The sequence below is a fragment of the Pseudarthrobacter sp. As-47 genome, from assembly GCF_058215595.1.
On the sequence record NZ_CM177088.1, the window covers coordinates 2,551,003 to 3,456,818 of the forward strand.

Sequence of the window (905,816 nt, forward strand, 5' to 3'; positions counted from 1 at the left end):
TTGCAGAGCTCAATGCATTCATCGCAGATGTAAACACCGGGCCCGGCAATGAGCTTGCGCACCTGCTTCTGGCTCTTTCCGCAGAAAGAGCACTTCAGCAGATCCGTGCTCTCGCCAATCCGAGCCATATGTGAACCCCTTAGTATTTTGCTGCCAGGCAGCCTTGCACCGTTGCTGGAATCTTCACCAGCCTGCATGGACCGGTTGTGACAACATCCACTCTAGGTCACATTAGCTTCCCAGGGTGGAAGGAAAAGGCCGGTGGGGCCAAATGATTGGCCCCACCGGCCCACTACTTTACCGCTACCTGGTGATTGCCTGCGGTTTGATCTTTCGGGAATCCAGGACCTGGTCGATCAGGCCGTACGACTGGGCTTCCGCGGCCGTAAGGATCTTGTCGCGCTCGATGTCGTTGTTGACCTGCTCCGACGTCCGTCCGGAGTGGTGTGCCAGCGTGTCCTCGAGCCAGGAGCGCATGCGCATGACTTCGGCAGCCTGGATTTCGAGGTCCGAGGCCTGGCCGCCCTGGCCGCCGGACAGGGCCGGCTGGTGGATCAGGACCCGGGCGTTGGGCAGGGCAAGGCGCTTGCCGGGAGTACCCGCCGCCAGCAGGACCGCCGCGGCGCTTGCTGCCTGGCCCAGGCACACCGTCTGGATCTCCGGGCGGATGTACTGCATGGTGTCGTAGATCGCCGTCATGGCGGTGAAGGAACCGCCCGGGGAGTTGATGTACAGGGTGATGTCGCGGTCCGGGTCTGTGGACTCAAGGACCAGCAGCTGGGCCATGACGTCATCGGCGGAGGCGTCATCCACCTGGACACCGAGGAAGATGATGCGGTCCTCAAAGAGCTTGGTGTACGGATCCTGGCGCTTGAAGCCGTACGGTGTGCGCTCTTCGAACTGTGGCAGGACGTAGCGGCTGGTCGGGAGATTGCCGGCAGTCGATCCGAAGTTGTAGGTCATTTTTTGGTGCTCCTGATCTAAGTGTTCTAAATGCCGGGTTACTTCTCGGATGCCGACTCGCCGGATGCTCCGTTGGCAGTTCCGCCGCCACCGGACACCGAACCGGCGTGCGCAGCAATCTTGTCGAAGAAACCGTACTCAAGCGCTTCGGTTGCCGTGAACCACTTGTCACGGTCGTTGTCCTTGAGGATGGTTTCAACGGTCTGGCCGGTCTGCTCGGCAGTCAGCTCGGCCATGACCTTCTTCATGTGCAGGATGAGCTCGGCCTGGATCTTGATGTCAGAGGCCGTGCCGCCAATGCCGCCCGACGGCTGGTGCATCAGGACGCGGGCATTCGGTGTCGCGTAGCGCTTGCCCTTGGTTCCCGACGAGAGCAGGAACTGCCCCATGGAGGCGGCGAGGCCGGTGGCAACGGTCACGACGTCGTTCGGGATGAACTGCATGGTGTCGTAGATGGCCATGCCGGCGGTCACGGAGCCGCCCGGTGAGTTGATGTAAAGGTAGATGTCCTTTTCCGGGTTCTCCGCGGACAGGAGCAGCAGCTGCGAGCAGATGGCATTGGCGTTGTCGTCACGCACCTCTGAGCCGAGCCAGATGATCCGCTCCTTGAGGAGCCGGTTGTAGATGTAGTTGTCCTGGGCTGCAGGATCGACAGTCGCCATCCGGGGGGACTCTGGGTGCTGTGACATGTGTACTAACCTCTCGCTGGTGACGAAGACATCACTGAAAATCACTACTTGGACACTAACCGGTTTCACCGGCGTTTTGTTCGCACATCCGCGGCTGTTCGCTGACGGCGCACGATCGGCCGGGCAGGTCCGGCAGCGCCGGATCTTAACGCAAAGGGCCCCCGGATCGGGTGATCCGGGGGCCCTTCGGCGGCGCGTCCTGAAGCCTAGGCCTTGGCCTCTGCCTTGTCGTCGTCAGCGGCGGTCTCTTCGGTTTCCGCTTCCACAGCCTCGGCTGCCGGAGCTTCCTCTTCGCCGCCGGGGCGCACGAAGTCGCTGAGGTCGACAGCCTTGCCTTCGGTGTCGGTGACCTCGGCCTGGCCGAGGACAACAGCCAGCGCCTTGCGGCGGCGGACCTCGGAGACCATCATGGGCACCTGGCCGCTCTGGTCGATGATCTGGGCGAACTGGTTCGGGTCCATGCCGTACTGGCTTGCCGTGGTGACGATGTAGTCGATCAGCTCGTTCTGGCTGACGTTGACTTCTTCCTTCTCGGCAATGGCGTCGAGGATGATCTCGTTCTGGAAGGCACGGGCCGTGTTGGCGCGGACCTCTTCGCGGTGCTCCTCGGTGTCGTGCTCGCCTTCACCGTGTCCGTTGCCCTCCTTGAAGTGGGCCTCGAGCTGCTCTTCAACCACGGAATCCGGAACCGGAACCTCGACGAGCTCAACGAGCTTGTCCAGGACCTTGTCGCGGGCCTCAACGCCCTGCTCCACTACCTTGGAGTCGGCGGCCTGCTTGGCGAGGTCCTCGCGGAGTTCGGCCAGGGTGTCGAACTCGGAGGCGAGCTGGGCGAAGTCGTCGTTTGCCTCGGGGAGTTCGCGCTCCTTGACGGCCTTCACAACGACCTTGACCTGGGCCTCTTCGCCGGCGTGGTCACCGCCCACCAGGGTGGTGTTGAAGATGGCGTCCTCATCGGCGCTGAGGCCGGTAACGGCTTCGTCGAGTCCGTCGAGCATGGTGCCGGCACCAACCTGGTAGGACAGGCCGGCAGCGGAGTCAACCTCTTCGCCGTCGATGGTGGCGGTGATGTCGATGGTGAGGAAGTCACCATCGGCAGCGGGGCGCTCGACCGACTTGAGCGTGCCGAAGCGGCCGCGCAGTTCGTCGAGGGCCTTGTCCACGTCCTCTTCGGACGACTCGGCAGCTGCAACCTCAACCTTGATGCCGGCGTAGTCCGGGAGTTCGATCTCGGGGCGGACATCCACCTCGGCAGCGAACTTCAGGCCGCCGTCGGTAGCCGACGGGTCCGGAACCTCGGTGATCTCAACCTCGGGACGGCTCAGGGGACGGATGCCGGATTCCTGCACGGCAGCCTGGTACCAGCCGTTGAGGCCTTCGTTGATGGCAGTCTCCAGGACGTAGCCGCGGCCGACGCGCTGGTCGATGAGCTTTGCCGGTACCTTGCCCTTACGGAAGCCAGGGACCTGGATCTGCGAAGCAACGGTCTTGTACGCCGAGTCGATGCTGGGCTTCAATTCCTCAAAGGGGACCTCAACATTGAGCTTGACCCGCGTGGGGGTGAGGTTCTCGACAGCGCTCTTCACGGTCTAAGTACTCCTGGGTTTGTGGGATGGGTTTCTGCAAACGCAATGTTTTTGTCCAGGCCAACAGGTCCGGGCCGCAGAGTCGGGGTGACAGGATTTGAACCTGCGACTTCCTGCTCCCAAAGCAGGCGCTCTAGCCAAGCTGAGCTACACCCCGTAAGTGCACAGGCAAGTCTACGGTCATACGCGGCGAGTTTGCACATTTGACACGTAGGCCATGGATTAGGTTTAGTTGTATCCGGCTTGAACAGCCAGCCCGAAGTCGCAGGCCTGCTAATGTTGCAGATGCAGCTTCTTCCGGGGACGTAGCTTAATGGTAAAGCCTCAGTCTTCCAAACTGATTACGCGGGTTCGATTCCCGTCGTCCCCTCCAGAAACGAAGGCCCCTCAGTTGAGGGGCCTTTTTTCATGTCCGACCAAGGATGCCGGCGCCGAATTCAGGCCTGGCAGGACGGGCACCAGTACAGCCTGCGGCCCACCAGGTCTGCGGCCAGCACCGTGGTGCGGCAGACCCGGCAGGGCAATCCGTCACGCTTGTACACAAAATGCGCGTTGTCCCGGGCGGGAAAAGAACTGCTTTTCAGTGAGGCGGCTTCGGCTGTGGGTTTGGCCTTTTTGCCCTTTGCCGTCCAGTAGCGGGGCGTCGTGGTGATGATCCTGCCGTCGGCGACGCCGTCGTTCATCACGGAAACGACGTCGCGCCAGAGCTTCCGTGCCTCGCTGTCCGCGAGGTTGCTGCCCGGCAGCCAGGGGTCGAGCCGCCGCCGGAACAGGACCTCCGCCCGGTAGACGTTGCCCACGCCGGCGATGATCTTCTGGTCCATCAGGAGCGCGGCCACGGGTGCCTTGCGGCCCTGGAGGTTGGCGGCGAACCGCCCGGCGTCGCCCCGGCGGTTGACCAGCGGATACGGCCCCAGCCGCGCCCGCACCAGGTCGGTCTCGGCCAGGGTGATGGCTTCGCACGTGGTGGCACCCCGGAGATCGGCCCAGCCGTTCGAGGCGGCCAGCCTGACACGCACGGCACCCACTGGCGCCGGCGGTCCTGAATAGGCGTCGTCGTCGTTTCCGTCCGCGAAGGTCTCCTGCTCCCCCACGCGGCGCGGCGCACCGATGCTGGAAGATCCGTTGAAAGTGCTGTCGCCGCCGAAGCTCCAGGCCCCGTACAGCCCGAGGTGCACGTGCAGCACCAGGGCGTTGTCGAAGTGCAGGAAGAGGTGCTTGCCGTGCGCTTCGGCCGCGAGCAGCGTGTGCCCGTCCAGCAGCGCGGCCCCTTCGCTGAACCTGCCCTGCGGACTGGACACACTGAGCCGCCGGCCGCCGAAGACGTCCCCGAACTGCCGCGCCAGCCTGCGGACGGAATGCCCTTCAGGCACTACTCGATGACCTCGCCGGTTGATTCGTAGGCGGCGATCTTGCCGATGCGGCGGACGTGCCGTTCGTCGTTGCTGAAAGGCTCGCTCAGGAAGGCTTCGATGAGCGCGGTGGCCTCCTCCACGGTGTGCTGGCGGCCGCCGACGGCAACAACATTGGCATCGTTGTGCTCGCGCGCCAGGACGGCGGTGGAGTGGTTCCAGGCCAGGGCGGCACGGACACCTTTGACCTTGTTGGCGGCAATCTGCTCACCGTTGCCGGAACCGCCCAGCACGATGCCCAGGGCGTGGACCCCTGCCTGCTGGTCCGCAACCACTGCAAGGGCGGCGTTGATGCAGAACGACGGGTAGTCGTCCTGTGCGTCGTAGACCTTGGGACCGTGGTCCACCACCTCGTATCCCTTGGCGGACAGGTGCTGCACCAGGTGGGCGCTGAGCTCCATGCCTGCGTGGTCGGTGGCGATGTGGACCCGCGGGAAGGCAGGGGAAGAAGTCACGAGCAGAATCCGTTCGGTTGGGGCGCCGGCAGCCGGCCGGGACGGCGCAGGCCAGGGTCAGGACAACAGGGTCAAGGATACTAGGACTCCGGCTGCGCGGCCGGTGGCTGCCCGCCGCCTCCGCGGCGTGCCCTTGCGGCCACACGGGTCAAGACTTCAGCCAGCCTTGCAGCGGACGCGGGGCTGCCGCCGCTTACCGCGAGGCGCTGGCCGTCAGTTTTGCTGACGACGACGGCGGGGCCGCTGCTGACGAGCATGGCTGAGGTCCCGCCGTGGTGCCGGTAGCCCCACCCGCCATAGTCTGCCGCCTTCACATCCGCCGCGGTGGCGCCGGAGATGGCGCCCGCCGGCACGTTCATGACCGGCACGATGCCAGCCAGGAGGACCTTCAGCCCCTGGCGGTCGGCTTTGATCCGGGCGAACAGGAAGGCGGCGCCCACCACGGCGAGGAGCACCAGGAGCATTCCAAGCCAGGGGACGGCGACCGTGATCAGCGCGGAGGGGAACAGCGACGCTATGGCGATCATGATGAAGACCGAGCTGCGGGCGTGCACCCACAGGCGGATGCTGTCCCGCGCCAGGTCCGGGTCCGCTTCCCTGGCGAGGGCGAGCTGGAGCGCACGGTCATCGTCGAGCGACCACTGCTGGTCGGCCTTGAAAACGAAGGCGATGATGACGCCGAGCGACAAGGCCGCACCGCTTCCGAGGGCGAGGACCGTCATGTCCACGTGGGATTCCCGGGCGTCTGCCAACCCTGCCTGCCCCACCAGGCCGGCCGCGACGACGCTGGTGACAAAAAGGCTGAGGAACATTCCGGCACCCATCATGATACGGCGCATGATGGCAGGCCTGTTGAGCGTCACGGCCTGGGAGAGGACCAGCCAGCCCGCCGCCACGATCGCCGCCGCCCCTACACCCACATAGGTGCCGAAGGGAGCGAAGGCCGCGCCGCCGTCGTCCGTCCACCGGATGGCGAGCGGCTCGGGAAGGTCCGGCCGGATCAAAAAGGCGCACACCACAAAACCGGCGGCAAGGACCACCGGAAACCCTGCGGCGAACCGCAGCGCCCTGGCGTCCACCGAATCCATAAGCTTGCCCATGATCCAACGCTACTCCGGCCGCAGGAACCTGGCGTCCTGCCCCTTTCTCCGTCCGCTGTGAGCCGCGCTACGTTTCCGGCGCTGAAGGAATGCAAGAATGAGCAGTGCCGCCGCTGGGCACCGCCAGCTGCGCAGACGCAATCTTTCTGGAGGTCCCTGTGCCAGGTATGAATCTCACGCGAGTTGAAGCCACTGAACGTGCCAAGCTGATTTCCGTCGAGTCCTACGAGGTCAGCCTGGACCTGACCCGCGGCGCAGACGTTTTCGGCAGCACCACCACCGTGAAGTTCAGCGCCAGGCCCGGGTCCTCCACTTTCATTGACGCCGTCACCTCCGCCGTCCACAGCGTCACCCTGAACGGCAGGAGCCTGGATCCGGCCGCCGTGGCCGACGGCGTCAGGATCCAGCTGCCGGAGCTCGCGGACCAGAACGAGCTCACCGTCGTGGCCGATGCACCCTACATGAACACCGGTGAGGGCCTGCACCGCTTCGTGGACCCGGTGGACAACGAGGTCTACCTGTACACGCAGTTCGAAGTTCCGGATTCGCGCCGGATGTTCGCCGTGTTCGAACAGCCCGACCTGAAGGCGGCGTTCACCTTCACGGTCACCGCGCCCTCGCACTGGGACGTCATCTCCAACTCCCCCACGCCCGCACCCCAGGAGGCCACGCCCGGGGACGACGGCGGCGCCCGTTCCGTATGGTCCTTCTCCCCCACGCCGAGGCTGTCCTCCTACGTCACGGCACTGATTGCCGGCCCCTACCAGTCCGTGCGCAGCGAAGTGGTGAGCTCCGACGGGCGGACCATTCCGCTGGGTGTCTTCGCCCGGAAGTCGCTGATGCAGTACCTGGACGCCGACAACATCTTCGAGCTCACCCGACAGGGCTTTGCATTCTTCGAGGCACAGTTCGGCTGCCCCTACCCGTTCGAGAAGTACGACCAGCTGTTTGTTCCGGAGTTCAACGCCGGCGCCATGGAAAATGCCGGGGCGGTGACCATCCTGGAGGGCTACGTCTTCCGCAGCAAGGTCACGGAAGCCCAGATCGAACGCCGTGCCATCACGGTGCTCCACGAACTCGCGCACATGTGGTTCGGGGACCTGGTGACCATGCGCTGGTGGAACGACCTGTGGCTGAACGAATCCTTTGCCGAATACATGTCCCACCTCGCGGCGGTGGAGGCGACGTCCTTCACCAGCGCGTGGACCACCTTCGCCTCAGTGGAGAAGTCCTGGGCCTACCGCCAGGACCAGCTGCCCACCACGCACCCGATCTTTGCCGAGATCAACGACCTGCAGGACGTCGAGGTCAACTTCGACGGCATCACCTACGCCAAGGGCGCCTCCGTCCTCCGCCAGCTGGTGGCATGGGTGGGCCCGGAAGAGTTCATGGCCGGCGTGCGTGAGTACTTTGCCAAGCATTCCTGGCAGAACACGGAGCTGAGCGACCTCCTGGTGGAACTGGAGAAGGCCAGCGGCCGCGACCTTGACGACTGGGGCCGGCAGTGGCTGGAAACCTCCGGCGTGAACACCCTCAAGCCGGAGCTTGAAGTGGACGGCGGCGGCGTGCTCACGTCCTTTGCGATTGTCCAGTCTGCCGTTGACATGTGGCCCACGATCCGGCCGCACCGCCTGGCGGTGGGCTTCTACAACCTCAACGGGTCCGGCAAGCTTGAGCGGGTGCACCGCGAGGAGCTGGATGTCGACGGCGGACGCACCGAGGTACCCGGGCTGGTGGGGCTTGCCCGGCCGGACCTGATCCTGGTCAACGATGACGACCTCGCCTACGCCAAGGTCCGGCTGGACGAAAAATCCCTGGCAACGGCCACGGCCCACCTGAAGGACTTCAGCGAGAGCCTGCCGCGGACCCTTGTCTGGAACTCGGCCTGGGACGCCGCCCGCGACGGCGAGACGCCGGCGCGGCGGTACGTTGACCTGGTCCTCGCCAACGTGGCGGCAGAGTCTGATTCCTCGGTGATCCTGGTCCAGCTCCGCCAGCTGGCCACAACCCTGAACTTCTACGTTGCGGAGAAGCACCGCGAGGCCACCGCGGTGGCAGCCGCGGACCGGCTGTGGAACCTGGCGTCCGGAGTGGCCGGCGGATCCGACGCGCAGCTCCAGTTCGTCAAGTCCTTCGCGCTGCTGGCCCGCAGCGGGTCCCAGCTGGACAGGGTGGCGGGGATCCTGGACGGTTCAGCCACCCTGGAGGGGCTGGCCGTGGACCAGGACCTGCGCTGGGAGCTGGTGGCCTCCCTGGTGGCCGGCGGACGCCTCGGCCAGGACGGCATTGATGCCGAACTCCAGCGCGACAACACCTCCAGCGGCCAGAATGCCGCGGCCCTCGCCAAGGCTGCCATCCCCACCCCCGAAGCCAAGGCAGCGGCCTGGGACTCCATCGTGGTCAGGGGCGACCTCTCCAACGCGCTCCAGGGTTCGGCGGTCACCGGCTTCATGCGGGTCCTGGACCGCACCCTGCTGGAGCCGTACGCGGAGAAATACTTCGAGGCGGTACCGGGCATCGTCGAAACCCGCACCCACGCACTGGCCCAGCAGATCGTCGTCGGACTCTACCCGGCCCTGCTGACCACCCAGGCGACCGTTGACCGCACGGACGGCTTCCTGGCCGCGCTTCCGCCGGCAAGCGCCGCGCTGCGGCGCATGATGCTGGAAAACCGCGACGGCGTTGCCCGGGCACTGCGCGCCCGCGCGGCTGATGTCCTCCCGGGCGAGGCATAGGAGGCCGGGATGGGACTCAGTGAGCACCGGTATGGGCTGACCGTCCAGTGGACGGGCAATTCGGGTGAGGGGACCTCGTCCTACCGGGGCTATTCCCGGGACCACGACATCCTGATTCCCGGGCTGCCGGTCCTGAAGGGCTCAGCGGACCCCACGTTCCACGGGGACAAGGCACGCTACAACCCGGAGCAGCTGCTCCTGGCGGCCCTGGCCCAGTGCCATATGCTTTCCTACCTGCACGTGGCCGTGAAGCACGGCGTGGTGGTCACGGCCTACCGCGACGAGGCGTCGGGGATGCTGAAGCTGAACCGGGACGGCAGCGGCCAGTTTGAGAGTGTGACGCTGCGCCCGACGGTTACGGTGGCGGATCCGGCACATGCGGAGCTGGCCGGCCGGCTGCACCATGAGGCGAACCAGGTGTGCTTCATTGCCCGCAGCGTGAACTTCCCGGTGGGACATGAACCGGTGACGCTAACGGCCTGACGGTGGACTCAAAGGCTCCGGGGCAGCAGCCCGGCCAGCCGCGCCTCGGTCTCCGGCGCCAGCCCGGCCTTCCGCTGCCGGTTGAGTCCACGGACGCGTTCGTCGGCCAAGGCATCCGCCAGCGTCTCCTGCCACGGCCGCAACTGCAGTCCCTGGGCCAAAGCTGCGCTGTTGCTCCGGGCCATAAAGCCGCCGTGCCCGGGCGGGAGCCACAGCGGCAGTGAATCCGGGCCCGCCCAGTAGTTCACGCCGTGCTCCGCCAGCCATGTTTCCTCTGCCGGAAGGATCGTGCCGCGGTGGCCTGCAGCGTCCCGGGACGCGGCAATGTAGTTCCCGAAAGGCACCTGTTCGCCTACAGCGTTCAGCGGCCCGGTCACGCCGTCCCCGGCGGCGCGCAGGATCCAGGCCGCGAGGTCGCGGACGTCGATGGCCTGGGTGGGGCTGGTGTCGATGGCGGGTACGAGGACCGGGCGGCTGTCCCGGGCAAACCGGGCAGGCCAGTAGCCGTAGCGGTCTGAGCTGTCCCAGGGGCCTCCGATCAGTCCGGCACGGCACAGGTGGGCTTTCCCGCCCGCGGCCTGCAGGGTTGCCTCCTCGATGGCCGCCTTGGATTCGCCGTAGGTATCCGGCGTGGACGGAGTCCCGGCCGGAAGCGCAGGCAGGAGGGGAGCGTCCTCGTCCGCGCCGGGAACCGAAGCATCCGCATAAACCGAGCAACTGGAGACGAACGTCCAGTGTGCAGCGCGGCCTGCGAGGGCCTCAAGCGCCTCAGTGGCAGGGACAGGGTCGCGGGCGACCTCGACCACGGCGTCCCACTCCCCGGTCGCACCGGCGTAGGCGTTCGCGCCCAGTGAACGGTCCGCCCTGAGCCAGGATGCACCCTGGGGCGGAACAGCCGCGGAGCCGCGGGCAAGGCAGGTGACGTCATGCCCGGCCGCCACAGCGCTGCGGACAATTCCTGCGGAGAGGAAGGCCGTTCCGCCGAGGACAAGGATGCGCATGTTGAGAGGCTACGGCGATAGTGTTGAAGGAGAACAGGGCGTCCGCGCCGGGCGAAACCGGCATCACGGCATACCCTTCCCGGCACAGCCAAACAACAGCAGGAGTACTACCCCCTCATGGTCAGCACGTTGTCCATCCTTCCTTCCGCCGCCAGCGAGCCGGACGGCATCAGCGTCACCGGCATCGTGATCAGCCTCGGCGTCGGCGTTGCCATCTGGCTGGTGGCCACCTTCGTCATCTCCCGCATCACCAGGCGCGTGGCGGCAGGCAGCAATTTCTTCAAGAAACCCACCTTCAGGTGGGCCGCCCCTGCCTTCAGGGCGCTGGACCATGAGCGGCGCGTACAGCGTGCCGAAACCATCGGTTCACTGCTGAACAGCATCGTGGGAGTACTGGTGGTGGTCATCACCGGCATGTACGTCCTGCAGAACCTGGACATTAACATCGCACCCCTGCTGACCAGCGTCGGCATCCTGGGTGTGGCCATCGGCTTCGGCGCCCAGCAGCTGATCCGCGATTTCCTGGCAGGAATATTCATCACCATTGAGGACCAGTTCGGCATCGGCGACGTGATCGAAACCAGCGAGGTGGTGGGCGTGGTGGAATCCATGGGCCTGCGCATCACCCGCGTCCGGTCCGACGACGGCGCCATCTGGTACCTGCGCAACGGCGAGATCCTGCGGGTCGGCAACCGGTCCCAGGGCACGTACGTCCCCCTGCACGAATCGCCGGACGGCACCACGGACCAGGGCTCGGACCACGGCGCCGAGAACACCAAGACCGACCAGAAAGCCGGAGAATAGCGATGACGATTCCCATCGAGCCGCAGCGGCCGCAGCTGATGCAGAACGATCCGTTCAGCAAGCCCGGCTACACCGACAACTTCTATGATGCCGTGGGCGGGCACGACACCTTCGTGAAGCTGATCGACGTCTTCTACGACGGGGTGGCGACGGATCCCCTGCTGCGGCCGATGTACCCCGAGGAAGACCTTGCACCGGCGAAGCGCCGCTTCCTGATGTTCCTTGAGCAGTACTGGGGCGGGCCCACCACCTACGGCGAGGAACGCGGCCACCCCCGGCTCCGCATGCGGCACATGCCGTTCAAGGTGACTCCCGAGGCCAAGGACCGCTGGCTGTTCCACATGCGCAAGGCTGTGGACGCCCTGGAACTTCCGCCGCTGTACGAGGGCACCCTGTGGGACTACATGGAGCGGGCCGCGCTGTCCATGGTGAACAGCCCCTCGGCGCCCTGACTGGTGACGCCGGAACCGGCGGTTAGAGGAGTCCGCTTCCGGTCCGCGCCAGGACGTGGCCGCGGCTGCCCGTGAGGCGGAACCACCGGCCGGCCCGGTAGAGCTTCTGGTCGCCGTCGGCTAGGAATCCCAGGGCCAGTGCGGCGAAGGCAGCGCCGGCGGGCAGCCCCGACGCATCGAGTTCCCGGCCCCACACCGCGGCGCGGGCATTGTTGACGATGAGAGCACCGGGCTTGTCCGGCACGATTCCGGCCACCTCGGCGATGCCTGCCTCGGCTGCCGCCCGCAGTTCCGCATCGGGCCGTGAGCCGACCAGTTCCCACCCGCTCCGCGGGGCGCCCACCCCCGTCCAGGACTCGGTGACGGTGGACGGCGGAACGGGGAGTTCGGCGTCGTCCTGGCCGGCGCGGGCCAAACGGTCCAGGACCGCGGACAAGGCCACGGTCACATCCGTCGCCGAGGGTTCCGCCAGGGCCATGGTGCGCAGCCCGAGGATCGTGGGGGTCGATTCGCCCAGGAGCCTCGGCCGGAGCACGCACACATACGCGGCAAGGACGGAACCTGCCGCCTGAAGCCGGATGGCGCCGTCGTCAATGGCTTTTGCCCGCGTGGCGAAGGTCTTCAGATCGGCAAGATCCTGGGAGTCGGCAAAACGGAAGGACGAGGTGAGGAGATCAGACACACCAAGAACACTACCGGCTGGGGCTTTGTTGAGCAGTGCCGGGGCGCCGTCTAGAGTCGAACCATGACTGAAGCCGACGCCGGACTGCTGGCGCTCCCCAGCGAAGATCCCACCTCATCGCTCATCTCCCTCCTTGACCTTGGTGAGCTGGAGGGGGCGCGGACGGACGAGGACATTTTCCTGGGACCTTCCCAGCAGCAGCCCCACCACCGGGTGTTCGGCGGCCAAGTGCTGGCCCAGTCGCTCATCGCATCCATCAGGACTGTGGCCCCTGACCGCTTTGTGCACTCCATGCACGGCTATTTCCTTCGGCCGGGCGACGCCAACAAGCCCATCACGTTCGGCGTCCAGCGACTCCGCGACGGCCGGTCCTTTTCGGCACGCCGGGTCCACGCCTACCAGGAAGGCACGCCGATCCTGTCGATGATCGCTTCCTTCCAGGGGGAGGATGAGGGGATTGAGCACCAGTCCACGATGCCCGGCGGCATTCCGGACCCGGAGTCTCTGCCCAGTACCGCTGACCTGCTGGGAAAATTCGACCACCCCGTGGCGCGGCACTGGGCCTATGAGCGTCCTTTCGACATCAGGCATGTGGATCCTCCGCTGTACGTCTCCGCGAAGGGCAAGCGGGAAGCCCGCAATGCGGTGTGGATGAAGACTTTCGGGCCGATGCCGGACAATCCCAACCTGCACCGGGCGGCCCTGGCATACGCCAGCGACTACACGCTCCTTGAGTCCATCCTGCGGCGCCACGGTTTGAGCTGGATTACCCCCGGAATGAATGTGGCCAGCCTCGACCACGCGATGTGGTGGCACCGCCCCGCCCGCGTGGACGAGTGGCTCCTCTATGTGCAGGAATCGCCCAGCGCGCAGGGCGCCCGCGGCCTGGCGACGGGCAAGATCTTCAACCAGGCCGGCCAGCACGTGGCGTCCGTGGCGCAGGAAGGCATGGTCCGGGTCCCCACGGACCTGAAAAATAAGGTGGTGGGCGCCTTCCAGTCCAAGGTGATGGAGCACCAGATCCGCAAAGCCGGGCGGGACTCACCGTAAATTCCGCGCCCGGCGCAGAACACGGAACAGGCCGGCACCCACTGGGTGCCGGCCTGTTCTGCACTGTTGGTGGAGCGTTGCCCCTCGTTATCCCGCCGCGGGTCAGTCCCGGGTGAGGCGGCGGTGCGTGACGCGGTGCGGCTTCGCGGCATCCGGCCCGAGGCGCTCAACCTTGTTCTCCTCGTAGGATTCGAAGTTGCCCTCGAACCAGTACCACTTGGAGGGGTTCTCCTCGTCGCCTTCGTAGGCCAGGATGTGCGTGGCCACCCGGTCCAGGAACCAGCGGTCGTGCGAAACCACCACGGCGCAGCCGGGGAACTCGAGCAGGGCATTCTCCAGGCTGCTGAGGGTTTCGACGTCGAGGTCGTTGGTGGGCTCATCGAGCAGCAGCAGGTTGCCGCCCTGCTTGAGGGTCAGCGCCAGGTTCAGGCGGTTGCGCTCACCGCCGGAGAGTACGCCTGCCTTCTTCTGCTGGTCCGGGCCCTTGAAACCGAAAGCGGCAACGTAGGCGCGGGACGGCATTTCGACCTGGCCCACCTGGATGAAGTCCAGTCCGTCGGAGACGACTTCCCACAGGGTCTTGTTGGGGTCGATGCCCCCACGGCTCTGGTCCGCGTACGAGATCTTGACCGAGTCGCCGATCTTGAGGTCTCCGCCGTCGAGCGGCTCAAGCCCGACGATGGTCTTGAAGAGCGTGGTCTTGCCGACGCCGTTGGGGCCGATGACGCCAACGATGCCGTTGCGGGGAAGGCTGAAGGACAGTCCGTCGATCAGGGTGCGGTCCTCGAAACCCTTCTGGAGGTTCTTGGCTTCCAGCACCAGGCCGCCGAGGCGGGGTCCTGGCGGGATCTGGATCTCTTCGAAGTCCAGCTTGCGGGTGCGGTCCGCTTCTGCGGCCATTTCCTCGTAGCGGGCCAGGCGGGCCTTGGACTTGGTCTGGCGGCCCTTGGCGTTGGAGCGGACCCATTCCAGTTCCTCGCTGAGGCGCTTGGCCTGCTTGGCGTCCTTCTTGCCCTGGATTTCCAGGCGGGCACGCTTCTTCTCCAGGTACGTGGAGTAGTTGCCCTCGTAGGGGTACAGGTGGCCGCGGTCCACTTCGGCGATCCATTCGGCCACGTGGTCCAGGAAGTACCGGTCGTGGGTGACGGCCAGGACGGCACCCGCGTACGAGGAGAGGTGCTGCTCGAGCCACAGCACGCTCTCTGCGTCAAGGTGGTTGGTGGGCTCGTCCAGCAGCAGCAGGTCAGGCTTCTGCAGCAGCAGTTTGCACAGGGCCACACGGCGGCGCTCACCACCGGAGAGGTTGGTGACGTCGGCATCCGCCGGCGGGCAGCGGAGAGCATCCATAGCCTGCTCCAGCTGGGAGTCCAGGTCCCAGGCATCCGCGGCGTCGATGGCTTCCTGCAGCTGCCCCATTTCCTCGAGGAGGGTGTCGTAGTCAGCGTCGGGGCTGGCCATTTCCTCGGAGATTTCGTTGAACCGCTGGATCTTGCCGTAGATCTCGCCCACGCCCTCCTGGACGTTGCCCAGGACGGTTTTTTCTTCGTTGAGCGGGGGCTCCTGCAGCAGGATGCCCACGCTGTAGCCGGGGCTCAGCCGGGCCTCACCGTTGGAGGGGGTGTCCAGTCCAGCCATGATCTTGAGGATGGTGGACTTACCGGCACCGTTCGGGCCCACGACGCCGATCTTGGCGCCAGGGAAGAAGGACATGCTTACGTCGTCAAGAATAAGTTTTTCGCCAACGGCTTTGCGGGCCTTGGTCATTGTGTAGATAAATTCCGCCATGGTTCCAAATCTAGTGGGTTGGCAGGCATATCTCACATTCCGGGCGACAGGCTCAGGTGCCTACAAAGCACTTGCCGCTGGCCAGGACTGGCAGGACGGTCACTGCTACCGCACCGTCGCGGACCTGGCCGATCACGCAGTCACGCCCTTGGAGCACTGCGGCCTCAATGGCATCTGCTTCCAGGCCTGTGGGTGTCCGGCTCTGCGACACTTCAAGCACTCCGGGTGCAATGCCCGCCCCCGTGAGCGCGTCGCTTACCTGGGCAGTGGCGGGTTTGGGCGTTCCTGCCGCCAGCCTGCCCAGCGCGTCAGTGACCGTCTGGCGGACAGTTTCCGTGGCGGCGGCTTCGGGGGCGCCGTTTGAGGCAGCCCCGGAGGTATCCGCCAGGGGTCCGGCGTCCTGCGTCCCGGGAGTGCCGGCGCCTGTCTGATCTGCGGCCGCCGGGCCGGCAGCCTGTGACGGTGCAAGTCCCGGCTCTGCAATTCCTGGCTCCATAACGCCAGGCGCTGCTGAACCGGATTCGTTGACAGACGGTGTCCCGCCCACGCAGCCTGCCAAGGATCCCGCCAGGGCGGCGGCCGATAGCGCAGCCAGCAGGCGGCGGGTGGGGCGCTGGTGTGACAACCGGGCAGATTTCGCCGAGGCGGTGCGGGCAACCTGCGGGTCCCCCGCCGAGACAATCTTCCGGTGGTCGAGGGTAAGCCGCATGCAGTCATTCTGCCACGAGGTGGTGAACCTCCTTCGCAACCTGGACGGGAACAACCTCGACGGGCAGGACACGGCCGGGGGGTGCCGTGGTCCTGCCCGCAAAGGCAGCCATGGAAGCAACAGCAACAGCCCTCCTACACTCCGGATTCGGCGAGCTCCCCCGTTTCCAGGTTCAAACCAACGATGTCGCCGTTGGTGTCCTCGATGAAGGCAGCCGCCGGATCCCCGCCGCCGTCCAGGTCTTCGTCACCATCTTCAGGTTCATCGAACGTTCCGTCTGCTGCCCGGTGTTCGCCCTCGGAGGGGGGAGGATCCTGCTCCACGAGTGAGAGGATCGGTTTGGCGGAGGAGCGGATGAAGTTGGCCGTGCCCCACGTGAGGTCGTGACCCACGGCGTCGGCATCAATGGTGTGCGAGTAGTAAACTCGGCCGTCCCTCTCCCAGCTGCGGATTTTCAACGTACCGAACACAATGACGGGCTGTCCCTTCCTGATGCTGCAGCCGATGTTTCCCGCGAGGTGGCGGTAGCCCTGGACCAGGAACCAGTTCGTGTGGCCATCCGTCCATGTGCCTGATTCCCTGTCGTAGCGGCGGGAGGTGGATCCGATACGGAAAGAAGCCGTGGCCACTCCCCCTGGTGTTGTGGAGCTCTTGACCTCGGTGGCAACAAAGCCCCGGACCGTTATGGTGTCGCTCATCTTTACGTCCTGTCTTTATGAGTGATGCCCTAGAAGGCAGGACCAGCATCGCCCGCGCCGCCGGCCGTGATCGATGGAGTGGCCTGCCTATGTGGACAACCCGGCTCTGTACCTGCCTGTGGAGGAAAAGTGGGTGGGCGGGCCGCTGGTGACTTGCCGGCGCTCCGGGCAATGTAAACTTTTTGAGGCGCCGGAGATCAGCTCCGGAAGGCCATGCCTCAGTAGCTCAGGGGATAGAGCAGCGGCCTTCTAATCCGCCGGTCGGGGGTTCGATTCCCTCCTGGGGCACCAACCGGAAACACCCCGGTTCACAGACCGGGGTGTTTCTCGTTTTCATCACTGCCCCATTACTCCTGCTCCCCGGAACATAGCGGCAAGGCGGAGCTCAGCGAACGGTCAGCGGGGTGCTCGTCAGGCCTGCAACCGGTGCGGTGCCTCCACCAGCGCCCGGACCACGCTGCCCGCCGCCCCCAGCAGGGCCCCGGCATCCCCCACCGAGGATGTGATGACGTGTTCCGGGGAAAGCGCACCGGGCGCGTACTTCGCCAGGCTTTCCAGGAGCGGGCCGTGCAGCCACCGGTCAAGGACGGCGAAGTGCCCTCCGAGCACCACGGCGCGGACATTGACCACCCGGGACGCCGATGCCACGGCGACCCCCAGGGCCCTCCCCGCCCGCTGGACGGCCGAAAGCGCGGCGGGACTGCCGGCGGCCAGGGCGCCCAGCAGATCCGCCATGCTTTCGGTCCTGGTTCGGCCCTTGACGGTGATTCCGGCAGCAGAAAAAATCGCGTCCTGGCCCGCGACCGTCTCAAGGCAGCCCGTCCCGCCGCAGGAACAGGGTGCGCCCCCGGGGTCCACCACGATGTGGCCCACCTCCCCCGCGTTGCCTTCAGGGCCAGTGAAAAGCTCCGAATTCAGGACCAGCCCTCCGCCGACCCCCACTTCGCCCGAGATGAACAGGAAATCCCGCCTGCCGGGGCTCTGGGCAAGCTCTGCGAGTGCGGCGGCATTGGCCTCGTTGAAGAGGGAGACCCCCAGCGGCACGCCGGGAAGCAGCCGGGCCACATCCAGCTTCGTGTCCACCCAGCCCAGGTTGGGGGCAACGGTGACAGTCGAACTGCCGGCCTCAACAAGGCCGGGAACGGCAAGTCCTCCACCCAAGACGTCGATCCCCAGGGCAGACGCGGCTTGCCGCACCCCCGAGGCCAGCCCGGCGAGGGCGGACATCACGGCATCGCTGGCGCTGTCACGGTTGTCCCTTTCCAGGACTTCTTTTGCCACGAGCTTCCCGGAGAGTCTCGTCACGCCCGCGGCAATGTAATCGACGTTGATTTCCATACCCATGACGCCCCGTGACGGATTCAGCTCCAGCCCCACCCCCGGCCTGCCCCGCTCCCCGTGCCTGCTCAGGCCGACTTCGCGGAGGATGCCGGCGTGCAGCAGATCCAGGACGATGCTCGACACGGATGCTTTTGTCAGTCCCGTGGCCGCGGCAAGCTGGGCCCGTGTCAGGTGGAATCCGGCGGGCGACTGCACCACCCTGCCCAGGACCAGGGCGAGGTTGTTCCGCCGCACGTCCGCCATGTTGCCCGGCGTCCCGGCATCGGACGGTGCAATAGCAGGTGCGGTACTCGCCATGGCCGCTCTCCTTGGATTCGATCCGGGGCCGTTCCTTCGGCCCCTATTGACCCTAGCGTAGTCACGCTTATATAGTTCAAGCGATAAACTAACTTGCCCAACCGGCGGCAAACTGACTGCAAGGACGCATCATGACTCTCTCCCCGACTCCCGCTGACAAGTTCACCTTTGGCCTCTGGACCGTTGGCTGGACCGGTGCCGATCCGTTCGGAGTGGCCACCCGCGCGGACCTGGATCCTGTGGAGGCAGTGCACCGGCTGGCTGAACTGGGCGCTTATGGCATCACCTTCCATGACAATGACCTGGTGCCCTTCGATGCCACGGTCTCGGAGCGGGAACTGATCCTGAAGAACTTCAAGGCAGCCCTGGCCGAGACGGGCCTGAAGGTCCCGATGGTGACCACCAACCTGTTCAGCCACCCGGTGTTCAAGGACGGCGGCTTCACCTCCAACGACCGCTCCATCCGCCGCTTCGCCCTGTCCAAGGTGCTGCGCAACATCGACTCCGCCGCCGAGTTCGGCGCCGAGACCTTCGTGATGTGGGGCGGGCGTGAAGGCAGCGAATACGACGGCTCCAAGGACCTCTCCGCAGCCCTGGACCGGATGAAGGAAGGCGTGGACACCGCCGCCGCCTACATCAAGGACAAGGGCTACAACCTGCGCATCGCCCTCGAACCCAAGCCCAACGAACCCCGCGGGGACATCTTCCTGCCCACCGTCGGGCACGGCCTGGCGTTCATCGCCGAGCTCGAACACGGCGACATCGTGGGCCTGAACCCCGAAACCGGGCACGAGCAGATGGCCGGACTGAATTTCACCCACGGCATCGCCCAGGCACTGTGGGCCGGCAAGCTCTTCCACATCGACCTCAACGGCCAGCGCGGAATCAAGTACGACCAGGACCTCGTGTTCGGCCACGGCGACCTCACCAGCGCCTTCTTCACCGTGGACCTGCTCGAGAACGGCTTCCCGGGCGGCGGACCCCGCTACGACGGCCCCCGCCACTTCGACTACAAGCCTTCCCGCACCGACGGCTACGACGGCGTCTGGGAATCCGCGAAATCCAACATGTCCATGTACCTCCTGCTCAAGGAACGCGCCCTGGCCTTCCGCGCCGACCCCCAGGTCCAGGAAGCCCTCGCCACCTCCGGCGTCTTCGAGCTCGGCGAACCCACCCTCGCCGCCGGCGAAACCACCGCCGACCTGCTCGCCGACACCACCGCCTTTGAGGACTTCAACGCCGACAAAGCCGCCGAACGCTCCTTTGCGTTCGTCCGCCTCAACCAGCTCGCCATCGAACACCTCCTCAACGCACGCTAGGGATATGGCACTCGTAGCAGGCATCGACAGCTCCACCCAGTCCTGCAAAGTGGTGATCCGTGACGCGGACACCGGAGCACTTGTCCGCCAGGGCCGTGCCAGCCACCCCGAGGGCACCGAGGTCCACCCCGACCATTGGTGGACGGCCCTCCAGGAGGGAGTGGACGCGGCCGGTGGCTTTGAGGACGTGGCGGCAGTCTCCATTGGAGGCCAGCAGCACGGCATGGTCTGCCTGGACAGCGACGGCGGTGTGGTCAGGCCTGCGCTCCTGTGGAATGACACGCGGAGCGCCGGCGCGGCGCTGGAACTGATCAGTACCGCGGGCGGCGGCGACGCTGCCGCCGGCGCCCGCTACTGGGCCGGTGCCACGGGCACCGTCCCGGTAGCGTCACTGACGCTGACCAAGCTGCATTGGCTGGCCGTGAATGAGCCGGACAACGCGGCGAAGACAGCGGCCGTCTGCCTGCCCCACGACTGGCTGACCTGGCGGCTGCTGGGCCACGGCCCCGGCAGCGGCCCCGGGAACCTTGAGGCGCTGGCCACGGACCGGTCGGACGCCTCCGGGACGGGCTACTACTCTACGGCGGCGGGCGCGTACCTGCCGGAGGTCCTGAAAACGTCGCTGGGGCATGTTCCGCACCTTCCCGACGTCCTGGGTCCCCTGGACGTGGCGGGCAAGGCTTCCTCAGGCGTCCTCGTGGCCGCGGGTGCCGGGGATAATGCGGCAGCGGCACTGGGTGTGGGCGCCGGCGTGGGCGATGTGGTGATGTCGCTGGGTACGTCCGGCACGGTCTTTGCCGTGTCCGGCACGCCGGCCGCCGATCCGTCCGGGCTGGTGGCCGGGTTCGCCGACGCCGCAGGGCACTACCTGCCGCTCGTGTGCACGCTGAACGCCACCCGCGTTTTTGATGCCACGGCCGCACTGCTGGGCGTGGGCATCGGGGAGTTCAACGAGCTGGCGCTGTCAGCCGAAAGCGGCGCCGGCGGCCTGACCCTGGTGCCCTATTTCGACGGCGAGCGCACCCCCAACCTGCCGGATGCCACCGGCTCGCTGCACGGCATTACCCGCGGGAACTATACGCCTGCCAACCTGGCGCGTGCCGCCGTCGAAGGTGTTGTCTGTTCCCTGGCGGACGGGCTGGCAGCCCTCCAGGACCAGGGCGTGGAGGCCCGGCGGATCATCCTGGTGGGCGGCGGCGCCCAGTCCACGGCCGTTCAGCAGGCGGCGGCACAGCTGCTGGGAATCAACATCACCGTGCCGTGCCCCGGCGAGTACGTGGCCGACGGCGCCGCCCGGCAGGCCGCCGGGGCACTCACCGGACATTTCCCGCAGTGGGCGCTTGACGCCGTCGACCTCCCCGCGGGGAGGGACGACGGCGGCGTACTGGCCCGCTACCGCCGGTACGCCTCGATGCACGTCTAAGGACGCGCCGCAGGGAAAAGACCCGGACCGCATACGCGGTCCGGGTCTTTTTGGTGGGGCGCAGGCTCCTGCCGTGACGTTAGCAGGAGCCCGCGGTCTGGATCAGGTCAGGCGTACGGGAGGACAAGCTCCGCGTAGCGCTCCTTCACTGTGGACAGGACAGTGTTGCCGTCCGTGTCCCAGATGTCCTGATTGAAAATTTCCACTTCGATGTCACCGGTGTACCCCGCGTCGCGCACCCAGGTGCCAATCGTGGCGAAGTCCACCACGCCGTCGCCCATGTATCCGCGGGACAGCAGCGGATCGGCGGCGATGGGCATGTTGAAGTCGCACACCTGGTAGGAAGCGATGCGGTTCTCCCGCCCGGCGCGTTCGATCTGCGCCTTGAGTTCCGGATCCCACCAGACGTGGAAAGTGTCGACGGCGATGCCTACCGTGGAGGCGTCGAACGGCGCCGCAAGATCCAGCGCCTGCCCCAGGGTGGAGATCAGGGCGCGGTCCGCGGCGTACATCGGGTGCAGCGGCTCCAGGACCAGGCGGACCCCGTTCTCCTCCGCGAAGGGAACCAGGTCGGCCAGGCGGTCCGCGACCCGCCGGCGTGCAGCCACCACGTCCTTCTCCCCCGGAGCCAGCCCGCCGACCACCAGGAACAGTTCACGCGTGTCCAGCGCGACGGCTTCCAGGATGGCTGCCCGGTTGTCCCCGAGTGCCGCGGCCTGCCCCTCCGCGTCCGGCGCGGTGAGGAACCCGCCCCGGCACAGGGAGGAAACGCGAAGGCCGGCGTCCTTGATCAGGCGGGCCGCCTTGTCCAGGCCGGCTTCCTCCACGCGGTCCCGCCAGGGACCGATGGCGGGGATTCCGGCGTTGACGCAGCCGTCAACCACCTGGGCGAGCGTCCACCTCTTGGTGGTGGCGCTGTTGATGGACAGGCGCACGAAGTCCGCCGTCACTGCATCGCTGGTCATACGCCCACCCCGTTGATCCGCAGGTAGTCGGACATCCGGAACGCGGCCAGTGCGGGGTCGCGCAGCAGGCCGGCCTGGTCCGCCAGTTCGAAGGTCCGGGCGAGGTGGCACACGGACCGGCCGGAGTGCAGGCCGCCCACCATCTGGAAGCCGGGCTGCCTGCCGTTGAGCCAGGACATAAAAGCGATACCGGTCTTGTAGTAGAACGTGGGGGCACTGAAGATGTGCTTTCCCAGTTCCCGCGTGGAGTCCAGGATCTCGCGTGCCCTGGCGGCGTTGCCGGCGTCGTAGTTTTGGAGGGCGACCGAGGCGGCCGGGTAGATCGCCGCGAAGATGCCCAGCAGGGCGTCCGAGTGGTGAGTGCCGTCGCCGTCGATCAGTTCCGGGTAGTTGAAGTCGTCGCCGGTGTAGAGGCGGACGCCTTCGGGGAGGGCCGCGCGGAGGGCAACCTCGTGGCCGGCATCCAGCAGGGAGACCTTGACGCCGTCCACCTTGTCCGCATGGTCCCTGATGAGGCCAACGAACGTCGCGGTGGCGGTTGCGACATCGTCCGAACCCCAGTAGCCGGCCAGGGCGGGATCGAACATGGTGCCCAGCCAGTGCAGGATCACCGGCTGGTCCACTTCCTGCAGCAGGGTGGAGTAGACCTTCAGGTAGTCGTCAGGGCCGTTGGCAACCTTGGCCAGGGCACGCGACGCCATCAGGATAACCTTGGGGCCGGCTTCGGTGATCACGGCGATCTGTTCGCGGTAGGCCTCAAGCACGGCCTTGATGCCCGCTTCGCCGGCCGGCAGGGAGTCGATGTCGAGCTGGTCCGTGCCGGCGCCGCAGGAAACCAGGTCCCGGACGGTCTTGCCCGCTGTGGCGGCGTTTCCGGTTGCGACCACCGATGCGGCCTCGACGCCTGTCCGCTTGATGAGCTGCTGGGTGGCCGCCCAGTCGAGGCCCATGCCGCGCTGGGCAGTATCCATGGCGTCCGCCACACCGAGCCCGTAGGACCACAGCTCATGGCGGTAGGCCATGGTCGCCTCCCAGTCGAGCCGGGCCGGGGCGCCGGGGGTGTTGTCAGCGAGGACTTCGGGGATGACGTGCGCGGCAGCGTAGGCCCGCCGGGCAGTCAGCGGGGCGGTGGGGCGGGCCCAGGAGGTGCCGCCCTGCAGCCGGTATTCGCGGGTGCCGCCGTCGTGGGAGGGAAGGATGAGCGAGGTCATTAGAGGGTGATCTCCGGGATGTCGAGGGTGCGGCGTTCATCGTTGGACTTCAGGCCGAGCTCGGCCAGCTGGACGCCGCGGGCGGCGGACAGCAGCCCGAAGCGGTGCTCGCGGCCGGCCACGACGTCGCGGAGGAACTCTTCCCACTGCAGCTTGAACCCGTTGTCCAGCTCGGCATTGGCCGGGACTTCCTGCCACTGGTCGCGGAAGGACTCGGTGACGGGCAGGTCCGGGTTCCAGACCGGCTTGGGGGTGTGGGCGCGCTGCTGGGCGACGCACTTGTTCAGGCCTGCGACGGCGGAGCCGTGGGTCCCGTCAACCTGGAACTCCACCAGTTCATCGCGGTAGACACGCACTGCCCAGGACGAGTTGATCTGGCCGATGACTTCGTCGCCGCCCGGGGTCTCGAGCTCGAAGATGCCGTAGGAAGCATCATCCGCCGTGGCCTTGTATTCCTTGCCGGCTTCGTCCCAGCGCGCCGGGATGTGGGTGGCGGTCTTGGCGCTGACGCTCTTGACCTTGCCGATGATGCCCTCGAGGACGTAGTTCCAGTGGCAGAACATGTCCGTGGTCATTCCACCGCCGTCTTCCTTGCGGTAGTTCCAGGACGGGCGCTGGGCCGCCTGGATGTCGCCTTCGAAGACCCAGTAGCCGAACTCGCCGCGGATGGAGAGGATGCGGCCGAAGAAGCCCTCGTCCACCAGGCGGCGGAGCTTGACCAGGCCGGGCAGGTAGAGCTTGTCGTGAACGACGCCGGCCGTGACGCCGGCTTCCTTGCCGATGCGGGCAAGTTCGATGGCCTCTTCAAGGGTTTCCGCTGTGGGCTTCTCGGTGAAGATGTGCTTGCCGGCGAGCATTGCCTTCTTCAGGGTGGCTGCGCGGAGGCTGGTCATGGACGCGTCGAAGATGACATCCACGGTGGGATCGTTGATGACCGCTTCCAGGTCCGTGGTCCATTCAGCGACCTTGTGCTTTTCGGCGAGTTCGCGGATCTTGGCTTCGTTGCGGCCCACGAGGATGGGTTCGACCTGGACGCGGGTGCCGTCTTCCAGGGTGAATCCGCCCGCATCGCGGATGGGAAGGATGGACCGCAGCAGGTGCTGGCGGTAGCCCATCCGTCCGGTGATGCCGTTCATGGCGATGCGGATGGTTTTTGTTTCGAAGCCCATGTGTCCTCCACGGTGAGTGAGCAGTTGTACTCATGCTGATCTGGGAAAGCGCATTCCCACTCCCCCAATGATGCACCGCGCGGGTAACAGTTGGCAAGCGCTTTCCGGAAGAACTTCAAACTGCCATAATGTGGTGACCCCTTATTGGCCCCCGTTATCCAGGAGATCCTGTGGCTGCAAGTACCCTTACCGAGGTGGCCCGGCTGGCCGGGGTCTCCCCCGCCACCGCGTCCCGGGTGTTGAACGGCTCGGCACGAAAGCCCGGCAAGGACATCGCGGACCGGGTGCGCCAGGCGGCCGAATCCCTGGGGTACATTCCCAATGCCCAGGCCCAGGGGCTCGCGAAATCAAGCTCGGGCCTCATCGGCCTGATCGTGCACGACATCGCCGACCCCTATTTCGCAGCCATAGCCAGGGGCGTCCAGGCGGCCGCCCGGGAGCAGCGCAAGATGGTGCTCCTGGCCACCACAGGCGGGGCGCCCGGCGAGGAGCGCGAAGCCGTTGCGGCTTTCGCTGCCCGGCGTGCCGACTCGATTGTCATTGCGGGATCCCGCTCGTGCCGGACCGAAGACCAGGACGGCAACACTGAACTCGCGGCGGAGCTTGACCGGTACTGCCGCAACGGCGGCCGGGTGGCCGTGGTGGGCCACCCCGTGGTCGGCGCCACTGCGGCTGAGGGCTACCACGTGGTGACCGTGCCCAACCAGGAGCTCGCGGGGGCCCTGGCAGTTGAACTCGCCGCCGGCCGGGACGGAGATTTCGTCATCATCGGCGGCCCGGAAGGCCTCCTCACATCGGACGACCGGATCCGCGGCTTCCAGGAAGGCCTGGCCCGGGCGGGCCGCGCACCCGCCGAGATCCTGCGAACGGCGTTCAACCGCGCGGGCGGCTATGAAGCCGGACTCCAGCTGGCAGCCAGGATCAAGGCCGGCGCGTCCGGGGGCGGGGAAGCCGCGGTACCCAAACTGTGCATCTTCGCCGTCAATGACGTGATGGCCATCGGCGCCTCGGCGGCACTGCGCGCCGAAGGTCTGCGGATACCCAGGGACGCCACCATTGCGGGCTTCGACGACATCGAGACGCTGCGTGACTTCCGCCCGCAACTGTCCACCGTACGGCTGCCGCTGGAGGACATCGGAAGGCTTGCAACCCGGGCTACAGCCCGCGTTTCCGGCGAAAGCGATGCGGACGGCGAGGAAGAGCAGCCCACCGTCCGCGGTGAAGTGACGCTCCGGCGCAGCACCGAGGCGGTGGGCTAGCAATGGTGTCCGCACTGACGAGCGTCCCGGCGCACCACCCGGCCGGCAGCCGGGGTGCGGGAGGGGCCAGTCCGGCCTTCCTGGTCCTGCCGGGCGGCGGCTATGCCCGCCAGGCGGACCACGAGGCCGAGCCTGTGGCCGAGTGGCTCGCCGCCCTGGGGATCCACGCGTTCGTGCTGCGGTACCGCGTGGCACCTGACCGGCACCCGGCACCCCTGGAGGACGCCAAGGAGGCCATGCTGCATATCCGCAATGGATCCCACGGCCTCGCAGTGGATCCGGGCCGCGTGGGCGTCCTCGGCTTTTCCGCCGGCGGGCACCTTGCCGCGACGCTGTCCACGTCCACGTCAACCGGAAGCGCCCGCCTGGACCTGCCGGAGGCTGTCCCGGACCTGACCGTGCTGTGCTACCCCGTGGTGTCCTATACGCAGTCCGTGCACCAGGGGTCGGTGGACAACCTCCTGGGCAGCGCGCCGTCGTCGGACCTTCTTGATGAACTCTCCGCAGAACGGAACGTGACCGCCGCAACCCCTCCGGCGTTCGTCTGGCACACGGCTGATGATGCGGCCGTTCCGGCCAGCCACAGCCTGGACTACGCGGGGGCACTCATGCGCGCCGGCGTTCCTGCTGAACTGCACGTCTTTCCCCGCGGGCGCCATGGCCTTGGCCTCGCGGTGGAGGAACCCGGGCCGGACCAGTGGACGCAGCTGTGCGCCGCCTGGCTGGACCGTGCGGGCTGGACCACACCACCTGCCGCCGCGGGCAGCCAGGACTAGCCGAAGGCCCGGATGATCCAGGACGCCGCGTGCGACTCGCCGGGTTTGAGGTGGACCAGGTCAGTGCCGGAGTTGAAGGCATCCGGCGGGCAGGTCATGGGCTCGACGGCCAGTCCCAGGCGGTCCGGCCCCACGGGTTTGTCGGCGGTATGGATCTGCACCCATGGCCACTCGGCACCCCATTCCAGTTCCACGCCCGTTCCCGCCGGATCCTGTACCCGGACGCGGGCCAGCCCTTGTTCGTCGCGGGAGATCCCGGTGAAGGCATGGTCGATCTTCAAGGAACCCAGTTGTCGGGGGCTGCGGAAGTCGAATGCGTGCCCTTCGACGCTCTTCATGCCTGTCGGGAGGAGCCGGTCGGGCGTCACTTCCAGGAAATCGTGTGCCGCCAGTTCAAGGGTCCAGTCATCCAGTTTCCCTTGCCCTGCCACCAGATACGGATGGGGGCACACTCCGTAGGGGGCGGCGGCCTGTCCAACATTCACTGTGCTCACGGTGCTTCGAAGCCCGCCAGGACCCAGCGAATAGGTCACGGAGACCTCCAGGTCGGACGGGTAGTGCCGGCCGGCGCCGACCCTGCAGGCCAGCACCACCGAGTCCGCAGCTGCCTGCCGCAGCTCCCAGTTCATCCCGGTGGCGAGCCCGTGCAGTGCGGAGCCGCGCTCGGGCTCGTTGATTGCGGCTTCGAAGTCCTTGCCGGCGTAGGTGTACCTGCCGTCCGCCAGCCGGTTGGGCCACGGAACACACATGACTCCGCGGTAGTCGGGGATACGTCCCTCCGGGCCAAAACCCACCACGAGGTCCCGTCCCTGGTGCCGCAGCTCCCGCAGCGCGCCCCCGCGGGTTGTGACCAGCGCTGTGTAGGGGCCGCTCGCGATGCTGTGTTCCGTCGATGGCATGGAAATCCTTCGGGCAGGGACAATCTTGTTAGCGCTAACCAGCCTAGCGCACCTGGGCGGATCCCCCACCCGGAACACGGCACCTGCTGCGGCCGCTCCCCCGTGCTGGCTAAAGTTGCACCATGAACCACGGGGACGCCGTTAATGTCCGGGTGCTCGCGGCCATCCGCACAGCACTGCAGGAACGGGCCGATCCTGTGCGGGGAGCGGGTGCGAGGGCCTACATGAAGTCCACAATGCCCTGCCTCGGGGTGCGCGTGCCCGAGGTGCGCCGAATCGTGTCAGCGGCGGCCGCCGGGGCCCCCTTCGAGTCGCCGGACCAGCTCGGTGCCACGGCCCTGGAGCTGTGGCGCAGTGCCACTGCGCGGGAGGAACGGTATGCAGCAATCGACCTGACCGCCCACCGCCTGGTCGCCGGGGACATGGCCATGCTGCCCGTCTATGAGGAATTCATCCGCAGTGGCGCCTGGTGGGATTTTGTGGACGGCACAGCGGGACGGCTCTGCGGGCTTCTCCAGGCCAACCGGGCGGAAATGACGGGCGTGCTGCTCCGCTGGAGCACCGATCCGGACTTCTGGATCCGGCGCGCCGCCATCCTGTCGCAGCTCAAGGCAAAGGCCGGAACTGATTCCGTGCTGCTGGCGCGTGTAGTGGAGGCAAACCTGGCGGACCCTGAGTTCTTCATCCGGAAGGCCATTGGCTGGGCCCTGCGCGAGTACGCCAAAACGGCCCCCGGGTGGGTGGCCGCGTTTGTGGCCGGACACGCACCAGCCATGAGTCCCTTGAGCCGAAGGGAGGCGGTCCGCCACCTGGCGCCGGCTAAATGACGGGACGTTCGACGACGTTCCCGTGGGTCTTGCGGAACAGCCGGCGGGTGCGCGGATCCCAGAAAATCAGGTACAGACCAAACAGCAGGCCGGTCACGGCCGCCGCCACCCGGGCCAGTGCGAGCGCAAATCCCAGGTCCTCCGTCTGCAGGTAGGGGAAAACTTCGAGCTGGTCCGAAATGGCATAGATCATGAAGAAGGAGACAACAAAGTAGAGCGCTTTGACCTGCCAGTCGTTCCTGATGCCGGTCACGGCGAAGAGCGGTATCAGCCAGACGACGTACCAGGACTGGATCATGGGAGCCAGCAGGACCACGGCGGCAAAGGCAAGGGTGAGGCGGCGGATCAGCCGGTCATGGTCCCCGCGGAAGATCTGCCAGGCGATGACACCCACGGCAAGCAGCTTCCCGGCGTCGGACACAAAACCTGCCAGGGTGGCACCGTCGAGCCCGAACGAGTTGGCCAGCGAGGCTACCACCATGCCGATCAGCCCCACAGGCGCGTACCAGATGGAGATGCTCCCCGGGGCGGAGAGGCCGTTGATCCAGCCGAAGCCGAAACCGTTGACCAGGCTCATCAGGGCCAGGATGCCCAGGCTTAGCGCTGCCGTCAGGCCCCAGAACCCGAACTTGCGGAGCCAGCCCGCGTCCTTGCCCGCCCACAGGAGCCCAATGAACGGCAGGAACACAATGGTGATGGGCTTTACTGCGATGGAGAGGGTCACCAGGACAACACCGCGGACAACCCTGTGCGTGGCGGAGTAATAGAGGCCCGCCAGTGCCAGCCCGATCATCAGTGCGTCATTGTGGACGCTGGCGATGAAGTTCGTCAGGAACAGCGGGTTCGCGGCCGTGAGCCACAGGGCCCGGTGCGGGTTGACGCCGTGCAGCTCCGCGAGCTTGGGTACGTAGATCACGCACAGGACCACGCCCGCCAGCGCCACCAGCCGGAACAGCATCACGCTGGCCTCGGGCTGGACGTTGGTGGACCAGACGACGAACTGCTCAATCCACAGGAACAACTGGCCGTACGGAACGGGGGCTTCGGTCCACATCTTGTCCGCGCCCAGCTGGAAGTAGTTGGACAGTGCCGAGATGCCGTTCTCGTAGGGGTTGAAGCCCTCCACCATGAGCCTGCCCTGGCCGATGTAGGCGTAGACGTCCCGGCTGAAGAGGGGCACGCTGAACATCATGGGCAGACCCCATGCCACGACAGCCATCAGGGTGGCTTTGCGTGCCTCGAGGCCCCACACCCGTACCCTCTGCCCGAGCCTGAGCCAGGCGCGCACCAGGAGCATGCCGCCGACAGCCAGCAGGATGATGGACAGCGCAACGCCGGCAGCCTCAGCACGCATCCAGATGAACAACGGCATCCGGCGGAGTTCCGAAACCGGAGCCAGCCAGCCCACGCCCAGTGATCCGATCAGCATGAACAGGGAGCCCACGAATCCGGCAAGCAGCGGGGAACGGGGATTATCCACTTCCGCACCGCCCGCTGCGGCAGTAGCGGCGGCCGCCGTCTCCCTCGTCGCAGGCACAGGCGCCGTCATCTCAGGAACGTCCAATCTTTCTCGTTTGCGGTTGCGCCTGGCGGGATGGAACCGGCCGGGGCGCGTCACCACGGGCGCGGCACGACCCGCCGCGTCTCCGAAATCCTAGCACCGGCCGGTGGCCGGGAGGTGAAACGGTAGGCTGGTCCGGTGCCTATATCTAACGAACGAATCGTCTGGATCGACTGTGAAATGACCGGTCTGGACATCAAGAACGATGCCCTGATCGAGGTGGCGGCCCTGGTCACCGATTCGGAACTGAACATCCTTGGCGACGGCGTCGATGTGGTCATCAAACCCGATGATGCCGCAGTGGCCCAGATGAACGACTTTGTCCGGGACATGCACACGAAGTCCGGGCTCCTCAAGGAACTCCCCCACGGCAGGACAATGGCCGAGGCCGAAGCCGCCGTCATGGAATACATCTCCAAGTGGGTCCCGGACCCCCGCAAAGCACCGCTGGGCGGCAACTCCGTGGGGACCGACCGGGTGTTCCTGTCCCGCGACATGCCCGCAGTGGTGGAGCACCTGCACTACAGGGTGATCGACGTCAGCACCATCAAGGAGCTCTCGCGCCGCTGGTTCGCACGCGCCTACTTCCAGTCGCCGGCAAAGAAGGGCGGACACCGCGCCCTGGGGGACATCAAGGACTCCATTGATGAGCTCCGCTACTACCGCGAGGCTGTGTTCGTACCCTCCCCGGGACCGGACAGCGCCACAGCGCAGCGGATCGCCAAGCGCATCACGGCGGCCGGCGACGGGCAGGCGGAAACGTAATCTGCACCACCTTTCGCGGATTTTTTCGTGAAAACGGCAAAAGTGGACAAAGCACCCCTGAAGAGCAGGTAAGCTATATGAGTTGCCTTTCCAGAGGCCCGGTCCGCCGGTAAATCTGCAGGCACATGGTGGGCTTAGCTCAGTTGGCAGAGCGCCTGGTTGTGGTCCAGGAGGTCGCGGGTTCAACCCCCGTAGCTCACCCTCACGGGACGGTATGTGCAGCCGTCCTCCAAGGAGGCCGCACCGGATATCCGGTGCGGCCTCCTTCTTTTTCACCGCTGTGCACACGATCTTTTGCACGAAACACCGCCGAAGGACCACCTGAAGATGACCGTTCTGCCAATCACCATCTGGGGAGAACCCGTACTGCACCGCCGGGCTTCCGAGGTGGAAGTATTCGACGACGAACTGCGCACCCTCATAGCGGACATGTTCGAGACGAATGACGCCGCCAACGGCGTGGGCCTGGCGGCGCCCCAGGTAGGGGTCGGCAAAAGAATCTTCGTGTACAAGTACGCCAATGACGACGGCGCTCCCCCCACCGGAGTGGTGGTCAACCCCGTCCTGACCCTGTCAAAGATTTCCGGCGCTGTTCCGGATCCTGACGAGGAAGAGGAAGGGTGCCTGTCCTTTCCCAGCGGACAGTACCCGCTCAAGCGGGCCGAATGGGCGCGCGTTGAGGGGTTCGACGGGTTCGGGAAGCCGGTCAAATTCGAGGCAACGGGCTGGTTTGCCCGCGTGATCCAGCACGAATACGACCACCTGGACGGCAAGCTGTACGTCAACCGGCTGATGGACCGCTACGCGCGCAAAGCCATGAAGCTGGCCAAGAAGAACGGCTGGGGCGTTCCCGGACTGACGTGGATGCCCGGCGTGGATCCGGACCCTTTCGGCCACTAGATGTCATGACCGGGCACGTTGGCATCGGCTGGCCTGCCCGGTATCGCTCGACCCATCTCCGGGCCGTGGACCGCGGAACCTGGAGGCAATATGCAGTTTATTTGCTTCGGGAAGCTGCTGACTGAATGGCTCTGGCGAGGTCGCGGGGACGGCTCCACATAGGCCAATGCCCCGTCGGGAGGTCAATAACATCGAGGTGCTCGATGTTGGCGACTTCGGCAAACATGGCATGGCCGGCGCGGGCCAGCTCCAGCACCTGCGCGCTCGGGATCGAGCAGCACACGGGGGTGGTCGGGACCTTGCGGCGGGCATCGTTCGTGAGCTCGACGGGCTGACGAAGCACGGGGCCGGGCTCGGGGACGGCCCGGGCCCGAAAACGCTCCAGGACCTCTGCGCTCAGGCCCTCGAGGCTCGCCTGCTGTGCGAGGACGTCGAGGGCCGGCAGCGGAAGCTCCGCCAACTCCTCCGGGATGTCCGGACCGAAGGCGCTTCCCGCCACCACAGGGCCGGAGTCCACCCACACCACCCGATGGACAAGCTCAGGGTGCCGGTCGAGGACGAGGCTGACGGGCGCGTTCGCCCCGCTGTGAGCGACGAGGATTGCGGGCTGATCCCCGGAGGCGCCGTGGTGAGTGATGACGTCCACAACCGCTGCGGCTTGATCGTCGAGAGTCTTCGCCGCACGCCCCGGATCGTCCACGTCGAGGCCGGGCAGTGTCATCGCGATGACACGGGAGTGGTCGGTTGCCAGGTGTTCAAGCACTTCGTCCCACGCCCAAGCGCCCAACCAGTGGCCGGCGACGAGAATGATGAGCGGGCTGCCTGCAGTAGTTGTCATGTCAGTACCCTCGCAGGCACTTCGGACAAGGGTATGTCACTATTTATGTCATGAATTTGCCGGAGCTTGAACTGTGAAGCGGGTTGAACGGCTCCATGCCCTATCCGAGATGTTGCGGCGCAGCGGCACGAGGGGGGTTTCCGCCGAACGGTTGGCGGGAGAGTTTGAGGTATCCGTGCGCACAATCAAGAGGGACCTCAATGCGTTAGAGAACAGCGGCGCGCCTGTATGGTCCCGCCCTGGCCCGGGCGGTGGCTACGGATTGGCGACAGGCGGGTCCCTGCCGCCTGTCAGCCTGTCCCCTGCGCAGGCCGTGGCGCTCATGGCAGCCGTGGCCGCTGCACCCGATGCCCCCCTACGCCGACCTGGCAGCAGCAGGCGTCCAAAAGCTCCTGGACGTCCTCGATCCCAAAACCCGGGCACGGGCCGACGAGCTGGCCCGCCGCGTCTGGGTCAACGCGCTTCCCGCCTCTACGCGCGCAATCAAGTCGGCACTGGAAGAGGCGATGGCCGAGCAGCGGGTGATCCGCATTCGTTACACATCGAGAGACGGGACCTCGACCACCCGCGACGTTGAGCCGGTGCTGTTCGCCTCCACTAACGGCCAGTGGTACCTCGTTGGGTGGTGCCGGTTGCGCAACGCCATGCGATGGTTCGCCGTCTCGGGCATCGGGCGGGCGAGCGTCACCAGGACGGCTTGCGGCGGCCACGCCATCCACGAGGTCGGAGAACCCCCAGCAAACGCCAGGCCGGTGCACGGTCGGGGCGTATGAGTCACTCAATAAGCCTCTCCGGCCAGTACAACCAGGCCCGACGGCGGCGGCTGCCTGAGTGCCCCGTCCGGGCGGCAGCAACGGGCGAAGTCGAAGGCGGAACAGCCGGGTTCCGGCTCAGCGGGCGGCAACCGTCTGCTGGCCGGGGCAGGAACCCAGGACGCGCTTCATGGCGTCCCTCTCCGCTTCGGTGACCCACAGGCCGTAGGCGGCCTTCACCGAAACCTGGCGCGCCACGTAGTGGCAGCGGATCGACTTGTTTTCGGGAAGCCAGGTGGCGGCGTCCCCTGCGCCCTTCTCCTGGTTCGCAGGACCGTCGGCGGCAATGAGATTCAGCGGATCGTTGGCGAGGTTCTGGCGCTCCCCCGCCGTCAGCGACTGTGCGCCCTTTTGCCAGGCGTCGCCCAGGGCAACCACATGGTCTATCTGGACCGCCCGGCTGCTGTCGGAGCCGCGGCGGAAGTCCACGAACTGCCCGGTGTAGGGCTCATGGAACGAACCGGCTGCCACCCGGCATCCGGAGCCTTCCGTCAGCATTACGGCGGTGAGGTCGCGGCGCAGGATGTCGTTGCGGGTATCGCAGCCGTTCCGGTCCACGTCCTGCCAGGCCTGGCCAAAGGCGTCCCGGCTGTAGTCTGACGCCGCGGCGCGTCCCTTGACGGCCAGTCCGTCCAGTGCGGCGAGGGCAGAACCTGTGGGCACCGGGTGCACAGCCTCAACAGGCTTCATCCATGCGGGATCAAAAACGGGAGCTTCAGTGGGCCCGGAGACCGCAGGCTCCGCTGCGGCAAACTGTCCTGCGGTGAAGAACCAGGACAAGGCCGCCAGAGCCGCCATTGCAGCTGCCCCCAGGATTCCCCACGCCTGGCGTGAACGCCGGCGCGCCCGTCGGTAGGATGACCAGCTCACGGTCATGTGGTTCCTGGACTTCCGGTAGTCTCCTGCACCAGACGAGCCTAGGACACCTGTCCGGCCACCCCCGATGATATCCACAGTGTGGAGGGAGAGTGGAAGGCCTCACCGGCGGGGTTATTGCTCCCGCATCACCCTTCGGAGGTCTTCCTCGGCGATAGCCAGCAGCCCTTCGAGCTGGCGTACCCGGTCCTCTCCGACGTCGCCCGTTTTGTGTGCGGCGCGGGCGCCCTCAAGCAGCCGGACAGCCTCCTTGTGATTGGCTTTGGCCACGTCGAGGGCGTGCTCAAGGGTTGTTTCGTGCTGGAGCGTCGAATCATTTTCCATTCCACCAGTGTGGTCCCGTTTCCCGGCTGATTCCAGCACCATCAGCCGGGAAATCGGGAGACCCTGGGCGGAAGCCTAAACGGCGATCGCTGCGAGGGCTGCTGCAGATTCCTTTGCCGGGAATGACGGCGGGTTCACGCCGGCCATCTCCTCCATGACGCGGACCACCTGGCAGCTGTATCCGAACTCGTTGTCGTACCAGACGTAGAGCACGAGGTTCTTCTCGTTGGAGATCGTGGCAAGGCCGTCAACGATGCCCGCGCGGCGGGAACCGACGAAGTCGGTGGACACCACTTCGGGTGAGTCGATGTAGTCGATCTGCTTGCGCAGGTCAGAGTGCAGGGACATCTCCCGCAGGTAGTTGTTAACCTCGTCCTTGGTGGTCCCGTTCTCCAGGCTCAGGTTCAGGATGGCCAGGGACACGTCCGGGGTGGGAACGCGGATGGAGCTGCCGGTCAGTTTGCCAAGCAGTTCGGGGAGCGCCTTGGCCACGGCCTTGGCGGCGCCGGTCTCCGTGATCACCATGTTCAGTGCCGCCGACCGGCCGCGGCGGTCGCCCTTGTGGAAGTTGTCGATCAGGTTCTGGTCATTGGTGAAGGAGTGGACGGTCTCCACGTGCCCGTGGACCACGCCGAACTTGTCGTTGATGGCCTTGAGCACCGGCGTGATGGCGTTGGTGGTGCAGGACGCTGCGGACACAATCTTGTCCGTGTCCTCGATGGTGCCCTGGTTGATGCCATGCACGATGTTCTTCAGGTCGCCCTTGCCGGGGGCAGTCAGGAGCACCCGTGCGACGCCCTTGCTCTGCAGGTGCTGGGAGAGCCCTTCCGCGTCACGCCACCGTCCCGTGTTGTCCACCACCAGGGCGTTGCTGATGCCGTAAGCGGTGTAGTCGATGGTGGCCGGGTTGTCCGAGTAGATGACCTGCACCTGGACGCCGTTGGCCGTGATGGTGTTGGCTTCCTCGTCAATCCGGATGGTGCCTTCGAAGGAACCATGCACGGAGTCGCGGCGCAGCAGGCTGGCGCGCTTGGAGAGGTCGTTGTCCGAGCCCTTGCGCACGACGATGGCGCGAAGCCGGAGGCCGTGTCCGCCGCCGGCCTTTTCGATTAGGAGGCGGGCCAGGAGCCGGCCGATCCGGCCGAAGCCGTAAAGCACCACATCGGTGCTGGTGCGGTCATCGCCGCCGCGTTTGCCTACGACGTCGGCCAGTTCAGCCCGGAGGAATTCTTCAAGGGTGACGCCGTTGCCCTCTTCCTTGAACTTCTGGTTCAGCCTTGCGATGTCGATCGCTGCCGCGCCGAGCTCCAGGTTGGCCAGGGTGTTCAGGAGCGGGGCGGTCTCCTCCAGCAGCAGTTCGTCCTTGCTCATGCGGCGCGCAAAGCGGTGCGCTTTGAGGATGTTCATGGTGGACTTGTTGATCAAACTCCGGCCGTGGATGCTGGTGACCACGTTGTTTTCGCGGTACAGCCGGCCGATCACCGGAATCATGGCCTCAGCGAGGGCCTCGCGGCCCATCCACGTATCAAGACAAGAATCTGACGTCTGGCTCACAGAAATACCTTCCTCGGTTCAGCCGTGTACGTCCTCGTACACGGTTGTTGGCCACCACATGTCGTGCAGGGGACCCTGTGCCCGCGGGGGTCGGCCCCCGGGCGCCTGGATCACACGCAAAGAAAAACCGCCGGCTGCGAACGCAACTCCGGCGGAAGAACTCCTGCGTCCGGATCCATTCTAAATTGGCTGGCCTCCGTAAATCGGCCCTGATTGAGTGAAATCACTCACAGGGGAAGCCGTTGCGGCAGGAGATCAGTTGTGGATGGCCGAATACAGATTGAGGCTGGAGGAAAAAACCACCCAGGACAGGTAGGGAAGCATCAGCAGGCCCGCTGCGGCGCTGACCGGACCGAAGCGCAGGATAAGGAAGGTAACAGAAACTCCCAGGGCCGCAATCACCACGAAAGCCGCCCAAAGGGACGCACGGCCAAACACGGGAAAGAGGCCGAAAAAGGCCAGCGGCCATGCGGCGTTGAGCACCAAATGGCTGAGGTAGCCGGCCAGGGTGCCTCCGGTAAGGGCTCCCTTGCGCCAGACCAGCCAGGCGGCCACCGCAACCGCGGCGTACAGCAGCATCCACATGCTCCTGAACATCCAGCCGGGCGGCATCCAGGGGGCCTTGGCCGACTCCGCGAACCAGCCGCTGGAATGCAGGATGATGGGGACCGACGCCGCGGCCCACGCGGCCAGGGAGAGCGAAAAGAAGCCGGCCAAGGCAACAGCCTGTTGGCTGCGTCCGGGGACTTGCTGCCTAGCAGCAGCGCCGGGGCTGTCTTGCGGGTCATAATTTGCAGGCACGGTTCAGCATCCCCAACACATCGTCCAAGGTCAAACCAGTGTGGATGGATGGGTTGACCGATACGCCGGGTTCTGTGCTTCCGTTCCGTTACCGGCACGGGAGTAGCGGCCATCCATCTACGAACGCCGTTGCCGGCGCCCTCCAGCGGCCTACCCGGACACTCGGGCGGGCAGCCCTCAAACGTGTCCTGTCTGGCCTTGCTCCGGGTGGGGTTTACCTAGCCTTCCCGGTCACCCGGGAAGCTGGTGGTCTCTTACACCACCGTTTCACCCTTACCTGGTTCGTGCCGCTTTCAAACCGGCGCGACCCAGGCGGTCTGTTCTCTGTGGCACTGGCCTGCGGGTTACCCCGAGTGGGCGTTACCCACCACCCTGCCCTGCGGAGCCCGGACGTTCCTCGAGCCACTTGCGTGACGCGCGGCCGCCTGGTCAACCCATCCAACCCCCAGTCTACCGGTGGCCTTGCCTTTTCCCGCCGCCGGTAGGATCGGACGGTGCTGATTCTGCTTCCCCCTTCCGAAGGCAAGACACCCGCCGTCCGCGGATCCGCCGTCGACTGGCCTTCCCTGAGCTTCCCGGAGTTGAACGCCTGCCGCGCCAAAGTGCTGGATGCGCTGGGAACGGTGAGCGCGCACGAGGACGCCCTCGCGCTGCTGGGTGTGGGCGCATCGCTCAAGGACGACGTCGACCGCAACACGCGGCTTCATGCCGAACCGGCGGCGCCCGCCCACCGGATCTATTCGGGGGTGCTTTATGACGCCCTGGGCTACAAGACCCTCACGGCTGCGCAGCGCCGCAAGGCGGACGCGTCCGTGCTGGTGGTTTCCGCACTCTGGGGCGTGATCCGTTTTGGTGACAGCGTGCCCGCCTACCGCCTGTCCATGGGGACAGCACTGCCCGACGTCGGCCGCCTCGCCTCGTTCTGGAAGCCGCAGCTCACCGGGGCCCTCGCCGGAGCGGTGGAGGGGCAGTTGCTGGTGGACTGCCGCTCAAGCACCTATGCGGCGGCGTGGGCGCCGCCCGCTGCCCAGACCGTGTCCGTCAACGTCTTGACCGAGGTGAACGGGGTCCGCAAGGTGGTGAGCCACTTCGCCAAGCACACCCGTGGCGAACTGGCCCGGCACCTGCTGGTGCGGCGCGGAAAGGTCCCGGCAACGCCGTCGGAACTCCTGAAGGCAACGCGCGAAGTGTGGGCCGCGGAACTGGTTGAAGGTTCAGCACGGAAACCGCACGCCCTGAACATCATCCTTCCGGGCTGAGGGTCAGGCCCACTCCTCCGAGCGGACCAGGATGGCGCCGGAGTCCGGGCAGAAGACGATGTCGTCGGCAGCTGCGGCCTTGATCTCGGCGAGGTCGCCGGGGCTCAGCTTCATGCCGGACGCCTCGGAAGTGCCATGGAACAGCCTGGCGGCGCCCACTCCGCGCCTGGCCAGCGTCTTTTCGTAGACGGCCAGCAGGCCGGCATCCAGGCCCGCAGCGAATTCGGAGCGCTGTGCGCGGAGGCCGCCCGCTTCCGCTTCCACGGCGGCCAGTTCCGCGTCCAGCTCGGCGCGGATGGTGCCGAACGATCCCTGGATGTCGTCCACAATCCCCTGCTGCCGGGCCTGGGTCGTCCGCAGGGAATCAAGGCGCTCCATCACCTCAAGTTCAATGTCCTCCAGGTCCGAGCGCCGCTTATTGAGCGATGCGATGTCCTTCTGGAGGGCCACCAGGTCCTTGGACAGGCCGGTGCCGCTGTTCAGCCGTGCCTCGTCCCGCTGGATACGGGAGGCAACCTGCTCCACGTCCGCCTCGGCGCGCTTGAGTTCGGCTTCGGCGTCGTGGACGGCCACTTTTGCGGCGCCCAGCTCACCGTTGGCGACGGAAAGGGCGGCTTCGAGGTCCTTGATGCGCGGATCGGTTTCCAGCGAGCGGCGGCGGTTTGCAAGCGACTTCAGCTTGGCATCCAGCCCCTGCAGTCCAAGCAACTTCAACTGTTCCGCCGGTGCTGCCTTCGCCACTGTTACCTCCGCTTGATCCCTTCCGGCCGGAGCCGGGCGCCTGGACGGCGCTTCCTAGACTCTAGCGCCTGCCCAGCTCCCCTGCCCTGCTGTGTCCCCGCCGTCTCCGGGCCTAACCAGGAGTGAGGATGAAGTCCCAGGGATCACTGTTGGTGGTGCTGACCTGGATTTCGACGTCATGGCCCTGGTCGGCGAGGACATTGCCCAGGGCTGCGGCCGCGGCCGGGAGCCACAGCCACTCACTGGCGAAGTGGGAAACGTCGATCAGGTAGGGCCGGCCGTTGTGCGCAGCTTCCCTTGCTTCCGACGCCGGATGGTGGCGGAGGTCCGCCGTGACGTAGACGTCGGCGTTGCTGGCCCGGACCTCGTTGAAGAGCGAGTCACCCGCGCCGCCGCAGACGGCAATGCGCCGCACCAGGCCGTCCTTGTCGCCGGACACCCGCACTCCCCCGGCCACGGAGGGCAGGATGCCAAACACCCGGGCAGCGAAGTCTCCCAGGCTCATGGCCTCCGGCAGGTCCCCTACCCGCCCGATGCCCTCTTCCGGCAGTCCGTTTGCTGCCACGGTGAGCGGGGCCGCGTCCTGCAGGCCCAGGGCGTCGGCCAGGACATCGGAAACGCCCCCGACGGCGGAATCGCCGTTGGTGTGGACGGTCAGCAGGGCTGTGCCGGACTCGATCAACCGGTGGACGGCCCGGCCTTTGGGCGTGGTGGCAGCAACCGAGGTGACACCCTTCAGCAGCAGCGGATGGTGGGTGATCAGGAGTTCGGCACCCCACTCCACTGCTTCTTCGATGACTTCCAGGGTGGGGTCCACTGCGAACATGACCCTCGTGACAGGAGCCGAGGGGTGTCCCGCCACCAGCCCCACCTCGTCCCAGTTCTCCGCCAGGGACTCGGGCCACAGTTCCTCGACGGCGAGGAGCATCTCGCCCAACGTGGGGACCTGCGCCTGCCCGGCCGCCGCGTTCTTGCCGGACGAGTCTTTGCCGGACGCGTCTTCGCCGCCGCGAGGCCCGCCGTCGTGATTTTCAGGGCCGGTAACGTCGGTGTCCACAGGTTCCATAGTCTTAGTTTTACCCCATCGCGTCCTCCGCGCCGCACGGCGCCGCACGGCGCCGCACGGCGACGGGCGGCGCCCAGGGAATCATCCGGCGCCCCCAACCATTGAAGAGGTCATGAAAACTTTTGTTTTAGGCGGAGGCTGCTTCTGGTGCCTCGACGCTGTCTACCAGAAGACCAAGGGTGTCAGCGCTGTGGTGTCCGGCTACACGGGCGGCCATGATCCCAACCCCGACTATTACTCCGTGTGCAACGGCACCACCGGGCACGCCGAGGTGGTGGCTGTGACGTTCGACGAGGAGATCATCCCGGAAGAGGTGGTCCTTGACATGTTTTTCGCCCTTCACGATCCCACAACGCTGAACCGCCAGGGCTATGACGTGGGAACCCAGTACCGTTCCTCGATGTTCTATGAGACCACCGAGGAGAAGATCCTTTTCGAGGAAGCGATCGACCGCAACCAGTCGCTGTGGGCCCATCCGATCGTCACGGAGGTCAGCCGGCTGCCGCGCTTCCACGTGGCGGAGGACTTCCACCAGAACTACTACGCCAAACATCCCGAGCAGGGGTACTGCCAGGTGATCATCAACCCCAAGCTCGCGAAGGCCCGGAAATATTACTCTGCATGGCTTAACGCTTAGCCACGGTTACGCGGCCTCGTTAGGCTGACCTCAGTATTCACCCCTCAGAGATAGGCGTATGTACATGGCACGGATCTATGACGATGTGACCCAGCTGGTCGGCGGCACCCCGCTGGTCAAGCTCAACCGGCTCAGCGAGGGGCTGGATGCCACCGTCGCCGTCAAGCTTGAGTTCTACAATCCGGCCAACAGCGTCAAGGACCGTATCGGTGTGGCAATCGTCGACGCCGCGGAGAAGTCCGGTGCACTGAAGCCGGGCGGGACCATTGTTGAAGGCACCTCCGGAAACACCGGCATCGCCCTGGCCATGGTGGGCGCGGCCCGCGGCTACAAGGTCATCCTGACCATGCCGGAGACCATGTCCACCGAGCGCCGCGTCATGCTGCGCGCCTTCGGCGCCGAAATCGTCCTGACCCCCGGTTCAGAGGGAATGCGCGGCGCAGTGGAGAAGGCCCAGGAAATTGTGGCCAACACGGAAAACTCCATCTGGGCCCAGCAGTTCGCCAACGAAGCCAACCCTGAAATCCACCGCAACACCACTGCGGAGGAAATCTGGGCTGACACCGACGGCGCCGTGGACATCTTCGTTGCCGGCGTCGGCACTGGCGGCACCGTCACCGGCGTCGGCCAGGTCCTGAAGGAGCGCAAGCCCGGAGTCCAGATCGTGGCGATCGAACCCAAGGACTCCGCGATCCTCAATGGCGGCGCCCCCGGCCCGCACAAGATCCAGGGCATCGGGGCCAACTTCGTGCCCGAAATCCTGGACACCAATGTCTACGACGAGGTCCTGGACGCCACGCTTGAGGACTCCGTCCGCGTGGCCCGCGAGCTCGGCGTCAAGGAAGGCATCCTCGGCGGCATCTCCTCCGGAGCGATCGTCTGGGGCGCACTGGAACTGGCGAAGCGCCCCGAGAACGCGGGCAAGCTGATCGTCGCCATTGTCTGCGACTTCGGTGAGCGTTACATCTCCACCGTGCTCTATGACGACATCCGCGGCTGATCAGGCCGCTCTTCGCCCGTTTCCTGTAGAAAGAACTCTGTGGGCTTTTTCGCAAGACTAAAGGAAGACCTCGACGCCGCCCGGTCCCACGACCCGGCGGCTCGAGGTTCTTTCGAGAACTTTTTCGCATACTCCGGGCTGCATGCCATCTGGATCCACAGGCTGACGCACCGGCTGTGGCAGAATCCGGCCCTGCGTTTCCCGGCGCGGCTGCTCTCGCAGCTGGGCCGTTTCCTGACCGGAATCGAGATCCATCCGGGGGCCACCATCGGCCGCCGCTTCTTCATTGATCACGGAATGGGCGTGGTCATCGGCGAGACGGCGGAAATCGGTGAGGACGTGATGATGTACCACGGGGTGACCCTGGGCGGCCGGTCACTCGCGCGGATCAAGCGCCACCCCACCATCGGCGACCGCGTGACCATCGGAGCGGGTGCAAAGATCCTGGGGCCGATCACCATCGGCAGGGACAGTGCCGTCGGCGCCAACGCCGTGGTGGTCAAGGACGCCCCACCCGAATCGATCGTCACCGGCGTTCCTGCGAAGTGGCGCCACCGTGACGCCCAGCGCGAAACCACGCCGGCGGTTGACCCGGCGGAATACGACATCGAATACCGCATCTGACGGGGCCTGCCCTTGGGCTGTCCAGCAGGACCACAGCAAGAAGAAAAGGCGGGCATTTTCCGGATCACCGGAAACTGCCCGCCTTTTTGTTCCGGGCGGAACCTAGTGGGTGTCCACCGCTTCGATTTCGGACTTGTCCTCGCCCCACAGGGTGTGGAACGTGCCTTCCGCATCGACGCGGCCGTAGGTGTGGGCGCCGAACAGGTCGCGCTGGCCCTGGATGAGGGCGGCGGCGACGCGCTTGCGGCGCAGGCCGTCGTAGTAGGCCAGTGAGGAGGAGAAGACCGGAACCGGGATTCCCAGCTGGACGGCGGTGGCCACCACGCGGCGCCAGGCGGGAAGGGCGCCGGCGATGGCTTCCGTGAATGCCGGAGCGAACAGCAGGTTGGCCGGCTTGTCCTCAGCGGCGTAGGCCTTGGTGATGTCCTTGAGCAGTTCGGCGCGGATGATGCAGCCGGCCCGCCACAGCGAGGCAATCTCGTCCAGCTTCAGGTCCCAGTTGTATTCCTTGGCTGCCGAGGTGAGCATGTCCAGGCCCTGGGCGTAGGAAACCAGCTTGGAGGCGTAGAGCGCCTGGCGGACGTCCTCAACGAAGGTCTCCGGGATTTCGACGTCGGCCTCGTGGCCTGCCAGCAATTCCTGGCCGAGCTTGCGCTGACCGGCCTGGGAGGACAGTGCACGGGCAAACACGGACTCGGCGATGCCGGAGACCGGGGAACCCAGTTCCAGGGCGGAGATAACCGTCCAGCGGCCGGTGCCCTTCTGGCCCGCGGCGTCCACCACGACGTCCACGAACGGCTTGCCGGTCTTGGCATCCACGTGGCCCAGGACCTCGGCAGAGATTTCGATGAGGAAGGAGGACAGCTCGCCCTTGTTCCAGTCGGTGAAGATCTTGGCCTGCTCTGCGGGCTCGATGCCGGCACCGGAACGGAGCAGGTCGAAGGCTTCGCCGATGACCTGCATGTCGGCGTATTCGATGCCGTTGTGGACCATCTTGACGAAGTGGCCGGCGCCGTCGGTGCCCACCCAGGCGCAGCAGGGCTCGCCGTCGACCTTTGCGGAGATCTTCTCAAGCAGCGGGCCGAGGGCCTTGTAGGACTCCTTGGAACCGCCGGGCATGATGGAGGGTCCGTTGAGGGCACCTTCCTCGCCACCGGAAACGCCGACGCCCACGAAGTGGAGGTCCTTCTTGGCGAGGGCGGCCTCACGGCGGCGGGTGTCCTCGTAGTGGGAGTTTCCGGCGTCGATGATGATGTCGCCGGGTTCCAGCAGGGGCTCAAGCTGCTCAATCACGGAGTCAACCGGCTTGCCGGCCTTCACCATGATGAGGACACGGCGCGGCTTCTCGAGGGAGTCCACCAGCTCCTGCAGGGTTTCGGTGCGGATGAAGTCGCCATCCGTACCGTGCTTTGCCAGCAGGGCGTCCGTCTTTTCGACCGAGCGGTTGTGCAGGGCGACCGTAAAGCCGTTGCGGGCGAGGTTGCGGGCCAGGTTGGCGCCCATCACCGCGAGGCCGGTGACACCGATGTGTGCAGACATCAAAACTCCAATTCATACTGTGCGATGGATGTGCAGTGGCTCCCGGTGCTCGGAAGACCGTTGCAGACCAAGGGTCTGAATAAAGCATATATATTCATGAAGTCACAGGAAAGTAACGCCCACGTAATGGAACAGTTTGTGTCGCTGCCAGTCAAGGACGGCTGCTTCCCGGTGCACACGTTCCCACTAGGCTTAGCTGCATGACCAGCAGCCTGCACCACCGTGCCATTGAGAACCTGGGCACACGCATCATCTCGGGCGAGCTTCCTGCCGGCCATATCATGCTTGCCGAAAACCTTGAGGATGAGCTCAAAGTGTCGCGCTCGGTGATCCGCGAGGCCGTCCGGGTGCTGCAATCCCTTGGACTGGTGGAAACCACCAAGCGGGTGGGCATCCGGGTCCTGCCTCCGAGCCGATGGAACCCCTTCGACCCGCAGGTCATCCGCTGGCGGCTCGCGAGCAAGGCGCGCGGCGCCCAGCTGCGGTCCCTGGCCGAGCTGAGGTCGGCCGTTGAGCCGGCCGCTGCCGAACTTGCCGCGCAGAACGCCCCCGCACCGCTGCGGCTGGAGCTTGTGGATGTTGCCCATGCAATGCGCGACGCCGGCCACCGGGGGGACGTCCCACGTTTCCTTGAGCTGGATATCCAGTTCCATTCACTGCTGCTCTCCGGATCAGGAAACGAGATGTTTGCGAACCTCATGGGGCAGGTGGCCGAGACCCTGACCGGCCGGACCGTGCATGGGCTGATGCCCGACCACCCGCACGAGGCCGCACTGCAGTGGCACGTGGACGTGGCGGAGGCAATTGCCCGGGGCGACGCCGGTGCTGCCCGCGAAGCCTCCGACAAGATCATGAGGCGGACCATGTCGCAGATGTCAGACACCTGGACGGAACAGCCCCGGGTTTTTATCCCCGTGCACCGCTGACCCCGGTCCCCTCTCCGCGGCCGGAGCATTGATCCGCTGGTGCGGGACACAGCAGGAAACAACTTTTTGTTTCCGTAAGTTCACGGTATATTCAATTCAGGCCCTCCACCGCGGCATCCCCCAATAGTCGCGGTGGAGGGTTTTCCATTGCCCGAAAGGGCTGTTCCGCCCGCGGGGCTCCCCTAGGCGGCATCAGCAACTACCTCCCGCAGCCGCCAGCCCCCGCCCAGCCCGTCCCTCTCAAGGAGCATGGTGGTGAGGGCTGACCCAGCGTTCCTTCCCAGCCGGACCTGGAGCTGGAGGACCTCGACGTCCACCCTGCTGAGCCCCTTGGGCATACGGCGGCGCGTCTCCCACCAGTTGACCCGTTCGAACCACCTCACCGGTTCGGCACCCACGGCCCATTCCCTGCCACTGCTGAGCACCGCCGTCGGCCTGCCGTCGGTGCCTGTCCTAAGAATCACGTGTTCCATGCCTGCAAGCTATGGCAGGGGGCCGACATTCACGCCGAGGGGGACAGCAGGCGGGCAAACTGTGCAGTAAAAAAAGGGGGCAGCAGTAACGGGGCAACAAAAAACCCCGCAGCTTCCGCCAGAAGGCGGAAACTACGGGGTTTGCGGTGGGTCCTACCGGGATCGAACCGATGACATCCACGGTGTAAACGTGGCGCTCTACCAGCTGAGCTAAAGACCCATTATTGCCGGACCAGGCGCTGCTGCGCCCTGACCAACGAACATAGACTCTACCCGACGACAGGCCTAAATTGCGAATCGGCACACGCGCCCTGCCCGTTCCGCCGCCCGGCTAAACCGGCGGAAGCTCAGCGGCGAGCCAGGTCAACGATTCGCTGACGCCGGCTTCCAGCTTGACGGTGGCCTTGTCGTCCCCGCGCGTGGCCCCACGGTTGATGATGACCACCGGCTTGCCGTCCTTCGCCGCGTGCCTGACAAACCTGAGGCCGCTCATCACCGTGAGGGAGGAACCCGCGACCACCAGTGCCGCCGCGTCGTCAACCATCCGGTAGGACGTTTCAACCCTGTCCTTGGGCACGTTCTCCCCGAAGTACACGAAGTCCGGTTTCAGCGTTCCTCCGCAGGCGGGACACACAGCAACAACGAAGCTGCTGATCAGTGCCTGGTCCTCAACAGTTGAATCGGCATCCGGCGCCATTTCCACCAGGCCCGATTCCTTCGCCCGGTCAATGAAGCCGGGGTTCAGTTCCTCCAGCATTCCTGCCAGCAGGCGGCGGGAGTAGGTCCGGCGGCAATCCAGGCAAACTATCTGGTCATACCGGCCATGGAGGTCCACTACATTGATGCTGCCGGCGTCCTGGTGGAGCCGGTCGACGTTCTGCGTGATGAGGCCCGTCAGGTGTCCACGGCGTTCCAGTTCGGCAGCGGCACGGTGGCCCTGGTTGGGATCAGCGTGGCGGAGGTGCGACCATCCGATATGGTTTCTCGCCCAGTAACGCTGGCGGTTCGCAGCCGCCTTCACGAACTCCTGATAGGTCATTGGTGTCCGCGGCGGCGATCCCGGCCCACGGTAGTCGGGAATGCCCGAGTCGGTGCTGAGGCCGGCACCGGTTAGGAGGGCGAACCGGCGCCCTGCCAGCAGGTCCCTGATGCGGACCAGGACCTCAAGCTCATCGGAAGAAGGCAGGGCGGGAGGAACGGGCGGCATGCTGGCAAAGCCCGTGAGGCCCACACCATGCCGCTGCTCAGCCATAACCTGTCAGGCCTTATCCAGCCCGGCCAGCGCTTTGCGGTATTCGCCGAGGTCCCGGGCCTGTCCGCGCGGGTTCACCACGGTGTAGCGGATGGTGCCCCCGGCATCGATGATGAACGTGCCCCGCAGCGCCATTCCACTGTCAGGGTCGAAGACACCGTAGAGGCTTGCTGCGGCACCGTGGGGCCAGAAGTCCGCCAGCAAATCGAAGGTATACCCCTCCTGCTCGGCGTAAGCCCGCAGGGTGAACTTGCTGTCAACGGAGACCGCCAGGACAACTGCGTTCCCGTCTTCGAACAGGGCCAGGTTGTCCCTGATTTCGCAGAGCTCGCCGGTGCAGATGCCGGAGAAGGCGAAAGGGTAGAACACCAGCACCACGTTCTGGCCGCGGAAGGCGGACAACCTGACCGGCTCGCCGTACTGGTTGACCAGTTCAAAGTCGGGTGCCGGAGCGCCAACGGCGGGGACGGCAACGGAGGCAGCGGCAAGCGCTGCCGTCACTTGTTTTTCCTGCTCACCAGCCGCGTTGCGCTCCAGTCCTTGGATACGCCTGCCGACGTCGTCACGTGCAGTCCGGCGGTCGGCGCCGCTTCCTGGATATCCGCCGGGGAGACGTATCCGGTCCTTCCGGACTTGGGCGTCAGGACCCAGACGACGCCGTTTTCGCTTAGCGTGGTCAGCGAATCCATGAGGCTGTCCACGAGGTCCCCGTCGCCGTCGCGCCACCACAAAACGACGGCGTCCGCCACTTCATGGTCGTCCTCGTCCAACAGTTCGGAACCCGTCAGGTCCTCAATATCGTCACGCAAGTCGAAATCGACGTCGTCGTCGTAACCGAACTCCTGAATCAGATCCCCATTCTTGAAACCCAATTTTTCCGCCACATTTACCGAAGTGGCGGCGTCGGCCTCGCTCACGTGTACCTCCAATGCCTTTTATGCGCGGTGCGCATAGTGATTTCCATTACTCCCAGCCAACACCCTTTGTGCCTGAGCTTCAAGCTGCCGCCCCCGTGATGTGGCATATTCTGCGTCACACCAGGTTCCGCCAACCCGCAGCGCAGCGGCTTTTCGTCACACAACCAGTATGACGGCGAAATACAACCGGGCCGCCCAACCCGCGGCTACGCATCGCGTTGGGGACAGAGTTAGAGTGGCAGGTGACAACTATGCCTGCGGGGCAACAACCCTGTAACTCCAATGCAGACGTAGGAATGCTAGGACCCTGCCCGGCACACATGACCGGGCTGTTGTAACCGATACGTCGCACACGGCGTATGTACGCCGGGCGGTCACCCTGCCCGGCCTGAGTGCGCCATCAATGCGCGCAAAGAGAGGTTGGACGTGGCTGCAGGAGAAGATACCTCCCATATCCTCAGCGGGTTGACTAACCAGCTGCCTGATCGTGATCCGGAAGAGACTGCCGAGTGGGTTGAGTCCCTGGATTCGTTGATCAGGGAACAGGGCACGGAGCGTGCCCAATTCATCATGCGGAGCCTGCTGCAGCGTGCCGGCGCGCAGAGCGTCGGGGTGCCGATGGTGACCACCACCGATTACGTGAACACGATCCCGGTGGACCAGGAAGCACCCTTCCCGGGCAACGAGGAATACGAGCGCCGGTACCGGGCGTACATGCGGTGGAACGCCGCGGTGATGGTGCACCGGGCGCAGCGGGCGAACATCGGCGTGGGCGGGCATATCTCCACCTATGCCGGGGCCGCGACCCTGTACGAGGTCGGCTTCAACCACTTCTTCCGCGGCAAGGACCACCCCGGCGGCGGCGACCAGGTCTTCTTCCAGGGCCACGCCTCCCCCGGCATGTACGCCCGGGCGTTCATGGAAGGCCGGCTCTCGGAGGAGGACCTGGACGGGTTCCGGCAGGAAAAGTCCAAGGAAGGACACGCCCTGTCCTCCTACCCGCACCCGCGCCTGATGCCCGAGTTCTGGGAGTTCCCCACCGTGTCCATGGGCATCGGGCCGATGAACGCGATCTACCAGGCCCAGTCCAACCGGTACCTGCACAACCGCGGACTGAAAGACACCTCCGACCAGCAGGTCTGGGCGTTCCTGGGCGACGGGGAAATGGACGAGCCCGAGTCCCGCGGCCTGCTCCAGCTCGCCGCGAACGAGAACCTGGACAACCTGACCTTCGTGATCAACTGCAACCTCCAGCGCCTGGACGGGCCCGTGCGCGGCAACGGCAAGATCATGCAGGAACTCGAAGCGTTCTTCCGCGGCGCGGGCTGGAACGTCATCAAGGTCGTCTGGGGCCGGGAATGGGATGACCTGCTCACCAAGGACACCGACGGGTCCCTGGTGAAGATCATGAACGAAACCCCCGACGGCGACTACCAGACCTACAAGGCAGAATCCGGCGGGTTCGTCCGCGAACACTTCTTCGGCAAGGACCCGGCCACCAAGGACCTCGTCGCGGACCTCACCGATGACCAGATCTGGAACCTCAAACGAGGCGGCCACGACTACCGCAAGGTCTACGCCGCATACAAGGCAGCCACCGAATTCAAGGGCAAACCCACCGTCATCCTCGCCAAAACCGTCAAAGGCTACGGCCTCGGACCGCACTTCGAGGGCCGCAACGCGACCCACCAGATGAAGAAACTCACCCTGGATGACCTGAAGAAGTTCCGCGACCACCTGCGGATCCCCGTCACGGACGAACAGCTCGAAAAAGACCTGTACCAGCCGCCGTACTACCACCCCGGCACGGACGCCCCGGAAATCAAGTACATGATGGAGCGCCGCGCGGCCCTGGGCGGGTCCGTTCCCGAACGCCGGTCCAAGCACGCCGAGATCACCCTGCCCGAGGCCAAGTCCTACGAGGTCGCCAAACGCGGCTCGGGCAAACAGCAGGCCGCCACCACCATGGCCTTCGTGCGCCTGCTCAAGGACCTGATGCGGGACAAGAACTTCGGCAAGCACATCGCCCCGATCATCCCGGACGAGGCACGCACGTTCGGCATGGACGCGTTCTTCCCCACCGCGAAGATCTACAACCCCAAGGGCCAGAACTACCTCTCCGTGGACCGCGACCTGGTCCTGGCGTACAAGGAATCCGCCCAGGGCCAGCTGATCCACCCCGGCATCAACGAAGCCGGCGCCGTGGCAGCCTTCACCGCCGCCGGCACCGCCTACGCCACCCACGGCGTGCCCCTGGTCCCGGTCTACGTGTTCTACTCCATGTTCGGCTTCCAGCGCACCGGCGACGCCTTCTGGGCCGCAGCAGACCAAATGACCCGCGGCTTCATCATCGGCGCCACCGCAGGACGGACCACCCTCACCGGCGAAGGCCTCCAGCACGCCGACGGCCACTCCCCCCTGCTCGCCTCCACCAACCCCGCCGTGGTCACCTACGACCCCGCCTACGGCTACGAAATGGGCCACATCATCCGCGACGGCCTCGAACGCATGTACGGGCCGGACTCGGAGGACCGGAACCTGATGTACTACCTCACGGTGTACAACGAGCCGATCACCCAGCCCGCCGAACCCGAGGAACTGGACGTCGAGGGCGTGATCAAGGGCATCTACCTGCTCGCCCCGGCAAAGATCGACGGTCCCCGGACCCAGATCCTCGCCTCCGGCGTCTCCGTCCCCTGGGCCCTCGAAGCCCAGCGGATCCTCGCCGAAGACTGGTCAGTCTCCGCGGACGTCTGGTCCGTGACCTCCTGGAACGAACTGCGCCGCGACGGACTCGCCGCCGAGGAGGAAGCCTTCCTCAACCCCGGCGAACCCGCCCGCGTCCCCTTCGTCACCCAGCAGCTCGAAGGGGCCACCGGACCCGTCGTCGCCGTGTCCGACTACATGAAGGCCGTCCCCGACCAGATCCGGCAATTCGTCCCCAACGAATTCGCCACCCTCGGTGCCGACGGCTTCGGCTTCTCCGACACCCGCGCCGCAGCGCGCCGCTTCTTCAAGAACGACACCCACTCCATCGTGGTGCGTTCACTGGAGATGCTCGCCCGCCGCGGCGAGGTGGATACGCAGGCCCCGATCAAGGCGATTGAGAAGTACAGGCTTCACAACGTCAATGCGGGCACCACGGGCAACGCCGGCGGCGAAGCCTAGCCTGTCTCCTAAGTAAAGACGCGACGGCGGCCCCCTCCACAAGGCGGGGGCCGCCGTCGTCCGTTAAGGCCCAGGGGCCATGTGACGCAGGGCAATGTGGATTGTAGCCTTTGCACAAATGGAGGTTGCGGGACGCTGCCCGTATGCTCAAAGAATGCCAGCACCTGCCACCCCGTCCGCCAAGCGCAAACCGTCCACTCCGGGGGTTACTCCGGAGAAGTCGGAGACCCTTAAGAAACTGCGGGCAAACGTGGGCCAGCTGTCCACCACCACCATGCGCGAGCTGGAAAAGTCGCTGCCCTGGTACAGCCGCCTCAGCTCGGACGAGCGCTCGGCGCTGGGCATGGTGGCACAGAACGGCATAGCGGCTTTTGTCACATGGTACGAGCGGCCCAGCTCTCCGTCATGGATCCTGACGGACGTCTTTGGAACAGCACCCACCGAACTGACCCGCTCCATCAGCCTGCAGAAAGCCCTGCAGCTGATCCGGATCGTGGTGGAGGTGGTGGAGGACCAGGTACCGGTCATTGCACCGGAGGCCGACCAGCCGTCCCTCCGTGAAGCCGTGCTGCGCTACTCGCGGGAGGTTGCCTTTGCTGCGGCCGACGTCTACGCGCGTGCCGCGGAATCCCGGGGGTCCTGGGATACCCGGCTTGAGGCCCTGATTGTGGACGCCATCCTGCGCGGCGAGAACACGGACGCTTTGCGTTCCAGGATCGCGGCGCTTGGCTGGAAGGCCCAGGAGCGCTTCACGGTCATGGTGGGCAACTCCCCCTCGGAGCCCAGTGCCAGCTACGTCAGCGAACTGCGCCGCATGGCCGGCCGGTACGCGGAGGATGCGCTGGTGGGCATCCAGGGCGACCGGCTCATCCTCATCCTGGGCGGCGTGCAGGACAGGGAAACCGCATATGTGAAGCTCAGCGAGATGTTTGCTCCCGGCCCTGTGGTGTACGGCCCCGAGGCCGGTTCACTGCTGGAGGCCAGCGGTTCCGCCCAATCGGCATTTGCCGGCCTGACCGCGGCCAGGGCGTGGCCCTCCGCCCCCCGGCCCGTGGCTGCCGACGATTTGCTGCCTGAACGGGTCATCTCCGGGGACGACGCCGCCCGCCGGTCCCTGGTCAAGAACATCTACCGCCCCCTCCTGGCGGCATCCAACGGGCTCGTCGAAACCCTCGGCACCTACCTGGAGCTGGGGCATTCACTGGAGGCGACAGCGCGGGAACTCTTCGTTCACGCGAACACCGTGCGGTACCGTTTGAAGCGCGTCTGCGACGTCACGGGGTGGGATCCACTCCTGCCGAGGGAGGCTTTCGTGCTGCAGGCCGCACTCGTTGTGGGGCGTCTTTCGGCGCCACCGAAAGCTGCGGCCGAACGCCAGCCGTCCCGGAATCAGCCCTGACGCGTTGTAGACTTCCTACAACCTGACCCCGTGAGCTTGGTGCGGACAAACACCGCTGGATCACACAGTAATTTGGAAAGCTGGATACGTGCTTGCAATAGTCTGCCCTGGACAGGGCTCACAGACCCCAGGTTTTCTGGCCCCTTGGCTGGAACTGCCCTCGGTGGCAGGCCAGCTGGCCGCCCTCAGCGACATCGCAGGCATTGACCTGATCGCCCACGGGACCACCTCGGACGAAGAAACCATCAAGGACACCGCCGTAGCGCAGCCCCTGATCGTGGCCGCCGGACTTGTTGCGGCCGCTTCCCTGTTCGATGTTGAGCTCAGCTCACTTCCGGTCATCCTGGCAGGCCACTCCGTTGGTGAAATCACCGCCTCCGCCCTCGCAGGCGTACTCACCGAGCAGGAGGCCATGACGTTCGTCCGCGAGCGGGCCAACAGCATGGCTGCAGCTGCTGCCGTCACCCCCACCGGCATGAGCGCAGTGGTGGGCGGCGACCCCGCCGACGTCCTGGCAGCCATCACGGCCTCGGGCGCCACTCCAGCCAACGTCAACGGCGCGGGACAGACTGTTGCCGCAGGAACCTTTGACCAGCTGAAGGCCCTGGCCGACAACCCGCCGGCAAAGGCCCGGGTCATCCCCCTGAAGGTTGCCGGCGCCTTCCACACCAGCCACATGGCTCCCGCAGTCAGTGCCCTTAAGGCGCTTGAACCCCAGCTGAAGCCGCAGGCGCCGAAGGTGCCGCTGCTGTCCAACTACGACGGCGGTGAAGTCACTGACGGCCACGCCGCCGTCGGGAGCCTCATCGCCCAGGTGTCACGTCCCGTCCGCTGGGACCGGTGCATGGAGACGATGGTTGCGCGGGGCGTCACCGGCGTCATTGAACTTGCTCCTGCCGGCACTCTTGCCGGGCTCGCCAAGCGGGGCATGCCCGGCGTCAAAACCGTCGCGGTCAAAACCCCGGACGACCTTTCCGCCGCCCTGGCGCTTTTCGCAGAACTGGAGGGCAACGCATGAGCGTTCCCACACTGAAACAGGCCCCGATTCAGGAGCACACCCGGATCCTCGGCCTGGGCGCCTTCCGGCCGGACGTCATCGTCACCAACGAAGACGTGTGCCAGTGGATCGATTCCTCCGACGAATGGATCCGCCAGCGCACCGGCATCGTGACCCGGCACCGGGCCCCGGCCGGGGTCAGCGTCATCGACATGGCCGAGGGCGCTGCCCGCGAGGCGATGGAGAAGGCTGGAATCCAGGCCTCGGACCTGGGCGCCGTCATCGTCTCCACCGTGACCCATCCCTACGCCACGCCGTCTGCCGCGGCCGCCCTGGCGGACCGCCTGGGCGCCACCCCGGCACCCGCCTTTGACATCTCCGCAGCCTGCGCCGGCTACTGCTACGGCATCGCCCAGGGGGACGCACTGGTCCGTTCAGGCGCCGCGAAATACGTCCTGGTGGTGGGCGCTGAAAAGTTGTCGGACGTCATCGACAACCGTGAACGAACCATCTCCTTCCTGCTCGGGGACGGTGCCGGCGCCGTCGTCATTGGACCCTCCGAAACTCCCGGAATCGCACCGTCGGTCTGGGGGTCGGACGGCAGCAAGTGGGACGCCATCGGCATGACCCGTTCCATGCTGGATGTCCGCGACCTTGGCATGGCTGCCCGCCAGTCGGACTCGACAGGGGACCTTGCCCTGCTCGAGGAAGCCCAGGAACTGTACCCCACCCTCCGCCAGGACGGCCAGACCGTCTTCCGCTGGGCCGTGTGGGAGATGGCAAAGGTGGCCCAGCAGGCCATGGACGCAGCCGGTGTACAGGCCGACGACCTGGTGGCCTTCATCCCCCACCAGGCCAACATGCGCATCATCGACGAGATGGTGAAGAAGCTGAAGCTGCCCGAGACGGTTACAGTGGCACGGGACATCGCCGATGCAGGGAACACCTCTGCAGCGTCCATTCCGCTGGCCACCCACCGCCTGCTGGCCGAAAAGCCGGAACTGAGCGGCGGGCTGGCCCTCCAGATCGGATTCGGGGCCGGGCTCGTCTTCGGCGCACAGGTAGTTGTCCTTCCTTAGGAACGCCCCAACAGGCCGCAACCGCGTCCTGAACCATTTCCGGCAGCCCCTGCCGGCAATACAAGAAAAGGAGCCATCAATGGCTAGCAACGAAGAGATCCTGGCCGGCTTGGCTGAAATCGTCAACGAAGAAACCGGCCTGGCCCCCGAGGCCGTAGAGCTGGACAAGTCCTTCACCGAGGACCTGGACATCGACTCCATCTCCATGATGACCATTGTGGTCAACGCCGAAGAGAAGTTCGGCGTGCGCATCCCGGACGAAGAGGTCAAGAACCTCAAGACCGTCGGCGACGCCGTCAGCTTCATCGCCGGAGCACAGGCCTAGCCAAGGCTTCCGCCGTTCAATCGGCATGGCAGGGCTGCCGGTCCGGACGACCGGACCGGCAGCCCGCCGCATTTTCCGGTACCTGCACCACGCGGCAGTCCCCCTACGGGCGTTGTCCCCGGCAGCGTTGTTGCTTGAAGCAGTGTGCCGATCATCAATACGCGGGACCTCCGGCAGACGGATTCCCCACCGACGAAAGAGTGATCCCATGACACGCAAAGTAGTCATTACCGGTCTGGGTGCCACCACGCCCATCGGCGGCGATGTACCCACGATGTGGAACAACGCGCTCAAGGGGGTCTCCGGTGCCCGCACCCTGGAGGACGACTGGGTAGCCAAGTACGAGCTTCCCGTCCACTTCGCCGCGCGTTGCAGCACCCCGGCCCTGGACGTGCTCAGCCGCGTCGAGGCCAAGCGGATGGACCCGTCCACCCAGTTCGGCGTCATCGCAGCCCGTGAAGCCTGGGCTGACTCCGGCATCACCGACTTTGACAAGGACAGGCTGGCAGTCGCCTTCGCCACGGGTATTGGCGGCGTCTGGACGCTCCTTGATGCCTGGGACACCCTCAAGGAAAAAGGCCCCCGCCGGGTCCTCCCCATGACCGTTCCCATGCTGATGCCCAACGGCGTTGCCGCAGCCGTCAGCCTGGACCTCGGCGCCCGCGCCGGCGCCCACACCCCTGTTTCCGCCTGCGCGTCCGGCACCGAAGCCCTGCACCTCGGGCTCGACCTGATCCGCTCAGGCAAGGCCGACGTGGTCATGTGCGGCGGCGCCGAAGCCGCCATCCACCCGATGCCCCTCGCAGCCTTCGCCTCCATGCAGGCCCTCTCCCGCCGGAACGACGAGCCGGAACGCGCTTCCCGCCCCTACGACACGGGCCGCGACGGCTTTGTTATGGGTGAAGGCGCCGGAGCCCTGGTCCTCGAAGCTGAGGAGCACGCCCTGGCCCGCGGGGCGCGCATCTACGGTGAACTGGCGGGAACATCCGTCACCGCCGACGCCTACCACATCACCGCCCCCGACCCCGCAGGCCTGGGTGCCACCCGCGCACTGAAGGCCGCAATGTTCGATGGCAGGATCCAGCCGGAGGATGTGGTGCACGTCAACGCGCACGCCACGTCAACGCCGGTGGGAGACAAACCTGAATACACGGCCCTCCGCGCTGCACTGGGAAACCATGTGGACAACGTCGCCGTCTCCGCGACGAAGTCCCAGATGGGCCACCTCCTGGGCGCATCCGGTGCCGTTGAGGCCGTCCTGACTGTGCTTGCTGTCTACGACCGAAAGGCACCGGTCACCATCAACCTGGAAAACCAGGACCCGGAGATCCCGCTCGACGTCGTCACCTCGGCCCGCGACCTGCCCGCAGGCAACATCGTGGCGCTGAGCAACTCGTTCGGCTTTGGTGGCCACAACGCCGTGATTGCGGTCCGCAGCGTCTGATGTTCCGGACCTTGTACCGCGTACAAGAGGAGGCCCCGCCATTCGGCGGGGCCTCCTCTTTGCTATGGAAAAATCAGGTCGACGGCGGTCAGCCCACCTGGTGGAGCCAACGGACGGGGGCGCCTTCGGCCGCGTGCCGGAACGGCTCAAGTTCCTCGTCCCAGGCCTCCCCGAGGGCAAGGGAAAGCTCATGGTAGACGGCTGCGGGGTCGCCGGCGCCCGACTCGTAGGCGTACCGGATCCTGTCCTCGGACACCATGATGTTGCCGTGCACGTCGGTGACGGCGTGGAATATGCCCAGCTCAGGGGTGTGGGACCAGCGGCCGCCGTCGACACCCTGGCTTGGCTCCTCGGTGACCTCATAGCGGAGATGCGCCCATCCCCGCAGGGACGACGCAAGCTGCGATCCCGTGCCGGGGGCACCGGTCCAGGACAACTCGGCCCGGAACATTCCGGGCGCGGCAGGCTGCGGGGTCCACTCAAGGTCCGTCCGCTTGTCCACGACAGATCCGATGGCCCACTCAACGTGGGGGCACAGAGCCGTAGGGGCCGAGTGAACGAACAGCACACCGCGGGTCATTGCAACAGACATTCCATCCTCCATAGCTCTAGGTACGTCTTCCCCAACGACCTCTGCCTGGATGGAACTGCCGTGCCGTGCACTGCGGCTGTGTTTCCTGCCTGCGTATTCAGATGTATCAGATAAAGCTGTGTCCGGGCTTACCGTGACGCAGGAAGCTGCTAGCTTCAAGCGGGACTTGAAAGTTGCCGGACGTGATTCTTATTGTGCCGTACCGCACCAAATTACGCCAGTGCGATTCCCGTAACGCGGACTTACGCCCTCGGGTGCGCCTGCTGGTAGCTCTTGCGAAGCCGGTCGACCGAGACGTGGGTATAGATCTGGGTGGTGGCCAGGCTGCTGTGCCCGAGGATTTCCTGCACCGCGCGCAGATCGGCTCCGCCGTCCAGCAGGTGCGTGGCCGCCGAATGCCGGAGCGCGTGCGGGCCTGACGCGGAGGTGTCGCCGAGCCCCGCGAAAAGGTCGTTGACCATGGCGCGGACCTGCCGCTGGTCCACCCTTCCGCCCCGGACGCCCAGGAAGAGGGCCGGCCCGCTGTTGTCCCGGACAACCAGTGGCCTGCCGCGCCGCAGCCAGTCATCCACTGCCAGGGCTGCCGGAACACCGTACGGAACAGTGCGCTCCTTGTTGCCCTTGCCGATGACGCGCAAAGTCCGCCGGTCCGGGTCCAGGTCATCAACGTCCAGCCCGGCCAGTTCGCCCACCCGGACTCCCGTGGCGTAGAGCAGCTCCACGATGGCGCGGTTCCGCAGGGCGAGCGGGGCACCCTCGGCCGCAGCCTCTTCAAGGGTGGACAGCAGCCGGGTCAACTGTCCGGCCTGCAGTACCCCGGGCAGGGACTGTTCGCGCTTGGGGGCCTTGAGCCGGAGGGCGGGATCGGTGGTGATACGTTCCTCCGCCATGGCCCAGGCCGTAAAAACCCTGACAGCGGCGGACCGGCGGGCCAGGGTGCTGCGCGCCGCGCCCTCCTGGCTCTGGGCACCGAGCCAGCGCCGGAGGGTTCCGAGTTCCAGGTCCTGGAGCCGGACCGCGCCTTCGGACGCAGCGTGGGACAGGAGGCTGCGGACATCACCCAGGTATCCGCGGAGAGTATGGGGGGAGACTGCGCGCTCGGCGGACAGGTACTGCGCGAAGGCGTCAAGCGCCCCGCCGAGCTCCGCAGGCAATGCCTCATCATCCACCCGTCTACTCTCTCAGCTGCGGTGGGGAAATTATTGGCTGACACGCGTCGCGCCGCCCGGCGCCTGCGCCTCAGGTCCGGGGCGGCCGTACCTGCCGGGCAATTCGCGTCAGCCTGTTGCCTTGCCGCGTTTCCAGCCTCCCCGTTCCGGGACGGCGAGGCCCAGCAGGCCCAGCCGGCCCAGCCCGGCCCGCACCGACTCCTGGGCCAGGCCGGCCACCACCGAGAGTTTTTCCACCGATGTCACGGAGCGGAGGGGAAGAGCGTCCAGGAGGATCAGATCCTCCAGCGTCAGCCCGTCCTGCACCGCGGCCTGCCCGTGGCGGGGATCAGGGAGGGCGGAGCCGCTCGGCCCGGCCAGCTCGGCTACCTCGGCAGCATCGGTCACGCAGACGGCGCCGCCGTCCCTCAGAAGCCGGTGGCATCCGGCCGAGTTGGCGCTGTGTACCGACCCCGGAACAGCCCCGACCGCCCGGCCAAGGGTCTCGGCGTGATGGGCGGTGTTGAGCGCCCCGGACCGCCACCTGGCCTCGACCACCACGGTCACGGCGGACAGGGCGGCAATGATGCGGTTACGTTGCAGGAACCGGTAACGGGTGGGAGCGGAGCCCGGCGGAACCTCGGCCAGGACAGCGCCTTGGTTGGATACGGCCCGCAGGAGGTCATCGTTCCCCGAAGGATAGAACCGGTCCACTCCCCCTGCCATCACAGCAATGGTGGGGACCGCACCGGACGCTCCGGCGAGGGCGGCCCGGTGGGCATGCGCGTCGATCCCGTAGGCCCCTCCCGACACCACGGTGAAGCCGCGCTGGGCCAGCGAGTAGGCAAGATCGCCGGTGACGGAGGCGCCGTAACTGGTGCTGTCCCGCGAGCCAACCAGGGCTATGGATGTTGCTGCTCCGGGCAGCGGCTGTTGCTGGCCCCGCCACCAGAGGCAGATCGGCTCCTGGATTCCAAGGTCAGCCAGCTGGACCGGCCACAATTCGTCCGACGGAATGATCAGCCGGCCGCCCAGCCGCGCCATGGTTGCCAGGTCCCGCTCGGGGGCCAGATCCGGTATCCGGGGATGCCAGCGTTTCAGGGAAGCGGCCAACCCTGCCCAGCTGGTGCCAGGGCCCCCGTCCGAGAGCAGCGCGGTGATCTCCCGCTCCAGCTCGGGGCCGGCCGACAGTTGCCCCGTGGCGATCCGCAGGGCATCCACTGCCCCGGCCGCCTGCACCAGCGCAAGGCCGGCCGCGTCCTGGGGTTCCATGAGGCGTGAGAGTGCGGCTCGGGAACGCCGCTCGATGCCCGAATCCATGGCTGCCTCCTTCATGCTGCGGCCGCCGTTGCCTGCCGAAGCCCCAGCGCCTGGCCGATGTCGTTGATGTCCGGTTGCTCCCGGTATCCCAAGTCGGCGAGGGTCCATGCGAGCCGGAGCACCCTGTCGTAGCCGCGCGCCGTGAGGATGCCGCGCTCCAGGGAATGATCCAGGATGCGCGTCACTGCGGGCGGGAGCCGAAGCTCGCCCCGGAGGATGCGGCCGGGGATCTGCGCATTGGTTTCCAGCCCGTAGGCGGCCAACCGCTCCCGTTGCCGGGACCGTGCGCCCAGCACCCGCCGTGCGACAGTTGCCGTGTCTTCCTCAGCCCCTGCCTGTCCGAAGTCGGCCAGGGAAACCCGTTCCACCTGAAGCTGGATGTCCACCCTGTCGAGGAGCGGACCGGACATCCTGGCCAGGTAACGCCGTCGCATCATGGGCGTGCAGGTGCAGTCGAGGCCTTTGCCGGAGGCCTTGCCGCAGGGACAGGGATTGGCGGCGAGCACCAGCTGGAACCTTGCTGGGTAGGCAGCGGTTCCTGCTGACCGGTGGATCACCAGTTCACCGCTTTCCAGTGGCTGGCGGAGGGCATCGAGCACGCGGCGCTCGTACTCGGGTGCCTCGTCAAGGAACAGGACTCCGCGGTGGGCACGGGAGGCGGCTCCGGGCCGGGGAAGCCCCGAGCCTCCCCCAATGATGGATGCCGCGGTTGCGGAGTGGTGCGGACTTTCGAAGGGTGGCCGCCGGAGGAGCTGCACAGGGGAAGACGGCAGTCCGCACAGCGAATGGATGGCCGTGACCTCCATGGACTCATGGTCGCCAAGATCCGGCAGGAGCCCGGGCAGGCGTTCCGCCAGCATGGTCTTGCCCGCGCCCGGAGGACCCGTCAGGAGGAGGTGGTGGGCCCCGGCAGCTGCGACTTCCAGTGCGCGCCGGGCATCCCCCTGGCCGGAGACATCCGCCATGTCAGGGCAAGTGCCGGCCTCCACTCCTGCGTCCCCGGGGCTGTCCGTGTCCTCTGGTTCGAAATCCAGCGCAAGCTCCTGGGGATCCGCCCCGAATTCCAGCGCCAGCCGGGCCAGGGTGCTGTACCCCCGCACGTTGGCATCAGGAACCAACGATGCCTCCGCCAGGTTTGCCTGCGCCACAACGATGTCCGGATAACCGGCCTGCACCGAGGCCATCACCGCCGGCAGGATTCCGCGAACAGGGCGCAGCCGGCCGTCGAGTCCCAGCTCTGCGATAAACACCGTCCGCCCGGTGGGTTTGATGTCATTGGCGGCGCGGAGTACGGCCATGGTCACCGCCAGGTCGAATCCGGATCCCCGCTTCGGCAGGGAGGCGGGGATGAGGTTGGCGGTGATCTTCCGGCGGCTCAGCGGAATTCCGGAATTCTTCGCCGCCGACCGGATCCGCTCCTTGGCCTCATTAAGGGAAGCGTCCGGAAGGCCGAGCAGTACGAATGCAGGGAGGGTCTGGCCGATGTCGGCTTCGACCTCCACCATGTAGCCGTTGAGCCCCACCAGGGCAATGGAGTAGGTGCGTCCCAGCGGCATTCAGCCCACCCCCCTGAGGTGCTCCACCAGGGGCGACCCGCCGCCGTCGTCAATCACCGCGATGACGTCAACGCGCCGCAGCGGCATCCGAAGCTCACGGTCCCGGCACCACGCGGCCCCCAGCCGGTGCAGCCGCGCCAGCTTGTCCGCGCCAACGGCTTCAAAGGGATGGCCGTAATCGAGGGTACGGCGGGTCTTGACCTCGGCGATCACCAGGGCATCGCCGTCGAGCGCGACGATGTCTATTTCACCCTCGGTGCAGCGCCAGTTGCGCTCCACCACGAGCATGCCAAGGGCTTCCAGGTATCCGGCGGCAAGGTCCTCGCCGTGCCGGCCCAGCAGGTCTTTCGATTTCATGTCTACCTCCGCAACCAGCCTGGACGGGCTGGAACACGAAGGACAGGACGGCGGTCCCCTATGTGGATGAACCGGGCCCGGCAGGCCTTGTGAAGGAAAAGTCAGCTGTGCAGGGGAAGTCCGGGCCCGCGCAAGGTGCTAGTTGCCCAGGTCGACATCCTTGGGCAGGGCAAGCTCCTCGTTGCGCGGAAGCTCTTCGACGTTGACGTCCTTGAAGGTCAGGACGCGGACACTCTTGACGAACCGTGCGGAACGGTAGACGTCCCAGACCCAGGCATCCTGCAGGGTCAGGTCAAAGTAGACCTCGCCGTCTGCGCTGCGGGCCTGCAGGTCCACGTGGTTGGCCAGGTAAAAGCGGCGTTCGGTCTCGACAACATAGCTGAACAGCCCGACGACATCGCGGTATTCACGGTAGAGCTGAAGCTCCATGTCGGTTTCGTAGTTTTCAAGATCCTCGGCACTCATGCTTCCATCTTGCACCATCGGCAGGGCGGCTGGTGTCCGGCGCGGGGCTCAGTCCCCGTCGGCTGGCCCTGCACCGTCCGCCAGGCCTTCGTCAGCCAGTTCCCCGCCAAGGAGCCGCCAGCTGACCCGGTGGTATGGCGTGGGCCCGGCAGCACGGAGGACATCCCGGTGCAGTGCGGTGGCGTAGCCCTTGTTGACGTCCCAGCCGAAGTCAGGGAACTCAGCATGGAGCTCCCGCATCATCCGGTCGCGCTCAACCTTTGCGATGACGCTGGCAGCCGCCACGCTCAGGCACTGCATGTCCGCCTTGACCTTGGTGTGCACGGGAGCGTCGCAGCTGCCCTCCAGTACCGGCTCGTCGAACAGGGACAGCTGCCCGGCAGGTGAGAGCCAGTTGTGGCTTCCGTCCAGGAGCACCGCCTCGGGGCGGACACCCGCGGAAAGGACTTCCTGCCACGCCCTGGTTCCGGCAAGGCGCAACGCGGCGATGATGCCGATGGAGTCGATTTCCTGCGCTGAGGCGTGGCCCACTGCCGACGCCACGCTCCACCGGCGGACCAGCGGGTCAAGGCGTTCCCGCTCCGCAGGGGGCAGGAGTTTGCTGTCCCGGACCCCGGCCAGGGGCTTCTGCCGTTCCAGGTCAACGACGGCGATGCCCACACTGACGGGCCCGGCAAGCGCGCCGCGCCCCACCTCGTCTACACCGGCAAGGTACCGGATCCCCTGGGCCTTGAAGGTCCGCTCGTGCCGGAGGGTGGGTGCCTTCCCTGGTGAGGGAACCTTGGTGGAACCCGGCCTGGTCTTGAGTGCGGCGGGCATGGTCAGGGCGCCGCCGGTACGTTGCGGAACACGTCGGGATAGTTGCCCAGGGTGGTGAACCGGCTCAGCGGCCAGGCAATGACGGCGGCCTTGCCCTCAAGGTCGGCCATGTCGATGAATCCGCCGTCGGAGTCCATGTGGGCGCGGGAGTCGGCGGAATGGTTGCGGTTGTCTCCCATCACCCATACCTTGCCCTCGGGGACAGTCACGTCGAAGTTGCGGATCTGCGGGATTTCAGCCGGATTGATGTAGCTCTCGTTGATGGCGGTCCCGTTAATGGTCAGTCTACCGCCGGCATCGCAGCAGACCACGTGGTCACCCGGGAGCCCGATGACCCTCTTGACCAGGTGCTGCTCGGAGTTGTCCGGCAGCAGGCCAACGAACGTCAGCCCGTCCTGGACCCAGGTGAAGGGGCCCTGCGGTTGTTCGGGCGCGGGCTGGAGCCAGCCCTTGGTGTCCCGGAAAACCACGACGTCGCCGCGGTTCAGCGCGAACGGCTCGGGGACCAGGAGGTTGACGAAGATGCGGTCGTCCACTTCCAGGGTGTTGACCATGGACTCGGACGGGATGAAGAACGCACGGAACAGGAAGGTCTTGATCAGGAAGGACAGGACGACGGCGATCACCACCACCGTGGCCACTTCCTTCAGCCATGCGAAGACGGGGCTGCCGGCGGGCTTCGCCGCAGACTTGGCGGCGGCGCGGCTGCCCGCGGCGCCGGACGCAGGCGCGCCAGGACCCTGGGCCGAAGTCCCGGGAACGGCATCGGCCGGAACGTCCGAAGCGCCTTCGTGGCGTGGTTCGGGAGTCCGCGCGTGGTTCTCGGGCATCTACTGTCCGTTCTCTGTTGTTGGTCCTGCAGGCGGACGGGGTATTGAAGCAAATCTATCAAGCGGCCAGATGATCTGGACCGGCCTGCCGATCACCCTGTCCAGCGGGACCATGCCGCCGCCGGGGGCTCCGAGCAGGCTTCGCGAATCGGCCGAGACGGAGCGGTGGTCCCCCATCAGCCACAGCCGGCCATCTGGGACCACGGCACTGAACCTTTGGGTGCTGGGGGCATCTCCGTTGAAGATGTAGGGCTCCGCCAGGGGCTCCCCGTTCACCGTCACGTTGCCGCCGCCGTCGCAGCAGGCCACCGAGTCCCCGGGGAGCCCGATGACCCTCTTGACGTAGGTGGTGTCGCTGCCGGTGAGGCCGACCCAGTGGGTGACGGCAGCCGCGGTGTCCGCCAGGGGGCCCTTGCCGCTGTTGAGCGGGGCGAAACTGCCCCTGCCGTCAAAGACGACGACGTCCCCGCGCCGGATCGGCTCGGCGCGGAAGTCGGTCCGGGAAACCAGGATGCGGTCCCCGCCTTCCAGCACGGGCTCCATGGACGCGGACGGGATGAAGTACACATCAAGCCACAGTGATCGGACCAGTCCGCTGACCGCAACGGCCAGGATGGCGGCCAGGAACGCAAAACGCCAGCCCATTTTCCGGGGCTGGCGTTTTGTGTGGTCCATGGTCCGTATCCTGGGCGCTGGTGCTGAATGGCTCCGGCGCTGGCCGGATACGGCTGTGGCCCGGCCTCTGCAGGTCCGAAAAGGACTTACTTTGCGGTGCTGAAGTCGCGCTTTTCCTTGATCTTCGCAGCCTTACCGCGCAGTGCGCGCATGTAGTAAAGCTTCGCGCGGCGGACGTCACCCTTGGTGACGACCTCGATCTTGTCGATGATCGGGGAGTGAACCGGGAAGGTACGCTCCACACCGACGCCGAAGGAGACCTTGCGGACCGTGAAGGTCTCACGGACGCCGTCGCCCTGGCGGCCCAGGACGAAGCCCTGGAATACCTGGACACGGGAGTTCTTGCCTTCGATGATGTTCACGTGCACCTTGAGGGTGTCACCCGCGCGGAACTCGGGAACATCGGTACGCAGCGAGGCTGCATCGAGGGAATCGAGAATATGCATAATTGCACTCCTGGTGAACGCCACAGGTCATTCACTTTGGGTCACGGCAGCAAAACCTGGGGCGCTCGTGGCGCACCGGGGATCTCCGCCGAAAGGTAAGTGGTCCGGCCACTTCACTGGTTGATGAGGCCGGTTGCCTTAGCTGTTGGTTGCGCTCCCCCTGTGGCAGGTGCGGACCCAGCAGACACAAGGACTAATTTTGCCACACTGCGGGGTCTACGGCCAATCCCGCAGCGCCCGCACCCAGGCTGCCTGCCATGGCTGCATGACGCCCCTTAGTCCTGCGGGGTGCCTTCAGCGCCGGGCCGGCGGCGCAGGCGGCCGTTCACGACGTCGTATCCCAGGTCCTGCAGTTCGGTGCGGTCGGCACGCGGCAGCTTCCCGGCGTCGAACGCTTCGAGGAGGTCGGGGCGGCGTTCCGCCGTCCGCCGGAACTGTTCATGGCGGCGCCACTGCGCAATCCTGCCGTGGTTCCCGCTCAGCAGCACGGCAGGCACTTCGCGCTCGCGCCACACAGAGGGCTTGGTGTAGACGGGGTACTCCAGGAGCCCGTCGGAATGGGATTCCTCCACCAGGGACTCGGGGTTGCCTACAACGCCCGGCAGCAGTCGTCCAATGGCTTCCACCATGGCCAGCACCGCAACCTCGCCGCCATTGAGGACGTAGTCACCCAGGCTGACGGGGCGGACGTCGAAATGCTCCCGGGACCACTCGATGACGCGTTCGTCGATGCCCTCGTAGCGTCCGCAGGCAAACGCGAGGTGCTCCTGCTCGGCCAACTCGTAGGCCAGCGCCTGGGTGAACCTCTCCCCCGCCGGCGACGGCACGATCAGTACCGGCCTGCCCGATCCTTCCGGGCGGTCGGCTGCGATGGATTCCAGGGCCTGCGCCCATGGTTCGGGCTTCATCACCATGCCGGCGCCCCCGCCGTAGGGCGTGTCGTCGACGGTGCGGTGCCTGTCCGTGGTGAAGGCGCGGAGGTCGTGGACGCGGAGGTCCAAGATCCCGTCCTGGCGGGCTTTCCCGATCAGGGACAGTTCCAGCGGTGCCAGGTATTCGGGAAAAATACTGACGACGTCGATCCGCATTTAGTCTTTCTCCTCCGGCTCCGAAGCGGCTGCTACGTCCTCCGCATTCAGCTCGAAGAGGCCGTCCGGCGGCGTGAGGAGGATGAACCCGCCATCAACATTGACCTCGGGCACGATCTGCTCCACGAAGGGAATCAGGATTTCCTTGCCCTCCGGAGTGGTGACCATCAGCAGGTCCTGGACGGGCATGGTGTTCAGTGCGGTGACCTTGCCGACCACCCGGGAACCGATCCTGGCCTCGAGGCCAACGAGTTCGTGCTCGTACCAGCCTTCGTCGTCGTCTTCGTCCAGCTCCTCAGTTTCAATGAAAAGCTTGGCACCCCGGAGGGTTTCCGCTTCGTTGCGGGTCCCAATTTCGTCGAAGCCCAGCAGCAGGATGTCCTTGTTCCAGCGGGCGCTGTTTACGGTGAGCGGTCCCGCTGACGCCGGCTCAACCACGAATTCGGTGCCCGGCACGAACCTGTCCCCAGGGGCGTCGGTCAGGACCTGGACCGTCACTTCGCCGCGGATGCCGTGCGGTTTGCCGATTCGTGCCACCTGAAGCTGCATGTGTTCCTCTGTGTTGGATGTGGTTTTCGGTGCTCTGGTAAAAGCACTCCGGCCCCTCCACCGCATGGGTGGAGGGGCCGGAGCTAAAACTGAATAGTGCCGAGCGCTCAGCGGCGGCGGTCGGTGTCGACAACGTCGACCCGCACCGGTTCGCCACCGGCCAGGGCTGCCACTACGGTGCGCAGTGCGCGCGCCGTGCGGCCCTGGCGGCCAATCACCCGTCCAAGGTCGTCCTGGTGAACGCGCACTTCGAGGGTGTCCCCGCGGCGGTTGCTCTTGGAGCTGACCTTGACGTCGTCCGGGGAATCAACGATTCCGCGGACCAGGTGTTCCAGCGCTTCTGCCAGCAATCTACTCAGCCTCGGTGGTCTCTGCTTCGGCCTCGGCGGGAGCTTCGGCTGCGTCAGACTTGGATGCCTTCTTGGTGATGGCTTCCGGGATGATCACGGAACCCTTTTCCGGGGCAACGAAGGCTTCCTTCTGGGTCTTGGTCTTCAGGGTGCCTTCCTGGCCCGGCAGGCCCTTGAACTTCTGCCAGTCACCGGTGATCTTGAGGATCGCGGCGACCTGCTCGGACGGCTGGGCGCCGACGGACAGCCAGTACTGGGCACGCTCGGAGTTGACCTCGATGTATGAGGGCTCTTCGGTGGGGTGGTACTTGCCGATCTCTTCGATGGCGCGGCCGTCACGCTTGGTGCGTGAGTCCGCGACGACGATGCGGTAGTACGGTGCGCGCATCTTGCCAAAGCGCTTAAGGCGAATCTTTACGGCCACTGTTGTGGTCACTCCTGTTTCAGAAAAGGGGGTGAACCCGGCGTTCTGCACCCGTGGGGCGGGCCGTACTTGCGGGCTCGAAGGACAGGATCCAGACGCGGAGAGAGGGGCCACGCAGATCGAGTACCTGTTTATTGTGCCAGATCAGCGCCAGGATTTCGACTTGGCGCGGCGTGACACGGGCGACGCCGGCCGGAGGTTCCGGCCGGATCAGCTCAGGCGGACCAGACGTACAGGCCGGTACGCTCCGAGTCGTCGATTCCGCCGGCGAGTTCAGCGAGCCGCTGCACGTACGTCCGCGCCTCTGCAGCACCAAACGGCATGTCATCCTGCGCGGCCCACTGCTCGGCAACCTCTTCGAGGATGTCGCCTTCCCCTTCGGTTTCATAGGACAGCAGGTCCGCCAGGGCGCGCACCATGGCCGGGGGCACGGCCAGGAGCGAATCGCTGCCCACATCCACCATGGTCAGTTCGTAATCCGCTCCTCCGGCGTGCACGGCGGTACCGGCCAGGTCGCCCAGCTGCTCCACTTCAAAATCGCTGATGTCCGGAATCCGGACCGCGTCACCTGCGGGAGCGCTGCCGCCGCCGTCAAGGACGCCGGCACGCTTCAGTGCTGCGTCGTGGGTGGCAACAAAGATCTCGGTGAAGCCCATGGGGATTGCCCTCATTCCTTTGGCGGTGGTGCGGCCGCCGGGAGGCTGCTCCTGCCCGGCCGTTCGGATTCAGCCTAGTTCAGCGCACAGCCACCCGGATGCGGTTGCGCCACGGATCCTCGAAGCGGAGTTCGGCGCCGGTGTGGTGCGCGGCAACGCCGGCGACCTTGAGGCGGTCGGCGAGGGAGCCGACGTCGTCCCCTGACGGCACCTCGATGAGGACCTCGCCCAGGCCGAGGGTGTCCTTGCGGGGTCCCGCCCCGCGGCTGTTCCAGACGTTCATGGCCATGTGGTGGTGGTAGCGTCCGGCGGAAACAAACAGGGCCTGCCCGTGCCAGCCGGCGGTCTTCTCGAAGCCGAGGGTCCCCACGTAGAAGTCGCGCGCCGTCTGGACGTCTCCCACCTGGAGGTGCACGTGGCCGACGCCTGCCACGGACCCGAGCTGGCGCTCCAGGGAATCTTCCGTCAGGTGCTGCTCGAGGTACCGCTGCGGCGGGAGGGCCAGGCTGTCCATCACCACGTCCGTGCCGTTCCAGGACCAGTTGCTGCGCGGCCGGTCCCAGTAGAGCTCGATGCCGTTGCCCTCGGGGTCGTTGAAGTAGAAGGCTTCGCTGACAAGGTGGTCGGCGCTGCCGGTGAACGAGCGCGGTTCGAACCGGGCGGCGGTGGCGATGGTGGCAGCAAGGTCTGCCTGGTTCTCGAACAACAGCGCCGTGTGGAACAGGCCGGCCTCTCCCCTGCCCGGCAGGTTCAGCCCGGGCGCGGGCGCCAGGTGCACAAGCGGCTTCTGCAGCCGGCCAAGGTAGATGCCGCCGTCCTGCTCCGCAATGACCTCCAGGCCGAGGGCGCGCTGGTAGTAGTCGGTCATAACCTTCATGTTGCCCACCTTGAGCATCACAGTGCCCATGGCGAGGTCGGCAGGAAGAAGATCCTGGCTTGCGGCTTGTGCAGTCATTGGTAACTCCCGGTGCTGTGGGCCTTCCGGTTGGCAGCCCTTACACACTTAAAATTACTTGAAGCTTCAATTTATTCCAAGTCCCAGGCCGGTTGTCTTTTCAGCGGACCACCCGTCCGCCCAGGACAACGTGCGCCAGGTTACGGACCGCTTCCGGTACCTTCCGCGGGTCCTCCCGGCACAAGACAACATCTGCCCGTGCCCCTTCCTCCAGGCCCTCCGCGCCCTGCCACTCCCGCGCACTCCAGCACGCGGCGTCCAGGGCAGACGCCATGGGCAGCCCGGCAGCATGGAGGGCCAGGATCTCGTCGGCGATCCTGCCGTGCCTGATCACGCTGCCGGCGTCGGTCCCGGCGTAGATCCGCACGCCGGCCTCGAACGCCTCAAGCACCCGCTCCTCCCGCCGTTCCCACAGTGAACGCATGTGCGCCGCATACTGCGGGAACTTGGGTGCTGCCTGCGCGGCGATGTCCGGGAACGTGGCGATATTGACCAGGGTGGGCACAATGGGCACCTGCTGCTCCACGAAGCGGGGCAGGTGCCGCGGCAGGAGGCCGGTGGCGTGCTCGACGCAGTCGATGCCGGCGTCCAGCACGTCGTCGAGCGTCTCTTCCGCGAAGCAGTGGGCGGTGACGCGCGCGCCTTCGTCATGGGCGGCCAGGACTGCATCGCGGACGACGGCGGCAGGGAACGACGGCGCGAGGTCGCCGGCGCCGCGGTCAATCCAGTCCCCCACAAGCTTGACCCAGCCGTCACCTTCCCTGGCCTGTTTACGGACAGCTTCCACCAGGCCCTCCGGTTCGACTTCCTCAGCAAACCCCCGCAGGTACCGGCGCGTGCGCGCAACGTGGCGTCCGGCGCGGATCAGCACCGGGACGTCTTTTCTGTCCTGCAGCCATCGCGTGTCAGCAGGGGAACCTGCGTCCCGGATCAACAGTGTGCCGGCCATCAGGTCCGTCCGCGCCTGCTCTTCGGCAGTCGGAGCATCCACCGCCCCTCCCACGCCGAGCCCGATGTGGCAGTGGGCATCCACGAAGCCCGGCAGCACCCATCCCGCCAGGATCCGGTCCGGAGCCTTCGCCGGCCGGCGGAACGTCAGGCGCCCGTCGACGGACCACAGTCCGTGCTGCTCACTCCCGGGTCCGGTCAGGACTGTCCCCGTGAAGTGGATGATTTCTGCCATGTGCACCTCTTTCCTGCCCGGTCAGGCTAGCACCGGCAATGTGACAAGCCCCGAAAGAAGGGCTGTGGTATCTTTCATCTTGACCACACGGGTGCCCCTGCAGGGGCTGAGATCGGGCTGACGCAGCCTGCGACCGTCGAACCTGTCCGGGTAATGCCGGCGAAGGAAGTGAGTATTCCTTGAGTACACCAAATCAGCAGCTTAACCCTGCCCGCAACACCCCGGGTGCCGCCACTGACGGGAACCCGCCGCCGGTGACGCAATCCTTGAAATCCCACTCCCTGGCCTACCTCGAGGACGCCGGGACCGGGATCCGTGTTCCCGTGACGGAAATTGCGTTGGAGCCGTCCCCCAACGGCATTCCGAACCAGCCGTTCCGGACCTACCGGACGGCCGGTCCGGGGAGCAATCCCGTCCAGGGCCTTCCTCCCTTCCGCAGGGAATGGATCGAGGCGCGGGCAGACACGGAAGCGTATAGCGGCAGGGAGAGGAACCTGCTCGACGACGGCCGCTCGGCTGTACGCCGCGGCGCCGCCAGCGCGGAGTGGAAGGGAGCGCCTCCCGTGCCGCGCCGCGCCGTCGAGGGCCGGACCGTGACCCAGATGCACTATGCGCGCCAGGGCGTCACCACCCCGGAAATGCGCTTCGTGGCGCTGCGGGAGAACTGCGATGTTGAACTGGTCCGGAGCGAAATCGCCGCAGGCCGGGCCATCATTCCCAACAACATCAACCACCCCGAATCCGAGCCGATGATCATCGGCAAGGCCTTCCTGGTGAAGATCAACGCCAACATCGGCAACTCGGCAGTGACCAGTTCAATCGCCGAAGAGGTGGACAAGCTGCAGTGGGCAACCCGGTGGGGCGCCGACACCGTCATGGATCTCTCCACCGGCGACGACATCCACACCACCCGGGAGTGGATCATCCGCAATTCGCCTGTCCCGATCGGCACCGTCCCCATCTACCAGGCCCTGGAGAAGGTCAACGGCGAAGCCAACGCCCTGACCTGGGAGATCTTCCGTGACACCGTCATCGAACAGTGCGAGCAGGGGGTGGACTACATGACCATCCACGCCGGCGTGCTGCTTCGCTACGTCCCCCTGACCGCCAACCGCGTCACGGGCATCGTGTCCCGTGGCGGGTCCATCATGGCCGGGTGGTGCCTGGCGCACCACCGGGAGAACTTCCTCTACACGCACTTCGATGAGCTCTGCGAAATTTTCGCCCGGTACGACGTCGCGTTTTCCCTGGGTGACGGCCTGCGGCCGGGGGCGACGGCGGATGCCAACGATGCCGCGCAGTTTGCCGAGCTGGACACGCTCGCCGAGCTCACGCAGCGTGCCTGGGAGCACGACGTCCAGGTGATGGTGGAGGGTCCTGGACACGTCCCGTTCCACCTGGTCAGGGAGAACGTTGAACGGCAGCAGGAGCTGTGCAAGGGCGCGCCGTTCTACACGCTGGGCCCGCTGGTGACCGACGTGGCCCCGGGCTACGACCACATCACCTCCGCCATCGGCGCAACGGAAATTGCCCGCTACGGCACGGCAATGCTGTGCTACGTCACGCCCAAGGAACACCTGGGGCTGCCCAACAAGGACGATGTCAAGACAGGGGTGATCACGTACAAGATCGCTGCGCACGCGGCAGACCTTGCCAAAGGCCACCCGGGCGCCCACGAACGTGATGACGCACTGTCCAAGGCACGCTTCGAGTTCCGGTGGCGGGACCAGTTTGCGTTGTCGCTGGACCCGGAGACGGCCGAGGCCTTCCACGACGAAACCCTCCCGGCCGAACCGGCGAAGACCGCGCATTTCTGCTCCATGTGCGGGCCCAAGTTCTGCTCCATGAGGATCAGCCAGGACATCAGGGACGAGTACGGCTCCGCCGAGTCGCAGGCGGCGCTTGCTGAAGCGGCAGCCGGCATGCGGGGCAAGAGCGAGGAATTCCTGGCCGCCGGCGGGAAAGTCTATTTGCCGGAGCTGAGCGTTCCGCCGGGGCGCTAGCAGCCTGCAGGTGCCGTCCGGCTGGTCATTGGGGCCGGCCGGACGGGCCCCTGTGGAGGGCAATTTCGGGAGGATCAGGAGGCGCGTGCCTGCACGCGGCTTGAGTCGCTGATGAACGAACGGATGATGCGGTCCCCTTCCGGGGAGTCGTGGGGCCGGTGCCCGCCGGCGGCAGTACGGTGGAGCGCCCCGGTTTCACGGAGGTAGCCGGCGATCTCCTCGTAGAGCGGCTCCCAGCCGCCGGTCAGGACGAGCGTCGGCACGCCGGGGACGATATGCAGCGGGGCTTCCCAGGACGGCGCCTGCAGCCGCAGCCGCCTGGCAGAGCGCTTCTCCTCGGCAGTCACCGGCTGCTGCAGGTCGGTGGCATAGACCCTGCGGACGAACTCGCGCTGGAAATCCTCGTCACTGAGTTGATGCCGGACGTTATACAGCGGCTGCATCAGCCCGATGTGCGCCGCGGTGGCCGGCAGTTCAGCGGTCAGGGACAGGCAGGCCGGCTCCACCAGGGTCAGCGAGTAGACAAGGTCGGGTCGTTCGACGGCGGCCATCATGGCGGAGATGGCCCCTTGCGCATGCGCCACGACGTGCCCGCCGGCGCTGCCCCGGCCGTCGTCCCCAAGGGAGTCCAGCAGGATGCGCGTGTCCTCCTCGAACGAGGACGCGGTGGGTTCGGCAACAGTGTCGAAGCCGTGGCGGCGCAGGAACAGGGCATCGTAGGACAGGGCCACGCCGTGCTGGCGGGGCCAGGCTGCGGCGCCGAAGCTGCCCGCGCCGTGCACGAACACTACCCTCTGCTTGAACATGACCCAACCCTATTCCACGGCACCGGCATCCCCGGCAGGCAGCAGCAGATGTCGTCGCGAGCCCTCAAACGGCATCTGCTGCTGAGCTGATCCTGGTGTGCCTATTTGCCGAGGAACTTGTCGAAGCCCTTGGGCAGGTTGAGCTGGGAGGGATCAAAATCGCCGGCCTGCTGGCCAAAGGCTGCGCCGGTGGGCAGCGCCTTGGCCGCGTTCGCCCGGCGGGCCTCGGCGTCCTTGCGCTCCTGCGCGGCTTTGGCCGGGTTGCCGGACTTGGCCTTCTTCTTGGGCGCGCTCTTGGCGTTCTTCCGGGCACCGCCGCCGGCCCCCGGCAGGCCCGGCATCCCGGGCATTCCCGGCATGCCGCCCTGGGCCATCTTCTTCATCATCTTCTGGGCCTGCGCAAAGCGCTCCAGCAGGCCGTTGACCTCGGAAACGTGGACGCCGGAACCGCGGGCGATGCGGGCACGGCGGGAGCCGTTGATGATCTTGGGAGCGACGCGCTCGTGCGGGGTCATGGACCTGACGATGGCCTCCACGCGGTCGATCTCGCGCTCGTCGAACTGCTCCAGCTGCTGGCGGATGTTCTGCGCACCCGGCATCATCATGAGCATCTTCTTCATGGAGCCCATGTTGCGGATCTGCTGCATCTGGGCCAGGAAGTCGTCAAGGGTGAAGTCCTCCTGGTCGGCGAACTTCTTCGCCATCCGGGCGGCTTCGTCCTTGTCCCAGGACTTCTCTGCCTGCTCAATCAGGGTGAGGACGTCACCCATGTCCAGGATGCGCGAGGCCATCCGGTCAGGGTGGAAAAGCTCGAAGTCGTCCAGGCCCTCGCCGGTGGACGCAAACATCACCGGCTTTCCCGTGACCGACGCGACGGAAAGGGCGGCACCGCCGCGGGCATCGCCGTCGAGCTTGGACAGGACGATGCCGGTGAAGTTGACGCCTTCGTCGAAAGCGAGCGCCGTGTTCACCGCGTCCTGGCCGATCATCGAGTCGATGACGAACAGGACCTCGTTGGGCACGATGGCGCGGCGGATCTGGCGCGCCTGCTCCATCATGTCCGCGTCGACGCCCAGCCGGCCGGCGGTGTCCACGATGACGACGTCGTGGAGTTTCTGCCGCGCTTCCTCAACACCGGCGCGGGCAACCTCAACCGGGTCCCCGGCAGGGTGTTCGAGCTCGGTGTAGGTGGCACCGGGGTGCGGTGCGAAGACAGGCACCTTGGCGCGCTGGCCCACGATCTGCAGCTGCGTGACGGCGTTGGGGCGCTGCAGGTCGCAGGCCACGAGCATCGGGCTGTGGCCCTGTGACTTCAGCCACTTGGACAGCTTGCCGGCGAGGGTGGTCTTGCCGGCACCCTGGAGGCCGGCAAGCATGATGATGGTGGGGCCGCTCTTCGCCAGGCGGATCCGGCGGGTTTCGCCGCCGAGGATCTCCACCAATTCCTCGTTGACGATCTTGACGATCTGCTGGCTCGGGTTCAGGGCACCGGAAACCTCAGCGCCCAGGGCGCGTTCCCGTACCCGGCCGGTGAACTCACGGACCACTGGAACGGCAACATCGGCGTCCAGAAGGGCGCGGCGGATCTCGCGGACTGTGGCATCGACGTCGGCTTCAGTAAGCCTGCCTTTACCGCGCAGGTTCTTGAAGGTTGCTGTCAACCGGTCAGAGAGTGAATTGAACACGCGACGTGCACTTCTTTCAGTGGATGATCAGGGCAGTGGATGATCAAAGGCTGTTGATGATCGGGACTCGACTATCTAGGGTACCAAGCCGGGCCCGCAAGGTGGCATGCTGGCCAAATGACGAGCCAACCAACTGTTAAGACCCTGCTCATCCTCGGCGCCTCGGGGGACCTGACGGGCAGGCTGCTCCTGCCGGGACTGGCGCGCCTGGTGGCAAGGGGACGCGCTGCGGGCCTCCGGCTGGTGGGTGCCGGATCCGATCCCTGGACCCCGGAACAGTGGCGGGAACGGGTGCATGCGTCCTTCGAGGCAGCCGCCGGGTCCGCAGCCGCCGAGGGGAAGGAAGCCCTCCAGTCACTTGAGAAGGAAACGGTGTACCACCAGCTGGATGTCACCGCCGAGGGGGCGCTGGCCTCGCTTCTTGGGGCGCTCGAGGGTCCCACCGCCGTCTACTTCGCGCTGCCGCCCCGCATCAGCCAGCTTGCCTGTGAGTCCCTCCGGCCGGAGCAGGTCCCGCCGGGCACGCGGCTGGTGATGGAAAAGCCCTTCGGTTCCAGTGAGGACTCGGCCCGCTCTCTCAACCAGACCCTGGTCCGGCTGGTCCCCGAAGACCACGTCCACCGGGTGGACCACTTCCTGGGCAAGGCCACGGTGCTGAACATCCTGGGCCTGCGGTTCGCCAACAATTTCCTGGAACCGGTGTGGGACCGGCACCACGTGGAAAAGGTGGAAATCATCTTCGACGAGGACCTCGCGCTGGAGGGGCGGGCCCGCTACTACGACGGCGCCGGCGCACTGCGGGACATGATCCAGAGCCACCTGCTGCAGATCATGGCCCTGCTGGCCATCGAGCCTCCGGCCACCATCGGTGAACGGGACCTGCGGGATGCCATTTCCGCCGTCCTTCGGGCCAGCAGCGTACCGGAGCCCTATGCCGGTTCCACCCGCAGGGCACGCTACACAGCCGGCCAGGCAGGAGGGAAGGACGTTCCCGACTACGCACGGGAGGAAGGCGTGGACGCTGAACGCGGGACCGAGACGCTGGCCGAGATCCAGGTCAACATCGACAACTGGCGCTGGAACGGGGTCCCGTTCATTCTTCGGTCCGGCAAGGCACTGGGCGCGAAGCGCAAGGAGGCAGTGGTCACCTTCCGCCCGGTGCCCCACCTGCCCCGGGGCTTTACCGGCGTGGACTCCCCCAACAAGCTGCGGATTGGCTTCGGCCCGGACACCCTGAGGTTCGACGTCGACGTGAACGGGCCCGGGAACATCTTCAGCCTGAGCCGGGCCACCCTGGAAACCGAGCTCAGCGGCTCCGACCTCCTCCCCTACGGCGAAGTCCTGGAGGGGGTGCTGGCGGGCGACCCGCTGCTGTCCGTCCGCGGAGATACGGCGGAGGAGTGCTGGCGGATTGTGGAGCCGGTCCTGCGGGCCTGGCAGCAGGACCTGGTTCCCCTGGAGGAGTACGACGCCGGCTCTGCCGGACCGGCAGCCTGGCCCACCGCGGTGCCCGGAAAGTGAGCCCCGGCGGCTTCGGGCGGCAGGGCCGCCGATCAGCGGCCCTGCCTTAAACAGCGGAAGAGCGGGCAGGAAAACCCTGGGGTTTTCCTGCCCGCTCTTTTGGTGTTCACGGATGTTTCCGTGGAGTACCGCCGGCCCTAGATCGCGGCGACACCGCGTTCACCGGTGCGGACCCGCACGGCTTCGGAGACATCCACCGTCCAGACCTTGCCGTCACCGGCCCGGCCGGTGTTGGAGCTGGCGATGATGACATCGAGGATGTCGTCCGCCTGCTCGTTCGTGGCCAGGACCTCCACGCGGATCTTTGGCAGCAGATCCACGTTGTACTCCGCTCCGCGGTAGACCTCGGTATAGCCGCGCTGCCGGCCGTAGCCGCTGGCCGCGCTGACCGTCAGACCCTGCACGCCGTAGGCCTCCAGACCTTCCCGGATGGCTTCGAGCTTTTCCGGCCTGACGATCGCTGTAATCAGTTTCATGCCCCCACGCTTTCCTTACCTGTTGCTGATTCTGTCTTCTGCGCACCCGTTGCTGCGTCGGATGCCTGCGCGGCGTCCGCCTGGGTCTTTCCGGTGATCATGTCGTGCAGGGGCTGGAAGCTTCCGCCGTGTCCCCCGACGCCGAACTCGTAGGCTGTTTCGGCGTGCAGGCTGAGGTCCACACCCACCGTTTCCTGTTCCTGCGAGACCCGGAAGCCCATGGTCTTGTGGATGGCCAGGGCGATGATCGTGGTCAGGACCGCGGAGTAGGCGATGGCGATCCCGGCTGCTGCCAGCTGCGCCCACATCTGGGTCATGCCGCCGCCGTAGAAGAGTCCGCCGCCGGCGCCTTCCTCGGGAAGGGCGATGAAGCCAAGGGCCACGGTGCCGATGATGCCGGAAACCAGGTGGACACCCACGACGTCGAGCGAATCATCGAAGCCCCAGCGGAACTTCAGTCCGACTGCCAGGGCGGAAGCGACGCCTGCGACGACGCCCAGGCCAAGGGCACCGACCGGGCTGACGTTGGCGCAGGCGGGGGTGATGGCAACGAGGCCTGCAACCACGCCGGAGGCTGCACCGAGTGAGGTGGGGTGGCCGTCGCGGATGCGCTCCGTGACCAGCCAGCCGAGCATTGCTGCTGCCGGGGCGGCGAGGGTGTTGACCCAGATGAGGCCGCCCTGCTCTGCGGTGGAGGCAGCGCCGCCGTTGAAGCCGAACCAGCCAAACCAGAGAATCGCAGCGCCGAGCATCACGAACGGGATGTTGTGCGGGCGGTGGTTGGGGTCCTTGCCGAAGCCCCGGCGGTTACCGACGATGAAGACGAGGATCAGGGCCGCAACACCGGCGTTGATGTGGACCACGGTGCCGCCGGCGAAGTCGATGGCTTCGCCGAGTGCCGCGCCGACAGCGCCTTCGGTGCTGAACAGGCCGCCGCCCCACACCATGTAGGCGAGCGGGCAGTAGACCAGCGTGACCCAGACCGGAACGAAGACGGTCCAGGCGCCGAACTTGGCGCGGTCAGCGATGGCGCCGCTGATGAGGGCCACCGTGATGATGGCGAAGGTGGCGCCGAAGCCCACCGTGATGAGCCCGTCGGGGGTGTCAATGCCTTCAAGCCCGAAGTTGGCGAAGGGGTTGCCCACCATCTGGAGGAAGCCGTCCCCGGAGGTCATTGAGTATCCCCACAGGACCCAGATGACTCCCACCATGCCGATGGAGATGAAGCTCATCATCATCATGTTCAGCGCGGCTTTGGCCCGGGTCATGCCGCCGTAGAAAAATGCCAGACCCGGTGTCATCAACAGCACAAGCGCCGCCGACACCATGATCCATACGTGACCTGCGGTAAGTTCCATGGTGCACGCCTCTCTTGTCTATGTGGTCGAAATTTTGCGGAGATGATCCGCCTGCCAACGCCTTTTGCGTCCTGTAACGAGTGTGTCGGCGCTGTGTTTCGGCCGCGGAGGATTTGTATTGCGGGGCTGTTACAACAACCTCTAGGAAGTAAATGGTGCATATCTGGCTTGTTACGGTTATGTTTCACCCCTCCCGCCGTAGCCCGGCACCCACATATGCAAGGACCACTGGACCATGACGGCAGATACCCGCGTGAGCCGCGCTACATCGCGGATTTTTTCGATGCTGCGCAGGGACAGGCAGAAGCTCCCGCGCGACATCAAGGTGATGCTGGCCGCGGCCTTCCTGATTGCGCTGGGATTCGGTCTTGTTGCCCCCGTGTTGCCGCAATTCGCCACAACCTTCGGGGTGGGAAACACCGAGGCGTCCGTGATCGTGGCCATCTTCGCGTTCATGCGGCTGGTCTTCGCCCCTGCGGGCGGCGCCCTCATAGGCCGGCTGGGCGAACGCCCCGTCTATGTCACGGGGCTGCTGATCGTGGCCGCATCCACCGCTGCGTGCGCCTTCGCCCAGGACTATTGGCAGCTGCTGCTGTTCCGCGGGCTGGGCGGCGCCGGCTCAGTGATGTTCACCGTGGCGTCGATGGCGCTGGTGGTCCGGCTCGCACCGCCCGAAAGCAGGGGCCGCGTCTCGGGTGCCTATGCGTCCGCGTTCCTCATCGGGAACGTGTGCGGCCCTATTGTCGGCGGGCTCCTGGCAGGTTTCGGCCTGCGCGTTCCCTTCCTGGCGTACGCAGCCGCCCTGGTGGTAGCCGCCGTCGTGGTCCAGACGCAGCTGAGCCATCAGCGCCGGGGCAGCGGGCCCCGGCAGGAACGCGCGGACATGCCGCTGGCCGAGGCCCTGGCTGCAGGAACGTACCGGACGGCGCTGGTGTCCAGCTTCGTGAACGGCTGGGCCACGTTCGGGGTCCGGATGGCCACCGTTCCGCTGTTCGCGGTGGCCGCGCTCGGCGCGGGGCCTGAAGCGGCGGGGTTTGCCTTGGCAGTCTTTGCTGCCGGCAACGCGGCGGCTCTGACGTTCTCGGGCCGGCTGGCCGATACCCTGGGCCGTAAGCCCATGATGGTGGCCGGGCTGCTGGTGGCGGGTGCCTCCACGGCTGCCATCGGCTTCACCACCGGGCTGGGCTGGTTCCTGGCGGCATCGGCGCTTGCCGGCATCGGCTCGGGACTCTTCGGCCCTGCCCAGCAGGCCGCCGTCGCCGATGTGATCGGCAACGGGCGGTCCGGCGGGAAGGTGCTGGCCGTGTACCAGATGACGTCCGACGTCGGCGCGATCGTGGGGCCGGTCCTGGCCGGCGTGCTGGCCGACCGGCTGGGCTACGGCTGGGCCTTCGGGGTGACCGGCGGCATCATGGTGGTGGCGGCGTGCTCCTGGCTTGCCACCCGGGAGAGCCTGCGGAAGCCCGCGGCGTAACCGCGGGCTGCAGCTGCGGCTAGTTCAGCAGGGCGTCCACGAAGCCTTCAACCTCGAAGGGGGCAAGGTCGTCTGCCCCTTCCCCGAGGCCGATCAGCTTCACCGGGACGCCGAGAGTCTTTTGGATTGCGACGACGATGCCGCCCTTGGCGGTTCCATCCAGTTTGGTCAGGACGATGCCGGTGATGTTGACCACTTCGGAGAACACCCGGGCCTGGTTCAGGCCGTTCTGGCCGGTGGTTGCGTCCAGCACCAGGAGGACCTCGTCCACTTCGGCCAGCTTCTCCACCACGCGCTTGACCTTCCGGAGTTCGTCCATCAGGCCCACCTTGTTCTGCAGCCGGCCGGCGGTGTCGATCATCACGACGTCGACTTCCTGGTCGATGCCGGCCTTGACCGCCTCGTAGGCAACCGAGGCGGGATCTGCGCCGTCGACGTCCGACTTGACGGTGGGAACGCCGACGCGCTGGCCCCAGGTTGCCAGCTGCTCTGCAGCGGCAGCACGGAACGTGTCCGCCGCGCCGAGCAGGACGTCCTTGTCTTCTGCCACCAGCACGCGGGCAAGCTTGCCTACGGTGGTGGTCTTGCCGACGCCGTTCACGCCGACCACCATCATCACGGCAGGCCTGTCGGCGTGCCGCTGGACGTTGAGCGTGCGGTCCATGGTGGGATCGACGAGCTTGATGAGCTCCTCCCGCAGCAGCAGCTTGACCTGCTCAGGAGTCCGGGTGCCCAGCACCTTCACGCGTTCGCGCAGCGCGTCCACGAGCTGCATGGTGGGTTCGGTGCCGAGGTCTGCGAGGAGGAGCGTTTCCTCCACTTCGTCCCAGACGTTTTCGTCGATCTTGTCGCTCGAGAGCAGGGCCAGGAGCCCCTTGCCCATGACGTTGTTGGAGCGGACCAGCCGTTCGCGGAGGCGGACCAGCCGGCCCGCCACAGGCAGCGGGGTTTCCACCGGAATGACTTCAAGTCCTGCGGCGTTGTCCGGGACTTCGGTGGCCTCCAGGCCTTCAAGGTCCGCGCCGTCCGGGGCCGTGCGGTCTGCCACCGAGCCCGGCCGGTCCTCCACCGCCGTGCTGCCGCCCCGCGGCAGGACGGGGTCGTTGGCGTCCCGCGTGCCGGGGTAGCGCGTGATGTTCTTCCGGGTCTTCATCAGGACCGGAATCAGCCCGCCGAGAACCACCAGGGCAGCAAGGATGGACAGAAGTATGGGAAGGATGTCATTCACTCCCCTAGCTTCTCATAGACGCCGGGGCTCTTTTGGGGGCCGGGGAGGCAGTTGACCTGCCGTTACACCGGCGGCGTCAGACCTCGGCCCCAAGCCTCTGGCTGATCACGGTGGAGACGCCGTCGCCGCGCATGGTGACGCCGTACAGGGCGTCGGCAACTTCCATGGTCCGCTTCTGGTGGGTGATGACGATGAGCTGGCTGGATTCCCGGAGTTCTTCGAAGATCGTGATGAGCCGGCCCAGGTTGGTGTCGTCCAGGGCCGCCTCCACCTCGTCCATGACGTAGAACGGCGAAGGCCGCGCCTTGAAGATGGCAACGAGCAGGGCCACCGCGGTCAGCGAGCGTTCGCCGCCGGACAGGAGCGACAGCCGCTTGATCTTCTTGCCGGCGGGACGGGCCTCCACGTCGATGCCGGTGGTGAGCATGTCGGACGGGTCGGTCAGGACCAGCCGCCCCTCGCCGCCCGGGAAGAGCCTGGCGAAGACCCGGGTGAACTGGGCCTGGGTATCCTCGAACGCCTCCGTGAACACCCGCTGGACGCGGTCATCCACTTCCTTGATGATGTCCAGGAGGTCCTTCCGGCTGGCCTTCAGGTCTTCCAGCTGGGCGCTGAGGAACTGGTGGCGCTCCTCAAGCGCGGCGAATTCCTCCAGCGCCAGGGGGTTGACCCTGCCCAGGCCGGCGAGGTCCCGTTCGGCCTTCTTCAGCCGCTTTTCCTGCTCTGCCCTGTCATAGGGTTTACCCTCCACGATGTCCGCACCGGTGTGGTCCACAGGGGCGCGAAGGGCGGCCCATTTGTCACCGCTCTCCCCCGCCGGGACGGGAACCGGGACGTCCGGGCCGAACTCGGCCACCAGGGCATCGGGGGTGATCCCCAGTTCGTCAATGGAGCGGCTCTCGAGGGCTTCGATCCGTGCTTTTTGCTGGGTCCGGGCGAGCTCATCACGGTGGACGTTGTCCGTGAGGTCGGCGAGTTCACGGGCCAGCAGTTCGTTTGCGGTCCGGATCGCGGCGAGCTCCCGGTCCCGCTGCTCCCGGTTTTCCTCCGCCAGGTCCCGCTCATGCTGTGCCAGGTCCACGGACACGTCCACATGGCGAAGGGCCAGGCCGACGGCGGCCGAAACGGCTGCCGCCCGCCGCGCCTTGATGCGGCGGACCCGGGCGCGTTCGGCAGCTTCCTCGCGTGCCCTGCGTTCCGTTGCGGCCGCGCGCTCCAGGGATGCGGCCCGGTTCCGTGTGGCCGCGAGCTGCTCCTCGGCGCTGCGGAGCGACAGCCGTGCCTCCACTTCGGCGCTGCGGGCATGGGAGGCCGCCTGGGCGAGCGCGTCACGGTGCCCGGTGGAGGGCTCCTCTTCCAGCGGGACTTCCTGCGCTGCGGCCAGGCGGGCAGTGACAGCAGCGAGCGCCTCCTCCTCGGCGGCAACGTTCTCCTCAGCCTTGGCCAGCGATGCCGCCAGGCGGTCGCTTTCCCCGACGGCGCTGCGAAGGACGGAGTTCAGGTGGCCCAGGCGTTCTGCCACGGCGGCCAGCCTGGCGTCCGAGTCATGCAGCCTGTCCAGTGCAGCGTCGGCATGCTCCTGCGCCTCGGACCGCCGGGCCTCGGCGCCGGCCAGGGCGAACCTGTTCCGCTCCAAACCTGCCGTGACCTCGGCAAGTTCGCTCTCGGCGTCGTCCACGGCGGCCTGCACCTCGAGGAGGGACGGCGCCTTCGCCGAACCGCCCGTGGCTGACATGGCCGTAAAGATGTCTCCGGCCCGGGTGACGGCAGTCAGCTCCGGCTGCGCCGCCACCAGGGCGGACGCCGCCTGGATGTCGGGGACGACGGCGGTGCCGGACAGCAGGTGCGCCACGAGAGGTGGGCATGGGGACGCGGATGTGACGAGGTTCACTGCCCAGTGTGCCCCCGCGGGGAGGGGCGCCGTTGCGTCCGCCGGCTTTTCCGCAGTGTCATCAGCCGATTCGACGAGCAGCGACGCGCGTCCGGCGTCGTGGTCCTTCAGAAGCTGGACCACGGCGACAGCAGTGGCGGAATCCTGGACCACGACGGCCTCGGAGGCCTCGCCCAGGACCGCGGCGATGGCGGTCTCGAAGCCCGGCGTCACGGCCAGTTGCCCTGCCAGCGATCCGTGGATCCCTTCGAGGCCCGCGTGCAGGGCGTGGCTGGCGCCGTCCTTCCGTTCGAGGCCCAGCTTCAGGGCGTCCCGCCGCGCCACCAGGGCGTCACGCTTCCGGACTCCCTCGCTGACGGCGGCCTGGAGGCCTGCGATCTGCTGGACCACCGTGTCCAGGGCGTCGCTGGCGGCCTCGTAGTCGGCGTCAAGGGATTCCTCCCCCTCCTCAACGCCCGCCACCTGGTTTTCCAGGGCCGCGAATTCGGCCTGGGCGCGCGCCCGCCGTTCGTTCCCGGCGGCAAGAGATTCGCGCAGCCTGCCCAGCTCCGCCTGGGCGGATTCCACCCGTGACCTCGCCGCCGCCACCTGGCCGGCCAGGCGGGCCAGGCCCTCACGCCGGTCGGCTGCCGCGCGGAGCTCTGCAGTGAGCCGCTTGTCCTCTTCCAGGGCAGCGCGTTCCGCGTCGGCCTTGTCCGCCGAGGCTGTTTCGAGGGCGCTTCGCCGGTCCAGGATGTCCCGCTCCAGTTCGGCAAGCTCCTGACGGACCCTGGCCGCCTGGCGTTCCAGCTGTTCCGGATCGCGGCCGGGCGGCGGGGCCTCCACGGAACCGAGGAGGCTGCTGCGTTCCTGCGCCAAGGAGCCCAGGGACCGCAGGCGCTCCCTGGTGGCGGACAAACGGTACCAGGCGTCCCTGGCGGCGTTCAGCTGGGGGGTTGCTTCAGCTGCACGTTGTTCCAGCACGGCCTGCTCCCGGCGGCCGGTCTCCAGCTCCCCGGCAACGAGGGTCCGGCGTTCCTTGAGGGCGGCCTCGTCCGCTACGTCCTGTTCCAGCGCCAGCTGAAGCTGGACGAGGTCGTCGGCCAGGAGGCGGGCGCGGGCATCGCGGACATCGAACTGGACACGCTGGGCCCGGCGGGCCACTTCGGCCTGTTTCCCCAAGGGCGTGAGCTGGCGGCGGATTTCCCCGGTGAGGTCGGTGAGGCGCTGCAGGTTGGCCTGCATGGCGTCCAGCTTGCGCACCGTTCTTTCCTTGCGCCGGCGGTGCTTCAGGATGCCGGCCGCTTCCTCGATGAAGCCGCGGCGGTCCTCCGGCGTGGCGTGCAGGACACGGTCAAGCTGGCCCTGGCCCACAATGACGTGCATCTCGCGGCCGAGGCCGGAGTCCGACAGCAGTTCCTGGATGTCCAGCAGGCGGCAGCCGGCGCCGTTGATGGCGTATTCCGAGCCGCCCGAGCGGAACAGGGTCCGCGAGATGGTCACTTCGCTGTACTCGATGGGGAGGGCGCCGTCAGTGTTGTCGATGGTCAGCGACACATGGGCCCGGCCCAGCGGCGGCCGGCCCGAGGTGCCGGCGAAGATGACGTCTTCCATCTTGCCGCCGCGAAGGGTCTTGGCACCCTGTTCCCCCATGACCCACGCCAGGGCGTCCACCACGTTGGACTTTCCGGATCCATTGGGGCCGACCACCGCGGTAACCCCCGGCTCGAAATTGAAGGTGGTGGCGGACGCGAATGACTTGAACCCCCGGACGGTCAGGCTTTTGAGGTGCAAGGCGTTTCGGTTCTCCTGCTCGGCGGACGCGGATGGTGGGGACAGCCACGGATACCTACAATCTACTGCGGGCCGGGACATTTTCGTGCAGAAGCCCGGCCGGGCCGGGCCGGATGCCCTGTCCTGCATGTGCAGGAATGGACCGGCACCGGGCATGATTAGTCCTTGGGCTTTGTGCTTGAGGGGGCGGTTACCCGCCACAGCACGGGACGGACACGAACAGAGGCTTGATTTGATAGGGAATGCAACATTCCGGCACCGCAACACCGCTCTGCTCTCGGTGATCGGCGTCCAGGCTCCGCAGATTGTCAGTTCAACGGAATTCGACCACCGGCTGGCATCCACCCTGCGCCGGCTGAAATTTCCCCCAAGGCTGCTCGAGCGGGTAGCCGGTGTCACGCACCGCAGGTGGTGGGCACCCGGTACCTCCTTCGACGACGCCGCCATCGAGGCAGGCGCAAAGGCCCTGGCGGACTCCGGCATCGAAGCGTCCGAGGTGGGACTGCTGATCAACACCTCCGTCACGCGGCGGAACCTCGAACCGTCCGTCGCGGTCAAGATCCACCACGGACTGGGCCTGCCGTCCTCCGCCATGAACTTCGACGTCGCCAACGCCTGCCTGGGGTTCGTCAACGGCATGACCCTGGCCGCGAACATGATCGACTCCGGCCAGATCAAGTACGCGGTGATCGTCAACGGCGAGGATGCACAAGCCACGCAGGAGGCCACCCTGGCCCGGCTGCAGAGGCCCGAAACAACCCGCGAGGACTTCAACCGCGAGTTCGCCACGCTCACCCTGGGCTCAGGGGCCGCTGCGGCCGTCCTGGGACCGGCGGACGAACACCCGGGGGCGCACCGGATCCTCGGCGGCGTGATGCGGGCCGGGACGGAGCACCACGAACTGTGCGTCGGCGGCATCGACGGCATGGCCACCGACACCAAGGGCCTTCTCGACGGCGGCCTGCAGCTGGTGCTCGACGCCTGGCACGAGGCCCAGCCCGAGTGGGATTGGGGCTCGATGGACCGTTATGTCACGCACCAGGTGAGTACGGCGTACACCCAGGCCATCGTTGACGCCATCGACCTGGACCCGGACAAGGTGCCCATCACGTTCCCGCACTGGGGCAACGTGGGGCCGGCGTCGCTCCCCATGACGCTGGCCGCCGAGTCCCAGAACCTCAATGAGGGGGACCGCGTGCTGTGCATGGGCGTCGGTTCCGGCCTCAACACCGCCATGGTGGAAATCGTTTGGTAACCGCCGACTGGCCCGGCGTCGACCCGGAATGGTCACGCCGAATCGATGTGCCGTCCACCTCAGCCGCAGATGAACCCGGAACGGTGCGCCGCTGGCACCTCCTGGACAACGGAGCGCAGCTGTCCCGCCGCGGCCTGGCTCCTGCCGGCACCCTGCTCTGCGTGCACGGCAACCCGACGTGGTCCTACCTGTGGCGGACGCTGCTGGCCGCCGGATCGCGCCCGGAGCAGCCCTGGCGCGTGGTGGCCGTGGACCAGCTGGACATGGGCTTCTCCGAGCGGACCGGGACATTCCGCCGGCTGGCGGACAGGATCAACGATCTTGGCGACCTCACCGCCGCCCTGGAGCTGGACGGCCCCGTGGTCACCGTCGGCCACGACTGGGGCGGGGTGATCAGCCTCGGCTGGGCCCTGGCCCATCCGCAGCAGCTCGCCGGGGTGGTGCTGACCAACACCGCGGTCCACCAGCCTGCCGGCTCACCCATCCCGCCGGCGCTGCGCCTTGCCCTGCACCCCGCCGTGCACAAATGGGGCACAACGACGTCGGACGCTTTCCTGCGGGTCACCCATGCCCTGGCACGCCCGCAGCTTGCCCCCGGGGTCCGGCGCGCGTTCATGGCCCCGTACGCGGGCGCCGGCCGCCGCGGGGGCGTGGGGAACTTCGTGGCGGACATCCCCGCGGACCCATCCCATCCCAGCTTTGCCGCGCTCAGGCGCGTCGCCGAAGGAGTGCGCGGGCTGAAGGTTCCAGCGCTCCTGCTCTGGGGCCCGCGGGATCCGATCTTTTCCGACCGGTACCTCAAGGACCTGATCGGCCGGCTGCCGGACGCGAAAGTACACCGCTTCGAAGGAGCCGGCCACCTGGTCGCGGAGGACCGGGATATCGCCGGTCCCGTCTTCGAGTGGCTCGCCGGGTACGGCGTGGACAGTGCGGCGGGCGGCGGGGGGACTGTGTTTGCGGCGGCAGCCCAGCCTGCCGCGCCTTCCCAGGCTGTGTCTTCCCATGCGGCGCCTGAGCCTGCCGTGCGTTCCCTCACGGCAGATTCCGGCACCGGCTTTACGCCTTTGTGGGAACCGCTGGCGGAGCTCGCGGCAGGACCGGCCGGCGGGGACACCGCCGTCGCTGAAATGGCCTCGGACGGGAGCGTCTCCCGTTCGCTCAGCTGGCTGGAGCTTGAACAGCAGATCGCCGCCGTGGCCAAGGGACTCCGGCAGGCCGGGGTACGGACGGGCAGCCGTGTGAGCCTGATGGTTCCACCCGGCGTGGACCTGACCGTGGTCCTCTACGCCTGCCTGCGGCTCGGCGCCGTGGTGGTGGTGGCGGACGCCGGACTCGGCACCCGGGGCCTGAGCCGCGCCGTCAAGGGCGCCGCCCCGGATTTCCTTATCGGCATCGACAAGGCCCTCGCCGCAGCCTCAGTACTCGGCTGGCCCGGGCGGCGGATCAGCGTGCGGGACCTGCCCTCCGCCCGCCGCCGGCTCCTCGCCGTCGAGACCTCCCTCGCCGCCCTGGCCCGCCAGGGCAAGATCATGACACCCGTCCTGCAGGACCCGGACCCGGATGCGCCCGCCGCGGTGCTCTTCACCTCAGGCTCCACCGGACCCGCCAAGGGTGTGGTGTACACGCAGCGGCGGCTGGCGGCGATGCGGGACACCGTGGCCGCGACGCTGGGGATCCGTCCCGGCGCACGCCTGGTGGCCGGGTTCGCGCCCTTCGCCCTGCTGGGACCGGCCCTGGGGGCGGTCTCCGTGACGCCCGCCATGGACGTCACCGCACCGCGCACCCTCACAGCCCGCGCACTGGCGGACGCCGCCGCGGCCATCGACGCCACCGTGGTCTTCGCCTCCCCCGCGGCACTGCGCAACGTCCTCGCCACCCGGAACGGCCTGGGCCAATCCAGCCGGCAGGCCCTGGGACGCGTGGACCTGCTCCTCTCGGCCGGCGCCCCCGTGGCCGAAACGCTCCTCGCGGAGACGCAGCGGCTGCTGCCCCACGCCTCGCTGCATACCCCCTATGGAATGACCGAGGCACTGCCGGTTACCGACATCAGCTATGAACAGATCCGTGCCGCCGCGGCAGACGCTGCCGCCGGACATACGGCAGGGGCCGGCAACGGCGTGTGCGTGGGACGGCCCGTGCACGGCGCCCGCGTAGCGGTCATCCCGCTCGCTGCGGACGGCACCGCCCCCGGCGACACACCCGTCACGGAACCGGGAACCACCGGCGAGATCCTGGTGAGCGCACCGCATGTGAAGGAAACCTACGACAGGCTCTGGCTGACCCAGCGTGAGAGCATCCGCACGGCCGGCTGGCACCGCACCGGCGACGTCGGACACTTCGACGGTGCCGGCCGGCTCTGGGTGGAAGGACGCCTGGCCCATGTCGTCACCGCGCCGGACGCCGTGGTGACTCCGGTGGGCGCAGAACAGGCTATCGAACTGCTGGACGGCGTCGGGCTGGCGGCCGTCGTCGGCGTCGGCCCTTCCGGGACGCAAGCTGTGGTGGCCGTCGTCGAGACGATGCCGCAGGCCCGCCGGGCGGGCCCCGCCGCGCAGCAGCTCGCAGCGCGGGTCCGGGAAGCGGCCCGGACGCAAGGCGTCAGCGTCTCCGCCGTCCTGGTTGTGCCCTCCCAGCCCACCGACATCCGCCATAACGCCAAGATCGACCGGACGCGCCTGTCCCGGTGGGCCGCCGCGGTGCTGTCCGGCGGACGGGCGGGCAGGCCATGAGGGTCCTGGTCACCGGGGCGAGCGGCCTGCTGGGCGGCGGGGTGGCGCGGCTGCTGGTCCACCAGAGCCACGACGTCAGCACCTTCCAGCGGCGCCCGGCCCTCGTCGACGGCGCCACGGACCATCCCGGCTCCCTCACGGACGACGATGCCGTCCGCCGCGCCGTTACCGGTGCGGACGGCGTTATCCACCTGGCCGCCAAGGTCTCCTTCACGGGGAAAGCCGCGGACTTCGACGCCGTGAATGTGGACGGCACGCGCCGCCTGCTCCGCGCAGCCCGCAGGGCGGGGGTCAGGGACCTGGTCTTCGTTTCCTCGCCGTCCGTGGCCAACTCGGGGGCCGCGATAGCGGGGTTGGGCGCCGAGCCCGCGGAGCCCGCCCGCGCGCACGGCGACTATTCGCGCACCAAAGCCGAAGCCGAACTGCTGGCGCTGGCTGCGGACTCCCCGGATTTCCGGGTCGCAGCGGTGCGGCCGCACATCGTGTGGGGCCCTGGTGACACACAACTGGTGGAACGGGTCCTGGACCGCGCCCGCCGCCGCCGGCTGCCGCTCCTCGACGACGGGGCTGCCCTGATCGACACAACCTACGTGGACAATGCGGCTTCGGCCATCGTCGCGGCGCTGCACCGCATGGAGCACATCCACGGCCGGGCGCTCGTGGTCAGCAATGGTGAACCACGGCCGGTGGGCGAGCTGCTGGCGGGCATCTGTGCAGCAGGTGGCGTCCCGGCTCCGTCCTGGTCCGTTCCGGGCGGCCTGGCGCGGGCGGCAGGGTCCCTGATCGAAGGCCTGTGGACCCGGGCCGGGCGGGCCGGGGAACCACCGATGACCAGGTTCCTCGCCGAGCAGCTCTCCACCGCCCACTGGTTCGACCAGCGCGAAACCCGCCGGCTCCTGAACTGGGCACCGGCAGTATCCCTTGACGAGGGCCTGGCGAGGCTGGCCGCGCACTACCGCGCCCGGTAGGCCGCTGGTCTATTACGCTTCCGCGAGCGTTCCGCTACCAGCGCCCGTTCCGCGGCCGGGGCTGGCAGGCCGGGCAGGTGTAGGACGAACGGTTCATGAACTGTTCGCGCTTCATGACGCTGGACACGCCGGCCGCGGCGCAGCGCTTGCACTCCAGGCCTTCGCGGCCGTAGGCATTTAGGGACCGGTCGAAGTACCCGGAGGCGCCGTTGACGTTGACGTAGAGGGAGTCAAAGCTGGTCCCGCCGGCGGCCAGGGCGTCCAGCATGACCTGCCGGGCTTCCGCGATGACGCGTTCCGCCTCGGCCCGCCGCAGCGTGTCGGTGGGCCTGGCGTAGTGCAGCCGGGCGCGCCAGAGGGCTTCATCGGCGTAAATGTTGCCGATGCCGGACACCAGGCCCTGGTCCAGCAGTGCCCGCTTCAACCCCGTTTTACGTTTCCGGAGACGCCGGTAGAAAAGGTCGAACGAAAAGGCCGGGTCCAGGGGATCCCGTGCGATGTGCGCCGCTTCCCCTGCGATCAGCGGAAGGGGCGATTCAGCGAGTCCGCCGGGGCCGCCGTCGTCTGTTGGAACCAGGTCGGTGACAAACAGGCCCCCGAAGATCCGTTGGTCCACGAACCGCAGCTGGTCGGGCATGCCGTCGCGGGGGCTGAGCCGGAGGCGGACTTTGAGGTGCTTTTCGTCCGGCACGTCCCTGCCCTGCATCAGGAGCTGGCCGCTCATGCCCAGGTGCGCCATGAGCGCCACCTGCGGCAGGCCGGCACTGTCCCGGGTTCCGGCCGGTGCGCCGGCGCCGGTGTCCAGAAGCGGCATCCAGAGGAACTTGCCTCGCCGCACAACGTCCCCGACGGTGGCGCCCTGCAGGTTCCCGATAAAGTCTTCGGTGCCCAGCGCGTGGCGGCGGATCGAGCGTGGATCAACCACCTCCACCGCCTCGATGGTCCGTCCCCGGACCCAGCTGACCAGGCCGCGCCGGACCACCTCGACTTCGGGAAGTTCGGGCACGGCGCTAGGTTGCGGGGGTGGAGCCGGCGGACGCGGCTGCCCCCGGAGGGTTGCCGGCTCCGGAGAGTACCCGCCAGGCGTCTGCGGCAGCTTCCTGCTCCGCTTCCTTCTTGGAATGGCCGGAGCCCTTACCGTAGGCGGTGCCGCCGACGTGCAGGACTGCAGTAAAGGTCCGCGCGTGGTCCGGCCCGGAGCCATCCACGGCGTAGTGGATGGTGCCCAGCTGGCGGCTGGCGGCCAGTTCCTGGATGCTGGTCTTCCAATCCGTCCCGGCGCCCAGGGCTGCGGCGTCCTTGAGCAGCGGACCGATCAGGCGCATCACCAGCTGGCGGGCCGTCTCGATGTCATTGGAGACGTAGGTGGCACCGATCAGCGCCTCCATGGTGTCTGCGAGGATGGACGCCTTGTTCTTGCCCTGGGTGAGCTTTTCGCCCTGCCCAAGGTAGATGTACTCCCCGATGCCCAGGCTGCGGCCGATGCCGGCCAGCGCGCGGGTGCTGACGACGGCGGAACGCCGCTTGGCCAGGTCGCCTTCAGGAAGATCCGGGTTGTCCCGGTACAGGGCGTCCGTGACGGAAAATCCCAGGATGGAGTCGCCCAGGAATTCCAGGCGCTCGTTCGTGGGAATGCCGCCGTTTTCGTAGGCGTAGGAACGGTGGGTGAGCGCAAGACGAAGCGTCCCGGCGTCAATAGAGACACCGAGACGCTTCAGAAGCTCTTCAGTTGAAGACATCATGTCAGCCTGAGTGGCCGATTAGACGTCTGCGACCTTGCGTCCCTTGTACTCAAGGAACAGCGCAGTGCCGGCCGAGTCGGTGACGACCTTTGCCTGGTGCGGCAGGCTGTAGGTGACCTGGCCGTTCTCGACGGTCTTCACCAGGTGGGGGGCGGTCGCCTTCCACTGGGAGCGGCGGGCGCGGGTATTCGAGCGAGACATTTTCCGCTTGGGAACAGCCACGGCTAACTCATTTCTCTCTAGACAAACACGTACACATCAATTTTGCCGGTCAGGCTTAGCCATATCAGCTAGGGCAGCCCAGCGAGGATCCAGGACCTCGTGGTGGTGCCCCGGCTCGTCTTCCAGGCGAACTCCACATTCGGAGCAAAGGCCCTGGCAGTCTTCCCGGCACACCGGCTGGAACGGCAGCGCGGTCACTACTGCGTCCCGCAACACCGGTTCAAGATCGATTACATCGTGCTCGACTCGACGTTGCTCTTCATTATCTTCTTCGTCCGAAAGCTCCACGCCTTCATAGAAGAAAAGTTCCTGCACATTGACCTCAAGGTCATACGCAAGGGGATCCAGGCATCGGCCGCACTCACCTGTTACTTCAGTGAGCACGGTACCTGATACCAGAATTCCTTCGTGTACGGCCTCAAGCCTCAGGTCCAGCTCAACATCCGAGCCTTCCTGAACACCAATGAGCGCCACACCAAGGTCACCTGGTGCGGGTACATGTTCCTTCAGTGTCCGCATGCTTCCCGGGCTGCGCCCGAGGTCCTTGACGTCGAACGCCAAGGGCGAACCAGCATCTCTTTTAATGAGAACTCCTGTTGAACATATGACCGACGTACCATCTTAGCCTGAAGAGCCACGGGGACTCAAACCGGCCGGCGCACAGTGCCGAAGTACCGGACAAGCCTACCCTTTCGGGTGCTGGTTGTGCGGAGGCTCGCCCGCGAGCATCCGCCGCTGCACTGACCGGGGCACATAGTCGGAGACGTTGCCGCCAAGGCCTGCCACCTCCTTGATCAGGGTGGAGGACAGGTGAAGATAGTGCGCCTCAGCCGGCAGGAAGACTGTTTCCACGCCGCTGAGCTGCCGGTTCATGGTGGCCATGGGCAGCTCGTAGTCGAAGTCCGACGATGACCTCAGGCCTTTGACGATGGCTGAGACGCCCCGCTGCCGGCAGTACTCGGCCAGCAGCCCTTCCCCTACGGGTTCCACCACGATGCCCTTGAGCGAGGCGAGGGTTTCCCGCGCCATCTCCAGGCGCTCGGTCAGGGTGAACCTGTACTTCTTGGCCTGGTTGGTGGACACGGCCACAATGACTTCATCGAACAGGCCGGCCGCCCGTGCAATAACCTCGAGATGGCCGTTGTGGATGGGGTCGAAGGATCCGGGGCAGACAGCGCGTCTCATGCTCCGAACCTACCCCATGGGAAGGCCGGGATACCATGACTGGATGCATGCACCACGGGAAGTTTCCGCGCCCACGGCTCCCGCTCCCTGGCAGCGCACAGCCCTCGGAGCAAACCTCCTCTCCCCCGGCGGAGGGCTGGGCGTCACCATCTTCGAGGAGATGACCACCCTGGCTGTCCAGACAGGCGCCATCAACCTCGGCCAGGGATTTCCGGACGAGGACGGACCACTGGAAATCAGGGAAGCCGCCCGGGCCGCCATCGCAGCCGGCGCGAACCAGTATGCACCGGGCAAAGGCATCCCGGAACTGCGCGAGGCAGTGGCGGCACACCAGCAGCGCTTCTATGGCCTTGCGCCCGACCCCGCCACCGAGGTGGTCATCACCACCGGCGCCACCGAGGCCATTGCCGCCGCGCTCCTGGCGTTCGCCGGGCCTGGCGACGAGGTGCTCACCCTGGAACCCTTCTACGATTCCTACGGCGCCGTGATCGGCCTGTCCGGCGCAACCCACGTGACCGCCCCGCTGCTGGCCCCGGACTTCATGCCGGACATGGCAGCACTCGAAGCCGCGTTCAGCCCGCGGACAAAGATTGTCCTCCTGAACAACCCCCACAACCCGACCGGCGCAGTCTTCCCGCGGGAGGTGCTGCAGCGGATCGTCGAGCTGGCACGCACGCACAACAGCATCATCGTCACGGATGAGGTCTATGAACACCTCACGTTCGGCGTCAGCCACGTGCCGGTGGCGTCCCTGCCCGGAGCCGCGGACCGCACCATCACGATCTCCTCCGCAGGCAAGACGTTCTCCCTGACCGGGTGGAAGATCGGCTGGCTCACGGGCCCGGAGGAGCTGGTGGCCGCCGTGCGGACCGTCAAGCAGTTCCTCACCTACAGTTCGGGCACCCCGTTCCAGTCGGCCATCGCCCTGGGCCTGGGCCTGCCGGACTCCTTCTACGAGGGCATCGCGGCATCCCTGCAGCAGAAGCGGGACATCCTGAGCGAAGGGCTCCGCGCCGCAGGCTTCGACGTCTTTTCCCCGCAGGGCACATACTTCGTCAATGTTGACACTGCTCCCCTGGGCATCACCGACTCGGTGGACCTTGCCCGGAGGCTTCCGGCCCTGGTGGGAGTCGCCGCGATCCCGGTCCCCGTGTTTTGCCACGAGGAGGGGGCACAGCGGACCCGAAGCCTGCTCCGGTTCGCCTTCTGCAAGAAGGACGGCGTCCTGCACGAGGCCGCCGCACGCCTGGCTTCCCTCAGCGGCAGGCTCTGATGCCAGCCGGGCGTGACACCCGGGCGCGGTTCCTGCGGACCACCGGGCAGCACGCGTCCATTGAACCGGATGCCTTCACCGAGGGCAGCTACGTCCTGAGCATCGGCGGCGCGGAACAGTCCCACGTCAACCTTCTCCGGCCGGAGGAGATCTTCTACGAGTACCTCCGCCGGATCGGCCACCTGGTGGACCTTGCAGCACCTGCCGGGGAGCCTGTCCGCGCGCTGCACCTGGGGGCCGGGGCACTGACCCTGGCGCGGTATATCCAGGCAACCCGGCCCGGATCGGCGCAGTATGCCGTGGAGCTGGAGCGCGAGCTGCTTGACTTCGTCCTGCGCCAGCTCCCCCTGCCCGAGGGCACGGACCTGCACACTGTCACCGGCGATGCCCGGGATTCACTGGCCCGGGTGGACCCGGAACTCCGGTTCGACGTCGTCATCCTGGACATCTTCTCCGGGCCGGAGGCACCGGCGCACCTGGCATGCAGCGCGTTCTACCGGGAAATTAGGGACCGGCTCAGCCCCGGCGGTGTGCTGATCGTCAATGTGGGTGACGAACCGGGGCTCACCCTGGTCCGAAGCCAGGTGGCGGCCATGCGGGAGGCCATGGCGGATGTGGCTGCCTTCGCAGAAGCGGGCATGTTCGAGGGCCGCCATCCCGGAAACGTGATCCTTGCGGGCACGCAGACCCCGTGGCCCCGGGACTGGACGGCCGAGCTGACCGCCCGGGGGCCGCACCCGGCGAAAGTCCTGGCCGGACTGGATCTGGACCCCTTTGCGGGCTGACCGCTGAGCATCTCGGGCGCCGGCCCGTTTAGCGTTCCGCGTCTTCCGCCGCTGCCGGAACGTCGCCCTCGTCGATGGCGTCCGGCACGTTGGGCTCCGCGTACCACAGCCTGGTTTCGCCGTATTTCTTCTCCGCGAACCGGGCCAGGGCGTCAGGCCACTGTGGCTCCGGGGAACGGGACGACCGCTCCACCACCACCACGGCGGCAGCCGACAGGTGCGGTGCGAGCTTCTGGAGCGCGGCATTCAAGGCCACTTCCTCAAGCGGGTACGGCGGGTCCATGAAGACAAGGTCCCACTCAGCAGTCTCCGGGGCACGGTCCAGGAAGGGTTCGACCTTCGAGCGGTGCACGGTGACGGCCTTGCGCCCCAGCACGCCGTTGACGAGGTCGGCATTGCGCTGGCACACTGCACTCGCCTTCCCGTCCGACTCCACCAGGTCGACTGTCTGCGCTCCCCTGCTGCCGCTCTCAACCCCCAGGGAGCCGGAGCCGGCATAAAGGTCCAGGACCCTGGCACCGGCAATGACGTTGAAGGCATCAAGCCGGGAGAAAAGCGCCTCCTTGACCCGGTCCGTGGTGGGCCTGGTCAGGGAACCGGGAACGGCTGTGAGGGGGGAGCCGCCGGCGGCCCCCGCAATGATCCGGCTCACCGGGCACTCCTGTCTGCGAAGCCAGGCAATCCGGCGCACACCATGCTATCCGCGTTCAAGGAACGCCTCCTTTTCCGGATTGAGGTACTTTTCTATCGCTTCGGCAAGCTCGGGACGGGCCGCCAGGGCGGGGTCCCCGCCCACGATCTGCTGGGCATCTTCCCTTGCCCGGGCAATAACATCCCCGTGTTCCAGGACCCGCAGCAGCTTCAGGGTGGAGCGTCCGCCTGACTGCGAGGCACCAAGAATGTCGCCCTCGCGACGCATCTTGAGGTCCTCCTCGGACAGCGCAAACCCGTCGGTGGTTGCGGCCACTGCCTCCAGCCTGCGCCGGCTGGGGTGGCCCGGTTCAAGGGAGGTCACCAGCAGGCAGGTCCCCGGGAGCCCGCCCCGGCCCACCCGGCCGCGGAGCTGGTGCAGCTGGGAGATCCCGAACCTGTCGGCATCAAGGATGACCATCAGGGTTGCATTGTGGACGTCCACGCCCACCTCGATCACGGTGGTGGACACCAGCAGCTTGATGCGGTTCGCCGCAAAATCGTCCATCACCCCAAACTTCAGGTCCGGCTCCTGGCGGCCATGGAGGGGTGCCAGCGGCACCCCGGACAAGGACGGCTCCTCCAGCAAATGCTCGACGACGGCGGTCACCGAGGCGAGCTCCCGCCCGCCGTCGCCTTCCGTGTCCCCCGCCGGAGGTGCCGCTTCACCGGGACTGAAGTCGCCGTCGTCGTCCGTTCCGATCCTGGGGCAGACGACGTATACCTGGTGGCCCGCGTCAATCTCCTCGCGCGCCCTTGCCCAGATGCGGCCTGCCCACGCCGGGTTCTCGGCCAGCCCCACCAGGTGCGTGGAAATGGGGGCCCTGCCGGCCGGCAGTTCGTTCAGGACGGACGTTTCGAGGTCGCCGAAAACGGTCATGGCGACCGTACGCGGAATGGGCGTGGCCGTCATGACGAGCAGGTGCGGGGGCTTCCTGGCCTTGGCCCGGAGCGCGTCACGCTGCTCCACGCCGAACCGGTGCTGCTCATCCACCACGATCAGGCCGAGGTCGTAGAAGGAAACGTTGTCGCTGAGGAGGGCGTGGGTACCGATGACGATCCCAGCGGTCCCGGACGCAGCATCGAGCATGGCCTGGCGCCGTGCCGCCGTGGGCATGGACCCGGTGAGCAGCGAGACCTGGACGGAGGCGCCGTCCATGCCGCCCAGCAGGCCGTCGCCGGACAGGGGCCCCAACGTGCGGCGGATCGAATCGAAATGCTGTGCGGCGAGGACTTCCGTGGGTGCCAGCAGGGCCGCCTGGCCCCCGGCATCCACCACCTGCAGCATTGCCCGGAGCGCCACCACGGTCTTGCCGGAGCCCACTTCGCCCTGCAGGAGCCGGTTCATGGGGGTGTCCCGGGCCAGCTCGTCCCCGAGGGTCTCCCCGACGGCGGCCTGCCCGGCAGTGAGGGTGAAGGGAAGATCGGCGTCGAAGCGGGCCAGGAGACCGTCCGGTACGGGCCTGCGCGCGGTGGCTTCCTCCGCGGCAAGCTGGGCGCGGCGGCGGGCCAGCGCGGACTGCAGCACCAGCGCTTCCTGGTAGCGGAAACGGCGGCGCGCCTGCTGCCAGTCACCGGCTGACTCCGGCTCGTGGATCAGCCGGTACGCCGTGGCAATGGGGAGGAATTCCTCCCGTGCCGCGATGTCGGAGGGGATGGGGTCGGGCAGGGAGTCGAGGTCAGCGGTTTCGAGCAGCGTGGAGACGGCCTTTTGGATTTTCCAGCTGGGCAGTTTGGACGTGGCCGGGTACACGGGGATGGGCATGGCGGCCATCTTTTCCGGATCGCGGCCGTTGCCACTGAACATGTCCTCGTCCAGGAGCTGGTAGTCCGGGTTGGTGAGGCCGAGTGAACCCTTGAAGCTGGTGACCTTGCCGGAAAAGAGGGCCAGCCGGCCCTGGAGCAGCTCCGCCTGGGCCTTGTAGCCGTTGAAGAAGCTGATTTTTAGGGTCCCTGGCGCTTTGCCGCGGTACTCCGTGCCGCCTACCAGCCGAAGTCCCTGTTTTCCGTCGTCGTCCGAAACCACGACGTCGGTGATGGTGCCGCGCCGCGCCTGCATGCGGCGGGTGCTGCTGGACAGGACCCGTGCGATCAGGGTGACTTCCTCGTCCCGCGGGATCTCGCTGATGGGGGTCAGCTCCCCGCGGTTCATGTAGCGGCGCGGGTAATAGTTGAGCAGCCCCTCCACCGTGGTGATGCCCAGGTGCTTTTCAATGACTGCGGCGGAACGCTTGCCAAGCCGGCGTTCCAGCGCCAGGTCCAGTTCAGCGCTCATGCCCGCTGGAGTTCACTGCATCCGCTGCCGGATCGCGCGGCAGGGCAAGTTCGCTGATGCTGATGTTGGCGGGCTCGCCGAGGGACCGGATGATTTCGACGGCGGGCTCCCCCTCTGGCACGTGGACGTGGACGCGCCACCGGTAGTTGCCCCCGGAATCAGGCCCGCTGCCCACCTGGCTCATGATGACCGATTCGCCGATTTCGTCCAGCCGCTGCCGGAGTGTGGCTGCGTTGAGCGGGGAAAGGCTGATGGTGCACATGACTTCCACGCCGTCGTCGTCCGGCATGGCGGTGTGGATGTGCGGATCCGACACGTCGTAGCCGTGCAGTCCGTCGAGGAGCTCGCTCTGGAGCTCCTCGCCAAGGATCGCCGAGCGCAGGCAATCGAGGATCAGCAGCATTCCCACCCCGCCTGCGTCCACCACGTGCGCGGAAGTCAGGGCGGCCAGTTGGTCCTCGGTATGGATCACGGCTGCGAGGGCGGCTTCGACGGCGGCGTCCAGGGCGAGGCCCAGGGCGTGATTGCTGTCGTCGCCGTTTTGCCCTGCGTCCACGGCGGCGGCCGCCCGGGCCGCCGCTTCCATGACGGAGAGCATGGTGCCGGGAACGGGGTCGCTCAGGGCTGACCAGGCGCGGATCTGGGCGCGGTTTAGCGCTGCTGCGAGAAGCGTGGATGTCAGGCGGGTGTGCCCCGCAAGCGGCTCGGCGGCGGCCGTCAGGAACACCGAAAGAAGCGTTCCCGAGTTTCCCCGGGCTTCCTCCATTGCGGCCTGCCCGGCGGTGGCCAGGACGGCTCCCACGTCCATCTGTGCAGGCTGGTCCCCGCCGGCGGACACGGCCCGGGAGGCCGCCCGGACGGTGACGTAGAGGTTTGTCCCGGTGTCGCCATCGGCCACCGGGAAAATATTAATGGCATTCAGGCGGTCGCTGTGGTTGCCAAGTGCCGTCTCAGCCTTGCCCAACCACCTCTTCATCGCTTGCGCGTTGGCGGCAACCTTAGTGTGCAAAGTGATCCCATCCCCCGGTGTCCGCGGACCGGCCCGCTATCGTGACGCCCGGGCGCTCGTTGATTCCCAGTGCTTGTATTGAGCCTATCGCAGTGAATCCGGCGGGCAGCAGGGTGCCGGAGGGGAATGTGGCCAGCAGCCCGTGGTCTTCCCCGCCGCCGAGCACCCAGTCCCCGGCATCAGTGTGCAGATGTTCCGCTGCGTGCCGCAGGACGTCCTTGAGCCTCTCCAGCGGGCCCGGATGGAGGTCGACGGCGACACCGCTGGCTGCCGCCAGCCGCAAGCCGTCCCGCAGCATGCCGTCCGAGATGTCCAGCATCGCTGTTGCGCCGGCAGCCCTCGCGGCGGGTCCCGCGGCCAGGGGTGGCCGCGGCCTGCACTGAAGGCCGGCCAGCCCGCGGAGTTCGGCGCTGAGGGTTTCCAGCGGAATGGCGGACTCGAGCAGGGCAAGTCCTGCGGCGGCGTGGCCGGCGGTGCCTGCGAGGGCCAGGGTGTCTCCGGGTTTGGCCCCGGACCGGAGGACTGCCGGGCCGCCGTCAAGGGTGCCCAGCACCGCAACCGTCACGGAAATTTCCCGGCCGCGCCCCAGGTCGCCTCCGGCCACCGAGCAGGTGGCCGCGCCGAGGTCCCTGATCCCGGAGGTGAGTCCGTCCGCCAGGTCCTCCACCCAGCCCACAGGGGTGTCAGGAGGAAGCGTGAGGCTCACCACCAGCGAGGTTGCACTTGCCCCCATGGCGTTGATGTCGCTGAGGTTCTGCGCCGCTGCTTTCCAGCCGACGTCGAACCCGGTGGTTTTGTAGCCGCTTGGCCACTGGAGCCGGAAGTCCTGGTCCTGGACCTGCGTGTCGATGCTGATGACGGTCCTGCCGTCCGGGGCAGCGATCACGGCGGCATCGTCCCCCGGCCCCAGGAGGGTGGCGGTGCAGTGCGTGCCTTCCATGGCCAGCCGAGGAAAGATCCGGGCCAGCAGCTCGCCCTCGGAGAGGGCAGAAACAGGGAGGGCGGAGACCGTCAGCTGGGGCCGGTCTCCAGCGGGCTGGCCGCTGCCGGATTGCGGACGGGGCTGCGGGCGGGAGGACAGGGGTTTTTCAGGCACCCCACTACGCTATCGCGGGGTCCTGACATTGGGGGCAGGCGGTGCCCGGCGTCGGGGCTGCCCCGCTGGCGGCGATAGGCTGGGGGGATGCACCGTCCCCAGCTTTCCCTGCCCGCCCGCGCTGCCAGGCTGGCACTGATTGGGAGCCTTGCGGCCATATCATTGACGTCCTGTTCGCCTCCCGTGGATGTTCCAGCCGCCCAGGACGCAGCCAACCCCGCCTGCGCTCCCATGATGGTGGCGTTGCCGGACGCGATTGGCGAGTACCCGCTCCGGAAGACCAACAGCCAGGCGACGGCCGCCTGGGGTGATCCTTCCCTGGTGATCCTCCGCTGCGGCGTCAACGTCCCGGGCCCCACGACAGACCGTTGCGTGACCGTTAACGGCATCGACTGGGTCATCAAGGAGGGCAACCCCGTCTGGACCCTGACGACCTATGGCCGCGAACCGGCAACCGAGATCCTGATGGACCCCGACAAAATCAGCTCCGCAACAGTCCTGGCAGACCTTGCAGCGGCCGCCGGCAAGGTACCGGCGGCCAGGAACTGCGTGGGCCAGGAGGACCTGCAGAACCTGCCGCCCAGCCAGTAAGGGAGCACGTTGCGGTCAGGGGCCGGTGGGGACGTCAGCGGAGCCCGGTTTTACGGTGCAGCGCCAGGTAGATCAGTTCATCGATGAGGTCTGCGTAGTCCAGCCCGGAGGCCGCCCACATCTGCGGGTACATGCTCTTGGGCGTGAACCCTGGCATGGTGTTGATCTCATTGATGATGAGCTCACCGGCGGGGGTGTAGAAGAAGTCCACACGGCTCAGTCCTTCGGCACCTACGGCGTCAAAGGCTGCCGCTGCGAGCTCGCGGACCCGTGCGATGGCTTCCTCGGGAATGTCTGCCGGGCAGCTGAGGGAGGCGGCGTCGTCCTCCACATACTTGGCGTTGAAATCGTAGAACTCGTGGGTGCCGCCGGCCACGGAGATCTCCCCCGGCATGGAGGTCCGCGGAGCGTCTGTCCCCCTGCCTTCGAGGACAGCGCATTCGATCTCCCGGCCGATAATCCCTGCCTCGATCACCAGCTTGAGGTCGTGCTCGCGGGCTTCCTCGATGGCCGCGTCCAGGTCCGCCAGGGAGTCAACCTTGGAAATGCCCATCGAGGAGCCTGCGCGGGCCGGTTTGACGAAGACCGGGAAGCCCAGCCGGTCCACCTGTTTGCGGACCAGCTCCGGGTCCTTGCGCCACTGACGGTCGGTGACCGCCACATACGGGCCCACGTGCAGCCCGGCCGCCTCGAAGACCACTTTCATGTAGTGCTTGTCCATGCCCACGGCGGAAGCAAGGACGCCGGCGCCCACGTAGCGGGTGTCCGAGAGTTCCAGCAGCCCCTGGATGGTGCCGTCCTCGCCGAACGGGCCATGCAGCAGCGGGAAAACCACGTCAACGGTTCCCAGCTCCTGGGGTACCTCGTTCGGGGACGCCACGATCAGCTGGTGCTCTCCCCCGATTTCCGCCAGGGTGACAGTCTGCGGTGACGGCGCCACCTCGGGCAGAGCCGTGGACGCCAGGGACCACTGGGCGGTGTCGGCGCCCGCGAGCACCCACTGCCCGGTCTTGGCGATTCCAATCGGAATCACCTCGTACTTGTCCTTGTTGATGGCGCCGAGCACACCGGCAGCCGTTACGCAGCTCACGGCGTGCTCGCTGGAGCGGCCGCCGAAAAGTACCGCCACCCGGGGTTTCGCCCGCGGCGCGGTCTCCCCCGCGGCCAGGTTTTCGTGGGACATCGTCAGTAATCGCCTTCAGGTTTCAGTTCCCGGGACAGCAGGAGGGGCCCCAGTTGGTCAACGGACAGCTTGCCTGCCAGCACGGCAACGACGGCGGCCGTGATGGGCATCTCGACGCCCAGCTTGCCTGCCAGTTCGTGGACGGCCTGGCCTGATTTTATGCCTTCGGCGGTCTGGGTCATCTTCTGGCCCACCTCCTCCAGCGTGAGGCCCTGGCCGAGCAGGCGGCCGGCGGTGTGGTTGCGCGAGAGCGGCGAGGAGCAGGTGGCCACGAGGTCGCCCAGCCCGGCCAGGCCGGCCATGGTCTTGGCCTCGCCGCCCAGGGCCAGGGCGAGGCGGGACGTCTCGGCCAGGCCGCGGGTGATGACGGACGCTTTGGTGTTGTCCCCCATCTGTTTGCCCTCGCAGATGCCCACGGCCAGCGCAATGACGTTTTTAACGATCCCGCCGATCTCCACCCCAACGACGTCCGCTGTGGTGTAGGGCCGGAAGTACGGAGCGGTGCAGCTCCTGGCGATCCAGCCGGCAGCTGCGGAATCGGTGCAGGCAACCACCGATGCGGTTGGTTCTTCGCGGGCAATCTCCATGGCCAGGTTGGGACCGGACACAATGGCGATACGTTCGGCGGGCAGGCCCAGCTCCTCGCCGATGACCTCGCTCATCCGGGCGTCCGTGCCGAGCTCAAGGCCCTTCATCAGGGAAACCACCATGGCGTCCCGGGCGATCAGGCCCTTCCATTCCCGCAGCTGCGGCCGCAGGGACTGCGCCGGGACGGCGATGACCACGAGGTCCGCGCCGTCCAGGACGGCGGCAACGTCCGTGGACGCCGAGATGCTCTCCGGGAGCGGGACGTCCTTCAGGTATTGCTCGTTGACGTGGCTGGTGTTGATCTGGTCCACCACTTCAGCGCGGCGGCCCCACAGCCTGATGGTGCGCGGATCGCCTGCTGCCGCCGCCGCATCAGCCAGGATCTTGGCGAACGTCGTCCCCCAGGAGCCGGCGCCCAGTACGGCAACGGAACGGGCCGAGCCCGCCTCCCTTTCCCCAGCGGTCACGGAGTTTCCGTTCCGGTACCGGGCTGCTGCTGCCCGCGTTCCACGAACCTGCCGTGCTTCGCCTGCTGCTGCTTGGCCGGGTCCCAGCGCTCCGCGGGAGGCTCTTCCTGCCGGATCTCCGCCAGGAGGCTGGTGATTGCGTCCATGATTGCGTCCGTGGCGCCTGTCAGGGTGGCTTTGTCCAGCGGGCGCCCGGCGAAGGCGCTCAGGTCCACGGGATCGCCCACCACAACCCTGGACCGCTTGCGCGGGAACAGGTGGAACCGCTTGCCGTAGCGGGGGAACACCTCATGGGCACCCCAGTGGGCGATCGGCACCACCGGGATGCCGCCTTCAAGGGCGAGCCGTGCGGCGCCGGTGTGGCCCTTCATGGGCCACAGCGCAGGGTCCCGGGTGAGGGTGCCCTCGGGATAAATGATGACGGCGCCGCCCTCGGCAACAATCTCCTGGGCGAGCTGCAGCGAGCGGTTCGCCCCCGCCGTCGAACGTTCCACGGGGATCTGCTTGGTGGCCCGCAGGACCCAGCCCAGCACCGGAACCTTGAACAGGCCGGACTTGGCGAGGAAGTGCGGGGCAATCCCGTGGTTGTAGAGGAGGTGGCCGATGATCAGGGGATCGATCTCGGTGCAGTGGTTTGGCGCCGCAATAAAGCCGCCGGCAGGCAGTTTCGCGGTGCCCTCCCACTTCTTGTCCATCATGAGGTTAAACAGGGGGCGGACTATTCCGGCAACCACCGCAAGGGTGGCGCGGCTCTTGGCCGGTTCTTTCACGTCTGCCCGCTACTTCGTGGTGGTGATGTCGAAGTCGGCACCCAGCCCGGCCAGTTTTTCGGTAAACCGTTCGTAGCCGCGGTTGATGATGTCGATGCCGGTCACGCGTGAGGTTCCCGTGGCCGCCAGAGCCGCAATCAGGTGGCTGAAGCCGCCGCGCAGGTCCGGGACGTCGATATCGGTGCCCTTGAGCTGGGTAGGTCCGGAGATCACGGCCGAATGCAGGAAGTTGCGCTGGCCAAACCGGCACGGGACGCTGCCCAGGCATTCACGGTGCACCTGGATGCTGGCCCCCATCCGGATGAGCGCATCCGTGAATCCGAAGCGGTTCTCGTAGACGGTCTCGTGGACGATGGAGACGCCTTCGGCCTGGGTCAGGGCCACCACCAGGGGCTGCTGCCAGTCCGTCATGAAGCCGGGGTGCACGTCAGTCTCCAGGACCAGCGGGTTGAGCTTGCCGCCGTGGTGGTAGAAACGGATGCCGTCCTCGCCGATGTCCATCCCGCCGCCCACCTTGCGGTAGGTGTTCAGGAAGGTCATCATGTCCCGCTGGGAGGCGCCCTCAACAAAGATGTCGCCCTTGGTGACCAGGGCAGCAGAGGCCCACGACGCTGACTCGTTGCGGTCCGAGAGCGCCCGGTGGTTGTAGCCGCCGAGGTCGCGGACACCCTCAATGCGGATGGTCCGGTCCGTCTGGACGCTGATGATGGCGCCCATCTTCTGCAGCACGGCGATGAGGTCGATGATCTCCGGCTCGGTGGCGGCACCGGAGAGCTCGGTGATGCCCTCGGCGCGGGTGGCGCTCAGCAGGACCTGCTCGGTGGCGCCCACCGACGGATACGGAAGGGAGATCTTTGCCCCGTGCAGGCCCTTGGGTGCCGAGATGTGGATCCCGCCGGGGCGCTTTTCCACCACGGCACCGAACTGCCGCAGCACGTCCAGGTGGTAGTCGATGGGGCGGTCGCCGATTTTGCAGCCGCCGAGATCGGGAATGAACGCCTCGCCGATGGCGTGGATCAGCGGTCCGCACAGCAGGATGGGAATCCGGGAGTCGCCTGCGTGGGCGTCAATGGCAGTGCTGGAGGCCGTCTTGGCTGCCTTCGGATCCAGCGTGAGGTCGCCGTTGACCGGGTCCTTGACCACGGTGACGCCATGCAGCTGCAGGAGGGAGGTGACCACCTCCACGTCCTTGATCTCCGGAACGTTCCGCAACACCGAGGGTTCGTTGCCCAGCAACGCTGCCACCATCGCCTTGGGGACAAGATTCTTTGCTCCCCTGACGCTGACGCGGCCTGTAAGCGGGACTCCGCCGCGGATTGTCAGAACACTACTCATATACCGGTTTCCTTACGATCACTCGCCCCCAAATCCTTGCAAAGGCTCCAACCAAGCATAGGAGGTTGCGTTACCGAACCGAAATACGCGGGCGACGGCGGCAGGGCGTGGCGCGCCGCCGTCGCACCTTTTAAAGACATGCAGCTCTGCTTCAGCCCGCGGAGGAAAGGCGCGCAGGCAGGGTTTTGGGCTTGAACGAGGGCCGGGTGGCCTCGTAGGCCGTGATGTCCGCCTCATGCTGCAGGGTCAGCCCGATGTCGTCCAGGCCTTCCAGCAGGCGCCAGCGGGTGTAGTCGTCGATCTCGAAGGGCGCAACGATGTTGCCGCACACCACGGTCTTGGACACCAGGTCCACGGTGACTTCGGTCCCCGGAGCGTTCTCGAGCTCCTTCCAGATGAGCTCGATGTCGTCCTGGGAGAGCTCGGCGGCCAGCAGCCCCTGCTTGCCGGAGTTCCCGCGGAAGATGTCGGCGAAGCGGGAGGAGAGGACGGCTTTGAAGCCGTAATCCTTGAGCGCCCAGACGGCGTGCTCGCGGGACGAGCCGGTTCCGAAGTCCGGGCCAGCCACCAGCACGGAGCCGGCAGTGAAGGGCTCCTTGTTGAGGATGAAGGACGGGTCCTTGCGCCATGCCGAGAACAGGGCGTCCTCGAACCCTGTCCGGGTGATCCGCTTGAGGTAGACGGCGGGGATGATCTGGTCCGTGTCCACGTTGCTCTGCCGCAGCGGGACGCCGATTCCGGTGTGGGTGGTGAACTTTTCCATGGCGTGTCCTAGGCTGCGTCGGTGCGGATGGCGGCGGATTCGGGGGCCGGATCAAGGTCCGACGGCGAACTCAGGGTGCCCCGGATGGCGGTGGCAGCGGCGACCACCGGGGAGACCAGGTGGGTGCGGCCGCCCTTGCCCTGGCGTCCTTCGAAGTTGCGGTTCGAGGTGGAAGCGCAGCGCTCCCCCACCTCCAGCTGGTCCGGGTTCATGCCCAGGCACATGGAGCAGCCGGCGAAGCGCCACTCGGCGCCAAAGTCCTTGAACACCCGGTCGAGGCCCTCGGCCTCGGCTTCCAGCCGCACGCGTGCGGAGCCCGGAACAACCAGCATCCGGACGTTGGGGTCCTTTTGGCGTCCGCGGATGATGTCCGCGGCAGCGCGCAGGTCCTCCATGCGGGAGTTGGTGCAGGAGCCCAGGAACACCGTGTCCACGCGGATTTCCTTCATCGGGGTGCCTGCCTCCAGCCCCATGTACTGCAGCGCACGCTCGGCGGCTGCCTTGGCGTTCTCGTCGCCGAAGTCCTCGGGCGACGGCACGGACTCGGACAGCGAAACTCCCTGGCCGGGGTTGGTGCCCCAGGTGACGAAGGGCTCCAGGGTGTCGGCGTCCAGGTCAACCTGGGCGTCGAAGACGGCGTCCTCGTCAGTGCGCAGCGTGTTCCAGTACTCGACGGCGGCGTCCCAGTCGGCGCCCTGGGGAGCGTGCGGGCGGCCCTCCATGTAGGCGTAGGTGGTTTCGTCCGGCGCCACCATGCCGGCGCGGGCACCGGCTTCGATGGACATGTTGCAGATGGTCATGCGCGCGTCCATGGACAGCGAGCGGATGGCGGACCCGCGGTATTCCAGGACGTAGCCCTGCCCGCCGCCGGTGCCGATCTTGGCAATGACGGCCAGGATGATGTCCTTGGCGGTGACGCCGGGACGCAGTGTCCCCTCGACGTTGATGGCCATGGTCTTGAAGGGCTTCAGGGAGAGCGTCTGGGTGGCCATGACGTGCTCCACCTCAGAGGTGCCGATGCCCATGGCCAGGGCGCCGAAGGCACCGTGCGTTGACGTGTGGGAGTCGCCGCAGACCACTGTCATACCCGGTTGGGTGAGGCCCAGCTGCGGGCCGACCACGTGGACGATGCCCTGCTCGGCGTCCCCGAGGCTGTGCAGCCGCACGCCGAACTCCGCGCAGTTGTTGCGCAGGGTCTGGATCTGGGTGCGGCTGGTGAGGTCCGCGATAGGCTTGTCGATGTCCAGCGTGGGGGTGTTGTGGTCCTCCGTGGCGATGGTGAGGTCCGGGCGGCGCAGCTTCCGGCCGGCCAGCCGCAGGCCTTCGAAGGCCTGCGGGGACGTCACTTCGTGGACCAGGTGAAGGTCGATGAAGAGAAGGTCGGGCTGGGCGTTGGCACCGTCACCATCACCTTTGCGCACCACATGTGCGTCCCAGACTTTCTCGGCCAATGTCTTTGCCATGGCCATCTCCCTTCACTGCTGTTTGGCTGATGAGATCAACTGAATCAGGACGGCTCGGCACTGCGCCAGCCAAAAGATTTGCATCTCAGATATTGAGACGGCAATATCATTACATGGACAATTCTAGTGGAGTCGGTGTCATTGATAAAGCGGCCCAGGTGCTTGATGCGCTCGAAGCCGGCCCCACCACGCTGGCACAGCTTGTGGCAGCCACGGGCCTGGCCCGGCCCACTGTCCACCGCCTGGCCCTCGCCCTGGTCCACCACCGCCTCGTGAGCCGCGATATCCAGGGCCGTTTTGTCCTGGGAAGCCGCCTGGTTGAGCTGGCATCGGCTGCAGGCGAGGACCGTCTGATAGCTTCCGCGGGGCCCGTCCTGATGCAGCTGCGCGACGCCACCGGCGAAAGCGCCCAGATTTTCCGCCGCCAGGGTGACTGGCGCGTGTGCGTGGCCTCGGCCGAACGGCCTATCGGCCTGCGCGACACCATCCCTGTGGGTACCCAGCTGTCCATGAAGGCAGGGTCTGCGGCGCAGGTACTGCTCGCGTGGGAAGACCACGACCGTCTTCTCGAAGGCTTGCAGTCAGCACGTTTCACGCCGACGGTCCTGGCCGGAGTACGACGCAGGGGCTGGGGCCAGAGCCTCGGGGAACGGGAGCCGGGAGTCGCCTCCGTCTCCGCACCGGTGCGGGGACCGTCCGGCCGGGTCATCGCCGCGGTTTCCATTTCCGGGCCCATTGAGCGCCTCACCCGCCAGCCCGGCCGGCTGCACGCGGAAGTGGTGTGCAACGCCGGACGGCTCCTCACCGAAGCCCTCCGGAAGAACAACGACTGACGCCCGGCAAAGGCCGCAACCGGCCCGCCCGGCGCTAGGATTTCGCCATGGGCAGCTATGCGGTTTTCCTCCGTGGCATCAACGTGGGCGGCATCAACATCAAGATGGCCGCCTTGCGGGACGCCCTCCAGGCTGCCGGCTTCCAGGACGCCGGGACACTGCTTGCGAGCGGAAACGTCGTCCTCACCAGCACCCTCGGAGCCGCCGCTGTCAAGCGCACCTGTGAGAAGTGCCTCAGGGATGCCTTTGGCTATGACGCCTGGGTGGTGGTCCTCGAAGCCGGCCGGGTCGCAGAACTCGTGGCGGCGTGCCCCTACCCTGCCGACGACAAGGCCACCCATACCTACATCACGCTCTCCTCGGACCAGGAAGTGCTCGATGAACTCGACGCGGCCGGGGCTGCACTGGAAGGACACCAGCAGAAGAGGCTGGGGCCGGAGGCGCTGGCCTGGCTGGCACCGGCAGGCGGAACCCTGGACAGCCCCTTCAGCAAGATCTCCGCAAAAGCCAGGTTCAAGGCCGCAACCACGACGCGCAACCTGCGGACGCTGGTCAAAGTCCGGGATGCTGCTAGCCGGTTGCAGCCGTCCTGAGTGCAGCATCGAATGCGGCGTGCCTGCTGACCTCCAGTTCCACCGGTTCCACCACGAGTTCCTGCGCAACGGCAGCCACTGCGGCTTTGAGCCTCTTCCGTGCCCTCGCTGCCCGTAGGTTGGCCGCAGCAGCGGCTATGAAGCGGCCGGTGATGGCCAGGAAAATACCCAGCACCACACCCCCGGCAATCATCAGGGTGGGGATTGGCCACCCCTCCACCCGGGGCACCTCAGGCACGGGCATCTGGAAATAGCCCAGGGCCGCCAGGACGCCGAGCCAGCCCAGCCCGCCCAGGACGGTGAGCAGCGCCAGCCACTGCACCACGTTGAAAACTCCCCACCACCAGGACTTCCGGTTGGCGGCGAGGTCCGTTCCGGCGATGGCCTGGTCAAGGGCATCGGGCAGCCGCTCCCGTCCCTCCCTGGCGGCTCCCCGGATGGCCGCCCGCCAGGGCCCGGGAGCGCCGGTGCTCGCGGCATCGGCGAATTCACGCACGGCGGCGTCCGTGCGTGCCCGCTCCGGCGCTCCTGCCGGTGGCAGTGATGTCCGGTTGAGCTCCGATGGCGCCGCGCTGCGCAGGTTGAGCCGCCGCAGCGGATCAGCACGGAACCGGGAGAGCCATCGGGTCACGGGCCAGCCCGTGCGCCTGACGGACTCCAGCCGGTAGGACTGGCCCACCGCGCGGACCACCACGGGAACGTTGGCTGCCACAGCCAGTTCGTCGGCAAGGCGGGTAATGGCCGCAGGCCGTACACCGGCTGCGGTTCCCTCGCCGGACACCGCGCCCAGCTCCGCTGATGCCCTGGTGACATCGGCAGCAAGCCGCTGCGACTGGGCCTTGCGTTTGACGGCAACCCCACGGATGGCAGCCCGGACCTGGTCAATGCCGGCTCCCGTCAACGCCGAAGCCGCAAGCACCTGGACCTTGGCAAGTCCGTCGCGGGCAAGGATGGAGCGCAGGGATTCCAGGACGGGCTGCACATCACGTTCCGGCAGCCGGTCCACCTGGTTCAGGACCACCAGGGTCACCGCGCCATGCGAGGCCAGGCGGGACAGGAAGTCGTTGTGCACGGCCGCGTCGGCGTACTTTTGCGGATCAAGGACCCACACCAGGACGTCCACCATTCCCACCATCCGCTGGACCACCTCACGGTTGGATGCCTTGGTGGAGTCGAAGTCCGGCAGGTCCAGCAGGACCAGGCCGGTGTCCTCGTCTGCGAATCCCTCGACGGCGGCGGCGTGGTGGCGGTTGCGGACCTCCAGCCAGTCCAGCAGCGGCTCGCTGCCGTCCGCACCCCAGACCCCTGCCAAAGGTTCCGACGTCGTTGGACGCCGTGCTGCCGCCGTCGCGATTTCCGCGCCGCTGACCGCGTTGAAAAGCGAGGATTTTCCGCTGCCCGTGGCACCAAAGAATCCCACCACCGTGTGGTCCGCGGACAGCGACCGCCGCGAACTTGCGCGCTCCAGGACACTGAAGACCTCTTGCAGGGACTCGTCCGGAAGGACGCCTTCGCCAAGCTCGCGGGCGTCGTTGAGGGCGGAAAGCCGGCGGTCCAGCCGGGTCGCCTCCCGGGTATCGCTGTGGCGGCTCATGCGTTGTCCGCCAGGCGCACCAGCGCGGCGGCGTGCGCAGCCAGGGTGTCGGGGATGCTGCCGTCGTAGTCCGGCAGGCGGGAGAGGAACTTGCGCCTCTCTTCCTGCAGCAGCACCTGGCATCGGGTGTGCAGGTCCTCGCGCGCTTTTTCGGCCATGCGCCTGACGGCGTCCTCGCCGAAGACGGCCTCGAGCAGCCGCTGGCCCACGACGGCGGTTCCTCCGGCGACGCCCACCTCGAGTCCCGTAAGCCCGGCCGTCATGGAAAAGACGACGATCATCAGCGCGGCGCCGAGTCCGTTGATGCCGAAGGAGAGCCAGCGGGCCTGCGTCCGCTTTCCCTGGCCCTCGGTGCGGATCATGTCCATCAGGGCTTCCTGCCAGGCCCGGATCTCAGCGGCGGCGCGGTCTTCAAAGCCCGGAGTTGTGCCGGAGAGGTCATCCGTACCCAGCAGCTGGCGCCCGGCGGGATCGTTCCGCCAGCGCTGGTCTGTGTCCTCGGCGGCATTGGCGGCCTCGTCAACAATGACAGCCTGCAGGCCGGTCTCGATGGCAGCTTCCACCCTGACGGCGGGTGCGGGTTCACCACGGAAGAAGGCACCCACCCGGTCGCGGAACCGTCCCACGTTCTGCTCGAGCGTCCGGAAGAATTCCCCCGTACCCACAAAGTCCTGCCAGCGGGCCAGCACCTCTCCCCTCAGGAGGGCGCCGTCCCTCGTGGCATCGAGGATGCGGTCCGCAGCGTCCCCGTAGGCACCGACGGCGGCATCCTCGAGGTTGGCGGCGGCGTGCTGCTGCTCCCGGGCGGCCAGCGCGACGGCGGAGACGCGCCCTGCCATCGCCCGGACGGTTCCATTCAGGGTGCGGCGGGCGATATCGGACCGGCCGGCGGCGTCGGCCGCCAGGTCAGCCAGCCAGGCCCGCAGCGGCTGGACGGCCCCGGCGGGCAGCATGCCCATGGCATCCAGGGTGGTCTCCGGAATGATGAACAGCTGCGCCGCGCCGAGCCCTTCCCGGTCGAGGAGGCTGCGCAGGTCCTCGCTGACTTCTTCTTCCGCCCCCGCGGGAACCCTGTCCAGGACCACGCCCACCATGATGTCCCGCGACGCGGCGTTGAGGAGCAGCTTCCAGGGAACGGCGTCGGCGTAACGGTTGGCAGTGGTAACGAAGACCCACAGGTCGGCGGCGGCCAGGAGCTGGGCGGCCAGCTTGCGGTTGTCGTCCGAGATGGAATCAACATCCGGGGCATCCAGGACGGCAACTCCGGCGGGCACTCCCGGGTCTGCCACTAGGACGAGGGAAGACATGGCGGCTGCATCCGGAACCGCTCCTGCCCGGTTAGCGGGCACGGGGCTGTTGGTGACGGACCCACGGATCCTGGCGAGGCTCGGCAGCACGCGCTGCCCCTCGAACCAGTCCGCCTCCGAAGGGTGGTGCAGGAGGATCGGCTGGCGGGTGGTGGGACGGATGGCGCCTGCGCGGGTGACCGGGTGCCCCACGATCCCGTTCACCAGGGTTGACTTGCCCGCTCCCGTGGAACCCCCGACGACGGCCAGGAGCGGAGCGTCAAGGCTTCGGTACCGCGGAAGGATGTAGTCATCGAGCTGGGCCACGGCACTCGCGGCCTCACGCCGGGCCTGCTCCGAATCAGGCAGGGCCAGCGGCAGCTCGGCAGCGGCCAGATCCTCGCGCACCTCTTCCAGCAACGCGACGGCCGCCAAGGCTGCGGCGCTGCCCGCGGGCGTGCGCTGCGCGTGGTTCGGGTGGTCCTGCTCGTTCGGGGAGGTCACAGCAACATCATGCCAGTTCGGGCTCTCCACGGCCGCAGTAACGGCGCGCGTTGCCGGTGGGCTCCAGCACACAACAAAAAATGGCCCCGGACGTGTGCCCGGGACCATTTCGTTGGTGACCCCAGCGGGATTCGAACCCGCGTTACCGCCGTGAGAGGGCGGCGTACTAGGCCGCTATACGATGGGGCCGTGTACTTTACCGTACTTTTACCAGCGTTTCCGCTGGTCAAGCTCAGTGATTGTTTCATACACTTCGCTTCAGTTTCAAATCGGCGAACCGGCTGAAACCTTCCGTTTTGAGCGCTGAAATCAGCTTTCAAACCAGAGCTGGGATACCAGGACTCGAACCTAGAATGACGGTACCAGAAACCGTAGTGTTGCCAATTACACCATATCCCAATGATACTTTCGGGCCGGTTTTCAGGGCGTTTACCCTGCTCCGTGCGCCTCAGCACGAGAAATTACTTTACCCGAGACTTCGTGCTCGCACAAATCGGGCTCCGGCGTGCCGGTCGGGGCGCGGGCCGGGCGTGCGCCCGGCCCGCGCCGAGCGCCCTCAGGCGACGAGTTCGCCCAGCGACGACACCATGTTGCCCCGGAATTCCTTAACCTGCTCCCCCGCCCTGTTGAGCCAGACGCCCAGGAGGCCGGCCGCCGTCGAGCCTTCCGCGTCCAGCAGGCGGTTGTCCCCGACGTAGAGCGTTTCAGCAGGTCCGGTGCCCAGGAGCCGGACACCTTCCAGGTAGATGGACGGATCTGGCTTTGCCACGCCCAGCGTGTCCGTCCCCACCAGGCGCCTGACGCGTCCAAGGCCCGCGCCGTCCAGCTTGGCGCGCTGATAGTCGTGGACGTTGTTGCTGACGGCGCCGTAGGGAACGCCGGCCTGGTCCAGCAGGTCCAGCAGCGGCATGACGTCCGGGAAGGGCTTCACGTAGGCGGGCTGCTTTTCCACGTATGCCGTGAGCCACTGGTGGGATTGCTCACCTTCTTCCAGCTCAACCCCGAAGTGGCCCAGGGCAGCGCGGCCGCGCAGCAGCCGCTGCTCGTTGAACGTCAGTTCCCCGGCCAGGTAGCGGTCGTAATAGTGGGTGGTTTCGTGCGTGAAGATGCGCCCGAACCGCTCCCATCCGGCCTGGTCCATGCCGGGCAGGAGGTGTTCGCTGACCTCCCGAAGGGCTGTGGTCATCGAAAACTCGAGGTCCACCAGGGTGTCGTCTATGTCGAACAGGACCCCGCGGACTGACCCGAAGGGCGTGTCCAGGACACCGGCGCCGGCCCTTCGGGAAGCTGTCATCGCCGTGCGGTCATCAGCCACGGAAGGCCCGGAGCCTGCGAAGGGAGGATTCCCTGCCCAGGATCACCATGGACTCGAACAGCGGCGGGGAGATGCGCCGTCCGGAAACAGCGGTACGCACGGGTCCGAACGCGAGCCGGGGCTTCAGGCCCAGGTCTTCCACGAGCGCCTGCTTGAGCGCTGCCTGGATCTCTTCGGCGGTCCACTCCTGGACACTGTCGAGGGCCCCAATAGCGGCATCCAGTACCTCGTCGAGGTTCTGCGGAAGGCCCTTCCGGGCGTCGTCGGCAACGTCAATGGCGTCGTCGTCCTTGAACAGGAATCCGAGCATGTCCGGGGCCTCGCCCAGAAGCGTGATGCGCTCCTGGATCAGCGGCGCGGCTTCGGTCAGGATGTCCTCCTGCCGCGCCGTGAGCTCCTCCCCCACATAGCCGGCAGTGCGCAGGTAGGGCACCAGCCGCTCCCGGAAGTCCCCGGGGGCGAGCATCCGGATGTGGGTCCCGTTGATGGCTTCGGCCTTCTTGATGTCAAAGCGCGCCGGGTTGGCCAGGACGTCGTGGACGTCGAAGTTTTCGATGAGCTGGTCCACGGTGAAGATGTCCTCATCGGCGGAGAGGCTCCAGCCCAGCAGGGACAGGTAGTTCAGGAGGCCCTCGGGAATGAAGCCGCGGTCACGCAACAGGAACAGGTTCGACTGGGGATCACGCTTGGAGAGCTTCTTGTTGCCTTCACCCATGACGTAGGGCAGGTGGCCGAACTCCGGCATGTAGCTGGCAACACCGAGCTCCATGAGTGCACGGATGAGGACAACCTGGCGCGGCGTGGAGGACAGCAGGTCCTCGCCGCGCAGCACGTGGGTGATACCCATCAGTGCGTCGTCAACCGGGTTCACCAGTGTGTAGAGAGGGGAACCGTCAGCGCGGACAATGACGTAGTCCGGGATGCTGCCGGCCTTGAACGTGATCTCGCCGCGGACCAGGTCGGTGAAGGTGACGTCCTCGTCGGGCATCCGGACCCGCAGCACGGGCTGGCGGCCCTCGGCTTTGAAGGCGGCCACCTGTTCGTCGGTGAGCTCACGGTCAAAGTTGTCGTAACCCAGCTTGGGGTCGCGGCCGGCGGCGCGGTGGCGTGCCTCGACTTCCTCGGGGGACGAGTAGCACTCGTAGGCGTAGCCGCCCTCGATCAGCTTGGCCACGACGTCCTTGTACAGGTCCAGCCGCTGCGACTGGCGGTAGGGCTCGTGGGGGCCGCCCACTTCGACGCCCTCTTCCCACGTGATGCCAAGCCACTTCAGCGCCTCGAGCAGCTGCAGGTAGCTTTCCTCCGAGTCGCGCGCCGCGTCCGTGTCCTCAATGCGGAACACGAAAGTGCCCTTGGTGTGCTTGGCGTGGGCCCAGTTGAAGAGGGCCGTCCGGATCAGCCCGACGTGCGGAGTGCCGGTGGGCGACGGGCAGAACCGGACCCGCACGGGCGTGTCGGCGGAAACGGGGGGCAGGGAGGCAGCATTCGACGCGGAAGCAGTAGTCATAGTGGCTCCAACTTTACCGTCTGCCGCCAGGGGTCCGGGCGGCCCCGGCGTCAGCGGCGGACTATGGGGTTGGACAGGCGGCCGATGCCCTCGATCTCCACCTCAAAGCGGTCGCCGGCGCTGACCAGGCCCACTCCGGCGGGCGTTCCGGTCATGATGACGTCGCCGGGCAGCAGGGTGAAGGCCTGGGACACGATGGACACCAGTTCGCGGACGCCCCGGATCATCTGGCTGGTGCTGCCGTCCTGCCGCAGTTCCCCGTTGAGCCGGCCCTGGATCTGCAGGTCCTCGGTGTCCAGGTCCGTCTCGATCCAGGGGCCGAGCGGCGCCGAGGTGTCAAAGCCCTTGGCCCGGGTCCACTGCAGGTCGGTCTTCTGGACGTCCCGGGCGGTGAGGTCGTTGCCGCAGGTGTAGCCGAAGATGACATCGTCCACGCGGTCCTCGGGCACGTCCTTGCAGATCCGCCCGATCACTACGCACAGTTCCGCCTCAAAGGAGACTTCCTCGGAGAAGTCCGGCAGCACCACGGGATCGTTGGGGCCCACGACGGCGGTATTCGGCTTCAGGAACAGGAGCGGCTGGGCGGGGACTTCATTGCCGAGTTCATGGGCGTGCTCCACGAAGTTGCGGCCCACGCCGATGACCTTGCTGCGGGGGATGATCGGCGCGAGCAGCCGGACGTCCTCCAGCTTGTGGCGGACGGAGGTTCGCTCCACGCCGTTGAAGAAGGGGTCTCCATGGATGACAGTGATTTCCTCACTGCCGGCGTCACCTTCGACGACGCCGTAAAGGGGATCAGAATCAACAACAAACCTGGCAATACGCATGGCTCCTACCCTACCGTCTTGCCGGGCGTGGCTCCCCGGGCCGCTGCTGGCCTGCGTCTCCGCGAAGGTAGTGGAGCTGGGCCGAGACGGACGCTTCGGCAGCGCGCCGCACGGAAGGGTCGACGTCGGCATAGACGACGTCCGCGACGTCACGGGCGGTGGCTTCCGGCCCGAGGCTGGCCAGTGCATTTCGTACCTGTTCGAGCCGGTCCAGGCGGTGGCTGCGATAGGCACGGGCAACGTCGGCCAGGGACGGAAGGGTAGGTCCGTGGGCGGGGAGGACCGCTGCGGGACCAAGTGCCTCAAGCTTGTCCAGCGAGGCAAGGTAGTCGCCCAACGTCCCGTCGGGGTAGTCAAGCATGGTGGTGCCGCGGCCGAGGATGGTGTCGCCGGAAAGAACCGAACCCTGCGGGCCGTCACCGGGCAGGTGGAAGCAGACCGAATCTGACGTGTGGCCGGGAGTAGCCAGCACCCTCACTTCGAGCCCTGCCGCATGGATCACCTGCCCGTCCGTCAACGGAGCGCCTCCGCCGTAACAGTGGGCCGTGTCTGCCGCCCGCACAGGGGCACCGGTCAGCTGGTGCAGCCATGCAGCACCGGCGGTGTGGTCCGCATGGCGGTGGGTCACGAGGACCAGTTCCACGGGCCCGGCCGCGGCGAGTGCCCGCAGGTGGGCCTCGTCCAGTGGTCCTGGATCCACCACCACGGCGCCCGGGCTGCCGGGCGCCCTCAGGACGTACGAGTTGGTTCCGTCCAGGCTCATGGGCCCGGGATTGGGCGCCAGGACGTACTGTGTCAGGGCGGAGCTGCGCTGGAGGACGGGACCGGAAGCTGAAGTCACCCTCCCATCCTTTCACTGCCAGGTGCACCACTGCCGTTCCCGCCGCCGGAATAGAACAGGCAGGTTTCCGGGTTGAGCACCAATGAAGACCACACGACCTCCCAGGAAGCCGGAACCGGACACCATGAGCACAACCTCACTAACTGACCTCCTCGCCGATGCTGACGCTGCCGGCCACGACCATGCCGCAACCGGGAAGAACAGTGGACTCCAGCACATCCACAATCACGCGACGGGCAGCATCGTGTGGTTTCCCACGTGGAAGAAGTTCCGCGAGACCGACGATTGGAGTGAGGCGGTGGAGGGGGTGGCCGAGGATTTCCGGTCGGGGGCAGCACCCGTGGACGAATGGGCGGCGAAGTTCCTGGCTGAAGACCTGGATGTGCTCCTGACGCGTGCTGCCGCTTCAAGCGACGCAAACGTCTTTGTGCAGGAAAACCTCGTGCACCACCTGACCCGGACCTGGGCCGTCGGCGATGCCGTGGCGAAGGCAAAGGGGCAGGATCTTCCCACGGGCGGCACCACGCCCTCCGTCTTTGCCGGCTATCCCTATGACGTGTACGCCCAGGACGGCGGCGCCTTCGCAACGGCGCTTTGGAACGATGTCATTGACGCCCGTCGCAACCGGGCCATCGCAGAAGAAGCGGCCCGGAAGGCGCTGAAGCCTGTCTCGCGGAAGGCGCTGAAGAACGCTGCCCGTAAGGCAGCACGGCGCTGACCAGCCCGACGGCTGGCGGGTGAACGAACGGCGCCTGCCGGGACCAAGCCCGGCAGGCGCCGTCGTACGTTAATAAACCGGCAGGCTAGGCCAGGCGGGTCAGCCAGCCGTGCGTGTCCGGCACCGTGCCCGTCTGGATGCCGAGCAGCTGCTCGCGGATGGCCATGGTGGTCTCCCCCGCCTTGGCGTCCTCGGAGCCGATGAACTCGGTGGCGTCCTTAAGGACTCCAATCGGCGTGATCACGGCTGCGGTGCCGCAGGCGAACACCTCGGCAATGTCACCGGAGGCAACGCCGTCGCGCCATTCATCGAGGGTGATCTTGCGCTCGGTGACCTCGCGGCCCATGTCCTTGGCCACCTGGATGACGGACATCCGGGTGATCCCTTCGAGGATGGTGCCGGTCAGCGCCGGGGTGACCAGTGAGCCGTCCTTCATCACGAAGAAAACGTTCATGCCGCCCAGTTCCTCGACTGCGTTGTCGTTGAACTGGTCGAGGAAGAGGACCTGCTTGCAGCCGTTGGTTTCAGCCTCCTGCTGGGCGATCAGCGACGCCGCGTAGTTGCCGCCGCACTTCGCATCGCCGGTTCCGCCGCGGCCGGCGCGGGCGTACTCCCGCGAGATCCAGATGGACACGGGCTTCAGTTCGCCGCCGAAGTAGTTGCCGGCCGGTGAGGCGATGACGCGGAAGGAGACTTCCCGTGCGGCGCGGACGCCCAGGAATGCCTCGGTGGCGATCATGAACGGCCGCAGGTAGAGCGCCTCACCTTCGCCGGCGGGGACCCATTCCTTGTCAATGGCAACCAGTTCACGGATTGCCCCGAGGAAGTACTCGGCCGGCAGTTCGGGAAGGGCGAGCCTGCGGGCGGACTTGTTCAGGCGTGCCGCATTGGCTTCGGGACGGAAGGTCCAGATGGAGCCGTCGGCGTGGCGGTACGCCTTGAGCCCTTCGAAAATCTCCTGGCCGTAGTGGAAAACAGCTGCCGACGGGTCCAGGACGATTGGCCCGTACGCCCCTATCCGGGCATTGTGCCAGCCGCCCTTGCCGTTCTCGTCCACGCTGTAGTCCACGATGGCGGTGTGGTCGGTGAAGTGGTTGCCGAATCCCGGGTTGGCCAGGATGGCTGCACGCTCTTCAGCAGACTTCGGGTTGGCCGAGGGCTGCTGGGTGAATTCGACGCCATGGGCAGTCTGGGTCATGGTTCCTCCACGATCGGCCGCCCCGGGTTCAGCGCTGAACGGCAGGGCGGCATTTGGTGATTCGAGACAAGCTTACGCCCGATGCCTGCGGCTCCGGCGCGGGTTAGAGTCCGGCCGCGATGGCATCGCCCACGGCACTCGTGCTGCGGGCATCGCCGTCGCGCTTTTCGACGTCGGCAGCCACCGCGGCTTCGATCTTGCGGGCCGCGGCGGTGTAGCCGAGGTGGTCCAGCAGGAGCGCGGCGGACAGGATCGCGGCGGTCGGGTCGGCCTTGCCCTGGCCGGCGATGTCCGGGGCGGAGCCGTGGACCGGCTCGAACATGGACGGCGCCGTGCGGTCCATGTTGATGTTGCCGGACGCGGCCAGCCCAATACCGCCCGTCACGGCTGCGGCAAGGTCCGTGAGGATGTCGCCGAAGAGGTTGTCCGTGACAATCACATCGAAGCGCGACGGATCCGTGACCATGAAGATGGTGGCGGCGTCCACGTGCAGGTAATCGTGGGTGACGTCCGGGAACTCGGTGGCGACGGCCTCGACCGTGCGCTTCCACAAGCGCCCTGCGAACACCAGGACGTTGTGCTTGTGGACCAGGGTGACGTGCTTGCGCTCCCGGGCGCTTGCGCGGCGGAATGCGTCGCGCACAACGCGCTCCACGCCGTGCGCGGTGTTCAGGGAGACTTCGGTGGCCACCTCGTGGGGGGTCCCCGCACGCAGGGTGCCGCCGTTGCCAACGTAAGGGCCTTCGGTGCCCTCGCGGACCACGATGAAGTCGATGTCGCCCGGGTTGGCCAGGGGGCTGCCCACGGTGCCGTACAGCTTGGAGGGGCGCAGGTTGACGTAGTGGTCCAGGCTGAAGCGGAGCTTGAGCAGCATCTCGCGTTCGATGATCCCCGACGGGATCCGCGTGTCACCGGGGGCCGCGCCCACTGCGCCGAACAGGATGGCATCCCGCGTCCGGAGGTCCCCGAGGACTTCGTCCGGCAGGGTCTCCCCCGTGGCCAGCCAATGCTCAGCGCCGAGCTTGTAGTGCGTCTGCTTGAGCTCGACACCCTCCGCCGCCACGGCCTTCTCGAGGACCTTGACTGCCTCGGCAATCACTTCGGGGCCGATGCCGTCGCCAGGGATAACTGCAAGATCGATGGAGGATGCGCTCATGGATTCAGGTTAGCCAAGTTATCCATATGCTGGTCAAGCTGTCTCATAATCCGAACACCCCAAGGGATGCTCCCTCACTTCCTGCCGGAAAACAACCAACGCTCTCCCACCGCCTGTCCAGGGGTGAGAGAGCGTTGGGCCCAAACGTGCAGGAAGTGAGAGAGCGTGGCCGCGTCAGGCCCCGGCCGGCTCCTCGTATTTGGGGAACACGGGCGACGGCGCAGGCAGCTCGGTCCCGGCCACAATCCGGGTGGGGATCGCTGCGAACTGCCGGGCTTCCCCCTCGGGCTGGCCTAGGGTTGCCAGGAGCGCACCGGTGGCCCGGGGCATGACCGGCTGTGCGAGGATGGCCACGATCCGCAGCACCTCAAGGGTCACGTACAGCACCGTGTTCATGCGTTCGACGTCGGTCTTCCGCAGCACCCACGGCGCCTGCTCCGCGAAGTAGGCATTCGTATCTCCCAGGACACCCCAGATCGCCTCGAGCGCGCGGCTGAACTCCTGTTTCTCAAAGGCTGCCCGGGCTGCGGCAAGGAGGGCGTCGGCCTGGGCCAGGATGGCAGTGTCCGCGGCAGTGAACTCCCCCGGGACGGGAACGCGCCCGCTGCAGTTCTTGGCCACCATGGACAGCGACCGCTGGGCCAGGTTTCCGAAGTTGTTGGCCAGGTCCGAATTCATCCGCCCCACGATGGCGTCGTGGTTGTAGCTGCCGTCCGCGCCGAAGGGCACTTCCCGCAGGAAGAAGAAGCGCACCTGGTCCAGTCCGTACTGTGCCACGAAGTCCGCCGGGGCAACCACGTTGCCCAGCGACTTGGACATCTTCACGCCGTTGTTGTGCAGGAAGCCGTGGATCATCACCCGCTTGGGCAGCTCCAGGCCCGCGCTCATGAGGAAGGCGGGCCAGTAAATGGCGTGGAAGCGGGAGATGTCCTTGCCGATGATGTGGACGTCAGCAGGCCAGTACTTCCGGAAGTTCTCCGAGTCCACGTCCGGGTACCCCACGCCGGTGAGGTAGTTGGTCAGGGCATCCACCCACACGTACATCACGTGCTTGTCGTTGCCCGGGACCGGGACGCCCCAGTCGAAGGTGGTGCGGCTGATGGACAGGTCCTCCAGGCCTCGCTTGACGAAACTGATGACTTCGTTGAAACGGTACTGCGGGGCGCCGAATTCCGGGTGGGCCTCATACAGGGCAAGGAGCTTGTCCTGGTAGGCCGACAGCCGGAAGAAGTAGCTCTCCTCGGCCGTCCAGGTCACCTCGGTGTCCGTCTCCTTGGAGTAGCGCACGCCGTCGTCCTTGACCACGGTGTCGTCCTCACCGTAATAGGCCTCGTCCCGGACGGAGTACCAGCCCTCGTACTTGGACAGGTAGATGTCGCCGTTGGCTTCCATCTTCTTCCAGATGGCCTGCGAGGCGGCGTAGTGGTCCTCGTCTGTGGTGCGGATGAAACGGTCGTAGGTGATCCCCAGAGCGGCGTGCGCCGCCTGGTAGATCTCCGCGTTCCGGTCCACCAGCTCCTTGGGAGTGATGCCTTCCTTTTCGGCCGCCTGGGCGATCTTCATCCCGTGCTCGTCCGTCCCGGTCAGGAACATCACGTCAAAGCCGTCCAGCCGCTTGAAGCGCGCCATCGCATCGGTGGCAATGTACTCGTAGGCGTGGCCGATGTGGGGCACGCCGTTGGGGTAGGTGATGGCCGTGGTGATGTAGAACGGCGTTTTCTCTGAAGCAGTCACGTGGAGGACGTTACCTTCGGTGGGGAGGGACGGGCTAGATGAGTTCGGTCAGGGTATCGCTGAGCCGGACAAGTTCGTGGTCGTGCGAGGCCACCAGCACGGCGATGCCGTCGGACGTGGTGTCCTTCAGGATGCTGATGATGCGGTTGGCGGAGGCCCGGTCCAGGCTCGCGGTGGGCTCATCCACCACCAGGACGCGGGTGCCCAGGATCAGGGCACGGGCAATGGCCACGCGCTGGCGTTCGCCGCCGGACAGCTGGGCGGGACGGTGCCGCATGCGCCGGCCCAGGCCAACAAGGTCCAGCAGGTCCTTGGCCATGTCCCGCCGCTGGTCCACTTCGCCGTCGGGAACGGCCGGGAGGAGCACGTTCTCGAGGGCGCTCATTCCGTCGATCAGGGCGCCGCCCTGGTCAACGTAGCCGATCAGCGCACGACGGCGGTCCGCGATTTCGTCGTCGCCCATGCTTTCGAGCGAATCGCCTTCCCAGAAGACGCGGCCCGACGTCGGCAGGGTCAGTCCGGCGCCGACGGTCAGGATGCTGGTCTTGCCGGAACCGCTTCGGCCGGCGACACAGTGCATCTCACCGGCGTGCAGGGTCAGGTCGAAGCCTTCGACCACGCTGACGGCTTCGGCGCCGCCCTTGCCCCCGCCGTAGCGGATGGTGATGTCGCTCAGTTCCAGCGGCGTGGCGTGGTCGGCGGCCTTGACGATGGTGTTGGCCCGGGTCTGCAGGGGGACCTCACCGGAGCCGGACCGGCGGCTCCGCTGGACGTTGGTCGGGTTTGTCATTGGACCACTTTCGTTGCAATCGGTATCCAGCAAAGTACAGCCACGAGGCCGGCCACGCCCGCCCACAGCGCGGCGTAGGGTGCCAGCAGCAGGCCGATGCCCAGGGCGCCGAGGACGCCCAGGGGCAGGGCCACGGTTCCCACCAGCGCGTTCTCGAACAGGCGGACCTGGCGGAGCATGTCCGGGTTCCAGCCCATGGCCTCGAGGATGCCAAGGTACTGGCGCTTGGCATTGAGTTCAAACCGCCCGGTGACCAGGGTCAGCACAAGCCCTACGGCAACTCCGGCGAGGGCCAGGAGGATGCTCGGCAAGGCAACGCTGGCCGCGGCCAAGCCGCTGAGCGCACTGGCGCCGGCGGCGCGCGGGATGTCGATGAGCAGGGCGGCCAGGCCGCCTGCTGCAGCCCCGAACACGCCCACGGCTACGGCCAGGGACAGGGTGTTGAATTTGTTGGTGCTCAGCTGGCGGTTGGCGAAGGTCAGTGGTGAGTCCACCGGAATCAGCCGTTCGTCATGCTGCGGTTCCTGGTCGATCTCGTCGCGGTGGCGCAGCTGCTGTGCGGCAAAGAAGGCCGCCGCCGCGTACAGCACCAGGACTGACGCGGAGACCAGGGCAGTGGAAAGGCTCCAGCTGGCCAGGCTCAGCACGATCCCGGCCACGGCGAGCAGGACCGCTCCGACGCCGAATTCCTCCAGGACCCAGCGGCGGATCCGGCCCTGGGTCCAGCCCATGGCACGCAGGGTTCCGGCTTCGCTCCTCCGCTTGCGGATGTAGCTCACCGTGGATGCGCCCGTCAGGAGGGCTGCGCCGCAGAGCGTCAGGAAGAGCAGGGTGATGTTGGTGCCGGACAGCGACCCGGTAACAGCCTCCGCGGCGTTCTGCCGGACCCAGGACTGCTGGACGGTCCCCAAGGCGGATTCCTTGCCGGCGTCGTCCTTGCTGTAGCCCGGGACGAAGATGCTGGCATCCTCCCGCGCGGACCCGGCCACAATGGTAGCCTCCAGGCCCATCTCGCGGATTTCGCCGGCCAGCCGTTCGACGTCGGGCTGCGCTTCCTTCCAGCTTCCGGGCGCTTTTGCACGGACACGGACGGCGTCAATGACGCTGGCGTTTTCGGTGTAGCCGCGGGCAGCAGCAAGGCCGTAGTAATCCGTGATGGCGCCTGCGGACTGGCTGGCGAGCCCGGTGGCGCTCAGGGAAGGCTCAAGTTCCGTGGCGGGGACTTCGTTGCCCGCAGCGTCCTTGACCAGCGTGAACGGGGTGGGGTCGTAGCCGCCCAGCGGCAGCTTGTTGACGTCGCCGGCGGCAGCGGCGACGGACGCGGGATCGAACGTGCCGTAGACCATGGCCAGCGGGGCGGCTGCCTGCTCCCCCGTTGCCAGGTTTTCCCGGTAGGAACGCTCATCCACGGGTTCGCGCTGGGTCTGGTCAACGGGCGTGCCGTTGGCGCTCTTCTCGGGAAGCCGGTTGACGGTGACCCATTCACCGGGCACTGCCGTCTTTTCCTCGGCACCGTTGGCGGCTGCTTCGCCGTCGGTGTACTTGGGCGCCGCAGCGAAGTCGGTGCTCCAGGTGGCGGGAGTGTAAAGGCCCTGGTTGAAGTTGCCGCTGCTGCCGAGCAGTGAGGAGTGGTCCGTGGAACCCGGCCAGGAGAGGACGAAGGGGTCCTTTGAAACGAACGGCAGGTAGTCCTTGTCCAGGGAACGCGAGACGGTGCCGACGTCCTTGACGACCTTGCCGGCGTCGTCAATTTCTTCGATCTTGACGTTGTACTTCAGGTCCAGGGACGTCCCGGAACGGACGATCAGGGGAATGGCCTGGGAATCGTCAGTCAGCTGCCCGTTCCGCTTGGCCTGCTGGTACTGGGTCATCAGCGGCGCCCAGTACTTGAGCTTGACGCCGAGGAAATCCGGCCCTTCCTCCAGCTCGTCCAGGCTGATGCCGTTGGTGAACAGTCCCTCGAGGTAGCGTCCCACCGCGCCGGCGTCGCGGGCATCGGCCGGCGGCGCCTTCTCCAGCGGGGACAGGAAGTCACCGGCGGAACCCAGGAGGGCCCGTTCGGCAGCCGGGTCGACGGCGACCACGGATTCCGTTATCTCGGGGGCCATGGGCAGTGACACGGAAAGGTTGAAAAGGTTGTGCTCGGAGCCGCCGGCCGGTGCGGGAAACTTGATCCCGGTTTCGTCTGCGGGAGCTGCGATGCGGATGCTGCTGCCGCCGGCAGTTTGCTCCTCCACGAGCCTGGCCTTGCCAAGGGTGCCTTCGGCGGTGGACTTGAAGAGGGTCTGCTCGGAGACGCCGTCGGAGCTGACTGCACTGGCCGTCAGGCGGTACTTCCGGGTTTCATCGCCCAGGACCGATTCGGCGGCCGGCCACTGGTCCGGGGCGGTTGCTCCGGCGGCCTGGTCCGCGGTTGCGGTGCCGGCCAGCCCGGCGTTGCAGCCGAGGTAGTCCATGGCATCGAGGCGCGGGGATTCAAGGTTCTGGGTCACGCGGGAGACAAGGCTGATCGGGGCTGCCACGGAGGTGCCGGAGAGCTTCCTGATGGCCTCCAGCTGCTCGAAGCTGATGCCGCCGGAGCCGTTGGCGATCTCGGGCTGCATGAGCGAGCCGGAGGGGGCCTTCGCCTGGACCAGGACGTCGTAGAGGCCGCGTGAATTTTCATCAACGGTCCTGTTCAGTGCGGCCTGGGACTGGCTTTGGACAAGGACCGACAAGCACATGGCTGCGATCAAGATGGCCGCGGTCAACAGCAGCACTTTGCTTCTGATGAACCTCTGGACGGCGTTCATGGAACTCCCTGAAACCTGGATTGCGTGCGCGCACCCGGACGGCGCCCATGCGGACATGGACGATCACGGACGGATGTGCAAAAGGTATTGGCCGGCCTGCCGGCCCGGTCCTGAATCAGGACCTAGCCATTGTAAGCAGACCGGCCAATCATACGTGGCCGTGCCGGGACTCGCCGAGGGCGGCCGGCGGTGCGGTGTTTCCCCGGGGTGCGGGTTAGTCCTCCAGGTCCACTTCACGCACCATCTCGGCGCCGATGCCGGCCTTGATGGCGTCCAGGACCTGCTGGGGAACAGAGCTGTCGATGGTCAGCAGGGCAAGCACCTGGCCGCCTTCGTCAGAGCGAGCCACCTGCATGCCGGCGATGTTGATGTTGTTCATGCCGAGGATGTGTCCGATGGTTCCGATGACCCCGGGGCGGTCTGTGTAGGCCACCACCACGAGGTGCTCGCTGATCGGGATCTCAACCTCGAAGCCGTTGATGCCCACGAGCTTCTGGATCTGCTTGGGTCCGGTCAGGGTGCCGGCCACGGAGATCTGGGTGCCGTCACTCAGGGCGCCGCGCAGGGTGAGTACGTTGCGGTAGGACTCGGTGTCGGGTGTGGTGATCAGACGGACGTTGATGCCCCGCTGCTCGGCGATGACCGGAGCGTTGACGTAGGAAACCTGCTCGGTCACGACATCCGCGAAGATTCCCTTGAGGGCGGCCAGTTCGAGGACCTTGACGTCGAGGGACGAGATCTCGCCGGCCACTTCGACGTCGAACTGGGTCAGGGAGGCGTGCGTCAGGGCGGTGAAGATCCGGCCCAGTTTCTCGATCAGCGGGATGCCGGGACGGACGTCGGGGGCGATGATGCCGCCGGCCACGTTCACGGCGTCGGGCACCAGTTCACCGGCGAGGGCGAGGCGGACCGACTTGGCCACCGACACGCCGGCCTTTTCCTGCGCTTCGTCGGTGGAGGCGCCGAGGTGCGGCGTGACCACAACGTTGTCCAGCTTGAAGAACGGCAGGTCTGTGCTGGGTTCCTTGGAGAAGACGTCCACGCCGGCGCCGGCGATTTCGCCGTCCTGCAGGGCCGTGAAGAGTGCTTCCTCGTCCACCAGTCCGCCGCGGGCGACGTTGACGACGTAGGCGGTGCTCTTCATCTTCTTGAAGGCGTCAGCACCGAGCATGCCCACCGTTTCCGGCGTCTTGGGCATGTGGATGGTGATGAAGTCCGCCTGCGCCAGGAGCTCGTCCAGGGTCACCAGCTGCACGCCGAGCTGTGCCGCGCGGGCTGAGGTGATGTAGGGATCGTAGGCGAGGATCTTGGTGTCAAAGCCCTTCAGCCGGGCGGCCACAAGCGCGCCGATCCGGCCCAGGCCGATGATGCCGATCTTCTTTTCGAAGAGTTCGATGCCCGTGTACTTGGAGCGCTTCCACTCGCCGTCCTTCAGGGCTGCGCTTGCCTGCGGGATGTGGCGGGCCAGGCTGAGGATGTGGCCAACGGTGAGTTCAGCTGCCGAAACGATGTTCGAGGTGGGCGCGTTGACCACCATGACGCCGGCCTGGGTGGCTGCCTTGATGTCCACGTTGTCCAGGCCTACTCCCGCGCGGGCGATGACCTTGAGGTTCTTCGCAGCGGCGATCGCCTCGGCGTCCACCTGCGTGGCCGAGCGGACCAGGATTGCGTCAACGTCGCCGATGGCGGAGAGCAGCTGGGAACGGTCGGCGCCGTCGGTCTGGCGGATCTCGAAGTCCGGGCCCAAGGCCTCGACGGTAGCGGGGGAAAGTTCTTCGGCGAGCAGTACTACGGGTTTTGACACGGCTGATCCTCTGCGTTGCAGTCCGGGGGATAGAAACAAGTCTAGGCCGACGGAAAGGCCGGGCTCACATTGTTAAGTGTGAACCCGGCCTCACAGTCTGCCTTTATCACGGCACGTTGGGCCAGCCTTAGCGGGCTGCGGATCCTTCGACGTAGTCCACGTCCTGCTGCTGCCAGGCGAAGAGGGAGCGCAGTTCGCGGCCGACGGCCTCGATGGGGTGCTGCTCTGCCTTGGCACGCAGTGCCTTGAACTCCACGCCGCCGTTGTCCTGGTCTTCGATGAAGCGCTTGGCGAAGGCACCGGACTGGATGTCGGCCAGGACGGCCTTCATGTTTTCCTTCACCTCGGGGGTGATGACGCGGGGGCCGGAGACGTAGTCGCCGTACTCGGCGGTGTCGGAAACGCTCCAGCGCTGCTTGGCAATGCCGCCTTCCCACATGAGGTCAACGATGAGCTTGAGCTCGTGGAGGACCTCGAAGTAGGCGATCTGGGGCTGGTAGCCGGCTTCGGTGAGGGTTTCGAAGCCGTACTGGACCAGCTGGGACACGCCGCCGCACAGGACGGCCTGCTCGCCGAAGAGGTCCGTTTCGGTCTCTTCGGTGAAGGTGGTCTTGATGACGCCGGCGCGGGTACCGCCGATGGCCTTGGCGTAGGACTTGGCCAGGTCCCAGGCGGAACCGGTGGCGTCCTGCTCGACGGCGATGATGTCCGGGATGCCGCGGCCGGCTTCGAATTCGCGGCGCACGGTGTGGCCGGGAGCCTTGGGAGCGACGAGGATGACGTCAACACCCTCCGGAGCCTGGATGTAGCCGAAGCGGATGTTGAAACCGTGGGCGAAGGCAAGGGCCTTGCCGGGCTTCAGCTTGTCCTTGATGGAGTCGTTGTAGATCGAGCGCTGGTGCTGGTCCGGCGCCAGGATCATGATGACGTCGGCCCATTCGGCGGCGTCGGCAACGTTCTTGACGGTGAAGCCGGCGTCCTCGGCCTTGGCGATCGACGTCGAGCCCTCCTTGAGGGCGATGGCAACCTCGACGCCGGAGTCGCGCAGGTTGAGCGCGTGGGCGTGGCCCTGGGAGCCGTAGCCAACAATGGCTACCTTGCGGCCCTGGATGATCGACAGGTCGGCGTCGTCGTCGTAAAACATTTCAGTCACTTGCGTAACTCCTCTTGAGTGGGTTGTAGATAGGTGTCTTGTGGTGCGGTTGCGGGCGTTGCCTGCTGCCGGGCCGTGCCCGGCAGCTTCCTAGGCGGAACGCAACGCCCTGTCACTCATGGAGCGGGATCCCCGTCCAACGGCCAGGGTGCCGGACTGCACGATTTCGCGGATGCCGAAGGGCTCCAGCACTGAGAGCAGCGCTGCAAGCTTCTCCGGAGTACCGGTTGCCTCAATCACCAACGAGTCTGTGGACACGTCGACGACGGCGGCACGGAACAGGTCTGCAGCCTGGGTCACCTGCAGACGTGTCGCGGCATCCGCACGTACCTTGACCAGGATGTGGTCTCGCTGTACGGAAGATTCAGAAGTCAGCTCAACGATCTTGATGACGTTGATCAGTTTGTTGAGCTGCTTGGTGACCTGCTCGATCAGGTCGCCGTCGGCATCGACGACGACGGTCATCCGGGAGATCCCCGGAACCTCGGTGGGGCCAACAGCCAGTGAGTTGATGTTGAAGGCACGGCGGGCAAAGAGGCTCGCGACGCGGGTCAGGACGCCGGGCTTGTCTTCCACCAGGACGGAGAGTGTGTGGCGGCTCATGGTCAGTCCTCTTCTTCCCATTCCGGGGTCATGTTGCGGGCAACCTGGATCTGGTCGTTGCTCACGCCGGCGGGCACCATCGGCCACACCATGGAGTTCGGGCTCACCACGAAGTCGATGACCACGGGCCGGTCGTTGATTTCGAGTGCCTTCTGGATGGTGGCATCGATGTCCTCGTCGCGTTCACAGCGGAACGCGGCGCAGCCGTAGGCCTCCCCCAGCTTGACGAAGTCCGGGATGCGGACGGTGTCGTGGCCGGTGTTGAGGTCGGTGTTGGAGTACCGGCCCTCGTAGAAGAGGGTCTGCCATTGCCGGACCATGCCCAGGGAGGAGTTGTTGATCACCGCCACCTTGATGGGGATCTTGTTGATGGCGCAGGTGGCCAGTTCCTGGTTGGTCATCTGGAAGCAGCCGTCGCCGTCGATGGCCCAGACCACGCGGTCCGGCTCGCCGACCTTGGCGCCCATGGCGGCCGGAACCGCATAGCCCATGGTCCCGGCGCCGCCTGAGTTCAGCCAGGCGTGCGGACGCTCGTACTTGATGAACTGCGCTGCCCACATCTGGTGCTGGCCCACGCCGGCAACGTAGACGCCTTCGGGCCCGGTCAGGGCGCCGATGCGCTCGATGACCCGTTGCGGTGCGCTGAGCCCGTCATCGGGTTCGGTCCAGCCCAGCGGGTAGGTCTCCTTGAGGTTGTTCAGGAAGGCCCACCAGGTGGTGAGGTCCGGCGTTCCGGATGCCTCGAACTGGGTGCGAACAGCGTCGGTGAGTTCAGGGATGATCTCCTTGACGGACCCGACGATGGGCACGTCCGCGGTGCGGTTCTTGGAGATCTCGGCGGGGTCGATGTCCGCGTGGATAACCTTCGCCAGGGGCGCAAAGGTCTTAAGGACACCGGTGACGCGGTCGTCAAAACGGGCGCCCAAGGTGATCAGCAGGTCGGACTGCTGCAAGGCAGTCACGGCGGAGACGGTGCCGTGCATACCGGGCATTCCCATGTGCTGGGGATGTGAGTCCGGGAAGGCGCCCTTGGCCATCAGTGTGGTGACAACCGGGGCTCCGGTGGCCTCGGCGAGTGCCAGCAGTTCCGCCGCGGCGTGCGCCTTGATGACGCCGCCGCCAACGTACAGCACAGGCTTGCTGGCCGCTGCGATCAGCTTGGCGGCCTCGCGCACCTGCTTGTTGTGCCCGCGGGTGACGGGGCGGTAGCCGGGCAGGTCGATCTTCGGCGGCCAGGAGAAGGTCATCTGGCCAACCTGGGCGTCCTTGGCCACGTCCACGAGGACGGGACCGGGGCGGCCGGTGGACGCCAGGTGGAACGCCTCAGCCATGACATGCGGGATGTCGTTGGGGTCCGTCACCAGGAAGGAGTGTTTGGTGATGGGCATGGTGATGCCCACGATGTCGGCTTCCTGGAACGCATCGGTTCCGATCACGCCGCTGGACACCTGGCCGGTGATGGCCACCAGCGGCACGGAGTCCATGTGGGCATCCATGATGGCGGTGACGAGGTTGGTGGCGCCCGGGCCCGAGGTGGCGATACACACGCCAACCCGTCCGGTCACCATGGCGTAGCCTTGCGCGGCGTGGCCGGCTCCCTGTTCGTGACGGACCAGCACGTGATTCATGCTGGAGGCCATCAAGGGGTCATAGGTGGGCAGGATCGCGCCACCGGGCAAACCGAAAATATCGTCGACGCCGAGTTCTTCGAGCGAGCGGACAATAGCTTGCGAGCCGGTCATCACCGTTGGGGGTACAACGTTGTTCGGCCCAAGGACAGGAGAGGCGGCAGCAAGGTCGGCGGCGACGACGGCCTGGTCGGCCGTCCGGTCGGCGCGTTCCGGAGCCTTGGTGGCTCCAGCGGACTTAGTAGCCATCAGCGAGGGGCTGATCGGCGATCCTTTGCTCATCGGACTCTTCCTTGTGGATCATCTGTGGTTCGTGGAAACTGCAGGAAATAAAAAAACCCCTCAGCCTGGCGGCTCTTCGAGGGGTTGCGCGTGACGGTTCGTTACCCGGGGCTAATGTGCCACGCGCTTGGTAAGGACGACGACGATGCCGGTAACGAAAGTCATGCGTTCAGTTTTCCCTCTGGGCAAGATGCGTGTCAACGAGCTGACCCGCGATCTCACCATGTGGACCCCATTGTCCACTTATTGATCCCCAACGGAGGGATCACACCTTCAGCCAGTCACCCTGGCCCGGAAGGGCTTAATAAGGGTGAGGCCGAGGGGCCCCGTGCATGAGGCGCTCAGCGCCTCATGCACGGGGAAGGCATCAGCCGCAGTATGCGCCCGTACTGGCGCTGTGCACCAGCTTGGCGTACTTGGCCAGGACGCCCTTGGTGTAGCGTGCCGGCAAGGGCTCCCAGCCCACCTTGCGGGCTTCGAGCTCTGCCTCGTCCACCAGCAGGTCGAAGCTGCGGGCGGCGATGTCCACGCGGATCCTGTCGCCGTCCTTCACGAAGGCGATGGGGCCGCCGTCGACCGCTTCCGGGGCGACGTGGCCGATGCACAGGCCGGTGGTGCCGCCGGAGAACCTGCCGTCGGTGAGGAGCAGGACGTCCTTGCCCAGCCCGGCACCCTTGATGGCGCCGGTGATGGCCAGCATTTCGCGCATGCCGGGGCCGCCCTTGGGGCCTTCGTAGCGGATCACGACGACGTCGCCGGCCTTGATACGGCCGTTGTCCAGTGCGTCCAGGGCGCCCTGTTCGCGCTCGAACACCCGCGCGGTTCCTTCGAAGACGTCGGCGTCGAAGCCTGCGCTCTTCACGACGGCGCCTTCGGGGGCCATGGTGCCGTGCAGGATGGTGATGCCGCCGGTCTTGTGGATGGGGTTGTCCAGCGCTCGGAGGATTTTGCCGTCCACGTCCGGCGGGTTGATGGCCGCGAGGTTTTCGGCCACGGTCTTGCCGGTAACGGTGAGGCAGTCGCCGTGCAGCAGCCCGGCGTCGAGCAGTGCCTTCATGATGACGGGCACGCCGCCGATCTTGTCCACGTCGGTCATGACGTAGCGGCCGAAGGGCTTGAGGTCGCCCAGGTGCGGGATCTTGTCGCCGATGCGGTTGAAGTCGTCAAGGGTCAGCTCAACTTCGGCCTCGCGGGCGATGGCCAGCAGGTGCAGCACGGCGTTCGTGGAACCACCGAACGCCATGGTGACGGCGATGGCGTTCTCGAAGGCCTTCTTGGTCATGATGTCGCGGGCGGTGATGCCTTCGCGCAGCAGGTTGACGACCGCTTCGCCGGACTTGCGGGCGAACTCGTCACGGCGGCGGTCCGCCGAGGGCGGGGCGGCGGAGCCGGGCAGGGACATGCCGAGTGCCTCGCCGATGCAGGCCATGGTGTTGGCCGTGTACATGCCGCCGCAGGCTCCTTCGCCCGGGCAGATGGCCTTTTCGATGCGCGTCAGGTCTTCCATGCTCATCTTGCCGGCGGCGCACGCGCCCACGGCTTCGAAGGCATCAATGAGGGTGACTTCCTTCTCGGAACCGTCCTCGAGCTTGACCCAGCCGGGCATGATGGAGCCGGCATAGAGGAACACGCTGGACAGGTCCAGGCGGGCTGCTGCCATGAGCATTCCGGGAAGGGACTTGTCGCAGCCGGCCAGCAGCACGGATCCGTCGATACGTTCAGCCTGCATCACGGTTTCCACGGAGTCGGCGATGACTTCGCGGGAAACCAGGGAGAAGTGCATGCCTTCGTGGCCCATGGAGATGCCGTCGGACACGGAGATGGTGCCAAACTGCATGGGGAAACCGCCGCCCGCGTGCACGCCTTCCTTGGCGCCCTGCGCGAGCCGGTTCAGGGAGAGGTTGCAGGGAGTGATCTCGTTCCACGAGCTCGCAACGCCGACCTGGGGTTTTGCGAAGTCGTCGTCCCCCATGCCGACGGCCCGGAACATGCCACGTGCGGGAGCCGCGTGGATTCCGTCGGTTACAACCCGGCTCCGGGGTTTGATGTCAGGCTTGTTCTCGGTTGCGATGTGGGTGTCACTCATAGGGGAAAGTCTATGGCTCCGCCGAACGGCGCAACGACAGATCCGGGACGTTTGGGGGCAAAAAACAGAAAATTTCAGTCAAATGGTGGACACCCATCTCAGATAATGAGATGACCCGGGAATGCCCTCCCCCGCTTGTGGTGCGGCTCACGGTGACTGGCCGCCTGCCCGGCACCTGCCGGCCTCCCCGTCAATCTGGACAGTTCTGACCGCCGGACGTAGCGTCGGGGAAAGTACACCTTGCCATCCGGACTGAAGGGCTTGCCATGGATTTTGTTTTCTGGATCATTCTGCTTGTTGTCATCGTGGGCGTCGTGTGGTGGCTGCTCAAACGCAACAGGTCGTCGACGGCGCCGGGGCCCTCCGCCCCGGAGCGGACCCGCGCGGACGGGGCGCTTTCCGGCGGCAGTGCCGCGGCATCCGCTGAAGCTGCCGGAACCACCGGGATCGCCGGCGCGGCAGGCTTTGGCCGCCCCGCCGAGCCCGCGGCACCCACCACCGCCGATGATCACGCAGGAGCGGCGTCACCTGCCCGCGGGGCAGAGGCCGCCCAGCCCGCCGGCACGAAGGAGCGGGAAGGTTCTACTGCCAACGCCGCTGCAGCAGCCGGCATGACAGGGGTGCCAGGCACCACGGCCCCGTCAGCGTCCAGCCAGGATGTCCGCCGCCAGGACGACGACGAGTGGGAGACACAGTGGTCGGAGGCTTCGGGCTCCTCCGCCGTTTCCCCCGCCGCAGGATCCAGGGGCAGTGCCTCTACGGAGGGCGTTCCCACCCATGCGGCCCAGGTGGATCCGGCCGGTGAAAGCGGCGTCCCCGCCGCAACGGGGCACCAGGCGGAACCGGCGGCAGCGACGGACGCGGAACGCCATCACTCCCCGGTCCACCACCCTGAGTACACCGAGCCCCACGCTCCTACGCTGCCGGGCGCGGAAACGGCCGCCGTGGAGGACATGGACGACGCCGGGGCCGAACCGCAGCTTCAGGCCCCTGCAGGTGCCTCCGCGCCACAGCCTGCCAGCGGGGTCAGCGGTTCACCGCAGGGTGGCGCGGGCCTACCGCCCGGGCACGGCGGGGAGGACCGCGCAGCGGCGGCCGCCGAAGCCGCCGTAATCCCTGAAACTGCCGCCTCCGCTGAAACCGCGGACCGCACCCAGTCTTCCGCGCTGGTGGAAACCGCAGCGGACCGCGACCAGCAGCCCCAGTCCGTTCCGACGTCCGAACCGGCGGGGCACCTGGCAGCGGACGAGCCCTATGGCGCCGGCTCGGCGGCGGCCGGAACTGACGGCGGCGGCCCGGACGGGTACACCGTGAAGGGCGACGCCGGAGCCATGGTCTACTACGAGGAGGGACACCCCGACTATGAGCAGGCCCGTGCCGACGTCTGGTTCGAAACGGAGGCACATGCCGAGGCAGCAGGCTTCCGGGCTCCACGGCGGCGGCGCCTTTAGCAACGGACCAGCCCGCTCGGGCCAGCCTCCTCCCTCTCTCCGAAAGCGCCTGCCTGCTGTGGCTGCAGCCTGCCTCGTTGTGCTCCTGGCGGGCTGCACGGGCGGTGGCGGCAACGGGCCCACCGGGAGTACTACCCTCCCCGAGACAAATGAAGTGCGGGTGCCGGACGTTGCCGAACGCCTTGAGCTTGGCCTGAAGATTCCCTGGTCCGCCGTGTTCCTGCCGGACGGAACGGCCATCATCTCCGAGCGGGACACTGCCCTCCTCAAGGCAGTGCCGGCCGGTGGAAGGGGGCGGGAAGCCGTAAGCCTTGGTGAAGTTCCAGGGGTGGCCGCCGCCGGCGAGGAGACTGCTGAACTAAGTGCTTTATGGGGCTGGTCCGGGGCGTTCACGTGTCGGGGCCAGCCCTTCCTTTTGTGGTCTCGGGTTCTGTGATTGAAGCATCGGGTCCTGTTTCTGGGCTTTTGAGGGTTGTTCGCCGGGTGGCGGGTCCGGTTTTCGCTGGCGGGAGGCCCTGGGGTGGTGCCCGCGTTCAAGCGATGGCCCAGGATCCTTTTTCGCTGGTAAGTCCGAGCGCGAGGAGGCGTCGCAGGTTCAGCCCGGCAATCCTCAGTTGCAGCCAGGCATTGTTCTGGTTTGTGCCGCGGTGCCGAACGCGGCGGTTGCCGCGGGTGAGCCAGGCGATGGACCGTTCGACCATGGGCCGGTGGGTGCGGTAGTCGTGCTGGAAGTCCGGGTCCGTGGCGCGTTTCCGGTGTTCGCGCTGCAGGGCGTCGTGCTCGTGCAGTTCGAGTTTGCGCCCGCGTGGGGAGCCGGTGCACCGGGCCCGGAGCGGGCAGCTGCTGCAGGCGGCGCCGAAGGTGACCCGCCGCTTAGCGGTGATCCTGCGCGTAAGCCCGTTCGGGCAGGTCGCGGTGCCTGCTGCTTCATCGACGGTGAAGTCATCGAGGGTGAACCCGCCTTCGACGGCCGGGCGCAGCGGCCAGGGTTTGATCACCGGGGTATGGCCGGTGCGGGCGAGAGCGGCGAGCATTTCCCCGGAACCGTAGGCCGAGTCTGCCAGGACGTCCACGCTGGTCCCGGCGATCGTGGGCTCCATGCCGATCAGCCGGGCGCCGACGGCCCCGTCGCTGTTCTCCGGTCCGGAGGCCTTGGTCAGCTCCGCGGCGGTGATCAGCCCGGTATCGGGCTCGATGACAATGTGGGCTTTGAATCCGTCCTGCTGCCGGGACCTGGTCTTATGCGCGTGCCGGGTGTCCGGGTCCACGGTGGAGATCATCCGGTCCGGTGCGACCTTCCGGGCGATCCGCCACCGCCCGTCGGTCCCGTCCGAGTCCACGTCCTGCCCGGCGATCAGTGCAAGCAGCGCGTACGCATCGGCCCCCCTGCCCTCCAAGGTCTCGGGATCGACCGCGGCCAGCAGGGCGAGGGCGTCGGTGACCAGCGCCGAGACCAGCCCGTCCCTGGCATCCTGGTCGTCCCAGGCGATGTCCGGCTTACCGGTGCGCGTGTAGTCATACCCCTTCGCGTGGGTGGCCAGCAGGTCCTGGCCGCCGGGGATGTCACGGCCGAAGCGGCGCACCGCTGCGATCAGCTGCGTGATCGTGTCCTGCCTCGCGACCGCGTCATCCAACACTGTTGAATCAACCGCCCGCCGGCGCTTGCCCGCCAGGACTCCGGTTTCCGCAACGACCTCGGCGATGGCCTTCATGATCCGGTGCGGGTTCTTCGATGCCGCCAGCCGCCGGCGCCAGTACGTCAGCGTGCTCGGATGGAATGCCGTATCGGTCAGTCCGTACCCGCACGCGGCTTTCCAGCGCAGATCGTACGTCAACGCCTCGGCTGTTTCCCGGTCAGAGAGGCCCTGCAACGCCTGCAGCACCAGCACCGAACCGATCACCGAAGCGGGAACTGACGGCCGGCCCCGCCGCGACGGGAACAGGTCCTCCATCATCGAATCCGGAAACAACCGCCCCCGATGCTTGGCCAGAAAAGCGAAGACACTGCCCGGAGCCAACAACTCTCCGGCCAGCGCCTCCACATCCAAATACCCGGTTTGCGCGTCCTCGCGTCCCTGCATAAGACCAGTCTTAACCACCAGCCTCACCAGTCCAGCCGACGCGCCTAAACCAGCGGATATTTCAGCAGTCTCCGAGGGCGGCCTGTTGGGACTTGCACTGTCCCCCGGCTTTGCCTCCGACCGCTACCTGTACATGTACTTCACCGCACAGGAGGACAACAGGATTGCCAGGACAAGGGTGCAGGAGACCGCCGGCGGTGCACTGTCCCTGGACCGCCCGGAGATCATCTTCACCGGCATCCCGAAAGCCACCACCCACAACGGCGGCAGGATCCGCTTCGGCCCGGATGGCTTCCTGTACGTCGGTACGGGCGACTCGCAGCGGAGGGACCAGCCGCAGGACCCCGGGGCCCTGGGCGGCAAGATCCTGCGGCTGACGGCCGACGGCGGTCCGGCGCCGGGCAATCCCTTTGGCAACGCCGTCTACAGCCTGGGCCACCGCAACGTCCAGGGCCTCGCATGGGACAGCGCAGGACGGCTGTGGGCCAGTGAATTCGGCCCCGATGTCAATGACGAGCTGAACCTGATTGTGGCCGGCGGAAATTACGGCTGGCCGGAGGTGACCGGAGCGCCCCGCCGCCCCGGGTTCCAGGACGCAAAAGTCGTGTGGCCGTCAACCAGCGAATCGTCCCCGAGCGGCCTGGAGATCGTGGGATCCACCGCCTATCTCGGGGCACTGCGGGGCCAGCGGCTGTGGACAGTGCCACTTGCGGGCGGGGAAGCCGGGACGCCTGTGGGCCATTTCACACGCCAGTACGGCAGGATCCGCGACGTCGTGCGGACTCCGAAGGGCGGATTCTGGCTCCTGACTAACAACGAAAACCCTGATTTCGTGCTGGTTTTGCCGCCGATTTCCTGATGCGGAGGCAGTCCAGGGCTTCGATTTCACATGGGCAAAAAGTTCGTGTAGAGTTTCATGTCGTTGCGGAGGTCAACGGGGAAAGAAAAGCCCGATGATCAAGGCAAAGAAGATGCACCTCTAGCTCAATTGGCAGAGCAATTGACTCTTAATCAATGGGTTCCGGGTTCAAGTCCCGGGGGGTGCACCACTGGGAATACAGCCTCCGGCTCGCGGAAACGCGAACCGGGGGCTGTTTTGTTGTGTGCCGCATTCCAGGGCGGGCCTGCCGCCGTTCATCCCGGTAATTCGCCCCACGCCGCTGACCCTTAACTTTCACGCAGCTGTTTCAACAGGGACCGTCCGTCCCCTTCCACCCGCAGGCCTGACGGGCAACAAAAAAGGCGTGGCCGCAGCTGTGAAGCCTGTGGCCACGCCCCGGTGCTGAAGCGCCGGTTCTAGCGTGTTGACGGCGAGTTCTCCACCAATGCATTGTCGCCGGGAGAATTGGCGAATTGGCTAGCGAGTTCCCGCACCACTGCCTGGAGCTCCTGCCGCAGCAGGTCCGGGTCGATCGAGGCTGACGCCAGCACGGACCGTTCCATTTCCACCGCTGCAGCCACCGCTTCCTTGCCCTGCTCGGTAAGCGACACGACGTGGCTCCTGCGGTCCGAGGTGCTGCGGACCCGGACAATGTGTCCGTGGGCCTCCAAACGGCTGAGCGTCTTACCCATGGTCTGCGCCTGGACGCGAACGTATTGCGCGAGCTGGGCCTGCGTCATGGGGCCCTGGGCATCCAGGACCTCAATGGCGATAACCCCGGCGTGGGTAAGGCCGATGGCGCCGAGTTTTTCGTTCCAGGAGTGTTCGACGAGGCGCGCAGCAGTGGACAAGAGGCGCCCCGTGGGCCAGTGATCCATATCAGGCATAGCAGCCAGTATAGCCAAGTAGGGATTAGCGCTGGTTCCCGGCGCTTACTAGGCTGGTGTGTCCCGCCTGCAACTAGGAGAAAAACATTGGCTGAAAGACTCGTTACCGGCGACGACGCGCCCGGATTCACACTGAAGGATTCATCAGGCACCGACGTCAGTTTGTCCCCCCGCCAGGGCCGACACACCATTGTGTACTTCTATCCTGCGGCCGCCACGCCGGGCTGCACCAAGGAGGCGTGCGATTTTCGCGACAGCATGGCCTCCCTCCAGTCGGCGGGCTACGACATCCTGGGCATCTCCCCCGACCCCGTGGAAAAGCTCGCGAAATTCGCAGCCAAAGAAGGCCTGGGCTTCCCTTTGCTCTCCGATGCGGACCATGCGGTTGCCGAGGCATATGGCGCCTGGGGCGAAAAGAAAAACTACGGCAAGACCTATGAGGGGCTCATCCGTTCCACCATCGTGGTGGACCCCGACGGGAAGGTTGCGCTGGCCCAGTACAACGTCAGGGCCACAGGCCACGTAGCCAAACTTCGGCGGGACCTGAACCTGGACACCTGACAAAGATCCGCCAAGCCGGGGCCCTGCCGCGGCGACGCTACAATGGACATTGGCATCCGCCGTCGGGCCCCTGTGGGGGCCGCAACGGCCGGAAGCCCTGCGCGAGTGGTGAAATTGGCAGACACGCAGGATTTAGGTTCCTGTGCCTTCGGGCGTGGGGGTTCAAGTCCCCCCTTGCGCACTGTATGGTCCCCCGGCTGCGGCCGGGGGACCTTTGCATTTAACACCCTTTCGCCCCGCCCTTTCCGCACGGTCCTGAAGGGGAATCCGGGCTCCGCCGAAAAACTCCAGGGAATTTACCCATCCGCATCCTGCCGACGGCCGAATAGACAGTGAGACACCAGCCAAGGGCAGGTGCCCACCAGCAAGTTTCGAAAGACGCCGCAGGCACCACGCCCGTGGCGGGTAGATGCCACAACCAAGGAGAACCGACATGCAGACCATCAAGCGCACAACCTTCACCGTCGCAGGCGTTGCAGCAGCGGCCCTGCTCAGCCTGACTGCCTGCGGCGGGTCCGCAACCACCACCGCCTCCTCCGCCCCGGCAGCCGAGCCGTCCGCGTCCAGCATGGCCCCCTCGCCGTCGGCCAGCACCTCTGCCGCGGCCATGGACCCGGCCGCCAACTTGGTGGGCCCCGGCTGTGCTGCCTACGCCGAGCAGGTTCCCTCCGGTGCAGGCTCGGTTGAGGGCATGGCCCTTGACCCCGTTGCCGTCGCGGCATCCAACAACCCGATCCTCACCACCCTCACCTCGGCAGTGTCCGGGAAGCTGAACCCCAAGGTGGACCTCGTGGACACCCTGAACGGTGGAGAGTTCACGGTCTTCGCCCCGGTGGATGACGCTTTCGCCAAGATCGATGCCGCCACCATCGAAACGCTCAAGACGGACGACGCGCTCCTGAACAAGATCCTCACCTACCACGTGGTTCCGGGCCAGATCACCCCTGACATGATCGCCGGCACCCACGCCACCGTCCAGGGCGGCAGCGTGACCGTTACGGGCAGCGGCGACGAGCTCAAGGTTGACGACGCCAACGTGATCTGCGGCGGCGTGCAGACCAAGAACGCCACCGTCTACCTGATCGACTCGGTACTGATGCCCAAGTAGTCACCAGGCAGGCCAGTTCCTTCCGGTGAAGCCGGGGGCCGTCCGAAAGGACGGCTCCCGGCTTTTCGGCTCCCGCGGGAACCGTCCGGCCGGTTCCGGGTTACTCCAAGGAGCGTCTATTAGACTGGGCTCCGGCCCGCACGCGGCGGAGCCGGCAAAATCCCGAGGTGATAATCGAGTGCCCAGCAGTACATCGCGGCGGACGGTCATCAAGACCGGCGCTGTTTTCCTCGCCTTGGGCATGACCTCGTGCACCGCCGTCCCGGCCCCCTCTCCGTCCTCCGGCTCCCCCAGCACCACGGCTGCTCCCGAGCCCTCCGCCACCTTCAATTTCGGAACCGCAGCCCAGCCGCTGGGCCTGGATCCGGCACTTTCCAGTGACGTCGAGTCCCAGCGCATCACCCGGCAGATCCTCGAGGGACTGGTGGGCGTGGACCAGGTCACCGGGAAACCCACACCACTGCTCGCCACGGAATGGACCGAGTCCAACGAAGGCCGCTCCTACACCTTCAAGCTCCGGACCGACGTCGTGTTCCAGGACGGAACCCCGTTCAATGCCGACGCCGTGTGCACCAACTTCAACCGCTGGTTCGCCTTTTCCCCGGATATCAGGCGGCAGGCGCCCGGCAGCTCCTTCAAGGGAGTCTTCAAGGCCCATTCGGATGAGCCCGAGCTCTCCATCTTCAAAAGCTGCACGGCCGAATCACCGGACACGGTCCGGATAGACCTCACCCAGCGCTTCACCGCCTTCCTGCAGGCCCTCACGCTGCCTGCCTTCGCCATCGCCTCGCCGGCAGCCCTCGCCGCGGGCACGGCTGACGTCCTGGACCAGAACCGCGGCGGGCAGCCCGTGTCAGGCTTCGGCACCAATCCGGTGGGAACCGGACCGTTCAGGCTCGCCTCGTGGGACGAAGGCAGTGTCACCCTGGCCACCAATACCTCCTACTGGGGGGAGCGCGGCCAGATTGCCACGATCAACTTCGTGGCCTACGACCATCCGCAGGCGCGGCTCCAGGCCCTGCTGGACGGCAAGATCGACGGCTACGACGCCGTAACGGTGGGCAACTTCGACCAGCTGGTCAAGCGCGGAAAGCAGATCGTCCAGCGTGACCCGTTCTCCGTGATGTACGTGGGCATCAACCAGGACATCCCCGTACTCAAGAACCTGAAGGTCCGCCAGGCCATCGAAATGGCGATCGACAAGGAAACGCTGATCCGCCGGTTCTTCATTGACAACACCGCCAAGGCCACGCAGTTCGTCCCGCCCAAAATCAGCGGCTTCAACAACGACGCCCCGGCGCTGGGCCACGATCCTGCCAAGGCCAAGGAATACCTCGAAGAGGGAGGCTACGCCGGGGAGGAGCTGAAGTTCTACTATCCCCTGAACGTCACCCGCCCCTACCTGCCCACACCCGAGAAGGTGTATGCCGAGATCAGCCGCCAGCTCACCGCCGTCGGACTTAACATCCGTCCCGTGCCGGTGGACTGGGCGGACGGCTACCTGCAGAAGGTGCAGTCTCCCGGCGACCATGCGCTCCATCTGCTGGGCTGGAACGGCTCCTACTCCGACGCCGACAACTTCGTGGGCCCCCTCTTCGGCGAAAAGAACGGCGAGTTCGGCTACCACGATCCTCAGGTCTTTTCGAAGATCAACCGGGCGCGCGGGCTTCCGGAAGGCGAGGAACGGGATGAGCAATATCACACCATCAACGCCCAGATCGCCGCGACCGTACCGGCCGTCCCCGTCGCCTTCCCCATCTCCGCGCTGGCCCTGTCCGACCGCGTGCTGAGCTATCCCGCCTCCCCGGTCTTAAATGAAGTTTTCACGAAGGTGCAACTAAAGCCTTGACGGAGCGGTCCAATTTCAGTATGTCCGCTGCCCGGGGATATTCTGTGACAGCCAGAGCCGCTGCAATCGGAGACTGATCGTGACCTTCATTTCCAAGACCCCACATGCCGACGTCGTCCTGATTGGCGGCGGCATCATGAGCGCCACGCTGGGGGCATTCCTCAAGCAGCTTGAGCCGGACTGGACCATCTCCCTGTTCGAGCGGCTGGACCAGCCGGGGCTGGAAAGCTCGGACCCGTGGAACAACGCCGGAACCGGCCACGCCGCCCTCTGCGAGCTGAACTACTCCCCTGCCGCCAAAGACGGCTCAGTGGACCCCTCCAAGGCGCTGCTCATCAACGAGCAGTTCCAGCTTTCCCGCCAGTTCTGGTCCCACCTGGTGGACCAGAAGCTGATCGGATCCCCCAAAGGCTTCATCAACACCGTGCCGCACATGAGCTTCGTCATCGGCGAGGACCACACGCGGTTCCTGCGCACGCGGTACGAGGCACTCAAGCCCCACACGCTGTTCCGGAGCATGGAATATTCCGAGGACCACGCCCAGATCGCCAAGTGGGCTCCCCTGATCGTGAAGGGGCGCGACCCGAAGCAGCGCGTTGCCGCCACCCGCGCAGCCGAGGGCACCGACGTCGATTTCGGGGCACTGACCCGGGAGCTGACCACCTACCTCGGGAACAACGGCGTCGAAATCAACTACGGCCATGACGTCACGGGAATCTCCAGGGCGTCCGACGGCGGCTGGAACCTTTCGCTGAAGTACCCCAAGTCCGGCGAGCACAGCAAGATCCACGCCAAGTTCGTGTTCGTCGGCGCTGGCGGCGGCGCCCTGCACCTGCTGCAGGCCTCCGGCATCCCGGAAAGCAAAGGCTACGGCGGGTTCCCGGTCTCCGGGCAGTTCTTCCGCTGCACCGACGAAACCATTGCCGCGCAGCACAGCGCCAAGGTCTACGGCCAGGCATCGGTGGGCGCGCCCCCCATGTCCGTGCCGCACCTCGACACCCGCTACGTGGGCGGCAAGCGGTCGCTGCTGTTCGGCCCCTACGCCGGATTCTCCACCAACTTCCTGAAGAACGGCTCGTACCTGGACCTTCCGCTGTCCATCAGGCCCAGCAACATCATTCCCATGCTGGCCGTGGCCAAGGACAACATGGACCTCACCGCCTACCTGGTGAAGGAAGTGGCCAAGAAGCACGCCGACAAGGTGGAGGCCCTGCGCGAGTACTACCCGGAGGCCAAGGACGGCGACTGGGAACTGATCACCGCCGGCCAGCGTGTACAGATCATCAAGAAAGATCCGCAGAAGGGCGGCGTGCTGCAGTTCGGCACTGAAGTAATCGCCGGCCGGGACGGTTCGATCGGCGCGCTCCTGGGCGCATCGCCCGGAGCGTCCACTGCGGTACCTATCATGATCGAGCTGCTGAAGAGGACCTTCCCCCGGAACTTCAAGGGCTGGCAGTCCAAACTCAAGGACATGATGCCCGGCTACGGGGTCAAGTTGGACGAGAACCCGGACCTGGCTGTCGAGCTGGAAAAGGCGACGGCCGCATCACTTCAGCTGGAGAGCGTTTCCGCCAGCCGCTGACCCTGCCGGGGCCGGCGGCCGGCGCCTTCGGGTCCGTATCAGTCCCTCAACCCCACAGGAGATCATGCGATGTTCCGGCTGGCACAACTTTCACTTGCGAACCGGGCCCTGATCGCACTGATCACAGTCTTCGCCTCCGTCTTCGGCGTGATCACCATGTCATCGCTGAAGCAGGAACTCATCCCCTCGATCGAGTTCCCGCAGATCACGGTGCTGACCGCCATGCCCGGCGCCTCCCCGGAGGTGGTCGACAAGCAGGTGAGCGGACCGCTGGAGACGGCGCTGAACGGCGTGGAGGGGCTGGAATCCACCTCCTCCACGTCCCGCAACGGCGTCTCGCAGATCACCATGGTGTTCACGTACGGCTCCAACCTGGACCGTGCGAGGAACCAGATCGACCGTGCCATCTCAAACGCCAAGCGGTCACTGCCCGAGGATGTCCAGCCGCAGGCAATCGCAGGCAGCATCAGCGATTTTCCCATCGTCTTCCTGGCCGTGTCCTCGGACAAGACGCTCAGCGAGCTGAACGCCGACCTCCAGCGGCTGAGCGTGCCCCGGCTGCAGAAGATCGACGGCGTCCGCGGGGCCGATGTGACCGGCGGCGCCTCCCAGCACATCGAGATCCTTCCGCGCGGTGACGCCATGGCCGCCGCGGGTGCGAGCATCACGTCCATCCGGGACGCGCTGGAGAACAACGGTGCGCTGATCCCCGCCGGCACACTCGAAGAGCAGGGAAAGACGCTCTCCCTCCAGATCGGCAGCCCCGTGGATTCCCTGGCGGCCATCGAGGCGCTGCCGCTGGGCGGCGCCAAAGACGGGGCCACCATCGGCAGCGTGGCGGACGTGTCGCTGCAGGATGACGAACGGACATCCATCACACGCACCAACGGAGAGGAAACCCTCGCCGTCTCCGTGACCAAGAAGCCTGAAGGCGACACGGTGGGCATCTCGCACGCGGTGCGTGACACCCTGGACGAGCTTGAGGCGGAACTGGGTTCGAATGCCAGGTTCACACCGGTGTTCGACCAGGCACCCTTCATTGAGAAGTCCATCAAAGACCTCACCACCGAGGGCCTGCTGGGCCTGGGCTTCGCCGTTGCGGTCATCCTGGTGTTCCTGATGTCCACCCGGTCCACGCTGGTCACGGCAGTCTCCATTCCGCTCTCGCTCCTGATCACCTTCATCGGCCTGTCCGCCACCGGATACTCCCTGAACATCCTGACGCTGGGTGCGCTCACCATCGCCATCGGCCGCGTGGTGGATGACTCCATCGTTGTGATCGAGAACATCAAGCGGCACCTGAGCTACGGCGAAGACAAAGTCACTGCCATCCTGACTGCCATCAGGGAGGTGGCCGGGGCCATCACCGCCTCCACCCTCACCACTGTGGCGGTGTTCCTCCCCATCGCATTTGTTGGCGAGCTCGCGGGAGAGCTGTTCAGGCCGTTCGCCCTCACTGTCACCATGGCGCTGCTGGCCTCGCTCCTGGTCTCGCTGACCATCGTCCCGGTGCTGGCCTACTGGTTCCTGAAGAACACCGGTGCCGCAGGCGGGGGGCCAGCAGCTCCCGCAGCCGCCCGGCGGACCGCGGACGAGGCCCGTGCCAGGGCATTGGAAGCGGAACAGCGCAGCAGGCTCCAGCGCGGCTACCTGCCAATCCTCACCAAGACCCAGAAGCATCCGGTGATCACGCTGGTGGCCGCCGCCCTGGTCCTCGGTGCCACCGCCGCCATGACGCCGCTGCTGGCCACCAACCTCCTGGGCAATTCCGGGCAGAACAGCCTCACGGTCCGCCAGGTCCTGCCGGCCGGCACCACCCTTGCCGACACCAGCGCGGCAGCCGTCCGGCTGGAGGAAGTGCTTCGCGGCATCGACGGCGTCAAGGACATCCAGGTGACGTCGGGCAACGCCCAGGCAGGCTTCGCCGCGCTTACCTCCACCGGCTCGTCCAACTCCACGTTCACCGTGGTGACGGATGAAAAGGCGGACCAGGAACAGCTGCAGGAGACGGTGCGCAGCGAACTGTCAAAGGTGCCCGATTCCGGCAAGATCTCGGTCGGAACGCAGCAGGGCGGTTTCGGCACCTCGTCCACCGTGGACATCACCCTCAAGGCGGCCACCACTGCCGACCTCCAGGAAGCCAGCGACACCATGGTCGCGGCGATGACCGGCGTGCCCGGCACCAGCGAGGTGGCCACCAACCTTGCGGCCAGCCAGCCCGTGGTCCAGGTCAGGGTGGACCGGGCCAAGACGGTAGCCGCCGGGCTCAACGAGGAACAGGTGGCCGGGGTCCTGGCGTCCACCATCAGCCCCATCCCGGCCGGAGAAGTCCGGATTGACACCAACGACTTTCCCGTCCGGATCGGCCAGGGCACCAGGTTCACCAGCATCGACGCCGTCCGCAACATTCCGCTTCCGGCAGCGGGCGGGCCGGTGCCGCTGGGAAGCATCGCTGCAGTGGAACAGGTGGAGGTGCCGGTGTCCATCACCGCCAGCAACGGCCAGCGCACGGCACGGGTGTCAGTGACGCCGTCGGGCTCCAACCTGGGCGCGGTCAACGCGGAAGTCCAGAAGCGGCTGGCGGACGTCCAGCTGCCGCCAGGGGTCACCGCCGAAATCGGCGGTGCCACCACCCAGCAGCAGGAGTCCTTCCAGCAGCTCGGGCTGGCCCTCCTGGCGGCCATCGCCATCGTGTACGTGATCATGGTGGCCACCTTCAAGTCGCTGGTCCAGCCGCTGATCCTGCTGGTATCTGTCCCGTTTGCAGCCACCGGCGCCGTAGCACTGCTCCTAGTGACAGGCGTGCCCCTGGGACTGCCCTCGCTGATCGGCATGCTCATGCTGGTGGGGATCGTGGTCACCAACGCCATCGTGCTGATCGACCTCATCAACCAGTACCGGCAGCCCCGCGACGGCCGGCCGGGCATGAACGTGGCGGATGCGATCACGCATGGGGCACGGCAGCGCCTGCGTCCCATCCTGATGACCGCGCTCGCCACCGTGTTCGCGCTGACGCCCATGGCCATGGGCCTTACCGGCGGCGGTGGCTTCATCTCGCAGCCGCTGGCGGTTGTCGTCATCGGCGGGCTGATCTCCTCGACCGCCCTGACCCTGGTGCTGGTGCCCGTCCTGTACAGGCTGGTGGAGGGCCGGCGTGAAAAGAAGGCGCTGCTCCGGGACCTTCAGGCACGCCACGAATTCGGGCCCGGGCCGGACGTTGACGAGGAGTTCAGGGACTGGACCACGGGCATGGTTCCCAAAACCAGCGGCCGCCGCGCCGCCCCCGGCGGCCCCGCCTAGGGGCACGTCCGGAACCCCGTCCCGGAGCAGCTTTCGCCCGCACGGGCTTCACGGAATATTTCCCCAAGGGATGCGTTGTACCTTGCGGTAGATGCAAATGCATCTAAATTGGACTACACTGGGACCAAGCCCGGAGAGTCCAGGAAGGGAAAGGCACATCATGCAGATCGGTGTTTTCAGCGTCAGCGACATCACCACGGACCCCACCACGGGGCACACCCCAACCGAGAACGAACGCATCAAAGCGTCGGTGGCCATTGCCAAAAAAGTCGAGGAAATCGGGATGGACGTCTACGCCCTCGGCGAGCACCACAACCGCCCCTTCTTCTCCTCCTCCCCCACCACAACCCTGGCGTACATCGCAGCCCAGACGGAACGCATCACGCTGTCCACGGCCACCACGCTGATCACCACCAACGATCCGGTGAAGATCGCGGAAGACTTCGCGATGCTCCAGCACCTGGCCGACGGCCGTGTTGACCTGGTCCTGGGCCGCGGCAACACCGCGCCGGTGTACCCGTGGTTCGGCAAGAACATCCAGGACGGCGTGGAGCTGGCCATCGAGAACTACAGCCTGCTGCGGAAGCTGTGGGACGAGGACACCGTCAACTGGTCCGGCAAGTTCCGGACGCCGCTGCAGAACTTCACGTCCACGCCCCGCCCGCTGGACGGCGTCGCACCCTTTGTGTGGCACGGCTCCATCCGCACCCCGCAGATCGCCGAAGTGGCGGCCTACTTCGGCGACGGCTTCTTTGCCAACAACATCTTCTGGCCCAAGGAGCACTACCAGCAGCTGATCGGCCTGTACCGCGAACGCTATGAGCACTACGGCCACGGCAAGGCAGACCAGGCCATCGTTGGCCTCGGCGGACAGTTCTTCATGAGGAAGAACTCGCAGGACGCCGTCAAGGAATTCCGCCCGTACTTCGACAACGCGCCTGTCTACGGCCATGGCCCCTCGCTCGAGGACTTCACCTCGCAGACACCGCTGACGGTGGGCAGCCCGCAGGAAGTCATTGAAAAGACCCTGACGTTCCGGGAGTACTTCGGCGACTACCAGCGCCAGCTGTTCCTGATCGACCACGCGGGCCTGCCGCTGAAAACCGTACTCGAACAGCTGGACCTGTTCGGCGAGGAGGTCCTCCCCGTCCTGCGGAAGGAGTACGCGGCCCGCAAGCCGGCCCACGTTCCCGAGCCGCCCACGCACGCCGGCCGGGTGGCCGCGCTTCTGGCCGCCCAGGACGCGGAAAAGTCCGCCGCGGACGCGTGATGGCGGGCAAGAGCGCGGAGTCGCCGGTGCGGCTCGCCGCAGAAACCTGGGAGTCGCTGTTCCGGGCCCAGGTTGCGGTGATGCGGAAGCTGCAGTCCGGCCCGGCCTTCCGGAAGCTGGCAGTCAATGAGTACGACGTCCTGTTCACCCTCTCCCGCTGCCCGTCAGGCTGGCTGCGGCTCAATGAACTCAACGACAACGTCCTGTTGAGCCAGTCCAGCCTCAGCCGGCTGGTGGAGCGGCTTGAGAAGCGCGGGCTCATCGCGCGGATGCCCGCGCCGGAGGACGGCCGCGGTGTCCTGCTGAAGCTGACGGACGAGGGACGGGAACTCCAGAAGGAGATTGGCCGTGAGCATGTGCGCGACATCTCCGAACTCATGGGCCCGGCGCTGACACCGGCGGAACAGAAGGAACTCATGCGGCTCACCACCAAGCTGCGGAGTTCCCTGGGCCCGCGGCCGCCCCGGCAGGACCCGCGCTAGCCCAGGGCCACGAGCCTGGCGGGGTCCTCCACCGGCAGGCTGCCGTTGACCACCGCAGTGACCTGCATCTGGCTCAGGCTCAGGCTTCCGCCCACCGTGGACAGGAATGCGGTGTCGGCCGAGTCCCGGCCGGCCGTGATCCGCAGCATCGATTCCCGCGGGGCGAGGCCCGTGGGATCGATGACGTGCCACCCGCCTTCCACGTAGGCTTCAGCGACGGCGTGGAAATCCATGGGGCTCAGGCCGGGCGCGTAGACGGCGGCCAGGCGCGCCGGAATGTCCTTGGACCTCAGCAGGGCAATGGCCAGGTGGGCGAAGTCGCGGCAGACGCCGCGGCGGCTCAGGAGGGTTTCCACGGCGCCGTCGGTGCCGCGGGAGGAGCCGCTGATGTACCGCAGCTCGCCGTTCACCCAGTTCCGCACGGCGTGCAGCAGCTCCCCGCCGGAGGCTCCGTCGAATTCCGCATACGCGGTGGGCAGGAGGCGGTCCGACTCCGCGTACCGGCTGGGCCGGACGTAGCGGATGCGGTCAGCAAGTTCTGCCTCCTCAGGCTGCGCCTTTCCGGCGACCGTAGCGGAGTAGTCCACGACCACCTCGGACGGTTCCGCGAACTCCATGTAGTGGAGCCGGCCGCCGTGGTGGTCCGGCACCTCGCTCACGGGGACCTGCGCGCCGCCAACCGTAATGGACAGGTTTTCCTCGAAGGACGAATAGCCGGGGTTCCTGGCGGCGGCGATGGCCATGGCCACTTTGGTGTTGGGTGTGGTCTTGAAGACCAGGCGTGCGGAAACAGTGCGTTCCATGACTCTCCGGGGGTGTCGGCAGGAAAGAAGCCGCCGTTTGTCCCGGCCGGGGATGCGGGCAGGGAACGGGGGCTAGTTCTTGATCTCCAGAGACATTAGCATCCGCTGGACGTTGGCGAAGTCAGCACTCTCGCTGGCGTACTTTGCGGCCTGCTCAAGGGTGTCGAATGCTTTGGCGGGCGCCACTTTTTCATCGGGCGCAAAGGCCCTGACGGACACCAGGTCACCGAAGGAGTAGTCACCTTTCCCCGCCGGCCCACGGACTATATTGCGCAGTTCGCAGGCCTGCCCGTCGGGGCCGCCAATCAGGTTGGTGATGCCGTAGGAGCCGAAGAACCGGTACCCCTGGATTGCCCGGAACACCACCCTGGGCGGAATGGTCCCCTCGCCGCCTGCGGCGGACAGCTCAACAGGCACGCTGCTGATCACGGTGTAGGGACGCCGCGCGTCCTCCGGACAGTCGGCGGACGACGGCGGGAGTCCCGTCCGGAGCGCCGCCATGAAGGTGCCGTCCGGCTTTTTCACCTCGATCTTAATGGCACCGGGCAGGGTTCCTTCCTCAGGGGGCACCGCTTGCGCTATCCAGGTTTCCGGCAGTTCGAAGACCACGGTTTTTGCCGGATCGGAGAAAGTCTTCCACGCAGATGCGGTGGCGGCAGGCTGGGCTGTTGCCGAGCCGGACGCGGCGGGCGTGGCGCCTGCGGATGCCGCAGCAGTTGCAGACCCTTCCGGCGAAGCGGTGGCGGTGGGAGCAGCCCCGGAATCACCGGCCTCCGCTGTCCACGCAGGCCCGCTCTTGGGCGGGGTGGAGCAACCGGCAAGGAGTGCTCCGGCGAGGAGCACTGCGGTCCCGGGCAGGACCCCCGCTGATGCGATGCGTCTCATGCAGCCAGCCTAGCTGGACGAAGCAGCGGCGCGGCCTGACCCGGAGCGGCGTTTCCCGGCTCATAAGGACGGCCGGAACCGGGCAGCAGCGGTGCGTGTCGCCGCCGGAGGGGCATCACCGGCGCCGGGGACTAGGCTGGTGCTATGGCGGACATCCAGCACGGCGCAGCCGAAGATCACTTGGCGGAGATCTCCGCCGTCGACATTGCCGACTGGCGGCTGCGGACCTTTGCCTTGTACGACAATGTCCGCAAATTGTCCGTGGAAAGCCCGGCGGAAGCACATTCCTACTGGCGCCACCAGCGCGACCTTCTCTTTGCCACGCACCCCGCCTCCGCGCTGTCCGCAGCGGACAAGGCGCGGTTCTCCGGCCTCAAGACGGCTGACTACGATCCCATCTACCGATTCCACGTTCCGCTGACCAAAGAGGGTGCTGGACGGGAAATGAGCGTGGAAACCGGCACGGACGGGGTGGTGAACTTCGTGCGGCTTGGCACGTTCGACCTCCCCGAGATGGGGCAGCTCGCCGTGTGGAAGCTGCGGGGATACGGCGGCGGCATCTTCGTGCCCTTCCGGGACGCGACCGCCGGCCAGCCCGGGGGAAGCTACGGCGCCGGCCGGTACCTGCTGGACACCATCAAGGGCGCGTTCCACGGGGTCAGCGGGACGGGTCCGGGCGCCGCTTTCGTCCTGGACTTTAACTTCGCCTACAACCCCTCCTGTGCCTACAACGAGGCGTGGGCGTGCCCCCTGCCGGGACCGTCCAACCGGCTGGCCGTGGAAATCCCGGTCGGCGAGCTGTACTGACCGCTGCGGGCAGCAGGACGCCGATCCTTGCGGAGGATCGTTAGCCGCCAAGCGCCCGCACGCTCTCCACTGCGTGGCGGACTGCCCCCGCTGCGGTGTTGAGGTCCTCCTCGGTGACCGCGGCATCGAAGCTGAACCGGACGGCTGTCTGGGCCACCTCAGCCTCGTAGCCCAGCGCCGTGAGGACGGGCGACGGCGCATCGGACCCGGCTGCGCACGCTGATCCGCTGGAGCACACCACGCCCTCCCGCTCCAGTTCCAGGAGTACGGATTCGCCGCTGGTTCCCGGGAAGCAGAACGATGCCACGGACGGAAGCCGGCGGGTGGGATGCCCGGTGAGGACCGCGCCCGGCACTCCGGTGAGCACTGCGTTGATGAAGGCATCCCGCAGGGCCGCCACACGTCGTCGTTGTTCCTCCTGGCGGGCCTGGGCAAGCGTCAGCGCCGTGGCCAGGCCAACGGCACCTGCCACGTTTTCCGTCCCGGACCGGCGGCCCCGTTCCTGGCCGCCGCCGTGGATGAGCGGCTCGATCCTGGTGCGGCCACGGACAAAGAGCACGCCACAACCCTTGGGCGCCCCCAGCTTGTGGCCCGAGATGCTCATGGCGTCGATGCCCAGCGTTCCGGTGTCCAGGGGCAGCCATCCTGCCGCCTGGACCGCGTCCGTGTGGAAGGGGACCCCAGCGTGCCGGGCCTCCGAGGCCAGCTCGGCCACCGGCTGTATGGTCCCCACCTCATTGTTGGCGTACATGATGCTGACCAGTGCGGTTTCCGGACGCAGGATTGCCCGGAGGGCTTCCGGCACCACCAGCCCCGTGCCGTCCACGGGTACAACGTCCACCGCGAATCCGTGGAAGCGTTCCAGGTACCGTGCGGATTCCTCCACGGCCGGATGTTCGACGGCGCTGATCACCACCCGGTTGAGCTGCGGACGGGCAGCCTGCCGCGCCAGGGCAATGCCCTTGACAGCCAGGTTGTCCGCCTCTGTCCCGCCGGACGTGAAGGTCACCTCTCCCGGCCGGCAGCCCAGGACAGCGGCCACTGAGTCCCGTGCACTGGCGAGGGCCGTGGCAGCTGTGTCACCGAGGGTGTGGTGGCTGGAGGGGTTCCCGAAGTCGCCGGTCAGGTATGGCCACATGGCTTCCAGCACCTCGCGGCGGACCGGGGTGGTGGCGGCTGCATCAAGGAAAATCATGGCTTACCCGGCCGTCAGTTCCACGTCCAGGCCAAGGTCCAGGGCTGCCACCGTGTGGGTGAGTGCCCCGACCGAGATGACGTCCACGCCGGTGGCAGCGATCCCCGCGACCGTGCTGAGGTTGACGTTGCCGCTTGCTTCCACGCGGGCCCGTCCGGCCACCAGCGCAACGCCCTGGCGGAGCTCCTCCGGCGTGAAGTTGTCCAGCATGATGGTGTCCACGCCTGCTGCGAGGACGGGTTCGATCTGGTCCATGCGGTCCACCTCGACTTCGAAGTGGGTGGTGTGTCCCAGCTGGGCTTTGGCCGCCAGGAGCAGCTCCGTCAGCCTGGCGGGGTCCCCTCCGGTCATCACGGCCAGGTGGTTGTCCTTCGCCAGCACTGCGTCGGAGAGGCTGTATCGGTGGTTGGCGCCTCCCCCGCACCGCACGGCGAACCGTTCCAGGATCCGCAGGCCGGGGGTGGTTTTCCGGGTGTCGGTGATCCTGGCCCGCGTCCCTTCGGCCAGCTGGACGAATTCCGCGGTCCGTGTGGCGATCGCGGACATCCGCTGGACCAGGTTGAGGGCCACACGCTCGGCGAGCAGGACGGAGCGTGCCCGTCCTGTGACCCGCGCGAGGTGCGTGCCGGCGTCGAACCTTTCCCCGTCTGCCAGCAGCAGCTCCACTGTGGTGCCGGGGTCCACCAGCTGCATGGCGTCCCGGAAGACGGTGGCCCCGCTGAAGACGCCGGGCACGCGGGCGTTCAGGACCGCCGTGGCGCGGGCATCGGCGGGGATGAGCAGCTGGGAGGTGATGTCCCCGGCCGGCGCGTCTTCGGCGAAGGCGCGCTCCAGGATCTCCCGGACGGGAGCCGCTGGCAGGGCGAGGTCCAGGCCAACGGCCCTGGCCGCCACGGGTGCGATTACGGAGTTTTTAGTCACGGACAAGGCTCGCTTTCGGGCGCAGGCGGGAGTGTTCTTGGAGTTGATCAGCGATGCCGGCGGCATCTGCCGGGCTGTCGCTCCGGTAGTGGGCGCCCAGGGACGCAGTCCGTTCCCGGGCGGCAGCCACGAGCAGCTGCGCGGCGAGCAGCAGGTTGCGGTCCTCATGCTCCCGCGGTCCCGGCCCGGCGGCCACTGTTCCGGGGAGAACGACGGCGGCCCACCGGTCAAGGGTTTCCGTCGCCTCCCGCAACAGCACCCCATTCCGCAGCACCCCGGCCTTGGCAGTCATCAGGTGCCGAAGAGCATCCCGCGAGAACGGAGTTTCCACATCGATACTTACACCGGAGCTGGCCGGCAGGCTCCCGCCCAGGCCACCCGACCCGGCACCCGCGCCTGCTGAAGCCGCAGGGAAGGTGACGGACAAATGGTCGCCTGAGGGTGCCCCGGAAGCATGCGTAAAGGGGAGGCCGCCCGTGGCCGTGGGGCCACGCGATCCGGGTTCCCTGGCCGAGCTTGCGAGGTTAGGGGGATCGTGGGGAGCATGCGGAGGGGCGCCCTCAGGCGCCCCCCAGCCAAAGTCACCGGAGAGGAAGTCCTCAACAGCGCGGCGGCCGAAGACGAGTCCCTCGAGGAGGGAGTTGCTGGCCAGCCGGTTCGCCCCTTGGACGCCCGTACATGCGACTTCGCCGGCGGCGTACAGTCCGGGGATGCTGGTCCTGGCGCGGAGGTCGGTGAGGACCCCGCCCATCCAGTAGTGGGCTGCCGGGGCCACGGGGACCAGGTCCCGGGTCCAGTCGATACCGGCCGCGAGGGTCTTTTCGGTGAGGGTCGGGAACCGCCGTGCCAGGAACCCGGCTCCCCTGGCTGCCTCGATGACGCGGGCGTCCAGGTACACGTGGCCGTTGGGGTCGCCGAGCTTGGCCAGGTGCAGGGCTATGCTGCGGGAGACCACGTCGCGCGGGGCAAGCTCTGCGTCCGGATGGTACGACCGCATGAAGCGCTTCCCGTTGCCGTCAACGAGGACCGCCCCTTCGCCGCGGACAGCTTCGGAGATCAGCAGCGGCTCGCCTGGGGCGGGACCGGCTGGCCGGACCAGGCAGGTGGGGTGGAACTGGAAGAATTCCAGGTCGGCTGTCCTGGCTCCGGCGCGGACTGCGAGCGCCAGGCCGTCGGCGGTGGCGACTGCCGGGTTGGTGGTTTGGGCGAACAGCCTGCCGGCACCTCCCGTTGCCAGCAGGACGGCGTCCCCGTGCAGTGCTGCCTTCTTCCCGTCCTGCAGGAATTCCACTCCGGTGACTGCGCCGCCGTCGTGCAGGAGGGCGGTGGCGTGGGCGCCGGTGATGACCGTCAGGACACCTGCTGCCTGCCGGGAGAGCACCGCCTGGATGAGCGCGCCGGCCACTTTCGCGCCCGTGGCGTCGCCGCCGGCGTGGAGGATGCGCGGCGCGGAGTGGGCGGCTTCCAGCCCCAGCGCCGGTCCTCCGTCCGTCTCCACATCGAAGCGCACGCCGAACCGCTGCAGGCCGGCGATGTCGTGCCGGGCCTCCGTGCACATCAGCCGGACGGCATCGGCGTTGCAATGCCCGGCGCCGGCCTGGAGCGTGTCGGTCATGTGGGCCGCTACGGTGTCACCCGGGGATGGTTCATCCAGCACGGCCGAGATCCCGCCCTGGGCGTACCAGGTGTTGCTGTGCTCCAGGCCAACTTTTGTCAGGAGAACTACGGAGGCGCCGGCATCGGCGGCCAGCAGCGCCGCGTACAGTCCGGCGATGCCGCTGCCGACGACGACGAGCCGGCGGGCGGGCATCCTGGGCCCGCCGGGCACAAGGGGCCCGCTGGACACTCTGGCCTGGCTGGACATTACGGCCTGGCGGCGAGCATGCGCTCGAGGGCGGTCCGGGCATGGTCCTGGACGGACTCTGCCACGGTGATGCGGTTGACCACCCGGCCGGCCACCAGCTCCTCCAGCACCCAGGCCAGGTACCCCGGGTGGATGCGGTACATGGTGGAGCAAGGGCAGATCACGGGGTCCAGGCAGAAGATGGTGTGCTGCGGGTACTCCGCTGCAAGCCGGTTCACCATGTTGATCTCGGTGCCGATCGCAAAGGTGGTTGGCTCCGTGGCAGCCGCGATGGCCTTCTTGATGAAATCGGTGGAGCCGGCAGAGTCGGCGGCGTCCACGACTTCCATGGGGCACTCAGGGTGGACGATCACCTGGACGCCGGGAAAGTCTTTCCTGGCCTTCTCGATCTGCCCCACGTTGAAGCGCTTGTGCACCGAGCAGAATCCGTGCCACAGGATCACCCGGGAATCGAGCAGTGCCTGCGCGTCGTTACCGCCCAGATCCCTGCGCGGGTTCCACATGGGCATCTGCTCCAGCGGCACGCCGAGGGCTTTGGCGGTATTGCGGCCCAGGTGCTGGTCAGGGAAGAACAGCACGCGCTGGGCTCGCTGGAACGCCCACTCAAGCACGGTCCTGGCGTTCGAGGACGTGCAGACGATGCCGCCGTGCTCACCGCAGAACGCCTTCAGGGCTGCGGAGGAATTCATGTAGGTGACGGGAAGGACCGGAACCCGGCCCTCGGCGTCGGGCTCGGTGCCGAAGATCTCCTCAAGCTGCTCCCAGCACTCGGCCACGGAGTCGGCGTCGGCCATATCCGCCATGGAGCAGCCGGCCGCCAGGTTGGGGAGGATGACTGCCTGTTCCGGTGCGGAAAGGATGTCAGCGGTTTCCGCCATGAAGTGGACGCCGCAGAAGACGATCGCTTCCGCGTCCGGCCTGGTGAGTGCCGCGTTGGCCAGCTGGAAGGAGTCGCCCACGAAGTCGGCGTACTGGATCACTTCGTCCCGCTGGTAGAAGTGCCCCAGGATGACGGCACGGTCGCCGAGGGCAGCCTTTGCCGCGAGGATGCGTTCGCCCAGCTCAGCGTCGCTGGCGAGCTTGTATTCCTCCGGCAGCTGGCCCTGGCGCGGGGTGGCGGCCGGCGCAACGTCTGCGCTGGAGGCGCCGGGACCATAGGCGGGGATGCCGGCGAGCGCCTCGGCGAGGTCGTAGTCCCACGGGCCCTTGGCCAGGGCTGGGCTGCAGGTGCTGCCTTTCGCCGTCGCGCCTTGCTCCGCCTGCTCGCGCGTGATCAGCTGGATTGCTGTGTTGACGCTGCTCATAGTGTGCTCCTGTTGTCTGGGTCAAGGCCGGGCCGGCCGGTAAAGCGGTAGAGGCGCGGGGGGCGGTGCTTGCCGCCCTGGAGGTACTCGCCGGTTTCCTCTATTTCGGGGGTGGACTTCAGCTGCCTGCGGAAGTTCGCCGGATCCAGCTCACGGTCCAGCACCGCCTCGTAGACCTCGCGGACCTGGGCCAGAGTGAAGTACTCCCCCAGGAGGTGGTAGGCCACTGACCCGTAGGCCAGTTTGTTGCGCAGCCTCCAGAGGGCGTAGTCCACGATCGCGTTGTGGTCGAAGGCCAGCTCCCCCAGCCGGTCCGCCCGGAACCATCGGACGTTTTCCGACTCATCGGCGAGCGCGGCTTCCGTCGGCTGGACCAGCGCCCAGTACACGATCGAGACCACCCGCTGGGTGGGTGAGCGGTGGAGCCCACCGAATGCGTACAGCTGTTCCAGGTAGCTGGGGGCGAGCCCGGTGGTCTCCCTCAGGTTCCGGGACGCGGCGTCCTGGAGGGATTCCGCGTGGCTGAGCGGTCCGCCCGGGAGCGCCCAGAGCCCCTTGAAGGGCTCCCTGATCCGGCGGACCAAAGGCAGCCAGAGCGTAGGCCGGCCGGAACTTTCACTGGGCCGGAGGGCGAAGATGACGGTGGAGATGGCCAGGGAGGGCGGTGCAGCCTGGCGCTCCGACACGTTTGCAGAGCTGGAGTACATATTCCACCGCCTTCCTGGCAGCAGGGGCCCGTGTTCAGCATGGTGCCCGGTTTAGTTATGGTCAGCTTGACCAAAACTAATTGTACGGGCATGCGCTGGGAAAATGCCAAATGTTTCTGCCCGCCTGCCCGGGCCCCTGTCCCGCGCACTCGGCTGCGCACTCGGCTGCGCACTCCACTGCCCGGAATACCGCCGGCGGGACGAAGGCGGTAAATTCAAGTGGTCCCACAAGGAGCCACCATCCAGACCCCAAGAAGGTTCACGGCATAATGACGACGAAGTCCACCACAGCCCGTCCCAAAGGACACCACCTGCACCCCGTCCACAGCATGAAGCCCCGGCAGCTGACCATGATGGGGCTGGGCAGCGCCATCGGCGCGGGGCTTTTCCTGGGTTCGGGCGCGGGTGTGCAGGCCGCCGGCCCGGCGGTCCTCATTTCGTACATGGTGGCCGGTACCCTCATCATCCTGGTCATGTGGGCGCTGGGAGAGATGGCTGCGGCGAACCCCAACAGCGGAGCATTCTCCGTCTATGCCGAACGCGCCCTGGGCAAGACGGCCGGTGCCACCATCGGCTGGCTGTGGTGGCTCCAGCTGGTGGTGGTCATCGCCGCCGAGGCCCTCGGTGCCGCAGCCCTCCTCTTCTCCGTCTGGCCGGCCGTTCCGGTCTGGGCCCTGGCGCTGGTGTTCATGGTGGTCTTCACGGGCATTAACCTCGCCGGGGTGCGGAACTTCGGGGAATTCGAGTTCTGGTTCGCCATCCTCAAGGTGGCTGCCATCGTGCTGTTCCTTGCGGTAGGCGCCGCCCTGCTCCTGGGTCTGCTGCCGGACGTCGCCTCGCCGGGGCTGTCCAACCTCACCGCTGATTTCGCCCCGCAGGGCCTCGGCGGTATTGCCTCGGCGCTCTTTGTGGTCATCTTCGCGTTCGGCGGCACGGAGATCGTGTCCGTGGCGGCGGCGGAGACCGAAGACCCCGAGCGGAGCGTGGCCAAAGCCATCCGCACTGTGGTGTGGCGCATCCTGGTCTTCTACATCGGCTCCGTCTTCGTCATCGCCGCTGTCCTGCCGGCAACCTCCCAGAGCCTGTCCTCACCCTTCGCCGGCGTCCTGGACGCGGCCAGGATCCCCGGTGCCGCGACGGCCATCACCCTGGTGGCCGTCGTCGCACTCCTGTCAGCGCTGAACGCCAACCTCTACGGGGCATCCCGCATGGCCTACTCGCTCGCCCAGCGCTCGGCGGCCCCCCGGTTCCTGACGCGGCTTTACGGCGCCAACGTGCCCATGCTGGCCGTCGCGGTCTCGGTGGCTTTCGGATTCATCGCCACGGTGCTGGAACTCCTCTTCCCCGAGCGGATCCTGCCGGCGCTGTTCCAGCTGGTGGGGTCCACCTGCCTGGTGGTGTGGGGAAGCGCCCTCCTATCGCAGCTGATCCTTCGGCGCCGCGCCGACCGCGCCGGCGCACCCCTGCCCCTGCGGATGAAGGGCTTCCCCGGCCTGACCATCCTGGGGCTGGTGCTCCTGGCCGTCATTTTTGCCGTGGGTTTCAGCGCTGAAGGCAGCCGCATCCAGCTGTTCAGCACATTTGCGCTCATCGCCGGCATCGCCCTGGCCTGTGCGCTGGGCGCCCGGCTCACGCAGCGGGCCGGCAGGTAGAGTAACGTCCAAAAGCAAGAGGCACCGAAGCGCCAGGTCTGTCCGGGCGCCGTAGTTGATGAGGACTGACACCATGAGCGGCAGGCACAGCGGCCAACAGCAGACGCATACCGTGGAGGGCACGGACCCGCAGCTCTATGTGGCGGTGCACGAGCCCGCCGCTGACGCCGGCCTTCGCCCCGTCCTGCTGGTGCACGGCTTCTCTTCGTCGAGCAAGCTCAACTGGGAGGACACCGGGTGGGTGGCAGCACTCCTCGATGCCGGGCGGCGCGTGATCACGGTGGACCTGCCCGGACACGGCCGCAGCGGCGCGCCGGAGGACCTGGACTCCTACTCCCCCAGCAGGATCCGCGCGGACCTGCTGCAAACAGCGTTCGACGCCGGGGTTCGGCCTTTGCAGGAGGGGGAACCTTCCAGCGGCCTTGACGTGGTGGGCTACTCGCTGGGTTCCCGGCTCGCCTGGGAATTCGGCGCCACCCAGCCGGAAATCACGCACCGCCTCGTCCTGGGCGGTCCCAACATCTCCGACCCCTTGGCGGAGTTCGACCTTCGGGCCGCACAGGACTACCTGGCTGACGGCACGCCCATTGCGGACGAATCCACGGCCCAGCTGCTCAAGATGGCGCTGCTGCTGCCCAGCAACAACATCTTCGCGCTGCTCTCCCTGGTGGAGGCCATCAAAGCCGAACCCTACGACCCTGCAGAAGCCGTGCCCCACGTCCCCGTGCTCCTGGTGGCCGGGGACAAGGATGAACGCGCCGGCAGCCTGCCGCAGCTTGCCGAGCTGGCCCGGAAGGCAGGCGGGACGGCTGAACAGCTGATCCTTCCCGGCCGCAACCACACAAACGCCGTCACCAGCAGGGCGTTCAAGCAGGCGGCCGTCAGGTTCCTGGCGGGCCAGTAACCTGCCTGAGGTCCGCTTTCTTCCAGCCCATTCCGGAGGCGGTTCTTCAGCGGATTTTGCCGGTATCTTGAGGCGCCCGCCGTCCCCGCAAACGGTAGGCTGAACTTTAGGCTGGACGAGCCTGGAGGGACTGATGGGCACGATTTTCGAAGACCGTACGGACGCCGGCGAACGGCTCGCTGCTGTGCTCACGCAGTTCCGGGAGCGGCCGGACACTGTGGTCCTGGGCCTGGCCCGGGGGGGCATCCCGGTAGCGGCCGCCGTCGCCAAAGCCCTCTACCTGCCCCTCGGGACAGTCCTGGTCCGGAAGCTGGGAATTCCCGGCCACGAAGAAACGGCTTACGGGGCACTGGCGTGGGTCCGGGGCCGCACCGTCCGGCTGATCAACAAACCGCTGCTTGACCGGGTCCTCGAACACGGCGTGCACCAGGAATGGCTGGACGCGGTGGAGCAGCGGGAGCGGGCCGAGCTGCTCCGCCGCGTGGAGATCTATCCCGGAGCGGACCTGGACGTGGCGGGCAAGACCGTCCTGCTGGTCGACGACGGGCTGGCCACCGGTGCCACGATGAGGGCAGCCGTCGAAGCAGTGCGTGAGGGCGGCGCGGCCACCGTCGTGGCGGCAGCCCCGGTGGGCTCCGTTGAGGCGGAAGCGTCCGTGGAACGGGTCTGCGACGCGGTGCTGTGCCTGCACCTGCCCGGCAAATTCCGGGCGGTGGGCAGCTTCTACCGGCACTTTGACCAGATGTCCGACGACGAAGCGATCAGCATCCTGGAGCAGTAACACCGCAGGCTTTTCCTTTCGCAGTCCGGCAAAAGGAGACGAGCCGGCACGGCACAGGCGCCCCAGACGGCGAAGCGGGCCGGACCGCCATGGTCCGGCCCACCGTCGTCCTGCACTGGGCGGTGTTGATTAGTGGTGGCTGACGCCGAGTGGCCGCCCCTTGGTTTCCTTGGCCAGAACCACACCAATGGCGGAGATGACGCACAGGATCATGATGTAGATGCCGATGGAGCCTGTCCACTTGGTGGACTGCAGCAGGGTTTCAGCGATGGTCGCTGCGAACGCGCCGCCCAGGATGGCGCCGAATGCGTAGCCGATGGAGATTCCCGAGTAGCGGACGTTGGCCGGGAACATCTCGGCGTACATTGCGGACATCGGCCCGTAGGACAGTCCGAGTCCAATGGTGAGGACAAACAGGGCCAGTCCGTACAGCCAGATGTTCCTGGTATCGATCAGGGCAAACATGGGGATCATCCAGGCGAAGATGATCGCGTACCCGGCCAGGAAGGTCTTGACCCGGCCGATCCGGTCCGAGATCCAGCCGCCTGCAAGGGTAAAGATCAGCCAGCCGAAGGATGCCAGGGTGGTAGCCAGGAGCACTTGGGGCGTGGGCATCTGCAGCGTCCGGGTGGCGTAGGCGATGAAGAACGCGATCAGCAGGTATCCGGCGGCATTGTTGCCGATGAAGATCATGGTGGAGTACAGGACCGGCTTCTTGTGGCTGCGGATCAGTTCACCGAGCGGGGCTTTGCTTTCCTGCTTCCGGGCGGCCATCTCCTGGAAGACCGGGCTTTCGGCCACGGCCCGCCGGATCAGGTACCCCACGACGATGAGGACGATGGAGAGCAGGAACGGCACCCGCCAGCCCCAGGCCGCAAAGTCTTCCTTCGACATGCTGGAGTTGAGGAAGAAGAGCAGGCCGGTGGCCAGGATCATGCCGATCGGCACGCCGATCTGCGGGTAGGCGCCGAACAGGCCGCGCTTGTTCAGGGGTGCGTGTTCCACCGCCATCAGCGCAGCTCCGCCCCATTCACCTCCGGCCGAGAAGCCCTGGATGATGCGGAGGGTGATCAGCAGGATGGGCGCCCAGGCGCCGATCTGTGCGTAGGTGGGCAGCATGCCGATCAGGGCGGTGGCGGCACCCATCATCACCAGGGTGAAGACGAGCATCGCCTTGCGTCCCAGGCGGTCGCCCAGGTGCCCGGCCACCACGGCACCGAGGGGCCGGAAGAGGAAGCTGATGCCGATCAGGGCGAACGAGAGGATCTGCGCCAGGCCCGGGTTGGACTGGTTCAGCGGTGCCAGGAACAGCGGCGACAGCAGCGTTGCTGTCAGCTGCGCAAAGATGAAGAAGTCGTACCACTCGATCGTGGTACCGACGAGGGTGCCGGCGAGGACCTTGCGTTCCTCCCGCCGGGAGCTGGGACCGGCGAGTGTGTCCACCTTGGAAGGTGTGGTCATTGAAACTCCATTGTTCAAGGCAGCAGTGCTGCCGGGACGCCTTCAGGATTACCGACAGAACGGTCAGTTAGTTAGTAGGGTACACCGAAAATGTGAGGCGGGACACGGCCTTCCGGAACTTTCTTGCGCGGTCGGCAGAGGAGGTGCGCCTCCCCCGTGGCGCCCGCTGCCCGGCAGCCTGCGCTCATGGACTCCATGGAGGGCGGGTTCTATATTTGGAATGCCGTTTCGTATTCAGGACGCGAACCCGGGTAGCCGGCCCGGTCCCGGGGCGGTCGCTACTTACCGCCACCTAGGATGGACACCATGAATCCCACCGCCGCAGCCCCGGCCGGAGCCGCGCCGGCGCAGGCTTCCCCCTCCCAGACCCTGTCGCGGGGAATCCGTGCCCTGGAGATCCTGGCGGCGGCGCCCGGGCCGCTCACCATCGCAGAACTGGCGGACGCCATGGGAGTGCACCGTTCGGTGGCCTACCGGATCCTCCGCACCCTGGAGGACCATTCACTGCTGGTGCGTGACGACGCCGGCCGGGTCCAGCCGGGGCCCGGGCTTGCGGTCCTGGCGCGCGGCGTTTCCCGCAACCTGCAGGCTGCCGCGCTGCCGGAACTGACGCAGCTGGCCAATGCCCTGGATATGACGGCGTTCGTGGCGGTCTGGGACCACCACGACTGCATCACCCTGCTCACGGTGGAGCCCCGGCATTCCGGTGCCACCGTGGCGCAGCATCCCGGCACCCGCCATCCCATCAACGCCGGCGCGCCCGGGATCGCCATCCAGTCCGCGCTCACCGAGGCGGAATGGGACCGGCTGGCCACGGGCATCCCCTACCGGCCCGAGGCTGCCGAAGCCCGCCGCACCGGCTATTCGGCCAGCCACGATGAGGTGATCGCCGGGGTTTCCTCCCTGGCCGCGCCTGTCAGGGTTCCCGGCGGGCGCCCCGCCGCGCTGGCCGTCGTCTATATCCGTTCATCGCGTGATCCCGCGGCGGTGGGAGCCGCGCTGGTTGAGAGCGCGGCAAGGATTGAACGGCAGCTGGCCTAGGCCTTCCGGCGAAGAACGACGGCGGCTCCCGCTCCCAGCAGCGCCAGCCCGGACGCTGCGCCGGCAGTGACAAGGAAGGCTGCAGCGTAGCCGTGGCTTTCGGCAAGGTGGCCGCCCAGGGAAGACCCCAGCGCGGTGCCGGCCACGATGCCGCTGGCCAGCGCCGTCATGACGGTCCCCATGCGGCCCGCAGGAGCCACAGACCCGCCGACGGCGAAGACCGTGACCATGACCGGCCCCACCGGCAGGCCCAGGATCAGCAGCGCCGCCACCATCGCGGGCATGGAGGACGGCAAGAGGAGCAGCAGGGACAGGGCAGCCATCAGTGAGGCGCACAGCACCCAGCGCCGGGCAGGACTGAACCGCTGCGGCCAGTACGCAACGGACAGTGCGGCCACGGCCGAGCTCAGCCCCATGACGGCATACAGCAGGCCGGCCGCCTCAGAGCCTGCAAACCCTGCCGAGAAAGAACTCAGGGCGGTCTGGGCGGAGCCGAAGAACGTCCCCATGCACACCATGGCGGACACGGGCAGGGCTACCGCCGCCGGGAGCCTTGCGGCCCGTGGCTGTGCACCGGCCGGCACCTGCCCACCACTGGCGGGCCTGCTGGGCGGAACTGCCCGGTGCGTCCGGTGTACCGCGAAGGCGGGAACGAGGGTGATGGTCAGTGCAACCGCCACTGCGAGCGGCAGCCAGGGCGCCAGCAGGCTGGCCAGGATTCCCACCAGGGCGGGGCCCAGGACGAAGGTCACCTCATCTGCGGTGCTTTCGTAGGAAAGGGCGGTGTCCAGGTCCCGTGTTTGGTCCGCGGCCGAGCCGTGGGCGGCCAGTGCCATCCATCGGACCCTGGCGAGCGGACCCACCTGGGGGCAGCTGGCACCGGAGACAAAGGAGGCGGCAAGGACGGCTGCGGGGACACCCGGGGATTCCGCGGTGGCCCACACAGCCAGGATCAGGGCCACCACGGCAATGCTGTTCAGGAGTGCAGCGATCAGGAGCACGGGGCGCTGTCCCCTGCGGTCGGCAAGGGACCCCAGAACCGGCGCGCCCACGGCTGAACCGATGCCCACGGCGCCTGCTGCCATCCCGCCGAGCGCGTACGAGCCACTGGCTGACGTGACCAGGGTCAGCGTTCCCACCGTCAGCATGGCCAGCGGCAGCCGCGCAAACAGGCCGAGGGGTATAAAGGCGCGGCCGGCAAGAAGGGGAAGCCTGGCGAAGCGGCCGCGGGAGGCTGCAGGAATTTCTTCAGGAAAGGCCGGCGCAGCGGCGGCTGACGCCGATGCCGGTTCTGACGCCGATGCCGGCAGCTCTACGGCGGCGGGGACTGATCCATGTGTGTTGGCGGGTGAAACGGGTGAGTTCAATTCCGGGCTCGTTCATGTCGTGCGCATCGTCCCTCCTCCCGATGCGCGCAACCCGGTAACGCTGCCATTATACCGGCGCCTACGTATCTGGCCCGCAGCGCAGCCCGCCGGTTGTTTGTGGCCGTCCGGTCGCACTGGCGCCTCTGCGCCGTCAGGACACAGCGCAGATTGGTGACAGGGCCGTACGGTCATACTGGCGCGTCTGCGCCGTCCGATATCCGGAGGGTGGAGCCGTTCCGGCCCTTGAGCACCTGGAGCTGGGCGCTGATCCGCTGCTTCATCTCCGCGACATGGCTGACCAGTCCCACCACGCGGCCGCCGTCCCGCAGCCCTTCAAGGGCGTCCATGACCTGTTCCAGGGACTGCTCGTCCAGGCTTCCGAATCCCTCGTCGACAAACAGCGTTTCAATTTCCACTCCGCCGGCCTCCTGCTGGACGACGTCTGCCAAGCCAAGCGCCAGCGACAGGGAAGCCATGAACGACTCACCGCCGGACAGGGTGGAGGTGTCCCGGCGGAACCCGGTCCACTGGTCCACCACTTCCAGCCCAAGCCCCGATTTTGCCCCGCGCGCCGCCTTGGCGTCCGTGTGCTGGAGCAGGTAGCGGCCATCGCTCATGGCCACCAGCCGTTCGGAGGCGGCCACGGCAACCTGCTCCAGGCGGGCGGCCAGGACATAGCTGTTCAGGCTCATCCGGTAGTTGTTCTCGCCCCGCCCGGCCGCCGCATCAGCCAGCCCGCCCAGCATCCGGGCCCTTTCAGCGGGCTGCCGCGCAGATCCTGCCAGGTCTTCGTACTCAGCACGGATGCCGCGCAGCGAGGCAAGGCACCGGGCGGCCAGGCCGGCAGCCAGGTCAGCATCCCGGGCGTCCTGGAGGGCCTCTGCCGCAGTTTCACGCAGGGCGTCGAGCCGTACCTGGTCCAGCTCGTAGCCCGCGGACTTCTCCTCCAGTGCCAGCAGGACGTCCTCGGACGCGAACAGCTCCGCCACTCTCGCTTCCTCGTCCTGGGCTGCCCGCACCCGGGCCTCGAGCGAAGCCGCCTCATCGGCGTCGAGCAGCTGCTCCCGTGCCTCGCCAGCGGATGTGAAACCGGCCGCAGGCAGGGCCAGTTCCAGTTGGTCCAGAGCCTCCGCTGCCTGGGCTTCCATTCTGTCGAGGTGCGCCTGCGCCTCGACCGCCTTGTTGAGCACGGTCACGGCGGTTTCCAGTGCACGCAGCCGGTGGGCCAGGCTGCGGTGGGTGCCCCTTAGCCCTGCCAGCGCCTGGTCCAGGGCCGAGGATTGTTCGGACACGTCGGCCAGTGACGCTGCGGTCCGCGCCAGCTCGCCTTCGGTACCTGTGCGGGATTCCTGGGCGGCCGCCGCAGCGGTCTCGAGTTTTCCGAGCCGCAGCCTGACTGCTTCCAGTTCTTTAACTGCGCCATCGGCGTCGGCCGCTGCCCGGCGCGCACCCTCCGCCGCACTGAGGGCCTCGTCCTCCGCGGTGTCCCCGCCCTGCCCGGCGAGGACCGCCACGAGCTGGCTGGCCTCCCCCAGTTCGCGGGCCACCAGGGCAAAGGCGGCTTCCGCTGCTTCGTGGACCAGCCGGGCTTCTTCTTCCTCCTGTGCAAGTTCCGGGCCACCGGAGCTCCCTGCAGCAGGAGCGGGATGGTCCGGGCTGCCGCAGACGGGGCATTGTTCCCCGTGGACCAGCTTGGCAGCCAGTTCGGCAGCGGCATTGGCCAGCCGCTGCTCCCTGAGGTCCAGCCACCGGCGTTTCGCCTCCAATTGCCGGTCACGGCTTTCGTCATGGCGGACCTTCACCAGGTCCCGGGCAGCAACGGCGGAGCCGTAGCGCCTGACCACGTCCAGCAGTTCCTCCGCTGCTGCGGCTTCCTTCCGGCGCAGGGACGCAGTGGCCGCATGGTGTTCCAGGTCCTGCAGCCCGTCCTGGAGACGGCTCCGCTCATCCGTCAGTTCCTTGGCGCGCTTGCCGGCCTGTTCCAGGTCCGCGGCAAGTTCCCCATGCTTTCCTAGCAGGCTGCTGTGGCGCTTCCGAAGGGCCTGCAACCGGTCCTCGTCGGGCAGCCTGGCCTCGACCACGGCCAGGAGGGAGCGCAGCCGGCCCAGCTCGGTTGCAGCTCCGGCGGAAGGTCTTGCGGCACCCGCGGCGGGGCCTGCCGCTAGGTGGAGTTCCAGCTCAGCGAGTTCGGGGTCTTCCCCCGCAGCCAGGCTGAGAAGGGTGAGGGCGGATTCCACGGCAGTGGCGGCGCTCCGGGCTTTGGCGGCACTGGCATCAACGTTCCGCAGCTGCCCCTGCAGGACCTCGGCCTTCCGGTGCCGGGCCAGCCGGAGGAGGTGATCGTCGAGCAGCTGCGCGCCCTGCTCCACCGCCAGTTTCCGGGCTGCGGCGGAATCGAGCTTCCGGCGCCGGTCGGCGCGGAGTGTTTCGGCTTCAACAGCGCTCCTGCATTCGGTGCTGGCGGCCTCGGCCCGCCCTGCCTGCGCCGTTAGCTCCTCAAGGCGGGCGGCCACCGCTCCCTCCAGCCAGCCGAGCCGCACCGCGGCGTTCTCCGGAGAGGGAGCGCTGGAGCCGTCAAGGCTGAGGCGCGCAGCCTCGGCCTCCGCCCGGGCAGCCAGGAGTTCCAGCCGGCCCGCCAGGTGTGACACCTCATCCTTTGCCGCCTGCGCCTGGCGGGACAGCTCCTGCTCCACCGATTCAAACCGCTCGGTACCGAAGAGCTTTTGCAGGAGTTCCAGCCGGTCCGTGGCCTTGGAGCGCAGGAACGCGGCGAAATCTCCCTGCGGCAGCATCACCACGCGGGTGAACTGCTCGCGGTCCATGCCCAGCAGCGCCAGGATCTCAGCGCCTGCCTCGTCATTCCGGGCGGACTTGTCCGTCCAGGCGCCGCCAACCCGTTCCCGCAGAAGGGTCTTGGCCTGCTGGGTGGTGAAGCCGTTCTTCCCCCGGGCGCTCGGTTTATCCCAGGCCGGGGACCGTGTCACTTCAAAGCGGCGCCCCTGGGCAGAGAACTCACAGGTCACCGCGGGTTCCTGCGCCGGGTCCGCATGGTCGCTGCGGAGCCGCTTACCGTCCTGGCGGGCTCCCGGAACGGAACCATAGAGGGCGAAGCAGACGGCATCCAGGACGCTGGTCTTCCCGGCACCCGTGGGGCCGTTGAGCAGGAAGAGGCCGTGTGCGCTGAGCCGGTCGAAATCGATCTCCTCGGTGCCGGCGAAAGGGCCGAATCCGGAAATTTGCAGGCGGTGGATCCTCATCGTGAAGCCTCCAGGAGGCGGACGTTTTCGAGCGCGTCGGCGAGCGCCGCCTTTTCTGCGTCATCGGGGACCCTGCCCCGTACGTGTTCCAGGAAGCCGCAGCAGACCGAGAGATCGTCGGGCGCCTCCGCGAGCCTGCTGCTGTAGCTGGAAGCGGCGGCCGCGGTTCCGCCCTCGGGGTCGAAGCCGAGGACCAGGGTATCCGGGAACCGGGAACGGAGCCGTTCCATGGCCCTGGCGGGACGCTGGGCGTCTGTCAGCGTGACCTGGCAGTACGCTGTTTCGGCCCACTGGTGTTCAGGCAGCCCAAGGAGCTCTTCCAGCGGACCGCGCAGCACGGCCAGCGCCCGGGGCGCTTCCCACAGGACTTCCTGCACGGAGCTGACACCCTCAGCTCCAACCTCCACGAGCCAGCCGCCCTTCCGGTGCGTGGCTTCGGAAAAGGAATACGCCAGCGGCGAGCCTGAGTACCTGACCTGCGGAGACAGTGCTTGGCGGCCGTGCAGGTGTCCCAGCGCGGTGTAGCTGAAGCCGTCGAAGAGGTCCAGGGGTACGGCCCCTACCCCGCCGATGCTCAGGTCGCGTTCGCTGTCCGAGCTGATCCCGCCGCTGGCAAACGTGTGCGCCAGCACCACGGAGTGGACGGCGGCGGACGCTGAACGCCGTTCGATATCCTCCCGGATCAGCGCTGTTGCCGCCCGGGTGACCTCGAAGTGGCTGGCAGTGTCCACCCCGAGCTGTTCGGCGACAAGACGGGGCTCGAGCCACGGTATGCCGTAGATGGCCAGCACAGCTTCAGCAGGGTGGCCGTCAGGGGCATCGTCCAGGGGCAGCAGCAGTGGCTGGTCCAGGCTCTCGATCCTGGTCCGGAGATGGACTCCCCCGCGTTCCAAAAGGCGGGAGGCGAAACCCAGGCGGATGGCGGAATCATGGTTGCCGCTGGTCAGCACCACCTGTGCGCCCGCGGCTGTCAGGCGGACCAGCGCGTCATCGAGCAGGCGCACCACATCGACTCCGGGAAGGGCACGGTCATAGACGTCCCCGGCCACCAGGACGACGTCGACTCCGTGCTCAGTGACCGTGCGGACCAACTGGGCAATGAAGTCCCGTTGGGCATCCAGCATGCCAACGCCGTGGAAGGACCGCCCCAGGTGCCAGTCCGATGTATGTAGTAGCCGCATGTTTCTAAGCTATCGGCTGCCACTGACAGCCAGCGCAACCGCCGCGTTCACGGTCAGCCCCGTTTGCCGTCAAAGAACTCCTGGGCTTCGCTGGATCCGGGTTCGGCCGTTTCGGCGGGCTCCCCTGCCTCGGTGGTTTCTCCGGTCCCGGCCTGCACAACGGCACCGGCACCGGCACCAGCAGCAGTTCCCATGCTCCGGAAGACCAGCCCGGCAATTGCAGCTCCCAACAGCGGGGCGGCCAGGAAGACCCAGAGCTGCTCCAGGGCCCAGCCCGAGCTGAACACTGCGGACGCAACAGCGCGGGCAGGATTGAACGGCAGGTTCCCTACCGACTGGCCCAGCTGCAGCAGCACCGCAAAGCTCAGGCCCACGGCCACGGGGGCTGCGTACCGGCTGCCCCCGTCCCGGGTGTCGCTGCCGGACGTGCCCAGGAAGACCGCCACGACGATAGCGGCTCCGAGCATTTCAAGGAGCAGTGCTGCCGCCAGCGGCGCCTGGATGATGGAGTGTTCGCCGAAGCCGGCAGTCACGGTGTCAAAAGCGGTGCGGCTGTCCGCGATGCCCGGCAGGGTGCGCAGGATCCCGTAGAGCGCGAAGGCTCCTGCGAGTGCGCCCACCAGCTGGGCGCCCGCATAGGCGGCGGCAGCTCCGGGCCTGATCCGCCCGGCCACCAGGTGGCCTGCCGTGATGGCGGGGTTGAAGTGGCCGCCCGAAACGTGCGCGAACGCAAGCATGGCGGCGGTCACGGCCAGGCCCGCGGCAAGTGCCGCAGGAAGGGGGCTGGAATCCGGGATGGTGAACAGGGGCACGCCAAGGCCGGCCACCACGATGAACAAGGTGCCGAACGCTTCGGCCCCCAGCCTGGGCAGGAGCCCCGGCCGGGCGGCCACCAGGCCGCTGGGCAGCAGGACGTCGTGGGGGGCGGGTGCGGGGGAACTCATGGCGGGACCCTTTGGTAGGCAAAAGATGGCGGTGCTGCCGCCGGGCAGCCCGTCCATTATTCCAGCCGACGCTGGACGTTTGCTGGTGCAGCGTCTTTTGCGCAATGCCGGGAAGGTGGGCCCGCGTCCCGGCGCCGCCGGAGGCCGCGGTAAATTTGCAGCATGAGCATTGAACCCGGCCCGTCCGTGCCCGCTTTGACGTCCCGCATCCATGGCTGCCTGCTGGGCGGCGCGCTGGGTGATGCCCTGGGCTATGCCGTCGGCACGGAGTCGGTTGAAGAGATCCGGAGCCGCTTCGGCGGGCGCGGCGTCAGCGGATTCGGCCCCACGACCGGCACGTTCTCCGACGAGACCCAGCTGACCCTCTACACGGTGGACGGGCTGGTTGAGGCCCTGGAATGGGCGAACGAGGGCGTGGGCGCGGATGTGAACGCCTGCCTGTGGCTCGCCTACCTCCGGTGGCTGGCCACCCAGGGGGAGGCTGCTCCCGCGTCGGCACCCACACCGCAGCCCCGGTGGATCGACGGCCACGCTGTGCTCCGCCAGCGGCGGAACCCCAACACAACCAGCATTTCCGGGCTGGCGACGGGCGAAATGGGCACCTCCGTCCGCCCGGTAAATCCGGGATCGAAAGACTGGGGCGCCGTGGTCCGGTCAGCACCGTTCGGGCTGATCCCGCATATTACGCCCGACGCCGTCTACAAGCTGAGTGCCGACGCCGCCTCCCTGACGCACGGGCACCCCGTGGCCCGCCAGGCTTCCGGGATCTTCAGCCTGCTGGTCCACCGGCTGGTTTTGGGTGAGGCGCTCCCGGAGGCTGCCTCCGCCGTGACAGCCCACGCCCACACCCTGGGTGGTGTGGCGCCGGAACTGCCGGAACGCCTGGAAGCCGCGCTCTCACTCGCCGCCGGGGGCCTAACTACGCCGGGGGAAATCACCAATGCGCTCGGTGGCGGCCGGACCGCCGAGGAAGCCTTCGCCGTCGCGCTGTACGCCGTGCTCGCCACTGTCCCCCGTGCCGGGACGGCGGATGCAGGGACGGACGACGACGGCACGGACACCCTGCCGGTCCGTCACTTCCGGGAGGCGGTGTCCGTGGCGGTGGCCCACGGGGGGCAAAGCGATGCCACCGGTTCACTGGCGGGGAACATCCTGGGTGCCTACTACGGCGAGGAGTGCCTGCCTGCGGACTGGCTGGAGGCGCTGGAGGCGCCTGAGGCAATCCGCGGCATGGCCGGTTTGCTGGTGGGCGTCACGACCGCCGAAGGCTGATGTTGTTGCACGCCTCGCAGACGTCCTCCGGGATCAGTCCGCGGCGCTGCAGGAACCCGAAGACCACGCATCCCAGGCAGAACCCGGCAAAGGCTTCAAGCGACGCCGCCACGATCAGGATGCCCAGCACCGCCCACGCCGCCGGCACCGCTCCGGCCGCGAACAGGGCGAGGGCTGCTGTGGAGACGGCCGCCCCCATGCCCTGCGCAAAGCGCTTGGGCGGTCCGGGCACCAGTTTCACCCGTCCCAGCCGCGGGGTGATGACCTTGACGGACAACAGTGCCAGCGGCGAAATCCTTGGTCCGAAGAGCACGCGCAGCCAGAACCCGGCGGCGATGGCCAGCAGGCCCCACCCGGACCCGAGGGCCAGCGTGACAACGGCGAGCGCCACCACCAGTCCGGCGGTGACACGGGCAGCGTACTCGTTGACCGGATTCGGGAAGGCGAACAGAGAGCTCATGTGCCAAGGCTAGGAGCGCAGCGTACCGGGGCAAAGGTTTGTTGCGCCCTGTGAAGAAGCGGCCGGACCGGGGGCCCTAGGAGACTGCTGAACTAAGTGCTTTATGGGGCTGGTCCGGGGCGTTCACGTGTCGGGGCCAGCCCTTCCTTTTGTGGTCTCGGGTTCTGTGATTGAAGCATCGGGTCCTGTTTCTGGGCTTTTGAGGGTTGTTCGCCGGGTGGCGGGTCCGGTTTTCGCTGGCGGGAGGCCCTGAGGTGGTGCCCGCGTTCAAGCGATGGCCCAGGATCCTTTTTCGCTGGTAAGTCCGAGCGCGAGGAGGCGTCGCAGGTTCAGCCCGGCAATCCTCAGTTGCAGCCAGGCATTGTTCTGGTTTGTGCCGCGGTGCCGAACGCGGCGGTTGCCGCGGGTGAGCCAGGCGATGGACCGTTCGACCATGGGCCGGTGGGTGCGGTAGTCGTGCTGGAAGTCCGGGTCCGTGGCGCGTTTCCGGTGTTCGCGCTGCAGGGCGTCGTGCTCGTGCAGTTCGAGTTTGCGCCCGCGTGGGGAGCCGGTGCACCGGGCCCGGAGCGGGCAGCTGCTGCAGGCGGCGCCGAAGGTGACCCGCCGCTTAGCGGTGATCCTGCGCGTAAGCCCGTTCGGGCAGGTCGCGGTGCCTGCTGCTTCATCGACGGTGAAGTCATCGAGGGTGAACCCGCCTTCGACGGCCGGGCGCAGCGGCCAGGGTTTGATCACCGGGGTATGGCCGGTGCGGGCGAGAGCGGCGAGCATTTCCCCGGAACCGTAGGCCGAGTCTGCCAGGACGTCCACGCTGGTCCCGGCGATCGTGGGCTCCATGCCGATCAGCCGGGCGCCGACGGCCCCGTCGCTGTTCTCCGGTCCGGAGGCCTTGGTCAGCTCCGCGGCGGTGATCAGCCCGGTATCGGGCTCGATGACAATGTGGGCTTTGAATCCGTCCTGCTGCCGGGACCTGGTCTTATGCGCGTGCCGGGTGTCCGGGTCCACGGTGGAGATCATCCGGTCCGGTGCGACCTTCCGGGCGATCCGCCACCGCCCGTCGGTCCCGTCCGAGTCCACGTCCTGCCCGGCGATCAGTGCAAGCAGCGCGTACGCATCGGCCCCCCTGCCCTCCAAGGTCTCGGGATCGACCGCGGCCAGCAGGGCGAGGGCGTCGGTGACCAGCGCCGAGACCAGCCCGTCCCTGGCATCCTGGTCGTCCCAGGCGATGTCCGGCTTACCGGTGCGCGTGTAGTCATACCCCTTCGCGTGGGTGGCCAGCAGGTCCTGGCCGCCGGGGATGTCACGGCCGAAGCGGCGCACCGCTGCGATCAGCTGCGTGATCGTGTCCTGCCTCGCGACCGCGTCATCCAACACTGTTGAATCAACCGCCCGCCGGCGCTTGCCCGCCAGGACTCCGGTTTCCGCAACGACCTCGGCGATGGCCTTCATGATCCGGTGCGGGTTCTTCGATGCCGCCAGCCGCCGGCGCCAGTACGTCAGCGTGCTCGGATGGAATGCCGTATCGGTCAGTCCGTACCCGCACGCGGCTTTCCAGCGCAGATCGTACGTCAACGCCTCGGCTGTTTCCCGGTCAGAGAGGCCCTGCAACGCCTGCAGCACCAGCACCGAACCGATCACCGAAGCGGGAACTGACGGCCGGCCCCGCCGCGACGGGAACAGGTCCTCCATCATCGAATCCGGAAACAACCGCCCCCGATGCTTGGCCAGAAAAGCGAAGACACTGCCCGGAGCCAACAACTCTCCGGCCAGCGCCTCCACATCCAAATACCCGCGTTGCGCGTCCTCGCGTCCCTGCATAAGACCAGTCTTAACCACCAGCCTCACCAGTCCAGCCGACGCGCCTAAACCAGCGGATATTTCAGCAGTCTCCTAGGCGATGGCTGCTGCCGCGAAGTCGCCCACCATCTGCAGGAACTCACCTTCGGACAGCACTTCGATGGGCTGGCCGCGGTCATGGAGCTCCAGGACGCGCCGGGCTTTGCCGGTCAGCCGGCCGGAGCGGAGGTCGGAGGCAACAAAGCCGTCCCCCACCACCAGGACGGTGGTGCGCCCGGTCACCCGGCTCTCCGGCCGGGCGCCGACGTCGGCAGAGCGCCTTTTGGCTTCCGGGCGCCCTATGGACAGCGCCCCGGTGAAGACGACGGTCTGGCCGTACAGTGGGTGGCCCGGCTCTGCATCGGGGTTGGGAAGCGGGTTGGCTCCCTCCTCCGGCCAGCCACTCTGGAAAGGCCGTAGCGGCGCAGCCGTGCCGCTGCCGGCAACGGCAAGGGCCGCGATGCTGGACTTGGACAGCCCGTCCGTGGCCGGGTCGAAGGCCTGCTGGCGCGGCATCACCAGCCCCAGCGAAAGGTAGAGTTCGCCGATGCTGTTGGCCTGGTTCCGCCGGGCTATGTCGATCAGGATTCCCGCGCAGGCCCGGGCGTCCTCAGCGGCGTCGTGGTGCTTCACCAACGGCACGCCGGCTTCCTCGGCGGCGAACGGCAGGGAGTTGGACACCAGCGAGTAGCACCGCCGGGAAAGCATGACGGTGCACACATAGTCGTAGGCGGGCCCCGGCAGGCCGGAGACCTCCAGGCCCGACCGGATCACTCCCAGGTCGAAGGCGGCATTGTGCGCCGCGAGGATGTCATCACCAATGAAGGCGCCGATTTCGGGGAAGAGTTCCCCGAAGCGGGGGTGCCCGGCCACGTCGTCAGCCCGGATGCCGTGGATCCGCACGTTGTGGTAGTCGAAGTGGTCGTGGTTCGGCGGGGGCCGCATCAGCCATGAAGCCTCGTCCACGATCTGCCCGCCCCGTACCTTCGTCAGGCCCACCGCGCAGGGAGAGCCCCGGAAGCCGTTCGCAGTTTCAAAGTCGATCGCCGTAAAGTCCAAACCCACGGCCCAACCTTACCGCCGGAATGCTGCTCCTCCATGCAGGCACGGCTCTGTCAAGTACCCTTGAGAGGTGAACTTTCCTGTGATGAATGACCTCGCCGTGTCCATGCTGGGCGGCGCAGGACCGGTGCAGCCCCAGCTGGCCTCCTTCCTGCCCGACTGGCTGAACCCCCAGGTCTTCCTGGCTGATCCCGCCCTGGCGCCGTGGGTGGTGCTGCTGGTCTGCGGCATCGTCTTCGCGGAGACCGGCCTGCTGGTGGGCTTCTTCCTGCCCGGTGATTCCATGCTGTTCACAGCCGGCCTCCTGGTGGCCACGGACACCATCAAGTTCAACGTGTGGGTCTTCGCGCTGCTGATCATCATTTCGGCCATCGTGGGCAACCAGACCGGCTACCTCATCGGGTCGAAAGCCGGGCCCGCCATCTTCAACAAACCCAACTCGCGCCTGTTCAAGCGGGAAAACGTGGAGAACGCGCACGCCTTCTTCGAAAAGCACGGCGGCAAGGCATTGATCCTGGCACGCTTCGTCCCCATCATCAGGACTTTCGTCCCCGTCATCGTGGGCGTCGCCCAGATGAACAAAAAGAAGTTCTTCCTCTTCAACGTCATCGGCGCAGTGCTGTGGGGCGGCGGCGTGACGCTGCTGGGATACCTGCTGGGCGACCGTATCCCGTGGGTCCGTGACAACCTGGACATCATTTTCATCGCGATCGTCCTGGTGTCCGTCCTGCCCATCGGCGTAGAGGTCCTCCGCGGCCTGTCCGCCAAGCGCCAGGCGAAGGCCTACGGCACCGACCCCGTGGAGGAGTTCATCGAGGAGCACGCCCCCGAGGACGAGCAGAAGACCCCCCGCCTTCCGTAAGTGCCCGTAAACCAGGGAAGGTGTGTTCCCCGCCGCGGCGGGGAACACACCTTTTTGGTTAACCGGCAACTGTGGGGCCTTGCGTCCCGTCAGGCCTCTGCCCGGCGCAGCGCCTCGACGATGGCCGGCAGCAGCGCGCGGAAGGCCTTGCCACGGTGGCTGATGGCGTTCTTTTCCTCTGCGGACAGCTCTGCGCAACTGCGGTCCTCCCCCGCCGGCTGCAGCACGGGATCGTAGCCGAAGCCCCCGCTGCCCCGCGGCTCGCGGAGCAGCACGCCCTCCAGCTGTCCGTATTCCACCACCTCGTGGCCGGGCCTGCCGTCCGTGTCCGGCACAGCCAGCGCCGCCGCGCAGACGAAGGCCGCACCCCGGTGGATGTCCGGCACGTCGGAGAGCTGGCTGAGCAGGAGCCGCAGGTTGGCGGCGTCGTCGCCGTGGGTGCCGGCCCACCGGGCCGAAAAGATCCCGGGCGCTCCGCCCATCACGTCCACCGCAAGGCCGGAGTCGTCGGCAATGGCCGCCAGGCCGGTGGCTTCCGCAACGGCACGCGCCTTCAGCAGCGAATTCTCGGCAAACGTCACACCGGTTTCGACGATGTCAGGGGCACCTGCCGCTGCCGCGTCCACCACCTGGGTGTCGACGTCGAGCCCCGGGACCTGTCCCCGCAGCAGCTCGCGGAGCTCCCGCAGCTTGCCCTTGTTGTGGGTTGCCAGGACCAGGCGGGGAGCATCTCCGCCGGCCGGGTTCACAGCGTGTCCGCCAGGGTCTCCCGCTGGATGGCGGCGAGCTGGGTGGTGCCCAGCAGTGCCAGGTCCAGGAGCTGGTCCAGCTCGGCCCGGTCAAAGGGTGCGCCCTCGGCCGTTCCCTGCACTTCCACGAACTTTCCCGAGCCGGTGACCACAACGTTCATGTCGGTTTCTGCCCGGACGTCCTCGACGTACGGCAGGTCCAGCATGGGCACGCCGTCGATGATGCCCACGGACACAGCGGCAATGGTGTCGATCAGGGGCTGGGCATTTTTTGCGATCAGCTTGTTGTCGCGGGCGAAGCGGATGGCGTCTGCGAGCGCGACGTAGGCGCCGGTGATGGCTGCCGTGCGGGTGCCGCCGTCCGCCTGGAGAACGTCGCAGTCCAGCACGATGGTGTTTTCGCCCAGGGCCTTGGTGTCGATGATCGAGCGCAGCGAACGTCCGATGAGCCGGGAGATTTCGTGGGTGCGGCCGCCGATCTTGCCTTTGACGGATTCGCGGTCGGAGCGGGTGTTGGTGGCCCGGGGCAGCATGGCGTACTCGGCGGTGACCCAGCCGCGGCCTTCCCCCTTGAGCCAGCGCGGCACGCCTGCGGTCAGGGACGCGGTGCACAGGACCCGGGTGTTGCCGAACTCGATCAGGGCGGATCCCTCGGCCTGGGTGGACCATCCGCGGGTGATGCTGATGGGCCGGAGCTGGTCGGGGGCGCGGCCGTCGGCGCGCACGATGGGTACTGCAGTTGCTTCAGAAGTCATGTCTTTAGCTTATCGACTGCACGCCCGGCCGATGCCGGTCCCCTGGTCGAAGCCGTGGCAGGGACCCCGGGGGGCTAGATGGTGTAGTGCACTCCGGCAACCGCTACCGCCACGTCGCCGCCGAACACCGGGCGGGCTTCGGCCATCACCGTGGTCTGTGATGTCCACACGGGAATGTGCGTGAGCAGGAGCCGGCGGGCCCCCGCAGCCGCAGCGGCTTCCCCGGCGCGCTTTCCGGTCAGGTGGACGTCCTTGATGCCGTCGTCGCGGCCTTCCTCGAAGGCTGCCTCGCACAGGAACAGGTCGGCGTCCTTGGCTGCTTCCTCAAGCCCGGCACAGGAATCGGTATCACCGGAATAGGTCAGGGTCCGGGAAACAGGCGTACCGTCCTTGTCCGGTTCCACCACTTCCACCCGCAGGGCGTAGGCCTCCTCCACGGGGTGGTTGACGGCGAAGGGTGTCACGGTGAACGGCCCCACGGTCACGGACTCGCGTTCCGCCCAGTTGGTGAAGTCGAATTCCTCGTGCATTCCGGGGTCCAGCTCCAGGCCGTACGCCGTGGCCATCCGGTCTGCCGTGGCCGCAGGCCCCCACACGGGGATCCGGCCGCGGCCCCAGCCGCCGGGCTTCCACCGGACCGCCACGTGCAGGCCGCACAGGTCCATGCAGTGGTCGGGATGCAGGTGGGTGAGGAAGATCGCGTCGATATCCTCCAAGTCGGTGTACCGCTGGATGGCACCCAGCGCCCCGCTGCCCAGGTCCATGACCACTTTCCAGGTCCGCTCGCCGTCGTTCGCGGTCAGGAGGTAGCACGACGCCGGTGACCCGGGGCCGGGAAAGGACCCCGTGCAGCCTACGATGGTGAGCTTCACTGGCCGCTGCCCCCGGTCGCTGAAGTGCCCACGAAGTTGGAGATCCGCGGCCGCGCCGCGGCGTTCTGGGCCGCGGCGATCATTTCCGGGGTGATCCTGGCGAGGCTTCCCGTGGGGTACTGGGCGGACACGTGGTCCACGTGCCGGACGGAGAGGACCTCGGGCCCCAGGAACCGCCGGGCCAGCGCCTCGAACTGGCCGGCGTCCCCGGTGGCCACGAAGTGGTGCTCCGGCGGCGTTGCGTCCGTGCGCTGCAGGTTGTGGGTGGCCAGGGCGCGGTAGACGTCCTTGGCGGTTTCCTCGGCGCTGGACACCAGGGTCACGTCCGCCCCCATGACGTAGGAGATGACGCCGGTGAGCAGCGGGTAGTGCGTGCAGCCCAGGACCACCGTATCCACGCCGGCCGCCTTGAGCGGGGCGAGGTATTCCTCGGCGACGGCCAGCAGCGCCGGACCGGTGGTGATCCCTGCTTCGACGTAGCTGACGAATTCCGGGCACGCCACGGAGGTGATCGCCAGGTCCGGCGCCGCGGCGAACGTATCCTCGTAGGCGCGGGAACCGATCGTGGCGGAGGTGCCGATCACGCCCACCAGCCCGCTGCGGGTTGCCGCAACTGCCCGCCGCACCGCCGGCTGGATGACTTCGATAACCGGGATGCCGTACTTGGCCGTGTACCGCTCGCGGGCGTCCCGCAGGACAGCGGCCGACGCCGAGTTGCAGGCTATGGTGAGCAGCTTGACGCCGGAGTCCACCAGTTCGTCCATCACGCCCAGGGCGTTGGCCCGCACCTCTGCGATGGGCAGGGGGCCGTACGGTCCGTGCGCCGTGTCCCCCACATAGAGGATTGACTCGTTGGGAAGCTGGTCGATGATGGAGCGGGCCACCGTGAGGCCGCCAACTCCGGAGTCGAATACGCCGATGGGCCGCGACTCCAAGGCGGCGGCGGGCAGGTCGCTGGCGTCGGACCCCGTGGCAGCGCCGGCTGACGGATCCATGCTTGAGGCTCTACTCATGATTATTCGAGGATAGGTCTTCCCCGCGGCTCCAGTCATGAACCTGTGGCCGGGAGCTCATGTCTGGTGTGTCACAGCGCAGGGACGGGGGGCGGTCCGCGCCGCTCACCGGCGCGACTCCATGGACTGCAGCATGGCCTGGACCAGTGACTCCTGGAGCCACGTGGCGAAGTTGTAGACCAGGGCCAGGTAGCTCTCCACGTCCTCGGCCTGGGACCAGTCCTGCATCAGGTGGACGTGCTCGGCGTCCTCCTCGTCCTGGATATCCAGCCGCTCGGCAAGGACCAGCCGGACATCGTTCAAAGCCATGGACCAGTGCCGTGCCGCGTCGGGCGTCAGCACGATCTCGTCCTTGTCCAAGTCCAGGGCCGCCGCCCGCAGGGCGCCGATCTTAGTTTCCCGCAGCGAGCGTTCGGTGAGCTGGCGGAACTCCAGGGAGGCGCCGGCGTCGTCCTTCATGACATTGGGGAGCAGGCGCTTGACGGCGCGGTCGGAGGGCTCTGCCACGTCCATGTCCAGGCCGATCAGGGCGGCCAGCGGATCCTGGCCGTCACGGTCCTCCGGCTGGAGCATGGAGATGACGTCATGGATCAGGCTGCGCAACAGGTCGCGTTCCGCGGGCTCAAGGTAGCCGGTGATGCCTTTGAGTCCATACTTGAATGCCTTAGCCACGTTTCCCCTTGCCCTGGCCTCCGCCGGAGTTGCCGTTGTTTCCACCGCTGGCTTTTTCCACGGTGGCCCACAGCCCGAACCCGTGCATGGCGACGGCATGGCGTTCCACCTGTTCCTTGCTGCCCGAGGCAACAATGGAGCGGCCCTTCTTGTGGACCTCCATCATGAGCTTGTTCGCCTTGCTCTCGGAGTAGCCGAAATAGCTTTGGAAAACATAGCTCACGTAGCTCATGAGGTTGACGGGATCGTTCCAGATCACCAGGTTCCAGGGGATGTCCGGCGCGGTCAGGGAATCTGTGGATTCCGCTGTTCCGGTCCGGGTGCCCTCCTGTGTATCAGGGCCGAGCGCAACGCTTAAGGTCATCTGTCCATTCTATGGGGATGCCGGGCCACCGCCGGATCGGGCCCACGCCGGCGAGGGGCCCGCGGCGAAGCGAAGCGAGACGTGGGAGCCGGTGGGTGGGCCCACGCCGGCGAGGGGCCCGCGGCGAAGCGAAGCGAGACGTGGGAGCCGGTGGGTGGGCCCACGCCGGCGAGGGGCCCGCGGCGAAGCGAAGCGAGACGTGGGAGCCGGTGGGTGGGCCCACGCCGGCGAGGGGCCCGCGGCGAAGCGAAGCGAGACGTGGGAGCCGGCGGGGACTAGAGTGATTTTCGTGAGTACCTCCGCTGGCTGGGAGCATCCCCGCACCTCTTTTTACACCGACCACTACGAGCTGACGATGCTGCAGGCATCGCTGCATTCGGGGGCCGCGCACCGCAAGTCGGTGTTCGAGGCTTTTGCCCGGCGGCTGCCGGATGGCCGGCGCTACGGCATCGTGGCCGGCACGGGACGGCTGCTGGAGGGCATCGCCAATTTCCGCTTCGGGGATGCCGAGCTCGAGTTCCTGGAACGCACCAGGGTGGTCAACGCGCAGACGCTGGAGTACCTGGCGTCCTACCGGTTTTCCGGTGACATCTGGGGCTACCCCGAAGGCGAGGCGTACTTCCCGAACTCCCCCATCCTGATTGTCGAGGCCACGTTCGCGGAGGCCTGCATGCTGGAGACCTACCTTCTGTCCGTGTTGAACCATGACAGCGCCATCGCCTCGGCTGCTTCCCGGATGGTCACCGCGGCCGGCGGCCGGCCCTGCATTGAGATGGGCTCCCGGCGCACCCATGAGGAAGCAGCCACCGCTTCCGCCCGGGCAGCAATCATCGCCGGGTTCGACAGCACCTCCAACCTCGAGGCCGGAATCCGCTACGGGATCAAGACGGTGGGCACCGCCGCCCATTCCTTCACGCTCCTGCACGACACCGAGCGGGACGCGTTCGAGGCCCAGATTGCCTCGCTCGGGGACCATACGTCCCTGCTGGTGGACACGTACGACGTCGAAGCGGCCGTCCGCACGGCCGTGGACCTTGCGGGTCCGCGCCTGGGGGCGGTACGGCTGGACTCCGGCGACCTTGTGGCGCAGGCGCAGTGGGTGCGCAGGCTCCTTGACGACCTCGGCAACGAAAACACCAAGATCGTGGTCACGTCAGACCTCGATGAGTACGCCATCGCCGCCCTGCAGTCCGCCCCCGTGGATTCCTACGGCGTGGGCACGTCCCTGGTCACCGGCTCGGGCGCCCCGACGGCCAGCATGGTGTACAAGCTGGTCAGCCGCACGGACGACGACGGAACGTTCGTCTCCGTGGCCAAGGCGGCCAAGAACAAGGCCAGCGTGGGCGGCCGCAAGTACGCGCTGCGCAAGTTGAACGAGCGCGGCATTGCAACTGCCGAGGTGGTGGGCGTCGGCCACCGGCCGGAGGATGACGGCAATGACCGGCCCCTCCTGCAGCAGTTCATGAAGAACGGGGAGCTGCTGCCGGGCTGGACCGGCCACGAGGGCGTGCTCCGGGCCCGCCAGCGCCATGCGGATTCCATGGCGGAGCTGCCGCCGGTGGTCAACCGCCTGCAGCGCGGGGAGGCCGCCATCCCGACTCTCTATGAAGAAAACTGAGGAGAACCGATGTCCCGGGCACTGATCATCGTCGACGTCCAGAACGATTTCTGCGAGGGCGGTTCGCTGGCCGTTTCCGGCGGCGCGGATGTGGCCGGCGCCATCAGCGAATATGTGGACGCCCACCACGGCGAGTTCGACCACATCGTTGCCACCCAGGACTGGCACATCGATCCCGGAGAGCATTTCTCGGACATGCCGGACTTCAAGGACAGCTGGCCGCCGCACTGCGTGGCGGGCACCCCCGGGGCTGAACTGCATCCCGACCTGGACACCGAATACATCCAGGCCTACTTCCAGAAAGGGCAGTTCTCCGCCGCCTACTCCGGCTTCGAGGGCCTGCTGGCCCCCGAAGATGCGGTGCCCACCGGAGAACGGCAGCCCGGGGCCCTGCCCGGTCCCGCGGACGCCGGGAGGTTCGCTCCGGACGAAGACGCGATCGGGCTGGACGACTGGCTGCAGAGCCATGACGTGGAGGACGTCGTCGTTGTGGGAATCGCCACGGATTACTGCGTGATGGCAACGGCCCTGGACGCCGTCCAGGCCGGCTACTCCGTCACGGTCCTCCGCTCCCTGACGGCCGGGATCGCCGAGGACCTGGAGGAAGCAGTGGCCGAAATGGAACTCGGCGGCGTGGACGTAGCCTAGGGCACCACCGGGTGGGGCCCGGCGCCGATGATCAGCAGGCCCTTCGCCGTTTCACCCGCCCCTTGATCCCAGGGCAGGAACGGGACCCGGGTACTACAGTGGAGGCATGGCTGCCAGTCGCAATCCGCTCGACGACCTGCGCGAGACCATCGGCCGCCTTGCCGACCAGCTCAAGCTGCCCGGCTCGGAACGCGTCGACGACCTGGTCGGCGATCTCGTGGGTCCGAGGCCCGGGCCGGCCCGGCCACTGTCCGAGGTGCAGGCCGAGCTCGACGCGCTGGTCGGCCTGGAGACAGTGAAGGAACAGGTGCGGGCGCTCGTGGCACTTCTCCAGGTCCAGGCCCGCCGTAAGGCGCACGGTCTGCCGGAGGTGGCCACCTCCCAGCATCTGGTCTTCCTCGGAAACCCGGGCACGGGCAAGACCACCGTGGCGCGGCTCCTGGCCGAGATGTACCGCGCGGTCGGCCTGCTGCAGAAAGGCCACCTGGTCGAGGTCGACCGTTCGGGCCTGGTGGGGCAGTACGTCGGCACGACCGCCATCAAGACGGACAGGGTGATCCGGCGTGCGCTGGACGGCGTCCTGTTCATCGACGAGGCCTACGCGCTGGCACCGGAGGACGGCCGGATGGACTTCGGCCCCGAGGCGATCGAGGTCCTTCTCAAACGGATGGAGGACCACCGCCACCGCCTGGTCGTGATCGTGGCCGGGTATCCGCGGCTGATGGAGGCATTCCTGCTCTCGAACCCCGGACTGCGCTCCCGGTTCGCCCGCGAGATCACGTTCCCCGACTACTCCGTCGACGCACTCCAGACGATCTTCCACCGGATGCTTTCCCAGCACGAGTACAGGCTGGAGCCGGATGCGGACCAGATGCTGCGACGCATCTTCACAGGGCTTCACGCGGGCGAGGACTCCGGCAACGCACGGTTCGCCCGCACGCTGTTCGAGCAGGCGCTCAACCGCCAGGCGCTGCGGCTGTCGCTCGACGAGGAACACAGTCTTGATGCCCTCGATCGTGAGGCCGTCATGACGCTGACCGCGGACGACCTCGTCGAGGCCGCGCTGGCGCTGGGCGAGGAACCGGAGCCGGAACCGGCGCCCGAACCGGAGCAGTCACGCTGGTGGCGCTGGCTGGCCTGACCGGATCTGCGGCGGCTGCCGGGCGGACGTTCGGGGAGCAGTCCGCAAAGCACCGGGCCGGCTTTGTCACCATCGCCGCTATTTCCGGCCGATGAACCAGTCCTGGAGTTTCCGCAGGCGCGACTGCAGCTGCTCCTCGTTCGCCTGGGCCACGGGCGGTCCGCCGCACACTGTCCGCAGCTTGGTGTGCACCACCCCGTGGGGGGTCCCCGTGCGGGCAGACCAGGCAGCCACGTTTTTGGCCAGCTCGTTGCGGAGGTCCATCAGCATCCGGTGGTCCGGGACGGCCGGTGCCGGGGTTTCCGCCGCCGCAGGAGCCTTCCGGTTCTTGCGGTTCAGCTGCTCATGCTGGCGCTGCCGCAACAACGTGCCCACCTGCTCAGCGTCCAGCAGCCCGGGAATGCCCAGGAAGTCCATCTCGTCGTCGGACCCCACCTCGCCACCGGTGCCGAACTCGCCGCCGTCGAACAGCACACGGTCAAAGGATGCCTGTGAATCCAATGCCTCGAACTTGCCCTTGGTGAGGCTGTCCGACGCCTTGTCCTCGCGGTTGGCCTCTGCCATCAGCGAGTCCTCGGGATTGAACAGGCCGTCCGCGTCTTCCTTCTCCGGGCGGTCCAAAGCGTGGTCCCGTTCCGCCTCCATGGAGTTGGCAAGGGCCATCAGCTGCGGCACCGAGGGCAGGAAGACCGACGCCGTTTCGCCCCGCTTGCGGGCACGCACGAAGCGGCCCACCGCCTGGGCGAAAAACAGCGGCGTTGAAGTCGATGTGGCATACACGCCGACGGAAAGCCGCGGCACGTCCACGCCCTCGGACACCATCCGGACGGCCACCATCCAGCGTTTATCGCTGGCGGTGAATTCCTCGATCTTGCTCGACGCCTTCGCGTCATCGGAAAGGATGACCGTGGGCGACTCCCCCGTGATCCTCTTGAGCTGTCCGGCATACGCACGGGCATCCTCGTGATCCGTGGCAATCACCAGCCCGCCGGCGTCGGGAACGGTGCGGCGCACCTCGCTGAGGCGCTTGTCCGCGCCCGCAAGCACAGCCGGAATCCACTCGCCTGCGGGGTTCAGGGCGGTGCGCCAGGCGTGGGACGTGATGTCCTTGGTCACCGCGGCCTCACCCAGCGACGCCGCCATCTCCTCGCCGGCGCTGGTCCGCCACCGCATCTGCCCCGAATAGGCCATGAACATCACCGGGCGGACCACGTGGTCGCGCAGCGCATTGCCGTACCCGTAGGTGTAGTCGGCCTTGGAGCGGCGGATGCCGTCCCGGTCCTGGGCATATTCGACGAAGGGAATGGGAGAGGTGTCGGAACGGAACGGCGTTCCCGTCAGCGAGAGCCGCCTGACCGCGGGGTCGAAGGCTTCGCGCAGCCCGTCGCCCCAGGACAGTGCCTCGCCGCCGTGGTGGATCTCGTCAAGGATCACCAGCGTGCGCGCAGCTTCCGTCTTGGCGCGATGGAGCAGCGGCTTGCTGGCCACCTGCGCATAGGTGACGGCAACGCCGATGAAGCCGCGGCCGTGCTGGCCGTCGGAGTTCTTGAAGTTGGGGTCGATGGCGATGCCCACCTTTGCCGCCGCATCCGCCCACTGCCGCTTCAGGTGGTCGGTGGGCGCCACGATGGTCACCCTGTTAACGGCGCCGGAGTCGATGAGCGTGGACGCCACCCTCAGCGCGAAGGTGGTCTTGCCGGCGCCGGGCGTTGCCACGGCGAGGAAGTCGCGCGGGCTGTTGCGCAGGTACAGGTCCAGGGCTTCCTGCTGCCAGGCACGGAGTTTCGGGGCGGTTCCCCAGGCTGCACGTTCCGGATAGGCCGGAGGCAGGGTGGGGCCGCCAAAGAGCGTCTCCGTCACTATTTGTTGTTGCCCGAGTCCCCTCCGGGACCCTTGCCGCCGTCGTTGCCCGGGCGGAGGCCTTCATAGACCTCCTTGCACATCGGGCAGACCGGGAACTTCTGCGGATCCCGTCCCGGCGTCCAGACCTTGCCGCACAACGCGATGACGGGTTCCCCGGTCAGCGCGGACTCCATGATCTTTTCCTTGCGCACGTAGTGCGAAAAGCGTTCCCGGTCCCCGGGCTCCACTTCCTGGCGCAGTTCCTCGCGCTCAATGGTGGCTGTGGACGTTCCAGCCCCGGAAAGCTCGCGCATCGGGTCGTTTTCGAGAGGGTCCGTCGTGCTAGTCATGCCAACCATCTTAGCTGTTCCACCGCCCGGACGTTCGACGGCGGCGCGCCCCCGCCAGCCGCCGTCGGACTTTGCGGCGGCGTGCGCCGGCAGCGGGCGGGTCAGGCTAAATCCCCTGCCAGGAGGGCTTGTGGTCGTAGGTGTGCCGGTAGAAATCCGCCAGTTTCAGTGCCGACGCCGCGGCCTCGTCCAGCAGGACGGTGGCGTGCGGGTGGAACTGCAGGATCGACGCCGGGCAGATGGCGGCGACGGGGCCCTCCACGAAATCCCGCACAGCCTGCGCCTTCTGCGCGCCGGTTGCCAGCAGGATGACGTGCCGTGCGTCCATGATGGTTCCCAGCCCCTGGGTGAGGACGTGGTGCGGGACATCCGCCAGGCTGGAGAAGAACCGGGCATTGTCCCTGCGGGTCTGTTCGAGGAGGCTCTTGATGCGGGTCCTGGAAGCGAAGGAGGATCCCGGTTCGTTGAAGGCGATGTGGCCGTCCGTTCCCACCCCGAGGATCTGCAGGTCCACTCCGCCGGCAGCCGCGATCGCCTCCTCGTAGGCGCGGCAGGCTCCCGGGATGTCCGCGGCGGCACCGTCCGGTCCGTGGACGTTCTCAGGCCGGATGTTGACCCGGTTGGTGAACTCCCGGCGGACCACTTCCCGGTAGGACTCGGGGTGCCCTGGTGGAAGTCCCACGTACTCGTCCAGGGCAAAACCTGAGGCCCGGCTGAAGTCCAGGCCGTCCCGCTCATGGCGGGCAGCCAGCTCATCGTAGACCGGAAGCGGGGTCGAACCCGTCGCCAGGCCGAGGACGGCATCGGGCTTGCGCCGGAGCAGGTCCTCGACGGCATCGGCGGCAAGCCTGGCAATCTGTTTGCTGCCGTTGAGGATGACGACTTCCATGCTGGTTCCTTCCGAAAGCTGGTCAGCGGTTGACGGAAACCTGGGCCAGGAGCTCGGGCCCGCGGGCGTCCAGCCATTTTCCGCCCAGCCTGACGCCCAGGACAAACAGGACCAGGCCCAGGACCGTTCCCGCGGAGAGGTTGATCCACCCGAAGAGGTAGTTGCCGGTGACCACTTGGGCAACCAGGAGCCCTGCCTGGGGCAGGACCAGGACCATGAGGACCAGCAGCCCTCCGAACTGTACGGCGAGGGTCTGGCCCACGTTGCCGGGCGGCTTCTTGAACGGGCTGTCGCCCGGCAGCGGAACGGCCACGGTATAACGGGCCGAAACCACCGACGACAGTCCCAGCCCGGTGAACAGGATGCCCAGGCTCAGGCCCAGCTGGCCGGGCAGGCCCGCCCAGTCCCCTGTCAGGGCGGAATACCCGAGGGCGAACACCAGCACCACCGGCAACGCGAAGGCCAGGCAGGCCAGGGCGCGGCCCAGCCGGTCCGCCACTCCCCTGACACCGGTGGCAAGGTGCAGGGCGAAAGCGGTGTTGTCGTAGGACACGTCCGCGGAGATGGACCAGGCGAGGATGAAGGCGGAGAGCGGGGCAAGTATGCCCAGGCTGGTGAAGTCCCCGGCCTGGCTGCCCTGGAAGGCGAGCACCACCGGAAGCAGGGGAATCACCACAAGGGATCCTGAATACCGTGGATCCCGGAACCAGTACGTGAGGGACCTCGCCATCACCGCACCGGCCGGAGTGGCAGGCAGCACTCCCAGCAGTCCCAGCCTGCCGCCTTTGCGCCTGCCGCTGCCCGCGTACGGCGGAGTCACCAGCGCCCGTTCCAACAGGGACTTCCACGCCCACGCGAGCGCGGCCAGCGCTGCAACGGATACCAGCAGCTTCAATGCCGCCTGCCCCGGCTGCCCGGCTGCCACATCACCGCCCAGCGACCACGGTGCGCCCAGCGGCGTCCACGACAGCGTCCTGGCAAAGCCGGGCAGGAACCCGGTGGAGGCTGAGAGGCCCTGGCCTATTCCGGCCACAATGGGCCCCATCAACACCAGCGGCACCATGAACGCGATGGCGCTGACGTCCTTGAACCGCCGCGATGCGGCCAGGCTTGCCGTTGCGGTGGTCACCACTTTGGCGAGCACCACGCAGGTCAGTACGCCCAGCACTGCCCCCGCGAACGCGGCGAGCGCAGGAAGGACACCGTGGGACCAGGTGGCCACCGTGGACAGCGCCACCAGCGAAGTGGCCAGTCCCGGGATGCCGATGAGACCGCCCAGCGCCAGTCCCGCCAGCATCTGACGCATGGGGATCGCGAAGGTGGTGAACCGTGCGGGATCCAGGGTCATGTCCGTGGCAGAGGCCACCACCGGCACGATGCCCCAGCCCAGGATGGCGGCGGATCCGCCGAGGACCACGGCGGTCTGGGCAAGGTCGTGCGGTGCGTTGCGCAGCATCACCAGTGCCATCACAAGCGTTGCCACCATCCCCAGTGCGTAGAGCCCGGCGATGGCCATTCCCACCAGTTGCCACGGGCTGCGCCGCAGGCCGTTGCGCAGCAGTGTCAGCTTGAGCCTTAGAAGGTGCGCAACCATTCCAGCCCTTCCGTGTGGCTGCGGCCGCCCACCAGCTGCACGAACCGGTCCTCCAGCGAGGCCCCGGCGCGCACCTGGTCGACGGTGCCGGCGGCGAGCAGGCGTCCGTTGGCCACTACTGCCACGTGGTCGCACATGCGCTGGACCAGGTCCATGACGTGGCTGGACACGATGACCGTGCCGCCCGAGGCGACGTAGCTGTCAAGGATGGAACGGATGTTGGCCGCGGAAACCGGGTCCACCGCTTCGAAGGGTTCGTCCAGGACCAGCAGCCGGGGTGCGTGGATGAGGGCGGAGGCCAGCGCAATCTTCTTGGTCATGCCCGCGGAGTAGTCCACCACCAGGGTGCCGGCGTCCTCCTGGAGATCCATGGCGGCGAGGAGGTCCGCAACGCGGGTGGCCACCGTCTCCCGGTCCATTCCGCGCAACAGCCCTGCATACGTGATGAGCTGTTCGCCGGTGAGCCGGTCGAACAGCCGCACCCCGTCCGGCAGGATGCCCATCAGCCTCTTCGCCTCCAGCGGCCGCTGCCAGACGTCCACGCCGTGGACTGCAGCTGTCCTGAAGTCCGGACGCAGGAGGCCGGTTGCCATGGACAGCGTGGTGGTCTTGCCGGCACCGTTGGGGCCCACAATGCCGTAGAAGGATCCGGCCGGCACGTCAAGGCTGATGCCGTCCACAGCGATCTTTCCGCCGAACCGCTTGGCGAGCCCGCGGATGGACAAGGCCGGCACCTGCGGCGCAGCTCCTGGGTGCAGACCCGGCGGGGAGTCCAGTGCATGGTCTGGTTGCGGGGCCGTGTCGGGGCGCATTACCGGGTCGGGGTGCAGTGCCGGATCAGGTTGCGGGGCAGTCATGAAGCCAGACTAGCCCTCGGGCCGCCGTTGCGGGGTCCTCCCGGAGGAGTAGCTGGAAAGGCGTAGGAACCGCCTCCGGTGGGACGCTGTCCGGCGACATCGTGCCGGGGTACCTACCGCGCCTTCCGGATACGGATGGGCCCCTTGGCCGTGGCGGGGTCCACCACCGAGCCGCCCTGGGTGACCTGGACCTCGCCTGCGTCGACCAGCCGCCGCGCAGCCCTGCGGGCCGGCTCCATGAGGTCACGCCACGTCCCGCCACCGACAGCGCGGGCGGCTTCCGACGGGCAGATGGTGGAGGTGGCGGCCCTGTTGGCCAGCAGTTCCAGGATGGCGGCTTCCAGCTGCTGGTCGACCCCGCCGCCCGGCGCCGGCTCCCTCCCAGGGGCCGGCGTCCCCTGGGGAACCGGCGCGGACTTTGGCGCAGTGCGGCGGTCCCGGCCGGCCATCACGGGACCATCAGAAGGTGCGCCGCGGAACGGCGCGCTCGTACTGCGGAGGCCACGCAAGGTCGTGGCCCAGCTCGAAGGCGGCCCTCAGCCACCAGTGCGGGTCCCGCAGCGCTGCCCTCGCGATGAGGACGCCGTCAGCCTGTCCCGTGGCGACGGCATGTTCGGCCTGGCCTGCCGAAGTCAGCAGGCCCACGGTGCCGGTGGCCACACCGGCTTCCTTCCGGATGGCCGCTGAAAATCCGGTCTGGTAGCCGGGGCCGGCTTTGATCTGCTGGTGGGCAACGGCACCACCGCTGGACACATCGATGAGGTCCACACCGTGTTCGGCGGCCTGCCGTGCCAGGCGGACGGAAGCGGCCAGATCCACGCCGCCTTCGGCCCAGTCGCTGGCGGAGATCCTCAGGAGCAGCGGCATGGACTCCGGTATGACGGCTCGGACGGCGTCAACCACAGTCAGCATCAGCCGGTTCCGGCCCGTTTCGTCGCCGCCCCAGGCATCGGTCCGCGTGTTGATCAGCGGGCTTTGGAACTGGTGCAGGAGGTACCCGTGGGCACCGTGGATCTCGATGGTGTCAAAGCCCGCGTCCACCGCCCGCACGGCGGCGTCGGCGAAGTCGCGCACCACGCCGCTGATCTGGTCCGCGCCCATCGCCGCGGGGCTGGCGTACCCTTCGAAGGCCAACGGTGAGGGCCCCACAGTGGTCCAGCCGCCGTCGGACTCCGGAACGCTGCCGCGCTTGCCGGAAAAGGGCCAGTAAGTGGACGCCTTCCTGCCGGCATGGGCAAGCTGCACGCCGATCTTGGCCTCTGCGGCGCCGTGCCGGTGGACGAAGGAGGTGATCCGCTGCCACGCTTCGGCCTGCCCGCTGTTGTAGAGGCCGGCGTCGCGGGGGCTGATCCGGCCTTCCGCGTTCACGGCGGCGGCTTCGGTCAGGATCAGCGCCGCGCCGCCGGCAGCGAAGGACCCCAGATGCATCAGGTGCCAGTCGTTCGGGACTCCCGGGGCGTCGTCGGGATCGCAGCTGTACTGGCACATCGGCGACACCCAGCCCCGGTGCTGCAGCTCCAGCGAGCGCAGCCGCAGGGGCTGGAACAGCGCCGGCACTAGAAGAGCACCCTCGCGAGGGCCTGGCGCGCCTTGGCCACCCGTTCGTCCGCGGCGCCCACTACGTCGAACAGCTCCAGAAGCCGGACGCGGGCAGCCTCACGCTCCGGGCCGAAGTTCCTGCCGATGAAGGACACCAGCCGGCTCAGCGCATCCTCCACGTGGCCGCCGGCCACATCAAGGTCTGCCACCCCCAGCTGGGCCTCAAGGTTGTCCGGCTCGTTGGCCGCGAGCGTGCGCAGGGCTTCGCTGTCCTGGGCAGAAAGCGGCTGCAGCCTCCCCATCAGCTCAACCTGGGCAAGTCCTGCCTTGGCCTCATGGTCCGCGGGCATCTCGGTCAGCGCCTGGCGGTACGCCTCTGCCGCAGCAGCATAATCTCCCGCTTCGATGGCGTCGAACGCGGCCTGGTGCAGCGGCGGCAGCGGCGCGGGAGCGTCCTCTTCCGCCCCTCCGGCTCCCAGGCTCCCGGTCACGCCGTTCGCCGCGGCTACTTTCAGCAGTTCGTCAAACAGGCTGCGCACCTGCTGCTCGTCGGCGCTGCCCTGGAAAAGCGGCACCGGCTGGCCCTTGAGGACGGCCACAGCAGTGGGGACAGCCTGCACTTGGAAGGCCTGGGCAAGCTGCGGGAAGGCTTCGATGTCCGCGGAGCCAAGGACCAGCCGGCCGCCGTAGCCGCCAACCACCCGCTCCAGGACCTCGAGCACGGCTGCCGACTCCGGCGAGTAGGAGGCCCACAGGGCGAACACCACAGGCACCTGCGCCGACAGCTCCACGAGCTGCTGGAAGTTGCCCTCGGTGACGTTGACCTTCAGTTCCTGGGCGCCGGGAGCGGCACCCGGCTGGGCGCCTTCCTGCGGCGTTCCGGTCCCGGCCGGTGACGCAGGCGAGGCCGGGCGCTGCTTCAGGCTGGAAAGATCGACGGCGCCGCGCAGGTTAAGCAGGTTGGCAGCGGCAGGAGGGACTGGGCGGGAAGCTGGCGAACTCATGCTTTCCACTCTAGCCACTCCGGCCGCTGCCGGGGCTACTGCAGGACGGGGATTACTTGAAGCTGGCCCCCGTCAGGCCGCGGGTTGCCGCCACAAGCTTCATCGGGTCCGTGGATCCTGCCGGCGGCACGTACACGGCCACCGACTCGGCAAAGCTCAGGACCATGCCGGTGGTGGTTTCCTTGCCGCCGGCCAGCGCCGCTGCGTCGTCACCGATGGTGAGCTTGTCGCCCGCGGCCTTGGGGGTCCCCTCGAAGCCGAAGTTGATCCGTCCCAGCACCAGCGCGCCGCCGTCAGCCGTGCGGAACACAACAGTGCTTTCCGGGACCACCTTGTGGGTGAAGGAGAAGTTGCCGTTCTCGCCGGACTTCACCACTTCAGCCTGGTAGGACAGGGTGTCCGCGATGTACGGCGAGGACTCCCCTTCCACCAGCTTGTCCTTGAAGGCCGAGTCTTCGGAGGTGAGGCGGTCGGCCAGGCCGGACAGGGCTTCTTCACCGCTGTAGAGCAGGCCCGTCTTGTCCGCGGGTGCCAGCGTCTCGGTGCCGTCCCGGCTGATGGTGGGGAATGTGGTGCCGGGCTGCAGCGGGTTGGTTTCCACGAGCTTGTAGTTCTCGCGCGGTGAGGCCTGGACCAGGGTCAGCAGCTGCGGCACCACGTTGCCCTCACCCTGGGTCACGGCCATGACGGACCGCGGCCATTCGCGCTCGCTGGTCACCACGGTGGTGAGGAGCTTGGTGGACCGCACCGGCATGCGCGGCTCGTAGGAGCCCACCTGTGAACGGATCTTGTAGTTCTGGGTGCGGACTTCCAGTTCGGTTCCGCCAACCCGGTCGGACAGCTTCGCGGCGTCCTTGGCCGCATCGCCTGCGTCAACGGCGCTGGAGACCTGCTCCAGGATCCGGCGGAACTGGGCATCCAGCAGGACGGGCGAACCTGCCTCCTGCGCGGCGGGCGACGCCGATGCCGCATCCGATGAAGGCGCGGGCGCGGGAGAAGTGGCGCTTGCGGCGACGCCGGTTCCGGCGACCACGGCAGCGGCGACCACGCCGGCAGCAGCCATGGTCACGCGCGAGGACGACTTGGCCTCGCTGCGGGCGCGGGCGCGCCGGGCGAAGCCGCTGCCCTCGCCGCCGCCTTCACCGTTGCGCCGGCGGGCAGAGAGCAGGGCCAGTACGATCCCGGCGACAACCAGGAGGGAACCAAGGACCATCAGGGGTACGGCCCAGGGTGTGGAGGTGTCGTTGGGGAACGTCATGGAGATAGAGGCAGGTGCGGGCTGGGTTCCGTCCGAGGCCAGCAGCAGGGTCCAGTCGCCGTCAGCCGGCGGCGTCCAGGAGTATTCGAGCTCGCCGCTGGCATTCTCGGTGGAAACCCAGAGGTCCGAGCCGGCGGGGTTGGGTACGGTGGCCTCGCCGTCGGTGTGTTCAACCTGGAGGGACGCCCGGTCCCCGGAAACGCCGCTAATGGTGTTGTGCGCGGCCTGGCCAACCCAGGCGTCCACGTCGTCCGGTCGGCCGGCCGCCAGCATGAAGTTGCCGTCGCCCTCGATGTCGATCTTGACTGTGCCGCCGTGAAGGGTCCGCAGGTTCTGGTCGATCACGGTAATCGGCGCAGCGGCAGCATCGGCCGGCGCGGAAGCCGTAAAGGTCTCGGAGGGGGCCCAGATGGTCCTCTGGCCGATGCCGGCCAAGAGTGTCAGGAGGCCGAGCAGCACGAGTGCGACTGCAGTCTTTAAACGCAAGGGAACACCTATCATCAGCGGGGGTTTAGTTTCAATAGTATCCGTTTTGTTATCGCGGGCCCGGATCGGGGCTTCGCGCAGGATCGCCAGCGGGCCGCTGAGCAGGCACTTCAGCTGTTGTTGACAAGGCTGCTGATAGTGTTTGCGATGATCATCACACCCGCCCGCACCCGCGGCGCCACGTACGGAACAGGCCCCCAAAACCAGTGACAGACAAGACGGACGAATCCTCCGCGGCACCAGAGAACCCGGGGGGTACGCAGCCGCCGGCAGCCGCCGCCAACGGTCCTGGAATAGGTCCTGGTCAGGGTCCTGGAACTGCCCGCCGGAAGAGGCCCGCCGCGGCCGCACTCGGGATGCTGGCCCAGCGGCTGCGCCAGCCTTTGCCGGGCGCCCAGCCACGGCTTCGTTTCGAGATGCCGCCGGAGTACACGCGCCAGGACGGTGACGGCGGTGGCCAGGACAGCGGGGTGGAGCCGCAGTTCGGCAGTCCGGGCCCCCGGATTTCGCCGCAGCATCCCCTGTACCTGGGGTTCATGGGAACCGTGGGCGTTGGGCTTGCACTGCTGGTCTACTGGATCGGCTCCAACACCACGCAACTGCTCCTGTGGATCGTTGCGGCGCTGTTCATCGCGCTGGGACTGGAGCCTGTCGTCAGTTGGCTGGAGGGCCGGAAAATTCCCCGCCCTGCCGGGATCCTGGTGTCCGTCACCGTGCTGGTGAGCGCCGTCGTCGGCTTCTTCGCCACCCTTATTCCCACCATCGTGCAGCAGGTCACGCAGATCGTCGAGCAAGCACCGGTGTGGATCCGGGACTTCATCGATTCCGAGTTCTTCCGCAGCCTGGACGACCAGTTCGGTGTGCGTGACCGCGTCACGGAAGAGCTGGACAAGTTCGTCAACGACCCCGCGGCGATGGGTGGAATCTTCGGCGGTGTTGTCGGCTTTGGTTCCACCGTGGCCAACGGACTTTTCGGCACCCTGATCGTCCTGGTGCTGAGCCTGTATTTCCTTGCCGCCCTGCCCGCGATGAAGAAGTGGGGCTACCGGCTTGCGCCGCGGTCCCGGCGGCACCGCGTGGAGGCCCTGTCCGAGGAAATCACCCGGTCGGTGGGGAACTACGTGATCGGGCAGGCTGTGGTCGCCCTCCTGAATGCCACCTTTGCCTTCATCGTGATGTCAATCGTGGGAATACCCTTCGCCCTGCTGCTGGCCTTCGTGGTGGCCCTGCTCGCCTTCATTCCGCTGGTGGGCGGCATGATTGCCGGGATCGTGGTGCTGCTGGTCTCGCTGACGGAGGGCTGGCAGACCGCGGCCATCTACGGAATCTGCTACTTCGCCTACCTGCAGTTCGAGGCCTACTTCATCTCCCCGCGCATCATGCAGAAGGCCGTGGCCGTTCCCGGCGCCGTGGCGGTTATCTCCGTCATTGCCGGCGGCAGCCTGCTGGGCGTGCTCGGCGCCCTCATCGCCATTCCCACGGCGGCTGCTGTCCTGCTGCTGGTCAGGGAGATCTACATCGTCCGCCAGGACCAGCACTAACGCAGGAGCAGCACCACGGCAGGTCCAGCACCGGGCCGGCGCGGTGGGGCCGAACCCGCGGCGGAACCAGGGGTCCTAGGCGGAGGCTGTTGCGACGGGCCCGTCCCATTCCTGCGGCAGTCCTGCGGCGCCTGATCCTGCCTCGCTGACCTCATCCACAATCTCGTTGAGGACCCGGGCAGCATACTTCTCCCCCACCCACAGGTGTTTGGCCCCGTCCACGCCCACCACGCGGGCCTGCGGCACCAGGCTGAAGCGTTCGGCCGCCTCGGCAGGTTTGAGGAAATCGTCGTGCTCCGGCACCAGGACCGTGAGCGGCTTGCCGGATGCGGCCCACTGGAGCAGGTCCTTGTCCTTGGCGCGGTGCAGCGGCGGCGAAAGCAGGATTGCCCCCTCGACCTGGGACGCCACCGGCTCAACGGCTCCGTACATCAGGGCGAGTTCCGTGCCGAAGGACCAGCCGACCAGCCAGCGGTTGGGCAGGCCGCGTTCGACGGCGAAGCGGACCGCGGCCTCCATGTCATGGCGCTCCCCGACGCCTTCGTCGAAGGCCCCGCTGCTGGTTCCGTGCGGGGATGCGGTTCCGCGGGTGTTGAACCGCAGCACGGCGATGCCGGCGAGAGCAGGCAGCCGGTAGGAAGCCTTGCGGTAGACATGCGAGTCCATGAACCCGCCGTGCGTGGGAAGGGGATGCAGGGTGATCAACGTGGCCTTCACGGGGCCGGATTCCGGCAGCGCCAGCTCGGCCACCAGGGTGTGGCCGTCTTCCGTGTCCAGCTTCACCAGCTCGCGCCTGGCGGGCAGCACGGTGGAGGCACGGATGGGAGTGGGGCCTGGGCCCTGGCGGAATTCGTACGACGCCGGATCAAAAGTCATGCCTGCCAGCTTAGCGACAGCCGGCGCATCTTCGCCCGCCCGTTCAGCGGTAGCGGTAACTGCGCGACATCCAGCAGTTGGTATGCCAGTGCCGCCGCTCGGCCAGTCCGGCGGCAGCGCCGAACAGGTGGTCGTCCTTCCAGACCACCAGGTGGGCCACACCGGGCGGCACGGCCGTGGAGCACTCGGGGCAGATGTAGGTCTTTTCGGCATTCCTGGCGGTCATGGTGCGCACCATCCACTCGCCGTCAGGGGCGCTCTCCCGCCGCGCGATGCCGGCACGCGCCCGTTCCAGGTCGAGCTCGGGCACCTCCCGGCTGCCCTTCTTTCCAGCGCCCGCCCTCCCGGACACAGCCCCCTTTCCGGACACTGGACGGCGGGGTCGGTTGGAGCGCGGCATGCTTCCATTCTGCCCCAGCCGCCGTGCATATTCCTGCGGGCAAGCCCGGGGGCGGTGGGCACCGGCTGCCAGCTGCGTCCACTGCAGACGGTAGTCTGTACGGCGTGCGACTTGTCATAGCCCGATGCTCCGTTGATTATGTTGGCCGGCTCAAAGCCCACCTCCCGCTTGCCACCAGGCTCCTGCTGGTGAAGGCCGACGGCTCCGTCCTGGTCCATTCAGACGGCGGTTCCTACAAGCCGCTCAACTGGATGAGCCCCCCGGCCACGCTCAGGGTTTCCTCCCCGGAAGACGTGGATCTCGAGCTGGGGGTAACGGAGCAGTGGACCGTCCAGTCGGCCAAGACCGATGACCGGCTCATCATCAACATCCATGAAAAGCTCGATGAGTCGTCCCACGACCTCGGCGTTGACCCCGGGCTCATCAAGGATGGCGTGGAGGCAGACCTGCAGCGGCTCCTGGCCGAACAGATCGAGACCCTGGGGACGGGGTACTCCCTCATCCGCCGTGAATACTTCACCGCCATCGGTCCGGTGGATATCCTGGCGCGCGATGCCGAGGGCGCCACGGTTGCCATTGAGCTGAAGCGGCGCGGCGATATCGACGGCGTGGAGCAACTCACGCGATACCTCGAGTTGCTCAACCGCGATCCGCTGCTGGCCCCGGTGCGCGGAATTTTCGCGGCCCAGCAGATCAAGCCGCAGGCCAAGGTCCTTGCCAATGACCGGGGCATCGATTGCGTCACGTTGGACTACGACGCCATGCGCGGCGTTGACGACAGCGAGTCCCGGCTTTTCTGACGGTGCCGCCCGGTGGTCCTTGTCCGGTGAAGGATGCCCTGACGTGCGCATTAACCTCCTCTTTGCCCAAAATTTATCCGTTTTGAAGCCCAAACCGTTGACCTGCGGGAATGGGCATGAAATTCTTATCTCAGTCTTTGTGTAGGTGTTTTTTCATGCTCGCAAGACATGTTGCGAGCGCGAAGCTCCTGCACCGCCGGTTCCTTTTCCAGGGGCGGCACACCAGGATTCTTCTCGCGGAGTGACCAAGGCCGGCACGAGGTGTGCCGATCTTAAAAAGTTCCACAATGAGGAGAAATAAATGGCACAGGGAACCGTCAAGTGGTTCAACGCTGAAAAGGGCTTCGGCTTCATTACCCCGGATGATTCGGACGGTGACGTCTTCGTCCACTACTCCGAAATCCAGACCGGCGGCTTCAAGACCCTCGACGAGAACCAGCGCGTCCAGTTCGAAATCGGACAGGGCGCAAAGGGTCCGCAGGCTACCGGCGTAACGCTGGTCTAGTCTCCGCCCGCCGCCCGCACCAGCGGTTGGCAGCAAAATGGTCCCCGGCATTTATGCCGGGGACCATTTTTATGTTCAGTTCCAGAAGCCGGAGTTGCAGGACAAAAGGCGCGGATTCCCGGCCGCCGGTTTCGGAGGAAATGCATCGGTAAAGGCCGCGCGGTATTCATTTTCCTAAACTTCGCACCAGACGCGCGCCCTGCGCGAGGGACAGCCCGGGGAGGTAGGCGCGGGTCAGCGCCCGGCCAATGGCCGGAAGGTGCAGCGGGTCCTGGTAAAACAGGTAGAGTGCGCGGTACTCGGGCTTGAACCTTGATTTGAACGCCGCCAGGGACCGGAAACCGTAAACAGGTTCCAGCGCGTGCCCCACGAGGTCCAGGATTTTCACCAGGTTCTCCGGCCCCGGCTGCCCGTCCTCCCCGCCATCGGGAACCCGCGCCAGCGGGGAGCCCGACAGGGAGATGACCTCCACCGAGCCGCGCAGCTCCAGGACCGCGGAGGCGATCAGGAACTCCATCACCCCGGGAAAACCCTCGGCGCCACGGCGCATGACGTCCAGTGTCCGGCTGACCAGCCGCCCGCCGTCGTACACGGGAAGCCAGCTGGTGACGCCGTGGACGGTTCCGTTGCCGTCCACGGCGAGGCAGCACAGCACCTCCTCGTCCTCAAGCTCGTCCACACCGCCCAGGGTGAAGCCCATCTCGGGGACAGACTTTCCTGCTGCCCACTCTTCGGACACCTCGCTCAACCGTGACCGGAGCGCCGCCGGCAGCGAGTGGTAAGGCCCCCACACGGCACGAACGCCCAGCTTGGCGGCCCGGTTCAGCGCTGTCCGGACGTTCTGCCATTCCTTGCCTTTGAACTCAAGCTCGCGGATCGGCAACCGGGTTTCCTGGGCAACGGCAACCCGGGCGAACCCCTGCTCCTGAAGTGCCGGCCATAATGTGTCATCGCACGAATACAGTGCCGGAATCAGCGCGTGGCTCCTGCAATAGGCCAGGAATTCGCCGGTGACGCGCTGCTGGGCTTCCTTCGGTCCGAAGGCTCCGCCCAGGGTGAGGGCAACGCTGCCGTGCTGCTGGAAGGCGACGGCACCCTTGCCGTCGGAACTGAACCAGTAGGTGTTGGGTTCCCACAGCGCCATCCACGAGAGCGGGCCGCCGCCCTGGCGCAGGAGCGACCGGGCCCTCTCCCTGTCCTCCACGCCGGAGTCTGTGCCATGGGCCTTGCCCAGCAGCACCCACCACACGGCGGCAAGCGCGATGACCCAAAACACCGGTCCGGAATAGGCAAACAGCACGGATTCCACGGCATTGCGGTCAGCGAAAACGCCGCGGTAATGCTGCGGGATGGGGATGGGGACATACTGCCTGGCCAGCTCGGCCAGCAGTCCCAGCAACCCGCCGTCGCGCTCCAGCCCTCCTGACCAGAACCAGGCCAGCGCGTAGGAGCCGGCCAGCGCCAGCCATGTTCCTCCCGCCACCGCCGCAAGCACCCGGCGGGCGTACGGCGCTGTCTGCACCCGGAACTGCCACCGGTTCAGCCACAGGACCAGCGCCAGCAGCAGCGGCACCACCACAAGGGGCAGCACGTGGGCAAACGCCGAGCCCAGCGGTCCGGCATTGGGCACTTGGCTCCTCGAGGGCAACAGCGCGAAGAGGGCAAGGTAGACGGCGGCCAGCGCCGTAACGGCCAGCTGGATGGCGATGGCAATGTTCAGGGCAAGGCGCCGGCCGCGGCGCATGCCGTCCGCGCAGATGAGCAGCAGGGCTACCGGGACCACCGCCAGGGCAAGCCCGACCGGACCGGCAAAACCGGCCCGGCCCTCTTCCAGGCAGGAAGCCTCAACCGTGGCGCCGCAGTTGAATGCAAGCTGCCCAAGCGTCGGCAACGGATTCAGGACCACGTCGCGCAGCAGGGCCAGCGGACCCGTGGGCGCCCGGGCGATGCCGGTCAGGATCGGTCCCACGGCAAAGACGGCGACCGTCAGGGCCAGGAGGTTCCTGGTTTCGCGTCCGGTTGAACGGTGCCGGTGGAGCTGTCCCTGGTCCCCCTGGATCCACCACCCGGCCAGGAGCCCCAGCACGGCGCCCAGCAGTCCGATCACGGTTTCAGCGTGGCCCACATACAGGACCAGCAGGAGCGAGATGGACAGCACGGCTGTCCGGAGCCTGCGCTGCCACAGGACCGGCAGCCGCGCGCTTCCCGCCAGTCCCGCCGTCAGCAGCGGGGCGTAAGGGCCCACCAGGACGTCGTCCGACATCCGGTCCAGCCAGCCGTCCCCCACGTACCCGGCAACCTGGGTCACCAGGAGGAACAGCGTGACGGCGGCGAACTGGCCTCCCAGCAGCAGCGCGATGGCCGCCCGCGTTCCCAGCCTGCGTTCGGCGGGCCCCAGGAAGACCACAATCATCAGTGCGGCCACCAGGTAGGCCAGCGGATTCGTGGCGAAGAAGAGGCTGGTAAAGAGGGACCACCAGGTGCCGTCCCGAAGCCCCGGCCCGCTGACGCCCGCAAGTCCCAGCAGCTGTTCGGGCGGGCCTGCCGCGAAGCTGCCGGTCACTGCCCCCACGGCGAGGAAAAGACCGAGCACCACAAGCGTAAAGGGGGCCGATTTCAGGGCTGCCTTCCCGTCATGGAGGGCAGGCAGCACCACCGTGGACCAGGCGAGGCGGGCAGTACGCACCTGCCTGTCAGCGTTCACCTCTCCAGCCCCCACCGCTCGGCCAGGAAATCGAGTGCGTCGCCGATACGTTTCGAGGAGGTATCCCAGGAGTGGCCGGTATGCTCCACCTCGTAGGCGCGCACCGTAAACCCGGCATCCTCCGCCGCTGCGGCCAGGGTGCGGAGGTAACCGACGAATTCCGGGTCGTCCTGCCCGGCGGTCAGGTAGAGTCCGCTGCCTTCAAAGCGCCGATCTTTCATGATGGCCAGGGGAGTCTGCCGTACGAAGGCTTCGGGGTCCCCCGGAAAGGACGCCTCGATGGTCTTGTGGCGCTCCTTGGCAATCGCGGGCTCCGCCTCGCCGGAGAAGGACAAGACCGAGGGGAAGAGGTCCGGATGCCTGGTTCCCAGCTGCAGTGCGCAGGTGCCGCCGAAAGAGAACCCCCCGGCCGCCCACCTGCGATGGTCTGTGTCGACGGCGAGCGTGGACTTTATCCAGTGCGGGACGTCCTGGGAGAGGTAGGTGTCCGCGCGTGCAATCCGGCTGTCCATGCACATGGTGTTGGCGGACTGGGACCCGTTGGGGTCGGGCACCACCACCACGGGCGCCACTCCCCCGTGCGCGGCGGCAAAGGCGTCCATGTGGGACTGCAGCGCACCACCGGTCAGCCAGTCCGCCGGGCCGCCCGGCTGACCCGCCACCAGCACCAGCACCGGGAGGGCGGGACGGTTCTGTGCAAAGTAGGCGGGTGGAAGGTAGATGTAGGCTTCCCGGGTTTCCATTCCGGAGACATCCCCCGGGATCACGGACCGGCGCAGCGCTCCGCCGCCCGGCATCTCCCCCTCCGCGGTCCAGCCCTGGAGCGTGGCGCCGTCGGCCTCGCCAGGCTGGCGCATCAGGTCCCGCTCCAGCGCGGGGACCCTGGCCAGTGCCGTGCCGAAGAGGTCACTGACGGTGCGGTTGAGGCCATAGTAGGCATTGATCTGTACCGCCGAGAGAGCCGCGACCAGGAGGACTGCGGCGAGCCCGGTTCCACGGCTCCGCCAGGTGCCGCGGGGCACCCGCAGGACCAGGAGGATGAGGGCGGCGACGGCGGCCACGATCCAGAGCAGGACAGCGTCCGGGATGTTCGCGGTGAAGACGGAGAAGACGTTGATGAGGGCCCAGTGCACGGCGAAGACCAGTGCAATCGCTGCAGCTGCGCCTGCCAGGACCCGGAGAAGCCAGGGCCGGGGAGGGATGCCGGAAGGGGGCACCAGGAGGTACAGCGCCCCGGCGAGGCCCAGGATGAGGGACAACCAGTAGACCGGCCCGTCCACGAGCCGGACCTCGAAGAGCCAGTCCACGTCAGCTAGCGCCAGGTGCCGACGCCGATGACCGGACCGGCCTCCAGCCAGGACGAGAGGCCTGTGTAGGCATCGAATTTCATGGCGAGGCGCAGGTCCTTGCCTTCATAACGCAGTTCAACGATCACGACGTCGGGCTGGACCTTCACGGCCTCGGCCTCCGTGGGTTTGCGGCGGCCCAGCAGTTCAAGGCTGTGGCGCTTGAACTTGTGTTTGGGCCGGACGCTGAGGGAGAGCAGCCGGAACCACTCGAGGTCGTTGTCCTGATAACGACAAACCCCCATCTGCCAGCTGTTTCCAGCCATGCAAATGGAGGCGTCCACCGTGCCGAGGGCACGCCGCAGGTTGAAGCGGCGCACCCCCGAAAGGCACAGTGCAAAGATCAGCAATCCAAAAGCGATTGCCATGGCGATGAACGGAAGACTCGATGCGTCCATCAAGGTGATGCTAGCGGATCCCAGCGGTAACCGAGCCGCCCAGCTGGGCGTTGTCAGCAACGATGACCACGCGGTTGTTGTCCACGGAGAAGAACCCGCCGTCGACTTCTACCGCGATACGGTCTCCCGATACCGGCTGGATCGCCAGTTCACCCTCGGCCAGGATCGCCAGCAGGGGCGAGTGGCCGGGCAGGATTCCGATTTCACCATCGCTGGTGCGGGCCTTGACCATCTTGGCCGCTCCGGACCACACGAAGTGGTCCGCTGCGACAATCTCAACCTCAAGCTCAGCCATATTACTTGGTCTGTTCCTGGATCTTGGCCCACTGGCGCTCGACGTCGTCGAGGCCGCCGACGTTGAAGAACGCCTGCTCCGCGATGTGGTCGAGGTCGCCGTCGCAGATCGCGGTGAAGCCTTCAACGGTGTCCTTGATGGAAACCGTGGAGCCCTCGACGCCGGTGAACTGCTTGGCGGTGTAGGTGTTCTGGGAAAGGAACTGCTGGATGCGGCGTGCACGCGACACGACGATCTTGTCCTCTTCGGAGAGTTCATCCACACCGAGGATAGCGATGATGTCCTGGAGTTCCTTGTTCTTCTGCAGGATCTGCTTCACGCGGACAGCCGTGTTGTAGTGGTCCTTGCCGATGTACTGGGGATCCAGGATGCGGGAGGTCGACGTCAGCGGGTCAACGGCCGGGTACAGACCACGGGAGGCGATTTCACGGGAAAGTTCCGTGGTCGCGTCCAGGTGTGCGAAGGTCGTTGCCGGAGCCGGGTCGGTGTAGTCATCTGCGGGAACGTAGATGGCCTGCATCGAGGTGATGGAGTGGCCCTTGGTGGACGTGATGCGCTCCTGCAGGAGGCCCATCTCGTCTGCCAGGTTGGGCTGGTAGCCCACGGCGGACGGCATGCGGCCGAGGAGGGTGGAAACCTCGGAGCCTGCCTGGGTGAAGCGGAAGATGTTGTCGATGAAGAGCAGCACGTCCTGGTTCTGCACATCGCGGAAGTACTCCGCCATGGTCAGCGCGGACAGGGCCACGCGGAGACGCGTTCCCGGCGGCTCATCCATCTGGCCGAACACAAGGGCGGTGTCCTTGAGGACGCCTGCCTCTTCCATTTCAACCCAGAGGTCGTTACCTTCACGCGTACGCTCGCCAACGCCGGCGAATACCGAGGTACCACCGAAGTTGCGGGCCACACGGGTGATCATTTCCTGGATCAGAACGGTCTTGCCCACGCCGGCGCCGCCGAAGAGGCCGATCTTTCCACCCTTGATGTACGGGGTGAGGAGGTCGATGACCTTGATGCCGGTTTCCAGCATCTCGGTGGAGCCTTCGAGCGAGGCGAAGTTCGGTGCCTTGCGGTGGATCGGCCAGCGTTCGCTGATGTCCAGTTCCGACTCTGCAACGTCCAGGGGCTGGCCCAGCACGTTGAAGATGTGGCCCTTGACGCCGTCGCCAACGGGTACGGAGATGGGGGCGCCGGTGTCCACGACGTTGGTGCCGCGGACCAGTCCGTCGGTAGCCTGCAGGGAGATGGCGCGAATGAGGTTGTCGCCCAGGTGCAGGGCGGTCTCGAACGTGATGGTCTTGGTTACACCGTTGAGAGTAATCTCGGTGGTGAGGGCATTGTAGATGGACGGGATTGCGTCGGCCGGGAATTCGACGTCGACAACCGGGCCGATTACGCGCGCAATGCGGCCGGTGGCACCGGACGTTGCGGCTACGTGTTCGGTAGCAGTGGCAGTCATCTCTCTCACTTCACTCAGTAGATGGCGTGGGTTTAAGTTTATCTGTGGTGGTGCAGGTCCAGCGGAATCCGGTCTGCTGCTGGCTAGGACGCGAGGGCGTCCGCGCCGGCAACAATCTCGGAAAGCTCCTGCGTAATTTCGGCCTGGCGGGCCGTGTTGCGCAGACGCGTGTACTTCTTGATGAGGTCCGTGGCGTTGTCGCCGGCGGACTTCATGGCCCGCTGGCGTGCAGCAAGCTCGGAAGCTGCCGCCTGCAGCATGGCCGCGAAGATGCGTGACTCGATGTAGCGCGGCAGCAGAGCGTCAAGAACGCGCTCAGTTTCCGGCTCGAACTCGTACAGCGGCAACAGGTCCGATTCAGAAGCGGCCTGCTCTTCCACTACTTCCAGGGGAAGCAGGCGGATGACCGTGGGCTCCTGGGTGACCATGGACTTGAAGCGGGTGTAAACCACGTGGATCTCGTCCACGCCGCCCTCTTCGTAGTCGGTCGCGAACTCGGCCAGCAGTGCTTCGCCGATTTCGCGCGCGGTGGTGAACTCAGGCGCATCTGTCCCTCCGGTCCAGACCCGTGCGTATTCACGGTTCCGGAAATCGAAGTAGGCCTGGGCCTTACGTCCAACGACGTAAGTCTTAACTTCCTTGCCTTCTTCGTGGAGCAGCTCGATGAGACCTTCCGCCTGCTTGAGCACGCTGGCCGAGTAGGAACCTGCCAGTCCGCGGTCCGCGGTAATTACCAGGACGGCGGCACGGCGGATCTGCTCCGGCTCAGTGGTCAGCGGGTGGTCGATTTCGCTTTGGCTTGCGACAGCAGAAACGGCGCGCGTGATCGCGTTCGCGTAAGGCAGTGAAGCTGCTACGCGCGCACGGGCCTTGCCGATGCGCGAGGTAGCGATCAGTTCCATCGCCTTGAAGATCTTGCGCATCGACGTGGTCGAGCTGATCTTCTGGCGGTAGACCCGGATCTGGGCTCCCATACTTATCCTTTCCTAGCGTTCCGTAGGCCGGGTGTGCCGGGTCCTGTGGACCCGGCACACCCTGCCAATGGAACTAGCGCTTCTGCTTGACGATCTTTTCCTGGTCAACCTGGCCCTCGTCGATGGCGGCATATTCCTCATGCCCCGCACCCACCAGGTGGTTGTCACCCTCGCCGAAGAAGCCCTTCTTGAAGTCGACGATTGCCGACTTGAGAGCTGCCGCGGTGTCATCGTCCAGCACGTTGGTCTGCGCCAGCGTGGTGAGGATCGAGGACTTGTGCGTCAGGTGCTCCAGGAACTCGGACTCGAAGCGGCTGATGTCCTCAACCGGAACGTCGTCCAGGTAGCCGTTGGTGCCGGCCCAGATGGAGACGACCTGGTTCTCAACCGGGAACGGTGAGTACTGGCCCTGCTTGAGCAGCTCCATGAGGCGGGCGCCACGGGTCAGCTGCTGGCGCGATGCGGCATCCAGGTCCGAGGCGAACATGGCGAATGCCTGCATGTCGCGGTACTGGGCGAGGTCCAGCTTCAACGTACCGGAGACCTTCTTCATGGACTTCACCTGTGCGGCGCCGCCCACGCGGGACACGGACACACCCACGTCAACAGCGGGGCGCTGGTTGGCGTTGAAGAGGTCCGACTGCAGGAAGATCTGGCCGTCGGTGATGGAGATGACGTTGGTCGGGATGTAGGCGGACACGTCGTTCGCCTTGGTCTCGATCAGCGGCAGGCCCGTCATGGAACCGGCACCCAGCTCGTCGGACAGCTTTGCACAACGCTCCAGCAGGCGGGAGTGCAGGTAGAACACGTCGCCCGGGTAGGCTTCGCGGCCCGGCGGGCGGCGGAGCAGCAGCGACACTGCACGGTAGGCCTCAGCCTGCTTGGAGAGGTCATCGAACACAATAAGGACGTGCTTGCCGCCGTACATCCAGTGCTGGCCGATGGCCGAACCGGCGTACGGTGCCAGGTACTTGAAGCCTGCGGGGTCGGATGCCGGAGACGCCACGATGGTGGTGTACTCCAGTGCCCCGTTGTCCTCGAGGGTCTGGCGGATGGCGGCGATGGTGGACGCCTTCTGACCGATGGCCACGTAGATGCAGCGGACCTGCTTGGTCACATCGCCCGAAGCCCAGTTGGCCTTCTGGTTGATGATGGTGTCGATCGCGATGGCCGACTTGCCGGTCTGGCGGTCGCCAATGATGAGCTGGCGCTGGCCGCGGCCGATCGGGATCATGGCGTCGATGGCCTTGAGCCCGGTCTGCATCGGCTCGTGCACCGATTTGCGCTGGGTCACGCCGGGAGCCTGGAGCTCCAGTGCGCGGGTGGTTTCGGCCTTGATCTCGCCGAGGTCGTCGATGGGCATGCCCAGCGGGTCGACAACACGGCCAAGGAAGGCGTCGCCCACGGGAACGGACAGAACCTGTCCGGTGCGGTGGACTTCCTGGCCTTCTTCGATGCCGGTGAAGTCACCGAGGATGATGACGCCGATTTCGCGGACGTCGAGGTTCTGGGCCAGGCCCAGCGTGCCGTCCTCAAAGCGAAGCAGCTCGTTCGCCATGACCGAGGGAAGGCCCTCAACACGGGCGATGCCGTCACCAGCGGTAGATACGCGGCCGACCTCTACGCGTTCTGCGTTTCCGGGTTCGTAGGACGCCGCGAACTCGTTCAGCGCATTACGGACGTCGTCGGCGTTGATGGTCAATTCGGCCATCTGCAGTCCCTGCTCTCCTGTTTTGTGATCACCGTTGCCGGTGACCGGGGTTTCTATCAGTTTGTTTGTGCTTGTCCGGCTAGCCGGCCAGCTGGCGTTGCAGCTCGCCCAGCCTGGTGAGTACCGAAGCGTCGAGCACTTCGTCACCGACCTGGACGCGGATGCCGCCAATGAGTGCCGGATCAACGTTGAGGTTGATCTTCAGTTCCCGCCCGTACATGGCGTTCAAGCCCGCCTGAAGGCGTGCAAGCTGCGTCTGCGTCAGGGGACGGGTCACATTGACCGTTGCAATCCAGCGCTGCTGCCGCTTGGCTGCAAGCTCCGCAAAACGTTCCACCAGCCGGGTGGGCTTGATGCCGCGGGGCTGGGTGACGGCCTGCCGGATGAGGACTTTGGCTTCCTCACTGGCGCCGGGCACCAGCTTCTCGGCGAATGCCGACTTGGCTGCGGCGCTGGCCTGTGTTTCGGACAGAGCACGTTGTACCTCGTGGTTGGAGGCAACAGCCTGGTTGAAGGAGAACAGATCGTTCTCCAGTTCTTCCAGGCCAGTGATTCCGGAGGCAGAAACGGCCGACTTGTTTTCGGCAACGGAAATGACCACCGTTGCGGCAAGAGTCTCGAGTGCATCGCCGATGTCACGGGCAGTTGCCCAGCGCAGGCTGGCCAGTCCGCTCGCGATATCTGCAGCATCAGCGGAGACTTTTCCGCTAACCAGCTGCCTGACCAGCGCCGACTTTTCGTCACCGTTGCGGGACGGGTCAGTCAGGGCGCGGCGCAAGCCAGCCGAGCTGTCCACCATTCCCAGAATTCCGAAGAGTTCCTTTGCCAGCTGCAGCGACGCCGTCGGAAGCTTGGCTTCCAACGCAGTCAGCGCTGTTGCCAGCGATTCGCTCGATACGCCTGCCATTACTTAGCTGCACCTGCGTTCTGGGTCTCCAGATCTGCCAGGAAGCGGTCCACGACCCGAGCTGCACGCTCATCGTCGTTGAGCGATTCGCCGACGATCCGGCCGGCCAGGGTGGTGGCCAAAGTGCCGACCTCGGAGCGCAGGGACACAACGGCCGCCTGGCGCTCGGATTCGATCTGGGCGTGCGCCTGGGCCGTGATGCGGGCAGACTCTGCAGCTGCCTTCTCCTTGAGATCCGCGAGGATCTGGGCACCTTCGGCGCGGGCTTCCTCACGGATGCGGTTGGCTTCGGTGCGGGCGTCGGTCAGCTGCTGCTTGTACTCTTCGAGTGCAGCAGAAGCCTCAGCCTGGGCCTTTTCAGCCTTTGCAATGCCACCTTCGATGGCCTCGGCACGCTCGGCGAAGGTCTTTTCGAACATCGGGACAACGAACTTGACCACGATGAACATGAGGATGGCAAAGCCCACGAGGACAACGCCCATTTCCCAGATGTTGGGAACCAGGGGGTTGACTTCGCCCTCAGTGGCGGCTGAGATGATCAGCTGATTCATATTTCACCCGTCCTTTTCTACTCGGTTCTGTAAGTTCGCTTCGCTCTAAGGACTAGAGAACGAAGGCGAAGACCAGGCCGAGGATGGCGAGGGCTTCGGTGAGCGCAAGGCCGAGGAATGCGATCGGCTGCAGGACGCGCTGTGCTTCCGGCTGACGTGCAACGCCGTTGATGTAGGCAGCGAATACGAGGCCAACACCGATACCACCGCCGATTGCGGACAGACCGTAACCTACGAGGTTGAGATTGCCTTCCATTTTTCTTCCTTTCAAGATGCCACCCGTGTGGCAGGTTGTTTGGGTTGCTCTATCCCCGCGAGGGGAAGTTTTTGTGTGCCTGCGGCGCGATGCCGTGCGGCGGGTGCCTAGTGGCTGTCGGCGTGAAGCGCGCCTTCGATGTAGATCGCGGTCAGCAGGGTAAAGACGTACGCCTGCAGGACCATGATCAGGGCTTCAAGCATGTACATGGCGATCGCGCCGGCGAGGACCAGGAGCGAGGATCCCTTGAGCAGGATGTTCTCCTGCATGACGAGGAACTCGATGCCGTAGCCTGCGATCATCACGATGAGGTGGCCTGCCAGCATGGTGGCGAACAGACGGAGGCTGTGCGTGACCGGCCGGACCAGGAAGTTGGAGATGATCTCGATCGGGATCACGATCGGAAGGATGTACCACGGCACGCCTGAGGGCACGGTGGCCAGCTTGAAGTAGCGGAGCCCGTTCTTCTTGACGCCGATGGCGATCCAGGTGAAGTAGACGATGCCGGCCAGCACATAGGCTCCGCCCACGTGCGAGAACGTGGGGAGCTGGAAGAACGGGATGGCGCCGTAGATGTTGTTAACCAGGATGAAGAAGAAGAGGCTGAACAGCAGCGGGACGTACTTGATGAAGTCCTTGCCACCGATGATGTCCTTGGCGATTCCGTTGCGGACGAAGCCGTAGGCGGCCTCGCCGGCGAACTGGAGCTTGCCGGGTACCAGCTGCTGCTTGCGTGCAGCGAGCACGAAGAAGACGGCGATAAAGACGACAGAGAGGAGGACCAGCAGCATCTGCTTGGAGAATCCTTCTGCGGCACCCCACGGCAGGATTGCCGGCAAATGCATTTCGTTAATACCAGGAGGAGTGAACTCTCCTGAATCTTGGGCCGGGAGCGCAAGCGCGATCAACGCGTTTCCTCTCTGCAGTGTCCATCATTGGGCGTTGGGCGGGGATCGGCAGCCTGATGGCCTGCTGTTCCCCCTGTGAAATTATTTGGCATTAGTGTCGCCGTCCTGGGACGGCCCGCTGGCAGCATGGCGCTCCCCAGCGTTGTTTCGAGAACTGGTAAGGCCATGCATGTGGGAAAGGTAAAAACCTCCGACGGCTCCAAGCAGAGCGCCTGCGAGCACAATCCAGCGCGTTCCCCACACGTAATCCAGTCCCCACCCTATCAAACTCCAGACGATGATTCCGCCAATGATGTAGCTGAATACGGCCATGCCGGCGTTGTATCCGCCGCTGGTTCCGTCGCCTGATACACCGGGGGCGGGACCGCTCGATCCGCCGTTGCCGGTGTTGCCTTGGCTGGGCTTCTTCGGATCACGCATCGGGGTTTTCCTTGGGTTCTGGATCGTTGTAGATCTGGAGGCGCGCCTTGCTGAAACCGTAGATCTCAGCAGCCTGCCACAGCACCACCGCGGTGACGGCGCCGGCCACAAACCAGCGCCCGTCCAGCCACTGCGGTGCTCCCACGACGAACAGGACGACGGCGAAACCGACTACCTTGACGAAGTAGGTTGCCACGAACATGCCAATGGCCCCGGAAGGATTGCTGCGGCCCACGAAGTGACCTACGAGGAGGCTGATGCCGAAGAACAGCATCACCAGCAGGCCACCGGACGTACTGGACAGCACCCCGTTCACGCCATCCAGCAGCATGGCCGGTACAGCGCAAAGCAGGAGTCCGCATGCCGACGCGATTGAACTCAGCTTGAGGAGGTGCAGCCAGAGCGACGGCGTGGGGCCGGATGCGCCCACGCGCCCATTGCCGGACAGAGGTCCGGACTCGGCGTTGGAGGTCATTCGATCCCAATCGTCGGCACCTGCGGCAGATCGTCAACAGGCTGTGTGGAGGGGCAGCTTTGGCTGCCCCTAAATTCTACACGAGATAGAAATATTTCCGCACGGACGTTACGCCCGGGTCTCTTCCCCCCGGCGGGCCAGGTAGGGCCAGGCGGTGATGAGGCCCATGACCAGGGTGGCGAAGAGGTCGATGGACAGCACAATCTGCCACGGAAAGATGGCGAAGGCCAGTCCCCCGAAGGAGAGGATGGCGGTCCAGAGGTACATCAGGATAACTGCGGTGCGGTGCGAGTAGCCGATGTCCAGGAGCTTGTGGTGCAGGTGGCCGCGGTCGGCGGACCAGGGCGATCGGCCCCGGGCAGTCCGTCGCACCACCGCCAGGCCGAGGTCCAGCAGCGGAAGGAAGAGGACCGCGAACGGAAGCAGGATGGGAATCACCGTGGAGATGCCGTTGACCCTGTCGTAGAGCCCCGAGGTGATCTGTCCCGTGGACACCACGCCCGCCGAGGCCATCAGCAGCCCGATCAGCATGGCGCCGGAATCGCCCATGAAGATCTTGGACGGGAACCAGTTGTGCGGCAGGAAGCCCAGGCAGCTGCCCACCAGGACTGCCGTAATCAGGGTCGCGAGGTCTGAATAGTCCAGCAGGACAGCGTTGCGGTGCACCCAGTAGGCAGTGAAGAAGAACGCCGTGCCGCCGATGATGGCCACTCCTGCGGCAAGGCCGTCCAGCCCGTCGATGAAGTTGAAGGCATTCATCGTGGTGACGATCAGTCCGGCAGTCAAAAGGACCCGGACGGTTTCATTTTCGAGGTAGATCGGCTCCGGAACCCAGGGGACAATGGTCATCTGGACCCCCCAGACGGCCACGGTCAGGCCCGCAATGCTTTGGCCAATCAGCTTCACCCACCACCGGATGTCCAGCAGGTCATCGGCGACGCCCACCAGCACAATGACGGCTGCGCCTGCGAGGACGCCCCATGGCGAGAAGTTGTTCCGGTAGATGTCCTTCACGAAAAAGGACTGGCTGGCGACGATGAGGGCCACCATGACACCGAGGAAGATCGCCACGCCGCCCAGGCGGGACACGGGAATGGAATGCATATCGCGGCTTCGGATGGGCATGTGGAGTTCGAGCCGGTGGCCGACGACCCGTGCTCCCCATGTAGCCGCATAGGACACGACAGCAGCCGTCAGTCCCATCAGCAGGTACATGATCATGGGGCGGGTTCCGTTTCCGGGGAGACAGTGCCGCCGGGCAACGGCAATGGCAGCTGGTCCTTGGCTATGGGGCTCACTGGCCGGGAATCTGTTCTTCGATAAATGAAACTTCTCCGTCGCCGAGCGCAGCAGGCAGTGCGTATTTCCTCATACGCGGTGCCTTACAGGGCTGTATTACAGTGGACTCTAGTCAAAGATACTAGCGCCAACAGCTTCATGGCTTCGCGCCACACTGGCGCATTGCGAGCGGGGAAATCCCTGTCAGCCATGCTGAAAGGACCCCCATGACCCCCCGCATAGCAGTTGCTGCCGTGACCTTCGACCGGCCGAAGGAACTGGCCGTCCTGCTGGATTCCATCAATGCCCAGACGGCCGCAGTGGACACCATCTGCCTGGTTGACAGCGGCAAAACCCCGGCCCGTGACACAGCCGATGAACATCCGAACGTTGATTACGTCCGCTCGGAGGCCAACCTCGGCGGCGCTGGCGGCTTCGCCCTGGCAGCGCTCAAGGCAGTGGCGAGCGGAGCCAAGTGGATCTGGATGATGGATGACGACGCCGAACCGGCGGATCCGGAATGCCTCGCCACGCTGCTGCGTGAGGCCGAGGCAAGGGACCTGGAGGCGGTGGTTCCGCTGGTGACCGCGCCTGGCCAGCCGGACCGGCTGTCCTTTTTCTTCCGCCTTGACGGCAAGGTGACGCACAGCCGCGCCGAGGTGGAGAAGCTTGGCTTCCTGCCCAACGACGGGCACTTCTTCAATGGCGCGCTGATCCGCTCCGACGTCTTCTTCAAAGTGGGACTGCCGGACATGCGGCTGTTCATCCGCGGCGACGAGGTGGACTTCACCATTCGGCTGCGCAAAGCGGGCATCAGGTTTGGCACCGTGACCACCACCGCCATCAGCCACCCGCATGCGTTCTCGGAAACCCAGCATGTGTTTGGCGCAGGCTGGCACGTCATCGTCCCGGAGTCAGCGTTCAAGCGGTACTACTATTACCGGAACCGCGGCTACCTGATCCGCCGGTACTTCCGCGTCCGGTCCTTTATTGCGGACGTAGGCGGGTATGCAGGCTATTTCGCGCAGCGGCGGGACTTTAAAGGTTTCCTGGGGTGGGCCAGGTCCTTCTCCACCGGCCTTCGCGGCAAGGGCTTTGCCCCGCTGGAAGACCAGAAGTTCTAGAAAGGGCTTGCGGTCCCGCCCCCATTTACTTGCCGGGCCCGGGAAGGGCCCGCTTCACTCGGCGGCTCCCAAGGAGCCACAGCAGGACCCAGGGCTCTCCGAGCACGCGGTAGGCAACACGGCGGGGATGCAGCAGCAGCCGCCAGGCCCATTCCAGCCCCATCCGGCCCAGCCAGCGTGGGGCAAGCTTCTGGAAGCCGGCCAGCTGTTCGATGGCTCCCCCCACCGCGCAGTAGATAGCCGGCGGCATGTCGGCGAGGCGCCGCTGCAGCACTTCCTCCTGGAGGGGCATGCCCAGGCCCAGCAGGACGAGCTGCGGCTGCTGCGCGTGGAGCCATTCAACAGCCCGGTCTTCGAGATCCCCGTTCCAGCCCTCCCCGGGCAAGCCCGCCACCCGGGCAGCAGGGACAATCAACTCAAGTTGCCTGACGGCCGCGGCATTTGCCTCGGGGCCTGCGCCGATCACGGCAATCCGCTCAAGACCCTGCACCTCTCCCAAAGCCGGGAGCCAGTCCGTGGTACCCAGCCGGTAGTCCATGACGGGTCCTTGGGCTTTGCCGGTCCTCCCCCACAGCCAGAGCACGGGAGCGCCATCCAGCAAAACCACATCACTGCGCTGGTAGAGGTCCCGGAAGCCCTCATCCGAGAGGGTCAGGGTGACGCTGTGCAGGTTGTGCCCCAGCACCGTGCGGGTGGAGCCTTCCTCGACGAAGCGGCTGAGTTCAGCCATCAGGTCCGGCACGCGAAGCGGGGTCGCATCGACCTCCAGCACCGGGATCCGCTGGCGGTCAAGCGCCATCACGGTTCAGGGTTCCGAACCGGAGCCGGGACAGCTGTATGCTCCCCGGAAGGAGATTCCACAGCGGCAGTCTCATCAACCGGAGACCCGCCGGCAGGTGCGGCTTGGGCACGTGCAGCTTCGTCAGGTGCCGGTGCTGCTTCGGCATGTGCAGCTTCTGCCGGGGCCGCTTCGTCAGGTGCTGCTGCTTCTCCTGCCGGTTCCTCCTCGGCCATGGGGATCTCGCCCAGGCCAAGGACTCCGGGTACGTGTTCGCGAAGCTGGTCCAGGGTGACCGCACCGTTCCGGACCACGCGCAGGCGCGGACCCGTGGCGTCCACAATCGTGGACGGTACTGCGGCCTCGCCTTCCAGCGGCCGGAAGCCGCCTTCGAGGTAGACCTCCACGGAGTCGGCCAGCTGCTCGCGGGCCGCAGCAGCTGTCTGTCCGGGGGCATGGCCGGTGCGGTTGGCCGAGGATACGGCCAGGGGTCCGGTAAGGGTCAGCAGTTCCTGGGCAATCTCATCGTCCGGCATGCGGAGGGCCACAGTGCCCTTGGTCTCGCCAAGGTCCCAGTCCAGGGATGGCTGTGCGTGGAGGATGAGGGTGAGGCCTCCGGGCCAGAACGCTTCCGCCAGTTTGCGGGCGTCGGCCGGGACGTCCGTGGCGAGGCCGTCCAGGGCGTTGATCCGCGGGATCAGCACGGGCGGCGGCATGGCCCGGCTGCGGCCCTTGGACACCAGCAGCATGGTCACGGCCTGGGGCGAGAAGGCGTCGGCTGCAATCCCGTAGACCGTGTCCGTGGGAAAGACGACGCACTTCTTTTCGCTGATGGCCCGCTGGGCGTGCTCAAGTCCCTTGGCACGCTCGTCATCGCTGGTGCAGTTGTAGGTAGTGGTCACTCGCCTATCCTTTCATTCGCTGTGGTCCGGATCCGCGAGCACGGCGCTGGTGGCGCGCTCCTTGCCGTTAAGGTCCAGATGCGTCCTGATCCCGGTCCAGTTTCCTGTACCGGCCAAATGGTCCGAAATCCAACCCGCCTGGACTTCTGCGTGCTCCATCACAAAGTAGCCCCCCGGCCGCAGGAGGCGGGCAGCGGAGGCAGCGGCCGCCGTCGGAAGTTCCATGCCGTCCGCTCCCCCGCCGTACAGCGCCTCCGGCGGGTCATGAAGGGCGACTTCCGGCTCGGTGGGGACGGCTTCGGCGGGAATGTACGGCGGATTGGACACCACGACGTCGAAAGTCCCGTTGAGATCAGGCAGCGCGTCCCGCAGGTCCCCCAGCACAAGCCGGACACCCAGCGGGGCCAGGTTTTTTGCTGCCCAGGCGTGGGCGAAGGGGCTGAACTCGACGGCGTGCACCTCCGCACCCGGGACCTCGTGGGCGATGGAGCCTGCGATGGCACCCGAGCCCGTCCCGAGGTCGACGATCCGCGGGCGGGCCATCCCGCGGACGTGGTCGATGACCAGCTGCGCCACCGATTCGGTCTCAGGGCGGGGTACGAAGACGCCGGGGCCAACGGCCAGCTCGAGGTAGCGGAAATGCGCCACTCCGGTGATGTGCTGCAACGGTATGCGGCTGGCGCGCTCCGCCACCAGCGCCTCGTAACCCTCCGGCGCGGGCGCATCCCCCAGCATCATGGCACGCAGGCGGCCGAGCCCCACGTTCAGCAGGTGGTCGGCCAACAGCTCGGCGTCCACCCGCGGACTGGGGACGCCGGCGTCGCGGAGGATATCCGTTGCCGCGCTGACAGCATCCGCGAGCGACTGGCCTGGCTCGAGTGTCATGTCTGGAAGGTACCGAAGGGACTAGTCGCCGATGGCGTCCAGGCGTGCCTGTTCGTCCATCTCGATGGCGGACTGGATGACCGGCTCCAGGTCGCCGTTCATGACCTGGTCCAGGTTGTATGCCTTGTACCCGGTACGGTGGTCCGCGATGCGGTTTTCCGGGTAGTTGTAGGTGCGGATGCGCTCCGAACGGTCCATGGTGCGGATCTGGGATTTCCGCTGTGCCGAGTTTTCGGCGTCGATCTGCTCCTGCTGGTGCGCCAGGATGCGTGCCCGGAGCACACGCATACCCGCTTCACGGTTCTGCAGCTGGGATTTTTCGTTCTGCATGGCCACCACGATGCCCGTGGGAAGGTGGGTGATGCGCACGGCGGAATCAGTGGTGTTCACGGACTGGCCGCCGGGGCCGGAGGACCGGTAGACGTCGATCTTGAGGTCGTTCTGGTTGATCTCAAGCTCTTCGGGCTCATCCACTTCGGGCAGGACCAGGACGCCGGCAGCCGAGGTGTGGATGCGGCCCTGGGATTCGGTGACGGGAACGCGCTGCACCCGGTGCACGCCGCCCTCGAACTTGAGGCGGGCATACACGCCCTCGGCAGGATCGTTCGAGCTGCCCTTGACGGCAACCTGGACGTCCTTGTAGCCGCCAAGGTCGGATTCCGTGGCGGAGATGATCTCGGTCTTCCAGCCGCGGGACTCCGCGTAGCGCGTGTACATGCGCAGCAGGTCGCCGGCGAACAGTGCGGCTTCGTCGCCGCCTTCGCCGCCCTTGACTTCAAGGATCACGTTGCGGGCGTCGTCGGGATCGCGCGGGATGAGGAGGCGGCGCAGTTTCGCGGCAGCCACCTCAAGGGCAGCTTCCAGCTCAGGCACCTCAGCGGCAAACTCGGGGTCTTCGGACGCCATCTCCTTGGCAGCAGCAAGGTCATCCCGGAGGCCTTCCCACTTGTGGTAGGCCTCAACAATGCCATTGAGCTGAGCCGAACGGCGCCCCAGTTTCCGGGCAAGCCGCTGGTCGGCATAGACAGCAGGATCCCCCAGCTGCGCCTGGATAGCATCATGCTCATCAAGCAGGCCCTGTACGGACTCAAACATTTAAAACCTCTTTCGACTCTTACAAGTCTAGTAACAAACAGACACGGGCCACGGCTGGCGACCTAACGACGAAGCCGCGCGGGTTTTCCGCCCCGGGAGTGGCATCGGGCCTGCCGAAGCGTGGTGGCCAAGTCCGTCAGGACATGGCCACCACGCGAAGGGGCGGGGGCGGAAAACCTGCGTGGCGAACCACGCGAGTCAACCGCACCCGCCCCTGGTACAGCTATTTGTCGTTATCCGACTTCGCACCAAGCGTCGTCTTCTGGACCTGCATGAGGAACTCAACGTTGCTCTGGGTTTCCCGGATCTTGTTGGTCAGCAGCTCAAGGCTCTGCTGGGTCTCGAGTCCGGAAAGGACGCGGCGCAGCTTCCACATGATCTTGACTTCCTCGGGCGAGAGCAGGTTCTCCTCGCGGCGGGTGCCGGACGCGTTGACGTCCACGGCCGGGAAGATGCGCTTGTCAGCCAGCTGGCGGGACAGGCGGAGCTCCATGTTGCCGGTGCCCTTGAACTCCTCGAAGATGACCTCGTCCATCTTGGAACCGGTCTCCACGAGCGCGGTGGCCAGGATGGTGAGCGAGCCGCCGTTTTCGATGTTGCGGGCTGCACCGAAGAAGCGCTTGGGCGGGTACAGCGCCGCGGAATCCACACCACCGGACAGGATGCGGCCGGAGGCCGGTGCTGCCAGGTTGTAGGCGCGGCCCAGGCGGGTCATGGAGTCCAGGAGGACCACCACGTCCATGCCCATCTCCACGAGGCGCTTGGCGCGTTCGATGGAAAGTTCGGCCACGGTGGTGTGGTCGTCAGCGGGACGGTCGAAGGTGGAGGCAATGACCTCGCCCTTGACGGTGCGCTGCATGTCCGTGACTTCTTCGGGACGTTCGTCAACCAGCACCATCATGAGGTGGACCTCAGGGTTGTTGGTGGTGATCGCGTTGGCGATGGACTGCAGGATGAGCGTCTTGCCGGCTTTCGGGGGCGAGACGATCAGGCCGCGCTGGCCCTTGCCGATGGGGGCAACCAGGTCGATGACACGGGGACCGATCTTTTTGGGATCGGTTTCCAGCCGCAGGCGCTCTGACGGGTAGAGCGGAACCAGCTTGGCGAATTCGACGCGGTCCTTGAGCTCTTCGGCGGTCTTGCCGTTCACCGAGGTGACGCGGACCAGCGCGTTGAACTTCTGGCGGGCGGACTGCTGGCTGCGGTCCTCGCCTTCGCGGGGTGCGCGGATTGCACCGACGACGGCGTCGCCCTTGCGCAGGTTGTACTTCTTGACCTGTGCCAGGGAGACGTAAACGTCGTTGGGGCCCGGCAGGTAGCCGGAGGTGCGGATGAACGCGTAGTTTTCCAGGACGTCGAGGATGCCCGCCACGGGCAGCAGGACGTCGTCCTCGGTAACCTCGACGTCGTCGACGTCGGGTCCCTGGGAACGGCCGCGGCGGCGGTCGTTGCGGTCACGGAAGCGGTCGTTGCGGGAGGTGTTGTCCCGGTCCTGGCCGCCGGAGCGGTCATTGCGGTCGTTCCGGTCCCGGCGGTTGCGCCGGTTGCGGCGGCTTCCGCCGTCTGAATCATCGCTGTCGCGGGTGTTGTCGCGGTTGTCGTCCCGGCGGGCACCTTCGCGCTGGCCTGCCTCGCGGCTGCCGGCGTTGTCGCGGCCGCCTTCGGTATTCTCGCGGGCAGCGTTGTCGCGTCCGGCGTTGTCACGGCCGCGGGTGCGGCCGCCTTCGCGGCGGTCGGCGCGCTGGCCTGAGTCGCCGGCCTCCGCGGGAGCTTCGGTGCGCTGGTCCGGGGTGCGCTGTTCTGAGGTCCGCTGTTCGACAACGGCCTGTTCAGCGGGTGCTTCGGCGGCCTCGGCAGCCTGCGGCGCAGCGGCGGCTTCGCCGCGGCGGCGGTTGCGGGTGCGCGGCTGGCGGCGTTCGCCAGCGCTTTCGGGCGCTTCGGTGGCAGGTGCCTCAACCGGAGCGGCGGTGCTGGTGTCGGCGGTGGCAGGCTCGGTGGTTGCCGGTGCCACAACCCCGTCGCTGACGGCGCGACGGCTGCGTCCGCGGCCACGTGCCCGGGTTCCTTCCGCGGGAGCTTCCGTTGCTTCAGCGGCGGCCGGGGAGGTCACTGCGGTGGCAACTGCCGGCGCCGCCGTGGTGTCTACGGACTTTTCGGTTGCCCTGGCGGGAGCCTTGGTCACGGGGGTACCGGCGCGGTGGGCGGAGATGGCCGAAACCAGGTCCCCCTTGCGCATCCGGGAACCGCCTGAAATGCCGAGCTGGCTGGCAAGTGCCTGCAGCTGGGCGAGCTTGAGGCCGGCAAGGCCGCTGCTCTTGGCGGGAGCTGCCGGTGATTCGGCAGCAGAAGATGATAGTTCCACAGCTGGCGACAGCTCAGTGGTTTCGGTCACGAAGGATCCTTCCCCCTCGACGGCGTCCAGACTGGGAGCTGGACGCGATGATTTGATCTGGGCTGCAGTTCAGATCTGCAGCCGGATTGTTCGGCCTTGCCGGTTGGATTTCGGCCAGCAGGGCCGGATACTGATTCACCTTGCGCTCCACCCATGGCGGGACGCCGGACTGACGCTTCAGGGGCAGTTTGAATGCTGCAGATTCCTGCGACAGACCTAGCAGGCGGCACCGGAATGGATTGCGCAGTAAGAGACCAGGCGGCAACTAAGTGCAATAGCAGATCAGATAGGCGGAATTACCGCCGGTGCAACTCCACCTTAGCACCTTCGACGTCCACTGCCAGCTTCAGTACGCGCCAGGCAATATCCGGCGTGTTGGCTGCCGTGAACTGCCCGATGAAAGCCACGGCAGCGGCGGCTTCGGCCTCTCCGTTGGCAAGGACCAGCACCGTGGGCCCGGCCCCGGAGACGACGGCGGCGTGGCCTGCGGTGCGCAGTGCACTGATGAGGGCTGCGCTGGGCCGCATTGCCTCGGCACGGTAGCTCTGGTGCAGGTAGTCCTCGGTGCCGGCCAGCAGGAATTCCGGCTTGTGCGTCAGCGCGTGGATCAGCAGGGCTGCGCGTCCGGCGTTCATGGCAGCGGCGTGGTGGCCCACTGATGCGGGCAGCAGGGCACGCGCTGCTTCCGTGGACAGTTCGTAATCCGGAACCGCCACAACCGGGATCACCGAATCCGCCACCGTGGCGCTGGTGCTGCTGTACTGGTCACTGTCCTGCCAGGACAGCGCCAGTCCGCCGAAAATGGCGGGAGCGACGTTGTCAGGGTGGCCTTCGATTTCACTGGTCAGCTGCAGGATCCAGTCCCGGCCCCGGCGGTCCGCCTCGGGAACCATGGCGTTGGCCGCCGAGACCGCGGCCACCACCGCGGAGGCGGAGGATCCCAGGCCGCGCCCGTGGGGGTTGACGTTGTCAGCGGTCACCTTCAGGCCGCCATGGCGGAAGCCCAGCCGTTCGAACGCCGCCTCCATGGCCCTGATCACCAGGTGGCTCGCATCCCGGGGCAGGGTTTCCGAACCCTCGCCGCGAAGCTCGAAGAGGAGTTCGTCCGTTTCCAGGCTCTCCACCGTCAGGGTGTCGTGCAGGGCCAGGGCCAGGCCCAGGCTGTCATAGCCCGGGCCCAGGTTGGCCGTGGTTGCCGGCACCCGAACGGTGACGATCTGGCCGGCCTCGATGGGTTGCAGTCCGACGGCGGCCGGCGAGGTGGTTTCCAAGGCTATTTTTCTTCCAGTCCCAGTTCAGCGGCAACGGTGACCACGTCGTTGGGTACCTTGACCGGCTGCACGTCGCTGCCGTCCTCGGTGCGCAGGGCCCACTGGGGGTCCTTGAGCCCGTGGCCCGTGACGGTGATGACGATGGTTTTGCCGGAAGGGACTTCCCCGGCGGCGTGCTTCTTCAGGAGCCCTGCCACGCCCGCGGCCGATCCCGGCTCGACGAAGACGCCTTCGCGGGCGGACAGCCAGCGGTGCGCGCTGAGGATTTCCTCATCGGTGACGGAGTCGATCAGTCCGCCGGATTCGTCGCGGGCGCCGATGGCACCGTCCCAGGAGGCGGGGTTGCCAATCCGGATGGCCGTGGCGATGGTGTCGGGCTCGGTGATGGGGTGGCCGGCGACGAAGGGCGCCGCACCTGCCGCCTGGAAGCCCCACATCGCGGGCGTCCTGGTGGAGACGGCGGGAAGGGTGCCCGCGGTTTCGGACTCGAACGGAGCGGAGTACTCCTTGTAGCCCTTCCAGTACGCGGTGATGTTTCCGGCGTTGCCCACCGGCAGGACGTGGATGTCCGGGGCGTCGCCCAGCGCGTCGACGATTTCGAAGGCACCGGTCTTCTGTCCCTGGATGCGCGCAGGGTTCACCGAGTTCACCAGGAACACCGGGTAGGACTCCCCCAGCTTCCGGGCGATGTCCAGGCAGTTGTCAAAGTTGCCGTCCACCTGGAGGAGCGTGGCGCCGTGGGCGATCGCCTGGCTGAGCTTGCCCATGGAGATCTTGCCTTCGGGCACCAGGACCGCGCACGTGAGGCCGGCGGCGGTGGCATAGGCAGCTGCGGAGGCGGAGGTGTTTCCCGTGGAGGCGCAGACTACCGCTTGCGCGCCGGAGGCCACGGCGGCTGTCATGGCCATGGTCATGCCGCGGTCCTTGAAGGACCCGGTGGGGTTCATGCCCTCCACCTTGAGGTACACCTCGGAGCCGGTGAGCTCAGAGAGCTTCCGGGCATGCACCAGCGGGGTCCCGCCTTCGCCCAGGGTGATCACCCTGGTGGATTCCGTCACGGGCAGACGGTCAGCGTATTCGCGGATGACCCCGCGCCATTGGTGAGCCACTTAGACTCCTTCTACCCGCAGAACGGATGTAACTGAATTGATGACGTCCAGGCCTTTCACGGCCTCGACGGTGGCCGCAAGGGCAGCCTCTGACGCACGGTGGGTGACGATCCGCAACTCGGCGGATTCCACGTTGGACTCCGCGTCGCAGTGGATGGTCTGCCGCATGATCTCGATGGACACGCCGTGCTCGGCGAAGAGCTGGGCAATCCTGGCCAGGACGCCGGGCTGGTCGGCGACGTCCAGGCCGATGTAGTAGCTGGTGACGGCCGCGTCGATCGGCAGGGCCGAAACCTGGCCGGTGGTGGTTTCCGTGCGGCCGGGGCCGCCGAGGACCAGGCTGCGCGCGGCCGAGACAAGGTCGCCCAGGACAGCGGACGCCGTGGGTGTACCGCCGGCTCCCTGCCCGTAGAACATCAGTTCGCCGGCGTTCTCGGCTTCGATGAACACCGCGTTGAAGGCGCCGTGGACGGCGGCCAGCGGGTGTTCACGGGGAAGCAGCGTGGGGTGCACGCGCACGGAGACGCCCTCGCCGCCGTCCGCGTCCGTGCCTGCGGCGGGAAGCTTTTCCGCGATGGCCAGCAGCTTGATGACAAAGCCGGCGTCCTTGGCCGCGGCAATATCCGCCGCGGTGACCGAGGTGATTCCTTCGCAGTGGACGTTTTCCAGGGCAAACCGGGTGTGGAAGGACAGCGAGGCAAGGATGGCGGCCTTCGCGGCGGCATCGTGGCCTTCGACGTCGGCAGTGGGGTCCGCTTCTGCGTAGCCAAGGCGCTGCGCTTCGGCGAGGGCATCGGCGAACTGGGCTCCGGTGGTGTCCATCTGGTCAAGGATGAAATTGGTGGTGCCGTTGACGATGCCCAGGACGCGCGTGATGCGGTCGCCGGCGAGGCTGTCGCGGATGGGCCGCAGGATGGGGATGGCACCGGCGACGGCGGCCTCATAGGAGAGCTGGACGCCCGCCTTGTCAGCTTCCTCGTGCAGGGTGGGGCCGTCCTGCGCCACGAGCGCCTTGTTCCCCGTGACAACGCAGGCACCGTTGCGGAGGGCCGAAAGGATCAGCGTACGGGCAGGCTCGATGCCGCCCATCAGCTCGATCACCAGGTCCGCGTCCTTCACCAGGGTGTCGGCGTCGGTGGTGAAGAGGTCCTGCGGGAGGTCCACGTCGCGTTTGGCGTGGACGTCCCGCACGGCGATGCCGCTCAACTGCAGCTTCGCGCCCGCGCGGGCGGCAAGGGTGTCGGCGTCCTCGATGAGAATCCGCGCAACCTGGGCCCCAACGTTGCCACAGCCCAGCAGGGCCACTTTCAGGGTTCGCAATTCGGTCATTCAGACTCCCATGTCGCGGTTCAGCAGATCTTCTTCGGTTTCCCCGCGGACAATAAGCCGGGCAGATCCGTCGCGCACCGCGACAACGCCCGGCCGGGCCAGATAGTTGTAGTTACTCGACAGGGCCCAGCAGTAGGCGCCGGTACCCGGTACAGCAAGCAGATCACCGGCTGCCACGTCCTCGGGCAGATATACATCTCTAACAACTATGTCGCCGCTCTCGCAATGTTTGCCCACCACGCGGGACAGCTGCGGGCCGGCGGCGGAGGTGCGGGACGCCAGGATTGCCGAGTAATCCGCGTCGTACAGCACCGGGCGGGCGTTGTCGCTCATGCCGCCGTCCACTGAAACATAGCGGCGCGGATGCGTAACGTTGTTGTCTGCGTCACCATTGTTCGACGCAGTCGCATCCACGCGCACTGTCTTGAGGGTTCCCACTTCATACAGGGTGAAGGTGGTGCTGCCCACAATGGCGCGGCCGGGTTCGATGGAGATGCGGGGAGAGTCGATCCCCAGTTCAGCGCAGGTGGAACGCACGACGGCGGCCATCGCCTCCGCAATTTCCGCTGCGGGGCGGGGGGTGTCCACCGGCGTGTAGGCAATGCCGTATCCGCCGCCAAGATCCAGTTCGGGCAGGACGATGGAGTACTTTTCCTGCATGGCGGCAAGGAAACGGAGGAGCTTCTGGGCGGCCAGGGCAAAACCGTCCGGCTCGAAGATCTGGGAACCGATGTGGCAGTGCAGCCCCAGCAGGTCGATGCCCGGATGCGCCGACGCAGCCGCGACGGCTTCCTCGGCAGCCGACAGGCCGGCGTGTTCGGTGGTGTCCGCAGCCATGGAAAGGCCGAACTTCTGGTCCTCATGGGCAGTGGCGATGAACTCGTGGGTGTGGGCGTGCACGCCGGGTGTCAGCCGCAGCATGACTCTTGCCTTTTCCCCCCGGCGTTCGGCGATGTCGCCCACCCTGACCAGCTCGCCGAGGCTGTCCACCACAATCCTGCCGAGCTTCATGTCCAGCGCACGGTGGATCTCAAGGTCGGACTTGTTGTTGCCGTGCAGGGCAACGTCTGCTCCGGGAATACCGGCCTTTGCCGCGACCGCGAGCTCACCGCCGGAGGCGGTGTCCAGCCGCAGGCCCTCCTCTTCGACCCAGCGCACCACGGCGGTGCACAGGAACGATTTCCCGGCGTAGTAGACGTCCACTCCCCCGCAGATGTCGGCAAACGCGTTGTTGAAGGCATCGCTGAAGGCGCGTGCCCTTGCGCGGAAATCGTTCTCGCTCATGACGTACAGCGGAGTCCCGTACTGCCGCTGAAGCTCGCTGACCGGAATACCGCCCACGGTGAGTTCGCCGGCATCGTTCCGGGCTGCGTCCTGTGCCCACATCTTGGGCTCCAGGGCATTGAGGTCGGCGGGGACCGATAGCCAATCCGGTGCCAGCGGGGAACCCTGGCGCCGGGAATCTTCGCGCTGCGGTGACATGTGGCTCACATCCGTTCCGGGGCGGAGACGCCCAGCAGATCGAGGCCGTTGGCCAGGACCTGGCTGGTGGCGTCGTTGAGCCACAGGCGGGTGCGGTTGACGTCGGTCACCGCTTCGTCGCCCATCGGCGCAATTCGGCAGGCGTCGTACCAGCGGTGGTAGGCCCCGGCAATCACTTCGAGGTGCCGGGCCACCCGGTGCGGCTCGCGCAGCTCGGCGGCCTTGGCCACGATCGAGGGGTAGCTGCCCAGGTACGAGAGCAGTTCGTTTTCCGTAGCGTGGTCCAGCAGGGAGGCGTCAAAGGAGTCCTGGCCATCCACCTGGCGTTCCACACCGGCCGCCACGGCGTTGCGGGCGGCGCCGCGGGAGCGGGCATGGGCGTACTGGACGTAGAACACCGGGTTTTCGTTGCTGTGCTTCTTCAGCAGCTCCGGGTCGAGGGTCAACGGCGAATCCGCAGGGAACCGGGCCAGGGAGTAGCGGACAGCGTCCTTCCCGAGCCAGTCAATCAGGTCCTTAAGCTCGATGATGTTCCCGGCACGCTTGGACAATTTGGCTCCGTTGACGGACACGAGCTGTCCGATCAGCACCTCGATGTGGAGTTCGGGATCGTCGCCGGCGCAGGCCGCAATGGCCTTGAGCCGGTTGATGTAACCGTGGTGGTCCGCGCCCAGCAGGTAGATCTTCTCGGTGAAGCCCCTGTCCTTCTTGGACAGGTAGTAGGCGGCGTCCGCGGCGAAATAGGTGGGTTCGCCGTTGGCGCGGATCATCACCCGGTCCTTGTCGTCGCCAAAGTCCGTGGTCCGCAGCCAGACCGCACCGCCGTCGTCGAACACGTGGCCCTGCTCGCGCAGCCGCGCCACGGCACTTTCGATTGCGCCGGCGTCGTGCAGTTCCTGCTCGGAGAAGAAGACGTCGAACTCCACGCCGAAGTCCGCAAGGGTGGACTTGATGTCCTTCATCTGCGCCTTGTAGGCAGCGGCGCGGATGACGGGAAGGGCAGCAATCTCCGTGAGCTCGCGGATTTCCGGGTGCTCGGTGAGCACCTCGTGGCCAAGGTCGGCGATGTACTGTCCGGGGTAGCCGCCGTCGGGCACGGGAAGACCGTGGAGCCGGTTGTAGACGGAGTGGGCAAAGACGTTCATCTGCGTGCCGGCGTCGTTAATGTAGTACTCAGCGGTGACGTCGGCGCCGGAGGCGCGCAGGACGCGGGCGATCGAATCGCCCAGGGCCGCCCAGCGGGTGTGCCCGATGTGCAGGGGCCCGGTGGGATTGGCAGAGACGAACTCCATGTTCACGGTGTGGCCGGCGAACGCCGTGTTGGTGCCGTACTGCTTTCCGGCTTCGACAATCGCCTTGGCGAGCGCACCGGCGGCAGCGGCGTCCACCGTGATGTTCAGGAACCCCGGCCCGGCGATGTCCACGGCGGACACGCCGTCGATGGACTTCAGCCGTGCACTGAGGATCGTGGCGAATTCCCGTGGGTTGGTGCCCGCCTGTTTGGCCAGCTGAAGGGCGATATTGGTGGCCCAGTCTCCGTGGTCCCTGTTCTTTGGACGCTCCACGCGCACCTCATCAGGCACAGCTGATGCAGGAAGGGCGATGCCACCGGCGGCGACGGCTTCCTTCAGGCAGGCGGATATGGCGAGGGAGAGTTCTTCGGGAGTCACCCCTCTAGCCTACCGGGGGCCCAGTAACAGCAAGTAATTCGGGGCGTTTCTGATGCCACGGTGTTTACAGAAAACGGTGAATGCGGTCACAGGTTGAACCAATACGCTGGGTTCTGCGTTGACAACACCGTAACCACCCAGCAGTTCCCGCCCCGATCCACCGACGAAACGAGAGCCCTGATGAGACCCTCCGTCCGTAAAAGTGTTTATGCCGGAATCGCCGGCCTGTCCCTGGCAGGAACGGTGGCCGCCTGCGCCCCGTCTGCCGGAGACTCCTCCCCGGCTCCCGCAGCCTCCGGCAGCAGCGCCACCGGAAGCACGTCCTCATCCGGCGCATCAACGCCGGCCGCTGGCGGATCCAGCTACAAGGACGGCACTTACAGCGCGGATGGAACGTACGTCTCCCCGAACGGCACCGAAACTGTGGGCGTGGAGCTGACCCTGGCGTCCGGGACCGTCACGGACGTGCAGATCACCCAGCACCCGTCAAACCCGAACACCCGCAAGTTCCAGGGCGAGTTCGCCGGCGGGATCGCCGGGCAGGTGGTGGGCAGGAACATAGATGAGCTCAACGTTTCCAAGGTTGCCGGTTCGTCCCTCACCAGCGGCGGCTTCAACCAGGCAGTGGAGCAGATCAAGTCGGAGGCCAGGTAGGACGTGCCGGGCGGCGGCTGGGAGGACTTTGCGTTTGAGGGCATTGGCACGCACTGGGAGATATCCTCGCCGCTGCCCCTTGATCCCCTCCTGCGGGCCCGCCTGCTCGGCCTGGTGGAGCGGTTCGACGCCGACTGGTCCCGGTTCCGGGTGGACTCCCGCGTCAGTGCCATGGCCAGGGAACCCGGACGGCATGACTTTCCCGCGGAGGCCGTCGCGTTGGGGCAGCTGTACCGGGCTCTGTATGAGGCCACCGGCGGGGCCATGACGCCGCTCATCGGCCCAAGCCTGGAGCGCCTGGGGTACGGCGCCGGCTACTCCCTTCGCCCCTCCGGCTCCGCGCTGCCGGCGCCGGCCTGGGACGATGTGCTGGAGTGGGCCGGCAGCACCCTCACCACCGCGGCTCCCGTTGTGCTGGACATCGGCGCTGCCGGCAAGGGGCTGCTGGTGGACCTGGTGGCTGCCGAACTGGAGGCGGATGGCGTGGACACGTTCATCGTTGATGCCAGCGGGGACCTGCTGGTGAAGGGCCCGGATGCCGTTCCGGTGGCGCTGGAACATCCGTACAACCCAACCCAGGCCATAGGGGTGGTGCAGCTGGCGGGCCGGGCGCTGTGCGCGTCTGCGGCCAACCGGCGCGCCTGGGGTGACGGCCTGCACCACATCCTGGACGGAAAAACCGGCCGGCCTGTCAGGACTGCCGTGGCGACGTGGGCGCTGGCCGACACCGCGATGCTGGCTGATGCCCTGGCAACGGCACTCTTCTTTGTCCCCGGCGCCGGGCTCCAGGGGGCCTTCGACTTCTCCTGGCTGACTGTCTTCTCGGATGGAAGTGCTGCCCACTCCGCAGAGTTTGAAGGGACACTGTTCACATGAGCCCCATTGAAACGCCGAAGGCGCCGCCGGGCGCTTCCCTGGGCGCGCGGCTGGACACCGCGCTGGGCCGGTTCACCATGTACCGGCTGGTCCTCCTTGTCCTTGCAGTCCTGGCTGTGTACAGCCTTGTGCTTGATGCCCTTGGGTGGCTGACGTTCGGTATTCCCGAAATGCTGGCGCACCTGGTGCTGTGCCTTGGCCTGACGTACGCGTCGAACAGGGCGCTGGCGCCGCTGTTCCGGGTCCGGCCGCACTCCGAGTCCTCGCTGATCACCGGCCTGCTGCTGTACTTCCTGTTCTGGCCCTCGTTCGCCCCGCTGGACGTGGCAGGCGTGGCTTTGGCCTGCGTGCTCGCGTCGGCATCAAAGTACGCGCTCGCCTGGCGCGGCCGGCACATCTTCAACGCCGCCGCGGCGGGAGCCTTCGTGGCCGGGCTCACCGGGCTCAACATCGCAACCTGGTGGGCAGCCACCCCTGCCATGCTGTGGGCGCTGGTGCCCGGTGTCCTCCTGGTCCTGTACAGGACCAGGAAGTTCCTGATGGCCTCCGTGTTCCTTGTGGTGGCCACCGCCATCATCACCTCGGAGCTGCTGCAGGCCGGCATGTCCGCCGGCATGGCATTGTGGCAATCCCTTGCCCAGCGGCCGCTGCTGTTCTTTGTTGGCTTCATGCTCACCGAACCTCTCACGCTGCCGCCCAGGAGGTGGCAACAGCTGGCGCTGGCTGCTGTGGTCGGCGTGGTGTTCGCGGTCCCCTACAACTTCGGATTCATCGCCAATTCTCCCGAGGCAGCGCTGCTGCTGGGCAATGCGATCGCGTTCCTGATGGGGCAGCGGGGCAGGGTGACGCTCCGTTTTACCGGAACCAGGCCTTTGACGCCGAGCACCACCGAGTTCAGTTTCGAGCCGTCCCGGCCTGTCCGTTTTGTGCCGGGACAATACATGGAGCTGGACCTTCCGCACGCAAAATCGGACGGGAAAGGACGACGCCGGGTGTTCAGCCTGACGGGTTCGCCCAGTGAAAGCCTGGTCAAGTTCGGGGTGCGGACCGCGGAGCCCCTGTCCGCAGCCAAAAAGGTCCTCCTGTCGCTGAACCCGGGAGACGAGGTGACGGCCACGTCGGTCGGAGGGGACTTTGTCCTCCCCCGCGATCCGCGCAAGCCTGTCCTGCTGATTGCGGCCGGGATCGGCGTCACGCCCTACCTCTCGCACGTGTCCTCCGGAGGGTTGCGGGAGCGGGATGCAGTGCTGCTTTTGCTGGCCAGGAGCGCAGACGAGGTTGCCTATGCGGATGAGTTGCGGGCTGCCGGCATCCGCGTCCTGGTCCGCGTGGCGGACGGTTCCGCGCCGCCTTCGGGATTGGCCAGCGCTTCCTGGGATGGCACGCGGGTGGACGGCGAGGCCATCCGTGCCCTGGTCCCCGACGTGGCCGGCCGGGAGGTGTACGTCTCGGGTTCCCCTGCGAGCGTCGTGTCACTGCGGCGGGCCGCCAAACAGGCCGGGGCGGCAAAAGTCCACGTTGACTCGTTCTCCGGCTACTGACTTTTTACCGTTCGGAGGTTCCTGGGGCAGTGAGGCAGCACCGATTTTCCCTTGCGGGCCACCTTACTGCTAAGCTCTAGGACGTCCCGCCGGCAACGGCAGGAAACCCCGGATTGCCCTCGTAGCTCAGGGGATAGAGCGTCTGCCTCCGGAGCAGAAGGTCGTAGGTTCGAATCCTATCGAGGGCACCAACGGGAGCCACCAGAAATCACGGATTTCTGGTGGCTCTCTGCGTTTTGGCGGGTGCTGCATCCAGTTGGCACCCCAGGCCCGGAACCCTTTGCTTGGGAACTATTGGCCCGGGCCGTGAATTAAACCTTTCAGCAGTGCCCCCCTACCCATACACCGGAGCGCTGGCACCCAACGAAAGGCGCATCATCGTAGGCCGAAACGCCGTGACCAGTACCAAAGCTTCCGGGCCGGGCCTGCCCCCGGGGCTGGCCACTCCCACCGCCGATATCCCGTTGCGGCATGCCTGTGTGGTTCCATGCTGAACCGCGACAGGACTCCAGGAGGCCGCCGCGGCGTGCTTCGGCTGCTCCCGGGCTTTCTCGTTGTTGTGCTGCTCGCGTCAGCGCTGGCGCTCCTCGCACCCGGCCTGCTCAGCGGTTTGCGCGGTGCCGGCGGCTCGCTGGGGTGGAACCCGGAGTGCGTTGTCGAGACCCCCGACGGGAAGGTAGGGATCAGCCGCGAGGAGGCGCAACGGGCCACAACAGCCGTCGCACTCCTGGCCCGCGGCCTGGAGCCACCGGACACCTCCGGCATCGACGCGGCGGCATTGCAGCAGCTGGCCGCCGGGCCACCCGGAGACGCCGGCCCTTCCCTGGGCTGCCGGGGTTCGGCCGCCGCCGGCCTGGAGGAACAGCAGCCGGGCGACACCGGGCTGACACCCCGCGCCGAACAGATGCGCGGGGCCATGACCGAGGTGTTTGGCACCCAAAGCCTGGGCGGGTTCGCCCCGGGCGGCGTTGGCCAGGGACATGGAGCTGAATCCACGCACTACGACGGCCGCGCTGTTGATGTCTTCTTCCGCCCGGTGACCGAGGAAAACCGGCGTGCAGGGTGGATACTGGCCCACTGGCTGGTCGCCCACGCCGACGGACTGGACATCCAGTACGTCATTTTCGACGACCGCTTCTGGAGCGTGCACAGCTCCCGGGGGCTGTGGCAGGAGTACCGCGCCCCCGAGCCCCGCAACGAGATCCTGCGCCATCTCGACCACGTCCATGTGGATGTGCTCGCCGGAGGGTCCTGACCACGGCAGGGAACGGGACGGAACCAGTCTGGATTTCCTACCACAGACCAGGTGCGGCGTGAGCCTGCCAAGGATTGTCGGTGGCTCCTCGTAGTCTGAATCCACCAAGTCGAGGGGGTACGCCATGCACGGTCCGTTCTGTTCCATCGTCCCGCCCTACATGCTGAGGAGGCTGGCCAAACAGGGTGCGCCGGAGTTTTCGTCGGCGGCCAGGGCAGCCAGGGAAGCATTAGGCCATGTCGAGTCGTTTCGTTCAGCGCGGTCCCAACCCGCACCGGACATTCCGGCAGGCGTCCGCCAGGCCAAGCCCGGGCCACCACACCGGACCGTCTTCGACGCAAACAGCGCGGAGATCCTCCCTGGCACGCTGGTGCGCAAGGAAGGCGAGGCACCCGTGGGCGACCCCGCGGCCGACCAAGCCTATGACGGGCTTGGCCACACGCACCGGCTCTACGCCGACGTGTTCGGACGCAACTCCATCGACGGACGGGGGCTCCCCCTGAACGCCACGGTCCACTTCGGCCAGCTTTATGACAACGCCTTTTGGGACGGGAAGCAGATGGTTTTCGGCGACGGGGACGGTGAGGTATTTGAACGGTTTACCAAATCGCTGAGCGTCATCGGGCACGAACTCGCCCACGGCGTTACGCAGTATTCAGCTGCGCTCGTGTACCGGAACCAGGCCGGTGCCCTCAACGAATCAATGTCCGATGTCTTCGGCGCGCTGGTGGAACAGTACGTCAACAACCAGTCCGCTGCTGAGGCCAGCTGGCTTATCGGCGAGGGCATCTTCACTCCTGACGTGGAGGGCCGCGCCCTGCGCTCCCTGAAGGCTCCCGGGACGGCGTACGACGACGACGTGCTGGGTAAGGACCCCCAGCCGGACTCCATGGACACTTACGTGAGGACCAGCGCGGACAACGGTGGCGTCCACATCAATTCCGGCATCCCCAACCGTGCCTTCTACCTGGTAGCGGAGTCCCTTGGTGGAAACGCCTGGGACTCCCCCGGGCGTATTTGGTACGAGGCGCTCACCGGCGGATCGCTTCCGCCGGCTGCCACCTTCAGGGTTTTCGCCCGCGCCACGGCTGCGTCTGCCATGGAACTCTTCGGTTCCGGGTCCCCCGAGCATGACGCCGTACAGCTGGCGTGGGAAACTGTGAAGGTCAAGCTTTAACGGACGCCCGGCCGGCGCTTTTCGGCCGTCCGGGCTGTAGGGGAAGCCCAAGGACCAGGCCATGAAGATCAGTGTTGAGCGCACCGGAGGAATCGCCGCCATACCAAGAGTGTGGACGGTGGAAGCCCGTTCCGAGACCGCTATCAACCAGTGGCAGCCCATTGTTGAAGCGTGCCCGTGGGATTCGGTGCCCAGGACACCACGGGCCGCTGCGGAGAAGTTCGCCGGGCAGCAGCCGGACCGGTTCATTTACGCCATTCGGGCGGGGCAGCACCGGGCTGCACTTCCGGAGCAGGCCGTCACCGGGCCATGGCGGGTCCTGGTGGACAGCACCCGGGAGGCGGCTGAGGCATCGCGCGCCGAGGGGCGGCAGGACGGGGCGTCCGCCGGCTGAGTGGTCCGGGAATACCGGGGTGCGGCCGGAGTCCGTTCCGTTCGTGCCAGGCAGGAGCTACCCCACCCCGGCAAGCTGGCCGCGGAAGGCCCGGCGGTATGACTGCGGACTGGTGTCCAGGACCTTGGCGAAGTGGTGGCGCAACAGGACAGGGTGCCCGAAGCCGGACTCCCTGGCGATCTCGTCGATGTTGAGGTCAGTGGATTCAAGGAGCTCCTGGGCACGGAGTACGCGCTGCGAGTTGAGCCAGGCTGCGGGGGTGGCTCCAGTCTCCGACCTGAACCGACGTGCAAAGGTCCTCGGCGACATGTGGACCCGTGCCGCCAGTTCATTCACGGTGTGCTCGTGCTCCAGGTTTTCCACCATCCAGCGCAGCAGTTTTTCCATGGGGGCTGAACCGCAGGCGGGCATGGGCCGGTCGATGAACTGCGCCTGGCCGCCATCGCGGTGCGGAGGAACCACCATGTCCCTGGCGATCGCGGCAGCCACGTGCGCGCCCAGTTCCACCCGCACCAGGTGGAGGCAGGCATCGATTCCCGCGGCGGTGCCTGCGGAGGAGATGATGTTGCCGTCCTGGACATACAGCACGTTTTCGTCAACCCGGACGAGCGGGTATTCGGCGGCCAACTGGCCGGAATAGTGCCAGTGGGTGGTGCAGCGGCGCCCGTCGAGCAAGCCGGCCCGGGCCAGGGCAAACGCCCCGGAGCAGATAGACATGACCCAGGCACCCCTGGCATCCGCAGCACGGAGCGCCTCCAGAACCGGTTCGGGCAGTTCCTCGTCCCGGCCGTAGGGGGCCATGATGACCAGGTCCGCATCCTCCGTGGCCTCGAGTCCCAGGCCCACGTTCATGGACAGCCCCGACTTCAACGGCACGTTTCCCGGGCAGGGGGTGCACACCCGGAAATCGAAAGCCGGAACCCCGCTGCCCCGGGCCGATCTGTCAATGCCGAAGACCTCGCACGCCGTACCGAATTCGAACATCGAGAAGTTGGGAACAACGATGACCGCGACTGATGTGAGCATGCTTCCATTGTGGCAGGAATTTTAGCTTTTTGGGCGTTTCTGCCACTTTTTTTGGGTTGCTGACAGGAGAAGCATGGAGGCATGGAAATCCTCATAACCGCCCTCCTCATCGTCATCCTCGTCGTTCTCGCCGCCACCGTGTCAGCGCTTCTGCGTGACGGAAGGGGACATACGCCTCCAGTGGAATCCCACGAAGCGTGGTCAGCCCTGGACCTTCCCAGCATCAACTACACGCTCCGCGTTTTCTAAGCCGGCAACACCCCCTTCCGGCCAGGAAGGGAAGCAACTGCAGACAGTCGAAACGGGATGCCCGGGCTCCCGCAGTAGACTGTCAGCAGACATGACACTTCACATCGCCTATCCCGCTGAGCTGCCGGTCTCCGAACGGCGCGAAGACCTGATGGCCGCCATCGCAGCAAACCAGGTCACCATCATTGCCGGTGAGACCGGCTCCGGTAAGACAACCCAGATTCCCAAGATGTGCCTTGAGCTTGGGCTGGGCGAGAATGGCCTGATCGGCCATACGCAGCCCCGCCGGCTGGCCGCGCGCACCGTGGCTGAGCGCATCGCCGAGGAACTGGGCGTGGACATCGGCCAGGAAGTGGGCTTCCAGGTCCGCTTCACCGGGGAAGTCAGCCGCGCCACGAAGGTCAAGCTGATGACGGACGGCATCCTGCTGGCGGAAATCCAGCGGGACAAGCTGCTCCGCAAGTACAACGCCATCATCATCGATGAGGCCCACGAGCGCAGCCTGAACATCGACTTCATCCTGGGCTACTTGAAGCGGATCCTGCCGCAGCGTCCGGACCTCAAGGTGATCATCACCTCCGCCACCATCGACCCCCAACGGTTTGCCAGCCATTTCGGCACAGCCGACCAACCCGCCCCCATCGTCGAGGTCTCCGGGCGGACCTACCCCGTGGAGATCCGCTACCGCCCGCTGTCGCAGCCGCCCGGTGGAGCTGGTCCCGATGATGAGGATGGTTCCGACGACGAACTTGAGGAAGACCGCGACCCCCTCGACGCCGTGTGCGACGCCGTCGACGAACTCGCCGCCGAAGCACCCGGCGACATCCTGGTCTTCTTTTCCGGCGAACGCGAGATCCGGGATGCGGCCGACGCACTGCAGGCCCGCATCCAGTCCAACCGCCGGCTGGCCGGAACGGAAGTCCTTCCGCTCTTCGCCCGGCTGAGCCTGCAGGAACAGCACAAGGTGTTCCACCCGGGCAACAAGCGGCGGATCGTGCTGGCCACCAACGTGGCGGAAACCTCACTCACCGTGCCGGGCATCAAATACGTGATCGACACCGGAACCGCCCGCATCTCCAGGTACTCGCACCGCACCAAGGTCCAGCGCCTGCCCATTGAGCGGGTCTCACAGGCGTCCGCCAACCAGCGTTCGGGGCGGTGCGGCCGCGTCTCGGACGGCATCGCCATCCGCCTTTACTCCGAGGAAGACTTCGAGTCCCGGCCCCTCTACACGGATCCGGAGATCCTGCGGACCAACCTCGCCGCCGTCATCCTGCAGATGACCGCCATGGGAGTGGCCCGCGGCCCCAAGGATGTCGAAAACTTCCCGTTCGTGGAACCACCTGAAACGCGGGCAATCAACGACGGCGTCACGCTACTCCGCGAACTCGGCGCCCTCGCGGCCGCCCGGCCGCAGAACGGCACGGACGGAACGAAAAGCGGCGGCGGGCTCACCGCCGTCGGACAGAAGCTTGCCCAACTGCCAGTGGACCCACGGCTGGGCCGGATGATCGTGGAGGGGGGAAAACGCGGCTGTGTCCGCGAGGTGATGATCCTGGCAGCTGCCCTCACCATCCAGGACCCGCGCGAGCGTCCAACAGACAAGCAGCAACTCGCGGCGGAAAAGCACAACCGGTTCAAGGACGAGAACTCGGACTTCACCGGCTTCCTCAACCTCTGGAACTACATCCAGGAGAAGCAGCAGGAGCTGTCGTCGTCGGCCTTCCGCCGGATGTGCCGGGCCGAGTTCATCAATTACCTCCGGGTCCGGGAGTGGCAGGACCTGTTTGCCCAGCTGCGGCAACTGGCCCGGCCCCTGGGCATCAGCCTCGACAACAAGCGGCTTGCCGATCCGGTGGGCAACCACGAAGGCATCCACATCAGCCTTCTTTCCGGGCTCCTGAGCCACATCGGCATCCTTGACGAACGCAAGCGCGAGTATGCAGGTGCCCGGGGCAGCCGGTTCGCCATCTTCCCCGGCTCGGCCCTCTTCAAGAAGTCGCCCACGTTCGTGATGGCAGCGGAGCTGGTGGAGACCAGCCGCCTCTGGGCGAGGGTGGCTGCGAAGTTCGATCCTGTGTGGGCCGAACAGGTGGCGCCGGACCTGGTGAAGCGCAGCTACAGCGAACCGCACTGGTCCACCCGGCAGGGTGCGGTGATGGCCTACGAGAAGGTCACCCTATACGGCGTGCCCATCATCGCCCAACGCAGGATCAACTACGGCAGGGTTGACCCCGTCGTCGCACGGGAACTCTTCATCCGCCATGCTTTGGTGGAAGGCGACTGGAAAACCCACCACAAGTTCTTCCACCGCAACCGGGCGCTCCTGCATGAGGTGGAGGAGCTGGAGGCCAGGATGCGCCGCCGGGACCTCCTGGTGGATGACGAGACGCTGTTCGAGTTCTACGATGCGCGGATCGGACCTGACGTGGTGTCCGAGCGGCACTTCGACAAGTGGTGGAAGGAGGCGCGGCAGAAGAACCCGGACCTCCTGGACTACGACAAATCCCTCCTCCTCAGCGACGACGCGGAGGACCTCGATGACTCCGCCTACCCCAAGACCTGGCTGCACAAGGGCTTCGAGCTTCCGCTGAGCTACGAGTTCCATCCGGTTGCTCCGGGGTCACCGCCCAATCCCTCCGACGGCGTTACCGCCGAAGTGCCGGTCCTGTTCCTCAACCAGCTGGACGACAAAGCCTTCCGCTGGCTGATCCCCGGGCAGCGCGTGGAACTGGTGACAGCCCTGATCAAGTCGCTGCCCAAGCAGATCCGGAAGAACTTCGTTCCTGCCCCGGACGTGGCGCGCCAGGCAGTGGCAGTGCTGGAAGCCGACTTTGATCCGGCGGCGGATGAACTGGAACCGTCCCTTGAGCTTGCCCTGCGGCGCATCCGCGGGCATATCGTCCCGCCTGGATCGTGGAACTGGGACGCCGTCCCGGCCCACCTGCGCGTGTCCTTCAAGGTGGTGGACAGCAGGGGCAAGGTCCTGGATGAGGGCAAAGACCTCGCAGCCTTGCAGGAGAAGCTGGCTCCGGCCACCCGGCGGGCCATTGCCGAATCCCTCGGCGCGACGCCTGCGTCCACGGCACCCGGCAACGGCAGGAAAGCGTCACAGGCATCCGGGAAAGCGCTCGACGGCGGCTCCCCCGGAGGACAGCAGCCGGCCACAGCGCCGCGAACCGCAGGCCCAACCGGTTTCAGGGAGCAGGACGGCCTGACGGAATGGAATTTCGGGACCCTTCAGCGGCAGGTGAGCAACTCCGTCAAGGGCCACACCGTCACGGGATACCCGGCGCTTGTGGACCAGGGAACGTCGGTGGCGCTCCGGGTCTTCCAGACGGCGGCAGAACAGTCGGAGGCGATGCGCGGGGGTGTCATCCGCCTGCTGGCCCTGCGTGTTCCGGCACCGGACCGCTACGTGCTGGAGCACCTGAGCAACACCGAGAAACTGACGTTCAGCCAGAACCCGCACGGCTCCGTCTCGGCCTTGATCGCCGATTGTGCGCTGGCGGCCATCGACAAGCTCACGCCCCAGGAACTGCCGTGGGACCGGGCGTCCTTTGACCGCCTGTATGAGGTGGTCCGGGCCGAACTGATCGACACTGTGTTCAGCGTGACGGCAGTGGTGGAGCGCATCCTTGCCAGCACCCGGCGGATCGAAAAGCAGCTGAAGGGAACCACCAGCCTGGCCCTCATTTCCGCCCTCAATGATGTCAAGAGCCAACTGGAGCAGCTGGTGTATCCGGGCTTTGTGGCACGGACGGGCTACGCACAGCTCAGCCAGCTCCCCAGGTATCTTTCGGCCATCGAAAAGCGGCTGGAACGCCTGCCGGGGAACGTCCAGCGGGATGCCCTCAACATGGCCGTGGTGCAGCGGCTCGAGGACGACTACGACGACGCCGTGTCTGCCCTGCTTCCGGGACGCAAGGCCGGACCGGAATTAACCCAGGTGCGCTGGATGCTCGAAGAGCTCCGGGTGAGCCTGTTCGCCGTCGAGCTCGGGACAGCGTATTCGGTGTCCGAGAAGCGCATCCGTGCCGTGCTCAACAAGGCGTTGGCCCCGGCTTAGGAGTCCCTTCCCCTGCCGCGGCGCGGACCCGCCCCGGGGTCCGCGCCGGGCTGGAGGTCAGGCCGGAACGAACTCGCCGTATCCGGCAGCCCGGAGGCCCTGGCGGAGTTTCTCCGCATTGGCGTCCAGGACGTCCGGGTCCGGGTTCTGGTCCGCGGTGGCGAAGTTGAACTCCGCCATGCTCCGGGAAGGCCAGACGTGCACGTGGAGGTGGTTGATCTCGTAGCCGGCCACAATAAGGCCTGCCCGCGCCGCGTCGAAGACCTCCACCTGCACCGCGCCGATCCGGCGGGCCACTTCCATGACTTTGGCCAAGGTCTCCGGGGATGCGTCGGTCCAGCGGTCCACTTCCTCGGTGGGGACCACCAGCGTGTGGCCGTCCGCGAGCGGCCCGGTGGTGAGGAAGGCAGCTACCTCCGGTTCCCGCCAGACAAAGCGGCCCGGGATTTCGCCGTCCAGGATCCTGGTGAACAGTGTGCTCATGCGTGTGCCTCCTTGGCGGGTGCGTGCAGCGTGCTGGTGTCCAGCACAAAACGGTACTTCACATCGCCTGCCACCATCCGGTCGTAGGCCTCGTTGAGCTGGTCGGCGCGGACCATCTCGATCTCCGCGGCCACGCCGTGCTCCGCGCAAAAATCCAGCATCTCCTGCGTTTCTGCAATGCCGCCGATGAGGGAGCCGGCGTAGGCGATCCGGCGCCGGATCAGTGCTCCCGGGTTGACGGACGGCATCGGCTCCGAGGGGAGCCCCAGCTGGAAGAGTGCACCGTCAACGCGGAGTGTCCGGAAGTAGGGGTTGAGGTCGTGCGGAGCTGCCACGGTGTCGATAATGAGGTCGATGCTGCGGTTGGCGGCGGCCATCGCGTCCTCGTCCCGGGACAGGACAACCTCGTCCGCGCCGAGCTCAAGGGCGGCCGCAACCTTGGCCTCCGACGTCGTGAACACCACCACCCTCGCTCCCATGGCCTTGGCAAGCTTGACGGCCATATGGCCCAGGCCGCCCAGCCCCACCACGCCCACGACGTCGCCGTCTTCGACCTCGAAGTGCCGCAGCGGGGAAAAGGTTGTCACCCCCGCGCAGAGCAGTGGCGCAGCGGAGGCAGGATCAAGCGCTTCCGGCACCCGGAGAACGTAGCGCCGGTCCACCACGATGGACGAGGCGTAGCCGCCCTGGGTGACGGCATCACCGTTCCGGCGGTCCACGGCTCCGTAGGTGCCGGTCATGCCGTTTTCGCAGTACTGTTCAAGGCCGTCCAGGCAGCTTTCGCAATGACGGCAGGAATCGACGATGCACCCCACACCCACCCGGTCACCCACAGCGAAGTCCACAACAGCGGAACCCACCCGGCTGACGGTGCCCACAATCTCGTGTCCGGGCACCAGCGGCCAGACCTTGCCGCCCCACTCGCCGCGGGTGGCGTGCACGTCCGAGTGGCACAGGCCGCAGAACTCGATGGCGATTTCGACGTCGTCCGCCCCGGGAGCGCGCCGGGCGAGCGTCAGCGGCACGAGTCCGCTGTCCGGTGACGTCGCGCCGTACGCGGCAGCGGGGCGGCCGCCGTCGGCAGCAGTTGCTTCAGGAGTGGCAGCTTCCGGGGCGACTGGTTTGGCAAGGGGCGGAGGTACGGGGCGTCCTGGAGTCATGATGCGACGCTACCCTTGCCCGGAGGCGTGGTGCCACCCGGTCCTCCGCTGCCGCGGCCCGGTTCAGCCCCGGTGGCCACGGGCAGGTCCGGGCTGTTGGACCACTCCGAGAACGAGCCCGGATAAAGTGCAGCGGGGAATCCTGCGATTTCCAGGGCTGCGACTTCATGGGCGGCAGTAACTCCGGATCCGCAGTACACCGCCACCTGCACTCCGTCGCGGACGCCCATCGACTCGAAGCGGCGGCGCAGCGCGGCAGAGGCCAGGAACCGCCCGCTGCCGTCCACGTTTTCCGATGTCGGCGCACTGATGGCCCCGGGGATATGCCCGGCCCGCGGATCGATGGGCTCAAACTCGCCGCGGTACCTCTCCCCCGCCCGTGCGTCGAGCAGGAGGCCCGCGTCCGGCCAGGCGGCCGCTGCGGCGGCATCGATGGCCGGCATCTTCCCGTTCATCAGATGCACACCGCCGGGGTCCGGAACAACGGGCCCCGCTTCGAGCGGAAGCCCCGCGGCACGCCAGGCGGCCAGGCCGCCGTCGAGCAGGTATACCTCCGCCAGGCCGGCGTTGCGGAGCATCCACCACACCCGCGCCGCCGCCATGTTGCCGCTGTCATCGTAGGCCACCACGACGTCACGGTCGTTGATGCCCCAGCGCCGGGCGCCCGCTTCGAAATCTTCCGCCGCCGGCAGCGGATGGCGGCCCCGTTCGGGAACCGCTGGAGCAGCAAGTTCCGTCTGCAGGTCCACGAACACGGCACCCGGCAGGTGCTCCTGCAGGTAATGGCGGTAGCCGTAGGGATCGCCCAGCGCCCAGCGCACATCCAGCAGTACCGTGCGCCGGTGATCCGCAAGGCGGGCCTTCAGACCGGCAACGTCCATCAGGGGGTTCACTGCACTCCTCCAGCGGTGGTTTGGCCAACGGATCCACTCTATCGGCAGCCCTTCCCGCCGCGGGTAGGCTGGTGCGGTGAAGATCGAGCGCAGCGCCAGCCGGTACACCGCGGACCGGGACTGGGCAGACCAGGCAATCCGCAAGATCCGGGCAGAAAACAACCGTTCCGCCGACACCCACCTCTACGCCGTCCCCCTTCCGGAGCACTGGGGCGTCCACCTCTACCTCAAGGACGAATCCACGCACCGCTCCGGCAGCCTCAAGCACCGGCTGGCCCGCTCACTTTTTCTCTTCGGGCTGGTGAACGGCTGGATCCGTGAGGACACCACCATCGTGGAGGCTTCCAGCGGCAGCACGGCTGTGTCCGAGGCGTATTTCGCGCAGCTCCTGGGCCTGCCCTTTGTTGCCGTGATGGCCCGCACCACCAGTCCCGAGAAGATCGCCCTGATCGAGCAGTTCGGCGGATCCTGCCTGCTGGTGGAGCACGCGTCCGAGGTGTACGCGGCCGCACAGGAGGTCGCAGAAACCTGCAACGGCCACTACATGGACCAGTTCACCTACGCCGAGCGGGCAACCGACTGGCGGGGAAACAACAACATTGCCGAATCCATCTTTGGCCAGCTCGCGCTGGAGGAACACCCTGTACCCGAGTGGATCGTGGTGGGAGCCGGCACTGGCGGAACCAGTGCCACCATCGGCAGGTACCTCCGCTACCACAGCTACTCGACACAACTGCTGGTGGTGGATCCGGAAAATTCGGCGTTCTACCCGGGCTGGCGGGGCACCTCCGGCGCACCGGCAGGCCTGCCGTCCCGGATCGAGGGGATCGGGCGGCCGCGGATGGAACCCAGCTTCGTGCCGTCCGTGATCGACCGCATGGTGCAGGTTCCGGACGCCGCGTCAGTAGCTGCGATGCGCCACCTCCACGGCCTTGCGGGACTCCACGCCGGCCCCTCCACCGGGACCAACCTCTGGGGTGTGTGGCAACTGGTGGCAGAAATGGTCGGCACGGGCCGCAAAGGCAGCATCGTTTCACTGATGTGCGACGGCGGTGAACGCTATGCGGGCAACTATTACAACCAGGAGTGGCTGGCCGCCCAGGGGCTGGACCCGGCACCGTACGAAGCGGTCCTCCGGCGGTTCATGGACACAGGCACCTGGACAGGAGACCTGGCCTAGACCTCCACAGACTCCCGGGCCGCCAGGTGGGTGTATTCGGTGCCGTACTTGGCACCGATCCGCTGGACATGGCCTTCCACAACCTTCAGGCCGTTCTCGTTGAGCAGTCCGTCGTGGATCTGGAATGCGCGCGGCGCCCTGACGCCGATCACGAAGTCCAGCACCTCGGCGGACTTGCTCCACGGTGCGTGGAGGGGAACCAGCAGCGTCTTGACGCTGATGCCGTCCGGGATCACGAAGGAGTCTCCCGGATGGTAGACATTGTCGTCAATCAGGTAGCCGATGTTGGCCACGATGGGGATCTGCGGGTGGATCAGGGCATGCTGGCCGCCGAAGCTGCGGATGGTGAAACCGGCCGCCTGGAAGGTGGAGCCCGGGTTCACGGCGTGAATGCGGGCGGCCTCGCCGGTGGCCTTGTCCTGCAGCTGTCCGGTAACACGCGCCGGGGCGAAGACTGCCAGTCCGGCGTTTGCGCGCAAAGCGTCCACCACGGCCGGAACATCAATGTGGTCGGCGTGCTCGTGCGTTACCAGGACCGCTTCCGCGGACTGCAGGGCCTCAGCCGATTCCGAAAAGTTGCCCGGATCCAGGACCAGGACCCTGCCGTCTTTTTCCAGCCGGACACAGGAATGCGTGTACTTCGTCAGCTTCATAGCGCCAGCCTAGGGTCCGCCCCGGGACCATGTCCACGAAGCTCCGGCTGGTAATCTGGATCTTTGCCACCATCCTGAGGAAGCGAGTCCACCCATGCCCGTCGGCGCCAAGGCTGATTCCACCACGTCGTCCCCGGCGACGGGCGGCGGCAAGGAGCAGCGCGTCACGAAGCAGCGCAGGGCCGTCAGCGCGGCGCTGGATGAACTGGACGATTTCGTCAGCACCCAGGAGCTCTACCGGATCCTCCAGAACCAGGGCGTTTCGGTCTCACTGGCAACCGCCTACCGGATTCTCCAGTCGCTCGCGGACGAGGGCCTGGTGGACGTGCTGCGCAACGGCGACGGCGAGGCCGTGTACCGCCGCTGCGCCGTGACCGGTCACCACCACCACCTGCTGTGCCGGAACTGCGGAAAGGCAGTGGAAGTCGAGGCTCCGGCGGTGGAGACCTGGGCGGCGCGTACAGCTGCGGAACACGGGTTCACAGAGGTGGCCCATACCGTGGAGATCTTCGGCCTGTGCCCGGACTGCACTGCGCGCAAGGCCGCCGGAAGCCCCTAAGCCGTTCCCGCCAGGACCCGCCCGTTGATTCCCTTCCGGGCCCGCACCGAGCCAACCACCCGGCACACCACGTAGATCAGGAAGGACAATGTGGTGACATAGGGGCTGATCGGGATGCGTCCTCCCAGCGCCAGCAGGATCCCGCCAACGGTGGCAGTCATCGCGAAGGCCACGCTGAGCAGCACCACGGCAACCGGCGAGGACGTCACCCGGAGCGCGGCCGCGGCAGGAGTAATCAGCAGGGCCAGGACCAGGAGGGCTCCCACCACCTGGATGGACAGGGCCACGCTGACGCCCAGCAGGACCATGAAGACGATGGCAAGCGTCCGCACGGGAACTCCGCGCGCCTCGGCAAGTTCAGGATCGACGCTGGCGAAATTGAGGGGCCGCCAGATGGCCACCAGGGCCACCATCACCACGACGGCCGTTCCGGCAAGCGCCTGCAGCTGGACCGTGTCCACGGAGACTATCTGTCCCGTGAGCAGGCCGAACTTGTTGGCGGCCCGGCCTTCGTAGAGGGACAGGAACAGGATGCCCAACCCAAGCCCGAACGGCATGATGACGCCGATGATCGAGTTTTTGTCCCTGGCCCGGACACCCATCAGGCCCAGCAACAGCGCCGCGGTGACGGACCCGATCAGCGATCCAAACACAATGTCGGCGCCGATGAGCAGCGCAAAGGCGGCCCCGGCGAAGGAGAGTTCGGAGATGCCGTGCACCGCAAACGCCAGGTCGCGCTTCATCACGAAGGTACCCACCAGGCCGCCCAGGAGACCCAGGACGGCACCGGCCCAGATGGAGTTCTGCACCAGCACCAGGAGTTCGCCGTAGTTTTCGAAGCTGAAGATGGCGCCGAGAATGCTGTCCCCATCCATCAGGCTGCCTCTCCGGCCAGCACATGCGTTGGGGCATGGTGGTGGGTGGTGGCATCCGGCAGGCCCACCACCACGATGCGCCCGTTAGCGTGGATCACCTCAACGTGGCTTCCGTAAAGGTCGGAAAGGACCTCGGTGGTCATGACCTCTTCGGGCGTACCCACCTTGAAGCGGCCGCCGGCGAGGTACAGCACCCGGTCCACATAGTCGATGATGGGGTTGATTTCGTGCGTCACGAAAACCACGGCACTGTTCTGCTCACGGCATTGCTTGTTGATCAGGGCACTGACCGCCTGCTGGTGGTGGAGGTCCAGGGAGAGCAGGGGCTCATCGCACAACAGGATCTGGGGATCGGTGGCAAGGGCCTGCGCAACCCGCAGCCGCTGCTGTTCGCCGCCGGACAGCTGGCCTACCGGGACTCTCGCATACTCCGTGGCCCCTACCAGTTCAAGGAGCTGGTCGATCCTGCGGTTGGCCTTGCCCGGGGACAGGCGCAGGCCCCACCGGTGGCCGTCCACGCCGAGGCCGACGAGGTCCCGGGCGCGCATCGGGGTGTCCGGGGCGAATGATTTCTGCTGGGGTATGTAGCCGATGAGGCTGCTGCCCCGTTCCACCGGTCGGCTGCCAAGCATGGCCTGCCCCCGGTGCAGGTCCTGGAGCCCCAGCAGGACCTTCAGGAAACTGGTCTTGCCGCTTCCGTTGGGACCCAGGACGGCGAAGAACTCGCCGGGCATGATGTCCAGGTCCAGGTCCTCCCAGAGCGCCCGCTTACCGAACTTCAGGGACGCTCCGGTGAGGCTGACCACGGGTTTCAACTATTTGTCTCCAGAACGTTGGTGATGTTGTCCACATTGTCCGTCATCCACTGAAGGTACGTCTTGCCCTCCGGCAGTGTTTCGCTGAAGTCGACCACGGGAACACCCGCAGTTTCCGCCGCCTTCTTGAGCGACTCCGTCTGCGGGCCTTCGGTCTGGCTGTTGTAGGCGAGCAGGCGCACCGACTTCGAAGCCACGAGGTCCGTGGCGGCCTTGAGCACTGCCGGCGGGACGTCCGAGCCTTCTTCAATCGCAGCAGTGTAGTCCTCGGGAGTAGCGTTCACCAGCCCGGCGTCCGCCAGGAGGTACACCGGCACCGGCTCGGTCACGGCCACTTGGGCACCCGCCGAAGCGGCCTTCAGTGCGTCCAGCTTTCCGTGCAGTTCTTCTATGCCGGCTTTGAAAGTGGAGGCGTTGGACTGGAATGTCGAGGCAGAGGCGGGCTCGAGCTCGGCCAGCTTGGCGGCGATCTCGTCGGCCAGCTGTTCCACCGCCGGAAGGCTGTACCAGACGTGCTCGTTCAATTCGCCGTGGTCGTGGGCAGATTCGTCCTCTGCCGCGGGTTCCGTCGCCGGGGCTTCCGCGGCGGCTTCCTCCCCTTCAGGGTGCGCCAGGCCGGAAAGTTCGACGGCGTTGAGCACCTTCGCGTCGTCGAGGCCGCTGTCCTCCGCCAGGGTGTGGATGAAGTCGTCGTAGCCGCCGCCGTTTTCCAGGACGAGGTCGGCTTTCGAGACCACCAGCCGGTCCTGGGCGGTGGCTTCGTAGGAATGCGGGTCCTGGCTGGTCTTGGTGATGATGGCGGTCACGCTGACCTTGTCCCCGCCAATGGTTTTGGCAATGTCACCGTAGACGTTTGTTGAGGCGACGATGTTGATTCCGTCGGCGGCGTCCGGCGCGGGTTCGGCCTGCGGGCTGCACCCGGTCAGGAGCAGGCCAAGCCCGGCAAGGGCAGCGAGGGACGATCGGGCAGCGGCGGGACGGCGCACGGAAACCTCATTCAGTGGGAAGGGGCGAAAACAACCCTCCCAGCCTATACCTAAATGGGAATGATTCCTATTTAGAACAGAAGGGTGCCATGACACCGGTGCCCACCGCCCGCGGGAGAAGGGCACCTCCCGCTAACCCCCGTTGGGCTGCCCCAGCCGCCGGATGCCGGTGGCCTGGGTTGCATCCCGGATTTCGCCGACGAGCTGCTCGATCACGTCTTCCAGGAACAGGACGCCCTTGGTGTTGCCGTCGGGCCCGATCACCCGTGCAAGGTGGGATCCGGTGCGCTGCATGACGGACATTGCCTTCTCGATCTCATCGTCCAGCGCCAGGTTGGCCAGGGAGCGGATGCGGCTCTCGGCGATGGGCCGCTCATATGCCTGCTCGGGGATGGAGAGTACATCCTTGACGTGGAGGTAGCCGTACAGCATGTCGTCCTCGTCAAGCATGGGGAACCGGGAGAATCCGGTGCGGCTCACGGCCTTCTCGAACTCCACTGGCGTGGTGGCGGCCCGGAGCATAACCAGCTTCTCCACAGGAACCATGATGTCCGCGGCCGTGTACTCGGAGAATTCCAGCGCGCCGGTGATGAGCCCGGCGTCGTCATCCACCAGCCCGTGGCGGGTGGACTCCTGGACAATGGACTGCACTTCCTCCAGCGTGAAGGAGGAGTTCACCTCATCCTTGGGCTCGATGCGGAGGAGCTTGAGGATGTGGTTGGCCGACCAGTTGAGGACCGAGATGACGGGGTGGACCAGCCGGGCAACGAACATCAGCGGCGGGGCAAGCAGGAGCGCCGCCTTGTCAGCCACGCTGACCGAGATGTTCTTTGGCACCATTTCCCCGAAGGTCACGTGCAGGAACGTCACCAGCATCAGCGCCACCGCGAACGCTGCCACATCGGCAACTTCCTTCGGCAGGCCCAGCGTCTCCAGCGGTACGGCGAGGAGGTGGTGGATGGCTGGTTCTGCCACCAGCAGGATCAAGAGGGAGCAGACGGTGATGCCAAGCTGTGCGCATGCCAGCATCAGCGACACGTTCTCCATGGCGCGGAGGGTGGTCTGCGCCCGCTTGGACCCTGCCTCGGCCAGCGGTTCGATCTGGCTGCGCCGCGCGGACATGACGGCAAATTCTGCGGCCACGAAAAACGCGTTGCCGAGCAGCAGCACAGCCAGCCAGAGGATCCCGGCCCAGTCGCTCATTGTTCAGCCCTGTCGTCGCGTTGGTTCCTGCCGTTCCGGGTGGACTTGTCGTCGCGCCTGGGATGATCGTCGCGCTGGGAGCTGTCCGCGCGGTCGTTGTCGTCGGAGTCGGCAGCCGGCCGGAAACAGATCCGGTCAATGCGGCGCCCGTCCATCCTGGTGACGCTCAGCGTGCCGCCGCCAACAAGGACAGTATCCCCAACGACGGCGATCCGGCCCAGCTTGCTCATGACGTATCCGCCCACGGTTTCGTAGGCGGCTTCGTCCGGGACGCTCAGCCGGGGAATCTGCTCGGACAGCTCGTCCGGGCGGAGCAGGCCCGGGAAGTACCAGTCGCCGGAAGCACTCTGCAGGAGTCCAGGGCGGACCTTGTCATGCTCGTCCGCCACCTCTCCCACGATTTCCTCCACCAGGTCCTCGAGCGTGGCGATGCCGGCGGTTCCGCCGTACTCGTCCAGGACGACGGCGAGCTGGAGGTTGCCCTCGCGGAGTTCCGCAAGCAGGGCGTCGAGGTGGATGGTTTCGGGGACCCTCAGCACCTCCGTCATGATGGCACCGGCTTCCAGGTTCTGCCGGCGGTCCCACGGCACAGCCACTGCCTTCTTGACGTGGACCAGCCCCCGGATGTCATCCGCGGAATCACCAATCACCGGGAACCGCGAGTATCCGGTCCGGCGTGCAGCACTGAGGACATCCGAGACGGGCTGGTCGGCATCAATCGTTTCCACCCGGATGCGGGGCGTCATGACGTCTGCCGCTGTCCTGGCGGAGAAGTTGAGGGTACGCGCCACGAAGTTGGCAGTGCCGGCGTCGAGCGTTCCCATGGCCGCGGACCGGCGCACCAGTGATGCGAGTTCCGCCGGTGTCCGGGCACCGGAAATTTCTTCCTTCGCCTCCAGCCCGAAGACGTTCAGCACCTTGTTGGAGAATCCGTTGAGTACCACGATGGCCGGCTTGAAGACGGCCGTGAACATCAGCTGGGGCCGGGCGAGCGCACGGCCAACCGGGAAGGACAGCGCGATGGCCATGTTCTTCGGCACCAGTTCGCCCAGGAGCATGGAGAGCAGGGTAGCGAGCACCATGGCCAGGACCAGGGAGACGGAAGCGACGGCGACATCGGGAAGTCCGACGGCGGCCAGGGGGGCTTCCAGGAGGCGTCCCACCGATGGCTCCATCACGTAGCCGGTCAGGAGCGTTGTCAGAGTGATGCCCAGCTGGCAGCTGGACAGCTGCGTGGACAGCGATTTCAGGCAGGTGAGCAAAGGGACAGCGCCGGTGTCGCCGTCGTCAATGGCACGTTGGACCGTGGGCTGGTCCAGGGCGATAAGGGAGAACTCGACGGCCACAAAGAATCCGGTGCCGGCAATCAGCAGCAGGCCTGCTGCAAGGAGAAGCCATTCCATTCAGCATCCCGCCTGGACGGCGGTGGCGAATGTCATGGCTGAAGAAGGAAAGTTGCGGAGACTGGAACGTCTTCCCGGCGGAGGATGGTCGGCTGAAGCCGGTGCCCGTTTCCCGGGGCCGCTGGCCGGCCGCGCTGCCGGCGGATGATGGGCTGGTGTTCGGGGTTTGCCGGCTCTGCGGGTGGACTGCGCGGTGCTGCTCTTCATGCTCCGCTGACAGCCCCCAGGCCGGCACCTAGATTTACTGTCCATAAGAGCTTCAGTCTACAGGAGGCACCTGCGCCAGCTTCACCCGCACTGCCACCCGCCGGGTGCTTCGCTGGCGGTCTTTCCGCCGCCGGGCAACACACCGTTGATGACGCCGTTTTCCGCCATATTCCGCCATCCCCGCGTCACTTCATGATTTGGGTCACCCTTATTGGCAGTTAACACACGATGCTCACTAGACTTGCAAAGGTCTGGGTTCAGAGGACGCAGAAATCGGTTCGAACGTGTTGCTGAAGCACCGTGGGGCCGGGGAGAAATCAAACTCATGGAAGAGGCGTATTTCAAGTGCCAGAGCAGCCTAGCCACCGTCTACCAGAGGAATTTGGCGGAAACGAGTGGCTCGTTGACGAACTGTACGAGCAGTACCAGCAGGACAAGAACGCCGTGGATGCCAAGTGGTGGCCGCTGTTTGAATCGTTCGGGTCGGGCAGTTCTTCTTCCAACGGAAATTCTGCCCATCCCGCTACCAGGGAAATGCCGTCAGTAAATGCAGCCCCGGCACCGTCGCCGGCAGCAGCACCTGCGGTCCCGCCGGTACCGTCCGCTCCACCGGCCTCCGCGCCCGCACCGGCAAAGAAGGCCCCCGCCACCGTTGCCCGCGACGGCGGCAAGAAGACCGAGGCCGGAACCGGCTCCCAGCCCATCCCGGCGCAGCTGCCCAAGAACGTCAAGGCACCCACCGCTCCTGAGGAAGACGTCGTCTCCGTCCTCCGCGGACCGGCAAAGGCCATCGCCACGAACATGGTCACCAGCCTCCAGGTGCCCACGGCCACCAGCGTCCGCGCCATCCCGGCCAAGCTGCTGATCGACAACCGCGTGGTCATCAACTCGAACCTGGCCCGCGCCCGAGGCGGCAAGGTGTCCTTCACACACCTCATCGGCTACGCCGTGATCCGCGCGCTCTCCCAGTTCCCCTCCATGAACGTGTACTACGACGAAGTGGACGGCAAGCCCGTTGCCGTCCAGCCGGCCCACGTGAACTTCGGCATTGCCATCGACATGCCGAAGCCGGACGGCACCCGCCTGCTCATGGTCCCGAACATCAAGAAGGCCGAAACCCTCAACTTCTCCGAGTTCTGGCACACCTACGAGGACCTGATCAAGCGCGCCCGCAACGGCAAGCTCACGGCGGAGGACCACCAGGGCACCACCGTGTCGCTGACCAACCCCGGCGGCATCGGCACCGTCCACTCGGTGCCCCGCCTGTCCAAGGGCCAGGCTGCCATCATCGGCGTCGGCGCCCTCGACTACCCCGCAGAATTCCAGGGTGCCAGCGAAAAGATCATCGCCCAGAACGCGATCAGCAAGGTCCTCACCCTGACCTCCACCTACGATCACCGCGTGATCCAGGGTGCCGGCAGCGGCGAGTTCCTCAAGCTTGTCCACCAGCTGCTCCTCGGCGCACAGAACTTCTACGATGAAATCTTCGAGTCGCTCCGTATCCCGTACGAGCCCGTGCGCTGGAGCGCCGACAAGCAGGTGGACCCGGCCGACGAAATCAACAAGGTGGCACGGATCCAGCAGCTGATCCACTCCTACCGCGTCCGCGGCCACCTGATGGCGGACACCGATCCCCTGGAGTATGTCCAGCGCAAGCACCCGGACCTCGACGTCCTGACCTACGGGCTGACGCTCTGGGACCTGGACCGTGAATGGCCCACCGGCGGCTTCGGCGGCAAGCCGATGCTCAAGTTCCGCGACATCCTGGGCGTCCTGCGCGATGCCTACTGCCGCACCACCGGCATCGAATACATGCACATCCAGGAGCCTGCCGAACGCAAATGGTTCCAGGACCAGCTGGAGCACCCTTACTCCAAGCCCAGCCGCGAAGAGCAGCTGCGCATCGTTTCCAAGCTGAACGCAGCCGAGGCCTTCGAAACCTTCCTGCAGACCAAGTTCGTCGGCCAGAAGCGCTTCTCGCTGGAGGGCGGCGAGTCCCTGATTCCGCTGCTGGACGCCATCATGTCCGACGCCGCCGACGACGGCCTGGACGAGGTAGCCATCGGCATGGCCCACCGCGGCCGCCTGAACGTGCTCACCAACATCGCCGGCAAGACCTACGCGCAGGTCTTCCGCGAATTCGAAGGCACCCAGGACCCCCGCTCCGTGCAGGGATCCGGCGACGTCAAGTACCACCTGGGCACCGAGGGGACCTTCACCTCGGACAACGGCAAGGAAACCAAGGTCTACCTCGCCGCCAACCCGTCCCACCTTGAGGCGGTGGACCCCGTCCTGGAGGGCATTGTCCGCGCCAAGCAGGACCGGCTGGACCAGGGCGAGTCCTTCCCTGTCCTGCCGATCATGGTCCACGGTGACGCGGCATTTGCCGGCCAGGGCGTTGTCGCCGAAACGCTCAACCTGTCCCAGCTCCGCGGCTACCGCACCGGCGGAACCATCCACGTTGTTGTCAACAACCAGGTGGGCTTCACGACGGCCCCGTCATCATCACGCTCGTCCACGTACTCCACGGACGTTGCCAAGATGATCCAGGCCCCTGTGTTCCACGTGAACGGCGACGACCCCGAGGCAGTGGTCCGCATCGGGCAGCTCGCCTACGAGTTCCGCCAGCGGTTCCACAAGGACGTCGTCATCGACATGGTCTGCTACCGCCGCCGCGGGCACAACGAGGGCGACGACCCCTCGATGACCCAGCCGCTGATGTACAACCTCATCGAGGCCAAGCGCTCGGTCCGCAAGCTCTACACCGAGTCCCTGATCGGCCGTGGCGACATCACCGAGGAAGAAGCCGAGCAGCTGCTCCGCGACTACCAGGAGCGCCTGGAACGCGTCTTCGCCGAAACCCACGCGGCCCAGACCTCCCCTATCCCGATCGTCACGGCAGACACTGCCGCTGTCTCGGACATCGAGCGTCCCATCTCCCAGCAGTCCGACTCCGGCACCTCCGCGCCGGTCTCGACGGCCATTTCCGCGGACACCCTGGCCCGGATCGGCAAGGCGCACGTGGAAGTCCCCGAGGGCTTCACCGTCCACGCGAAGCTCAAGCAGCTGCTCGAGAAGCGCGAACAGATGTCCCGCGAGGGCGGCATCGACTGGGGCTTCGGTGAAATCGCAGCCTTCGGTTCACTCATCATGGAAGGAGTTCCTGTACGCCTGGCGGGACAGGACTCCCGCCGCGGCACGTTCGTGCAGCGCCACGCCGTCTTCCACGACCGCGCCAACGGCAAGGAATGGCTGCCGCTCGGCAACCTCACCGACGACCAGGCGAAGCTCTGGATCTACGACTCCCTGCTTTCGGAATACGCGGCCATGGGCTTCGAGTACGGCTACTCTGTTGAGCGGCCGGATGCGCTGGTCCTGTGGGAGGCGCAGTTCGGCGACTTCGTCAACGGTGCCCAGACCATCATCGACGAGTTCATCTCCTCCGCGGAGCAGAAGTGGGGACAGCGGTCCTCGCTGGTCCTGATGCTGCCCCACGGATACGAAGGCCAGGGCCCGGACCACTCCTCCGCGAGGATCGAGCGGTTCCTGCAGCTGTGCGCCGAAGAGAACATGATCGTGGCCAACCCCACCACGGCGGCCTCGCACTTCCACCTGCTGCGCCGCCAGGCCTACAACCGGCCGCGCAAGCCGCTGATCATCTTCACGCCCAAGCAGCTGCTGCGCCTCAAGGCTGCGGCATCATCCGTGGAGGATTTCACCACCGGCACGTTCCGCCCCGTGATTGGGGAACACGAGCAGCTGGCGGGGGACGCCGTCGAACGCGTCCTGCTGGTCTCCGGCCGCCTGTACTACGATCTCCTGTCCACCCGGCAGAAGACGGATGACAAGACCACCGCGATCGTCCGCGTGGAGCAGCTCTACCCGCTGCCGCACGAGGAGATCGCAAAGGAACTCGCCAAGTACCCGAACGCGGAAGTTGTGTGGGCGCAGGACGAGCCTGCCAACCAGGGTCCGTGGCCGTTCATTGGCCTGAACCTTCCGGGTGCCCTGGAGCGCACCATCCGGCTGGTTTCGCGTCCGGCGTCGGCATCCACTGCCGCCGGGTCCATGAAACGGCACGCCGCGGAGCAGGATGTCCTCCTGAAGCAGGCATTTGCACGGAAATAAGCACTAAGGCTGCCCGGCCGGACGTCGAAATCCCAGACTCCGGCCGGGCGGTTCTGTTTAATGGAGTGCACAGCGCTGAAGGAAACAGGCAGCGCTGAATGAAAAGCCCCAATCGCATGCACGGCCCTACCCCGCGGCCTGAACCAGGCCCGCGGCGGCGGCAAGGCACCGACGTAAAGAGGAACGCGTGGAAGACAGGAAGCTGCGGATTGCAGCTGTAGGAGATGAACTGCTGGCCGGACTGGGTGACCCCCGGGCCCTCGGCTGGCTGGGCCGTGTGCTGGCCCGCACTCCCCGGGACAGCATGCTCCTCGAAAGCTACGCCCTCCCCTGCCCTGAGGAAGGGACGGAAGGCCTTGCCGCGCGCTGGCTCGAAGAGGCCGGGCGCCGCTTCAGCGACAAGGCGGAGAACCGCCTGGTGATCGGGCTCTCCGGACGCGACATCGAGTTCGGGCTCTCCACCGCACGCAGCCGGCTCAACCTGGCCAACATCCTGGACTCGGCGTCCCAGAACCGTATCGAGGTCTTCGTGGTGGGCCCTCCCCCCACCCTGGACCCCGCCCAGAACAGGCGCCTTGACGAACTCAACACCGCCTTCGCCGACGTCACCACCCGGCGCAAGCACCTGTACGTGGACACGTTCTCCCCGCTCCTGAACCACGAACAGTGGCGGCAGGACCTGGCAGCCCAGGGCGGCACGCCCGGCCAGGCCGGCTACGGGCTGATGGCCTGGCTGGTGCTGCACCGTGGCTGGTTCCAGTGGCTGGGCCTGGACGCTCCGGAGTAGCACCAGGTTCGCGATATATCTTGACCTGCCCCATGGGAAGGGGTACGTTGGGAAGGGTCAACACGATATATCGCCTGGAGGGCCCGTGACCGATCAAGAATGGACTGTCACCAGTCCGGAGACCATCGACGTCGACGGCGTGACGTCCCTGAAACTGGGCATGGTGCAGGGACGCTTCGACGTCGTTACGCACCAGGAACCCGTCACGCGGGTAGAGATTTCGGATGTGCACGGTGATCCGGTGGCTGTTTCCCTGAGCGACGGCCGGCTGGAGGTGCGCCACCAGCTGCACGGCCCGCAAGGCTGGTTCAAGAACCTGATGGGAACGGTCAACCACAACAGCGAAAACTCGGCCGTCATCAGCATTGCCGTGCCGGCCCACGTCAGCGTGGAAGCCGGCACCGTCAGCGGCGACGGGCTGGTGTCCGGCATAGCCGCGAACACCCGCCTCAGCACGGTTTCCGGTTCGGTCATGGCGGACAGCACAGCCGGGGAACTGAACGTCCAGACTGTCAGCGGGGAAGTCTCCATCCGCAACCACACCGGGGTCCTGACGGCCAAGAGCGTCTCCGGTGAAGTGACGGCGTCCGGCCGCCTCAGCAATATCCGGGCGAACACCGTCAGCGGGGACATGAGCTTCGACCTCCTGGGTTTCACCCATGATTTCGGGGCGAACTCAGTTTCGGGAGACATCACCATCCGGCTGCCCCACGACGTAGGCGTGGACATCATCGCCAAGTCCGCCAGCGGTGCGGTGGTGATCGGGGACCAGCGGTACACGGTGGTGGGAGGCAAGGTGGAGACCATTGCGGGCCCTGACGGCCAGCTGATGCTGGTGCGGACCAACTCAGTGTCCGGAAAGACCTCCATCTTCCACAGGACCGTGGCAGGAAACGCAGAAGCAGGGACCTGATGGCACCGGTCTTTGCCCACGGCGCGCTCCGGCTTTACCTTCTGGCGCTTCTTGAGTCCGGGCCCAAACACGGCTATGAGCTCATCAAGGCGCTCAAGGAGCGGTTCGGCGGGACATACTCCCCCAGCGCCGGCACCATCTATCCCCGGCTGGGCAAACTCGAGGAGGAAGGCCTGGTGGCCACCGAATCCGCCGGCCGCCGCACGAACTACCACATCACCTCCGCAGGCCTGGCGGAGCTCAACCGCCGCCGCGACGAGCTGGCAGGCGTGGAGAGCGAGATTTCAGCCTCTGTCCGTCGGCTGGCGGACAACCTGCGCGCGGACATCCGCAGCAACATGAGGGGGCTGCGTGCGGACCTTGCTGCCACCGCAGAGGCAGCCCGCGCCAGCGCACTGTCCACGGAGTTCAGGGTCCCCGGACGGCTGCCGGCCGAAAGCCAGCGGTCCCTCAAGGAAGCCGAAATGATGCTCCAGCAGTTCCGGGACGACCTCAGGGCGGAGCTGCGGCTGCACGCCGGCAGGCAACCGCTCAGTCCCGTGGCAATGGAAACGCTGAGGACAGTCCTGGAACAGGCCGGCATCTCCATCCGCAACTCACTGGGCTCTTAGCCCGCCAGGGGTCCCACCGCCGTCAATGCGCAGGTCATCCGGCTGTTCCTGGTTCGCGGGCCGCCCCGTGATGTGGGAGACTTGAGGGCAGCTCTTTTGAGTACCAACATTAAGGAGGCCAGCTATGAGCAAGCGTGCACGCAAGCGTCGTGACCGTAAGCGTGGCGGCGCGAACCACGGGAAGCGCCCCAACACCTAGGCACATGCCAGGAACTACGGTTCAAACAAAGAACCCCGGAAGCCACATGGCTTCCGGGGTTCTTTGTTGTCAGCTGGGGAGTGGCGTCCTAGGAGACTGCTGAAATATCCGCTGGTTTAGGCGCGTCGGCTGGACTGGTGAGGCTGGTGGTTAAGACTGGTCTTATGCAGGGACGCGAGGACGCGCAACGCGGGTATTTGGATGTGGAGGCGCTGGCCGGAGAGTTGTTGGCTCCGGGCAGTGTCTTCGCTTTTCTGGCCAAGCATCGGGGGCGGTTGTTTCCGGATTCGATGATGGAGGACCTGTTCCCGTCGCGGCGGGGCCGGCCGTCAGTTCCCGCTTCGGTGATCGGTTCGGTGCTGGTGCTGCAGGCGTTGCAGGGCCTCTCTGACCGGGAAACAGCCGAGGCGTTGACGTACGATCTGCGCTGGAAAGCCGCGTGCGGGTACGGACTGACCGATACGGCATTCCATCCGAGCACGCTGACGTACTGGCGCCGGCGGCTGGCGGCATCGAAGAACCCGCACCGGATCATGAAGGCCATCGCCGAGGTCGTTGCGGAAACCGGAGTCCTGGCGGGCAAGCGCCGGCGGGCGGTTGATTCAACAGTGTTGGATGACGCGGTCGCGAGGCAGGACACGATCACGCAGCTGATCGCAGCGGTGCGCCGCTTCGGCCGTGACATCCCCGGCGGCCAGGACCTGCTGGCCACCCACGCGAAGGGGTATGACTACACGCGCACCGGTAAGCCGGACATCGCCTGGGACGACCAGGATGCCAGGGACGGGCTGGTCTCGGCGCTGGTCACCGATGCGCTGGCGCTGCTGGCCGCGGTCGATCCCGAGACCTTGGAGGGCAGGGGGGCCGATGCGTACGCGCTGCTTGCACTGGTCGCCGGGCAGGACGTGGAACCGGCCGAGGACTCGGACGGGACCGACGGGCGGTGGCGGATCGCCCGGAAGGTCGCACCGGACCGGATGATCTCCACCGTGGACCCGGACACCCGGCACGCGCATAAGACCAGGTCCCGGCAGCAGGACGGATTCAAAGCCCACATTGTCATCGAGCCCGATACCGGGCTGATCACCGCCGCGGAGCTGACCAAGGCCTCCGGACCGGAGAACAGCGACGGGGCCGTCGGCGCCCGGCTGATCGGCATGGAGCCCACGATCGCCGGGACCAGCGTGGACGTCCTGGCAGACTCGGCCTACGGTTCCGGGGAAATGCTCGCCGCTCTCGCCCGCACCGGCCATACCCCGGTGATCAAACCCTGGCCGCTGCGCCCGGCCGTCGAAGGCGGGTTCACCCTCGATGACTTCACCGTCGATGAAGCAGCAGGCACCGCGACCTGCCCGAACGGGCTTACGCGCAGGATCACCGCTAAGCGGCGGGTCACCTTCGGCGCCGCCTGCAGCAGCTGCCCGCTCCGGGCCCGGTGCACCGGCTCCCCACGCGGGCGCAAACTCGAACTGCACGAGCACGACGCCCTGCAGCGCGAACACCGGAAACGCGCCACGGACCCGGACTTCCAGCACGACTACCGCACCCACCGGCCCATGGTCGAACGGTCCATCGCCTGGCTCACCCGCGGCAACCGCCGCGTTCGGCACCGCGGCACAAACCAGAACAATGCCTGGCTGCAACTGAGGATTGCCGGGCTGAACCTGCGACGCCTCCTCGCGCTCGGACTTACCAGCGAAAAAGGATCCTGGGCCATCGCTTGAACGCGGGCACCACCTCAGGGCCTCCCGCCAGCGAAAACCGGACCCGCCACCCGGCGAACAACCCTCAAAAGCCCAGAAACAGGACCCGATGCTTCAATCACAGAACCCGAGACCACAAAAGGAAGGGCTGGCCCCGACACGTGAACGCCCCGGACCAGCCCCATAAAGCACTTAGTTCAGCAGTCTCCTAGGCGTCCACCGGCCGGATGGTGTGGATCCGGTCAAGAATGGCGTTCTTCAGGTTTTCCGGAGCAGCTTCGGTGCAGGAGCGTTTAACCATGTTGCGGATCACGCACTCAAGGTCGTACTGCTCCGTGCATTCCGGGCAGTCATCAAGGTGGTTCTTGATCTCCGTGATGTCCTCGCGGGTCAGGGCACCGTCGAGGTACTCGTAAATGCGTTGCATCCGGGTGTCGTCGCAGTCGCCCAATCCCTGGCAGTCGCTCATTTCCTGTTCTCCTGTTGTGTGCTTCCCGCCGCGTCCTGTGAAGTAGCGGCCGTCTTGAACCCGCGCTCTGCGGCGTACTCCCCCAACATGTCCCGCAGCATCCTCCGGCCACGGTGGAGCCGGGACATCACCGTGCCGATGGGCGTGTTCATGATGTCTGAAATTTCCTTGTAGGCGAACCCCTCCACGTCCGCGAAGTAGACCGCAAGGCGGAATTCCTCGGGGATGTCCTGGAGCGCCCTTTTGACGTCGGAATCCGGAAGGTGGTCCAACGCCTCTGCCTCGGCGGAGCGCAGTCCGCTGGAGGTGTGCGACTCTGCCCGCGCCAACTGCCAGTCCTCGATCGTGTCCGAGTTGGACTGGAGCGGCTCGCGCTGCCGCTTCCGGTACAGATTGATGTACGTGTTCGTCAGGATGCGGTACAGCCAGGCCTTGAGGTTGGTCCCCGGCCGGTACTGGTGGAAAGCAGAGAAGGCCTTGGTGTAGGCCTCCTGAACGAGGTCCTCGGCGTCAGACGGGTTCCTCGCCATGCGCATGGCAGCCGAGTACAGCTGGTCCACGTACTGCATCGCATCGCGTTCGAACCTCAGGCGGCGCTGTTCCACCGATTCAGTGGATACATCCACCAGATCCCCGCCGGTTTCGGCAGGCGCCGGGACCACGGCTGACTCCGCAGCCTCAGGCCCTGCTGCTGCGCTGCTCTTCGCTTCACTGTCGGAAGCCTCATACATGGCCGCGACGGCCGGATCCAGGGTGCTCATTGCCTTCAAGTCTACTGGGAGGCTGCGCGCACGCGGCGAGCCATAGCCTGGCGGTTCAGCCTCGAATGAGTCCATTGCCACCGGGCCTGCTGTTTCAATTCCGTCCAACACCCGCGCCAAGGGCACAACTCCGCTCTGCTTGTCCATCCCTGTATCTGAATCTGGATACCTGCATCCGGCGATCTGCGCCTGCCGGCAGTTCCATGCTGCAGCCATGGCTTCCCCTGCGGCGCAGCATTCCCGGATGCGTCATGAATAACCCCACGCCTTCGGCAAATATTCCCCAAAAGTGCAAGACTAGAACGGACTCCGCCGCTTTCGATGCGGTTCGTCCATCCAGGAGGAAATCCATGTCCTTTTTCCGCACGCTTGCCCGCCCCATGCTGGCCTCCAGTTTCGTCATTGCCGGAGTGGATAAGCTCAAAAACGCCGATGACACAGCGCAGCAGCTTTCGCCGCTGCTTCGCAAGGCTGCCGCGTCCCTGCCCTTCAAGTCGGACGAGAAAACCCTTGCCCGCGTCATCGGCGGAACGCAGGTGGGAGCCGGCGTGCTTTTCGGACTGGGTAAATTCTCCAGGCTCTCGGCCACGCTGCTCACGGTGATCTCCCTGCTGAACACCTTTGTTGAGTGGCGCAGTGCGGACATCAGCAGCAAGGAAGGGCGGGAAAACCGCCGTAACCAGCTCCTCAAGAACCTGTCCCTGAGCGGCGGCGCCCTGCTGGCATCCGTTGACACCGCCGGCAAGCCGGGCCTGGCCTGGCGGGCTGAACACCTGGCAGCAGATGCACGAAGGAACGCCTCCCACCTGGCGGCCGACGCCCGGAAGACCACCAACAAGAAGCTCCACAAGGCGGACAAGGTTGTGCGGCGCGCCGTGGAACAGGCCACGGGGGCATAACACCGCATGACCGCAGCAGCCGCCGTCCGGGATGACTCCGGAATGCCCCTTCCCCATTGGCCCGCGCCCTTCGCGTCCCGGCCCGTCGATGCCACCGTCACCGTGCCCGGATCGAAGTCCCTGACCAACAGGTACCTCGTTCTTGCCGCCTTGGCCGACGGGCCGTCCCGCCTGCGGGCTCCCCTCCATTCGAGGGACTCAGCACTCATGATCGAGGCACTCCGCCAGTTGGGTGCCACCATCACGGAGGTTCCCGGGGACGGTGCCTTTGGGCCCGACCTGGAAGTGGTTCCGCTGGACCCGGATGCCGCGTCACCCCTGACAAGGATCGATTGCGGGCTCGCGGGTACGGTCATGCGGTTCGTTCCACCCCTTGCCGCCCTGCGGAACGGCGGAAGCGTGTTCGACGGCGACCCCCATGCCCGCAAACGGCCGATGGGAACGATCATCGAGGCGCTCACTGCGCTGGGGGTGGCCGTATCGGCGGAAGGGGGCGGGACGCCGTCGTCACTGCCGTTCGTTGTGGAGGGCACGGGCGAGGTCCGCGGCGGCCACCTGGTCATCGATGCCAGCGCGTCCTCCCAGTTCGTTTCGGCGCTGCTCCTGGTGGGCGCAAGGTTTACCGAGGGCCTGCACCTCGAGCACGTGGGCAAGCCGGTGCCGAGCCTCGACCACGTCAACATGACCGTGGCGGTCCTTCGCGGCGCCGGGGTTGCCGTTGATGACTCGGTGCCCAACCACTGGGTGGTCAGCCCCGGCCCCATCCGCGCCTTCGACCAGCGGATCGAGCAGGACCTGTCCAACGCCGGCCCCTTCCTCGCCGCCGCGCTGGCCTCCCGCGGAACGGTGCGGATCCCCGGCTGGCCGGACGAAACGCAGCAGGTCGGTGACCTCTGGCGCAGCATCCTGGCCACGATGGGTGCGGAGGTAACGCTGGACGAGGGCGTCCTCACGGTCACGGGCGGACCCCACATCAAGGGCGGAGACTTCGCCGACACCAGCGAACTCGCCCCCACCGTGGCCGCCCTGTGTGCGTTGGCCACCGGCCCCTCCCGGCTCACCGGCATCGCGCACCTGCGGGGCCACGAGACGGACCGGCTCGCCGCCCTCGTCACCGAGATCAACCGCCTTGGCGGTGACGCAGAGGAAACCAGCGACGGCCTGGTGATCCGCCCCGCACAGCTGCACGCCGGCGTCGTCCACAGCTATGCGGACCACCGCATGGCCACTGCGGGCGCCATCCTTGGCCTCGCCGTGGAGGGCGTCCAGGTGGAGGACATCGGCACTACCTCCAAGACCATGCCGGATTTCCCCCGGCTGTGGGCAGACATGCTGGCGCAGAATGGCCCCGCCGAACCGGCGTCGGAAGGTTCCAGCGGTGGCGCGGAGCACTGATTCCTGGGATGAATCGGACGTCCGGATCCGTCCCAGCAAGAAGGGCTCCCGGCCCCGCACCAAGGACAGGCCCAGCCACGATGATGCCGTCACGGGGCGCATCATCACTGTTGACCGGGGCCGGTACACCGCAGTTGTGGGAGAGGACTCGGGGAACGAGAGGGTAGTCATTGCCGCCCGGGCCAGGGAACTCCGCCGGAACCCGGTGGTCGCAGGAGACTTTGTCTCGCTGGTCGGGGACGTCTCCGGGGAGCCGGACACCCTGGCCCGGCTGGTGAAGATCCAGGACCGCAAGACCCTCCTGCGGCGCAGCGCCGACGACACGGATCCCGTGGAACGGGCAGTGGTGGCCAACGCCGACCAGCTGGTGATCGTGGTGGCAGCCGCCAACCCCGAGCCGCGGACCGGCTTCATCGACCGTGCCCTGGTGGCCGCCTATGACGCAGGCATCGAGCCGATCCTGCTGGTCACCAAGGCGGACGTCAAGGATCCCGCGGAACTGCTGTCCAACTACACCCACCTGGACTTTCCCGTGATCATCAGCCGGACAGCCGATTCCGCCGCCTCGGGCATTGACGCCCGTTCCGACGACGGCCTGTCCGCACGGCTGGACAGCTCGGCCGTCGCCGAGATGCGGGGCCACCTGGACGGCAAGGTCACCGTGATGCTGGGGCACTCAGGCGTTGGAAAGTCAACGATGGTCAATGCGCTGACCGGTGCGGAACGGGCCACCGGCGGAGTGAACGCCGTCACGGGCCGCGGCCGGCACACGTCGTCGTCGGCCCTTGCCCTGAAGCTGGCGGATGCGCCGTCCGGAAGCTGGATCATCGACACCCCCGGCATCCGCTCGTTCGGCCTGGCGCACGTGGACCCGGACCGCATCCTCCGCTCCTTCCCGGACCTCTCCCCCGGCATTGACGACTGTGAGCGCGGGTGCAAGCACACCGCCACCGCGGTGAACTGCGGGCTGGACGCATGGGTGGGCGGGGGACATGCCGGCCCCACCGGAGCAGCACGGCTGGGCTCCCTGCGGCGCCTCCTCGGCACGGACCCGCGAATGGAAGCCCAGGAGGCAAAGGAACTGGGCAGCGTGACCTGACGGGCCCGCTTCCCGCCAGAACGGCGCGCAGACGGTAGTTTGGAACCATGATCCAACCCGCTTCGAGCTACAACGATGACCTGCGCCTGGCCCACGTCCTGGCCGATTCCGTGGATGACCAGACCATGAGCCGCTTCAAGGCCCAGGACCTCCACATTGAGACCAAGCCGGACCTGACGCCCGTCACCGATGCGGACAAGGCAGCCGAGGAAGCCATCCGCGGCCAGCTCTCCCGCTCCCGTCCACGCGATGCCGTACTCGGCGAGGAGTTTGGCAGCACAGGCCACGGCTCGCGGCGGTGGATTATCGACCCCATTGACGGCACCAAGAACTTCGTCCGGGGCGTTCCGGTCTGGGCCACCCTGATCGCGCTGGTGGATGAGGGCGAGCCGGTGGTGGGCGTGGTCAGCGCTCCCGCCCTGGGCAAGCGCTGGTGGGCCGCCAAGGGCATGGGAGCCTACATGGGGCGTTCACTTGCCGCTGCCACCCGCCTCCGGGTATCCAATGTGTCCAATCTGTCCGATGCTTCCCTTTCCTATTCGAGCCTTGGCGGCTGGAAGGAGCGCGGAAACCTCAATGAATTCCTGGGCCTTACCGAGGACGTGTGGCGGACCCGGGCGTTCGGTGACTTCTGGTCCTACTGCATGGTGGCCGAAGGTTCGGTGGACATCGCCTGCGAGCCTGAACTGAACCTCTACGACATGGCCGCACTGGTGCCCATCGTGGTGGAGGCGGGTGGCCGCTTCACCTCGCTGGAGGGCGAGGACGGTCCGTTCGGCGGCAACGCCCTGGCCACGAATTCCATCCTGCACTCAGAGGTGCTGCGCCGGCTGAACCCGAACCTGGACGACCTCCTCTAGTCCCGGCAGGACGAATATTCGACGGCGGGCACCCCCGAAAGGAGGCGTCCGCCGTCGTGATCTTCGGCGCAGGCGGCCCTTTTCAACCGCGCGTAACAAACCCCTTAACATTTCCGCGGGCTTTTAACCTTCACTGCGCATGTTCTACGCTCTTAACCAGGTCACGAGTGCCAGCGCAAAACCCCGGTTTGCTGGCCGGCAACCCTCCATTCGCGGTGGGGTGCCCCGGGTGACGACCAGGCCGGTCCGGAAGGGATGCGGCAAGCGCGGATTCCTGCACGGAGTCCTGTTCTGAAGTGAGGTCTCTGTGACAACTGCCACCGTCTCCCCCGAAGCAGTCTCGCCCCAAGCCACCGTCCAGCGTCAGGCAGCCGCCCTGCCGGGATCGCCGGCGTTTTCCGACCAGCGCCGCGCCGCCGCCGGCCGTCCGCTCGCAGCAGTCAGCGGCGCCGAGATCCAGGCCCCGCTGATCCATGGCGGCCACGCCCGGTACGCCAACCTGGACTATGGCGCATCCGCCCCCGCCCTCTCCGTGGTGTCGGCTTACCTCAACGAGATCCTGCCCTTCTACGCCAGCGTCCACCGCGGTGCGGGCTATGCCTCCCAGATCAGCACCTCGGTCTATGAGAATGCCCGCGCCATCGTCCGCGACTTCGTAGGCGGGCGCCCGGACGATTCGGTGATTTTTACCCGGAACACCACTGACTCCCTCAACCTGCTGGCGGGCTGCCTGCCCGTCACCGACGGGCGGCCCGACGGCGACGTCCTGTACCTCGACATTGAGCACCACGCCAACCTCCTTCCGTGGCAGGGTGTCCCCCACCGCAGCATCGTGGCAGAGGACACCATTGCGGCTACCATTGACGCGGTCCGCGCGGAACTGCAGCAGGGCGGCGTCAGCCTGCTCGCCGTGACCGGGGCTTCCAACGTCACGGGCGAAATCCTTCCCATCCGCGCCCTCGCCGCGCTGGCGCACGAGCACGGCGCACGGATCGCAGTGGACGCGGCCCAGCTGGCGCCGCACCGGCGGGTCGACATCACTGCGGACGACGTCGACTACCTCGCCTTCTCGGGCCACAAGCTCTACGCACCTTTTGGTGCCGGCGTGCTGGTGGGCCGGCCGGACTGGCTCGACGCCGGAACACCGCACCTTGCGGGCGGCGGCGCCGTCAAGGAAGCCAGGCTCGACGGCGTCAGCTGGGCAACCGGGCCGGCCCGCCACGAGGGCGGATCGCCGAACGTGCTGGGTGCGGCGACCCTGGCCCGCGCCACGCAGGTCATCGCGGAACTGGACCAGGACCGCTGGCATGCCCATGAAGCAGCCATCCGCTCCTTCCTGGTGGAAGGCCTGCAGGAGATCGACGGCGTCACCGTCCACCAGATCTTCAAGGACACCAACCCGGACACCGACACCATCGGCGTGGTCAACTTCTCCGTGGAAGGCTACGACGCCGGCCTGGTGGCCGCCTACCTCTCGGCAGAACATGGAGTGGGCCTGCGCGACGGCCGCTTCTGCGCGCACCCGCTGCTGAAGCGGCTGGGCCTTCCCTCCGGTTCCCTGCGGGCCAGCTTCGGCGTCGGCTCAAGGCTGGAGGATGCCGAACGTCTGCTGGCAGGCATCCGGGACCTTCGGACCAAGGGACTTGGCTGGGACTATGTGGTGGACGCCGGCCGCTGGGTTCCCGCCAATGACAACCGCACGTACCCCCACTGGGCGCCCAACACCCCGGGAACGGCCGGCGCCGCGCCCTGCATCGACGACTGACCTGCGGCTGGCCTGCCGGCCGGCGCCCTGCCGTTGCGGCTGATGCGGTAAATTCGGAGGACACCAAAGGAACCGGATGAAGGAGGCCGCGCGTGGCACGGGGTGGCCCACGGCTGGATCACGGCCGGCGCCGGGAGCTCGGCCAGAGCTTCCAGGACGGCGGCAGGCACTACCAACAGGTGCGGCCCGGCTACCCTGCAGAATCAGCGCGCTGGCTGGTGCCTTCAGGAGGACGCGATGCGCTCGACGTGGGCGCCGGCACCGGGAAGTTCACTGAACTGCTGCTGGACCTGGGACTCTCCGTCGCGGCCGTGGACCCGTCAGCGGACATGCTCGCGCAGCTGGCTGAGCACGTCCCCGCCGCCACGGCTGTCCTTGGAACCGCAGAGGCGACCGGCCTGCCCGACGCGGCTTTCGACGTCGTCACCGTGGCGCAGGCCTGGCACTGGTGCGATGCCCTGAGGGCCAGTACGGAACTTGCCCGCGTCCTCCGTCCCCACGGAACGCTGGGACTCGTCTGGAACCAGCTGGACACATCCGTCCCCTGGGTCCACCGGCTCTCCAGGATCATGCATGCCGGGGACGTCTACAAACCCGGCCACCGCCCGCTCATAGGGCCCGAGTTCGGTGCGCTGGAGGACCACCTCACGCACTGGCAGGACTCCGTGACCACCGCAGACCTGATGGAACTGACAAAATCGCGGAGCTATTACCTCCGCGCCGGAGAGGCCACCCGGGCAAAAGTCCTGGCCAATTTGGACTGGTACCTTCACGAGCACCTGGGCCACGGACCGGACGAGGAACTGGAACTTCCATACCTGACGCTCGCATGGCGGGCGGTCCGGGCTTGAGCGCACGCCAGTCCACGTGCGGCCAGGGGCAGCCGGTAAGCTGGATCCTGTGAAGACCAGCGCTCCCTCCTCCTCCATCGAGGACTACGTCAAGGTCATCTACTCCTTCACTGAGTGGCAGGACAAACCCATCACCTCCTCCCAGCTGGCACAACGCCTGGGGGTGGCCAATTCCTCCGTTTCAGAGATGGTCCGGAAGCTGAAGGACCAGGGCCTGGTGGACCACAAACCGTACAGTGCCATCAGGCTCACGGAGTCCGGCCTGCAACTTGCGCTCGCCATGGTGCGGCGCCACCGACTGATCGAGACCTACCTCGTCCAGCAGCTGGGGTACAGCTGGGACGAGGTCCACGACGAAGCCGAACTTCTGGAGCACGCTGTCTCGGACACGTTCATAGAACGCGTGGCGGCGAAGCTGGGCAACCCGCAGCGGGATCCGCACGGCGATCCGATTCCCACGGCGGACGGCCAGGTCTTTATGCCCCGCGCGCACCTCATGGGAGAGCTGGACCAGGGCCACACGGGCCGCATCACCCGGATCAGCGACGACAATCCGGACCTGCTCCGCTACCTTGCGGCCGAGGAGATAGACCTCGACGCCGAAGTGGAGGTGGTGGGCCGCAGGCCGTTCGGAGGCGCGCTGGTGGTGCGTGTCCGGGACTCAGGCCGTACGCGCGACTACGACCTCGCCGATGAGATCACGTCGGCGCTGTGGGTGCACAGCGACCGACCCCATCCGGGCTGCCTTCTGGGGGACGCCGAATCTCCCGTAACCTTGCCCGGGGCATGAGCGGGCCGAAGACATCGTGGATGCCCAGGGCAGGCACCTGGCTGGCCGTTGCCGCAGGGGGCCTGGCGGGGACAGAACTCCGGTACGTCCTGGGGCTGGTCTTTCCGGAACTCCCAGGATCCATTCCCTGGACCACCCTTAGCATCAATGTGGCGGGCAGCTTTATCCTGGCCGCCCTGACCACCGTCTGGATGGCCCGCCCGCGCACGCCCTTCTGGTTGCGGGCTGGGCTGGGGCCAGGTCTCCTGGGATCCTTCACCACGTTCTCCGCCGTGGTCTTTTCCCTGGACCAGCTGGTGCGGGAGGGGGAGCACGGAGTGTGGACTGCGTACCTCGGCCTGTCCGTGGTGCTGGGGCTGGCTGCGGCGGGCCTTGGATGGCGGACCGGAAAGCTTGTTGGCCGCCCGTCCGGGAGCCGTCAGTGATCGCCGCGGCGCTGGTGGGGATTTTCGGGGTGGCAGGCGCCCTCCTCCGCTTCGGCATTGACAGCTGGTTCGCCCATCACAGCTCCCGGCAGACTGTGCGTGCAGGCAACCATGGGGCCGGGACCCCCGTGAGGCTGCACTGGCCCTGGGCCACATTGCTGGTGAACGTGGCGGGGTGCTTCATAATCGGCGCTGCGCACGGTCTCACTGTGGGACTGGGACTGGGTGCGGAGTGGCAGGCGGCGCTGGCGACAGGCCTGGCCGGCGGGCTCACCACCTTCAGTTCCTGGACCACGGCCACGGTGCGGCTGCTGAGCGAGGAGCGCCTCGGGTCGGCTGCGGTGAACGTTGCCGCCAACCTGGTCCTGGGCCTGGCTGCGGCCGCGGCGGGGATCGCCCTGGTGTCTGCGGTATAGAAGGCGCGGCCCCGGGGGCCTTGATTTGGTGGGCTCCCGTATCGTGGATGGTGATGATTAGCAGACGCGACGCGGCCATTGCCCTTGACGTACCGATGGAGATGGCACAGCGCCACGGCCTTCCAAAATGGCTGACCGAGGCCCAGCTGGGCGAGATCCTGGACAACCCTCCGCCCTGGCTGGTCCAGTCCCGTGCCAACCGCACGGGCAAGCGCCCGGTCTGGGTCCACCTCGAATGCGCGGTCTGCGGCTACGAGGAGGCGGCCCGCCCCAAGAAGTGGTGGCCCGACTTCACCTATGTGATTTGCGGCCATCACCGGCCGGACGAGGTGCCGGCGGTCCGCACGGGGTTCGTCCGGAGCGAATTTGACGGCGTGGGGACACGTTTTGTGGGCATCGCGGACGTGCCTGTTCCGGACTGATTCCATGCCATTCCAGGCCATTACATTCGGGACTGAATAGGCGTAACTTACGAAGAGGGACGCAGCCCGTCCCCTGCTGTAAGGAGCACGCCATGCCGGACAAAACACCGCACCAGAACCTGGCAAAGAAGCCGGTCAAGACCATCAAGGAAAAACGCGCCGAGAAGAAGGCCAAGCACCCTGAGGCTGCCCAGGACCCCGTGGCGCATTTGAAGAAGCGCCGGTAGGCCTACTGCCCGTCTGCCTGCATTTCTTCCGGGACGGCGACGAGGTCTTCTGCCCTGCCGTGCCGCAGCACCCTGATCGGCAGTGGCTGTCCGATCGCATCGGCGAACAGCAGCTTCTGCAGGCTCTCGGCGGTGCTGACGGCGCGGCTTCCGGCTGTGAGGATGATGTCACCGGCTTCCAGGCCCGCGCGGTTTGCGGGTGATCCGGCCAGGACCTCCACCACCCTGAGCCCGTCCCGCTGGCCCGTCCTGATCACTGCGCTGGCGTTCAGCCTGATCGGCGTGCTGACCACACCCAGGTGTGCCCTCCTGACCCGCCCATCGTTCAGCAGGGCCGCGATGATGCGCCATGTTGTCGTATTGATGGGAACAGCGAGTCCCAGACCGGCGCCTGCCACGGCGGTGTTGATGCCCACGATCCTGCCATGCGCGTCCGCCAGCGCGCCGCCGGAGCTGCCTGGGTTGAGGGCGGCGTCGGTCTGGATGACGTCCTCGATCACCCTCCGGTTGCCACCGGCCCAGACCGGGATGGAACGGCCCAGGCCGCTGACGACTCCGGCCGTGACCGACCCCGCCAGCCCGAGCGGATTCCCGACTGCGATCACCAGTTGTCCCACACGCAAGGTCTCGGCGTCGCCGAAGCGGGCGGGGGCCATCCTTGGTGCCTTGCCGCGGACCACAGCGAGATCCGACAACGGATCCACGCCCACGAGCTCGAGATCGGTCCGGCTGCCGTCGGCAAATGCGGCGTGCCCCTTGTTGGTACCGGCCACCACGTGGGAATTCGTCAGCAGGTAGCCGTCCTCGGTAAAGAGGACCGCAGAACCTGCCCCCACGCGGAACCTGCCGTTCCGGCGGGTGCTGGTCATTTCTATGGCCGCGACGTGCGGCGTAACGGTCTCAGCCACCCGCATGACCGTCTCCGAATAGGAGTCCAGCGCGCCGTCGTCGTACTCTTCGGGACTGGGCTCACGCATCTGGTTCATGGGGCACCTCCTGGCTGCTCCGCCGCTGGTTCCGGCCACTTCCGGCCCGGCCTGGGCCGCGACGCCGGATCTTATAGAGGACAACCCATGGATGCCGGCCGCTAGTCCCAGGCCCCGCTACGCCGTCGGTGAACAGGCAGGCCGCGCTTAAACACCGAAAGACCCGGACGCAATGTCCGGGTCTTTCAGTCTGCCTTGCGGCATTTTCAAAATGTGGAGATGGGGGGAATTGAACCCCCGTCCGATGTCGTGTTGTCAGGGCTTCTCCGGGCGCAGTTTGCGTCGGATTTTCTCGGCCCCAGCCATGCTGCAAACAGCTGGCTGATCCGGGCCCAGTCATCTAAGAGTCCCGTTCACCCCGATGACGGAGGTGGACAGCAGTGGCTATCTAAATGACGCCAGGATCCGGGGCGATAGCAACCTCGGGCTGACGGACTGTCTTACTGCTTAGGCAGCAAGAGCGAAGTCAGTGCGCTTAGATTCGGCACTTATTGGTTTGCAGACAGCGTTTACGAGATAATTCTGCATCCTCGGCCCGCTTCACCTGTCGCGACTAACATCGTCGAAACCGATCATCCCCATATTCTTTTATCAAACCGGCAGGCTGGCCCACCGGACTATTCATCATAACGCACGCCCGGGCCAAAACATTCCTAGCGGCGACGGTTGCGCTCCCGCATCTCACGCTGCGCCTCGCGGTTGTCCTGCTGTTCGCGCAGGGTCTGCCGCTTGTCGTACTCGCGCTTGCCGCGGGCCACACCGATTTCCACCTTTGCGCGGCCGTCCACAAAGTAGAGCTGCAGCGGGACGATGGTGTAGCCCGACTCGCGCACCTTGTGGGAGATCTTGATGAGTTCCTCACGGTGGAGCAGGAGCTTCCTGCGCCGGCGGGCCGCGTGGTTGGTCCAGCTTCCCTGGTTGTATTCAGGGATGTGGATGGCTTCCATCCACAGCTCGTCGTTATAGAAGGTGCAAAAGCCGTCCACCATGGAGGCGTGGCCCTCGCGCAGGGATTTCACTTCGGTGCCCATGAGCGCGATTCCAGCCTCGTAGGTATCCAGCACGTGGTAGTCGTGCCGGGCCTTGCGGTTGGTGGCCACCACTTTACGGCCACTTTCTTTAGGCAAGGGAAAGCTCCTCAGGTCAGTTCGGTTGTCCCCCGGGCCAACCGGCGCGGAGTCATACCAGTGTACGGCAGGGTGCAGACGGTGCTACAGCAGCCTCATCGGGTCCACCGGGCTGCCGTTCAGCCAGGTTTCGAAGTGGGCGTGGCAGCCGGTGGAGTTGCCCGTGTTGCCGGAGTAGGCGATCAGCTGTCCCTGCGATACCCGCTGGCCGTTGGAGACCACGATGCTGGCGTTGTGGTAGTAGATGGTGTTCAGGGTATTGCCTTCGATGAGGCCGTGGGAGATCTTCACCCGCCAGCCGCCTCCGTCACCAGAGTTCCAGCCGGAGCTGAAGACTTCCCCTGCTGCCGCCGCATAGACGGGTGTGCCACACGCCGCGCCAAAGTCCAGCCCGGTGTGCATGTACCCGCCCTGGCCGTAGAAGTCGATGGTCCCCGGAGGGGTGGCCCGCCATCCGAAGCCGGACGTGATGGGAACGCTGCCGTCAAAAGGATGTCGGAGGCCAAATGCCGACGGCGACCCGACCGGCGGCATGAACGACTGTGCCGGGGGCGCTGGCGGCGGCGGCTGGTTCCTCGCTGCGGCCTCGGCTGCGGCAGCTGCCGCCGCGGCCGCCGCCGCTGCTTCAGCCTTCCTGCGCTGCTCTGCTTCCCAGGCTTCCCGCAGCCTGCGGTCGCGCTCCTGGATCTCGGCTGCCACCGCATTCTGGCTCGCCTGGACGCCGGCCAGCTGGGACTGGATGCCAGGCTTGGCAGCCTGCAGCTCCGCGTCCAGGCGGGTGGTGTCCGCGATCAGTTTGTCGACCTGTTCCTTCTTGGCGGCCGCTTCATCGCGGGCGGCTTTTTCCCGCTCCAGGGCTGCATCCGCCTTGGCTTTCAGGTCCTTGATCTCTGCCTCGACCGCCTGGAGGCGCGCTTCAGAGTTCACGTTGGTGGCGCTCTGCTGCGACAGTTTGTCCATGGCAGCGTTCTGGCTCCGCATGGCCTGGTCTGCCAGGTCCATCGTTTCGGTCAGACTGCCGCCGTTGTTGGACCCAAAGAAGAGGGACAGGTTGGAGGGGACGCCGCCGGACTTGTAGGCCTGCGTGGCAATCTGGCCGATCAGCTTTTTGGTGTCGGCGATCTTCTGCTTGTCAGACTCGAGCTGCTGCGTAATTTTGGCCTTGTTCTGCTGTGCCATGTCCACGCGGGCGGAGAGCGCCTCGACCTCCTTGACGGCGCCGGCCACGCGGCCCTGCGCTTCAAGGAGCGCCTGCTGTGCGCCGGGAAGTTGGCCCTGGTAAATCACGAGGTCGCCGGCCGCCTTGGCGATGCGCGAATCGACGAATTCCAGGGATTGCTGGACCCGTGAGGCCTCGGCTTCAAGCGCCTTCTGCCGGTCTTCGAGCTCGTCCGCGAAGGCCGCCGGGCTTGAGGATGCCAGACCGGCGGCGAGGACAACAGCCAGCACACCGCTGAGGACGCTGGTGCGTGGCGCCGCACTGCGCGCGCCGTTTCGCCGGGTGCGGGGAGTGTTTTTGTCCGGTGCATTCATGGGCATTCCTTGTTTGGTTTGCATACCTAGACGCGAAGGTATCTGCGCAAGGTCAAGAGAGACGAAATTCCAGCCAAGGATGCACCAAGGATTAGCAGTGCGGGAACCAGGATCAGCGTCTGGCCGGAGGATATGAAGGCAGTGTCCGGATACTGCTGGGACATGAATTCGCCGAGGAAGAAGTGTGCCACGGCCCAAAGCGTTGCCGACGCGAGGGCGGCACCGATCACCGCGGCGATGACGCCCTCGAGGATAAACGGCAGCTGGATCACTGTCTTGGACGCACCCACCAGCCTCATGATTCCCGTTTCGCGGCGGCGGCTGAAGGCAGAGAGCCTGATCGTTGTGGCGATCAGCAGGATTGCACAGACGATCATGACGCCGGCGATGCTGACTGCCACCAGGGAAGCTCCGTTCATCACCGAGAACAGGCGCTCAAGCAGCTGGCGCTGGTCGATGACCGTCTCAACCCCGGGCTGGGAGGAAAAGGTCTCACTGATGATCTGGTACTTTTCCGGATCCTTCATGTTGATCCGGAAGGACGCCGGCAGCTGGTCGGGGGTCACCGAGTCCACGATGGGCGAATTGGAGAACTGGTCTTTGAAGTGGTTGTATGCCTCCTCCTTGGACTCGAACTGGAAGTCGTTGACGTACTGCGCCACGGCGGGAGACTCCAGCAGTGAGTTGAGGCTGGCCTGCTGTTCGGCGGTGACCGGCCCGCTGGCGCAACCTGCCGCCGTCGAGCCTTCACTGCACAGGAAGATGGCCACCTGGACTTTGTCGTACCAGTAGCCCTTCATCTGGTTGATCTGCATCTGCAGCATGCCGGCTGCACCCACGAAGGTGAGCGAGACGAACGTGACCAGGATGACCGAGACCACCATGGACAGGTTGCGGCGGAGCCCGCTTCCAATCTCACCGAGGATAAACGCGAGCCTCATCGCTGCCCCTCGCCTTCGCCGGGAAGCCCGGTTTCGGTGGCGTCCCGCCCGCTGGCGTCCTTGAGCCTGCGCGACTGGCCTACAACCGGAATCATTGAGGTGTAAAGCGCCCTGGCCTCATCACGGATGACGACGCCGTTCTTGAGTTCCACCACGCGTTTCCGCATTTCATTGACGATGTCGTCGTCGTGGGTTGCCATGACGACGGTGGTTCCGTTTTGGTTGATCTTGTCCAGGACGCCCATGATGCCCATCGAGGTGGTGGGGTCGAGGTTTCCGGTGGGCTCGTCGGCGAGCAGGATCCCTGGACGGTTGACGACGGCGCGGGCAATTGCCACGCGCTGCTGCTCACCGCCGGAGAGTTCGTGCGGCATGCGGTGTTCCTTGCCCTCGAGGCCCACAGTTTTCAGGACCTCGGGGACGGTATCGCGGATGACGCTGCGGCTCTTGCCGATGACCTGCATGGCGAATGCGACGTTTGCGAAGACGTTCTTCTGGGGCAGGAGCCGGAAGTCCTGGAAGACGACGCCGATTCCGCGGCGGAGCCTGGGCACGCGCCAGCTGGAAATTTTGGCGACGTTCTGGCCGGCAACATATACGGCACCTGACGTGGCCCGGTCTTCCTTGAGGACAAGCCTGAGGAAGGTGGATTTGCCGGAGCCGGATGCGCCCACCAGGAAGGCGAATTCGCCGCGGTCAATCTCAAGGTTGACAGAGTCCAGCGCAGGCCGGGCTTTCTGGTCGTAGACCTTGGTGACATTTTCGAATCGGATCATGGCCCTAAGTACCCTGCAGGGCATGGCTGATTCTGATGCAGCCCAGTTCTGCAGCCGGTGCGCGGGTTTCGTGTGGGGGAAGTAGGGCCCCGGCCCCTCGACTATACGCAGGAGTTCCCGCGTATCACACTGGTTTCAGGGGGCGTGTCGCCGGATCCGCAGGCCTGGCCCCGCTGTGGGGCCTATTTTTCGGCGTTGCGGTTATCCGTGCGCCACCGGATGCCTGCGTCGATGAAGTCGTCAATTTCTCCGTCGAATACGGCGGAGGTGTTGCCGACCTCATGCTCTGTCCGAAGGTCCTTCACCATCTGGTACGGGTTGAGGACGTAGGACCGCATCTGGTCCCCCCACGAGGCCTTGACGTCGCCGGCCAGTGCCTTTTTCTCGGCGTCCTCCTGCTCCTTCTTGAGCAGCAGGAGCCTGGACTGCAGCACCCGCATGGCAGCGGCGCGGTTCTGCAACTGCGATTTCTCGTTCTGCATGGAGACGACGGTGCCGGTGGGGATGTGGGTGAGGCGGACGGCAGAATCGGTGGTGTTGACCGACTGGCCGCCGGGGCCTGATGAGCGGAAGACATCGACGCGGATCTCGTTGTCCGGGATTTCGATGGAGTCGGTCTGCTCGATCAGCGGGATGACCTCCACTGCGGCGAAGGACGTCTGGCGCCTTCCCTGGTTGTCGAAGGGGCTGATCCTGACGAGCCGGTGGGTGCCCGCCTCGACGCTGAGGGTGCCGAAGGCGTAGGGCGCCTTTACCTCGAAAGTTGCTGACTTCAGGCCGGCTTCTTCGGCGTAGGAGGTGTCCATGACCGTGGTGGGGTAGCCGTGGCGCTCCGCCCACCGGAGATACATCCGCATCAGCATCTCCGCAAAGTCTGCAGCGTCCACGCCGCCGGCCCCTGCACGGATGGAGACGACAGCTTCGCGCTCGTCGTACTCTCCGGAGAGCAGGGTGACCACTTCGAGTTCCTTCAGGGCCTTTTTGATGGACTCGAGTTCTGCGGCCGCCTCTCCCATGGAATCGGCGTCGTCCTCGTCCTGGCCCAGCTCCACCAGGACTTCGAGGTCATCGATCCGTGAGGCGAGCTTGTTGAGGCGCTCAAGTTCGGACTGCTTGTGCGAAAGTTTTGAGGTGATTTTCTGCGCCGCTGAGGGGTCGTCCCACAGGTCCGGCTCGCCTGCCCGCTCGCTCAGTTCGGCGATGTCTTCCTTGAGCGCGTCTACATCGGAGACCCGCTCAATGGAGTCGTAGGTGGCGCGAAGGGCGCGGATTTCAGCGGAAAAATCAATATTGGCCATGGTTGTTTAAGCCTACGCTATCCGGCACAAGCTTCGGCATGCACGGCCTTTTTCTGCCTTGCGCCACCTCGGCCGCTGCCGGTCCCTCTCTGTCCGGTCAGCGCGTCAGGCGCGAACGCGCCGTCGACGTCGCTTCGATCCTTATGCCGTCCGGCACCAGGAAGTTAACCACCGGAGGATGGACAGCAGCTGTCAGCACAACGACGGCGGTGGAGCCGTCGGGGCTGCCCGTTGACCCCGCGACGGCGAGTCCGCTGAAGCGTTGGGCAGCCGGGCTCCTTGAGACGAAGTCCGCGGCGACGTTCCTGACCCGGGCCGGGTTCAGTGTTGCTGAAGGACTGCCGCCCTGTGTGTCAACGTCCCCGAGGGTATAGCTGTCTGCTGCCGCAAGGGAGGCGCCATCCGCAAGGGAAAGCAGCCGCTTATGTTCGAGGTACACAGAGGAAATGCCAATGACCACGCTGGCGACCAGCAGAGCCAAGGTCACGTACCCGAGGATCATGACCGTCATCTGGCCGTCCTCGTTGTTTGCCCTGGCGGTCATCTGAATCTGCCCACCAGTTGTGTTGCGGAGGCTTCAACCTCGCTTGCGGCCAGCCGGAAGCCACTGTTGAAGGGCACAAACGGCAGGGGCACCGACAGGCTCACCGTAATGGTCACGGCGGTGCCCGGAGCCTGGCAGTCGGCGGGGTCGCATGTCGTGGAGATGCTTGCCTCGTCCGGCTGGTGCCCGAAGTCGGCCAGGGCGATGGACACCGCTTGTTCTGCGGCCGCCTGCGCCGTCGGTTCGTCAGGCTGGGCAACGTAGACCTTGGCTGCCTGGTCCGCTGCGCCCACGACGGCAAACGAGCCGCCTTGGATTTGACCCACGGTAATGACGAAGTACACCAGCGGCACCATGAGGAGGAGTCCAAGGAAGGTGAACTCGACAACGGCGCTCCCCCGCTCGCGCCCTCCCCTGCCTTCCTGTCCTTGAGCTGTTGATGGCGGTCGCAGGCACAGAGTCTGGACCATCCTGCGTTTGAGGAGTCGTGCCCCCAGCCTATGGCTGCACTGCGGCATGTCCCTTCACCTCCAGCATCCCGCGGGGGCCAATGAGCCCGATGACCGGCATCGGCGCCCGCACCGTCACTTCCAGGCTGCGGAGGCCTTGGACAGTCACCTCGCTGGTACTCACCTGTTCGGCAAATCCGGCAGTCAAGGCCGAGCCGATCAGGCTGCGGGTCCGCTCCTCAGCATCGGCCGCTCCCCGGTCCGCGAGGGTGCCGTACCTGGCCCCTGATGCCGCGGCATCGATCAACGTGTTGCGGACGTGCAGGATCAACGTCAGCTGGATGATGGCCAGGAAGAACATTGTGAGGAGTCCTCCCACCAGGACAAAATCCACTACTGCTGAGCCCTGCTCCCGCGTCCCCGCCGGACGGCGGACTCCGCGGACCGGGCCTGGCGGGTGGGAGGACCTGGGCACCGGCTAGCTTCCGACCGTATCCATCGCCTGGTTGAACATTGACTCCAGTGCCGGTCCGGCAAGGGCCAGAAGCGCAGCCACCAGCACAGCCGACATCAGGGTGATCATGACCCAGCCCGGCACGTCTCCCCTTTCCTTGTGGTCGCAGCTTTCACTACGGACGCCGCCGCGACGGGCTGCCGGGCGAAGGGCCGCGCCCAGGGCGGTGTTCACAACAAAGAGCAGGGATGCCCAGCGAATTCCCATCATTTTCATTTCCCGTCCTATTCCTGGTTCGGTTCTTCGATTGTTCTGCATTGCGGCGCCGGCCATGGGTGTCTTCGTTCACAGGCCCAAGTTGATGGCCGCGAGGCCCGGGAAGACGGCGAACACGACCGTCAGCGGGAGCACGCCGAAAACGAGCGGCACCATCATGGCGATTTCTTTCTTGCCTGCGGCCTCCATCAGGTCGCGTTTTGCGGTATCCCGCACGTCCTGGGCCTGGGCACGCAGAACATCTGCCAGCGGCGTGCCTCTTTGGACAGCGACGATGATGCCGTCCACGAACCTCACCAGCGGCGCCAGGTCCGTACGTGCGGAAAATTCCTGCAGTGCCTGCACCAGAGGCTTGCCCGCCCGGGTCTCGGCAAGAATGTCCGCGAACTCCTTGGTGAGCTCTCCTTTGGCACTGCGGCAAACCCTGTCCAGGGCTCCGGTGGCACTCTCCCCTGCGCTGACCGCGAGTGCCATCAGTTCAGCGAGGCTCGGGAATTCCGCCATCATCCTCGATTCACGCCGTTTGACCTGCACACTGAGCCAGTAGTCCCGCAGCATGAAGCCGCCCACGGCACTGCCCAGGATGGCGACAACGGCGAGCAGTGGATTGAACCTGCCGGCGGCGGCTCCCGTCGCGGTAATGCCAAGGGCAGCCACAAAGCCGGCAGCCGCCCACAAAAGCTGCTCCGCCCGGAAGTCTAGGGAAGTCTTGTTGATCCCCGCCTGCGCCAGTCGTCGCGTCGTGGCCCCCGGCGACGGGTTCAGCCTTCCCAATGCCGCCATGCCGTCCCGGAACACCGGACGCAGTATCCGTCCGAGCGGGCCGAAAGGCGTCGGGTTGGCTTCCGCCGGGACCAAGAGCCGTGATTCCAGGTTCTGGGACTTCAACTGCGGCTCGATGCGTTCCGTCAGGGTGGTCGCACGCATAGGCGGTGACCTGAAGATGACGAGCCACAGACCCGTCCCCAGGACAAGCCCGCAGACGACGGCGGCAGGAGCTGTATCGATCATCTGAGCACCCGCTCATCCCGGGGCAGTGCCCCGATCCTCAGCATGATCGAGTAGCAGAGCAGCGAAATTGCCAGGCCACCGAGCAGGACTGCAGCGCCCACGGCGGTGTTGTATGCCTGCACGGCCTCCGGCCTTGTTGCCATCAGGATCAGGACGATCCATGGTGCTGCCACCGCAAGGCGTGCCGCGTTGACGGTCCAGGACTGCCTGGCCTCGAGCTCGCTGCGGGTGCGGGCGCTCTCGCGGAGGAACTCAGCCAACGTTCCTAGCAACTTCCCGAGGTCTGAACCGCCAACTTCGCGGGTCAGGCGGAGGGCTTCGACAATACGGTCGGCAACCGGGTCCGCGAGCCGGTGTTTGAGCTTGTTGAGGGAGGCATCGAACTGCCCTCCGGCGCGGTAGTCCCCACCGAACTCCCGGAACATGTGCCGGAGCTCTTCAGGTCCCTTCTCCCCCAGCTGTATGAGGGCTTCCGGCAGCGGCAGGCCGGCACGGATCGCCGAGCGGAGGTGGTCTACGACGTCCGGCCACAGTTGGCGCAGCAATGCGCTTCGCTTTCTTGCCCTCCAGCGCAGGATGCTGATGGGGAGCCACGCTGCAAACAGCGCGAAGCAGCCGGCAATAGGCCAGGATCGGCTGCCCGCGTAAAACACCAATGCCACAAGTAAACCGAGCCCCGCGCACGTGCCGACGAGGCTGCCCGGGGATACCTTGTCGACGCCGGCGGAGGCGAGAAGGTCACCCAGGCGGCTGACCTTCCGCTCCTTGGGCCCCTGGAGCGGTGTCTCCCAGAAGGACCACCAGATGAGGAAGAGGCCCGTCCCCGTGGTGATCCCCAGCAAAGCCGCCGTCATCGCGGATCCAGCAGCGCCGCGACGTCGTACCCTGCACGGCTGAATTTTTCAGCGGCCGGCATCGAGTTGGCCCGGGGCTGCAGTGCACCGTCCACCATCGCAAAGACCGGAGACGACTCGATGATGCCGTTCTCCACGCGTCGGCCCAGCGAGAGAATTTCGGTTACTTCCCTGCGGCCGTTGGCCTGCCGGCTGCAATGGACCACGAGATCGATGCAGGAAGCGACGGTGGGGACGACAAAGGCTGAAGAGATGTTCTCACCCGCGAGCAGGGGCAGGGTGCAGATCTTGGTGACTGCGTCATGTGCTGAATTCGCGTGGACGGTGCACATGCCTGGCAAGCCGCTGTTCAAAGCGATGAGCATATCCAGGCTCTCCGCTTCACGGACCTCCCCCACGACCAGGCGGTCCGGACGCATGCGGAGCGCTTCCTTGACGAGGCGGCGCAACGGTATTTCGCCTTCGCCCTCAAGGTTTGGCTGGCGGCACTGCAGGCCGACGACGTCGCGCAGGGGAAACTGAAGCTCAAAAATCTCCTCCACGGTGATAACACGCTCCCGGCTTCCAATGCTGGCCGCCAGGCAGTTGAGCATGGTGGTCTTGCCTGCCTGGGTGGCGCCCGAGACCAGGATGTTGAGTCCGCTGGAGACGGCTGCGCCAAGGAATCGGGCTGACTGGGGCGTCAGCGTGCCCAGGTCGACGAGATGCTCCAGGCGGCTGGCCTTGACCACGAATTTCCTGATATTGACTGCCCAGTGCTTGCGCGTCACATCCGGGATAACCACATGGAGCCTTGACCCGTCGGGTAAGGCAGCGTCCACGAACGGAGAGGACATGTCCAGCCGGCGGCCGGAGCTTTTCAGCATCCGCTCCACCAGATCGCGGACCTGCTGCTCACTGAGGCTCAGCGATGTCAGCTCGGATTCGCCGTTGCGCGCCACAAAGATCTCATGTGGAGCGTTCAGCCAAATCTCTTCGATGGCTGGATCGTCCAGGAGGGGCTGGAGAACGCCGAACCCGGCGACGGCGTCGAAGAGGAATTTGCGGGCCGCATCCAAGGGCCCAAGAGGAGGAAGCGGACCCATCAGAGCCCGCTCGTCATAATCCGTTACTGCTGCCTCCACCAGGCGGCGGACCTCACCGGCCTGATGGAGGGGATCAAGCCCTCGGCGACGGATGAGCTCGCGGACTTCATCCTCGACTATTCCCAGCGCGTCCATAAGTTCCCCAATACAACTGCCGCCCCCGGCGGAGGCAGTGCAACTGGGATAAAGCCTAAAGATGGTCAAGCACGGCAACAAGTCATATTGGCCAAGCTGTGGACAACCATCGATGCGGCCGCCCGGCATGGGCCTATGAACGGCCGCCACGCACGGGCTCAACGTCGGATCTGGCGAGTTCGCTGGGTGAAGCTGATCCCGGCTGTTACCAGGCCGGCGCACGCCCTCGGGTGGGTATTGGCACATAAACCCTGCGGGCATCCACATACTTCCACCGTTTTGTCTTTATCGGCGAGCTCCTCTCCATAGGATTCCTCCATGTGGACCAAACAGAGCCAAAGCTTCTGCCCCGCATGCGGCAGGACCACCCACCACGTGACTCACTTTCACAAGGACGACGCCGGCGCGCTTGTTGCCAGCGCACGTTGTGCCGAGTGCCCGCAGCCGGGCGTGCCCGCCGAAAATTACATGCCCGCCCCGCTATGGAAATCCCACGGCGTTCCGGCGCTCTGACATGAGTACCGGAATCACGATCTCAGTGCCCTACCCGGCAAATGCGAGTAAGGGGTACTCGGGCGGCGTGTGTTGCTCAGGAGGTAAATGAATCATCGGGGGCACCAGCTTCCTCAGGGACCTGGACGCGACAGCGTTGGGGCGGAACGTTTAAGGAGTACCGTGAAGAAATCGATCAAACGAGCCCTGAGTCAGGGGCTGGCGACAGCCCTTGTCCTCGCCGGGCTTGGAGCAGCCATGGGGGGACCTGCGAGCGCCACGGTGCCGCCACCTCCTCCGCCGCCGCCGCCGGCGCCGATTTATGGCACCTCCGGCTTCAATTACACAGGCGTAGGAAATCCCCCCACGGCTGATAAGCCGCAGAGCAAGTTGTGGTGGAACGATGGCTCCTGGTGGGCGGATATGTGGACCTCAGGAGGCTGGAAGATCCACAAGCTGGACCGGGCCGCCAAGCAGTGGGTGGACACCGGGGTGGTGGTGGACAGCCGTGCCAACACATCGGCAGACACCCTCTGGGATGGCACGCACCTCTACATTGCCCACCATGTGGTCACCATCTCCACTGAAGATGGGCCCAAAGCGTCCCGCCCGGACTCCCCCGCCAAGCTGTACCGGTACACGTATGCCGACGGAAAATATACGCGCAGCAGTGGATTTCCTACCACTATCACCACGAACAGCAGCGAGTCGATGACTATCGACAAGGACAGTACGGGAGCAGTCTGGGCCACCTGGACGCAGGTGTCCGGTGTCCAGACCGGAGGCTATACCAGCGCCGTTATGGTGAACAACTCTGCAGCGGGTGGCACTTCCTGGGGCACGCCGCAATCCCTTTCAGGCGAGAGCGCAGCGGCCGCCCCCGATGACATCTCGTCGATCGTGGCCTTCGGCAAAAATAAGATCGGGGTCATGTGGTCCGACCATACGACAGGCTCGGTCTGGTGGGCAACGCGCACAGACGGTCAGGCCGCCACGTCATGGAAGGTACAGTCTGCCGTCCGCGGACCCAACCAGGCTGACGACCACCTCAACATCAAGTCACTCCAGGCAGACGACAGCGGACGCGTGTTCGCAGCGGTCAAGACGAGCTTCGATATGAACTCCACCGCGAAAAACTCTGATCCCCAGCTACAGCTGCTGGTCTTCAAGCCAGCCACGGCAGCATTCGAAAAGTTCACGATCTCGACGATCGGAGATTGCCACACCCGCCCGCAGATTGTGCTCGACCCGGAAAACAACAAGATTCATTCCTTTCAGGCGGGTCCTGCAACAACTGTGACCGGCTGCCCCTACAGCGGAGTTTCGGGCGCAATCTATCAAAAGTCAGCTTCTCTGGATAACCCCGTCTTCCCAGCGGGCCGCGGCACCCCGGTCATTCAGGACGCGACACCCAGCGTAAATAACGCGACCACCACCAAGCAGCCCGTCACGCGTGCGAGCGGCGTCGTGGTCTTGGCCAGCGACAACGACGAAGGGCGCTACTGGTTTGCTGACTTCGGCGGCACCACCGAGGAGGAGACCTACACGGTCCAGGGTCCTATTGGCGAAAAGTACGCCACGGTGTCCGACCTCGTCGGGCCCCCTATCGCCAATGAGGTTAAGGACCAGCGCTTCGGCGGCTCGTATCAGAAGTTCGAACGCGGAACTATCGCCTATCTGCCTGATTCGGGTGCTTTTGCGGTCGCCAACGGTATCAGCACGGTGTGGAACAGCATCGGGGCCCATAATGGCGACCTCGGATACCCCACGTCGGACGAATACTCGCCGATGGCCGGCGGCGTAATGCAGGACTTCCAGTTCGGGAAGATCTCGTGGAACGCGGCCACCGGATCCCGTATAACAAAGGGCGGCATTGGAGCCACGTGGGACAACGCAGGCGGCCCTCTTAGCGGACTCGGTTACCCCACCACCGATGAATACGCCCCCATGGCCGGTGGAGTCATGCAGGGATTCCAGTACGGCAAAATCTCGTGGACGGCAGCCACAGGCTCGCGCATTACCAAAGGTGGCATCGGCGCGACGTGGGACAAGGTCGGCGGCCCGCTCAGCGGACTTGGCTACCCCACCACCGATGAATACGCAACGGCCAACGGCGGAGTCACCCAGGCTTTCCAGTACGGCCAGATTGTATGGTCACCTTCCACCGGTGCCCGGTTCATCAAGGGCGGCATTGGCCAGGTCTGGATCAACGCTGGCGGGCCTAACAGCGGCCTCGGCTACCCGACGTCGGATGAGATCAGTGGGCTCGTTCGCGGCGGTGCGAAGCAGTACTTCCAGGGCGGAGAGATAGTTTGGTCGTCCGCTGCAGGCGCCCGCATAATAACAGGCGGCATACGGACCGCCTGGGTTGGCCAGGGCTCTGAAGGCGGCCGTCTGGGCTATCCGACAACCAATGAATACGCTGCCAGTGGCGGCGGCCGTGCACAGGACTACCAGGGCGGCAGGATCATCTGGCGTTCAGGAAGTGTCTCGATTGAGTATGCGGCGGCCGCCTAGCGACGGCACAAACGATCCCGGGGCAGATTGAGCTGACCCAACCGCGTCCCTGTTCGTAATGGGCCCACCGGCTCGGTCGGTGGGCCTGCTACAGAGTCCTTCCTGACAGCGAGACGGACGGTGTAGACGGTACGTCGACGCAAAGATGCCCCGCCATCCATCAATGGAAGGCGGGGCATCCTTGTGGTCCGTCCCGCCTGCGTCTCCGGTCCCCGGCTGACGTGGCCTTAGAGATGACTGTGGCAGCAACGCCGAAGCCTACCCTCGACGCCGGACGGCTATGAGATTCAATCTTCAGAATTTGTCGCGAATAGCTGCTGTCCGGCTGAGAGGAGAGGCTGCCCAGGCCCTTGCCAGTGAGCAGCCGAGAGGGGCGCTAAATCACAACAGCAACAACAGAACCACTAGTTCCAGTGGTAACAGCAGTGCTATGGTGAGCGCGTTAACTGTTGAAATACCACCTGCCGCGTGCAATCCCTGGGGGGAAAACACCCGTGCAGCAAACCAAATGAGCGCTCGGCGGAGCGCCGCATTGTCTCCGGAGCAAAAATGAAGCGGAACCTGTCTCAGTCCCGTCGCCCCGCGTTTATGTCCTTGGGAATAGCGCTCCTGGCCGCAACTCTTGCGGCCGGCCCAGGTCTGGCGGGGGTTGCATCCGCCGTCGAGCCCGCTCCTACCCCAACGTCGCCGTCCCCGACAACTACATCGTCAGACGCTGCGCCAACTTTGCCGTCGCCGACAGCTGCTTCGTCAGATGCCGTTTCACCATCACCTGCGGTGCCGCCCCCGTCCCCTACGCCCACCGAGACGGCTTCAGTAGAAACGGTTTCCCCCCAGCCATCGCCCGGGACTGTGCAGTCGATGGCCGAGGCAGTCGGGGTGGGCGGCGCTGAGATGGGACAGCGGTCCGCTCGCGTCACTGCGGCTGCCTCCTCGGGGTCCGTAAAGAGGCTTAGTGCGGAGTCCTTGTCCAGCGAAGGCACCTGGATGCCGACGTTCGGTATCCAGGGCCTGGACGTGAGTGGGCATCAACCGAGTGTGGACTGGCAGCAGCAGTGGAACATGGGTGCGCGTTTCGCCTACGTAAAGGCCACCGAGGGCAACTACTACAAAAACCCTTCCTACAGCTCGCAGTACCAGGGCTCACGCAATGTGGGGATGATTCGGGGCGCGTATCACTTCGCGATTCCGAACTGGTCTTCAGGAGCCGACCAGGCACGGTACTTTGTGCAAAACGGTGGAGGCTGGTCTGCAGACGGATACACCATGCCGCCAGTGCTTGACTTCGAGTTCAATCCGTACGAGGGCCGCACCATCAACGGGTTCTACTTCGGCAACACCTGCTACAACATGTCGCCCTCGCAGCTTCAGTCCTGGGTGCGGGATTTCGGCAACACCATGCAGGCAATGACCGGCCGCCTGCCGGTCATTTACACCAACACAAGCTGGTGGAACCAGTGCCTCGCTAATCCTTCAGGCTTTGGGGACTACCCCCTCTGGATTGCCGCCTACCCCAGCTCGCCTACGAACAACGCCGGGCCGGTTCCTACTGCCAGCTGGAGCAGCTACAGCATGTGGCAATACAGCAGCACCGGGCCGTTTGCCGGTGACTCGAATGTGTGGAATGGCGACTACGCAAGTTTGCAGCGTTTTGCCCGTGCCGGGAATGGCATCGAGGATGCCTTCAATCGTGAGTACCAAGCGTCCAGTTCGTGGCTCGGAAACCCGTGGGGACCGATAGCCTGCGGGCTGGCCAACAACGGCTGCTACCAGATATTCCAAGGCGGGTCGATCCAGTGGTCCCCTGCTACGGGAGCACATTCAGTTCGCGACGGAGCAATACGCGGTACTTACCAGAGGTCGGGATCGGAAAATGGGCCCCTGGGATACCCCGTCCTGGGCCCGGAAATTTGCGGACTGAAAGGTGGCGGCTGCTACCAGATGTTCCAAGGTGGTGCCGTAATTTGGAACTCCATCACTGGTGCGCAAATTAGCCTTGCGGGTCCTGTCCGGGACCGTTACGCTTCCATGGGATTTGAGAACGGTCCCTTGGGATACCCGACTTCAAGCCAAGTGTGTGGCTTGGCTTCCGGCGGATGTTCCCAATCCTTCCAAGGAGGGGACATTCTGTGGTCATCAGGCTCTGGGGCCTTCGCGGTAACAGCGGGTGCCATTCGAGCCAATTACGGAAGTCTCGGCGCGCAGGGTGGCAAGCCCGGCTATCCCGTCAGCAACGAAGTATGTGGTCTTAAGAATGGCGGCTGTTACCAGTTCTTCCAGGGCGGCTCAATGATCTGGTCGTCGTCCTCAGGTGCGCATTTCAGCCCCTTTGGCTCCATCAGGGGAGTCTGGGCTTCACAGAACTTTGAAAATGGATGGCTCGGATATCCCTACACCGACGAGTATTGCTCCTCCTCGGGGGAATGCCGGCAGGATTTTCAGGGAGGGTCGCTCATATGGACTCCGAAAACCGGTGTAAGCGTCTACCGTCGCTAGCGGAATTAATGGCGTCGCCAGCAAGGGTGATGGCCCGAGTCAGGCTTTTACTCTGATCGGTCAAGAGAGTCATTGCCGCTGGGAGCGCTAGCAATACGCGGTATTTGAACTGCAAAGGGATCCTGACTCCAAGGCCGAGTCAGGATCCCTTTGCGGTGCCGGGCATCCCTGCAGTGGCATTGTCCCTAAGTCAAAGTCCTCGCACGTACTCTTCCAAAGCCTTTTTACAGTCCCTGGTTGTGTAACCTTCCGACGCGAGCTTGCTGAGATCAAGAGTGCTATTGAGGGGCCTGGGAGCAGCCGCTTTATCCCTGAAATACTCAGCTGTGCTGACACCGGTAACAGCTGACCTTGGTTTACCCAACAGCTCATAGACATCCCCGGCAATATCCGCCCAGGACTGCGGTTCGCCCTCGTTACTCAGGTTGTAGGTGCCGTACTCAGCGCCCGACTCCAACAGGTGCTGGATGCCGGCGGCGATATCTTGCGTGAAGCTGAGGCGGCCGATCTGGTCGTTGACCACTGAAGGTTCGATACCGCGGCCGGCGAGGGATGCCATGGTCCGCACGAAGTTGTTGCCCTCGCCGATTACCCAGCTGGTCCGCACGATGTAGTGGCGGGGAACCACGCTGACGACGGCGTCGCCGGCGGCTTTGGTCTGCCCGTACACACCCAGAGGGGTGAACGGTTCAGTTTCATCGTGGCTCTCGCGGACACCGTCAAAGACATAGTCGGAGGAAACGTGCACCAGGGTGAGGTCATGGTCGACGGCGGTACGCGCCAGCCGTGCGACGGCAGCAACGTTGACAGCCCAGGCGGCTGCCCGGCCTTCCGCGGTTTCCGCGGTATCGACCGCGGTGTACGCGGCGGCATTGATAATCGTCGAGTAGTTCTTCCAGTTCCGCTCCGTGAAGGATGCTTCGCTGCCCAAATCGAAGCCGGCGCGGCCGGCAAACTCAACGGTTGCGTCGCCGTCGTAAAGTTCCCGCAAGGCCTTGCCCAACTGGCCGTCGGAACCTACGACGAGGATCTTCTTGGCAGGCATCGGCACAACATCCGCGAGGCGGGGATGCGCCCTGTCCTTATCGGATAGTTCTGCTTCCTCCAGCGGCACCGGCCAAGTGATCGCCGCTGTCTCGTCCGCGAGGTTCAGGAAGGTGTATTGGCCCTGGGCGTCCGCTGACCAGTGGTCGTTGACCAGGTAGGTGTAGGCTGTGTTGTCATCCAGGGTCTGGAAGGCGTTGCCCACGCCGCGCGGAATGAAGATTGCCTGGCTGGGGTCCAGTTCAGCAGTGAAAACCGCACCGAACGACGGGCCTTCGCGCAGGTCCACCCAGGCACCGAAGATGCGCCCCGTGGCCACCGAGATAAACTTGTCCCACGGCTCGGCGTGGATGCCGCGGGTGGTACCTGCCTTCTCGTTGAAGGAAATGTTGTTCTGCACGGGACGGAAGTCCGGCAGGCCAAGGGCCACCATCTTTTCCCGTTGCCAGTTTTCCTTGAACCAGCCACGGTTGTCACCGTGTACCGGCAGGTCATAAAGGACGACGCCGGGGATCGGCGTTTCGTGTGCGGTCAGTTTTTTCGAGAACTCGATCTGCATCGCCTACTGGCCCTGTTCCTTGTACTTGGCTTCGGTCTGGGCCTTCTGCGGGCGCCACCAGTCTTCGTTTTCGCGGTACCAGGCGATGGTGTCTTCGATACCTGCGTCGAAATTGGAGAACTGGGGTTCCCAGCCGAGTTCGTCGCGGAGCTTGGTGGAATCGATGGCGTAGCGCAGGTCGTGGCCCGGTCGGTCGACGACGTGATCGTACGCGTCCGGGGCCTGGCCCATGTGCTTCAGGATCAGCTCAACAACGTCCTTGTTGTTCTTCTCCCCGTCGGCTCCGATCAGGTAGGTCTCGCCGATTCTTCCTTTGGCGATGATGGCCAGCACGGCCGAGGAGTGGTCGTTGGCGTGGATCCAGTCGCGGACGTTCTCGCCCTTGCCGTAGAGCTTGGGCCGGATCCCGTCGATCACGTTGGTGATCTGGCGCGGGATGAACTTCTCCACATGCTGGTATGGGCCGTAGTTGTTTGAGCAGTTGCTGATGGTCGCCTGCAGCCCGAAGGAACGGACCCAGGCGCGCACCAGCAGGTCAGAGCCGGCCTTCGTGGAGGAATACGGGCTGGACGGGTTGTACGGGGTCTGCTCGGTGAACCGCTCCGGGTCATCGAGCTCAAGGTCGCCGTACACCTCGTCGGTTGAGATGTGGTGGAAACGCTTGTTGTGCTTCCGTGCAGCCTCGATCAGCGTGTACGTACCAATGATGTTCGTATCAAGGAACGGGCGGGGATCATGCAGCGAGTTGTCATTGTGTGACTCCGCCGCGTAATGGACCACAACGTCTGCCTTCGCAACCATTCCGTCCACCAACTGTGCATCAGCGATATCGCCGCGGACAAACTCAAAGCGCTCGTCCGGCAGGCCCCGGAGAGATTCCACGTTCCCTGCGTATGTCAGCTTGTCCAGCACGGTGACGTGGTCATCCGTATTTTCCAAAACGTAGTGGACGAAATTAGAGCCAATGAACCCGGCACCGCCGGTTACGAGGAGTCGCGACATATTCTTAGGTTACCGGCTGGCCCTTGGTCCAATGTCATCGGTCCGGGTGTCAGGTCCCCATCAACGTTGACTCAATAACCCGGTGCAGGCGAGTATCCGTAGTACTGCTCCAGGGTGGCGATGCCACGGCGGTGCATGTCCATAGCTACGTCCTTTCCGACATACCTGAGGTGCCAAGGTTCATAGGCGTAGCCGGTCCAGTAGCTCATACCTGCGGGGTACCGGACGATAAAGCCGAACTCGTGGGCACGGTTTGCCGCAAATTGTCCGGCGGCTGTGTGGGCAAAGCATTCCTGGAGCCCACAGACTCCACCGGGATTCCCGATATCGACGGCAAGTCCGCTTTGGTGTTCGGAGAATCCGGGCCGAGCTGAGATTGTGTCTGCGCGTTCCTGCCCGTACATCGCCACGTAGCTGTTGTAAAGGGACGCCTGGGTGGCGTAGCTCCGAAAGGCGCTGACTACGGTCACTGGCACGCCCGAGGCACTTGCAGCATCGGAAAATTGCCAGAACCCCAGTGCTGCCTGATAGCGCAGTGCCTGCCCGCCGACGTTCACCATGTCGGACGGCGCATAGTCGATGGGTGAGAGTGGATTGCGCTTGTTGATGACCCGCTGGTACTCCCCCGGCTGGTTGAAAGTGACAGTCACGCCCGTAGAAGGGAGCCAGGCCAAGGTGCCGCCCTGGAAATTCTGGGTGCAGCCGGCATCACCGGCGCAGACCTCTTCGGTCAAGGGGTAGCCCAAACGCCCGTTCTCCCATCCCAGGGTTCCCCACACGTAATCAATGGAACCCCCGGTGGCATAGGCGCCAATGCCCGGCGCCCAATGGACCTGACCTCCCTGGAAGGCCTGATAGCAGCCACCTGCCCTGAGACCGCATCGTTCGGCGGCCGCCGGATAACCCAGCGGACCGGATTCGAAGCCTCCGCCTGCCCATCTGTTTCTGATTGCCCCCAGACCGTCTGCTGCGCACCGCTGGCAGGGGACCAATGAATTTGACCGCCCTGAAAGCTCTGATAGCAGCCCGACCTGACAAGCCCGCACACTTCATCCGTGACCGCGTATCCGAGGCGGCCTTGTTCCCACCCCTGCTGCTGCCAAAGTGTGCCGACCGCACCCCACGTGGCGCGGGCTCCGGTCGCAGGCGTCCAGTGGATCTGGCCGCGTTGGTAGTCCTGGTAGCAACCTCCTCCCGCAAGCCCGCACTTTTCTCCACCGATAGCGGCACCAAGAATGCCGGCCGGTCCCCCGACTGCCTGATACTTGTCCTGGATCGGTGAGGCAGCCCAACCTGGGGCGCCTACCAAGAGGCCGGACAGGAGACACAGGACGGTGAAGACCATTGATAGAGCGGGAACCCGAATGTGCTTCATGTTCACCTGACTGCTTGATGGAATAGAGAATTTCCAGACGGACCACCATCACCAGGGCAGGTGCTGTGTCGGCTCGTGGAGGTGATTCTATAGCCCGGCCGGTGGGCCGGACTCGATCAGCGGAGAGATCTTTTCTTCGACCGGGTTCCCAAGAGCGTATTCATTTGCAGCGCCTGTCCGCGAAGGCCCGGTTGTCGCCGTGTTTGTCGCGCACGAGGGCTGGGAGCGCGACTAGAGCATTACCGTAAGATCGAATGGCACCTGGGAAAGCCAGGTGGCGCGTCGCCACGGAAAGCCCTCAATGAATTTGCCTTGGAAGAAGCCCGCCTCCGCACAACCGTCGGAGGAGCCGGACGCTGCCAGTGAACGGACTATCAGCTCCAGGAGCGCGTCCGGCGTGGGCGCCGCCTCCATCGCCGCCGCGGCTGCAGGGTTCATCATCCTGGTGATTGCAGGCAACCACCTCCGCCCCGCGGAATATGCCCAATTCAGCGTCTTTTGGGGCGCACTGTTCGGCATCTTCGGAGTGCTCTCTGGCATCCAGAGTGAAACCACCCGCGCTGTTCGCTCGGTAGAAACCCACGGCGGAGTCCCTGGCAGTGCACAACAGCACCCTTCGGTATTGGCCAACGGCGTCCTGGTGGGGACAATCCTGGCCGCCATTATCCTGGCATCCTCCTGGCTGTGGGCACCGTCCGTCCTCGGCGGCAACACCCCCTGGCTCCTGCCTGCCCTTGCCGGCGCGGCAGTCGCCTATTCTGGCCATTCCGCGCTTGCAGGCGCTTCCGCCGGCAGTCAGGATTGGAACCTTTATTCCAAGCTGATGAGCGCTGAGGCGGTGTTCCGTTTGGCGACCGTAGGAACCGTGGCGCTGCTCGGCGTCGGACTCCTGGGCCTTGAGCTCGCCTGTGCACTGGCTGCGGTCCTTTGGCTGGTGTTCCTCCTGGTCTCACCAGCGGCACGTCACGCCGCAGTTTCCCGTGCCGATGTGCCCCGCACGGCGTACATGAAGCAGACCGGCCACGCCATGCTCTCCTCAAGCGCCACCGCTGCTCTGATCGTGGGCTTCCCTGTGATCCTGAGTTTCACCAGCAGCGCGCAGGAACTGGCCTCGGCCGGCGGGCTCCTCCTCGCCATCCAACTCACGAGGGCGCCTATCATGGTTCCGCTCCAGGCGTTTCAGGGTGTGGCGATTGCCGCGTTCGTCAACCAGCGCGACCGCGGGGTCCACGCGCTGTTCAAACCTGCTGCCCTGTTCCTGGCAGTAGGTGTGGCAGGCGCTATAGCAGCTGGACTGCTCGGCCCTTGGCTCATGGAGCTGCTGTTCCCAGGCAAATACGAAGTACCGGCCTGGCTCTTGGCTACGCTGACGTTCGACGCCGCGCTCATGGCTGTCCTGACGCTTACCGGCACCGCAACCCTTGCGGTGGGCAAGCACGGCGGCTACTCCGCAGGCTGGGTCAGTGGCACAGTGGTGAGCGTGCTTTGCCTCCTGCTGCCGCTGCCGCTGTCCATTCGGGCGGCAGTGGCCCTCGCGGCAGGGCCGGCCGTGGGAGCGGTTATCCACGTTACTTCGATCGTGCGTCTCGGCAAATCAGCCGCTGCTTCCCCCGCCTGACCCGACTCCGCCCTCCTCTGCCTACCTCGCCTCACAAAGGAAAACCTGTGACGAAGAATTCCGACAGTCCGCGGACCACAGTGATTTTGCCCGCATACAACGCCGCCGGTTTCCTGGAACGGGCGGTACGGAGTGTCATGGCCCAGACGGACCCAGACTTCGAACTGGTCTTAGTGGACGACCACTCCACGGACGGAACGCTGGATTTGGCCAGGAAGCTCGGGGAGGAGTTCAGCAATCTGACGGTGATCGCCTTACCTTCCAATGCCGGAGTATCGGCAGCGCGGAATGCCGGTCTGGATGCGGCCCGGGGATCCTGGGTCAGCTTTATCGACAGCGACGACCAGTATCTGCCGGAGTTCCTCGAAACCATGCATTCAGCCACCGCGCCGGATGTGGACCTGGTGGTGGGGGGCCGGATCGTGGTGCAGTCGGACGGCACGGAAACGCGCAATGCCTCGCGTGCGCTCGGGGAATTCGACGGACCAGAAGCCTGCCGGCTGGCCATGTGCGATGAGCTCACTCCGTTCCCCTGGGACAAGCTGTACCGACGGGATTTGTTCAGTAAGGTCCGTTTCGCCGAAGGCGCCGCCCGGTTCGAGGACATGGCGGTCAACGTCATTTTGCACTCGATATCCCGCAGGGTCCGATCGATCGATATCCCGGTTTACCGGTACTACATCATGGATTCTTCCCTGACCTGGGGCCGGGTTCCCACAGTGGCCGACACCACCGTAGCCATGAACCACCTGAGCGAGCATCTGGACCAGCGGTTCAAGGAGGGCAAATACAGTGCCGCCTACGACTGCATGCGTTCGCTGGTCATCCTGCTTGTGGCCCAAAGCGCGATCGCCCGCGGCAGCGGTTCGTCTGCCGCTGCCGCCACGGTGGCGGAGTGCCGTAAGGATCTTGGCTGGCGGATGCTTTTCCGGACCCTTGCGGTGCACAAGGTCATTGGCGCGGGCGCCGCGTTGCTCAAGCTGGCGCCTTCCGTATACGCCTATCTCTACCTGCGGCATATCCGCACCGCATACGGGGTGGGCAAGCCCCAAACGTCCTCGTCGGAGATGCCCGCAGCGACGCCGCCCGCCACCCCGGGCAGCGGTTCTGGTATAGATTAGTACCTATGTCAATCCCCCCCTACACCCGCGCCCTCGTGATTATGCCGGCGTGGAACGAAGCGGAGTCCGTTGGCAATACCGTCCGCGAGGTGCTGGCGCTGCGCGAGACCTATGACGTGCTTGTTGTGAACGACGGTTCACAGGACAACACGGCTGCCGTGGCAGGAGAAGCAGGAGCCGTAGTGCTGGACCTCCCCTTCAACCTTGGCGTGGGTGGGGCCATGCGGGCCGGCTTCAAGTACGCAAAGCGGAACGGATACGACGCCGTCATCCAAGTGGACGCGGACGGCCAGCATGATCCCAAGGAAATTTCCCGGGTACTGGCTGCCCTGGCGGATGCGGACATTGCCATCGGCGCCCGCTTCGCGGACCGAGGCACCTATAAAGTTACCGGTCCGCGGCGCTGGGCCATGGTCCTGCTCGCCAAGGTCATTTCCGGCCTTGCCCATACCCGCCTCACGGACGTTACTTCCGGGTTCAAGGCGGCCAACCGCCGTGGCATCGATCAGTTCATCGACCATTACCCGGCCGAGTATTTGGGCGACACCATCGATTCCCTGGTTGTAGCCATCCGGTCCGGCTGCGTCATCACCCAGGTTCCCGTGGAGATGCGTGCGCGCCAGGGCGGTACGCCGAGCCACAATCCGCTGAAATCCGCCATTTACCTCGGCCGGTCGGTGTTTGCGCTCCTGTTCGCCTTGACCCGGCGTCGTTCGCAGATCCAAACAACCTCCCCACAACTCGAAAGTGCATGATCTTGCCCGTTCTGGCTGCTTTCATACTTGCCCTCGTCATCGTCGTCCTCGTCGTGGAGATGCTCCGCCGTAAAAAGCTCCGCGAGAAGTATGCGGCTCTCTGGCTGGTGGTCGGCCTGGCCACACTGGTTCTTGCGGCCTTCCCCCAGCTCTTGGCTCAGACAGCCCGGCTTCTGGGCGTCCAGGTCCCGTCCAACCTCTTGTTCTCCATGACCATACTGCTGGCGCTGGGCGTCTGCCTGCACCTGTCGTGGGAAATCTCAGTGGTGGAAGATGAGACCCGCACGCTGGCCGAGGAAGCAGCTATCCTGCGCACCCACATCGAACGGCTGGAAGCAAGGCTGGACGCCGAATTGGGCGGGCCTTCCCGGAACGCAACAGCAAATGAGCCCGCTCCTTTTGACCGCGGCTAATCCCGCCCTGTCCCAAAACGCATTGGATTTCTTATGGCACTTGATATTTTCATCCCCTACTGGGGCGACCCGGACTACATGAAGCAGACGGTCCGCAGCGTCCTCGAACAGGACTCTGACGACTGGCTCCTGACTGTGGTGGACGACGCTTACCCTGACCACGAAATCCAGCGGTACATGGCCTCGATCGACGACCCCCGGGTCAAGTACATCCGCAAGGAACAAAACGCCGGAATTACTGAAAACTACAAAACCTGCGTCGGCCTCGCCACCGAGGACGTCATGGTTATTCTGGGCTGCGACGATATCCTCCTGCCCAACTACGTCAGGGTGGTCAACGCGGCGCATCAGCGCTTTCCCGAGGCAGCCATCATCCAACCTGGCGTCCGCGTCATCGATGGCGACGGCACCGTGGTGCGAACTCTGGTGGACATCACAAAGCAGCACCTTGTGCGGCCCCGCACCCAGGGGCCGCGCCTCCTTTCCGGCGAATCCCTTGCCGTCAACCTGATGCATGGCGACTGGCTCTACTGGCCTTCACTCGCCTTCCGCACCGACAAAATCCGCGCCGTTGATTTCCGCTCCGGGTTCCCCATCATCCAGGACCTCGCCCTTGTCATGGACATGGTCTACCGCGGTGACCAGCTCCTTCTCGAACCCACGGTGTGCTTTGCGTACCGCCGCCACTCGGAAAGTGCGTCCTCCACCAAACTGGTTGACGGGTCCCGCTTTGCCGGCGAACGAGAGTACTTCGCGGTGTCGGCAGAGCAGGCAAAACTCAATGGCTGGACCAAAGCCTCACGTGCGGCGAATCTGCGCCTGACGTCCCGCGCCCACGCCCTCGCCCTCCTGCCGAAGGCCCTGAGCAGTAGGAACTTCCCGGCTGCGAAGGTCCTACTCAGCCACACGTTCGGTAACTAGATGTCAGCTTCAGAAAGGCCCATCATGACAACAACCACCCCCGAAGCCGAGCCCCAGGGAACGGTCCTGGTAACCGGTGGCGCCGGCTTCATCGGTTGCGCCATCTCGAGCGACCTCGTGGCCAGCTTCGGCCGTGTAGTCGTGGTGGATAACCTGCACCCGCAGATCCACGCTTCCGGCGAGCGGCCCGCAGGGCTCAACGAAGGCGCCGAATTGGTGGTTGCTGATATTACCGAAGCACAGACCTGGGACAAGGTCCTCGCAGACGTCGCGCCCGACGTCGTCATCCACCTCGCCGCCGAGACCGGGACGGGGCAGTCGCTGGAGGAGTCCACGCGCCACGCACACGTGAATGTGGTGGGCACGTCGCAGATGCTTGACGGCCTGAACCGACACGGCAAGCTTCCCCGGCGAATTGTCCTGTCCTCCAGCCGCGCAGTCTACGGCGAAGGCCCCTGGGACGATGCCGAAGGTCATAGGTTCTACCCCGGACAGCGCACCAGCGCAACATTGGATAAAGCCCAGTGGGATTTCCCCAATGCCACGCCTGCGGCCATGAAGGCCTCCGAGACCTTCCCCGCCCCGGTCAGCGTCTATGGCGCCACAAAGCTTGCCCAGGAAAACATCCTCCAGGCATGGGCCAAGTCCTACGGCGTTGAGACGGTGATCTTGCGTCTCCAGAACGTTTACGGACCCGGTCAATCCCTCATCAATCCCTACACAGGCATCATGAGCTTGTTCTGCCGGATGGCCATGGGCGGCAAGTCCATTCCGCTGTACGAGGACGGCGAGGTCCGCCGCGACTTCGTCCTCATTGACGACGTCGCTTCCGCTATCGTCGCCGGCGCCCTCTCCCCCACCGTCCAGGGAGAACCGATGGACATCGGCTCCGGCGAATTCCAGACCATCGGCACGGCCGCCAAGATCATTGCGGCCCGCTACGGCGCGCCCGACCCGCACGTCACCGGCCAGTACCGCCAGGGCGATGTGCGGCACGCCTGGGCTGACATCGAAGCGGCGAAGGCAACGCTGGGATGGAAGCCCCAGTACAACCTTGAACAGGGCATTGAACGGCTCAGCACGTGGATTAACGCCCAGCCGGACGTTCAGCCTTACTGAGCTGCGCTGGCAGGACAGCAGACGACGGCGGTACCCGAGGGTGCCGCCGTCGTTTTCGTTTGGTGCGCTACCCGAAGCACCGGGATGGCGAAGTGCCCTGCGTGCTTAGTCTTCCAAAGTTGCCAGGATGTGATTGAGTGCCGCCTGGTTCTCGGGATCCACGATGATCAGGGCTGTTGGGTCCGCTTTCATGATTTTGTTCACCACAAGTCTCAGGTTGTCCGGGCCACCGCTGAGCTCGAACATGTTCAAAGAAAGCTCCCAGCTCCTTTCGGTGTAGGTGGCAGTGAGGCCGTCATACCACTGCTTAGCCAGGATGGCGTCAATGTCGGTGGGCCTTGTGGTGACGTAGACTGCCGGCTGGCCGACGCGGCCCATGGTGGCCGTCATCAGCATCTCCACGGGGAGCGGTACTTCTTCGAGCACCTTTAGCTCCTTTGCCATGGCCACCGCCGAGGGGGACGAAGGCGGAAGCCCCTCAGCAGCCAGCGGGAAGGTGAAGCCGAAGGCCTGTGTTGCCGCAACAGCGGCCAGCGCGGAAGCAGTAACGGAACCGGCTCCGCTGAGCCGCCAGGAGCTCCGTGGAGAGGCAGCAGCCGCATCGTTTCCGCCGTCCGCAGGTTCTGCCTGGGTGCGTAGACGAAGGGTTTCCAGAAAGGCGGCCAGGACCAATGCGAGCGTCACGAGCCCGGCGAGGAACAAGGCAATCCCTAGCTTGTGCGAGTAATAGGTCAGCGTCCCGCCCTTGACCAGCTGCGCCACGGCCATGCCGATCGCAAGTACCAGTGCGGCAGCTAAGCCTGTAAAGGACCAACGCAGCCGTTGCAGGATACCGTTCGAGGGCCGAGACGACCTCGTGAACACAAGGATGGAAAAGGCCATGGTGCCAAAGACGATCACGGCCAACTGGCCTAGATCCGGGATCGGCACCCCGCCCACGCCGTACAGGACCGCATCTGTTGAAACCCCTGCCAATTGGCCCAGTGCCAAGCCAATGCCAACGACTCCAACCAGCGTCATTCCAACCGCGAAAAGGAAACCGCCGCGGGTGGTGCGCCATCGCTGCAGGTCCCACGGCAGCAGCACCATTACTGCCGCGCCCAGCACCAGCACCTCAAGGAGCACCCAGTTGTGGGCCACCCCAACCACGCATGCCACCATGGACACCAGCACAGGAATGCGCAGGGGCCGGGCCATATCGGCTGCCAGCACGATCGCCACAGACGCGAGCCCTACTGCCAGAAAAAAGTTCGGGAAGCCGTGGAGCGAGGCCGACGATCCAGGACCGAAGATCCAACCTGCCGCCACCACTATCAATGCCGGAAGACTAATGAGAGGCTGGCGGCGGAACGCAGGTAGCGTTGCCAACGCGGCAAGAACCATCGCCGTCACCAGGACGGAGACGAGAGCACTTCCGTTGGCGTAATTCACCAACTCCTCCGCGGGTGTCCCGGCTGGCTTGGCAAATTTCAGTTCCGCAAAGATGGCAACCACTCCGTGGAAACCCTGCGGGTAGTCCTTGAAGGACCAGCCACTTCCATCAGGAGAAGCACCCAACAGGGGCACAACCCGACCATAAAGCCGCTGCATGTGGAAGATATCGAAATGGGAAGCGTTGTCCCAATTCAATGTGAGAAGACTCAGGGCCTTTTCGTAAGCACGCACCGACAGCAGGTTGAAGTGGACCCAGACCGACAGCGCTGCTGCGGTCACAGGTAAGCAATCGAGCCATGAGAACCGCGGGATGAGACGGCGGGTGCCCGCCTTGACTCCGCCACTGAACACCACGAACGCTACTGCACCCGCTGCTCCGGCCAGCACAAGCGTTCCGCGACCCAGCGGCCCGAATCCTGAGGGAACCCACCAAAGCAATGGAACCAGCCCCAGCAGGGCGCTAAGCGAAAGCGCTATGCGCGCCGAGAACGTCCGGCCTGTCGGGAGTGCCAACACGCAGGCCAACAGAAGGCCGATGGTCCAGCCACCGGTCAGGAAACCGGAAAGGCGCAGGGCGATTACGACGGCGGCCACAGCGGCAAATGCTGCGGCTCCCCTCAGCATGGTGAGTGGTCTGGGCCCCCGCGGCGTTGGAAGGAACCAGCCGCTGCGGCCAATCCCGGTACGGTAAGAATCGCGACGCTGAGAGCCGCGCCGGGTTTGCACAATGGTCACGACGGCGTACGGACAGTATCAGCCTCTGCGGCCGCCTGCACGGGAGGCAAGGCAGCCACCGCCTTCTCCACCTGCGCAGCTTTTGGTCGGTGGTCCTTGCTGCGGACCCTGCGCATTACGGGACGCTCAACCCAAACCCAGCTGGCGATCGCCGTCGGGATGGTGAGCGCCGCGGCAGCCAAGGAAAACAGGACAAGTCCCCATTCGTAGCCCCCGAAGACCGCCAGTAGCTGCTGGAACGCAAAGGCATAGATGTAAACACCGTAGGAGACGTCGTTCTTGGCGATGAGCCTGGGCTGCGGAAGCCAGGTCGAAATCCAGAGGGTACCGTAGGCAATCAAAACACCGGAAGCCTGGCCGCCCCACAGCGGAAAAGCTGAAACCATCAGCACGGACACGACAAGGCTGGCGACGGCCGGAGCCCAGTGGATCCCAATGCGGGACTTCCAAACGAAGAGGACGGCACCACCGAGGAAGAACGGCAGGAGCTTCAGCAGAAGAACTACATCAAAATTCCCGTTGGTGTACCTGCTGATGACCTCAATATTCGCCTGCGCCACGACAGAAGCGGCGAAAATCAGGGTCAGGAACCACGGGGACTTCCGGAAAATCGCAAAGCAGCCAAGAGCGGCCACTACGAGGTAGCACAGGAACTCGTAGTAGAGACTCCACAGCGAGCCGTTCCACGCCCCGGCGTAGGGGACGTTAAGCGGTGTCCCTGCGATGTCGTAATGGTTCATCTTCAGGGTGAGGTTGGAAATGAGGAAGTTCAGCGGCGACGTTGCGGTGCTGAAATAACCCGAAAGGCTTCCCCGCGCAACGATGTAGCCTATAGGCGCGAAAAAAATGACCATCGTGAGCAGGCATACGATGAATGCCGGCATAATCCGGGCAATGCGGTGGACCAGATAATCGCCCAATCCATGACTGAATCTGCTGCCTGTAATAAGGTAGCCGCTGATCACAAAGAAGCCCGAAACCGCCCATCCGCCCAAGGTCTCACCAGCAAACACAGGCTCGTCAGCCGCACCTGTCAACGGCCAGCTGTGATGAACCAACACCGCCAGGGCAAGGATCAGCCGGATGAGGTTGAGGCTGTTGTTCCGGGGATCGAGCGGCTTGCCCAGGAGGAGTCCTGCAGGGGCTTTAACTGATGACACGCGGGCTCCGGGTTCGGCTGATTGGAAAGGACACTGACACGCAATTCTACCGTGCCGGGCTTAACGCCCCGGTTTGCCCCGCGCCAAAGCTGCGGCAATGATGGACTAATGCGCGGAATTATCCTTGCCGGAGGCACCGGATCCAGGCTCCATCCCATCACTCTTGGCATCAGCAAGCAGTTGGTCCCGGTGTACGACAAGCCGATGATCTACTATCCTCTGTCCACGTTAATCCTGGCAGGTATCCGGGACATCCTCATCATCACGACGCCCCAGGACGCGGAACAGTTCCAGCGCCTGCTTGGTGACGGTTCGCAGTTTGGCGTGAATCTCTCCTACGTCCAGCAGCCCACCCCGGACGGCCTTGCACAGGCGTTTATCCTCGGGGCCGACCATATTGGCAACGACACCGTTGCCCTTGTCCTGGGAGACAACATCTTCTACGGCCAAGGCATGGGCACGCAGTTGCGCCGGCACGCGAACATCAAAGGGGGCGCCGTCTTCGGCTACTGGGTCAAAGATCCGTCAGCCTACGGTGTGGTGGAATTCGACAAGGACGGCAAGGCTCTGTCGCTTGAGGAGAAGCCCGCTAGCCCGCGCAGCCACTACGCGGTCCCCGGCCTCTATTTTTACGATAACGACGTCATCGACATTGCAAAGGGACTCAAGCCCTCTGCGCGCGGAGAGCTTGAAATCACCGACGTCAACAAGGTCTACCTGGAGCGCGGTGATCTTCAGGTAGAAATCCTGCCTCGCGGAACCGCCTGGTTGGACACCGGAACCTTCAATGACCTAAGCGACGCATCAAACTTCATTCGAACGGTGGAAAACCGGCAGGGCCAGAAGATTGGCGCACCGGAGGAAATCGCTTGGCGACTGGGTTTCCTCACCGATGACGACCTGCGCCGCCGCGCAGAGCCGCTGGTGAAGAGCGGTTACGGCTCCTATCTCCTGGAACTCCTGGATGAGTGACGCATTGGCCTGCCACTGAGCTGGCAGGGCCGGCTGGAGATTGGTCCGGAGGGAGCAGTGACGGCCCGACTATGGCAAAAAAATTGCCACTCGCACTATCAGCAGATCCACTATCGCGAAGGCTGTACTTCAGCCAAGGAGCATCATGCGAACCCCAGTTAGAGTAATCGTCTCGATAGTTGCTGCCGGTATGGCCGTCAGCTCATGCAGTATTGCGGATGCGCCCCCCAAGAGCTCCCCCACGCCTACGCTTCAGCCAACTCAGACCACCAGCCCCACGTACCCGCCATCAGATGGAGAACCAAACCTGCGGCTGACGGTAACGACCCTGAGCGGTAATGCCGGGCACCAGTCGACACACCATCTTGTTTGCGTTGGGACGTCCGCCGTGCAGGGAACAGATCTTCCGGATGCAGACGACGCCTGCAGGGTCTTGGAGCGGCAACCCAGTCTCCTGGAGTACGAGTCGGCCGAGACCAGTGAAGATTGTGAAGCCGTCGGTCAGCCGCACATTGCAGATGTTTTCGGCGAAATCGATGGCAAGTCAGTCAGGAACAGCTTCCGCCGCGACAACGAATGCAACGTCAGGACATGGGACAAGCTGGAAACACTTCTGGGAACGATACGGGAGAAGTAGTCAGACCGAAGCGGACTGGCTGCTGTCAGGCACGGTGGGGCCGGAGCCGCCCCCTCCTATGCGGGCACTCTGACAACTTGTGATCAGGACCGACCCGGTCAGTGGCCGGCCCCCAACTCCTGCCCGGTAGGCGGCACTACGGCATCACCCCCAGTGGTTCCGGCCGTGAAGTCACACCTACCAGCAAGCGACAACTTTGAACAGTTGTGCGTCGGATCCTTCCGAATCTACGAGCTCCAGGCTTGCATTCTCCTCGAGATCCATAACACCGCCGTAGCCGGCGAGCGTTCCCGTGACGGTCCTGGTGCCGAAGTCCAGAACGTAACGGACGTTAAGGGTTCGAACTGATTCACACACTGCAGGGAAGTCCGCGGCGTCCTTCAGGCCCGCGTTTACAACATCGATATCAGACCCATGTGTGGTCAGGATATGGGGCTGTATGACAGTACGCCCGGACAGGGCGTAAGCCAGAGCCGTCCCGCTGCTTGGCAGCCCCGCGATGTTGGCGCCTGGCTCCGTTGTTTGAGGGAGGCGTTCCAACAGTGTTCTTTCCTCCGGGGACAGAAGCGCAGCATTGGAGTCACTGCGATATTGCCAGTGTGCCTGGTAGGAAGCGAAATTTACCGGCAGCAGTTGAGGCGCTATGGGCAGAAGGGCTACGGCGTAGACCGCTGAAGCCAGGACGGCCTGCCGCGTGGGACCTGGGGTCCCCGGAAGCCGGGTTTTTCCAAAGACGGACCCGTCAGCAATCCGGATTTTTTCTCTTACAAGGTCTATAAGGAACAGAGCGCCAATCACCGCTGGTCCCAAAACTACAACCGGCAACAATGCCGCCAGGCGGTAGCTGTCGAAGTACCAGACACCCGTAATGAATTGCCTGATCGGTGCGTTGTATCCTGCTGCAAAGAAAAACAGTGCAGCCCCGATCAGATAGGTTCCGATCAACCACCGTCGGGACTTCGTGATCCAGAGATGGATAATACCTACGAACAGGCAAATGCTCAGTACCTCTTGAGACGGACGGCCCAACGGAGCATTGAACAGGAGTTCCCCTATGGCCTGGGGAGGAGTCTCGACGACCCTCCAGTTCGCTGCATCTGACGGTGGTCGGAGGAAGTACCAAACGACTGTCAGAAGAGCCAGGCCACCGACCAGGGCAACCGTCAGAATCCAAGCCTGGCGCCTGGACTCCTGCGATTGCGGCGGCCAAAGACGCCTGATCCGGAAGTAGTAGACCGCCAATGAGCCGGGAAGAGCGAACGCCAAAAACGCCATCAACGTACTGGGGTGCGCGAGGGCGACACCCGCGACTGCAACACTCAGGCTCAACCAGGCGATCAAGGCCGGCGGGCGGTCGTGGTAACCCAGTCCAAGCGCAGTAAAGGCAAGCCCCAACGCAGCGGGCAGGACAGAGATCGAAAGCAGGTTAGGGTACAGCACTCCCCAATCGATCATCAGTATCGGAAATGTCGCAAAACCGGCCGCAAAAACGAAGGTTACGACGGCCGTAGCCTTGCGATATCCGGCGACCGCAAAGGTGAGAAAAAGCGAGCTAAGGGGCCACGCTACGGCACCGATGGCTATGCTGGTGGAATTCACGAGGACAGGTATTGCTGCCCCCGTGAGTTCCCCGACGATTGCCACAATTGCGTGCCATCCCGCGGGATAGGCGCTGATTCCCGTAAAGGCGCCCAAATTAAGGGGTGAGGAATTTTGTGACTCCATCGCCCAACGGACTGCATTCAAGTGAAAAACATTATCGTAGGTCTGTGAAATGGAATCCGGGTGGATCATGGCAGTTGCCATCTGCATAGCGATGACCAATGACGTGATGACGGTTCCAACGCCCACAGTTATGGCTAGATAGGCCCTGCGTGGACGCTGTTCGGCACCAGTACTCCCCGAACCCCAGAGCCTGGATACAAGGAACGCAACGACGGAGACCACAGCGCAGCCGATAAGTACCGGTACTGGCGACCAGGGTATCCGGGCAAATGGAAATATCAGTGCCAGGAACCCGATCGTTCCGACGCTGAACGCCGGTGCCACCAGGAGGGCAGGTATTCCCCGCATTCGGACAGCCAACGCAGTTGCCAAACCAGGAAGCAACAGCAGCAGCACGGCTGTGAGGATTACTGGCAATGATTGCCACCAGGACACGGAACACCACTCTCGGGAGATTCGGGACAGATTCTGATAAGGAGGTGCCGGCTAGGAAAACCACGTAATCCTGTTTCTCCGGCTTATGCTTTTAGGTCTCAGTGAGGGACCGGCGACGCAGTTCCGACACTACGTCGTGCACATTCCCGTCCATGATGACCTCGCCGTGCTCCAGAAGGACGCCCCGCTCACAGACAGTGGCGACCAGGTCCAGGTCATGGCTCACCACAAACAGGGTCTTGCCCAAATCGGCCAACTCCTTGATCTTTGCGATGCACTTCCGCTGGAAGGGTTCATCGCCGACGGCAAGGATTTCATCGATCAGGAACACTTCGGGGTCTGTGTGTACAGCAATGGAGAAAGCCAGGCGGAGATACATACCGGACGAATAGAATTTCACTTCCGTGTCGATGAACTCGCCAATCTCCGAAAATTCGACGATCGAATCAAACATCTTATCGATCTGCTTCTCGGTCATTCCAAGAATGGCGCCATTGAGGTACACATTGTCGCGACCGCTGAGGTCATGATGAAAACCTGCCCCCACTTCGATCAGACCGGCAACCCGGCCCCGGGTCCGGACCGTCCCGCCGTCCGGCTGCAGAACTCCAGAAATTAGCTTCAGCAGCGTCGATTTTCCGGAGCCGTTCAGGCCCATAAGCGCCACAGTCTCGCCCTGTTTCACCTCAAGGGACACATCTTTAAGTGCCAGGAACTTTTTGGACAAGTCCCCCTTGCGGCCCTTGACGAGCCACACGAGGGCTTCCTTCAGCGACCGGGTATGGCGAAGCACAAACTGCTTCCTGAGGCCCACGCAACTGATGGCCACATCGCCGTAGGAAGTCATCTCAAAGCTCCTGTGCAAAGTGGATGGCAAGGCGGCGGAACGTCAGCTGGCCCAGGAACAGCACTGCCAGCGTCACCAGCATTGCTACGGGCAGCCAGACCGTCAGCAGATCGGGCGGCATTGTGTCCGCGACCATTTGATCCGCCTTGAGCGTCGGTTCCCAGAACGCCCAATGGAATACTTCGACGGCTACTGTCATGGGGTTGAGCTGGTAGACCCAGAACCACGGTCCCATCACACGTTCAACCATGGACCAGACGTACAGTACGGGAGAGGCCCATGTCACGACCATCACGATCATATCCACAATGTTTTCGGAGTCGCGGAAGTAGACATTGACAGCACCGAACAAAAGGCCCAGCCCGGTTGCCAGAACAGCCACCATACCGAAAATCAGGACTACGGCTGCCAGTTGCAGGATCGATGGTGTCCAGCCCACAACAAGGCACGCGCCAATCAGGACCAGCAGTTGCGGCAGGAAGTGGGCGGCCGAAACCCACACGGTGGATACCGGAAAGAGTTCCCGAGGGAGGTAAATCTTCCGAATCAGGTCACGATTATCCACAATCGAACGGGTTGCGTTTGAGAGCGACTCCGTGAAGAAGTTCACCAGGACAATGCCGGCGAACAAATAGATTGCATAATTGGGCGTGCCCCGCTGGAGGTTCAGGAAAATGCCCAGCGCAACGAAATAGATGAGGAACTGCACCAACGGCTTGACGTAGGACCATAGCAGCCCCAGCACGGAACCGCGGTAGCGCACCTTAATTTCCTTGCGTACCAGCAGCTTCAGCAGGAATCTGTCCCCGTAGACGTCGAGAAGCCCCCGTCCGCTTCCAGGCTTTACCAACTGGTCGGTTTGACCGGCCATCTAGGCGTCGTCCTTGGCATTCGCCTCAAAGGTCTTCTTCCAGGCGTCGAACGAGCTAATCTCCGGTACGGCCCGCCGATACTGGTCAGCGAGCTTGTCCCACTCCCGCAGTAGCTTGGCGTGCAGCAGTGTCGCTTCGGCGAGCATCGATTTCAACTTTTTCGGGTCCCGCTGGTACCAGGAAGCACCCGTGCCTTCGGCGTTGGACACCACGACGCTGTCGTAGTGGGCCACCCTGAACCAACGGTTATCCCGGTGGGCCAAATATCCTTGGGGGCGCTCGGCGCTCTCTGGCCCGGGGGCTTTGATCAGCTGCCGGGCAACCGTCTTAATGCCCCACGGAATGAGTTCCTTTTTGCTGGGCATTCCAACAACGGTACCCCCCATGGGTCCCCGGCCGATCTTCGGCGCAGGGAAGTCGTCCACGTCGTCCCGTAATTGGGCGTCCGGATACTCGGACTTCAACGAGTTGATCTCCGGCAGTTTCGAAGCGAGGACTTTATGAAGGCCTTCGGGCCCCTTGAAGAGGTCCCGGAGTGCTTCTATGCGCCCGTGCTCGGTGAAGTACTGCATGGAAACAAGATGCTTCACGTCCGCCTGCACTGACTCCCGCAGCACACGGCCACCCTTGGGATACGGACTATGGATCAGCGTGGTGATCAGGCGGTTCCTCGCGTGGAAGTAAGCCTGCCAGCCCACTAGGTCATCCTTATCAATCCACGAAACGTGCCAAACGGCAGCACCGGGGAGGGATACGGTGGCGAACCCAGCTTCCCTCGCGCGAAGTCCGTACTCGGCGTCGTCCCATTTAATGAAGAGGGGAAGGGAAAGACCGATCTCCTTAATTACGGTTGTTGGGATCAGACACATCCACCATCCGTTGTAGTCCACGTCGACGCGCCGGTGCAGCCACGGAGTCTGACGGAGATTGGCCACGCTGAAGTCGTGCCGAGTCTCCATATCGGCGTGCGGCAGCGCTGGAACGATCCGGAATGGATCCACAACCTCTCCGAAGGTATGCAGGACGCTGCGGTTGTAGAGGTCGAACATGTGGCCGCCGACGATGGTCGGTTTACGGCAGTGGTCGGCGAACGTAAGAAGCCGGACAATGCTCTCGGGCTCCACCACGATGTCGTCATCGAGCAAAAGTACGTAGTCGCTGCCGTTTTCTACCGACTCATACATCCCGCGGGCGAACCCGCCCGATCCCCCGAGGTTGGCCTGGTTTATCACCCGGAGCTTGCCGCCCAGTGATTCCTTCACAACCTCGAAGTGCTCCTGCTGTTCGACCTTCAACGTCCCCTGGTCCACAATCAGGATCTCCTTGACGTTGTCCAACACGTCCGGGTTCTCCGCGAGAATCCTGGCATTGTTGAGGCAAAAGTCAGGTTTGTTCATGGTGGTGATTTGCAGTGTCACCTGGCCCTTCGGCCGGGAGCCATCAGGGGCTTCCCACTGACCGTTCTCGACAACGAGATCGCCGGAGCTTGCCGCCACGTCAAACCAGTACCAGCCGCCGTCCCCGAACGGCTTCAGGGTGAGTTCGAAGACCGAGGTGGCTGAGCCGTCGACGTGTTTGCCATCGACGCGCTGCACAGAGCCGCGGGCGTTGGACTTGTAGACCGTTACGGTCCCGGTTCCTTTTGTCTGAACTACGAGGCGCACGTCGCGCACGGAGGTCCAGCGCCGCCAGTAGCTCGCGGGGAAGGCGTTGAAATAGGTGCCAAAGGAAATCTGCTCACCGGAACGGACGCGCATCGAATGACGGGACAAAAGGTCCTCGAAGTGCGCCTCGCGGCTTTCAGAACTGTACATCTGCAGCTTGTCTTCAAGCAGCTTGGGCGTACGGGCAAACTCGTCGTTTTCGCGAAGCCGGATTCCACTGGCGGATCCGGCGTCCACATAGAGGGACACAGTGTCCGGCTGGTCCGACGAGGGCAGAATGATGCGCTGAATAGGTGCCCAACGGGTGCTTTCTTCTTGCTCGCTCATGCGTCCACTCCTCCACTTTCAAGTTTGGTGCCGGCCTCGAAGTGCGGCCTGATTTTGTTATCAAACATGCTGAGTGCAGAACCGATGGCCATGTGCATGTCCAGGTACTTGTACGTCCCCAGTCGGCCGCCAAAAAGGACGTCCCTCTCACCAGCTGCGAGGTCACGGTATTTAAGTAGGCGTTCCCGGTCGGCGGAGGTGTTGACCGGGTAGTACGGCTCGTCGCCCTTTTCGGCGAAGCGCGAGAATTCGCGCATGACGACTGTCTTCTCCGTCTGGTAGTCGCGCTCCGGGTGGAAGTGGCGGGGTTCGATGATGCGTGTGTAGGGCACATCGTTGTCGTTGTAGTTCACAACCGAGGTTCCTTGGAAGTCGCCGACCTCCAGAATTTCTTGCTCAAAATCGATGGTCCGCCAGGAGAGGTCGCCTTCGGCATAGTCGAAATAGCGGTCGACCGGACCTGTGTAGACAACCGGGAGGTTCCCGACCACCTTGTTCTTACTGTATTCATGCGATTCGTCGAAGAAATCTGTATTCAGCCGCACCTCAATGTTCGGGTGCTCTGCCATCTTCTCGATCCAGGCGGTGTAGCCGTCGGTGGGCAGGCCCTCATACTTGTCGTTAAAGTACCGGTTGTCGTAGTTGTAACGGACCGGCAGCCGCGAAATGATGCCAGCGGGCAGATCCTTTGGATCGGTCTGCCACTGCTTACCGGTGTAGTGCTTGATGAATGCCTCGTACAGCGGACGGCCGATCAGCTGGATACCCTTGTCATTCAGGTTCTGGGGGTCGGTGCCGGCAAGTTCCCCCGCCTGTTCCTGAATGAGATCCCGAGCCTGGCCGGGGGTGAGGTTGGCGCGGAAGAACTGATTGATGGTCGCAAGGTTGATCGGCAGCGAATAAACCTCACCCTTATGTACGCCGTAAACCTTGTGCACATAGTTCGTGAAAGTCGTGAACCGGTTGACGTACTCCCACACGCGCTCGTTCGAGGTGTGGAACAGGTGGGCACCGTAGCGGTGTATCTCAATGCCTGTCTGCTCTTCTCTTTCGCTGTATGCATTGCCGCCGATGTGGTGGCGGCGGTCGATGACGACGACCTTCAAGCCAAGCTCGGTAGCGGCCTGTTCTGCGATTGTCAGGCCAAAAAAGCCGGACCCAACAATAACGAGGTCAGCGGTCACAAAATCTCCAGTGTCGTATGCGGGCAGCACAATGTCGTCCAAAGTCTGCTGCTCTAGCCTACCCGAGGCACAGCGGAACCCGTCGAATCGGCAGGGCACCGAGACGGACCACAGCCTCTCTGCGCGGCGCGCCAAGGGAACTTATCCACATAGGGACATCACGGAGTGACGCAGCTTCAGCACCTCTGGCTAGCGTGAGTGTAAAGGCACCAAAGGATCAGCACCCATGACGCTTCACTGCACACTGGTCCGAGGCCCGCAGTCGCCGCAGCCCGGACCGCCCTTGGAACTTACTGTCACGGCCCCGCCCGGCACGTCCGGTGAGAGGATCCACGCTGAGCTTGTGAAGACGTTCGGCGCGGGAGCCGTCTTTGTTGGCGGGGAGGACCTGTGTTCCCTGAGCCTCGGAACGGCGCCCCTGGTCCCGGGCGCCGTCCTGGTCGACGGCGGAAGCCACCCCGCTGACCGGAGATCCCGGCGACGGCCCGCCTCCGATAGCGCTGCCCCCATCGCCCTGGCCGTTCACAGCGGCGCCGGAGCAGGCACCCTAGTCCCCCTGCAGCGCGGAAGCTACACCATCGGCAGAAGCAATACGCGCATCGTGATCCCTGACCCCGAACTTTCCAGGGAACATGCCCGCCTGGTGGTAACCGAAAAAGACATCATGATCATTGATCTGGGCAGCGCCAACGGCACATACATCGACGGCGAACGGGTCCGCCATGCATTGATCTCCACGGCTTCCTCCATCCGCTGCGGCAGTTCGACGATGTCATTGGTCTTCCTGGATGCCCCGGACAAGGCACTTGCCGACGCCGGCACTTCAGTCCGGGATCCCCTCACGGTTGCGGGCCATCAGGAGTCCGCCAACCGCGGGATTCTTTGGCTTACCGCAGTGCTCCCCCTGGCCATCGGCGTCGGACTCGCAGTCCTTACGGGTATGTGGATGTTCCTGGCTTTCGCGGCGGTATCGGCAGTATCCGTGCTTGTCCCGCTGGCCTCCGGGCGCCACCAGAGGCGCGAATTCACCAAAAGGATCAGCGCCGCGGTCCTAGACGACCAGAAGCGGCGGAAGCGCGCCGGTCCGTCACTGGCGCTGCTGGTGCTTGCTGGGACCCATGCCCAGGCTCCGCCGCGGACAGGACGCGCTGAGGGCAGGGCATGGCTGCGGCTCGGACAGGCGCCCCAAACTGCCAACCTGAAAATTGAATCAGGGACCGCCCACCACGCCATTCCGTCTGTGGGGGAAGTGCCCGTGATGTTGAATCCGGCGCATAGCCACACCACCCTGCGGGGACCCCGAACCATGCTGGAGGGAATGCTGCGATCACTCGTCATGCAACTTGCCGGGTATCCAGCGGGCCGCAAAACACGCATAGTGATCTGCGGCCGCCCGGGGAGCCTTCCCCTGCCTGCCCGGTTTCTGCCGGGCGTGACTTTCGCTCCGTCCCGGCAGGCGTGCCTACGCGCGATCACCGGCGGTTTCACTCGAGACTTTGACCACGGTGTCCTCCTGCTGACTGACGCCCCAGGAAAGGATGAGGCAGGGCTTCGCGAAACGGCGGCTCGGCAGAACTGGCAAGTGCTTGAGTTTTCTCCGGCTGACAGCCCACCCGGCATCTCCGACGTAGAGCTGACCGAACGGCAATCGCGCCTGAGGGAACCGGGCAGGGAGGTTACGTTCGTCCCCGATCTGGCTCCCGATGACGTGTTCAGCAGCTATTGCAGACGACTGGCGGCTTTCCCGGGCCTGCTCAACCGCACGGAAGACGCAGTTCCCTCCGCCTGTACCCTTGGTGAACTGCTGCCGCCTTCCCCCGCCCACACCGCTGCCCGCTGGAACTCGCCTGCCCGCGCAGGAACTCTGGCAGTCCCCCTGGGGATGCAGGCGAAGCGGCGCCCCCTGGTCCTGGACCTTCAAACCGATGGCCCGCACCTGCTGGTGGCAGGGACAACGGGCTCCGGAAAGTCGGAGCTTCTCCGCACGCTGGTGCTGGCACTGGCCCTCACCCATCCGCCGGACCGGGTGAACTTCCTCTTTGTCGATTTCAAGGGCGGCGCCGGTCTCGGCCCCTTGGCCGGGCTGGTCCATTGCGTCGGCGTCCTGACCGATTTGTCCGCCCATGAGCTCGAACGGACGCTCACCTCACTTACGGCCGAAATCAGGCTTCGTGAGCAAATCCTCGCCGCTGCACAGGTTCCGGACCTTGCCGCCTACCGGGAAACACCAGCCTCCGGGGATCGTCCCCTTCCCCACCTGGTCATTGTCATCGACGAGTTCCGCATGCTCGTGGACGACGCCCCCGAAGCGCTCCGCGAACTGATGCGCATCGCGTCCATCGGCCGCTCGCTTGGCCTGCACCTGGTCATGGCCACCCAGCGGCCCCAGGGAGCACTGACCGCCGATATCCGGGCAAACGTTACTTCCAGCATCGCGCTCCGGGTCCAGTCCGACCTGGAGTCCCACGACATCCTCAATACCAAGGCCGCTGCCGGAATAAGCCTCAGCACGCCGGGCCGCGCTTTCCTTGCCCGAGGCACGGAGCCGCCCCAGGAGTTCCAATCTGCATCCGCCGTGCTCCCCGCACCCGACAGTGACGTGGATGAAGTCACGGTTCAGCTCACCACCGATTTCCTCTCGGCCCGCGACCACAACAACCTCGCAGGACCAGACGTCCCGGGCCGGACTCCGGCACAGGCAGCAGCCCCTCTCGTTGCGATGGTCCGGCATCTTTGGGCGTCGCAGTCAGGGCCTGCACCCCGGCGTCCGGTATCCCCTCCGCTGCCGCTCAAAGCCGCCCGGCCCGCATCAGGTCTCGCTGGGGCGCTCCCGGAACCTGGCGGGACACAAGGGCCGGCCATTGCTTTGGGCCTGCTCGATGTGCCCCACCAGCAGGCAATCAGACCGCTGGTCTGGACCCCATCCAAAGACGGGCATCTTGCTTTGATAGGAAGTCCGGTATCAGGAGCATCCGAAGCCCTCGAGCTGGCGGTCCACGGCGTGGCAGAACATGAGGAAGAAACACACTGCTATTTCCTGGACGCGGCCGCGGCCTTCAACGGGCTGGCAACGCACCCGCGGACCGGAGCCCACACAGGGCTGCATGAGCTGCGGCGCGGAGTCCGCGTCCTGGAACGGCTGGGCCGGGAAATGGCTGCCCGGCTGGGCCGGAATGACCATGGGGGCGTTCCGCTGCTTCTCGCCATCTCCGGGTGGGGTTCCTGGGTCTCCGCGTTTCGGGCCGGCCCGCTGGCCTGGGCCGAGGAACTGGTGCAGGATCTTGTCCGCGACGGCGCCAGGGCGGGTATTACCGTCATCATCTCCGGAGAGCGGGAACTCGTAACCGCGAGGTTCTGCGGGTCCCTGCCCAACCGCATCTATTTCCCCTCCGGTTCACACGAGGACAGCAGGACAGCGTGGCCAAGGATGCCGTCCACGGACGCGGTCAAGGGCAGAGGAGTAGCGTTTGGCTCCATCGCCTGCGGCACCGCGTCTGTGTGCCAGCTTTACGAGCCCGCTCCTGACTTTTCCTGGCCCCACGGCCCCGGAGAAGTCAGGAGCGGGACGCAGCAGCCCGGGAAGCGGCCCTTCCGGGTCGAGCCGCTGCCCGCCCTGGTAACAGCCGCGGAGGTCAGGGCGGCAGCGCGTCGATCGGAGGATTCCGGACCCGAAGCCGAGCCGGGACAGTCGTCATTCAGGAATGCCGTCACGCATGAAGTGGGGACCGGGACAGACGATGCCGGGCAGCCCAGGCCGGGTTTGCCGGAAGGCCTATCGATACCCGCTGTGGTTCAAGTTGCTCCCAGGCGCCGGGATGCCTGTCCTTCCATGCCGCGGAATGTGCTATTCGGCGTCGGCGGCGACGAACTGGACCCCGTCTTTGTGCACGTCCCGCCGGGGGGCATCTTTGCCGTCCTGGGAGGACCCGGGTCCGGTAAAACGAACTTCCTGCGGGCCCTGCAAACGCTGAACGCCGGTGCGGACCGATGGATTCACCCAGGCAGGGTGAGTGACCCCGGCGAGTTATGGAAGGGAACCCTGGAGAAGGCGAGGGAGGGAACACTGCCTGGAAAAGCAGTGCTGTTGGTGGACGACATCGACCTTCTGGCTGCAGGGCCCCTGAGGGACATCTCTGACACGCACGCGTTGGGCCATGCAGTTGTCTTCACAGCGAACTACAGTCCTTTGCTGATCCAGCGCGTCCCGCTGGCCATGGACGCGCGGGCCACCGGGACTGGACTCCTGCTGTCCCCGCGGTCAACGTCGGAGGGAGACCTCTTCGGAGTCCGCTTTGAGATCGAACCTAATCCGCCCGCAGGCAGGGGTGTGCTGATTGCCCGTGGGAAGTCCTCGGCGGTTCAAGTGGCCTGGGCGGGCGTGCCGCGACGCGACGGGGATTCCGGTCACAGCGCCGGTGTGGATCCTCCGGTGCGGGAGGCGTAGCTGATCACTCTGTTGTGGAAAAGGAGCACAATCGCGGTTGCCGCAGGAAGCAGCATCGCGAGGCCGGCGAGCACGAGGCCACTGCTGAGAGCAGGGAACCCGATGGTCAAAACAAACAGCTGCGCTACGAGGGCAGCGGCCCGGGTCCAACGGTAGCCCCGGTAAAGATAGACGGCGACCGCGTACAGCCACGCCGAAAATGCCAGCAGTAACCCCAGGGTGAAAACCGCTCCCCAGAAGGACAGGACTGGGCTCCCGACGGCCAACTGGTACCCATACCAGCAAGCAGCGAGCAGGAGGGCCGTCGCTTCCGCGGCAACCACCAGGGTCACGGCAATCACAGCCGGCGGCCGGGGACCCTGGGCAGCCCCATCAGATAGTTGCGGCCCCTGGCCGGGTTCCTCGGAAGAGGACGGGGGGTTCGTTGGGTTTCTCGGGGGTCTTGACACACTGGCACCCTACCGGACATAGTCGGACAGTGGTCGGGGCCATCAGCGCAAGTGTGATGTATCGCTCAGCTTTCCGCGGATATCAAGCGTTATTACCTCTTGTTTACACGTCGTTAACATGACAGGCTTGATTCAGATGACCAAGGGGGCCCTGCCGGGCCCTTTTCCTTTGTAGCCACTAGTGAATAATTTCACAAGGGCTCTTCCCAGAAATGGAGCAACTGATCAGCATGGATTGGCGTAACCGCGCAGCGTGCCTCGAAAAGGACCCTGAACTCTTCTTCCCCGTCGGGAACACGGGGCCAGCCCTTCTGCAGATCGAAGAAGCAAAAAGTGTCTGCCGGCGCTGCCCCGTTGTGGATACGTGCCTGCAGTGGGCTTTGGAGTCGGGCCAGGACGCAGGCGTCTGGGGCGGCATGAGCGAAGACGAGCGCCGGGCGCTGAAGCGCCGCGCTGCCCGCGCCCGCCGCGCCTCCTAGGCACACCTCAAGCCACAAACAACAGCCCCGGCCGCAACCCCAATGGTTGTCGCCGGGGCTGTTGTTGTCTGGCGCAGCAGCGTGCTGTCCAGGCGGCCAACAGCTCCTGCGCCCGGCTTACTTGCCTGCCAGGCTGATCCGGATCTCCACTGCGGTGCCGCCACCTTCCCGGGGCCGCCACTGGATAGTCCCGCCAAGCTCGCTTGTCACCAGGGTCCGTACGATCTGAAGGCCAAGTCCCTCAACGTGGGGCGTATCCGGAAGGCCCACGCCGTCGTCGGCAATGGTGACGGTGAGCTCCTCACCGTCATCCCCTTCAGACCGGTCAGCAATCAGCCAAACGGTCCCGGCCCTGCCTTCAAGACCGTGCTCCACCGCATTGGTCACGAGTTCATTGATGACCAGTGCCAGCGGGGTGGCAAGATCGCTCGGCAACTCGCCGAAGGTGCCGGATCGTTCCGTCCTCACCTGCTGCGAGGGCGAGGCGACTTCAGCTGACAGCCGGAACTGGCGCCCGATCAGCTCGTCGAAGTCAACGCTCTGGGTGAGACCTTGGGACAGTGTCTCGTGGACGAGCGCGATGGTGGCCACCCGGCGCATGGCCTGCTCGAGCCCCTGCTTTGCTTCGTCGCTGACCATGCGGCGGGACTGCATGCGCAGCAGCGCCGCCACAGTCTGCAGGTTGTTCTTGACCCTGTGGTGGATCTCGCGGATGGTGGCGTCCTTGGTCACGAGCTCCATTTCACGCCGGCGAAGCTCCGACACATCACGGCACAGGACCAGTGCACCGAACCGCTGCTGCTCATCCCGCAGCGGAATGGCGCGCAGGGAAAGGCTCACGCCACGGGATTCGATTTCACTGCGCCAAGGCATCCGCCCGGTAACAACCAGGGGCAACGTCTCGTCCACCATGCGGCGGTCCTTCAGCAGGCTGGCGGTCACCTCGGCCAGTGAGCGGCCCTCCAAGGACTCCCCGTCTCCGAGCCGCCTGAACGCAGAGACTCCGTTGGGGCTCGCGTACTGCACGATTCCCTCCGCATCCAGCCGGATGAGCCCGTCCCCAACCCGGGGTGCACCGCGCCGGGAACCTGTGGGCGAGGCGAAGTCCGGCCACAGGCCCAGGGTGCCCATCCGGAGGAGGTCGTATGCGCACTGCCGGTAGGTCAGTTCAAGACGCGAAGGCATCCGCGAGCTGGAGAGGTCCATGTGGGTGGTGACCACCGCCAGCGTGCGGCCGTTGCGGACCATGGGAACGGCCTCCACGCGGAGGGCCATATCGCTGCTCCAGTTGGTTTCGCTTGAGCGCTCGATGGAACGGCTGTTCCACGCCTTATCTACAAGAGGCTGCAGGTCCGAGCGGATGCCCTCCCCCACGAAGTCCCCGTGGAACACGGTGTGCGTGGTGGAGGGTCGCACGTGGGCGAGCGCGACATAGCCAAGCTCAGGGTGGGGGAACCACAGGGCCAGGTCGGCGAAAGCAAGGTCCGCGACCATCTGCCAGTCCCCCACCAGGAGGTGCAGCCATTCGGCATCGCCCGGCCCAAAATCAGCGTGTTCCCTGATAGGGTCCGTAAAGATTGCCACTGCACCTCCATTTTCGACGCCGGACTTGCTAGCGTCGGACGATTGACCTCAAGAGCCTCAATGCTACCGACAGTGAAGCCATATCGTCGGCCTCGAGCGAATTCACCTCATCGAACATGCTCTTCGCCCTGGTGAGCTGCTCGGCATTCCGGGCTTCCCAGTCCTTCAGGCGCGACTCCGGCGAGTCGGCGGCGGCAGTGGCATCCAGCACCGCCGTCGTCATGTCCGAGATGGTGGAGTACAGATCATCCCGCAAGGCAGCCCTGGCCAGCGCCTGCCACCTGTCCTGCCGGGGAAGGCTGCTGATCCGTTCCAGCAATGAATCTGCATGGAACCGGTTGAAGACCGTGTAGTAAACGGCCGCGATCTCTTCCACCGGGTCCTTGCGCACGTGGGCGATCTTGGCGATGTCCAGCAGCACGAAGCTTTCGAAAAGCTCTGCCCAGCGCAGGGCCAGAGCTTCCGGCAGCTCCCACTCGCGTGCGTTTTCCAGCCAGCTGGCCACGCGTTCCCGGTCATCGCCGCGCAGGTAGTCCAGCAGGCGCCCGCGCATGGGTTCCATTACCGGTTTGAACTCGGATACCACGTCTGCGATGGGCCGCGACAGTGTTCCCTGTCCCAGGAGCCAGCGGACAGCCCGGTCCAGCAGCCGCCTGATGTCCAGGTGGACGGTGCTCCAATGCTCCGTGGGGAAGGACGCCGGGAGGCTGTTCAGTTCGCCCACCATGGTGTCCAGATCGTAGACCTCCCTTAGAGCAACAAACGCCTTGGCCACGGCCACTTCGCTGGCGGACGTTTCCTCCATCACCCGGAAGGCGAACGTAATGCCGCCGAGGTTGATGATGTCGTTGGCAACCACCGTGGCGATGATTTCGCGGCGGAGCGGGTGGGTGTCCAGCTCGGCATCGAAGCGTTCGCGCAGCTGCGCGGGGAAGTAGGCGCGCAGCGTCTGCCTGAACCAGGGGTCGTCGGCGAGGTCGCTTTCCCGCAGCGCTGTTGCCAGCTCGATCTTTGCGTATGCTGCCAGCACCGAGAGTTCAGGTGACGTCAGTCCCTGCCCCTGCTGCAGCCTCTCCTGCAGGGTCGCCGTAGTGGGAAGCGCCTCAAGGTCCCTCTTCAGGTCGGCTTTCTTCTCCAGCCAGTCCATCAGCCGTTCGTAGCTGGGGCTCCACTCGGCCACCCTGGTCCGGTCATTCAGCAGCAGGATGTTCTGGTCGATGTTGTCTTCGAGAACCAGCCGGCCCACTTCGTCAGTCATCGACGCTAGGAAGCCTGCACGTTCCTCGGGCGACAGCTTCCCCGCCGCCACCATGCGGTCCACGAAAATCTTGATGTTCACTTCATGGTCGGAGCAGTCAACGCCGGCGGAATTGTCGATGGCGTCAGTGTTCAGGATGACGCCCTGCAGAGCAGCTTCAATGCGCCCACGCTGCGTCATGCCGAGGTTTCCGCCTTCGCCCACCACCTTGACGCGCAGGTCCCGGCCGTCGACGCGGATCGCGTCGTTGGCCTTATCCCCCACCATCGCGTTCGTTTCGGTGCTCGCCTTCACGTACGTACCGATGCCGCCGTTGTAAAGCAGGTCCGCGGGGGCCAGGAGGATCGCGCGGAGGAGTTCCGGCGGGCTGAGTTCGGTTGTTTCGGCCGGCAGGCCAAGCGCGGCACGGACCTGGGCTGATACCGGAATGGACTTGGCCTGACGGGCAAAGACGCCGCCGCCCTCACTGATCAGCGACTTGTTGTAGTCATCCCAAGAGGACCGGGGCAGCTCAAACAACCGCTGCCGCTCCACGAAAGAGGCTTCCTCGTCGGGGTTGGGATCGAGGAAGATGTGCCGGTGGTCGAACGCGGCGAGGAGGCGGATGTGCCGTGAGAGGAGCATGCCGTTGCCGAACACGTCGCCGGACATGTCACCCACGCCCACCACGGTGAACGGCTGGGTCTGGGTATCCAGGTCGAGCTCACTGAAGTGGCGCTTCACCGACTCCCAGGCGCCGCGGGCGGTGATGCCCATAGCCTTGTGGTCGTACCCCACGGAGCCGCCGGACGCGAACGCGTCCCCCAGCCAGAACCCGTACTCCGCAGCCAGTCCGTTGGCGATGTCCGAGAAGGTCGCGGTGCCCTTGTCCGCAGCCACCACGAGGTAGGAATCGGCGTCATCATGCCTCACAACGTCCGACGGCGGCACAAGCTTTTCGCTGTCACCCTCGGTGACCAGGTTGTCAGTGATGTCCAGCAGGCCCCTGATAAAGGTTTTGTAGCTTTCGATTCCTTCCGCCATCCACGCGGCACGGTCTGCAGTGGGGTCCGGCAGTTGCTTGGCGAAGAACCCGCCTTTGGCCCCAGTGGGCACGATGACCGCATTCTTTACCGTCTGGGCCTTCACCAGCCCGAGGATCTCGGTGCGGAAATCCTCGCGGCGGTCGGACCAGCGCAGCCCGCCGCGGGCCACCTTGCCAAAGCGGAGGTGGACACCCTCGACGCGCGGCGAGTAGACCCAGATCTCGAACATCGGGCGCGGGAACGGCAGGCCCTCGATCTGTGATGGATCGAGTTTGAAGCTCAGGTGCGTCCTGTCCTGGTAGTAATTCGTCCGCAGCGTAGCCTCGATCAGGTTCACGAACGTTCGCAGGACCCTGTCGGCGTCGAGCGTTGCCACCTTCTCGATGGAAACATCCAGATCCCTGCGGACAGAGGCCTGCGCCTCGGCCCGCTCGTCGTCGCTCAGGGACGGGTCGAAGCGCGCAGCGAAGAGGGCGTTGAGCCCCTTCGTAACCCTCGGGTTGGCCAGGAGGGTGTCTGCCATGAACCCAAACGAGTTGGTGTTGCCCATCTGGCGCATGTACCGCGCATAGGCCCGCAGCACGGTGACCTGCCTCCATTGCAGGCCTTCCCTCAGGACCAGCCGGTCGAAGCTGTCCGATTCGGATGCACCGGTGACTGCCGCGCCGAAGGAATCGGCCAGCAGTTGCCCGGTTGAGAGCGGATCCACCTTGGCCGGGTACTTCAGGCCGAGGTCATACAGGAAGAAGTCGCGGCTGTCCGCGGTCTCAATCTCGAACGGCCGCTCGTCCAGGACTTCCAGGCCAAGGTTATGGAAGTACGGGAGGATCTGGCTGAGGCTCTTGGGTTCAAGCATGTAGAGCTTGACGCGTGCGTCTTCCTCCAGCGTTGCACCCGCCCCTTCCGGAAGGTAGACGTGGACGCCGGGCTTCTCCTGCACAGTACCCTCGGACCGTTCCGCGGCGGCGCCGTACTTCTCGAAGCGCGCAATGTCTTCGAGGGCGTCCTCCACTTCGTAGTCCACGCGGTAGCTGGCCGGGAATGCCTCGGACCAGATGGCGGCAAGCTCCTTCGCCTCGGGAACGTCGCGACTCTCGCGCAGCACCTCTGCGATGCCTTCGCTCCACGAACGGGCGGCTCGGACAAGCCGCTTCTCAAGTTCCACGGTGTTCACGCCACTGAAGTCCGCATTCTTGGGCAGCCGGATGCGGAAGAACAGCCGCGCCAGCGCCGACTCCGTCATGCGGGCCTCGTAGTCGATGGAAACAGCCTGGAACGTTTCGCGGAGTTCCTGCTCGATGCGGAGCCTGACGTTGGTGGTGTACCTGTCCCTGGGGAGGTACACGACGGCGGACATGAACCTTCCGTAGATGTCCGGCCGGAGGAAGAGCCTGGTGCGGCGGCGCTCCTGCAGCTTCTGGATCCCGAGGGCCGTTGCGGCCAGGTCCTGGATCTCGATCTGGAACAGCTCATCCCGGGGGTAGGTTTCCAGGATCCCCAGCAGGTCCTTCCCCGAGTGGGAGTCCGGCGGGAAGCCGGCGCTCTTGAGCACTGCATCCACCTTTTCCCGCACGATGGGAATGTCCCGGACGGAGCCGGTGTAGGCGCTGGTGGCAAAGAGTCCAATGAAGCGGCGCTCCCCATTGACGTTGCCCTCGGCGTCGAAGCTCTTGACCCCGATGTAGTCCAGGTACGCCGAACGGTGGACGGTTGACCTGGAATTTGCCTTGGTGATGACCAGGGCGCGCTTTTCCCGCGCTTTCTTCCGGCCTGTATCCGTCAGGTGCTGGATGTGCGGCGAATCCTCAGAATCCCGAAGCAGCCCCAGGCCGCTGTTGTCACGCAGTTCCAGCACGTCTTCGCCGTCGACGTTCACCAGGTCATACTCCCGGTAGCCAAGGAACGTGAAGTTCCCGTCGTCAAGCCAACGCAGAAGGTCCTTCGCCTGCCGCAGCTCCGCGATCTGTGCAGGGTTTGCGATCTGATCCAGGCTTTCAGCAATCTGGATGGCCCTCTGACGCATCTTCGGCCAGTCCTCGACAGCGGCGCGGACATCCTTGAGGACACGTTCCAGGCCCTCAAGGAGGGCTGCCTTTGCCTCCTTGGAAACACGGTTAATCTCGACGGCGATCCAGGACTCCATATGGGAGGCATTTTCGCCCTGGGCAATCAGGTGCGAAAGGCTGGGCATGGCAGCCGTGTCACCGCTGGATATCCCGAGGTGCGCGGGGACCCTGTTGACCTTGGTAAGCTCGCCGCTTTCCCGGTTGCGCGTCGCCACGAACAGTGGGTGGATTACCAGCTTGATGGCGGCATGCTGCCGGACAAGTTCGGCGTTCACGGAATCGACCAGGAACGGCATGTCATCGGTGACAACGAAGACTACGCTGCTGTCTTCCTCGTCCATGATGGCGATTTTTGCCTGGCCCCTTTGCCGGACCGAGGCAACGTCCCGGTGATGGTCCGCCCGTGCCACCAGCACGTCCCGCGGGTAGGCCCGGGCGTCCTCTTCGGCTAGGTGCTGGTAGTAGTCCCCAATGAAACTCTCATCGCCTTCAATGGAAAGGGGCTGATCCTCCACGCTGGATCCAGACGACATCGACAAACGCCTCCATCACGAAATATTTGCTGCACCATTGCAGCTCTTATGGCGAGCCTAGTCCTTCACCCGGCGCCTTGCTGTGGAAGAAAAGACAGAGGATTTTCTCTTTTGTTGGGCGGGTGCACAAACGAGTTCCCGGATGGCGTGGCGGAGCGGGGAATCGGGGGCAGCTTCAAGCAGGAGTGAGCCTCCGAGGAGGGCCGCGTCCGCAGCGGCAGCGTCGTGGGGCAGGAACCCTTTCAGTGCGGACGCCGGGCCATAGCGTTCCCACGCGTCCCTCAACTGGCGTTCCGGCCCCCTGCCCACGGCGGAAGCACGCACCCTGTTCAGGACGACAATGGGCGAAACACCGGGAACAGCCTCTTCCAGTTCGGCGAGACCGCGCACCAGCCGTGGAACCCCGACCGGATCTGCTGCGCCGACCGCGTAAACCGTGTCGGCCAGCTCCAGGGACCGCAGCGTTGCCGCGTTCCGTCGCGGCGCCATCGTGTCGAAGCTGATCTCCTCATCCGCTTCAAGGCAAAACCCGGCATCCACCACCACCACGTCAGCTATGTCCCGTGCGCGGTCAAGGACGAGCGCGAGGGCTGAGGCGCGAAGTTCCGTCCAGCGGTCCGCGCGGGTGATGCCCGTGAGCACCCTGAAAGTACCGGACTTGGTGGCCACCGGGGCTGCAATCTTCTCCAGGGCCTGCCGATCCAGCAGGCCCTGGTCCGCGAGGCGGCAGGCCTGCGCCAGTCCAGCGGATTCATCGAGGAGCCCGAGCACGGCTGCAATGCTGGCGCCATAGCTGTCAGCGTCGACAAGAATCACTCTTTTTCCATCCGCCGCCAGCTCGCCTGCCATGTTCGCAGCCAGGGTGGTCCGGCCGGGCGCCCCAGCAGGACCCCAGACAGCAATGATCCTCCCCGGCCCGGGTTCATCCGGGCCGGGGGACGGCTCATCCGGGACCGGCTTCAGCGCTTCGCCCGGATCAGCCGGACTGCTCCTGGGGGCAGTGCGTGGTCCCGATCCCGACAGTTGGGACACGGCCTCGGCAATCCGGTCCGACAGAACAGCGGACTCCACGCCGGTCACCGCGGAAGCTACCCCTATCGCCCGCAGCCTCGCCGCTTCATCGGCGTTGTCCGTCAAGGCAACAATGGCCACTCCAACAGCTGAGAGCCGGTCCACCAGCGAGGACGTCAGCCCTTCGGACCCTTCCGCTACGACCGCCGCCCGCGCCAGCCCGCTTTGGCATGCGGCAAGAAGTTCGGGAAGTTCCGTACACCTCCTGACCACGGTGACCGGCCCGTGCAGCCGTTCCAGCCCTCCGACCAGATCTTCCCGGCTCTGGCCAACGGTGACCACCGGAATACTCATTTGGCGCCGCCGGGGTTCCAGACCACCGCGATCTTCGCCCCGTTGGCCTGGGCCCCCAGCAGCGCAGGCATGTGGCTGTCCTCCACCAGCACCATCAGGACGGTTTTCTTCGACGACCCCAGTGCCGTTGAGCCGGCCGTCACCTCCGCGATCTCTGCACCTGACAGGAGGAGCTTCGGCTCGCTAAAACCGTTGCGGGCGTCCGGCTGGGCAACCCAGACGTCCACCCTGGCTCCTGCTACTGCCTGCGCCGGGAGGGTTTCATCGATGGAGAGCGCTACCGGCTTTCGGTCGAGTTCATCCACCGCGCCAAGGCTGGCACGGGGAACCAGCTGGTCCCTTCCGATCCGCTGAACCGCCACGACGCCCTCAGGGAGCCCCGACGCCGCCGTGATGTACTGGCTCTCCGTGTCACCCAGGCGCACCTTCGCGCGCACCACATTTTCCTCGGTCAGCCGCTCCCCTACAGCGATACCGTCCCGTGCTGCGAAAACTTCCGTTGTCCGGTCCGCGCTGCCGACGAGGAAAACCACACCAGCCACGGAAACCAGGACCAGGAGGATACCCGCCAGCAGCCGGGGATCCTTCCAGGACGGCCGCTTCAGCCGTGCCGCTGTGGCAGATACTTCAGGCACCATCTCGTCTTCTCCCCCTGTAAGCCGGCCCTGCTCGCCGTGTCACCCTCATTGTTACCGGCGGGAAGCAGGAACAAAAGTCATCACTGCAAACCACGCCAAACTGTGGATAACGGCAGCACCTGCGTCCATTCGATGGCAAAATGGAAGCATGCCCAGGTTCCTTACGCTCGCAGATGTAGCCGAGCAGCTCCAGATCAATTCTCCGGCGGCGTACGCACTGGTCCGCAGTGGTGAACTGAAAGCCATCCAGGTTGGCGGAAGGGGTCAGTGGCGCGTGGAAGAGAAGATGCTCGAAAAATACATCGAGGAGCGCTACGCCGAGGCAAGCCGGATGATCCAGGAGTCGAAGTCCAAGTCCGTCTGAAGCCCGCGTTGTTTCTTCACCAGCCCAGCGGATAAGGCCACTAAAGTTCGCCGGACCGCCTGGACCTGATGGCTGCCAGGGACGCGAAGGGGATGACAGATACCTGGTTGACCTGGCTACTGCGGCGGGACTCCCCTGGAGTGTAGACGGCCAGGTCCAGGTGGTCCTTCCCTACCCTGTCAATCACGCCCGTGATTCTGCCAGGCCCTGAACCCTGCCCCCTTAGTGTTAGGGACAGTTCGGCGCGGTCCCTCGCGAGACCGCGCAAAGCGTGGGCAAGTCCAATACCCCTGCGCACCTGTGACGGCTCTGCCACCGCCATCCGGCCCAGCCCTTCGTACCACGTGACCGATGCGTACGGAATAAGAACCTGGTGCTGCTCCTCGTCCAGCACAAGGGCATCCGCGCCTGCATGGCTCAGTGTGCCCCGGAAAACTTCCCCGCAGTCGAGATGAGCGGCGAGCCGGCAGCGAAGCGAGCCCCGTAGCCTGTCCGCGAGCTCTGCAGTGACCATCTCAGCACGGGTGCGCTCATTGATTTCGGCATCAAGCGCCAACCGCTCCGACTCAGCAAATTGGCTTTCCATGTCGTTGAAAAGGGAATCCCAGCGCATTGCGCCAGACTAGGGCGCCGCACGAGAGCGGTCAACCCGAAGAAACATCTCTCCAGCGTATGGACAAATCTCGAACATCGACCGCAAACTGGGTTTATGCAAACCAAACTGCATCAAACTACATCAAGCGAGGCGAATAGTGCCGAGGCAGGGGCTGCCGGACGGCCCGCTGACCTCCTGACAGCGCTGGGTGTGCTGCTCCTGGGCCTTCTTCTTTGCTGCATCGGGTCAGGCCTCCTAAGGCAGCTGGGGGACGCTTCCGCCCGGAAACAGGAAGCGGGAGTCGAGGAACTCCTCGGGGTAGCCGCAGCTGCTGCCGGCGCAGGCATTATGGCGTGGTGGATCCTGTCACTGGCAGCTGCTGCCGTCACGGCCATTCTGGAGCGGAAGGGCCGTCCCCGCGCCGCAGCAGCCACCCGCAGGCTTTCGCCCGCGTTCATGCAGAGGCTGGTCCTGGGCGCACTGTCCGTCCACCTTCTGGCGGGACCGGCAGCCCATGCCGCAGTCACCGGCCCGGGGCCTGAATGGGCTCCGACGCTAAGACAATCCGCCTCGGCTCCTGCCGTCGCTGCCACCGAAGGACCCACAGGAGGGGAAACGGGCACACCCGGCGCAGCCCCTACTCAGGGCCATACCCCGCGGACCAGCGGTGTGCCGCTGACCACCGCACCGGAAAAGGCCGCTGAACCGGAGCCGTCCACCGCACCGGAACAGGCCCCTCCACCCGAACCGGCTGGAGCGCCGGCAGCAACTCCCCCGTCAACCTTCCACCCCGGCTGGCAGCCTGCCACACCTGTCACAGACCCGGGAATGCTCGCGGCTCCGGCCCACCGTGCCGCTGAAGAGGATGCAGGCCACCGGGACGAGGCTGTCACCGTCCACGCCGGAGACACCCTGTGGGACATAGCGGCCCGTCATTTGGGACCCGGCGTATCCGACCTGGACATCGCACGTCAATGGCCCCGCTGGTACGAGGCCAACCGGGGAGTCATCGGACAGGATCCCGATGTGCTGCTTCCGGGGCAAATTCTTCAGCCGCCGCCGGCTTAACGCCACTAGCCCAGCCCGGACCAGATGCCAACACAGTAAGGGGAAGACCAATGACTGCAGCAACACCACTACATGCCGTTCGGGACAGGACTGCGTCCGGAGCAGCAGAGCCGGACCAGCCATCCCACGCGCAGTCTGCAACTGCGCCAGCGGTGCCTTTCCGCGACGGAGGTCCGGCACCTTTGCGCCCGGTCGACCCCCTGGCGGAAGTCCGCGCGATCACCCGCGGCACAGTACAGGCGGCAATGGAAGTCCTCGCCGGCATCAGGCCGATCCATCAGCTCGCACGACGACTTGACCCCCGCTGCCTTGCCGCACTGCAGCACCGGGCGGCATTGATTAGGCGGGAAATTACCCGGACCGGCAATCCGGCGCTCGCCCGGCTTCACCGCAACTCCACGGTCCGCTCCGTCCGCGTCTGCGAAGTCCGCGATGGCGTCTACGAAGGCAGCGCGGTGGTAGTGGACGACGTGCGCGCACGTGCGGTAGCCGTCCGGCTGGAGCGGAGCAAACAGGTGTGGCGGGTGACCGAACTTGTCATCGGCTGACACGAAACAGAGGGCAGGGCCGGGAACACTGTTCCCGGCCCTGCCCTCACGATCCTGATCCAAGCCGCCACTGGCGGCTCACTCCACCGTCAGCGGCGCTTCTTCTTTGCCGGACGTTTGGCCGCGTCCTGCGTTGCCGCCTTGGCCGGATTTCCCGACCTGCCCGAGGAGCGTGTCTCCACCCGGGTCTGCGTTCCACCGGTTTCGCTGGGGGCAGTGTACTGCAGCTGGGCCGGCTTCTCCGGCGCTTCGAGCCCGGCAGCGTGAACCTGCGGCTGCACATGCTCGGTGTGTCCGCCGGCGTCGTCCGCGACCACCACGTCCTGGGCGGGCGTGACTTCAACCTCGAGGTTGAACAGGAATCCGACGCTTTCTTCCCGGATGGCTTCCATCATGCCCTGGAACAGGATGAAGCCCTCACGCTGGTATTCCACCAGCGGATCACGCTGGGCCATGGCGCGCAGCCCGATGCCTTCTTTGAGGTAGTCCATCTCATACAAGTGTTCCTGCCACTTACGGCCAATGACGGAGAGGACCACGCGGCGCTCAAGTTCGCGCATGCTTTCCGAGCCCAGGGCCTCCTCCCGCGCCTGGTACACCAGCCGCGCGTCGGAGAGCAGTTCCTCCTTCAGGAACTCCACCGTGAGCCTGGATTTGCCGCCGGCCTCCTCGATGATCTCCTCCGGCGTGACGCTCACGGGATACAGGGTCTTGAGGTTAGTCCAGAGCTGGTTGAAGTCCCAGTCGTCGCCGTTGCCTTCTGCCGTTGCCGCGTCGATGAGCGCGGTGACAGTGTCTTCGACGAAGAACTGGACTTTCTCGTGCAGGTCGTCGCCTTCAAGGATCCGCCGCCGGTCACTGTAGATTGCCTCACGCTGGCGGTTGAGGACGTCGTCGTACTTCAGGACGTTTTTGCGCTGTTCGGCGTTGCGGCCCTCCACCTGGCCCTGCGCTGAGGCGATAGCCCGGGATACGAGCTTCGATTCCAGGGCGACGTCGTCGGGCACGGAACTGTTCATGAGCCGTTCCGCGGCGCCGGAATTGAAGAGCCGCATGAGGTCATCGGTCAGCGACAGGTAGAAGCGCGACTCGCCAGGGTCGCCCTGGCGGCCGGAGCGTCCGCGAAGCTGGTTGTCGATGCGGCGTGATTCGTGGCGCTCGGTTCCCAGAACGTAGAGTCCGCCAAGGTTCAGGACTTCCTCGTGCTCGTCCTTGACCGACTGCTTGGCAGCTTCGAGTGCTGCCGGCCAGGCGGACTCGTACTCCTCGGAGTTCTCCTCAGGATCCAGCCCGCGCTTGGCAAGCTCGGCCACGGCGGTAAATTCAGCGTTGCCGCCGAGCATGATGTCCGTACCGCGGCCGGCCATGTTGGTTGCCACCGTGACGGCGCCCTTACGTCCGGCCTGGGCGACGATGGCAGCTTCACGTGCGTGGTTTTTCGCGTTGAGGACCTCGTGCCGGATGCCTTCCTTGGCAAGAAGGCGGGACAGGTATTCGCTCTTCTCGACGCTGGTGGTGCCCACCAGGACCGGCTGGCCCTTTTCGTGGCGTTCGGCGATGTCCCGCACCACGGCGTCGAACTTAACCGTTTCGTTCTTGAAGACCAGGTCCGGCTGGTCGATGCGCTGCATGTCGCGGTTGGTGGGAATGGCCACCACGCCCAGCTTGTAGGTGCTCATGAATTCCGCTGCCTCGGTTTCGGCAGTACCGGTCATGCCTGAAAGCTTCTGGTACATACGGAAGTAGTTCTGCAGCGTCACAGTGGCCAGGGTCTGGTTCTCGGCCTTGATCTCGACGCCTTCTTTGGCCTCGATCGCCTGGTGCATGCCCTCGTTGTAGCGGCGGCCGGCGAGGATGCGGCCGGTGTGCTCGTCGACGATCAGGACTTCCCCGTCCAGGATGACGTAGTCCTTGTCCCGCTTGAAAAGTTCTTTGGCCTTGATGGCGTTGTTAAGGAACCCGATGAGCGGTGTGTTGGCGGACTCGTAAAGGTTTTGAATACCGAGGTAGTCCTCCACCTTCTCGATCCCGCTCTCCAGGACGCCGACGGTACGCTTCTTTTCGTCGACTTCGTAGTCCTTGTCAGGCTGAAGCCGGAGGACCACCTTTGCGAATTCGCTGTACCAGCGGTTGGTGTCCCCCTGCGCCGGCCCGGAGATGATGAGCGGCGTGCGGGCTTCGTCAATGAGGATGGAGTCCACTTCGTCGACAATGGCGAAGTGGTGTCCGCGCTGGACAAGCTCGTTCTTGTCCCAGGCCATGTTGTCGCGGAGGTAGTCGAACCCGAATTCGTTGTTGGTGCCGTAGGTAATGTCAGCGGCGTACTGCTGGCGACGGACTGCGGGATCCTGGTTCGAGAGGATGCACCCGCTGCTCAGGCCAAGGAAACGGTAGACACGTCCCATGAGGTCCGACTGGTACTCGGCGAGGTAGTCGTTCACGGTGATCACATGGACGCCCTTGCCGGTGAGAGCGTTCAGGTAGGCGGGAGCGGTCGCCACCAGGGTCTTGCCTTCACCGGTCTTCATTTCCGCGATGTTGCCCAGGTGCAGGGCGGCGCCGCCCATCATCTGGACATCGAAGTGGCGCATCCCCAAGGTCCGCGAGGAAGCTTCCCGGACGGCGGCGAACGCTTCCGGAAGCAGGTCATCCAGTTTCTCACCGTCCTGGTGCCGTTCCCTCAACCGGTCGGTTTCCTCCCGGAGTTCGGCGTCCGTGAACGTCTTGAACGAATCTTCCAGGGCATTGATGGAGTCGGCATAGTTCCGCAGTTGCCGGAGGGTTTTTTTATCACCGGTGCGGAGAAGTTTTTCGATAAGTGATGCCACGTGAAGATGCTCCCAGTCGTTGCCGCCGAATTCTGGCGTTTTTAGTCTACGGGAGAGACACCGCCGAGGTGCCCGTTTGTTCCCTCAGAGCGGATAGTCCGCTTCGGTTCGTACGGCACGTGCGAGGCCGCCGGCCAGGTCGCCAACGGGGAATACTTCCACCTCTGGCAGGCCCAGCCAGCCGGCCATGAGGCGGAGCTCTGCAGCAAGTTCGACGGCGGTGTCCGGCGGGGCGCCAGGTTCGGCGAAGGAGGACCTCACCAGAAGTTTTCCTGCCTTTCGGTCAGCCTTGAGGTCCACCCGCGCCACGATCCTGTCCCGGAGGAGGAAGGGAAGGACGTAGTAGCCGTACCGCCTTTTGTTCTCAGGAGTATAGATTTCGATCCGGTAGTGGAAGCCGAACAGCTCTTCAAGCCGCCGGCGTTCGAATACCAGTGAATCGAAGGGGCTCAGCAGCGCGCGGCCCGTGGCCCGCCGGGGCAAAGTTGCGTCAGCGTGGCGGAAGACGGCGCGGTCCCAGCCCGGCACGGTCACCGGTTCCAGCCTTCCCTGCTGCACAAGATGCGCGACGGCGTCCGCTGCCGCCTTGACGGGCGTGCGGAAGTAGTCCGCGAAGCACCGCACGGTTCCGATGCCATGGGCCTGCGCGGCGGCGTCGATCAGGCGGTGCATCGCCCCGGCCCTGGCGTCGGCGCCTGCTTCCCCGACGGTAAGCTGCGGCAGCACCTTGGCAGCCAGCGTGTACCTGCGCTCGAACTGTTCCGTCCGCGACGCAGCGCAGACCGTGCCGTCCTCAAACAGGTGTTCCAGCACCCTCTTCACGGCATTCCAGTTCCAGCCCCAGTTCGCCGTCTGCGTTTCCTCGACGTGGCCTATCCGGGCAGTCAACTCAGCAGCGGTCAGGGGGCGGGACCGTGCGAGGGTGTCGAGGATACGCCCGGTGATGTCGGCACGAAGCCCGGGGTCCATGCGGGACGCACCCACCCAGGTCCGTTTCTGCCACAACAGGAGGTCTGCATAGTGTTCCGGCCGGATGTAGCTGGCCTCGTGCGCCCAGTACTCCACCATGCGCCGAGGATGGACGGCGGACATCCGCTGGAGGATCGTGCGGTCGTAGTGGCCGAGCCGGGAAAAGAACGGAAGGAAGTGGCTCCGGGATACCACATTGACGGAATCGATCTGGACGAGCTGGATCCGGGCAAAGGTGCGGCCCACCGTCCGTGATGTCACGGGGCCGGCGGGCCGTCCTTTGTCGAGTCCCTGCGCTGCCAAAGCGATCCGCCGTGCCTGGTCCAGGCTCAGCGTCGCCGGCACATCAGTCCTCTCTGTTGATGGTTTTCACCAGCCTAGGCGTTGGCCGGGGTGTCGTCCGAGCGGTATGCAAGGACTTTTTCCTCCACCACGGTGTCTCCGGGTTCGCACTCGTGGTCCAGGGTGATCACCCCATAGGTCCAGCCGCGGCGGCGGTACACGACGGACGGCGTGTTGGTGGCCTTGTCGACGAAGAGGTAGAAATCGTGGCCCACAAGTTCCATGTTGTCCACGGCGTCGTCGAGGGAGAGGGAAGCGGCGGGAAAGACCTTGCGCCGGATCAGGACCGGGGAATTGCCGGCCGGAATGTCGTTGTCCACATCATAGGGAGACTTGTCTTCGGGGGCGGCCACGGCCTCGTTCCGGTGGCTTGCCTCGACGTAGAGGGGCTCGTTCGGGCTGGCAGGTTCGAGGGAGGCGGTAGCTTCGCGGACAGCCTTGGGTGTGTGCCGTCCATGGTGGACCTTCTTGCGGTCCTTGGCGCGCCGGAGCCGTTCCAGCAGTTTGTTGTAGGCGAGGTCGAATGCTGCAAACTTGTCAGCGGCGCTGGCCTCAGCGCGGATCACGGGCCCCCTGCCCAGGACTGTCACCTCAACGGTCAGCTGATCGCCGGTCTGCCGGGCATTGGTCTCCTTGGAGACTTTCGCATCGACCCGCTGGACCTTGTCCCCAAGCGATTCGATTTTCGAGATTTTTTCCCCGGCGTATTCGCGGAACCGGTCTGAAACTGTCAGATTTCGTCCGCTGATCATAAACTCCATGGTGCCCTCCAAATGACTTCGGTGACACGACGGCGGCGCTTCCCTGGGCCGATCTGCCTGACAGTCGAGCCCCTCTCCGAGCCGCCATCGAAAGGTACATTCTGTTCTTGGTACCCACCACCGACGTTAGTTCATAGGCACCCGTTATTCATCCTTTCCCGGTTTATTTTTTTCTAAGTCATGGCAGGTTCCGCGGGCCTGCGCGGGTGCGGCGGTGCAGCCATCGGCATCCGGCGGGCGTGTCGCCGCGAGCACAACGGCGCCCGCCACCTGCGCCCCGGCCGCATGGAGGGCCCGGGCTGCCTCAGCCAGCGTGGCTCCGGTGGTCAGCACGTCGTCGATGATGATGCAGGGGTATCCGGCGACCTTGTTCCGGAACCGCCGGCGGACCCGCATGGAACCGCGCACGCGCTGCGCCCGGGCACCCCGGCCGAGGCCTTTTTGCCCGCCGGGCAGCTGCAGTCCTGGTCCGCGTGCTTTCGTGAGGACGTCTGCAACACCCGGCCCCGGCAGCCGGCCTGCCGCGCCGCGCAGGAGCAGCTGGACGGGGCTGAAGCCACGGTTCAGATATGCCCTGGTACTGGTGGGGACAGGGACCAGGAGGAAATCCCTCGAACCCTCCGTAGCCGCCCGGACCGCTCCGCCCAGAGCTCGTCCCAGGCTTCCCTTCAGCTGGTGCTGCCCATGCCTTTTGAAGGAGAGCAGCGCCTGGGCCAGCTCTTCGCGGTACACGCCGGCGGCCACCACCGGAAGCAGCACCGTCCCCGCCACGTCCATCAGCGCGGGGGCTCCGCTTTCCGCACGGAACGGGGACGCGGTGAGCCGCCGGATGTGGCGGTCGCACCGGATACAGAGCGCCCGGTCTTCGGCGCCGCAGCACACGCAGTCCACGGGAACTGCCAGGGAAAGCAGGTCCGCCCCCGCTCCCGCGAGCTGATCCAGCATGCGAAAGACTGTGTTGCCGTGGTCTGCCCTGTGCCTGGCGCTGAACCAGGGAGGCGGGGTGAGGTCGGGGTCCAGCCGGACAGGTACCGCTGCCCTGTCAGGCAATCCTGTTCTGGTGGCCACTCCCTGACTTTCCACCCGGTAGCGGTGCCATCACAGCATCCAGCTGCCGTATGTGGACAAATCCCGGAAGGCCGGACCCGGCCCAGCTGCCGGGACAGGGCCTCAGCCTGGAAATGAGGGGTCGGTGGGGCCCTTAATCTGGGGGGACCATCCGTTGCCGAGGCGTTGGAAGATGCCCTCTGCCGACTGGGCATAAATGTCCTCAGGCCCGTTCCCGGCGCTCAAGGCGACGAGGCCCGGCCAGGGCGCCAGCTGCTGCGGCTGCCCGGAGGCGAGTGACAGCAGCTCCGGCGTGACGTTCGACGCCGCTGAGCCCTTCATGACCGCGATGGTCGTATCGGTGACCCACGCGCCCTGGTCGGGGTCACTGCCGGTTGCCAGGGTAATGGGCGGCGTCAGCTCCCGGGGTGTCCCGTCGCCGCCGCGGATAATGCCGGTCACCTGGACCCGGGTTTTACCGTTCTGCTCCGAAATCACCAGCGCACGGACCCCTTCCCTCGAAATCCGGAACTCTTTGACAGTCCGGCCGGCCAGCCAGGCCGGCGTCAGGGTGACCGAGGGTACGGTGGCCCCCTCTGCGATACCGGCCGGGCGGTAAGCCACCACTTCGGTGTCCCCCGAGCCTCCCGGGCCGGCCGACCAGACCCATTCATTGAGGCCGAAGGATGGCCGGCTCAGGGTACTCCTGGTGGTGAGTGCCCTGGCCGGCTGGCCCGGACTGATGCTGTACAGCGTGGTCCGGCTGTCATTGAGGAAGGCAGCCGACTGCGACACGGGAGATTCTGCGGGAAGCCTCGGGTTGAGGGAGGACACGGGCTGCATATCGGGCAGCGGTGAAACCCTGTTGTTTTCGTAGCGCACCAGGTCGTTGCCGCTGATGGCAATCTGGCGGGACGGCACGTTCTTGTCCTGCACCGGCGGAAGCACGGACCCGTCGTCTTCCACCCGGACCAGGTCCTGGTTGGCGCGCAGCTCGACGTTGACGACGTCGGGCTGGCTGCGGAACGTCAATGTCAGCTGCATCTGCATCCGCAGCCGGTCCTCCGGCGACGTCTCCATGAGTTCCTTGGCCGTGAGGTCAACCTGAGCGGCACCGGAAACCACCGGGACCGACTCGCGGGCCAGCTTGATGCCGGAGGGAAAGGCGCTTGCGACGGCGCCGCGCAGGTAGGGAGCCGGTCCGGCCAGCAAGGCGCTGGTCATCGCCTTGACCGTCTTGTTCTTGATGAACCAGCGCACATCCGGGACCGCGAACGTAAAAGAGGGATCGTAGAAGTAGATGGGGAATGCGCCGTAGATGACCTTGAAGGTTTCCTCCGCGATGGCGGTGCCGTCCGGAATGGCGGAGATCCTCCACTCACCGTCCACCTGGGTGACGGTCACCGGGATGTTTTCAATCGTTCCTTCCGGTGACTGCGTGGCGATCCCGTCAGCATCCACGGTGTAGGCGACGTCCAGCTCATAGTTGTAGACGTTCTCGGTGCCGGTTGCCACCACCCGCGCTTCCCGGTAGACAAGGGCACGCTGGTCCGGTTTCCAAGACACGGAAGAGGCCTGCGTCAGGTACTGCCGCGCCACCGCGTAGTCGTCTTCATAGCCGCTGCCCGCCCGGTAGAAGTAATCGATGATGGTCTCAGGCGAGGCGCCCGGCTGTGGCGCGGCCGGCAGGAACACCGGCGCGCTGAGGTTCCCTGCGCTGCCCTCGCTGCTTTTGCCCACCGGCCCGGACGTGGGGATTCTGGCACAGCCGGCCAGCAGGACGAGCAGGAGGACCAGCAGGGAAGCGGACAGTTTCGCCTGTCGGCGGGCATGGCCCGTCATGTTCTCTCCTCCTGGGCAGGTCCCGTTCCGGCCGGCGCGCCTGTTCCCAGGACCAGCATGTTGCTGGTCCCCGGCTCTCCGGGCATCACGATGTCCTCCGGCTCGAGCTGGACCGGCGATTTGTCGATTTCTTCCCCCTGGCGCAGGGGCAGCGTCAGCCGGAAGTTGGCGCCGCTGCCTTTCTTGCCCCATGCCTGGAGCCAGCCGTTGTGCAGCTTTGTGTCCTCCATGGCGATGGACAGGCCAAGGCCGCTGCCGCCGGTGGTGCGGGCGCGGGCGGGGTCGGCCCGCCAGAAACGGTCGAAGACGCGCGCTGCCTCTGCGGGCGCCATTCCGATGCCGTGGTCCCGGACGGCAATTCCGACGGCGGTCTGGCTGGCTGCGACCGTGACGGTGACAGGCTTTCCTTCGCCGTGCTCCACTGCGTTGAGGATCAGGTTCCGCAGGATCCTGTCGATGCGCCGTGCGTCCATCTCCACGATGATGGCACCTTCGGGTGCCCTGAGGACAATCTCCGAACCGTATTCCGCGGCTACCGGGGCAGCGCCTTCGATGGCATGTGCGACAACCTGCAGGATGTCTTCGGCTTCGGCATCGAGCACTGCCACACCGGCATCAAAGCGGGAGATTTCAAGCAGGTCCGACAGCAGCGACTGGAAGCGCTCAACCTGGTTGTAGAGCAACTCTGCGGAGCGCTTGTTAATGGGGTCGAAGTCGTGGCGCGCGTCATACAGGACTTCCGCCGCCATCCGGACTGTGGTCAGCGGTGTGCGCAGTTCGTGGGAGACGTCGGAGACGAACCGCTGCTGCATCTGCGAAAGGGTTGCCAGCTGGGTGATCTGCTCCTGGAGGCTGGCTGCCATGTGGTTGAAGGATGCACCCAGGCGGGCAACTTCGTCTTCTCCCCGGACCACCATCCGTTCCTGCAGCTGGCCGGCAGCGAGCTTCTCCGACACCATGGCGGCGTGGCTGACCGGGCTGACGACGTTGCGGGTGACGTACCAGGCGACGGCGCCGATCAGAAGGACCAGCACGGCGCCGCCGGCCCAGAGGACACTCTGGATCTCATCCAGGGTCTGCTGCGCGGTATTCAGGTCGTAGATCAGGTACAGCTCGTAGACGGTGCCGTTAAACGTCACCTTGTTGCCCACCGCAATGCCGGGGCGGTCTTCGGTGCCCACCGGAATGACGGTGGAGGCCCAATACTGGTCCTTCCCCGACTCCTGCACGGCCTTGCGCAGTTCGGGCGGGATGACGCTCACTGTCAGCTGGTCCGAGGCCCGGGATTCGACCCAGCGGTTCCTGGGCTTGGTCTGTTCCGGCATGGCCTCAAAAACATACCTGCGCTGGATGACCGAACCCCGGCCTTCCACCGCGTTGAGGGTGTCGTAAACCAGGGTGATGACACTGGCCTGGTCGGTGACCTGCGCGCCGTCGAACGTGTCCTGGACCTGCTTGACGTGGTAGCTGGTTTCAGACTCTGCCTGCGCCAGCCGCTCCTGGAAAAGGTTGTTGGCGATCTGGTTGGACAGATAGGCACCCACAACCGCGAACGAAGTGACGGCCAGGAGGAGTGTGGTGAGGACAGTGCGGAACTGCAGCGACCGGCGCCACCGCCGGTGAAGGGACCGGCCGATGAAGCGCAGCGCCGGCAGGAACCGCCGGAATCCGGTCCTGACCAGCCGTGCAACACGCAGGCTGACGATCAGGGCGCGCCGCTGCCAGAGATGGGCGCGGAACATCAGGTCCCGGAAACGGGCGCTGGCGGCGTCGGTGTGTTCGGGCCCAGGGGGCAGGCCGGCCCCGCCGGAATGTCCGGCGGCGGAGTTGCCCGCGGGAGCGGGCGCGCCCTCACCGGGCGCACCGTCCTGTGCCGCGGGTTCAGGCCCCTGCTTTGTAGCCGACACCACGCACCGTCAACACGACTTCCGGAGCTTCCGGATCCTGCTCGATCTTGGACCGGAGCCGCTGGACATGGACGTTCACCAGGCGCGTGTCAGCAGCATGGCGGTAACCCCAGACCTGTTCGAGCAACAGTTCCCGGGTGAACACCTGCCACGGTTTCCGTGCCAGGGCCACCAGGAGGTCGAACTCCAGGGGCGTCAGCGAAATCCGGTCGCCGCCCCGGCTGACCGTGTGTCCGGCGACGTCGATGGTGATGTCCGCGATGCGGAGGGTTTCCGGGGCCTTCTGGTCGCCGGGGCGGAGCCTCGCGCGGACGCGCGCCACCAGTTCAGCCGGCTTGAAGGGCTTTGGCACGTAGTCGTCGGCGCCGGACTCAAGTCCGCGGACGACGTCGGACGTGTCCGACTTGGCGGTGAGCATAACGATGGGAACATCCGACTCTCCCCGGATCTGCCGGCAGACCTCGATGCCGTCCACGCCCGGAAGCATGAGGTCCAGCAAAACAAGGTCCGGCCGCGATGACCGGAAAACGTCGAGCGCCTGGGCGCCGTCCGCGCAAAAGACCGGCTCGAAGCCGTCATTGCGGAGGACAATTCCAATCATTTCGGCCAGCGCTTCATCATCGTCTACCACCAGAATGCGTGCCTTCATAGTTATATATTCCCTTATCAGGATGGCTTTGTCCTGTTCAGCGCCCTCCGGCATGGCGGAGCGCTAGGATGCCCGACGCCGGAACTATAGGCTGGTGCCACGCCGGACGTTTCCAGCGCCACGCCGGGATTGCGAAGCCGGCGCCAGGCCGACGGCGGACTGGATGGGGGAAGGAACATCGTGTCAAAGGATTCCGACGCGGAGGAGACCGGAGGCCCGGGCCTGCCTGCATGGGGGCAGACTCCGGAGCAGGACCAGCCTTCGGGAGGGCACCAACCGGCGCAGCAGCCGCCAGGCTGGCCGCCGCCGGCGGATCGGCAGCGCCCATGGGGTGCGCCGGCCGGGCAGCGGCCGCCAGGCTGGCCACCGCCGGCGGATCAGCAGCAACCTTGGGGGCCACCGGTGTGGCAGCGGCCTTGGGATCAGCCTGGCCCGCCATACCCGGGCGCCCAGGGCACGAACTCCCCCGGCCCCGGGTATCCCCATCCGGGCCGCCCGTACGGCCAGCCACAATACGTTGCTCCGCCCAAACCGGGCATCGTCCCGCTGCGCCCCCTGATGTTCGGGGAGATCATGGACGGTTCGTTCCAGACCATCAGGCGGAATGCCAAGGCCATGCTGGGCGCTTCCCTACTGGCGCAGTCCCTCGCCGCCATCCTCACGGCAGTCCTTACAGCAGCCACAGCCACATCGATGGGCTCCATCGAAGCCTGGGCGGAGAGCGCCAGCCCCGCCGACCTCACAGCGCTGGGCCTGGGCTTCGTTGCCGCCATTGTGCTGGTTTCCGTTTTGACGATCTTCATCGCCTCCGTCCTGCAGGGCGCCATGGTGGTGCCGGTGGCGCGGTCCATCCTGAACCGCCCCACCGGTTTCAAGCAGATGTGGGTCCTTGCGCGGCCGCGGGTCTGGGCACTGATGCGGCTGGCGGGACTGCTGATGCTTGCCGGCCTGCTTGCCATCCTCGTCCCGGCAGCGGCCGCCGTCGCACTGATAGCCAGCATGGAACGGATAGGCGTCCTTTTGCTCATCCCCCTGTTCCTCGGCTTTGTCGCCTTGGCCGTATGGATCTACATCAAACTGCTCGTGGCCCCGGCCGCGGTCGTGGTTGAGGAGCTGGGTGCACTGGACGCCCTGCGCCGGTCCTGGGAACTGACCCGGGCCAACTGGTGGCGGATCCTTGGCATCACCGTGGTGGTGGGGATCATGGTGGGCATCATCAGCCAGGTGGTCATGATCCCGGTGAGCCTTGTACCCCCGCTGATGGCGGACTTCCTGTCGCCGCACGGCGGCGCCGGACAGGACGTGGCCATCGCCGTCGCGGTCGGCATCATCACCGCCGTCCTCGGTGCACTTGCCGGAGCGCTGGGCTACGCCTTCCAGACATCTGTCATGGCGCTGATCTACATGGATCTCCGCATGCGAAAGGACGGACTGGATATTTCGCTGCTCCGCATGATGGAGTCCGGCGCGGATCCGGACGGCATCCCGGGCCGCGGCCAGGCGGCAGCCCGGCCCGGAGGCTACCCCGGTGGCTGGAGCCCCGGCACCGGGCCTGCGGCGGGGGCATGGCCGGATGGCCGCTGAACCCCCGGTGCTGCCCGGGGCGGAAGAAGCCCGCCGCTGGGCCGCAGAGGAGCTTTCACACCCTGAATACCGCGACGCTGCCCCGGGCTGGATCGAAACGCTGTGGGAGGACTTCCTGGACTGGCTTTCAACCCTGGACGGGTCGGCGGACGCAGGCAGCACCGTGCCAAGCCCCGTCATTGGAGTCGTGATCGCCGTGATCATCGCTGCCGCGGTGATCATCGCCAAGCCCCGGCTGAACCCCAGGGCCCGGAAGGCCAGGGAGGTGTTCGAGCCCGAGGGCGTGCTGGCGGCCGCCGACTACCGGCAGCGCGCGGAAATGTCCGCGGCGGCTGGAAGGTGGGCGGACGCCGTCGTGGACCGCTTCCGGGCGCTTGTCCGCTCTGCCGAGGACCGCACCATCCTGGAACCCCAGCCCGGGCGGACAGCCGATGAGGTGGCCCGGGACCTGGCATTTCCCTTCAGCACCGAAGCGCAGCGCCTGGACAGGGCGGCGGTGACTTTCGATGCCATCCGCTACGGGAACAGGGCGGCGGACGCAGGCGACTACCGGGCGATGGCCAGCCTGGATGATGCGCTCGAAGCCCTCAAGCCCGCCCGCCGGCCGGACCACCAGGACCACCAGGACCATGAGGCACCGCGCCCGGCGGTACTGCCATGACCGGGGCGGCTCCGGCTTCCGTGGTGCAGGGAGGCACCGATGCGGACCAGGCATCCGTCCGCAGGACAGGGTGGGTCCGGCGGCACCGTGCCTTTGCGGCTTGTGCCGCCGTGGTGGCTGCCGCGCTGGTCCTGGTTCTCTCGGCGCAGCTCGGTCCCAAGGGCGACGCCGTTCCAATGTCGGTCCACAACGCCGGCCCCGATGGCGCCCGCGCGGTGGCGCAGATCCTGGGCCGGCACGGAGTAGCTGTCCACGATGCAGGAAACTACGGGGCAGCCATGGCGGCACTAGAGGCCGGTTCTTCGCCCACACTGCTGCTGTACGACAGGAACGGCTTCCTGGACGGGCCCCGGCTCCGCAGCCTGGCGGCGTCCGCCCACCGGGTGGTGGTGGTATCGCCCCGGCTGCAGACCCTGGACGCACTCGACGCCGGCATCCGGCAGGCAGGGGTGGTGCCGGACGCGTCTCCAGTGCTGGAGCCCGGCTGCAGCCTGCCTGACCCGCAGGCCGCAGGTGCAGTCTCCGGGGAGTCCGGCTTCCTGTACGACGGCGGGACGACCTGCTACCGGCCGGACGGCTCCAGCGCAGGGCTCGTTGCCGTCGGCAACGGTGGCCGGCTCACCGTGGTGGGCAGCACCGCCGTCTTCAGCAACGGACAGCTGGACAGCCTGGGGCATGCCGCCCTGGCCATCCGGACGCTCGGCCCGTCCCCGGACCTTGTGTGGTACATCCCTGCCCTCGAGGACCTGGACACCGGGGGCAGCCCCGCAAGCCTCGACGACCTGGCCCCCGACTGGGTGCGTTTCCTGGGCCCGTGGCTCGTCCTGGTTGCCCTGGCGGCGATGGCCTGGCGCGGCAGGCGCCTGGGCCCGCTGGTGTTTGAGCCCTTGCCGGTCGTGGTCAAGGCAGCGGAGACGGCAGAGGGCCGGGCGAGGCTCTATCAGGACTCCCGCGCCGTGGACCAGGCGAGGGACAACCTGCGGGCCGGCGCGCTGGTACGGCTTTCCGGGCACCTGCGGCCCGGGCCAGGAGCCACCGCCGACCAGGTTATCGACGCAGCTGCCGGACTCCTCGGCAAGCCGGTCAGGGAGCTCCGCGAACTTATCAACGAACGTCCCGGCACCGAGGCGAGGCTTGTGGCCTGGTCCCGGGAGCTGGACACCCTAGAGAAAGAAGTCAAGAGCCGATGAGCGAGCAAGGCAGCAGCCCCCGGGTCCTGGACCACATGGATCATGATTCAGCCCGGCAGGCCCTTTTGGACGTGCGGCACGAGGTGGCCAAGGCCGTGGTGGGGCAGGACGCCACCGTCACGGGACTGCTGATTGCGCTCCTTTCCCAGGGCCACGTGCTTCTGGAGGGTGTCCCGGGCGTCGCCAAAACACTGCTGGTGCGTGCCCTGTCGGCAGCGCTGAGCCTGGACACGAAGCGCGTGCAGTTCACCCCGGACCTGATGCCCGGAGACGTCACGGGATCCCTGGTCTACGACTCGCACACCTCCGAATTCACGTTCCGTGAAGGGCCGGTTTTCACCAACATCCTGCTGGCAGACGAAATCAACCGGACGCCGCCCAAAACGCAGGCATCCCTGCTCGAGGCCATGGAGGAACGGCAGGTTTCCGTGGACGGGGTGTCCCGGCCGCTGCCAGCACCGTTCCTCGTTGCTGCCACCCAGAACCCGGTTGAGTATGAAGGGACCTATCCCCTCCCGGAAGCGCAGCTGGACCGCTTCCTGCTCAAGCTGACCATGCCGCTGCCCGGGCGCCAGGACGAAATGGAGGTCATCCGGCGCCACGCTGCCGGCTTTGACCCGCGTGACCTCATGGCTGCGGGGGTCCGGGCAGTAGCAGGTGCGGCAGACCTCTCGAAAGCCCGGCAGGCCGTGGCGTCGGTGGCGGTGGACCCTGAAATCATCGGCTACATCGTGGATCTGGTGCGGGCCACCCGCTCGGCCCCGTCGTTCCTGCTGGGAGTCTCTCCCCGCGGGGCCACGGCCCTGCTGAACACGTCCCGGTCCTGGGCCTGGCTGTCAGGCCGGAGCTTTGTGACCCCTGACGACGTCAAGGCCCTTGCGCTCCCCTGCCTGCGGCACCGCGTAGCGCTTCAGCCGGAAGCCCAGATGGACGGGGTCCGGGTGGATGACGTGCTAGGCAGCATCCTGGCCTCCGTTCCCGTTCCCCGCTGATGGCCATCTCCGGGCGTTTCGTGCTGCTGGTGCTGCTGGGGGTGGTGCCGGTCCTCCTGCTGCCCGACTGGGGAACGGTACTGCTGGTGTCCGGGGTGCTGGCGGCCCTTGCCGCCGTCGACCTTCTGGCCGCGGCGCCGCTGCGGACGGTCAGCCTGCTGCGCACACAGCCCGGAAACGTCACCCTGCACGCGGCCGTGAATGCTGTGCTCACGGTCCGGAACGACGGCGGCCGCCGGCTCCGCGGCGTCCTGCGCGACGCCTGGCAGCCCTCGGCGGGGGCACAGAACGCCGTACAGGACATTGAGGTTCCGGCCGGCGAGAGCAGGCGCGTCACGGTACGGCTGCGTCCCGTCCGGCGGGGTGACCTCCGGGCACCGCACGCAACCCTCCGCTCGTTTGGCCCCCTGCTGCTGGCAGCGCGCCAGAAGACAATCCACAGCCCCGGCTCGCTGCGGGTGCTGCCGCCTTTCCACTCCCGCAGGCACCTGCCCTCCAAGCTGCGGAAACTGCGCGAGCTCGACGGCAAGGCCGCGGTCCAGATCCGCGGCGCGGGCACCGAGTTCGATTCCCTCCGAGACTATGTCCGGGGAGACGACGTCCGGTCGATTGACTGGCGGGCCACGGCACGCCGGTCCGCGGTGGTGGTACGCACATGGCGGCCCGAACGCGACCGCCGTGTGGTCATGGTCCTCGATACCTCCAGGACGTCGGCGGCAAGGATCGACGACGAAACGCGCCTGGACACGGGCATGGAAGCGGCCCTCCTGCTGGGTGTCCTCGCGGAGCGGGGCGGAGACCGGGTGGACTTCCTTGCCTTTGACCGGCGTACCCGCGCCAGGGCAGGGTCCGCCGGGCAGGGGAACCTCCTGGGCCAGCTGGTCCAGGCCATGGCACCGCTTGAGGCCGAACTCATTGAGATGGACTGGCCGGCAGTCCCGGCGCAGGTCCGCGCCGTTTCCGCGCACCGGTCCCTCGTTGTGCTGCTCACGTCACTGGACGGCGGTGCGCCCGAGGAAGGCCTGATTCCCGTCGCGGCCCAGCTGGCCCGGCAGCACGTGGTGGTGGTTGCGGCGGTCCGGGACCCGCAGCTGGGAACCATGCTGGGAGAACGCGGCGACGCCACGGGTGTCTACCGGGCCGCGGCGGCGGAGCGGGCCCTCCTGCAGCGTGCGGCGATCAGCGCAGAGCTCCGGCAGCACGGTGTGTCAGTGGTGGACGCCGAACCCCACCAGTTGCCGCCGAGGCTCGCTGACATGTACATCAGGCTCAAGGCTGCCGGTACATTGTGAGGTCACAGCACCTTGTTCCAGCCGCTTTCCCAGCAGGAGGTCCCCATGAACGTTCCCATCTACCAGCAGGCCCTCGGCGCGGACTTTTCGCGCCTGCAGCCTGAGCTGCAGGAGTACTTCTCGCTGGTGCCGGGCTCGGGCCGCTACGGCGTGGGTGAAGGAACGTTCGACGTCGTGGGCTGCCGTCAGGAATGGCTGCGGCCTTTGCTGCGGCTCACCAGCGGCGAGGAAGCCTTCTTCCCCGAGTACGGCGAAAACATTCCGTTCCGCATCGAGAACCACGCCCACCAGGACCCCTTTGGCCGTTCCAGCCTCACGGCCCGCCGTGAGATCCGGTTTCCGGGGCGCACCCGCATCTTCCAGGACACCACAAGCGCCACCCTCCGGAACGGTGCGCCGCAGCTGGTGGATTACGTAGGCCGGTACCGGCGGCTGGTCACCGACCTGAACCTGAGTGTCACGGCAGAGGGCCGGCTCCGGGGCGTGTCGGAAGCCTCACGGCTCCTCTTGGGCCCCCTCCGTATCCCCCTTCCTGCCGCCCTGGACGCCAAAGCCTACGCAGAACAGTGGTGGGACCCGGCAGAAGGTCCCGCCGGCAAGCACCGGATCCAGGTGAAGGTTATCCAGCCGCAGATCGGCCTGGTCCTGGTCTACGCCGGCAGCTTCGACTACCGGCTGCGCCCCTACACCGGCGGCAGCTCGGCCCACAGCTTCCTGCCGCGGTACGCGCAGCCGGACCGCTGGGAAAACCGGGTCTGACGCCGCCGCCGGCCGGGGCCGCGCCGGCTAGCCCTGGGCGAGCTGGTTCAGCCCGTCCGCAAGCCGGGTAAGCCTGCCGAGCACTTCTGTGGCCTGCGACGGCGAGCCGCCGGCAAGCCCGGCGGAGGGTGTCACCCGGATGGAGGCCAGGGTCTGTGCCGGAAGGCCCAGCTGCCGCCAGGGCCGCCACACGGCCTCCACCGACTCGGCGACCTTGGGCAGCGGACCGCCGGCTGCCTCCATGGCGCCGAGCCACAGGCTTGAGCCTGATTCCACCGCTCCGGCCAGTTGCTCCCACTGCCGGGAGGTCAAAGCCTTCAACGGAACGGCTATGCCGTCCGCGCCGGCAGCCAGGATCTGGTCGAAGGGCGCTTCCACCTCGGGAACGGAGATCACCGCTTCGGCGGCACCCGCGGCCCGCAAGGCGTCAAGGACCAGCCGCCACGATTCACGTGCTTCAGAGGCCGGCACCGCCCGGAGGGTGCGGTAGCCGCTGGACGTGGGAATGGTGCCGGCCAGGACCGCGGCGATCTCCGGCTCGTCCATCTGGACTACCAGGCGCGCACCCGGCACGGCGGCTGCCACCCGGGAGAGATACCCGCCCACACCGGCGGCAAGCGAGTCCGCAAGGTCCCGCCGGGCGCCGTAGTCGAGGAGGGCACGCTCGCCGTTGTGCAAGTGAAGCCCTGCCGCCAGGCTCAGGGGTCCCACCAGCTGGACCTTGATTTCGGCGGCAGGATTTTCCTCCGCTCCGGCCACATCGGCAAGGACGTTGATGTCCGTGGCCAGGGCTGACGCGGCGCGGCGGAAGTCCTTGCCGGGACGGTCAACCAGCCGCCACCCGTAGGGCTGGACGTCAACAGCCAGCTCGGCGAGGAGGCTGGCCGTCCGGCCCAGGGCATCGGAACCAACTCCGCGGTCCGGCAGTTCGGCGAGGAAGGGCAGGTGCGGGCTGCCGAGTTCGCCCCGGATGATCCGGGCGGCCTCCACGGGGTCCTCGCCCGGCCACGGTCCCAGCGCAGTGGCCGTCACTTCCCGCGGCGGAGCGGTCGCCGGTGAGGAGGCGCCGCCACGGGCTTCGTGCTTCTCGACCATGCTCACGCGAGGGCTGACGCCTGCGGGTGCTGGCCCGAGGCAGCTTCGTGGTCTTCGGCGATCGCCTCGTGGTGCCTTATGACTTCCCCAATGATGAAGTTGAGGAACTTCTCGGCGAAGGCGGGGTCCAGGTGGGCGTCCTCGGCGAGGCGGCGCAGCCTGGCGATCTGCGCGGCCTCGCGGCCGGGATCCCCGGCGGGCAGCCGGTGGGCCGCCTTGAGGAAGCCCACCTTCTGGGTCGCCTTGAAGCGCTCGGCCAGCAGATAGACCAGGGTGGCATCAATATTGTCGATGCTTGAACGGATGGAGAGCAGTTCAGCCATCACCGACTGGTCCACCTGGTCCGCCAGAGAACTGGCTGAGGGGTCGTAGTCATCGGCATCAGGAGTGTGAAGGTTGTGCTGCGTCATGGTTCAAGTCTATGGGCAGGCACCGGAATCACCCGGGTGTTAAGCGCCGGTGCCGGTATCCGGCACCGGCGCTTCGGGCTCCGACGCTGCGCCGCGTCCTGACGCTCAGATGCCCAGCAGGGCGCGGTGCGCTTCCCTCCGTTTCGCCTGTTGCTGCGGATCGGGCACGGGCAGGGACGCGATGAGCCGCCGGGTGTAGTCGTGCTGCGGGTTTCCCATCACCTGGCTGCCGATCCCCTGCTCCACCAGGCGGCCCTTGTAGAGGACGCCGACCCACGAGGACAGCGTGTCCACCACCGCGAGGTCGTGGCTGATGAACAGGCAGGCGAAGCCGAACTCCTGCTGGATGTCCCTGAACAGTTCCAGGACCTTGGCCTGCACCGAAACATCCAGTGCGGACGTCGGCTCATCGGCGATCAACAGCCGGGGATTCAGGCTCAGTGCCCGCGCCAGCGACGCCCGCTGGCGCTGGCCGCCGGACAGTTCGTGCGGGTACCGTCCCGCGTACGACGCCGGGAGCTGGACTGATTCAAGCAGTTCGCCTACGCGTTTGCGCGCCTGCGCCGGGCTTGGCTTCGTGTGGATGACCATGGGTTCGGCGATGCAGTCCCCGATGGTCAGCTGGGGGTTGAAGGACGCCGCCGGGTCCTGGAACACAAAGCCGATGTCCTTGCGGAGCGGCTTGAAGGTGCGTTCCTTGAGGTTCAGCATCTCGTATCCCAGCACCTTCAGGCTGCCGCCGGTGGTCCTGTTAAGGCCGGCGATGGCCCGCCCGATGGTGGTCTTCCCCGAGCCGGATTCCCCCACCAGGCCAAACACTTCGCCCCTGGACAGCGTGAAGCTGACCCTGTCCACCGCCTTGAAAGCCGGTGTTCCCAGCCTCCCCGGGTATTCGATGGACAGGTTGTTGGCCTCCACCAGGACTTCCTCCTCCTGGTGGGCCCGGCTGGCCAGTCCCGCGGAGGCGGAGTTCCGCCCGAGGTGCGGCACCGCGGCGAGGAGGCTGCGGGTGTAGTCCTGCCGCGGTTCCGCAAACAGGGTACGGGCCGGAGCCTCCTCCACCACGTCGCCCTGGTACATCACCACCACCCGGTCGGCAAGGTCCGCCACCACCCCCATGTTGTGCGTGATGAGCACGATGGACGTGCCGTACTTGTCCCGCAGGTCCCTGAGCAGTTCCAGGATTTCCGCCTGCACCGTGACATCGAGGGCCGTCGTGGGCTCATCGGCGACAATCAGCCCGGGGTTCAGGGCCAGCGCCGCGGCGATCACCACCCGCTGCTTTTGCCCGCCCGAGAACTGGTGGGGGTAATAGTTGACCCGGTGTTCCGGATCGGGGATGCCCACCTTGCGCAGCGCTTCAATGGCCCGGGATTTGGCCTCCTTGGCTGAAACCCGCTTCCCGTCGCTTCCGGTGTGCGCCCGGATGCCTTCGGCAATCTGCCAGCCCACGGTGAACACCGGGTTCAGCGCGGTGGACGGTTCCTGGAACACCATGGCAACGTCCCGGCCCCGGATCTGGCGCAGCCGGGCGGCGCTGACGCTGATCACGTCTGCCCCGTTGATCAGCACCGCCCCGGAGCTGCTGGCCGTTTCCGGGAGCAGGCCCAGGATGGTCTTGGCTGTGACAGTCTTGCCGGATCCGGACTCCCCCACGATCGCCAGTACCTCCCCCTTCCTGACCTCGAGGCTGACGTCCTTGACTGCCTGGACCGGACCGCCGTCCGTGGCGAACGTGACCTGGAGGTGGTCGATGTCGAGAACGGGACGGCCGTCGTCGGGTTCTCCGTTGGGGCTCCGCCCGGACAATGGATCGATATTGACGGTCATGATGCCCTCCCTTCGGTTGCGATGGCGGCGTTGTCCACCGGCGCCGGGGAACTGCCGCCCGTGCTCTTGCGGCCGCGGAGGCGTGGATCGTTCAGGTCGTTGATGCTCTCGCCCACCAGGGTCAGGCCCACCACGGTCAGCACGATGGCCAGGCCGGGGAACAGCCCGGTCCACCAGATGCCGGACGTGGTGTCGGCAAGCGCCTTGTTGAGGTCGAAGCCCCACTCCGCGGCCGAACTGGGCTCGATGCCGAAGCCCAGAAAGCCGAGGCCGGCCAGGGTGAGGATGGCTTCGGAGGCGTTCAGGGTGAAGATCAGCGGCAGGGTCCGGGTGGCGTTGCGGTAGATGTGGCGGGTCATGATGCGGATGTTGGACGCTCCCACCACTTTTGCGGACTCCACGAAGGGCTCAGCCTTCAGCCTGACGGTCTCGGCCCTGATGACCCGGAAATACTGCGGAATGAAGACCAGCGTGATGGCCGTGCCGGCAGCGAAGATGCCGCCGATGAGGCTGGACTGTCCGCCGCTGATGACGATGGCCATGACAATGGCCACCAGCAGTGACGGGAAGGCGTACACGGCGTCGGCAATGACCACCAGGATCCGGTCGAGCCACCCGCCAAGGTAGCCGCTGACCAGGCCAAGGACAACGCCGATGACGATGGACATGGACACGGCGACGACGATGACCAGGATCGCCGTCTGCGCGCCCCAGATGACCCGCGAGAGGACGTCATAGCCGCCCACGGTTGTCCCCAACAGGTGCTTGCCGCCCGGGGCCTGCTGCGTGGGGAAGTTGCCGTCGGCGTCGGAAAGCTGGGAGAAACCGTAGGGTGCCAGCAGTGGTGCGAAAAGTGCCGTCAGGACGAACAGGCAGGTGAGGACCAGCCCCGCGACCAGCATGCCGCGCTGGAGGCCGACGCTTTTGTTGAAGTGTGAGACCACCGGCAGGCGGCGGTACCAGGGAGCCCGTGGACTCTCCATCGGGACGGGAACGGCCGGGATGCTCATGCTCAGTACCTCACGCGGGGATCGATCAGCGCGGCGATGATGTCCACGATGAAGTTGGTCATGGCCACGATGATGGCGAGCAGCACCACGATGCCTTGCACGGCCACGAAGTCACGGGCCGTAAGGTAGTTGGCGAGCTGGAATCCGAGGCCTTTCCATTCGAATGTTTTCTCGGTCAGGACTGCCCCGCCGAGCATCACTGCTATTTGCAGGCCCATCACCGTGATGATGGGTATCAGCGCGGGCTTGTAGGCATGCTTGGTGACCAGGCGGTATTCGCTGACGCCCCTGGACCGGCCGGCCTCAATGTAGTCCCTGCCCAGGGTGCCAATGACGTTGGTCCTGACAAGGCGGAGGAAGATGCCGGCTGTCAGCAGCCCCAACGCCACCGCGGGCAGGACGGCGTGGGCCATGACGTCTCCCAGGGCGGCCATGTTGCCGCTTCGAAGTGCGTCCAGCCAGTAGATTCCGGTGGGCGCCTCCAGTGACGTCAAGGCCAGTTCGCTGGACGTCCTGGCCCGCCCTGCCACCGGCAGCCAGCCGAGCCAGACCGAGAAGGTCAGCTTCAGCAGCATGCCGGCGAAGAACACGGGGGTCGCGTAGCAAAGAATGGCGAAGACCCGCAGGACGGCGTCCGGTGCCTTGTCCCGGCGGTGCGCCGCCACCATGCCCAGCGGAATACCTGCCACGAGGGCGACGAGCAGTGCGTTGATGCTCAGCTCCAGGGTGGCCGAGCCGTAGGTTGTCAGCATTTCGGAGACGGCGCGGTTGTCCGTGAGCGTCCGGCCGAAGTTGCCGGTGGCCAGCTGGCCGAGGTACTCGAAGTACTGGACCAGGATGGGCCGGTCGTAGCCGGCCGCCTGGATCCGCTCCTGGAGCTGGTCCGCCGGCAGGCGCCCTCCCATGGCTGCGGTGATGGGGTCGCCGGTGATCCTCATCAGGAAGAAAACCATGGTTACCAGGATGAAGATGGTGGGAAAGATCAGCAGGAAACGGACCAGGATGTACTGTCCCAGTCCACCGCCGGATGATTTTTTGGCGGGCGGCAGGAGTCCGTCCGCGTCAGTTGGTGGCGCGTCGATCAATGTCGTCATGGGTACCTCAGGTTGTCTTTGCGGTGCCCGCTGCGGGCCGGCACCACATCCCGTCCAGCACGCGGGGCGGGACACGGGCGCCTGGCAACAGGTGCACCGTGTCCCGCCCCTTGTGCGGTCAGAGCCGGATGGTTCGGTGGACCTACTTGGACATCACGCCAAGACGGGTCTTGAACGAGGCATCGAGGGTCTTTTCGACTCCCTGGACATCCGTTCCGGCCACCATGACCTGGGCGCCCTGCAGCAGCGGCAGCGTGGACAGGTCTTTGGCGATGGCTTCCTGGGCCTGGCCCAGGAGTTCGCTCCGCTCAGCCTTGTCCGTGGTGACCAGCTGCTTCTTGACGATCTCCGTCACGGCCGGGTTCTCGTAGTGGTTGCCGAGGAAGTTGCCCGGGATGAAGAACGGTGTCAGGTAGTTGTCCGCATCCGAATAATCCGGGAACCAGCCCAGCTGGTACACGGGGTAGGCGTCCGCCCGGCGTTCCTTGGTGTAGGTGGTCCACTCGGTGGACTTGAGGTCGACGGTGAAGAGCCCTGACTTTTCGAGCTGTTCCTTTACCAGTGCGTATTCGTCGGCCGCGGACGTGCCGTAGCGGTCCGTGTACTGCAGCTTCACGTCAACCACCGAGGTGATGCCGGCATCGGCCAGGACCTGCTTTGCCTTGTCCAGGCTAGGCTTGCCGCTGCCGTCGCCGTAGAGGCTCTTCAGCGGCTCGGTTGCGCCTTCGAATTCCTTGGGCACGTAGGAGTAGACCGGGGTGTAGGTGTCCTTGAAGACCTGCGAAGCAATGACGTCACGGTCAACGAGGTGGGCGATGGCCTGGCGGACGGCAAGGGCCTTGGCAGGATCGGCTTCGGGGGTTTTCGCGCCGAACGGCATGGTGTCGAAGTTGAAGACCATGTAGCGCAGTTCCCCGCCCGGGCCCTTGTGGACCTTCACCTTGTCGTCGCCTTCAAGGTCTGCGACGTCGGTGGCGGTAAGGATGCGCCCGGCGACGTCGATGTTGCCCTGCTGGACATCGAGCTTCAGGTTGTTCGGGTCCGCGTAGTGCTTGAGCGTGGCTCCGTCGTTGGACGCAGCACCCAGCAGCCCCTGGTAGTCCGGGTTGGGTTTGAAGCTGACCAGTTCGTTCTTCTTGTAGCTTTCAATCGTGTACTGGCCGGCGAACGGCTTGGCCGCAATGATGGCGTCGTCGTCCATGATCTTGTCCGCCGGAAAGACTTCCTCGTCCACGATCGGACCGGGGTTGGAGGCAAGCACGCCCGGGAACACCTGGTCGTTTCCGGCTGCAAGGGTGAACACCACGGTGTTGGCGTCCGTAGCCTCGATCTTTTCCATGTTGGCGAGCAGTGACGCCGGGCCGTTGGGGTCGTCGATCGTCTTGACGCGGTTGAAGGAAAACACGACGTCCGAAGAGTCCAGCGTGTTGCCGTTGGCAAACTTCAGGCCGGGCTTGAGCTTCACGGTGTATTCGGTGGGGCTGGTGAAGGAGGCGGACTCCGCGATGTCCGGGGTGGCATCTGCAGTGCCGGGTTTGTAGTTGAGCAGGAACGGGTAGATCTGGTTCATGACCATGAAGGATCCGCCGTCATAGGATCCGGCCGGGTCCAGGGTGACCACTTTGTCCGTGGTGCCGTACGTGATGGCGCCACCCCCGGCATCGCCGGTCGAGGTTCCACCGCCGCCGCCTGAGGGGCCCGTGCAGGCAGTCAGGGCGAGGGCGGAAATGCCTGCCAGCGCGATTGCGCCGTGCAGTGCTTTGTTGCTCTTCGTCATCTAAGAACTTTCTGTTCGATGAGTGCGCGCCCGCCGACCGCTGATGGGTGCATTTGCTCAGGCGGGAAGCGCGCGGTGCTGATGCCTAGATTCAATCAGAGAGTCAAGACTCATCCCGGACCATTTTGTGAGTTGAGACACAAAATTTACCTGATTGCCCCTGGCGGCCACGCACAACCAACAACACCGCCCCGGCGGAACCGGGGCGGTGTTGGGGACACGCTGTCCTAGAGCTCGGCGCGCTGAAGCGAACGGGCGGCGTCGATGGTCGCCTGGCCCAGCACCCGGCTGCCCTGGTAGAGGACAATCGTCTGGCCCGGAGCTACTCCCCGCAGCGGGGTGGTGAGCCGCACTACCAGCTGGCCGGCGGCACCCGCGTCGTCACCTGCCGCTTCCATGCGGGCCGTCGCGGGCACGGGGTCGCCGTGGGCACGGACCTGGGCGTGGCAGTCGAACTCCGCGCCCGTCCCCACCTCGGCGATGGGCAGTCCTGCCCAGGAGACCTTGATGCCGCGGATCTCGTCGATGGCCAGCAGGGCCTCCGGGCCCACTACCACCTTGTTTTCCTTAGGGCGGATCTCCAGGACGAACCGGGGCTTGCCGTCGGCGGCGGGAGTGCCCAGTTTCAGTCCGCGGCGCTGGCCCACGGTGAAGGCGTTGGCGCCCGGGTGCTCGCCGACCTTCGTTCCGGTTTCGTCCACGATGTCCCCGGTGGACATGTCGATCTTTTCGGCGAGCCATCCTGCGGTGTCACCATCGGGGATGAAGCAGATGTCGTGGCTGTCCGGCTTGTTGGCTACGGAGAGCCCCCGGCGTTCAGCCTCCGCACGGACCTCAGCCTTGGACGGTGTGTCGGCCAGCGGGAACATGGAGTGCTTAAGCTGCTCGTGCGTCAGGACGCCCAGGACGTAGCTCTGGTCCTTGGCCCAGTCAGCGGCCCGGTGCAGTTCGCGGTTACCGTCCGCATCCTCGATGACCTTGGCGTAGTGTCCGGTGCACACGGCGTCGAACCCCAGGGCGATGGCTTTTTCCAGGAGCGCGGCGAACTTGATCCGCTCGTTGCACCGCATGCAGGGGTTGGGGGTGCGGCCGGCGGCGTACTCATCGATGAAGTCCTGGACAACGTCTTCCTTGAACCGCTCGGAGAAATCCCAGACGTAGTACGGGATGCCAAGGACGTCGCAGGCCCGCCACGCATCGCGGGAGTCCTCGATGGTGCAGCAGCCGCGGCTTCCGGTGCGGAGCGTGCCGGGCATGCGCGAGAGCGCCAGGTGAACGCCGACGACGTCATGCCCCGCCTCGACGGCGCGGGCGGCGGCGACGGCGGAGTCGACTCCGCCGCTCATGGCTGCTAGAACTCGCATGGTGGCTTTCCCTCGGGTTTTCCCGGCTCCGGGCCGGTGCTGGCGAACGTGCGCGGGCTGGCTGCGCTGGGTGACGGCGCTGAATGGGGACGCTGGGTCCCGGCGCTGATTCTTGGTCTGATTCCTGGTCTGATTCTTAGGGCAGGCAGGCTCCCGGAAACGATCCTTGCCTATCTATTCTACGGCCTCAGCACAGAGCCCCGTCAGGCAGGGCTCCGTCAGCCGCCGTTGGCGGCCCGGCGCGCAAGCGTTCCTGCGGTCTGGATGCTGGACTCGTGCCCGGCCATCCCCGCCTGCCTGGCCCGGCCATAGGCGTCAGGCAGCGCGGCCAGGAGGGCGTCGACGTCGCCCTCCACCGAGGCATGGCCCAGGGTGAACCGCTGGGCGCCCCGCGCCGTCTCCTCGTCCAGGCCCATGGCCAGCAGGACGTGGGAGGGCCTGGGTACACCCGCCGTGCAGGCCGAACCGGTGGATGACTCCACACCTGCCAGGTCCAGCAGGAACAGCAGGGAATCGCCCTCGCAGCCGGGAAAAGTGAAATGCGCGTTGCCGGGGAGCCGGCCGTTTCCGGCAGCACCGCGCAGAACGGCTTCCGGAACCCGTTCCAGGACACCGTCAATCAGCCGGTCGCGGAGGCCCGCAATGCGTGTGGACTCGGTGCCCAGGGTGGCGGCGGCCTTCTCAGCGGCAGCGGCGAAGGCCGCGATCGACGCCGTGTCCAGGGTGCCCGAGCGGACGTCCCGTTCCTGGCCTCCGCCGTGCTGGACGGGGGTGAGTTTCACGGCCCGCCCCAGCAGAAGCGCCCCCACCCCGACCGGGCCGCCGATCTTGTGGCCGGAAATGGACATGGCGTCAAGGCCTGAGGCCTTGAAATCAACGGGGAGGGAGCCGAACGCCTGGACCGCGTCGGAGTGGACGGGGACGCCGGCGGCGTGCGCCAGCTCCACGATCCTGCTGATGGGCTGGATGGTGCCCACCTCGTTGTTGGCCCACATCACGGTGACAAGGGCGATGGTGGCCGGGTCACGGGAAAGTTCGGCGTCAAGGACGGCAAGGTCCACCACCCCGTCGCTGTCCACCGGCAGCCAGGCCACCTCGGCGCCTTCGTGCCGTTCCAGCCACTCCACTGTGTCCAGGACCGCGTGGTGTTCGACGGCGGAGCAAAGGATGCGGCGCCGCGCTGGCGCGTCAGCCACGCGGGACCAGTACAGCCCCTTCACGGCCAGGTTGTCAGCCTCCGTACCGCCCGACGTGAAAATGACTTCCGACGGGTGCCCTCCCGCGGCGGCAGCAACAGCTTCACGGGCGTCCTCCACGGCACGGCGGGCCCGCCGGCCGGAACCGTGCAGCGAGGACGGGTTTCCGGTGCGGGCAAGTTCACGGGTCAGCGCTGCCAGCGCTTCCGGCGCAAGGGGGGTGGTTGCTGCATGATCGAGGTAGACGGGCACCGCACAATTCTACCGGCCCGCCCTGCCGGGCGTCCCGCCGTCCGGTGCTAGGCGGACGGCGGGACCACCGGCAGGAAACGGGCGACGTCGGCCCTCGCCCCTGCGAGCGCGGCAGCATCCGGGCACGAGAGGGAGATGTAGACGGAGGACCCGGCCGTGCCGAACAGCCTGGCCAGCACCGCAGTTGCCCTTCCAGCCGGCTGGGCTGCCTGCTCCAGGGCCAGGACCTCGACGGTCCTGGCCGGCCCTTCCGGGCCCGCGCCCCACTGCAGCGTCTCCGTCTTCAGGTAGCCGGGCAGGATGGACGGGTCCAGGTACTCAAAAAGCGCAACGGTGGATTCCCTGTCGTCACCCCGGACCAGGGCAGCCTGGTTGGTGCTCACCCTGGCTGCCACCAGGCAGCCGTTTTCCTTCGCGTACCGGGCTTCGGCGGCCACGCTGCCGGCGGGCTTCCATCCCGGCGCGTCCTTCAGTCCGTCCCCGATGCCTACGGGCATACCTGGGGCCAGGCTGCCGCCGGCGGCAAAGGGAAGGTCCTGCGCGGCCACAGCGGCGGCATCGTGCCCGGGTGTGATGGTAGGGGTGGCCAGCGCCGCCGGCGTGCTGGCGACAGGTTGTGGAGCCGCAGGGTCCCGCACGTCCACGCTGCAGCCGCCAACCAGCAAAGCTCCCATTGCGGCTGCCAGCACCGGCACCACCCGCCGCCTGGCCCTGCCGGCCATTCCCGCCGTCGTCGGCATTTCCACCCCTGCCCCAATACGTTCAGCCGCAGCCGGGACGGCCGCGCATGCACGAGTCTAAAGGCACTTGCCTGCGGCACCCGCACCCGGTCTCGGCCACCGGGGAACCCTGGGGTGCCGGAGCGTCGTTGTTCAGGACAGGCCGTTAAACTGTGCGGACCGGGCTACCTGCGAAGACTGGCCATACCAAGAGAAGGATGAGGGCTTGACCGAGAGCAGCAGCTCCTATTACCAGGTACTTCGCGTGGCGGTAACGGCCACGGAGAAGGAGATCAAGGTGGCCTACCGCCGGGCCGCCCGGACGGCCCATCCAGATCACGGCGGTGATGCCGCCGCGTTCCGGCAGGTGACGCGCGCCTACGAAACCCTTATCGACCCCATCCGCCGGAAGGCATACGACCGCTCCTATGCCGCCGGGACGCTGCGCAACGAGGACTCGGACACGGAGGCCCATTTCGACGCGCCGCCGGCGGGCAGCCGCGCGTCGGCCACAGTGCACCGGCAAGGCAACATCCGCAACACCGCCGGCGATCCCCCTGTGTACGTCCCGCCGTATGAGGATGCCCCTGCCGGCGAGGTTCCGCTGGTTCCCCTGGCAGTCGCCAGCCGGCAGGTGCACGGCATGCCTCGCAAACGCGGCATTTTCGGGGCCGAGGCACGCATCCAGCGGGAGATGCGCACGGTCCAGCTCCTGACCCGCCAGGTCCTGCCGGCCATCCCGGCCGCACGCCTGATCAACGGCCTCCAGTCCCCTGCCGACAACAGCCACATCGACCACGCCGTCCTGTCCGGTTACCGGCTGGCGCTGATCGGCTCCATGCTCCTGCCCAAGGGCGCCTATGCCTGGGACGGGCGCACACTGAACCACGGGGGCCGCGCCATTGCTCCGCCGCAGCTCGCGCACGTTGTCAGGGCCATGCAGGACATCTTCCCGGAACTGAACGTCACGGGATGGACCGTGGTGCTCAACCCTGGCGGCAACCTCCACGAGCCGGTGATAGACAACCACCGCCGTACAGCAGGGGCCCTCGAGGCAGTGCAGGTTGTCAACGCGGCAGGGATGGTGCGCGGCCTGAAGGAATTCCTTGCTGCCGGGCCCGCGCCCAACACGGTGAACGTTCCGGTGCTGGCCAGGCTGCTGCGCGGCATGCACTGACAACGGTGGCTAGGATGGAACGGTGTTCCGCATCCTTTTCCATGCCCCCGAAATCCCCGGCAATACCGGCAACGCCATCCGGCTCGCAGCCATCACCGGCGCCGAACTGCACCTCGTGGAACCGCTGGGTTTCGACTTCTCGGATGCGAAGCTCCGCCGTGCCGGCCTGGATTACCACGACCTCGCCGTCGTCACCGTGCACCCCAGCATCGAGGATGCCTGGAAGCACCTGCAACCGGAGCGGGTCTATGCCTTCACGTCTGACGGAACCGCCAGCTACACCGATATCTCCTACAAGCCGGGCGACGTCCTGATGTTCGGCCGCGAATCTATAGGGCTGCCGCCGGAACTGAAGGCCGATCCGCATGTGACGGCCACGGTGCGGCTGCCCATGCTGCCGGCCCTGCGTTCCCTGAACCTGGCCAACGCCGCGTCCATCGCCGTCTACGAAGCCTGGCGCCAGCAGGGATTTGCCGGCGCCAAAATCTGACGCTGCACAGGCCTGCAACTTCTTTGCGCATCCGGCCAATCCATCCGCGCGGCTGTTCCGAATCACTCCTGACAACATTCCCAGGCGTTCGAGGAGCTGCAGGTGACATTGCTGGAGTCAGGTTCCAGGACCTCCCGCAGCAGCCACGGCGCTACTGCTGAGGATTCGCGGTCCGGAGACTTATGCTTGGTAGTGATGGAAACCCCCAACGCGCCACATTCCGAGGCCCAGGCCGCGGTGACAGACCCTCCGGCCGACCTCAGCCAACGGCTTTCAGTCCTGTTGGACCGCATAGGCCGGGGTGACCAGGCGGCCTTTGCCGAGTTCTACCAGCTGACGTCACGCCGCGTTTTCGGGATGGCCCGCAGGGTCCTGATCGATCCCGAACTTAGCGAGGACACCACACAGGAGGTCTTCCTCCAGGTGTGGCAGAACGCATCGAAGTTCGACCCCAAGGCAGGGAGTCCGCTCTCCTGGCTGATGACCATTTCGCACCGGCGGGCCGTGGACAGGGTCCGTTCCTCGCAGTCCTCCACGGACCGCGAGGCCAAGTACGGCGCCAGCACCCAGGACATCGACCACGACTCCGTGGCCGACCAGGTGGGAAGCAGGCTGGAGGCAGAGGCCGTGGTGCGGTGCCTGGAAACACTGACCGAAACGCAACAGGAGTCTGTGCGCCTGGCGTACTACGGCGGGCTTACCTACCGTGAGGTTGCCGAACGCCTGAACGCCGCAGTGCCCACCATAAAATCCCGAATCCGCGATGGATTGATCCGACTGAAGACCTGTCTGGGGGTGAGTTGAGATGACTGAAACCAACAGCGGCCGCAACGGCCGTTCCGGTTCCTTTGGCGACACCGTTGCCATGGACCTCGCTTCCGGCCGGGCCGTGGACCTGGCCGAACTCTATGCACTGGATGCAGTAACTGAAGAGGAACGCCGGGCGATCGAACAGTACATGTCGGCCGCGCCTGCAGCGGAACGGACCGAGTTCTTCGACCGGGTGCGCCAGGCAAGGGAAACCCTCGTAAGGACCTTCCGTGTCGAGGAGCAGCCTCCGGCTGACCTTTTCGACCGTATCGTTGCCCAACTCCCTGCCCAGGGCAGCGGGCCGGACGCAAATACCCCGGCTCCACCTGCACCCGGACAAAGTGCAGCAGGACAGTTCGCACCGGGGCAGCCCGTAGCGTCGCAGCCGGCCAGTGTGCAGCCCGGCGGCGGAGACGAACTCGCCCGGGCCCGGCAGCGCCGCGAGGAACGGCGCAGGCCTGGCAGCACCCGCCGCTGGCTCGCCGGAGTCGCGGCTGCCGCCGCCATAGCTTTGGGCGGCGTCGGCGTCGGGTCCTACCTGGCAGACCAGAACGATCCCCTCAACCAGGTGGTCCGCGCCGGTGACCTGCGGGAAGCATCGGTTGACGTGGCCGGTGGCGGCACAGCGACCCTCCTGATTTCCTCATCGGAGGACGCCGCCGTCGTCAAGATGAACGGCGTTCCCGCCCCGCCGGCGGGGAAGGTCTACCAAATGTGGCTGATCCCCAAGGATGGCTCCGCGCCGGTGTCCCAAGGCCTGATGGATGAGGAAGCCCTCTCCAAGCCCGCCGTGGTGGAGGGGATCTCCTCTGCCGCAGCGCTCGGGATCACTGTTGAGCCGGCAGGCGGATCCCAGTCCCCCACCCTGCCCACCGTTGCCGCTGCCCCGCTGGGGGCATAAGGCACAAGCCCGGGAAGACGCACAAAGCGCCCCGTTCCATTCCGTCAAGGGAAGGAACGGGGCGCTTTCGCTGTTGTGTCCTCAAAAGCCGGCTATGGTCCCGGGTCCGTTGACAGCCACCACGTGGAAGGCCTCAGCGCTCCTTCCGTCCGCAAGGCCCGCCCGGCCGGCGTTGTCCCGCATGCCCCGCCGGACGGTTGCCTCCATGGCGTCCACGTCGGGGTGCTGGCTGACATGGACATGGATCGCCCCGAGCTTGGACTCCACGTGCTCCGTGACATCCACGAAGTGGTTTTCCCGCTCCTCGGGCCCGGCGTAGAGCCACAGCCAGGGAAGCTTGTAGGCCTCCAGTCCGGCCTCGGCAAGTTCCGGGTAGGCGAACGGGTTTTCCACGGCAGGGTACACGGCACGCGTTACGGCCTCCCCCACCGCGAGGTGGTCCGGGTGGCTCTTCTGGATGCGCTTCCAGTTCCGTTCCGGGTGCATGGACAGCACGACGTCGGGACGGAATTCCCGGATCAGCCGCACCACGCCCTTCATCACCTCGTGCGACGGTTCAAGGTACCCATCCCGCTGGTGGAGGTAGTGGATGTCGGTAACCCCCACCAGTTCGGCGGCCCGGCGCTGTTCCGCGTCGCGAAGGGCGATGATGTCGGCCCGGTGCGCGGGGTCAAAGCCACCTGCGTCACCGTCGGTCATGATGCAGTAGCTGACCTTAACGCCCGCGGCCGTCCAGGCAGCGATGGTGCCGGCAGCACCAAAATCGATGTCGTCGGGGTGCGCCGCAAAACAGAGCACCCGCCCAACCCGGTGTTCGTCCGGGTTGAACGGGCTCTGTGCCGGCTGGGGAAAAGCAGTCAAAGAATCAGCCTTTTCGTTTCTTGATCTCTGCCGTGGCCTGCGGGAGGACGTCGAACAGGTCCCCGACGATGCCGAAGTCCGCGATCTCGAACACCGGGGATTCGGCATCCTTGTTCACGGCAACGATGACCTTTGCGGTCTGCATGCCGGCCTTCTGCTGGATGGCGCCGGAGATGCCCGCCGAGATGTACAGCTGCGGGGACACGGTCTTTCCGGTCTGCCCCACCTGCGCGTCGTGGCTGATCCAGCCGGCGTCGGTGGCCGCACGGGAGGCGCCCACCGCCGCTCCAAGGGCATCGGCCAGTTCCTCCACCGGCCCGAAGTCCCCGTCCAGGCCGCGTCCGCCGGCTACGACGATCCGTGCGTCCGTGAGGTCCGGGCGGCCGCTGGCAACCTTCTGTTCCCGGGCGGTGATCCGGGCCGCGGCGCTGACGGCAGGAACCTCAACGGTGACCGTCTCCAGCGCGGCCGGAGCAGCAGCGGGTTCGGGGACTACGTTGTTCGCCTTCACGGTCAGGACGCTCACTGCAGTTCCGGCCTTGCAGGCGGTGTTGTAGGAGCCGGCCAGGACCGACTTGTGCGCGGTGCCGTCCGCGTCCACTGCCACGACGTCCGTGATGACGCCCGCATTGAGGCGGATTCCTGCCCGTGCAGCAATTTCCTTGCCCTCCGGCGAGTTGTCGAGCAGGACGATATCGGCCCCGGCCTGCCCGGCGGCAGCGGCCAGGTAGGCCGCTTTGGGTGCCACCAGGAAATCATCAAGGTCCTCGGCCGAGGGAAGCAGCACCGTGCCGACGCCGTACTCCGCAAAGGCGGCCGCAACGTCGTCGTGCAGCTTTCCGTTGAGGGCAACCGCGGTTTCCCCGAGCGCGCGGCCCAGGGTGAGCAGCTCGAGGCTGCTCTTTTTGAGCGACGTGCCGGGGTTGTCAATGTATACAAGTACTTTTGCCATGTCTGTGGTCCCTCTTAGAGCAGCTTCTGGGCGGCCAGGAAGTCAACGAGCTTGATGCCGGCGTCGCCTTCGTCGGTGATGATGGTGCCGGCGGTGCGGGGCGGACGTTCCTCGGCGCTGAGCACGCTGGTCCAGGACCCTGCATGCCCAACCTGCGCCGGGTCCACCCCGATGTCAGCAAGGGAGAGGGTGGTGATGCTCTTGCGCTTGGCAGCGATGATGCCCTTGAAGTTGGGGTAGCGCGGCTCGTTGATCTGGTCCGTCACCGAAACCACTGCCGGCAGCGGGGCCTCCACTGTCTCGGAGGACGTGTCGGCGTCCCGGCGTGCGGTAAGCCGGCCGCCGTCGACCTCCAGCGACGAGGCGAAGGTGACCTGCGGCAGGTCCAGGCGCTCCGCAAGCTGCGCGGGGACCAGCGAGGTTTCCCCGTCGGTTGACGCCATGCCGGTCAGGACCAGGTCCACGGGGGCGTCGCTGCCCAGGTGCCGGATGGCGGCAGCCAGCGCCAGCGACGTGGCCGCGGCATCCGAACCTGCCAGGGCGTCATCGGTGAGGTGCACACCCTCGGTTGCACCGATCTGCAGCGCCTTCTTGATGGCGTTGACGGCACCCGAGGGGCCCATGCTCAGCGCGATGACCTGGTTTCCCGCTTTCGCTCCGCCACGGGCTTCGGCCAGCTGCAGCGCCGCCTCAAGGGCGTATTCGTCAAGCTCGGACAGGATGCTCTCGTCGCGGTCAGTCGTGTAGCCCTCACCGGTGAGGTGGCGGTCAAACTGGGCGTCCGGTACATGCTTGACCAGGACGATGATCTTCAATGTATCTTCCACTGTGTTTACAGCAGCCTTCCATGCTTGTGGACAGCCAGCCGGGTGAGGTCATGGCCGCGGAATGCCCCGGCATGCGGGTAGCTCCTAGCTAACCATATAGGCGTGCCCCGGCGCCCTCTTCCGTTAACGCCTGTGTCAGCGCTCCCCCGCCGCTGTGCGCGGCGGATGCATCACGACGGCGGCGCCCGCCAAAGGGGGACGCCGCCGTCGTAGGTTCAGCCTGGATGTGTTGCCGGCACCGTGCTAGCTGTACTAACCCGGTTGGTTGGTGACACGGCTGGCCGGTGAGGCGCCTTTGAGTGCGGTGTGGGGCCTGCGCTGATTGTAGTACTCGATGAAGTCTGGGTAACAGGCTTGCCGTTCGGCTTCTGAGTTGTAGGCCTTGGCGTAGGCCCATTCCTCTTGGAGGATGCGGTTGAAGCGTTCGACCTTGCCGTTGGTTTGGGGCCGGTAGGGGCGTGTGCGTTTGTGCTTGATGCCGGCCTCGGCCAGGACAGCGGCGAAGGCGCGGGAGCGGTAGCAGGAGCCGTTATCGGTGAGCACCCGCTGGATTTTGACGCCCCGGGCGGTGAACGCTGTGATGGCGTTGCGCATGAACGCCGAGGCTGTCTCTTTGGTTTCGTCGGGCAGGATCTCGGAGTATACGAATCGGGAATGGTCATCCACTGCGTGATGGAGGAAGGTATAGCCCCGGACCTGGCCGCGGTCCTTGGACCGGCCTTCTGCGAGGTTCCTGGCCCGGGAGTTCGCTTCGCCTTGTACCCGGCCGTGAACGCGGTGTCCGCCGCCGTTGGGTATGCGGCCGAGCTTCTTGATGTCCACGTGGATCATTTCCCCGGGCCAGGCATATTCGTATCGGCGGGCGTGGTCTCGGCCGCGGATCCTGATCCCTGTGGCCGGGTCGGTGAAGCGCAGCGGCGGACACAGGTAGCGGGTCAGGATGCGGTGGACCGTGGAGACATTCAGGTGCAGGTGGTACGCGATCCGGGCCGGACCCCAGCGACGGTTCACGCGCAGTCCCAGCACACGCCGTTCGGTGCGCATCCGGGTCCGGTGCGGGCACGTCAGGGGCCGGCTCCTGCGGTCTTCCAGCGCAGCCTCACCCAACTCCCGATAGCGGCGGGACCAGCGCGCGGCTGTCGGGACGGAAACGTTGAATCTCTCGGCAGCACGGCGCAAAGGCCAGCCATCAACCACGATGCACCGGGCCAGCTGAAGACGCCCCGAATAGGCCAAAAACGCGTTACGGTGGGACACGAGGACCTCCTGGTTTGTGTTCGCTCTCGACAAGCACCACACAACACCCGGAGGTCCTCTTATTGCGTCAAATCAATCCCCGTGTCATCAACCAGCCGGGACAGTACACCTAGCTGGCGGCGGCGCCCAGCGTGACGTCGAACGTCTGCTCCTTGCCGTTTCGCAGGACCGTGATCTTGACGCTGGACCCGGCGGGCTGTTCCCGGACAGCCGCGGTCAGCTGCTCCGGTTCCCCGATGGCGAGGTCGTTGAACTTGGTGATCACGTCGCCCACCTTGATCCCTGCCTTGCCGGCCGCAGAGTCCGCCTCCACGGTGGCAACGTCCGCGCCCACCGAGAACCCGGAAGCGGCGCTTGAGGCCGTCTTCTTCTTGACGCTGACACCCAGCTGGCCGTGCGAGGCCTTGCCGGTGTCAATGATTTCCTGAGCCACCCGCTTGGCATGGTTGATGGGGATGCTGAAGCCAACGCCGATGTTGCCGCTGGTCGAGGATGCGCTCGATCCCGCGGACGCGATGGCCACGTTGACGCCAATCACTTCGCCGCTGCTGTTCACCAGTGCACCGCCGGAGTTTCCGGGGTTAATGGCGGCGTCGGTCTGGATGACGTTAATGGAGATCTCGCCCTGGTCGGCCGTCTGCTGGCTCTGTCCGCCGCCCGGAGGCGCGAACTGGAATCCGCCCTCGTCATCGCCCTCGGCGTTGTCCCCCTCTTCGGGGGCGGCCGCGGAGGCAACACTGATGGTCCGGTTGAGCGTTGAAACGATGCCGTCGGTCACGGTGCCGGTCAGGCCCAGCGGCGAGCCGATGGCAATGGCGGTGTCCCCCACGTTCAGTTTCCCGGAATCGCCCAGGGTGGCCGGGGTCAGGCCGGAGGCGTTGTCCACCTTGATCACTGCGAGGTCAGACAACGGGTCTGTGCCAACGAGTTTGGCGGTGAGAACCTTCCCATCACTGGTCCGCACTTCCAGGGCAGCGTCGGCCGTCTGGCCGTCCAGGGTGACGACGTGGGTGTTGGTGAGGATATGCCCCTGGTCGTCCAGGACGATCCCGGAGCCCGTGCCGCCGGAGCCGCCGCTTGAGGCACTGATGGTCACCACGCTGGGCGAGGCCTTCAGGGCAGCTGCCGTTATGGCGTTGACGTTGTCCTTGTTGTTGACGATGACCGTCCCGGGCTGGCTGTTGCTGCTCACTGCAGCACCCGATCCGGTGTTGCCGAAAAGTTCCGCGGAACCGACCGTGGCCACTCCCCCTCCCACCAGTCCGGCCGCGAGGATGCTGGCGACGAGGGTGCCCACGCCGAATGTCGCTTTCCGCCGTGGCGCGTCCTTGGGGTTGGGGGTAAAGGCAGTCCCGCTGTGGGCGCTGTTGGCACCAGTCAGGTTGTTGGTGCCGTGGCCCTGGCCCGCGTACTGGTTTTCCTGGCCGGTATAGCCGTAGCCGGGGTGGGGCGCCTGGTGCCCGGGCGCCTGCGCGGCGGACGGGTCCTGCCCCGCCGCGTACTGCCCGCCGTAGGAGGGCTGCCGCTGGGGATAGACGGGACGCTGGGCTCCGGGGAGTTCCTGGGTGGGGTTGGTGCCCTGCTGCTCAATGCGGTCGGTGGGGTACTGGCGGGGGCCGGATACATTCGCTCCGGGAGCACCTGCCGGCTGATCCCCCGCGGCCGGCCCCTCTGCCTGCCCGTTGTTCTGCCCCCAGGGATCCTGCCGGTCCTGGCCGCTGTTCCGCGAAGCCGGACCCGGCGTCTGGTTCTCAGTCATGGGACTTCCTTTCATCCTCGTCTGCATTAACTATGGACTCCCTGGCTGGAACAAGCTCGGATGTTTGCTGAGAGCTTCCTGAGCGCCGGTTCCTGGCGCGGCTGACGTGCGGACCGGCGTTTCGCTGCTGGCATATTCGGGCCGATGGACGGGCTGTGGGGTGCACCATAGAATCAAGATGAATTGCCACAGCGACCTGCGGCTTCACACCAAGCGTGGGGGCGCTGCTGGATTCTGAGACGACTGATTCGTCCCGAATCGGTGTCAGGCGTGCTGAAGGGTTGCACATGCGGTCAAAGTTCAAACGTTTATTCGCCGTGATCGGCCTTACCGCCTTCCTGGCGTTGCCCGCTGGCGCGGCCTGGGCCGAGGATCCGGTTTCTATCCCCTCCGGCCAGAACATCGTGGATAACGCGGATGTGCTCGGAAGCCGCGAGGGGGAAGTCCAAGAGGCAATCCAGAAGTTGCTGAAGGACCACAAATACAACCTCTACGTCGTGACCGTAGACAGGTTCACCAACCCAACTGTGCCAGCAGACTGGGCCGCAGCCGTTGCCACGCAGAAGGGCATGGGGAGGTCCGACGCTATCCTCGCCATAGCAAAAGACGACGGCAAATTCAGCTTTGCCCTGAACTCTGCCAGCCCCATCAAGTCCAAGCAGGGAGCCATAAGCCAGAACGCGGTTACGGCCAACCTTGCCGGTGGAAATCCCGACTTCGCCCAGGCAGCAATTGACACGGCGGCGGCGATCGGGGATGCCGCCAGTGGCGGCGCCGGCAACGTCCCCTCCGGTGAAGGCGCCGGCGCTGCAGTCCTCGTAGGAACGGGCGTAGTGGCCGTTGGCGGTGCGGGCGCCTACCTCTACTTCCGCAACAAGCGCAAGAAGGCAGCCGGGCAGGCAGCGAATGCCAGCTACGGTCCGCAGGGCGCTGAACTCGATCCGCTCGCGTCGCTGAGCATCGAGGAACTTCGCCGCAAGGGCGGCTCCCTCCTGATCGAGGCGGACGACGCCATCAAGTCCAGCGAGCAGGAACTCATGTTCGCCCAGGCACAGTACGGTGACTCCGCCGTCGGCAATTTCACCAAGGCGCTGCATGAAGCCAAGGCCCACTTGAGCGAATCCTTCAAGCTGCAGCAGCAGCTGGACGATCACATCCCCGACACTGAAGAGCAGCAGCGGACGTGGCTCGGCGAGATCATCCGCCGGTCCGAAGCCGCGCTGGCATCCCTCCAGGAGCAGAAGGCCGACTTCGATTCCCTGCGTGAACTCGAGAAGAACGCACCGCAGGCACTGGCAGCAGTCAACGCCGGTGCGCGCGAAGCGGACTCGAAAATCTCCAGTGCCGAAGAGTCCCTCACCTCCCTCCGTGCCAAGTATGCGGAAAGTGCCCTGACCCAGGTTTCCGACAACATCCTGCAGGCCAAGGAACGCCTGGCATTCGTGCAGAACGCTACCGCCACCGCGCAGCAGAAGCTGGCTGAGGGCGAAGGTAGCCTTGCCGCAGTGGCAGTCCGCGCAGCCGAAGAGAGCCTGCACCAGACGAACGTCCTCCTCGACGCCATCGCCAGGGTTTCCTCCAACCTGGATGAAGCCCGGAGCAGCCTCGAGAACGCAGTAGTGGACACCTCCCAGGATCTCGCCCAGGCACGGGCCATGATCCAGTCGGGGGCGCACCCCGAGCTCGCCGGTCCGGTCGCCGGAGTTGAAAATGCCCTGGCGCAGGTCAAGGCGGAGATCCAGGGCGGCAAGATCGACCCCATTGCCACCCTGCAGCGCGTCGAGACTGCCCACCAGTCACTGGACCAGGCCCTCAGCGGCATCAGGGACCAGCAGGAACAGGCCCGCCGGGCACAGGCCTCGCTCCAGCAGACCATCATGTCTGCCCAGGCCCAGATCAGCGCAACTTCGGACTACATCACCGCCCGCCGCGGCGGTGTGGGGACAGAAGCACGCACACGCCTGGCCGAGTCCCAGCGAAACCTGGATTACGCACTGTCTATTGCACGCACCGATCCTGTTACTGCCCTGACCTACGCCCAGCAGGCGCACGCCCTGGCAGCGCAGGCAGCCCAGCTGGCACAGGCTGACGTTGACCACTTCGGTGGCTACGCCAACCAGGGCTACGGCCGCGGCGGCATGTTTGGCGGAGGCGGCGGCGGAGGCCTCGGCGGCGCCATCCTGGGCGGCATCCTGATCAACTCCATCCTCAACGGAGGCGGCGGCGCAGGCTGGGGTGGTGGCCACAGCGACGGCGGCGGCTGGGGCGGCGGAGACTTCGGCGGAGGCGATTTCGGCGGAGGCGACTCCGGAAGTTTCTGATCGCCGTTGGCTCCGACCCGCTTTCCGGGCCCCGCACAAGCCACACCACAACTGTTCACTGATTTCAGTGGTCACCACAGAGCAGGACGAAAGGTAGCAACATGGTTAAGCAGTCCATCTTTGGCCGTATCGCGCAGCTGGCTAAGGCAAACATCAACACCTTGCTGGACAACGCTGAGGATCCCCAGAAGATGCTGGACCAGATGGTCCGGGACTACACGAACAACATCGCGGAGGCCGAGTCCGCCGTGGCGCAGACCATCGGGAACCTGCGGATGCTCGAGGATGACTACCGCGAGGACGTTAAGAACGCACAGGACTGGGGCAACAAAGCCCTCGCGGCGTCGCGGAAGGCGGACGAATACCGGGCCAGCGGCGACACTGTTGATGCCGAGAAGTTCGACAACCTTGCCAAGGTGGCCCTGCAGCGCCAGATGTCCGCCGAGAATGAGGCCAAGGGGGCAGAACCCAGCATCGCCTCCCAGCGTGAAGTGGTGGACAAGCTCAAGACCGGCCTGGACCAGATGAAGGGCAAGCTGAACGAGCTGACCAGCAAGCGGAATGAGCTGGTGGCCAGGTCCAAGACCGCTGCAGCCCAGTCCCAGGTCCACGATGCCATCAAGAGCATCGACTTCATGGATCCCACCAGCGAAGTGGGCCGCTTCGAGGAGAAAATCCGCCGCGAGGAAGCCAAGGTCCGTGGCCAGCAGGAACTCGCAGCCTCAAGCCTGGACGCGCAGTTCAACCAGTTGGAGGACCTCGGTGAGCAGGTTGAGATCGAGGCACGCCTGGCCGCGCTGAAGTCCGGCAACTCGTCGAAGCCGGCCCTCGGCGCCGCAGGCCCGGCAGCAACGGGCTCAACGGTGGACGAAGCAGACTTCGACAAACTCTGACCGGCGGCGGGACGTTCCGCCTGCTCTAGAGACAACCGGTAGGGCCGGGGCCACTGATGGCCCCGGCCCTATCCGTTCCCGCCAGTGTGTAGCGTGGTTGCATGGCCTCCTCCACTGAGACTTCCATCGTCTGGCTCCGCGACGACCTTCGGCTTGATGACAACCCCGCGCTTTCCGAAGCAGCCGCGCTCGGGCTGCCCCTGACGGTCGTCTACGTCCTCGATGAGGAGTCAGAAGGCGTCCGGCCGCTTGGAGGAGCCACGAAGTGGTGGCTGCACCATTCCCTTGCCTCACTCGCGGGTGCACTGGAAGCCAAAGGCTCCCGCCTGCTCCTCCGCCGCGGGCCGGCCGAAGAGGTCGTCAGGGAGCTCGCAGCCGAAACCAACGCCCGCCACCTCTTCTGGAACCGCCGCTACGGCCGGCCGGAGCGCACGGTGGACGCCGCTGTCAAGGCGTGGGCCACTGAGAACGGTATCCACGCCTCGAGCTACCAGGCGAACCTCCTGTTTGAGCCCTGGACTGTCCGGACCGGCGCCGGCGGACCCTACAAGGTGTTCACGCCGTTCTGGCGGGCCTGCCTTGCCGGCGCTGATATCCGCGATCCCCTCCAGGTTCCGGGAACGCTGCCGGCGCCCCCGAAGTCAACCGGGACCACGCAGGCGGGCGACACCCTTGATGGCTGGGAACTCCTGCCCTCCACCCCCGACTGGAGCGGCGGACTCGCCGCGGTCTGGGAGCCGGGCGAGGACGGCGCCGGGCGCCGGCTCAAAGATTTCCTGGACGGGCCGGCGGAGGAATACGGAACCGGCCGGAATATCCCCGGGGTGGAAGGTACCAGCCGGCTTTCACCCCATCTGCGGTTCGGCGAAGTCAGCCCCTTCCGTGTGTGGCGGCAGATCCGCCGCCGCTACCCGGACAAGGTGCCTGCCGACGTCGGCATCTTCCGCTCGGAGCTCGGCTGGCGGGAATTCTGCTGGCACCTTCTATACACCAACCCGGATCTTGCCACCCGCAACTACCGTCCGGACTTCGACCGGTTCGAATGGGAGAAGCCCGGCAAGGATGAGCTGGAAGCCTGGCAGCAGGGCCGGACCGGGTATCCGTTCGTCGATGCAGGCATGCGCCAGCTGTGGCAGACCGGCTGGATGCATAACCGGGTGAGGATGGCCGCGGCGTCTTTCCTGGTCAAGAACCTCCTGACGGACTGGCGCGTCGGGGAAGCCTGGTTCTGGGACACCCTCGTGGACGCGGACGCGGCCAGCAATCCCGCCAACTGGCAGTGGGTTGCCGGCTCAGGAGCGGACGCCTCACCGTACTACCGGATCTTCAACCCCGTCACCCAGAGCAAGAAATTCGACGCCGCGGGCACCTACCTGCGCCACTACCTCCCCGAGCTGGCGGACCTGGACGGAAAGACGATCCACGAGCCCTGGAAGGCCGGCGTGGAACTGGAGGGATATCCAGGGCCCCTGGTGGACCTGCCCGAGTCCAGGGAGCGGGCCCTTGAGGCCTACCAGAAGCTCAGGGACAGCTGACCCGCTCCACGGGCGTGGGCTGCTGCCAGGCGCCCGTCAGCGGCTGACCTTGCCCATCAGGGACGCGATGGGCCGCAGGAACAGCGGGCGCGCCAGGAACCAGGCGGCCACCATGACCACCACCGAGGCGAGGAACACCCAGAAACCCAACCACCCGTCGTCGTCGCGCACGGCGTACATGTGGTTGAGGTTGCGCAGGGCTCCGGTGGCGAGCACCAGGAAGACGTGCACGGCGATGAAGGCCACGAAGTAGATCATCACCGGGAAGTGGACGGCGCGCGCCCAATCGATGGGGAACGCCTTGTTGAGGCCGGCAGCCTTCTTGGGCCAGGCACCGGACATCCGCAGGCCCGTGATGAACGCCAGCGGAGCGGCAATGAAGACTGTGGCGAAGTAGGACAGCAACTGCAGCGCGTTGTAGTTGACCCAGCCGTTCTCGGTAGGCCAGTCCAGGGACGCGTACTGCAGTGCCGCGGAGAGCGCGTTGGGGAAGACGTCCCAGCTGGTGGGCACGATCCGCATCCACTGGCCGGTGGCGAAAAGCAGCACCGCAAACACCAGGCCGTTGAGGATCCACAAGACATCCAGCGTCAGGTGGAACCACAGCTCAAGGCTGATTTTGGTGGGCGGGTTCTTCGTCTTGATCAGGCCCTTGTTGTTCCGTGTCCAGTGCCCGCTGGGGCGGGTAGTGGTCCGCACCTGCCATCCGGTACGGATGATCAGCAGCAGGAAGAACGCATTCAGGAAGTGCTGCCAGGCAAGCCAGGCGGGAAAGCCCACGGGGGCATTGTCCGGAAGCTCCGAATGGCCCGGATAGTCAGCCACGAAGGAAGCGACGGCGGGCAGCCCCATCAGCCACCTGGCAACCAGCACCACCAGGACCAGCCCTCCGAGGACGGCAGGCACCCCCCAGTAGAGTCGCGACCGCTGACCCGCCGCGGTACGGGGCTTCTTCGTGGGTGTGGACATCGAACAACATTCCTCTCGAGAATGACTGGCCAAGTGCTCACGGCGTGTGAGGCTCTGCGAAAGAGAATACTAGGAACTGCACGTATCCACGGAAAAAAGAAGACCCCGGCCGGCTGGTAGCCGGTCAGGGTCTTCACATAGTTGCGGGGACAGGATTTGAACCTGTGACCTCTGGGTTATGAGCCCAGCGAGCTACCGAACTGCTCCACCCCGCGTCGCTGAAACAACACTACCCTAGTTTTCCGGCCGCGTTTTCCACTCGGGAATTTTCGCCTGGGTCGGCAGGAAGTCCCCGGGGCTTAAACAAAAAACATCCGGACACTGTTTCCAGTGTCCGGATGCTTCCATCAGTTGCGGGGACAGGATTTGAACCTGTGACCTCTGGGTTATGAGCCCAGCGAGCTACCGAACTGCTCCACCCCGCGTCGCAAGAACTACTTTACCGGTCCGTGAACACGAGGCCAAATCGTGGAAGCGTGACCTCCGTCTCGCCAACGCAAACGGCACCTGCCCCGAAGGAGCAGGTGCCGTTGTCCGCCGTCGTGATCAGCTGGTGGCTGAGGGTGACGGGCTCGCTTCAGGCGCATCGGTGGCTGCCGGCGCGGGCGTGGCCTCGGGTGCGGCAACCGGTATCTTGGCTTCCGCAGCCACGGCCTTCTGGAGGGCAGCTGCGATCTTCCTCTGCGCTTCGCCATAGGCTGCGAAGTCCCCTGCAGCTAGAGCCGACTGGCCCTCCCGGATCGCCGCATTCGCTTCATCCAGTGCGGCCTTCAGCTCAGCCTTGGCGTCAGCTCCCGCAGGCGTTCCCGGCGCAGCCGGATCTACCGGGGTCTGTCCGTTGTTGTCCGAATCGCCCGCGGCAGCCCCGGAGTCTCCTCCGAACAGCTGCTTCAGTGCCTCGTCCAGGGTGGGGGCGAAGCCCACCTTGTCGCCGAATGCCACCAGGACGCGCTGCAGTGTGGGGTACGACGTTTCGCCGGTCGACTTGAGGTAGACAGGCTGGACGTACAGGATGCCGCCGCCTACCGGAAGCGTCAGCAGGTTGCCGTTGAGCACTTCAGACGCTCCCTGGCGCAGCAGGTTGAGGGCCTGCGAAACCGTGGGATCGGAGTTGAACTTGTTTTGCGCCTGGCCGGGACCCGGCACCTGGATCTCCGGCGGGATCTGCAGCAGCCTCAGCTTGCCGTAGCTCTCCGCCTTCACACCCGCCTCGTTCCCGGCATCCGAGTCAGCGGCAAGGAAGCCATAGAGCACGTTGCGTGCGTTCCCGTTGACAATCTGCGGGATGAACGACGACGTCAGCTGGAAGGCGGGCTTGTCCTGGTCCGGCATCTGGAGGGACATGTAGAACGGCGGCTGCTTAACGCCGCTGTTGGATTCAACGGTGGGATCCGCCGGCACGCTCCAGACATCTTTGGTCTGGTAGAACGTGGACGGATCGGTCACGTGGTACTCCCCCAAGAGCTGGCGCTGGACCTTGAACAGGTCCTCCGGGTACCGGACGTGGCTCATGACATCGCCGGACATCTCCGAGAAAGGCTTGAGAGAGGCCGGGAACACCTTCTGCCAGGACTTCAGCAGCGGGTCCTGGTCGTCCCAGGCGTACAGGGTGACCGAACCGTCGTATGCATCAACGGTGGCCTTCACCGAGTTCCGGATGTAATTGACGGTGCTGTTGGGCAAGGCAACCGCGCGGCCGGACGTGGTCTGGGTGTCCGCCGTGGCATCGGAAAGCCGCTCCTGCTGGGAGTACGGGTAGAACTGGCTGGTGGTGTAGCCATCCACGATCCATTTGACGCGGCCGTCCACCACTGCCGGATAAGCGTTCCCATCGACGGTCAGGTACGGGGCAACCTTTTCCACGCGCTCACGGGGACTGCGGTCATACAGGATCTGCGACTCGGGGTTGACGCCGTCCGAAAGCAGCAGGTCCGAGGACTGGAACTTGATGGAGTAGAGCACGCGGTTGAAGAACGTGCCCACGTTGGGGCCGCCGTTGCCTTCAAAGGTGTACTGGTTGTCCCCCTCGCCTTCCCTGCCCGACGGCCGGTCCTGCTCGCGGGCTGGGGCGCCGTCCGGCGCGCCAACGATCGAGTAGTCGGGAGAGGATTCACCGAAGTAGATTCGGGGCTCATAGGTTGAATCGTCACCCAGGACACCCGTTGACGGAATACCCGACTGCAGGAATTCCGGCTTGCCGTCCACGGTGAACTTGTTGCCCTTTGCAGCCACAACACCGTAGCCATGGGTGTACACAACATGCTGGTTGAGCCAGCCCTGCTGGTTGGTTGCCACGTTGGCGGGGTTGAGTTCGCGGACCGCGATCACGGTGTCCTGGATCTTGCCGTCCACCTCATACCGGTCCACATTGAGGGCTTCCGGGAACTGGTAGTAGGGGCGGTACTGCTCAAGCTGGGAGAACGCATCCGAAATCAGGTTCGGGTCCAGCAACCGGATGTTTGCCGTGGTCTGGGCATCGGGCGCGAGGGCTCCGGTGCTGGCCGTGTTGGTGGCGTTGTAGCGGTCCACCTGGATCTTGTCCAGGCCGTAGGCCTCACGCGTGTTGTTGATATTGCGCTGGATGTATTCCTTTTCCAGCGTCTCCTCCGAGGGACGAACCTGGAACTGCTGGATCACCCACGGGTAGACACCGCCGGCCAGGATGGACGTGATGACCAGCATGGCGGTTCCGATAACCGGCAGCCGCCACTTGCCGATGATGGCAGCGACAACGAACAGGACGGCAACGAGCACCGCCGCCACGGCGAGGATGGCCTTCGTGGGAATGACGGCGTTGACATCCGTGTACAGGGCGCCGGCCCAGCGTCCGCTGTTGCTCTGCACCGCAGTGAAGCGGTCCAGCCAGAAGTTAAGTCCCAGAAGCACCAGGAAGGACGCGCCGGCGACGGCGATATGGATCTGTGCGGCCCGGCTGGTGAAAACGCCGCGTTCCATCAGGCGGATGCTGCCGTAGAGGTAATGCGTCAGGATGCCCGCGATCCCGGCAATCACCACAACGCTGATCAGGAAGCCGGTCACGAAACCAAAAAACGGGAGCGACATCAGGTAGAAGCTGATGTCCATACCAAATTCGGGGTCTTGTTTTCCGAAGGGCTCCTGGTTGAAGAACAGGAGCACCTTCTGCCACTGGCTGGCTGCGGCGCTGCCGGCGAAGAGCCCGAAGAGGACGGGGAGCCCGATCATGACAACGCGCCGGACGGGTTCCAGCTGCGCCTGGTAGCGGTTCAGGTTGTCCCTGATCTCGGAGTCGGGCGCGTACACCGGGCGGGCGTTGTACGCGATGCGGATCGCGAAGAACACCGCCAGGAACATGATGGCGAAACCGGCGGCAAAGATACCGATCCGGACCAGGTTCTCGGTGACGAAGACCTCGATGAACCCCAACTGCCGGTACCAGAGGACGTCGGTCCAGACGTTGGCAAAGAAGATGAAGCCCACTACCACCAGGGCAACAACGATCAAGGTGGGCGTCAACGCCCCGCGTCGTGAAGGGGGCCTGCCTGTGGACATGGTGCTGGCGGGACGGGACAAACTGGGTACCTCATAGCTGGTCGTCAGATAAATCAGAGCGTGCGTGCGTGCGACGTCCGGCACCGGTCAAACGGCCGGTTTCGTCCGTCATATTTGCCACGAGTGGCGGTAGAGCTTAGTTCCTGTCGAGTCTAGTTGCGCCCAGTCTAGTTGCCCGGGCAGGCCGGAAGGCCGGACGTGTCCTGACCGTTACCTGCACGTTCGACGGCGTCGCGCGCCTCTGCCAGGGTCTCCACCCGGACTACCTGCAGCCCGTCGGGGATGTGCCCTGCTACTTCCTGGCAGTTCGCGGCGGGGGCAAGGAACAACGTTGCTCCCGCGGCCCGGGCCCCCTGCAGTTTCTGTTCGATGCCGCCGATGGGGCCCACGAGGCCGTCCGGGGAGATGGTTCCGGTCCCTGCGATGTGCTTGCCGCCCGTCAGGTCTCCCGGTGTGACGGTGTCGATGATCCCCAGGGAGAACATCAGCCCCGCGCTGGGACCGCCGACTTTCTCCAGCGAGATCTCGACGTCGAAGGGGAAGGTGAACAGGTATTTGAGCATTACTCCGAGGATGAAGCGGCCCTCGCCGTTGTCCTTGGGGGTGATGGTTTCGGTGACGGACTTCCCGTCACGCTCCACTGCCACAGAGACCGGCACGCCGTTTCCCGCGGCCAGTTCCTCCTGGACGACCGCCAGCGAGGTGATGTCCTTGCCGTTAATGGACTTCAGGATGTCGCCGGGCTGGATCTTTCCGTCCGAGGCCGAATTCTCGGAGAGGCCGGCGGCCTGCAGCTGCTGCCCGAACGGGATATCAAGCTCTTTGAGGGCAGAAGCTACGGCGTTCTCCTGTGACGTGGTCATCGCCACGGAACTCTGTTCCTCTGCCTCTTCCCTGGTGGTGCCCGTGGGATAAAGCAGTTCCACGGGGTGCACGGCTTTGGAAGGGTCAACCCACGCCGAAAACGCATCCAGGATGCTGACCGGGCCGTTGGGGCCGCCGTCCACGTAGACCGTGGTCAGGTCCAGGTTTCCCTTGGCCGGGTAGGTTTCCCGGCCGCTGATGCTGATGACCGGGCTCCCCTGGCTTTCGCCCAGGGTGTTGTACGTCGGGCCGGGCGACTCCACGACGTAGGGAACGGGGAGGGTGCCCACGGCAATTCCCAGGCCCAGCGCCGACATTCCCGCGAGCAGCATCGCCGACACTTTCCTGTCCCGGGGAGCGCGTTCCGGAGCGGGCGCACCGCCCGCCGTGCCGTCGTCGGCCCTTTCCTCATGGGCGGACGTGCCCGGCACGCGTGTTTCGCCTGTTTGCGCAGGCAGGCCGCGGGTGAAGAGCTCAGGAGCGTGGTCGTCTGAGGGGTGGCCGCCACGGGTTGTAGTCACCCAACCAAGACTACGCGGTGCCGGTGGATGCCAGCTCTTTGCCTAGAGCGAACGACGACGCCGTCCGGCAGACAGCCGACCATGGCCGGGGTACCGTGAAGGTTGACAGCCACACCGACGATCGGCGGGATCATGACCTCCAATCCACTCAATCCGTCCAACGGCGACGACACCCCCAAGGATCCGTTGACCGAGATGCTGCAGAACCTGATGGGCGGCAAGGGGATGGAGAATTTCGACCCCGCTGAACTGGCCAAGGCTGCGGGGCTTCCGAACGACCCCAACCTGCTGGCGCAGATGTTCTCCCAGGTGCAGGCAATGATGAGCGCCCCTTCGGAGGGGCCCGTCAACTGGCAGCTTGCCCACGACAACGCCCGCCGTGTTGCCGCGAGCGGCAGCGACCCTTCGGTAACGTCCCAGCAGTCACGCGAGGTTGATGAGGCCCTCCGCCTTGCGGAGCTGTGGCTGGACCCCGTCACGGACCTTCCCGCCACGGGCCTGATCGGCCGGGCCTGGTCCCGGGCGGAATGGGTAGAGGCCACGCTGGGCACCTGGAAGCGGCTGACCGAGCCGGTGGCCAACAGCATCGCAAATGCGCTGTCCTCGGCCATGACGGAGCAGATGCCCGAGGAAATGAAGTCCATGATGGGCGGGGCGTCCTCGATGCTCCAGAACATGGGCGGCGCCATCTTCGGCATGCAGTTGGGCCAGGCCATCGGTGCCCTCTCCGCTGATGTGGTCAGTTCCACCGACATCGGGGTCCCCCTTGCGGACCTGGAGATGGCTCTGCTGCCGGCCAACGTCGCGGCGTTCGGGGAGGGCCTGTCCCTGCCCGAGAACGACATCCGGCTCTTCCTCGCAGTGCGGGAAGCCGCCCACGCACGGCTGTTCGTCCAGGTTCCTTGGCTCCGCGGACACCTGCTGGGTGCCATCGAGGCGTACGCCCGCGGTATCCACATCGACACCTCGCGAATCGAGGAACTTGCACGGGACCTTGACCCCAGCAACCCGGAAGGCATCCAGGAGGCCCTGTCGCAGGGTGTCTTCATGCCGCAGCGGACGCCGGCGCAGGACCAGGCCCTCGAAAAGCTGGAGACCGCCCTGGCGCTGGTGGAGGGCTGGGTGGACGAGCTCACTGCCGCGGCCACCGAGAACCTGCTGCCGTCCGCGGGCGCGCTGCGGGAGACCGTGCGGCGCCGGCGGGCAACCGGCGGTCCGGCGGAGCACGCCTTTGCCTCCCTGGTGGGGCTGGAGCTGCGGCCCCGCAGGCTGCGCGACGCCGCCACGTTGTGGGCCACCCTCAAGGAAGAACGCGGCATCGAGGGCCGCGACGCCATCTGGCACCACCCGGACCTGCTGCCCACTGCCGAGGACCTGGACGATCCCAAGGGCTTCAGCGGGCGCCGCAAGCTGGCAGAAGCAAGTGACAGCGAAGTGGACGACGCTTTGCAGAAGCTCCTCAGCGGCGGCTTCGACTCCCCGCCGGAAGCGGAAGAAGGCAGTGGCGCCGGCGGACAGGACGGCACTGCAAAGAAGGACGACGGCGGGCGTCCCGACGACGAGGGCAGTGAGGGCCAGGAGGGCCAGGAGGGCCAGCCGAAAGGCTAGGACCCCGCCCCGGCGGTGGCTGCCGGCAGTACGGATTCAGTCAGCGTCGGGGTCTGCCATGCCGCGTCCGGTGGCAAAGGAAACACCCTCAAGGAACGCCTTGGCCCGCTGCGTCTCCGGGTACGCCTCGAGCAGCTGCCAGAAGGCAGCGTTGTGCGCAGCCACCAGCAAGTGGGCGAGCTCATGGAGCAGGACGTAATCGATCACCCACTGGGGCATGGGACGCAGTTTGTCCGAGAGCCTGATGGTTCCCTCTGCCGGAGTGGCAGAACCCCAACGCGAGTTCTGGTTGCTGACCCAGCGCACCGACGTCGGTACGGCGCGTCCCCCCAGGTACTTGGCAGACAATTGAGCCGCATGTTCCGCGAGGGCAGCGTCCGTGGCCGGCCGCCTCCTGCCCGCTGCCGCCCGCCGCTCCCCCTGGCGCTGCAGCTTTGCCACCATCTTGTGCACCCATTCGGCTTCCTGGGCAGCAGTGAACCGGGCGGGTATCGCGACCACCGCGGTTCCGTTCTCCCAGAACGCGGCTACGGTGCGGGTGCGCCGGGACGAACGCCGGACCACTACAGGCGCGCCGTCCTCCGTGGTGATGGAAGCAGCAGCCGCCACCTTATGCCCCGCGAAGTGGCCGGCCATTACAGCGACGTGCTTTCCGTCAGGACACGCAGGACGTCTTCCCCATACCGTTCAAGCTTTGCAGGTCCCACCCCTGCCAGCCGGGCGAGCTCTTCGAGCGACGCTGGGCGTGCTTCGGCAATGGCCGTCAGGGTTGCGTCGGTGAACACCACGAATGCGGGCACCTCGGCGGAGAGGGCAACCTCCCGGCGCCAGTTACGGAGGGCGTCGAAGGTTTGTTCCTCGTAGCCCGGCGGGCAGGAGTTGCACCGGCCCACTTTGCGTTCCGCCCCGGTGCCGAGCATGCTTCCGCAGACCCTGCACATGGCGGGAGCGGCGGCTTTCCTGCGGGTCACCGTCACCTTCCCCCGGGTGCTTGAACTGGCCACGGAGTCGGGACGCAATCCATCAAGGAACCTTGAGGGTTTGCGGTTGGCGCGGCCGCCCGGGGTCCGGGCGGTGGACCATGACAGGGACAGGTGTTCACGTGCCCGGGTGATTCCCACGTACAGGAGCCGGCGTTCCTCGTCCACCGATTCCGGGGAGTCGGCAAACGAAATGGGCATCAGCCCTTCACTGAGCCCCACCAGGAAGACGGCGTCCCATTCCAGGCCCTTGGCTGCGTGGAGGGAGGCAAGAGTTACACCCTGGACGGTGGGGGCGTGCTGCGCCAGGGAACGTTCCTGGAGTTCGTTGACGAAGTCGGCCAGGCTGAACTGTGTGCCCCGTACCTGGACCAGTTCATCCGCAAGGGCAACCAGCGCGGCCAGAGACTCCCAGCGCTCCCGGAGGGCCCCGCCGCTGTGCGGGGCCGCATCCGTGTAGCCAAGCGAGGAGACGATGTCGCGGACCAGCTGCCCGAGCGGCTGGGGGGAGTCCGTCTCGGCGACGGCCCGGGTGGCCGCGCGCAGCTGCAGGATGGCGTCGCGCACCTCCTTGCGGGCAAAGAACCGTTCACCGCCGCGCAGCTGGTAGCCGATGCCGGCGGCGGCGAGGGCCTGTTCGTATGCCTCGGACTGGCCGTTGGTGCGGAACAGGACAGCAACCTCGCTGGCGGGTGTCCCGGCGTCGAGCAGTGCCTTGATCTTTTGGGCAACCGTGGCGGCCTCCGCCTCGTCATCCGCACATTCCGTAAACTGCGGCGCCGGGCCTGCCGGCCGCTGGGCCACAAGCTGCAGGGGCGAGGCCCAGGCGGCGTCGGCCACGGGACCTCCGCTGCGCCTGCCCGCTAAAAGGTCGTTCGCGAGCTTCACCACCTGAGGCGTGGAGCGGTAGTCCCGGATGAGCTTGACCACGTTGGCCTGCGGATAGCGGGCTTTGAACTCCAGCAGGTGCTTAGGGGAAGCTCCGGTGAACGAATAGATGGTCTGGCTTGCGTCTCCAACAACGCAGAGCTCGTCGCGGCCGCCCAGCCAGAGTTCCAGGAGCCGCTGCTGCAAGGGGGAAACGTCCTGGTACTCGTCCACCACGAAGTGGCGGTACTGCTCACGGACGGTGGCAGCGACCTTCTCGTCCTCCTGGAGAATTCCCACCGTGATCAGCAGGACGTCCTCGAAGTCAATGACGTTGCGGTCGGTCTTGACGTCCTCGTAGGACTGGAAGACACGGGCTACGGCGGTGAGGTCGAAGCCGCCCGGGGCTCCCCTGTCCTGCGCGTTTTCCAGGTAGTTTGCCGGCGTGAGCATGGACACCTTGGCCCATTCGATCTCCGAGGCGAGGTCGCGGATGGAAGCCCTGTCGGTGCTGAGCCGGAGCCGCCGGGCGGCCTCGGCCAGCATCTGGGCTTTGTGGTCCAGCAGGTTGGGCAGGGTACCGCCAACAGCCTGCGGCCAGAAAAACTGCAGCTGGCGCAGCGCCGCGGCATGGAAGGTGCGCGCCTGAACGTTTCCCGCTCCAAGGTCACGCAGCCGGCTGCGCATCTCGGCCGCAGCGCGGGCCGTGAAAGTCACGGCCAGCAGCCGCTGCGGCGAGTAGACGCCGGAATGGACGCCGTAGGCGATGCGGTGGGTGATGGCGCGGGTCTTTCCGGTCCCCGCCCCGGCCAGGACGCACAGCGGCCCGCTCAGGGTGCTGGCCACCTCCCGCTGCTCCGCGTCCAGGCCTCCCAGGATGCGGTCCTCAAGGGATGCTGCCCCGTCAAATTGTTCTGTAGTCACTTCTGCTGCTCTTTGTCTCGACTACCGCGTGCTGGAGTCTGGTGGATTCGTGGTGGGTCAGGCCTCGGCCAGGTCCCGGATGCGTCCGCCATACCAGTGCTCTATCAGCGAGCGGGCAATGGAAAGCCGGCTCGAAATGGTGATATCGCCGGCGAGTACAGCCTCCTGGAGTTCCTCCCGGCTGAACCAGCGCGCCCTGGTGACCTCAACGCCGTCGGGCCTTGCCTCGGCGTCTTCGGTGACGGCGGTAAATCCAAGCATAAGGGAGGCCGGGAACGGCCACGACTGCGATCCGAGGTACTGGCATGCGGTCACCCGGACTCCCACCTCCTCATAAATCTCGCGGACCACGGCCTGTTCGAGTGATTCCCCGGGCTCCACGAAGCCGGCCAGCGTCGAATAGTTCCTGGCGTCCAGCGGACCGCCGCCGCCCAGCAGCAGCCGTCCGTCCGGACCCACAACGGTAACGATGATGGCCGGGTCTGTCCGTGGGTAGTGTTCCGAGGAATCCGCAGGACACCGGCGGACCCAGCCGCCGGCCTCGACCTCGGTGGGGGTACCGCAGCGCGGGCAGTGGGTGTGCCCGGCGTGCCAGTTGGTGATGGCACTGGCCTCCACAAAGAGGGCAGTGTGTGTGGCGCTCAGCCCCGCTGCGACCTCGCGGAAGCCGGCCCAGCGGGAATCGGACGGGATCCCGGCTGTACCCGGAGCAACCTGCTCCGGGAGCACATAAAGCAGGAGCCCCGTTCCAGCCGGCAGATCCGAATCCGGAAGCGCGGAGCCCAGGTAGATGACCAGTTCAGGCGCCGACCCGGCTGCCGTGAGCTCCTGGAGCAACGGCTGTGCGGCGGCTACGCACAGGCCGCCGCCCTGCACCAGGCCCTGCCGCCCGGACAGCACAACCGCCAGCGTTCCGGGACTGGCCAGTTGTTCGTCCACCATCCCCGGCGCCGTCCGGACGGCCGACCCGCGGTCCACCAGCGCCGGCCTGACGGGGAGGAGGGTGTCCATGAGGTGGTTCGCAGGCAGCGTTGCCGGCTGCCCCTGGTAGACCGGTGTAACAGACTCCGCATGGCTCATAGGTCCACCGTACTGACTGGGGCTGACAAATGACATTTCCAGCCGGCACACCGCTGCACCACCCCCCTATTTGCAGGTATCTCAAGACTCGCCGCCGCCGGACCGGCCTCCCGGCCCGCAGGCAATCTACCGTTGAAAGGTGAGAAGAAAAGCGATTGAACTGGCAGCCGTTGCAACCGCGGCAGTCCCCGGGCTGACCCCGACGGCAGTTAGCTCTGCCCCGGACGACCCCGCGGACTTCGACTCAGCGCTGCTCCTCGACTCGGAAGGGAAGCGCTGGCGGGTCAGGTCGCCGCGCCACGCCGAGGCCAGCGCCCGCCTGGAAACAGAATTCCTGGTGCTGCGCGCCTTCGCGCCGGCCATCCGCGCCGAACTGCCCTTCCTGATGCCCACGGTCGCAGGCAGCGTGCGCCTGGGAAGCCTGAGCACGTTCGTGTACTCGCATCTGGGCGGCAGCACCCGCAGCGTTGAGGAACTGACGGCTGGGCCGGATGCCCTGGCCCGGGAAATCGGCGTGGCGCTGGCAGCCATCCACGATCTGCCCCGCGCGATCGTCAGCAATGCCGACCTGCCCAGCTATACCCCCAACGAATTCCGGCAGCGCAGGCTGAACGAGCTGGACCAGGCCGCCACCACCGGAAAGATTCCTCCGGCCCTGCTGCTGCGCTGGGAGCACGCACTTGAGGACGTGTCCTTGTGGCGCTTCAATCCCTCCGTGGTGCACGGGGACCTGCATGAGGACAACCTTCTCGTGGAGGGCTCCCGGGTCACCGCCGTGACCGGCTGGACAGACCTCCGCATCGGCGACCCCGCCGACGACTTTGCCTGGCTCGTGGCATCCAACGAGCAGGACTTCGTGGACGCCGTCCTGGCCGCTTACACCGCCGGCCGCCGCGACAAGCCCGACAAGCACCTGCTTCGGCGGGCAGCGTTGTCGGCAGAATTCGCCCTGGCCCAGTACCTGGTCAAGGGCATCGCGGCCGGCGATGCCACCATGGTGGCGGAGGCGGAGGAGATGCTGGCCACCCTGGCCAGCGACATTGCAGAGCACGGCGGGCAGCCCATCAGCGTTGAGCCCCTTCCGTCCCCGGCGGCTGCCACGGTCCCCGCCGCGGCTGCGCCGGCTTCCGTGGAACCTGCCGCGGGGGCGGGGGCTGGCCCCGGGTTACGGGCGGCCGGCGGCGATGTGCCGGCAGCGGCGCCTCCGGTCACCGTCTTTCCGGTACCGGCAGTTCAGCCGGCCGTACACGTGACCCCTATCCCCGTCGACCAAACACCTGCGCCTGCGCCTGCAACTCCCCCGGCCGGCACCGGGGGCGGCGCCGGCGACGCACCAGGCGGTCCGGATGACACGTCGACGGCTGCCCTCACCATTATTGAGGCCAACAAGCGCTAGCCGCGGGGCGCGAGACAGCTAAAGGACGTTCACGACGCACCGTTCAGGCAGAGGTGAAGGCAGCCGCCACCATCTCCTCCAGCTGGTCAGCGGATGCGAGGTCATGCGGCCGCACAATCTCGTTGTCTGCGACGTAGAAGAAGGCCGCCCGGACATCCTCCAGTGGCACGCCTTTCAGCCGCGACCACGCCAGCCGGTAGACGGCAAGCTGCACCGCCCGGGTCCGCAACTGGGGCCCGGACGGCCGCCGTCCGGTCTTCCAGTCCACCAGGTCCCAGCGGCCGTCCGCGTCCTGGAAGACGGCGTCGATCCGTCCACGGACCACAACGTCACCTACGCGGGTCTCCACCGGGACCTCAACAAAAGCCGGGGAGCGGTGGGCCCACGGGGAGGACCTGAAGGTGGCCACCATGGCGTCGAGGTCGTAGGCCGCATCGATGTGGTCATCGGAACCCGGCGCCTCGCCAAGGTCCAGCATGCCTGCACTCCCGAAGTACTCTTCCACCCACGCGTGGAAGGCTGTTCCCTTCCGTGCCGACATGCCCGGTTCACGCGGCACCGGCCTGCGGAGCCGCCAGAGCACCGCCTCCGGGTCTTCGTTGAGGTCCACAAGTGTGGATGCGGAAATATGGGTGGGAAGGTGCACCTCCTGGGCGGACGACTTCCTTGCCCGGCGTTCCAGCAGCAGTGCTGCTTCCCTCGCCCAGCCGGCAGCCGGACCGCTGAGCTGCGGAGCCGGGACCATCATGAAGTTGTCCTGGCCGGATAGAGCATTCGCGGGCGCTCCGGCATCCGGCAGGGGCAGGGCCCTTCCGTGGTGCATGGACTCCAGGGCAGCTGCCACCCGGGCGGACGCCCGTTCCATGGCATCCCTGCGGCCCGTGGCAAGGCGGAGGCGCCCACCCGTCCGGGGATCCACCGGCCCCTCCAAGGGATCGTAGGGCCAGCCGGCCACCTCCACATCGAGGGTCAGCGGGCTGGCCTCCGGCAACGAAGCCTCCTCCACAGACCGCGGGTGGATGCCTGCCTGCACCGGGAGACCTTCGCGGGCCGGCGCAGCCAATGACTCCAGCTCGGCCAGGAACTGTGACATGTCGGCCCGCCCGGACCTCGACCCCACCCAGGCTGCGCTGGACGCCCAGAGGACGTGCTTGGCCCGGGTGTACGCCACGTAGGCCAGGCGGCGTTCCTCCGACTCCCCGTGCGCCTGGACGGCTGCCTTGAAGTCCTTTTCCGCGTCCAGCCATCCTTTTTGGTCCGGCTGGTCCAAGTCCCACTGGGGCAGGTCTGCCCGGTCGCCGCGCAGCGGCCAGGGCAGGGCCGCGGATCCGCTGCTCCAGCGCGAGTCACGGTCGCTGGGAAAGTCCTTGGCATTCAGGCCCGGAACAAAGACAACATCCCATTCCAGCCCTTTGGAGGCATGCACGGTGAGCAGCTGGACCGCCTCACGGTTGACATCGCTTGGCGGTGCTTCCAGGCCGTTTTCTTCAGCTGATGCCGCTTCCAGCCAGGACAGGAAGGCGAGGATGTCCACGCGCTGTGAGGTGCGCAGGAAGCCGGCCGCTGCATCCTGGAAGGCGTCAAGGTTCCGGCGGGCCTGGTGGATGCTGATGCCCGGCCTGGCGGCGACCTCGATATCAAGGAGCATGGCCCTCTCCACTTCTCCCAGCAGCGTGGTGAGGTCGTCCCCCAGGTAGCCCCGGAGCTGCCGCAGCTCCGCCGAAAGCCGAAGCATCCGTCCGCGTGCGGCCGGGGTGAGGGACCTGCCGTTCGATGAGGTCCACCCCTCGCGCGGCAGCCAGTCCAGGGCTTCAACGAGGCTGGCGGTGTCCGTCAGGTCGCCTTCCAGGACGGCCGGTTCGGCATCCGGGACGGTGTCATCGACCGCTCCGGCCTGGCCGCGTCTCCGGGCGAGCTGGCTGGACCAGTCCCTCAGCGCCATCAAATCTGCCGGGCCTATCCGCCAGCGGGCCCCAGCGAGCAGGCGCATCAGCGCGTCGGAGCGGCCGGGGTCGGCGAGGACGCGCAGGGTGGCCACCAGATCCACGATTTCCGGGGTATCGAGGAGGCCGCCGAGACCGACAATCTCGTAGGCGATGCCTCGGGCCTCCAGCTGGCGCCGGATGGGTTCCATTTGCGCACGGCGCCGGCACAGCACGGCGATGGCGGGCGGAACCGGGGAACCGTCGGGCTTGAGCTCAAAGTCCGTCACACGGTATTTGAGGATGTCGTCAGCGAGCGCGGCAGCTTCGTCCACGTCGCTGGCAAACCGGCCCAGCACCACGGATCCTGCCGCCGCGTGCGGACTGGGCTGCAGCGGCGGAACTTCGGGGGCCACGGCCCCTCCCCCGCCGGCGGGGCCGCGCTGCGCGGCCGCCCGTCCCAGGGACTCGGACATGACGTTGGCCGCGGCCAGGATCGAGCGGCCGTTCCGCCAGGCCGTCGTCAGGTAGGACGTCGGCGCAGGAGCCCAGGTCCCGGTGTCCTCCGCTGGACGCTCCCCCGCGGCGCCTTCTTCCGACCCCTGGGGGGCCGTCTCCAGCCTCACCGGAAACTCCCGGACAAAATGGAAGAGCTGCCCGGCCGAGGCTCCGCGGAATCCGTAGATCGACTGGTTGGGATCACCCACGGCCGTCACCGCATGTCCGCCGCCGAAGAGCCTTGAAAACAGGACGAGCTGGGCGTGGGACGTATCCTGGAACTCGTCCAGCAGCACCACCTTGTAGCGCTGCCGCTCCATCTGCGCAGCCAGGGGGACTTCGCGTGCCACTCGGGCAGCGAGGGCCACCAGGTCGCCGAAGTCCAGCGCACCGCGGGCCCTCTTGGCCGCTGCATAGCGTCCCACCATGTCGGCCACGGAAGCCCTGGTCCGCAACATTCCGGCGAGATCGGCCGCTGCCTGCGGGGGATTCTTCTTTTTGTCGGCAAGGTAAGGGAGTGACTCGAAGTCGGACAACCGCGCCATCAGCCAGGCCTCGACGTCCTCGGGTTCCTGAAGGTGCTCGGCGCATTCACCGGCCAGCTGGATGACTGCCTTCACCAGCGTGGACTTTGCTGCCCGGAAATGCCCGTATTCGCCGTCGTAGGCCTCCACGACCTCGCTGGCCAGCTGCCAGGCCTGCGCACCGCCCAGCAGGACCACATCACGCTCCACCCCCAGCCGGAGCCCGTAATCGGAGACGATGCCGCTGGCGAACGAGTGGTAGGTGGACACCTTCGGTTCCAGGGCGTCGCTGCTGAGCAGCCCCTCGGGGAAAACCGTGTGACCCCTTTCCCGGCCAACCTTGTCCTGGGCCATCTTGTCCTGGGCTATCTTGTCCTGGGCAACCAGCCGCTGGAGGGCAGCCAGCTTCGCACGGATGCGCGATGCCAGCTCACCGGCAGCCTTCCGGGTAAAGGTCACACCCAGGACTTCTTCCGGCCTGACCCACCCGTTGGCCACGAGCCACACCACGCGGTCCGCCATGGTGGCTGTCTTCCCCGATCCTGCCCCCGCAATAACCAGGCGCGGGGTCAGCGGCGACGAAATGATCGCCGACTGTTCCGGCGTCGGCACGTTTTTTTCACCCAGCAGCGCGGAAAGCTCTTCCGGGCTGAACCGCGGCCGGGGCGGTGTGGCGGCCGGTGCTGCTTCCCGGGCAGCCAAGGCCGGGGCGCCTGAAGGCCCGGCGGCAAGGGACGACCCCTGCTCTTGCACGTCCTGCATCATTCAGTCACTTGCCTTCCACGCACGCACAACGGACAAACCTCGGGGAGCCGGCAGCCGTGGCCGCCGTGGCTGCCTTTGGATGGATCGTGCCGCGCTTCGAAGGCGCTGCCGCCCATCACCGAAGCTGCATCCTTCACCATGTCCAGGGCCCAGTTGTCCTCCTGATCGATCGGGTCCTGCTGCTGGATGGCCGGATTTTTTGCTCCGGTTCCGAGCTGGGCCAGTACCGCCCCGCCGGGTACCGGTCCCGCCTGGCCGCCCGGACCGTCGTCGAACCCGCCGGCAAGCACCGCTGCCTGGTAGGCACCCAGCTGCGGATGCCGCGCCAGCTCCCCCTTGCCGGGCTGACGTTTCCCCGTCTTCAGGTCCACGATCACCAGACGGCCCTCAGCGTCGATCTCCAGCCGGTCCACCTGGCCGCGCAGGACGGCGTCGCGGTCCGGGGCATCATCAACAGGGACCGTTCCAAGCGCCACCTCGAAATCCTGCTCCACGCCTGCGAGGCTCCTCCCCTCGCTCCGCATCAGGAGGACATACTGGGCCAGCTTTCGCACCATGGACTCGGCACGCTGGAAATCAAGCCTGCCCTCCCAATTGTCCTTCATTCCCAGCGCGGGCCAGCGCCGGACGAGTTCCGCGACGTACTCGGAGCCGGAGGCGTCCGGGAGTTCCTGGGCAATCGCGTGGACCAGGGTGCCCAGGCTCCGTGCGAAGTCGGTGGCAGCCTCACCTCCTGCGGCCTGGACGAACCAGTCGAGCGGTGATTTTTGGACTGTCTCAACTTTTGACGGTGACACGAACACCGTGCCGCCGGGTGGAACCACCGCCGCTTCGGAGCTCAGCGGGGGAAGACCCCACCAGCTCTGCGGATGCGCGCCCGGAACGGGCGGCTCCGCCCTGGCCAGGCGTGCAAGCACCCTGGCCGCTTCCTCCGCCTGCGGAGCGTCATGTCCGTCCAGCTGGGCGTGCTGCCGCAGTTCGGCAACAAGCGCGCGGAGCGTCATGGGACGCTCAACGGGAGTGAAGCCGCGGGTTTCCTGGCCGGGAGCCAGGGGCGCCACATAGTCGAGGAACGAGGACGGCTGGTCGTCTTCGGAGGATACGGCGGTGCAGAGCAGCAGTTCGCGGGCACGGGAGACTGCTGTGGAGAAACTCCGGAGCTCGTCATACCGGATATCGCGAAGCCGGCTTAGGGGATCCCGTTGCAGGGCGTAGCCTGGGCCGTGCTCCACGGCATCGCTGTACAGGGTGCTTCCAAGCAGCTCGCCGCGGAGCCGGGTGTTGGGCCAGACGCCCTCCTGGAGGCCGGCAACAATCACCACCGGCCATTCACGTCCGGCTGCGCTGGCAGGCGTCATCAGCTCGACGGCGTCGTCCACCTGTGCGCGTGCGGCAAGGGTGTCCATGGGCAGCTCCTGGTTCAGGAGATATTCAAGGAACTGCTCAGGACCCGCACCGGGCACCTGGTCAACGTAACGCTCCGCGGTGTGGAAAAGCGCCATCATGGCATCCAGGTCGCGGTCCGCGCGTGCTCCGTGCGGTCCGCCGGAAAGGGCCGTCTCCGTCCAGGCGCCGGCGAGCCCGGTGGAGTTCCAGAGGGCCCAGAGGACTGACTCGGCGTTGGCGCCGGGTTCAGCAGCCGCCCTGCTGCCTGCCTGGATCATGCGTGCCGCCCGGCGTGCGGCGCGGCCCTCGATACCAAGGGTTGACAGCGCATTAGGCTCCAGCAGCGCTTCGACCAGCAGTGCGTCGCTGGTACGGCCTCCGCCGCCCAGGATTTCTTCCCTTCTCAGCGATTGCCGCAACCGGCGGAGCTCGATGGACGTCGCACCGCCGATCCGCGAGGTCAGGAGCGATACTGCGGCTTCGGGGGTGAGCAGTGCCGGGTCCAGCGCGATGGCGAAGGCATCAAGCAGCGGACGGACGGCCACCTCGTCCCGGACAGCGGACTCTGCCACGGGGACACGCACGGCGATCCCCTGTCCGGACAAATACCGCTGGAACTCGCTGACCTGGGCGCCGTTGCGCACAATGACCGCGACGTCGGCCAGGTCACGGCCGTGGTTGATGTGCTGGTCCAGGATCCGCTGGGCCACGTACCGCAGTTCGTGCACGGCGGACGGAACAAGGTGTGCCTCCACTGCCCCTTCCGGGCTGTCGCCGCCGGGCTGGTCGAGGCGCCTGGCAAGCTGGCCGCCCGCCCGCTGGGAGATCCGTCCGGCGACACTTAGCCAGGCTTCGGAAACCCTGGTCCCCTGCCGGTGGGCATACCGCAGCGGACGCTCCACCACAGGCGCCCCCGGCGACAGCAGGTGCGGCAGTTCCGCGACGAGGTCCGGCCTTGCCCCGCGGAAGCCCTGGACGACGGTGTCCGGGCAGAAGGCCACGAAGGAGTCCTTGCCTCCGGCTATGTCGGCCAGCAACTCAAAGACTGCGGGGTTGGCCTCCTGGATGTCGTCCACGAGGATGACCTGCAGGCGCTCCCGTTCCGCGGCCAGGAACGCAGGAAAATCCTGGAACACCTGCCGGGCGGCCGTGATGATCCCGGCGGGGTCGAAAGCCTCCGGCATCCGAAGGTCCAGGACATCCCGGTACTCGGAATACAGCGCGGCAGCGGCAAGCCAGTCAGGCCTGCCGCAGTCACGTCCGAGCCGCACCACGTCCTCCGGAGTGCGCCCTGATTCAATGATCCGGTCAAACAACTGCCGGACTTCCTGCCGGAAGCCGCGCGTTTCCAGCGCCCCCTCCATATCGGCAGGCCAGGGCAGTTCCAGGCCCGGGAGGCGGTGTCCTTCAAGGAGTTCCTTGATGATGAGGTCCTGCTCAGGCCCGGAGAGGAGCCTCGGCGGCCTGGACAAGGAAAGAAGCCCTTCAGCTTTGGCGCGCCTGATGACATCGAAGGCGTAGGACGCCCAGGTACGCGCCGGCGTTGTGCTCAGGCTCCTGTCCAGCCGTGCGGTGAAGCGGTCGCGGAGGGTGTCGGCTGCGAGGCGGCTTGGTGCCAGGATCAGCATGCGCTCTGGATCCACGCCGTCCCGGAACACCCGGCGGACGGCGGCCTCGACGAGGGTGGTGGTCTTACCGGTTCCCGGGGCACCGGGCATCAGTACCGGCCCGGCCCCCTGGGGTACATCAACCGCGGCCTGCTGGTCCGCCGACAGCAGCGGCTCTGCCGCATGGACGTGGCGGGGTGGCAGCAGCTTCAGGCCTGTCGCGGCCGGTCTTCCCTGGCTGCGGTCCGTGCTGCCGGCTCCAGGGCCCGCCGGTGTGTCCGCATCAGGTGCAGGACCTTCCGCGGAATCGTCCCGGTACTCGTCACGTGGGCCGGTGAAGGGCGTTGTTACTGTCACACAGACATTCCATCATCAGCCACCGACAATCCATGCAGCCGCCGCTCCAGCTCCTCGGCAACGGCATCAATCACGTCCAGTTCATCTTCGGCGGGCGCCCACCGGGCGGCCTGAAGATCCACACGCCAGCGTCCTTCCCGGGTCCGCTGGTATTCCAGATAGGCACCAAGGAGGGGCGTCCCCTCGGCAAGGTAGTGGCGGAGGGCCTCTGCCTCGTGCCCGGCAGGTGCATGGCCGCTCGCCTTGAGGATCCGCCACCAGGGCACGCCGCTCCCGTAGTGGCTCATGACGGCGCCCACCTGCCTGGGGCCGCCGGACCCCAGCAGCTCGGCAACGTCGCCGTACGCCACGGCGGATGCGGCGGGCACCAGTTCCACGACGGCCAGCACCGCCTCCACGTACTCAATCCGCATTGATCCAATCTAGCGGCAGTGGCGCTCCACGGAATTGTCAGTGGTGCCCTTTAGCGTTGACATATGAGCACCTGGAACACCCTCCCCCGCGCAGCTTTCGACCTGGAAACCACGGGCCGCAACTCGCGGGCTGCACGTATTGTCACGGCCTCCGTAACGGTGGTGGACCATAACGGCGACGTCATCAGGGAACATGAGTGGCTGGCCGATCCCGGGGTGGAGATTCCCACGGAAGCCAGCGACGTACACGGTGTCACCACCGAAAAGGCCCGTCGGGAAGGCAGGCCCGCGCATGAGGTGACGCAGGAACTTGCCGCAGTCCTGCAGGACCTTTTTGACACGAACATCCCCGTCATCGCTTTCAACGCAAGCTACGATTTCACTGTCCTGGCCGCGGAATCGGCGCGCTACGGCGTGCCCCAGCTAAGCCGCTTCCCGGTCCTGGATCCCTACATCATGAACAAGCAGGTGGACCGCTACCGGAAGGGCAAGCGCACCCTGACGGCGCTGTGCGAGGAGTATGGCGTGGTCCTGGACAATGCCCACACCTCTGCGGCCGATGCCCTGGCAACGCTGCGGGTCCTGGACGCCATGGCCGGCAAATTCCCAAAGCTGATGATGCCCGCGAGCCAGCTCCACCAGCTGCAGGTGGACTGGGCCACCAGCCAGGCGGCAGACTTCCAGGGCTACCTCCGGAAGACCAAGCCGGCTGCCGTCATCGAGGGCGACTGGCCGGTACTTCCCCCGCAGGACGCGAGCCTCGGCGGTTTCTGACATGGTGCTGCCGGGCGGATGCGAGGCAAGTCACAGTAACAGGGCTTCACATAGGCGGGCAGGCAACCACCTCCGGTATTCGGCGCCACCTTGCCCGGACCGCTCGGTCGAAGCGCGGCATTGCCCAAACATCGAATAATATTTGCTCCTGAGCATGCCGCCAGCGCTTTTGTTTGAGAGTTCACCGAAAAACCCCAGGTGAGAGAATAAAGTTTTGCGGTCACCCCTGCCTTGCCGTGCTTGAACAGCGCCGGGCAGGTGCCAGGCGCCACCAGCGCAGCCTCGCGGCCCGGTTGACTAATGACTCAGATGAAAGCGACAACCTGATGAAAATCAAAGCGATGAAGTGGCTCACCACGGCTCCCGTGGCACTCGCCCTGGCTGTCTCCCTCGCCGCCTGCGGCTCAGGGTCCGCCGAGCCGTCGGGGACACCCACGGACGCCCTCGCCGGCAGCGACCAGCAGACGCTGGACAAGTACACCACCGCCGACGTCACCCCGATCGACCAGATCGACACAACCAAGCTGGGCCTGAACACCGAAGGCAAGCTTGAGGTGGGCACGCTGTCCGACGCCCCGCCGAACATCTTCATTGACCCCTCGGGCAAGTTCACGGGCTACGACAACGAACTGCTGCGCGCGATCGCCGGCAAGCTCGGCCTCGAGGTCGAATTCGTTGCCACCGATTTCTCGGCACTCCTGTCCCAGGTCCAGACCAAGCAGTTCGACGTCGGGTCCTCCTCCATCTCCACCACGGACGCCCGCCGCCAGAACGTCGGTTTCACCAACGGCTACGACTTTGGCTTCATGGCCGTGGTTGCCAAGACCGACAGCGATGTCAAGGGCTTCGCCGACCTCACCGGCGACCTCCGCATCGGCGTGGTCCAGGGCACCGTCCAGGACGACTACGTCACCAACACCCTCAAGCTCGAGCCGATCCGCTTCCCGGACTACGCCACCGTGTACGCCAACGTGCGCAACGGCCAGGTGGACGCCTGGGTCGCGCCGTCCCAGCAGGCCACCGGCCAGGTCAAGGAAGGCGACGGCACGGTCATCGCCGAATCCGTCGTCAACACGCAGAACTTCACGGCCTACGCCGTGGCCAAGGACAACCAGCCGCTGATCGACGCGCTGAACTCCGGCCTGGACGCCGTAATCGCCGACGGAACCTGGTCCAAGCTGACCAAGGAGTGGTACCCGGACCGCGAAATGCCGGCCGACTGGAAGCCGGGCAGCAAGGCCGCCACGGTTCCGCAGAGCTGATTGAGCCGGGACGTTTATGGATCTCCTGGACCAACTGGCCGACACCTTCTTCAACTGGGAGGAAATGGCCAAAGTCATTCCCGCCCTGCTCATGGTGGGCCTGCCCAACACGCTGATACTGGCTGTGGCTTCCGGCATCTTCGGTTCCCTGCTGGGTCTCGCGCTGGCCATGATGGGCATTTCCCGCAACGCGGGAGCCCGGTGGGTGGCACGTATCTATACCGACATCTTCCGTGGCCTGCCCGCCATCCTGGTGATCCTGGTCATCGGCATCGGGCTCAGCCCCATCGCCAGGGAAATCACCGGGTCCCGGAACCCGTACCCCCTGGGCATCCTGGCTTTGACCCTGATCGCGGCTGCCTACATCGGTGAAATATTCCGTTCGGGTATCCAGAGCGTTGAGAAGGGACAGCTGGAGGCATCCCGGGCGCTGGGCTTCAGCTACGGCAGTTCCATGCGCCTGGTGGTGGTACCGCAGGGAATCCGGCGGGTCCTGCCCGCACTGGTGAACCAGTTCATCTCGCTGCTGAAGGATTCTTCGCTGGTGTTCATGCTTGGCCTCGCTGCTTCGGACCGGGAAATCTTCCGGATCGGAAATGACGCCATGGCCAACACCGGAAACCTGTCACCGCTGGTGGCGGCCGGGGTGCTGTACCTGATCCTGACCGTTCCGCTGACGCACTTCGTGAACTTCATCGACAACCGGCTGCGGACCGGCAAGCCGGAAAAGAAGGAACCGGACGAGCTGGCAGCGCCTATCGGCAAGGGGGCACAGGCATGACGGAATTCGCTTCCGGAACCCTGACCGGCAAGAACCTGCACCTTTCTTTCGGCCACAACCATGTTCTCCGCGGCATTGACCTGCATGTGGAGAAGGGCACCACGGCCTCCGTGATCGGCCCGTCGGGATCCGGCAAGTCAACGCTGCTGCGCGTGATGAACCGGCTGATCGAACCCGACCAGGGCGACATCCTCCTGGACGGCCGTTCGGTGCTGAAGGACAACCCTGACGAACTCCGCCAGCGGATCGGCATGGTGTTCCAGCAGTTCAACCTGTTCCCGCACAAAACGGTGGTGGACAATGTGTCCCTGGCGCTGCGGAAGCTGCGGAAGCTGTCCAAGGAGCAGGCCCGCGCCGAAGCCCTGGAACAGCTGGACCTGGTGGGCCTGAAGCACAAGGCCGACTCCCGGCCGGCCAACCTTTCCGGTGGACAGCAGCAGCGTGTGGCCATTGCCCGTGCCCTGGCCATGAAGCCTGAGGTCATGTTCTTCGATGAGGCGACCTCTGCCCTTGACCCGGAACTCGTCAAAGGCGTCCTGGCGCTGATGGCCGACCTGGCCACGGGTGGCATGACCATGGTGGTGGTGACCCACGAGATGGGATTCTCCCGCAACGTGTCGGACACCGTGACCTTCATGGATGCCGGCGTCGTCGTGGAATCCGGCCCGCCGGAGCAGATCTTCACCGCGCCCCGGACGGACCGGCTGAAGGGCTTCCTCTCGGACGTCCTCTAGGTTCACAGGCAGGCACCGACAGAAATTCCCCGCCTCCTGGACATTGCCCCCTTGCACGCAAGGGGGACTTGTCCGGAAGGCGGGGATTTCTTTGTGTTGAGGAAGGGCGAACGACGGCGGAGCTAGGCTTGCGCCGCGGCGGCAGCTTTCGCTGCAGCCGGCAGTGCGTCGAAGATCCGGTTCATCGCGGTGTCATCGTGTGCGGCGGAGAGGAACCAGGCTTCGAAGACCGACGGCGGCAGGTATACCCCGGCCTCCAGCATCGAGTGGAAGAACGGCGCATAGCGGAAGCTCTCCTGCGCCTGGGCATCGGCGTAGTTGTGGACGCCGTTGGCCGAGGTGCCGAACGCCACCGAGAACAGGTTGCCGGCGAACTGGATGGAGTGGTCCACCCCGGCGGAGTCCAGGGCGCTGGACAGTGCCGAGGAAAGTTCCAGCGAGCGGACATCGATAAAGGAGTAGACGTCCCGGGTGGCGTGGGTCAGGGTGGCCACACCGGCCGCCATCGCCACCGGGTTTCCGGAGAGCGTTCCGGCCTGGTAGACGGGCCCCGTGGGGGCCAGGTAGTCCATGACGTCGGCACGACCGCCGAGGGCCGCCGTCGGCATTCCTCCGCCGATGACCTTGCCGAAGGTGAGCAGGTCCGGGGTCCACGGCTCGGCGGCGTCCGGCGCTCCGCCGGTAAGCCCCCAATAGCCTGAGTAGCCGGTACGGAAACCGGTGAGCACCTCATCCACGATGAGCAGTGCCCCGTGCTCACGGGTGATGCGTGACAGGCCGAGGTTGAAGCCCTCCCCCGGGGTCACCACGCCCATGTTGGCGGGGGCGGCTTCGGTGATCACGGCCGCGATGTTCTGCCCGTGGGCGGCGAAGGCTTCCTTGACGGCGGTGAGGTCGTTGTAGGGCAGCACCAGGGTTTCGGCGGCGGTGGCCTCCGTGACACCCGCGGAGCCGGGCAGGGCGAGGGTGGCGACGCCGGAACCTGCAGCCGCGAGGAGTCCGTCCAGGTGGCCGTGGTAGCAGCCGGCGAACTTGATGATGAGGTTGCGTCCCGTGAAGCCGCGCGCCAGGCGGACGGCGGTCATGGTGGCCTCGGTGCCGGTGGACACCATCCGGAGGCGTTCGACGGCGGGAACGCGTTCCTTGACGATTTCGGCCAAGTTCGCCTCATCCGGGGTGGAGGCGCCGAAGGAGAGTCCGCGGTCCACGGCTGCGTGGACCGCGTCCAGCACGGCGGGGTGGGCGTGGCCCAGCAGCGCCGGACCCCAGGAGCAGACCAGGTCCACATATTCCTTGCCGTCGGCGTCGGTCAGGTACGGACCCTTGGCCGAGACCATGAAGCGCGGCGTTCCGCCCACGGACCCGAAGGCACGGACCGGCGAATTGACCCCGCCCGGCATGAGCTGGCGGGCGCGGTCGAAAAGTTCCTCGTTGCGAGGGTTGCTGGAAGTCATGGATCCTATTCTCTCAGGTGGCCGGCGCTGTCTTTTGCCGGGTGCGTCAGGTGCCGAGCAGTTCTGCCACGCGGGGTGCCACCGCCGTGCCCATCAGCTCAATGGAGCGCATCATGGCGGAGTGCGGCAGCGGCCCGTTGCTGTATTTGAGGTCGAACCGGTCGACCCCCAGGTTTTGTTTCAGCAGGACGATCTTCCGGGCCACCGTCTCGGGAGAGCCGACGTAGAGGGCGCCCTCGGGTGCGCACAGGGCGTCGAACTCGCCCCTCCCCGCCGGTCCCCAGCCCCGCTCGGCGCCAAGCTTGTTCCGCAGCTTCAGCCAGTGCGGGAAGAGTTCTTCCCTGGCCTGCTCGTCGGTGTCGGCCACGTGTCCGGGTGAATGGGTGGCCACCTGCTGCATGGGGTGGCCGTACTTGGCCATGGCTTCCCGGTAGAGGTCCACAAGCGGACGGAAGGCGCGCGGTTGCCCGCCGATGATGGCGAAAATGATGGGGTAGCCGTACTGGGCGCAGCGCAGCACGGATTCCGGTGTGCCGCCCACTCCGATCCAGGTGGGCAGCAGGTGGCGCTCCAGCGGCGGGTACACGCTCAGCCCGGACACGGCGGGCCTGGTGCGGCCTTCCCAGTGCACCGGTTTCTGCGCCCGGACCTTGTCGAACAGCTCGAGTTTCTCCTCGAACAGGACCTCGTAGTCGGCCAGGTCCAGTCCGAACAGCGGAAACGATTCGATGAAGGAGCCACGGCCCAGCATGACTTCGGCACGGCCGTTGGAGATGGCGTCCACGGTGGAGAACCGCTGGAACACCCTGATGGGATCATCGGAACTCAGGACGGTAACCGCCGAGCCCAGGCGGATCCGGGTGGTGCGGGCGGCAGCGGCGGCGAGGAAGACTTCCGGAGCGGACACCGCGTAGTCCTTGCGGTGGTGCTCGCCCACGCCAAAGGCATGGAGTCCGACGGCGTCCGCCAGCTGGGCCTCTTCGAGCAGCTGGCGCAGCACCCGGGCATGCGGCTGCGGGCTTCCGTCCGGGTTCTCACCGACATCGCCGAACGTGTTCAGGCCCAGGAGGATCCGGCCAGGTCCCACCGGGGCGGTGGGGCCCTCGGGACCCGCTGCGGATCGGGGAGCCGGGGTGTCGGTCATCAGGACTCCTTCAGCCAGCCGGCCAGTTCGGCGGCCCAGTAGGTCAGGACCATGTGGGCGCCGGCGCGCCGGATGCCCAGCACGGACTCGTTGATGGCGGCGCGCCGGTCGATCCAGCCGTTGGCGGCGGCGGCCTCGATCATGGCGTACTCGCCGGAGATCTGGTACGCCGCCACCGGTACCGGGCTCATGGCGGCGACATCGGCCACGATGTCCAGATAGCTCATGGCCGGTTTGACCATCACGATGTCGGCCCCCTCTGCGAGGTCCAGTTCCACCTCGCGAAGGGCCTCAGTGCGGTTTCCGGCGTCCATCTGGTAGGTCCGCCGGTCGCCTTTCAACTGGGAGTCGACAGCTTCACGGAACGGACCGTAGAAAGCGGAGGCGTACTTGGCGGAGTACGCGATAACGGATGTGCTGGTGTGGCCCGCACCGTCCAGGGCGGAACGGATGGCGGCGATTTGGCCGTCCATCATGCCGGAGGGGCCCAGCATGTGGGCGCCGGCGTCAGCCTGGGCCACGGCCATGCGTGCGTAAATCTCCACGGTGCGGTCATTGTCCACGTAACCGTCGGCGTCGAGCACGCCGCAATGGCCGTGGTCCGTGAATTCGTCCAGGCACACGTCGCTCATGACCACCAGGTCGTCTCCCACCTCGGCGCGCACGTCCCTGATGGCCTTGTTCAGGACGCCATCCGGGTCGAGGGACGCCGTTCCCTCGGCGTCCCGGGTTTCCGGGATGCCGAACAGCATGATGCCGCCCAGCCCGAGCTCCACCGCTTCAGCAGCAGCACGCTTCAGGGTTTCCGTGGTGTGCTGGACAACGCCCGGCATGGAGGTGATGGGGTTGGGTTCCGTGAGGCCTTCACGGATGAAGGCGGGAAGGATTAGTTCCGCCGGTGCCAGGCGGGTTTCGGCGGTCAGCCGGCGCATGGCAGGCGTGGTGCGCAGGCGGCGGGGGCGGTGGCTGGGAAAAGTCATGGTCCTGTCCTTGGCGTTGGTTCGGGCGGTGAGTGGGTGGCCGCTGGCGGGCGTCCCGCGTGTCAGGGTGGTTCTCCGCCTGCATCCTCCGCTGCGATGAGCGCTGCCGCGACGGCGGCTACAAGCCCTGCCGGCGACGGCTCAGCCGCGATGGCAGCCACCGGTATGCCCAAAGCGGCGGCCTGGTCCGCCGTCGAACGCCCAATGGCCACGAACCGGCACCCGAGCAGCGGGGACAGCCCATGGATGCGCCGGGCGGCGCTAGGGGAAGCGGCAATGACGGCGTCGAGGCGGCCATCCGCAAGTTCAGCTGCGGCGCTTTCAGGTGTCAGCAGGGCGTACGACGGCGGCTGCAGGGCCGCTCCCCCGCCTTCCGCCGGGATGGCCAGCCTGCGCTCCGCCGCGGCGGGGTAGTCGACCGTGCGGTATGCGGTCACTGACGTCACGGAACTTCCGGCTGCCGACAAGCCTTCCGCCAGGCGCGGTGACGCGATGTCGGCCTGTGGCAGCAGGACCTTGCCGCCCGCTTCCGGCCACACAGCGAGCAGGCCTGCCGCGGACTGGTCATCCGCTGGTGTCAGTGCCACGGCCAGCCCCCGGTCCTCCAGGAGTTTGCGCGTCGCCGCCCCCACCGCGGCTATGCGGGTGGCAGCCGGGATCCACTGGGCAGGCACCAGTCCACGTTCGGCGGCTTTGGCCGTGAGCACATGGACTGTGGTGGCGCTGCTGACCACCAGCCAGTCGAAAGCCCCGGCGCCCAGGGCATCGCAGGCCACATCGAGGGAGTGCTGGTCAGGTGCACGCTCGAAGTCGATCAAGGGCAGCAGGAGTGCGCTGGCACCTGCATCCTGCAGCGCGTCCACGAGGGCCAGCGACCGCTCCGGGCTGCGCGTGATCAATACCCGCGCCCCGGCCAGTGGCCGCTCCCGCGGCCGATCCTTGTCCCGCATGTTTATCCGCGTCCCGGCCGGGCCTGCCGGACGCACTGGACAGGCAATCGCATGGCCGGAATCAGGAGGCCTGCAGATCTGCGATGTCCGCGGCACCGGCGGCCAGCAGGACTTCGGCCAGTTCAATGCCCAGCAGCGTGGCACCCACCTCAGTGAGGCCGTCGGTTGCGCGCTTGTCCCGGACCGAGGCCGTGCCGTCCACGGCGCACACCACGGCTTCCAGGTAGAGCATGCTGCCCTTGCGGAAGGCGTAGGCGCCAACCGGTGCCGCGCAGCCGGCCTCCAGGCGGGCCAGCAGGGCCCGTTCAGCCGTGACCGCGAGCCGGGTGTCCGGATCGTCAAGTGCACTGAGCGCCTGGGCCAGGACGTCCTTGGAGCCCTCGGCAGAGCCGGGGCGGGGCGGGGCGTCGGCCGTGCGGCACTCGATGGCCAGCGACCCCTGCCCGGCGGCGGGAAGCATAACGTCCGTTTCGAGGAACTCGCTGACGGTATCCAGCCTGCTGATGCGTTCCAGGCCTGCGGCGGCCAGCACCACGGCGTCCAGGTCGCAGGACTTGCCGGGCACCACGTCGGTGACGGCGTTGCCCGGCAGCCCGGGGACGCGGCCCAGGCGGGTGTCCACGTTGCCGCGGATGTCGATGATCTCCAGGTCCGGCCGTGCGGCGCGGAGCTGGGCGGCGCGCCGGGGCGAGCCGGTGCCCACCCGTGCACCCGCGGGGAGGTCAGCCAGTTTCAGCCCGTCCCGGGCGCACAGGACGTCACGGACATCCACCCGCCGCGGCGTTGCCGCGAGGCTGAGCCCAACGGCCGCCCCGGTGGGCAGGTCCTTGAGCGAATGGATGGCCACATCGCATTCGTTGCGCAGCAGCGCATCCCGCAGGGCGGCGACAAAAACGCCGGTGCCGCCCATCTGGGAGAGCGAGCCGGTCAGGACATCGCCGTCGGTCCGGATGTGGACGAGCTCCACAGGAAAGCCTCCGACGGCGGCCAGCTGGTCCGCTGTCTGCTGCGTTTGGGTAAGCGCCAGCTTGCTGGCGCGGGTGCCGATCCGGACCGTCACTGCTGCGGCGCTCCCCCGGCCGCCGCTGGCTGGCTGGCGCCTGCTTCGCCGGGATAGGCGTCGTGCCCGGTGCCCACGGTTGTGTCCGCGCCGGCAATGGTGGGCTTTTCGCCCCGGAAGTTCTGGCAGCACCCTGGCCGGCAGACGTCGTACCAGGGACCGAGGTCCGTCAGTGCCGGGCGGTCAGCGATGTTGTTGGCCGCCGTACGCTCCGAAATCAGGTCCACCATGCCGTTGACGAACTTGCGGTGCGTGCCGGGTGTGGGGACGCGCGTGGCGGTGAGCCCCAGGTTGGCGCAGGTTTCCAGGGCTTCGGTGTCCAGGTCCCAGACAACTTCCATGTGGTCACTGACGAAGCCGAGCGGGACGATGACGATTCCCTTGACATCCTGGCCGGCCAGTTCCTCGATGGCGTCGTTGATGTCCGGTTCCAGCCAGGGCACGTGCGGTGCCCCGGAGCGGGACTGGTACACCAGGGACCACGGTGCCGTCAGGCCTGATTCCTCTTCCACGCGCTGGATGACAGCGGCAGCCGTGGCGAGGTGCTGGGCCACGTAGGCGGACCCTTCCGCGAATTCGCGCGGTTCGCCTTCGGAGCGGCCCGCGGCCTCCGCATCCCGGGTGGGGATGGAGTGGGTGGCGAAGAGGATCTGCACCGGCGCATCGGGAGTGCCTGCGGCCGCGAGCTTTTCCCGGACTTCCGCGAGGCCGGCGGCGGTGCCCTCAACGAACGGCTCCACGAACCCGGGGTGGTCGAAGTACTGGCGCACCTTGTCCACTTCGAGCCGGCCGTCCAGGCCGGTTTCGGTCAGCGCCATGCCGATGTCCTCGCGGTACTGGCGGCAGCTGGAGTAACAGGAGTAGGCGCTCGTGGTGATCATCAGGAGGCGGCGGTGGCCGGCGTCGTACGCGTCCTGCAGGGTCTGCGGAATGTACGGCGCCCAGTTGCGGTTGCCCCAGAGGACCGGCAGTTCGATGCCGCGGGCAGCGAGTTCCGCTTCCAGGGCGGCCTTGAGCTCGCGGTTCTGCTGGTTGATCGGGCTGATGCCCCCGTTGGCGCGGTAGTGGTGCGAGACCTCCTCCAGCCGCTCATCCGGAATGCCGCGCCCGCGGGTGACATTGCGAAGGAACGGAATGACGTCCTCCTGGCCTTCCGGCCCACCGAAGGAGGCGAGGAGGACGGCGTCGTAGTTCTTGGGTGCCATCCGCCCTGCCTCGGTGACAGGGTTGACGACGGCGGCGCCGCCGGCGTTTGTGGGGTCAAGCTGGCTCATGCGAGCACCTCCGCTACTTCTGCCGGGGAAATCCGGCGTCCGGTATAGAACGGGACTTCCTCCCGGACGTGGTTGCGTGCCTCGGTGGCACGCAGGTGGCGCATCAGGTCCACCAGGTCCACCAGTTCGGGGGCCTCAAGGCCCAGGATCCATTCCCAGTCGCCCAGGGCGAACGAAGAAACGGTGTTGGAGATGACCTGCGGGAACTCCCGGCCCAGGAGGCCGTGTTCCCGAAGCATCGCGCCCCGCTCTTCCTCGGGAAGGATGTACCACTCGTAGGAGCGGACGAACGGGTAGACGCACAGCCATTCCGCCGGCGCGACCCCGCGGGAGTATGCGGGCGTGTGGTTCTTGGCGAACTCGGCCTCACGGTGCACGCCCATGGCGGACCAGACAATCTCGGTGCCCGCAAACAGGGTGCTGCGGCGGATGTCGCGGATGGCCTGCTGCAGCGCTTCCGGCCTGGGACCGTGGAGCCACACCATGACATCAGCATCTGCCCGCATGGCGGAGACGTCGTAGCTGCCTCGGTGCGTCACGCCGGCCCGGGCCAGCCGTTCCAGGAGGGCCTCGAAGTCAGCGGCGGCGTCGGCGCTGCGGATCAGGGTTTCGGAGCGCTTGAATACCGTCCAGAGGGTGAAAAACTGCTCGGCTGATTCTTCGGTTTTAGTGACAGATTCGGCAGAAGTGTGGCTCATGGTTACAAGTTTGCCCCTTCGTACCCGTCAAGTCGAAACCAGCAACTTCTACAAGCCGTAGAAGTGCGCAACGTCACATCCGGGGACTCGCCCGGCAGGCCTGCCCGGCTTCTAGGGCTTCCGCAACCGAAGGTAGACCGCACCCGCAGCCGCGCCCAGGCCCACCAGCCCCAGGCCGAGTCCAACCATCGCTGCCTCCAGTTGCGGCTGCGTGCTGATGTAGGAGCCCACATGCTGCCTGCCGCCAGGCAACGGCGCGCCCGCCTGGGGTGTTCGCCCACCTGGTTCCCCGGTGGGGACGGGCTGCGCTGCTTCGCCTGCTCCGGGAGCGCCCGCCGCGCTGGCCCCGGCGTCCGGGCTGGCTGCCTGCGGCGGCGCAGCCGCTTCCCCCTGAGCGCCTGGCTGCTCCGTGCCGGGCAGGCCTGCAGTGGGCTTGCCTGCCCCGGCCAGGCTCGAGCCGTTGCCGTCAGCGGCAGGGCTGTCCGCCCGGGCGCCAGCCTCCGACGACGGCACGGGCGTTCCGGAAGGAGTGCCGGCCGCTGTCGATGGGGCTGAGGCGGCAGGCGCCGCGCTCTCGGCCGGAGTCCCCGGCGAGGTCAAGGAGGGCACCGGAACAGTTGGGACGGCAAGCGTTGGTGACGGGGAGACCGGCACGCCTGAAGGCAGCGGAAGGGGCGTTGACGCTGCAGGCGAGGGCGAGGCCGTGGCTGAGGGAGCGAGCGAAGCCGTGATCGCCGGAAGAAGGGCTGTGGGAACAGGCAGCGTGGAAGGAGGGGAAGACGGGGCAGCCGGCTGCCTGGCAGGCCTGCCGCCGTCGTCCGTTTGTTCCGTGTGTGGTTCCGCGCCTGGTTCCTTGCCGGCGCTCTTGAATGCGCCCTCGCCACCCCCGCCCTGGCCCGGGGCGTCCTCCCTGGCGGGAGACGAACTGCTGCCGGGCCGAGGCTCCCCCTCCTCGGCCTGGGACGCCGGGACGCCTGCTGCAAGGACCAGTACCGCTCCGACCGCCGCAGCTGCAGTGCCGCGCCGGATTCCCCCATGGATACCGGTCCGGGACGTGAAAATTTCGGACCTGTTGTGAGACATAGTCATCGACCCTAGCCACATCGCAAAGCGAAATAAAAGCCGGACAAAACAGCGGCTTAGCTCTTTGGCAGGGGTCCCTCGGCGGTCACCGGGCCCTGACCAGCAGTGACGATGTTCTGGATTTGTTCGATCGTGTCGGAGACCACAGCTGCCAGCCCGTTGCCGGCCACCCAGCCGCCTACGACGGCCAGGTTTCCCACCGCAGCACAGGCTTTCCGGATCTCCGCCACGCGGGCGCGGTGCCCCACGGCGGCGAAGGGCAGGGACCCCCGCCACCGGACCACATCCCAGTCCACGACGTCCTCCGCTGCGATGGCCACGCCCAGCAGGGCCTGTGCATCACGCAGGGACGCGGCAAAGAGCTCATCGTCGGTGTCCGGCCCGCCGGGCTGCCCGCCGGCCCCGTCCACCCGGCCGTATGAGAGCCTGACCACGTGCCGGCCAGGACCGGCCGCTTCAGCCAGCCATTCCCATTTGCCGGTGGCGTGGGTGAGGGCCTTGGCTTCGATGCCGGGGGTCTGGGGCGCCACCAGGATGCCTGTGCCTCGCGGCCGGCGGTCCAGTTCGGGCCTGTTGACCACGAGTGTGACGAGCTTGACGTCCGGCCCGCCAGGGGGCCGGCGCCCCGCCAGCGCGGGGACTGCGGCTTCCAGGAGGTCGACGGCGGCCGGACCGTCCACGCCCACAACCAGCGTGCCGGCGTCGAACGTTGCTCCATGGGAGCTGACCCGCCACCCTTCAGGCGTCCGGACCACCGCTGAGGCAGGCGTCCCGGACAGGAGCGTCACCCCCCGGTCGCAGAGGTCACCCACCAACGCGGTGACCAGCGTGTGCATCCCGCGTTCAAGGCCGGCAACGGCAGAGCCCGCCTTTGCCTGAGCCGGGGGCTCCTGCCTGGGGCCGCTGTTCGCAGGTGACCCTGCGCCGGCGCGACGCTGCGCGGAAACCGCGGCAGCCAGGGAGCCGTGCCGCCTGATTCCGGCGCGAAGCCCCGGCGCCACCATGTCGACGTCGAGCAGTCCGGGATCCGCGGAATGGACGCCTCCTACCACCGGCGCCACCAGGCGCTCCAGGACCCTGCTCCCCATGCGCGCCTTCACCAGGGCGGAGACGCTGATGACGTCGTCCGCCGTCCCCACCGACGCCGGCAGGAACCTGTCCAGCGCGGCCCGGAGGGTTCCAACCGGGCCCAACGACCTCCGGACTTCCGGGTCCCAGGGGTTGGCCGGGATGCCCAGGACGCCCGTCTTGGGAAGTTCGCGCGGGCCGTCCGGGAGCTGGACCCAGGCTCCGCCGGGCCGCGGCGGAACAATGCTGCCGGCAAGGCCGAGCTCAGCAGCAAGCCGCGCAACGGCGTCGGACCGGGTGGCGAAGGATTCCGCGCCGCTGTCCAGGGTCAGGCCGGCTACGGTGTGGCTGCCCACGCAACCGCCCCATTCCGTTCCGGCCTCCAGGACTGTGACCTGATAGCCGGCGGAAGCCAGCTCCCGGGCAGACAGCAGTCCGGACATTCCGCCGCCCAGGACCAGCGCGGTCCGGGCCTGTGCCGGCATGCTGCCCATGGGACTACTCCGGGGAGATGGAGTGGATGAGTTCAACCACCCGCGTGAGGACGGCGGGATCAGTCTCCGGCGGGACGCCGTGCCCCAGGTTGACCACGTGCCCGGGGGCCGCCGAGCCTGCGGCGATGACGTCGCGGACGTGGGCCTCGAGGATTTCCCAGGGTGCCGGCAGCAGGGCGGGGTCGATGTTTCCCTGCAGGGGCACCGTGCCGCCCAGCCGGCGGTTGGCCTCATCGAGCGGAAGGCGGTAGTCAACGCCCACCACGTCCACCCCTACGTCACGCATGGCGACCAGGAGCTCAGACGTGCCTGTGCCGAAGTGGATGAGCGGAGCGCCGAGGTGCCGCACATGGTCAAGGGCGCGGGCCGAGGCCGGCGCCACATACCTGGTGTAGTCGGCCAGGCCCAGCGAACCTGCCCAGGAGTCGAACAGCTGGGCTGCGGAGGCGCCGGCCTCAAGCTGTGCCTGCAGGAACATGCCGGAGGCGTCTGCCGCCCAGTTGGCCAGGGCGTTCCAGGTTTCAGGGTCGGCATGCATCATGGTGCGCGGGCCCAGGTGGTCACGGGACGGCCTGCCCTCCACCATGTAGGCAGCCAGCGTAAACGGTGCGCCGGCGAAGCCGATCAGGGGGGTGCTCCCGAGCTCGGCAACGGTGAGGCGGACCGCTTCACGGATGGGTTCCAGTGACTCCCAGGTGAGCTGCGGCAGCGCTGCCACATCAGCGGCCGTGCGGACCGGAGTGTCCAGGACAGGCCCCACTCCCGGGACGATGTCCACGCCTACCCCGGCCAGTTTCAGGGGAATGACGATGTCGGAGAAGAAGATGCCCGCATCAACGTCGTGGCGGCGGACCGGCTGGAGCGTGATTTCGGAAGCCAGCTCCGGGCGGAGGCAGGAGTCCAGCATGGCGACGCCTTCGCGGACCTTGAGGTACTCAGGCAGGGAGCGTCCGGCCTGCCGCATGAACCAGACCGGGCGCCGGGACGGTTTGCCGCCGCGGTAGGCCGTGATCAGCGGGGAATCTGCGGTGCGGCCGTCCAGCAGCGGGTGGTCTGCGGCGAGTGCGCCGGCGGGGGACATGGCAGGGCTGGAAGTCATGCCTCTGATTGTGCCCAAAATCGGCTACAAAAGATAACGACAAAGTGTCATCCGGAGGCGCGCCGGCCGCACCGTGGCGGGAATCACAGCCTTCTCGTGCCCTGGCCCGCGCCTGGAGTTGTTCTACCGAGTAACGAAAAAGCTATGATTGTCCTGCTGTGGTTCTTTTTTCATTGGTGGCTACACACGCCGACATCGATCTTGAGACCGTTGCTCAGTTGAGCAGCGGTTCCTCGGGGATCGCCACATCCGCCCTCTCCGGATCGCCGGCAGTGACGGGTGCCATTGTCCTTGCCACCTGCAACCGCTACGAAATCTACGGCGAGGCCCCCCATCCTGATGATGTGGAGGCTGCCCGCGCGGCCTTGGTGGCCCAGATCAGCGAAGTCAGCGGACTGAGCGAACCCCTCGTCTCACGCTCCTTCAGCACCCGCACCGGTCCGGAAGTCAGCCAGCACCTCTTTGCCGTCAGCGCAGGCCTGGACTCCGCCGTGGTCGGAGAACGTGAAATCGCCGGGCAGGTCAGGCGTGCCCTTATCACCGCACAGCATGAAGGCACGGCCAGTTCCGGCCTCGTCCGGCTGTTCCAGGCGGCCTCCAAGACCGCCAAGGATGTGGGCGCGCAGACCGCCCTCGGCTCCCGGGGCCTGTCCATCGTGTCCGTCGCTTTGGATCTGGCAACGGACCTGTCGGAAAATCCGGACTGGTCCAGCAAGAAGGTCGTGGTCTTCGGCACGGGAGCCTACGCCGGCGCCACCATGGCCCTCCTGCGCGAACGCGGCTGCACCGACATCTCGGTTTTCTCCTCTTCCGGCCGCGCCGAAGGTTTCGTGGCGACCAGGGGCGGCATCGCCCTCAACGCCGAATCACTCCGGCCGGCCGTGGCGGCGGCGGACGTGATGATCGGATGCAGCGGTTCCGACACCCGGGTGGAAGCCGATGAACTGGCTGACGTCCGAGCGGATTCGCCGCAGCCGCTGATTGCCATCGACCTTGCACTCACCCACGACTTCGACCCCGGGGTTGGCGAACTGGACGGCGTGGAGCTCCTCACGCTGGAGTCAGTCCGCCTTGCGGCCCCCCAGGAGCAGGCCGAGTCGCTGGCCCAGGCCAGCGGCATCGTCAGCGGCGCGGCCAAGGCGTTCGAGCACGAGCGCGAGGTCAGGTCCGTGGACTCCGCCATTGTTGCGCTGCGCCGGCACACCATGAGCGTCCTGGACGCGGAAATGGAAAAGGTCAGGGCCCGGCACGGCTGCACGGCCGCCGCAGAGGAAGTGGAATTCGCTCTCCGCCGCATGGTTAAGCAGCTGCTCCATGTACCAACCGTGCGCGCCCGCGAGCTTGCCGCCAACGGCCAGCAGGACGACTACGTGGCAGCCCTGGAAGCCCTCTACGGCATCACTGTGGAGCAGCCGGCCGCCGCGGCCCCGCAGGCCGAATGCCCGGTGGACCACCGGGGCCTCGAAACCGCCTGACCAGCCCTTCCCCCAGCAACGCTCTCTCACATCCTGCGCCCTTTTTAAAGGCCCTCTCTCACTTGACGCGCTTTTCCCGGCAACCCTCCCTCACCCCCTGCTGGGAGGTGAGGGAGGGTTTCAGGTTTTCCTGCGGTAAGTGATAGAGCGTTTCTGTTTAACCGACATCAAGTGGGAGAGCGTCCTAGTAGACGGGTTTGTTGGGTTCCACCTCACGCACCCAGGCGAGGATGCCGCCGTCGAGATGGCTGACCCGCTGGTAGCCCGCTTTCCGGGCTGCGGCCAGGACGTTGGCCGACCGTGTGCCTCCCTTGCAGTGGAACACGATGTCGCGGTCCTGCGGGAGTTCTGCCCAGGCCTCCCCCGCGAGGATCCTGCCCTGCGGGATCAGCACGGCACCGTCGATGCGGACAATGTCGTGCTCGCCCGGTTCCCGCACGTCCACCAGGTCAAAGTCCTTGAGGCCCGCCTTCCGGGAGGCCAGCATGGTGGCGAGCTGCGCGGCCGTGACGGAATGCTCGGTGTCCGCCGGTTCTGCCGGCGCAATCCCGCAGAAGGCCTCATAATCCGTCAGCTCCGTGATCGGTTCCGCCGCCGGGTCCTTGGACACGCGGATCTCCCGCCAGCTTCCGCCCAGCGCATCAAACAGCGCCACCCGCCCCAGCAGGGAACGGCCGACGCCGGTAATCAGTTTGACCGCTTCGGTCACCATCAGCGACCCCACGGCCGCGCACAGCATGCCGAACACGCCGCCCTCGCCGCAGGAGGGCACAGAGCCCGCAGGCGGAGCCTCAGGGTAGAGGTCCCGGTAGGTGGGCCCGTGCTTTTCCCAGAACACGCTGACTTGTCCGTCAAAGCGGAAAATGGAGCCCCAGACGTAGGGTTTTCCCAGGATGGCGGCAGCATCATTAACCAGGTAGCGGGTGGCGAAATTGTCCGCGCCGTCGAGGATGAGGTCGTAGCCGGCGAACAGTTCCAGGGCGTTGGAGGCATCCAGGCGGACATTGTGCAGCCGGACGTCCACCAGCGGGTTCAGCGCGGCGATGGCATCGCGTGCCGACTCGATCTTGGGGCGGCCAACGTCCGCCACCCCGTGGATGACCTGGCGCTGGAGGTTGCTGAGGTCAACGTCGTCGTCGTCGATGATTCCCAGCGTGCCCACGCCGGCGGCCGCAAGGTACAGGAGGGCAGGGGATCCGAGTCCCCCGGCGCCGATCACCAGCACCCTTGCGTTCTTGAGCCGCCGCTGCCCGAGGGCGCCGATCTCGGGAATGATGAGATGCCTCGAGTAGCGTTCCACCTCGGCGGCGGTGAGGTCGGCTGCCGGTTCCACCAGCGGATCCAGGGACACAGGTGAAACATTTGCGCTGATTGTCGAAGCCATACTTCAATGTATGCCCCGGGATACCGCCCGGTCATATTACCCCGCAGTAAAGTGGAGGTAACTGCAACGAAAGAAGGACAACCGTGGTCCATGAAGCACGGGCTAGCCGCCCGCCGGCCGCCGAACCGCAAACGCCCTCGCGTCCTGCAGGCCAACGGTCAGCCAGGCTTCCCCGGGACGAGCGGCGCGCCCAGCTCCTCATGGCAGCCCAGGAAGTCTTTGTGGCCAACGGTTACCACGGTGCAGCCATGGATGAAATCGCGGAGACGGCCCACGTCAGCAAGCCGGTGCTCTACCAGCACTTTCCCTCAAAACGGGAGCTGTACCTGGCCCTGCTGGAAAGCCACCTTGCGTCCCTGACGGACCTCATGCTGGGGGCCCTGAACTCCACCACGGACAATGACGAGCGCGTCCAGGCCGTCATGCGGGCCTACTTCCAGTTCATCGCCAACGATGACCAGGCCCACCGGCTGGTTTTTGAGTCGGACCTGATCAATGACCCGGACGTCAGCGCACGGCTGGAAACCTTCAACAGGACGTTTGCCGACGCCATCGCGCGCGTCATCGCCGAGGACACCAAGCTCCCCCATCTGGAGGCGCAGCTCCTGGGCCGGGGGCTCGCTGGAATGGCTCAGGTCAGCGCCCGCTACTGGCTTGAAACGGACGGCAACCTGGACCTCGACGTTGCCAGCGACCTCATCTACCGTTTAGCTTGGCGCGGAATCTCTCGCTTCCCCAAAGAGTCCTAGACTACAAATAAGACATAACCAACGAATGTGAATGGCTGGGAGGCCCCTGTGGAAATTAAGATCGGCGTTCAGAATATCGGCCGCGAAATTGTCCTGGAATCAAATGAGGATGCGGATTCGGTAGCCAAGATCGTGGAGGCCGCCATCACCAAGGGCAGCGAACTCCGCCTGAAGGATGACAAGGGACGCCTGATCATTGTTCCCGGAAACGCCCTGGGCTACGTGGAAATCGGGGCCGAAGAAGCACGGCGCGTAGGTTTCGGCCAGTTCTAGGGCCTGCTGACGAACCACCCATAGCCCAAGGAGGACCATGCTTTCGCTGACCATCGTTGTGCTGGCCGCCGCCGCCGCAGGCTTTATTGTCTGGGCAAACGACAAGCGGCATGCCAAGTACGGGGCCGGCGTGCCCGCCGGGGTTTCCGTGGCCGTGGCAGCCCTGGCATGGATCATCCTGATGGCCGCCGGATTCGGATACCTGCCGGGACGCACCTGGATTCCCTGGGTCCTGCCGATTGTGCTCGGAGCCGCGTCCGCAACGGCGGCCGCCATCTATCTGGGCCGTTCACGTGCGCGCCAGGATACCGAACGGCTCACGGCAATCCTTCGGACCTGAGGCCTGTGCAGCACCTTGTGCCGCACGCACTAATCAACCGGCAGTGGCCGCCACCCCTGAGGGGATGGCGGCCGCTGCCGGTTAAGAGCACAGGGCTTGGAGACGTGGGCGCTCAGCGGCCCTTTTGTTCTGCCGGGCGGGCAATGAGCGCCCCGCAGCCGGCTACTGCCCCTGCACGTACTTTGCCGGCTCTGCCTTGGCGCCCGCCGCTGCCGCAGCTTCACTTGCTGCCGCGGCTGCCGCGAGGTCCCGGCCGGTCACCTGTCCCCCGGCGTCGTGTGACGTGTAGCGGATAAAGACGCGGTTGTAACGCCAGTCAAGGTCAGGATGGTGGTTCTGTTCCTCGGCCAGGCGTCCGACGGCGGCAATCAGCTCGAGTGCGGCAGCCGCCGTCGGCATTTTGAAGACGGTGACCAACCCGCCGTTGCCGGCCCGCCAGTCAGGCAGTTGAGCCAGGGCTTCGTCGATCCGTTCCGGGGGAAGTGCATCTCTGCCGGCCACTGCTGCTCCTGGGATCCGGGCGCCGGCCGGCAGAAGGTGGGCCTACAGGAACGCGGCCCGGCCCTCCATTGCCGACGACGCCAGCGCATGTTCACGGCGGGGTATGCGACCAGCCGCTTTCGCCAGCCTACCGGCGATGACGGCGTGCTTGAAGGCCTCTCCCATCAAGGCGGGGTTCTGCGCCCGGGTCACTGCCGTGGCCAGGAGCACGGCGTCGCAGCCCAGTTCCATGGCGAGGGCGGCGTCGGAGGCCGTACCGATGCCCGCGTCCAGCACTACCGGCACCGAGGCCCGGGACACGATGAGCTCGATGTTGTGCGGATTGAGGATGCCCAGGCCCGTCCCGATGGGCGAGCCGAGCGGCATCACAGCAGTGGCTCCGAGGTTCTCCAGCCGCAGGGCCAGCACGGGGTCGTCATTGGTGTACGCAAACACCTTGAATCCCCTGTTGACCAGCTGCTCGGTGGCGTCCACGAGCTCAACGGCATCCGGCAGGAGGGTGTGTTCGTCGGCGATGACCTCGAGCTTCACCCAGTCGGTTTCCAGGGCCTCCCGTGCCAGTTCAGCAGTGAGCACAGCGTCACGCGCCGTAAAACACCCCGCGGTGTTGGGCAGGACCCGGATGCCGTGGTCCACCAGCAGCTGGAACAGCGAACCCGCCTCGTCCGGCGAATAGCGCCGCATGGCAACGGTGGTCAGCGAGGTGCCGGAGGCCAGGAGCGCGGCGCCCAGGCCGTCCAGGCTGGGGGCGCCGCCGGTGCCCATGATGAGCCGGGATGCCAGGGGGACGCCGTCGATCACCAGGGGGTCCTGGAGCCCGGACAGCTGGCTGTTGGTGACGGTGGTTCCGGTCATGGTGGTCAGCCTCCCTGTACTGCCGTGACAAGTTCGACGTCGTCGCCCTCGGCGAGCGCCGTGGCGGACCACAGGCTCCGGGGCACCACCTGGGCGTTGCGTGCTACGGCCACGCCCAGCTTCCGCCCGTCCGTGGCCCGGCCGTCCGCGGCCAGCGGACGGCCGGTGACCTCGCTGACGAGCGCGGTGAGGGAAGCGTCGTCGGCCACGGTGTGGCCGGTTCCGTTCAGGGTGATGTTCATGCTGTCTCCTGGGTGTTGGATGGCGTGGCAGCCGCTTCAGCCATGCGAAACGGAGCCGGGGAAAACCGGCCGGGGTTGAACGGGGCCCAGCGGGGGTCTTCCGTGCCGTCCATGAGTTCCCGGCAGATTGCGGCCGCAGCCGGGGTGAGCAGGATGCCGTGGCGGAAGAATCCGGTGGCAATGATGAGCCCCTGCACGTGGCGGGACCCTTGGAGGCCGGACCTTCCAGGCGCGGGCTGCCGGCCCACGGGTCCTCCGGGCAGCGATACCCTTCCGAGCAGCGGGGCGTTGTCCGGCGTGCCGGGCCGGGCGCGGGCCGTGCACTCAAGGAGCTCCAGCTCAGCGACGGCGGGCACCAGCACCTGGGCATCGCGGAGAAGCTGGTACACACCCCCTGCCGACACCGCACCGGCGCTGGAGCCCCTGCCACCGCCACTCCCACTGCCCAGTGCGTCCTCACGCTGGGTTGCCCCGATCACGACGGTTCCGTCCCGCCGCGGAACGATATAGACGGGGACCCCGCGCACCAGTCCGCGGACTGTTGAGGTCACCAGCGGCCTGAGGTGCGCCGGTACCGCGAGCCGCAGGATGTCCCCCTGGACCGGCCGCAGCGGCAGGTGCAGGTCGATCGGCAGTCCCGTGAGTTCCGGGGCGTGCAGTCCGTTGGCCACCACGGTCTCCCCGGCCAGTACGGTCCCTCCACCTTCCAGGGCTACTCCGGCTACGGCCCCGTCCTGCCAGAGCAGGCCGGCTGCCTTGTCCGGCACGGCGAATCCGTCGGCGGCGCCGGCCACGCCGCTTCCGGTGGAGCGGACATCCCCGGCGAGGGCCCGGCGGAGGCAGGCCACCAGCAGCCGGGGGTCCACCTGGTGGTCCGCCGGCGTATCCAGCGCACAGGCAATGCCCGGGCTTAGCAAGGGCTCGCGGCGCCGGGCTTCGCGGATGGTGAGCGGTTCAACCGTGAGGCCGTTGGCCCGCTGGACGGCACGCAGGTCCAGCAAGGCCTTCCGGTCTGCGGCGTCGGCACCCACGGCGAGGGTCGGCGTCGTAAGATATCCGGGATCCGAGCCCGCGGCCGCAGCGAGGTCCGCAGCGAAACCGGGCCAGCGGGCGGAGGCCTCGAGCATGAGTTCCAGGAGGTCCTCCTCCTGGTAGTGCAGTTCGCTCACCGGCGCCAGCATCCCCGCGGCAGCCCAGCTGGCTCCGGAGCCGGGGGCGTCATCGATCACCACCACGGAACGGCCCGAACGCCTCGCCTCCCAGGCGATCCCGTGGCCGATGGCTCCTCCGCCGATCACCGCCACGTCGGCCGTGATGGTGGAACCGGAAGGACAGGGGCCGGTTACGGCGTGCACGTCAGGCATCGGTTGTCTCCTTCCCTACGCCGGTATTAACCGGATCAGGTCAAGCGGTCGGCTCTGACGCCCTCTCAGCCCGGCGCTTTGTGACAGCTGCCGCGGCTCCCGCAGTACGAGCCCAGTGTAGAGGAACTAGGCTGGCTCCCATGAATGTGTCCCACCCCCCTGCCGCCGCTGCCCGTCCGTCCGGTTCCGACGCCTTTATCAACGCGGAGGGCAGCGCCGGGCTGCACGATGCGCGCCTGTACCTCTGCACGGATGCGCGCCGCAGCCAGGGCGACTTTGAGCAGTTCGTGGATGCCGCGTTCGCCGGCGGCGTGGACATCATCCAGCTCCGGGACAAGTCCATCGAAGCCGCCGAGGAGCTGGAACTCCTCGCCGTCCTGAAGGAGGCAGCGGTCCGGCACGGCAGGCTGTGGGCAGTGAACGACCGCGCCGACATTGCTGTGCTGTCCGGAGCGCCGGTCTTCCACATCGGGCAGAAGGACCTTCCCCTCAAGGCAGCCCGGACGCTGCTGAACGGGAACGCCGCCATCGGCCTGTCCAGCCACAGCCCTGGACAGGTGGATGCCGCCCTGGCAGCGGCCGCGGGCCCGGCGGCGCTCGACTACTTCTGCGTCGGCCCGCTGTGGGCAACACCCACCAAGCCCGGCCGCGCCGCCGTCGGCCTGGACCTGGTGACGTATGCGGCGGCGGCCTCAGCGGCGCAAGGGCAGGGACAGTCCGACGGCGGTGTGCCCTGGTTCGCGATCGGCGGGATTGACCACGGCAACGTGGAACAGGTGGTGGAGGCCGGGGCCAGCAGGATCGTTGTGGTCCGGGCCATTACGGAGGCCGACGATCCGTCAGCGGCGGCCGCATCGCTGCTCGACGCGCTGGACGCCGCCCGCCCGTGACGCGGCGCCGGGTCCGCACCGCATCCCGCGGGCGGCTCCCTGCACTATTCGCGGAATTCGGGCTACGCTGATTTTCGTGTCACATCATCGGCTGGCCCCCAGTGTCCACGAGCACACCAACGCCCTCGAGGCTGCACTCAGCGCCCTGCGGACGGAGCTCGAGCTGCCTGGTGAGTACCCGGCCGAAGCCGTGAAGGACGCCGAGGCCGCCGTGTCGGCACTGAAGCTGCCGTCCCATGACCTGACGGGCATAGACTTCATCACCATCGACCCGGCGTCGTCCACGGACCTTGACCAGGCGCTCTTTATTGAACGGGACGGCAGCAGCTACCGCGTGCTCTACGCCATTGCCGACGTTCCCGCCTTCGTGGCTCCCGGCGGCCCGCTGGATGCCGAGACCAGGCGCCGCGGCCAGACTTTCTACACCCCGGACGGCCGCATTCCGCTGCACCCTGAAGTCATCAGCGAGGGCGCCGGAAGCCTCCTGCCGGGACAGGACTGTTCCGCGTTCGTCTGGGACTTCCGCCTCGATGTCCGCGCCGAAGTCACCGCGGTGACGGTGGGACGGGCCCGGATGCGCAGCCGCGCCAAGCTCAGCTACAAGGGCGCCCAGGCGGAACTGGACGGCGGCAGCCCTTCAGAAGTCCTGGTCCTCCTCAAGGAGGTGGGGCTCAAGCGCGTGGAGCTGGAGCGCGCCCGTGAGGGTGCCAGCCTGAACATGCCGGACCAGGAAATTGTCCAGCTTCCCGACGGCGGCTACCGGATTGCCGCGGCCCCGCAGCTGCCCGTGGAGGACTGGAACGCCCAGATCTCGCTCATGACGGGAATGGCCGCTGCGCAGCTCATGCTGGCCGGCAAAGTGGGCATCCTCCGCACCATGCCCTCACCGGATGAGCGGTCCCTGCACCACTTCCGGCTCCAGACAGAGGCCCTCGGGAAGCCCTGGGACGGTGAGGTCAGCTACGGCGAGTACCTGCGCAGCCTGGACCCCACGGATCCCCGCCAGCTGGCCATTATGCACTCAGCCGGCATGCTCTTCCGCGGTGCGGCGTATACGGCGTTCGACGGCGCGGTCCCCGAGGACGCCGTGCAGTCCGCCATCGGCGCCGCCTACGCCCACACCACCGCGCCGCTGCGCCGCCTGGTGGACCGCTTTGTCCTGGTGACCTGCGAAGCCCTGTGCAACGGCGGCGACGTGCCCGGCTGGGTCCGTGAGGCGCTGCCGTCGCTTCCCGAGATCATGGCCGGCTCGGACCAGCTGGCGTCCCGGATGGAGCGCATGGCCCTGGACACCGTGGAGGCGGCGCTCCTGGTCAACCACATCGGGCAGGAGTTCGACGCGATCGTGATCTCCGGATCCAAGCCCCAGAAGGACAACGGCAACGGCGGCAACGGAAAGAACGGCAACGGCCGCAACGGCAACGGCAACGGCGGCTCAGGCATCATCCAGATTGCCGAGCCTGCCGTCACGGCCCGCTGCGCCGGTGAGCTGGAGGCCGGAACCAAGGTCCGGGTGCGCCTCGTGTCCTCCGACATTGCCACCCGGGAAGTACATTTCGAGCTGGTCCCGCCCCTGTCCTGAGCGGGGCCGTTTTTCCTGCCGGCGTGCAGGCACACCGGGCCAAAGCCGGGTTTCCGTGCCCGTGCGGCTAGACTGAAGAGGTAGAAATGGATGCCCGGTCGTTGATTTCCTTGATTTGAAACCAACAAGCCCGCCCCTACGCGATCTTGAGATACACCCGCTGGTCACCAGTGCCAGCATTTTAGATAGCCCGCGATCGGCTTCCACTGGAATTGCTTGCGCGCCCGAGCGTGCTCCGGAACGGCCTTGGGCCGGCCCGTTGAGCAGGCAGCGCCATTGCCCAAATGAATAAGGAAACTCCACGTGAGTGAATTGCATACCCACCAGCTTCTGACGGACGACTCCGGCACCGAAACGATCGAGCCGGAAGAAACCATCATCTCCGACGAGAAGCCGCACGAGATTGAGGAGAAGTCCTTCGCGGACTTCAACGTCCGCGCCGACATTGTGGAATCCCTGGCGGACGCCGGGATCACCCACCCCTTCCCCATCCAGGCGATGACCCTGCCGGTGGCCCTCTCCGGCCACGACATCATCGGCCAGGCCAAGACCGGCACCGGCAAGACCCTGGGCTTCGGCATCCCCGCCCTGCAGCGCGTGGTGGGCCGTGACGACGCCGGCTACGAGAAACTCGCAGTACCCGGCGCACCGCAGGCCCTGGTCATCGTCCCCACCCGTGAACTCGCGGTGCAGGTGGCCAACGACCTGCAGACGGCCTCCCGCAAGAGGAACGCACGCATCGCCACCATCTATGGCGGCCGGGCCTACGAGCCCCAGGTGGAAGCCCTGAAGAACGGCGTGGAGGTTGTGGTGGGAACCCCCGGGCGCCTCATCGACCTCTACAAGCAGAAGCACCTGAGCCTGAAGAACGTCAAGGTCGTCATCCTGGACGAGGCCGACGAAATGCTTGACCTCGGCTTCCTGCCGGACGTCGAGACCCTGATCGCGGCCACGCCGGCGGTCCGCCAGACGCTGCTGTTCTCCGCCACCATGCCCGGCCCCGTCATTGCCATGGCCCGCCGCTACATGACCCAGCCCACCCACATCCGTGCTGCTGATCCGGATGACGAAGGCCTCACCAAGCGGGACATCCGCCAGCTGATCTACCGCGCGCATAGCATGGACAAGATCGAGGTGGTAGCCCGCATCCTGCAGGCCAGGGGACGCGGCCGGACCATCATCTTCACCAAGACCAAGCGCACCGCAGCCAAGGTTGCCGAGGAACTGGTGGACCGCGGGTTCGCGGCCGCCGCGATCCACGGCGATCTCGGGCAGGGCGCACGCGAGCAGGCGCTCCGGGCCTTCCGCAACAACAAGGTGGATGTCCTGGTGGCAACCGATGTGGCCGCCCGCGGCATCGACGTGGACGACGTCACCCATGTCATCAACTACCAGTGCGTGGAAGACGAAAAGATCTACCTGCACCGGGTGGGCCGCACCGGCCGCGCCGGCAACAAAGGCACCGCCGTGACCTTCGTGGACTGGGACGACATGCCGCGCTGGGGACTGATCAACAAGGCACTGGGCCTGAGCGTTCCGGAGCCCATCGAGACCTACTCGTCCTCCCCGCACCTTTATGAGGACCTGGACATCCCCGAAGGCACCAAGGGCAGGCTGCCGCGCGACAAGCGCACCCTGGCCGGTGTTGACGCCGAGGTGCTGGAGGACCTGGGCGAAACGGGCAAGAAGAACGCCCGCGGTGGCCGCGACGCCGGCAGTTCCCGCGACCGCGACGGCCGTGGCCGGGACAGCCGTGACCGCGGCGCCAAGCGCGAAGGCGGCCGCAGCGGCGAGTCCGCTGCCCGCTCCGGCGAGCGCCGCCGTCGTACTCCCGATGCCGCCGCAGCCCCCGCTGGCGCCGGTGACGCTCCGGCAGCGACCGAGGCCGAGCAGCCCTCACGCACCCGGCGCCCCCGCACCCGCACCCGGCGCCGCAACGGTGAAGTGGTGGGCGGCGGAAACGCCGCACAGTCCGGCAGCACCGAGGCCTAACCCCCTTCATGACTGACACTGTCTGGGCGCCGGACGGCAGCAGCCTGGTGGTCCACGCGGACAACGCGGACTTCCTCCCCTCGCTGCCGGACGGCGCCTTCACACTTATCTACGTGGACCCCCCGTTCAACACGGGCCGGGCCCAGCGGCGCCAGCAGACCACCATGGTGGTCAACGCGGACGGCACCGGCGACCGCGTTGGCTTCAAGGGGCGCTCCTACGACACCATCAAAGGCGCGCTCCACCGCTACGACGACGCCTTCAGTGACTACTGGTCCTTCCTGGAGCCGCGGCTCGTGGAGGCGTGGCGGCTGCTGGCGGAGGACGGCACCCTGTACCTGCACCTCGACTACCGCGAGGTGCACTACGCCAAGGTGATGCTGGATGCGATCTTCGGCCGTGAATGCTTCCTGAACGAGATCATCTGGGCCTATGACTACGGCGCCCGGGCCAAGAACCGCTGGCCCACCAAGCACGACAACATCCTGGTCTACGTGAAGAATCCCGCGAAGTACCACTTCGACAGCGCCGAGGTGGACCGCGAACCTTACATGGCACCGGGCCTTGTTACGCCAGCCAAACGCGAACTGGGCAAACTGCCCACCGACGTCTGGTGGCACACCATCGTCTCGCCCACCGGCAAGGAAAAGACCGGGTACCCGACCCAAAAGCCGGAGGGCCTCATCCGCCGCGTGGTGGCGGCGTCCAGCCGGCCCGGTGACTGGTGCCTGGACTTCTTCGCCGGTTCCGGAACCCTGGGTGCGGTGGCCGCGAAGATGGACCGCAGGTTTGTGTGCGTGGACCAGAACCAGCCGGCCATCGACATCATGGCCCGGCGCCTGGGTGCCCACGCGGAGTTCACCGCGTTCCCGCCCAACTAGGTAGCAGCACATGTCGGTTTGGGACTCCAAAACGACATGTGCTGCTACCTGGTTGCCGTGATCAGGGACGGACGACAGCGGTCCCTGTCCCCATTTCCTCGATCCGCGCCAGGACGTCCGGCTCGGTGAGGTTCTCCCCCAGCAGGTTCGGTTTGCCGGTGCCGTGGTAGTCCGATGACCCGGTAATCAGGAGGTCGTGCCTGCCGGCGAGCCGCCGCAGGAACCGGCGACCCTCCTCCGGATTGTCACGGTGGTTGACTTCCAGGCCCGCCAGGCCGGCGTCGATCATCTCCTGGTACACCCGCTCGCCTACGATCCTGCCGCGGGAGGACGCCACGGGGTGGGCAAAGACGGGGACCCCGCCGGCGGCACGGACCAGTTCGACGGCGATGGCCGGCGCGGGTGCGTAGTGCTGGATGAAGTAGCGCGAGCGTGAGGTGAGGATGGAGGCAAAGGCCTCGGAGCGGTCCTCCACCACCCCGGCCGCCACGAGGGCGTCCGCGATGTGGGGGCGGCCGAGGGTTGCGCCGGGGGCGACATGGTGGATGACGTCGTCCCAGGTGAGGGGGTAGTCCTCAGCAAGCAGGGTGACCATCCGCTCGGCACGGGTATGCCGCGCGTCCTTGGCTTTGGTGATTTCCTCCAGCAGTCCCGGATGCTTCGGGTCGTGCAGATAGCTCAGGAGGTGGACGCTGATGCCCTCCTCTGTCCGGCAGGAAACCTCCATCCCGGGGACCAAGGCCACCCCGTGTTCAACGGCTGCAGCAGAAGCCTCGTCCCAGCCGGCCGTGGAATCGTGGTCCGTCAGCGCTACGACGTCCAGGCCGGCGCGGGCCGCGGAAGCCATGACGTCTGCGGGATTCTCGGTGCCGTCCGAGACATTGGAGTGGGCATGCAGGTCGATCCTCACCTATCCAGACTAGTTGACCCGGCGTTCACCCTGTGTATGGCCGGCCGCAACTCCCGCGTTCCCGTCCCGCCGGCACCGGCTCCGCCTGTTCGCGCAGCCGCGGAGCTGGTGAGACGATGGTGCGGTGAAAGATGCCGAAAACACCCCCACCTCTGCTTCCCAGCCGTTGGAGGAGCGCGTCAACAACCGCTCGCAGCGGCCCAGTTCCGACGCGTTCAAGGCCTTCATGGCCGGCAACTGGGCGCCCGCCAGCCAGGAGCTCCCGGCACGTGACGCCGTAGCCGGCTACGCCTCGGCCCGGCGCAAGGCAATCTCCGGACAGTTCAAGGGCGAACGCCTGGTGATCCCCGCCGGCCCGCTGAAAGTCCGCTCCAACGACTGCGACTACCGCTTCCGCCCCCACTCCGGATTCGCGCACCTCACCGGGCTCGGCCTCGACCACGAGCCTGACGCCGTCCTGATCCTTGAACCCGTCGGGGAAGGAAAGGGCGACGACGGCGGCCACCACCGGGCAACGCTCTACTTCCGGCCGCTGGCCGGGCGGGACACGGAACAGTTCTACGCAGACTCCCGGGCCGGCGAGTTCTGGATCGGCGCCCGTCCCACCCTCGCGGAGTTCGAGTCACGCCTTGGCCTGGCAACGGCACATATCGACCAGCTGGAGACAGCCATCACCAAGGACGTGGGCGCCCCCGAAATCGGCGGCATCTCCATCCGCCTGGTCCGCAAGGTGGACGAGAACATCGACGCGCTGGTGGACACCGCCCGCTACAACACGGCGAAGGACCCGGACAACCTGGACCTCGCCGTCCTCGATGCCCTGGACGAAAAGCTGAGCGAAGCCCTCTCCGAACTGCGCCTCCTCAAGGACGACTGGGAGATCGGGCAAATGAAGCTCGCGGTGGCTGCCACCGTTGAAGGGTTCGAGGAAGTCGTAAAAGTCCTGCCTCGCGCCCTCACGCACGCCCGCGGCGAGCGCGTGGTGGAAGGAGCCTTCTTCGCCCGGGCGCGCGAGGTGGGCAACGAACTGGGATACGACACCATCGCGGCCTCCGGCAACAACGCCACAGTGCTGCACTGGACCCGCAATACGGGGAAGATCCACGCCGGAGAACTCCTTCTGCTGGACGCCGGCGTGGAAGCCGATTCCCTGTACACGGCGGACATCACCCGCACCCTCCCCGCCAGCGGCGTGTTCACCGACATCCAGCGCAAAGTCTACGAAGCCGTGCTCGACGCGGCCGACGCCGGGTTTGCCGCAGCACAGCCCGGGGCGAAGTTCCGCGATATCCACACCGCGGCCACCACAGTGCTTGCCGAGCGGCTTGCGGAGTGGGGGCTCCTGCCGGTGACGGTGGAGGAGGCCATCAGTCCCGAGGGCCAGCAGCACCGCCGGTGGATGCCGCACGGCACCAGCCACCACCTGGGGCTGGACGTCCATGACTGCGCCCAGGCCAAACGGGAACTCTACCTGGACGGCATCCTCACCGAAGGGATGGTCTTCACCATCGAACCCGGCCTGTACTTCAAGGCCGAGGATCTGGCGATCCCGGAGGAGTACCGGGGAATCGGCGTCAGGATTGAGGATGACGTCCTGATGACCGCCGACGGCCCGGTCAACCTGAGCGCCGCCCTGCCGCGCAAGGCCGAGGACGTGCAGGACTGGATGGCGGGCATCTACCGTGAAGCGGACGGGGCCCAGGAAGCCTAGCCAGCAGCCCTCGGTTGTGGGGGCTGCTGTTGACGCCGCCCCCTGCCAACCTGCTGAATAAACAAAAAAGCGGGGCTGCCGGAACAAGTGTTCCGGCAGCCCCGCTGTTGTTTGCCTGCCAGGCCGCTGCGGGCTACTGCCGCGGCTCGCCCGGGTGCTGCTCAGGAGCGTGCCCGGGCGCGTCCTGCTGGCCGTCAACCCGCTCCCCCTGCGTGGGCTGCTGCTGGCCGCCCTCGGGGTGCCCGGTGCCGGCGGCGGGGGCCTGCGGCAGCCGGACGCCATACTGCGGCCGGCCATCCGGCAGGTCCGGGTACCGTACGGTCCGGGCCGGGGCGGGCTGCTCTTGCGGCGGGGCAGCAGGCTGGCCCTGGTCCTCCTGGACAGGATGTGCCTGGGCCGACGACCCGGACGACTGCTGCCCGTAAGGATCGTTCCAGCCTGAGGGACGGACTGGACCCTGGCCGGGCTGGTTCTGCTGGTAGGGCTGGCTGTGGTAGTCGCGCTGGGTGTAGGGGCCACCGCCGGCGGCCGCATCCGAGCGGGTCATCGGCAGCTGCTGGAGCAGCCGCCGTGCCTCGTGGGCAGCCTCCGGCGACACCACGACGTCGTAGCTGGTGGCCACCACCTGGTTGGTGGAGGTGAAGTCGCGCTTGCCGCGCTGCATGGCATAGGTGACGATGCCGAAGAGCATAAAGAACGCTGCACCCATCAGCACCGAGGTAAGAATGGAGAAGTACCCCGGTGACGGTGCGAAGAAGGACAGCATGACACCCACGAACAGGCCGAACCACATGCCGCTCAGTGCTCCGGAAAGCGCCACCCTGGGGTAGCTCAGGCGGCCGGTCACCCGCTCCACCATCTTCAGCTCGTTGCCCACGATGGACACCATGTGGACGGGGAACTGCTGGTCCGCAAGGTAGTCCACGGCCTTCTGGGCATCCAGGTAGGACGTGTAGGAACCCACGGTATCGCCGGTGGGAACGGCCCGGGCTTCATCCATTCCGCCGGGCCCGCCGGCCTTGGGAGCACCAAATATGTTTGCCATACCCCCATTCTTGCCCATGAGCATGTGTGCTGCCTGCAAATTCAGCTAAAAGAGAGCAGACTCGGTAGCCTGTAGGAGTGAGCACAACTCCTACCCGCGTCTTCGTGGCGCGCCTTTTGGGCCTCGACGTCTTCGACCCGCTGGGCGACCGGCTGGGCCGGCTGCGCGATGTTGTTGTGCTGTCCCGGGGAACGCAGGGCGCACCGCACGTGGTGGGCATCGTCGTCGAAGTTCCCGGCAAGAAGCGCGTCTTCGTGCCCATGACGCGCATTACCTCCATCGACCAGACCCAGATCATCTGCACCGGGCTGGTGAACCTGCGCCGCTTCGAGCAGCGCGGCGCAGAGACGCTGGTGGTGGCCGAGATGTTCGACCGCCGCGTCACCCTGCGGGACGGCAGCGGCGACGCCACCATCGAGGACATCGCCATGGACCAGCACCGCTCGCGGGACTGGTTCGTCAGCAAGCTCTTTGTCCGGCGGGGCCATTCCCTTTCCCCGCTCAGCCGGCTCCGCCGCAACGAAACCCTGATCATCGACTGGGCCGACGCCCTCCAGGGTCCGCGCACGGAGCCGCAGGCGGCCACCCAGTTCGTGGCCAACCATGAGGACCTCAAGCCGGCAGACTTCGCAGAAGCACTGCAGGAAATGAGCGACAAACGCCGTTTCGAGGTGGCCAGCGAGCTGCAGGACGAACGGCTGGCCGACGTCCTCCAGGAGCTCCCGGAAGATGACCAAGTGGAGATCCTCTCCGCCCTTGACGTGCAGCGCGCAGCCGACGTGCTGGAGGAAATGGATCCCGACGACGCCGCCGACCTCCTTGGCGAGCTCCCCTCTGCCCAGGCGGAGGAGCTGCTCCAGCTGATGGAGCCGGAGGGCGCCGAGGACGTCCGGCGGCTGCTGGAGTACGACGAGGACACCGCCGGCGGGCTCATGACCCCCGTGCCGGTGATCCTTCCTCCCGAGGCCACGGTTGCCGAGGCGCTGGCCCACGTGCGCCGGGAGGAACTCTCCCCGGCGCTTGCCTCCTCCATCTTCATCGCCAGGCCGCCGCTGGAGACGCCGACCGGCCGCTTCCTGGGTGTGGTCCACATCCAGCAGCTGCTCCGGTTCCCGCCGTTCGAACCGCTCGGCAACCTGGTGGACAAGAACCTCGAACCGCTGTCGGACCAGGCACACATCAGCGAAGTGGCACGCACGCTGGCGACCTACAATTTGAACTCCCTCCCCGTGGTCAACGACGCCGGCCGGCTTGTGGGGGCGGTGACTGTTGATGACGTTTTGGATCATCTGTTGCCGGATGACTGGCGCGCCCATGACGGCGAAGCCCCGATAAGAAGGCTGGGTGGCCGTATTGGCTGAGAGCAGCGCACCAAAAAATCCGAACCAGCGGACGCCCGCCAGGAAGACGGCCGACAAAGGCAGCCTGGACACACCCCTGAGCGGCCGCCAGCGGATCCTGCCCAAGTTCTCCCCGGATCCCGATGCCTTCGGCCACGCCACGGAGGGCTTTGCCCGCTTCATGGGCACCCCGCAGTTCCTGGTCTACATGACGGTCTTCGTGGTCATCTGGCTGGCGTGGAACACCTGGGCGCCGCTCGAGTGGCAGTTCGATTCCCGCGCGCTTGGTTTCACCCTGCTGACGCTGATGCTGTCCCTGCAGGCCTCCTACGCCGCACCCCTTCTGCTGCTCGCCCAGAACCGGCAGGACGACCGCGACCGCGTCTCGCTCCAGCAGGACCGCCAGCGCGCCGAGCGCAACCTGTCCGACACCGAGTACCTCACCCGGGAACTCGCATCCCTGCGGATTGCGCTGCGCGAGGTTGCCACGCGTGACTACGTCCGTGCCGAGCTCCGTTCGCTGCTTGAGGACATGCTGGAGGCCCAGGAGGAGCTCCGGACCCACGATCCCTCCGGGCAGGGGCAGCACGAATCCCCCCGCGACAAGGTCAAGGAAAAACTCAAGGAACAGCGCGACCGGCAACGGAACCCCCGCACCCAGCAGATCCCCCGGGTCAAGCCCGGCCATTCCACCCAGGACCGTTAATGAGCGAACCCATTGCCAACACGGCGTTGGCTGAGGCAGTCAACGCTGCCCTGGCCACGGTCATCGACCCCGAGCTCCGCCGCCCCATCACCGAACTGGGCATGGTGGAGTCTGTCGCTGTGGACGACGCCGGGAGGGCCAGCCTGGCAGTCCTGCTCACCATCTCCGGCTGCCCCCTGCGGGACACCATCACCACGGATGCCACGAACGCGCTGCTGGCAGTTCCGGGAGTGGCCGCCGTCGACGTTGAACTCAAGGTGATGACCCAGGAACAGCGCGATGCCCTCAAGGAACTGCTCCGCGGCAAGGGGGGCCAGCGCGGCATCCCCTTCAACGAGCCAGGTTCCCTGACCCGGGTCTACGCCGTCGCCAGCGGCAAGGGCGGGGTCGGGAAGTCCTCGGTGACCGTCAATTTGGCCTGTGCCCTTGCAGCCCAGGGCCTGCGCGTCGGCATCGTGGACGCGGATGTCTATGGCTTCTCCGTCCCGGGCCTGATGGGCATCACGCAGCAGCCCACCCGGGTGGACGACATGATCCTTCCCCCGGTCGCCTACGGGGTGAAGGTGATCTCCATAGGGATGTTCGTCAGCGGCAACCAGCCTGTGGCCTGGCGCGGACCCATGCTGCACCGCGCGCTGGAACAGTTCCTCACCGACGTCTATTTTGGCGACCTCGACGCCCTGTTCCTCGACCTGCCGCCCGGCACCGGTGACATCGCGATCTCCGTGGCCCAGCTGCTGCCCAAGGCGGAAATCCTGGTGGTCACCACGCCGCAGGCTGCCGCCGCCGACGTCGCCGAGCGCGCCGGGGCCATCGCCACGCAAACGGGCCAGAAGGTGGCGGGGGTCATCGAGAACATGTCCTACCTGGAAATGCCCGACGGCGGCAGGATGGAATTGTTCGGCAGCGGCGGCGGGCAGGTCCTCGCCGGGCGGCTGACGGCAACGGTGGGGGCAGAAGTGCCGCTGCTGGGCCAGATTCCGCTGGACATCCAGCTGCGTGAAGGCGGGGACACCGGCGTGCCGATCGTCCTCGGCCAGGCCGGCACGCCGGCGGCGGCCGCACTGTCAGGTATCGCCGGACAACTGGCGGCAAAACCCCGTGGACTGGCCGGGATGAAACTGGGGCTTCAGCCTCGCTGAGCCGCAAGCCTGGCCGGGTGCAGCCAGGAGCACCTGTCCGGAAACTGCTGCGGGCAGGCGCTACGTGGCTTCGGTGTCGAAGGGTGCGGCCTCGCCCGGCGGCAGCGACTGGAGCACCCGTTCCGGCCGCCTGGGCGCGGCGTCGGCTGCCACGGCGGCGGCCCCGGAAACTGCGGCCACGGCGGCCGGACCGCCGGCGCTGACGGGTTTGGAGTCGTCGTCGAGGAGCGCCTCTTTGATGATGCGCCGGGGGTCGTACTGCCGGGGATCGTATTTCTTCCAGTCGACATCATCGATGTCGATGCCCACTTCTTCCTTGATCTGCTCGCGGGCACCGGACGCCATGCGCCGGACTTCCTTGACCAGGTTCGCCAGCTTCTGGGTGTATTCGGGCAGCCGCTGGGGGCCGATCACCAGAACGCCAATGATCAGCAGAAGAAAGAACTCCGGGCCGTTGATTCCAAACACTTTAGGAAGATTACCCTCTCCGGGCTGCCAGTGACGATTTCAACCCGGGGCCCGGGAGAACTGCCTGCGCTACGGGACGAAAAAGGCCACGATGCGGTTGGCCCCGCGCTGCAGCCGTGTCGTGAGCGGTTCCCCTCCCGCTTCCGCGGAAGGCGGGATTCCGGCGGCAACACCTTCTTCGGCCCTGCTGCCCAGGCGCTGCAGGATGGGGACGGCATCATCGGCCCGCTCCGCCGGCAGGTTGGATTCGTAGGTAAAGCTGTGCCCCTGCGTCCGGTAGGTAGCCGACCATGGTGAAGACTGCCACACACTCAGGTTGTTGCCGGCTGCTGCGGCTTCCCGGTCCGCAGCACCCGGCTGTCCGCCAGGATTCTGGCCGTCATCCTCCTGTGCGGGGAGCCGCTGTTCAGTCACTGTGGCGTAGTGTGCCCCGTCGGTCAGCCTCAGCTCAACCGCCGGCTGCCCGTTGAACACCGTGGCTTTTGCCGATTCAAGGTGGAAGCCCATTGCTTCCAGTTCCGGACAGGCCCAGCCTTCGGAGCGCAGCAGGGTGAGCTGTTCAGCGTTCAGCTGCCTGCCGTCCGCCGGCGTCCGGGACGAGACCTGCGAGAAAGCGGCAGCGTTTCCTGTGGCCTCCCCGGGCAGCGGGTCACCTGCAGCCGCGAAGGCACCTGCAGCCAGGACCGCCACCGCAGCCGTGCTGCCGCCGGCAGCCAGTGTCAGGATCCGGACGGCCGTGCGCGGTGGCGCGGGCCGCTGGGTGGGAGCCGGAGGCGCGGCGGCGAGTTCCTGCGTCCGTGCCAGCAGGCGGGCCGTCAGGTCATCGCTGGCGGGCGGGATGGGGGCATCGCGGAGCCGCTCCAGGTACTGGCGTTCCCGCCGCAACGCTGCAGAGCATTCGTGGCAGGACTGGAGGTGGCTGCGGGTGCGCTGGTGCCTGCGTCCGAATGGGGTCCGGGACCTCATGCGCCGTTCAGAGGATGCCGGCGATACGCGGCATGGACAGTTTGCGGCGCGCCTGCTGGGGACGAGGGTCCCGGTGCGCCAGCTTCTCCCGCAACATGGTCCGTCCGCGGTGGATCCGTGAGCGGACAGTACCCAGCTTGACGCCCAGCGCTTCCGCCACTTCGTCGTAGGACAGGCCTTCGAGGTCGCAGAGGACGACGGCGGCGCGGAAGTCCGGCGGAAGTTCCTCCAGCGCAGCCTGCACGTCCACGTCCAGGTTGTTGAGCTCAAAGCTCTGTTCCGGACCCGGTTCGCGGCCGGGAAGCCGCGACTCGGCATCCTCGGCGAGGGCATCGAACCTGATCCGGGTTTTGCGCCGCGCCTGGTCCAGGAAGAGGTTCGTGGTGATCCGGTGCAGCCAGCCGTCCAGCGTGCCCGGCTTGAAGTTCTCCAGCGAGCGGAAGACGCGGACAAACACCTCCTGGGTGAGGTCCTCGGCGTCGTACTTGTTGCCCGTCAGGCGGTAGGCAAGCCGGTAAACCTTCGCAGAGTGGTTGGTGACCACTTCTTCCCAGGTGGGACGCACCCACTCAGCCTCAGGATGGTTTGTTGCAGGGACAGGTGCCACAACTGAAGATGACATCGTCCACTCCCCTCGTGGAATACTAACGCCCGGATACTGTTGACATCTCTGATTCGGCGCCGGTCACCTTTTGGATGAGCGGATATTAATCATTTCAAACTTGTCTGGGAATTTCCTGATTGTGGAAAAGTTCAGCCATAGGCGCAACCGCCTGCCTCCCCTGCCGTTGCCACGGGACACAGTAGGCTGTAAAGGACATTCCCTGCCGCCCAGAAAGCGAAACCCATGAGCGCCGACAAGTCCACCAGCTGGTCCTATGCAGAAGATCTTCCTGCTGAGGATGAGGTCATGCTTCGGGCCAGGGAGCGCTCCTTCGAGCTCGGTGTGACGCCCATTGGCCCGGGAGTGGGAGCAGTCCTCACCGTGCTGGCTGCCGCATCCAAAGCCCAGACCGCCGTCGAGATCGGGACCGGAGCGGGAGTTTCAGGTGTGTGCCTGCTCCGCGGCCTCGGCCCCCAGTCCGTCCTCACCACCATCGACGTCGACGTCGAACACCTCCGCGCCGCGCGCGAGGCATTCTCCGAGGCCGGCAGCCCCGCCAACCGCACCCGGACCATTTCCGGAAGGGCAGGCGACGTCCTCCCGCGGCTGACGGACCGCGCCTACGACCTGGTGTTCATTGACGCCGACAAGCCCGGGCTGCCCGGATACGTGGAACAGGCCATCCGTCTGCTGAAGCCCGCAGGGCTGCTGATCGTGAACGACGCACTCGACAAGGACAAGGTGGCCAACCCCGCCAGCCGCGAGACCACCACCGTAGTCCTGCGCCAGGTGGGCAAAGCCATACGCGACGACGACAGGCTGGCTTCGGCCATGCTTCCCACCGGCGACGGCCTGCTGGTGGCAGTCAAGAAGTAGGCCGCCGAAAAAGGCAGGGCCCGCAGCTGCTGCTGCGGGCCCTGCCTTTTCACGATTATTCGGTAACGCCGACCAGGCATTCCTTGAGGTTGGCTGCCTCAGCAGCGTTCAGCTCGACCACCAGTCGCCCGCCGCCTTCGAGCGGGACGCGCATGATCAGGCTGCGGCCCTCCTTGGTGACTTCCATTGGGCCGTCGCCGGTGCGTGGTTTCATAGCCGCCATGAGGAATTCCCCTCCATTTAGTCCCAGGACTGATCAGCCCGGGCGGGCTGTGTCCGCATGTAGATCAAGCTGCCACGGCGGAGTGGTTGGACACCGCCCGGGCTGCGCGTATTCTGAATGCTTTTTGTCCTTGCTTACTTACTATTATCGCGGAATTACCCGCACGTAGCTAATCGATGGACATTTACCGCGTGGTGGTATTTCAGCCCTGACCTGCACGAAGGCCCCAAAGACTAGGGCGGATAATCCCCGCCGCCGGGCAATTGCGCCCAGGCCCACAGCCACACAATCCAGACAATCTGCAGCAGCAGGAACATGAGGACAACCGTCCCCCGGTAAGCACGCGACCTGGAGGCCAGTGCAGCTGCCAGCGCCAGCGGAAACAGCGGCAGCAGCATGCGGAACGTACTGGTCTGCGGGTGCAGGAACGCCACCAGGTACGCCATGTAGCAGGCACACCACAGGCGGAGTTCGACGCCGATCTGCCGGACGGGGGGAAGGAAGAGCATGGCGGCGAAGAGGGCCACGAAAATGAAGGGCGCCAGCACTCCCAGCACCGGCCCGAAAAGGTTGATGCCGGTGTCGAACCAGGGCTTGAACGGCACCAGGTCATGGCCGCGCCATACTGTTTCGGTTTTTGTGTAAGCCTGGATGTCCCCGGTTGCCGCCCACGCCGCCGCGGGCCAGGCAAGCGCCATCGCGCCTCCGACGCCGGTGAGGACGGCAAGGGCCGCGAGGTCACGGTTGGAATGGGGTCCTTCCCGCGTCCCGGCGCCGGAGGCCGCGTTGCGGAACCGCGCCCACAGGCGGTGCAGGAGGAGCAGCCCCAGCATGGCCGCAAAGGGAACACCTACCGGCCGGGACAGGCACAGGAGCACCACCACGGGTATTGCCCAGAGGTACTGCCTGCGGACCACCAGCAGCAACGCTGCCGCGAGGAGCAGCAGGGACAGCGGTTCGGCGTACGGCACCTGCAGGACAGCAGCCACGGGGAAGGTGGCGAAGAACGTTACGCCCCACAGCGCCGGGGCGTGGGAGGCCTTGTGCCGGAACAGAACGTAGACAACCAGCGCCGCTCCCCAGCCCGCAAGCATGGCGATGAGCGTCAGGGCCGCCGCGGGAGCCATGCCGGTGAGTCCGCTGAGCCCCCCGGCCAACGCGGGAAACAACGGATAGAAGGCCCACGTGTTTTCCTGCACGTTGCCCGCGGCGTCAGTCGGCAGCACGGAGGGGTAACCCCCGGCAATCACCTGGGCGTACCAGCGCGCGTCCCAGATGTTGATGAAATTCCAGTAGTCAGGCTTCGCCGGAAACCAGGGATTGGGGCCCTGGTGGAGCGCAGCGGCCATGAAGATTCCGGCGCTGACAAGGCGGGCGGCCAGGTAGATGGCGGTGACCTGAAGCCACCACGGCCAGCCCCGGAGTGCTGTTCCCGCCTGCCCCGCCAGCCCTTGGAGCGACGGGAGCAGGCCTGCGCGGCGCCGCGCCTCTGTACTCACGGCGTGTTCTTTGCAGGCGGCGCGGTCCCGCCGGGTTCCGTGGCGCGGGCTTCCTGCAGGGCCAGCAGCTCAGCCCGCAAGCCGTCAATCTCGTCCTGTTTGGAGGCGAGCTGGTCCCGCAAGTCATCCAGGACCTGGTCCACCTGGTCCATCCTGTAGCCGCGGAGGCCAAGGGAGAACCGCACACGGTCCACATCCTCCGGTGCGGCCTGGGCCGGCAGCAGGACAGGGGGAAGGTTGGCAGGCGGCTGCTCGAAGCCGCCGTCGAGCAGGACAGGCAACGGACCGTTGCCTGTCCTGCTCGCACGCCGCCCGAGGCCGACCCAGAACACCGCCCCGACCAACCCGATGGCCAGGAAAACCAGAAAGAAACTCACCGTTCCATCGTGCCAGACCGGGCGGCTGCTGCCAGTCCGGACACCCGGGGCGGGACCGGCTACTCCGGCCGCTGCTCTCCCTTGAAGGAGGGCGTAACGGCCCCGTGGAGCACTCGGTCCACGGCTTCGGCGGGATCGTCAACCACCTGGATCAGGTCCAGGTCCTTCTCGGACACCATGCCTTCGGCAACCAGCGTGCCCCTGATCCACTCGATCATCGGGCCCCAGAAATCGACGCCGAGGAGGACGATCGGGAACGATGTGACCTTGCGCGTCTGGACCAGCACCATGGCCTCGAACAGCTCGTCGAGTGTTCCCAGCCCGCCGGGCAGGACGATGAACCCCTGGGCGTACTTGACGAACATGGTCTTGCGGGCGAAGAAGTACCGGAAGTTGATGCCCAGGTCCACCCACTGGTTCAGGCCCTGTTCGAACGGCAGCTCGATCCCCAGGCCCACGGATACACCGTTGCCTTCCACGGTGCCGCGGTTGGCAGCCTCCATGGAGCCGGGACCGCCGCCGGTGATGACGGCGACGCCGGCCTCCGCCAGTTTCCGCCCCACTTCCACGCCCATCTCGTAGTAGGGGCTGCCGGGCTTGGTGCGTGCTGAACCGAAGACGCTCACGGCTTTCCCGATATCCGCCAGGGCACCGAACCCTTCCACGAACTCGCTCTGGATGCGCAGGACCCGCCAGGGATCCGTGTGGACGAACTGCCCGGGGCCCTTGGTGTCGAGCAGATGCTGGTCCGACATCTCCACGGCCGCCTGTTTGCGGCGCAGCTCAAGGGGCCCCTTGCGGCGTGGCTGGGAATTTCTTGCCGGATCTGCACTGATGCTCATTCCCCTAGGCTAACCTGCCCGCGGGAGGTATCTCTTGAATCACGATCCGCAGGAACATGGGGTGATTAGCGTCATAAGCCGGTGTTGTTCGCTAGATTCTTCCTATGACTACTCATGTGCCCGGCGATGCCCTCGTCTCCCTGAACGCCGTAAACAAGCATTACGGCCAGCTGCACGTTCTGAAGGACATCAACCTCCAGGTCCGCAAGGGCGAGGTTGTTGTGGTCATCGGGCCTTCGGGCTCCGGTAAGTCCACCCTTTGCCGCGCCATCAACCGCCTGGAAACCATCGAAGGCGGGACCATCAGCATCGATGGCAAGGTCCTCCCCGAGGAAGGCAAGGAGCTGGCGCAGCTGCGTGCCGACGTCGGAATGGTCTTCCAGTCGTTCAACCTCTTCGCCCACAAAACCATCCTCGAAAACGTGACCCTTGGGCCCATCAAGGTCAAGGGCGTCCCCAAAGCAACAGCGGACAAGGACGCAATGGCGCTCCTTGAACGCGTTGGCGTGGGGCATCAGGCCCCGAAGCTCCCGGCACAGCTGTCCGGCGGCCAGCAGCAGCGCGTCGCGATCGCCCGCGCGCTGGCCATGAAGCCCAAGGTCATGCTTTTCGACGAGCCCACCTCGGCGCTCGACCCGGAAATGATCAACGAGGTCCTGGACGTCATGATCCAGCTGGCCAAGGAGGGCATGACCATGATCGTGGTCACCCACGAGATGGGCTTCGCCCGCAAGGCCGCGGACCGCGTCGTCTTCATGGCGGACGGCCAGATCGTCGAGGACGCCACCCCGGAGGAGTTCTTCACCAACCCGAAGAGCGACCGCGCCAAGGACTTCCTCTCCAAGCTCCTCACCCACTGATCCACCCGAACCAATACTCCAAGTTCGCACCCAGGCCGTGACCCACGGCCTCAATGAAAGGAATGTCATGAAGGCATTTATGACCCGGCGGAAGTCATTCTTCGTGGCGGCTACAGCCGCCCTCGCCCTGTCCCTGAGCGCCTGCGGCGGTGGCGGCACCGATGCCGGGGGCGATCCCTCGGTTGCTGCAGAGCCCACGTTCGCTGCCGGCACCACCATGGAAAAGCTCGCCTCGGCCGGCACCATCAAGATCGGCACCAAGTACGACCAGCCGCTCTTCGGACAGGTGGGCCTCGACGGCAAGCCGGTTGGATTCGATGTCGAAATCGGCAAGCTGATCGCCGCGAAGCTGGGCATCCCCGCTGACAAGATCGAGTGGTCCGAGACCGTGTCTGCCAACCGCGAGCCGTTCATCGAACAGGGCAAGGTTGACCTGGTCATCGCCACCTACACCATCAATGACAAGCGCAAGCAGGTTGTCAGCTTCGCGGGCCCGTACTACGAGGCCGGCCAGGCGCTGATGGTCAACAAGGACAACGACACCATCAAGACCCCCGAGGACGTCAAGGGCAAGAAGGTCTGCTCCGTGACGGGTTCCACCCCCGCAGCCACCATCGTGGACCAGTACGGCGCGGAACTCGTTCCGGCCGCAACCTACTCGGCCTGCCTTGAGCCGCTGCGCAACAAGCAGGTGGAAGCCGTCACCACGGACAACGTGATCCTGGCCGGCTTCGTGGACAAGGAACCGGACGCCTTCAAGCTCGCCTCCGACGAGACGTTCACCAAGGAGCCCTACGGCATCGGCCTGAAGAAGGACGACACCGAGTTCCGCAACTGGATCAACGACCAGCTGGAATCCTTCGAAGAAGACGGGTCCTACAAGAAGGCCTGGGAAGCCACTGCGGGCTCAGTCATCAAGACTGCCCCGGAGCTGCCCGAGATTGACCGTTACTAAGTAACCTCAGTGGTTGCCGGGGCTGCTCCGTGGCCCCGGCAACCGGCCTCTCCGCTCCCGTCCACGCCCACATCCGAAGGATCCTATGGACGTCATTCTTGAAAACCTTCCCCTGTACTGGAACGGTTTTCTCCGCACACTTTTCCTCTCCGCCGTTTCCGGCGTCATCGCGCTGGTACTCGGCACACTGCTCGCGGCAGCCAGGGTCTCCCCGGTGGCAGCGCTCCGCGGCTTCAGCACGGTCTACGTGGAGGTCCTCCGGAACACTCCCCTGACCATCGCCTTCTTCTTCGCGGCTATTGTCCTTCCCCGGCTCGGCGTCAAATTCGAGCAGTTCGAAGTCGCCGCCATCATTGCCTTGAGTACCTACACCGCAGCGTTCATCGCCGAAGCTGTCCGCTCAGGTGTCAACAGCGTCCCGGTGGGCCAGGCTGAAGCTGCCCGCAGCATCGGCATGAACTTCGGGCAGGTCCTGAACCTCATCATCCTGCCCCAGGCCCTGCGGACGGTGGTCCCGCCGCTCATCAATATCCTGATCGCCCTGGTCAAGAACTCCTCGGTTGCCGGCGCGTTCTTTGTCCTCGAACTGTTCGGTTACGGCCGCCAGCTGGCAAACGCCAACGGTGACGCCGTCATCCCCGTGCTGCTCGGCGTTGCGTTCTTCTATCTGCTCCTCACCGTTCCGCTGGGCATCCTGGCCAGTACGGTGGAACGAAAGGTGGCGATTGCCCGATGAGCTCAGTCCTCTACGACGTTCCAGGCCCCAAGGCCCGGCGCATCTCCCTGATCGGATCCATCGTGGGTTCGCTGCTGATCCTGGGCCTGCTGGCCTGGATCATCATGACGTTCGCGCAGCAGGGCATCTTCGAAGGGCGCCGCTGGCAGATCTTCACCCGGGCCGATGTGTGGACGCTCCTGGGCAACGGCCTGGGCGCAACCCTCAGCGCGGCAGCCCTCGCGGCTGTCATCGCGTTCCCCTTGGGCCTGCTGCTCTGCCTGCTCCGCATCTCCGATGCCGCCTTCATCCGGATCCCCACCCGCGTGGTGCTGGAGTTCCTCCGCGGCATGCCGGTAGTCCTCATGATGCTGTTCGTCCTGCTCGGCTTCGGCACCTCGCCCTTCATTGCTGTTGTCACCGGCCTGGTGCTGTACAACTCGGCAGTGTTTGCAGAGATCATCCGCGCCGGCATCCAGTCGCTGCCCAAGGGCCAGCGCGAGGCCGGGCTTGCGATCGGCCTCACCAGCTTCAAGTCGCGCATGCTGATCGAGCTGCCGCAGGCGATCCGGCGCATGATGCCGTCCCTGGTGGCGCAGATGGTGGTGCTCCTCAAGGACACCTCGCTCGGCTACATCGTGGCGTACGGCGAGCTACTGCGCGCCGTGCAGGTGATGGCTGACTTCCTGGGAACCCAGTTCCTGTTCCCGATCTTCTTCGTGGCGGCAGCCATCTACATCGCGATCAACATCCTCGTTTCGAGGATCGCGGTATGGATCGAGCGTCGCGGGTCCAAGAAGGCGGCCGGCGGCGTGGCCAAGGCCGAACCCGAAGCCGCCGAAGCAGCCGTTCCCTGATAGTTCTCGCTTAACGACGATGGCCCGGACCTTGTGGTCCGGGCCATCGTTTTTTAGGTTCAGGTTGCCAGCCACGTCCGCAGGGCCGCCAGGCAGGTGCGGATGGCGTCTGCGTGCACATGTTCGTTGTCCTTGTGTGCCAGCAGGGCATCACCCGGCCCGAAGTTCACCGCCGGTATGCCCAGTTCACTGAAGCGTGCGACGTCGGTCCAGCCGTATTTTGGCTTGGGCTCGGCGCCGACTGCGGCGACGAAGGAGGCGGCGGCCGGGTGGTGCAGGCCGGGCCTGGCACCGGCGGCAGCATCGGTGCGGACCACCTCGAAGCCCTCCAGCAGCTCCCGCACTACGGCCTCGGCCTGGTCGGGGTTTTTGTCCGGCGCAAAACGGTAGTTGATTTCCACCACGCACCGGTCCGGAATCACGTTGCCGGCGGTCCCGCCGTTGATCTTCACGGCATTGAGGCTCTCGCGGTACTCGAGTCCGTCCACAGTGATGGTCTGCGGTTGGTAGCCGGCCAGCCTGGCCAGGACCGGAGCTGCGGCGTGGATGGCGTTGCTGCCCATCCACGCGCGTGCGGAGTGGGCTGCCTCCCCCACCGTGGTTACTTCGAACCTGCTGGTGCCGTTGCAGCCGCCCTCCACCGTGCCGTCCGTCGGTTCCAGCAGGATGGCGAAGTCACCGTGGAGCAGGTGGCCGTGGTTGCGGACCAGGCGGCCCAGGCCGCTTTTGACGGCTTCCACTTCCTCGTGGTCGTAGAACACAAAGGTGATGTCCCGTTTCGGCGAGGCACCGTCGTCAAACATGGTGGCCGCCAGGGCAAGCTGCACCGCGACGCCGCCCTTCATGTCGGTGGCCCCGCGGCCGTAGAGGATCCCCTCCCCCGGAACACCCGATTCCCAGCTGGAGGGAACGGTCCCTTTCGCATCCGCTGCCAGGGGCAGCGGCACCGTGTCGAGGTGCCCGGCCAGGATGACGCGTTCCGGATGGCCCAGTTCGGTGCGGGCGATGATTGAATCGCCGTCCCGGACCACGCTGAGCTGGGGAACTGCCAGGAGGGCCGCTTCAACGGCGTCGGCAAGTTCCTTTTCGTTTCCGGACACGCTGTTGATGTCCATGATGGCGGCGGTCAGGAGGGCAACATCCTGGCGAAGGTCGAGTAGCAGGGTGGAAGGCTGGGGTGTGGTTTCGGCAGTCACGAAGCCAGTCTAGTTCGGACCCTGTCCCCGCCCGTCGATAGACTGGGGGCATGACTGAGACTGCTTCTTCTGCCGTGCCCGAAACCTCGCAGGCATCCACAGACCACCGCTCCGCCTACGGCTTCGGCGTGGCCACCGTTTCCACCGCCGACGCCAGCGTCCTGGATGTCTGGTTTCCCGCTCCGGCGCTTGGTGTTGCCGCCGAGAGCCTCCGTTCCGTCGAGAACGCGGACGAGTCGCTGAGAAGCATCGCCGAGAATGGGGCGGACCAGGACCGCGGTACCGAGCAGAAGGTGGTTTTTGTCCAGATCCACCTCGATGAAGCCCCGGCCGATACCGCCGATGCGTACCTGCGCCTGCACCTCCTTTCGCACCGCCTTGTCCGGCCCAACACCATCAACCTTGACGGCATCTTCGGCAAGCTGCCCAACGTTGTGTGGACCAACTTCGGCCCCGCCGCCGTGGAAGGCTTTGAACTCACCCGTGCGCGGCTGCGGCGCCGCGGTGCCGTCACCGTCTACGGCATCGATAAGTTCCCGCGCATGGTGGACTATGTTGTGCCTTCCGGTGTAAGGATTGCCGACGCCGACCGGGTGCGGCTGGGTGCGCACCTGGCCGAAGGAACCACCGTGATGCACGAAGGGTTTGTGAACTTCAACGCCGGAACCCTGGGTACGTCGATGGTGGAGGGCCGCATTTCAGCGGGCGTCGTGACCGGCGACGGCAGTGACGTGGGCGGCGGCGCCTCCATCATGGGCACGCTGTCCGGCGGCGGCAAGGAAAAGATCACCATCGGCGAGCGGGTGCTGCTGGGGGCAAACTCCGGTGTTGGCATCAGCATCGGCGACGATTCCGTGGTGGAAGCCGGCCTGTACGTCACGGCCGGAACCCGGGTGCGGGTGCCCGGGCCCAAGGACGAGGTGGGCGAGGACACCACTAAGATCGTCAAGGCAGCCGAGCTGTCCGGTGTGCCCAACCTGCTGTTCCGCCGCAACTCCACCACGGGCGCTGTGGAGGTCCTCCCCCGCCAGGGACAGACCGTGGAGCTGAACGACGCCCTCCACGCCAACTGATCATTCCATGGCACGAAGACGCGGACTGCGCCGCCTCGCAGTACTGGTGCTGGCCCTGGCACTGGTGGCAGGCGGCGTCTATTCGGCCGTGTTTTTCCTGCAGCGCTCCGAAACGCTCGTGTCGGAGCGCTGCAGGGCCGTTATTGGCGAGCGAACCTCGGAACTCGCCCCGGACCAGGCCGTCAACGCTTCACTGATCACTGCCGTGGCGGTGCAGCGCGGGCTTCCACCGCGTGCTGCCAGCATTGCCCTGGCCACCGCCATGCAGGAGTCCAAGCTCCGGAACATCGACCACGGCGACAAGGCCGGCCCGGATTCGCGCGGACTGTTCCAGCAGCGCCCTTCCCAGGGATGGGGAACCGAGGCACAGATCATGGATCCCTACTACGCCGCGAACGCCTTCTACGACGCCCTGGTCAAGATCCCGGGCTACGAGTCACTGGAGATCACGGACGCCGCCCAGCGCGTCCAGCGCTCCGCCTACCCCACCGCCTATGCCCAGCACGAGGAAATGGGACGGACCTTCGCCTCCGGGCTGACCGGCCAGACGCCCGAGGCCGTCCGGTGCACCCTGCGGGCTGCCGGCGCGGGCGGGGATACCGCCGCGTTGTCCGCGGAACTCAATCAGGCCTACGGGCCGCTGGGGACGGCTGTTGAAGGTGAAACGCTGGTGGTGGAGGCCGCCGGCAGCCAGGCCTGGTCCGTGGCGCAATGGGCTGTTGCCAACGCCAAGGGCTTCGAGGTCCTGCAGGTGGACGTCGCCGGCCGGAGCTGGAACCGGGAGGCGCGGGACGGGTGGCAGGCTTCGGCGGCCACGGACGGACAGGTCCGGATCACGGTGGCGGCGGAGGGGGCCGGCAGCTGAACGGCTGCTGGAAGAGCACCGCGGGTCCCTACACGAGGATTTCGACCACCGGCTGGACGTAGCTGCGGAACAGCTCAGGCTCGGCCATCAGGCGGTTGCTCATGATGATCTTGTCCGGTTCCAGGTACCAGGCCCGCTGTTCATTCAGGGGAAGCTCAATGATGGTCAGCTTGAAGTCACGGGAATCGCGGCCAACCTCCATCAGCCTGTCGTCCACCATGTCCTCAAGAAGCTGGTCCGCTCCGCTGGCGGCACGCTCCGCCTCAATTTCCGCGTATTCGCTCCTGCGCTCCCGTGCCCAGGTAAGGGCGGAACCGAAGTGGGCCTGGAGCACGCGCTGCAGGGCGGGAGAGTTTCCAAAAGCTTCAAAGTCCGGCGGCGACAACTCGGGAGACGTCTGGGGATGGGCCTTGAGCAGCTGCTCCCACCATGCCTCCCACTCTGTCTTGAGGGCACTCAGGCCACCAACGTCCGCGGTCAAGTGTGAATGATCGGCACGGCGTACCTTGGGCGCTGCGTGGGACAGCGCGGGGTGACCTGCGCCGTCGAGCCCCGCAGTATCCCGGACGAACAGGGCTATCATCATTGGCCCCGACGTGTCCGCGGTGATTTGCCACCTGGTTCCGCTTGTCTGATACATCCGACGTCCTTCCGTCGCGCGCCCTTGCCAAGAGGGTAGTCCGGTAGCTCCCCCGGCTCCCAGTCTATTCCTCCTGATGCCCACGTTAGTGGCAGTCATCACATCCCGTCGAGGTGCTGCTCCAGGACGTCCACGCACATTTCCCGGGTCATCCATCCGGGCTGCAGCAGGGAGTGCATGCACAGACCGTCCAGGGTGGCGAGAAGCCGCTCGGCTTCAACCACCAGGCTTTCCGTCGGCTGGTCCTCCGGCCGCAGGGCACGGATGACGCTGCCCACGATGACGGCTACCTCCCGGTGGCTCCGGTCCGCTTCGGCGGCGAGGAACGGGCGGACCCTCGCGGCGTTACGGAACGCCATCCAGGCACACACCTCAAGCGCCCGTGGCCCGTCAAGGGGCAGGAGTCCGCACAGGAGGGTTAATATCGCCGCGCGGTGCTCAGGGGTGCCGGGATCCGCCGCGTGCACGCCAGGAAGGGATGCTTCCAGGCGGCGCACGATGCGGTCCACCACCGAGGCAAAGGCGAATGCCAGCAATTCCTCACTGCCCGCGAAATAGTGGCGGACAGAACCCACAGCCAGCCCTGCTTCGTCCGCCGTTTCCCTGAGGGAGGCCCGTTCCAGCCCGTCTCCGGCGATGATGCGGAGAACTGCTTCAACAACGTCCTGGCGCCGGGCTTCGGCATCTACGATTTTTGGCACTCCTCCTATTTAGCACGGATGTGCTCCCTTGGGACGGTCGCCGTGCCGTGCCGTGCCCGCGGCCTCCTGTCGCCCCTCAGCGGTACGTGCGCGGCGCTGCCCGGCATCCGGAACGCGGCGGCGGCAGCAGGTGTCCGTGGGATAGCGTTAGAGGCATGAAAATTCTGGTCACCGGGGGCACCGGCTACATTGGTTCCCACACTGTTTTATCCCTGCAGGAAGCCGGCCATGATGTGGTGGTCATCGACAACCTGGTCAACTCCAGCGAGGAATCCCTCCGGCGGGTTGCCGAGCTCAGCGGCAGGACCGCGGAGTTCCACCACGTCGACCTGGTGGATGAGGCCGCCGTCGAGCGTGTGTTCGCCGCCAGCCCCATTGACGCGGTGATCCACTTTGCCGGGCTGAAGGCCGTTGGCGAATCCGTCCGGGAGCCGCTCAAGTACTACCACAACAACCTGGTGGGGACCCTGAACCTCATCCGGGTCATGGACCGCCACGACGTCCGGTCCATTGTCTTCAGTTCCTCGGCCACCGTCTACGGCGAGCACAACCCCATCCCCTATGTGGAGAAGATGGAAATCGGGGCCAACAACCCCTACGGCCGCACCAAGGAGCAGATCGAGGACATCCTCTCTGACCTGGGCGCCGCGGACACCCGCTGGCACATAGCCCTGCTGCGCTACTTCAACCCTGTCGGCGCCCACCCCTCCGGCCGGATCGGCGAGGACCCCCAGGGCATCCCGAACAACCTTGTGCCCTTCATCGCCCAGGTGGCCGTTGGCCGCCGCGAGAAGCTGATGGTTTTCGGCGGGGACTACGACACCCCGGACGGCACCTGCCTGCGGGACTACATCCACGTTGTGGACCTCGCCGAAGGCCACGTGGCCGCGCTGAACTACGTTGCGGACCGCACCGGCGTCTTCCGCTGGAACCTGGGCTCCGGCAAGGGCTCCTCCGTCCTGGAGGTGCTCCGCTCCTTCGAAAAGGCAGTCGGGCAGCCGATCCCCTACGAGATCACCGGCCGCCGCGCGGGTGACCTCCCCGCCTTCTGGGCCGACGCCACCTCTGCGCTGGCGGACCTCAGCTGGTCCACCACCAAAACCGTGGACCAGATGTGCGAGGACCACTGGCGCTGGCAGAAGAACAACCCGCAGGGCTACAGCAACTAGCCTTCTCTGCAACAACAAAGCGGCCGCCCACCTTTGGAAGGTGGGCGGCCGCCGTCGTCATTGCAGGTATTGATCCGGGGAGTTAGCGGACCGGGTAGTCCCGCTCCGGCTCGCCGATGTACAGCTGGCGCGGGCGTCCGATCTTGGTGTTCGGGTCGCTGATCATTTCCCGCCACTGGGCGATCCAGCCGGGGAGGCGGCCGATGGCGAACAGTACCGTGAACATCTTCTCCGGGAAGCCCATGGCCTTGTAGATCAGGCCGGTGTAGAAGTCCACGTTCGGGTAGAGCTTGCGCTGGATGAAGTAGTCATCGTTGAGCGCCTTCTCTTCCAGGCGCAGGGCGATCTCCAGCAGTTCGTCGTTGCCGCCGAGCTTGCTGAGGATTTCGTGGGCCGTGGCCTTGACGATCTTCGCGCGCGGATCGTAGTTCTTGTAGACGCGGTGCCCGAAGCCCATGAGGCGGACGCCGTCTTCCTTGTTCTTGACCTTCTCCATGTAGTCCTCGGGCTTCGTGCCGTCGGCCTGGATCTGGCGGAGCATCTTGAGGACTGCCTCGTTGGCACCGCCGTGGGCGGGACCGAAGAGCGCGTTGATGCCGGCGGACACCGAAGCGAACAGATTGGCGTTGGACGAGCCCACCAGGCGCACGGTGGACGTTGAACAGTTCTGCTCGTGGTCCGCGTGCAGGATCAGCAGCAGGTCCAGCGCCTTGGCAATGACCGGGTCCACCTCGTACTGCTCAGCCGGCAGGCCGAAGCTCAGGCGCATGAAGTTTTCCACGAGGTTGTGGGAGTTGTCCGGGTACAGCATGGGCTGGCCGATGGACTTCTTGTGCGCGTACGCCGCGATAACCGGCATCTTGGCCATCAGGCGGATGGTGGAAACTTCCACCTGTTCGGCGTTGAACGGGTCCAGCGAGTCCTGGTAGAACGTGGACAGCGCGGACACTGCCGAGGACAGCACGGGCATGGGGTGCGCGTCCCGGGGGAAACCGCTGAAGAAGCCCTTGAGCTCCTCATGCAGCAGGGTGTGGCGGCGGATCTTCTGGTCGAACTCCTCCAGCTCCGTGGGGCTGGGCAGGTTGCCGTAGATCAAAAGGTAGGACACCTCGAGGAAGCTGGAGTGCTGGGCCAGCTGCTCGATGGGGTACCCGCGGTAGCGCAGGATGCCAGCATCGCCGTCGATGTAGGTGATAGCAGAAGTCGTGGCTGCCGTGTTCATGAAGCCGGGGTCAAAGGTGACTGCGCCCGTCTGCTTCAGCAGTTTGGAAACGTCGTAGCCCTCGTTTCCTTCAACAACCTGGATGCGCGGCAGCTTGAGCTCGCCTCCTGCGTGGTGCAGGGTGGCCGCATTGTTGGTCTCAGTCATGGAGTCCCCTTCATGAGGCTTCTGGGCCTCTGTCGAAAGCTTGATCCAACATCAGGTGAGCCGCGCACGAAGCCTGAGAACACAGGTTCCAACACCCGGGCTGCCTTCTTGTAGAAAGCCACCATTGATAGTCACTTAAAAAGTACCGCCCCTTGGCGGGTGCCACTAATCCGAGACGGTCCGGAAGCCCCTAAAACCGGGCCGTTGTGGCGCGAGTCACAGTATTGTTACGGCGCCGCAACGAGCCGGGACACTGCGGCGTCGATGCGCTCGTCCGTTCCGGTCAGCGCCACGCGGATGTATCCGTTGCCGGCCTCGCCGTAGAAAACCCCGGGGCCCACCACGATGCCGCGTTCCGCCAGCCGCCCCACCGTGTCCCAGGTGCTTTCCCCGGCGGTGGACCACAGGTACAGCCCGGCGTCGGAATCCTTGATCTCGAGGCCGAAGTCCAGCAGCGCCGGGACGAGCCGCTCGCGCCGCCCCCGGTACAGGTCCTTCTGCGCTTCCACGTGGGCGTCGTCGCCGAGCGCCACGCGCATGGCCTCCTGCACCGGATAGGGCACGATCATGCCCGCGTGCTTGCGGCTGTTCACCAGGTTGGGCATGAGGCCAGGGTCGCCGGCCACGAACGCTGCCCGGTAGCCCGCCACGTTGGACTGCTTGCTCAGGGAATAGACAGCCAGCAGGCCCTGATGGGATCCGCCGGCTACACGCGGATCAAGGATGCTGGGAACAGCCTGTCCGCCGCGCTGGACATCCCAGTCACCCCAGCCAAGTTCTGCGTAGCACTCGTCGGAGGCCACCACGGCACCCAGTTCCCTTGCCTGCTGCACCACGGCCTTCAGGGAGTCGATTCCGCGTACGCTGCCGGTGGGGTTTCCCGGGGAATTAACCCAGATCAGCCGGACGCGCGCACGGGTGGCTTCATCCAGTTCGTCCAGGTTGTCCGTGGCCACGGACGTCACGCCGGCAAAGGTGGCGCCGATGTCGTAGGTGGGGTAGGCGACCTTGGGGCGGACGACGACGTCTCCCGGCTTGAGTCCCAGCAGGAGCGGCAGCCAGGCCACCAGTTCTTTGGAGCCCACGGTGGGCATGACGTTGCGGGGATCGAGCCCTGCCACGCCGCGGCGCCGTTCAAACCACCCGGCGATGGCTTCACGCAGGGCCGGTGTGCCGTGCACGGTGGGGTAGCCTGGGGCGTCCGCCGCGGCCTTGAGCGCGTCCTGGATCAGGGCCGGCGTAGGATCCACCGGGGTCCCGATGGAAAGATTGACGGCCCCGCCGGGGTGCTCCGCTGCCTTGGCGGCGTACGGCGCCATGGCTTCCCACGGGTAGTCAGGCAGGTCCAGGCCGAACGTCCTCGCTGCTGGGGTCACGGTATCTTCCCGCGTCAGTGGTCTTGGTTCTGCGGCGGCAGTGCGGCGATCATCGGGTGGTCCTTGCCCGTGTTGCCGACCTTCGCTGCTCCACCCGGCGAGCCGAGGTCGTCGAAGAACTCGACATTGGCCTTGTAATAGTCCGCCCATTCCTCCGGGGTGTCATCCTCGTAGTAAATGGCTTCAACAGGGCACACCGGTTCACAGGCACCGCAGTCCACACACTCGTCCGGATGGATGTACAGCGAACGCTCACCCTCATAGATGCAGTCGACCGGGCACTCCTCAATACATGCCTTGTCCTTGACATCTACACACGGCTGCGCGATTACGTACGTCACGTCCCTGGCCTCTCCACGTTGGTTCCGGCAACCCGCCGGCACTTGCATCCGGCGCTGCGGCCGGACCCTTGACATCTGAGCCTATTATCTCCCAGCCCGTTCCCGCGAACCTAGCCGGACACCCTAGTATGAACTGGTGAGTCAGCCTGTTCCTACCCCCGCCGGGTTCCTCTCGGGCGCAACACCCGGAATGCGGGTGGTGGTGCGCTACCGCATCGAGGGCGGCCTGACCGACGCATTGGGCCACCTGGTGGCGTGCAACGGCGGTGCGTGCACCATCAGGACCCGGAAGGCCGACGTCGTTATCCAGCTGTCAGAGGTAGTGGCCGCCAAGGAAGTCCCGCCGGCGCCCCTGAGGCGCCGGCACGCACGGTAGAGGCGGGCCACCGCGGCGGGGTGGCTGCGCAGGCGGGGCCTCCCCCTCAGACAAAGAAAAGCCGGTACGGCGGCGGGAATCCCCACCGCCGTACCGGCTGTTTCAGTCTTGTGCTCCGGTGACTAGACCTTGGCGCGGGCGCGGTTGGCCTTGGCGCGCTCGTTGGTGTCCAGGATGACCTTGCGGATGCGGATGGCTTCCGGGGTCACTTCCACGCACTCGTCCTCGCGGGCGAATTCGAGGGACTCTTCAAGGGTCAGGTCGCGCGGCGGCGTCAGGTTCTCGAAGGTGTCAGAGGAGGCTGCACGCATGTTGGTGAGCTTCTTTTCCTTGGTGATGTTGACGTCCATGTCGTCGGCGCGGGAGTTCTCGCCCACGATCATGCCTTCGTAAACCTCGGAGGTGGGCTTCACGAAGAACGAGCCGCGCTCCTGCAGGTTGATCATGGCGAACGGCGTGACAACACCGGCGCGGTCAGCGATCATCGAGCCGTTGGTGCGGTACTCGATGGGGCCGGCCCACGGCTCGTAGCCCTCGGAGATGGACGCTGCGATGCCGGCGCCGCGGGTGTCCGTGAGGAACTTGGTGCGGAAGCCGATCAGGCCACGGGCGGGGACGATGAATTCCATCCGGCACCAGCCGGTACCGTGGTTGGCCATGTTGGTCATGCGGCCCTTGCGGGCTGCCATCAGCTGGGTCACTGCACCGAGGTACTCCTCGGGGACGTCGATGGTCATGTGCTCCATCGGCTCGTGGATCTTGCCGTCGATGGTCTTGGTGACAACCTGCGGCTTGCCGACGGTCAGTTCGAAGCCTTCACGGCGCATCTGCTCCACCAGGATGGCCAGTGCCAGCTCGCCACGGCCCTGGACTTCCCAGGCGTCGGGACGCTCGGTGGGGAGAACCTTGATGGAGACGTTACCGATCAGTTCCTTGTCCAGGCGGTCCTTCACCTGGCGTGCCGTGACCTTGGCACCCTTGACCTTGCCGGCCAGCGGCGAGGTGTTGATACCGATGGTCATGGAGATGGCGGGATCGTCCACGGTGATCAGCGGCAGCGGCTGCGGGTTCTCGGCGTCGGTGAGGGTCTCACCGATGGTGATGTCCTCGATGCCGGCGACGGCGACGATCTCACCCGGGCCTGCAGACTCCGCGGGAACGCGGTCCAGGGCCTTGGTGGCCAGGAGTTCGGTGATCTTCACGTTCTTGAGCTCACCGTTGGCGCGTGCCCAGGCAACGGTCTGGCCCTTGCGCAGGGTGCCGTTGTAGATGCGCAGCAGGGCAAGGCGGCCCAGGAACGGGGAAGCGTCCAGGTTGGTGACGTGTGCCTGCAGCACACCCTCCGGGTTGTAGGTGGGTGCCGGGATGTGCTCGATGATGGTCTTGAACAGCGGCTCCAGGTCTTCGTTCTCCGGAGCGGTGCCGTCAGCGGGCTGGTCGAGGGAAGCGCGGCCAACCTTGGCGGCCGCGTAGACAACGGGAACCTCAAGGATCTTGTCCAGGTCCAGGTCCGGAACCTCGTCAGCCAGGTCCGAGGCAAGGCCCAGGAGGAGGTCCATGGACTCGTGGACGACTTCCTCGATGCGGGCGTCGGGACGGTCGGTCTTGTTGACCAGCAGGATGACTGGCAGGTGCGCGGCAAGGGCCTTGCGCAGCACGAAGCGGGTCTGGGGCAGCGGGCCTTCGGAAGCGTCAACGAGGAGGACGACGCCGTCAACCATGGACAGGCCGCGCTCCACCTCGCCGCCGAAGTCGGCGTGGCCGGGGGTGTCGATGACGTTGATGGTGATGGTCTCGCCGTTGGAGGACGGTCCGTTGTAGGCCACGGTGGTGTTCTTGGCCAGAATGGTGATGCCCTTTTCGCGCTCCAGGTCACCGGAGTCCATCACGCGGTCTTCAAGGTGGTTGTGCTCGGCAAAGGAGTTGGTCTGCTTGAGCATGGCGTCGACCAGGGTGGTCTTGCCGTGGTCAACGTGGGCCACAATCGCGACGTTGCGGAGGTCACTGCGTGATGCAGTGGCGACCGCGGTGTTGGTGGTGGTTTCAGACATGCGTAATGGCTCGATTCAGTGGTGAAAGTCAGCTGTTGTATCGCGACATTTCCAACCGGAACGCACGACGGATCAGGCCCTTAGCACAGGGCGCCTTCCTCCATTCTAGCGCCAGTGCCATTTATTGGCCTAAATTCTCCGGCGGCGTGCGGGCACTGCGTGGCCCCGGCCCTGCCCCGCCACGGAAAATTGTGGGCAAAATCACTGGCCATCCAGGACGGCATGCAACATGATTGCTCTGACAGACCGTGCAAGCCCGAAAGACACCAGATGCGAAAATCCCCGGCCGCCAAGGCCTGGACCCGTTGTGCCGTGTCCGGCGTCGCTGCGGCTGTTGCCTTGTCCGCAAGCCTCTCCGGCTGCGGCCTGCCCGCCGCGGACCCGGGGAATCCTGGCCGTCCAGTTGCGGCAGCGGCTGCGGCGGGATCCCAAGGGGCAGCCGGGAATCCTGCAGCCGCAACTGCCGGTTCACGCGTCCTGAACCCGGCCAACGGGCGGCTCGAGGCCGTTGTCCCGGAGGTCAGCAGGACGGTCCTGCTGATCGGTGATTCACAGTCGGAACCCGTTGACGGCTGGCCGCGGCTGGGCCTGGCTGCCGCGGGCTACAACGTGTACTTCTGCGGCCGGGGCGGGACCGGCTTTGTCTCCTCGAACGGTGCAACAGGCAACTATATTGATGCCCTGCTGCGCGGCGACTGGCTGCTGCCATCGGGAACGCCGGCGCTCATTGTCATCCAGGGCGGCGGCAATGACGCCGCCGGTGCAGCGAGTGACAGGCAGATAACCGCCAATGCCGAACGCCTGATCGCGGAGCTGCGGGAGCGCTACCCCGGCACGCCCATGGCGATGATCGGAACGCTTGCCCGCGGGGAAGCCCACGGCGGCGGCCGGCGGACCGAAGTCGATGCCCTGTTGGGGTCGGTGGCAGCGTCCCATGCCCTCCCCTTCGTATCCGTGGGTGACTGGTTGACCCGGTACGGCCTGGCCAAAGACCTCGCGGATACAGTGCACATGAACCCTGCGGGACGCCAAGAATTGGGAGTCCTCCTCGAGGGCCGCCTCCGGGACCTGGGCCTGGACCGGAAGCCGACGGCGGACCAGCAGCCGCTGCGGGCCTCCGGCACCCGGGACGACGGCCCGGGCCAGGACTGAAGCGCAGACGGCTGGAGCCGGGGCCCGAAGGCCCCGGCTCCAGCCGTACTTAGTGTGCAGGCAGTCCGCTTATGCAACTTCCGGCGGAAGCATCAGCTTGGCCCCCGGGATGGCGTTGAGCAGCGCCTGTGTGTACTCCTGCTGCGGCGCGTCGAAGACGTCGTCCGTGGATCCCGTCTCCACCAGGCGCCCCTTCTCCATCACGCAGACGTGATCTGCGATCTGGCGGACCACCGCGAGGTCGTGGGTGATGAAGAGGTAGGTCAGGCCGAGGTTGGACTGCAGGTCGGCCAGCAGGTTCAGCACCTGTGCCTGGACCAGTACGTCCAGGGCGGACACCGCCTCGTCACAGATGATGACTTCAGGGTCCAACGCCAGCGCACGGGCAATGGCAACGCGCTGCCGCTGGCCGCCGGAGAGCTCGTTCGGGTACCGCTGCATGGTGGATTGCGGCAGCGCCACCTGGTCCAGCAGCTCGCGGACCTTCTTCTCGCGGCTGGCTTTGTTCCCGATTTTGTGGACCCGCAGCGGCTCCTCAATGGTCCGGTAGATGTTGTACATCGGGTCCAGGGAGCCGTAGGGATCCTGGAAGATGGGCTGCACCCGGCGCCGGAACTTGAACAGTTCCGAAGGCTTCAGCAGTGAGGTGTCCACGCCGTCGAACAGGATTTTCCCGTCCGTCGGCTTCTCCAGCTGGAGCACCATCTTGGCCACTGTGGACTTACCGGAGCCCGACTCCCCCACGATCGCCGTCGTGGTTCCGCGAAGGACGTCGAAGGTGACGCCGTCCACGGCCGCAAAGTCCGACGATTTTCCCAGGCCCTGCCGAAGCTTGTACACCTTCCGCAGGTCCTGGATCTGAAGGACGTTGTCGGCGGTGAGCGCCTCGGCGGCCGGAGCCAGGAGGTCGGCCGCTTGCACGCCCTGTTCCTTGGCAACCTGGATCCGGCGGCTGGCGAGGGACGGTGCCGATTCCACGAGCCGCTTGGTGTAGGGATGCTGCGGGTTCTGCAACAGCTCGAGCGACGGCCCTGATTCGACCACCTGGCCGCGGTACATGACCACAACCTTGTCCGCGCGTTCGGCGGCAAGGCCAAGGTCGTGGGTGATCAGCAGGACAGCCGTACCGAGCTCGGACGTCATGCCTTCAAGGTGATCCAGGATCTGCCGCTGCACCGTGACATCCAGCGCTGACGTGGGCTCATCCGCGATGAGCAGCCGGGGCTGGCAGGACAGGCCGATGGCAATCAGGGCCCGCTGGCGCATGCCGCCGGAGAACTCGTGCGGGTACTGCCTGGCGCGCCGGTGGGCGTCCGGCAGACCTGCCTCGGACAGCACCTTCGCGATGTCCTCCGGTCCGCTGGGCCTGCCGTTCGCGCGCAGGGTCTCCTTGACCTGGTAGCCGATCTTCCACACTGGGTTGAGGTTGGACATGGGGTCCTGGGGCACCATGCCGATGGTGTTGCCGCGCAGCTCGATCATCCGCTTTTCCGGCGCATGCGAGATGTCTTCGCCGTCCAGCAGGATCTGTCCGCCGGAGACCCGGCCGTTGGCCGGCAGCAACCCAATGGCTGCGAGGGCGGTTGTTGATTTGCCCGAGCCGGACTCGCCCACGATTGCCACGGTCTCCCCCGGCATGATGGTGAGGTGGGCATTCCGGACAGCGTTCACCTCGCCGTTGCTGGTGTTGAACGTGATGGCCAGGTCCCGGATTTCCAGGAGCGGCCGGTTCGCGGGTGTTCCGGCTTCGGTAATGGTGACATCTGATGCAGTCACGTGTGCCTCCTTCATCGCTGGCGGCTCTTCGGGTCAAGAGCATCGCGCAGGGCGTCGCCCAGCATGATGAAGCTCAGGACGGTGATGGACAGGGCGGCAGCCGGGTAGAGGAGCACTGCGGGGTTGGTGCGGATGGACGACTGCGCCGCGGAAATGTCATTGCCCCAGGACATGATGCTTCCTGGAAGGCCGATGCCAAGGAACGACAACGTCGCCTCCAGCACGATGAACACACCGAGCTCCATGGTGGCCAGCACGATGATGGGGGCGAGGGCGTTGGGCAGCACATGCTTGATGAGGCTCTGGATCCTGGACACGCCCAGCGACCGCGCCGCCGTGATGAAGTCGGCGTTGCGGACTTCGATCACCGCGCCCCGGGTCAGCCTTGCCATCTGCGGCCACGCAAGCAGCACGATGATCATGATGACCGTCCACACACTCTTGTTTTCACGGAAGAACGGCAGCTGGGTGACCACCAGTGCACCGAGCACCAGCGGCAGTGCAAAGAAGATGTCGCCGAGGCGGGCGATCACGGCGTCGATCCAGCCGCCGTAGAAGCCGGCCAGCGCGCCCAGGGTCACCCCAATGATGAGCACGCCGATGACGGCGAAGACGCCAACCATGACGGAGGCCTGCGTGCCGTAAATGACGCGGGCGTACACGTCGCAGCCCTGGAAGGTGAACCCGAACGGATGCCCGGCCGAGGGTGCGCCGTCCGAATTTGCCAGCTGGCAGTTGTCGTTCGGTGCAGTCTGGGTGAACAGGCCCGGGAAGAACGCCACAACCAGGATGACCAGGATCATCACTGCCGAGACGATGAACAGCGGACGACGGCGGAGCTTCCGCCAGGCGTCAGCCCAAAGGCTCAGCGGGGCCTGGTCAGTCTTCACCGCATCCGTTGCCAGCAGAGGGGTCTCCTCAAGGGGGGCAACGAAGTGCGTGGTGTCTTGGTTACTTTTCATAGCGAATCCTCGGATCAAGCCAGGCGTACAGCAGATCAACCAGCAGGTTGGCGATAACGAAGACCAGCACCAGCACGCTCACTATCGCGACGACGGTGGGTCCCTCGCTGCGGAGAATCGCCTGGTAGAGCTTCTGCCCCACACCGGGGACGTTGAAGATGCCTTCGGTGACGATGGCGCCGCCCATCAGGCCGCCCAGGCTGGCGCCCAGGTAGGTGACAACGGGAATCATCGAGTTGCGGAGGATGTGCGCCATGACCACGCGGGGCCGGGACAGTCCCTTCGCAGTAGCGGTGCGGACGTAATCGGCGGTTGAGTTTTCAATGACCGACGCCCGGGTGAGGCGGAGCACGTAGGCGAAGGAGACCAGCGCCAGCGCGAACGCCGGAAGCAGCAGCGTGCTCCAGCTGACGTCCGTACCCACGGTGGGTTTGGCCCACCCCAGGTACACACCGAAGACCAGCTGCAGGACGAAGCCGAGGACAAAGATGGGGATGGCAATGACGACGAGCGAGGCGAGCAGGACCGTCGAGTCGAAGATCTTTCCCTTGCGGAGGCCGGCGATGAGTCCAAAGCCGATGCCGAACACTGCCTGGATGACGAGCGCTTCGACGGCCAGCATCACGGTGACGGGGAAGACGCGGCCGAGGGTGGCGGCGATGGGCTGGCCGGTGAAATCGACGCCCAGGTTGAACGTAAAGAGATTCTTGAGGAACAGGCCGTACTGGACCCAGAACGGCTGGTCCAGGTTGTACTGCTGGCGGAGCGCCGCGATGACGGCTTCGCTCGGCGGACGGTCTCCGAAGAGCGCCCTGATGGGGTCACCGGGGAGGGCAAACACCATGAAATAGACCAGCAGGGTGGTGCCCAGGAACACGGGGATGACTTGGAGCAGGCGTCGGAGAATGAACTGGATCACAGCAGACCCTCCGGGGTTTGTGGAGATGGGGGGAATTTCATGTAGGACAGCTTCCTGCCGGTATCAAGGCTATGGGGGCCCGGCTGGCGCCGGACCCCCACTAGCTATTTGAGTTGGACGGTCTCAGGACTACTTCGCGGTGATGTTGTAGTACTGGATGACACCGTTCCAGCCGCTGTCCACGTTGGTGACGTTCTGGCTCCACACGACCTGGCGTGCTGAGTACCACAGCGGGAGGTTGGGCAGGTCCTGGAACAGGATTTCCTGGGCCTCGGTGAACTTCGCGTTGGCATCGTCCGTGGACTTGGAACCCAGGCCTTCGTCGAGGAGCTTGTCGAATTCGGGGTTCGAGTAGCCCTCGTAGTTGGCGCTGGCACCGGTCCGCAGCAGCGGGCCGAGGAAGTTGTAGAGCGACGGGTAGTCAGCCTGCCAGCCGGCCCGGGCGAAGCCGGGGAGCGTCTGGGACTTGCGCAGGTCCAGAAGTTCAGCAAACTTGGCGAAGGGCTGGCCTTCAGCCTGGATGCCGAGGTTGTTCTTCAGGTTGTTGGCAACAGCGTCGATCCATTCCTTGTTGCCGCCATCGGTGTTGTAGCCGAGCTGAAGGGTCTTGTCTGCCGGCCACGGGCTGATGGCATTGGCCTTTTCCCAGGTTTCCTTTGCCTTGGCGGCATCGAACTTCAGGACCTCGGATCCCTCGACGTTCTCGTTGTAGCCGTCCACGGCCGGGGAGGTGAAGTCCTTGGCCGGGATGCGGGTGCCGCTGAAGATGACCTTGGTGATCTCGTCACGGTTGATGGCCATGGAGATGGCCTGGCGGCGCAGCTTGCCCGCTTCACCCTGGAACTCGGGCAGGTAGCCCGGGATGTTCAGGGTGGAGTTGCCTGCGTACGGCTTGTTCAGGTGGTTGTCCGGGAAGTCCGTGGTGTAGGTCTTCAGGGCGTTGGTGGGAAGGACATCCGTGACGTCCAGGTTGTTGGCCTGGATATCGGTGTAGGCGGGGGCCGGGTCCGTGTAGAACTTGAAGGTCACGCCGCCGTTCTTGGCTTCGCGGGTACCGGCGTAGTCCTCGTTCTTGACGAGTTCAATCTGGCTGTCGTGCTGCCAGGCGCCTTCCTTGGCCATCTTGTACGGGCCGTTGCCAACAGGGTTCTCGCCGTAAGCCTTGGGATCAGCGATGGCCTCGGAGGGCAGCGGCATGAAGGCGGTGTAGCCAAGGCGCAGCGGCCAGTCGGCCTCGGGCTGCGTCAGCTTGACCTCGATGGTGGAGTCATCCTTGAGGACCAGGCCGGAGAGGGTCTCTGCCGTGGGGGCGGGGACTTCCGTTTCGCCTTCCTTCTTGGTGGCGCTGACGGCGTCGTAGCCCTCGATGGATTCGAAGAAGCTGCTGTTTGCCTGGGCGTTGGTGCTCAGCGCGGCGAAGTTCCATGCGTCAACAAAGCTCTTGGCGGTGACTTCCTCGCCGTTGGTGAACTTGGTGCCGCCCTTGACCTTGATGGTGTAGTTCTGGCCATCCGGGGATTCGATGGACTCGGCCAGCGCGTTGACCGACTCACCACTGGGGCTGTAGCTGGTCAAGCCTTCAAAGAGAAGCTCAACAACGCGGCCGCCATAGACCTCGTTGGTGTTTGCCGGCAGCAGCGGGTTCTGGGGTTCGTTGCTGTAAGCCGTAATGATCTTGGCCGGATCGCCTGCGGCGTCGCTTGCCCCTTCATTGCTGCCGCCTCCAGCGCCGCAGCCGGTCAGGGCGAGGGCGGCGATTGCCACCATGCCCAGTGCTTTGGAAGTGCGCGTAAAACGCATTCCGCCTCCTATGAGTTGTGGGAGATAACGAGGGGGAATCTGGTGGTTCCCCGCAGGCGAGACGCAGCTTTCGACTGTGACGCAACCTACATATACGAGTAGCCTAACCGCACGAAGTCCAGATACTGGTACTCCGTTGCCAAACCGTGACCGGCTTGAACTGAACGCCTAGTCGGTCAACGGAAGTTGTGCAAGTCACATGCTACTCGCCGGTAGCCGCTACGGCGAATCGTGCAGAAGGGAAGGTTTTCGTCCCTGGAATCAGGACGACGCCGGCTGCGCCAGGCGCCACTCCCACACGTTCCACCAGACGCCCAGGGGGCCCGCGCTCGTCTTGACCCCCGCCACCCGGGCGCTGAAAGCTGTGGCGCCAATCGTCTGGTAGAGCGGGAGGCCATAGGCGTTTTCCCAGATCTGTTTGTCGATCTCGGCCAGGAGCTCATCCTGTTTGCCCAGGTCTGTGGTGCCGGCCAGCTGTTCCATCAGCCTGTCGGCGTCGCCGTCGGAAAAGCCGTTGAAGTTGCTGCCGGCGCCGGTACGGAAGATCTGGGGAACCCGGCTGACCCCCGCCGCGGTGCCAATCCAGCCCAGAAGCGCAGCATCGTAGCCTCCACCGCCGAGCGCCCGGGCCCAGTCAGCACTCCCCTGCCCCGCATCGACCACCTGGAATCCGGCCTGCGCGGCAGAGTCCCGAATCAGGGAAAATGCCGTGGCGCGGTTGGGGTTGTCCCGGTTGTAGAGGATCCGGATGGTGGGGGTATCACCATCCAGGAGCGCCTTTGCCCCGTCGATGTCCACCTCTGCATAGTCCGACGAGCCGTTGTTCTTGACGGTGTCGCCGTATTTGGGCTGGGCGGGCAGGAACACGTGCGAATCCAGGGGCGCGGCATCTGTCTGCCGGTCCCCCACCACGGCGTCGATAATGGCCTGGCGGGGTACCGCCTTCAGGAAGGCCTGCCGGACATCCTTGTCGGCGAACGGCCCGGAGAAGGTGAGGTCCAGGTGGTCGTAGCCTGACTGGTTGTACCACTCAACGGTGTTGCCCTGGTCCGCCAGTCCGGCCAGGAGTTCCCCGGTTTCCGCCGAAGGCTGGGGGGAGATGATGTCGGCCTGGCCGTTGCGGAGCGCTTCGACTGCCGTGGGCACGGAACCGGTGAAGCGGACGGTTATTTCATCCAGCCAGGGCTCCTGGCCCCACACGTAGTCGCGGTTCCGGACGAGGGTCATGGAGACTTCGGGGACGATATCGCGGACGATGTACGGGCCGCTGGAGAGATACACGGACGGATCGTCGGGCAGGCTCTTGGAGTCGAACCCCGAGTTCCAGAAGTCGCTGACCCGCTTGAGGGGTTCGTTGACCGCGGGCTCTTCCTCATTGCCGCGCGGCGAGTCCCGGATCAGGTCGATCAGGTCTTCTTCGTCATTCAGGCCGCTTTTCGCTGCCACCACGTGTGCCGGCAGGCCGACGTCGAATGCCACTTCCCAGTCAGCGTAGGGCACGGCGTATTCCAGGGTGATGGAGCGGCCGTCCGCCCCGATTTCCGGCAGCACTGTGCCGGCAAGGCCGCTGGTATCGGAGGCTACCGAAAAGTAGGTGCTGCCTGTCCCCGCCAGGGGATCGGCGTCGTCAAAATATCCTGACCCGGCCGCCCAGCTCAGGAGGAGGTCCCCGGCGTCGACCGCCTCGCCGTCGGACCATTTGACGCCCTCATTGACCGTGTACCTGACTTTCAGCGGCTGGTCCGAGACCTTCTCGTAGCGACCGAATTTTTCGTTCCGCACCACTTTTGCGGCGTCATCCAGATAGTAGAAACCCGAGTGGGTGATGTAGCCGATCTTGGAGTTGATATCGGTGTTGCCGTCCGCACTGTAGGGGTTGAAGGAGGAGAACGCGTTGACCTCCGCAACACTCACGCTGCCGCCGCGCTTGGCCTCACCCACCACCACAGGGGTGGTGCCGCCGTTGCCCGAGCACCCCGACAGGACCAGGGCTCCCGCCACTGCCGCGGTGATGTAGTGCACCAGACGCCTGAACGGCATGCCGCCTCCTTGTTTTCCTTCTGCGGGAGGGGCTCCTGGAATCGCCAGGATCACGCCCTGTACTCAGGATAAGGCGTGCGGGCCCTCGATTGACGGTGCCGTCCGCAGCAGCCGTGTTGCTCCCTGTCCTGCGCCGAGCAGCGCTTCGGCACGACGGCGGTGCTCCCGCCGCTTGTCCGGATCCATGGCGTCCAGGAGGGAGACCACCATCCGGGAGCGGGGATTCCTTTCGAAGACCTCCCGGTGGTCATCGATGAAAGTCCAGTACAGCCCGTCCCAGTCATGCATCCATTCCCCAGCCGGCAGGTCCGACATCCTGCGGAGGTAGTTGCTGCCCGAAACGTAGGGCTTCGTGGTGATCGCCTCCCCCGCCGCGAACTGGCTCATGGCGTACACGTTAGGGACCATCACCCAGTCGTACGCGTCGATGAACAGTTCCATGAACCACTCGTAGACGTCGTCGGGATGGATCCTCAGCAGGGACATGGCGTTGCCCAGGACCATCAGCCGCTCGATGTGGTGGGCGTACCCCGTGGCAAGGACCCGCGAGACCACCATGTCCACGGGTGCGAGCCCCGTGTCTGCCTCCCACCACCCTTCCCCCAGGCCGTTTCGGTGGTTCAGCCGGTTGGCCGTGCGCATCTGCCGGCCGCGGGTCCGGTAGGTGGCGCGCATGTACTCCCGCCAGCCGATCACCTGCCGGACGAAACCCTCCAGGGAGGCGAGAGGAGTATTGGGACCTGCACCCGCGAGCACGGCCTCCAGGACTTCCCTCGGGTCCAGCAGTCCGATGTTCAGCGCCGGCGTGAGCAGGCCATGGGCGATGAACGGATGCGTGGTGGAAATAGCGTCCTCGTAGGGGCCGAAGTCGTCCAGCCGTTCGCGGACGAACTCGTGGAGGTGCTTGCGTGCCTCGTCCGCGCTCGTGGGCCAGGCAAACAGGGCGGGATCGCCCGGGGCATCCGGGAACTCCTCCGCCACCCAGGCAACCGCCCGTTCGACGTCGTCGGACGCCTCGTCCGCGGCAACGGCGGGCGGTTCGGTGAGGGCTTCAAAGTCGAAGGTCCCCTCCAGCTGATGGATGGGGTGGCGCGCAAACCGGCCCACCGTGCGGGGAGTGTATCCCCGGGGAAGCTTTTTCCGGTTGTCCGCGTCAAAGGACCATTTCCCGCCTGCCGGCTGCCCGCTGCCGTCGACCAGGACGCCGAGGCGGCGGCGCTGCCATACGTAGAAGTCGTGCATGCGGGCAGCGTTGGCGGCAAACCAGTCGTCAATCTGCCCGCGGTCCGTGAGGAAGTTCGGCGTCTCCAGCACGTCCTCACCGCGCATCCGGTAGCCGCCGTCGGCCAGGCCGGAGTACAGGTCCTGTTCAAGCCAGTCGTCCACCACGTCGAACCAGGTCACCTGTGCCGGGCGGCGGTGGCGCACCAGGTCTGCGAGCTGCTGGTGGGAGCTGCGGCCGGCCTCGCTGCGGAGGACGACAACGTCGTGGCCCTTCGCGCCGAGGCGGCGCGCAAACCTGCTCATGGATGCCCGGTGCAGGACCAGCTTGTGGGAGTGGAACGAGTACTGGCGAAAGAGCAGGTCGTGCTCGATCAGCACAAACACGGTGCCGTCTGCCGCATCGAGTTGCTCGCGGAACAACTGATGCGGCAGAACAAGGCGGAGGTGTGGTCCGGACGTCATTGGCGCTGGGTTCAAGGACTTGGATCAGCCTGGAAGGCGGTGCTGGGCAGATCCTTCTCGCCGTCGACGATCGCGGTGATAATCCGCGCTGCCACCAGGTCCGGATCCAGCCCCGCGCCGAACCGCGGCGCCGACCCGGCGATCGGATGATCGGACAGCGTGGTGCCCGTGTGGCCTGGGCGGGCGTCCAGGATCCGGATGCCTGCGCGGCGATACTCGCGCGCCGCAGCGACAACGAAGGCAGCAAGCCCTGCCTTCGACGCCGAGTATGCCGCCAGGCCGGCGACGGGCGACTCGGCCACAACGCCGCTCAGCGTGACAACGAAGGGCTCCCGTCCCTCACGTGCCGAGGCCGCGAGGTAGGGCTGGCTCTGCGTAATGAGCTGGATGGGACTGGTCGTGTTCACCGCGAAGAGTTCGTCCACCGTGGCGGGTTCGAGGTCTGATGCGGCGCCGAAAGCGACGACCCCGGACGCCACCACCAGCCCGTCGAGGCGTCCGTGCTGCGCAGTCGTGCCTTCCAGGACCTCCCGGATCACGGAGGGTGCGCGCAGATCATGCCCGGCAGACCTTGACGACCGGGCGACGATGGCGCCGCTACTTTCCAGCTGGGCGGCGATGCGCGAACCTAGTCCGCCGGTGGCGCCGACTACCAGAACAACCGCACCCTGAAGAGTCGTCATGGGTAGATCCTAGGCCACGTGCCCGAAAATCCTGTGGGCTTAGACGTTGAAGCGGAACTCCACCACGTCGCCGTCGGCCATCACGTATTCCTTGCCCTCAATACGGACCTTGCCGCGGGACTTGGCCTCGGCCATGGACCCGGCTTCCACCAGGTCGTTGAAGGACACCACCTCGGCCTTGATAAAGCCGCGCTGGAAGTCGGAGTGGATCACCCCTGCTGCCTGCGGTGCAGTATCACCTTGGCGGATGGTCCAGGCACGGGTTTCCTTGGGGCCGGCGGTCAGGTAGGTCTGCAGGCCCAGGGTGTGGAAGCCGACGCGCGCCAACTGGTCCAGCCCGGATTCGTCCTGGCCATTCATTTCCAGCATCTCGCGGGCTTCTTCCTCGTCCAGTTCCACGAGGTCCGCTTCGAGCTTGGCGTCAAGGAAAACGGCGTCCGCCGGGGCAACCATGGCCCGCAGTTCCTCCTGCTTTTCGGGATTGCCCAAGATGCCTTCATCGGCGTTGAAGACGTAGATGAACGGCTTGGCCGTCAGGAGGCCGAGCTCCTTGAGGTGTTCCATTTCGAGCTTGTCGCTCTTGATGGAGGAGAAGACTGTGTCGCCGCGCTCCAGGACCGCCTGGGCTGCCTTGATGGCGGCAAGCTCCGCAGCTTCCCGCTTCTTGATCTTGACTTCCTTTTCGATCCGCGGGATGGCGTTCTCGATGGTCTGCAGGTCTGCCAGGATGAGCTCGGTGTTGATGGTTTCCATGTCCGAGCGGGGGTCCACCTTGCCGTCGACGTGGATGACATCGGGGTCATCAAAGACTCGCACCACCTGCGCAATGGCTTCGGCTTCGCGGATGTTGGCCAGGAACTTGTTGCCCAGGCCTTCCCCTTCCGAGGCGCCCTTGACGATGCCGGCGATGTCCACGAAGGACACCGGGGCGGGCAGGAGGCGCTGCGATCCGAAGATCTCGGCCAGCTTCTGAAGCCGGGGGTCGGGCAGGTTCACGACGCCGACGTTGGGTTCGATGGTGGCGAACGGGTAGTTCGCGGCCAGGACCTGGTTGCGGGTGAGTGCGTTGAAGAGAGTTGATTTGCCGACGTTGGGCAGTCCGACGATGCCAATAGTAAGAGCCACGAGGATTTATTCTACCCGCAGCGGGCGGCCCGGGTCCGGCGCAGGCCAGGGAAAATGTCGCTTCGGCAAAATGTCACAGCCCCGTGCGACAGTGAGGGCATGGATGGTTTCGCCTTGATTCTTGCTTTGTTCATGCTGCTGCTGGGTGCCTTTGCGGGTGCTGCCGCCGTGTTCTTCGTGCTGCGGAAAAACACCCGCGGCCTGGAAGAGGACTTCGATGCCGTGTCGTCACGGCTTTCGGAGGTCAGCGCGCAGTTTGCCGCGGCCGACGCCGAGCGAAGGCTTTTGGCGGCACAGAACCGCGAGCTGGGTGAGGCCCGGACGCAGGACGGCAGCGTTCTGCGCGCACTTGCCCCGGTGGCGGAGAAACTGACGGCTGTCCAGCAGCAGGTGGCGCTGCTGGAACGGGACCGGGTGGAGCAGTACGGCCAGCTCGCCCAGCAACTGCAGGAGGCGCGGCTCTCCGATGAACAGCTCATCCGTTCCACCCACGCCCTGGAGTCTGCCCTGAGGTCGAACAGTGCCCGGGGCCAGTGGGGCGAAGTCCAGCTCCGCAGGGTGGTGGAGGCATCGGGAATGCTGCGGCACGTCGATTTCGTGGAGCAGGTCCACAGTGCCGGGCATGATGCGGGCGTAAGGCCGGACCTGGTGGTACAGCTGCCGGGCGAAAAGCAGCTGGTGGTGGACGCAAAAGTACCGCTCTCCTCCTACCTGGAAGCCCAGGAACTTGGTGCCGCGCAGGACCTCCGCCCTGATTCCGGCGCCCGGCAGGCCGGACCGCTGTCCGGGAGCGACCGCCGGAACCAGCAGGCGCTGCTGGCCGCCCATGCCAAGGCACTGCGGGCACACGTTGATTCCCTGAGCAGCAAAAAGTACTGGGACATCCCGGGCAACTCCCCCGAGCTGGTGATTTGTTTCATTCCTGCCGAGTCCATCCTGGCCGCGGCGCTCATGGCCGACGCCGGGCTCCTCGACCACGCGCTGTCGAAGAACGTGGTCCTGGCGTCCCCCAGCACCCTGCTGGCGGTGCTCAAGTCCGTTGCCTTCACCTGGCGGCAGGACGTCCTCACGGACAGCGCCCGGGAGTTGTTCGAACTGGCACGGCAGCTGTACGACCGGATGGGGACCCTGGGCGAGAACGTCACCAAACTGGGCTCGTCCCTGAAATCTTCAGTGGACCGCTACAACGCCATGGTGGGGACCCTGGAAGCCCGCGTCCTTCCCACGGCCCGGAAGCTGAATTCGCTGGAGGAGTCCGGACTTGCCGCCCCTCCGGTTGTTGAGGTCACCCCGCGGGCCCTGGCGGCGCCTGAGCTGCAAAGCGACCACGAGGCAGCCTGACGGCAACGCCAGGAGGCATAAAAAAGTGGGCCCGGCAGTTGCCGGGCCCACGTCCACGAAGATCAGATGCGCAGCGGCTCCGACTTGCGTGTGCCGGTCAGTCCCGCGAGCGGCGTCCGCCCAGGGCGCGGCTCACGTCGCCGGCCTGCTTGAGTGTTGCCCGGAGTTCCTTGGGCAGCGAGAAGAGCAGATCTTCCTCGGCGGTGACGACTTCCTCCACGGCGCCGTAGCCGTACTCGGCCAGCAGGCGCAGGACGTCCTGGACCAGGACCTCCGGGACCGATGCTCCGGATGTCACGCCGACAGTGGCGACGCCTTCAAACCAGGCTTCATCGACCTCGTTCGCGAAATCCACGCGGTAGGAAGCCTTCGCCCCGTACTCCAGTGCCACTTCCACCAGCCGGACAGAGTTGGAGGAGTTCGCTGAGCCCACCACGATCACCAGGTCTGCCTGCGGCGAGATCTTCTTGATGGCCACCTGGCGGTTGGTGGTGGCGTAGCAGATGTCGTCGCTGGGCGGATCCTGCAGGGTGGGGAACCGCTGCTTGAGCAGGCGGACCGTTTCCATGGTTTCGTCGACGCTGAGGGTGGTCTGGGAAAGCCAGATCACCTTCTCCGGGTCCCGGACAGTAACCTTGTCCACCTCGTGCGGGCCGTTGATGATCTGGATGTGTTCCGGAGCCTCTCCCGCCGTTCCCTCGACTTCCTCATGGCCGTCGTGGCCGATCAGCAGGATGTCGAAATCGTCCTTGGCAAACCGGACGGCCTCCTTGTGGACCTTGGTCACGAGGGGGCACGTGGCGTCAATGGTGCGCAGGCCGCGGTCCTCGGCGGACTGCACCACAGCAGGCGAGACGCCGTGGGCCGAGAAGATCACCAGGGCGCCCTCGGGCACTTCGTCCGTTTCGTCGACGAAGATGGCACCCTGCTCCTCCAGGGAGCTGACCACGTGCACGTTGTGGACGATCTGCTTCCGCACGTACACCGGAGGACCGTAGTGTTCCAGGGCCTTCTCGACGGCGATGACGGCACGGTCAACGCCGGCACAGTAACCGCGGGGAGCAGCGAGCAGCACCTTCTTGGTTCCGGAGACGGGGGCTGCGGCAGCTACTTCCTCAGGTGAGCGGCGCCTACGCGGGATGGTGGGCATCGAAAGGGAAACAGCTGAGGGGGTCATTACTCCATGCTACCGGCTTGCCCGGCCCCGCCTTCGCGTGGCGAACCCGGCCACCAGGGCCAGGAGCAACAGCGCACCGCCGCCAGCGGCCGCTGCCATGGTCCAGGCCCGGAAATCTGCTGCGGACGCCGCCACCAGCTCATCCCTGAACATGTTGGCAACCTCATTTCCGCTGTCCGCGGACACAGCGGCAGCGGAGGCAATCCCTGAAGCGAGGGTCCACGCAGCCGCCAGCAGCAACGCGCCTGCTCCCGCGCCGGCAACCACTGTCCAGCGCCGGTTCGCCGCCACCAGGGCCAGGAGCAGCGCGATCGCCGAGCCTCCGGCCAGAAGATATCCGGCGGGGGCATACGTGGTGAGCCTCTCGGTCCATTCCCTGTGTTCAGGCTGGCCCACATTGATGAGGGTCTGGTCCGGCGGGTCCAGGGGCAACCCCGTGGTCCGTGCGATCTCCCCGGCGCCCAGCGACACCAAGGGAGCGACGTCAAGGGTGAGGGACGACGCAGGGGCTGATCCGCCGTCGTCCGCCGCCGGGCTGGCGAAGCTGAGCCGGTGGCTCCTGCGCAGCGTTTCCTCCCATGCATCGGGATACTCCGGCAGGGCGGTCAGTGCCGACGCGGCGTCCTCCAGCACCGGCTGGATAAGGTCCGAAAGGACACCGGGTACGGCACTGGTGTCTATGGTTGCCACCGCTGCCGCAGCCAGCTGCTGCTGGAACCCCGGGTCCCTTCCGAGCGGAGCTGCCAGCTCAACGAAGCCCTGCTCCTGCACGATGTTGCGGTCCAGCCAGACGGCGGGGACTGCGACGGCGGCCAGCAGCACTGCCAGCACGGTTGCGGCAGCGGAAACAAAACTTCGCACGGAGGATCCTTCATGTTGGGCGGGGGTCACCCCATCCTAGGCGGGGCCCGGGCGGCATCCTTGTCAGTCCTTGGTGGTAGAGCTTATGGATAAGGTTGAATGACCGCCGGACACAACCAGCCGCCCAACGGACGAAGGACCCCATGCCCGCAGCTACAGCCCGCCACGAGCGCCCGCATGTCTGAACAGGCGTCGCTTCCGGTCCCCGGCCAGCAGCTCGAGGCGCCCACCACCCTGCCTGCCACTGCTGCCGAAACCAGCCCGGACAACCCATGGCCGCTCCAGGTGCTGTCACAGAAGCTCAAAGCCCATATAGACCGGACGCCGTCTGCGTGGGTTGAAGGGCAGGTTATTGAGCTGAACCGCCGGGGCACCAACGCCTACCTCACCCTGAGGGATGTCGACGCCGAGGTCTCGCTGCCTGCCTCCGTGTGGACCAAGGTGCTGGAACGCCAGAACCTGCCGCTGGAGCGGGGCTCGCGCGTGGTTGCCCTGCTGAAGCCGGAGTTCTGGCTCAAGACCGGCCGGCTGAACATGCTGGTCAGGGACATCAGGCCGGTGGGCCTGGGCGATCTCCTGGCCCGGATAGAGAGGCTGCGCCAGGCGCTCTCCGCCGAAGGGCTCTTCGCGGACTCCCGCAAGAAGCCCCTGCCCCTGCTGCCGCACCGCATCGGCCTCATCACCGGCCGTGATTCCGACGCCAAGAAGGACATCCTGCGCAACGCGGCCCTGCGCTGGCCGGCAGTCGAGTTTGAAATCCGGGAGGTGGCCGTGCAGGGGAACACCGCGGTGGCCCAGGTGGTCCGGGCCCTCCGCGACCTGGACGCCCTGCCCGAGGTGGACGTCATCGTCATCGCCCGCGGCGGCGGCGCCCTGGAAGACCTCCTGCCCTTCAACAGCGAGGAACTGATCCGTGCCGTGGCCGCCGCCGCCACCCCGGTGGTCAGCGCCATCGGCCACGAGGCTGACCGGCCGCTGCTGGACGACGTCGCGGACCTGCGGGCTTCCACACCCACGGACGCCGCCAAGCGGATTGTCCCGGAGGTGTCCGAGGAACTGGCAGGGGTGCGCCAGGCACGGGTGCAGCTGCGCCGGTGCATGGAACGGCTGGTGGACAGGGAAACGGACCGCCTGGCGTCCCTCCATTCACGGCCCGTGCTGGCAGCGCCGGAAGGCCTCGTGACCATCCGCTCCGAGGAAATTGAGAGGCTGCTCCGGAGGTCCTCCGCCGCCGTCAGCTCCTCCGTGGTCCGCGCGGCCGACCAGCTGGAGCACTTGAAAGCCCAGGTGCGTGCGCTGTCACCGCAGAAGACGCTGGACCGGGGGTACGCCGTCGTCGAACTCGCCGGAAAGCGGGCGGAAGCCGGCACCGCCGGCCACGCCGTGGTGCGCCGCCCGGCCGAGGCTCCGGCCGGCTCGCCCCTGTCCATCCGCGTGGCCGAAGGCCGCTTCGGCGCAACCTCCACCGGGTTACTCGAACAGCCCCTTACCGAAACCGGAGAATCTGAATGACTGAGCAGAAACCAGCGGCCGACATCCAGGCACTGAGCTATGAGGAAGCCCGTGAACAGCTCATCGCTGTGGTGGGAAAGCTTGAGGCCGGCGGCGCCAGCCTTGAAGAATCCCTGGCCCTGTGGGAACGCGGCGAGGCCCTGGCCGCACGGTGCGAGGAATGGCTGGAGGGCGCCCGGAAGCGGCTGGCAGCTGCCCGCGACCAGCCGCTCTAGGCCCGCAGCCGCAGGCTGAAGGGAAGCGTCAGGACCGCACTACCAGCTCGCGTTCCAGGGCGACATCGAACTCCGCCTTGGGCCACTGAAGGTCCATTCCGTTCAGCGCACCCAGCAGCAGCTGCTGCACGGCGATCCGGGCAAACCACTTCTTGTTGGCCGGGACCACATGCCAGGGCGCGTTCGCGGTGTTGGTTTCATCAATGGCTGCCTGGTAGGCACTCATGTAGTCCACCCAGAAAGCCCGCTCGTCGAGGTCGCCGCGGCTGTATTTCCAGTGCTTGGCCGGGTTGTCCAGCCGTGCCAGCAGCCGCTCCTTCTGCTCGTCTCCACTGATGTGGAGCATCACCTTGACCACCGTGGTTCCGGAGCCGCTGAGCCTGGCCTCGAACTCGTTGATGGCCACGTACCGCCGCTTGATCTCCTCCGGGCTGGCCCAGCGGTGGACGCGGTGGATCAGGACATCCTCATAGTGCGAACGGTCGAACACCCCCACCATCCCGGCGGCGGGTACTTCCTTTTCGATCCGCCACAGGAAGTCGTAGGATTTCTCCTCATCCGTGGGAGCCTTGAAGGCCTTGAACTGCACACCTTGGGGATCCATGGCGGCCATTACATGGTTGACGATGCCGCCCTTGCCCGCGGTGTCCATGGCCTGGAGGATCAGCAGGATGCGCTTGCGCCCGCCGAACCGGGACTCGGCGAACAGCTTTTCCTGCAGTTCCGCCAGCCCGTCGTCGAGTTCCGCCAGCAGGGCCTGGCCGTCCTCCTTGGTGCCCTTGAAGCCCGGCGTGGAATCGGGGTCCACGTCGGCCAGGGAAAAACCCTTTCCTGCCCGCAGGGTCTCAGAGGGGTGCTGGTCAAAGCCTGGGGCGCCGGACATGGGAAATCCTTTCGCGAAGTTCCACGGGACCGAAGCGCCCGTGAACACAGGCTAGTTGCCCTGATACCTGCTGAGGAAGTCCCCCATCCGCCCCACCGCTTCTTCGATGTCCTTGACGTTGGGCAGGGTGACCATGCGGAAGTGGTCCGGACGGACCCAGTTGAACGCCCTGCCATGGGACACCAGGATTTTTTGTTCCCGGAGCAGGTCCAGGACAAACTTCTCGTCGTCGCGGATGTGGTAGACCTCGGGGTCCAGTTTGGGGAAAAGGTAGAGCGCACCGAGGGCCTGCTGGGTGCTCACGCCGGGGATGGCGTTGAGCATGTCGTAGGCCTTGTTGCGCTGCTCCAGCAGCCGCCCGCCGGGCAGGATCAGGTCGTTGATGCTCTGGTACCCGCCCAGCGCCGTCTGGATGGCATGCTGGGCCGGAACGTTGGCACACAGGCGCATGTTGGCCAGCAGGCTGATGCCTTCAAGGTAGTCCGCCGCGTCCTTCTTGGGGCCGGAGATGGCCATCCAGCCGGCCCGGTAGCCGCATACCCGGTACGCCTTGGACAGGCCACTGAACGTCAGGCAGAGGACGTCGTCGCCGGTCAGTTTGGCCAGGTTGATGTGGACGGCGTCCTCGTACAGGATCTTTTCGTAGATCTCGTCGGCAAAGACCACCAGGCCGTGCTTCTCGGCGAGGGCGACGATCTTCTTCAGCGTCTCTTCCGGGTAGACCGCGCCGGTGGGGTTGTTTGGATTGATGACCACGATTCCCTTGGTGCGGGGCGTGATCTTGGCTTCCATGTCTTCCAGGTCCGGCTGCCAGCCCGTTTCCTCGTCGCAGAGGTAGTGGACGGGCCTGCCGCCGGCCAGCGCCACGGAAGCGGTCCACAGCGGGTAGTCCGGGGTGGGGATCAGGACCTCGTCACCGTCGTTGAGCAGGGCCATCAGGGACATGGTGATGAGTTCGCTCACGCCATTGCCCAGGTAGATGTCATCCACGTGGATGTTCTGGATGTCCCGGGTCTGGTAGTACTGCGAGACAGCGGTCCGTGCGGAGAAGATGCCCCGGGAATCGCTGTAGCCCTGGGCGTGCGGCAGGTGGCGGATCATGTCCACGAGGATGGCGTCCGGCGCTTCAAAGCCAAACGGCGCGGGATTTCCGATGTTCAGCTTGAGGATACGGTGCCCCTCCGCTTCCATCTGCTGGGCAGCCTGGAGGATCGGTCCACGGATGTCGTAAAGGACGTTGTTGAGCTTGGTGGACTGCCTGAATTCTGCCATCCCTCAAATATGCCACAGGAAGGATGGACGGCCGTTGAGACGTCAGCCACAGGGTGCGCGCGCCGCCGCCCGGAACGGACGACGGCGGCTGCCGGACTTCTGGAAGTCCGGCAGCCGCCGTCGTACTGCTTAGGCGGTCAGGAAGGAAGTCCTACTTGACGATGCCCTTTTCCTTGAGCCACGCGTCCGCCGCTTCCTTGGCCCCCTGCTTCTGGCTGCCGCTGACGGCACGGTTCAGGTTGATGAGGTCCTCGGTGGTCAGGATGCGGGACACCGAGTTGAGGGCCTCCTTGGCCGTGTCGGTCATCTTCGCCTCGTTGTACAGCGGAACCACCTGCTGGGCGATGAAGTTGTTCTTGGGGTCCTCAAGGACCACAAGATCGTTGTCGGCGATGGACGGGGTTGTGGTGTAGATGTCGGCCACCTGCACCTGGTCCTCCAGGAGCGCCTTGAGCGTCACGGGACCGCCGCCGTCACTGAACGGTTCCAGTTTCTTCGGCTCGCAGTTGTAGTTTTCCTTCAGGCCGGGCAGCCCGTAGGCGCGCTCGGCGAAGGTGGCGGGTGCGCCCACCACGATCTCGCTGCACACCTTGGCCAGGTCCTCGAGGGACTTCAGCTGGTACTTTTCGGCCGTGGCCTTGGTGACCACCATGGCGTCCTTGTTCTCGGCCTTGGAGGGTTCCAGGACCGCGAGTCCGTCCGGCAGCTTGTCCGGCAGGGCCGCGGCGATGTCGTCCGCTGACTCCTCGGACGCTTCCTTGTCCACGTGCAGCAGGAGGTTGCCCGTGTAGTCCGGAACCACGTCCACCGATCCGTCCTGCACGGCCTTGATGTATACCTCGCGGGAGCCGATGTTCGGCTTGGTGGTGGCGGTGATGCCGGCGGCGGTCAGGGCTCCTGCGTAGAGTTCCGCCACGATCTGGCTTTCCGGGAAGTCAGCCGAGCCGACAACGAGGGATGTTGCTTCCCCGGACGCTGCCCCGCTGGTGGCCGGCGCGTTGCTCAGCGGATCGGAGGATCCTCCGCACGCGGACAGTGCCATGGCCAGGCCGAGCCCGGCGGCGAGGCCGCTGAAGGCCCGCCTGCCGAGGTGGTGTGGACGGCTTTCTTTCATGATTTACCTCCTTGTACCACAGCCTCCGTCAGGACGGGGTCTGTGAGATCGGCCGCAGCCTGCTGGCTGCGGCGGGACTGGCCAGAGGCGCCTGTTGCCAGGAACAGCTTCTGGAAAAGGGACAGGACGAGGTCGACGGCGATGGCGAGCGCTGCGATGAGCAGGGACCCACCGAGCATCTGCGGGAAGTCGCTGAGGACCAGGCCGTCGAAAAGGTAGCGGCCCAGGCCGCCCAGATTGATGTAGGCCACCACGGAGACGGTGGCGATGACCTGCAGCACGCCGGTCCGGAAGCCGCCAAACATGACGGTCAGGGCGTTGGGCAGCTCTGCCCGGAACAGGACCTGCAGTTCGGTCATGCCCATGGCGCGGGCGGCATCCACCACGTTGCGGTCCACGCTGGAGATTCCGGCATAGGTGCCGGCCAGCAGCGGGGGGACCGTGAGGATGACGAGCGCCCAGATGGGCGGCATCAGTCCGATCCCGGCGAGCAGTACGAAGAGGGTCAGCAGCCCCAGGGTGGGCAGGGCGCGCAGCGCACCGGCCAGCGCCACGACGGCAACCCTTCCCCTGCCCGTGTGGCCGACGTACAGGCCGACGGGGACGGCAATGGCAACAGCAATCAGCATGACCAGGCCGGTGTACTGGAGATGCTCACCCAGCCGGGCGGGAATGCCTGCCGCGCCGGTCCAGTGCAGCGGATCGGCCAGCCAGGCGAAGGTGTCGGAGAAAACATTGCTCATGCCCGGTCCCCCTCAGCCGCCGGCACCAGTCCCGGGCGGATCTTTCCGGCCCGCTCCCACGGCGTGAGGAGCCGTTCCAGCAGGACAAGCAAAGCGTCCATCAGCAGGGCGAGGACAAGGATGGCGATGATCCCCACCACAATTTCCGTTATGAAGCCCCGCTGCAGCCCTGATGTGAACAGCATGCCCAGGTTTCCGATGCCAAGCAGCGCTGCCACGCTGACCAGGGAGATGTTGCTGACGGACACCACCCGGAGCCCGGCGAACATGACCGGCAGGGACAGCGGCAGGTCCACCCGGAGGAACCGCGCCAGCGGCTTGTACCCCATGGCCACCGCGGCCTGTCCCACGTCCTCGTTCACCGAGTCGAAGGCGTCCAGGGCGGCACGGACCAGGAGCGCAACAGCGTAGATGGTCAGGGCCACCACCACGTTGAGCGGGTCCAGGATCCGGGTGCCCAGGATCGTGGGAAGGATGATGAACAGCGCCAGCGAGGGAATGGTGTACAGCAGCGAGGAGGCCGTCAGCACCACCGAGCGGAGCGCCCGGCTCTGCCGGGCCAGCTGCGCCAGGGGAAGGGAGATGGCCAGGCCCAGGACCATGGGGACGAGGGCAAGCACCAGGTGCTGGCCGGACCGTTCCAGGACCATGCCGATGTTGGCCAGGAACCACTCCATCAGAGTGCAGCCTGCCGGAGCTGGCGCGCTTCTTCAATGAGGGCCAGCACTTCTCCGCCCCGGATGACACCCTGCACCCGGCCCTCCGCATCCACGGCGACGCCGAGGCCCGACGGCGAGGACAGCGCAGCGTCCAGCGCGCGGCGCAGGCTTTCCCCGGGGCGGAACAGCGAACCTCCCGGGATGAGTCCGGCGGCAGTGCCGGGAGTGGACCAGCCCAGCGGCCGCATGTCTTCGTCCACCACCAGTTGCCAGCCGCTTGTTGCGTCCTGATCGGTTCCGGAGCCGCTGCGGCCGCGGACGATGGTCGGCACCGAATGGAGGGTGACGCCGTCGGACGAGGTGAAGCCAAGGTGCCGGAATCCCCGGTCCCGTCCCACGAAGGAGGCCACGAAGTCGTTTGCCGGGGCACGGAGGATTTCCTCCGGCGTGGCGTACTGCGCAAGCTTTCCGCCCACGGCGAAGACGGCCACCTTGTCGCCCAGCACGGTGGCTTCATCGATGTCGTGCGTGACGAACACGATGGTCTTGGCCAGGTCCTTCTGGAGCCGCAGCAGCTCCTGTTGGAGCTCGTCGCGGACCACGGGATCCACGGCGCTGAACGGCTCATCCATGAGCAAAATGGGTGGATCGGCGGCGAGCGCACGGGCCACGCCCACGCGCTGCTGCTGGCCGCCGGACAGCTGCGACGGGTAACGCTTGGCGAGTGACCGGGCCAGGCCCACCACGTCCAGGAGTTCCTCGGCGCGCCGGCGGGCGTCGGCCTTGGACACGCCATTCAGCCGGGGCACGGTGGCAATGTTGTCCAGCACGGAGCGGTGGGGCAGCAGCCCGGCAGACTGCATGACGTACCCCATCGAACGGCGCAGTTCGGGCGCCGGCACGGAGGTGACATCCTTGCCGTCCACCGTGATGGCCCCGGAGGTGGGTTCCACCATCCTGTTGATCATGCGGAGCGAGGTGGTTTTGCCGCAGCCTGACGGGCCCACGAAGACGGTGATTGAGCCCTTGCCGATGGACATGGAGAGGTTGTCCACGGCGGGTTGCCCGCCCTGGAACTGCTTGGTAACGCTCTGAAACTCGATCATCGCCTGGTCCATGGTGCGGACTCACCTGTTCTCTGGGACGGGCTTCTGGAAGCACCGCGACATTGTCATCAGCACGCTGATAGTTACGGTAGCCCAAACCCGGCCCGGCAACACCTGCAGCGCCCCGAATCCGGGCAAAGGAATCCCTACTGTAACCATTCGGAGCCGGGACCGGGGCGGATGGGAAGTGCCGTTCCGGCCCGCAACCGCCGTGGCCAGGGCCGCTGTTCCGCCGTGGGCCGACCAGCCATAAAGTGGTGGGGTGACCAACTTGGAAATAGCGCCGCAGCAGGAAGTCTGTCCGCCGGCAGCCCCTGAGGGCAGTTCCGGCCCCTGCCTTCAGCTGTGGCCCCAACGCGAGGTACCGCTCGGCGGAGTCCGCGCCATGAACGTCCAGCGGACGCTGCCGCAGCGCGGCCTGCCCACCATCGGGGCATGGTGCTTCCTGGACAGCTTCGGCCCGGACCGGACTGCGATGTCCGTACTCCCCCACCCCCACATTGGCCTGCAGACCGTGACCTGGCCCCTGGCCGGCCACATCCGCCACCGGGACAGCGTGGGCAGCGACGTTGTGGTCCGGCCGGGTGAACTGAACATCATGACGGCGGGCCACGGCGTCTCCCATTCCGAGTTCGCCGTGCTTCCTCCTGCCGGCGAAGCCCTGCCGGTGCAGCGCGGGCTGCAGCTCTGGGTGGCCCTGCCCGGCGGTGAACGGCACCGGGAGCCGGCATTCGAGCAGCACCGTGAACTTCCCCGCGCCAGCGGGCACGGCTTCACCGCCACGGTGATGGTGGGTGAATTTGCCGGCATCGCGTCGCCGGCAACCATGTATTCACCGATCGTGGGTGCGGACGTCTCGTGCGGCGGGACCGCAGTGCTGCCGCTCAATGCCGCGTTTGAGCACGGCATCCTTGTGCTCGACGGCGGCCTGGCGGTGGACAGCCAGGAGATTCCACCGGGCCCGCTGGGCTACCTGGGCACGGGCCGCACGGAGCTGCAGGTGCAGGCACTCCCCGGCACGCGTTTCCTCCTCATCGGCGGCGAGCCCTTCCAGGAAGAGCTGCTGATGTGGTGGAACTTTGTGGGCCGCACCCACGAGGAAGTGGAGCAGGCCAGGAGCGACTGGGAAACCCAGGCCGGCCTGCCGGATACGGAGACGGCGGCGGCCCGGTATGGCCTGGTCCCCGGCCACGGTCCGGACGCGGGGCCCGAGGCGGGACGCATTCCCGCCCCTCCGCTCCCGGGCGTACGGCTGACGCCCCGGAAACGGCTTTAAAGGACCGGACCGGATCAGGCCTGCTCTGCCACCAGCTGAAGCACACCGAAGACTGGTTCCTGGTCCAGCACGCGGATGTCTGTCACCCCGGCATCCATCAGGTGGCGGCGGAAGGAGTGCTGCAGCGGTGCCACGTTCATGCCCAGTCCGCCGCCCAGGATTACGGGGCCGGTGATACCCAGCTGCTGCAGCACCTGCAGGGCCAGGCCGGCAAGGTCCTTCCCGGCCTGGTCCAGCAGCGCCTGGCTTTCCGGGTGGCCTCCTGCCGCGGCCTCCACCACATACCGGGCCTGCTGGGCCCAGAAGCGCCGGCCGGTCTTCGGTGAATGGAACAGCGCGATGAGGCGGTTGGGGTCGCCCACCCCGCAGGACTGCAGCAGGGCCGTGGTGAGTTCGTCGGCGGGCAGGCCCCGGTTCATCCGGCCCAGGCTGTGCCGCACCGCTTCGCGGCCAAGCCAGTAACCGCTGCCTTCGTCGCCCAGGAGGTAGCCCCAGCCGCCTGCCCTGGCCTCGCCGCCGTCGGCATTCCTGCCCCAGGCGGCCGAGCCGGTGCCCGCAATCACCGCGACTCCCGTGCTTGCGTGCCCGGCGGCCAGCAGCAGCCGTGAATCGTGCACCACGGTCACCCGGGCACCGGGCACGTGCGGCTGGATCAGGGACGCCAGGGCTGCGGCGTCGTCTTCGGTGTCGATGCCGCCCGAGCCCGCATAGACCTGGGACACCTGCCCTCCGCCGATGCGCGCGAAGAGGTCGGCAAGGTTGGCGGCCGCCTCGTCGCGGGTGACGTTCTGCACGTTGGAGCTGCCGGCGGACTCATCCGCCACCGGCACCCCGTCCTCGAAGCGGACCCCGTGGGTCTTGGTGCCACCAATGTCCAGCCCGATGATGACACCGCGGAGCGGAGTTGAGGCGGGATTCTGGGCGGCGACGGGAAGCGCGGAGGAATTTTCGGTGTTGGTCACGTCACAAGGGTAATGGTGCGGGGGCGGCGGACGGCCCATCCCCCCCGTTCCCGGCCGCAGCTAGCGGGACCGCTGCCGCACCAGTCCCGCCAGCAGTCCTGGCCCCTCCGTCACCACCAGGTCCCGGAACAGCCGTACCGGCACCGGCTCCGAACCAGGCTTCCGCCGCCGCCAGGACAGGCCCACCTCGCGGAACGCCAGGGCGGAGTCGAGGGGAACTTCGACCCAGCCCAGGTTCCCGGTTTCGGGGCTGACGGTACGGCCCGGGGCATCACCTCCCGGCGGCAGGATGCTGACGCCCAGGCCGGCGGAGACCAGTCCCCGGACCGTGTGCGAGTCCTGGCTTTCGAAAGCGATGCGCGGCCGGTAGCCGGCCTCGCGGAACAGCGCATCGGTGAGCGAACGCATGCCGTACCCGGGCCCGAGCGCCACAAAGGGGTCTGCCCTGATGTCGGCGAGCCGGGCAGAGGGCTGCGCGGCGAGGGGATGGCTGTGGTGTACCACCAGGCGCAGCGGTTCACGGTACAGCGGCGCCGAGGACAGGTTCCGGCCGGGCGGCGCCACGGGAGCCGTCAGTGCCAGGTCCGACTCACCCGAGGCCAGCTCGTCAAGGCAGGCATTCCGGGCCCCCTGGCTCAGCGTGAAGGCAGCGCCGGGATGACGGGTCCGGAAGGCACTGATCAGGAGCGGCAGGGCGGCCTCACCGAACGTGTGCTGGAACGAAAGGGAAATCCTCCCCCGCACCACGTCCGACTCGTCGCGGACGAGGTCCAGCCCCGCCTGGAACGCCGTGAGGGCCTGCTCGATGTACGGCAGCAGGGTGCGGGCGGCGGGTGTCAGGCGGACTCCCCTGCCGTCCCGGACCAGGAGTTCGGTCCCGACGACGGCGCTCGCCCGGGCAAGGGCGCGGCTCACCGTGGACTGGGGTACTCCCAGCAGTTCCGCGGTTTCCGTGACGTGCTCGGTCCGCCCCAGCTCAGCGAGCACGGGCAGGAGCGGCAGCAGCTGCACGAGCTGCTTCTGGTCTTGCTCCATGTGGTCGTCCTCCGTGAGCTGCCCGCGGACCCATCCGTTGATGCTATGAGTTTTGCACGAGCCATGCATTGGATGCATCCATTGCCCGAAAGCTACGCTGGCCGCATGGCACACATCGTCCGGCCGGACAGCACTCCCACCCCGCGCTGGAATGGACATGCAAAGGGCTCGACGGCGTATGCCAGGATCCTCGCCGGCCTGTCCTTCGCCGGCGTGGCCACCTTCGCCCAGCTTTATTCCACCCAGGCCGTGCTGCCGACCCTGGCCTCAGACCTGCGGGTCAGTGCGGCGGAGGCCGCCCTGACCATCTCCTTGGCCACCGTGGGCCTCGCGGTGACAGTGATTCCCTGGTCCTTCCTGGCGGACCGGATCGGCCGGGTCCGGGCCATGGCGTGGGGCATTTCGATAGCCACCATCCTTGGGCTGCTGGTTCCGCTGTCCACCAGCTTTGGCATGCTGCTTGCCCTGCGGCTCCTTGAGGGGATGGCGCTTGGCGGCATCCCGGCCATCGCCATTGCCTACCTCAACGAGGAAGTTACCAAAGTTCACGCGGCACTGGCGGCCGGAAGCTATGTTGCCGGCACCACCCTGGGCGGGCTCGCCGGCCGGCTGGTGGCCGGTCCGGCCGGCGAACTGTGGGGCTGGCGCGCGGCGGCACTGGCGGTGTCCATCCTTGCCACCCTCGCCGCCGTCGCCTTCCTCATCCTGGTGCCGAAGGCCCAGGGATTTGTCACCGCCCCCGCGGCCGGGCTGCGCGGGGCGTTCCGGACCCTCGGCGGCCACCTGCGGAACGTCCGGCTGCTCGTCCTTTATGGCCAGGCCTTCCTGATGATGGGCGGGTTCGTGGCGGTGTACAACTACCTGGGGTTCCGGCTGTCCGGCGAACCCTTCGGCCTTCCGGGGACACTGATCAGCCTGATTTTCCTCGCGTACCTGTCAGGGACCGTCACGTCGCGCTGGTCCGCTGGGCTGACCCTTCGCTTTGGCCGCCGGGCTGTCCTGCTCGCAGGCCTGGCGTTGTCCACGGCGGGCCTTGCCCTGACGCTGACGCAATCCCTTGCCCTGATCCTGGCGGGCCTGGTGGTGTTCACCGGCGGTTTCTTCGCCGCCCACAGCATTGGGGCCGGGTGGACCGGCGCCCTTGCCAGCACCGGCCGGGCCCAGGCCGCCTCGCTGTACAACCTGGCCTACTACCTCGGGTCCAGCATCATCGGCTGGGCCGGCGGACTGGTGTTCCAGTCCGTTGGCTGGAATGCCCTGGCCGCGGCAGTCATGGTCCTTGCCTGCCTCACTGCGGCGGCTGTCGCCGTCGTCCACCCCGGGAAGGAACGCGCCGCGGCGTAGAAGCCGGCGGCACTGTGGTTCCGTCATCCAGGGCGCTCCCGTGAAGATTCTGCTTTCCGCGCCGGGATGCGGCAGCGCGAAATTCGGCGACCGGCACGCAAAGTACCTGGTACCGCAGCCTGGCGCGGCTAGGATGAAACCCAGGATCGTCACGAGGAGCAGCAGTGAGCACGAATGCCAGGAACGCCAGGCCGGGAGCGCACCTGGAACCGCTGGACGCGATCGACGAGCGGCTCCTGGCGGCCCTGGTGGCCGATGCCCGGATCTCCAACAAGCAGCTCGCGGAACTGGTGGGAATTGCCCCTTCCACCGCCCTGATGCGCACCCGCGCCCTGTCAGAGCGGGGCATCGTCCAGGGGTACGAGGCCAAGCTCAACCTGTCAGCGATCGGCCGGTCCGTACAGGCCTTGGTTGCCGTGCGGCTCCGCGCGCACGACCGCGACCAGATCGACCGTTTCACAGGCAGGGTGCCGCATCTGCCAGCAGTGCTGTCCACCTTCCACACCTCAGGGTCGGTGGACTACCTGCTGCATATCGCCGTCGCAACCACCGAGGACCTGCGGGACTGGGTGCTGGACAACCTGGCTACGGACCCCGTGGTGGGGCACACCGAGACAACGCTGGTGTTCGAACACATCCAGGGCAACCACGGTCCGTTGCCGGATTAGCAGGGCTGCCGAAACCTGCCGGGTGAAGCCTGCCTCGCAGGCTACTTGCGCCGCCCGATGAGCGCGAGCCGGAGCGTCACGGCCGACAGGATCAGTGCCGCACCGCCGCACAGCCCCACGAACCCGGCCACGGCAGCGGGCAGGCCGAAGACACCGGCGGCCCAGCCAAGGCCGAGGACCGGCACCGCGCTGCCGAGGTAGGTGATGACGTAGACGGTGCTGACAATCTGTGCGTGGCGCGACGCCTCCACCCTGGCAGCAACATCGTTGAAGACGGTGCGGAACGCGATCCCCTGGCCCACACCGGCGGCAAGGGCTGCGGCCACCAGCAGGACGGGACTGTTCCATGCTCCCGCCGCCCCCAGCAGCGCGACGGACACGCCCAGGACCGCCAGTCCGGCTGGAACCGTGTAGCGGCCGCGGAGGGTCAGCAGCTGGCTCAGTGCGGAGGATGCCAAGGCGAGGCCGGCCAGGACGCCCACCAGGGGGCGCGAGTCCGTGTGCAGCACCTGCGCGAAGTAGCCGGGGGCAAGCGACAGGCAGAACCCGAAGACCGCGAAGCTGAGGAATCCGACGCCCGAGGCAAGCCAGAAGGCGCCCCTCGCCTCGCGGGACACGGAAGGGCGGCGCGGCGCGAGGGCCTTCAGCGGCTGGGAAGGTGCGGGGAGGCTGATCGCGGGCCGGGCACGCAGCAGGAACAGCGGCACCAGCAGCCCGGCCAGGATCAGGGAATGGATGTAGTACGGGGCTGTGGTGGCGCCCGGGAGGAGTGACAGCAGTCCCCCAATGACCGGCCCCGCCGCCACTCCCCCGGATGATGCCAGCAAGGTGAAGCGTGACGCCCATTCCGGGCGGGACGGAAGGAGTTCGCGCAGGGCTGCGGCGCTGGCACCCGTGGCCAGCGCAACCGCTGTCCCCTGCAGGGCCCTGCCCGCACAGAGCGCGGTGAGCGTCTCTGCTTCAGAGAAGAGCCACCCGCCGGCCAGTCCTGCAAGGACAGCCAGGATGAGCGCAGCCCGCCGGCCGATGTGGTCAGACCAGTGCCCGGCCAGCATCAGCGTGGCGACCAGGGACAGGACGTAGCTGGCGAACGCGGCAGTGACTCCCAGCGTGGAAAGCCCAAGTTCGGCCTGCAGGAGAGGGTACAACGGCGTGGCCAGGTTGGCACCCACCAGGAGGGTGAAAATCACGGTTCCCGCCATCACCAGCCGGGTTGTGGTGGACGCATCCCACCCGGCGGACGCAGCGGCCGGGGCGGGGCGCATGCGGAGTTCGCTGAAGACCGTCATGGTGTGCCGCCTCTGGTTCATACCGCGGCGGGGGGTCTTTGTGGGAGTCCGGCGCGGGGTGGATATCCGATGCCTCAAGAGTGCGCTACGGCTGCTCCTTTGATCGGATTTTCATGGAAGAATTGCGCAGGATCATCAAAATGTCCGCCTGTGTGTGATGGAGAGTGACTAAATGAACCAGTTGGACCCCACCGATCTCAAGATTCTCCTGGCGATGATCCGTGATCCCCGGATCCAAATCGGCGAACTGAGCGAATCTCTGGGCATTGCCCGGAACACGGCCCAGACCCGGGTCCGGCGCCTCCTCCGCGCGGGAGTGCTGCGGCCCGGCGGCCGGGAGGTGGACCTGGAAGCGGTGGGCTATGACGTGGTGGCCTTTGTGACCATCGAGGTGTCCCACCGCGAACTGGACGGCGTGGTCGCTGCGCTCCGGTTGATTCCCCAAGTCCTTGAGGTCCATGAGATCTCGGGCCGTGGGGATGTCTGGTGCCGTGTGGTGGCCACGGACACCCACAACCTCCAGTCCTCCCTCCGGCAGGTCCTGAGGATCAAGGGCGTGATCCGGACCGAAACGGTCCTGGCATTGCACACCCACATCCCGTACCGCACTGAGCCCCTGATCAGCGGGCTCGCCAAGGCATCAAACACCTGACGCCATGGCCGGGCGGCTAGGATTTCCAGAATGGATTGGCTCTCATACGTCTCACAGATCAACTGGCTTGCCGTGCTGCTGGCCTTCGTCGCAAGCATGGCCATCGGCTTTGTCTGGTACATGCCTGCTGTGCTCGGCAACCGCTGGATGGCCGCGATCGGCAAGACGGAGGACGACCTGAAGAACATGAGCGGCGGCGCCGGCATCTGGCTGCCGATGATGGCTGCTGCGGCACTGACCGCCATCCTGCTGGCCGTCCTGATCGCCAGGCTTGGGCTGGACAACGCCCTGGCCGGCGGCTTGTTCGCACTGGTTATGGGCCTGGTCTTCCGCGCAGGCGGCCACGTCATCCACAACGGCTTCGCAGGGCGCCCGGCAGCCGTCACCCTCATCGATTCCGGGCACGACCTGGTGGCCATGTCGGTCTCCGGCGCGATCATCGGAGGAATGTCCTGATGGCCGCAATCCCTTCGCACGGGGCCCGGCGGCCATGACCATCATCGACAATGCCGTCTACGTGGACGGCGTGCGCCATGTGGAGCCCGAGACCCTTGAGCAGACCTTTGACATGCTTGCCCACCACGGTGGGATGGCCTGGATTGGCCTGTACCGGCCCACGCCGGAGGAAATGGCCGCGGTGGCAAGCGAGTTTGGCCTCCACGACCTTGCGGTGGAAGACGCCATCTCCGCGCACCAGCGCCCCAAACTGGAACGCTACGACGACAGCCTGTTTACCGTCCTCCGGCCCGCCCGCTACATTGACGACTCCGAAAGCGTGGAATTCGGCGAACTCCACATCTTCACCGGCAAAAACTATGTGGTCACGGTCCGGCATGCAGAAATGGCCGGCGTGGCCCGGGTGCGGCGCCGCATGGAGGCCCGGCCCGACCTCCTGCGCCACGGGCCCGAAGCCGTCCTCTACGCCCTGCTGGACCGCGTGGTGGACGACTACGCACCTGTGGTGGCCGGACTCGAGAACGACATCGACGAAATCGAGGACCAGCTTTTCAGCGGCGACACCACGGTGTCCCGCCGGATCTACGAACTGGCCCGGGAAGTCATCCAGTTCCAGCGGGCAATCCATCCTCTGCCGGACATGATGCACCAGCTGGAACAGGGATTCGAGAAGTACGGCGTGGAAACGGACCTGCGGCACAGCCTCCGTGACGTGGAGGACCACGTTGAACGCGTGATCTCCCGGGCAGATTCCTTCCGGGACCTGCTGCAGAACGCACTGACCCTGGACGGCACCCTCACCGCAAACCGCCAGAACGAGGCCAGCGCCGAACAGAACGAGCAAGTGAAGAAGATCTCCTCCTGGGCGGCGATCTTTTTCGCGCCGTCCTTCGTTGCCGGCGTGTACGGAATGAACTTTGACCACATGCCCGAGCTCCACTGGGAACTGGGCTACCCGTTGTCCATTGGCATCATGATCGCGATGGCGGCCCTCATGTACGGCATCTTCAAGAAGAAGGGCTGGCTGTAGGGCATGGCCGCCGAGCCGGAGCCGCCGGTCCTCCCCGAGGGCCGCATCCTGGTGCCCGGCAGCAGCCGGCAGCTGGCGGTGTACGGCCTCTTCCCGCCGCCACCGGGGCGGCACAGGACGGTCACTGCCGGGTCCCGCGTCTTTGCCGCCAAGGCCTGCGAGCCGGAACTGCTGTGGATCAGCTTCGACGAACTGTGCGCACCGGGTACGTCCAGGGAGGACTATTCCCTCCTCCCAGCGGGGGCGGAGCTGTGGGTCATCGATGGTGTTCCAGTACCGGAGCCATCGGATGCCGGTCCACGGGCGGAAGCATGGGACCTCTTTGCTGCCGCACTTGCGGCAGCGGCGGCCCGCGGAACAACCCTGTTCGTGGTTGGTGCCGCCCCGATGGACTGGGCTGCCGCGTCCACGTCTGCGGATGACGCGGGGCTTCGGTCCGCCCTGGCGGAAACGTCCCGGCTCCTTGCCGGGCTGAAGCGGGTCGAATCCGATGAAACAGTTGCCATGGAAGGCGTGTCCGGGAGTTAGTGCGCCGGCCTGGGCGCACCCTTCACCAGGTCGCGGCTGCCGGCGTAAGCGACCGCTGCCACGGCGAGGACGGCGACCGCTCCGGCCACAACCCACCACGCCACGAGGTAGGGGTAGGGACTGCCCTGGAGATCGGCCAGGAAGAACTTCGTGAAGGTGTTGAAGGCGGCATGGAACAGGACCACAACCGGCAGGCTCGCCTGCGTGCTGTTGTACAGCCAGGCGAGCAGCACCGACTGCGAAAAGATATAGACCGCAAAGGGTGTCAGGGGCCGCTGACCCGGGTCCGACACCAGTTCCGGAAGGTGCCAGGGAAACCAGGCCAGCCCAATGATCAGCGCGGCCGGCAGCGCGCGGTAATCCCGTTGCAGCCGCGGCAACAGGAACCCGAGCCAGCCGAGCTCCTCGAAGATGCCGACGATAACGATCGTGACGACGATCGAACCGGCGACCTGCAGCAGGTCGGCCGGCTCCCAGCCCGGGACCGGCGCCCCTGCGGCCACCGCAGCCCACAGGGCGAGGCCGGGGACGACCAGCGGCACACCCAGTGCCACGCCGTACCATGCAGGGTTGACCCGCCAGCGTCCCAACGGGCGCAGAAGGCCCAGCAACTCAGCGCGGCCCCCCACGAGGAAGGCAACCAGGATCGCCGCCAGCCCGGGACCGAAGGGCACCAGCGGACTGCTCTCCGGGTTCAGGAGCACCAGCGGCCAGATGGACCAGGAAATGATGTACGCCAGGCCCAGGTAAAGCACAATGTCGTGCCGGGCCGCCCAATCCCGCAACCGGTGGCCGTGAACCGCCATCACAGACCTTCTTAGCATCGTGCCTGAGTGAGGGTTAAGTCTGGCATTCTCCAGTGTTGGCAGCCAGCCAACCGTGCCCCCGATGAGACGTTAGGTAGGTCATTGGGGTTGCGGTGGACCACGTGGGTTCCCTGGAGCGCGTGTCAGGGGGTCAGTGCCTCCGACGGCGGGGCTGCGCCTACGGAAACTGGCTGATGCCACCTGCTGGGGCAATATTTTGTGGAGCTAAGGAGATTCGAACTCCTGACCTCTTCGATGCGAACGAAGCGCTCTACCAACTGAGCTATAGCCCCGGATGGATCCGCCCCTTGAGGAGCGGCACCGGTGACCCTAGGCTACAAATTTTCCCGGCTTAATGCCAAACTGCAGCCGCAAATCCCCAGCAGCGTGCCGGCGGGATGCGCAGGGCATCGCCTGACGGCACTGACCTGTCAGGCGCGGCGGCGCTGCAGGACGTCGTCGAGGTTGCTGAGGGCACTCTGCGCCTTGGACTGTTCCTGCCCCTCGGCCGGAGCCGCGGGCGGCGCGGCGGCAACGCCCTGCTTGAGGGACGGCTTGCCCGTCGCTTTCGGTGCCTCCGGAAGCTCCAGGGGCTCAGGCGCCGGACGCTCGGCCTTGGCTGCCTCAACATAGACAGGTTTGGGAACCTCCACCGGTTCCCACGTGGACGGAGCAGCCGTCCGGGCTGCGGAGCCGGCAGCTGCAGCGCTTGAATCGCCAGCGGCAACCGCCACGGCAAGGGCGGCCTCCCGCAGTTCCATGGCAGTCAGCGGCCTGATCTTAGGCTCGTGTGCCTCGGCGTCGAAAAGGGGGTTGTCCTGCTTCGCCGGAGCCGCTTCCGGCCTTGGCCGGACGCCGGCAGCGGGTTGGGGCTGCCGGGACGGCGCGGTCATGGCGGCCCGGAAAGCCGCATTGACCTTTGCCCTCCGGTCACGGACGGCCAGCCAGCGCAGGAGTACGACCGACCCGGCAGTGAGCGCCAGGCATGCCAAGGGAAGGACAGGAGCGCCCAGCCCGAAGATCAAGAGCACACCGGAAACGAACGCGGTGACCAGCGACAGCAGCCCAACCAGGGCGATGCCGGTGCGGCCGTAGCGGATCCGGAACGTACCCCCGGGTGGGGAGCCGGCAGTGGCGGTCGCGGGTCCGGCACTCTTCCTGGTGTCCATGGCTTTCTCCTGCTGGGCGGCGACGTTCAATACCAAAGCGGCTGGCGGTTCCGGTGCTTCATCTGCTGCGGGCTCCGCAAGGAAATCGCCGGCGGGCTGGAACTGGTGCCTGCGGTTCCGGAGGACGTAGGGCGCAACCCACACAATCCAGAGCACGACGGCAACCACAAGGATCACTGAGCTGCTAAGGGGGAAGTCCACACTCAAAACCGTATGAGCATCCTGTCCGCTGCGGCAGCATTAGCTGCGGTGTGTCGTGGCGCAGCCGGCAAATCAATGGATTTATGACGGCCGTGAGGCCAGCCATGGCCGGAGCAGCCCGTCGGGGACCTCTTCCGCGGTCAACGCGAACGACCGGTGGTCAGCCCACTCCCCGTTGATGTGCAGGTAGCGGGGCCGGTATCCCTCGTCCCGGAAGCCCAGCTTTTGCACCACGCGGAGGCTTGGTGCGTTCTCCGGCCTGATGTTGATTTCCATCCGGTGCAGCCCAAGTGTCCGGAAGCAGTGGTCCGTCACCATGGCCACGGCAGTGGGTGCAATGCCGTGGCCCGCACGGCCCCGGTCCACCCAGTAGCCAAGCGTCGCCATCATCGCGGATCCCCACACGATCGATGACACGGTCAACTGGCCAACAATGGCAGGGCTTGCGGCGGTGGGAATCCGCTCGGTGATGACAAACGGCAAGGCAGTAGCCTGCGCTGCCTGCGACTTCAATGACCGGACCATCTGCCGGTAGTCCGGGAGGCCTCCGGCAGGATCCGGGTTGGAAGCTTCCCACGGAGCAAGCCACTCACTGTTGCGGGACCTGACCTCGGTCCATTCCTTCCTGTCCCGGTACCGGATGGGCCGCAGGACCAGATCCCCGCACTCCAGGGTTACGGGCCAAATGGGACCAGCGCGCATGGCGCTACTTGGACAGGCCGGCGGCGAACCCCGGCAGCCACTCCCGCAAGCCCGGGCCCAGGTCTTCGCTGTCGATGGCCAGCTGGACGCAGGCCTTGAGGTAGCTGAGCTTGTCCCCGGTGTCGTAGCGCCGGCCGCGGAACACAACGCCGTACACCCCGTACCCCTCGCCTTCGCCGGTCGCCAGCTCCTGCAGCGCGTCGGTCAGCTGGATTTCGTCTCCGCGTCCGGGGGCGGTGCGTTCGAGGACCTCAAAGACGGCGGGGTGGAGGACGTAGCGGCCGATCAGGGCAAGGTTGGAGGGCGCCTCGTCAACGCTCGGCTTCTCCACCAGCCGGTTGACGCGGACGTAGGATTCGCCCTCGATCGGCTGGACGTCAGCGCAGCCGTAGGCGCTGATCTCGGACGGTTCCACTTCGATGAGCGCGATGACGGAGCCTCCCGTTTCCGCCTGCACGTCGATCATGGTGCCCAGCAGTTCGTCCCGGGCATCGATGAGGTCATCGCCCAGCAGCACGGCAAAGGCTTCCTCGCCAACGTGCTGCTTTGCGCGCAGCACGGCATGGCCCAGTCCGTGCGGGTCTCCCTGCCGGACATAGTGGATGTCGCCCAGCTTGCTGGCCGCCTGGACGGATGCGAGCTTTTCCGTGTCGCCCTTGCCCTCAAGGGTGGATTCAAGTGACGGCACCCGGTCAAAGTGGTCTTCAAGTGCCCGTTTGTTGCGCCCGGTGATCATGAGGAGGTCGTGGAGGCCAACGTTCACGGCTTCCTCAACCACGTACTGGATGGCAGGCTTGTCCACGACGGGGAGCATTTCCTTGGGCATCGCCTTGGTTGCCGGCAGGAACCTGGTACCGAGTCCGGCGGCAGGAATGACGGCTTTGCGAACTCTCGGGTTACTGGTAGTCACCGGACTAATCTAACGTCAGCGTCAAGCATTCAGTAACAACGGAGCCAGCGACACCTGCGGGTATCGGATGGATGGACCAGATAACCGGCCGCCAGCGCGGCAGTAGTGGAGAAGATACATGGCGCTTGAGGAAACGAAAGCAGCAAAGGACCTGATCCGTGCTGCCCACCGCCGCCGAAGGGCTGCGATGACTTCCCTGGACCGGGAGGATGCCGGCACCGCCCTGGCCAAACACGGCGCGGCGTGGGCGGCTTCAGTGATTCCGGCAGGCGATGCCACGGTATGCGTCTACCTGGGCGTCGGCGCGGAACCGCCCACGCTGCCGCTGATCGCGGCCCTGCACGCCGACGGGCACAGGGTTCTGCTTCCCGTCTGCGAACCAGGGCGTGAACTGAAATGGGTCGTCTGGGCGCCGGGCATTGAGCTGGCACGCAGCAGGTTCGCCCCCATCCTGGAGCCGGTCGGGACCCGGCACGGGATTGACGCTGCCGGGGAAGCCGCTGCGCTGTTCATCCCTGCCACGGCCGTGGACCTCGCAGGCAGCAGGATCGGCCAGGGCGGCGGCTACTATGACAAATTCCTCGGCCACCTTGCGTCCGCCGGGAAGCACATTCCCCTTGCCGCGGTTCTTTATGACGGGGAACTACTGCCCGCGGGCGCGATTCCGGTGGAGGAATTCGACCGCCCGGTGCCTGGCGTCGTGCTTCCTTCCGGCTTCAGGGACCTGGCGAACGCCGCCTGACCGCAAAATCCGGGCGCAGGGGAATGCTAGAATTGGCACTCAGGCCCTGTGACTGCTAAAGGGACATCCAGCTGGATCACCCTGCGGCAGTCCGGGACCTCTCGTTTGCCCAAGAGGAGGAGCACCAGTGCCAACGTATGCGTACGCCTGCAAGGATTGCGGCCATGCCTTTGACATCGTCCAGTCGTTCTCGGACAGCTCTCTGACGTCCTGCCCCGAGTGCCAGGGCGCGCTGCGCAAGAAGTTCAACAGCGTGGGCGTCGTCTTCAAGGGTTCCGGCTTCTACCGCACGGACTCCAGGGACGCCAAGGGCAGCACGGTTTCGGCTGCTCCCGCCGCTCCTGCAGCAGCGCCGGCAGCCGCGCCGGCCGCTTCGGCCCCCGCCGCTGCTGCCAGCTGACGGACGGTCCTCGACTGTAGCCCGTCTGGCGGCTGGGCAAGGTTGTCCACATACCTGCGAAGGTTACTGCCGTAATTCTTGGCGCCGCCCCTAGCGTGGGCACATGCCTGCATACCGCCAGTCCAACCGGGACACCTCAAGCGCCCCACATCCCGGACTCTTCCGGAAACCGCGGCTGCGTCGCCGCCACGGCAGTGTCCGCGGTTCCAGCCGCGACTCCGGCCGCATCGCAGCCAGGCGTCCTCCCGCGCGCTTCGCGGGCTGGCTGAGCCGCAACAGGCGCCTCATTGTCGCGCTGCTGCTCTGCGCCGCAGCCGCCATCACGGTACACCAGCTCACCCCTGCTCCGGTCTACACGGTGACGGCGCTGGCAGCCGCCAGGGATATCCCCGCCGGCGCCGCATTATCGGAGGCGGACCTCGCCGCTGCGCAGGTTCCGCCCGGGATGGTGGCCGGCGGGTTCCTTAAGGAACCCGGTGAGGCGGCAGGCAAACAGCTCGCAGCGCCCCTGCGCAAGGGGCAGCTGCTCACGGATGCCCAGCTTGTCGGTCCGGGACTCCTGGCCGGGACTCCTCCGGGATCAGCTGCCGTCCCCCTTCGCATGGCAGATCCGTCGTCCATCCAGCTTGTCTCCCCGGGGCAGCTGGTGAACGTTGTCCTTACCTCAGCCAACGGGTTCGACCAGCAGGACCCGCCCCGGATCCTGGCCTCCGGCGTGCCCGTACTGTGGACCTCAGGCCAGGGCGGCCAGCCTGGACAATGGCTGGGCACTGCCGAGACAGACGGCCTGATCGTCGTGGCAGCCACCGCGGAACAGGCCGCCAGGCTGGCGGGCGCATCCACCCAGGGCAAACTGTTCTTCGTTCTGGTGGGGCCTTGAAACCTCAGCCCCAGTGCGGCGGTTTCTGCTCCTTCAGCCAGGCGTCATGGTCGTCGTCTTCCCGGTCGCCCCAGGCGCGCGGATCGTCCTCGGAGGCCTTGTTGGGCACAACCGGCCCCGCGGGCAGCGCAGAACTGTTGGGCCCGGTGCCGGGTGTTCCGTCCTGGTCCTGCCCAGGTTCAGTTTCGGCGGGCTGCCCGGCGTCCGGAGCGCTGTCTTCTTTGTGGTCCTGGGCCATGGTGCCCGCCTCCTTGCTGTCCTGGTCTTCGGCCGGTGCGGGATCGGTACTGGGTGCAGCGGGGCTGCCCTCGCGGGCGGGCCCGGAATCGCCCTGGCCGGCGCCGGCCATGGCCAGCCGTTCGCGCCCGCCTTGGCTTTCGGCGTCGATCCCGTTGAGCGCCTGGTCCACGTCGTCGTCAAGGAAGGCAACGGCGGCGGTGGCCCTGCCCGAAAGGGCCATCTTCTCGAGTCCCAGGTATCCGGCAATCCTGTCGGCACAGGCGGAGGGATCGGTGAACACCTCGATGGTCCACAGCGGCATGTAGCGCCATCCCAGGCGTTCCAGCAGCTGCGGGCGCAGCCGGCTCCGCTCCCGCACGCTCATGGAGCGGTACTGCTCCGTGCCGTCCGATTCAATCGCAACCGGCCACGGCAGGTCCGCGTGCTCCTGACCCATGGTGCTGAGGGGATCAGCGGCGGCCACCACGTCGATGGCACCGTCATACTGGTGCCACACCCGTGCGCCGCGGGCACGCAAGCGGTCCCCGAGGTCGGCAACCAGGGGATCCGCCCCCAGCGCCTGCTCGCTGGCCGCAGCCCGTGATGCAGGAGTTCCGAGATCTGTGTTTCCAGCAATTTCACGGTCCAGCAGGGAATACAGGTCCACGGCACCGTGGCTCAGCCTGGTGTGGTCCAGGTCCTCGGGCCGGAAACAGGTGAGGACGTGCATGGACCGGCGTGCCCGCGTCATGGCCAGCGCAAACTTCTCCCGGCCGCCCTCGGCGGAAAGCGGGCCGAAGTTGTGCAGGGCGCGGCCGTGCGGGGTGCGGCCAAAACCGGGCGAGAAGATGACGTGATCGCGCACCAGTCCCTGCGCCCGTTCCAGGTCAACCACCCGGAAGGACTCGGGGCCGGCGCCGAAGAACCCGGCCAGGCCGGGGTAGTTGGGCAACTGCAGCCGGATGGACTCCCCGATCCGGGCCGCATGGCGGAGGCTGGCCGTGACCACGGCCAGGGACGTACGCGGGCGGAGCCGTGCGTGCTCGAAGACCAGCTGGACAACGCGGTTGACTTCCGCCACCACGGACTCGACGCCTTCGTGGTCGGCGCTCGGCAACCCGGTGCCGTCCGGGAGGTATTCAACCAGGAGGGAACGGTCCAGCCCGGTGGCGGACTGGCCTTCCGGCAGCCGCCGCAGGCCGCCGTCGTAGAAATTCTTGCTGAGCTGCAGCACAAGGTCCTCGTCCACCGCACGGTAGACAAAGTTGAGCCGCCACACGGGAAGCACCTGCGACAGTGCGCTGAAAGCACTCTCCACGCGGTGGTGCGCTGACTCTCCGGGTGCGAGCCTTTCCACTCCCACCGTGAAAGTCCGGGGGCTGGCGATCCGCGCGTCACCGAACGCGATAACCTGTTTGGCCCGGGCAACGGACGGCAGCACAGCCTGGAGGGACGTCGCTTCCGCGTCCAGGATGACCACCGCGTCGAAGTGCTGCTCCGCCGGCAGCAGGCCGGTCATCAGGTACGGGCTGACGGACCAGACCGGGACCAGCGTGCCGATCAGTTCCGGGGCCTGGGCCGTGAGCGACGGCAGAGAAACCCGGCCATCCTTGAGCAGGCTCCGAAGGAGATCCGCCTGGCGGGGATGGGTGGCGAGGGCACTGCGCCAGCGCTCTGCGAGGTCCCAGCGAAGGCGCGCGGCACCGCTGGCGATGTGGGCGTTGTCAGCGAGGCGGTACTCGGCCTCCAGCCTGCGGAGGGCATCGCCGTCGGACATTGCCAGGTAGTCGTCGCCGCTGATCATTGCCTCGAGCGCCGACTGCCACCACGCGAGTTCAAGCTCGGCGGCAACCGAGCCGGCCGGCACTTCCCGCTCCGCGAGGTCGGCCAGGAGCTCGCCCAGGCCGTGCTCACGCATATTTTCCACCAGCAGCGTGCGCTCCGGCAGCGTCTTCAGGGTGTCGGTGTCCGCCACCAGCCGCTCAAGGCGCTCCATCAGCTCCTCGTACGGGACCGTGGCGAGCGAGCCGCCGGCCGCCGTGTGCCGGAGGGCCTCCCCCAGGCGGGCAAGGTCGGCGTCCAGTGACCTGTACATGGCATTCATTTCGGCGAGCCCCGACGGAACGGCGGGATGCCGCTGGGTGGTGGCATACCCTGCCCACAGCGCCCGCTGCTCCTGGACCAGGAGCAGCGACGTGTGAAGGTCGGCGATGTGGACCCCGGGCCGGACGTACTCCTTCGCTACCCGGCGCAGCCTTGAGCGCTGCATGGACGTCATGTCGATGCCGCGTTCCTTGCGCCAGGATGAGGGCGCGGTGGCGGAAATCAGGTCGGTGACGGGACGGTCGAAGATGTCCGGGGTGAACTTGTCCAGGCTTCCGCGTACCGCCACCAGGAGCTCAAGCTGCTCGCCCCACTCGGCGAAGGAGGCGCCGAGCCGGATTTCGGCATGTTCGGCAACTGCCGCCATGCGGTCGCGGAGGGCGGGCAGGCTCTTTTCCACGGAGCGGACCAGATCCTGGGCTTCCTCGGTCTCTTTCCGCGTCAGCAGCCGGGCGCCATGCCAAGGGCTGGTGGTAGAGGCCTTGCTGAAGCTGCCCAGCTCCGCCGCACGCTTGAGCCTGCCTGCGAGCTCCTCGCGGTCCCGGATGTTGTCCAGGACGCTCCGCTTCAGCCGCACCGTGGTGGCCGGTGCGGGGTGGATTGACGTCAGCTCAGCCAGCGACTGCATGGCCTGGTACGGCGAGCATCCCCACCGCTGGCGGACGTTGTGGAGCGAGGCCACATGGTCCATCAGGGCGTGGCGGTGCTCGATCAACGTGGTGTGGAGGTTTCCGAGCTGGGGTTCCAGCGACTTTTCGTTGCGGACAATCGCACGGACCAGCTGGGCCTTCAGCTGCTGGGCTGTGACATTTCCGGACAGCTGGAACAGGATGGACTCCAGGCCCAGGCCCTCCAGCTGGCCAGATACTTCATTGAGGCTGGCGCGGCGGTCCCCAACCACCAGGACAGTCTTTCCGGCATCCACCAGCGCACCGATGGTGTTGATGGCAGTCTGCGTCTGTCCGGTACCCGGCGGGCTGCTGACAACCAGCGAGTCGCCGGCACGGGCAGCATCAATGACGTACTGCTGGTCGGTGTCCGCGTCCAGCAGGAGCAGCTCGTCCTTGGGGTGCCTGCTGTCCAGGGCAGGGAAACGGGAGGGGTCCGGCTGTTCCACGTCCACCATCTCGCCGCCGCCCGCAGTGGCCAGGGCGGAGATGATCGGGTTGGAGTCGTTGATCCAGGGGTCGTCCAGGTTGCCGGAGAGGTCGGCGAAGGTCGATACCAGCAGGTTGTGCTGCGCCTCGGCGCCATGGATGGGCCTGATCAGGGTGCCCAGCCGGTCCAGGACGGGCTGCGGATCGAAGCGGGCGGTGCTGTAGGCCAGCCGGGTGACGGCGTTAACGTCGAAGACGATGCCGTGGATGTTTTTCAGGTGCCGTACCAGTGCGGGGTTGATGTGCGCCTGCTCCGTCAGCTGGAGTTCGTAGTCGTCCTCCCCGGGCCGGACGGTCAGCGAGATGGCGGTAAGCATGACGGGCGCCGAGATGCGCTGCGGTTTGCCGCCCACGGCGGACGTCCACACAACGGTGCCGGCAGAGAGGTAGCCGGCGTCGATGCCGCGGTCGTTGGCCAGCTCGAAGATCTTCGAGCGGATGTTCCGGGAGGCCCGGGCTGCCACCACGTACTGCTGCCGGTCCCGGATCAGGGTGGAGAGGCGCGTCTTGCGGCCGGCCATCAGCTGGGCCAGGCCGGACGGGTGGGCGTGCGTCAGGTCGATGGAGCCTTCAGGCGTTTTGGTGAAGCGCAGCATCGTGTCTGCCCCGGTAACGGGTTTGAGCCCGGACAGCCATTTGCGGAGCTCCTCGGAGCCCTCCGGGTGGCCTTGACCAACTGACACTTCTGCCTTCTTTTCTGCGTTTGCACGTGACGTCCTGGACCATACCGGCATAGGTTCGAGCGTAGCCGCTAAGACGGCGGGACTGAGAGACCGCAACACGTGATGGGCTGAATTTGCGGAGGTTTTTGCCCCGGGAACACCAGTGGCCGGCTCCCTTGACGGAGCCGGCCACTCAGGATGCTATTCCCACTCGATGGTTCCCGGCGGCTTGCTGGTGACGTCCAGCACAACCCGGTTCACGCCCTCCACCTCATTGGTGATGCGGTTGGAGATCCGGGCCAGCAGTTCGTACGGGAGCCGTGACCAGTCCGCCGTCATGGCGTCCTCGGAGGAGACCGGACGGAGCACGATCGGGTGGCCGTAGGTCCGGCCGTCGCCCATGACGCCCACGCTGCGGACATCCGCCAGCAGGACGACGGGCATCTGCCAGACTTCGTTGTCCAGGCCGGCTGCGGTGAGCTCGGCGCGGGCGATTGCGTCGGCCTTGCGCAGCAGGTCCAGCCGTTCCTTGGTGACCTCGCCGACGATGCGGATGCCGAGGCCGGGACCGGGGAAGGGCTGGCGGCCAACGATCTCCTGCGGCAATCCGAGCTGGGCTCCGACGGCGCGGACCTCATCCTTGAAGAGTGCACGCAGCGGTTCGACGAGCTCGAACTGCAGGTCCTCGGGGAGGCCGCCCACGTTGTGGTGGCTCTTGATGTTTGCCGCACCTTCGCCGCCGCCCGATTCGACGACGTCCGGGTAGAGGGTGCCCTGGACCAGGAACTTGATCTTCTCGCCGTGGGCTGCAGCCTCGGCGATGATGGCCAGTTCGGCTTCTTCGAAGGCGCGGATGAATTCGCGGCCGATGATCTTGCGCTTGGTTTCGGGATCGGTCACCCCGGCCAGGGCGGACAGGAAGCGTTCCTGTTCGTTGGCGACATACAGCTTCACGCCGGTGGCTGCCACGAAGTCGCGCTCCACCTGTTCGGCTTCGCCCTCGCGCAGCAGGCCGTGGTCCACGAACACACAGGTGAGCTGGTCCCCGACGGCGCGCTGGACAAGCGCGGCAGCAACGGCCGAGTCCACGCCCCCGGAAAGGCCGCAAATGACCCGGGCGTCGCCGACCTGCTTACGGATCCGCTCCACCTGCTCATCAAGGATGTTGCCCGTGGTCCAGTTGGGTTCCAGCTTGGCGCCCTTGAAGAGGAAGTTCTCCAGGACCTGCTGGCCGTAGGCGGAATGCTTCACCTCGGGGTGCCACTGCACCCCGAACAGGCCTTTTTCCTCGTTGGCGAAGGCAGCCACTTCAGCGCCCGCCGTCGTCGCAAGGACCTCGAAGCCCTCCGGCGCCTCGTGGACGGAGTCGCCGTGGCTCATCCAGGTGTTCTGGTGCTGGGGCATGCCCTCCAGCACCGAACGGCCCTCGCCAAGAATGGTGGTTTCCGTGGAGCCGTACTCCCGCAGCCCGGTCTTGTCCACCTTGCCGCCGAGGGCGTTGGCCATCGCCTGGAAGCCGTAGCAGATGCCGAAGACGGGGACGCCGGCTTCGAAGAGGTCGGCACCGACGCGGGGGGCGCCGTCGGCGTAGACACTCGAGGGGCCGCCAGAAAGGATGATGGCGGCGGGGTTCTTGGCCAGGAGCTGCTCGGTTGTGTAGGTATGCGGAACCACTTCCGAATACACATTCGCTTCCCGGACGCGGCGGGCAATAAGCTGCGCGTACTGGGCACCGTAGTCAACAACCAGCACCGGCTTCTGGGAAGTCTGGGATGCAGTGGGAGTAGTCACCGTACTAGCCTACTGGGCGCCGTTGCACCGGCGCATCTTGAGAAGCCGGGCTGTGACGGAGCGAACTGTCAGCGCCCGCATTGCCGCCCGGCTGTCCGTCAGTAGCGCTGGGGCGCCTGGGGGTTCGCCGCGAGCTCGGCCTCCACCTCGGCGTGGAACTTCTTTTCGACGATGAAGGAGAGGAACGGGACCACACCGCCGAGGGCCAGCAGGATCAGCTTGAGGAACGGCCAGCGCATCAGTGCCCAGAGCCGGAAGTTGGACATCAGATACACCACGTACATCCAGCCGTGAACAATGAGGACAGTCACGGACAGGTTGACGCCGTCCAGCACTCCCGGAGGCTCGGCATCTGCGAAGCCGAACCCGAAGGGCTGGCCCGTGACGGCATTGGTTCCCCCTGCGAAGAGGTACTGCCCGAAGCCGTAGCGGGCAACCAGTTCGGCGCACAGCAGCAGCAGCATGCCGCCCGTGAGGTACGCCAGCACCTTGTAGAACTTCAGGGCCGAGCGGATCTGGGCTTCGGTTCCGCCAAAACGGCGCTTCTTGCCGCCCGCGCGAGTGCCTGCGTTTGCGCCTGCGTTTGCGCCTGAATCCATGCCTCGGGCAGAGGCCGGGTTGGCCGGTTTCGGGTCAATCATGGCTGTACCTTTTGCTGGTTGTGTTCTGGATGCTGGTTGTCTTCATCGCCGTCCTCGAGGCTTTCCTCAAGGTCGCGGTGGTAGTCGTCCTTCACGAGCCGCCACCAGATGAACAGGGCGAAGCCGGCGAAAACCACCCACTCGAGCGAGTAGAAGAGGTTGAGCCAGTTGATCTGCTGGGCGGGCGGCTGCGGACCGATATCCAAGGGAAGAAGTTCGCCCTGGACCGCGGCGGCGCTGACGTCCACGCCGTTGGCTACTTCGGCGGTGGCGGCCACGAACCCGGGATAGCTGCTGACCTCCCAGTAGTTGATCAGCTCTGCCACGGACACAGCCGTCGCCTCGCCTGGTTTGGGCGCCGTCCCCGGGACGGGCGCCTCGGACGGCAGCAGCCGCCCGGTCAGTTCAAGGGTGCCCGACGGCGGCGCGGGGGCATCGCCGGGCTCCGCCACCCAGCCGCGGGCCACCGGGATCCAGGTCTGCGGTGAGGCTGCGGCGCCGGTCAGGGCGGGTGCCCCGTCGACGGCGAACGCGGACACCACCCAGTAGCCTGTCTTGCCGTCATGCAGCCGCCCCGGGACCAGCAACTGTTTGGCGGGGTCGTAGGATCCCTCCGCCGAGACCATCTGGTCCGCGTCGGTTCCGTGGAAGAACTCGCCCGGCTGGAGGGTGTCGGTCAGCGGCCGGACCTGCTCGGTGGCCGGGTTCGTGGGCACCTCAGGCTGGGTGGAGCGCCCGAACTGCCATTGGCTCAGCAGCACGAAGACCCCGGAAACAGCGATCGCGAAGACAAAACCGGCGATCCATCGGGGCTTAAGGGCTGTTTTCCACACGTCTTAACCGTACTTCGTAGCGCTGTAGAACAACTAAACGCGAGGCCAGGCCCGGGATCCTGCCTGTTCGCCGGACGGGTCCCGCGGTCCGGTCAGTGATCGAAGAACACCAGGCTGGAGTTGATGAGTTCGGCGATCATGTCGGGATCGTAGGCCCGGCGCAGCGACTCCCGGAACGATTCCTTGGACAGGGACCGGGCCAGCGTGGCCAGGACCTCGAGGTGGTCGGAGAAGGAACTCGCCGGGGTGGCAATCAGCAGGATTACCGTGGCGGGACCGTCGGCTGCACCGAAATCGAGGGCGTGCCCGTATTTGGTGATTCCGACTGCGATGGAGGTGCGGGAGACGAACTCGCTGCGGGCGTGCGGCAGGCCGATGCCGCCCGGCAGTCCCGTGGCCAGCTGGTGTTCCCGGGCGTTCACATGCTTGAGGAACCCGTCCAGGTCCGAGATGCGCCCGGCGGCGTTCAGCCGCTTGGCAAGCTGCGTGGCAGCGTCGGCCTTGTCCTTAGCCTCCAACTCCAAAATCACCATGTCGGGCGTGGTGAGCTCGGCGTCGTACCGGTCAAGTGGTTCCGCCAAAGCGTATCCCTTCAGTCAGCGTTGCTGGTGCGTGAATCCCTCAGCGCAGGGGCACGATGTCTTCCACGCCCAGGCGGGCGGCGTCTGCGGATTCGTCGTCCGGCTGTTGCTGGCTGAGGCGTTCAGCCTCCACCCGCGCAATGTAGTGCCGCACTTCGTTTTCACGCTGGGCGTCACTCCAGCCAAGGACGTCACCCATTAGTTTAGCGACAACAGGCACGGCGGACACTCCGCGGTCCCAGGCTTCGATGGAAATCCGTGTCCTTCGGGTCAGCACATCATGGACGTGGCGGGCGCCCTCATGGGTAGCTGCATAGACGGCCTCGGCCTGGAGGTAGTCGTCGGCACCCGGAAGGGGCTCCGCGAGGGCCGGATTCTCCTCGATGATGGACAGCACCTCTGAGGTCATGGATCCGTAGCGGTTCAGCAGGTGCTCAATCCGGGCAACATGCACGCCGGATTCCTCGGCAGTCCGGTTCCGGCGGTTCCAGGCTGCCCTGAATCCGCTGGCGCCCAGCAGCGGAATGGTTTCCGTGCAGCTGGGCGGAACCCGCTCGTCCATGGTGCGGGTGGCCTCGTCCACGGCGTCCTTGGCCATGACCCGGTAGGTGGTCCACTTCCCGCCGGCCACCACCACCAGGCCGGGAACGGGATGGGCCACCACATGTTCACGGGACAGCTTGGCGGTGGAGTCGTTTTCCCCGGCGAGCAGCGGACGGAGGCCGGCGTACACGCCCTCTACGTCCTCGCGGGTCAGCGGACGCTTGAGGACCTTGTTGACGTGTTCCAGGATGTAGTCGATGTCCTTGCTGGAGGCGGCCGGGTGGGCCTTGTCCAGGTTCCAGTCGGTGTCCGTGGTGCCGATGATCCAGTGGCGGCCCCACGGGATGACGAACAGCACGGACTTTTCGGTGCGCAGGATCAGGCCGACGGTGGACTGGAACCGGTCGCGCGGTACCACCAGGTGGATGCCCTTGGAGGCACGGACCTTCAGCTGGCCGCGATCGGTCACCATGGCCTGGGTTTCGTCCGTCCACACCCCGGTGGCGTTGATGACCTGCTTGGCGCGGATGTTGAACTGCGTCCCGTCCTCGTGGTTGACCACCTTGGCCCCCACCACCCGCTCACCTTCGCGGAGGAAGTCCACCACCTTCATCTGGTTGACGGCGTGGGCACCGTAGTAGGCGGCGGTCCGCACCAGGTTGGCGCAGTACTTCGCGTCATCCACCTGGCCGTCGTAGTACCGGATGGAGCCCACGAACGCGTCATTCTTGAGGCTGGGGGCAGCGCGCAGGGTGCCCCGGCGGCTGAGGTGCTTGTGGAACGGGACTCCCCTGCTGTGCCCGCTGGAGACGGACATGGCGTCATACAGTGCGATGCCGGCACCCACGTAGGGCCGCTCGATGAAGGGCTTGGTCAGCGGATACAGGAAGGGGACGGGCCGGGCCAGGTGCGGCGCCAGTTCCGAGAGCAGCAGCCCCCGTTCCTGCAGCGCCTCCTTCACGAGGCCGAAATCGAGCATCTCCAGGTACCGGAGGCCGCCGTGGATGAGCTTCGAGGACCGGGAGGACGTACCGGCAGCCCAGTCGTTCGCTTCAACGATGCCGACGCTGAGGCCGCGGGTTACGGCGTCCAGGGCTGCCCCGGTGCCAACGATACCGCCGCCGACGATGAGGATGTCCAGTTCCTGGCCGGGGTCCGCCGTGGCGCGCAGCCGTTGGATGGATGCTTCCCTGGCTTCCGGGCCAAGGGCCCCGCCGTTAACAGGAAATTTCTTCATTGAACGCCTCCAGTGCCTCAAGTGCCGGTAGTAAAACCACCCTACTTGCTTGCGGCACGCTTGGGCAGGAGGGCAGTGGCAGGATGCTGCCGCTGCCCTCCGGTTCCCAGGGGGAGCGTCAGTTTCCGGAGTACGGGGAAACCACGACGTCGACCCGCTGGAATTCCTTCAGGTCCGAGTATCCGGTGGTCGCCATGGAGCGGCGCAGCGCGCCAATGAGGTTGGAGGTTCCGTTGGTGTGGTGGCCCGGTCCGAACAGCACTTCCTCCAGCGGCCCCACGGTGCCCACGTTGGCGCGGTCGCCGCGGGGAAGTTCGAGGTGGTGGGCTTCCTGGCCCCAGTGCCATCCCTTGCCCGGTGCCTCTTCGGCCCGCGCCAGGGCGCTGCCCAGCATCACGGCGTCGGCTCCCATGGCAATGGCCTTGACGATGTCGCCCGAGGTGCCCATGCCGCCGTCGGCAATGACATGGACGTACCGGCCGCCGGACTCGTCCATGTAGTCGCGGCGGGCGGCAGCGACGTCGGAGATGGCGGATGCCATGGGCGAATGGATGCCCAGGGCCCGGCGGGTGGTGGTGGTGGCGCCGCCGCCGAAGCCCACAAGCACGCCGGCGGCACCGGTGCGCATGAGGTGCAGCGCGGGCGTGTAGCCGGCCGCGCCGCCCACGATCACGGGAACATCCAGCTCGTAGATGAACTGCTTGAGGTTCAGGGGCTCGTGGTCCTTGGAGACATGCTCGGCGGAGACGGTGGTGCCGCGGATGACGAAGATGTCGACGCCGGCCGCCACCACGGTCTTGTAGTGCTCCTGGGTGCGCTGCGGCGTCAGGGATCCCGCCACCGTCACGCCGGCCTCGCGGATCTCCGCCAGGCGGGACGTAATCAGTTCAGGCTGGATGGGCGCCTTGTACAGCTCCTGCATGCGGCCTGTCACGGCCGGGCTGTTGGTTTCATCCTCCAGCGCGCCGATCTCGTCCAGGATGGGCTGCGGGTCCTCGTACCGGGTCCACAGGCCCTCGAGGTCCAGCACGCCGAGGCCGCCGAGCCGGCCCAGGGCAATGGCAGTCTGCGGGGACATGGCAGAGTCCATGGGCGCCGCAATGACGGGCATGTCGAACTTGTAGGCGTCAATCTGCCAGGAGACGGAGACGTCCTTGGGGTCGCGGGTGCGACGGTTAGGGACGATTGCAATGTCATCCAGGGAGTAGGCACGACGCCCACGCTTGCCACGGCCGATCTCGATCTCGTAAGTCACTGCACTAGGTTATCCCAGCGGCCGTGATGTCCTTGTCTGTGCGGACGGGCCGGGAACGCAGGCTACGGCCCGCACGCACCAACCGGAGCCCGGGTGGCTACAGTTGCCCTATGGGTTCACGGTGGGTATTCGACGGCCACATTGCCGGCATAGGCACGGCTTCCGGCCTTCGCGCCGTGGTGGGCATCTGGCAGGAGTCGCCCTTCGGGCCCTTTGCGGACGTGATGGTCCAGCAGCCCTCCGGCCACCGGCAGCTCCTGGCCCCCAGCCGTGAGGTGGCGGAGTTCATCGCCGCCACCTACACGTTCGACGACGTCACGGAGGTGGACCTGTCGGCGCGGCTGGGCCACGGAACGCTGGAGGTCGACGCCGGTCCCCTGGCCATCAGCGCCCGACTCGGCGGGCGGGCCCTCCTGGGCAGGATGCTGCGGGCAGTCCCCCGCCGCCTTGCCGTCCACCCCGGCTGGCTGCGGGCCATCAGTCCGGTCGCCGGGATCCTGAGCAGCGGCTCCCGGACCTCCGGCACCGCGGGCAGCGGCCGGCGGGAGTATTACGGGGTGAGCGACCTGCACACCATCACCTCCGCCGTCGTGAGCTGGAACGGGGTTGATGCCGGAGCCCTGGCGGCGGTCCGCCCCGCTGTGACGTTCGGGTTCAGCAGCGTCCCGCCGCGGCCGGGCATTGCGCGGGTGCGTACGACGGTAGCGGAGTCCTAGGCTCCTCCTCCTGCCTCCGGGCTTGCTCCCGTGAGCTGGGATTCGAACATCCTGAAGTAGCGCCCGCGAAGCGCGACGAGTTCCTTGTGCGTCCCCTGCTCCACGATCCTGCCGTCCTCCAGCATGAAGACGGTGTCCGCCTTCTCGATGGTGGCGAGCCGGTGGCTGATGGCGATGATGGTGCTGCTCCGGTCAGCGAAGAGGCGGGTGAAGATCCGGTGCTCGGCCAGCGCGTCGATAGCCGAGGTTGGCTCGTCCATCACCATGAACGAGGCGTCCCGGTAGAAGTTCCGGGCCATAGCCAGACGCTGCCACTGCCCGCCCGAGAGCCCGCTGCCCTTCCGCCCGCGCGGGTCCTCCATCCAGTTGCTGACATGGTTGTCCAGGCCGTTGGGGAGTTTGTTGATAAAGTCCAGCGCCTCCGCGTCCGCGGCAGCCTTGCGGATGCGGGCGTCGTCGCGGGGCGCGTCGACGTCCCCGAAGTAGATGTTCTCCGCGGCCGTGGCGAACTCGTACTTGAGGAATTCCTGGCTCAGCACCGCGAGGTGCCGGTGCCACGAGGTGACGTCGACGGCGGCAAGGTCGACGCCGTCGAGCAGTACCTGTCCCGAGTCCGGCCGGTACAGCCCCGCCAGGATCCTGATCAGCGTGGACTTGCCGGCGCCGTTCTCCCCCACGATGGCGATGTGCTGGCCCTCGCGGATGGTCAGGCTGATCCCGCGGATCACCTCGATGTCGCTGCCCGTGTAGGTGAAGCGGATGTCCTTCAGCTCGACGGTCTTCGGTGCCTGCAGCAGCGGCGGGGCGTGCTCCGAATGCACGGGCATGGCCATGAACAGCTCGTAGTCCTTGAGGTTGGCCAGGTCCTCGTCGATGGAACTGAGGGAGGACACCAGGTTGTTCGCCGTGGACAGCGCCCTGCTAACAATCTGCTGCACGTAGAGGAACTGGCCCACGGGCTGCGCGCGGGCGATGATCTGCCCCACCACCCAGACCAGGGACACCACTTCAGCGCCGTACTGGAGCGCAGCGGCGGCGAGCTGCTTGGGGATGTACCGCTTCTGAAAGTCCAGCCGCCGGCGCTCGTCCGCGTCCCGCAGCCGGGACCTGAAATCCATCAGGTAGCCCACAATCCCGTAAAGCCGCATCTCGGCGATGTGCTGCGGCCGAAGGAGGTTGGTCTCGATCATGCGGCGCTGGCGGCGTGAGTCCACCTGGGTGTTCCAGTGGGCGATCTGCTCCCGCGAAAGTTTGAACTGCAGGTAGACGCTGGGGACGATGGCGACAAGGACGATCACGGCGATCCACCAGCTCACCAGCAGCAAGGCGCCGACGGCGAGAATTACCGAGACGAGCTGGGTGAAGATGGCGGCGATCCGGTCAAGCACCCGGGCGTAGGAGTCGGAGAACCGCTTTGCGCGGTCGTAGAGGTCAACGGTTTCTTTGTCGTCGTACCGCCAGGATTCCAGTGCCAGGAACCGCTCGTACATCTGGTCCCCCACGATGGCCCCCACCTTGAAGCTCATCAGCTGCTGGATGTAGCGGTCAACGCTGCTGAACGCGCCCCAGAAAAGCCCCAGGGCGGCGGTGATGATGACGTAGGCGATCGCCCGCCGGCCGGCCTCGGCGTCACCGGCATAGGCGGCGGCCAGCGCCGTGGTGGTCAGGGCGGCGAAGTAGGTGGTGACCAGCGGAAGCACGGCTGAGATCAGCGACCCGAGCACCTTCATGACCACGGCGCCCGGCGAAGCCCGGAAACTGACCCGCAGCACCTGGGCTACCGCCCGGGCATACGGACGAAGGGCCAGCCGCCGTGGCGGCTGGCCCTTCGCAGGGGTGTTCACCCGTTCAGGAGGCGTTGTCAGCGGGAACCGTAGTTCGGCGCTTCGACGGTCATCTGGATATCGTGCGGGTGCGATTCCTTCAGGCCGGCCGGGGTGATCCGGACGAACTTGCCCCGGGCCTTCAGCTCGGCCACGGTGGGCGCGCCGGTGTAGAACATGGTCTGGCGCAGGCCGCCCACCAGCTGGTAGGCCACCGACGACAGCGGACCGCGGTAGGCCACACGGCCCTCGATGCCCTCGGGGATGAGCTTGTCATCGCCGGAGACGTCGGCCTGGAAGTAGCGGTCCTTCGAGTAGGACGTGTTCTTGCCGCGGGACTGCATGGCGCCGAGGGAGCCCATGCCGCGGTAGGACTTGAACTGCTTGCCGTTGACGAAGATCAGTTCGCCCGGCGATTCGTCGCAGCCGGCCAGCAGGGAGCCGAGCATCACGGTGTCGGCACCGGCCACGAGGGCCTTGCCGATGTCGCCTGAGTACTGCAGCCCGCCGTCGGCGATCAGCGGCACGCCGGCAGGAATGGCAGCCTTGGCGGATTCGTAGATGGCGGTGATCTGCGGGACGCCCACACCGGCCACCACGCGGGTGGTGCAGATGGATCCGGGTCCCACGCCCACCTTGATGCCGTCGGCGCCGGCGTCGATCAGGGCCTGGGCGCCTTCACGGGTGGCGGCCTGGCCGCCGATGACGTCCACGTGTGCCGCCACGGGATCGGATTTGAGGCGGCGGATCATGTCCAGCACACCCTGGGAGTGGCCGTTGGCGGTGTCCACGAAGAGGGCATCGACGCCGGCGTCGACCAGTGCCATGGCGCGCTCCCAGCCGTCCCCGAAGAAGCCGATGGCTGCGCCCACGCGGAGGCGGCCTTCGTCGTCCTTGGTGGCCAGCGGGTACTGCTCGGCCTTGGTGAAGTCCTTGGTGGTGATCAGGCCCTTGAGCCGGCCCTGCTCATCCACCAGGGGAAGCTTCTCGATCTTGTTGGTGGCCAGCTTGTGCGAGGCTTCCTCGCGGCTGATCCCCACGTGTCCGGTGACCAGGGGCATCTTGGTCATCACGTCGCTGACCAGCCGCAGCGGGAAGTCGGACTCGGGGACGAAGCGGGTGTCGCGGTTGGTGACGATGCCGAGCAGGCGCATGTCCTCGTCCACCACGGGCAGGCCGGAGACGCGGTACTGCGAGCAGATCTCATCCAGCTCAGCAAGCGTGGCCTGCGGGCCGATGGTCAGCGGGTTGGTGATCATCCCTGACTCGCTGCGCTTTACCCGGTCCACCTGGTCCGCCTGGTCCTGGATGGACAGGTTGCGGTGGATGACTCCCAAGCCGCCCTGGCGTGCCATGGCGATGGCCATCCGGGACTCCGTGACGGTGTCCATGGCGGCGGACAGCAGCGGCGTGTGAACCGAAATCCGCTTGGAAATCCGCGACGACGTGTCAGCCTCGGACGGGATGACCTCGGTGTGCCCGGGCAGGAGCAGGACGTCGTCGTAGGTCAGGCCAATAAAGCCAAAGGGGTTGTGTTCGGGCTCGGTCATGAGTGCGCCTCTTACCTTGGTTGCTGGACGGGTAGGGGTTGCAGCCGATGACCAGCCCGTCATTACGGGACTGGCCTGTGCAGGAAATGTTCCAGGACCGCCGCGGCAGGCGGGGCCCCGGAGGCCGGAAAGTATTGAGTAAATATTAGAACCTCAGCGCCGATCCCCCTATTCCACGCGTGCAATGTGAGCAACTGCACGCTCCCCGCCCGCACCCCCGCTGCTGCTCGTGACTGCGTTTAGTTCCAGCCCGTGGCGGCCAGCAGCCGCTGCTCGAACATGGGGATCATGCTTTCCACGTAGGTCCGCGTGAGGTGGTTGTCGTCCTTGTAGACGTAGACGTTCCCCACCACCCCGGGACAGATGCCCCGCGCGCAGATGAAGTCGCTGAGATCCATGAGGTGCAGTCCGCCCAGTTTGCCCCGGTAGCTTTCCAGCGGGGACGGTTCAACCAAAGACTCCGCCAGGGACACACTGCACTCCGGCGCGTCCGGGCCGTTGCGCTGGATGCATTCCGGCATGTTGAACGTAAAGCGCGGGTTGTCCCGGATGCCGATGACCTCGATCCCGGCCTCCGCGAACGGCCGGACCCCTTCCAGGTAACCCGGCACTTCGGTCTCGAACGGGGCCTCCTCATGCGTCAGCGACGCCACCGTGAACACTGCGTCCGGCTGGTGTTCCAGGACGTAGGCGGCGCTCGCCTGGTTGTAGGCGTTGCACTCCGTATTCCGTTCTGCGGACTCCGCCCCGAAGCGGCACGCAGGCATCAGCAGCGTCACCAGTTCCCAGCCTCGCGCGGCGGCAATCGGCGCCAGCGCCCCCAGGTACTGCTGGGAGTGCGAGTCGCCCAGGACCACGATGCGCTTGGTTACCTCGCCATCAGGAACCTCCTGCCGGCACCCTTCGAGGATGGGATTGCTGGTGGCGTTGGCACCGGTGCAGGGCGCGTGGATTCCGGCCCAGTCGTTGTCCAGCGCGGAAGGGCCGGGGATGAACCTGGCCTCCGGGGCGGGCACGGCGGCGTTCTCCGGGTTGAGCGCGGCGGCCCCTGGCGTGAGCTCCCGCGGCTGGGCCGCCGTCGCGCTTTCCTCTGCGGTGAGCGTGGTCTGCCAAATGGCGACGGGTCCGGCCAACAGCGCGCCACAGGCAGCAATAACGACGGCGGTGCGCCAGGCCCGGCGCTGCGGCCAGTGCCACTCGCGCAGCGGCTTTTCAACGAAGCGCGTGGTGAGGACGGCGAGCACGATGGAGGCGCCCACGATGCCCAGGCCCTGGGCCAGGTTGGGTGCCTCCACGCCGGTGGCGGCAAGCGCCAGCACCAGGACCGGCCAGTGCCAGAGGTACAGGGCATAGGAATTGTCTCCCAGCGCCACCAAAGGCTTGCTGCTGAGGACCCTGTCCACGCCGAAACGGCTGCCGGATTGTCCCGCGACGATGATGGCGGCGGCCGCCAGGGTGGGCCAGAGCGCCACGAAGCCGGGGAACGAGCGGTCCACCGTGAGCAGCAGGCCGCAGGAGACCATGGCCGCCAGGCCTGCCCAGCCCAGGACCACCCGGAGCGCCCGGGCCGGTTTGAGGTAGGGCAGGGCCAGCGCCAGGAGCGAGCCCAGCGCGAACTCCCAGAGCCGGGTCCGGGTGTCGAAGTAGGCGTACGCCTGGTTGCCGGCGGTCTGCTCCACGGAGTAGGCGAGGGACACGGCGAAGACTGTGCCGAAGACCAGGGCCAGCAGCCCGCGGTAGGTGACCCGGGTGAGCGCGCGGATCCGGTGCAGCAGCACCAGCAGTCCGGCGGTGCCGGCGAAGATGAGGGGCCAGAGGATGAACACCTGTCCCTGGATGGACAGCGACCAGAAGTGCTGGAGCGGGCTGGCCCCGGCGTGGTCCTGGGCATAGTAGTCAACGGCGGTGTCCGCGAGCAGCCAGTTCTGGCTGTAGAGCAGGGACGCCCAGGCCTGGTCCAGCACCTGCGGCCAGCGGCTCTGGGGCAGGATCAGCCACGTTCCGGCGAGGACTCCCAGGATGACCACGACGGCGGCGGGCAGCAGCCGCTTGAACAGGTGCAGCCAGTGCCCAAGCAGCCCGAACGGCCGCCCTGCCTCGGCTTTCCGGACGAAGGACAGGGTCAGCAGGAACGCGGAGATGAGCAGGAAGATGTCCACTCCCCCGGACACCCGGCCCAGCCAGACGTGGTAGGCCACCACCATCAGCACGGCGAGCGCACGGAGCCCCTGGACCTCCGGCCGGAAGGTTGGCTTCCGGCTTTTGGCGGCTGCTTCGGGCACCGGGCGGGAAGCAGCCGCGGTTCTCGCTATCGACACAAAAGACCTTCCTGCGGCGGACAAAACATCAATTCTACCGAGGCATGGCGAATTTTCCGGGAAAGGTAACAGGCATCACGGCCCGGCACGGGCGGCGAAGCCGGCGCAGCTCAGGCGGCAGCCACCCCGGATCCGTGAGCGGCGGGGGCCGGAATCCTGGCCGCCAGGTACCGTGCGTCGCGGCCGAGGCCCGGAAGGGTGTCCGATACCTCCGCGTACAGGAACCGCTGCCCCAGGAAGAACAGCCCTGGCGAATCCAGAGCCACACCGCGCCACTGCCGGGGCATTGCGCCGCCGTCGAGCAACGCCGGATCGATCGAGCTGAAGTCCTCACGGAATCCGGTGCACCACACCACATTGGCGACTTCAAGGCGCGTTCCGTCGGCCAGTACGGGCATCCCGTCGGCCACCCCGGTGACCCTCGGCACGACGTGCACGCCGGCGGCCGCGAGGTCCCTCGTCTTCGTCCTGATCAGCGGTTCGGCGTGCGCTTTCATCGCCGGCGCCACTTTGCGGCCAATCGGTGAACCAAGCGTCAACACGTGTAGCCCAAGGAAGCGCACCACCGGGAACGCGTACCGCGCCGCAGCTTTGCCGTGCTTCACCGGGATCTCGCCCGTGGGCTTGCCGGCCACCAGCGCCGGCCGGGTCCTGGAAACTTCGAGGCCGATCTCCGCCCCCGAGTTCCCCAGCCCCACAACCAGGACCGGACCTTCCCGGAGCTGCTGCGGGTTCCGGTACTGGCTGGAATGCACTTGCTTGATGGAAGGGGCCAGTTCAGCTGCAAAGCCGGGCACCTCGGGTGTCTGTGTGGAGCCTGTGGCCACCACCACGTTGCGCGCTTCCCACCGGCGGCCCCCGGCGGTGGCCGCGTAGTGGTCCCCCTCCCGCCAAAGGCGCTCCACGCGGATGCCGTGGATCACCGGAAGGTCAAATTCCGCGGCATACCCTTCGAGATAGTCCGCTACCTCATCCTTGGTGGGGAAGGACAGCCGGTCGGCCGGGAACGGTGCGCCGGGCAGTCCGTCGTACTTGGCGGGAGTGAACACCCGGAGCGAATCCCACCGCTGCCGCCAGGAATCGCCGGACCTTTGGCTGGCGTCGAGAATCAGGAACTTCCGTTTCTGGCCCTTCATGAAATAGCCCAGGGCTAGGGCATGTCTCCTAAAGCTGTTAGCCAGATGCTAATTGCTCGGAGGACTGCTCCGCCGCGATACGTGAGAGCGAGTTTGTCGTAGCGGGTTGCCAGGGCTCGCCACTGTTTGAAGGTGTTGAAATTGCGTTCGACGACGTTGCGGCCTTTGTAGTCCTCTTTGTCGAAGGCGGGCGGTCGACCTCCAGTGGATCCTCGCCGTTTCCGGTGGCCGATCTGGTCAGATGGTTGCGGAATGACGGCGACGATGCCGCGGTCGCGAAGGTGGCTCCGGATAGCTCTGGAGGAGTAGGCCTTGTCACCGCGGATCCGGTCCGGGCGGGTACGTGGCCTGCCCGGACCGGCGCGATTGATCTTCAACTGGTTCATCAGGTGGGCGAACATCGGAGCATCACCGCCCTGCCCCGGCGTGACCAGCAGAACCAGTGGCCTTCCTTTGCCATCAACCAGGGCGTGGATCTTGGTACTCAGCCCGCCACGGGACCGGCCAATCGCATGATCGTCCGGCTCAGCAAACAGATTCATGTAATTCGAGCCGGCCCCCTGTGGTTCGGGGAAGGTTGGTGCCGTGCTGGTGGGCACGGTTCACCGTCGAGTCGACCGAGACCGACCAGTCCACTTCACCCTGAGAGTCCGCGACTGTCAGAAGTGCAGCCAGGATGCTGTCCCAGGTTCCGTCACCGCTGTAGCGGCGATGGCGCTTCCAGATGGTCTGCCACGGACCGAACTCGCCAGGCACGTCCCGCCACGCGATCCCGCACCGATACCGGTAAATGATGCCCTCGATCACCCGGCGGTCATCCCGAAAAGGACGACCCCGACGACCATCAGAGGACGGCAGTAACGGCTGAATGCGGGCCCACTGCCCATCGGTCAAAACAGAAGTACGAGACACTCATCAAGCATCCCGGCTAAACCACCAGGATTTAGGAGACACGCCCTAGGAGACTGCTGAAATATCCGCTGGTTTAGGCGCGTCGGCTGGACTGGTGAGGCTGGTGGTTAAGACTGGTCTTATGCAGGGACGCGAGGACGCGCAACGCGGGTATTTGGATGTGGAGGCGCTGGCCGGAGAGTTGTTGGCTCCGGGCAGTGTCTTCGCTTTTCTGGCCAAGCATCGGGGGCGGTTGTTTCCGGATTCGATGATGGAGGACCTGTTCCCGTCGCGGCGGGGCCGGCCGTCAGTTCCCGCTTCGGTGATCGGTTCGGTGCTGGTGCTGCAGGCGTTGCAGGGCCTCTCTGACCGGGAAACAGCCGAGGCGTTGACGTACGATCTGCGCTGGAAAGCCGCGTGCGGGTACGGACTGACCGATACGGCATTCCATCCGAGCACGCTGACGTACTGGCGCCGGCGGCTGGCGGCATCGAAGAACCCGCACCGGATCATGAAGGCCATCGCCGAGGTCGTTGCGGAAACCGGAGTCCTGGCGGGCAAGCGCCGGCGGGCGGTTGATTCAACAGTGTTGGATGACGCGGTCGCGAGGCAGGACACGATCACGCAGCTGATCGCAGCGGTGCGCCGCTTCGGCCGTGACATCCCCGGCGGCCAGGACCTGCTGGCCACCCACGCGAAGGGGTATGACTACACGCGCACCGGTAAGCCGGACATCGCCTGGGACGACCAGGATGCCAGGGACGGGCTGGTCTCGGCGCTGGTCACCGATGCGCTGGCGCTGCTGGCCGCGGTCGATCCCGAGACCTTGGAGGGCAGGGGGGCCGATGCGTACGCGCTGCTTGCACTGGTCGCCGGGCAGGACGTGGAACCGGCCGAGGACTCGGACGGGACCGACGGGCGGTGGCGGATCGCCCGGAAGGTCGCACCGGACCGGATGATCTCCACCGTGGACCCGGACACCCGGCACGCGCATAAGACCAGGTCCCGGCAGCAGGACGGATTCAAAGCCCACATTGTCATCGAGCCCGATACCGGGCTGATCACCGCCGCGGAGCTGACCAAGGCCTCCGGACCGGAGAACAGCGACGGGGCCGTCGGCGCCCGGCTGATCGGCATGGAGCCCACGATCGCCGGGACCAGCGTGGACGTCCTGGCAGACTCGGCCTACGGTTCCGGGGAAATGCTCGCCGCTCTCGCCCGCACCGGCCATACCCCGGTGATCAAACCCTGGCCGCTGCGCCCGGCCGTCGAAGGCGGGTTCACCCTCGATGACTTCACCGTCGATGAAGCAGCAGGCACCGCGACCTGCCCGAACGGGCTTACGCGCAGGATCACCGCTAAGCGGCGGGTCACCTTCGGCGCCGCCTGCAGCAGCTGCCCGCTCCGGGCCCGGTGCACCGGCTCCCCACGCGGGCGCAAACTCGAACTGCACGAGCACGACGCCCTGCAGCGCGAACACCGGAAACGCGCCACGGACCCGGACTTCCAGCACGACTACCGCACCCACCGGCCCATGGTCGAACGGTCCATCGCCTGGCTCACCCGCGGCAACCGCCGCGTTCGGCACCGCGGCACAAACCAGAACAATGCCTGGCTGCAACTGAGGATTGCCGGGCTGAACCTGCGACGCCTCCTCGCGCTCGGACTTACCAGCGAAAAAGGATCCTGGGCCATCGCTTGAACGCGGGCACCACCTCAGGGCCTCCCGCCAGCGAAAACCGGACCCGCCACCCGGCGAACAACCCTCAAAAGCCCAGAAACAGGACCCGATGCTTCAATCACAGAACCCGAGACCACAAAAGGAAGGGCTGGCCCCGACACGTGAACGCCCCGGACCAGCCCCATAAAGCACTTAGTTCAGCAGTCTCCTAGTCCGGCCTGCCCGCCGCCAATGATGACGGTGTCCAGCATCCCGGCCGGATTGCTGTTGTTCATGGCCGCGCTCCTTTTATAGCAAGTGAATTCTTCAGGCTGAACCCTCCCGCCGGGCTGCCGGCTGACGCACCTTCTGCTGTGGTTCTCGCCGGTGCGGTGCCGGCTGCGGGTTCGTGTCCCGTTTCCCTGTAGCGCAGCCACCCTGCCAGCATCAGGGCGGATGCCAGGACGTAGGCCAGGTGGAGGACCCAGATGGGACCGGCAGGAAGATTGAAGACGTAAATCGAGTGCACCGCGTTGGCCAGGTTGCTCAGCACCAGGTTGCCCAGGCTGTACGACGCAAGGTCCTTGGTGCGTGCAGCCTTCACAAGCATCGGGAACATACCGGCGGCGAAGAGCACTGTCGACACGGTTCCGGCGAGCACTGGAAGGTTCATGGTGTGAGGCTACGGGTGCAGCCTTCCCCTTCGCGTCGGCCAAATTATGTAACCGGTTGCGGACGGGTCGTGGGTATTTCGGCCTATCCGGCCAGCCCGTGCTCATAGGCGTAGCTGGTGGCGGCCGCCCTGGAGGACAGGCCCAGCTTGAGGAAGATATTGCTGATGTGGCGGGCCACGGTCTTTTCACTGAGGTAGAGTTCCGCGGCTATGGCGCGGTTTCCTCTTCCTGACGCCACCAGCCGGAGCACTTCATTTTCCCTCGGGGTCAACGGTCCGGCGGTGCCCGCCCCTTCGCCGGCGCCTGCCCTCATCAGGGAGGCTGCCCAGGCGGCGGCGGGCGCTGCCCCCAGCTCCAGGAATTCCGCGTGGGCCGATTCGAAGTCCATCAGCGCCGAAGGCTCATCTCCGAGGTCGCGGCACGCACGCCCGATCAGCGCCCGGCAGCGGCCTGCCTCGTACGGAACACCCAGCTTTTGCCACAGCCTCCACGCCTGCCGCAGGGATTGCGAGGCGCCGGCGGCATCACCGTCGGCCAGCCGGACCGCCCCGTCAGCCTGGCCGGCGACTGCTAGGAGCATGGGTTTGGGGTACTGCCCGGCAACGGTTTCCAGCTCGTCAGCACCCCGCCGCGCCGCCCCGGGATCACCCGCGGCCAGCTCGATTTCGACCAGCGCCGGCAGCAAATGGCAGCGAGTAGCCGCATCCGCAACTTCCGCCGCCCTGCGGATCATCGACTGCGCCTGCCGCGCCTCTCCTCGGGCCAGCAGGAGGAGTGCCAGGCCTGGCTGCGGTTCCCACCCGCTCCGGGCAGCCTGCCGGTAGCATTCCTCCGCAGCGTCCAGTTTCCCGGCGAGGCGCTCCACTTCGCCCTGCTGGTAGAAGCCACCAAAAAGTGCCTGGGGATCACCCCGTGCGGCAAGTCCCTGGGCCGCGGCAGCTGCCGTGAGCGCTTCTGCCCAGGCCCCGTGCAGCCGGAAGAGCTCGGCCCGGTGGGACTGGCACTGGCCGCTGAACGCCACCATATCGGGCCGGTCCCTGCACCAGCGGTCCAGCGCCACCGTCCACTGAAGTGCCCTCTCCAGGTCAAAGGCCAGATGGCAATTGCCGATCACCGCACAATAGATGATTCCCGAAGGGACCGGGGACAGCTCCCCCGCGGTGACGGCCACCATGGCTTCATCGAACATCCCCAGGCCCTCCTCCGCGCGTCCCAGCATCAGCGTTGCCTGTCCGGTTCCCAGAAGGGCCAGCGCCGCCAGGTCCCTGTCCTGGAACTTCCGCGCGACGGAGCCCGCTTCGGTGAACAGCTGCAGCGCACCTGCGGCGTCACCGCCGTAGAGTTTGCCCAGCGCGGCGGGAAACAGCAGCAGACCCGCCACCGGACCCGGTTCATCAAGCTCATCCACCAACGTCCTACCCCGGGCAAACCAGCCCGCGCTGCGGGCGGTTTCGCCAAGGTTCAGCAGGTGCATGCCCAGCCACACCGCGCACCGCATCGCGCCCGTGATGTCGCCCACCATCAGGTATTCCTCGTGCGCGCGGGTGAGGGTTTCCAGTCCTGCAGCGGTGTTGCCGGTCAGGATTTCGGCCGTTGCCAGCCGCTCAAGGTCGGCCGCGGGGAGTCCGCCGCGCCTGTCCGCGTCGGCGTAACTCCTGGACGCGTCAGTCCAGCGATGTTCCCGGAACGCGGACCGCCCTTCGTCAATGCCCGTTTCAGTTGACACTCCGGCCTCCTCGGACACCCCCGTCCAGGCGTCCTGATAAGGCCGCGCGCTGGACGCTGAGGTACTTAAGCGTCACGGTACGCCCGCAGCCGAACCGGCACAACTGCTAGCGAAGCAGCCCGCGCAGCGTCTGTATAGTGTCCGCTTCCGCGGCCGTCTTGTCCTCGCGGTACCGCTTGACGCGGGCGAACCGGAGCGCAATTCCGCCGGGATAGCGCGTGGACTGCTGCACACCGTCGATGGCGATCTCCACCACGGTGACGGGCTCCATCCAGACCGTGCCGGCCGTACGCCGGACCTCAAGTTCCTGGAACCTCTCCGTCTGCCAGCGCAGCAGCGCATCGGTGAGGCCCTTGAAGGTTTTGCCCACCATGACATAGCCGCCGGGTTTACCGAACTCGCCGGACGGGTCGAGGGCTCCGAGATGCAGGTTGGAAAGCAGCCCTGTGCGGCGGCCCGACCCCCACTCGCAGGCAAGGACCACGAGATCGTAGGTAAGCACCGGCTTGACCTTGATCCAGTTGGAACCGCGCCTGCCGGCGGCGTAGGCCGATCCCACCGCTTTCACCACGACGCCCTCGTGGCCTGCGGCGAGCGCATCGCGTGAGACCCTTTCGGCAACATCCGGGTCCGCAGTGATCTCCCCCGGGATCCGGTGCTCCGGGGCGATGCGCTCCAGCACGCCGATGCGTGTGGACAGCGGTTCGTCGAGGAGGTCGCGCCCGTCGATGTGGAGCACGTCGAAGAACCAGGGATGCAGCACCGTGGTCCGTGCCGCGTCCGCCCCGAACCGGGACATGGTCTCCTGGAACGGCCGGGGGCCGCCGTCCTCGTCGAGGGCAAGGGTCTCGCCGTCCAGGATCACGTCGCGCACCGGCAGCGCGCGCACCACCTCGACCACCTCAGGCAGCCGGTGGGTCACGTCGGCCAGGGTGCGTGTGTAGATGCCCACGTCGTCGCCGGAGCGGTGCACCTGGATGCGGGCGCCGTCGAGCTTGTATTCCACGGATGCCTCGCCCGTCGCCTCAAGCGCGGCGCCGGCGCTGGCCGCGGTGGAGGCAAGCATCGGCTGGACGGGCCGGCCCACGACGAGGCCGACGGCGTCGAGCTGGGCTGCCGTGCCCGTGAGGGCCAGCAGGGCGGTTTCGCCGAGGTCGCCGGAGAGCATCGCTGCGCGGCGTACGGAGTCGACAGTCCGGTCCGAGGCCCGGGCAACGGCATCCGTCAGAACCCCCTCAAGCGCACCGGTGCGCAGTTCCCCGAGCATGACGCCGGCGATGAAGGCCTGCTCGCGTTCGGTGGCTGCAGCCGTGAGCGTCCGGAGGGTCGCGGCGCGCTCCGCCGCAGACCCGGCGCCGCCGGTGGCAAGGAGCCGGTCCAAAGCCGCGTCCAGGTCGGCCACGCTTAGGCGGGGGTCCGCGGCGGGCTCCCCCATGGCCGCGGACATGCCGCGCCAGCCCACCCCCACCCGGCCCTGGCGCGGCTTGGCGGTGAGCAGGCCGACGGCGGTGGCGACCTCCCCGGGCTCCAGCCGGCGCAACAGGTCCGCCAGGGCGTCCACCTTCGCGAGCCGGGAGCGTGTGGATGCGACCTTATCCGTAGTTTTCACAAGCTCGTCGAGCAGCATGGCATCAGTCTGCCACGCCCGCCTGCCCGGGCAGCGCCGGAGTGCTGGACAGCGTGGGAGCGCTGTCCCAGACTGGACGGGTGGGAATCATCGTCGCGAACCTGTTCCTGACCCTCGACGGCGTCTACCAGGGGCCCGGCGGCCGCGAGGAGGACACCGAAGGCGGTTTTACCTTGGGCGGCTGGCAGTTACCGGTGTCCGATGCCGAAGCCGAGGCAGCCATCGAGGCAGGGATCGGCCACATCGATGCCCTGCTTCTCGGCCGGAAGACCTACGACATCTTCGCGGCCTACTGGCCGCACCAGTCCGATGACATTGGCGGCACGCTCAACCGGGTGCCCAAGTTCGTCGTCTCCAGCACCCTGACTGATCCGGCCTGGGAGGGAACGACGGTCCTCCCGGACGCCGCCGCCGCGGGCCGGCTCCGCGACGAGTACAACCAGGTGCACATGTTCGGCAGCGGCGTCCTCATCCGGTCACTCCTTCAGGCAGATGTTTTGGACCGCCTCCACCTGTGGCTCTATCCGGTCACGCTCGGGCAGGGCAAGCGGCTTTTCGACGCCGGGACCGTTCCCGCCACGTTCCGCCTCGCCGAGCCGGCCCGCACCTTTCCAAAGGGCTCGGTGTCCCTGGTCTACGAGCGCGCCGGCGAAGTCCGGACGCAGGACATGCCGGGAGCGTAGTCTCCAAGGCACAAAAAACCGGCCCAGCCGAAGCTGGACCGGTTTATTGTGCGACGGCTCTGGGCGCGTGGCCGAAGAGCGGACGCTAGTGGCTGTGGCCTGCGTGCTCGTCCTCTTCGGCCGGCTTCTCCACCACCAGGGTCTCGGTGGTGAGAACCAGGGCAGCGATGGAGGCCGCGTTGCGGAGGGCCGCACGGGTGACCTTGACGGGGTCGATGACACCGGCAGCGATCAGGTCCTCATACTCGCCCGACTTGGCGTTGAAACCGCTGTTGGTTTCCAGGTCGGCGACCTTGGAGGTCACAACGTAGCCGTCAAAGCCCGCGTTCTGGGCGATCCAGCGCAGCGGCTGCACCAGTGCGCGGCGGACGATGCCCACGGCAGCGGCGGCGTCGCCTTCGAGTGCCTTGACGGCGGGGTCCTCATCCAGTGCCTTCAGGGCGTGGATCAGGGCGGAACCGCCGCCGGCAACGATGCCCTCTTCAAGGGCAGCGCGGGTGGAGGACACAGCGTCCTCGATGCGGTGCTTCTTTTCCTTCAGCTCAACCTCGGTGGCGGCGCCAACCTTGATGACACCGATGCCGCCGGCCAGCTTGGCCAGGCGCTCCTGGAGCTTTTCACGGTCCCAGTCGGAGTCGGTGCGGGTCAGCTCGGCGCGGAGCTGGGCTACGCGTGCTGCCACGTCTTCGGCCGAACCTGCGCCGTCAACGATGGTGGTGTTGTCCTTGGTGACCGTGATGCGGCGGGCGGTACCCAGCACCTCAAGGCCAACGGTGTCCAGGCTCAGGCCCAGTTCCGGGGAAACAACCTGTGCACCGGTGAGGGTGGCGATGTCCTGCAGCATGGCCTTGCGGCGGTCGCCGAAGCCCGGAGCCTTGACGGCAACAACGTTCAGGGTGCCGCGGATGCGGTTGACGATCAGCGTGGACAGGGCCTCGCCGTCAACGTCTTCGGCGATGATGAAGAGTGGCTTGGAGCTCTGCAGCGCCTTCTCCAGCAGCGGCAGGAAGTCCTGAATGCTGGAGATCTTGCCCTGGTTGATCAGGATAAGGGCGTCCTCAAGGACTGCTTCCTGGCGTTCCGCGTCGGTGACGAAGTACGGGGACAGGTAGCCCTTGTCGAACTGCATGCCCTCGGTCAGGACCAGTTCGGTCTGCGTGGTGGAGGATTCCTCGATGGTGATCACACCATCCTTGCCAACCTTGCCGAAGGCCTCGGCCAGGAGTTCGCCAACCTCGTCGCTCTGGGCGGAGATCGCTGCAACGTTGGCCACCTGGGTGCCTTCAACGGGGCGGGCGTTCTCGAGCAGGCGGGCGGCGACGGCTTCAACGGAAACCTCGATGCCGCGCTTGATCTGGCCGGGGGCGGCGCCTGCCGCTACGTTGCGCAGGCCTTCCTTGACCAGTGCCTGTGCCAGGACGGTTGCCGTGGTGGTGCCGTCACCGGCAACATCGTTGGTCTTGGTGGCCACTTCCTTGGCCAGCTGCGCGCCAAGGTTCTCGTAGGGGTCGTCCAGTTCCACTTCGCGGGCGATGGTGACGCCGTCGTTCGTGATGGTGGGAGCGCCCCACTTCTTGTCCAGGACGACGTTGCGGCCGCGGGGGCCGAGCGTCACCTTGACGGTGTTGGCGAGCTTATCGATGCCGGCTTCAAGAGACCGGCGGGCAGCGTCGTTAAACGCAAGCTGCTTTGCCATGGTTTTGTCCTTTCAAGACAGAACCCCGCACAGCTGACCAGCAGAACGCATGACCAGCGGCACGGGGATCCGGAGAGTTACTTTACGACGATCGCCAGGACGTCGCGGGCGGAGAGCACGAGGTACTCGGTGCCGCCGGTCTTGACTTCGGTTCCGCCGTACTTGGAGTAGATGACGACGTCGCCAACGGCTACGTCGACGGGAACGCGGTTGCCGTCTTCGAAGCGGCCGGGGCCTACTGCAACAACTTCGCCTTCCTGCGGCTTCTCCTGCGCGGAGTCCGGGATCACCAGGCCGGAAGCCGTGGTCTGCTCGGCTTCGAGCGGGCGGACAACAATACGATCCTCAAGAGGCTTAATAGAGACCGACACTCGGACCTCTCCTTCTTCGTCAGCAAATTCGTGGACTGGAAAGCTTCCCACCGTGGCTGGCAAACCGTCGTCGCGGGTGCCGGCAGCAGCCTGGCTGGCAGCTCTTCATGTATTAGCACCCTCCTAGGGAGAGTGCTAATACAGACTGTATGCAAGGGTTAGCACTCGGTCAAGGCGAGTGCCAGAGTTTCGTCATGGGCGGAACACGGGGACGTGTAGATTTGCCGGGTGCGAGCCGCTGTTTACCTGACTCTTGCCACCCTCTTCTGGGCGGGCAACTTTGTTGTGGGCCAGGCTGCCATGCAGACCATGCAGCCGCTCCAGCTGACATTCTGGCGCTGGGCCCTGGCCGCTGTGCCGCTGCTGGTCCTGGCGCAGCTGGTGGAAAAACCGGACTGGCGCGCCGTCCTGCGCCACTGGCCGGTGCTCCTGCTCCTGAGCTGCCTGGGCATGAGCGCCTACACCCTGCTGCTGTACAGCGCGCTGGGGCACACCTCGGCCCTGAACGCTTCCCTGGTGACTGCTGCGAACCCTGCCCTGATCATGGTCCTGGCAGTGCTCCTCCTCCGGGACAGGCCGCGCCCGCTGGGCTGGGCAGGGATCGCGCTGGGCCTCTGCGGAGTGCTGCTGGTGCTCACCGGAGGCGATCTGCAGCGGCTGCTGACCTTCTCGATCAATGCCGGCGAGCTGCTGATCGTCGCGGCCATCACCGTGTGGGGCTTCTACACGATCACAGCCCGCAGGCTCTCCGTCCCGGCGATCACGTCCACCGCGGTGCAGGTGGCCATGGCGGCTGTCGTCCTGGTTCCCTTTGCGGTGGGCACAGGGGCCGGGCTGCCGGCTACAGCCTCCGAGGGCTGGTCGCTGGCCTACATCGTCCTCTTCCCGTCGCTGGGTTCCTACCTGCTGTGGAACCTGGCGCTCAAACGCACCACCGCCGCGAATGCCGGGAACTACCTCAACCTCATCGCCGTGTTTACCGCCATCATCACGGTTGTCCTGGGCCAGCCCGTCACGATCCCCCAGGTCTTTGGCGGCATCCTGGTTATCTCAGGGGTCCTGCTCACCAGCACCGGCGGCACAGCACCTCAGCGGCCCAGGTCCTCGAAATCGACGTCCTCCCCGCCGTCGCCCTCTTCGGCCGAGTTCCGCCCGCGGTAAAGCAGCACCGCGGCAGCCGCGGCCGTCATGAGCGATACAACCAGGATGAAGATGCTGCCCGCGCGGGCTCCGGCGTACAGCCCGCGGATGTCCTGGGCCTCCTGGGTGTCATCCTGGATGCTGTTGCCACCTACCGAATAGACGGTGGCGTTGAAGGCATCCAGGAAGAAGATGATGACCAGCAGCGCGATGCACACCACGGCAACCACGGCGCTGGCGATCAGTGCCGGGCGGGCGAACCGCGCCAGGCCCCCGGGGTGGTGCTGGCGGGACTGCGGGGAACCTGCACTGTCTTTCATGGCTTCAACACTATCGGCCCGCCGGCATGCTGCTCCTCCACTAGGCTGGAACCCATGGCTCAAGCTCCCCAGGACCAGATTGCACCACTGCTCACCCCGGAAGGCTGGGAGCTTTTGGCGTCCCTGGGCCCTTACCAGGAGGAGAAGTCCTTCGAGCTGAACTCGGCCCTCCGCAAGGCCGGCCACTCCCCCGAACTGGTCTCCGCCGTCCTGACCCAGTCCAGGCTCCGCACCAGGGCGGCCGCGAAGTTTGGCGAGTTTGCCCGGAGCATGCTGTTCACCCAGGCCGGCCTGGAACAGGCAACCCGGCTCAACGTTGCCGCACGCCACGCCCAGCGGTTCGCGGAGGCCGGGATCCGCCACGTTGCAGACCTGGGCTGCGGGCTGGCCGCGGATTCCCTGGCGCTGGCTTCCATGGACATCAACGTCACCGCCGTGGAGATGGATGAGACCACGGCAGCCTGCGCCACCGTCAACCTGATCCCGTTCCCCAACGCCACCGTGGTCCATGCGGACGCCACGGCAGTGCCGCTGGACGGGATCGACGGCGTCTGGCTGGATCCGGCGCGCCGTGTCACTTCCACATCGGGCACCAAGCGGATCTGGGATCCGGAGGCTTTTTCGCCGCCACTGTCCTTCGTTGAGAACCTGGCGGCCTCCGGCCTGGCCGTGGGGGTCAAGATGGGTCCGGGCATGCCGCACGATTCCGTTCCGGCCAACTGCGAAGCGCAGTGGGTCTCCGTGGCCGGGGATGTGACGGAGGTGGCCCTGTGGTTCAACGCAGTGCGCCGGCCGGGAGTCCGCCGGGCCGCACTGGTGCTTGGCGCCCAGGGTGCGGCCGAGCTGACCAGCGGAGAAGACTTCGGCGCCGGTCCTGCCGCTCCGGTGGGCCCGGTGGAGGGCTACCTCTACGAACCCGACGGCGCGGTGATCCGCGCCGGGCTGGTGGCGGACATCGCGCTGCAGCTGGGCGGACACCTGGTGGATGAGCACATCGCCTATGTGTGCGCGCCCGGGCTGGTGGACACACCGTTTGCCCGGGCCTACAAGGTGCTGGAGGTGATGCCCTACAACGTCAAGGCGCTCAAGGCCTGGGTGAAGGACAACGGGATCGGCGTGCTGGACATCAAGAAGCGCGGCACCGCCGTCACGCCCGAGGAACTCCGCAGGCAGCTGCTCCCCGGGGGAAAGAGCGCAGCCGGCAAGAAAGCCGGAACCAAAACAGCCACCCTGGTCCTGACCCGCATCGGGGAGGACCGGGTGGCCATCGTGGTGGAGCCGGCGCAGGGCACTGCCCGCGAATAAACCGCTACTGGGCCCGCATGAACTCCTCAGCGGCACGCACCTGCCCAGCGGTGGGCCGCACGCCGGTGTAAAGCACAAACTGTTCCAGGGCCTGGATGGTGGCAACCTCCGCCCCGGTGATGACCGGCTTTCCCGCGGCCCGCGCGGCCTTGATCAGCGGGGTTTCGGCCGGCAGCGCCACGACGTCGAAAACCACCTGGGCGGCGTCGATGGCCTCCTGCGGGAAGGAGAGCGCGTCTGCTTCCGCCCCTCCTGCCATACCGATAGGGGTCACGTTAATGATCAAGTCCGCCGTCCCGCCGTCGAGCGCTTCCTGCCACCTGAAGCCGTACTGGTCCGCGAGCGCACGCCCGGCAACCTCGTTCCGGGCGATGACCGTGACATCCGCGAAGCCGGCGTCGCGGAGCGCGGCAACGGTGGCCTTGGCCATGCCGCCCGCTCCCTGGACCAGGACCGAATAGCCGGTGGGCACCTTATTGGTGGCCAGGAGCTGCTCGATCGCGGTGTAGTCGGTGTTGTACGCCTTCAAGCGCCCGTCCGTGTTCACGATGGTGTTGACGGAGTCGATGGCCTTGGCCGAGGGGTCCATCTCGTCCACCAGCGCAATCACGTCCTCCTTGTAAGGCATGGAGATGGCGCAGCCGCGGATGCCCAGGCCGCGGACGCCCGCAATGGCCTGTTCCAGGTTCGTGGGGGCGAACGCCTTGTAGATCCAGTTGAGGTTCAGCTGCTCGTACAGGTGGTTGTGGAAACGGGTCCCGTTGTTGCTGGGCCGCGCCGAGAGTGAGATGCAGAGGGTCATGTCTTTATTGAGAATGGGCACCCGACCATTAAACGGGATTCCCAACCAGGTAGCAGCAGATGTCGGTATCGGGGTCCAAACGGACATCTGCTGCTACCTAGTTGGGTCAGGGGCAGCCGGTTCCCGCCGGGAAATTTCCGACGGCGGCCGGCAGCTTCCCCGGTGCGCCCGCTTTCCCCGCCAGGACAGCGGCGAGGGCATCGAAGGCTCCGTCGCTCCGCCCGTAAAGGGCCACCTTCACCGGCGCCGTCGAGTCCCGCAGCGGCCAGGGGGCATCCAGTGCCACGGCAATGTCTCCTCCCGCACCCCGGCCGCCGTAGCCGATGAGGCTGACCAGGGGTCCGGAGCCCAGGGCCAGGCCGGCCCTGGCCGCGGCCGCCTCGAAGCGTGCCCTGTCCGCCGGCGAGCCGCCGTCCACCTGTACCGCGCCGGGAACCAGCGGGCCGGTGCAGGGTCCGGAGAGCATGGTGACCGCTGACGCGGAAACGTGGGCTGACAGGGCTCCGCCGCTGCCTGCCGGGGCGCCGGCCGCCGCGGCTGTCCTGCCGTGCCAGGCCATCATGGTGGCCACCCGGCGGGCTGCCTCGTCCAGCCGCTCCGGGGGCAGGGCGCCGGAGGCCACAGCCTGGACGATCGCCGCGTGTGCCTGGCCTACGTCGGCGGGCATCAGCAGGAGGTCCGCGCCCGCGGCGAGGGCCATCACCGCGGCGGTGCCGCCGGGATACTGCTTGGTCACGGCGCCCATGTTCAGGGCATCCGTCACCGCCACGCCCTTGAACCCGAGTCCCCGCAGCGCCGCATAGGCAGGGCCGGAGAGCGACGCCGGGACGCCGGGTTCCAGCGCCGGGACCGCAATGTGCCCGGTCATCACCATCGGAGCTCCGGCGTCGATGGCGGCCCGGAACGGCTTCCAGTCGCGGCCGCCGAGCTCCGCCACGGTGGACGGCTGTGCCGGGAGGTTGTGGTGGGAGTCGACCGTCACAGAGCCGTGCCCCGGAAAGTGCTTCACTGCCGGCAGCACCCCCGCAGCGAGCATTCCCTGCGAGAACGCCACGCCGAGCGAGCCCGCAGCGTCGGGGTCAGCGGACATGGACCTGGCGCCAATGGTGGGATCGCCGGGCCCGATGGTGACATCGGTGCCGGGCGCGAAATCCAGGTTGAACCCGACGGGCACCAGTTCCGCGGCCAGGCCCTGCCCCGCTTCCCGGGCCAGTGGCACGCTGCCGGCGGCACCGTAGCTCATGGGTGTGGGCCATTCGGTCAGGGGCAGGCCCAGCCGCGCAACCTGGCCGCCTTCCTGGTCCACCGCGATGATCCCGGGCCACGGCCGTCCCCCGGCGGCGGCAGCCAACCGCTGGTTGATGGCAGCCATGCCCTGTACGTCCATCCTGCCCTGCGGATCAAGGGGAACGTTGTCGCCCATGATGATGGACCCGGCAAGGTGCAGCCGCTCGATGGCCGCTGCGTGGGACTCCACATCCTTGCCCTTGAAGAAGGGAAGGAGGACCTGCCCGGCCTTCTCCTCGGTGCTCATCGCCGCTACCGCTGCGGCGGCCACGTCCTGGTCGCGCTGCTCGGGCCCCCAGCCCAGTGGCCGGGTACCCGGATCAGGCGACGGGGAAGGTGTGGCGGGCGCCGTCGTCGTACGTGGCGTGGGGGTGGCAGACGGTGCAGAGGGGGCAGATGGGGCCGACGACGACGGGGCAGGGCCCGGCGCTGCCGTGCAGGACGCCAGGGCTACTGCGGCGGAGGCTGCCGCGATGAAGGGGAGGGATGTGTGAAGACTGTCACGCAGGGGTCGGAACAAGGCCATCAATACGATGCTACCCCTGCACTAGACTTGAACCACCCGTTCGCCTGCCGGCAGCAGACTGTCAGTGACGGCGTGAGCCAGCGGCAAACAGGACAGTTAGGACATGCGTGAAGATCGATTTCGCTACATCAAGGCAGTCAACCCTTGGTGTTGAATGGGAACTCGCGCTGGTGGACGGCCGGACGGGCGAACTGGCATCCGTGGCCAATGAGGTACTCCGCGGCGTCGCGTCCCGCCACCCCGAGCTGAACGAAGACGACGAGCACCCGCACATCAAGCAGGAACTCCTGCTGAACACGGTGGAACTGGTCACGGGCATCTGCGAGACCGCGGCCGAAGCCAAGGAAGACCTCAGCCGTTCGCTGGCCGCCGTGCGCGAAATCACGGACCCCATGGGCGTGGAACTGTTCTGCGCCGGAAGCCACCCGTTCAGCCCGCCGCAGCTGCAGCCGGTCACGGACAAGGCGCGTTACGCAAAACTCATTGACCGCACGCAGTGGTGGGGCCGGCAGATGGTCATCTATGGCGTGCACGTCCATGTGGGGCTGGACCGCCGGGACAAGGTGCTGCCCGTGCTGGACGGCCTGGTCAACTACTTCCCGCACTTCCAGGCGCTCTCCGCGTCCAGCCCGTTCTGGGGCGGCGAGGACACCGGCTACGCGTCCCAGCGGGCCCTGATGTTCCAGCAGCTCCCCACCGCCGGACTGCCCTTCCAGTTCCACTCCTGGGAGGAATACGAGTCCTATGTGCAGGACATGTTCACCACCGGGGTGATCGACACGCTCTCGGAGATCCGCTGGGACATCCGGCCGGTTCCAAACCTGGGCACCATCGAGATGCGGATCTGCGACGGCCTGGCCACCCTGGAGGAGGTGGGCGCCATCGCAGCCCTCACCCAGTGCCTGGTGGACGAGTTCTCCACCACCCTGGACAACGGCGGGACCATTCCCACCATGCCGCCCTGGCATGTCCAGGAAAACAAGTGGCGCGCTGCCCGCTACGGCATGGACGCCATCATCATCCTCGACGCCGCGGGCAAGGAGCAGCTGGTCACCGAGCACCTGCTGGAAACCCTCAACCGGCTCGAGCCCGTGGCCGCGAAGCTTCGCTGCACGGACGAGCTTGCCGACGTCGAGAAGATCATCCGCCGCGGGGCCGGCTACCAGCGCCAGCGCCGCGTGGCAGCCGAACACGGCGGCGACCTCCAGGCCGTGGTGCTGGACCTGGTCAAGCAGATGCGCAACGGCCCCACCGCCTGACCCTGCCCGCCCGAAACGGGGCACATCGGCACGGACACGCCCGCCACCGTCGTGAATTGCGACGGCGGCGCGCCCCAAGTGCCCCGCGACGGTTCGCTGGGCCTACTGTCTTCAGGCCGGCAGGGACACCGACGTGACCGGCATCGAGGAATCCGGGGCGAAGCGGATGCCGCTGGGTTCCACCCCGGCCATCACCAGCTGGGCACCCAGGGCCGCCACCATGGCGCCGTTGTCCGTGCACAGGTCCAGCGGCGGCACGTGCAGCCTGATCCCTGCCGAGGCACACCGCTGCCCGGTCAGCTCGCGGAGCCGTGAGTTGGCCGCGACTCCTCCGCCCAGAAGTACGTCCTTGATGCCGTGTTCCCGGCAGGCCAGCACGGCCTTCGAGGAAATGATGTCCACCACGGCTTCCTGGAACGCCGCCGCAATGTCAGCCACCGGAATCTCCTCCCCGCGCGCCTCAAACTGCTCCACGCACCGGGCCACCGCGGTCTTGAGGCCGCTGAAGGACCAGTCGTACCGGTGCCTGCCCGGTTCCTCGGCTGTCCCCATGTACTTGGGCTGGCTCAGGCCGCGGGGGAAACGGATGGACTTCGGGTTGCCGGTGCGGGCCACCTTGTCGATGGCCGGCCCGCCCGGGTACCCGAGGCCCAGGATGCGGGCCACCTTGTCGTAGGCTTCGCCGGCGGCATCGTCAATGGTGGAACCCAGGAGCTGCACGTCGTCGGTGATGCTGTTGATCCTCAGGATTTCGGTGTGGCCGCCGGAAACCAGCAGCGCGCCGAGGTTCTCCAGGAGCTGCGGGGCCGTGCCTTTGTGCCGGCCGCCGCCTGCCCCGTCCAGCAGCCCCACGCCCACGTGGGCCACGAGGTGGTTGATGGCGTACAGCGGCTTGCCGGTGGCCACGGCCAGGGCCTTGGCGGCGCAGACGCCCACCATGAGGGCGCCGGCAAGGCCAGGTCCCGAGGTGACCGCGATGGCGTCCACGTCATCGAGGGCCACGCCGGCGTCGGACAATGCCTGCTCCAGCGTGGGGACGAAGGCGTCCAGGTGCGCGCGGGAGGCGATCTCGGGGATGACGCCGCCGAACCGGACGTGCTCGTCCATGGAGGATGACACGGTGTTGGTCAGCAGTGTGGTTCCGCGCACGATTCCCACGCCGGTCTCGTCGCAGGACGACTCGATGCCCAGCACCAGTGGCTGCGTGCGGTTCATGGCTGGGGTCCTTCCTGGGGATTCGCGGCTTCGGGATTCGCGTTGTGGGGGTTCGGGCCGCTTGCACTCCCGGGCGTGCCGGCCAGCTGGAGGCGCATGATGAGGGCGTCAACCCCGTCGCGGTAATACCGGGGGCGGACGTGGATCTGCTCAAAACCGAACCGGACATACAGCTGCTGCGCCCGCGGGTTGTCCGCCCGGACCTCCAGCAGGACGTCCGCAGCCCGCCTTCGCCGGGCCTCGTCGATGAGGGCGGTGAGCAGCGTGGTGCCGATGCCCCGGCCCTCATATTCGGGGACGACGGCGATGGTCTGGACGTCCGCGATGGGCTCGATGCACATCAGGCCGGCATAGCCCACGATGCCGTCGGTGCCCTGCGCCACAAGGTATCGGCGGGTTTCCGGCTGGGAGAGTTCGTCGAGGAACATCTGGAGGGGCCAGGCATCCACGGGAAAGAGCCGCTGTTCCAGGGCGCTGACCGCGGGGACATCGTCCAGCGTCATATCGCGGACGGTCACGCCAGCGCCGGGGTGGCCGGGTGTGTGGTTCACAGGGCCCTCTTCCGTGGTCCGGGGACCTGGGCGTCGGACTCCCGGAGGTACAGCGGCGTGGAGTCGAGGAGGCCACTGCCCGCTTCGAGCCTTGCCAGCGCGAATTTACCCAGGTACAGGGCATCCGGCTGTTCCTGCGCAAAGTCGGGGTGGGCCTTCAGTGCATCAGCGTAAAGACCGGCACCGGCACCGAAGGCGGGCAGGTCCGGGAGGTCGGCGGCGAAGCTGACGTGCGGGCCGTCCTCCAGGACCGGAAGCCGGCCGTCGGCGAGGCTGTAGCGCGCCCAGTAGACCTCTTTGCGGCGCGCGTCCGTCGCCACCAGGAACTCGGGGACGGCCGCGGCGGATTCCGCCACTTCCAGGGCCATGGCGTCCAGGCTGACCAGCCCGTGCAGGGGTTTGCCCCAAACAAAAGCGAGGGTCCGCGCGGTGGCGATTCCGGACCGCAATCCGGTGAACGGTCCGGGACCCACACCCACCACCAGGGCGTCGATGTCGTTTCCGGTCAAGCCGGCGCCTGCGAGCATCTCCTCGATTCCGGGGGCAAGCACCTCGGCGTGGCTCCGGGTGTCCTCGGTGGAGAAGCTGGCCACCACGGAACCCGGTGTTTCAGAGGACACCAGGGCGGCGCTGGCAACGGCGGAAGTGTCAATGGCCAGGATCAGCATCAGCGAGCACCTTCCATGGCGGCACCAAGTTCCGGGGCTTCGGGCCACCGCGGGCCGTAGCCGCGCATCACGATGGTGCGGGGCTCGTCTGCGTCCCCGGTGTCGAAGTCCAGCCCGTCGGAGGGCAGCCCGTCTTCAAGTCCCACCGCACGGTGCAGGTCGATCTCCAGCCTGCTCTCGCTGAGGTGCTCCACCCGGTCCCGGCCCCACTCCACCACCGTCACGGAGGAGTCCATGGTGTTTTCCAGGTCGATGTCGTCAATCTCCGCGGCTGAGTCCAGCCTGTAGGCGTCCACGTGCACCAGGTCCGGGCCGCCGGGCCGCGGCCCGTGCGGCAGGTTGGGGTGGATGCGGACCAGCACGAACGTGGGGGAAATAATGCCTTCCCGGACACCCAGCCCCTCCCCCAGGCCCTGCGTGAACGTGGTCTTCCCGGCACCCAGCTCGCCGCTGAGCACCAGCAGGTCCCCGGCCTGCAGGACCGCCGCGAGGCGGAGGGCCAGCGCATGGGTCTGCTCCGCCGTCGTCGCCGTTAGTGTCATTTCCCAGTTAGGCAGGGGAGCCTGGCCGTTGGCGGTCACGAGAGCTTCTCCTGGCTGGATGCGGAGGTCCGGTCCTCTTCGTTGATGAAGCGCCGCGGCACCCTGGGGCTGATCCTGGTGACAATCTCGTAGTTGATGGTCCCGGCGGCGCGCGCCCAGTCATCGGCGGTGGGGCCGCCGTCGGCTCCGTCCCCGAACAGTTCCGCCTCGGCACCCAGCAGGTCCGCACCCGCCCCGCCGATGCCGCCGAGATCGATAACCATCTGGTCCATGGCAATCCGGCCCACCACCGGGTAGGTCCGGCCGGCCACCCGCACGGGCCCGCCGGTGGCGGACCGCGGCACCCCGTCCGCGTAACCCACCGGGATCAGGCCCAGCGTGCTGTCCCCCTGGGTGCGGTAGTGGAGGCCGTAGGAGACGCCCTGCCCGTCCGGCACCTCCTTGCACTGCGACACCAGGGTCCGCAGCGTCATGGCCGGGCGGAGCCCCAGTTCGGCGGAACTCTGGCCGGCGAACGGGGACAGCCCGTAGATTCCCAGGCCAACGCGGACCAGGTCGAAGTGGGTATCGGGCCGGGACAGCGTGGCGGGGGTGTTGGCCAGGTGGCGGACTTCCGGGTCCACGCCGGCGTCCTCCGCCACGGCCAGGACGTCGCGGAACGTGGCCAGCTGCTGGTCGGTCTCGGGACGCTCCGGCTCATCGGCGACGGCGAGGTGGGAGAAGATGCCCACTACGCGCAGCAGGCCCTGGTCCTGGTAGTCCATCGCCTCGCCCACCAGCTGGTCCCAGCTGTCCAGGGCCGCGCCGTTGCGTCCCAGTCCGGTGTCCACTTTCAGGTGGATGCGGGCCGGGCGCTCCTGTTCCCGGGCTGCGGCCACGATGCGGTCCAGTTCCCAGCCCGAGCAGCCAATGTCCACGCCGGCAGCCACGGCGGCGCCGAAGTTGCTCTCCGTGGTGTGCAGCCAGGCCAGCAGCGGCGCGTCAATGCCGGCAGCCCGGAGCGCCAGGGCCTCCGAAATGTGGGCCACCCCCAGCCAGGACGCTCCTGCCTCCAGGGCTGCCCGGGCCACCGGCACGGCGCCGTGCCCGTAGGCATCAGCTTTGACCACGGCCATGACTTTCGCCGGGGATGCGGCAGCGGCGAGGCGGCGCACGTTGTGCCGGATAGCGTCCAGGTCGATCACGGCGGACCGTTCATAGCGGGAACCGTGTCCCGGGACAGCACTGAATTCGCCGGTTGTTGCGGGGTAAGTCACCCTAGTGATTCTAGTGCTGGCGCTTCCGGCCGAATAATCGTCAGGCGTCCGAGAGGTGGGCGATGGTGGCTGTGGCCCTGCGCTGCGCGGCGAGCGGCACGTCCAGGATGATGTCGGCCAGGAAACCGAACCGCCGCAGCCACTGGCTCATCTGCCGCTCCGGCCGGGCGTTGGCGCGCTTCCACCAGTCGGCAATGTCCCCCCACCCGGGGGCCGCCAGGGATCCGCCCACCTCCTGGACCGCCAGCGAGGCGCAGAGGTTCGCAAAGCGGAGCCTGTCCCCCAGCGGCCAGCCGGCCAGGCTGCCAACGATGAACGCGGCGTCGAAACAGTCACCTGCGCCCGTGGGGTCGTAGGCCTTCACCGGAAGCGAAGGCACCCATTCCTCCTCCCCCGTCTCGGAGTCCACGGCCATGGCCCCCTGCGCGCCGAGCGTCACCACGGCCACCGGGACACGGTCCGCCAGCGCATACAGGGCAGTCCAGGGATCGTCCTTCCCAGTGAAGGCCATGGCCTCGCGCTGGTTGGGGAGGAAGGCATGGAAGTACTGCAGGTTGTCCAGCCGGGCAGGCGCCCATTCCCCGCTGGGGTCCCAGCCGACATCGCCGAACAGCTTGACCCCCGCGTGGTGCGCTGCCTTCGCCCACGGCTCGATCTCCCTGCCCACTTCCGCGATGCCTGCGAGCGCGGGCGGCGGGTCCCCGATCAGCTCGGAGGATGTGATGGGCGCTGCGTGGCCGTGGGTCACCATGGACCGGTCCTTCTCCACGCAGAGGGAGACGGTGACGGGTGAGTGCCAGCCAGGCACTTTCTGCGACAACGAGAGGTCCACGTGCTCCTGGCCGGACAGGATCTTCCAGTTGAAGTCCCCGTAGCCGTCGTCGCCGAACGCGGCGGCCAGTCCTGTCTTCAGCCCCAGCCGTGCCGCGGCGATGGCTTGGTTGGCAACCCCGCCGGGGCAGCTGCCCATGCCGTCGCTCCAGATTTCGGTGCCGGGCTCCGGCGCGTGCGGAAGCCCTGTGAAAATGATGTCCTGGAAAACCGTTCCGGCCAGCAGCACGTCGAATCCGGGAGCGGAGGGCGGGCGGACGGCTGCCAGGGGGTCGTAGGGGCGGGCTGGGATCGCGTCCATGTCCGCAGACTACGCCCTGCCGCAGACATCCGGTAGGGGCCCGCCGGGCGCGGGCCTAGACTGCTGGTTATGCGGCTTCTCATTGCCGGCGGCGGGGGTTTCCGGGTGCCGCTGATATACCGGGCGCTGGCCTCCGGACGCTTTGCGGGGATGGTCAGCGAGCTGGTGCTGTACGACGTCGACCCCGCCCGCCTCCAGTCCGTCACCGCCGTCCTGCACAGCATGCCGGGCGGTCCGGGTGCCCGGGTTCCAGTGCACGCCACCACCAACCTGCCGCAGGCGCTGGCGGGCACCGGGATGGTGTTCGCGGCCATCCGGCCCGGCGGTACGGCAGGGCGGGTGGCGGACGAAAGGGTGGCGCAGGACCTTGGCCTGCTGGGGCAGGAGACAACCGGCGCGGGCGGGATCTCCTACGCGCTGCGGACGATCCCGCACATGCTCAATCTGGCACGGCTGATGAAGGAGCACTGCCCGGAGGCCTGGCTGGTCAACTTCACCAACCCCGCAGGCATGGTCACCGAGGCGCTGCTCCCCGTGATGGGCAGGAAGGTCGTCGGGATCTGCGACTCGGCCGGCGGCCTGGTGCAGCGGGCGGCGCGGGCGGCCGGGGCACCGCTGCTGGAGGGAAGGCTCGACGGCGTGGGCTACTACGGCCTGAACCACCTGGGCTGGCTGTACCGGCTGGAGTACAACGGGCAGGACCTGCTGCCGCGGCTGCTCGCGGATCCTCTGGCGCTGGCCACGTTCGAGGAGGGCCGGCTGTTCCCCCAGCCGTTCCTGGCGGAGCTCGGCGCGCTGCCCAACGAGTACCTCTATTACTACTACCAGCGGGACGCCGCCCGCGAGGCTATGCGCGCCATGGCCCGGACCCGCGGCGAGACCATCCACAGCCAGCAGGAGGAGCTGTACCCGCGGCTGGCAGGCGCGGGCGCCGATGCGTTCCGGCTCTGGGAGGAAGCGCGCCGGTCCCGCGAGGAGGGCTACCTGGCCGAGGCACGCACCCAGGGCGGGCAGCGGGACGAGTCCGACCTCGCCGGCGGCGGCTACGAGCGGGTGGCCCTCGCCGCCATGCGTGCCCTGTCTGGAGCGGGTGACACACAGCTGATCCTGAACACCCGCAACTCCCCCGCGCCCGTACCGGACACAGCCGCCAACCAAACCGCGGCCCGGCCGGCCACCCCTGGACCGGCCATTCCAGGGCTGCCGGCAGACGCCGTCGTCGAAGTTCCCTGCACGGTAACGGCCGACGGCGCGCTGCCGCTGCCCCAGCAGGCTCCCCCGGAACCGCAGCTGGGACTGCTCCGGCAGGTCAAGGAGGTGGAGCGGCTGACCGTGCGCGCCGCCGTCGAGGGTGACCGCAAAGCCGCCCTCGCGGCGTTCGCCGGGCATCCGCTGGTGGACTCGGAAGACCTGGCCCATGCCCTGCTGGGCGGCTACGAGCGGGAGTTCCCCGCGCTCCGGGACCTGTGGCGCCCAGGTGTCAGGTGAGGGAGGAGTAGTGTTTTATCGGATGCGCACTCTACCGGCGCTGCCCGTACACGCCGGTGGCCGGAAGGAGGTCCCGTGGCACTGATCCGCAGGGTTGCTTTGCTCTCCCTCCACACCTCCCCCATGGAGCAGCCCGGTTCCGGTGACGCAGGCGGGATGAACGTGTACATCCGCGAACTGGCATCGGCGCTGGCGGAAGCGGGCGTCGAGGTGGAGATCTTCACCCGGTCCACCTCGGCCAACCAGCCCGCCGTCGAACACCCTGATCCCGGCGTCTGCGTGCACAACGTCCTGGCCGGGCCGCTGAAGAAGATTCCCAAGGAAGAGCTGCCGGGCCTGCTGCACAGCATGGTGGCGGAGATCGAGCAGATCCGCCGCCGGCAGCCGCACGGCCGCTACGACGTCATCCATTCCCACTACTGGGTGTCCGGGATTGCCGGCCTGGAGCTGTCCGAGCTCTGGGGCGTGCCGCTGGTCCATACGATGCACACCATGGCCAAGGTCAAGAACCTGCTGCTGGAATCCGGTGAACAGCCGGAGCCGCGGCGGCGTGAACTGGGCGAGCACCGCATTGTGGACGGCGCCGCCCGGCTCATCGCCAACACCAGTGCCGAGGCCGCCGAACTGGTCTCGCACTACGGCGCCACGTACGACCGGATCGACATCGCCCCGCCCGGCGTGGACCTGGGCACCTTCACGCCTGCCTTCCGGGCACGGTCCAGGGCGGAGCGGGGCATCAACCCCGGGACGTTCCACCTGGTCTTCGCCGGGCGCATCCAGCGGCTGAAGGGGCCGCAGGTCCTGGTCAAGGCCGCGGCGCTGCTGCGGAAACGCCGCCCGGACATCGACCTCCGGGTCACCATCCTGGGCTCGCTGAGCGGCAACAAGGAGTTCAACCTCCGGCGGCTGGTGTCGGAGGCGGAGATGGACGACGTCCTCACGCAGCTTCCCCCGGTCAAGGCACCTGAGCTTGCGGCCTGGTTCCGCGCGGCGGACGTTGTGGTGATGCCCTCCTTCAGCGAGTCCTTCGGGCTGGTGGCGCTCGAAGCCCAGGCCTGCGGCACGCCGGTGGTGGCCACACGCGTTGGCGGGCTGTCGCGGGCCATCTTCCACGGCAGGACCGGTCTGCTGGTGGACGGCCACCATGCCGCCGACTGGGCCGACGCGCTCGAGGCCCTGTACGACGACCCCGCCACCCGGGAGGACATGGGACGGGCCGCCGCCATCAGGGCCCAGAACTCGGGATGGGCCCGCACTGCTGCGATCACGCTGGAAAGCTACCACGCCGCCGTCGACAACCATGTGGGAACCCGGCTGGTGCAGGCCTTTCCCGCGTCCTGACAGCCGGCCTGCCCAAATGACGAGAACCTGATCCGCCCACCAGTTCCGCCGAACCATTCCGCCCAGCGAAGGACAACGATGTCTCCCACCCCCAGTGACCTTGAGATTGCCCGAGCGGCACGGATCCGGCCCATCGAGGAGATTGCGGCGGCTGCGGGCATCAATGCGGACGCCCTTGAGCAGTATGGGCGGTACAAAGCCAAGATCGATCCTGCCCGGCTGCAGGCTCCTGCCCCTGCCGGGAAGGTGGTGCTGGTCTCGGCAATGTCCCCCACGCCGGCCGGCGAGGGAAAGTCCACCACCACCGTGGGGCTCGCCGATTCCCTGGCACGGGCGGGCCACAAGGTGATGATCGCCCTGCGTGAGCCCTCGCTGGGCCCGGTCCTGGGCATGAAGGGCGGCGCCACCGGCGGCGGCTACTCCCAGGTTCTGCCCATGGACGAGATCAACCTCCACTTCACCGGCGACTTCCACGCCGTCACAGCCGCCAACAACGCGCTGATGGCCCTGGTGGACAACCACATCTACCAGGGCAACCAGCTCAACATCGACCCTCGGCGCATGACGTTCAAGCGGGTGCTGGACATGAACGACCGCGCCCTGCGGGAGGTGGTCATCGGTTTGGGCGGGCCCACCCAGGGCGTCCCGCGGCAGGACGGCTTCGACATCACCGTCGCGTCGGAAATCATGGCGGTCTTCTGCCTGGCCATGGACCTGGCCGACCTCCGCTCCCGGCTCGGCCGGATCACGTTCGGCTACACCTTTGACCGGTCACCGGTGACCGTGGCGGACCTCGGTGTGCAGGGGGCGCTCACGCTGCTGCTGAAGGAGGCCGTCAAGCCCAACCTGGTGCAGACCATCGCCGGCACCCCGGCCCTGGTTCACGGCGGTCCGTTCGCCAACATCGCCCACGGCTGCAATTCGCTCATTGCCACCCAGACGGCCCGGCGGCTGGCGGACATTGTGGTCACGGAGGCGGGCTTCGGCGCAGACCTCGGCGCCGAAAAGTTCATGGACATCAAGGCACGGACCGGCGGCCTGGCACCCTCAGCGGTGGTGGTGGTGGCAACGGTACGGGCCCTGAAGATGCAGGGCGGAGTGGCCAAGGACCAGCTCACCGCACCGAACATCGCCGCGCTGGAAGCGGGCGTGGAGAACCTGCGCCGCCACGTCCGCAACGTGGAGAAGTTCGGGGTGCCGCCCGTGGTGGCCATCAACAGGTTCTCCTCCGACTCCGCCGAGGAGCTCGACTGGCTGCTGGCGTGGTGCGCGGCGGAGGGAGTGCCGGCCGCCGTCGCCGACGTGTGGGGACGCGGCGGCGGCGGTGACGGCGGAGATAACCTTGCGGCCCTCGTGGCGAAGACGGTGGCGGGGCCAAACAATTTCCGGCACCTGTACGCGCTGGGGCTGCCGGTGGAGGACAAGATCCGGACCATCGCCCAGGAAATCTACGGGGCGGACGGGGTGGACTTCTCCGTGCCGGCCCTGAAGCGGCTGGCCGATATCGAGCGGAACGGCTGGGGCGGCCTCCCTGTGTGCATGGCCAAGACCCAGTACTCGTTCACGGACGACGCCTCACGCCTGGGCGCCCCGAAGGGATTCACCATCCACGTCCGCGATCTCCTGCCCAAGACCGGTGCCGGCTTCATTGTGGCCCTGACCGGAGCGGTGATGACCATGCCCGGGCTGCCCGCTGCCCCGGCCGCGATGCGCATGGACGTGGACGGCGACGGCAACCCGGTGGGCCTCGCCTGACCCCTGCGACGCTCTCTCACTTGATGCCGGCTTTCTACGGACACTCCCTCACCTGATGCGGGCTTTCCACGGACGCTCCCTCACCTGATGTCGGCTTTCCGGCGATCCTCTCGCACTTCCCGCGAGTCAGGGACCCGTGCGGAAGGCGCATTTACGGTCACAACGGTCCGCGACCTCCCGCCCACGCGGCCTCCCCGCTTCACTGAAACAAAGATCACCGCCGTGCTCAGCACCACGAGTCCGCAGACGAACGCCACGGAGGAGGGGTCGGTGGCGAGCAGATCAGGAATGGCACGGCCCGGCACAGTCACTGCGAAGATGAAGGCCACGGCGATGCCGACGTAGCTGCCAATCATGTTTCCCCTATGCGAGGCGATGTTGCCGCGAACGGCACTGACCAGGCCCAGGGTTACGGTCACGATGGTGAAGGCCGAGAGCCCGTGCAGCCAGCTGAAATGCCCGTCCGACACAATCCAGAAACTGCTGAAGCAGACGTAGTACATGGCAGCCACCCAGAAGTAGCCCATGGTGCGGTGGATACGGTCTCGCTGTCGGCGCAGTATCTGCAAGGGCCCGATGGCCAGCACAAAAAGGGCGCCAACCACGTGGCTGGCAAGTAGAACATTCCCAGGCTCCATAGCCTTAGGATAGAGCCACTATCCATGCGTGTACATCAGGATAGCCGGGCCCGAATTCACTATCCATTGACACGGGCAGGTAAGGAGATCGGGATGCAGCTCAATGAACTGAGTCAGCGGTCAGGAGTCACACCTGCAAGCATCAAGTACTACCTGCGCGAGGGTCTGCTGCCGCCAGGTGAGGCCGTTCACGCAACCCGTGCCGAGTATTCAGCCAGGCATCTCGAGCGGCTCGAATTAATCCAGGCGCTCCGCCAGATCGTGGGCCTTAACATCGGGCAGATTCGCGGCCTCGTGAAAATGGCCGACGACGGCGTGCCCCGCCTCGATCTCCTTGCTGCGGTCCAGCGGGTGGTTCTGGATCTTGGAAACTACACCACGTCGATCGGCGGGGAAGCGGCAGAGGCGACTGACGCCGTCGTGCGTCTCCGCGGTTGGCCGGATTCCGCAAGTGACGCCCGGAACGCCCTCACTGCCCACCTGGAGCTGATGGCGGGCCTCAAGATTCCTGTATCTGAGACAGTGCTGGATGCATACAGCAAGGCGATGGACGACGTGGCCGGACTCGACATTGCCGCAACGACCGCCCCGGAGAGCACCGACAGGCTCATCCTCACTGCCGCCGTCGGCATGCATATGCACAGCCAGCTTCTCCTTAAACTCCTGGCACTCGCCCAGGCCAGCCACGCCATCCGCCGCTACCACGGTTAAAGGGGCGGCGCTCCCCCACCGAAGTGAGAGAGCGCCGCGTGAAAACCCACATCTAGTGAGAGAGGATCGTCCGGAAACCGCAGTTAAGTGAGAGAGCGTCCCGGGGGCAACCGGACTGAAGGGTTAGCGCTCGAGGTCGCCGCGGATAAAGGCCTCAACCTTTTCGCGGGCGAGGTCGTCGTTGAACTGCTCCGGCGGGGACTTCATGAAGTAGCTCGATGCGGAAAGCAGCGGGCCGCCGATGCCGCGGTCCAGGCCGATCTTGGCGGCACGGATAGCGTCGATGATCACGCCAGCGGAGTTCGGGGAATCCCAGACTTCCAGCTTGTACTCGAGCGAGACGGGGGCGTCGCCGAAGTTGCGGCCCTCGAGGCGGACGAACGCCCACTTGCGGTCGTCGAGCCACTGGACGTAGTCGGACGGGCCAATGTGGACGTCCTTGGCGGCCAGTTCGGCCTCGACGTTGGAGGTGACGGCCTGGGTCTTGGAGATCTTCTTGGACTCGAGGCGGTCGCGCTCCAGCATGTTCTTGAAGTCCATGTTGCCGCCGACGTTCAGCTGGTACGTGCGGTCCAGGGTGACGCCGCGGTCCTCGAAGAGCTTGGCCATGACGCGGTGCGTGATGGTGGCGCCGATCTGGCTCTTGATGTCGTCGCCCACGATCGGGACCCCGGCGGCGGTGAACTTGTCGGCCCATTCCTTGGTGCCGGCGATGAACACGGGCAGGGCGTTCACGAAGGCAACGCCGGCGTCAATCGCTGCCTGGGCGTAGAACTCGGCTGCTTCCTGCGATCCGACGGGCAGGTAGCAGACCATCACGTCAACCTTGGCGTCCTTAAGTGCCTGCACAACGTCGACGGGCTCTTCGGTGGACTGCTCGATGGTCTCGAGGTAGTACTTGCCGAGGCCGTCGAGGGTGTGGCCGCGCTGGACGGTAACGCCGGTGGGCGGCACGTCGGCGATCTTGATGGTGTTGTTTTCGCTCGCCAGGATGGCATCGGAAAGGTCAACGCCGACCTTCTTGCCATCAACGTCAAACGCGGCGACGAACTCAACGTCACCCACGTGGTACTGGCCGAACTCAACGTGCATCAGGCCCGGGATCGTGGCCTTGGGGTCGGCATCCTTGTAGTAGTGGACGCCCTGGACCAGCGAAGCGGCGCAGTTGCCTACGCCGACGATTGCAACACGAATCGGATGTGAAGACACGGAACTCCTTTGAGGACAAACGTCAGCCCGCCGGCGTCGCGTCCGGGAGGGGACGACGGCGGCGCGGCAGGCTCTGCGCCAAAACGGCGCCTTTTCATAGTAACCAACAGAGTGGGACGCGGGGTTGTTCCCTTGTCCCACTCTGCGGAATCACCGTAACCGAATCAGGCCGGCTGCTTCCAAAGGTTGATGTCGGATTCCACCGCGAACTCGTCGATGGCGTTCAGCTCATCGGCGGTGAACGCCAGGTTGTTGATGGCGGACAGGGTGTCCTCCAGCTGGGTGACGCTGGACGCGCCCACCAGGGCCGACGTGACGGGCGAACCCTTGGGCTGGTCCCGCAGGATCCATGCAATGGCCATCTGGGCGAGGGACTGTCCGCGCCCGGCGGCGATGGCGTGCAGGCCGCGGATCCGCTCCAGCTTCTCCTCGGTGATCGCATCCTCGGAGAGGAAGCGGGCCTTGGCTGCCCGGGAATCTGCGGGGATGCCGTTGAGGTACCGGTCGGTGAGCATGCCCTGTGCGAGCGGGGAGAAGGCGATGGAGCCTGCCCCCACCTGGTCCAGCGCTTCGTAGAGGTTGGGCGAACCGTTCTCCGTCCACCGGTTGAGCATCGAGTAGCTGGGCTGGTGGATGAGCAGCGGCGTCCCCAGGTCCTTCAGGATGCGCGCGGCCTCAATGGTCTGCTCCGGGGTGTAGGAGGAGATGCCCGCGTACAGTGCCTTGCCTGAACGGACGGCGTAGTCCAGGGCGCCCATGGTCTCTTCCATCGGCGTTTCCGGATCCGGCCTGTGGCTGTAGAAGATGTCCACGTAGTCCAGGCCCATTCGTTGCAGCGACTGGTCCAGGCTGGAGATGAGGTACTTGCGGGAGCCCCACTCACCATACGGGCCGGGCCACATGTAGTAGCCGGCCTTGGTGGAGATGACGAGTTCGTCCCGGTAGGGCCTGAAGTCGTCTTGGAGGTGCCGGCCGAAGTTCGTTTCGGCGGACCCGTCCGGCGGGCCGTAGTTGTTGGCGAGGTCGAAGTGGTTGACGCCGAGGTCGAACGCGCGGCGCAGGATGGCGCGCTGTTCGTCGAAGCGCTTGTCATCGCCGAAGTTGTGCCACAGGCCGAGCGAGATGGCGGGGAGCTTGAGTCCGCTGCGGCCGACGCGGCGGTAGGGCATGGATTCGTAGCGGTCTTCCGCCGCGGAATAAGTCATGTGTTCCATCCTGCCAGCTGTGACCCGCGCAACAGGCCAGGGCGGAAAAGTTACGCCGCGGGCTGACATCAGCCCGCGGCGCAACACTGCCCGAAATGGAGCGTCAGGATTTGACGATTGCCGCACTCCAGGGCGCCAGGGCGAGGGCCTCGCCGTCAAGGCCGGTTCCCTCGTCCGTTGCAAGCAGCACCGTCCCGGAAACGTCCTCCAGCCGCACCTTGGCGTCTGAGAGGTTCAGCAGTACCTCAACGCTTCCGCGGCGGAAACGCAGCCAGCCGGCGTCGTCGTCGAACGTCACGTCCGTCTCGGTGAAGCCGAGCCCGGCAAGCTCGGGGTGCCCGCGGCGCAGCGCCGTGAGGGAGCGGTAAAGCTCCAGGAGCCGTGCGTGGTCCCCGCCTGAGGACTCGTTCCAGTCCAGCTTGGACCGGCGGAAGGTTTCCGGATCCTGGGGGTCGGGCACGACGGCGGGATCCCACCCCATGCGCTCGAACTCCTTGATCCGGCCTTCCGCGGTAGCCTTGCCCAGCTCCGGCTCCGGGTGGGAGGTGAAGAACTGCCAAGGGGTGCTGGCCGCAAACTCCTCGCCCATGAACAGCATGGGCGTGAACGGGGACGTCAGGGTGAGCACGGCGGCCACGGCCAGCTGCCCATGGGACAGCGACTGGGAGAGCCTGTCCCCCGTGGCGCGGTTGCCGATCTGGTCGTGGTTCTGGTTGCAGACCACCAGCGCCGCAGGGTGCACCAGCGAGGCATTGATGGGCCGGCCGTGGTGCCGGCCGCGGAAGCTGGAGTAGCTGCCGTCGTGCAGGAAGCCGTCCTGCAGGACCTTTGCCAGCACCGCCAGGGACTGGAAGTCCTCGTAGTACCCGGTGGTCTCACCGCTGACGCTGACGTGGACCGCGTGGTGGAAGTCGTCGCTCCACTGCCCGGCCAGCCCGTACCCGTTGACGTCCCGCGGGTACAGCAGGCGGGGGTTGTTCAGGTCCGACTCGGCAATCAGGGTCTTCGGCAGCCCGGTCTCCGCCGAGACGGCGTCGCCCAGGGCCCCGAACTCCTCAAGGATGTGCACGGCGCGCTCGTCCTTCAGCGCGTGCACGGCGTCCAGGCGGAGGCCGTCCACGTGGTAATCCCGGAGCCAGAGGGCAAGGTTGTCCAGGATGTATTCCCGCACCACGTCGGAGCCGGGACCGTCCAGGTTCACGGAGTCACCCCAGGTGTTGGCATCCCCCTGTTTCAGGTACGGGCCGAACTTGGACAGGTAGTTTCCGCTCGGGCCGAGGTGGTTGTACACCACGTCCTGGATGACGCCCAGGCCGGCGGCGTGGGCAGCATCCACAAAGCGCTGGTAGGCCGCAGGCCCGCCGTAGCCTTCATGGACCGCGTACCACTGGACGCCGTCGTAGCCCCAGTTGTGGGTCCCGTTGAAGCCATTGACCGGGAGCAGCTCGACAAAATCGATTCCCAGGTCCGCAAGGTAGCCGAGCTTTTCGGCTGCAGCGTCAAGGGTTCCCTCAGGGGTGAAGGTGCCGATGTGGAGTTCGTAGATTACCGAACCCTTCAGCTCCTTGCCCTTCCAGCCGGAGTCCTGCCAGGCGTGGGCTGCGGGGTCGAACGTCCTGGAGAGCTCATGGACGCCGGCGGGCAGGCGGCGCGACCGCGGATCGGGAACTGGGTGACTGTCACCGTCCAGCAGGTAGCCGTAGTCCACCTCACCGCCACCCGGAGCGTCCGGGGCTGTCCACCAGCCTTCAGAGCCAGGCGCCGTGTCCTTTTCCTCCATGGGATACTGCTGGCCGCCGGCCAGCAGTATCACGGATTTAGCGTCGGGAGCCCAGACGTCGAAGCGCTCGGGCCCGCCATTGACGAGGGTCATGCCTTTTCTCCATCCGCCGGTACGAGCAATGCCACGGGGTAGGTGCCCAGGACCTCGGCCACCGGAACGGAGCCGGGTCCGTAGGCGTTGCCGGTGAGTTCGTCACACACCGCAACGGGAAGCTCGACGGCGGTGTCCCGCCATCCGCCGTCGGCCGCGAGTCCGGCGGGAAGCCGGGTGGCCAGGGTCAGGGCGCCCAGGGCGCCGTCACCCCCGCGGTGGAACGCGAGGACGTGATCCGCCGCCGGGCCCGTGGCTGTCACGGGGCTGTAGCCCTGGAACAGTTCGGGCCGGTCGCGGCGGAGCCGGAGCGCGCGGGACGTGGCCAGGAGCTTGCTGGGTTCCGTGCCGGCCGCGGGGAGGGTGCCGGCGTCGAGCTTGGCGAGCTCCTGCCGGCGGACTTCAAAGTCCACCGGCCGCCGGTTGTCGGGGTCGGTCAGGGACCGTTCCCAGAACTCGCTGCCCTGGTAAACATCCGGCACGCCGGGCATGGTCAGCTGGACCAGCTTGGCGGACACGGAGTTGGACGCGGCGTAGGAATCGATCCGTGCCACGAAGTCCTCCACCGCTTTGGTGACGCGGCCGTCGTCGAACACTGCGTCCACCGCGGCCTTGACGGAGGATTCGAAGTCCTCGTCGGGGCTGGTCCAGGTGGTGGAGTTGCCGGCTTCCCGGGCAGCCTTCTCGGCGTAGCCCTGCAGGCGTTCCCTGCTTGCGGGCCAAGCCCCCACCACAGCCTGCCACAGCAGGTTCTCGTAGGGGCCGTCCGGAATCGGGGCGAGTCCGCGGAGCGTGGCCAAGGTGTCCGCCCACTCCTCCGGCAGTTCGGCGATGACCGAGATCCGGGCCCGGGCGTCCTCGCTGCGCTTGGTGTCATGCGTGGACATGGTGGTCATGGACAGGGGAAGTTCCTGTTGGCGCCGGGCCATCCGCTGGTGGAACTCGGCCGTGGAAACAGAGAACTCTGTCGGTTCGGCCCCCACCTCTGTCAGGGTGCCCAGGCGGGTGTAGCGGTAGAACGCCGTGTCCTCGACGCCCTTCGCCATCACCATGCCGGAGGTCTGCTGGAAGCGGACCGCGATGGGGTTCCCGGGATCAAGGAGCAGCGGCAGCAGGGTGCCCACGGCAACCTCGAGGTCGGGCCGGTGGGCCGCCGCTGATTCGCACGCTTCCTTGAGGATCTCGGCGCCGGTGGGCAGGTACGTCCGGTAGACCGGGAAGGCAGCGATGATCTCGGCAATGGCATCTGCTGCCTGCTCCACCGGCAGCCCATAGGACTCCGGTACCAGGCGGGCCAGGCGCAGGACCTCGGACCGCAGGATGCCGTCCGCGATCATCCGCTTGGTGCCCCTGATCATCTCCGCGTAGTCCGCGGGGGTGCTGGAGCCGCGAAGCTTCGCGTCCAGCTCGTCCAGCGCCTGCTGGCCTGCGGGGTCCACGAACACCCGGTCCACGTCCGCGAGGGCGTCGTACCCGGTGGTTCCCTCGGTGGCGAAGTCCTGCGGCAGGGTTTCGCCCGGCTCGAGGATCTTTTCCACCAGGACGTAGGCTCCGCCGCTGAGGTCCTTCAGCCAGCGCAGGTAGCCGGCGGGGTCGGCCAGGCCGTCCGGGTGGTCAACCCGCAGGCCGTCCACCAGGCCTTCCTTGAACCAGCGGCCCACCTCGGCATGTGCTTCCTCGAAGACCTTGGGGGTTTCCACCCGGATCCCGGCCAACGTGGTCACTGCGAAGAAGCGCCGGTAGTTCAGTTCGGCGTCCGCCCGGCGCCAGTCCATCAGCTCATAGTGCTGCCGGCTGTGCACCTCCTGGGGGGAGTCGCCCTCTGAGTAGCTTCCCGAAGCGAGCGGGAACCGGTGGTCGTAGTAGCGGAGCTCGCCGTCCTTGATTTCCAGCTTGTCCAGGTCGTCGTCCGAGCCAAGCATGGGTAGCCGGATCTTCCCGCCTGCCAGGTCCCAGTCGACGTCGAAGGCTTCGGCGTAGGGCGAGCCCTGCCCTTCCTTCAGCAGGGACCACCACCAGGGGTTCTGCACGGGCGTCGCGACGCCCACGTGGTTGGGCACGATGTCCACCAGGACACCCATGCCGTGCTCGCGGGCAGCCTTGGACAGGGCCAGCAGGCCCTCGGGGCCGCCCCGCTCCGGGTCCACCGCGGAGGGGTCGGTCACGTCGTAGCCGTGATCCGAGCCCTGCTCCGCGGTGAGGATGGGCGAGAGGTAGACCCAGTCAACGCCGAGGTCCTTGAGGTACGGGACCTTGTCGGCGGCGTCGAACAGGGTGAAGCTGCGGCGGATCTGAAGTCGGTAGGTGGATGCCGGGACCCTCACTTTGCCGTAGCCTTCCGTTCCCCGATCTTGGTGGTCTTGCCGGGCTCGGCCACCATGGGGGTGGTAAGCGATTCGGTCTCGCTGGTGGAGGTCTGCGTCAATGCCGCCAGGGAAGCCGCCACGGAGTGGTCCGGTTCAACTTCCTCGACGGTGTGCGCACGGAGGACCACCAGGGACTTGGCCTCGACGGGCAGCGGCTGGCCGGCAGCGACCGGCTCCGTGTCCGCGTTCTGCCCGGCGGTGTCGATGATGACGTCCCAGGCCGGGGCGTACTCGTCCGAGGGCAGGGTGAACTTGACGGTGTCGTCGTGGGCGTTGAAGTACAGCAGGAAGTTCACGTCGGTGATCCTGCGGCCGCGGCTGTCCTTGCCCTGGATGCCGTGCCCGTTCAGGAACACGCCCACGGACCGGCCGAACCCGCTGTCCCAGGCCTCGGGCTTCATGTTCTCGCCCTCCGGGTCCAGCCATACGATGTCCGGCAGCCGTTCGCCTTCCCCACGCAGTACCGGGCGCCCGTCGAAGAAGCGGCTGCGGCGGAAGGTGGGGTGCTTGGCGCGGAGCGCGTTGACGGCCGCGGTGAACTCGATCAGCGGCTGGTCAACGGTGTCCCAGTTGATCCAGGTCAGCTCGGAGTCCTGGCAGTAGCCGTTGTTGTTGCCCTGCTGGGTGCGTCCCATTTCGTCACCGTGCAGGAGCATGGGGACGCCCTGGGAGAGCAGCAGCGAGGCGATGAAGTTCCGCTGCTGGCGGGCGCGGAGGCCTAGGACTTCGGGATCGTCCGTGGGACCTTCAATGCCGCAGTTCCAGGACCGGTTGTGGGATTCGCCGTCGTTGTTGTCCTCGCCGTTGGCGTCGTTGTGCTTCTCGTTGTAGGACACCAGGTCCGCGAGGGTGAAGCCGTCGTGCGCGGTGACGAAGTTGATGGATGCCACGGGGCGGCGGCCGGAGTGCTCGTACAGGTCCGCGGAACCGGTGATGCGGGAGGCGAATTCGCCCAGGGTGGCGGGCTCGCCGCGCCAGAAGTCGCGCACGGTGTCGCGGTACTTGCCGTTCCATTCGGTCCACTGCGGCGGGAAGTTGCCCACCTGGTAGCCGCCGGGTCCAACGTCCCACGGCTCGGCGATGAGCTTGACCTGGGACACGACCGGGTCCTGCTGGATGAGTTCGAAGAAGGTGGACAGCTTGTCCACGTCATAGAACTCGCGGGCCAGGGTGGAGGCGAGGTCGAAGCGGAAGCCGTCCACGTGCATTTCGGACACCCAGTAGCGCAGCGAGTCCATGAGCAGCTGCAGGGAATGCGGCTGGCGGACGTTCAGGGAGTTGCCGGTGCCGGTGTAGTCCATGTAGTGCTTCTCGTCGCCCTCCATCAACCGGTAGTAGGCGGCGTTGTCGATGCCCTTGAAGGACAGCGTGGGGCCCAGGTGGTTGCCTTCGGCGGTGTGGTTGTACACCACGTCCAGGATGACCTCGATGCCCGCTTTGTGCAGGGAACGGACCATGGCCTTGAAGTCCTGGACCTGCTGGCCGGTGTCCCCGGTGGAGCTGTAGGTGTTCTGCGGCGCGAAGAAGCCGATGGTGTTGTAGCCCCAGTAGTTGTTCAGGCCCTTGTCCTGCAGGGTGCCGTCATTGACGAACTGGTGCACGGGCATCAGCTCGATGGCGGTGACGCCGAGCTTCTGCAGGTGGGAAATGACGGCGGGGTGCGCCACGCCGGCGTAGGTGCCGCGCTGCTCCTCGGGGATTTCCGGGTGCAGCTGGGTGAGGCCCTTGACGTGCGCTTCGTAGATGACGGACTGGTGGTACGGGATCCGGAGGTTCTGGTCGCCGTCCCAGTCGAAGAACGGGTTGATGACCACGCCCATCATCATGTGGCTGGCGGAGTCCTCGTTGTTGATGGAGTCCGGCTCGCCGAGGTTGTACGTGAACAGTGAGGGATCCCAGTCAACCTGGCCGTGAACGGCCTTGGCGTAGGGGTCCAGCAGGAGCTTGTTGGGGTTGAAGCGGTTGCCGGACGCGGGGTCGTACGGTCCGTGGACCCGGTAGCCGTACTTCTGGCCGGGCTGGACCTGCGGGATGTAGCAGTGCCAGACGTAGCCGTCCACCTCGTCCAGCTCGATGCGGGTTTCCTCGCCGTCCTCATCGAAAAGGCAAAGCTCGACTTTTTCTGCTCGTTCGCTGAACAGCGCAAAGTTGGTGCCGGTTCCGTTGTAGGTGGCGCCAAGGGGATAAGCCGATCCAGGCCAGACTTCCATAATGCTCCTCATTGTGATTCGGCAGCAGAAGAGCAGGAGCGCCCTGCTGCCGGTGCGAACTAATGCCTACCGTAACGGTTGGGTGTGACTATTACGTTTCCGCACCCCTGAGTTACTAAGCGTGCTTACTTTACCCCAGATCTGGGGTAGGGAGTCGGCGATACCTCCCGCGGTGACCGGTCCCCCGGCGTTCACGTCCGACGCCGACCGTCCGGCTTTGCCGTGCAGGGCGGCTCCCAGCGCGGCAATGGCGGCCCAGCGCACGTCCGGTTCCATGCCCTCCTTACTGAAGCGTCCGACGTCGTTCCCCGCCTGGGCGAGCAGGGCGCCGATGATGCCGGCCAGGACGTCCCCGCTGCCGGCAGTCGCCAGCCAGGGGGTGCCGTCTGCCTGGCTGAACACGTCGCCCGAGGGCGCGGCGACCAGGGTGGTGGCGCCCTTGAGGAGCACGGTGGCGCCGGTCAGTTCCGAGGCGCGGCGTACCGCGGCCAGGTTTCCGGCTTCCACCAAGTCGCGGTCCTCTGATCTGCCCAGGCGTTGCAGCAGCGAGGCCAGCTCTCCGGCGTGGGGGGTAAGGACCACATGCGGTCCGAGGGTTTCAGGAAGAACGGGAAGGGCGCCCGCGTCCGCAATGACCGGCAGGCCCGATCCCACGGCGTCGCGCGCCCGCTGGAGCTGCTCGTGGTGTTCGGGACCCATGCCGGAGCCCACCAGCCAGGCCTGCACGCGGTTGTCCGCAACAGCCCCGGTGCTGCAGACCACCTCAGGGCACGCCTGCCTCACCAGGTCCGCGACTTGGGGCGGGCCAAGGTAGCGGACCATCCCCACGCCCGCTGCCAGGGCGCCCCGGCAGGCCAGGACGGCGGCACCGGGATAGTCCACGGAGCCCGCAACCACGCCCAGCACGCCGCGGGAGTACTTGTGGGCCCGCCGGGCAGGATGCGGGAGCAGCCGGGCCAGGTCCCCGTCTTCGAGCCGGCGGAGCGAAGGCTGCGGCAGGTGCTCCTCGATACCGATGGGCACCACCAGCACCCGGCCGGCGTAGTCGGCGCCGGGGTCCGTGAGCAGGCCGTTCTTGGCACCGCCGAAGGTGACGGTCAGGTCCGCCGGAAGCACCGGCTGGAAGGATTCCCCGGTATCGGCGTCCACACCGCTGGGAAGGTCGCACGCCACCACGAGCGCCTGTCCGGTGCCGCCCGCCAGAAGCTCGGCGACCGCGGCAACCAGGCCGGCAGCACTCCCCCGCAACCCGCCTTTGGCGCCTGTGCCCAGCACGGCATCAATGACGACGTCGGCGCGCGCCGCTTCTGCGGCGAGTGCAGCGGGTGCCGCCCCGTCGAGACGGTGCACCCGGCCGCCGGCGCGCTCAAAAGCAGCCAGCGCCTGCGGGTGGGCGCTGTCTCCGGTGAGCACCGCCGTCGTCCGCATGCCGCGTGCGGCCAGGAAGGAGGCGGCGTACAGGCCGTCGCCGCCGTTGTTGCCCTTGCCGGCGAGGACGGAAACACTTGCGCCGTAGATACCCAGGCCTCGGGAACGGCGGTCCCTGATGACGGCGTTGGCCAGGCCGTGGGCTGCGCGCTGCATGAGGACGTCCCCCAGTCCGGAGGCGAGGAGTGGTTCCTCAGCCTGGCGGACCTGGGTTCCGGTGTAGGCGCTGATCACGGCGTCAGTTCCCGAGTGGGCCGGGGCAGTTTCAGCCCTCGGCCAGGACGGTGGCCGTGGCGATCCCGCCGTCGTGGCTCATGGAGAGGTGCCAGCGCTTGACGCCCTTGGCCTCGGCCACTGCCAGCACGGTGCCCTTGACCTGCACGGTGGGTCCGTTCTGGTCCAGGCCGATCCAGCAGTCCTGCCAGTTCATGCCGGCGGGTGCACCGAGGACCTTGGCAACAGCTTCCTTGGCGGCAAACCGCGCAGCCAGTGACCGGGTGTTCAGCTCACGCTCGGCGGGAACGAACAGCCGGTCCCGGAGGCCGGGGGTGCGTTCAAGCTGGCGGCCGAACCGCTCGATGTCTACAACGTCTACGCCAATGCCAACAATCATGGCACTACTCTACGTCGACGGTCCCGGCCCACTGTGCGCAGCACGCGCGTGGCAGCCGGTTGAGACGAAGGAAGCCCCGGGCGTAAGGCCCAGGGCTTCCTTCATGAATCAGTACCGGATCAGGCCGTTACTCGACCGTGACGCTCTTGGCGAGGTTGCGGGGCTGGTCCACGTCGTAGCCCTTGGCCTGAGCCATTTCCGCGGCGAAGATCTGCAGCGGGACCGTGGTCAGCAGGGGCATGAGCAGCGTGGGGGTTTCGGGAACATAGAAGACGTACTCGGCGTAGGCCTTCACTGCTTCGTCGCCTTCCTCGGCGATGACCAGGGTCCTGGCGCCGCGGGCGCGGACTTCCTGGATGTTGGAGACCACCTTGGCGTGCAGGGAATCCCGGCCGCGCGGGGACGGGACCACCACGAACACCGGCTGGCCGTCATCGATCAGGGCGATCGGGCCGTGCTTGAGCTCGCCGGCGGCGAAACCCTCGGCGTGGATGTACGCGATCTCCTTCAGCTTCAGCGCACCCTCCAGCGCCACCGGGAAGCCCACGTGCCGGCCCAGGAACAGCACCGACTTCTCGTTGGCCATGGACCGGGCCAGCTCGCGCAAGGGTCCGGCGTTGTCCAGGATTTTCTGGATCTTGGCCGGGATCTTGTTCAGGTCCGCGAGGACGTCCTTGATCTGGCCGGAGAAGATGTTTCCGCGCAGCTGTGCCAAATACAGGCCCAGCAGGTACGCGGCGGTGATCTGCGCCAGGAACGCCTTGGTGGAGGCCACCGCGATCTCCGGGCCTGCGTGGGTGTAGAGCACGGCGTCGGATTCACGGGGGATGGTGGAGCCGTTGGTGTTGCAGATGGAGATGGTCTTGGCGCCCTGTTCACGGGCGTAGCGGACGGCCATCAGGGTGTCCATGGTTTCGCCCGACTGGCTGATGGACACCACCAGGGTGTTCGCGTCCAGGATCGGGTCCCGGTAGCGGAACTCGTGCGCCAGTTCCACCTCGGTGGGGATCCGGCACCAGTTCTCGATCGCGTACTTCGCCACCATGCCCGCGTATGCGGCGGTGCCGCAGGCCAGCACGATGATCTTGTTGACCTGCTTCAGCAGGGCGGGGTCGATCCGGAGCTCGTCCAGGGTCAGTTTGCCGTTGATGTCGGAGCGGCCCAGCAGGGTCTGCGCCACGGCGTCGGGCTGGTCATGGATTTCCTTCTCCATGAAGGAGCTGAATCCGCCCTTTTCCGCCGAGGCCGGGTCCCAGTCCACGTGGTATTCCTTGCCCGCGGCTGGGTTGCCGAAGAAGTCGGTGATCTCCACGGTCTCCGCGGTGATGGTGACGATCTGGTCCTGGCCCAGCTCCACGGCACGGCGGGTGTAGTCGATGAACCCGGACACGTCCGAGCCCAGGAAGTTCTCGCCGTCGCCCAGGCCCACCACCAGGGGTGAGTTGCGGCGGGCGGCCACTACGACGTCGGGCTGGTCGGCGTGGACGGCCAGGAGCGTGAAGGCTCCCTCCAGGCGCTGGCAGGCCAGTTCCATGGCGCGGGTCAGCCGGCCCTCAGCGGTGTCCCCGGCGAGCTTGTTCCGGTAGATGTCCGCCAGCAGCGCCGCGGCCACCTCGGTGTCCGTCTCGGACAGGAAGGTCACGCCCTTGTCCAGCAGCTCGAGCTTGAGCTCGGCGAAGTTTTCAATGATGCCGTTGTGGATCACGGCGAGCTTGCTGCCGTCGGCCAGGTGAGGGTGCGCGTTGCGGTCCGTCGGCCCGCCGTGCGTTGCCCACCGGGTGTGGCCGATCCCCGTCACCGTCTCCGGCAGCGGGTGCGCCTCCAGCTCGGCAATCAGGTTGCTCAGCTTCCCGGACTTCTTCCGCGACTCGATCGCGCCCTTGGACACCACGGCGACCCCGGCGGAGTCGTAGCCCCGGTACTCCAGGCGGCGCAGCCCCTCAAGAACAACATCCAGCGCGCTGTGACCGGCAATTCCGCCGTCGACTGAACGGCCCACATATCCCACGATTCCACACATAGGCTCAAGACTATCGGCAGGGACGTCCCAGATCTAAACCGGCAGCGCCCCAGCAGGAGCAGAATATTGCGGCTGCCGCCGCGCGCAGGCCGTGCTCCATTTCGCTATGTGCCGGGCGGGGGGCAGAATCTCTAGAGTGACTTTGCAACGCAACGAGGCGAACGGGGAGGGTGTCTCCCCGTTCGTCGAGCTGGACCGGCAGACCTGGTCCCGGCTCGCAGATGAGATGGAGCAGCCTCTCAACCAAGAGGACATCATCCGTCTCCGTGGCCTCGGGGACCCCCTGGACATGAGGGAGATCCGCGAGGTCTACCTTCCGCTTTCCAGGCTCCTGCACCTGTATGTGGAGGCTGCCGGGCAGCTGCACGCGGCCACCACCACGTTCCTGGGTGAACACACCCAGCGCACGCCGTTCGTGATCGGCGTCGCGGGGTCTGTTGCCGTGGGCAAGTCCACCATTGCCCGTGTGCTGCGTGAAATGCTGCGGCGCTGGCCCGGAACCCCCAATGTGGAACTCATCACCACGGACGGCTTCCTCTACCCCCTGGCTGAGCTCAAGCGGCGCCAGCTGCTGGAGCGCAAGGGTTTCCCGGAGTCCTATGACCGCAGGGCGCTGCTCCGTTTCGTGAGCGAGATCAAAAGCGGCGCCGAGGAAGTGCGCGCCCCCTGGTACTCCCACGTGACGTACGACATCGTTCCGGGCAAGGAGGTGGTGGTCCGCCGGCCTGACGTTTTGATCGTGGAGGGCCTGAACGTGCTGGCTCCGGCGCGTCCGCGGCACGACGGCCGGCAGGGCCTGGCGCTGAGCGACTTCTTCGATTTCTCCATCTACGTGGATGCCAAGACCTCCTACATCGAGGAATGGTACGTGGACCGGTTCCGCAAGCTGCGCAGCACTGCGTTCGCGCAGCCGGAGTCCTACTTCCACCGGTACGCCACCCTGTCCGACGAAGAGGCGGAGACTACGGCGCGGGACATCTGGAAGCGCATCAACGAGCCCAACCTTGAGGAGAACGTCCTTCCCACCCGGGGACGTGCGCAGCTGGTGCTCACCAAGGAGGCGGACCATTCGATCCGCCGCATGCTGCTCCGGAAGGTTTAACACAGGTGTGCCAGGACTGCTCCCCTGTTTCCGGGCAGGCGGCGAGCCGGCGAAGTTTCACGCGCTTCCTCGCTGCGGGCGCCGGACTCACTGTCCTGGCAGCCTGCACACCGGAGGCACCCAGCGCCGCGCCGCCGTCGTCGGCCCCTGCCTCCGCTCCGGCACCTGCCACGGTGGCCGCCACGCCCACCCCAGAAATTACGACGGCGGCGCCCGCCACAGAGGCCGCGGCACCGGCCGCGCCGTCCCCCACGCCGTCGCCCTCGGCTGCGTTGCCGCGGCAGTTCTCCCTCACTGATCCGGCCAGCCCCTGGCTGATCGTGAACAAGCACCGGCCGCTGGTGCCGGCGGATTACCTCCCGGCTGACCTGGTGCGTCCCGCCGTTGCCATGACTGCTTCCGGTGAAGCGTCGTTGTTGAACAGCACGGCGGCGGCTGCTGCGGAAGCAATGTTCGCGGCGGCCGCGCGGGACGGTGTGGCGATGGTCCTGGCCAGCGGATACCGCTCATACACCACCCAGGTGGCCACGTACAACGGGTATGTTGCCGCCCGCGGCCAGGCCGATGCGGACACGGCCAGCGCCAGGCCCGGCTATTCGGAGCACCAGACGGGCTGGGCCTTCGACATTGCCGACGGCAACGGCGCCTGCGGGTTCCAGCCGTGCTTCGCGGACCAGCCCTCGGCCGTCTGGGCCAAGGCGAATGGGCACCGGTTCGGGTTCGTGGTGCGGTACCCGTGGATGTTCCACCCGATCACGGGCTACTACTACGAGCCGTGGCACCTGCGGTACATCGGGGTGGAGGCGGCCACGGACATGGTGAACCGGGGCATCAACACGGTGGAGGAGTATTTCGGCGTGGAGCCGGCTCCGGCGTATCCGTAGGGCTGTGCGCACGCCCCGGCGGTACGATCGGCAGGCTGGCTTAGTTCGCGACACGGACAACTAATTTACTTGGCTGTCACGTTCGGCTCACCCGGGTGCGCTAGCTTGGTCCGTATGTTGACAGGATTCAAGAATTTCATTATGAAGGGCAACGTCGTAGACCTTGCCGTCGCCGTCGTGATGGGTGCCGCTTTTGGCGCTGTCGTGACCTCCATTGTCGAGGGCCTGCTCACACCCCTGATCGGGCTCCTTTTCCAGGCGAAAGGCATCGAGGAGATGCAGTGGGAGGGGTTCCTGTATGGACAGGTCATCTCCTCCATCATCTCGTTCGTGCTGATCGCCGCCGCGATCTACTTCGTGGTCATCATGCCCATGAACCACATGATCGAACGCCGCAACCGCAGGCTGGGAATTAACACCGACGTCAAGGAAGAAGCGGACGAGGATCCGCAGATCGCCCTGCTCACCGAGATCCGGGACGCGCTGAAGAGCAGTTCCTAAACCTTCATCACCGAAAGTGGCCCGTTTCCTTCCCGGAAACGGGCCACTTTTTTGTTTGCTGGTTACTCGCTGACCAGTTCCAGGGCGAGTTCGGCGCGGACCACTTGGGCCAGGTGCTCGGCGATGGAGTGGGCGGTTTCTTCGTCCGCGGCCTCCACCATTACGCGCACTACGGGTTCCGTGCCGGAAGGGCGGAGCAGGACACGACCGGTGTCGCCCAGTGCGGCTTCCGCTGCCGCCACGGCCTGGGCGAGGACCTCGTTGCTTCCCGCCCTGGTGCGGTCCACGCCCTTGACGTTGATGAGGACCTGGGGAAGCTTGGTCATCACCGTGGCGAGTTCCTTGAGCGGCTTTCCGGTCAGGGCGATCTGGGCGGCGAGCTGCAGTCCTGTGAGGACGCCATCGCCGGTGGTGGCGTAGTCGGCGAAGATCACATGGCCGGACTGTTCCCCGCCAAGGTTGAAGCCGCCGTCGCGCATCTCTTCCAGCACGTAGCGGTCCCCCACTGCCGTTTCGCGGATGGTGATACCGGCCTGGCGGAGGGCGATCTTCAGGCCGAGGTTGCTCATGACGGTGGCCACCAGGACGTCGTCCTTAAGCTTTCCGGACTTTTTCAAGGCAACGGCGAGGATGGCCATGATCTGGTCGCCGTCCACCACGTTGCCCTCGTGGTCCACGGCGAGGCAGCGGTCGGCGTCGCCGTCGTGGGCAATTCCCAGGTTGGCGCCGTACTTCAGCACAGCCTCCTTGAGCGGGCCAAGGTGGGTGGAGCCGACGCCGTCGTTGATGTTGTGGCCGTCCGGTTCAGCCCCGATGACGATGACGTCTGCGCCGGCGTCCTTGAACACCTGGGGCGAGCAGCCGCTGGCCGCACCGTGGGCGCAGTCCAGAACCACTTTGATGCCCTCCAGGTTGTGCGGGAGGGTGCCCAGGAGGTGGACGATGTAGCGGTCCTCGGCGTCGGAGAAGCGCTGGATGCGGCCCACGTCCGCGCCGACCGGGCGCACCGCCTCCTTGGACATCTGGGCCTCGATGGCGTCCTCGACGTCGTCCGGCAGTTTCTGGCCGCCGCGGGCGAAGAACTTGATGCCGTTGTCCGGTGCAGGGTTATGGGAGGCGGAGATCATCACGCCGAAATCCGCGTCCAGGTCAGCAACCAGGTATGCCGCCGCGGGCGTGGGGAGGACACCGGCGTCGTAGACGTCAATGCCGGAGCTGGACAGCCCGGCCTCCACGGCGGCGGCGATGAATTCGCCGCTGGCGCGCGGGTCACGGGCCACCACGGCACGAGGCCGCGTTCCGTTGGAGTTGCGGTCGTGGCCGAGCACGACGGCGGCCGCCTGGGCCAGCTGCATTGCCAGCTCCGCCGTCAACAGACCGTTCGCCAGGCCCCGGACACCATCAGTTCCAAATAATCTAGACACCGGTCAAGTCTAGAGGATGGGCAGCGCAGCACCTGCGTAGCCCGGCAGTCCAGACCGCTTCTACTTGGTGAGTACCTGCGTTCCAGCAAGGGCAATTACTGGGACTACTTGGTTCTTTTCGTTGTTACCTGTCTTTCCCCAAAAGCCTCGCCATGGCTATTTCGGCACCCCTACGATCCAATGCATGACACCTAGCTATGGGGGCTTGGCGCTCGAAATTGTTGTACCGGTCTTTAACGAGGAAGCGGTACTCGAAAACAGCATCACAAGGCTCGCCGAATACTTGACGCACGAAATGCCGTCGACGTGGAAAATAACCATCGCCGATAATGCAAGCACCGATCGGACTCCGGTGATTGCCGCTCGACTCAGCGAGCACATGCCGAATGTTGAGTATCGCCGCCTTGACGTCAAAGGGCGCGGATACGCCCTGAGGGATGCCTGGGGCGCTTCCGACGCGAAGGTCCTTGCCTATCTGGACGTGGACCTTTCCACAGATCTGGCCGCGCTGCTGCCCTTGGTCGCTCCGTTGTTGTCCGGGCATTCCGACATTTCTATTGGCACTCGTCTGGGCCAAAGTTCCCGTGTAAGCAGGGGTCCCAAACGCGAATTCATTTCAAGGTCCTACAACTTCCTTCTCCGGCGGACCATGCAGGTGCGTTTCTCGGATGCCCAGTGCGGCTTCAAAGCGATCCGCGCTGACGTTGCGAAGCGCCTCCTCCCCCATGTGGAGGACAACGGGTGGTTCTTCGATACGGAGCTCCTGATCATTGCAGAGCGCTCCGGACTGCGCATACATGAAATTCCTGTCGATTGGGTGGATGACCCGGACAGCCGTGTTGACATTAAGCAGACCGCTCTCGACGATTTGCGGGGCATGGTGCGTGTCGCCGGTTCCCTGGTGAAAGGGGTAATTCCAGTAGCGGCGATATACGCCGAATTGGGTCGCCGTCCGATAGTGCCGTCGGGCCGACCCAGCTTCTTTGGCCAGGTTCTTCGTTTTGGACTGGTGGGGGCTGTCTCCACGCTTGCTTTCGCCTTGCTTTACCTCGTTCTCCAAGGACCTTTCGGGGCGCAGGAGGCAAACTTCCTGGCCCTCCTTCTGACGGCTGTCGGCAATACTGCCGCCAACCGCAGGTTCACCTTCGGGATCAGTGGTCCCGCGAAGTTGTTCACACAACAGTTTCAGGGCTTGATTGTATTTCTACTCGCTTGGACCATAACGTCCTCATCATTGTTAGTGCTTCACGTGTTCATTCCTAACGCGGCGCCGAATTTGGAACTGTTGATCCTAACTACCGCCAACGTAGTCGCTACTTTGATGCGCTTTATTCTTCTACGCCTCTGGGTGTTCAGGGTGAGGCGTAGCGACGAGCGCCTCAAGGTGTCCGTTGCTTCAACCTTGGCACCAAGCGGTCGCATTCTCTGAACTGACTGCTTGGCCTAGGCCCTGGTTCCAACGGTGGCGTTCAGGTGCAGCCGTAAGGCGACCTTTCCAAATACCCGCAACTGGTGAAGCACAAGACTTCCGTTCGTTTATATACGGCTCCCCCACCAGCTCGATCAACTGAGGAAGAAGGCAATCGACGTTGTCCATTTCAACGATTTCCGGACCAAAGCCGGGAGATATTACGCCGCGTTGGAAGAGCCGTTGGGGTTTCCGGTTGACCGCTGAACTCCAACGATTCTGGCGCGGCCCCGCTCAGGACCCCTCATGGGAGCGCCCCACCCTAGTTTTTCTCCTGGCGTTCAATGCAGTTCTATACAGCTGGAATTTGAGCATTAATGGATGGGCCAACTACTTCTACAGCGCCGCCGTGCAAGCCGGCGCGATTGACGCCAAAGCGTTCTTCTTCGGTTCTTCAGACTGGGGCAACTCGATTACGGTGGACAAGCCGCCCCTCAGCCTTTGGATCATGGGACTTTCTGTCCGCTTGCTGGGTTTCAATCCCACAGCCATGCTGATTCCTCAGGTGTTTATGGGGGTCCTAACGACTCTACTCGTCTACCTAATCTTGAAACGCTGTGTCTCCAGCATGGCTGCACTCTTCGGCGCAGTGGTCTACTTCACCACTCCAATCGTCACGCTGATGTCCCGGTACAACAACCCCGACCCGCTAATGTTGCTGCTAATGGTGGCCGCTGCGTGGTGCGTGCTCCGCAGCATTGAAACCGGACGTGGGCGCTTCTTCATTATGGCGGGCGCCTTATTAGGTTTAGCCTTCATGACCAAGCAGTTGCAGGGACTACTAAATGTACCGGCCCTTGGCCTGGCCTTCGTCCTGTTCAGCCCACAAGCGTGGCCGAAACGTCTAGCAACGACAGTCGGCGGTATCACCGCACTGCTGGTCACTGGGGGTCTTTGGATGACGACAGTGGACCTGATTCCCGGTGATCACAGACCGTATGTGGGAGGTTCGCCCTCCAACAGTGTTCTACAACTTACGTTTGCCTACAACGGTGTTGATCGAATTATCAGCAACGGCGCAATACCCGAAGCCATGCAGGTCCCGGCCCGCTTCCGCACCGTCGACAGCGATGCAGGACTCTTGAGACTGCTGAACGCAAATTACAATCAGGAGGCATCCTGGCTATTGATTAGCGCGCTGCTCGGTATCGGTTTATTGGCAATTCACTGGAGGAGTCTCTCCCGGTCCGGGACTATTCGCCCTCTGGCCTTACTGTCAGGAGCTTGGCTTTTCACAGCATTTTTTCTGCTGAGCTTTATGGGAGAGCAGATCCACACCTATTACACCGCGGCCTTGGGACCGCCACTGGCCTTGGTACTGGGGCTTACGCTAAACACCCTAATCGCCAAGCGGAATTCGTTGCTTACTCGTCTTGGTGGGGCTGTCATAGCTATCGTTGCCCTGCTAACAGCCTGGCTGGTGCTTGGAAGCGCCGAGTGGCCAAATTGGATACCACCAATTGTCCTTGGCGTTGGACTCGCTGCAGTTGCGGTACTCGTCGTCAAACCCCCGGCAATCAGAATCGAGCGCGGCGCCGCGGCGCTTCTTGCTATAGCGATGTTGATTGGCCCCGTCATCACGTCTGTTACCAACGTGACTGTTGGTTTCAATGGGTCAAATCCGCTTTCGGGAGTGCTCTCCAAGAATCCCGCGAGCATCAGCCACCTAATGGCTTCGCTACGAAAAGGAGAACTCGCCTGGGGACATGACATTGCTTTCGGTCGCACCCCTGACCCCAAGGTCGTTGAGACTTTAGCCAGCACCAGTGACTGCACATGGGCAGCGGCTACTTACGCCAGTCAAACGGCAGCTAGACTCCAGCTGGAATCTAGTCGCGCCGTCATGCCGCTGGGAGGCTTTTCTGGGAGCGACCCCACCCCCACTTTGGAGAGCTTCAAAGAGAAAGTAGGGGCTGGAGAGATCTGTTTCTTCATTCAGCAGGAGGCCTTCCTCGAAGTACAGGCAACCGACAGCGAGTCAACGGCAATCTCAAGCTGGGTTGAGGAGAATTTCTCCTCAGAAGTGCTCGACAACACGACGGTGTACCGGCTGACGACAAACTAAACAACCGAAAACAGAAGCCCGCCCCGCCATGCGGCGGGACGGGCTTCTGTGTAAGCGGATTTAGCGCTTGGAGTACTGCTGAGCCTTGCGGGCCTTCTTGAGGCCGGCCTTCTTGCGCTCGATAACTCGGGCGTCGCGAGACAGGTAACCGGCCTTCTTCAGGGTGGCGCGGTTGTTCTCGACGTCGATCTCGTTCAGCGAACGGGCGATGCCGAGGCGCAGTGCACCGGCCTGGCCGGAGATGCCGCCGCCGTGGATGCGGGCGATGACGTCGTAGGCGCCTTCGAGATCAAGGATCTTGAAGGGCTCGTTGACGTCCTGCTGGTGCAGCTTGTTCGGGAAGTAGTTGTCCAGCGCACGGCCGTTGATGGTCCATTTGCCGGAGCCGGGCACAACGCGGACGCGTGCAACGGCTTCCTTGCGGCGGCCAACAGCTGCGCCGGCAACGGTCAGGGCCGGGCGCTCCTTCTTCGGCGCAGCGGCGTCAGCAGCTGAGCTTTCAGAGGTGTAGCTGGTCAGGGTTTCCTCAGCCTCAACGGCTTCGGTGGTCTCTTCGTTCTGAGCCACGGTTCTCCTTGTATAGATAAGTTGTTTGGTGGCCAGGACTACTGGGCGACCTGGGTGATTTCGAAAGTCTTGGGCTGCTGGGCGGCGTGCGGGTGCTCAGCACCGCGGTAAACCTTCAGCTTGCCCAGCTGCTGTGCAGCGAGGGAGTTCTTGGGGAGCATGCCCTTGATGGCCTTCTCAACGGCGCGGACCGGGTTGGATTCCAGGAGTTCCGCGTAGTTGACGGAGGTCAGGCCGCCCGGGTAGCCGGAGTGGCGGTATGCGCGCTTCTGCTCCAGCTTGGCGCCGGTGAGGGCAACCTTTTCAGCGTTGATGATGATGACGAAGTCGCCCATGTCCATGTGGGACGCAAAGGTGGCCTTGTGCTTGCCGCGCAGCAGGATTGCGGTCTGGCTCGCGAGACGACCAAGGACAACGTCTGTGGCGTCAATGACGTGCCACTGGCGGTTGATATCGCCGGGCTTCGGGGTGTACGTACGCACGGTGTTTGCCTCGTTCTTGTTCTGGCGTTCTTGTTTAGGTGTCACTAGCTCGTGCACCTACTATCTGCGCGCTACCGGAACAGAGGTGAGGGCTCTATGTAACCAGTCATCCTGTGGTTCCGAATGTGCACGTTGAGTAGTTATCCTGCAACCGGATTCTCAAGCGGGCACGCACCATCGGAATAGGACACGCACAACGACTCCCAAGATTAGCGCGTTAAGGGCTTCAGGGTCAAAATGGGGTAGCCGGAGGTTACCCAAGCGCTCCCGGCCTAACGGACGCAGGGGGTCGCGTGGTTGCATCGGGTACAGACGGTTCCATCGCGTGGCTGCTGGTCGCCGCAGCCGCCCTCTTAGGGCTGGTCCTCTCCCCACTTGCCGAGACCCTCATTGCCAAGCGACTTCCCCGGCTGGGCGGCCTTCCTACTGTCCCTGTCAGAATGTCGACGGCGGCAATTACGGCCGTTCTTTGCGTCGCCTTTAGTTTGCGGTTCGGCTTGGGATCTACCCTGCCGGCTTTCCTGTTCCTGGCAATTCTCGGCGTGCAGCTGTCCCGGATCGACGTCGCCCTGCATTTGCTGCCCAACCTGCTCGTGCTCATACTACTTGCCGGCGGTTCCCTGCTATTGCTAGTCCCAGGGTTTCTTAATATGCAGGGCTACGACCTGCTTCGCGCGGCACTCGGAGCCCTGATTCTGTTCGCTGGTTACCTCGTTTTGGGCCTTATTTCCCCGGGCGCCATCGGAATGGGCGACGTAAAGCTCGCCGCTCCTGTCGGCCTGTACCTCGGGTACCTAGGGTGGAGCCAGTTGCTATATGGGGGCTTGCTCGGCTTTCTTCTCAACGGAGTGGTCACCTTGTTCTACTTGGGTCGAAAAGGGCGAAAACAAGCCGCAGAAGTACCTCATGGGCCTTCAATGATCGCTGCCACAGCAGCAATGGCGCTACTTTCCGCCTAGCCGCACTTGGCAAAACCCGGCACCACCTATTTGGGCTCGTGACAGGCCAACCAAGTAGTCCGCCGCGTACTCGCCTGACCCCCTGAGTACTACCCGGTGTTTTCAAGTACGTACTTTTCACGTCTCCTCGAAAATTCGAGTACAACTACGCATTGTTGCCCATGCCCCTCACTGACAATCTTTTCTTAGCGAAGTCCAGCCGCTAAGGAATTATGGGGGCAGCTGGAAATTCGTTGAAATTAACTAAACCCATTTCACCGAATTAAAGGAAATTACAATGACTGCACTTATGGTCTCGATGATGGCTCTCGTCGCCGGCATCAAGGATCGGTTCGAATCCGAAAAGGGCGCAACGGCCACGGAGTACTCGCTGCTGGTCGCATTCATCGCCTTGCTCATCATCGTCGGCGTTACTGCCTTCGGCGGCGCGCTGAACACCTGGTTCACCAACCTCGGCACTCGGGTCGGCGGTTGGTAGACCCTGCCCCGATGCAGGTGCGCCACGACCAGCGGGTTCCTGCGACGTGGCGCACCTACATCCACCGGCAATTTACACGGGTCATCCGTCTAAGGCTTCAACCAACAAATCGATTGGGGAGATCAGTCGCCGCTACTGCGACGGCAGATCGCTGACAAAGGAACAGAAATGACTCCATCTATGGTCTCAATACTCGCCTATGTTGCTGGTATCAGAGAACGATTCGCTACAGAAAAGGGCGCCACCGCCACCGAGTACTCGCTCTTGGTTGCGTTTATCGCTCTGCTCATCATTGTCGGCGTTACCGCGTTTGGCGGTGCACTCAATACCTGGTTCACCAATCTCGGCACCACTGTCGGCGGCTGGTAACCCGCATCCGAGGAGTGTGCCGCCCCACCTGCAGTGGAAGCGGCACACTCCTGTCGATCCGATAAATCCTCGGGGGATCCGTTGAAGAAGACCCGCAAAGAAAATAGGGAGCACAAGAGTCGTGGTGCCATTGCCGTGGAGTTCGCACTGGTGGCCCCCGTGTTGCTGGCCCTCGTCACCGGCATCGTCGAGTTTGCCAATGCCTACAACGCTCAAATCTCAGTTACCCAAGCAGCGCGTGAGGCTGCCCGCACGATGGCCATTAAGAACAGTCAATCCGATGCCAAAGCGGCAGCCGCTGATGGGGCGCCGGGAATCAACTCCTCAGCGTTCGCGTACTCCTTCAGTCCCGCAACCTGCACTCCCAATGCCACAGCCAAGGTGACTATCAGTTATCCGGCTGCCACCTTAACGGGACTCTTTGGCAGCTCAGTAACCCTCACCGGAGTAGGAGCGATGCGATGCAATGGATAGCTAAAGATTCCGATCACAGGGAGCGTGGAGCTGCCGGAGTCATCGTGGCGGTGATGATGGTGGTACTCATCGGCGCCGGCGCCCTGGCTGTCGACACGGGGCAGATATACGCCGAACGGGCGCAGTTGCAGAACGCAGCGGACGCGGGGGCCCTTGCAGGCGTGGATATCTGCTCTGTAGCCGGTGGCTGCACGCAAGCTGACGCCAATGCAGTTGCGGAGGCCCTGGCCGACAGCAACTCTAACGACAACAAGACCACGGTTCAGTCCGTTGACCTTTCAGTTGCCGGCCAGGTTACCGTAACTACTTCGACGAAGAACGGAAACACAGGCGCCGGCTTCCTCAGCAAGATGTTTGCCAGCGCGTTGAACGCACCTCCCGTTACAGTCGGTGCGACCGCAACGGCCAAGTGGCTCTACCCCACAAAGGGTGTCACCGTCCTACCCATAACGTTCGCCCCATGCGAGTTCAAGGAGGACGGACTCCCCCACAAAATTCTCACCCAAGGCGGCGGCAGCGGAGCCCAGGACTGCAATGGGCTCAACCCGTCGAACCAGATCATTCCCGGCGGTTTCGCATGGCTCAAACCTGACGGCTCCACGGGATGCAATGTCACTGCGGAAGTCGGCGAGTGGAGCGAGACGAGCGCTGGAGCTGCTGTTCCCAACGGCTGCATAGATCTCTTCAACCCGTCCCTGAATCCCTCTCTGGCAAATTCGACCGTGGCACTACCCGTTTACAAGTACACCTGCGATGGAATGCCCGCAGCGCAGTTCGGCACCTGCAACGGAAGCTCCGTTCAGTACTTCATTGAGAAGTGGGCGGGATTCAAAATCCAGGCCTGGAACTTTTCTGGTCAAGCGAAATACGACCCGACCAACGTATTCGGTGGAAGCGAGAAAGGTCTCTATGGGACTTTCGTCGGCTACTCCGCCGATCCGGCCCTCTTCACCGGAGGCACCACCACCCCCACGGGCAACGTCGTTGTCCTTGGGCTGATCAAGTAAGAATCATCAAAGGGGAAGACAGTGAAAGCACGCCTACTGGGAGGCATCGCCGCGCTAGTTATCGCAATAACCGGCACATTCCTTCTTATTACCTACGTACAATCCGCGGACGCCCGTGCCATGGCTGGCACCGAGACCCAAGAAGTCTTCGTCGTTCAAGCCGACATAGCTGCAGGAACTCCGGCAAGTGAAATAGGCGGGGCGGTCGTAAAGAAGCCGCTGCCTAAGTCAGCAGTTACTGGAGACAGCGTTACCGATCTTGCGGAACTGGGCTCGAAAGTAACAGCTGTGTCCCTGGTCCCCGGAGAGCAGCTGTTGTCCAGCCGGTTGGTAGAGCCGGAATCTTTCCTGGGACCGTCCAGGGTTGCCGTACCCGAAGGTATGCAGGAGATCTCGCTCAAACTGCCGATTGAACGGGTAGTGGGCGGAAAGATAACGGCCGGCGACACCGTCGGTGTCTTCATTTCCCTGACGGACTCAACCGGAGACGGCGAGAGTGCCACTGAGTCAGCTGGTACCCAGCTGACTTTCCATAAAGTGCTCGTCACCGCCGCCCAGTTCAGCAACGGGAGCCCAGCTCAGCCTGATGCAGCAAAAGAAGGGGAATCTGACGGCGCCCTCAGCTCCAGCGAGAATCAGAGTGACGGCACGTACCTCATCACTGTTGCCCGCAACTCCGTAGAAGCCGAGCGCCTCGTATACGCTGCCGAATTCGGCAGGATCTACCTTTCCAAGGAACCAGCCGAAGCCACCGAGGGTAACACCGGTGTCGTGGACAAGACGAAGGTATTCCGATGAGCCGCTTTGTACTCATAACCGCAAATACGGATTTTGAACGCCGGGTTCGGATGGCAACAGTCGGCATGCCTGGCTCGCTCCAGTACTTCCAAGCCGACTACCTCCCGCAGGGCCCTGAAGAAGTTCTAAGGCAGCTGCTGGGGGAACCTCCCGAGGTATTCATCCTCGGTCCGGGCCTACCGGCGGACGACGCCCTGAAGTTCGCCGCTGTCATGGACCTGCAGTATCCGGAGATCAGCATGATCCTGGTCGCTGGAGAGTCATCAGAAGTCGCGATTCAGGCCATGCGGGCGGGCGTTCGCGACCTTCTGGATCCGACGGCCGAAGTGGACCACATCCGGGTCATCGTGGAACGAGCCAGTCTGGCCTCAGCCGGCCGCAGGCGGGGCCTGGCACCAAGCAGCTCCGAGCACCACGAACACTCCGCCGGCGGGCGCATTATCGCCGTCATCTCTCCCAAAGGAGGCGTTGGCAAAACAACCGTGGCAACGAACATTGCGATAGGACTGGGGAAGGTTGCACCAATGGGTGTAGTCATCGTCGACCTCGACCTCCAGTTTGGCGACGTTGCGAGCGGGCTCATGCTGGAGCCCGAGCACACCATTACGGATGCTGTTGTGGGCGCTGCCAGCCAGGATTCCATGGTTCTAAAGACCTACCTGACAGTTCATCCAGGGGGAATCTACGCGCTGTGCGCGCCAAAGAACCCGGTCGAAATGGACAGGATCAGCGGAGAAAATGTCAGTCATCTACTGTCACAGCTGCGCCAGGAATTCCAGTACGTGGTCGTTGACACTGCACCTGGACTCGGGGAGCACGTTCTGGCCACGCTGGACATGGCCTCCGACGCCGTATGGATTTGCGGCATGGACGTTCCCAGTATCCGCGGACTCCGCACTGGCAACCAGATTCTTGCGGAGCTGAACCTGCTGCCTGAACGGCGGCACGTGGTGCTCAACATGGCTGACCGCAGAAGCGGACTGACCCTTCAGGATGTCGAAGCAACCATCGGCGCGCCGGTGGATGTCGTACTCCCCCGTTCGAGGACCTTGCCATTCTCAACCAACAAGGGTGTACCGCTGCTTCAGGACGGCACCAGGGATCCTGCCATTAAGGGCCTTCGGCAGCTCGTTGAGCGCTTTAAGCCCAATTGGGAAGAACGACCACACAAGAAGTTGCACAGAAGGGCGGTTGTCCAGTGAACCTCTCACGCAGGCTGGAAAAGGTGCGCGGTACTGAGTCAACCGCACCAGTAGCTGAAGCTGAGCTGCAAAACGCGTTCGTGTCCGCAACGGGCACTCTTGAACCGGCCACTCTTGGGCGGATACATGAGGCGAAATCCGCGGAAATAGCCGAAGTCGTTGAGCTAACCCCGACGGCTGCTGTGGCCAGCGGCGCCCTCAGCGCATTGAAGGAACGTGCTAGTCAGGCGCTTTACGAGCGACTCGGAGCGCGCATCACTGACTCATCGCTTGAGGAGGCAGAGCTCCATCAATATGTAAAAGACGAGCTGAAAATCGTCGTCGACGAAGAGCAGGTCCCCCTCACATCCACCGAACGGCAGCGGCTGATCCGGGAGATCATTGACGACGTTCTTGGCCACGGCCCCATCCAGCGCTTCCTGGATGATCCGTCTATTTCCGAAGTCATGGTGAACCGTTTTGACCAGGTCTACGTGGAGCGCGCTGGCAAGCTGACACTCACCGACACGAAGTTTGCATCCGACGACGCACTGCGTCGGGTGATCGAACGTATTGTCTCCAAGGTTGGACGCCGTATTGACGAGTCTTCTCCCTTGGTGGATGCGCGTTTGGCTGATGGCTCCCGCGTCAACGCAATCATCCCGCCGCTTGCGGTCAACGGACCGGCATTGACCATCCGAAAGTTCGGAGGCGATGCGCTCACAGTACAAAAGCTGATTGGATTTGGCAGCCTGTCTCCTGAAATGGCAGAACTTCTCCAGGCCTGCGTGCTGGCGCGGATGAACATCATCGTTTCTGGCGGCACGGGCACCGGCAAAACTACTTTGCTCAATGCACTGTCGTCCTTTATCCCGGCTTCGGACAGGATCGTCACCATCGAGGACGCGGTGGAGCTCCAGCTCCAGCAGGACCATGTGGTCAGGTTGGAGAGCCGGCCGGCAAACATTGAGGGCAAGGGGGAGGTTGCAATCCGCGACCTCGTCAGGAACTCACTACGCATGCGGCCTGACCGAATCGTAGTAGGCGAAGTCCGTGGCGGTGAATGTCTCGATATGTTGCAGGCCATGAACACCGGGCACGACGGTTCCCTGTCGACCGTCCATGCCAACTCACCCCGGGACGCGATCGCCCGCCTGGAGACTCTGGTTCTGATGGCCGGTATGGACCTGCCGCTTCGGGCAGTAAGGGAGCAAGTGGCTTCAGCCGTGAACCTCATCGTCCACATTTCCAGGCTTCGTGATGGAACCCGGCGAGTCACTCACATCACGGAGGTTCAAGGCATGGAGGGCGAGATCGTAACCCTCCAGGACGCTTTCGTCTTTGACTACTCAGCCGGCGTAGATGCAAGCGGACGTTTCCTGGGGAAGCCCATTCCGACAGGCGTTCGCCCACGGTTCACAGACCGGTTTATTGAGCTAGGGATCCACGTCTCACCCCACATTTTTGGGGCCGACCAGATTAGGGGTCGATGACAGTGGCAGTCGACACTCCTGTTGCGATGTTCATGGCTGGCCTGTTCCTGGTCTACGTTTCACTGGCCCTGGTATTCGTAGTTGTGTGGAGAGGGAGGTCCGGCGTCCCCCTCTCGCGGAGACGCCCGGACGTTGTCCAGCACTCTTCCAGCCTGTCCCGCTTGACCAACCAGGCCGTAGGGGTCCTGAACCGGGGTCTCAAGAAGCGGCCTACCGGTATCTTCAACAGGGAAAAGCTGGAGCAGGCAGGTCTGAACAAGGATCCGGGAGATTATCTATTGATGGCGGGGGCCATCACATTGGTGGCGACGGTGCTGGGCTTCTTCCTTGGCGGCCTTGGAATAAGCATCCTCGCGTTTATCATGGCTCCGATCCTCCTTTACGTTGTCCTCAACTTCCTCATCTCCAGGCGCCGAAAGACGTTCGACTCGCAAGTACCGGACACGCTGCAAATGTTCTCCGGCGGTCTTCGTGCAGGCCACAGCTTGCTTCGTGCCATCGATGCAGCCGCGCAGGAAAACGATGGACCAATGGCCGAAGAGCTTAGCCGTATCGTCAACGAAACCAGGATCGGCCGCGATCTGGGTGAGTCCATGGCAGATGTTTCGCGGAGGACGGCCAGCGAGGACTTCTATTGGATTGCTCAAGCCATAGAAATTCACCGCGAAGTGGGTGGCGATCTGGCGGAGGTACTGGACCACGTCGGAGAGACGATCCGCGACCGAAACCAGGTCAAAGGCCAGGTTAGGGCCCTGAGCGCGGAAGGAAGAATCTCCGCCATGGTTCTCATGGCATTGCCTATCCTGATGTTCATTGGACTGGTGACGTTCAACCCGACGTACGCGCGGGTGTTCACGACGACCTTCATCGGATTTGTCATGCTGGCCGCCGCTATCGCACTTCTCTCTACCGGCGGGCTTTGGCTCAGCCGCATCATCAAGCCAAAGTACTAGGGGACACGACATGCAACCCATCGCTTTAGCAGCAATCTTGGCAATTATCGTTCCTATCTCCGGCATGGTCTGGCTGTCTTTCACGGGGGATCGCGCAGGAATGCGTCGAATAAGAGCCAACCTCGGCGGCCGCCCCAGCCAAGCCGTGCAGTCCGTCAACATCAGCCAGCAGTTAACGGATCTGTCAAAGCGCATCACGCCCAGGAGCTACGAGGCCTGGCTGGACAAGCAGTTGGCGGGTGCGGGTCGGCCAAAGCAGTGGCCGCTTGCCCGGATTCTCATGGTCAAGCCCCTACTCGCTTTTGGTGGTGCAATTCTTGGCCTCCTGGTCTTCATGGGCGCACCCTCCGCCGGCAGGTTCGCGATCGCGGTAGTCATCGTGGCACTGGCATACTTCATTCCCGACCTTCTTATCCGCAACCGGGCCCAAAAGCGGCGGGAAGAAATCCGGCTTGAACTCCCCAATGCCTTGGATCAGATGCTCATCTCCGTCCAGGCCGGCCTCGGGTTTGAGTCAGCAATGGGCCGGGCTGGCGAGAACGGGCGAGGGCCATTGGCGGATGAACTCATCAGGACGCTGCAGGATATTCAGGTCGGACGCTCGCGCAAGGAGGCATATCTGGCTCTTGCTGAAAGAGTGGATGTGCCGTCAGTCCGCACATTCGTTCGGGCTGTGGTCCAGGCCGACACCTACGGCATTGCCATCGCCGGTGTCCTCAAGACACAAGCGAAGGATATGAGGATCAAACGCCGGCAGCTTGCGGAAGAACACGCGATGAAGATGCCAGTCAAAATGCTGTTCCCGCTCATCTTCTTCATTCTTCCCACTCTGTTCATCGTTCTGCTGGGGCCAGCCGTGCTTCAGATCATGTCGGTGTTCTCGTAGGTGCAGCATGAATCTACATAACATTCTGAGCCAGGATCGTCTTCGCAGGGCGGTCACGAAGGTCATTACGGAACAACGCGGGTCCACGGCAACGGAATACGGAATGCTTGTTTCATTCCTGGCACTGGCCTTGGTCATCGGCGTCACGGCTTTCGGTCAAGCGCTCAACCTTCACTACCAAAGCCTTGCCACGGCACTTCGAACAGCCCTAGGCATCCCTTAGCCTCTCCATGAAAACGCGCCGTTAGGCGCCCCACATACCGGACCCCCTCGGCACCCAGAACCGAGGGGGTCCGCTTGTGTGCTCACAGACTTGCGAAATCCAGCGTTAGCGCAGCGATGACCCAGCAAAACCGCAGGAGAAATACACCGCGTAAAGCCTTTGCGCAGGATGCTCCAAGATCCGGGATTAGCGGCAATTCTGCTTGCTAACTTCGTTTCAGTGCTGGTGCAGGGCCAGCCATCCGTCTCGCTCAGGAGTACAGAATGCTTTCTCTTTACACCAACCTCATGATCCGCCTCCGCAACGAAGAAAAAGGCGCCACGGCCGTTGAGTACGGCATCATGGTTGCCCTCATCGCCGTCGTCATCATCGTGGCTGTCAGCACCCTCGGCGGCCAGCTCGGAACTATGTTCACCGGCGTCTCGACCGACATCGCCAACCCGCAGACCACCGCCATCCCCACCCCGTAGCACCACCTGATACGGTTCCGGCCCCCATATCGGAACCGCACCGCCTCAAAGAAGCAGGCAAAGAACACGAGTCATCCAAGAGGAGGTGCAGCAGGTGTCACACGATTCGGAACGCGGTGCAGCCGCCGTCGAATTCGCGATCCTGCTGCCCCTCCTCTTGATGCTTGTCCTGGGCACCATCGAATTCGGCCGCGCCTACAACGCCCAGATCACCCTCACCAACGCAGCCCGCGACGGAGTCCGGGTCATGGCCATTGGCAACGATCCGGCTGGAGCCAAGACCGCCGCCCAGAACGCGGCAGCATCCGTCAGCAGCACCATCCCCACCTCGGACATCACGCTCAGCACCAACGCGTGCAGCACGGGCGCCCAGGTGACCCTCACCATCAAGTACAACCTGGCCACCATCACCGGCATCGCCGGCCCGTTCCCGATGACCGGCAAAGGGGTCATGCTGTGCGGCGGCTGACCCAGGACAAAACAAACGAAAATGGCGCCGTCAGCGTCATCGTCGCCATCCTCATGGTGACCCTCCTCGGCTTCGTGGCCATCGCCGTGGACGTCGGGGTGATCTACTCGGAGCGTGCACAGCTGCAGAATGGGGCCGACGCCTCCGCTATTGCCCTGGCGCAGAAGTGCGCACGGAATGCAGCGGATCCGGTGTGTTCCACAACGTCCCCCCTCGCCACCAGCCTGGCCAACCAGAACGCGCTGGACGGCATGAGCAAAGTGCACACCATCGAGCTCGACAAAACCGCCCGGAAAGTCAGCGTCACCACCTCCGCCAAGGAAGCAGGCGGCACGGACAACTCCGTCTCCCTCTTCTTCGCGGACGTCCTCGGCGTTCCAAACAAAGAAGTGGGTGCCCGGGCATCGGCCATCTGGGGAAGCCCCAAGGCCGGCCGCACCGCTTTTCCCCTGGCATTCTCGATCTGCCAGGTCAAGGACAACATCGGCGGCAGCCTCCAGCTCCTCCAGGAACACGGAAAGAACGCCAACGCCGACTGCAACTACGGCCCGTCCGGGGCGGCAGTTCAGGGTGGCTTCGGCTGGCTGGTCCAGGACGCCGGAAAGTGCGGCGGCACCATCGACCTCGCCGTCAGCGAAGGCGGCAGCGACCCCGGCAACAATGCTCCCGGCAACTGCACCACCGAACTCAACCGCTGGGCCAGCGACATCACCGCAGGCCGCGACGTCATCGTCCTCCTCCCAGTGTTCAACAAGGTCACCGGAACCGGCGCTGGCGCCATTTATGGGCTCGTCTCCTTCGCAGCTTTCAAAGTCACCGGCTGGAAGTTCAGCGGCGGCACCGGCCTACCGTACGAATTCCGAAGTGAAAAATCCACGACGACGGGCGTCACCACCGCCACCGAATGTAAAGGTGAGTGCCGCGGCGTCATCGGCAGCTTTGTCAAGTACGTCTCCCTCGCCGACGGCTACACCCTAGGACCCGTGGACGAATACGGCGCCACCATCGCACGCCCCACCCTCTAGTCACCATCCCAGATATTCAGGAGCTGAAAGTGAAGTCTCGCCTGCTCGCCGGAACGGCCGCGGTTGCCCTGGCGCTCGTGGGAGCCCTCCTCATCATCTTCTACGCGAACGGCGCCGACCAGCGCGCCCTCGCCTCCACCGAACCCGTGGACGTCCTGGTGGTCAAGACCGCCATCCCCGCCGGGACCCCGGTCAACGACATGGCCACCTCTTTGGTCATCGAGAAGGTCCCGGCAGCAGGCAAATCCGACAGCGCCCTCAGCACCCTGGAGGGAAAGGCCAACACCGTCAGCGCAGTGGACCTTGTCCCAGGCGAACAGCTCTTGGCCGAGCGGCTCGTTGCCCCGGCCGACGTCAAAGAACAGGGCGCCGTTGAGGTCCCCGCCGGACTTCAGGAAGTCTCCTTCGAAGTCGAGCCCAAGCGGGTGGTGGGCGGCAGGATCGACGTCGGGGACCACGTAGGCATCTTCCTCACCTTCGAAGCCGGCGCCTACAAGGCCAAGACCGACGACGCCACTACCCAGATGACAGTCCGCAAAGTCCTCGTCACCGCTGTCCAGCGCGCGCCCCAGGCCGCGAGCGCGGAGAAGCCGGCCGACGGCTCGGATCCTGCGGACACCACACTCCCGGAGGGCTCGCTCATGCTCACCGTCGCCGTCACTGACGTCGACGCCGGCAAGATCGTTTTCGCCTCGGAGTTCGGCAGGCTGTGGCTCACCAAGGAACCCCTGGACGCCCAGGACAACGGACCCCGGATCGAACGCAAGGAAGTGGTCTACAAGTGAGCCGGTTCGTCCTCCTCTCCCCCAGCGCCGAGTTTGACCAGAAGCTGCGCGCCGCCGTCGCCCACGGCCTCCGCGGCTCCGTCCAGACCATCGCCTCGGACATCCTCCCCGCGGGCCCCGCCGAACTGTTCGCGCTCCTCAACCAGGAGCAGCCCGAAGTCCTGATCATCGGCCCGGATGTTCCCTACGAGGAGGCCCTGCGGTTCGCCAAGGTCTTCGACGTCCAGCTCCCCGGCCTCAGCCTGGTGCTGGTCAGCGACATCGACCCGTCGTTCCTGGTCCACGCCATGCGCGCCGGCATCAGGGACATCCTCAGCCCGCAGGCGGACGCCGCCGAGATCCGTGTGCTGCTGGAGCGCGCCTGCCAGTCTTTCGCCACCCGGCACCGGAGCCCCGAAACACAGGCGGCGGACAACGGCGGCAAGGGCCTGGTCATCGGCGTCTTCTCGCCCAAGGGCGGCGTCGGCAAAACCACACTCGCCACGAACATCGCCATCGGCCTGGGCCAGATCGCCCCCATGAGCGTGGTCATTGTGGACCTGGACCTGCAGTTCGGCGACGTCGCCTCCGGCCTCTACCTCAACCCCGAACACACGGTCACGGACGCCGTCACTCCCGCCGCAGCCCAGGACTCCTTGGTCCTCAAGGCCTTCCTCACGGTGCACCCCGCCGGGATCTACGCCCTGTGCGCGCCGCCGAACCCAGTGGACGCGGACCACATCACGCCGGAGCAGGTCACCCGACTGCTGGAACAGCTTGCCCAGGAATTCCAGTACGTCGTCCTGGACACGGCCCCCGGCATGCCCGAAATCGGCCTCGCCGCCATGGAACAGTGCACCGACGTCGTGTGGGTCAGCGCCATGGACATCCCCAGCCTCCGCGGCCTGCGTTCGGGCCTCGAGGTACTCCGCCAGCTGGAGATCATGCCCGAATCCCGGCATGTGGTCCTGAACATGGCCGACGCCAAGGCGGGCCTCAACGTCCGGGACGTCGAGTCCACCATCGGCGCCCCGGTGGACGTCAGCGTTCCCCGCTCCCGCGCCGTGGCCCTGTCCACCAACCGCGGCATCCCCGTCCTCCAGGAATCCAAAAAGGACCCCGCCGTCAAAAGCCTCCGCCAGCTGGTGGAGCGATTCAACCCGGCGTGGCGTACCCAGACCCAGCGGAAGCTGCACCGAAGGGTAGTCATCTGATGAAACTCTCCGAACGGATCAGCGCGGTCCAGAACCGCAACCAGTCCGCCGGCAGCAGCGTTGCCGTGCTCGAACCACCGCGTCCCGCGGCGGCCCCGGCCAGAACCGGACAGAGCGAGCCGCGGCACCTGCCCGCCGCTCCCGCCGTCGTGGTTCCAACGTCCGACGCCGGTGCCTCCCCTGTGCCTTCAGCTCCCTCAGTGCCCAAGGCACAGTCCGTGGATGTGTTCGCCGCCATGAAGCACCGTGCGGCAACCGCGCTTTTTGAGCGGATGGGCGCGCGCTTCAACGACGCGACGGCCACAGAGCACGAGCTGCGGAGTACGGCCAAGGAGGAACTGAGCCGGATCATCGACGCCGAACAGGTTCCGCTGACGCCCGAGGAACGCACCCGGCTTGTCCAGGATATTTCGGACGACGTCCTGGGCTTTGGGCCCCTCCAGCGCCTGCTGGACGATCCCGCCGTCACCGAGATCATGGTCAACCGGATGGACCAGATCTACGTTGAACGCAAGGGCAAGCTGACCCTGACGGAGTCCCGCTTCAGCTCGGAGGACCACCTGCGCAAGGTCATCGAGCGGATCGTCTCCAAGGTGGGCCGCCGCATCGACGAGTCCTCCCCGCTGGTGGACGCCCGCCTCGAGGACGGCTCACGCGTCAACGCGGTCATCCCTCCGCTGGCCGTGGGCGGCTCCTCACTGACCATCCGTAAATTCAGCAAGGTCCCCCTCACTGTCCGCAACCTGATCGACTTCGGAACCCTCACCCCCGAGATGGCCGAGCTGCTCAATGCCTGCGTCAAGGCCAAGCTCAACATCATCGTTTCGGGCGGTACAGGCACCGGCAAGACCACCCTCCTCAACGTCCTGTCCTCCTTCCTGCCCGCGGACGAACGGATCGTGACCATCGAGGACGCCGTGGAACTGCAGATCCAGCAGCAGCACGTGGTCCGGCTCGAAAGCCGCCCGCCGAACACCGAGGGCAAGGGCGAAGTGACCATCCGCGAACTGCTGCGGAACTCGCTGCGCATGCGCCCGGACCGGATCGTGGTGGGCGAAGTCCGCGGCGGGGAATCGCTGGACATGCTCCAGGCCATGAACACCGGCCACGACGGCTCCCTCTCAACGGTCCACTCCAACTCCCCCCGGGACGCGGTGGCCAGGCTGGAAACCCTGGTGCTGATGGCCGGCATGGACCTGCCGCTGCGCGCCATCCGCGAACAGATCGCCTCCGCCGTCAACCTCATCGTCCAGATCTCCCGGCTCCGTGACGGCTCCCGCCGCATCACCCACGTCACCGAAGTCCAGGGCATGGAAGGGGACATCGTCACCCTCCAGGACGCCTTCGTCTTCGACTACTCCGCCGGCGTGGACGCCCACGGCCGCTTCCTCGGCAAGCCCGTGGCCACCGGCATCCGGCCACGCTTCATCGACCGGTTCGAGGACCTGGGCATCCACGTCTCCCCCGGAGTCTTCGCCGGACCCCAGGCGGCGGCGGGCCAGAACCACGGCGGACGGTGACGGACGCCATGATCCTTGCTGCCGGAACCGCCGTCCTCCTCACAGCCGTGGCCCTGTTCGGCGCCGCGGTGCTGCTGCCAAGCGCGCCGGACGTGCCGCTGGACCGCCGTCGTCCCTTTGATCCCGAACCTCCCTCTTCCCTGACGCGTTTGGCGCTCTCCGCCGTCCGGTCCTTCGAGCGGCTCCTCGCCGGCCGGAACATCCCCCTCTTTGCACGGCCCGAGCTTGAAAACGCCGGGCTCCGGCTCAGCCAGGCCGAGTTCTTCCTGCTGGTGGGAATCGGCGCAGGCGTAGGGATGCTGGTGGGCACCGTCGCCGTGGGACCCCTGGTGGGGCTCCTCCTGGCACTGCTGGCGCCCTTCATCGGAAAACTCGTCCTGGGATTCCTTGCCGGTAAAAGGCGGGCCACCTTCGACGGCCAGCTGGGCGACACCCTCCAGCTGCTGTCCGGCGGCCTCCGCGCCGGGCACAGCATCCTGCGCGCCATCGATGCTGCGGCGGCAGAATCACAGAAGCCAACGTCGGAGGAAATGCGGCGCGTGATCACGGAGACCAGCCTGGGCAGGGACCTGCTGGCCGCCCTCAACGACACCGCGGACCGGATGAAGAACGAGGATTTCGTCTGGATCTCCCAGGCCATCCAGATCAACCGCGAGGTGGGCGGCAACCTGGCCGACGTCCTGGACCAGGTTAACGAAACCATCCGGGAGCGCGCCGAAATCAAGGGCCACATCAAAGCCCTGGCGGCCGAGGGCAAGTTCTCCGCCTACATCCTCATCGCCATGCCGTTCGGCATTGTGGCCATGCTGCTTGCTGTGAGCCCGAACTACATGAACTCCATGTTCACCCATCCCCTGGGCTGGGCCATGATCGGGGCTTCGTTTGTGCTCATGACCATCGGTGCGCTGTGGATGCGCAAGATCATCGACCTGAAGTTCTGAGGACGCCATGAACCTGACAGTTCTCCTCTCCATCCTGCTGGTCTGCGTCCCCCTGGCCGGGCTGGCATGGTCCGTCCTGACGGTGGACAAGCAGGGCCGCCTGGCAGCCACCGAGCTCCTGGCCCGCGGCGCCGCGCCGGTCACGGTCGCAGCCACCGGCAAACCCGGAATGCTTGAAGGCGTCGGCCGGCTCCTCACTCCCCCCGCGTATGTCGCCTTCCTTGACCGGCTGCTTGCCCTCGCCGGCCGGCCGGCCTCGATGCCGCTGGGCAAGGTCCTCGGCTCCAAGCTGGCGATAGGCCTGGCGGGCATCACGGTGGGCATCTACCTGACGGCTATCGGGAGCACACCGCTGATGAAGCTCTGCGGCCTCTTTGTCCTGTTCCTGGGCTACTTCATCCCGGACCTCCTGCTCTACAGCAAGGGGCAGGAACGCCAGAAGGTCATGCAGCTGGAACTGGCCAACACCCTGGACCAGATGCTGATTTCCGTGGAAGCGGGACTCGGCTTCGAAGGCGCCATGGCCCGTGCAGGGGAAAACGGCAAGGGGCCGCTGGCTGAAGAACTGGTCCGGACCCTGCAGGACATGCAGGTGGGCCGCAGCCGGCGTGAGTCCTATACCGCCCTGGCCGAACGGACCAGCATTCCGGAGCTGCGCAGCTTTGTGCAGGCCGTGGTCCAGGCGGACACCTACGGCATTGCCATCAGCCGGGTGCTGCGGGTGCAGGCCAAGGTGATGCGGGTAAAGCGGCGCCAGCGGGCCGAGGAGAAGGCGATGAAACTCCCGGTGATGATCCTGTTTCCGCTGCTTTTCTTCATATTCCCGGTTCTCTTTATCGCCATTCTTGGACCGGCCGTCATTAATACCGTGGTGACTTTCAGCGGACAGTAAAGCCAACGCAGTCCCGGCTGAAAGATCGCTCAAGGTTTCCACAGGATCCCCCGAAATAGGACAACGGAAGAATTTCAGGAAGTAGCCTTGAACAATGCACAGTCAAGATCCCGGCACCAGCCGCGAGGCCGCCGCTGCGGGCTCCTTGCAGCCAGGGATCTCTTCAGCCGCCGGGACTGCACGGCCACAGGAAGCGGCCGGTCTCTTGCCGCTCGTTGACGCAGCCGTCCTTGAAGAGCTGGAGGACGAGCTGGCCGGCTCCGGCCTCGCCCAGCGGTTCGCCCGCGACTACGCCGCCATGTGGGACCAGCGCTACGCCCGGCTGGCTGCGGCGGTGGACGGACAGGACAGAGCCTCCGCCCTGGACGCCGTCATCAGCCTCAAGATCACGTCCGCCATGGTGGGCGGCCTGCGGCTGGCGAAACTCGCGGAACTGCTGGAGTCCGTGATCCGCCTGGGCGACTTCGGCCAGGGCCGGGCGCTCATGGAACGCGTGGCCCAGGACGGCGGGCAGACGGTCACCGAACTCCAGGCCACCTACATCCTGGAAAACGACTGACCGCGCCTACTCTTCGAACGGCCTGCTGGGGGCCAGCCGGTAGCCCACGCCGCGGACCGTCTGGAGCCAGCGCGGGGACAGCTGGTCCTCCTTGAGCTTGCGCCGCAGGTTGCCCACATGGACTTCGACGGCGCGCTCGTCCGCTTCGCTGATGTACGTGTCATGCTCGTAGAACTCGCCGCGCACAGCCCGCACCAGGTCAGCCCGGGTGCACACCGCCCCGCCGCCCCTTAGCAGCACGTGGAGCAGGTCGAATTCGCTGCGGGTCAGCCCTAGCGGTTCGCCTTTGATCTCCACTGTCCGGGTGCGGTGGTTCAGGGTCAGGCCGTTATGCTGCAGGACGGCTGAATCGTGGCTGCCCGGCGCTGCGGCCGCCGTTGAAGGCGCTCCCCATGCCGGCGCGGGCCTCTGGCCGTTGATCTCATGCCTCGGCCGCCGCATCATGGCGGCCACCCGCGCCCGCAGCTCCCTGGGCCGGAAAGGTTTGGCGATGTAGTCGTCAGCTCCGGCGTTAAGCGCAGACAACAGGTCCGGCTCCTCTGTCCGGCCGGTCAGCATCACCACGTAGGCGTTGCTGAAGTGGCGGATCCGCCGCAACACTTCAAACCCGTCAATGTCCGGAAGCCCGATATCCAGCGTGACGACATTGGCCTGCTTGCTGCGGACCACTTCCACGCCGGCACGTCCGTCCACCGCTGTATGCACTTCGAATCCTGCCTGGGTCAGCACTCCCTCAAGGAGGTTGCGTACGTCGGCATCGTCTTCAATTACTACAGCCACACCAAGTTCATCCATTGATATCCCTGTGCCAGGCGGACATGGCCCCCCATCAGCCCAGCGCCAATGCCATACCCGCTCCAACCATTTATACGCTACTAGTAAGCCCGGCTGATCACATCCTTTTCAGCAGTCATTCTGGAAAGTCAATTACTATGACAAGACATGTGGATTATGCGACGAAAGGATGTGCCAAAGAGTGGCCAGCAGGAATTCGAGCGCACGCGCGGACCGGCTGTCCGGTCCAGGCCGCGGGACCCGAATCCAACCGGTGGCTGAGCACCTGTTCCAGCGCGGACCTGCCCGCTTCTTCCGTGGCCTCGGACCACGGGCGCAGGTGGCCCTGTGCCAACTGCCGCTGACCTTGATCGTGGCGGCGCTGGCCGTGGCCACTCCCTTCGCCTGGCCAACCCTGCTGCACAGCCCCGTCTACCTGTCCGGCATCCTCCTTCACGGCGCACTGTTCCTCGGCTGCCTCCTGGTGCCCTGGGAACGCCTGGCCCACCGGCCCTACCTGCTGGTCCCGATCCTGGATTTCCTGGCCATCGGGCTGCTCCGGAACGGCGCCGCGCCGCTGCTCCCGGGACTGGCAGTCCTGGCGGTCTTCCCGGTGATCTGGCTCTCGGCCTCGGGCATGCTGGCCCGGAGCAGCCTGGTCCTGAGTTTCTTCGGCACCATGCTCATCATGGTCCCGTCACTGGCCGGCCGTTTCCCCGCTCTAACCGCCTCAGACATCACCACCGTGATCCTCTTCCCCCTCATGATGCTGTCCGTCTCCCTCGCCATCCGCTTCGCCAGCGTGCACCTTCGGCTCCAGCAGCAGGAACTGGCGCAGAAGGACAGGGAACTGCGGACGCTGCTGCACGAAAGCCGGGAGCGGGAAAAGCTTCTCCAGACGGTCCTGGACGCCACAGACGTGGGCATTGCCGCCGTCGACCGTTCCGGGCAGCTGCTGGTATCCAACAACCGGCAGCGGCATTTCCGCCAGGCAACGGGCGCGGACGACGCCCTGCCGGGACAGGGCCACCAACTGATCTTCGGGCAGGACCGGCGCACCCTGCTGCCGCCCGGGAAACGCCCGATCAGCCGGGCCATCGCCGGGGAGTCCTTCGCGGACTACCTGGTCTGGGCCGGAGAGGGAGCGGACCAGCGCGCCGTGTCCACGGCCGCCAGGCCCCTGGTGGGCGAGGACGGCAGCTTCAACGGCGCGGTAGTGGTGTACACCGACGTCACCGGCTGGGTGGAGGCGCTGGCCGCCAACCAGGAGCTCGTCTCGAATGTGTCCCACGAGTTCAAGACGCCACTCAACTCCATCATCGGCAACATAGACCTCGTGCTGGACGACGACGGCGCCCTGCCGACGCAGGTGGCCCACCGCCTGCGGGTGGTCCAGCGGAACGCGGAACGGCTGCTGGCCCTCGTGGCGGACCTGACGGCGTCGGCGTCGACTGCCCTGAATGTGCATCCGAAAAGGACGGACCTCGCCAGCCTGGTGGAGACGAGCCTGGGGTCGGCGCAGGCGCAGGCAGAGCGGGCCCACATCCGGCTCAGCGCGGACGTGCCCTCGCCCCTGTGGGCCTACGCGGATCCGCTCCGGATAGGCCAGGCGCTGGACAACCTGGTGTCCAACGCCATCAAGTACTCCCCCGACGGCGGCACGGTGAGCATCAGCGCCCGCGCGGGCAAGGACTGGGTCCAGCTCAGCGTCAGCGATACCGGAATGGGAATGTCCCGGGAGGACAGCGCCAGGGTGTTCAAACGCTTCTTCCGCACGGAATCCGCCCAGCGCGCTTCAATCTCGGGGGCCGGGCTGGGACTTTCCATCACCAAGATGATCGTGGAGGGGCACGGCGGCACCATCAGCTGCGAGAGCGGCCAGGGAAAGGGCAGCACGTTCACGGTGACCCTGCCCGCGGACGGCCCTCCGCCGTCGTTCTAGTGTTCGCGCAGCGCCCTGGTCAGCTCTGCCCGGGCCAGCAACTCGTCGTCGGACGGGTAGGCGACCTCTTCCAGCACCAGCGGGTGCGGCGCGGCGAGGACCGACTTAGCGTCCCGCTTTTTCGCCAGGAGCCGCTCGTGCAGCCAGCCGGGTTCCTCGACGCCCTCCCCCACGTACAGCGCAGACCCAATCAGGGCCCGGACCATGTTGTGGCAGAACGCGTCGGCCTGCACCGTGGCAACAATGACGCCGTCCTCCCCCCGCGCAAACTCGAAACGCTGCAGCTCACGGATGGTGGTGGCGCCCTCCCGGGGCTTGCAGAAGGACAGGAAGTTCTGGAGCCCCAGCAGCTTGGACGCGCCCTCGTTGAGCAGCACAACGTCCAGCGGGTTCTTGTGCCAAAGGGTGAAGTAGCGTTCCAGCGGATCCCACAGGGCGGGCCCGTCCGCGATGCGGTAGCTGTACCGGCGCCAGAGGGCGGAGAAGCGGGCGTCAAAGCCCGCGGGCGCCGGCGAAATCCGGTGCACCTCAACGGCGCCTGTCAGGTCGCCGAGGATCCGGCTCAAGGCACCCCGGACGCGGCGCAGCATGGCGACGGCGGGATCAAGTTCGTGCCCCCGCGGCAGTCCCTGCCACTCGGCTTCCGTCAGGTCCAGGTGGACCACCTGCCCGCGGGCGTGAACGCCGGCGTCGGTGCGCCCGGCCACGGTCACGCGGACAGGGCGCCGGACCAGCAGGTGCAGGGCTTCCTCCAGGACGCCCTGGACGGTCCTCCGGCCCGGCTGCAGCGCCCACCCGCTGAAGGGGCCGCCGTCGTACGACACATCAAGCCGGACACGCAAAAACCCGCCGCCCCCCAATACGGGGGCCGCGGGTTTTTGGTCGTTCATAGACCCAAGTCTATGCGAAGAACATCAGCGAATTACTTCGCGTCCTTTTCCTCGGCTGCGGGAGCCTCGGGTGCTTCCTCGGCGGCCGGAGCCTCTTCGGTTGCAGCTTCTTCAGCGGCAGGTGCCTCAGCAGCTTCTTCAGCGGCGGGAGCCTCAGCGGCCTCAGCCTCGGGAGCCTCTTCTGCAACGGGAGCAGCAGCGGCTTCCTTCTTGTCGGCGTCGCGCTTCGCAGCGGTAGTAGCCTCGGCTACAACGGCCTGCTTGGCGGAAACCGGCTCAAGAACCAGCTCGATGACAGCCATGGGAGCGTTGTCGCCCTTGCGGTTGCCGATCTTGGTGATGCGGGTGTAGCCGCCGTCGCGGTTCTCCACTGCCTGGGCGATGTCGGTGAACAGCTCGTGGACGACGCCCTTGTTGCTGATCAGGCCGAGGACCCGGCGGCGGGAAGCGAGGTCGCCACGCTTGGCGAAGGTGACCAGGCGCTCTGCGTACGGCTTCAGGCGCTTGGCCTTGGTCACCGTGGTGGTGATCCGCTTGTGCTCGAACAGGGATGCTGCCAGGTTCGCGAGCATGAGGCGCTCGTGAGCCGGGCCGCCTCCGAGGCGCGGACCCTTAGTGGGGGTAGGCATAATTGTTTCTCCTCAAATGGAAGCCGTGGGCTGTGCACACCATGGTGCCTGCCCGCCGGCCAAGGTCTGGTTTAGAGTTCGTCGTCGCCGAAGGCGGCGTCGTCCTCTTCGATTGCTGCGGCGCGTGCTGCGAGGTCAAAACCGGGAGGCGAGTCCTTGAGGGACAGGCCCAGTTCAACCAGCTTTGCCTTGACCTCGTCAATGGACTTGGCACCGAAGTTGCGGATGTCCATCAGGTCAGCCTCGGAGCGGGCAACGAGTTCACCCACGGTGTGGATGCCCTCACGCTTGAGGCAGTTGTAGGAACGGACGGTGAGGTCCAGATCCTCGATCGGCAGTGCCATGTCGGCTGCCAGGGCAGCGTCGGTGGGCGACGGGCCGATCTCGATACCTTCAGCTGCGGTGTTCAGCTCACGGGCCAGACCGAACAGTTCCACCAGGGTGGTGCCTGCGGAAGCGACGGCATCGCGCGGGGCGATGGCCTGCTTGGTCTCGACGTCGACAATCAGCTTGTCGAAGTCGGTGCGCTGCTCAACACGGGTTGCTTCCACGCGGAAAGTAACCTTCAGCACCGGCGAGTAGATGGAGTCGACCGGGATACGGCCGATCTCTGCGTCGCCGGACTTGTTCTGAGCTGCCGAAACGTAGCCGCGGCCGCGCTCGATGGTCAGTTCGAGTTCGAACTTGCCCTTCGAGTTCAGCGTGGCGATGTGCAGATCCGGGTTGTGGAATTCGACGCCGGCCGGCGGAGCGATGTCCGCGGCGGTGACGACTCCGGGTCCCTGCTTGCGCAGGTACGCAACAACCGGCTCATCGTGCTCGGAGGAAACCGAGAGGCTCTTGATGTTCAGGATGATCTCAGTGACATCTTCCTTGACACCCGGAACCGTGGTGAACTCGTGCAGCACGCCATCGATCCGGATGCTGGTTACAGCAGCACCGGGGATGGAGGAGAGCAGGGTACGGCGGAGGGAGTTTCCGAGGGTGTAGCCGAAGCCCGGTTCCAGCGGTTCAATGATGAAACGCGAACGGTTTTCGGAGACTACCTCTTCGGAGAGGGTGGGGCGCTGTGCAATGAGCACTTAGGTTTCCTTTCGGCGAGCATCCGCTATATGACGCAACACAGGTGGTGGAAATTCGGTCTGAAGACTTAACGCGCTGGGCTTGCCCGGACCATCAACGGTCCGGGCAAGCTCATGCGGCGTCGGAAGCCTTAGACGCGGCGGCGCTTCGGCGGGCGGCAGCCGTTGTGCGCAGCGGGGGTGACGTCCTGGATGGAGCCAACCTCGAGGCCTGCGGCCTGCAGCGAACGGATCGCGGTCTCGCGTCCGGAACCCGGTCCCTTGACGAAAACGTCAACCTTGCGCATGCCGTGCTCCTGGGCACGCTTGGCAGCAGCTTCGGCGGCCATCTGGGCTGCGAACGGGGTGGACTTACGCGAGCCCTTGAAGCCAACCTCACCTGAGGAGGCCCAAGAGATAACAGCGCCGCTCGGATCCGTGATGGAAACGATGGTGTTGTTGAACGTGCTCTTGATGTGCGCCTGGCCAAGCGCGATATTCTTCTTGTCCTTCTTACGCGGCTTGCGAACCGCGCCACGAGTCTTCGGGGGCATTATTTCTCCTACAGAAAGTTATTGGGGAAAAGTCCGTTAATCCCGAGCGGGATTTTAACGGGCCTTCTTCTTGCCGGCGACGGTGCGCTTCGGGCCCTTGCGGGTACGGGCGTTGGTCTTCGTACGCTGTCCGCGTACGGGCAGGCCCTTGCGGTGGCGCAGGCCTTCGTAGCTGCCGATTTCAACCTTGCGGCGGATATCTGCTGCTACTTCGCGGCGAAGGTCACCCTCAACCTTGTAGTTGCCTTCAATGTAGTCACGCAGCTCAACCAGCTGTGCATCAGTCAGATCCTTGACGCGAACGTCGGCGCTGATGCCAGTGGCAGCCAGGGTTTCGTGTGCACGGGTCTTGCCCACGCCGTAGATGTAAGTAAGCGCAATTTCCAGCCGCTTTTCGCGGGGAATGTCTACGCCAGCGAGACGAGCCATAGTGGCAGTACTCCTTGAATAAACCGGAGGTCGTAGGCAGTACACCCGCACGTTCCGTGCGGCCCCAGCCTCCGACCGGGGGTTAGCTGTCCGGACTCTTTCGAGCTAAATGTTCCAGATCAGCTTGTGCTGCCTTTATTTACTTGCGTGGGTTAGCAACCCAGGATTTCCCGATGAAGGGAATTAGCCCTGGCGCTGCTTGTGGCGCGGGTTCTCGCAGATCACCATGACCCGGCCATTACGGCGGATCACTTTGCACTTTTCGCAGATCTGCTTGACGCTCGGCTTGACCTTCATGGCATTCCTTTGCGTGTAACAGTTGGTCAACTGGAGCGGCAGCCAGCTCGCACTGGAGCCGCCCAGCAATTTACTTGTAGCGGTAGACGATACGACCACGGGTGAGGTCGTACGGGCTCAGCTCCACCACTACGCGGTCCTCAGGGAGGATTCGGATGTAGTGCTGACGCATCTTTCCAGAGATGTGTGCCAGAACGATGTGCTTGTTGGTGAGCTCAACGCGAAACATCGCGTTAGGCAGCGCCTCGGTCACAACGCCTTCGATCTCAATGACCCCGTCCTTCTTGGCCATACCCTCCGCTAACTGTTGTTGCCGCAGCCCCGCCGGATTGCACCGGACATGGCCACGAACGTTTTGGTTGGATCGATTGCCGGCTCCAGACCCAAAAGGGCGTGGCAGTCCAGACAACCAACAAACAACACTACTCTGTATCGCTGAAAAAGTTAAATCGGCAATGGTAACCTACCGGGCGCCGAACACACCATAATCACCGGCCGGAGTGCTGACGGCTTCCGCGCTGGCCACGCCGTCAAGGATGGCCGAACGTACGACGTCGGCTGCCGCGCTCTGGAGGGTAATAAGGCTGATCTGCCGGGCGGCTTCGTCCGAGCGGTCGAGTGCCACGGCCTGGGTAGAAAGACAGAAAACCGTGTCTCCGTCAGCCAACGTGTGCGAAGGATTCAGAGCCCTCGCAATACCAGCATGTGATGCGGCTGCAGTCCGCTTGCACTCGGCCACATCAAGGACAGCATTGGTAGCCACCACAACAAGGGTGGTATTCAGGGGTGGCGGGGCCGCACCCCCTGAAGGGGAGTCGGGAATCCGGAAGCGCGCGTCTAAGGTGGGCCCACGCGAGCCGGGTTCCCTGGCCGAGCTTGCGAGGTTAGGGGGCTCGTGGGGCGGAACGACCGAGCGCGCGGAGGGTTCGCGATTTCCCGGCGGAGTCAATGGCAGTCCGAGAGCATTGACGACCGCAATAGCCCCCACCACCACGCCGTTCTCAAGCGTCACAGAGGCAGTCCCGACGCCGCCCTTGTACGTGCGGGCCATGACGGCGCCGGTGCCGGCACCCACGTTGCCGCGGCCGACGTCGTGCCCTTCCGTTTGCGCCGCAGCGGCGGCGGTTGCCGCGTAGCCCATGTCCGCCGTCGGACGTGCCGAGAAGTCCCCGCCCCTGCCGAGGTCGAAGATTGCGGCTGCCGGCACGATAGGAACCACTCCCCCGGGCACGGCGAACCCGCGGCCGTTCTCCTCGCACCAGCGCTGGGCGCCGGCGGCGGAGGCAAGGCCGTAGGCGCTGCCCCCGGTGAGGACAACGGCGTCCACGGCGCTCACGAGCGTGGTGGGATCCAGGGCATCGGTTTCATGGGTGGCAGGTCCGCCGCCCTGGACATCCACGGACCCGCAGGTCCCCGGTGGCGGCAGGACAACCGTAACGCCAGTCAGCCAGCCGTCACCGGACTTCTGCCGGTGCCCCACCCGGACTCCCGGCACGTCAGTGATTGCTCCCATGGCACCCATTCTGCCCTTTTGACCAGCAAACGGATGAATACGGGCGGGTCCCTGCCTTTCAAACAAACTTTGTGCAAGACTGCAGGCAACACAGCGTTAACGGGCAACGAAGCCTCGGATAACAGTCCTTTGGCGAGGACACTTGCGGCTTTCTGCCTACTGACCATGTGGTGAAGTAATGGCTAGACTCCCCCGACCACGGCCGGCCACGAGCAGGCACGAATCCCGTGAGAGACCGCATGACCCGTCAACTCGCACCCCATCCGTCCACCAAGCCCACGAAGCCCGGACCGGCCACCGCCCCAAAACGCCGGCGCTGGACGCAGAGAACCCGGCGGGACTTTTTCGTGTTCCTTGCCCTCGCTCTGCCCAACCTGGTGCTGATCGCCGTCTTCACGTACCGGCCGCTGGTCAGCAACATCTACTACTCCACGCTGGACTGGACCCTGGGGTCACCGTCAGCCACGGTGGTGGGCATCAACAACTACGTCACCTTCTTCACCAGCGACGACGCCTCCAAGGTACTGGGCACCACGGCGATCTTCACGGTGGTCACCGTGGGTGGATCCATGATTTTGGGACTGCTCATCGCCCTGGCGCTGAATGCGAAAGTCCGGGGAACCACGTTCGCCCGCTCGGCGGTGTTCGCCCCCTACGTCCTGTCCGGCGTCGGCGTGGGCCTGGTGTGGCTCTTCATCTTCGATCCCGGCTACGGCGTCCTGGCCTGGCTGCTCCGGGGCATCGGCCAGCAGAGCCCGCAGTGGATCAACGACCCCCAGCTTTCCCTGGTCATGGTCATCCTGGTGTACGTCTGGAAAAACCTGGGGTACTGCGCGGTGGTGTATCTGGCAGGTCTCCAGTCCCTGCCGCAGGATGTCATGGAGGCAGCCTCCCTGGACGGCGCCAACGGATTCCGGCGGTTCATCACCATGTCCCTGCCGCTCCTGTCCCCCACCACGTTCTTCCTGCTGATCACCAGCTTGCTCAGTTCACTGCAGGCCTTTGACCTGATCAGGATCATGACGCCGCTGGGAACCGGCACCAGCACCCTGATCTACGAGGCCTACCTCCAGGCCTTCGGCGCCTTCAACCGGGCCGGCTATTCCGCGGCCATCTCGGTGATCCTGTTCGCGATCCTCCTGGTGATCACCGTGTTCCAACTGCGGTTCGTGGAACGGAAGGTGCACTACTCGTGAGCTCCCTGTCACCGGTCAACCCGGACCCCACAGCCCCGCCCACGCAGGCCCCGGACCCCGTGATCCCGCGGGACCGGCCATTCTCCCGGCGGAACCTGGTGCAGGCCGTCCTGGGCGGGTACGTCCCCCTGATCCTGGCAACCCTGGTGGTGTTCCTGCCGCTGCTGTGGATGGTGCTCAGCTCGTTCAAGCAGCCCGGTGAAATCATCACCATGGATCTGGAGATCCTGCCGGAAGGCCTCAACCTGCAGAACTACCAGATCGCCATGACCACCGTGCCCTTCGGCCAGTTCTTCCTTAACAGCGCGATCGTCACGGCCGCGGGCGCCAGCGTCAAGGTGGTCCTTGCCATCCTCACGGCCTATGCCCTGGTGTTCGTCCGGTTCCCGTTCAAGAACGTCATTTTCATGCTCATCCTGGTGGCCCTGATGGTGCCGCCCCAGGTGTCCATCCTGCCCAACTACATCCTGATTTCGGGGATGGGCGGGAAAAACACCCTGTGGGGCATCATCCTGCCCGGCCTCGGAACCGCGTTCGGCACCTTCCTCCTGCGGCAGCACTTCCTCACCCTGCCCAACTCCATCCTCGAGTCCGCGGAAATCGATGGCGCCGGCCACTGGCGGCGGCTGTGGCGCATCGTGGTTCCCATCTCCGTTCCCTCCATCGCCACGGTGGCGCTGGTGACCATCGTCAGCGAGTGGAACGAGTACATCTGGCCGCTGATCATCACGGACCGTCCCGACACCATGACCCTGCCAGTGGGCCTGACGCTGCTCCAGAACTCCGAGAGCAACGCCTCCGGTTGGGGCATCCTCATGGCCGGCGCCGTCCTGGTGATCGTCCCCATCCTGATCGTCTTCGCAGCCCTCCAGCGTTACATCGTCGCCGGGCTCACCCAGGGCAGCGTCACCGGGTAAGCCCGTGCCGCCGTCGTTCATCACAGAAGAAGCACCCAACTCCTCAATGTGGTACCCAACGAAAGGACCTGCAATGACACAGCACCTCGATCGGAGGCACTTCCTGGGACTCGCCGGGGTCACGGCGTCGGCCGCTGCCCTGGCAGCCTGCGGCGGCCCGTCAACGAGCGGCACCCCCGTGGCCAGCGAAGCGGCGGAACTCGACTTCAGTGGAGTGAAGCCGGCCGCGAAAATCGACTTCTGGTCCAACCACCCCGGCAAGTCGCAGGACGTCGAAAAGGCCATTATCGAAAAGTTCCACGCCAAGTTCCCGGACATCCGGGTCAACCTGGTGACGGCCGGCGCGAACTATGAGGAAATCGCGCAGAAGTTCCAGACCTCGCAGGCGGCCAAATCGGGCCTCCCGGGCGTCGTGGTCCTCTCCGATGTGTGGTGGTTCCGCTACTTCACCAACGGCAGCATCATCCCGGTGGACGCCCTCGTGAAGCAGCTGGACATCAAGCTGGACGATTTCCGCAAGTCACTCGTGGACGACTACAAGTACAACGACAAGCAATGGGCTTTGCCCTACGGGCGCTCAACTCCACTGTTCTACTACAACAGGGACCACTTCCAGGCCGCCGGGCTGCCGGACCGGGCACCCAAGACCTGGCAGGAGTTTGGCGAATGGGCGCCCAAGCTGAAGGCCAGCTCAGGCGCGCAGTATGCCTACATCTACCCGGCGTTGGCGGGCTATGCGGGCTGGACCCTGCAAAACAACCTGTGGGGCTGGGGCGGCTCCTGGTCCAAGGAGTGGGAGATCACCTGCGATTCGCCCGAATCCATTGAGGCGCTGCAGTGGGCCCAGGACTCGATCTACAAGAACGGCTGGGCCGGCGTCTCCTCCAAGGAAGCTGCCGACGACTTCTCCGCCGGGCTGACCTCTTCCACGATCTCCTCCACCGGGTCCCTCCTGGGCGTGCTGAAGTCCGCACCGTTCAACGTGGGCGTGGGCTTCCTGCCCGGCGGACCGAAGGCCGAGACCAACGTCTGCCCCACCGGCGGCGCCGGACTGGGCATCCCCAGCGGCATCACCAAGGAGGAGCAGCTGGCGGCCGGCACGTTCCTGAAGTTCATGACCGAGCCGGAAAACAGCGCAGCCTTCTCGGCTGCCACCGGCTACATGCCCACCCGCGAGTCGGCGGACATGAAAGCGGTCCTGGCCCAGACCCCACAGATCCAGACCGCCGTGGACCAGCTGGCCGTGACGCGGGTCCAGGACAATGCCCGGGTGTTCCTCCCGGGCGCCGACCAGGAACTGGCCAAGGCCGCCGCGGCCATCCTCACCCAGCAGGCGGACGTGAAGTCCACCATGACCAGCCTGAAGAAAACGCTGGAGGGCATTTACGAAAAGGACGTCAAGCCGAAGCTCGGCTGAGTGTCTCCTTAAGGAAGAAGCGCCGGCTGCCGTTGTTGGGATGACAACGGCAGCCGGCGCTTCTGCGTGGGCTGGCAGTCCACGGACTGGAGGTCCGTGGGCCCGGGGCTACGGGACGGGTACGGGCGTCACGCCCAGCGGCACCAGGTGCTCCGCGCCGCCGTCGGGCGCTGACAGCACCCAGATGCCCTTCTCGTGGACCGCAACGGAGTGCTCCCACTGGCAGGACCGCTTGCCGTCGGTGGTGACCACGGTCCAGTCGTCTTCCAGGACCGCGGTTTCGATGCCGCCGCGGACCAGCATGGGCTCGATCGCCAGGCACAGTCCCGGCTTGATCTTGGGGCCGCGGTGGGTGGTGCGGTAGTTCAGCACGTCGGGGGCCATATGCATTTCGGAACCGATGCCGTGGCCCACATAGTCCTCGAGGATCCCGAGCGGTTTGCCGGGAACGGACGAGACATAGTCGTCGATTGCAGCCCCGATGTCGCCCACGTGCTTTCCGGTGGCCAGCGCGGCAATGCCGTGCCACATCGCCGCGCGCGTCACGTCCGAGAGGCGCTGGTCCTCCGGGTCGGCCGTGCCTACAATGACGGTCCTCGCTGAATCGGAGTGCCAGCCGTCCACGATCGCGCCGCCGTCGATCGAGATGATGTCCCCGTCGTTGAGGACCCGGCTGCCCGGGATGCCGTGGACCACTTCCTCGTTGACCGAGGTGCAGATGGTGGCCGGAAAGCCGTGGTAGCCAAGGAAGTTGGACTTTGCGCCCGCTTCGTTCAGGACAGCGGCGAAGACGTCGTCGAGGTGCTTGGTGGTGGCTCCGGGCACTGCGGCGGCGACGGCTGCGTCCAGTGCACGGCTCAGGACCAGTCCTGCCTCGTGCATGGTGCGCATCTGGGCGTTGGTCTTGTATTCGATGCGGGGCTGGCCAAAGGCCATGGGGTTCCTTCTTTCAAATGGCTGAGGCTCCTCCCGGTTGCCGGGAGGAGCCTCGGAATACGTTCGCCTGGATCAGGCTGCCTGTGCCGCCTTGATGGCCTGCATGACGCGGTCGGTGACTTCGTCGATGCCGCCGATGCCGTCAACCTGGGTCAGGATGCCGCGTTCGGCGTACTTCGCCACCACGGCTTCGGTCTGCTCGTGGTAGAGGTCAAGGCGGTGGCGGATGACGGCTTCGTTGTCGTCGCTCCGGCCCGTTTCCTTGGCCCGGCCGAGCAGGCGGTGGACCAGTTCCTCATCGTCGGCAGTGAGCTGCAGGACGACGTCGAGCTTTTCCTCACCCTTGGCGAGGATCTCGTCCAGGTAGTCCACCTGGGCGGTGGTGCGGGGGTAGCCGTCCAGCAGGAAGCCGGTTTCGACGTCGGACTCGCTGAGCCGGTCCCGCACCATCTTGTTGGTGACGCTGTCCGGAACGAAGTCGCCGTTGTCCATGTACTTCTTGGCCTCGATGCCAAGCGGCGTCTCGCCCTTCACGTTGGCGCGGAAGATGTCGCCGGTGGAGATCGCCACAACGCCGAGGCGCTCTGAAATCCGCTCCGCCTGCGTTCCTTTTCCGGAACCGGGAGGTCCAATAATCAGCATTCTCGTCATCGCAAAAGCCCTTCGTAGTGACGTTGTTGTAGCTGCGCATCAATCTGCTTGACGGTCTCCAGGCCAACGCCCACCATGATCAGGATCGAGGTGCCACCGAACGGGAAGTTCTGGTTTGCGTTGATCAGCACCAGTGCAACCAGCGGGATCAGCGCCACGAAGCCCAGGTACAGGGCTCCGGGGAGGGTGATCCTGGAGAGCACGTACTGCAGATAGTCAGCGGTCGGCTTGCCCGCGCGGATACCCGGGATGAAGCCGCCGTACTTCTTCATGTTGTCCGAGACCTCTTCAGGGTTGAAGGTGATCGCGACATAGAAGTAGGTAAAGAACACGATCATGGCGAAGTACAGCACCATATAGATCGGCTGGTCGCCGCGGACCAGGTTGTTGTTGATCCATTCGACCCACGGCTGGAGCTGCTCGCCCTGCCTGGGCTGGTTGAACTGCGCAATCAGGCCCGGGAGGTAGAGCATTGAGGAAGCGAAGATCACCGGGATAACACCGGCCATGTTCACCTTGATGGGGATGTAGGTGCTGGTGCCGCCCACGGTGCGGCGGCCAATCATCCGCTTGGCGTACTGCACCGGGACCCTGCGCTGCGACTGCTCAACGAAGACAACCAGTGCCACGGTGAGCAGGCCGACCGCGAGGACAATGAAGAAGGTTCCGGGACCCTGCGAGCTCCAGATGGCGCCCAGGGAGGTGGGGAACGTGGCGGCGATGGACGTGAAGATGAGCAGGGACATACCGTTGCCCACGCCCTTCTCCGTCACGAGCTCGCCCATCCACATGATCAAGCCGGTGCCGGCCGTCAGGGTGATGATGAGCAGGATGGTGGTGATAACGCTGCTGTCAGGAATGATCGGCAGGTTACAGCCCGGCAGCAGCTGCCCGGAACGGGCAAGCGATACCAGGGTGGTGGCGTTGAGCAGGCCCAGCGCAATGGTGAGGTAGCGGGTGTACTGGGTCAGTTTGGACTGCCCCGAAGCGCCCTCTTCGTAGAGCTGCTGGAACCGGGGAATGACCACCCGGAGCAGCTGGACGATGATGCTGGCCGTGATGTACGGCATGATGCCCAGCGCGAAGATGGACACCTGGAGCAACGCGCCGCCGCTGAACAGGTTAACGAGCTGGTACAGCCCCTCTGCCGTCTGACCGTTCTGCAAGCATTGCTGGACATTCTGGTAGTTCACACCAGGCGAGGGAATGAAAGCACCCAAGCGGAAAATGGTGATGATTCCCAGCGTGAACAACAACTTGCGTCGCAGATCAGGCGTGCGAAAGGCCCGGCCAAATGCGCTAAGCAAGCGTCCTCCTGTGGTGTGAATAAGAGTGGTGTGATGGGGATCTATAAATCCCGACAACCGAGTCTAACGGGTGTATGCGCCCTGCGAACAATCCGCGGTGGCGCCGCTGCGCCGGATGGCGGCGAAAAAACGGCGGGCGGATGGAAAAACTCCCGGCCCCGGGGCGGTAGCCCCAGGACCGGGAGTTCAACAACGGGCTTGGCGCCCACCGGCTCTAGAGAGCGGTGGTGCTTCCGCCTGCTGCGGCAATCTTCTCAGCGGCGCTGGCCGAGAATGCGTGGGCGGTGACGTCTACCTTGACGGTGATGTCGCCGGTGCCCAGCACCTTGACGGGCTGGTTCTTGCGAACGGCACCCTTTTCGACCAGGTTCTCCACGGTGACTGCGCCACCTTCGGGGAACAGCTCGTTGAGCTTGTCCAGGTTTACAACCTGGAACTCAACCCGGAACGGGTTCTTGAAGCCGCGCAGCTTCGGCAGGCGCATGTGCAGCGGCAGCTGGCCGCCGGCAAAGCCAGCCTTGATCTGGTAGCGGGCTGCAGTACCCTTCGTGCCACGGCCAGCGGTCTTACCCTTGGATGCTTCACCACGACCAACACGGGTCTTGGCGGTCTTGGCACCCGGGGCGGGACGCAGGTGGTGAACCTTCAGGGCGTTCTGCTTCTCAGCAGCCTGTGCCTTGTCAGCAGTTTTCTTCTCTGCCATTTACTTCGCCTCCTCTACCTTTACCAGGTGCGGAACCGTGTTGAGCATTCCCACGGTCACGGCATCAGCGGTGCGGACAACGGTCTGTCCGATACGCTTCAGGCCGAGGGACCGCAGGGTGTCGCGCTGGTTCTGCTTGCCGCCAATGGCGGACTTGATCTGAGTGATCTCCAACTGGACGTCGGAGGGAACCAGGTTCTTAGCCATAACTAGGCACCTGCCTTCGGGTTCAGGAGTGCCTTCACCAGAGCCGCCGGAGCGATCTCGTCGAGGGGCAGGCCGCGGCGTGCTGCCACTGCTGCCGGCTCTTCGAGGCGCTTCAGGGCATCAACGGTCGCGTGAACGATGTTGATGGCGTTCGAGGAACCGAGCGACTTGGAGAGGATGTCGTGGATGCCCACGCACTCCAGTACTGCACGGACCGGGCCACCGGCGATAACACCGGTACCGGCGGATGCCGGACGCAGCATTACGACGCCGGCAGCAGCCTCACCCTGAACGCGGTGCGGGATGGTGCTGCCAACGCGGGGAACGCGGAAGAAGGACTTCTTAGCTTCTTCAACGCCCTTCGCGATTGCGGCAGGAACTTCCTTAGCCTTGCCGTAGCCAACGCCGACCATGCCGTTACCGTCACCGACGACGACCAGGGCGGTGAAGCTGAAGCGACGACCACCCTTGACCACCTTGGAAACGCGGTTGATGGTGACGACGCGCTCTACGAACTGGCTCTTCTCGGCTTCACGGCCGCCGTCGCGGCCGCCACGGCCACCACGGTCGCCGCGGCCCTGGCCACGGTCGCCACGCTCGCCGCGACGAGCGCCGCCACGGCGGTCGTCGGCAGCTGCGGGGGCAGTGGTCTCAGCGGCAGCTGTGGCTTCAGTAGCCTTCTGATCTGCAGACACAGTGTCCTTTTCCTTGTTTGCTTCCGTCACAGTGACAGCCCACCTTCACGTGCACCGTCAGCGACGGCGGCGATCCGGCCGTGGTACTTGTTACCACCGCGGTCGAAGACAACGGCTTCGATACCGGCAGCCTTGGCACGCTCGGCAACCAGTTCGCCAACGCGCTTGGCCTTGGCGGTCTTGTCACCGTCGAATGCACGAAGGTCGACTTCCAGAGTGGAGGCGCTCGCTACGGTCAGGCCCTTGGTGTCATCGACAACCTGGACGAATACGTGCCGTGCGGAACGGTTGACGACCAGACGCGGACGTACAGCCGTACCGGAGATGCGCTTACGGATACGAAGCTGGCGGCGGCTGCGCGAAGCAGACTTGCTCTTGTTCGTACGCTTCTTGTTAATTGAGATGGCCATGGTTACTTACCAGCCTTTCCGACCTTGCGGCGGATGACTTCGCCGGCGTAACGGATGCCCTTGCCCTTGTAGGGGTCCGGCTTCCGCAGCTTGCGAATGTTGGCAGCAACCTCGCCGACCTGCTGCTTGTTGATACCTGAAACAGAGAGCTTGGTCGGGGTCTCAACTGCAAAGGTGATGCCGTCCGGGGCGGTGACGCTGACCGGGTGGCTGTAACCAAGAGCGAACTCCAGGTCGGATCCCTTGGCCTGAACGCGGTAACCGGTACCGACGATTTCAAGCTTCTTCTCGTAGCCCTTGGTGACGCCCTCGATCATGTTGGAGATCAGGGTGCGGGTCAGGCCGTGGAGTGAACGGGAGGCGCGCTCGTCGTTCGGGCGGGCGACAGTCAGGGTGTCTGCATCCAGGGTGACCTCGATCGGGCTGGCCACAGTGTGGTTCAGCTCGCCCTTGGTGCCCTTGACGCTGACGACAGAGCCGTCAACCTTGACCTCAACGCCGGCAGGAACGGTGATGGGGAGACGTCCAATACGTGACATTATTCTCTTCCTTTCCCGTTACCAGACGTACGCGAGGACTTCGCCGCCCACGCCCTTCTTGCCGGCCTGCTTGTCAGTCAGGAGGCCGGAAGAGGTGGACAGGATTGCGACACCCAGGCCACCGAGCACGTGCGGCAGGTTGGTGGACTTTGCGTAAACACGCAGGCCCGGCTTGGAGATACGGCGAACACCAGCGATTGAACGCTCGCGGTTCGGTCCGAACTTGAGCTCGATGGTCAGCTTCTTGCCAACCTCAGCGTCCTCTTCCTTCCAGCCGGCAATGAAGCCTTCAGCCTTGAGGATGTCGGCAACGCGTGCCTTGAGCTTGCTGTACGGCATGGTCACGGTGTCGTGGTATGCCGAGTTTGCATTGCGCAGACGCGTAAGCATGTCTGCGACAGGATCTGTCATTGTCATGGTGGGCTCGTGCCCTTCCTCGTAACGGTTTCCGCGGTGCTGCTTTCCTGACCGGAGTCAGAAGCCATGCCGCCGGACCTTTTACGTAGTTAGATTAGTCTTCGGCCTTGAACGGGAAACCAAGCGCCTTGAGCAGCGCGCGGCCTTCGTCATCGGTCTTGGCAGTGGTAACAACCGTGATGTCCATACCGCGGACGCGGTCGATCTTGTCCTGGTCGATTTCGTGGAACATAACCTGCTCGGTCAGACCGAAGGTGTAGTTGCCGTTGCCATCGAACTGCTTGCCGGAGAGTCCGCGGAAGTCGCGGATACGGGGCAGTGCCAGGGTGACAAGACGATCCAGGAATTCCCACATGCGGTCGCCACGCAGGGTAGCGTGTGCACCGATGGGCATGCCTTCGCGCAGCTTGAACTGTGCGATCGACTTGCGGGCCTTAGTTACCTGCGGCTTCTGGCCGGTGATCTGGGTGAGGTCGCGGACAGCGCCGTCGATCAGCTTGGAGTCCTTGGCGGCATCTCCAACACCCATGTTCACAACGACCTTCACGAGGCGGGGAACCTGGTTGACGTTCTGGTACTTGAATTCCTCAATGAGCGTGCTCTTGATGGATTCTGCGTACTTGGTCTTCAGACGAGGAACGATCTTCGTTGCCGGAGTCTCGAGAGTCTCAGTCATTAGATGTCCTTCCCTGAGCTCTTGGCCACGCGGATGCGGACTTCGCGCTGCTTGCCGTTACGCTCAACGGTTTCAGTGCGGAAGCCAACGCGGGTGGGCTTCTTGGTGGACGGGTCAACCAGGGCCACGTTGGAGATGTGGATCGGGGCTTCAACAACCTCGATGCCACCGGTCTTGGTGCCGCGCTGCGACTGACCGACCTTCGTGTGCTTGGTTACGCGGTTGACGCCTTCAACCAACACGCGGTTGGTGTCGGTGAACACGCGCAGGACCTTGCCCTGCTTGCCGCGGTCGCCGCCGCGCTCAGCCTTGGCACCAGTGATGACCTGAACGAGGTCACCCTTCTTGATCTTAGAAGCCATGGACTAGAGCACCTCCGGAGCCAGAGAAACGATCTTCATGAACTTCTTGTCACGGAGTTCACGACCAACCGGTCCGAAGATACGGGTACCGCGGGGGTCACCGTCGCCCTTCAGGATCACAGCTGCGTTCTCGTCAAACTTGATGTAGGAACCATCCGCACGGCGGCGTTCCTTCTTGGTACGGACGATGACTGCCTTGACAACATCGCCCTTCTTTACGTTGCCGCCCGGGATTGCATCCTTGACGGTGGCGACAATGACGTCACCGATGCCTGCGTAGCGACGGCCAGATCCACCGAGAACGCGAATGGTAAGGATTTCCTTAGCACCCGTGTTGTCGGCGACCTTGAGTCGCGACTCCTGCTGAATCACTATTTACTCCTTGCGTCGCGCCGGTTCTCAGACCGAAAATCTTCCTACGGAATGAGCCTTGCGGAACGGTTGATCGGGGTGTCTCTTGACCTGCCTGGATTTTGCCAGACCAGGCCTAAACTCCCGTGCCAAAAGCAGTTGCTCCCATCCGGTCCAGGACCAGTCCTGGGCGCAAGGGGGCACTATGCCGTGGCACGCTTGTTTACGAGGTTGATGACGGCGCACGAAAGGCGCCATACAAACTCAATATCCTAGCACAGCTCGGGCCAGTCCCCATATCACCGGCGGCGCTCCCCCGCAACACCGCCAGCCCCCTCTCACTCCCTGCACCTTTTGGGCAAACCATCTCTCACTCCCGATGGCCGCTCGCAGGAGAGTGAAAGAGCGTTCAGGAAAAGCCGACGTTAGGTGAGAGAGCGATCGGGAAATGCCGACGTTAAGTGAGAGAGCGTCGGGGGGCGGACGACGGCGTCACGCACGGCAGCCTTTCGGCGCACCACAGGGGACGCTCCCCCGCAAAGAAGCGGCGCCGCCGTCGTGAGCTCCCCGGAAAAGTGCCCGGCGTGACGGCCCCAGGACGGCACCACGACGGAGCACTCCCCCGGTTAACGCGGAAACCCCCGCTCCCAAAGGGAACAGGGGTTTCCGGATACCGAAGCAGCAGGTGCTACTTGGCCTTCTCGAGGATTTCCACGAGCCGCCAGTTCTTGGTGGCGGACAGCGGGCGGGTCTCGGCGATGACAACCAGGTCGCCGATGCCGGCGGTGTTGTTCTCATCGTGTGCCTTGACCTTGGAGGTACGGCGGATGACCTTGCCGTACAGGGCGTGCTTCACGCGGTCCTCAACCTGGACAACGATGGTCTTTTCCATCTTGTCAGAGACCACGTAGCCGCGACGCGTCTTGCGGTAACCGCGCTGCTCAGCCGTGGCTGCGGTAGCAGTTTCCGTCACGTTCTCGTCCTTTTCACTCACTTGGCATCCTCCTCGGTCTCAACCGTTTCAGCCTTGGGGGCCTCAGCCTTGGGGGCCTTCTTGGTTGCTGCCTTCTTGGACTTCTTTTCTTCCTTGGCTTCCACAACCGGTGCGGCAACCTCGGCACGAATGCCCAGCTCGCGCTCACGGAGAACGGTGTAGATGCGGGCGATGTCCTTCTTTACCGCGCGCAGCCGACCGTGGTTCTCCAGCTGTCCGGTGGCGGACTGGAAACGCAGGTTGAACAGCTCTTCCTTGGCCTTGCGGAGTTCTTCAACGAGACGCTCGTTGTCGAAACCGTCCAGCTGTGCGGGAGCCAGATCCTTGGATCCTACTGCCATTTCTATTCACCACCTTCGCGACGCAGAATGCGTGCCTTCAACGGGAGCTTGTGGATTGCCAGGCGCAGTGCCTCGCGGGCTACCGATTCCTCGACACCGGAGATCTCGAAGAGAACCCGGCCCGGCTTGACGTTTGCGACCCACCATTCCGGTGAACCCTTACCGGAACCCATGCGGGTTTCGGCAGGCTTCTTGGTCAGGGGACGGTCCGGGTAGATGTTGATCCAGACCTTACCGCCACGCTTGATGTGGCGGGTCATCGCAATACGGGCAGACTCGATCTGACGGTTGGTGACGTATGCCGGGCTCAGGGCCTGGATGCCGTACTCACCGAAGGAGACCTTGGTGCCACCCGTAGCAGCGCCGGAACGACCCGGGTGGTGCTGCTTACGGTGCTTGACTCGACGTGGGATAAGCATTTAAGCCTGTCCTCCTTCTACAGCTGCAGCAGGTGCAGCCTCAGCTGCCGGAGCCTCTGCAGCAGGAGCTGCGTCGGCGGCCGGGCGGTCGTTACGACGGCGGCGGTCACCACGGTCAGCGCCACCCGGGCGGCCCGGACGGTCGCCGGAGCGTCCGCGGGACGGGGCGGAAGCGGCCTGCTGGGCCAGTTCCTTGGCGGTGACGTCACCCTTGTAGATCCAGACCTTCACACCGATGCGGCCGAAGGTGGTCTTGGCTTCGTAGAAGCCGTAGTCGATGTTCGCACGGAGGGTGTGCAGGGGCACACGGCCTTCGCGGTAGAACTCCGAGCGGGACATTTCAGCGCCACCCAGTCGACCCGAGCAGGCGATACGGATGCCCTTGGCACCTGCACGCTGCGCGGACTGCATGGCCTTCTTCATCGCACGGCGGAATGCCACACGTGAAGTCAGCTGCTCAGCAACGCCCTGGGCAACAAGCTGTGCCTCCATCTCGGGGTTCTTGACCTCGAGGATGTTCAGCTGGACCTGCTTGCCGGTGAGCTTTTCGAGCTCGCCGCGGATGCGGTCTGCTTCTGCTCCGCGGCGGCCGATGACGATGCCGGGACGGGCCGTGTGGATGTCCACGCGGACGCGGTCACGGGTGCGCTCGATCTCAACCTTGGCGATACCGGCGCGCTCCATGCCCGTGGACATGAGCTGGCGGATGCGGATGTCTTCGCGAACGAAGTCCTTGTACCGCTGGCCGGCCTTGGTGCTGTCAGCGAACCAGTGCGATACGTGATCGGTGGTGATGCCGAGTCGGAACCCGTGCGGGTTTACTTTCTGTCCCACTTAGCGAGCCTCCTCTTTCTCCGGGGTAGCGACTACCACGGTGATGTGGCTGGTGCGCTTCTTGATCTGAAATGCGCGACCCTGGGCACGCGGCTGGAACCGCTTCATGGTCGGGCCTTCATCAACAAACGCTTCGCTGATGATGAGGTCACCTTCGTCAAACGCAACGCCGTCGCGGTCCGCGAGGACCCGGGCGTTGGAGATTGCCGACTGTACTACCTTGAATACCGGCTCTGAAGCTGCCTGGGGGGCAAACTTCAGAATTGCCAGAGCCTCATTCGCTTGCAATCCACGAACAAGGTTGACGACGCGCCGGGCCTTCATAGGCGTTACGCGGATGTGGCGCGCAATTGCCTTGGCTTCCATTGCTTTCCTTCTCTCGTCTTTGACGTAAGTGCAGGCGCCTAGCGGCGCTTGCCCTTACGGTCGTCCTTGACATGGCCGCGGAATGTCCGCGTGGGAGCGAATTCGCCGAGCTTGTGCCCGACCATCGACTCAGTGACAAACACCGGGATGTGCTTGCGTCCGTCGTGTACGGCGATCGTGTGTCCGAGCATGTCGGGGATGATCATCGAACGGCGGGACCAGGTCTTGATGACGTTCTTGGTGCCCTTTTCGTTTTCCCTGGCTACCTTCACAAAGAGGTGCTGGTCGACGAAAGGACCTTTTTTCAGGCTGCGTGGCATGTGTCCAGGCTCCTATCGCTTGTTCTTGCCAGTACGACGGCGACGAACAATAAGCTTGTCGCTCTCTTTGTTGGGGCGGCGGGTGCGGCCTTCCCGCTGACCGTTGGGGTTGACGGGGTTACGTCCACCGGACGTCTTACCCTCACCACCACCGTGCGGGTGGTCAACCGGGTTCATGGCGACACCACGGACGGTCGGGCGGACGCCCTTCCAGCGCATGCGGCCGGCCTTGCCCCAGTTGATGTTCGACTGCTCGGCGTTGCCGACCTCGCCGACGGTTGCGCGGCAGCGCACGTCAACGTTGCGGATTTCGCCGGAAGGCAGACGCAGCTGGGCGAAACGGCCTTCCTTTGCAACGAGCTGGATCGATGCGCCGGCGGAGCGGCCCATCTTGGCGCCGCCACCCGGACGCAGTTCAACTGCGTGGATAACAGTACCCACGGGGATGTTGCGCAGGGGCAGGTTGTTGCCAGGCTTGATGTCAGCGTTGGCGCCGGCCTCTACGAAGTCACCCTGGGACAGCTTGTTCGGGGCGATGATGTAACGCTTGGTGCCATCAACGTAGTGCAGGAGGGCGATGCGAGCCGTACGGTTCGGATCGTACTCAATTTCAGCAACGCGGGCGTCCACGCCGTCCTTGTCGTGACGACGGAAGTCGATCAGACGGTACTGGCGCTTGTGTCCGCCACCCTTGTGACGGGTGGTGATCTTACCGGTGTTGTTACGGCCGCCCTTTTTGGGCAGCGGACGTACCAACGACTTTTCCGGCGTCGACCGCGTGATTTCGGTGAAGTCCGCTACGCTCGAGCCACGACGGCCCGGGGTAGTCGGCTTGTATTTACGGATTCCCATAATTTATTTCCTCGTTAAAGTGGTCTCCGCTACGAGAGCGGACCGCCGAAGATGTCGATGGTGCCTTCTTTGAGGGTGACAATCGCACGCTTGGTGTTCTTGCGGGTACCCCATCCGAATTTGGTGCGCTTGCGCTTACCGGCACGGTTGATGGTGTTGATCGAGTCGACCTTGACGGAGAAGATTTTCTCCACGGCCAGCTTGATCTCGGTCTTGTTCGAACGGGGGTCCACCAGGAAGGTGTACTTGCCCTCGTCGATCAGGCCGTAGCTCTTTTCCGACACGACGGGTGCAAGCACGACGTCGCGGGGATCCTTGATGGTGGCTGCACTCACTTGGCATCCTCCTCATTCTTTGCCACTGCCTTGCCGGCAACGAATGCGTCGTAGGCAGCCTTGGTGAAGACAACGTCATCGGAGACGAGAACGTCGTAGGTGTTCAGCTGGTCTGCGTACAGAACGTGAACACCGGCGAGGTTGCGCACGGACAGTGCGGCAACATCGTTGGCGCGCTCGATGACGACCAGCAGGTTCTTGCGGTCGGAAACACCGCGCAGCGCTGCAAGTGCAGCCTTGGCGGAGGGCTTGGTGCCTTCTACCAGCTCGGCGACGACGTGGATACGGCCGTTGCGTGCCCGGTCAGACAGTGCACCGCGCAGGGCGGCAGCAATCATCTTCTTGGGGGTGCGCTGGCTGTAGTCACGCGGGGTGGGACCGTGGACAATGCCACCGCCGGTCATGTGCGGAGCACGGATGGAACCCTGACGGGCGCGGCCGGTGCCCTTCTGCTTGAACGGCTTGCGTCCTGCACCGGAAACTTCAGCGCGGGTCTTGGTCTTGTGGGTACCCTGGCGAGCAGCAGCGAGCTGGGCAACGACAACCTGGTGCAGCAGCGGCACGTTGGTCTGTACGTCGAAGATCTCTGCAGGCAGGTCAACCTGGACAGTGTTAGCCATTGAACTAGGCTCCCTTCACGGCGGTGCGTACGAGGACGACCTGGCCGCGGGCGCCGGGGACGGCACCCTTGATAAGGAGCAGCGACTTCTCGACGTCAACCGCGTGGACCGTGAGGTTCAGCGTGGTGTGACGAACGGCGCCCATGCGGCCGGCCATTTTCATGCCCTTGAAGACGCGGCTCGGGGTGGATGCGCCACCGATTGAACCGGGCTTACGGTGGTTCTTGTGGGCACCGTGGGAAGCTCCAACGCCGTGGAAGCCGTGACGCTTCATAACACCGGCGAAGCCCTTACCCTTGGTGGTGCCGATGACGTCGATCTTCTGGCCGGCTTCGAAGACCTCTACGGAGAGCTCCTGGCCCAGCTCGTACTCAGCAGCATCTGCGGTACGGAGTTCGACGACGTGGCGGCGAGGCGTGACGCCTGCCTTTTCAAAGTGACCAGCCAGCGGCTTGGTGACCTTGCGGGGATCGATCTGGCCGTAGCCGATCTGAACGGCGACGTAGCCATCAGCTTCTGCGTTGCGCAGCTGGGTGATGACGTTCGAATCTGCCTGGACCACAGTGACGGGGATGAGCTTGTTGTTCTCGTCCCAGACCTGGGTCATGCCGAGCTTCGTGCCCAGCAGGCCCTTTACGTTACGGGTTGCGGTCATAGTCTCTCAGCACCTCCCTACAGCTTGATTTCGATGTTCACGTCAGCCGGCAGGTCGAGACGCATGAGCGAGTCAACAGCCTTCGGCGTGGGATCGATGATGTCGATAAGACGCTTGTGCGTGCGCATTTCAAAGTGCTCGCGGCTGTCCTTGTACTTGTGCGGAGAGCGGATCACGCAGTACACGTTCTTCTCCGTCGGCAGCGGCACGGGGCCCACTACCGTTGCGCCTGCGCGCGTGACCGTCTCAACGATCTTCCGTGCTGAAACGTCAATGACCTCGTGGTCGTATGACTTCAGCCGGATGCGGATTTTTTGTCCCGCCATGTCGCCTGACTCTCTTTCAGTCTGTGCTTCCCCTGGTTAGGGCTGCCCTGTTCATTTCTCGTTGTATGGCTGCCGAAGCATTTGAAGTCGTAACTACCACCCGCCGCACAAACTGAATCCGGATGAATCCGGGTTCCTCACCTTGCCGGCGCAACCGACCCCCGCGGTCGGGCGTGTCGCGCTTTTCACGCATACAAATCCGCTATCCATGGGGAGTGGGTTATGTTTGGTCTTCCACTTGGACCCTGACACCCGGCATTATCCGGATCGGGACACGAAGAAGCGCTTGAACAACTCATCTAGTATGCCGGAATTTATGGCCAGAAGCGAATCGGTCCCGTCAGGAGCGTCCTGCCCGGTGCCCCTAGCAGGACCATTGCCCACGGACATTTCCGAATGGATGATAGGGGAATGACTCTGGAAAGCACTGAATCGGCGACCCAACTGGCGAACCGCATGCCGCCGTCGTTCACCCTGGGGGTTGCGGCAGCGGCCTTCCAGATTGAGGGTGCACTGACCGACGGCGGCCGCGGCCCCTCTGGCTGGGACGCCTTCGCCGAGAAGCCCGGGGCCATTATGGACGGTCACTCCCCCGCCGTGGCGTGCGACCACTACAACAGGTTGCCGGAGGACGTTGCGCTGCTCCAGGACCTTGGCGTGGACTCCTACCGGTTTTCGCTGTCCTGGCCGCGGATCCAGCCCGACGGGCGGGGGGCGTTCAACAAGGAGGGCCTGGACTTTTACGACCGGCTGCTCGATCAGCTCCTCGCTGCTGGGGTCTCCCCCATGGCCACTCTCTACCATTGGGACACGCCGCTGCCGCTGGAACACCGCGGCGGCTGGCTGAACCGCGAGACCGCCGAACGCTTTGGGGACTACGCCAGTGCGGCGGGCGAGCGTTTCGGGGACCGCGTGGCGCAGTGGGTCACGCTGAATGAACCGGTATCCGTGACACTGAACGGCTATGCCCTCGGCGTCCACGCCCCCGGCCATGCGCTGATGTTCGATGCCCTCCCCTCCATCCACCACCAGTTGCTGGCCCACGGGCTGGGTGCGCAGGCCCTGCGCGCTGCCGGGGTGTCAGGCGGCATCGGCGTCACCAACCTCCATGCCCCCGTCCGGCCGGCAAGCCGAAAGATCGGCGACCGGCTGGTGGCGCACCTCTACGACCTGCTCATGAACAGGATCTACGCGGATCCAGTGCTCCTGGGCCGCTACCCTTCGCTCCCCCTGTACGCCAAACCCTGGCTTCGGTCCATCGGGAAAATCTCCGACGCCGACCTGCACACCATCCACCAGCCCCTGGACTTCTACGGCCTCAACTACTACTTCCCGGTGAAGGTGGCGCTCGGCAAGGGGTCGGCGTCCATACCCGCGGACGTGCATAAAGCGGTGGCAAGGCTGCCGTTCCATGAGGTGGGCTATCCGGAATACAGCAGCACCGGGTTCGGGTGGCCGGTGGCCCCGGACCATCTGGGCGTCCTGCTGAAGGAACTTCACGACCGCTACGGCGATGCCCTCCCCCCGGTATACATCACCGAGGGCGGTGCCAGCTTCCCGGAACCGGACACCGTCTCGGGAACTTTAGCGGACGAGGAACGGGTAACGTACCTGGCGACGCACCTGGGCGCTGCCCTCGACGCAACAGCCCCCGGCGGGATCGCCGCCGGCGTGGACCTGCGCGGCTACTATGTGTGGACCCTGATGGACAACTTCGAATGGGCGGCAGGCTACTCCCAAAGATTCGGGTTGGTCCATGTCGACTTTGAGACGCAGGAAAGAACCCCAAAAAAGTCCTTCTACTGGTACCAGGCACTCAGCCGGGCACGGAAAGCCAAGGGCGCGTAGCCGAGGTGTCCCTGCCTGCCGCGGTAGCGGCTAAAGGTTCTTGTTTGCCCGGTTGATCCGCTTGGCGCGGTCGATTTCGTTGCGGAAGTGCTTCTTGGCCCAGAACACGCCGGCGACGACGGCAACTGCGATGATCAGGAAAATAAGCCAGCCCATGATGAACTCCTTTCGGTCCAGCAACAGTATCAGGGACGCGTTAACCAAAAAGAACAGCCCCGCTACAGATGCAGCGGGGCTGTTCTTCAGTTCACCAATAATTACTTGATGATCTTGGTAACGCGTCCTGAACCAACGGTGCGGCCGCCTTCGCGGATTGCGAAGCCGAGGCCCTCTTCCATTGCGATCGGCTGGATGAGCGCAACGGTCATCTCAGTGTTGTCGCCAGGCATAACCATTTCCGTGCCCTCGGGCAGGGTGATAACGCCGGTTACGTCCGTGGTGCGGAAGTAGAACTGCGGGCGGTAGTTGGAGTAGAACGGGTTGTGACGTCCGCCTTCGTCCTTGGAGAGGATGTAGACGTTGGCCTCGAAGTCGGTGTGCGGGGTGATGGAACCCGGCTTGACGACAACCTGGCCACGCTCGACATCGTCGCGCTTCAGACCGCGGAGCAGGAGGCCACAGTTCTCGCCGGCCCATGCTTCGTCGAGCTGCTTGTGGAACATCTCGATACCGGTAACCGTGGTCTTCTGGACCGGGCGGATGCCGACGATCTCGACCTCGGAGTTGATGGCGAGGGTTCCACGCTCGGCGCGGCCCGTAACAACGGTGCCACGGCCGGTGATGGTGAAGACGTCCTCGATCGGCATCAGGAACGGCTTGTCGCGGTCGCGTACGGGGTCCGGAACGGACTCGTCAACAGCGGCCATCAGGTCCTCAACGGACTTGACCCACTCGGGGTCGCCTTCCAGGGCCTTGAGGCCGGAAACGCGAACCACGGGTGCTTCGTCACCATCGAAGCCCTGCGAGCTCAGGAGCTCACGAACTTCCATTTCAACGAGGTCCAGCAGTTCCTCATCGTCAACCATGTCGGCCTTGTTCAGCGCGACCAGCAGGTAGGGAACACCAACCTGGCGGGCGAGCAGAACGTGCTCGCGGGTCTGAGCCATGGGGCCGTCAGTAGCGGCGACCACGAGGATAGCGCCGTCCATCTGGGCAGCACCGGTGATCATGTTCTTGATGTAGTCAGCGTGACCCGGGGCGTCTACGTGTGCGTAGTGGCGCTTTTCGGTCTGGTACTCCACGTGGGAGATGTTGATGGTAATGCCACGCTGACGCTCTTCGGGAGCAGAGTCGATCGACGCGAAGTCGCGCTTCTCGTTGAGATCCGGGTACTTGTCGTACAGCACCTTGGAAATGGCGGCCGTCAACGTCGTCTTACCGTGGTCAACGTGACCAATGGTGCCGATGTTAACGTGCGGCTTAGTCCGCTCGAACTTTGCCTTTGCCACAGGTTCCTCCTAGAACGTTTTCAAATGACATACCCTTCAGCCGCGCTTGTCGCGGCGGAAACTCAGGTAAGTCTACTTGGGGGGCTTTGGATTGGTGAAATTGCAGATTCAGGAACTAATACTAGTCCCTCGAGCCTGTTCGTGCAGATGGCCGGAACCGGCTTGGCCGGACGAATCCGACCGGCCCCGGCCACCTGCACCGGCTGTGCTTTCCTGGATCGAAAAGCGCACCCGAGGTTGTTCGCTGCGAAAGTCCGGGGACTATTCGCCGCGGGTCTTCTGGATGATCTCGTCGGCAACTGCCTTCGGGACCTCGGCGTAGCTGTTGAACGTCATGGAGTACACAGCGCGGCCCTGGGTCTTGGAGCGCAGGTCGCCGATGTAGCCGAACATGCCGGACAGCGGAACGTGCGCACGGATGACCTTGACGCCCTGTGCATCTTCCATGGACTGCATCTGGCCACGGCGGGAGTTGAGGTCACCGATAACTTCACCCATGTATTCCTCAGGGGTGCGGACCTCGACATCCATCAGCGGTTCGAGCAGAACCGGGTTCGCCTTGCGTGCGGCTTCCTTGAAAGCCATACGGCCGGCGATCTTGAACGCCATTTCCGAGGAGTCAACATCGTGGTAGGCGCCGTCAACCAGCGTCGCCTTGATGCCGACAACCGGGTAACCGGCCAGGACGCCGTCGTTCAGCGCATCCTGGATACCAGCGTCAACCGAAGGGATGTACTCGCGGGGAACGCGGCCACCGGTGACCTTGTTCTCGAACTCGTACAGCTCGCCATCGGCCGTGTCCAGCGGCTCGATCGCAATCTGGATCTTTGCGAACTGGCCCGAACCACCGGTCTGCTTCTTGTGCGTGTAGTCGTGGCGTTCGACGGCGCGCTTGATGGTTTCGCGGTAAGCAACCTGGGGCTTGCCCACGTTTGCTTCGACCTTGAATTCGCGGCGCATGCGGTCCACCAGGATGTCCAGGTGGAGCTCGCCCATGCCGGCGATGATGGTCTGGCCGGTGTCTTCGTTGAGGGACACCTGGAAGGTGGGGTCCTCAGCGGAGAGCTTCTGGATGGCGGTGGAGAGCTTCTCCTGGTCACCCTTGGTGTTCGGCTCGATGGCAACCGAGATCACGGGCTCCGGGAAGCTCATGGACTCGAGGACGATCTGGTTGGCGGAGTCGCACAGGGTGTCGCCCGTGGTGGTGTCCTTCAGACCGATGGCTGCGTAGATGTGGCCGGCGGTAGCGCCTTCAACAGGCATTTCCTTGTTGGCGTGCATCTGGAACAGCTTGCCGATGCGCTCCTTCTTGCCCTTGGTGGAGTTGACCACCTGGGCGCCTGCTTCCACGTGACCGGAGTACACGCGGATGAAGGTGAGCTGGCCGAAGAACGGGTGAGCAGCAATCTTGAAGGCCAGTGCGGAGAACGGCTCTTCGGAGGACGGCTTGCGGGTCAGTTCCTTCTCTTCGTCGCGAGGATCGTGGCCGACCATCGGGGGGACGTCGAGCGGGTTCGGCAGGTAGTCGACGACTGCATCGAGCATCGGCTGAACGCCACGGTTCTTGAACGCGGAGCCGCAGAAGATCGGGTAGAGCTCGGAGTTGATCGTCATCTTGCGGATGCCGGCCTTGAGCTCGTCGATCGAGATCTCTTCGCCTTCGAGGTACTTCTCCATGAGTTCCTCGGAGGACTCTGCAACGGTCTCAACGAGCGTTGCGCGGTACTCCTCGGCCTTTTCCTGGAGGTCGGCCGGGATCTCGCGGATCTCGTACTTGGCACCCATGGTCACGTCGCCCTTGGCATCGCCGGGCCATACGAGGGCACGCATGTAGAGCAGGTCCACGACGCCGATGAAGTCGTTCTCGGCACCGATCGGCAGCTGCATGACGAGCGGCTTGGCGCCCAGGCGGCTGATGATGGTGTCTACGGTGAAGTAGAAGTCAGCGCCCAGCTTGTCCATCTTGTTGACGAAGCAGATACGCGGGACGTTGTACTTGTCAGCTTGGCGCCAGACGGTCTCGGACTGAGGCTCAACGCCTTCCTTGCCATCGAAGACGGCGACGGCACCGTCGAGGACGCGCAGGGAGCGCTCAACCTCAACGGTGAAGTCAACGTGGCCGGGGGTGTCGATGATGTTGATCTGGTTGTTTTCCCAGAAGCAGGTCACGGCGGCAGACGTGATGGTGATGCCGCGTTCCTTTTCCTGTTCCATCCAGTCAGTGGTCGAAGCGCCGTCGTGCGTTTCGCCGATCTTGTGGTTCACACCCGTGTAGAACAGGATGCGCTCGGTGGTGGTGGTCTTGCCGGCATCAATGTGGGCCATGATGCCGATGTTGCGGACCTTACTAAGGTCGGTAAGCACGTCCTGTGCCACGGGGTCTCCTTTTGGGATTGACTACGCGTTCGCCGCCGGCTCGGTTGAGCCGGCGGCGCCCGGGAGTATTACCAGCGGTAGTGTGCGAAGGCCTTGTTGGACTCGGCCATCTTGTGGGTGTCTTCGCGACGCTTCACAGCGGCACCGAGACCGTTGGATGCATCCAGGATTTCGTTCTGGAGGCGCTCGGTCATCGTCTTCTCGCGGCGGGCCTTTGAGTAGCCAACCAGCCAGCGCAGTGCGAGGGCGGTGGAGCGGCCCGGCTTGACCTCAACCGGAACCTGGTAGGTGGCGCCACCGACGCGGCGTGAGCGGACCTCGAGGGAAGGCTTGACGTTGTCCATGGCCTTCTTGAGGGCTGCTACGGGGTCGCCGCCGGACTTGGCGCGGGCGCCTTCGAGGGCACCGTAGACGATGCGCTCTGCCGTGGACTTCTTGCCGTCAACGAGCACCTTGTTGATGAGCTGGGTGACCAGCGGGGAGCCGTAAACGGGATCTAGTACGAGCGGCCGCTTGGGGGCCGGACCCTTGCGAGGCATATTACTTCTTCTCCATCTTTGCGCCGTAGCGGCTGCGTGCCTGCTTACGGTTCTTGACACCCTGGGTATCGAGGGCGCCACGGACGATCTTGTAGCGGACACCCGGAAGGTCCTTCACACGACCACCGCGGACGAGCACAATGGAGTGCTCCTGCAGGTTGTGGCCAACACCGGGGATGTAGGCGGTTACTTCCACGCCGCCGTTGAGGCGTACACGTGCCACCTTACGCAGAGCCGAGTTCGGTTTCTTCGGGGTGGTGGTGTAGACGCGGGTGCAAACACCGCGGCGCATGGGGCTGCCCTTAAGCGCGGGAGCCTTGGTCTTTGAGACCTTAGGCGTGCGGCCCTTGCGGACCAGCTGGTTAATCGTAGGCACTCTCGTGTTCTCCGTTTTATCCGGAGTGGCCGCTTCCGGCCACTCTCCTTTGCGTTGCCCCGCCGCCTGGGCCTTGAAGAAGATCTCCAAGGCGGCGAAGGCGAAGCCTTAATAGTCGGATCGCATACGCAGGGAATGACCTGACTTGCGTCTTCAACGGTCCCTAGGCATGCAAAAATGTGGCATACGTTGCACAAGAACCCTGCAAACCGGAAACGTCGCTCTGGTTCAGCCCTAAGGCTGGTACCGGCGCACTCATCCACTGCCACAATAACAATTGGTAACAAGTCTAGCATGGACGGGCTCCACGCCTTAATCGGCGGTTTAAACGGGGATGGTCCCCCACCTTGCGGTGAAGGACCATCCCATGGCTGCAACTGCCTTTAGCGGAAGTCGTTGCCCAGGTCGTAGTCATCCAGCGGGATGGCGTGGAACTCGGGAGCTCCATCCCCACCCAGGGTGTCGTACGAGAAGTCACTGAACGCGCTGGGGCCGGTGAACAGGTTGGCCTTTGCTTCCTCAGTGGGCTCGACGGTGACCTCGGTGTAGCGCGGGAGGCCCGTGCCGGCCGGGATCAGCTTACCGATGATGACGTTCTCCTTGAGGCCGAGCAGCGGGTCGCTCTTGCCTTCCATGGCCGCCTGCGTCAGGACGCGGGTGGTCTCCTGGAAGGAAGCTGCGGACAGCCAGGACTCGGTTGCCAGGGACGCCTTGGTGATGCCCATGAGCTCGGGACGTCCGGAAGCCGGAGTCTTGCCCTCGGACACAACGCGGCGGTTGGCATCCTCGAAACGGCTGCGCTCGGCGAGCTCGCCGGGCAGCAGGTCCGATTCACCGGACTCGATGACCGTGACACGGCGCAGCATCTGGCGGACGATAACCTCGACGTGCTTGTCGTGGATACCGATGCCCTGGCTGCGGTACACGCCCTGGACTTCGTCCACCAGGAACTTCTGTGCCGCACGCGGACCCATGATGCGCAGGACCTGCTTGGGATCCACCGGGCCGTTGATCAGCTTCTGGCCGACGGTGACGTGGTCGCCATCCTCGATCAGCAGGCGTGAACGGCGCAGCACCGGGTAGGCGATCTCTTCGGTTCCGTCATCGGGAGTGATGACCAGGCGCATCTGGCGCTCGGACTCTTCGATGGTGATGCGGCCGGCTGCTTCAGCAATCGGTGCGACACCCTTCGGAGTACGGGCTTCGAAGAGCTCCTGGATACGGGGCAGACCCTGGGTGATGTCGTCGCCACCGCTGGCGGAGACGGCACCACCGGTGTGGAACGTACGCATGGTCAGCTGGGTACCGGGCTCACCGATGGACTGTGCGGCGATGATGCCGACGGCCTCGCCGATGTCCACGGTCTTGCCGGTGGCCAGTGAACGGCCGTAGCACAGTGCGCAGGTTCCAACGCTGGACTCACAAGTGAGTACGGAGCGGACCTTGACCTCGGTGATGCCTGCCTTGAACAGCTCATCGATCACCACGTCACCGCAGTCGGTGCCGGCGGCTGCGAGGACCTTGCCCTCGGAGTCCACGACGTCGACGGCGAGCGTACGTGCGTAGGCACTGTTCTCGACGTTCTCGTCCAGGACCAGCTCACCGTTGGAGTCGGCGACGGCGATGGGCGTGACCAGGCCACGCTCGGTGCCGCAGTCCTCTTCGCGGACGATGACATCCTGGGAGACGTCCACCAGGCGGCGGGTCAGGTAACCCGAGTTGGCGGTACGCAGTGCGGTGTCAGCCAGACCCTTACGGGCACCGTGCGTGGCGATGAAGTATTCCAGAACCGACAGGCCCTCGCGGTAGGAGGACTTGATGGGACGGGGAATAATTTCACCCTTCGGGTTGGCCACCAGGCCACGGATACCCGCGATCTGGCGGACCTGCATCCAGTTACCACGTGCACCGGAGGACACCATGCGGTTGATGGTGTTCATCGGGGACAGGCTGTCGCGCATTGCCTGGGCGATCTCGTTGGTTGCCTTGTTCCAGATCTCGATCAGTTCCTGGCGGCGCTCGTCGTCGTCGATCAGGCCCTTGTCGTACTGGCCCTGGATCTTGGCGGCGCGCTCCTCGTAGCCGGCGAGGATCTCCGGCTTGGCGGCCGGCACCTCGATGTCCGAGATAGCAACGGTGACGCCTGAACGGGTGGCCCAGTAGAAACCGGCATCCTTCAGGTTGTCCAGAGTTGCCGCGGTGACCACCTTCGGGTAGCGCTCGGCGAGGTCGTTGACGATGCGGGACAGTTCGCCCTTGTCGGCAACGGCTTCAACCCAGGGGTAGTCCTCGGGCAGGGTCTCGTTGAAGAGGACCTGGCCCAGGGAGGTCTGGACAAGTGCGGGCTGGCCCTGCTCCCAGCCTTCCGGAGCTTCCCAGCCTGCGTACGGCACGAAGCCTTCGAGGCGGATCTTGACCTGCGAGTTCAGGTGCAGCTCGCGGGCATCGAACGCCATGATGGCTTCCGACACAGAACCGAAGATGCGGCCTTCGCCAGCCGAACCCTTGCGCTTGGTGGTCAGGTGGTAGAGGCCGATGATCATATCCTGCGAGGGCAGGGTGACCGGACGTCCGTCAGAGGGCTTCAGGATGTTGTTGGAGGACAGCATCAGGATGCGGGCTTCAGCCTGGGCCTCGGGGCTCAGCGGCAGGTGGACTGCCATCTGGTCGCCGTCGAAGTCAGCGTTGAAGGCGCCACAAACCAGCGGGTGGAGCTGGATGGCCTTGCCTTCAACAAGCTGCGGCTCGAACGCCTGGATACCGAGGCGGTGCAGGGTAGGTGCACGGTTGAGCAGCACCGGGTGTTCGGTGATGATCTCTTCCAGCACGTCCCAGACCTGCGGACGGTAGCGCTCGACCATGCGCTTGGCCGACTTGATGTTCTGGGCATGGTTGAGGTCAACCAGGCGCTTCATCACGAACGGCTTGAAGAGCTCCAGGGCCATCTGCTTGGGCAGGCCGCACTGGTGCAGCTTCAGCTGCGGGCCGACGACGATGACCGAACGGCCGGAGTAGTCGACGCGCTTGCCGAGGAGGTTCTGGCGGAAACGGCCCTGCTTGCCCTTGAGCATGTCGCTCAGGGACTTCAGCGGACGGTTGCCCGGTCCGGTGACCGGACGGCCGCGGCGGCCGTTGTCGAAGAGGCTGTCAACAGCTTCCTGAAGCATGCGCTTCTCGTTGTTGACGATGATCTCCGGAGCACCCAGGTCAAGCAGGCGCTTGAGGCGGTTGTTGCGGTTGATCACGCGGCGGTACAGGTCGTTGAGGTCGGAGGTCGCGAAGCGGCCACCGTCCAGCTGGACCATGGGGCGCAGTTCCGGCGGGATCACCGGGACGGCGTCGAGGACCATGCCAAGCGGGCTGTTGTTGGTGGTCAGGAACGCGTTGACCACCTTCAGGCGCTTGAGGGCGCGGGTCTTGCGCTGGCCCTTGCCGTTGGCAATGATGTCGCGCAGCAGGTCGGACTCGGCCTGCATGTCGAAGCTTTCAAGGCGCTTCTTGATGGCTTCGGCACCCATGGAGCCTTCGAAGTACATGCCGTAGCGGTCTCGCAGCTCGCGGTACAGTCCTTCGTCACCTTCGAGGTCGGCGACCTTCAGGTTCTTGAAGCGGTCCCAGACCTGCTCGAGGCGCTCAATGTCGGCATCGGCGCGCTTGCGAACGTTGGCCATCTGGCGGTCGGCGGAGTCGCGTGCCTTCTTCTTGTCGGCAGCCTTCGCGCCTTCGCCCTCGAGGCGGGCAATCTCGCCTTCGAGGTCGCGGGCGATCGCCGCGATGTCGGAGTCGCGGTTGTCGATCAGCTGCTTCTTCTCGATGTCGTGCTCAACCTGCAGGTTGGGCAGTTCCTCGTGGCGGGCGGCTTCGTCAACGCTGGTGATCATGTAGGCAGCGAAGTAGATGACCTTTTCGAGGTCCTTCGGTGCCAGGTCGAGGAGGTAGCCCAGACGGGAGGGAACACCCTTGAAGTACCAGATGTGCGTGACGGGTGCGGCCAGCTCGATGTGGCCCATGCGTTCGCGGCGGACCTTTGCGCGGGTGACTTCGACGCCACAACGCTCACAGATGATGCCCTTGAAGCGCACGCGCTTGTACTTGCCGCAGTAGCATTCCCAGTCCCGGGACGGGCCGAAGATCTTCTCGCAGAAGAGTCCGTCCTTCTCGGGCTTGAGTGTGCGGTAGTTGATGGTTTCCGGCTTCTTAACCTCGCCGTAAGACCAGCCACGGATGTCTTCCGCGGTGGCGAGGCCGATCTGCATGAGGCCGAAGGAGGATTCGCTGGACATATGGTCCCTGTTCTCTCTTGTTCTCTAAATTCTGAAGTCTTGGGTGCGGGATGAGGGAAGGGGCTACCGGGAAAGGACAGCGCGGTGGGGCCGCTTGCCTCTCCCGGTAAACCTCCTTCTAGACCTCTTCTACGGAACTGGGCTCTGCACGAGACAGATCGATGCCCAGTTCTTCCGCAGCCGTGAAGACTGCGTCATCAGAGTCACGCATTTCAATTGTGGTTCCGTCCGTGGAAAGAACTTCCACATTCAGGCACAGCGACTGCATTTCCTTGATCAAGACCTTGAAGGACTCGGGAACGCCCGGCTCCGGGATGTTCTCGCCCTTGACGATGGCTTCGTAGACCTTCACGCGGCCATGGATGTCATCAGACTTGATGGTGAGGAGTTCCTGGAGCGTGTAGGCGGCGCCGTAGGCTTCGAGCGCCCACACTTCCATTTCACCGAAGCGCTGGCCACCGAACTGGGCCTTACCACCCAGCGGCTGCTGCGTGATCATGGAGTACGGGCCGGTGGAGCGCGCGTGGATCTTGTCGTCCACCAGGTGGTGGAGCTTCAGGATGTACATGTAGCCGACCGAGATCGGATCCGGGAACGGCTCGCCGGAGCGGCCGTCGAACAGGCGGGTCTTGCCGGAGGAGTTGATCAGGCGTTCGCCGTCGCGGGTCACGTTGGTGGAGTCCAGCAGGCCCGTGATTTCCTCTTCGCGGGCACCATCGAACACCGGCGTTGCAACAGTGGTCTGGCCACTTTCGCGCGGCAGGTTCGGCAGCTGCTTGACCCACTCGGGCTCGCCTTCGATCTTCCAGCCGGTCTTGGCAACCCAGCCGAGGTGCGTTTCGAGCACCTGGCCCACGTTCATACGGCCCGGGACACCCAGCGGGTTCAGGACGATATCAACGGGGGTGCCGTCGGCAAGGAAGGGCATGTCCTCAACGGGGAGGATCTTGGAGATAACACCCTTGTTGCCGTGGCGGCCGGCGAGCTTGTCGCCGTCGGTGATCTTGCGCTTGGCAGCGACGTAGACGCGGACCAGCTGGTTCACGCCCGGGGGCAGCTCGTCGTCGTTGTCGCGGTCGAAGACGCGCACGCCGATGACGGTGCCGGACTCGCCGTGGGGAACCTTCAGCGAGGTGTCGCGGACTTCGCGGGACTTCTCGCCGAAGATGGCGCGCAGCAGGCGCTCTTCCGGGGTCAGCTCGGTTTCACCCTTCGGGGTGACCTTTCCGACCAGGATGTCCCCTGCTTCAACCTCGGCACCGATGTGGATGATGCCGCGCTCGTCCAGGCCCGCCAGGACTTCCTCGGACACGTTGGGGATGTCACGGGTGATTTCCTCGGCACCAAGTTTGGTGTCGCGGGCATCGATCTCGTGCTCCTCGATGTGGATGGAGGAAAGAACGTCCTCGGCAACGATGCGCTGCGAGAGGATGATGGCGTCCTCGAAGTTGTGGCCTTCCCACGACATGAATGCCACGAGCAGGTTCTTGCCGAGGGCGAGCTCGCCCTGGTCCGTTGCCGGGCCGTCGGCGATGATGCCGCCAACTTCCAGGCGCTGGCCTTCGTTCACCAGGACACGGTGGTTGTAGCAGTTGCCCTGGTTGGAGCGGGCGAACTTGTTGATGCGGTAGTTGGTCTCCGTGCCGTCGTCGTTGAGCATGATGACGAGCTCGGCGGAAACCTCGGTGACCACACCGGCCTTCTTGGCGATGACAACGTCACCGGCGTCGACGGCTGCGGCGCGCTCCATGCCGGTGCCCACGAACGGGGCCTCGGAACGGACCAGCGGCACGGCCTGGCGCTGCATGTTGGCACCCATGAGTGCGCGGTTTGCGTCGTCGTGCTCCAGGAACGGGATCAGGGCGGTGGCCACGGACACCATCTGGCGCGGGGAAACGTCCATGAACTCGACGTCCTCGGCGGGAACGAGGACGGGCTCGCCTCCACCACCGCGGGCACGGACCAGGACGGTCTCTTCGGCGAACTTCTTGTTCTCGTCCAGCGGCGCGTTGGCCTGGGCGATCAGGACCTCAGCCTCGTCGTCGGCCGTCAGGTACTGGACGTCGTCGGAAACGACGCCGTTCTTGACCAGGCGGTACGGCGTCTCGATGAAGCCGAACGGGTTGATGCGTCCGTAGGATGCCAGCGAACCGATCAGGCCAATGTTCGGGCCTTCAGGGGTTTCGATGGGGCACATACGTCCGTAGTGGGACGGGTGCACGTCACGGACTTCCATGCCGGCGCGGTCACGGGACAGACCACCCGGGCCAAGGGCCGACAGGCGGCGCTTGTGGGTCAAACCCGAGAGCGGGTTGTTCTGGTCCATGAACTGGGACAGCTGGGACGTTCCGAAGAACTCCTTGATGGCCGCAACCACGGGGCGGATGTTGATCAGGGTCTGCGGCGTGATGGCCTCGACGTCCTGGGTGGTCATACGCTCGCGGACAACGCGCTCCATGCGGGACAGGCCGGTGCGGACCTGGTTCTCGATGAGCTCGCCGACGGCGCGGATCCGGCGGTTGCCGAAGTGGTCGATGTCGTCGATTTCGACGCGCAGGTCCACTTCCTGGCCGTCACGGGTGCCCTTGATGGTCTTCTCGCCGGCGTGCAGCGCAACGAGGAACTTGATCATGGCAACGATGTCTTCAACATGCAGGACCGATGCTTCCTTGTCGCCAAGGGAGCGGTCGATGCCAAGCTTGCGGTTGATCTTGTAGCGGCCAACCTTGGCCAGATCGTAGCGCTTGGAGTTGAAGTACAGGTTGTCCAGCAGGGACTGGGCAGCCTCGACGGTGGGCGGCTCGCCCGGGCGCAGCTTCCGGTAGATGTCCAGCAACGCGTCTTCGCGCGTCTCGGTGGCGTCCTTCTCCAGCGTTGCGCGCATGGAGTCGTACTGGCCGAACTCTTCGAGAATCTGGCCTTCGGTCCAGCCGAGGGCCTTCAGCAGGACCGTGACGGACTGCTTGCGCTTGCGGTCGAGGCGGACGCCGACCTGGTCGCGCTTGTCGATTTCGAGTTCGAACCAGGCACCGCGGGACGGGATGATCTTCGCGGTGAAGATGTCCTTGTCGCTGGTCTTGTCGGCGGCACGCTCAAAGTAGGCGCCCGGGGAGCGGACCAGTTGGGAGACGACGACACGCTCGGTGCCGTTGACCACGAAGGTGCCCTTCTCGGTCATCAGCGGGAAGTCGCCCATGAACACGGTCTGCTGCTTGATTTCGCCCGTGTTGTTGTTCATGAACTCGGCCTTGACGTACAGCGGAGCGGAGTACGTAGCGTCCCGGTCCTTGCACTCGGCCATGGTGTACTTGGGGTCAGCGAACTCCGGATCAGAGAAGCTCAGGGACATGGTGCCCTGGAAGTCCTCGATCGGGGAGATCTCTTCGAAGATGTCCGACAGGCCGGACGTGGTGGCGACGCTGAGATCGTTTTCTTCGACAGCCTTCGCTACGCGTGCCTGCCAGCGTTCGTTGCCGACCAGCCAGTCAAAGCTGTCCGTCTGCAGGGCAAGCAGATTCGGAACGTCAAGAGGTTCGTGAATCTTTGCGAATGAGAGCCGGCGAGTGGCACCATCAGTGCTGTCGGCAGTGTTAGCGGTTTCGTTATTAGAGGTGCTCGAGGCGACCAAGAGGGATCCTTCCACAGACCTTCAGGCGTTTTCAGATCTCCCCCGCTGTGCACCCTGCGGAATGCTCCGCAGTGCTACCATCCGGTTCCGCTATATGACCCGGGGCCCGCGCTGACCATGCTGTGACGCGGTTGACGGCACGTTGATTGTCAGCTGCCAGGCAAAGCCCACCGCTATATGAAGGCTGAAGGTAAACAGGGAAGACGCAAATATCTACGATACGGCAAAACAGCCTACGTGTCTACCCCATGTCCGGCCGGAATGCAAGCACCGGTTTTCGCGCCTCCTCGGTACTACAGCCGCAGCGTGACCCCCGCGTCCGTGCAGGTCCCGGCGTTGGCGAAGACGGCGTCCCGGACAGCGTCCTCTGACTCCTGCGCCGCCCCACTGCCGGATCCGGCGGAACCCGAGCGGTCAATCGCCAGCAGGCTCAGCGACGCGAACAGGCCGCGAAGATCGCCGGACACCGTGCCCTTCGCTTCTTCGGCCTGCAGGTAGACGTCCTCATAGCCCTCGGAATCGTCCGAAGGAACGGCCGCGTAGCGTTCAAAGAGGGAGTTGAAGAGCTCGCATGCTGCCTTGGTGCCCTGTGCAGGGGACGACGACGGCGTCCCGGCGCTGCCGCCGACGGCGGCGCTGGTACGGGCGGGGCCTGGCTCCGGCTGGGATGGGGGCGCGGAGGCGGCGTCGTTGTCGGGCACCGACACGGAACAGGCGGTGAGCGCCGCGAGGGACGCTGCTGCCGCTGTGGCAAGTAGTTTCTTCACGCTGCTGCTCCAACCGTCCCGGGGCAGGGACCCACTGTTTCCCCTGCACAAGTGTCCGCGGTCCACCCTACGCACGCCGCCGCCGTCGCGCACGTTCAAGGGATGGGGACCTCTCCCCCGCCCGGAAGCTGCAGTGGACTGTGGCCGCAGCGCGCTGCCCAGGGACGGAATGCCCATGCGGTACCGGGCGTTTGAATACTTAGGTGACCAGGGTCACGATAGCCTTGGTGGCTTACACCGGAAAACGGATCGGAAGAGATAACCATGGGCAACTCCCGTGACAACACTGACGTTGTCATCCTCGCAGCAGCGCGCACCCCGCAGGGCCGGATCAATGGGCAGCTGGCAAGCTTCACCGCCGTGGAACTGGGTTCCCGCGCCATCAAGGCCGCGCTGGACGCCAGCGGCGTGGATGCCGGCGACGTGGAAGCCGTCATCATGGGCCAGGTGCTGCAGGCAGGTGCCGGCCAGAACCCCGCCCGGCAAAGTTCAATCGGTGCCGGCATCGGCTGGGACGTCCCTGCCGTGACAATCAACAAAGTATGCCTGTCAGGACTGACCGCGGTGATCGACGCCGCCCGGATGATCCGTAGCGGCGAGGCGGCAGTGGTGGTGGCCGGCGGCCAGGAATCCATGACCCGGGCCCCGCACCTGCTGCCCGGCTCGAGGCAGGGCTGGACCTACGGTTCAATCCAGGCCCTGGACGCTGCCGCGCATGATGGCCTGACAGACGCTTTCGACGGGCAGTCCATGGGTTTGTCCACCGAGACCCGCAACCTTGCCCTGGGCATTGACCGCACATCGCAGGACAACGTGGCCGCCCAGTCCCACCAGCGGGCCGCGCTGGCCGCCAAGAATGGAACGTTCGACGACGAAATCGTTCCGGTCAGCGTCAAGCAGCGCAAGGGCGATCCGCTCGTGGTCTCCGTTGACGAGGGCGTCCGACCCAACACCTCCGTGGATTCGCTCGCCGGGCTGCGCGCAGCTTTCGTGACCGACGGGACCATCACCGCCGGTAACTCCTCTCCCCTGTCGGACGGGGCCGCAGCCCTGGTGCTGGCCTCCCGCGGCTATGCCGAGGAACACGGCCTGGAATACCTGGCCGTCGTCGGGAAACCCGGGCAGGTTGCCGGACCGGACAACTCGTTGCACTCCCAGCCATCCAATGCCATCCGGAATGCCCTGGGACGGGCAGGCTGGACCACAGCCGACCTGGACTTCATTGAGATCAACGAAGCCTTCGGGTCCGTGGCCGTCCAGTCGCTCAAGGACCTGGACTACCCGCTTGAGAAGTGCAATATCCACGGCGGCGCCATTGCCCTGGGCCACCCCATCGGGGCCTCGGGCGCACGGCTGGCCGTCCATGCTGCGCATGAGCTGAAGCGCCGCGGAACGGGTAAAGCCGCCGTGTCGCTGTGCGGCGGCGGCGGGCAGGGCGAAGCGCTCCTGCTCTACCGCGACTGATGGCCGGCCCGGTCATGAACGGGGCGGACGGCGCCGGACACGGACGGTTCCTGGCCGACGCCTCCGCCCGCGGGCTGGCGGTGGACATCGTGGAAAGGCCGGCCGCCAGGAGCCTCGAAGAGGCAGCCGGCATTCTGGGAATCAGCCCCGCTGACATCGTCAAATCGCTGGTGGTCAAGCACAAGGACGGTACCTTCCTGTTTGCGCTGATCCCCGGCGACCGCCAGATCTCCTGGCCCAAACTGCGGGCCCTGGTGGGCGTCAACAAGCTGTCGCTGCCGCCCGCGGACACGGCCCTGGAGGCGACCGGGTACGAGCGAGGCACCATTACGCCGCTGGGCAGCTCCACCAGCTGGCCGGTCTACGCGGACGCCACTATCACCGGGCGCCGGATCTCGATGGGTGCGGGCGCCCACGGCTACAGCGCCTTCGTGGACGCGGACGCCCTGACCGCAGCACTGGACGCTGTCGTAGCCGATATCTCCGACCCCGTTTAAAGCAGGAAGCACCGCATTAAAGCAGGAAGCCCCGCCCACAAACGTGGACGGGGCTTCCTGAGGAAAAAGCGCGTTACTACTTGAGGGTAACGGTTGCGCCTGCAGCCTCGAGCTGCTCCTTGGCCTTCTCGGCAGCTTCCTTGGTTGCACCTTCGAGGACAGCCTTGGGAGCGCTGTCAACCAGGTCCTTGGCTTCCTTGAGGCCCAGGGAAGTGATGGCGCGAACTTCCTTGATCACTGCGATCTTCTTGTCGCCGGCAGCTTCGAGGACGACGTCGAAGTCGGTCTTCTCTTCAACCTCTTCAGCAGCAGCGCCGGCGGGGCCAGCAACAGCAACAGCAGCAGCGGTAACTTCGAAGGTCTCTTCGAAGAGCTTGACGAACTCGGAGAGCTCGATGATGGTCAGTTCCTTGAAAGCTTCAATGAGCTCTTCGTTGGTGAGCTTCGCCATGGTAGGCGTCCTTCCTGTTGTGGTGTTCAGCGGCACGCAGCCGTGCTTCACACCGGAGTCTTGTGAGGTAAAGAGAGTTAGTTCTCTTCAGCTGCGGGAGCTTCGGCTGCAGGAGCCTCTGCTTCTGCGGCGGGGGCTTCTTCAGCGGCGGGCGCCTCGGCAGCTGCCGGTGCACCGTTCTCTTCTTCAAGCTTGAGGCGCAGTGCGTCAATGATGCGTGCAGCGGCGGCAGCAGGGGCCTTGAGGACGCCTGCAACCTTGGCGAGCTGCAGCTCGCGGGACTCGAGAGCTGCCAGTGCGGCAACCTCGCTGGCGTTCAGTGCCTTGCCCTCGAAGTAACCGGTCTTGATGACCAGCTGCTTGTTGGTCTTGGCAAAATCCGTCAGGCTCTTGGCAGCGGCAACTGCGTCACCCTTGATGAACGCGATCGCAGTGGGGCCGGCAAGCTGGCCGTCGAATGCTTCGACACCGGCTTCCTTGGCTGCAATGGCGGTCAGGGTGTTCTTGACGACCGTGAACTTGGTGTCCTGGCCGAGAGAAACACGCAGCTGCTTGAGCTGTGCAACGGTGAGCCCACGGTATTCGGTCAGGACAGCGGCGTTCGATTCCTTGAAATCGTTAGTGATCTCAGCTACTGCTGAAACCTTGGTAGGCGTTGCCATAACCCTCCTTCCGGGGATAGTGCCGGTATTCGACGGTCCCCGCTCAAGAGAGCTAAAACTAAAAACGCCCCGCGCAGATGCACGGGGCTTGGCTCAACACGGCTGTACCGTGGAGCTTTGCTTCGTTCACCTGCGCCGGCCGCCCTGCGTTGAGGGTCCTTCGTCCGGAAAACCACTTCTATCCCCCGCGCAGAACTGCAGAGTTGAGCCATGCTCAGGGGAGTGGATTTCCAACAACCGACGGTCTTTGGTCATCCCAGTCTAAGGGAGGTCCCGCCGCTCCGCCAAATCGGCAGTCAGCTGTTGCTGGTGCGAAGGTGCGGAAGCTCCTTCTGCCAGATTCCCGTCACGCCCGCGGTCCGGAATCCCAATTGCTGGTTGACGGTCAGGAGGTATCGGTTTTCCGGCGCATTCCAGGTGTAGATGACCCGGGCATCCGGAAACTGCTCCGTCAGCCGTTCCATGTTCGCCACCTTGATCAGGAGTCCCAGCTTGTTGCCGCGGTGCTCCTGCAGGACGAGGGTATCGTCCTGGAAAACCACGTCAGCGCGGTGGGCCAGCACCGTGATGGTGGTCAGGCCCACCAGCGCCCCGCTGGCGAGATGCTCGACGGCGGTGACCACCGTCCGCCGGCCCTGCGCAATGGCAACGTCTTCGGCCTCCCGGAGGATGGCGCCGTCGAACACCATGTCCTGCTCAACCGGCACCTGGAGCGACGGGTCGACGTCGGCGCCTGCCTGGTTTTCCAGGACGGCGACGGCCTCCAGCCAGCGGTCAGGGCACCGGTCCGTCCAATGGTGCAGCCGGTACCGGCCGTTGTTGGCTTCCTCCGCTTCGGCCTGCAGGTCGGCCACCAGCTTCGAGTCCAGCGGCAGCAGGCAGGAACTAAACTGCTCAATGTGCTGCAGGGTGTATCCGGTGCGTTGGGCGAACTCCACCTCGCGGCTCTCCAACGGCACGAAGCCCTGCCCCGATCCGGGGACCAGCTGGGCACGTTCGAATTCGTGCAGGGAAGCCCCGGGATGGTTGGTGTCCACCAGGATCATGGTGCGGCCTTCATTGCGGGCCAGCTGCTCGGCGGCCTGGAGCAGCTTCCTCCCGACGCCCTGGCGCTGGAACTCGGGCAGGATGTCCAGGGTGAACTCCGCCAGGTCCAGGTTGTCCGTGAGGGGAAGGGCGATGTCAACGGTGCCGACGATCTCACCGTCGACCTTGGCGACCAGGATCAACTGCCGCTCATAGGGATCCGCGAACTCAAGCAGCTTTTCCAGGGGGCCGTAGGCGAGGTCGTCGCTACCCCAGGTCTGCATGCGGACTTTGCGTCCCACTTCGACGGCGGCAAGGAAGTCCGCAGCGTCCGGCGCCTCGAGTGAATCAGGGATCCAGAGCTGCTCGATCTTCACGTCTTTTGCCATAGGCGCATCATCCCAGCCGTTTCTGCCACTCACCTTCATAACCAGCCGGCCTGAATCCAAGGGCAATATTTATGGCCAGCATATGTTGGTTTTCACTGGCGTTCCACGTCAACACAGAACGCGCCGACGGCCATCTGCCCTGGGCACGCCGTAGATTCGCCACCTTGATAAGCGTGCCGAGGCGGCGGCCGCGGTGTTTGGCCGTGACCAGGGTGTCCTGCTGGGCAATGGAGGCCGGCACGCCGGGCCGCCAGTTGAGGACCGTGTAGGCGACCAGCTCCCCCGTGGCGCTGTGCAGTGCGGCGGTCACCGCGGACTGGACGCCGCCGCGGGCCATCGTTTGCTCCTCCTCCCGCACCCTCGCTGCATCCCAGTCCTCGCCCTCCCAGTCCATCCCGGCAATGGGAACGTCCGTGCTCATCCGGGCTTTGAGAACCGCGTAGGCCCGAACCAGGTCTTCGGGGCAGGTGTCGTCCCAGCCCGTGATGATGTAGCCGCCTGCCCCCGCTGCTGCCTCCGACTCCAGCCGGTCCAGCAGTTCCGGCGCAACGGGAAGGTCCAGCCGGCTGGACCGTTCCACCTGTTCCAGCTCGTAGCCGGAACCTGCGGCGAAGGCTACAGCAGGTTCAGTGGCCGGCAGGCCCCCGGCACCGGATTTTGCGGGGAGCAAGGGGTTCCCGTCCCCCGCGGCCAGCGGAACCTCGTGGTATCCGTAGAGGGAGGTCCGGCCCCGTTCCCTGGCTATCGACTCAGCGTGCAACAGCAGCATCCTGCCCAGCCCCCGGCGCCGGTGGACGGGCGCAATCAGGACGTCGATGCCGGCGGTGTGGGTGTTCTCGCGGAGCGGCAGTTCCACCGAGCACATGCCAACGGTCTCCCCCTTCAGCCTCGCCAGGAAGAGCTGCCGCTCCTCGTACTCGTTGCCCTGCCAGAACTCGGCAGCTTCCTGGAGAGTGGGACAGCGGTCCAGGTTGCCCCACAGCGCGAGCTCGTGCTCCACCCGCAGGGCATGGCATTCCCTGAGATCTGCTGTGGGTCCTGCAGAAGCGGCATTCATGCCGGGTTCCGGAAGCACCTTAACGGCAGTGATAACGGGTGCAGTGGGGGTCCCTGGGAAGGTGTCCGACTCCGGGTCAGCCATTCCTACAGCTTAGGCACAAGGTACCGGCGGCGGGATAGTTCCGCAGCTTAAACAAAACCGCCCGGCACAGGTGCCGGGCGGTTTGTTGCGGCGGACGGGTTCCGCTGCAGGAGCTTCAGACGAGGATTTAGGCCTCGGTCAGAACCTTGGTGACGTTCGGGTCGACTGAGATGCCGGGACCGAAGGTGGTGGCAACCGTGGCCTTCTGGATGTAGCGGCCCTTGGAAGCGGACGGCTTCAGGCGAAGCACCTCTTCCAGCGCAGCTGCGTAGTTCTCGGCCAGCTTGACGGCGTCGAAGGAGACCTTGCCGATGATGAAGTGCAGGTTGGAGTGCTTGTCGACGCGGAAGTCGATCTTTCCACCCTTGATGTCGTTGACGGCCTTGGTGACGTCGGGGGTCACGGTGCCCGTCTTCGGGTTCGGCATCAGGTTACGCGGGCCCAGGACCTTACCGAGGCGGCCAACCTTGCCCATGAGGTCAGGGGTGGCGACGGCGGCGTCGAAGTCGGTCCAGCCGGCTGCGATCTTTTCGATCAGGTCGTCGGAACCAACGAAGTCGGCGCCGGCGGCGATTGCTGCCTCAGCCTTGTCACCGGTGGCGAACACGAGGACGCGGGAAACCTTACCGGTGCCGTGGGGCAGGTTGACGGTGCCGCGGACCATCTGGTCAGCCTTGCGGGGGTCGACGCCGAGGCGGAATGCAACCTCAACGGTGGCGTCGAACTTGGACGGGTTGGTGTCCTTGGCGAGGGTTACTGCCTCGAACGGCGCGTAGAACTTCTCCGCGTCGATCTTGGCGGCTGCTGCCTCATATGCTTTGCTGCGCTTTGCCATGCTGCTTATTTCTCCTTGTGCAGTTGTGGTCTGCGGACCGCGCTGGGCCCTGCCACAGTTGGTGGGCGGGCTCGTTATCCGTGCCCGTTTCCCAACATTTCAGTTTTGGTGGTGCCGGTGTCCCGGCGGTGCCGCCCGTCGTCGTGCCCTTTTTGCGGGACACAACACCGAAGCGGCGGAAGCGGCTAGCCTTCGACGGTGATGCCCATGGAGCGGGCGGTGCCGGCGATGATCTTCGCTGCGCCTTCGAGGCTGGTGGCGTTGAGGTCTTCCATCTTGGTGGAGGCGATCTCGTTGACCTGTGCCTGGGTCAGCTTGGCAACCTTGACGGTGTGCGGGGTTGCTGAACCCTTGGCGACGCCTGCAGCCTTCTTGATGAGCTCTGCAGCCGGCGGGGTCTTGGTGATGAACGTGAAGGAACGGTCCTCGTAGACCGTGATTTCCACGGGGATGACGTTTCCGCGCTGGGCTTCCGTCGCAGCGTTGTACGCCTTGCAGAATTCCATGATGTTGACACCGTGCTGGCCAAGCGCAGGACCGATCGGCGGGGCCGGGTTAGCGGCACCTGCCTGGATCTGCAGCTTGATGAGGCCGGTGACCTTCTTCTTGGGAGCCAATGTAGGGTCCTTCTCTCAATAACGTCCTGGGGCACAGGAGCGTGCCTCAGGTTTGTGGCCGCCATGGCAAGGCGGCCGGCCGTTCCGGTACTGCTAAGCGGGCAGCCCCGGGACGAATTCTTGGGTGATCAGATCTTGGTGACCTGGTTGAACGCCAGGGTAACCGGCGTTTCGCGCTCGAAGATGGATACGAGCACCACGAGGGTCTGGGATTCGACCTTGATCTCGGAAATGGTGGCGGGAAGGGTCTCGAACGGGCCTTCCTTGACGATGACGGACTCGCCAACCTCGAAGTCAACGTCCACGGGGGCCTGGTTCTGCTTGTTGACCGGCTTGCCCTTCTCGGCCTGCTCTTCCTCGAAGACGGGAGCAAGCATGGAGAAGACCTCGTCCAGGCGAAGCGGCACGGGGTTGTGGGCGTTACCCACGAAGCCGGTGACACCCGGGGTGTGGCGGACGGCGCCCCACGAGGCGTCCGTGAGGTCCATGCGGACCAGCACGTAGCCGGGGATCCGGACGCGGTTGATGACCTTGCGCTGAGCATTCTTGATCTCAACGACTTCTTCCATGGGCACCTGGATCTCGAAGATGTAATCTTCCATGTCCAGGGTCTGGATGCGGGTTTCCAGGTTGGCCTTCACGCGGTTTTCGTAACCGGCGTAGGAGTGGATGACGTACCAGTCACCTTCCTGGCGGCGCAGCTTGGCCTTGAACTCCTCGGCGGGGTCAACGTCTGCTTTGGCGGCGGCAGCGGCGAGGGCGTCAGTGGACTCCTCTTCGGAGCCGGCGTCTGCCTCGGCGTCAAAGTCGGAACCGGCGTCCTCGGATTCGGGCGCGGAGGAATCAACCTCAGACTCGTCACCGGCTTCTGCCGTGACGTCCGCGGACTCTTCCAGCTCAGTCTCGGTTACCTCGAGCTCCTGCTCAGACACTTGGTCTCCTGCTTCCTCATTGCCTAACATGCCTATTTAAATGGCTCAATTCCGCACACCGGCGTTCCGTCCGGGAATCCCGGAGGAACACGCGGCCTGCGGACCGTGCAGCGTTAGCTGTCCGTGGTGCCGGTCCCGCCGAAGACCCAGCCGACGGCGGTTCCAAAACCGATGTCCAGCAGGCTGACGATGACCATCATGATGCCCACGAACACCAGCACCACGAGCGTGTAATTGATCAGTTCCTTGCGGGTGGGTGCAACAACCTTCTTCAGTTCGCCGATGATCTGGCGGACGAAGAGTGCAATGCGGGCGAAGAAGTTTGCCTTGGCGTCCTTCTTAGCTGGGCGGCCCTTGGAGCTGCTGGCAGCTGTTTCGGTCACCTGGTCCTCGCTCATCTTTGCAATGTTGGATTACCCGGCCCTGAACAGAACCATGGTTGCTGCGCTTGCCCCGGATTTTCGCCCGGGGCGCTTGCGCAGGGCAGACAGGACTCGAACCTGCAACCTGCGGTTTTGGAGACCGCTGCGCTACCAATTGCGCCACTACCCTATGGAGTGAATTCCACCCTCTGACAACGAGCCTCCAGTCTGAGCTGGGGCGCACGTCATCATCCGTGTTTCAACACCGGTGAACCAGTCTACGCAACAACTTCGTGTTCGTCGAACCGGCCCATTTCCGGCCCCCGCCTGACGGCCTGCCTGACATGTGACCGGGACACAGTCACAAATCAAAACCGGCAACCCGGAGGGTCCGGTGAACAGCATAGAGTAGAACTCGTCGAATCCCACATTCCAGCCCCCAGGCTGCAAGCGAAGAACGGACCTGCCATGTCTGCCGCCCGCGTTTCCCAGCGCATTTCCGCAATTGCCGAATCCGCAACCCTCGCCGTTGACGCCAAGGCGAAGGCGCTGAAGGCAGCGGGCCGGCCGGTTATTGGGTTTGGTGCGGGCGAACCGGACTTCCCCACTCCGGACTACATCGTCCAGGCCGCCATCGAAGCTGCCGGCCAGCCGAAGTACCACCGCTACTCCCCTGCCGGCGGATTGCCGGAGCTGAAGAAGGCCATAGCCGACAAGACGCTGCGCGACTCCGGCTATGCAGTGGACGCCGCCCAGGTCCTGGTGACCAACGGCGGCAAGCAGGCCGTGTACAACACCTTCGCCACCCTGGTTGATCCGGGAGATGAGGTTATTGTCCCCACCCCGTTCTGGACTACCTACCCGGAGGCCATCCGCCTGGCCGGCGGTGTCCCCGTGGAGGTGTTTGCGGGTCCTGAGCAGGACTACCTGGTCACTGTGGAACAGCTCGAAGCAGCCCTTACGGACAGGACGAAAATCCTGTTGTTCGTGTCGCCGTCCAACCCCACCGGCTCTGTCTACTCGCCGGAGCAGGTGGCGGAGATCGGCAAGTGGGCAGCGTCCAAGGGCCTTTGGGTGGTCACGGACGAGATCTACGAGCACCTGACCTACGACGGCGTTCCCTTCACTTCGATCGCCACCGCGGCGCCGGAACTGGGCGACAAAGTGGTGATCCTGAACGGCGTTGCCAAAACCTATGCCATGACCGGCTGGCGGGTGGGCTGGATGATCGGTCCGGCCGACGTCATCAAGGCCGCCACCAACCTGCAGTCGCATGCCACCTCCAACGTCTCCAACATCATGCAGATCGCCGCCCTCGCCGCGGTTTCCGGCCCGCTGACGGCTGTTGATGAGATGAAGGTGGCATTCGACCGCCGCCGCAAGGCGATCGTTGCGGGCCTGAACGCCATCGACGGCGTGGAATGCCCGACGCCGAAGGGCGCCTTCTACGTCTACGCCGATGTCCGTGGGCTGCTGGGCAAAGAGTTTCCCACCGCCTCCGGCACCGCAACCCCGCAGACCTCTGCCGAGCTCGCAGCGCTGATCCTGGACGAGGTTGAAGTGGCCGTGGTTCCGGGTGAGGCCTTTGGTCCTTCCGGCTACCTGCGCCTTTCCTACGCCCTCGGCGACGAGGACCTGGCCACCGGCGTGCAGCGGCTGCAGGACTTCCTGGGCAAGGCCCAGTAGGACGCTCTCTCTCACTTAACGCAGGAATTCCCTAAACGCTCTATCACTCCCTTCCCGGTGAGTGATAGAGCGTTTGGCGTTAGGGCACATCAAGTGAGAGAGCGTTTGGCGTTAAGGCACATCAAGTGAGAGAGCGTTTGGGGACGTGGGATTAGAGGAGGCGGCGCTCTGCGGCCCACTTGGTCAGCTCGTGGCGGCTGGAGAGCTGCAGCTTCCGCAGTACCGCTGATACGTGGGTTTCCACCGTCTTGATGCTGATGAAGAGCTCCTTGGCCACTTCCTTGTAGCTGTAGCCGCGGGCGATGAGGCGCATGACCTCGAGTTCCCGCGCGGACAGCCTGTCCAGTTCGTCGTCGGCGATGTCCGCGGGGGCGGTACCAAAAGCGTCCAGGACAAAGCCTGCAAGCCGGGGCGAGAAGACCGCGTCACCGCCGGCAACCCGGTACACGGCGTCAGTGATTTCCGCCCCCGAGATGGTCTTGGTGACGTAGCCGCGTGCTCCCGCCCGGATTACCGCCACAACGTCCTCGGCCGCGTCCGAGACGCTGAGGGCAAGGAACTTGGTGGCAGGGAGCAGGGCTGCGGAACCGGCGATAACCTCACGGCCCCCGCCGCCCAGGCCTCCGGGCAGGTGGACGTCCAGCAGCACCACGTCCGGGCGCTGCTGTGCTATGACGGCGATGGCCTGTTCCACCGTGGCTGCCTCGCCCACCACCTGGATGCTGGGGTCCAGGTCCGCTTTCAGGCCCGAGCGGAAGATCGCGTGGTCGTCGACAATGACCACCCTGGCGGACCTGGCGGCCGGATCCGAACCCGGTCCCTGCGTTGTGTTCATGGCTTGCCTTCCGTGCTGTCCTGCGGGGCGGCGGGAAAGCCCAGCCGCACCTCCGTGCCTTCGCTGCTGCTGGTGATTGCCGCTGTACCGCCGTGGCGGTTCATGCGGCCGATGATGGATTCCCTGACCCCGAGCCTGTCCTCCGGCACATGCTGCAGGTCGAAGCCGGGGCCGCGGTCCTTGATAAACACCTCGGCACGGCCGCCGGATGCCTCCAGGTAGACCGAAACGGTCCCGCCGCCGTGGCGGGAGGCATTGAGCATGGCCTCCCGGCTGGCCTGGATCAGCGCTTCATGGCCCTCCGTGACGGCAGTGTCCCCCACGCAGACCACCTCGACGGCGTTGCCCAGCAGGTCCTCCACTTCGGCTGCCACGGCCTTGATCCGGTCCGACAGGTGCCCGGCGTCCTTGCCGGGATCCGCAAAAAGCCAGCCCCGCAGCTCGCGTTCCTGGGCACGGGCCAGCCGGACGACGTCGTGCTCGCTGGCCGCCCGACGCTGGATCAGGGCCAGCGTCTGCAGCACCGAGTCATGCAGGTGGGCGGCAACCTCGGCCCGTTCGGTCTCCCGGATCCTGCCGGCCCGCTCCGCCTCCAGGTCGCGCCAGAACTTCAGCGCCCATGGCAGCAGGACCAGCACCACCCCGCCGAGGACAGCCACCGAGGCCAGCAGCGCCAGCCAGGTCTGCTCCCAGGAACCGGAGCCGGACACCATCACCAGGACGCCGGCCACCACCAGCGCCAGCCCTGCCGCGAGCCGGGCCCAGCCCCCTGCCTGGTCCGCCTTGGTTTTGTCCACGAGCCCGGCCCGCCGGGTCTCATCCAGCTGCATCCAGGCAATGGAGGCGCCGCCGAGCACTGCCGCAGCGGGTATCAGGGTTCCCAGTGGCACATCCACGCCCAGCAGTTGGGCGATCAGGATGCCCGCCACGAGCAGCAGCCCGGTTCCGAGCAGGATTTCCTTGCCGTAGCGCATCTCCCGGAACCGGAACCAGGGCGGCCGGACGGGCTCGGACGCGGACGCTGCGGCTTCCCCCAGGGCGGGGTATCCGAGGCCGCGTGGAGAGGCATTATCCGTCCGTGGGCCGCCGTCGGGCCTGCTGGGCGGCGCGATCCCGTCAATGCCGCCACCCGCCGGGGCCGCTGCCCAGGGAACTGCGGCCGGCACGGTCTCCCGGCTGACAGCCGGTGCAATGGGCGACGACGGCCGGCGCGCCTGGCGCCGGGCGCTTTCGTCAGCCGTGGGAACCATGATCCACAACCACGCATAGAAGACGACGCCGGCCCCGCCGGCAAGCGACGCAAGGACCATTGCCACCCGCACGTGGACCACGGGCACGCCCAGGTGTGCGGCCAGGCCGGAGCACACGCCTGCGATGAAGCGGTCGCTGCGGCGGACCAGCGGGAGGCGGGCGGGCACGGTTGTCATGGATCAATCCAAGCACGGATCAGGGTTCCCGGGCCCGCAGTCCGGCCGGATCCGGGGTCCTCTCAGGGACCATTCAGGGTGTCCCCCAGTAGAGCCGAAGCGCCGCAGGCGGAAGGATCGAAGCATGAACTCGCAAACCCCCACCCCTGATGACGGCCACCCGACGGAGCCCCTCCCCAAACGGGACAACGAAAACCCCACCGAGCCCCTCCCGCCGGCTGGCTCCCAGTCCGTGCCTTCCCCCTCACCTGTTCCCCCGTCGGCGTCGGGTCCGGCCCCGGAGCAGGAACCGGAGCACGACGACGGGGACGGCTCCTCTCACCGGTCCATGCGGGATGACGCGGCGTACGACGGCGCCGGTGCGGCCTATGCCGGGCAGCCTGCCGGAGCGTACCCGGGCCAGGGCAGCTCCGGCCCGGGCAGCGCAAGCCCGGGCGCCGGCAGGTACCCGTATGCCGGTGCACCCACCCAGCAGACCGACTTCTTCGGCTGGGTGCGCAGCCACGGCATCACCCGCGGCCAGGACCGCTGGATCGGCGGCGTCTCCAGCGGCATCGCCCGGCGCCTGGGTATCGACCCGCTGATCGTCCGGGGCGTCTTCATCGTGATGACCCTTTTCGCGGGCATTGGCGTACTTTTCTACGGCCTGGCATGGGCCTTCCTGCCAGAGCCCGATGGAAGGATCCATGTCCAGGAAGCCGGCGCCGGACGGTGGACCAGCGGCATGACCGGTTCCCTGATCGCCGTAATCCTCGGCTTCAGCGGACTGGGCGGCGACTTCTGGGGCTGGAGCAACCACGGTTTCGGCGCCTTCCTCTGGACCCTCTTCTGGGTTGGCGGCGCCATCTACCTGATCTACTACCTCGCGCAGCGCAACAAAGCAGCGGTGGGCACACCGGCGGGCGCAGCCGCACCCGGCGCCACCTCCTACCCGGGCACCCCATACCCCGGTACCACCACGCACTCTGCCGCAGCTTCGGCGGCAACGGCGCCCCTGTACCCGGACGTTGCAGGGACCGGCCCGTTTACCGGCAGCCCCTACGGCGCCGGCGGCTCCGGAAACGGCGGATGGGACAACAAAGGCGCGGGCAGCACCTGGCAGCCGCAGGGTCCTCCGCCGGCACCCAAGGCGCGCCCCGCAGGCCCCGGGGCCCCCGCCGTCGCCATCGCTGCCGGCAGCGCACTGATCGTCGGCGCGGGGCTGAAAGCCCTGGACGTCACCAATATCATCGACCTCGGTGACTCCACGAACGCCATCGCCTGGGCCAGCGCGGCGGCGGTCCTGGGCCTCGGGATCCTCATTCTGGGCTTCCGCGGCCGCACTTCGGGCATCCTGTCGTTCTTTGCGGTGGCAGCCCTCATCACGGGAGGAATCTTCAATGTGGTGGGCAACAACGGTGAGCGCGTCCGGTTCCAGGAAGTTGACTGGGCCCCCACGAGCATCCAGCAGGCAAGCGAAGGGCTGAACATCACGGCGGGACGCGGAACCGTTGACCTCACCGGGCTCGCCCTGGACGCCCCCCTTGAGTCCGAGGTGCTTGTCCCCCTGGACTTCACCGCCAGCAACGTCACGGTGGTGATCCCTGACTCCGTGCCCGTGGACATCCGGGCCGATATGACCCTGGGGAACCTCGCGGAAGGCGGAAGCCAGCGCGGCGGGACAACCACACGCGAAAGCAGCTACAACACCGACAAGCCCGGCAGCCACCTGGTCATCGAGATCGACGGCACCGTCAGCAACGTCACCATCGAGGAAGGTAATTGACATGAGCAGCCAGACACCGGCGCCGGACCCCTACATTCCGGGGAGCTCCGCGGCGGCACGCACCGACTCCGCCCCTCCCTCCGGGGCGCGGGTGGGAACCATCGTGTGGGGCCTGATCGTGGTTGCCCTCGCAGCCCTGATCATCATCGCCCAGCTCGGAATCGTCACCCTCAACGGGACCTACGTCCTGATCGGCCTCATGATCGGAGCGGGTGCGGCCCTGGTGGTCGGAGGACTCCTCTCCGCCAGGAAAAGTGACAACGGCACCACAACACGGAAGTCTTGAACCATGGATAAATTCTTCAGCATCGTCAGGGGCCTGGGCCTGAAACGCGGACCCCAGCGCATCCTGGGGGCGTCCTGGGAGGGATCGCGGCAAAACTCAACGTGGATGTGGCCTACGTCCGCATTGCCTTCCTCCTCTTTGCCCTCCTCCCCGGCCCCGCCTTCGTTTTCTACCTCGTAGCCTGGGCTGTCCTGCCGGACCAGCGGAACGTCATCCCGCTGCAGTCGTTCCTCGACAGGCGGTCACTGAACCGCCCGTGATACACCGCCACACAGGGCCCCGCTCTTCCACCTTGGAGCGGGGCCCTTCGTGTAACCAGTTTGTGTCGTACCGCACACACCGCACTAGACTCTATGTGAGCTCAGCGTGGCGCTCTGCCTGTAAACCCTCTCCCCAGGATTTGAGCGAGACATGAAAATTGGAATCCTTACCAGCGGTGGCGACTGCCCCGGACTGAATGCGGTGATCCGCGGAGCAGTCCTCAAGGGAATTGCCATCCACGGCCACGAGTTCGTCGGTTTCCTCGACGGCTGGCGCGGCGTTGTTGAGGGCGACATCATCGACATCCCCCGGACCATGGTCCGCGGCATTGCCAAGCAGGGCGGCACCATCCTGGGTACCTCCCGCACCAACCCGTTCGAAAACGGCGGCGGCCCCGAGGTCATCAAGGCCCACATGGAGCGCCTGGGCATCGATGCCATCATTGCGATCGGCGGTGAGGGCACGCTGGCAGCGGCCAAGCGGCTTACCGACGCCGGCCTGAAGATCGTCGGTGTTCCCAAGACCGTTGACAACGACCTCGACGCCACCGACTACACCTTCGGTTTCGACACCGCCGTGCAGATCGCCACCGAGGCCATCGACCGGCTCCGGACCACCGGGGAGTCGCACCACCGGTGCATGATTGCCGAAGTAATGGGCCGGCACGTCGGGTGGATCGCCCTGCACGCCGGTATGGCTGCAGGTGCCCACGCCATCCTCATTCCGGAACAGAAAGTCAGCATCGAGCAGATCACCGAGTGGGTGAACGAGGCCCATGCCCGTGGCCGTGCGCCTCTGGTGGTCGTGGCTGAGGGGTTCGTTCCCGAGCACATGGAAACCCCGCATTCCGAGCGCGGCCTGGATACCTTCGGCCGGCCCCGCCTGGGCGGCATCGCGGACCAGCTGGCCCCTGAGCTTGAAGCGCGGACCGGCATTGAAACCCGTGCCACCATCCTGGGCCACATCCAGCGCGGCGGCGTGCCGTCCGCTTTCGACCGTGTCCTGGCCACCCGGCTGGGCATGGCGGCCATCGACTCGGTGGTCGAGGGCTACTGGGGCACCATGGTGGCGCTCAAGGGAACGGACATCGAGCACGTGGGCTTCCAGGAAGCCCTGGGCAAGCTGAAGACCGTCCCGCAGAACCGCTACGACGAAGCTGCCGTCCTGTTCGGCTGAGCCATCCGGCATACCTGAAGAGTGGCTGCGGCCGATGTGTCCTGCCCAACGGGACCGGTTGCCCGCCCTAGGCTGGGAGCATGACACTCGACCCCGGTTCGGCCGCCATCATCCAGCTTGCGTGGGCCCGGCGCCTGGGGCTGGATGATGACGCCTTCAGCTCCGCCCTGGCCTCCGGGGAACGCATAGTCCGCGCAGACGAGTCGGCGCGGACCGTCGAGTTCGTCCGGCTGTTCGGCAGCTCGGCGCTGGTGGGTCCCCAGTGGGTCATCGACACCGCGGCGGACATCCCCGACGAGGAAATGGCGCAGCACGTCACCCTGCTGACCCTCACCAGGTCGCACGGCGGGCACGGGCTGGGGGCAGCCGCACTCTTTTTTGCGGACGACCTGCCCCTCAGGCAGCCGCCGGAGGAAATGACCGTCTCGCACGGCAACGCCGAGGCGATCGAGCTTGGGGGCCGGTGCCCGCCCGACGACGTCAACGAAGTGGGCCTTTCAGACCTGGAGAACCGTTACACGATCGTCCATGAACTGGAGGGGCGCCGGGTGCCCCTGGCCTGCGGAGCCTACTCGGAGTGGGAAGGGCTGCTGGCGCATCTTGGCGTCCTGGTGGACCCGGAATGGCGCCGGCGCGGACTGGGCTCCCTGGCAGCCTCGATTGCCGCCCACGAGGCCCTCGCGGCGGGCCTGACCCTCCAGTGGCGGACGGACGTCAGCAATACAGGTTCCCTGGCGCTGGCCCGGAAGATCGGCTTGTCAGCCGGTGGAATCCAGACCAGCGTCCACCTTGGCTGACCCCGGCACGCCCCAGCCCTGAACCGGCTGCGGCTTGGCGAAGAAGAGCGCCACCGCCGCGCCTACCAGGATGACCCCGGCAGGCAGCAGGATGGACTGGCCCATCGCCGTCGAAAATCCGCTGTGAAGGGCCTCGGGGAGGCCTCCGGACAGGGCCATTCCCTCGCCCGCTCCCCCGCCGGGGCCACCGGCCGGAAGCTCCGCGGCCAGCCGGGCCTGGATCAGCACCGCAATGGCGGCGCTGCCCAGCACGGCGCCGATCTGCCGCGTGGTGTTGTACACGCCGGACCCGGCCCCGGCCTGCCGCGGGGGAAGGTTGCGGGTGGCGGTAGTGCTGAGCGGAGCCCAGATGCCTGCGTTCGCGAATCCCAGGACGGCGCTGGGCAGGAGGAACAGCAGGATGGGGGTGTCCGGCTGCATCAGGGCCGAGTTCCATACAAGGGCAACGGCCATCAGCACCAGGCCCGCTGCGGTAATGAACTTCGGGTTGACCCTGTCGATGACCTTCCCCACCACCGGCGCCAGTCCGCCCGAGATCAGGGCCATGGGCACCATCATCAGCGCGGACTGGGTGGGCGTGAGGCCGCGGACCAGCTGGTAGTAGAAGATGAGCGGCAGGCTGAACGCGGTCACGGTGAAGCCGACGGTGGTGATTCCGGTGTTGGCCAGGGAGAAGTTACGGTCCCGGAAGAGGGCCAGGGGCAGCAGCGGCTCGCCTTTGTTGAACCGCTGCCAGACCACAAAAAGTGCCAGCACGGCAAGGCCTGCGATGATAAGCCCCCACACCGTCACGGGCCCGGCAATGGTGCCCCAGTTGTAGGTTTCGCCTTCCTGGATGCCGAACACCAGGAGGAAAAGTCCGACGGCGCTCAGCACCACGCCGGGGATGTCGAACCGGTGCGGGTGGGTGCTGAGGGCCGGTACGTTGCGCAGGGCGAGGATAAAACCGGCAACGCCGATGGGGACATTGATGAAGAAGATCCATTCCCAGCCGAGACCGTCCACCAGGACCCCGCCCAGGATGGGGCCCACGAGGGTGGCCATGCCGGCGGTGGCACCCCAGATGGCCATGGCCGCGCCCCGCCGGTCCGGCGGAAAAATGCGGGTGATGACAGCCATGGTCTGCGGCGTCATCATGGCGGCGCCGAGCCCCTGCAGCACGCGGGCCGCGATGAGTGTCTCCACGTCGCCGGACAGCCCGCACCACAGCGACGCCAGGGTGAAGACCACCAGGCCTGAGAGGTACAGCTTTTTGGGGCCGAAGCGGTCGCCCAGCCTGCCCGTGATGAGCAGCGGGACCGCATAGGCCAAAAGGTAGGCGCTGGTAACCCAGATGACCGAATTGATGTCCGCGTCCAGGCCCTCCATGATCCGCGGGTTCGCCACGGACACGATGGTGGTGTCGATCAGGATCATAAAGAACCCGATCACCAGGGACCACAGGGCCGGCCAGGGTTTTGCTACGTTTTCCACGGTCATCCTTCGTCAGGTGGTTACTGCCGGGCGGGACCGGGGTGAACGGCTGGGTCCCGCCTAGGCCAGGAGGTCCAGGATCTCCTGGCGGGCGAACATTTGGGCGGCGGCGCGGGCCGACGGCGCTCCGGCATCGGGGTCGGCGCCGGCATCCAGCAGGACCCTGGCCACATCGGTGTAGCCCTTGAACGCCGCTCCCGCGAGCGGAGTCTGGCCGCGGTCGTTGGCGGTGCCGGGCTCGGCGCCGTGTTCCAGGATGAGCTGCACGGTTTCCGCGTGGCCATGGTAGGCGGCCAGCATGAGGAGGGAATCCCCTGCCGAATTGGTCAGGGCGGCGGGAGCGCCCGCGTCCAGGTAGGCACGGAGCAGCGCCGTGTCCCCCTCCCTGGCAGCCTGGAAGAGCGTGTGCGCCAAAGCCAGCGCGTCGTCGTCGGGCCCTGGGCCGGGCTGAACGTTGTCCGTCATGGTCGTGGCCCCCTAAGGAATCCGGTCTGGCGCCCCACCACCTGGCCGGCGTCGGGGGCAACGATGAGTTCCTGGGCGGCAGGGTACGGCTCGTCGCCGTCCAGGACCGTCAGTATTTCATCCGCGGCGACCGAACGTTTTATGACTGCCAGCGCAACCGGGCCCATCTCGTAATGCTGGGCCACGGACGTCACCGTCCCCACTTTGCGTTCGCCCACCAGGACCGGGCTGCCGGCCTCCGGCAGGGTGTGCTGGGATCCGTCCAGCTGGAGGAACACGAGGCGGCGGGGCGGGTGGCCGAGGTTGTGGACCCGCGCTATGGTTTCCTGGCCCTTGTAGCAGCCCTTGGCCAGGTGCACCGCGGTCCGGAGCAGGTCAAGTTCGTGCGGGATGGTCTTGTCGTCCGTTTCTGCCCCGATCCGGGGGCGCCAGGCTGCCACGCGCAGCGCTTCCGCGGCAAGGACGCCCGCAAGGGGACGCCCCGCGACCGTCTTCTCCAGGTCATCAGCCGGAACGAGGTATTCGAACCACGGGCGGTCGAGCCCGGGGTGGCTGGCCTCCGGGATGGTCGCATAGGAGTAGCCCCCGGCCCCCACGTGCGGCCACGGGTCCTGCCAGGCCAGCAGGCCGGACCATTCCGGGACAGCTTTCGTGCTGCTGACAACGGCCCAGCCCGCGGAAACATCGGCAATATCCACCCGCAGCATGAACTTCATCCTGTTGAGGAACTCTGCCAGCGGGGCCGCCTCTGCGGCTTCGACGATCAGCCACGTGGTGGCGCCGTCGTCAATGACCCGGGCGTCGAAATCAATCCTGCCCTGCACGCTCAGGAGGAGGAGTTCACTGGATTCATTCGGCTGCAGTCCGGCGACCTGCTGCGAGGAAAGGGTGTTGAGCCAGCTCAGGCGGTCCGGGCCGGTTACCGTGACAACGCCGCGGTGGGAAAGGTCGACGACGGCGGTTCCGGCCGCGAGGGCGCGCTGCTCGCGCAGAGGCTCACCATAGTGGGCGGCAACGCCGGCGTCCGCGCCGGCCGCCTCAACGGCGCCAGGGCGCGACAGCAGGGGGCTGGGAGTAGTCATATGTAGTAGAAGTCCTTGGGGCTCGGCGGTATTCCGGATTTTCAGGCCGGAGTGGATCCGGGCCGCCTGCGTATTTCTTGCCGAAGGACCGGGAGGAGTCAGGAAACCTTTTTCAGGAAGGCCGAGGCATGCGCTTCCAGGCCCTTGCCTTCCTTGCCGCCTACAGCAACATCCCAGCGCCACAGGAGGTTGCCGTCCACCAGGCCGAAGATCCGGGTGGCTGCGCTGTAGTCCTTGGAATGGCTCCCGCGCATCACCATGTCCGTGGTGAGCTGGATCTGCGGGCCTTTGATCTGCCCGTAGTACAGCTCGGAAATGCCTCCGGGGTGGGAGATGGACACCGAGATGTCGAACCCGCCCTCGCTGTTGCGCAGGGCCTCCACCTCGTCCGCACTCTTGAGCGCCGGAACGATGTCCGCGGGAATCAGGCCGGGGCCACCGTCAGCATCAAGCTGTTTGCGCTCCAGCGCCCAAAAGCCTGTCTCGACAGTGAGAGGCCGCAGGCGCGTGCCGTCGTCGTCCGTCAGCCAGCTTTCCGCACGGTACTGAAGGTACGGCAGGCCGTTGTGCGTGAAGGACACGTGCTGCAGGAAGTGCTCCGAGTCCTCGTCACCGCTGCCAAGGCGGCCGCGGCCCTCCCACTCACCAATGAGCCAGGAAAGCGGAACGAGTTCTGGAGTCAGGTCTGTAGGAATCTCAATAGGCACAGCGACTACCTCGGGAAATCGGCTAGCTCCGGAAAAAGGCGTCTACTTCTGGCCCTTGAAGAGGCGGTAGACCACGAATCCGGCAAACCAGGCCATGGCGAGGCTGGCGATGCCGAGCAGGACAAGGAAGAAGATTTCAAAAGCAAGTACGGACATGATGCCATCCTAACGCGTTAGTAGATGAGGAGTTTGTCTATGAAGTAGGCAAGGGAACCCACCGCCGAGACAGGGGCAAGGCCCATGCTAAGCGCAGCGGGGACGTTCAGGGGCGCACCCCGCAGGGTGGCCAGCCGCCGGAAGCTCGCCAGCACAGCGCCCACCACCACGCCGAAGATGGCGGCTGGGAGGACGGCGATGTCCGAGAGCACCAGCCCGGCGAGCGGTCCCGCAAGGCCGGCCATCACAATGCCCAGGGGCGCCACGACGCTGTCCGGCCAGCGGATCAGGCCTGCCAGCAGCGCAACTGCGGCGCTGATGGCCGCCACCAGTAGCATCTCCCGGACGCCGTTGAACCGTGCCCCGGCTATCCAGCCGGAACCCAGGCAGGCGAGAAGAACCCCTGCGCAGCAGCCCAAAGTGGATTCCAGGCGCTGGGCCTGCCCTGTACCGCGGAGCAGCTGCACGATGAAGACGGCCATCATGCCCAGGGCAATGAACGCCGGGGTCCAGTCCAGGTAGCCGGGGGCAGGGGCCAGGCCGGCAGCAACCGCTGCCCCGGCCCCTGGCACGGCGATCACGGCGGCCAGGGTCTTCTTGGCGGGAATCCGAAGGAAGTGCGGCCACCCGATGCCGACGGCGGCGGCCATGGCGACAGCAACGGCCACGAGGACTTCACGGGAGGTGTAGACGCCGGCGATGATTGCAGCGAGGCCGGCCATCCCCACGACGCCGATAGTCCATGAGCCCAACGACCGCGCCGGTGCCTGCAGCTCCGCGGTCATGCGGGGCCCGGCCTGGACTTAGTTTCTGCACTCACTGCGCTGCAATCCCATCCTGGCGTCGACCGGGAAGGGCGGGGCCGCCCTTCGTGGAGGGCGTCGGGGCCCTGGCTCAATCCTGCCTTATATGAACGGGATATGTCGCAAAACGTCCCTTTATCCGGGCCGGATCCGTGGCTCCGGACAGGCCTGCGGGTATACTCAAAGCTCAGCTAAGCTCACTGCTGAGGTGGCAGGCCGGCCCTTTTCCGCTGGCCATGTGCCGGAGGCAGGAAGCCAGTACCGGCCGGTGAAAACCCGGTTCAGTCGCCCAATGATGCGCGGACGGCCCATGGAGGAACAATGTCGCACATCCTGCTCTTGACGAACAGCACTGGCTCTTCGGTGGACATCCTGCCTGCCCTGGAACTGCTGAACCACCGGGTCCACATCCTTCCCGCCGAGCCCACTGCCCTGCTGGAGACTGATCCTTGCGACATCGTGCTGCTGGATGCCCGGAAAGACCTGGTGGGCGCCCGTTCGCTCACCCAGCTGCTCAAAGCCACCGGCCTCAGCGCTCCCCTGGTCCTGATCCTGACCGAGGGCGGTATGGCGGCCGTTTCCTCCGCCTGGGCCGTGGATGACATCGTGCTCGATTCGGCAGGCCCCGCCGAGGTGGAGGCCCGCATCAGGCTGTCCGTTGCCCGGGCCGTCCCGGACCATGAGGACGCGCCGACGGAGATCCGCGCAGCCGGCGTCGTCATCGACGAGGCAAGCTACACCGCCCGTGTGAACGGCGCACCGCTGAACCTGACCTTCAAGGAATTCGAGCTGCTGAAGTACCTGGCGCAGCACCCCGGCCGCGTCTTCACCCGGCAGCAGCTGCTCACCGAGGTGTGGGGCTATGACTACTACGGAGGCACCCGCACCGTGGACGTCCACGTCAGGCGCCTGCGGGCGAAGCTCGGCGCCGACCATGAGAACCTCATCAGCACCGTGCGCAACGTGGGCTACCGCCTTACCCTGGTGCGGCAGCAGGAAGACGAGCTTACCGAGGCCTGAGCGCCCTTGCGGCATCCCGTATAGCCTTGCCTCATGACTCCAGCGCATCCTGAAAAGTGGCCCGTCCGTACAGAACGGGGCGCGGTTGACCAGCAACTCCTGAAGGACTGCCGGAACCTCCTGGCCGCGGCGGAGGAATCCGACGGCAACCCCTCCATTTCGGAGCAGACCCTGGTGACCTTGCGCACCGGCGGATCGGCCGGGCAGTCCCCCCTGACCCTGGCCCTGTATGCCCCGGACGAGGACTCCGACCCCGCCACCGGCCAGGACCTGGCCGGATTCGCCGTGGTGGTGGAGGAGCCCGACGGCACCGGCGTGCTGGAGATCGCTGTCCATCCCAGCTACCGGAACCAGGGCGTGGCTGACCGCCTGGTGGGTGCGCTCAAGGGCAGCCGCGGGCTGGAGGGGCTGAAGGCGTGGTCCCACGGCAACCATGAGGCCGCCGCGGACCTGGCTGCCCGGTATGGGTTCGGCCCGGTCCGCGAACTGTGGAAGATGAGGATGACGACGGCGGGGGCGGACCTTCCCGGGGCCGTCCTGCCGGAGGGCGTGTCCCTCCGGACCTTCGTGCCCGGCCAGGATGAGGACGCCTGGCTGGCGGTGAACCGGGCCGCTTTTGCGCACCACCCTGAACAGGGAAGCCTCACCCGGGCCGACCTCGAAGCCCGGATGGCCGAGGGCTGGTTCGACCCCTCGGGTTTCCTCCTGGCCGAGGACGGCCAGGGCCGGCTGCTGGGCTTCCACTGGACCAAGGTCCATCCGAAGCACGGCCCGCACCCGGCCATCGGCGAGGTCTACGCAGTGGGCGTGGCGCCGGAAGCGCAGGGCATCGGACTGGGCAAGGCCCTGACGGTTGCCGGCATCCGGTACCTCCAGGACCTGGGGCTGCACGCGGTCATGTTGTACACCGACGCGGAGAACACGGCTGCTGTTGCGCTGTACCGGAGCCTGGGCTTCACCCGCTGGGACATGGACGTCATGTACGGACAGGTGGCAACTGTTTAGTCCAGCAGCGTGACATACGGGTTCCCGGGCGGGAAATGCACGGCCTTCAGCGCACTGATTGCTTGTAAGGTTGAAGCAGTAACCGCGCAGGCCGGAAGCGCCAGCATCAACCGCCAGGTAAAGGAGATGCCATGAACCCGGAACCTTCCGGAGCAGTCACGTCCCAGGACGTCGCAGTGCCGGTCCGCGCCCGCTTCGGCTCCTCGGAAGTTCCCGCCTCGCGCGCCACCCAGGACCGCATCGACATCCCGGAGTTTGCGCCGAACCTGCAGCCGGAGGGCGACATCCGCCCGGACCGGTTCCTGGACCGCGAACTGAGCTGGCTCAGCTTCAACTCCCGTGTCCTGGAACTGGCGGAGGACCCCACGCTGCACCTGCTGGAGCGCGTCAGCTTCCTGTCGATCTTTGCTTCGAACCTGGACGAGTTCTTCATGGTCCGGGTGGCAGGCCTGAAACGGCGCATCGCCACGGGCCTCGCAGTTCCCTCCCCCGCGGGCCTGAGCCCTGTTGAGGTGCTGGAGAGGATCAGCGGCGAAGCACACCGGCTCCAGCAGCGTCATGCGCAGGTCTGGGCCGAGCAGATCCGTCCGGCGCTGGCCTACGAACACATCCACCTCATGCACTGGGACGAGCTGGACGACGCGGCGCAGGAACAGCTGAGCGTGATCTTCCGCGAGAAGGTGTTCCCCATCCTCACGCCCCTGGCGGTGGACCCGGCGCACCCCTTCCCCTACATTTCCGGCCTCTCGCTGAACCTTGCCGTGGTGGTGCGCAACCCTGTGAGCGACAAGGAGCTCTTTGCCCGCGTCAAGGTGCCGGACCAGCTGCCGCGCCTGATGTCCATCGACGGTCCGCGCGCCGGCGCGGTGGCCGGACGCGTGGCGCGCTTTATTGCGCTTGAGGAAGTCATCGCGGTCCACTTGGACAAGCTGTTCCCCGGGATGGAGGTCCTGGAGCACCACAGCTTCCGCGTCACCCGGAACGAGGACGTGGAGGTGGAAGAGGACGACGCCGAAAACCTCCTCCAAGCCCTCGAGAAGGAACTCCTGCGGCGCCGTTTCGGCCCGCCCGTCCGGCTTGAGGTCACCAACGACATCAACCCGAACATCCGCGCGCTGCTGATCCGCGAGCTCGGCGTCGAGGAATCCGAGGTCTATTCCGTCCCGGCCCCCCTGGACCTCAGGGGACTCTCCGTGATCGCCGGCATCGACCGCGCCGACCTTCACTACCCAAAGCACGTTCCGCACACGTCGCGGTACCTGAACGAGTCTGAGACGTCCAAGGCCGCCAACGTGTTCGCCGCCATGCGCCGCCGGGACATCCTGCTCCACCATCCCTATGACTCGTTTTCCACGTCGGTCCAGGCGTTCCTGGAACAGGCCGCCGCCGATCCCAAGGTGCAGGCCATCAAGCAGACCCTGTACCGCACCTCCGGCGACTCCCCCATCGTCGACGCCCTTATCGACGCAGCCGAGGCCGGCAAGCAGGTCCTGGCCCTGGTGGAGATCAAGGCCCGGTTCGACGAGCAGGCGAACATCTCCTGGGCCCGGAAGCTGGAACAGGCCGGCGTGCACGTGGTGTACGGCATTGTTGGCCTCAAGACGCACTGCAAGCTCTCGCTCGTGGTGCGCCAGGAGGTTGACGGGCTGCGGCGGTACTGCCACATCGGCACCGGTAACTACCATCCCCGCACCGCCCGCTACTACGAGGACCTGGGCCTCCTGACCGCCAACGAGCAGGTGGGCGAGGACCTGTCCAAGCTCTTCAACCAGCTCTCCGGTTACGCCCCCAAGTCCACGTTCAAGAGACTGCTGGTGGCTCCGCGTTCCGTCCGTTCAGGGCTGATCGACCGGATTGAGACCGAAATCCGCAATGCCCGCGCGGGAATCCCCGGCCGTGTGCAGATCAAGGTCAACTCCATGGTGGATGAGGCCATCATCGATTCCCTCTACCGCGCGTCGCAGGCGGGAGTAAAGGTTGACGTGGTGGTCCGGGGTATCTGCTCGCTACGCCCCGGGGTGCCCGGGCTCAGCGACAACATCACCGTCCGGTCCATCCTGGGCAGGTTCCTGGAGCACTCCCGGGTGTTCGCCTTCGCCAACGGTGGGGATCCCGTGGTGTACATCGGCTCGGCGGACATGATGCACCGCAACCTTGACCGCAGGGTGGAGGCCCTGGTCCAGCTGTCCAGCACCGACGACATCACCTACGTCCTTGACCTGCTGCGGCGCTACATGGCCCCGGAAACCTCCAGCTGGCACCTGGACAATGAGGGCGTCTGGACCCGGCACCACCTCGCCGACGACGGCAAACCCCTTGAGGATGTCCAGTCCTGGCTGCTGGCATCGCGCCCCCGGCAGCGCAGCCTGAGCCGGCGTTAAGGGCTCCTGTTTTGTCGAGCGATGCACTCGTAGCAGACCAGACAGACCACCCGGGGGAACCAGTAGCCGTTACGGCTGCCGGCGCCGTGCCGTGGCGCGTGGTCAAGGACAAGCTTGAGGTCCTGCTGATCCACCGGCCGCGCTACGACGACTGGTCCTGGCCCAAGGGCAAGATCGACGACGGCGAAACCATCCCCGAGTGCGCGGTCCGGGAGGTCCAGGAGGAAATCGGCCTCACCGCCCAGCTGGGCATTCCGCTGCCGCCCATCCACTACCACGTGGCATCCGGCCTCAAAGTGGTCTATTACTGGGCTGTCAAAGCCAACGGGGCGAGGCTGCTGCCCGACGGCAAGGAGGTGGACAGCGTCATGTGGTGTGCCCCCGAAAAGGCTGCTGCGCTGCTGTCCAACCCCTCCGACGTCGTGCCGTTGCAGTACCTGGAGGAGGCCCACAGGCGCGGGCACCTGGACACGTGGCCGCTCCTGGTGCTTCGCCATGCCAAGGCAAAGCCGCGATCCTCCTGGAGCAAGGCCGAAGGCGATCGGCCGCTGGCCGCCACGGGCACACGGCAGGCGCAGGCGGTGAGCCGGCTCCTGCATGCCTGGAAGCCGCTTCGGGTAGTGACCAGCCCGTGGCTGCGGTGCGCCGCAACGGTCGCACCCTACGCCAAGGTGGTTGGTGCCAAGGTGAAGCTCGCGGAGGCGCTGACCGAGCACCGGCACGCCCGCAGCCCTAAGAAGACGGCCGCCGTCGTTGAAGCCCTGTTCGACAAGCAGCGTGCGGTGGCGGTCTGCACGCACCGCCCGGCACTGCCCACCGTGTTCGGGCAGCTCGCTGAGCACATGCCGCAGCACCTGCGTGCACTCCTGCCGGCGAAGGAGCCCTACCTGTCCCCCGGCGAACTGGTGGTGTGCCATGTGGCTCCCGGCGGTAAGCGGCGGATCGTGGCGGTGGAGCAGTTCAAGCCGTTTGACGACTAGCCAACAAGTGGACACCCCCAGGAGGGGCGCTGCGCTTGACCCCAGGGCTTTGTATCAAAGACTTAGTACATTGATGCACACTTCTGGGGGATGACGTGCCGTTTACCGATGCAGCTCTTTTCAGCAATGTTCCGCCCATGGCCGTGGTGTGGCCCTTCCTGCTGGCGGCCGGCAGCTACCTCCTGCTTCGGTGGGTCATCTGGGGACCCGGCAGCGGGTCCGCTGCCACTGCCTCCCAGCACGCACTCTGGGTGGGGGTCATGGGATGGCTGGCCAGTTCCCTCCAACCGGCCGGAAACGCGGGCATCCTGCACGTTAATCCGGACTCCCAGCCACTCATCAGCAGCTCAGCGATCGTGCCCGCCCTGGCCTGGCCGGTTCTCGGGTGCCTTGCCGTGCACGCCATCGGCCAGCTGAGTTATCCCGGCCCACGGCTCCCGCGGCGCCAGGCGGACCTGGAAGTGCGGCGTGTCCGCGACTTCCTGCCCCGGCCACTCGCCTGGACCGTCCTTGCGGTGTTTGCAGGGACCGCCCTGCAGATCGGCTGGATGGCGACGCTTCCCGGCTACGATCCGGTCCCCTACAGCTCCCGCCCCGACCCCGTCCACACCTATGTGACGTATGGCGGCGACGGCCGGGTCCCCGGCATCGAACTGGCTTCCTACCTCGGCCCTGCCCTCCTTGTCCTGGCAGTGGGAACCTGGCTGGTGCTGGTGCTGATCACGCGGCGCCGCCAGCTGGAGGCGCTGGACACCGGGGAAAACAACCTCCTCAGGACCATTGCCATGAACAGGTTGCTGCGGACCGTGGCCACCATAGCCTCGGGCCTGGCGGCCATTGCGGGCAACCACGCAGCGAGGCCCGACCCTTCCCTTGTTGCCGGCGGGTGGATCAACGCGGCCGGCGCGGTAAACCTCGCAATCCTGCTTGCCATGTGGCGGTGGGCGCCGCCCAGGCTCCCCGCGGTCCGGGCAGACCGCAGCGGGCTTAAACCCCGTGAGCCGGCAGCGGCTTCCCACCCCGCCGCCCGGCTTTCCATGTCCCTCGGCGCAGCCCTGGGGCTTGCCGCATTCGTCCCGGTCCTGGTGGCTGTGGTCATTCCAGCGGCCGTGACGGGGCATCCCGCCCTTGTGGTGGCGATGGCGGCAGCGCCCGTCCTGCTGGTCACGGCCGCAGGGGAACTGCTGATCCAGCGCAACTACGGAACCCCCCAAGCGCCGCGGGAGTGGCCGCGGCAGCCGGTCAGCCCGGCCCTGCTCACCACCGGCATCGCAGCCCTCACCGTCCTGGCCGCAGCCGTGGTGGTGACTGCCTCCGTCCAACCGGAACTTGGCATCCTGCCGACGTGGGCTCCCACCCTGTGGGCGTGTGCTGCAGTGGCGCTCCTCGCAGTTGTCCCCCTGGCGGCCGCGAAAGGCCGGAAGGGCATTCCGACGGCGGTCCCCGGGCTGGACGCCGCGCTCCGCGCCATCACCGTGCACAGGGTGGTCCGGACGCTCGCGGCCTGTTTCACGGTGCAGGCCGGCGTGCTGCTGCTGTCAGCGGGGCCGGACATACGCCGGGGACTCGACCTGGAACCTGCCTCCTGGGCCTGGGCCTGGGACGCGGCCCCCTTCACCGCCGGGCTGTTGTGCACCGCGGGGATCGTCATTGCCGTGATTCCCGTGCGCAGCTTCGCCCGCACCCCCGCCTCCGGCCGCAACCCTGCCAGGGAACCGGCCACATGAGTGCCGGGATTACCGTGGACCTGCGCTCCGCAACCCCTCCCTACGAACAGATACGCTCGCAAATCAGCTCCCTGATCGCGTTGGGTGCTCTCACCCCCGGGAGCCGCCTGCCTACGGTTCGAAGCCTCGCGGCCGACCTTGGCATCGCAGCGGGCACCGTTGCCCGGGCCTACAAGGAACTGGAGGCTGCCGGGCTGGTGGATTCCCGGCGGCGGGGCGGGACAGTCGTCGCCGCCCCGGCCACCGGCAGGCCGGGCGGCCGGGGAACTGTGCCCGTCCCCGCAGCGGTGCAGGCCGCCGTCGACCATTACATCGCCGCCGGCCGGGCAGCCCACCTGAGCGACGAAGTCCTGCTGGATGTGTTGCGCGGCAAGCTGGGAAGGGGCGCAACGTAATGCAAGCACGCAGCCGCCCGGTGATGTCCCAGTAGACTTGAGCCGTGAGCATCCCAACGCCTTATGAAGACCTCCTGCGCGATGTCCTGGCCTCCGGCACGCACAAATCGGACCGCACGGGCACCGGAACCACCAGCGTTTTTGGACGCCAGATCCGCTTTGACCTGGCCAAGGGTTTCCCGCTGATCACCACCAAGCGGGTCCACTTCAAGTCTGTGGCCGTGGAGCTCCTGTGGTTCCTGCGCGGTGAGACCAACGTGAAGTGGATGCAGGACCAGGGCGTCACCATCTGGAACGAGTGGGCCGACGCCGACGGCGACCTCGGGCCGGTCTACGGCGTCCAGTGGCGCAGCTGGCCCACCCCGGATGGCGGCCACATAGACCAGATCGCGGAGCTGATCGAGAACCTCAGGTCCAACCCGGACTCGCGCCGGCACGTGGTGTCCGCCTGGAATGTCTCCGAACTGCAGGACATGGCACTGCCCCCGTGCCACGCCTTCTTCCAGTTCTACGTGGCGGACGGCAAGCTCTCCTGCCAGCTGTACCAGCGCTCCGCGGACATGTTCCTGGGCGTGCCGTTCAACATTGCCTCCTACGCGCTGCTCACTTGCATGGTGGCGCAGCAGGTGGGCCTGGAGCCCGGCGAGTTCATCTGGACCGGCGGGGACGTCCACATCTACGAAAACCACATGGATCAGGTCCTCAAGCAGCTGGAACGCGAGCCCTACGAGTACCCGCAGCTGAAAATCACCCGCAAGCCCGGCTCGATCTTCGACTACACGCTCGAGGACTTCGAGGTGGTGGGCTATCGGCACCACCCCACGATCAAGGCTCCGATCGCCGTATGAGCACCGAAAACTTCACGGATCCCCAGTCCTTCACCGAAGAGCTAGCCGCCTCGATCACCGGGGTGGGCCTCATTTGGGCGCAGACCCCGGACGGCGTCATCGGCAAGGACGGGGACATGCCCTGGCACCTTCCCGAGGACCTCAGGCACTTCACCCGGCTGACCACCGGGCACCCGGTCATCATGGGCCGGAAGACCTGGCTGTCCTTCCCGGACAAGTATCGGCCCCTGCCGGGACGCACCAACATCGTCATTACCCGGCAGAAAAGCTGGGCCGACACACCTGAGGCGGAGGGCGCCGTCGTGGTTCCTTCCCTGGACAACGCACTGCTGGAATCGCAGTTCGTGGACGGCGGCGACACTGTCTGGATCCTGGGCGGCGGCGAGATTTTCCGCCAGTCAACGGAGCTGGCCAACGTCGCGGTGGTCACCACCATCGATGTGGAGGCCGACGGCGACACATTCGCCCCCGAGCTTGGCACCAGTTGGGAGGCGGCCGCCTCCGTCCCTCCGGACGGCTGGCTGACAGCAGAGAACGGCACGCGCTACAGATTCACCAAATGGTCAAGGACTGAGGGCTAGGAATGTTGAAGAAACCGGAAACCCTCTTTGTGCTGGGCTACATGCTGCTCCCGCTCCTGGCCCTCCTATCCGCAATCGTTGGGCTCACCATGATCCTGGGCGGCAACAAGATCGCAGGAGCCATCGTGCTGGTGGTGGTTACGCAGGTGTTCGCGTTCGGCGCCTTCTTCGCGCTGCGTGCACGCAGGGCCGCCGTGCTGGAGGACTCCGACCGCAGGTAGCGCCTGCGACGATGGGGAGACCACCCCATCGCGCCCGTCCCGGGTTTGTTACTAGGCTGGGCCTGCAGCGTCAGGGACCGCTGTTCAAAAGATTGGGGGATGCCTGGTGGCAGGAAATTTATGGGGCGCCGATGTTGACCAGCTGCGCACGTTGGCACGGCAGTTCAGCAAGACGGCTGACCTGCTGCTGCAGCAGTCCACGCAGCTGAGCGGCCAGATCAACAACACCCCGGCCTGGAAAGGCCAGGATGCCGAGCACTTCCGTTCGGACTGGAACGGCAGCCACCGGGCACTCCTGCAGAAGACTGCGGCGCGCCTAAAGCAGGAATCAAAGCTCCTGCTCACCAATGCCGAGGAACAGGACAAGGCGAGCAGCACCGGCGGGGCCGGCGGGCCTGGCGGGACCGGCGGATCCGGGGGGCAAAGCACGGGCGTGCCGGGCAGCGTTGGCGGCCCGGGCACAGGCCGCCCCGGAGCAGAAAATCCGTGGGGACCGGACTGGCTCGCGGACCCTGATTCCCCGTTCCGCGACGGCTGGGACATCTACGGCCTCACCAAGGCGTTCCCGAACCTCCGCGCGGGCCTCTTCGACATCGCCGCCATGCTGCACAAGTCCCGCATCTCTGATTTCCTTGATCCGGCAGCATGGCGGGCCTTCCAGAACTCCAACGAGTTCAGCAAATTCTTCAACATGTCCAACAGCCTGTTCGAAGGCAAGTTCCACGAGGTCCTGGACCTCGCCGAGGGCTCCAACGCCTTCAAGTACCTCGACGGGTTCAGCAAGGGTTTGGGCGTTGTGGGCGTTGGTTTGGACAGCCTGGACGCCTTCAACAACTTCCAGGAAGGCGATTACGGCTCCGCCGCCTACTCCACCACCAAGGCCCTGTTGGGCGCCGGTTCGTTCCTTCCGCCGCCGGCCGGCACTGCGTGTATGGTGGCCAGCGGCGCCCTTGCCCTCTACGACAACGTCCCCATCGTCCATGATTCCGTGAACTACGTCGGGGATAAGATCGCCGATGGGGCCGAGGCAGTTGGCGGCGCGATCAGTGACGGTGTGGACGCCGTCGGCGACTTTTTTGGCTTCTGAGAACTGAGGAGAACAACCAGTGACTGAAACAACCACAGCCAGGTCCTCAAGCGCCGGCCAAGGGTTTCCGGACGCGATCGGTTTTGGCTTCGCCGAGCTCCTCGTGCTCCTGAACCTGCGGCGCGGACCGGCCACCGAAGCCTCTGCCAAGGCACTCCGGCTGGAAGGCGAACTCGACGACGCCTCCCTGCTCTCGGCGGGAGCGTCCTCCCTGGTGGCCCGCGGTGCAGCCACGGTGGGTGCGGACAGGGAGCTTTCCGTGGAGGGCCCGGTGGCAGCAGTCACCCATGCCTTGACGGGGGCGGAGAAGCTGGTGCAGATCAATCTGCTCACGCCCGGTTCCGTGGACAACGTCCTGTCCGTCGAGTCACCCGAATACCGGATCCTGCTGCAGCCGCGGGCCTACCTCAGCTGGTTCGCGATGGCGCAACGGCCGGACACCACACCGGCAGAAGCCAACTTCTTTGTCGTGCGCAAGCATCTGGAAGACAACCCCGACGGCGGAGCCACCATCCGCCTGCTCGACAGTTCCGACGGCAAGCAACTGCTGGTCAAACGCAGCGAAAAGGGCTGGACCGTGGGCTACGGCCATCTTGATGCCCCTTCCGAACCCATCCGGGAATTTCCGGGCCTCACCGACAACCAGGTGTTGGACCACATCCGATCGATCCGACAGGACTAGCATGCAGAACGGCAATCCGGGCAATACTCCGGGCATGGCACCCACACCCGACGATCAGGTCCGTACCTTTCATGAGCAGGCCCTGGCGCGCGGGGAAAAGCGCGTGCTGCTCCGTACGGTGGATGGCGCGCTCCACAGCTATGCGAAGGACGAACTCGGCGTGGTCACCGCCAGCTCCCACCCGCAGGTGCGGTCCGCAGGAGGGTTCCTCGTGATGGCCGTGTTCTTCGCTGCCCTGGCGGTTTTCTCGATCATGCTGGTGGCCGGCCCCACCAGCAGGGGCCAGGATCCCCTGTGGGGAGCCTTGATCCTTACAGCCGCCGGGGCCGCCGGCGTCCTCTACGCGGCACGGATGGCGGGGGTTGCCGCCAAGGCCAAACGGCTGAGGGTGGAACGGGGAATACCGGAACCCACGGCCAGGCAGTTCGACCGGTAACGGGCAGCCTGCCGCCCGCAACGGCCTGCAGGCAGTGAGCCGCGTGCCGTCGTCGTACGTTCAGACCCCCGCAGCCGCCCTCCGACGTGACGTAACCGACTGCGCGCTGCCGGAACGGAAGTCTAAACTGTACGAATGACTACAGCAGCTACCCCTTCCGTCGGCCTGGTCGGATGGCGCGGCATGGTCGGTTCCGTCCTCATGCAGCGCATGCAGGATGAGGGCGACTTCGCCAACATCAACCCGGTGTTCTTCTCCACCTCCAACGCGGGAGGTGCCGCGCCGTCTTTCGCTGGAACAGCAGGAGGCAGCGCCGGCAAGCTCGAGGACGCGTTCGACGTCGATACCCTGGCGAAGCTGCCCATTATCGTTACCGCCCAGGGCGGGGACTACACCAAGCGCGTGCACACCGAGCTTCGCAGCCGCGGCTGGGACGGCCTCTGGATCGACGCCGCCTCCACCCTGCGCATGAACGACGACTCCATCATTGTGCTGGACCCCATTAACAGGGACGTCATCGACAAGGGCCTGGTCAACGGGACCAAGGACTTCATCGGCGGCAACTGCACCGTCTCCTGCATGCTCATGGGCCTCGGCGGCCTGTTCAAGAACAACCTCGTGGAGTGGGGCACCTCCATGACCTACCAGGCGGCCTCCGGCGGCGGGGCACGGCACATGCGCGAGCTGCTCAGCCAGTTCGGCACGCTCAACGCCGAGGTCAGCACGGAACTGGACGATCCGGCGTCGGCCATCCTCGACATCGACCGCAAGGTCCTGGCCCACCAGCGCACCGACATCGACGCCACCCAGTTCGGCGTTCCGCTGGCGGGGTCGCTGATCCCCTGGATCGACGCGGACCTGGGCAACGGGCAGTCCAAGGAGGAATGGAAGGCCGGGGTCGAAACCAACAAGATCCTGGGCACCTCCGAGGACAACCACGTGGTCATGGACGGCCTCTGCGTCCGCATCGGCGCCATGCGGTCGCACTCCCAGGCCCTGACGCTGAAGCTGCGCGAGGACCTCCCGGTCGCCGAGATCGAGAAGCTCCTGGCCGAGGACAACCAGTGGGCCAAGGTGGTCCCCAACACCAAGGAAGCGTCCATGGCGGACCTGACCCCGGTGGCGGCCTCCGGCACGCTGGACATCCCCGTGGGCCGCATCCGCAAGATGGAGATGGGTCCGGAGTACATCAGCGCCTTCACCGTAGGCGACCAGCTCCTCTGGGGCGCTGCCGAGCCGCTGCGCCGCATGCTCAACATCGCCACCGGGAACCTGTAACCCGTTTCGGCAGCGCTTCCGCGGCCCTGCCCCGCTCGAACGGTCCTGCCCAGCCGTTCGTGCGGGGCAGGGCCGTTCTGCGTGGCCCGGACGCTCTCTCATTTGATGCGGGTTAATCCGGGACGCTCTCTCACTTGAGCAGCGAAAGTGAAAGAGCGTTCGTGAAGAACCGACATTAAGTGAGAGAGCGTCCCTGTCAGCTCTCCAGGAAGCTGAGGTAGCGCTTGGCTGCCCGGGCGAAGGCGGCCTGCGCGGCGGGGCCAAGGCGCCTGGTGTGGTCGAAAAGTTCGGGCACGACGGCGGCATCCCGGCTGGTGCCGCCCCGCGCCCAGGTGCCGATCACTTCTCCCCCGGCCACCAGGGTCTTCTTGAAAACGCCGTTCCCGCCGGGCACGATGCTGTCGGAGTACTCCGGGGGCAGGACGGCCGTCCGGTCCTTGTATCCCAGCAGGAACTCATCAAAGCCGGGCAGCAGCAGGACGGACCGCGCTCCCGGACCCCCGGCCTCCAGCAGGGCGGCGGTCCCGGGTGACATCCAGTGCACAGCATCCCCGAACTGCCGTTCCACCAGCTGCCCGCGGACCGGTTCAAACGCCGCCCGCACCTCCGTCAGCGGCAGCTGCGTCCACCACGCGAAATCCGCCAGGGTTGCCGGCCCGTGGCTCCGGAAGTACCGCAACGCGAACTCCCCCAGGGCCTCCTGCCGCTCCGGGTTCCGCGACACCGGGATCCAGTCATCGAAGGCCACCAGCAGCTGTTGGTTCTTGGCCAGCGGCCCCTGCACCAGCCACGCGTGCCGGCACAGTGTCCCCAGGAGGTGGATGCCCCGCTGTCCCTGCGTCGGCTGCCCGGCGGCGTCGAACACCCGGAGCAGTCCGGCACGGCTGGCGGGACCGCCGGCGGCGATGTGTTCCAGCGCAATATCCCGGCACTTCTCAACGTCAGCCCAGGTGATGCCCAGCTCCCGGTGGCGGGCCGCGATGCTTTTGGTGAGCCGTTCAGCCGTGAGGTCCAGCATCCAGCGCAGGTCCTCGGGGGCCACGAGATGCAGTGTGCCGCGCATGGGCCACGACCGGACCACGGCACCGGTGTCCAGCGCGGACCGGACATCGCTGAGGCCGCATCCCGGCACCCGCACGCCCACGGCCCACATGGCGGCCTGCAGGTCCTGGGCCTGCATCGCCGTCATCCATCGCACGGCGTCCGCAACCGAGCCGACGCCGTCCGCGCCACCCGCAAGCCTTTGGGAGGCAAGCCGCAGCCTGCCCACGATCCTGCCGTCGGGACGGCCCATGCCAGCAGCCATGGCCCTATCTTAGGACGCGCCACCGCCCGCCCGTCACGGACCGCTAGGGTAGAAGCATGACTTTGGGGAGTTTGTGGCAGTTGCTCGCGCTTAAAACGAGGTGGTGGATGGCCGGCGGCACGGTCTGCGTCCTGGCAGGATCCTGCCTGGGGCTGCTCCAGTTCTCCACCTTCCTCGGAGACGGCCGGTCCGATCCCCTGCTGCTGCTCCCCTCACTCGTCCTGAGCCTCGGCGGCGGCTATGCGGTACTTTTCCCGGGCATCAGCGTCAGCCGCCAGGGCGTCAGGCTGTACCGGGACTGGCGGCACCACCCGCCCGCGGCGAAGGTCCTCTGGGTCCTGTCCCTCGCCGTCGCCCTCGGCGGACTGGTGGCCTGCATCCTGTCAGGCCTCGCAAATCCGCTGTTGCCGGGCCAGCTGGTGTGGCTTTTCACGGGAATCTACCTGGTGCTCGCCGGCTGGTCGTCCGCCCTGCTGGGCCAGGCGGCGGTGGTCCGGGCCAACGCCCCAGGCGTGGCGGGCGATCCTGCCGGTGCTACAGCTCCAGGCCGATAAGCAGCGGTTCCGGGTGCAGCTGGATGCCAAAGCGCTGTTCGACGCCGTCACGCACCTCGCGCGCCACGGCCACCACGTCCTGGGCGGTGGCTGAGCCGCGGTTGGTGATGGCGAGCGTGTGCTTGGTGGACAGGGAGGCCCGTCCGCCGCTGACGCTCCCCGGTTCCAGCCCGAACCCCTTGGCAAAGCCGGCCTGGTCGATCAGCCACGCGGCGGACAGCTTTACCAGCCCGTCCTGCCCTGCAGGGTACCGGGGCGCGCCTTCGGGGAGGGCGGCCGCCACCTCGGCCGGAACGATGGGGTTGGTGAAGAAGGAGCCCGTGGAGTACGTGTCCCGGTCCTGCGGGTCCCACACCATACCCTTGGAGGCACGCAGCCGGAGCACCTCGCGGCGCACATCGTTCGAGTACGCGCGCTTGCCCACCTCGACGCCAAGGGCACGGGCAAGTTCCGCGTAACGGATCGGCGCGCTCATCCGGCCCAGGGGCAGCTGGAACTCCACGGTCAGCACTACGTACCGGGGTGAGCCGTTGACGGTGGTCTGCTTGAGGATGGAGTCCCGGTAGCCGAACTGCAGCTCCGAGTTCGTGAAGGTCTTTACCGCGTTCCGTTCCCGGTCCCACGTGCGCACTGCCGCGATGGTCTGGGACACGTCGGCACCGTAGGCACCCACGTTCTGCACCGGCGTCGCACCCGTTGACCCGGGAATGCCGGCCAGGGCCTCAACCCCGGACCAGGCGTGGCGGACCGCGTGCTCCACCAGCTTGTCCCAGTTGTGCCCGGCCTGCACCACCACTGCCACGCCGCCGCAGGAGTCCTCCGCGTTGACGGTGAACCCCTGCGAGGCGACCTGGACCACGGTCCCAGGGAACCCGTCGTCGGAAATCAGCAGATTTGAGCCGCCGGCGATGATCAGCAGCTGCTCCCCCGCGGCGTCCGCGGCACGGACGGCGTCGATGATCTCAGCTTCGGTTCCGGCCTTGATGAACTTGTGGGCAGGGCCCCCGACGGCGGCCGTGGTCAGCTGGGAGAGCAGGGTGGAAGTCACCTGTCCACCCTATCGGGAAAGTGTTCCCGCCTCCCCCGGGCTAAGCCAGTTTGACGACCGCCTGGGCCTTCATCAGGACTTTCTGGCCGGCGGCTGTGACGGTGAGGTCCACCCGCGCGGTGTTCGCCTCGGCGTCGAGCTTTCCAATGATGCCGCTGACCTCGATGGTGGCGCCGGCGTCGGGCGTGCCCGTGGTGTCGGTGACCAGGACGGGCTTGGTGAACCTCGTCTGGAAGTCGACGACGGCGGCCGGGTCGCCCGCCCAGTCGGTCACCAGCTGGACGGCGGAGCCCATGGTGAACATGCCGTGGGCGATGACGCCGGGCAGTTCCACACTGGTGGCAAAGGCCTCGTTCCAGTGGATGGGGTTGAAGTCACCGGAGGCACCGGCGTACTTGACCAAATCGGTGCGCGTGACCTCGATGGTGCGGCTTCCGATCTCCTGGCCGGCGCTGAGTTCGTGGATGCTGAGGCTCATGGTTACTGTCCCTCTCCGCGGACCAGGATGGACGACGACGTGGTGGTGACGGGTTCGCGGGAATCATCCGCGCCGAGAGCGAAGATTTCCGACCGGGTGGTGATCATCGCACCACCGCCCATGGCCCGGACACCGTCCACGTGGAGCTCCGCGACGAGGCGGTCTCCGGCGAAAATCGGCCGGTGGTGGGTGAAGCGCTGGTCCGCGTGGACCACGCGGGAGAAGTCGATGCCGGCTTCCGGATCCTCGATGAGTTGGGCGTCGGCACGCTGGGCGACGATGATGGCGAAGGTCGGTGGAGCCACCAGGTCGCCGTGGCCCAGGGCCCTGGCAGCATCGACGTCGAAGTGCGCGGGATGGGTGGCCTTCACGGCGCGGGCGAACTCGCGGATCTTCTCACGGCCAACGTCGTACACCTCTGCGGCAGGGTAGCTTCGGCCCTGCAGGTCCGGATTGATAGTCATGGCCTCAAGCCTATCGTTGCCGCATCCGGCTGGGGGCTTGCATGACGTTGATATGATGATTTCATCAATCCATCAATTCACCGGCCATCCGTCATCTGCAACCGGCCAGCTGCCATCACTGTCACGTTGAGGAGCTTCCCATGCTGCCTTCCGCCCAGGCTCCGCTGTACGAGATCAAGGCCAACCTCTTCAAGGGGCTGGCGCACCCTGCAAGGATCCGCATCCTTGAGCTGCTGGCAGCGGCGCCACAGGAAACCGCCGCGGTGAGTTACCTCCTGGCGGAGACCGGGCTTGAAGCCTCGCACCTCTCCCAGCACCTGGCCACGCTGCGCAAGCACAAGGTGGTGACCTCTGTGCGTACCGCCACGCCGTGACCTACCGGCTGGCGCACCCCGGGATTGCCCAGCTGCTTGCCATCGCGCGGACGTTCCTCCTGGACACCCTTGCCGATTCAAACGAACAGCTCCGGCTGGCGCAGCAGCTGCCTGCAGAACACCTCGCCGGCGGGGCCGCCCTGTGAAACCGGACGCGGGCACGGCCAGGCGGCACACCAGCCGGTTCCTGCCCTCGAAACTGGACTACGCGGGACTCGGAACATCGTGGCGGACCGACCTGCTGGCCGGCATCACGGTGGGCATTGTGGCCCTGCCGCTGGCCCTCGCGTTCGGCGTCAGCTCGGGAGTGGGCGCGGAGGCCGGGCTCATCACCGCGATCGTCGCCGGCCTGGTGGCAGCCGTGATGGGCGGATCACCCGTCCAGGTCTCCGGCCCCACGGGTGCCATGGTTGTGGTGCTGGCGCCCGTGGTGGCACTGCACGGCCCAGGCAGCGTGGCCCCGTTGTCACTGATGGCGGGGCTCCTGGTCTGTGTCCTGGGATTCAGCGGCCTGGGCCGGGCGGTCGCTTTCATCCCCTGGCCGGTGGTGGAAGGCTTCACCTTGGGGATCGCCGCCATTATCTTCCTCCAGCAGGTTCCGCCCGCCACCGGCACGTCCGCCGCCCCGGGCCACAACACCCTCATCGCTGCAGTGGAAGCCGCATCCGCCGCAACCGTCCCGACGGCCCTGGTGACCCTCGCAGTCGTGGCGGGAGTCGCCGTCGTGATGGTCCTGGTGCAGAAGCTGCTCAGGGCACTGCCGGCCAGCCTGATCGCGGTGCTCCTCGCCACGGCGGCCGCCGAGCTGTTCCGGCTGGACATCCCCAGGATCGGTCCCCTGCCGCATGCCCTGCCCGCTCCCGCGGTTCCCGCCTTTGACCTGGATCTGCTGGGCAGCCTGGCAATGCCCGCGGTGGCCATCGCCTGCCTTGCGGCCATCGAGTCGTTGCTGTCCGCCCGGGTTGCGGCAGGAATGACCGGGCCGGACGGCAGGCCGAGTGGACCGTACAGCCCGGACCGGGAGCTGACGGGCCAGGGCCTGGCGTCAATCGCTGCGGGCCTCTTCGGCGGCATGCCCGCCACGGGGGCCATCGCGCGGACGGCCGTGAACGTCCGGTCCGGTGCCAAGACCCGGCTGGCCGCCGCTGTCCACGCCGTGGTCCTGCTGGCGATTGTCTACCTCGCCTCCGGCATGGTCAGCCGGATTCCGCTGGCAGCCCTCGGCGGGGTCCTGATGGTCACTGCCGTTCGGATGGTGTCCCGGCGGACCGTGGCGGCGATCCTCCGCTCCACCAGGTCCGACGCCGCCGTCTTCATCCTGACGGCAATTATCACGGTGGCGTTCGACCTGATCGTTGCCATCCAGATAGGGCTCGCGGCGGCAGCCCTCTTTGCCCTGCGCACGTTCGCCTCGCTGAGCAGCGTGCAGCGGGAGGAGATCCCCGGTCCGCGCGCCGAGGGTGACGAGCACATCGCCGTCCTCCGGCTGGACGGGGCCATGTTCTTCGGCGCCGCCGAACGGATCCTGCAGGAGATCAGCCAGGTCAAGGATGTCCAGGTGGCCATCATCAGGCTTTCCCAGCTGCGGATGCTCGACGCCACGGGCGCGCATGCACTGGTGGAGGTGGTCTCCGCGCTGGAGCTCCGGGGCATCACCGTTTTACTCAAGGGCGTCCGGCCGGACCACCTGCAGCTGGTAACGAACGTGGGAGTGATCCGGTCCCTGCGGCACCACAAGCACCTCTTCGAGCACCTCGGGGACGCCGTGGAACACGCCCGCAGCCACGTTCGCCGGAACGCCGCCTACCGCTTGTAGCCCTTCCGGATCGCCTGCCCGCGGATCACAATCCCTGCAATGTGCAGGACCAGGCCCAGGCCGATCACCGGCAGGGATGCCGTGGCAAGGCCGGAATTGCCGCTGGTGTTGCCCACCAGGTTGAGGATGATTCCGACGGCGATCAGTCCCATCGCACTGAAAACCAGGACTTTATAGCGGGTTGGCGCGGTGGCCCAGAATTCGTTCAGCACCCGGACAGTCTACCGGGGGCCGCGCCGCTGGTTGCAGAAACGCAGGCTCAGAACAGCGCCTCCTGGACGGCCGGCACCTCGGAACTGTACTGTCCCAGTTCGATGCTGCGGCCCTTGAGCCGGCCGAGATCCACCACGAATTCCAGCCCCGTCCCATCGATGGCTGCCAGGGCGAAGCTGCCGCACAGTGAAGTAATGGTGAAGCCGTGGGAGCCGGCCGCGAGGGCGTGCGGATACAGGTGCCGGCGGCCTTCGGAGCACAGCGGGCCGGCCAGCGCCGGCCTGCTCCAGTCCTCCTCCACCACGTGGAATCCTTCAGCGCCGGACCGGGAGACCACTCCGCGGGCGGAAGCGGCGAGGGCTGCGTTATGGCCCCTGAGCCAGCCTGCCGGGGCCGGGGAAGCCAGCGCCGCAGCCTTGGCTGCGGACCGGACCTGCTGCGGAAGCCCCGCCTCGCGCGTGACCAGGTCCTCGAGGATCCGCACCACGCGGCCGTCGGCGGCGTGGGCAACATAGCACGCCGCCACGGCTCCCTGCTCCGCGAGGCGTTGCCATTTGCGGAGCTCCGCGGCCGTGCCCACCTTGCTGGCGCCGTTGGCGAAGGTGGCGACGTAGAGCCAGTGCGGCTGCATCAGGTAGCTGCGCAGCCCGGGCGGGACCCGGCCGTCCCGGTGGAAGTCATGGATAAGCCGGGAGTCATCGACCACGAAACACCGCTCGCACTGGTGCCCCCGGACGGCGGGGGCCCGCCTGGCGCAGAGGACGTGGTCCCGGTGGGCGGGGCCGTGCACCACATGGTGGCCGAGGCAGTGTTTCCCCTCGGCGGCGAGCCGGAAGCCCAGGCGCGTCCCGGCGTCGAGCGTTACCTCGCGGAAGGTGCCGTCCGGCGCCTGAAGGCGGAGGTACGGGCCAGGACCGGCACTTCCGCCCGCTGCCGCCCCAGGAGGCGCAGGCCAAAAGACCCCGTGGACCAGATAACGGGTATCGGTCACGGGGTCTCCTGAGGTGAAAGCGTGTGGACTACAGCGCCGGCTGCACCCCAAAGGCTACCGCGAGCTTCATGATCTTTTCGGCGCGTCCCAGGCGGGGCAGGTCGGAGCCGTCACGGATGACGCGGCCGTTGGCCTCGAAGTCCGACATGAAGTCCGTGGCCCAGGCGACGTCCGAGGGCGTGGGGCTGATGACCTCGTTGATGACGGGGGTCTGGTCGATGGCCAGGCAGAGCTTGCCGGTCATGCCCATCATCACGGTGATGCCGGTCTGCTCACGCAGGATGGGGTGGTTGGTGCCCACGGTGGGCCCGTCGATGGGGCCGGGAAGGTTGCCGACGCGGCTGGCGACGACGAGCTTGGCGCGGGGGTAGGCCATGGCCTCGGGCGTGGCTGCCATGCCTGTGTCGCGGCGGAAGTCGCCGGAACCGAACGCCAGGCGGAAGGCGCCCTGTGCCTTGGCGATGTTGTTTGCCTCCTCGATGCCCAGCGCGGACTCCACCAGCGGGATGACCGGCGTCTTGCCGTCCATGCGGTGGAAGCTCTCCGTCACCTGGTCTGCGGACTCGGTCTTGGCCAGCATGACACCCAGGAGCCCCGGCGTGCCGCGGAGGCCCGCCAGGTCATCAGCCCAGAAGCGGCTGGTGGCATCGTTGATGCGGACCCAGGCTTTGCCGCCGGCGGTCAGCCAGTCAACCACGTTGTTCCGTGCGTGGTCCTTCTGCGACGGGTCCACGGCATCTTCAATATCCAGGATGATCGAGTCAGCTCGCGACACCGCGGACTGGTCGAACAGCTCTGTCTTCATGGCATTGACCAGAAGCCAGGAACGGGCGATTTCTGCTGGGATATTGCGTTCCGGCCTTACGGTCTCGGTGGCGATGGTAGACGTCATGTATCTACCGTATCCGCCCCGCAACCCCGACGCCGAAGAAAATGGCCTGCTTGTGGGGATCAATACGAACTAAACCCCAAATGACCGGAAGTTGCCGGAAAGCAGGTGGCAGCAGATGTCGTTTTGAGCGCTCAAAACGACACCTGCTGCTACCTGGTTGGGTGGGTCAGGGGATGTTGCTGCCCCGTGCCGTCACCCAGAGCCCGTACCAGTCAGCCCGGGTCATCTCCCGGGCCACGCGGGCAGCGTCGGCACACGCACGGATCCGTTCCGGGTTGACCGTCCCGATCACCGGCGCGATACCCGCCGGATGCTTCATCAGCCATCCCAGCAGGACGGCTTCTCCGGTGCTGCCGTACTCCCCCGCCAGCCGGGCCACGAGCTCAGCGGTGGCGGCATCTGCTGACGCGGGACTTTCCGGTTCCGCCCCGGTGTACAGGCCGCGCGCCAGCGAACCGTAGGCCTGCAGCGTGATGGAGTTGCGCACGCAGTACTCAAGGGTGCCGTGCGGGAAGCTGTAGTCCAGGTGCTCGGCGTGGTTGACCAGCACCTGGCTCTCCAGCCAGGCCCGCTTGAGCAGGCTCATCTCCAGCTGGTTCGCCACCACCGGGGTGTCCAGCCGGTCCTGCAGCGCCTCGATCTGCGCCGCGGACATGTTGGACACGCCCAGCTGCCGGACCTTGCCTTCTGCCATCAGCTGCCCGACGGCGGCGGCCACCTCCGCCGGATCCGCCAACGGGTCCGGCCGGTGGAGCAGGAGGATGTCCACATAGTCCGTCCGCAGCCGCCGCAGGCTGCCGTTGACCCGTTCCAGGATGGCATCCCGGCTGAGGTCGTAGTGCGTCTGCAGCCCGCGCTCGTTCAGCCGGATGCCGCATTTGGTCTGCAGCCTGATCCGGCCGCGCAGCCCCGGTTCAGCTGCCAGAACCTCACCAAACACGGCCTCAGACTTGCCGCTGCGGTAGATGTCCGCGTGGTCGAAGAGGGTGATCCCGGCATCCAGCGCGGCCTCGACGGCTGCCGCGGCCTGGTCCACATGTTCAGTCCCGTGCGGCTCGCCGGACCAGCTGCCGCCCAGGCCCATGCAGCCATAAATGAGTTCCTGCATCAGGCAGGCCGCCCGTCCGGGACGGGTGCAGGCATCAGCGCAGCCATGCTGTGGTGTTGCCGGGCAGCTTGCCGTCTTCCAGCGGTGCGCTGCTGACAAGGACGGTCCCCTCGGGGAGGTCGACGGCGGTGTCCCCGAAGTTGGTCACGGACTGCCAGCCGCCCGGACGGCGGAAGTGCAGGATCTCAGGGTTGGCGTTCTCCACCCATTCCAGGTCCTCATCCGCCTGGAGCTCGTGGCGCAGCTTCAGGGCGGTGCGGTACAGCTCGAGGGTGGAGCCTTCGGTGCCGTCCTGCGCCTCCACGGCGTACTTGCTGAACCAGTCCGGCTGCGGCAGGTGCGCGCCGCCGTCGCCAAATCCGAAGGAGGTGCCTTCCACCTTCCAGGGCAGGGGCACGCGGCAGCCGTCCCGGCCGATCTCCACTCCCCTGTTCCGGAAGAAGGAGGGGTCCTGGCGTTCGGATTCGGGAATCTCCGCCACTTCCTGCAGGCCCAGCTCTTCACCCTGGTACAGGTAGGCGGAGCCCGGAACCGCCAGCATCAGGAGGGTTGCGGCGCGGGCACGGCGTTCACCGAGCTCCACATCCAGCTGTTCCTTGGGGCCGCCGGCGAGCAGCCACTCCTTGCCGTCCTGGCCCTTGGCGCCCGCCTTGCTCTTGGAGACCTGCGGCAGGCCGTAGCGGGTGGCGTGCCGGACAACGTCGTGGTTGGAAAACACCCAGGTGGAGGAGGCACCGGTTGCGGCGGCCTCGGCCAGGTTGCGGGTGATGATCTCGCGGAATTCGTCGGCGTCGAAATCGGCCTGCAGGAGGTCGAAGTTGAAGGCCTGGCCGAGCCCCTGCGGGCTTGCGTAGCGGGCGCGGCGGGTGGCGTGCACCCAGGCCTCGGCCACGGCGGTGCGCGGCGGGTTGTACTCGTTGAAGACCTCACGCCACTCGGCGTACACCTCGTGGACCTCGTCGCGGTCCCAGAAGGGGTGCGTGCCGTCGTCGAAACCGTCCACGCCGGTGTTGGCGGCGCTCAGTTCCAGCTTGGACAGCAGCGGCTCGGTGAGGTCCTTGGTGAGGGCGTGCGCCACGTCCACCCGGAAGCCGTCCACGCCGCGGTCGGACCAGAAGCGCAGGGTCTTGAGGAAGTCGTCGCGGACCTCGCGGTTGGACCAGTTCAGGTCCGGCTGCTCCTTGGCGAAAATGTGCATGTACCACTGCCCGGGGGTACCGTCCGGTTCGGTGATGCGCTCCCAGGCGGGGCCGCCGAAGACGGAGTCCCAGTCCGACGGCGGGAACTCGCCGTTGGGGCCCTTGCCGTCACGGAAGATGTACCGGTCCCGGGCGGGCGAGCCCTTGGGCGAGGCCAGCGCTTCCTTGAACCACTCGTGGCGGTTCGAGGAGTGGTTGGGGACGATGTCCGCGATGAGCTTGATGCCGGCCCCGTGCAGCGCCTTGGCCATCTCGTCGAAGTCCTCGAGCGTGCCGAGCTTGGGATCGACGTCGCGGTAGTCATCCACGTCGTAGCCGCCGTCTGCGAGCGCCGAGGGGTAGAACGGGCTCAGCCACACGGCGTCGATACCCAGGGACTTCAGGTACGGGACCTTGGAGGTGATGCCCTTGAGGTCGCCAATGCCGTCGCCGTTGGAGTCGGCAAAACTGCGCGGGTAGATCTGGTAGACAGCGGCCTGGCGCCACCAGTTCGGATCGGACAGGCGGTCGGAATCGGACAGGGTTGCCAGGGTGGCGGTGGTGCTCACAACGCTCCTTTTATTTAGTATCTAAATTTTCTAGTGACCAGTATGTGCCGACCGGGCGGGGATGGTCAACAGCCCGCTGCCTGCTCCGGCAGGACGCCTGCTCAGGCCCTGAGCCAGGCGGTTGATTCTCCCGGAAGCCTGCCGGCCTCGATCCCGCTGCTGGAGATCAGGACCTCGCCGTCCGGAAGTTCGACGGCGGCAGGACCGAAGTTCGCCACGACGTGCCAGCCGCCCGGGCGCACGAAGTGCAGCACCTGCCCGTCTCCGCTGTGGTGCCATTCCAGGGTCTCCGCACCTTGCAGTTCACGGCGCAGCGCCAGCGCCTGGCGGTAGAACTGCAGGGTTGAGAGGTTGTCGGTTTCCTGGGTGCTGGCTGCGTAGCCGGCGAACCAGTCCGGCTGGGGCAGGTGGGCTCCGTTGGCACCGAAGCCGAAGGATGGTCCCGAGGGAGTCCAGGGCAAGGGCACGCGGCAGCCGTCGCGGCCCAGGCCGTCGTACTCCGCGCCCCGGAAGAATGACGGGTCCTGGCGTCGGTCAGCGGGGATGTCAGCCACCTCGTGCAGGCCCAGTTCCTCCCCCTGGTAAAGGTAAGCCGAGCCGGGAAGGGCGAGCATGAGCAGTGTGGCGGCCTTGGCGCGGCGCAGGCCTCCTTCCACGTCCAGCGCTTCGCGGGGGCCGCCCGCTTTGACCCAGTCCACCCCCGGCTTCCCCGGCCGCCCGTTGAGCGGTTCGAGGCCGTAACGGGTGGCGTGGCGGGTGACGTCGTGGTTCGAAAATACCCACGTGGTGGTGGAGCCGGTGAGGCGTGCCTGTGCGAGGTTGTCGGTGATGATGGTGCGGAACTGGGTGGCGTTGAAGTCGGCCAGGAGCAGGTCGAAGCTGAAAGCCTGGCCCAGTCCTTCAGGGGAGGCGTACTTGGCGCGCCGTTCGGCGGTTTCCACCCACGCCTCCGCCACGGCAAAGCGCGGCGGGTCATATTCGTTGAAGACCTTGCGCCATTCGGCGTAGATCTCATGGACTTCGTCGCGGTCCATGAGCGGGTGCGTCCCGGAGGTCCGGTCCATGCCCTCAAGTTCCTGCTTGCTCGGAAGGTCGGCGCTCAGGTCCTTGACGAGAAGGTTGGCCACGTCCACGCGGAAGCCGTCCACGCCCCGGTCGGCCCAGAAGCGCAACGTCCTGAGGAAGTCCGCACGGACCTCGGGGTTGTCCCAGTTCCAATCCGGCTGTTCGGGAGTGAAGGTGTGCAGATACCATTGCCCGTCTTCCACCTGCGACCAGGCCGGGCCGCCGAACGCGGCTGTCCAGTCCGACGGCGGCAGCTCGCCATTCCCGCCCTTCCCGTCCCTGAAGTGGTACCGCTGCCGGGCCGCTGACCCCTTGGGCGAGGCCAGGGCTTCCCTGAACCAGGCGTGCCGGTTGGAGGAGTGGTTCGGGACAATGTCCACGATCACTTTGATACCGGCGGCGTGCAGGGCCGCGGCCATCCCGTCGAAATCTGCCAGGCTGCCGATTTTGGGATCGACGTCACGGTAGTCGTCCACGTCGTAGCCGCCGTCTGCGAGCGCCGAGGGGTAAAACGGGCTGAGCCACACGGCGTCGATCCCCAGGCTCTTCAAGTACGGCACCTTCGCGGTGATGCCGTTCAGGTCCCCAATACCGTCACCGTTCGAATCGGCGAAGCTGCGCGGATAGATCTGGTACACCGAGGCCTGGCGCCACCAGGTGGTGGCGGCCGCGGGTCCGTTGTCGGCATGGTGCGTCTGGCTGGCGAGGATGGACAAGCGGTTTCCCCTTTCCGGGGGTTTGGTGATGGTTTACATGCTGGCTGCACTTAGCCCTTGACGGCTCCCTGCGTGACGCCGGCCATGACCCACCGCTGGGTAAAGAGGTAAGCCACGATGGCCGGTGCCATGGCCATCAGATAGGACGCGAAGGACACGTGGTAGTTGTTGCTGAACTGGGTCTGGAACAGGTTCTGCCGGACCGGAAGGGTTTGCAGTGCCGGGTCGGAGATGATCAGGGAAGGCATCATGAAGTCGTTCCAGGCGTAGAGGAAGGCGAAAATTCCGACCGTGGCGCTCATCGGCGCCAGCAGGGGGAAGATCAGCTGCCAGAAGGTCTGCCAGGTGGTGGCGCCGTCAATGCGGGCACTCTCTTCCAACTCGAGCGGGATGGACCGCAGGAACGCCGTGAACAGCAGCACACTGAAGCTCAACTGGAACATTGTGGCGAGCAGGATGACGCCCATCGGGTTGTCCAGGCCCAGACGGCCGGTCAACTGGATTTGCGGCAGGGCTACGACCGGAAACGGGATGAACATCGCTGCGAGCAGGTAGTAGAAGGAGTACCGGAACAGCCTGCGTTCCCAGTTGCGCACAATCGCATACGAGGCGAATGCGGCCAGCACGATCGTTGCTGCGACGGTCCCGGCCGTGACCAGCAGCGACATCGCGGCGCCGACGGGGAAGTTCGTCAACGTCCACGCCTGGACGAAGCCGTCGATGCTGAACGGCGCAGGGAAGGAGAAGGCGTTGCCGTCCACAGCCTGCCCCTGGGTTTTGAAAGCCATGGACACGGTCACGTAGAGCGGGAGCAGAACCGTGACGGCACAAAGGACCAGGATGATGGTCCCCGGCCAGTTCACCCGCTCGACCTTGATGCCTGGGCGTCGTCGTCCGCTCCCGGCGGGGACTGGTTCGGTGCGGTGGAGTTCCTCGGCGGTGAGGGTGGCTGGTGTGGTCATTAGAGTGTGTTCCGTCCGCGAGTCAGCGAAAGCTGCAGGAGAGAGATGAGGACAGCGACGACGAAGAAGATCGTGGCGTTGGCCATCTGGTAGGCATAGTCGCCGCCGTTGAAGCCGGCGATGACGGTCATCGCGATGCTTCTTGTTGAGGTTCCCGGGCCGCCGTTCGTGAGACCGACGATGATGTCGTACGCATTCAGTAAGCCCTTGAAGCCGAGGATGATGTTGATGACCACATAGCCGGCCACAAGCGGAGCGGTGATCTTCAGGAGCTGCTGGAACTTGCTGGCGCCGTCGATCTCCGCGGCCTCATACACGTCCCCCGGGATTGAGACGAGACCGGCGATATAGATCAGCAGCGCCCCGGGCACGGCCTGCCAGGCGGTGACCACCACAATGGCGATCCATGCAAGGTCCGGGTTTGCCAGGAGGCTCGTCTCCAGCCACGAGATGCCTGCCGCCGCACCCGCAGAGGGCAGCGAGTTGGAGAACAGGAAATTGAAAACGTAGGCGATGATGATGCCGGAGACCACCATGGGGATAACAAAGATGGTTCGCAGCGCTGTCTTCATGCGGATCTGCGAGGTGAGCCCCACGGCGAGGAGGAAGGCGATCACGTTCACCACAAGCACGGTGACGATCGAGAAGCCGAAGGTGAACAGATAGCTCTGCAGGATGGCGGGATCGCTGAAAATTGCTATGTAGTTGGTCAGGCCTGCGAACTCCCAGTCACCGATTCCGATGGAGTCCGTGAAGCTGAAGAAGATGCCAACGAGGCCTGGAACCGTGATCGCCAGCGTGAAGAGTACAAGGCTTGGCAGGAGGAAGAGGTAGAAGATCGGTTCGACCCTCCGCCGGCTGCGGCTTTCGGGGCGTCCCTGCCCGCGTCTGGTTGCTGTGGTGGTGGACATGTGTCTGGCTCCCTTGTTCTGGGCTACTGGCGAAAGGCCAGGCGCGCCCAGTCTGCGTCGAGTGTGCGGAACGTGGCTGCAGGATCTGCGCCCAACACGAGCGCCTGGGTGTAGTTCATGATGGGAATAGTGCGGGGTACCAGCACCGATGGTCCCTGGTAGACAGAGCCCTTGTCGTAGTACTCCACCATCCCCTCGATGCGCGGGTCCGGGGCTGCGTCCGCATCAATGGTGGGCGTGAAGCCCAGCTGCGACTTGTTGTACGCCTCAATGATTTCCGGCTGGTAGAGATACTCCAGGAAGTCGCGCGCAGCCTCCTTGTGCTTGGATTCCTCCGGAATCCACGCCGCGAGATCGACGTTGACCCGCACGCGCAGGTCCTCGGGATTTTCCGTCATCGGCAGTGGAAAGGTTCCGAGCTGGAGATCGGGCGCAGTCTTGGCGATCTCGCTGAAAGCCCACGGGCCCTGCAGGTACATGGCTGCCTTGCCTTGGGAAAACGCGAGGTTCCCGTCGCCGTAGCCGCGGCTCGCGGCGTCTTTGTTCACGTAGCTGCCCGCCAGTTTTAGCATCTTCTCTACAGGCTGTTCAAAGTCTTTTTGGAAGGACGCAGGCGAGTCGGGTCCGACGTCCGTGCCGGCATCGGCAAGCTTTTCAAAGAAGTCGAGGGTGTCCAGCTGGCCGCCCACAGAGTAGTCAAACCATCCCTGGGCCACCGTCCAGTCGTCCTTCCACGTGGCGTAGAACGGCGTCACTCCCGCGGCTTTCAGCGCGTCGCACGCCGCGAGCAGCTCACTCCAGGTCCTGGGAACCTCGATGCCGTGGGCGGCGAAGATTTCCTTGTTGTAGATCACGGACGACGCCATGACCGAGTACGGCAGGGCGCTGGTCCGGCCCGGGTACGAGCCGTACTGGTCCATCAGTGGCTGCAGGTCCTTCCGGACCCGGGTGGCAGCCTGGGTTCCGGACAGGTCACTCAGCGCACCGCGCTGGACGAACCTGGCCGTTTCCATGTTGTAGTTCGCCAGCGCGATGTCCGGCGGGTTGCCCCGGACAAAGCTCGCTGAAACGACGTCGACACCGGAAGTATCCAGGATGACGTCTGTATTGTCCTGCGAGGCGTTGTAGTCGGCCACCAGCTTGGTCATGAAGCCGATTGCTTCGCGCTTGCTGAACGTGAACCGGATGGTTTCCTTGCCGGAGTCTCCGGTGCAGCCTGAGAGGAGGCCGGCGAGCAGGGCCAGGCACAAGCCCAGCGCTGCGGTACGTAGTGTGCGCGTCAATTTCAAAGACACCCTCGTCCTTTCGTGGTGCGGCAGAACGCCGCGTGGCGGCGGGGACGGCTGAGACTGTGCCGCAGAGTTTATATAGGGCGTAAATTTAGCTCCTATCGTTAGTATGCGGCGGCATCGGGCACACCGTCAAGCATTGAGGGGAATGTTTCCTCGGCTATATTTATGACCTAAATTTAGAATCGCCTTCACGTCCCGTGACCTGGCCAGAATGGGAGCGCCCGATGAGGACTGAGACTGCACCGTCAACGCAGCTGGTGCGGAGGGTCAACGCCAGCGCAATGCTCAAGGCAATGCGCGGGGCGGGCATCATGACAGGCACGGACCTCATGGCCGCCACCGGGCTTTCCCGGGCCACGGTGATCTCGATTTGTGATGAGCTGGTGCGGCTCGGATGGCTCCGGGAAATGGAAACCCAGCGCGGCGCCGCGGGATATATCAAAGGCAGGCCGGCACGCAGGTTCGTTTTCGACGACCGCGCGGCCAGCGTCCTGGGCATCGACATCGGGGCCAACAAGATCACCACCATCGTCGCCGACATGGGGGGAAACGCCCTCGCCAGGGTAACCACGCCCTTCCGGGCGTTCAACGTAGGCGCTGACGAGCGCGCCGATGTCCTGGACCGGATCGCCGCGGAGGCCCTGGAGAAGGCGGGAGTGTCCGCGGACTCTGTCCTGGCTGTAACCGTTGGCGTCGCCGCCCCGGTGAGTCGCGACGGCGAAGTCCTCACGGTCCAGGAATTCTGGAAGTCGTTCGATGTCCGCCGGCTTGTCTCTGAGCGCCACGGCTGGCACGTGCTCCTGGAGAACGATGCCAACCTGGCGGCCCTGGCTGAACGCTGGAGGGGCACGGCCCAGGGCGTCGACAACCTCGTCGTTATGCTCACCGGGGACCGTCTGGGCGCCGGAATCCTTGAATCAGGCCGTCTGCTGCACGGGCAGCTTGGCGGCTTTGGCGAGCTGGGATACCTGGACACTGTAGAAGGCGTCGGTGACACCCTCGGCATTGCGCACTATGTGGTGCTGTGGGGCCAGGAAGCGCTCGCCTCAGGCGCCGACACGCAGCTGCGTGAGCTGTGCGGCAACGTCCCGGACAGCCTCACGGCCGGGATGGTGTTTGCCGCAGCCGGGAACGGGGACCACGTCGCGCAGGACGTCCTCAACCGGATGGCACAGCGCATGGCCCGTGTCATCGGTTCCGTCAGCACGCTGGCAAACCCGCAGCTGGTCGTCCTCGCGGGAGGCGTCGCGGCCTCTGCGCGCGCGCTCATTCCCGCCATCGAGGAGCAGCTGCCGAAGTTCACATTCACTCCGCCCCGGGTGGAGGCATCCTCCCTTGGAGACGGCATCGTTTCCATCGGCGCTATCCGCCTGGCACTGGACTACGTCGAAGAGCACGCCATGGACCTTTATCCCGCTTCTTTCAGGAAACCGGCCCAGCCCGTTTCCTGAAGCGGTCCAGGTTACGCCAGCGGCTGCAGGGCGGCGGCGATAGGCAGGCTGCCGTCAGAGAACCCAATGGTTTTACCAGCGGTTTCCAGCATCTCCAGGACAGCCACGGCGACACTTGCGGTGTTGCTGCGGGAGGTTTCGCGGCTGCCCTCCGGAGACGGGTCAACGTCAATCAGGCCGCTCCCCGGCTTGTCAGTCAAGGCTCCGGGGCCCAGGATGGTCCACTCCAGGCCCGTGCTGCGCAGGTAGTCGTCGGCAGCGGCCTTGGCTTCGGCGTAGGCAAAGAAGCTGTTGCTTTCCGGCACGCCGTGGTTCTTGCCGGCTCCGAGGTAGGAAACCATCACGTAGCGTGCCACGCCGGCTTCCGCTGCGGCATCCATGGACCGGATGGCGGCGTCCCGGTCCACCGCATAGGTGCGCGCCGGGTCCCCGCCGCCCGCGCCTGCCGACCAGACCACGGCGTCGTGGCCTTTCAGCGCAGCGGCGATCTCCGCCGTCGTCGCGTTTTCCACGTCAAGGACCGACGGCGTTGCGCCGGTTTCCGCAACGTCGCCGGCATGGTCCGGGTTGCGGATGAACGAGGTGACGCTGTGCCCCTCGTCCGTGAGGAGGCTGGACAGGTGCAGGGCCACTTTGCCGTGGCCGCCGATGATTGCGATTCGGGTCATGGCCCTATTCTGCTCCCCCGGCTCGCCGATGCCACGCCACCGGCGCGTCGGCGTCAGCCGGTATCAGCCGGTATCAGCCGCGGATGTGGTAGCGCAGGTACATAACGCCGTTTCCGAACCGCCGCTCGTCCAGGAGTTCGAGCCGGACGTTCAGGCCGTCCGGCAGGAAACGCAGGCCGCCTCCCACGGCCACCGGGTTGAGGAAGATCCGGCATTCGTCCACCAGCCCGGCCCGGAGCGCAGCCGCGGCAAGGGTGGCGCCACCCACGCCGATACTGCCCCTTGCATCCGCTTTTATGTCCCTGACCGTGGCGGGATCGAAGGAGCGCCGGACTGTCGTCCGCGGAGCGGATGGTTCTTCCAGGGTTTCCGAGAAGACAATCTTCTCCGCCGCCCGCCAGATCTGTCCGTAGTCCTGGATAACGGGAGGGTCGTCCGGCCCTCCCAACGTTTCCCACACGGACATGACCTCGTACATGCGCCGCCCCAGAAGGTAGGTTCCGGCGTCGCGCTCGAGATCGTTGACAAAGGCGTGGACCTCCTCATCGGGCGCACTCCAGTCGAAGTTGCCGTCGCTGTCCGCCCAGGTAGCCGTCCAGTGAGGTGATGCCGGTGTAGATGAGGTCAGCCATGCGCCTATTCTGCCGCTCCCGCCGGGTTTTTAGGAGGGAAACAAAAGGAAGGCCAGGGGGGTCACAAGGATCAGCGTCAGGACAACCCGCTGGAACCAGATGACCACCAGCTTCCAGACCGGAATCGGGATGTCCGTGGCCATGATGCACGGGACCAGCGCGGAGAAGAAGATGATCCCTGATACGGACACCACACCCACAACAAACTTGACCACCGGGACCGCCTCCGCGGCGAGGAGCGCGGGAAGGAACATCTCTGCAACGCCAACGGCGCTGGCTTTGGCCACCAGCATGGGTTCCGGAAGTTGCAGCGCCCAGGTGAAGGGATAGAAGAGGAAGCCCAGCCAGTCGAACACGGGAGTGTAGGTGGCAAGGACCAGTCCCAGCAGGCCGATGGAGAGGATGGAGGGCAGAATGGCCATCGCCATCAGCACGCCGTCCCGGACGTTGGTCCACACGTTGACGGCGAGCGGGGGCGCTGCCTCCACAGTCCGCCGGGCCTCACGCCAGGCGACGGACAGCCGGCGCCCGGTAACGTCCTCCTCCGGCTGCGGGACGGCCTCGGGGTGGTACTCGTCCGGGATGCTGTTCAACGGCCAGATCCTGACGGTGATGGCGGTGACAACGAACGTGACCAGGAACGTGATCCAGAAGTAGGCCGTCCACTGGCCCATCAGGTCCAGTGTCTTTGCCACGATCACCATGAACGTGGCGGACACGGTGGAGAACCCGGTGGCAATGATGGCAGACTCGCGGGCGGTGTACTTGCCTTCCTTGTAGACCCGGTTGGTGATGAGCAGGCCCAAAGAGTAGCTGCCCACAAAGGAGGCGACGGCGTCGATCGCGGACCGCCCGGGGGTTCGCCAGATGGGGCGCATCACGCGCTGGACCATGACACCGATGAACTCCAGCAGGCCATAGCTGACCAGGAGCGCCAGGAACACCGCGCCGATGGGGACAAGCAGCCCTACGGGAATGACGAGCTTTTCAAACAGGAACGGCCCCATGCCCGGTTCAAACAACCATGCGGGCCCGACCTTGAAGACCATCATGAAGCCCACCACCATCCCCACCACTTTCAGCACGGAGAAGGCCACCTCCACCGCGGATCTTTTCCAGGTTCCTGCGATGAAGGGGTATGCGGCGCCGGCGATAATCACGGCCAGCGCGTAGTAGGGCAGGACCGGGGCGATGCCCGCCTGGAGGAATGAGACGATGTGGTCCAGCATGATGGTGTTCTTGCCGGCGATCGTCACCGGCACAAAGAACATGAATGCGCCGATGCCGCTGTACACAAACAGCTTCCACATGTGCCGCGAGGCTGTGCGCGGGGCTTGCGAGGTGATGGCCAAAGGTCTGTCTCCTGACTACAGCCAGCCCTGTCCGGACCGGCAATTTGTGGACAGAACCATCGCACCGTGAATCCCCGGCAGGAACAATGGACTGCACGCCAAAGCAGTCTTGGATAGGAGGCTCGGTTCAGGACGGACTCGGTTAAGCCAGGAAAGCCCCCGGAATCTCGGGGATTCCGGGGGCTTAGCCTGTAGCGGTGGGGAGGCTCGATCTCCCGACCTCACGATTATGAGTCGTGCGCTCTAACCAACTGAGCTACACCGCCACGAATGAGAAAAACCTGCGCCAAGCCGGTCAAAACCGCCTTGACACAGGCCCTCATCCAGAGCCCCCCACCGGAATCGATCCGGTGACCTCGTTCTTACCAAGAACGCGCTCTACCACTGAGCTAGGGGGGCAACGAGTAAATACTCTACCGGAAGATTTACCCACCAACAAATCGGCGTCCGGGCAGGCGGCGAGGGGCTGGAACAGGTGTCCGACGGGCGCCGTATCGGCCGAAAAATGCCGGAAAATCAGGGAAACGGGAACCCTGCGACCAGCGCAGGCTGGCCGGGCGGGACCCTTTTCCGCGGCCCCGCCGCGGGAATGTGTCGATCCCCACACTCCCCGCCGCCGTCCGCCGTCGGACTTTCACCTGCCGCACGCCTTAAACGCCTGTGGGCCGGCTCGAAAGCCGGCCCACAGGCGCCTTGTCAGCTAACTGACGGATTTACCACTTGCCCTTGCGGTTGAAGTCCCGCTGGCCGCCCTCGTTGCCGTGGCGGGGCTTGCGGGAGCCGTCACCGTGGCCGCCGAAGCGCGAGTCGCTGGCCTGGCCGCGGTTGGCACCGCTGTCGGCGCTGTAGGAACGCTCGCTGTAGGAGCGGCCGCCGCGGTCAGCGGAGGAGCGCTCACCGTCGTTCTTGCGGAATTCCTTCTTGAACCCGCCGTTGCCCTTGAAGTTGCCTCCCCGGTCACCGCCGCGGTTGCCCTGGTAGGAACCGCGGTCGCCGGACGGCTTGCGGCCGTTGTCCAGCTCGAGGTGGATCAGCTCGCCGCCGATCCGGGTGCGGGACAGGGCACGCAGCTGCTCGGGGCTCAGGTCCGCCGGGAGCTCCACGAGGGAGTGGTCCGAGCGGATGTCGATGCCGCCGATCTGGGCCGAGGAAATGCCGCCCTCGTTGGCAATGGCACCCACGATGGAGCCCGGCATGACGCGCTGGCGGCGTCCGACGGCGATCCGGTAGGTGGCGTTGCCCTCGGTGAGCGCACGGGTGGGGCCGCGGGAGCCGAAGCCGTCCTTGGAGCGTTCGCGCTTCTGGAACTCGGGAGCTGCAGGCAGTTCCTTCACCAGCAGGGGCTGCCCGCCCTGTGCCATCACGGCAAGGGCTGCGGCGATCTCCGACGCCGGAACGTTGTGCTCTTCCTCGTAGGAGGCGATCAGGTCGCGGAACGGGGCGACGTCCTCGGAGGCGAGGGTTTCCGTGATGCGCTCCGCGAACTTGCCCAGGCGGAGCGTGTTCACGGTCTCGGCCGTCGGCAGGTGCATCTGTTCCACGGGCTGGCGGGTGGCCTTCTCGATGGAACGCAGCAGGTACTTCTCCCGCGGCGTCATGAACAGGATGGCGTCACCTGAACGGCCTGCACGGCCGGTGCGGCCGATGCGGTGCACGTAGGACTCGGTGTCGTGCGGGATGTCGTAGTTGATCACGTGGCTGATGCGCTCCACGTCAAGGCCGCGGGCCGCGACGTCGGTGGCCACGAGGATGTCGATGCGGCCTTCCTTCAGCGCGTCAACGGTGCGCTCACGCTGCTGCTGCGGAATGTCACCGTTGATCGCGGCGGCCTGGAAACCGCGGGACTTCAGCTTGTCAGCCAGGTCCTCGGTAGCCATCTTGGTGCGTACGAAGGCGATGACGCCGTCGAACTCTTCAACCTCAAGGATGCGGGTCATGGCATCAAGCTTGTGCGGGCCCATGACCTGCAGGTACCGCTGGCGGGTGTTGGCGCCGGTGGTGGTCTTGGACTTGACGGAGATCTCGGCCGGGTTGTTCAGGTACTGCTTGGACATGCGGCGGATCTGGCTCGGCATGGTGGCCGAGAACAGTGCAACCTGGCGGTCGGACGGGGTCTGCTGGAAGATCTGCTCCACGTCTTCGGCGAAACCCATGCGCAGCATCTCGTCGGCCTCGTCCAGCACCAGGTACTGGAGCTCGGACAGGTCCAGGGAACCCTTGGAGATGTGGTCGATTACGCGGCCGGGGGTACCGACGACAACCTGGGCGCCGCGGCGCAGGCCGGCGAGCTGGGGGCCGTAGGCGGAGCCGCCGTAGACGGGCAGGACAGTGAAGTCGTCGATGTGCTTGGCGTACGAGGTGAAGGCCTCGGCAACCTGGAGGGCCAGCTCGCGGGTGGGAGCCAGGACCAGGGCCTGGGTCTTGCGGGACGGGCCATTGAGGTCGTGGAGCTCGGCCAGGCGGGACAGTGCCGGTACTGCGAATGCTGCAGTCTTACCGGTGCCGGTCTGGGCGAGGCCCACGACGTCTCGGCCTTCGAGCAGCAGCGGGATGGTTGCTGCCTGGATGGGGGAAGGCTTTTCGTAGCCGACATCCTGCAGGGCGGCGAGGACGCGGCCGTCGATGCCGAGGTCGGCGAACTTGATGCCTTCTTCTTCGTCTTCCTCAGCCTTGGCGGCGGGAGCGGCGGCGGCAGGGGCTTCTTCAGCCGAGACGGCGGGGGCGGCGGGGGCTTCTTCAGCCGTGGCGGCGGGAGCTTCGGCAGGTGCCGGTGCGGCCTCGGCTGCGCGCGCAGCGGGCTCAGTGAATTCGATGCTGGCAGTTGCTGCTTCAGCGGTGGCGTCGTTGTGATTTTCGGGCATAGGGAAGTGTTCCTCATCCATAGGGGGCCAGGCGGCACTACCCGAGGTGAGCGGAGCCGCAGTACGTGTGCCGTGGATGCCGGGCAAACATTGACCGGCCGGTCACAGAAGTCCGGCGCTTTCGCAATCCCGTGGCAGGACTTCCCGCTGCATCTCTTGGCTGCTATCCCAGCAGTCTGTACAGCGTTTTCTTTAGCCGGCTCTCCCTATGAAAATGCCCGCATCGCTTGTGCGGGCCCCAACACTTGCCAGTCCTGCCTCAAAAATTGGGCAGGAATAAGGGATTTCCGGAGTGGGGGATGTTTCAAGTGTAAGGTATGCACCTGCCGCAGCGGAAATTGAACGTACGACGACGGCGGTGAGCTTGCGCACACAGTCCGCCTTCCAGCCTCTCAGGGCCGCGGCTGCCGCCCCAACTGCCGCTCCAGCGCCTCGAACTTTTGCCTGAACTCCGGCTGCTGCAGGCGGATCTCGCCGTCGGCGTCGGCGTCCTTCAGGGCCTCCATGGACTCAAGGTCAGGTTCGCTGAACCACCTGCCCACGGTAATGCCGTGCTTGGGCACATACAGCCGGTGGATATGGTCCCCGGCCTGGATGGTGCCGGTCCTGATGACGCGCAGGTAGGTGCCCACGCGGCCCTCCTCGGTGAACCTCTTGACGAAGTGCGGCTCCCGCATCCGGCGCTGGAAGGTGGCGCAGGGCGTCCGCGGCGAGGTGACTTCGACTTCGAGGCTGAGGCCGATCTTCCACCGTTCACCAATCACCGCTCCCGTGGCGTCGATGCCAGCCACCCTGAGGTTCTCGCCAAAGATTCCCGGCGGCAAGTCCCGCTGCAGCTTCCCGGCCCAGTAATCGGCGTCCTCCTGCGAATACGCATACAAGGCCTGGTCCGGACCGCCGTGGTGGACCCGGTTCGCCTGGATGTCGCCCTGGAGGCCCAGCCGGTGAACCTTGACCGGCCCCTCTGCCGGACGCTTGTCGATGGCTGTCACGCCCACGCTGGACGTGTCCGGCAGGAGCTGGTGGACGCGGCAGACGGCAACAACGGAGGCGGTTTCCATGGCACCAGTGTAGGGTCCGCGAGCCCCGGCAGGCGGCAGTTGCCGGGATGGGGACTTCTCCCCCATCCGCTGTCCGCTGCGCTACTCGCAGCAGGCACCGGCAGGGACTACGCTGAGTTCAGATTGCAATTGGGGGTGCAGCGCTGTGCCCAATTCACGTGGACTACTGAGGGGGACGCCATGGACCCGAACAAGGAGCCGGAGCGCGGGCGGGCAAACGGCAACCAGCCTGACGGTGACGGCCGGGCCGGCGCGAAGCCTCCCCCTTGGCAGGTGCCCAAACCGGAGCTCCGGCCTGAACTGCTGAACGAGCCTGTTACCCCGGTGGACCCGTTTGCCCGCGACCGGGAGAGGCAGCTCAACGAGGCCGCGGCCAGGAAGAAACGCTCGCAGCGGCGCACCGTGGTGGTGGGCCTGGGCGTGACGGCGCTGCTCGCCGGCACCATCACGGCTGTGGTGGCCAGCAACCAGGATGACCCCGAGTACGCCCAGGTGTGTTTCAACGACGAAACCGGCGAACGCGTGGAGGACACCAACTGCAACAGCTCTGCCGGCCGAAGCGGCGGCATCTACGCCTGGTACTTTTTCTCCCGCGGCGCGTTCGTTCCCGCCGTCGGGCAGAACCGCTCAACCGCCCCCACCTACACCAGGACCGTTCCCAGCGGCGCCAAGGCGTCCACCGGGTACAGCACCCAGGGCGGCACCGTCAGCCGCGGCGGTTTCGGTACCACCGCGAAGAGCGGCACAAGCGGCGGCAGCAGCAAAGTGGGGGGCTGAGCGTGAAGCGGCTGTTGTCTGAGCCCAGGCCCGACTGGAAGCAGAAGATCCAGGAACAGGGCCTGGTGTTCTCCACCACCACCATGGACGACGGGCGGCGGATCGAGTACTGGAACGAATCCGCGTACTACGAATTCACCACGGACGAGGTGGAGACCCTCGAGGTGGCGGCCGAGGACATGCACCGGATGTGCCTGGAAGCGGCCACGTTCCTGGCCACCGGCGCAATGGGAGACATTGGCATTGGCCCGCAGGCTTTGGAGCTGGCCGCGGAGTCCCTGCAGGCCGGGGACGTGGATGTGTACGGCCGCTTCGACTTCATCTACGACGGGCAGGGCGGTCCCGCCAAGATGCTCGAATACAACGCGGACACCCCCACCGGCCTAATCGAGGCGGCCGTGGCGCAGTGGTTCTGGCTGCAGGACGTCTTCCCGGAAAAGGACCAGTGGAACGGCATCCACGAGGCCCTGATCCGGCAATGGAAAAAGGTGCAGTACCGCACCGGCATGAGCACCCTCCACGTTGCCCACTCGGAAGTCGAGGAATCCGGCGAGGACTGGATGACGGCTGCCTACATGCGGGACGTGGCCAGCCAGGCAGGTTGGACCACCATCGGCATCAACATGTCGGACATCGGCTGGGACCCCAACCTGAACCGGTTCGTGGACCTGGACAATTTCATGATCAGCACCATCTTCAAGCTCTATCCCTGGGAGCTGATGATGAAGGAACCCTTCGGGCAGCGGCTCCTGGAACGCGCCCACAATCCGCGCTGGGTTGAACCGGCCTGGAAAATGCTCCTCTCCAACAAGGCGCTCCTCGCCGCCCTTTGGCATCTTTACCCGCAGCATCCCAACCTGCTGCCGGCCTACCTCAACGAGCCGGGTCCCCTCAAGGAATGGGTGGCCAAGCCGCTGCACGGCCGCGAAGGGGACAACATCAAAATCCATGCCCAGGGGATCAGCCTTGAGCAACCCGGCGGCTACGGCCGCGAGGGCTGGTGCTACCAGCAGTACCAGGAACTGCCCGACTTCGACGGCAGCCATCCCGTCCTGGGCCTGTGGGTGGTGGACGGCGAGTCCGTGGGCTGCGGCATCCGCGAATCGGATGGGCCGGTTACGGACTACTTCTGCCGTTTTGTGCCCAACACCATTGACGCGCCGGCGCCGCTCTCGGCCGCGGCCTCCTCCAACAAAGCAGGTATCGCACTATGAACCCGGTGACAGCATGAGCACAGGAACCACGACGACGGGCGGCCCGGGCGGCGCGCCGGGCGCCACCGTCCCGGCCAAGGGGCTCCGCGCCGGGATCCTCGACCTCGGCGACTCCGTGATGCTGGGGCTGGCCTCCACGGCACCGGTGTACTCGCTGGCCGCAACACTGGGCCTCATCGTGGCCGTAAACGGCAACTACACTCCCCTGATCCTGCTGCTCGGCTTCATCCCCGTGCTCTTCATCGCGTATGCGTTCCGCGAACTGAACAGCGCCATTCCGGACTGCGGCACCACCTTCACCTGGTCCCGGCGTGCGTTCGGCCCCTGGGCGGGCTGGCTGGGCGGCTGGGGCGTGGCGCTCGCCGGCATCGTGGTCCTGGCCAACCTGGCGCAGGTGGCGGGCCAGTACCTGTGGCTCCTGGTGGGCGACGGATCCCTGGCGGACAGCAAGGCAGTGGTGACCGCAACGGGGGTCCTGTTCATCGCCGTGATGACGCTGGTCAACTACCGGGGCATCCGGCTGGGCGAACACGTCCAGCGGGTGCTGACGTATGTGCAGTACATCTCCCTGGGCATCTTTGCCCTGGCCATTGTGGTGCGGATCGTTGCCGGTTCCGCCGCCGGCGACACCTCCATCCAGGCCTTCGATCTTGAATGGTTCAACCCGGTGGGTGCTTTTGCGGATCCCGGCGCCGTGGTGCACGGCGCACTCCTGGCGCTCTTCATCTATTGGGGCTGGGACACCTGCCTCGCGGTCAATGAGGAAACAGAGAACCCTTCAACCACCCCCGGCCGCGGCGCGGTGATCTCCGCCTTCATCCTGGTGGCCATCTATGTCTCCGTGGCGCTCCTGGTGATGATGTACGCCACGGTGGGCACGGAAGGCATTGGCCTGGGCAACGAGGCCAACCAGGACGACGTCTTCCTGGCCATGCGGGACGTGGTGCTGGGCCCCTGGGGCTGGCTGATCGTCGTCGCGGTGCTTGCCTCCGTCCTGTCCTCCACCCAGACCACCATCCTCCCCACGGCACGGGGCACCCTGTCCATGGGCGTCCACGGTGCCCTGCCGGCCAGGTTCGGCGAGGTGCACCCGAAGAACCAGACCCCGGGTTTTTCCACCCAGGTCATGGGGGCGGCCGCCATCGCCTACTACGTGGCCATGAGTTTCCTGAGCGAGAACCTGCTCTCCGATTCCATCAGCGCCATCAGCCTGTTCATCGCCTTCTACTACGCGCTCACCGGTTTCGCGTGCTTCTGGTACTTCCGCGGCACCCTCCGGCATTCGGCACGCAACCTGTGGTTCCGGGGCATCCTGCCGCTCGTGGGCGCGCTCCTCCTGACGGCCGCGTTCTTCATCTCGGCAGTCCAGATGTGGGACCCGGCCTACGGCGACACCCAGATCTTCGGGATCGGCGGGGCCTTCGTCAGTGGCGTGCTGCTGCTGGCCCTGGGCGTGGCGCTGGCTGTGGCCTGCCGGTTCCTGCCGGCCACCCGCGGCTATTTCCTGGCGAAGCCGTGAACCCGGATCCCTCGGACGTCCTTGCCCTGGATGCCCTGCTGACCCCCGGCGAGCAGGAAATCCAGCAGAAGGTCCGGGACTTCACGGCCCAGCGGATCCGGCCAAACATCGCCCGGTGGTACGACGACGCCGTCTTTCCCCTGGAACTCGCGCCGGAACTGGGCGAGCTCGGGGTGCTGGGGATGCACCTGGAAGGTTATGGCTGCCCCGGCCGGTCCGCCGTCGAGTACGGCCTGGCCGCCATGGAACTCGAGGCCGGCGATTCCGGGATCCGCACCTTCGTCTCGGTGCAGGGCTCATTGGCCATGACCGCCATCCACACGTGGGGCTCCGAGGACCAGAAACAGGAGTGGCTCCCCCGGATGGCCGCAGGGGAAGTGATCGGGTGCTTTGCGCTGACCGAACCGTCAGCCGGTTCCGACCCTTCCTCCATGGCCACGTTCGCCCGCCGTGACGGTGCCGGGGACAACGCCGGCTGGGTGCTGAACGGCGCCAAACGCTGGATAGGGCTCGCCTCGGTGGCGGGCGTGATGGTGGTCTGGGCCATGACGGATGACGGCGTCCACGGTTTCCTGGTTCCCGCGGGAACGCCGGGCGTCACCGCCACGCCCATCGGGCAGAAGCTCTCCATGCGGGCCTCCATCCAGTGTGATGTGGTGTTCGACGACGTCAGGCTGGGTCCGGAGGCGCTGCTGCCGGCCGCGCGTGGCCTGCGCGGCCCCTTTACCTGTCTGAACGAGGCACGGTACGGCATCGCCTGGGGCGCCATGGGTGCCGCCCGGGATTCCTACCAGGCAGCACTGGCCTACTCGCAGGAGCGGCTGCAGTTCGGCAAGCCGCTGGCCGCTTACCAGCTGACCCAGGAAAAGCTGGTCAACATGCTGGTGGAGATCCAGAAGGGCACGCTGCTGGCACTGCACCTGGGACGGCTCAAGGACGCCGGCGCCCTGCGGCCCGAGCAAATCTCACTGGGCAAGCTGAACAATGTCAGGGAAGCCCTCGCGGTGGCCAGGGAAGCCCGGTCCATCCTTGGCGGAAACGGAATCACGCTGGACTACCCGCCCCTGCGGCACGCAGCCAACCTGGAGTCGGTGCGCACCTATGAGGGCACGGACGAAGTCCACACCCTGGTCCTTGGCCAGCACATCACCGGCTTCAACGCTTTCCGCTGATCAGGCGGAGAAGCCGCCGTCGGACTTGATGAGCTGGCCGGAGACCCAGCGGCCGGCGGGTGAGAGCAGGAACCCCACGGTTCCTGCGACGTCGGCCGGTGTTCCCAACCGTCCCGTGGGCTGCTGGGCCGTCAGCGCTGCCCGGACCTCATCGTCCATCCAGCCCGTATCCACCGGGCCCGGGTTCAGCACGTTCGCCGAAATGCCCAGCGGTCCAAGTTCCCGCGCGGCGGCAATGACGATCCTGTCCAGCGCCCCCTTCGAGGCACCGTAGGGAAGGTTGAACGCTGTGTGGTCACTGGTCAGCGCAACGATTGCGCCGCCGTCGTCCGTTGCCTGCCGCGCGAACGCGGCAATCAGCTGCCAGCTGGCCCGCGTATTCACGGCAAAGTGCCGCTCAAACGATTCCACGCTGGTGTCCAGGATCCCCGAGTCGACGGACTCGGCGTGGCTCAGGACCATGCCCTGCAGCGGGCCCGCCAGCTGCACGGACTCCGCCACCAGCCGGTCGGGCACGGCGGGGTCCTGGAGGTCCGCGGACAGCACGTGGACCTGGGCGCCGATGGCTTCGAGCTCGGCAGTCAAACGCACGACGTCGTCCGGTTGAGTCCCCCACGGCATCCGGGCGTCGTAGTCCTGCCAGTAGGCCAGCACCAGGTCCCAGCCCTCGGCGGCGAGGTGCCGGGCGATGCCGGCGCCGATGGAGGCCAGCCTCCCTGCGCCGGTGATGAGGGCGGCGGGGCGGGCAGGAGTAGCTGAAGGCACGGGTTCCATGGGATCAGCCTAGTGGCGCCAATGGAGGCGCCCCGGCCGATGCACGCTCCTGGTCCTCCTCAGGCAGCAGGACCAGGTCCAGGTACGCGCGGAGACAGCCGGCCATGTCCACACTCCCCGGTGCCAGGAGCCATTGCGTCTGGATGCCGTCCCACAGAGCGATCAATGAGGCGGCGGCAGTGTCCGGATCCACACCAGGGCGCAGCCGGCCTTCCCCGGCCAGCTGCGCAAGCTGGCGCGCGTAGCTCCGCCGCAGCCGGTCAAAGCGCTCCGTAAAGTAGTCTCGCCCGGGATGCCCCTCCGTGACTGCTTCCCCGCACAGGACGGTGTAGAGCTCAAGGACTCCCGGGACATCTTCATTGAAGCGCGCCTGCCGGAGGACGGCATCAGCAAGTGATTCCTCCGGGTCCGGCGGCGCGGTACCGTCTCCTGTGATGGAATCCCGCCAGTTGAGTACTGCCAGGAGCAGATCGCTTTTCGAGGGGAAGTAGTGGAGGAGGCTCGTCTGGCTCATGCCGGCGTGGTTGGCCACGTCCTGCAGCGAGCCGCCGCGATACCCGTGGGCGGCGAAGACGGCGTGGGCTGCGGTCAGGATGGCCCGGCGCCGCTCCGCAGACTTCGCGTAGGGTCCCCGGCGGGAAGCTTGCGGCCCATCCTTGGTGCTCATGGCAAGCCAGTGTACCCGCCGTAATGCGCAATAAACCAAAACTCGAGTGAGCACTCGAGTTTTCATGTTAGCCTGTCTCGAACCGAACAAAAAGTGCCATGCTTCACACTTTTAGGCACATATCCGACACGATGAGGTGAAGGCAAATGTCCCGATTCACGCGAAGACAACTCCTGAGTGCGGGCCTGGGCACCGCAGCGATGGGGCTCTTGTCCGGCTGTGCCACGCCAGGCATACGCTCCGTCAACACAGCACCGGTGCTCGCTCCGGCCGCCAGCGGGGAAAAGATCACCCTGACGTACTGGTGCTGGCTCAAAGATGCACAAAAAGTGGCCGACATCTGGAACGCCTCCCATCCGCAGGTCCAGGTGGAGGTCGTATGGATTCCCGGCGGCAATGCCGGCGGGTACCAAAAGCTCTATTCGGCCCTGGCTGCTGGCGGCGGACCCGACCTTGCCCAGGTGGAGATGCGGTCCCTCCCCGAATTCATGCTGGTCAACGGCCTGGTGGACGTGGCCCGGTACGGCGCCCAGGACTACGCGCACCTGTACGACCAGACACTGTGGGGCCAAGTCAGCTTCTCCGGCGGCGTGTACGGCATCCCCCAGGACTCCGGCCCCATGGCCATGTTCTACCAGCCGGCAGTCCTGGACCAGGTGGGCGGTACGAACCCCGGCACCTGGGACGAATGGGCGGCCCTTGCCCGCGAACTGCGCAAAAAGGATGTCTACCTGGACTGCTTCCCGCTGGGCGACGCCTCCGTGTTCACAGCGTTCGCGGCCCAGGCCGGTGCCAGCTGGCTCAGGCCTGAGGAGGACGGCTGGGTTATCAACATGACCGACGACGCCACCATGAAGGTTGCCCGCTTCTTCGACCAGGCCATCGACGAGGACCTTGTCCAGACGGCGTTCGGCGCCTACTCTCCCGGCTGGTTTGCTGCAGCCGCGAAGGGAACCATTGCCTCCGTGGTGTCCGGCAGCTGGGGAGATGCCCTTATTGAAGGCGTCAGCGGCGGCAGCGGCAAATGGCGGGTGGCGCCCATGCCCACCTGGGACGGCAGCGGATTCGGGTCAAGCTACCTTGGCGGATCCACGGCAGCGATCCTGGCCAACAGCAAGCACCCCCGCGAAGCACTCGAGTTCGCGGTGTGGATGACCACGTCAAGGGAAGGCATCGACGCCGAAATCACCAACAGCGGCATCGGCTGGTCGCCGTCGCCGGACTTCATCGGCACTCCGCGGCAGGCGCCGTCGGAATTCTTTGGCGGCCAAAGCTACCACCAGGAAATCTTCGTGCCGGCGGCCCGGCAGCAGAATGAGGACTGGTCCTGGTGGCCCGTCACCCAGCAGTCCTTCAACATTCTGAGCGACGGCTTCCGGAAGAAGGCGTCCGGAACGAGCCTGGTGGATTCGGTGGCGGCGGCGGAACAGCAGATCATGACCGTCTTCAGGAACAAAGGCCTCAGCATTCGAAAGGAAGCGTCATGACAGCGACATCACCCACCGCGCGGACGGGGCGGGGTCCGTCAGCGCAGCCTCCCGCCCGGCCGGGCAAACGCGGCGACCGGACAGGCGCTGCGTCCCGCGCGCCCTGGCTCCTGCTGGCGCCCTTCCTGGCGCTGTTCATCCTGACGTTCGTCCTTCCGATTTTCGTGGCAGTCCTGTCCAGCTTCACCAAAGTGACCCGGAGCGGGCTTTTCGGCGAGGCCGGGGTTAAGAGTGAATTCGCCGGTTTCAGCAACTATGCACAAGCCCTGGCTGACGGCAGCTTCGTGGCGTCGATCGGACGCATGCTCCTGTTCGGCGTGGTGCAGGTACCTGTGATGATCCTGCTCTGCACGGTGCTTGCCCTCATGCTCGAATCAGCGTCCGCCAAGTGGCCGGGCTTCTTCCGTGCCGCTTACTTCCTCCCCTACGGCGTACCGGGGGTCATCGCCACAATCCTCTGGTCGTTCCTCTACGTCCCCGGGCTGAGTCCGCTGTTCGATGTCGCGGCACTGGTGGGACTGACCCCCGATTTCCTGGGTGCCAACACCGTCCTGTGGTCGCTTGCGAATATCGTCACCTGGAGCTACACCGGCTATAACATGCTGATCATCGTGGCCCAGCTGAAGGCCATACCCGGGGAACTGTATGAAGCCGCGAAGGTGGACGGCGCCTCCACCTGGCGGGTGGCCCTCAGCATCCAGCTTCCGCTGATCCGGCCCGCCCTCGTCCTCACCACAGTGTTCTCCATCATCGGTACGCTGCAACTCTTCGCCGAGGCGCAGGTCCTGAAGACCGTGGCCCCCGCCATCGACAGCCAGTACACGCCCAACCTCAGCGCGTACACCACCGCGTTCGCCTACAACGACTACAACGTGGCCGCGGCGCAGGCAGTGCTGATAGCCGTGGCCGCCTTCGTCCTGTCCTTCGCCTTCCTCAAATTCACGAACAGGAAGTCATCATGACCGCTACCGTGACCCCGCCGTCGACAACGGCTTCCCCGGCCCGCACATCTGGTGCAGGGACCAGGCGTTCCGGCAGCAAAGGCCGTCCGTCCACCATCATCGTCACAGCGGTGCTCGTGGTGGTTGCCCTGTACTTCCTCATCCCCGTGTACTGGGTGGTGGTCGCTGCCACCAAATCCACGGAGGACCTGTTCTCCACCAACGGATTCTGGTTCGCCCCCACCGTTGCGCTGTGGGACAACCTTGCGCAGGTGCTCAGCTATGACAACGGCATCTTCATCCGGTGGTTCCTGAACTCAGTGCTGTACGCCGGCATCGGCGCCCTCCTGGCCACCTACTTTGCGGCGGCGGGCGGCTACGCGCTGGCGAAGTACGAATTCCGCGGGCGGAACCTGGTCTTTGGAACCATCCTGGGCGGAGTACTGGTTCCCGGCACGGCCACCGCCTTGCCGCTTTTCCTGCTCTTCAGCCAGCTGGGCCTGGCCAACACGTACTGGAGCGTGCTGCTGCCGTCCCTCGTCTCGCCGTTTGGGCTGTTCCTGTGCCGGATCTATTCGCAGGCCACGGTGGACACGTCACTCATTGAGGCGGCCAGGCTGGACGGCGCGGGCGAACTGAGGATCTTCCACACCATCGGGCTGCGCGTCCTCACCCCCGCCCTGGTCACCGTGTTCCTCTTCCAGCTGGTGGGAATCTGGAACAACTACTTCCTGCCGCTCGTGATGCTGTCCGACTCCGGGCTGTACCCGATCACGCTCGGACTGAACAACTGGCTGAGCCAGGTGGACCGGCTGCCTGAGTTCTACGAGCTGACCACCGGCGGCGTGCTGCTCTCGATCATCCCGCTCAGCATCGCCATGGTGGTCCTTCAGCGCTTCTGGCGCGGCGGCCTCACCGAGGGTTCCGTGAAGTAGGAACCTGCCTCACGCAGGACGGCACGCCGCGGCAACCCCTCGCTCCGGGGACTGCCGCGACGTGCCGTCCGGGTTTAACTGCCGTCCGGGTTTAACCGGCGGGGCTACGGGATGGCCGCGAACGCCTGGTCCAGGTCCGCGAGCAGGTCCTCGACGTCCTCGATGCCGCAGGACAGGCGGAGGAGGTTCACCGGAACCGCCAGTTCGGTGCCTTTGACCGAGGCGTGCGTCATCTCGGACGGGTAGTTCATCAGCGATTCGATGCCGCCCAGGGACTCGGCCAGGGTGAACACCGACGTCGATTCCGCCACCTTCCGGGCAGCAGCCTCGCCGCCCTTGAACTGCACCGAAACCATGCCGCCAAAGCTCCGCATCTGCTTCCTGGCAAGCTCGTGGCCCGGGTGGGACGGCAGGCCCGGATACAGGACGGCCTCCACCTCGGGCCGCTCGAGCAGCCACTCGGCCACGGCCTGGCCGTTTAGGCTGTGCCGGTCCATGCGGACCCCCAGGGTCTTCAGCCCGCGCGTGGTGAGGAACGCGTCCATGGGTCCGGAAACCGCACCCACGGCGAACTGGACGAAGCCGATCTTCTCCGCCAGCTCTGCATCATTGACCACCACGGCGCCGCCCACGACGTCCGAGTGCCCGCCGATGTACTTGGTGGTGGAGTGGACCACGACGTCGGCACCCAGGGCGAGTGGGTTCTGCAGGTAGGGGGAAGCGAAGGTATTGTCCACCACGAGGAGGGCGCCGGCGTCGTGCGCTATCCCTGCGAGCGCCGCGATGTCGGTGATCTTCATCAGCGGGTTGGACGGCGTCTCCACCCACACAAAGCGGGTCTTGTTGGCGGCAACCGCCGCCCGGACGGCGTCGAGGTCTGCCATGTCCACCGGGGTGTTGCCGATCCCCCAGCCGCCCAGCACCCGGCTGATGAGGCGGTAGGTGCCGCCGTAGGCGTCGTTGCCCAGCACTATGTGGTCGCCGGGGCGGGTCAGGGCGCGGATGAGCGAATCCTCGGCGGCCAGTCCGGAGCTGAAGCTGTAGGCGTGGGTGCCGCCTTCCAGCGCGGCGAGCTGTTCCTGCAGGGCGTCCCTGGTGGGGTTGCCGCCGCGGCCGTACTCATAGCCCTCGCGGAGCCCGCCGATGCCGTCCTGGGCGTACGTGGAACTGAAGTGCAGGGGCGGAACCACCGCGCCGGTGCGGGGCTCGAAGGCCTGTCCGGCGTGGACGGCGCGGGTGTTGAAACCTTGGTTTTCGGGGACGGACATGATGCTCCTTGTCTGGGTGAAGCAGTATCAGGGTGAAGCAGGTCAGTTGCTGAGGTAGGCCAGGAGGTCGTGCCGGGTGAGGATGCCCACCGGCGCGCCGACGAACGTGACCATCACGGTGTCCACGTCCGAGAGCAGTTCCCTGGCTGCCGAAATGGTTTCCAGCGATCCGATGACGGGCAGCTTGGGGCCCATGTGCTCGGAGATCTTGTCCGTCAGCTTGGCTTCGCCGCGGAACAGTTTGGCGGTCAGGGTGCGTTCGTCCACGGCGCCGAGCACCTCGCCCATCACCACCGGCGGCTCCTGGGACAGGACCGGGATATGGCTGACGCCGAACTCGTTCATGATGTTGATGACGTCGCGCACGGACTCGTTCGGATGGATGTGCACCAGGTCCGGCAGTTCGCCGTTCTTGGAGCTGATGACTTCCCCCACGGAGGTTTCCTCGCCGCCGGAGAGGAAACCGTAGGAGCGCATCCACTGGTCGTTGAAGATCTTCGCCAGGTATCCCCGGCCGGAGTCCGGCAGGATCACGACGACGACCGCGGACTCCGGGAGGTCCCGCGCCGCCTTGAGCGCAGCCACCACGGCCATGCCCGAGGATCCGCCCACCAGGAGGCCCTCCTCACGGGCCAGTCGCCTGGTCATGGCGAAGGAATCGGCATCGCTGACCGCGATCACCTGGTCCGGGATGGACTTGTCGTAGTTCGCCGGCCACATGTCCTCGCCGACGCCTTCGACGAAGTACGGGCGCCCGGTGCCGCCGGAGTACACCGAGCCTTCCGGGTCGGCGGCGATGATCCTGACCACGCCGCCGTCGGATGCCGGCCGGCCCGCCGATGCCTCCTTCAGGTAGCGGCCGGTGCCTGTGATGGTTCCGCCGGTTCCCGCGCCGATGACGCAATGGGTGATCCTGCCGTCCGTATCGCGCCAGATCTCCGGGCCGGTGGTCTGGTAGTGGCTGCCGGGCGCCGCGGGGTTGGAGAACTGGTCCGGCTTGTACGCACCGGGGGTCTCCCGGACAATCCGGTCCGAGACGCCATAGTAGCTTTGGGGGCTGTCCGGCGGCACGGCTGTAGGCGTCACCACCACCTCGGCGCCGTACGCCTGCAGGACGGCGCGCTTGTCCTCACCCACCTTGTCCGGAACCACGAAGACGCACTTGTAGCCCTTTTGCTGGGCTACCAGGGCCAGGCCCACCCCGGTATTGCCGGACGTGGGCTCAACAATGGTCCCGCCGGGCTGCAGCTTGCCGTCCCGCTCGGCGTCCTCGATCATCTTCACCGCAATGCGGTCCTTGATGGACCCGCCGGGGTTCAGGTACTCCAGTTTGACCAGGACGGTGGCTTTGATGTCCTCCGTCACGTGGTTGAGTTTGATGAGCGGGGTATTGCCGATGAGGTCCAGGATGGACTGGGCGTACTTCATGGATACAAAGCTACCGCTTCCCTGCCGCGGGCACCTTCCGCGCCCTGTGCCCGCGGCGGCACGCCACGCGGGTGCGCCCGTTTCCAACAGGGTCTGCGCAGTCACGGGTGGGATCATGGGGCGGTGCAGCAGTTCGCCTGGTTGATGAAAGTCCGGAGCTACCTCCTTCCCGGAGCGATGCTCCTGGCCGGTGTTGCATCCCTCGCCTCCGGGGCACTGCCCCTGCCCGCTTTCGACGCCCTGGCGGGCCGCGCCGTTCCCATCCTCGCCTTCGTGCTTGCGATGTCCCTGCTGACGGAACTGCTGGACGAGGCCGGGCTGTTCAAGGTTGTCACGGACAGGCTCGCGGGGCTGGGCCGGGGCCGCGTGTTCCTGCTGTGGCTCCTCGTCGTGGCCCTGGCAACTGTTTCCACTGTTTTCCTGTCGCTCGACACCACTGCCGTGCTCGTAACGCCGGTGGTGGTCCTCCTGGCAGTCCATGCCGGCATCCAGCCGCTCCCCTTCGCCCTGACCACCATCTGGCTCGCCAACACCGCCTCGCTCCTGCTGCCCGTGTCAAACCTGACGAACCTGCTGGCGCAGGACGCGCTGGGGCTGAGCCCCCTGGGCTTTGCGGGGACCGTCTGGGCGCCCGCCCTGGTGGGGGTCGTGGTTCCGCTGGCCCTGTTGTGGCTGGCGTTCCGCAAGGACCTGCGGGGACGGTACCGGCCGCAACGGTCCCCCGCAGTGCGGGACCGGCCGTTGCTGGTCATTGCCGCGGCCACCCTCCTGGTCCTGCTGCCCGCCCTGGTGTCCGGCATACCCGTGCAGTATCCGGCCATGCTGGCCGCAGCCTTCCTGCTGGTGGCCTTCCTCCGGCGGCGACCCTCCGTGCTGCGGTGGTCCATGGTTCCGTGGCGTCCGCTGATGCTCACGGTGGGACTGTTCATGGTTGTTGAGGCACTGCATGCCAACGGGTTGACGGCGCTCCTGGCCGGCGCGGCCGGCCAGGGCGAGAGCCTGCCCGCCCTCCTGCACCTGGCCGCGCTGGGAGCCGGAGCGGCCAACGCAGCCAACAACCTGCCCGCTTATCTGGCCCTTGAGCCGGTGGCCGGCTCTCCTGCCCGGGTGGCCGCCCTGCTGATCGGTGTCAACCTTGGCCCGCTCGTCACCCCGTGGGCGTCCCTTGCCACCCTGCTCTGGCATGAGCGGCTGCGGGCGCTGAACGTCCGGATCAAGTGGAGCGGTTTTGCCCTGGCCGGTCTGGTGGTGGCAGCCCTGACGGTCCCGCTTGCGGTGGTGGCCCTCTGGGTGGCGTCCGGGATGCCCTGACGCTACCCGGCCGACTGCGCCTGCTGGTCGGCGGGCAGGTTCTCCCACAGGCCCATGACGTTGTCCTCAGGATCCTTGAAGTAGGCGAAATAGCCCATCCCGGGGATCTCGTTCTTGGGCATAACAACAGAACCGCCCAGCTCCTCGACCGTTTTCAGCGTGGCATCGATATCCGGCACGTCCACCGTGATGACGGGGTTGGCGATCTTTTCCTCCCGGGCCATCATGCCGCCGTTGATCGCACCAGCGGTTGTCGGCTGCCCGGTGGCCTCGTCCATGGGGGTGGTGATCACCATGTTGTAGTCCATTCCAGGGACAGGTTCTATCCGCCAGCCCAGGGCCTGCTGGTAAAACTTCTTGGCCCGCTCCTGATCGTCCGCGGGGATTTCGAAATGTACTACTCCACCCATTGCGCTCACCTGGAATCTCTGGAATCTCGAAGGGACGGGCGCGGACGCCCCGCGCCACACCTGGGATTCTAGTCCTCCGTCCGCTGCCCGTTAAGGGCCCGGGAACCGGCACGGCGGAGCCGGTGGGCAAACTGTCGGGGCGCCGTGGGACGATGGTTCAATGACGATCGCTGAGGTTCCCGCACGGCTGGCGGCCGCTGCGGACGCCTCCCTCCGGTGGTATCCGGGCGGCCCCTACGACCTGGTGCGGACCCTCCGCCCGCTCCTGCGCGGCAACAGTGATCCGTCCTTCGCGGTGGACGGCGACGCCATCTGGAACGCCTTCACAACAGCTGAGGGCCCCGCCACCATCCGGCTCAGCCCGGCAGGCAGCGCGGAGATGGAGCACCGGGTGGACGTCCAGGCCTGGGGCCCGGGTGCCGCCGCGGCGGCAGCGGCAGTGCCGCGCCTCCTGGGTGCGCACGACGATTGGTCGGCCTTCGACGAACCGGTGTTCCACGCCACGCTCCCCCGCATGGTCAGGGAAGCGCGGCGGAGAAGCCTGGCCGTCCGGCTACCCTCCAGCGGCCGCATGGTGGACCAGCTCGTGCCCATCATCCTGGAACAGAAAGTCACGGTCATCGAGGCCCGCCGCGGCTACCGGTACCTCCTCCACCGCTACGGATCCCCCGCGCCGATGGCTGGATCGCTGGCTCCCGCCGGCCTGGTGCTGGCACCCACGGCGGCGCAGTGGCTGCAGGTCCCCAGCTGGGAGTGGCACAAGGCCGGGGTGGGCCCGCAACGCTCCGCGACGGTGATGCGGGCGCTGCGCTCTGCCGTCGCGCTGGAACGGCTGGCGGAACTGCCGGCGCTGGAGGCGGCCGCCAGGATGCAGACCATCCCCGGCATCGGCATCTGGACGGCCGCCGAAGTGGTGCAGCGCACGCACGGCTGCCCCGACTCCGTCTCGGTGGGCGATTACCACCTGGCCGCGTACGTCGGGGCTGCGCTGACCGGCCGCCGGACGGATGACGCCGGCATGCTCCGGCTGCTGGAACCCTGGACGGGGCACCGCCAGCGGGTGGTGCGGATGATCCAAAGCAGCGGCTTCCGCAAACCCACGTTCGGTCCGCGGATGACCATCCAGGACCACCGCCGGCACTGACGCCGGCCGGGACACGGCCCCAACGTACGTGCACGATTTTTCCGTGGACTCGTGCCGGGGATGGGTATAGCGTGGCGCCAGGGAGCCCGTTCCAGAGCCCCGGCACGCCGCATCCTCTGGAGTCACGCATGATCCACACGGACAAACTGGCAAAGACGTTCACGGTCAGGAAAGAAACGGTGGAAGCCGTCAAGGGCGTCGACATCGACGTCGCGCCGGGCGAGCTTGTGGCCTTTCTCGGCCCGAACGGGGCAGGCAAGTCCACCACGTTGCGGATGCTCACCACCCTGGTGACGCCCACCTCGGGGACAGCCAGGGTTGCCGGCGTGGACGTCACCGCGGATCCGGCGGGAGTGCGGGCCAGGATCGGCTACATCGGCCAGGGCAATGGCGGCGGCCACAGTTTCCGGGTGATCGATGAGCTGGTGATGCAGGGCCGCTTCTACGGCATGAACTCCGCGGACGCCCTTGCCCGGGCCCGGGAACTCCTGGACTCCCTGGACCTCGCGGACCTCGCCAAGCGGACAGTCCTCAAGCTCTCCGGCGGGCAGCGGCGAAGGATGGACGTTGCGCTGGGGCTGATGCACTCGCCGCGGCTGCTCTTCCTGGACGAGCCGTCCACCGGGATGGACCCGCAAAACCGGGCCAACCTGTGGGAGCACATCATGCGGATGCGCGAGGAACACGGCACCACGATTGTGCTGACCACGCACTACATGGATGAGGCCGATTCCATGTCCGAGCGGGTCATCATCATCGACCACGGCAGGATCATTGCCGATGACACCGCCGCGCGGCTGAAGGCGAACCTCGCGGGCGACCTGCTGGCCGTCGAGGTGGCGGCGGCCTCCGCGGCCGGGGTGCGGGGGCTGCTGGGGCGCGCGCGGCGGCGGGCGGGGAGGTCAGCGAGAATTCGTACGACGGCGTTGTCCGCTTCCGCCTCCGGCTTCCCGAAGGTACCCGACTGGCGCCTGCGCTGCTGCTGGAGATGCACGACGCCGGTGCTCCCGCCCAGTCCCTGGAGCTGAAGCCGCCCACCCTGGACGATGTGTTCCTGGAACTGACCGGGCGCAACCTGCGGGAAGGGGCGAACCGCTGATGGCCACGCACGGCACCGCTGCCGGCGCCCGGGAAAGGCCCGGGCTGGGCAGGGTCCTGCAGGACACCAGGTACGTGTTCTGGCGGGAAATGCTGCTGCCGCTCAGGGACCCGTTCTCGCTGGTGTTCTCGCTGCTCCAGCCGCTGGTCTTCCTGGGACTGTTCGGCCCGTTGCTGGGGGCGGCCGTGGGCGCGCCGGCGTTCGGCGGACAGTCCACGCTCCAGTGGTTCCTTCCGGGCGTGGTGGTGATGATCGCCCTCTTCGGAACGTCCATGACCGGTTCAAACCTGCAGTATGAGCTCATGACGGGCTCCTATGAGCGCATCCTGGCAACGCCGCTGTCCCGGTCCTCGCTGATGATCGGGCGGGCGTTGAAGGAGTGGGCGCCGCTGGTGGTCCAGGGGCTCCTCATCGCACTGGTCTGCATCCCCTTCGGCTTCGTGTTCTACCCGCTGCACGTGCTGGCCGGGCTGGTCATCCTGGGGATCTTCGGAATAGGGCTTGGCGCCCTGTCCTATGCACTGGCGCTCGTCTCCCAGAACAAGGAGTGGATCTTCTGGGGAGTCCAGCAGACACTGCTGTTCCCGCTGATGATCCTCTCCGGCATCATGCTTCCCATCGAGGCGGGACCCGGGTGGATGAGGACGGCCAGCCTGTTCAACCCCCTGACTTACCTGGTGAACGCAGAGCGCGAACTGTTCGCGGGCAGCGTCGGGACGCACACCCTCCCGGGCCTTGTTGCCGCCTCGGTGACAGCCGCCGTCGGCGTTGCTGTGGGTGTAAAAGCCATCAGCCGCAACATCCGCTGACGTCACAGCCCCAGCCGGGCCACAGCCTCCTGGCGCATCTCCACCTTGCGGACCTTCCCGGACACGGTCATGGGGAACCGCTCCCGGACCTCCACGTAGCGGGGAATCTTGTAGTGGGCCAGCTTCCCCCGGCAGTACTCGGCAAGGGAGCCCGCGTCCAGCGGCTGGGCGCCGGGCTTGAGGATGATGCACGCCATCAGCTCCTCGCCGTACCTTGCATCCGGCACCCCGATGACCTGCACATCCTGGATCGACGGGTGGGCGAAGAGGAACTCCTCAATCTCCCGCGGATAGATGTTTTCGCCGCCCCTGATCACCATGTCCTTGATCCGGCCCTCGATGACGACGTACCCGTCATCGTCCATCCGGGCAAGGTCCCCGGTATGCATCCAGCCGTCGGCATCGATGGCCTCGGCGGTCTTGTCCGGCTGGTTCCAGTACCCCTCCATCACGGCATAGCCCCGGGTGCAGAGCTCCCCGATCCGGCCCCGCTCCAGCACTTCCCCCGATCCGGGATCGATGATCCTGCTCTCCAGGTGGGGCATGGTGCGTCCCACCGTCTCGGTGCGCTGCTGCAGGCTGTCCCCCTGCCGGGTCATGGTGGACACCGGCGACGTTTCAGTCATGCCGTAGCAGATGGCCACATCCACCATGTTCATCTCCGACATCACCCGGTTCATCACCTCGATGGGGCACAGCGAGCCGGCCATGACACCCGTGCGCAGGGTGGACAGGTCGTAGGAAGCAAAGTCCGGCAGCGCCAGCTCGGCGATGAACATGGTGGGCACGCCGTACAGGGAGGTCCCGCCGAAATCCTGGACGGCCTCCAAGGCGGCAGCCGGGCTGAATCCGCGGCCGGGGATGATGGTGGCAGCGCCGTGGCTCAGGGCGTTCAGGTTGCCGATCACCATCCCGAAGCAGTGGTAGAACGGCACCGGGATCACCACCCTGTCGTGCTCCGTGTACCCGAGCAGTTCGCCGATCGAGAACCCGTTGTTGAGGATGTTGTGGTGCGTGAGCGTGGCCCCCTTGGGGAAGCCCGTGGTCCCGGAGGTGTACTGCAGGTTGATGGGATCGTGCGGGTCAAGTTCAGCCATCCGGGCCTGCAGCCCGGCATGGCCGATGTCGTCCGCCCGCCGAAGCAGCTCCGCGTACGTCAGCTCCGCATCGCTTTGGGGGACGCCGGCGTCGAACCCGGCTTCCGCCGGCGCGGGCAGGAAAACCAGCTCGCGCAGGTCCGGGCACTCCGCGAGCGCCTTCCGGGCCATCCCCACATAGTCGCTGTTCGTATCCGACGGGGCGGTGACCAGCATCCGCATACCGTTCTGCCGCACCACGAATTCCAGTTCGTGGCTGCGGTAGGCAGGGTTGACGTTGACCAGGATGGCCCCGGCCTTGGCGGTGGCGTACTGGAGGAGGGTCCATTCGGCGCAGTTGGGACTCCAGATTCCAACGCGGTCACCCTTGGCGACGCCGAGGGCGAGGAGCGCACGCGCGAGCCGGTCGACGTCGTCGTTCATCTTGGTGTAGCTCCAGCGGCGGGCGTCGGCGCCCGGAACAGGTGCAGCCTCGATCAGCGCGTCGTGGAAGGGAAAGCGGGCCGCCACCCGCTCAAAGTTCCGGCCGATGGTTTCATGGAGCAGCGGGACGTCAGTGTCCCCGGCTGTGTAGGCGCGCATGCTGGCACGCTACCAAGTGGCTACCGGCAATGAAAGCACCAGCGGAAGCGGTGTCCGGCGCAACAGAACGAAAGCCGTCCGCAGGTGCCGGTATTGTGAAATCCATGACTTCTCCCATTGACCTGCAGGCAACGTTCATCCCCAACGACGGCGAGTTCCACCGCGTCAAGCTGGCCCTCGAAATCGCCATCGACGAGGTGGTGAATGAGCCCGGCTGCATCCGGTACGAGCTGACGGAAGCCACCGAGGAGAAGCTGGTCCTGACGGAGCAGTGGGCGTCGGAGGAGGACCTGGCCAAGCACTCCAAGGGCATCGCCGTGCAGGACCTGAACGAATCACTGAGCGCGCTCCTGGCCGAGCCCGTCAAGGTGGAACGGATCTAGCTGTCTTAACCAAAAATGCGGGACCTCCCACTGGGAGGTCCCGCATTTTGTCTAAGTCCTAGGCGTCCGGGATCTGTGTGCCGTCCTGCGGACCGGCCGGCTTGCCGGCGGCGGCAGCGGCCTCTTCACGCTGGCGTGCCACGTGGGCGTGGACTTCCTCCATGTCCAGGGCCTTCACGGCGTCCACCACCTGTTCGAGCTGCTGGGCGTTCAGCGCGCCGGGCTGCGAGAACACCAGCACTTTTTCACGGAAGGCCATCAGGGTGGGGATGGACGAAATGCCTGCCTCGGCGGCGAGCTGTTGCTCCGCCTCGGTGTCCACCTTGGTGAAGAGGACATCCGGGTGCTTCTCCGACACGGCCGAGTACGTGGGACCGAACTGCTTGCAGGGCCCGCACCATTCCGCCCAGAAATCCACCAGGACAATGTCGTTGCCTTCAATGGTGGATGCGAACTGTTCACCTGTGATGTCAAGGGTAGCCATGTGTCAACGGTACGCGCCGCTCCCCCGGCCTGTCCCGCCTGCGGCCCCTTGTTCGCTCCCCGCGTCATCGGGAATAACACGGGCAGCCGCAATGTACAGGGCGGCCGGCGGCGCCTAGTCTGGGGTCATCGCCGCGCGTGCGCACCCAGGAGGTCTGATGGCAACCGCTATCTCAGCGAAGTCCCTGACCAAGAAATTCGGGCGCCGCGAAGTGCTCCACGGCGTGGATTTCGAGGTAGAGGCCGGCTCCGTCTTTGGTGTGATCGGCCCGAACGGTGCCGGAAAGACCACCACCATGCGCTGCCTGCTCGACATCATCCGCCCCACCAGCGGGACCATCCGGGTGCTGGGGACCGACCCGCGGGCAGGTGGTCCGGAACTGCGGCGCCGCATCGGCTACCTTCCCGGGGAGCTGTTCCTGGCCGGCCGGGTAACGGGGCGCACCCTGCTGGCCCACTATGAGGCAATCAGCGGGCCGGTGCCGCCGGGCCGGGTGGACCAGCTGGCGGAGCGGCTGGGTCTGGACCTCACCCGCCATATCCGCAGGCTATCCAAGGGCAACAAGCAGAAACTGGGCCTGGTGCAGGCGTTCATGCACCAGCCCGAGCTCCTGGTCCTCGATGAGCCCACCAGCGGCCTGGACCCCCTGGTCCAGCAGGAGTTCCACGCCATGGTGCGCGAGGCAAGGCACCGCGGCCAGACCATCTTCCTCAGCTCGCACGTCCTGAGCGAGGTCCAGCAGACAGCGGACACGGTGGCCATCCTCCGGGACGGCAGGATCATCGCCGTCGAATCAGTCAGCGGCCTCCGCGAAGGTGCCCTGCGCCGCGTCCGCTTCACCACCTCCGGCATTGCAGCGCACGACGCCGCTGCGCTGCTCAGTGGCGTGCCCGGCGTCGGACACGTGGAGGTGCTGGAGTCCGACGGCACGGCGACGCTGTCCGCCACCCTTGGCGGGGACATCCAGCCGCTGGTGAGGATGCTGGCTTCCCTCCGGCTGACTGACCTCGTCCTGGAGGAACCGGACCTGGAGGAAGCAGTGCTGACGATGTACGCCGCCCCGCAGGAGGAGGCACGGTGACAACTCTTCCATTGTTCCGCCGGGCCTTCTTTGACACGTGGCGCTCCACCCTGGGCTGGGCGCTGGGCCTGGCCGCCGCGATCTTCCTCTACCTGCCGCTGTACCCGTCCATCGGCGGCAGCGCGCAGATGCAGGACATGATCGATGCCCTCCCTCCGGAGATGACAAAGGCGCTGAACTATGACCAGATTGCCACCGGTCCGGGCTACACGCAGGCCACGCTGTTCGGGCTCCTCGGCTTCCTCCTGATGACCATCGCATCCGTCTCCTGGGGCGCCGCGGCCGTGGGCGGGGACGAGGAGTCGGGCCAGCTGGAACTGACCCTGGCGCACGGGGTGCGCAGGGTGCAGGTGGTGCTGGAACGGGCCCTTGCCCTGCTGCTGCGCGTGGTGCTGCTGGCGACTCTGGTCTGCTCCCTGGTGTGGCTGCTGAACGGGCCGGCGCAGCTGGGCATTGGGCTGGGCAACCTGCTGGGCGCCTCCGTGCTGTTCGCCGGGCTGGCACTGCTGAGCGGAACGGCTGCCCTCTGTGTTGGCGCTGTTACCGGCCGCCGCACGTACGGGCTGGCAGCCGGTGCCGGCGTCGGTGTGCTCGGGTATGTGTTCAACGCGGTGGGACGGCAGAGCAAGGACGTGGAGTGGCTGCTGAACCTCAGCCCCTACCACTGGGCCTACGGAAACTCGCCGGTGGCGAACGGGGCGGACTGGCCGGCGGCGGCATGGCTGTGGGCCATCTCGGCCGCGCTGGTGGCGCTCGCCGCCGTTGCCCTGGAGCGGAGGGACGTGGGCGCCTAAGCCGCTACGCTTCCCAGCTGTGCGGTGCTGGTGTCCGGCTCCCGGGCAGCGTGCTGGACGCCCGCCATTCGTGGATCCAGTCGGGAAGCTCCAGGTCCGCAGGCGGTTCGCCGAACTCCTTCAGGATGTCCGCCTGGCTGACGGGCCGCCCTTTGTGGACCAGCCGGGTGGCGATGTACGCGCGGGCGTACACCTCACCGTCGGCCACCATGCGCTGTTCAAAGAAGATGGCTTTGGCATCCAGCCCGATGATGCGGGTCTCGATGGTGTAGTGCTGCCACAGCTGGAGGGACTTCCGGAAGGCGATGGTCTCCGCCGCCACCACCGGTCCCCAGCCGCGCCGTCGCATCCGCTTCCAGACCCCGCTGCGCACCATCAGGTCGAACCGGCCCAGGTCCATGAGGGACAGGTACATACCGTTGTTGACGTGCATGGCAATGTCGATGTCCGTCGGCAGGACCCGCAGCGGAAGCGATGAGCTGTCCCAGACGGTCAGGGGCGGCCGGCGCGACGAACGGACCAGCATCAGCAGGGTTCTCAGGAGGAGGTGCATCCCCCAATGCTACCCGCCAGTAACATTGGGGCCGCAGCGCGCCATGGCGCTGCCAGTAGGATTTCCTGCATGACGCAACAACGCTACCGGGATCTGGCGGACTGGCCTCTCACGGTGACGGCGCTCATCTTCCTGGGGGCCTACGCGTGGCAGGTGATTGGCCGGATCGAAGGCAGCGCCGCCCTCCTGCTCGAGGCTGTCATGTGGGCCACTTGGGGCATCTTTGCCGTGGACTACCTGGCCAACCTGTGGCTGGCAGCGGACCGCGGCAGCTGGTTTGTCCGGAACCTGCACGAGCTGGTGATCGTGGCGCTGCCGTTCTTCCGACCGCTGCGCCTCCTGCGGCTCGTGACACTGTTGTCCGTGCTGCACCGGACACTGGGCGACACCCTGAGGGGCCGGGTGGTCACGTATGTGGCGGGTTCAGCCACGATGCTGGTGTTCGTGGGCGCCCTGGCGGTCCTGGACGTGGAGCAGTCGGCCCCGGACGCGAAGATCGTCACCTTCGGCGATGCCTTGTGGTGGGCCATGACCACCATCACCACCGTGGGTTACGGCGACATGTACCCGGTGACGCCGATCGGGCGGATGGTTGCCGCTGCCCTGATGATGAGCGGCATCGCCGTGCTGGGCGTGGTCACGGCGTCCATCGCCTCGTGGCTGGTCCAGCGGGTAGAGGATACGGCTGAGGCAGTCTCCGAGGCCGAGGAACCGGTCCGTGCGCAGGTGGCGGACCTCGCGGCCGAAATTGCCGCGCTGCGGCGTGAGATCGCTGCCCTCCAGGAACGGCGAACGCCCTAGCCCGCGGCTGTCCGGAAAACACCGCTGCCCGGCAAGTACCGGGCCTTCCGCGGTTGAGTAGCAGGTTCCGCGCCACCAAGTACCGCACTCAAATATTCGGGTAATTCCTACTGGTGCCGCTAAGGTGCGCCCTTCCTAGACTCGGGATTCCTAGGACCGAACACAGTGCCGGCGGTCCCCCGGAGTTGCTTCCCGGGGTCCCGCCCCTCGCGGAGCCTCCGTATTTTCTGGGTATGCGGATGCCTCCATCCCGCGCCTTTCCGCGGCCCCGCATCAGCGGTGGCGGCCTGCGCGTTCCCCTCGATCCGTCCCGCCCGCCGAAGCGCACCGCTCCGGCCCGGCTGGACCGAGCCTGGACGGGCTACCCATGAACCAGCCATATATTTCCATCCCCGAAGGCCCCAGCAGGAGCTTCGCCACGGATGAACCCCGCACCGAGATCACCACTGGACGGCCGGCCATCAGCAACAGGCTGTGGGCCGGCATGGCAACAGCCGCCGTGGTGGCGGCGGTGGGCGTCGGCGCCCTGGCGGGGCCGCCCGCGTCAGTGGACCAGGGCACGACGACGGTTGGGCAGGTTGCCGCCGCCGCGTTGCCGGAGGTGCCGAACGCCGCAGCAGCCGCCGAAGCCCAGCCCGCGGCCGAGGCTGCTTCGGAGGCAGTTTCCGGGGCTCCCGCCCCGCCGGCGCCCGCTGCCGAGCCGGCGCCACCGCCTGCGCCGGAGCCAGCACCTGCGCCAGCTCCTGAACCTGCGCCTGCTCCGGCGGGTGACCCAAACCTGTACACCGTGGTTCCGGGCGATACCGTTGGAGCCATCGCGGCCAGGCACGGCGTGGACATGAACGCCATGCTCGCGGCGAACGGACTGGGCCACTACAGCATCATCGTTCCGGGCCAGACGCTGGTGCTCACGGGACCGCCTGTTGCGGTAGCGGCGGACACGCCCGCCCCTGCGCCGGCACCGGCTCCCGCACCGGCGGCCGCCGCACCCGCAGCAGCCCCCGCTCCCGCCCCCGCTCCTGTTTTTGTCCCGGCAGCCCCGGCCGTCCGCACCATTTACGTGGCCGGCGCCGGCGGGCAGTCCATGGTGGACGCCTGCATCGGGCCCATCCACTACACGCCCAACGACGGCTACTCGCTCTTTATCACTGAGCACGATTTTTGTGGCGGGTGGGCCCGGTTCTCCGGCATAGGCGTCGGGGAAACCGTCAGCATCCCGGGCTACGGAACCTATACCGTCTCAGCACGGGGCCAGGTGCCCAACCCGGGGACCACCAACGACGTCATTGCCGTCTTCGGCGGTTTCCCCCGTGCGATCCTCCAGACCTGCATCCCGGGCACCAGCCAGATGCTCCTGATTGCCCTGAACTGACGTGCACTGAACTGACGGGAAGGCCCCGCCGGCACCCTGGCCGGAACGGCTGAAGGGCCACCGGGTTTCGCAAGCTTGTCCGCGGTTCCTAGCCTTGACGGCGGGGAGCCGCGGGCAAGGCCATGACCGGACACAAAGAAACGCCACGGAGGGGACCCCGTGGCGTTGGTAGCGGGAAACCCTGACGGGGAAATCCAACCTATGCGTTCATCCGTTTGCGCTCCGAGATGTGCTCCACGAGCTCACCCACGCGCTGCTCGGAGTAGTTCCGGGCAATGTCGCCCTGGCTGATGATGCCCACCAGCTTGTGGTCGGCGATCACCGGGAGCCGGCGGACCTGGTGGGTTTCCATCATCTCGATCGCCGCGTCAACGTTCGCGTCCGCGTCGATCCAGTGGGGCCGGCCCGAGGCGAGGTCGCGGGCCATCATCTCGCGGGGATCGCGTCCTGCCGCCACGCACTTGAGCACGATGTCGCGGTCGGTGATCATGCCCTTCAACTTGCCGTCGTCACCGCAGATGGGCAGCGACCCGCAGTCCAGGTCCATCATCATCTTGGCGGCATCCACCAGGGACTGGTTTTCCTTAATACACTGCGCGTCCGTCGTCATGAACTCACGTACGGCACTCATTGGTCCTCCTTCATCGATGGGGATATCGACGCAGGGTACCGGGGCACATGCGCCGATGCTGCCAGCCTACGCCGGGCTCCTGGTGATGTCGACGGCGGTTTTCCGCGGCTTTGGAAGGGGACTTCCGCCCTCGGCGCCGGGGGACAATTCCTGGATTTCCGGCCTTCTTCGCGGCCCGTAACCACCGGGGGCAGGGCCCGCAAAAAAGCCCGTTATGCGGTGCAGGCTCCGGGTTCCGGGACACAAAAAAGCCTCCGGAACCATTCGGTTCCGGAGGCTTCTCCTTGGGTGGCAGATGAGGGATTCGAACCCCCGTAGGCGTTGCCAGCTGATTTACAGTCAGCCCCCTTTGGCCGCTCGGGTAATCTGCCGAACTTCAAAAGAAGTACCCGCCAATGCAGTCTGCGAACCGTCCGTTTCCGGGCCGTTCCGCTTCCAGTAACCGCGGGCAAGACAACTTTACAGAACTTCCGCCGAAGAATCGAATCGGGCCGCGGACACTCCCAAAACCCTTGCAATACCAGGGGAAATGGACGGAATCAGGCCCCGCCGAGGATCCTGCCGGCGAGCCGCGCCTCGAACTTCAGGGCCTGCTCCTCCGTGATCTGGTTCAGCTGGACAGCCCTGAGCAGATCCTCGTGGACGCCTTCCATCCGGGCTGAAGCGTCCGGCACGGGACTGAAGACGATTGCCGCAGCAACTGCCGCGGCCGCAACGGAACTGGCGGCCCCGGCAACCGCTCCGGCTGCTGCCGTGGTGGTTCGCGTGGCGTACCGGACGGCTTTGCGGTGCATGGTGTTCCCTTCCTGCAACTTCCCAACTCCTTCAACTCTGCGGCCGCCTCCTTCGTTCCCTCCGGGTGTCCGCTGAGAGGGAACTGTGAACCCGGCTTCCCCACGCTCCCCCACCAACACCGGCATCCGTATTAGGCTTTTAGGCAGCGATCAAGCCCTGTCCGCGCACAGGGTTCCCACCGGCACAAGGAGAGTCATGGCAGGCGAGTCAACGTTCGACGTCGTAAGCAAAGTGGACAAGCAGGAAGTGGCCAACGCGCTGAACCAGGCACAGAAGGAACTGGCCCAGCGTTACGACTTCAAGGGCGTGGGAGCCGAGGTGGACTTCAGCGGCGACAAGATCCTGATGAAGGCCAACTCTGAGGAACGCGTGCTCGCGGTGCTGGATGTCCTCCAGTCCAAGCTGATCCGCCGCGGCATCTCGCTGAAGTCCCTGGACACCGGCGAGCCGTATGCCTCCGGCAAGGAGTTCCGGCTCGAGGCCTCCATCAAGGAGGGAATCGCGCAGGACCTGGCGAAGAAAATCAACAAGCTCATCCGCGATGAGGCCCCCAAGTCCGTCAAGTCGCAGATCCAGGGCGACGAACTGCGCGTGACCTCAAAGTCCCGTGACGACCTGCAGGCCACCATGGCCCTGCTGAAGGACTTCGACGAAGCGGACCTGCAGTTTGTGAACTTCCGCAGCTAGCAGCCCGCGCCGTCGGTTTTCGATGCGCAAAAGTGTTCCCGCTACGCGTAAAGGGTGGCGCTCCCCGTATGCGGGCAGCGCCACCCTTTTTGCGCGTCGCCTTCGATTTTGCGTGTCGATGCTCCGCCGGCGGGGAAACCTGGCGTCAGCGCACCGGCCCGCCGGCCATCCGCTCCAGCCGCGCAATCCGGTCCCGCATGGGCGGATGGGTAGCGAACAGCTTGTTCATCGCCCCGCCGCGGAACGGATTGGCGATCATCAGGTGTGAGGCGTTGACCAGGCGCTGGTCCTGGGGCAGCGGGGCGATGCTGACGCCGCGCTCGATCTTGCCCAGGGCTGAGGCGAGGGCCAGCGGATCGCCGGTCAGCTGCGAACCGTCCTCGTCGGCGTCGTACTCCCGCGTCCGGGAAATGGCGAGCTGGATCAGGGACGCCGCGAAGGGGGCCAGCAGCGCCATGGCGATCATGGCCAGTGGATTCGCGTTGCGCCGGTCACCGCCGCCGAAGAAGAGGAGCATCTGCCCCACCGACGTGATCACGCCGGCCACGGCGGCCGCCACCGACGAGGTGAGGATGTCCCGGTTGTAGACATGCATGAGCTCGTGTCCCAGGACCCCGCGAAGTTCCCGGGCGTCCAACAGTTGCAGGATGCCCTGGGTCACGCAGACCGCGGCGTTGCGGGGATTCCGGCCGGTGGCGAAGGCATTGGGGTTCATGGTGGGCGACAGATAGATGCGCGGCATGGGCTGGTTGGCCCGGGCCGACAGCTCGCGGACCATCTGGTACAGCTGCGGGGCCTGCGCCTCGTCCACGGGAATGGCCTGCATGGACCGGATGGCGATCTTGTCGCTGTTCCAGTATCCGTAGGCGGTGGTAAACACCCCCACCAAGGCCATGATCCAGATGGGCGCGGAGCTGCGGGTGCTGGTGCCGATCACCGCCCCGAGTCCGAGGAGCACCGCCCACAGCACCCCGAAGAGCGCCGCCGTCTTGAGGCCGTTGTAATGTTTGTGCACGTCTCCTCCTTACTCACTAAGGGAACGGCTGTCTAGGGAACAGGGTTCCGGGCGTCGTATTCCCTGAAGCCGGGCTGCAGCTTTGCGGCCGCCCACGCGCCGGCGATGCAGAGGAAGCCGCCGATCAGCAGGACCCAGCCCTCTGCCACGATTTTGGTTGCGCCGCCTGCCAGCAGGTCGCCGATCCTGGGGCCGCCCGCCACCACCACGATGAACACCCCCTGGAGGCGCCCGCGGAGGTGGTCCGGGGTTGCTGCCTGCAGGATGGTGTGGCGGAAGACTCCGCTGATGGAATCGGCAATCCCGGCCAGCGCGCAGCACAGTGCCGCAGGCAGCAGCCACGGCGTCACTGCCCCGTCCGGAGCGCGCCCGGCCAGCAGCACCACCAGCCCGAACCCGGCAATGGAGGCGCCCCACCCCATCACCGAGAACACCACGGCGCTCCCCTGCCGGCGGACATTCCCGAGCGGCCCGGAGAACAGTCCGGCCAGGAAGGCGCCGATGGCGGTGGAGGCGAGGAGGATGCCCACGGTGGCCTCGCCGCCGCCGATCATGACCGCGCCGATGGCCGGCATGAGCGCCCGCGGCTGGGCCAGGATCATGGAGATCAGGTCAATGGCGAAGGTCATTCGCACGTTGGGCCGGGTGCCCAGGAAGCGGAAGCCCTCGACGACGGAGCGGAGTCCGGGCCTGCGCGGAGTTCCCGAGGGCGGCAGGGGCGGCAGCCGGTACACCGCCCACAGCACGAACGCGAAGCTGATGAAGTCAAGGGTGTAGGTCCACGCGAACCCTATCCAGGCCACCAGCACGCCGGCCAGCAGTGGACCTGCCGTCATGGCGAGGCCGAAGGACATCATGCTGAGGGCATTGGCCGCGGGCAGGAGTTCCTTGCGGACCAGCATGGGGAGGATGGCGCTGCGGGCCGGCTGGTTGATGGCCTGGGCTCCGCTCTGCGCCGCCACCAACAGATACAGGAGCCACACACTGTCCAGCTGCAGCCAGGACTGCAGGGCAATCACGCCTGTCGTCAGCCACAGGACAGAGGTGGCGAGCAATGCCACCGTCCGGCGGTCGTGGGCGTCGGCTATGGAACCGCCCAGCAGCCCGCCAATCACCAGCGGCACCAGGGCGAAAACGGCCAGCAGCCCCACGTAGAAGCTGTCTTGGGTCAGGCGGTAGACCTGCAGGCTGACTGCCACCAGGGTGAGCTGGCTTCCGACGGCGGACACGGCGGATCCCAGCCAGAGCCTGCGGAACGCCGGGCTCTCCCGGAGCGGCGTGATGTCAGCGAGCAGTTTCCCCACCCTGCAACCCTAGTGGTGCGGATGTGGCTGCTGGTTCGCGCGAGGTTAGTCCCGCCTTATTGTGAGATGTTCATAATAAGTGCTTCAATGGTGTCATGACGGAACACTTTGACGGCCACGAAGCATGGGCTGCCGCCCTGCGCGCCCACGGCCGCAGGGTGACCAAACAGCGGCTGGCGGTCCTGGCCGCCGTCGAACGCCATCCCCATTCCCCCGCCGAAAGCATCCTGAGCGCCGCCCGCGCCGAGCTTCCCGAGCTGACGGCCCAGTCCGTGTATGTGGTGCTGGGCGACCTGACGGACCTGCACATGCTCCGCAGGTTCGAGCCCCCGCACTCTCCCGCGCTGTACGAGACGCGCGTGGGAGACAACCACCACCACGCCATCTGCATCAGCTGCGGCCGGGTGGAGGACGTCGACTGCGCAGTGGGCCACGCGCCCTGCCTTACCCCCCACTGGGATGAGGGTGCCAAGCCGATGACCATCCAGATCGCCGATGTCATGTACCAGGGCATCTGCCAGGACTGCCAGCAGTCCCAACAACTTCCTTCCAACCGTCCCTCTGAAGAACCACAGAAATAAGAGAAATAGGAGAACAATGACTGCCATTTCAACAACCCAGTCAGGTGCCCCCGTTACGTCCGACGCGCACTCCAAGTCAGTCGGTGCCGACGGTGCCATCATCCTGACTGACCACTACCTGGTGGAGAAGCTCGCCCAGTTCAACCGCGAGCGGGTTCCGGAGCGCGTAGTGCACGCCAAGGGCGGCGGCGCATTCGGCACGTTCAAGGCCACCGAGGACGTGTCCAGGTACACCAAGGCAGCCTTCCTCCAGGCCGGCGTCGAAACCGAAATGCTGATCCGCTTCTCCTCCGTGGCCGGCGAAAACGGCTCCCCGGACACCTGGCGCGATCCCCGCGGCTTCGCCGTGAAGTTCTACACCTCCGAGGGCAACTACGACCTCGTGGGCAACAACACCCCCGTCTTCTTCATCCGCGACGGCATCAAGTTCCCGGACTTCATCCACTCCCAGAAGCGCCTCCCGGGCACCCACCTGCGCGACGCAGACATGCAGTGGGACTTCTGGACCCTGTCCCCCGAATCCGCCCACCAGGTCACCTGGCTGATGGGCGACCGCGGCCTGCCCGCCTCCTGGCGTGAAATGCAGGGCTACGGCTCGCACACCTACCAGTGGATCAATGCCGAGGGCGAGCGCTTCTGGGTCAAGTACCACTTCAAGTCCAACCAGGGCGTGAACTCCATGAGCAGCGAGCAGGCCGAGCAGCTGGCCGGCTCGGACGCGGACTACTACATCCGCGACCTGTCCGAGAACATCGAAGCCGGCAACTTCCCGTCCTGGGACCTCCACGTCCAGGTCATGCCGTACGAGGACGCCAAGACCTACCGCTTCAACCCGTTCGACCTGACCAAGGTGTGGCCGCACGGCGACTACCCGCTGATCAAGGTGGGCACCATGGAGCTGAACCGGAACCCGGAGAACTACTTCGCGCAGATCGAGCAGGCCACCTTTGCGCCGTCGAACTTCGTTCCGGGCATCGCCGCCTCCCCGGACAAGATGCTGCAGGCCCGCATCTTCTCCTACGCGGACGCACACCGCTACCGCGTGGGCACCAACCACGCCCAGATCCCGGTGAACCAGCCCAAGAACCAGGTCAACAACTACAGCCAGGACGGCGCCGGGCGTTACCACTTCAACGCCCCGTCCGTTCCCGTGTACGCCCCCAACTCCGTGGGCGGCCCGGCTGCCGTGGAGCCGCAGAACCCGGCCGGCGGCTGGGAGAACGACGGCGAGCTGACGCTGGCTGCGCACTCCCTCCACGCTGAGGACAGCGACTTTGTGCAGGCCGGCGCGCTGTACCGCGAGGTTTTCGACGACGGCGCCAAGGCCCGCCTGCTCGAGACCATCACCGGTGCCGTTGGCGGCGTGAAGAGCCCCGGCATCAAGGAACGCGCCATCCAGTACTGGACCAACGTTGACGCCGACCTCGGCGCCAAGCTGCGTGCCAACCTCGGTGCCGCCGATGCTCCGTCAGCCCCGGCTTCGGACGCAGAGTCAGCCAACAAGATCGGCTGATCCAGCCTTTCCTGAGGTTGCCCCAAGGGACCACCCCGTCACGGATTCCGTGGCGGGGTGGTCCCTTTTCCACATAGGGCAGCCTTTGCACATAGCCTTTCCGGGTACTGTCCCCCGGCGTTGGGCGAGCCTAGGCTCGCACCATGACAACTTTCCAGGGCATCCCGGCCGGCGCTTTCGGGTTCTACGAAGAGCTTCCGGACAACAACAACCGGGAGTGGTGGCAGGAGCACAAGGCCGGATACCAGTCGCTGGTCAAGGAACCCCTGGCAGCTCTGCTCGCCGAGCTGGAGCCCCGGTTCGGTCCGGCGAAGCTCTTCCGGCCCAACAGGGACATCCGGTTCTCCGAGGACAAGTCCCCGTACAAGACGGCCCAGGGTGCGGTGGCATCCGTCCAGGAAGGCGTTGGCTACTACCTGCAGATCAGCGCCGACGGCCTGCTGGTGGGCGGGGGCTGCCACTCGCACACCCCTGCGCAGCTGGTCCGCTACCGCAACTCGGTGGACGCTTCAGGCACAGGTGAGGCTCTCCGCCACATCGTGGAGGCTGTTGCCGCGGCCGGCTTCTCCGTTGAGGGCGAGAAATTGAAAACAGTCCCGCGGGGGTACGCCCGTGAGCATCCGCGGGCGGAACTCCTGAAGCACAAGTCCCTCTCAGCCAGCGTCAGCCTGGGCCGGCCGGACTGGCTGGCCACCCCCGGCGCGGTCCGGGAGATCGCGGCGCTGTGGGATGGCCTGCGCCCGTTGGTGGACTGGGTCAGCCGGCACGCTGCCCCTTGACGGGTGTTTCACCTGCTGATGCCGCAGCGGGCCGGTGTCCCTTCTTGGCCAGCTGGATCTGTTCGTAGACGTGGTGGCGAAGCTCGGTGAAGCGCGGCAGGGAACGGGTGTTCAGCTGGTCACGGTCCGCCGGGAGGTCGATCTGGATATCCTCCTGGATCACCGTCGGAGAACTCGACAGGATGATGACCCGCTCGCCAAGGTAGACCGATTCGTCAATGTCGTGGGTCACGAACAGCACCGTCACGCCGAGCTTTTTCCAGACAACCCGGATCAGGTCCTCAAGGTCGGCCCTGGTTTGCGCGTCCACCGCCGCAAACGGTTCGTCCATGAGCAGGACCTCGGGCTGGTAGGCGATGGCCCGGGCGATTGCGACGCGCTGCTGCATGCCGCCGGAGAGCTGCCAGGGGTAGGACCGCGGGACGTGGGAGAGGCCCACTGCTTCAAGGGCATCATCCACCAGCCGGTCGCGTTCGCCCTTGGGGACACCCTGGTTCTTCAGCGGCAGTTCGACGTTGTCCCGCACCCGCATCCACGGGAACAGCGAACGCCCGTATTCCTGGAACACCACCGCCATCTTCTTGGGCGGGCCGGTCACGCGCTTGCCGTCCAGGAGCACCTCGCCCTCGGTGGGCGCCATGAGCCCGGAGATGCACTTGAGCAGCGTGGTCTTGCCGGACCCGGAGGGCCCCACCAGGCAGGCCAGCTCCCCGGCGCGCAGGTCGAAGGTGAGGTTCCGGACAGCCTCGACGTCGCCGCCGTCGGTCTGGTAGACCTTCTTCAGCCCCCGTACGGAGAGCGTGGCCTCCGTGTTCGGTTGGGTGGGGTCAGGCTGCATTTTCTACCACTTTCTGGCCGTGGTACCAGCGCAGGATGTTCCGTTCGGCCCACTGGAAGATGAAGGACATGGCCACGCCCAGCAGGCCCAGGACCACGATGCCGGACCACATCTCGGGGATGGCGAAGGACCGCTGGAACTGGACGATCGTAAAGCCCAGCCCGGAGGACGAGGCAAACATTTCGGAGATCACCATCAGGATCAGCCCGAGGGACAGTGACTGTCGGACTCCGGCCATGATCTGCGGGCTCGCGGAGGGCAGCACCAGGTACCGGACCCGCGCCCAGCCGCTGATGCCGTACGTGTGGGCGGAGTCGGAGAGGACAGGGTCCACGGCGCGGACGCCTTCGATGGTGTTCAGCAGCACCGGCCAGACGCAGCCGGAAATGATCACCATGACCTTCATGGAATCGGTGATTCCCATGAGCAGCATGAGGACCGGCACCAGGACCGGGGGCGGGATGGCGCGGAAAAACTCCAGCGTCGGTTCCAGGAGGGAACGCAGCCACCGGACGGATCCGATCAGGACACCACCCACCACCCCGATGAGGATGGCAACGGCGACGCCCACCACAAGCCGGCCCAGACTGGGCAGGACATCGGAAAAGAAGCGGTCACCGAACCAGACCTCGCCGAACGTCTCCACGAGGTCTGCCGGCTTGGGGACAAAGAAGTTGACTGAGCCCAGGGTGGACACCCACCAGACCAGGACCAGCAGCACGGGCAGCCCGAGGATGTAGCCGATGTTCCTGGCCGTCCTCATACGATCACCTCCGACCGGATGGACGAGTGCCAGCCCAGGATCCGTTTTTCGATCTGGCGCATCAGCATGTTGATCAGGACGCCGATCAGACCGGTGGCCAGCACCAGGGCGTACATGCCGGAGATGGCGCCGCCGGACTGGGCCAGGGCGATTTCCCTGCCGAGTCCCGGGGATCCGATGACGAGTTCCGCGGTGATGGCCAGGACCAGAGCCACGGCCGCGGCGAGCCGTACCCCCGTCATCAGGTAGGGCAGCGCGGTGGGAAAGACCACGTACCGGATCCGGGCCATCCTGCCCAGGCCGTACGTCCTGGCGGTGTTGTTGGCAACCATGTCCACGTCGGCCACCCCGTACAGCACCTGGATCAGGACCTGCCAGAAGGAGGCGTACACAATCAGGAGGAGGGAGGACTCGATTTTCACGCCGAAGAGCAGCACGGCCAACGGGATGAGGGCAACCGACGGGATGGGTCGAAGGAACTCGATCGTGGAGTTGGTGGCCTTCCGCAGGAACTCGCTGGAGCCGATGATGAAGCCCAGCAGCACGGCGGCCGCCACGGCCATCAGCAGGCCGAGGAACCACGCCTTCATGGTCTCGCCCACCGCAACCCAGAAGGCCGTCAGTCCGAAGTCGACAACCAGGGCGGCGATGACCTCGCTGGCGGGCGGGAGGAACCGTTCATCGATCAGGCCAAGCCGGGGAATGAGCTCCCACGTCGCCAGGAATCCGATGATGCCCAGGATCCCCAGCAGCTGTTTCGCTGCTCCTTTGCCCGCCTTCCGGCGCTGCCGCTCCACGGATGGAGCGGCACCGCCGGCGGCCAGGGTTTCCGAACTCACGGGAGGAGGTCGTCCGCACTGGGGGCTTTGGAGAGGGTGCCGTACTTGGCTGCCGCGTCGCCCAGCGTCTTGAACGCGCCCTCGTCGAACTCAACGCGGTAGCGCGGGAGGATCATCTTCGCCCGTGTGGCCTCGTCGATCTTGGTGTACGTGCCCACGATCTCGCGGACTTCGTCCGGGTGCTCCTGGGCGTATTCCAGGGACTTGTTCATGGCGCGGGTGAACTTCTCCGTCAGGTCGGCTTTACCGCTGATGGTGTCGCCCTTGGTGAAGTAGCCGGCGATATCGAGTTCCGGGCTCATCTCCACGAAGTTCGATGACACCACCGTTCCGCCCTCATCCACGGCCTTGGACAGGAACGGCTCAAGGATCCATGCTGCATCCACCTGCTTGTTGGCCAGCGCCGCAGGTGCGTCAGGGAAGGCAACTTCCACGAACTTCACGCCGCTGGGATCGCCGCCGTCCTTCTCGATGACCGACTTAATGGTGGTGTCGCCGATATTGGAGAGGTTGTTCACGGAAACAGTTTTGCCGGCGAGGTCCTTGGCGGACTGGATGTCCGATCCGGCCGGGACAACGACACCGCCGATGTCTTTGCCCTCTTCACCCGTGGTGGAGGCACCGTTTGCCACGAACTTCAGGTCCAGCCCCTTGTCCTTGGCCACCATGACCGAGATCAGGTTGGAGAAGGCGAAGTCGAAGCTGCCGCTGACCACGCCGGGGACAATCGCCGCGCCTCCGGTGGCTGTCTGTATATCCAGCTCAAGGCCCTCTTCCTTGAAGAAGCCCTGCTTGTCACCGAGATAGATGGGCGCGCAGTCGACAATGGGGATGACGCCCACGCTGACCTTGGTCAAACCCGCATCCCCGCCCCCGGTGGCGGGTGCGGTTCCGCCTCCCGTGGAACTGGGCGAGCCGCTGCCGCAGGCCGCCAGCCCCAGGATGGAGGCCGCTGCGAGGACGGAAATAAGACGACTTTTCATGTTCACTCCTTCGTGCCCATGACCCGGAACCGCTGCGTTCCCAAGCCCTAGTGTTCGCCATTCGAACAGTCGTTCGATTACTCTGATTCAATCATGGTACGACGGCCAGGCCACCGATGTACGGCTCATTGTTACAGCTCTGGGACGGCGGCGTAAGGGACCCGACGGCGGCACTGTACTGCCGCGGTCGGGCCGCCAGGGAGTCCGGCAGGCAGGGCTGCTCAGCCGCCCTGTCCGCCAGCCGCCAGCCGGGTCTCAAGGTTGTTGAAGAAGACCGTGAGCATCAGTTCGAAAGCCTTCGTGGCTGCCTCCGGCTCGTTCATGACCACGAAGTCGAACTGGAGTCCGTAGAAAGTGGAGGTGAAGAGCCGCGCGTCCGTATCGGCGAATTCCTCCGATATCCCCTGGACCATCAGCCAGTCGCGGGTCTTGTGGTGGAGCATCCGGAAGTGCTCCTGCGACGTCCCCCGCGGCTCGGCGGCCACAATGTCCTGCGCCGTCGCTTCAAATTCGAGCCGCGTGAGGTGCCGGTTGCGCTGCGCCATGGTCCACTGCCAGGAATCCAGCAGGAAGTCCCGCCAGGCAGCGCGGTCGATGTCCCGCACGTCGGTGTTGCGCATCCGGTCCAGCCGGGACTCGATGGAAACCACGATGTCGTTGATGAGCTGGTCGCGGCTCCCGAAGTGGTACACCAGCACGTAGGCGCTCATCCCCAGGCCGTCGGCCAGGCTCCGGAAGGTGAGCTCGGCCAGCGTCTTGTCCATCAGATAGTCAAGGATGGCGGCGAGGAGCTCGGCCTTGCGTTCGTCTCGTGTGGGGCGGGCCATAAGTCCAATCCTAGGTGGCGGCTCCCTCCCGGAAGCCGGGCATGCGAATGCCCGCCCGGGCAGGCCTGGGCGGGCATTCGGGGAAACGGGGTCAGACGCGGGTGAGCTCGTCGCCGTCGCGCACCCCGCCGGAGGCCGTTCCGTTAACCGCACTGCTGGCGTCGCCGAACCGCTCGTTGAGGCGGGAGTGGCGCTGGCCGTAGGCGAAGTAGATCGCCATGCCAATGACCAGCCAGACGGCGAAGAAGATCCACGTCTCCACCGCAAGGTTGGTCATGAGGTAGAGGCACAGCACTGCGGACACGATGGGCAGGACCTTCCCGAAGGGGACGCGGAAGGCGGGCTTCAGGTCGGGGCGCTTCTTGCGGAGCACCAGGATGCCGAGGCTTACCACCACGAACGCGGACAGCGTTCCGATGTTGATCATTTCCTCCAGCAGGTCCACGTTGGTCAGGCCAGCCACCAGTGCAACAGCGGCGCCGCAGATGACCTGGAGGCGCACCGGCGTCGAACGCTTCTCGCTGGTCCTGGACAGCGCCCGGGGCAGGAGGCCATCGCGGCTCATGGCGAGAACCACGCGGGACAGGCCCATAAGGAGCACCATGATCACGGTGGTCAGGCCCACCAGCGAGCCGAAGGCGATGACCTTGGCGGCCGAGGTGTCGCCCACGGCTTCGAAAGCGGTGGTGAGGGTGGGGTTCTCCGCCTCGGCCAGCTGCGTGTAGGACACCATGCCGGTCAGGGCCAGGGAGACCAGGATGTAGAGCAGGGTCACCAGGGCCAGTCCGCCGAAGATGCCGCGCGGCAGGGTCTTCTGCGGGTTCTTCACTTCCTCGGCGGAGGTGGCCACCACGTCGAATCCGATGAAGGCGAAGAACACCAGGGCGGCGCCGGCAAAGATGCCCAGGGTGCCGTACTGGGCCGGGGCCGCGCCGGTCAGGAAGCCGAAGAACGACTGCTTGAGGACGTCGGCGGTGCCCGTGCCGCCGGTGGGCTCAGCGGCGGGAACGAACGGGGCGTAGTTTTCGAACTTCACGTAGGTAAAGCCCACCACGATCACAAAGAGGACGACGCCGATCTTGATCAGGGTGAAGATGTTGCCCACGCGGGCGGACAGCTTGGTGCCAAGGACCAGCAGCACGGTGAAGACGGCGACGATCAGGAAGGCGCCCCAGTAAAGGTCAACCCCGCCCAGGGAGACCGCCGGCGGGATATCGGCCCCCATGAGGGCGAACACCTTGCTGAGGTAAATGCCCCAGTACTTGGCGATGACCGCAGCGGCGGTGAAGAGTTCCAGGATCAGGTTCCAGCCGATGATCCAGGCCAGGAGTTCGCCCATGGTGGCGTAGGTGAAGACATAGGCGGAGCCTGCCACGGGGATGGCGGTGGCGAACTCGGCGTAGCACATGATGGCCAGCGCGCAGGTGACCGCGGCGACGGCAAAGGACAGCGTCACGGCCGGTCCCGAGAAGTTGGCTGCTGCCTTGGCGCCCACGGAGAAGATGCCGGCGCCGACAGCCACCGCGACGCCCATGATCATCAGGTCCCAGGTGCTGAGGGAACGCTTGAGCTTGCGTCCGGGCTCATCGGCGTCGGCCATCGACTGCTCGATGGATTTGGTCCGGAGAAGGTTCATAGGGAGATCACAATCCTGGTTTCGGCTGGAAACAGACCTCCTAACGCTAGTGTCCATCCACTGGACGGGCCGAATTGTTCCGAATGGTGAGACACGCGATATGCCAAACTTTGTTCCTGCAAACGCACGTGGGACCCTCCGGATGGAGGGTCCCACGTCCGGTTCAGCCGAATTATCAGGCAGGCCAGTCCATGAGGGTGGAGCGGATCAGGAACCGTTTGCCCTCCGGCGCTTCCACGGAGAAGCCGCTTCCGCGTCCCGGCACCACGTCCACTGTCAGGTGGGTGTGGCTCCAGTAGCTGAATTGTTCCCGGGACATCCAGAATTCCAGGGGCCGCGGTTCCAGTCCGTCGGAGAGGTCGAAGAGGCCCAGCAGGACGTCTGCTTCCGCGGTGATGAAGTCGCCCGCCGGATAGCACATGGGCGAGGACCCGTCACAGCAGCCGCCGGACTGGTGGAACATGAGCGGCCCGTGCTGCAGCCACAGCTTCCGCAGCAGCTGCACGGCGGCCGGGGTGAGCGCCACCCGGGAGAAATCTTCCCCGGGCAGCGTCACCGCGGACTTCAGCGTGTCCTGCATCAGAACCTCAGGACCACGCGGCCGTCGATCTTGGCGTGCTTCATCTCGTCCAGCACCGCGTTGATTTCCGAGAGCTCCCGGACTGAGACGGTGGGGTGGATCTTGCCCTGCGCGTAGAAGTCCAGCGCTTCCTCCATGTCCTGCCGGGTTCCCACGATTGAACCGCGGACCGTCAGGCCCTTGAGCACAATCTCGAAGATCGGTGCGGGAAAGTCGCCGGGCGGCAGCCCGTTGAACACGATCGTCCCGCCACGGCGTGCCATGCCGATGGCCTGGCCGAAAGCTGACGGGTGCACGGCCGTGACCAGGACGCCATGGCAACCTCCTGTTTCGCGCTGGATGACTTCCACCGGGTCCTCGTGCAGGGCGTTGACCGTCAGTTCGGCGCCGTGGGCCTTCGCCAGGGCGAGCTTGTCGTCGGCGATGTCCACGGCAGCCACCCGGAGGCCCATGGCCACCGCGTACTGGACGGCGATGTGGCCCAGGCCGCCGATGCCGGAGATGGTGACCCACTGGCCTGGCTTGGCCTCGGTCATCTTCAGGCCCTTGTAGACGGTGACGCCGGCGCACAGCACCGGCGCCACCTCGACGGGGTCGGATCCCGCCGGTATGCGGGCGGCGAACCGCGAGTCCACCAGCATGTACTCGCCGAACGAGCCGTCCACGCTGTAGCCGGCATTCTTCTGCGCTTCGCAGAGGGTTTCCCAGCCGGTGCGGCAGTACTGGCAGTCGCCGCAGGCGGACCAGAGCCAGGCGTTGCCCACCAGGTCACCGACGGCCAGGTCGGTGACGCCCTCGCCGAGGGCCACCACTTCCCCCACGCCCTCGTGGCCGGGGATGAAGGGCGGCGAGGGCTTGACGGGCCAGTCGCCTTCTGCGGCGTGGAGGTCGGTGTGGCAGACGCCGGTGGTCAGGACCTTGACCAGCGCCTGTCCCGGACCCGGTGTGGGAATCTCGAGGTCCTGGACCTGGAGGTCCTTGCCGAATTCGGTTACTACTGCTGCTTGCATTCTCGTCGTCATTGGCGAAATCCTTGCGTCGTTGTAGCTGGGTGTGGGCGGGGGTGCAGCGGCGGTTCCTAGAAGAAGCCGAGCTTGTTTTCGTTGTAGCTGACCAGCAGGTTCTTGGTCTGCTGGTAGTGGTCCAGCATCATGGCGTGGTTCTCACGTCCGATGCCTGAGGACTTGTAGCCGCCGAACGCGGCCCCGGCCGGGTAGGCGTGGTAGTTGTTCACCCAGACACGGCCGGCCTGGATTTCCCGGCCCGCCCGGTACGCGACGTTGCCGTTGCGCGACCAGACGCCGGCGCCGAGGCCGTACAGGGTGTCGTTGGCGAGGCCCATGGCCTCGTTGTAGTCGCTGAACTTCGTCACGGCGACCACCGGGCCGAAGATCTCCTCCTGGAAGATCCGCATCTTGTTGTGGCCCTCGAAGACCGTGGGCTGGACGTAGAAACCGCCGGCGAGGTCGCCGGGCAGTTCGGCGCGGGCGCCGCCGGTCAGGACCTTGGCGCCTTCCTGCTTTCCGATGTCGATGTAGGACAGGATCTTCTCGAGCTGGTCGTTGGAGGCCTGGGCGCCCACCTGGGTCTCGGTGTCCAGCGGGTTGCCCTGCACCATCTTCTCCACCCGGGCAACGGCGTCGGCCATGAAGGACTCGTAGATGTCTTCCTGGACGAGGGCGCGGGACGGGCAGGTGCACACCTCGCCCTGGTTGAAGGCGAACAGCGCGAAGCCTTCCTGTGCCTTGTCGTAGAAGGCGTCGTTTTCCTGGGCGACGTCGTTGAAGAAGATGTTGGGACTCTTGCCGCCGAGCTCGAGGGTGACGGGGATGAGGTTCTGGCTGGCGTACTGGCTGATCAGCCGGCCCGTGGTGGTCTCGCCCGTGAAGGCGATCTTGCGGATGCGGGGGCTGGACGCGAGCGGCTTTCCGGCCTCGACGCCGAAGCCGTTGACCACGTTCAGGACGCCGGCGGGGAGCAGGTCGCCGATGAGCTCCATCAGGACCAGGATGGACGACGGCGTCTGCTCGGCGGGCTTGAGCACCACGGCGTTGCCTGCGGCGAGCGCGGGAGCGAGCTTCCAGACGGCCATCAGGATGGGGAAGTTCCAGGGGATGATCTGGCCGACGACGCCGAGCGGCTCGTGGTAGTGGTAGGCCGTGGTGTCCTCGTCGAGCTGCGAGAGCCGGCCCTCCTGGGCGCGGACGGCAGAGGCGAAGTAGCGGAAGTGGTCCGCGGCCAGGGGCATGTCGGCGTTGAGGGTTTCGCGGATGGGCTTGCCGTTGTCCCAGGACTCGGCGACGGCCAGCATTTCCAGGTTCTCGTCGATCCGGTCAGCGATCTTGTTCAGGATCGCGGCGCGCTCGGCCACGGAGGTCTTGCCCCAAGACGGTGCAACCTTGTGCGCGGCGTCGAGTGCCAGTTCAATGTCCTCCGCTGTTCCGCGGGCCACCTCGCAGAAGACCTTGCCCGTGACGGGGGTGACGTTTTCGAAGTACTGGCCCTTGACGGGGGCCACCCACTCGCCGCCGATCCAGTTCTCGTAGCGGTCCTTGAAGGTGACCTTCGAACCCTCGGTACCGGGCTGGGCGTAAACAGTCATTGCTAGCTCCTTTGCTGTGCATGGGGCGGAGGCCGGGTCATGGCCTCCGCCGTTGCACTCAGCGTAGGAGGGCAAAGGTTGCAGCCAGGTTGCACGGGAGTGGCCCAGCTCACAGAAAGGTTGCCGGATGGAACGACGGCGGCAGGCGCCTAGGCGCTGAGCTCGGCTTCCAGCCGCTCCAGGTCTGCGACGACGGCGGCACGCTTGGGCGAGCGGGCAGGCAGCAGTTTCAGGGCGGCACGGCGGACCCCGACGTCGTCCCTCGCCTCCGGCAGCTCCGCGTACCGGAGCAGCGTTTCGGCGCTGCCGTCGGTGAGGACGGCTTCGCGCATCAGGGACGAGACCCTGTCCCGAAGGTCGATGATGCCGGGCGCCTCGGACTTGGGCAGGACGGCGCCGCGATAGATCTCGAGCGCGATCCGGTGGGCGCCGCGCTGCAGGCAGTTCAGGACCTGTCCGCTGTCCGGAACAAGGTCCATGCTGAGCTTGTAAGGCCTGGACTCCGGCACGGCGGCCGGGTTGAGCTGCTGCAGGACCTTGCGCAGCCTGACCATTTCGGCACGCAGGGTCATGGTGGAGCCGTCGCCCGGGTACAGGAGGACGCTGAGTTCCTCGGCGCTCAGTCCGTCAGGATGCCAGCTCAGCAGGGCGAGGATTTCGCTGTGCCGGGCGGACAGCACCACGGTTTTGCCTTCGATGCTGAGCAGGGCCTGGTCCCGGCCCAGCAGCTGGAGGCTGTTGCGGTACAGGCTGCCTTCCTTCGCCCCTGCCCCCGGTAACCGGGAAGCGCTGCCCTGGCTCCGCCGTCGTGCGGGCCTGCTGGCCAGCGACGCCGCCAGCTGCAGCCGTTCAACGCGCAGCTGCGCCTGCGCGGCGGCCACGGTCGCCTCGACGAGCGACAACGTGTGGGGTGCCACCGCCGTGGCCGTGCCGGTAATGTCCACGACGCCCAGGACGGCACCGGAATCCGGATCGTGGAAAGGAACAGCGGTGCAGCTCCACGGGTGGACCGTCCGCTGGTAGTGCTCGGCACCGGAGATCTGGATGCCCCGGCCCAGGGCCAGGGCGGTTCCGGGCGCGCTGGTGCCAACTGTGGCTTCGGACCAGTCGGCGCCCGGGACGAACATCATGCCTTCAGCCCGCCGCTGCAGAGCGGGGTCCCCGTCAACCCACAGCAGCCTGCCCACTTCGTCGCCCACCGCCACCAGCAGGCCGCTGTCATGGCTGGGCTGCACCAGGAGTTTGTTGATCACCGGCATGATGGCGGCAAGGGGGTGCTGCCTGCGGTAGTCGTCCAGTTCGTCCAGGTCCATGGCCAGCGGGGCCGCCGGATTGTCCGGGTTCGCTTTGAAGCCTGCCGACCGCTGCCAGGATTCGCGGATCAGTGCACGCAGGCCGGGCAGCTCAGGCGCATCGGCGAACGTGCCGCCGTCGAGCTGCTCGTGCGCGGCCAGGGCGCGGAGCTGCAGCGACTCGCCGGCGCCGGGCTGGGTGAGGTTCGTCATCGAACTCCTGGTTGCTGCAATCCGTCTGCAGGGGACATGGCCGCACGCTGCCGGCCAAGGGGTGGTGGCCATTGTAGCGCGGCCCTCCTCCCCCACCTAGCCTCCCAGCCGGGGTCGCGGGGTGGGTCAGCCGCGGGAGATGCGGATCATCTCCTCGCGCGGCACCACCTTGATGCGTTCGCGGTCCACGTGGTCCAGGCCTTCCGGACCGGTCCAGGCCGCACCGAGCTGTGCCTCGTGGGCGTCCAGCCTGTTCCAGCCCTCCCACGTGGTGTATTCGATGCCGCGCTCTTCCAGCAGGTCGATGATGGCCTGGGGGTCGGGGTTCTGGGCCGGCGGCAGGGTTAGCCGGTCCTCGAGCAGGAAGCCGATGGTCTCCAGGGCGTCGCCCTTGGTGTGGCCGATCAGGCCCACCGGTCCCCGCTTGATCCAGCCGGTGGCGTAGATGCCGGGAACCGGGTTGCCTTCGGCGTCCAGGACGCGGCCGCCTTCGTTGGGGATGACGCCCCGCTTGGCGTCGTACTCGAGTTCGTCCAGGGCGGAGCCGTGGTAGCCGATGGCCCGGTAGACCGCCTGGACGGGGTATTCGATGTACTCCCCTGTGCCTTTCACGTTGCCGGTGCCGTCCAGCTGCATGCGCTCGAACTTGATGCCGCCCACCTTGCCCGTGCCGCTGTCCCCGCCTTCGGCAAGTACCTCCACGGGGCTGTGCAGGAAGTGCAGGTGCAGCCGCCGGGAGGACGGATTCTCGGACTCGGCGTGTTCCTCCACCAGCCAGTTGGTGAGGGTGTTCACCATGGTCTTGATCTGGTTGTTGCTGCGGATGGCTTCATCGGAGGCTTCATCGAATTCGAAGTCTTCGGGGTAGAGCACAATGTCCACGTCGTTCATGTGGCTCAGTTCGCGCAGCTCCAGCGGCGTGAACTTCACCTGGGCAGGGCCGCGGCGGCCAAACACATGCACGTCCGTGACCGGGGAAGCCTTCAGGCCGGCGTACACGTTGTCCGGGATCTCGGTGCTCAGCAGCTCTTCGGGGTGCTTGACCAGCATCCGCGCCACGTCCAGGGCCACGTTGCCGTTGCCGATCACGGCGATTTCCTTGGCCTCAAGCGGCCATTCGCGCGGCACGTCCGGGTGGCCGTCGTACCAGGAGACGAAGTCCGCACCGCCGAACGAGCCCTGCAGGTCGATGCCGGGGATGTCCAGGTCCGCGTCCTTGACGGCGCCGGTGGAGAAGATCACGGCGTCGTAGAAGGCGCGGAAGTCGTGGAGGGTGAGGTCACGGCCATAGGTCACGTTGCCCAGGAACCGGATGTCGCCGCGGTCCAGGACCTTGTGCAGCGCGTTGACGATGCCCTTGATGCGGGGATGGTCCGGGGCCACGCCGTAACGGATCAGGCCATACGGCGCCGGGTAGGCCTCAAACAGGTCGATGCTGACCTCGAAGTCGCCGTCCTTGACCCCGCTGGACTTGGTCAGGATGTCCGCAGCGTAGACGCCCGCCGGTCCCGCGCCCACAATGGCGACGCGGAGGGGACGGGAAGACGTGGTTTCGCTGTGGTTGGACACCGGAAGCCCTTCTGAACTGATCATCTGATGCATGACGTCGCGCCGAACAGGTAGCGCACAGTCCCCTATTCTAGGCCTCAGCCGCTTTTCGCCAGCGGAACCACGTCGCCTTCCCGGTAAACCAGCGCCCGGAGCTCGGCCTCGGCGGAGTCGGGCCGTTTGGGGTCGATGGTTTCGCCCTCGTGGTAGTGGTCCAGCACGCGCGGGTCCACGTAGCTCTTGCGGGCGATGGACGGGGTGTTGCCCAGCACCTCGGACGCGTCAACCATGGCCCGGCTGATGGCACGCTTGCGCTTGGCGGCCGTCCGCTGCGGGCCGGTCCGTGCCAGGCTGGCGGCGGCAGCCGCGGTCCCGCGCAGGGTCCGGAAGTCCTTGGCGGTGAAGTCCGAGCCGGTCCGCTCCTTCACGTAGGCGTTGATGTCCGCGCTGGTGACAGGACGCCAGCGCCGGCCCTCCTTGTACGCCAGGAGCCTGGCGTTTCCGCCGCGGCGCTTGAGCAGGCGCAGCAGGGCGGCGAGGTCGGCGTCGCGGATTTCAGATTCCCAGTCCTTGCCGCTCTTGGCCGGGAAACTCAGGTGGACCCGGTCCTTGCGCACCTGGACATGGGCACACAGCAGGGTGGCCAGCCCGTGGCTGCCGTTCTCGTTCGTGTACCGTTCGGACCCCACCCGCAGGGACCCGCTGTCCAGCATCCTGAAAGCGCCGGCGAGGACACGCTCGCGCGGGAACCCTTCCCCGCGCAGGTCCATGGTGACCCGGCGCCGGGCAGCAGGCAGCGATTCGGCCAGCTGCAGGGCGCGGTCGAACTTGACCCGGTCCTTCCGTTCCCGCCATTCCGGATGGTAGATGTACTGGCGCCGGCCCACGGCATCCAGCCCGGTGGCCTGTATGTGCCCGTTCTCAAACGGGGCAATCCAGACGTCGGTCCAGGCCGGCGGGATACCAATGCTCTCCAGCCGGTCCCGGACGGGGCCGGGCGGCAGCGTTGAACCATCGAGGTCCCGGTAGCTGAAGCCCTTGCCGGCGGCGACACGGCGGTAGCCCCGGCCTGAGGCGTTGCTGCGACGGAGCCTCACAGGGCCGTGCCCGGCCGCTTCGCGAATGTCATGAAAGCAAGCCTACTGACTATTTCCCGGATTGCATGTCCTGCCTGCTGGAATACCTGCCACTGAGGTGGTGTTATGGGTTTCGTGCCCTCTCCCGACGGATCGTCCTCCCTCAGCGCCCCGGCTCCCGCGGCTGCCGCCGGTTCCTCCCCCGGCCCTTCTTCCCCGGCAGCGGGGCCCAAGGCAGTGGACAAGGAGACGACGGCGGGAGTCCTCTTCGGCATCGCCGCCTACGGGCTGTGGGGGCTGCTCCCGCTGTACTTCTTTGTGCTCATGCCGGCCGGCGCCGTCGAAATCGTGGCCAACCGGGTGGTGTGGTCGCTGCTGTTCTGCGCACTCCTCATCACGGTCACCCGTGCCTGGTCCGCCCTGGCCCAGGCCCTCCGGAACCGCGCTGTGTTCGGATCCCTGGCCCTGGCCGCCCTCCTGATCGCCGTCAACTGGCTTACCTACACCTATGGAGTCACCACAGGACAGGCCGTTGAGGCGTCCCTCGGGTACTTTATTAACCCGCTGGTGTCCGTGCTGCTCGGCGTGTTTGTCCTGAAGGAAAAGCTGCGGCCGCTGCAGTGGGCCGCCGTCGGCATCGGGTTTGTGGCGGTGGGCGTCCTGACGTACTCCTACGGCAAGCTCCCCTGGATCGCGCTGACCCTGGCGTTCAGCTTTGGCCTGTACGGGTTCGTTAAGAAACGGGTGGGGCCGCGGGTGGACGCCGTCACGAGCCTCAGCGTGGAAACCATGGTGCTGGCCCCGTTCGCAGCCGCCACCATGATCTTACTGGCAGCGACGGGAACCGACACCCTCACCACGCAGGGTCCCGGCCACTTCTGGCTCCTGGTGGCGTCCGGGGTGATCACCGCGGTTCCGCTGCTGTTCTTCGGCGCTTCCGCCCGCAGGCTGCCCATGACCACCATCGGCCTCCTCCAATACTGCGCCCCCGTCCTGCAGTTCATCATTGCCCTCGTGGTGTTCAGGGAAGCGATGACCGTGGACCGCTGGATCGGGTTCGGCGTGGTGTGGCTGGCCCTGGCCGTCCTGACCGTGGACATGCTGGGGACGGCGCGGAGGAACTCGGTGGCCCGGCGCGCAAAGCGGGGCACATGACCTCTCCTGCCGCGGGAAGCACCAGGCGTACCCGCATCCGTATCACCGTCGCCGCGCTCCTCGCGCTTGCCGTCCTGGCGGCGCTGGTGCTGATCACCACCCTTCCGCCAGGGGACCGGCCGCCCGGGCCTGCCAGCCCTGAACCTTCCCCGCCCGCCACAACGGCAACGGCCCCGGCGGCAGGGGGACCCGCGGTGGAAACGTCCAGCTTCTCGGGGTCAGGAGACGTGGCGGATGACGCGGCCATTTGGGTGGACCCCGCCAATCCGGCCAACAGCGTGGTGATCGCGGACAACAAGGCAGACACGGACGGGGGCATCGCTGTCTTTGGGATGGACGGCGAACTGATCCATTTCCGTCCGGACGGGAAGATCGGCAACGTCGACCTGAGGACAGGGTTCCCGCTGTCCGGGGAAACGGCCGTGCTGGTGGGCGGGAACAACCGGACGGACGACACCCTGGCCCTGTGGACCCTGGACACACAGACCCGGGAACTCACACCCGTAGCGGCAGGCGACATTCAGACGTTCGCACCCAACTACGGCTTCTGCATGTACCGCAGCAGCGCCAGCGGCAAGTTCTACGCCTTTGTCACCCCGAACGAGGAAGGACCCATCCAACAGTTCGAGTTGGCTGACGACGGCGAAGGCCGGGTGGAGGCGGAGCTCGTCAGGGAGCTTCCGGTCAGCAGCATCACGGAAAGCTGCGTGGCGGACGACGAGCTGGGGCACCTCTACATCGCGCAGGAAGACGTCGGCGTGTGGAAGTACAGCGCCGAACCCGACGCCGGCAAGGAACGGACCGCCGTGGACAAAACCGGTGCAGGGCGGCTCGTGGCAGACGTGGAGGGGCTGGGCATCAGCTACGGCCCCGGCGGATCAGGGCACCTTTTCGTGTCCAGCCAGGGCGACTCCACCATTGCCATCTATGAGCGGTCCGGCAGCAACGCCTTCGTCAGGAAGTTCAGTGTGGGTGGCAATGGGGATATCGACGGCGTGTCCGGAACCGACGGCCTGGACGTGACGGCACTGGACGCCGGGCCGCAGTTTGAACAGGGGCTCCTGGTGGTCCACGACGAAGAGAACAGCGGCGGGACAACGTCCAACCTGAAGTACATTCCGCTGGACTCCGTCCTTCGCTGATCCGGACCGCCCCGGCAGGCGTTCCCCGGACAACCGCTGCCCAAACAGGAAAGCCCCAGGCCCCGGAAGCATGCTCTCCGGGGCCTGGGGCTGTGTGCGCCTTTGCGGGGGCGTTGGTTAGGGGCGGGGTGTTACGCGTTGGCCCTGATGGCGGCGGCGAGGACGTCCAGGCCGTCGTTGAGCAGGTCATCGGTGATGACCAGCGGCGGCAGCAGGCGGATCACGTTGCCGTAGGTTCCGCACGTCAGGATGATGACGCCTTCCTTCAGGCAGGCAGCGGCCACGGCCTTGGTCAGTTCCGGGTTGGGTTCCTTGGAGCCTGCCTGGACCAGTTCAATGGCCAGCATGGCGCCGCGGCCGCGGATGTCACCGATCACGGCGGTCCCGGCGGCGGCGAGCTCGGACTGGAGTTCGCGGAGCCGGCCGGTGGCGAGTTCCTCGATGTGGCGGGCACGCCCGTTGAGGTTGTACTCCTCCATGGAGCCAATGGAGGCCAGCGCAGCGGCGCAGGCAACCGGGTTGCCGCCGTAGGTGCCGCCCAGGCCGCCCGGGTGGACGGCGTCCAGAAGGTCTGCCCGGCCGGTGATGGCGGACAGCGGCATGCCGCCGGCGATGCCCTTGGCCATGGTCAGGATGTCCGGAACAACGCCCTCGTGGTTGACGGCGAACCATTCACCGGTGCGGCAGAAGCCGGACTGGACCTCGTCCGCGATGAAGACGATGCCCTTGTCCTTGGCCCATGCGGCCAGTGCCGGGAGGAACCCCTCGGCGGGGACGATGAAGCCGCCCTCGCCCTGGATGGGTTCGATGATGATCGCGGCAACCTGGTCCCCGCCGATCTGCTTTTCGATCATGGTGATGGCACGCTTGGCGGCCTCGGCACCGGTGATCTCCGGGTTTTCCTCGCGGTAGGGGTAGCTCATGGGCATGCGGTAGACCTCGGGCGCGAACGGGCCGAAGTTGGTCTTGTACGGCATGGCCTTGGCGGTGAGCGCCATGGTGAGGTTGGTCCGGCCGTGGTAGGCGTGGTCGAACGCCACGACGGCGTCGCGTCCGGTGGCGAGACGGGCCACCTTGACGGCGTTCTCCACAGCCTCGGCGCCGGAGTTGAAGAGGACGGTGCGCTTCTCGTGGCTGCCCGGGGTGAGGCGGTTCAGCTGTTCGGCCACCGCCACGTAGCCCTCGTAGGGGGTCACCATGAAGCAGGTGTGGGTGAAGTGCTCCACGGCTTCCTTGACGGCCCCGACGACGGCGGGATCGGACGCGCCGACGCTCGTCACGGCGATGCCCGAGCCGAGGTCGATGAAGGAGTTGCCGTCGACGTCGTGGATGATCCCGCCGTTGGCGTCTGCAACGTAGACGGGGACGCTGGAGGCGACGCCGGCGGCGACAACTGCCTTGCGGCGTTCCGTCAGGGCCACGGACTTGGGTCCGGGGAAGTCAGCCTGGACCCGGCGCTTCTGCTCCAGGCGGAAGGTGATGTCTGATGCTGTGGTGGTCATGGAGGAGGCCTTTCTTTGAAGCCTGGGATTTGGTGCGGTCGAAATGGAAGGCGCGGTTACGCGTCGAGGGCGGACATGACGTGCTTGATGCGCGTGTAGTCCTCCACGCCGTACATGGAGAGGTCCTTGCCGTAGCCGGACTGCTTGAAACCGCCGTGGGGCATTTCGGCGGTGAGGAGGATGTGGGTGTTGATCCAGACGGCACCGAAATCGAGGTCCCGGCTGAGCCGCATGGCCGTGCCGTGGTTGCTGGTCCAGACGCTCGAGGCCAGGGCGTAGTCAACGTCGTTCGCCAGTTCAACGGCCTCCTCCTCGGTGCTGAACTTCTGCACCGTGATGACGGGTCCAAAGGTTTCCTTCTGGACAATGTCGTCGGTCTGCCTGGCGCCGGTGACGATGGTGGGTTCGAAGAAGTAGCCCTTCTCCCCCGCCCGGTGGCCGCCGGTGACAATCCTGCAGTTCTCCGGCAGGTTTTCCACCACGGAGCTGACGGCGTTGAAGTGGTTGATATTGTTGAGCGGGCCGAAGTAGTTGTCCTCGTCGTTCTGCGAGCCCGTGCGCAGGGTCCTGGTGTGCTCCACCATTGCCGCCACGACCTCGTCGTGCACGGAATCCTCCACCAGCACCCGCGTGATGGCCGTGCAGTCCTGCCCTGCGTTGAAGAACGCGAATTCGGCAATCGCCGCCGCGCTCTTCTTGATGTCGGCGTCCTTGAAGACAATGGCGGGAGCCTTGCCGCCGAGCTCGAGGTGGGCACGCTTGAGGCCTTTGGCCGCACCCGAGGCCACAGCGATGCCGGCGCGGACGGAGCCGGTGATGGACACCAGGCCGGGGACCTTGTGGTCAACCATCATTGCGCCGGTTTCGCCGGTGCCCAGCACCACGTTCAGGACGCCGGCCGGAAAGATGTCACCGGCCAGGCGGGCCAGGACCAGGGTGGATTCCGGCGTGGTGTCCGAGGGCTTGAGCACCACGGTGTTACCGGCTGCCAGTGCGGGACCGATTTTCCAGATGGCCATCAGGAACGGGTAGTTCCAGGGTGCCACCTGCGCCACGACGCCAATGGGCTCGCGGCGCACGTAGGAGGTGTGGCCTTCGAAGTATTCGCCGGCGGACTTGCCCTCGAGGATGCGGGCCGCGCCGGCAAAGAAACGGAGCTGGTCGGCACCGGCGGCCACCTCCTCCGAGGCGATCAGGGAGCGCACCTGGCCGGTGTTGCGGTGCTGGGCTTCCACGAGTTCATCGCTGTTGGCCTCGACGGCGTCAGCGAGCTTGAGGAGCATGAGCTGGCGCTGGCCCGGGGTGACGTGCTTCCAGGTTTTGAAGGCGTCCTTGGCCGCGGTCATGGCAGCGTCCACATCGGCCTGCACCGAGACGGGCGACTGCGCCACGACCTCGCCGTTCGTGGGGTTCACGATGTCCAGCAGGGCGGTGCCGGCAGGGGTGACGAACTTCCCGTTGATGAAGTTCTGCAAGGTTTGGACCACGGTGTGCAACCTCTTTCGTAGGGGCCGTCCGCGCCCGGGCGGAATTCAGGGCGGAAGGATGGAACTGCCTAGAGCCTATGCCAGCGCCCTTGCGCCGTGAATAGCCACCTGCACACCCTTCCTGAACCTTTTTAGTGCGGTTGCCCAGCGCCCCTTTATCCTTGATCCATGGCCATTTCCCTTGCCGCCCTCTTGGGTGTGAACTCCCTGAAGCTGACCAAGGCCGGGCTCGCGGAAACCACCTGGCACCAGGACATCAACTGGGTGGCCGTGACCGAACTTGAGGACCCGCACCGCTTCATCAACGGCGGCGAACTGATCCTCACCACCGGCCTGCGCCTGCGGTCCGCCCCGGAACAGCGGCGCTTTGTCCGGCAGGTGCAGCGGGCCGGCGCCGTGGGCATCGGCTTTGGCGTGGGGCTCTCGCACGAGGCAGTCCCCCCGGCCCTGCTGGCGGAAGCCAACCGCTGGGGACTGCCCGTGGTGGAGGTCCCCTATGAGACGCCCTTCATCGCCATCGGCAAACTGGTGGCCGACGCCCAGTCCGCGGACCACTACGCGAAGCTCGAACGGCTGATCGCCGGGCACCAGGTGCTGGCGCGCGCACTGCTCACCGGCGGCGGGCTCTCCGAGCTCCTCAAGCACCTGGGCGGCATGCTGCGCACCGATGTTGCCCTGACCCAGTTCACGGCCCAGCTCTACAACAGCAGCAGCGAACCTCCCTCGGCCGACACATGGTCCTCCTACCCCGTCCCCACCGGCCGGCGGGACGCCTGCACCCTGTGGGTCCGGCAGCCCTTCGAGGATTCAGGCATCATCGGCTACGCCCAGAACCTGATCAGCGTTGAACTGAACAACATGGTCAAGCAGCGCCAGGCCCAGCGGGCATTGTGCGGCCAGGTCCTCGAGGACGTCATCCACGGGGCCCTGGAAACCAGCGAGGCCCAGCGGCGCCTGGCGGGCGTGGGCGTGAACAGCACCCGCAAGAACGTGGTGCTGCTGGCCGTGTCCGCCGCGCACAACAAAGCGCTGGTGAGCACCTCCGTGCCGCGCGAACTGGAGAACGCCGTGGCCGCCGTCGTGGGCAAGGACCTGGTGCTGGTGATTAATGACGACGGCGGCGGCGCACCTGCGCTGGCCCGCAAGCTGAGTGACCACCTCGCCGAGGCGGGCCTCCACGCGACCATCGGAATCGGCGGGGCGTACACCAAACCGAACGGCCTGCGGTGGAGCTACTTCGAGGCCCGGGATGCCGCCAGCCACGGCTTGCCCGTCAACGAACCGGAGCGGCTGAGCCTCACATCGCTGCTGCTGGCCAGCGAGGACGTGCCGCTGGCGGACATGGCCAATGAGTCCCTGAACCCGCTCCGGACCTTCGATGCCACCCACGGCTCGGAGCTGATGACCACCCTGGAGAGCTACCTCAACAACAACGGCTCGGTGGCTGCGGTGGCGGAGGAACTCACGCTGCACCGGAACACGGTCCGCTACCGGCTGGCGCAGATCACCGAGCTGACCGGGTACGACCCCGCCGTCACCACGGACCGCGTCCAGCTCTGGCTGGCCCTGGCCGTGGCCCGGCTGGGCGCCCGGCAGGGCAAGTAGCCACCGGCGTTAAAGGACCCCGCGGCGCAGCAGCTCGCGGGATTTCCTGCGGGCTTTCCGGTACTTGGCTTCGGCGTCCTTCATCAGCTCGTCCTGCCGGTTCTCCAGTGCTGCGAAGACCGCGGCCGCGGCAGTCTGCTCCTGGCGCGAACCCACGGTGATCAACAGGTCGCGGGCTATCACGGCGTCATGGAAGTCGCCCAGGATCTTCTGCTGCCGCTGCGCCGCCTTGGCCACCTTCCCGGCGCGCCTGCCACGCACCAGGGCCGCCGTTTCCGCCACGTGCCGGAGCCGCTTGGCATCCTTGCGTACCTGGTGGAGGGCGTTTTCGTGGTCCGTTCCGTGCCTGGCACGCGTTGCCGCCTTGTGCGAGCGCCGCAGCCGCCGGGCCGACTTGTCCACTGCTTTCGCGGACTCCCGGCGGCCCCGCGCCACGGCCTCCGACCGGACCGGCGGGGCGTCCCGGAAGGCCTCAAGTTCGTCCAGGAGCCGGAAGTAGCGGTCGGAGCGCAGTGCTTCCTGCAGCTGCCGGTACCCGTCGTCGAACGCGCCGCCCACTTTGCGCTCCACCCGGTCACTGGCAGCAGCAACCCCCTCGCCCGGCGGCAGTTCACCCAGGTGCCCGCGGAGCCTGTCCAGCAGGACCTCGGCGTCCCGCGGGCCGCCCAGCAACCGGCCCAGCCACTTCAGTTCATCGCGCAGATGCCGCACCGGGCGGGCGGTGTACAGCTTGCGGTAGGCCGCGAGCGCGGAACGGATCCGCCGGACCGCTGAGCGCATGTTGTGCACGGACTCGGGTTCCTCCAGCCGGACCCCAGGATCCTGGGCCAGGACTTCCTGGATCTGCCCGGCGAGGTACACGGTGACGACGGCGGCCGCTGGCGCCTTCTTGCCGGCAGCAAGGTCCGGGGTGCTTCCGTCCGGCGCGCTTCCGTTGTGGGTGCTTTGGCCGCCCGTTCCGCCGCCGAGGGCACGCGCCAGCTTGGAGGCATGGCCGGCAGGGCGTGCGCCGGCCTGGACCAGCAGTTCCTCGGCCGGGGCAAAAAGCTCGGGCCCGCCGTGGACAAGTTCCAGCTCCCACTCGCGCCACTGCTGCCCGCCGGGGACGGAGCCTTCTCCCTTTCCCGGATGGAGGCGCTCAGCGGTCACGCGGTCGTCGGCCAGGTCTGCCAAGTGCGTGCCGTCCCCGCCGTAGAGGGCGTGGGTGGTGCGCCTGGTCTCGAGCCGGACCACCGGTGCCACGGCCGCTCCGCGGAGGTACGCCTGGATGTGGACCAGCAGGCTGTCCGGCACCAAGCCGGGCTGTCCCAGCGGGGCGTGCAGTTCCCGCCGCTGCTGGGGTTCCGCTGTGCCGCCGCCGGACTCCAGCGGCGGCAGCTTCAGGTGCCAGCCTGCGTCGGTTCCGCCCGTGCGGCGCCGAAGGGTGATCCGGCGGGACGCGAGGATGTGCCGGGCGGTGTCGAAGTAAACGGCTTCCAGGACGGCGGTGTGGGGCGCCCCGGCCCTGGCCACGCCGGGAAGGCTGTCCAGCGCGGGCACGGCGGCATCGTCGTCGACGTCGTACTTCTTTTCGATCTCAAGTCCCTGCGAAGCCTTCACAAGCTGTCCCTTCCGCATCGCGCGCCGGGGTCCGGTCCATGGCGTCCGGGCTCCCGCTGGCAGTCTATTGCCCGCCGCCGGGAAGCCGGGAGAGCTTGGCCACAGAAGCGCAAACATCAAACGTCTAACCTTTAGACTTGTGGGATGTCCGCCCCGAATCCTCCCGCCGCCCAAACGCCGTCGGCCCCCGCCCAGGCCGCCGCAGCCCCCGTGCCCGCCCCGGCGCCGACATCGGGAAGGGCAGCGGCCCCGGCAACCGCAACGGGCCAGGCCAAGCCCCGGTCCGCGGTCGTGTTCGGTGTCATAGCCCTGGTGCTCATCGGACTGAACCTGCGGGCGGGCATCACCGGCGCGTCGGCACTGCTGCACGACCTGCAGTCGGTGCTGGGCTACGGCGCGCTGGTGGCGGCCATCATCCCGTCCATTCCCACGCTGTGCTTCGCGCTGGCAGGGGCGGGCACGTCCTGGCTGACGGGCCGGCTGGGCGTGGAGAAGGCGATCCTTGTGGCCCTGTCCATGCTGGCGGGCGGACTCCTCCTGCGCGGCATCCCCGCCACCGGCATGCTGGTGGCCGGAAGTGTCCTGGGCATGTCCGGCCTGGCGGTGTGCAACGTGGCCATGCCCTCCTTCATCCGCGAACACTTTGCCCACCGGACGTCCCTGATGACCGCCGTCTACACGGTGACCATGACCACGGGGGCCACCGTCACCGCCGTCGCGGTGGTACCGCTGGCGCAGGCACTCGGCTCGCCTTCGGCCGCCGTCGGCGCCATTGGCATCACTGCCGTGGCGGCATTCCTGGGCTTCCTTCCCGTGGCGCTGCATGCGCACCGGCACAGTCCCCGGGCGGCCGGAGGGCGGATCTCCCCCTGGCCGCTGCTGCGGACCCGCAAGGGGCTGCTCCTCACCGCGATCTTCACGCTCCAGGCCCTGCTCGCCTACGCCCTGCTGAGCTGGTTCCCGTACATGCTGACCACCATGGGCCTGAGCGCCGCGGACAGCGGACTGATGTTCGGGCTGATGCAGCTTGCCTCCGTCCCGGCCGGCATGGTGCTGATCGCCATCGGTTCCCGTCCGCGGATGCTGCGGCCGGCGTTCTACCTGGTTAGCGTCACCATGGTTGCCGGGCTGGTATCGCTGCTGGTCCTGCCGGTGGGGCTGGCCGCCGTGCCTGCCGCCCTGCTCGGGTTTGGCCTGGGGATCTTCCCGCTGGTGATGGTGATGATCAGCCGCAGCGGGGCGAGCACCGCCGAAACCACGGCGCTGTCAACGCTGGCGCAGTCCACGGGCTATCTGCTGGCCACCCTGGGGCCATTCGGCATGGGGCTGTTGCACAGTGCCACCGGCGGGTGGACCCTTCCCCTCCTGCTCCTCCTTGCCCTGGCGCTGGCCCAGATCGTGGTGGCGCACCTGATCACGGGCAAGGCCATGACCAACGCCGTGGGAAGGAAGTAGCAGCCATGGCACTGAGTCCTTCCGCCCGCCCGCCGCTGGCCGACGAGGTCACTGCCAAACTGCGCGCCATGGTGCAGTCCGGCGAATGGCCCCTCCACCAGCGCATCCCGTCCGAACCGGAGCTGATGGCCGGCCTGGGGGTCTCGCGCGGCACCCTCCGCGAGGGCATCAAGGCCCTTGCCCACAGCGGCATGCTGGAGGTGCGGCGCGGCGACGGCACCTATGTCCGCGCCACCAGCGAACTGTCCGGCGCCGCCCGGCGCATGTACCAGGACCACACCGAGCAGCACATCCTGGAAGTCCGGCTGGGCCTGGACACCCAGGCTGCCCGCCTGGCGGCCCGCCATGCCACGGCCGACGACGTCACGGCCCTGCGTGCCCTGCTCACCGCCCGGGACCAGGCCTGGACACGGGGAGACTATGAGGCGTGGGCGCGGGCGGACTGGGGCTTCCACGAACGGGTGGCACAAGCCTCCGGGAATCCCCTGCTGCACGAGCTGTACCTCAGTTTCGGCAGCGCCTTCCACCAGGACCTCCTCAAGCAGCAGCGCCGGCCCGGCTTCGACGGCCGCCCGCACGAAGGCCACGACCTGCTGGTGGTGGCCATCGAAGCGCGGGACGAGGACGCCGCCGTCGCCACCGTTGACCGGAACCTGAACTCCTGCGCGGAGTGGCTGGCAGGATAGTGCGGCCGTGGGGTTTCTTCACCGCTTAATCGGTCAGTAGGCTTACTATCTGAGGAAGGTAGTCCTGTCCGCCTCCCACCACGGCGCGGCAGGCATCGCTGACGACGAGGAGTTTCCATGGCGCGATCATCACGCCTGACCGGCCACGAGCTGGGCAAAGAGCCTGCGCAGCCGGCAGGGACGGCTTCAACCGGGACGGACTTGCCAGCGGCGCCGCACGCGCAGCGGCGGGCCGCCAGGGTTCCCCGGGACATCAAGTCCCCCTCCCAGCTGTGGGGTGACGGCCTGGGCCGCGTGGGCATCCGGTCCGCCCAGATACTGCTGATCCTCACCGTGGCGGTGGTGTCCGTCTACGCGCTGATGCAGATCAAGCTCCTGGTGATCCCCATCCTGATAGCGCTGATCCTGGCCGCCGCGATCGGCCCGTTCGTGAACATGCTCCGGCGCCGGGGAATGCGCGGCGGACTGGCCACGGGCATCGCGTTCATTGGGCTGCTGCTGCTCCTTGGCGGTGTTGGCACGGTGATCTATTTCTCAGTCCGCAGCCAATGGGGTGAACTGGCCCAGCAGGCCTCCTCGGGTCTGGACGAGCTGGAGCAGTTCCTGCTGACCGGCCCGGTTCCCATCGATCAGGAGCAGCTCAACCAGGCCCGGCAGGGAATCATCGACTTTGCCACCAGCAGCCAGGTGCGTTCCGGCGCCATCACCGGGCTCTCGATGGTCACCGAGTTCATTGCCGGCGCCAGCCTCATGGTCATCATCCTGTTCTTCTTCCTCAAGGACGGGGCCAAGATCTGGAACTTCTTCCTCCGCCCCTTCAGTGGTGCCCGGGAGGCGAAGCTGCGCCGGGTGGGCAGCCGGACCCTTGAGGTTCTCGGCGGCTACGTCCGCGGCACCGCCATCGTGGCCCTGGTGGACACCGTGGCCATTGGCGCGGCCCTGCTGATCATGCAGGTGCCGCTGGCCTTCCCGCTGGCCATCATCGTTTTCCTCGGCGCCTTCATTCCGCTGGTGGGTGCAACGGTGGCCGGAATCCTCGCCGCGCTCGTGGCCCTGGTGGCGAACGGGCCGGTGGTTGCCCTGATCGTGGTGGCCGTGGTGATTGCGGTCAACCAGCTGGAGGGCGACCTGCTGCAGCCGGTGGTCATGGGCAAGTCGCTGCAGCTCCACGCACTGGTGATCCTGATGGCCCTGACGGCCGGCACCATCCTGGCGGGCATCGTCGGCGCGGTCCTGTCCGTCCCGCTGGCGGCCGTCGCCTGGGCCATTATCCAGGTCTGGACGGCTGAAGACCCACACCTCGAGGACATGAACCCGGACCTCCCGCCGGCCGGCACCAACCCGATCTAACCCCTTGGACAAAAACAGGACACGACGACGGTCGGGCACCTGGGTGCCGGACCGTCGTCGTGCGTTTACTGCCTGAGCTGCGGGACAGCCCGCCTCGCTAGGAGCGGAGGCCCGCGAACACGTTCTTGGGCCGCTGCATCTCGCCGTGCTTGGCGCCAAGGACGATCACGGCGCCAGCGAAGGCCGGGATGGCCCACTGCAGCATCTTCAGCTGCTTCTGGGCGGCCTTCAGCTCGTCGGAGGCGTCCGGACGGGGCTCAGTGGCACCCTCGGCGCCTTCACCGGCCAGCTTCTCCACCTTCTTGCCCAGAAGGCCGGAGTACAGGGTCACCGCGGCGCCCACCACGGTGACCGCGGTCTTGATGACGGTGTCCTTGGCGACGCCTTCCTGCTTGGCGATGCGCCCCTTGTTCTCCCAGGCAATGGCGAGGTCCGCCACCAGGTGGGAGGCGAATGCCGCCGTCTGGAACGGCGCCCACTTCATCCAGCCGGCGCTGGAGAGCCGCGTCCGCTCGGACGGGTCCTTGGCCTCCGCTGCCGCACCGTTCAAGCCGATGGCGCCCATGAGGGAACCGCCGAACCACGCTGCTGCCGTGAGGTCGTGGACTGAACGGGCAATAAGATTTCCTGCCATGGTGTGCATTTCCTGTCGTTGAGCTGGTTAAGATGCCGCGCCTGCGGACTTCACGTGCCGTGTCCCATCAAGGTCATGGTCCGCCCATGGTAAGCACACTTACTAATGTTACGAAAGCCCGTCTTCCCCGGGCGGAACGCGTAATATCGTGGCCATGGGAAACACAGGGACGCTGTTCGGCTGGGCATTTGGTGATCCGGCGCGGGAACAAGATGACGCATACGTAGGAAACCTGCAGGACGAGGCCCTGGCCAATGCCCGGGAGACCGCAAAGGCCAAAGGGGTTTCCGTCGTGGCCGACTCCCAGGTGTTTACGGTCCTCAGTGCCGACGACTCCCTCGTGGAGCTGGACAACGCCCCGGGCAAGCTTGTGGTCCGCTGCACCGTGCACGTGGAGGGGCCGGGTGCTGAGAAACTGCGTGCCGAAGGGCCGATGAACGGCTGACGTATGTCGGACGGGGATTCCACCATCAGCCAGGCCGCCGACGCCGTCGAGCAGGCCTCCAACCACCCCGCCCTGGACGTCCTGGCCCGGGCCGGCTTCGCCGTCATGGCCCTGCTGCACGTGATCATCGGCGCCATCGCCATCGCCGTGGCGTTTGGACAGCCCGGGGAAGCGGAACCTACGGGCGCCATCGAGCAGCTGGCCGCGAACCCGTGGGGCCCGGCCGTCATGTGGTCCTGCGTGCTGGCGTGCTTCGGCCTGGGGTTGTGGCAGGCGAGCGAGGCAACGCTGCGGGCACGCCCCCTGCCGCGGAGGGAGCGGCTCTCCAAGCTGGTCTCCTCGGGCTTCCTGGCCATCGCGTACACCAGCGTGGGGCTCAGCTTCGCGGGCTTCGCCGTGGGGATGGGCGGGGACTCCAGCGAAAGCACCCGTGATTTCAGCGCCACGTTGATGGCGACGCCGGTGGGGCTCTGGACACTCGTGGCCCTGGGCCTGACGATCATCGGCATCGGGATCTACTTCGTGGTCAAGGGGGTCCGGCGCGGATTCAAGGAAGAGCTCTTCCACTTTGACGGCACACGGCGCGGCAGGCTGATCGACTCGCTGGGCGTTGCCGGCCACATAGCCAAAGGGATAGCGCTGTTCCTCACCGGGCTGCTCTTCGTGATCGCCGCCGCCAAGCACAACGCCCAGGAGTCCACCGGGCTGGACGGCAGCCTCAAGGCTTTGCGGGACCACCCGTTCGGCCCGACCCTGCTGGTGGCCATCGGCGCCGGATTCATCGCCTACGGAATCTTCGCCCTGGTCCGGTCCCGGTTCGGCCGAATGTAGTTCCGGCCTGTTTCGGGGTACGAAGGAACCATGACGCACTCCGCAGCGAAAGACCAGACCCCCGGCGGCCACGGTGCCGGAGCGGGAGATGCAACCCCTGCCGTCACGGAGGCGGCCGGCCGCGCCTTCGCCGGCATGTTCCGGGTGCTAAAGCTGGCCCGGCCGGACCGGCCCATCCACCCGGAGGGCATCGGGCTGGCAGGACACCTGGCCAGGACCGGCAGCACCGGGGCAACGAGCGGGCTGGAGTGGCTCGATACGCCCGGCGTCGACTCCGTCAGGGCCCGGTTCTCCCGATCCCTGGGGCTGCCGCAGCAGCTTCCGGACATCCTGGGCCTGGCCCTCCGCGTCACGCCATCCCCGGGCGGCATCACGGACGTACTCTTCGCCACCACGGGCTGGCGGCTTCCCGGCAGGTTCCTGCTCCAGCCGAAACTGGACGTTGCCGGCGCCACGTTCACAACACTCATGCCGTACCGGGGCAGCAAAGGGCCGGTGCTGCTGGGGCTCCGGACCAGCGGGCTCCCTGACGGGCCGCTGGCATCCGGGGAATGGGTGCTGCACCTCTATTGGGCCAAACCCACGGGGCCGTGGCGCGAATGCGGTGAACTCCGCCTGAGGGCAGAACCGGAACCGGCGGATACTCCCCTGCGCTTCAATCCCCTCGAGAACCAGCCGCCGGGAGCCCAGACCTACGCCTGGACCCGCCGCCTGAGGGAACACTCCTACCGGGCGGCGCAACGGCCTGCACCTCCCGCCGTCGCACCTTCCGCACTGGCATCATCCGCACCCGCAGGCCTTACGCCGGGCGGGACAAGCGCTCAATCCGCCGCCACAGAAAGGAACACCATGTCCACCGTGTCCCAGCTGTTCAACTCCCCCGCCGCCGATGTGTGGAGGGTCATCGCCGACGGCTGGCTCTACTCCGGCTGGGTGGTGGGCACCTCCCGGATCCGTGCCGTGGACGACCGGTGGCCGGAAGCAGGCGCACGCCTCCACCACTCCGTGGGCGGCTGGCCGCTGGTGATCGACGACAGCTCCCAGGTGACCGCCGTCGAGCCGGGCCACCGGCTGGAGGTGGTCGCCCGGGGCTGGCCCATGGGCGAAGCGAAGGTCGTCATCACGCTGGAGGACCGTGGCGGGCAATGCCAGGTCACCATATCGGAGGACGCCGTCCGCGGTCCGGGAAAGCTGATGCCCAAGTTCCTGCGCGACCCCCTGATCGCTGTCCGGAACCGGGAAACGTTGCGGCGGCTCGAGCTGATGGCAGCAGGCGGGGCCGGGAAATAGCCGGGCAGGGTTCAAGCGGGCCCCAGCGTTAGGGCACTCCCCAGCGTTAAAGCACCCGGGCCCTGCGCGCCGGTCCATCAAAGGACCGGCACCCAGGGCCCCCGGGGTTGACACTGCTTAGACCTGCGCGGCCACGCCGTCGCGGGAGATGTTCACCATGTCCTCGCGCGGCACCACCTTGATGCGCTCACGCTTGACCTCAACACCGTGCGAGCCGCCGGCCTCGGTGGCGGCTGCGCCGAGGGCCAGTTCGTGGGCATCCAGCGCCAGCCAGCCTTCCCAGCTGGTGAACTGCACGCCGCGGGCGTCGAGGAGTTCAACCACGGCATCGGCTTCGGGAACAGCGGCAACGGGCAGGTTTTCGCGGTCCTCCAGCAGGTAGGTGACCGTCTCGAGGGCGTCGCCCTTGGTGTGGCCGATCAGGCCCACGGGGCCGCGCTTGATCCAGCCGGTGGCGTAGATGCCCGGCACGTGGGTGCCGGCAGCGTCCAGGACGCGGCCGCCGTCGTTCGGGATGACTCCCTTGGTGTGGTCGAACTCGATCTCCGGCAGGGCGGAACCGAAGTAGCCGATGGCGCGGTAGACGGCCTGGACCGGGTAGTCCACGAACTCGCCGGTGCCGCGGGCGTTGCCCGTGCCGTCCAGCTCGGTGCGCTCAAACCGCATGCCGGCCACCTTGCCCGGGGTCTCGGCGTCGTCGTAGATCTCCACCGGGCTGTGCAGGAAGTGCAGGTGCAGGCGGCGGGAAGCTTTCAGCTCGGAGAGGTCCTCGGGCTGCTCGGCGATCCAGTTGGTGAGCGTGCCCACCATGGTCTTGGTCTGGTTGTTGCTCTGGATCTGGCGGTCCGATTCCTCGTCGAACTCGAAGTCCTCCGGGTACAGGATGATGTCCACGTCCTTGGAGTGCGACAGCTCGCGCAGCTCCAGCGGGGTGAACTTCACCTGGGCGGGGCCGCGGCGGCCGAAGACGTGCACGTCCGTGACCGGGGAAGCCTTCAGGCCGGCGTAGACGTTGTCCGGGATTTCGGAGACCAGCAGGTCGTCGGCGTGCTTGGAAAGGACGCGGGCCACGTCCAGGGCCACGTTGCCGTTGCCGATTACGGCGATTTCCTTGGCGTCCAGCGGCCATTCGCGCGGCACGTCCGGGTGGCCGTCGTACCAGGAGACGAAGTCTGCGCCGCCGAAGGAGCCTTCCAGCTCGATGCCGGGAATGTTCAGGTCCGCGTCCTTGATGGCGCCGGTGGCGAAGATGACGGCGTCGTAGTGGGTGCGGAGGTCCTCGATGGTGAGGTCGGTGCCGTAGTCCACGTTGCCGAAGAACCGGATGTCGCCGCGGTCCAGGACCTTGTGCAGGGCGTTGACGATGCCCTTGATGCGGGGGTGGTCCGGGGCCACGCCGTAGCGGATCAGGCCATAGGGTGCCGGGTAGCGGTCAAAGAGGTCGATGCTCACGGTCAGCTCGCCGCTCTTGACGGCTTCGCTCTTGGTGAGGATGTCGGCGGCGTAGACGCCTGCCGGGCCGGAGCCCACGACGGCGACGCGCAGCGGACGATCGGCAGAACCTACGGTGGTGCTTGATGACACGGCTGTGTTCCTTTTTGTTCGGTCCGGCCCAACTAAGTAGCAGTTGATGTCGTTTTGAGGGCTCATAACGACATCTGCTGCTACCTAGTTGGGTGGTGGCTAGGTGGTGAGGACTCGGGGCTTGCTGGTGCGGGGCTTGTTCGGGGTGGTGGTGCTGTAGTCAGCGGTTTTGAAGTGCGACGGCGCGAAGGGGCTCACGCGCACAACGTCACCGATGACAATGACTGCGGGATTTGCGACGCCGGCGGCCTCCGCCTGGTCCGCAATGGAACCAAGAGTGCCAATGGTCACGCGCTGGTCCGGCAAATAGCCGTTTTCCACGATACCAACTGGCGTCCCCGCCGGCAGGCCGGCTTTGCCCAGGGCGGACGCGGATCCGCGCAGCTGGCCCACGCCCATCAGCAGGACGATGGTGTGGTCGGCCCGGGCGGGAACCTCGGAGAGCTCCTCGTGTCCGGTCACCACGCTGAAGCCCTTGGCGAGGCCACGGTGCGTGACAGGGATTCCTGCTGCCGCCGGGACGGAGATTGCGGATGTGACACCGGAGACCACTTCGACCTCGACGCCGTGCTGCCGGCAGTATTCGGCCTCTTCGCCGCCGCGGCCCAGGACGTAGGGATCCCCGCCCTTCAGCCGGACCACGCGGTGGCCTTTGAGGGCCTCCTCGACCAGGATCCGGTTGATCCCGGCCTGCGGCACGGGGTGGTGGCCGGGGGTCTTGCCCACCTCGATGACGCGGACGTCGGGTGCCAGTTCGTTGAGGAGTTCGCGGGGGCCCAGGCGGTCTGCCACCACAACGTCGGCCTGGCCCAGGAGGCGTCGGCCGCGGACGGTGATCAGGCCGGTGTCGCCGGGTCCGCCGCCCACCAGCGCAACGGAACCGCGGTGGGCCCGGCGGCGGCGCAGCGGAAGGTCGCCGGTTTCGAGTGCGGTGGCAACGGCGTCGCGGACGGCCATGGCGCGGCGCGGGTCTCCCCCGGCGTTTACGGCGATCTTGACGTCGTCCACTTCGGCAACAGCGGGAGTCCAGGCTGCGGAGGCTTCGTGGTCGGAGGCGTTGACGCACCAGACGCGCTGCGCCTCGGCGTCGGCCGATACCTTTGCGTCCACGGCGGAATCGCCGGTAGCCGTCTGGACGAACCACACGCCGTCGACGTCGGAAGGAAGGTAGGTGCGCGGCTCCCAGGTGAGGAGGCCGGCGTCGGCCAGTTCCTGGAGCGCTGCGGAGGCAACAGGAGCCACTACGGTGACCCGTGCACCGGCGTCGAGCAGCCCCTTGGCGCGGCGGGCTGCAACAGGGCCGCCGCCCACCACCAGCACGGGGCGGCCAAGGAGGCGCAGCGCCGTGGGGTAGATATCCTGAATTGCCATGAATCAACGGTAGGGCGGCCTCACATGTGCCAACAACGGCGCAGCAACACCAGTTCACGTAAGGTAACGCTGCGTCACAAAGGCCTGGGACCGCCGTCGCCCGCGGTCCTGGGGCACACAGGCGGGTGTCAGGGCCGTATGCACCGTGTTCCCCGGCGAGCCCGCGCCGATGTGCCCCGGTTCAGCTGCCGATGCCGGCCAGGAACCGCCCGCGGTCCCGGATGAGCCGCTGCAGGTAGGGCCGCAGGACGAGCTTCCCGGCTGCGCGGCCCAGGAGCCCGAACGGCGCCGCGAACTCCACCCGGTCCGTCATGATGCAGCCGCCGGGCGTGGCCTCGAATTCGTGGACGTGGCGGAAGGACCTGAAGGGGCCGCGGACCTGCTCGTCCGTGAAGCTGTGGGGGAAGTCCACCTGCGTGACGCGGCTGGTCATGGTGAGTGGAATTCCGAAGTGCCGCGCCCGCCAGGTGACTTCCTGCCCTTCGCCGATCAGCCCTGATGTCACCCCGGCCACCGCCCGCTCCTCCGAGCCCTTCTGGGACTCCACGTGGACGTCGATGCTCCGGGCCAGGTCGAACAGCCGCTCCGGTGGAAGGGAGCTCTCGGTGCGGCACACAAAACTGGCGGTCATGGGGCCAGTCTGCCACCTTGCTGATGTGGGTCGGCGGACACGGCGAAGCCCGACGGCGGGAGGCGGCGTCGGGCTTTGCGGGGTGCGGAAGGTGGGGGTGCTTAGCGGGTGCTGCCGGCCAGGAGCCCGCGGCTGCGGAGGAGTCGCTTTTCGATGGGCCCGAAGACCAGCAGTTCGATCAGGATGCCGACGGCGAGGATCAGCAGGATCGCCGACATCACCACGGTCATGTCGGACAGGATCCGGCCCTGGTCCAACAGGGAGCCCAGGCCGAAGCCGATGGTGCCGCCCACGGCGATGATTTCCGCGGCCATGAGGGACCGCCAGGAGAAGGCCCAGCCCTGCTTCAGGCCGCCCAGGTAGCCGGGCAGTGCGGCGGGGAGGATGATCTGCAGCGCCATCTCCAGCCGGGACGCGCCCAGGACGGTGCCCACGCGCCGGTACTGCGACGGGATCTGGTCCACGCCGGAGATCAGGCCGTTGATGATGGACGGGATGGCGCCCATGAACACCACGAAATACACGGTGGCGTCGGTGAGGCCGAACCAGATGATGGCCGCCGGGACCCAGGCAACGGAGGGCAGGACCTGGAGGCCGGAAATCAGCGGCCCGAACGCGCGGCGCAGCGGTGCGACCTGTGCCAGCAGGAGGCCAACCGGGGTTGCAATGGCCACCGAAATGACAAAGCCCACCAGCCCGCGCTGCAGTGACGTCCACACGGCTTCCTGGAGCTTGCCTTCGTTCCAGAGGACGCCCACCTGCGCTGCGACATCCAGCGGGCCGGGCACCAGGTCGCGGCGTTTCAGGCCGAGCGAGACGTAGAACTGCCATGCCAGCATCAGCACCACCAGGGCGGCGATGGGCAGCAGGATGCGGCTCCAGTCGATGCGGTTCTTGCGGGCGGCGTCTGACTGCAGGGAGTCCAGCCCGGACTCGAGTTCGCGCAGATCCTCGTTGCCGGTGGAGGTGCGGGTGAGTGCGGCGTGGATGTGCCGGGGTTCGGCGGGGTCGGCGGAAGCTTCAGCCAGGGGCGTTGGGTTACTTGGCATGGCGGCGGATCTCCTCCCGGAGCCGGGCGGTGATGACCCCGGTCAGCTGGCCGGCGAGCCCGGCGTCGGTGCGGTGTTCCTCGGTGACGGCCCATTCCTGGACCACGCGGCCGGGGCGGGAGGACAGCAGCAGCACGCGCTGGCCCAGCCGGACGGCTTCGCGGACGTTGTGGGTGACAAAGACGATGGTGCGGCCGGTTTCCTTCCAGATCCGCTCCAGCTCATCGTGCAGCAGGTCGCGGGTGATGGCGTCGAGGGCGGCGAAAGGCTCGTCCATGAGCAGCAGCTGCCGGTCCTGCGCAAGCGACCTCGCCAGGGACACGCGCTGCCGCATGCCGCCGGAGAGCTCGTGCGGGCGCTTGTCCCCCGCCGCACCCAGGTGCACCAGCTCCAGCAGCTCCTGGGCCTTGGCCTTACGGTCTGCCTTGCCAACGCCGCGGAGTTTCAGGGCCAGTTCGATGTTCTCCCGGGCGGTGAGCCAGGGGAAGAGCGCGGCGTCCTGGAACATAAAGGCGGCACCGTCGCTGGGTACCTCCAGGGCGCCCGACGACGGCGGCTCCAGTCCCGCGATGATGTTCAGCAGGGTGGATTTGCCGCAGCCGGAGGCACCGAGGAGGGCAACGAACTCGCCCTTCCCGATGGTGGCGTTGACGTCGTCCAGTACCGGGGCGCCGTCGCCGAAGCGCTTGCCCAGGTGTTCCAGTACGACTGGCATGGTGCCGTCCTTAAGTTGGTGGGTTGGATCAGTCCTGGCCGAGGCCGGCTGCTGAAATCTTGCTGCTGGTGCCTGCGCCGGCAAGGTCTGCGCCGGCGGCAACCTCGTTGAGCGGCCGGAGGTCGAAGAGGCCGGTGATGTCGGCCTGCTTGGTGGTGCCGGCCTCGACGCCGTCCTCCAGCAGCCGCGGGTAGCTTCCGGCCAGCGGGTCCAGGGTGAAGGTGATGTTGGCCAGGGACCGGGCCAGGACGTTGTCGGCCAGGGCTGCCCCGGCCGATTCCTGCAGTGCCGAGTTGATGACGCCTGCCTTTTCCGCGGCGGGAGCCTCGTTCAGCCAGGCCACTGACTCCGCGTGGCCGGCCAGGAGGGCCTTGACGGTGTCCGGGTGGTCGGCGGCGAACTTCTGGTTCACGATCAGGACGGTGGTGGGGAACTCGCCGGGCTTGCCGGTACCGGTCCCGTCCCAGAGGTCCTTTTCGTCCACCAGCACCTTCGCTCCGGCCTGGAGCACCAGCCGCGAGGCCCATGGCTCAGGCAGCCACGCGCCGTCGAGCTTTCCGTCCTGGAACAGCTTGAGCGTCTGCGCGTTTTCCGTGGGGTTGATGGCCACGTCACCGCTGCCGTCCACGTTGGTCTGGTATCCCTCGGAGGCAAGCCAGGAGCGGAGTGCCACATCCTGGGTGCCGCCGAGCTGCGGGGAGGCGAGGGTCCTGCCCTTGAGGTCCGCGGCGGAGTTGATCTCAGGCTTGACCACCAGCTGCGCACCGCCCGCGGCGGCGCCGGCGATGATGCGCACGGACTGGCCCTGGCTCTTGACGAACGAGTTGATGGCCGGGTTGGGGCCGATGTAGGCGGCGTCGATGGCACCGGCGTTCAGGGCCTCGATGGCCGCGGGCCCGGCATTGAACGTCTCGGTGCTGAGCGCGGTGCTGCCCAGGGCTTCGGCCAGGAAGCCCTGCTTGATGCCCACCAGTGCCGGGGCGTGGGTGACGTTGCCGAAGTATCCAAGCTTGAGCTCGGCGGCGGGCGTGGGTTCAGCGGCCTGCGCCTCCGTGTTGCGTGAGACGGTGGAGGCCACCACGGCGCCGACGGCGATCAGCAGGACCAGCCCGATGGCCAGGGCAGCCTCGATGGCATGCTTGCGCTTGGGTACCGCGCTTTCGCCTGCCACGATGCGGGTCATCCCGGGCTTGGAACTAGTCATTGTTTCACCATAGGGAGTGCCCCAAACCCGTTCAATGACGCGGAAACGGGGGGTCACGCAGGTTCATCTAGCGTCATATTCGGACGCCATTCGCCGGGCTCGCCTGAACGGTGCCCGTGCCCGCCTCAGTTTCCCTTGACGTTGACCAGCTGCCGCAGCTTGTGCCGGACGGTGACCAGGTCCGCCGCGTCCTGCATCACGACGTCGATGGGTTTGTAGGCTGCGGGTATCTCGTCGATGAACGCCTCCGACGCCCTGAACTCGATCCCCCGCATGGCCTTTTTCAGTTCGTCGAGGGAGAAGGTCTTCCGGGCGGCGTTGCGGGAGTACTCCCGGCCTGCCCCGTGCGGCGAGGAGTTCAGCGCCGCCGCGTTGCCGAGTCCTTCCACCACGTACGACGACGTCCCCATGGACCCCGGAATAAGTCCGGGATCGCCGTGCGCGGCTTTGATGGCGCCCTTGCGGGACACCCAGACGGACTTGCCGTAGTGGACCTCCTGCCGGGTGAAGTTGTGGTGGCAGTTGACACGCTCGAGTTCCTGCACAGGCCCGCCCGCCCACCGACCGAACTGGGCGCTGACGCGGTCCATCATCTCTTCGCGGTTCAGGAGGGCGAAGTGCTGGGCCCAGTGCAGCTCTGCCATGTACCGGTCGAACTGCGGCGTGCCCTCCTCAAGGTAGGCGAGGTCCGGGTCCGGCAGGTGGATCTGCTTCTTCGCCACCACGTGCCGGGCGACGCCGATGTGATGCTGGGCGATCTTGTTGCCGACGCCCCGGGAACCGGAATGCAGGAACAGCCACACGGCGTCGGCCTCGTCCGCGCAGACTTCAATGAAGTGGTTGCCGGATCCGAGCGAGCCCAGCTGGAGGTCCCACTTCTCCACGTACTGTGCCGGGTTGAAGCCGGCTCTCGCGGCCAGCTGCTTCAGCTCGGCAATCCGCGGCTCCGCCGTGGCCTGCACCGTCCGGTTGTTGTGGCCGGCGGACAGCGGGATGGCACGCTCGATGTCCTCGCGCAGCCGCTTCCGGTCCTTGGGCAGGTCCTCCAGCGAGTACTGGGTCCGGACGGCGATCATGCCGCAGCCGATATCCACCCCCACCGCCGCTGGCATGATGGCGTTCAGGGTGGGGATCACCGAGCCCACGGTGGCACCCTTTCCCAGGTGTGCATCGGGCATCAGGGCCAGGTGCGGATAGATGAACGGCAGCTGCGAGGTCTTCACGGCCTGCTCACGCGTCTTGTCATCCAGGATCGAGGCCCAGTTCAGCAGCTTGCTGTTGATGGCTTCCATGCGGGGCCTCCCATGGGACGGCTGGAGACTAACGTGGTTCCCCCGCATGGTACGCCAACATCCAGAGGTCGCAGGGCCTGACCACCGGATTGCTGGGCACGGGGTCCAAGGGTTCTCGAAGCTGGACGGGCTGTTCATGGCACCGATGATCCGCCGGGAAACCCGCAAGGACCTGCTGAAACTCAAGACCATCCTGGAGCCATGAGCGGCCTTGAACCCTACGCAGCCCTGCGGTGAAGGCCCCGGGCCTGGTTCCGGCCAGGCCCTGGCTGCGGCTCACGCAGCAGTCGCAGGTTGTACCAACAGAACATCGCCAGCCCCAGGTAGAGGGACAGTTCCATCGCCTCTGCATACTCCGAGATGACGAACGTGGGCTCCGGCCAGATCAGCAGGCGGAAGAGGCGGTAGCCGGCGGCCAGCAGGAAGGTCGGCACCAGGCACAGCGGCGGGATCAGCAGGCGCCGGTTCTTCAGCTGCTCCCAGCGTTTTCCAGCGGCAGCCCAGACCAGCGGGGCACAGGCGCCGTAGAGGCTCGCGAGGAGCATGGCGGCGGGGACCAGTTCCTGCACGCCGCGGATGTTGTGCACCGTGGTCTCGCCCTGGCGGTTGACCTCGTTCAGGGATTCGGGCGTGGCCCAGCCGAAGATGCGCTGGCCCCAGGAGATCTCCTCGCCCGTCAGGAACCAGACCCCCAGCGTGACGACCGCATAGAGCGCGGCGATGCCCCAGCGTTTGGCGCGGACCAGGTACACGGTGATGAGGGGCAGGAAGATGCTTGCCGCCAGCAGGCAGGCGAACTGCAGCCATTCGATCAGCGAATCCTCGTTGACCAGCCAGAGGTAGAAGTCCTTGAACGGGAGGGCTGCCGCCGCAACCACGGCGATGATGAACGGGACCAGGATGAGCAGCCGCGCCTGGCGGGGTTCGATCCTCCAGTCCTCGGAGTCTCGCCGGAGATGCTCAGCCGCCCGGGTTTTCCACTCGTTGATGGCCGGCATTATGCCTCCTCAGGTGTTGCGTCCAGATCCAAAGGAAGCTCATGCCCCCGCTGACCATTAAGTCTTGGTGGTGCAGCGGCCCGCACGAGTAGCGAGTACTTGCATTTGAACATGGCAGCACTGAGGGCTGTTGCCGGTACTCACCGCCGGAGACAACAAAACCGCGGCCCGTTCGCGGATCCGAACCTTGAAGGCCAGGATCTGCGAACAAGCCGCGGTGTCAGGGGCATCAGATGCTGTAGCGCTCGTCCTCGTGGTCGCCCGGGTGGTCCTTGACCAGTCCGGCGGCGAGGGTGTTGCCGTCCAGCGGGTCGATCACCAGGAAGGCGCCGGTGCGGCGGTGGTGGAGGTAGTTCTCCAGCGGCAGCGGCGCGGCGAGCCGGAGCTGCGCGTGGCCGATGTCGTTGAGCTCCAGGCTGGAAGCGCCCTCAAGCTTGAACGATGCCAGGTCCAGTTTCCCGGAAACGCTGCGGACCAGCGCCTGGACGGTGCGGGTGCCATGCTTGACCAGGACCTTCTGGCCCTCACGGAGGGGCTTCGGCGACAGCCAGCACAGCGCTGCGTACAGGTCTGCGGTGGCTTCGCGGACGGTGCCGGCGGCGGCGATGGTGTCACCACGGGCGACGTCGAACTCGTCAGCCAGGCGAACAGCCACGGACTGCGGGGCGGCGGCTTCCTCCAGGGACTTTCCGGCGAAGTCGATGCCCACCACGGTGGTGGTGCGCGGGGCCTGGCCCGGCGTCAGCACGGATACCTGGTCCCCCACCTTCACGGAGCCTTCGGTGATCTGGCCGGCGTACGCGCGGTAGTCGCGGTAGGCCTCCACGTCCAGTCCGGCTGCCACGGCGTCGGGAGCCAGCGCACCCTGAGGGCGGACCACCAGCTGCACCGGAAAGCGGAAGCTCTCGAGGTGGCTTTCCAGTTCATCGGCGGCGGGCAGGGTCTCCAGGACCTCCAGCAGCGCGGGCCCGGTGTACCAGGGGGTGCGCTCCGAGCGCTCCACCACGTTGTCCCCATCAAGGGCGGACACCGGAATGACGGACAGATCGGTGATTCCGCCTGCATTCAATTCGTCACGGCCCAGACCGAGTTCGCGGCCCACCTGCTGCACGTCGGCTTCGATGTCGCGGAACACGGACTCGCTGAAGTCCACCAGGTCGATTTTGTTGACGGCCACAATCACGTGCGCCACGCGCAGCAGCTGCAGCACTGACAGGTGGCGGCGGGTCTGCTCCAGCACGCCCTTGCGGGCGTCGATGAGGACGACGACGGCATCCGCGGTGGACGCGCCGGTCACCGTGTTCTTGGTGTACTGAACGTGACCGGGGCAGTCCGCCAGGATGAAGCTGCGGCGGTCGGTGGCGAAGTAGCGGTAGGCCACATCGATGGTGATGCCCTGCTCGCGCTCGGCACGCAGGCCGTCGGTCAGCAGGGCCAGGTCGATGCCGCCCTTTTCGCCGCCGAAGCCGCGGTCCGCGGAGGTGCGGGCAACGGCGTCGAGCGTGTCAGCCAGGATGGCCTTGGAATCGTGAAGGAGGCGGCCCACCAAAGTGGACTTGCCGTCGTCGACCGATCCCGCGGTGGCAAACCGGAAAAGCGTTGTTGGCAGGGCCGTTTCCAGCCCCTGAACTGCCAGGGTGTCGGTGCTCATTAGAAATACCCGTCCTTCTTGCGGTCTTCCATGGCAGCCTCGGAGATGCGGTCATCTGCACGGGTGGCGCCACGTTCGGTCAGGGTGGAGGCAGCGACTTCAACCACAACGTCGGCCACCGTGTACGCGTCGGACTCGACAGCCCCGGTGCAGGACATGTCCCCCACGGTGCGGTAGCGGACGGTCTTGGTGATGACTTCCTCGTGCGGCAGCGGCTGGGACACCTCGCCCACAGCGCGCCACATGCCGTCGCGGGCAAAGACCTCGCGCTCGTGGGCGTAGTACAGGCCGGGCAGCTCGATGTTCTCGCGCTCGATGTAGCGCCAAATGTCCAGCTCGGTCCAGTTGCTGATGGGGAACGCACGGACGTGCTGGCCCACCGTGTGGCGGCCGTTGTACAGATTCCACAGTTCGGGGCGCTGGTTGCGCGGGTCCCACTGGCCGAACTCGTCACGGAGGCTCAGGATGCGCTCCTTGGCGCGGGCCTTGTCCTCGTCACGGCGGCCGCCGCCAAAGACGGCGTCGAACTTGTTCTGCTGGATGGCGTCCAGCAGCGGAACTGTCTGCAGCGGGTTGCGGGTGCCGTCGGCGCGCTCGGCGAGCTCGCCGCGGTCAATGAACTCCTGGACGGAGCCCACCACGAGCTTCAGGCCGAGCCGCTCCACGGTGCGGTCGCGGAAGTCGATGACCTCGGGAAAGTTGTGGCCGGTGTCCACGTGCAGCACGGGGAACGGGACCTTGCCGGGCCAGAAGGCCTTGGTGGCGAGGTGCAGCATCACCACGGAGTCCTTGCCGCCGGAGAACAGCAGGGCGGGCTTTTCGAACTCGGCAACAACCTCGCGGATGATGTGGATGGCCTCGGACTCAAGGGTGTCCAGGCTGCTCAGGCGCGTGGAAACGGCAGCGTCAGTCACCTGGGTGGTCTCCTCGGTTAGGTAAGTGCTCATACGTGTAGTCCGCATTCTGTCTTGTCGGTCCCTGCCCAGCGGCCGGCGCGGGGGTCGTCGCCCGGCGCCACCTTCCGGGTGCAGGGCTGGCAGCCAATGGAGGGGTACCCCTGGGAAAGCAGCGGGTTGACGGGCAGGAGGTTGTCGTCCGAGTACTGGACCAGCTGGTCGAACGTCCACGCAGCCACCGGGTTGACCTTGACCAGGCCGTTGGCCTCGTCCCAGGTGACCAGCGGGGTGTTGGTGCGGGTGGGGGCCTCGTCGCGGCGCACGCCGGTGAACCACAGTTCGTAGCCGGACAGGGTGCGGCGCAGCGGAGCCACCTTGCGGAGGGCGCAGCACTGGGCGGCGTCGCGGGCGAACAGGTCCTTGCCCAGGAGCCGGTCCTGCTGTTCCACGGTGTTCTCGGGGAGCACGTCCACCACGTTAACGCGGAGGTTCGCTGCCACTTCGTTGCGCGTGGCGTAGGTTTCCGGGAAGTGGTAGCCGGTCTCCAGGAACAGGACGTCGACGCCGGGCATCTGGTCCGCCACCAGGGCCGGGAGGACGGCGTCGGCCATGGAGCAGGCGACGGCAACGGCGGGCAGCTCGAAGTTGCGTTCCACCCAGGCGATGACATCGCGGGCAGGAGCGTCCCAGCCGAGCTCGGCGGCACCGGCTTCGGCGATGGCCTTCAGCTCGTCGTGCGAGCGGAGCTTGGGAGCGGCGGTTGCCACCGTCTCCTCAACCTGCGCGGCAGCCTCAGCCGGTGCAACCACGGGGTTTACGCCAAGTGCATGCTTGGGCCCACGGCCGCCGGGGTCCCCGGCCGAGCTTGCGAGGTTGGGGTGCGGCTGGGGACTCACTGGAGTGCCTCCTCATCTGCTGCGTGGGCCCATTCGGCGAAGGTCTGGCCCTCGGCGCGCTGGGCCACGAAGGTGCGGACCACGCGCTCCACGTAATCGGGGAGGTCGTCGACGTAGACCTTGAGGCCGCGGACGGTGCGGCCCAGGCCTGCTTCCTCCCGCTCGTTCGAAGCCAGCCCGCCGCCCAGGTGGACCTGGAAACCCGGGGAGGGGTCGCCGTCGGGGGTTGGCAGCATCATGCCCTTGAGGCCGATGTCCGCGGTCTGGATGCGGGCGCAGGAGTTGGGGCAGCCGTTGATGTGCAGGGACAGCGCGTGGGGCAGCTGGCCGCTGTCGGCGAGGTCGGCCAGGCGGCGTTCCAGCTCTGCCACCGCCGTGGCGGCGGTGTACTTGGTCTCCACGATGGCCAGCTTGCAGTACTCGATGCCGGTGCAGGCGATGGTGCCGCGGCGGAACACGGACGGGCGGGCGGACAGGCCCAGCTCGTCCAGCTCCGCCACGAGGGGCTCCACCTGGTCCTTCTCGACGTCCAGGACAACGAGCTTCTGGTGCGGGGTGGTGCGCAGCCGGAAGGAGCCGCGGGCCTCGAGGGTGTCCGCAAGCTTGACCAGCGCGGCACCGGACAGGCGGCCGGCCAGCGGGGTGGCGCCGATGAAGAACTTGCCGTCCTTCTGCTCGTGCACGCCGATGTGGTCTCCCGGGGTGGTGGGCTTGGGCGCGGCGGGGCCGTCGGCCAGCTTGTAGCCGAGGTATTCGTCCTCGAGGATCTGGCGGAACTTCTCCGGACCCCAGTCGGCCATCAGGAACTTCAGGCGTGCCTTGGTGCGCATGCGCCGGTAGCCGTAGTCGCGGAAGATGCTGGTCACGCCAAGCCACACGTCGGCGGCCTGCTCCGGCGTCACGAACGCACCGAGGCGCTTGCCGAGCATCGGGTTGGTGGACAGCGCGCCGCCGGCCCAGAGGTCGTAGCCGACGCCGAGTTCGGGGTGGCGGACACCCACCAGGGCGAAGTCGTTGATCTCGTGGACCACGTCCTGGCTGGGGTGGCCGGTGATGGCGGTCTTGTACTTGCGCGGCAGGTTGGACAGCAGCGGGTTGCCGATGAACCGCTCCCCCAGCTCCTCGATGAGCGGGGTGGGGTCGATGATCTCGTCCTTGGCGATGCCGGCCACGGGCGAGCCCAGGATCACGCGGGGAACGTCGCCGCAGGCCTCGGTGGTGGACAGGCCAACACCCTCCAGGCGGGTCCAGATCTCGGGGATGTCCTCCACGCGGATCCAGTGCAGCTGGATGTTCTGGCGGTCGGTCAGGTCGGCGGAGTCGCGGGCGAAATCCACGGAGATCTGGCCGATGACGCGCAGCTGTTCGGTGGTGAGGGCGCCGCCGTCGATGCGGACGCGGAGCATGAAGTACTTGTCCTCGAGCTCGTGCGGCTCAAGCGTGGCCGTCTTGCCGCCGTCGATCCCGGGCTTGCGCTGGGTGTAGAGGCCCCACCAGCGGAACCGGCCGTGCAGGTCCTGGCCGGGGATGGCGTCGAAGCCTTCCTTGGAGTAAATGGCCTCGATACGCTCGCGCACGTTGAGGCCGTCGTCTTCCTGTTTCCAGGTTTCGTTGGCGTTCAGCGGCGTTTTGCCGTCCACTTTCCACTGCCCGTGCGGCTTCGCGGCGGGACGGGACGTGCGGGCCGGGCGCTTTGCGGCAGCGGAATCCGCCGACGCTCCGGCTAGAGCTGTATCAGTCATGCATCGACTGTAGGTCGCGCCCGAAGAGCGTCACAAAGGCCCGGAAACGCTAAGTCACCTAGGGAAATATTTCGTCACGAAACACCGGACAGCCTTGAAGAAGCCACCCTGCTGTGCATTTGCGGCCGGTTCCGCAGGGGCCTCTTGGGGGGCCTGGGCGGGCGCGTGCGCGGCTTTTTCAAGTGGCGCGTGGGCGGCGGCTTCGCGGGCTTTTGCGACGGCGGCGTCATACCTGTCCAGCGCAATCTCGGCGAGCACCGGGGACGGCAGCAGCGGTTCGGTCACGACGTCGGCCCCGGCCTTGGCCAGCTGGTCGTGGAAGAAGCCCGGCGCCAGAAGGTAGGAGGCAATCACCACGCGCCCGCCGACGTCGACCGCCCCGGCGGACTCACCCGCCCCGGCACCGCCCTCCAGCTCCTCGCGAAGCATCGCGACGGCGTCGGGCACGGAAGGTTTGGCAGAGGCACCATAGGCGGCCACCATCCGGTTGGACCGCAGCTCCCGGAGCTGGCCCAGCAGCTCCTCGACGCTGACGGCGGCATTGGGGTTGGACGAGCCTGCCGCGGCCAGCACGATTACGTCGTTGTCCGTCACGCCGGCTTCGCGCAGCCGCTGGTCGAGCAGCGCGGCCAGGCGCGGATCAGGCCCCAGCGGCGCGGCTGCGGCACTGCCCGTCCTGCTCTTCACGGCCCGCGCGATGTCCACCTTCACGTGGTAGCCCACGCTGAGCAGCAGCGGCACCACCACGGCGGCCTCCCCCTCGGGCAGGCCCGCCACCACGTCCACCAGGTCAGGCTGCTGGACGTCCACATAGGCCTCCCGGACGTCAAGGCCGGGGCGGAGTCCGGCGATGGCGGCGCGCAGGGCGTTGACCTCCGCGGCTCCCTGTGTGTTGGACGTCCCATGGGCGCAGGCGATCATGATGGGGCTGTTCATACGGGCTAGCGTAACGTTGGAGCCGCCCTGTCCGCCCTCTTTTGAATTGCCGGGACGCTCCATGACATTCGCCTTTGACAACTCGCCGGTGTGGCTGGATCTGCTGGGCGTCTTTTTCTTTGCGGTGTCGGGGTCCCTGCTGGCGGCCCGGAAGCACATCGATATTGTCGGGTCCCTGCTGCTGGCTTCCCTGGTGGGACTCGGCGGCGGCGTGATCCGGGACATCATCCTGAACAGCGGGCCGCCCGCGGCGTTCACCAATCCGGCCTACCTGGTGCCCCCGCTCGTGGCCACGGCCCTGGTGTACTTCCTGTTCCCCAGCGTGCAGCGTTACACGTCGCTGCTGACCCTGTTCGACGCCGGCGGCCTTGCCCTGTTCTGCATGACCGGCACGCTCAAGGCGCTGGCTGCCGGCATGAACCCGGTGGCGTCGGTCCTGCTGGGGGTCACCACGGCGGTGGGCGGCGGGCTGCTGCGCGACATCACCGCCAACGAGGTTCCAGAACTTTTCAACCCCAAGGACATCTACGCGCTGCCGGCCTTCGTGGGGGCCGCGATGACCGCCGGGCTGTGGGTCCTGGGTGTCTTCAACGTGCTGACGGCGACGGCCATCGCAGCCGTGGTTTTCACTTTCCGCATCCTGGCATGGCGGCGCTCCTGGCAGGCGCCGCTGGCCGTTCACGGGTGGCACCGGCGGGGCAGCAATCCCGCGGCCTGACCACCCCATCGGCGGCGCTCCCGCGTCACTTTGCAGGGCCCGGGATTAGCTAGGATATGAAGCATGACTGACATGTTCCTCGAGAAATTCCGTGCGCTTGTTCCGAAGTATCTCGAAGACGAATGGCAGGCAGAGGACGGGCTGGATCCGGACGAGCTGGACAAGGCCCTGGCCGACCACCAATTCCAGATTCCCCTGGTGCTCCGCGAGTTCTACCTGGCCCTTGGCGGCTGCGAGGACCTGATGGAGGCGTACCACTACTTCTGGGATCCCGACGAGCTCGAGGTTGACGACGAAGGCTTCCTGATGTTCCTCGAGGACGAGGAAGAGGAATACACGTGGGGCTTCCGGGTGGGCGACCTCAGCGTCCCCGACCCCATTGTGTACCGGCGCAACAACGCCCGCGGGCAGTGGAAGTCCGAAGAAGGCACGTTCTCGGAGTTCGTGTTCGACATGTTCGAGTGGGCCTTCGAGGACGACGACAACTAGGGCTTTCCGCTCTTCCGTCTCAGCGTGGCGTCGAGTTCCTGCGATGCCCGCTGGGTTTCCCCACCTTTTGGGGTGTGCGACGGCGTGTCCTCCTCCGATGACGGCGTTTCCCCCGGTTCGCCAGCAAAACCTTGGGAATCTCAGCGGATAACCCGGCCCCGGAGGACCTGCCACACCTCCGCCATGATTCTTTCCGGGTGATGAACCACATCGGCGTACCCGTAGCGTAGTACCGCATATCCGGTGAGGGTGCTGGCGTTATTCCTGGCACGGTCCTTCTTCACCTGGCGGGGCTCAAGGTGGGTGGCGCCGTCGAGCTCGACGATCAGGAATCCTTCCAGCAGGAAGTCCACGATGCCGATGCCGGGGAGCTCCACCTGTGTCTCCGTGAAAATGCCCGCCGCGCGGAAAAGAATCCGGGCGACCACCTCGATGGGCGAATCTGCGGTCCCGTCAACGAGTTCCAGCACGCGCCTGGCTGCACCGTTCCGCTTACCGGGCAGCCGCCCCCGCAGGTAGCCGAGGGTGGTTAGTCCCTGCCGCGCTGCACTCTCCACCATAACGGCAGCTTCCATGGCCGGAAGGCAGCGCAGGCTGTGGATCAGCACGTCGGTGGTGCTCGCCACCGGTTTTGGTGAATCCGGAGGAACCAGGGACCCTCGGTGCACGACTGCGTCCGCCGGCCCACGGTGCCGGCACAGGAGGTGAACCCTCGACGGTTCCCTCAACAGCCAAAGACGGCGATGTACTGCGGCAGAAGCACAAGTCAGCAGGCCATTGCCCAGGACAGCCGCAGTCATGTCCGCCGGGGCCCCGGGCAGCGCCACCACCCCGTGCCGGAGCCGGCGGATGTCACCCAGCGCCACCGCATTGCGAATGCTCCGGTCTGTGAATCCAGCCTGCAGGAGCGTGGAGGTGCGCGCCACTGAGCCTGCGTACGTGAGGAATCGGGTGAGGTCCATGGAGCCAGCAGACCCAATCTTCGACGCGGAACGCAGTGCCGGGGAGCCCTATGTGGACAAAACTCCTGCTGAACTTCCCCGGCTTTCGAGCTGCCTTTCGGCGGGTCCCGGCAACTCGCCGGGTTTCCAACCAGTTCTCGGCAGAAAGGTGGGGAAACTCAGCGCCGACAAGTCCGTGACACCCCTAGTAAATTAGTAGTTGCATCTTGTGACAAACCTGTCATAGACTATTCACGGATCCGCTAAACGCCTCCGGCGGGTCTGATGCGAACGGAGAGACAGCCCCGGTTCACAGCAACGTATGACTCGTATCGTTGCTGCGGACCGGGGCTGTCCCGTTTAAACAATCGTTGCTCCATTGCCGCACACGCGGCGAAGCCCGGCCCCGTCATGGAGCCGGGCCTCACAGCGGTTGAGTCAGCTGGCGCGGTCCACCACAGCCAGTGCGAAGCTGGACAGCGAATCCTTGACCACACCTTCAGGCAGCGGAGCGAGCGCCTCGATAGCCTCGTCGGCCCAGCGGCGTGCCACCACCCAGGATTCGGCCGTGACGGGATGCTCGCGCAGGCCGGCGACAGCCGCAGCCAGGGCTTCGTCCGAGGACAGGTCGCCGTCAATCAGGGTCAAAAGGTCGACGGCGGACTGGTCACCATCAGCGGCCGCCTTGCGCAGCAGCAGCACGGGCAGGGTGGGAACCCCTTCACGCAGGTCCGTTCCGGGCGACTTGCCGGACTTCACCTTCACGCCGGTCACGTCGATGACGTCGTCGGCCAGCTGGAACGCGACGCCCACCTTTTCTCCGTACTCCACCAGGATGTCCTCGAAGGCCTCGTCGGCGCCGGAGAAGATGGCACCAAACTGGCCCGAAGCGGCCACCAGCGAGCCGGTCTTGTCCGCGATCACGGACAGGTAGTGCTCCACCGGATCCTCGTCGGGGCGGGGCCCCACGGTTTCGTGCAGCTGGCCCAGGCAGAGCCGCTCAAAGGTGCGGGCCTGGATGCCCAGCGCACGCCCCCCAAGCTCGGACACCAGAATTGAGGCGCGGGCGAAAATCAGGTCGCCGGTGAGGACCGCCACGGAGTTGCCCCAGACCTCGTGGGCGGTGGGTGCACCGCGGCGGAACGGGGCCGAGTCCATGACGTCATCGTGATAAAGCGTTGCGAGGTGCGTCAGTTCCACCACGACGGCGGCCTGCACCACGGCGGGCAGCGACGCGTCGCCAAGGTGTGCACAGAGCAGGGTCAGCAGCGGCCGGATGCGCTTGCCGCCGGCTTCCACCAGGTGGCGCGACGTGGCGTCAGCGAGCGGATCCGAGTTGGCGATGGCTTCGCGGAGCTTCTTCTCCACCCGGGCCAGGTTGTTGGTGATGGCCGGCCCCAGTTCGGCATCTCCGGCGATGGCCGCAAAACCCGCGGGCAGCTGCAGGCCCGTTGCGATGGCGGTGGTATTGAGGCTGGGTTCGGAGTCCGGCAGGCCGTGTCCGGCGTGCGTCCAGCTGTGGTCTGCGGGGTTGGTCACGGGTTAACCCTAACTTTTTGTTGCGGATACCGCTGATTCGAGGCCGCCAGCGTATTGGATGTGGCCGGAACCAGCGATTCCAGGACACGGATCACCCGGTCCTCAAAGCCCTTCGCGGACGGGTCCGTGAGGTTGGCCAGGAGACGGACCACGAACCGCATCAGCACCGGGATGGGCATGCCGGTGCGGAGTGCGAGCTTCATGACCGCAGGCTTCCCGATCAGCACGGCAAACGCCCGGCCAAGGGTGAAGTGGGAGCCCCACTGTTGGCGCACATAGTCCGCGTACCGCGCAAGATGCGCATCGGCGTCGTACGTTCCGCCGGCCGCCGCTGAGCGGGAGGAGGCGTCGATGATGAACTCGGCAGCGAACCGCGCGGACTCCATGGCGTAGGAGATGCCCTCGCCGTTGAACGGGGAAACCATTCCGCCGGCATCGCCCAGCAGCAGGAGGCCCGGCGAGTAGTGCGGCGTGCGGTTGAAGCCCATGGGCAGCGCCGCGCCGCGGATCTCGCCCACCTGGTTATCCGGCGTGAAGCCCCATTCGGCGGGCATGCCGGCGGTCCATTCGCGCAGGACCTGCTTGTAGTCGAGCTTGCCGAATTCCTTTGAGGAGTTCAGGATGCCCAAACCCACGTTGGAGGTGCCGTCACCCACGCCGAACACCCAGCCGTAGCCGGGGAGCAGTTTGCCGTCCCGGCCGGGGAGCTCCAGCCAGCCTTCCATCCAGTCATCGTCCGTGCGGGGCGAGGTGAAGTAGGTGCGGACGGCGACGCCAAGCGGGCGGTCGTCGCGTTTATGCATGCCGAGGGACACGGCGGTGCGCGTGGAGTTGCCGTCGGCGGCGAGGACGACGTCGGCGCTGAACTCGCGCGTCTCCCCCGTCTTGCGTCCCGACTCGTCGAGGAGCGCTGCGCGGACCCCGGTGACGCGGCCGTCGTCGTTGCGGATGGCCTCGGTGACGCTGTGCCGCTCAAGGATGGCGGCACCCGCGGATTCGGCGTGCCGGGCCAGTTCCTCGTCGAAGCCAAGCCGGGTGCGGATCAGCCCGTACTGGGGAAAGTCGGACACCTCGGGCCAGGGCAGTTCGATGGTGCGCCCGCCGGCAATCAGGCGCAGGCCCTTGTTGCGGCGCCAGCCGTCGTTCTCCGGATGCGGCAGGCCGAGCTTCTGGATCTCACGGACTGCCCGGGGAGTGAGCCCATCGCCGCACACTTTTTCGCGCGGGAAGCTCGTTTTTTCCAGGACGGTAACGTCCAGCCCGGCCCTGGCAAGGTAGTACGCGGCGGTGGACCCGGCGGGGCCGGCGCCGACAATCAGTACTTTCACAGGTCAGCGGACGATGTTGCGGCGCAGCTTGGCCACGGGGCCCTTGTGCGCGGCGATGGCGGCAGCGGCGCTGTCCGGCGTAGATTCTTCGGCTTTGAACGCGCGGTGCACGGCCACGATTCCGCCGGTGAGGTTGCGGTAGGTGACCTTTTCCCAGCCGGATTCCTGCAGCCAGGCGGCAAGGTGGTCCTGGTCCGGCCACGCGCGGATGGACTCGGCGAGGTAGACGTAGGCGTCGGGGTTGGAGGCAACCTTGGTGGCAATGGCAGGCAGGGCCCGCATGAGGTATTCGGTGTACATGGTCCGCCAGAGCGGAACCACGGGCTGCGAGAACTCCGCAATAACCAGCCGGCCGCCGGGCTTGGTGACGCGGAGCATCTCCTGCAGTGCTTTTTTGGGCTCGTTGACGTTCCGCAGGCCGAAGGAGATGGTGGTGGCGTCGAAGGAGTTGTCGGCGAACGGCAGGTTGGTGGCATCGCCGGCAACAAAGTTGATGTCCGGGCGGCGGCGCTTGCCCACCTTGAGCATTCCGAGGGAGAAGTCGCAGGCCACCACGTCTATGCCCGCATCGGCATACGGTTCGCTGGAGGTGCCGGTGCCCGCTGCCAGGTCCAGGACACGCTGGCCCTTGCTGGCCTCCATGGCATCCACCACAACCTTGCGCCAGCGGCGCGTCTGCCACAGGGACAGGACGTCATTGACGACGTCGTATTTCGGTGCGACGTCGTCAAACATCGTGGCTACTTCGTCCGGACGCTTATCCAAGGATGCTCGGTTCACCATGTCATTGTCTCAAATGTTCAGGAGCCTCCCTACCAGCCACGGCCCGGGGCCAGGAACGCCCTGGTGTCGGCTGCCACCTGCTCCGGGCACTCCCACAGGATCAGGTGGCCTGTTCCGGAATACACCTTCAGGACCGAACCGGGGATGCGGCCGGCGAGGACCTCCTCATCGCGGCGGGGCAAAAACTCGTCATCCTCCCCCCACAGGATCAGGGCGGGGACGCCGATGGGTCCGGCATCAGTGGGCGGGACGGCCTGGTACAGCCCTTCGAGTGCAGTCCGCCACACGTGCGCCGGCATCCTCATGCCGTCCCGGACACGGTCCTCCACGAACCACCCGGGAACCTGCCGGTGGAAGGTGAACCACTCCAGGGATTGCCGGACCCACCCCTCATCCAGGGGATCCCGCAGCGACTCCACTTCGTCCGCAAAGGCCGGCCTGCCGGCAAGGTTCAGGGGCGAGCCCACCAGCACCAGTGCGCTCACCCGTCCCGGATGGGCGACGGCGACCTGCTGCGCCACGTACCCGCCGCTCGAGGAACCCAGGATGGCCGCGGACTCCAGGCCCAGCGCGTCGAGGATCGCCTCGACGTCCCTGGCCTGATCGGTGAGTGAATAGCCGCCGCGGGGTTTGTCGGCTTCGCCGTGCCCACGCAGGTCGGGCGCAAGGATCTGCAAGCCCTCCAGCAGGGGTATCAGGCGGTCAAAGCTGCGCCGCGATTCTCCCCAGGCGTGCAGCAGCAGCAACGGCTGCGCGGACGGATCACCCTGTACCAGGCACGGGACCGCAATGCCGGTGCTGAGGCTGAGCCGGCGGACCTCTGAGTCCATACGCTGAGGCTACGCCGGACCTGCCGGCGGCGGTACCTCCAGGGTGCTCCCGGGCCAGTGCACGCGCGGGAGTAGTGTTGTCTCATCATGACGAGCACGTTCCGCACCCTCACAGTCCCCCTGGATGGAAAAGATTTCCCCGGGGGGCTTCCTGCGTTTTTGGTCCGGGACGATGTCCTCTGCTGGACCCGGAGGGAGGCCGGGCTGGCCGGCTTCGGCGAGATTGCACGCTTCACGGCCACCGGCCCCGAGCGGTTCCTGGAGGCAGACATCTGGTGGCGGCACCTTGTCCTTGAGGCTGACGTTGCCGATTCCGTTGAGCTCCCCGGGACGGGACCCGTGGCCTTCGGCTCCTTCGCCTTTTCCAAGACTTCCGCCCACGAGTCCCGGCTGATCGTGCCGGAGATCGCGGTGGGCGTGCGGGACGGGCAGGTCTGGCTGACCCAGCTGACGTTCGACGACGGCCCCCTCACCGGGGAGACCGCCCGCGCCGCGTTGGACCGCTGGCTGAGGAGCACTGCGGCTCCTGCGGCAATCCCGCCAGGAATCACGACGGCGGCACCGGACCCTGCCGGGGACGGCACCCTGGGCGCCGTGGCCACGAAGGGGGGCGGCGCCGTCGTACGCCCCCTCCCCCTCGCCGCCGGGGCAACCCTGCATACCGGCTCGCTGAGCGAGGAAGCCTGGATGGCGGCCGTGGAAGCGGGCGTCGCCGAGATCCGGACCGGCGCGCTGGAGAAACTGGTGCTGGCACGGGATGTAGTGGCGACCATTCCATCCGGCGTACATGCCGCAGACGTACTGCGCGAGCTTGCCGCGCGCTACCGGGAGTGCTGGACGTACGGGGTGGACGGGCTGGTGGGGGCCACGCCGGAGATGCTGATCCAGGTGGAAGGACGCACCGCCCAGGCGCGCGTGCTGGCCGGAACGCTGGACCGCCGGGACGCCCACGGCGAGGACGGCCTCCCGATGGACTACGCCACCCGGGTGCTGGCTGGCTCGGAAAAGCAGCGGCACGAGCACGAGATCGCCATCCAGTCCCTGACCACGCAGCTGGCGCCGTTCTCGGAGGCGATGAATGCGCACGACGAGCCGTTCATCCTGGAACTCCCGAACGTGTGGCACCTGGCTTCGGACGTCAAGGCGGAGCTGGCCGAAATCGAGGGCCACGTGCCCACCTGCCTGGCGCTCATCAACGCCCTGCACCCCACGGCCGCCGTCTGCGGAACCCCCACCCAGGTTGCCGGGGCCCTGATCCGGAAGCTGGAACACCTGGACCGGGGGCCGTATGCAGGCCCCGTCGGCTGGCTGGACGCAGCGGGCAACGGCGAGTGGGGCATCGCACTGCGGGGAGCGGTCATTGAATCCCCGGACACCGTCCGGCTGTATGCCGGCTGCGGAATAGTCGACGGCTCCCAGCCCGAGGCCGAGCTCGCGGAAACTTGGGCCAAGTTCCGCCCGATGCTGGAGTCCCTGGGCATCAGCAGCTAGGCAGTCCGGTATAGGAGACATGTTGTGCCCGTGCGGGCTTGCTTTCCCCTGTGATTTAGTTATCCAATAGTGAAACTTAGTTTCCTGTGATGCACATCTCATAATCGGCGCTACACTATGAACCGATTTAGTACCGCATACTCCCCGCAACAAAAGGTAAGAAAACATGCAGCTCAAGTCCCTGGCCACGGCCAAAATGACCGCCAAGGCAGCAGCAGTCTTCGCCGTCGGCGCCCTCACCCTCACGGCGTGCGGCGGCAGTTCCACTCCGGCAGCCTCCGAAGGCGGCATCCAGCTCATCAACGCCGGCAAGCTCACGGTCTGCTCGGACATCCCCTACGAGCCGTTCGAGTTCGAGAAGGACGGCGAGACGGTCGGCTTCGACGTGGACATCGCCAAGGAGCTCGCCAAGGACTTCGGCGCCGAACTGAGCATCGTTGACAGCTCCTTCGAAGCGATCGAGACCGGCACTGCCCTGACCCAGTGCGACCTGGGCATCTCCTCGATCTCCATCACGGACACCCGCAAGTCCGTCATGGACTTCTCCGCCCCGTACCTCGACGACGACCTGGCCCTGGTGGCCAGCGAGGACTCCGGCATCACCGGCCTGGAGGACGCCAAGGGCAAGAAGGTCGGCGTGCAGCAGGCCACCACCGGCGCCGACTACGCCCAGGAGCAGGGCATCGACGCGCAGCAGTTCGAGGACACCGGCCTCCTGGTGCAGGCTCTTGAGGCCGGCACCATCGACGCCGCCCTGGGCAACCAGTCCGTCCTCGGCTACGCCATCAAGGACCAGCCCAAGTTCAAGAGTGTTGAGGACTTCGCAACCGGCGAGCAGCTGGGCATCTCCATCAAGAAGGGCAACACCGCAATGCTGGAGAAGGTCAACGGCACGCTTGAGCGCCTGACCGGGGACGGTTCCCTGGAGAAATTCAAGACCACCTGGTTCGGCGAGACCGCCAAGTAGCCAGCAACCGCCAAGTAGTCGCCGTGCAGGCCTGGGGCTCCCCCGTCCCGGCCAAGCCACGGCCCTGAGAACTACGCAGCCGGGGCCCCGGACGAGCTGTACCGCAGTCCGTCCGGGGCCTCTGCCACGCACAACGAATGTGAGCAACCCATGGCAATGACCGCACGTCAGCGAGCCAGAGTAAGCCTGTATGTCCAGGCAGGAATCTTTGTGGTGGCCATCGCCGCCCTGATCCTGGCCACCGACTGGGAGACCATCGGCAACAGCGTCTTCAACTTCGGCAAGATCGGGCCCATGTTCCCGGGCATCTTCGTCACCGGCCTGACGAACACCCTGATCTACACGTTCCTCGGCTTCATCGTCGGCCTCTCCGGCGGCCTGCTGCTGGCCCTGATGAAGCTCTCCAGCTTCCCCCTGTACCGCTGGATCGCCTCCGGGTACATCGAGTTCTTCCGCGGCATCCCGGCGCTGCTGGTGTTCATCGCCTTCGGCTACGGCGTGCCCCTGGCCTTCGGCGTTTCCTGGAACATCACCGTGATCGTCATGGTTTCCCTGGGCATGGTGGCCTCGGCCTACATCGCCGAAACCCTCCGCGCAGGCCTGCAGGCCGTGCCCAAGGGCCAGCTGGAAGCCGCCCGCTCGCTGGGCATGCCCCAGTGGCGGGCCATGATCACCATCGTCATCCCCCAGGCCTTCAAGATCGTCCTGCCGCCCCTGACCAACGAGGTCATCCTGCTCACCAAGGACTCCTCGCTGATCTACGTCCTGGGCCTCACCGCCTCGCAGTACGAGCTCACCAAGTTCGGCCGCGACGGCATCTCCAGCCTCGGCGCGGGCCTTACGCCCCTTCTGGTGGCCGGCGCCTTCTACCTGGTGATCACCATCCCGCTGAGCTTCCTGGCCCGGAAGTTCGAAAGCCGCACCGCGCGGAACAATCGATAGGCAGGGAAGACCATGAACGACGTCGTAAATTCCTCCGGCAGCACCAGCACCATCCACGCCGCCGGCGTGGCCATCAAGGACCTGCGCAAGTCCTACGGTTCCAACGAGGTCCTCAAGGGCATCAGCCTGGACGTGGCGCCCGGTGAAGTGGTGTGCCTGATCGGACCGTCCGGCTCCGGCAAGTCCACCCTGCTGCGCTGCGTCAACCTGCTGGAGCAGCCCAACAAGGGCAGCATCCACGTGGGCGGCTTCGAGGCCACGGACCCCGATGTGGACATCGACAAGATGCGCCGCAAGGTGGGCATGGTGTTCCAGCAGTTCAACCTGTTCCCGCACCTGGACGCCAAGCGCAACTGCTCCATCGCCCAGACCAAGGTCCTCAAGCGTTCGCAGGCCGAGGCGGACAAGGTGTCCATGCACAACCTGGAGCGGGTGGGCCTCGGACACCTCGCGGACCGGTTCCCGGACCAGCTCTCCGGCGGCCAGCAGCAGCGCGTGGCCATCGCCCGCGCGCTCAGCATGGACCCGGAGCTGATGCTCTTCGACGAGCCCACCTCCGCGCTTGACCCCGAGACCGTGGGAGATGTCCTCTCCGTCATGCGGAACCTCGCCAAGGAGGGCATGACCATGCTGGTGGTCACCCACGAGATGGGCTTCGCCCGCGAAGTGGCGGACCGTGTGGTGTTCATGGATGGCGGCGTTGTGGTGGAGGAAGGCGCGGCCGAGCAGGTCATCTCCTCCCCCACGCAGGCCCGCACCAAAGAGTTCCTGCGCCGCGTCCTGGATCCGACGCACATCGACATCGAGGAGTAGGGCCTCTTCGCCTTCACTACGCACAGTCCCCGGCGCTACGGATTCTCCGCCGCGCCGGGGATTTTGTGCGTCACGGGGCAATCTGCGCCTCGCTTTTGAAGGAGGCGTACGACGGCGGCAGGCGCCTCCTGTGCAAGCATTTACTTCCGCGGTGGCTGGGCACACAATAGGTCCCATCACAGCCCTGGCTCAGCAGCGCGCTGCCCGTCCGGCCGCCGTCCCGCGCGGTGGCGCACCCAGGAGCGCAGAGATGAATTTCCAGGCCCCACCACCGCAGGCGGCAGTATCCGAACGCGCCGCGCGGCTGGCATCAGTACCCTCGTTCCAGCGGGTTGACTCCTTCATCCGGCGGTACCTTAACGGGGGACAGGACCAGCGCACCGTCTGCGACTTCACGTTCGGCAACCCCCACCAGATGCCGCCGGACCGCTACGTCACCACTTTGCGGGATGCCCTGGTTCCCCGTGATGACCAGTGGTTTGCCTACAAAACCAACGTCGGGACGGCGCAGGAAGCGGCCGCGCAATCCCTTGAACGGCTGCTGGATGTGCCCTTCAGGACCGAGGACATCTTCCTTACCACCGGTGGGTTCGCCGCGATCGCGCTGGCGCTCAAGACCGTGGCGGACCCCGGCGACGAGGTAATCTACAGCCTGCCGCCGTGGTTCCTGTACGAGCCGCTGATCCTCGAAGCCGGCCTGGTACCGGTGAAGGTACAGGTCCACACAGCCACGTTCGATCTGGACCTCGCCGCAATCGACGCCGCCATCACGGAGCGGACGCGGGTTGTGATCGTCAATTCTCCCAATAACCCCACCGGACGGATCTATCCCCCGGAGCTGCTGATCCGGCTCGCCGGCCTGCTGGAAACTGCGTCTGGAAGGATTGGACGGCGCATCTACCTCATCTCGGACGAGGCCTACAACCGCATTGTGTTCGACGGCGCGCGGTTCCACAGCCCGGCGGAGTACTACCCGTACACGCTGCTGGCGTACTCCTATGGCAAGACCCACCTTTCCCCCGGCCAGCGGGTGGGGTATCTGGCACTGCCGCCGTCCATGCCGCGCCGGGAGGAGATGGCGCCGGCCATCAGCGGCCTGCAGGTGGCGATGGGCTGGGTCTACCCCAATGCCCTGCTGCAGCACGCGTTACCCGAGCTGGAGAAGTTCTCCATCGACGTCGGCCAGCTGGAGCGGCGCAGGGACCGCCTGGTGGACGCGCTCGGCAGCATGGGCTACCGCATGGTGCCGCCTGAGGGCACGTTCTACCTGTTCGTCAGTACCCCCGGCCCGGACGATGACGCCTTTACCGAGTCCCTCGCCCGCCGCGGCGTCTTCGTTTTCCCGGGCACGCTGTTCGAGACGCCCGGGTTCTTCCGGATTTCCCTCACAGCCAACGAGGACATGATCGAGCGGAGCCTGCCCACCTTCGAAGCAGCGATCAAGGAAAGCAGGAAAGGAACATGAACGGACGGACGTACCCTCCGGGGGTGCCGTGCTGGATCGACACAACCCAGCCTGACATCGACGCGGCAGCAAACTTCTATGCCGGACTCTTTGCTGGACGTTCAGGGACGCAGCCCCGGGCGGCGGCGCGGACGGCTACCTGGTGGCCCAGCTGGACAGCGCGGACGTGGCAGGGATCGCCGGCGGCCGCGAAGATACAACGGCCTGGAGCACCTACATTGCCGTCGAGGACGCGGACGCCGCGGTGGACCGGCTGGTTGCTGCCGGTGCCGTGCTGAGGGCACCGGCAACGGATGCGGGAGAGGACGGCCGCAGCGCGGCCCTGGCTGATCCGGAGGGCGTGGAATTCCGCCTCTGGCAGCCGAAGCGGCAGGGCGGGGCACAGTCCGTCAACCAGCCCGGGACCTGGAACTTCAGCGACCTCCATACACGCAGCCCCGAGGACGCCGTCGGCTTCTACCAAGGAGCGTTCGGCTGGCAGGTGGACAAGGTGGGCTTCGGGGCGGACGACGCCGGCTTCGGCCTGATGGTCCGCCTGCCCGGGTATGGCGACCACCTTGAAGCGACCGTCGATCCGGAGATCAGGACACGGCAGTCCGAGTTCGCGGCTCCGCCGGGCTTCGCGGACGCCGTCGCCTGGATCGTGCCCATTGGAACCGGCCGGACGCCGCACTGGCATGTCACCTTCGCTGTCGCCGACCGGGACCGGACGGCCCTTAATGCCGAGCGTCTTGGCGGGCGGGTCCTGAGGAATGCAGACACGTGGTGGACCCGCGAGGCCCTGATCCAGGACCCGCAGGGGGCGGTCTTCACCGCCAGCCAGTTCACTCCGCCAACACGCTGACCGGCCAAGGCGCAGGGGCCTACGGCGCCAGCACTCCCCCGACGGCGGCCGCCACGGCTTCCCTGATGCGTTTATGGAGCTGCCGCAGCGAACGGCGGTCCGTGCGGACTTCAACAATGCTGCGCCCCTCGATCGGCCGCGCGAGCGCCTCGGCGAGTGCCGCCGTCGTAGTTACCGAGCAATGCCCGACGCCGTACGCTGCGGCAAGTGCCGCAATGTCCACGGAGTGCGGGGTGCCGAAAAGCCGTTCGACGGCGTCGCTGTAGGTTCCGGCCTCACGCACGGCCCCGTGTTCCAGCAGGTCGAAGATGGCCCCGCCGGCGTCGTTGAGGACGACGATCCGCAACGACGGCTGCTCCTCGCCGGAGCCGAGGAGCAGGCCGCCGACGTCGTGGAGGAAGGTGACGTCCCCCAGCAGGACTGTGGTGTCCTGCCGGCCGCCAATGGCGATGCCCGTGGCGGTGGAAATGGTGCCGTCGATCCCGGCGAGGCCGCGGTTGGCGTACACGGTGGCGGCGGGTTCCGGGGCGGGCAGGCCGGCGAGGTCCACGTCCCGGATGCCGTTGGACGAGCCCAGGAGGAGCTGCCCGCGGGCGTGCTTCCACACCAGCGAGCCCACTGCCGGACCACTCGCGGCAGCCTCTGCGGAAAGTATTCCGTCCAGGGAATGCTGGGCAGCTGATCCCGCGAGCAGCCAGGTATCCAGCCATTCCGGTGTACCGCGGCCGGCAAAGTCTGCCAGGTCGGCGAGGCTTTCCAGCGGCAGCTCGATGCGGCGGCCGGGCTCGTACCAGGCCACCGGCACGGGCTGGTAGAGGGCAGCCTGGACATCAGCCTTGGCCAGAAGCGCGGCGACGGGGCGGGACAGGGTGGGCCGTCCGAATAGGACCACGCGTTCAATCGGCATGCCCGAACCGGGACCAAAGTGCTCCAGCAGCAGCCGGTAGGGACCAACCGCGTTGGGACCGAAGCGGGCGTTGGAGGACGGCTCGGCCAGCAGCGGCAGGCCATGGGCCCGGGCGAACGCCTCGGCGACGGGCCCGGCGTCGTGCCCGGCGAGCACGACGGTGCGCCGCTCAGGCAGGTCGGCTGACGCCGGCGGCAGGTTCATGATGAGCGGCTCGGTGCCGATCCGGTAGCGCTGCCGTTCGGCCGCGGGCGGCAGCTCCTCCCCCTTTGACGGCACCAGCGGATCGCGGAACGCGAGGTTCAGCTGGACGGGGCCGGGCGGCAGGTCGGGGAACGCACCGGTGGCGGCGGACAAGCCTGTCTGGATGGCGCGCCGGGGGTCGGTGCCGGCGGCGATGTCGACGGCGAAGCGCACCTGCTCGCCGAAGAGGTCAGGCTGGACGGTGGTCTGGTTGGCGCCGGTTCCGCGGAGTTCGTCGGGGCGGTCGGCGGACAGCACCACCAGGGGAACCGCAGCGTGGTTGGCCTCCATCACTGCGGGCATCAGGTTCCCGACGGCGGTCCCGGACGTTGTCAGCACGGCGGCGGGCGATCCTGTGGCCAGGGCCAGCCCCAGTGCCGTGAACCCGGCCGAGCGCTCGTCGATCCGGACCAGCAGGTCCACCCTGCCCTCGGCGGAAGCCTCGGCAAGGGCGTACGCCATGGGGGCCGACCGGGATCCCGGCGAGACCACCACGTGCTGCACGCCGCCGTCGACCAACACCCCAACAGCGATCCGCGCCGCCGCCAATGCACTCAGCCCACCCTCGGGGCCAGGTGTGGCGCCGGAAGCTGTGTCACGAGTGGTGTCCGGGCTGGCGCCAGGCGTGGTGTCCGGGGAAGGCTCGTTCAGCGAAGTCACCAAACCAGTCTGCCACCCCCGACGCTCTCTCACTTGATGTCGGTTTTACCGGAACGCTCTATCACCTGATGCGGGGTAAACCGGAACGCTCTATCACCTGCCGCCCAACGCCGGACGAAAAGGTGATAGAGCGTTGGCCTAAAGGCCGCAGGGAGTGAGAGAGCGTTGGCGCAAAACCTGCGTTAAGTGAGAGAGCGTCGCAGGCTAGCCGCGGAACACCTGGATCACGGACGGACGCGGTGCGCGCGCCTGGCCGGGTGCCGGCGTCGTGCCTTCCGCGACGTAGTCCGGGAAGAAGGAAACCTGCGCGTCGAAGGTGCCGTCCTCGCCCGGGTGCTGCACGGCAACAAAGACCGAACGCTCCTCGTCGTGGATGATGGGGCCGCAGGTCTCGGCGTCGCGGGGAACGGCGAGGAACTGCTCCACCTTGCCGCGTTCGGCGCCGTTCAGGGTGACCTTGAACAGCCCGTCCGCGCGGCCGATGCCGGAGGGGGCGCCGTCCGTGGAGATCCAGAGGTTGCCCACGGAGTCGAAGGCCAGGTTGTCCGGGCAGGAGATGGGCGAGACCTTGTCCACCGGGAAGCCGGAGAAGTAGGTGACGTCACCCTGGGCCGGATCGCCGCAGACCATCAACAGGTTCCAGGCGAAGGTGGTGGAGGTCTGTCCGCCGGTTTCGGTGATCTCCACGATGTGGCCGTCGCGGTTCTGGTTGCGGGGATTGACCTCGGTGGCACCCTCGTTGGACCCAACACCGCGGTTGGAGTTGTTGGTGCAGGCCACATAGACCTTGCCGGTGTGCAGGCTGGGCTCCACGTCCTCACAGCGGTCCATCTTGGTGGGACCTACCTTGTCGGCGGCAAGGCGGGTGTAGACCAGGACCTCCTCGACGGTCATGCCCGGAACAGCGGAAGCCCCGTCCACCACCAGCGGCAGCCACTGGCCGATGCCGTCGAAGGCACCGTCGGCGGGCACGGCCCCGGTTCCGGTGATTTCCGCTGCCGGCGAGTTGCCCGTGAACCTCGCAACGTAGAGGCTGCCCGCGGACAGCAGGGTCATGTTGTGCTTGCGGTCGCCCTCGCGGTACTTGTCCTTCGAGACGAACTTGTACAGGTAGTCGAAGCGCTCATCGTCGCCGGAGTAGGCCACCACGTGCCCGGACTCCGCGATGATCACGTTGGCGCCCTCGTGCTTGAAGCGTCCCAGCATGGAGTGCTTCTTCGGCGTGGACGTGGGGTCGAACGGGTCAACTTCCACGATCCAGCCGAAGCGGTTCGCCTCATTCTCGTAGCCGGGGTTGCGCGTGTCCCAGCGCGGCTCGTCCAGTTCCCACTGGCGGGCGGTGGGCTTGGACGTGATGCCGTAGCGCTTGTCGCCAGCGGAAGTGCCGTTGCCCACGAAGTAGCCCTGGAAGTTTTCTTCGCCAGACAGGATGGTGCCCCACGGGGTGGTGCCGCCGGCGCAGTTGCCCAGGGTGCCCTTGATGAACCGGCCTGCAGGGTCTTCCACGGTCTTGAGGAGCGATGAGCCGGCGGCCGGGCCGGTCAGTTCGTACACCGTGGTGTTCAGGAAGCGGCGGTTGAGCGGAGCACCCTTCACGTAGGTCCACGGCTTGTTCTTGTTCGTGCGCTCCAGCTCCACCACGGACAGGCCGTGCGCGGCCGCCCCCACAGCGCGCATCTGGTCTGCCGGCATGGTGGGCGGGAACATGATGGCGTCGTTGGTGTACTCGTGGTTGGAGAACAGCACCGCTCGGCGGCCCTTGCTGCCCGGGATTTCCAGGATGTCCGTGTAGTCATTGTTGTAGCCGAACTGCTTTTCCTGCGCGGCGGCCGTCTGGTTGTACAGGTCGAACTCGGGCGCACCGTTGAAGATGGGGTCACCCCAGCGGATGACAGGCCGCCAGGTGAAGCCTTCCGGAACGGTCACGGCGTCCACGGCGGCATCGATCGACGGGATGGCCGTGAACTGCAGCTTGGACTTGCCGAAGCCTTCCTTCGCGGCCTTGGACAGGCCAGCGGCATGTGCGGATTCCGGGGAGGTTGCGGCGGATCCGAGGACGACGGCGAGCGCACCGGCGGCGCCGAAGCCCAGGGCGGCGCGGCGCGACATTGTGGTGGAGGCGATGTCACGGAAGTAGCTGTTGGAGCTGGTGTTGCAGACGTCGCCGGCGCAGGCGTTGTCGCACTTCAGCGCGCAGGTGACGGCGCTGCGCTTGCCCTTGGTATGGCCGAGCATCGGCAGCAGGGTGAACTTGCGGGCAGTCGTTTCAGACATGGGGGCCTTCCAAGGAATTTCTACGAGGTCCCGCCCACCCTGTCAGCCGGTTTCTACGCGCAGTAGTATGCCGGGTGAAGTTCCGGTTAACCGCGCGTGACCTGCAGAAACGTGCCGGAGGGGTTCAGGAAAGGCCGTGTCATGTGAAAGAGGGTTTCAAAAAAAACCACATTAAGTGAGAGAGGGTCTCCGGAAAGCCTGCGTCAAGTGAGAGAGGGACTCAGGCGGCCAGGAGCGCGTGGACGCGGCGCAGCCGGGCCAGCCACCAGTCCCGGCGTTCCGCGGATGCCGCATACCGCTCAAGCAGCCCGGCGTCGGCGGCCGCATCGCGGAGGCGGATGGCGCCGTCGTCGGACACCAAAGGATCCGTGGTGATGTCCGATTCAAACAGGGACACCGTCCCCAGCCCGCACGCATAAGGCAATTCGGGCAGGGCGGCGGCCAGGGCAAGGCCGGCGCGGATGCCCACGGAGGTGTCCAGCGCAGAGCTGACGACGGCGGGCAGCCCGGCCTGCGCCACGATGTCCAGTGCGCGCCGCACTCCCCCGAGCGGCGCCACCTTGACCACCAGGAGGTCGGCCGCCCCGGCCCGCGCCACGCGCAGGGGGTCGGACTCCTTGCGGACGCTCTCGTCCGCAGCGATCAGCACCGGGGTGCCCTCCGCCTGCAGCTGCCGGCGGACCTCGGCCAGTCCGTCGATGGCGGGGACGGGCTGCTCGGCGTATTCAAGCCCGACGCCGGCAAGCCGGGTGAGTGCCTCAACCGCCCCGGGCACGTCCCAGCCCCCGTTGGCATCCACGCGGATGGCGGCGTACGGGAGTGCCTCGCGCACGGCGGCAACCCGGGCGGTGTCGTCGTCGAGGGTCTGGCCGCGCTCGGCAACCTTGACCTTCACGGCGTCCACCCGGCCAAACCGCGCCAGCACCTCCGGCACCCGCGCGGCAGGCACGGCAGGAACGGTGGCGTTCACCGGGATAACGGAACGCAGCGGCGCGGGGAACCCCTCCCAGGCAGCCTCGATGGCGGCGGCAAGCCAGCGGGACGCCTCGGCGTCGCCGTACTCGGGGAACGGGCAGAACTCACCCCACCCGGCCGGGCCCCGCAGCAGCAGCGACTCGCGCTCCATGATGCCGCGGAACCTGACCCGCATGGGCAGGGACACCACGTGCGCGCCGGCCAGCAGTTCCTTGAGCGCGGGCACCTGGGGCGGGTCGGTTGGCATGGGTTCAACTGTACAAGCGTCCGTAAATGCGTGATTTTTGGAGCCGTCCCGTCCCGGGCCCGCCGTCTTCACGCGGGTTCAGTTCCGGCACCAGGGCAAGAGTTACGCATTCCCGTCGCAGGGCGCGGTGGGCGAGGTCCAACGTGCGGCGGGATCCCAGCTTTCTGTGACACCCTTTAAGCGATGACTTTTCAACGGCAGGCAACGAGCAGGACCGCAGCCCGACCCGCAACGGGGTCGGGCTTCCTGTTCGTGCTGGCCACGCTTGCCTGTGTGTCCGGGCTGGTGGCCACCTACTACTACTTCGTCCAGACCACCACCGGCCAGTTCATCGACGAATCCGCACTCGTGGAGGCCGTGGAGCTCCATGGGCCGGCCGGCAAGGCAACCACCAAGTTCCTGGATCTCTTGCCCACCGTCTCGCTGGTGATGGCCGCCGTCGTGGTCCTGTTCGTCACCGTGATCCGCAAGCACTGGGCAGAAGCGGGGATTGCGGTGGCAGCCTGCGTCGGCGCGAACATCGCCACGCAAGTACTGAAGGATCTTCTGCCGGCCCGCCCGGACAAGGGAGTGATCACGCTGGAGCTGAACTCGCTGCCCTCCGGCCACACCACGCTGGCGGCGTCGGCGGCGGCCGCGGTGTTCCTGATGGCTTCGCCCCGCTGGCGTCCGATGGCCGGATTCGTCGGCGGCACGTTTGCCATCGCGTCCGGGGTTTCCACGCTGATCAATCAGTGGCACCGGCCGGCAGACGTGGTGGCGGCGTTCCTGCTGGTGGGCGCGTTCATGATTCCTGCCGGCTGGCTCATCATCCGCCGCGGGTCGTGGAATGCGTGGGACGGGTTTGGCGGGCACATCGGTTCGGCCCGGATCTGGCTGACGCTTCCGGTTTTCATCGGACTGGCGTCGGCCGCGGTGGCCCTGTACTCGCTGGCGCGCATTGCCCCGAGCCCCTGGCAGGAGACCAGCACCACCCACTATTTCTGGGCAGGAATCTCACTGATTGTGATCGCAGGCTACCTGGCCACGGTTGCCACGACGTCCCTGTTCGCGTACGCCGCACGACGACGTGTCCCGGCAAGGCGCTGAGTCCCTGCAGGCCAGAGAAACCTTGACCGAACCTTGACGCATTACTGGTGAGTATTTTGATGGGCCCGGTGGATAGTAGTGGCTGTCAGGAGACGGGCAGCGGCAGCGCAGGCAGCAGGCCATCCAGCCGGATTGACCTCGCGGCCCATCACTCTCCTGGCGGCGTCTTGAAGTGGGCTCCGCCAGGTAACAACGGCCACTCGCCCGGCTCCTGGCAGCCGTGAGACGGTGAGCACGTCTGTCCCCCTGCAAGCGGACGTCGTGCTCCTCAAACATCCCGGCGCCGCCCTTCCCCCCAATGGCGGCGCCGGGATTTCCACCCTGTTTGCCGCAATCAGGCCCCGGCGGGTGGCCCGGGACTGACGGCCGTGCCCAGCACATGGGCCAGGACGGGCGACAACGGAAGGACGGCGAAATTGAAGCGCCGGCTGCCTACCGGAACAAAGCCAGCCTCCCCGATGGCCGCCACAGTGTCCCGGTTTGGATGGCATCCGCCGGCGAACCGCTGCCATGCAGGCGCCAACAGGTCCTCCACTGCCGCGAACAGCCGGTTGTCCGAGCGTACGTGCTCGTAGAAAGCAAGGATCCCCCCGGGACGCAGGACGCGCCGGATCTCGGCCAGCACGGGGGCCTGCTCGCTGACGCTGCACAGAACCAGGCTGGACACAACGGCATCCACGCTGGCGTCGGCTGCGGGAATGTGTTCGGCAGCTCCGGCACGGACCGTGACAGGCACCGGAGCGGAGGCTGCTTTGGCGGCGGCGATGCTCCTGAGGTCGTCGTCCGGCTCGATGGCCAGCACACAAGTAACGGCCGGCGGGTACAGCGCGAAGGCGGAACCGTCCCCGGCGCCGATTTCGACGACGGACCCATGCAGTCCGGCGAGCAGCTCACGGCGGTGTTCGGTAGCGCCGCGGCGGTTCATCTCCTCAACCGCCCGGGCGTAGGCCCGGGCGAAGCGCGGGTGCTGCAGTTCCGCCGGCCCATGCTCCCCCGAAGGGCCGCCGGCCTGGCCGCCGCCGGTCACGCGTCTCAGCTCCCCGGGCCGGCGCTGCCGCCGGGGCTGACGCTGCCATTCAGGCGGGCGAGGGCCGCGCGGAGACGCGTGTCGGCGTCGTCCGCTACGTCCTTGACCGCCGGAGTGTCGCTGAGCTGCACCATGGTCTGCGGATCGATCGCCTGGATGGTGGTTTCACTGGCGTCGGTGCTGCGGCGGACCACAACGTTGCAGGGCAGCAGGGCACCCATGTCCGGCTCGGCTGCGAGGGCACGACTGGCCAGGTTGGGGTTGCAGGCGCCGAGGATGATGTAGTCGCCAAGGGATGCGGCCGCCTCTGGCCCCAGCTTGGCTTCAAAGGTGGCCCGGACGTTGATCTCCGAAAGAATGCCGAAACCCTGCTCGGCCAGGGCGTCCTTGGTCTGCTGCAGCGCCTCGTCCCAGGCAAGCGGAACGGTGATGGTGTGCGTGTAGCTCATGGTGCCTCCTCAGGCAGTTGCTCCTGCTGGTGGGTACCTCGCCATCGTATACCCCCGGGGGTGTTATGGCTACGGAGTTCTTCGCGGTCAGTGGATCGTCGCATCCGGCGGGCAGCCCTCCACAAGCAACTGGCAGGCCCTTGACCTGCGGAAACGTCGGAACTCTTGACTTAAAATTGAGGAATTACTCGGGTGTAAGTTGATGAATCCCCGCGAAGGTATTCCTATCGGAGCCGCTCAGGGCTCACAAGGTCTCTGCGTACACCGCACAAATTCTTCAAGGGGATTCACATGGCCAAGGTTGCTGGACGTAAGAAGCGCATCATCGGAACCACGGTGGCACTGGTAGCCATCGGCGGCGGCGCCGCCTTCGCATACTGGACTGCCGCTGGAACCGGGAGTGCCACCACAAAAGCTGACACGTCAAAAAACTTCACCATCACCAGCAAAATCACGGGGGAACCACTCTCCCCTGGCGGCCCGATCCAGACCGTTGAGTATACGGTGACGAACCCGGGCACAGGCGTCCAGAAGCTCTCAAACGTTGTTGTTACTATCGCCGACGACAACAACAGCGCCTGGACACCCACCTCCGGCTGCTCCGCGGCGGATTTCCAGATCGTGTCTCCCACTTTCACTCCCGTCGAAATTGCCCCCAATGGCGGCACCACAACAGGAACAGTAACGCTGCAGATGATCAACCGGGATACCAACCAGGACGGCTGCAAGAACGCCTCAGTCCCCCTGTACTTCTCGGCAAGCTGAAGAGGGCAGGGACTGGCATTACTGACACAGACGGTCAGGGTCCTGGCCCGATGGTGAGAAAGCCCGCCTAACTGCTCCCGAAGACGACGTCCGGAAGGTCCTATGTCCACCGCCGCCAGCTCCCCCGAAGCCCGCCCCCGGCTTCGACGGGAGCTGGCGGCGTTTTGCAGGGTCCTGCACTCCTGCGCGGCGATCGCCGTCACGGTAGTCATTGGCGCTTTGCTGGGCGCAGTCCCCGCTTCCGCCTTCTGGGAAGCGTCAGGAACGGGAAGCACGACGGCGTCAGTCGCCACGCTGCTTCCGCCCACCAACGTAGCCGTGCCTGCCAGCAGTAACTCCAACGTCACTGTCAGCTGGACCCCGTCGCCGGGGACGGTCACCCCAGCCGGCTACTTCGTCACTCGGGTCTCCGGCACGGCCGCATTCGCAGCCTGCGGTTCCAGCCCCGTTGCACCTATCGCCGCCAGCACTTGCACGGACACCTCCGTCCCCGAAGGCACACACAAGTACATGGTCACCGCCGTCTACCGATCCTGGACCGCGGCCAGTACAACAAGCGGCACCGTGAACGTATCCAGCTTGCGTGACCTGACGTTCAGCTCACAACCGTCCGCCACGGTGACGGCGGGCTCACCCATGACGTCCGTCAAGGTCCAGTTGCGGACCATCTTCGGATTTGAGGTCTGGGAATCCGGAGTGCCAGTCACGATTGGCATCGGTGCCAACCCCGGGGGAGGGACGCTCTCTGGAACGGTTACGGCCAGGACCGACTGGTCCGGCACGGCCACCTTCGACGGGCTTTCGATCAACAAGGCTGGTGCCGGCTATACGCTCGTCGCGTCCAGTACCGGGTATGCAGGTACGGTCAGCGGCAGTTTCACAGTCATCCCCGCAGCTGCAGTCAAACTCGTACTCACAGCTGGAAACCATCCTGCGGGGCCAGCGTCGTCCGCTGCCCTCCTCGGCCCCATCACAGTGGAGCGCCAGGACGCGTACGGAAATGCTGTCACGGCCGGATCCTTCTCCATAAGCCTGTCCACTAGCTCAACAGCAACGGGAATCTTTGCCGCCACGGCTAACGGCGCGCGGATCAACACTGCGACTGTCCCCGCCGGGTCAGCGTCGGCGTCGTTCTTCTACGGGGACACCAAAGCAGGCACACCAACCCTTAGGCTTTCCGCGCCGGGGTTGGCAAGTCCGGAACCAATAACCGCAACCATAAGCGCAGCGGCGCCAGCGAAACTCGTCTTCACGGCCATCAGCCCCGACGTTGAGAAAAACAAACCCATCACTCCTGCAGTAACGGTTCACGTCCTGGACGCCTTCGATAACCAAACGGATGCCCTTGCCCGGGTCACGCTGGCGTCCCACTGCAGCATCAAAGGCACGCTCCCCTTCGTATCACCGGGAGCTGTTTCGTTTCCCGAACTCGAAATTGCAGGGAAGGCGACCGCCTGCACACTGACCGCTACGAGCGGAAGCCTGGCTCCGGCAACCAGCACTCCCTTCAACGCACACTAGGACCCGACCACGCCCGGCCGTCCCGGCTCGTACAAATCGATGATGGGCAGGTGCCCGTCGGTACGGATGGCGTCGCCGCCGCCGTTGCGGTGGTGGTAGCCGCTGGAGTAGTTGAGGATGACGTGGACTGACTGCACCGCATCGGCCGCCTGCAGCGTGGCGATGATGAAGTCGCGTTCCTCGTCGGTGCGGTCGGCAATCTTGTGCGTGATCTGGAACGTGAACAAGGACAGGCCCACGCTGCGGTCGTACGTTCCGGCACCCACCCAGTCGACGGACAGGCCGCCGGGCAGCAGCCATCCGGGCGGGCATTTCCAGAACCGGACGTGGTGCCGCTTGCGCGGATTCCCGTCGATCTCGCGCTGGAATGCCAGGTCCTGCCGGTTGCCGAACACGTAGAGCGAGCTGACGGGCGCGGCCGGATAGCTGCGGCCCAGCACCGTGGAAGTGAGGGTGTGCCAGGCCGTGGCCGGGGTAATGGGGTCGGCCTCCACCCAGCCGGCGGTGCGCATGGCCCGGCGGAGCTCCTCCCTCGTCCCCACCACGGCGAGGTTCACGGGATCGCCCAGGACGCCGTCGCCCGTCCTGGCCCTGCCAATAAAGTAGTCCGGGATGTAGAGGCTGCTCAGGATTTTATGGACACGCGGCAGCAGCGCATACGCCAGGATCAGCCAGACCGGCAGGAACACCCACGCCTGCTCGGGACCGCGCGAAAGCCGCGACAGCAGGAAAAAGTACACCGCCCAGCCGACGGCAACAGTCACCGCCAGGTACAGCACCCGCTGCAGCACCGCCAGGACGGTGGCCCACCTGCTTTGCCGCCGTTCCACCGCGTTGCTGGAGGGTGAGTGGTCCGGCTCCGCCGGCACGGCGCGCTCCTGGCCAGAGTGGTCGGCGCCGCTGTCGGGCCCCGGACGGGAGCCGGCGCCGCCGTCGGGCCGGCGGCCGGGCCAGCGTTCAGGGCCGGAGCCGCCCACGTCCGGGTCGCCCAGATCGGGGGTCACGGCTCGTCGGGGTTCAGCTGCTCAACGATGATCCGCGCCGTCTCAGGGTCACCCAAAATCCTGAAATGCCCGGCTGTGGGCAGCTCGATGTTGGTGGCACCGGGAAGGACGCTGCCCTCCGGAATGTGCGGATCGAACGGTCCGTAAACGGAGGTGATGCGGCTGTTGATGGCTTCCTCGCGGGCGAGCTCCAGCGTCAGGGCGTTGCGCGGCGAGAAGATCCTCAGGGTGGGCAGCAGCATGTACCTGGCATAGCGCGATCCCGAAAACGGCGTGCACACGGTGATCATCCGGTCGATCCGCTGCTCGGGGTCGAGCATCAGCATGGTGTACTTGCCGATCAGGCCGCCCTTGCTGTGCGCCACGATCGCAGCGTCCTGCAGGCCCGCTTCCTCGATGTGCTGGGCCACCATCCGCGCGGCGACGGGCACATCGAGTTTGTTCCGCTGCAGCACCGTGACCACGTGGACGGGATGGCCGGCGTCGTGGATGCACTGGATGAGCGGCATCATGAACTGCCAGTTTTCGTAAACGCCCGGAATGATCACCACGGGCCGCCGGTGGCCCTGGTGGAAGGACCCTGGCTGGACCCGCGACAACACTCCCCGGACCTGCCATCCCGCGGCATAAAGGTAGTCCTGCAGCCACCACATGGCTTTGCGCAACGGACTTATCCGAGTGCTCACGCCCCGTTCACTCATCTGTCGAGGATATCCCTAGTAGTTGCGCCGGTGCTTCAGGCGGGGAATAACGACGGCGAACACGGCCGCCGCCGCAAAGCCCAGGATGCCCGTGGCTGAGACCCCCGCGCCCAGGGTGGCAACGGCGGTCACCCCGGAGAGAAGCACGGGACCGGCGGTAGACCCGGCATCGGCCATGAACCGCCACAGCCCCAGGAACTGCCCGCGGCCGCGGTCCGGCGAAAAGTCCGCCCCGAGGGTCATCACCAGTCCGGAACTGATCCCGTTGCCAAACCCGATCAGCAGCGCGGCCAGCAGGAGCCCCACAAACGATCCCGTGAGAGGAATCAGCAGCAGCGCTGTCCCCATGATCAGCGTGGAGGGCACGGCAACAAACTGCCGGCCTTTCCGGTCCATGAGCTTGCCCGCGGGATAGAACACCAGCATGTCGATGGCCCCGGAAAGCCCATAAATCAGGGAGGCCGACGTGGCGTCCATGCCCAGGTGGTCCGCCCACAGCGGGATGACCACCTGCCGGGACGAGCGCAGCGCGCTGAGCAGCAGGATGCCCATGCCCAGGCTGAGGAACACGCCCGCGTGGGATACCGCGACGCTCCGCAGCGTGGGCTCCGGACCCTTGTGCCCGCCGTCGGGCGCTGGAGCAACGGCCAGGTCCGGAATGGTGAGTGACAGCAGCGCGGCGCCCGCCATGGTCACCACCCCCACCCAGTACGCGCCGCCGATGCCGGAAAACTGCATTACGGCCGCGCCCAGGAACGGCCCGATGAACACACCGATCCGGTTCACCCCGCCCAGGGTGGATAGCGCCCGTGCCCGGAACTCCACGGGCACGGCCTCGGTGAGGTACTTCTGCCGGGCCAGCCCAAACACCGCCCCTGACATTCCGACGACGGCCATCGCCGCAGCGAGCAGCCAGAGTCCGTCGGGCACCAGCGACGTCAGCCCGGCGGCCGCGAGCGCGAGGCCGGCTGCGACGGCGGCGCCCACGATTGACCAGCGCTCACCGAATTTGAGCGTCACCAGGGAGGCGGGCAGGTTGAAGAACCAGGAGCCCAGCCCGATCAGGGTGACGATCAGGGCGGCCACAGCCACCGAGGCACCCAGATCCCGTGCGGTCAGGGCCACCACCGGCAGGATGGCGCCCGTACCGATTCCGTAGAGCAGCGTGGGCCCGAACGCTGCCACCGCGATGCCGCGCAGGCTGAAGGACTGGGGGTCATCGGGGGAAGTCATCAGATTTATTTTATGGCCGCCCGCGAGGCGCCGCCGCCCGGCCTGCGCACCGAATGCCGGCGTCAGTACGCAGGGACTGTCCGTGCGCACCGAACCCGGGCCTCAGCGCGCAGCGCGGTACAACCCCAAGCCGCATTTCCCCGGCGGCGGGAGACTACTGGCGGGCCCGCTCTCCGAAGCCTGCCAGCGACCTGAACAAGGCTACGATTTCCACCACCATGCCGATGATGGAGCCCACGATGCCCAGCCCCAGCAGCACGCGCACCACCACGGGCCAGCCCGGCCAGCTGTCCCCGAAGTCGAAAGGGAAGACCTCCCACAAGCGGAACGTGGCGGCGAGCCCTATTCCCAGGACCACCAGGTTTCCCAGCGCCATGATGCCCCTGTTGCGGATCACCACAAAGACGAGGTTCGCCACGATGCCTGCGGTCAGTGACGCGTTGATGATGCCGAGCACGCGGTCCATATCCGGGGTCAGGAACGGCACCACCTGCCAGCCCGGCCAGATGTTGATCCCCCACATCATCGCGGCGTTAACCAGGACAGACACAACGTTGCCGCCGCGGCTGGTCACCGTCTTGTCAGCCATGCCATCTCCCGGAGCCAGATAACAGCAAAATCATTGGACGTGCCGCCTGCCAACATCGTCCCCGCGGCAACTCCGGTCCGGAAGGGCCGAAAGGCCCGCAAATGAAGCGAATCGGGGGTCACAAACGCCCCGCGGAGGAGTAGCGTTCGCCTTATGGGGCGCTGATCCGCGCCCATACCAAAGGGGAGGTCAGTCGATGGGTGAAGTGTGGATCCGAACGCTCGGCAACGGGCTGGTCCGGGCAGACAGAGTCACCGAAATTTCATCCACCCGCGGGTCCCTCCAGGAGGACCAGGGCTATTCGCTGAAGGTCATCGTGGACGGCAAGGGCCATGTGCTTATTGACGACGACGAGCTCCAGGGCTCGCTGGCCGAGCGGCTGGAATACGCCCGGCACGTGGAGGACGCCCTGCTGCTTGCCATGGACGAGGCGAAGGACAGCAGCACCGCCGTCGTCATCTCCTACGAACCGGAGCGCGAGCGCTGGTCAGCCGCGCCGGTCACGGTGTTAGCCGGAAGGCTTTCCGAAGCAGTGGGGTGAGGATCTGGCTGTCCGCCGCGTTCGACGGCGGGCGGCAAGTTGCGTTCGACGGCGGCCGGCGCCCCGGGTGCCACTGGCTTGGGTGCCACAGGCTGCGCTTCCTGCAGGACGGTCCGTGCCGGCAGGCCGGTGATGCCGGTGCGCGTGAAGCACAACGCCCACAGCGCCACCACCAGCACAACAACCACCACCCACGGCAGATCCGGCCATGCCAGCAGGAAAGGCACGGCCACGGCCACCGCCGTCACGATCAGCAGGTACCACGCCACGTACCACCACGGGTTGGCCGGCGGGTTGCGGGTGGGGTCGCTCGATTGCGTGAAGGACGGGCGGCGCATCCGCTGGAGCCGGTCGTGCAGCACTCCCCACACCGGCCCGTTCAGGAGCGCCACCAGTAGGCCGGCAAACACTGCCGTTGCCGCAACCAGCACGCCCCAGTCCTGCCAGTGCGCCCAATGGTAGGTGGGGCCGGAGCACAGCCAGGCGGACCACCACGGGTCCGGCCCCTCCCCGGGCCGCCCGCACCGGACCAGGTTCCGCGCCCAGTCCTGCGACCCCAGCCAGGCCAGCGCAGCTGGAGCGCTTAGTCCCGAGGTGAGGACAGCAAGCAGCCGCGTCACTCCCAGGCTCTTCACCATGACGCGGTGCGGGCGGAGCCGCCGGTCGCCGTCGAGCATCCTCAAGGCCAGCCCGCCGGAATCCGGCGGCGGCGGATCCAGGATCAGCCGCGCCAGCGGGTCCAGCACCTCTACGCGGTTCTTGGAGTAGACAATGTGGTCATAAATCAGGGCGGACCTGTTGTACACCGGATGTTCCTCGGGACCGGGGCCGCCGTCGCCCTCACTGTCCCGGGCGTAGATCTTGCCGAAGACGGGACGCGGCCCGTGGGCGTGCGTGGAGATGGGCCCGGCCGGCACGAAGTCGAACTTCCCCCAGACGTTGATCCAGCGCGGCCGCTGAGGATTGGCCAGCCAGTCCGTCACCGGGTCCTCGCCCGCTCCCCCGCCCCACTGCGCATAGCCCAGCAGGTCCAGCCCGCTGCCCACGCTGACAAAGTTGGTGGCGCGGGCCTGGTTCTGGAACAGGACCTGCCCCGTGATGGCGGCACCCTGGCTGTGCGCCACGACGGTGACCTGTGTTTCCGGGCAGTGGTCCCAGCGCTGGAGCGTGTCCACCACCCGCTGCCGCATCGCTGCCGCCTGCAGGGGCTTGCGCTTCCACACCTGCGGATCGCCCAGGAAGTCGGCAAACAGGGACACAAGCTTCCCGATCCACCGGCCCGGACCCGGGATCCATGCCAGGCCGATGATCAGCAGCAGCGCCACCAGCACCGCCAGCAGGATGAAGAACCCGGCAAAGGCTGCCAGCGAGGTCAGGACGAGTTGCCGCAGCCAGGCCCCGAACCACCGGATGTTCTTTTGCCGCCCGGGATACAGGTTCCACTTGATCAGCTGGAGGGACCGCAGGTACACGCGCAGGGCGGTCCGCAGTGCCCAGGAGTACGTGGACGCGGCCGACGCCGGTTCGAAGTCCCTGCCCCAGGACGCCTCTGTCATGAGCACGGTGAGATATTCCGGAGTACCGTCCGCAGCGCTGCGGAGGACCTTGGCCAGCACTTCCGGAGGGTCACCCACCGCGTTCGCCTTGGTGATGACCAGGTGCGGGTGCGTGCTGTCGGGGACCAGGTCCAGGGAGAGGTCGTGCAGGCTCAGCATCAGTGGCTGGGCCCATTCCTGCAGGGTCCCGCCTTTGAGGGCTCGGCCCATGCCGTGGACGAACACCACCACATGGTCCGGCTGGCCCGGCGGCCCCGGCCGGCCCTGCGGTCCAGCCGGTTCCGGCCGTCCAGTGGACCCGGAACCGTCAGCGCCGCCAAGGCCGCTGCTCGCGCGCTTGCCCATGGGTACATGATCCACCCGGGCTGACCGGTGGAGGAAGGGGATACTCCACCCTCGGAGCAGTCATGGCCGCAGGCCGGAATCATCCTGCGGCCCTCGCGCGTCAGGCAGGAGGAACAATGGACCCATGGCACGAGGTAATCTGCGTATTCTTCTTGGGGCGGGTCCCGGGGCGGGAAAGACGTTTGCGCTGCTGGAAGAAGGCCGGAGGCTGGCCGGCGAAGGCGCAGATGTTGTTGTCGGTGCCGCTGCCCCGCGGGGCCGGACGGATAACGAAGAGCTTCTGGCAGGCCTTGAACTGTGCCCGAAACCGGAAAGCCAGGACCTGGAAGGCGGGCTGGACGTCCAGGCCCTGAAGGTCCGTGCACCGGCAATCGTCCTGGTTGACGACTACGCTGCAGCACCGGCCGGCGTAGCCCGCTGGGAGCAGGTGGACGCCCTGCTCGAGGCCGGCATGGATGTCATCTCGACGTTGGATATCAGGAACGTGGCATCGTTGTCGGACGCCGCCGCGGAGGTCACAGGCGTGCGGGAACCACACACGGTGCCGGACGCCGTGGTGCGGCGTGCCGACCAGATCGAATTGGTGGATGCTTCACCGGAGTTGCTGCGCCAGCGGCTGGCTGACGGAAAGATCTTCGGGAGTCAGGAGGAGGCCGATGCTGCCCTGGCCGGTGTTTTCCGCGTCGGCACCCTTGCGTCTTTGCGGGAGCTGGCGTTGTTGTGGCTTGCCCAGCAGGTAGACGCGGACCTGGCCGGCTACAACCAGTCGAAGAGAGCCGGCGACAGCTGGCCTGCACGGGAAAAGATCACCGTCGGGGTGGGTGGAACGGCCCTGGACCAGGAATTGGTGCGCAGGGCGGCGAAAATGCTGGCAGCGGCCGCCGGCGGGGAGCTCCATGTGGTCCACGTCCGCACCAGCAGCGACGGACACGGGACGGAGCCGGGCAAGGACCTGGAAGTGGAATCGCTGCGCCGGCTCACGTCGGAGCTTGGAGGGGTTTTCCACGCCATTGGAGGAGAGGACTTGGGGTCGACGCTTTCTGCCTTCGCCAGGAGTATCAACTCCACCCAGATTGTGCTCGGAGCGCCCTTCCGCCGACGCCGGTTCAGCAGCCGCCGTGGGGTGGCAGCCGAAGTACTGCGGGACGCCGGCGCCACCGACGTGCACCTGGTGAACCGCCCGCCTGGCCTGTCCCACAGTCAACGGCGGTCGCGCCCGCGGTTGGGACGGCGGCGGGAAATCCCGGCCTTCGCCTTGGCCCTGGGGCTTCCACCCATCCTGCAATTCATCCTCGATCTCCTCCCGCACGATCAGCTCTCCGCGGATATGCTGGTCCACCTCACTGGAATTGTGGGGGTGGCGCTGTTTGGGGGCCTGTGGCCTGCGGTTGCGGCGGCGGTTGTTGCGGGGCTGATCGTCAATTACTTCAGCGTCCGGCCCGTGGGGTCGTTGTCGGTCATTGATCCGGAAAATGTCCTGGCATTGCTGATATTTGTTGTCGTAGCGGTCGCTGTGTCGCTGGTGGTGGACCGGTCAGCCAAACTCAGCAAGGAAGCGCACATTGCCGGGGCGGAAGCCGCGGTGCTGGGTGACCTGAGCCGGCGTGCAGTCGCCGAAGGAAACAGCATTCCCGCATTCCTAAACCAGGTCCGGGAGCATTTCCAGGCCAAGGGGGCAGGACTGTGGGTGAGGCACCGGCCCGGACCAGGAAGGGGATCCGCATGGAAGCTCCAGGAGTTCTCCGGCGAAGTGCGGCCGGGTGACGTGTCTGCAGCGGACACGGCGGAGCAGTTGGACGGCGACAGGATGTTGACCTTGGCCGGTAAGGAACTGTCGCAGGACGAAAGGCGGCTGCTTTCCGCGTTCGGGGCGCACCTGCTGGCGTTGGTCCAGCGCGAAGAACTCTCCGCAAGCCAGCGTGAAAACCTGCGCCTGGCGGAAGGCAACACCATGCGCACATCCATCCTGCGGGCCGTGTCCCACGATCTGCGCACGCCCCTGGCCGGTATCAAGCTCGCCTCCAGCAGCCTGCGGGATAAGACCATTACCCTCGGACCGGGCGAGCAGGAGGAACTCCTCGCGACGATCGAGCATGGCGCGGACAGGCTGGACCGGCTGGTCAGCAACCTCCTGGACATGTCCAGGATCACGGCCGATTCCGTGGCACCGCTCATCCGCCCGGTCTACTGGGCAGATGTTGTAGGCGAGGCCCTGCGGGCGGTTGAATCGGAGCACCTCCGGGTGTTGTTACCGGACAACATGCCTCCCGTCGATGCCGATCCGGGAATGCTGGAGCGGGTCATCGCGAACCTTGTGGAGAACGCGCTCAAGTATGCCCCTGACTCCGACGTGGTGATCGCCGGCGCAGTAGGGGGTGCAGGCAGCGCAAGGATTGGGGATGTACCAGCCAGCGAACTCACCATTGTGGACCACGGCATCGGCATACCGGCTGATGACGTCCTGGCCATGTTCCGGCCGTTCCAGCGCGCCGATGACACCACCCCCGGAACCGGCATAGGCCTCGGTCTTGCCGTGGCGAAAGGATTCACCGAGGCAATGGGCGGGGTCCTCCTGGCCGAACCCACGCCGGGCGGAGGCCTGACCATGGTGGTCCGGCTGCCGCTGTCCACCGGCGTCGCGCCGGAACCAGGCATGGGAGGTGCATCGTGGCGGCAGTCCTGATTGTCGATGACGAGGTCCAGATCCTGCGGGCGCTGCAGATCAATTTGAATGCCAGGGGCTATTCCACGGTCACCGCGCTCACCGGGCATGACGCACTGGCGCAGGCAGCGCAGCATCCGGTGGACATCATCATCCTGGACTTGGGGCTCCCGGACCTGGACGGCGTCGACGTCATTCGCAGGCTCAGGCGCTGGAACAGGGTTCCCATTGTGGTCCTCTCGGCACGGCACGGCTCCGATGACAAGATCGAGGCGCTGGACGCGGGCGCGGATGACTACGTGACCAAGCCGTTCGGCATGGATGAACTGCTCGCCCGCCTCCGCGCCGCCCTGCGCCGCGGAGCGCCCGGAGACCTCCCGGTGGTCAGGACCGAGGGCTTCACCGTTGACCTGCCCAATAAGCAGGTAACCCGGCGGGGAGTTGCCGTCCGGCTGACTCCCACCGAGTGGAACATTCTTGAACTGCTCGTCAGGAACAGCGGCGCCCTCGTGTCCCACGACGAGATCCTCACCCATGTGTGGGGCCCCGGCTATGCCGGCGAAACCGCATACCTGCGTGTCTACCTCGCCCAACTGCGGCGGAAGCTTGAGAACGACCCCGCCAATCCGCGACACCTGCTGACCGAAACAGGCCTGGGATACCGCTTCCGGGAGTAAACGGGCCGGGCGTTAAGAAAGCATTAAGATCCCCGGAAACGCCCGCTGGACAGGGCCGGCCCGGTGCTACGCTCCGGTGGTTATCAGCACAGTGCCGCGCCTGAAAACGGGACCGGTGTGCCCCGTTTCCAGGCCGTAAAGAAAGACACGTCCTTGACGGCTTCCGCCCAGTTCTCCCTTCCCGCTACCGTTCCAAACCCTGAACGCGAGCTGGAGCCCGGCAACGTGTTCGTCCGCTGGCTCCTTGAACACCGGGTGCACCAGCCGGTCGGCCCGGAAGCCGCCGAGGCCCATGCCCCGCAGCAGAGCTGGTGGAAGGTCATGTGCCTCACCGGAGTGGACTACTTCTCAACCCTGTCCTACCTTCCGGGCATCGCCGCCCTGGCTGCCGGCGCGCTGTCCCCGCTCGCCACCCTGCTGATCGTGGCGCTGACACTGCTCGGAATGCTGCCAATGTATCGGCGCGTGGCGAAGGAAAGCCCCCACGGGCAGGGGTCCGTGGCCATGCTCGAACGGCTCCTGCCGTTCTGGCGGGGAAAGGTCTTCGTGCTGGTCCTGCTCGGCTTCGTGGCCACGTCCTGGATCATTACCATCACCCTGTCAGCGGCCGACGCCACCGTGCACCTGCTGGAGAACCCGTACCTGCCCCGATTCCTGGAAGGCCAGGCCGTCACGATCACCGTGGTCCTGCTCCTGATCCTGGGCGGGGTGTTCCTGATGGGCTTCTCCGAAGCCGTGGCCGTGGCCATCCCGCTGGTGGCGGTCTTCCTGCTGATGAATGCGGTGATCATCGGGGCAGGGGCCGTGGAGATCTTTACTACCCCCGGTGCTTTGAGCGGCTGGACCGGCGCCCTCACGTCCTCCGGCGGAGGCCTGGGCGGGGTCATCGGCCCGGCGCTGATGGCTTTCCCGCTGCTGGTGCTGGGACTGTCGGGCTTCGAGACCGGCGTCAGCATGATGCCGCTGGTGGCCTCCAAAGGCACTACTCCGGAGGAGAAGCTCGCCGGCCGGATCAGGAACACCCGCAAGCTCCTGACCGCAGCCGCACTGATCATGAGCGTCTACCTGATTGGCAGCAGCTTCGTCACCACGGTGCTGATCCCCGCGGACCAGTTCCAGGACGGGGGCGAAGCCAACGGCCGGGCGCTCGCGTACCTTGCCCACGAACAGCTCGGCAACGGCTTCGGCTCCGTCTATGACATCAGCAGCATCCTCATCCTCTGGTTCGCCGGCGCCTCGGCGATGGCCGGCCTGATCAACATCGTCCCGCGCTACCTTCCCTCCTACGGAATGGCCCCGGACTGGTCCCGCGCCGTGCGCCCGGTGGTACTGGTCTACACGTCCATCAGCATCCTGATCACCATCGGCTTCAATGCGGACGTCAACGCCCAGGCCGGCGCGTACGCCACCGGAATCCTGGCCATGATGGTCTCCGGAGCCATCGCCGTCACCATTTCCGCCATCCGCCGGAAGCAGCGCGCGGCATCCATCGGTTTCACTGCCCTCACGCTGGTGATGCTCTACGCCCTGGCTGCCAACGTGATAGAGAAACCGGACGGCATCACGATCTCCGCGTTCTTCATCCTCGGCATCATTGCCGTCTCCCTCGTCTCCCGCATCAGCCGCACCACAGAGCTTCGCGTGGAAAAGATCGAGTTCGACGACGGGGCGCGCCGCTTCATCAGCGACACCCTGGAATTCGACGGCCGGATCAACCTGATCGCCAACCGTCCGCAGGACCGTGATGGCGCCGAGTACAGGGACAAGGAAGCGGTGCAGCGGGAGAACAACCCCGTCCCGGGCACCGCTGACGTCATCTTCCTGGAAATCGACATCACGGACCCCTCCGAGTTCAGCGACATCCTGGAAGTCCGTGGCGTGGAAGTGGACGGCCACAGAATCCTGCGGGCCAACAGCCCGGCCGCACCCAACGCCATCGCAGCGATCCTCCTGGCCCTGCGGGACGGCACCGGCGTGCGGCCGCACGCCTACTTCGAGTGGTCTGAGGGAAATCCCCTGGCCCACCTGATGCGGTACCTCCTCCTGGGCCGCGGAGACACTGCCCCGGTGGTCCGCGAAATCATCCGCGAAAACGAACCCTGCCCGGACGCCCGCCCGGGCATCCACGTGGGATGAGCCTGCGCAGGAGCGGCCCGCCGGCGCCGGGCACCCCGAAGACTGGCCAGGACACAGCGAGTGTTGCCGCCGTCCAGAAGATGCTCCGCGACGCCAGGAACGGAAAAGGCACCGGCAGGGAAAACGTCGTCAGCCGGCTGATGTCCCATCCGGTCAGGGCGGTGCCGGTGGCGTTCCTGATGGTCATCATCGTGGGCACCGGGCTGCTGATGCTCCCCGCTGCCCGGACAGACGGCGGGGCCGAAGGGTTCATGCCGGCTGCGTTCACGTCCGTCTCTGCCGTCTGCGTCACGGGCCTCATCACCGTGGATACTGCAACGTTCTGGACTCCCTTCGGCCAGGGCATCATCCTGGGCCTCATCCAGGTGGGCGGATTCGGCATCATGACCTTGGCAACGCTGCTGGCACTGCTGGTGCGCAAGAGCATCGGCCTGCGCGGACAACTGGTGGCGCAGTCGGAGACCCATACCCTGAACCTGGGCGATGTCCGGGCCGTGCTGCTCCGCGTGGCCAGGATCATGCTTGCGTTCGAAGCCGCGACAGCCCTGGTCCTGACACTGCGGTTCTGGTCGGCCTACGACCAGAATCCTGCGACCGCCTTGTGGCACGGGACGTTCCACGCCATATCAGCGTTCAACAACGCGGGCTTCTCCCTCTATAGCGACAACCTCATCGGCTTCGCCGAAGACCCTTGGATCATCACGCCGATCTGCCTGGCGATCATCGGCGGAGGACTCGGTTTCCCCGTCATCATCCAGCTCACCCGCGGGGAAGTGGCACCGAAGGACTGGTCCATCCACCTGCGGCTGACCATCTACGGAACCCTTCTGCTGCTGGCCGCGGGAACCGCCCTGTTCGCCGCCTTCGAGTGGAACAGGAATGAAACACTGGGCCCGCTTTCCCTCACGGGAAAGATCCTCGGCTCATTCGCCGGCAGCGTCTTTCCCCGCACAGCTGGATTCAACAGCATCGATTACGGCGCCGCTTCTCCGGAAACACTCATGGTCACCAACATCCTGATGTTTATCGGAGGCGGCAGCGCCGGCACTGCAGGCGGCATCAAGATCACCACTTTCCTGGTGCTGGGCTTCGCCATCTGGAATGAAGTCCGTGGCCGGGACCAGGTCACCATTGCACACCGCTCCATCAGTTCGTCCTCACAGCGCCAGGCCCTCTCCGTTGCCCTCCTGGGCATTGCCGCCGTCATCGCAGGAACCATGCTCCTCCTGATACTCACCGACTACAGCCTCGAGAAGGTCCTCTTTGAAGCCATCTCGGCGTTCGCCACTGTAGGGATGAGCACCGGCATCACCTACAACCTGCCCCCTGCTGCCGAATGGGTGCTGATGGCCCTGATGTTCACCGGACGCATCGGCACTGTGGCGGTGGCCTCCGCACTGGCCCTGACGGCACACCCGCGCCTGTTCCGGCTTCCGGAGGAACGTCCCATCATCGGCTGATGCGGATCGGGCGGACGTTCCGGTCGACGCCCTGCAGGAAAACCAAACGATGTAATAAACACCTTCATGTTGCGTGCATCACATTCAGTCCCTACTCTGGATGAGGCTGATGCAAACGGCCATAAGCAAGAAGCTGCAGCGTCGCAGCCAATGCCGGGGAAGGCTTTACAACTTGAATTCCAAGCTGAACATTGTTGTCCGTGTAGATCTCGACCACGCCAAGGCACAGGTGATTGCAAAGGGGCATGTCACCGTCCACAGCGTCAACGCACTGTATGTAGTCGTCAAGCGCGCCAATTCCTTACGTGAAGGGCTGGGCGTGGAACTGGATATCTCGCATGCGCGGGTGGACCAGGAAGCGCTGGAAATGCTCCATGCCTCTTCCGAAACCCACCACCTGCCAGCAAAAATCGATCCGCAGCAGGCGCCGTGCACCATCAGCGTCCTGGCGCCGCGCGCTGCCGCCCGCAGGGCACACTCGCCGGCACTGATCGCCGCATAGGCGCCCCAGGCAACGGCACCCGAAGAGCCCAATCGTCGGGCCAGGGCGCCAGCCGCACACTTTCTTTTTCCTGATGTCCACGGACTGCGAGTGCAGCTGTATCCGAATAGACGGGTAGCTTCACTCCACGTCTGCTGGGAGCCCGGTACGGGCCATGTCCGCAGAGTACAGCCTCTCCTGAATACAGGGGACGCTGTACTCTGGGGTTCATGCAGACCCTCACGCATGCTCCGGTCCTGGCCCGGTTCGGTTATGCGGTGTCGGACCCGACCCGCGCCCGGATCCTCCTCGCCCTTGCCAACGGCGGCGCGTACCCTTCGGACCTGGCCGACTCCCTTGGCGTGTCCCGGCAGAGCATGTCCAACCACCTGGCATGCTTGCGCGGCTGCGGCCTGGTGGCGGCAGTACCGGACGGCAGGCGGACCAGGTACGAACTGGCGGACGAACGGCTGGGCCACGCCATCCGCGACCTGCTGGGTGTCGTGCTGGCCGTCGATCCGGCGTGCTGCGCACCGGACGGGACCTGCCAGGCATGACGGAAATCCAGATGTCGCCGGCCCCGGAACGCCGCGCCGTCCTCTCCCGCCGCATCCGCTTCTTCGCCGCCGCCACCATCACCTACAACGTCATCGAGGCGGTGGTTGCCCTCTGGGCCGGCGGGGTGGCCGGATCGGCTGCACTGATCGGATTCGGCCTGGACTCGGTGATCGAGGTTGCCTCCGCCGTCGCGCTGTCCTGGCAGTTTGCCTCGAAGGATCCGGAACGGCGCGAGCATCTGACACTGCGGATCATCGCCCTGTCCTTCTTTGCCCTCGCCGCTTTTGTTTCCGCCGAAGCCATCCGGTCCCTGGCCGCTGGGGAAGGGGCGGAGCAATCAGTGCCGGGCATCGTCATTGCGGCACTGAGCCTGGCCATAATGCCGGTACTGTCCTGGCTGCAGCGCCGCGCCGGCCGCGAACTGGGGTCCAAAACGGCGGTAGCTGACTCCAAGCAGACGCTGCTTTGCACCTACCTGTCGGCTGTGCTCCTGGCCGGCCTGCTGCTGAACGCCACGGTGGGCTGGTGGTGGGCAGACGCTGCCGCCGCGCTGGTGATCGCGGCCATCGCCGTCCGGGAAGGGATCGAGGCCTGGCGCGGCGATGTGTGCTGCACGGTTCCGGCCAGGGGCGCCATGGACGCCGGGCTGGAGGGCAGTCCCGTAGCCGGTGGCTGCTGCACGGACTACGCCACTGACGCGCCGCCTACAGGCAACGGATCATGATCAGTATTTGGGCCAGTAGTCCGGGTTGAAGCCGCTGGGGCTCGGCGGCCGGGGCGGGTCCTCCCATTGGCCGGAAGGACTTTCCGGCTGCTCTGGCTCGGACCCAGGCTGCGTCCCCTGCTCCGGCGGCGGCTTGGGTTCCCCCTCCTGCGCAGGCTCAGTATTTTCCTCGGGTTCGGTGTTGTCGTGCGCCATGTCGCTCCCTTGGGGACCGGGATAGCCCACTGCCTGAGCACTTCCAGAGTAGGTTCGAGAACGCCCGCCATGTCAAGGGTTTCAACTCCCCTACCTACCCCCTGGCGGCCGCCCGACCAAAGCATGGTCACGGGCCCTGCGGCTCGTCCTCCACGAACTCGAGCAGGTCGCCCGGCTGGCAGTCCAGCACCCGGCACATGGCCTCGAGGGTGCTGAAGCGTACCGCCTTGGCGCGGCCGTTTTTCAGCACGGCCACGTTGGCGGGAGTCAGGCCCACACGTTCGGCGAACTCCCCCACGCTCATCTTCTGCCTGGCCAGTTCGACGTCGATGCGCACCACAATGGGCATCAGATCACCGCTTCCATGTCCGCCCGGAGGTCGGCAGCCTGCCGGAGCAGGGCGCGCAGCACCACCACCACCAGGCCCAGGGCGGCGCCGGCTACCAGAATCAGGATCAGGAGGAGCGGGAGTCCGGGATCGTCGGCATTAAGGACGACGACGGCGGAAAGCGCAGCCAGCATCGTCCAGCCGGCCGCGATGGCCCAGACAATGGCATCCACCCACACCAGGGCTCCGTTGCTGAAAATCCTGTCGCGCTTGACGAGCGTCAGCAGCTTCCAAGTGCCCACGATCACCACCTGGACGCAGGCCACCTCCAGGATGAAGAAGATGGTGAGGGGCCACTGAAGGTTGGCACGGTCCGGATTCTCCTGCGCCATGTGCGCGAACTGCCCGGGGATGGACATGACCTGGAACAGGAGCAGCAGGAGGAAGGCCACCACAAGGACCATCCGGAGGGCGGTGACCGCCAGGCGGGTTATTTTCATATATCGAGTTTCAGCTACTAACTATCGAAAGTCAATCGATAGTTGTCATCAGTTGCTAGCCCAGAGAGGGTCAGGACGTCATCTGGTCACGGCGGAACCGGAGCTCCCGCAGCGCGCCGTTGAGGGGTGATCCCGCGACGGGCAGGGCGTCCAGCCGGATGCCCGCGGCCGCGGCGAGGGCCAGGGTGTTGGCTGCTGCCGCTGCCCGGGGAGGAAGCCCAATGGCGGCCGCGAACTCCTGCCAGTGCCTGGCCTTAAGTCCCTTGACCTTTCCGGCGAGGGGAAGCGCCATGGTGTCGTCACCGTAGAGCAGGGTGCAGGGGATGTCGTACATCGGCGCCACGGTCCAGCTTCCGTTCCTGCCGGCGAGGACGGCGGCATTCTTGGCGTGCAGGTCCCCGTTGCCTGTGAGCCAGGCAAAGATGAACTGCAGGTAGAGGTTCCGCACGGCCACGGCCTTTGCCCTGCACAGATCAGCAAGCGCCAGGACCAGCTGCTCGGAGGTGACGGCGTATTTCGACGCCGGCGGCAGGTTCATCACCTGCGCTCCGTCCTCGAGCGCCAGGCGCACCAGGCCGTCGGAGTGGGCACGGTCGAACCGCTCCACCAGCAGCCCGGGCGTGCCGCGCTTGTCCGTGACCACGCTGTGCCTGGCCACGGGAATCTTCAGGGCTTTGGCTCCGGTGAGATGGGCTGCCTCGTTCAAGACAAGATGCGGGTAGCTGGGCGGATCCAGCTTGAGCAGGTAGCGGCGGTTGGCAAGCGCCAGCGGGGTGGTCATCATTGAGGCGCTTGCCTTGTGCTGCACGCCCGGCAGTCCGTGCGGATCCACCGCGTCCGCCAGGTAGGAGAAGTCCAGGTCTTCGGGACGGGAGGTGTCCGCCAGGGGCTGCTGTTCCACCAGCGGCTCGCCGGCCGGGACAACCTGCACGTCGCCGGGCATGTCGGCGCCCACCGCCAGGAGGAGGCTCAGCTCATCACCGAGGCTCGTCTTCACGGCGTCCTTGAGGACTGTGAGCCTGTGCCCCTCCGGCAGGAGCCCGGAGAAGAAGGCCGGCAGCGCACCACTGGGGGATTCCACGGCATCCCCGGCAAGGGGCAGCGTTGTTGCCACCGGGCGGGAGCCGGCAGCAAGGTATTCGGCAGTGTAGGAGAAGGCCACGCTGCCGCGGCCTGTGCGGGAGAGGTGTCCGGCCAGGACGCCGGCCTTGTACACGTCTGCGCCGCGGACGAACTTCAGGCGCTGCAGGTCCTCAGTCATCAGCGGCCCTGAGGTGCAGTCCCACCGCATTGGCTGCGGCGGCAACGGTACCCAGTGACGGGTTGCCCGTCCCCGTTTCAATGGCATGGATGGTTCGGGAGGACGTGCCCACCAGGTCAGCCAGCGTGCCCTGGGTAATGCCGGCCTCCTTGCGGGCGCGCCGGATACTGGCTCCAATGGCCTGCACGTCGTCCATCTTTCCCTTTCCGCAAAATATTGCTGATTTCTGCGCTCCTCTAGGAGAGAATGCCCCACTATCCATGAAATCGCAATATATTGCGGAAAAAAGGCCAGGCATCCACTAGGCAGCCCGCCGGTCCCCTTATCGGAAGTATTTTTCAGATTTCCCCAGCATCGACACCGAAGGACCGGGCCCAGGGATTTGTTTAGCAAGCAAGAGAACCGGTCCTTGGTTGATCTTGAGGCAATCCTCGCCGGTCCTTGATCCGCCCACCGCACACTGGTGGGAGAGGGGCCTGAAGCGTAAGGCAGCAGCAGCTGGGGTCTGGGCCCGGCAACAGGCCAGGGCCGGCGGCGGAGGCGGCGGAACAGCGTGGCTCCGCAAATAGCCGCCGGCCCTCCTCTCTCACCGTCCGCGCGATCAGCCGACCAGCAGCAGTAGCGGCCTTCGGACATGGAACCCCTGCCGTCCTTCAAAGGAGGCCAAGCATTGCACCCCCAAGCCGCTGACGCACCGGCCCCTGACGGGCATAGGATTTGCTGCATGAGGATTGCCGTTGCAGGGGGAACCGGTACTGTTGGCCGCCACGTGGTGCAGGTGGCCACAGCACGCGGCCACGAGGTGTCCAGCATGAGCCGGGCCGAAGGCGTGGACCTGGTGAACGGCCGCGGCCTCACCCAGGCCCTCCAGGGCGTGGAGGCAGTCATTGACGTCTCCGGCATCCAGACCACGTCCACCAAAAAGGCTGTGGACTTCTTCACCAACGCCACCCAGAACCTGCTGGCAGCCGAGAAGCAGGCGGGGGTCAAGCACCACGTGGCGCTCTCCATCGTGGGGATCGACGGTTCAACGTCCGGCCTGTACGCGGGGAAGCTGGTGCAGGAGGATGAGGTCCGGCACGGCGGCATTCCCTGGACCCTGCTGCGCTCCACACAGTTCCACGAGTTCGTACCGCTGGCGGTGAAGATCGGGACAGTGGGTCCGGTGGTCACAGTTCCCAGGATGTTCACCCAGCCCGTGGCTGCCCGGGAGGTGGCTGAGGCCCTGGTGACGGCGGCAGAGTCAGGACCCCGGGGAAGGGTCCCGGACCTGGGCGGGCCCCGGACCGAACAACTCGCAGCACTGGTGCGCGCCTACCTGGCCAAGACCGGCCAGCGCAAAAGGATCCTTGAGGCAGTGCTGCCCGGCGCTATGGGCAAAGCCATGCGCAGCGGTGCGCTGGTCCCGGCGGCGGGTGCCGCCGTCGGACGCCAGACGTTCAGCGAGTGGCTGGAAACTGCTGAAGCCGACGGCGGCCGGGATCAGTAACGGGGTCCACGCAACAGACTGGACACTGGTTTAAGGGGGAACCATGCTTTTCGAATCGACGGACCGCTACTTCCGCAAGCTGGGGCCCCGCGGCCGGACGGTGATGTTCCAGCTGCCGCTGTCGGTCACGGTGCTGCTCGTCACGGTCCTGGTTGCCCTTCTGCACCCCGGGTTCGAGTGGTCGGGGCCGTTCATGTTCAGCCTGGCCGCGCATCTGCTGCTGCTCGCGGCCAGCGCCGCAGTGCCCTGGCAACGCCTCCCGGCGCGGGCCGTCTTCGTGATTCCGTTCCTGGACTGCCTGGCGATCGGGCTGTCCCGCGAATCAGGCGGCCAGCACCTTACCGTCCTGAGCTTCCTGCTCGTTTTTCCGGTCGTCTGGCTGGCTGTGGGCCTGCGCCGCACAGGTGTTGTCCTGGCGGTCCTTGCCACCATCCTCAGCGTGGCAGTGCCGCCGGTAATCCTCGGCAACGGGTTCACCAGCGCATCCTTCATCCGGGTGGTGCTCCTGCCGGTCATCCTGGGGGCGATCGCACTGACCGCGTTCGGGGTTGCCAACGGGCTCGCCATGCAGCGGCGCCTGCTGCATCAACAGGAAGCGGACCTCCGGGACCTGCTGGCGGCCAGCGAGGACCGCGAACAGCTGCTGAACACAGTGATGGACACTGTCAGTGTGGGTGTGTGCGCCCTCGACGGCCAAGGCCAGGCCGTACTGGTGAACCGGCACCTTGGCAGCCGCCTCGCGGACGCCATCGGCAGTGAACCGACTCCCGGCAACGTGACCGATCTTCCCGTCTACGGCGTCGACAGGAAACACCGGCTTCCCCCCGAACGGCACCCCCGCTCGCGCGCCGCCCGGGGTGAATCATTCACCGACGAACTGATCTGGGTGGGCACCGGAACCACCCAGCGCGCCTACTCGGTAACCTGCCGTCTTACCAGGACATCCGCTGGAGGCAACTCAGGCGCGGTCCTGGCCTTCACGGATGTCACCGCCCTGGTGACGGCGCTCTCCGCGAAGGACGAATTCCTGGCCAGCGTCTCCCACGAGCTGCGGACGCCGCTGACGTCCATCCTGGGCTACCTGGACCTGGCCCTGGACGAGGAGGGCCTTGACCCCGGCGTGGAACAGTGCCTGACGGTGGCCAAGCGCAACGCGCGGCGGCTGCTGACCCTCGTGGGTGACCTGCTGACCATCGCGTCCGGATCGTTGACCATCAGTCCCCGCCCGGCGGACCTCAACGACGTTGCCGCCACCAGCATCAGCGCTGCACAGCCGCACGCCGCGGCCGCTGGCATCACCCTTGAACTCGAATCAACGGGTCCGGCCACAGGACGGTTTGACCCCGACCGCCTCGGCCAGGCGATCGACAACCTGGTGTCGAACGCCATCAAGTACACGCCGGAAGGCGGAGCTGTCACCGTGCGGGTCAGCGCCGCAGGACAAGACCTCAGGTGCGAAGTCACCGACACCGGGATCGGCATGACCGAGGATGAGCTGGCCCAAGCCTTCACCCGTTTCTTCCGGGCGGCCAATGCCCACTCTTCCGCCATTCCCGGTGCGGGCCTGGGGCTGGCCATCACCCGGTCCATCGTCGAAAACCATCGCGGAACCATCAGCCTGTCCAGCAGCCGCGGCAAGGGAACCACGGCGGTCCTGACCCTTCCGGACGCGGATGCCCTCCATCCCTCCCTCGCGGCCGCCCGGTAACAGGCTCCCGGTGCCGGGTGCCGCCGTCGGCCGCCCGGACGTTCGGCGACAGGCCGGGAACGGCTACCCGCGGGCCTTCCCGCCCCTGTGCCGTCCGGCCGGGGCGCTGCCCGTGAGCGGGTGGGCCAGCCGCCAGTGCTTGCGGGAGTGGGTGCCGGCGCGGCCGGCGGGAGGGGCAGCGGTGGCCACCAGCGATGACCCCCTCCGGCGGCGGCGCAACCTGAGGAGGACGATCACCGTCAAACCCAGCCACACAAAAGCCACACCAAAGACCAGGACCAGGGACGGAATCGCATCCATGATCAAGCTTAGGCCCGGAAGCGCCGATACTCCTTACCCGTTTCCTGCGCGCTGGGTACGCGGTCAGCGGGTGGTGTACCTTCCCGGGCGGCAAAGGCGGGGATCACAGCCATAGGCCCGGCTAGCCTTCAAACGCCGCCCGGAAAGCTGCAAGGGCGGCATCCCCCGCTGCCAGGCCCGCTCCCCCGGCGGCAGACGCTTCGAGACCGACGACTCCTGTGTAGCCGGCTTCGCGGAGGGCGCCCGCAACTGCGCGGTAGTTGATCTCCCCGGTACCTGGCTCACAACGGCCCGGGACGTCGGCCACCTGGATTTCCCCCACCCAGGGCAGCGCGGCCCGGACAAGTTCGATCAGGTTCCCCTCACCGATCTGGGCGTGGTAGAGGTCCAGCATCATCCGGGCGTTGGGGTGGTCAACTGCCGAGACCAGCGCCATGGTGTCTTTGGCCCGGGCGAGCGGAATGCCGGGGTGGTCCAGGACGGTGTTCAGGTTCTCCAGTGCGAAGGCCACACCGTGCTTTTCGCCCAGGACTGCCAGGCGTTCGAGGGTGCTCCGGCCGGTCAGCCACATGTCACCTGTTGACCGGTGTACGGGGCGGACAGCCCGGCCGCCCTCCCCGAGCTCCGCCGGATGCACCACCATCCTCTCGACACCGAGTTCCAGCGCGGCAGGGATCAGCTTCTCCGCAGACGCCAGCACCTCGCCGGCGCTGCGGGGATCGGTAAGGCTGCCGCCAAAATAGCCGGTCATCGAGGAGAACCGTGCTCCTGTAGCTGCCAGGGCCGCGATGTCCCGGCCCCGGGTATCCCACAGCTCCACCTCGAACCCCTGCCCATGGATTCTCCTGACCCGCTCGAGCAACGGCAGTTCGCCGTAGACCATCTCGGCGCACACGGCCAGCCGGAAGCTCATGCGATATTCCCCACGAGGTGCTGTGCAGGTTCTGCCGGAGTGAGGACGGCAACGGATGCGACGTCCACCGGCAGGCCCGTTTCAGCCGAACGGAAGGCGGCAAGGGCTACCGCCAGGGCGTTCCGGGCATCGGTGCCACCGGGTGCGTGGGCGACGGGAGCCTCCGTGCCGTCACGGCCGGCCTTGACGGCGTTCACAAAGTGGGCGAGTTCGGCCGTGTAGGCGTCGTGGAACAGATCCACGTTCCGCCGGACCGTGGCCGAGCCGATTCCGGCAGCGGTGTAGCTGGTGGCGCTGGTTTCCTGCGGCCCTCCCGCCGTCACCATCCCCGCGGAGCCGAAAACTTCCCCCCGCACGTCATAGCCATACAGCGCATTGAAGTTCGCCTCGGCCACGGCAATGGCCCCGTTGTTGTAGGTCACGGTGACCACGGCGGTGTCCAGCAGTCCGCCCTCTTTCGCCCCGGGCGCCACCAGCGCATCGGCAACGGCATAGACGCTGACCGGAACTGCGCCCGGGTTCAGCCAGTTGAGGGTGTCGAAATCATGGATGAGGGTTTCCAGGAAGATGGTCCCGGGCGGGATCCGCCCCGGGTCGGCGATCCCGTCCGCGGTACCCGGATCGCGGGTCAAGGACCGCAGCAGCTGCGGCGTTCCCACGGCGCCGTCATCGATCAGCTTGCGGGCCGCGGCGAAGCCGTCCGCATAGCGCCGGTTGAAACCGAACTGGACCACGACGCCCGCGGCCCCGGCTGCAGTCAGGGCCTCGTCGAGCTCCTCCACCGTGCGGCCGCCCGGCTTTTCGCAGAAGGCGTGTTTCCCTGCCCGGGCTGCCGCCGCGATGAGCCCGGAATGAAAACGGGCCGGCGCGGCAATCAGGACAGCATCGACGTCGGGATCCTGGAGCACATCCGCCGGGTCCGTACTGATCTTGGCAACACCCAGCCGGCCGGCCAGGGCCTCAACAGCGGGCAGGGCCGGATCAGCAATTGCCTCCAGCCGGGCGTTGGGGATGCGCAGCGCTACGGACTCGGCATGGAAACTTCCAATCCAGCCGGCGCCGATCAAGCCGATGCGGACCGGACGGTCTTCGCTGACCGGGTGCTGAAGGTAACCCATAATTACTCCTGACATCGTCGTCTAGATCGTTCTAGTCGAACCATGATGACATGCGGTGCACGCCAGGTCTAGATCGTTCTATAGACTGTTACTCCCAGGAGGAGATATGACGGAACTGCAGCGCCGCCCCACCCTGATGGACGTCGCCAAGGCGGCCGGTGTTTCACGTGCCCTGGTGTCCATCGTGATGCGGGGTGCTCCCGGCGCCGCGGAATCAACCCGGCAAAAAGTCCTGGAGGCGGCCCGGGAACTGGGCTACCGGGCAGACTCCCGGGCGCGGCTCCTCCGGAGCAGCCGGACCAGGCTCCTGGGCCTCATTTTCTCCAGTTCACAGCCGTTCCACGCGGAAATCGTGGATGCCGCATACGCCGAAGCCTCGGCCAGGGGTTATGAGATAGCTCTGAGCGCCGTGGCCGCCGGCAGGCCCGAGGCCCGCGCCATCGAGACGCTGCTGGACGTTGGCGCCGAAGCCCTGATCATCATCGCCCCGACCCTCAGCACCGAGGACCTGGCACTGCATGCCCGCCGGGTGCCGGTGGTGAGCCTCCTGCGCGAGGATGTGGGCGGCCTGGTGGATTCGGTCAGCAGTGACGATTACGCCGGCATCCGGATAGCCGTGGAGCACCTGGCCAGCCTGGGCCACCGCCGGATCACCCACGTGGACGGCGGCACAGCCGTCTCCTCGGACCAGCGCCGGGAGGCGTATCGCGCGGAGATGCTCCGGCACGGGCTGGTGCCCGTGGTTGTTCCCGGGGGCCCGGATGAGGAAACCGGCATGCGGGCGGGGCAGGCCCTCCAGGCGGACCTGCCCACGGCCGTGATCGCCTTCAATGACAGATCGGCCCTCGGAATCATGGAGAGCTTCCGGGCTGCCGGCATCAGCATCCCGGCGGACATTTCCGTGCTCGGCTACGACGACAGCCACTTCGCCAGGCTGAGCTACGTCCAGCTTTCCTCCATCAGCCAGGACGCCCCGCTCCTTGCAGCGGCAGCCGTGGACCGCGCCGTGGAGCGGGTGGAAGGGACGCTGCCACCGGGCCGCGTTGTCCGGACGCCCCACCTGGTCCTCCGCAAGACCACGGGACACGCCGGTGCGCAAAAAGTGGGCCAAAACTAGGCTGATCCTGAGCCGGAATCTCCACTGCGCCGCCCGGGCGGCCTTCAGACTGGAAAAGGGGGTCACTCCGGTCACCTCCTTCTTCGTGCGCCGTCCCCGCCGCCGCCCTTCCACCCAGGGTGCGGCGGCACACCACCTGGAGGTCCAGTGAAGCTGTTCAGATACATCCTGTGTTTCGCCGTGCTGCTCGCCTGGGCGATTCCCGCCGGCGCGGCCCCGGCGCACGCCGCGATGGCCGCCATCACCCTCAGCCCCAACACCGGCCCTGCCGGCACCTCCGTGACCATCACCGGAACCGGGTTCCCCAAGAAGACCTCGGGGACGGTCACCGCGGGAACCGCCAGCGCCCCCTTCAAAACCAGCGCCTCCGGCTACTTCACGGCCGACCTGGTGATGCCCGAATCAGCCGAGCCCACCGTCACTGTCCGGGCCGCAACGGCGACGGCGAGCGCCACCGCACCGTTCACCGTCACCTACAGCTCCCCCTCCATCGTCGAAGAAGAGCCTCCCGCCGAGCCGGCCCCGGCCCCCGCGCCCACCAGCCCGGCGGCACCCGCCCCCGCAACCCTGCGCTTCGGCGTCGGGACTCCCGGCGGCCCGCTCGCAGCGGCCGAACTGAACGAGGTCACCGCCCTGGCAGGCGAGGCGCCGTCCATCATCCTGTCCTACAAGGACTTCAACCAGGCTCCCCCCATCACCGAACTGGAGGCGGTCCGTACCCGCGGCGCCCTCACCCTGCTGACCTGGGAGCCCTGGGCGTGGGGCGGCGGAACAGCGCAGCCTGCGTACGCCCTGGACCGGATCACCGCCGGGGACTTCGATCCCTACCTGCGCCAGTGGGGCCAGGCGCTGGCCGGCTGGGGCCACCCGGTGATGCTGCGGTTCGGGCACGAAATGAACGGCAACTGGTACCCGTGGTCGGAGCAGGTCAACGGCAACGGTTCCGGGGACTACGTGGCGGCGTGGCAGCACGTGCACGGCGTGGTGACGGCGGCGGGTGCCACCAATATCACCTGGGTGTGGAACCCCAACGTGCCGTATTGGGGGTCGGTGCCACTGGCCGGCCTGTACCCCGGCGCAGGGTACGTGGACGCGGTGGCGCTGGACGGCTACAACTGGGGTACCTCCGCCTCATGGAGCTCGTGGGTGTCCCCGTCCCAGCTCTTCGGCGACGGCCTCTCCCAGCTCCGTGCCCTGGCCCCCGGCAAGCAGATCCTGATCGCCGAAACATCCTCGGCGGAGCAGGGCGGCTCCAAAGCAGACTGGATCACCGCCCTGGTCAGCTACCTTTCCGCCCAGCCGGACATCACCGCCCTGACCTGGTTCCATTACAACAAGGAGACCGACTGGCGGATCAACAGCAGCACGCCGTCCGCCGACGCCTTCAAACAGGCACTGGCTGCCCGCCGGTAAGGCAAAAGCAAGTGGTCCCCCCGCCGTGCCGGAAAAGTAGAGTACCGGCTACTCGTGCCCTCCGCGGGCTGTACTCGTAGATTCGGGTAAAGCCCGCGCGGGTGCGGGACGGGACCGATGCTTACGGGGGACGAAGCGTGGCAGTACAACCGGCGGACAGAACCATGCGGACAGAACGCCCGGGGTTCCTGCTGGACCTCATCACGGGTGCGGACACTGACCTGGGTTCGGTGCAGCGGCTGGCGGAGGCCGGCGCGCTGGCCCTCGCAGGGTCCGCGGACTGCGCTGCCCTGCTGATCCGGCCCGGCGGCCCGCCCGTCATTGCCGGCAACAGCATTGCCGCCGAGGCCCTGGCCACCTCTGAGGACCGGAACGGAGACGGGCCCCTGACCCACGCCGTCAGCACATCCGAGCTGGTGAAGGTGGACCGCACCACCTCAACCAGGTGGCAGGCATACCGACGGCGGCTCTCGGCTTCCGGATTCGGCGCGGCGCTGGCTCTTCCGCTGGACCTGGAGGACCGCACGTCCTGCGCGCTGCTGTTCCTTGTCCGCGGCACCACCGGGCTGACACCGGACCTGGTGGCCGAGGCCCGGTGGTTCGCGGAAGTGGCGGCCCAGAGCATGAAGCTGGCGCTCGAGGTGCGCAGCGTCCGGTCCGCCGGGGACAACCTGAAGACCGTCCTGGAGAGCCGCACCTCCATCGATGTGGCGTGCGGCGTGATCATGGCCCAGAACAGCTGCACGTATGCCGAGGCGTTCAGCAGGCTGGCGGGCGCCTCACGCCAGCGGAACCTGAAAGTACGCAGCGTTGCCGAGAATGTGGTGAAGTCACTGGCCGCCGGGTCACCGGCAGCCCGGCCCGATCCGCCGGCTCCGGCGTAGCCTACCCCGCAGGCGCGCTGTCCGGTGAAAACGTGTGGGCCCACTGGGTGGTGGCCCCGGCCGCCAGCGAGTACTTGGGCAGGGCACGCGCGGAAACAGTGACGGTGCCGGAGCCCGGATACTCGCCGGCTTTCACGACTGCCCCGTCCCGCACGTATTCCACGCCCTTGGAGGCCGGAACGGTGAAGGTGTCCTTCCTGGTGCCGTCCTTGTCCGTGAACGTCACCGCTTTGGGCAGCACAACGCCGGCCGGCAAATCTTCAGTGGAGAGGTCCAGGGCCTCGGCGGCGTCCACCAGTCCATGGCCGCAGCCTTCGGGGCAGCCACCTGCCAGGGGCCGGGCCGTGGCTTCGAGCCGCTTTTCCACCATCTCGGGCGTGTAGCTCCTGCCCACCTCGGACATCAGCAGGGCGGCGATCCCGGAAACGTGGGGGGCGGCCATGGACGTGCCCTGCATAAAGGCGTAGGCCTCGGGCCCGGGAGTCGTGGCGCCAAAGTTGGAGGTGGAGAGGATGCCTTCAGTGAACTGGCTGGTGATGTCACCGCCCGGAGCCGTCACGTCGACGTCGTCCCCGTAGTTGGAGTAGGAGGCACGGGCGCCGGTGCGTCCGGAGGCAGCCACTGTAATGACCTTTTTGCAGTTCGCCGGACTCATGCCGGAGGCCGGGCGGTTCGAGTTTCCGGCGGCCACCACCACGGCTGCGCCAGCCTCATGGGCGAGGTTGATGGCGTTCTGCAGCATGGGTGAGCAGGGGCCGTCGCCGCCCACGCTGAGGTTGATCACGCGGGCGGGGTTGGGGTTGACCGGCAGGCCGGGCACCTGGCCGCCGGCGGCCCAGATGATGGAATCGGCCACGTCCGACTCGTAGCCGCCGCAGGCCCCGAGGGCGCGGACGGGAAGCAGCCGGGCTTCGGGCGCAACCCCTGCGACGCCGTCGTTGTTGTTGGCCACCGCGGCGATCGTCCCCGCCACGTGGGTCCCGTGCCAGGAGGACATGCCGCTCTCCCCGCCAACGCCGCACAGCTCCCCGGCGAACCAGTCGCCCTCGTCCTGCGGGTTGGCGTCACGCCCGTCGCCGTCCCGCGCGTTGGGGGCGTCAACGATCATGTCGTAGCCGGGCAGCACCCTGGTATTCAGTTCGGAGTGGCTGGTGATTCCGGTGTCCACGACTGCCACCACCGTCCCCTCGCCGCGGTTCACGTCCCAGGCAACGGGGAGCCGGATGCCGGCGGCCTCGTCCCAGAGGTTCCACTGCACCGCGTACCAGGGGTCGTTGGGGGCCTCGGCAGTGGGGTACATGATGATGTCCGGCTCGGCATAGGCCACCCCCGGGGACGACCGCAGTGCCGCCAGGAAGGCCTCGGCCTCAGCGCCAGGGAGGGGGCGGCTGGTTTTCACCACCTGCGCACCGGCGGACATGCCCTTGACGTTTTGGGCGGCGATGCCCATCCGGCCCGCGGCCATCCGCGCGGCCTCTGAGGTTGCCGCGGCCTCGGACCCGATGCCGGGACCGCCCTGGATCCCCACAATGAACTGGTCCGTGGCGGGGGACGCAGCGGGCGCCGCCCGAGTCGGGGTTGGCCGGATGCTGTCCAGTTCGCCGTCGGCCTGGGCAGGGAGTGCCAGGGCGGTGTTGGCCAGGACAGCAGCCACAGCGATGGCGACGGCGGTGCGGGGGCTTGAGCGGTGGGTCATTGGCGGGCATCCTTCAAGGACAGGCGCCTAGCGCTGGGTGCCGGCGCGCGGACAGACTCACCCCCGCCCCGATTCTAGCCACAAGCACGGGAGGGAAGAAGGGGCAGCGGCAAATATTCAGGACGCCTGCAGTCGGGCTGTTGATGACCCGGCGGGATGTCCTCCGGCGACGAGGGCGGCGCCCGCCATTTCCACGGGTCCGCACGGGTGCCGTAACCTTGGAGGGATTCCTGCTTCGCCGGCGGACACACACCTGGGAGGGTTCTGTCCGGGCACCAGGGCAGGCATCCGTTTCCCATCGGTCTCACATAAGGCGCAGTCGTGAACACTACTTCTCCCCAGGGGAGCACCCTTGGCCCGCTCGAGGACCTGGGCTGGACCGCTCTTTCCATCAGCGTGGCCCTGGTCCTGCTGCCCGCGATCGGCCTGAAGGCACTGAGCCAGTCCTTCTTCCCGAAGACTCCCAAAGCTGAAGAACGCCACTACCTGATCCAGTAATGCCCCGCCAGCACGCCAGCAGCACCAGACATTTTGCGGCGCTCTCCGCCGCGGCGGCCGCGCTGCTCGCCCTTGCAGGCTGCGCTCCCGCCTCAAGCCCGGCACCGGGGACCGACGGCACTGGCACTGGCAGCGCCCACAGTACGCTTCCCGGTTCCCACGTGCACGGCATCGCCGTCAGCGGCGAAACCAGCCAGGTGCTCCTGGCCACGCACGACGGCCTTTTCGACGTCACCACCACACCGGCCGCCAAAATCGGCGGCACCAACGACCTCATGGGCTTCACCCCCGGCCCCTCCGACGGTGTCTTCTACGCCTCCGGCCACCCCGGCCCGGGCTCGGACCTGCCCAACCCGCTGGGCCTGCTGAGATCGTCCGACGGCGGCAAGACCTGGGAGCAGCTCTCACGGCAGGGCGAATCCGACTTCCACGCGCTGACCGCCACCCAGGCGGGAATCGTGGCCTTCGACGGCGCCTTGCGGACCAGCCCGGACGGCAAGGCCTGGAGTACGGTCGCCGCAGATTTCGCCCCGGCCGTCCTCGCCGGCCACCCGGACAGCACCACCGTCCTGGCCACCACCCAGGACGGCATCCAGCGCTCAACGGACTCCGGCAGTACCTGGACGCCGCTGGAGAACGGCCCGGTGATCCAGTTCGCGGCGTTCGCCCACCCCGCGGAAGCCGTGGGTGTAGAGCCGGACGGCACTGTCCACTACTCCCCAGACGCCGGCCAGACGTGGACCGAACAGGGCCGCATCGGCGCCGAAGTCATGGCAATCGCCGCCCTCAAGGGCGAGGACGGCCGGCCCTGGATCTGGGCCGCCACGGCGGACGGGGTCATGGTGTCCACGGACGGTGGCATGACTTTCCGGCCCGCAGACGCGGACTGAGCAAACGCGGACTGAGCAGACGCCTGCGGCCTTCCGCCTAGTGGCGCGCCCTGAACCGGATCAGTCCCGCCGCCAGGAGGCCCACTCCGCCAAGAGAGGCCAGCATCCCGCCAAGGGCTGCAACGTATTCGGTGATGGTCATTGTCTCCACTCCCCTTCCCTACTGCCTGGGTGCCAAAACTACGCCCGGAGGCTCAGGATTGGGCGAAGGATCGCCCGCGTGTTTGGTCAAGATCTGTGCAGTTCCCTGCCACGGACACCCGGCGGGAATGCACGACGGCGGCGCTCGCCGCCGTCGTACCTCTCACCTGATGTTCACCTGCCGTTGGCTTTCGCTTGGTATGCAGGACGCGTGGCCTCCTCCCTTCCGTCCCGTCCCCGCTGTGAAGCCGTCCGCGCCCACGCTGGGTGACCTCGGTTTCGAGGCGGTGGTCCTGAGCGGCAACACGCCGTCGGGAGAGATCGAGGCGCTGTTCCGGGAGGACCGCGGGCTCCGGGCCGTGGTGGTGGAGGTCCGGGGGAACCTCATCCTGCTGACGCGGGACCAGCTTGACCACCAGATGACCGGGCGGCTGGGCTACGGGCGGGCGCTGAGCGCCCGCATGACGGCGGAGGCGCTGGTGCCCTGTACCACGTTCAGCCTGCCGCCGTCCCTGGACCTCCGGGCGGCCGCCGCCGCGCTGCTGGACCGGCCTGAGGAAAGCAGGTACCAGGATGTGCTCGTCGTTCCCGCCTCGGGCACCCCGCGAGTGGTGCCCGTCTCGCAGGTCCTGGAGGGCCTTTCGGATGAGTTCCGGCATGCCGCGCTCCATGATCCGCTGACCGGCCTGGCCAACAGGCTGGGGCTGGAAGAGTCCGGACAGGCCCTGCTGGCCGGCTCCGGCTCTGCCCGGACGGCGGCGCTCTACGTGGACCTGGACGATTTCAAGGTCATCAATAACACGTTCGGGCACAGGGCCGGTGACAGTGTGCTCACCGCCTTCGCGGCCCGGCTTCAGGCGTGCACCCGGCCGGCGGACAGGGTGGCCCGGCTGGGCGGGGACGAGTTCGCCGTGCTGCTGGCCGACGTCGATGAAACCGGTGCCCGCGCCCTTGCCGAGCGGATCCTCCGCGTCCTGGATGAGCCCTTCGTCCATGACGGCCACGTGCTCCAGGTCTCCGCCACACTGGGGCTGGCCATGGCCGGCGACGTCGCGGCAGGCGATTCTGGGGCAGGCAGCAGCGGGGCAGGTCAGGTGTGGGCCGGCGGCGCCCCCGGGGCACAGCTCGAAGACCTGCTGCGCCAGGCGGACGCGGCGATGCTGCAGGCCAAACACGAAGGCAAGCGCAGGCTGGGCCGCATCGATCCCTCCCGGCCGGAAAGCCGCTTCGCCCGCCAGGCCCTCATCCGCCGTCGGCTGCCCCACGCCCTCGGCAGTGCAGCGTTCAGCCTCCACTACCAGCCGCTGATGGACATTTCCACCGGAGAATGCCCTGCGGTGGAGGCGCTGCTGCGCTGGCACGACCCTGAACTGGGCGCCGTCTCCCCCACCGAGTTCATCCATGTGGCCGAGCACACCGGCATGATTCACGCGGTGGGCCAGTGGGTCATCGATCAGGCCTGCGCGCAGGCCCGGCTGTGGGCGGATGCCGGCACGCCGCGGGCCATTTCGGTGAATATTTCGCCGCTGCAGCTGGCCGCCGGAAACCTGGCCGCGGTCATCCACGGATCCCTGCAACGGCACGGGGTGCCGCCTTCGCTGTTGAACGTCGAGCTCACGGAGAGCGCCGCCATCGTGGATCTTTCGTCCGCGGCGGCCCAGCTGCGCACGCTGATCGGGGCGGGCATTGGAGTGGCCCTGGACGACTACGGAACGGCGTATTCGTCCCTGTCACTGCTCCGGGAGCTTCCCCTCACCGGGCTGAAGCTGGACAAGTCGTTCATCGACACCATCGATACCGATCCCACCTCGGCCGTGCTGGTGGCCAACGTCATGGCGTCCGCCAGGGCCCTGGGCCTCCGAACCACCGCCGAGGGCGTGGAGCGGGAAACGCAGCTGGCAGTCCTGCGCGGGCTGGGCTGCGACACCGCCCAGGGGTACCTCATCGCGCGGCCGCTGCCCCCGGCTGAGCTCGATATGCTCAGCCGGCGGCGAGTGCCATAATGCCGCGGCCAGGCTCGTGAACGCTCAAGGCCCCTTTACCGGGGCTGTACTGGCGGTTTGAACCGGGAGGGAAGGGCTGCCACATGGTCAATGGTGGTATCCAGGACGCGCGAGACACAGCACTGTGAGCAGTAGACGGCCACGGCAAACGAGCCCGCTTTCCCCCCAACGCCAGGGAACTCGACCATCAGATGCAGGTCGGTATCGCACGTTGCGCACCAGGGGCGCTTTCCGCGCGGCTGGTGGACATGCCGGGGCACATAACTGGTGGCGGTGGGTGAGGTCACAGCCTCAGGCCGCGGCATGCGAACTGGCGTCCCTGGGCAAGCGGTAGAGGGTGCTGCTGCCATGATGGCTCTTCTCAACGAGGTGCAAACAAAAAGGAGTCGGGACAATCGTGCGCAGCACCGGCAAGGTGAAGCGCCCGGGTCCTGGGATGGTGTGAGCGGCCATGGCGGCCCTGCAAACACTGATCCCTCTACTGAAACCATGTTGACAAATTCTCTACACTGTAGACTTTATGCGTAGACTAGATAATAAGCAAGCTGAGGAATCGTCCATCCAGGGACCGCCCGGCGCCGATGGAAGGGATCTATCATGGCCGACAGTGCCGGCAGTCAAGCGGGTTCCCGGAAAGCGCCCCTGAGCAGGGAGCTTGTCCTCTCCACCGCCCTTGCACTGGTTGACGCTGAAGGACTCGATGCCCTGACCATGCGGCGCCTGGGGCAGGAGCTGGACCGGGACCCCATGAGCCTGTACCGCTACGCGGCCAACCGCGCAGCCCTGCTGGATGGTGTTTCCGAACTGGTCCTGGATGAGCTGGCGATCTTCCCTGACGATCCCGACTGGCAGTCGCAGCTCCGCAAGATCGCCCATGACCTGCGGCTGCTGGCGCTGCGGCACCCCAACGTGGTGCCGCTGCTGGTCACCCGGCCGCTTTCCACTCCCTTGGGGCTGCGCCCGCTGGGAACCCTCCGCCCGCTGGAGCAGATCCTCGCCCTGCTGATCGAGGCCGGCTTCACTCCGGCTGTGGCCCTGCACGTCTACCGCGCCTACTACGGCTTCCTGTACGGCCATATCCTGAACGAGCTCCAGGAGTACATCGTTGACCCGGACGAGAATGAGGCCATCCTCCGCCTTGGCCTGCACCGCCTGCCGGCGAAAAGCTTTCCGCACCTCCGGGCGCTCGGCCCCGTCCTGGCGGACTACGACGGCGCGGCCGAGCTGGACCAGGGCCTCGCCATCCTGCTCTCCGGACTGGCCGGCCAGCTCTCCGCGGGGCAAAGGGAAAGCCCCTCCTAGGAGGGGCCTTCAACGTAGTGGTCAATTGTCTTTCGGTCTAGGTCAGCGGTGATGCACTCCCCCTTCCCGGACGCCCCCTGGCGCCCATCCGGACTATGACAAGAACTGACTTTAGTAACTGGATTCCGTCACGTAAAGGGGTCCGGGCCAAGTAAATTTCCTGACCCGTCCACCGGTCCTGTCATGCCTGGTCAGCGGCGGGCACGCGGCCGGCGGCCACAAGTTCACGCCCTCGTTCCGCGGTGGGTTCGGCGGCGCGTTCCGCGGAGCGTCCGGGAGAAGAAGGCACGACGGCGGGCTCCAGCCTTGCGTTGGCCCAGCGGCGGACGGGCGTTTCCACCAGGCGGTGGGACGCGCAGGTTAGCAGCACGGTCAGGGCCGCGGCCAGCGCCACCCGGAGCCACAGCGAGGGAACCAGCGGCATCAGCAGCAGGTACACCGGCAGGTGCCAGAGGTAGATGGCGTAGGACAGGTCCCGCCCCGGCCCGGCAAGCCACGGGTGGCTGAGCACCCGGCCCGCAAACCCGGCCGGCTGCAGGACGAGCGATCCGATCAGCACCGCGGACAGCAGGGACAGCACCGTAGGCCCGGCGGTCCAGAAGGCGCTGAACCAGAGGCCGGGGGTGTCCGGCTCCTTCAGCAGGAACACGGCGGCCAGGAGGGCGGTTCCGGCAAGCGGCCCGGCCCAGCGCGCTGCGTTCCGGAGGGATTCGTGGGACCGGGATCCGTGGGTGACGGTGGTGAAGACGAGGGCAAGGGTGCACCCGATCAGCAGCTCGTCGGCCCGGGTGTCCGGGCCGTTGTAGAGGCGGTTCAGCGGAGCCCCGAGCAGCACCAGGACGAACCGTTCCAGCAGGAATGCCGCGGCCAGCCCGGCCGTGATCCGGGCGACCGTCCGCACCTTCCAGAACCGCAGCAGCACCAGCAGGAGCAGCGGCCACACCAGGTAGAACTGCTCCTCCACGGCGAGGGTCCAGGCGGGGCCGAGGGTTTCGCCGGAGATGGACTCGCTGAACAGCCCGATCCGCGCCAGGTTCATCACGTAGCCGACGGCCGGGAGGACATAGCTTTCCTGGCCGGCCCACTTGGACGCCGGGAACACCAGTCCCACTGTCACGATCACGCCGCACAGCGCCAGCAGCGCGGGCCACAGCCTGGCCAGCCGCTTGGCGTAGAAGATGCCCAGCCGCAGCCGGCCCGTGGCCAGGTACTCCTTCATGATCAGCAGGGTGATCACAAAGCCGCTGAGCGTAAAGAACACGTCCACGCCGATGGATCCGCCCGGGACCAGCTCGGTGACGGTATGGAAGAAGAAGACCCCCGCCACGGCGATGGTCCGGAGCCCGTCCAGGGCGTGCTTCCGCCCGGAGATGAGCCCGCCGCCGGGCGCGGACGGGCGTTCCGGAGCTGACAAATTTCCACTGCTTGACCTAAAAACCACCCGTCCAGCATATATAACGTTTCGGTAACTGCGCTGGGCGGAAGCTGGACGCAGGCTCCATGCACCCACGGCAAACGCGAACGACGGCGGCGCGTGCCGCCGTCGTACGCCTCACCTGTGGCGAGTGGCCGGGGCCAGTTACCGGTTGACATACTCCCCGTCGCAGGCGGCCCTTTCGGCGGCACTGCCGAGCACGTAGATGTCATGGTTGTCCCCCGGGACGCCCTGATGGACCAGCACGTGGAGGGGATGGGTGCGGCCGTCCGTTTGCGGGATATCAACGGGAACATCATCGTGGCCGGAACGCCACCTTCAGTCAATGGGCAGCCGCGGCATCATCCGAGGTCAGCGGCCCCGGGCGCCATCAGGAGTGCGCCCCGCCAGATGGCAAGGCCGCCAGCCTAGCGGCGGGTGATGCGTTCCACGATCTCGTGGGCGATGGCGTAGACCTTCCTGTTGTATCCTGGCTTTGCTGGCTCATCAGTTCGTAGGCCTCGTCGGCGGTGATGCCCAGGCGTCCCATCAGGATTCCCGTGGCCTGTTCGATGACGGCCCGGTTGAGAGCGGACGCAGCCACGGCCTCGGTTGCGAGCTGGTGGCGGTCGGAATGGATGGACTGGGTGAGGTCAACCACCACGCCCCACACGCCCACAGGCGCACCACCCTCGAGGATGTAGTCCGCGGAGAAAAGCAGCTTGTGCTGGCGGTCCTTGCGGTCGCGGACGGACACATAGATGGACGACGGTCCGCCGACCGCTGCAACCCGGTCCCAGTAGGCCTGGACCGCGGGCCGGTCTTCAGGCTCGATGTGGGCGAAAGCCATGTCCATGGAAGGGACAACGTCGCCCCGTTCGTATCCATAGATGCGGTACAAGCCGTCCGACCAGTGGAAGATGCCCTCTGCGAAGTAGTACTCGACAAGTCCCGTGGGAATCTCAATGATGTTGTCAACGGATTTTCGTGTGCCGTTCGGGCGTCCCGGCCGGTTGGTGGCCAGGACACCCCGGGGGTCTTAGGTGGTCCAGACAGGGTAAGGTTTCCGGTCCTCTTCGGGCAGTCCGGCGGCCGTGGCGGGTAGGCTGTCGGGGCCGTCGGACTGACCGGAGGCCCAGTGGAAAAACACCTCAGCGGTGATCGCTGCGAAGCAGGCTTCCTGGGAACGGAACCAGTGCGTGGAGGTGTCCCCTTCGACGTAGGTGCCGTAGCCAAACAGTTCCCCGCTCCCGTCGCGGATGCGTGCGACGGTGAAGATGATGTAGGGCCAGGATCCGGCGTCCCAGCCTTCATTGCCCCAGTTCGGCAGGACCGACCAGGCGGTGCCTTCGAGGGTGTCCATCCAGTCGTATCCGTCCCCTGCCCGGTCGTCGGCGGGAAGGGCCGGGGCGGTCACCGGTTCGGCGGTGTCGGTCGTGACCGTGCGGGTCATGGTTTCTGTGCTCATGAGGTGATGCTCCGTTTCACTGGGGCGGGGCGGCTGCCTGGAGTACCGGCTTCCCTCTCCCCCACCATCTTTTGCCTGCTGGCGGAGCATCGCGTAGCTGTGCCCGACGGAACCGGGCAACCCGAAGGGCTAGCAACGGATGGATTGGGTGAGGAAATAAGCGCAGCGCCGAACCCAAGACAGCCGTGGCGCGGCCGTCCGCAGGACGGTTGAGCCGGTGGAGCGGGCACGTAGGATCCAACGGACAGCAGCAAAAAGAAAAAATGCTTGTGCTGTCCGAGCGCAGCGAGGTCCTTTTCCTCCCCGCCGCCGCCCAGCGTCCGACGTCTCCGTAGGGGTTAAAGTCGAGCGATTCACGCAGTCTGAGGGCTTTCGGCGCGGGGACCAGGCACCGGGGTGCAGGTCGCTTGAAGGTGAGGGCCGGAACAAGGCCTCAACCGCCCGGCTGTAGATACTCAACAAAATCCTGTCCTGATCAGGAAACTAGCCTCGGTTCTACGGCATACCCGCAACCAAGCAGCGCAAAGGACGATCAATGACGATTCCGGCACATCCGGCGATTACCCGGTACGAGATTCTCGAAACAGCCAGTGAGCAGGTCCTTGAAGAAGGACGCGGGCTGACGCAGGAGCAACTGCTGGAGGTGCTGCGCCTGCCCGATGAAGCCCTTCCGGCGGCGCTGCAGCTGGCCCACGAGGTGCGGCTGAGGCACTGCGGTGAAGACGTCGAGGTCGAAGGCATCATCTCAATCAAGACCGGCGGGTGCCCCGAGGACTGCCATTTCTGCAGCCAGTCGGGGCTCTTCGATTCCCCCGTCCGGGGCGTGTGGCTGGACATTCCCGAACTGGTCAAGGCGGCAAAAGAAACGGCCGCGACCGGTGCCACCGAATTCTGCATCGTGGCCGCCGTCCGTGGACCCGACATCAAACTGATGAACCAGATCAAGTTCGCGATAGACCGTATCAACGAAGCCGTGGAGATCAACATCGCCTGCTCCCTGGGCATGCTGACCCAGCACCAGGTGGACCAGCTCGCCGCCTGGGGGGTGCACCGCTACAACCACAACCTGGAAACAGCACGCAGCTACTTCCCGCAAGTAGTCACCACCCACAGCTACGAAGAACGCCTCGAGACCTGCGCCATGGTCAAGGCGGCCGGCATGGAGCTGTGCTGCGGCGCCCTGATCGGCATGGGCGAATCCCTGGAGCAGCGTGCCGAACTTGCTGCCCAGCTCGCCGCGCTCGAACCCCACGAGGTCCCGCTGAACTTCCTGAACCCTCGCCCCGGGACTCCCCTGGAAAACCAGGGGATCATGGACGGCAAAGACGCCCTCCGCGCCATTGCTGCGTTCCGGCTGGCCATGCCCCGGACCGTGCTCCGCTACGCCGGCGGCCGCGAACTGACCCTCGGTGACCTCGGAACCAGGGATGGCCTGCTCGGCGGCATCAACGCCGTCATCGTCGGGAACTACCTGACCACCCTGGGTCGGCCCGCCGACGCGGACCTGAACCTGCTGGTCGAGCTGAACATGCCCATCAAGGAATTCCAGAAATCACTATGAAAACGGTCCCGGCTGCCGGGGGCGCGAACGGCTCGAGCAACGGCCCATTCTGCGGACACTGCGGGGGCCCCGACGGCGGCGGTCTCCCCGCGTCGGACGAGCACCGGCGCTGCGTCGAACTACTGACGCTGGAACCGCCACGCTACTGCGCCAACTGCAGGAGACGGATGAAGGTCCAGGTCACGCCGGCCGGCTGGAGCGCAGAATGTTCCCGCCACGGGGTGCTCATCCGATGACACAGGTATCGGCTCCGATGAGCCTGATCCAGCGGGACCGCGCACGCCTGTGGCACCCGTACGCCCCCGCGTCCCCCAGCCTCCCGTTGTGGGAGGTCGAGGCGGCCGACGGTGTGCGGTTGCGGCTCCGCAGCGAAGACGGCACACGCCATGAGGTCGTTGATGCCATGTCCTCGTGGTGGTCGGCGATCCATGGCTACCGCCACCCTGTACTGGACGCGGCCGGGAAGCGGCAACTCGATGATTTCAGCCATGTGATGTTCGGCGGACTCACCCATGCCCCGGCGGTGGAACTGGCCGAGCGGCTGGTGGATATGGCCCCTTCCGCACCAGGACGGTCACGGTTGGACCGGGTGTTCCTCGCGGACTCGGGTTCGGTATCGGTGGAGGTTGCACTGAAGCTGGGGGTGCAATTCCAGACCGCGTCCGGCCACCCCCGGCGGCAGCGGTTCCTGAGCATCCGCGGCGGATATCACGGTGACACCTTTGCGGCAATGGGGGTTTGTGACCCCGTGGACGGGATGCACGCCGCTTTCCCCGGTCTGCTGGCCGGCAACGTGTTTGCTCCCCGCCCCCCGGCCGCGGCGTCCGCAACCCCGGAAACGGTGCAGGCGTGGGCAGCCGAACTCCAGGCCACCGCGGCTGCGCATTCCGGGGAGCTGGCCGCGCTCATCGTCGAGCCGGTCCTCCAGGGCGCAGGTGGCATGTACCCCTACCCGGCCGAGTGCCTCACCGCGTTGCGGCAGGTGGCGGACCGGTACGGGCTGCTGCTCATTTTTGACGAGATCGCGACCGGGTTCGGCCGCACCGGCGAGCTGTTCGCCGCCGGTCATGCCGGTGTGGTCCCGGACATCATGTGCGTGGGCAAGGCCCTGACCGGCGGGTACCTCACCCTCGCCGCGATGCTCTGCACGGACGAGATTGCGTCAACGGTTTCCGGCGGGCAGGCAGGGGCACTCCTGCACGGCCCGACCTTCATGGGCAACCCGCTGGCGTGTGCGGTAGCCAACGCCAGCCTGAGCATCATCGACGGCGGCGGCTGGCAGACCGACGTCGCCCGGATCGGGGCGGGCCTGGCGTCGGGGCTGGCCCCCGCCCGGGGACTTGAGTCCGTGGCGGATGTCCGCACCGTCGGGGCCGTCGGCGTCATTGAGCTGCACGACCCCGTCGATGTCACGGCGGTCACGGCCGCGGCCATCCGGCACGGGGTCTGGGTGCGGCCGTTCCGGAACCTCGTCTACACGATGCCCCCGTACATCAGCACCGCGGCAGACATCGAACAGATCACCGCAGGCATGACAGCGGCCGTCGCCGAAGTCCATCAACGCGGCCCGGAACGCTCCGGAGTCCCAGCATGAGCACCTCGATGACCCAATGGCTCGAGCAGCAAGCCTCCGTCCGGGACCGCCGTGGTTTGGTCCGCCGCCCGCTCCCCCGCAACGCGGACGAACAGCTCATCGACCTGGCCAGCAACGACTATCTGGGCCTCGCAACGGATCCGCGGCTTGCCGAGGCCGCCGCGGCAGCCGTTTCATCGTGGGGTGCGGGAGCCACGTCCTCGCGGCTGGTTGCCGGAACCACCCGGCTGCATCTGGACCTCGAGCAGGAACTGGCCACGCTGGCCGGTATGGAGACGGCACTGGTGTTTTCCTCCGGCTATCTGGCGAACATGGGTGTGATCACTGCACTCGGCGGTCCGGGGACCCTGATTGTCGCGGATGAACACTGCCATGCCTCGATGATCGACGGATTTCGGCTCAGCCGCTCCCGCACCGAATCGTTCACCCACAACAGCGTGGAGGACGCCGGCCGGCTGCTCGCGGACCGGCTGGAGCCGCGCGCACTCATCGCCGTTGAATCCCTCTACAGCGTCCTTGGTGACGAAGCCCCGCTCGCTGGTCTGCTGGCCCTGGCCGGGCAGTACGACGCGGCGCTTCTGATCGACGAGGCCCATAGTCTAGGTGTCACCGGTGCCGGCGCCTTTCAGGGCCGCGGCTCGGTGGCCGGGACGGCCCTTGCCGGGCATCCGAACGTGATCGTGACCGCGACGCTGTCCAAGGCCCTGGGCAGCCAGGGCGGGGCGGTCCTGGGATCCGCGTTGCTGCGGGAACACCTCGTCAACCGTGCCCGAAGCTTCATCTTCGACACCGGCCTGGCGCCGGCCTCTGCAGCGGCGGCCCTCGCCGGGGTGCGGATCATCCGGGATGAACCTTGGCGGGCCGGATCCGTCCGAAGCAATGCTGCGGCCCTGGCCGCCGGACTCGCCCCGGCCCTTGCAGCCCGCGGCGCTGAGGTCGAGCACGGGGCGGGGGCGGTCCAGTCCATTCCTATGCCGTCGGCCGAATCGGCCCTGGCAGCCACCGGGGCCGCGCGCACCGCCGGCGTTCGGATCGGCTGCTTCCGCCCCCCGTCCGTTCCGGACGGGATTTCCCGGCTGCGGCTCACCGCCCGGGCCACCCTTACACCTAAGGAAATCGAAGACAGCTGCGCCGTACTGCGCAGCATTTTGGAGGAACTTCCATGAACCTGCCCGGCATCATCATGATCACCGGAACGGACACCGGCGTCGGCAAGACCATCACAACGGCGGCCCTCGCCGCCGCCCTCCACGAACAAGGGCGCAGCGTCGCGGTCTACAAGCCCTGCCAGTCAGGAGCCGCCGTCGGCGATTCCGACACAGCCGAAATCATCCGGCTCGCCGGCGACGTGACAGCAGAAACCGGGGTGGTTCTCCAGGAGCCATTGGCGCCCGTCGCGGCAGCCGCCATCGATAAAACACCCCTGCCCCCGGTGGCTGCGCACGCCGGGAGGGTCCGCGAGCTGGCCGCCTCCCACGACCACGTCCTGGTCGAGGGCGCAGGCGGCCTGCTGGTGGACCTGGATTCCGACGGCTGCACCCTCGCGGACCTCGGCTCACTCCTGGCAGCGGCATTCGTGGTCGTCGCGCGGCCGGACCTTGGCACCCTGAACCACACCGCTCTGACTCTCGAAGCGCTGCAAACACGGGACCTGCAGGTCCTCGGCGTAGTGCTGGGAAGCTGGCCAGGCAACCCAGGCGTCGTACACCACACCAACCGACAGGTGCTCGGATCCCTGCGGGTGCGTTTTCTCGGCGCCCTCCCTGGGCATGCCTCCGAACTGTCCCCGCCCGCTTTCCGTACCGAAGCAGCCGCCTGGCTGAACGGTCTACCCGCATGAACCCGACCCCAACGACCACCGGACCCGCGCAGCCGCTGGCAGAAAGCCCGGGACAGTGGCAGAGCTCTGAGCAGCCGCGCTGCCCGTACATGGTGGTGCGTGACCCGGATATGGTCCGCGAAGTGCTGCACCGACCGGATGTTTTCAGCCCCGCGAACGCCCTCGTCGCGGTCACGCCCCTGGCTGGGCCTGCCCTGCGCGTGCTGCAGCGTGTTCGCTTTGCGTTGCCTCCCGTGCTCGCCAGCAACGACACCGACACGCACGCCGGGATCCGTAAGATCGTGGCAGGGTTTTTCACGCCCGCCACGGTCGCGGCCATGGAGCCGCGGATCCGGGAACTGGCACAGGAAGCGGCACGGAATGCCGCAGACCAGCTCGTGAGGTCCGGGCCTGTGGACCTCGTCCAGACGGTGGCGGCGTTCCCCCCGGCAATTGTCATGCTCGAACTCCTCGGGCTGCCCGTACGGGACCTTGCAGACCTCAAACGCTGGAGTCTTGACTCCATGGAGCTGTTCTGGGGCTGGCCCGACGAAGCCCGGCAACTCGAACTCGCCCACAGCGCGGCGGAATTCTACCTCTGGCTGCGCAAACTCGTCGCAGAATCCCTGACGGCACCGGGATGCAACCTCTTCAAATCCCTCGCCGAACACGGCCTGTCAACCCCCGAAATCTGCTCGCTCGGCTATTTTCTGCTCATCGCCGGACAGGAAACAACCACCCAGCTGATTAGCACCACCCTGTTCCGACTCCTTGAAGAATCCAACCCAGTGGACTGGAAGGACGCCGCATCCGGGGAAGGCTCCAGGAGCGCGGTCCGACACGTGCTCGCCACTGAATCATCAGTCCCCACCTGGCGCCGTGTCGCCGCACACGATACCAACATCGCCGGCTCGCAGATTTCGGCGGGCACCGAAATCGTCCTCGAACTGAGCGGCAACCACACCACGAGACCAGCCCAAACCCGAGGTTCCTCGCCCCGAACGCAAGAGGCCCAGCACAAACCACCCACCACATACGGCCTGGTTTTTGGCTCGGGGATCCACCGCTGCCTCGGTGCCAAACTCGCAGAACTCGAGGCCGCCATCATTGTCCAGGAAACCGCCATATCACTTCCGCGAATACAGCTCCGGGACGTGAATCCAGACTGGATCCGGCTCCTGTCATTCCAAGCCCCCCGGACAGTTGTCGTGGCAGCCCAGCCACTCGGACCGCACTGACTTTGCTCAGAGGACCGAAATCGGCGGAATTCAAAGGTCCTACCGCCAGCGACGTAACCAAACACCAGGGACCGGCTGCGTGCGCAGCCCTCAACAGCACGGGCCCGGATTTCAAGGCCAACGCGCGGAATTAGTGCCCAGTCAGCCACCCGGATTCGGCCCCCAGGGATCGCGGGACCTGGGCAGCTCAGGCAGCCAGGCGGGCTGCCCGAGCCGGGACCGGCGTGTAGGTGGTGCCGTCGCGGAGCATGGCCCAAAGGACGTTCAGGCGGCGCCGGGCCAGGGAGAGCATGGCCTGGATATGGGTTTTGCCTTCGGCGCGTTTTCGGTCGTAGTAGGTCCGTGAGGCGGGGCAGCTTTTCAGGGCTGATAGCCCGGAGAGGTAGAAGACCCGGAGGAGTCTGCGATCGTAGCGGCGGGGGCGGTGGTGGTTTCCGGTGATCCGGCCGGAGTCCCGGGGCGCGGGGGCGAGTCCGGCGACGCCGGCGAACCGGTCCGCGGTTTCAAAGACCGTAAGGTCCCCGCCGGTGGCGCCAAGTAACTCAGCGGCCAGGACGGGTCCGAAACCGGGCATGCTGAGCAGGGACGGGGTGTGCCGGTGTTCGCTGACTTTCTCGCTGATTAGCGCGTCCAGCTCGGCCAGTTCCTTGTCCAGGGTGATGATTTCCTGTGCGAGGGCGGCGACTATCTGTTCTCCAAGGTGTTGGGCCGGGACGGTGGTGTGCTGGGATTTCGCGGCGTCGACGGCGGCCTGGGCGACCGCGGCGGAGGAGCGGGTGCCGTGTTTCTTCAGCCAGGCGTGGATCCTGGTCTGGCCGGTGCGGCGGATCCCGTCCGGGGTCCGGTGTTTGGTCAGCAGGGTCAGGGCCGCTTTGGAGCGGCTGTAGTCAAAGGCCCGCTCCAAGGCCGGGAAGTATTCGAGCAGTTGGGCCTGCAGGCGGTTGATCGCCCGGACCCGGTCCGCGGATTTGTCGGCCCGGCGGGCGGTGAGGAGCCGCAGCCCTGTGCAGATCTCATCCCCGGCCCGCAGCGGCTGCAGGTCGCGGCGCATCCGGGCCTGGTCGGCGATCACGGCGGCGTCTTTCGCGTCCGTTTTGCCCTCGCCGCGGTAGAGCTTGGAGGCGTGGTGGACGATCCGGCCCGGGATGTAGAGGATGGTCTGGCCGTGGGCGACGAGGATGGCGATCAGCAGCGCCGGCCCGCCGTGGTTCAGGTCCGTTGCCCAGATGACCTCGTCCCCGTCCCCGAGTTTCAAGACGTTGACGATGAGCTCGAGCAGGGCTGGTTCGTCGTTGGGAACTCGTTGGGAGAGCAGCCGGTTTCCGGCGGCGTCGATCACAACGCAGTGATGATGGGCTTTGCCGGCATCGATACCGGCCCACAATTTCGTCAAAACAGCCTCCAGTCTGTCGGATGGGTCGAACCCGGCAGATAACCGCGCCGTCGTGTCCTTATCCGGCGATTCAAGTCGCGTCTCTCAATCAGCGGTCGGGTCATCGCGGGGCGCCGGGCGGCCAATCCTACGAAGCCGTCACGACCTGGATCGTCCGGACCACAGCAACAAAGCCATACCCGCCTCCCCCGGGTAGCCACGACCCTACAACGGCCACGGAACCACCCGTCAACACCATAAGGACAGTCAAGGAAGTCTTCGTGGGGGATTTTTGCTGACGAAAGTGCGGGAGAGTTATTGCTGGATGTCACTGCGGCCATTCGGTGTGCTCTGTCCTGGCTTCCCCGGCCCGGATTCTTTACGGATGAGAACATCCTAAACGAGGGAACACTCCGCCCCGGCAGCCGCAGCATCATCCGAGGTCAGCCGCTGGTCCGCGCAGAACCCGCCTACCGCGTCAGGGCGAAGGCGGCCACCGCCAGGACCACCAGGACGAAGACCACGAGGACAGCCAGCCGCCGGCTGCCCTTCGCGGGCCCCGGTCCTCTTCTGCGGCCATGCTTCCGGCCCATTGCATCTGCCATGCGCCGACTCTACGGAGCCCCGTACGCAGGCGCCCGCGTATTCCCTACTTGTCCCCTGAGAGTCCACTACTGGCTTTCGCGGGCCGGCACCAAGGCCGCCTGCGGATACCCGCAGACTTCCAATGAGTGGTTTCCCTCGGCGACCGGCGTTCGTATGATTCATCCATGCACGTCCGGCTCAGGAACGTACAGGTGGTAGCCCAGCTCTCCTTCCAGCAGGAACGGTGATGATGCTCAAGAAGACCGAAACGCAGGCACTCACGGACGTGGTGGACCGGCTCGCCGCGCACTTCCCCGGCCAGCCGCGTTCCGTCATCGAGGACGTGGTTGCCCACGAACACAGCCTTTTTGATGAAGGCCGCGTCCGGGACTACATCCCCATCCTGGTTGAACGCGCCGCGAAGCTCCGGCTGGCCCGCCAGCACCTTCTGGTCCCCGGCACCGTGGGTGCAGTAACGGCGCAGTAACGCGCAGCGGGGTCCACTGGGTCTGCCGGAAGAGCTTTCGAGGGAGCGGAGCGCAGACATGGGATGGAGCGGCTGGTTCAATCTGGGTGGCCCTGCGGGTGGGTTCAACGGGGGCCCTGCCACCATCTCCCGCAACAAGGACGTCTGCAACATCTACGTCCGCGGGAACGACAACGCCCTGTGGCAGCGTGCCTGGTTTTCCAACAGCTGGCACCCCTGGGGCCGGCACAACGACGGCGGTGTCCTGGCTTCGCGGCCTGCGCTGGGTTCCATGGGCCCGGACCATGAGCACGTGTTCGTGCGCGGCACGGACAACAACGTGTGGCAGAAGTACTGGACGCGGACCGGCGGCTGGAGCGGCTGGTTCAACATCGGCGCCCCGGCCGGCGGCTTCAGCGGCGGCCCCGCCACCATCTACCGGAACAAGGACGTCTGCAACGTCTACGTCCGCGGGAACGACGGCGCCCTGTGGCAGCGCGCCTGGTTCGCCAACAGCTGGCACCCCTGGGCGCGGCACAACGACGGCGGCGTCCTGGCTTCGGAGCCCGCGCTGGGTTCCATGGGCCCTGACCATGAGCACATCTTTGTCCGGGGAACGGACAACAACGTCTGGCAGAAGTACTGGACAGCGGCCGGCGGGTGGAAGGGCTGGTTCAACATCGGTGCCCCGGCCGGGGGCTTCAGCGGAGGGCCTGCCACGATCTCCCGGAACAAGGACGTCTGCAACGTCTACGTCCGCGGGAATGACGGCGCCCTCTGGCAGCGCGCCTGGTACAACAACAGCTGGCACCCCTGGGGCCGGCACAACGACGGCGGCGTCCTGGCTTCGGAGCCCGCGCTTGGGTCCATGGGACCAAACCATGAACACGTCTTCGTACGCGGGACGGACAGCAACGTCTGGCAGAAGTACTGGGTCCACGAGGTGGAACCGGCCGGCGAGGTGTCCTTCGGGGTAAGCGAATGCGTCTACAGCTGGACGGCGGGCTACCACCAGTCCGGAACCCGGGTCACGGTGCGGATCCAGCTGAACCCGGACGCGGGCATCAGCACCGCCACGATGGACAGCCTGAGGACCACCTGGCGGAACGGCATCATCAACAAATGGTCGGACCGGTTCAGCTGCCAGGCCCCCAACGGCGGCCGCCAGTCCATCACCTTCGACGTCCAGTGGGTCAGTTCAGGAGCCCACCACGTGGTCCGCGTCCAGCCGGGGCCTGCCCGGTCCAACATGCGGCTGTGGGACACCAGCGACACCGGCGATGTTGCCTCCCACGAGTTCGGGCACATGCTGGGGCATCCGGACGAATACGCGGACGCCGCCTGCCCCGCCAGGAGTCCCGTGGACACGGGCACCGTCATGGCGGACAACACCGAGACGGTGGCCCGCCACTACAACCGGATCACCGGTTTCCACGGTTCCGGCCACAACCCCGCTGCCGGCGCATCGGAGCCGCCCGAGGTCCCCGAGGAGGCCGCCATGACGCTGAAGAACATCGACAACCTCAGGCCGGAACCGCGCGCCGCCGTCCTGCAGCGGCTGCGCGGCATGGCCGGCGTCGGTGCGGCGCCGGAACGTGCGGCGGACACCGAAGTCTCGTTCGAGGTCAGCGGCGGCGCGCCGGGTGAACGCTACGTGTACCGGCTGGCCGTCCACGGGGATGGGGCCGCCCAGCGGAGCGTGGTGGACGAGCTGCAGCACGCCGGGGATGACGAGACCTCCCACGCCGTGGACCGGCAGCTGGCGGGCCGGGTGTTCCAGGCCGCGGCGGACGCGGGCCTGCTCAATGACAGCGCCCCGGCGGTGCCCCAGCAGCAGGTGGACGGCGAGGTCCTGCCGGACAGCATGGTTGCGGTCATCACCGTCCGCGACGGCGACGCCGTCCGCCGGGTGGCCGTCCCTGCGGACGAGCCCGCCTACGCCGGGGCAAGCCTCCCCGGCGAGCCCGCGGACATCCCCCTGCGGACCCAGGTCCAGCTACCGGCAGATTCGGTCACGGCGCTGCGCCCGGTCCTGGAGGCGCTGGGGGCGGTAGAAGCGGCGCTGTAGGGGGTACGGGCGCGTACAAGGAATACGGACGACGGCGGCGCGGGGCCGCCGTCGTCCGGCTGGGCTGAAGGATCAGCGCACTTTTAGGCGAGCAGGGCGCAGATGTCCGTTACCTCTCCGGTTCCGCTGAACACCCTCTCTTCAGATCCATCTTCTTTGAGGGCAAAGGTGAAGTTGCCTTCGAGCAGGAAGATTCCCGGTTTCTCTGATTTTGCTTCCCGTGCATTGAGCACAACATTCAGTCCGGTCACCTTTACTTCGGTGGTGCCATCAGCCTGCAGTTCGGCATGGGTGCTGCCCGTGATGAGGAAGGTTGCTTCCTCCCCCGTTTTGAGATTGGTAATGGTTACTTTCTGGCCAGGAGAGGCAATAAACACCCGGTCGCCGGGAAGCTCAATGAGTTTTGACTTACCGGTGACCACAAGCTGTACCGGGTAGCTGCAGAGCTGCTTCGGCTTGAACGTTATATCCAGGAGGACATCCTCGCTGGGTGGAGCAGCAACCGCGGGTGTGGCGCTGGCGAAGAAGGCCAAAAACAGGGCGCACAAGACCATCAGTTTCTTCATCAGAGACTGATGTGGGCGCGCAGGGGCACAAATAGTCAATGGGCCTGCGCGCTGTGGAACTTGCTAAATACTCGGCATTGAATGTTCAGCAGTCGGCATCATTACCGCGTTAGGTAAATCGGCGGACGGACTGCGGGCCGGGCCGTCAAGCGCCCGTTTCTCCCGCATCATTTCTCACTTGGCAGTAAGTTCGGCTTCCGTATCGGCTAGTTTGCGATCACCGGATGGGAGGATACTAGTCCCCCAATTTCGCGCCTGGGAAGCACAAATTGTGAAGTAGGGGGCCCGCACATTAAGTGAGTGTGCTGCCTCCGATAAGCAGTAACGGCGCAGTAACGCGCGTCTGGTCAACTCGATTCTGTGTTCCCTCGCATGTGAGGACGGGGTAATGGAACAGGGGTGGAGTTCCCTCCGGGTGGCGGACCTGGCGCTGGACGTTCCCAGCGCGCTGGCCCCCTCGCCTGAGCACGGCATCGAAGGCAGCGCCGCTGTCTTGGAGGGTGCCGGCATCCGCCTGACCGTTGATGCGAGCCTCTTCGCCGACCCCCTTACCCGCTATGCAGCCAAACCGGGCTACGAACACTGGCGGGAAGCCGTGGGCAGCCTCATCGCTGACTTCGTCGTGTTCGAGGAGGGCGGCACCCGCACGGTTGCCGCCACCATTCCCGGCCGCGCCACCGCCGTCGTCCATCTGCCCGCCGGCGCCCAACGGGACGTCGCCCTGCAGATCCTGCGAAGCATCAGAACAGATCAAGGAGAATCCAATGCCTGAAGAGCAGTACCGCGGGGCCCCGTACCTCGCCGCCGTCGAAAACACGGCCCCCGGCGAGCGCCATGCCGGCTTCAGCAAGGTGCAGGCGTACCTCGAGCGGTTCGGCTACCTGGGCCCGGCCACGCCCAGGGAACCCGGAGTCCTGGACCACCCCACCGAGGGGGCCCTGCGGAGTTTCCAGGAGTTCTTCCACCTGCCGGTCACGGGCGTTTTCGACGACGCCACCCGCGAAGCCATGATGCGGCCGCGCTGCGGGCTTCCCGATGTGCGGCCGGGCGAACTCGCCTTCTCCACCACGTGCGCGTGGGCGGACCGGACCCTGACGTACGCGTTCGACACCGGCACGGACGACGTCGCCGGGAACGCCGAGTTCGACGCCATCCGGCGCGCCATCCAGACCTGGCAGGCCGTGGGCGGGCTGACGTTCACCGAGGTGGCCGTGGGCTCCAGCCCGGACATCCGCATCGGGTGGCGCCCTGCCGCGGACCCGGACCACTCCATGGTGGGCGGCGTCCTGGCCCACGCCGACTTCCCGCCGGGCTGCAGCGTCATCACCACCACGCTGCCCAAACCGGTCCACTTCGATGACAGCGAGCATGTGTGGAGCGTCGGCGCCGTGGCCAGCGCTTTCGATATCGAGACGGTGGCACTTCACGAGTTCGGCCACATTGTGGGGCTCGCGCATACCAGCGTGGCGAACGCCGTGATGGCCCCCACCGTCTCCGCCAACTTCACCAAGCGCGCCCTCACCCAGGACGACATTGACGGTTTCCGGGCCCTGTACCCGGCTGCCCCTGCCGCCTGGTCCGGCTGGAACTCCCCGGGCGGCATCATTACCTCGGACGTGACCGTGGCCAACAACAAGGACGGCCGGATGGAGGCCTTCGCCCGGGGAACCGACGGCGCCGTGTGGCACCGCTGGCAGACCACCCCCAGCGGCGACTGGTCCGGCTGGAACTCCCTGGGCGGGGTGATCACCTCCGAGATAGCCGCAGCCAACAACCAGGACGGCCGGCTGGAGATCTTTGCCCGGGGCACGGACAACGCCCTCTGGCACCGATGGCAAACCACCCCCAACGGCAACTGGGCCGGCTGGAACTCCCTGGGCGGCGGCATCACGGGACCCGCGGCGGTGGGGCGTAATGCGGACGGACGGCTTGAAGTCTTCGCCCGCGGCAACGACGGCGCCGTGTGGCACCGCTGGCAGACCGCCCCGAACGGCAACTGGGCCGGCTGGCGCTCCCTGGGCGGGGTGATCACCTCCGAGATCGCAGTGGGCAGGAACGCGGACGGCCGGCTGGAGATTTTCGCCAGGGGCACGGACAACGCCCTCTGGCACAAATGGCAGACCGCGCCCAACGGCAACTGGTCCGACTGGCGCTCCCTGGGCGGCATCCTCACATCCAACATCACCGTGGGCACCAACGCCGACGGCCGCCTGGAGGTCTTTGTCCGCGGCACGGACAACGCCCTCTGGCACAAATGGCAGACCGCACCCAACAGCGGCTGGTCCGACTGGCGGTCCCTGGGCGGGCTGCTGACGTCGGACATCGCTGCGGGCAGGAACGCGAGCGGCCGCCTGGAGGTCTTCGTGCGGGGCACGGACAACGCCCTCTGGCACAAATGGCAGACCGCACCCAACAGCGGCTGGTCCGACTGGCACTCCCTGGGCGGCATCCTCACATCCAACATCACCGTGGGCACCAACGCCGACGGCCGCCTGGAGGTCTTTGTCCGCGGCACGGACAACGCCCTCTGGCACAAGTGGCAGACCAGGCCGTTCCTGACCGAGGAGTCCACCGGGGCATCAGGCGCCGCGTCCATGACCGGGGAGGGCGGCGGGGACACGGCCAGCGCCCTGGAACAAACGGTGGAGATGCCGGCCGGCACCATGGAGGAGAGCGTCACCACCAACGGCCATCAGCAGCCCGCGGGCATGCCGGGCGGGAGCATGGACGGCGGCACAAAGGAGCCGGCGGGCGGCCGCGGCGGCACCGTCAAGGAGCAGGGGAAGATGCCGGCGGGAAGCATGGGCGCCTGACCTGCTGCTCAACTGAAGCCTACGACGACGGCGCGCCCCCGCCGTCGTACGTCACCAGGGGAACTACCCGTCGAACCGCGCGCTGGTGCTTTCCTGCGGCACCACCACGTGCACGGCGTTGCGCTCGATGGTGAAGTCGGCGGGCGTGGCGGTGGCGATTTCGCCGTCGAGGTTCACCGGCATCAGCGGCTCGGTGACTAGGCGGACGCGCTGGCAGGTCAGGTGGTGCACGCCGTCGCGCTCCACGAAGCTGCCGCTCTTGAGCATCCGGGCAATCCTGATGTGCTCCCGGAGCGGCGCCCCCGGGATGGCGTAGACATCCAGGAGGTGGTCGTCGATGCCGGCCGTGGGCGAGACCGCATTGCCGCCGCCGTAGTGCCGGCCGTTGCCAACCGCCACCTGCAGCAGGTTGTCCAGCTCAAGCGTTTCATGGTCCCCGTCCGGGAACTCGAGGCGGGCACGGAACGGCTGGTGCCGGGCGTAGGCCCGGACGGCGGCAACGCCGTAGGCCACCGGGCCGAGGTAGCGCTTGAGGCGGGGGCTGAGGGTTTCGGTGACACCCACCGAGAGGCCCACGGAGGCAACGTTCAGGAACGGCTTGCCGTTCACCCGCCCCATGTCGATATCCACCACCTTCCCGCCTGCCAGGGCAGCGCACGCCCCGGGAAGATCGGCCGGGATTTCCAGGGTGCGGGCAAGGTCGTTGGCCGTCCCCAGCGGAAGGACTCCCAGCACGATCCCCGTCCCGGCGAGCCGGCCGGCGGCGAAGGACACCGTCCCGTCACCGCCGCCAACAATCACAAGGTCGTGCCCGCCGGCAACCACCCGGTCCAGGGTTCCGGCCAGCTCGGTGCCGGACAGGACCTGGTGGACGGCTGAGACGGGCAGGCCCGAACTGCGCAGCAGGTCCACCGCCAGCGCCGGCCCCGCCGATCCCAGGCGCGCCCCGGCGTTGATCACCACGGCAGCGGACTTCGCCTCTTGGGCAAGCATCATGGGGAACATCCTAGGCCGGGCGGGCTGGGAAAGCCCTGAGTGGTCGCCCCGGCACAGGCGGGCGGGACGGTGCGCCCTGCGAGACGGAAGACGGACGACGGCGGTGCGCGGCCGCCGTCGTACTGGTCATGGGCGGTGCCGCCCATGTTTGGTGCCGCGCAGTCAGGAACGGTTGGTGTAGACGTCGCTGCCGAAACGGTTCAGGCCCGGGGCGGCGGCGTAGCCGAGGTAGGGCAGGCCGAAGATGTCCTCGATGCTGCCTAGCAGGCTGTAGTGGTTGTAGGCCCGCTGTGATGTTGTGCCGGCTTTGACCTGCGGGGACAGGACCAGCGCACCCACCCGGCCGCCGCCGGCCCCTCCGGGCAGCGGGGAGGCGGCGCTTTCCTTGCCTTTGGCCTCGTCGAAGGTGATGACCAGGACCCCGTCCTTCTGGAACGCCGCGGAGGCCAGGATGTCCGGGACGTGCCTCTTGAGCCATGCGTCTGCTTTGGGCAGGCCGCCCTTGGAGCCGTCGTGGCAGGGGTCGTCGTGGCCGTCGTTGCAGAGGTTGGGGCTGATGTAGGACAGGTTGGCTGTGGTGTCCAGGGAGGTGAGGTCGGCGGCCAGGTTGCTGAAATCCACCACGTTCGCCTGGCATTCGGGCGAGGACGTGATGGAGGTGAAGTACACAAACGGATTGTGCCGGGTGGCGTACTGGGTCTCGGCGCTGGCGTTCTGGTTGGGGTCCTTTTTGCCCATCTCAGGGTGGCGGCACGGTGTTCCCATGTCCTCCATGTAGCCCTTCCAGGACTTCCCTGCCTCGCTGAGCTGGCCGGCCAGGGTGGGGACCGAATCGGGGTACACGCAGCCGGTACCCTGCACCTGGCCCGGACTGGAAGTCCCGGTGACGGTGAAGGCCTCGTAGGTGTGGCAGTCGCTGCTGGTGGCCGGGTTGGGGCCCTGCCCGGAGAGCTGTGCGATGTAGTTGGGCAGCGATGAATGTCCGATCGCGTAGTACTCCGTCAGCAGCACGCCCTGTTCCCTCAGGGTCTTGGCGAGGTACGGGGCCGGCGAGTCGGCGCCCCACACCTTGTGGTACGACTTGTTCTCGAGGTTGATCACAAACACGTGGCCGAGTTTTCCGTCCACGCTCCCGGAGGCCGGTGGATCTGGCGCCGGGCTGGGAGCGGTTTGGCACCCGGCAAGGACAGCCGCCGCGATGCAGGCCAGCGCTACTGACCCGCGCCGGCGTGTGCGGGACGGTTGCTTGGGATTGTCAGCCGTCTTCACGTGTCCTGCCTCCCGACAAGGACGGCCGCAGTACCGTCCACCTGGAGGTTATCCTGCCATTCCGGCCCTGCGGCACGGATGGGCCTAAAGCCCTGCAGCGGCCTACCCGGCGAGCGCAAAAGCGGCAACCACCAGGCCGATCACCAGGACAATATTGACGATCACGTACGGCTGGATGCCGCGCTTTGGCGCCGTGGCCATCCTGCGGCGGCCGTGCTTGCGGTTGATTACTTCTGCCATGCATCGAACCTATGCAACGGCGGGAACTGGGGGCCCGAGTAATTCCTACTCGTTTTACTAATCCCCCACCACTGGGGCGCACTGGGGCGCACTGGGGCGCACTGGGGCGCCAGCAGCATTCATTGCGTCCAGGCGGGCACGTTCCTATGGTGTACCCATGGCATTCAATCAAGTCCAGAGCGATTACGACCAACTCCAGGGCCTCCTGGCCACGTTTGAGGACCTGAGGGGTTTCCTGAACGGGTTGACCGTCCTCGGGTCCAAGGTGATGACGGAAGCCGCGGGGGCCAACATTGAGTGTGCCGTCACCTTGGTCAGGCAAAAGCGCCCGGTCACGATTGCCGGCAGCAGCGAAGTTGCCGTCCGGCTGGATGAGATTGAGCAGGCTGTTGGCGGCGGGCCCTGCACCGAGGCGCTAAAGACCGGCAGGCCGGTCCTGCTGCCGGACGTCGCGTCGGACCGGCGCTGGCCCAGATACAGCAGGGCGCTGGCTGCGGCCGGATGCGGCAGCTGCCTCGGTGTGCCCCTCGACCCCGGGGAGAATGCGGCGGCGGCGCTGAACCTGTTTGCTTCCCCGGCCGGTCCGCTCACGGAACCGATGATCGCCAGGGCCACGGCATTCGCCGAATCGGCGGGCCAGGCGATGGCTTTGGCAGTCAGAATCGCGGCGAAGGACGAACTCACCCATGATCTGCGGGCTGCCATGGAAAAGCGGACGGTCATTGACCTGGCCGCGGGAATCATCATGGGACAAAACCGGTGCACGCAGGAAGAGGCCATGAATATCCTGATGGCGGTCTCCAGCAACCGCAACCAGAAACTGGCTGCGGTTGCCGAGGAAGTGGTGGCAGGCGTCTCGGGGAGCCGGGACGTGCGCACGCACTTTGACGATTGAGCCCAGTTCCCCGCGCCCCTACTGCTCCCGGCGGGTCTCCTGCAGCCGCTTGATGAACCAGCGGGACTGTTCCGGGCCATAGGGCAGGACGGGGATGGCCTTGGTGGCGTCGTCCGGGGTGTCCCGGATGGACTGGCGTGCCTGGCGGACCGCGGTGCTCAGGGTGTTGGCCATGGTCTTGACGAACTGGTCGCTGCACGGTTTGCCGTGTCCGGGAATCAGGAATTCGTAGCGGTGGCGCAGCGCTGAGATGTGCCGGAGCGCATCCGCCCACTCTTCAGGGTAGGAGTCCTCGAAGGACGGGTGGGCACCCTGCTCCACGAGGTCGCCCACGAACAGGGTGGTGGGGGTGCCCACCACCAGGTCGCCGTCGGTGTGGCCGCGGCCCAGGTAGAACAGGGTTGCGGTCAGCCCGCCCAGGTCCACCAGCACCGGCTGGTCCTTGACGATGGCGTTGGGGACCACGAGTTCCACGTTCTGGCCCTCGCCGGTGGACATTTCCGGTTCCAGGGTCCCCACGAAACGGCGCTGCAGGTCCCCGCGCTCCTCGATTTCGGTGGCGCAGTTCTGGTGGGCCCAGAACTCGGTGACGCCGGCCTCGGCGAACACCGCATTACCGAAGAAGTGGTCGTAGTGGGCGTGGGTGTTCACCACCACGAGCGGCAGCTGGGTCTTCTCCCGTACGGCGTCCAGGATCTCCCGCCCCTGCCGCGGGCCGCAGCCGGTATCGATCACCATGGCCCGTTCGGACCCCACCACCAGTCCCGTGTTGAGCAGCGATCCTTCGGTGACCAGCACATAGTTGTCAGCGCCGACTTCGAGCCATTCCTGCATTGTTTCTCCGTACCTCCGGCAAAAGCAGTGTTCGTTCAGGGGTCGATTCTACCCAGCGCCCCTTGTGGTTTCCGGGAGGCGGCAACCGGCTATTTCTTTTTCCAGACGGCTACCCAGTCAACGTAAACGTGGCCGCTGGTTTCGGGGAGCGGACAGCCCGTCAGGCAGGACTCCGTCTGCAGGAGGTAGCGCATCGGCTTGTCCGGGACGAGTGATGTGGCAACGCCTATGGACGTGCCATCAAGAAAGAATTCGATGCGCCCGGGGCTCCACTCCGTGGTGGCGGTGTGCCATGACGTAAAGGGAACGTTGGGGCGGAAGACGTCGAACGTATGCTTCCCGTTTGCGTCGAGGCCGTGCACGGCAGCGTAGATCACCCTTGACAGGTCCCCTTCGGGAAAATCGATCTCCCCATCCTCCGGCCATTGTTTGCTGACGGGCCACAGCAGCCAGGCTGCTTTGAATCCCGGCAGGGAGTCGGCTTTGAAGCGCACTGAATAGCGCCCGTATACCTGGCTGTTGTAGGGCCACTCCGTAAACCGCGCAAATTTGGGAGACGGGGCCGCGCCCATCGATACACCATTTTCCGTGTGCAGATACATGTCCAGGACGCCGTCATGAACGCTCAAGACCTTCGACGGATAGTAGCCGGACGGGGCCTGGCCCTTGGGGAAGGTTTTGCCATGGGTGTCCGGAGTGCCGTCCTTGTAGCCCTCGCTCCACCTAGTGCCGTAGGGCCCCGGGAAGCCGCCCAGGGGAACATCACCGTCAGCAAAGTCCTCGGCAAAGACCTGCTTCCAGCCAGGCAGATCGCCCACCGGCATGACCTCCGAGTCCGAAGTTGGGGTTGGGCCGGAGGCAGCGCTGGGTGTGGCGCATAGGAGACCCGGTAAAACCAGGATCGAAACAAGCATGTGCGCCAGAGAATACTTCCGGGACGTGGCCAAAGGTGTCACTCCGTCCAGAAGGAGTTGGTGCCTTTAACGCTACGGGGTGGGCAGCACATCGTCATGAGTGCGGGGTACTCGACTTTCTGATGCGTCCTACCTCCATGCACAGCTGCCGGGCTCCGAACAGGCACCAAAGCCGCGCCTCCCGCTCCCCAAGGAAGCTATTGCAGACTTTCCACGCATTTAGGGCTGCATGGCTGGACAACTTCGGACGGGGGTGACGCGCATTCCTCGCCCTCGACGCGCAAAAACGATGGCGCGGCCCATATACGGGTAGCGCCATCGTCTTTGGGCGTCGGTAAAACTTATGCGCGCCGAAAACGCGTATTAGAGGCTCCAGGAAAACCAACATCAAGTGATAGAGGGTCTCAGGGAAACCAACATCGAGTGAGAGAGGATCTCAGGAAAACCGGGATTAAGTGAGAGAGCGTCCGGGGTGGGGGTGGGGATAAGGGTCAGAGGTCGGCGAGGAGGGCTGTTGGGTTTTCGATTGCGTCGGCTACGAAGCGGAGGAAGCCGGCTGCGGTGCCGCCGTCGCAGACGCGGTGGTCGAAGGTGAGGGTCAGCTCGGTGACCTTGCGGACGGCCAGTTCACCGTTCACCACCCACGGCTTGTCGATGATACGGCCCACGCCCAGGATGGCCACCTCGGGGTGGTTGATGATCGCCGCGGACCCGTCCACACCGAACACCCCATAGTTGTTGAGCGTGAACGTGCCGCTGCCGAGCTCCGTGGGGGTCGCCTTGCCCTGGCGCGCGACGTCGGTGAGCCGGCGGATCTCGGCGTCCAGTTCGCGGGCGGTCAGCTTTTCGGCGGCGCGGACGGACGGGACCACCAGGCCGCGGTCGGTCTGGGCGGCAATGCCGAGGTTGACCCCGTCAAACGAGACGATCTCCTGCGAGCCGTCCTCCGCGGTTTCGATGCGGGTGTTCAGCTCCGGGTACTTTTTTAGCCCGGCTGTGACAAAACGTGCAATGAACGCGAGCAGTCCGGGCACCTGGGCTCCGCCGGCTTTGAGCCCCTCACGCAGTTCCATCAGCCCGGTGGCGTCCACATCCACCCAGACAGTCGCCTCGGGGATCTCGGAGCGGCTGCGGGCCATGTTGGTGGCAACAACCTTGCGGACGCCCTTGACCGGGGTCCGGGAGGAGATGGGCAGGCCGGTCCGGGCGTCGGTGCCCTGGGTTTCGGCAGGCTTGGCTGCGCCAGGCTCAAGCACCGGGCTTGCGGCAGGCTGGGCTTCGGCGGGCTTAGTCTTGACAGGCTCAGCTACCGGGGTGCTGATGGCGGCTTCCACGTCGCGGCGCATGATCAGGCCGCCCTCGCCGGAGCCCGGGAGTTCGCCGAGGTCCACGCCGTGCTCCCGGGCCATGCGCCGGACCAGCGGTGAAATGACGGCGCCGAGCCGGCCGGGGACCCGGGTGCGCAGGAGCGAAAGGTCCACGTCGGCACCTTCGGCCGGACCGCCGTCGGCCGCTCCATCCTCCAGCGGGAGGGTGCTGACGGAGCCGGCCGAAGAAGCTTTCCGCGCCCGGGTGCGCCGGGCAACACCGTGGCCGCCGGGCGTCCCATACCCAATGAGCACGTTCCCGGACCCGGCCTTTTCTTCTTCCCGATAGGTTTCGGCCGCCGTCTCTGCGGCTGTCGACGCGGATGATGCCGCCCCGGGAGTGGCATCGGGCCTGTCGGAGCCGGACGACATGCTGCTTGCGGCATTGTCGTCCGCCGAAGGGGCGGGGGCGGCACCATCCGTGGCGATCCCGGTTACCAACGGCGTCACCGAAATCAGCGGCTTCCCCACATCCAGCGTCTCCCCCGGCTGCCCGTGCAGCTCGGCCACGATCCCGGCGTACGGGGACGGCACCTCCACGGTGGACTTGGCGGTCTCCACCTCTGCGATGGGCTGGTCCACGGAGATGGTGTCCCCCACGGCAACGTGCCAGGACACGAGCTCGGCTTCGGTGAGGCCCTCGCCCAGGTCCGGCAACAAGAACACGCGTGTTTCACTCATGGTCAGTTCTCCCACTGAAGGTCGTCAACGGCGTCGAGGATGCGGTCCACGCCGGGCAGGTAGTACTTCTCAAGCTTGGGCGCCGGGTAGGGGATGTCGAACCCGGTGACGCGGCGGATGGGGGCGGCCAGGTGGTGGAAGCAGCGCTCCTGCACCCGGGCCACGATCTCTGAGGACACGGACGCGAAGCCGTGGGCCTCGGCGATCACCACGGCCCGGCCGGTCTTGCGGACGGACTCGCTCACGGTGGCGTCGTCGAACGGCACGATGGTGCGCACGTCGATGACTTCCAGCGAGCGCCCTTCCAGCGCGGCGGCCTCGGCGGCGGCGAGCGCGGTGGGTACGGACGGGCCGTAGGCGATCAGCGTGGCGTCCGTGCCGGGACGGGCGACGGCGGCACGCCCCTCAGAGGACCGGCCCGCCTGGGCGTTGGCGGAGTGGGCGGAACGCAGCTCGGCAAGGTCCACCAGGTCCTTGGACCAGTAGAGCTTCTTGGGTTCCATGAAGATGACGGGATCGTCCGAGTCGATGGCCTCGCGGAGCATCCGGTACCCGTCCGCCACGGTGGCGGGGGTGAACACCTTCAGGCCGGCGGTGTGGGCGTAGTAGGACTCGGAGGAGTCGCAGTGGTGCTCCACTCCCCCGATGCCGCCGCCGTAGGGAACCCGGATCACCATGGGCAGCTTCACGGCGCCCTTGGTGCGGTTGTGCATCTTGGCCACGTGGCTGACGATCTGCTCGAACGCCGGGTAGGCGAACGCGTCGAACTGCATCTCGATCACCGGGCGCATGCCGTTGATGGCCATGCCCACGGCCATGCCCACAATGCCGGACTCGGCCAGCGGGGTGTCGAAGCAACGCTGCTCCCCGAACGTGGCGGTAAGCCCGTCGGTGATGCGGAAGACCCCGCCCAAGAGCCCCACGTCCTCGCCGAACACCAGGACGGAGGAATCGGCGTGCATGGCGTCGGCCAGGGCAGTGTTCAGCGCTTTGGCCATGGTGACCGGCTGGGGGCCGGACGCCGCGGACAAAGCGGCGGCGGAGGCAGCGGCCCGGGCAGTTGCAGCAGAAACGTTGCCGTTGGCCTCGGAGGAAGTGGTGATGGTGGGGCTCACTTGCCGGCCTCCTGTGCTGCTGCGCTCTGGGGTGCGGGGTTCTGGGATGCTGCCGCGTCGCGGGCGAGTTCGTCGGCGAGCAGGGCGGACTGTTCCTTCAGCTGCGGTGTGGTCTTCTCGAACACGTGACGGAAGAGCTCCTGCGGGTCCACGGGCACGTCCTCGCTGAGCCCGTCGCGCAGCTGCGTGGCAACCGCTTCCGCCTTCTCGCGGATCCGCGCCTCGCCGTCGTCGTCCAGCAGGCCGCGGTCCGTCAGGTAAGTGCGCATCCGGTTCACGGGGTCCTTGGCCCGCCACTCTGCAACCTCAGAGCTTTCCCGGTAGCGCGTGTCGTCGTCGGCGTTGGTGTGGGCCTGCATGCGGTAGGTGTTGGCTTCCACCAGCAGGGGGCCCGAGCCGCCCCGGCACAGCGCAACGGCGCGGTCCAGGACGGCGAGGAGGGCCACCACGTCGTTGCCGTCCACGCGTTCGCCGGCCATGCCGTAGCCCACGGCCTTGTGCGCGAGCGACGGCGCCACGGACTGGTGTGCCAGCGGCACGGAGATGGCGTACTTGTTGTTCTGGACGAAGAAGATGACGGGCAGGTGGAAGACGGCGGCGAAGTTCAGTGCCTCGTGGAAGTCGCCTTCGGAGGTGGCACCGTCGCCGCACATGGCCAGCACCACGGTGTCCTCGCCGCGGAGCTTGGCGGCGTGGGCCACGCCCACGGCGTGCAGCAGCTGGGTGGTGAGCGGGGTGCACTGGATGCCCACCTTGTGCTCAAGGGGATCGAACCCGCCGTGCCAGTCGCCGCGGAAGATGGTCATCACCTGCACGGGGTCCACGCCGCGGGTCATCACGGCGACGGCGTCGCGGTAGGTGGGGAACATCCAGTCGCCTTCGGAGAGGCACAGGGCGGCGGCCACCTGGCAGGCTTCCTGGCCGTGGCTGGAGGGGTAGACGGCCATGCGGCCCTGCCGGACCAGGGCGGAGTTCTGGTCGTTGACGCGGCGTCCGACGACGAGCTGCTCGTAGGCGGCCAGCAGTTCCTCATCGCCGGGAAGGGGGTATTCGTGGCCGGGTTCGGTGCCCTGCTCACCTTGCGGCTTGAGCCGGCCGTCCGGGTCGACCATCTCGATCTGGTGCCGGGCGGGAAGCATGTAGTCCTCGGCCGTGATGCCGAACTTCTTGGCAGCCTCGGAGAGGGCGTCCTCGGCGGGCGCCTGGCTGGCTGCGTCCGGGTGCGCGGTGTGGTCTGCGGAGATCGTCATTGTTCCGTCCTTCTGTTGCCACTATTCCTTCCCAGTATCGTCCTGTGGCTGGTTTCGTATCCAGCACCGAGAAGAATCGTGGAGAAGCTGCCAGATTTCAGCTCATCCGGGAGACGAATTGTAAGTGTGAGCTGGATTACTGACCGGGCCGTAGACAATTTGGCAGGCAGGGAAAGCGGGAATGGCTTGAGCCTGGAACGCGGCAGTAAGCACGGCTCCGGTTGGGAATGGCCTGTCCCGCCGCTGGGGATTGGAACTCTGAATGGCTCAAGTTTGAGGCGCTGCCGCGTCACAAGCCAAGCATTAGCGCAGGATTTCCTTTTTCGTGCCACCCGTGTTCTAAGCTCCGAATATCACCAACAGCTGCAACGTTGCAGCACTATGAGAAAAGAACACATATGGGGGCATCTCAGAGGCGGCTTCTGGCCGCCGCTGCTTCACTTGCCATCGCAGCGTCCAGCATCGGATCCGTTGCACCGGCCATCGCAGCACCAACCACCGTCACCAACGAGCAGGTTACGGAACCAACAAACCCACCCGCTGAAACACCAGAAGCTTCGACTGGAACGTCAGGGGCACCTGCAACCACGGAGGCGGACACGCCGGCAGCAGAAGAGCCAACTGCTTCCGCAACCGCAACGGCGCAACCAGAAGCACCTGTGCCATCGGAGGGGCCCAAGATAACTTCAGCCGAAAGCCTGAACTCGGCCAGCGAGTCCGGAACAACCTTCGGCCAAGTCTTTGGGCTCCTGGGCTCCCTGAAGGTCCTCCCGGAAGATACGTCGGCCTACGACAGGGACCTGTTTGAGCACTGGATTGACGCTGACGGGGACGAATGCAATACGCGCAAGGAAATCCTGATTGCAGAATCACAAGTCCCGGCCACTGTCGGCGCGGGCTGCACCGTAACGGCCGGCCAGTGGACTGGATGGTACGGCGGAGGAACGGCCTACGACGCCTCTCAGATCGAAATCGACCACTTTGTTGCCCTGTCCGAAGCGTGGGACTCAGGCGCTGCCTACTGGACTCCGGAGCAGCGCCGCGACTTCGCGAACGATATGGTGATTGGCGAATCGTTGGAGGCCGTCCCCTCGGCGGTAAACCAGAGCAAGAGCGACCATGACCCCACCGGCTGGCTCCCAGAAGACCCAACTGTGTGGTGCAAGTACGTCACCTCCTGGCTGAAGGTTAAGTACCGCTGGAACCTCGCTGTCGACCAGGACGAATATTACGGAATTGAGCGGATCCTCTCCCTCGGAAGTTGCGGCTACGACACCCTTTACTACCCGGAAAAGGCCAACACTTCCGAGCCGACTGCAAACAGGACCTACCTGGTGCAGGGCGCCATTGGCGCCAAGCATGCAACAGCAGCGGGGGTGTTGGGTGCTCCCACGTCCGAGGAATTTGCCAACCAGCGCTTCGGCGGATTATACCAGCTCTTCGAGCGCGGCACCATCGCCTACCTCGCGCAATTCGGTGCATACATGGCCGTTGGTGGGATCAACACCGTCTGGCATTCAATCGGAGCCCAGAACAGCGACCTCGGCTACCCGACGTCTGACGAGTATGCCCCGATGGCCGGCGGTGTGATGCAGAACTTCCAGTTTGGAAAGATCTCGTGGAACCCCGTGACCGGTTCCAGGATCACTAAGGGTGGCATCGGCGTCACGTGGGACAACGCTGGCGGGCCGTTGAGCGGGCTGGGCTACCCCACAACGGATGAATACGCCCCCATGCCCGGGGGTGTCATGCAGGGTTTCCAGTACGGCAAGATTTCCTGGAACGCCGCAACGGGTTCACGCATCACCAAGGGCGGCATCGGCGCTACCTGGGACAAGGTGGGTGGCCCCCTCAGCGGCCTTGGGTACCCCACCACCGATGAGTACGCCACAGCCAACGGCGGCGTTACCCAGGCTTTCCAGTACGGCCAGATCGTCTGGTCGCCTGCTACGGGCTCCCGCTTTATCAAGGGCGGCATCGGCCAAACATGGATCAATGCCGGCGGACCCGGTAGCGGGCTCGGATACCCCACATCGGACGAGGTCGGAGGCCTCGTTGGCGGTGGTGCGAAGCAGTACTTCCAGGGCGGGGAGGTTGTGTGGTCCCCCGCTTCAGGTGCACGCGTCATGACCGGCGGCATCCGGTCCGCCTGGGTGGGTCAGGGCTCCGAGGGTGGACGCCTGGGTTACCCGACGACCAATGAGTACGCAGCTAGTGGCGGCGGGTACTCGCAGGACTACCAGGGCGGCCGCATCACCTGGCGCTCAGGCAGCGTGAACATCGAGTACGCCTCTGATGCCTACAAGCCGGCTCCTGCGCCCGCACCGGCACCAGCACCAGCACCAGCACCTGCACCAGCACCAGCACCTGCACCTGCACCTGCACCTGCACCTGTTTACTATGCGAACTGCACTGCAGTACGCAACGCCGGAGCTGCTCCGCTGTACTGGTGGCAGCCCGGCTACCGCGCCGCACTCGACGGCGACCTGGACGGCATCGCCTGCGAACGCTAAGCAGCCACGAGAAGGCCCCACCCTCTGCTAGAGGGTGGGGCTTCTTGGTCCACGGGCGTACAACGCATTCCCGGCCAGCCGCGGGAGGGGAGACCGTTCCGGCCAAGCCGATAGGTCCCGTGGAGTGCCCCTTAGCGCCTGCCACAGCAGGTCGTTAGCAACTGTTAGAAAGCGGCCCCACCAACTGCGCTGGTTAGGGAAGGCCCGCCGCACCTTTAGGGCAGCTTAGAACAGCGTTCCCGCGAGGAAGGCCGCGTAGCACGCAGCAGCCGCGATCGCGACGCCGTCACGAGCCCGCCTCGGTGCGTCCACGGCAACCAGGACGCCCACGACGGCCAGGAGCGCCCAGCAGGCCGGATGCCCCCAACGAATGGCGAGTTCCTGCACTCCGGAGGTTTGCGCGGCTTTGTCTGGCACGATGGCAACCCACAGGCCTGCCATGCCGGCTGCCGCGACAGCCCCCGCCAGGCCTGAGGCCTTCCGATGGCTCAGCGCCCACTCGGACAGCATCGGCCGCAAAGGACCACCCTCCCGGCGCTGCCCACCACTCATGCTCCGGACCCCTTTTCCAGCACCCCGCATCCGCGGCCGCCACGCCCACATAGTAACTCCGCGGTGTTCCGTGCCGCTTCATCCGGACTTGTTCCTGCTGGTGTCACTCTCGTTCGGCCCGAACGTCAGCGGCTGAGATCGAGTGGCGCCTTTGGTCCGGCACGGCATGGTCCAGGAAGACCGTCACATGTTCAGTCCTGACGTTGACACTATTCCTTCCCAGTATCGTCCTGCGGATGGTTTCGTATCCAGCACCGAGAAGAATCGTGGAGAAGCTGCACGATTCTGCCTACACTGGGAGACGATTTGTAAGTGTGAGCCAGATTACTGACAGGACGCGTGGACAAAATGGCAGCCAGGGATGCCGGGACAGAACCCGTCCCGCTGGACGAGATCGACCGCAGGATCATCGCGGAGCTCACCCGGGACGGCCGCATGTCCGTCACGCAGGTAGCGGAGAACGTCCACATCTCCCGGGCGCACGCCTATACCCGGATCGCCCGGCTGACCAGCGAGGGTGTTTTGTCCAGGTTCACGGCGCTGGTGGACCCGATCAAGGCCGGGCTGCGGTCCTCCGCCTACGTGACCCTGAAGCTGAAGCAGGACGCCTGGCGGGAACTCCGCGACCAGCTCGGAGCCATCCCCGAGGTGCACCACGTGGCCCTGGTGGGCGGCGACTTCGACGTGATCCTCCTGGTCCGCGCCGTAGACAACATCGACCTGCGCCGGGTCATCTTCGACCAGCTGCAGTCCATGCCGGGCGTGCTCGATACCCAGACGTTCCTGGTGTTTGAGGATCTGGACACGCGGTAGCCCTGTGCCGCGGGCCAGGTCTTCCAGCCCGCGGCACAGCAGACGCCCGTGCTACAGGCGGCGCACGCCCCGGAAAGCTTCGGCGTAGTAGCCCGTGCCGTCGAGGATGGAGCGCCCCTTCACGTCGCCCAGGGTCGGCCCGTTCGAAGACTTCCGGCTTGAGATGAACCGGTGCTTTCCGTTGGTGTCGGTGCCCAGGAATATGCCCACGTGGTCAATCTGTCCGGCGCTGTCCGCTTCCGCGTCAAAGAACACCAGGTCTCCGGGCTGCATCCCGTCGAACGTTTTCACCTGTGCTTTGCTCTTGCGGATCAGCACGCCTGGGGCGTCCTCGAACATCTGGAAACTGCGCCGTGGCAGCAGCCCGGGCGCCGGATTAAGCGTCATGGGCATGCCGCCCCGGTAGCCGAACAGCATCCTGATGAATCCGGAGCAGTCCAAGGCCCGGAGCTCATCAGGCTCCGGGGCGTCCCATTTTCCGGCATAGTCCCACCGGACGCCCATATAGTCGTTGAAGTCGGCACCTTCCCGGAGTGTTCCGTCTGCTGAAGCTGCGCCGTAGCCGGCGTCGCCCGCAATCCGCAGTCCCGCGGGGTCGTACAGTGCCGGTGCCCCGGAAACGTACTGCATGGCCATGTCCAGCAGATCCGGGGACGTGTCGGCAGTGGCTGAACGCAGCCATGGCTGGTCAACGGTGCCCGTGTACGGCTGGGGCAGCAGCCGGACATGGACCGAGCTGACCACGGCCGCGCTGACTGCGGGCTCGGAGAAGGTCCGCTGTGGCCCGGCGAGCGCCACGGTCCGCGCACCGTGCGTGAAGGTGGCCACCCACTCCCCTGCGCGGGAGAACACCTCCGTTTGGTTTGTTCCGGTTTTTTCCGTGACGACGAACTCCTCGGATGACGTGAAAAAGGACGTGGTTGTTGGGATCAGCAGTCCGAAGACTGCCAGGGCGCCCCCCAGGCGCGCGAAGATATGCAACATGACCTGAAGATACCGAACAGGCTCCCGTTCGGCGGGCGGACATGCGGCCTGCGGATCACCGGGTTGCGGGCAGCGGTCCCGGCGCGTCGGGTCCCGCTGCCGGATCCAGCGTGAATTCAGCTGAAACGTCGGGTCCCCCTTCCACTGAGTCGTAGAGCCGGCCGGCCGCGCCGGGGGCCGCCCATTCAATCAGCCGGATGTTGTCCACGTAGAGACTGGATGAGAGCGTCTCGCTGTTCGGGGGCGCCAGCCTCACGTAGGGCTGTGCTGCGGTGATGCCCGGCGGGGCCACCGCATCGATCCGCACCAGTTCACACGTTGAGTCCGCTGGCGATTCGGGAATGGGCACCTGGACGCCTCCGGTGCTCGGCCCCTTGTTTCCCTCGTACCAGCTGAGTTCGATGCTGCCGCCCCGTGACGCGCCCCGGATTTCGGCCAGCAGGGTGAGGCTGCTGCCGGGGGTGATCTGCTGCCGGTGGCTGGTGCTGACGTACACGTCCTCGAGGCTGACGGGGCTGCGCAGCAGCTGCAGTCCCAGGCCGTCGCCGCAGGCTCCGGCGGAGGATATTTTGGCAAACTGGCCGAGCGTCCACAGGGCTGAGGGCTGGGCCACCCTGTGCGCGTCCCGGTCCGTGAAGCTGCCGGTTCCCCAGAGCAGGTCCTGGCCCACGCGGACCTGCTGTCCCCGCCCGGAAACCCACCACCCCGGCGCGATCCGGTGCACCCCGGCGGGTACGGGATGCATGGACGCCGTCCCCGGTTCAGGAGTGCCCGGGCTGACGGTGGCGCCCTGCCGGTCCAGCTGGGCTACCCCCTGGACGGTTCCGGCGGCGATCCGTGCGCTTGAATCCGCCAGGTCCCCTACCGCCGGCAGGGGTACGAAATCCTGCAGGGAAAGGGCGTCTGTGCTGGCCACGGGTGTGCCGTCCGGCGTGATTTCCACGCGCAGCAGGTAGCTGAGCATCGTGGACCACAGGGTCTGGTCGAACAGCAGGTTTCCCATGCTGTCGGCGGCGAGCCCGTCCTGGGTTGATGCCAGGCCGCCCACCACGTGGGGATGCCCGTTGACCACCACCCGCGCGCCGGCGTCCTGGGCCGCCTGGGTGAGTTTCCGGATGATGGGCGACTGGACCCGCTGGTACTCCACGTCGCCGTGCATCATGACCGTCACCACGTCGGCGGTCGCTTTCGCGTCGCGGACGGCGGCCTGCAGCCTCTTGGTGGAGCATTCGGCTGCGCCGGGGGTGCCAGGTCCGGCGACGTACGGAATCTGTCCCGGTTTGCCGTCAACGGTGGTGCAGCTGATGAAGGCGAGGGATCGTCCGCGGACCGTGATCTCCGCGGGCTTCCAGGCCTCGTCCTCCGTCAGTCCGGCGCCGGTGTGCAGGACTCCCGCCTGGTCCAGCGCCTGCATGGTGCTGGTGATGCCGGGTCCCAGCGCGTCGGCTGCGTGGTTGTTTCCCAGCGTCACCAGGTCCACCCCGGACCGCTTCAGCGCTTCGGCTGATTCCAGGGCGCTGGCGAAGGCGATGTCCTTGGTGGGATGGAATTCGGCCGGCCGTTCGCCGTCGCTGAAGTAGGGGTTTTGGACCAGGGGCGATTCGAGGTTCACGATGGCGATGTCGCTGTCGTTCAGCAGCGGGGCCACGCCGGCCAGCAGGCGGGTGTGGTCGTCCACGGAGGCGCCGGGGTCCAGGTGCGGGTCCTGTCCCGGGGGTGCCTCGTAAAAGCGCCGGCCGAACATGGCGTCACCGCCGAAACGGAGGGAGACTGCCCCTTCTTCCGCGCGCAGCACCAGCCGGAGCGGCGCACCGGCGGTCCCGGCGGCGGCACGGGTCAGGTGTCCGGCCTTCCGGGCGGTGTACACGGCGGTGCGGTCCACGGGAAAGGTTCCGTCCGGGCCCGTCCGGACTGTCTCCCCGGCAGCGCTGGCCACCTCCGCGCCGGCGATCGGCTGCCCGGTTTCATCCGTCACCAGGCCCGTCCCCTGCGCGGGGCGCGGCGTCCCGGCCTGTGGCTGACCGGCCTGGAGCTGCCCGGCCACATGGGAGGTAAGCGGAATGGCCGCACCCAGCAGGACGGCCGCAACAGCGGCTCCCAGGAGCTTGGGCAGGGTGCCGGGCCGGCGCCGTGGCGCGGTGCCCCGTCCAGGTGAGGGACGACGTCGGCCTGGCCCCACGGGTGTCACCGGAACCATCCCAGCAGGACGGCCGCGGCGGCGGCCAGGTTGGTGAGCCCGTAGGCGCCGACGCCGGCAAGCGCCGAGCCCCAGAGGGTTTTTTCCCATCCCTGCCGCTGGGCGTCGTTGGCGAGGAGCGCCGGAACCATCAAGGTGACCACTGTCAGGCCGCGCCAGGGCACGAAGGACTCATTCGTCAGCCGCATCACTGCCACTTCACCGGACCAGGTCACCAGGGCGGCAACCAGGATCATGGTGGCCAGTTTGCGCCGGCCGAACAGCAGGAGCCTGGGCATGAGCAGGTGCACCACAATGACGTACGTGAGCAGCGCGCTGGCAAGGGCGAAGGCCAGCTCGGTCCAGCGCGGACCCACCAGGGCGAGGTAGCCGCCGGTGACGAAGCCGCCGGAGCGCAGGTCCAGTTTCTCGAAGATCAGCATGCCCAGGGCCACGCTGGCCACCACGCCCACAATGATGAACTCGCGGGGGTACCCGAGCACGGAGGCGAGCTGGGCGGAGTCCGGTTGCGGGACGGCGTCAATGAGCAGGAGGACTTCCTCCAGGACGTAGACAATGAGGGCAAGGATGGCTGTGGTGGCGGCGATAGCCTGGAGGGTCCGTTTGGGGCCCTGCCTGCCCATGTCGTGGGCAATAATGCCCGGGATCAGGAAGCCGATTCCGGAGAGGGACAGCAGCATGGGTGAGAAGCTTCCCAGCATCCCGGCCGCCAGGGTCCCGATCCCCACGAAGCCCAGGCCCACCAGCAGTTCGACGTCGAATTTGCGGCGCCCGTAAAGGATCTTGCGTTTGGGAAGCCACACGTGGGTGACGCTCCAGGCTGCCAGCCCGGCGGCCACGGTGGAAATGATGAGCAGCGGGTGGGGCAGCGAGATGGCCAGGTACGCCGGGACGATGGCCCCGCCGGTGGTCAGCTGGACCTTCTCGTAGAAGATCATGCTGACCACAAGGCCCAGGACGATCGCCAGCCGGATCAGTTCGGGCGAATGCAGGTACTCACGCAACGGTGCGGTCCCTGTCATCCGCCGAGGCAATGGCGTGCTGCGCGGCCCGCAGCCGGAGCATCGCCAGCGGTGCCCGGTGGGGCTCCCGTGAGGCGGCAAGCTCGTCGATGCCGTCGTCGCCGTCGCATTCGCTGAAGTAGTGGAGCAGCATTTCGGCCTGCTCGGTGTGGATGTTGACCATTCCGATCAGCACTCCGTGGTCGCCTTCCACCAGTCCGGCGATCGCCTCGAGCATCTGGTCCAGGGTGGGGCGGACGGTGTCGCCGAGGTTGAGGATCCGTTCGCGGGGGAACCCGCCGGCGGTCATCATGGACGTGACCGCGTCCTCGTAGGCGCCCATGGTGACCACTTTGTCCAGGTAGCCGCTGAGGTCGTTGGGGACCATGGTGCCGAACAGTTCCGCGCGCCGGCCCCGGTCCTGGCGGTTGTTGAGAATGCCGATCACGGAGGACGTTTCGTCGTGGGTGGTCTGGAGCTGTTTCAGGGCGAGGATCACGCTTTCGCGGTCGTTGGCGGCGAACATCGGCACCCAGGTGATTTTCTTGCCCAGGACGTCGTAGGTTTTCAGCCGCACCACGCCGACGTCTGGCACGGTCTTCCACATGCCGGTGATGGCTTTGTCGCGGCTGATGCCCAGGTATTCGGCCACGGCGAGGCCCACGGCAACGTTGGATTTGAACTCGATGTGGCCGAAGCCGCGCATGTCCTCGTCCCGCACGGCGGAAGCGTCCGCGTAAAGCGTGGAGCTGCCGCGCTCCTCTGCTGTCCTGCGGAGGCGTTCGCGGATCCCGTCCCGGTCCTCGGCGGTGATCAGGATGCCGTTGGACGGAATGGTCCGGGCCATGGAGTCGGCGATCTCCTCGAGGGTTTCGCCCATCTCCTCCTGATGGTCTTCCCGGACGTTGGTGATGATGGTGATGTCCGAGCGCACCATGTAGTCCTGGGCGTACTGCTGGTATTGCGGCCGCACGGCCATGCACTCGATCACCAGGGCTTCCACGCCGTGCCGGACGTGGTCGCGGACAATGTCCACCTGTTCGATGATGGTGGCGGCGCCGAGGCGCCGGATGGGCGTCTCCTCGCCGGTGGTCCCGATGACCCGGGCGGCGGATCCGGTGGTTTTGGCCACGGTGATGAATCCGCCTTCGCGGAGGACGCCTGCCACCAGCCGGGTGACGGAGGATTTGCCGCGGATGCCGTTGACGTGGATGCGCACGTCCAGCTGTTCGAGCCGGCGGTGGTGGACTGAGGCCGTGTACTTCCAGTAGACGATGAGGGCGAGGGTGACGGTGGCCAGTACCAGCAGCCCCACTTCGCTGGCGGACATCAGGCTGCTGTCCTGGCCGGAACAGCGGAACGACGGCGGGCGGCCTCGTCCAGCCGCAGGCCCGGGACGCTGGACAGTGCTTCCGCCCTTGCCGGGGATTCGGTGAGGACAACAATGTTGCCTTCGAGGCGCAGGGCAGCGGACGCCTGGGGGCGGGTGCCGGCGGCGCGGTCGGCGTAGGTGGCCCTGGCCATGGCGGGGACCACCGCCTGCTCGAAGCGGAGGGCAGTGTCCGCGTCGCCGCCGGGGACCACCATGGCCAGCACGTTGGGGGCCAGGAGCACAGGGTGCATCCGTCCGGCGGCTGAGGCTTCAAAGGTCCTTGCCACAGCGCGGAAGGCGTGGGCGGCCTGTTTGGGGGTGACGCCGTCCCGGACCGTCACGTGGACCGTGACAAGGGCCAGGTGTTCGCCGGCCCGGCGGGCCTGCCCGGCTTCCAGGTCCAGGAGGGCCCGGCCTTCGGCTGCGGACAGCAGCCCCTGGGATGCGCCGGCTCCGGCCGCTGCGGGCTGCTGTGATCCGGCTGCCTGCTGGCGGCGGAGGTAGGCGGCGGTGAGTCCGAACAGCCATCCGTAGGTGATGAAGGCGCAGACTGCGACGACGGAGAAGGCCGTGCTGCCGCGGCCCCAGTCGCCGTTCAGCGTATGGAGTCCGATGTGCGCGGCCGCTCCTGCCAGGCCAACCACCAGGCCGCCTGCCGCACCTGCGCGCAAGGATGCCGCCAGCACGAGCGCCACCACCAGGAGTTCCGCCCACACCAGGCGTGAACCGTCCGTGACGGCAACGATCGAGATGGCCGTGGTGAGCACGGCCAGCAGCAGGAGTGTTGTCAGTCTGTCAGTCCAGGCCGGGGTCGTCCCGCCGGTCGTCTCCGGTGTCATGCTTCTTGCGTCCGTTCCATCGGAAGTGTGCGAGGGCAAAGAGGAGCGCAAAGACCACTAGTCCAAGGGCTCCTCTGACGGCGAGTTCGTCCCAGCTCACGCGACGCCGATGTTCAGCAGGAAGGCAGGGCGGAGGGAGGCGCTCATTGAAAAGCCTCTCCCTTGCCGTGGATCTCCCTGAGGAGTGCGGAACATACAGAAGCACCCTCGATTTGCTTTAGACCGGAAGTTCAGGGTGCTTTCTATTAGGGTACGGAGTGGACGTTTGACGCTACAACTTTTGGTGTACTCGTCTTTTGGGCACCCCACTACTTGGATTGAAGAGGCCCGTGGTGAGGCGCACGAAACATGCCCGAAACACGGGCGGCTGGGGTTCACTTGGGCAGAAACTCCGAACCCCCGCTTCGGTCATGGTTCGTCTTTACCGAAACTTTTACCGCCCTTGGTGGGGAGGCCACGGTCGGAGCATGCGATTGGCGAAAGGCATTTCGCCCAGTATTCACAAGACCTCCGCCAGCGGGGCGGGGCGCATCTTTGACAAGTTGTAGGACCGGCTTGAGCCTCAGACGCGGCAATGGCTGATGGGCAATCCGGGGGGCATGATCCTTCCACGGTCCCTAGTGGCAGCGACCGCCCAGGCCAACGAACCGAGCTCGAACAGGGAGCCGTTACCGATAGCCATCTACTATCGCCGCGGCAATCTCTTTGTAAGCGCGGCGGGTCTCGGGCTTGAGCACATCCAGGGTAACGAGGTCACCATCGGCAACCCCACGATCGTGCGGAACAGCGATGAGCTCGCGGCAGATGCCAGCCAGGTGCTCCTCGATGGCGTCCTTGTCCACGCGGGAGGACACTTCGTCCTTGTCCGTGATCACCACAATCGCGTTCCGGGCCAGCTCTTCGTACCCGTGGCTGGCTAGCCACTGCAGGGTGCTGCGGGCTCGCTTGGCCCCGCTTACCGCGTAGCCAGCGGCGATGACCAGGTTGTCCGCAGACTGCAGGATCCCGCTCATGGCGTTGTGGGTCACTCCGGTGCCGCAGTCTGTCAGCGCCACTGAATAGTAGGCGGAGATGAGCTTGCGGATCCGCAGGTACTCCTCTGCGGTCAGCGAGTCGGAGACCTCCGGGTCCTGTTCCCCCGCGACGAGGTGCAGCCGTCCGGCGTGATGCATGTACGGGGACAGAGAGGTAAGGGAGTCAACTGATTCGATGTTCCGGAGCAGGTCCGTGATGGTGCGCGGGCTGGACTGCTGGTAAATGCCCTCACCCAATGCCCGCTCCACCAGGTCGCCGGAATCCGGGTTTGCGTCAATGGCGCACGGCGCGTCGCCTCGATATTCGGCGAGTGTCAGGCCCACGCCCACGGTGGTGGAGGTCTTTCCGATGCCGCCCTTGAGGCTAAGCACGGCAGTGTTGTAGCTGCCCTGGAGTTGCCGGGAAATGCGGCGGCCCAACTCTTCTTCTTGGCGCTGCTTAGGACCGGGGCCTAGATTCCACGCACCACCCGTCATGCTGTAGATCGCACCGCGGACGCCGCCGTGCGGACGGGGCTTCTGTTCCTTCACGAACAGGCCTGGCGAACTAGTGAAGTCCGGCATAGGGATATCGGCGATTGCATCAGCGACATTCGGCCGCGTCCTACGCAACGAGTGCGCCTCAGCAGGGGCATCCGAATCCGCCAGCGCCCCTCGCGGAACAACTGCACCCGGGACCGGCGCATCAATGTCCGGTCGACTTTGTTGCACTGATGCCGGGAGCCGGGTGGGAGCGGGTACCTGAGGAACCGGTTTTGCAGCGTCGGCGGCTGCGGCCGCGTCCGCCCATGAGGTCCGTCGCGTCAGCGGCCCACCGGGTTCAGGCTGCCCCGAGGTGTTGGGGGTAACTACGGGCATGGTTCCTGTCCGGGCATCCGTCAGGTCGCCGTCGGCGCGACGAAGGTCACGGCGTCGGCGCCGCTGCGGCTGCCCTGCATCCTCTGCGTGGGCGCGTGCGTTATGATCCGCCGGATCTGGCATGTCTGTCCCCCCATGACGTTCGGCAAACTCTTGTGCAGCACTGGTTCAAACAGCAAGTCTAGAGGCTGTGGCAGATGCGCCGCGTCATTACGGGTAGGTGCAGTCCCGGTGTGGACCAGCCGAGCTCAGAGGAGGCCGCATACGCACCGCCCTTGTACAGCCGAAGAAGCCTGGCTGTGGTATCAATATGGGCTATGGGGAGAGATCGGCGAAAAGCACCACGGGAATACTACTTTCCATCCCCCTCCCAAGCTGCAGGTACTCCCCCAACGTTCGCCTGGCCAGGCTCACAGTTGCAGCCCTGGTCACCGTAGCGGTCGAACTTGCGCGGACCATCTGAAGGCGAGGTGAGACATCTCGAAAACCACCGGCTGTGGCGCGTGGTCCTCATCGCCATGCTGGTACCCCTGGCAATGGTCGCCTTTTGGCCGAGCCCCGTGGACCAACCGGTTAAGGGCCAGCTCGCAGCCGTACTGGACTTCCTTCACCGCCATGGAATTCCGGCATGGTTCAATTACAGCTTCGTGGAAGCGTCCGCGAACGTGGTGCTTTTTGTCCCGCTCGGAGCAGTTAGCTCGTTGGCTTTCCCCGGCTGGCCCTGGTGGAAAATCGGTGCATTTGGACTGCTCATTTCCGGGTGCATGGAACTGGGCCAGCTGCTGTTTCTTCACGACCGTTTTCCAAGCCCGCTGGACCTTGTAACAAATACGTCAGGCGCAGTCATCGGCGCACTCCTGGTAACTGCAAAGCTAAAACAACTACAGGCCCGCCGCCTTCCGGCGGCGGACCTGTAGGAGGTCTATGGCAGTTCGCCTAGTTGACGAAGCCCTTCATCCAGGTCCTGAGGTCCTCGCCGAACTCCACCCGCTCTGATGCGAGGGTGATCACGGCCTTGAGGTAGCTGAGCTTGTCCCCGGTGTCGAAGCGGCGGCCCTTGAACACCACACCGTAGACGCCGGAGCCTTCGCCCTCACCGGCGGCCAGGGTCTGCAGCGCGTCGGTCAGCTGGATCTCGTTGCCGCGGCCCGGCTCGGTCTTCTCCAGGATGCCGAACACGGCCGGGTGCAGCACGTACCGGCCGATCACGGCCAGGTTGGACGGTGCCTCCCCCACGGCAGGCTTCTCCACCAGGCTGTTGACGCGGACATAATCCTCGCCGTCGACCGCTGTGATGTCCGCGCAGCCGTACGCGCTGATCTGGGACGGATCCACCTCGATGAGGGCGATCACGGAACCGCCGGTCTTCTGCTGCACCTCCATCATGCTGGTTAGCAGGTCCTCGGCCTCGTCAATGAGGTCATCGCCCAGCAGCACAGCGAACGGCTCGTTGCCCACGTGCTGGCTGGCGCACAGTACAGCGTGGCCCAGGCCCTTGGCCTCGCCCTGGCGGACGTAGTGAATGGGACCCAGCTCAGAGGCGTGCTCCACGGATTCCAGCTTGTCCCTGTCACCCTTGGCTTCCAGAGCACGCTCCAAGCCAGGCTCGCGGTCAAAGTGGTCCTCAAGAGAGCGCTTGTTCCGCCCCGTGATCATCAGCAGATCAGTGAGGCCGGACTTCACCGCTTCCTCAACGACGTACTGGATGGCCGGCCGGTCTACCACCGGCAACATTTCCTTCGGCATCGCCTTGGTGGCGGGCAGGAAGCGAGTCCCCAATCCGGCAGCAGGAATGACGGCTTTGGTTATTGCTTTCCCCGTTGTCATAGCTGAACCTTACAAATTGCAGGGCAATAATGGCAATCGACGCGTGCATCGCAGAGGACGGCCATGTCCAACCCACGGGGCGTCGTCGCGCGGCAGCTGGCCCATTACAAGCTAATGCACGCGACTACGGGGACTGTGTCGCCGTAGAACTTTCCAGGCCGGGCTCGCTCAGGGATTTCTCATGACTGAGGCAGGCATCACAGAACACCAGTTCTGCCAATTCACCACAGCACTGGCAGCGATGTTCCAAGGCTTGGGCTACAACCGTATACGCGGACATGAATGAATACTCGGCCATGGAAGCGGCGCCGTTAAGGGTGGTCAGTACTCAGATTTCTGACGCCGGCTACTTGGTTACCCCATGGATGTTTTACCGAAATCGGGACCAATCATGCCAGACTGAACCGTGCTTGATTCCGTTGCCGTTGTGCTCTTTGTGCGCCGGCTGCTCACGACGGTTCTCGTAGCACTGGCGCTTTGGCTGATCGCAGCCTTCCAGCTGTTCTTCACTGTTCACTATCCTCCGGCTGTACGCACGGACGCGGTGATCATGCTCGGAGGTGCCAGCAGCGAGCGGTTGCCGGCGGCGCAACAACTGAGGGCTTCCCTGGGCATCCCCATATTGGTAGTTTCACACACTGATACACCTGGAAACGCAAGCGCCGACGCGCTTTGCCAGCAGGAAGCGTCCGATGTCGATGTCACGCTCTTGTGTCTCCGTCTGGCAGAGAAGGACACGCGGGGGGAGGCCCGTGCTATCGGCGAATTGGTGGCCGCCCAAGGATGGACCAGCATCACCGTTGTCAGTTCCCGCTATCATTTGGCGCGTGCAGGACTGCTCATCGGTCAATGCACGACGGCGGACATCGCCTTGGTCGGCTCCACACCCGACTTCAATCTGAGACAGTGGGTGGAACGGTTCGTAGTCGAAACCGGCGGGCTTCTGGACTCAATATTGCGTCCTGAGTGCGCCGGGTAAACTGCCCATTGCACGAATCAGAGACCACCAAGTTTCTCCAGACTGCGGGTGAGGAGCGAAAGATAATGGACGCCGAGCCATCCTCGGAGACTCTTTCCAGTTCCCCTCGACACATGCGTAAACGCCGGTTCCGCAGCGACGTCTCAACGCCGCTCCTGCCCGTCGCCCCCATGGCCGGGCGTCAACCGAAGCCGCCGGAGAGACGGAAAGCCGGACATAGCCAGAAGCGTCTGGTGGCGCTCATCCTTGTGGTTCTGGTATCCATCAGCGTCCCCGCCCTGGCGCTGACCTTGATCCTTGCTTCCTGACCTCACGTCAACGTTGTACAGAGTGAGCGTCTCCTCGGCCTGTTGCGGTAACATCGGTGGGTCACTCGCTGCCTTTTTTGGGGGAATTTATGCCTACTGTCATGCCGATTTTTGGTACCCGCCCGGAGGCCATCAAAATGGCACCGATTGTGATTGCCCTGCAGGAGTCCGAGGACTTCAACTGCATTGTGACGGTGACTGGTCAACACCGGGAGATGCTGGATCAGGTCAACGAACTCTTCGGCATTGTTCCGGACCATGACCTTAATATCCTCCAGCAGCGCCAGTCCCTGTCCGCTATCATGACCCGGACCATGGACGGTCTTGACAGGCTCTTCACGGCAAACAAGCCCGACGCCGTCATCGTCCAGGGGGACACAACAACCTCAACTGCCGGCGCCATTGCTGCCTTCTACCACGGCATTCCCGTTGTCCATGTTGAAGCGGGCCTGCGCAGCGGGGATCTTTTCTCGCCTTTCCCCGAAGAGGCAAACCGAAAGGTCACCAGCCAAATCGCCAGCCTCCACCTAGCCCCCACCAGCACAAGCAAGGCGAATCTCCTTGCCGAGGGCATCTCCGAGGACGACATCGTGGTCACCGGCAACACCGTGATCGACGCTCTCTTGACGACGGTAGGCAAGCACATCCCCTTCTCTGACCCGCAACTTGAGGAGTTGGCAGCCAGCGGACGCCGGATACTGCTGGTCACCACGCACCGCCGTGAGAACCAGGGCGACGCCATGCGCGGGGTGGGAAGGGCGCTGGCGCGTATCGCCGAAGCAGAGCCGGACCTGACCATAGTTCTTCCTGCCCACAGGAATCCCGTAGTCCGAGAAGCGGTCCTTCCCGCCATTGAGGGCAAAGGCAATGTGATTGTCACCGAGCCCCTGGCCTACGGCGAATTTACGCGCATGCTGTCCCTTTCCCACGTCGTGCTTACCGATTCCGGTGGAGTCCAAGAAGAAGCGCCAAGCCTGGGCAAACCCGTCCTTGTGATGAGGGATAACACGGAACGGCCCGAAGCAGTCCACGCCGGCACTGTGACTCTTATCGGGACTGACGAAGAGCGGATCTTCAAGGAAGTCGACCGACTACTGAATGACCCCGAGCATTTCAATGCCATGGCCAACGCCGTAAACCCCTACGGCGACGGCTTAGCCGCGAAGCGCACCGTGGCCGCTCTAGCGGAGCTGCTTTCTGTGGGGAGCCGCATCGAGCCCTTTTCGTCCTAAGCCCCGCCGTAAGTTACCTCCGGGTGTCCGTTTTTAGTAACCCTCATAGGGCTGGCGCATAGTTAGGACCATGGGTACCTGCTCCGCTCCGTTGGTTTAAGTAAGCTTCGATGAATTAACGAATACCTCCCTCTGTGTCTTTGAACCGTCCCGGGTTTGATGCCGCTATCTTCTGTGAAAGATAGTGATTATGCCCAAGCAGTTCCCGCCCGAAGTCCGTGACCGTGCAGTGCGCATGACCTTGGATCGGTTGTCCGAATACCCGTCTGTCTATGCTGCCTGCAAGGCACTGGCACCGAAGCTCGGGGTCGGCCCTGAATCGCTGCGCCGGTGGGTTGTCCAGGCACAGGTGGACGCTGGTGAGAAGACCGGGCCGAGCAGTGACGAGCTGGAGGAAATCAAGCGGCTCCGGGCTGAGGTGCGGGACTTGAAAGAGTCCAACGAGATCCTGAAACAGGCGTCGATTTTCTTCGCGAGGGAGCTCGACCCTCGCCGCCGCTGATCTGTCGATTCATCGACGAAATGCGGGCCGAAGGTTATGCGGTCGAGTCGATCTGTGCAGTCCTGCGGGAGCAGGGCGTGCAGGTCGCCGCACGAACCTACCGGGCGTGGAAGAAACGCCTGCCAGCCCTGCGCACCATCGAAGACGCGCGCATCACCGATGCGCTCCGGGCCTTGAAAGTTCCCGATGTGAAGGGACGCCCCGGCCCGAGATCATTTACGGCCGGCGGAAAATGACGCAGTGGCTGCGCCGCAACGGATTCCCTGAGGCTTCCAAACACACCGTGGACCGGCTCATGCGTGAAGAAGGCATGAACGGCCTCATCAGAGGCCGCAAGACCCGCACTACTATCCCCGGCAAGAACGGCCGCCGCGCCGGCGACCTGCTGAAAAGGGACTTCACCGCCCCGGCTCCGAACCGGATCTGGGTCACTGATTTCACCTACGTCCCGGTCTACTCCGGATTCGTCTACGTCGCCCTGGTCATCGACCTGTACTCGCGGGCGATCGTTGGCTGGGAGACCTCCACCGTCAAGGACACCGCGTTCGTCGAACACTGCCTGCGGATGGCCTTGTGGCGGCGCGAACACACCGGGCGCCCGGCGCCGGCGGGACTGATTCACCATTCAGATGCGGGAAGCCAGTACACCTCGATCCGTTACACGGACACCCTGGCCCTGGAAGGCCTGCAGCCGTCCATTGGCAGCGTGGGTGATGCTTATGACAATGCAGCCGCCGAAACCGTGATGGGCCTGTTCAAGAACGAGGCCGTCGCGAAGGATTCACCGTTCCGCGCCGGGGCGTTGAAGACCGAAACCGACGTGATGGAAATCGTCTTCGAGTGGGTCCACTGGTACAACAACGAACGCCTGCATTCCGCCCTGGATCACCAAACGCCAGAGGAATTTGACCAGACATATTATGATCTACAAACCGGCCCGCTACCCGGCGACGCCGCCAACAAACAGGCGGCATGATTCCCGGGACGGTTCACTTAGGAAACACAAAGAAAATAGTTTCTAGAGCCGGCAATTGTGAGTTGGAGAGGCGCAAATGTTGACTCTAAGAACGGTGAATCCTGGCGGCATCGAAGCAACCGTAAGGTTGTGCACCCATGGCTAATTTTGGGCGGAAGGACAATCTGGACGCTCAGCACCGCAGCCCTGCGCTACGGCGCCGCGAGCTCCTCAGGATAGGAACACTCGTCACGGCGTTCACCGGTGTTTCCGCCGCTTCAGGCTTGGGCATAAACGTTTGAGGTGTGTCAAGGATGTGAGACAGTCGGGTAGTTTCTTTTCGGTCAGGCAGCAGCGGGAAGCTGTTGGTTTTTGGTTGTGAAGTTGGCCATCGCCGTCGCCGGCGGCAGGCCATCGTTGTTGGTGTGAGGCCTCCAGCGGTTGTAGAACACTTCGATGTAGCGCATAGTGGCCCGTCTGGCGTCTTGCCGGGTGGTGAAGCTGTGGTGATGGTAAAACTCGTTCTTCAGTGATGAGAACAGCGATTCCGCCACGGTATTATCCCAGCACACCCCGGTGGCGCCCATGGACTGCCGGACGTTATTCCCGGCGCACCAGGCGCCCATCTCGCGGGATGTGTACTGCGTTCCATGATCACTATGGAAAATCGCGTTGGGGCGCAGATGACCGCGGTCTCTGGCCATCGCCAGGGCTCCGGTAACCAACGAGGCGCGCATGTGCTCAGCCATGGCCCAGCCGACCACCATGCGGGTGCACAGATCAATGACAGTAGCCAGGTAGAGCCATCCTTCGTCGGTGCGCAGGTAGGTGATGTCTCCGACCAGGCGCGTCCCAGGGGCCTGTGCGGTGAAGTCCCGACCGATGAGGTCGGCGAAGACCTTGTCCGGATCTGAGGGGATTGTGGTGCGCTTGAAGGCGCGCATCCGCTTGGCGGCCCACCCGTTCTCGGCCATAATCCCCGCCACTGTGCCCACCGAAACTTCGATGCCGGCGGCGGCCAGTTTGGTGTGCACCATGCGGTGGCCGAAGATCCCATCGGAGGAATCGAAGATGGTCTTCACCTGATCGGTCAGCTCCCGGCGGCGGAGCGCGGTCGGGGTTTCCGCGGCGTCCAGCCAGCGGTAATACGTGGCCCGTGGGAGATCAAGCTGCCGGCACATCCAGGCTACCGGGAAGTCGGCGTTCTTCTCCTGAACAACTCGGTACAAGTCCTCTACCGTTGTTCTTTGGCGAAGAACGCCGAAACTTTTTTCAGGAAATCGTTTTCCCTCTCCAGTTCACGCAGCCGGGCCTCCAAAGCCTTGTATTTCGCGGGATCCACCGGATCATCCGGTTTGCCGCCGCCCTCCGGTTGCCCTTCACGGGACAGCCGCACCCAGCGTTTCAACGCCGTGACGGAAATGCCGAGCTCCGGGGCTACAGAGGCAGGCGAACGGCCAGATGAAACCACAAGCTCAACGGCATCAGCCTTGAACTCATCGGAATAGGTAGGTCGAGCAGACATGAGCACAATCCTTTCAAACTGTGTCTCACATCAGTAGTACACCTCAGTTGCTGCCGCAGCGCCGAATGACAAGATTCAGCCCTCCACCTACGTTCCCCTGATGGAAAAAGGCGCGGCCTCAGGTGTCGGCACACTGGACGTGGAATTCAAAATTCCATGGGCCAACTGCCGGACTCTTCCGCCACGTATGTGCGGAAGAGTAGCCTGACTCCGTCTCCGGCCTCATCGGGGAAACGATCAAACGCATGGGCCTCAAGCACCGGCCCCTGAACTCCGTGCCTCCCTGGCTACCGAGATGTACGAGGCCGGCATCAGTGACTTCATCGTCCAGCGCAACATGCGCCTCTCCAACATGGACACCACCACAAAGTACCTGCTGTCCAGCCCGAAGGGTTCCGCCAAGGCTTTGCGAGTCTGCCCGTGACCATCATGCCCGAATGCTCCGGCCGCCGGCGCCGCGCCGAGAAGTAGAAGCCCATCTTCACTTGACCTGGGTCTAAGTTCTAGTAACCATCCATACAGCGCCGACGGTGGTCTCTGACCTCATCAGGAACGGTCCAGTCTGCTGGCTGTTCGAATGCGGTCTCAGATTCGCTGAGATCAGCGTCCTTGAAACGATTCCGAAGCCTTGCGATCGCCATGGTCACTTCTGCGTCCCACAGTGCCAGGGGAGTTGCGATGTGCTTTTCCCCCACGTATGGCCGCGAGATCGTGACGCGGCCATCGAGTGCACGATAGTCAGAGCGCTCGGCCCCGATCTCATTTAGGAACAAGTTCATGTGATTTTCCACGTGATCTTGATCGCCGATGTTCTGAACGAGGTGGAGCATATTTCCACGGTTCCACCGTGGATCGGTGTAAAGGTCGATAGCCCGTGCCCGGCCCACGAAGGAATCAGCCACTTCGGCTTTAGTCATTCCGGGAAAGGCTGTCTTAATGGTTTGTTCAGCCCAGCGCTTGTGATAATAGCGGAAGATGTCTGTCTGCCCCGAAAGGCTGACGGCTACGGAGCGCCCGAATCGAGTGGCCAGGCGCATGGCAGTGAAGCCACCTCCGGAGGATCCGTCGAATACTGGGAATACCGTCGCCGTGGCAGCCAAGACCTTCCGGGTTATGGGCTCCATCCAATCGTCGGGGTTGACCTTGGACGTGCCCGCGTACCAGGCAAGGAGATTCGACTCGTCGAGAGTCAACGTCGGATCAGCAAATAGGAGGAATGGTGCGCGGCTCATGACAGAGGATGTGAATCGGTGGAACATGAATCCGGGCTGCCCGCCCTTCGCCCCATGCAGCGTGATTCGGAGGACGTCACTCCCTTGGGGGTTCCCACATCCCACCATGAAGCCCAATGTCATTCCATCGCCGATATGGATCTGATATATCCGGACGTCGTCGTCAGGTGAAGGCTGGAAGTCGTTCAAATCGGTCAGTTCATAGACGGGACGCTTGTAGTAGGGGTGGCTCTCTTGGACAAGTCTCATGGCGTCTTTCTGAATGGCGCCGTTGCGAGGACGATGCGGCGCTTGGAGTGGTGGCACCTGATGATTCTAGGGCTTCAAAGGCACTGTCTCGAGCGACTGTTCGCCGCCCCGCCGCCGGTACCGCCAAGTAGCGGGCCCAATCAACTGCAAGTGTTCTTCGACCGGCAGGTACCTTCGGCTCCGTAAAAACGGGTACCGACTACGCAGGTGCGGTGGTGCCCCACGGTGCTTGACTTTCGTATCTTCCTTCGGATTGGAGTTGAGATGCGAATCAAATCACGGGTGCGCGGAACTGGGAGAACATTGGCTGTTGGCGCTATCTCAGCGGTTCTGCTCGTTACCGGGCAGCAACCGATCCTCAACGCCGATGTAGGCGCCCGAGCGCCGCTGCCAGCCCAAACACAAACCGTTCTACTCGACCCTAAGGCCGCTCCCTATAACGCAAAAGGCGATGGAGTCACCGACGACACCGCAGCGCTCCAGGCATGGCTAAACGCAGGGGGAACCCGCCTCGCAGGCGGAACATTCCGGACCACTAAGGGCCTGACCTTGAACGGGGACAACCGCAGACTCTACACCGAGAACGCCAAAATCCTGGCAGATGGCACAAACATCACTGCCCTGACCGTGACAGGCCGCAACGCCAGCATCAGCACCTATATCGACGGGAACAACAAGGCAGCAGGGGGCATCAGAGTCACGGGGCCAGGGGCCCTCATTGAAAACGGGTGGTACCAAAACTTCTGGTCCGCTACGCAAGCCGTCCGCGGCATCGAAGCAACAACTACGGGCGGTATCACCATCAGGAACAACGTCATCCGCAATGTACTGAGTGTCGGTGACACGACCTTGGGCAACGGCAACGGATCCTCCAGGGGAATCCTGCTGAGCGGCACGTCGGCAGCCACCGCGGACTCGATAATCTCCGGCAACATGGTCCAAAACATCACCGGTGAAGAGGGCGATGCAATCCAGGTGCTCTTCTTCGACGGCAAGAACTCCACCCCCTTCAGCTCTGGCAGGGTGACCGTCAGCGACAACAACATCTGGAATGTCTCCCGCCGCTTCATCAAGATCCAGGCCTCGGACGTCGCCGTGCAACGTAACAGGCTGTGTTACTTCCTGACGACGAGCCCCGCAAGGCCGGCTACATCCATCGACATAATCCACTCGCAGAACGTCAAGGTCATCGCTAACGAAATCACCCCGAACCTGCTGGGCCAAGTGGTCATCGCTGTGCGGGGTCCGTATGGGGTGCCGCTTAGTGGCGTTGAAGTGAGCTCCAACATCGTCCGACAGTCCGCGACAAAGACGTCAATCGGCATTTATTTGACCTGGACCACCGCCCCACTTATCCGAAACAACCGAATTTATGTGAGCGGCGCCGGTGTGCAAATGAGCTACACAACAGGAGCAATCCAGTCGGGGAACATGCAGTATCCCGGCCTATAATTGTGGCAAAGAGCACCCCCTGCGATGAGGTGGGGTGTTCTTTGCTCACAGTTTGAGACCAGGTCAGCGGGATACGAACTAGTCCATGGCTTATGAAGAACACCGCTGCCAGTGCTGCGGTGGGTTTACAGACGCTGTGTTCTGCGAAAGCTGTTATGCACAGGGGTCGGATCCTGCGGCTGCCTGACCAGGATCCGACCCCTAGAATGGTGGGCATGACTTTCGGGCAAAAACATCTGGATCTGAGCATGGAGTACGCGCAAGCAAAGGAGGCGCGCTCGGGGGCTTGGGAATTAACGACCACTGGTGACGAGCCCTACGCCGGCCGCGAGCCGGGCGACATCGCGGCTGAGTACGAGCGAGTGGTTCTTGAACTCGTAGCAGACCGCAACATCGAGGGCTGAGACATTTCCGCCGGTATTTTGCGTGGCCTCGCCGAAAAGCATGGATCGCCGCGAGTGGCGCGAAATGAGGCGCTGCTACATGCCGTCGAACACCACACCGCACAGTTGCGACAGGTCTGCGGTGCGGAAGTTCTTGAGGTAGGGGCAGCCCCGCAGCGAGAACATCCTGTTTGGAAAGAATGGTTCTTCGATTCTTCCTGCTACGCCGTCAGCAGCGAAGTGATGGCGAAACTCGACGACCCCTACTGGTACGCGGTCGCGGCCCAGCGGTCCCCGCATCTAGTGCTGTCGGATGGAAGCTTGCAGCAGGACCAAATCTTGCGTTTCTTCTCGCACGTCTTTCCCGTTGCCCAGCCTGGAGCAGTGTTCGTGTTGGAACACCAAGTCGTGAGTGGGACTGGGAGCGAATTGGAGACTCTTCTTGCCGAGGTCCTCAAGGGCGAGTTCTCCACAGATGGACCCTTGGCCAAACGGACTGACTTCCTTGGCTACTGCGCCCGGAACATTGTGGCGATCGAGCAGACCAAGTCAGCGGTGATCCTTCGAAAACGCATCTTCGATCAGCAAAAGTACACGACAGCACCACTCCAGGAAGTCGCAGAAGCCACGTGGCTCCTAGACCCCCCTGGCACCTACGAGAGGGTAACGCCAAAGATCTTCGGGTCCTCGGACATTGAACGGCGTACGCTCCAGCTGATCAAAACACACGGCGATAATCCCCACCCAGCTGCTGAGATCGGAGTCCTCAAGGATGTAGTTGTCGTAGAAGGTGGAATCGTTGTCACGAGCGACAACCGCATCATCGAGGAATCCTTCATTAACGCACGCCACACGGCGCAGCGAGGCCCCTTCTTTCGGGTGGGCAAGGGAGATCTGTTCGTGTCGGAGAAGCCCCTGTCAGGACCCGACCGGCTCGTTGCAGGTAGGCACGCCATCATCAAACAGACGTGGGACCTGAACTTCGGGCATTGGCTCGTGGACACATTTCCACGTGTCGCAAACGTGCTCGAGAAGTTCCCGGAAGAACCACTTCGTTATATTCTCAACGGTGCCGCGCCCCCACCTATCAGGGCGCTTCACGCAGCCAGCCTAGGCGTATTCGGCATATCCGAAGAACGCATTGATTACGTAGACCGGCGTCCTACCTTCGTCAAGGACGCCATCTATGCCACACCCATGACAGTACCCCCACTGGTCAAGTCACCGCGCACTGTTCAAATTCTCGAACAGGTCAGCGAGCGATGCCAGAACCAAGCGGACGATGACAGGTCTTGGGGTCGGAAGATATACCTCACCCGCAACAATTACCCGCGCCGAAACCTGCTGAACGAAACCGAAATTCTCCCCGTACTCGAATCAGCTGGCTACCAGGTCATCGTCCCCGAGAAGCTCTCGTTCAGCGAACAGGCAAGGGTATTCGCCTCCGCCACTCATGTCATCGGGAACATGGGTGCAGCATTCTCGAACCTTGTGTTCAGCCCCAAGGGCGTGAAGGTTTTCGCCCTGGCAACTGAGCACATGATGCACGACTACTTCTACGATCTCGTGTGTCACAAGAACGGGGAGTATTGGGCCCTTCAGGGGACCGCGTCGAGTGGAGAGGTGGGTATTGGGGCGGACTTTTCCATAGACGTGGACGAATTCGACCGCCTCTTCGCAGAGTTCGACCCGCAAACCTAAAAGGGCTACCAATCTGTTTGAACAGATTGGTAGCCCTTTTACCCGGCTAGGGTCGCTTGACGTTGTATTCGCTGAGGGCACCGCTCCCTGCGTTGGAGTAGGTGGCGGGTCGTGTTGAAGCCACCTGACTTGGCTCATTTGCTTAGTGCGTGAATTTTGGGCTCCGGATGGCATCGAGAATTGATTGTTGTTCGGCCGCGATGTCGGGGGCGAATGTTTGGTAGGTGCCGTTGATGGCTATGGTTGGCAGATAGCGTGAGTTGGTACTCGTGTTCCGGGTTGTTGGTATTGCTGTTCCGGTGAGTTGGTACTGCCGTGGTCTGTGGGTGCTGCGCTGTGGGTGAGGCGGTGCACTGGGCGCCGCCTCTTCCTATGTGAGGAGGCAGCATGGCCGATTTCAAGGCCATCATGACCTTGGCTGTTGCTGGTCGGAGCTATGACGAGATCGTCGCGGTGGTGGGGTGTTCACGCCGGGACGTAGCCGCGGCGAAGAAGACGATCGCGGCTTACGGGTTCACCGCGGGGCAGATCGGGGCGATGTCTCCGCAGGAGATCGCCCGGTTGTTTCCCGATGGCCGGAAGAGGGTCACGGAGTTATACGAACGCCCGGACTTTGATCGGGTGCTGGCTTCGATGAGGGAGAACCGGCACTTCACTCTCCAGCAGGCCTGGAGCAGGTATCTTGCCTCGAGCACCGCGAACGGCGCGAAGAAGTACGGGTATTCGCAGTATTGCGCCTTGTTCGCCGAGCATGCCCGGGTGACCGATGTCGTGGCGACGTTGCACCACGAGCCGGGCCGAGCGATGTTGGTGGACTGGGCCGGGGACACGCTGGGGGTCGTGGATGCGGTCACCGGGGAGGTGACCGGCGTCTATCTGTTCGTGGCGGTGCTGCCGTATTCCGGGGCGGTGTTCTGTCATGGGTATACGGACATGACATCGGCGTCCTGGATTGCCGCCCATGTGGCGGCTTTCTCGTTTGTTAGCGGCCATGAAAAACTGCCCATAGGCGGCCACGAAAGTGCCCGCTGGCGGCCAGCAGAACTGCCCGCCGGTGGCCATGAGATCTGCCCACTTCCTTACTTGTTCCTGCCGCGTCTTTAAGCGGTGGGGGCCTCTCCCTGCGGTTTGATGACGGTGTCTAAGCGCACCAAAAGCGAACCAGGAAGAGGCCCTGTATGAAGTCTGACGGAGAAATCATGGAAATTCTTGCTGCCTACGATCTGACCGGATCGTTGCGCGCCACCGCGGAGCTCACGGGCTGCTCGCACCACACCGTTGCTAAACACGTCACCGCCCGTGACGCGGGCCGGCCGATCGGGGAACCCGCGGCCCGCGGCCGGGTCACCGACGCGTTCCTGCCCAAGATCGAGGAATGGATCGAAGCCTCCAAGGGCCGGATCCGGGCCGACAAGGCCCACGAAAAGCTCCTCGCTCTGGGCTACACCGGTTCGGAACGGTCTACCCGCCGGGCGATCGCGCAGGTCAAAGCCGCGTGGCGGCTGGGCCACACCCGCGTCCACCGGCCGTGGATCACAGAACCGGGGATGTGGTTGCAGTACGACTTCGGCGACGGGCCCCGGATCGGCGGGGTGAAGACCATCCTTTTCGTGGCCTGGCTGGCGTTCTCACGCTTCCGCATCGTGATCCCGCTCAGGGACAGGACCGCGCCGAGCGTGTTCGCGGCCCTGGACCGGTGCTTCCGGATCCTCGGAGGGGCGCCGACCTATGTCCTCACGGACAACGAGAAGACCGTCACCACCGCCCACGTCGCCGGGGTCCCGGTGCGCAACCAGCAGACCCTGGACTTCGCCCGGCACTACGGGGTGACCGTGCTGACCTGCCAACCGGCGGACCCGGCCACCAAAGGCGGAGTCGAAGCGTCCGTGAAACTCGCCAAGGCCGACCTCGTGCCCAAAGACACCAACCTCCGCGATGACTACCGCACCTTCGCCGAGCTCGAGGCCGCCTGCACGGCGTTCATGGACGAGGTCAATCACCGTGAGCACCGGACGACGCGGCGGAAACCCGCGGCCATGCTCGCCGAGGAAGCCCCGCGGCTGCACCGGATCCCGGACACCGCCCACACGGTCGCGTTCGGCCTGGCCCGCGGCGTTCCGGAGAACACCCCAATGGTCACCTTCGAAAACGCCCAGTACTCCGTCCCGGCCCACCTGCTCGGAGCCCGGGTGTTCGTCCGCACCCACGGCACCGGGCCCGGCGAGCAGGTCATCATCGTCCACCACGGCACGACCGGGCCCGTCGAAGTCGCCCGCCACGAACGGGCACGGCCCGGCAGCCCCGCCATCAACGACGAACACTTCCCCGGAACCCGGGCGAAGCTCCCCGGCGACTACGAGGTGAGGGCCCGCAGCGCGGACGAGGCCGCGTTCCTGGCCATCGGCGAAGGCGCCAGAACCTGGCTCGTCGAGGCCGCCGCGGCCGGGACCGCAAGGATGAACGTGAAAATGGCCGAAGCCGTTACGCTGGCCAAAATCGCCGGCACTGATCAGGTCGACCGGGCCCTGGGCGACGCCGCCCTGCACGGCCGGTTCGCGCACCCGGACCTCGCCTCGATCTTGAACGCCAACATCCGCCGCACTACCACCCACGCCGCCAACGAAGCCACCTCCCTCACCCAAGGAACAGGGGCGTGGGCCGCGATCGGCAACCCCGCAACCATCACCACGCCGGAGGAGGCCCGATGAGCCCCGTCACCACGACCAATACCGTGGCTCCGCCGCTACCGGCGGACCTGGAGGCCCTGATGCGGTCCCTGAAAATGCCCCACGCCCGGGCGCTGGCCCCGGACCTGATCGCGACCGCCCGCGCCCAGCGGTGGGAACCGGCCGAGGTCATCAAGGCCCTCTTCACGGAGGAAGCCGCCGGCCGGGCCCGGTCCATGCTCGCTTCCCGCCGCAAAGCAGCCGGGTTCCCGACCGGGAAGACCTTCGAGGCGTGGGACCCTGCAGCGTCCTCCATCCCGGGCCCGACCCAGCAGGCACTGCGGACCCTGGAATGGATCACCCGCAGGGAAAACTTGGTCGTCTGCGGGCCCTCGGGGACGGGGAAGACGTTCTTCCTCGAAGCCCTCGGCCAGCAGGCCGTCGAAGCCGGAATGCGGGTCGCTTGGTTCAGGCTCGAGGACCTCGGCGTCCTCATCCGCGCCCACCGAACCGATGACAGCGTCACCCGGGCCGTTGCCCGGATCCTGCGCGCCGAGCTCGTGGTCATCGATGATATTGGTCTGTTGCCCGTGGCCACGGACGCCGCCGAAGGCCTCTACCGGGTCGTGGACGCAGCCTACGAAAAACGCTCCGTCGCGATCAGCTCCAACCTCCACCCCGCCGGGTTCGATGAGCTCATGCCCAAAACCCTCGCCACCGCCACCGTTGACCGACTGCTGCACCACGCCCACGTCTGCCAGACCAGCGGCGATTCCGTCCGTCTTACCCAGGCCCTCGCCGGAAAAGGAGTGACCCGCTTGAACTGACCAACCCAACGATGGCCGACCCCGCCGAAACGAATCAGTGGGCAGATCTGTTGGCCATAACCGGGCAGTTTTACTGGCCACCAGCGGGCACATCAACTGGCCGCCCATGGGCAGAACGTAATGGCCATTGACACTCGTTCTACGGCGGGGTCCCGCAGTTGGTGGTCCCGGACAACCCGGCGACCTCGACCCACCGGCCGAAGCGGGGCGAGTCGGCCCGCGTCCTGAATTCCCGGTACCAGCAGCTGGCCGAGCACTATTCGACCGGGATCGTGCCGGCCCGGGCAAAACGCCCCCGCGACAAGGCCGCGGCCGAGTCCGCGGTGAACGTGGTGAACAAGCGGGTGATCGGCTATCTGGCCGAGGAGGTCTTCACCACGGTGCAGGCCCTGAACGCGGCAATCGGTGCCCGGCTGGTCGAGATCAACGAGCAGATTCCCCGGGCCGATGGCAGCACCCGGTGGGAACGCTTCACCGCCGATGAGTCCGGGCTGCTCCAGGCGCTGCCGGCCGACGGGTTCGACTCGGTGGAATGGAAGCAGCTCAAGGTCGGACGGAACTACCACGTCAGCTGCGATTCCCAGCATTACTCCGTGCCCTACACCTACGCCGGGCAGCTGCTGCGGGTCCGGGTTACGTCCACCACGGTGACCGTCTTCGACGGGGACCAGGTTGTCTGTGAGCATGTCCGGCGGCAGGGCCGGAAGGGCCAATATTCGACCGATGTCGCGCATGCCCCGACCCGTCACCGGGGTATCGACGGGTTGTGGTCCAAGAGATGGTTCACAGACCGGGCCCGCGGCTTCGGACCAGCCACCGAGGCCGTCATTGCCGGGATCATTGACCGGCACGCTGTGGAGGCCCAAGGCTATCTGGACTGCCAGAACATCCTGGAGTCCCTGGGCAAGCGAAACAAAGCCCGTCTGGAGGCAGCCTGCCAGGTCCTGCTCGACACCGGTGCACCGGGAACCTACAGCACGATCAAGCGGATCATGGCCACCATCGACTCCGACACCAAGAAGCCCAGAACCGTCACACCGGCGGCGGCCACCCGCAAACCCGCCGGCGGCGCCGACCCCGGCGCAGGCATCGGGGCGGCGGTGCACGTGCGCTCGGCCGAGCACTACCGCCGCGGCGGACAGGGAGGACAGGGCTGATGTTCACCAGCGAGGACCACGAGAAATTCCGGACCCTGCGCATCGCGCACCTGGCCGTGCGGTTCGAGGAACTGATCACCGACGAGGCCAATGACGAGCTCACTCCCGAGCAGATCTTCCTCACCGCAGTGGACGACGCACTCCACCAGCGCCGGGCCCACCGGATCGACAAACTCATCCGGGCCGCACGGTTCCCCATCCCGCAAGCCTCGGTCGCCGAGATTAACTATCAGGAAGGACGCGGGATCACCCCGGTGCGGATGAAGCGTTACGCCGCCCACCAATGGCGCCAGGACCCCACGAACCTGCTGGTCATCTCACCAACCGGTGGCGGCAAGACCTACCTGGCCTGCGCGATCGGGATCGCCGCCTGCCAGAGCGGACACACCGTCACCTACACCCGGATGGACGACCTCGCCCGTCGGCTGGTCATCGCCCGCGGCGACGGCATCGGCCACCAGAAGATGCTCAACGAACTCTCGGACGTGGACCTGCTGGTCATCGATGACTTCCTCACCGTGGGCATCGACCCCGAGGCAGCCAACGACCTCTTCGCGGTCCTGGCCAACCGGGAACACCGCCTGCCCACGCTCATTGCTTCGCAGTCCGGCCCGGCCTACTGGGTCGAGGCCCTACCGGACCGGGTGGCCGCGGACTCGATCGTGAACCGGCTCGCAAACAACGCCCGCCAACTCAACCTCGGCGACGTCGACATGCGACAACTCCGCGACGACAGGGCCCGCGCCCAACCGGATCACTGGGAATAAACCCTTCCCAGGACATGGTGCCGGCCCCGAGCGGACAAGCGAAGGGCCGGTACCGTGTTCCCGAAATCCCGGTACCAACTACCCAGACCGGGAGTACCGACAGAAGCTATCTGCCAGCTATGGTGGCTGAGCGTAAGGGCCGGAGCTGTTTGATGACGTTACGCACCGCGAGTCCCGTCTTGTTCTCCACAGTCCGGGAGACGGCAAGCGCTGTGAATACGATGGGCAGGTGTGCCTAGCAGGCGTCAGTGACCCTCATCGAGGCTGCTTGAACCGGCCCGGGTTTGATGCCGCTATCTTCTGTGAGAAAGATAGTGATTATGCCCAAGCAGTTCCCGCCCGAAGTCCGTGACCGTGCAGTGCGCATGACCTTGGATCGGTTGCCCGAATACCCGTCTGTCTATGCTGCCTGCAAGGCACTGGCACCGAAGCTCGGGGTCGGCCCTGAATCGCTGGGCTGCTTAGGAGTTTTCGGACAGCGGATTAGTGGTTTTTCTACGCTGCCGTGGCCGGCTGCTGGTAACTATAGTGGACTTCATTCGGCCGCTGGCAGTTGAGTGCTCAATGGCGTCTGCGGCTGTTGTAGACGCCCTCGATGTAGCGGATTATGTCCTTGCGGGCGCGTTCCTTCGTGGCGTACGTCGTGCGGTAGACCCGCTCGTTTTTCAGAGCCGAGAAGAAAGTCTCCGCCTGGCTGTTGTCCCAGCAGATCCCGGTTTTCCCCATGGATGGACGCATGCCCAGCCCGGTGACCAGGGCCCGGAAAGAGGCCGAGGTATAAACGCTTCCGCGGTCGCTGTGCCAGATGGCGTTGGGCTCGATTCGTGTCGTCGCGGCGGCATTGGACAGGGCCCGTTCCACGAGCTCGGAGCGCATGTGGTCCTCGATCGCCCAGCCGACGACCTTCTTCGAATAGCAGTCGATGACCGTGGCCAAGTAGATGAATCCCTGCCAGGTGTGCACGTAGGTGATGTCTCCGACGAACTTGATGCCGGGACGATCGGTGGTGAAGTCGGTTAAACCAGATCCGGCAGGCCTCGGCCGCTTTGGTGTCGGCGACCGTGGTGGTCCTGAAGGGCCGTGGCTGGCACGGCACGAGCGCCTCTTGCCGCATGATCTGCCGCACCAGTTCCCGGGAACATTCGGTGCCCTCACCGGCCAGATCCGCGTGGAGCCAGCGGTATCCGTAGGTCCCGTCCGATTCCTTGAAGAAATACCGCACGCGGGCGGCCAGCGTGTCTCTGCGGGCCGCGGTGGCCGAGACCGCCAGTGGTAGAACCCCGAGCGGGAGACCTCCAGCCACTGGCACATCTTCAGCACTGCCGGCGCTTTCAGCGTGGATGCGTAGGAGTCGATAAATTCATACTTCGCCACTACCGTGGCTCCCTCGCGAAGTATGCGGCCGCTTTTTTAGGAACGCGGCCTCTGCCTTCAGTTCCTGGTTTTCACGTTCAAGTTCCTTAAGCCTGGCACGCTCGGAGACATTCAGCTCCGCTTCCGTCTCGGCGCCTCCGTGGGTTTCCTTGTACTTCTTCAGCCAATTACGCAACGTCTCAGCACCCACGCCATATTCGGTGGCAACCGTCTTGATCGGCTTGGACGAGTCGATGACTTCGCGGCACAGTTCATCCTTGAATTCCTGGCTGAACCTGCGACGGGTTGATGACATGCTGGTGATTCCTCATTCCGGTAGTCCCCATCATTTCATGGGGTACCACTGTCCGAAATCTCCACAGCAGCCCACACCGTGGAGCGCGACGACCAAGGTGGGGGAGTCTCTGAGATCAACCGGCAGTCCAATGCGTATGTCTCGCCCTGGCTGGGATGTACCACGTGGCGCTGCCGTCCATCGACCTGGAGGTTTTCAATGGAACTCCAGGTGCGAACGGGGGCTTGGTGTTGTTTGTCCCAACTGTCCATTACAACGCTGTCCCGGCACGCTTGCCCGCTGCACGGGAAATTTCTCCAAGCACCGCCAGTGCCCCTGGTCCATCCCCGACCCGGGAAGTATAGGCGAGGGATTCCCTGCTCAATGCGCTTCCTTCATCGATAAGTCCCCAAATCGGCACGCCAGTGCCTTTATAGTCGGAATACTTCGAAGGGAGAAACGGGTTGATCGCAAGCTCGCCGCCCCTCTCTACGTCGTTGACCAACAACACATCAAACTGACGGCTCAGGTTCAGGAACTCCAGGTACGGCCGGTAGCCCTGTGCTTTGACCACGCCCACGAGACCAAATTCCTGAATCTGGCGGGCAAGGTCATCGGCCTTGTTGGTAAAGACGTGCAGGCGCAGCTTGCGGCGCATGTCGGGGGAGATGTTGGACAGCGCTGTCAGGACTTCGCGAAGTCCGCGGTTTTCGTAGAACGCTCCGAAATAGCCCACGTTTACTACGGATTCGGACAGCGCATAAGTTGTTGGCAGCACCTCGTAGCTTCGCGCCGGGGGCGTGGGGTGGACACGCACAATCGACTTACTTTCGATCATCCGCTTCAGCCGCTTGTCCGCAACGTGGTTCAGCATGTACGCGAGCTGGTTCTCGTTGGTGAAAATCAGTTCATCCGCCAGGACGTACGTCAGGTATTCGCACCAGGTAAAAAGGCTGTCCGTCTCAAGGGTGGCAAAGCCCCTGGCCGTGACTGCCCTGTTGAAAACACCAAACATGTCGTCCCTGACGAGGTCCCCGGCCCGAGGCATTCCGCTCGCATCAGTACTGAGCGGGTCTGAGAATTCCGCGGTCCATTTCACGCCTGAGTGCCGGATCTTGAAGAGGGCGGCGAGGAAGTGCGAGCCGGGCCACAGCACCCGGCTGTACAGCGATTCGTAGCCGCCTTTGAGTGCATCCTGCCTGTCTGCAACCTTTATCCCCTTGCTGATGAATTCAGAAATCTGAGTCCACCCCGCGAAGGACGCCGGTGCCTGGATCTCAGTGGCGGTGTCAATGAAACGGCCGGCTATTGTATCGAGATTTGAGTCCTTCCGGCGGACGGATGACATGTTGTTGTAGATGACATCAACAACCTTGCCCCGCTCGACGATTGCCTTGGATGCGATGACGGCGCTCGTATCTGAGTACGGAGCAAAACAGTAGCTGACCACGAGATCCCGCGCTATACCCTCGTTGATCCTGAACCAGGGAAAATCCTTGAGATTAAAGGACTCGACCTTTTGAACGACCTGTTCGCGGTCGGCCGGGTTTTCGTCCAAGTAGCGCCTGATGAAATTCGCCTGCGAACGCATGAGCCCGGACAGCAGGACGTCGTTAGGCGCGGAGTCCCAGCTCCGCATCGACTCGAGCTCCCGTATGACCTCAAGTCTTTGCTGGACGGCGAAGTCAAAATCGAGCGGCTGCCTTGAGATGGATTCCTCCCGCAGGACACGGAAGTAAGCGGCGGAGGGGTCATTGGACGCAACGACAGCATCAAAGCTGTTGAGCACTGCCAGATTGGCCATAAAGCAGATGTCTTCACCGCTTCGAAGGCTCTCGGAGTAGGTGAGCTCCTTGGCTGCCTTGGTGGGTATCAGTTTGCAAGCGTTGAAACCCAGGATGCTGCTGACAGCGTTCAATTTGAATGTCTTTTTTCCGCGTGCAGATATTTGAATATTCAACGCGTTCAGAGGGTCTTCTTCGCCGAGGCTGGAGACATTGATGATCGGGGCAATGGATACGCAGTCCGGAGCAGCAGCCCCCAGCAGATCAGAAAGAAAAGCTGGGCCCACATAGTCATCGTCGTCCACAAAGGTCAGGTACTCGAACCTCGCAGCGGTTATTCCGAGGTTGCGGGCAGCACCTGCACTCGGCTGGGCCTGGTAGAGAATCCTGAACTGGTGGGCCGGGTTTGAGTCGCGCATGGCAGCCGCAAGGGCGAATGTGCCGTCATCCTCCCCGTTGATAATGATGATGATCTCAAACGACGCCGGGTCGAGCGTCTGGTCTACCAGGGACTGAAGGGAGGGCGCTATTCGGTGCCTCCCCTGAAAACTCGGAATCACGACACTTACGCCGTGTGCAAGGCCGGCATAGCGCGGCGCTGCGGCGGACGAACTGCCCTTTAAGGCGTCCCTGAGCGCCAAGATCTCGGCGTCGCGGGCTGTTCTGTCGAGGAGCATCGTGGAGCCATAGTCCACGTCAAGAGGTGTCTGAGAATCATGCTGGGTGGGGGTGGTCACTTCTCGCCGTCCTTCGCTGGAGTGGCTTTGTTTTGGCGGGGGTTCTTCCGCGCCCAGAGCTGGAGCGTAAGTGCGCCCAGGCGCGAGTTGGACAGTGCTGTATATTTCCGGTCCAGGGCGTCGTAGCGCCGCTTAAGAAGGATCAACTCATTTTCCATCCGGCTGGCGTCTTGGCCCTGAGTCTGCGGGCGCGCCACGACCTCAGGATCCGTATCTACGGGAGACAAACTCTCAAGCACGCTGAGGTGCTTGCGGCGCAGCAAGTCAAGCGCCTGGTCTGTCGTGGAGCAACGGTCCGATCTGTTACCTTGATTCCCCTCCGCCATGGCGGCACCGACTTCCAGTCCTGCCCTGAAGCTCTCGAAATCGAGCTTCCGGCCTGAGCCTCCAGCCGTGAGAACGACCGAATTGGCTGCGTCGCCGCCGATCCGCTGCACTGTAACGTTTTCCGGAAGTCCCAGTTCATTCAGCTTGGCCAAAGTCTCAAGAAGGGGAAGGTCCAGGCTCCAGACGATGTGTGAGGCCGGGTTCAAGTCGCCGGCCTCTAGGAGTTCCAGCGTCAGGCTGAACCCCTCCGCAGTCGCGACGAAATGCCGAATTTCAACGAAGGACATGGAGCGGAAGTCCTCAATGCTCCGGGCGATCAGGGCTTCCGAAGGAGCGGAGCGAAGCTCTGCCGTCGACGCCGTCGGCCCGGAAATGACCAGCGCCGGCCCCGGCAGAGGCCCTTCCTCCGTTAGGCCTGCAACCGCATCCAGCCCGATCATTCTGTCAATGCCGGGAGTGACGTCTTCAATAGTAAAAGTCATACGAGGATCGCCCCGCGGGTGTCAATGACGGTCTTGCCGGCCAAAGAGTCCGAAGACACAGCTTTAACCTCATCGTGGTCCACGAGAACCACCACCACGTCGGAACGCTTGATGGACTCTTCGATGGGAAGCAGGTCAACGTTACTGTGGCCTGCCAGCTGTTTAGGCAGGTGTTCAATGTGAGGCTCTGCAATGTTGATCTTCCTGTCCCCCATGGCCTGAGCCAGGTGAACGGCGATTTCAATTGCGGGTGACTCACGCAGATCGTCGATGTTGGCCTTGAAGGCAAGGCCAAGTACAGCCACCTCTGCAGTCGCAGGCAGGTCTTCCAGCGCGGAAACGATCTGCTGGAACACCCACTCGGGCTTGGCGTCGTTAACTTCGCGGGCAGTCCGGATCAGCCGGGACTCCTCAGGCGCGGCGGCGACAATGAACCAAGGGTCAACAGCTATGCAGTGGCCGCCAACGCCGGGACCAGGCTGAAGGATGTTTACCCGGGGATGGTGGTTTGCCAGGCGGATCAGTTCCCACACGTCAATGCCGACCTTTTCGCTGATGACGGAAAGTTCGTTTGCAAAGGCGATGTTGACGTCGCGGTACGAGTTTTCGACGAGTTTGGCCATTTCGGCGGTGACATCATCAGTAACCAGAATTTCACCCTGGCAGAAGACGGAGTAGAGGTCCTTGGCCAGCGTGGCGGCTTCCGCCGTTATTCCGCCTACGATCCGGTCGTTTGTTACCAGTTCGATCATGACGCGGCCCGGCAGTACGCGTTCCGGGCAGTGGGCAAAGTGAATGACAGGTGCGCCGTCTGCGCCGTCAAGGGACAGATCAGGGCGGAGTGCAAGGATGACGTCGGCCATGTGCCGTGTAGCGCGGGGCGGGGACGTCGACTCAAGGATCACCAGTTCGCCGCCCTGCAGGGTCGGTGCGATGCCGCGAGCCGCCGCCTCAATGTAACTGAGGTCTGCTGATCGGTCAGCGCGGAAAGGGGTGGGAACGGCAACGATGTACGCCTGCGCCGCGGGCGTGTCTGTGGTGGCTTTCAAGTGACCCTGGCTTACGGCGCCGGCAACATGAACGGCGAGGTCCGGCTCCACAAACGGGACTTCGCCGCGGTTTACGGCATTCACCGTCTCTTGGTTTACGTCGACGCCAACGACGCTGAGTCCGTTCGTGGCCAGAATGGCGGCGGTAGGCAGCCCTATGTAGCCCAGGCCGATGACTGCAACAGTCTCAATAGTGGTCAATGTGTTTCCCCTTAGTTATACGGTGATGTGTTCTTTGGGGTCCCCAAAGAACTTGATTTCGCCTGAAGCAGCCAGCTCTTCATCTCCGACGTCCCAGGTGTGGCCCAGGGCGCTTCGCATTTGGCAGAAGTTGAATCTGTCTGCTGAATAGATGGAACCGCCAGCGGTCGTCACAGCCTTTAGAAATGCCGTATCTTCTCCACGGTTCAGCGGCTCGAAAGGATGGGCCTGGAAGACTTTCCGCCCGGCCGTAATGGTCGGTCCCATCACGATCCGGGTGAAGGTGTGCTCCATCTGCGGCATGCGCAAGACGGTGGCCCTGTTGGAAGCGAAGTGCATGTGATGGGCAAGTTTTCCGACAACCTCAGCGTTGGAAAATTCGAGGGCGTAAAGCAGGTCCACGAGGTAGTTGGGCCCGTAGTAGTCGTCGTCGTCCATCTTTGTCAGGACGTCTCCTGTGGCGCTGCTGACACACAGGTTCAGGCACTCTCCCAGCGTCATCTCGCGCGGTGCAGACAAGACCTGGTAGCGCTGGACACCGTACTGCTCTGCCAAGGCCCGCAACCGGGCGCCGTCGGCTTCAAAGCCGTGGGTGAGCAGCACAAGTTCGAGGTCTACTGACGCCTGGCTACCTACGGTCGCAAAGACATGCTCCAGCTGGTGAGGCCGAATGGTGGACACCATGGCGCTGACTGAGGGCAGGGCCACCGGCTGGACACGCTGAGGTAGCACCGAGGCGACGACTGCCTCCGCCCGATGGGCATATGTGTTCTCGGCCCAAATACGCCGCTGCCCTTTGTGAACAACCCGGTCGTTAAGTTCAGGGCTCCGGGAAAGCATCCGTATCTGGTGTTCGCCCTGTTGCTGGGTTTCGGCCACAAGCACTTCATCTGGCTTGAAAAAGCGTCCAATGGCGGCGCTGGGAGCCGACACCACAGGGGTTCCGGATGCCGTGATTTCAAAAATTCTGCGGGCACACATGCTGGGCGAGTCCACCACTGAATTAACGTTGAGGAACACTTTGTAGCCCCGGTAGGCCGTGAGCATCCTCGGGTAATCCAGAGTCCCGACCACGTGCTCGCTGAAGGGGACTGGGAACTGGTAGTTGGGGTCTCCCCCGAACTGGCGTGAGAAGATCTCCAGCTCCGGACCGGAGTGGCTGCCGGCGTTCCGTGCCGCTGCCAGCAGCATGTCCATCTGTTGGCGCCGCTCCGGATACTTGTGGGCAAAGTACATTCCAGCGAATGCAACTCCGCGTGAATGCCGATCTTGGCCGGCCCGGATGGGATTGTGGATGGCCGGCTGGGCCGCAAACGGCAGAGCGTCCACCCGATGGTGCCCGAGGTCGGCGAAGTACGCCGGAATCCGGTCAGAATCGCTGGTAAACACCACGTCGAAGCGCTGCGCCGCAGGTAGGAAGTCATCGTAATGCGGGGGGTCTTCTTTGTTCCAGAAGACGGTGGGAACGGAGTTTTCGCGGCACCAGTCCATCAGAGCAAGAAACTCCGGCTTAGGACCAGACGAACCCGTCAACTGGTACTGCCAGGACCCTCCGTTCCCGTTCCATGCCGACTCCACAAACAGGAAATCGATGTGGGTCCCAGTCAGTTGTTGGAGCCACTCATCCCTGCGAAGGACCAGGAGGTTCCATTCGAAGGCAAAGGCGGAGGCTGAAAAGTCATCCAGGATGACGCCGACACGGAGATCACTGCGACGTGGGGCCCGATCGGGAATCCTGTGCGGGGCAAACGACAGCGGTTGCTCTTGCGTCCGCCGCGCCCTGATCCGGTCGGGTCGCTGGGCGGATCGGCCATTGCCCCGGTTTTCGATTTCCCGGCGCCGCAGCCACTCCTTAAATTGCCCGGGGCCACCCTGGCGAAAGTGCCAAAGGGCTGTCCGAACTTCCAGCAGCGTTGTCATCTCACCGTCCTTCCATTCGGCGGCCGCTGGTTCGTTCCAGCACTTGCGTGGCTATGAGATTCGCTCTGGCTTCGGTTTTGATTCGCTCAGCACTGATGTTGTTTCCCTTGGAAAGGTGAGACGAAAACTCCTGATAGAGCTGCGTGGTATCTGCAGGCGTCCCATCCATAATCAGTTCACCCTTGTCCAGCCAGATCACCCTTGTACACATGTCACGAATAGTGTCCAGGCTGTGACTGACGATGAACACGCAGCCAGCCTGAGCCCTGAGCTCATCCATCCGCGTCTTGCTGCGGTTGCTGAACTGGGCATCCCCGGTGTTCAGCGCCTCATCCACCAACAGGATTTCCGGGTTTACCGCGGCCGCAATCGCGAAGCGAAGCCTGGAGGCCATGCCCGAGGAATACGACTTCATGGGCAAGTAAATTGCGGAATCCAGGCCCGAAAGCTCAACGATGCTGTCGAACTGCGCGTCAATCTGCGCCATGTCCATACCCATGGCGAGGCAGCCGAGCACGACGTTCTGATCTCCAGACAGCTCGGGTACAAGCGCGGCATTGACGCCCAGCATGATCGGCGTGCTTGACGCGAACACGGCACCCTTCGTGGGTGCCACCTGCCCGCTGACGAGCTTCATCATGGTGCTCTTACCGGATCCGTTGCGTCCGATGATGCCAATTGATTCGCCGCGTTCGGCCACTAACGAGATTTCCTTAAGTGCTTGGACAGTCACAAGATTGCTTCTTCGCAAGAGCTTTCGAAGGACGCCCCTGACACCGCGGGCGGACCCGGTCCTGTCATCCGTTGATTCAACCCGATACGTCATTTCCACCTTGTCGATCACGACGCACGGTGGACCGTCAAGGAACTGGGCCTCATCAATCGCGACCATAGGTTTCCTCTCCCTTCCAGAAGAAGACAAGGCCGATCATAAGGGCTGCCAGGGCCACGCACGACAGGCTAGCCCACGAGGCCCATGAAGGCACGGTGTCATAAAGAACGCAGTTCCGCACGATGTCAATGACGTTGAACAGCGGGTTCAGCCGCATCACCTCGAGCAGTGTTTGGTCGGTGATGAAGCGATCGTAAGAATAGAAGACCGCGGAGGCATACAACCAGGCCCGGAGGATAAACGGCAGCAGATGCGTGACATCGTGGATCTTGGCTATGACTCGAGCCAGGATCATCCCGATGCCCAGATTGAAAACCCCCTGGAGGAGCACTGCGGGGAAAACCAGCAACCACAACCATGAGATCGTTTCCGCCGGCGGAAAAACGACGATAATCAGCAACATGCCGAGGATCAAAGGAACTGCGGACAGCAGTTCCCGGATGTTCGCGCCCAGGGGCAGTGCGGCACGGGGAAAATTGAAAGCTTGAACGACCGATTTCCCGCTACGGATGGAGCGGGCACCAGCGGTGATGGCTCCCGAGCTGAGCTGGAACAGGAATACGCCCACCACCAGGTAGCCAATGAAGTTATCGATGCCGTGGCTGGTCTGCAGCAGTACCCCGAAAATAAGGTAGTAGGTCAGCCCGTTGAATATCGGGTTTAGCAGCAGCCAGGCGCTCCCGAGCCTGTCGCGCCTGGTCCCACTCTGTACCCTCGCCCGGGCGTCGTAAAAGATGAACTGCCGAAAGTCCCAAAGCTGGACCAGGTAGTCCAGGAAGCCCGGGCGTGAGCCGACACGGGAGAGCCTCCGCATATCCACTGACAGCGGCTGAACGGCCGCGGGGGCCGGTAACCTAGCCTTTTTTGCGGACATTAGCAGGCTCTCCTTGAATTGTTTGCCGCCAAAGCGCTGTATGCCTGCACATTGGCGTCAGCATTCGCTGCCCATGTGCGGGTAGCCAGCACACGTTTCCGCCCGGTTGTTCCCATGGCCCGTCGCAGGGATGGTTGGGCAAGCAGTGAGGCTAAGGCGTCTGCCAACGCGGAGGGGTTCTCCGGCGGGACCAGCAGCCCAGTCCGGCCGTCCTCGATAATTTCTGCCAGCGCTGGAAGCGCGCTGGCCACTACTGGACGTGCGCTCGCCAAAGCTTCAACCGGCTTCAAAGGCGTCACGGCGCGGGTGACCTCAAGATTCTTGCGCGGTACGACGAATACATCCAAGGCCTCGTGGTACACCTTGGCTCGATCTCGGGGAACTAACCCGGTGAAGGTAATTCGGTCACCGAAACCGCTCCTCCGCGCCTGCTCCTGCAATAACGGCAGTGCCACTCCGGCGCCAACAATGAGCAGCCGTAACTGGGGATTGGCAGGGGCAAGGAGCGCGAAGGCGGCGACCAGGTCGTCGAGCCCTTCATACGAAACCAGGCTGCTGACCGTACCAATGATCTGTGCATCCTGCTCGAGCCCGAGTTGACTTCGGGCCTGGCTCATCTCCCTGGGTTCCGCCAGGTAGTCGCCGCCGACAGCATTAGCGGCAACAACTATTTTCTCTTCCGGCACACCGGCGGCGGCGATGTTCTCCCTCATGGCCTCGCCCAGGGTGACGACGAGGTCCGCTGCCCGCATGATCTCGGACTCTCGGCTTTTGAAGAGTCCGTAGCGTTCGCTCTCCCTCGCCTCAGGACCGCGCGTTGAGGCCCACGTGTCGGCCAGTTGCCCCCGGACTTCGTAGACCCACGGAATCCCTAGGGACTCTGCAACCGCTCGGGCCACCAGCCCGTTGACGTAGTGCGTGGTTGTGTGAATCACGCTGGGGCGGAACTCCTGCGCCAGCCGCAGGGTTTCCTCGGCCTGCTGTTGGAGGCGCCCGCATGCGGTGGCACTTAGGCGGGCAGGCAGCAGCCGCCGGTAACGGACTCCGTCCACCATGTCTTCCCCGTCGGCGCCGAGCTTTCCCACCAGGACGGGATAACCGAGGCGCGTCACTGCGAGCGTTTCCCACCCCGCTTCCTGCTGGGCCATCAGAATCGAATGAGACCGCTGGGCGTAGCCGCTTTGGGTGTGAGGCAGGGAATTGGTGAGCAGGTGCAGAACGCGCTCGGGTACTGGTTCCATCCACACCTGCGGGAGGGCAGGGGCCCAATCGCGCAGCAACGCTTCCTCCGACATCAGCCGTGCCTGCTGCCTGCCCGGTGTGGTCCCGGACGCGCCTGCTTCCAACGCGGCGATGGCGGCGCTAACTGCTCCGACATACCAGTGCCGACGGGCGAGAGCAGCCTCGTAGCCCCTGGCGCCTACGGATGCAGCAAGGAACTGATCCGCGATAGCGGAATTGTTGGCTGCCAGCGCTATCTCGGCAAGCCTGACCGCCTTGCCCGGCGGCACAGTCCGGGTCAGCGCAAGCTGCAGACGTCTTGTCAGTCCATCCTGATCACCCCTGAGCAATTCGGCCACCATGAGTGGGATGGCTGTCGAGCCCGTCGGTGCAACCCTGAGGAACAGGCGCGCGACCGATGTGACGTACTTGGCAGGAAGCCTGCGGGAAGACTGAAGAAACAGCTGAAACGGGTCCTCCACCAGATTTGAGGACACAATTCGGCAGGTCAGGCCCAAATTCCGGAGTACGGATCTCATGCTGCCGGACTCTTCCGCGAAACCAGGTCCCTGATGAGATCCATGTAGCGGCGCGAAAGAACACCGTAGTCCGCGTGGTTCTGCACCCAGATACGGCTCGCTCCGCTCCGGACCAATCGTGTCCGGTCCTCTGCCAGACCACGCCAAAGATCCGCCAGGGCCCAAGGATCATTGGGGACGATGTCTCCGGCATCCGCCTCAGTTACAACCCGTGCCGCCTCGCCCCGGACCACGGCGGTTGTGTGCCGTCCAAGGGCCAGGACCTCGTAGGTTTTGGAAGGGATGGTGGTCTCGAAAGACTTCCAGTCATCTCTGAGGGACACGATGCAGGTGTCAGCGGAGGCATAGCGGTCTAGTACGTCCTGCCCGTGCAGGGACGGATGGAAGGTGACTGGCGCACTTAGCTCGCGAGCGAGTTTTTGCAGAATCGGCTTTCTGGAACCGGAGCCCACCATATGGAGATGCATGCGGTTGCCGACCATAGCGCTGGCACGTATCGACGTTTCCAAATTCTGGCTCTCCCCGTGGTTTCCCAGATACAGAACTTCAAGAGTCGTACGCTCCAGCGGCGGTGCAGGGAGCGCCGGAAGGGAGCTCACATGCAGGCCGTTGGAAATAGTCGCCACGTTCACTATTCCCCTGCGACGCAGCACATCAGCGAAGCCGTCCGTTACGGTGACCACAAGGTTGGCACGGCGTTGCACGAAGTCAGCGAAAATCTCGAATCCACTCTTAACGCTGCCCTGTACCAGCCGCGCATCGCGGGCCAGGTCGGGCCAGGCATCGCGCATTTCCAGTACAAGCGGCAGCCTGCGGAGCCGGGCTACCACATAGCCTGCCGCCATCATAGGCAGACTCGGTACGGTGACGATCACGGCGTCGGCCGGGCGGGCAAAGATGGCTGCAGGTATCGTCCAGACTGCGGAGAAGCACTGGTCCACGAGCCGCCAGAAGTGCCGCCTCCCGTGCGGCAGGAACGGCACCCGACGGATTCTTTCCCCGTGGGGCCCGCTCTGGGAACGGAACGCCTTCCCTCCGGTGCCGGCAAAGTCCTTACCGCTGCCCGCAGGCGCGTGGGCAACGGGAGTCACGACGTCGATTTCCCAATCCTGCTTTCGGAACTCCCCCACCAGTGCACTCCACCGACGCTGCGGCGGGCTGCTCTCCGGCCAATACGAATGCGTCAGGAGTATGAGCCTTAATTTTTGGCGCAACTCGTCAGGACGTTCTTCAGTGTTCACGTCGGACCGCGGTTACTTGACAAACCTGGACGGAGTGCGCATGCCCTTGGAACCAAGAACCTTAAAATACACGATGCCGGCGCCGATGAGCAACGCCACCGTCAGTAACTGAACCGCAAGTGGACTTCCGGTGGCTGCCGAGACGGCCTGTTCCACTGCGCTGGTGCCCGCTTGCCGCCCCCGGGTGTCCGCCAATGATGAAGGTGAGGAGGACGCCTCCGGAAGAACCACTGCCGCGGAAGTTTCCGCCACGCTGGTGGCAAGGGTGGGCTCGGAAACAGGATCAGATGGCTCCAGGGCAGGTGCTGAGGAGGCGGGCACATCGGGTCCCGGGGCAAACGCTGCAGGGGGGGCAGGCGGTACCACCGGGAGGACGCCTGCAGGGCCAGGGCCGGCTGGCGGGAGGACCGGTTCCGCGGGTGCCTCGTGAGATGGGGCCGGGGGTGCAGCCACTTCCTCCACAGGGGGTGAAACAGGTTCCGGAAGCGGAGCTACAGGGTCCAGCGTAGGAAGGACCGGTTCAGGTGCGGGCCAGATGCTTGGAGGGGCAGTCATAGCCGGCTCAGAAGACGGGGAAGCATCATCGGCCGAAGCTGAATGAATGGGGCCCAGCAGTGAGACCAGGGCCAGAAGACCGCAGACTGTTCCACTGGAAAGCGAGCGGGACAATGCTCGTATGTTCAAAATGTTCGTGCCCCCCAGGCTCGTTAATCCCCGGCTGATAAGTGGTAGCTGCCTAACATCAGGATGGCGTGAATCCGGGCACGCCGAGTCAAGTCAAAGTCTCGTCCCCAGCATACTCGACGCTGAGGCTCCTCCCGTCTAAAGGGGTTCGCCAGCAGCAACTTCGGCGCCCGCCTCGGCACGCGGATCGGGTGAGCTGGCAGTTGCGGGGCAAGGGTGCATCTCAGCTTCGCTAAGCTGATTCCACGCCCACCTCTGACTTTGGAGAGACCACGCATGCCCAGCCCTAATCTCGAGCTCCCTAACATCCCGCGAGACAATTGGACGGCGGCGAAAACCGAACGGAAACAGAGGAACGCCGCGCTACCGCCACGCGCAACACTGGCGGTGTTGTTCACCCTTGTGTTGGTTCTTGGGGGCTGCACCACCGCTGGTACCCCTTCCACCCCGGACTCCGCCACGGCGGAGCCCTCCCTTGAGCCATCTGCCACGGCCAGCCGGTCACTTCCTCCTGCGCCCCCTGTCACCCATTATCACCAATCCGGCCCGCCTGCAGGTTCGCCCCTGCAGCCGGTGGAACCCCTGACGATACGTGTGAGTGACCGGGAGACCGGCACCTCTCTCCCCCAGGGCATGGCGGGCATCTCCCTTGAGGCGACGGATTTGGCGGACCCGCTGCTCAGCAGCGACAACCCGTCCATTGTGGAAATTCTCCGGGAAGTGGACGGACCTGTGCTGCGTTTCGGCGGAAATGCCGTAGACCGCCGCTTCTTCTGGACCTCGACCGGCGAACCGGTGCCCAGTTCATATAAGGGCGACAAGGCGCACCCCGTTCGGGCGGTAGGTCCTGCCGACCTGGCTCGCGTGAAGACGCTACTGGAAGCTGCCGACGCACAAGTTGCCCTTACGGCGGACTTGGGCCATTATGATCCCGATCGAGCTGCGGACATGGTAAAAAATGCACACGCAATACTGGGTGACCGCCTGCTCAGCGTTACCATCGGCAACGAGCCCAACGGATTCGGAACGAGTGGCCTCCGCCCCGCGGGCTATTCACCGCAGGATTATGTCCGCGAGCTCAAGGACTATGCGCAGGCCATCTACGCCGTCGCCCCGGATGTCCCAATCGCTGGCCCTGGCGCCTATAGCGAGGCTTGGTGGCGGCCCTTCATTGATGCTGACATTCCACAAAGGAAAATCTTCACCTTCCACAACTATCCGCTCCATAGCTGCGACGGCACCGTTGACCCCAAGGCGTCCCCGACGTTGGCCAATCTGATGTCACCACTGATGCACCAGCGTGGCGAGGATTACCAAAAGGCAGCTCTCAAGGCAGCCCAGGCGGCAGGGCTCGAGACGTGGCTTCCGGAAACCGGAATCTCTGCTTGCGCGGGATCGAACGAAACCACCCGCACCCACGCCTCGGCACTGTGGACCGCGGATTATGTCCTCAATGCGGCCAAGCTTGGAATCACACGGATCGGCTTCCACAGTTCGCTTCTGACCTGCACCGGAGGACCACCCATGTCCGTGCTCTGCAGTGGCGGCGCTTACTTGAAGCCAAACGGACAGTTTGCGACCCGGGCCAACTTCTTCGGACTCGCCATGGTGACCGACCTTGAAGGTGGAAAGTTTGTCGACCTGCAGAGCTCTGGGGGAGGCCTGTCTTACAGTTACGCTCTCAGCAATGCTGATGGCAGCACAACGGTGGTCATTGTCAACCAGAACGACCCCCAGGTGGCTGCACAGACAGATGTGAAGCTCTCGTTGCCAGGACAGCCGCTGACCGGAACGATGTCGCAACTTACTGGTCCCAGCTATGACGCAGAAGATCAAACCGTCATTGACGGAAGCGCTTCAGGCCCGGCTCCAGCAGCCAAGCGTCCGACGATGCCCGGCTTCGAATACGGTTCGCAGGAACAGTCCATCAAGCTCACCGCGGGCACGGTGACAGTCCTGAACTTCACCTACTGATTCGTGGAGATGATGTAGGGCCTGGCACACCCGCTGGGCCCTATGTGCTCCTATGGAGCATTTGTTCCGCGCCGCTGAACCTTACAAATCAGCAACGGCGGATGGCAATTTCCCGCCGGTAAACCGCGGCTCACGCTTTTCCTGGAAAGCCCGGAAACCCTCGGCATAATCGTCCGTGGTGCACAGGCGGGCCTGCTCGGCGTTCTCCTCCTGCATGGCCTCCCACAGGCCCAGGCGCTGGTCCCGGATGTGCGCCACCAGCTCCTTGCTCGCCACAAACGCACCGGTCGCCCCGGAAGCAACCCGGTTCACAATCCCCCGCGTCGCCTCCAGTAGCTGGTCCGCCGGCATGGCACGACTGAACATCCCCTGGGCCACGGCCTCGGCCCCGGAGATCAGGTCCGCGGTGTAGATCAGGTCCAGCGTCCGGTGCATGCCCAGCCGCTCCGTGAAGTACCAGTGCCCGCCCGAGTCCAGCGTGGCCCCCAGCTTGGCGAAGGGCGAGCCGAACTTGGCGTTCTCTGCCACGTACACCACGTCCGTGGCCAGCAGCAGCCCCAGCCCCACGCCCAGGCAGGCCCCGTGAGCCGCCGCAAACGTCGGTGCCGGGAACGCGGCCATCTTCTTGAGCAGCGGCTCCACCAGCCCGCCCAGGTACGCGGCGGCGTCGTCGCTCTCCGGCGTCACGTTCTGGATGTCCCGGCCCGCGCAGAAGGCGCGGCCTTCTCCCCTGAGCAGCAGCGCCCGCACCTCACCGCGGGAGGCGGCGGCGGCAGCGTCGTCGTACGCCTGGGTTAAATCCGCCAGCGCCTGCTCGTTCAGGGAGTTCAGCTTGTGCGGTGCATCCAGCACCACCTCGGCAACGGCGTTGTTGATGGACAGGGAAATCATGCGGCTCCTTCGATAAGACCGGGCAAAGACTTAGACGTCGAAGTCGACCGTGACTTCCTTGCTGGTGGGGTGGCTCTGGCACGTCAGCACGTACCCCTTGTCCAGCTCATCCTGCTCCAGCGCGTAGTTTTCGTCCATGGTCACGCTGCCGGTGACCACCTTGGCCCGGCACGTGCCGCACACTCCCCCGGCGCACGCGAACGGCACATCCGGGCGGACCCGCAGCGCGGCGTTGAGGATGGACTCGCGGGCGTGGGTGGGGCTGGCCACCTCGCCCTGCAGCCCGTCCAGCTTGAACGTGATCTTGTACGTCTCCTTGGACTCGTCCACCAGCACCGGACGGCCGGCGTTGCCCTCCGGCTTGTCCGGCTTGCCGGAGGTAAACAGCTCGAACCGGACGTTCTCCGGCTTCACGCCGCGCTCGGCCAGGGTGTCCCGGCACAGCTGCACCAGCTCGAACGGCCCGCACAGGAACCACTCGTCCACATCGTCCGCGTGGATGGCGGTGCCCAGCAGCTGCTGGAGCTTCTCCGCATCGATCCGGCCGGAGAGCAACGGCGCGATCCGCTGCTCGCGGGACAACACATGGTGGATGGCCAGCCGCTGCGGGTACTTGTCCTTCAGGTCCGCGAGCTCCTCCAGGAACATCACGTCCATGGCGGCCTTGTTGGCGTAGATGAGGTCGAACCGGCACTCCGGGTTGGCGGCCAGCAGCGTCCGGGCGATCGCGATCACCGGGGTAATGCCGGAGCCGGCGGCGATGGCCACAAAGCTCGCCTCCCCGTTGGAGGCCACGTCCCCCGCCAGCGCCTCGGGATCATTCATGGAGTTCATGCGGTTCTGCTCCACGGCCTGGCCGTCGCGGCCGTGCCGGGACACGAACGCGCCCATGGGGCTCATGACGTCCAGGGTGTCCCAGGCCTTCAGCTCGGCGTTGGCCCAGGTGGAGAACAGCCCGCCCAGGTCCTTCTTGATGGCCACGCGGATCTCGCTGGTGCCGTCCTCGAAGCTGCGCGGCTCCGCGCAGATGGAGTAGCTGCGGCGGATTTCCTTGGGTTCGCCGGCCTCGTCCGGCAGGGTGGTGCGCAGCGCCACGTACTGGCCGGGCAGGTAGTCGAACTGGCCGGCGAGCTCCGCGGGCACATGGAAGGACACCTCGATGGCGTCCTCGGTGAGCCGGCGCACCTCCTTCACGGCGAGGGTGTGGAAGGACGGACGACGGCGGCCGGTGGCCTGCGCCTCCTCGGCGGCGGTCTGGCGGACAACAGGCATGGGGCTTCCTTACAGGACTTTGAAGTAGTCGAACGGTTCCTTGCAGTCCTGGCAGACGTACAGCGCCTTGCAGGAGGTGGAGCCGAAGCGGGTGAGTTCCTTGGTGTTGAGGCTGGCGCACTGCGGGCACTTCACGGCCATGGTGAGGCGGATGGGGCCGGCGTGCCGTGCTGCGTGGCTCTTGCCCGTGGGCGGGGCGATTCCGTACTCCTGCAGCTTCTGCTTGCCGGCGTCCGTCATCCAGTCCGTGGACCAGGCCGGGGCGAGCACCAGGTCCACCTCGACGTCCGTGTAGCCCTCTTTTTCGAAGGCAGTTTTGAGGTCGTCGCGGATGGCGTCCATGGCCGGGCAGCCCGAGTACGTGGGGGTGATGGTGATTTTGACGTGGTCAGTCCCGTGTTCCTTCGTCACTGCGACGTCCCGCAGGATGCCCAGGTCCTCGATGCTCAGCACCGGGATCTCCGGGTCCACCACGGTGGCAGCGATGTCCCAGGCCTTCTGCCGCGGCGTCTGCGTCCGGGATTCAAAGTCCGAGATGAACATGGCCGCCGTCACCAGCTCGCTCCGGGATGCTCGCGGGCCAGCACCTGCATCTCGGCCAGGATGTAGCCCAGGTGCTCGGAGTGCTTCCCCTGCCGGCCGCCGCCGGGTGCCGCGGGAACGTCCGGCACCTCCAGCGCGGCCTCATCCAGGACCTGGCCGGTGAGCCGGTCAAAGTCCTCCCTCAGCGAGGAAGGCGCGACGGCGATGCCCGCCTCAGCGAGCCGGCCCGTCAGGGCGTCGTCCCGGAAGAGTTCCTCCACGTAGGGCCACATGATGCGGAACCCGTGGATCATCCGCTTGCGGGATTCCTCGGTGCCGCCGGCCAGGCGCAGGACCCACTGGGCGGCGTGGTCGCGGTGGTAGTCCACTTCCTTGACGGCCTTGGCGGCGATGGCAGCCAGGGTGGCGTCCTTCGATTCGGTGAGCTTGCTGTAGAGCAGGAACTGGTAGTAGCTCACCACGAACTGGCGGGCGATGGTGGCCGCGAAGTCCCCGTTGGGCTGCTCGAACAGCTGCACGCTGCGGAACTCATGCTCGCGGCGGAAATAGGCGAGATCGTCCTCAGACTTGGCCGAACCGTCGTCGTTCACCATGGCGCCGCCGGCGTAGCTGAGGAAGGAGCGGGCGTGGCCCAGCTGGTCCAGGGCGATGTTGCCCAGGGCGATGTCCTCCTCCAGCTCGGGGGCGCGGGAGATCCAGTGGCCCAGGCGCTGGGCCAGGATCAGGGCGTCGTCCCCCAGGCGCAGCGCGTACTCGGCGGTGTCCTCGCTCGGCTTCGCGAGGCCGGTGCGGACCTCCAGTGCGATGTCCTCCGGGCGGAGGGCGTTGCCGGGGGTGATGCGGGTGGCGCTGGCGTTGGCTTCGCTCACAGGTGCTTCACTCCCTCGCTCTTGGTGTAGTACGTGGCGTGGCGGTAGTCCTTGCCCTGGGGGGACTCGAAGAACGCGCCCTTGGAATCGGGATCGCTGGCGGCGATGGCGTCCGCGGGGACAACCCAGATGGACACGCCCTCGTTGCGGCGGGTATAGAGGTCCCGGGCGTTGCGCAGGGCCATGGCGGCATCCGGTGCGTGCAGGGAGCCGGCGTGGACGTGGCTCAGGCCGCGGCTGGACCGGACGAAGACCTCCCAGAGGCCCCAGGCGTGGTCCGTGTGTTCCTGCGGCTTTGGGGATGCCTTGGGGGCTTCGCGGTTGATCTCGGTGGCGGAGCTGGCGGGTGCTTCCGGGTTCCCGTGGGGGCTCATGCTGCGTATTCCTTCGTCGTCATTGACTGTTTCTGTGCATAGGCTGCCGCTGCCTCGCGGACCCAGGCGCCGTCGTCGTGCGCCTGCCTCCGGCGCTCAAGGCGCTGGGAGTTGCAGGGGCCGCGGCCGGCCAGGACCTCGTGGAACTCGTCCCAGTCCAGCGGGCCGTGCTCCCACTTCTTGGAGTCCTCGTTGAAGCGGATCTGGTCATCCGGGAGGGTGAGGCCCAGGACCTTGACCTGCTCCACCATCATGCCCACGAAGCGGCTGCGGAGCTCATCGTTGCTGAAGCGCTTGATGTTCCAGGCCATGGACTGCTTGGAGTTGGGGGAATCGTCATCCGGCGGGCCGAACATCATCAGGGCCGGGGCGTACCAGCGGTTCACGGCGTCCTGGGCCATCTGCTTCTGCTCGGGGGTGCCGTTGGAGAGTTCCAGGAGGATCTCGAAGCCCTGGCGCTGGTGGAAGGACTCCTCCTTGCAGATGCGGACCATGGCCCGGCCGTAGGGGCCGTAGGAGGCGCGGCACAGCGGGACCTGGTTGCAGATGGCGGCGCCGTCCACCAGCCAGCCGATGGCACCCATGTCCGCCCAGGTGAGCGCGGGGTAGTTAAAGATGGACGAGTAGCGGGCCTTGCCGGCGATCAGCGCGTCCGTCATCTCGTCCCGGTTCTGGCCCAGGGTCTCGGCGGCGGAGTAGAGGTACAGCCCGTGGCCGGCCTCGTCCTGGACCTTGGCCATCAGGATGGCCTTGCGCTTCAGGCTGGGGGCCCTTGAGATCCAGTTGGCCTCGGGCTGCATGCCGATGATTTCGGAGTGGGCGTGCTGGGAGATCTGGCGCAGGAGGGTCTTGCGGTAGGCCGCCGGCATCCAGTCCTTGGGTTCGATGCGGGAGTCCTCGGCGATGACGCGGTCAAAGTTGGCCTGGCCGTCTGCTTCCGCCGTTTCGCTGGTTCCAGCGTTTAGCTCCGCCGGCACTGACTGCAAGTTCTGGGCTGCCATGGTTGCTCCTATGCAAAGACCGTCTGGGACGTGCGGAATTATTTACCGACCGTTCGTTCAGGATATGCGGAAGCGCGCAGGCCCGTCAAGCGTTCGCCCGCACCTCCCTACTGGCCCCGGCTCCCTGTCCCGGCCTCCCCCTGCGACCCTCTCTCACTTGATGCGCCCTTTCCCCGGACGCTCTATCACTTGATGCGCCCTTTCCCCCGACGCTCTATCACTTGATGCGGGATTTTCCAGGACGCTCTATCACCTGCCTGCGGGTGGTGTGGGCCGCCGTCGTACGGGGACGCGTGCACCAGACAGTGGTCACAGCGCAGCGCTGGAGACGGGGAGGCAAAGGGATCCGGCAGGGGCCCCGCGGATCCAGCCCAGCTGCGGCAGCGGTTTGCACCCGGACACGAAAACGCCCCGATGTTATTGGGGGATACATCGGGGCGCCGAGAAAGAGACTAGCTCCACTACAAGGCCAAATCAAGTGCACAATCCCGGACCGGCCGTGCCACCGCGCTTCCGCCCGGGCTGCAGGGGAACGTTGCTAAGGCAAAGCCCAAGCCGGTGGGCTCCTGGTGCGGCAGCGCGGCACTTCTTAAGCCTTTCTTAACGGCCGGGCGGAAGAGTGGAACCATGACCTTGCAACCGCCCGCAGCCCGTTTCACGTTCCGGGCGCTGCCCCAGCCACGCCACTGGCTGCTGGTGGGATCGCTGCTGTGTGCTGCCGTCGTCGTAATAGGCCTGGGTGTGCAGCTGATCCCCGGAGAAACTGCTGCGGAACTCGGCGTGGACCAGCGCCTCAGCCTGCACCATACCGCCCCGCTGACCGCCCTTGCGCTGGGCCTGAACCTGGTGTTTGGCCCGGTGGTTGGGCTGCTGCTGACCGGCGTCATCACCCTCTGCCTGTGGCTGGTGAGCCGCGATCCGGTCAAGGCCGTGGCCTTCCTCCTCACGGCAGGCTCGGGCTGGGTGGCCAGCGAGGTCTTCAAGCTCATCTTCGTGCGGCAGCGGCCCAACCCTGCCCTGCTCTTTGATCCGCTCTCACCGGAGACAGGATCAAACAGCTTTCCCAGCGGCCACACCTGCTTCGCCGTCGCACTGGCCTTCGCCCTGTACCTCCTGGCGCGCGGCACCCGCTGGGCCAGGGCCGCAGCCGTGGCCGGCACCATCATGGCCGTCCTCGTGGCATGGTCCAGGCTCTACGTGGGCGTGCATTACCCCTCCGACGTCGCGGCTTCCTTCTTGGCCGGGAGTGCTGCCGTTGTGCTGCTCGCCGGACTGTGGAACCGCGTTGCTCCGCATCTGGTGCGCCGCCTGCCCGCCCCGGCGCTCCGCCCATCACGCTGACCTTAAGGAACCTGACCGTGCACCCATTCCTGGCACTGTTCCCTACCTTGGCCGCAACGTCCGGCACGCCCTCCCTGCTGGATCCCGCAAGCCTGCTGGAAGGGCTCGGCCCGCCCGCGCTGGGTGTCATCGCCGCCATGGTGTTCGTCGAATCCGGCGTTCTCTTCCCGTTCCTGCCCGGCCACTCGTTACTCTTCACGGCCGGCCTGCTGCACCAGCAGCTGCAGCTCTCCCTGCCGCTGCTGATCGGCGTCATCACCGCAGCTGCAATAGCCGGCGACCAGGCGGGGTTCATGCTGGGGCGCACCTTCGGGCGTCGGTGGTTCAAGGACGACGCCAGGGTGCTGAAGACCGCCCACCTGGCGGCCACCGAGGAGTTCTTCCGCGCTCACGGAGGCGCCGCCGTCGTCCTGGCCCGGTTTGTCCCCGTGGTGCGGACCTTCGCGCCGCTAACCGCCGGGGCCGCGCGCTACGGGTATGCGGCATTCACGCTCTGGAACGTCGCTGGAGCCCTGGCCTGGGCGACGTCGGTGACCCTGCTGGGCACGTGGCTGGGACACTACGAGTTGGTTGCCAACAACATCGACGCGATCGCCGTCGCCATGGTACTCGTCTCAGTCCTGCCCTGGGGGATCGAGCTCCTCAAACGCCGGCGGAGAAACACCCGCGCCGCGGCCGCGGCGGAAGTGGCGGCGGACGCACAGCCGCCTGCGCAACAATAGGCGGCATGACAACCACGGAGCGCCCCTCCCTGCTGCTGGTCGAGGATGATCCGGTCCTGGGCCCGCTGATAGCCGAACTGCTGGAGCCGGACTACGCGGTCCGGCTGGTCACGAACGGCCAGGACGGCCTGCACCTGGGTTTGACGCAGGCGTGGGACGTGATGGTGGTCGACCGCGGCCTCCCTGCCCGGGACGGGCTCAGCGTGATCGCGGCGCTGCGGTCCAAAGGCATCTCCACGCCCATCCTCATCCTCACCGCCCTGGGAGACACGGACGAAAAGGTCCGCGGCCTGGACGCCGGCGCCAACGACTATGTGACCAAGCCGTTCGACGCCGGCGAGCTGGCGGCGAGGCTGCGCGCCTTGACGCGCACCTATACCCCGCCCGCCGGTCCGGTGAGCATCGGCAGCTGGGAGCTTGACCCGGCGTCGCGCTCTGTCCGCTCCCTGTACGGCGAAGTGGTGACGCTCTCCGCCAAGGAGGCCGAACTGCTGGCGGCCCTGGCAGCCGAGCCCGGCAGGGTGTTCACCCGGGACGAACTGCTCGCCGGCCATTTCCACCCCACGGACCAGCCGGGCGTGATTGACACCTATGTCCACCACCTCCGCCGGAAAATCGCCAGGACAGTGATCCGCACCGTCCATGGCGTGGGATACCAGATCGGAGATGGCGCATGACTCCGGACGAGCCAGACCGGGATACGCTCCGCCAGGCGGCGCTCAAGGTAGCGGTGCGGATCAGCGCCGCGTGCGCCCTGCTGGTCCTCTGCCTGCTCGCCGCCGCCACCGCATATCTCATGTACAAGCTGGCCCACCCTTCCATGCCCTCCGAGGGGTCCGGCAAGGCCTACACCTACCTTGATTCCCGGGACCTGATCGAGGGGATGATCGTCGCCGGGCTGGGCGGCGTCATCCTGGCCGGCATCGTGGGGTGGCTCAGCGCACGCAGCGCCATCCGGCCCCTGGGCGAGGCGCTGGCCCTGCAGCGGCGCTTTGTCCAGGATGCCAGCCACGAACTGCGCACACCGCTGACCATCCTGGACACCCGGATCCAGCTCGCCCAGCGCAGGGCATCGCCGGACTCGGCAACCGGGCAGGATCTGGCCAGGATCCGGGAGGACGCAGCTGCCCTGGCCGGCATCGTGGATGAGCTCCTCCTGGCGGCAACCGGGGCAGCCCGCAACACTGCCGCACCGGTGGACGTGGCCGGGGCGGCCGAATCCGTAACCGAGGGGCTGCGGGAACTGGCGGTGCGGCAGGGGGTGGAGCTGGCGTTCTCGGCCAGCGGTGCGCCGCTCGCGCGCATCAACCCAAACTCCCTGCGGCGGGCCATCATCGCCCTGGCGGACAACGCACTTGCCCACACCCGCGCCGGCGGGAGCATCACCATCAGCGCAGGAACCGAGGGCAGTGCGGCGGTTATCCGGGTGGCTGACACGGGGTCCGGAATCACGGGTGTGGATCCGGACAGGATCTTTGACCGCTTTGTCCGGACCTCAGCCCCGGACGAGGCCGTGGCACGGCGAAGCTTCGGCATCGGACTGGCCCTGGTCCGCGAAATTGCTGCGGCAGCCGGGGGCACCGTGGAGGTGGCCCGGACCGGGCCGGAGGGCACCACCATGAGGCTCGCGCTTCCGCTGGCCCGGACTTGACTGCGGCGTGCCCCTTCCGGCGGCGACGGGCTTGTTCGGTTTCGACGCGGAGATTCGTCTGCGCGGCTTAGATACCGGGTGCGCCAGCGAATGTGCGCGTCGAATCCGGAGATGCGCGTCGCCAGAGCTTGTCCACATAGCAGCCCCAGCCCCTACCGCCGGACGGCACACGATTGAGATCTTCGGTCCATGCCTGATCTTCCAGCACTTCTCCTGTCCCGCGACCGCCTTGTGCATGGGCTGACCCCGGATGAGCTCGCTCGACGCGTTAAGGCCGGCACCCTTGTCCGTATCCGGCACGGCGTCTACACGGACGGAGCGGCCTGGCGGAACCTGAAGCCCTGGGCGCAGTACCGCCTCCGCGTCCAGGCGGCAGCCGAAACGTTCGAGAAGCCAACAGTCTTTGCCCGGAGCTCGTCCGCCAGCGTGTGGGGCTTACCGACGATCGGCCAGCACCATCAGGTCCAGGCCCTCACGTTGAAGAACGACGGCGGCCGGTCCCGTGCCGGAGTCACCCGCCACTTTGCAGCGCCCGAGGGTCTGCGGGTGGTCAGGCGCGAGGGCCTGCTGGTCACCGACCGCATCCGGACCGTGCTGGATCTGGCAGCCTTTACCCCCTTTGCCGAGGCAGTTGTGCCGATGGACCACGTGCTCCGGCCGGACCGGGCCCGGCGGCTGCCCGCGGTGACCAAGGCTGACCTGGAAGCCGGAATCGGCTCAAACTATTCCGCGGCGGCCGGGCGCAGGATCCGTGCGGTGATCGAGTTCGCTGATCCGGCGTCGGGCTCGGCCGGGGAATCGTTCAGCCGGGCACTGATCCATGGTGCCGGCTTCGAGGCCCCGGTCCTGCAGCACCCCATATACGACCGGGACGGCCTGGTGGGGTACTCGGACTTCCACTGGAAGCACGCCCCAGTGGTTGGTGAATTCGACGGCGAGGAAAAGTACGTCAAACCCGAACTCCTGAAGGGAATGACGTCATCGCAGGCCGTGGTGGCGGAGAAGAAGCGCGAAAACCGGATCCGGGCCGCAGGCTTTGCCGTGGTGCGGTGGGACTGGGCCGACCTCATGCAGCCAGGCAAGCTGGAACGCATGCTGGCGGCGGCCGGCGTGCCCCGCCGTCGTACGCGTTCTGCCGTTCTCGACGCGCAAATCCGGCCGTGACGCGCACATTCGCTGGCGCATGCCATATCCGGGCGTCGCCATCGAATATGCGCGTCGCTGCTGCCGTCCGGGAATGCCAGCCCGACCACAGGGGCGTCCGTGGGGATGCGCAGTAACGCGGCAGTAACGGGCCAGGGTCTCTGCTTACTGTGGTGGGAGGTGGTGGCGTGGCCAGCAAACATAAACCAGCAGCTAAACCTCCCTGGTACAAGCGCACCTCAACGTTCATCATCGCCGCAGGTGCCCTGGCGGCCGCGATCCTGGGCGTGCTGAACCTCTGGGACAGGATCTTCCCGCCGCCGGACGAAGACGTGGCACGGATCGAGTCGATCCACCTCATCAAGCGCACACCGCTGACCGGCTTTGCCCCGGAAGGGATCGGCGGGCTCCTGCCCCTGACCGCCGTCCCGGAGGCTGCCTCGGCGGGGTGGATTTACGACGACGGCGGGCTGGCCGGGGCGGGTGCCGCCGACGTGCCGCTTCCGGCGGGGCAGGAGGCGGCGGCCACGCCCCAATTCACGGGCCTGGAACAGTTCACCATGCGTCCGCTGCCCACCGTCCGGCCCGTCCCGCGGCCCACCTTCCTGACGTTCACGCCCACGCCGACACCCACTCCAACGCGGACGACGGCGACGCCCAGTCCCACACCCACCGGCACCTCCACAGGGACGGGCAGCCCGTCGCCAACACTGAGCACCACGCCCGCCGGGAATTTGACCTTCTCGCCCGACCTATCAATGCAGCTCCTCCGGGACCTCCCGCCGGTGACCGATGAGTACGTTTTTGAGGTGTCGAGACAACCACAATTGCAGGTCTTCGTTGAGCCCGCCCGCAAATACTTTGCCCGGGCCAAGCCGGTCGAAGCCGTCAACGAAAAGGGCGAAACCGTTCCGCCGGCACAAGTGGCTGAGAGGCTGGCCGCGGCGCTGGAGGAGGTGGAAGCGATCGCTGGCCCGCAGGGCGAGGATCCGCAGGGCTGGACCGTGGCCGTCAGGTTTGACCTCCAGGGACTGGCGGGAGTCCCCTTACTCCTGACGTGGTCCCTGGATGGCCTGGATGTACCGCTCACGTGGCAGGCCGAAAACCTCGCCTACAGGGTGGTGGGAGCCACGCCCCACGACGCCGGGGTCGCCGACATCTGGGTGCCCGACCTCAAACGCCCTGGCAGCTACAACGTCAATATCAAACTGTCGTACGCCGAGACCGGGCTGATTGCCGACTGGCGCCCGCTTGCCCTCCCGGACACGGGACTTACCCAGGGCGGCTGAGCCAGGCAGCTGGTGCGGCGTTACCGATGCTCAAATGCGAGCGCCGGGCTGCACGCGGCATAGTTTCAGGGCCGTTTCCCGTAGCGTGCTGGGCAGAAACGGCTTTGTCACATACGCAGCGGCTCCGGCTGCCAGCCCGGCAAGAACGTCGTCGTCTTCTGCCCTGGCTGTAAGGAACAGCAGAGGTGCCGGGCTTAGCTTCCGCAGTTCGAGGCAAAGGTCCCGTCCATCGATGTCCGGCAAACCCAGGTCCAGGGTGATCAGGGACAGGGTGGCACCGGCCGCAGCGGCTGCGGCTTTACCCTCGGCTCCCGAGCCGACGGCCAGCACCTTGAACCCGGCACGGCCCAACACGGCGGTAATCAGTCCGCGGATATCGGAGTCATCTTCAATGACCAGGCAGATGTGCTGTTCTTCCACCAAGCGCCCCCCGGCTCCTTGTAGTTGTGGCCAGTTTACGGCCGGCCGGCCGGGACAGGAGTCCGAGAGCGGAAACATTTCCTCCCCGGGACGGACTGTACAACAAGTTCAGCCTTCGCGGACCACGACGACCGGCCTGTCCTGTACCCGGGTGAGCTGCATGCTTGACGCCCCCGAAATGCGAAGTCCACAATTTGTCGAATGGACCAGGACCCAGAGGAAACCCTTGTGCTGCGGGTGGTTGACCGACTGGCTGAAAGCTATCCGGAGACCCCCAGGGAATACATCGAGGGCATCGTCGCTGCCGAATACGACAACCTGGTCCACGCCAGCATCCGTAGCTACATACCGATTCTGGTGGAACGCAGCGCCTGGAACCGGCTCCACAGGGAGACTGTCCACCGGCCACCGGCCCATGATCGGGCTCCCGAACCCTGGACGGAGTCCAAGAATGCCGCGGCAACAGAATGAAAGGCTGCCTGCACGGCTGCCCCAACTGTTCACCGTCCGTTCACTCCGGCAGAGTAAATTCGGCCGGTGAATGTTTCTGATCTGACTGAACCGGCCGGGAAGCAGGCAGCATACCTGCCTCAGTTGGCCGGCGCCGGGAAGGCTGCACCGCCGCGCACCCTTGTCCAGGTTTTTGAGGAAACGGCCCGCCAGTTCCCGGACGCTTCAGCGCTCGACGACGGCAGGGCCTCCCTGAGCTATTCAGACCTCCACGCCGCCGCCAAAGAGTATGCCCGGCGCCTGCACCGGAACGGGATCGGAGCCGGCGACAAAGTGGGGGTCCGCATCCCCTCCGGAACCAACGAACTGTATGTAGCCATCCTCGCCACACTTCTGGTGGGTGCAGCCTACGTGCCGGTTGACGCGGATGACCCTGACGAGCGGGCGGCCCTCGTCTTCGAAGAAGCAGGGGTGGCGGCTGTCCTCCGCGCCGGTGGGATCTTCACCGTTCCCGGCAGGGAGGGTCCCTTCCCGGCACCGCGGCAACCCGGGCTGGAGGACGACGCCTGGGTCATTTTCACGTCCGGTTCCACGGGCAAACCCAAGGGCGTGGCCGTCACGCACCGCTCAGCCGCCGCCTTTGTTGACGCCGAAGCCAGGCTGTTCCTTCCGGGCAATCCGGTGAACTCCTCTGACCGCGTCCTGGCGGGACTGTCCGTGGCCTTCGATGCGTCCTGCGAGGAGATGTGGCTGGCCTGGCGGAACGGTGCTTGCCTGGTTCCGGCCCCGCGGTCCCTGGTGCGGACCGGGATGGATCTGGGCCCGTGGCTGATCACCAACGGAATCACCGTGGTGTCCACGGTTCCCACCCTTGCAGGTTTGTGGCCTGCCGAGTCCCTGGACGCGGTCAGGCTCCTGATCTTCGGCGGTGAGGCCTGCCCGCCCGAGCTGGCGGCGCGGCTGGCAGTGGACGAACGCGAGGTCTGGAACACCTACGGGCCCACCGAGGCAACCGTGGTGGCCTGCGCGGCGCGGATGGACGGGACCGGCCCGGTGCGCATCGGGCTGCCGCTGGACGGGTGGGACCTCGCCGTCGTCGATGCCGCCGGCGTTCCCGTGGCCGAGGGCCAGACCGGGGAACTGATCATCGGCGGGGTTGGCCTTGCCCGCTACCTGGACCCGGCCAAGGACGCGGAAAAGTATGCGCCCATGGAAACGCTGGGGTGGGACCGCGCCTACCGCAGCGGGGACCTGGTGCGGTACGAGGCTGAAGGCCTGGTGTTTGTGGGCCGGGCCGATGAGCAGGTGAAACTCGGCGGGCGCCGGATCGAACTGGGCGAAATCGACGCCGCCCTGCAGTCCCTCCCCGGCATCCAGGGCGCGGCTGCCGCGGTGCAGGACACCGCCGCCGGAAACCAGGTCCTCGTGGGATACCTGGCGCCGGCGCCGGGCACGTCCCCCGACCTTGGCCAGTTACGGGACCTGCTGGCCGCCCAACTGCCCGCCGCCCTCATTCCGCTGCTGGCCGTCGTCGACAGCCTCCCGGTCAAGACCAGCGGCAAGGTGGACCGCCATGCTCTGCCGTGGCCGCTGGCGCAGGCGTCCGCAGGGGACGGCGTGGCGCCGGACCTGGACGGGCCGTCCGCCTGGATCGCTGAGCAGTGGGCGTCCGTCCTGGGGACTTCACCGGACAGCCTGGACGCCGATTTCTTCGCCTACGGGGGCAGCAGCCTGGCCGCCGCCCGGCTGGTTTCCGCCCTGCGCGTGCGCTACCCCACCATCACGGTGGCCGACGTGTACGCCCGCCCGCGGATTGGCGCACTGATTGACCTTGCCCGGCTTTCATCGCCCGACGGCGGCATGGCGGCTTCCGAGCGGATGGAACGTTCAGTGCGGCCCACCGCCCGGAAATCGCAGGTCTTCCAGATCGTAGCCGGGCTGCCGCTGCACGTGCTGGTGGCCATGCGCTGGCTGACCTACCTGATGGCCATCAACAACGTCCTGGCCGCGTGGGGTGTCCTGAGCGGGGCCCCGACAGTTTCCTGGTGGTGGGTGCTGGCGTCCTGGCTGGTGTTCGTGAATCCGCTGGGCCGGATGGCCATTTCCGTTGCCGCGGCCCGCCTGCTTCTGCGCGGTGTGGTTCCCGGCAGCTACCCGCGCTCCGGAAAAGTGCACCTGAGGCTGTGGCTGGCGGAACAGATCGCTGACCTGTCCGGGGCTGTGAGCCTGGCCGGCGCTCCCTGGGTCCCGTACTACGCCCGGGCGCTGGGGGCCAAAGTGGGCAAGGATGTTGACCTCCATTCCGTCCCTCCCGTGACCGGCATGCTGAGCCTGGGGACGGGCTGCTCGATCGAACCCGAGGTGGATCTTTCGGGCTGGTGGATCGACGGCGACCTGGTTCACATCGGACACGTCCGGGTGGGTCCGGGCGCGACTGTCGGTGCGAGGAGCACCCTGATGCCGGGCGCACGGATCGGCGCGGGGGCGGAAGTTGCCCCGGGCTCGGCCGTCCTGGGCAAGCTCAAGGCGAACCAGCGTTTCGCGGGCTCCCCGGCCCAGCGCCTCGGCAAGGCCCAGCAGGACTGGCCGGCCAGGCCGCCGTCGGGCCTGAAATCGGTGCTCGCGTTCGGCGCCTATGCGCTGGCCGCGGCAGTGCTGGCGCTCATCCCCTTCGCCTCCGCCGCCCTGGGCGCCCTGCCGGTGATCGCCGCCGTCCAGGGCCGGAACACCCTGTTCTCGTCCTGGCCGCAGCTGCTGTGGGCCGTGCCCGCTGCCGCCGTGCTCTGGTTCCTCTCCAACATGGTCCTGACGGCCGCCGTCGTCCGCCTGCTGGGCCTGGGACTCCGCGAAGGCCACTACCGCGTCCGCAGCTTCACCGGCTGGCGCGTGTGGGCCACCGAACGTGTGCTGGACATGGCCAGGGACCTGCTGTTCCCCCTCTACGCAAGCCTGTTCACCCCGGTCTGGCTGCGGCTTTTGGGGGCAAAAGTTGGCCGCAACGTGGAGGCGTCAACTGTCCTCCTGCTGCCGTCCATGACAACGGTGGGCGACGGCGCCTTCCTGGCCGATGACACCATGATTGCCTCCTATGAACTCGGCGGCGGGTGGATGAGGATCGCACCGGCCAAGATCGGCAAACGGGCGTTCCTGGGGAACTCGGGCATGACCGGGGCAGGCCGCAGCGTGCCCAAGAACTCGCTTGTGGCTGTGCTGTCGGCGACGCCCGCGAAAGCGAAATCGGGGACGTCCTGGCTGGGCAGCCCGCCGGTGCGCCTCCGCCGCGCACGGATGGAGGTTGACCAAAGCCTCACTTACGCGCCGCCGCTGAGGCTGAAGATCTACCGCACCTGCTGGGAACTGTGCCGGGCGGTTCCCGTCATCCTCACCGCAGCCATCGCCGTCGCCATCCTCGCAGTCCTGGACTGGATAGCCGGAACCGCCGGATATGCCGCCGCCGCCGTGCTCGGGGCACCGGTGGTGCTCGCAGCGGGCGCGGTGGCCGCGGCAAGCTCGGTGGTGGCCAAGTGGCTGCTGGTGGGGAAGATCGAAGCACGGGAGCACCCCCTGTGGAGCTCCTTTATCTGGCGCAACGAGGTGGTGGATACCTTCATCGAGATGGTCACGGCGCCGTGGTTCGCGCGCGCTGCTGCGGGCACCCCTGCCCTTGTCTGGTGGCTTCGCGGCCTGGGTGCCAAGATCGGGTCCGGCGCCTGGTGCGAAAGCTACTGGCTGCCGGAAGCGGACCTGGTCACGCTGGGTGAGAACTCCACCGTGAACCGCGGCTGCGTGATCCAGACCCACCTTTTCCACGACCGGGTGATGAGCATCGACACCGTTACGCTTGAGGCCGGGGCAACCATGGGCCCGCACGGAGTGATCCTGCCTGCAGCACGGATTGGTGCCGGCGGTACAGTCGGTCCCGCATCCCTGGTGATGCGCGGCGAGACCGTTCCGGCGGCCAGCTACTGGATCGGCAACCCGGTCAGCCCGTGGGCATCCCCGGCCGCCGCCGTTCCCGCCCGAGAGGCCCAGCTACAGTGACCGCACACCAGGAGCACGTCCCGGGCGCAGCCGGCGCACCGCGGGCCGCCGCGCCCTGCAGTCCGCTGCCCGATCCCTACACGCCGGGGCACGGGTCTGCCGACTACAGGGTCTCCCGCTACGAGCTCTACCTCGACTACCGGGTCTCCACCAACCGGCTGTCCGGCCATGCCGCCATCACGGCACACGCCCACGGTGAGCTGGCCACCATAACGCTGAACCTTGCCGGGCTGCGGGTGCTGAAAATCCAGCTGGACGGGCAGCGGGTCCAGAGATTCAGCCAGCGCGGGCACCAGCTCTTCATCGTTCCGGTGCGCCCCGTGGCTGCCAGCAGCGACTTCAGCCTCGACATCCGCTACGAAGGCTCCCCCGGTCCGCTGCGCGGCAACTGGGGCGAAGTGGGCTGGGAGGAACTCACCGACGGGGTGCTGGTTGCCGGGCAGCCCACCGGCGCGCCGTCATGGTTTCCCTGCAACGACCATCCCAGCCAGAAAGCCAGCTTCGGCTACACCATCACCACGGAGGCCAACTACAGGGTGGTCTGCAACGGTGTGCTGGTCTCGCGCCACGCCAAGGCCAGCCGTGAAACCTGGGTCTTTGAACAGGCTGAGCCCATGGCCACCTACCTGGCCACAGTGCAGATCGGCCGCTACAGCCTCCAATCCCTGGCCGTCCAGCCCCACCATCCGGCCCACCGCGCCGGCATCCAGGACGACGGCGGCACGCGTCCGGTCCCGCAGTTCGTTGCGGCACCTCCGGCCCTCATGGCCGCTGCCGCTGCCGCCCTCGGCCGGCAGGGCCAGATGATGGAGGCGTTCGAAACCTGCTTCGGCCCGTACCCTTTCGCGAGTTACACCGTGGTGGTGGCCGACGACGAGCTTGAGATCCCCCTGGAAGCGCAGTCCCTCTCCGTTTTCGGGCCGAACCACCTCAACCAGCACTGGGAGGACCAGCGGCTCATTGCCCACGAACTGGCCCATCAATGGTTCGGAAACTCCCTGACCGCCACCTCTTGGGCTGACATCTGGCTGCACGAGGGCTTCGCCTGCTATGCCGAGTGGATCTGGTCCGAGGCCTCCGGAAACGCCACGGCGCAGCAGAGGGCGCGGGTCGCCTGGCAGCTGGTTGCCACCCGGCCCCAGGACCTGCTGGTGGGCGACCCGTCACCGGAGCTGATGTTCGATGACCGGGTCTACAAACGCGGCGCCCTTGCCCTGCATGCCGTGCGGCGTGCCACCGGCGATGTGCTGTTCTTCGAGCTCCTGAGAACATGGACGCACCGGTACCGTTTTGGCGGCGTCACAACAGCTGATTTCGTGGAAACCGCCAACCAGGCCTGCATCGAACTGCCCGGATTCGACGCGCGCGCTGTGCTGGACCCTTGGCTCTACCAGTCGGCACTGCCGCCGTTCCCGTGACGCCCGCAGTTCAGGGCCTCCCGGTGGCGGCCGTGCGGCTGTCCGACGTCGACCTGGGCCTGGCGCACATCCTGGGCGAAGCGGAGCTGGCCAGGGCTTCGACGTTCCGCTCCCCCGCCCTGCGGGACACCTTTACAGCCGGCAGGATAGCGCTGCGCCTACACATCAGCGCCCTGACCGGAGACAGCCCCGGGTCGCTCACCGCGGACTATTTCTGTCCCGCCTGCAGTAACCGCGCCGGCCACGGGGTCCCCCGGTACCAGGTCCCTTCCCTCCCCGGCCGCCTTCGCGCCAGCCTCAGCAGGGCCGGCGGCTGGTGCCTGCTGGCCGCCAGCCTCGATGAAAGCCTGGCCGGTATCGGAGTGGACATCGAGGACGGGTCCGCCGCGGACTTTGACGGGTTCCCGTCCCTTGCCATGACCGCGAACGAGCGCAGCCAGCTGGACCACGTCCCGGCCGCGCTGCGGGCCGGATTCCAGACCCGGCTGTGGGTCCGCAAGGAAGCCGTCCTCAAGGCCCTCGGTACGGGCCTGGCGGAGGCCCCCTCCCTGGTTGATGTGCCCGGGTCGGCTCCTTCCGGACCTGGCGTGCTTCCCGGGGAGGCACTGTGGAATCTCGAAGACATCAGTCCTGTCAGCCTGGGCCTGCCGGAAGACTTCGCCGCCGCCGCCGCTACCTACGCGGTGACGCGTCACGCCAGTTGAATGATGGCGTGCCGCCGGCCGGCTGGCGGCCGTTCGGAAGGAAGCGCCTGATCTTCCGCCGGACGGCCGGACCGGGAAGGCGCACAATTTCGAGTTCTGACAGGTCGAGCACACACCTGGAACCGGTCACCGTGTCCAGGATCCACAGCAGCCCGCATTCCGGGATCGCGTCCACAACCGGCCCGCGATGGACCAGGCCAGCCCTGGAATACGCTTCCACAGCATCTCCTGGAACCAGGTCATGGCAGGAGCCGACAACCACGCCGTCGCCGTTGTCCATGGCCCGTTCCTTCCTTTGTGCCTTGCCTTGTCTTTCCAGACTGGGCCTCCAAGGTTGACTCCGGGTGTCCGCCGGGTGATCTTTTGGCGCGATTAACGCAGTGCGGCCCGGCCGGCCGCCCATCGCGCAAGGCAACAGCACCCGGCGCGCAGGCACCCACGGCGAGCGCCGCCGTCGTGCGTTCCTTCCCACTTGCTTCTTCCGCGGGATGGCGGCGCGCCGCGGACGACGGCGTGTCGCGCCCCGGGCGCGCAGGCGCTGGAGGCAGCTGGGCAGGAAGGCACGCTGCCGGGCAGTCCAGCCGGCCGCCGGCCCCGAACCACCGGTGGCACCCCTCCGCAGACACAGCAAAGGACGACCAATGGCTGACCTCACCGCACTTGCCCTGATTTGCTCCCTGACCCCCTCCCCGGCGCCGTCCAGCAGCGAGCTGATGGCCCGCCACGTGCTGGACGAGCTGGCTACCCACGGCGTGAGCGGGACGTCGCTGCGCGTGGTGGACCACAACGTGATGCCCGGCGTCCAGGTGGACATGGGCGACGGCGACGCCTGGCCGGGCATCCGGGACAAGATCCTCGCGGCCGACATCCTGGTGATCGCCACCCCCATCTGGATGGGCCACCCCAGCAGCATCACGCAGCGGGTCATGGAACGGCTCGATGCCGACCTCGCAGAGACGGACAACGAGGGCCGGCCCATCATGTACGGGAAGGTGGCGGTGGTGGCCGTGGTGGGCAACGAGGACGGCGCCCACAAGACCGTGGCGGACACGCAGCAGGGCCTGAACGACGTCGGCTTCACCCTCCCTGCCCAGGGCGCCACGTACTGGGTGGGCGAAGCCATGCAGACCGTTGACTACAAGGACCTGAAGGCGGTGCCCGAGAAAGTGGCGGCCACCACCGCCGGCGCCGCACGCAACGCCGCGCACCTCGCCCGTTTCCTCCGCACGTCGCAGTACCCCACGGGGTAAGGGGACGACGGCGGGCTGGCGGGGGTGGGTGCGCAGCCCGCCTTGGCTCGCCGCAGGGGACCGGACAGCCTGTCGCGCGGATCAGCGGGAAGACAAAAGGAACGGTGCTGCCGCCTCAGCCATTTTGTCGTGTTCGTGGGCCGCACCCGGTACGACCACCAGGCCCCAGTTGAAGTCATCGCTTTCCTGGGCAGCGTCCCGTGATGCCTGGTAAAAGTTCAGCCCCCGGCTAAGCCTGTTATCTCCTTGGACATCTGTCTTCCGGTCACGTTGGAGGAGCGTGTCCTTCGGATCGACGTCATCGGCTCCCAGCATGATGACCAGGCGCCGAGAGAAGGCCTTCCGCAGCTCGTTTGACGAAAGCGGCGAGTTTTTCAGCCCATAAGGAAAATCGACATCCTGGTCCGGCATGGTGTACCAGCCGGCGTTGGCTGCCACGGCCACCCGGACATGATTTTCCTGCGTGAACTCCATGAAGCGGTGGACGAACTGGCCGCCTGCGGAATGCCCAAAGAGCGCGTAATCCTTTTCCCCGCTGTTTGTGTCCTCGACCACCGCCCTGAAGAGGGCTTCCACCATGGTGAAGGTCCACGCTTGACGCGGGTTGATGTTGCCTTTGGCGTCCAGAACATTGCCCTGGTTGTAGGAGGACGCCCCAGGGTAGTCGTCCTTTGGAAACTCAAGAACCAGCAGCAAGGTGTTGCTGCGTTGCACTATCGGCAGCCAGTCCGCCCGGTATGATTCGCCGTCCCGGTGCGCTCCGGTCATGACCATGAGGATCTGGGCAGTGGACGGGTCATCCGGGGCCTGGTACCAGACCCGGATGGGCTGGTTAGCGAGCGGGCCCTCTCCTGGGAAGAAAAAATCTCCTGTTGTGCCCTTATGGATCATTCCTGTTGTGGTGGCGGTATCGCGCATGGGGTCCCCCTGGTCGGATTCCGGTGTGTGCTTTCCTGTTTCCCACGGGGTGTAGGTGCAGGAAACGAGTGTTGCCATCAGCGCCAGGATGAACGCCAGCAGCAGCACATGGATCCCTGTGGCGCCCATCGGGGCAGGCCGGCCTGTCATCGCGGTGGTTCAAGGCACCGGCAAGGCATCCTGGCCACATCGCCCTGGACTTGCAGTGCCGGGTTAATGCCGGACATCACCCCCAGCATCTGGGGTCCCGTGCAGGGCTGTGTAAGAAACCCCGTGATTTCGTTGTCGGTAACAATGCATTTGACCGCGAGTTGTGCCGGCGCATCCCGGTTCAACTCGAGGCTGACCGTAAGTCCGATCCCTTGTTTACCGAACGAGTCGTAGCGGCCGGGAGTGCCGAACACAAAATTGCCCAGTCCATAGGCCACGGGAACATCCCCGACGAACTCGATCTTCTCCGCGATGTGGGATCCTGCCCCGATGATGACGTCATATCCTGCATCAACCAGCATCTGCGCCCAATACCGCTGCTGGGGCAAGGTGTCCGTGTAGTTGTCGCCCCAGTGGACATAGCCGATCACCCAGTCGGCGCCGGCGGCACGGGCGAGATCGTACCCGCGCTGCACTGTTTCGGGGCTGAAGACAATGGTTCCGGGGTTGGACTCTTCGGCCCGCATCGCCTTGCCGAAGTTTTCGCCCAACGACACCACGCCAATGGTCCCCAGGTCGGTGCGGAGCATGAGCGGCCGTTCAGCCTCCGCCACGTTGTCGCCGGCGCCAAAACTGGCCATGCCTGCGTTGCGGGCATACCTCATCGTGTCCTGGAGGCCGGTAAGGCCCATGTCCATGGAGTGGTTGTTGCCAACACTGATTGCGTTAATGCCGGCTTTGGACAGCGCCCAGGCCGCGTGCGGATCGGAACGGTATGAGAAGGATTTTCCCTGGAACAGCGGCTGGTCGTGGGTGGTCATGGGCGCTTCTGCGTTGGCTATGACGAAATCCCCATCAATCAGGGGCGCCACGGCTGCCAGCGCGGCGTCATACCCTGCAAGCGGGTCAGCCACGAACGTTTCCCCGTTTCCGAGCATGGTGTCCCCCAGGAACTGGACGCTCCACCGGCCGTCGGTACTGTTGCCGGCCCACGCATTGATGGTCTGGACTTCGGGCGGCGGCTTCGCCCCGTAATTGGCTGCGATGGCACCCGTACCGGCCAGGGAGACTGCGAGCGCCGCAGCAGCCAGCAACCTGTCACGCGTTTTCGGTTTCATCTCACGTCGTTTCTGATGGCAGCGGCGGCAGATTGGAGTCCAGCCACACCCGGTCCCTGTACTCTTCACCGGTAATGACTTCGGAAATGGTCCCCTTGGACAGCACCACAACCTTGTCTGCCAGGGCAATTTCCTGGGGGTCCTGCGTAGCGAGCAGCACGGTGCCGTCATATCTTTTCAGCAATGACGCGAACGTCTCTTTGGTCTCAGCGTCCAGCCCGAGCGTCGGCTCGTCCAGGAGCAGGATGGGAGGATTGCCCATCAACGCCCTGGCAAGTGAAATCCGTTGCCGCTGGCTCCTGGACAGATTGAGTCCGCCCTCAGCCACCCATGTTTGCGGTCCGTAGGGAAGGTCTTCCATCAATTCGTCCAGTCCCGTGGTGGCGAGTACACGCTCCACCTCCTCAGCAGACGCTCGGGGGGAGGCATACGTGAGGTTACGCCACAACGATCCCCGCATCAGTGGCAGTTCAGGGCCCGCAGCCCCGATCCACTGCGCTGCAGACCGGATACTGGTGTTGGAGAGCACCTGGCGGTCGATGATGATGCACCCCTGGTCAGGGTCGATGCTCCTGGAAACCAGTCCCAACAGGCTCGATTTACCGCTTCCTCCGCTCCCCGTCACGGCGACCATTTCACCCGCTTCGATGCGCAGGTCAACCTCGTGGAGCGATCCGTTGACGGTCACGGAGCAGAATTCGATAGCGCCGTGGCGGACCTTCAGGGGACCGTGGGCCTCGCCGTCCAGGTCCCTGCTGGAACTGCGCAAATACTCCTTGATCTTCCCCACGGAAACCTGTGCGCGGTGCCAGTAGTCATGGGCCAGCCCCAGGGTACGCACCGGGGCTGAGAGTTGCCGGGTGACAACCACAAATCCGATGACTGTCCCGATGCTCGCCGTACCTTGGCGTACCTCGAACAAGCCCGCTGTAAGAACGGCGCCCACCGCCAGAAGCGAAAAGGCAGTGGCGACGCCGCGGAGATAGCCCCGAAGGCGTGCAACCCGTATGAGCGCCCGGGTGAGTTCATCGTTTTGATGTGAGAGACGGGAATACTCCCCGGCCGATCGGCCAAACACATGAACAACCCGTTGGGCGTTCAACTGCTCGTCCAGGTTGCTCATCACCAGCGAGCGGCGGCGACGCATCACCCGTGTCGCCTGGCGCATCCGCTGCCCCGCGACAAAGGAGGCCGCGGCTCCTGCTGCCACCGCAGCCACAATGGCCAGTGTCATCCACACGCTGAAGAAGAACAGGACCGTCAGTGTGCCCGCCAGCACCAAGGCGGCGATCATTCCGCCCAGTACTCCACGGCTGATCCACATCCTTGTCATCGAGAGATCACCGAGGAACCGCAGGAGCAGTCCTCCGCGGGCCCTGCCCTGGAACTGCCGGGGCGTCATGCCCTGAAGGTGCTGGTACATCTGCATCCTCAGGTCCCGCACCACGTTGTATCCGGCAGTTTCCGCGACATTGAAGCCAAGGGCCCTCAGCCAGCCATGGATCACCGCCACACCGCCCAGGAGGCCCACCTGGATGAGGGCCCAGCGCCACTGCAGCTCCGCAGCGGCCCCAACGGTCACCGGCGCCAGGTGATCGACGACGCCCCGAAGAAGGAGAATGTAGGACACCAAGGTCAACACCTGGGCCAACCCGATGGAAACGACTTTTGCGAAGACTGAGGCAGGGAGCTTGTACAGTCTCTGCCTGGTGGCCACCGGGGTCACCACGCGTCCGGGCTGCCGGATGGCGTCGCCGGCCGGGGGAGCCCGAAGAAGCCGCGCCTCGGTTCGGGCCTTTCCAGTGACGCGGTGAAGGGACCAATCAGGACTTCGTTGCCCACAGGCACATCCTCAATGGACCCGATGTTGCTGATGGCCGCTGCGGCCAGAACGTCCGGTATTTGCAGCAGGTGCCCGGCCACTGCGGGGTCTGTGAGCTCTTCCCGGGTGAGCACAGGCAATCCTGTTACAGCTGAGGCTTCCCGGACCGCCAGGGGAGACCGGGTCAGCAACCCCGTCACTCCCAGCACCTCGTGTCCCAGCTTCTGCAGGTGGGACACCCCAGCAACAGCACCCATCGAGTCCGGAGCCGCGAAAATCACAGCATCGACCATTGACCTGAAGACTGACGATTCGAGCAACCGGGACGTCTCGTCCTGATAAATTCCGTCCGCAACCTCAACGAGGTTGAGGGCCGCACCGGAGAACGTCAAATGATCCACCAGTTCGCCGAATTTGGCTTCGACGACATCCATCGGTTGACGGTAGGTGGACGCAAGCCCCACATCGGTGAAGTCAAGCATCAGATGGGCGCCGGCATCCAGCATGCACCAGTAGTCGTTGCCGGAACCGGTACCGGTGACTTTGGTAGCTCCCACCGGAACCCCTGCCTTGCTCAGGCCGTTGACCAGGCAGTGGACGGTTGTGGTCTTGCCCGAATTCATGGCTGTTCCGATCACCGCAACGGTTCTTGGGCGGTCAGTCTCCGGTTGAACCGGTTTCAGGGCAAAGTCGAGGATGTTCAGGGGCCGGCCCTTGGCATCTCCCAGGAGTCCCAGGGGCTCTATTTCGGTGGCCCTCCTGACAGCCATACTTCGGCTGAGCACCTCGGACGCGATGCCGCCTGAGGCCACCAGTTGGACGTGGCCGAGGGTCGCCGGCACCCTTGACTCGAACTGGTCAGTGGCATACCTGTCGCCGTAGGTGACGATGATTTCGTCGCCCTCGTGCAGCACAGCCCGGCGTCCGTTGGGTTGCTCAATATGGCGGTGATGGCCCAACTGCAGAATTCGGGCGAGTACCAGGTCGCCGGAACGGGGGCGGACTGCTCCGGAAACCAGGGAAGCTATCGTTTCGGGCTCTACCCGACGTGTAGTGAAGGCGGACTTGGCTCCCGCCACCCGCTCACCATCCAACGGCTTGACCCAGACTCTTCTGTTTGCGCTCATGGGTCGCACCGTACGTGCCGTAAATTTTGTGGACCAGAGCGGGCGGTACCTGAAGATTTCTGGGGCACTACTTGGAGGTACGCGGCTCGCCTGCCTCTCAGCCGTTCAAGAACCTTCGGATTTCCTCAGCCATTCGCCGGGACTGGCTCCAGTGCAGGTAGTGGTGGCCCTGCAGTGGCACAATCTCGTGGCGGCCCACGTTCGCCAGCAGGTTCTCCGCAGATGAAAGCTTGGTGGCTGTTGAGCCGTCGCCTTCATCGGCTATGAAGGCGAGGACCGGCAGATCGCCGGGGTAGGTCACGCCCCTTAAGGCAGCGGCGTTGTTGGCGATCCGTGCCGTTTCGTCCGTGACGGCCGGGTTGCCGAAGTTCCAGCTCATCATCAGGCGCATGCGGCGCAGCTCATCATCGGTGTACGCGTCGCTGTCCGGGTCGAGCAAGCCGGGGGCCACAAAGGTCACGGCGCGCACGATCCCGGTGGCGGCCAGGGCCCGTTCCACGCTGAAGCCCGGCTCCGGTTCCGGAACCTTCCCATCCCCGGGTTTCGGGATGGTTGCGTCGAGGCCCACCACCGCGGACACTTCCGAGCGGTACCGGTTGGCGTAGTCCAGCATGTAGAAGCCGGCGATGGAGTGCCCCGCCAGGACATACGGCTGCCTGACCTGCAGCCTGGCCAGGACGTCGTGCAGTTCGGTACTGATGTTTTCGTTGCTCCGCGGAGGCCCGTCCATGTCGCTGTAGCCGTATCCCAGGCCCTCGACCACCAGGACGTCAAAGCCGCCCAACTCGCGGATCAGCGGGGCAAAGTCAAGGCCCGGAGCCGGGGTGCCCAGGCCGCTGAGGAGGACGATCGGCTGCCCCTCTCCCCCGCTCCGGTACACGTTCAGGACGCCGCCGCCCACCGGGACACGTTCGCCGTAGGCAGGGATGCCCGACTTCTCCGCCCCCTCCATGGCCGCGTTGACCGCCGTCGACACCAGCAGCAGCCCAACAATTACCAGCGAGGCGATGCCGAGCCTGCGCAACCAGCGCCGGGGCTTCTTCCGGGGCACGGAAACGGAAATGTCCCGCGCCCCGGAAGCCCTTCTACCAGGGATGCGCACAGCCGCCCGGCATCAGGCAGGCTTGGCGAACGTGGCTGCGCTCATGACCTCGTAGCCAACGAACGCCTCATCGCCCTCTACCCAGGCGTCATGGCCGGCCGGGATGGTGTACGCGTGGCCGGCGCTGACCGTGGCCTGCGACCCGTCTTCCATCTGCACGGTCAGTGTTCCGGCGGCGCAGATCCCCACATGGTTCACCTGGCATGTATCCGTATGGACCACGGTCTTGACGGTCTCGGACCACCGCCAGCCCGGCTCGAACGTGAACCTGCCAAGCGTTGTGGCACCGAGGGTCACCACATCCACCTGGGTCTTGGGCGGGCGGCGCTTTTCATCGGGCTGATCGAATGATTTGGCTTCCAGGGCGTTTACGGTCATTTCCTTCTCCTGACAGGAAAGGGTGTGGGAACTGTGCATCCGGAGCGCCCAGACATCCCCGGGTTTCGGTTGGCGGGCCCGCGGTGGGCCGCGGCCGCCAGCCACTGGCACCCAGCGCTATCAGCGTGCGCCCGCGGGTGTGCCGTGTCAATATGTCCTGCCGCCGGCCATCAGGGCTAGGCTTCCGGGATGGGACTCATCATCACACTGCTTATTATTTGGCTCGTTCTGTCCATCCTGGGCTTCGTTATCGAGGGTCTGCTGTGGCTGGCCCTAATCGGCCTGGTGCTGTTCGCGGCCACCGCCGTCTGGGGCTGGTTGAAGCGCAGAACCCGGGCCTGACCCGCTCCGGCGCTGCCCACCCGGGGTGAGGCGCCGCCGTCGTGCGTTCCCGCCCGGTTGCTCCGCGGGGCACCCGGGCGGCGCGCCGCGGACGACGGCGTGTCCCGGCTCAGGTGGGCATTGCCCCCTGACGAACTGGGCGGGACCGCACGGCAGCCCGGGTCAATCCGGACGGAATGTGAGTCTGTTTAATCTGGCGGGCGGCGGCATGCTGCGGTGGTACCGTGGCGCCTATGCACCTGAAGGCTTACCAGCGAAGCCCCAACACGCCACGACGGCGGAAGCGGGCGAAAGCCGTCCTGGCCGGTTACAGCCGGTCACTGGCAGCATTCCAGGGGCAGAAGGTGCCCACACTTCGAAAGCTCGCCGGGAAGCTGGTCCCCCGGCACCCGGCGCAGCTGATCGCCCTGGGCTTCGTCCTCGCCATCGCGGCAGGAACCGCGCTCCTGATGCTTCCGGCAGCCGCCACGGGACCCCGCCCGGCGTCGCTGCTGGAAGCCCTGTTCACCGCAACGTCCGCTGTCTGCGTCACCGGCCTGGTCACGGTGGACACCCCGGTGTTCTGGACAGGTTTTGGTCATGCGGTCATCCTGGGGCTGATCCAGATCGGCGGGTTCGGCGTGATGTCCTTCGGCGCGCTCCTGGGCGTACTGACAGCCCGCCGGCTGGGCCTGCGTTCCCGGATGCTGGCCGCCACCGAGACCAAGAGCACCGGCTTCGGCGACGTGCGCCGCGTCCTGGTCGGCGTCCTGCTGATCACCGTCATTGTGGAGACCATCCTGGCGGCGCTCCTGATGCTCCGCTTCCTCCTGGGGTACGGCTACACGCCCGGGGAGGCCCTCTGGCACGGGGTGTTTCACTCTGTGTCCGCCTTCAACAACGCCGGTTTCGCGCTGTACTCGGACAGCCTGATGGGCTTTGTGGGCGACCCGTGGGTGTGCCTGCCCATCGCGGGCGCGGTGATCATCGGCAGCCTGGGCTTTCCCGTGCTGTTCGAGCTGCGCCGCCAGTACCGCCGGCCCGTCTACTGGAGCATGCACACCAAAATCGTCCTGGCCGGCAGCGCCGTGCTCCTGGTTGGCGGGACCGTGTTCCTCACCGCCGCGGAATGGACCAACACCGCCACCCTGGGCGGGCTGCCGCCCGAGGACCGCATCCTGGGCGGCTTCTTCCAGTCCGTGATCACCCGCACCGCCGGGTTCAACAGCGTGGACATCGGCCAGATGCACCCGGTTTCCTGGCTGGGCATGGACATCCTGATGTTCATTGGCGGCGGCCCGGCCGGCACCGCGGGCGGCCTGAAAGTCACCACTTTCGCCGTGCTGTTCTTCATCCTGGCCACGGAACTCCGGGGCGACACCGCCGTGAACATCTTTGGCAAGCGCCTCTCCCGGGCCGTGCACCGCCAGGCCATCACCGTGGTGCTCCTGGCCATCGCCCTGGTGACGGCGTCCACCATGTTCCTGATGCTGATCACCGACTTCGGCCAGGAACGGATCCTGTTCGAGGTGGTGTCCGCCTTTGCCACCGTGGGGCTGTCCACCGGCATCACCGCCGGGATGCCGCCCGCCGGGCAGGTGGTGCTGATCCTGCTCATGTTCATCGGCCGGCTGGGCCCCGTCACGCTCGGCACCGCGCTCGCCCTCAGGAAGCGCCCCATACTGTACGAAAACCCGAAGGAAAGGCCCCTCATTGGCTAAGGACATCTTCACCCGCCGGGGCGAGCGCGCCGCCCACCCCGATTCCGTGGCCGTAATAGGCCTGGGGCGCTTCGGCGGCTCCCTGGCCCTGGAACTGGAGGCGCAGGGCACCGAGGTACTGGGGATCGACAGCAGCGAGGAGATCGTGCAGTCCTACAACGGACGGCTGGCGCACGTGGTCCGTGCCGACTCCACAAAGGAGGAAGTCCTACGGCAGCTCTCCGTCCACGAGTTCGACCGGGCCGTGGTGGGCATCGGCTCGGACCTGGAGGCGAGCATCCTCACCACCTCCCGGCTGCTCACCTTCAAGCACCCGGAAATCTGGGCCAAGGCCATCAGCGAGCCGCACGCGGAAATCCTGGGCCAGCTGGGGGTGCAGCACGTCATCCGCCCGGAGCACGACATGGGCCGCCGCGTGGCGCACCTGGTCCGCGGGTCCATCCTGGACTACGTGGAATTCGAGGACGACTTTGTGATGGTCCGTACCCAGCCGCCGTCGGATGCCCGGGACCGGCCCCTGGGTGTGCTGGGCCTCCGGGACAAGTACGGGATCACCATCGTGGCGGTCAAACGGCCTGGCGGAACCTGGCAGCACACCACCGCCCAGACCGTCCTGTATGACGACGACCAGATCATCGTCCAGGGAACCAAGAACCTCGCTGAGCGGTTCAGCAGCCGTCCCTAGGCCGGCCCTGACGCACCACGGCGGTCTGCGGCGCTTATGAGTATCCGCCGCTAGTTCCCCGGCACGAATACGTTGATGTTGTCTCCATCGTCCTGCACCAGCGCATCAGGCTGTTGCCGGGAAACGACATAGACCTCAACGTAATCCCCGGCCGAGCCAGCAAAGTTCAGTGCCAGGAGGACATACATGGTGATCCGGTAATCAGCCGGGACCGTCAACAGTGCGGCGAGGAGGACACCTCCCCACACGATGCACGGCGCGAGTGCCACCACCACGGCAGTCCGCCGGGTGAGGTAGGCACGGTTCCCCGTTGTCAGGAAGGGGAAGCGCACCGCATAGGTGGGCCGGACCCTGGTCAGCAGCTGCAGGACGACTCCGTGGGTCGCCTCGTGCGCAGCCATGTACGCCAGGCAGGCGAGCAGGGTCACCGGAACTGTGACGAGGGAACTCAAGCCTGACCCGAGCGGCAGGCCAAGAAGCAGCGCAGCGGAAACTGCCAGGAGCGCCACCAGAACGAAGATTCCCTGCACTGCCGCCGGTAATCTTCCGTCCTTCTTGAGGTTAACGGTCCGGTGCGGCCGGTAATCCGGCGGGAGTTCCACTGTGTCCGACGGGAGTTGACCGTGCATGCCGTCTCCATTCCCCCTGCGCACCGTAACCGTTCGTCCCATACTGCCGGAGCAGCGGGCTCCGGACTAGTGCCCAGCGCCGAGCTTCCCACCGAGGCGTTCGCGCATGGTGGTGCTGGCATCGTTGAGGCCGATGATCTTCACGTCCTTGCCGTGGTGCCGGTACTTCTCGGTGATGGCGTCCAGGGCCGCGATGGTGGAGGCGTCCCAGAGGTGCGAGGCGTGCATGTCGATCACCACAAACTGCGGGTCCAGCGCGTACTCGAACTGGGTGTAGAGATCGTTGGACGAGGCGAAGAACAGCTCGCCGTCCACGGTGTAGGTGGCGGTTTCGTGGCCCGCCACGCCGGTGACCGTCCGTTCCACCGTCACGAAGTGGGCCACCCTGCGTGCGAACATCACCATCGCCACCAGCACGCCGACGCCGACGCCGATGGCCAGGTTGTGCGTGGCAACAGTGACGACGACGGTGGCCACCATGACCAGTGTTTCGCTCTTGGGCATCATCTTCAGCGTGCGCGGGTGGATGCTGTGCCAGTCGAAGGTGGCCCAGGACACGAAGATCATCACGGCGACCAGGGCGGCCATGGGAATGACGGAGACGACGCCGCCGAGCACCACCACCAGGATGAGCAGGAACACGCCGGCCAGGAAGGTGGAGATCCGGGTGCGGGCGCCGGAAGCTTTGACGTTGATCATGGTCTGTCCGATCATGGCGCAGCCGCCCATCCCGCCGGTGAACCCGGTGACGAGGTTGGCCACGCCCTGCCCCCAGGCCTCGCGGCTCTTGTGGGAGCGCGTGTCCGTGATGTCATCCACCAGCTTGGCGGTCATGAGGGACTCGAGGAGCCCCACGAACGCCATGGCAAGCGCGAACGGGAAGATGACCTGCAGGGTCTCAAAGGTGAACGGAACGTTCGGGATGAAGAACGACGGCAGCGCGTCCGGCAGCTCGCCTTTGTCCCCCACGGTTGGCACGACGACGGAGGCCAGAACGGTAATGAGTGTCAGGACCACGATGGCCACCAGCGGAGCGGGCACGGCCGTGGTGAGTTTCGGCAGTCCGAACACGATGACCAGTGCAAGCGCCACGAGCGGGTAGACGAGCCAGGGGACACCGATCAGTTCAGGGACCTGGGACATGAAGATCAGGATGGCCAGGGCGTTGACGAAGCCCACCATCACCGAGCGTGGGATGAAGCGCATGAGCTTGGCGACGCCAGAGAGTCCCAGGATGATCTGGAAGGCGCCGGCCAGGATGACGGCGGCGACCAGGTAGTCCACGCCGTGGGACTTCACCAGCGGCGCGATCACCAGGGCCACTGCGCCGGTGGCCGCGGAGATCATGGCCGGCCGGCCGCCAACAAAGGCGATGGTCACGGCCATGGTGAAGGACGCGAACAGTCCAATACGCGGGTCGACGCCGGCAATGATCGAGAAGGCGATCGCCTCCGGGATCAACGCCAGTGCGACGACCAGTCCGGCGAGGACTTCCGTTTTGAGCCGTCGCGGGGACTTCAAGGTGTCCCGGACAGACTGGAGCTGTTCCGGTGTGTAGGCGGGGGCATCCGCGGCGGTTTTGACGGCCATTGCTGGCTCCGTTCATGGTCAGGAAGACGCACAGGAGCGCCCTCGCTTGTTCGAAGAAGAAAGGGGCGCAGCGCCGCGCCGGGGACGCCGGGAGTCCGCTCAGGCGTCTCTCCGGCTGCCAGCAACTCTACCCTAACGTGATGGTAGGGTTGGACGCGGACATTACGGAGGCCCAGAAAATGACAGCACGAACCGGCACTTCCACCATGCACATCGGCGAACTGGCGGAACGGACAGGTTTGTCCCTGCGCACCATCCGCCATTACGACGACGTGGGGCTGCTTCCAGCCACGGCCCGCACCGGGGGCGGCTTCCGGGTGTATTCAGAGGACGACGTCGAGCGCCTCATGGTGATCAAGCAGATGAAGCCCCTGGGGTTCTCGCTGGAGGAGATGGCCGACATCCTCGAGCTCCTCTCCTCGCAGGAGGCAGGGTCCACCGGGGACGCGGAGGCCAGACTCGCCGCGTACCTGGAGAAGGCAGTGGCTGAACGCGCCAAATTGGCCCGCAACCTGGCGCAGGCCGATCAACTCATCGAACGGCTCAGCGGACACGGCTGACGGTCAGGGCCTGGCGCGGCTGTATTTAAGGATGCCAGCCCTCGGCGCCCCCAATAAGCGCCAAGGACAAGCCGGCCGTTGGAGAAGCCGCTCAGCCCTCCCAGTGATCGAAGCTGAACCCGCACGCGCACCGGTAGGTGAGCAGGCCGCCGTCGTTCTTTGCCGCCGGCCCCTCGCCCGGCGCTGCCACCAGCTGCATGGGCTCGCCGCAGTGGACGTGCGTGGCGAGCATCCGCCGCAGCTGCGGGTCTTCCGCGCGCCCGGCACGGGCCCCGCCCCTGCTGCCGGCGCGCCGTACAGCCAGCGGAATCTGTGAATGTGCCATAGCCGCCACCCGCCTAGTCCAGGGAGGCGAGGAGGTCGGAGCAGGCTTGCTCACAGCGGCGGCAAGCCTCAGCGCACACCTCGCAGTGGCGGTGCATGGAGGCGTGCTGGCCGCACTCCTCCGCGCAGGCACGGCAGGCGGTGCGGCATGCTTCCAGCACTGCCCGGGTGATGCCGACGTCGTAGTTGCCGTGGCGGGAAAGGATCTTTCCGGTGGCGGCGCAGATGTCGACGCAGTCGAGGTTGGTGCGGATGCACTTGGCGAGCTCGGCCACCATGTCCTCGTTCAGGCAGGCGTCGGCGCACGCGGTGCATGTTTGCGCGCAGTCGAAACACGCCTGGATGCATTCCACGAGCTTGGCCTTGTCGATGCCCGCCACATCCTTGGGGTAGGCGTCCAGCATGGACTGTACGTGTGTCATTGGTATCTCTTTCCAGGTCAAAACAGCAGGTAGGGGGTGTGGTGGAACGGCGAACCGTTCCTACGTCCTGCTGATGGAAAGCTCCACCACCGTGAGTGCCGGCAGTTCCGGCTCAGGCGGTACGTCATGGGAGTGGAGGCTGCCGCCGGGCAGCCGCTGGATTAATGACGGCGGATCCACCGCACCGGTCCGCACCGGGACGGGTTCACCGCGGGGCGCCTTGATCCGCTCGCCCTCGTTCTCGAGTCCCGCAGGCTCAGCGGACGGGCCGGCCTCGGGGACAACGCGGACGGACTGCGCCGCGGAGGCTGAAGGCGCTGCCGGATCGGCGTCTGCTATTGCCTGAAGCGGCACGTCGCCAGCGGCTTGTCCGCCCTGCACCGGGCTGTGCCCGGGAACCAGGGCGTACCGGCTGCCGGACGTATAGGAAGCAGCACCGGCAATCAGCAGGACCAGGAGCAGCCATACGAAAACGCCCCGCAGCGCGACAAGGCAGCGAAGCAGTCCAAGCGCAGGCGAACCCAGTGTGGCCATCACCACTTCCTGTAGAGGGCTTTTACTAAGCCTAGCTTCGTATTCCTGTTCCGCAGATCACATGAGTATTACTTTTGCGATGGAATCAGCCAGGTCCATCAGGTCCTTACGCTCCGGCGCCGAATAGTGTGCGGAGCCGATGGCGTTGCGCATCCGGCCAAGGTGGTCCACGATCTCCGCCCGGTACTGGCCCTTCCGGTCGCACCATGCAAGCTCATGGAGGAGCCGGAGGAGGCGGGCCGCAACGGCAGGGTCCGACGCGCCGTACTGCCGGGGCTGGTCCATCGCCAGGCTGAGGAAGTCCTGCAGTCCGGGAAGGGACAGCACCACCCTGACCCGCCCGTCGTCGTCGACCGAACTCTCGGGCCCGGGGTTACGCTCCGCCAGCGTGCAGAGAAGCGCGGAGAGGTGCCCGATGACGTGCACTGCCGTGGTGGGGTCATTGATGCCCGGGGAAAGCGCCCGCGCGGCAACATCCACCAGCTGGCGGAACCCGAATCCGACGTCCTGGACGTTGGTGCGTTCATACCCGGTTGCCACGGCGGCGTTGATGTCCTTTGTGAGCTTCTCCCGGACGTCCGCAGTGAACGTCGCTCCCGGCGCCACGGGCCACGCGGTGGCAAACGGGACGCCTTGCACCAGTGAGCTGCCGGGTTCCCGGTCTATGCGGAGAACGGCACCGGCGTCTTTCGCAGCCTGCAGGAGTGCGCCCGGGTCATATGAGGTCAGGAAGCCGGAGGAACTGGAGCAAACGGGGAAGCTGCCCGGTGCCGGAAACGGCTGGGGCGGGGGCGTGGGCCGGTCCCGGGGAAAGACGCGGTCGATGGTTTCCTGGGTTTCCGCATTGACCCTGCGCATCATGGTTTCCACCCGGATTTCCCGCGTGAGGTGCGCGAGGAAGAGCACCAGACCGACGACGCTGGCCATGGCGAGCGCATAGGCTACCGTGACGGAGATTTCAGGTACGAAGGCGGTATTGCCGTTACCCTCTTCCCGCACACTGCGCAGGACTGTCAGCGAGAAGGCGAAGGCGGCCAGGAAGAGCGCCAGTGTTCCGTGCACAAACCGGTCCGAGGTGAAGGTCCGCAGCAGCCGGGGAGAGAACTGGCTGCTGGCCAACTGCAGGGTTACCACCGTGAGTGAGAAGGTCAGCGAGGTCACCGTGATGAGCGAACCTGAGATGGCCTGCAGGACGGCCCGGGCAGCCTCCGGCCCTCCGCTGAAGAGGAAAACCGTTACGTTGTCCGGCAGCTCGCCGTCAACGGCCGAATCCAGCGCCGGCAGCGCCATGCCCAGGACGACCGCCACGGCAACAGCCAATGCCGGAAGCGGCCACAGCTGGGTCCGCAGGGCATCCAGCCAGTGTGCACGGCGCGTGTTCACCTATTCCTCGGTTCCCTGGCCCGCACGGCTTTCGGATACTGCCGGTTCCCGCGATGGGTGGTCCGTTGCCGCGGCTGCGGACAGCTGGCCGTGGGCGTCCCGGGAGGTCTCCCGCTCGGCTCGCGAAACATCCTCCGCCGTGATTTGGGCGTCCGTTTTTTCGTTCCATGCTTTGATTGCGGCCCAGATGACGGCCGCCAGGGGAACGGAGAGGATGGCGCCGATGATGCCCGCCAGGATGGTTCCGGCTGTGAGTGCCAGCAGGATGACGAGGGCGTGCACGCTGAGAGTGCGCCCCATGACCACCGGCTGCAGGAAGTTGCCTTCGAGCTGGTTGACAACAATGACGACGATGATCACGATCAGGGCCGTGACAGGCCCGTTGGCCACCAGGGCCACGAGGGCTGCCAGCACGCCGGCGAGGGTGGCTCCCACCAGGGGGATAAAGGCGCCGATGAACACGATGGCAGCCAGCGGCAGGGCGAGCGGAACTCCGAGGACAACCAGGGCCAACCCGATGAAGAACGCGTCAACGATGGCCACGATGGCCGTTCCCCGGACGTACCCGCCAAGTACCGCGAGGCTGTCCTGCCCCACGCGCCTTGCCTTCACCAGCCGCGTGCCCTTGAAGGCGCGCAGGATGAACGCCCAGATGCGCTCTCCGTCCTTGAGGAAGAAGAAGAGGATTACGGCCATGAGCAGGGCGCCGGTGATGAAGGTCCCTGCCGCGCTGAGGCCGGTGACAACACCGGCGCCCGCGGTGCTGCTGGTGACGAAGTCCAGCACGGCGTCACGTGCCTGCTGGATCTGTTGGTCATCGACCGGAATGGGGCCGGTCCGGACAAAGGCGTAGACCTGGTCGAATCCCGCCGTGGCGCTGCGGGCAAGTTCGCCCGACTGGCCGATCACGGCGAAAACAATGGCCGTGACCAGTCCACCCAGGGCCAGCAGGAGCAGCAGGAAGGAGAAGCCGGTGGCCGCCGCACTGGGCCAGCCTTTCCTTCTGAGCCAGTTCACCAGCGGTGCGATGGCAGCGGCCAGGATCAGCGCCAGCAGCAGGGGAATGACCACCAGCCGCACCTGGATGAGCCCGTAGATGAGGACGGCGGTAAGGGCCAGGAGCATCAGCAGCTGGCCTGCCCTGATGCTCACCCGGCCAAGACCGTCCTGCCACGGGTTTGCCCGGTTTTGAGTCTGCATTCAGTTGTCTCCCTGGTTCAGCAAGCGCTGGTGCTGCGAAAAAGTGGCATCGGCGACGCCGCGCAGGCTACCTAAACCTCTCACGGACTGTCCTGGCTGAAACAACGGACGGCAGCTGCCCGGCCCTTCAGTTAAGTGCAAGGGGTGCGGTTCCAATGGAACCGCACCCCTTGCTGGTGGACCGGAATTCAGTCCTTCTTGAAAGCGTCCTTGACCTTTTCGCCGGCCTGCTTCAGGTCGCCCTTGGCCTGGTCGGTCTGGCCTTCGGCCTTCAGGCGGTCGTCACCGGTTGCTTCTCCGGCGGCCTCTTTACCCTTGCCGCCAAGCTTTTCGGCTGCGTTACCAATCTTGTCGTCCAAACCCATGGTGTTTCTCCCTACGGTCGGCTCCCGCCGGCGTGCTGCCAGCGGCTTACCTTCCCATCGTAACCACAAATCACTAAGGGTGCTGATCATTTTGGGCGGTGAGCTGCGGCACACCCCCTTTTGAAGCGTCAGCCGTGGGTGGGTTCGCCGGTGATGCGGTGGTCCGCGTGGTTGATGGTTTCGCGGATGAGCCGCACCAGGTGCCCGTCGCGCAGGGAATAGATCACGTGGCGGCCGTCCTTGCGCGTGTCCACCAACCCACTGAAGCGGAGTTTTGCCAGGTGCTGGCTTGCCACCGTGCGGGGCACCCCGACGGCGGCCGTCAGCTCGGTCACGGTCTTGGGGCCCTGCGACAACTGCCAGAGCAGGTGCAGGCGCGTGGGCTCGGCCAGCATCCGGAGGGTGGCGGACGCCGCCTCCAGCAGCTCCGGACCCGGGGTTACCTGGTGGACCAGGGACGGGACGTCAGCGGCGGGCGCGGCTTCGCTGCGGGGCTGGCTGGCCACTGTCCTGCTCCTCCCCTGCACGGTCCCCGGTCCCCGCGGCATCATGCCGGGGCCAGGACAGGAATGCTCCTGCACTGCCTATCATCGCAACAATTGTCAGCCCCGCCGCAGCCCAGCCCAAACCGGCCACTGCTCCCACCCAGCCGGCCAGCGGATAGGCCAGGATGTAGCAGGCGTGCGAGAGCGAGAACTGCGCCGTGAAGACATACGCCCGGGTGTCCTCGGTGGAGGCTTCCCGCAGCAGTCTCGACGACGGCGTGAGGATGGTGGAGTTGGCCGCGCCCATGATGAACCACAGGGTGAGCAGCAGCCACCATCCGCTGCGGGGTGCGGTCCAGGAAATGGCGACGGCGCCGGCCAGGACAAGGGGAACGACGGCGGCCCCGGTGAGCATCACCGTCCGGTCACCCAGGCGTTCCAGCAGCAGCGGGGCGGACAATGCAATGGCCATGGAGCCCACGCCGAAGCAGGCCAGCGCCAGGGCAAGGTCAGTGTCCGGACCCTGCAGGACATCGCGGACATAGACCACCGTGTTCACCAGCACCAGGGCTGTGGGGGCCGCGACCACCAGGTTGAGTGCCAGCAGCGACCTGAGCCGCCGGTTCCGCCAGAAGATCCTGGCGCCGAGCGTAGTCCTGTGCCAGAGCGTGGCCTGCGGCGCCTCCGCGGCGGGAACCCGTGGCAGGACGGACATGGCCACCATGGCGGCGGAGAACAGGAACCCTGCCACGGTGCCCAAGAACAGGTTGTTGTAGCTCATGACGGTGAGCAGCACCGCGGCCAGCGCCGGGCTGGCCAGCGCCTCTATGTCGTAGGCCAGCCGGGACAGCGACAACGCCCGCGTATAGTCCCGCTCGTCCGGAAGGACGGTGGGGATCAGCGACTGGAAGGCCGGGGTGAACGTGGCAGAGGCAGATTGCAGCAGGAAAATCACCACGTAGATCTGCCAGGTTTCGGTGATGAACGGCAGGGACAGGGCCATTGCGGCGCGCACCAGGTCGGCACCGACCAGGACCGGTTTCTTCGGCCAGCGGGCCAGCAGCGCATTGATCACCGGCGCCAGGCCCACGTATGCAAGCATCTTAATGGTCAGTGCTGTACCGAGCACCGCGCCGGCATTGCCGCCAGCCAGGTCGTAGGCCAGCAGCCCCAGCGCGACCGTCAGCAGGCCCGTGCCGATCAGCGCCACGATTTGGGCGGCGAAAAGCCTCCGGTACGTTGCGTTCCGCAGAACCGAAAACATCCAGCCCACTCCTTGAGTGCAATATGTGCACGTATATGCACTCATCATAAGCCTGATTCGTTATGGCGTCCTGCCCTTGGGACGTCCGTTGCCGCCCTGCCCCGCTGGCCTGGACCACTTAACGGCGGAAGGCGCCGCTCCGTGACGGAGCGGCGCCTTCGTGGCTGCGGTGCTGCGGCCGTGACGCCTCGGCGACTCAGGCGCTGGTGACGTCCTGGACCTCGCCCACCAGTTCCTCGATGATGTCCTCCAGGAACAGGACACCGGTGGTGTTGCCCTTCGCATCGAAGACCCGTGCAACGTGGGCACCGGTACGGCGCATGGTGGCCAGCGCGTCCTCAAGCTCGCTGCCGCTGAAGGCGGACGCCAGGCGTCGTATGCGCTTGGCCGGCACACGCTGGGTGAACTTCTCCTGCGTGGTCAGGTCCATGACGTCCTTGAGGTGCAGGTACCCGGAGGGCTCGCCGTCGTCATTGGTGAGGATATACCGGGAGAATCCGTGCCCGGCCACGGCGCGCTGGATGTCAGCGGGCGTGGCGGACTCCGGCAGCAGAACCATCTCGGAGATGGGAACCTCCACGTCCGCCACAGTCTTGGCCGTGAATTCGAACGCGGCACTCAGCGTTCCGGTGGTGTCCGTCAGCATGCCGTCGCGGGTGGACTGCTCCACGATGTTCGCCACCTCATCCAGCGTGTAGGCGCTGGTGGCCTCGTCCTTCGGCTCCACCTTGAACAGGCGCAGGATGGAGTTGGCGATGCCGTTCAGCGTCCAGATCACCGGCTTGAAGATGCGCGCCACCATCACCAGCGGCGGGGCCAAGATCAGGGCTGCCCTCGTGGGAACGGAGAAGGAGATGTTCTTGGGGACCATCTCTCCGAGCACCACGTGCAGGAAGGTGACCAGCAACAGAGCGGTGACGAAGGCAATGATGCTGATTGCCTCGTAGGACAGGGACGTCAGGCCCAGCGGGATTTCCAGCAGGTGGTGGATGGCAGGTTCGGAGACGTTGAGGATCACCAGGGAACAGACAGTAATACCCAGCTGGCTGGTGGCCAGCATCAGCGTGGCATGCTCCATGGCCCACAGCGTGGTCTTGGCGGCCTTGCTGCCGGCTTCTGCCTTGGGCTCGATCTGCGAGCGGCGTGCCGATATGACGGCAAACTCAGCCCCGACGAAGAACGCGTTGACCACAAGGAGCACCACCAGCCAGATAATGCCGGGAAGGTATTCACTCATGGGTCAGCTCCTGCGTGAGGTCATCAATGATGCGGTCGTGGGCGCTCCTGGGCGCGTCCTGTGAGGCGTCAGGGGTGAAGCGGATCCGCTCCACGTGCGTACCCAGGACGCGCTCCACCCGGAGGGTCCCGCCGTCGATCTCTACTTCATCACCCAGTTCCGGAATCCGGTCCAGCTGGTCCGTGACAAACCCGGCCAGGGTGTCGTATTCCTCCCCGTCAGGGACGGTAATCCCCGTCCGGTCCAAGAGTTCGTCAGGCCGCAGGGACGCGTCAAAGGTGATGGACCGTCCCGTCCGCACCACGCCGGTGCGGGCGCGGTCGTGCTCGTCTTCAAGCTCCCCGACAATCTCTTCCACCAGGTCCTCCAGCGTCACGATGCCGGCGGTTCCGCCGTGTTCATCGGAGACGATGGCCACCTGCAGGCCCTGCCGGCGCAGCAGGACCAGGAGCGTATCCACGCCCATGGATTCCGGCACCCGCAGCGGCTCGATCATCAGTTCAGACGCGATCACGCGGGACCGGTCCGCGAGGTCCACGGCGAACGCCTGCTTCACGTGGAGCACGCCCTGCACGTCGTCGCGGTCCTCTCCGATGACCGGGAAGCGGGAGTAGCCGGTGGTCGTGGCAAGGGCGACGATGTCCTCTGCGGTGTCATCGGCGTTGACTGCTGTCATCCGGACGCGGGGGGTCATGACGTCCGCGGCAGAGTGCTCGGAGAACCGGAGTGTCCGGTGCAACAGCACCGCATGGTCCTGGTCAAGGACGCCTTCCATGGCGGACCGGCGCACCAGTGAGCTCAGCTCCTCGGCGCTCCGGGCACCGGACAGCTCTTCCTTTGGCTCGATACCGAAGGACCGGATGATCTTGTTGGCGGTGTTGTTGAACAGCAGGATCACGGGCTTGAACACCGCGGTGAAGACGGCCTGGAAAGGGACCACCACTTTGGCCGTGGCCAGCGGAAGGGCCAGGGCGAAGTTCTTGGGAACAAGCTCGCCGATCACCATGGAGAAAACCGTGGCGATGAAGATACCTATCACCGCGCCAACGCCGGGAACCACGGCCTCCGGAATACCGGCGGACTGCAGGGGGCCGCTGAGCATGGAGCTGATCGCGGGCTCGAACGTGTAACCGGTAAGGAGCGTGGTCAGGGTGATGCCCAGCTGCGCGCCGGAAAGGTGCGTCGAGGTGATCTTGAGGGCATTGATGGTGGTGCCCAGCCGCTTTTCCCCGCGGGCCTGGCGGGCTTCGAGGTCATTGCGGTCCAGATTGACCAGCGCGAACTCGGAGGCAACAAAGAAACCGGTACCGACCGTCAGGACGAGGCCGATACCGAGCATGATCCATTCATACATTCAGGCGCCCCTCTCCCGTGGTGGCCGGCGAACCGGTCAGAAGGCGGAGGGGCTTGGGCATATGTGAAGGAGGGTCATCCATAATGCACTCCATCCTACCGGCACGGCTCCTTCGGACCGGGCCTGTATGCCCACAGCAGAGAAGCCCTGCACCCGCTCCGTACCGGCATGGGCACCTGCGCAGGTGGTCCGGCCCCTGTACTTACCCCGTAGGCGCGCGTACATTCGGAGGTGTGACGGTAATCATTTCCCGTCCCCTCCCGGGCCTCCTGCACAGGCCCCTGAGAAGCTGCTGTAGCCACGCGGCGGCGCAGGATGCAGAACCTGAAAAGGCCACACAATGGCAATCTCGCACTTCCAGCAGTTCCTTGACCAGGCAACGGTTTTCGATCCTTCCAACGACGGCGGCCTCGGGCCCGACTGCCTCTACGGCCTCTACGTCAGCTGGGCCGTACTCAGGGGGCTGGAGCCCAAGCCAGACCAGGCCTTCCGGGCGGGGATGCACCGCTGCGGCATTGACCTGACTAACAGCAAACTTCGGATGACCGGCCCGGCCGCGGCTGACTACATTCTCTACAGCTATCCGGCTGTGGCTTGATGCCCCTCTCTCCGGAGATCACCGGTGCTGCGCGCGAGGCCGCCATGGTCCTGTATGGCTGCGAATCCGTACTGGAAGGTCCGGCGAGGGTATGAACTACACGGCCGGGGGACCCAGCAAACTGCCCGTGGACGAGCTGGCCCTCGCCGTAGCCCGCATCAAAGGCATGCTGCTGACCCGGGACAAGGCGGGCAACGCCGTCCACCTGCTGGCCCGCGGCATCAAGGACTCAACACCCGGTGCCGGGGGAACCGGCGTTTCCCTGATACGCGAAGGCGGCCAGGGAACCAGCAGCGGTTTCACCGACCCTGTGGTGGAGCAGGCGGACGCCGCCCAGTACGGCCTCCGCGAGGGCCCGTGCTTCACCGCATGGGCGAGTGAACGGGTGGTGATCGTCGACGACATCGGGACAGACGGACGATGGCCAGCCTGGCAGTCCGCGGTAGCCGACCTGCCGGTCCGGTCCGTGGTCAGCGCCCCGCTGCTGTTTGGAAACGAAGGGATCGGAACCTTGAAAATCTACGCTGCCGTTCCGGCGCAGTTTGACGAGGACAGCGGCCGGGTCCTGTCCCTGTTTGCCGGAACCGCCGCAACGCTGCTGGCGCACATCCAGGGTGATGACACCCTGCTAAGGATCAACGGGAATCTCCAGGCGGCCTTGGCAAGCCGGGACACCATCAACCGTGCCTGCGGGGCGCTCATGGAACGCGAGGGCCTCAGCAAGGACGACGCGATGAAGCAACTTGTCAGAAAAGCCAGGGAATCCGGTCTCCCTTTGATTGAGGTCAGTGAAAAGCTGCTCGCCAAGGTGCCTCCGGAAGCACGCTAAGAGGTTGTGCCATGGGCTTCGATCCTCATGAACCGGAACAACGCAATCAGCTTAATGATGCGCTGAAAGCCGCTGACATCAGCATGGGTGAACTCTGGCTGAGGTACTTCAGTATCTGCGGCTCCGCGGGCGAGTACGAGGTTCAGGCCTACTCGCAGGGCCTCATCTCCTTGCCGGTCTTCCAGCGCGACCTCCTGGCCATGGCCGCAAATGAGCTCATCGACGAGAAACCGCAGCTCCATGCCCCCTACGCGGACCAGCTCAACGGATCCGGTGCCAACGGCGCCGGCAACGGTTCCGCAACCGGAACCGCGGGGACGCTGGACCACCACCTTGGTGACATCGGCAAAGACGCCTCACGCTGAGCCGGCGCCAGCATAGTCACAGAAAAAACACCGCATTGAAACATTTCAGCAACGTGGCCACGGCATGCTGTCTCTTACGGGGATACAACTGCAGGAGGCGCATCATGGAGGCACAGGGAGTTCTCACCGGCCAGCTCAGGGTCGGCGACGAAATCGAGGCATGGCATAACGGCAAACTTTTCCACCGGGGGCGGGTGATGGACGTGGTCCCGGCCCTGGAACTGTTCTGGATCCTGGACGCGAGGACCGGCACGCGGAAGCTGCTGGACCCTGAGGCGCTGGAGATCCGGCATGTGGAGGAACAGGCCAAGCCCCTGGCCACGGCCTGATTCCCGCCGGCACGGGGACCATCACCTGCAGGGGCCCTTTGCGCACAGCGGGGGCAGCCCGGGGCGTGCATAGAATGAATCCATTGCGGCACCGCTGCGGCAGTACGGGCGTTTTCCGCCCGCAACCACCACTAAGGAGCACACCGTGATTGGATTCATCGTTGCCGGCCTGGTCATTGGCGCACTTGCCCGCCTCATCAAGCCGGGCAAGCAGAACCTGGGCCTGCTGGCCACCCTCCTGCTGGGCCTTGTGGGCTCGGTCATCGGCGGGGTGGTCGCATCATTGCTGGGCACCGGAGACATCTTCGAGCTGAACTTCCTGGGCTTCATCGTGGCTGTCATCGCCGCGGTGCTGCTGGTAGGAACAGCCGAGGCCGTTGTGGGACGCCGGAGGTCGGTGAACCGCTAGGCACGAGCTACACCAAACGCGGGGCCGCTCCGCGCCCATTCCGGGGATTCCGGAAGGGCGCGGAGCGGCCCCGCGTTGCTGTCGGAGGAGCGTCAGTTCCGTTCCTGGTAGACGTCCGGGATCCCGTCCTGGTCCGCGTCCACCTTCTCCAGCGCCTCGGCTTCCCGGTACTGCCGGTTCCTGGTCTTGAGCACGGCGGTGGCCAGCAGCGCAGCAAGCACTGAGGCGCCCAGGATGCCCACCTTGGCGTGGTCATCGTGCAGGCTCCCCTGCCCGAAGCTGAGCTCGGCCACCAGCAGGGACACCGTGAACCCGATGCCGGCCAGGAGGGCCACGCCGAACACGTCGATCCACTTGAAGGACTTGTCCAGCTCCGCCCGGGTGGCCTTGGTCAGCAGCCAGGTGACACCCAGGATGCCGATCGGCTTGCCCACCACCAGGCCCACGATGATGCCCAGTGCCACCGGGTCCGCAAGGGCTGAACCCAGCCCCTCCCAGCCGCCGACGGCCACTCCGGCGGAGAAGAACGCGAAGATGGGAACTGCTATGCCCGCGGAGATGGGCCGGAAGCGGTGTTCGAAGATTTCCGCCAGGCCGGGCCCGGCGTCCGGACCGCCGGCGGCCTGGGAGCGGATGACGGGGACGGCGAAGCCCAGCAGCACGCCGGCCACCGTGGCGTGGATGCCGGACGCGTGGACAAGGGCCCAGGTGACGACGCCGAGCGGCAGCAGGATGACCCAGGCAGCAGAGGCTTTCATGCCGAAGAAGTGGCGGTACTTGTGGGCCAGGAAGGCGTAGATCCCCAGCGGAATGAGGGCCAGGAGCAGCGGCGTGACGTCAAGGTCGCTGGTGTAGAAGAACGCGATAATGGTGATCGCGATGAGGTCGTCCACCACGGCGAGCGTCAGCAGGAAGATCCGCAGGGCGCTGGGAAGGTGGGATCCAATGATGGCCAGGACTGCCACGGCGAAGGCGATGTCCGTGGCAGTGGGGATGGCCCAGCCGCGCAGGGTCTCGGGGCTGGTGAGGTTGATCGCAACGTAGATCAGCGCCGGCACCACCACGCCGCCCGCGGCGGCGGCCACGGGCACGATCGATTTGCTGATCTGGCGAAGGTCCCCTGCGACGAACTCGCGTTTGAGTTCCAGGCCTACCAGGAAGAAGAAGATGGCCAGCAGCCCGTCTGCCGCCCAGGCGCCGAGGCTGAGCTCAAGGTGCCAGGGCTCGTAGCCGATCTTGAAGTCCCGGAGGGCAAAGTAGCTGTCCGACGCCGGGGAGTTGGCCCAGATAAGGGCGATGACCGCAGCCGCCACCAGCAGGGCGCCGCCCACGGTTTCCTTGCGGAGAATTTCCCCGATCCGCAGGGCCTCGGCATAACTGCCCCTGGAGAGAACGGTGGATTTTCCCTTCCCGGGCGGGGGTGTTGAGGGCGTGGTCTGGTTCATGGAGTCTCCTGGCATCTGGGGTCTACAAAACTATTGCCGACCAGACTTCCCGGCGCACCTTCGTTCCATCCTACAGGGGCTGACTCCCTTCTTTCCTGCGGGTTGCGGTGTCGCTGTCATCAAAGCTGTGGCTTATTTCACTTTTTTCCCATCCGTAACAGCAGCGGCGCCGAAGTACCTTTGTCCCTCATCTGGGACGACCACGTCACTTGTATGAGGAGACTGCTTTCCGATGAACAAGACACTCCGCTTTTTAGCTGTACCAACCCTTGCACTGGGCGCCCTTGCGCTCTCCGGCAGCCCCGCGATGGCCGCTGACCAGTCCTACCAGTCCACGTTGGGCCAGATCAACGGCAGCTCGGCCTCCGGCACCATCACTGTAGATGTCACGGGCAACCAGGCCCACGCCGTCCTCAAGGTCTCCGGCCTGGCCGCGACCTTCATGGACGCTCCCTACCCCCACGTCCAGCACATCCACGGCGGCGCCCAGGGTGTATGCCCGGCACCGTCCGCTGACAAGGACGGTGACCAGGTTGTGTCCACCACCGAGGGCGCACCGGGCTACGGCGGCATTGTCACCACCCTGTCCACCAGCGGCGATACCAGCCCTGCCGCCGGGCTGGACCTCAAGGTCGCCGGCCAGGGTGCCAGCTACACCGTGGACCGCACCTTCGAACTGAACGCAGAAACGAAGGCCGCCCTGGAAGCAGGAACCGCCGTGGTTGTTGTCCACGGCCTTGACCCGGCAACGTTGAGCGCAGCGGGCCAGGCAGCCAAGAGTGACCTTGTTCCCGAACTCCCGCTGGCCGCCACCTCCCCCGCCCTGTGTGGGACCTTGACCGCCGGACAGATGAAGATGCCCGCAGGCGGTGCTGACACCGGCGTTAGCCAGGAAACCGGAACCGACACCGGCGCCCTGGCTCTGGGTGGCGGCCTTGCCCTGGCTGCCCTCGCCGGCGGCGCATACGTTGTTCGCCGCCGCAGCGCCGGATCCGCGGCCTAAGCCTGGGCTGACTGGATCATCACTGTGACAACCATGAATTCCGGCCGCCGCGGGGGCCTCCGGGCCACCACGGCGGCCGGGCTTCTGCTCCTGCTGGCTTTGGGCGGCTGCGGCACCGCAGGGACCGGAACGCCCGACGCCGGTGCCCCACCTTCCGCTTCAGCCGCGGCTTCCTCGGCGCCCGCCCCGGCTGCGGCCAGTCCTGCGATGCCGGCACCGGCCGCTCCCGCGCCTGCGGCGCCAGGGCCTGCAGCCCTGCCCCGGTCCGAGCCGGTGGTCCTTGAAATTCCCGCCATCGGCGTGCGGACCGATCTCCTCAAGCTCGGCCTGCGGGAGAACGGATCGCTCGAAGTGCCGCAGGACACCGGCAGTGGTGCGCCGGCCAGCTGGTACAACGGATCCCCAACCCCCGGTGAACGCGGACCGTCCGTCATGCTGGGCCACGTCAACTCTCCCAGCGGCCGCGGCGGTGTGTTCGCGGACCTCCGCCAGCTCACCCCGGGAACCGAAATCAACGTCTCACGAACCGACGGCAGCATCGCCGTGTTCACCGTCGACCGCGGAGCCCTCTACAGCAAGAACGACTTCCCCACCCTGGAGGTCTACGGGAACACGGCAGGCCCCGAACTCCGGCTGATCACCTGTGACGGCTATGACCCCGACACAGGGCTCTTTGATGACAACTACGTCATCTACGCCAAGCTCAAAGCCTGACCTGGCGCACCGCCAAGCCCAACCCCGCAGGAACCGAACAAACGGCGCAACCCGGAGAGGGTGCGGCCAGGACGGAAGAGACATGACATACCGCACGCCACTGCTTGCCTCGCTGGCTGTTTCCGCCGTGCTGCTCTCCGGCTGCGCCGCGGCGGCGGGGTCCGTGGGAGCTGCCCAGGCGCCGTCGTCGGATGCCTCCGCTGCGGCACCCTCAGCGCAGGGCGGCCACGCGGGACATCACGGCGGCGGCTCACCTTCCCAGCGCACTGCCGTCAGTGAACCCAGCGAAGCAGCGAAGATGGTGTGCGGTGACCAGCCGATGGACAGGCTCACGGCGATCCTTGACCTGGACCAGGACCCTCACACCGTCAACAGCTGGGCGGACAGCACCTTCACCTGCACGTACCACCTGGACGAGGGTGCGCTTGATATCTCCGTCCGGGAAGCACCGGACAAGGCTGCAGCGCTGACGTACTTTGACGCCATGCAGGCGCTGGCTGAGGACGCGACGCCGATCGAGGGACTCGCCAGCCTCGGCTTTCCCGCCTACGAAACCGCGGACGGATCGGCAGTGTTCCAGAAGGACAGCTTTGTGCTGCAGGTTGACGCCTCGGGTTTGCCGGAGACCTTGGGCCCGGATGGCATCACCCGCAATGCGCTGGCCTACCAGTTGTCCACCACCATCCTGGCGTGCTGGGTGGAGCACCACTAACTGGCCCTAGACAGCCCGCTTCCGCTGCGCCGCGTTCCCCCGGCCATACATCTCGATGGCCTTGACAGCAGCTTCCAGGTACTTGCGCGACTCCGCCGAGTTGGCCAGCTGCACCAGTTCGGCGGCCACCACCACCAGCTTGACGTTGCGGTGGCTGCTGGTGCTCACCAGCATCTGGAAGGCATCGTCAGACCCCATTTTCAGCTGGCCCATGAGGATGCCGCGGGCCTGGTCGATGACGGTCCTGGTGGAGGTGGCCCCGATGACCGCGTCACGGGCGGTTTGCTCGGTTTCACGCTGGAGCGTTGAGGTGAGATCGAGCATGATGCCCTCCAGCGCGGTGACGCGGCCGCCGTCCACGATGGCGTCACCGGTTGTCAGGACGCGCCGGGTCCTCCCCTGGGCATCGATGATCCGGTGGTACATGCAGAAATAGCCGCCGGTCCGGACAACCTGCGCCACAATTTCCTCGCATTTGGGCCGGTCCTCCGGATGCTTGTGCGAGAAGAGCAAGTCCAGGGTGGGCACAACCTCGCCCCGCCGGTATCCGTGCAGCTGGAACATGGCATCCGACCAGTGGATCTTCCATGTTTCGATGTCCACGCGGAACGTCCCGGCCACGCACTGGTTGTCCCCCAGCGCGCTGGAATAGGTATAAGGGCCGGTCAGCTCTGACACAGGGCCACCTCCATGTAGCGTCCAACACGTCCCCGGCTGTTGGCACAGTCCGCACTCCTCCCATTATGGCCGGGCAAGGCCCCCGGGGTAAGGGCTTACGGCCACTTCCGCAGCAATCCGGAATCTGGATGACGGGGAGGCCTTGACGCTTATACCCCCTGGGGGTATATTAAAGGTGTTGTCAGTGAAGTGGTATGTCCAGGCCGGTGCCCCGCACCGCCGTCACAGCCGTTCAACCCCAGCACCTGCCCAGCAAGGAATTGTCCTTCACCAAGGAATGGAACTGACATGTTTGATAGCGCGAACCGCACCGAGCTTCCCCTGGCCTCCAGCACCGGCTGCAGCTGCTGCTCCCCCGCAGGCCACGCGCAGAAGGCGCCCGCCGCCGTCGCAAATTCCGACGCCGCTGCCCCCTCCCGGCGCACCTTCTCCGTCGAGGGCCTCACCTGCGGGCACTGCGTCCGGACGGTGGAGAAGGCCGTCTCCGCCCTTGACGGCGTCGAGTCGGCCTCCGTGGACCTGGTGGCCGGCGGCCGTTCCGGCCTGACCGTTGCCGGCTCCGTTTCAGACGCGGCGGTCCGCCAGGCCGTCACCTCGGCCGGGTACTCCCTGGCTGCCAACTGATTTTCCGCGCCGGGGCTGCTGCCCCGGGTTGCGGCGCCCTCCAAGGAGGATCCGATGCAGGACCATCAGCACCACCATCACGACGACGACCGCCCCCTAAGCGGGACCCTCACCGAACTTGCGGCTGCTTCAGGCAGCGGGCACGGGCACCAGAACCACGGCCACGCCGCGCGCCGGGATGACGACCATGCCGTCCACACGCACGGGCAGCACGCCGGACACAGCACAGCCATGTTCAAGAACAGGTTCTGGCTGACGCTGGCGCTCTCCATCCCCGTGGTCTATTTCAGCCCCATGGTGGGGCACATCCTGGGCTACATGGCCCCCATGTTTCCCGGCTCAACCTGGATCCCGCCCGTCCTGGGCACGGTGATCTTCCTCTACGGCGGCCAGCCATTCCTCAAAGGCGGCCTGCAGGAGCTGAAGGACCGCCGGCCGGGCATGATGCTGCTGATCGCCATGGCCATCACCGTGGCGTTCGCCGCGTCCTGGGTCACCAGCCTTGGCCTGGGGGGCTTCGACCTGGACTTCTGGTGGGAGCTCGCGCTGCTGGTGGCCATCATGCTGCTGGGCCACTGGATCGAAATGCGGGCCCTCGGTTCTGCACAGGGCGCCCTGGATGCCCTCGCGGCACTGCTGCCTGATGAGGCCGAACGCATTACGGACACCGGCACGGAAACCGTTCCCGTCTCCGAACTCCGGCCAGACGACCTGGTCCTGGTCCGTTCCGGCGCCCGGATGCCTGCGGACGGAACGGTGGTGGAGGGGCAGGCGGAAGTCGACGAGTCGATGATCACGGGAGAATCCAAAACCGTGCCGCGCGGCCCGGGCGACACCGTGGTGGCCGGAACCGTGGCCACGGACACCAGCGTCCGCGTCCGCGTGACGGCAGTGGGCGACGACACCGCCCTGGCCGGCATCCAGCGGCTGGTGGCCGAGGCACAGTCGTCCTCCTCCCGGGCCCAGGCCCTGGCCGACCGCGCCGCGGCCTTCCTGTTCTACTTCGCCGCCGGCGCAGGTGTCCTCACCTTCATCGCCTGGACCCTGCTGGGCAGCATCCCGGAAGCCGTCACCCGCACCGTGACCGTCCTGGTCATCGCCTGCCCCCACGCCCTGGGCCTGGCCATCCCGCTGGTCATCGCCATCTCCACCGAACAGGCCGCCCGGGCCGGGGTGCTGATCAAGAACCGGATGGCGCTGGAACGCATGCGCACCATCGATGTGGTCCTCTTCGACAAGACCGGCACGCTCACCACGGGCGCACCCGAACTGAAGGACGTGGCCGCCGCCGAGGGCGTGGACGCCGACGAGCTGCTGGCCCTTGCCGCCGCGGTTGAATCGGACAGCGAGCACCCCGTGGCCCGGGCCATCGTCCGCGCGGCACGGGAACGCAACCTCACCCTTCCTGCCATCACGGATTTCGGC

829 protein-coding genes, 17 tRNA genes, 2 other RNA genes, 9 pseudogenes and 3 riboswitches (2 of these 860 only partly in view) are annotated in these 905,816 nt (G+C 66.0%); of the genes and pseudogenes, 336 read left to right on the plus strand and 521 right to left on the minus strand.

Going from position 1 to position 905,816, the window contains the following annotated elements; translation table 11 throughout:
* The 5 genes from clpX to AC4BCK_RS11790 all read right to left on the minus strand — a co-directional run.
* Positions 1-128, minus strand: the 5' portion of a protein-coding gene (gene clpX, locus AC4BCK_RS11770) for an ATP-dependent Clp protease ATP-binding subunit ClpX (RefSeq protein ID WP_174179877.1). Its footprint begins 1,153 nt before the window's first position; 128 of the gene's 1,281 nt are visible here — the first part of the coding sequence; its start codon is at positions 126-128; its stop codon lies beyond the left edge, outside the window.
* A 175-nt stretch (positions 129-303) separates the two neighbouring features.
* Positions 304-963: an ATP-dependent Clp protease proteolytic subunit gene (locus tag AC4BCK_RS11775; RefSeq protein ID WP_066276651.1), complete on the minus strand. Its 660-nt coding sequence runs from the start codon at positions 961-963 to the stop codon at positions 304-306.
* 38 nt (positions 964-1,001) lie between these two features.
* Entirely contained in the window at positions 1,002-1,625 is a 624-nt protein-coding gene (locus AC4BCK_RS11780; protein ID WP_174179965.1) for an ATP-dependent Clp protease proteolytic subunit, read from the minus strand.
* A gap of 233 nt (positions 1,626-1,858) precedes the next feature.
* Complete coding sequence (gene tig, locus AC4BCK_RS11785; protein WP_174179879.1) at positions 1,859-3,238, minus strand: trigger factor; 1,380 nt, start codon at positions 3,236-3,238, stop codon at positions 1,859-1,861.
* 82 nt (positions 3,239-3,320) lie between these two features.
* A tRNA-Pro gene (locus tag AC4BCK_RS11790) sits at positions 3,321-3,395 on the minus strand.
* A 142-nt stretch (positions 3,396-3,537) separates the two neighbouring features.
* Here AC4BCK_RS11790 and AC4BCK_RS11795 point away from each other — a divergent pair.
* Positions 3,538-3,611, plus strand: a tRNA-Gly gene (locus AC4BCK_RS11795).
* Positions 3,612-3,675: 64 nt separating this feature from the next.
* Here the strand turns inward: AC4BCK_RS11795 and AC4BCK_RS11800 are convergent.
* The 3 genes from AC4BCK_RS11800 to AC4BCK_RS11810 form a co-directional block, all read right to left on the minus strand.
* Entirely contained in the window at positions 3,676-4,611 is a 936-nt protein-coding gene (locus AC4BCK_RS11800; RefSeq protein WP_490565974.1) for an Fpg/Nei family DNA glycosylase, read from the minus strand.
* Positions 4,611-5,105: a ribose-5-phosphate isomerase gene (locus tag AC4BCK_RS11805; protein WP_174179883.1), complete on the minus strand. Its 495-nt coding sequence runs from the start codon at positions 5,103-5,105 to the stop codon at positions 4,611-4,613. The genes AC4BCK_RS11800 and AC4BCK_RS11805 overlap by 1 nt, the downstream gene beginning before the upstream one ends.
* Before the next feature lie 80 nt (positions 5,106-5,185).
* Positions 5,186-6,205: a hypothetical protein gene (locus AC4BCK_RS11810; protein ID WP_363936340.1), complete on the minus strand. Its 1,020-nt coding sequence runs from the start codon at positions 6,203-6,205 to the stop codon at positions 5,186-5,188.
* Positions 6,206-6,372: 167 nt separating this feature from the next.
* Between AC4BCK_RS11810 and pepN the strand changes: the two genes are divergently transcribed.
* On the plus strand, positions 6,373-8,940 hold the full coding sequence (gene pepN / locus AC4BCK_RS11815; protein WP_363936342.1) for an aminopeptidase N: 2,568 nt from the start codon (positions 6,373-6,375) through the stop codon (positions 8,938-8,940).
* A 9-nt stretch (positions 8,941-8,949) separates the two neighbouring features.
* Positions 8,950-9,423, plus strand: coding sequence for an OsmC family protein (locus tag AC4BCK_RS11820; protein WP_174179889.1), 474 nt, complete (start codon positions 8,950-8,952; stop codon positions 9,421-9,423).
* Positions 9,424-9,431: 8 nt separating this feature from the next.
* On the opposite strand, the gene AC4BCK_RS11825 is transcribed toward AC4BCK_RS11820, so the two are convergent.
* Positions 9,432-10,424 (minus strand): Rossmann-fold NAD(P)-binding domain-containing protein, encoded by a 993-nt coding sequence (locus AC4BCK_RS11825; RefSeq protein ID WP_490565975.1) that lies wholly within the window; start codon positions 10,422-10,424, stop codon positions 9,432-9,434.
* Positions 10,425-10,541: 117 nt separating this feature from the next.
* Between AC4BCK_RS11825 and AC4BCK_RS11830 the strand changes: the two genes are divergently transcribed.
* On the plus strand, positions 10,542-11,228 hold the full coding sequence (locus AC4BCK_RS11830) for a mechanosensitive ion channel family protein (RefSeq protein ID WP_400597996.1): 687 nt from the start codon (positions 10,542-10,544) through the stop codon (positions 11,226-11,228).
* A gap of 2 nt (positions 11,229-11,230) precedes the next feature.
* Positions 11,231-11,680 (plus strand): globin, encoded by a 450-nt coding sequence (locus tag AC4BCK_RS11835; RefSeq protein ID WP_281359071.1) that lies wholly within the window; start codon positions 11,231-11,233, stop codon positions 11,678-11,680.
* Between the two features lie 22 nt (positions 11,681-11,702).
* On the opposite strand, the gene AC4BCK_RS11840 is transcribed toward AC4BCK_RS11835, so the two are convergent.
* Complete coding sequence (locus tag AC4BCK_RS11840; protein WP_174179895.1) at positions 11,703-12,362, minus strand: DUF8185 domain-containing protein; 660 nt, start codon at positions 12,360-12,362, stop codon at positions 11,703-11,705.
* A 63-nt stretch (positions 12,363-12,425) separates the two neighbouring features.
* Here AC4BCK_RS11840 and AC4BCK_RS11845 point away from each other — a divergent pair, with 63 nt between their 5' ends.
* The gene (locus tag AC4BCK_RS11845) at positions 12,426-13,412 is read left to right on the plus strand and encodes an acyl-CoA thioesterase (protein WP_490565976.1); all 987 of its coding nucleotides are present in this window, start codon (positions 12,426-12,428) and stop codon (positions 13,410-13,412) included.
* A 102-nt stretch (positions 13,413-13,514) separates the two neighbouring features.
* Here AC4BCK_RS11845 and ettA read toward each other — a convergent pair whose 3' ends face one another.
* From ettA to AC4BCK_RS11860, 3 genes are all read right to left on the minus strand, one after another.
* On the minus strand, positions 13,515-15,197 hold the full coding sequence (ettA, locus tag AC4BCK_RS11850; RefSeq protein ID WP_174179899.1) for an energy-dependent translational throttle protein EttA: 1,683 nt from the start codon (positions 15,195-15,197) through the stop codon (positions 13,515-13,517).
* 52 nt (positions 15,198-15,249) lie between these two features.
* Positions 15,250-15,906: a DUF6993 domain-containing protein gene (locus AC4BCK_RS11855; protein ID WP_366278484.1), complete on the minus strand. Its 657-nt coding sequence runs from the start codon at positions 15,904-15,906 to the stop codon at positions 15,250-15,252.
* 134 nt (positions 15,907-16,040) lie between these two features.
* Positions 16,041-16,604 carry a single-stranded DNA-binding protein gene (locus AC4BCK_RS11860; protein WP_174179903.1) on the minus strand — a complete coding sequence of 188 codons (564 nt, stop codon included), beginning with the start codon at positions 16,602-16,604 and terminating at the stop codon, positions 16,041-16,043.
* 215 nt (positions 16,605-16,819) lie between these two features.
* Here AC4BCK_RS11860 and AC4BCK_RS11865 point away from each other — a divergent pair.
* Positions 16,820-16,895, plus strand: a tRNA-Arg gene (locus tag AC4BCK_RS11865).
* Between the two features lie 120 nt (positions 16,896-17,015).
* Here the strand turns inward: AC4BCK_RS11865 and AC4BCK_RS11870 are convergent.
* Complete coding sequence (locus AC4BCK_RS11870; protein WP_363936353.1) at positions 17,016-18,242, minus strand: ROK family protein; 1,227 nt, start codon at positions 18,240-18,242, stop codon at positions 17,016-17,018.
* A 131-nt stretch (positions 18,243-18,373) separates the two neighbouring features.
* On the opposite strand from AC4BCK_RS11870, the gene xylA reads away from it, so the two are divergent.
* Together xylA and AC4BCK_RS11880 are read left to right on the plus strand one after the other, a co-directional pair.
* The gene (xylA, locus tag AC4BCK_RS11875) at positions 18,374-19,561 is read left to right on the plus strand and encodes a xylose isomerase (RefSeq protein ID WP_174181868.1); all 1,188 of its coding nucleotides are present in this window, start codon (positions 18,374-18,376) and stop codon (positions 19,559-19,561) included.
* Between the two features lie 4 nt (positions 19,562-19,565).
* On the plus strand, positions 19,566-20,984 hold the full coding sequence (locus AC4BCK_RS11880; RefSeq protein WP_490565977.1) for an FGGY family carbohydrate kinase: 1,419 nt from the start codon (positions 19,566-19,568) through the stop codon (positions 20,982-20,984).
* A gap of 107 nt (positions 20,985-21,091) precedes the next feature.
* On the opposite strand, the gene AC4BCK_RS11885 is transcribed toward AC4BCK_RS11880, so the two are convergent.
* The 3 genes from AC4BCK_RS11885 to AC4BCK_RS11895 are packed head-to-tail and all read right to left on the minus strand — an operon-like array spanning position 21,092 to position 24,329.
* Complete coding sequence (locus AC4BCK_RS11885) at positions 21,092-21,949, minus strand: sugar phosphate isomerase/epimerase family protein (RefSeq protein ID WP_363936358.1); 858 nt, start codon at positions 21,947-21,949, stop codon at positions 21,092-21,094.
* The gene (locus AC4BCK_RS11890) at positions 21,946-23,160 is read right to left on the minus strand and encodes a dihydrodipicolinate synthase family protein (RefSeq protein WP_363936359.1); all 1,215 of its coding nucleotides are present in this window, start codon (positions 23,158-23,160) and stop codon (positions 21,946-21,948) included. The genes AC4BCK_RS11885 and AC4BCK_RS11890 overlap by 4 nt, the downstream gene beginning before the upstream one ends.
* A complete protein-coding gene (locus tag AC4BCK_RS11895) occupies positions 23,160-24,329 on the minus strand; it encodes a Gfo/Idh/MocA family protein (protein WP_251423485.1) in 1,170 nt (389 codons plus the stop codon). The genes AC4BCK_RS11890 and AC4BCK_RS11895 overlap by 1 nt, the downstream gene beginning before the upstream one ends.
* A 170-nt stretch (positions 24,330-24,499) precedes the next feature.
* On the opposite strand from AC4BCK_RS11895, the gene AC4BCK_RS11900 reads away from it, so the two are divergent.
* Positions 24,500-25,588, plus strand: a complete 1,089-nt coding sequence (locus AC4BCK_RS11900; protein ID WP_377088371.1) for a LacI family DNA-binding transcriptional regulator — start codon at positions 24,500-24,502, stop codon at positions 25,586-25,588.
* 2 nt (positions 25,589-25,590) lie between these two features.
* Positions 25,591-26,364 carry an alpha/beta hydrolase gene (locus tag AC4BCK_RS11905; RefSeq protein WP_377088373.1) on the plus strand — a complete coding sequence of 258 codons (774 nt, stop codon included), beginning with the start codon at positions 25,591-25,593 and terminating at the stop codon, positions 26,362-26,364.
* On the opposite strand, the gene AC4BCK_RS11910 is transcribed toward AC4BCK_RS11905, so the two are convergent.
* On the minus strand, positions 26,361-27,263 hold the full coding sequence (locus AC4BCK_RS11910) for an aldose 1-epimerase family protein (protein WP_174181854.1): 903 nt from the start codon (positions 27,261-27,263) through the stop codon (positions 26,361-26,363). The genes AC4BCK_RS11905 and AC4BCK_RS11910 overlap by 4 nt on opposite strands.
* A gap of 122 nt (positions 27,264-27,385) precedes the next feature.
* Between AC4BCK_RS11910 and AC4BCK_RS11915 the strand changes: the two genes are divergently transcribed.
* Positions 27,386-28,090 (plus strand): DNA alkylation repair protein, encoded by a 705-nt coding sequence (locus AC4BCK_RS11915; protein WP_174181852.1) that lies wholly within the window; start codon positions 27,386-27,388, stop codon positions 28,088-28,090.
* Here the strand turns inward: AC4BCK_RS11915 and mptB are convergent.
* Positions 28,083-29,639, minus strand: a complete 1,557-nt coding sequence (gene mptB / locus AC4BCK_RS11920) for a polyprenol phosphomannose-dependent alpha 1,6 mannosyltransferase MptB (protein ID WP_377088376.1) — start codon at positions 29,637-29,639, stop codon at positions 28,083-28,085. The genes AC4BCK_RS11915 and mptB overlap by 8 nt on opposite strands.
* Before the next feature lie 192 nt (positions 29,640-29,831).
* Between mptB and orn the strand changes: the two genes are divergently transcribed.
* The 3 genes from orn (at position 29,832) to def (ending at position 31,316) form a co-directional block, all read left to right on the plus strand.
* A complete protein-coding gene (gene orn, locus AC4BCK_RS11925; RefSeq protein WP_217432788.1) occupies positions 29,832-30,416 on the plus strand; it encodes an oligoribonuclease in 585 nt (194 codons plus the stop codon).
* A gap of 128 nt (positions 30,417-30,544) precedes the next feature.
* Positions 30,545-30,617, plus strand: a tRNA-His gene (locus tag AC4BCK_RS11930).
* Between the two features lie 126 nt (positions 30,618-30,743).
* Positions 30,744-31,316 (plus strand): peptide deformylase, encoded by a 573-nt coding sequence (gene def / locus AC4BCK_RS11935; protein ID WP_174181846.1) that lies wholly within the window; start codon positions 30,744-30,746, stop codon positions 31,314-31,316.
* Between the two features lie 97 nt (positions 31,317-31,413).
* On the opposite strand, the gene AC4BCK_RS11940 is transcribed toward def, so the two are convergent.
* Positions 31,414-32,154 carry an alpha/beta fold hydrolase gene (locus tag AC4BCK_RS11940; protein ID WP_490565978.1) on the minus strand — a complete coding sequence of 247 codons (741 nt, stop codon included), beginning with the start codon at positions 32,152-32,154 and terminating at the stop codon, positions 31,414-31,416.
* Positions 32,155-32,263: 109 nt separating this feature from the next.
* Here AC4BCK_RS11940 and AC4BCK_RS11945 point away from each other — a divergent pair.
* Positions 32,264-32,927: pseudogene (locus AC4BCK_RS11945) on the plus strand (helix-turn-helix transcriptional regulator).
* 117 nt (positions 32,928-33,044) lie between these two features.
* On the opposite strand, the gene AC4BCK_RS11950 reads toward AC4BCK_RS11945, so the two are convergent.
* The 5 genes from AC4BCK_RS11950 to rnpB form a co-directional block, all read right to left on the minus strand.
* On the minus strand, positions 33,045-33,842 hold the full coding sequence (locus AC4BCK_RS11950) for an HNH endonuclease family protein (RefSeq protein WP_490565979.1): 798 nt from the start codon (positions 33,840-33,842) through the stop codon (positions 33,045-33,047).
* Between the two features lie 114 nt (positions 33,843-33,956).
* Positions 33,957-34,166: a hypothetical protein gene (locus AC4BCK_RS11955; protein WP_174181838.1), complete on the minus strand. Its 210-nt coding sequence runs from the start codon at positions 34,164-34,166 to the stop codon at positions 33,957-33,959.
* Positions 34,167-34,241: 75 nt separating this feature from the next.
* Positions 34,242-35,684, minus strand: a complete 1,443-nt coding sequence (locus tag AC4BCK_RS11960; RefSeq protein WP_490566911.1) for a glyceraldehyde-3-phosphate dehydrogenase — start codon at positions 35,682-35,684, stop codon at positions 34,242-34,244.
* A gap of 291 nt (positions 35,685-35,975) precedes the next feature.
* Positions 35,976-36,437, minus strand: a complete 462-nt coding sequence (locus AC4BCK_RS11965) for a TspO/MBR family protein (RefSeq protein WP_490565980.1) — start codon at positions 36,435-36,437, stop codon at positions 35,976-35,978.
* Between the two features lie 129 nt (positions 36,438-36,566).
* An RNA gene (gene rnpB, locus AC4BCK_RS11970) (RNase P RNA component class A) lies at positions 36,567-36,958 on the minus strand.
* Between the two features lie 57 nt (positions 36,959-37,015).
* On the opposite strand from rnpB, the gene AC4BCK_RS11975 reads away from it, so the two are divergent.
* Entirely contained in the window at positions 37,016-37,780 is a 765-nt protein-coding gene (locus AC4BCK_RS11975; RefSeq protein WP_251423502.1) for a YaaA family protein, read from the plus strand.
* A gap of 3 nt (positions 37,781-37,783) precedes the next feature.
* Here AC4BCK_RS11975 and AC4BCK_RS11980 read toward each other — a convergent pair whose 3' ends face one another.
* Both AC4BCK_RS11980 and AC4BCK_RS11985 read right to left on the minus strand, forming a co-directional pair.
* On the minus strand, positions 37,784-38,521 hold the full coding sequence (locus AC4BCK_RS11980) for a zinc ribbon domain-containing protein (RefSeq protein ID WP_251423505.1): 738 nt from the start codon (positions 38,519-38,521) through the stop codon (positions 37,784-37,786).
* Between the two features lie 112 nt (positions 38,522-38,633).
* A complete protein-coding gene (locus AC4BCK_RS11985) occupies positions 38,634-39,578 on the minus strand; it encodes a Nif3-like dinuclear metal center hexameric protein (protein ID WP_490566912.1) in 945 nt (314 codons plus the stop codon).
* Positions 39,579-39,699: 121 nt separating this feature from the next.
* Between AC4BCK_RS11985 and msrA the strand changes: the two genes are divergently transcribed.
* The 3 genes from msrA (at position 39,700) to epsC (ending at position 41,848) form a co-directional block, all read left to right on the plus strand.
* Positions 39,700-40,224: a peptide-methionine (S)-S-oxide reductase MsrA gene (gene msrA / locus AC4BCK_RS11990; protein WP_066276756.1), complete on the plus strand. Its 525-nt coding sequence runs from the start codon at positions 39,700-39,702 to the stop codon at positions 40,222-40,224.
* Positions 40,225-40,288: 64 nt separating this feature from the next.
* Positions 40,289-41,224, plus strand: a complete 936-nt coding sequence (gene cysK / locus AC4BCK_RS11995; RefSeq protein ID WP_102975900.1) for a cysteine synthase A — start codon at positions 40,289-40,291, stop codon at positions 41,222-41,224.
* 39 nt (positions 41,225-41,263) lie between these two features.
* Positions 41,264-41,848, plus strand: coding sequence for a serine O-acetyltransferase EpsC (gene epsC / locus AC4BCK_RS12000; protein ID WP_174181826.1), 585 nt, complete (start codon positions 41,264-41,266; stop codon positions 41,846-41,848).
* 102 nt (positions 41,849-41,950) lie between these two features.
* Here epsC and gnd read toward each other — a convergent pair whose 3' ends face one another.
* On the minus strand, positions 41,951-43,387 hold the full coding sequence (gnd, locus tag AC4BCK_RS12005) for an NADP-dependent phosphogluconate dehydrogenase (RefSeq protein ID WP_174181824.1): 1,437 nt from the start codon (positions 43,385-43,387) through the stop codon (positions 41,951-41,953).
* Positions 43,388-43,587: 200 nt separating this feature from the next.
* On the opposite strand from gnd, the gene AC4BCK_RS12010 reads away from it, so the two are divergent.
* Positions 43,588-44,313 (plus strand): FadR/GntR family transcriptional regulator, encoded by a 726-nt coding sequence (locus AC4BCK_RS12010; protein ID WP_251423508.1) that lies wholly within the window; start codon positions 43,588-43,590, stop codon positions 44,311-44,313.
* A gap of 182 nt (positions 44,314-44,495) precedes the next feature.
* Here the strand turns inward: AC4BCK_RS12010 and AC4BCK_RS12015 are convergent, their stop codons facing one another.
* From AC4BCK_RS12015 to AC4BCK_RS12035, 5 genes are all read right to left on the minus strand, one after another.
* Positions 44,496-44,786, minus strand: a complete 291-nt coding sequence (locus AC4BCK_RS12015) for a hypothetical protein (protein WP_400602575.1) — start codon at positions 44,784-44,786, stop codon at positions 44,496-44,498.
* A 147-nt stretch (positions 44,787-44,933) separates the two neighbouring features.
* Positions 44,934-45,006, minus strand: a tRNA-Val gene (locus tag AC4BCK_RS12020).
* Between the two features lie 111 nt (positions 45,007-45,117).
* On the minus strand, positions 45,118-46,038 hold the full coding sequence (locus tag AC4BCK_RS12025) for an NAD-dependent protein deacetylase (protein WP_490565981.1): 921 nt from the start codon (positions 46,036-46,038) through the stop codon (positions 45,118-45,120).
* Positions 46,039-46,044: 6 nt separating this feature from the next.
* Positions 46,045-46,539 (minus strand): peroxiredoxin, encoded by a 495-nt coding sequence (locus tag AC4BCK_RS12030; protein WP_174178229.1) that lies wholly within the window; start codon positions 46,537-46,539, stop codon positions 46,045-46,047.
* The gene (locus tag AC4BCK_RS12035) at positions 46,536-46,955 is read right to left on the minus strand and encodes a DUF3052 domain-containing protein (protein ID WP_174178227.1); all 420 of its coding nucleotides are present in this window, start codon (positions 46,953-46,955) and stop codon (positions 46,536-46,538) included. The genes AC4BCK_RS12030 and AC4BCK_RS12035 overlap by 4 nt, the downstream gene beginning before the upstream one ends.
* A gap of 426 nt (positions 46,956-47,381) precedes the next feature.
* Between AC4BCK_RS12035 and aceE the strand changes: the two genes are divergently transcribed.
* The 6 genes from aceE to AC4BCK_RS12065 all read left to right on the plus strand — a co-directional run bounded on the left by aceE (position 47,382) and on the right by AC4BCK_RS12065 (position 55,367).
* Positions 47,382-50,123, plus strand: a complete 2,742-nt coding sequence (aceE, locus tag AC4BCK_RS12040; protein WP_490565982.1) for a pyruvate dehydrogenase (acetyl-transferring), homodimeric type — start codon at positions 47,382-47,384, stop codon at positions 50,121-50,123.
* Positions 50,124-50,277: 154 nt separating this feature from the next.
* Positions 50,278-51,522, plus strand: a complete 1,245-nt coding sequence (locus tag AC4BCK_RS12045) for a PucR family transcriptional regulator (protein ID WP_174178223.1) — start codon at positions 50,278-50,280, stop codon at positions 51,520-51,522.
* 88 nt (positions 51,523-51,610) lie between these two features.
* The gene (locus tag AC4BCK_RS12050; protein WP_363937609.1) at positions 51,611-52,540 is read left to right on the plus strand and encodes an ACP S-malonyltransferase; all 930 of its coding nucleotides are present in this window, start codon (positions 51,611-51,613) and stop codon (positions 52,538-52,540) included.
* Positions 52,537-53,598 carry a beta-ketoacyl-ACP synthase III gene (locus AC4BCK_RS12055; protein WP_174178219.1) on the plus strand — a complete coding sequence of 354 codons (1,062 nt, stop codon included), beginning with the start codon at positions 52,537-52,539 and terminating at the stop codon, positions 53,596-53,598. Before AC4BCK_RS12050 ends, AC4BCK_RS12055 begins: the two co-directional genes overlap by 4 nt.
* Before the next feature lie 79 nt (positions 53,599-53,677).
* Positions 53,678-53,923 (plus strand): acyl carrier protein, encoded by a 246-nt coding sequence (locus AC4BCK_RS12060; RefSeq protein WP_009359314.1) that lies wholly within the window; start codon positions 53,678-53,680, stop codon positions 53,921-53,923.
* Between the two features lie 208 nt (positions 53,924-54,131).
* Positions 54,132-55,367 (plus strand): beta-ketoacyl-[acyl-carrier-protein] synthase family protein, encoded by a 1,236-nt coding sequence (locus tag AC4BCK_RS12065; protein ID WP_174178217.1) that lies wholly within the window; start codon positions 54,132-54,134, stop codon positions 55,365-55,367.
* Between the two features lie 88 nt (positions 55,368-55,455).
* Here AC4BCK_RS12065 and AC4BCK_RS12070 read toward each other — a convergent pair whose 3' ends face one another.
* The 17 genes from AC4BCK_RS12070 to AC4BCK_RS12150 form a co-directional block, all read right to left on the minus strand.
* On the minus strand, positions 55,456-55,959 hold the full coding sequence (locus AC4BCK_RS12070; RefSeq protein WP_066276789.1) for a DUF3145 domain-containing protein: 504 nt from the start codon (positions 55,957-55,959) through the stop codon (positions 55,456-55,458).
* A 242-nt stretch (positions 55,960-56,201) separates the two neighbouring features.
* Positions 56,202-57,128, minus strand: a complete 927-nt coding sequence (locus tag AC4BCK_RS12075; RefSeq protein ID WP_490565983.1) for a tyrosine recombinase XerC — start codon at positions 57,126-57,128, stop codon at positions 56,202-56,204.
* Between the two features lie 108 nt (positions 57,129-57,236).
* The gene (gene dprA, locus AC4BCK_RS12080) at positions 57,237-58,427 is read right to left on the minus strand and encodes a DNA-processing protein DprA (protein WP_246256184.1); all 1,191 of its coding nucleotides are present in this window, start codon (positions 58,425-58,427) and stop codon (positions 57,237-57,239) included.
* Between the two features lie 11 nt (positions 58,428-58,438).
* Complete coding sequence (locus AC4BCK_RS12085; RefSeq protein WP_363937618.1) at positions 58,439-59,983, minus strand: YifB family Mg chelatase-like AAA ATPase; 1,545 nt, start codon at positions 59,981-59,983, stop codon at positions 58,439-58,441.
* Positions 59,984-60,340, minus strand: coding sequence for a YraN family protein (locus AC4BCK_RS12090; protein ID WP_363937621.1), 357 nt, complete (start codon positions 60,338-60,340; stop codon positions 59,984-59,986).
* A 138-nt stretch (positions 60,341-60,478) separates the two neighbouring features.
* Positions 60,479-60,805, minus strand: coding sequence for a DUF2469 domain-containing protein (locus AC4BCK_RS12095; protein ID WP_056335405.1), 327 nt, complete (start codon positions 60,803-60,805; stop codon positions 60,479-60,481).
* 48 nt (positions 60,806-60,853) lie between these two features.
* Positions 60,854-61,624: a ribonuclease HII gene (gene rnhB, locus AC4BCK_RS12100; RefSeq protein ID WP_174178207.1), complete on the minus strand. Its 771-nt coding sequence runs from the start codon at positions 61,622-61,624 to the stop codon at positions 60,854-60,856.
* 2 nt (positions 61,625-61,626) lie between these two features.
* A complete protein-coding gene (lepB, locus tag AC4BCK_RS12105; RefSeq protein ID WP_363937625.1) occupies positions 61,627-62,454 on the minus strand; it encodes a signal peptidase I in 828 nt (275 codons plus the stop codon).
* Positions 62,455-63,129 carry a signal peptidase I gene (gene lepB / locus AC4BCK_RS12110; RefSeq protein WP_363937628.1) on the minus strand — a complete coding sequence of 225 codons (675 nt, stop codon included), beginning with the start codon at positions 63,127-63,129 and terminating at the stop codon, positions 62,455-62,457.
* 86 nt (positions 63,130-63,215) lie between these two features.
* The gene (gene rplS / locus AC4BCK_RS12115) at positions 63,216-63,575 is read right to left on the minus strand and encodes a 50S ribosomal protein L19 (protein WP_066276805.1); all 360 of its coding nucleotides are present in this window, start codon (positions 63,573-63,575) and stop codon (positions 63,216-63,218) included.
* Between the two features lie 275 nt (positions 63,576-63,850).
* Entirely contained in the window at positions 63,851-64,663 is an 813-nt protein-coding gene (gene trmD / locus AC4BCK_RS12120) for a tRNA (guanosine(37)-N1)-methyltransferase TrmD (protein WP_174178200.1), read from the minus strand.
* Entirely contained in the window at positions 64,664-65,212 is a 549-nt protein-coding gene (rimM, locus tag AC4BCK_RS12125; RefSeq protein ID WP_363937630.1) for a ribosome maturation factor RimM, read from the minus strand. It lies immediately after the preceding gene.
* A 107-nt stretch (positions 65,213-65,319) separates the two neighbouring features.
* Positions 65,320-65,562: an RNA-binding protein gene (locus AC4BCK_RS12130; protein ID WP_013601399.1), complete on the minus strand. Its 243-nt coding sequence runs from the start codon at positions 65,560-65,562 to the stop codon at positions 65,320-65,322.
* Between the two features lies 1 nt (position 65,563).
* Positions 65,564-65,986 (minus strand): 30S ribosomal protein S16, encoded by a 423-nt coding sequence (rpsP, locus tag AC4BCK_RS12135; protein ID WP_104184819.1) that lies wholly within the window; start codon positions 65,984-65,986, stop codon positions 65,564-65,566.
* A gap of 215 nt (positions 65,987-66,201) precedes the next feature.
* Positions 66,202-66,642, minus strand: a complete 441-nt coding sequence (locus tag AC4BCK_RS12140) for a hypothetical protein (protein ID WP_174178248.1) — start codon at positions 66,640-66,642, stop codon at positions 66,202-66,204.
* A gap of 79 nt (positions 66,643-66,721) precedes the next feature.
* Positions 66,722-67,597 carry a VOC family protein gene (locus AC4BCK_RS12145; RefSeq protein WP_174178196.1) on the minus strand — a complete coding sequence of 292 codons (876 nt, stop codon included), beginning with the start codon at positions 67,595-67,597 and terminating at the stop codon, positions 66,722-66,724.
* 100 nt (positions 67,598-67,697) lie between these two features.
* Positions 67,698-68,780: an amidohydrolase family protein gene (locus AC4BCK_RS12150; protein WP_363937634.1), complete on the minus strand. Its 1,083-nt coding sequence runs from the start codon at positions 68,778-68,780 to the stop codon at positions 67,698-67,700.
* 77 nt (positions 68,781-68,857) lie between these two features.
* Positions 68,858-68,965, plus strand: a riboswitch (TPP riboswitch).
* Here AC4BCK_RS12150 and thiC point away from each other — a divergent pair.
* Positions 68,960-70,783, plus strand: coding sequence for a phosphomethylpyrimidine synthase ThiC (gene thiC / locus AC4BCK_RS12155; protein ID WP_363937637.1), 1,824 nt, complete (start codon positions 68,960-68,962; stop codon positions 70,781-70,783). (Overlaps the previous riboswitch by 6 nt.)
* Before the next feature lie 74 nt (positions 70,784-70,857).
* Here the strand turns inward: thiC and AC4BCK_RS12160 are convergent, their stop codons facing one another.
* Both AC4BCK_RS12160 and ffh read right to left on the minus strand, forming a co-directional pair.
* A complete protein-coding gene (locus AC4BCK_RS12160; RefSeq protein WP_363937639.1) occupies positions 70,858-71,589 on the minus strand; it encodes an alpha/beta hydrolase in 732 nt (243 codons plus the stop codon).
* 101 nt (positions 71,590-71,690) lie between these two features.
* On the minus strand, positions 71,691-73,274 hold the full coding sequence (gene ffh / locus AC4BCK_RS12165; protein WP_363937641.1) for a signal recognition particle protein: 1,584 nt from the start codon (positions 73,272-73,274) through the stop codon (positions 71,691-71,693).
* Between the two features lie 117 nt (positions 73,275-73,391).
* On the opposite strand from ffh, the gene AC4BCK_RS12170 reads away from it, so the two are divergent.
* A complete protein-coding gene (locus tag AC4BCK_RS12170; protein ID WP_363937643.1) occupies positions 73,392-74,795 on the plus strand; it encodes a glucose-6-phosphate dehydrogenase in 1,404 nt (467 codons plus the stop codon).
* 137 nt (positions 74,796-74,932) lie between these two features.
* Here the strand turns inward: AC4BCK_RS12170 and AC4BCK_RS12175 are convergent, their stop codons facing one another.
* Both AC4BCK_RS12175 and AC4BCK_RS12180 read right to left on the minus strand, forming a co-directional pair.
* Positions 74,933-75,271: a P-II family nitrogen regulator gene (locus tag AC4BCK_RS12175; RefSeq protein ID WP_104184824.1), complete on the minus strand. Its 339-nt coding sequence runs from the start codon at positions 75,269-75,271 to the stop codon at positions 74,933-74,935.
* Positions 75,268-76,629 (minus strand): ammonium transporter, encoded by a 1,362-nt coding sequence (locus AC4BCK_RS12180; protein ID WP_174178183.1) that lies wholly within the window; start codon positions 76,627-76,629, stop codon positions 75,268-75,270. The genes AC4BCK_RS12175 and AC4BCK_RS12180 overlap by 4 nt, the downstream gene beginning before the upstream one ends.
* A gap of 283 nt (positions 76,630-76,912) precedes the next feature.
* Here AC4BCK_RS12180 and AC4BCK_RS12185 point away from each other — a divergent pair, with 283 nt between their 5' ends.
* Positions 76,913-78,103, plus strand: coding sequence for an MFS transporter (locus AC4BCK_RS12185; RefSeq protein ID WP_251423654.1), 1,191 nt, complete (start codon positions 76,913-76,915; stop codon positions 78,101-78,103).
* A gap of 19 nt (positions 78,104-78,122) precedes the next feature.
* Here the strand turns inward: AC4BCK_RS12185 and ftsY are convergent, their stop codons facing one another.
* Together ftsY and smc are read right to left on the minus strand one after the other, a co-directional pair.
* The gene (gene ftsY, locus AC4BCK_RS12190; RefSeq protein ID WP_174178181.1) at positions 78,123-79,331 is read right to left on the minus strand and encodes a signal recognition particle-docking protein FtsY; all 1,209 of its coding nucleotides are present in this window, start codon (positions 79,329-79,331) and stop codon (positions 78,123-78,125) included.
* A 76-nt stretch (positions 79,332-79,407) separates the two neighbouring features.
* On the minus strand, positions 79,408-82,995 hold the full coding sequence (gene smc, locus AC4BCK_RS12195; protein WP_490565984.1) for a chromosome segregation protein SMC: 3,588 nt from the start codon (positions 82,993-82,995) through the stop codon (positions 79,408-79,410).
* A 232-nt stretch (positions 82,996-83,227) separates the two neighbouring features.
* Here smc and AC4BCK_RS12200 point away from each other — a divergent pair, with 232 nt between their 5' ends.
* From AC4BCK_RS12200 to AC4BCK_RS12210, 3 genes are read left to right on the plus strand one after another with little or no spacing between them, the layout of a single operon-like run.
* Entirely contained in the window at positions 83,228-84,250 is a 1,023-nt protein-coding gene (locus AC4BCK_RS12200; protein ID WP_490565985.1) for a 3-oxoacyl-ACP synthase III, read from the plus strand.
* Positions 84,244-86,979, plus strand: a complete 2,736-nt coding sequence (locus tag AC4BCK_RS12205; protein ID WP_490565986.1) for an alpha/beta fold hydrolase — start codon at positions 84,244-84,246, stop codon at positions 86,977-86,979. Before AC4BCK_RS12200 ends, AC4BCK_RS12205 begins: the two co-directional genes overlap by 7 nt.
* Positions 86,976-87,947: an NAD-dependent epimerase/dehydratase family protein gene (locus AC4BCK_RS12210; RefSeq protein WP_400619077.1), complete on the plus strand. Its 972-nt coding sequence runs from the start codon at positions 86,976-86,978 to the stop codon at positions 87,945-87,947. Before AC4BCK_RS12205 ends, AC4BCK_RS12210 begins: the two co-directional genes overlap by 4 nt.
* A 34-nt stretch (positions 87,948-87,981) precedes the next feature.
* Here the strand turns inward: AC4BCK_RS12210 and mutM are convergent, their stop codons facing one another.
* The 5 genes from mutM to coaD form a co-directional block, all read right to left on the minus strand.
* The gene (mutM, locus tag AC4BCK_RS12215; RefSeq protein WP_310113809.1) at positions 87,982-88,953 is read right to left on the minus strand and encodes a bifunctional DNA-formamidopyrimidine glycosylase/DNA-(apurinic or apyrimidinic site) lyase; all 972 of its coding nucleotides are present in this window, start codon (positions 88,951-88,953) and stop codon (positions 87,982-87,984) included.
* Positions 88,954-88,957: 4 nt separating this feature from the next.
* Positions 88,958-89,686: a ribonuclease III gene (rnc, locus tag AC4BCK_RS12220; protein ID WP_174178244.1), complete on the minus strand. Its 729-nt coding sequence runs from the start codon at positions 89,684-89,686 to the stop codon at positions 88,958-88,960.
* Between the two features lie 21 nt (positions 89,687-89,707).
* Positions 89,708-89,911 (minus strand): 50S ribosomal protein L32, encoded by a 204-nt coding sequence (gene rpmF, locus AC4BCK_RS12225; RefSeq protein ID WP_009356569.1) that lies wholly within the window; start codon positions 89,909-89,911, stop codon positions 89,708-89,710.
* A 36-nt stretch (positions 89,912-89,947) separates the two neighbouring features.
* On the minus strand, positions 89,948-90,472 hold the full coding sequence (locus AC4BCK_RS12230; protein WP_082874416.1) for a YceD family protein: 525 nt from the start codon (positions 90,470-90,472) through the stop codon (positions 89,948-89,950).
* Positions 90,473-90,595: 123 nt separating this feature from the next.
* Complete coding sequence (coaD, locus tag AC4BCK_RS12235) at positions 90,596-91,096, minus strand: pantetheine-phosphate adenylyltransferase (RefSeq protein ID WP_066276863.1); 501 nt, start codon at positions 91,094-91,096, stop codon at positions 90,596-90,598.
* Between the two features lie 43 nt (positions 91,097-91,139).
* On the opposite strand from coaD, the gene AC4BCK_RS12240 reads away from it, so the two are divergent.
* Together AC4BCK_RS12240 and AC4BCK_RS12245 are read left to right on the plus strand one after the other, a co-directional pair.
* Positions 91,140-92,369, plus strand: a complete 1,230-nt coding sequence (locus AC4BCK_RS12240; protein WP_490565987.1) for an aminotransferase class I/II-fold pyridoxal phosphate-dependent enzyme — start codon at positions 91,140-91,142, stop codon at positions 92,367-92,369.
* Positions 92,369-93,154, plus strand: coding sequence for a spermidine synthase (locus AC4BCK_RS12245; RefSeq protein WP_310113801.1), 786 nt, complete (start codon positions 92,369-92,371; stop codon positions 93,152-93,154). The genes AC4BCK_RS12240 and AC4BCK_RS12245 overlap by 1 nt, the downstream gene beginning before the upstream one ends.
* A 28-nt stretch (positions 93,155-93,182) precedes the next feature.
* Here AC4BCK_RS12245 and rsmD read toward each other — a convergent pair whose 3' ends face one another.
* The 4 genes from rsmD to thiL are packed head-to-tail and all read right to left on the minus strand — an operon-like array spanning position 93,183 to position 98,068.
* Positions 93,183-93,806: a 16S rRNA (guanine(966)-N(2))-methyltransferase RsmD gene (gene rsmD / locus AC4BCK_RS12250; RefSeq protein ID WP_363955668.1), complete on the minus strand. Its 624-nt coding sequence runs from the start codon at positions 93,804-93,806 to the stop codon at positions 93,183-93,185.
* A 45-nt stretch (positions 93,807-93,851) separates the two neighbouring features.
* Entirely contained in the window at positions 93,852-96,119 is a 2,268-nt protein-coding gene (locus AC4BCK_RS12255; RefSeq protein WP_490565988.1) for an ATP-dependent DNA helicase RecG, read from the minus strand.
* Complete coding sequence (locus AC4BCK_RS12260) at positions 96,109-97,095, minus strand: DAK2 domain-containing protein (protein ID WP_363955665.1); 987 nt, start codon at positions 97,093-97,095, stop codon at positions 96,109-96,111. The genes AC4BCK_RS12255 and AC4BCK_RS12260 overlap by 11 nt, the downstream gene beginning before the upstream one ends.
* A 22-nt stretch (positions 97,096-97,117) precedes the next feature.
* Positions 97,118-98,068, minus strand: a complete 951-nt coding sequence (gene thiL / locus AC4BCK_RS12265) for a thiamine-phosphate kinase (protein WP_174178242.1) — start codon at positions 98,066-98,068, stop codon at positions 97,118-97,120.
* A gap of 243 nt (positions 98,069-98,311) precedes the next feature.
* Between thiL and AC4BCK_RS12270 the strand changes: the two genes are divergently transcribed.
* On the plus strand, positions 98,312-98,815 hold the full coding sequence (locus AC4BCK_RS12270; protein WP_174178159.1) for a DUF3515 domain-containing protein: 504 nt from the start codon (positions 98,312-98,314) through the stop codon (positions 98,813-98,815).
* A 34-nt stretch (positions 98,816-98,849) separates the two neighbouring features.
* Here AC4BCK_RS12270 and AC4BCK_RS12275 read toward each other — a convergent pair whose 3' ends face one another.
* The 6 genes from AC4BCK_RS12275 to leuC form a co-directional block, all read right to left on the minus strand.
* Positions 98,850-99,998, minus strand: a complete 1,149-nt coding sequence (locus AC4BCK_RS12275) for a D-alanine--D-alanine ligase family protein (protein ID WP_251423580.1) — start codon at positions 99,996-99,998, stop codon at positions 98,850-98,852.
* 2 nt (positions 99,999-100,000) lie between these two features.
* Positions 100,001-101,053 carry an NAD(P)H-dependent glycerol-3-phosphate dehydrogenase gene (locus AC4BCK_RS12280; protein ID WP_251423582.1) on the minus strand — a complete coding sequence of 351 codons (1,053 nt, stop codon included), beginning with the start codon at positions 101,051-101,053 and terminating at the stop codon, positions 100,001-100,003.
* Positions 101,050-101,823 carry a lysophospholipid acyltransferase family protein gene (locus AC4BCK_RS12285; RefSeq protein WP_363955661.1) on the minus strand — a complete coding sequence of 258 codons (774 nt, stop codon included), beginning with the start codon at positions 101,821-101,823 and terminating at the stop codon, positions 101,050-101,052. The genes AC4BCK_RS12280 and AC4BCK_RS12285 overlap by 4 nt, the downstream gene beginning before the upstream one ends.
* Before the next feature lie 9 nt (positions 101,824-101,832).
* Positions 101,833-103,158 carry a UDP-N-acetylglucosamine 1-carboxyvinyltransferase gene (gene murA, locus AC4BCK_RS12290; RefSeq protein ID WP_066276889.1) on the minus strand — a complete coding sequence of 442 codons (1,326 nt, stop codon included), beginning with the start codon at positions 103,156-103,158 and terminating at the stop codon, positions 101,833-101,835.
* Between the two features lie 151 nt (positions 103,159-103,309).
* A complete protein-coding gene (leuD, locus tag AC4BCK_RS12295; RefSeq protein ID WP_251423588.1) occupies positions 103,310-103,921 on the minus strand; it encodes a 3-isopropylmalate dehydratase small subunit in 612 nt (203 codons plus the stop codon).
* Between the two features lie 8 nt (positions 103,922-103,929).
* Complete coding sequence (gene leuC / locus AC4BCK_RS12300) at positions 103,930-105,384, minus strand: 3-isopropylmalate dehydratase large subunit (RefSeq protein ID WP_174178149.1); 1,455 nt, start codon at positions 105,382-105,384, stop codon at positions 103,930-103,932.
* A 113-nt stretch (positions 105,385-105,497) separates the two neighbouring features.
* Between leuC and AC4BCK_RS12305 the strand changes: the two genes are divergently transcribed.
* Both AC4BCK_RS12305 and AC4BCK_RS12310 read left to right on the plus strand, forming a co-directional pair.
* On the plus strand, positions 105,498-106,217 hold the full coding sequence (locus AC4BCK_RS12305) for an IclR family transcriptional regulator (protein ID WP_066276894.1): 720 nt from the start codon (positions 105,498-105,500) through the stop codon (positions 106,215-106,217).
* Positions 106,218-106,264: 47 nt separating this feature from the next.
* Positions 106,265-106,810 (plus strand): DUF1697 domain-containing protein, encoded by a 546-nt coding sequence (locus AC4BCK_RS12310; protein ID WP_174178147.1) that lies wholly within the window; start codon positions 106,265-106,267, stop codon positions 106,808-106,810.
* Here the strand turns inward: AC4BCK_RS12310 and AC4BCK_RS12315 are convergent.
* The 8 genes from AC4BCK_RS12315 to AC4BCK_RS12350 all read right to left on the minus strand — a co-directional run bounded on the left by AC4BCK_RS12315 (position 106,788) and on the right by AC4BCK_RS12350 (position 114,684).
* Positions 106,788-108,404 carry a GTPase gene (locus AC4BCK_RS12315; protein WP_363937669.1) on the minus strand — a complete coding sequence of 539 codons (1,617 nt, stop codon included), beginning with the start codon at positions 108,402-108,404 and terminating at the stop codon, positions 106,788-106,790. The genes AC4BCK_RS12310 and AC4BCK_RS12315 overlap by 23 nt on opposite strands.
* The gene (locus AC4BCK_RS12320; protein WP_400512917.1) at positions 108,401-110,194 is read right to left on the minus strand and encodes a dynamin family protein; all 1,794 of its coding nucleotides are present in this window, start codon (positions 110,192-110,194) and stop codon (positions 108,401-108,403) included. Before AC4BCK_RS12320 ends, AC4BCK_RS12315 begins: the two co-directional genes overlap by 4 nt.
* A 113-nt stretch (positions 110,195-110,307) precedes the next feature.
* A tRNA-Glu gene (locus AC4BCK_RS12325) sits at positions 110,308-110,383 on the minus strand.
* Positions 110,384-110,521: 138 nt separating this feature from the next.
* A tRNA-Gln gene (locus AC4BCK_RS12330) sits at positions 110,522-110,593 on the minus strand.
* 157 nt (positions 110,594-110,750) lie between these two features.
* The gene (locus tag AC4BCK_RS12335) at positions 110,751-111,488 is read right to left on the minus strand and encodes an HAD family hydrolase (RefSeq protein WP_174178239.1); all 738 of its coding nucleotides are present in this window, start codon (positions 111,486-111,488) and stop codon (positions 110,751-110,753) included.
* A gap of 13 nt (positions 111,489-111,501) precedes the next feature.
* A complete protein-coding gene (gene gltX / locus AC4BCK_RS12340) occupies positions 111,502-113,016 on the minus strand; it encodes a glutamate--tRNA ligase (protein ID WP_174178142.1) in 1,515 nt (504 codons plus the stop codon).
* A gap of 50 nt (positions 113,017-113,066) precedes the next feature.
* Entirely contained in the window at positions 113,067-113,843 is a 777-nt protein-coding gene (locus AC4BCK_RS12345) for a fumarylacetoacetate hydrolase family protein (protein WP_174178139.1), read from the minus strand.
* 10 nt (positions 113,844-113,853) lie between these two features.
* The gene (locus tag AC4BCK_RS12350) at positions 113,854-114,684 is read right to left on the minus strand and encodes an MBL fold metallo-hydrolase (protein WP_364319783.1); all 831 of its coding nucleotides are present in this window, start codon (positions 114,682-114,684) and stop codon (positions 113,854-113,856) included.
* A 124-nt stretch (positions 114,685-114,808) separates the two neighbouring features.
* Between AC4BCK_RS12350 and AC4BCK_RS12355 the strand changes: the two genes are divergently transcribed.
* The gene (locus AC4BCK_RS12355; RefSeq protein ID WP_174178135.1) at positions 114,809-115,402 is read left to right on the plus strand and encodes a hypothetical protein; all 594 of its coding nucleotides are present in this window, start codon (positions 114,809-114,811) and stop codon (positions 115,400-115,402) included.
* A gap of 85 nt (positions 115,403-115,487) precedes the next feature.
* Here AC4BCK_RS12355 and AC4BCK_RS12360 read toward each other — a convergent pair whose 3' ends face one another.
* The 10 genes from AC4BCK_RS12360 to ilvD all read right to left on the minus strand — a co-directional run bounded on the left by AC4BCK_RS12360 (position 115,488) and on the right by ilvD (position 130,628).
* Positions 115,488-116,600, minus strand: a complete 1,113-nt coding sequence (locus tag AC4BCK_RS12360) for a branched-chain amino acid aminotransferase (protein WP_490565989.1) — start codon at positions 116,598-116,600, stop codon at positions 115,488-115,490.
* Positions 116,601-116,703: 103 nt separating this feature from the next.
* Positions 116,704-117,756, minus strand: coding sequence for a 3-isopropylmalate dehydrogenase (locus AC4BCK_RS12365; protein ID WP_490565990.1), 1,053 nt, complete (start codon positions 117,754-117,756; stop codon positions 116,704-116,706).
* 174 nt (positions 117,757-117,930) lie between these two features.
* Entirely contained in the window at positions 117,931-119,490 is a 1,560-nt protein-coding gene (gene metG / locus AC4BCK_RS12370) for a methionine--tRNA ligase (RefSeq protein WP_174178129.1), read from the minus strand.
* A gap of 34 nt (positions 119,491-119,524) precedes the next feature.
* Positions 119,525-120,280 carry an ABC transporter ATP-binding protein gene (locus AC4BCK_RS12375; protein WP_104184854.1) on the minus strand — a complete coding sequence of 252 codons (756 nt, stop codon included), beginning with the start codon at positions 120,278-120,280 and terminating at the stop codon, positions 119,525-119,527.
* Entirely contained in the window at positions 120,277-123,072 is a 2,796-nt protein-coding gene (locus tag AC4BCK_RS12380; RefSeq protein ID WP_490565991.1) for an FtsX-like permease family protein, read from the minus strand. The genes AC4BCK_RS12375 and AC4BCK_RS12380 overlap by 4 nt, the downstream gene beginning before the upstream one ends.
* Before the next feature lie 214 nt (positions 123,073-123,286).
* Complete coding sequence (serA, locus tag AC4BCK_RS12385) at positions 123,287-124,876, minus strand: phosphoglycerate dehydrogenase (protein WP_174178125.1); 1,590 nt, start codon at positions 124,874-124,876, stop codon at positions 123,287-123,289.
* Between the two features lie 127 nt (positions 124,877-125,003).
* Positions 125,004-126,029 (minus strand): ketol-acid reductoisomerase, encoded by a 1,026-nt coding sequence (gene ilvC / locus AC4BCK_RS12390; protein ID WP_174178122.1) that lies wholly within the window; start codon positions 126,027-126,029, stop codon positions 125,004-125,006.
* A 90-nt stretch (positions 126,030-126,119) separates the two neighbouring features.
* Positions 126,120-126,632, minus strand: a complete 513-nt coding sequence (gene ilvN, locus AC4BCK_RS12395; RefSeq protein ID WP_009356538.1) for an acetolactate synthase small subunit — start codon at positions 126,630-126,632, stop codon at positions 126,120-126,122.
* 2 nt (positions 126,633-126,634) lie between these two features.
* A complete protein-coding gene (locus tag AC4BCK_RS12400; protein ID WP_174178120.1) occupies positions 126,635-128,542 on the minus strand; it encodes an acetolactate synthase large subunit in 1,908 nt (635 codons plus the stop codon).
* Between the two features lie 367 nt (positions 128,543-128,909).
* Positions 128,910-130,628 carry a dihydroxy-acid dehydratase gene (ilvD, locus tag AC4BCK_RS12405; protein ID WP_310113765.1) on the minus strand — a complete coding sequence of 573 codons (1,719 nt, stop codon included), beginning with the start codon at positions 130,626-130,628 and terminating at the stop codon, positions 128,910-128,912.
* 266 nt (positions 130,629-130,894) lie between these two features.
* Between ilvD and AC4BCK_RS12410 the strand changes: the two genes are divergently transcribed.
* Entirely contained in the window at positions 130,895-132,079 is a 1,185-nt protein-coding gene (locus tag AC4BCK_RS12410; RefSeq protein ID WP_490565992.1) for a sunset domain-containing protein, read from the plus strand.
* 533 nt (positions 132,080-132,612) lie between these two features.
* On the opposite strand, the gene AC4BCK_RS12415 is transcribed toward AC4BCK_RS12410, so the two are convergent.
* The gene (locus AC4BCK_RS12415; RefSeq protein ID WP_490565993.1) at positions 132,613-134,160 is read right to left on the minus strand and encodes an IS1182 family transposase; all 1,548 of its coding nucleotides are present in this window, start codon (positions 134,158-134,160) and stop codon (positions 132,613-132,615) included.
* A 73-nt stretch (positions 134,161-134,233) separates the two neighbouring features.
* On the opposite strand from AC4BCK_RS12415, the pseudogene AC4BCK_RS12420 reads away from it, so the two are divergent.
* Together AC4BCK_RS12420 and AC4BCK_RS12425 are read left to right on the plus strand one after the other, a co-directional pair.
* A pseudogene (locus AC4BCK_RS12420) lies at positions 134,234-135,019 on the plus strand (PQQ-dependent sugar dehydrogenase); the annotation flags it as partial.
* Between the two features lie 114 nt (positions 135,020-135,133).
* A tRNA-Lys gene (locus tag AC4BCK_RS12425) sits at positions 135,134-135,209 on the plus strand.
* A 247-nt stretch (positions 135,210-135,456) separates the two neighbouring features.
* Here AC4BCK_RS12425 and AC4BCK_RS12430 read toward each other — a convergent pair.
* Positions 135,457-135,918, minus strand: coding sequence for a MarR family winged helix-turn-helix transcriptional regulator (locus tag AC4BCK_RS12430; protein ID WP_310113858.1), 462 nt, complete (start codon positions 135,916-135,918; stop codon positions 135,457-135,459).
* A 96-nt stretch (positions 135,919-136,014) separates the two neighbouring features.
* On the opposite strand from AC4BCK_RS12430, the gene bcp reads away from it, so the two are divergent.
* From bcp to AC4BCK_RS12470, 8 genes are all read left to right on the plus strand, one after another.
* The gene (gene bcp / locus AC4BCK_RS12435; RefSeq protein ID WP_400575284.1) at positions 136,015-136,488 is read left to right on the plus strand and encodes a thioredoxin-dependent thiol peroxidase; all 474 of its coding nucleotides are present in this window, start codon (positions 136,015-136,017) and stop codon (positions 136,486-136,488) included.
* Positions 136,489-136,587: 99 nt separating this feature from the next.
* A tRNA-Leu gene (locus tag AC4BCK_RS12440) sits at positions 136,588-136,669 on the plus strand.
* Between the two features lie 252 nt (positions 136,670-136,921).
* A complete protein-coding gene (locus AC4BCK_RS12445; RefSeq protein WP_490565994.1) occupies positions 136,922-137,596 on the plus strand; it encodes a fasciclin domain-containing protein in 675 nt (224 codons plus the stop codon).
* A 178-nt stretch (positions 137,597-137,774) separates the two neighbouring features.
* Positions 137,775-139,445, plus strand: a complete 1,671-nt coding sequence (locus tag AC4BCK_RS12450) for an ABC transporter substrate-binding protein (protein ID WP_363937698.1) — start codon at positions 137,775-137,777, stop codon at positions 139,443-139,445.
* A gap of 79 nt (positions 139,446-139,524) precedes the next feature.
* Positions 139,525-141,027: a malate:quinone oxidoreductase gene (locus AC4BCK_RS12455; RefSeq protein ID WP_174178107.1), complete on the plus strand. Its 1,503-nt coding sequence runs from the start codon at positions 139,525-139,527 to the stop codon at positions 141,025-141,027.
* A 69-nt stretch (positions 141,028-141,096) separates the two neighbouring features.
* A complete protein-coding gene (locus tag AC4BCK_RS12460) occupies positions 141,097-144,327 on the plus strand; it encodes an efflux RND transporter permease subunit (protein ID WP_310113758.1) in 3,231 nt (1,076 codons plus the stop codon).
* A 160-nt stretch (positions 144,328-144,487) separates the two neighbouring features.
* Entirely contained in the window at positions 144,488-145,597 is a 1,110-nt protein-coding gene (locus AC4BCK_RS12465) for an LLM class flavin-dependent oxidoreductase (RefSeq protein WP_174178103.1), read from the plus strand.
* Complete coding sequence (locus AC4BCK_RS12470; protein WP_251423615.1) at positions 145,597-146,079, plus strand: MarR family winged helix-turn-helix transcriptional regulator; 483 nt, start codon at positions 145,597-145,599, stop codon at positions 146,077-146,079. The genes AC4BCK_RS12465 and AC4BCK_RS12470 overlap by 1 nt, the downstream gene beginning before the upstream one ends.
* On the opposite strand, the gene AC4BCK_RS12475 is transcribed toward AC4BCK_RS12470, so the two are convergent.
* Both AC4BCK_RS12475 and AC4BCK_RS12480 read right to left on the minus strand, forming a co-directional pair.
* Complete coding sequence (locus AC4BCK_RS12475; protein ID WP_174178099.1) at positions 146,076-146,882, minus strand: transglutaminase-like domain-containing protein; 807 nt, start codon at positions 146,880-146,882, stop codon at positions 146,076-146,078. The genes AC4BCK_RS12470 and AC4BCK_RS12475 overlap by 4 nt on opposite strands.
* Before the next feature lie 72 nt (positions 146,883-146,954).
* Positions 146,955-147,767, minus strand: coding sequence for a hypothetical protein (locus tag AC4BCK_RS12480; RefSeq protein WP_251423621.1), 813 nt, complete (start codon positions 147,765-147,767; stop codon positions 146,955-146,957).
* 144 nt (positions 147,768-147,911) lie between these two features.
* On the opposite strand from AC4BCK_RS12480, the gene AC4BCK_RS12485 reads away from it, so the two are divergent.
* The gene (locus AC4BCK_RS12485) at positions 147,912-148,574 is read left to right on the plus strand and encodes a DUF1684 domain-containing protein (protein ID WP_174178095.1); all 663 of its coding nucleotides are present in this window, start codon (positions 147,912-147,914) and stop codon (positions 148,572-148,574) included.
* A gap of 40 nt (positions 148,575-148,614) precedes the next feature.
* On the opposite strand, the gene AC4BCK_RS12490 is transcribed toward AC4BCK_RS12485, so the two are convergent.
* Genes AC4BCK_RS12490 through AC4BCK_RS12510 form a run of 5 tightly spaced genes read right to left on the minus strand, consistent with a single transcriptional unit; the run spans position 148,615 to position 154,565 of the window.
* Complete coding sequence (locus AC4BCK_RS12490; RefSeq protein WP_363955634.1) at positions 148,615-149,769, minus strand: cysteine desulfurase family protein; 1,155 nt, start codon at positions 149,767-149,769, stop codon at positions 148,615-148,617.
* 3 nt (positions 149,770-149,772) lie between these two features.
* Entirely contained in the window at positions 149,773-150,690 is a 918-nt protein-coding gene (nadC, locus tag AC4BCK_RS12495; RefSeq protein ID WP_490565995.1) for a carboxylating nicotinate-nucleotide diphosphorylase, read from the minus strand.
* A complete protein-coding gene (gene nadB / locus AC4BCK_RS12500; RefSeq protein ID WP_490566913.1) occupies positions 150,683-152,500 on the minus strand; it encodes an L-aspartate oxidase in 1,818 nt (605 codons plus the stop codon). Before nadB ends, nadC begins: the two co-directional genes overlap by 8 nt.
* A 53-nt stretch (positions 152,501-152,553) precedes the next feature.
* Positions 152,554-153,858 (minus strand): quinolinate synthase NadA, encoded by a 1,305-nt coding sequence (gene nadA, locus AC4BCK_RS12505; protein ID WP_174178089.1) that lies wholly within the window; start codon positions 153,856-153,858, stop codon positions 152,554-152,556.
* Complete coding sequence (locus AC4BCK_RS12510) at positions 153,855-154,565, minus strand: NUDIX hydrolase (protein WP_174178087.1); 711 nt, start codon at positions 154,563-154,565, stop codon at positions 153,855-153,857. Before AC4BCK_RS12510 ends, nadA begins: the two co-directional genes overlap by 4 nt.
* A gap of 269 nt (positions 154,566-154,834) precedes the next feature.
* Between AC4BCK_RS12510 and AC4BCK_RS12515 the strand changes: the two genes are divergently transcribed.
* From AC4BCK_RS12515 to AC4BCK_RS12525, 3 genes are all read left to right on the plus strand, one after another.
* A complete protein-coding gene (locus tag AC4BCK_RS12515) occupies positions 154,835-156,217 on the plus strand; it encodes an amino acid permease (protein WP_310113748.1) in 1,383 nt (460 codons plus the stop codon).
* 73 nt (positions 156,218-156,290) lie between these two features.
* Entirely contained in the window at positions 156,291-157,121 is an 831-nt protein-coding gene (locus AC4BCK_RS12520; protein WP_363955628.1) for an alpha/beta fold hydrolase, read from the plus strand.
* Between the two features lie 133 nt (positions 157,122-157,254).
* The gene (locus AC4BCK_RS12525; RefSeq protein ID WP_174178081.1) at positions 157,255-157,902 is read left to right on the plus strand and encodes a phosphoribosyltransferase; all 648 of its coding nucleotides are present in this window, start codon (positions 157,255-157,257) and stop codon (positions 157,900-157,902) included.
* 129 nt (positions 157,903-158,031) lie between these two features.
* Here the strand turns inward: AC4BCK_RS12525 and AC4BCK_RS12530 are convergent, their stop codons facing one another.
* Positions 158,032-159,363, minus strand: a complete 1,332-nt coding sequence (locus tag AC4BCK_RS12530; protein WP_174178079.1) for an MFS transporter — start codon at positions 159,361-159,363, stop codon at positions 158,032-158,034.
* Between the two features lie 306 nt (positions 159,364-159,669).
* Between AC4BCK_RS12530 and AC4BCK_RS12535 the strand changes: the two genes are divergently transcribed.
* Positions 159,670-160,404, plus strand: coding sequence for an IclR family transcriptional regulator (locus AC4BCK_RS12535; protein ID WP_104184880.1), 735 nt, complete (start codon positions 159,670-159,672; stop codon positions 160,402-160,404).
* On the opposite strand, the gene AC4BCK_RS12540 is transcribed toward AC4BCK_RS12535, so the two are convergent.
* From AC4BCK_RS12540 to AC4BCK_RS12555, 4 genes are all read right to left on the minus strand, one after another.
* Complete coding sequence (locus AC4BCK_RS12540; protein ID WP_490565996.1) at positions 160,401-161,771, minus strand: MFS transporter; 1,371 nt, start codon at positions 161,769-161,771, stop codon at positions 160,401-160,403. The two genes, AC4BCK_RS12535 and AC4BCK_RS12540, sit on opposite strands and share 4 nt — an antisense overlap.
* 188 nt (positions 161,772-161,959) lie before the next feature.
* Complete coding sequence (locus tag AC4BCK_RS12545; protein WP_490565997.1) at positions 161,960-165,028, minus strand: AAA family ATPase; 3,069 nt, start codon at positions 165,026-165,028, stop codon at positions 161,960-161,962.
* On the minus strand, positions 165,025-166,209 hold the full coding sequence (locus tag AC4BCK_RS12550) for an exonuclease SbcCD subunit D (RefSeq protein WP_400598234.1): 1,185 nt from the start codon (positions 166,207-166,209) through the stop codon (positions 165,025-165,027). Before AC4BCK_RS12550 ends, AC4BCK_RS12545 begins: the two co-directional genes overlap by 4 nt.
* 53 nt (positions 166,210-166,262) lie before the next feature.
* On the minus strand, positions 166,263-167,153 hold the full coding sequence (locus tag AC4BCK_RS12555; RefSeq protein ID WP_400511326.1) for an aquaporin: 891 nt from the start codon (positions 167,151-167,153) through the stop codon (positions 166,263-166,265).
* A 162-nt stretch (positions 167,154-167,315) separates the two neighbouring features.
* On the opposite strand from AC4BCK_RS12555, the gene AC4BCK_RS12560 reads away from it, so the two are divergent.
* On the plus strand, positions 167,316-168,425 hold the full coding sequence (locus tag AC4BCK_RS12560; RefSeq protein ID WP_251423645.1) for an ADP-ribosylglycohydrolase family protein: 1,110 nt from the start codon (positions 167,316-167,318) through the stop codon (positions 168,423-168,425).
* Here AC4BCK_RS12560 and AC4BCK_RS12565 read toward each other — a convergent pair.
* The 3 genes from AC4BCK_RS12565 to AC4BCK_RS12575 all read right to left on the minus strand — a co-directional run bounded on the left by AC4BCK_RS12565 (position 168,406) and on the right by AC4BCK_RS12575 (position 171,783).
* Positions 168,406-168,885, minus strand: a complete 480-nt coding sequence (locus AC4BCK_RS12565) for a DUF4395 domain-containing protein (protein ID WP_174179201.1) — start codon at positions 168,883-168,885, stop codon at positions 168,406-168,408. The two genes, AC4BCK_RS12560 and AC4BCK_RS12565, sit on opposite strands and share 20 nt — an antisense overlap.
* Positions 168,886-169,152: 267 nt before the next feature.
* Positions 169,153-170,700, minus strand: a complete 1,548-nt coding sequence (locus AC4BCK_RS12570) for an IS1182 family transposase (protein WP_490565998.1) — start codon at positions 170,698-170,700, stop codon at positions 169,153-169,155.
* A 72-nt stretch (positions 170,701-170,772) separates the two neighbouring features.
* Positions 170,773-171,783 carry a 3'-5' exonuclease gene (locus AC4BCK_RS12575; protein WP_400511325.1) on the minus strand — a complete coding sequence of 337 codons (1,011 nt, stop codon included), beginning with the start codon at positions 171,781-171,783 and terminating at the stop codon, positions 170,773-170,775.
* 82 nt (positions 171,784-171,865) lie between these two features.
* Here AC4BCK_RS12575 and AC4BCK_RS12580 point away from each other — a divergent pair, with 82 nt between their 5' ends.
* On the plus strand, positions 171,866-172,642 hold the full coding sequence (locus AC4BCK_RS12580; RefSeq protein ID WP_174179209.1) for a VTT domain-containing protein: 777 nt from the start codon (positions 171,866-171,868) through the stop codon (positions 172,640-172,642).
* A gap of 89 nt (positions 172,643-172,731) precedes the next feature.
* Here AC4BCK_RS12580 and rdgB read toward each other — a convergent pair whose 3' ends face one another.
* The 6 genes from rdgB to clpS form a co-directional block, all read right to left on the minus strand.
* Complete coding sequence (rdgB, locus tag AC4BCK_RS12585; RefSeq protein WP_400598239.1) at positions 172,732-173,391, minus strand: RdgB/HAM1 family non-canonical purine NTP pyrophosphatase; 660 nt, start codon at positions 173,389-173,391, stop codon at positions 172,732-172,734.
* On the minus strand, positions 173,388-174,146 hold the full coding sequence (gene rph, locus AC4BCK_RS12590) for a ribonuclease PH (protein ID WP_104184889.1): 759 nt from the start codon (positions 174,144-174,146) through the stop codon (positions 173,388-173,390). Before rph ends, rdgB begins: the two co-directional genes overlap by 4 nt.
* Positions 174,147-174,220: 74 nt before the next feature.
* The gene (locus AC4BCK_RS12595; protein WP_174179195.1) at positions 174,221-175,018 is read right to left on the minus strand and encodes an MBL fold metallo-hydrolase; all 798 of its coding nucleotides are present in this window, start codon (positions 175,016-175,018) and stop codon (positions 174,221-174,223) included.
* A complete protein-coding gene (murI, locus tag AC4BCK_RS12600) occupies positions 175,015-176,013 on the minus strand; it encodes a glutamate racemase (protein WP_174179193.1) in 999 nt (332 codons plus the stop codon). The genes AC4BCK_RS12595 and murI overlap by 4 nt, the downstream gene beginning before the upstream one ends.
* 123 nt (positions 176,014-176,136) lie before the next feature.
* A complete protein-coding gene (locus AC4BCK_RS12605; RefSeq protein ID WP_174179191.1) occupies positions 176,137-176,703 on the minus strand; it encodes a DUF2017 domain-containing protein in 567 nt (188 codons plus the stop codon).
* Positions 176,696-177,067 (minus strand): ATP-dependent Clp protease adapter ClpS, encoded by a 372-nt coding sequence (gene clpS, locus AC4BCK_RS12610; RefSeq protein WP_104184893.1) that lies wholly within the window; start codon positions 177,065-177,067, stop codon positions 176,696-176,698. The genes AC4BCK_RS12605 and clpS overlap by 8 nt, the downstream gene beginning before the upstream one ends.
* A 289-nt stretch (positions 177,068-177,356) precedes the next feature.
* Between clpS and AC4BCK_RS12615 the strand changes: the two genes are divergently transcribed.
* The 3 genes from AC4BCK_RS12615 to AC4BCK_RS12625 all read left to right on the plus strand — a co-directional run bounded on the left by AC4BCK_RS12615 (position 177,357) and on the right by AC4BCK_RS12625 (position 180,474).
* Complete coding sequence (locus tag AC4BCK_RS12615) at positions 177,357-178,685, plus strand: nicotinate phosphoribosyltransferase (protein WP_377087987.1); 1,329 nt, start codon at positions 177,357-177,359, stop codon at positions 178,683-178,685.
* A gap of 9 nt (positions 178,686-178,694) precedes the next feature.
* Positions 178,695-179,333 (plus strand): isochorismatase family protein, encoded by a 639-nt coding sequence (locus tag AC4BCK_RS12620; RefSeq protein ID WP_174179187.1) that lies wholly within the window; start codon positions 178,695-178,697, stop codon positions 179,331-179,333.
* Between the two features lie 106 nt (positions 179,334-179,439).
* Entirely contained in the window at positions 179,440-180,474 is a 1,035-nt protein-coding gene (locus AC4BCK_RS12625; RefSeq protein WP_251424875.1) for an AAA family ATPase, read from the plus strand.
* Between the two features lie 78 nt (positions 180,475-180,552).
* Here AC4BCK_RS12625 and AC4BCK_RS12630 read toward each other — a convergent pair whose 3' ends face one another.
* The 9 genes from AC4BCK_RS12630 to AC4BCK_RS12670 all read right to left on the minus strand — a co-directional run bounded on the left by AC4BCK_RS12630 (position 180,553) and on the right by AC4BCK_RS12670 (position 190,308).
* A complete protein-coding gene (locus tag AC4BCK_RS12630) occupies positions 180,553-182,334 on the minus strand; it encodes a DEAD/DEAH box helicase (RefSeq protein WP_174179183.1) in 1,782 nt (593 codons plus the stop codon).
* Positions 182,334-182,675, minus strand: a complete 342-nt coding sequence (locus AC4BCK_RS12635) for a DUF3039 domain-containing protein (protein ID WP_174179181.1) — start codon at positions 182,673-182,675, stop codon at positions 182,334-182,336. The genes AC4BCK_RS12630 and AC4BCK_RS12635 overlap by 1 nt, the downstream gene beginning before the upstream one ends.
* Positions 182,676-182,772: 97 nt before the next feature.
* The gene (gene nagB, locus AC4BCK_RS12640) at positions 182,773-183,555 is read right to left on the minus strand and encodes a glucosamine-6-phosphate deaminase (protein ID WP_363955609.1); all 783 of its coding nucleotides are present in this window, start codon (positions 183,553-183,555) and stop codon (positions 182,773-182,775) included.
* Positions 183,556-183,577: 22 nt separating this feature from the next.
* Positions 183,578-185,149 (minus strand): transporter, encoded by a 1,572-nt coding sequence (locus tag AC4BCK_RS12645; protein WP_363955606.1) that lies wholly within the window; start codon positions 185,147-185,149, stop codon positions 183,578-183,580.
* Positions 185,131-186,006: an ABC transporter ATP-binding protein gene (locus tag AC4BCK_RS12650; protein WP_490565999.1), complete on the minus strand. Its 876-nt coding sequence runs from the start codon at positions 186,004-186,006 to the stop codon at positions 185,131-185,133. Before AC4BCK_RS12650 ends, AC4BCK_RS12645 begins: the two co-directional genes overlap by 19 nt.
* Positions 186,007-186,119: 113 nt before the next feature.
* Positions 186,120-186,455: a DUF3253 domain-containing protein gene (locus AC4BCK_RS12655; RefSeq protein WP_251424883.1), complete on the minus strand. Its 336-nt coding sequence runs from the start codon at positions 186,453-186,455 to the stop codon at positions 186,120-186,122.
* 10 nt (positions 186,456-186,465) lie between these two features.
* Entirely contained in the window at positions 186,466-187,563 is a 1,098-nt protein-coding gene (locus AC4BCK_RS12660) for an NADH:flavin oxidoreductase/NADH oxidase (RefSeq protein ID WP_310110878.1), read from the minus strand.
* On the minus strand, positions 187,563-188,549 hold the full coding sequence (locus AC4BCK_RS12665; protein WP_174179169.1) for a tetratricopeptide repeat protein: 987 nt from the start codon (positions 188,547-188,549) through the stop codon (positions 187,563-187,565). Before AC4BCK_RS12665 ends, AC4BCK_RS12660 begins: the two co-directional genes overlap by 1 nt.
* Positions 188,550-188,601: 52 nt before the next feature.
* The gene (locus tag AC4BCK_RS12670) at positions 188,602-190,308 is read right to left on the minus strand and encodes a DUF8094 domain-containing protein (RefSeq protein WP_400511320.1); all 1,707 of its coding nucleotides are present in this window, start codon (positions 190,306-190,308) and stop codon (positions 188,602-188,604) included.
* A 191-nt stretch (positions 190,309-190,499) separates the two neighbouring features.
* Between AC4BCK_RS12670 and AC4BCK_RS12675 the strand changes: the two genes are divergently transcribed.
* Positions 190,500-191,834: an AI-2E family transporter gene (locus AC4BCK_RS12675; RefSeq protein ID WP_251424889.1), complete on the plus strand. Its 1,335-nt coding sequence runs from the start codon at positions 190,500-190,502 to the stop codon at positions 191,832-191,834.
* A 75-nt stretch (positions 191,835-191,909) separates the two neighbouring features.
* Here the strand turns inward: AC4BCK_RS12675 and AC4BCK_RS12680 are convergent, their stop codons facing one another.
* Both AC4BCK_RS12680 and AC4BCK_RS12685 read right to left on the minus strand, forming a co-directional pair.
* Positions 191,910-192,710 carry an alpha/beta hydrolase gene (locus AC4BCK_RS12680; protein ID WP_174179163.1) on the minus strand — a complete coding sequence of 267 codons (801 nt, stop codon included), beginning with the start codon at positions 192,708-192,710 and terminating at the stop codon, positions 191,910-191,912.
* A 43-nt stretch (positions 192,711-192,753) separates the two neighbouring features.
* Positions 192,754-193,110, minus strand: coding sequence for an Rv1322 family protein (locus tag AC4BCK_RS12685; RefSeq protein ID WP_174179161.1), 357 nt, complete (start codon positions 193,108-193,110; stop codon positions 192,754-192,756).
* Positions 193,111-193,214: 104 nt separating this feature from the next.
* Here AC4BCK_RS12685 and nucS point away from each other — a divergent pair, with 104 nt between their 5' ends.
* Positions 193,215-193,910, plus strand: coding sequence for an endonuclease NucS (gene nucS, locus AC4BCK_RS12690; protein WP_471898134.1), 696 nt, complete (start codon positions 193,215-193,217; stop codon positions 193,908-193,910).
* A 301-nt stretch (positions 193,911-194,211) separates the two neighbouring features.
* Positions 194,212-194,415 (plus strand): cold-shock protein, encoded by a 204-nt coding sequence (locus AC4BCK_RS12695; protein WP_011692441.1) that lies wholly within the window; start codon positions 194,212-194,214, stop codon positions 194,413-194,415.
* Between the two features lie 166 nt (positions 194,416-194,581).
* Here AC4BCK_RS12695 and AC4BCK_RS12700 read toward each other — a convergent pair whose 3' ends face one another.
* From AC4BCK_RS12700 to AC4BCK_RS12765, 14 genes are all read right to left on the minus strand, one after another.
* Complete coding sequence (locus tag AC4BCK_RS12700; protein WP_310110890.1) at positions 194,582-197,119, minus strand: phosphatidylglycerol lysyltransferase domain-containing protein; 2,538 nt, start codon at positions 197,117-197,119, stop codon at positions 194,582-194,584.
* A complete protein-coding gene (locus tag AC4BCK_RS12705; RefSeq protein WP_364407058.1) occupies positions 197,116-198,426 on the minus strand; it encodes an alpha/beta hydrolase in 1,311 nt (436 codons plus the stop codon). Before AC4BCK_RS12705 ends, AC4BCK_RS12700 begins: the two co-directional genes overlap by 4 nt.
* Positions 198,427-198,431: 5 nt before the next feature.
* Positions 198,432-198,863 (minus strand): DUF2550 domain-containing protein, encoded by a 432-nt coding sequence (locus AC4BCK_RS12710; protein WP_174179153.1) that lies wholly within the window; start codon positions 198,861-198,863, stop codon positions 198,432-198,434.
* Between the two features lie 10 nt (positions 198,864-198,873).
* A complete protein-coding gene (locus AC4BCK_RS12715; RefSeq protein ID WP_174179151.1) occupies positions 198,874-199,158 on the minus strand; it encodes a F0F1 ATP synthase subunit epsilon in 285 nt (94 codons plus the stop codon).
* A gap of 1 nt (position 199,159) precedes the next feature.
* Positions 199,160-200,614: a F0F1 ATP synthase subunit beta gene (gene atpD / locus AC4BCK_RS12720; protein ID WP_104184908.1), complete on the minus strand. Its 1,455-nt coding sequence runs from the start codon at positions 200,612-200,614 to the stop codon at positions 199,160-199,162.
* Positions 200,615-200,697: 83 nt separating this feature from the next.
* Complete coding sequence (locus tag AC4BCK_RS12725; protein ID WP_104184909.1) at positions 200,698-201,588, minus strand: F0F1 ATP synthase subunit gamma; 891 nt, start codon at positions 201,586-201,588, stop codon at positions 200,698-200,700.
* 73 nt (positions 201,589-201,661) lie between these two features.
* On the minus strand, positions 201,662-203,299 hold the full coding sequence (gene atpA / locus AC4BCK_RS12730) for a F0F1 ATP synthase subunit alpha (protein WP_066277086.1): 1,638 nt from the start codon (positions 203,297-203,299) through the stop codon (positions 201,662-201,664).
* A 79-nt stretch (positions 203,300-203,378) separates the two neighbouring features.
* Positions 203,379-204,206, minus strand: a complete 828-nt coding sequence (locus tag AC4BCK_RS12735; protein WP_310110902.1) for a F0F1 ATP synthase subunit delta — start codon at positions 204,204-204,206, stop codon at positions 203,379-203,381.
* Positions 204,206-204,757, minus strand: coding sequence for a F0F1 ATP synthase subunit B (locus AC4BCK_RS12740; protein WP_066277091.1), 552 nt, complete (start codon positions 204,755-204,757; stop codon positions 204,206-204,208). Before AC4BCK_RS12740 ends, AC4BCK_RS12735 begins: the two co-directional genes overlap by 1 nt.
* A 52-nt stretch (positions 204,758-204,809) precedes the next feature.
* Complete coding sequence (gene atpE / locus AC4BCK_RS12745; RefSeq protein WP_009356484.1) at positions 204,810-205,013, minus strand: ATP synthase F0 subunit C; 204 nt, start codon at positions 205,011-205,013, stop codon at positions 204,810-204,812.
* 107 nt (positions 205,014-205,120) lie between these two features.
* The gene (atpB, locus tag AC4BCK_RS12750) at positions 205,121-205,921 is read right to left on the minus strand and encodes a F0F1 ATP synthase subunit A (RefSeq protein ID WP_174179147.1); all 801 of its coding nucleotides are present in this window, start codon (positions 205,919-205,921) and stop codon (positions 205,121-205,123) included.
* Between the two features lie 81 nt (positions 205,922-206,002).
* A complete protein-coding gene (locus AC4BCK_RS12755; protein WP_174179145.1) occupies positions 206,003-206,341 on the minus strand; it encodes an AtpZ/AtpI family protein in 339 nt (112 codons plus the stop codon).
* Positions 206,334-206,816, minus strand: a complete 483-nt coding sequence (locus AC4BCK_RS12760) for a Cg1360 family ATP-synthase-associated protein (RefSeq protein ID WP_310110908.1) — start codon at positions 206,814-206,816, stop codon at positions 206,334-206,336. The genes AC4BCK_RS12755 and AC4BCK_RS12760 overlap by 8 nt, the downstream gene beginning before the upstream one ends.
* Positions 206,817-206,924: 108 nt before the next feature.
* Positions 206,925-208,037, minus strand: coding sequence for an MraY family glycosyltransferase (locus AC4BCK_RS12765; RefSeq protein WP_251424897.1), 1,113 nt, complete (start codon positions 208,035-208,037; stop codon positions 206,925-206,927).
* Positions 208,038-208,321: 284 nt separating this feature from the next.
* Here AC4BCK_RS12765 and AC4BCK_RS12770 point away from each other — a divergent pair, with 284 nt between their 5' ends.
* Complete coding sequence (locus AC4BCK_RS12770; RefSeq protein WP_174179139.1) at positions 208,322-209,218, plus strand: glycosyltransferase; 897 nt, start codon at positions 208,322-208,324, stop codon at positions 209,216-209,218.
* Positions 209,219-209,243: 25 nt separating this feature from the next.
* Here the strand turns inward: AC4BCK_RS12770 and AC4BCK_RS12775 are convergent, their stop codons facing one another.
* The 10 genes from AC4BCK_RS12775 to argS form a co-directional block, all read right to left on the minus strand.
* Positions 209,244-210,017 (minus strand): WecB/TagA/CpsF family glycosyltransferase, encoded by a 774-nt coding sequence (locus AC4BCK_RS12775; RefSeq protein WP_174179137.1) that lies wholly within the window; start codon positions 210,015-210,017, stop codon positions 209,244-209,246.
* The gene (locus tag AC4BCK_RS12780; protein ID WP_174179135.1) at positions 210,017-210,898 is read right to left on the minus strand and encodes an L-threonylcarbamoyladenylate synthase; all 882 of its coding nucleotides are present in this window, start codon (positions 210,896-210,898) and stop codon (positions 210,017-210,019) included. Before AC4BCK_RS12780 ends, AC4BCK_RS12775 begins: the two co-directional genes overlap by 1 nt.
* A 12-nt stretch (positions 210,899-210,910) precedes the next feature.
* Entirely contained in the window at positions 210,911-211,783 is an 873-nt protein-coding gene (gene prmC / locus AC4BCK_RS12785; protein ID WP_490566000.1) for a peptide chain release factor N(5)-glutamine methyltransferase, read from the minus strand.
* A gap of 21 nt (positions 211,784-211,804) precedes the next feature.
* The gene (gene prfA / locus AC4BCK_RS12790) at positions 211,805-212,878 is read right to left on the minus strand and encodes a peptide chain release factor 1 (protein ID WP_174179130.1); all 1,074 of its coding nucleotides are present in this window, start codon (positions 212,876-212,878) and stop codon (positions 211,805-211,807) included.
* Positions 212,879-213,101: 223 nt separating this feature from the next.
* The gene (gene rho / locus AC4BCK_RS12795) at positions 213,102-215,270 is read right to left on the minus strand and encodes a transcription termination factor Rho (RefSeq protein WP_310110921.1); all 2,169 of its coding nucleotides are present in this window, start codon (positions 215,268-215,270) and stop codon (positions 213,102-213,104) included.
* A 296-nt stretch (positions 215,271-215,566) separates the two neighbouring features.
* Positions 215,567-216,541 (minus strand): homoserine kinase, encoded by a 975-nt coding sequence (gene thrB, locus AC4BCK_RS12800; protein ID WP_174179126.1) that lies wholly within the window; start codon positions 216,539-216,541, stop codon positions 215,567-215,569.
* Between the two features lie 2 nt (positions 216,542-216,543).
* The gene (gene thrC, locus AC4BCK_RS12805; RefSeq protein ID WP_174179124.1) at positions 216,544-217,650 is read right to left on the minus strand and encodes a threonine synthase; all 1,107 of its coding nucleotides are present in this window, start codon (positions 217,648-217,650) and stop codon (positions 216,544-216,546) included.
* Positions 217,651-218,979, minus strand: coding sequence for a homoserine dehydrogenase (locus AC4BCK_RS12810; RefSeq protein ID WP_490566001.1), 1,329 nt, complete (start codon positions 218,977-218,979; stop codon positions 217,651-217,653).
* Complete coding sequence (gene lysA / locus AC4BCK_RS12815) at positions 218,980-220,461, minus strand: diaminopimelate decarboxylase (RefSeq protein ID WP_400575328.1); 1,482 nt, start codon at positions 220,459-220,461, stop codon at positions 218,980-218,982.
* A gap of 5 nt (positions 220,462-220,466) precedes the next feature.
* Positions 220,467-222,131: an arginine--tRNA ligase gene (gene argS / locus AC4BCK_RS12820; RefSeq protein ID WP_490566002.1), complete on the minus strand. Its 1,665-nt coding sequence runs from the start codon at positions 222,129-222,131 to the stop codon at positions 220,467-220,469.
* Between the two features lie 180 nt (positions 222,132-222,311).
* Between argS and AC4BCK_RS12825 the strand changes: the two genes are divergently transcribed.
* The 7 genes from AC4BCK_RS12825 (at position 222,312) to AC4BCK_RS12855 (ending at position 228,028) form a co-directional block, all read left to right on the plus strand.
* Complete coding sequence (locus AC4BCK_RS12825) at positions 222,312-222,785, plus strand: FMN-binding protein (protein ID WP_174179116.1); 474 nt, start codon at positions 222,312-222,314, stop codon at positions 222,783-222,785.
* A gap of 3 nt (positions 222,786-222,788) precedes the next feature.
* The gene (locus AC4BCK_RS12830; RefSeq protein ID WP_490566003.1) at positions 222,789-223,661 is read left to right on the plus strand and encodes an FAD:protein FMN transferase; all 873 of its coding nucleotides are present in this window, start codon (positions 222,789-222,791) and stop codon (positions 223,659-223,661) included.
* A complete protein-coding gene (locus tag AC4BCK_RS12835) occupies positions 223,658-225,202 on the plus strand; it encodes a ferredoxin--NADP reductase (RefSeq protein WP_490566004.1) in 1,545 nt (514 codons plus the stop codon). The genes AC4BCK_RS12830 and AC4BCK_RS12835 overlap by 4 nt, the downstream gene beginning before the upstream one ends.
* A 115-nt stretch (positions 225,203-225,317) precedes the next feature.
* Positions 225,318-225,393 (plus strand) — tRNA-Arg (locus AC4BCK_RS12840).
* 335 nt (positions 225,394-225,728) lie between these two features.
* The gene (locus AC4BCK_RS12845; RefSeq protein WP_251424919.1) at positions 225,729-226,457 is read left to right on the plus strand and encodes a VldE C-terminal domain-containing protein; all 729 of its coding nucleotides are present in this window, start codon (positions 225,729-225,731) and stop codon (positions 226,455-226,457) included.
* 124 nt (positions 226,458-226,581) lie between these two features.
* Positions 226,582-227,634, plus strand: a complete 1,053-nt coding sequence (locus tag AC4BCK_RS12850) for a M4 family metallopeptidase (RefSeq protein WP_490566005.1) — start codon at positions 226,582-226,584, stop codon at positions 227,632-227,634.
* A 61-nt stretch (positions 227,635-227,695) separates the two neighbouring features.
* Positions 227,696-228,028 carry a protealysin inhibitor emfourin gene (locus AC4BCK_RS12855; protein ID WP_174179101.1) on the plus strand — a complete coding sequence of 111 codons (333 nt, stop codon included), beginning with the start codon at positions 227,696-227,698 and terminating at the stop codon, positions 228,026-228,028.
* 57 nt (positions 228,029-228,085) lie between these two features.
* Here the strand turns inward: AC4BCK_RS12855 and AC4BCK_RS12860 are convergent, their stop codons facing one another.
* Complete coding sequence (locus AC4BCK_RS12860) at positions 228,086-229,054, minus strand: GlxA family transcriptional regulator (RefSeq protein WP_310110939.1); 969 nt, start codon at positions 229,052-229,054, stop codon at positions 228,086-228,088.
* A gap of 81 nt (positions 229,055-229,135) precedes the next feature.
* Between AC4BCK_RS12860 and AC4BCK_RS12865 the strand changes: the two genes are divergently transcribed.
* Both AC4BCK_RS12865 and hrpA read left to right on the plus strand, forming a co-directional pair.
* The gene (locus tag AC4BCK_RS12865) at positions 229,136-229,303 is read left to right on the plus strand and encodes a hypothetical protein (protein ID WP_174179097.1); all 168 of its coding nucleotides are present in this window, start codon (positions 229,136-229,138) and stop codon (positions 229,301-229,303) included.
* A gap of 91 nt (positions 229,304-229,394) precedes the next feature.
* Positions 229,395-233,372, plus strand: a complete 3,978-nt coding sequence (gene hrpA, locus AC4BCK_RS12870) for an ATP-dependent RNA helicase HrpA (protein WP_490566006.1) — start codon at positions 229,395-229,397, stop codon at positions 233,370-233,372.
* 57 nt (positions 233,373-233,429) lie between these two features.
* On the opposite strand, the gene AC4BCK_RS12875 is transcribed toward hrpA, so the two are convergent.
* From AC4BCK_RS12875 to AC4BCK_RS12885, 3 genes are read right to left on the minus strand one after another with little or no spacing between them, the layout of a single operon-like run.
* The gene (locus tag AC4BCK_RS12875) at positions 233,430-233,855 is read right to left on the minus strand and encodes an HIT family protein (protein WP_490566007.1); all 426 of its coding nucleotides are present in this window, start codon (positions 233,853-233,855) and stop codon (positions 233,430-233,432) included.
* The gene (locus AC4BCK_RS12880) at positions 233,852-235,015 is read right to left on the minus strand and encodes an NAD(P)-dependent alcohol dehydrogenase (RefSeq protein ID WP_363937806.1); all 1,164 of its coding nucleotides are present in this window, start codon (positions 235,013-235,015) and stop codon (positions 233,852-233,854) included. The genes AC4BCK_RS12875 and AC4BCK_RS12880 overlap by 4 nt, the downstream gene beginning before the upstream one ends.
* Positions 235,012-235,908 carry a sulfurtransferase gene (locus AC4BCK_RS12885; RefSeq protein ID WP_366276571.1) on the minus strand — a complete coding sequence of 299 codons (897 nt, stop codon included), beginning with the start codon at positions 235,906-235,908 and terminating at the stop codon, positions 235,012-235,014. The genes AC4BCK_RS12880 and AC4BCK_RS12885 overlap by 4 nt, the downstream gene beginning before the upstream one ends.
* A 76-nt stretch (positions 235,909-235,984) precedes the next feature.
* On the opposite strand from AC4BCK_RS12885, the gene AC4BCK_RS12890 reads away from it, so the two are divergent.
* The gene (locus tag AC4BCK_RS12890) at positions 235,985-237,088 is read left to right on the plus strand and encodes a PLP-dependent cysteine synthase family protein (RefSeq protein WP_310110952.1); all 1,104 of its coding nucleotides are present in this window, start codon (positions 235,985-235,987) and stop codon (positions 237,086-237,088) included.
* On the opposite strand, the gene AC4BCK_RS12895 is transcribed toward AC4BCK_RS12890, so the two are convergent.
* Positions 237,085-237,741, minus strand: coding sequence for an MBL fold metallo-hydrolase (locus tag AC4BCK_RS12895; protein ID WP_174179085.1), 657 nt, complete (start codon positions 237,739-237,741; stop codon positions 237,085-237,087). The two genes, AC4BCK_RS12890 and AC4BCK_RS12895, sit on opposite strands and share 4 nt — an antisense overlap.
* Positions 237,742-237,835: 94 nt before the next feature.
* Here AC4BCK_RS12895 and AC4BCK_RS12900 point away from each other — a divergent pair, with 94 nt between their 5' ends.
* Positions 237,836-238,300 (plus strand): Fur family transcriptional regulator, encoded by a 465-nt coding sequence (locus AC4BCK_RS12900; protein ID WP_174179083.1) that lies wholly within the window; start codon positions 237,836-237,838, stop codon positions 238,298-238,300.
* Here the strand turns inward: AC4BCK_RS12900 and AC4BCK_RS12905 are convergent.
* From AC4BCK_RS12905 to AC4BCK_RS12925, 5 genes are all read right to left on the minus strand, one after another.
* On the minus strand, positions 238,297-239,175 hold the full coding sequence (locus AC4BCK_RS12905) for a metal ABC transporter permease (RefSeq protein ID WP_366276562.1): 879 nt from the start codon (positions 239,173-239,175) through the stop codon (positions 238,297-238,299). The two genes, AC4BCK_RS12900 and AC4BCK_RS12905, sit on opposite strands and share 4 nt — an antisense overlap.
* Complete coding sequence (locus AC4BCK_RS12910; protein WP_363937813.1) at positions 239,175-239,990, minus strand: metal ABC transporter ATP-binding protein; 816 nt, start codon at positions 239,988-239,990, stop codon at positions 239,175-239,177. Before AC4BCK_RS12910 ends, AC4BCK_RS12905 begins: the two co-directional genes overlap by 1 nt.
* Positions 239,987-240,976, minus strand: a complete 990-nt coding sequence (locus AC4BCK_RS12915) for a metal ABC transporter solute-binding protein, Zn/Mn family (protein ID WP_310110960.1) — start codon at positions 240,974-240,976, stop codon at positions 239,987-239,989. Before AC4BCK_RS12915 ends, AC4BCK_RS12910 begins: the two co-directional genes overlap by 4 nt.
* A 132-nt stretch (positions 240,977-241,108) precedes the next feature.
* Positions 241,109-242,179 carry a hemolysin family protein gene (locus AC4BCK_RS12920; RefSeq protein ID WP_364319735.1) on the minus strand — a complete coding sequence of 357 codons (1,071 nt, stop codon included), beginning with the start codon at positions 242,177-242,179 and terminating at the stop codon, positions 241,109-241,111.
* Positions 242,176-243,582 carry a hemolysin family protein gene (locus AC4BCK_RS12925; RefSeq protein ID WP_366276558.1) on the minus strand — a complete coding sequence of 469 codons (1,407 nt, stop codon included), beginning with the start codon at positions 243,580-243,582 and terminating at the stop codon, positions 242,176-242,178. The genes AC4BCK_RS12920 and AC4BCK_RS12925 overlap by 4 nt, the downstream gene beginning before the upstream one ends.
* A gap of 552 nt (positions 243,583-244,134) precedes the next feature.
* Between AC4BCK_RS12925 and AC4BCK_RS12930 the strand changes: the two genes are divergently transcribed.
* The 6 genes from AC4BCK_RS12930 (at position 244,135) to AC4BCK_RS12955 (ending at position 252,151) form a co-directional block, all read left to right on the plus strand.
* Positions 244,135-247,917, plus strand: a complete 3,783-nt coding sequence (locus AC4BCK_RS12930; protein WP_174179072.1) for a multifunctional oxoglutarate decarboxylase/oxoglutarate dehydrogenase thiamine pyrophosphate-binding subunit/dihydrolipoyllysine-residue succinyltransferase subunit — start codon at positions 244,135-244,137, stop codon at positions 247,915-247,917.
* Between the two features lie 187 nt (positions 247,918-248,104).
* Positions 248,105-248,704: a GDSL-type esterase/lipase family protein gene (locus tag AC4BCK_RS12935; protein WP_156507369.1), complete on the plus strand. Its 600-nt coding sequence runs from the start codon at positions 248,105-248,107 to the stop codon at positions 248,702-248,704.
* A gap of 85 nt (positions 248,705-248,789) precedes the next feature.
* A complete protein-coding gene (locus AC4BCK_RS12940) occupies positions 248,790-249,617 on the plus strand; it encodes a DUF4097 family beta strand repeat-containing protein (RefSeq protein WP_366276554.1) in 828 nt (275 codons plus the stop codon).
* Positions 249,617-250,228 carry a PadR family transcriptional regulator gene (locus AC4BCK_RS12945; RefSeq protein WP_490566008.1) on the plus strand — a complete coding sequence of 204 codons (612 nt, stop codon included), beginning with the start codon at positions 249,617-249,619 and terminating at the stop codon, positions 250,226-250,228. Before AC4BCK_RS12940 ends, AC4BCK_RS12945 begins: the two co-directional genes overlap by 1 nt.
* 124 nt (positions 250,229-250,352) lie before the next feature.
* Positions 250,353-250,427 (plus strand): 50S ribosomal protein bL37, encoded by a 75-nt coding sequence (locus AC4BCK_RS12950; protein ID WP_369299106.1) that lies wholly within the window; start codon positions 250,353-250,355, stop codon positions 250,425-250,427.
* 164 nt (positions 250,428-250,591) lie between these two features.
* Complete coding sequence (locus tag AC4BCK_RS12955) at positions 250,592-252,151, plus strand: IS1182 family transposase (RefSeq protein WP_490566009.1); 1,560 nt, start codon at positions 250,592-250,594, stop codon at positions 252,149-252,151.
* A 187-nt stretch (positions 252,152-252,338) separates the two neighbouring features.
* On the opposite strand, the gene rsrA is transcribed toward AC4BCK_RS12955, so the two are convergent.
* Together rsrA and AC4BCK_RS12965 are read right to left on the minus strand one after the other, a co-directional pair.
* Entirely contained in the window at positions 252,339-252,599 is a 261-nt protein-coding gene (gene rsrA, locus AC4BCK_RS12960) for a mycothiol system anti-sigma-R factor (protein ID WP_157241802.1), read from the minus strand.
* On the minus strand, positions 252,596-253,435 hold the full coding sequence (locus AC4BCK_RS12965) for a sigma-70 family RNA polymerase sigma factor (protein ID WP_377088059.1): 840 nt from the start codon (positions 253,433-253,435) through the stop codon (positions 252,596-252,598). Before AC4BCK_RS12965 ends, rsrA begins: the two co-directional genes overlap by 4 nt.
* A 275-nt stretch (positions 253,436-253,710) precedes the next feature.
* Between AC4BCK_RS12965 and AC4BCK_RS12970 the strand changes: the two genes are divergently transcribed.
* From AC4BCK_RS12970 to AC4BCK_RS13020, 11 genes are all read left to right on the plus strand, one after another.
* Positions 253,711-254,259, plus strand: a complete 549-nt coding sequence (locus tag AC4BCK_RS12970; RefSeq protein ID WP_174181701.1) for a DoxX family protein — start codon at positions 253,711-253,713, stop codon at positions 254,257-254,259.
* A gap of 6 nt (positions 254,260-254,265) precedes the next feature.
* Positions 254,266-255,654 (plus strand): 3-phosphoshikimate 1-carboxyvinyltransferase, encoded by a 1,389-nt coding sequence (gene aroA, locus AC4BCK_RS12975; protein WP_490566010.1) that lies wholly within the window; start codon positions 254,266-254,268, stop codon positions 255,652-255,654.
* Entirely contained in the window at positions 255,638-256,753 is a 1,116-nt protein-coding gene (gene rsgA, locus AC4BCK_RS12980) for a ribosome small subunit-dependent GTPase A (RefSeq protein ID WP_174181705.1), read from the plus strand. Before aroA ends, rsgA begins: the two co-directional genes overlap by 17 nt.
* 47 nt (positions 256,754-256,800) lie before the next feature.
* On the plus strand, positions 256,801-257,613 hold the full coding sequence (gene hisN / locus AC4BCK_RS12985; RefSeq protein WP_174181707.1) for a histidinol-phosphatase: 813 nt from the start codon (positions 256,801-256,803) through the stop codon (positions 257,611-257,613).
* A 159-nt stretch (positions 257,614-257,772) separates the two neighbouring features.
* Positions 257,773-257,886: riboswitch (SAM riboswitch) on the plus strand.
* Positions 257,887-257,920: 34 nt separating this feature from the next.
* Complete coding sequence (locus tag AC4BCK_RS12990) at positions 257,921-259,378, plus strand: aminotransferase class V-fold PLP-dependent enzyme (protein WP_374724814.1); 1,458 nt, start codon at positions 257,921-257,923, stop codon at positions 259,376-259,378.
* Between the two features lie 92 nt (positions 259,379-259,470).
* The gene (locus AC4BCK_RS12995) at positions 259,471-260,229 is read left to right on the plus strand and encodes a class I SAM-dependent methyltransferase (protein WP_363955510.1); all 759 of its coding nucleotides are present in this window, start codon (positions 259,471-259,473) and stop codon (positions 260,227-260,229) included.
* 49 nt (positions 260,230-260,278) lie between these two features.
* Positions 260,279-261,019, plus strand: a complete 741-nt coding sequence (locus AC4BCK_RS13000; RefSeq protein WP_174181711.1) for an iron dependent repressor, metal binding and dimerization domain protein — start codon at positions 260,279-260,281, stop codon at positions 261,017-261,019.
* Between the two features lie 20 nt (positions 261,020-261,039).
* A complete protein-coding gene (locus AC4BCK_RS13005) occupies positions 261,040-261,444 on the plus strand; it encodes a fluoride efflux transporter FluC (RefSeq protein WP_490566011.1) in 405 nt (134 codons plus the stop codon).
* Complete coding sequence (locus tag AC4BCK_RS13010; protein WP_174181715.1) at positions 261,441-261,860, plus strand: CrcB family protein; 420 nt, start codon at positions 261,441-261,443, stop codon at positions 261,858-261,860. The genes AC4BCK_RS13005 and AC4BCK_RS13010 overlap by 4 nt, the downstream gene beginning before the upstream one ends.
* A 53-nt stretch (positions 261,861-261,913) precedes the next feature.
* Positions 261,914-262,282, plus strand: a complete 369-nt coding sequence (locus AC4BCK_RS13015) for a hypothetical protein (protein WP_174181717.1) — start codon at positions 261,914-261,916, stop codon at positions 262,280-262,282.
* Between the two features lie 92 nt (positions 262,283-262,374).
* Entirely contained in the window at positions 262,375-262,509 is a 135-nt protein-coding gene (locus AC4BCK_RS13020) for a hypothetical protein (protein ID WP_281359112.1), read from the plus strand.
* 2 nt (positions 262,510-262,511) lie between these two features.
* Here the strand turns inward: AC4BCK_RS13020 and AC4BCK_RS13025 are convergent, their stop codons facing one another.
* From AC4BCK_RS13025 to AC4BCK_RS13090, 14 genes are all read right to left on the minus strand, one after another.
* Positions 262,512-263,495 (minus strand): S1C family serine protease, encoded by a 984-nt coding sequence (locus tag AC4BCK_RS13025; RefSeq protein ID WP_490566012.1) that lies wholly within the window; start codon positions 263,493-263,495, stop codon positions 262,512-262,514.
* Positions 263,496-263,706: 211 nt separating this feature from the next.
* Positions 263,707-264,075: a transfer-messenger RNA gene (gene ssrA / locus AC4BCK_RS13030) on the minus strand.
* 73 nt (positions 264,076-264,148) lie between these two features.
* Positions 264,149-264,622, minus strand: a complete 474-nt coding sequence (gene smpB, locus AC4BCK_RS13035) for an SsrA-binding protein SmpB (RefSeq protein ID WP_050054575.1) — start codon at positions 264,620-264,622, stop codon at positions 264,149-264,151.
* A gap of 84 nt (positions 264,623-264,706) precedes the next feature.
* Complete coding sequence (locus tag AC4BCK_RS13040) at positions 264,707-266,155, minus strand: peptidoglycan DD-metalloendopeptidase family protein (protein WP_174181721.1); 1,449 nt, start codon at positions 266,153-266,155, stop codon at positions 264,707-264,709.
* A gap of 26 nt (positions 266,156-266,181) precedes the next feature.
* Positions 266,182-267,096, minus strand: a complete 915-nt coding sequence (gene ftsX, locus AC4BCK_RS13045; protein ID WP_174181723.1) for a permease-like cell division protein FtsX — start codon at positions 267,094-267,096, stop codon at positions 266,182-266,184.
* Positions 267,093-267,872, minus strand: a complete 780-nt coding sequence (gene ftsE, locus AC4BCK_RS13050) for a cell division ATP-binding protein FtsE (protein ID WP_251421199.1) — start codon at positions 267,870-267,872, stop codon at positions 267,093-267,095. Before ftsE ends, ftsX begins: the two co-directional genes overlap by 4 nt.
* A 182-nt stretch (positions 267,873-268,054) precedes the next feature.
* Positions 268,055-269,170: a peptide chain release factor 2 gene (gene prfB, locus AC4BCK_RS13055; RefSeq protein WP_174181728.1), complete on the minus strand. Its 1,116-nt coding sequence runs from the start codon at positions 269,168-269,170 to the stop codon at positions 268,055-268,057.
* 97 nt (positions 269,171-269,267) lie between these two features.
* Complete coding sequence (locus AC4BCK_RS13060; protein ID WP_246256515.1) at positions 269,268-269,714, minus strand: pilus assembly protein TadG-related protein; 447 nt, start codon at positions 269,712-269,714, stop codon at positions 269,268-269,270.
* On the minus strand, positions 269,711-270,058 hold the full coding sequence (locus tag AC4BCK_RS13065; RefSeq protein ID WP_364080114.1) for a hypothetical protein: 348 nt from the start codon (positions 270,056-270,058) through the stop codon (positions 269,711-269,713). Before AC4BCK_RS13065 ends, AC4BCK_RS13060 begins: the two co-directional genes overlap by 4 nt.
* Before the next feature lie 154 nt (positions 270,059-270,212).
* Positions 270,213-270,524: a TadE/TadG family type IV pilus assembly protein gene (locus tag AC4BCK_RS13070; RefSeq protein WP_217432775.1), complete on the minus strand. Its 312-nt coding sequence runs from the start codon at positions 270,522-270,524 to the stop codon at positions 270,213-270,215.
* A 117-nt stretch (positions 270,525-270,641) separates the two neighbouring features.
* A complete protein-coding gene (locus tag AC4BCK_RS13075) occupies positions 270,642-270,893 on the minus strand; it encodes a hypothetical protein (protein WP_174181734.1) in 252 nt (83 codons plus the stop codon).
* A gap of 69 nt (positions 270,894-270,962) precedes the next feature.
* Complete coding sequence (locus tag AC4BCK_RS13080) at positions 270,963-271,904, minus strand: type II secretion system F family protein (protein WP_490566013.1); 942 nt, start codon at positions 271,902-271,904, stop codon at positions 270,963-270,965.
* Positions 271,901-272,758, minus strand: a complete 858-nt coding sequence (locus AC4BCK_RS13085; protein WP_174181755.1) for a type II secretion system F family protein — start codon at positions 272,756-272,758, stop codon at positions 271,901-271,903. Before AC4BCK_RS13085 ends, AC4BCK_RS13080 begins: the two co-directional genes overlap by 4 nt.
* Complete coding sequence (locus AC4BCK_RS13090; RefSeq protein ID WP_174181757.1) at positions 272,755-273,978, minus strand: TadA family conjugal transfer-associated ATPase; 1,224 nt, start codon at positions 273,976-273,978, stop codon at positions 272,755-272,757. The genes AC4BCK_RS13085 and AC4BCK_RS13090 overlap by 4 nt, the downstream gene beginning before the upstream one ends.
* A gap of 675 nt (positions 273,979-274,653) precedes the next feature.
* Here AC4BCK_RS13090 and AC4BCK_RS13095 point away from each other — a divergent pair.
* Positions 274,654-276,987, plus strand: a complete 2,334-nt coding sequence (locus AC4BCK_RS13095; protein ID WP_400634620.1) for a hypothetical protein — start codon at positions 274,654-274,656, stop codon at positions 276,985-276,987.
* Positions 276,988-277,974: 987 nt separating this feature from the next.
* A complete protein-coding gene (locus AC4BCK_RS13100; RefSeq protein WP_309296828.1) occupies positions 277,975-279,483 on the plus strand; it encodes a GH25 family lysozyme in 1,509 nt (502 codons plus the stop codon).
* A 190-nt stretch (positions 279,484-279,673) separates the two neighbouring features.
* Here the strand turns inward: AC4BCK_RS13100 and AC4BCK_RS13105 are convergent, their stop codons facing one another.
* From AC4BCK_RS13105 to AC4BCK_RS13125, 5 genes and pseudogenes are all read right to left on the minus strand, one after another.
* Positions 279,674-281,086, minus strand: a complete 1,413-nt coding sequence (locus AC4BCK_RS13105) for a sugar nucleotide-binding protein (RefSeq protein ID WP_400634616.1) — start codon at positions 281,084-281,086, stop codon at positions 279,674-279,676.
* A gap of 3 nt (positions 281,087-281,089) precedes the next feature.
* Entirely contained in the window at positions 281,090-282,088 is a 999-nt protein-coding gene (gene rfbB, locus AC4BCK_RS13110) for a dTDP-glucose 4,6-dehydratase (protein WP_251421175.1), read from the minus strand.
* A 71-nt stretch (positions 282,089-282,159) separates the two neighbouring features.
* The gene (locus tag AC4BCK_RS13115) at positions 282,160-282,738 is read right to left on the minus strand and encodes a M15 family metallopeptidase (protein ID WP_490566914.1); all 579 of its coding nucleotides are present in this window, start codon (positions 282,736-282,738) and stop codon (positions 282,160-282,162) included.
* Between the two features lie 42 nt (positions 282,739-282,780).
* Positions 282,781-283,134, minus strand: a pseudogene (locus tag AC4BCK_RS13120) (LGFP repeat-containing protein); the annotation flags it as partial.
* Positions 283,095-283,463: pseudogene (locus AC4BCK_RS13125) on the minus strand (LGFP repeat-containing protein); the annotation flags it as partial. The pseudogenes AC4BCK_RS13125 and AC4BCK_RS13120, both read right to left, overlap by 40 nt.
* Positions 283,464-283,764: 301 nt before the next feature.
* Here AC4BCK_RS13125 and AC4BCK_RS13130 point away from each other — a divergent pair.
* The 6 genes from AC4BCK_RS13130 to AC4BCK_RS13155 are packed head-to-tail and all read left to right on the plus strand — an operon-like array spanning position 283,765 to position 289,410.
* Complete coding sequence (locus AC4BCK_RS13130) at positions 283,765-285,081, plus strand: hypothetical protein (RefSeq protein WP_251421173.1); 1,317 nt, start codon at positions 283,765-283,767, stop codon at positions 285,079-285,081.
* A 47-nt stretch (positions 285,082-285,128) separates the two neighbouring features.
* Entirely contained in the window at positions 285,129-286,202 is a 1,074-nt protein-coding gene (locus AC4BCK_RS13135; RefSeq protein WP_251421171.1) for a glycosyltransferase family 2 protein, read from the plus strand.
* Positions 286,203-286,207: 5 nt separating this feature from the next.
* Entirely contained in the window at positions 286,208-286,957 is a 750-nt protein-coding gene (locus AC4BCK_RS13140; protein WP_251421169.1) for a glycosyltransferase family 2 protein, read from the plus strand.
* A complete protein-coding gene (locus AC4BCK_RS13145) occupies positions 286,954-287,370 on the plus strand; it encodes a DUF2304 domain-containing protein (RefSeq protein ID WP_251421167.1) in 417 nt (138 codons plus the stop codon). Before AC4BCK_RS13140 ends, AC4BCK_RS13145 begins: the two co-directional genes overlap by 4 nt.
* A gap of 33 nt (positions 287,371-287,403) precedes the next feature.
* A complete protein-coding gene (locus AC4BCK_RS13150; protein ID WP_251421165.1) occupies positions 287,404-288,291 on the plus strand; it encodes a glycosyltransferase family 2 protein in 888 nt (295 codons plus the stop codon).
* A 24-nt stretch (positions 288,292-288,315) separates the two neighbouring features.
* On the plus strand, positions 288,316-289,410 hold the full coding sequence (locus AC4BCK_RS13155) for an NAD-dependent epimerase/dehydratase family protein (protein WP_251421163.1): 1,095 nt from the start codon (positions 288,316-288,318) through the stop codon (positions 289,408-289,410).
* A gap of 105 nt (positions 289,411-289,515) precedes the next feature.
* On the opposite strand, the gene AC4BCK_RS13160 is transcribed toward AC4BCK_RS13155, so the two are convergent.
* Positions 289,516-291,438: a hypothetical protein gene (locus AC4BCK_RS13160; RefSeq protein ID WP_251421160.1), complete on the minus strand. Its 1,923-nt coding sequence runs from the start codon at positions 291,436-291,438 to the stop codon at positions 289,516-289,518.
* A 137-nt stretch (positions 291,439-291,575) separates the two neighbouring features.
* Complete coding sequence (locus AC4BCK_RS13165; RefSeq protein ID WP_251421159.1) at positions 291,576-292,637, minus strand: acyltransferase family protein; 1,062 nt, start codon at positions 292,635-292,637, stop codon at positions 291,576-291,578.
* Positions 292,638-292,847: 210 nt separating this feature from the next.
* Between AC4BCK_RS13165 and rfbA the strand changes: the two genes are divergently transcribed.
* Together rfbA and AC4BCK_RS13175 are read left to right on the plus strand one after the other, a co-directional pair.
* Complete coding sequence (gene rfbA / locus AC4BCK_RS13170; protein WP_251421158.1) at positions 292,848-293,711, plus strand: glucose-1-phosphate thymidylyltransferase RfbA; 864 nt, start codon at positions 292,848-292,850, stop codon at positions 293,709-293,711.
* Positions 293,712-294,099: 388 nt separating this feature from the next.
* On the plus strand, positions 294,100-294,348 hold the full coding sequence (locus tag AC4BCK_RS13175) for a hypothetical protein (protein ID WP_363955464.1): 249 nt from the start codon (positions 294,100-294,102) through the stop codon (positions 294,346-294,348).
* A 177-nt stretch (positions 294,349-294,525) separates the two neighbouring features.
* Here AC4BCK_RS13175 and AC4BCK_RS13180 read toward each other — a convergent pair whose 3' ends face one another.
* The 5 genes from AC4BCK_RS13180 to glf all read right to left on the minus strand — a co-directional run bounded on the left by AC4BCK_RS13180 (position 294,526) and on the right by glf (position 301,402).
* Entirely contained in the window at positions 294,526-296,421 is a 1,896-nt protein-coding gene (locus AC4BCK_RS13180; protein WP_490566915.1) for a DUF6541 family protein, read from the minus strand.
* Between the two features lie 178 nt (positions 296,422-296,599).
* Positions 296,600-297,355, minus strand: a complete 756-nt coding sequence (locus AC4BCK_RS13185; protein ID WP_251421156.1) for an ABC transporter ATP-binding protein — start codon at positions 297,353-297,355, stop codon at positions 296,600-296,602.
* A 1-nt stretch (position 297,356) separates the two neighbouring features.
* Positions 297,357-298,226, minus strand: coding sequence for an ABC transporter permease (locus AC4BCK_RS13190; protein ID WP_251421155.1), 870 nt, complete (start codon positions 298,224-298,226; stop codon positions 297,357-297,359).
* The gene (locus tag AC4BCK_RS13195; protein WP_251421154.1) at positions 298,227-300,218 is read right to left on the minus strand and encodes a glycosyltransferase; all 1,992 of its coding nucleotides are present in this window, start codon (positions 300,216-300,218) and stop codon (positions 298,227-298,229) included.
* Entirely contained in the window at positions 300,215-301,402 is a 1,188-nt protein-coding gene (glf, locus tag AC4BCK_RS13200) for a UDP-galactopyranose mutase (protein WP_251421240.1), read from the minus strand. Before glf ends, AC4BCK_RS13195 begins: the two co-directional genes overlap by 4 nt.
* A 283-nt stretch (positions 301,403-301,685) precedes the next feature.
* Between glf and AC4BCK_RS13205 the strand changes: the two genes are divergently transcribed.
* Positions 301,686-305,846, plus strand: a complete 4,161-nt coding sequence (locus tag AC4BCK_RS13205) for a helicase HerA-like domain-containing protein (RefSeq protein WP_490566014.1) — start codon at positions 301,686-301,688, stop codon at positions 305,844-305,846.
* On the opposite strand, the gene AC4BCK_RS13210 is transcribed toward AC4BCK_RS13205, so the two are convergent.
* Positions 305,807-306,295 (minus strand): hypothetical protein, encoded by a 489-nt coding sequence (locus AC4BCK_RS13210; RefSeq protein ID WP_374724816.1) that lies wholly within the window; start codon positions 306,293-306,295, stop codon positions 305,807-305,809. The two genes, AC4BCK_RS13205 and AC4BCK_RS13210, sit on opposite strands and share 40 nt — an antisense overlap.
* Before the next feature lie 230 nt (positions 306,296-306,525).
* Here AC4BCK_RS13210 and AC4BCK_RS13215 point away from each other — a divergent pair, with 230 nt between their 5' ends.
* A complete protein-coding gene (locus tag AC4BCK_RS13215) occupies positions 306,526-306,774 on the plus strand; it encodes a WhiB family transcriptional regulator (RefSeq protein ID WP_015937605.1) in 249 nt (82 codons plus the stop codon).
* A gap of 117 nt (positions 306,775-306,891) precedes the next feature.
* On the opposite strand, the gene AC4BCK_RS13220 is transcribed toward AC4BCK_RS13215, so the two are convergent.
* Genes AC4BCK_RS13220 through AC4BCK_RS13235 form a run of 4 tightly spaced genes read right to left on the minus strand, consistent with a single transcriptional unit; the run spans position 306,892 to position 315,243 of the window.
* Entirely contained in the window at positions 306,892-308,358 is a 1,467-nt protein-coding gene (locus AC4BCK_RS13220) for a sensor histidine kinase (protein WP_104184989.1), read from the minus strand.
* A gap of 28 nt (positions 308,359-308,386) precedes the next feature.
* Complete coding sequence (locus tag AC4BCK_RS13225; protein WP_400620262.1) at positions 308,387-313,240, minus strand: NAD-glutamate dehydrogenase; 4,854 nt, start codon at positions 313,238-313,240, stop codon at positions 308,387-308,389.
* Between the two features lie 57 nt (positions 313,241-313,297).
* A complete protein-coding gene (locus AC4BCK_RS13230) occupies positions 313,298-314,605 on the minus strand; it encodes a CpaE/TadZ family protein (protein ID WP_310111098.1) in 1,308 nt (435 codons plus the stop codon).
* Complete coding sequence (locus tag AC4BCK_RS13235; protein WP_490566015.1) at positions 314,602-315,243, minus strand: hypothetical protein; 642 nt, start codon at positions 315,241-315,243, stop codon at positions 314,602-314,604. Before AC4BCK_RS13235 ends, AC4BCK_RS13230 begins: the two co-directional genes overlap by 4 nt.
* A gap of 148 nt (positions 315,244-315,391) precedes the next feature.
* Between AC4BCK_RS13235 and AC4BCK_RS13240 the strand changes: the two genes are divergently transcribed.
* On the plus strand, positions 315,392-315,607 hold the full coding sequence (locus AC4BCK_RS13240) for a helix-turn-helix domain-containing protein (protein WP_251421148.1): 216 nt from the start codon (positions 315,392-315,394) through the stop codon (positions 315,605-315,607).
* Between the two features lie 40 nt (positions 315,608-315,647).
* Here AC4BCK_RS13240 and AC4BCK_RS13245 read toward each other — a convergent pair whose 3' ends face one another.
* Positions 315,648-316,220 carry a hypothetical protein gene (locus AC4BCK_RS13245; protein ID WP_251421147.1) on the minus strand — a complete coding sequence of 191 codons (573 nt, stop codon included), beginning with the start codon at positions 316,218-316,220 and terminating at the stop codon, positions 315,648-315,650.
* A gap of 96 nt (positions 316,221-316,316) precedes the next feature.
* On the opposite strand from AC4BCK_RS13245, the gene AC4BCK_RS13250 reads away from it, so the two are divergent.
* The gene (locus AC4BCK_RS13250) at positions 316,317-317,270 is read left to right on the plus strand and encodes a LysM peptidoglycan-binding domain-containing protein (protein ID WP_364406429.1); all 954 of its coding nucleotides are present in this window, start codon (positions 316,317-316,319) and stop codon (positions 317,268-317,270) included.
* 50 nt (positions 317,271-317,320) lie between these two features.
* Positions 317,321-317,818 carry an Rv3235 family protein gene (locus tag AC4BCK_RS13255; RefSeq protein ID WP_174180446.1) on the plus strand — a complete coding sequence of 166 codons (498 nt, stop codon included), beginning with the start codon at positions 317,321-317,323 and terminating at the stop codon, positions 317,816-317,818.
* Positions 317,819-317,907: 89 nt separating this feature from the next.
* On the opposite strand, the gene secA is transcribed toward AC4BCK_RS13255, so the two are convergent.
* The 7 genes from secA to mtrA all read right to left on the minus strand — a co-directional run bounded on the left by secA (position 317,908) and on the right by mtrA (position 328,163).
* On the minus strand, positions 317,908-320,646 hold the full coding sequence (secA, locus tag AC4BCK_RS13260; protein WP_251421145.1) for a preprotein translocase subunit SecA: 2,739 nt from the start codon (positions 320,644-320,646) through the stop codon (positions 317,908-317,910).
* 84 nt (positions 320,647-320,730) lie between these two features.
* Positions 320,731-321,960 carry a winged helix-turn-helix domain-containing protein gene (locus tag AC4BCK_RS13265; RefSeq protein WP_174180442.1) on the minus strand — a complete coding sequence of 410 codons (1,230 nt, stop codon included), beginning with the start codon at positions 321,958-321,960 and terminating at the stop codon, positions 320,731-320,733.
* A 32-nt stretch (positions 321,961-321,992) separates the two neighbouring features.
* Positions 321,993-322,718 (minus strand): ribosome hibernation-promoting factor, HPF/YfiA family, encoded by a 726-nt coding sequence (gene hpf / locus AC4BCK_RS13270; protein ID WP_104184996.1) that lies wholly within the window; start codon positions 322,716-322,718, stop codon positions 321,993-321,995.
* 144 nt (positions 322,719-322,862) lie between these two features.
* Positions 322,863-323,786, minus strand: coding sequence for a ComF family protein (locus tag AC4BCK_RS13275; protein ID WP_310111118.1), 924 nt, complete (start codon positions 323,784-323,786; stop codon positions 322,863-322,865).
* A 102-nt stretch (positions 323,787-323,888) separates the two neighbouring features.
* Complete coding sequence (locus AC4BCK_RS13280; protein WP_174180438.1) at positions 323,889-325,607, minus strand: LpqB family beta-propeller domain-containing protein; 1,719 nt, start codon at positions 325,605-325,607, stop codon at positions 323,889-323,891.
* On the minus strand, positions 325,604-327,349 hold the full coding sequence (gene mtrB, locus AC4BCK_RS13285) for an MtrAB system histidine kinase MtrB (protein WP_364406462.1): 1,746 nt from the start codon (positions 327,347-327,349) through the stop codon (positions 325,604-325,606). Before mtrB ends, AC4BCK_RS13280 begins: the two co-directional genes overlap by 4 nt.
* Before the next feature lie 139 nt (positions 327,350-327,488).
* On the minus strand, positions 327,489-328,163 hold the full coding sequence (gene mtrA, locus AC4BCK_RS13290) for an MtrAB system response regulator MtrA (RefSeq protein WP_174180435.1): 675 nt from the start codon (positions 328,161-328,163) through the stop codon (positions 327,489-327,491).
* A 573-nt stretch (positions 328,164-328,736) separates the two neighbouring features.
* On the opposite strand from mtrA, the gene AC4BCK_RS13295 reads away from it, so the two are divergent.
* From AC4BCK_RS13295 to AC4BCK_RS13320, 6 genes are read left to right on the plus strand one after another with little or no spacing between them, the layout of a single operon-like run.
* Positions 328,737-329,747, plus strand: a complete 1,011-nt coding sequence (locus AC4BCK_RS13295; protein WP_174180433.1) for a DUF7847 domain-containing protein — start codon at positions 328,737-328,739, stop codon at positions 329,745-329,747.
* The gene (locus AC4BCK_RS13300) at positions 329,737-330,408 is read left to right on the plus strand and encodes a DUF4129 domain-containing protein (protein WP_490566016.1); all 672 of its coding nucleotides are present in this window, start codon (positions 329,737-329,739) and stop codon (positions 330,406-330,408) included. Before AC4BCK_RS13295 ends, AC4BCK_RS13300 begins: the two co-directional genes overlap by 11 nt.
* A complete protein-coding gene (locus AC4BCK_RS13305) occupies positions 330,405-331,598 on the plus strand; it encodes a DUF4350 domain-containing protein (protein ID WP_490566017.1) in 1,194 nt (397 codons plus the stop codon). Before AC4BCK_RS13300 ends, AC4BCK_RS13305 begins: the two co-directional genes overlap by 4 nt.
* Positions 331,595-332,590 (plus strand): AAA family ATPase, encoded by a 996-nt coding sequence (locus AC4BCK_RS13310; RefSeq protein ID WP_174180426.1) that lies wholly within the window; start codon positions 331,595-331,597, stop codon positions 332,588-332,590. The genes AC4BCK_RS13305 and AC4BCK_RS13310 overlap by 4 nt, the downstream gene beginning before the upstream one ends.
* Positions 332,590-333,882, plus strand: a complete 1,293-nt coding sequence (locus AC4BCK_RS13315) for a DUF58 domain-containing protein (protein ID WP_363938262.1) — start codon at positions 332,590-332,592, stop codon at positions 333,880-333,882. The genes AC4BCK_RS13310 and AC4BCK_RS13315 overlap by 1 nt, the downstream gene beginning before the upstream one ends.
* A gap of 45 nt (positions 333,883-333,927) precedes the next feature.
* Positions 333,928-334,641 (plus strand): DUF4166 domain-containing protein, encoded by a 714-nt coding sequence (locus tag AC4BCK_RS13320; RefSeq protein WP_363955425.1) that lies wholly within the window; start codon positions 333,928-333,930, stop codon positions 334,639-334,641.
* A gap of 27 nt (positions 334,642-334,668) precedes the next feature.
* On the opposite strand, the gene AC4BCK_RS13325 is transcribed toward AC4BCK_RS13320, so the two are convergent.
* The 9 genes from AC4BCK_RS13325 to AC4BCK_RS13365 all read right to left on the minus strand — a co-directional run bounded on the left by AC4BCK_RS13325 (position 334,669) and on the right by AC4BCK_RS13365 (position 345,409).
* The gene (locus AC4BCK_RS13325) at positions 334,669-335,736 is read right to left on the minus strand and encodes a uroporphyrinogen decarboxylase/cobalamine-independent methonine synthase family protein (protein ID WP_363955523.1); all 1,068 of its coding nucleotides are present in this window, start codon (positions 335,734-335,736) and stop codon (positions 334,669-334,671) included.
* 2 nt (positions 335,737-335,738) lie between these two features.
* Positions 335,739-336,146: a chorismate mutase gene (locus AC4BCK_RS13330; RefSeq protein ID WP_066277345.1), complete on the minus strand. Its 408-nt coding sequence runs from the start codon at positions 336,144-336,146 to the stop codon at positions 335,739-335,741.
* A 105-nt stretch (positions 336,147-336,251) separates the two neighbouring features.
* Complete coding sequence (locus tag AC4BCK_RS13335) at positions 336,252-337,976, minus strand: ABC transporter ATP-binding protein (protein WP_251421140.1); 1,725 nt, start codon at positions 337,974-337,976, stop codon at positions 336,252-336,254.
* Positions 337,973-338,986 carry an ABC transporter permease gene (locus tag AC4BCK_RS13340; RefSeq protein WP_251421138.1) on the minus strand — a complete coding sequence of 338 codons (1,014 nt, stop codon included), beginning with the start codon at positions 338,984-338,986 and terminating at the stop codon, positions 337,973-337,975. The genes AC4BCK_RS13335 and AC4BCK_RS13340 overlap by 4 nt, the downstream gene beginning before the upstream one ends.
* Before the next feature lie 2 nt (positions 338,987-338,988).
* The gene (locus tag AC4BCK_RS13345) at positions 338,989-340,080 is read right to left on the minus strand and encodes an ABC transporter permease (protein ID WP_251421137.1); all 1,092 of its coding nucleotides are present in this window, start codon (positions 340,078-340,080) and stop codon (positions 338,989-338,991) included.
* Positions 340,081-340,222: 142 nt separating this feature from the next.
* Entirely contained in the window at positions 340,223-341,857 is a 1,635-nt protein-coding gene (locus tag AC4BCK_RS13350) for an ABC transporter substrate-binding protein (protein WP_251421135.1), read from the minus strand.
* A gap of 227 nt (positions 341,858-342,084) precedes the next feature.
* Positions 342,085-343,203: a tRNA 2-thiouridine(34) synthase MnmA gene (gene mnmA / locus AC4BCK_RS13355; RefSeq protein ID WP_246256397.1), complete on the minus strand. Its 1,119-nt coding sequence runs from the start codon at positions 343,201-343,203 to the stop codon at positions 342,085-342,087.
* Positions 343,204-343,439: 236 nt separating this feature from the next.
* The gene (locus AC4BCK_RS13360) at positions 343,440-344,669 is read right to left on the minus strand and encodes a cysteine desulfurase family protein (RefSeq protein ID WP_190609950.1); all 1,230 of its coding nucleotides are present in this window, start codon (positions 344,667-344,669) and stop codon (positions 343,440-343,442) included.
* A 47-nt stretch (positions 344,670-344,716) separates the two neighbouring features.
* Positions 344,717-345,409, minus strand: coding sequence for a hypothetical protein (locus tag AC4BCK_RS13365; protein ID WP_174176376.1), 693 nt, complete (start codon positions 345,407-345,409; stop codon positions 344,717-344,719).
* A 205-nt stretch (positions 345,410-345,614) separates the two neighbouring features.
* On the opposite strand from AC4BCK_RS13365, the gene AC4BCK_RS13370 reads away from it, so the two are divergent.
* From AC4BCK_RS13370 to AC4BCK_RS13385, 4 genes are all read left to right on the plus strand, one after another.
* Positions 345,615-346,565, plus strand: coding sequence for a J domain-containing protein (locus tag AC4BCK_RS13370; protein WP_174176379.1), 951 nt, complete (start codon positions 345,615-345,617; stop codon positions 346,563-346,565).
* Between the two features lie 22 nt (positions 346,566-346,587).
* Complete coding sequence (locus AC4BCK_RS13375) at positions 346,588-347,055, plus strand: tRNA (cytidine(34)-2'-O)-methyltransferase (RefSeq protein ID WP_400620288.1); 468 nt, start codon at positions 346,588-346,590, stop codon at positions 347,053-347,055.
* Positions 347,056-347,250: 195 nt separating this feature from the next.
* Positions 347,251-347,859 carry a sigma-70 family RNA polymerase sigma factor gene (locus tag AC4BCK_RS13380; RefSeq protein WP_194734616.1) on the plus strand — a complete coding sequence of 203 codons (609 nt, stop codon included), beginning with the start codon at positions 347,251-347,253 and terminating at the stop codon, positions 347,857-347,859.
* 1 nt (position 347,860) lies between these two features.
* Positions 347,861-348,766, plus strand: coding sequence for an anti-sigma factor (locus AC4BCK_RS13385; protein WP_400601092.1), 906 nt, complete (start codon positions 347,861-347,863; stop codon positions 348,764-348,766).
* 81 nt (positions 348,767-348,847) lie between these two features.
* Here the strand turns inward: AC4BCK_RS13385 and AC4BCK_RS13390 are convergent, their stop codons facing one another.
* The 5 genes from AC4BCK_RS13390 to AC4BCK_RS13410 form a co-directional block, all read right to left on the minus strand.
* A complete protein-coding gene (locus AC4BCK_RS13390; RefSeq protein ID WP_490566018.1) occupies positions 348,848-349,627 on the minus strand; it encodes a PIG-L deacetylase family protein in 780 nt (259 codons plus the stop codon).
* A gap of 4 nt (positions 349,628-349,631) precedes the next feature.
* Positions 349,632-350,579: an electron transfer flavoprotein subunit alpha/FixB family protein gene (locus tag AC4BCK_RS13395; protein ID WP_174176385.1), complete on the minus strand. Its 948-nt coding sequence runs from the start codon at positions 350,577-350,579 to the stop codon at positions 349,632-349,634.
* A 14-nt stretch (positions 350,580-350,593) separates the two neighbouring features.
* Complete coding sequence (locus tag AC4BCK_RS13400) at positions 350,594-351,394, minus strand: electron transfer flavoprotein subunit beta/FixA family protein (protein WP_174176574.1); 801 nt, start codon at positions 351,392-351,394, stop codon at positions 350,594-350,596.
* A 264-nt stretch (positions 351,395-351,658) separates the two neighbouring features.
* Positions 351,659-352,663, minus strand: coding sequence for an IS481 family transposase (locus AC4BCK_RS13405; RefSeq protein WP_174182309.1), 1,005 nt, complete (start codon positions 352,661-352,663; stop codon positions 351,659-351,661).
* Positions 352,664-352,772: 109 nt separating this feature from the next.
* Positions 352,773-354,422 carry a S1C family serine protease gene (locus tag AC4BCK_RS13410; protein WP_366276481.1) on the minus strand — a complete coding sequence of 550 codons (1,650 nt, stop codon included), beginning with the start codon at positions 354,420-354,422 and terminating at the stop codon, positions 352,773-352,775.
* Between the two features lie 287 nt (positions 354,423-354,709).
* Here AC4BCK_RS13410 and AC4BCK_RS13415 point away from each other — a divergent pair, with 287 nt between their 5' ends.
* From AC4BCK_RS13415 to AC4BCK_RS13425, 3 genes are all read left to right on the plus strand, one after another.
* The gene (locus tag AC4BCK_RS13415; RefSeq protein WP_251421127.1) at positions 354,710-356,743 is read left to right on the plus strand and encodes a TPM domain-containing protein; all 2,034 of its coding nucleotides are present in this window, start codon (positions 354,710-354,712) and stop codon (positions 356,741-356,743) included.
* Positions 356,744-356,844: 101 nt separating this feature from the next.
* Positions 356,845-357,636, plus strand: coding sequence for a PspA/IM30 family protein (locus AC4BCK_RS13420; RefSeq protein ID WP_251421125.1), 792 nt, complete (start codon positions 356,845-356,847; stop codon positions 357,634-357,636).
* A 101-nt stretch (positions 357,637-357,737) separates the two neighbouring features.
* On the plus strand, positions 357,738-359,171 hold the full coding sequence (locus tag AC4BCK_RS13425) for a cryptochrome/photolyase family protein (protein WP_363938232.1): 1,434 nt from the start codon (positions 357,738-357,740) through the stop codon (positions 359,169-359,171).
* A 36-nt stretch (positions 359,172-359,207) separates the two neighbouring features.
* Here the strand turns inward: AC4BCK_RS13425 and AC4BCK_RS13430 are convergent, their stop codons facing one another.
* From AC4BCK_RS13430 to AC4BCK_RS13450, 5 genes are all read right to left on the minus strand, one after another.
* Complete coding sequence (locus AC4BCK_RS13430) at positions 359,208-360,140, minus strand: cytochrome b/b6 domain-containing protein (RefSeq protein ID WP_174176395.1); 933 nt, start codon at positions 360,138-360,140, stop codon at positions 359,208-359,210.
* A 141-nt stretch (positions 360,141-360,281) separates the two neighbouring features.
* Positions 360,282-360,355: transfer RNA gene (locus AC4BCK_RS13435), tRNA-Met, on the minus strand.
* 136 nt (positions 360,356-360,491) lie between these two features.
* Positions 360,492-360,565, minus strand: a tRNA-Met gene (locus AC4BCK_RS13440).
* Positions 360,566-360,686: 121 nt separating this feature from the next.
* On the minus strand, positions 360,687-363,671 hold the full coding sequence (locus tag AC4BCK_RS13445) for a UPF0182 family membrane protein (protein WP_490566916.1): 2,985 nt from the start codon (positions 363,669-363,671) through the stop codon (positions 360,687-360,689).
* 167 nt (positions 363,672-363,838) lie between these two features.
* Positions 363,839-364,867 (minus strand): YlbL family protein, encoded by a 1,029-nt coding sequence (locus tag AC4BCK_RS13450; protein ID WP_490566917.1) that lies wholly within the window; start codon positions 364,865-364,867, stop codon positions 363,839-363,841.
* Positions 364,868-365,188: 321 nt separating this feature from the next.
* Here AC4BCK_RS13450 and AC4BCK_RS13455 point away from each other — a divergent pair, with 321 nt between their 5' ends.
* A complete protein-coding gene (locus AC4BCK_RS13455) occupies positions 365,189-366,664 on the plus strand; it encodes a zinc-dependent metalloprotease (RefSeq protein WP_377085803.1) in 1,476 nt (491 codons plus the stop codon).
* 36 nt (positions 366,665-366,700) lie between these two features.
* On the opposite strand, the gene AC4BCK_RS13460 is transcribed toward AC4BCK_RS13455, so the two are convergent.
* Genes AC4BCK_RS13460 through nudC form a run of 3 tightly spaced genes read right to left on the minus strand, consistent with a single transcriptional unit; the run spans position 366,701 to position 370,515 of the window.
* Complete coding sequence (locus AC4BCK_RS13460) at positions 366,701-367,300, minus strand: M48 metallopeptidase family protein (protein ID WP_174176399.1); 600 nt, start codon at positions 367,298-367,300, stop codon at positions 366,701-366,703.
* Complete coding sequence (locus AC4BCK_RS13465; protein ID WP_174176400.1) at positions 367,300-369,435, minus strand: ATP-dependent DNA helicase UvrD2; 2,136 nt, start codon at positions 369,433-369,435, stop codon at positions 367,300-367,302. The genes AC4BCK_RS13460 and AC4BCK_RS13465 overlap by 1 nt, the downstream gene beginning before the upstream one ends.
* A 57-nt stretch (positions 369,436-369,492) precedes the next feature.
* Positions 369,493-370,515: an NAD(+) diphosphatase gene (gene nudC, locus AC4BCK_RS13470; protein WP_490566019.1), complete on the minus strand. Its 1,023-nt coding sequence runs from the start codon at positions 370,513-370,515 to the stop codon at positions 369,493-369,495.
* Between the two features lie 139 nt (positions 370,516-370,654).
* On the opposite strand from nudC, the gene AC4BCK_RS13475 reads away from it, so the two are divergent.
* On the plus strand, positions 370,655-371,911 hold the full coding sequence (locus AC4BCK_RS13475) for a macrolide 2'-phosphotransferase (RefSeq protein WP_490566020.1): 1,257 nt from the start codon (positions 370,655-370,657) through the stop codon (positions 371,909-371,911).
* A gap of 43 nt (positions 371,912-371,954) precedes the next feature.
* Here the strand turns inward: AC4BCK_RS13475 and AC4BCK_RS13480 are convergent, their stop codons facing one another.
* The 3 genes from AC4BCK_RS13480 to AC4BCK_RS13490 are packed head-to-tail and all read right to left on the minus strand — an operon-like array spanning position 371,955 to position 379,383.
* Complete coding sequence (locus AC4BCK_RS13480) at positions 371,955-375,620, minus strand: ATP-dependent helicase (protein ID WP_490566021.1); 3,666 nt, start codon at positions 375,618-375,620, stop codon at positions 371,955-371,957.
* The gene (locus AC4BCK_RS13485; protein WP_377085812.1) at positions 375,617-378,970 is read right to left on the minus strand and encodes an ATP-dependent helicase; all 3,354 of its coding nucleotides are present in this window, start codon (positions 378,968-378,970) and stop codon (positions 375,617-375,619) included. The genes AC4BCK_RS13480 and AC4BCK_RS13485 overlap by 4 nt, the downstream gene beginning before the upstream one ends.
* On the minus strand, positions 378,967-379,383 hold the full coding sequence (locus AC4BCK_RS13490; protein ID WP_174176408.1) for an MGMT family protein: 417 nt from the start codon (positions 379,381-379,383) through the stop codon (positions 378,967-378,969). The genes AC4BCK_RS13485 and AC4BCK_RS13490 overlap by 4 nt, the downstream gene beginning before the upstream one ends.
* Before the next feature lie 63 nt (positions 379,384-379,446).
* On the opposite strand from AC4BCK_RS13490, the gene AC4BCK_RS13495 reads away from it, so the two are divergent.
* The 4 genes from AC4BCK_RS13495 to AC4BCK_RS13510 all read left to right on the plus strand — a co-directional run bounded on the left by AC4BCK_RS13495 (position 379,447) and on the right by AC4BCK_RS13510 (position 382,934).
* Positions 379,447-380,157 carry a 3'-5' exonuclease gene (locus AC4BCK_RS13495; RefSeq protein ID WP_174176410.1) on the plus strand — a complete coding sequence of 237 codons (711 nt, stop codon included), beginning with the start codon at positions 379,447-379,449 and terminating at the stop codon, positions 380,155-380,157.
* Between the two features lie 326 nt (positions 380,158-380,483).
* Positions 380,484-381,419, plus strand: coding sequence for an ABC transporter substrate-binding protein (locus tag AC4BCK_RS13500; protein WP_174176412.1), 936 nt, complete (start codon positions 380,484-380,486; stop codon positions 381,417-381,419).
* A 16-nt stretch (positions 381,420-381,435) separates the two neighbouring features.
* Positions 381,436-382,200, plus strand: coding sequence for an amino acid ABC transporter permease (locus tag AC4BCK_RS13505; protein ID WP_066277429.1), 765 nt, complete (start codon positions 381,436-381,438; stop codon positions 382,198-382,200).
* Positions 382,197-382,934, plus strand: a complete 738-nt coding sequence (locus AC4BCK_RS13510; RefSeq protein ID WP_364406378.1) for an amino acid ABC transporter ATP-binding protein — start codon at positions 382,197-382,199, stop codon at positions 382,932-382,934. The genes AC4BCK_RS13505 and AC4BCK_RS13510 overlap by 4 nt, the downstream gene beginning before the upstream one ends.
* 122 nt (positions 382,935-383,056) lie before the next feature.
* Here AC4BCK_RS13510 and hemL read toward each other — a convergent pair whose 3' ends face one another.
* The 10 genes from hemL to hemE all read right to left on the minus strand — a co-directional run bounded on the left by hemL (position 383,057) and on the right by hemE (position 394,238).
* A complete protein-coding gene (hemL, locus tag AC4BCK_RS13515; RefSeq protein WP_174176414.1) occupies positions 383,057-384,388 on the minus strand; it encodes a glutamate-1-semialdehyde 2,1-aminomutase in 1,332 nt (443 codons plus the stop codon).
* Positions 384,389-384,434: 46 nt separating this feature from the next.
* Complete coding sequence (locus tag AC4BCK_RS13520; protein WP_174176416.1) at positions 384,435-385,532, minus strand: LLM class flavin-dependent oxidoreductase; 1,098 nt, start codon at positions 385,530-385,532, stop codon at positions 384,435-384,437.
* On the minus strand, positions 385,532-386,512 hold the full coding sequence (gene hemB / locus AC4BCK_RS13525) for a porphobilinogen synthase (RefSeq protein WP_174176418.1): 981 nt from the start codon (positions 386,510-386,512) through the stop codon (positions 385,532-385,534). Before hemB ends, AC4BCK_RS13520 begins: the two co-directional genes overlap by 1 nt.
* A gap of 62 nt (positions 386,513-386,574) precedes the next feature.
* On the minus strand, positions 386,575-387,462 hold the full coding sequence (locus tag AC4BCK_RS13530; protein ID WP_174176420.1) for a uroporphyrinogen-III synthase: 888 nt from the start codon (positions 387,460-387,462) through the stop codon (positions 386,575-386,577).
* 61 nt (positions 387,463-387,523) lie between these two features.
* On the minus strand, positions 387,524-388,522 hold the full coding sequence (gene hemC / locus AC4BCK_RS13535) for a hydroxymethylbilane synthase (protein ID WP_310111204.1): 999 nt from the start codon (positions 388,520-388,522) through the stop codon (positions 387,524-387,526).
* Complete coding sequence (locus AC4BCK_RS13540; protein ID WP_174176424.1) at positions 388,519-389,796, minus strand: ferrochelatase; 1,278 nt, start codon at positions 389,794-389,796, stop codon at positions 388,519-388,521. The genes hemC and AC4BCK_RS13540 overlap by 4 nt, the downstream gene beginning before the upstream one ends.
* The gene (hemQ, locus tag AC4BCK_RS13545) at positions 389,793-390,494 is read right to left on the minus strand and encodes a hydrogen peroxide-dependent heme synthase (RefSeq protein WP_174176426.1); all 702 of its coding nucleotides are present in this window, start codon (positions 390,492-390,494) and stop codon (positions 389,793-389,795) included. Before hemQ ends, AC4BCK_RS13540 begins: the two co-directional genes overlap by 4 nt.
* A gap of 111 nt (positions 390,495-390,605) precedes the next feature.
* Positions 390,606-391,577 (minus strand): hypothetical protein, encoded by a 972-nt coding sequence (locus AC4BCK_RS13550; RefSeq protein WP_366276459.1) that lies wholly within the window; start codon positions 391,575-391,577, stop codon positions 390,606-390,608.
* A 56-nt stretch (positions 391,578-391,633) separates the two neighbouring features.
* The gene (gene hemG, locus AC4BCK_RS13555; RefSeq protein ID WP_490566022.1) at positions 391,634-393,139 is read right to left on the minus strand and encodes a protoporphyrinogen oxidase; all 1,506 of its coding nucleotides are present in this window, start codon (positions 393,137-393,139) and stop codon (positions 391,634-391,636) included.
* Between the two features lie 4 nt (positions 393,140-393,143).
* Positions 393,144-394,238, minus strand: coding sequence for a uroporphyrinogen decarboxylase (gene hemE, locus AC4BCK_RS13560; RefSeq protein ID WP_251421102.1), 1,095 nt, complete (start codon positions 394,236-394,238; stop codon positions 393,144-393,146).
* A gap of 158 nt (positions 394,239-394,396) precedes the next feature.
* Between hemE and AC4BCK_RS13565 the strand changes: the two genes are divergently transcribed.
* Entirely contained in the window at positions 394,397-395,713 is a 1,317-nt protein-coding gene (locus AC4BCK_RS13565; RefSeq protein ID WP_174176434.1) for a glutamyl-tRNA reductase, read from the plus strand.
* A 184-nt stretch (positions 395,714-395,897) separates the two neighbouring features.
* Here the strand turns inward: AC4BCK_RS13565 and moeB are convergent, their stop codons facing one another.
* Positions 395,898-397,097, minus strand: a complete 1,200-nt coding sequence (gene moeB, locus AC4BCK_RS13570) for a molybdopterin-synthase adenylyltransferase MoeB (protein WP_490566023.1) — start codon at positions 397,095-397,097, stop codon at positions 395,898-395,900.
* Positions 397,098-397,180: 83 nt separating this feature from the next.
* Here moeB and AC4BCK_RS13575 point away from each other — a divergent pair, with 83 nt between their 5' ends.
* The 3 genes from AC4BCK_RS13575 to AC4BCK_RS13585 are packed head-to-tail and all read left to right on the plus strand — an operon-like array spanning position 397,181 to position 398,459.
* Positions 397,181-397,846 (plus strand): TetR/AcrR family transcriptional regulator, encoded by a 666-nt coding sequence (locus AC4BCK_RS13575; protein ID WP_174176438.1) that lies wholly within the window; start codon positions 397,181-397,183, stop codon positions 397,844-397,846.
* Between the two features lie 48 nt (positions 397,847-397,894).
* Positions 397,895-398,119, plus strand: a complete 225-nt coding sequence (locus tag AC4BCK_RS13580) for a DUF3107 domain-containing protein (protein WP_174176440.1) — start codon at positions 397,895-397,897, stop codon at positions 398,117-398,119.
* 37 nt (positions 398,120-398,156) lie between these two features.
* Positions 398,157-398,459 carry a hypothetical protein gene (locus tag AC4BCK_RS13585; RefSeq protein WP_364406360.1) on the plus strand — a complete coding sequence of 101 codons (303 nt, stop codon included), beginning with the start codon at positions 398,157-398,159 and terminating at the stop codon, positions 398,457-398,459.
* 162 nt (positions 398,460-398,621) lie between these two features.
* On the opposite strand, the gene AC4BCK_RS13590 is transcribed toward AC4BCK_RS13585, so the two are convergent.
* From AC4BCK_RS13590 to AC4BCK_RS13605, 4 genes are all read right to left on the minus strand, one after another.
* Positions 398,622-398,960: a 4a-hydroxytetrahydrobiopterin dehydratase gene (locus AC4BCK_RS13590; RefSeq protein ID WP_366276452.1), complete on the minus strand. Its 339-nt coding sequence runs from the start codon at positions 398,958-398,960 to the stop codon at positions 398,622-398,624.
* 42 nt (positions 398,961-399,002) lie between these two features.
* Positions 399,003-399,815 (minus strand): thiazole synthase, encoded by an 813-nt coding sequence (locus AC4BCK_RS13595; RefSeq protein ID WP_400583540.1) that lies wholly within the window; start codon positions 399,813-399,815, stop codon positions 399,003-399,005.
* A 5-nt stretch (positions 399,816-399,820) separates the two neighbouring features.
* Positions 399,821-400,057, minus strand: coding sequence for a sulfur carrier protein ThiS (gene thiS / locus AC4BCK_RS13600; RefSeq protein ID WP_174176448.1), 237 nt, complete (start codon positions 400,055-400,057; stop codon positions 399,821-399,823).
* On the minus strand, positions 400,054-401,421 hold the full coding sequence (locus tag AC4BCK_RS13605; RefSeq protein WP_490566024.1) for an FAD-dependent oxidoreductase: 1,368 nt from the start codon (positions 401,419-401,421) through the stop codon (positions 400,054-400,056). Before AC4BCK_RS13605 ends, thiS begins: the two co-directional genes overlap by 4 nt.
* Positions 401,417-401,534: riboswitch (TPP riboswitch) on the minus strand. It overlaps the preceding gene by 5 nt.
* Positions 401,535-401,561: 27 nt before the next feature.
* On the opposite strand from AC4BCK_RS13605, the gene thiE reads away from it, so the two are divergent.
* From thiE to AC4BCK_RS13625, 4 genes are all read left to right on the plus strand, one after another.
* Positions 401,562-402,311 (plus strand): thiamine phosphate synthase, encoded by a 750-nt coding sequence (thiE, locus tag AC4BCK_RS13610; RefSeq protein ID WP_363938178.1) that lies wholly within the window; start codon positions 401,562-401,564, stop codon positions 402,309-402,311.
* Between the two features lie 76 nt (positions 402,312-402,387).
* On the plus strand, positions 402,388-403,893 hold the full coding sequence (locus tag AC4BCK_RS13615) for an RNB domain-containing ribonuclease (RefSeq protein WP_174176452.1): 1,506 nt from the start codon (positions 402,388-402,390) through the stop codon (positions 403,891-403,893).
* A gap of 303 nt (positions 403,894-404,196) precedes the next feature.
* Complete coding sequence (locus AC4BCK_RS13620; RefSeq protein ID WP_400576526.1) at positions 404,197-405,885, plus strand: DEAD/DEAH box helicase; 1,689 nt, start codon at positions 404,197-404,199, stop codon at positions 405,883-405,885.
* Between the two features lie 8 nt (positions 405,886-405,893).
* Positions 405,894-406,766, plus strand: coding sequence for a DNA-methyltransferase (locus AC4BCK_RS13625; RefSeq protein WP_363955369.1), 873 nt, complete (start codon positions 405,894-405,896; stop codon positions 406,764-406,766).
* 61 nt (positions 406,767-406,827) lie between these two features.
* Here the strand turns inward: AC4BCK_RS13625 and AC4BCK_RS13630 are convergent, their stop codons facing one another.
* Entirely contained in the window at positions 406,828-407,676 is an 849-nt protein-coding gene (locus AC4BCK_RS13630) for a PHP domain-containing protein (protein WP_174176458.1), read from the minus strand.
* 124 nt (positions 407,677-407,800) lie between these two features.
* Here AC4BCK_RS13630 and AC4BCK_RS13635 point away from each other — a divergent pair, with 124 nt between their 5' ends.
* Positions 407,801-409,387, plus strand: a complete 1,587-nt coding sequence (locus tag AC4BCK_RS13635) for an aminopeptidase P family protein (RefSeq protein WP_174176460.1) — start codon at positions 407,801-407,803, stop codon at positions 409,385-409,387.
* Positions 409,388-409,520: 133 nt separating this feature from the next.
* Here the strand turns inward: AC4BCK_RS13635 and AC4BCK_RS13640 are convergent, their stop codons facing one another.
* Positions 409,521-410,432, minus strand: a complete 912-nt coding sequence (locus AC4BCK_RS13640) for a YflT domain-containing protein (RefSeq protein ID WP_364270589.1) — start codon at positions 410,430-410,432, stop codon at positions 409,521-409,523.
* Between the two features lie 77 nt (positions 410,433-410,509).
* Here AC4BCK_RS13640 and AC4BCK_RS13645 point away from each other — a divergent pair, with 77 nt between their 5' ends.
* Genes AC4BCK_RS13645 through AC4BCK_RS13655 form a run of 3 tightly spaced genes read left to right on the plus strand, consistent with a single transcriptional unit; the run spans position 410,510 to position 413,620 of the window.
* Positions 410,510-411,793: a magnesium transporter MgtE N-terminal domain-containing protein gene (locus tag AC4BCK_RS13645; RefSeq protein ID WP_066277496.1), complete on the plus strand. Its 1,284-nt coding sequence runs from the start codon at positions 410,510-410,512 to the stop codon at positions 411,791-411,793.
* Positions 411,777-412,478 (plus strand): DUF1003 domain-containing protein, encoded by a 702-nt coding sequence (locus AC4BCK_RS13650; protein ID WP_174176464.1) that lies wholly within the window; start codon positions 411,777-411,779, stop codon positions 412,476-412,478. Before AC4BCK_RS13645 ends, AC4BCK_RS13650 begins: the two co-directional genes overlap by 17 nt.
* A complete protein-coding gene (locus AC4BCK_RS13655) occupies positions 412,478-413,620 on the plus strand; it encodes an Mrp/NBP35 family ATP-binding protein (protein WP_363955363.1) in 1,143 nt (380 codons plus the stop codon). Before AC4BCK_RS13650 ends, AC4BCK_RS13655 begins: the two co-directional genes overlap by 1 nt.
* 60 nt (positions 413,621-413,680) lie before the next feature.
* Here AC4BCK_RS13655 and AC4BCK_RS13660 read toward each other — a convergent pair whose 3' ends face one another.
* From AC4BCK_RS13660 to sigE, 3 genes are all read right to left on the minus strand, one after another.
* Positions 413,681-414,088, minus strand: a complete 408-nt coding sequence (locus AC4BCK_RS13660; protein ID WP_251421076.1) for a twin-arginine translocase TatA/TatE family subunit — start codon at positions 414,086-414,088, stop codon at positions 413,681-413,683.
* Between the two features lie 69 nt (positions 414,089-414,157).
* Positions 414,158-415,054: an anti-sigma factor gene (locus AC4BCK_RS13665; RefSeq protein WP_310111253.1), complete on the minus strand. Its 897-nt coding sequence runs from the start codon at positions 415,052-415,054 to the stop codon at positions 414,158-414,160.
* 7 nt (positions 415,055-415,061) lie between these two features.
* The gene (gene sigE / locus AC4BCK_RS13670) at positions 415,062-415,676 is read right to left on the minus strand and encodes an RNA polymerase sigma factor SigE (RefSeq protein ID WP_066277510.1); all 615 of its coding nucleotides are present in this window, start codon (positions 415,674-415,676) and stop codon (positions 415,062-415,064) included.
* Positions 415,677-415,901: 225 nt separating this feature from the next.
* Between sigE and AC4BCK_RS13675 the strand changes: the two genes are divergently transcribed.
* On the plus strand, positions 415,902-416,534 hold the full coding sequence (locus AC4BCK_RS13675; RefSeq protein WP_251421072.1) for an O-methyltransferase: 633 nt from the start codon (positions 415,902-415,904) through the stop codon (positions 416,532-416,534).
* Between the two features lie 55 nt (positions 416,535-416,589).
* On the opposite strand, the gene AC4BCK_RS13680 is transcribed toward AC4BCK_RS13675, so the two are convergent.
* The 4 genes from AC4BCK_RS13680 to AC4BCK_RS13695 form a co-directional block, all read right to left on the minus strand.
* Positions 416,590-416,757 (minus strand): DUF3117 domain-containing protein, encoded by a 168-nt coding sequence (locus tag AC4BCK_RS13680; protein ID WP_009357720.1) that lies wholly within the window; start codon positions 416,755-416,757, stop codon positions 416,590-416,592.
* A 233-nt stretch (positions 416,758-416,990) separates the two neighbouring features.
* Positions 416,991-418,256 carry a hypothetical protein gene (locus tag AC4BCK_RS13685; protein ID WP_397425192.1) on the minus strand — a complete coding sequence of 422 codons (1,266 nt, stop codon included), beginning with the start codon at positions 418,254-418,256 and terminating at the stop codon, positions 416,991-416,993.
* Positions 418,253-418,633, minus strand: coding sequence for a DivIVA domain-containing protein (locus AC4BCK_RS13690; RefSeq protein WP_310111259.1), 381 nt, complete (start codon positions 418,631-418,633; stop codon positions 418,253-418,255). The genes AC4BCK_RS13685 and AC4BCK_RS13690 overlap by 4 nt, the downstream gene beginning before the upstream one ends.
* Positions 418,634-418,692: 59 nt before the next feature.
* Positions 418,693-419,475 (minus strand): LOG family protein, encoded by a 783-nt coding sequence (locus tag AC4BCK_RS13695; RefSeq protein WP_104185063.1) that lies wholly within the window; start codon positions 419,473-419,475, stop codon positions 418,693-418,695.
* 104 nt (positions 419,476-419,579) lie between these two features.
* On the opposite strand from AC4BCK_RS13695, the gene AC4BCK_RS13700 reads away from it, so the two are divergent.
* From AC4BCK_RS13700 to AC4BCK_RS13715, 4 genes are all read left to right on the plus strand, one after another.
* Positions 419,580-420,335, plus strand: a complete 756-nt coding sequence (locus AC4BCK_RS13700) for an amino acid ABC transporter ATP-binding protein (protein ID WP_174176472.1) — start codon at positions 419,580-419,582, stop codon at positions 420,333-420,335.
* 67 nt (positions 420,336-420,402) lie between these two features.
* On the plus strand, positions 420,403-421,290 hold the full coding sequence (locus tag AC4BCK_RS13705; protein ID WP_174176474.1) for a glutamate ABC transporter substrate-binding protein: 888 nt from the start codon (positions 420,403-420,405) through the stop codon (positions 421,288-421,290).
* 85 nt (positions 421,291-421,375) lie between these two features.
* Positions 421,376-422,026, plus strand: coding sequence for an amino acid ABC transporter permease (locus AC4BCK_RS13710; protein ID WP_066277535.1), 651 nt, complete (start codon positions 421,376-421,378; stop codon positions 422,024-422,026).
* On the plus strand, positions 422,023-422,862 hold the full coding sequence (locus AC4BCK_RS13715) for an amino acid ABC transporter permease (RefSeq protein WP_174176475.1): 840 nt from the start codon (positions 422,023-422,025) through the stop codon (positions 422,860-422,862). The genes AC4BCK_RS13710 and AC4BCK_RS13715 overlap by 4 nt, the downstream gene beginning before the upstream one ends.
* A 59-nt stretch (positions 422,863-422,921) precedes the next feature.
* Here AC4BCK_RS13715 and dapE read toward each other — a convergent pair whose 3' ends face one another.
* On the minus strand, positions 422,922-424,058 hold the full coding sequence (gene dapE, locus AC4BCK_RS13720) for a succinyl-diaminopimelate desuccinylase (RefSeq protein ID WP_174176477.1): 1,137 nt from the start codon (positions 424,056-424,058) through the stop codon (positions 422,922-422,924).
* 50 nt (positions 424,059-424,108) lie between these two features.
* Between dapE and dapD the strand changes: the two genes are divergently transcribed.
* Positions 424,109-425,131: a 2,3,4,5-tetrahydropyridine-2,6-dicarboxylate N-succinyltransferase gene (gene dapD, locus AC4BCK_RS13725; protein WP_174176479.1), complete on the plus strand. Its 1,023-nt coding sequence runs from the start codon at positions 424,109-424,111 to the stop codon at positions 425,129-425,131.
* Between the two features lie 7 nt (positions 425,132-425,138).
* Complete coding sequence (locus AC4BCK_RS13730) at positions 425,139-425,996, plus strand: transglycosylase SLT domain-containing protein (RefSeq protein WP_251421064.1); 858 nt, start codon at positions 425,139-425,141, stop codon at positions 425,994-425,996.
* Positions 425,997-426,024: 28 nt separating this feature from the next.
* Here the strand turns inward: AC4BCK_RS13730 and AC4BCK_RS13735 are convergent, their stop codons facing one another.
* Entirely contained in the window at positions 426,025-426,636 is a 612-nt protein-coding gene (locus tag AC4BCK_RS13735; protein ID WP_174176483.1) for a hypothetical protein, read from the minus strand.
* Between the two features lie 98 nt (positions 426,637-426,734).
* Positions 426,735-427,337 (minus strand): TetR/AcrR family transcriptional regulator, encoded by a 603-nt coding sequence (locus AC4BCK_RS13740; RefSeq protein ID WP_400592604.1) that lies wholly within the window; start codon positions 427,335-427,337, stop codon positions 426,735-426,737.
* A 155-nt stretch (positions 427,338-427,492) separates the two neighbouring features.
* On the opposite strand from AC4BCK_RS13740, the gene galE reads away from it, so the two are divergent.
* The gene (gene galE, locus AC4BCK_RS13745; protein WP_174176487.1) at positions 427,493-428,506 is read left to right on the plus strand and encodes a UDP-glucose 4-epimerase GalE; all 1,014 of its coding nucleotides are present in this window, start codon (positions 427,493-427,495) and stop codon (positions 428,504-428,506) included.
* A gap of 82 nt (positions 428,507-428,588) precedes the next feature.
* Here galE and AC4BCK_RS13750 read toward each other — a convergent pair whose 3' ends face one another.
* From AC4BCK_RS13750 to fdxA, 3 genes are all read right to left on the minus strand, one after another.
* Positions 428,589-429,875 carry a citrate synthase gene (locus AC4BCK_RS13750; protein WP_363938146.1) on the minus strand — a complete coding sequence of 429 codons (1,287 nt, stop codon included), beginning with the start codon at positions 429,873-429,875 and terminating at the stop codon, positions 428,589-428,591.
* 227 nt (positions 429,876-430,102) lie between these two features.
* On the minus strand, positions 430,103-431,251 hold the full coding sequence (gene dapC / locus AC4BCK_RS13755; protein ID WP_363938143.1) for a succinyldiaminopimelate transaminase: 1,149 nt from the start codon (positions 431,249-431,251) through the stop codon (positions 430,103-430,105).
* Between the two features lie 14 nt (positions 431,252-431,265).
* A complete protein-coding gene (gene fdxA / locus AC4BCK_RS13760) occupies positions 431,266-431,592 on the minus strand; it encodes a ferredoxin (RefSeq protein WP_026265673.1) in 327 nt (108 codons plus the stop codon).
* Positions 431,593-431,728: 136 nt separating this feature from the next.
* Here fdxA and AC4BCK_RS13765 point away from each other — a divergent pair, with 136 nt between their 5' ends.
* Entirely contained in the window at positions 431,729-431,968 is a 240-nt protein-coding gene (locus tag AC4BCK_RS13765) for a putative acetyltransferase (protein WP_400583524.1), read from the plus strand.
* Between the two features lie 122 nt (positions 431,969-432,090).
* Here AC4BCK_RS13765 and typA read toward each other — a convergent pair whose 3' ends face one another.
* The gene (gene typA, locus AC4BCK_RS13770; RefSeq protein WP_174176492.1) at positions 432,091-434,019 is read right to left on the minus strand and encodes a translational GTPase TypA; all 1,929 of its coding nucleotides are present in this window, start codon (positions 434,017-434,019) and stop codon (positions 432,091-432,093) included.
* A gap of 270 nt (positions 434,020-434,289) precedes the next feature.
* Between typA and AC4BCK_RS13775 the strand changes: the two genes are divergently transcribed.
* Entirely contained in the window at positions 434,290-435,171 is an 882-nt protein-coding gene (locus AC4BCK_RS13775; protein ID WP_490566025.1) for an SGNH/GDSL hydrolase family protein, read from the plus strand.
* A gap of 69 nt (positions 435,172-435,240) precedes the next feature.
* Here the strand turns inward: AC4BCK_RS13775 and AC4BCK_RS13780 are convergent, their stop codons facing one another.
* The 8 genes from AC4BCK_RS13780 to ychF form a co-directional block, all read right to left on the minus strand.
* Entirely contained in the window at positions 435,241-436,947 is a 1,707-nt protein-coding gene (locus AC4BCK_RS13780) for a dipeptide ABC transporter ATP-binding protein (RefSeq protein WP_400576504.1), read from the minus strand.
* 11 nt (positions 436,948-436,958) lie between these two features.
* Entirely contained in the window at positions 436,959-437,909 is a 951-nt protein-coding gene (locus tag AC4BCK_RS13785) for an ABC transporter permease (protein WP_174176495.1), read from the minus strand.
* Positions 437,899-438,828, minus strand: coding sequence for an ABC transporter permease (locus tag AC4BCK_RS13790; RefSeq protein ID WP_066277571.1), 930 nt, complete (start codon positions 438,826-438,828; stop codon positions 437,899-437,901). Before AC4BCK_RS13790 ends, AC4BCK_RS13785 begins: the two co-directional genes overlap by 11 nt.
* 129 nt (positions 438,829-438,957) lie before the next feature.
* Positions 438,958-440,628 (minus strand): peptide ABC transporter substrate-binding protein, encoded by a 1,671-nt coding sequence (locus AC4BCK_RS13795; RefSeq protein ID WP_174176496.1) that lies wholly within the window; start codon positions 440,626-440,628, stop codon positions 438,958-438,960.
* Positions 440,629-440,889: 261 nt separating this feature from the next.
* Entirely contained in the window at positions 440,890-442,668 is a 1,779-nt protein-coding gene (locus AC4BCK_RS13800; RefSeq protein WP_310111298.1) for an ABC transporter family substrate-binding protein, read from the minus strand.
* Positions 442,669-442,731: 63 nt separating this feature from the next.
* On the minus strand, positions 442,732-444,354 hold the full coding sequence (locus AC4BCK_RS13805) for a cryptochrome/photolyase family protein (protein WP_174176498.1): 1,623 nt from the start codon (positions 444,352-444,354) through the stop codon (positions 442,732-442,734).
* A gap of 11 nt (positions 444,355-444,365) precedes the next feature.
* Positions 444,366-445,037, minus strand: coding sequence for an SDR family NAD(P)-dependent oxidoreductase (locus AC4BCK_RS13810; protein WP_174176499.1), 672 nt, complete (start codon positions 445,035-445,037; stop codon positions 444,366-444,368).
* Positions 445,038-445,076: 39 nt separating this feature from the next.
* On the minus strand, positions 445,077-446,162 hold the full coding sequence (ychF, locus tag AC4BCK_RS13815; RefSeq protein ID WP_174176500.1) for a redox-regulated ATPase YchF: 1,086 nt from the start codon (positions 446,160-446,162) through the stop codon (positions 445,077-445,079).
* A 99-nt stretch (positions 446,163-446,261) separates the two neighbouring features.
* Here ychF and AC4BCK_RS13820 point away from each other — a divergent pair, with 99 nt between their 5' ends.
* Positions 446,262-447,503, plus strand: coding sequence for a DNA recombination protein RmuC (locus AC4BCK_RS13820; protein ID WP_174176501.1), 1,242 nt, complete (start codon positions 446,262-446,264; stop codon positions 447,501-447,503).
* A gap of 97 nt (positions 447,504-447,600) precedes the next feature.
* Here AC4BCK_RS13820 and AC4BCK_RS13825 read toward each other — a convergent pair whose 3' ends face one another.
* Both AC4BCK_RS13825 and AC4BCK_RS13830 read right to left on the minus strand, forming a co-directional pair.
* Positions 447,601-448,680: a 4-hydroxy-3-methylbut-2-enyl diphosphate reductase gene (locus tag AC4BCK_RS13825; RefSeq protein ID WP_174176502.1), complete on the minus strand. Its 1,080-nt coding sequence runs from the start codon at positions 448,678-448,680 to the stop codon at positions 447,601-447,603.
* A gap of 9 nt (positions 448,681-448,689) precedes the next feature.
* Complete coding sequence (locus AC4BCK_RS13830; RefSeq protein ID WP_174176503.1) at positions 448,690-449,541, minus strand: hypothetical protein; 852 nt, start codon at positions 449,539-449,541, stop codon at positions 448,690-448,692.
* 177 nt (positions 449,542-449,718) lie between these two features.
* Here AC4BCK_RS13830 and xseA point away from each other — a divergent pair, with 177 nt between their 5' ends.
* Both xseA and AC4BCK_RS13840 read left to right on the plus strand, forming a co-directional pair.
* Complete coding sequence (gene xseA, locus AC4BCK_RS13835) at positions 449,719-451,053, plus strand: exodeoxyribonuclease VII large subunit (RefSeq protein WP_174176504.1); 1,335 nt, start codon at positions 449,719-449,721, stop codon at positions 451,051-451,053.
* Positions 451,050-451,268, plus strand: coding sequence for an exodeoxyribonuclease VII small subunit (locus AC4BCK_RS13840; RefSeq protein ID WP_066277590.1), 219 nt, complete (start codon positions 451,050-451,052; stop codon positions 451,266-451,268). The genes xseA and AC4BCK_RS13840 overlap by 4 nt, the downstream gene beginning before the upstream one ends.
* A 28-nt stretch (positions 451,269-451,296) precedes the next feature.
* Here AC4BCK_RS13840 and AC4BCK_RS13845 read toward each other — a convergent pair whose 3' ends face one another.
* From AC4BCK_RS13845 to AC4BCK_RS13870, 6 genes are all read right to left on the minus strand, one after another.
* Complete coding sequence (locus AC4BCK_RS13845; RefSeq protein ID WP_251421043.1) at positions 451,297-452,151, minus strand: polyphosphate kinase 2 family protein; 855 nt, start codon at positions 452,149-452,151, stop codon at positions 451,297-451,299.
* Between the two features lie 51 nt (positions 452,152-452,202).
* A complete protein-coding gene (locus tag AC4BCK_RS13850) occupies positions 452,203-453,423 on the minus strand; it encodes a pyridoxal phosphate-dependent aminotransferase (RefSeq protein WP_490566026.1) in 1,221 nt (406 codons plus the stop codon).
* A 151-nt stretch (positions 453,424-453,574) separates the two neighbouring features.
* Positions 453,575-454,537 (minus strand): ABC transporter substrate-binding protein, encoded by a 963-nt coding sequence (locus AC4BCK_RS13855; protein WP_174176510.1) that lies wholly within the window; start codon positions 454,535-454,537, stop codon positions 453,575-453,577.
* On the minus strand, positions 454,534-455,280 hold the full coding sequence (locus AC4BCK_RS13860; protein ID WP_174176513.1) for an ABC transporter permease: 747 nt from the start codon (positions 455,278-455,280) through the stop codon (positions 454,534-454,536). The genes AC4BCK_RS13855 and AC4BCK_RS13860 overlap by 4 nt, the downstream gene beginning before the upstream one ends.
* Positions 455,277-455,957: an ABC transporter permease gene (locus AC4BCK_RS13865; protein ID WP_490566027.1), complete on the minus strand. Its 681-nt coding sequence runs from the start codon at positions 455,955-455,957 to the stop codon at positions 455,277-455,279. Before AC4BCK_RS13865 ends, AC4BCK_RS13860 begins: the two co-directional genes overlap by 4 nt.
* The gene (locus AC4BCK_RS13870; RefSeq protein ID WP_281359000.1) at positions 455,957-457,057 is read right to left on the minus strand and encodes an ABC transporter ATP-binding protein; all 1,101 of its coding nucleotides are present in this window, start codon (positions 457,055-457,057) and stop codon (positions 455,957-455,959) included. Before AC4BCK_RS13870 ends, AC4BCK_RS13865 begins: the two co-directional genes overlap by 1 nt.
* 250 nt (positions 457,058-457,307) lie before the next feature.
* On the opposite strand from AC4BCK_RS13870, the gene AC4BCK_RS13875 reads away from it, so the two are divergent.
* The gene (locus tag AC4BCK_RS13875; RefSeq protein WP_174176519.1) at positions 457,308-458,321 is read left to right on the plus strand and encodes a pirin family protein; all 1,014 of its coding nucleotides are present in this window, start codon (positions 457,308-457,310) and stop codon (positions 458,319-458,321) included.
* Positions 458,322-458,335: 14 nt separating this feature from the next.
* On the opposite strand, the gene AC4BCK_RS13880 is transcribed toward AC4BCK_RS13875, so the two are convergent.
* Together AC4BCK_RS13880 and AC4BCK_RS13885 are read right to left on the minus strand one after the other, a co-directional pair.
* Positions 458,336-459,283: an N-acetylglucosamine kinase gene (locus AC4BCK_RS13880; RefSeq protein ID WP_310111330.1), complete on the minus strand. Its 948-nt coding sequence runs from the start codon at positions 459,281-459,283 to the stop codon at positions 458,336-458,338.
* Between the two features lie 60 nt (positions 459,284-459,343).
* Positions 459,344-460,318 (minus strand): LysR family transcriptional regulator, encoded by a 975-nt coding sequence (locus AC4BCK_RS13885; RefSeq protein WP_174176521.1) that lies wholly within the window; start codon positions 460,316-460,318, stop codon positions 459,344-459,346.
* Between the two features lie 105 nt (positions 460,319-460,423).
* Here AC4BCK_RS13885 and AC4BCK_RS13890 point away from each other — a divergent pair, with 105 nt between their 5' ends.
* Positions 460,424-461,662 carry an MFS transporter gene (locus tag AC4BCK_RS13890; RefSeq protein WP_310111333.1) on the plus strand — a complete coding sequence of 413 codons (1,239 nt, stop codon included), beginning with the start codon at positions 460,424-460,426 and terminating at the stop codon, positions 461,660-461,662.
* A 164-nt stretch (positions 461,663-461,826) separates the two neighbouring features.
* Entirely contained in the window at positions 461,827-462,330 is a 504-nt protein-coding gene (locus AC4BCK_RS13895; RefSeq protein WP_066277621.1) for an Lrp/AsnC family transcriptional regulator, read from the plus strand.
* A 41-nt stretch (positions 462,331-462,371) separates the two neighbouring features.
* Here the strand turns inward: AC4BCK_RS13895 and AC4BCK_RS13900 are convergent, their stop codons facing one another.
* Complete coding sequence (locus AC4BCK_RS13900) at positions 462,372-463,619, minus strand: MFS transporter (RefSeq protein WP_174176525.1); 1,248 nt, start codon at positions 463,617-463,619, stop codon at positions 462,372-462,374.
* A 172-nt stretch (positions 463,620-463,791) separates the two neighbouring features.
* Between AC4BCK_RS13900 and AC4BCK_RS13905 the strand changes: the two genes are divergently transcribed.
* The 4 genes from AC4BCK_RS13905 to AC4BCK_RS13920 are packed head-to-tail and all read left to right on the plus strand — an operon-like array spanning position 463,792 to position 466,285.
* The gene (locus tag AC4BCK_RS13905) at positions 463,792-464,271 is read left to right on the plus strand and encodes an Lrp/AsnC family transcriptional regulator (RefSeq protein ID WP_174176527.1); all 480 of its coding nucleotides are present in this window, start codon (positions 463,792-463,794) and stop codon (positions 464,269-464,271) included.
* Positions 464,272-464,301: 30 nt separating this feature from the next.
* Entirely contained in the window at positions 464,302-464,727 is a 426-nt protein-coding gene (locus tag AC4BCK_RS13910; RefSeq protein ID WP_364319642.1) for a DUF1761 domain-containing protein, read from the plus strand.
* A 34-nt stretch (positions 464,728-464,761) separates the two neighbouring features.
* A complete protein-coding gene (gene corA, locus AC4BCK_RS13915; RefSeq protein WP_174176531.1) occupies positions 464,762-465,757 on the plus strand; it encodes a magnesium/cobalt transporter CorA in 996 nt (331 codons plus the stop codon).
* A 3-nt stretch (positions 465,758-465,760) separates the two neighbouring features.
* Entirely contained in the window at positions 465,761-466,285 is a 525-nt protein-coding gene (locus AC4BCK_RS13920) for a cell division protein ZapE (RefSeq protein WP_251421029.1), read from the plus strand.
* Here AC4BCK_RS13920 and AC4BCK_RS13925 read toward each other — a convergent pair.
* The 5 genes from AC4BCK_RS13925 to galU (AC4BCK_RS13945) form a co-directional block, all read right to left on the minus strand.
* A complete protein-coding gene (locus tag AC4BCK_RS13925) occupies positions 466,282-467,091 on the minus strand; it encodes a CPBP family intramembrane glutamic endopeptidase (protein ID WP_490566028.1) in 810 nt (269 codons plus the stop codon). The two genes, AC4BCK_RS13920 and AC4BCK_RS13925, sit on opposite strands and share 4 nt — an antisense overlap.
* Before the next feature lie 220 nt (positions 467,092-467,311).
* Positions 467,312-467,384 (minus strand) — tRNA-Ala (locus AC4BCK_RS13930).
* Between the two features lie 138 nt (positions 467,385-467,522).
* Positions 467,523-468,461 carry a hypothetical protein gene (locus tag AC4BCK_RS13935; RefSeq protein ID WP_397425174.1) on the minus strand — a complete coding sequence of 313 codons (939 nt, stop codon included), beginning with the start codon at positions 468,459-468,461 and terminating at the stop codon, positions 467,523-467,525.
* A gap of 81 nt (positions 468,462-468,542) precedes the next feature.
* On the minus strand, positions 468,543-469,163 hold the full coding sequence (locus tag AC4BCK_RS13940; protein WP_310111355.1) for a GNAT family N-acetyltransferase: 621 nt from the start codon (positions 469,161-469,163) through the stop codon (positions 468,543-468,545).
* Between the two features lie 4 nt (positions 469,164-469,167).
* Entirely contained in the window at positions 469,168-470,073 is a 906-nt protein-coding gene (gene galU / locus AC4BCK_RS13945) for a UTP--glucose-1-phosphate uridylyltransferase GalU (protein ID WP_174176539.1), read from the minus strand.
* 118 nt (positions 470,074-470,191) lie between these two features.
* On the opposite strand from galU (AC4BCK_RS13945), the gene AC4BCK_RS13950 reads away from it, so the two are divergent.
* From AC4BCK_RS13950 to cpaB (AC4BCK_RS13960), 3 genes are all read left to right on the plus strand, one after another.
* Entirely contained in the window at positions 470,192-470,815 is a 624-nt protein-coding gene (locus AC4BCK_RS13950) for a 5-formyltetrahydrofolate cyclo-ligase (RefSeq protein WP_363959871.1), read from the plus strand.
* 127 nt (positions 470,816-470,942) lie between these two features.
* Positions 470,943-471,215, plus strand: a complete 273-nt coding sequence (locus AC4BCK_RS13955) for an FmdB family zinc ribbon protein (RefSeq protein WP_363959868.1) — start codon at positions 470,943-470,945, stop codon at positions 471,213-471,215.
* 103 nt (positions 471,216-471,318) lie between these two features.
* Entirely contained in the window at positions 471,319-472,095 is a 777-nt protein-coding gene (gene cpaB / locus AC4BCK_RS13960) for a Flp pilus assembly protein CpaB (protein WP_363959865.1), read from the plus strand.
* Between the two features lie 4 nt (positions 472,096-472,099).
* Here the strand turns inward: cpaB (AC4BCK_RS13960) and AC4BCK_RS13965 are convergent, their stop codons facing one another.
* From AC4BCK_RS13965 to AC4BCK_RS13995, 7 genes are all read right to left on the minus strand, one after another.
* Positions 472,100-476,308, minus strand: coding sequence for an AAA family ATPase (locus tag AC4BCK_RS13965; protein ID WP_490566029.1), 4,209 nt, complete (start codon positions 476,306-476,308; stop codon positions 472,100-472,102).
* 129 nt (positions 476,309-476,437) lie between these two features.
* On the minus strand, positions 476,438-478,027 hold the full coding sequence (gene guaA, locus AC4BCK_RS13970) for a glutamine-hydrolyzing GMP synthase (RefSeq protein ID WP_251421014.1): 1,590 nt from the start codon (positions 478,025-478,027) through the stop codon (positions 476,438-476,440).
* Between the two features lie 98 nt (positions 478,028-478,125).
* Positions 478,126-478,626 carry a DUF3817 domain-containing protein gene (locus AC4BCK_RS13975; protein ID WP_174176589.1) on the minus strand — a complete coding sequence of 167 codons (501 nt, stop codon included), beginning with the start codon at positions 478,624-478,626 and terminating at the stop codon, positions 478,126-478,128.
* 38 nt (positions 478,627-478,664) lie between these two features.
* On the minus strand, positions 478,665-479,501 hold the full coding sequence (locus AC4BCK_RS13980; RefSeq protein WP_174176546.1) for an SURF1 family protein: 837 nt from the start codon (positions 479,499-479,501) through the stop codon (positions 478,665-478,667).
* A gap of 92 nt (positions 479,502-479,593) precedes the next feature.
* The gene (locus tag AC4BCK_RS13985; protein ID WP_364270646.1) at positions 479,594-480,082 is read right to left on the minus strand and encodes a PTS sugar transporter subunit IIA; all 489 of its coding nucleotides are present in this window, start codon (positions 480,080-480,082) and stop codon (positions 479,594-479,596) included.
* Positions 480,083-480,122: 40 nt separating this feature from the next.
* The gene (locus tag AC4BCK_RS13990) at positions 480,123-481,862 is read right to left on the minus strand and encodes a glycerol-3-phosphate dehydrogenase/oxidase (RefSeq protein ID WP_174176547.1); all 1,740 of its coding nucleotides are present in this window, start codon (positions 481,860-481,862) and stop codon (positions 480,123-480,125) included.
* 118 nt (positions 481,863-481,980) lie between these two features.
* Positions 481,981-483,117 (minus strand): GuaB3 family IMP dehydrogenase-related protein, encoded by a 1,137-nt coding sequence (locus AC4BCK_RS13995; protein ID WP_066277663.1) that lies wholly within the window; start codon positions 483,115-483,117, stop codon positions 481,981-481,983.
* Between the two features lie 110 nt (positions 483,118-483,227).
* Here AC4BCK_RS13995 and AC4BCK_RS14000 point away from each other — a divergent pair, with 110 nt between their 5' ends.
* Positions 483,228-483,833, plus strand: coding sequence for a hypothetical protein (locus AC4BCK_RS14000; protein WP_363959859.1), 606 nt, complete (start codon positions 483,228-483,230; stop codon positions 483,831-483,833).
* Here AC4BCK_RS14000 and AC4BCK_RS14005 read toward each other — a convergent pair.
* From AC4BCK_RS14005 to AC4BCK_RS14025, 5 genes are all read right to left on the minus strand, one after another.
* Complete coding sequence (locus tag AC4BCK_RS14005; protein WP_490566030.1) at positions 483,830-485,677, minus strand: ABC transporter ATP-binding protein; 1,848 nt, start codon at positions 485,675-485,677, stop codon at positions 483,830-483,832. The two genes, AC4BCK_RS14000 and AC4BCK_RS14005, sit on opposite strands and share 4 nt — an antisense overlap.
* Before the next feature lie 17 nt (positions 485,678-485,694).
* Complete coding sequence (gene guaB / locus AC4BCK_RS14010) at positions 485,695-487,206, minus strand: IMP dehydrogenase (protein ID WP_066277678.1); 1,512 nt, start codon at positions 487,204-487,206, stop codon at positions 485,695-485,697.
* Positions 487,207-487,445: 239 nt separating this feature from the next.
* On the minus strand, positions 487,446-489,524 hold the full coding sequence (locus AC4BCK_RS14015; protein ID WP_490566031.1) for an acyltransferase family protein: 2,079 nt from the start codon (positions 489,522-489,524) through the stop codon (positions 487,446-487,448).
* A 110-nt stretch (positions 489,525-489,634) separates the two neighbouring features.
* Positions 489,635-490,660 carry a flavin-containing monooxygenase gene (locus AC4BCK_RS14020; RefSeq protein ID WP_490566032.1) on the minus strand — a complete coding sequence of 342 codons (1,026 nt, stop codon included), beginning with the start codon at positions 490,658-490,660 and terminating at the stop codon, positions 489,635-489,637.
* Between the two features lie 14 nt (positions 490,661-490,674).
* Positions 490,675-491,572 (minus strand): IS5 family transposase gene (locus AC4BCK_RS14025; RefSeq protein ID WP_400591571.1). Its coding sequence is split into 2 segments (ribosomal slippage): positions 490,675-491,220 and positions 491,222-491,572, totalling 897 coding nucleotides; the frame shifts between segments, so codons are not numbered across the junction.
* A gap of 121 nt (positions 491,573-491,693) precedes the next feature.
* Between AC4BCK_RS14025 and AC4BCK_RS14030 the strand changes: the two genes are divergently transcribed.
* Complete coding sequence (locus tag AC4BCK_RS14030; RefSeq protein WP_490566009.1) at positions 491,694-493,253, plus strand: IS1182 family transposase; 1,560 nt, start codon at positions 491,694-491,696, stop codon at positions 493,251-493,253.
* Between the two features lie 250 nt (positions 493,254-493,503).
* Here the strand turns inward: AC4BCK_RS14030 and AC4BCK_RS14035 are convergent, their stop codons facing one another.
* The 3 genes from AC4BCK_RS14035 to AC4BCK_RS14045 all read right to left on the minus strand — a co-directional run bounded on the left by AC4BCK_RS14035 (position 493,504) and on the right by AC4BCK_RS14045 (position 497,238).
* Entirely contained in the window at positions 493,504-493,884 is a 381-nt protein-coding gene (locus tag AC4BCK_RS14035) for a hypothetical protein (protein ID WP_436054921.1), read from the minus strand.
* 83 nt (positions 493,885-493,967) lie between these two features.
* Complete coding sequence (locus AC4BCK_RS14040; protein WP_490566033.1) at positions 493,968-495,611, minus strand: LuxR C-terminal-related transcriptional regulator; 1,644 nt, start codon at positions 495,609-495,611, stop codon at positions 493,968-493,970.
* 106 nt (positions 495,612-495,717) lie between these two features.
* The gene (locus AC4BCK_RS14045; RefSeq protein WP_490566034.1) at positions 495,718-497,238 is read right to left on the minus strand and encodes an ATP-dependent DNA ligase; all 1,521 of its coding nucleotides are present in this window, start codon (positions 497,236-497,238) and stop codon (positions 495,718-495,720) included.
* An 80-nt stretch (positions 497,239-497,318) separates the two neighbouring features.
* Here AC4BCK_RS14045 and AC4BCK_RS14050 point away from each other — a divergent pair, with 80 nt between their 5' ends.
* Entirely contained in the window at positions 497,319-497,921 is a 603-nt protein-coding gene (locus AC4BCK_RS14050; RefSeq protein WP_436054918.1) for a dihydrofolate reductase family protein, read from the plus strand.
* Between the two features lie 85 nt (positions 497,922-498,006).
* On the opposite strand, the gene groL is transcribed toward AC4BCK_RS14050, so the two are convergent.
* Positions 498,007-499,617, minus strand: coding sequence for a chaperonin GroEL (groL, locus tag AC4BCK_RS14055; RefSeq protein ID WP_251420995.1), 1,611 nt, complete (start codon positions 499,615-499,617; stop codon positions 498,007-498,009).
* A 77-nt stretch (positions 499,618-499,694) separates the two neighbouring features.
* On the minus strand, positions 499,695-499,988 hold the full coding sequence (gene groES, locus AC4BCK_RS14060; protein WP_003805290.1) for a co-chaperone GroES: 294 nt from the start codon (positions 499,986-499,988) through the stop codon (positions 499,695-499,697).
* A 228-nt stretch (positions 499,989-500,216) separates the two neighbouring features.
* On the opposite strand from groES, the gene AC4BCK_RS14065 reads away from it, so the two are divergent.
* The gene (locus AC4BCK_RS14065) at positions 500,217-501,149 is read left to right on the plus strand and encodes a DMT family transporter (RefSeq protein WP_490566035.1); all 933 of its coding nucleotides are present in this window, start codon (positions 500,217-500,219) and stop codon (positions 501,147-501,149) included.
* Here AC4BCK_RS14065 and AC4BCK_RS14070 read toward each other — a convergent pair.
* Positions 501,077-501,448, minus strand: a complete 372-nt coding sequence (locus AC4BCK_RS14070) for a hypothetical protein (protein ID WP_364406300.1) — start codon at positions 501,446-501,448, stop codon at positions 501,077-501,079. The genes AC4BCK_RS14065 and AC4BCK_RS14070 overlap by 73 nt on opposite strands.
* A gap of 54 nt (positions 501,449-501,502) precedes the next feature.
* Here AC4BCK_RS14070 and AC4BCK_RS14075 point away from each other — a divergent pair, with 54 nt between their 5' ends.
* The gene (locus AC4BCK_RS14075) at positions 501,503-502,753 is read left to right on the plus strand and encodes a THUMP-like domain-containing protein (protein WP_363939984.1); all 1,251 of its coding nucleotides are present in this window, start codon (positions 501,503-501,505) and stop codon (positions 502,751-502,753) included.
* A gap of 4 nt (positions 502,754-502,757) precedes the next feature.
* Here AC4BCK_RS14075 and AC4BCK_RS14080 read toward each other — a convergent pair whose 3' ends face one another.
* Together AC4BCK_RS14080 and AC4BCK_RS14085 are read right to left on the minus strand one after the other, a co-directional pair.
* The gene (locus AC4BCK_RS14080) at positions 502,758-503,555 is read right to left on the minus strand and encodes a shikimate 5-dehydrogenase (protein WP_490566918.1); all 798 of its coding nucleotides are present in this window, start codon (positions 503,553-503,555) and stop codon (positions 502,758-502,760) included.
* A 106-nt stretch (positions 503,556-503,661) separates the two neighbouring features.
* Entirely contained in the window at positions 503,662-505,089 is a 1,428-nt protein-coding gene (locus AC4BCK_RS14085) for a glycoside hydrolase family 3 N-terminal domain-containing protein (protein ID WP_490566919.1), read from the minus strand.
* Positions 505,090-505,475: 386 nt separating this feature from the next.
* Between AC4BCK_RS14085 and AC4BCK_RS14090 the strand changes: the two genes are divergently transcribed.
* Positions 505,476-506,627: a glutamate--cysteine ligase gene (locus AC4BCK_RS14090; protein ID WP_104185129.1), complete on the plus strand. Its 1,152-nt coding sequence runs from the start codon at positions 505,476-505,478 to the stop codon at positions 506,625-506,627.
* Between the two features lie 111 nt (positions 506,628-506,738).
* On the opposite strand, the gene tsaD is transcribed toward AC4BCK_RS14090, so the two are convergent.
* The 6 genes from tsaD to AC4BCK_RS14120 are packed head-to-tail and all read right to left on the minus strand — an operon-like array spanning position 506,739 to position 511,991.
* Positions 506,739-507,842, minus strand: a complete 1,104-nt coding sequence (tsaD, locus tag AC4BCK_RS14095; protein WP_490566036.1) for a tRNA (adenosine(37)-N6)-threonylcarbamoyltransferase complex transferase subunit TsaD — start codon at positions 507,840-507,842, stop codon at positions 506,739-506,741.
* Positions 507,839-508,345, minus strand: a complete 507-nt coding sequence (gene rimI, locus AC4BCK_RS14100; protein WP_246256048.1) for a ribosomal protein S18-alanine N-acetyltransferase — start codon at positions 508,343-508,345, stop codon at positions 507,839-507,841. The genes tsaD and rimI overlap by 4 nt, the downstream gene beginning before the upstream one ends.
* A gap of 44 nt (positions 508,346-508,389) precedes the next feature.
* Positions 508,390-509,061: a tRNA (adenosine(37)-N6)-threonylcarbamoyltransferase complex dimerization subunit type 1 TsaB gene (gene tsaB / locus AC4BCK_RS14105; protein WP_174176567.1), complete on the minus strand. Its 672-nt coding sequence runs from the start codon at positions 509,059-509,061 to the stop codon at positions 508,390-508,392.
* On the minus strand, positions 509,061-509,603 hold the full coding sequence (gene tsaE / locus AC4BCK_RS14110; protein WP_310109375.1) for a tRNA (adenosine(37)-N6)-threonylcarbamoyltransferase complex ATPase subunit type 1 TsaE: 543 nt from the start codon (positions 509,601-509,603) through the stop codon (positions 509,061-509,063). The genes tsaB and tsaE overlap by 1 nt, the downstream gene beginning before the upstream one ends.
* A gap of 35 nt (positions 509,604-509,638) precedes the next feature.
* Complete coding sequence (gene alr / locus AC4BCK_RS14115) at positions 509,639-510,859, minus strand: alanine racemase (protein ID WP_310109296.1); 1,221 nt, start codon at positions 510,857-510,859, stop codon at positions 509,639-509,641.
* A 40-nt stretch (positions 510,860-510,899) separates the two neighbouring features.
* A complete protein-coding gene (locus AC4BCK_RS14120) occupies positions 510,900-511,991 on the minus strand; it encodes a carbohydrate kinase family protein (RefSeq protein ID WP_310109293.1) in 1,092 nt (363 codons plus the stop codon).
* Between the two features lie 69 nt (positions 511,992-512,060).
* On the opposite strand from AC4BCK_RS14120, the gene AC4BCK_RS14125 reads away from it, so the two are divergent.
* The 3 genes from AC4BCK_RS14125 (at position 512,061) to AC4BCK_RS14135 (ending at position 516,575) form a co-directional block, all read left to right on the plus strand.
* Positions 512,061-513,479, plus strand: a complete 1,419-nt coding sequence (locus AC4BCK_RS14125; protein ID WP_400600241.1) for a family 4 glycosyl hydrolase — start codon at positions 512,061-512,063, stop codon at positions 513,477-513,479.
* Positions 513,480-513,554: 75 nt separating this feature from the next.
* Complete coding sequence (mshA, locus tag AC4BCK_RS14130) at positions 513,555-514,820, plus strand: D-inositol-3-phosphate glycosyltransferase (protein WP_174176606.1); 1,266 nt, start codon at positions 513,555-513,557, stop codon at positions 514,818-514,820.
* A gap of 78 nt (positions 514,821-514,898) precedes the next feature.
* A complete protein-coding gene (locus tag AC4BCK_RS14135; RefSeq protein WP_366280163.1) occupies positions 514,899-516,575 on the plus strand; it encodes a formate--tetrahydrofolate ligase in 1,677 nt (558 codons plus the stop codon).
* A gap of 80 nt (positions 516,576-516,655) precedes the next feature.
* Here the strand turns inward: AC4BCK_RS14135 and AC4BCK_RS14140 are convergent, their stop codons facing one another.
* Positions 516,656-517,213, minus strand: a complete 558-nt coding sequence (locus AC4BCK_RS14140; protein WP_363959530.1) for a DUF2306 domain-containing protein — start codon at positions 517,211-517,213, stop codon at positions 516,656-516,658.
* Positions 517,214-517,306: 93 nt separating this feature from the next.
* On the opposite strand from AC4BCK_RS14140, the gene AC4BCK_RS14145 reads away from it, so the two are divergent.
* Positions 517,307-517,924 carry a MerR family transcriptional regulator gene (locus tag AC4BCK_RS14145; RefSeq protein ID WP_400511247.1) on the plus strand — a complete coding sequence of 206 codons (618 nt, stop codon included), beginning with the start codon at positions 517,307-517,309 and terminating at the stop codon, positions 517,922-517,924.
* 123 nt (positions 517,925-518,047) lie between these two features.
* On the opposite strand, the gene AC4BCK_RS14150 is transcribed toward AC4BCK_RS14145, so the two are convergent.
* The 8 genes from AC4BCK_RS14150 to glmS form a co-directional block, all read right to left on the minus strand.
* Entirely contained in the window at positions 518,048-519,133 is a 1,086-nt protein-coding gene (locus tag AC4BCK_RS14150) for an inositol-3-phosphate synthase (protein ID WP_174176614.1), read from the minus strand.
* Positions 519,134-519,297: 164 nt separating this feature from the next.
* Positions 519,298-520,338, minus strand: a complete 1,041-nt coding sequence (gene mgrA, locus AC4BCK_RS14155; RefSeq protein WP_174176616.1) for an L-glyceraldehyde 3-phosphate reductase — start codon at positions 520,336-520,338, stop codon at positions 519,298-519,300.
* Positions 520,339-520,441: 103 nt separating this feature from the next.
* Positions 520,442-522,211, minus strand: a complete 1,770-nt coding sequence (gene treZ, locus AC4BCK_RS14160; protein WP_310109277.1) for a malto-oligosyltrehalose trehalohydrolase — start codon at positions 522,209-522,211, stop codon at positions 520,442-520,444.
* Positions 522,208-524,535, minus strand: coding sequence for a malto-oligosyltrehalose synthase (gene treY, locus AC4BCK_RS14165; RefSeq protein ID WP_377085916.1), 2,328 nt, complete (start codon positions 524,533-524,535; stop codon positions 522,208-522,210). The genes treZ and treY overlap by 4 nt, the downstream gene beginning before the upstream one ends.
* Entirely contained in the window at positions 524,532-526,787 is a 2,256-nt protein-coding gene (gene glgX, locus AC4BCK_RS14170; protein WP_251422219.1) for a glycogen debranching protein GlgX, read from the minus strand. Before glgX ends, treY begins: the two co-directional genes overlap by 4 nt.
* A gap of 66 nt (positions 526,788-526,853) precedes the next feature.
* Positions 526,854-528,449, minus strand: coding sequence for an NAD(P)H-hydrate dehydratase (locus AC4BCK_RS14175; protein ID WP_490566037.1), 1,596 nt, complete (start codon positions 528,447-528,449; stop codon positions 526,854-526,856).
* A gap of 31 nt (positions 528,450-528,480) precedes the next feature.
* On the minus strand, positions 528,481-528,828 hold the full coding sequence (locus AC4BCK_RS14180; RefSeq protein WP_066277757.1) for a holo-ACP synthase: 348 nt from the start codon (positions 528,826-528,828) through the stop codon (positions 528,481-528,483).
* 127 nt (positions 528,829-528,955) lie between these two features.
* Positions 528,956-530,848, minus strand: a complete 1,893-nt coding sequence (gene glmS / locus AC4BCK_RS14185; RefSeq protein WP_490566038.1) for a glutamine--fructose-6-phosphate transaminase (isomerizing) — start codon at positions 530,846-530,848, stop codon at positions 528,956-528,958.
* Between the two features lie 106 nt (positions 530,849-530,954).
* On the opposite strand from glmS, the gene coaA reads away from it, so the two are divergent.
* The 3 genes from coaA to mscL all read left to right on the plus strand — a co-directional run bounded on the left by coaA (position 530,955) and on the right by mscL (position 533,335).
* Entirely contained in the window at positions 530,955-531,950 is a 996-nt protein-coding gene (gene coaA, locus AC4BCK_RS14190; RefSeq protein ID WP_174176629.1) for a type I pantothenate kinase, read from the plus strand.
* Positions 531,951-531,955: 5 nt separating this feature from the next.
* Complete coding sequence (locus AC4BCK_RS14195) at positions 531,956-532,834, plus strand: M15 family metallopeptidase (protein WP_363959509.1); 879 nt, start codon at positions 531,956-531,958, stop codon at positions 532,832-532,834.
* A 114-nt stretch (positions 532,835-532,948) separates the two neighbouring features.
* Complete coding sequence (gene mscL, locus AC4BCK_RS14200; RefSeq protein WP_310109255.1) at positions 532,949-533,335, plus strand: large conductance mechanosensitive channel protein MscL; 387 nt, start codon at positions 532,949-532,951, stop codon at positions 533,333-533,335.
* A 62-nt stretch (positions 533,336-533,397) separates the two neighbouring features.
* Here mscL and glmM read toward each other — a convergent pair whose 3' ends face one another.
* On the minus strand, positions 533,398-534,759 hold the full coding sequence (gene glmM / locus AC4BCK_RS14205) for a phosphoglucosamine mutase (RefSeq protein WP_490566039.1): 1,362 nt from the start codon (positions 534,757-534,759) through the stop codon (positions 533,398-533,400).
* 184 nt (positions 534,760-534,943) lie between these two features.
* On the opposite strand from glmM, the gene AC4BCK_RS14210 reads away from it, so the two are divergent.
* Together AC4BCK_RS14210 and AC4BCK_RS14215 are read left to right on the plus strand one after the other, a co-directional pair.
* Positions 534,944-536,188, plus strand: a complete 1,245-nt coding sequence (locus tag AC4BCK_RS14210) for a bifunctional glycosyltransferase family 2/GtrA family protein (RefSeq protein ID WP_490566040.1) — start codon at positions 534,944-534,946, stop codon at positions 536,186-536,188.
* A 160-nt stretch (positions 536,189-536,348) separates the two neighbouring features.
* Positions 536,349-538,292, plus strand: coding sequence for an ArnT family glycosyltransferase (locus AC4BCK_RS14215; protein WP_363936957.1), 1,944 nt, complete (start codon positions 536,349-536,351; stop codon positions 538,290-538,292).
* Positions 538,293-538,352: 60 nt separating this feature from the next.
* Here AC4BCK_RS14215 and rpsI read toward each other — a convergent pair whose 3' ends face one another.
* Together rpsI and rplM are read right to left on the minus strand one after the other, a co-directional pair.
* On the minus strand, positions 538,353-538,859 hold the full coding sequence (gene rpsI / locus AC4BCK_RS14220; RefSeq protein ID WP_050684362.1) for a 30S ribosomal protein S9: 507 nt from the start codon (positions 538,857-538,859) through the stop codon (positions 538,353-538,355).
* A gap of 38 nt (positions 538,860-538,897) precedes the next feature.
* Positions 538,898-539,341 (minus strand): 50S ribosomal protein L13, encoded by a 444-nt coding sequence (rplM, locus tag AC4BCK_RS14225; RefSeq protein WP_015937805.1) that lies wholly within the window; start codon positions 539,339-539,341, stop codon positions 538,898-538,900.
* 293 nt (positions 539,342-539,634) lie between these two features.
* On the opposite strand from rplM, the gene AC4BCK_RS14230 reads away from it, so the two are divergent.
* The 19 genes from AC4BCK_RS14230 (at position 539,635) to AC4BCK_RS14320 (ending at position 556,016) form a co-directional block, all read left to right on the plus strand.
* Positions 539,635-540,300 (plus strand): prepilin peptidase, encoded by a 666-nt coding sequence (locus AC4BCK_RS14230; protein ID WP_364270715.1) that lies wholly within the window; start codon positions 539,635-539,637, stop codon positions 540,298-540,300.
* 277 nt (positions 540,301-540,577) lie between these two features.
* Positions 540,578-540,778 (plus strand): Flp family type IVb pilin, encoded by a 201-nt coding sequence (locus AC4BCK_RS14235; RefSeq protein WP_188809635.1) that lies wholly within the window; start codon positions 540,578-540,580, stop codon positions 540,776-540,778.
* A 168-nt stretch (positions 540,779-540,946) separates the two neighbouring features.
* On the plus strand, positions 540,947-541,147 hold the full coding sequence (locus AC4BCK_RS14240; protein ID WP_188809634.1) for a Flp family type IVb pilin: 201 nt from the start codon (positions 540,947-540,949) through the stop codon (positions 541,145-541,147).
* 81 nt (positions 541,148-541,228) lie between these two features.
* Positions 541,229-541,621 carry a TadE/TadG family type IV pilus assembly protein gene (locus AC4BCK_RS14245; protein ID WP_188809633.1) on the plus strand — a complete coding sequence of 131 codons (393 nt, stop codon included), beginning with the start codon at positions 541,229-541,231 and terminating at the stop codon, positions 541,619-541,621.
* Positions 541,609-542,628: a pilus assembly protein TadG-related protein gene (locus AC4BCK_RS14250; RefSeq protein WP_490566041.1), complete on the plus strand. Its 1,020-nt coding sequence runs from the start codon at positions 541,609-541,611 to the stop codon at positions 542,626-542,628. Before AC4BCK_RS14245 ends, AC4BCK_RS14250 begins: the two co-directional genes overlap by 13 nt.
* A gap of 21 nt (positions 542,629-542,649) precedes the next feature.
* Positions 542,650-543,426, plus strand: a complete 777-nt coding sequence (gene cpaB / locus AC4BCK_RS14255; protein WP_490566042.1) for a Flp pilus assembly protein CpaB — start codon at positions 542,650-542,652, stop codon at positions 543,424-543,426.
* A complete protein-coding gene (locus AC4BCK_RS14260) occupies positions 543,423-544,628 on the plus strand; it encodes a CpaE/TadZ family protein (RefSeq protein WP_188809631.1) in 1,206 nt (401 codons plus the stop codon). The genes cpaB (AC4BCK_RS14255) and AC4BCK_RS14260 overlap by 4 nt, the downstream gene beginning before the upstream one ends.
* The gene (locus tag AC4BCK_RS14265) at positions 544,625-546,100 is read left to right on the plus strand and encodes a TadA family conjugal transfer-associated ATPase (protein ID WP_363936971.1); all 1,476 of its coding nucleotides are present in this window, start codon (positions 544,625-544,627) and stop codon (positions 546,098-546,100) included. Before AC4BCK_RS14260 ends, AC4BCK_RS14265 begins: the two co-directional genes overlap by 4 nt.
* Positions 546,097-547,053 (plus strand): type II secretion system F family protein, encoded by a 957-nt coding sequence (locus AC4BCK_RS14270; protein WP_188809629.1) that lies wholly within the window; start codon positions 546,097-546,099, stop codon positions 547,051-547,053. The genes AC4BCK_RS14265 and AC4BCK_RS14270 overlap by 4 nt, the downstream gene beginning before the upstream one ends.
* 10 nt (positions 547,054-547,063) lie before the next feature.
* Positions 547,064-547,939 (plus strand): type II secretion system F family protein, encoded by an 876-nt coding sequence (locus AC4BCK_RS14275; RefSeq protein WP_188809628.1) that lies wholly within the window; start codon positions 547,064-547,066, stop codon positions 547,937-547,939.
* 486 nt (positions 547,940-548,425) lie between these two features.
* Complete coding sequence (locus AC4BCK_RS14280) at positions 548,426-548,632, plus strand: Flp family type IVb pilin (protein WP_363936976.1); 207 nt, start codon at positions 548,426-548,428, stop codon at positions 548,630-548,632.
* Between the two features lie 94 nt (positions 548,633-548,726).
* Complete coding sequence (locus AC4BCK_RS14285; RefSeq protein ID WP_471900657.1) at positions 548,727-549,101, plus strand: TadE/TadG family type IV pilus assembly protein; 375 nt, start codon at positions 548,727-548,729, stop codon at positions 549,099-549,101.
* On the plus strand, positions 549,089-550,126 hold the full coding sequence (locus tag AC4BCK_RS14290; RefSeq protein WP_364270735.1) for a pilus assembly protein TadG-related protein: 1,038 nt from the start codon (positions 549,089-549,091) through the stop codon (positions 550,124-550,126). The genes AC4BCK_RS14285 and AC4BCK_RS14290 overlap by 13 nt, the downstream gene beginning before the upstream one ends.
* 29 nt (positions 550,127-550,155) lie before the next feature.
* Positions 550,156-550,911 (plus strand): Flp pilus assembly protein CpaB, encoded by a 756-nt coding sequence (gene cpaB / locus AC4BCK_RS14295; RefSeq protein WP_490566043.1) that lies wholly within the window; start codon positions 550,156-550,158, stop codon positions 550,909-550,911.
* Positions 550,908-552,104, plus strand: a complete 1,197-nt coding sequence (locus tag AC4BCK_RS14300) for a CpaE/TadZ family protein (RefSeq protein ID WP_490566044.1) — start codon at positions 550,908-550,910, stop codon at positions 552,102-552,104. Before cpaB (AC4BCK_RS14295) ends, AC4BCK_RS14300 begins: the two co-directional genes overlap by 4 nt.
* A complete protein-coding gene (locus tag AC4BCK_RS14305; protein ID WP_490566045.1) occupies positions 552,104-553,624 on the plus strand; it encodes a TadA family conjugal transfer-associated ATPase in 1,521 nt (506 codons plus the stop codon). The genes AC4BCK_RS14300 and AC4BCK_RS14305 overlap by 1 nt, the downstream gene beginning before the upstream one ends.
* An 8-nt stretch (positions 553,625-553,632) precedes the next feature.
* Positions 553,633-554,565 carry a type II secretion system F family protein gene (locus AC4BCK_RS14310; protein ID WP_490566920.1) on the plus strand — a complete coding sequence of 311 codons (933 nt, stop codon included), beginning with the start codon at positions 553,633-553,635 and terminating at the stop codon, positions 554,563-554,565.
* A gap of 7 nt (positions 554,566-554,572) precedes the next feature.
* A complete protein-coding gene (locus AC4BCK_RS14315) occupies positions 554,573-555,457 on the plus strand; it encodes a type II secretion system F family protein (protein ID WP_251422174.1) in 885 nt (294 codons plus the stop codon).
* A 94-nt stretch (positions 555,458-555,551) separates the two neighbouring features.
* Positions 555,552-556,016 carry an Hpt domain-containing protein gene (locus AC4BCK_RS14320; protein WP_251422171.1) on the plus strand — a complete coding sequence of 155 codons (465 nt, stop codon included), beginning with the start codon at positions 555,552-555,554 and terminating at the stop codon, positions 556,014-556,016.
* A gap of 6 nt (positions 556,017-556,022) precedes the next feature.
* On the opposite strand, the gene AC4BCK_RS14325 is transcribed toward AC4BCK_RS14320, so the two are convergent.
* Positions 556,023-556,811, minus strand: coding sequence for a response regulator transcription factor (locus AC4BCK_RS14325; RefSeq protein ID WP_366277200.1), 789 nt, complete (start codon positions 556,809-556,811; stop codon positions 556,023-556,025).
* 253 nt (positions 556,812-557,064) lie between these two features.
* Here AC4BCK_RS14325 and AC4BCK_RS14330 point away from each other — a divergent pair, with 253 nt between their 5' ends.
* The gene (locus AC4BCK_RS14330; RefSeq protein WP_364318807.1) at positions 557,065-558,732 is read left to right on the plus strand and encodes a sensor histidine kinase; all 1,668 of its coding nucleotides are present in this window, start codon (positions 557,065-557,067) and stop codon (positions 558,730-558,732) included.
* Here the strand turns inward: AC4BCK_RS14330 and AC4BCK_RS14335 are convergent.
* The 8 genes from AC4BCK_RS14335 to AC4BCK_RS14370 form a co-directional block, all read right to left on the minus strand.
* The gene (locus tag AC4BCK_RS14335; RefSeq protein ID WP_400591142.1) at positions 558,729-559,622 is read right to left on the minus strand and encodes a tRNA pseudouridine synthase A; all 894 of its coding nucleotides are present in this window, start codon (positions 559,620-559,622) and stop codon (positions 558,729-558,731) included. The two genes, AC4BCK_RS14330 and AC4BCK_RS14335, sit on opposite strands and share 4 nt — an antisense overlap.
* A 32-nt stretch (positions 559,623-559,654) precedes the next feature.
* Positions 559,655-560,251 carry a 50S ribosomal protein L17 gene (rplQ, locus tag AC4BCK_RS14340; RefSeq protein WP_400591144.1) on the minus strand — a complete coding sequence of 199 codons (597 nt, stop codon included), beginning with the start codon at positions 560,249-560,251 and terminating at the stop codon, positions 559,655-559,657.
* A gap of 71 nt (positions 560,252-560,322) precedes the next feature.
* Entirely contained in the window at positions 560,323-561,333 is a 1,011-nt protein-coding gene (locus AC4BCK_RS14345) for a DNA-directed RNA polymerase subunit alpha (protein ID WP_013601812.1), read from the minus strand.
* Between the two features lie 131 nt (positions 561,334-561,464).
* The gene (gene rpsK / locus AC4BCK_RS14350) at positions 561,465-561,866 is read right to left on the minus strand and encodes a 30S ribosomal protein S11 (protein ID WP_018760435.1); all 402 of its coding nucleotides are present in this window, start codon (positions 561,864-561,866) and stop codon (positions 561,465-561,467) included.
* 54 nt (positions 561,867-561,920) lie between these two features.
* Positions 561,921-562,295 (minus strand): 30S ribosomal protein S13, encoded by a 375-nt coding sequence (gene rpsM, locus AC4BCK_RS14355; RefSeq protein ID WP_003803743.1) that lies wholly within the window; start codon positions 562,293-562,295, stop codon positions 561,921-561,923.
* A 183-nt stretch (positions 562,296-562,478) separates the two neighbouring features.
* On the minus strand, positions 562,479-562,592 hold the full coding sequence (rpmJ, locus tag AC4BCK_RS14360; RefSeq protein ID WP_009358722.1) for a 50S ribosomal protein L36: 114 nt from the start codon (positions 562,590-562,592) through the stop codon (positions 562,479-562,481).
* A 70-nt stretch (positions 562,593-562,662) separates the two neighbouring features.
* Positions 562,663-562,884 (minus strand): translation initiation factor IF-1, encoded by a 222-nt coding sequence (gene infA, locus AC4BCK_RS14365; RefSeq protein WP_009358723.1) that lies wholly within the window; start codon positions 562,882-562,884, stop codon positions 562,663-562,665.
* A 171-nt stretch (positions 562,885-563,055) separates the two neighbouring features.
* Positions 563,056-564,105 carry a P1 family peptidase gene (locus AC4BCK_RS14370; protein ID WP_400634095.1) on the minus strand — a complete coding sequence of 350 codons (1,050 nt, stop codon included), beginning with the start codon at positions 564,103-564,105 and terminating at the stop codon, positions 563,056-563,058.
* A gap of 239 nt (positions 564,106-564,344) precedes the next feature.
* On the opposite strand from AC4BCK_RS14370, the gene AC4BCK_RS14375 reads away from it, so the two are divergent.
* The 3 genes from AC4BCK_RS14375 to AC4BCK_RS14385 all read left to right on the plus strand — a co-directional run bounded on the left by AC4BCK_RS14375 (position 564,345) and on the right by AC4BCK_RS14385 (position 567,635).
* Entirely contained in the window at positions 564,345-565,301 is a 957-nt protein-coding gene (locus tag AC4BCK_RS14375; protein ID WP_363954990.1) for a carbohydrate ABC transporter permease, read from the plus strand.
* On the plus strand, positions 565,298-566,218 hold the full coding sequence (locus AC4BCK_RS14380; RefSeq protein WP_174176720.1) for a carbohydrate ABC transporter permease: 921 nt from the start codon (positions 565,298-565,300) through the stop codon (positions 566,216-566,218). Before AC4BCK_RS14375 ends, AC4BCK_RS14380 begins: the two co-directional genes overlap by 4 nt.
* Positions 566,219-566,291: 73 nt before the next feature.
* Entirely contained in the window at positions 566,292-567,635 is a 1,344-nt protein-coding gene (locus AC4BCK_RS14385) for an ABC transporter substrate-binding protein (RefSeq protein WP_400597633.1), read from the plus strand.
* A 108-nt stretch (positions 567,636-567,743) separates the two neighbouring features.
* Here the strand turns inward: AC4BCK_RS14385 and map are convergent, their stop codons facing one another.
* From map to rpsJ, 23 genes are all read right to left on the minus strand, one after another.
* On the minus strand, positions 567,744-568,571 hold the full coding sequence (gene map / locus AC4BCK_RS14390; protein WP_251422146.1) for a type I methionyl aminopeptidase: 828 nt from the start codon (positions 568,569-568,571) through the stop codon (positions 567,744-567,746).
* Positions 568,572-568,643: 72 nt separating this feature from the next.
* Complete coding sequence (locus tag AC4BCK_RS14395; RefSeq protein WP_174176874.1) at positions 568,644-569,213, minus strand: adenylate kinase; 570 nt, start codon at positions 569,211-569,213, stop codon at positions 568,644-568,646.
* A 5-nt stretch (positions 569,214-569,218) separates the two neighbouring features.
* Entirely contained in the window at positions 569,219-570,529 is a 1,311-nt protein-coding gene (gene secY / locus AC4BCK_RS14400) for a preprotein translocase subunit SecY (protein WP_174176726.1), read from the minus strand.
* A 214-nt stretch (positions 570,530-570,743) separates the two neighbouring features.
* Positions 570,744-571,232 carry a 50S ribosomal protein L15 gene (rplO, locus tag AC4BCK_RS14405; protein WP_174176728.1) on the minus strand — a complete coding sequence of 163 codons (489 nt, stop codon included), beginning with the start codon at positions 571,230-571,232 and terminating at the stop codon, positions 570,744-570,746.
* Entirely contained in the window at positions 571,233-571,439 is a 207-nt protein-coding gene (gene rpmD / locus AC4BCK_RS14410; RefSeq protein WP_174176730.1) for a 50S ribosomal protein L30, read from the minus strand. It abuts the gene before it with no gap.
* 2 nt (positions 571,440-571,441) lie between these two features.
* Positions 571,442-572,164, minus strand: a complete 723-nt coding sequence (gene rpsE / locus AC4BCK_RS14415; protein ID WP_174176732.1) for a 30S ribosomal protein S5 — start codon at positions 572,162-572,164, stop codon at positions 571,442-571,444.
* The gene (rplR, locus tag AC4BCK_RS14420; RefSeq protein WP_490566046.1) at positions 572,161-572,544 is read right to left on the minus strand and encodes a 50S ribosomal protein L18; all 384 of its coding nucleotides are present in this window, start codon (positions 572,542-572,544) and stop codon (positions 572,161-572,163) included. The genes rpsE and rplR overlap by 4 nt, the downstream gene beginning before the upstream one ends.
* 2 nt (positions 572,545-572,546) lie before the next feature.
* Complete coding sequence (rplF, locus tag AC4BCK_RS14425) at positions 572,547-573,083, minus strand: 50S ribosomal protein L6 (protein ID WP_104184331.1); 537 nt, start codon at positions 573,081-573,083, stop codon at positions 572,547-572,549.
* A gap of 18 nt (positions 573,084-573,101) precedes the next feature.
* The gene (gene rpsH / locus AC4BCK_RS14430) at positions 573,102-573,500 is read right to left on the minus strand and encodes a 30S ribosomal protein S8 (protein ID WP_041652213.1); all 399 of its coding nucleotides are present in this window, start codon (positions 573,498-573,500) and stop codon (positions 573,102-573,104) included.
* Positions 573,501-573,594: 94 nt separating this feature from the next.
* Positions 573,595-574,176, minus strand: a complete 582-nt coding sequence (rplE, locus tag AC4BCK_RS14435; protein ID WP_102975105.1) for a 50S ribosomal protein L5 — start codon at positions 574,174-574,176, stop codon at positions 573,595-573,597.
* Positions 574,176-574,538 (minus strand): 50S ribosomal protein L24, encoded by a 363-nt coding sequence (rplX, locus tag AC4BCK_RS14440; protein WP_102975106.1) that lies wholly within the window; start codon positions 574,536-574,538, stop codon positions 574,176-574,178. Before rplX ends, rplE begins: the two co-directional genes overlap by 1 nt.
* A 3-nt stretch (positions 574,539-574,541) precedes the next feature.
* Positions 574,542-574,910 carry a 50S ribosomal protein L14 gene (gene rplN / locus AC4BCK_RS14445; RefSeq protein ID WP_009358299.1) on the minus strand — a complete coding sequence of 123 codons (369 nt, stop codon included), beginning with the start codon at positions 574,908-574,910 and terminating at the stop codon, positions 574,542-574,544.
* A gap of 667 nt (positions 574,911-575,577) precedes the next feature.
* Positions 575,578-575,883 (minus strand): 30S ribosomal protein S17, encoded by a 306-nt coding sequence (rpsQ, locus tag AC4BCK_RS14450; RefSeq protein ID WP_013601827.1) that lies wholly within the window; start codon positions 575,881-575,883, stop codon positions 575,578-575,580.
* On the minus strand, positions 575,880-576,224 hold the full coding sequence (rpmC, locus tag AC4BCK_RS14455) for a 50S ribosomal protein L29 (protein ID WP_066277868.1): 345 nt from the start codon (positions 576,222-576,224) through the stop codon (positions 575,880-575,882). Before rpmC ends, rpsQ begins: the two co-directional genes overlap by 4 nt.
* A 2-nt stretch (positions 576,225-576,226) precedes the next feature.
* On the minus strand, positions 576,227-576,643 hold the full coding sequence (rplP, locus tag AC4BCK_RS14460; RefSeq protein WP_013601829.1) for a 50S ribosomal protein L16: 417 nt from the start codon (positions 576,641-576,643) through the stop codon (positions 576,227-576,229).
* Positions 576,644-577,477: a 30S ribosomal protein S3 gene (gene rpsC / locus AC4BCK_RS14465; RefSeq protein ID WP_013601830.1), complete on the minus strand. Its 834-nt coding sequence runs from the start codon at positions 577,475-577,477 to the stop codon at positions 576,644-576,646.
* Entirely contained in the window at positions 577,478-577,843 is a 366-nt protein-coding gene (gene rplV / locus AC4BCK_RS14470; protein ID WP_009358304.1) for a 50S ribosomal protein L22, read from the minus strand.
* 38 nt (positions 577,844-577,881) lie between these two features.
* Positions 577,882-578,163 carry a 30S ribosomal protein S19 gene (rpsS, locus tag AC4BCK_RS14475; protein ID WP_003803803.1) on the minus strand — a complete coding sequence of 94 codons (282 nt, stop codon included), beginning with the start codon at positions 578,161-578,163 and terminating at the stop codon, positions 577,882-577,884.
* Positions 578,164-578,175: 12 nt separating this feature from the next.
* Positions 578,176-579,015 (minus strand): 50S ribosomal protein L2, encoded by an 840-nt coding sequence (gene rplB, locus AC4BCK_RS14480; protein WP_066277871.1) that lies wholly within the window; start codon positions 579,013-579,015, stop codon positions 578,176-578,178.
* Positions 579,016-579,044: 29 nt separating this feature from the next.
* The gene (gene rplW / locus AC4BCK_RS14485; protein WP_102975110.1) at positions 579,045-579,350 is read right to left on the minus strand and encodes a 50S ribosomal protein L23; all 306 of its coding nucleotides are present in this window, start codon (positions 579,348-579,350) and stop codon (positions 579,045-579,047) included.
* Positions 579,347-579,970 (minus strand): 50S ribosomal protein L4, encoded by a 624-nt coding sequence (rplD, locus tag AC4BCK_RS14490; protein WP_174176734.1) that lies wholly within the window; start codon positions 579,968-579,970, stop codon positions 579,347-579,349. Before rplD ends, rplW begins: the two co-directional genes overlap by 4 nt.
* A 4-nt stretch (positions 579,971-579,974) precedes the next feature.
* Positions 579,975-580,625, minus strand: coding sequence for a 50S ribosomal protein L3 (rplC, locus tag AC4BCK_RS14495; protein WP_013601833.1), 651 nt, complete (start codon positions 580,623-580,625; stop codon positions 579,975-579,977).
* A gap of 17 nt (positions 580,626-580,642) precedes the next feature.
* On the minus strand, positions 580,643-580,951 hold the full coding sequence (gene rpsJ / locus AC4BCK_RS14500) for a 30S ribosomal protein S10 (protein ID WP_003803825.1): 309 nt from the start codon (positions 580,949-580,951) through the stop codon (positions 580,643-580,645).
* A 411-nt stretch (positions 580,952-581,362) separates the two neighbouring features.
* Between rpsJ and AC4BCK_RS14505 the strand changes: the two genes are divergently transcribed.
* Positions 581,363-582,799, plus strand: coding sequence for a GH1 family beta-glucosidase (locus AC4BCK_RS14505; protein ID WP_363937016.1), 1,437 nt, complete (start codon positions 581,363-581,365; stop codon positions 582,797-582,799).
* Between the two features lie 30 nt (positions 582,800-582,829).
* Here the strand turns inward: AC4BCK_RS14505 and AC4BCK_RS14510 are convergent, their stop codons facing one another.
* The 8 genes from AC4BCK_RS14510 to AC4BCK_RS14545 all read right to left on the minus strand — a co-directional run bounded on the left by AC4BCK_RS14510 (position 582,830) and on the right by AC4BCK_RS14545 (position 596,216).
* Positions 582,830-582,955 carry a protein BatD gene (locus AC4BCK_RS14510; protein ID WP_146072886.1) on the minus strand — a complete coding sequence of 42 codons (126 nt, stop codon included), beginning with the start codon at positions 582,953-582,955 and terminating at the stop codon, positions 582,830-582,832.
* A 101-nt stretch (positions 582,956-583,056) separates the two neighbouring features.
* Positions 583,057-584,247, minus strand: coding sequence for an elongation factor Tu (tuf, locus tag AC4BCK_RS14515; protein ID WP_056334246.1), 1,191 nt, complete (start codon positions 584,245-584,247; stop codon positions 583,057-583,059).
* A 261-nt stretch (positions 584,248-584,508) separates the two neighbouring features.
* Positions 584,509-586,623 carry an elongation factor G gene (gene fusA, locus AC4BCK_RS14520; RefSeq protein ID WP_174176738.1) on the minus strand — a complete coding sequence of 705 codons (2,115 nt, stop codon included), beginning with the start codon at positions 586,621-586,623 and terminating at the stop codon, positions 584,509-584,511.
* Between the two features lie 68 nt (positions 586,624-586,691).
* Positions 586,692-587,162: a 30S ribosomal protein S7 gene (rpsG, locus tag AC4BCK_RS14525; protein WP_026531948.1), complete on the minus strand. Its 471-nt coding sequence runs from the start codon at positions 587,160-587,162 to the stop codon at positions 586,692-586,694.
* A 1-nt stretch (position 587,163) separates the two neighbouring features.
* Complete coding sequence (gene rpsL / locus AC4BCK_RS14530) at positions 587,164-587,538, minus strand: 30S ribosomal protein S12 (RefSeq protein ID WP_009358312.1); 375 nt, start codon at positions 587,536-587,538, stop codon at positions 587,164-587,166.
* 383 nt (positions 587,539-587,921) lie between these two features.
* Positions 587,922-591,821, minus strand: coding sequence for a DNA-directed RNA polymerase subunit beta' (locus tag AC4BCK_RS14535; RefSeq protein ID WP_174176741.1), 3,900 nt, complete (start codon positions 591,819-591,821; stop codon positions 587,922-587,924).
* A 118-nt stretch (positions 591,822-591,939) separates the two neighbouring features.
* Complete coding sequence (gene rpoB, locus AC4BCK_RS14540) at positions 591,940-595,449, minus strand: DNA-directed RNA polymerase subunit beta (protein WP_079596667.1); 3,510 nt, start codon at positions 595,447-595,449, stop codon at positions 591,940-591,942.
* Positions 595,450-595,742: 293 nt separating this feature from the next.
* Positions 595,743-596,216, minus strand: a complete 474-nt coding sequence (locus AC4BCK_RS14545) for a hypothetical protein (protein ID WP_174176743.1) — start codon at positions 596,214-596,216, stop codon at positions 595,743-595,745.
* A 264-nt stretch (positions 596,217-596,480) separates the two neighbouring features.
* Here AC4BCK_RS14545 and AC4BCK_RS14550 point away from each other — a divergent pair, with 264 nt between their 5' ends.
* Complete coding sequence (locus tag AC4BCK_RS14550) at positions 596,481-597,680, plus strand: acetyl-CoA C-acetyltransferase (protein ID WP_174176745.1); 1,200 nt, start codon at positions 596,481-596,483, stop codon at positions 597,678-597,680.
* Positions 597,680-598,177: an aminoacyl-tRNA deacylase gene (locus AC4BCK_RS14555; RefSeq protein ID WP_174176747.1), complete on the plus strand. Its 498-nt coding sequence runs from the start codon at positions 597,680-597,682 to the stop codon at positions 598,175-598,177. The genes AC4BCK_RS14550 and AC4BCK_RS14555 overlap by 1 nt, the downstream gene beginning before the upstream one ends.
* 76 nt (positions 598,178-598,253) lie before the next feature.
* Here the strand turns inward: AC4BCK_RS14555 and rplL are convergent, their stop codons facing one another.
* The 9 genes from rplL to AC4BCK_RS14600 all read right to left on the minus strand — a co-directional run bounded on the left by rplL (position 598,254) and on the right by AC4BCK_RS14600 (position 604,782).
* The gene (rplL, locus tag AC4BCK_RS14560; RefSeq protein WP_066277893.1) at positions 598,254-598,628 is read right to left on the minus strand and encodes a 50S ribosomal protein L7/L12; all 375 of its coding nucleotides are present in this window, start codon (positions 598,626-598,628) and stop codon (positions 598,254-598,256) included.
* Positions 598,629-598,705: 77 nt separating this feature from the next.
* Positions 598,706-599,290, minus strand: a complete 585-nt coding sequence (gene rplJ / locus AC4BCK_RS14565; protein WP_104184342.1) for a 50S ribosomal protein L10 — start codon at positions 599,288-599,290, stop codon at positions 598,706-598,708.
* Positions 599,291-599,586: 296 nt separating this feature from the next.
* Positions 599,587-600,705 carry a GNAT family N-acetyltransferase gene (locus tag AC4BCK_RS14570; RefSeq protein WP_251422131.1) on the minus strand — a complete coding sequence of 373 codons (1,119 nt, stop codon included), beginning with the start codon at positions 600,703-600,705 and terminating at the stop codon, positions 599,587-599,589.
* 7 nt (positions 600,706-600,712) lie between these two features.
* Positions 600,713-601,846, minus strand: a complete 1,134-nt coding sequence (locus tag AC4BCK_RS14575) for a GNAT family N-acetyltransferase (protein ID WP_490566047.1) — start codon at positions 601,844-601,846, stop codon at positions 600,713-600,715.
* Between the two features lie 127 nt (positions 601,847-601,973).
* Positions 601,974-602,681, minus strand: a complete 708-nt coding sequence (rplA, locus tag AC4BCK_RS14580) for a 50S ribosomal protein L1 (RefSeq protein ID WP_066277900.1) — start codon at positions 602,679-602,681, stop codon at positions 601,974-601,976.
* 185 nt (positions 602,682-602,866) lie between these two features.
* Positions 602,867-603,298, minus strand: coding sequence for a 50S ribosomal protein L11 (gene rplK, locus AC4BCK_RS14585; RefSeq protein WP_003803853.1), 432 nt, complete (start codon positions 603,296-603,298; stop codon positions 602,867-602,869).
* A gap of 128 nt (positions 603,299-603,426) precedes the next feature.
* Positions 603,427-604,230 (minus strand): transcription termination/antitermination protein NusG, encoded by an 804-nt coding sequence (nusG, locus tag AC4BCK_RS14590; protein WP_174176753.1) that lies wholly within the window; start codon positions 604,228-604,230, stop codon positions 603,427-603,429.
* Between the two features lie 113 nt (positions 604,231-604,343).
* Complete coding sequence (secE, locus tag AC4BCK_RS14595) at positions 604,344-604,628, minus strand: preprotein translocase subunit SecE (RefSeq protein WP_104184345.1); 285 nt, start codon at positions 604,626-604,628, stop codon at positions 604,344-604,346.
* 81 nt (positions 604,629-604,709) lie between these two features.
* Positions 604,710-604,782, minus strand: a tRNA-Trp gene (locus AC4BCK_RS14600).
* Between the two features lie 278 nt (positions 604,783-605,060).
* On the opposite strand from AC4BCK_RS14600, the gene AC4BCK_RS14605 reads away from it, so the two are divergent.
* Positions 605,061-606,278, plus strand: a complete 1,218-nt coding sequence (locus AC4BCK_RS14605; RefSeq protein WP_174176755.1) for a pyridoxal phosphate-dependent aminotransferase — start codon at positions 605,061-605,063, stop codon at positions 606,276-606,278.
* A gap of 151 nt (positions 606,279-606,429) precedes the next feature.
* On the opposite strand, the gene AC4BCK_RS14610 is transcribed toward AC4BCK_RS14605, so the two are convergent.
* A complete protein-coding gene (locus AC4BCK_RS14610) occupies positions 606,430-607,113 on the minus strand; it encodes a LuxR C-terminal-related transcriptional regulator (protein WP_174176757.1) in 684 nt (227 codons plus the stop codon).
* A complete protein-coding gene (locus AC4BCK_RS14615) occupies positions 607,110-608,540 on the minus strand; it encodes an ATP-binding protein (protein WP_490566048.1) in 1,431 nt (476 codons plus the stop codon). The genes AC4BCK_RS14610 and AC4BCK_RS14615 overlap by 4 nt, the downstream gene beginning before the upstream one ends.
* Positions 608,541-608,664: 124 nt before the next feature.
* On the opposite strand from AC4BCK_RS14615, the gene AC4BCK_RS14620 reads away from it, so the two are divergent.
* From AC4BCK_RS14620 to AC4BCK_RS14640, 5 genes and pseudogenes are all read left to right on the plus strand, one after another.
* Complete coding sequence (locus AC4BCK_RS14620; RefSeq protein ID WP_310109108.1) at positions 608,665-610,305, plus strand: PspC domain-containing protein; 1,641 nt, start codon at positions 608,665-608,667, stop codon at positions 610,303-610,305.
* Position 610,306: 1 nt separating this feature from the next.
* The gene (locus AC4BCK_RS14625) at positions 610,307-610,591 is read left to right on the plus strand and encodes a hypothetical protein (protein ID WP_217432282.1); all 285 of its coding nucleotides are present in this window, start codon (positions 610,307-610,309) and stop codon (positions 610,589-610,591) included.
* A 3-nt stretch (positions 610,592-610,594) separates the two neighbouring features.
* Positions 610,595-610,851 (plus strand): annotated as a pseudogene (locus tag AC4BCK_RS14630) (PspC domain-containing protein).
* A gap of 151 nt (positions 610,852-611,002) precedes the next feature.
* The gene (locus tag AC4BCK_RS14635; protein WP_104184350.1) at positions 611,003-612,028 is read left to right on the plus strand and encodes an ATP-dependent 6-phosphofructokinase; all 1,026 of its coding nucleotides are present in this window, start codon (positions 611,003-611,005) and stop codon (positions 612,026-612,028) included.
* Positions 612,029-612,108: 80 nt separating this feature from the next.
* The gene (locus AC4BCK_RS14640; RefSeq protein WP_490566049.1) at positions 612,109-612,825 is read left to right on the plus strand and encodes a GNAT family N-acetyltransferase; all 717 of its coding nucleotides are present in this window, start codon (positions 612,109-612,111) and stop codon (positions 612,823-612,825) included.
* Here AC4BCK_RS14640 and AC4BCK_RS14645 read toward each other — a convergent pair.
* The 5 genes from AC4BCK_RS14645 to AC4BCK_RS14665 form a co-directional block, all read right to left on the minus strand.
* Positions 612,787-614,298 (minus strand): DHA2 family efflux MFS transporter permease subunit, encoded by a 1,512-nt coding sequence (locus tag AC4BCK_RS14645; protein WP_490566050.1) that lies wholly within the window; start codon positions 614,296-614,298, stop codon positions 612,787-612,789. The two genes, AC4BCK_RS14640 and AC4BCK_RS14645, sit on opposite strands and share 39 nt — an antisense overlap.
* Before the next feature lie 60 nt (positions 614,299-614,358).
* Entirely contained in the window at positions 614,359-614,763 is a 405-nt protein-coding gene (locus AC4BCK_RS14650; RefSeq protein WP_174176769.1) for an ankyrin repeat domain-containing protein, read from the minus strand.
* Entirely contained in the window at positions 614,760-615,845 is a 1,086-nt protein-coding gene (gene ygfZ / locus AC4BCK_RS14655) for a CAF17-like 4Fe-4S cluster assembly/insertion protein YgfZ (protein ID WP_400591164.1), read from the minus strand. Before ygfZ ends, AC4BCK_RS14650 begins: the two co-directional genes overlap by 4 nt.
* A gap of 98 nt (positions 615,846-615,943) precedes the next feature.
* Positions 615,944-616,552 (minus strand): nitrobindin family protein, encoded by a 609-nt coding sequence (locus tag AC4BCK_RS14660; protein ID WP_104998656.1) that lies wholly within the window; start codon positions 616,550-616,552, stop codon positions 615,944-615,946.
* Positions 616,553-616,725: 173 nt separating this feature from the next.
* Positions 616,726-617,493 carry a permease gene (locus AC4BCK_RS14665; RefSeq protein WP_174176773.1) on the minus strand — a complete coding sequence of 256 codons (768 nt, stop codon included), beginning with the start codon at positions 617,491-617,493 and terminating at the stop codon, positions 616,726-616,728.
* A 339-nt stretch (positions 617,494-617,832) separates the two neighbouring features.
* On the opposite strand from AC4BCK_RS14665, the gene AC4BCK_RS14670 reads away from it, so the two are divergent.
* The 13 genes from AC4BCK_RS14670 to asd all read left to right on the plus strand — a co-directional run bounded on the left by AC4BCK_RS14670 (position 617,833) and on the right by asd (position 630,152).
* Positions 617,833-618,531: a winged helix-turn-helix transcriptional regulator gene (locus tag AC4BCK_RS14670; RefSeq protein WP_066277942.1), complete on the plus strand. Its 699-nt coding sequence runs from the start codon at positions 617,833-617,835 to the stop codon at positions 618,529-618,531.
* Positions 618,532-618,564: 33 nt separating this feature from the next.
* Positions 618,565-619,536: a mycothiol synthase gene (gene mshD, locus AC4BCK_RS14675; RefSeq protein WP_490566051.1), complete on the plus strand. Its 972-nt coding sequence runs from the start codon at positions 618,565-618,567 to the stop codon at positions 619,534-619,536.
* A gap of 131 nt (positions 619,537-619,667) precedes the next feature.
* Positions 619,668-621,917 carry an RNA degradosome polyphosphate kinase gene (locus AC4BCK_RS14680; RefSeq protein WP_174176777.1) on the plus strand — a complete coding sequence of 750 codons (2,250 nt, stop codon included), beginning with the start codon at positions 619,668-619,670 and terminating at the stop codon, positions 621,915-621,917.
* Between the two features lie 11 nt (positions 621,918-621,928).
* Entirely contained in the window at positions 621,929-622,897 is a 969-nt protein-coding gene (locus AC4BCK_RS14685; RefSeq protein ID WP_310109082.1) for an NUDIX hydrolase, read from the plus strand.
* A gap of 95 nt (positions 622,898-622,992) precedes the next feature.
* Positions 622,993-624,624, plus strand: a complete 1,632-nt coding sequence (locus AC4BCK_RS14690; protein WP_490566052.1) for a hypothetical protein — start codon at positions 622,993-622,995, stop codon at positions 624,622-624,624.
* Entirely contained in the window at positions 624,621-625,019 is a 399-nt protein-coding gene (locus AC4BCK_RS14695) for a GntR family transcriptional regulator (protein WP_490566053.1), read from the plus strand. Before AC4BCK_RS14690 ends, AC4BCK_RS14695 begins: the two co-directional genes overlap by 4 nt.
* Before the next feature lie 44 nt (positions 625,020-625,063).
* Positions 625,064-625,867, plus strand: a complete 804-nt coding sequence (locus AC4BCK_RS14700; RefSeq protein WP_174176784.1) for a thymidylate synthase — start codon at positions 625,064-625,066, stop codon at positions 625,865-625,867.
* Positions 625,864-626,448 carry a dihydrofolate reductase gene (locus tag AC4BCK_RS14705; RefSeq protein ID WP_363937059.1) on the plus strand — a complete coding sequence of 195 codons (585 nt, stop codon included), beginning with the start codon at positions 625,864-625,866 and terminating at the stop codon, positions 626,446-626,448. The genes AC4BCK_RS14700 and AC4BCK_RS14705 overlap by 4 nt, the downstream gene beginning before the upstream one ends.
* Positions 626,449-626,450: 2 nt before the next feature.
* On the plus strand, positions 626,451-626,669 hold the full coding sequence (locus AC4BCK_RS14710; protein WP_174176788.1) for an NF038396 family protein: 219 nt from the start codon (positions 626,451-626,453) through the stop codon (positions 626,667-626,669).
* Positions 626,670-626,775: 106 nt separating this feature from the next.
* Positions 626,776-627,756: a WXG100 family type VII secretion target gene (locus AC4BCK_RS14715; RefSeq protein WP_174176790.1), complete on the plus strand. Its 981-nt coding sequence runs from the start codon at positions 626,776-626,778 to the stop codon at positions 627,754-627,756.
* Positions 627,757-627,775: 19 nt separating this feature from the next.
* Positions 627,776-628,438, plus strand: a complete 663-nt coding sequence (locus AC4BCK_RS14720; RefSeq protein ID WP_490566054.1) for a hypothetical protein — start codon at positions 627,776-627,778, stop codon at positions 628,436-628,438.
* Between the two features lie 34 nt (positions 628,439-628,472).
* The gene (locus tag AC4BCK_RS14725) at positions 628,473-628,874 is read left to right on the plus strand and encodes a hypothetical protein (RefSeq protein WP_246256056.1); all 402 of its coding nucleotides are present in this window, start codon (positions 628,473-628,475) and stop codon (positions 628,872-628,874) included.
* 135 nt (positions 628,875-629,009) lie between these two features.
* The gene (gene asd, locus AC4BCK_RS14730) at positions 629,010-630,152 is read left to right on the plus strand and encodes an aspartate-semialdehyde dehydrogenase (protein ID WP_174176795.1); all 1,143 of its coding nucleotides are present in this window, start codon (positions 629,010-629,012) and stop codon (positions 630,150-630,152) included.
* Between the two features lie 196 nt (positions 630,153-630,348).
* Here the strand turns inward: asd and AC4BCK_RS14735 are convergent, their stop codons facing one another.
* Positions 630,349-631,458, minus strand: a complete 1,110-nt coding sequence (locus tag AC4BCK_RS14735; protein WP_490566055.1) for a winged helix DNA-binding domain-containing protein — start codon at positions 631,456-631,458, stop codon at positions 630,349-630,351.
* A 56-nt stretch (positions 631,459-631,514) separates the two neighbouring features.
* Here AC4BCK_RS14735 and AC4BCK_RS14740 point away from each other — a divergent pair, with 56 nt between their 5' ends.
* Positions 631,515-632,012: a hypothetical protein gene (locus AC4BCK_RS14740; RefSeq protein ID WP_174176799.1), complete on the plus strand. Its 498-nt coding sequence runs from the start codon at positions 631,515-631,517 to the stop codon at positions 632,010-632,012.
* Here AC4BCK_RS14740 and AC4BCK_RS14745 read toward each other — a convergent pair.
* The 3 genes from AC4BCK_RS14745 to AC4BCK_RS14755 are packed head-to-tail and all read right to left on the minus strand — an operon-like array spanning position 631,993 to position 634,002.
* Positions 631,993-633,060: a UDP-N-acetylmuramate dehydrogenase gene (locus AC4BCK_RS14745; protein WP_366277155.1), complete on the minus strand. Its 1,068-nt coding sequence runs from the start codon at positions 633,058-633,060 to the stop codon at positions 631,993-631,995. The genes AC4BCK_RS14740 and AC4BCK_RS14745 overlap by 20 nt on opposite strands.
* A gap of 40 nt (positions 633,061-633,100) precedes the next feature.
* Positions 633,101-633,538 carry a MaoC family dehydratase gene (locus AC4BCK_RS14750; RefSeq protein ID WP_174176801.1) on the minus strand — a complete coding sequence of 146 codons (438 nt, stop codon included), beginning with the start codon at positions 633,536-633,538 and terminating at the stop codon, positions 633,101-633,103.
* Positions 633,539-633,540: 2 nt separating this feature from the next.
* Positions 633,541-634,002 carry an FAS1-like dehydratase domain-containing protein gene (locus AC4BCK_RS14755; protein ID WP_174176802.1) on the minus strand — a complete coding sequence of 154 codons (462 nt, stop codon included), beginning with the start codon at positions 634,000-634,002 and terminating at the stop codon, positions 633,541-633,543.
* 140 nt (positions 634,003-634,142) lie between these two features.
* Here AC4BCK_RS14755 and AC4BCK_RS14760 point away from each other — a divergent pair, with 140 nt between their 5' ends.
* Genes AC4BCK_RS14760 through AC4BCK_RS14770 form a run of 3 tightly spaced genes read left to right on the plus strand, consistent with a single transcriptional unit; the run spans position 634,143 to position 636,192 of the window.
* Positions 634,143-634,376, plus strand: a complete 234-nt coding sequence (locus AC4BCK_RS14760; RefSeq protein ID WP_490566056.1) for a helix-turn-helix domain-containing protein — start codon at positions 634,143-634,145, stop codon at positions 634,374-634,376.
* Entirely contained in the window at positions 634,373-634,522 is a 150-nt protein-coding gene (locus AC4BCK_RS14765; protein ID WP_490566057.1) for a hypothetical protein, read from the plus strand. Before AC4BCK_RS14760 ends, AC4BCK_RS14765 begins: the two co-directional genes overlap by 4 nt.
* The gene (locus tag AC4BCK_RS14770) at positions 634,519-636,192 is read left to right on the plus strand and encodes a SulP family inorganic anion transporter (RefSeq protein WP_490566058.1); all 1,674 of its coding nucleotides are present in this window, start codon (positions 634,519-634,521) and stop codon (positions 636,190-636,192) included. Before AC4BCK_RS14765 ends, AC4BCK_RS14770 begins: the two co-directional genes overlap by 4 nt.
* Here the strand turns inward: AC4BCK_RS14770 and AC4BCK_RS14775 are convergent.
* The 9 genes from AC4BCK_RS14775 to AC4BCK_RS14815 form a co-directional block, all read right to left on the minus strand.
* On the minus strand, positions 636,180-636,404 hold the full coding sequence (locus AC4BCK_RS14775; RefSeq protein ID WP_310109039.1) for a DUF3188 domain-containing protein: 225 nt from the start codon (positions 636,402-636,404) through the stop codon (positions 636,180-636,182). The two genes, AC4BCK_RS14770 and AC4BCK_RS14775, sit on opposite strands and share 13 nt — an antisense overlap.
* Before the next feature lie 47 nt (positions 636,405-636,451).
* Positions 636,452-637,396, minus strand: coding sequence for a DUF2797 domain-containing protein (locus AC4BCK_RS14780; protein ID WP_490566059.1), 945 nt, complete (start codon positions 637,394-637,396; stop codon positions 636,452-636,454).
* A gap of 28 nt (positions 637,397-637,424) precedes the next feature.
* Positions 637,425-638,288: an HpcH/HpaI aldolase/citrate lyase family protein gene (locus AC4BCK_RS14785; protein WP_363937074.1), complete on the minus strand. Its 864-nt coding sequence runs from the start codon at positions 638,286-638,288 to the stop codon at positions 637,425-637,427.
* A 166-nt stretch (positions 638,289-638,454) separates the two neighbouring features.
* A complete protein-coding gene (locus AC4BCK_RS14790) occupies positions 638,455-639,396 on the minus strand; it encodes an aldo/keto reductase (RefSeq protein ID WP_490566060.1) in 942 nt (313 codons plus the stop codon).
* Between the two features lie 34 nt (positions 639,397-639,430).
* Complete coding sequence (locus AC4BCK_RS14795; RefSeq protein ID WP_364270819.1) at positions 639,431-641,143, minus strand: glycoside hydrolase family 13 protein; 1,713 nt, start codon at positions 641,141-641,143, stop codon at positions 639,431-639,433.
* Between the two features lie 101 nt (positions 641,144-641,244).
* Positions 641,245-642,924 carry a glycoside hydrolase family 13 protein gene (locus tag AC4BCK_RS14800; RefSeq protein WP_436054883.1) on the minus strand — a complete coding sequence of 560 codons (1,680 nt, stop codon included), beginning with the start codon at positions 642,922-642,924 and terminating at the stop codon, positions 641,245-641,247.
* Between the two features lie 50 nt (positions 642,925-642,974).
* Entirely contained in the window at positions 642,975-643,886 is a 912-nt protein-coding gene (locus tag AC4BCK_RS14805) for a carbohydrate ABC transporter permease (RefSeq protein WP_174176813.1), read from the minus strand.
* Positions 643,886-644,797, minus strand: coding sequence for a carbohydrate ABC transporter permease (locus AC4BCK_RS14810; protein ID WP_363937085.1), 912 nt, complete (start codon positions 644,795-644,797; stop codon positions 643,886-643,888). The genes AC4BCK_RS14805 and AC4BCK_RS14810 overlap by 1 nt, the downstream gene beginning before the upstream one ends.
* 23 nt (positions 644,798-644,820) lie before the next feature.
* On the minus strand, positions 644,821-646,092 hold the full coding sequence (locus AC4BCK_RS14815) for an ABC transporter substrate-binding protein (protein WP_490566061.1): 1,272 nt from the start codon (positions 646,090-646,092) through the stop codon (positions 644,821-644,823).
* A gap of 221 nt (positions 646,093-646,313) precedes the next feature.
* Here AC4BCK_RS14815 and AC4BCK_RS14820 point away from each other — a divergent pair, with 221 nt between their 5' ends.
* Positions 646,314-647,540 carry an ROK family protein gene (locus AC4BCK_RS14820; RefSeq protein ID WP_490566062.1) on the plus strand — a complete coding sequence of 409 codons (1,227 nt, stop codon included), beginning with the start codon at positions 646,314-646,316 and terminating at the stop codon, positions 647,538-647,540.
* An 11-nt stretch (positions 647,541-647,551) separates the two neighbouring features.
* Here AC4BCK_RS14820 and AC4BCK_RS14825 read toward each other — a convergent pair whose 3' ends face one another.
* The 7 genes and pseudogenes from AC4BCK_RS14825 to AC4BCK_RS14855 form a co-directional block, all read right to left on the minus strand.
* Positions 647,552-648,208, minus strand: a complete 657-nt coding sequence (locus AC4BCK_RS14825) for an SDR family oxidoreductase (RefSeq protein ID WP_363937091.1) — start codon at positions 648,206-648,208, stop codon at positions 647,552-647,554.
* A gap of 73 nt (positions 648,209-648,281) precedes the next feature.
* Positions 648,282-648,725 (minus strand): annotated as a pseudogene (locus AC4BCK_RS14830) (dihydrofolate reductase family protein); the annotation flags it as partial.
* A 144-nt stretch (positions 648,726-648,869) separates the two neighbouring features.
* On the minus strand, positions 648,870-650,192 hold the full coding sequence (locus tag AC4BCK_RS14835) for a YjiH family protein (RefSeq protein WP_435876435.1): 1,323 nt from the start codon (positions 650,190-650,192) through the stop codon (positions 648,870-648,872).
* Positions 650,193-650,384: 192 nt separating this feature from the next.
* A tRNA-Met gene (locus tag AC4BCK_RS14840) sits at positions 650,385-650,458 on the minus strand.
* A gap of 61 nt (positions 650,459-650,519) precedes the next feature.
* A tRNA-Thr gene (locus AC4BCK_RS14845) sits at positions 650,520-650,591 on the minus strand.
* Positions 650,592-650,905: 314 nt separating this feature from the next.
* The gene (locus AC4BCK_RS14850; protein ID WP_490566063.1) at positions 650,906-653,053 is read right to left on the minus strand and encodes a DEAD/DEAH box helicase; all 2,148 of its coding nucleotides are present in this window, start codon (positions 653,051-653,053) and stop codon (positions 650,906-650,908) included.
* A gap of 392 nt (positions 653,054-653,445) precedes the next feature.
* Positions 653,446-654,114, minus strand: a complete 669-nt coding sequence (locus AC4BCK_RS14855) for an MOSC domain-containing protein (RefSeq protein WP_490566064.1) — start codon at positions 654,112-654,114, stop codon at positions 653,446-653,448.
* A gap of 180 nt (positions 654,115-654,294) precedes the next feature.
* On the opposite strand from AC4BCK_RS14855, the gene AC4BCK_RS14860 reads away from it, so the two are divergent.
* From AC4BCK_RS14860 to AC4BCK_RS14875, 4 genes are read left to right on the plus strand one after another with little or no spacing between them, the layout of a single operon-like run.
* The gene (locus AC4BCK_RS14860; protein ID WP_310108999.1) at positions 654,295-654,891 is read left to right on the plus strand and encodes a DUF1190 domain-containing protein; all 597 of its coding nucleotides are present in this window, start codon (positions 654,295-654,297) and stop codon (positions 654,889-654,891) included.
* 2 nt (positions 654,892-654,893) lie between these two features.
* Positions 654,894-656,105 carry a glutathionylspermidine synthase family protein gene (locus AC4BCK_RS14865; RefSeq protein ID WP_310108995.1) on the plus strand — a complete coding sequence of 404 codons (1,212 nt, stop codon included), beginning with the start codon at positions 654,894-654,896 and terminating at the stop codon, positions 656,103-656,105.
* Between the two features lie 13 nt (positions 656,106-656,118).
* Entirely contained in the window at positions 656,119-657,624 is a 1,506-nt protein-coding gene (locus tag AC4BCK_RS14870; protein ID WP_364270834.1) for an APC family permease, read from the plus strand.
* A complete protein-coding gene (locus AC4BCK_RS14875) occupies positions 657,621-658,796 on the plus strand; it encodes an acyl-CoA dehydrogenase family protein (protein WP_310108987.1) in 1,176 nt (391 codons plus the stop codon). The genes AC4BCK_RS14870 and AC4BCK_RS14875 overlap by 4 nt, the downstream gene beginning before the upstream one ends.
* On the opposite strand, the gene AC4BCK_RS14880 is transcribed toward AC4BCK_RS14875, so the two are convergent.
* Both AC4BCK_RS14880 and AC4BCK_RS14885 read right to left on the minus strand, forming a co-directional pair.
* On the minus strand, positions 658,797-659,570 hold the full coding sequence (locus AC4BCK_RS14880) for an SDR family oxidoreductase (protein ID WP_174176846.1): 774 nt from the start codon (positions 659,568-659,570) through the stop codon (positions 658,797-658,799).
* Between the two features lie 4 nt (positions 659,571-659,574).
* A complete protein-coding gene (locus tag AC4BCK_RS14885; protein ID WP_174176848.1) occupies positions 659,575-660,237 on the minus strand; it encodes a TetR/AcrR family transcriptional regulator in 663 nt (220 codons plus the stop codon).
* A 146-nt stretch (positions 660,238-660,383) separates the two neighbouring features.
* Between AC4BCK_RS14885 and AC4BCK_RS14890 the strand changes: the two genes are divergently transcribed.
* From AC4BCK_RS14890 to AC4BCK_RS14900, 3 genes are read left to right on the plus strand one after another with little or no spacing between them, the layout of a single operon-like run.
* Positions 660,384-661,724 carry an ABC transporter substrate-binding protein gene (locus tag AC4BCK_RS14890; protein ID WP_174176856.1) on the plus strand — a complete coding sequence of 447 codons (1,341 nt, stop codon included), beginning with the start codon at positions 660,384-660,386 and terminating at the stop codon, positions 661,722-661,724.
* Positions 661,721-662,686 (plus strand): carbohydrate ABC transporter permease, encoded by a 966-nt coding sequence (locus AC4BCK_RS14895; protein ID WP_366277129.1) that lies wholly within the window; start codon positions 661,721-661,723, stop codon positions 662,684-662,686. The genes AC4BCK_RS14890 and AC4BCK_RS14895 overlap by 4 nt, the downstream gene beginning before the upstream one ends.
* Positions 662,683-663,600, plus strand: coding sequence for a carbohydrate ABC transporter permease (locus AC4BCK_RS14900; RefSeq protein ID WP_400591199.1), 918 nt, complete (start codon positions 662,683-662,685; stop codon positions 663,598-663,600). Before AC4BCK_RS14895 ends, AC4BCK_RS14900 begins: the two co-directional genes overlap by 4 nt.
* Positions 663,601-663,704: 104 nt before the next feature.
* On the opposite strand, the gene AC4BCK_RS14905 is transcribed toward AC4BCK_RS14900, so the two are convergent.
* Positions 663,705-664,868, minus strand: a complete 1,164-nt coding sequence (locus AC4BCK_RS14905) for a cystathionine gamma-synthase (RefSeq protein WP_363954724.1) — start codon at positions 664,866-664,868, stop codon at positions 663,705-663,707.
* A gap of 42 nt (positions 664,869-664,910) precedes the next feature.
* Positions 664,911-666,296 carry a cystathionine beta-synthase gene (locus AC4BCK_RS14910; RefSeq protein WP_174176864.1) on the minus strand — a complete coding sequence of 462 codons (1,386 nt, stop codon included), beginning with the start codon at positions 666,294-666,296 and terminating at the stop codon, positions 664,911-664,913.
* Between the two features lie 144 nt (positions 666,297-666,440).
* Between AC4BCK_RS14910 and AC4BCK_RS14915 the strand changes: the two genes are divergently transcribed.
* Positions 666,441-667,607: an ArsB/NhaD family transporter gene (locus tag AC4BCK_RS14915; RefSeq protein ID WP_490566921.1), complete on the plus strand. Its 1,167-nt coding sequence runs from the start codon at positions 666,441-666,443 to the stop codon at positions 667,605-667,607.
* Positions 667,608-667,609: 2 nt separating this feature from the next.
* Here the strand turns inward: AC4BCK_RS14915 and AC4BCK_RS14920 are convergent, their stop codons facing one another.
* Positions 667,610-668,017: a VOC family protein gene (locus AC4BCK_RS14920; RefSeq protein WP_174176884.1), complete on the minus strand. Its 408-nt coding sequence runs from the start codon at positions 668,015-668,017 to the stop codon at positions 667,610-667,612.
* A gap of 160 nt (positions 668,018-668,177) precedes the next feature.
* Here AC4BCK_RS14920 and AC4BCK_RS14925 point away from each other — a divergent pair, with 160 nt between their 5' ends.
* The 3 genes from AC4BCK_RS14925 (at position 668,178) to AC4BCK_RS14935 (ending at position 671,069) form a co-directional block, all read left to right on the plus strand.
* Complete coding sequence (locus AC4BCK_RS14925; protein WP_364270849.1) at positions 668,178-669,161, plus strand: DNA-3-methyladenine glycosylase family protein; 984 nt, start codon at positions 668,178-668,180, stop codon at positions 669,159-669,161.
* Positions 669,162-669,289: 128 nt separating this feature from the next.
* Positions 669,290-670,189 carry an ABC transporter ATP-binding protein gene (locus AC4BCK_RS14930; RefSeq protein ID WP_490566065.1) on the plus strand — a complete coding sequence of 300 codons (900 nt, stop codon included), beginning with the start codon at positions 669,290-669,292 and terminating at the stop codon, positions 670,187-670,189.
* A 70-nt stretch (positions 670,190-670,259) separates the two neighbouring features.
* Positions 670,260-671,069, plus strand: coding sequence for an ABC transporter permease (locus tag AC4BCK_RS14935; protein WP_490566066.1), 810 nt, complete (start codon positions 670,260-670,262; stop codon positions 671,067-671,069).
* A 2-nt stretch (positions 671,070-671,071) separates the two neighbouring features.
* Here AC4BCK_RS14935 and AC4BCK_RS14940 read toward each other — a convergent pair whose 3' ends face one another.
* Positions 671,072-672,748, minus strand: coding sequence for an AMP-binding protein (locus tag AC4BCK_RS14940; RefSeq protein WP_400600333.1), 1,677 nt, complete (start codon positions 672,746-672,748; stop codon positions 671,072-671,074).
* A gap of 104 nt (positions 672,749-672,852) precedes the next feature.
* Between AC4BCK_RS14940 and AC4BCK_RS14945 the strand changes: the two genes are divergently transcribed.
* Entirely contained in the window at positions 672,853-673,131 is a 279-nt protein-coding gene (locus tag AC4BCK_RS14945; RefSeq protein WP_066278079.1) for a putative quinol monooxygenase, read from the plus strand.
* A gap of 58 nt (positions 673,132-673,189) precedes the next feature.
* Here the strand turns inward: AC4BCK_RS14945 and AC4BCK_RS14950 are convergent, their stop codons facing one another.
* On the minus strand, positions 673,190-673,615 hold the full coding sequence (locus AC4BCK_RS14950; RefSeq protein WP_104184401.1) for a thioredoxin family protein: 426 nt from the start codon (positions 673,613-673,615) through the stop codon (positions 673,190-673,192).
* Between the two features lie 157 nt (positions 673,616-673,772).
* Between AC4BCK_RS14950 and AC4BCK_RS14955 the strand changes: the two genes are divergently transcribed.
* Positions 673,773-674,696 (plus strand): ABC transporter ATP-binding protein, encoded by a 924-nt coding sequence (locus AC4BCK_RS14955; RefSeq protein WP_490566067.1) that lies wholly within the window; start codon positions 673,773-673,775, stop codon positions 674,694-674,696.
* Complete coding sequence (locus AC4BCK_RS14960; RefSeq protein ID WP_251422015.1) at positions 674,693-675,490, plus strand: efflux permease Rv1217c-related protein; 798 nt, start codon at positions 674,693-674,695, stop codon at positions 675,488-675,490. The genes AC4BCK_RS14955 and AC4BCK_RS14960 overlap by 4 nt, the downstream gene beginning before the upstream one ends.
* A 4-nt stretch (positions 675,491-675,494) precedes the next feature.
* On the opposite strand, the gene AC4BCK_RS14965 is transcribed toward AC4BCK_RS14960, so the two are convergent.
* A complete protein-coding gene (locus AC4BCK_RS14965; RefSeq protein WP_174181474.1) occupies positions 675,495-676,043 on the minus strand; it encodes an acyl-CoA thioesterase in 549 nt (182 codons plus the stop codon).
* A gap of 69 nt (positions 676,044-676,112) precedes the next feature.
* On the opposite strand from AC4BCK_RS14965, the gene AC4BCK_RS14970 reads away from it, so the two are divergent.
* Positions 676,113-676,844 (plus strand): potassium channel family protein, encoded by a 732-nt coding sequence (locus AC4BCK_RS14970; RefSeq protein WP_490566068.1) that lies wholly within the window; start codon positions 676,113-676,115, stop codon positions 676,842-676,844.
* A 367-nt stretch (positions 676,845-677,211) separates the two neighbouring features.
* A complete protein-coding gene (locus tag AC4BCK_RS14975) occupies positions 677,212-678,216 on the plus strand; it encodes a LysM peptidoglycan-binding domain-containing protein (RefSeq protein WP_490566069.1) in 1,005 nt (334 codons plus the stop codon).
* A gap of 199 nt (positions 678,217-678,415) precedes the next feature.
* On the opposite strand, the gene AC4BCK_RS14980 is transcribed toward AC4BCK_RS14975, so the two are convergent.
* From AC4BCK_RS14980 to AC4BCK_RS14990, 3 genes are all read right to left on the minus strand, one after another.
* Positions 678,416-678,847: a CBS domain-containing protein gene (locus AC4BCK_RS14980; protein WP_174181468.1), complete on the minus strand. Its 432-nt coding sequence runs from the start codon at positions 678,845-678,847 to the stop codon at positions 678,416-678,418.
* Positions 678,848-679,136: 289 nt separating this feature from the next.
* Positions 679,137-679,218, minus strand: a tRNA-Tyr gene (locus AC4BCK_RS14985).
* Between the two features lie 168 nt (positions 679,219-679,386).
* Complete coding sequence (locus AC4BCK_RS14990; protein ID WP_310108920.1) at positions 679,387-679,641, minus strand: hypothetical protein; 255 nt, start codon at positions 679,639-679,641, stop codon at positions 679,387-679,389.
* 196 nt (positions 679,642-679,837) lie between these two features.
* On the opposite strand from AC4BCK_RS14990, the gene AC4BCK_RS14995 reads away from it, so the two are divergent.
* Positions 679,838-680,329 (plus strand): YajQ family cyclic di-GMP-binding protein, encoded by a 492-nt coding sequence (locus AC4BCK_RS14995; RefSeq protein WP_104184409.1) that lies wholly within the window; start codon positions 679,838-679,840, stop codon positions 680,327-680,329.
* A 145-nt stretch (positions 680,330-680,474) separates the two neighbouring features.
* Here AC4BCK_RS14995 and htpX read toward each other — a convergent pair whose 3' ends face one another.
* Both htpX and AC4BCK_RS15005 read right to left on the minus strand, forming a co-directional pair.
* On the minus strand, positions 680,475-681,344 hold the full coding sequence (htpX, locus tag AC4BCK_RS15000; protein WP_400575400.1) for a zinc metalloprotease HtpX: 870 nt from the start codon (positions 681,342-681,344) through the stop codon (positions 680,475-680,477).
* A 32-nt stretch (positions 681,345-681,376) separates the two neighbouring features.
* Positions 681,377-682,648: an MFS transporter gene (locus AC4BCK_RS15005; RefSeq protein WP_490566070.1), complete on the minus strand. Its 1,272-nt coding sequence runs from the start codon at positions 682,646-682,648 to the stop codon at positions 681,377-681,379.
* A gap of 95 nt (positions 682,649-682,743) precedes the next feature.
* Here AC4BCK_RS15005 and AC4BCK_RS15010 point away from each other — a divergent pair, with 95 nt between their 5' ends.
* From AC4BCK_RS15010 to AC4BCK_RS15020, 3 genes are all read left to right on the plus strand, one after another.
* Positions 682,744-683,229: a Fur family transcriptional regulator gene (locus AC4BCK_RS15010; protein ID WP_174181459.1), complete on the plus strand. Its 486-nt coding sequence runs from the start codon at positions 682,744-682,746 to the stop codon at positions 683,227-683,229.
* A gap of 16 nt (positions 683,230-683,245) precedes the next feature.
* On the plus strand, positions 683,246-684,742 hold the full coding sequence (locus AC4BCK_RS15015) for a catalase (protein WP_174181458.1): 1,497 nt from the start codon (positions 683,246-683,248) through the stop codon (positions 684,740-684,742).
* A 143-nt stretch (positions 684,743-684,885) separates the two neighbouring features.
* Positions 684,886-685,521 (plus strand): DUF2461 domain-containing protein, encoded by a 636-nt coding sequence (locus AC4BCK_RS15020; protein ID WP_490566071.1) that lies wholly within the window; start codon positions 684,886-684,888, stop codon positions 685,519-685,521.
* Here AC4BCK_RS15020 and AC4BCK_RS15025 read toward each other — a convergent pair.
* The 12 genes and pseudogenes from AC4BCK_RS15025 to AC4BCK_RS15080 all read right to left on the minus strand — a co-directional run.
* Positions 685,499-686,218, minus strand: a pseudogene (locus AC4BCK_RS15025) (ABC transporter ATP-binding protein); the annotation flags it as partial. The gene AC4BCK_RS15020 and the pseudogene AC4BCK_RS15025 overlap by 23 nt on opposite strands.
* A gap of 130 nt (positions 686,219-686,348) precedes the next feature.
* Positions 686,349-687,122, minus strand: coding sequence for an ABC transporter permease (locus AC4BCK_RS15030; protein ID WP_363954704.1), 774 nt, complete (start codon positions 687,120-687,122; stop codon positions 686,349-686,351).
* Complete coding sequence (locus tag AC4BCK_RS15035) at positions 687,119-687,961, minus strand: ABC transporter permease (protein WP_174181451.1); 843 nt, start codon at positions 687,959-687,961, stop codon at positions 687,119-687,121. Before AC4BCK_RS15035 ends, AC4BCK_RS15030 begins: the two co-directional genes overlap by 4 nt.
* Positions 687,958-688,944 (minus strand): ABC transporter substrate-binding protein, encoded by a 987-nt coding sequence (locus AC4BCK_RS15040; RefSeq protein ID WP_174181449.1) that lies wholly within the window; start codon positions 688,942-688,944, stop codon positions 687,958-687,960. Before AC4BCK_RS15040 ends, AC4BCK_RS15035 begins: the two co-directional genes overlap by 4 nt.
* Positions 688,945-689,165: 221 nt before the next feature.
* Positions 689,166-689,771, minus strand: coding sequence for a TetR/AcrR family transcriptional regulator (locus AC4BCK_RS15045; RefSeq protein WP_363954700.1), 606 nt, complete (start codon positions 689,769-689,771; stop codon positions 689,166-689,168).
* 91 nt (positions 689,772-689,862) lie between these two features.
* The gene (locus AC4BCK_RS15050; protein ID WP_174181445.1) at positions 689,863-691,407 is read right to left on the minus strand and encodes an amino acid permease; all 1,545 of its coding nucleotides are present in this window, start codon (positions 691,405-691,407) and stop codon (positions 689,863-689,865) included.
* 175 nt (positions 691,408-691,582) lie between these two features.
* Complete coding sequence (locus AC4BCK_RS15055; RefSeq protein ID WP_363937134.1) at positions 691,583-691,987, minus strand: DUF779 domain-containing protein; 405 nt, start codon at positions 691,985-691,987, stop codon at positions 691,583-691,585.
* Positions 691,987-693,009: an alcohol dehydrogenase AdhP gene (gene adhP / locus AC4BCK_RS15060; RefSeq protein WP_174181440.1), complete on the minus strand. Its 1,023-nt coding sequence runs from the start codon at positions 693,007-693,009 to the stop codon at positions 691,987-691,989. Before adhP ends, AC4BCK_RS15055 begins: the two co-directional genes overlap by 1 nt.
* A gap of 56 nt (positions 693,010-693,065) precedes the next feature.
* A complete protein-coding gene (exaC, locus tag AC4BCK_RS15065) occupies positions 693,066-694,589 on the minus strand; it encodes an acetaldehyde dehydrogenase ExaC (RefSeq protein WP_174181438.1) in 1,524 nt (507 codons plus the stop codon).
* A 149-nt stretch (positions 694,590-694,738) separates the two neighbouring features.
* Positions 694,739-696,094 (minus strand): helix-turn-helix domain-containing protein, encoded by a 1,356-nt coding sequence (locus AC4BCK_RS15070; RefSeq protein WP_490566072.1) that lies wholly within the window; start codon positions 696,092-696,094, stop codon positions 694,739-694,741.
* Between the two features lie 126 nt (positions 696,095-696,220).
* The gene (locus AC4BCK_RS15075) at positions 696,221-697,687 is read right to left on the minus strand and encodes an FAD-dependent oxidoreductase (RefSeq protein WP_400634075.1); all 1,467 of its coding nucleotides are present in this window, start codon (positions 697,685-697,687) and stop codon (positions 696,221-696,223) included.
* Positions 697,688-697,740: 53 nt separating this feature from the next.
* Positions 697,741-698,739, minus strand: coding sequence for a DNA topoisomerase IB (locus tag AC4BCK_RS15080; RefSeq protein WP_490566073.1), 999 nt, complete (start codon positions 698,737-698,739; stop codon positions 697,741-697,743).
* 105 nt (positions 698,740-698,844) lie between these two features.
* On the opposite strand from AC4BCK_RS15080, the gene rarD reads away from it, so the two are divergent.
* Together rarD and AC4BCK_RS15090 are read left to right on the plus strand one after the other, a co-directional pair.
* A complete protein-coding gene (rarD, locus tag AC4BCK_RS15085; RefSeq protein WP_400511190.1) occupies positions 698,845-699,873 on the plus strand; it encodes an EamA family transporter RarD in 1,029 nt (342 codons plus the stop codon).
* Entirely contained in the window at positions 699,870-701,015 is a 1,146-nt protein-coding gene (locus AC4BCK_RS15090) for a phytase (protein ID WP_490566074.1), read from the plus strand. The genes rarD and AC4BCK_RS15090 overlap by 4 nt, the downstream gene beginning before the upstream one ends.
* Before the next feature lie 131 nt (positions 701,016-701,146).
* On the opposite strand, the gene gabT is transcribed toward AC4BCK_RS15090, so the two are convergent.
* Together gabT and AC4BCK_RS15100 are read right to left on the minus strand one after the other, a co-directional pair.
* Positions 701,147-702,517, minus strand: a complete 1,371-nt coding sequence (gabT, locus tag AC4BCK_RS15095) for a 4-aminobutyrate--2-oxoglutarate transaminase (protein WP_490566075.1) — start codon at positions 702,515-702,517, stop codon at positions 701,147-701,149.
* A gap of 56 nt (positions 702,518-702,573) precedes the next feature.
* Complete coding sequence (locus tag AC4BCK_RS15100) at positions 702,574-704,004, minus strand: gamma-aminobutyraldehyde dehydrogenase (protein WP_400618367.1); 1,431 nt, start codon at positions 704,002-704,004, stop codon at positions 702,574-702,576.
* A gap of 168 nt (positions 704,005-704,172) precedes the next feature.
* Between AC4BCK_RS15100 and AC4BCK_RS15105 the strand changes: the two genes are divergently transcribed.
* Complete coding sequence (locus tag AC4BCK_RS15105; protein WP_174181422.1) at positions 704,173-705,609, plus strand: PucR family transcriptional regulator; 1,437 nt, start codon at positions 704,173-704,175, stop codon at positions 705,607-705,609.
* A gap of 9 nt (positions 705,610-705,618) precedes the next feature.
* On the opposite strand, the gene AC4BCK_RS15110 is transcribed toward AC4BCK_RS15105, so the two are convergent.
* Positions 705,619-707,208 (minus strand): CYTH and CHAD domain-containing protein, encoded by a 1,590-nt coding sequence (locus AC4BCK_RS15110; RefSeq protein WP_400618370.1) that lies wholly within the window; start codon positions 707,206-707,208, stop codon positions 705,619-705,621.
* A 144-nt stretch (positions 707,209-707,352) separates the two neighbouring features.
* Between AC4BCK_RS15110 and AC4BCK_RS15115 the strand changes: the two genes are divergently transcribed.
* The 3 genes from AC4BCK_RS15115 (at position 707,353) to AC4BCK_RS15125 (ending at position 710,699) form a co-directional block, all read left to right on the plus strand.
* Complete coding sequence (locus AC4BCK_RS15115) at positions 707,353-708,663, plus strand: MFS transporter (protein ID WP_490566076.1); 1,311 nt, start codon at positions 707,353-707,355, stop codon at positions 708,661-708,663.
* Between the two features lie 5 nt (positions 708,664-708,668).
* Positions 708,669-709,349, plus strand: coding sequence for a FadR/GntR family transcriptional regulator (locus AC4BCK_RS15120; RefSeq protein WP_174180086.1), 681 nt, complete (start codon positions 708,669-708,671; stop codon positions 709,347-709,349).
* A gap of 117 nt (positions 709,350-709,466) precedes the next feature.
* Positions 709,467-710,699, plus strand: a complete 1,233-nt coding sequence (locus AC4BCK_RS15125) for an AI-2E family transporter (protein ID WP_174180087.1) — start codon at positions 709,467-709,469, stop codon at positions 710,697-710,699.
* A 97-nt stretch (positions 710,700-710,796) separates the two neighbouring features.
* Here the strand turns inward: AC4BCK_RS15125 and AC4BCK_RS15130 are convergent, their stop codons facing one another.
* Positions 710,797-711,333: a hypothetical protein gene (locus AC4BCK_RS15130; RefSeq protein ID WP_366277083.1), complete on the minus strand. Its 537-nt coding sequence runs from the start codon at positions 711,331-711,333 to the stop codon at positions 710,797-710,799.
* Positions 711,334-711,487: 154 nt separating this feature from the next.
* Here AC4BCK_RS15130 and AC4BCK_RS15135 point away from each other — a divergent pair, with 154 nt between their 5' ends.
* Genes AC4BCK_RS15135 through AC4BCK_RS15145 form a run of 3 tightly spaced genes read left to right on the plus strand, consistent with a single transcriptional unit; the run spans position 711,488 to position 713,899 of the window.
* Positions 711,488-711,778 (plus strand): hypothetical protein, encoded by a 291-nt coding sequence (locus AC4BCK_RS15135; protein ID WP_366277080.1) that lies wholly within the window; start codon positions 711,488-711,490, stop codon positions 711,776-711,778.
* Between the two features lie 3 nt (positions 711,779-711,781).
* Positions 711,782-712,609 carry a DUF1206 domain-containing protein gene (locus AC4BCK_RS15140; protein WP_363954684.1) on the plus strand — a complete coding sequence of 276 codons (828 nt, stop codon included), beginning with the start codon at positions 711,782-711,784 and terminating at the stop codon, positions 712,607-712,609.
* Between the two features lie 30 nt (positions 712,610-712,639).
* Positions 712,640-713,899, plus strand: coding sequence for an SRPBCC family protein (locus tag AC4BCK_RS15145; protein WP_490566077.1), 1,260 nt, complete (start codon positions 712,640-712,642; stop codon positions 713,897-713,899).
* Positions 713,900-714,016: 117 nt separating this feature from the next.
* Here AC4BCK_RS15145 and AC4BCK_RS15150 read toward each other — a convergent pair whose 3' ends face one another.
* The 7 genes from AC4BCK_RS15150 to AC4BCK_RS15180 form a co-directional block, all read right to left on the minus strand.
* Entirely contained in the window at positions 714,017-715,483 is a 1,467-nt protein-coding gene (locus AC4BCK_RS15150) for an FAD-dependent oxidoreductase (RefSeq protein WP_310108850.1), read from the minus strand.
* A 99-nt stretch (positions 715,484-715,582) separates the two neighbouring features.
* Positions 715,583-716,854, minus strand: coding sequence for a uroporphyrinogen-III C-methyltransferase (gene cobA, locus AC4BCK_RS15155; protein WP_363937162.1), 1,272 nt, complete (start codon positions 716,852-716,854; stop codon positions 715,583-715,585).
* Positions 716,855-717,035: 181 nt separating this feature from the next.
* Positions 717,036-717,485: an SRPBCC family protein gene (locus AC4BCK_RS15160; protein ID WP_363937165.1), complete on the minus strand. Its 450-nt coding sequence runs from the start codon at positions 717,483-717,485 to the stop codon at positions 717,036-717,038.
* 101 nt (positions 717,486-717,586) lie between these two features.
* On the minus strand, positions 717,587-718,534 hold the full coding sequence (locus tag AC4BCK_RS15165; RefSeq protein WP_490566078.1) for an ABC transporter permease: 948 nt from the start codon (positions 718,532-718,534) through the stop codon (positions 717,587-717,589).
* Entirely contained in the window at positions 718,524-719,249 is a 726-nt protein-coding gene (locus AC4BCK_RS15170) for an ABC transporter ATP-binding protein (protein ID WP_104184437.1), read from the minus strand. Before AC4BCK_RS15170 ends, AC4BCK_RS15165 begins: the two co-directional genes overlap by 11 nt.
* 28 nt (positions 719,250-719,277) lie before the next feature.
* Positions 719,278-720,432, minus strand: coding sequence for an ABC transporter substrate-binding protein (locus AC4BCK_RS15175; protein ID WP_363955030.1), 1,155 nt, complete (start codon positions 720,430-720,432; stop codon positions 719,278-719,280).
* Positions 720,433-720,578: 146 nt separating this feature from the next.
* Positions 720,579-721,745 carry an RtcB family protein gene (locus AC4BCK_RS15180; RefSeq protein WP_310108835.1) on the minus strand — a complete coding sequence of 389 codons (1,167 nt, stop codon included), beginning with the start codon at positions 721,743-721,745 and terminating at the stop codon, positions 720,579-720,581.
* Between the two features lie 46 nt (positions 721,746-721,791).
* Between AC4BCK_RS15180 and AC4BCK_RS15185 the strand changes: the two genes are divergently transcribed.
* Entirely contained in the window at positions 721,792-721,950 is a 159-nt protein-coding gene (locus AC4BCK_RS15185) for an SRPBCC family protein (RefSeq protein WP_366277071.1), read from the plus strand.
* A 13-nt stretch (positions 721,951-721,963) separates the two neighbouring features.
* On the opposite strand, the gene AC4BCK_RS15190 is transcribed toward AC4BCK_RS15185, so the two are convergent.
* The 6 genes from AC4BCK_RS15190 to AC4BCK_RS15215 form a co-directional block, all read right to left on the minus strand.
* Positions 721,964-722,743: a hypothetical protein gene (locus AC4BCK_RS15190; protein ID WP_366277069.1), complete on the minus strand. Its 780-nt coding sequence runs from the start codon at positions 722,741-722,743 to the stop codon at positions 721,964-721,966.
* Between the two features lie 229 nt (positions 722,744-722,972).
* Positions 722,973-724,394: a sulfate adenylyltransferase subunit 1 gene (locus AC4BCK_RS15195; protein WP_174180108.1), complete on the minus strand. Its 1,422-nt coding sequence runs from the start codon at positions 724,392-724,394 to the stop codon at positions 722,973-722,975.
* The gene (gene cysD / locus AC4BCK_RS15200) at positions 724,394-725,341 is read right to left on the minus strand and encodes a sulfate adenylyltransferase subunit CysD (RefSeq protein ID WP_174180110.1); all 948 of its coding nucleotides are present in this window, start codon (positions 725,339-725,341) and stop codon (positions 724,394-724,396) included. Before cysD ends, AC4BCK_RS15195 begins: the two co-directional genes overlap by 1 nt.
* On the minus strand, positions 725,338-726,057 hold the full coding sequence (locus AC4BCK_RS15205; RefSeq protein ID WP_400591296.1) for a phosphoadenylyl-sulfate reductase: 720 nt from the start codon (positions 726,055-726,057) through the stop codon (positions 725,338-725,340). Before AC4BCK_RS15205 ends, cysD begins: the two co-directional genes overlap by 4 nt.
* 125 nt (positions 726,058-726,182) lie before the next feature.
* Entirely contained in the window at positions 726,183-727,928 is a 1,746-nt protein-coding gene (locus AC4BCK_RS15210) for a nitrite/sulfite reductase (RefSeq protein WP_363937172.1), read from the minus strand.
* Positions 727,929-727,982: 54 nt separating this feature from the next.
* The gene (locus AC4BCK_RS15215) at positions 727,983-728,864 is read right to left on the minus strand and encodes a sirohydrochlorin chelatase (RefSeq protein ID WP_490566079.1); all 882 of its coding nucleotides are present in this window, start codon (positions 728,862-728,864) and stop codon (positions 727,983-727,985) included.
* Between the two features lie 61 nt (positions 728,865-728,925).
* Here AC4BCK_RS15215 and AC4BCK_RS15220 point away from each other — a divergent pair, with 61 nt between their 5' ends.
* Positions 728,926-729,582, plus strand: a complete 657-nt coding sequence (locus tag AC4BCK_RS15220; RefSeq protein WP_174180114.1) for a trimeric intracellular cation channel family protein — start codon at positions 728,926-728,928, stop codon at positions 729,580-729,582.
* Between the two features lie 63 nt (positions 729,583-729,645).
* Positions 729,646-730,071 carry a hypothetical protein gene (locus AC4BCK_RS15225; RefSeq protein ID WP_174180116.1) on the plus strand — a complete coding sequence of 142 codons (426 nt, stop codon included), beginning with the start codon at positions 729,646-729,648 and terminating at the stop codon, positions 730,069-730,071.
* A gap of 140 nt (positions 730,072-730,211) precedes the next feature.
* Here AC4BCK_RS15225 and AC4BCK_RS15230 read toward each other — a convergent pair whose 3' ends face one another.
* From AC4BCK_RS15230 to AC4BCK_RS15250, 5 genes are all read right to left on the minus strand, one after another.
* Entirely contained in the window at positions 730,212-731,033 is an 822-nt protein-coding gene (locus tag AC4BCK_RS15230) for an endonuclease domain-containing protein (RefSeq protein WP_191034781.1), read from the minus strand.
* A gap of 417 nt (positions 731,034-731,450) precedes the next feature.
* Positions 731,451-732,551 carry a polyprenyl synthetase family protein gene (locus AC4BCK_RS15235; protein ID WP_174180120.1) on the minus strand — a complete coding sequence of 367 codons (1,101 nt, stop codon included), beginning with the start codon at positions 732,549-732,551 and terminating at the stop codon, positions 731,451-731,453.
* Positions 732,548-733,879: a geranylgeranyl reductase family protein gene (locus AC4BCK_RS15240; protein WP_174180122.1), complete on the minus strand. Its 1,332-nt coding sequence runs from the start codon at positions 733,877-733,879 to the stop codon at positions 732,548-732,550. The genes AC4BCK_RS15235 and AC4BCK_RS15240 overlap by 4 nt, the downstream gene beginning before the upstream one ends.
* Positions 733,880-733,882: 3 nt before the next feature.
* Positions 733,883-734,659, minus strand: coding sequence for a demethylmenaquinone methyltransferase (locus tag AC4BCK_RS15245; RefSeq protein WP_251425281.1), 777 nt, complete (start codon positions 734,657-734,659; stop codon positions 733,883-733,885).
* A gap of 32 nt (positions 734,660-734,691) precedes the next feature.
* Entirely contained in the window at positions 734,692-735,492 is an 801-nt protein-coding gene (locus tag AC4BCK_RS15250; protein WP_490566080.1) for an alpha/beta fold hydrolase, read from the minus strand.
* Positions 735,493-735,579: 87 nt separating this feature from the next.
* Here AC4BCK_RS15250 and AC4BCK_RS15255 point away from each other — a divergent pair, with 87 nt between their 5' ends.
* The 6 genes from AC4BCK_RS15255 (at position 735,580) to AC4BCK_RS15280 (ending at position 742,014) form a co-directional block, all read left to right on the plus strand.
* Positions 735,580-736,983, plus strand: coding sequence for an isochorismate synthase (locus AC4BCK_RS15255; protein WP_363954656.1), 1,404 nt, complete (start codon positions 735,580-735,582; stop codon positions 736,981-736,983).
* Positions 736,984-737,149: 166 nt separating this feature from the next.
* A complete protein-coding gene (locus AC4BCK_RS15260; RefSeq protein WP_174180129.1) occupies positions 737,150-737,950 on the plus strand; it encodes an ABC transporter substrate-binding protein in 801 nt (266 codons plus the stop codon).
* A 150-nt stretch (positions 737,951-738,100) separates the two neighbouring features.
* The gene (locus tag AC4BCK_RS15265; protein ID WP_104184452.1) at positions 738,101-738,892 is read left to right on the plus strand and encodes an amino acid ABC transporter permease; all 792 of its coding nucleotides are present in this window, start codon (positions 738,101-738,103) and stop codon (positions 738,890-738,892) included.
* A 12-nt stretch (positions 738,893-738,904) separates the two neighbouring features.
* Positions 738,905-739,705 carry an amino acid ABC transporter ATP-binding protein gene (locus AC4BCK_RS15270; RefSeq protein ID WP_400591237.1) on the plus strand — a complete coding sequence of 267 codons (801 nt, stop codon included), beginning with the start codon at positions 738,905-738,907 and terminating at the stop codon, positions 739,703-739,705.
* A gap of 250 nt (positions 739,706-739,955) precedes the next feature.
* The gene (locus AC4BCK_RS15275; RefSeq protein ID WP_174180134.1) at positions 739,956-741,170 is read left to right on the plus strand and encodes an aminotransferase class I/II-fold pyridoxal phosphate-dependent enzyme; all 1,215 of its coding nucleotides are present in this window, start codon (positions 739,956-739,958) and stop codon (positions 741,168-741,170) included.
* A 142-nt stretch (positions 741,171-741,312) separates the two neighbouring features.
* On the plus strand, positions 741,313-742,014 hold the full coding sequence (locus AC4BCK_RS15280; RefSeq protein WP_490566081.1) for a VOC family protein: 702 nt from the start codon (positions 741,313-741,315) through the stop codon (positions 742,012-742,014).
* 19 nt (positions 742,015-742,033) lie between these two features.
* Here the strand turns inward: AC4BCK_RS15280 and menD are convergent, their stop codons facing one another.
* The 3 genes from menD to AC4BCK_RS15295 form a co-directional block, all read right to left on the minus strand.
* Positions 742,034-743,824, minus strand: a complete 1,791-nt coding sequence (gene menD / locus AC4BCK_RS15285) for a 2-succinyl-5-enolpyruvyl-6-hydroxy-3-cyclohexene-1-carboxylic-acid synthase (RefSeq protein ID WP_490566082.1) — start codon at positions 743,822-743,824, stop codon at positions 742,034-742,036.
* A 204-nt stretch (positions 743,825-744,028) separates the two neighbouring features.
* Complete coding sequence (locus AC4BCK_RS15290; protein WP_490566083.1) at positions 744,029-746,098, minus strand: PhoX family protein; 2,070 nt, start codon at positions 746,096-746,098, stop codon at positions 744,029-744,031.
* 220 nt (positions 746,099-746,318) lie between these two features.
* A complete protein-coding gene (locus tag AC4BCK_RS15295) occupies positions 746,319-747,320 on the minus strand; it encodes an o-succinylbenzoate synthase (protein WP_490566084.1) in 1,002 nt (333 codons plus the stop codon).
* A gap of 183 nt (positions 747,321-747,503) precedes the next feature.
* Here AC4BCK_RS15295 and AC4BCK_RS15300 point away from each other — a divergent pair, with 183 nt between their 5' ends.
* Positions 747,504-748,409, plus strand: a complete 906-nt coding sequence (locus AC4BCK_RS15300; RefSeq protein WP_174180145.1) for a phosphatase PAP2 family protein — start codon at positions 747,504-747,506, stop codon at positions 748,407-748,409.
* A gap of 334 nt (positions 748,410-748,743) precedes the next feature.
* On the opposite strand, the gene AC4BCK_RS15305 is transcribed toward AC4BCK_RS15300, so the two are convergent.
* Together AC4BCK_RS15305 and AC4BCK_RS15310 are read right to left on the minus strand one after the other, a co-directional pair.
* Positions 748,744-749,436 (minus strand): class I SAM-dependent methyltransferase, encoded by a 693-nt coding sequence (locus AC4BCK_RS15305; protein WP_310108787.1) that lies wholly within the window; start codon positions 749,434-749,436, stop codon positions 748,744-748,746.
* Positions 749,437-749,441: 5 nt separating this feature from the next.
* Entirely contained in the window at positions 749,442-749,885 is a 444-nt protein-coding gene (locus AC4BCK_RS15310; RefSeq protein WP_490566085.1) for a DUF302 domain-containing protein, read from the minus strand.
* 291 nt (positions 749,886-750,176) lie between these two features.
* Here AC4BCK_RS15310 and AC4BCK_RS15315 point away from each other — a divergent pair, with 291 nt between their 5' ends.
* The gene (locus AC4BCK_RS15315) at positions 750,177-750,650 is read left to right on the plus strand and encodes a hypothetical protein (RefSeq protein ID WP_490566086.1); all 474 of its coding nucleotides are present in this window, start codon (positions 750,177-750,179) and stop codon (positions 750,648-750,650) included.
* Positions 750,651-750,752: 102 nt separating this feature from the next.
* A complete protein-coding gene (locus AC4BCK_RS15320) occupies positions 750,753-752,171 on the plus strand; it encodes a hypothetical protein (protein WP_366277039.1) in 1,419 nt (472 codons plus the stop codon).
* On the opposite strand, the gene AC4BCK_RS15325 is transcribed toward AC4BCK_RS15320, so the two are convergent.
* From AC4BCK_RS15325 to AC4BCK_RS15340, 4 genes are all read right to left on the minus strand, one after another.
* Positions 752,168-753,175: an LssY C-terminal domain-containing protein gene (locus tag AC4BCK_RS15325; RefSeq protein ID WP_366283808.1), complete on the minus strand. Its 1,008-nt coding sequence runs from the start codon at positions 753,173-753,175 to the stop codon at positions 752,168-752,170. The genes AC4BCK_RS15320 and AC4BCK_RS15325 overlap by 4 nt on opposite strands.
* Complete coding sequence (locus tag AC4BCK_RS15330; RefSeq protein ID WP_490566087.1) at positions 753,172-753,876, minus strand: esterase/lipase family protein; 705 nt, start codon at positions 753,874-753,876, stop codon at positions 753,172-753,174. Before AC4BCK_RS15330 ends, AC4BCK_RS15325 begins: the two co-directional genes overlap by 4 nt.
* 15 nt (positions 753,877-753,891) lie before the next feature.
* On the minus strand, positions 753,892-755,109 hold the full coding sequence (locus tag AC4BCK_RS15335; protein WP_490566088.1) for an MFS transporter: 1,218 nt from the start codon (positions 755,107-755,109) through the stop codon (positions 753,892-753,894).
* Positions 755,110-755,263: 154 nt separating this feature from the next.
* On the minus strand, positions 755,264-755,698 hold the full coding sequence (locus tag AC4BCK_RS15340; RefSeq protein ID WP_310108760.1) for a hypothetical protein: 435 nt from the start codon (positions 755,696-755,698) through the stop codon (positions 755,264-755,266).
* 196 nt (positions 755,699-755,894) lie between these two features.
* Here AC4BCK_RS15340 and AC4BCK_RS15345 point away from each other — a divergent pair, with 196 nt between their 5' ends.
* A complete protein-coding gene (locus AC4BCK_RS15345; protein ID WP_174180164.1) occupies positions 755,895-756,239 on the plus strand; it encodes a hypothetical protein in 345 nt (114 codons plus the stop codon).
* On the opposite strand, the gene AC4BCK_RS15350 is transcribed toward AC4BCK_RS15345, so the two are convergent.
* A complete protein-coding gene (locus AC4BCK_RS15350; RefSeq protein WP_490566089.1) occupies positions 756,161-758,140 on the minus strand; it encodes a hypothetical protein in 1,980 nt (659 codons plus the stop codon). The genes AC4BCK_RS15345 and AC4BCK_RS15350 overlap by 79 nt on opposite strands.
* 124 nt (positions 758,141-758,264) lie before the next feature.
* Between AC4BCK_RS15350 and AC4BCK_RS15355 the strand changes: the two genes are divergently transcribed.
* From AC4BCK_RS15355 to AC4BCK_RS15385, 7 genes are all read left to right on the plus strand, one after another.
* The gene (locus AC4BCK_RS15355; protein WP_490566090.1) at positions 758,265-760,823 is read left to right on the plus strand and encodes a DUF4118 domain-containing protein; all 2,559 of its coding nucleotides are present in this window, start codon (positions 758,265-758,267) and stop codon (positions 760,821-760,823) included.
* Positions 760,808-761,479, plus strand: coding sequence for a response regulator (locus AC4BCK_RS15360; protein WP_174180169.1), 672 nt, complete (start codon positions 760,808-760,810; stop codon positions 761,477-761,479). Before AC4BCK_RS15355 ends, AC4BCK_RS15360 begins: the two co-directional genes overlap by 16 nt.
* Before the next feature lie 153 nt (positions 761,480-761,632).
* Entirely contained in the window at positions 761,633-763,615 is a 1,983-nt protein-coding gene (locus tag AC4BCK_RS15365) for an APC family permease (RefSeq protein ID WP_490566091.1), read from the plus strand.
* On the plus strand, positions 763,612-765,075 hold the full coding sequence (locus AC4BCK_RS15370; protein ID WP_364270949.1) for a TrkH family potassium uptake protein: 1,464 nt from the start codon (positions 763,612-763,614) through the stop codon (positions 765,073-765,075). The genes AC4BCK_RS15365 and AC4BCK_RS15370 overlap by 4 nt, the downstream gene beginning before the upstream one ends.
* Before the next feature lie 172 nt (positions 765,076-765,247).
* On the plus strand, positions 765,248-765,577 hold the full coding sequence (locus AC4BCK_RS15375) for a hypothetical protein (protein WP_174180207.1): 330 nt from the start codon (positions 765,248-765,250) through the stop codon (positions 765,575-765,577).
* Positions 765,578-765,786: 209 nt separating this feature from the next.
* The gene (locus AC4BCK_RS15380; protein WP_174180174.1) at positions 765,787-766,113 is read left to right on the plus strand and encodes an ArsR/SmtB family transcription factor; all 327 of its coding nucleotides are present in this window, start codon (positions 765,787-765,789) and stop codon (positions 766,111-766,113) included.
* Positions 766,110-766,838 (plus strand): cation efflux transmembrane domain-containing protein, encoded by a 729-nt coding sequence (locus AC4BCK_RS15385; RefSeq protein WP_490566092.1) that lies wholly within the window; start codon positions 766,110-766,112, stop codon positions 766,836-766,838. Before AC4BCK_RS15380 ends, AC4BCK_RS15385 begins: the two co-directional genes overlap by 4 nt.
* Here the strand turns inward: AC4BCK_RS15385 and AC4BCK_RS15390 are convergent, their stop codons facing one another.
* From AC4BCK_RS15390 to AC4BCK_RS15410, 5 genes are all read right to left on the minus strand, one after another.
* Entirely contained in the window at positions 766,839-767,033 is a 195-nt protein-coding gene (locus AC4BCK_RS15390) for a hypothetical protein (RefSeq protein WP_310108737.1), read from the minus strand.
* Between the two features lie 127 nt (positions 767,034-767,160).
* Entirely contained in the window at positions 767,161-767,382 is a 222-nt protein-coding gene (locus tag AC4BCK_RS15395; protein WP_174180178.1) for a helix-turn-helix domain-containing protein, read from the minus strand.
* Positions 767,382-767,861 (minus strand): DUF2975 domain-containing protein, encoded by a 480-nt coding sequence (locus tag AC4BCK_RS15400; protein ID WP_174180180.1) that lies wholly within the window; start codon positions 767,859-767,861, stop codon positions 767,382-767,384. Before AC4BCK_RS15400 ends, AC4BCK_RS15395 begins: the two co-directional genes overlap by 1 nt.
* 70 nt (positions 767,862-767,931) lie before the next feature.
* Positions 767,932-769,122 (minus strand): type II toxin-antitoxin system HipA family toxin, encoded by a 1,191-nt coding sequence (locus AC4BCK_RS15405; protein WP_490566093.1) that lies wholly within the window; start codon positions 769,120-769,122, stop codon positions 767,932-767,934.
* Positions 769,115-769,318: a helix-turn-helix transcriptional regulator gene (locus AC4BCK_RS15410; RefSeq protein WP_366283827.1), complete on the minus strand. Its 204-nt coding sequence runs from the start codon at positions 769,316-769,318 to the stop codon at positions 769,115-769,117. Before AC4BCK_RS15410 ends, AC4BCK_RS15405 begins: the two co-directional genes overlap by 8 nt.
* 528 nt (positions 769,319-769,846) lie before the next feature.
* Between AC4BCK_RS15410 and AC4BCK_RS15415 the strand changes: the two genes are divergently transcribed.
* The gene (locus AC4BCK_RS15415; protein ID WP_310108727.1) at positions 769,847-770,611 is read left to right on the plus strand and encodes an SDR family oxidoreductase; all 765 of its coding nucleotides are present in this window, start codon (positions 769,847-769,849) and stop codon (positions 770,609-770,611) included.
* A gap of 43 nt (positions 770,612-770,654) precedes the next feature.
* Entirely contained in the window at positions 770,655-772,319 is a 1,665-nt protein-coding gene (locus AC4BCK_RS15420; protein WP_364408468.1) for a sensor histidine kinase, read from the plus strand.
* A gap of 63 nt (positions 772,320-772,382) precedes the next feature.
* Here the strand turns inward: AC4BCK_RS15420 and AC4BCK_RS15425 are convergent, their stop codons facing one another.
* The 3 genes from AC4BCK_RS15425 to AC4BCK_RS15435 all read right to left on the minus strand — a co-directional run bounded on the left by AC4BCK_RS15425 (position 772,383) and on the right by AC4BCK_RS15435 (position 774,650).
* Complete coding sequence (locus AC4BCK_RS15425; RefSeq protein ID WP_174180187.1) at positions 772,383-772,619, minus strand: hypothetical protein; 237 nt, start codon at positions 772,617-772,619, stop codon at positions 772,383-772,385.
* Positions 772,620-772,740: 121 nt separating this feature from the next.
* Positions 772,741-773,532, minus strand: a complete 792-nt coding sequence (locus AC4BCK_RS15430) for a TIM barrel protein (RefSeq protein WP_174180188.1) — start codon at positions 773,530-773,532, stop codon at positions 772,741-772,743.
* On the minus strand, positions 773,529-774,650 hold the full coding sequence (locus tag AC4BCK_RS15435; protein WP_490566094.1) for a Gfo/Idh/MocA family oxidoreductase: 1,122 nt from the start codon (positions 774,648-774,650) through the stop codon (positions 773,529-773,531). The genes AC4BCK_RS15430 and AC4BCK_RS15435 overlap by 4 nt, the downstream gene beginning before the upstream one ends.
* Before the next feature lie 106 nt (positions 774,651-774,756).
* Here AC4BCK_RS15435 and AC4BCK_RS15440 point away from each other — a divergent pair, with 106 nt between their 5' ends.
* From AC4BCK_RS15440 to AC4BCK_RS15450, 3 genes are all read left to right on the plus strand, one after another.
* Positions 774,757-775,767: a LacI family DNA-binding transcriptional regulator gene (locus AC4BCK_RS15440; RefSeq protein ID WP_490566095.1), complete on the plus strand. Its 1,011-nt coding sequence runs from the start codon at positions 774,757-774,759 to the stop codon at positions 775,765-775,767.
* A 153-nt stretch (positions 775,768-775,920) separates the two neighbouring features.
* Entirely contained in the window at positions 775,921-777,180 is a 1,260-nt protein-coding gene (locus AC4BCK_RS15445; RefSeq protein ID WP_400618525.1) for a glycoside hydrolase family 26 protein, read from the plus strand.
* 137 nt (positions 777,181-777,317) lie between these two features.
* Complete coding sequence (locus AC4BCK_RS15450; RefSeq protein ID WP_490566096.1) at positions 777,318-778,064, plus strand: ANTAR domain-containing protein; 747 nt, start codon at positions 777,318-777,320, stop codon at positions 778,062-778,064.
* A gap of 1 nt (position 778,065) precedes the next feature.
* Here AC4BCK_RS15450 and AC4BCK_RS15455 read toward each other — a convergent pair whose 3' ends face one another.
* On the minus strand, positions 778,066-779,760 hold the full coding sequence (locus tag AC4BCK_RS15455) for a S8 family peptidase (RefSeq protein ID WP_490566097.1): 1,695 nt from the start codon (positions 779,758-779,760) through the stop codon (positions 778,066-778,068).
* A gap of 321 nt (positions 779,761-780,081) precedes the next feature.
* Here AC4BCK_RS15455 and AC4BCK_RS15460 point away from each other — a divergent pair, with 321 nt between their 5' ends.
* The 4 genes from AC4BCK_RS15460 to AC4BCK_RS15475 all read left to right on the plus strand — a co-directional run bounded on the left by AC4BCK_RS15460 (position 780,082) and on the right by AC4BCK_RS15475 (position 784,594).
* Complete coding sequence (locus tag AC4BCK_RS15460; RefSeq protein WP_363954584.1) at positions 780,082-780,258, plus strand: hypothetical protein; 177 nt, start codon at positions 780,082-780,084, stop codon at positions 780,256-780,258.
* A complete protein-coding gene (locus AC4BCK_RS15465; RefSeq protein WP_490566098.1) occupies positions 780,258-781,148 on the plus strand; it encodes a F510_1955 family glycosylhydrolase in 891 nt (296 codons plus the stop codon). Before AC4BCK_RS15460 ends, AC4BCK_RS15465 begins: the two co-directional genes overlap by 1 nt.
* A 383-nt stretch (positions 781,149-781,531) precedes the next feature.
* The gene (locus AC4BCK_RS15470; protein ID WP_490566099.1) at positions 781,532-783,292 is read left to right on the plus strand and encodes a putative bifunctional diguanylate cyclase/phosphodiesterase; all 1,761 of its coding nucleotides are present in this window, start codon (positions 781,532-781,534) and stop codon (positions 783,290-783,292) included.
* Between the two features lie 597 nt (positions 783,293-783,889).
* On the plus strand, positions 783,890-784,594 hold the full coding sequence (locus AC4BCK_RS15475) for a TetR/AcrR family transcriptional regulator C-terminal domain-containing protein (protein ID WP_174180632.1): 705 nt from the start codon (positions 783,890-783,892) through the stop codon (positions 784,592-784,594).
* 181 nt (positions 784,595-784,775) lie between these two features.
* Here AC4BCK_RS15475 and AC4BCK_RS15480 read toward each other — a convergent pair whose 3' ends face one another.
* The 3 genes from AC4BCK_RS15480 to AC4BCK_RS15490 all read right to left on the minus strand — a co-directional run bounded on the left by AC4BCK_RS15480 (position 784,776) and on the right by AC4BCK_RS15490 (position 787,476).
* Positions 784,776-786,008: an acyltransferase family protein gene (locus AC4BCK_RS15480; RefSeq protein ID WP_490566100.1), complete on the minus strand. Its 1,233-nt coding sequence runs from the start codon at positions 786,006-786,008 to the stop codon at positions 784,776-784,778.
* Positions 786,009-786,399: 391 nt separating this feature from the next.
* Complete coding sequence (locus tag AC4BCK_RS15485) at positions 786,400-786,909, minus strand: ANTAR domain-containing protein (RefSeq protein ID WP_490566101.1); 510 nt, start codon at positions 786,907-786,909, stop codon at positions 786,400-786,402.
* 138 nt (positions 786,910-787,047) lie between these two features.
* A complete protein-coding gene (locus tag AC4BCK_RS15490) occupies positions 787,048-787,476 on the minus strand; it encodes a hypothetical protein (protein ID WP_490566102.1) in 429 nt (142 codons plus the stop codon).
* 535 nt (positions 787,477-788,011) lie between these two features.
* Here AC4BCK_RS15490 and bioB point away from each other — a divergent pair.
* From bioB to AC4BCK_RS15520, 6 genes are read left to right on the plus strand one after another with little or no spacing between them, the layout of a single operon-like run.
* The gene (bioB, locus tag AC4BCK_RS15495) at positions 788,012-789,037 is read left to right on the plus strand and encodes a biotin synthase BioB (protein WP_188572736.1); all 1,026 of its coding nucleotides are present in this window, start codon (positions 788,012-788,014) and stop codon (positions 789,035-789,037) included.
* Positions 789,034-789,273, plus strand: a complete 240-nt coding sequence (gene bsaP / locus AC4BCK_RS15500; protein ID WP_442863723.1) for a biotin synthase auxiliary protein BsaP — start codon at positions 789,034-789,036, stop codon at positions 789,271-789,273. Before bioB ends, bsaP begins: the two co-directional genes overlap by 4 nt.
* A gap of 17 nt (positions 789,274-789,290) precedes the next feature.
* Positions 789,291-790,631, plus strand: a complete 1,341-nt coding sequence (locus AC4BCK_RS15505; RefSeq protein ID WP_490566103.1) for an adenosylmethionine--8-amino-7-oxononanoate transaminase — start codon at positions 789,291-789,293, stop codon at positions 790,629-790,631.
* A gap of 8 nt (positions 790,632-790,639) precedes the next feature.
* Entirely contained in the window at positions 790,640-791,797 is a 1,158-nt protein-coding gene (locus AC4BCK_RS15510; protein WP_188572788.1) for an 8-amino-7-oxononanoate synthase, read from the plus strand.
* A complete protein-coding gene (bioD, locus tag AC4BCK_RS15515) occupies positions 791,794-792,471 on the plus strand; it encodes a dethiobiotin synthase (protein ID WP_490566104.1) in 678 nt (225 codons plus the stop codon). Before AC4BCK_RS15510 ends, bioD begins: the two co-directional genes overlap by 4 nt.
* Positions 792,468-793,688: a cytochrome P450 family protein gene (locus tag AC4BCK_RS15520; RefSeq protein WP_336886857.1), complete on the plus strand. Its 1,221-nt coding sequence runs from the start codon at positions 792,468-792,470 to the stop codon at positions 793,686-793,688. Before bioD ends, AC4BCK_RS15520 begins: the two co-directional genes overlap by 4 nt.
* A gap of 187 nt (positions 793,689-793,875) precedes the next feature.
* Here AC4BCK_RS15520 and AC4BCK_RS15525 read toward each other — a convergent pair whose 3' ends face one another.
* Together AC4BCK_RS15525 and AC4BCK_RS15530 are read right to left on the minus strand one after the other, a co-directional pair.
* On the minus strand, positions 793,876-795,081 hold the full coding sequence (locus AC4BCK_RS15525; protein WP_306971277.1) for an IS110 family RNA-guided transposase: 1,206 nt from the start codon (positions 795,079-795,081) through the stop codon (positions 793,876-793,878).
* A gap of 449 nt (positions 795,082-795,530) precedes the next feature.
* Positions 795,531-795,665, minus strand: coding sequence for a hypothetical protein (locus tag AC4BCK_RS15530; protein ID WP_363940270.1), 135 nt, complete (start codon positions 795,663-795,665; stop codon positions 795,531-795,533).
* 227 nt (positions 795,666-795,892) lie between these two features.
* On the opposite strand from AC4BCK_RS15530, the gene AC4BCK_RS15535 reads away from it, so the two are divergent.
* Positions 795,893-796,132 carry a three-helix bundle dimerization domain-containing protein gene (locus tag AC4BCK_RS15535; RefSeq protein WP_251423136.1) on the plus strand — a complete coding sequence of 80 codons (240 nt, stop codon included), beginning with the start codon at positions 795,893-795,895 and terminating at the stop codon, positions 796,130-796,132.
* A gap of 58 nt (positions 796,133-796,190) precedes the next feature.
* Positions 796,191-798,179 carry a PLL family lectin gene (locus tag AC4BCK_RS15540; RefSeq protein WP_490566105.1) on the plus strand — a complete coding sequence of 663 codons (1,989 nt, stop codon included), beginning with the start codon at positions 796,191-796,193 and terminating at the stop codon, positions 798,177-798,179.
* 83 nt (positions 798,180-798,262) lie between these two features.
* Here the strand turns inward: AC4BCK_RS15540 and AC4BCK_RS15545 are convergent, their stop codons facing one another.
* Positions 798,263-798,745, minus strand: coding sequence for a hypothetical protein (locus tag AC4BCK_RS15545; protein WP_490566106.1), 483 nt, complete (start codon positions 798,743-798,745; stop codon positions 798,263-798,265).
* 388 nt (positions 798,746-799,133) lie between these two features.
* Between AC4BCK_RS15545 and AC4BCK_RS15550 the strand changes: the two genes are divergently transcribed.
* Together AC4BCK_RS15550 and AC4BCK_RS15555 are read left to right on the plus strand one after the other, a co-directional pair.
* Positions 799,134-799,517, plus strand: a complete 384-nt coding sequence (locus AC4BCK_RS15550; RefSeq protein WP_174180642.1) for a hypothetical protein — start codon at positions 799,134-799,136, stop codon at positions 799,515-799,517.
* Positions 799,510-801,558 carry a DUF8189 domain-containing protein gene (locus AC4BCK_RS15555; RefSeq protein ID WP_490566107.1) on the plus strand — a complete coding sequence of 683 codons (2,049 nt, stop codon included), beginning with the start codon at positions 799,510-799,512 and terminating at the stop codon, positions 801,556-801,558. Before AC4BCK_RS15550 ends, AC4BCK_RS15555 begins: the two co-directional genes overlap by 8 nt.
* A gap of 63 nt (positions 801,559-801,621) precedes the next feature.
* On the opposite strand, the gene AC4BCK_RS15560 is transcribed toward AC4BCK_RS15555, so the two are convergent.
* The 3 genes from AC4BCK_RS15560 to AC4BCK_RS15570 all read right to left on the minus strand — a co-directional run bounded on the left by AC4BCK_RS15560 (position 801,622) and on the right by AC4BCK_RS15570 (position 804,063).
* Complete coding sequence (locus tag AC4BCK_RS15560; RefSeq protein ID WP_490566108.1) at positions 801,622-802,563, minus strand: lipid kinase; 942 nt, start codon at positions 802,561-802,563, stop codon at positions 801,622-801,624.
* Positions 802,564-802,716: 153 nt separating this feature from the next.
* Positions 802,717-803,661: an alkaline phosphatase family protein gene (locus AC4BCK_RS15565; protein WP_490566109.1), complete on the minus strand. Its 945-nt coding sequence runs from the start codon at positions 803,659-803,661 to the stop codon at positions 802,717-802,719.
* A gap of 264 nt (positions 803,662-803,925) precedes the next feature.
* Positions 803,926-804,063 carry a hypothetical protein gene (locus tag AC4BCK_RS15570; protein ID WP_490566110.1) on the minus strand — a complete coding sequence of 46 codons (138 nt, stop codon included), beginning with the start codon at positions 804,061-804,063 and terminating at the stop codon, positions 803,926-803,928.
* Between the two features lie 157 nt (positions 804,064-804,220).
* On the opposite strand from AC4BCK_RS15570, the gene AC4BCK_RS15575 reads away from it, so the two are divergent.
* On the plus strand, positions 804,221-804,958 hold the full coding sequence (locus AC4BCK_RS15575; RefSeq protein WP_490566111.1) for a GAF and ANTAR domain-containing protein: 738 nt from the start codon (positions 804,221-804,223) through the stop codon (positions 804,956-804,958).
* 18 nt (positions 804,959-804,976) lie between these two features.
* Here the strand turns inward: AC4BCK_RS15575 and AC4BCK_RS15580 are convergent, their stop codons facing one another.
* The 5 genes from AC4BCK_RS15580 to AC4BCK_RS15600 all read right to left on the minus strand — a co-directional run bounded on the left by AC4BCK_RS15580 (position 804,977) and on the right by AC4BCK_RS15600 (position 811,119).
* Positions 804,977-805,792 carry an MBL fold metallo-hydrolase gene (locus tag AC4BCK_RS15580; protein WP_066278351.1) on the minus strand — a complete coding sequence of 272 codons (816 nt, stop codon included), beginning with the start codon at positions 805,790-805,792 and terminating at the stop codon, positions 804,977-804,979.
* Between the two features lie 89 nt (positions 805,793-805,881).
* Positions 805,882-806,610: a glycoside hydrolase family 16 protein gene (locus AC4BCK_RS15585; RefSeq protein WP_490566112.1), complete on the minus strand. Its 729-nt coding sequence runs from the start codon at positions 806,608-806,610 to the stop codon at positions 805,882-805,884.
* Between the two features lie 587 nt (positions 806,611-807,197).
* Complete coding sequence (locus tag AC4BCK_RS15590; protein WP_490566113.1) at positions 807,198-808,754, minus strand: dihydrolipoamide acetyltransferase family protein; 1,557 nt, start codon at positions 808,752-808,754, stop codon at positions 807,198-807,200.
* Positions 808,755-808,756: 2 nt separating this feature from the next.
* Positions 808,757-809,869, minus strand: a complete 1,113-nt coding sequence (locus AC4BCK_RS15595) for an alpha-ketoacid dehydrogenase subunit beta (protein WP_490566114.1) — start codon at positions 809,867-809,869, stop codon at positions 808,757-808,759.
* Positions 809,866-811,119, minus strand: a complete 1,254-nt coding sequence (locus AC4BCK_RS15600) for a thiamine pyrophosphate-dependent dehydrogenase E1 component subunit alpha (RefSeq protein WP_490566115.1) — start codon at positions 811,117-811,119, stop codon at positions 809,866-809,868. The genes AC4BCK_RS15595 and AC4BCK_RS15600 overlap by 4 nt, the downstream gene beginning before the upstream one ends.
* 659 nt (positions 811,120-811,778) lie before the next feature.
* Here AC4BCK_RS15600 and AC4BCK_RS15605 point away from each other — a divergent pair.
* Positions 811,779-813,632 (plus strand): excalibur calcium-binding domain-containing protein, encoded by a 1,854-nt coding sequence (locus tag AC4BCK_RS15605; protein WP_490566116.1) that lies wholly within the window; start codon positions 811,779-811,781, stop codon positions 813,630-813,632.
* Between the two features lie 225 nt (positions 813,633-813,857).
* Here AC4BCK_RS15605 and AC4BCK_RS15610 read toward each other — a convergent pair whose 3' ends face one another.
* Positions 813,858-814,184: a hypothetical protein gene (locus tag AC4BCK_RS15610; RefSeq protein WP_490566117.1), complete on the minus strand. Its 327-nt coding sequence runs from the start codon at positions 814,182-814,184 to the stop codon at positions 813,858-813,860.
* A gap of 348 nt (positions 814,185-814,532) precedes the next feature.
* Between AC4BCK_RS15610 and AC4BCK_RS15615 the strand changes: the two genes are divergently transcribed.
* Positions 814,533-814,997: an Lrp/AsnC family transcriptional regulator gene (locus AC4BCK_RS15615; protein WP_490566922.1), complete on the plus strand. Its 465-nt coding sequence runs from the start codon at positions 814,533-814,535 to the stop codon at positions 814,995-814,997.
* Between the two features lie 51 nt (positions 814,998-815,048).
* On the opposite strand, the gene AC4BCK_RS15620 is transcribed toward AC4BCK_RS15615, so the two are convergent.
* From AC4BCK_RS15620 to AC4BCK_RS15650, 7 genes are all read right to left on the minus strand, one after another.
* Entirely contained in the window at positions 815,049-815,981 is a 933-nt protein-coding gene (locus AC4BCK_RS15620) for an NlpC/P60 family protein (protein ID WP_490566118.1), read from the minus strand.
* 55 nt (positions 815,982-816,036) lie between these two features.
* The gene (locus AC4BCK_RS15625; protein WP_490566119.1) at positions 816,037-818,160 is read right to left on the minus strand and encodes a CapA family protein; all 2,124 of its coding nucleotides are present in this window, start codon (positions 818,158-818,160) and stop codon (positions 816,037-816,039) included.
* 5 nt (positions 818,161-818,165) lie between these two features.
* A complete protein-coding gene (locus tag AC4BCK_RS15630) occupies positions 818,166-819,200 on the minus strand; it encodes a poly-gamma-glutamate biosynthesis protein PgsC/CapC (RefSeq protein ID WP_490566120.1) in 1,035 nt (344 codons plus the stop codon).
* On the minus strand, positions 819,175-820,509 hold the full coding sequence (gene pgsB, locus AC4BCK_RS15635; RefSeq protein ID WP_490566121.1) for a poly-gamma-glutamate synthase PgsB: 1,335 nt from the start codon (positions 820,507-820,509) through the stop codon (positions 819,175-819,177). Before pgsB ends, AC4BCK_RS15630 begins: the two co-directional genes overlap by 26 nt.
* Positions 820,509-821,390, minus strand: a complete 882-nt coding sequence (locus tag AC4BCK_RS15640; RefSeq protein ID WP_490566122.1) for a hypothetical protein — start codon at positions 821,388-821,390, stop codon at positions 820,509-820,511. The genes pgsB and AC4BCK_RS15640 overlap by 1 nt, the downstream gene beginning before the upstream one ends.
* Positions 821,347-821,490: a hypothetical protein gene (locus AC4BCK_RS15645; protein WP_490566123.1), complete on the minus strand. Its 144-nt coding sequence runs from the start codon at positions 821,488-821,490 to the stop codon at positions 821,347-821,349. The genes AC4BCK_RS15640 and AC4BCK_RS15645 overlap by 44 nt, the downstream gene beginning before the upstream one ends.
* 568 nt (positions 821,491-822,058) lie before the next feature.
* Positions 822,059-823,405, minus strand: a complete 1,347-nt coding sequence (locus AC4BCK_RS15650) for a MinD/ParA family ATP-binding protein (protein ID WP_490566124.1) — start codon at positions 823,403-823,405, stop codon at positions 822,059-822,061.
* Positions 823,406-823,752: 347 nt separating this feature from the next.
* On the opposite strand from AC4BCK_RS15650, the gene AC4BCK_RS15655 reads away from it, so the two are divergent.
* The gene (locus tag AC4BCK_RS15655; RefSeq protein ID WP_490566125.1) at positions 823,753-824,199 is read left to right on the plus strand and encodes a VanZ family protein; all 447 of its coding nucleotides are present in this window, start codon (positions 823,753-823,755) and stop codon (positions 824,197-824,199) included.
* A gap of 19 nt (positions 824,200-824,218) precedes the next feature.
* On the opposite strand, the gene galU (AC4BCK_RS15660) is transcribed toward AC4BCK_RS15655, so the two are convergent.
* Entirely contained in the window at positions 824,219-825,109 is an 891-nt protein-coding gene (gene galU / locus AC4BCK_RS15660) for a UTP--glucose-1-phosphate uridylyltransferase GalU (protein ID WP_490566126.1), read from the minus strand.
* Between the two features lie 406 nt (positions 825,110-825,515).
* Here galU (AC4BCK_RS15660) and AC4BCK_RS15665 point away from each other — a divergent pair, with 406 nt between their 5' ends.
* From AC4BCK_RS15665 to AC4BCK_RS15675, 3 genes and pseudogenes are all read left to right on the plus strand, one after another.
* The gene (locus tag AC4BCK_RS15665) at positions 825,516-826,088 is read left to right on the plus strand and encodes a YdcF family protein (protein ID WP_490566127.1); all 573 of its coding nucleotides are present in this window, start codon (positions 825,516-825,518) and stop codon (positions 826,086-826,088) included.
* A 397-nt stretch (positions 826,089-826,485) separates the two neighbouring features.
* The gene (gene wecB / locus AC4BCK_RS15670; protein WP_490566128.1) at positions 826,486-827,628 is read left to right on the plus strand and encodes a non-hydrolyzing UDP-N-acetylglucosamine 2-epimerase; all 1,143 of its coding nucleotides are present in this window, start codon (positions 826,486-826,488) and stop codon (positions 827,626-827,628) included.
* A 190-nt stretch (positions 827,629-827,818) separates the two neighbouring features.
* Positions 827,819-829,106 (plus strand): annotated as a pseudogene (locus tag AC4BCK_RS15675) (IS3 family transposase).
* Positions 829,107-829,429: 323 nt separating this feature from the next.
* Here AC4BCK_RS15675 and AC4BCK_RS15680 read toward each other — a convergent pair.
* Together AC4BCK_RS15680 and AC4BCK_RS15685 are read right to left on the minus strand one after the other, a co-directional pair.
* On the minus strand, positions 829,430-830,314 hold the full coding sequence (locus AC4BCK_RS15680; protein WP_490566129.1) for an IS3 family transposase: 885 nt from the start codon (positions 830,312-830,314) through the stop codon (positions 829,430-829,432).
* 5 nt (positions 830,315-830,319) lie between these two features.
* Positions 830,320-830,610 (minus strand): transposase, encoded by a 291-nt coding sequence (locus AC4BCK_RS15685; RefSeq protein ID WP_227008100.1) that lies wholly within the window; start codon positions 830,608-830,610, stop codon positions 830,320-830,322.
* 295 nt (positions 830,611-830,905) lie between these two features.
* Between AC4BCK_RS15685 and AC4BCK_RS15690 the strand changes: the two genes are divergently transcribed.
* Positions 830,906-831,034: a hypothetical protein gene (locus AC4BCK_RS15690; RefSeq protein WP_490566130.1), complete on the plus strand. Its 129-nt coding sequence runs from the start codon at positions 830,906-830,908 to the stop codon at positions 831,032-831,034.
* Between the two features lie 79 nt (positions 831,035-831,113).
* On the opposite strand, the gene AC4BCK_RS15695 is transcribed toward AC4BCK_RS15690, so the two are convergent.
* Positions 831,114-832,091: a hypothetical protein gene (locus AC4BCK_RS15695; protein ID WP_490566131.1), complete on the minus strand. Its 978-nt coding sequence runs from the start codon at positions 832,089-832,091 to the stop codon at positions 831,114-831,116.
* Between the two features lie 264 nt (positions 832,092-832,355).
* On the opposite strand from AC4BCK_RS15695, the gene AC4BCK_RS15700 reads away from it, so the two are divergent.
* From AC4BCK_RS15700 to AC4BCK_RS15735, 8 genes are all read left to right on the plus strand, one after another.
* Positions 832,356-833,543, plus strand: coding sequence for a right-handed parallel beta-helix repeat-containing protein (locus tag AC4BCK_RS15700; RefSeq protein ID WP_490566132.1), 1,188 nt, complete (start codon positions 832,356-832,358; stop codon positions 833,541-833,543).
* A gap of 215 nt (positions 833,544-833,758) precedes the next feature.
* On the plus strand, positions 833,759-833,947 hold the full coding sequence (locus tag AC4BCK_RS15705; protein WP_490566133.1) for a hypothetical protein: 189 nt from the start codon (positions 833,759-833,761) through the stop codon (positions 833,945-833,947).
* Positions 833,948-834,001: 54 nt separating this feature from the next.
* On the plus strand, positions 834,002-835,627 hold the full coding sequence (locus tag AC4BCK_RS15710; RefSeq protein ID WP_490566134.1) for a glycosyltransferase family 61 protein: 1,626 nt from the start codon (positions 834,002-834,004) through the stop codon (positions 835,625-835,627).
* Positions 835,628-836,014: 387 nt separating this feature from the next.
* Complete coding sequence (locus tag AC4BCK_RS15715; protein WP_490566135.1) at positions 836,015-836,731, plus strand: transposase; 717 nt, start codon at positions 836,015-836,017, stop codon at positions 836,729-836,731.
* A gap of 74 nt (positions 836,732-836,805) precedes the next feature.
* Positions 836,806-838,335: an IS21 family transposase gene (gene istA / locus AC4BCK_RS15720; RefSeq protein ID WP_237428196.1), complete on the plus strand. Its 1,530-nt coding sequence runs from the start codon at positions 836,806-836,808 to the stop codon at positions 838,333-838,335.
* Positions 838,332-839,120 (plus strand): IS21-like element helper ATPase IstB, encoded by a 789-nt coding sequence (gene istB, locus AC4BCK_RS15725; RefSeq protein WP_237428195.1) that lies wholly within the window; start codon positions 838,332-838,334, stop codon positions 839,118-839,120. Before istA ends, istB begins: the two co-directional genes overlap by 4 nt.
* A gap of 161 nt (positions 839,121-839,281) precedes the next feature.
* On the plus strand, positions 839,282-840,277 hold the full coding sequence (locus tag AC4BCK_RS15730) for a Mu transposase domain-containing protein (RefSeq protein WP_490566923.1): 996 nt from the start codon (positions 839,282-839,284) through the stop codon (positions 840,275-840,277).
* Entirely contained in the window at positions 840,277-841,044 is a 768-nt protein-coding gene (locus tag AC4BCK_RS15735) for an ATP-binding protein (protein WP_490566136.1), read from the plus strand. Before AC4BCK_RS15730 ends, AC4BCK_RS15735 begins: the two co-directional genes overlap by 1 nt.
* Before the next feature lie 495 nt (positions 841,045-841,539).
* Here the strand turns inward: AC4BCK_RS15735 and AC4BCK_RS15740 are convergent.
* The 9 genes and pseudogenes from AC4BCK_RS15740 to AC4BCK_RS15780 form a co-directional block, all read right to left on the minus strand.
* Positions 841,540-842,713, minus strand: a pseudogene (locus AC4BCK_RS15740) (IS3 family transposase).
* Positions 842,714-842,963: 250 nt separating this feature from the next.
* Entirely contained in the window at positions 842,964-845,213 is a 2,250-nt protein-coding gene (locus tag AC4BCK_RS15745; RefSeq protein ID WP_490566137.1) for a glycosyltransferase, read from the minus strand.
* Positions 845,210-845,980, minus strand: coding sequence for a hypothetical protein (locus tag AC4BCK_RS15750; protein WP_490566138.1), 771 nt, complete (start codon positions 845,978-845,980; stop codon positions 845,210-845,212). The genes AC4BCK_RS15745 and AC4BCK_RS15750 overlap by 4 nt, the downstream gene beginning before the upstream one ends.
* A 38-nt stretch (positions 845,981-846,018) precedes the next feature.
* Positions 846,019-847,272 (minus strand): UDP-N-acetyl-D-mannosamine dehydrogenase, encoded by a 1,254-nt coding sequence (gene wecC, locus AC4BCK_RS15755; protein ID WP_490566139.1) that lies wholly within the window; start codon positions 847,270-847,272, stop codon positions 846,019-846,021.
* 15 nt (positions 847,273-847,287) lie between these two features.
* Positions 847,288-849,192, minus strand: coding sequence for a glycosyltransferase family protein (locus tag AC4BCK_RS15760; protein WP_490566140.1), 1,905 nt, complete (start codon positions 849,190-849,192; stop codon positions 847,288-847,290).
* Position 849,193: 1 nt separating this feature from the next.
* Entirely contained in the window at positions 849,194-850,084 is an 891-nt protein-coding gene (locus AC4BCK_RS15765) for an ABC transporter ATP-binding protein (protein ID WP_490566141.1), read from the minus strand.
* Entirely contained in the window at positions 850,071-850,958 is an 888-nt protein-coding gene (locus AC4BCK_RS15770) for an ABC transporter permease (RefSeq protein ID WP_490566142.1), read from the minus strand. The genes AC4BCK_RS15765 and AC4BCK_RS15770 overlap by 14 nt, the downstream gene beginning before the upstream one ends.
* Complete coding sequence (locus tag AC4BCK_RS15775; RefSeq protein WP_490566143.1) at positions 850,958-852,718, minus strand: glycosyltransferase family 4 protein; 1,761 nt, start codon at positions 852,716-852,718, stop codon at positions 850,958-850,960. The genes AC4BCK_RS15770 and AC4BCK_RS15775 overlap by 1 nt, the downstream gene beginning before the upstream one ends.
* Positions 852,715-853,959 (minus strand): glycosyltransferase family 4 protein, encoded by a 1,245-nt coding sequence (locus AC4BCK_RS15780; RefSeq protein WP_490566144.1) that lies wholly within the window; start codon positions 853,957-853,959, stop codon positions 852,715-852,717. The genes AC4BCK_RS15775 and AC4BCK_RS15780 overlap by 4 nt, the downstream gene beginning before the upstream one ends.
* A 1,278-nt stretch (positions 853,960-855,237) precedes the next feature.
* On the opposite strand from AC4BCK_RS15780, the gene AC4BCK_RS15785 reads away from it, so the two are divergent.
* Complete coding sequence (locus AC4BCK_RS15785) at positions 855,238-856,617, plus strand: hypothetical protein (protein ID WP_490566145.1); 1,380 nt, start codon at positions 855,238-855,240, stop codon at positions 856,615-856,617.
* A gap of 81 nt (positions 856,618-856,698) precedes the next feature.
* On the opposite strand, the gene AC4BCK_RS15790 is transcribed toward AC4BCK_RS15785, so the two are convergent.
* From AC4BCK_RS15790 to paaA, 6 genes are read right to left on the minus strand one after another with little or no spacing between them, the layout of a single operon-like run.
* On the minus strand, positions 856,699-857,508 hold the full coding sequence (locus AC4BCK_RS15790) for an enoyl-CoA hydratase/isomerase family protein (protein ID WP_490566146.1): 810 nt from the start codon (positions 857,506-857,508) through the stop codon (positions 856,699-856,701).
* A 30-nt stretch (positions 857,509-857,538) separates the two neighbouring features.
* On the minus strand, positions 857,539-858,780 hold the full coding sequence (paaE, locus tag AC4BCK_RS15795; protein ID WP_490566147.1) for a 1,2-phenylacetyl-CoA epoxidase subunit PaaE: 1,242 nt from the start codon (positions 858,778-858,780) through the stop codon (positions 857,539-857,541).
* 9 nt (positions 858,781-858,789) lie between these two features.
* A complete protein-coding gene (gene paaD, locus AC4BCK_RS15800; protein ID WP_490566924.1) occupies positions 858,790-859,323 on the minus strand; it encodes a 1,2-phenylacetyl-CoA epoxidase subunit PaaD in 534 nt (177 codons plus the stop codon).
* Positions 859,324-859,331: 8 nt separating this feature from the next.
* A complete protein-coding gene (paaC, locus tag AC4BCK_RS15805) occupies positions 859,332-860,192 on the minus strand; it encodes a 1,2-phenylacetyl-CoA epoxidase subunit PaaC (RefSeq protein WP_490566148.1) in 861 nt (286 codons plus the stop codon).
* Positions 860,189-860,566: a 1,2-phenylacetyl-CoA epoxidase subunit PaaB gene (gene paaB, locus AC4BCK_RS15810; protein WP_104184541.1), complete on the minus strand. Its 378-nt coding sequence runs from the start codon at positions 860,564-860,566 to the stop codon at positions 860,189-860,191. Before paaB ends, paaC begins: the two co-directional genes overlap by 4 nt.
* On the minus strand, positions 860,563-861,567 hold the full coding sequence (gene paaA / locus AC4BCK_RS15815) for a 1,2-phenylacetyl-CoA epoxidase subunit PaaA (protein WP_490566149.1): 1,005 nt from the start codon (positions 861,565-861,567) through the stop codon (positions 860,563-860,565). The genes paaB and paaA overlap by 4 nt, the downstream gene beginning before the upstream one ends.
* A gap of 627 nt (positions 861,568-862,194) precedes the next feature.
* Between paaA and AC4BCK_RS15820 the strand changes: the two genes are divergently transcribed.
* The 6 genes from AC4BCK_RS15820 (at position 862,195) to AC4BCK_RS15845 (ending at position 867,713) form a co-directional block, all read left to right on the plus strand.
* Positions 862,195-862,908, plus strand: coding sequence for a phosphatase PAP2 family protein (locus tag AC4BCK_RS15820; protein ID WP_490566150.1), 714 nt, complete (start codon positions 862,195-862,197; stop codon positions 862,906-862,908).
* A 17-nt stretch (positions 862,909-862,925) separates the two neighbouring features.
* Entirely contained in the window at positions 862,926-863,630 is a 705-nt protein-coding gene (locus AC4BCK_RS15825) for a VTT domain-containing protein (RefSeq protein ID WP_490566151.1), read from the plus strand.
* A gap of 5 nt (positions 863,631-863,635) precedes the next feature.
* The gene (locus tag AC4BCK_RS15830) at positions 863,636-864,307 is read left to right on the plus strand and encodes a response regulator transcription factor (protein ID WP_490566152.1); all 672 of its coding nucleotides are present in this window, start codon (positions 863,636-863,638) and stop codon (positions 864,305-864,307) included.
* A complete protein-coding gene (locus tag AC4BCK_RS15835) occupies positions 864,304-865,281 on the plus strand; it encodes a sensor histidine kinase (RefSeq protein ID WP_490566153.1) in 978 nt (325 codons plus the stop codon). The genes AC4BCK_RS15830 and AC4BCK_RS15835 overlap by 4 nt, the downstream gene beginning before the upstream one ends.
* A gap of 189 nt (positions 865,282-865,470) precedes the next feature.
* On the plus strand, positions 865,471-866,445 hold the full coding sequence (locus AC4BCK_RS15840; protein ID WP_490566154.1) for a hypothetical protein: 975 nt from the start codon (positions 865,471-865,473) through the stop codon (positions 866,443-866,445).
* 167 nt (positions 866,446-866,612) lie between these two features.
* The gene (locus tag AC4BCK_RS15845; RefSeq protein ID WP_490566155.1) at positions 866,613-867,713 is read left to right on the plus strand and encodes a hypothetical protein; all 1,101 of its coding nucleotides are present in this window, start codon (positions 866,613-866,615) and stop codon (positions 867,711-867,713) included.
* A gap of 30 nt (positions 867,714-867,743) precedes the next feature.
* Here the strand turns inward: AC4BCK_RS15845 and AC4BCK_RS15850 are convergent, their stop codons facing one another.
* A complete protein-coding gene (locus AC4BCK_RS15850) occupies positions 867,744-868,133 on the minus strand; it encodes a response regulator transcription factor (protein ID WP_490566925.1) in 390 nt (129 codons plus the stop codon).
* 201 nt (positions 868,134-868,334) lie between these two features.
* Between AC4BCK_RS15850 and AC4BCK_RS15855 the strand changes: the two genes are divergently transcribed.
* From AC4BCK_RS15855 to AC4BCK_RS15870, 4 genes are all read left to right on the plus strand, one after another.
* Complete coding sequence (locus AC4BCK_RS15855; RefSeq protein ID WP_490566156.1) at positions 868,335-868,604, plus strand: three-helix bundle dimerization domain-containing protein; 270 nt, start codon at positions 868,335-868,337, stop codon at positions 868,602-868,604.
* Positions 868,605-868,670: 66 nt separating this feature from the next.
* A complete protein-coding gene (locus AC4BCK_RS15860) occupies positions 868,671-872,624 on the plus strand; it encodes a Pls/PosA family non-ribosomal peptide synthetase (RefSeq protein ID WP_490566157.1) in 3,954 nt (1,317 codons plus the stop codon).
* Positions 872,621-874,042, plus strand: coding sequence for a M1 family metallopeptidase (locus tag AC4BCK_RS15865; RefSeq protein WP_490566158.1), 1,422 nt, complete (start codon positions 872,621-872,623; stop codon positions 874,040-874,042). The genes AC4BCK_RS15860 and AC4BCK_RS15865 overlap by 4 nt, the downstream gene beginning before the upstream one ends.
* Positions 874,039-874,746, plus strand: coding sequence for a 4'-phosphopantetheinyl transferase family protein (locus AC4BCK_RS15870; RefSeq protein WP_490566159.1), 708 nt, complete (start codon positions 874,039-874,041; stop codon positions 874,744-874,746). The genes AC4BCK_RS15865 and AC4BCK_RS15870 overlap by 4 nt, the downstream gene beginning before the upstream one ends.
* Here the strand turns inward: AC4BCK_RS15870 and AC4BCK_RS15875 are convergent.
* The gene (locus AC4BCK_RS15875; RefSeq protein WP_490566160.1) at positions 874,715-875,026 is read right to left on the minus strand and encodes a hypothetical protein; all 312 of its coding nucleotides are present in this window, start codon (positions 875,024-875,026) and stop codon (positions 874,715-874,717) included. The genes AC4BCK_RS15870 and AC4BCK_RS15875 overlap by 32 nt on opposite strands.
* A gap of 361 nt (positions 875,027-875,387) precedes the next feature.
* On the opposite strand from AC4BCK_RS15875, the gene AC4BCK_RS15880 reads away from it, so the two are divergent.
* Positions 875,388-875,996 (plus strand): flavodoxin family protein, encoded by a 609-nt coding sequence (locus tag AC4BCK_RS15880; protein WP_490566161.1) that lies wholly within the window; start codon positions 875,388-875,390, stop codon positions 875,994-875,996.
* Positions 875,997-876,077: 81 nt separating this feature from the next.
* Here AC4BCK_RS15880 and AC4BCK_RS15885 read toward each other — a convergent pair whose 3' ends face one another.
* The 6 genes from AC4BCK_RS15885 to AC4BCK_RS15910 all read right to left on the minus strand — a co-directional run bounded on the left by AC4BCK_RS15885 (position 876,078) and on the right by AC4BCK_RS15910 (position 882,611).
* Complete coding sequence (locus AC4BCK_RS15885; RefSeq protein WP_490566162.1) at positions 876,078-877,043, minus strand: hypothetical protein; 966 nt, start codon at positions 877,041-877,043, stop codon at positions 876,078-876,080.
* A gap of 17 nt (positions 877,044-877,060) precedes the next feature.
* Entirely contained in the window at positions 877,061-878,182 is a 1,122-nt protein-coding gene (locus tag AC4BCK_RS15890; RefSeq protein WP_490566163.1) for a CapA family protein, read from the minus strand.
* A 1-nt stretch (position 878,183) separates the two neighbouring features.
* Positions 878,184-879,812 carry an ABC transporter transmembrane domain-containing protein gene (locus tag AC4BCK_RS15895; RefSeq protein WP_490566926.1) on the minus strand — a complete coding sequence of 543 codons (1,629 nt, stop codon included), beginning with the start codon at positions 879,810-879,812 and terminating at the stop codon, positions 878,184-878,186.
* A 92-nt stretch (positions 879,813-879,904) separates the two neighbouring features.
* Entirely contained in the window at positions 879,905-881,131 is a 1,227-nt protein-coding gene (locus AC4BCK_RS15900) for a DUF1611 domain-containing protein (RefSeq protein ID WP_490566164.1), read from the minus strand.
* Between the two features lie 97 nt (positions 881,132-881,228).
* Positions 881,229-882,182: an alpha/beta fold hydrolase gene (locus AC4BCK_RS15905; RefSeq protein WP_490566165.1), complete on the minus strand. Its 954-nt coding sequence runs from the start codon at positions 882,180-882,182 to the stop codon at positions 881,229-881,231.
* 63 nt (positions 882,183-882,245) lie between these two features.
* Positions 882,246-882,611, minus strand: coding sequence for a cupin domain-containing protein (locus AC4BCK_RS15910; RefSeq protein WP_490566166.1), 366 nt, complete (start codon positions 882,609-882,611; stop codon positions 882,246-882,248).
* Between the two features lie 189 nt (positions 882,612-882,800).
* On the opposite strand from AC4BCK_RS15910, the gene AC4BCK_RS15915 reads away from it, so the two are divergent.
* The 3 genes from AC4BCK_RS15915 to AC4BCK_RS15925 all read left to right on the plus strand — a co-directional run bounded on the left by AC4BCK_RS15915 (position 882,801) and on the right by AC4BCK_RS15925 (position 885,338).
* Entirely contained in the window at positions 882,801-882,953 is a 153-nt protein-coding gene (locus AC4BCK_RS15915) for an LPXTG cell wall anchor domain-containing protein (protein WP_188727030.1), read from the plus strand.
* A 233-nt stretch (positions 882,954-883,186) separates the two neighbouring features.
* Positions 883,187-884,653, plus strand: a complete 1,467-nt coding sequence (locus tag AC4BCK_RS15920) for a TrkH family potassium uptake protein (RefSeq protein WP_490566167.1) — start codon at positions 883,187-883,189, stop codon at positions 884,651-884,653.
* Positions 884,646-885,338: a potassium channel family protein gene (locus tag AC4BCK_RS15925; protein WP_310108538.1), complete on the plus strand. Its 693-nt coding sequence runs from the start codon at positions 884,646-884,648 to the stop codon at positions 885,336-885,338. Before AC4BCK_RS15920 ends, AC4BCK_RS15925 begins: the two co-directional genes overlap by 8 nt.
* Before the next feature lie 50 nt (positions 885,339-885,388).
* On the opposite strand, the gene AC4BCK_RS15930 is transcribed toward AC4BCK_RS15925, so the two are convergent.
* Both AC4BCK_RS15930 and AC4BCK_RS15935 read right to left on the minus strand, forming a co-directional pair.
* Positions 885,389-885,967, minus strand: a complete 579-nt coding sequence (locus AC4BCK_RS15930; protein ID WP_490566168.1) for a DUF3267 domain-containing protein — start codon at positions 885,965-885,967, stop codon at positions 885,389-885,391.
* A gap of 66 nt (positions 885,968-886,033) precedes the next feature.
* Complete coding sequence (locus tag AC4BCK_RS15935; RefSeq protein ID WP_490566169.1) at positions 886,034-887,557, minus strand: SulP family inorganic anion transporter; 1,524 nt, start codon at positions 887,555-887,557, stop codon at positions 886,034-886,036.
* 179 nt (positions 887,558-887,736) lie between these two features.
* On the opposite strand from AC4BCK_RS15935, the gene AC4BCK_RS15940 reads away from it, so the two are divergent.
* Complete coding sequence (locus AC4BCK_RS15940; protein WP_490566170.1) at positions 887,737-888,117, plus strand: MerR family transcriptional regulator; 381 nt, start codon at positions 887,737-887,739, stop codon at positions 888,115-888,117.
* A 91-nt stretch (positions 888,118-888,208) separates the two neighbouring features.
* On the opposite strand, the gene AC4BCK_RS15945 is transcribed toward AC4BCK_RS15940, so the two are convergent.
* The 10 genes from AC4BCK_RS15945 to AC4BCK_RS15990 all read right to left on the minus strand — a co-directional run bounded on the left by AC4BCK_RS15945 (position 888,209) and on the right by AC4BCK_RS15990 (position 896,685).
* Positions 888,209-888,442, minus strand: a complete 234-nt coding sequence (locus AC4BCK_RS15945) for a hypothetical protein (RefSeq protein ID WP_174178026.1) — start codon at positions 888,440-888,442, stop codon at positions 888,209-888,211.
* A gap of 13 nt (positions 888,443-888,455) precedes the next feature.
* A complete protein-coding gene (locus tag AC4BCK_RS15950) occupies positions 888,456-888,863 on the minus strand; it encodes a four-helix bundle copper-binding protein (RefSeq protein WP_490566171.1) in 408 nt (135 codons plus the stop codon).
* A 60-nt stretch (positions 888,864-888,923) separates the two neighbouring features.
* Positions 888,924-889,397 carry a hypothetical protein gene (locus AC4BCK_RS15955; RefSeq protein ID WP_174178022.1) on the minus strand — a complete coding sequence of 158 codons (474 nt, stop codon included), beginning with the start codon at positions 889,395-889,397 and terminating at the stop codon, positions 888,924-888,926.
* Between the two features lie 57 nt (positions 889,398-889,454).
* On the minus strand, positions 889,455-890,780 hold the full coding sequence (locus tag AC4BCK_RS15960) for a DUF2254 domain-containing protein (RefSeq protein ID WP_490566172.1): 1,326 nt from the start codon (positions 890,778-890,780) through the stop codon (positions 889,455-889,457).
* Entirely contained in the window at positions 890,781-891,980 is a 1,200-nt protein-coding gene (locus tag AC4BCK_RS15965) for an AI-2E family transporter (RefSeq protein ID WP_490566173.1), read from the minus strand.
* Between the two features lie 188 nt (positions 891,981-892,168).
* A complete protein-coding gene (locus AC4BCK_RS15970) occupies positions 892,169-892,345 on the minus strand; it encodes a CsbD family protein (RefSeq protein ID WP_174178016.1) in 177 nt (58 codons plus the stop codon).
* 128 nt (positions 892,346-892,473) lie between these two features.
* Positions 892,474-892,851: an ArsR/SmtB family transcription factor gene (locus AC4BCK_RS15975; protein WP_251422904.1), complete on the minus strand. Its 378-nt coding sequence runs from the start codon at positions 892,849-892,851 to the stop codon at positions 892,474-892,476.
* The gene (locus AC4BCK_RS15980) at positions 892,811-894,094 is read right to left on the minus strand and encodes an MFS transporter (RefSeq protein WP_490566174.1); all 1,284 of its coding nucleotides are present in this window, start codon (positions 894,092-894,094) and stop codon (positions 892,811-892,813) included. Before AC4BCK_RS15980 ends, AC4BCK_RS15975 begins: the two co-directional genes overlap by 41 nt.
* 196 nt (positions 894,095-894,290) lie before the next feature.
* Complete coding sequence (locus AC4BCK_RS15985; RefSeq protein WP_490566175.1) at positions 894,291-895,331, minus strand: hemolysin family protein; 1,041 nt, start codon at positions 895,329-895,331, stop codon at positions 894,291-894,293.
* On the minus strand, positions 895,324-896,685 hold the full coding sequence (locus AC4BCK_RS15990) for a hemolysin family protein (protein WP_174178010.1): 1,362 nt from the start codon (positions 896,683-896,685) through the stop codon (positions 895,324-895,326). The genes AC4BCK_RS15985 and AC4BCK_RS15990 overlap by 8 nt, the downstream gene beginning before the upstream one ends.
* A gap of 340 nt (positions 896,686-897,025) precedes the next feature.
* Between AC4BCK_RS15990 and AC4BCK_RS15995 the strand changes: the two genes are divergently transcribed.
* The 5 genes from AC4BCK_RS15995 to AC4BCK_RS16015 all read left to right on the plus strand — a co-directional run bounded on the left by AC4BCK_RS15995 (position 897,026) and on the right by AC4BCK_RS16015 (position 899,215).
* Entirely contained in the window at positions 897,026-897,283 is a 258-nt protein-coding gene (locus AC4BCK_RS15995; RefSeq protein ID WP_174178008.1) for a hypothetical protein, read from the plus strand.
* A gap of 91 nt (positions 897,284-897,374) precedes the next feature.
* Positions 897,375-898,112: a GAF and ANTAR domain-containing protein gene (locus tag AC4BCK_RS16000; RefSeq protein WP_490566176.1), complete on the plus strand. Its 738-nt coding sequence runs from the start codon at positions 897,375-897,377 to the stop codon at positions 898,110-898,112.
* Positions 898,113-898,123: 11 nt separating this feature from the next.
* Complete coding sequence (locus AC4BCK_RS16005) at positions 898,124-898,477, plus strand: hypothetical protein (RefSeq protein ID WP_490566177.1); 354 nt, start codon at positions 898,124-898,126, stop codon at positions 898,475-898,477.
* Between the two features lie 104 nt (positions 898,478-898,581).
* Positions 898,582-898,806, plus strand: coding sequence for a hypothetical protein (locus AC4BCK_RS16010; protein WP_174178004.1), 225 nt, complete (start codon positions 898,582-898,584; stop codon positions 898,804-898,806).
* Between the two features lie 145 nt (positions 898,807-898,951).
* Positions 898,952-899,215, plus strand: coding sequence for a GlsB/YeaQ/YmgE family stress response membrane protein (locus AC4BCK_RS16015; RefSeq protein WP_174178002.1), 264 nt, complete (start codon positions 898,952-898,954; stop codon positions 899,213-899,215).
* 92 nt (positions 899,216-899,307) lie between these two features.
* Here AC4BCK_RS16015 and nhaA read toward each other — a convergent pair whose 3' ends face one another.
* Positions 899,308-900,660, minus strand: a complete 1,353-nt coding sequence (nhaA, locus tag AC4BCK_RS16020; protein WP_174178000.1) for a Na+/H+ antiporter NhaA — start codon at positions 900,658-900,660, stop codon at positions 899,308-899,310.
* Between the two features lie 232 nt (positions 900,661-900,892).
* On the opposite strand from nhaA, the gene AC4BCK_RS16025 reads away from it, so the two are divergent.
* The 3 genes from AC4BCK_RS16025 to AC4BCK_RS16035 all read left to right on the plus strand — a co-directional run bounded on the left by AC4BCK_RS16025 (position 900,893) and on the right by AC4BCK_RS16035 (position 903,089).
* Positions 900,893-901,663 carry a hypothetical protein gene (locus AC4BCK_RS16025; RefSeq protein ID WP_174177998.1) on the plus strand — a complete coding sequence of 257 codons (771 nt, stop codon included), beginning with the start codon at positions 900,893-900,895 and terminating at the stop codon, positions 901,661-901,663.
* Between the two features lie 24 nt (positions 901,664-901,687).
* Positions 901,688-902,377, plus strand: a complete 690-nt coding sequence (locus AC4BCK_RS16030; protein ID WP_490566178.1) for a class F sortase — start codon at positions 901,688-901,690, stop codon at positions 902,375-902,377.
* An 82-nt stretch (positions 902,378-902,459) separates the two neighbouring features.
* Positions 902,460-903,089, plus strand: coding sequence for a hypothetical protein (locus AC4BCK_RS16035; RefSeq protein WP_174177993.1), 630 nt, complete (start codon positions 902,460-902,462; stop codon positions 903,087-903,089).
* Between the two features lie 6 nt (positions 903,090-903,095).
* Here AC4BCK_RS16035 and AC4BCK_RS16040 read toward each other — a convergent pair whose 3' ends face one another.
* The gene (locus AC4BCK_RS16040) at positions 903,096-903,767 is read right to left on the minus strand and encodes a PAS and ANTAR domain-containing protein (RefSeq protein WP_310108491.1); all 672 of its coding nucleotides are present in this window, start codon (positions 903,765-903,767) and stop codon (positions 903,096-903,098) included.
* 288 nt (positions 903,768-904,055) lie between these two features.
* Here AC4BCK_RS16040 and AC4BCK_RS16045 point away from each other — a divergent pair, with 288 nt between their 5' ends.
* Positions 904,056-904,391, plus strand: coding sequence for a heavy-metal-associated domain-containing protein (locus tag AC4BCK_RS16045; protein WP_490566179.1), 336 nt, complete (start codon positions 904,056-904,058; stop codon positions 904,389-904,391).
* 54 nt (positions 904,392-904,445) lie between these two features.
* Positions 904,446-905,816 carry the 5' portion of a heavy metal translocating P-type ATPase gene (locus AC4BCK_RS16050; protein WP_490566180.1) on the plus strand. The gene runs 768 nt beyond the window's last position, so the window shows 1,371 of its 2,139 coding nt (coding positions 1-1,371); it begins with the start codon at positions 904,446-904,448; its stop codon lies off the right edge, out of view.

Bases quoted from the DNA above. Each gene is read 5' to 3' on its own strand.
- AC4BCK_RS11775 (WP_066276651.1), bottom strand. From the start codon at position 963: ATGACCTACAACTTCGGATCGACTGCCGGCAATCTCCCGACCAGCCGC.
- AC4BCK_RS11780 (WP_174179965.1), bottom strand. From the start codon at position 1,625: ATGGCGACTGTCGATCCTGCAGCCCAGGACAACTACATCTACAACCGG.
- AC4BCK_RS11810 (WP_363936340.1), bottom strand. From the start codon at position 6,205: ATGGGCAAGCTTATGGATTCGGTGGACGCCAGGGCGCTGCGGTTCGCC.
- pepN (WP_363936342.1), top strand. From the start codon at position 6,373: ATGAATCTCACGCGAGTTGAAGCCACTGAACGTGCCAAGCTGATTTCC.
- AC4BCK_RS11820 (WP_174179889.1), top strand. From the start codon at position 8,950: ATGGGACTCAGTGAGCACCGGTATGGGCTGACCGTCCAGTGGACGGGC.
- AC4BCK_RS11825 (WP_490565975.1), bottom strand. From the start codon at position 10,424: ATGCGCATCCTTGTCCTCGGCGGAACGGCCTTCCTCTCCGCAGGAATT.
- AC4BCK_RS11830 (WP_400597996.1), top strand. From the start codon at position 10,542: ATGGTCAGCACGTTGTCCATCCTTCCTTCCGCCGCCAGCGAGCCGGAC.
- AC4BCK_RS11835 (WP_281359071.1), top strand. From the start codon at position 11,231: ATGACGATTCCCATCGAGCCGCAGCGGCCGCAGCTGATGCAGAACGAT.
- AC4BCK_RS11845 (WP_490565976.1), top strand. From the start codon at position 12,426: ATGACTGAAGCCGACGCCGGACTGCTGGCGCTCCCCAGCGAAGATCCC.
- ettA (WP_174179899.1), bottom strand. From the start codon at position 15,197: ATGGCGGAATTTATCTACACAATGACCAAGGCCCGCAAAGCCGTTGGC.
- AC4BCK_RS11855 (WP_366278484.1), bottom strand. From the start codon at position 15,906: ATGCGGCTTACCCTCGACCACCGGAAGATTGTCTCGGCGGGGGACCCG.
- AC4BCK_RS11860 (WP_174179903.1), bottom strand. From the start codon at position 16,604: ATGAGCGACACCATAACGGTCCGGGGCTTTGTTGCCACCGAGGTCAAG.
- AC4BCK_RS11870 (WP_363936353.1), bottom strand. From the start codon at position 18,242: ATGGCGAGTACCGCACCTGCTATTGCACCGTCCGATGCCGGGACGCCG.
- xylA (WP_174181868.1), top strand. From the start codon at position 18,374: ATGACTCTCTCCCCGACTCCCGCTGACAAGTTCACCTTTGGCCTCTGG.
- AC4BCK_RS11880 (WP_490565977.1), top strand. From the start codon at position 19,566: ATGGCACTCGTAGCAGGCATCGACAGCTCCACCCAGTCCTGCAAAGTG.
- AC4BCK_RS11885 (WP_363936358.1), bottom strand. From the start codon at position 21,949: ATGACCAGCGATGCAGTGACGGCGGACTTCGTGCGCCTGTCCATCAAC.
- AC4BCK_RS11890 (WP_363936359.1), bottom strand. From the start codon at position 23,160: ATGACCTCGCTCATCCTTCCCTCCCACGACGGCGGCACCCGCGAATAC.
- AC4BCK_RS11895 (WP_251423485.1), bottom strand. From the start codon at position 24,329: ATGGGCTTCGAAACAAAAACCATCCGCATCGCCATGAACGGCATCACC.
- AC4BCK_RS11905 (WP_377088373.1), top strand. From the start codon at position 25,591: ATGGTGTCCGCACTGACGAGCGTCCCGGCGCACCACCCGGCCGGCAGC.
- AC4BCK_RS11910 (WP_174181854.1), bottom strand. From the start codon at position 27,263: ATGCCATCGACGGAACACAGCATCGCGAGCGGCCCCTACACAGCGCTG.
- AC4BCK_RS11915 (WP_174181852.1), top strand. From the start codon at position 27,386: ATGAACCACGGGGACGCCGTTAATGTCCGGGTGCTCGCGGCCATCCGC.
- mptB (WP_377088376.1), bottom strand. From the start codon at position 29,639: ATGACGGCGCCTGTGCCTGCGACGAGGGAGACGGCGGCCGCCGCTACT.
- orn (WP_217432788.1), top strand. From the start codon at position 29,832: ATGACCGGTCTGGACATCAAGAACGATGCCCTGATCGAGGTGGCGGCC.
- def (WP_174181846.1), top strand. From the start codon at position 30,744: ATGACCGTTCTGCCAATCACCATCTGGGGAGAACCCGTACTGCACCGC.
- AC4BCK_RS11940 (WP_490565978.1), bottom strand. From the start codon at position 32,154: ATGACAACTACTGCAGGCAGCCCGCTCATCATTCTCGTCGCCGGCCAC.
- AC4BCK_RS11950 (WP_490565979.1), bottom strand. From the start codon at position 33,842: ATGACCGTGAGCTGGTCATCCTACCGACGGGCGCGCCGGCGTTCACGC.
- AC4BCK_RS11955 (WP_174181838.1), bottom strand. From the start codon at position 34,166: ATGGAAAATGATTCGACGCTCCAGCACGAAACAACCCTTGAGCACGCC.
- AC4BCK_RS11960 (WP_490566911.1), bottom strand. From the start codon at position 35,684: ATGGGCCGCGAGGCCCTCGCTGAGGCCATGATTCCGGTGATCGGCCGG.
- msrA (WP_066276756.1), top strand. From the start codon at position 39,700: ATGAAAACTTTTGTTTTAGGCGGAGGCTGCTTCTGGTGCCTCGACGCT.
- cysK (WP_102975900.1), top strand. From the start codon at position 40,289: ATGGCACGGATCTATGACGATGTGACCCAGCTGGTCGGCGGCACCCCG.
- gnd (WP_174181824.1), bottom strand. From the start codon at position 43,387: ATGTCTGCACACATCGGTGTCACCGGCCTCGCGGTGATGGGCGCCAAC.
- AC4BCK_RS12010 (WP_251423508.1), top strand. From the start codon at position 43,588: ATGACCAGCAGCCTGCACCACCGTGCCATTGAGAACCTGGGCACACGC.
- AC4BCK_RS12015 (WP_400602575.1), bottom strand. From the start codon at position 44,786: ATGGAACACGTGATTCTTAGGACAGGCACCGACGGCAGGCCGACGGCG.
- AC4BCK_RS12025 (WP_490565981.1), bottom strand. From the start codon at position 46,038: ATGGCTGAGCAGCGGCATGGTGTGGGCCTCACGGGCTTTGCCAGCATG.
- AC4BCK_RS12045 (WP_174178223.1), top strand. From the start codon at position 50,278: ATGCCAGCACCTGCCACCCCGTCCGCCAAGCGCAAACCGTCCACTCCG.
- AC4BCK_RS12055 (WP_174178219.1), top strand. From the start codon at position 52,537: ATGAGCGTTCCCACACTGAAACAGGCCCCGATTCAGGAGCACACCCGG.
- AC4BCK_RS12060 (WP_009359314.1), top strand. From the start codon at position 53,678: ATGGCTAGCAACGAAGAGATCCTGGCCGGCTTGGCTGAAATCGTCAAC.
- AC4BCK_RS12065 (WP_174178217.1), top strand. From the start codon at position 54,132: ATGACACGCAAAGTAGTCATTACCGGTCTGGGTGCCACCACGCCCATC.
- AC4BCK_RS12070 (WP_066276789.1), bottom strand. From the start codon at position 55,959: ATGTCTGTTGCAATGACCCGCGGTGTGCTGTTCGTTCACTCGGCCCCT.
- dprA (WP_246256184.1), bottom strand. From the start codon at position 58,427: ATGGATTCGGGCATCGAGCGGCGTTCCCGAGCCGCACTCTCACGCCTC.
- AC4BCK_RS12085 (WP_363937618.1), bottom strand. From the start codon at position 59,983: ATGCCGCTGGGACGCACCTACTCCATTGCCCTGGTGGGGCTCAACGGC.
- AC4BCK_RS12090 (WP_363937621.1), bottom strand. From the start codon at position 60,340: ATGAAATCGAAAGACCTGCTGGGCCGGCACGGCGAGGACCTTGCCGCC.
- AC4BCK_RS12095 (WP_056335405.1), bottom strand. From the start codon at position 60,805: ATGAGTGCCGAGGATCTTGAAAACTACGAAACCGACATGGAGCTTCAG.
- rnhB (WP_174178207.1), bottom strand. From the start codon at position 61,624: ATGCCCGCCGCACTCAAGACCAGGCCGGGTTCCACCAAGGTTCCCTCA.
- lepB (WP_363937625.1), bottom strand. From the start codon at position 62,454: ATGCCCGAGAACCACGCGCGGACTCCCGAACCACGCCACGAAGGCGCT.
- lepB (WP_363937628.1), bottom strand. From the start codon at position 63,129: ATGGACCACACAAAACGCCAGCCCCGGAAAATGGGCTGGCGTTTTGCG.
- rplS (WP_066276805.1), bottom strand. From the start codon at position 63,575: ATGCATATTCTCGATTCCCTCGATGCAGCCTCGCTGCGTACCGATGTT.
- trmD (WP_174178200.1), bottom strand. From the start codon at position 64,663: ATGCGGATCGACGTCGTCAGTATTTTTCCCGAATACCTGGCACCGCTG.
- rimM (WP_363937630.1), bottom strand. From the start codon at position 65,212: ATGCAGCTTCAGGTGGCACGAATCGGCAAACCGCACGGCATCCGCGGC.
- AC4BCK_RS12140 (WP_174178248.1), bottom strand. From the start codon at position 66,642: ATGGGCTTCACCGAGATCTTTGTTGCCACCCACGACGCAGCACTGAAG.
- AC4BCK_RS12145 (WP_174178196.1), bottom strand. From the start codon at position 67,597: ATGACTGCACAAGCCGCAAGCCAGGATCTTCTTCCTGCCGACCTCGCC.
- AC4BCK_RS12150 (WP_363937634.1), bottom strand. From the start codon at position 68,780: ATGGCAGAAATCATCCACTTCACGGGGACAGTCCTGACCGGACCCGGG.
- AC4BCK_RS12160 (WP_363937639.1), bottom strand. From the start codon at position 71,589: ATGTTCAAGCAGAGGGTAGTGTTCGTGCACGGCGCGGGCAGCTTCGGC.
- AC4BCK_RS12170 (WP_363937643.1), top strand. From the start codon at position 73,392: ATGACGAGCCAACCAACTGTTAAGACCCTGCTCATCCTCGGCGCCTCG.
- AC4BCK_RS12175 (WP_104184824.1), bottom strand. From the start codon at position 75,271: ATGAAACTGATTACAGCGATCGTCAGGCCGGAAAAGCTCGAAGCCATC.
- AC4BCK_RS12180 (WP_174178183.1), bottom strand. From the start codon at position 76,629: ATGGAACTTACCGCAGGTCACGTATGGATCATGGTGTCGGCGGCGCTT.
- AC4BCK_RS12185 (WP_251423654.1), top strand. From the start codon at position 76,913: ATGCTGCGCAGGGACAGGCAGAAGCTCCCGCGCGACATCAAGGTGATG.
- AC4BCK_RS12210 (WP_400619077.1), top strand. From the start codon at position 86,976: ATGAGGGTCCTGGTCACCGGGGCGAGCGGCCTGCTGGGCGGCGGGGTG.
- rnc (WP_174178244.1), bottom strand. From the start codon at position 89,686: ATGTCTTCAACTGAAGAGCTTCTGAAGCGTCTCGGTGTCTCTATTGAC.
- coaD (WP_066276863.1), bottom strand. From the start codon at position 91,096: ATGAGACGCGCTGTCTGCCCCGGATCCTTCGACCCCATCCACAACGGC.
- AC4BCK_RS12240 (WP_490565987.1), top strand. From the start codon at position 91,140: ATGCATGCACCACGGGAAGTTTCCGCGCCCACGGCTCCCGCTCCCTGG.
- AC4BCK_RS12245 (WP_310113801.1), top strand. From the start codon at position 92,369: ATGCCAGCCGGGCGTGACACCCGGGCGCGGTTCCTGCGGACCACCGGG.
- AC4BCK_RS12255 (WP_490565988.1), bottom strand. From the start codon at position 96,119: ATGAGCGCTGAACTGGACCTGGCGCTGGAACGCCGGCTTGGCAAGCGT.
- AC4BCK_RS12260 (WP_363955665.1), bottom strand. From the start codon at position 97,095: ATGAAGAGGTGGTTGGGCAAGGCTGAGACGGCACTTGGCAACCACAGC.
- thiL (WP_174178242.1), bottom strand. From the start codon at position 98,068: ATGGAAGGCACGCACTGCACCGCCACCCTCCTGGGGCCGGGGGACGAT.
- AC4BCK_RS12270 (WP_174178159.1), top strand. From the start codon at position 98,312: ATGCACCGTCCCCAGCTTTCCCTGCCCGCCCGCGCTGCCAGGCTGGCA.
- AC4BCK_RS12275 (WP_251423580.1), bottom strand. From the start codon at position 99,998: ATGTCCCACGAAAACCTGGCCGCGGGGGAGACCGCGCCGCGGGCGAAA.
- murA (WP_066276889.1), bottom strand. From the start codon at position 103,158: ATGAGTAGTGTTCTGACAATCCGCGGCGGAGTCCCGCTTACAGGCCGC.
- leuD (WP_251423588.1), bottom strand. From the start codon at position 103,921: ATGGAAAAGTTCACCACCCACACCGGAATCGGCGTCCCGCTGCGGCAG.
- leuC (WP_174178149.1), bottom strand. From the start codon at position 105,384: ATGGCAAAGACATTGGCCGAGAAAGTCTGGGACGCACATGTGGTGCGC.
- AC4BCK_RS12305 (WP_066276894.1), top strand. From the start codon at position 105,498: ATGGACAATTCTAGTGGAGTCGGTGTCATTGATAAAGCGGCCCAGGTG.
- AC4BCK_RS12310 (WP_174178147.1), top strand. From the start codon at position 106,265: ATGGGCAGCTATGCGGTTTTCCTCCGTGGCATCAACGTGGGCGGCATC.
- AC4BCK_RS12315 (WP_363937669.1), bottom strand. From the start codon at position 108,404: ATGAGCCGCCACAGCGATACCCGGGAGGCGACCCGGCTGGACCGCCGG.
- AC4BCK_RS12335 (WP_174178239.1), bottom strand. From the start codon at position 111,488: ATGACAGCTTCCCGAAGGGCCGGCGCCGGTGTCCTGGACACGCCCTTC.
- gltX (WP_174178142.1), bottom strand. From the start codon at position 113,016: ATGACTACTGCTTCCGCGTCGAATGCTGCCTCCCTGCCCCCCGTTTCC.
- AC4BCK_RS12345 (WP_174178139.1), bottom strand. From the start codon at position 113,843: ATGCGTATTGCCAGGTTTGTTGTTGATTCTGATCCCCTTTACGGCGTC.
- AC4BCK_RS12355 (WP_174178135.1), top strand. From the start codon at position 114,809: ATGAGCACAACCTCACTAACTGACCTCCTCGCCGATGCTGACGCTGCC.
- AC4BCK_RS12360 (WP_490565989.1), bottom strand. From the start codon at position 116,600: ATGACCCAGACTGCCCATGGCGTCGAATTCACCCAGCAGCCCTCGGCC.
- AC4BCK_RS12365 (WP_490565990.1), bottom strand. From the start codon at position 117,756: ATGAGCGCATCCTCCATCGATCTTGCAGTTATCCCTGGCGACGGCATC.
- AC4BCK_RS12375 (WP_104184854.1), bottom strand. From the start codon at position 120,280: ATGACAAACCCGACCAACGTCCAGCGGAGCCGCCGGTCCGGCTCCGGT.
- AC4BCK_RS12380 (WP_490565991.1), bottom strand. From the start codon at position 123,072: ATGAACGCCGTCCAGAGGTTCATCAGAAGCAAAGTGCTGCTGTTGACC.
- ilvN (WP_009356538.1), bottom strand. From the start codon at position 126,632: ATGAGCCGCCACACACTCTCCGTCCTGGTGGAAGACAAGCCCGGCGTC.
- AC4BCK_RS12400 (WP_174178120.1), bottom strand. From the start codon at position 128,542: ATGAGCAAAGGATCGCCGATCAGCCCCTCGCTGATGGCTACTAAGTCC.
- ilvD (WP_310113765.1), bottom strand. From the start codon at position 130,628: ATGAGTGACACCCACATCGCAACCGAGAACAAGCCTGACATCAAACCC.
- AC4BCK_RS12410 (WP_490565992.1), top strand. From the start codon at position 130,895: ATGGATTTTGTTTTCTGGATCATTCTGCTTGTTGTCATCGTGGGCGTC.
- AC4BCK_RS12415 (WP_490565993.1), bottom strand. From the start codon at position 134,160: ATGCAGGGACGCGAGGACGCGCAAACCGGGTATTTGGATGTGGAGGCG.
- AC4BCK_RS12430 (WP_310113858.1), bottom strand. From the start codon at position 135,918: ATGGATCACTGGCCCACGGGGCGCCTCTTGTCCACTGCTGCGCGCCTC.
- AC4BCK_RS12445 (WP_490565994.1), top strand. From the start codon at position 136,922: ATGCAGACCATCAAGCGCACAACCTTCACCGTCGCAGGCGTTGCAGCA.
- AC4BCK_RS12460 (WP_310113758.1), top strand. From the start codon at position 141,097: ATGTTCCGGCTGGCACAACTTTCACTTGCGAACCGGGCCCTGATCGCA.
- AC4BCK_RS12465 (WP_174178103.1), top strand. From the start codon at position 144,488: ATGCAGATCGGTGTTTTCAGCGTCAGCGACATCACCACGGACCCCACC.
- AC4BCK_RS12470 (WP_251423615.1), top strand. From the start codon at position 145,597: ATGGCGGGCAAGAGCGCGGAGTCGCCGGTGCGGCTCGCCGCAGAAACC.
- AC4BCK_RS12475 (WP_174178099.1), bottom strand. From the start codon at position 146,882: ATGGAACGCACTGTTTCCGCACGCCTGGTCTTCAAGACCACACCCAAC.
- AC4BCK_RS12480 (WP_251423621.1), bottom strand. From the start codon at position 147,767: ATGAGACGCATCGCATCAGCGGGGGTCCTGCCCGGGACCGCAGTGCTC.
- AC4BCK_RS12485 (WP_174178095.1), top strand. From the start codon at position 147,912: ATGGCGGACATCCAGCACGGCGCAGCCGAAGATCACTTGGCGGAGATC.
- AC4BCK_RS12490 (WP_363955634.1), bottom strand. From the start codon at position 149,769: ATGATTTTCCTTGATGCAGCCGCCACCACCCCGGTCCGCCGCGAGGTG.
- nadB (WP_490566913.1), bottom strand. From the start codon at position 152,500: ATGCCCGCCCGCCGGCTCGTCGTCGTCGGCAGCGGCATCGCCGGACTG.
- nadA (WP_174178089.1), bottom strand. From the start codon at position 153,858: ATGAGCAGCGTCAACACAGCAATCCAGCTGATCACGCGCGAGCAGGCG.
- AC4BCK_RS12510 (WP_174178087.1), bottom strand. From the start codon at position 154,565: ATGTACTCCAGCTCTGCAAACGTGTCGGAGCGCCAGGCTGCACCGCCC.
- AC4BCK_RS12515 (WP_310113748.1), top strand. From the start codon at position 154,835: ATGACGACGAAGTCCACCACAGCCCGTCCCAAAGGACACCACCTGCAC.
- AC4BCK_RS12520 (WP_363955628.1), top strand. From the start codon at position 156,291: ATGAGCGGCAGGCACAGCGGCCAACAGCAGACGCATACCGTGGAGGGC.
- AC4BCK_RS12525 (WP_174178081.1), top strand. From the start codon at position 157,255: ATGGGCACGATTTTCGAAGACCGTACGGACGCCGGCGAACGGCTCGCT.
- AC4BCK_RS12530 (WP_174178079.1), bottom strand. From the start codon at position 159,363: ATGACCACACCTTCCAAGGTGGACACACTCGCCGGTCCCAGCTCCCGG.
- AC4BCK_RS12535 (WP_104184880.1), top strand. From the start codon at position 159,670: ATGAATCCCACCGCCGCAGCCCCGGCCGGAGCCGCGCCGGCGCAGGCT.
- AC4BCK_RS12545 (WP_490565997.1), bottom strand. From the start codon at position 165,028: ATGAGGATCCACCGCCTGCAAATTTCCGGATTCGGCCCTTTCGCCGGC.
- AC4BCK_RS12550 (WP_400598234.1), bottom strand. From the start codon at position 166,209: ATGCGGCTACTACATACATCGGACTGGCACCTGGGGCGGTCCTTCCAC.
- AC4BCK_RS12555 (WP_400511326.1), bottom strand. From the start codon at position 167,153: ATGAGTTCCCCCGCACCCGCCCCCCACGACGTCCTGCTGCCCAGCGGC.
- AC4BCK_RS12560 (WP_251423645.1), top strand. From the start codon at position 167,316: ATGAGCATTGAACCCGGCCCGTCCGTGCCCGCTTTGACGTCCCGCATC.
- AC4BCK_RS12565 (WP_174179201.1), bottom strand. From the start codon at position 168,885: ATGAGCTCTCTGTTCGCCTTCCCGAATCCGGTCAACGAGTACGCTGCC.
- AC4BCK_RS12570 (WP_490565998.1), bottom strand. From the start codon at position 170,700: ATGCAGGGACGCGAGGACGCGCAACGCGGGTATTTGGATGTGGAGGCG.
- AC4BCK_RS12580 (WP_174179209.1), top strand. From the start codon at position 171,866: ATGAATGACCTCGCCGTGTCCATGCTGGGCGGCGCAGGACCGGTGCAG.
- rph (WP_104184889.1), bottom strand. From the start codon at position 174,146: ATGACTTCTGAAGCAACTGCAGTACCCATCGTGCGCGCCGACGGCCGC.
- murI (WP_174179193.1), bottom strand. From the start codon at position 176,013: ATGGATCCGTCAGCCGGCGCTGCCACGGGGTCCGACGCCAGCGACCTG.
- clpS (WP_104184893.1), bottom strand. From the start codon at position 177,067: ATGACCTTAAGCGTTGCGCTCGGCCCTGATACACAGGAGGGCACCCGG.
- AC4BCK_RS12620 (WP_174179187.1), top strand. From the start codon at position 178,695: ATGTCCCGGGCACTGATCATCGTCGACGTCCAGAACGATTTCTGCGAG.
- AC4BCK_RS12625 (WP_251424875.1), top strand. From the start codon at position 179,440: ATGGCTGCCAGTCGCAATCCGCTCGACGACCTGCGCGAGACCATCGGC.
- AC4BCK_RS12635 (WP_174179181.1), bottom strand. From the start codon at position 182,675: ATGGTTGGCATGACTAGCACGACGGACCCTCTCGAAAACGACCCGATG.
- nagB (WP_363955609.1), bottom strand. From the start codon at position 183,555: ATGGAAGTCGTCATCCTCAACGGCAGCAAACAGATTGCCAGGCTTGCC.
- AC4BCK_RS12645 (WP_363955606.1), bottom strand. From the start codon at position 185,149: ATGGTTGCGCACCTTCTAAGGCTCAAGCTGACACTGCTGCGCAACGGC.
- AC4BCK_RS12650 (WP_490565999.1), bottom strand. From the start codon at position 186,006: ATGACTGCCCCGCAACCTGATCCGGCACTGCACCCCGACCCGGTAATG.
- AC4BCK_RS12655 (WP_251424883.1), bottom strand. From the start codon at position 186,455: ATGGCCGGCCGGGACCGCCGCACTGCGCCAAAGTCCGCGCCGGTTCCC.
- AC4BCK_RS12665 (WP_174179169.1), bottom strand. From the start codon at position 188,549: ATGAGTTCGCCAGCTTCCCGCCCAGTCCCTCCTGCCGCTGCCAACCTG.
- AC4BCK_RS12670 (WP_400511320.1), bottom strand. From the start codon at position 190,308: ATGATAGGTGTTCCCTTGCGTTTAAAGACTGCAGTCGCACTCGTGCTG.
- AC4BCK_RS12680 (WP_174179163.1), bottom strand. From the start codon at position 192,710: ATGACTTTTGATCCGGCGTCGTACGAATTCCGCCAGGGCCCAGGCCCC.
- AC4BCK_RS12685 (WP_174179161.1), bottom strand. From the start codon at position 193,110: ATGCCGCGCTCCAACCGACCCCGCCGTCCAGTGTCCGGAAAGGGGGCT.
- AC4BCK_RS12695 (WP_011692441.1), top strand. From the start codon at position 194,212: ATGGCACAGGGAACCGTCAAGTGGTTCAACGCTGAAAAGGGCTTCGGC.
- AC4BCK_RS12710 (WP_174179153.1), bottom strand. From the start codon at position 198,863: ATGGACGCATCGAGTCTTCCGTTCATCGCCATGGCAATCGCTTTTGGA.
- AC4BCK_RS12715 (WP_174179151.1), bottom strand. From the start codon at position 199,158: ATGGCTGAGCTTGAGGTTGAGATTGTCGCAGCGGACCACTTCGTGTGG.
- atpD (WP_104184908.1), bottom strand. From the start codon at position 200,614: ATGACTGCCACTGCTACCGAACACGTAGCCGCAACGTCCGGTGCCACC.
- AC4BCK_RS12725 (WP_104184909.1), bottom strand. From the start codon at position 201,588: ATGGGAGCCCAGATCCGGGTCTACCGCCAGAAGATCAGCTCGACCACG.
- atpA (WP_066277086.1), bottom strand. From the start codon at position 203,299: ATGGCCGAATTGACCATCAACGCCGACGACGTCCGTAATGCGCTGAAC.
- AC4BCK_RS12735 (WP_310110902.1), bottom strand. From the start codon at position 204,206: ATGGCAGGCGTATCGAGCGAATCGCTGGCAACAGCGCTGACTGCGTTG.
- AC4BCK_RS12740 (WP_066277091.1), bottom strand. From the start codon at position 204,757: ATGAATCAGCTGATCATCTCAGCCGCCACTGAGGGCGAAGTCAACCCC.
- atpE (WP_009356484.1), bottom strand. From the start codon at position 205,013: ATGGAAGGCAATCTCAACCTCGTAGGTTACGGTCTGTCCGCAATCGGC.
- AC4BCK_RS12755 (WP_174179145.1), bottom strand. From the start codon at position 206,341: ATGCGTGATCCGAAGAAGCCCAGCCAAGGCAACACCGGCAACGGCGGA.
- AC4BCK_RS12760 (WP_310110908.1), bottom strand. From the start codon at position 206,816: ATGACCTCCAACGCCGAGTCCGGACCTCTGTCCGGCAATGGGCGCGTG.
- AC4BCK_RS12765 (WP_251424897.1), bottom strand. From the start codon at position 208,037: ATGATCATGTACCTGCTGATGGGACTGACGGCTGCTGTCGTGTCCTAT.
- AC4BCK_RS12770 (WP_174179139.1), top strand. From the start codon at position 208,322: ATGACCCCCCGCATAGCAGTTGCTGCCGTGACCTTCGACCGGCCGAAG.
- AC4BCK_RS12775 (WP_174179137.1), bottom strand. From the start codon at position 210,017: ATGGCGCTTGACCGCCAGCGGATCCCGGTGCTGGAGGTCGATGCGACC.
- prmC (WP_490566000.1), bottom strand. From the start codon at position 211,783: ATGACACTCGAGCCAGGCCAGTCGCTCGCGGATGCTGTCAGCGCGGCA.
- prfA (WP_174179130.1), bottom strand. From the start codon at position 212,878: ATGTTTGAGTCCGTACAGGGCCTGCTTGATGAGCATGATGCTATCCAG.
- AC4BCK_RS12810 (WP_490566001.1), bottom strand. From the start codon at position 218,979: ATGACCGAATTGCGAACCCTGAAAGTGGCCCTGCTGGGCTGTGGCAAC.
- lysA (WP_400575328.1), bottom strand. From the start codon at position 220,461: ATGTCACCGCAGCGCGAAGATTCCCGGCGCCAGGGTTCCCCGCTGGCA.
- AC4BCK_RS12825 (WP_174179116.1), top strand. From the start codon at position 222,312: ATGAGACCCTCCGTCCGTAAAAGTGTTTATGCCGGAATCGCCGGCCTG.
- AC4BCK_RS12835 (WP_490566004.1), top strand. From the start codon at position 223,658: ATGAGCCCCATTGAAACGCCGAAGGCGCCGCCGGGCGCTTCCCTGGGC.
- AC4BCK_RS12850 (WP_490566005.1), top strand. From the start codon at position 226,582: ATGCACGGTCCGTTCTGTTCCATCGTCCCGCCCTACATGCTGAGGAGG.
- AC4BCK_RS12855 (WP_174179101.1), top strand. From the start codon at position 227,696: ATGAAGATCAGTGTTGAGCGCACCGGAGGAATCGCCGCCATACCAAGA.
- AC4BCK_RS12860 (WP_310110939.1), bottom strand. From the start codon at position 229,054: ATGCTCACATCAGTCGCGGTCATCGTTGTTCCCAACTTCTCGATGTTC.
- AC4BCK_RS12865 (WP_174179097.1), top strand. From the start codon at position 229,136: ATGGAAATCCTCATAACCGCCCTCCTCATCGTCATCCTCGTCGTTCTC.
- hrpA (WP_490566006.1), top strand. From the start codon at position 229,395: ATGACACTTCACATCGCCTATCCCGCTGAGCTGCCGGTCTCCGAACGG.
- AC4BCK_RS12875 (WP_490566007.1), bottom strand. From the start codon at position 233,855: ATGAGCACACTGTTCACCAGGATCCTGGACGGCGAAATCCCGGGCCGC.
- AC4BCK_RS12880 (WP_363937806.1), bottom strand. From the start codon at position 235,015: ATGACTCCAGGACGCCCCGTACCTCCGCCCCTTGCCAAACCAGTCGCC.
- AC4BCK_RS12895 (WP_174179085.1), bottom strand. From the start codon at position 237,741: ATGAAGCTGACGAAGTACACGCATTCCTGTGTCCGGCTGGAAAAAGAC.
- AC4BCK_RS12900 (WP_174179083.1), top strand. From the start codon at position 237,836: ATGCCCGTCGGCGCCAAGGCTGATTCCACCACGTCGTCCCCGGCGACG.
- AC4BCK_RS12905 (WP_366276562.1), bottom strand. From the start codon at position 239,175: ATGGATGGGGACAGCATTCTCGGCGCCATCTTCAGCTTCGAAAACTAC.
- AC4BCK_RS12920 (WP_364319735.1), bottom strand. From the start codon at position 242,179: ATGAGCGACTGGGCCGGGATCCTCTGGCTGGCTGTGCTGCTGCTCGGC.
- AC4BCK_RS12925 (WP_366276558.1), bottom strand. From the start codon at position 243,582: ATGGAATGGCTTCTCCTTGCAGCAGGCCTGCTGCTGATTGCCGGCACC.
- AC4BCK_RS12945 (WP_490566008.1), top strand. From the start codon at position 249,617: ATGGCACCGGTCTTTGCCCACGGCGCGCTCCGGCTTTACCTTCTGGCG.
- AC4BCK_RS12955 (WP_490566009.1), top strand. From the start codon at position 250,592: ATGCAGGGACGCGAGGACGCGCAACGCGGGTATTTGGATGTGGAGGCG.
- rsrA (WP_157241802.1), bottom strand. From the start codon at position 252,599: ATGAGCGACTGCCAGGGATTGGGCGACTGCGACGACACCCGGATGCAA.
- AC4BCK_RS12965 (WP_377088059.1), bottom strand. From the start codon at position 253,435: ATGGACTCATTCGAGGCTGAACCGCCAGGCTATGGCTCGCCGCGTGCG.
- AC4BCK_RS12970 (WP_174181701.1), top strand. From the start codon at position 253,711: ATGTCCTTTTTCCGCACGCTTGCCCGCCCCATGCTGGCCTCCAGTTTC.
- aroA (WP_490566010.1), top strand. From the start codon at position 254,266: ATGACCGCAGCAGCCGCCGTCCGGGATGACTCCGGAATGCCCCTTCCC.
- hisN (WP_174181707.1), top strand. From the start codon at position 256,801: ATGATCCAACCCGCTTCGAGCTACAACGATGACCTGCGCCTGGCCCAC.
- AC4BCK_RS13005 (WP_490566011.1), top strand. From the start codon at position 261,040: ATGCCCAGGGCAGGCACCTGGCTGGCCGTTGCCGCAGGGGGCCTGGCG.
- AC4BCK_RS13015 (WP_174181717.1), top strand. From the start codon at position 261,914: ATGATTAGCAGACGCGACGCGGCCATTGCCCTTGACGTACCGATGGAG.
- AC4BCK_RS13020 (WP_281359112.1), top strand. From the start codon at position 262,375: ATGCCGGACAAAACACCGCACCAGAACCTGGCAAAGAAGCCGGTCAAG.
- AC4BCK_RS13025 (WP_490566012.1), bottom strand. From the start codon at position 263,495: ATGAACCAGATGCGTGAGCCCAGTCCCGAAGAGTACGACGACGGCGCG.
- AC4BCK_RS13040 (WP_174181721.1), bottom strand. From the start codon at position 266,155: ATGAATGCACCGGACAAAAACACTCCCCGCACCCGGCGAAACGGCGCG.
- ftsX (WP_174181723.1), bottom strand. From the start codon at position 267,096: ATGAGGCTCGCGTTTATCCTCGGTGAGATTGGAAGCGGGCTCCGCCGC.
- ftsE (WP_251421199.1), bottom strand. From the start codon at position 267,872: ATGATCCGATTCGAAAATGTCACCAAGGTCTACGACCAGAAAGCCCGG.
- prfB (WP_174181728.1), bottom strand. From the start codon at position 269,170: ATGGCCAATATTGATTTTTCCGCTGAAATCCGCGCCCTTCGCGCCACC.
- AC4BCK_RS13060 (WP_246256515.1), bottom strand. From the start codon at position 269,714: ATGACCGCCAGGGCAAACAACGAGGACGGCCAGATGACGGTCATGATC.
- AC4BCK_RS13070 (WP_217432775.1), bottom strand. From the start codon at position 270,524: ATGTTCTTCCTGGCCATCATCCAGCTGACGTTGATCCTGCACGTCCGC.
- AC4BCK_RS13075 (WP_174181734.1), bottom strand. From the start codon at position 270,893: ATGAAAATGATGGGAATTCGCTGGGCATCCCTGCTCTTTGTTGTGAAC.
- AC4BCK_RS13080 (WP_490566013.1), bottom strand. From the start codon at position 271,904: ATGATCGATACAGCTCCTGCCGCCGTCGTCTGCGGGCTTGTCCTGGGG.
- AC4BCK_RS13085 (WP_174181755.1), bottom strand. From the start codon at position 272,758: ATGACGGCGGCTTTGCTGGGGATCACCACGGGGACGGGCCTCTTCCTC.
- AC4BCK_RS13090 (WP_174181757.1), bottom strand. From the start codon at position 273,978: ATGGACGCGCTGGGAATAGTCGAGGATGAAGTCCGCGAGCTCATCCGT.
- AC4BCK_RS13100 (WP_309296828.1), top strand. From the start codon at position 277,975: ATGCCGACGTTCGGTATCCAGGGCCTGGACGTGAGTGGGCATCAACCG.
- AC4BCK_RS13105 (WP_400634616.1), bottom strand. From the start codon at position 281,086: ATGCAGATCGAGTTCTCGAAAAAACTGACCGCACACGAAACGCCGATC.
- rfbB (WP_251421175.1), bottom strand. From the start codon at position 282,088: ATGTCGCGACTCCTCGTAACCGGCGGTGCCGGGTTCATTGGCTCTAAT.
- AC4BCK_RS13130 (WP_251421173.1), top strand. From the start codon at position 283,765: ATGAATTTGCCTTGGAAGAAGCCCGCCTCCGCACAACCGTCGGAGGAG.
- AC4BCK_RS13140 (WP_251421169.1), top strand. From the start codon at position 286,208: ATGTCAATCCCCCCCTACACCCGCGCCCTCGTGATTATGCCGGCGTGG.
- AC4BCK_RS13145 (WP_251421167.1), top strand. From the start codon at position 286,954: ATGATCTTGCCCGTTCTGGCTGCTTTCATACTTGCCCTCGTCATCGTC.
- AC4BCK_RS13150 (WP_251421165.1), top strand. From the start codon at position 287,404: ATGGCACTTGATATTTTCATCCCCTACTGGGGCGACCCGGACTACATG.
- AC4BCK_RS13155 (WP_251421163.1), top strand. From the start codon at position 288,316: ATGACAACAACCACCCCCGAAGCCGAGCCCCAGGGAACGGTCCTGGTA.
- rfbA (WP_251421158.1), top strand. From the start codon at position 292,848: ATGCGCGGAATTATCCTTGCCGGAGGCACCGGATCCAGGCTCCATCCC.
- AC4BCK_RS13180 (WP_490566915.1), bottom strand. From the start codon at position 296,421: ATGCGGGGAATACCTGCCCTCCTGGTGGCACCGGCGTTCAGCGTCGGA.
- AC4BCK_RS13185 (WP_251421156.1), bottom strand. From the start codon at position 297,355: ATGACTTCCTACGGCGATGTGGCCATCAGTTGCGTGGGCCTCAGGAAG.
- AC4BCK_RS13190 (WP_251421155.1), bottom strand. From the start codon at position 298,226: ATGGCCGGTCAAACCGACCAGTTGGTAAAGCCTGGAAGCGGACGGGGG.
- AC4BCK_RS13195 (WP_251421154.1), bottom strand. From the start codon at position 300,218: ATGAGCGAGCAAGAAGAAAGCACCCGTTGGGCACCTATTCAGCGCATC.
- AC4BCK_RS13215 (WP_015937605.1), top strand. From the start codon at position 306,526: ATGGATTGGCGTAACCGCGCAGCGTGCCTCGAAAAGGACCCTGAACTC.
- AC4BCK_RS13225 (WP_400620262.1), bottom strand. From the start codon at position 313,240: ATGTCGTCTGGATCCAGCGTGGAGGATCAGCCCCTTTCCATTGAAGGC.
- AC4BCK_RS13230 (WP_310111098.1), bottom strand. From the start codon at position 314,605: ATGAGTATTCCGGTGGTCACCGTTGGCCAGAGCCGGGAAGATCTGGTC.
- AC4BCK_RS13235 (WP_490566015.1), bottom strand. From the start codon at position 315,243: ATGGTGCCTGAAGTATCTGCCACAGCGGCACGGCTGAAGCGGCCGTCC.
- AC4BCK_RS13240 (WP_251421148.1), top strand. From the start codon at position 315,392: ATGCCCAGGTTCCTTACGCTCGCAGATGTAGCCGAGCAGCTCCAGATC.
- AC4BCK_RS13245 (WP_251421147.1), bottom strand. From the start codon at position 316,220: ATGCGCTGGGATTCCCTTTTCAACGACATGGAAAGCCAATTTGCTGAG.
- AC4BCK_RS13250 (WP_364406429.1), top strand. From the start codon at position 316,317: ATGCAAACCAAACTGCATCAAACTACATCAAGCGAGGCGAATAGTGCC.
- AC4BCK_RS13255 (WP_174180446.1), top strand. From the start codon at position 317,321: ATGACTGCAGCAACACCACTACATGCCGTTCGGGACAGGACTGCGTCC.
- hpf (WP_104184996.1), bottom strand. From the start codon at position 322,718: ATGGAGTTTATGATCAGCGGACGAAATCTGACAGTTTCAGACCGGTTC.
- AC4BCK_RS13280 (WP_174180438.1), bottom strand. From the start codon at position 325,607: ATGACGGGCCATGCCCGCCGACAGGCGAAACTGTCCGCTTCCCTGCTG.
- mtrB (WP_364406462.1), bottom strand. From the start codon at position 327,349: ATGTTCCGCGCCCATCTCTGGCAGCGGCGCGCCCTGATCGTCAGCCTG.
- mtrA (WP_174180435.1), bottom strand. From the start codon at position 328,163: ATGAAGGCACGCATTCTGGTGGTAGACGATGATGAAGCGCTGGCCGAA.
- AC4BCK_RS13295 (WP_174180433.1), top strand. From the start codon at position 328,737: ATGGACGGTTCGTTCCAGACCATCAGGCGGAATGCCAAGGCCATGCTG.
- AC4BCK_RS13300 (WP_490566016.1), top strand. From the start codon at position 329,737: ATGGCCGCTGAACCCCCGGTGCTGCCCGGGGCGGAAGAAGCCCGCCGC.
- AC4BCK_RS13305 (WP_490566017.1), top strand. From the start codon at position 330,405: ATGACCGGGGCGGCTCCGGCTTCCGTGGTGCAGGGAGGCACCGATGCG.
- AC4BCK_RS13310 (WP_174180426.1), top strand. From the start codon at position 331,595: ATGAGCGAGCAAGGCAGCAGCCCCCGGGTCCTGGACCACATGGATCAT.
- AC4BCK_RS13315 (WP_363938262.1), top strand. From the start codon at position 332,590: ATGGCCATCTCCGGGCGTTTCGTGCTGCTGGTGCTGCTGGGGGTGGTG.
- AC4BCK_RS13320 (WP_363955425.1), top strand. From the start codon at position 333,928: ATGAACGTTCCCATCTACCAGCAGGCCCTCGGCGCGGACTTTTCGCGC.
- AC4BCK_RS13325 (WP_363955523.1), bottom strand. From the start codon at position 335,736: ATGGTCGAGAAGCACGAAGCCCGTGGCGGCGCCTCCTCACCGGCGACC.
- AC4BCK_RS13330 (WP_066277345.1), bottom strand. From the start codon at position 336,146: ATGACGCAGCACAACCTTCACACTCCTGATGCCGATGACTACGACCCC.
- AC4BCK_RS13335 (WP_251421140.1), bottom strand. From the start codon at position 337,976: ATGACCGTCAATATCGATCCATTGTCCGGGCGGAGCCCCAACGGAGAA.
- AC4BCK_RS13340 (WP_251421138.1), bottom strand. From the start codon at position 338,986: ATGAGCATCCCGGCCGTTCCCGTCCCGATGGAGAGTCCACGGGCTCCC.
- AC4BCK_RS13345 (WP_251421137.1), bottom strand. From the start codon at position 340,080: ATGACGACATTGATCGACGCGCCACCAACTGACGCGGACGGACTCCTG.
- AC4BCK_RS13350 (WP_251421135.1), bottom strand. From the start codon at position 341,857: ATGACGAAGAGCAACAAAGCACTGCACGGCGCAATCGCGCTGGCAGGC.
- mnmA (WP_246256397.1), bottom strand. From the start codon at position 343,203: ATGAGCGGCGGAGTCGACTCCGCCGTCGCCGCCGCCCGCGCCGTCGAG.
- AC4BCK_RS13365 (WP_174176376.1), bottom strand. From the start codon at position 345,409: ATGCCGACGACGGCGGGAATGGCCGGCAGGGCCAGGCGGCGGGTGGTG.
- AC4BCK_RS13380 (WP_194734616.1), top strand. From the start codon at position 347,251: ATGGAAACCCCCAACGCGCCACATTCCGAGGCCCAGGCCGCGGTGACA.
- AC4BCK_RS13385 (WP_400601092.1), top strand. From the start codon at position 347,861: ATGACTGAAACCAACAGCGGCCGCAACGGCCGTTCCGGTTCCTTTGGC.
- AC4BCK_RS13395 (WP_174176385.1), bottom strand. From the start codon at position 350,579: ATGGCAAAAGTACTTGTATACATTGACAACCCCGGCACGTCGCTCAAA.
- AC4BCK_RS13410 (WP_366276481.1), bottom strand. From the start codon at position 354,422: ATGACTGAGAACCAGACGCCGGGTCCGGCTTCGCGGAACAGCGGCCAG.
- AC4BCK_RS13415 (WP_251421127.1), top strand. From the start codon at position 354,710: ATGCGGTCAAAGTTCAAACGTTTATTCGCCGTGATCGGCCTTACCGCC.
- AC4BCK_RS13420 (WP_251421125.1), top strand. From the start codon at position 356,845: ATGGTTAAGCAGTCCATCTTTGGCCGTATCGCGCAGCTGGCTAAGGCA.
- AC4BCK_RS13425 (WP_363938232.1), top strand. From the start codon at position 357,738: ATGGCCTCCTCCACTGAGACTTCCATCGTCTGGCTCCGCGACGACCTT.
- AC4BCK_RS13430 (WP_174176395.1), bottom strand. From the start codon at position 360,140: ATGTCCACACCCACGAAGAAGCCCCGTACCGCGGCGGGTCAGCGGTCG.
- AC4BCK_RS13445 (WP_490566916.1), bottom strand. From the start codon at position 363,671: ATGTCCACAGGCAGGCCCCCTTCACGACGCGGGGCGTTGACGCCCACC.
- AC4BCK_RS13450 (WP_490566917.1), bottom strand. From the start codon at position 364,867: ATGCTGCTCGCGGGAATGTCGGCGCTGGGCCTGGGAATTGCCGTGGGC.
- AC4BCK_RS13455 (WP_377085803.1), top strand. From the start codon at position 365,189: ATGACCTCCAATCCACTCAATCCGTCCAACGGCGACGACACCCCCAAG.
- AC4BCK_RS13460 (WP_174176399.1), bottom strand. From the start codon at position 367,300: ATGGCCGGCCACTTCGCGGGGCATAAGGTGGCGGCTGCTGCTTCCATC.
- nudC (WP_490566019.1), bottom strand. From the start codon at position 370,515: ATGAGCCATGCGGAGTCTGTTACACCGGTCTACCAGGGGCAGCCGGCA.
- AC4BCK_RS13480 (WP_490566021.1), bottom strand. From the start codon at position 375,620: ATGATGCAGGACGTGCAAGAGCAGGGGTCGTCCCTTGCCGCCGGGCCT.
- AC4BCK_RS13490 (WP_174176408.1), bottom strand. From the start codon at position 379,383: ATGCGGATTGAGTACGTGGAGGCGGTGCTGGCCGTCGTGGAACTGGTG.
- AC4BCK_RS13495 (WP_174176410.1), top strand. From the start codon at position 379,447: ATGAGCACCTGGAACACCCTCCCCCGCGCAGCTTTCGACCTGGAAACC.
- AC4BCK_RS13500 (WP_174176412.1), top strand. From the start codon at position 380,484: ATGAAAATCAAAGCGATGAAGTGGCTCACCACGGCTCCCGTGGCACTC.
- AC4BCK_RS13505 (WP_066277429.1), top strand. From the start codon at position 381,436: ATGGATCTCCTGGACCAACTGGCCGACACCTTCTTCAACTGGGAGGAA.
- AC4BCK_RS13510 (WP_364406378.1), top strand. From the start codon at position 382,197: ATGACGGAATTCGCTTCCGGAACCCTGACCGGCAAGAACCTGCACCTT.
- hemL (WP_174176414.1), bottom strand. From the start codon at position 384,388: ATGACTTCCAGCAACCCTCGCAACGAGGAACTTTTCGACCGCGCCCGC.
- AC4BCK_RS13520 (WP_174176416.1), bottom strand. From the start codon at position 385,532: ATGACCGACACCCCGGCTCCCCGATCCGCAGCGGGTCCCGAGGGCCCC.
- hemB (WP_174176418.1), bottom strand. From the start codon at position 386,512: ATGACTTTTCCCAGCCACCGCCCCCGCCGCCTGCGCACCACGCCTGCC.
- AC4BCK_RS13530 (WP_174176420.1), bottom strand. From the start codon at position 387,462: ATGCGGGACAAGGATCGGCCGCGGGAGCGGCCACTGGCCGGGGCGCGG.
- AC4BCK_RS13540 (WP_174176424.1), bottom strand. From the start codon at position 389,796: ATGAGCCAGCTTGACCCCACAAACGCCGGCGGCGCCGCCGTCGTCAAC.
- hemQ (WP_174176426.1), bottom strand. From the start codon at position 390,494: ATGAGCCACACTTCTGCCGAATCTGTCACTAAAACCGAAGAATCAGCC.
- AC4BCK_RS13550 (WP_366276459.1), bottom strand. From the start codon at position 391,577: ATGTCTCACAACAGGTCCGAAATTTTCACGTCCCGGACCGGTATCCAT.
- hemG (WP_490566022.1), bottom strand. From the start codon at position 393,139: ATGGGCAGCATGCCGGCACAGGCCCGGACCGCGCTGGTCCTGGGCGGC.
- hemE (WP_251421102.1), bottom strand. From the start codon at position 394,238: ATGACTTCCAGCCCTGCCATGTCCCCCGCCGGCGCACTCGCCGCAGAC.
- moeB (WP_490566023.1), bottom strand. From the start codon at position 397,097: ATGGCTTCGACAATCAGCGCAAATGTTTCACCTGTGTCCCTGGATCCG.
- AC4BCK_RS13585 (WP_364406360.1), top strand. From the start codon at position 398,157: ATGCTTTCGCTGACCATCGTTGTGCTGGCCGCCGCCGCCGCAGGCTTT.
- AC4BCK_RS13595 (WP_400583540.1), bottom strand. From the start codon at position 399,815: ATGACCGGAACCACCGTCACCAACAGCCAGCTGTCCGGGCTCCAGGAC.
- thiS (WP_174176448.1), bottom strand. From the start codon at position 400,057: ATGAACATCACCCTGAACGGAACCGGCCACACCGTGGCCGACGACGCT.
- AC4BCK_RS13605 (WP_490566024.1), bottom strand. From the start codon at position 401,421: ATGCCTGACGTGCACGCCGTAACCGGCCCCTGTCCTTCCGGTTCCACC.
- thiE (WP_363938178.1), top strand. From the start codon at position 401,562: ATGAATGTGTCCCACCCCCCTGCCGCCGCTGCCCGTCCGTCCGGTTCC.
- AC4BCK_RS13625 (WP_363955369.1), top strand. From the start codon at position 405,894: ATGACTGACACTGTCTGGGCGCCGGACGGCAGCAGCCTGGTGGTCCAC.
- AC4BCK_RS13640 (WP_364270589.1), bottom strand. From the start codon at position 410,432: ATGGCAAACATATTTGGTGCTCCCAAGGCCGGCGGGCCCGGCGGAATG.
- AC4BCK_RS13655 (WP_363955363.1), top strand. From the start codon at position 412,478: ATGAGCGAACCCATTGCCAACACGGCGTTGGCTGAGGCAGTCAACGCT.
- AC4BCK_RS13665 (WP_310111253.1), bottom strand. From the start codon at position 415,054: ATGAGGTCCCGGACCCCATTCGGACGCAGGCACCAGCGCACCCGCAGC.
- sigE (WP_066277510.1), bottom strand. From the start codon at position 415,676: ATGTCATCTTCAGTTGTGGCACCTGTCCCTGCAACAAACCATCCTGAG.
- AC4BCK_RS13675 (WP_251421072.1), top strand. From the start codon at position 415,902: ATGAGCGCCGACAAGTCCACCAGCTGGTCCTATGCAGAAGATCTTCCT.
- AC4BCK_RS13680 (WP_009357720.1), bottom strand. From the start codon at position 416,757: ATGGCGGCTATGAAACCACGCACCGGCGACGGCCCAATGGAAGTCACC.
- AC4BCK_RS13695 (WP_104185063.1), bottom strand. From the start codon at position 419,475: ATGAGCATCAGTGCAGATCCGGCAAGAAATTCCCAGCCACGCCGCAAG.
- AC4BCK_RS13700 (WP_174176472.1), top strand. From the start codon at position 419,580: ATGACTACTCATGTGCCCGGCGATGCCCTCGTCTCCCTGAACGCCGTA.
- AC4BCK_RS13705 (WP_174176474.1), top strand. From the start codon at position 420,403: ATGAAGGCATTTATGACCCGGCGGAAGTCATTCTTCGTGGCGGCTACA.
- AC4BCK_RS13710 (WP_066277535.1), top strand. From the start codon at position 421,376: ATGGACGTCATTCTTGAAAACCTTCCCCTGTACTGGAACGGTTTTCTC.
- AC4BCK_RS13715 (WP_174176475.1), top strand. From the start codon at position 422,023: ATGAGCTCAGTCCTCTACGACGTTCCAGGCCCCAAGGCCCGGCGCATC.
- dapD (WP_174176479.1), top strand. From the start codon at position 424,109: ATGACTGAGACTGCTTCTTCTGCCGTGCCCGAAACCTCGCAGGCATCC.
- AC4BCK_RS13730 (WP_251421064.1), top strand. From the start codon at position 425,139: ATGGCACGAAGACGCGGACTGCGCCGCCTCGCAGTACTGGTGCTGGCC.
- AC4BCK_RS13735 (WP_174176483.1), bottom strand. From the start codon at position 426,636: ATGTATCAGACAAGCGGAACCAGGTGGCAAATCACCGCGGACACGTCG.
- galE (WP_174176487.1), top strand. From the start codon at position 427,493: ATGAAAATTCTGGTCACCGGGGGCACCGGCTACATTGGTTCCCACACT.
- AC4BCK_RS13750 (WP_363938146.1), bottom strand. From the start codon at position 429,875: ATGACTGAGACCAACAATGCGGCCACCCTGCACCACGCAGGAGGCGAG.
- typA (WP_174176492.1), bottom strand. From the start codon at position 434,019: ATGTCTGAAACCACCACCAACACCGCGGTCGCCACTGCATCACGCAGT.
- AC4BCK_RS13775 (WP_490566025.1), top strand. From the start codon at position 434,290: ATGCGAAAATCCCCGGCCGCCAAGGCCTGGACCCGTTGTGCCGTGTCC.
- AC4BCK_RS13785 (WP_174176495.1), bottom strand. From the start codon at position 437,909: ATGAAAAGTAACCAAGACACCACGCACTTCGTTGCCCCCCTTGAGGAG.
- AC4BCK_RS13795 (WP_174176496.1), bottom strand. From the start codon at position 440,628: ATGCGTTTTACGCGCACTTCCAAAGCACTGGGCATGGTGGCAATCGCC.
- AC4BCK_RS13800 (WP_310111298.1), bottom strand. From the start codon at position 442,668: ATGCCGTTCAGGCGTCTGGTGCACTACATCACCGCGGCAGTGGCGGGA.
- AC4BCK_RS13805 (WP_174176498.1), bottom strand. From the start codon at position 444,354: ATGACGTCCGGACCACACCTCCGCCTTGTTCTGCCGCATCAGTTGTTC.
- AC4BCK_RS13810 (WP_174176499.1), bottom strand. From the start codon at position 445,037: ATGACGACTCTTCAGGGTGCGGTTGTTCTGGTAGTCGGCGCCACCGGC.
- AC4BCK_RS13820 (WP_174176501.1), top strand. From the start codon at position 446,262: ATGGATGGTTTCGCCTTGATTCTTGCTTTGTTCATGCTGCTGCTGGGT.
- AC4BCK_RS13825 (WP_174176502.1), bottom strand. From the start codon at position 448,680: ATGACCCCCTCAGCTGTTTCCCTTTCGATGCCCACCATCCCGCGTAGG.
- xseA (WP_174176504.1), top strand. From the start codon at position 449,719: ATGTCTGAACAGGCGTCGCTTCCGGTCCCCGGCCAGCAGCTCGAGGCG.
- AC4BCK_RS13840 (WP_066277590.1), top strand. From the start codon at position 451,050: ATGACTGAGCAGAAACCAGCGGCCGACATCCAGGCACTGAGCTATGAG.
- AC4BCK_RS13845 (WP_251421043.1), bottom strand. From the start codon at position 452,151: ATGTCCGGCGCCCCAGGCTTTGACCAGCACCCCTCTGAGACCCTGCGG.
- AC4BCK_RS13850 (WP_490566026.1), bottom strand. From the start codon at position 453,423: ATGGCAGAATTCAGGCAGTCCACCAAGCTCAACAACGTCCTTTACGAC.
- AC4BCK_RS13855 (WP_174176510.1), bottom strand. From the start codon at position 454,537: ATGAAAGAAAGCCGTCCACACCACCTCGGCAGGCGGGCCTTCAGCGGC.
- AC4BCK_RS13860 (WP_174176513.1), bottom strand. From the start codon at position 455,280: ATGAGCAATGTTTTCTCCGACACCTTCGCCTGGCTGGCCGATCCGCTG.
- AC4BCK_RS13865 (WP_490566027.1), bottom strand. From the start codon at position 455,957: ATGGAGTGGTTCCTGGCCAACATCGGCATGGTCCTGGAACGGTCCGGC.
- AC4BCK_RS13870 (WP_281359000.1), bottom strand. From the start codon at position 457,057: ATGGACCAGGCGATGATCGAGTTTCAGAGCGTTACCAAGCAGTTCCAG.
- AC4BCK_RS13885 (WP_174176521.1), bottom strand. From the start codon at position 460,318: ATGGAGCAAGACCAGAAGCAGCTCGTGCAGCTGCTGCCGCTCCTGCCC.
- AC4BCK_RS13890 (WP_310111333.1), top strand. From the start codon at position 460,424: ATGGCACACATCGTCCGGCCGGACAGCACTCCCACCCCGCGCTGGAAT.
- AC4BCK_RS13900 (WP_174176525.1), bottom strand. From the start codon at position 463,619: ATGACGGTCTTCAGCGAACTCCGCATGCGCCCCGCCCCGGCCGCTGCG.
- AC4BCK_RS13905 (WP_174176527.1), top strand. From the start codon at position 463,792: ATGAACCAGTTGGACCCCACCGATCTCAAGATTCTCCTGGCGATGATC.
- AC4BCK_RS13910 (WP_364319642.1), top strand. From the start codon at position 464,302: ATGGATTGGCTCTCATACGTCTCACAGATCAACTGGCTTGCCGTGCTG.
- corA (WP_174176531.1), top strand. From the start codon at position 464,762: ATGACCATCATCGACAATGCCGTCTACGTGGACGGCGTGCGCCATGTG.
- AC4BCK_RS13920 (WP_251421029.1), top strand. From the start codon at position 465,761: ATGGCCGCCGAGCCGGAGCCGCCGGTCCTCCCCGAGGGCCGCATCCTG.
- AC4BCK_RS13925 (WP_490566028.1), bottom strand. From the start codon at position 467,091: ATGGCGGTTCACGGCCACCGGTTGCGGGATTGGGCGGCCCGGCACGAC.
- AC4BCK_RS13940 (WP_310111355.1), bottom strand. From the start codon at position 469,163: ATGCGCGCTGGTCCCATTTGGCCCGTAACCCTGGAGTGCGGGGATCTG.
- AC4BCK_RS13950 (WP_363959871.1), top strand. From the start codon at position 470,192: ATGGCGCTTGAGGAAACGAAAGCAGCAAAGGACCTGATCCGTGCTGCC.
- cpaB (WP_363959865.1), top strand. From the start codon at position 471,319: ATGCCTGCATACCGCCAGTCCAACCGGGACACCTCAAGCGCCCCACAT.
- AC4BCK_RS13965 (WP_490566029.1), bottom strand. From the start codon at position 476,308: ATGCCGGTATGGTCCAGGACGTCACGTGCAAACGCAGAAAAGAAGGCA.
- AC4BCK_RS13975 (WP_174176589.1), bottom strand. From the start codon at position 478,626: ATGGATTCAGGCGCAAACGCAGGCGCAAACGCAGGCACTCGCGCGGGC.
- AC4BCK_RS13990 (WP_174176547.1), bottom strand. From the start codon at position 481,862: ATGAAGAAATTTCCTGTTAACGGCGGGGCCCTTGGCCCGGAAGCCAGG.
- AC4BCK_RS14000 (WP_363959859.1), top strand. From the start codon at position 483,228: ATGGGTTCACGGTGGGTATTCGACGGCCACATTGCCGGCATAGGCACG.
- guaB (WP_066277678.1), bottom strand. From the start codon at position 487,206: ATGACCGAGCCCGAACACAACCCCTTTGGCTTTATTGGCCTGACCTAC.
- AC4BCK_RS14020 (WP_490566032.1), bottom strand. From the start codon at position 490,660: ATGAAGGGCCAGAAACGGAAGTTCCTGATTCTCGACGCCAGCCAAAGG.
- AC4BCK_RS14030 (WP_490566009.1), top strand. From the start codon at position 491,694: ATGCAGGGACGCGAGGACGCGCAACGCGGGTATTTGGATGTGGAGGCG.
- AC4BCK_RS14035 (WP_436054921.1), bottom strand. From the start codon at position 493,884: ATGAACCTTCCAGTGCTCGCCGGAACCGTGTCGACAGTGCTCTTCGCC.
- AC4BCK_RS14045 (WP_490566034.1), bottom strand. From the start codon at position 497,238: ATGCTGCTCGACGAGCTTGTGAAAACTACGGATAAGGTCGCATCCACA.
- groL (WP_251420995.1), bottom strand. From the start codon at position 499,617: ATGGCAAAGCAGCTTGCGTTTAACGACGCTGCCCGCCGGTCTCTTGAA.
- AC4BCK_RS14070 (WP_364406300.1), bottom strand. From the start codon at position 501,448: ATGAAAGACAGTGCAGGTTCCCCGCAGTCCCGCCAGCACCACCCCGGG.
- AC4BCK_RS14075 (WP_363939984.1), top strand. From the start codon at position 501,503: ATGGCTCAAGCTCCCCAGGACCAGATTGCACCACTGCTCACCCCGGAA.
- AC4BCK_RS14080 (WP_490566918.1), bottom strand. From the start codon at position 503,555: ATGACCCTCTGCATCTCACTCTCGGCGCGGCCCAGCAACAACGGGACC.
- AC4BCK_RS14085 (WP_490566919.1), bottom strand. From the start codon at position 505,089: ATGAGCACCGAGGAGAAGGCCGGGCAGGTCCTCCTTCCCTTCTTCAAG.
- tsaD (WP_490566036.1), bottom strand. From the start codon at position 507,842: ATGAACCGCACGCAGCCACTGGTGCTGGGCATCGAGTCGTCCTGCGAC.
- rimI (WP_246256048.1), bottom strand. From the start codon at position 508,345: ATGACGCTGGACGATGTCCCCGCGGTCAGCGCCCTGGAACAGCGGCTC.
- tsaB (WP_174176567.1), bottom strand. From the start codon at position 509,061: ATGCTGATCCTGGCCATTGACACTTCCGCCGTTGCCAGCGCCGCCCTG.
- tsaE (WP_310109375.1), bottom strand. From the start codon at position 509,603: ATGACACTAACGGCGACGACGGCGGAGCAGACCCATGCGCTGGCCCTC.
- AC4BCK_RS14120 (WP_310109293.1), bottom strand. From the start codon at position 511,991: ATGGACGCGATCCCAGCCCGCCCCTACGACCCCCTGGCAGCCGTCCGC.
- AC4BCK_RS14125 (WP_400600241.1), top strand. From the start codon at position 512,061: ATGCGGCTTCTCATTGCCGGCGGCGGGGGTTTCCGGGTGCCGCTGATA.
- AC4BCK_RS14135 (WP_366280163.1), top strand. From the start codon at position 514,899: ATGTCTCCCACCCCCAGTGACCTTGAGATTGCCCGAGCGGCACGGATC.
- AC4BCK_RS14140 (WP_363959530.1), bottom strand. From the start codon at position 517,213: ATGGAGCCTGGGAATGTTCTACTTGCCAGCCACGTGGTTGGCGCCCTT.
- AC4BCK_RS14145 (WP_400511247.1), top strand. From the start codon at position 517,307: ATGCAGCTCAATGAACTGAGTCAGCGGTCAGGAGTCACACCTGCAAGC.
- mgrA (WP_174176616.1), bottom strand. From the start codon at position 520,338: ATGACTTATTCCGCGGCGGAAGACCGCTACGAATCCATGCCCTACCGC.
- treZ (WP_310109277.1), bottom strand. From the start codon at position 522,211: ATGACCCTCGTCAATGGCGGGCCCGAGCGCTTCGACGTCTGGGCTCCC.
- glgX (WP_251422219.1), bottom strand. From the start codon at position 526,787: ATGGAAGTCTGGCCTGGATCGGCTTATCCCCTTGGCGCCACCTACAAC.
- AC4BCK_RS14180 (WP_066277757.1), bottom strand. From the start codon at position 528,828: ATGATTGTTGGCATTGGCGTAGACGTTGTAGACATCGAGCGGTTCGGC.
- glmS (WP_490566038.1), bottom strand. From the start codon at position 530,848: ATGTGTGGAATCGTGGGATATGTGGGCCGTTCAGTCGACGGCGGAATT.
- coaA (WP_174176629.1), top strand. From the start codon at position 530,955: ATGTGCCGGGCGGGGGGCAGAATCTCTAGAGTGACTTTGCAACGCAAC.
- mscL (WP_310109255.1), top strand. From the start codon at position 532,949: ATGTTGACAGGATTCAAGAATTTCATTATGAAGGGCAACGTCGTAGAC.
- AC4BCK_RS14210 (WP_490566040.1), top strand. From the start codon at position 534,944: ATGACACCTAGCTATGGGGGCTTGGCGCTCGAAATTGTTGTACCGGTC.
- AC4BCK_RS14235 (WP_188809635.1), top strand. From the start codon at position 540,578: ATGACTGCACTTATGGTCTCGATGATGGCTCTCGTCGCCGGCATCAAG.
- AC4BCK_RS14240 (WP_188809634.1), top strand. From the start codon at position 540,947: ATGACTCCATCTATGGTCTCAATACTCGCCTATGTTGCTGGTATCAGA.
- AC4BCK_RS14250 (WP_490566041.1), top strand. From the start codon at position 541,609: ATGCAATGGATAGCTAAAGATTCCGATCACAGGGAGCGTGGAGCTGCC.
- AC4BCK_RS14260 (WP_188809631.1), top strand. From the start codon at position 543,423: ATGAGCCGCTTTGTACTCATAACCGCAAATACGGATTTTGAACGCCGG.
- AC4BCK_RS14270 (WP_188809629.1), top strand. From the start codon at position 546,097: ATGACAGTGGCAGTCGACACTCCTGTTGCGATGTTCATGGCTGGCCTG.
- AC4BCK_RS14275 (WP_188809628.1), top strand. From the start codon at position 547,064: ATGCAACCCATCGCTTTAGCAGCAATCTTGGCAATTATCGTTCCTATC.
- AC4BCK_RS14280 (WP_363936976.1), top strand. From the start codon at position 548,426: ATGCTTTCTCTTTACACCAACCTCATGATCCGCCTCCGCAACGAAGAA.
- AC4BCK_RS14305 (WP_490566045.1), top strand. From the start codon at position 552,104: ATGAAACTCTCCGAACGGATCAGCGCGGTCCAGAACCGCAACCAGTCC.
- AC4BCK_RS14310 (WP_490566920.1), top strand. From the start codon at position 553,633: ATGATCCTTGCTGCCGGAACCGCCGTCCTCCTCACAGCCGTGGCCCTG.
- AC4BCK_RS14315 (WP_251422174.1), top strand. From the start codon at position 554,573: ATGAACCTGACAGTTCTCCTCTCCATCCTGCTGGTCTGCGTCCCCCTG.
- AC4BCK_RS14320 (WP_251422171.1), top strand. From the start codon at position 555,552: ATGCACAGTCAAGATCCCGGCACCAGCCGCGAGGCCGCCGCTGCGGGC.
- AC4BCK_RS14325 (WP_366277200.1), bottom strand. From the start codon at position 556,811: ATGGATGAACTTGGTGTGGCTGTAGTAATTGAAGACGATGCCGACGTA.
- AC4BCK_RS14335 (WP_400591142.1), bottom strand. From the start codon at position 559,622: ATGAACGACCAAAAACCCGCGGCCCCCGTATTGGGGGGCGGCGGGTTT.
- rplQ (WP_400591144.1), bottom strand. From the start codon at position 560,251: ATGCCTACCCCCACTAAGGGTCCGCGCCTCGGAGGCGGCCCGGCTCAC.
- rpsK (WP_018760435.1), bottom strand. From the start codon at position 561,866: ATGCCCCCGAAGACTCGTGGCGCGGTTCGCAAGCCGCGTAAGAAGGAC.
- rpsM (WP_003803743.1), bottom strand. From the start codon at position 562,295: ATGGCTCGTCTCGCTGGCGTAGACATTCCCCGCGAAAAGCGGCTGGAA.
- rpmJ (WP_009358722.1), bottom strand. From the start codon at position 562,592: ATGAAGGTCAAGCCGAGCGTCAAGCAGATCTGCGAAAAGTGCAAAGTG.
- infA (WP_009358723.1), bottom strand. From the start codon at position 562,884: ATGGCCAAGAAGGACGGGGTCATTGAGATCGAAGGCGTTGTGACCGAG.
- AC4BCK_RS14370 (WP_400634095.1), bottom strand. From the start codon at position 564,105: ATGGGAGCAATCACTGACGTGCCGGGAGTCCGGGTGGGGCACCGGCAG.
- AC4BCK_RS14375 (WP_363954990.1), top strand. From the start codon at position 564,345: ATGACCCGTCAACTCGCACCCCATCCGTCCACCAAGCCCACGAAGCCC.
- AC4BCK_RS14385 (WP_400597633.1), top strand. From the start codon at position 566,292: ATGACACAGCACCTCGATCGGAGGCACTTCCTGGGACTCGCCGGGGTC.
- map (WP_251422146.1), bottom strand. From the start codon at position 568,571: ATGGCCTTTGGCCAGCCCCGCATCGAATACAAGACCAACGCCCAGATG.
- AC4BCK_RS14395 (WP_174176874.1), bottom strand. From the start codon at position 569,213: ATGCTGATTATTGGACCTCCCGGTTCCGGAAAAGGAACGCAGGCGGAG.
- rplO (WP_174176728.1), bottom strand. From the start codon at position 571,232: ATGGCAGAGAAGAAAACTGCTGACAAGGCACAGGCTGCTGAGAAGCAG.
- rpmD (WP_174176730.1), bottom strand. From the start codon at position 571,439: ATGGCTAAGAACCTGGTTCCCTCCGACGTCCAGTTGGAGATCACTCAG.
- rplR (WP_490566046.1), bottom strand. From the start codon at position 572,544: ATGGCCATCTCAATTAACAAGAAGCGTACGAACAAGAGCAAGTCTGCT.
- rplF (WP_104184331.1), bottom strand. From the start codon at position 573,083: ATGTCACGTATTGGACGTCTCCCCATCACCGTTCCTGCCGGCGTTGAG.
- rpsH (WP_041652213.1), bottom strand. From the start codon at position 573,500: ATGACAATGACAGATCCTGTCGCAGACATGCTTACGCGTCTGCGCAAT.
- rplE (WP_102975105.1), bottom strand. From the start codon at position 574,176: ATGACTGAGACTCTCGAGACTCCGGCAACGAAGATCGTTCCTCGTCTG.
- rplX (WP_102975106.1), bottom strand. From the start codon at position 574,538: ATGGCTTCTAAGATCAAGAAGGGTGACCTCGTTCAGGTCATCACTGGT.
- rpmC (WP_066277868.1), bottom strand. From the start codon at position 576,224: ATGGCAGTAGGATCCAAGGATCTGGCTCCCGCACAGCTGGACGGTTTC.
- rplP (WP_013601829.1), bottom strand. From the start codon at position 576,643: ATGCTTATCCCACGTCGAGTCAAGCACCGTAAGCAGCACCACCCGGGT.
- rplV (WP_009358304.1), bottom strand. From the start codon at position 577,843: ATGGAAGCCAAGGCAATTGCGCGCCACATCCGCGTAACGCCTATGAAG.
- rpsS (WP_003803803.1), bottom strand. From the start codon at position 578,163: ATGCCACGCAGCCTGAAAAAAGGTCCTTTCGTCGACCAGCACCTCTTT.
- rplB (WP_066277871.1), bottom strand. From the start codon at position 579,015: ATGGGAATCCGTAAATACAAGCCGACTACCCCGGGCCGTCGTGGCTCG.
- rplD (WP_174176734.1), bottom strand. From the start codon at position 579,970: ATGGCTAACACTGTCCAGGTTGACCTGCCTGCAGAGATCTTCGACGTA.
- rplC (WP_013601833.1), bottom strand. From the start codon at position 580,625: ATGACCGCAACCCGTAACGTAAAGGGCCTGCTGGGCACGAAGCTCGGC.
- rpsJ (WP_003803825.1), bottom strand. From the start codon at position 580,951: ATGGCGGGACAAAAAATCCGCATCCGGCTGAAGTCATACGACCACGAG.
- AC4BCK_RS14505 (WP_363937016.1), top strand. From the start codon at position 581,363: ATGACTCTGGAAAGCACTGAATCGGCGACCCAACTGGCGAACCGCATG.
- AC4BCK_RS14510 (WP_146072886.1), bottom strand. From the start codon at position 582,955: ATGGGCTGGCTTATTTTCCTGATCATCGCAGTTGCCGTCGTCGCCGGC.
- rpsG (WP_026531948.1), bottom strand. From the start codon at position 587,162: ATGCCTCGCAAGGGTCCGGCCCCCAAGCGGCCGCTCGTACTAGATCCC.
- AC4BCK_RS14535 (WP_174176741.1), bottom strand. From the start codon at position 591,821: ATGTCCAGCGAATCCTCCTTCGGCCTCATGCAGATCGGCCTCGCCACC.
- AC4BCK_RS14550 (WP_174176745.1), top strand. From the start codon at position 596,481: ATGGGCAACTCCCGTGACAACACTGACGTTGTCATCCTCGCAGCAGCG.
- AC4BCK_RS14555 (WP_174176747.1), top strand. From the start codon at position 597,680: ATGGCCGGCCCGGTCATGAACGGGGCGGACGGCGCCGGACACGGACGG.
- rplL (WP_066277893.1), bottom strand. From the start codon at position 598,628: ATGGCGAAGCTCACCAACGAAGAGCTCATTGAAGCTTTCAAGGAACTG.
- rplJ (WP_104184342.1), bottom strand. From the start codon at position 599,290: ATGGCAACGCCTACCAAGGTTTCAGCAGTAGCTGAGATCACTAACGAT.
- AC4BCK_RS14570 (WP_251422131.1), bottom strand. From the start codon at position 600,705: ATGGCAAAAGACGTGAAGATCGAGCAGCTCTGGATCCCTGATTCACTC.
- AC4BCK_RS14575 (WP_490566047.1), bottom strand. From the start codon at position 601,846: ATGGCTGACCCGGAGTCGGACACCTTCCCAGGGACCCCCACTGCACCC.
- rplA (WP_066277900.1), bottom strand. From the start codon at position 602,681: ATGGCAAAGCGCAGCAAAGCATATGAGGCAGCAGCCGCCAAGATCGAC.
- secE (WP_104184345.1), bottom strand. From the start codon at position 604,628: ATGAGCGAGGACCAGGTGACCGAAACAGCTGCCAGCAGCTCCAAGGGC.
- AC4BCK_RS14605 (WP_174176755.1), top strand. From the start codon at position 605,061: ATGTCTGCCGCCCGCGTTTCCCAGCGCATTTCCGCAATTGCCGAATCC.
- AC4BCK_RS14610 (WP_174176757.1), bottom strand. From the start codon at position 607,113: ATGAACACAACGCAGGGACCGGGTTCGGATCCGGCCGCCAGGTCCGCC.
- AC4BCK_RS14615 (WP_490566048.1), bottom strand. From the start codon at position 608,540: ATGACAACCGTGCCCGCCCGCCTCCCGCTGGTCCGCCGCAGCGACCGC.
- AC4BCK_RS14620 (WP_310109108.1), top strand. From the start codon at position 608,665: ATGAACTCGCAAACCCCCACCCCTGATGACGGCCACCCGACGGAGCCC.
- AC4BCK_RS14625 (WP_217432282.1), top strand. From the start codon at position 610,307: ATGAGCAGCCAGACACCGGCGCCGGACCCCTACATTCCGGGGAGCTCC.
- AC4BCK_RS14635 (WP_104184350.1), top strand. From the start codon at position 611,003: ATGAAAATTGGAATCCTTACCAGCGGTGGCGACTGCCCCGGACTGAAT.
- AC4BCK_RS14640 (WP_490566049.1), top strand. From the start codon at position 612,109: ATGACACTCGACCCCGGTTCGGCCGCCATCATCCAGCTTGCGTGGGCC.
- AC4BCK_RS14650 (WP_174176769.1), bottom strand. From the start codon at position 614,763: ATGACGGACAACGTTCAGCCCGGCCCAGGGCCCGACGACGACGCGCTG.
- ygfZ (WP_400591164.1), bottom strand. From the start codon at position 615,845: ATGACTACTCCCAGCCCCCTGCTGTCGCGCCCTGGCGCCGTTGAGGCG.
- AC4BCK_RS14665 (WP_174176773.1), bottom strand. From the start codon at position 617,493: ATGACCGCGGAGCTGCAGGCACCGGCGCGGTCGTTGGGCTCATGGACT.
- AC4BCK_RS14670 (WP_066277942.1), top strand. From the start codon at position 617,833: ATGTCGCACATCCTGCTCTTGACGAACAGCACTGGCTCTTCGGTGGAC.
- mshD (WP_490566051.1), top strand. From the start codon at position 618,565: ATGACTCCAGCGCATCCTGAAAAGTGGCCCGTCCGTACAGAACGGGGC.
- AC4BCK_RS14680 (WP_174176777.1), top strand. From the start codon at position 619,668: ATGAACCCGGAACCTTCCGGAGCAGTCACGTCCCAGGACGTCGCAGTG.
- AC4BCK_RS14695 (WP_490566053.1), top strand. From the start codon at position 624,621: ATGAGTGCCGGGATTACCGTGGACCTGCGCTCCGCAACCCCTCCCTAC.
- AC4BCK_RS14705 (WP_363937059.1), top strand. From the start codon at position 625,864: ATGAGCACCGAAAACTTCACGGATCCCCAGTCCTTCACCGAAGAGCTA.
- AC4BCK_RS14710 (WP_174176788.1), top strand. From the start codon at position 626,451: ATGTTGAAGAAACCGGAAACCCTCTTTGTGCTGGGCTACATGCTGCTC.
- AC4BCK_RS14725 (WP_246256056.1), top strand. From the start codon at position 628,473: ATGGCACCCACACCCGACGATCAGGTCCGTACCTTTCATGAGCAGGCC.
- asd (WP_174176795.1), top strand. From the start codon at position 629,010: ATGACTACAGCAGCTACCCCTTCCGTCGGCCTGGTCGGATGGCGCGGC.
- AC4BCK_RS14735 (WP_490566055.1), bottom strand. From the start codon at position 631,458: ATGGCTGCTGGCATGGGCCGTCCCGACGGCAGGATCGTGGGCAGGCTG.
- AC4BCK_RS14740 (WP_174176799.1), top strand. From the start codon at position 631,515: ATGACTTTGGGGAGTTTGTGGCAGTTGCTCGCGCTTAAAACGAGGTGG.
- AC4BCK_RS14750 (WP_174176801.1), bottom strand. From the start codon at position 633,538: ATGAGCCTCAGCATCCACGAACTCAGCGCCGGCCAGGAGATCGGAAGC.
- AC4BCK_RS14755 (WP_174176802.1), bottom strand. From the start codon at position 634,002: ATGACTATCAATCCGGACCTGCAGGGCCGAAGCTACCCTGCCGCAGAG.
- AC4BCK_RS14760 (WP_490566056.1), top strand. From the start codon at position 634,143: ATGCTGCCTTCCGCCCAGGCTCCGCTGTACGAGATCAAGGCCAACCTC.
- AC4BCK_RS14785 (WP_363937074.1), bottom strand. From the start codon at position 638,288: ATGACGTCTACCATCGCCACCGAGACCGTAAGGCCGGAACGCAATATC.
- AC4BCK_RS14790 (WP_490566060.1), bottom strand. From the start codon at position 639,396: ATGCAGGAACTCATTTATGGCTGCATGGGCCTGGGCGGCAGCTGGTCC.
- AC4BCK_RS14805 (WP_174176813.1), bottom strand. From the start codon at position 643,886: ATGACCACACCAGCCACCCTCACCGCCGAGGAACTCCACCGCACCGAA.
- AC4BCK_RS14810 (WP_363937085.1), bottom strand. From the start codon at position 644,797: ATGTCCACCACCACAGCAACCAGACGCGGGCAGGGACGCCCCGAAAGC.
- AC4BCK_RS14820 (WP_490566062.1), top strand. From the start codon at position 646,314: ATGAGGACTGAGACTGCACCGTCAACGCAGCTGGTGCGGAGGGTCAAC.
- AC4BCK_RS14825 (WP_363937091.1), bottom strand. From the start codon at position 648,208: ATGACCCGAATCGCAATCATCGGCGGCCACGGCAAAGTGGCCCTGCAC.
- AC4BCK_RS14850 (WP_490566063.1), bottom strand. From the start codon at position 653,053: ATGCCCGAAAATCACAACGACGCCACCGCTGAAGCAGCAACTGCCAGC.
- AC4BCK_RS14855 (WP_490566064.1), bottom strand. From the start codon at position 654,114: ATGGAAACCGCCTCCGTTGTTGCCGTCTGCCGCGTCCACCAGCTCCTG.
- AC4BCK_RS14860 (WP_310108999.1), top strand. From the start codon at position 654,295: ATGGACCCGAACAAGGAGCCGGAGCGCGGGCGGGCAAACGGCAACCAG.
- AC4BCK_RS14870 (WP_364270834.1), top strand. From the start codon at position 656,119: ATGAGCACAGGAACCACGACGACGGGCGGCCCGGGCGGCGCGCCGGGC.
- AC4BCK_RS14880 (WP_174176846.1), bottom strand. From the start codon at position 659,570: ATGGAACCCGTGCCTTCAGCTACTCCTGCCCGCCCCGCCGCCCTCATC.
- AC4BCK_RS14885 (WP_174176848.1), bottom strand. From the start codon at position 660,237: ATGAGCACCAAGGATGGGCCGCAAGCTTCCCGCCGGGGACCCTACGCG.
- AC4BCK_RS14890 (WP_174176856.1), top strand. From the start codon at position 660,384: ATGTCCCGATTCACGCGAAGACAACTCCTGAGTGCGGGCCTGGGCACC.
- AC4BCK_RS14895 (WP_366277129.1), top strand. From the start codon at position 661,721: ATGACAGCGACATCACCCACCGCGCGGACGGGGCGGGGTCCGTCAGCG.
- AC4BCK_RS14900 (WP_400591199.1), top strand. From the start codon at position 662,683: ATGACCGCTACCGTGACCCCGCCGTCGACAACGGCTTCCCCGGCCCGC.
- AC4BCK_RS14905 (WP_363954724.1), bottom strand. From the start codon at position 664,868: ATGTCCGTCCCCGAAAACCAAGGTTTCAACACCCGCGCCGTCCACGCC.
- AC4BCK_RS14910 (WP_174176864.1), bottom strand. From the start codon at position 666,296: ATGAAGTACGCCCAGTCCATCCTGGACCTCATCGGCAATACCCCGCTC.
- AC4BCK_RS14915 (WP_490566921.1), top strand. From the start codon at position 666,441: ATGAAAGTCCGGAGCTACCTCCTTCCCGGAGCGATGCTCCTGGCCGGT.
- AC4BCK_RS14920 (WP_174176884.1), bottom strand. From the start codon at position 668,017: ATGGGTGGAGTAGTACATTTCGAAATCCCCGCGGACGATCAGGAGCGG.
- AC4BCK_RS14925 (WP_364270849.1), top strand. From the start codon at position 668,178: ATGACGATCGCTGAGGTTCCCGCACGGCTGGCGGCCGCTGCGGACGCC.
- AC4BCK_RS14930 (WP_490566065.1), top strand. From the start codon at position 669,290: ATGATCCACACGGACAAACTGGCAAAGACGTTCACGGTCAGGAAAGAA.
- AC4BCK_RS14935 (WP_490566066.1), top strand. From the start codon at position 670,260: ATGGCCACGCACGGCACCGCTGCCGGCGCCCGGGAAAGGCCCGGGCTG.
- AC4BCK_RS14940 (WP_400600333.1), bottom strand. From the start codon at position 672,748: ATGCGCGCCTACACAGCCGGGGACACTGACGTCCCGCTGCTCCATGAA.
- AC4BCK_RS14945 (WP_066278079.1), top strand. From the start codon at position 672,853: ATGACTTCTCCCATTGACCTGCAGGCAACGTTCATCCCCAACGACGGC.
- AC4BCK_RS14950 (WP_104184401.1), bottom strand. From the start codon at position 673,615: ATGGCTACCCTTGACATCACAGGTGAACAGTTCGCATCCACCATTGAA.
- AC4BCK_RS14955 (WP_490566067.1), top strand. From the start codon at position 673,773: ATGGCAACCGCTATCTCAGCGAAGTCCCTGACCAAGAAATTCGGGCGC.
- AC4BCK_RS14965 (WP_174181474.1), bottom strand. From the start codon at position 676,043: ATGCACCTCCTCCTGAGAACCCTGCTGATGCTGGTCCGTTCGTCGCGC.
- AC4BCK_RS14970 (WP_490566068.1), top strand. From the start codon at position 676,113: ATGACGCAACAACGCTACCGGGATCTGGCGGACTGGCCTCTCACGGTG.
- AC4BCK_RS14975 (WP_490566069.1), top strand. From the start codon at position 677,212: ATGAACCAGCCATATATTTCCATCCCCGAAGGCCCCAGCAGGAGCTTC.
- AC4BCK_RS14980 (WP_174181468.1), bottom strand. From the start codon at position 678,847: ATGAGTGCCGTACGTGAGTTCATGACGACGGACGCGCAGTGTATTAAG.
- AC4BCK_RS14990 (WP_310108920.1), bottom strand. From the start codon at position 679,641: ATGCACCGCAAAGCCGTCCGGTACGCCACGCGAACCACCACGGCAGCA.
- AC4BCK_RS14995 (WP_104184409.1), top strand. From the start codon at position 679,838: ATGGCAGGCGAGTCAACGTTCGACGTCGTAAGCAAAGTGGACAAGCAG.
- AC4BCK_RS15010 (WP_174181459.1), top strand. From the start codon at position 682,744: ATGACGGAACACTTTGACGGCCACGAAGCATGGGCTGCCGCCCTGCGC.
- AC4BCK_RS15015 (WP_174181458.1), top strand. From the start codon at position 683,246: ATGACTGCCATTTCAACAACCCAGTCAGGTGCCCCCGTTACGTCCGAC.
- AC4BCK_RS15020 (WP_490566071.1), top strand. From the start codon at position 684,886: ATGACAACTTTCCAGGGCATCCCGGCCGGCGCTTTCGGGTTCTACGAA.
- AC4BCK_RS15030 (WP_363954704.1), bottom strand. From the start codon at position 687,122: ATGAGGACGGCCAGGAACATCGGCTACATCCTCGGGCTGCCCGTGCTG.
- AC4BCK_RS15040 (WP_174181449.1), bottom strand. From the start codon at position 688,944: ATGAAAAGTCGTCTTATTTCCGTCCTCGCAGCGGCCTCCATCCTGGGG.
- AC4BCK_RS15045 (WP_363954700.1), bottom strand. From the start codon at position 689,771: ATGGCCCGCCCCACACGAGACGAACGCAAGGCCGAGCTCCTCGCCGCC.
- AC4BCK_RS15050 (WP_174181445.1), bottom strand. From the start codon at position 691,407: ATGAACCTTCTCCGGACCAAATCCATCGAGCAGTCGATGGCCGACGCC.
- AC4BCK_RS15055 (WP_363937134.1), bottom strand. From the start codon at position 691,987: ATGCAGGACACGCTGAAGTCCGCGGTGACGCTGCCCGGGGAAGATTTC.
- adhP (WP_174181440.1), bottom strand. From the start codon at position 693,009: ATGACGACGAGAATGCAAGCAGCAGTAGTAACCGAATTCGGCAAGGAC.
- exaC (WP_174181438.1), bottom strand. From the start codon at position 694,589: ATGACTGTTTACGCCCAGCCCGGTACCGAGGGTTCGAAGGTCACCTTC.
- AC4BCK_RS15070 (WP_490566072.1), bottom strand. From the start codon at position 696,094: ATGACGAACCTCACCCAGCCCGGCGCCGGCGAGTCGCTGCAGCTCCGC.
- AC4BCK_RS15075 (WP_400634075.1), bottom strand. From the start codon at position 697,687: ATGATCAGTTCAGAAGGGCTTCCGGTGTCCAACCACAGCGAAACCACG.
- rarD (WP_400511190.1), top strand. From the start codon at position 698,845: ATGGGTTTCGTGCCCTCTCCCGACGGATCGTCCTCCCTCAGCGCCCCG.
- AC4BCK_RS15090 (WP_490566074.1), top strand. From the start codon at position 699,870: ATGACCTCTCCTGCCGCGGGAAGCACCAGGCGTACCCGCATCCGTATC.
- gabT (WP_490566075.1), bottom strand. From the start codon at position 702,517: ATGACCACCACAGCATCAGACATCACCTTCCGCCTGGAGCAGAAGCGC.
- AC4BCK_RS15105 (WP_174181422.1), top strand. From the start codon at position 704,173: ATGGCCATTTCCCTTGCCGCCCTCTTGGGTGTGAACTCCCTGAAGCTG.
- AC4BCK_RS15115 (WP_490566076.1), top strand. From the start codon at position 707,353: ATGTCCGCCCCGAATCCTCCCGCCGCCCAAACGCCGTCGGCCCCCGCC.
- AC4BCK_RS15120 (WP_174180086.1), top strand. From the start codon at position 708,669: ATGGCACTGAGTCCTTCCGCCCGCCCGCCGCTGGCCGACGAGGTCACT.
- AC4BCK_RS15125 (WP_174180087.1), top strand. From the start codon at position 709,467: ATGGCGCGATCATCACGCCTGACCGGCCACGAGCTGGGCAAAGAGCCT.
- AC4BCK_RS15130 (WP_366277083.1), bottom strand. From the start codon at position 711,333: ATGGCAGGAAATCTTATTGCCCGTTCAGTCCACGACCTCACGGCAGCA.
- AC4BCK_RS15135 (WP_366277080.1), top strand. From the start codon at position 711,488: ATGGGAAACACAGGGACGCTGTTCGGCTGGGCATTTGGTGATCCGGCG.
- AC4BCK_RS15140 (WP_363954684.1), top strand. From the start codon at position 711,782: ATGTCGGACGGGGATTCCACCATCAGCCAGGCCGCCGACGCCGTCGAG.
- AC4BCK_RS15145 (WP_490566077.1), top strand. From the start codon at position 712,640: ATGACGCACTCCGCAGCGAAAGACCAGACCCCCGGCGGCCACGGTGCC.
- cobA (WP_363937162.1), bottom strand. From the start codon at position 716,854: ATGGCAATTCAGGATATCTACCCCACGGCGCTGCGCCTCCTTGGCCGC.
- AC4BCK_RS15160 (WP_363937165.1), bottom strand. From the start codon at position 717,485: ATGACCGCCAGTTTTGTGTGCCGCACCGAGAGCTCCCTTCCACCGGAG.
- AC4BCK_RS15165 (WP_490566078.1), bottom strand. From the start codon at position 718,534: ATGCCAAGTAACCCAACGCCCCTGGCTGAAGCTTCCGCCGACCCCGCC.
- AC4BCK_RS15170 (WP_104184437.1), bottom strand. From the start codon at position 719,249: ATGCCAGTCGTACTGGAACACCTGGGCAAGCGCTTCGGCGACGGCGCC.
- AC4BCK_RS15175 (WP_363955030.1), bottom strand. From the start codon at position 720,432: ATGACCCGCATCGTGGCAGGCGAAAGCGCGGTACCCAAGCGCAAGCAT.
- AC4BCK_RS15180 (WP_310108835.1), bottom strand. From the start codon at position 721,745: ATGGAAGCCATCAACAGCAAGCTGCTGAACTGGGCCTCGATCCTGGAT.
- AC4BCK_RS15185 (WP_366277071.1), top strand. From the start codon at position 721,792: ATGGTACGCCAACATCCAGAGGTCGCAGGGCCTGACCACCGGATTGCT.
- AC4BCK_RS15190 (WP_366277069.1), bottom strand. From the start codon at position 722,743: ATGCCGGCCATCAACGAGTGGAAAACCCGGGCGGCTGAGCATCTCCGG.
- AC4BCK_RS15195 (WP_174180108.1), bottom strand. From the start codon at position 724,394: ATGAGCACCGACACCCTGGCAGTTCAGGGGCTGGAAACGGCCCTGCCA.
- cysD (WP_174180110.1), bottom strand. From the start codon at position 725,341: ATGAGCACTTACCTAACCGAGGAGACCACCCAGGTGACTGACGCTGCC.
- AC4BCK_RS15210 (WP_363937172.1), bottom strand. From the start codon at position 727,928: ATGACTGATACAGCTCTAGCCGGAGCGTCGGCGGATTCCGCTGCCGCA.
- AC4BCK_RS15215 (WP_490566079.1), bottom strand. From the start codon at position 728,864: ATGAACAGCCCCATCATGATCGCCTGCGCCCATGGGACGTCCAACACA.
- AC4BCK_RS15220 (WP_174180114.1), top strand. From the start codon at position 728,926: ATGACATTCGCCTTTGACAACTCGCCGGTGTGGCTGGATCTGCTGGGC.
- AC4BCK_RS15225 (WP_174180116.1), top strand. From the start codon at position 729,646: ATGACTGACATGTTCCTCGAGAAATTCCGTGCGCTTGTTCCGAAGTAT.
- AC4BCK_RS15230 (WP_191034781.1), bottom strand. From the start codon at position 731,033: ATGGACCTCACCCGATTCCTCACGTACGCAGGCTCAGTGGCGCGCACC.
- AC4BCK_RS15250 (WP_490566080.1), bottom strand. From the start codon at position 735,492: ATGGACTCAGAGGTCCGCCGGCTCAGCCTCAGCACCGGCATTGCGGTC.
- AC4BCK_RS15255 (WP_363954656.1), top strand. From the start codon at position 735,580: ATGACGAGCACGTTCCGCACCCTCACAGTCCCCCTGGATGGAAAAGAT.
- AC4BCK_RS15260 (WP_174180129.1), top strand. From the start codon at position 737,150: ATGCAGCTCAAGTCCCTGGCCACGGCCAAAATGACCGCCAAGGCAGCA.
- AC4BCK_RS15265 (WP_104184452.1), top strand. From the start codon at position 738,101: ATGGCAATGACCGCACGTCAGCGAGCCAGAGTAAGCCTGTATGTCCAG.
- AC4BCK_RS15270 (WP_400591237.1), top strand. From the start codon at position 738,905: ATGAACGACGTCGTAAATTCCTCCGGCAGCACCAGCACCATCCACGCC.
- AC4BCK_RS15275 (WP_174180134.1), top strand. From the start codon at position 739,956: ATGAATTTCCAGGCCCCACCACCGCAGGCGGCAGTATCCGAACGCGCC.
- AC4BCK_RS15290 (WP_490566083.1), bottom strand. From the start codon at position 746,098: ATGTCTGAAACGACTGCCCGCAAGTTCACCCTGCTGCCGATGCTCGGC.
- AC4BCK_RS15295 (WP_490566084.1), bottom strand. From the start codon at position 747,320: ATGCCAACCGACCCGCCCCAGGTGCCCGCGCTCAAGGAACTGCTGGCC.
- AC4BCK_RS15300 (WP_174180145.1), top strand. From the start codon at position 747,504: ATGACTTTTCAACGGCAGGCAACGAGCAGGACCGCAGCCCGACCCGCA.
- AC4BCK_RS15310 (WP_490566085.1), bottom strand. From the start codon at position 749,885: ATGAGCTACACGCACACCATCACCGTTCCGCTTGCCTGGGACGAGGCG.
- AC4BCK_RS15315 (WP_490566086.1), top strand. From the start codon at position 750,177: ATGGCCAAGGTTGCTGGACGTAAGAAGCGCATCATCGGAACCACGGTG.
- AC4BCK_RS15320 (WP_366277039.1), top strand. From the start codon at position 750,753: ATGTCCACCGCCGCCAGCTCCCCCGAAGCCCGCCCCCGGCTTCGACGG.
- AC4BCK_RS15330 (WP_490566087.1), bottom strand. From the start codon at position 753,876: ATGAGTGAACGGGGCGTGAGCACTCGGATAAGTCCGTTGCGCAAAGCC.
- AC4BCK_RS15335 (WP_490566088.1), bottom strand. From the start codon at position 755,109: ATGACTTCCCCCGATGACCCCCAGTCCTTCAGCCTGCGCGGCATCGCG.
- AC4BCK_RS15340 (WP_310108760.1), bottom strand. From the start codon at position 755,698: ATGGCTGACAAGACGGTGACCAGCCGCGGCGGCAACGTTGTGTCTGTC.
- AC4BCK_RS15345 (WP_174180164.1), top strand. From the start codon at position 755,895: ATGGGTGAAGTGTGGATCCGAACGCTCGGCAACGGGCTGGTCCGGGCA.
- AC4BCK_RS15350 (WP_490566089.1), bottom strand. From the start codon at position 758,140: ATGGGCAAGCGCGCGAGCAGCGGCCTTGGCGGCGCTGACGGTTCCGGG.
- AC4BCK_RS15355 (WP_490566090.1), top strand. From the start codon at position 758,265: ATGGCACGAGGTAATCTGCGTATTCTTCTTGGGGCGGGTCCCGGGGCG.
- AC4BCK_RS15370 (WP_364270949.1), top strand. From the start codon at position 763,612: ATGAGCCTGCGCAGGAGCGGCCCGCCGGCGCCGGGCACCCCGAAGACT.
- AC4BCK_RS15380 (WP_174180174.1), top strand. From the start codon at position 765,787: ATGCAGACCCTCACGCATGCTCCGGTCCTGGCCCGGTTCGGTTATGCG.
- AC4BCK_RS15385 (WP_490566092.1), top strand. From the start codon at position 766,110: ATGACGGAAATCCAGATGTCGCCGGCCCCGGAACGCCGCGCCGTCCTC.
- AC4BCK_RS15390 (WP_310108737.1), bottom strand. From the start codon at position 767,033: ATGGCGCACGACAACACCGAACCCGAGGAAAATACTGAGCCTGCGCAG.
- AC4BCK_RS15395 (WP_174180178.1), bottom strand. From the start codon at position 767,382: ATGCCCATTGTGGTGCGCATCGACGTCGAACTGGCCAGGCAGAAGATG.
- AC4BCK_RS15400 (WP_174180180.1), bottom strand. From the start codon at position 767,861: ATGAAAATAACCCGCCTGGCGGTCACCGCCCTCCGGATGGTCCTTGTG.
- AC4BCK_RS15405 (WP_490566093.1), bottom strand. From the start codon at position 769,122: ATGACTGAGGACCTGCAGCGCCTGAAGTTCGTCCGCGGCGCAGACGTG.
- AC4BCK_RS15410 (WP_366283827.1), bottom strand. From the start codon at position 769,318: ATGGACGACGTGCAGGCCATTGGAGCCAGTATCCGGCGCGCCCGCAAG.
- AC4BCK_RS15415 (WP_310108727.1), top strand. From the start codon at position 769,847: ATGAGGATTGCCGTTGCAGGGGGAACCGGTACTGTTGGCCGCCACGTG.
- AC4BCK_RS15420 (WP_364408468.1), top strand. From the start codon at position 770,655: ATGCTTTTCGAATCGACGGACCGCTACTTCCGCAAGCTGGGGCCCCGC.
- AC4BCK_RS15425 (WP_174180187.1), bottom strand. From the start codon at position 772,619: ATGGATGCGATTCCGTCCCTGGTCCTGGTCTTTGGTGTGGCTTTTGTG.
- AC4BCK_RS15430 (WP_174180188.1), bottom strand. From the start codon at position 773,532: ATGAGCTTCCGGCTGGCCGTGTGCGCCGAGATGGTCTACGGCGAACTG.
- AC4BCK_RS15435 (WP_490566094.1), bottom strand. From the start codon at position 774,650: ATGGGTTACCTTCAGCACCCGGTCAGCGAAGACCGTCCGGTCCGCATC.
- AC4BCK_RS15440 (WP_490566095.1), top strand. From the start codon at position 774,757: ATGACGGAACTGCAGCGCCGCCCCACCCTGATGGACGTCGCCAAGGCG.
- AC4BCK_RS15455 (WP_490566097.1), bottom strand. From the start codon at position 779,760: ATGACCCACCGCTCAAGCCCCCGCACCGCCGTCGCCATCGCTGTGGCT.
- AC4BCK_RS15465 (WP_490566098.1), top strand. From the start codon at position 780,258: ATGCCCCGCCAGCACGCCAGCAGCACCAGACATTTTGCGGCGCTCTCC.
- AC4BCK_RS15475 (WP_174180632.1), top strand. From the start codon at position 783,890: ATGGCCGACAGTGCCGGCAGTCAAGCGGGTTCCCGGAAAGCGCCCCTG.
- AC4BCK_RS15490 (WP_490566102.1), bottom strand. From the start codon at position 787,476: ATGAGCACAGAAACCATGACCCGCACGGTCACGACCGACACCGCCGAA.
- bioB (WP_188572736.1), top strand. From the start codon at position 788,012: ATGACGATTCCGGCACATCCGGCGATTACCCGGTACGAGATTCTCGAA.
- bsaP (WP_442863723.1), top strand. From the start codon at position 789,034: ATGAAAACGGTCCCGGCTGCCGGGGGCGCGAACGGCTCGAGCAACGGC.
- AC4BCK_RS15505 (WP_490566103.1), top strand. From the start codon at position 789,291: ATGAGCCTGATCCAGCGGGACCGCGCACGCCTGTGGCACCCGTACGCC.
- AC4BCK_RS15510 (WP_188572788.1), top strand. From the start codon at position 790,640: ATGACCCAATGGCTCGAGCAGCAAGCCTCCGTCCGGGACCGCCGTGGT.
- bioD (WP_490566104.1), top strand. From the start codon at position 791,794: ATGAACCTGCCCGGCATCATCATGATCACCGGAACGGACACCGGCGTC.
- AC4BCK_RS15520 (WP_336886857.1), top strand. From the start codon at position 792,468: ATGAACCCGACCCCAACGACCACCGGACCCGCGCAGCCGCTGGCAGAA.
- AC4BCK_RS15530 (WP_363940270.1), bottom strand. From the start codon at position 795,665: ATGGCAGATGCAATGGGCCGGAAGCATGGCCGCAGAAGAGGACCGGGG.
- AC4BCK_RS15535 (WP_251423136.1), top strand. From the start codon at position 795,893: ATGATGCTCAAGAAGACCGAAACGCAGGCACTCACGGACGTGGTGGAC.
- AC4BCK_RS15540 (WP_490566105.1), top strand. From the start codon at position 796,191: ATGGGATGGAGCGGCTGGTTCAATCTGGGTGGCCCTGCGGGTGGGTTC.
- AC4BCK_RS15545 (WP_490566106.1), bottom strand. From the start codon at position 798,745: ATGAAGAAACTGATGGTCTTGTGCGCCCTGTTTTTGGCCTTCTTCGCC.
- AC4BCK_RS15550 (WP_174180642.1), top strand. From the start codon at position 799,134: ATGGAACAGGGGTGGAGTTCCCTCCGGGTGGCGGACCTGGCGCTGGAC.
- AC4BCK_RS15555 (WP_490566107.1), top strand. From the start codon at position 799,510: ATGCCTGAAGAGCAGTACCGCGGGGCCCCGTACCTCGCCGCCGTCGAA.
- AC4BCK_RS15560 (WP_490566108.1), bottom strand. From the start codon at position 802,563: ATGTTCCCCATGATGCTTGCCCAAGAGGCGAAGTCCGCTGCCGTGGTG.
- AC4BCK_RS15570 (WP_490566110.1), bottom strand. From the start codon at position 804,063: ATGGCAGAAGTAATCAACCGCAAGCACGGCCGCCGCAGGATGGCCACG.
- AC4BCK_RS15575 (WP_490566111.1), top strand. From the start codon at position 804,221: ATGGCATTCAATCAAGTCCAGAGCGATTACGACCAACTCCAGGGCCTC.
- AC4BCK_RS15580 (WP_066278351.1), bottom strand. From the start codon at position 805,792: ATGCAGGAATGGCTCGAAGTCGGCGCTGACAACTATGTGCTGGTCACC.
- AC4BCK_RS15590 (WP_490566113.1), bottom strand. From the start codon at position 808,754: ATGAGTGAAACACGCGTGTTCTTGTTGCCGGACCTGGGCGAGGGCCTC.
- AC4BCK_RS15600 (WP_490566115.1), bottom strand. From the start codon at position 811,119: ATGACGATCTCCGCAGACCACACCGCGCACCCGGACGCAGCCAGCCAG.
- AC4BCK_RS15610 (WP_490566117.1), bottom strand. From the start codon at position 814,184: ATGAGTGGTGGGCAGCGCCGGGAGGGTGGTCCTTTGCGGCCGATGCTG.
- AC4BCK_RS15615 (WP_490566922.1), top strand. From the start codon at position 814,533: ATGGCAGCCAGGGATGCCGGGACAGAACCCGTCCCGCTGGACGAGATC.
- AC4BCK_RS15620 (WP_490566118.1), bottom strand. From the start codon at position 815,981: ATGTTGCATATCTTCGCGCGCCTGGGGGGCGCCCTGGCAGTCTTCGGA.
- AC4BCK_RS15630 (WP_490566120.1), bottom strand. From the start codon at position 819,200: ATGACAGGGACCGCACCGTTGCGTGAGTACCTGCATTCGCCCGAACTG.
- pgsB (WP_490566121.1), bottom strand. From the start codon at position 820,509: ATGTCCGCCAGCGAAGTGGGGCTGCTGGTACTGGCCACCGTCACCCTC.
- AC4BCK_RS15640 (WP_490566122.1), bottom strand. From the start codon at position 821,390: ATGACACCGGAGACGACCGGCGGGACGACCCCGGCCTGGACTGACAGA.
- AC4BCK_RS15650 (WP_490566124.1), bottom strand. From the start codon at position 823,405: ATGCCAGATCCGGCGGATCATAACGCACGCGCCCACGCAGAGGATGCA.
- galU (WP_490566126.1), bottom strand. From the start codon at position 825,109: ATGACAACGGGGAAAGCAATAACCAAAGCCGTCATTCCTGCTGCCGGA.
- wecB (WP_490566128.1), top strand. From the start codon at position 826,486: ATGCCTACTGTCATGCCGATTTTTGGTACCCGCCCGGAGGCCATCAAA.
- AC4BCK_RS15685 (WP_227008100.1), bottom strand. From the start codon at position 830,610: ATGTCTGCTCGACCTACCTATTCCGATGAGTTCAAGGCTGATGCCGTT.
- AC4BCK_RS15690 (WP_490566130.1), top strand. From the start codon at position 830,906: ATGTACGAGGCCGGCATCAGTGACTTCATCGTCCAGCGCAACATGCGC.
- AC4BCK_RS15695 (WP_490566131.1), bottom strand. From the start codon at position 832,091: ATGAGACTTGTCCAAGAGAGCCACCCCTACTACAAGCGTCCCGTCTAT.
- AC4BCK_RS15700 (WP_490566132.1), top strand. From the start codon at position 832,356: ATGCGAATCAAATCACGGGTGCGCGGAACTGGGAGAACATTGGCTGTT.
- AC4BCK_RS15705 (WP_490566133.1), top strand. From the start codon at position 833,759: ATGACTTTCGGGCAAAAACATCTGGATCTGAGCATGGAGTACGCGCAA.
- AC4BCK_RS15715 (WP_490566135.1), top strand. From the start codon at position 836,015: ATGGCCGATTTCAAGGCCATCATGACCTTGGCTGTTGCTGGTCGGAGC.
- istA (WP_237428196.1), top strand. From the start codon at position 836,806: ATGAAGTCTGACGGAGAAATCATGGAAATTCTTGCTGCCTACGATCTG.
- istB (WP_237428195.1), top strand. From the start codon at position 838,332: ATGAGCCCCGTCACCACGACCAATACCGTGGCTCCGCCGCTACCGGCG.
- AC4BCK_RS15735 (WP_490566136.1), top strand. From the start codon at position 840,277: ATGTTCACCAGCGAGGACCACGAGAAATTCCGGACCCTGCGCATCGCG.
- AC4BCK_RS15750 (WP_490566138.1), bottom strand. From the start codon at position 845,980: ATGATCGGGCTGGATGCGGTTGCAGGCCTAACGGAGGAAGGGCCTCTG.
- AC4BCK_RS15760 (WP_490566140.1), bottom strand. From the start codon at position 849,192: ATGACAACGCTGCTGGAAGTTCGGACAGCCCTTTGGCACTTTCGCCAG.
- AC4BCK_RS15765 (WP_490566141.1), bottom strand. From the start codon at position 850,084: ATGGTCGCGATTGATGAGGCCCAGTTCCTTGACGGTCCACCGTGCGTC.
- AC4BCK_RS15770 (WP_490566142.1), bottom strand. From the start codon at position 850,958: ATGTCCGCAAAAAAGGCTAGGTTACCGGCCCCCGCGGCCGTTCAGCCG.
- AC4BCK_RS15775 (WP_490566143.1), bottom strand. From the start codon at position 852,718: ATGAGATCCGTACTCCGGAATTTGGGCCTGACCTGCCGAATTGTGTCC.
- AC4BCK_RS15790 (WP_490566146.1), bottom strand. From the start codon at position 857,508: ATGATTTCCCTGTCCATCAACAACGCCGTTGCCGAGGTGGTGCTGGAT.
- paaE (WP_490566147.1), bottom strand. From the start codon at position 858,780: ATGCCTGTTGTCCGCCAGACCGCCGCCGAGGAGGCGCAGGCCACCGGC.
- paaD (WP_490566924.1), bottom strand. From the start codon at position 859,323: ATGTTCATCTCGGACTTTGAATCCCGGACGCAGACGCCGCGGCAGAAG.
- paaB (WP_104184541.1), bottom strand. From the start codon at position 860,566: ATGAGCCCCCACGGGAACCCGGAAGCACCCGCCAGCTCCGCCACCGAG.
- paaA (WP_490566149.1), bottom strand. From the start codon at position 861,567: ATGGCAGCCCAGAACTTGCAGTCAGTGCCGGCGGAGCTAAACGCTGGA.
- AC4BCK_RS15820 (WP_490566150.1), top strand. From the start codon at position 862,195: ATGACCTTGCAACCGCCCGCAGCCCGTTTCACGTTCCGGGCGCTGCCC.
- AC4BCK_RS15830 (WP_490566152.1), top strand. From the start codon at position 863,636: ATGACAACCACGGAGCGCCCCTCCCTGCTGCTGGTCGAGGATGATCCG.
- AC4BCK_RS15835 (WP_490566153.1), top strand. From the start codon at position 864,304: ATGACTCCGGACGAGCCAGACCGGGATACGCTCCGCCAGGCGGCGCTC.
- AC4BCK_RS15840 (WP_490566154.1), top strand. From the start codon at position 865,471: ATGCCTGATCTTCCAGCACTTCTCCTGTCCCGCGACCGCCTTGTGCAT.
- AC4BCK_RS15855 (WP_490566156.1), top strand. From the start codon at position 868,335: ATGGACCAGGACCCAGAGGAAACCCTTGTGCTGCGGGTGGTTGACCGA.
- AC4BCK_RS15875 (WP_490566160.1), bottom strand. From the start codon at position 875,026: ATGGACAACGGCGACGGCGTGGTTGTCGGCTCCTGCCATGACCTGGTT.
- AC4BCK_RS15880 (WP_490566161.1), top strand. From the start codon at position 875,388: ATGGCTGACCTCACCGCACTTGCCCTGATTTGCTCCCTGACCCCCTCC.
- AC4BCK_RS15885 (WP_490566162.1), bottom strand. From the start codon at position 877,043: ATGGGCGCCACAGGGATCCATGTGCTGCTGCTGGCGTTCATCCTGGCG.
- AC4BCK_RS15890 (WP_490566163.1), bottom strand. From the start codon at position 878,182: ATGAAACCGAAAACGCGTGACAGGTTGCTGGCTGCTGCGGCGCTCGCA.
- AC4BCK_RS15900 (WP_490566164.1), bottom strand. From the start codon at position 881,131: ATGAGCGCAAACAGAAGAGTCTGGGTCAAGCCGTTGGATGGTGAGCGG.
- AC4BCK_RS15910 (WP_490566166.1), bottom strand. From the start codon at position 882,611: ATGACCGTAAACGCCCTGGAAGCCAAATCATTCGATCAGCCCGATGAA.
- AC4BCK_RS15915 (WP_188727030.1), top strand. From the start codon at position 882,801: ATGGGACTCATCATCACACTGCTTATTATTTGGCTCGTTCTGTCCATC.
- AC4BCK_RS15920 (WP_490566167.1), top strand. From the start codon at position 883,187: ATGCACCTGAAGGCTTACCAGCGAAGCCCCAACACGCCACGACGGCGG.
- AC4BCK_RS15930 (WP_490566168.1), bottom strand. From the start codon at position 885,967: ATGCACGGTCAACTCCCGTCGGACACAGTGGAACTCCCGCCGGATTAC.
- AC4BCK_RS15935 (WP_490566169.1), bottom strand. From the start codon at position 887,557: ATGGCCGTCAAAACCGCCGCGGATGCCCCCGCCTACACACCGGAACAG.
- AC4BCK_RS15940 (WP_490566170.1), top strand. From the start codon at position 887,737: ATGACAGCACGAACCGGCACTTCCACCATGCACATCGGCGAACTGGCG.
- AC4BCK_RS15945 (WP_174178026.1), bottom strand. From the start codon at position 888,442: ATGGCACATTCACAGATTCCGCTGGCTGTACGGCGCGCCGGCAGCAGG.
- AC4BCK_RS15950 (WP_490566171.1), bottom strand. From the start codon at position 888,863: ATGACACACGTACAGTCCATGCTGGACGCCTACCCCAAGGATGTGGCG.
- AC4BCK_RS15955 (WP_174178022.1), bottom strand. From the start codon at position 889,397: ATGGCCACACTGGGTTCGCCTGCGCTTGGACTGCTTCGCTGCCTTGTC.
- AC4BCK_RS15965 (WP_490566173.1), bottom strand. From the start codon at position 891,980: ATGCAGACTCAAAACCGGGCAAACCCGTGGCAGGACGGTCTTGGCCGG.
- AC4BCK_RS15970 (WP_174178016.1), bottom strand. From the start codon at position 892,345: ATGGGTTTGGACGACAAGATTGGTAACGCAGCCGAAAAGCTTGGCGGC.
- AC4BCK_RS15980 (WP_490566174.1), bottom strand. From the start codon at position 894,094: ATGTTTTCGGTTCTGCGGAACGCAACGTACCGGAGGCTTTTCGCCGCC.
- AC4BCK_RS15985 (WP_490566175.1), bottom strand. From the start codon at position 895,331: ATGAGTGAATACCTTCCCGGCATTATCTGGCTGGTGGTGCTCCTTGTG.
- AC4BCK_RS15990 (WP_174178010.1), bottom strand. From the start codon at position 896,685: ATGTATGAATGGATCATGCTCGGTATCGGCCTCGTCCTGACGGTCGGT.
- AC4BCK_RS15995 (WP_174178008.1), top strand. From the start codon at position 897,026: ATGGCAATCTCGCACTTCCAGCAGTTCCTTGACCAGGCAACGGTTTTC.
- AC4BCK_RS16000 (WP_490566176.1), top strand. From the start codon at position 897,375: ATGAACTACACGGCCGGGGGACCCAGCAAACTGCCCGTGGACGAGCTG.
- AC4BCK_RS16005 (WP_490566177.1), top strand. From the start codon at position 898,124: ATGGGCTTCGATCCTCATGAACCGGAACAACGCAATCAGCTTAATGAT.
- AC4BCK_RS16010 (WP_174178004.1), top strand. From the start codon at position 898,582: ATGGAGGCACAGGGAGTTCTCACCGGCCAGCTCAGGGTCGGCGACGAA.
- nhaA (WP_174178000.1), bottom strand. From the start codon at position 900,660: ATGAACCAGACCACGCCCTCAACACCCCCGCCCGGGAAGGGAAAATCC.
- AC4BCK_RS16025 (WP_174177998.1), top strand. From the start codon at position 900,893: ATGAACAAGACACTCCGCTTTTTAGCTGTACCAACCCTTGCACTGGGC.
- AC4BCK_RS16035 (WP_174177993.1), top strand. From the start codon at position 902,460: ATGACATACCGCACGCCACTGCTTGCCTCGCTGGCTGTTTCCGCCGTG.
- AC4BCK_RS16045 (WP_490566179.1), top strand. From the start codon at position 904,056: ATGTTTGATAGCGCGAACCGCACCGAGCTTCCCCTGGCCTCCAGCACC.